Origin of the sequence: Clavibacter vidaverae (genome assembly GCF_047529985.1) — a bacterium.
Classification (GTDB): Bacteria; Actinomycetota; Actinomycetes; order Actinomycetales; family Microbacteriaceae; genus Clavibacter; species Clavibacter nebraskensis_A.
Window position 1 is genome coordinate 284,019 of sequence record NZ_JBLJAM010000001.1, and the last position, 907,096, is coordinate 1,191,114.

Consider the following 907,096-nt stretch of genomic DNA (forward strand, 5'->3'; position numbering starts at 1 on the left):
GTCGTCGCCTGGATAGCTTCCGACGAGGCCGCGTACATCTCGGGCGCCGTCATCCCCGTCGACGGCGGCCTCGGCATGGGCCACTGACGCCGCCCGACGAGGAGAGCGCCGTGTCCGACCTCCTGGCGGCCTGGGATCCGGGTCCCGCCGCGCTCACCGAGCTGGGGGCCACGCACAACCATGCGTACCGCGTCGACGTCGACGGCGGGGCCCGCTACCTGCTGCGCCTGCACGTCGCGCGTCGGAAGCAGCACGAGATCGACCTCGAGCTCGACTGGCTCGCGATGCTGGCGGCGCGCGGCGGGCCCTCGGTGCCCGTCCCGCAGCGCACGCGCAACGGATCCTGGACGGCCACGGTCGAGGTGCCCGTCCCGGACGACGACGAGGTGGGGCTCGGCCGCTCCGTCGTCGACGCGTCCGGGGCGCGCGTGGAGCGGCGACTCGCGAGCCTGCTGACCTGGCACGACGGCGAGATGCTGAGCAGCCTGCCCGCGTCGTCGGACGCCGGTCCGTTCGCCGCGACCCTGGCCGCCCTGCACGCGGCGGGCGCGGATCCCGCGGCCGTCGTCCTCGCCGGCCAGCGGCGGCGCTACGACGCCGACTACGCGAGCACGCGGCTCGAGCGCCTGGCGGACGGCTATCCGGGCATCATGGCCGACGGTTCCACCGCGGACGCGCTCGCGGGCGCCGTCGAGGAGCTGCGCGCCACGCTCGCGGAGGCGGGTCCGCCGATCATGGTGCACGGGGACTACCACCCCGGGAACCTGATCCAGGGGCCGACGGGCGTCTCCGTCATCGACTTCGACCGCTGCGGCCTCGGTCCGGCGGGCCTCGACGTCGCCGCCGCGATCATGTACCTCGCACCCCGGCAGCGCGCCCAGTTCCACCGTGCCTACACCGCGGCGGGCGGCAGCACGGGCGTGCCCGACGAGCGCTTCGGCGCGTTCATCTTCCTGGCCTACCTCGACAACGTCACGCACCTCGCGAGCCTGCCGTCGGAGCGCGAGCGGATGCCGACCAACATCGCGCAGCTCGCGGAGATCGCCCGCGCCGTCGTCTCGGGCTGACGGGCGCGTCGGCGCGTCAGCGGGGGAGGCCGAGGAGCGCGAGCACCTGCGCCAGGTCGCGCCGGTCGACGCAGACGTCCGCGCGCCGGCGGACGGCGGGCTTGGCGTCGAAGGCCACGGAGAGGCCGGCGACCGCCATCATCTCCAGGTCGTTCGCCCCGTCGCCGACCGCGACGACCCGGGCGAGGGGGATCCCGAGGTCCCGGCTCCACTCCTCGACGGCGTCGCGCTTGGCGCGGGCGTCGATGACGGGTCCGGTGACGCGCCCGGTGAGGCGCCCGTCAGCCGACTCGAGCCGGTTGGCGCGCCACCGGTCGAGGCCGAGGCGCTCGGCCAGCGGATCCAGCAGCTCGTGGAAGCCGCCCGAGACGACGGCGACGACGTGCCCCGCGTCGTGCAGGCCCTGGACCAGGCGCTCGGCGCCGGGGGTGAGGCGGATCCGGGCGCCGACCGCGGCGTGCACCGCGTCCGGGAGGCCCGCGAGGGTCGCGACCCGGGAGCGCAGGCTCTCGGCGAAGTCGAGCTCGCCGCGCATCGCGCGGTCGGTGACGGCGGCGACCTCGGCGAGCGAGCCCGCCTCGGCGGCGAGCAGCTCGATGGCCTCGTCCTCGATGAGCGTCGAGTCGACGTCGAGCACCACGAGCATGCGGGGCAGCGCGCGCGACGCCGCCGCGGGCGCCGCTACCGCGATCGGCGGCGTCAGGCGGAGGACGGCGCTCACGGGGTGACGCGCACGCCCTTGCCCACCACGGTGATCCCGCCCTCGGTGACCGTGAAGCCGCGCGCGCGGTCGCGGTCGTGGTCGACGCCGACCGTGGCCCCGGGCTCGACCTCGACGTCCTTGTCGAGGATGGCGCGGCGGATGTCCGCGCCCGCCCCGATGTGGACCTTGTCGAACACGATCGAGTCGACGATGCGGGCGCCCGACTCCGCGATGACCCACGGGCCCAGCACGCTGCGCTCGACGTGCGCGCCGCTGATGACGCCGCCGAGCGAGGTGATCGAGTCGATCATCGTGCCCGTGTTGCCCTGCGCGTCGCGGACGAACTTCGCCGGCGGGCTGTTGAGCTGCTGGCTGAAGATCGGCCAGTCCTTGTTGTAGAGGTTGAACACCGGCAGGGCCGAGATGAGGTCCTGGTGCGCGTCGAAGAACGACTCGATCGTGCCGACGTCGCGCCAGTAGTAGCGGTCGCGGTCATTGGCGCCCGGCACCTCGTTGCGGTTCAGGTCGTAGACGCCCGCGTTCCCCTGCTCCACGAACCACGGCACGATGTCGCCGCCCATGTCGTGGGCCGACTCCGCGTTCTCGCCGTCGCGGCGCACCGCGTCGATGAGCTGGTCGGTGTCGAAGACGTAGTTGCCCATGGAGGCGAGCACCTCGCCGGGGGAGTCGTCGAGGCCCACCGGGTCCTTGGGCTTCTCGAGGAACGCGCGGATGGCGGCGGGGTTCGCCGGATCCGTGTCGATCACGCCGAACTGGTCGGCCAGCTCGATGGGCTGCCGGATGGCGGCGACGGTGGCACCGCGTCCCGACGCGATGTGCGCGTCGATCATCTGGCTGAAGTCCATGCGGTACACGTGGTCGGCGCCGACCACGACGACGATGTCGGGCTTCTCGTCGTTGATGAGGTTGAGGCTCTGCAGGATCGCGTCGGCCGATCCGCTGAACCAGCGCTTGCCGAGCCGCTGCTGGGCGGGGACCGACGCGATGTAGGAGTTCAGCATCTGGTTGAGGCGCCAGGTCTGCGACACGTGCCGGTCGAGCGAGTGCGACTTGTACTGCGTCAGCACGACGATCTGCGTCAGCCCCGAGTTGATGAGGTTGGAGAGCGCGAAGTCGATGAGCCGGTACTGGCCGCCGAACGGGACGGCGGGCTTGGCGCGATCCGCGGTGAGCGGCATGAGCCTCTTGCCCTCGCCGCCGGCGAGCACGATTCCAAAGATCTTCTTCGATGCCATTGCTCCAGCGTAGATGCACGTCGGGGCATGTACTAGCGTTCGACGAATGCGAGCAGACGTGATCACGAAGGAGTACCCGCCCGAGGTCTACGGGGGTGCCGGCGTGCACGTCACGGAGCTCGTGAAGGCCATGCGGCAGCAGACGGAGGTCGTGGTCCGCGCGTTCGGGGCGCCGCGCGACGAGCCGGGCGTCTTCTCCTACCCGGTCCCGTCGGAGCTGACGGGCGCCAACGCGACGCTGCAGACCATGGCCGTCGACCTCGCGATCGCGAGCGACGTGGCGGGCGCCGACGTCGTCCACTCCCACACCTGGTACGCGAACCACGCGGGCCACGTCGCGTCGATGCTGCACGGGATCCCGCACGTGGTCACCGCGCACAGCCTCGAGCCGCTGCGCCCGTGGAAGGCCGAGCAGCTGGGCGGCGGCTACCGCGTCTCCAGCTGGATCGAGCGCACGGCGTACGAGGCGGCCGACGCCGTCATCGCGGTGAGCGACGGCATGAAGCGCGACATCCTCCGCTCGTACCCCGCCCTCGACGAGGCCCGGGTGCACACGGTCTACAACGGCATCGACCTCGAGGCGTGGGCGCCGGTCCACGACGACGACCTCGTCCGCTCGCTCGGCATCGACCCGTCGCGGCCCTCGGTCGTGTTCGTCGGCCGCATCACCCGCCAGAAGGGCCTGCCCTACCTGCTGCGCGCCGCCGCGCTGCTGCCCGCCGACGTGCAGATGGTGCTGTGCGCGGGCGCGCCCGACACCCCGCAGATCATGGAGGAGGTCACGGCCCTCGTCCGCGGCCTCCAGGAGGAGCGCTCGGGCGTGGTCTGGATCGACCGCCTGCTGCCGCGCCGCGAGCTCTCCGCCGTCCTCACCGCCGGCACCGTCTTCGTCTGCCCGTCGGTCTACGAGCCGCTCGGCATCGTCAACCTCGAGGCCATGGCGTGCGGTGCGCCCGTCGTGGGCACGGCCACGGGCGGGATCCCGGAGGTCGTCGACGACGGCGTCACCGGCCGCCTCGTCCCCATCGACCAGGCCACCGACGGCACGGGCACGCCCACCGACCCCGACCGGTTCGTCCGCGACCTCGCGGCCGCGCTCACCGAGGTGGTGCAGGATCCCGACTCCGCGCGCCGCATGGGCGAGGCCGGCCGGATCCGCGCCGAGCGCGAGTTCGGCTGGGACCGGATCGCCCGCCAGACCGAGGCGATCTACGCGTCGATCCTGCGCTGACGGGCCCGTCCCGGTCGGGCCGCGCGCGCGATCCGGGCCGGTAGACTCGTCGGCATGAGCCACGTCCTCTCCCTGTCCGGAGTGTCCTTCGTCCGGAACGGGACGACCATCCTCGACCGCGTGGACTGGACGGTCGACGGCGACGAGCGCTGGGTCGTGCTCGGCCCGAACGGCGCCGGCAAGACCAGCCTCCTGCAGATCGCCTCCGCCATGGCGCACCCGTCCTCGGGCACCGCCACGGTCCTCGACCACGAGCTCGGCCGCGTCGACGTCTTCGAGCTGCGCTCGCGCATCGGCTTCGCGTCCACGGCCATGGCCCGGCGCATCCCCGCCGACGAGACGGTGCTCGACGTCGTCCTCACCGCCGCGTACTCGGTCACCGGTCGCTGGAACGAGGACTACGAGGACATCGACGTGCGCCGCGCCCAGCGCGTGCTCGCCGAGTGGCGCCTCGATTACCTCGAGCAGCGCCGCTTCGGCACGCTGAGCGACGGCGAGCAGAAGCGCGTGCAGATCGCGCGGTCGATCATGACCGACCCCGAGCTCCTGCTCCTCGACGAGCCGGCCGCGAGCCTCGACCTCGGCGCCCGCGAGGAGCTCCTGCAGCTGCTCGGCGGCTACGCCTCCGCACCCGAGGCGCCCGGCATCGTCATGGTCACCCACCACGTCGAGGAGATCCCGCGCGGCTTCACGCACGGCCTGCTGCTGCGCGAGGGCGCCGTGGTCGCCGCCGGCCCGCTCGGCGACGTGATCACCGCCGACACCCTGGGCCGGACCTTCGGGCTCGAGCTCGAGGTCACGCAGGACGACGGGCGCTTCACGGCCCGCGCCGTCCGCGGCTGACCCGATCGGACGGCCGTCCGGCGCGCCTGCCCCGAACGGGCACCCATCTGGTAGGCTCGTCCACTGGTCCGGTGATCATCCCGGGCTCCCACGCTTCCCACGCACACACCAGAATCGACGAAGGACACTCCCGATGAAGACCGACATCCACCCCCAGTACGCCCCGGTCGTCTTCCGCGACCTCGCCTCCGGTGAGACCTTCCTCACGCGCTCCACCGTGGGCAGCTCGAAGACCATCGAGTGGGAGGACGGCAACACGTACCCCGTCATCGACGTCGAGATCTCGAGCGCCTCGCACCCGTTCTACACGGGCAAGCAGCGCATCATGGACTCCGCGGGCCGCGTCGAGAAGTTCAACTCGCGCTACGCGGGCTTCGGCACGAAGAAGTAGCAGCCCCCCGCTGCAGCACGAAGGGCGCCCGGCTCCGGCCGGGCGCCCTTCGTCGTCCCCGGCCCGCGCGCACCGGCCCGCGCGCACCGGGGTGCGCGGGCCGGGGAGCGGCGGATCAGGATCCGAGGTGCCGCTCGGGCCACGCGCCGGACGTCGTGAACGCCGGGTCGCGCGTGCGCCGCATGTAGTCCTGGAAGCTCTCGGCCTGCACGCGCGACCAGTCGACCTGGCGGTCGTGCAGGTCGAGGACCGGGATGTCGAGCTGGTCGGCGTAGCGACCGACGATGGCCTGCGCGACGCGACCCGCGGCGATGGCGTCGGCGCCCGCGTCGTGCGCGTCGTCGAGCCGCACCCCGTAGTGCTCGGCGGCGACCGAGAGGGTGCGCTTGCCGCGGCGGTAGGTGTCGACGGCCTTGTCGATGACGAGCGGGTCGATCACGGGGCCCGTGTCCCGGAGCGGCTCCACGCCGTGCCGCACGGCCTCGCGGTTGAGGAGCGTGAGGTCGTAGGGCGCGTTGTAGACCACGAGCGCCAGGCCGCGGGCGAACATCTCGCGGATGGTGGTGACGATCTCGAGGACCACCGCGGCGGCGTCGCGCCCCTCGGCCCGGGCGTGCTCCGTGGTGACGCCGTGGATGGCCGCGGCGCCCGCGGGGATCTCGACGCCGGGATCCGCGAGCCAGTCGTAGCGCTCGAGGACCGCGCCGCCCTGGTCGAGCACGACGATGCACGCCGTGACGATGCGGGCCGTCTCGACGTCCACCCCCGTCGTCTCGAGGTCGAACGAGGCCAGGGTGTCGTGCCAGCGGGAGGTCATCCTGTAGATGCTACGGGCGACCGCCGATGGCGGGTGCGCCCATGTGGAGCCAGTAGAAGCTCTGCGTGGCGAGCGTGAGGGTCAGGCGGCCATCGTCGCCGACGGTCGGGAAGACGCCGCCGCCGAAGAGGTCGTAGAGCTGCGAGCCGGCGAAGTCGGACGCGTCGATCGTGACCGACACGGGGTTGTGCGCGAACGAGAAGACGCACAGCACGTCCTCGGCGCGGTCGCCGAAGTGCGTGCCGCTGCCCTCGTAGGAGCGCACGAACGCGAGGACGCTCTCGTGGTCGGTCGGGAGCACGCGGATGGTGCCCTGGCCGAAGACCGGGTGCGCCTTCCGCACGTGGATCACGTTCCGCACCCAGTGCAGGAGCGAGCGCGACTGGGCCAGCTGCGACTCCACGTTGATCTGCGCGTAGTTGTAGACGAGCGACTGCACGACGGGGAGGTAGAGCTTGCCCGGGTCGGCCGTGGAGAAGCCGGCGTTGCGGTCGGGGGTCCACTGCATGGGCGTGCGCGACGCGTCGCGGTCCGGCAGCCAGATGTTGTCGCCCATGCCGATCTCGTCCCCGTAGTAGAGGAACGGGCTGCCGGGGAGCGAGAACAGGAGCGCGTGCACGAGCTCGAGCTCGGCGCGCGAGTTGTCGAGCAGCGGCGCGAGGCGACGGCGGATGCCGATGTTGACGCGCATGCGCGGGTCGTAGGCGTACCAGCCGTACATCGCCTGGCGGTACTCCTCGCTCACCATCTCGAGGGTCAGCTCGTCGTGGTTGCGGAGGAAGACGCCCCAGGCGGCGGCGTCCGGGATCTCGAACGTCTCGCTCATGATCCGCTTCAGCTCGTCCGCGGTCTGCGAGCGGAGGGAGTAGAAGATGCGCGGCATGATCGGGAAGTCGAACGCCATGTGGCACTCGGGCTCCTCCTCGGTGCCGAGGAACGCGGAGACCTCGCGGGGCCACTGGTTCGCCTCGGCGATGAGGATCCGGCCCGGGTACTCCTCGTCGACCATCGCGCGCAGGCGCTTGAGGAACTCGTGCGTCGCGGGCTCGCCCTCGCCGTTGCCCTCCTCGGTCTCGTAGAGGTACGGGATGGCGTCGAGGCGCAGGCCGTCGACGCCCATGTCGAGCCAGTGGCGGATGACGCCGTAGATGGCCTCGTGCACCTTCGGGTTGTCGAAGTTGAGGTCGGGCTGGTGGGAGAAGAAGCGGTGGAAGAAGAACTGGCGGCGCACCGGGTCGAAGGTCCAGTTGGACTCCTCGGTGTCGACGAAGATGACGCGGATGTCCTCGTACTTCTCGTCGGTGTCGCTCCACACGTAGAAGTCGCCGTAGGGGCCGTCGGGGTCGGACCGGGACTGCTGGAACCACTCGTGCTGGTCGGAGGTGTGGTTCATCACGAGGTCGATGACGATGCGCATGTTGCGCTCGTGCGACTTGGTGACGAGCTCCTTGAAGTCGTCGAGGGTGCCGAACTCGGGGAGCACCGACATGTAGTCGCTGATGTCGTAGCCGCCGTCGCGCAGCGGCGACTGGAAGAACGGCGGGATCCACAGGCCGTCGATGCCGAGCCACTGCAGGTAGTCGAGCTTGGAGATGAGGCCCTGGATGTCGCCCGTGCCGTCGCCGTTGGAGTCGACGAAGGAGCGGATCATCACCTCGTAGAAGACCGAGCGCTTGTACCACTGCTTGTCGAGGGTGAGGCCGGGCAGGGTGATGGGGGCGGTGAAGCTCACGGTTCTCCTCATGGGCGCGACGGGACGTCGACTGCGGGGCGGGAAGGCTCGTGGGCAACTCTAGGCGCGGCGGCCAGGCGGGCTGACCCGGCGCGCCCGGGGCAGGGGGCGGCCGCCGATCGTAGACTCGTCCCCGATGATCGTCCCCTCGCCCTACGCCGCCCAGCTCGACCGCATCCCCGTGGTCCGCCGCACCGTCGACCTCCTCGGGAGCCGCACCGCGTGGTGGGAGTACGGGCCCGCCGACGCCGACCAGGTGCTCGTCGTCGTGCACGGGTTCCGCGGGGACCACCACGGGCTGGAGCCCGTCGTCGCGCAGCTGCCGGGCGTCCGGATCCTCTCGCCCGACCTGCCGGGCTTCGGCGACTCGACGCCGCTCCGGGACGCGCGGCACGACATCGCCGGCTACTCCGCGTGGCTGCGGGCGTTCGTCGACGCGACCGGCGCGCGCGACGCGACCGCGCTCGGCCACTCGTTCGGGTCCATCGTGGTGTCCGCCGCGCTCGCCGACGGCCTGCCGAACCCGCGCGCGATCCTCGTCAACCCGATCGCCGCGCCCGCGCTCGAGGGGCCGCGGGGGATCCTCACCCGCCTCGCCGTGCTTTACTACCGCGCCGCCGCCGTGCTGCCCGAGCGCGCGGGCTTCGGCCTCCTGCGCAACCGCGCCATCGTGCGCGTGATGAGCGAGGCCATGGCCAAGACGCGCGACCGGGCGCTCCGCCGGTGGATCAACGACCAGCACGACCGCTTCTTCAGCGCGTTCAGCGACCGCCGCGTGGTGCTCGAGGCGTTCCGCGCGTCCGTGTCGTCGGACGCGAGCACGTACGCGCCGCGCGTGGGCGTGCCGGTCCTGCTGGTCGCGGCCGAGCGCGACGACATCACGCCCGTCGCCGCGCAGCACCGCCTGCAGCGCCTCTTCGCGGACGCGCGGCTCGAGGTCATCCCGCGGGTCGGGCACCTCATCCACTACGAGACGCCGGGGGAGGCCGCCGGGTCCATCCGCCGCTTCCTCGACGAGGGGAGCGCGTCGTGAGGCTCGTGTTCGACTGCCGGTACACGCGCATCGGCCGGCACGACGGCATCAGCCGGTACGGCGCCGAGCTCGTCGCGCGGCTCGGCGCGCGGTTCGACGTGACCATGCTGATCAGCGACCACCGGCAGCTCGCGCTGCTGCCCGACCTGCCGTGGCAGCTCGTCAGCTCGCCGACGGGACCGCGGGAGCCGTGGGTCGCGCGGCGCGTCTCGCGGATGCGGCCCGACGTCGTCTACAGCCCCATGCAGACCATGGGCTCGCGCGGACGCACCTACCCGCTCGTGCTCACGCTGCACGACCTCATCTACTACCGGCACCGGCGTCCGCCGCGCGACCTCCCGGCGGGCGTCCGCGCCCTGTGGCGGGCCTTCCACCTCGCGTGGTGGCCGCAGCGGCTGCTGCTCGACCGGGCCGACGCGATCGTGACGGTGAGCGAGACGACGCGCGGCCTCATCCGCCGGCACCGGCTCACGTCGCGGCCCGTGGTGGTCGTGCCCAACGCGGCCGACCTCGAGCCGGCGCCCGACGGCGCCCCGGACGGCCCGCGCGACGCGCCCGCCGAGCGGGTGCTCGTCTACATGGGGTCGTACATGCCCTACAAGAACGTCGAGACGCTCGTGCGGGCGGCCGACGACCTGCCCGACCACGAGCTGCACCTCATGAGCCGCGCCCCGGCGCCCGAGAGGGAGCGCCTGGAGGCGCTGGCCGACGGCGCGCGCCTCGTGTTCCGCGACGGCGCGAGCGACGCCGCGTACGCGCGGACGCTGCGGAGCGCCACGGCCCTCCTCACGGCGTCGCGCGACGAGGGCTTCGGCATCCCGGTCATCGAGGCGATGAGCGTCGGGCTGCCGGTCGTGATCAGCGACATCCCGATCTTCCGCGAGATCGGCGGCGACGCGGCCGTCTACGTGGATCCGGACGACGCCGAGGGCTTCGCGGCGGCCGTGCGCGCGCTGGAGGACCCGGCGGAGTGGCGGCGCCGGTCGGCGGCGTGCATCGCGCGCGCGGCCGAGTACGACTGGGACCGCTCGGCGGCGGCGCTCGGCGACCTCCTCGAGCAGGTCGCGCGCACGGGGCGCACCGGGGCCTGAGCCGCGTCGGCGCGCCTGCCGTCGCGCGCGGGCGGCGGTAGGGTCAGGCCCGGCCGGCGGCGTCGAGGTCGGCGATGGCCCCGAGGTCGGCGATCCCGCCGAAGCGCAGCAGCGACAGCTCGCCGTCGACGACGCCGAACGTGTGCGCCGAGCCGTTCTCGATCATGGGGCCGGGGCGGCCGACGAGCGACGCGTCGAGGCTGCGGGCGAGCGCCGCGATGACGCCGCCGTGCGACACGGCGATGATCGAGCCGCCGGGGTGCCGCTCCGCGAGCCGGAGCAGCGCGGATCCCGCGCGCTCGGTCACGGACTCGACGGTCTCGCGTCCCGGCACGTCGCCGTCGGGGAAGCGCGCCTCGATCTCCGCGTGCGTCAGCCCCTCGGCCAGCCCGTAGCGGCGCTCGGCGAGGGCCGGCTCCGGGAGCGGGCCGCTCGTGGGCGCGCCGCCCAGCGCGAGGTGCTCCGCGATGATCGACGCCGTCTCGAAGGCGCGGCTGAGCGGGCTCGCGTGGATCGCGTCCCACGCCGCGCCGCCCGCGACCGCCTCGGCGAGCAGCGCGCCCGCGGTGGCGGCCTGCGCGCGCCCGGTGTCGTCGAGCGGGATGTCGCTGGATCCCTGCACGCGGCGCTCCACGTTCCACGCGGTGCGGCCGTGGCGGACCAGCACGATGCGCGTCACGACGCGAGCTCCGCCTGGATGGCGCGCAGGGTCTCGCTCGTGCCGCCCTCCAGGCGCACGGTGGCGCGGGTGTCGCCCTTGGTGGTGCCGCGGTTGAGGATCACGATCGGCATGCGGCTCCTCCGGGCGAGCTCGAGCAGGCGGATGCCGGAGTTGACCGCGAGGGACGATCCGGCGATGAGGAGCACGTCCGCGTCGGAGACGATGGCGCTCGCCTCGCGGAAGCGCTCGGTCGGCACCAGCTCGCCGAAGAAGACCACGTCCGGCTTCAGCATGCCGCCGCAGACGCTGCAGACGGGGATGCGGAACCGGTCGACGTCGTGCACCTGCGCGTCGCCGTCGGGGTTCAGCTCCACCGCGTCCGGCGCGTCGAGCCATGGGTTCTCGGCGCTGATCCGCTCGGCGATCGCAGAGCGCGCGTACGCCTGGCCGCAGTCGAGGCAGAGGACCCGGTCGAGGGATCCGTGCAGGTCGATGACCCGGCGGGACCCGGCGCGCTCGTGTAGGCCGTCGACGTTCTGCGTGACGACGCCGCCCACGACGCCCGCGGCCTCCATGTCGGCGAGCGCCGCGTGCCCGTCGTTGGGACGCGCGGAGCTGAACGCCTTCCAGCCGAGGTGGCCGCCCGCCCAGTAGCGGCGGCGGAAGTCGTCGCCCTCGCTGCGGAACTGCTGGAACGTCATCGGGTTCCGCTTCGGGGCTCCCTCGCCCCGGTAGTCGGGGATGCCGGAGTCGGTGCTGAGCCCCGCGCCCGTGAGGACGGCGGTGCGGCGGCCGCGCATCAGCTCGACGGCCTCGGCGATCGTCGTCCCCGCGGGGGGACGGGGATCGTCACGGAGAGCGGTGCTCATGGGGCCTCCCGGTGCCGAGCGGACGCCCGGCCCTGTCGGCGGGCGGCGACGGGGCAGGGCATCATTGTCCTGCCGAGTCTAGACAGCGCATCCCCGCGAAGGCTCCGCGCGAGCAGGCGCCGCCCCGTCGCGGGCGGACGGAGAGAGGACCGGCGTGCACATCCACCGCATCGAGGACCTCGGCGCGCTCGGCCTCGAGGACTACTCGCGCCTCACCGACGTGGCCCTCCGGCGCGTGAGCGAGCCCGAGGGCGGCCTGTACATCGCCGAGTCGACCAAGGTGATGGGGCGGGCGCTCGCCGCCGGCCACGTGCCGCGGTCGGTCCTCGTGCAGGAGCAGTGGCTCGACGACGTCGCCCCGCTCCTCGAGGCGTTCCCCGACGTGCCCGTCTTCGTGGGCGCCGCCGCCGTGCTCGAGCGGCTCACGGGCTACAACCTGCACCGCGGGGCGCTCGCCGCCATGCACCGGCCGCCGCTGCCCGCGGTCGCCGACGTGCTGCGGGACGCGCGCCGCGTCGTCGTGCTGGAGGACATCGTCGACCACACGAACGTCGGGGCGATCTTCCGCGCCGTCGCGGGCATCGGGGCCGACGCCGTGCTCATCACGCCGCGCTGCGCCGACCCGCTGTACCGCCGCAGCGTGCGCGTCAGCATGGGCACGGTGCTCCAGGTGCCGTGGACCCGGCTGCCCGAGTGGTCGGAGGCGGCGCCGCTCCTGCATGAGGCCGGCTTCCACCTCGCCGCGCTCGCCCTCGAGGACGACGCGGTGACGCTCGACGCGTTCGCCGCGGATCCGCCCGAGCGGATCGCGCTCGTGCTCGGCACCGAGGGCGACGGCCTCAGCCGCCACGCGCTCCGTCACGCGGACTCCACCGTCGTGATCCCCATGCTGCACGGCGTCGACTCCCTCAACGTCGCCGCGGCCAGCGCCGTCGCGCTCTACGCCCTGCGGGTGCCCGCGTGAGCCGCACGCGTCGCGTGACCCTCGCCGGCGTCGCCGCGGCGCTCCTCGTCTCGGCGGGCGTGTACGTCCCCGTGACCCTCACGGCGGATCCGCCCGCCGCCGTCGCGCAGGTCGACGCCCCGTCGCCCGTCGTCAACGTCCCGACACCGGAGACCTGGCCGGGCGAGGGCGTCTCCGCCGTCGGCGCCGTCGGGTTCGACGGCGTGCTCGCGACCAACGACGCGGATCCGACGCCCCGCCCCATGGCGAGCATCACCAAGACCGTCACCGCGCTCGTCGTGCTGCACGCGAAGCCGCTCGCGCCGGGCGAGGACGGGCCGCAGGTCACCTTCACGGCGGAGGACGAGGCGCTGCGCGCTCAGATCCTCCAGCAGGACGGCATCGTCGAGCCCGCCGTCCCCGGCACGAGCCTCTCCCAGCGCGACCTCCTCGAGGGCGCGCTGCTCGCGAGCGCCAACAACTACGCGGCGGCCCTCGGCGTCTGGGCCTACGGGTCGAACGACGCGTTCGTCGCCGCCGCCAACGCCTGGCTCCAGGAGCAGGGGCTGACCGGCACGCACGTGGCCGACGCCATGGGGCTGTCGCCGGAGACGGTGAGCACCACGGCCGACCTCGTCCGCATCGGCGAGATGGTGCTCGCCGACCCGACGCTGTCCGGCATCGTCGACCAGCCGGGCGCCGACGTCGCGGGCGTCGGCCGGCTGCAGAACCGCAACATGCTCGCGGGCGTGCCGGGGTTTCGCGGCATCAAGACGGGGACGCTCGAGCAGGCGGGCAAGTGCCTGCTCTGGGCCGTGGACACCAAGGTGGGCGACCGCGACGTGACCGTCGTCGGCGTGACCCTCGGGGCGCGCGACCACGCCGAGCTCGCGCGCCAGGTGCTCGGGCTCCTGCCCACCGTGACCGCGAACATGCACGTGGTGCAGGTGGCGACGGCGGGGGAGCCCTTCGCCGACTACGCGACGGCGTGGGGCGCGACCGCGCAGGCCGTGAGCACCGCGGACGAGTCGCTGCTCGTGTGGGGCGACACCCCGGTCACGACGACCGTGGAGGCGACGAGCGCCGGCGAGGCGGACGCGGGCGCCGAGGTGGGCGCCGCGACCGTGACGGCCGGGCAGCAGACCGTGCGGATCCCCCTGGCGCTCGACCGCGCGATCCCGGGCCCCGACGGCTGGTGGCGCCTCGGCAACCCGGGCGAGCTGCTCGGCTGACCACCCGGCCGATCCCACGGCCCACCGCAGGGCGTCACGCGCCGGCCGCGGGGCGGGCCTCCGCGGGATCAGCCCGCGTCGCCGGCGCGCGTCCACGGCGACGCGTCCGGTCGCTTGGCCGTGCGCCCGTCGCCCGAGGACTGGTTGCGCAGGCGCCGCAGCACCCACGGCACGAAGTACGCGCGCGCCCAGTCGATGTCCCCGGCGCGCGCCTGGCGCCACGTGCGCGGCGGCAGGGGCTCGGGCTTCAGGGGCTGCAGGTCGTTCTCGACGGCGAGTGCCTGCAGCACCATGCGCGCGACCGTGTGGTGGCCGAGCGGCGCGAGGTGCAGCCGGTCGACGTCCCACATGCGCGGGTCCTGGATCTCGGTGAGCGACCACTGGTCGGCCACGATGCAGTCGTGCCGGGCCGCGATCGCGCGGATGTCCTCGTTGTAGATGGCGACCTTGCCGCGCAGGCGCCCGAACACGGGGGAGAACTTGACGTCGGTGCCCGTGAAGAGCACCACGGTCGCGCCCTCCGACGAGAGCCGGGCGACCATGCCGTCGAGGCGGTCGGCGAGCCGGTCGGGGTCGGCGCCCGGACGCAGGATGTCGTTGCCGCCCGCCGAGAGGGACACGAGGTCGGGGTGCAGGGCCATGGCCGGCTCGACCTGCTCGTCGGCGATCTGCCCGAGGAGCCGCCCGCGGATGGCGAGGTTCGCGTACGAGAAGCCCTCGACCTGATCGGCCAGCACCTCGGCCACGCGGTCGGCCCAGCCCCGGTGCCCGCCGGGGCTGCCCGGCTCGGGGTCGCCGATGCCCTCCGTGAACGAGTCGCCGAGGGCGACGTAGCGGCGCCAGGGATGGGGCTCGGTCATGCGCTTCCTTCCGGGTGGGACGGTCCCCATCATAGGAACGCCCTCGATCGGGTCGACGGGAATGCCCGGGACGCGCGTTTGGTTGAGCTCTCAAGTACCATCTGGGACGCCCGAGGAACGAGGAACCATGCCCGACCTGCTCTCCGCCGACACCGCCATGGGTCCCGTGACCCTCCTGGTGGGCGACCTGGACCGGATGACCGCCTACTACCGCGACGCCGTCGGGCTCGAGGTGCTCGCCGAGGGCGTCGAGACCACGACGCTCGGGCGGGCGGGCGTCCCGGCCGTCATCCTCGAGCCGGCCCACGGCCTCGACCTGCCGAGCCCCGGGAACGCGGGCCTCTTCCACACGGCCGTGCTCTTCGACGCGCCTGCCGCGCTCGCCCGCTCCGTCGCCTCGGTGGCCGAGCGCGCCCCCGGCACCTTCGCCGGCAGCGCCGACCACCTCGTCAGCCGCGCGTTCTACTTCACCGACCCCGAGGGCAACGGCGTCGAGCTGTACACGGACCGTCCGCGCGACGAGTGGACCTGGCAGGACGGCCGCGTCGTCATGGACTCCCTGCGGCTCGACCCGAACGCGTTCCTCCGGGAGGAGCTCGCGCCGGTCGGGGACGCGGCGTCGGACGCCGCGGGCATCGGGCACGTCCACCTGCAGGTGGGGGACACCGAGACCGCGTCCGCCTTCTACGTCGACGCGCTCGGCTTCGAGCTCGTGGCGGGCTGGCGCGGATCCGCGATCTTCGTCTCCGCCGGCGGGTACCACCACCACATGGCCATGAACACCTGGAACAGCCGGGGCGCGGGCCGCCGCCCCGCGACGCTCGGGCTCGGCGCCGTGCGCATCCAGGTGCCCACGCGCGACGAGGTCGAGGCGGTGGACGCGCGCCTCCGGCGGGTGGGCGTCGCCACGCGCGACGACGGACGCGCGCTCGCGTTCGAGGACCCGTGGGGCAACGCGCTGGTGCTGTCGGCCGGCTGAGGCCTCGGCCCGGGGCAGGTGCGCGCGGACGTCGGCGGGGGAGACTGGGCGCATGACGCCCGCCGCCCCGGTCGACCCGCTCGCGCACCTCGACCCGGCCCTCCTCGAGCGGATCCGCTCCCGCGCCGGCGACTACGACGCCCGCAACGCCTTCTTCGCGGAGGACCTCGACGAGCTGCGCGCCGCCGGGCACCTGCGGATGCTCGTGCCCCGCGAGCTCGGCGGATCCGGCGCCTCGCTCGCCGACGCCGTGCGCGCCCAGCACCTCCTCGCCCAGGCGGCGCCCGCCACCGCCCTCGGCGTCGGCATGCACCTCGTCTGGACGGCCGTGGCCCGGATCCTCGCCGACCGCGGCGACGACTCCCTCCGCGGCGTCCTCGAGGACGCGGGCCGCGACGAGCTCCTGGCCTTCGCGATCAGCGAGCCCGGCAACGACCAGGCGCTCGCGGACGCGCTGACGAGGGCCGAGCCCGACGCGGACGGCGGCTACCGCTTCACGGGCACCAAGGTGTCCTCGAGCATGGCGCCCGCCTGGACGCGGCTCGGCCTCTTCGGGCGGGACGACCGGGATCCCGAGCGGCCGCTCCTCGTCCACGCGTTCGTGCCGCGCGACGCGCCCGGCCTCGAGATCGTGCCCGACTGGGACACGCTCGGCATGCGCGCCACGCAGAGCCACACCGTCGTCCTCCGCGACGTGCGCGCGGCACCGGCCGACGTGGTCCGCCGCCGCGAGCACGGCAGGCGGGACGACCCGTTCGCGCTCGCCGTCCTGCAGGCCTTCGAGCTGCTGGTCGCCGCCGTGTACGCGGGGCTCGGGCAGCGGGCGCTCGACCTCGCGGTCGCGTCCGCCCTCCGCCGCACCTCGCGGGCGGCCGGCGGCGCTGCGCTCGCCGCGGATCCCGGCATCCGCCACCTCGTCGCGGAGGCGGCCCTGGCCCAGGACGCGCTGCTTCCGCAGCTCATCGCGCTCGCCGCCGACATCGACCGCGGGGTCGACCACGGCGACCGCTGGGCGTCCCTCCTCGTGGGCGCCAAGGTGCGCGCCACCCGCACGGCCGCCGAGGTCGTGCAGCGCGCCGTCGCCGTCGCGGGCGGGGGATCCTTCCGCACGGGCGACGAGCTCGGCCGCCTGTACCGCGACGTGCTGGCCGGCGGCTTCCACCCGTCGAACGACCGGCAGGCCGCGGAGACCATCGCGACCACCCTCCTCGGGCCCGTCCCGCGCCCCTCCTGAGCGCCGGCCGGGCGGCCGGTGGGAGCACACCAGGCGCCGCCCGCCGCGACGCGCCCGGACCGTCGTCCGGCCCCGGATCCGCTCCCGCCGTGCCACGCCGACGCGGCCCCGACGACCGCGCCGATCCGCCCGTCGCGACCCCGCGCGACCTCCGCCGGGGCGTCGGGAGCGCCCGCGGGTGCGGGTATCGTGAGGTCGAGTGAGCACCCTGCCGTCCCCTCCTCCGCACGTCGGATCCGCCGCGGCCGAGCACCTCTCGCCGGCCTTCCCGGAGCGCGCCGCCTGGGGCACCGTCAGCAAGCTGCGGGCCTGGCAGGAGGAGGCCCTCACCGCGTACTTCGAGAAGGAGCCGCGCGACTTCCTCGCCAACGCGACCCCGGGCGCCGGCAAGACCACCTTCGCCCTCCGCCTCGCCTCCGAGCTGCTGCACCGCAAGACGATCGACCGGATCACCGTCGTCGCCCCCACCGAGCACCTCAAGAAGCAGTGGGCCGACGCCGCCGCGCGCGCGGGGGTCCGCCTCGACCCGATGTACAGCAACAGCTCGGGCGCCCTCGGCAAGCACTACCACGGGGCCGCCGTCACCTACGCGCAGGTCGCCGCGAAGCCGCACCTGCACAAGACCATGACCGAGCAGAGCCGCACGCTCGTGATCCTCGACGAGGTCCACCACGGCGGCGACGCCCTCAGCTGGGGCGACGCCATCCGCGAGGCCTTCGAGCGCGCCACCCGCCGCCTCTCGCTCACGGGGACGCCGTTCCGCTCCGACACCGCGCCCATCCCGTTCGTCAGCTACCTCCGCGACAACCGCGGCGTCCGCCTCTCGCAGACCGACTACGACTACGGCTACGGCCGCGCGCTCGCCGACGGCGTCGTCCGGCCGGTCATCTTCCTCGCGTACGCCGGCAGCATGCGCTGGCGCAACAAGATGGGCGACGAGATGGAGGCCCAGCTCGCCGAGGGCAACACGAAGGACATCACGTCGCAGGCCTGGCGCACGGCGCTGGACCCGAACGGCGAGTGGATCCCGCAGGTCCTGAAGGCCGCCGACCGCCGCCTCACCGAGGTCCGCCAGGCCATCCCCGACGCGGGCGGCCTCGTCATCGCGACCGACCACACGACCGCGCGGGCCTACGCGGCGATCCTCCAGCGCCTGAGCGGTCAGCCCGTCACGCTCGTCCTCTCCGACGACGTCGAGGCGAGCGCCAACATCGACCGGTTCTCCGAGAGCACCTCGCGGTGGATGGTCGCCGTCCGCATGGTGTCCGAGGGCGTCGACGTGCCGCGGCTCGCAGTGGGCGTGTACGCCACGAGCGCCTCGACCCCGCTGTTCTTCGCGCAGGCCATCGGCCGCTTCGTGCGGGCCCGTCGCCGCGGCGAGACCGCGTCGATCTTCCTGCCGAGCGTGCCGAACCTCCTCGTGCTCGCCAACGAGCTCGAGCGCCAGCGCGACCACGCCCTCGACCGCGACTCCTCGAAGGAGGGCGACCTCTACAACCCCGAGGACGCCATGATGGGCGAGGCGAACCGCAGCGAGAAGGGGTCCGACTCGCTCCTCAGCGAGTTCTCCTTCGAGGCGATGGGATCCGAAGCCACCTTCGACAAGGTGCTCTTCGACGGCGCCGAGTTCGGGCAGATGGCCGACGTCGGCAGCCTCGAGGAGGAGGAGTTCATCGGGCTCCCCGGGATCCTCGAGCCCGAGCAGGTGCGCGAGCTCCTCGCTCAGCGTCAGCACCGGCAGTCCAAGCACGCCACCGAGCGCGAGCGGAAGCAGGCCGAGAGCGGCACGCCCAAGGACCCGGACGACATCCCGCTGTACCGCACGCTCAAGGAGCAGCGGCAGCTCCTCAACAGCCTCGTCGGCATGCGCGCGAAGCTCCACGGCGAGCCGCACGGGCTCGTCCACGCCGAGCTGCGCCGCGTGTGCGGCGGACCCGCCGTCGGCCAGTGCAGCGTGACGCAGCTGCAGCAGCGCATCGACCAGCTCCGCAGGTGGATGCGCAGCTAGCGCGCTCGGATGGACCGGGGCAGCTCCGGAGGTGGATGCGCAGCTAGCGCGCTCGGATGGACCGGGGCAGCTCCGCAGGTGGATGCGCAGCTAGCGCGCCTCCGCCCGCCGCCCGCGGAGCGGCGCTACGGCGCCGTGACGAACCCGTGGTCGACCATGAACTCGTACGCGACGTCGGCGGGCTCCTCGCCCTGGTCGTCGACCCGCAGGTTCATCTCGCGGAGGGCGTCGTCGGTGATGGCGGGCGAGATCCGGTCGAAGACGTCCTGCAGACCCGGGTACTCGGCCAGGGTCGCCGAGTCGAGGACGGGAGCGACGTTGTACGCCGGGAAGAAGCCCAGGTCGTCCTGCAGGATCGTGAGGTCGAGCTTGTCGATGCGGCCGTCGGTCGTGTAGACCTCGCCGAACTCGCACGTGCCCCGGTCGGTCGCCGAGTACACCGCGCCCGTGTCGAAGATCGACACGTTGCCGTCGGGCACGCCGTCCGCGGAGCCGCGCGGGATCCCGTAGGTCTCCAGCAGCGGCGACAGTCCGTCGGAGCGCGAGTTGAACTCCGCCTCCACGCAGAACGTGCGCTGGTCGACCGGCAGGTCCTTGATCTGGGACAGCTTCGTGATGCCGAGGCGCTCCGCCTCCTCGCTGCGGATCGCGAGCGCGTACGTGTTGTTGAGCGGGGCCGGGGCCAGCCACGTGAGCCCGTTGGGCGCGTCCGCGTCGCGCACGGCCTCGTACTGGGCGCGCTGGTCGGGGATGCCCTTCGCCTCGCCGAGGTAGCTCAGCCAGGCGGTGCCCGTGTACTCCCACGTCATGTCCGCGCCGTGGCTCGTCATGAGCTCGCGAGCGGGCACGCTGCCGGGCACGTTCGTCTGGTCGGTGACCTGGAACCCGGCCGCCTTCGCCGCGATGACGGCGATCTTGCCGAGGATCAGCTGCTCGGTGAAGTTCTTCGACGTGACCGTGAGGTGCGCGCCGGCCGGCAGGTCGAGGGGCTGGATGGATCCGGGCGCGGCATCCGGCACGTACGCGGTCGCGGGCTGCAGGCCGCAGCCGGTGAGGGTCGCGAGCGCCGCGGTCACGAGCGCGGGCACGCCGAGCGCGCGGCACAGGCGGGCGGAGCGGGGGAGGGTCGGCACGATCAGAGTCCCTTCGGGCGGGCGACGTGCTCGACGACGCGGCCGAGCCAGTCGATGGCGAGCGCGAGGAGCGCGATGAGCAGGGCGCCGGAGACGAGCACCGGGTAGAGGTACAGGCTCACGCCCGTGGTGATGAGGATCCCGAGGCCGCCGCCGTTCACGAACGCGGCGAGGGCCGCCGTGCCCACGAGGAGCACGAGCGCGGTGCGGATCCCCGCGAGCATCACCGGCACGGCGAGCGGCAGCTCGATGCGGAAGAGGACCGCGGTGCGGCTCATCCCCATGCCGCGCCCCGCCTCGACCAGCCGCTCGTCGACGCCGCGGATCCCGAGGATGGTGTTCCCCAGCACCGGGAGCGCGGCGTAGACGACGAGGGCGATGAGGCTCGCGGTGAACCCGTTCGGCACGAACATCGCCAGCAGCACGACCAGGCCGATCGCCGGCGCCGCCGTGCCGAAGTTGGCCGCCGCGAGGACGGGCGGCGAGAAGCGCCGCAGCCGGCTGCGGGTCATGAGGATCCCGAGGGGGATCGCGATGACGAGGACGATCCCGGCGGCCGAGAACGTGAGCGCCAGGTGCTCGAGCGTCGACTTGCCGAGGGCTCCGGGCTCGAGCGTGGTGCGCTCGACGGGGCTGAGCGGCGCGACGCGCAGCCAGACGAGGTACCCGGCGAGCACCGCGGCGATCGCGACGGGCTGGGCGACGAGGCCGCGCCAGCCTCGCGCGCCGCCGACGGTGCTGGTGCGGGCATCCGTGGCGGCGGTCATCCGTCCTGCCCGTCGCGCACGTCGGACGCCTCGGCGGCGGGGGAGCGGCTCTCCTGCGCGGCCCGCGCGGCGTCGGCGCCGACCGTGCCGATCGTGCCCGTGTTGATGCCGACGGGCGCGTCGTCGAGGCCGCCGGCTGCGGCGGCCCGTGCGCTCGTGATGGCGTCCATCACGGTCTCGACGTCGATCACGCCGAGGAACGCGCCCGCGCGGCCGGTGACGAGGGCGGCGCCGGCGCTGGAGACGAGCATCGTGTCGAGCGCGTCGTTGAGGGTCGCGCGGCTGCCGATGACGGGCAGGCGCGGATCCGCGTCGGCGCCGATCGCGTCCATGCGGCCGAGGGTCCGGCGCGACGGCCAGCGGATGGGGCGGTCGCGTCCGTCGAGGACGACCGCGTGCTGGTGCCCGACCTCGTCCATGCGGGCGAGCACGTCGCGCGCCGCGTCGCCGGGGCGCGCGATGACGGCCTCCGCGAGCGGCACCTCGTCCACGCGGCGGAGGGTCAGCTGCTTGAGACCCGCGCCCGAGCCGATGAACTCCTCGACGAAGGCGTCGGCCGGCTCCGCGAGGATCCGCTCGGGGGTGTCGTACTGGACGATGCGCGCGCCCTCGGCGAAGACCACGATCCAGTCGCCGAGCTTCACGGCCTCGTCGAAGTCGTGCGTCACGATGACGATCGTCTTCTGCAGCTCGGCCTGGATGCGGATCAGCTCGTCCTGCAGGCGCTGCCGGGTGATGGGGTCCACCGCGCCGAACGGCTCGTCCATGAGGAGCACGGGCGGGTCGGCCGCGAGCGCCCGGGCGACGCCGACGCGCTGCTGCTGGCCGCCGGAGAGCTCCTTCGGGTAGCGGTCGCGGTACTGCTCCGGGTCGAGCGAGACGAGCTCGAGCAGCTCGTCGACGCGGGCGCGGATGCGGGCGGCGTCCCAGCCGAGCATCTTCGGCACCACGGCGATGTTCGCCGCCACCGTCATGTGCGGGAAGAGCCCGCCCGCCTGGATGACGTAGCCGATGCGGCGCCGCAGCTCGTCGCCGTCGATGCCCGTCACGTCCTCGTCGCCGAGGACGACGCGGCCCTCGGTGGGCTCGATGAGCCGGTTGATCATCTTCAGCGTCGTGGTCTTGCCGCAGCCGGACGGGCCGACGAGCATGACGATCTTGCCGGCGGGGATCTCCAGGGTGATCCCGTCGACCGCGGCCTTCGCCTGGCCGGGGTACCTCTTGGTGACGCCGTCGAGCAGGATCGAGCGGCCGCTGATCTCGGGGGTGGTGGGGGTGGTGGTCTCAGACACGGATGCCTCTCGGGGTGGTGAGCCGGCCGATGCCGACGAGGACGAGGTCGAGCAGGAGGGCGAGCAGGACGACGCCGACGACGCCGGTGACGACGGACTCCGTCGCGTTGGCGCCGCCGAGCCGGGAGAGCCCGGAGAAGATGAAGCCGCCGAGCCCGGGGCCGAGGACGTAGGCGGCGACCGCGGCGATGCCCATGACCATCTGGGCCGAGACGCGGATGCCGCCGAGGATCACGGGCCAGGCGAGGGGCAGCTCCACCCGCAGCAGCGTGCGGACGCGGCCCATGCCGATCCCGCGCGCCGACTCCACGATGGTCGGGTCGATCCCCGTGAGCCCCACCACCGCGTTCCGGAGGATGGGCAGCACGGCGAAGAACGTGACGACCGCGACGGCCGGCGCGACGCCGAAGCCGAGCGGGGCGATGAGCAGCCCCACGAGCGCGAACGCCGGGAGCGTGAGGCCGATCGCGGAGACGCTGTTGGCCAGCGAGCTGAGCGGTCGGCTGCGGTAGACGAGCGCCGCGATCACCACGGCGATCACGGTCGCGAGCAGGAGGCACTGCACCACGAGGCTGAGGTGCTGCCACGCGGAGAACGCGATCTGGTCGGCGCGGGAGGACAGGAAGTCCCACATGTCGGTCTCCTCAGGATGTGTCGGTCACCGGGAGGGGCATCGGCGGTGGCCTACTGTACGCAGGCCGTCCGGGAGCGCGAAGTTCGCCGTCGGGCGCCCGATGGTGCTATCGCGCGCGACGCGCGGGCGGGTGCGCGCGATGACGTGCTGTACCCGGAGGCGCGGGCGAGCGCTCGGGCGTCGTCCAGGCGCGGTCGCCTACGCTCGTGATCCTGGGAGCCGCCCGACCGGTTCCCGCGAGGAGCGACCGATGCCCGTCCCGTCGCGCGATGCCGACGCGTACGCCGTGCTGGGCGTGGACGGGTCCGCGTCGCAGGACGAGATCCGCCGGGCCTACCGCCGTCGCGTCCGCTCCGCGCACCCCGACATGGGCGGGAGCGCCGCCGAGTTCCAGGCCGTCCGCGACGCGTTCGAGGCCGTCGGCGATCCCGAGGCCCGCGCCCGCTACGAGCGCGCGCTCCGCGAGGCGCCCGCGGCGGAGGAGCCCGTCGGCCGTGCGCACCCGGCCCACCCGACCTCCACCGCGGGTCCGGCCTGGGATCCCGCCTCCCGCCGCGGACGCCCCGGCGCGCCCCGGCAGCGTCCCGCCGCGCGCACCCGCAGCTTCGGCCACCCCGGCGGCTTCGCCCGGCTCCGCTACCTCGCCCTCGTGCGCGAGTGGCTGGCGGATCCCGCCGAGCCCTCGGTGCCCGCCGAGCCCGTCCCGCCGCGTGGGGGAGCGGCCCTCTCCGACCGGCCGGAGCCCTACGTCCGCCGCGCCCGCGCGATCGCGCCGCCCGTCGTGGCGGTGCTGCTCGCCCTGGTGCTGCTCGTGTCCGGGTTCGGCGCGATGGCGGCCGTCGTCGGCCTCGTCGTGGGGGTCGGTGCGGGGCTCGCCGCCGCCGGTGCCGTCGGGCGCGCGTGGTTCCGCGCCGAGGAGCCCCGTCGGCGGGCCGCGGCGCAGCTCCAGGAGGACGTCCTCGCTCACGAGCGCGCCGTGCGCGCCTATCCGGACCTCATGGCCGCGTACAGCGCGCACCTCGCCCGCCTGGAGGGCCTCCGCCGTCGCTTCGAGGCGGACGCCTACGCGCCCGACCTCGTGGCCGAGGTGCCCGCCGCGGCGGCCGACGCCCTGCGCGCCGCCGTCGCGCAGGAGGAGACCGCGCGCGAGCTCATGGAGCTCGGCCCCTCGTACGCCTTCTGGAACGGCGTGGCCGTGCCGCGCTCGGGCGACGCGATCGACCACCTCGTGCTGGGTCCGCAGGGGCTCGTCGCCGTCGAGTCCGTGCCCGCGGGATCCGCCGCCGCGACCGACCCGGCCGCCCGCGACGCCGCGCTCCGCAGCCTCGACGCCCGCGCGCGGGCGCTCGCGGAGGAGATGGAGGTGCCCGTCGTCGGCCTCGTGCTCTCGCTGCCGTCCGGGGTCCTCGGCGCCGCGCCCGTGGTGCTGCACGCGGCCGACGACCCGCAGGCGATCCCGGCGTACGCGGTGGCGCGCACGCTCCTCGCCGACCACGTGGCCGCGGGCCTCCCCGGCCTCAGCGCCATGGATCCGGAGCGCCTCCTCGCCGTGCGCACGCGGCTCGTGCTCGACGCGCGCTTCGTCTGAGCCCCTGGCCCGTCCGGCCCCCGTCGCGCGATGGGGTCAGCGGGGGAGCGGCACGTCCAGCTCGCCCGCGCGCACCATCCACTCGACGGCCTCGCGGGCCGCCTCCTCGCTCGTGTACCGGGGCGCGTAGCCAAGCACGTCGCGCGCCTTGTCGATGCTGGCGACGTGGCTGCGGCTGAGGTGCTCCCAGCTGGCGTCGGCGTGCTCGGCGCCGGTGCGCGCGCGGAACGCGTCCCAGTCGACGTGCTCGAGCTCGGGCTCGCGGCCGAACCAGGCGGCGGCGGCGCGGGCGAACCCGCGGACCGAGAGCGCGCGGTCGGAGACGGCGTGGAAGCTCTCGCCCACGCTCGTCTCGCGGTTGGCGATCGCGAGCTGCACGACCTGCGCGACGTCGTCGGCGTGCACGTGGTGCATGGTCTCACTGCCGGATCCGGGGACGGGCAGCGGGTCGCCGGCGGCGAGCGCGGCCCAGACGCCGGGATCGAGGTTGCCGAGCGGCGTGATGACGGGCCAGCCGCCGCCGCTGATGTGGCCGGGGTGCACGACGGTGGACGGCAGGCCGCCGGAGCGCGACTCCGCGATCAGGTACCGCTCGATCTCCGCCTTCCGGACGCCGTACTCGCCGAACGGCTCCTTGGGGTCGTCCTCCCGCAGCGGGAGCGACGTGCTGAGGCCGTGGGTCCAGATGCTGCCGATGTGGACGAGGTGCCGCACCCGGCCGCGCAGCCCCTCGACGAGGTGGCGCGCCGACTCCGGCGTGAAGCAGACCAGGTCGACGACGACCTCGGGGGCGAGCGCCGCGATCCGGTCGGCGAAGGTGCCGGCCGCGTCCTCGGCGTCGCGGTCGACCTGCACGCGCTCCACGCGGTCCCACAGGGGCGACGCGCGGTAGGGCTCGCGGGTGCCGCGGCTGACGGCGACGACGTCGTGGCCGGAGTCGACGAGGCGGGGGACGAGGAAGGTCCCGATGTGGCCGGTGGCTCCGATGACGACGACGCGCATCCCGTCACCCTATCGGCGCGCCGGGCGCGTGCCCGCCGGGGGATCAGATCCAGCCGCGCCTGCGGAACGCCGCGTAGAGGATGACGCCCATCACGACCATGAGGCCGAGCGCCAGCGGGTACCCGTAGGCCCACTTGAGCTCCGGCATGTTCACGAAGTTCATGCCGTAGATGGTGCCCACGAGCGTCGGCGCGAACAGGATCGCGGCCCACGAGGAGATGCGCTTGACCTGGTCGTTCTGGGCGAGGCTCGTCTCGGTCAGCTTCTTCATCTCGTCGTTCTGCCGCTGGCCGACGAGCGTCGTGTGGACGGTGAGCGCGTTCTGCAGCAGCGTGCGGAACGCGTCGGCGCGCTCGGCGACGCGGATCACGTGGTCGTGCACGTCGCGGAACCCGCGGCGGAGCTCGAGGTCCACCTCGCGCTCCTCGGCCCGGCGCCGGAGGTCGTCGAGCATGGCGCCGAGCGGCGCCGTGGCGCGCTGGAAGGCGGTGACCTCGCGCATGAGCGCGTAGATGCGGCGGGAGACGTCGGGGTCGGCGCCGAAGATCTGGTCCTCGATCTCGTCCACGTCGTCCTCGAGGCCCGCGGCCACGGGGCCGTACTCGTCGACGACCTGGTCGAGGATCGCGTACAGGACGGCGGTCGGGCCGAGGGTGAGGAGCTCGTGGTCCTCCTCCAGCCGGTGGCGGACGGCCGCGAGGTCGGGGGACTCCGCGTGCCGGATGGTGACCACGAAGTCGGGCCCGACGAAGACGTGCAGCTCGCCGAACTCGACGCGCTCCTCGGCGTCGACGTAGCGGGCGGGGCGCAGGACCACGAACCACGTGTCGCCGTAGCGCTCCATCTTCGAGCGCTGGTGCCCGGTGAGCGCGTCCTCGACCGCGAGCGGGTGCAGGCCGAACTCCGCGGCGACGCGGTGGACCTCGTCCGGGTCCGGCCGGTACAGGCCGATCCAGGCGAGCCCGTTGCGCGCCCGCATGACCTCGAACGTCTCGTCGAGGCTCTCGGGATCCGCGGTGCGGACACCGTCCACGTACACGGCACTGTCGACGACGGTCATGGGTCTCTTCTCTCGGGTCGGGACCCGCGCGGGGCCGAGAGCGACTGTAGCCGGGCGCCGGTCGAGGAGGCCGGGAGCGGACCGCCCGACGACGAGGAAGAGCCGGGAACGAGGAAGAGCCGGGAACGAGGAAGAGCCGGTCGGATCCCGAAGGATCCGACCGGCTCTCGTGTGTGTCCGAAGGGGGACTTGAACCCCCACGCCCTAATACGGGCACTAGCACCTCAAGCTAGCGCGTCTACCAATTCCGCCATCCGGACAGGATGTGCGGCCCGCCGTCTCCGGCTGCCGAGAGACGACATTAGCACGGCTTCCGAGGCCCTCTCGACCACCGCCGGTCCGGACGCCGTCACCGGGCCTCGATAGCGTGGACCCATGACCGACACGCTGCCCGACGACCTCGACGCCACCGCCCGGATCGCCCGCGACCTCATCCGGTTCGACACCACCAACCACGGCGAGGGCCGGTCGGAGGGGGAGACGGAGGCCGCGGAGTACGTCGAGCAGCACCTCAAGGACCTGAGCCTGAAGCCCGAGCTCATCGACGCGGCTCCCGGCCGCACCAGCGTCCTCGCGCGCATCCCGGGCCGCAACCGCGACAAGCCCGCGCTCGTCGTGCACGGCCACCTCGACGTCGTGCCCGCGGATCCCGCGAACTGGTCCGTCGACCCGTTCGCCGGCGTCATCAAGGACGGCATGCTCTGGGGCCGCGGCGCGGTCGACATGAAGAACATGGACGCGATGATGATCACCGCGCTGCAGGAGATCATCACGTCCGGCCGGGCGCCCGAGCGCGACCTCATCATGGGCTTCTTCTCCGACGAGGAGGCGGGCGGCGTGCTCGGCTCCGCCTACGTCGTCGAGAACCGCCCCGACTGGTTCGAGGGCGCGACCGAGGCCATCAGCGAGGTCGGCGGCTACTCGATCGACCTCGCCGGCAAGCGCGCCTACCTGCTGCAGACGGGGGAGAAGGCGCTCGTCTGGATCCGCCTGGTCGCCACCGGGACCGCCGGCCACGGCTCGCAGGTCAACCGCGACAACGCCGTCACGCGCCTCGCGGGTGCGGTGGCGCGGATCGGGATGGAGGAGTGGCCCGTCCACCTCACCGACACGACGCGCCAGCTGCTCGACGAGATCGCCCGCATCGTCGGCCAGGACCCGACGCAGGTGACCCCCGACGACCTCGCGATCGCCACGGGCACGGCCTCGAAGTTCATCGCCGCGACGCTGCGCACCACGACCAACCCGACGCTCCTGCACGCCGGGTACAAGCACAACGTGATCCCCGACACGGCCGAGGCGCTCGTCGACATCCGCGTGCTGCCCGGCGAGGAGGACGCGGTGCTCGCGCGGGTCCGGGAGCTCGCGGGCGAGGGTGTCGAGGTGCGCATCGTGCACCAGGACGTCGGCCTCGAGAACCCGTTCGCCGGCCCGCTCGTGGACGCCATGGTCGCCACGCTCGGCGCGCACGACCCCGAGGCCGAGGTGCTGCCGTACATGCTCTCCGGCGGCACGGACAACAAGGCGCTCAGCCTCCTCGGGATCACCGGCTACGGCTTCGCGCCGCTCAAGCTGCCGGCCTCGATGGACTTCCCGGCGATGTTCCACGGCGTCGACGAGCGCGTCCCGCTCGACGCACTAGTCTTCGGGAGGCAGGTCCTCCGCGACCTCCTCCTGAACTACTAGATCCGAGCCCCAGGTGGGCCACCCGACACGTGGAGCATCCGTTTGAGCTATCTCGAGGCGATCATCCTGGGCCTCGTCCAGGGCCTGACCGAGTTCCTGCCCATCTCCTCGAGCGCGCACCTCCGCATCGCCGGGCTCTTCATGGGCGGCGACCCGGGCGCCACCTTCACCGCCATCACGCAGCTCGGCACCGAGCTCGCGGTCGTGGTCTTCTTCCGCAGGCGCATCGGCAAGGTCCTCTCGGCGTGGTTCCGCTCGCTCCGCGGCGGCATGCCCAAGGGCGACCCCGACGTGCGCATGGGCTGGCTCGTCATCATCGGCACGATCCCCATCGGCATCGCGGGCTACCTGTTCCAGGACACCATCCGCTCCACGTTCCGCTCGCTGTGGATCGTCGCGATCGTGCTCATCGTCTTCGGCATCCTGCTCGGCCTCGCCGACCGGTACAGCCGCAGCGACCGCCTCGAGAAGGACATGACGTACGGGCACGGCGTGAGCATCGGCATCGCCCAGGCGCTCGCCCTCGTCCCGGGCGTCTCGCGCTCGGGCGCCACGACCACCGCGGCACGCGCGTTCGGGTACGCCCGGCCGGTCGCCGCCGAGTACTCGTTCCTCCTCGCCGTCCCCGCCGTGTTCGGCAGCGGCCTCTACGAGCTCGTGAAGAGCTTCGACGAGACCGGCCAGGCGGGCGCCGGCCAGACCGCGGTCGCCACGCTCATCGCGTTCGTCGTGGGCCTCGCCGTGATCGCGGGCCTCATGCGCTACATCTCCACCCGCACGTTCATGCCGTTCGTCGTCTACCGCGTCGCCCTCGGCGTCGTGCTGCTCGTGCTGCTCGGCACCGGCGCGATCGCGGCCTGATCCCGTGCGCGCCTGGTCCCGTCCCGCCGTCCCCGCCGTCGCGGGGCAGTCGCCCGTCCCCACCCTGTTCGACACGAGCACCGGATCCGTCCGCCCCGCCGAGTGCACGGGCGACGACCGCGTGGGCCTGTACGTGTGCGGCATCACGCCGTACGACGCCACGCACATCGGCCACGCGTCCACCTACCTCGCCTTCGACACGCTGCAGCGCGTCTGGCTCGACCGCGGCTACGACGTGGCGTACGTGCAGAACGTGACCGACGTCGACGACCCGCTGCTCGAGCGCGCCACCGCCACGGGCGTCGACTGGCGCGACCTTGCCGCCGAGCAGGTGGAGCTGTTCCGCACCGACATGGAGGCCCTGCGGATCCTGCCGCCCGACTCCTACGTGGGCGTCACCGAGGTCGTCGACGAGGTCGCGGCCGCGGTCGCGGAGCTCGTCCGCCGCGGCACGGCGTACCCGGTCGACACCCCGGACGCCGTCGTGCCCGGCGCGCAGGACCTCTACTTCGACGTCGCCCGCGCGGGCGAGACCGGCCCGTGGTCCCTCGGCGACGAGAGCGGCTACGACCGCGACACCATGGCCGCGCTGTCCGCCGAGCGCGGCGGCGACCCCGAGCGCCCCGGCAAGCGCGACCCGCTCGACCCGCTGCTCTGGCGCGTCGAGCGCGCGGGCGAGCCCGCGTGGGACAGCGTCGTCGGCCGCGGCCGGCCCGGCTGGCACATCGAGTGCGCCGTCATCGCGCTGCGGAAGCTCGACCGGCCGGTCACCGTGCAGGGCGGCGGATCCGACCTGATCTTCCCGCACCACGAGATGTCCGCCGGTCACGCGGCGGCGCTCACGGGCGAGGACTTCGCGTGCGTCTACGCGCACACCGGCATGGTCGCGTACCAGGGCGAGAAGATGAGCAAGTCGCTCGGCAACCTCGTGCTCGTGTCGCGCCTGCGGGCCGCGGGCGTGGATCCGCGCGCCATCCGCCTCGCGCTCCTCGCGCAGCACCACCGCGCGGACTGGGAGTGGACGGACGCGCTCCTCGAGGAGTCCGTCGCCCGCCTCACGGCGTGGGACGCCTGGGCGTCGGAAGCCGCCTCAGCCGACGACGCGGGGGAGCCCGGCGAGCTCGTGGAGCTCGTCCGCGAGCGCCTCGCCGACGACCTCGACACCCCCGGCGCGATCCTGCTCCTCGACCTCCGCGTCGCCACGGGAGTGCCCGCGACGTCCGTCGAGGTGGCCGCGGTCGACGCGCTCCTCGGCGTCGCGCTCGGGAGCCCGGCGGCCTGATCCGGTCGGCCGGCCTGATCCGGGAGCCCGGCCGGTCCTACTGGTCCTTCGGGTCCTACTGGTCCTTCGGGTCCTTGGGGCGCCACGGCTCCTCGGGCCGGTCGTCCCCGCGCCCGCGCGGTCCGTCGCCCCGGCGGAGGTACCTCTCGAACTCCTGCGCGATGGCCTCGCCGCTCGCCTCGGGGGAGTCGACCGTGTCGCGGGCCTGCTCGAGCTGCTGGATGTAGGACGCCATGTCCTCGTCCTCGCCCGCGAGCTGGTCGATGCCGGCCTCCCACGTCGCGGCCTCCTGGATGAGCTCGCCGCGCGGGATCACCACGTCGACCATCTCCTCCAGCTTGTCGATGAGCGCGAGCGTGGCCTTGGGCGACGGCGCGCTGTGCACGTAGTGCGGCACGGACGCCCAGAGCGAGACGGTGGGCATGCCCATCTCCTCGGCGCGCTGGGCGATGATGCTGAGGATCCCGACCGGGCCCTCGTAGGTGCTCCGCTCGATGCCGAGCTCGGTGCGCACGCCGGCGTTCTCGCTCGTGGAGTAGACGGAGATGGGGCGCGTGTGCGGCACGTCGGCCAGCAGCGCGCCGAGGAGGACGACGCCCTCCACGCCCGCGGCCCGCGCGGCGTCGAGCACCTCGGCGGTGAACGCCGTCCAGTGCCGCGACGGCTCGACGCCCAGCAGGAGGTGGATGCTGCCGCCGTTGTCGCCGCTCACGCCGAGCTGCGCGTCCGCGGCGAGGTCGAGCCCGGGACGTCGCGGCTGCTTCGGGCCGTAGAGCGTGGCGCCCGGCCACTCGAGCTCGCGGGTGCCGTCCTCCGCGAAGCCGATGGTGGGGCGGTTGAACTGGAAGTCGAAGTAGTCCTCGGGATCCACCGACGACACCGCCTCGAGGTCGAGCAGCTCCTTGAGCGCCCGGACCGCTCCGCTGGCGGCCTCGCCCGCGTCGTTCCAGCCCTCGAAGGCGACGACCAGCAGCCGTCCGCTCACGAACCTCTCGGCATCCGCCACGTGACTCCCGTTCCGTCCTTGCAGGTCTCGACGCCGCTCGGCCGGCGGTCGTCGGACAAGCTTAGGACGCGCCGCCCACCGATAGACTCGCTCCCCGTGATCAGCAACAGACCCGCGGCCGTCCTCTGGGACATGGACGGCACCATCGTGGACACGGAGCCCTACTGGATGGTGGCGGAGCAGGCGCTGGTCGGCTCGTTCGGCGGCTCGTGGACCCATGAGGACGGGCTCCGGCTCGTCGGCAACGGCCTCCCGGACTCGGCGCGCATCCTCCAGGAGGCGGGCGTCGACCTGCCCGCCGCGGAGATCATCGACCGGCTCAGCGACCGCGTCATGGAGCAGATCCTCGTCGAGGTGCCGTGGCGCCCGGGCGCGCGCGAGCTCCTCCGCGGGATCCGCGATGCCGGCATCCCCACCGCGCTCGTCACCATGAGCATCGGCCGCATGGCCCGCCAGGTCGCGGACGCCGTGCCGTTCGACGCGTTCGACCACGTCGTCGCCGGCGACGACGTCGCCCGCAGCAAGCCGCATCCCGAGGCCTACCTCGCGGCCGCCGACCTGCTCGGCGTCGACATCCGCGACTGCGTCGCCATCGAGGACTCGGTGCCCGGCGTCGCATCCGCCGTCACCTCCGGGGCCACCGTCATCGCGGTCCCGCACCACGTGCCGCTCCCGGCCGACGACGCCTACGTCCTCTGGGACACGCTCGCCGGTCGCACGCTCGCCGACGTCGAGGCCGCCCACGCGGTCCGCCGCGCCGACGCCCCCGCCGACCGCGACGAGGTGCGCGCATGACCGTCGACACCGCGGCCGCGCGCTTCAGCGGGCCCTTCCGCGCGGGCGACCGCGTGCAGCTCACGGGCCCCAAGGGCCGCCTCAACACGATCCTGCTCGAGCCCGGCAAGGTGTTCCACACCCACCGCGGCATGATCGACCACGACGACCTCATCGGCCTGCCCGACGGCAGCGTCGTGAAGAACAGCGCGGGCATCGAGTGCCTGGCGCTCCGGCCGCTCCTCTCGGACGTCGTCATGTCCATGCCCCGCGGCGCCGCGATCATCTACCCGAAGGACGCCGCGCAGATCCTCGGCCTCGCCGACGTGTTCCCCGGCGCCACCGTCGTGGAGGCGGGGGTCGGATCCGGCGCCCTCTCCATGTGGCTGCTGCGGGCCCTCGGGCCGACCGGCACGCTGCTCTCCTTCGAGCGCCGCGAGGAGTTCGCGGACGTCGCCCGCGGCAACGTCTCGAGCTACTTCGGGCACAGCCCGGAGAACTGGTCCATCACGCTCGGCGACCTGGCGGAGGCGCTGCCGACCGTCACCGAGCCGCACTCCGTCGACCGCGTCGTGCTCGACATGCTCGCCCCGTGGGAGTGCGTCGACGCGGTCGCCGAGGCGCTCACGCCCGGCGGCGTCCTGCTCTGCTACGTCGCCACGGTCACGCAGCTGTCGCGCGTCGCCGAGGCGCTCCGCGACTCGGGGCTCTTCACGAACCCCGACGCGAGCGAGACCATGATCCGCGGCTGGCACGTGGAGGGCCTCGCCGTCCGTCCCGAGCATCGCATGATCGGGCACACCGGATTCCTCATCACGGCCCGCCGCCTCGCCCCCGGATCCGTCCTGCCGCAGCTCAAGCGCCGCGCCTCGAAGTCCGACTTCAGCGACGAGGACATGGAGGCCTGGACCCCCGGGTCGCTCGGCGAGCGCCGGGTCAGCGACAAGGTCCTCCGCAAGCGCGTGCGCATCGCGGAGCGCGGCGCGGAGCTCGCCGGCGCACGCGACGCGGCGGAGGCGGACGACCAGGTCGTCCCCGAGGATGCGCCCGATGCGCCGGAGCGACCCGACCCCACCGCCTAGGATGACAGGGCCGATCACGCGGGTGCGTGGAGGCCGCCCCCACCATCGAAAGAGGAGTCACGTGCGCCGTTCCGCCGCGCTCACCGTCTGCGCAGGGCTCGTCCTGACGCTCGCCGCCTGCAGCCCCTCGGGGTCCGGATCGGACGCGGCGTCGGACTGCACGCCCCTCGCGCAGCCCGGCACGTCGTCGAGCACGGTCCAGGCCACGGGCGAGGTCGGCAGCGCGCCGGCCTCCGTCACGTTCCCCACGCCGCTGAAGCCCGCGGGCGTCGAGGTGTCCACCATCGTCGAGGGCACCGGACCCCGGGTGCAGCCGCGCCAGGGCATCACGGCTGCCGCCTCCATCGTCGACGGCAAGACCGGCTCGACCCTCGCCGAGTACGCGCGCATCGCGCCGAACTCGCGCACCACGGGATCCAACGTCTTCACCACCGCGTCGCTCCGCGAGGGCCTGCCCTACCTCGAGCAGGCGATGGAGTGCATGCCCGTCGGCTCCCGCCTCGCGGTCGCCGTGCCCGTCTCCACCGTGTTCCCCGGCCAGGACCTCTCGGCGCAGGGCCTCGAGGCCACGGACGGCCTCGTCCTCGTCGTCGACATCACGTCCTCCTTCCCGGAGCGCGCGACGGGCGACGAGCAGCCCGCCGAGGCCGGCTTCCCCTCCGTCGTCACGACGGACGACGGCATCCCCGGCATCACCATCCCGCCGAGCACCCCGCCCACCGAGTACCGCGACGCCCTGCTGCGCGCGGGCGACGGCGACGAGGTCGCCGAGGGGGACGTCGTCACGATGCAGTACACGGGCGTCGTCTGGGGCACGAGCGCGTCGGCGCAGAAGCAGGCGGTCTTCGGATCCAGCTGGACGGGCGGCGGTCCGCTCCAGGTCCCCGCCACCGCGACGACGGCACCGGCCTCCGCGGGCGCGCCCTCCGCGCTCGTCGTCACGCCGGGTCTCGCCAAGGCGCTCGTCGGCAAGCACGTCGGCGACCAGGTCATCGCGGTCGTCCCGCCGGGCGACGGCTTCGGCGACCAGGCCTCGGCCAAGGTCCCCGCCGGTTCCACGCTCGTCTACGTCGTGGATATCCTCGGGACGAGCAAGCAGAGCAAGTAACGACGCATCGCCACCGGCCGGGGGCTGCACCACTGTGAGGACCACCGCGTGCCCGTATCATCCCGTCGTCCGACCGTGCCGGTCGAGGAGCGCCTCTTCAGCCTGGTCCTGGCGCTGCTCGCCACCGAGCAGGGCCTGACCAAGAACGAGGTCCTCTCCAGCGTCCAGGGGTACCGGCAGCGGTACGCGTCCGGCGGCGACAACGCCAACCTCGAGCGCCAGTTCGAGCGCGACAAGGACGACATCCGCGACCTCGGCGTGCCGCTCGAGACCGTCGAGGCGCCCGGACAGGAGGGCAACAACCAGCTCCTGCGCTACCGGATCCCGCGCGGCGCCTACGAGCTCCCGGCCGACCTCTCGTTCACGCCCGAGGAGACGACGCTCCTCAACCTCGCCGCCATGGTGTGGCGCGAGGGCTCGCTGTCGGGGGAGTCGCGCCGCGCGCTCATCAAGCTGCGCTCGCTCGGGGTGGAGTCGGACGACCCGGTCATCGGCTACGCGCCCCGGCTGCGCACGCGGGAGGCCGCGTTCGCGCCCCTGAGCGTCGCGCTCGAGCGGCACGTGCTCGTCACCTTCGGCTACCTGAAGCCCGGCGAGCGCACGCCCCGGACCCGAACGGTGGCCCCGCTCGCGCTGGTCCAGCACCAGGGTCGCTGGCACCTGCACGGCGTCGACCAGGACGCGCAGGGTCCCCGCACCTTCCTCCTGTCCCGCATCGTCGACCGCGTCCGCGTCACGAGCCGCGGCTTCGTCCCCGAGGGGGAGGACCACGCCGAGCGCGCCCTCGCCGACCTCGACCGCGTGTGGGCGAACGGCGTGGGGGAGGTGGCGGTGGCGCCCGGGTCGGACGCCGAGATCCGTCTGCGCCGTCGCCGCGGCACGGAGGACCTCGGCGCCGGCCGGCTCCGCGTCCACTACTCCGACACGAACCTCTTCGCGGACGAGATCGCGGGCTTCGGCCCCGAGGCCCGGGCGATCGCGCCGCCCCGGCTGCGGGACGCCGTGCGCGCCCGCCTCGCCGAGACCATCGCCGCCCACCGTGAGGACGCCTCGTGACCGACCGCGCCGCGCCGCTCCAGGCGCAGGACAAGCTGGCGTTCCTGCTGGCGCTCGTGCCCTACCTCACCGACCACGGCCGCGTCAGCGTGAGCCAGGCGGCCGCGCACTTCCGGGTGCCGCCGGAGCAGATCCGCCAGGCCGTGCGCCTCATCGCGGTGTCCGGCGTGCCGGGATCCACCGCCTCGTACCAGCACGGCGACCTGTTCGACATCGCCTGGGACGACTTCGAGGACAACGACCAGATCGTCATCACGCACATGGTCGCGATCGACGACTCGCCGCGCTTCTCCGCGCGGGAGGCGGCGGCGCTCATCGCGGGCCTCCAGTACGTCTCGTCCCAGGCCGACGCCAGCGACCTCGACCTCGTGGGCCAGCTCATGGTGAAGCTCGCGCGCGGCTCGTCGGCGAGCCCCAGCCAGGTCGCCGTCGCGGCCGGCGCCGGGGACGCCACCCGGGAGGACCTCCGCCGCGCCATCGCCGACGCCCGGCGCGTGGAGTTCGACTACCGGAGCCCGCGGGGCGGCACGGAGCGCCGGGTCGTGGATCCGCTGCGCCTCGAGTCCGTCGACGAGGACTGGTACCTGCGGGGCTGGGACCTCGCGCGCGGCGCCGTCCGCACCTTCCGCCTCGACCGGCTCGACGAGCTCGTCGTCACCGACCTGCCGCCCGAGCACCGGCCGCAGGACGTCGTGCTCGGCGACACCCTGTTCGAGCCCAGCCCCGACGACCTCCGCGTGACCCTCGAGGTCGCGGAGGGCGCCGTGCCGCTCCTCGGCGACTTCGTGGGGGACGAGCGGCCCTTGCCCGTCGCGGGCCGACCGGGTCGCGTGGCCGTGACCGTGCGCGTCGCCCACTACCAGGGGCTCGTCCGGCTCGTCGCGGGCATGGCGGGCGTCGTGGTCGTCACGTCGCCGCCGGAGGCGCGGGCCGCCGTGGCTGAGTGGGCCGAGCGGGCCGCCGCGGCGTACGAGGAGGCGGATTGAGCCCGGCACCGAGCGTCGCGGGCCCCCGCTCCGAAGACCCCGCATCCGGAACGGGCGCAGACGCCCGGTTCGTCGACCGAGGGGAAATCCGGATGAACGCGGACGTCGCACAGGGTGTCCTGCAGGGTGCCGACGGTAGACTCCCCGTGGATCCCGACAACGACCGTCCGGCCCTCCTGACCTAAGGAATGTGAACCACATGCTCGGAAACGCCTTCAGCGGCTGGCACCTCGTCATCATCCTCGTCGTCATCGTGCTGCTCTTCGGTTCCACCAAGCTGCCCGCCCTGGCCAAGAGCGTGGGCCAGTCCATGCGCATCTTCAAGGGCGAGGTGAAGACGATGAAGGAGGAGAGCGGATCCGACCGTCGTGACGACACCCGCGAGGAGAACCGTCGCCGCGACGAGGAGCGCTACCGCGCGGACGACCGCGACGCCACGCCGCGCGACTACGTGCGCCCCGGCGAGCCCCGCGTCGACGAGCCCCGCTACGACGCCCCGCGCTACGACTCCCCGCGCGACGGCGGGGACTCCCGCCCCCGCGCCTGATCCGTGAGCACCACCGAGCGTCCCCGCCAGAAGAAGCGGGACGCCGAGGGGCGCATGTCCCTCGTGCAGCACCTGCTGGAGCTGAAGAAGCGCCTGTTCATCGCGGGCATCGCGATCATCCTGGCGATGGTGGCGGGCTGGTTCCTCTCGTCCTTCGTGCTGGAGGCGCTGCGCCAGCCCATCGAGACGATCAACGCGGAGCAGGGGCGGAACGCCAGCCTCAACTTCCCGACGATCACCTCGGCGTTCGACCTGCGCCTGCAGATCGCGCTGTACGTGGGCCTCATCATCTCGAGCCCCGTGTGGCTCTACCAGGTGTTCGCGTTCCTGGTCCCCGGCCTCACGAGGACGGAGCGCCGCTACACGTTCGGCTTCTTCTTCTCCGCGGTGCCGCTGTTCCTGGCCGGCTGCGCGGCCGGCTGGTTCGTGCTGCCGCACATCGTGGCGCTCCTCACGCAGTTCGCGGGCGCCGGCGACTCGTCGTTCATCACGGCGCGCGAGTACTTCGACTTCGTGCTGAAGCTCGTGTTCGCGGTGGGCATCGCGTTCGTGCTGCCGGTGTTCCTCGTGCTGTTCAACTTCATGGGGATCCTGAGCGGCGCGACGATCATCCGCTCGTGGCGCATCGCCATCCTGCTGATCATCCTGTTCTGCGCCATCGCCACCCCGGCCGCCGACGTCATGTCGATGTTCCTGCTAGCCGTCCCGATGACGCTGCTCTACCTCGTGGCCGCGGGCATCTCGCTGCTCAACGACCGGCGGCGGGCCAAGAAGGCCGCGTCGCTCGCGGACGACCTGCTGCCCTGACGGGCTCGACCCGTGACGACCCGTGACGCCCGTCCCGCGAGGGGCGGGCGTCACAGCGTTCGCGCCCGGCCGGCGCGCGGATCCGGAGCCTAGGATGGCGGCATCGTGACAGACCAGCTCTCGCCCGCCGAACGCTACGCCGCCTCCCGGACCCGCCGGAGCCTCCCGCTCCTCGAGTCGTTCGCGAGCGGGCTGCGCTTCGACCTCGACCCGTTCCAGCGCGCCGCCGCCGAGTCGCTCGAGAACGGGCGCAGCGTCCTCGTCGCGGCGCCCACCGGCGCCGGCAAGACCGTCGTCGCGGAGTTCGCCGTGTACCTCGCGATGCAGCGCCCGAGCGCCAAGATCTTCTACACGGCGCCGATGAAGGCGCTCAGCAACCAGAAGTACGCCGAGCTGGTGGCCGAGTACGGGCCCGACGAGGTCGGCCTCCTCACGGGCGACACCAACGTCAACAGCCGCGCGCGGATCGTCGTCATGACGACCGAGGTGCTGCGCAACATGCTCTACGCGGACTCCGACCTCCTCCGCGACCTCGCCTTCGTGATCATGGACGAGGTGCACTACCTGGCCGACCGCTTCCGCGGCGCCGTGTGGGAGGAGGTCATCATCCACCTGCCGCAGAGCGTACGGATGATCTCGCTGAGCGCGACCGTCTCCAACGCGGAGGAGTTCGGCGACTGGCTGCAGGCCGTGCGCGGAGAGACGGACGTCATCGTCTCGGAGGAGCGGCCCGTCCCGCTGGAGCAGCACGTGATCGTCCGGCAGCGGATGGTCGACCTCTTCGACTCGTCGGGCCTCGCCGCGACGCACCGCGTGAACCCCGAGCTCGTCCGCATGACCCATGGCGGCGGGCGCGAGGCGGTGCGCGTGCGCGGCGGCCAGGCGCAGGGCCGCGGGCGCGGGGGAGCGGGCGGCGGATCCGGCCGGCGCGCGCCCGGACCGTGGGACCGCGGCCGCATGGACCGCCCCGAGGTCGTCGCTCTCCTCGAGGAGCGGAACCTGCTCCCGGCCATCTTCTTCATCTTCAGCCGCGCCGGGTGCGACGCCGCCGTCAAGCAGGTGCTGCGCGCCGGCGTCCGGCTCACGCACGCGCACGAGCGCGACGAGATCCGCGCCGTCGTGGAGGAGCGCTGCCGCACGCTCCGCGACGAGGACCTCGCCGTCCTCGGCTACTGGGAGTGGCTCGAGGGCCTGGAGCGCGGCGTGGCCGCGCACCACGCCGGCATGCTGCCCGCCTTCAAGGAGGTCGTCGAGGAGCTGTTCCAGCGGAAGCTCGTCAAGGCCGTCTTCGCCACGGAGACGCTCGCCCTCGGGATCAACATGCCCGCGCGCACGGTCGTGCTCGAGCAGCTGGAGAAGTTCAACGGCGAGGCGCGGGTGCCGCTCACGCCGGGGGAGTACACGCAGCTCACGGGTCGCGCCGGCCGCCGCGGCATCGACGTCGAGGGCCACGCGGTCATCCAGTGGAAGGACGGGCTGGACCCGCAGGCCGTCGCCTCGCTCGCCTCCCGCCGCACCTACCCGCTCAACTCCAGCTTCCGGCCGACCTACAACATGGCCGTCAACCTCATCGACCAGTTCGGCCGCGAGCGCACGCGCGAGGTCCTCGAGTCGTCGTTCGCCCAGTTCCAGGCCGACCGCGCCGTCGTCGACCTCGCGCGCAAGGTCCGCACGCAGGAGGAGTCGCTCGCCGGATACGAGAAGGCGATGGTCTGCCACCTCGGCGACTTCCGCGAGTACTCGGGCCTCCGCCGCGAGCTCAGCGACCTGGAGCGCGCGACCGCCGCGCGCGCCGACATGCAGCAGCCCGGCCAGCACGGCGAGCGCGACAAGCGCCAGCGCCAGCTGACCGACCTCCGTCGCCGGATGAAGGCGCACCCCTGCCACGCCTGCAAGGACCGCGAGTCGCACGCGCGCTGGGCGGAGCGGTGGTGGCGCCTCAAGCGGCAGACGGACGCGCTCGGGCAGCAGATCCGCACGCGCACCAACGCCGTCGCCAAGGTCTTCGACCGGGTCACGGAGCTGCTCCTCTCGCTCGGCTACCTCAAGCGCGCCGCCGACGGGCAGGTCGCGCCGACGCCCAACGGCCGCATGCTCAAGCGCATCTACGGCGACCGCGACCTCCTCGTTGCCGAGTGCCTGCGGACGCAGGTGTGGGTGGACCTCGACCCGGCCGCCCTCGCCGCCATGGCCGCGTCGCTCGTGTACCAGCCGCGCCGCGACGAGGGCGACCGCAACGACCGCAACCTCCCGCGCGGCGCGTTCCGGCCGGCGCTCGAGCGCACCGAGGAGATCTGGTCGCGGCTCGACGACGTGGAGCGCGAGCGCCGCCTGCCGACGACCGATCCGCTGTCCACGGGGCTCTGCGCGCCGATGCACCGGTGGGCGCGCGGCGGCAGCCTCGACGCGGTGCTCGACGAGGCCGACCTCGCGGCCGGCGACTTCGTGCGCTGGACGAAGCAGACCATCGACCTGCTCGACCAGCTCTCGATCGTGGCCGACGGCCCCGTCTCCCGGAACGCCCGCACGGCGCTCGACAGCATCCGGCGCGGCATCGTCGCGTACTCGTCGGTGTGACCGCGCTGGCCCGCGCGCCCCGCCGGGAGCGCGCCACCCCATACGGCGCGCCCGCGTCCACGCCCGCCGACGCGTCGTCGATCCGGCCGCCCGTGCCGCTGTGGGGCGCGCTCCTGTTCGCCGCGCTGTCCGGGCCGGTCCTCGACGCCGCGTTCCCGGACCGGGGCATCTGGCCGCTCGTGTTCCCGGGGGTCGCCCTCGTGCTCCTGGCCCTCCGCGGGCGCCGCGCCGGTCCCGCGTTCGTCGTCGGCCTCGTCGCCGGTCTCGCCTTCTACCTGACGCACATCGAGTGGGCGTCGCTGTATCTCGGGCCCGTGCCCTGGATCGCGCTGTCGGCGCTCGAGTCGCTCTTCGTCGCGACGGGCGCGGTCGCCATGGCGACGGCCACGCGGTGGATCCCGCGCGCCTTCCCCACGGTCGCCGGCCGCATGGTGCTGCTGCCCGTCGCGGTCGCCGGCCTGTGGACCGCGCGCGAGGCGATCTCCGCGGTCTGGCCCTACGGCGGCTTCGCGTGGGGCCGGGTGTCGCTCTCGCAGTCCGAGGGCCCCTTCGCCCACCTCGTCACCTGGCTCGGGCTGTCCGGCCTGTCCTTCGTCCTCGTGCTGCTCGTCGCGCTGCTCCTCGAGCTCGCCGCGGAGGAGCGGGTGCGGCGGTCGGCCCGGGCGCTCGTCGCGGGCATGGCCGTCGCCCTGGTGCTCGTCGTCCCCGCGTTCCCGGTCGCGACCACGGGCACGACGCGCGTCGCCGCGGTGCAGGGCAACGCGAAGGCCGGGTACTTCGACGGCGCCCGCTACGGCGACATCCTGCGCGCGCACCTGGCGGCCACGGCGGATATCCCGGCCGACGACGGCATCGACATGGTCGTGTGGCCGGAGAACGCGGCGGACGCGGACCCGCTCCGGGATCCCGGCTCGGCCGCGGCCCTCGACCGCGTCGTCGCGCGGCTCGGCGCGCCGCTCGTCGTCGGCACGGTCACCGAGCGCGACGGCAGGTACTACAACGAGTCGCTCGTCTGGACCGGGGGAGGGGCGACCGACCACTACGACAAGAAGCACCCCGTGCCGTTCGGCGAGTACGTGCCCGACCGGGCGTTCTGGGAGCCGTTCGCGCCCGACCTCATCGGCCTCATCCAGCGCGAGTACACGCCGGGCACCACCGACCAGGTCATGGACGTCGCCGGCGTCACGGCCGGCATCGCCATCTGCTTCGACATCGTCGACGACCAGCTGACGACCGACATGGTCCACGAGGGCGCGGACGTCATCCTCGCGCAGACGAACAACGCCGACTTCGGGCGCACGGACGAGAGCGTGCAGCAGCTCGCCGTCGCGCGGATGCGGGCCCTCGAGACGGGACGCAGCGTCGTCAACATCTCCACCGTCGGCACGAGCGCGATCGTCGGGCCGGACGGGCGTGACATCGACCGGCTGCCCTGGTTCACCGCCGGGTCGATGGTGGTCGACGTGCCGACCGCGGACGTCGTGACCCCGGCCATCCTCGTGGGACGCGACATCGAATGGCTCGTGTCGGGCCTCGGCCTCGGGGCCCTCGCGGTCGCCGGGATCGCCCTCGGCCGCCGCGGTCGTCGCGCCGCCCGCTGACCCGGCGCCGGCCCCACGCGAAGGAGCACCCCCCGGCGATGCCGAGGGGTGCTCCTGTGGTCCGTTCGCGAGCGGAGGGGCCGGGTCAGGCGCCGATGCGGTGCTGACCGCGCCGCGCGCGGAGGGTGGCGAGGCGCTCCTCGAGGAGCTCCTCCAGCTCGGCGCGCGTCCGGCGCTCGAGCAGCATGTCCCAGTGGCTCCGGGGGACCTTCGCCTCGACCGCGTCGTGGGCGACGGGCGCGCCCTCGGCGTCGAGGAGGCGTCCCTCCAAGCCGCTCTTGGGCGACTCCCACACCTCGGGGACCTCGGCGTCCGCCGAGAACACGACCTCGAAGGTGGTGCCGTCGGACGTGCGGTACGTTTTCCTCTGCCGGGGGGAGAAGCTGACGCCCTCCTCGCTCTGCAGGCTCGTGGACCCGAGCCGCATCCCGCGCAAGCTGCGATCTGCCATGGTGGTCTCCTCTCGCGATGCACTCCCCGTTGTAAACCGCGCGGCTGTGAGGATCCTTTCTCAGGACGCCCGGTTCCCAGGCGAATCCCAGTCCCTGCGGCCGAACGCGGCGAGCACGAGGTCGGGGCGGTCGGTGACGACGCCGTGGACGCCGGCATCGGCCAGGCGCGCCGCCTCCTCGGGATCGTCGACCGTCCACACGTGCACCTCGCGGACGGCGCGCGCGAGCCGGGCGACCATCGCGGGGGAGACGGTGCGGATCCCGAGCACGCGGCAGGGCATCTGCACGGCGTCGAGGCCGCGGAGCGCGAGGCCGACGACGGGCGCGAGGCCGAGCCGTGCGCCGACGACCGCGAGCACGAGCCGGCCGGCGTCGGCGGACGTGGCGACGCCGGGGAGGAGGGACACCGCGAGGCGGCGCCTCCTGCCCGAGAACGAGGTGACCAGCACGCGGTCGACGGCGCCCGCGGCGCGGATCGTGCGCGCGACGGCCGCCGGGGCGTCGCGGCCCTTCACGTCGACGTTGACGCGCGCCGCGGGCAGCGCCGCGAGCAGCTCGGCCAGGGTGGTGACCCGGGCGCCGGATCCGAGGTCGAGCGCGCGCAGCTCGGCCAGCGTCGCGTCCCGCACGCGTCCCCGTCGGCCCGTGAGGCGGCGGAGGTCGTCGTCGTGCCAGAGCACGCACACGCCGTCGGCGGTGACGTGCACGTCGGTCTCCAGGTGCGTGATCCCGAGATCCCACGCGGCCAGGAACGCGCCGAGCGTGTTCTCCACGGCACCGGATCCCGTCCACCCGCGGTGCGCCAGCACGCGCGGCACGGGGCCGTAGAACCAGCCGCCGCGCGTCACGACGGCCGGTCGGCGGCGGCGTCCGGCGCGGTCGACTCGTCGTCGGCCGTCGGGTCGTCGATCGGCAGCGCGCGCAGCAGCGCCGGCCGGGCGACGCCGACGAGCGCCACGGTCGCCGCGAGGGCCACGAAGACCTGCACCCACCAGGGCGCGCCGACGAGCCCCGACAGCAGGGCGACGAGGGCGGCGACGCCCCCGGACAGCGCGGCGAGGTCGAGGCGGCGCATCTCGACGACGACGAGGACGACGATCAGGGCGAGCCAGGCGACCCACGCGCTCTCGTCGAGGAGGACCGTCACCCGCTGCTCCCTCGCTCCGTCGACCAGACGCCCCCGAACCTAGTCCACCGCGCGGATCGCGGGCGGTAGGCTCTCAGGGCCGTCCGGCCGGGTCCCGCCCGCGCGGCCCGTCCCGCCCCGTCCCTCGCCGGACGACCCGTCGCGCGCCCTCCGGCGCGCCCACCTGGAGGAGTACCGCTGTGAGCACCGTCGACGAGATCCGCCCCTTCGCCCCCGACGAGCTCCGCGGTCGCCGCGCCCTCGTCACCGGCTCCTCGCGCGGCATCGGCGCCGACACCGTGGCCTACCTCGCCGAGGCCGGCGCGGACGTGGTGGTCAACTACCGCAACAAGGCGGCGCGCGCGGAGAAGCTCGTGGCGAAGCTCGTCGAGGGCGGCGCGAAGGCCGTCGCGGTCGGTGCCGACCTCACGGATCCCGAGTCCGTCGACCGCCTGATGGAGACCGTCCGCACCGAGCTCGGCGGCCTCGACGTGCTCGTCCTCAACGCGTCCGGCGGCATGGAGAGCGGCATGGCCGAGGACTACGCCATGACGCTCAACCGCGACGCCCAGCTGAACGTCCTGCGCAGCGCGCTGCCGCTCATGTCCGAGGGCGGCCGCGTCGTCTTCGTCACGAGCCACCAGGCGCACTTCATCCGCACCACGCCGACGATGCCCGAGTACGAGGGCGTCGCCCGCAGCAAGCGCGCGGGGGAGGACGCCCTCCGCGAGCTGCTGCCCGAGCTCGACGCGCGCGGCATCGGCTTCGTCGTCGTCTCCGGCGACATGATCGAGGGCACCATCACGGCCACGCTCCTCGGCCGTCTCAACCCCGAGGCCATCCAGCAGCGCAAGGAGGCGTCGGGCGGCCTCTACAACGTGTCGCAGTTCGCGGCCGAGGTCGCGCGCGCGGTCGTCGACCCGATCCCCGCGGACCGCACGCGCCTGGTCGGCGACACGAGCAGCTTCCAGCCCGAGTGACCCGGGGGCGGGCGGCGACCCGGGGCTAGGCTCGATCCGATGAAGACCACGGATCTCGACCTCCTCACCTCCGTCTCCCGCCCCGCCGTCTCGCCCGACGGCCGCCTCGCCGTCGTCTCGGTGACGAGGCCGCGGGTGCACGCCGACGCGTACACCGGCCAGCTGTGGGAGGTGGCGACGGACGGATCCACGCCGCCGCGCCGCATCACCCGCGGCTTCCGCGACACCGCCCCGCGGCTCTCGCCGGACGGCACGGTGATCGCGTTCCTCCGCGCGGAGCCGAAGGGCCCGCCGCAGCTGCACGTCGTGCGGTCGACGGGCGGAGAGCCCGTGGCCCTCACGGACGAGCTCCTCGGGGTCGGGGCCTTCGACTGGTCGCCGGACGGCACCCGCATCGTCTACGCGGCGCGCGTCGCCGAGCCCGGGCGCTACGGCAGCGTCGAGGGCGTGTCGGCCGCTGCCGAGCCCGCCCGCCGGATCACCACCACCAAGTACCTCGCCAACGGCCTCGGCTGGTCCACGGACCGGCACGTGCAGCTGTCCCTGGTCGAGGTGCCCGACCTCGACGCCGAGCCCTTCGTGGCCGCCGTCCCGTCCGGCTACCCCGACGCCGCCGACCCGGCCGTCCGCGGCGAGGGCGCGGACGCGACGCCGTCCGCCGCCGAGCGCGCGGGGGTCCCGCCGGTCGTCCGCCTCACCGACGAGCCCGTCGACCACGACGCGCCGCGCTTCTCCGCCGACGGATCCGAGGTCCTCTTCGTCGCCTCGCGCCACGCCGGCCGCGACGACGACCTGCTCTCCGGCGCCTACGCCGTGGCCGTCCCCGCGCAGGGCGACGCCTCCGCCGGCATCCCCGAGGTCCGCACCGTCGTCTCGCACGAGGCGGGCCTCGGCATCGGCGAGGCCGTGTCCGTCGAGGGCGGACGCGTCTACCTCCTGGCGCAGGACCTGGGGGAGTCGGGCGTCGACTTCGTCGCCCGCAACACCGCGCTGTACGTCCTCGACGCCGAGGACGCCGCCCCGCGCGTCCTCACCGACGCCGAGACCGTCGACCTCGGCGGCAGCACCATCACGATCGAGGACCGCGACGCGGTCCTGGTCCTCAACGCCTCGCGCGGCACCGTGCAGCTCCTGCGCGTGACCGCGGACGGCGCCGTCGAGGCGCTCGTCGACGACCAGGTGGAGGTCACGGGCGTCGGCGTCGGGGGAGGGGCCGTCGTGGTCGCCCTCACCGACCCGCGCACGCACGGCGACCTCGCCCTCGTCCGCACCGACCGGGCGCCCGACGCCGGATCCGCCCTCGTGCCGCTCACCGACTTCTCCGCCGCGCTGCGCGAGACGGGGATCCGCCCGCTGCACGAGCTCGTGGTCGACGGTCGCGACGGCTACCCGGTGCACGGCTGGGTCGTGCTGCCGGAGGGGGAGGGGCCGCACCCGGTGCTGCTCGTCATCCACGGCGGCCCGTACGCGGCCTACGGCGTGCACCTGTTCGACGAGGCGCAGGTCTACGCCGACGCCGGCTACGCCGTCCTGCTGTGCAACCCGCGCGGCGCCGCCGGCTACGGGCAGGAGCACGGCCGCGTGATCAAGGAGCGCATGGGCACCGTGGACATGCACGACGTCCTCGACTTCCTCGACGGCGCGATCGCCGTGCACGAGTCCATCGACGGATCCCGCGCCGGCATCATGGGCGGGTCCTACGGCGGCTACCTCACCGCGTGGACCATCGCGCACGAGCACCGCTTCCAGGGGGCGATCGTCGAACGCGGCTTCCTCGACCCGGAGCTGTTCACGGGCACGTCCGACATCGGCACGTTCTTCGGCGAGGAGTACACGGGCCACGACGAGGCCACGCGTCGGGCGCAGAGCCCGCAGGCGGTGGCGCACCAGGTGCGGACGCCCACGTTCGTCGTGCATTCCGAGGACGACCTGCGCTGCCCGCTGTCGCAGGCCGAGCGGTACCACCTGGCGCTCGTGCGCGCGGGCGTCGAGACCGAGATGCTCGTCTTCCCGGGCGAGGACCACGAGCTCAGCCGCTCCGGCCGGCCGCGCCACCGCGTGCAGCGCTTCGAGGCGATCCTCGACTGGTGGGCCCGGCACCTGCCGGTCGCCGGGGGTGCCCGATGACCGATGGCCAGGTTGTGCGGCACGTCCGCGACACCGCGCGGATCCTGCTGGTCGACGAGCGCGACCGGCTGCTGCTGTTCCTGACGAACTACTCCGTGAACGTGGAGCTGCCGCCGCGCTGGCTGACGCCCGGCGGCGGCATCGACCCGGGTGAGACGCCGGCCGTCGCGGCCCGCCGCGAGCTGTTCGAGGAGACCGGCCTGCGGGTCGACTCGGTCGGCGAGCCCGTCTGGGAGCACGACTACGCGCGACGCCGGATCGACGGCGGGCTCGACGTCGGCCACTCGACGTTCTACCTGGTGCGGGCCGACGCGTTCGCGCCCGTGTCGGACAACTGGATGCCCGACGAGTTCGACGACATCCACGCGCACCGCTGGTTCACCCTCGACGAGCTCGCCGCGACCGAGGATCCGATCGAGCCGGCCGAGCTCGTCGAGGTGGCGCGCGAGGTGCTGTCCCGCAGGAGCTGAGGCGGCGTCCCGACTCCGCCAGGTCCCATCACGGTGCGCCGATCGTCACCGAGCGTGTCGGGCCGTTGACAGACCAGCGTGTTCGGAGTCTCGTCACGTGTGGTCGCGGATCGGAGCTCCGGGCATCTCACGGCCACCCCGCGGGCGGTGGGGCTCGAGGCAGTCCCGCTCCACGTGATCGAGAAGCGGACGACGCCACCGCGCCGCGGGCCGACCCCGACGCGCCGCCCCGCGGCCGTGGTCAGGGGGGATGCGTCCTCAGAGGACACATCCCGCGGAGCGCACCGTGAACTCCTTCGCGTTCCCGAAGAACTGATTTCCCCAGAGGCCGATGAAGGGGTAGTTCTGAGGCTTGTCGGGCGTGAAATCATAGTCGTCCTTGATCATCCAGCAGTGCTTGGAGGTCCGGGCGACGGAGAAGGCCCCAGACGCCCAGTACACGTCCCCGTCCTCAGGGAATGCCACGTACTGGCGGCCGATCGAATCGATCGGCAAGGTCCTCGCGAAGTCCATGAGCCGCTCGTCGGCCGAGTAGAAGCCGAAGTCGACCTGCACCGTCCCCCCGGCGGACGAGTAGTAGTGGTCGAGGAGTGCGCGCTGGACGTCGTGGGCGGGCACGAACGCGATGGCGTCGATGCAGTTCGGGACGTCGCTGAAACCGTCCAATCCCGTGTTCACGAACGCGTTGGGGATCCAGCCGACCGTGGTCTTCTCCCAGATGTCGGACGTGCCCGCATCGCTGACCACCGTGGTGCCCGTCTTCTCGCAGATCACCGTCACTGGGGTTCCGTCGCTGAGCGCGGGTCCCTGCTTGTTGTCGCCGTCCATCGCCGGGGAGCTACGCGGGAAGATGCCCGTGTGGGTCCAGGAGATGGGGAATGACCGGATCTCGCCGGCTTCCGCTGGTGTCGCCGTGGCTGGTGTGCTCAGTGCCAGGCACCCGACCAACGTCGCGGTTCCAAGTACCTGGGTGATCGTGCGAGAGGGCATGTCGACATCCTTTGCTGCGGTACGAGACGATGGACTCAGTCCAAGGGAGCTTCGCTGAACCCCAGGACCATCGTCCGGCTGTCGGTTCCGCGGTGGATCGTCGGCTCGATGATCTGGGCCGTATTCGGGTGACGGCGCCGACGACGCAGCAGGAGTCAGAAGAGGTGGGCTGTGGAGGATCACGTGCTGCTCGGCAGCGCGATCCGTCATGCTCGTGTCCGAACGGGCCTCTCCATCGCGGCTGTCGCCCGACTCGCACTGTTCTCCTCGTCGGCGCTCCAACGTGTCGAGACACAAGGGCGTCGACTCGACATCGACGAGGTGGTGCGCCTTGACGGCGTGCTCGGCGCACACGGTGAGCTCGAGGCCCTGTACGCCTCTCTTCGAGACGGTCACGAGCCGCCATCTCACTCGGTTCAACGGTCCACCACGGAAGCGAGCCACCGATGGCCGGCTGCGTGGGCGGGGATCGTCTGGATCATGGTCAAGGTCCCTAACGCGCCGGAGGGTGTCACGCAGGTCCGGCTTCGCTGGGGCCCCTGGGAGATCGACAGCGCCGTCCGACAATCCACGATCTTCGAGACGTTCAAGGCCCGGGATGACGTCAGCGTGCCGATCCGCGTCCGCACGTCCCGGACGACGGACATCTGGTTCGGAGCTGGACAGCCGCCGGAGTCATGGCACGCGCGGGAGGACATCCGGGATCGGTGGGTTCATGCGGACAGGTAGGTCATCGTGATGGGCTGCTTTGCCCGCCGCCGCACCACCTGGGCTGTGGTCGCGTATTCCACGGTGATCGTGGTCGAGGACCGAGCCTTCGTGCGGCCCGCGAGCACATCCCTCCCGCACGACTTCTCATGCGCCGATAATGCACATTATGTCATATAGGGGTCGCGTGGCGGTCCCCCGGAGGTGGTCCCGGATTCCACGCTCGAGAGCGACGGTAGGGAGAGGCGAGACGTCCACGTCGTCGAAGCCGACGGCGGCCATGTCCTCCGGCACCCCCATGCCCGTCCGAGCGAGTTCGCGGAGTGCGCCGAGGGCCGGGGTGTCATCGCGTCGACGTCAGTGTCCGTCGCACGCTCTTCCCACGGCGACGGAGCGACAGGTGCTCATCTCGCCACGGGCTATAGGATTCCTGGTGGCCAGCGTGGACGTCAACGGCCGGGAGACGCGTCTGATCGCTCAGCCGCCCATCGACATGCAGCCGAAGGAGAGAGTTGACGAACCCTCGAGGCACTCACGTGCTCTCCGTCGAGCACTTCGGCATCACCGTCGCGGACCTCGACCGGTCTGCTGATTTCTTCTGCGACGTGCTGGGCTTTCGGCGGACTCGTGAATCACACACCTCCGGCGACGCCGCGAGGGACGTGACCGGCGTCGACGATGCAGACATCCTGCATGTGTTCCTCACTGCCGCGGGCATCGAGATCGAACTCCTGGCCTACCAGGCTGCAGGACACGGCGAAGGCAGCGTTCCCGGACCAGAGACGCCCGGATCCATGCACCTCGCGCTCCGCGTCGATGACCTCGACGATGTCGTCCGGTGCGCGAAGGACTACGGATGGGCGCCTCCCGGCCGACCGCACGTCATGACCACCGGCCCACGAACCGGTTTCATCATGAGCTACCTTCGCGACGAACGAGGCGCGACCTTGGAGCTGATACAGGGCCGACCTCCGACTGACTAGCGACTCCGCCGCGAGCGAAAGGGAAAGGTCTCATTCCCGCGGTCGGCCGAGCCCGATCCCGACACCGATAGACATTCTGCGCGTCATCCCCATGCCCGGGACCACGACGCTGGTGATGATCCTCGAATCATGTATCGGGCTTCCGCCCGGTCGAAGCGGGCCGCCTTCGTCCCCCTGCGGCAGCGGAATGCGCCTGACGCGTCTCGCGACCATCGCCCGACCATCGACGCGCACAGGCCTCCCCTGACCCCGGCACCCCATCATCACGTGCCCCATCGGACCGGACTCATCCAGAGCGAGCAGCCTGCATGACCACCTTGACCAGCTCCGTGCACATCGAGGCTCCCGCCCATGTCGTGTGGCACGCCCTCACCGACCTCGAGCGCTATCCCGAGTGGGATCCCTACTACCGCTCGGCATCCGGCGTCGTCGCGGTCGGAGGGACGATCCTCCCCGACGCGACGCTCGACGAGGGCTTCGGGAAGCCCGACGCGGCCCCGTCCGAGTCGTCGCCGCGACCCCCGGCGAGGAGCTCCGGTGGACGAGCCGCTTCCTCCTGCCCGGGCTCATGGACGCCGATCACCGGTCCACGCTCACCGGGTCCAGCCCCACCCGCACGACCGTGACGCAAGCGGAGGTGTTCACCGGGCTGCTCGTCCGCGTCACCCCCTCGCTGCTGAAGAGGATCCACGTCAAGTTCGGCGAGCTCGACCTCGCCCTGAAGGCCCGCGCCGAGGAGCTGAGCCGGCGGGCCGATCCGGACGGCCGCCAGCCGTAGCGAGCGCGCCGCTGGACCGGCGCCGCCCATCGCACGACGACCCTGGGCCGTCTGCGTGTCCCGGGAGGCATCCTCACCCGGACCACCGCCACGTCGGGCAGCGGGCGCAGATCCATGCGTCTCAGTGCCGGGTCCGCGCTCCCCCGCGACGCGGCGACACCTCCGACGCGGCCGGGCGACGACCCGGCGATCTCTACGAGGCCGACCCCACGAGCTCGCGCGCGTAGTCCTCGTAGGAGCGGGGCGCGTGCCCGAGGACGGCGGTGAGGCGGGCGACGGCTTCGGGGCTCCCGATGAGCCCGTCCCGCTGGAAGCCGGAGTACATGCGCTCGTAGTCGTAGACCAGCCAGGAGGGCATGGACGCGAGGGACGCTCGGCGCCACGCCGCCAGGTCGTCTCCCCCGTACGTCACCGTCTTACCTAGGGCCTCCGACAGGGCCGCGGCCGTCGCCTCACCGGTCCACGCGGTCGGGCCGACCACGTCGATCGGACCGGCGACCTCCGACCCCGGCGTCAGGGCGCTCACCGCCACCTCTGCGATGTCGCGCACGTCGACGCGGGAGACGCCCGTCCCGCCGAGGGGCTGCGGGTACACGCCGTCGCGGATCGCGTGGAGGTACCAGGCGTCGTTCTGGTAGAAGTTGTTGACCCGGAGGAAGCAGACCTCGACGCCGCTGTGCTCGAGGAGGGATTCCACCGCGAGCTTCGCGGAGTTGTGCGGCACCTGCGGCGCCCGGTCGAGGTCCTGGACCGACAGGTAGACGACCCGGCGGACCCCCGCTGCCACGGCGTGGTCCACCGCGACGGTCGTCTCGTACAGCTCGGTGGGCGTGCCCGTCAGGGCCAGGAACATCTGCTGGACCCCCTCGAACGCCGGCTCCGCCGCGAAGGGGTCGCCGAGATCGCCCACGACGCCCTCGACGCCGTCGGGCAGGTCCGCGAGGCGCCGCGCGTCGCGGCTCAGGGCCCTCAGGCCGGTCATCCCCCGGCGGAGGGCCTCGGCGATGACGGCGGAACCGACCGTCCCGGTCCCGCCGATGATCAGGGTGCGTGCGTCTTCCACGGTGATCCTCCTCCTCTGTGTCGTCCGTGCGTGCAGCAGGGACCGTCAGCTGTCGGTCCGGGGAGCTCGTCACCGGCAGGCGCCTCCCGGGCGACGGCGATGACCTCCACGAGAGCCACTGCCGTGGGCAGGACCGCCCAGCGGATCGGTGGCTCGTCCATCTCCAGGCTATGTGGCACCACGGCGGGCAGCCCATTCGCCCGGTGCCTCTCGACAGCCGGTGACTGCCCTGACATCATGACCGGTCGCCATCGCTTCCATCGTGGATGGCCGCGTTCATCGGGCCGCTGCCCGAGGCGGCTGGAGCCCTCCCTCCTCGCCGGTGATGTGACGGAGGGCCGGAGGCGAAGGGGCGCTCGCCCCTCTCCCCTGCCGCGCGGCTTCGGGACACGGGAGCTCGACGGCCGATCCCGCCCGATCGGCTGGCCCCGATCCATCGACGCATCCGCTCCCGTGCACGCGGAGGGCGACCGCCCCCGGGCTCCCCCGGACTCGCCGGACTTGACTTCCCCGAGGACCGGCCCGTACGTTCGTTGAGCGTTCAACGACCGAACGCGGGCCTCCGCGGGCCCGCAGTGGTGCGCCGTCCTGACGTCGGCCCCGCTGGGCTGCTCAGCCCGACGCCCGACCGCCGAGCGCGGTGCGGCCGAGGAGACGGCGGCGCCCACGACCGGTCCGAGGTCGCGGATGCATCAGGTTCCCGACCCGGTCACCGCCCGCCTGCCGCGCCCGGGCGTGGCAGCGGATCGGACACGGTCCGGGCCACCGTCCAGACGATCCGGACGTCCCCATCCCCCCGCTCACCATCACCAGAGGAGAACCCCGCATGCGCACCCTGCTCCACCCGGCCCGCACGACGCCCGTCCTCCAGGACGCCGCCCTGCTCATCGCCCGCGTCGCGATCGGCGTGATCCTGCTCGCGCACGGGCTGCAGAAGTTCCTCGAGTACACGCTCGACGGCACCGCCGCGTCCTTCACGGGCATGGGCATCCCGGCCCCGGCCGTCGCGGCGGTGTTCGCCGCGACGGTGGAGACCGTCGGCGGGGCGGCGCTGATCATCGGCCTCGTGACGCCCGTCGTCGCCGCCCTCAACGTCCTCAACCTGCTGGGGGCCCTCGTCATCGTGCACGCCGGCAAGGGCATCTTCGTCGACGCCGGGGGCTACGAGCTCGTGCTCGCCCTGATCGCGGGCCTCCTCGTCCTCGCGCTGCTGGGAGCGGGGCGCTTCAGCGTCGACCACCTCATCGGCCGACGCCGGCGAGCCGCCTGAGCGCATGCGCACCCCCGCGACTCCCCTCGACCCGAGGCCCGCGTCGTCCCCCGTCGGGGACGCCCGGACGCCCTCCGGACGTCGCCCGTGATGCCCGTCCCACCACGACACGTGCGGGAGACTCGGAACATGCTCATCGTCATGGCGGGACTGCCCGTTGCCGGGAAGAGCGCGCTGTCCGTCGAGCTCGCCCGCGACCTCGGCTGCGCGCTCCTGTCCGTCGACCCGGTGGAGGCCGCGATGTGGCGGGCGGGCATCTCGCGGGATCAGCCCACGGGGTTGGCCGCGTACGTGGTGGTCGAGGCCCTCGCCCGCGAGCAGCTGTCGGTCGGCAACGACGTCATCGTGGACGCGGTCAACGACGTCGAGCCGGCGAGGCGTCAATGGCGATCGCTCGCCGACAGCCTGGACGTGCCGCTCACCTTCGTGGAGGTCCGCTGCAGCGACGAGCACGAGCATCGGCGGAGGCTGGCCGCGCGCCGACGCGACATCCCCGGCTTCCCCGAACCGAGCTGGGCCTCCGTCAGCGCGCGCCGCGCCGCGTTCGAGGACTGGGAGGACGAGCGCCTGCGCGTGGACTCCATGCGATCTCGGGCCGCCAACCTCGAGACGACCCTGCAGTACCTGGCACGGCGTCGAGCGCCACAGCCCTGACGCGCGCCGTGCCGATCATCGCCGCCGGCCGCTCGTCCGTGGCGGACACGTCGCCCGACCTCAGCTGGCCGGCGACCGCCCCAGCAGCATGGTGAGGAAGCCGAGCGTGCCGCGGTACCCCCGCAGCCACGCGCGGCGGTGCTCGACCGACGCGGTCATCACCTGATCCCTGTCCGGGTCGTCGGGGTGCTCCGTGGCCCACCGCGCGAGCGCTCCGGTCCACGACCACTCGTAGTCGTCCCATTCCTCGAGCGTGCTGACGTGACCGTGCAGCGGCACCCACCCGTTCGAGGCGGCGGCCTCCACGGTGGCCGCGAGGTCGCCGTAGTCGTCGGGCCGGGCACCGAGCAGATCCAGCACCTGCGGCGTCGGCGGCCGCTCCCAGAAGCACTCGCCGACGAGCGCTCGGCCGCCCGGGCGCAGGTGGCCGTCGATCGCGGCGAGGGTGGGCTCGAGCCCGCCGAACGCATGCGTCGCCCCCACGCTGAGCACGACGTCGAACCGCTCGGCGGAGGTCCACGAGCGGGCGTCGGCCCGGACGAGGTCGAGGCGGGCGGAGAGCCCCTCGCGCTCGGCCTGCTCGCGCACCCGGTCGAAGCCCGCGTCGGAGTGGTCGACGCCGACCGCGACGAGCGACGGCTCGCGACGCATGGCCCGCAGCAGCCAGCTGCCGTCGCCGCAGCCGAGGTCGAGGACCCTGCCCTGCCCGGCGACGGCGAGGGCGAGGAGGCGATCGACGGACGCGTCGCTGAGCGGCGAGGCGATCGGGTGGTCGCCATGGGCGAGGTCGCTGATCCGGGTTCTGTCCATCACGTCAGCGTACGGGTGGCCCCGCGACGGGCGGACGCGCGCCCACGGGCTGTCGCGGTCCATCCGGGTGGCGCGGCCGCCGCATGCGCGTGCCCGAACACGACACGGCCCCCGTCTCGCGAGGAGGCGGGGGCCGCGCCGTTCCGTGCCGTGCGTCAGCGCATCACGAGCCGGCGCGCGTCACGATCACCTCGAAGTCCGTCGTCCGGACGTTGCCGGCCCGGTCCTTCGCCGTGCAGGTGACCGTGGTGGTGCCGACGGGGAAGATCCCGTTGCGGGGCGGTGCGCACACCACCCGCACGTTCCCGTCGCGCGTGTCGATGGCGGACGGCAGCGCGTACGGCACGCGCACGCCGGTCGCCTTGGTCGCCACCGCCGTGATGTCGTCCACGTCCGCGATGCGCGGCGCCGACAGGTCCGCAGGCCGCGCGGGCAGCTGCTTCGGATCCACGATGCCCCAGTACGCGGGCGCCGCCTGCAGGTCGTCGTCGAACGGCAGCGGCTGCTCCCACGGACGCGCGATCGGCCACGTGCGCAGCCAGCTGCGCGCGTTGCTCACGCCCCAGAAGGTGACCGAGTCGATGGACGACGCCTGCTGGCGGATCATCTGGAAGAGGTCGCGGTAGTAGTACCCGACCTCCGCCCCCGCCTGCGCGTCGTCCGCGTAGACCGGCGTGTACGGATCCTGCGGCGCGCCGCTCACGTCGGCGCCCTCGTTCTGGTTCGAGGCGTTCACGTCGAGCTCGGTGATCGCCTGCAGCAGGCGTGTGTCGATGCGCTCGACCGCGCGGATGGAGTCGCGCAGCCACGAGACCGGCCGCGCGAAGTCGACGTGCGCCTGGTGGCCGACGCCGTCGAGCGGCACGCCGCGGGACAGGAGCGCGGAGATCAGCTCGAGGTAGTCGGCGCGCTTGGTCGGCAGCTCGGTGTTGTAGTCGTTGATGAAGAGCTTCACGCCCGGGAAGTGGGCGCGCGCGAGGCGGAAGCCCTCGTCGACGAAGCCCTCCCCCAGCACCTGGTACCAGCGGCTGTCGCGCATGTCGTGCGCGTTGTCGTTGGGGCCGTCGTCGATGACCTCGTTGACGACGTCCATCGCCCAGATGGGGCTGCCGCCGTCGGGGTAGCGCGCGGCGATGTGATCCGCGATCCCCGTGACGTGCGCCTCCATGCGCGCCCTCAGGAGCGCCTGGTCGGCGGGGCTGTCGGTGAGCGGGCGGTCGCCGTCGAGGAAGAACCACGCGGGCGTCTGCGAGTGCCAGAACAGCACGTGGTAGTAGACCTTCGTGCCCGTCCTGTCCGCGTAGTCGAGCAGCTGGTCGAGCTGCGTGAAGGTGAACCGCCCCTCCTCCGGCTGGACGCTCTCCGGCTTGCCCGCGTTCTCGGGCGTGAACGCGTCGAACTGGCGGCTGACGAGGTCGGCTCCTGCTCCGACGGTCTCGCGGCCGTCGATGGCAACGCCCACGTGCTCGATGCCGCGGGCGCCGAGGACGTCCTTCAGCGCCGGGATGTCGGTCTGCACGGGCGTGCCGACGGCGTCACCCAGCTCGAAGTCGTCGATGAGGAAGTCGGCGCCGATGGTCCCCTCGACGTAGACCTGCGCCCGGTCGACCGGGCCGCCGAGCGTGTACGTGCCCGTCAGCTCGGTCCACGCGTCCGCGGTGACGCGCGCGGCCGCGCCGGCGACGCCGTCGTAGCCGCTCCCGCCGCCGGTGTCCCGCTGAACGGAGACCTTGAGGGATGCGGGCTCCTCCCCCGGTGCGAGGCGGGCCCAGACGGTGACCTCGACCTGCTGGCCGACGGCCAGGGACGACGTCACGTCGAGGGCGGCGCCGTGCCACTCCTGGGTGCGGTCGGTCACGAGGAGGCTGCCTGATCCGGTGTGCGCGGTCGTGCTCGGCGCGATGCGGACGCCGTCGCCGCGGGGCGCCCACGCGCCGGTGCCCGACTCGAAGTCGGAGCCGACGCCCGCGGGGACGGGGTCGGCCGCCTGCGCCGCGGGGGCGGTGAGGGCGCCCGCGCCCACGACGAGGCCGAGGGCGGTGAGGGCGGCGAGGCCGCGACGGCGATCGCGCGGGTGGCGGCGGGAGGACCCGCCGCTGCGGCGCGGGCCGGGAGGGCTGGCGTCCGCGGTCGCGGACGGGGTGGTGCGGGGAATGCTCATCGTCGAACACCTTCCATGTGATCCGACGTCGGTGTCGGATCCTCGGAACGTATGCGCCCTCCTCTTCGGGGGGTGGGGTTTCGAAAAACTTTGTTGCGTTCGGCAACGAACGCGACGCGGCCCCCGTCCTCGCGAGGGGACGGGGGCCGCGTGCGGTGGGTCTCGGCGGATGCCGCGGATCAGCCCTTCGGGAGCGGCGGTCGGGCCGGGAGACGGCTCGGGTCCACGATGCCCCAGTACGCCGGCATGGCCTCCTGGTTCACGCCGAACGGGAGCGGCTGGTCCCACGGCTGGTCGATCGACGGGCTGTGCAGCCAGGTCCGCGAGTTGTCCGAGCCCCAGAACGTGACCGAGTCGAGGTTCCCGGCCTCCTGCCGGATCATCGTGAACAGGTCCTTGTAGACCCAGCCCACGGCTGCGGCGGTGTCGTCCGGGTTCGAGTAGATCGGCGCCGTGTGCGAGCGATTCTGGCTGTCGCCGGTCGCGGCCGCCTGCGAGGCGCCGACGTCGAGCTCGGATACGGCCTCGATGAGGTTCGGATCGAGGGCCTTGACCGCGTGGATCGTGTTCCTCAGCTCCTCGATGTCGCTGCGGAGCCCGATGTGGCTCTGCTGCGACACGCCCTCGACCGGGATGCCGCGCTGGAGGAGGGCGGAGATCAGCCCGAGGTAGTCGGTGCGCTTGCTCGGCGAGTCGGTGTTGTACTCGTTGATGAAGAGCTTGACGCCCGGGAAGTACTTCTTCGCGAGCTGGAAGCCCTCGTCGACGAAGCCCTCGCCCAGCACCTGGAACCAGCGCGTGTCCTTCATGTGGTGCGGGTTCGCGTTGGGGCCGTCGTCGATGACCTCGTTGACGACGTCCATCGCCCAGATGGGGCTGTTCCCCTTCGGGTACCGGGACGCGATGTGGTCGGAGATCGCCTTGACGTGGGCCTCCATGCGCGTCTTGAGCAGCGCCTGGTCGGCCGGGCTGTTCGTGAGCGGACGCCCGTGGTCGAGGAAGAACCAGGCGGGGGTCTGCGGCATCCAGAAGTCGACGTGGAAGTACATCTTCATGCCGTGGGCGTCGGCGAAGTCCAGCAGACGGTCGATGCCGGTGAAGTCGAACCGGCCCTCGACGGGCTGGATGGCGTCGGCCTTGCCCTCGTTCTCCGGGGTCATGGCGTTGAAGTGGCGCGCGATGAGGTCGGCGGAGGCGCCCTGCACCTCCCCGCTGCCCATCGCCACGCCGACGTGCTCGATGCCGGCGTCGCCGAGGACGTCCTTGAGCGCGGGGACCTGCATTCCGGGGACGGGCGTGCTGGGTGCGGCGGCGGATGCGGATCCGGCGGGGACGCCGACGGCGACGGCCGTGACGAGGGCGGCGGCCGACGCGAGGGCGGCGAGGCCGCGGCGGGGACCACGGCGGGGTCGGCGGTCCGGGAGGGACGGCTCCGGGTGGACGGACGCATGGGGACGGGACGGGGTGGGGCTCACTGGTGCCTCTCGTACGTGGATGGGACACCGCGACCCTAGGCAGGGCCGGCCGCCCGGCGAGCGGGTTGTGGACAGGGTGCAACGAGATCCGCGGCGGGCTGCGGGAGCGGCCGCGCCTCCCTGTGGGCCGCCGCTGCCGCGTCGGCCGGTCGATGCAGCCGGTCAGCGCGGGCGTCGGCCGGTGACGACCCGCGTGCCGTCGTCCGCGTCGTGGTCCTCGTCGTCCTCGTCCGCGTCGGTCGGCTCGATGCGGGCCTCCAGCCCGACGGCGGCGAGCGCCTCGAGGGCGGGGTCGAGCTGCGCGTCCGCGAGCTCGAACAGGATGAGGCCACCGGGCGCGAGCCAGGGGGCGCCCTCGCGCGCGACGCGTCGGAGCACGTCGAGCCCGTCGTCGCCGCCGTCGCGGGTGGCCTCCGGCTCGTGCAGGCGGGCCTCCGGCGGCATGAGCGCGAGGCCGGCGCGCGGGACGTAGGGGACGTTCGCGACGAGGACCTGGATCCGGCCGTGCAGGTCGTCCGGGAGCGCGTCGAGCAGGTCGCCTCCGTGCACCGCGACGCCGCGGTGCAGGAGGTTCTCGGCGGCGCAGGCGACGGCGACGGGATCCAGGTCGGCGGCGTGCACGACCGCGCCGGGCACCTCGTCGGCGACGACCGCGCCGATGGCCCCGGACCCGCAGCACAGGTCCACGACGAGGGGATCCGCGACCGCCCGCGCCTCCGCGACGGCCGCGTGCGCGAGCCGCTCGGTGCGCCGCCGCGGCACGAAGACGCCCGGCCGCACGACGATCCGGCGCCCGGCGAACGCGACCCAGCCGAGCACGGTCTCGAGCGGCTCCCCCGCGACCCGTGCGGATGCCATGGTCTCGAGCTCGGCGGCACGGGCGTCGGCCACGGCCCCGGTCACCCCGGCCGCGTCGGAGGTGGGATGCCGGTCGGCCGCCTCGGCCAGGAGCAGCTCGGCCTCCTCCTCCGCGAAGACGCAGCCCGCGGCCCGCAGCCGCGCGACGAGGCCCTCGAGGCGCGGATCCACGGTCACACCCGCGCGCTCACTCGAGCTCCGTGCTGCCGAGGTGCTCGAGCAGCGCCGCGACGCGCAGCAGGTCCTCGCCGCGCACGGGCGGCTCCGCCTGCCGGGCGGCGCGCTCCAGCCACTCGGCGCGCGCGGTGCGGACGCCCGTGAGCAGCGCCCTCCCCCCGTCGGTCAGCCGCAGGTACGAGCCGACCTCGTCGTCGGACTCCATGACGAAGCCCTTCTGCAGGAGCGACGCGAGGCTCGGGACGGTCGCCGCACGGGCCGTCCGCGTGTCGAGCGCGAGCGAGGCCCTGCTCATGCGCTCGACGCCGGCGAGCCGACGGAGGATCAGGATCTGGACCCCCGTGAGCCCGTCCCAGCTTGAGTCCACCGAGACCTCGATGCGCTCCGAGACGGCGCTGAGCGCGTCCGCGAGGCGGGCGGACGGGAGGGAGGTGTCGGTCACGGTGCTCCTGACGATGGCGCGCCCCTCCGGGTCCGGGACCCGCGGTCCCGACCGAACGGGCGTCGTGGGGCTCACGCTAGCCCCCTGCGCCCGCGGGGACGAGGCTCGCTCGAGCGCGGACGCGACGACGCCCGCCGCGGCGGGTGCCGGGCGGGCGTCGGGCTGCCGGACGGACCGGCGGGTGGATCAGGACGGGAACTGCGTGAAGTCCGCCGTCGCCGGGTCGGCGCCGAGGCGCGTGCCGGTCTCCAGGGTGTCGATCTCGGCGAGCTCCTCGACCGAGAGCTCGACCTCGATGGACTGGAAGTTCTGGACGATGCGCTCCGGCGTGACCGACTTCGGGATCACGATGCGGCCCTGCGCGAGGTGCCAGGCGAGGACGATCTGGGCGGGCGTGGCGTCGTGCTCCTTCGCGAGGCGCGTGACGACGTCCGACTCCAGGTCGGCGCCCTGGCCGAGGGGGCTGTAGGCCTCGACCTCGATGCCGCGCTCGACCGAGAAGGTCGAGAGGTCGTGCTGCTGGAACGTGGGGTGCACCTCGATCTGGTTGACCGCGGGCACGACGTCGCTCTCGGCGGACAGCTTCTCCAGGTGCTCCGGGAGGAAGTTGGAGACGCCGATCGCGCGGATGAGGCCCTCGGCGTGCAGCGCCTCGAACGTCTTCCAGGTCTCGACGTACAGGCCGTGCTTCGGGTAGGGCCAGTGGATGAGGTAGAGGTCCACCGCGTCGACGCCGAGCTTGCGGCGGCTGTCCTCGAAGGCGGTGCGGGCGCTGTCCGCGCCCTGGTCGCCGTTGCGGAGCTTGGTGGTGATGAAGAGCTCCTCGCGCGGGATGCCCGTCGCCTTGATGGCGGCGCCCACGCCCTCCTCGTTGTAGTAGCCGGCCGCGGTGTCGATGTGGCGGTAGCCCGCCTCGAACGCGCGCTCCACGGCCTGCTGGGTCTCCGCGGGCGGGGTCTGGAAGACGCCGAACCCGAGCTGCGGGATGGTGAGGCCGTTGTTCAGGGTGATGAGGGGGGATGCCATGTGCTCTCGTCTTCTTCGTCTCGATGGTCACGGTGCGGGGTGCCGTCGTGCTGGCCTCCCCGCGTCCTTCCACGTTACGCCCGGCCCGCTCCCGGGCGACGGGACGGGACGCCCGCTCCGCTCCGGGCGAACACGCCGGGCCGCCGCGGGCGGGACCCCTCAGACCGAGCGCCGCCGCTCAGGATGCAGCGGTGCCCGGGGCCGCGCGTACGACGACGGGCGCCGCCCTCTCGCGAGGTGCGGCGCCCGTCGGGTGGCGCGGTGGATCCGGGTCAGCGGCCGGAGGTCTCCAGCACGTAGCCCTCCTCGCCGTGGACGATCGTGTCGATGCCCGCGATCTCGTCCTCGTTCTTCACCCGGAAGCCCATGGTCTTCTGGATGATCGTGCCGATGACGTACGAGAGCACGAACGAGTACACGAGCACGGCGCCGGCGGCGAGGGCCTGCTTGCCCAGCTGCTCGAGCGAGCCCGAGTAGATGAGGCCGACCTTCGTGGCGAACAGGCCGATGTAGAGCGTGCCGATGAGGCCGCCGATGAGGTGGATGCCCACCACGTCGAGCGAGTCGTCGAACCCGAGCTTGAACTTCAGCTCGATGGCCACGGCGCAGACGGCGCCGGCGACCAGGCCGAGCACGATGGCCCAGATCGGCGAGAGCGCGGCGCAGGCCGGCGTGATGGCGACGAGGCCCGCGACGGCGCCGGATGCGGCGCCCACCGAGGTCGGCTTGCCGTCGCGGATCTTCTCGACGACGAGCCAGCCGAGGATCGCGGCGGCCGGCGCGGCGATGGTGTTGAGGAACGCGATGGCCGCGATGCCGTCGGCCGCGAGCTCGGAGCCCGCGTTGAAGCCGAACCAGCCGAACCACAGGAGGCCGGCGCCGAGGAGGACGAACGGCGGGTTGTGCGGCACGTGCATCCCCTTGGCGAACCCGACGCGCTTGCCGAGGACGAGGGACAGCGCGAGGGCCGCGGCGCCCGCGTTGATGTGGACGGCCGTGCCGCCCGCGAAGTCGATGGCGCCGACGTTGTAGGCGATCCACCCGCCGTCGACGGTGGCCCCGTCGGCGAGCGTGAAGTTGAAGACCCAGCTGGCGACCGGGAAGTAGACGACCGTGGCCCAGACGCCCGCGAAGACCATCCAGGCGCCGAACTTCGCGCGGTCGGCGATGGCGCCGGAGATGAGCGCGACGGTGATGATGGCGAAGGTCGCCTGGAACGCCGCGAAGGCGAGCGTCGGGTAGGCGCTGGTCTGCTCGCCGAGGGCGGCGGTGTACGCATCGCCGAGGCCGAGTTGGCCGAGGTCGATGCCGAGGATGCCGTCGATGCCGACGAAGCGCGGGTTGCCCGCGGCGCCGTCGGGGCCGTTGCCGAACGCGATGGCGTAGCCGTACAGGACCCAGAGCAGCCCGATGAGGCCCATGGCCCCGAAGCTCATCATCATCATGCTGATGACGCTCTTGGCCTTGACGAGCCCGCCGTAGAAGAACGCCAGACCCGGCGTCATCAGGAGGACCAGCGCCGCGGCGATCAGGAGGAAGGCGGTGTTGCCTTGATCCATGGTGTTTCACCTCTCGTAGATCGTGCAGGGGGTCGCACCGGACGAGGGCGTGCTGCCGCCCGTGTGGTCGGGGGGTTCGGCGCGAGCCGTGTGCCGGGTACGCGTCCAGTGTCCGGCGAGGAGGTTTCGCCGGCTCGCCGGACGTGTTTCGGGCGCGTTACACGGGAGGCGCTCGTGTGAACATCGTGTTTCCCCGCGCCCCGGGGATCCTCCCGGGTGCCCTCCCGCGCTGGCGCGGCGCTCGCCGTGCGGCTAGAGGTCGCGCCCGGCCGCCGTGAGGGAGATGAGCCGCGAGATCGCCCGCAGGTACTTCTTGCGGTAGCCCCCGGCGAGCATCTCCGCGGAGAACGCCTCGTCGAACGGGGTGCCCGAGGCCAGCAGCGGGATCTGCGCGTCGTACACGCGGTCGACGAACGCGACGAAGCGCAGCGCGTCGGTCTGGCCCTGCAGCTGGGTCACGTCGCGGAGCGCGATGACGTCCACGCCGTCGATGACCTTGACGTACTTGGAGGGGTGCAGGCGCGACAGGTGCGCCACGAGCTCCGGGAACCCGTCGAGCGTGACCGAGCGTCCGGCGGCCTGGGCGGCGTCGGCGCGCGCGTCGAGGTCGGCCGCGTCGACCGTCACGGCGTGGCCCTCGAAGGCGCGGCGGCGGTAGTCGAGCCCGTCGATGCGGATGGTGTCGAACCGGTCGCTCATCGCCTGGATCTCGCGCAGGAAGTCGGCCGCCGCGAAGCGCCCCTCCCCCAGGGCGTTCGGCGGCGTGTTGCTCGTGGCCGCGATGCGGGTGCCGTCGGCGACGAGGTCGGACAGCAGGCGCGTCATCATCATCGTGTCGCCCGGGTCGTCCAGCTCGAACTCGTCGATGGCCACGAGGGTCGCGCCGCGGAGGATCCCGACGGCGCCCTGGTACCCCAGCGCCCCGACGAGCGCGGTGTACTCGATGAAGGTGCCGAAGTACTTCGGTCCCGGCATGGCGTGCCAGAGGGACGCCAGGAGGTGGGTCTTGCCGACGCCGAACCCGCCGTCGAGGTACACGCCGGGCTTCACCGCCGGCGCCTTCCGGCGGGAGAAGAGGCCGCCGCGGGATCCGGCGCGGTCGCCCGAGAAGGCCCGGAGGACCTCGACGGCCTGCGCCTGCGTGTCGTACTCGGGGTCCGGGCGGTAGGTGTCGAAGCGCGCCTCGTCGAACTGCCGCGGGGGCACGAGGTGCGCCGCGATCTCCTCGCCGCTGATGCTCGGCGAGCGCCCGACCAGCGCGCCCGGCCCCGCTCCCCGCTCGTCGTGGCTCCGCGATCCGATCTCGGCGTTGGTCACAGGTGGATCTCCGGCTGTCATGGGAAGGTCCCGCGCATCGCGAACCGTTACCGTGGATGGTGGTCGTCGCGGTGCGCAGAGCGCCCGCGGAAGACCCCCAGACTAATCCGCGTCCCACCCAGCGCGGCCCCCGAGGCCGCGAGATCAGGAGAGTCCCATGGCCGTCGAGCCGGACACCACCCCCAGGTTCGCCGAGTACGCACACCCCGAGCGGCTCGTGAGCGGCGACTGGCTCCAGGAGCGCCTCGCGGACGGCGCCCTCACGCCCGGCCTCGTGGTCGTCGAGTCCGACGAGGACGTCCTCCTCTACGAGACCGGCCACATCCCCGGGGCCGTGAAGCTCGACTGGCACACCGACCTCAACGACCCCGTCCAGCGCGACTACGTCGACGGCGAGCGGTTCGCGCAGCTCATGTCCGAGCGCGGCATCGCGCGCGACAGCACGGTCGTCATCTACGGCGACAAGAGCAACTGGTGGGCCGCGTACGCCCTCTGGGTGTTCACGCTCTTCGGCCACGAGGACGTGCGCCTGCTCGACGGCGGCCGCGACAAGTGGATCGCCGAGGGCCGCCCCACCACGACCGACCAGCCCGAGGTCACCCCCGTCGAGTACCCCGTCGTGGAGCGCCGCGACGAGGAGATCCGCGCCTTCAAGGACGACGTCCTCGCGCACCTCGGCAACCCGCTCATCGACGTCCGCAGCCCCGAGGAGTACACGGGCCAGCGCACGACCGCCCCCGCCTACCCCGAGGAGGGCTCGCTGCGCGCCGGCCACATCCCCACCTCGCGCAACGTGCCGTGGGCCAAGGCCGCCGCGGAGGACGGCTCCTTCAAGAGCCGCGCCGAGCTCGACGCGGTCTACCGCGAGGGCGCGGGCCTGGCCGACGGCGACGACGTCGTGGTCCTCTGCCGCATCGGCGAGCGCTCGAGCCACACGTGGTTCGTGCTGACCCACCTCCTCGGCTTCGAGGGCGTCCGCAACTACGACGGGTCCTGGACCGAGTGGGGCTCCGCCGTGCGCGTGCCGATCGTGCAGGGCGCCGAGCCCGGGGAGCTGCCCTCCCGATGACCGCCTCCCCCGTGCTGCCCGCGGCGCTCGCCGAGATCCGCGACGACTTCCTCGCGCTCGGGCAGCGCGACCGGCTCCTCCTCCTGCTCGACTTCAGCAACGAGCTGCCGGATCTGCCCGCGCGCTACGCCGAGCACCCCGACCTCCTCGAGCGCGTCGAGGAGTGCCAGTCGCCCGTGTTCATGTTCGTGGAGGTCGTCGACGGCGACGTGCACGTGCACGCGCAGGCTCCCGCCGAGGCGCCGACCAGCCGCGGCTTCGCGTCGATCCTCGCCCAGGGGCTCGACGGGCTCCCGGCCGACGAGGTGCTCGCGGTGCCCGACGACTACCCGTCCACCATCGGGCTCGACGCTGCCGTCTCGCCGCTGCGCATGCGCGGCATGACGGCCATGCTCGGCCGGGTGAAGCGCCAGGTGCGCGAGCGGCTCGCCGGGTGAGGATCACGCGGGTCCTCCCCGTCGCGGGCGCCGGCGAGGCCGCCGCATCGCGCGGGCTGGACGACGACGGCACGCGCGAGTGGCTCGAGGACCTCTACCGTCCGCGGTCCCCCGACCACGTGCGGCTCAACTTCGTGGCCTCCGTCGACGGCAGCGTCATCGGCGCGGACGGGTCGTCCGACAGCCTCAGCAGCGTCGCCGACCGGCGGATCCTCGGCGTCATCCGCGAGCTCGCCGACGTCGTGCTCGTGGGCGCGGGCACGGTGCGCGCCGAGAGGTACGTGCTGCCCCGTCGAACGCCCCTCGCCGTGGCGACCGCCACGGGCGACCTCGAGGGGCACCGGTTCGACGCCGACGCCGCCGAGGGCCGCCTCCTGGTGCTCTGCCCGCCCGAGGCGCGCGACCGCGCCGTGGCCACCCTCGGCGGGGCGCCCGCGGAGATCGTGTCCGTCCCGCTCGGCGCGGCCTCCGACGGGCGCGTCGGCGGCGACGACGTGCTCGACGCCCTCCGCGGCCGCGGACTCGCGAGCGTGGTGTGCGAGGGCGGGCCGGCGCTCGCCGCGTCGCTCCTCGCGGCAGGCCGGGTCGACGAGCTCTGCCTCACGACGTCGCCCGAGCTGGTGTCCCCTCTGACGCCCCTCGTGCCGGCCGGATCCGGCGTCCACGCCCCGATGCGGCTCGACCAGCTGCTCGTCGACGACGACCACCGCACCTACGCGCGCTGGGCGGTCCGGCGGGGCTGAGCGCGCCCGTCGCGGCGTGGCTCCCGGGCCCGGGAGCGGCGGACCCTAGTCTGCACACGTGGTAGAGACCCGTGACAGTCCCGAGGATCCGCCCGAGTTCCGCGCGGCGCTCGAGGCGCTGCGGCGCGCGACGACGCGGTCGGAGCTCGTGCTGACGGAGATCCCCTCGCCGTCGAGCAGCCTCGCGCCCTACGCGGTCGCCCTGGCCGCGGACGTCTCGCCGTCGGGCCACGCGTCCGACTCCGAGCTCGGCACGGGCCGCTTCATCCTCCTGCACGACCCGGAGGAGCCGGACGCCTGGGGCGGCGCCTTCCGGATCGTCTGCTTCGCGCAGGCCCCGCTCGAGACCGACATGGGCACGGATCCGTTCCTCGCCGACGTCGCCTGGTCCTGGCTCGTCGACGGCCTCGCCTCCCGCGGCGCCCGCTACTCGGCGCCCTCGGGCACGGCCACGCGCATCATCAGCACCGGCTACGGCGAGCTCGCGCGCCAGGGCAGCGGCGCGAAGATCGAGCTCCGCGCCTCGTGGACCCCGGCGGACGCCGACGTGACCGCCCATGTGGAAGGCTGGGGGGAACTACTGTGCATGCTCGCCGGGCTGCCTCCCGCGGGCGAAGGAGTGACACTGCTATCAGCGCGACGCACCCGGACGTGAACGCCCCGTCCGACATCCCCGACCCCGAGTCCCCGGCTCCCGTCGCTGACGCCTCCCCGGGGACGCCGTCCGACGCCGCGCTGAGCCGTCCTGCCATGGGCGCCTCGCTCTTCTCGGACGTCCCCGGATCCACCGCCACGGACGCCGTGGTCGCGCGGAACCGGACGCGCACCCGCCGAGCGGCGCCCGCGACGGCCCCCGCCCCGGACGCCGTGGACGCGGATGCGGCCGTCGCGCCCGCCGCGGACGCGTCCGACGTCCCCCGGCGCGCGGGCCGAGGCCGACGTGTCACCGCGCCCGCCGACACGGCACCGGCACCGGCACCGGACGCGGCACTCGACGCCCCCGCGCGCCCCGCCCTCCGCGAGGCCGCGGCCACCGGCGACCTCACGGTCATCGACACGCGCGAGGACTACCTCCGCGCGGTCGACGCGATCGCGGCCGGCACCGGCCCCATCGCCGTGGACGCCGAGCGCGCCTCCGGCTTCCGCTACAGCCAGCGCGCCTACCTCATCCAGGTCTTCCGCCGCGGCGCCGGCACGTTCCTCTTCGACCCGCCCGCCGTCGGCGACTTCTCCGAGCTCGACGCGGTGATACGCGACGTCGAGTGGGTGCTGCACGCCGCCAGCCAGGACCTCGCGTGCCTGCGCGAGGTCGGCCTCGACCCGCAGCGCATCTTCGACACCGAGCTCGCCTCGCGCCTCCTCGGCCTCCCCCGCGTCGGCCTCGGCACCGTGGTGGAGGAGCTGCTCGGGATCCACCTGGCCAAGGAGCACTCCGCCGCCGACTGGTCGACCCGCCCGCTCCCCCGCGCCTGGCTCGTCTACGCCGCCCTCGACGTGGAGCTCCTCGTCGACGTGCGCGACGAGATCGCCCGCCGCCTCGAGCAGCAGGGCAAGACCGCCATCGCCGAGCAGGAGTTCCAGGCGACGATCGCCAAGGAGGCGAAGCCCGCGCGCGTCGAGCCGTGGCGTCGCCTGAGCGGGCTGCACGGCGTCCGCGGGGGCCGGAACCTCGCGGTCGCCAAGGAGCTGTGGGAGGCCCGCGACGCGTACGCGCGCGAGGTCGACACGAGCCCCGGCCGCCTCGTGCCCGACGGGTCGCTCGTCGCGGTCGCCCGCGTGCTGCCGCAGACCAAGCGCGACCTCGCCGCGGTGCGGGAGTTCTCCGGACGCGCGAGCCGCAGCGAGATCGACCGCTGGTGGGCCGCCGTCGAGCGCGGCCTCGCCGCCACCGAGTTCCCGCAGCTGCGCGGCACGGGCGAGACGATGCCGCCGCCCAAGGCGTGGGCCGACAAGGACCCCGCGGCCGACCGGCGCCTCAAGCGCGCCCGCGTGGCCGTCCAGGAGGTCGCGACCTCCATGGGCGTCCCGCAGGAGAACCTGCTCACCCCCGAGGTGCTGCGTCGCGTCGCCTGGACGCCGCCCGCCGATCTCGCGCCCGAGGCCGTCGCGGCAGCCCTCGCGTCGTGGGGCGCGCGGCCTTGGCAGATCGAGGCGACGGCCGCTCCGGTGGCCGCGGCCTTTGTGGATGCGGACCAAGCCGACGACGCGACCGACGACGGCGCCTCGTAGGAACAGTCAACGGATTCGGCCCCCGTCCGGCTTCTTCCTAGGGTGGGGGAAATCGATGCGAGGAGGCGTCAGTGGTCGAGAGAGCCGAAGTCCATTTCGTGGACGGGGTCCGCACCCCGTTCGGACGAGCGGGTGAGAAGGGCATGTACTGGCGGACCCGCGCCGACGACCTGGTGGTCAAGGCCATGATCGGGTTGCTCGAGCGGAACCCGCAGGTGCCGAAGGACCGGATCGACGAGGTCGCCATCGCGGCCACCACGCAGACGGGCGACCAGGGCCTCACGCTCGGACGCACGGCCGCGCTCCTCGCCGGGCTCCCCCGTTCGGTGCCCGGCTTCGCCATCGACCGGATGTGCGCGGGCGCCATGACGAGCGTCACCGCCACGGCCGGCGGCATCGCGTTCGGCGCCTACGACCTCGCCATCGCGGGCGGCGTCGAGCACATGGGCCGCCACCCGATGGGCTTCGACGCGGACCCGAACCCGCGCTTCCTCGCCGAGCGCCTCGTGAGCCAGGACGCCCTCAACATGGGCAACACGGCGGAGCGGATCCACGACCGCTTCCCCGCGCTCACCCGCGAGCGGGCCGACCGCTACGCGCTGGCCAGCCAGCAGAAGACGGCGATCGCCTACGCGAACGGCGACATCCAGCCGGACCTCGTGCCCGTCGCGACCCGGTCCGAGGAAGGCTGGGGTCTCGCCACGCGCGACGAGGCGATGCGTCCTGAGACGACGCTCGAGGGCCTCGCCGGCCTCCGCACGCCGTTCCGGCCGCACGGCCGCGTCACGGCCGGCAACTCGTCGGGTCTCAACGACGGCGCCACGGCCGCGCTGCTCGCGAGCGGCGACGCCGTGAAGGAGCTCGGCCTCGCCCCGAAGATGACCCTGGTGTCCTTCGCGTTCGCGGGCGTCGAGCCCGAGATCATGGGCATCGGACCCGTGCCGAGCACCGAGAAGGCGCTCCGCAAGGCCGGCCTCACGATCGACGACATCGGGCTCTTCGAGCTCAACGAGGCGTTCGCCATCCAGGTGCTCAGCCTCCTCGACCACTTCGGCATCGACGACGCCGACCCGCGCGTCAACGAGTACGGCGGTGCCATCGCCGTCGGCCACCCGCTGGCGTCCAGCGGCGTCCGGCTCATGAACCAGCTCGCGCGCCAGTTCGAGCAGCACCCCGAGGTCCGCTACGGCCTCACGGCGATGTGCGTCGGCCTCGGCCAGGGCGGCAGCGTCATCTGGGAGAACCCGCACTTCACCGGCAAGAGGAAGAAGAGGAACAAGTGACCGACACCAGCCGATTCCGGGAGCTCGTTGCGCTCGATCCCGACGAGGTCGTCACCCACTCGTTCGTCCGCGACGTGCCGCTGCCCTCGGGCGGCGTCCTCGCGCTCGTCACCCTCGACAACGGGCGCGACCACACGCGGCCGTCCACGCTCGGTCCGGCCACGCTGCTCGAGCTCGCGGACGTGCTCGACCGCCTCACGGCACGCGCGGCCGCCGGGGAGATCCTCGGCGTCGCGATCACCGGCAAGCCGTTCATCCTCGCCGCCGGCGCCGACCTCAGCAAGGTCGGCGAGATCCCCAGCCGCGAGGTCGGGCGCCAGATGGCGCAGCTCGGCCACGACACGCTCGGCCGCCTGCACCGGCTCGGCGTGCCCTCGTTCACGTTCGTCAACGGGCTCGCTCTCGGCGGCGGCCTCGAGATCGGCCTGAACTCCGACTACCGCACGGTCGACGAGTCCGTGCCGGCCGTCGCGCTGCCCGAGGTGTTCCTCGGCATCATCCCCGGCTGGGGCGGTGCGTGGCTGCTGCCGAACCTCATCGGCATCGAGAACGCCCTCAAGGTGATCATCGAGAACCCGCTCAAGAACAACCGCACGCTGAAGGCCGCGGACGTCATGGAGCTCGGCATCGCCGACGCGTCCTTCCCGTCCGCGTCGTTCCTCGAGCAGTCGATCCGCTGGGCCGACGGCGTCATCTCCGGATCCATCGAGGTGAAGCGCCCGAACGCGCCCGGCCGCCTCGAGCGCCTCGCGAAGTGGGACCTGGCCATCGGCATCGCCCGCAGGTCGCTCGAGCAGCGCATCGGCACCGTCGCCCTCTCGCCGTACCGCGCCCTCGACCTCCTGCAGGCCGCGAAGCGGAGCACGCGCGAGGAGGGCTTCGCCGCCGAGGACGAGGCCCTCGCCGACCTGATCTCCGGCGACCAGTTCCGCGCGAGCATCTACGCGTTCGACCTCGTGCAGAAGCGCGCCAAGCGCCCCGCCGGCGCGCCGGACAAGGACCTGGCGCGGCCCGTCACCAAGGTGGGCGTCGTCGGGGCCGGCCTCATGGCCTCGCAGTTCGCGCTGCTGTTCGTCCGGCGCCTCCAGGTGCCGGTCGTCATCACGGACCTCGACCAGGCGCGCGTCGACGCGGGCGTGGCGGGGATCCACGGGGAGATCCGGAAGCTCGCCGAGAAGGGGCGCATCTCCCCCGACGAGGCCAACCGGCTCACCGCGCTCATCACGGGCACGACCGGCAAGGCCGACTTCGCGGACGCGGACTGGGTCATCGAGGCCGTGTTCGAGGAGCTGGGCGTCAAGCAGGAGGTGTTCGCGGAGATCGAGCAGCACGTCTCCGAGACGGCGATCCTCGCCACGAACACGTCGAGCCTCTCCGTCGAGCGCATCGCGGAGCGCCTCGCGCACCCCGAGCGGGTAGTCGGCTTCCACTTCTTCAACCCCGTCGCGGTCATGCCGCTCATCGAGGTCGTGCGCACGCCGCAGACCACCGACGAGACGCTCTCGACCGCCATGCAGGTCGCGCGGAAGCTCAAGAAGAACGCCGTCATCACGCGCGACACCCCCGGCTTCGTCGTGAACCGGATCCTCGCGAAGGTGCTCGGCGAGGCCATGCACGCGGTCGACACCGGCACGCCGTTCGAGGTCGTCGACCGGTCGCTCGCGCCGTTCGGCCTGCCGATGACGCCGTTCGAGCTGCTCGAGCTCGTCGGCCTCAAGGTCGGCGCGCATGTTCTCGACACGCATCACGCGGCCTTCCCCGACCGCTTCTTCGAGAGCCCCAACCTGCACCGGCTGGCGGACCTCGGGCGGATCTACGCGCGCGACGCGAAGGGCCGCCCGACGGGCTTCGACAAGGAGGCCGTGCGCATCGTCAGGGGCGGGAAGTCGCCCATGACGGCCGAGGAGATCCGCGAGCGCGTGGAGACGGGCCTCGCCGACGAGGTGCACCGCATGCTCGAGGACGACGTCGTGCACGCGGCCGAGGACATCGACCTGTGCCTCATCCTGGGCGCGGGCTACCCGTTCCAGATGGGCGGCCTCACGCCCTACCTCGACCGCGTCGGGGCGAGCGAGCGGGCGTTCGGCGACACGTTCCACCACCCGGTGATCCGCGGCGTCGAGTAGCGCGCCGTCGCACGACGAAGGGCCCGGCCGTGACGGCCGGGCCCTTCGTCGTCGTGCGGGCTACGCCTGCTCGTCGTCCTCGTGCGCGATGGAGACGCGGTCGGCCTCCTCCGGCAGCGGCCGCGCGGACGGCACGCGGCTGCCGAGCACCTGGGCCACGACGTCCCGCGCGATGTGCTGCGGCGTCAGGCCGACGCGCTCCAGGATCTCGGAGCGCGAGCCGTGGTCGAGGAACTCGTCGGGCAGGCCCAGCTCGGTGACGCCCGTGTCGATGCCGGCCTCGCGCAGGTCCTGGCGGATCCGCGTGCCGATGCCGCCGACGACCACGCCGTCCTCGATCGTGACGACGAGGCGATGCGTGCCGCCGAGCTCGACGACGCTGCGCGGCACGGGGACCACCCAGCGCGGATCCACCACGGTGGCGCCGATGCCCTGCGCGGCGAGGCGCTCCGCGACCTGGATGCCCATGGCGGCCATGGGTCCCACGGTGACGATGAGCACGTCCTGCGAATCGGACTCGAGCAGCACGTCGACGCCGTCGTCGAGCCGGCGGACCGCCTCGATCTCGTCGCCCACGTTCCCCTTGGAGAAGCGGACCACGGTGGGCGCGTCGTCGACCTTGACGGCCTCCCCCAGCTCCTCGCGGAGGCGGGTCGCGTCGCGGGGCGCGCTCAGGCGGATGTGCGGCACGATCTGGAGCAGCGCGAGGTCCCACATGCCGTGGTGGCTGGGGCCGTCGGGGCCGGTGACGCCCGCGCGGTCGAGCACGAAGGTCACGCCGGCGCGGTGCAGGGCGACGTCCATGAGCACCTGGTCGAAGGCCCGGTTGACGAAGGTGGCGTAGAGCGCCACGACCGGGTGCAGGCCGCCGTAGGCCAGACCGGCCGCGCTCGTCACGGCGTGCTGCTCCGCGATGCCGACGTCGTGCACCCGGTCGGGGTGCTTCTCCGCGAAGCGGTGCAGGCCGACCGGGCGGAGCATGGCGGCCGTGATGCCCACGATGCGGGGATCCTCGTCGGCGAGGGCGAGGATCTCGTCCGCGAACACGCTCGTCCAGCTGACCGCCTGCGACGGGTCGATGGGCTCGCCGGTCTCGGGGTCGATCTGCCCGACGGCGTGGAACTGGTCGGCCACGTCCCGGCGGGCGGGCTCGTAGCCGCGGCCCTTCTCGGTGATGGCGTGCACGATGACGGGCGCGCCGTAGTCGCGCGCCTGCTGGAGGGCCTCCTCCATCGCCTGCTGGTCGTGCCCGTCGATGGGCCCCAGGTACTTGATGTCGAGGTTCGAGTACAGGGCCTCGTTGTCCGTGACGCGCGTGAGGAAGCCGTGCAGGCCGCCGCGGAGGCCGCGGTACAGGCTGTCGCCGGGCGCCCCGAAGACGCCGAACACGCGCTGGCTCGTCTCGTACAGGCCGCGGTAGCTGCGACGCGTGCGCACGGTGTTGAGGAAGCGCGCCATGCCGCCGATCGTCGGCGCGTAGGAGCGGCCGTTGTCGTTCACGACGATGATGAGCTTCCGCGTGTTGTCGTCGGAGATGTTGTTGAGCGCCTCCCACGTCATGCCGCCCGTGAGCGCCCCGTCGCCGACGACCGCGACGACGTGGCGGTCCGTCTGGCCGGTGATCTCGAACGCGCGCGAGATGCCGTCGGCCCAGCTCAGCGAGCTCGACGCGTGCGAGCTCTCGACGATGTCGTGCTCGGACTCGGAGCGCTGCGGGTAGCCCGCCAGACCGCCCGACTCCCGCAGACGGGAGAAGTCCTGCCGACCCGTGAGGAGCTTGTGCACGTACGACTGGTGGCCGGTGTCGAAGACGATGGGGTCCTTCGGCGAGTCGAAGACCCGGTGGATCGCGAGCGTCGTCTCGACGACGCCGAGGTTCGGCCCGAGATGACCGCCCGTCTTGGAGACCTCCGCGACGAGGAACTGCCGGATCTCCGCGGCGAGCTCGAGCATCTGCTCGGCGCTCAGCCGATCGAGGTCCCGGGGTCCCGTGATCGTCTCGAGGATTCCCATGCTGACCGCCTTCCATCGGACGCCATGGAACGGCGCCCGCCTCATCGAGTGTACGCAGGGCCCTGCATGCACGAAGGAGGCCGGACGTCGCCGTCCGGCCTCCTCAGGTTCCTGTTACGCGACCAGGCTGCGCAGCACGTACTGCAGGATCCCGCCGTTGCGGTAGTAGTCCGCCTCGCCCGGGGTGTCGATGCGCACGACCGCGTCGAACTCCACCGTCTCCTTGCCCGCGGGCGAGTCGGAGGTGGGGGCGGCGACCACGCGCACGGTGCGCGGCGTGGTGCCGGAGTTCAGCTCCTCGAGGCCCGTGATGCTGATCTGCTCGGTGCCGTCGAGGCCGAGCGAGTCCCAGGACTCCCCCGCCGGGAACTGCAGGGGGACGACGCCCATGCCGATGAGGTTCGAGCGGTGGATCCGCTCGAAGCTCTCGGTGATGACGGCCTTGACGCCCAGGAGGCTCGTGCCCTTCGCCGCCCAGTCGCGCGACGAGCCGGAGCCGTACTCCTTGCCGCCGAGGATCACGAGCGGGGTGCCCGCCGCCTGGTAGTTCTCGGACGCGTCGTAGATGAACGACTGCGGGCCGCCCTGCTGCGTGAAGTCGCGGGTGTAGCCGCCCTCCACGCCGTCGAGCAGCTGGTTGCGCAGGCGGATGTTCGCGAACGTGCCGCGGATCATGACCTCGTGGTTGCCGCGACGCGAGCCGTAGGAGTTGTAGTCCTTGCGGCCGACGCCGTGCTCCTCGAGGTAGCGGCCCGCGGGGCTGTCCGCCTTTATGGAGCCGGCGGGGCTGATGTGGTCGGTCGTGACCGAGTCGCCCAGCTTCGCGAGGACGCGGGCGCCCTGGATGTCGGACACCGGCGTGATCTCCATCGTGAGGCCCTCGAAGTACGGGGGCTTCCGGACGTAGGTCGACTCCGCGTCCCACTCGAACGTCGCGCCCGTGGGCGTGGGGAGCGAGCGCCAGCGCTCGTCGCCGTCGAAGACGCCGGCGTACTGGTGTGTGAACATGCCCGTGTCGATGGAGCTGTCGATGGTCGACTGGACCTCGGCCGCGTCGGGCCAGATGTCCTTGAGGAACACGTCGTTGCCCTCGGGGTCGGTGCCGAGCGCGTCGGAGTCGAAGTCGAAGTTCATCGACCCGGCCAGCGCGTAGGCGATCACGAGCGGCGGGCTCGCGAGGTAGTTCATCTTCACGTCGGGGTTGATGCGGCCCTCGAAGTTGCGGTTGCCCGAGAGGACGGCCGTCACGGCGAGGTCGTTGTCCTGCACCGCGGTGGAGATCTCGTCGAGCAGCGGACCCGAGTTGCCGATGCAGGTGGTGCAGCCGTAGCCCACCGTGTAGAAGCCGAGGTCCTCGAGGTACGTGGTGAGGCCGGACTTCTCGTAGTAGTCGGTGACGACCTTGGATCCGGGCGCCAGCGTGGTCTTGACCCACGGCTTGGCCTTCAGGCCCTTCTTGCTGGCGTTGCGGGCGAGGAGCCCGGCCGCGAGCATGACCGACGGGTTCGACGTGTTGGTGCAGGACGTGATGGCCGCGATGGCGACCGCGCCGTGGTCGAGCGTGAAGTCGCGCCCGTCCTCGAGCGTGACGCGCGTGGGCTTGGTGACCGACGACGGGCTCTGCGACGCGTGGTGGTGCTCGTGCATCGAGTGCTCGTCCTCCGGCTGCAGCTCGCCCGGGTCGGACGCCGGGAAGCTCATGGCCGTCGTGAGGTCGACGATGTCGTGGTCGACCTGCGCGTAGTCGTTGAGGTCGCGCTCGAACTGCGACTTGGCGTCGGTCAGCTCGATGCGGTCCTGCGGGCGCTTCGGGCCGGCGATGGACGGGACGACCGTGGAGAGGTCGAGCTCGAGGTACTCGCTGAACGACGGCTCGACGTCCGCGTCGTGCCAGAGCTTCTGCTCCTTGGCGTACGCCTCCACGAGCGCGACCTGCTCCTCGCTGCGGCCGGTGAGGCGCAGGTACTCGAGGGTGACGTCGTCGATGGGGAACACCGCGGCGGTGGAGCCGAACTCGGGGCTCATGTTGCCGATGGTGGCGCGGTTCGCGAGGGGGACGGCGCCGACGCCGGTCCCGTAGAACTCCACGAACTTGCCGACGACGCCGTGCTTGCGCAGCATCTGCGTGATGGTGAGGACCACGTCGGTCGCGGTGACGCCCGTGGGGATCTCGCCCGAGAGCTTGAAGCCGACGACCTTGGGGATGAGCATCGAGACGGGCTGGCCGAGCATGGCCGCCTCGGCCTCGATGCCGCCGACGCCCCAGCCGAGCACGCCCAGGCCGTTGACCATGGTGGTGTGCGAGTCGGTGCCCACGCACGTGTCGGGGTAGGCCTGCAGCACACCGCCGACCTCGCGCGTCATGGTGACGCGGGCGAGGTGCTCGATGTTGACCTGGTGGACGATGCCGGTGCCGGGCGGGACGACCTTGAAGTCCTCGAACGCCGTCTGGCCCCAGCGGAGGAACTGGTACCGCTCGCCGTTGCGCTCGTACTCGATGTCGACGTTGCGCTCGAGCGCGTCCTCGGAGCCGAAGAGGTCGGCGATGACCGAGTGGTCGATCACGAGCTCGGCGGGCGCCAGCGGGTTGATCCTGGTCGGGTCGCCGCCCAGCTCGCCGACGGCCTCGCGCATGGTGGCGAGGTCGACGATGCAGGGCACGCCGGTGAAGTCCTGCATCACGACGCGCGCGGGCGTGAACTGGATCTCGGTGTCGGGCTCCGCGTCCGGCGCCCAGTCGCCGAGGGCGCTGATCTGGCTGCCGGTGACGTTCTTGCCGTCCTCGGTGCGGAGCAGGTTCTCCAGCAGCACCTTCAGGCTGAACGGGAGACGCTCGTGGCCCGCCACGGTGTCGATGCGGTAGATCTCGTAGTCGGTGTCCCCGACGCGGAGTGTGTCCTTCGCGCCGAAGCTGTTGATTGCAGACACGTGGCCCTCTTCCCTCGCTGGATGGGCGCGGAAGTCGATTCCGCCCGTCATCCGATCTTGGTCGCCCGCCGCGGCCGGGTCCAGTAAGGCGACCCTGATCGGGCACGCCGACGCGGGGCGGGACGGCGCCGATGTATCTCGACGTCGAGATGAATCTACCATCGCCGCGCGGGCGGGACCGCCGCGCCGCGCCCGGGCGCCACGCAGGCGGGGACCGGGCGCGGCTCAGTCGGCGGGAGGCGCCGCGGGATCCTTCGCGTAGACGGCGCGCACGAACAGCCAGGACAGCACGAGGAGCACGCCGTAGAGCGGCGTCCCCATCACGAGGCGCGCGACGCCGAGCGCGTCGATGGCGTCGGCGAGGTAGAGCGGCAGCTGCACGGCGAGGCGCAGCGCGAAGAACGCGACCCAGACCAGCGTCAGCAGGCGGAGCGCGCGCGCCTTCCGGCGGTCCTGTCGCCAGGCCGTGCCGTCGCCCATGAGGAAGCCGACGGCGACGCCGACGAGCGGCCAGCCCACCACGACGGAGACGAGCAGGACCGCGAAGTACGCGCCGTTGGTCCAGAGGCCGAGCGCGTAGAAGTCGCGCCCCTCCCCCGAGCGCAGCGCCAGGACGGCGGAGATCACGATGCCGACGAGGCCGCCCACCGCCGGAGCCACGGCGGAGCGCTGGACGAGCCGCGCCACCACGGCGACGACCGCGACGGCGACGGGGACCGCGACCGAGAGCACGATGTCGCGCGTGACGGTGAAGGCGACGAGGAAGAGGAGCCCGGGGACGATCGCCTCGAGCACGCCCCGGACTCCGCCCATGGCCGTGAGGAGGGCGGAGGCGGTCATGGCCTCGCCGCGGGCGGCCTGCCCGAGGCCGGCGCGCTCGGCGGCCTGCGCCATGCTCGCGCCGAGGGCCTCGCCGGGCGCGGCTGCAGGTGCGCCCGGTCGTTCGGCGGACGGCGTCGCGTCCTCGTCGATCCCCTCGCGGGCGGGATCGGGCCCGCGCGGGCCGTCGCCCGTCACGCTCAGGATCCCAGCGCGGGTGCGGGGCTCTCGCCGGCCGGAGCCGCGCCCGGGGTGGTGCCCACCTGCGCGGCGGGCATCTTCAGCGGGATGAGGTCGCGCGGCGGCATCGGGGAGGATCCGCGCACCACGACGACGCTGCGGAACAGGTCCTCGACGGCCGCGGCGGCCTCGGGGTCGGAGATGGCGCGGCCGGTGATGACGCCGCGGAGGAACCAGCGCGGGCCGTCGACGCCGATGAAGCGGGCCTCGCGCGTCGAGGCCGCGGGCTGGCCCGGCTGCTGGACGACCGGGATCACCGCGTGGAGCTCGGGGCCGAAGGGGCCGTCGGCCAGGCGCGTGGTGCCGCCCTGCCGCTGGATCTGCTCGCCGATGGTCGTGCGGATCTCGTGCCACAGCCCGCTCGAGCGGGGCGCCGCGAACGGCTGCACCTGCAGGCTCGACTCGGCGAAGTCGAGGCCCACGGCGACGACCTGCTGCGTGCCCTCGGCGACCTCGAGGCGGAGGTGGAGGCCCTCGCGCGGCAGGATCTTGATCCCGCCGAGGTCGACGTACGGGCGGACGGGGTTCGCCTCGGTCTCGTCGAGGGGACCCTCGTCCGCGCGGTCGTCGGGGGCGGACTTGGCGTCCAGGACGTGCTCGGCGTCGTCCGCGACGGCGGCGTCGTCCGGCTGGTTCGCGTTCTCGTCGGTCATGTTCGGTCTCCTGGATCTCGGGCGGGGAGGGCGCCGGTGCCCGTGGAGCCGAAGCCCCCCGAGCCGCGGTGGCTCCCGGGCAGCTTCTCGACGGGCACGAAGCGCACCCGGCTGACCGGCATGACGACGACCTGCGCGATGCGGTCGCCGACCGCGACATCGTACGCGGCCTCGGCGTCGGTGTTGAGGAGGGTGACCCGGATCTCTCCGCGGTACCCCGCGTCGACGGTGCCGGGGGCGTTCACGATCGTGATGCCGTGCCGCGCAGCGAGGCCGCTGCGCGGGAGGACGAACGCGGCGTACCCGTCCGGGAGGGCGATCGACACGCCCGTGCCGACGGTGGCGCGCTGGCCGGGCTCGAGGCGCAGGGACTCCGCGCTCACGAGGTCGGCGCCGGCGTCACCGGGATGCGCGTAGGCCGGGATCGGGGCGTCGCCCGCGATGAGGACGTCGACGGGATCGGGCACGGTCAGAGGCTAGTGCAGGAATCTGATCGAATAGGCGCATGCCCGCATCCCCCCACAGAGAGCGGCTGTGGCCGGCTCCCTGGCTCTTCGTCGCCACCGCCCTCGTCATCCCCGCGAGCCTGCTCGTCTTCCTCCCCATCAGCGTGCTGGCCGGGGTCATCGTCGCGATCGTGCTCTACGCGGGCGTGGTCGCGACGCTGGTGCTCACGAGCCCCGTCATCGAGGTGGCCGACGGCCGGCTGCGGGCGGGACGTGCGTCGATCGACGTCGACCAGCTGGGCGAGCCCGAGGGCTTCCGCGGCGCGGAGGCCACGGCCGAGCGCGGCACGCGGCTGCATGCGCGGGCCTACCTCGTCATCCGCGGGTGGGTGGATCCGGTCGTCAAGGTGCCGCTCCTGGACGCCTCGGACCCGGCCCCCTACTGGCTCCTGTCCACGCGGACCCCGGAACGACTGATCGCCGCGATCCGAGGATCACGGCGATCATGACGTGCGATGAGGCGCAGGGCCTCTAGGGGCTCTCGCCCGGCGTCGCGCTAGGCGGCGCACTCCTGGCAGATGGGGCCGAGCTTCTCCTGGTGGTCGATCTGCGAGCGGTGCTTCACGAGGAAGCAGCTCACGCAGGTGAACTCGTCGGCCTGGGGCGGGAGGACCACCGTCTCGAGCTCGAGGTCGGAGAGGTCGGCTCCGGCTAGGTCGAAGCTCCCGGGGTTGTCGGCATCGTCGACGTCCACGACCCCGGACATGCGGTCCGGGACGCGCTCCTTGAGAGCCTCGATCGAGTCGGAGTCGTCCTCCGTCTTGCGCGGGGCGTCGTAATCAGTTGCCATTCCTGTCCACTTCTCGAATAACCGCCGAACGGAATCGGCGGGCACAGTTTGCATGAATCGCACCCGGATAGCAAACCGTCCGAGGGGCTCTCTCGGGGGCCCTGATCGGCGGTTTGGATGCGCGGAGCCGGCCCGTCTCCGGGCCGCGGATGCGGTCTCACACGGTACACCGTTCGCGCACTAACTGAGTGCCGCGCGGGGCCGTGATCCCGCCTCCCGACGCTCTCGTCGGACCCAAGTCGCGGCGCGCCACGCGTATTCCCCGGAAGAGGGGCCGACTCGTGTCATCGTGAATCGTCCAGTGAGCGCGAGAGGCGTGGAACACATGCAGGATCTGAAGATCGTCGGAGTCGAGGACGGCGCCCTCGTCGTCGAGACCGCGGGCGGTGAACGGCACCGCCTCGTGATGGACGACTCCTTCCGCCAGGCGCTGCGCCGCCAGTCCGACGGGAACGGCGCCACGCGCAAGGCCGCCCCGCGCATCATCCAGTCCTTCATCCGGCAGGGCATGAGCGCCGAGGACGTCGCCCGCGAGACCGGCGCGTCCGTCGAGTACGTGCGCAAGTTCGAGGGCCCGGTGGTCGCCGAGCGCGAGCACGTCGTCCGCAGCGCCATGAAGGTGCCCGTGCACACCGCCATCGAGGTGGATCCCATGGGGCAGGGCACGCTCTTCGGCCAGGTCATCGAGGAGCGCCTCGAGTCGCTCGGCGCGCGCGACGTGCGCTGGAGCAGCTGGAAGGAGCAGCTCGGTGGCTGGGTCGTGAAGGTCGCCTTCACGAGCGAGGACATCGATCACGACGCCCGCTGGTCCTACGACGCCAAGAAGCACGCCCTCTCCCCCGCGAACAACGAGGCGATCACGCTCTCGCAGCAGGGCGAGATCCGCGGGGCGCTCATCCCTCGCCTGCGCGCCCTGCCGCCCGAGGCCGCGGACACGCACCAGGAGGACGGCGTCACGCGCTTCGACAGCGGCGCGTTCCGCCTGCCGGAGCCGGCCGCGTCCGCCACCGAGGACACGGCGCCCCAGGCGTGGGAGGCACCGCGTCGCGACGAGGGCGCGTCCGTCTCGCACCTCGGCCGTCAGGGCAACCACCCGGCGGGCACCCAGCAGCCGGCGCGCGTCGCGCAGGTCGAGCTGAACGAGACCGCCGACCTGCTCGAGGCCCTGCGCCGTCGACGGGGCGAGCGCGAGTCCGTCCCGCGCGAGGACGAGGGCGACGACGCCGTCGAGGACGCGCCCGCCCCGTCCCCCGCTCCCGCCGCCCGTCGCGACGAGCCGCTGTCCCGCCCGCGCGGCGGCCAGCGCTCGACGCCGCCCCTGCGCTCCGCCGTGATCCCCGGCATCGGCCGCGTCGACACGACCCGTGACCGGCCGCGCGACGATGCCGACGACGAGGGCCTGCGGACCCCGGGCGCCGGCGAGGGCCGCGGATCCGCCAAGCCCTCGGGCCGACGCGGCCGCACGGCCATGCCGAGCTGGGACGAGATCGTGTTCGGCGCGCGCAGCGACGACGACCACCTGGCCTGATCCGGCTCCCGCGGGATCGTCGGCGTGCGCCGGTGCCCTCGCGGACGCCCGAGGCCCGTCAGCCGCGCGCGAACGCGCCGGCGCGGATGAGGGGCACGAGGCGCTCCTCGTCCGAGAACGCCCCGTGCTGGCCGACCATGCGCCGGGCCCCCTGGTCGCGGGGTCGACCGTCGTAGTAGGCGATGAGCGCGCGGGTGGCGACGACCACGTCGCCGATCCGCGCCTCGACGCCGGACCTCAGCGGTCCGTACCAGTCGGCCGCGATCGCCTCGGCGCGCGTGGCCACGTGCGCGCGCGTCCCCTCGGAGGCGCGCCACGCGTCGGCGAGGGCGTCGGCGTCCGCGCCCGGCTCGAGGTGCAGGTGCAGGCAGCGCGGCTCCCCCGCGACGTGACGCACGCCCTCGACCAGCTCCGGCACCCGGTCGAACAGCACCTGGGACTCGGCGGGCACGTCGACGATCCCGTGGTCGGCCGTGATCAGCGCGCCCTCGCGCGGGCCGAGGCGGGCGAGGAAGGGCCCGGCCGCGGCGTCCAGCTCCTCGAGCGCGCGCAGCCAGCGGTCCGACTGCCAGCCGTGCGCGTGCGCCGTCTGGTCGAGCTCGGGGACGTAGAGGTAGACGAGGGCGCGCGGCATGCGGTCGAGCAGCGCGCGCGTGGTGGCGAACCGGTCGGCGACGGACTCGGCGGCGACGAACGTCGCGCCGCGGAGCGCGGCACGGGAGAAGCCGGATCCGGCGTACCGGGCCGAGCCGACCACGAAGGCGGGCACGTCCGCCGCCGCCGCGCGCTCGAAGGCGGTGGGCACGGGCTGCCACTCCTCCGGGACGCTCCGGGCGTCCCAGCCGGAGAGGAGCTTGAGCACGCGGTCGTTCGCGGGATCCAGCGCGCTGTAGCCCACGAGGCCGTGCTCGCCGGCGCGCACGCCCGTGGTGAGCGACGTGATGCTCGCCGCCGTGGTGGTGGGGAAGCCCACGTCGACGACGTCCTTCTTGCGCCAGCCCTGGACGAGGTGGCGGGCATGGCCCGCACGGGCCCGCAGGGCGGCGGAGCCGAGCCCGTCGACGAGGACGACGACCGCGCGGTCGACGGGCGGGAGGCCGGCCTCCGACTCCTCCCCCGCGAGGGCGGCGAGGCAACCCGGCATCACCGCGGTGAGGCTCATCCGGCCGGATCCGGGCGCCGGTAGCATGGGGGCCATCCGGCCCAGTCTGCCACAGCAGCCCGGCGCGCATCCGCGTCACGACGCCGATCGACGCAGCGCCGATCCCGACCCAGAGAGTCCATGAGTCCCTCCACCACGAACACCACGCCCGACGAGCCCGCCGAGCGGATCGAGGACGTCGACGTCTCCACCGAGATGGAGAACTCGTTCCTCGAGTACGCGTACTCGGTCATCTACTCGCGCGCCCTCCCCGACGCCCGCGACGGCCTGAAGCCCGTGCAGCGCCGGATCCTGTACCAGATGAGCGAGATGGGCCTCCGCCCCGACCGCGGGCACGTGAAGTCCGCGCGGGTGACGGGCGAGGTGATGGGCAAGCTCCACCCGCACGGCGACTCCGCGATCTACGACGCGATGGTGCGCATGGCGCAGCCGTTCACGCTGCGCGTGCCGCTCATCGACGGTCACGGCAACTTCGGCTCGCTCGACGACGGGCCCGCGGCGCCCCGGTACACCGAGGCGCGGCTCGCCGCGTCCGCGCTCGCGATGGTCGAGGGCCTCGACGAGGACGTCGTCGACTTCGTGCCCAACTACGACAACGCGTTCATGCAGCCGGCCGTGCTCCCGGCGGCCTTCCCCAACCTGCTCGTCAACGGCGCGAGCGGCATCGCGGTCGGCATGGCGACGAACATGGTCCCCCACAACCTCATCGAGGTCGTCGGAGCCGCGCGTCACCTCATCGACCACCCCGACGCCACGCTCGACGACCTCATGGCGTTCGTGCCGGGGCCGGACCTGCCCACGGGCGGCACGATCATCGGCCTCTCCGGCGTGAAGGACGCCTACGCCACGGGCCGCGGCAGCTTCAAGACCCGCGCGCGCGTCTCCGTGGAGAGCCTCACGCCGCGGAAGTCGGGGCTCGTCGTCACCGAGCTGCCGTACCTCGTCGGGCCCGAGAAGGTCATCGAGAAGATCAAGGACGGCGTCCAGAACAAGAAGCTGTCGGGGATCACGAACGTCACCGACCTCACGGACCGCACGCACGGTCTGCGGCTCGTCATCGAGATCAAGACGGGCTTCAACCCCGAGGCGGTGCTCGAGCAGCTGTACCGGTACACCCCGCTGGAGGACGGCTTCAGCATCAACAACGTCGCCCTCGTCGAGGGCAGCCCGCAGACGCTCGGGCTCAAGGAGCTGCTGCAGGTCTACGTGGCGCACCGCCTCGACGTGGTCACCCGCCGCACGCGCTACCGGCTGGCCCGCAAGCAGGAGCGGCTGCACCTCGTGCTCGGCCTCCTCATCGCGATCCTCGACATCGACGAGGTCATCCAGGTCATCCGCGGCAGCGACGACACCGAGCAGGCCCGCGCGCGCCTCATGGACGTGTTCGACCTCTCGACGCTGCAGGCCGACTACATCCTGGAGCTGCGGCTCCGCCGGCTCACGCGGTTCAGCCGCATCGAGCTGGAGGAGGAGCGCGACCGGCTCGAGGCCGAGATCGCGGAGCTCGAGGCGATCCTGGCCGACCCGCGCCGCCTCCGCGCCCTCGTGTCGAGCGAGCTGCAGGACGTCGCCGACCGCTTCGGCACGCCGCGGCGCACGCTGCTCACCGAGGCCGCGCCGAGCGTCGCCGGTGCGTCGAGCCGTCGCGCCGCGCCCGTGCTGGAGATCGCCGACGTGCCCTGCCGGGTGCTGCTGTCCACGACCGGCCGCGCCGTCCGCGTCGACCTGCCGACGGATGCGCCCGGCACCCCCCTGCAGACCGTCCGCCGCAGCTCGCACGACGCCGTCCTCACGGCGATCGAGACCACGAGCCGCACCCGCATCGGCGCCATCACCAACACCGGCCGCCTCATCACCATGACGCCCGTCGACCTTCCGGTCGTGCCCGTCGCGAGCGTGCAGCTGGGCGCGGGCGTGCGGATCCGCGACTACCTCGGGCTCGCCGACCGGAAGGAGCGCGTGGTCGCCCTCGTCGCCCTCGGCACCGAGGAGGCCATCGCGCTCGGCACGCGCCAGGGCGTCGTCAAGCGGATCGCCCCGTCGGCCCTGCCCGCGAAGCCCGAGTTCGAGGTCATCGCGCTCAAGAAGGGCGACGAGGTCGTCGGCGCGCGCCAGGGCGCCGAGACCGACGAGCTCGTGTTCGTCACGAGCGAGGCGCAGCTGCTGCACTTCCCCGCGGTCTCCGTGCGCCCCCAGGGCATCCAGGCGGGCGGCGTCGCCGGCGTCAACCTCGGCGCGGGCGCCCGCGTCGTCTTCTTCTCCTCGGTCGCGCCGGAGGGCGCGGAGGTCGTCACGATCTCCGCGTCGTCGGCGACGATCGCGGGCGTCGACCCGGGGCGCGCCAAGGTCTCCGCGTTCGGCGACTTCCCGCGCAAGGGCCGCGCCACCGGCGGCGTCCGCGCGCATGCGTACCTCAAGGGCGAGGACCACCTCGCCCTCGCGTGGGTCGGCCCCGGTCCGGCGCTGGCCGTCGGTCCGGCGGGCGAGGTGCGGCAGCTCCCGCCCACGGGCATGAAGCGCGACGGATCCGGCATCCCGCTCGAGAAGGCCATCGGCGGCGTCGGCCAGGCGGTCACCCCCGCCGAGGCGCCCGATGCCGCCTCCGGTGCGGCGGTCGGCGTGGTCGAGGCGGCCGCGGAGGACGGCTCCGCTCCGCTCGACACGTAGGCGCTGCCCGGCACGGCGACGGCCGCGGACCCCGAGGGGGTCCGCGGCCGTCGCCGTCTCGGCGTCCGTGCGTCAGACGTCGATGCGGTCCCGCACGGATCCGGCGCCGTCGATGATGAACTCCTTGCGCGGCGCGACGTCGTTGCCCATGAGCAGCTCGAACATCCGCGCGGCCGCCTCCGCGCTCTCCACACGCACGCGTCGCAGGGTGCGGTTGCGGCGATCCATCGTGGTGGTGGCGAGCTGGTCGGCGTCCATCTCCCCGAGGCCCTTGTAGCGCTGGATCGGGTCCTGGTAGCGCTTGCCCTGCCGCTTCGCCTGCGCCAGCACGGCCGCGAGCTCGCGCTCCGAGTACGTGTAGATGACGTCGTTGGGCTTCGACCCCGGGTTCATGACCACCACGCGGTGCAGCGGCGGCACGGCGGCGAAGACCCGGCCCTCGTCGATCATGGGCCGCATGTAGCGGAACAGGAGCGTGAGCAGGAGGGTGCGGATGTGGGCGCCGTCGACGTCGGCGTCGCTCATGATGATGATCTTCCCGTAGCGCGCCGCGGAGAGGTCGAAGGTGCGGCCGGATCCGGCGCCCAGCACCTGGATGATCGAGGCGCACTCGGCGTTCGAGAGCATGTCCGGCAGAGACGCCTTCTGGACGTTGAGGATCTTGCCGCGGATGGGCAGCAGCGCCTGGTACTCGCTGTCGCGCGCGAGCTTCGCCGTGCCGAGGGCGGAGTCGCCCTCCACGATGAACAGCTCGCTGTTGGCGACGTCGTTCGACCGGCAGTCCACGAGCTTGGCCGGCAGCGACGAGCTCTCGAGCGCGTTCTTGCGACGCTGCGTCTCCTTGTGCGTGCGGGCGGAGATCCGGGACTTCATCTCGCCGACGACCTTCTCGAGGAGCACCGCGGTCTGCGCCTTGTCCTCGCGCCGCGTCGACTCGAAGCGCTCGGCCATGGCCTTCTGCACGACCTGCGAGACGATGGCGCGCACGGCCGGCGTTCCGAGCACCTCCTTCGTCTGCCCCTCGAACTGCGGCTCGGGGAAGCGCACCGTGAGCACGGCCGTGAGGCCCGCGAGCACGTCGTCCTTCTCGAGCTTGTCGGTGCCGACCTTCAGCTTGCGGGCGTTCGCCTCGACCTGCGCCCGCACGAACTTGAGGAGCCCCGCCTCGAACCCGGCCTGGTGCGTGCCGCCCTTGGGCGTCGCGATGATGTTGACGAACGACTTGAAGCGCGTGTCGTACCCCGTGCCCCAGCGCAGCGCGATGTCGACGGCGCACTCGCGCGTGAGCTCGGTCGGTACCATGGCGCCGCCGTCGGTGAGGACGGGGACGGTCTCCGTGAAGGAGCCGGATCCCTCGAGCCGCCAGGTGTCGGTGAGCGGCGCGTCGACCGCGAGGTGGTCGACGAACTCCGCGATGCCGCCGTCGAAGCGGAAGGACTCGCGCACCGGCTGCTCGCCGCGGAGGTCCTCGATGTCGATGCTGAGGCCCGGGACGAGGAACGCCGTCTGGCGCGCGCGTCCGAGCAGCTCCTCCGTGAGGAAGGACGCGCCGCGGGTGAAGATCTGCCGGTCGGCCCAGTAGCGGATGCGCGTGCCGGTGACGCCCTTGCGCACCTTGCCGACGACGCGCAGCTCGCTGCCCGACGTGAACGGGCGGAAGGGCGCGTCCGGGCTCGCCTCGCCCTCGTCGTCGAAGATGCCGGGCTCGCCCCGGCGGAACGACATGGCGTACGTCTTGCCGCCGCGGTCGACCTCGACGTCGAGGCGCTCCGAGAGCGCGTTCACGACGGACGCGCCCACGCCGTGCAGGCCGCCGGAGGAGGCGTACGAGCCCGACCCGAACTTGCCGCCCGCGTGCAGCTTGGTGAACACGACCTCGACGCCGGACAGCCCGGTCTTGGGCTCGATGTCCACCGGCACGCCGCGCGCGGTGTCGCGCACCTCGACGCTGCCGTCCGGGTGCAGCCGCACGTCGATGCGGTCGCCGTGGCCGCCGAGGGCCTCGTCCACGCTGTTGTCGATGATCTCCCACAGGCAGTGCATGAGCCCGCGGGAGTCGGTGGATCCGATGTACATGCCGGGCCGCTTGCGCACCGCCTCGAGCCCCTCGAGGACGGAGAGATGGCGGGCGGAATAATCGGATGCTGCCACGTGCTGTCCTCCATGTGCGTCCGGCGTTCGCCGGACGCGAGCCGGTGTCGATCTTAACCGCCACCGGGTGCCTCCCCCTCCGACCCGCCGTCCCGATCCGCGCCTACGCGCAGAGCGAAACGGAGGGCCGCCGATGGGCCGACACCCGGGAGCACGTGGTCTACTTGACGCATTCGGCTCGACCCACGACCCGACCCGGAGGGGAGCATCACATGACACCGACCGCGACCGAGCGTCCCGTCGACGAGCTCGACGACCACCAGCTCACCGCCAACGACCGCTGCGACAGCTGCGGGGCGCAGGCCTACATCCGAGTCGAGGTCAACAGCTCCGAGCTCCTCTTCTGCGCCCACCACGGCAAGAAGTACCAGGAGAAGCTGTCGGCCATCGCGACGAGCTGGCACGACGAGTCGAGCCGCCTGCTCGACGAGCGCTCCTAGCAGCATCCGCGTCGGCTCGGCCGGCGCACGGAGAAGGGCGCATCCCCCAGGGGATGCGCCCTTCTCCCGTATGCGGGCGGTGCTGCGGGCGACTAGTAGTGCGCGGGACGCGCCATGACGGTCGCGCGGGCCTCGCGTGCCCAGCCGTCGAGCCGGTCGAGCGTGCCGGAGATGTCGGCGGGCAGCTCCCGTCCGTGACGGGCGAGGGCCGCGGACAGCAGCTCGTCGGCGAGGCGCGGGTTGAGCGCGAGCACGGGTCCGCCGAGGTGGGTGCCGATGGAGGAGCCGACGCGCACGCCCTCCCCGCCGCCCTGGCCGGCGTTCCCGAATCCGGCGCGCACGGTGCCGAGGGGGTCGGCCTGGCCGATGTCGAGGGTGGATCCGTGGTTCTCGTAGCCCACCAGCTCGCCCTCGGGGGTGTCGAGCACGAGATCGCCGACGCGTCGCTCCGCGGTCAGCGTCGTGCGGACGGGCAGGACGCCGGCGCCCACGAGCTCGCCGCCGTCGACGAGCCGCACGGACTCCCCCAGCAGCTGGAGGCCGCCGCCGACCGCCAGCAGCGGGACGCCCGCCTCCCGCAGGGCGCGGAGATGCGGGGCGTGCGAGACGAGGTCGGGCAGCACGGCGCGCTGGGCGGTGAGCGGGCCGGATCCGGCGATCACCAGGTCGGCGTCGCCGGGGTGGCCGCCGCCCGGGGCGTGCCGCACCACCTCGGTGCGGATGCCGCGGATGCGGGCCCGCTCGACGAGCACCGTCACGTTGCCCCGGTCCCCGTTGATGCCGAGCTCCTCGGGGTAGAGGTGCAGGATGCGCAGGGCGTCGGTCACTCGGGTCCTCCCTCGAGGTCCGTCCGCCCGAGGATGCGGCGGATCGCCATCATCTGCTCGTAGTTGACGATCATGGTCTTGACCCCGCGGGACGGCTTCTCCAGCGCGAGGAACGCCTGGACGGCGCGACGCAGGTCGGGCTCGACCCGGCCGACCTCGAGGCCCTCGTAGCCGAAGCGCACCGCCAGCTGGTAGCCCTTGGTGCCGGAGACGACGTCGGCGTGGGTGAGGGCGGACAGGTCCGTGTCGTAGATCCACGACGGGTCCGGTGTCCCGTCGTCCACGGCGAGCAGCACCTGCTCGGGCGGGTCGCCCAGCGCGTCGAGGTTCATCTGCAGGCTCGCCGGGTTCTTCATCATGATGATCTCGATGTCCTCGTCGCCCGCGCGCAGCATCTCGCCGCGCCCGTAGACGGCGGCGACGGAGCCGAGGCCCTGCGCGGCGAGGGCCGGGTCGAACCGGACCCCGAGCACGCGGCGCGCGGTGGCGAGCGCACCGGCCGCGTCGACCGCGTAGTGCAGGCCGCGCGAGGGCAGGCTGGCGGCGACGTCGCCGGACGCGAGCCGGAACACGGCGTCCCGCCCGGTGAGCGCGACGGCCTCGACGTCGGCGGCGACCTGCACGAGGTCGGGCGCCTCGGACCCGAAGCGGGGCGCGGACGCGAGTCCGTGCTTGCTGTCGCCGAGGAGGGCCTCGGACACGCCGAACCAGTCGACGGCGGCGCGCCCGGCGCGTGCGGTCTCGGCGGCGATGGCGTTCACGTGCGCGTCGTCGCGGTTGGCGATGACGGCCTCGGTCGCCGTGGCGGCGATCCGCTCGAGCATGCCGACGACGCGGTCGGGCTCGTGGAACCGGTTGAGCTGGTCGATCTGGATGTTGAGCAGCAGCACCGTGCGCGGCGTCAGCAGCGCGGAGAGGGCGACGCCGTAGGCCTCGTCGATCTCCAGCACGGCGACGTCGGCGTCGAGGCGGCCGGACGCGTCGGCGTCGGCCAGCACCGCGGACGCGATCCCCTGCGGCAGGTTCCCGCCGGAGGGGTTGGTGAACACGCGGAGCCCGTGCGCGCGGAGCACGGCGGTGAGCATGTGGGTGGTCGTCGACTTGCCGTTCGACCCCGTGACGGCGACCACGCCGTGCGGCAGGTCGGCGATCGTGCGCTCGAGGAAGCGGGGCTCGAGGCGGAGGGCGACGACGCCGGGCACGGCGGAACCGCCGCCGCGGAGACGGGCGGCCCAGCGGGCGGCCCGTCCCGCGGCGACGGCGAGGCGCAGGGGCACGGCCTACTCGAGGTAGTCGCGCAGCGACTGCGAGCGCGACGGGTGGCGGAGCTTGGCCATGGTCTTCGACTCGATCTGGCGGATCCGCTCGCGCGTGACGCCGAACGTGTCGCCGATCTGGTCGAGCGTCTTCGGCATGCCGTCGCCGAGGCCGAAGCGCATGCGGATGACGCCCGCCTCGCGCTCGGACAGCGAGTCGAGGAGCGACTCGAGCTGCTTCTGGAGCATGGTGAAGCCCACCGCGTCGGCCGGCACGACGGCCTCGGTGTCCTCGATGAGGTCGCCGAACTCGCTGTCGCCGTCCTCGCCGAGGGGCGTGTGCAGCGAGATGGGCTCGCGGCCGTACTTCTGGACCTCGATGACCTTCTCGGGCGTCATGTCCAGCTCGCGCGACAGCTCCTCGGGCGTGGGCTCGCGGCCCAGGTCCTGGAGCATCTGGCGCTGCACGCGCGCGAGCTTGTTGATGACCTCCACCATGTGCACCGGGATGCGGATGGTACGGGCCTGGTCGGCCATGGCGCGCGTGATGGCCTGGCGGATCCACCAGGTCGCGTACGTGGAGAACTTGAAGCCCTTGGTGTAGTCGAACTTCTCGACCGCGCGGATGAGGCCGAGGTTGCCCTCCTGGATGAGGTCGAGGAACTGCATCCCGCGACCCGTGTAGCGCTTGGCCAGGCTGACCACGAGGCGGAGGTTGGCGCCGAGCAGGTGGCTCTTCGCCCGCTGGCCGTCGCGCGCGACCCAGCGCAGCTCGCGCTCCAGCTCGCGGGAGATGCCCGGGGTGTTCGCCAGCTTGTCCTCGGCGAAGAGGCCCGCCTCGATGCGCATGGCGAGCTCGACCTCCTCCGCGGCGTTGAGCAGCGCGACCTTGCCGATCTGCTTCAGGTAGTCCTTGACGGGGTCGGCCGTGGCGCCGGTGATCGTCGTGGAGTAGACGGGGACGTCCTCGTCCTCCTCCTTGTTCGACAGCACCATGGCGCCGGTCGGGAGGGGCTCGAGCACGACGGGCGGCTTGGCGGCGCCGTCGTCGACGACCTCGTCCTCCGTGTCGTCCTCGGCGACGGGGACGACGACCTCGTCGGCGTCCTCCTCGGAGGCCTCACCGGGGCCGTCCGTCGCGGCGGTCTTCTTGGCGGCGGCCTTGCGGGGCGCCTTCGCGGGCGCGGCCTCGCCGGACGCGGCGGCGGCCTTCTTCGCGGCGGCGGCCTTCGCGCGGGCGGTCGGCGCCTTCGCGGGCGCCTCCGTCTCCGCGGGTGCGTCGGACGCCGCGGCGGCGGCCTTGGCGGCAGCGGCCTTCGTCGGGGCCTTCGCGGTGGCGGCCTTGGCGGTCGCGGTCTTCGTCGCGGTGGTCTTCGCGGCCGTCGAGGTGCGTGCGGGCGCGCGCTTCGCGGGTGCCTTCGCCTCCCCCGTCGCGGCGTCGTCGGCCGTGCCGGTCGCGGCGGCCGCGTCCAGGGTGGCGGACGGGGTGGAGGGGGTGGCCATGCGAACACCTTTCGTCCCCACGACGACCGGTCGTGCGCTCCGCGGTGCTGCTGCGGGGTGACCTGCCGGAGGTGGGTCGGGGTTGTTTTCGGACATTGCTAGGACCCATGTCAAGTCCGCTGCTCGTGCACCACCGGGGCGGTGCGAGATGCGGGACATGAACGGGTCCGTATCTGATTATTGCACGGATGGGCGCGCGCACGAGCCACTGCCGCCCACCTGAGAGCCGACGTCACGCGCCGAGGCGACGGCGCCGGTCGAGGTAGGCAACCCACAGGGGCCCCACCCGTATTCCCTCGTCCGCCAGCGCCCGGCGCGTGCGCCGCCGCGTGCGGATGAGCATGACGGCGCCGACCCCGATCACGAGGTACTGCACGGCGAACGCGATGCGGAACGAGTCGAGGGAGTAGAGGTCGCTCGGCTCTCCCCCGGCCACGCGGATCCCGTCCTGCACGTCGAGGGCGATCCCGATGAGCAGCATCATCGTGAAGCTCGCGGTGAAGCCGGCGACGTTCACGATGCCCGACGCCGCGCCGAGGCTCCGCGGCGGGTTGAACGTGCGCGCGAAGTCCAGCCCGACCTGCGAGCCCGGCCCGCCGATGCCGATCGCGACGACGACGAGGACCACGACGGGCAGCGGCGGCACGCCGGGCCAGAGGAGCAGCACGCCCCACGCGACGCCCATCATCACGACGATGCCGAGCACGAGGTTGGAGCGCCGGAAGGGGAAGCGGCCCGTGAGGATCCCGATGACCGGCCCGACGACCATGCCGGACGCCACGATGACGATGAGGAGGCCGGACGCGAGCGCGGGGCTGTAGCCCATCGCGCCGACGAGGAACGGGAATCCCCAGAGGAGGCTGAACACGACGCCGGAGGACTGCGTCACGAAGTGCGACCAGAAGCCCAGCTGCGTGCCGGGACGGCGGAGGCTCCGCCCGAGCTCCCGCATCGAGTCGCCCCACGGCACCCGCGGCGGTGGGACGTCGCCGGTCGGGCGGTCGCGCACGGCGATGAGGACCGCGACGAGGGCGACGACCGCCACCGACGCCGACCCGAGGAAGGCGGGGGTCCAGCCGGCCGTGTGGAGCACGATCGAGAGGGGCACGGCCGAGAGCACCTGGCCCAGCTGGCCCACGTTCGCGAACCACTGCGAGAGGACGGGCACGCGCGGACCCGAGAACCAGGAGTTGATGAGGCGCAGGCCCGAGACGAACGTCATGGCGTCACCCGCGCCGACCAGCATGCGGCCGAGGATCGCCACCTCGAGCGACGTGGACAGGGCGAGGGTGACCTGGCCGGTCACCATGAGCAGGGCCCCGCTCGCCAGGAGAGCGCGCGGGCCCACCCGGTCGATGAGCACGCCCACGGGGACCTGCAGCGCCGCGTAGACGATCAGCTGCGTCACCGCCAGCGTGGAGAGGAGGGACGCGGATGCGTGGAGCCGCTCGCCCGCCTCGACCGAGGCGATCCCGAGGGAGCCGCGCTGCAGGACGGAGGAGAGGTACGCGGCCATCGCGACGCCGAGGACGATGCGGGCGCGGCGGGTGCTCATCGGGACGAGGATACCGACGAGCGGATCACCTCGATGACGGCGTCCCCCGAGGTCGGGGCGGCGGCGCCGGGATGGTCAGGCGGCGTCGCCGTCGCCCGGACGGCGACGCGCGAGGAACTTCTCCAGCTCGGCCGCGATCTCGTCGGCCGTCGGCAGGGCGCCGTCCTCGTCGGTGAGCGGGGACTTGAGGGGCGTGTCCTCCATGTAGCTGTCGTAGCGCTCCTCGAGCGTCGTGACGAGGCGCGCCAGCTCCTGGTTGCCGGCGACCTGCTCGTCGATGCGCCCGACGAAGTCGCGACCCTCCTCGCGGAGGCGGTCCGTGGGGAAGATCAGCCCGGTGGCGGCGCTGATGCTCTCGAGGGCGGCCACCGCGGCGAGCGGGAACTCGGTGTCGGCGAGGTAGTGCGGCACGAGCAGCACGAAGCCGGCCACGGGGTGACCGGCGTCGTGGAGGCGGTGCTCCACGAGGTGCAGCGCGTTCGCGGGGACCTGCGTGTGCGGCTTCCACACGCTCAGCGCGTCGATGAGCTCCGTGCGGTTGCCGCTCACCGTCACGTTGATGTCGCGCGTGTGGGGAACGGGCATGGGGATGCTGTGCACCCAGGTCGTGGTCGAGATCCGGTACCGCTCGACGATGCCGATGACGGCGGTGGTGAACGCCTCCCACCGGAAGTCCGGCTCGAATCCGGTGAGCAGGAGGAACGGCTGGCCGATCTCGTCGTGCGCCAGGTACAGCGCGAGCCGCGCGGGCCGGTAGTCGGCGAGGTGGTCCTGGTCGAAGTAGATGGTGGGGCGACGTGCCCGGTAGTCGAGCAGCGTGTCGGTGTCGAAGCGCAGGACATCGCGGTGGCTCAGCGTGCTGAGCAGGTACTCGCTGACCTGCGAGACGCCCGACCCCGCGTCCGAGAACCCGGTGAGGCCGGCGACCAGCGGGAGGCCGGTCGGGACCTCGCCGATGTCGGTGTCGATCTCGTACAGTCCGTCCGCGTCAGCCATGGATCCACTCTAGGCCGCGCCTCCGACGGCCCCCGGCGGAGGGCGGCCCGTCCGTGCCGCCGAGAGCGAACACGCGCCTCGAGCGTCCGATGCGGCGGTGCCGGCCCGCGCTCACGGCTGCCCGTCTCCCCGCGTCGATAGGCTCGTCGCCCATGACCACTCCCCTCCTCTCCGTGTCCCCCGACCGCGCCGTCGACATCGAGGCCGACGTCCTCGTGGTCGCCGTCTCCAGCGAGAAGGAGGGCGTCCGGGTGCACCTGCCCGAGGGCCTCGAGATCGACGAGGCGGGCCTGCCGGCGCTCGGCGTCACGGGCGCGCGCGACGAGGTCGTCCGCGTGGCCGGCACGGGAACCGCCGCCCGCGCGATCGCCCTGGTCGGCGTGGGCTCCGCGCCGCTCGACGCGGTCGCGCTCCGCTACGCCGTCGGCTCGGCCACCCGCCAGCTGCGCGGCGTGGAGCGGGTCGCCGTGGCGGTCCCCGTCTCGTCGCTCGAGGAGCTGACCGCCGTCCTCGAGGGGGCGGCCCTCGGCGTCTACTCCTTCGACTCCTACCGCCACGACTCCCTCGCGGGCCAGAAGCCGCGCGCCTCCGCGGTCGTCGTGGCCGCGCGCGGCACCTCCTGGACCGCGGAGGACGCCGACGAGGCCATGACGCGCGCCGCCGCCGTCGCGGACGCCGTGGCCGGCACCAAGGACCTCGTCAACACGCCGCCCCTCGACCTCTACCCCGCGACCTTCGTCGACGCGGTGGAGGACCGCACGTCGGGTCTGCCGGTCGACGTCCGCGTGTGGGACGAGGAGGCGCTCGCCGCCGACGGCTTCGGCGGCATCCTCGGCGTCGGCCAGGGATCCACCCGCCCGCCCCGTCTCGTGAAGGTCGCGTACTCCCCCGCCGGGGCCACGCGCCACCTCGCGCTCGTCGGCAAGGGCATCACCTACGACACCGGCGGCATCTCCCTGAAGCCCGCCGTCCCGATGATCGGCATGAAGTACGACATGACCGGCGCCGCCACGATCCTCGAGGTGGTCGTCGCGGCCGCGCGCCTGCAGCTGCCCGTGCGGCTCACAGCGTGGCTCTGCATCGCCGAGAACATGCCGTCCGGTTCCGCCATCCGTCCCGACGACGTCCTCCGCATGCGCGGCGGCACGACCGTGGAGGTGCTCAACACCGACGCCGAGGGCCGCCTCGTCATGGCGGACGGCATCGTCGCCGCGAGCGAGGAGCACCCGGACGCCATCGTCGACATCGCGACGCTCACGGGCGCCCAGGTCGTCGCGCTCGGCGAGCGGTACTCGGCCGTCATGGGCGAGGACGCTCTCGTCGCCCGCCTCCTCGACGCGGCCCGCGAGCAGGGCGAGAGCATGTGGGCCATGCCGCTGCCCGACGAGATGCGCTCCCTCCTCAACTCGGACGTCGCCGACATCGCGAACGTCAAGCCGGGCAACCCCGCGGGGGGCATGCTCGTCGCCGGTGTCTTCCTCAAGGAGTTCGTCGGCCGCACGAGCGATGCGGAGGACGCGCCGCGGATCCCGTGGGCCCATATCGACATCGCCGGGCCGTCGCACAACAAGGCGGGCGGGCACGGCTTCACGGGGAAGGGCCCGACCGGCGTCGCGGTCCGGACGCTGCTGGCCCTGGCCGCCGGTTTTTCACGCGCGTAGTAGGCTCGGAGAGGCCTCCTGAGGGGGTCCCGCGCCTGCCCGGTCGGGCGGTCGCATGAGACGACCTTGATGCATACGAGGGAGATCCTGGGTGTCGGAACAGAACTTTGACGTGGTGGTGCTCGGCGGCGGGAGCGGTGGCTACGCCGCCGCCCTCCGCGCGGTTCAGCTGGGCAAGACCGTGGGCCTCGTGGAGAAGGGCAAGCTGGGCGGCACGTGCCTCCACCGCGGCTGCATCCCCACCAAGGCGCTCCTGCACTCGGCCGAGGTGGCCGACGTCTCGCGGGAGTCGGAGAAGTACGGCGTCAACGTCACGTTCGACGGGGTCGACATCGCGCGCGTCACGGCGTACCGCGAGGCCATCGTCGCCAGCAAGTACAAGGGCCTCCAGGGGCTCATCAAGGCGCGCGGCATCACCGTCATCGAGGGCGAGGGCCGCCTGACCTCCGGGACGACCGTGCAGGTCGGCGACCAGACCATCACCGGGAAGAGCATCGTCCTCGCGACGGGCTCGTACTCGCGCACGCTCCCCGGCCTCGAGATCGGCGGCCGCGTCATCACGAGCGAGCAGGCCCTCGAGCTCGACTACATCCCCAAGAAGGTCGCCATCCTCGGCGGCGGCGTCATCGGCGTGGAGTTCGCCTCGGTCTGGCGCTCCTTCGGCGTCGACGTGCAGATCATCGAGGCCCTCCCCCACCTCGTCCCGAACGAGGAGGAGTCGATCAGCAAGCAGTTCGAGCGCGCCTTCCGCAAGCGCGGCATCGCGTTCTCGCTCGGCGTCCGCTTCAAGTCGGTCACGCAGGACGACCAGGGCGTCCAGGTCACCCTCGAGGACGGCACCGCGTTCGACGCGGACATCCTGCTCGTCGCCGTCGGCCGCGGCCCGGCGACCCAGGGCCTCGGCTTCGAGGAGGCCGGCGTGAAGACCGACCGCGGCTTCGTCCTGACGGACGAGCGCCTCCAGACGAGCGTCCCCGGCGTCTACGCCGTCGGCGACATCGTGCCCGGCCTTCAGCTCGCGCACCGTGGCTTCCAGCAGGGCATCTTCGTCGCCGAGGAGATCGCAGGCAACAAGCCCGTGGTCGTCGAGGACATCAACATCCCCAAGGTCACCTACTCCGACCCCGAGGTCGCGAGCGTCGGCTACAGCGAGGCGAAGGCCGTCGAGAAGTTCGGCGCCGACAAGGTCTCCAGCTACGAGTACAACCTCGGCGGCAACGGCAAGAGCTCGATCATCGGCACGGCCGGGTCCGTCAAGGTCGTCCGCGTGCAGGACGGCCCGGTCGTCGGCATCCACATGATCGGCGCGCGCGTCGGCGAGCTCATCGGCGAGGGCCAGCTCATCGTGAACTGGGAGGCCTACCCCGAGGACGTCGCCAACCTGGTGCACGCCCACCCCACTCAGAACGAGGCGCTCGGGGAGGCCCACCTGGCCCTCGCCGGGACCCCTCTGCACGCCCTGTAGCACCCTGCCAACACCGACACACAAGCCGGGTCCGGAGTCGGGCCTGAAGGAGACAACCCCATGAGCGAATCCGTCAACCTCCCCGCACTCGGCGAGAGCGTCACCGAGGGCACGGTGACCCGCTGGCTCAAGAACGTCGGCGACCACGTCGAGGTCGACGAGCCCCTGCTCGAGGTGTCGACCGACAAGGTCGACACCGAGATCCCCTCCCCCGTCGCCGGCGTGATCGAGGAGATCCTCGTCCAGGAGGACGAGACCGTCGAGGTCGGCGCAGTCCTGGTGCGCATCGGCGACGGCTCGGGCGGCGGCGACGCGCCCGCCGAGGAGCCCGCGGCGCAGGCCGAGCCGGCCGAGGAGGCCGTCGACGACCAGGTCACGCCCTCCACCGAGGCGGACGACGACTCGCAGGCGCCCGCGCCGGTCGAGCCCGAGCCGGCGCCCGCCGCCGAGCAGCAGGCTCCCGCTCCCCAGGAGACTACGGCGCCCGCGCCGGCCGCCCCCGTCGCCGCGGCGCCCGCGCCGACCCCTGCAGCGGCTCCCGCGGCTCCCGCAGCCGCACCGGCTCCCGCCGCCTCCGGCAACGCCGGCTACGTCACGCCGCTCGTCCGCAAGCTCGCCAACGAGCGCGGCGTCGACATCAGCTCGGTGACCGGCACCGGCGTGGGAGGACGCATCCGCAAGGAGGACGTGCTCGCCGCCGCGGAGGCCGCCGCGTCCGCCAAGCCCGCAGCAGCGTCATCGGCACCCGCCGCTCCCGCGGCCGCTCCGCTGGAGACGTCGCCGCTGCGCGGCACCACCGCCAAGATGTCGCGCATGCGGAAGCTCATCGCCGACCGCGCGGTCGTCTCCATGCAGTCCACGGCGCAGCTCACGTCGGTGGTCGAGGTCGACGTCACGAAGGTGGCCCGCTTCCGTGACCGCGTGAAGGGCGACTTCCTCGAGAAGACCGGCGTGAAGCTCTCGTTCCTGCCGTTCTTCGCGCTGGCCGCCGCCGAGGCGCTCAAGGCCTACCCCGTCGTCAACGCGACGGTCGACGGCGACAGCATCGTGTACCCCGATCACGAGAACATCAGCATCGCGGTCGACACGGAGCGCGGACTCCTCACGCCCGTCGTGAAGAACGCCGAGGGCAAGAACCTCGCGCAGTTCGCGTCGGAGATCGCCGACCTCGCCGCTCGCACGCGCGACAACAAGCTGTCGCCGGACGAGCTGGCGGGCGGCACCTTCACGCTGACCAACACGGGATCCCGGGGCGCGCTGTTCGACACGCCCGTCGTGTTCCTGCCGCAGTCGGCGATCCTCGGGACCGGCATCGTCACGAAGCGCCCCGTGGTCATCACGGCGGACGGCCAGGACACCATCGCCATCCGGTCGACCGTGTACCTCGCGCTGTCCTACGACCACCGGATCGTCGACGGCGCCGACGCGTCGCGCTTCCTCGTGGCCGTGAAGAACCGCCTCGAGGCCGGCGCCTTCGACGCCGACCTGGGCATCTAGCACGCACGGGACCCGAGCGCCGACCGTCACCGGTCGTCCATCAGGTCCCTGATCCGCCACCCGGCCTCCCCCCTGACGATCAGGAGGGAGGCCGGTCGGCGTCCGGGGCCTCCCGTCGCATCCGCGCCCTCGGCGGGATCCGGACGCAGCTCCACGAGCGCCCCGTCCCCCATCCGTCGCGCCGGCCCGCGCAGGTCCGTGACGTGCAGCGAGCCGTCGCCGGAGTGGTCGCCACCGCCTGCGGAGACCGTCGTCCTGTCCGCGTCCTCGATCGCGGACCCTGCCTCGTCGACCGTGCTGACGCAGGCGAGGTCGGCCCGTCGGAGGCATGCCGCCCTCAGCCGGAGCAGCGCCGGTGCGGCGACGTCCGGGTCCGGGGAGCCGGCGGCGGCCGAGTCGGCGTCCGTCGTCTCCGGGATGGCGGATGGCGCCGCCGTCGGCAACTGCGTCGATGCGGCGTCCGACGGCGACCCCGTCGCGGTCGGCTCCGCCGTCGGCTCGGCCGCCTCGCCGTGAGCGGCGTCCGTCAGCAGGGGCAGCCCGACGGCGCCGACGGCGAGCAGCAGGAGCGCGCTCGCGCCGAGCACCCACACGCGCGGACGCACCGCGCCGAGCTCGCGCCGCATCACGCCGCGGAGACCGACCAGCCGCAGGGAGGCCCGCCGTGCGGGTGACTCGCGAGCCGCTCGATGACGGTGCGCGTCGATCCGGGGAGTCCGCGCGTCGGCGCGTTCCCGCGGTCGGCTCCTCCCCGCCCGGCGCCGGAGATCGGCTGTGCTCGCGGTGTCGGCCAGGCGCACGTCGACACCGTCGATGTCCGGTCGCCCGCCTGCGTCCGCCAGGGGTGCGGCGTCGGCGACGTCGAGCAGCCGCTCGGCCAGATCGTGCGCCGTGAGCGCGGACTCGCCGTGGATCACGGAGTCGAGGAGCTCGAGCCACGTGTCCCACCCGGCGTCCGAGACCGCTCCGCGAGCGTCGACGGGGTCGCGCAGGGCCCGGACCATCCGCGACACCCTCGTCAGGTCCTGCTCCACGGGGTCGCCGCCGCCCGCGTCCGCGAGGACCCCGCCGCCGGAGAGGGGGCGCGAGGACCCGAGGCCGCCGAGCAGCGGGCGTCCCGTCGCGTCGATCAGCACGTGGGTCAGGTCCGGGGCGCCGTGGGCGAGCCCGGCCTCGTGGAGGTCGCCCAGGCCGCGGAGCACCGAGACGACGAGGGTCACGGTCTCACCCGGCGTGAGGCTGCCCCGGCGTGCCAGGAGGGCCGCCGCGGTGCCGCGGGAGCCGAGCGTCTGGACGAGGCAGAGGCTCCCGTCGGCGAGCGTCGCCACGTCCCGCAGGGCGACCACGTGCTCGGAGACGACGGACTGGAGCGCCACGATCTCGGCCTCCCCGCGGCTGCGCTCGGTCGGCGGCACGATCTTGACGGCCACGTTCGTCGCTGCATCGTGGTCCGTGGCCCGCTCCGCTCGAGCGAGGTGCACCACCGAGGACCTGCCCCTCCCCACGAGACGGATGAGGCGGTAGCCCGCCACCAGAGGAGCTCCGTCGGCCGTGGTGTCCCTGTGCCGCCGCACCGGAGCACGCGGCCCGGTCTCGACGAGGCCTGCCCCGTCAGCCAGGGCTCCGCGCTCCCCGCGCCGTCGATCGTCGACCGTCGCTCCGCTCCTGCCACGAGTCCGTCCGTCGCGCATCGCCTCTCGTCCTCTCGTCCTCCATCCGCCGCTCTCGCCGCGAGGGCGGGAGGTGGGGTCCCGCGGCGAGGATGCCGTGCACCTGCCGAGCGGCGCCGACCCGTCGGGCATCCGGGGCGTCGCGGGGATCCGCGCTCCTGTGAGGGAGGGGTGAGGCGGCATCCGCCCCTCCTGGCCTCGATGACGCCGCCGCCGTTCCGGGAGCGCGTCGCGCACCGGTATCCTGAGCACCATGGCCCGCAAGACAGCCTCTCCGAAGGCGCCCAAGGAACCCGGCCGCATCAAGCAGATGTGGCAGGTCTTCCAGATGACCCGGCGGTACGACAAGAGCTCCGTCTGGTGGATGCTCCTGGCGCTGCTCGGCCCCCTCGTCGTCGGCATCCTGCTGGCGGTCTTCGCCACGGGCGGCAACTGGCTCACGGCGATCCTCTTCGTCATCGCCGGCCTGTTCGCGGGCGTCCTCGCCTTCCTCATCGTCCTCGGACGCAAGGCGGAGCGCGCAGCGTACCTCCAGATCAAGGGCCAGCCGGGCGCCGTCGGCGTCGTGCTGCGCAGCTCCCTCAAGCGCGGATGGGTGGGCAGCGAGATGCCCGTCGCCGTCAACGGCAAGTCGCAGGACGCGGTCTACCGCGCCGTCGGCCGTCCGGGCGTCGCGCTCATCGGCGAGGGGCCGAAGAGCCGCACGACCCGCATGCTCGAGGACGAGCGCCGCAAGATCGCCCGCGTCCTCCCCAACGTCCCGGTGCACTTCGTCTTCGTGGGACCGGATGCGGACTCCGTCGAGCTGCACAAGCTCGCGGGTCGCCTGCAGCGGTTCCCCCGCACGATCACCAAGGCCGAGGTCCTCGCCGTCAACAACCGGCTCACCTCTCTCGGCCAGAACAGCATGCCGATCCCGAAGGGCGTCGACCCCTTCAAGGTGCGCCCGTCGCGCGCACGCTGATCCCGAGCTCGACGGGCGTTTGCGCGGGCCCCGTGCCCCGCGCAGACTGAGCCCATGGATCCGGTCCTCGCCGCGGCGCTGCTGGGCGTCGACGTGGACGCCGACCGCTCCGCCGTCAACCGCGCCTACGCCCGGTACGCGCGGGACACGCACCCGGACCGCCTGCCCGGCGCGACACCGCAGCAGCTCCGGGTCGCCCATGAGCGCTTCGTGCAGCTGACGCTGGCGCGTGACGCCCTGCACCTCCGCCAGCGCATGGGCCCGCGAGCGGCCGACGGAGGGGCTCGGACCGGTCGCACGTCTCCCCCGGCACCGCCGTCGCCTCCGGCCACCCCGAGCGAGCGCCGATCCCCCTACGGACGCTCCCGTCGGGAGCTCGCCCGTCGCGGACTCGGTCCGTCCATCGCCGCGGTCTGCGCGCTCGCGGGCGTCCTGGTGGTCCTCGTCACGTTCCAGGACTCCACCCGCGCCCGGTTCACGACCATCGGGGCGGACCTGACGCAGGGGACGACCATCGTCCAGGTGCGCGACCCCGCCTCCCGTGCGAGCGAGTGCGTGGACGCCAGCTCCTGCACGCTGCTCGACATGACGGCGCCCGAGGACTGCAGCGCGGCCCTCGCGCGCTTCGAGGTGACGACGGGGCGATCGGACGACGGTCGGGAGACCGAGAGCCGCGAGCTGGGCGCGGTCCGCGCCGGCTCGCCCGCGCGCGTGGTGCTCGGCGGCGTGGATCCGGAGCTCGTCTACCTCGGGTGCGAGCCCGGCTGACCCCTCCCGCGGGGAGGCGCCGCCTCAGGACGTGCGGACGAGCACCGTCCCCGAGAACACGTCGTGGAGCCCGCGCTGGTCGGCGTTCCACACGACCGCCGGCACGACGAGGCAGACGAGGACCGTGCGCAGGGCGGGTCGCCACAGCGACACGTATCCGCCGCCGAGGGGCCGGACCCGCATGCCCAGCACGACGTGGCCGATGCTGCCGCCCAGGGTGATGACGAGCACGTACTGCATCACCGCGAAGATCGCGAGGGTCGCCGTCGCGTCGTAGGCGAGGAAGGCCCACGAGACGAGGACCGCGATGCCCCAGTCGATGCAGATGCCGACGATGCGCCGACCGGCGCGGGCCACGGAGCCGCGCCCGCGCTCCGGGAGGCCGAGTCGCTCCCCGGGCCAGCGGTTGCGGCCGGGGTCGCCGAGGTCGAGGTTCATGGGAGTCGCGGGCACCTCCCGATCCTAGGCGCGCCGCGGGTGGATCCCCTGATCCGCGGGCCATGGGAGCACTCGCCGACGCGCCCGGGCGAGGGTGCGTAACATCGCGGAAACACGGCGGTTATGGCGAGGTAACCCCTTCCCCCTAGGGTCGGAGAGGCTGAAACCGTCAGTCTCATCCGCTCCGGCCCCCTTTTGGAGACACCACATGTTCAGAGACTCATCCGAGGTGCTCGCGTTCATCAAGGACACCGACGTCAAGTTCCTCGATATCCGGTTCACCGACCTGCCCGGGGTGCAGCAGCACTTCAACATCCCCGCCTCCACCGTCGACGAGGAGTTCTTCTCCGTCGGCCAGCTGTTCGACGGCTCGTCCATCCGCGGCTTCGCCAGCATCCACGAGTCCGACATGCAGCTCATCCCCGACGTGACGACGGCGTACATCGACCCGTTCCGCATCGAGCGCACCCTCATCATGGTGTTCGACATCTACAACCCCCGCAACGGCGAGATCTACGCCCGCGACCCGCGCCAGGTGGCCAAGAAGGCCGAGAAGTTCCTCGCCGCGTCCGGCATCGCCGACACCGCGTTCTTCGCGCCCGAGGCCGAGTTCTACATCTTCGACGACGTCCGCTACGAGGTGAACCAGCACACGAGCTTCTACTCGGTCGACTCCGAGGAGGGCGCCTGGAACTCGGGACGCGAGGAGGAGGGCGGCAACCTCGGCAACAAGACGCCCTACAAGGGCGGCTACTTCCCCGTCAGCCCCGTCGACAAGCAGGCCGACCTCCGCGACGACATCAGCCTCAAGCTGATCGACGCCGGCCTCATCCTCGAGCGCGCGCACCACGAGGTGGGCACGGGCGGCCAGGCCGAGATCAACTACCGCTTCGACACGATGGTGCACGCGGCGGACGACATCCTGAAGTTCAAGTACATCGTGAAGAACACGGCCGAGCAGTGGGGCAAGACGGCCACGTTCATGCCGAAGCCGCTCTTCGGCGACAACGGCTCGGGCATGCACACGCACCAGTCGCTCTGGAACGACGGCAAGCCGCTGTTCTACGACGAGGCCGGCTACGGCGGCCTGTCGGACGTGGCGCGCTGGTACATCGGCGGCATCCTCAAGCACGCGCCGGCGATCCTCGCCTTCACGAACCCGACGGTGAACTCCTACCACCGCCTGGTGCCCGGCTTCGAGGCGCCCGTCAACCTGGTCTACTCGGCGGGCAACCGCTCGGCGTCGATCCGCATCCCGATCACGGGCACCAACCCGAAGGCCAAGCGCATCGAGTTCCGTGCGCCCGATGCCTCGAGCAACCCGTACCTCGCGTTCGCGGCGCAGCTCATGGCCGGCATCGACGGCATCAAGAACCGCATCGAGCCGCACGAGCCCGTCGACAAGGACCTCTACGAGCTCCCGCCCGAGGAGGCCAAGAACATCCCCCAGGTGCCCGCGTCGCTCGGCGCCGCGCTCGAGGCGCTCGAGGCCGACCACGAGTTCCTCACCGCGGGCAACGTGTTCACGCCCGACCTCATCGAGACGTGGATCGAGTACAAGCGCGAGATGGAGATCAAGCCCCTCGCGCAGCGCCCGCACCCGTTCGAGTTCGAGCTGTACTACGGCGTCTGATCCCGCCGGCGTCCCGCATCGGGCCGCATGACGCACGGGCCGTCCTCCTCCGGGAGGGCGGCCCGTCGTCGTGCGTGCGTGCGGCCGCGGCGCGAGCGCAAGCGGGCATCCGCGGCGCGTCAGGCGCCGCGCGGCTCCGGACGGTCGTCCAGCCCGTAGAAGAGGCGCTCGAAGACGGCGCGCGAGCGACGCGTCACGCCGAGGTACTCCTCCTCGAGCACCGACGCCGAGCCGGGCGGGTACTCCAGCAGCCGCGCGATCGCGTCGAGCGCGGCCCGGTCGGCGGGGAGCACGTCGGCCGTGCGGTTGGTCCACAGGGTCATCGCCGAGCGCACGCGGGACGCCAGCAGCCAGGCCTCCCGGAGCCTGGCCGCGTCCTCCCGGTCGACGAGACCGGCCTCGACCGCGGCGTCCAGGGCGCCCAGCGTGGTCGGGGTGCGCAGGGCGGGGTGCGCGTGGGCGTGCTCCAGCTGGATCAGCTGCACGAGCCACTCGACGTCGCTGAGCGATCCGCGGCCGAGCTTCAGGTGCCGTGTCGGATCCGCGCCCTGCGGAAGCCGCTCGTTCTCGACGCGCGCCTTGATGCGCTTGATCTCGCGGACGTCGGCGTCGCCGATGCCCTCCGGGTAGCGGAAGCGGTCGGCGAGCTCGGTGAAGTCGGCGATGAGGCCGCTGTCGCCGACGACCCCGCGGGCGCGGAGCAGGGCCTGCGCCTCCCAGGTGAGCGACCAGCGCTCGTAGTAGGCGCGGTAGGACGCGAACGAGCGGACGACGGGACCGTTGCGCCCCTCCGGTCGCAGCCCCGTGTCGAGGTCCAGCGGCAGGCGCGAGTCCTCCGTGAGGCGCGTCAGCTCGGAGACGATGAGCTGGGCGCGGCGCTGGGCGAGCTCGGGGTCCATCCCGGCGATGGGGCGGTACACGTGCATGACGTCGGCGTCGGATCCGAAGCCCAGCTCGGCGCCGCCGTAGCGGCCCATCGCGACGACCGCGAACTCGGGCCAGGGACCGTCCTCGCGGCGGATGGCGCGCATGACGCCGCGCAGCGTCGCCGTGGTGATGTCCGCGAGCGAGGGTCCCAGGGTCTCGACGTGCGTGACGCCCACGATGGCCCCGATGGCGAGCCGGAGGATCTCCCGTCGGCGGAGCGTGCGGAGCGCGGCGGCCGCGGCGTCCGGGGTCGGGTGCCGGTTGACCGTGGCGACGGCCTCCTCCTCGAGCGCGGCCCACGTGCGCGGGCGGAGGTCCTCGTCGCGGGCGAGCCAGGCGGCGGCCTCGGGGACGCGGTCGAGGAGCTCCGAGACGTAGCGGGATCCCGACAGCACCTGCGCCAGCCGCTGCGCTGCGCCGGACGAGTCGCGCAGCATCCGGAGGAACCACGTCGCCTCCCCCAGCGCCTCGCTCAGGCGGCGGAACGCGAGCAGGCCGTGGTCCGGATCCGGTCCGTCGGCGAACCACTGCAGGAGGACCGGCAGGAGGTGCCGCTGGATGGCGGAGCTGCGCGAGACCCCCTGCGTGAGCGCGCGGATGTGCGCGAGGGCGCCGCGCGCGTCGACGAAGCCGATGGCCGACAGGCGGGCGGCTGCCTGGTCGCTCGTGAGCGCCAGCGTCTCCTCGGGGAGCGACGCGACGGCCGCGAGGAGCGGCCGGTAGAAGAGCCGCTCGTGCAGCGTGCGCACGCGCGTCTTCGTCGCCGTCCAGCGCTCCGTGAGCTCCTCCGCGCGCGCGTCGAGGCCCGTGCTGCGCGCGAGGACCCGCAGCCGCTCCTCGTCGACGGGCATGAGGTGGGTGCGGTGGAGCCGGTCGAGCTGGAGGCGGTGCTCGAGGAGCCGCAGGTACCGGTAGTCGCGCGCGAAGTCGCCGGCCTCGGTGCGCCCGATGTAGCCCGCGTCGGCGAGGGCGACCAGCGCGGGCAGCGTGCCGCGGTGGCGCACCTCCTCGTCGGTCTGCCCGTGCACGAGCTGCAGCAGCTGCACGGTGAACTCGATGTCCCGGATCCCGCCCGGCCCCAGCTTGATCTGCTGGTGGAGCTGGTCGGCGGGGATGTTGTCCGTGACGCGCGTGCGCATCCGCTGCACCTGGCCCACGAACCCCTCCCGCGAGGCGCTCGACCAGACGAGCGGGGCGACGGCGTCGGCGTACCGCTCCCCCAGCTCGACGTCGCCGGCGAGAGGGCGGGCCTTGAGCAGCGCCTGGAACTCCCAGTCCTTCGCCCAGCGGTCGTAGTACGCGAGGTGCGAGTCGAGCGTGCGGACGAGCGCGCCCGCCTTGCCCTCGGGACGGAGGTTCGCGTCCACCTCCCAGAGCGCCGGCTCGACCTCGTGCTCGTCGATCCCGCGCATGGTCAGGACGGCGAGGCGCGTGGCAAGCTCGACCGCGCGGTGCGGCTCGATGAGCGGCTCGCCGTCGGCGTCGGTCGCGGCCTCGGCGACGAAGATCACGTCGACGTCGCTGACGTAGTTGAGCTCGCGCGCGCCCGCCTTGCCCATGCCGATGACGGCCAGGCGCGTGGCCCGGATCTCCTCAGGCCGCGCCCGCCCGAAGGTGCCCGCCGCGGAGAGCTCGGCCCGCGCGACGGCCAGCGACGCCTCGAGCGCCGCGCCCGCGAGGTCGGCGAGGGCGGCGGTGACGGGGCGCACGGCCACCAGCGGATCCGGGTGCACCAGGTCCCACGCGGCGACGCGGGCGACGAGCGCGCGGTACCGGATCCGGAGCGCCGCACGCGCCTCCGTGCCGGTGAGGGCGGCGACCCCGTCCTCGGCGCCGACCGCGTCGAGCAGCTGCTGCCGGACGTCGTCGGGTGCCGGGAGGTGGCCGAGGGGCCGCGCGAACGCGTCGAGCTCAGCCGGGTGGCGGGCCACGAAGTCGGCCAGCCCGTGGGAGGAGCCGAGCACGCGGGCGAGACGGTGGCGCGCGTCGTCGTCCGCGAGGACGGCGCGCGTGCGGGCGGGGTCGATGCGCAGCAGGTGCACGAGCGCGTCGAGCGCGGCGTCGGGGTCCGCGCTCGGCGTGAGCGCGTCCACGAGGTCGGACTCGGCCCAGCCCGCGAGCTCCGCCGCCTCCGCGAGCGTCGCGCCGACCTCGCTCAGGCGCGAGAAGCCCGCGCGCGCCAGGGCGCCGATCAGGGTCTGGCCGCGTCTCATCGGGGTCTCCGGCCTCGTCGTCGGATGTCGGTGCGGATGCGGCTGGCGGGGATCCGCGTCAGAGCATCTCGAGGTTGGACCGCAGCTCGTACGGCGTCACCTGGGCGCGGTAGTCGCGCCACTCCTGCCGCTTGTTGAGCAGCACGTAGTTGAACACCTGCTCCCCCAGCGTCTCGGCCACGAGCTCGGAGCGCTCCATCAGCTGGATCGCGTGGTCGAGGCTCGACGGCAGCGGCGCGTAGCCGAGGGCGCGTCGTTCGGCGTCGCTCAGGCTCCACACGTTGTCCTCGGCCTCGGGCGGGAGCTCGTAGCCCTCCTCGATGCCCTTGAGGCCGGCGGCCAGCATGAGCGAGAAGGACAGGTACGGGTTCGCCGCGGAGTCGATGGCGCGGTACTCGACGCGCGAGCTGTTGCCCTTGTTGGGCTTGTACAGCGGCACGCGCACGAGGGCGGAGCGGTTGTTGTGCCCCCACGTGACGAAGCTCGGCGCCTCGCCGCCGCCCCAGAGCCGCTTGTACGAGTTCACGAACTGGTTCGTGACGGCCGTGATCTCGGGCGCGTGCTTGAGGAGGCCCGCGATGAACTGCCGGCCGATGGTGGAGAGCTGGTACTCGGCGCCGGACGCGTAGAACGCGTTGACGTCGCCCTCGAACAGCGACATGTGCGTGTGCATCCCGCTGCCCGGCTGGTGCGCGAGGGGCTTCGGCATGAACGTCGCGTAGACGCCCTGCTCGATCGCCACCTCCTTGATGACCGTGCGGAACGTCATGATGTTGTCCGCCGTGGTGAGCGCGTCGGCGTAGCGCAGGTCGATCTCGTTCTGGCCGGGGCCCGCCTCGTGGTGGCTGAACTCGACCGAGATGCCGAGGTCCTCGAGCATGCGCACCGAGCGGCGGCGGAAGTCGTGCGCCGTGCCGCCGGGGACGTTGTCGAAGTAGCCCGCCGCGTCCACCGGCTCGGGGCCGTCGACGCCGAACTCGCTCGACTTGAGGAGGTAGAACTCGATCTCGGGGTGCGTGTAGAAGGTGAAGCCGCGGTCGGCCGCCTTCTCCAGCGTGCGCTTGAGGACGTTGCGGGGATCCGCGATGGCGGGCTGCCCGTCCGGCGTGGAGATGTCGCAGAACATGCGCGCCGTCGGGTCGATCTCGCCGCGCCACGGGAGGATCTGGAACGTCGTCGGGTCCGGGTGGGCCAGCATGTCGGCCTCGTACGAGCGGGTGAGGCCCTCGATGGCCGAGCCGTCGAACCCGAGGCCCTCCGCGAACGCGCCCTCGACCTCGGCCGGGGCGATCGCCACGGACTTCAAGGTGCCGGTCACGTCGGTGAACCACAGGCGCACGAACTTGATCCCGCGCTCCTCGATCGTCCGCAGGACGAAGTCACGCTGCTTGTCCATCCACCACCCTCTCGTCGGAGTCCAACCTACCGGCTGACCAGGGGTCGGGCCGAGCGCCCGCGGGGCCCGCCGTAGACTCCGTGACATGCAGAGCCCCGACGCTGCCGTCCCCCCGACCGAGCCCGCCCGCCTCCCGTCGGAGCCCGCCGCGCCGCCCAAGCGCGTGCGCATCCGGCACTTCGCCCGCGCCAAGGAGCAGGGCCTCCGGATCACGGGCCTCACGAGCTACGACATGCTCACGGCCGGCGTGTTCGACGAGGCGGGCATCGACTTCCTGCTCGTGGGCGACTCCGCGGGCAACACCGTGCTGGGCTACGACACGACCGTGCCCGTCACGGTCGACGAGCTGATCCCCCTCGCTCGCGCCGTGGCGTCCTCGGCCCAGCGCGCGCTCGTGGTGGCCGACCTGCCGTTCGGCTCGTACGAGTCCGGTCCCGACCAGGCGCTCGCCACGTCCGTGCGCTTCATGAAGGAGGCGCGGGCCCACGCCGTCAAGCTCGAGGGCGGCGTCCGCAGCGCGGAGCAGATCCGCCGGGTCGTCTCCTCGGGCATCCCGGTGATGGGCCACATCGGCTTCACGCCGCAGAGCGAGCACGGCCTGGGCGGCCACATCATCCAGGGCCGCGGCGACGCCGCCGAGGCGCTGCTCGCCGACGCGCGCGCCGTCCAGGACGCCGGCGCCTTCGCCGTGGTGCTCGAGATGGTGCCGCAGGAGATCGCCCGCCGGGTGAGCGAGGAGCTGCGGATCCCGACCATCGGCATCGGCGCGGGGAACGGCACCGACGGCCAGATCCTCGTGTGGACCGACTTCGCCGGCCTCACCGCGGGCCGCGTGCCGCGCTTCGTCCGTCGCTACGCGGACATGCGCGCCGTGCTGCTCGACGCCGCGACCCGCTACCGCGACGACGTCGTCTCCGGCGCGTTCCCCGCCGAGGCGGAGAGCTACTCCGACTGACGCGGCGTCAGTCGTCGCCGCGCTCCTCGGCGGCCCACTGCTCGGCGCGCTCGCGGAGCCGCTGCGGCGCCCGGGCCGCCTCCTCCGCGGTCGCGAACGGGCCGATCCGGTGGGCCGCCGGGGACAGCATCCCCTTCTCCACCTCGCCCGTGCGGTCGTCGTACCAGTACTGCTCGTCGCTGTCGCTCATGCTGCCGATGCTAGGCCCGTCCGTGCCGCGCACGGGGGCCGGGACGGGGCGGGCGAGCCGGTAGGGTCGCTTCCATGAGCGACGACGCGACGACCGCAATCGGCATCGACATCGGCGGGACCGGGATCAAGGGCGCCATCGTCGACGTGGCGACGGGCGAGCTGCGCAGCGAGCGCGTGAAGCTGCCGACGCCTCAGGGCGGCGAGCCGGACGACATCGTCGCCACCGTGAAGCAGATCATCGACGCGCTCGGCGAGGTGCCCGCGGGCACGCCGCTCGGCGTGTGCTTCCCGGCCGCGATCGTGCACGGCACGACCATGTCGGCCGCGAACGTCTCCCCCACCTGGATCGGCCTCGAAGCCGAGAAGCTGTTCGAGGAGCGCCTCGGCCTCGAGATCACGTTCGTCAACGACGCGGACGCGGCCGGCTACGCCGAGGCCCGCTACGGCGCGGCCAAGGACGTGCGCGGCCTCGTGATCATGACCACGCTCGGCACGGGCATCGGCACCGCCCTCATCCACGACGGCGTGCTCATCCCCAACGCCGAGCTCGGCCACATGGACGTCGCGGGCCGCCGCGACTTCGAGCGCCGCGCCTCGTACGCGGCCAAGGAGCGCGCCCACCTCAACTGGAAGCGCTGGGCGGCGAGGCTGCAGGTCTACTACGGCCAGCTCGAGAAGCTGATGTGGCCGGAGCTGTTCATCGTGGGCGGCGGCGTGTCCAAGAACCACAAGCACTTCCTGCCGCTTCTGCGCCTGCGCACGCCCATCGTGCCGGCGGAGCTGCGCAACAACGCGGGCATCATGGGTGCCGCGGCCCTCGCCGCCCACGCGGTGGGCGCGAGCACGCACGCACCGGCCTCCGACCTCGTCGACAAGACGAAGCCCGAGGACTGAGCGCACCCGACGCGCACACGACGAAGCGGCCGGAGCCCCGAGGGGATCCGGCCGCTTCGTCGTGTGGTGCATGGTGCGTGGTGCGGATGGGCCGGCTGATACGCCGGGTTCTGTCCCGGTGCTCAAGGCACCATGGACGGCCATCTATCTCGGAGCTGCGTCACCGCAGCCCTCCAGCGGTCTACCCGGGGACTGGACGAGCAGCCTGTGCGTCCCCTGTTCGACCTTGCTCCGGGCGAGGTTTGCATAGCCGACCCGATCACTCGGGCCGCTGGTGGTCTCTTACACCGCCGTTTCACCCTCACCCGCCGCTCGCGCGACGGGCGGTCTGCTCTCTGTTGCACTGTCTCGCGGGTCGCCCCGGGTGGGTGTTACCCACCGCCCTGCTCTGCGGAGCCCGGACGTTCCTCGACGCGGCGTCTCCCGGAGGATCCACCGCGGCGCGACCGTCTTGCCGACCCATCCGCGGGGACGAGTCTAGGGCAGCCGCCGGGCGGCTCTCCCGTCAGAGGCCGGACTCGTCCGTGCGCACGAGGATCGCGTTGCTCTCGGGGTCGATGACCACGTCGTCGGGCGCCCGCTTGCGCAGCGCGTCGAGGTCGCTCTGGTGCAGCGCGATGTTGCTGCCGAGCGAGATGCCCCGGTGCAGCATCGCCGCGCCCACGCCGTAACGGGCGCGCTGCTTCTCGTAGAGCGCGAGGAGGTCCTCGGGGAACCGGGGCGCCAGCGCCTCCCGGTCCTTCTGCGCCTGCTCGGCCTGCACGCGCAGCTCGACGGCCGCGGCGTCGCGCTCGGCCTCGACCGCGGCGAGGCGGTCGGCCAGCGCGTCGCGCTCGACGACGACCTCGGCCTGCGCGGCCTGGGCCTCCTCGAGGCGCTGCATCACCTCGAGCTCGACCTCCTCGAGTGTGTCCCGGCGACGCAGGAGCGACTCCAGCTCGCGCTCGAGCGCCTGGACGTCCTTCGAGCTGCCGCCGGCCTCGATGCGGCTGCGGTCGCGGTCCATGCGGGCCTGCACCACGGCCACGTCGGACTCGATGCGCTGGAGCTCGGTCTGCGCGTCCTCGACGACGCCGGTCCGCTCGCCGAGACGGCGGCGGACGAGCTCCATCTCCCGCTGGAGGGCGTCGATCTCCTTCAGCTGCGGGAGCTGGGCGAGCTGGCGCTTCAGGTGCGTGAGCCGGGTGTCGATCTCCTGCAGGTCGAGGAGCTCCTTCTGGATGCTCGGATCGGCTTTCATGCTCTCCCTCTCGTGGTGCGGCGGACGCGGCGCGCGCGCCTGCCGGTGGTGCGGGTGCGGCTCGGGCCGCGGGTCGTCACTGCGTGACGACGAAGTCCCAGGGGTCGGTGCGGATGTCGCTCACCGTCACCTCGACGTCCGGCAGCGCCTGCCGCAGCGTGTCGGCGGCCGCGTCGAGCCAGAGCCACTCGCTGGCCCAGTGCGACGTGTCGATGAGGCACGGCCCGCTCCCGCGCTGCGCGGCGGCCTCGCGGGCCTCGCTCGCGGGATGGTGGCGGAGGTCGGAGGTGATGTAGACGTCGGCCGCCTGCACCTCGGGAGCGCCGAGGAGCGAGTCGCCGGCGCCGCCGCAGAGCGCGACGCGGGTGATCGGCGCGTCGTAGGCGCCGGCAGCGCGGATTCCCGTGGCGGTCGGCGGGAGGATCCTCGCGAGCTCGCCCGCGAGACGCCCGAGGGTCGTGGGCGCGGGGAGGTCGCCGACCCGGCCGATGCCGCGGACGCCGCCCTCCGCGGGCTCGAGGGGGCGGAGCGTCTCCGGGAGCAGCCCGAGCAGGGCGGCGAGCCGGCCGGACGTGCCGTCCTCCACGACGTCGGCGGTCGTGTGCGCGGCGTAGAGCGCGCAGCCCGCGCGCACGAGGTCGGTGAGGAGCGCGCCCTTGTAGCCGGTCTCGGCGATGGTCGTCACGCCGCGCAGGAGCAGCGGGTGGTGGACGAGGAGCAGGTCGGCGTCGGCGGCGACGGCCTCGTCCACGGTCGCGCGGACCGCGTCGACGGCCAGGTGGATCCGCCGCACGGGGCGCCCGGGGTCGCCGCTGACGAGGCCGGAGGCATCCCAGTCGGATGCACCGGCGGGGGGCCAGGCGCCCTCGACGGCTCGGACGGCGTCGGCGAGGGTGGGGGTCACGTCGCCCATCGTAACGAAGGGGCGGTCCGGGCCCGGCGCGCGCGGGGGCGGATCAGCTCCGACCGCGGCGCGGCGGGCGCGGGTCGTCGTCGTCCGCGTCGACGCCCGGCGAGGGCACGAGCGGGTCGAGGGGCCAGAGGGCGCGCTGGGCGGATCCGGGGTGGGTGCTCGACCCGTGGGTCGCGGCGTCGACCACGGACCAGGAGGCCGCGTCCTCGACCTTCTCGGGGTTCATGACTGCACAGTAGCGCCAACGGACCGTGAGTACGCGAACGGATGCATGGGCGGATACGGCGGCCGCCGTCCCGCCGGCCGCCGTCCCGCCGGACGCGCCTCCGCGCGTCAGCGGACGCCGCGCGCCGTCAGCGCGTCGCCCAGGTCGTCGGCGTGCTTCAGCGCGACGACGAGGAAGGGGACGACGAAGGTCCGGAGCCCGGCGCGACCGCCGCGGGCGCGCTGCGCGTCCCGGACGTCCCCGGCGAGGCGGGCGAGGACGGGCACCGTCGACACCGTGACGGTCATGAGGAGCGCGACCCTCTCGGTGTCCACCCCCAGCCGGGCCAGCGGACGGAGGCCACGCTCGACGGAGTCGAGGAGCGCGGTGGTCGAGGTCGTGAGCACGAGGAGGCCCGGGATCGCGACGGCCGTCGCCACGCGGGCCGTGTTGGCGACCGCGTGCTCCGGGCCGAGCAGCACCGCCTGGCAGAGCAGCGTGAACAGGAGGAGGTACCGCACCGCCCGCAGCTGCGACGCCAGGGCGCGGAGCCCCAGGGCGCCGTCGCGGAGGTCCGCGGCGGCGTAGGCGACCACCGCGACCGCGGGGGCGACGATCGCGCCCGCCCAGGTGGACGGCAGGAGGGAGACCGCGAGCACGACGGCGGCCAGGAGGAGGGCCTTCGGCCCCGTGCGCATGCGGGCGAGGCGGCCCGGGGCGCGCGCGGCCGACGTCATCCGAGCAGCGCCTCGTACTCGGCGACCACCTCGGCGGGCGTCCCGACGCGGGCCAGTCGTCCGCCCGCGAACAGCACGGCCGCGTCGCAGCGCCGGGCCACGGCGAGGTCGTGCGTGACGAGCACCAGCCGGTGGCCCTCCTCGAAGAGGTGGTCGGCGACCCGTCGCGCGTTGCGCGCGTCGAGGTACGCCGTGGGCTCGTCCGCGACCACGAGCTCTGGCCGGCGGACGAAGGCGCCCGCGAGCGCCAGCAGCTGCTTCTGGCCGCCGGACAGGTCGTGCGACGGACGGTCGGCGAGATCGACCAGGCCGAACCGGGCGAGGGCGTCCGCGACCCGGGCGGCGGTCGCGTCGCGCGCGAGGCGCTCGGAGCGCAGCGAGAACGCGACGTCCTCCCGCACCGTGGGCATGACGATCTGCGCGTCCGGGTTGCTGAAGACCAGCGCGACCCGACGCCGCAGCTCCCGGGCGTCGCGCGCGGGATCCAGGCCCAGCACCCGCAGGTCGCCCGTCGATCGCGGCACGAGCCCGCCGACCAGCCGCGCGAACGTGCTCTTGCCCGATCCGTTCTCGCCGATCACCGCCACGGTGCGCGCGTCGAGGTCGAGCGTGACGCCGGCCAGGACGTCGACGTCGCCGAGGCGCACGCCGACGCCGTCGAGGCGGAGGGCGACGCCGGTCACGCGGGGGACGTCGCGGACGCCCGGGACGCGGCGCGGGTCCACCCGCCCCGACGACGGAAGGCGCGAGGGTAGCCGCGCACCAGCGTCATCACGATGCCCGTGGCGATGGCCGCCTTGACCAGGTCGCCGGGGAGGAACACGAGGCTCGTGTACGCGGTCTCGACGAGCGGGAGGCGCGTGACGGCGCTCTGCACGGGGATCCCGACGGCGTAGATCGCGAGGATGCCGCCCGCCACCATGGCGACGGCGGTGCGGACGACGGCGGGCTTCCGCCCGCCCAGGTGGACCACCGCCCCGACGACGAGCGCGCCGAGGACCCACCCGACGAGGTAGCCGGCGCTCGGTCCGACGAAGACGCCGAGGCCGCCCGTGCCGCCGGAGAGGAGCGGCAGGCCGACGGCGACGAGCGCCAGCAGCACCAGGATGCACAGGGCGCCCAGCCAGGGGCCGAGGATCGCGCCGGCGAGCATGACCCCCAGCGTCTGCGCCGTGATGGGCACGCCGCCGAGGACGCTGATGCCGCCCGGGAGGCCGAGCACCGCGATCACCGCGGCCAGGACGGCCACGCGGGCCAGGTCGGCGGCGTCCACGCGGGAGGCGCGCTCGGGCGGGAGGGTCGGGGACGTGGTCATGCTCTTCCTCCGCATCGGGGGGCTTTCCTGAACGGCGTTCACCTGAACGCCGTTCACTATAGTGGCGGCATGGCGGAGGCGCGCGGCGGCAGGGGGCACACCCGCGACGACGTGGCGCGGGCCGCCCTGCGGATCCTCGACGAACACGGCCTCCCCGACCTCACCATGCGCCGCCTGGCCGCTGTCCTCGAGGTGCAGCCGAGCGCGCTCTACTGGCACTTCCCGGACAAGCAGGGACTCCTCGCCGAGGTGGCCGACCGGATCGTGGCCGAGTCGGCGTCGCACCGCCCGCGCCGGCCGAGCGGGCGACGCCCGTGGGACGAGCGGGTGCGCGACGAGGCGACCGCCCTGCGCGTCGCGCTCCTCGCGCACCGCGACGGCGCGGAGGTCGTCGCGAGCACGGCCGTCCTCGGTCTGGGCTCGTCGGCGGCCCGTCGCGCGCTCGCCGACGCCGTGGCCGCGAGCGGCGCCGGCGAGGCGGACACCGCACGCGCGGCGGCGGCGATCCTCCACTTCGTGCTCGGCCACGTGGCCCACGAGCAGCAGCGGGATCAGCTGGCTCGGCTCGGGCTCGTGCACCCGGCGCCGTCGGCGCGCACCCGGCGGGAGTCCGCCGACGGCTTCCGCTTCGGCGTGGAGCTGCTCGTACGCGGCCTCGGGGACCTGCGGGCGCACGGGCGCGAGTCGGGCGGACGCGGCCAGGCGGACCGTGACGGGAACGAGGTGGGCCCTGCCGGGCTCGAACCGACGACATCCACGGTGTAAACGTGGCGCTCTACCAACTGAGCTAAAGGCCCTGAACGCCGGGGAGCCGGCGCCCCGCCATGCTAGCCGACGCCGTCGGCGCGCCACGGCCCGGTGCCGGGCGGCCGCCGTAGCCTCTCCCCCGTGCCCATCCACCCCTCGCGCCGCACGGTCGCGGAGCCCCGCTGGCCCGCCGGCGTCGGCGTCGTCCTGGCCGTCGTCCTCTACGGGATCGCTCCCACGGCCGTGCCGACCGGCGTCCGGATCGCCGTCGTCGTCATCGCCGTCGCCCTGCTCGTGCCGCTGGTCGCGCTCAACCCGAGGCGCCTCGCCCGGGAGACGGCGTGGTCGCGCGGGCTGGGGCTCGCGCTCGGCGGCCTCCTGCTGGTCGCGAACCAGGTGAGCCTCGTGGTGCTGGTGATCGCACTGGTCGACGCCTCCGAGGCGGGCCCCGAGCTCCTGCTCACGGCGCTGCAGGTCTGGACCACGAACGTCCTGGCGTTCGCGCTCGTCTACTGGGAGCTGGACCGCGGCGGCCCCGTGGCCCGGCGGATCCACGCCCGCGCCGCACTCGCGTCGGCCGACTTCCGCTTCCCCCAGGACGAGGACGCGGGCGCGGTGTCCGAGGTCGCGCGACGCTCGTCGGAGCACGCGGACTGGGTGCCCGGGTTCGTCGACTACGCCTACTTCTCGCTGACCAACTCGATGGCGTACAGCCCCACCGACGTCATGCCGCTGTCCCACCGCGCCAAGGGGCTCATGGCCCTCGAGGCGTTCGCGGGCTTCGTGATCCTCGCCCTCGTGATCGCGCGCGCCGTCAACATCCTCAGCTGAGGCGCGGCGGGAGCCGGATCAGGCGGGGACGAGCGCCAGGTCGCGGATGGCGGAGCGGTACGCCTCGAGCTCGCGGGCCTCGCCCGGCGCGGTGATGAAGCTGCGGCGGATGATGCCGCGGGTGTCGATGAGGAAGGTCGCGCGGTTCGCGAACCCCTTCTCCTCGAGGAAGACGCCGTACTCCTTGGCGACCTGGCCGTGCGGCCAGAAGTCGGCCAGGAGCTGGAAGTCGATGCCCTGCTGCTGGGCCCATGCGCGCAGCGTGTGCTTGCTGTCGACGCTGATGCCGATGAGCTCCACGCGGCTGTCGGCGAACATGCCGAGGTTCTCCTCGAGCTGGCACATCTCGCCCGTGCAGGTGCCGGAGAACGCGAGGGGGAAGAAGACGAGGGCGACCGCGCGGTGGCCGCGGTACTCGCTCAACCGGACCCGCTCGCCGTACTGGTTGGCGAGCTCGAAGTCGGGAGCCTGTGTGTCGTTGGCCAGGGCCATGGGATGCGGATCCTTCCGTGCCGGCAGATGTCCCCTGTCTGGCACGAGGGTCGATCCTACGCCGGGCCCCCGGGATGTCCAGCGCCGGACGCCCGCGGCCGCGCCGCGGGCGCGCCGACCGGTCGTCCGTCGCGGTCGGTCGGCATGGGTAGGCTGGCTCTCGGCGTACGCGCGGTCTCGCACCCTTCGAGCCCCGTGGCACCGAAGACGATGTCTGCACACCACAGGAAGAGGTCGAGGGTGACTGTCAACGACCAGGATCCGTACTCGGTGAACCACACCGACCAGGATCCGGAAGAGACCGCCGAATGGAACGAGTCGCTCGACGGACTCGTCGAGACGCAGGGCCGGGGTCGCGCTCGCGACGTCATGCTCAGCCTCCTCAAGCGCTCGAAGGAGCTGCACCTCAACGTGCCGATGGTCCCGACCACGGACTACATCAACACCATCGCGGCGGAGAACGAGCCCGACTTCCCCGGTGACGAGGACCTCGAGCGCCGCTACCGCGCGTGGATCCGGTGGAACGCGGCCGTCACGGTGCACCGGGCCCAGCGCCCCGGCATCGCGGTCGGCGGCCACATCGCGACCTACGCCTCCTCGGCGGCCCTCTACGAGGTCGGCTACAACCACTTCTTCCGCGGCCAGGACCACCCGGGCGGCGGGGACCAGGTCTTCGTCCAGGGCCACGCCTCCCCCGGCACCTACGCCCGCGCCTTCCTCGAGGGACGCCTGAGCGAGCACCAGCTCGACGGCTTCCGCCAGGAGAAGAGCCACGAGGGCGGCGGCCTCTCGTCGTACCCGCACCCCCGCCTCATGCCGGAGTTCTGGCAGTTCCCCACGGTCTCGATGGGCCTCGGTCCGATCAACGCGATCTACCAGGCGCAGGCCAACAAGTACCTCACCAACCGCGGCATCAAGGACGCCTCCGACCAGCAGGTCTGGGCGTTCCTCGGCGACGGCGAGATGGACGAGGTCGAGAGCCGCGGCCAGCTCCAGGTGGCGGCGAACGAGAAGCTCGACAACCTCAACTTCGTCATCAACTGCAACCTGCAGCGCCTCGACGGCCCGGTCCGCGGCAACGGCAAGATCATCCAGGAGCTCGAGAGCTTCTTCCGCGGCGCCGGCTGGAACGTCATCAAGGTCGTCTGGGGCCGCGAGTGGGACGACCTGCTCGCCCGCGACACCGAGGGCGCGCTCCTCGACCTCATGAACCGCACGCCCGACGGCGACTACCAGACCTTCAAGGCCGAGAGCGGCGCCTACATCCGCGAGAACTTCTTCGGGCGCGACGAGCGCACCGCGAAGCTCGTCGAGGGCTACACCGACGACCAGATCTGGAACCTCAAGCGCGGCGGCCACGACTACCGCAAGGTGTACGCGGCGTTCAAGGCGGCGAGCGAGCACACGGGTCAGCCCACGGTGATCCTCGCGAAGACCGTCAAGGGCTACGGCCTCGGCCCGAGCTTCGAGGGGCGCAACGCGACCCACCAGATGAAGAAGCTCACGCTCGACAACCTCAAGCAGTTCCGCGACGAGATGCGCGTGCCGATCACGGACGCCCAGCTCGAGGAGAACCCGTACCTGCCGCCGTACTACCACCCCGGCCAAGACGACGAGGCGATCCAGTACATGCAGGAGCGCCGTCGTGCGCTCGGCGGGTACTCGCCGGAGCGCCGCACGAACCACACGGCCATCTCGCTGCCCGACGACTCGGCGTACCGCATCTCCAAGAAGGGCTCCGGCACGCAGGAGATCGCCACGACCATGGCGTTCGTCCGGCTGCTGAAGGACCTCATCCGCGCCAAGGACTTCGGCAACCGCGTCGTCCCGATCATCCCGGACGAGGCCCGCACCTTCGGCATCGACGCCTTCTTCCCGACGGCGAAGATCTACAACCCGAACGGCCAGCACTACACGTCGGTCGACCGCGAGCTGCTGCTGTCCTACAAGGAGAGCCCGCAGGGCCAGATCGTGCACGTGGGCATCAACGAGGCGGGTGCACTGGCGGCGTTCACGAACCTCGGCACCACGTACTCGACGCAAGGCGAGCCGCTCATCCCGATCTACGTCTTCTACTCGATGTTCGGGTTCCAGCGCACGGGCGACGCGATCTGGGCGGCGGGCGACCAGATGGCGCGCGGCTTCCTCATCGGCGCCACCGCCGGTCGCACCACGCTCACGGGCGAGGGCCTCCAGCACGCCGACGGCCACTCGCTGGTCCTGTCGGCGACCAACCCCGCGGTCGTCTCCTACGACCCGGCGTACGCCTACGAGATCGGGCACATCGCGCGCACCGGCCTCGAGCGCATGTACGGCGGCGAGCACGAGGACCCGAACGTCATGTACTACCTCACGGTGTACAACGAGCCGATCATCCACCCGGCCGAGCCGGAGGGCGTGGACGTGGACGGCATCGTCCGCGGCGTCTACAAGCTCAAGGACGGCTGGATCGACGGCCCGAAGGCGCAGCTCATGGCGTCCGGCGTCGCCGTCCCGTGGGCGCTCGAGGCGCAGCAGCTCCTCGCCGACGACTGGGGCGTGTCCGCCGACGTCTGGTCCGTCACCTCGTGGGGCGAGCTGCGTCGCGACGGCCTGGCCGCCGAGGAGCACAACCTCCTGCACCCGCACTCCGAGACCCGGGTCCCGTACCTGGAGGAGAAGCTGCGCGGAGCCGAGGGCCCGTTCGTCGCGGTCACCGACTTCTCGCACGCGGTGCCCGACCAGATCCGCCAGTTCGTCCCCGGCGACTACTCGACGCTCGGCGCCGACGGCTTCGGCTTCTCGGACACGCGTCCGGCGGCCCGCCGCTTCTTCGCGATCGACGGCCCGTCGATGGTCGTGAAGACGCTCCAGCGCCTCGCCAAGCAGGGCAAGGTCGACCAGGACGCGCCGAAGTGGGCGATCGACAAGTACCGCCTGCTCGACGTGAACGCCGGCACGACCGGGTCGGCCGGCGGCGAGGCGTGAGCTGCGCCGACCTGACGTGACCCCGAGCGACCGGCACGACACCGACGTGGAGACCGGGGAGACGAAGGCGGAGACGCTGACGTGGCTCCGGTCCCTGTCGGGCGAGCTCGCGAGCGCGACGCTCAAGCGGCTGGAGGACACGCTGCCCTGGTACGGCGACATGCCGCCGGGGCGGCGGTCCGCCGTGGGCCTCGTGGCTCAGGCCGGCATCACGTCCTTCATCCACTGGTACGACGATCCGGACTCGACGCCGTGGATCGCGGCGGACGTGTTCGGCGCGGCGCCGCGCGAGCTGCTCCGCTCGGTGAGCCTCCAGCAGACGCTGCAGCTCATCCGGGTGACCGTGGAGGTCGTCGAGGACCGCGTGCGCGAGCGCCACCGCACGGTGCGCGATGCGATCCTGCTCTACTCGCGCGAGATCGCCTTCGCGGCCGCCGACGTCTACGCGCGTGCCGCGGAGGCCCGCGGCCTCTGGGACGCGCGGCTGGAGGCGCTGGTCGTCGACAGCATCCTCTCCGGCGAGTACGACGACGAGCTGCCGTCGCGCATCGCCGCGCTCGGCTGGCACGGCCACGGCGAGGTGTCCGTGCTCGTCGGCACCGCGCCCGCGGTCCTCGACGTCGACCAGCTGCGTCGCACCGCTCGTCACCTCGACGCCGACGTGCTCATCGGGGTCCAGGGCAGCCGCCTGGTCCTCGTCATCGGACGCGCGTCGCCCGCCGCCGTGGATCCGGATGCCCCCGTCGCCGAGGCGGCCCCCGTCGCCTTCCTCGAGATCGCGAGGCAGCTGGAGCCCGGCTTCGGCGCCGGACACCTCGTGCTCGGCCATGAGGTGCCGAGCCTCGTCGAGGCGTCCCGCAGCGCCCGAGCGGCCCTCGCCGGGTTCGCTGTCGCGCGCTCGTGGCGGAACGCGCCGCGGCCCACGCTCGCCGACGACCTGCTGCCCGAGCGCGCCCTCGCGGGCGACCCGCTCGCGCGCTCCACGCTGATCAACCGCATCTACAAGCCGCTGCAGGCGCACTCGACCGAGCTGCTCGCGACGCTCTGGTGCTACCTCGACACGGGGCGCTCGCTCGAGGCCACGGCCCGCGAGCTCTTCGTGCACCCCAACACGGTCCGGTACCGCCTCAAGCGCGTCTCGGACGTCATCGGCTGGGACGCCACGGGGGCTCGTGAGGCCCTCATCCTCCAGGCGGCGCTCATCATCGGCAGCATCGCGGAGGCGGGGACAACCGTGCCCAAGCAGCAGGGGTCGGGGCGCGCCCGGCCGAAGCGCCAGGCCGCGCGGTGACCGCCGCCCGGTGTGGCGCCGACACAATGTCGCGGCGGATCCTCTGTAGGACGTCGACTCCGACGCGGCCGGCGCGGAGCGGGAGGATGGACGGATGATCATCGTCGTCTGCCCGGGTCAGGGCTCCCAGAAGCCCGGCTTCCTCTCCCCCTGGCTCGAGCACCCCGAGCACGCGCGGCGTCTCGGCGAGCTCGGCGACGCGGCCGGGCTCGACCTGGTCACGCACGGCACCACGTCGGACGCGGACACCATCCGCGACACCGCCGTAGCCCAGCCGCTCATCGTCGCGGCCGGGATCATGGCCCTCCACGCGCTGCTCGCCGACGGCCGCGACGCCTACGTCGCCGGCATCGCGGGCCACTCGGTGGGCGAGATCACCGCGGCAGCCGGCGCGGGCATCCTCACCGACGCCGAGGCGATGGCCCTCGTGCGGACCCGCGGGGACGCGATGGCCGAGGCCGCCGCCGTCACCCGCACGGGCATGAGCGCCGTCGTCGGCGGAGACCAGGACGCCGTCCTCGCGCGGCTCGCGGAGCTCGGCCTCGAGCCCGCCAACTACAACGGCGGCGGCCAGATCGTCGTCGCCGGCGACCCGGACGCCCTCGCGGCGCTCCAGGCCGAGCCCCTGCGCGGCACGCGCGTCATCCCGCTGCAGGTCGCCGGCGCGTTCCACACGCACCACATGGCGCCCGCCGTGGAGACGCTGCGCGAGGCCGTCGCGCCGCTCGCGCCCCGCGACCCGCGCTTCCCCATCTGGACCAACCGCGACGGCAGCCGCGCCGAGTCCGGCGCCGCGTTCCTCGACCTCGTCGTGGGCCAGGTCGCGAGCCCCGTGCGCTGGGACCTCTGCATGGAGGCGTTCGACGCGGCCGGCGTCACGGGCCTCATCGAGGTCGCCCCCGCGGGCGCGCTCACCGGCCTCGCCAAGCGCGGCCTCAAGGGCCTGCCCACGCTCGCGCTCTCCACGCCCGACGACCTCTTGGCGGCCATCGACATGCTCGACGCGCACGCCTGATCCGCCTCACCGACACCGAACAGGCACCCATGACCGACCAGCCCCGCCCCACCATCCGGACCGCACCCGTGGTCGAGCGCTTCACCCGCATCTGGGGCCTCGGCGCCGCGCGCGGCGAGCTCGACGTCCCCAACGACGACCTCGTCGGCCCGATCGACTCCTCCGACGAGTGGATCCGCCAGCGCACCGGCATCATCACCCGCAAGCGCGCAGGCGCCGACGTCGACGCGGTCGACCTCGCGACCACCGCGTCGCTCGAGGCCATCGCGAAGGCCGGCATCCGGCCCGAGCAGATCGGCATCGTCCTCGTGTCGACGGTGAGCAACACCGTGCAGACGCCGTCGATGGCCGCGCTCCTCGCCGACCGCATCGGCGCGAACCCCGCGCCCGCCTACGACATCTCGGCCGCGTGCGCCGGGTACACGTACGGCATCGCGCAGGCCGACTCCTTCATCCGCTCGGGCCTCGCGGAGTACGTCCTCGTGGTGGGCGCCGAGAAGCTGTCCGACATCGTCGATCCGACGGACCGCTCCATCTCGTTCCTGCTCGGCGACGGCGCCGGCGCCGCGATCGTCGGCCCGAGCGACATCCCCGGCATCTCCCCCACCGTCTGGGGCTCCGACGGGTCGAACTGGGACGCGGTCGGCATGACCGGCACCCTGAAGAGCATGCGCGACGGATCCGCCTGGCCGACGCTCCGCCAGGACGGCCAGAAGGTCTTCCGCTGGGCCGTCTGGGAGATGGTCAAGGTCGCCAAGGAGGCGCTGGACCGCGCGGGCGTGACGCCCGACCAGCTCGCCGCCTTCATCCCGCACCAGGCCAACATGCGCATCGTGGACGAGTTCGCGAAGCAGCTCGGCCTGCCCGATACGGTGGCCATCGCCCGGGACATCGCGACCACGGGCAACACCTCCGCCGCGTCGATCCCGCTCGCCACCCACCGCCTGCTCGAGGAGGACCCGTCGCTGTCCGGCGGTCTCGCCCTGCAGATCGGATTCGGCGCCGGTCTCGTCTTCGGCGCGCAGGTCGTCGTCCTGCCCTGAGCCCCACCGCCCCATAAGCTGTTCCGGTCATCACGAACCACGAGGAGATACACATGGCACTGTCCACCGAAGAAGTCCTGGCCGGCCTGGCCGAGCTCGTCAACGACGAGACCGGGATCGCCACCGACACCGTCGAGATGGACAAGTCGTTCACCGACGACCTGGACATCGACTCGATCTCGATGATGACGATCGTCGTCAACGCCGAGGAGAAGTTCGACGTGAAGATCCCCGACGAGGAGGTCAAGAACCTCAAGACCGTCGGCGACGCCGTCACCTTCATCACCAACGCGCAGTCCTGATCGCGCGGACGACGGCCGGTCCCGCATCCGGGGCCGGCCGTCTCCCTTCCCCGTTCCCCCTGACGTCGAGGAGACGCCACGCATGACCACCCCCAAGAAGATCGTCGTCACCGGCATCGGCGCCACGTCGCCCCTCGGTGGCACGGCCGAGGACACCTGGCAGGCGCTCCTCCGCGGCGAGTCGGGCATCAGCACCCTCGAGCAGGACTGGGTGGCCAAGTGGGAGATCCCCGTCACCTTCGCCGGGCAGGCCAAGGTACCGTCCTCCGAGGTCATGCAGCGCATCGAGACCAAGCGCCTCGACCCCTCCAGCCAGTTCGCGCTGACGGCCGCCCGTGAGGCCTGGGCCGACGCGGGCTCCCCCGAGGTCGACCCGCTGCGCTTCGCCGTCGACTGGGCGACCGGCATCGGCGGCGTCTGGACGCTCCTCGACGCGTGGGACACCCTCCGCGAGAAGGGCCCGCGTCGCGTCCTCCCCATGACCGTGCCCATGCTCATGCCGAACGGCCCCGCCGCCGCGGTGGGCATGGACCTCGGCGCCCGCGCCGGCATCCAGACCGTGGTCTCCGCGTGCGCGTCCAGCACCGAGTCAATCGCGAGCGCCTACGAGCACCTGCAGGCCGGCCGTGCCGACATCATCGTCGCCGGCGGCTCCGAGGCCTCCATCCACCCGCTCCCCATCGCGTCCTTCGCGGCGATGCAGGCGCTCTCCAAGCGCAACGACGACCCGACGCGCGCCTCGCGCCCCTACGACATCGCGCGCGATGGCTTCGTGCTCGGCGAGGGCGGCGCCGCCCTCGTGCTGGAGACCGAGGAGCACGCGAAGGCGCGCGGCGCCCGCATCTACGCGGAGCTCGTCGGCGGCGCGGTCACGAGCGACGCGTTCCACATCACCGCACCGGATCCCGAGGGCACGGCGGCAGCGCGCGCCATGATCCAGAGCATCGAGGGCGCGGGCTACTCGCGCTCCGACGTCTCGCACATCAACGTGCACGCCACGAGCACCCCCGTCGGCGACATCGCCGAGTACAAGGCGCTCGAGCGCGTGTTCGGCGAGGCGGTCCACGGGATCCCCGTGAGCGCCACCAAGGCGTCCACCGGCCACCTCCTCGGCGGTGCCGGCGCCATCGAGGCCGTCTTCACCGTGAAGGCGCTGGCGGAGCGCACCGCTCCCCCGACGATCAACCTCACGGAGCAGGACCCGGACATCCCCCTCGACGTCGTCACGTCGCCCCGCTCGCTCGGCGACGGCGACCTGCTCGCGATCAGCAACTCGTTCGGCTTCGGCGGGCACAACGCGGTCATCGCGTTCCGCAGCGTCTAGCCGCACGCGCACGACGAGAGGCCCCGACCATCAGGTCGGGGCCTCTTCGCGTGCGCGGCCCGCGCGGTCCGGGGCTCCTCGGAGCAGCGTCAGCGGGCTCCCGGGACCGGCCCGACCTACGTCGCGATGCCCGCGCGGGGGCCGCGTCCGGCGGCTCGGGGCAGCTCGCGGACGCTGGACGCGCGCAGGGTGGACGACGTCGCCTGATCCCGCGTGGTCTTGGCGTGGAGCCCGCTGGCGATGGCGACGGTGGCGAGGAGGAGCGTGAACCCGAAGCCGCGGTCCTCGAGCGGCGTGCCGAAGGGGATGTTGAAGAGCAGCACGAGGATCAGTCCCCACCAGGCCGTGGTGGCGGGCGACGGGCCGATGGCCCGTGTGGCCTTCCATACCGACCAGCCCATCGCGGCGAGGAATGCTGCGACGGCGCCGGTGCCCAGCCACCCCAGGCGGACGATGGTCAGGAGCGGCGTGTCGAGCGTGATGGGGATGGTGTAGCCGAGCCCCATGCCGAACACCGGGCTCCGGTCGATGAGATCCGTGGCGACGAGGTACGCGTTCTGACGGATGGCGTAGGACTGGTCGGCGCCGCCCTGCCCGTTGAGGACGGTGAGGGACGCGCGGATGCGCCTCTGCAGGAAGTCGGGGTCCGAAATGGCCACGGACGCCACGATGGGGAACACCAGGGCTCCCGCGACGCCTCCGATGAGGAGCAGGCCCAGCATCTTCAGCGGAGGCACGCGCATGCGGCGCTGGAGGCCCAGCACGGCGAAGATGGCGGCGAACACGATCAGGTTGGTGCGGGTTCCCGTCACCAGCATCGCGATCGGGATCCCCACAACGGGGATCAACCACAGGATGCGGGCGATGCGCTTCTCCGCGTGGAACACCATTACGAGGGCGAGGGAGAAGGCGAACGCGGGCAGGAGGAGGCTCGATAAGATGAAACGGCCCGACGACAGCGCGGTCACGCCGCGTCGATCGAGCCAGTCGAAGGCGAAGCCCACCGCTGCGATGACGCCGAGGACGCCGACGAGGGGGTAGGTGATCCTCGGGGAGATGTCCCGACCGGCGTCCAGGCCGATGACCGGGCCCAGCACGATGAGCAGGTAGAAGATCGCCTGCCTGCCGAACGTGCCGAGGTCGGAGCCCACGGGCGAGGCCAGGTAGCTCAGCCCGAGGATCGCCAGCAGCGCGAGGCCGACCCACACGAGGGACTTGAAGTGGTGGGCGTACGAGGGCGGCGAGGTGATCAGCCGCCCGACGGAGACCCCCGCGCACAGGATGAGGAGGCCGGCGTAGACGATCTTGTTCGCGCTCAGGTCGCCGCTGGATCCGAGGACGAGGAGACCTCCGACGACGACGAAGAGGAACCGCACGACGGCCTTGCGGACGATGTAGAAGAGCACGATCGGGGCCAGCCCGACGGCGGTGCCGGCGAACGGGTCCTTGGTGAGGATGGAGGTCGACACGAGGATCCACGCCGCGCATGCGAGGACGAGCATCGCGACGGTGACCCCGGGCAGCTCGTGACGGATGGTGGAGAGTCGTTCCCGCATGGTGTCGTCGCCGATCTCGCTGTGCTTGACGCACGTCCAGTTGTGGGTGGTCCTGTCGAGATGTCGCAGCGGATCATCCCGCACGTGCTTCCCGCGACGGCGGTGAGGCCCCCCGGTCTCATCATGTGGACGCTATCACGCACCGCGGACGAGGGCGGGCGGCGACCGGGCGGGCGGCGCGCGGGAGGAGGCGCGCGCCGCACGCCCGGGTCAGCCGACCTTGTGGAGCCAGACGACCGGGCTGAAGTCGCTCGCGTGCCGGAAGGCCTCGAGCTCGTCGTCCCATGCTTGGCCCATGGCGAGGCGCAGCTCGCGGTGGAGCTCCAGGGTGTTGGACCCCGCGATGTCGAGGGCGTAGCGGATCCGGTCCTCGGGGATGACCGTGTTCCCGGCCGTGTCCGTCTGGGCGAAGAAGACGCCGAGGTCGGGCGTGTGCATCCAGCGGCCGCCGTCACGGCCGGGACCTGCGTCCTCGGTGACCTCGTAGCGGAGGTGCTCCCAGCCGCGCAGGCCGCTTGCTATGGCGGCGCCGGATCCCTCCGGGCCCTCCCAGTAGTACTCCGCGCGCATGGCGCCCTTCAGCACGGGCTGCGGGTCCCAGGTGAAGTTCACGGCGTGACCGAGCGCGCGACCCGCTGCCCATTCGACATGGGGGCAGAGCGCGCGAGGGGAGGAGTGCACGTAGAGCACTCCTCGAGCCGGTCTTGAGTTGGCGACGGGTGCTTCCATGGGTCTCCTCCATCCGATCAGATGCGTCTTCCCCAACGATCTGCGTGCGATGGACGAGCTCCACACCTGCCGGTGCGGCCGGCGCGAGCGCCGACGGGTCCCATCATGGCGGGTGATCCTGTGCATCGGCAACATCGCGGGTCCGACGCGCCGGAGGGTCCCGGCCGCGCGCTTCCGGGGCTGCGGCGGGTCCCGGCTCGGTGCATGCCGGGAATGCCTAGGCTGCGGGTGTCGGCCCGCCGGGGCCGGGAGACGGGGCGGCATGTCGGTGCGACACGCGCTGCTGGCCGTGCTCACGGAGGGCACCTGCTATGGCTACCAGCTGCGCACCGAGTTCGCGCGCCGCACCGGGACGTCGGCGCCGCTGAACGTGGGGCAGATCTACAACACGCTCGACCGGCTCGAGCGCGACGGCCTGGTCGTCAAGGGGGCCACGGACGACGCGGGCCACGTGCCGTACACAATCACCCCCGCGGGCAGGTCCGAGGTCGAGGCCTGGCTCGCCGAGAGCGTGGACGGCGTCGCGGCGCGCGACGAGCTGCTGGTCAAGGTGACGCTCGCGCTCTCGCTGCCCGGGGCGGACGCCCGCGAGGTGGTGCGGATCCAGCGGGCGAGCTCGCACGCCGAGGCCCGCGCTCTCGCACGCGATCGGGAGGACCTCGAGGGGCGTCCGGACGGCGTGCAGCTCGCGCGGCTGCTGGCCGTCGAGGCGCAGGAGGCGCAGGTCGCGGCCCGGCTCGCCTGGCTCGACGCCGCCGAGGCCAGGATCGGCGCCGCTCGCGCGTCGGGCGCACGACCGGCGGGGCTGGCGGAGGCCCCGCGTCGCGGTCGACCCGCGCGACGGGCCGAGGGGATCGCCGGCTGACCTAGTGCAGCAGGGTGCCGTCCTTGGCGAGCACGTTCTTCTCCCCCGCCTCGATGGGCACCGCGAAGCGGTTCTGCTTGGGCGGCATGGGGCAGTTGAAGTTGTAGCTGAAGGCGCACGGCGGCAGGTAGGCGCGGTTGAAGTCCAACGTGATGGTGCCGTCGGGCGACGGCGCGACCATGAGGAACCGGCCGACGCCGTAGGTCGACTCGCCGCTCGTCGCGTCGGAGAAGACCAGGAGGAGCGCGCGGCCCTCGCGGAACGCGGCGAGCGAGTAGTCGACGCCGTCCTTCGTGAAGGTGATCTCGCCGGGCACGATCTTGTCCTTCGTGGCGCCGTCGTCCTTGAGGTGCTCGAAGCCCATGGCCCGGCCGCCCTCGATGGGCGTGAAGTCGGCCTTCACGACCCACTCCTCGGAGTAGGGGAAGGCGTCGATGCCGCCGAAGTCGCGGATCGCCTCGGACTGCGCGTCCCAGACGCGGAGCGCGTAGGCGCCCTCCTCGCTGGCGATCACGAACGCCGACACGGTGTCGCTGGCGACGACGGTCGACGGCTGGGGGTCGTCCCGGCCACGCACGATCGCCTCGCCGTCGACCAGGACGCCGTCGACACGCAGGCCGTCGGCGGCGGACGCGCGGACGCGGAGCCCCGAGACGCCGGGCTCGAGGGGCGACCAGATGCCCGGGATGCCATAGACGGGCTGCGGGTCGGCGTCGTGCGAGATCCACTGCGTGTTGACGAGCGCCAGGTTGCCCTGGGGCAGGACCACCATCTGCTCGCGGCGGGAGCGGTAGACCGCGAGCACCTCCGCGGGGTCGGTGGGAGCGGATGCGGCGGTCGCGGCGGGATCGGTCATGCTCCCATCCTCGCCGTCGGCGGTGCCCCGGCCAAGTCGGCGGCGGCCGCGCGCGCCGGGAGCGGGCGGGGTTCCCCGCAGCGCGGCGCGGGCGTACGGTCGGACCATGAGCACAGACCACGAGAGCACCTCGACCGACGACGGCACGACGACGCACACCGAGGAGCACGAGGAGTCGTCGTCCTCCTCGGTCACCGAGGAGAGCGGATCCGGCGACCAGACCCCCGACGGCTCGGGCAGCAACACGAGCGAGGGCCAGGACCACGAGGGCGACGTCGGCTCCGGCGGCTGATCCTCCCCTGACGCACACGACGCCCGGTCCCCCTCGCGGGGCCGGGCGTCGTCGCGTCCGGGCGCGGACCGCGTCACTTGGCCTGCGCGTAGTCGTCGACGACCGCGATGGTGACCGGGAAGTCGACGGGAGCGTCGCCGAAGAGCAGCCGACCGGCCTCCGCGGCGGCCTCGGCCACCGCGGCGCGCACCTCGTCGACGCGGTCGTCCGGCGCGTGCACCATCACCTCGTCGTGCAGGAAGAAGACGAGGTGCGGACGCGAGCCGGGCCGCTCCATGGCGGCGAGCCGACGCCGGAGCCCGGCCAGCCAGCACAGGGCCCACTCGGCGGCGCTGCCCTGGACGACGAAGTTGCGCGTGAAGCGCCCCTGGTCGCGCGCGGCGGTGCGCGCCCGGGCGGCGTCCGCGGCGGAGGCCTCGCCCGCGCGGCCGATCTGCTGGACATCGCGCCACGCGTCGCCGGGAGGCGGGGACGACCGCCCGAGGCGCGTGCTGACCACGCCGCCGCTCTCCCCCGCTCGCGCCGCCTGCTCGACGTAGCCCGTGGCGCGCGGATACGCGCGGACGAGCCGCGGCATCAGGCGGCCGCTCTCCCCCGAGGTCGCCCCGTACATGGCGCCGAGCATCGCGACCTTGGCGTGCGCGCGGGTGTCGACGACGCCGGCGTCGACGAGACCTTGGTACAGGTCGGTGCCCCGGCCCGCGTCCGCCATGGCGCGGTCCTCGGCCAGCGCCGCGAGCACGCGCGGCTCGAGCTGCGCGGCGTCTGCGACGACGAGCCTCCAGCCGGGATCCGCGCGCACGGCGGCTCGGATCTGCCGCGGCAGCTGCAGCGCACCCCCGCCGCTGGCGGCCCATCGGCCGGTGACGACGCCGCCCGGCACGTACTCGGGGTGGAAGCGGCCGTCCCGGATCCACGTCTCCATCCACGTCCAGCCGTTCGCGGTGAGGAGCCGCGACAGCTTCTTGTGCTCGAGGAGCGGCGCGATGACCGGGTGGTCGATCTCCTGCAGCTCCCACTGCCGTGTGCTCGCCGCGTCGATGCCCGCGCGGCGCAGCGCCCGGAGCACGTCCGGCGGGCTGTCCACGTTGAGGTCGGGGGCGCGCAGGATCTCCCGGATCCGCCCCGCGAGCGCGACGAGGGCGGGCGGGGCCCCGCCGTGCGCGGGACGGCCGCCGAGCAGGCCCACGAGGAGCGCGTCGTGCACCGCGGTGTCCCAGGGCAGGCCGTCGGCCGACATCTCGGCGGCGACGAGGGCGCCCGCGGACTCCGCGGCGAGGAGGAGGCGCAGGCGGCCGGGCGCGGCGCTGCCGGCCACCGCCTCGAGCTGGAGGCGGAGCTCGGCGACGAGCTCGTCCGGCGAGCGTCCCTCCGGCGCGTCGAGGTCGTCGAAGAGCGTGGCGGTGGACGCGCGGTCGCGCTCGACCGGCGCGGGGCGGTCCCAGGGGCCGAGCGGGCCCCGCGCGAGCGCGCTGCCGGCGGCCGCCGTCGACAGGCGCAGGATCGCGTGGCTGAGCCGGAGGTCGTGGCACCGGGCGACGCGCACTCCCGCCGCGAGGAGGGGGCGGGCCCAGACGGCGGTGTCGTCCCACACCCACCGGGGCGACGGCTCCGCGCGCTCCCGGGCGGCCGCGACCGCGGGCCACTCCTCCGACGCGACGTCCCGCACCCGGGTGACCGTGCCCTCCGCGTCGAGGTCGACGAGCCGCACGCCCTCGGGCGTCCTCGCGGCCAGGATGTGCATGACCTCATCATCCCGCCCGCGTCCGACGCCGGAGGCCGGGCCAGCCGCCGACCGCCCCCTCCCCAGGGCGTCACGCAGGGAAACACCGGGTGCGAATGTGCCCGCATCCCCCATCGCGCGTCGTTGACCCGCTAGGGTTGCTCACAAGTCGTCAGGTCCTCACGATCCGCCCGGTCCGCCGGAGGGGTCACGAGATCCAGGCGGCCCGCGGTCCCGGGTCCCGGGATCGATGCATCTCTTTTGAAGGAAATTTCGTCATGGCAACAGGCACCGTCAAGTGGTTCAACGCTGAAAAGGGCTTCGGCTTCATCGCTCCCGACAACGGAACCGCGGATGTGTTCGCTCACTACTCCGCGATCGCGACGGGCGGCTACAAGTCGCTCGACGAGAACCAGAAGGTGGAGTTCGAGGTCGCCCAGGGCCCCAAGGGTCCCCAGGCTGAGAACATCCGCCCGCTCTAACGCCACCCGCTCACCATCGGTGAGCGACGCACGCTGAGCTTCCGAGGACGGCTCCGACCATGTGGTCGGGGCCGTCTTCCATTTAACGCGTGCGGGGACGCGCGCGATGCCGGTGCCTCGGATGCGAGAGCATCGACCGTGCCCTCCTACCGCATCACCATGACCGTCGGCGCGCTCCGCCCGGGCGCCGACCCGTCCGCCGTCCTCCCCGCCGCCGCGGACGAGGCCGCCCGGCTGGCGACCCTCGAGGCGAACGACATCCAGGTCGTCCGGGGCGAACCGCGGCTCACGGTGCGCTTCACGGCGGACGACGACACGGCCGCCGAGCGGATCGCCGCGGCCGTCCGCGCGCGCACCGCCGGCCTCGTCGACGTGCTCCGCGGGACGATCACGCGGCGCGACGGCGGCACCTGGACGCGCATCTGACGCGCGTGACCGCGCGGCGCGTGCCCTGGCCACGCAGCCCCGTGGCCCGGGGCGCCCCCGGGATCGGCTGTAGTCTCGGACCGGGAGCCGACGACGCCTCAGGGGGACGCAGCACCGGCTTGGGGGGACGATGATCGAACGAAGTGCCACGCATCACGCGGACGCGCCGCAGACCGGTGACCGGCCGCACGCGCCCAGGCCGACGAGGCGCCCCGCCGCCGGTGACGGGCCGCTCACGGAGGCCAACGGCGCACGGGCCCACGACTGGCGCCGCGTCTACGCCATCGGGCTCGTCGTCACCGACCTCCTCGTCCTCATCTGGGTGGTCTTCGGCGTGCAGATCGCGTGGTTCGGCTTCGAGACCTCCGACGTCGCCTTCAACGGCGACTACGAGGGCATCGCCGTCAGCTACTCGCTCATCTCGGTCGTCATCATCGCCAGCTGGATGCTCGCCCTCGGCCTCTACGGCACCCGCGGCTACCGCGTGCTCGGGACCGGCCCGCAGGAGTACCGGCTCATCCTCGACGCCACGGTCCGCCTCTTCGGGCTGGTCGCCATCGTGGCGTTCCTCGGTCGCATCGACTTCGCCCGCGGCTACGTCATCATCGCGCTCCCCCTGGGGCTCGTCACGCTCGTGCTCAGCCGCTGGATGTGGCGCCAGTGGCTCAACGTCCAGCGCGCGAAGGGCCGTTACTCCTCGCGCGTGCTGCTCATCGGGTCGGAGTCGTCCACCGGGTTCCTGGCGCGCGAGCTCGCGCGACAGCCGTACGCCGGCTACCTCGTGGTCGGGGCGTGCATCCCCTCGGGCGTCATCGCCGCCACGCTGCCCGGCACCGGGATCCCCGTGCTCGGCAAGCTCGACGACCTCCAGGCCGCCATGCGGGCCGTCGACGCCGACACGATCGTGATCGCGTCGAACGACGAGCTCTCGGCCGAGCGGATCCGCGAGCTGAGCTGGTCGCTCGAGCCCGGCCGCCAGCACCTCGTGGTCGCCCCGAGCCTCACCGACATCGGCGGCCCCCGCATCCACACCCGGCCGGTGGCCGGCCTGCCGCTGATCCACGTGGAGACGCCGCGCTACGAGGGCACGAAGCTGTTCGCGAAGCGGGCCTTCGACCTCGTCGCGAGCAGCTTGATGCTGGTGCTCGCCTCTCCCCTGCTCCTCGCGATCGCCATCACCATCCGCCTCAGCACGCCGGGGCCCGTGCTCTTCCGCCAGGAGCGCGTCGGCATCAACGGCCGCCCGTTCTCGATGCTCAAGTTCCGCACGATGGTCACGGACGCGGAGGCGCGCCTGCTGGAGCTCGAGAAGCAGGGGCGCGACGCCGGCAACTCCGTGCTCTTCAAGATGAAGGACGATCCGCGCGTGACGCCGGTCGGACGATTCCTCCGCCGCTACAGCCTCGACGAGCTCATGCAGCTCGTGAACGTGCTCAACGGGACCATGTCGCTCGTGGGGCCGCGCCCGCCGCTCGCCCGCGAGGTCGAGTCGTACGAGACGAAGGTGCACCGCCGGTTCCTCGTGAAGCCCGGCATCACCGGTCTCTGGCAGGTGAGCGGCCGCTCCAACCTCTCGTGGGAGGACAGCGTGCGGCTCGACCTGTACTACGTCGAGAACTGGTCGATCGTGGGCGACCTGGTCATCCTGTGGAAGACGGCACGGGCCGTGCTGCGACGCGAGGGGGCGTACTGATGCCCAGGACGCGGGGTCGGGGTCCCGTGGGCTCGACGGCTCACGAGCTGTCCGCGGGTGGGCCCCTGAGCCCTGCCATGACGACCGCCAGCCTCGGGCGACGCCGCCGGGGCGCAGCGCGGTGACGGAGGCGAGCGCGCTCCACGACGATCGACGTCTCCCCGCGCTGACCGGCGTGCGGTTCCTCGCCGCGATGACGGTCCTGGTGTCGCACTTCGCGCATCGCGGTCTCATCCTCGTCCCCGCCGGCGTCGTCGCCTTCGTAGACGGTGGCAGGACCGCGGTCGCGCTCTTCTTCGTGCTGTCCGGGTTCATCCTCGCCTACAACTACTCGGGTCTCGCGGGTGGCGCCGATCGCCGGGCCTTCTACGTCAACCGCATCGCACGGATCTATCCCGTCGTCCTCCTCTCCCTCCTCCTCGGCGCGATCGGGGTCGGGTACGTCCTCCTCGCCGGTGACCGGGCGCGTCTCCTCGACTGGTACGCGCTCAAGGAGCCGTCGCCCATGGCGCTGGTCGCGAGCTTCCTCAGCCAGCTGACCGTGACGACGGGATGGTTCCCCACCGCGCGCATCAACCAGCCGTGGAACAGCCCGGCCTGGAGCATCGCGTGCGAGATGTTCTTCTACCTCCTGTTCCCTCTGCTGATCGTCCGGCTGCGTCGGATGGCGAGCACGCGGCTGGGCGTCCTCGTGGTGGTCGCGTTCGCCTTCCAGATCCTCTTCGTGATCGCGGTGCGGGCCGTCGCGCCCGCGGGCCAGAGGGGCTTCCTCGTCAGCCAGTTCCCGATCACGCACCTCTTCGACTTCCTCATCGGCGTCGTCGCCGCCCTGCTCTTCCTCCGGGGCGGGCGGGAGTGGCTCATGCTCGGGCATCGCCGCACGGTGATCCTGACGATCTCCACCGTCGCGATCGTGGTGCTGTCCGCCACGGTGCCCGTGCGCCCGGCGTACCTGCTCCTCACGCCGTTCTTCGCCTCGCTCATCCTGGGCCTGGCCGTCCCCCCGAGGAAGGGCAGGTCCTGGCTCTCGGCCGGATGGCTGCTCCTTCTCGGCGAGGCGAGCTTCTCCCTCTACCTCATCCACGTACCGCTCATGAACCTCATGAGCCTCGCGGGAGCCCCGGCCTGGTTCGGCTGGATCTGGGTGCTGCTCACGATCGGGGCGAGCGTCCTCGTCTTCTCCTTCTTCGAGACCCCGGCGCGCCGGTCCACCAAGAGGATGCTCGCGTCCGCGCTCGACTCCCGTCGGCGGCCCAGGTCCCGAGCGGCCGACTCCTGAGCCCAGGCGGTCGAGGGGGCGGCGGGATCGCTCGGACGCTGACGACCGGGACCCGCCCCTTGCCCGCCCGATCGCTCGGCGGGCTCGTGTCCGCCCGCAGCTGAGGGGCGGCGCCGACCGGGAGGCCGTCGGGCCCCTCGGGTCAGCCCATGCGTTGCGCGTCCGCGACTGATCGCTATCGGGACGCGCTGCGGTTCCTCGCGTTGCGGGTCAGCGTGAGGAGCAGGAGGAACATCCCGGCCTGCACCGCGACGAAGGCGAACGCGGCGCCCACCGCCCCGTACTGCGAAGCGAGGACGGCGACGAGCGCGAGCTGCACCGCGACCGTGGGGACCGTGATGAACGACACCGCCCTGTCGCGACCGAGGCTCTGCAGGAAGACGGCGAGGGGCTGGTTCCCGATGGCGAACAGCGTCCCGATGGCGAGGACGCGCAGGACCGTCGCCGACTCGGCATACGCATCGCCGACGAGGACGTCGACGAAGACCGGTGCCCCGATGATCACGACGACGCAGGCGACCACGGCTGCCGCGGGGAGCCACAGCGCCTTCTTCACGTGCGGCCAGGCGGTGGACCACGCCTGCGCCCGAGCGACGACGGGCACCGCCGCGGACGCGAAGGCGGAGACCGCGAGCTGCATCGGCTGGGTCCACCTGTTGACCGCACCGTAGATGCCCGCGGCGGCCGGACCCGCTATCGCGGACATGATGGCGAGGTCGAGGGCCTGCGACGTGACCGCCATCGAGCTCAGCCCGTAGAACCCGGAGCCGCGCCAGGGCGACCGGCGGAGGTCGGGCGACACCAGGAGGCGGGAGCGCCGCGGGATGAAGCCGACGAGGAAGAGCGTGCCGCCGATCGAGCCGCAGACGAGCGCCAGCCACAGGGACGCCGCGCCGTCCGCGCCGACGAGGACGCCGGCGAACAGGACGAGCATGCCGACCACGCGGTCGACGATGAGCGACAGCGCGACCACGCCGATGCGGGAATGGGCGCGGAGCGGCACCTGCGCCGTCTGCGAGACCAGCAGGAACATCGCGATGGGGGCGGCGGTCCACAGCCACGGGTTCGGGGAGAGGACGTAGAGGAGGACGCCGCCGACCGCGAAGGCCGCGAGGGCGATGAGGACCTTGGCGAGCGCGCGACGCGCGAGGTCGCGGGTGGGCAGCGCGCCCTTCGCCGTCTCCCGGATCCAGAGCGAGTTCGTGCCGAAGTCGAGGATCCCCACGGCGCTCGTGGCGATGGCGATGGCGGTGACGACCTGGCCGAAGTCGGTGGGGCCGCTCACGCGGGCCGCGAAGAGGTAGATCAGCGCCGTCAGGACCTGCGCGGCGGCGGTGGCGCCCGCGAGGAAGGTGGCCTGGCGGCCGAGCCCGCCGGAGGGCGCGGGGACGGCGTCCGTCACAGGAGCGCCGACGTGAAGCGGGAGGTGCCCATGTCGGGGACCGGAGCGGGGCGATCGTCGGCCACGGCGTCGGCCATGGCCCTCGCCATCGCGTCGGCCTCGAGGGGCGTCCAGGCGGCGTGGGTCGGGATGGCCTGCGCATCGCGTCGGAGGCTCGACGCGCCCGCCACGATCAGGCGAGTGCCCGACATGACGGCCTTGCCGAGGATGCCGCTCGGGCCCTCGTTGGAGTGGGCGAGGACGACGCAGTCCACGGCGGCGATGGCGGCGTCGAGCTCCACGTCCTCGAGCATGCGGTCGACGACCAGCACGTGCGCGCCCTTCCGCCTCGCTTCCGCGAGATGCGGCTCGGCCTCGGCGAGCTGGTCGTCGACGATCCGGCCGCCGACGAGGAGCCCCGTGCCCTCGCCCGCGACGCGCGCGAACGCCTCGGCGACGAGCGGCAGGTTCTTGCGAGCGGAGATCGCGCCGACGACGGCGAACCAGCGACGGTCGCCCCCGAGGTCCCAGCGCGCGCGGACGTCGGCGACGTCCTGCGGCCCGGCCGCCAGGGTCACGGGGTCGTATGCGACGGGGAAGCGGGACCGGCCGGCCCACACGGACGACTTGAGGACCGTGATCCTCGTGGACCCTCGGACGCTGGCCAGCGTCATCGTGGCGAGCTTCAGCCACTGGCGGGCGAGCGCTCCGGGCGCCTGCCCGCGACGCACGACGGGCTCGCGCATCACGAGGGCGGTGACGTGCGGGAGCCGGAGGCCGCGGCGCGTGAGCAGGTGCACGAGGTGGAGGTCCCCGTCGGGGATGACGATGCGGTGCGCTCCCGTGCTGCGGGCAAGGCGCGTGGCGGACCGGACGTCGGCGCGGGGCACGTCCACGACGGTGAAGCCGGGTCCGAGCCCGCTCAGGAACTCCTCCGCCTGGGGGCTGCGCCTCTGGTCGGGAGTCGTCACGAGGACGGCGCGTCCTCCCTCGGCCAGGATCGCCTCGGCGAGCAGGCGGACGTAGTAGAACCGGTGGCCGTCGCCGTTCCCCTCGAGGAGGAGGACGGGGGCGTCGGCGGCGGAGGATCGCGGTCGCGCGGCGCTCATGCGGGGCGGCATCCGTGCGTCGCGACAGCCGCGGAGCACCCTCTGCCGCGTCCCGACGGCAGCGCCGGACATCCCCGTTCCCCCATGCGACTCCGTCCCCTTCCGACGTCGGCCAGGCGGACGCGCCGCATGACCAGACCAGTATGGCGGACCGCACCCGGCCGCCCGTCCGCGGAGCGTCGTCCTCGGGCCGGGCCACCGCTGGGGCGGATCCCCGTACTAGCCTGAGTGGAGGGGCGGTTGCGCCTGAGGTCCGGATCCAGCTATCCGACTCGCGCAGCCGGGCCGCATCGGGGGATGCGGTCGCGGAGACGGCCCCGGATCGCCATAGGGGGGACGATGGCAGACGACACACGCAGGTGCGACGCCGACACGACCGGGAGCGCGACGTGAACCGCCGGGTGGCGATCACCCAGCCGTACATCCCGGGCTACCGCGAGCGGCTGTGGTCGCTCGTCATCGAGGAGCTCGGCTCGGCGGGCGTGGACTGCCGGGTGTTCTACGGCGGGGACCGTGACCAGGAGCGCGACATCGCGGCCCGCGGTGACGGCATCCAGCCCGGGTGGGCGAGCCGAGTCGCCGCGTGCACGGTGCGGCCCGTGCGCTCCATCCCGAAGTTCGTGTTCCGACGCCTGCCGCGCACCTGGCGGGGCCGCGACGCGCTGCTGGTGACGGAGATGCAGGGCACCAACCTCAACGCCTGGCTGCGCGCCGGGCTGCGGCGGCCGTACGTCACGCTCGGCCACGGGATCTCGGACACGACGACCCAGTCGCCGCTCGCCGACGCGGCGGAGAACATCCTGAACTCGCGCGCGACGCGGGCGCTCACCTACACGGAGCGGGGCCGGCGGCACGTGCTCGCCTCCACGCGGCTGCGCGAGGACCAGGTGTCGGCGTTCCGGAACTCCACCGACACCTCGCGCCTGCAGCGCGCCATGGACGACGTCACGCCCGCGGACGAGGCCGCGTTCCGCGCCCGCCACGGCATCCCCGAGGACGCGCGCGTCTCGCTGTACCTCGGCGCGCTGAACCGCTTCAAGGCCGTGGACCTCCTGGTGGAGGCCGCGCGGGTCGTGTTCGCCGCGGATCCGTCGCAGTGGCTCGTGGTCGCGGGCGACGGCGAGTCGCGCGGCCTCCTGGAGGAGCTGGCCCGCGAGACGGGGCGCGTCGTGCTCCTCGGGCAGGCGGGACCCGCGGACTACGCCCCCGCCGCCGCCATGTCGCGCACGCTCGTCAACCCGGGCCGGGTCGGCCTCGTGGCCGTCGACGCGCTCGTCATGGGGCTCCGGGTCGTCACGACGACCGGTGCCGAGCACGGCCCCGAGGTCGAGTACCTGCGGCCGGGCGTCGACGTCGTCGAGGTGCCCGCGACACCGGAGGCCTACGCCCGCGCCTGGACGGACGGCGCCGAGCGGCCCGACGCGCCTCCCGCCGAGCACCCCACCATCGAGGCGGCCGCCCACACCATCAGCGCCACGATCCTCGACGCGCTCGACGAGGGGTAGCGGGAGGGGGCGCGGCACCCTGTCGACGGTCGGGGTCCGTCGCGTCGCGCCCCCCCTACACTTCAGTCACCGCGCGATTCCCGCCGTCCTGCCCGAGGACGTGCCCGCAGCGGATCCGTCATGAGGGAGACCAGTGGAGCAGGACGACGCGCGTGCGCGGGACCTTCTAGTCCCGGCGGTGGACGAGCCAGCAAGCGGACACCGCCGCGCGAGCCGGAGCCGTCGGCGATGAGGATCGTGCAGTTCGTCTCCTACGTCTCCGCCGACGGCGCGTTCGGCGGCCCCGTCGCGGTGGCCGTCGCGCAGGCGCGTGAGCTGGCGCGGCGCGGTCACGAGGTCACCCTGCTCGCCGGCTGGGACGGCGTCGCCGAGCTCCGGATCCCCGGGGTGAGGGTCGTGCTCGCCCGCGTCCAGCGCCTCCCGGGCCTCGGCTTCAGCGGCCTGCGCTCGCGCGGCGCGCTGTCCTGGCTCGCCGAGAACGCGCGCGGCATCGACGTGCTCCACGTGCACGCCGGCCGCCACCTGCTCGACCTCGAGGTGGCGCTCGCGGCCCGCCGCCTCGGCGTGCGCTACGTCATGCAGACGCACGGCATGGTGATGCCGGGCGGGGCCCTGCCCCTGCTCGTGGACCGCGCGATGACGGCCCGCGCGATCGCCGGCGCCGCCTCCGTGCTCGCGCTCACCGACGAGGAGGAGCGCGGGCTGCGCGCGCAGTTCCCGGGTGCCGCGGTCTCCCGGATCCGCAACGGCATCGAGGAGCGGCCCGACGCCGACGCGGTCTCCGATGGCTCCCGCCGCCAGGACGTCCTGTTCGTGGCGCGCCTGCACCCGCGGAAGCGCGTCATGGCGTTCGCCGAGATGGCCGCGATCGTCAGCGGGGAGCATCCCGCGGCGCGGTTCGTCGTCGTCGGACCGGACGAGGGCGACCTGCCCGCGCTGCGGGAGTTCATGGCCGCGCACCCCGACGTGCCGCTCTCCTACGACGGCCCGCTCGCCCCGGGCGCCGTGACGGGACGGCTCGCGAGCGCGGCCGTCTACGTGCTGCCGAGCCTCCGCGAGGTCTTCCCGATGACCGTGCTCGAGGCGCTCTCCGTGGGCACCCCGGTCGTGCTGACCGAGGACTGCGGGATCGCCGACGAGCTCCGGGTCCGCGATGCCGCCCTCGTCACCGACGGCTCCCCCGCGGACCTCGCGCGGGCGACCGCCGCGATCCTGTCCGACGACGGGCTGCGCGACCGGCTCGACCGCGGCATGCGCCTCGCCCTCGCGGAGGCCTTCTCGATCCGCGCGACGGTCGACGCGCTCCTCCGGCGCTACGAGGCCCGGGCGGACACCGGATCCCGCCCCTCGATCGTGTGGATGACGAACCTGGCGCCCCCGTACCGCGTCCCCGTGTGGGACGCGCTCGCCCGCGACGCCGACCTCGAGGTCTGGCTCCTCGAGGACGACGACCGCCTGCGCCGCGACGACAACAACCGCGGCGACGACTGGACGGCCGGCGACCGGCAGGCGGCCTACACGACGCGTTTCCTGCGCACCCACGTGGTCCGCCGCGGCGAGGCGCGCCACTACATGACGGCGTGGATCCGGCCGTCCGCCCTGCGCGGCACGGACGCGATCCTCATCGGCGGGTGGGACTCCCCCGCCTTCTGGGTCGCCTCGTGGTCGGCGAAGCTCGCCGGCGTGCGCCGGGTCGGCTTCTACGAGTCGCACCGGCTCTCGCAGCGGCACACGACCGGTCCCGTCGCCCGGATCCGCCGGGCGTTCTTCTCCGGCATGGACGAGATCGTGGTCCCGGGCGTCGCGTCGCGCGATGCGCTCGTCGCCGAGGGCGTCGACCCGGGGCGCATCCGGGTGGGCTTCAACGCGGTGGACGTCGAGGGGATCCACGCGCGCACCGTCGCGGCGCGTGCGCGGGGCATCACACCCGGCGGACCGGTCGGCCGGAGGCTGCTGTGCATCGGCCAGCTGATCCCCCGCAAGAACGTCGCGTCCCTCGTCGAGGCGCTGTCGGCGCCGGAGCTCGAGGACTGCACGCTCACGGTCGTCGGCACGGGCCCGGAGCGGGCCTCGCTCGAGGAGCTGGCCGCGCGGCTCGGCCTCGCTGCCCGGATCCGCTTCGTCGGCTACGTCCCGTCGTCCGGTCTCCCGGAGCTCTTCGCCGACCACGACGCGCTCGTGCACCCGGCCCTGCAGGAGGTGTGGGGCCTCACGGTGAACGAGGCCCTGGCCGCCGGCCTGACCGTGGTGGTCGGCGAGCACGCGGGTGTCACCCCGTCCGTCCGCGACATGCGCGGGGTCGTGACCACGGGGGTGTCCGTCGCGGAGCTCCGTCGGAGCATCGCGGCCGCGCTGCCGGCGACGCGCATCGACTCCCCGGAGATCCTGGCGCACACGCCCGAGGCCTTCGCGGCGACGTTCCGTCAGGCCCTGCTGCCGGGCGACGCGCCCGGCGCCTGACGCCCGCTCGGCTCGATCATCCGGCGGCGGCCGGGCCCTGCGCGGCCCCGGCCGGCGCCGTGCCTGTCACGACCGGCCGAAGCGCGAGCCGACGACCGTGCCGTCGGGACCCGACACGATGGCGCCGTCGGGCACGCGGCCCTGGACGACCGTCATCGGGCGGGCGAGCGCGGAGCGTCCCACGTGCGCGCCGCCGAGGACCATGCAGCGGGACGTGATCCACGCGCCCGGCCCGATGACGATGGGACGGGTGAGCAGCGCCATGTCCCGGCGATGCGCGTGGCTGCCCGTGGTGAGCATCGTCTCCTGGGAGATCACGACGTCGTGGCCGACGGTGACCAGGTCCTGGTTGTGGAACCAGACGCCCTCGCCGATCCAGGAGCGGTCGCCGATGCGGAGCTTCCACGGGAACTTGACGCGGGTCCGCGGACGGAAGACGACGCCCTCGCCGATCTCGGCGCCGAACGCCCGCAGGGCCCGCACGCGCAGCGACGAGCTGATCTGCCACGGGTTCGTGACGAGGAGCAGCTCGACCGCGGCCCACAGGTAGACGGTGCGCTTCGGGCGGTCCCACGCCTGGTGCTCGCCGGGGGCCTGGGAGAGGTCGATGACCGGGACGTCGGTCGCCTCGTCCCGCGACGCCGTCACGCGGGCACCCCGGCGCCGAGCGCGAGCGCCTGCGCGAACCGGACGTAGCGGGCGTGGGCGCTCACGGGCGAGTAGCGGTTCTGGAACATGCGCTGGGCCGCCGTGGTGAGGTGGGCGGCCTGCGCGGCGTCGCAGCGCAGGTCCTGCGCCGCCTGCAGCAGCCGCTCCGGATCCCCGGGCGGGATGATCGCCGCGGCGCCGTGCTCGCGCACGACGCTCTCGGTGATGCCGCCGTCCTCGACGGCCGCGATGATGGGCCGCTTCGAGCTCGTGTACGAGGTGAGCTTCGACGGCATGCTCATCTCGCGCACGCCGGGCTTCTCGTTGAGCAGGAGCGCGTCGGCCGCGGCCAGCGCGTACGGGTAGTCGTCGCCGTCGAGCGGCGGGATGAAGCGGAGCGAGCGGATCCCGGCGCCCTGGGCCTCGAGCGCGGCGCGCTGGTTGCCGTCGCCGACGAGCACGAACTCGATTCCGAGGTCGCGCGTGTCGGACAGCCGCGCCGCCTCGACGACCGAGTCGAGCCCCTGCTTCATGCCCATGTTGCCGGTGTGGACGACGGTGAACGCGTCGGGGGTCCAGCCGAGCCGTGCGCGGGCGGCCGCGGTGGAGACGTCCACCGGGGTGATGTGCGTGAAGTTCGGCAGGGCGGAGATGCAGCGCTCGTCGACGCCCTGCCCGATGAGCAGGTCGCCGAAGCGGGGCGTGATGACGCCGATCCGGTCGGCGCGACGCAGCAGCGCGTACTCCCCCGCGGCGATGAGGCGGGAGGCACGGCCGCCCGTGGTGCCGGACTCGCCGGCGGCGTTGCCCGTGAGGTCCTGCACCAGCACGCCGAACGGGCGCCGGCCGTGGCCGAGCGCGCCCGCCGCGAGGCCGGCCAGCGACGGCGTGACCGCGATGACGACGTCGCTCGTGTCGCGACGCACCTCGCGGAGCGCGCCCTTCAGGAAGCTGGCCTCGAGCTTGGCGCGGCCCGCGAGGTCGGGCGTCTCCGGGATGGTGTGCCGGACGCGGGTGATGCGGACGCCGTCGCGCATCTCCTCCCACCGCCTGCCCTCGGCGTACGCCTCGTCCTGCAGCTTCCACTGCGGGTAGTGCGGGATGCCGGTGATGACGTGCACCGACGCCCCCGCGTCGGTGAGCGCCTCGGCCATCGCGGTCGTGTACGGCGCGATCCCCGTGGTCTCCGGCCAGTAGTTGATGCCGACCAGGCAGACCGTCAGGCCCCCCAGGTCCGGTGCCTCCTGCGTGCGCGCGGCGTCGGTCGTGCTCGGTTCCCCCATGGGGTCATTCTGACGCCTCCGCCGCCGGATGTCGTCACCGTGCCGCGCGACTGCGTACCCCGATTGCCGCCACGGGGCCTCCGCAGGCTAGATTCGAGCGACGGCCCGCGCCGGGCGCGTGCCCCGCCGCCGTCATCACGCATGAGAATCTGGGGGGATCCATGGTCAAGAAGGCCTTCATCACCGGCATCACGGGGCAGGACGGCTCGTACCTCGCGGAGCTGCTGCTCGGCAAGGGCTACGAGGTCCACGGCCTCATCCGCCGCTCGTCGACGTTCAACACGTCGCGCATCGACCACCTCTACCAGGACCCGCACGAGGACGGCGCGAAGCTCTTCCTGCACTACGGCGACCTGAGCGACGGCTCGCGGCTCACGACGCTGATGATGCAGATCCAGCCCGACGAGGTCTACAACCTCGCCGCGCAGTCCCACGTGCGGGTCTCGTTCGACGAGCCCGAGCACACCGCGGACACCACGGGCACCGGCACGATCCGCCTGCTCGAGGCCGTGCGCCTCTCGGGCATCGAGACGCGCTTCTACCAGGCCTCCTCGAGCGAGCTGTACGGCGCCACTCCCCCGCCGCAGAGCGAGACCACGCCGTTCTACCCGCGCTCGCCCTACGGGGCCGCGAAGCTCTACAGCTTCTGGATCACCAAGAACTACCGCGAGGCGTACGACATGTTCGCGGTCAACGGCATCCTCTTCAACCACGAGTCGCCCCGCCGCGGCGAGACGTTCGTGACGCGCAAGATCACCCGCGCGGTCGCCGCCATCCAGGCCGGCAAGCAGGACCACGTCTACCTCGGCAACCTCGACAGCATCCGCGACTGGGGCTACGCCGCCGAGTACGTCGAGGGCATGTGGCGCATGCTGCAGGCCGACGAGCCCGACGACTTCGTGCTCGCCACCGGCGGGAACTTCACCGTCCGCGACTTCCTCGAGACCGCGTTCTCGCACGCCGGCCTCGACTGGTCCGACCACGTGCGGTTCGACCCGCGCTACCTCCGCCCCACCGAGGTCGACGCGCTCGTCGGCGACGCGACCAAGGCGCACGAGAAGCTCGGCTGGAAGGCCACGGTCGACACCACGATGCTCGCCCGCATCATGGTGGACGCCGACATCGCCGCGCTCGCCGCCGAGGGCAGCCCGTGGATCGACACGGTGCGCCTGGCCAGCTGGGGCACGGCCGAGCCGACCGCGGACGAGGCGTGACCGCGCCCGCCGCGTCCGGCCGGGACGAGCGCGATGCCGTCTCCTTCACGCCGGCGCCGCTCGACCGCTCCGCGCGCATCTACGTGGCGGGCCACCGCGGGCTCGTGGGATCGGCCATCGTCCGCCGCCTCGAGGCCGAGGGCTTCACCGACATCGTGAGCCGCACCTCCGCGGAGCTCGACCTCAAGGACCGCGACTCCGTGTTCGCGTTCTTCGCCTCCGAGCGGCCCGTGCACGTCGTGCTCGCGGCGGCCAAGGTCGGCGGGATCCTCGCCAACAGCACCTACCCGGTCGACTTCCTCAGCGACAACCTCCGGATCCAGGTCAACGTCCTCGACGCCGCGCTCGCGCACGGCGTCGACCGGCTCCTGTTCCTCGGCTCCTCGTGCATCTACCCGAAGCTCGCGCCGCAGCCCATCACGGAGGACAGCCTCCTCACCGGGCACCTCGAGCCGACCAACGACGCGTACGCGATCGCGAAGATCGCGGGCATCATGCAGATCCAGGCCGTGCGGCGCCAGTACGGGCTGCCGTGGATCTCGGCCATGCCGACCAACCTCTACGGCCCCGGCGACAACTTCTCCCCGCAGGGCTCGCACGTCCTTCCGGCGCTGATCCGCCGCTACGACGAGGCGCGCGCGTCCGGCGCCGAGTCGGTCACGAACTGGGGAACCGGCACGCCGCGCCGCGAGTTCCTGCACGTCGACGACATGGCGGCCGCGTGCCTCCACCTGATGGAGCACTACGACGGCCCGGAGCAGGTCAACGTCGGCACGGGCAGCGACGTCACCATCCGCGAGATCGCGGAGACCATCGCGCGCGTCGTCGGCTTCGAGGGACGCACCGAGTGGGACACGACGAAGCCCGACGGCACGCCGCAGAAGCTGCTCGACGTGTCGAAGCTCGCCGACGCGGGCTGGACGGCGTCCATCGCCCTCGACGAGGGGCTCCGCTCCACGGTCGAGTGGTACCGGGAGCACATCACGACGCTGCGCGAGTAGCCGCTCCCCCGCATCCGATCCGACGGCCGTCGCGCATCAGCGCGGCGGCCGTCGTCTTCTTCGTGGCCGACCGACCGGCGGTCGTGGCGCGGGGATCAGGCGCCGGGGATCAGGCGCCGTCGGCCGCGTGCTGGAGCGCCTCGATGTCGAGGCGGCCCATCGCGAGCATGGCCTGCTGCGCGCGGGAGGCGCGCTCCGGGTCGGGGTCGCCGAGGAGCGCGGGCAGGATCGTCGGCACGATCTGCCACGAGACGCCGAACGGATCGCGCAGCCAGCCGCAGCGGCCCTCCTCCCCGCCGTCGGCGACGAGCGCGTCCCAGGTCCGGTCGAGCTCGCCCTGCGTCGTCACCGGCACCGACAGCGAGAAGGCGGGCGTCTGCGGGTAGCGGGGGCCGCCGTCGAACAGGATCACGCGGAGGCCGGCGATCTCCACGGTGGCCGACCGCGCCGGTCCGTCGCCGTCGGGGATCTCGACCGTGCGGGAGTCGGGCAGCACGGACGCGTAGAGGGCGGCGGCCTCCCGGACGCGCCCGTCGAGCCAGACGAACGGGGTGATGGCCTGCATGACGTCCTCGTCTCGCGTCGGGAGGCCAGCGTAGCGCCGGCCGCGGCGGATCAGGCGGGGACGGCCGCCAGCGCCTCGTCGAGCATCTGCCGGAACGCGGGCGTGATCACGGTCGCGTACGTCGGCGTCGTGTGCACGCTGTCGCGCTTGGTGGGCGTCGTGCCGACGAACGACGGGCAGCGCTCCTCCCAGCAGAACAGGGAGGAGGTGTCGAGGTAGGCGATGCCGAGCGCGGTGGCGGCGTCGCGCTGGGCGCGGTCCCCCACCTTCCAGGCCCCGGGGATGGACGCCTGGCAGTCGGCGGGCGTCGAGACCTTGGTGGCGCACGTCTCGAGCGGCTGGCCCACGGGCGGCGACGAGACGAGGACGACCTTCCCGACGCTGTCGCGCACCTGCCCGACGGTGCTCTGCACGCCCGCCGACCACTCGGCGACGGCGTCGTCGCCCGTGGCCTTCGAGGCGAGCTTCAGCACCTGGCCGTAGCTGTTGCTGACGAACAGCATCTCCGGCTTCTCCTCCCGGATGGCGGCGACGGCCGCCTCCCGGAAGGCCAGGCAGCTCGACTTCGTGGTCGTGTCCGGGAAGTCCCAGTCGACGTCCATGACGGCGCAGCCGGCGGACGTGAGCCCGCGGATGTGGTGCGTCGCCTCGAACAGCCCGCGCACGGTGGGCAGCAGGGTGATGCCGGTCGAGTCGCCGAGCACCATGATGGTGGGCTTCCGGCTGTCGCCGAAGGAGCAGGACCGCGGGTTCGCGGTGTCGGTGCGACCGCAGCCCTGGCCGTCCTCGACGGGGACCGCGGACTTCTCCAGGCCGTCGATCGCGGGGTCGAGCGCGGGCCAGCTGGTCGCGGAGAGGGCGTCGCGGATCTGCCCCTGGAGCGCGCCGAGGTCCCCGGCGGCGAGGACGGCGGTGTCCGCGGGATCCGCCTCGCCCCCGGACGCGGCGGGACCGGTCGCGATGCGGGACGCCTCCTGGATCTCCTGCTGCCGCACGACCGCGAGGCTGATGAACGTGACCGTGAGGAGCGCGGCGGTGCCGAGGGCCGCGACCTTCGTGCCCGTCGACGCCCCGAAGCCGGGGCGCCTGCGCGCCCGCTTCTTCCTCCGGCGCGCCGCCGCGCCGGGCTCCAGCCAGTGCGAGCGGCGGATCGGGTCCTCGAGGCCGTGGTACGAGAGCACCGAGAGGCCGAGGGTGAGCACGAGCACGATGACCGGGTAGCCGAGTCCCGCGGTGTCCGCGACGGCGGCGAGGATCACGATGACCGGGAAGTGCCACAGGTACAGGGAGTACGAGATGTCGCCGAGGTAGCGGGAGACCGGGTTCGTCAGCGGCCAGAGGAAGCGCTGGGCGCCGCCCGTGCCGCCCGCGATGACGAGGGCCGCGCCGACGACGGGGATCGCGGATCCGGGCGCCGGGATGGGCGACGCGCTGCTGAGGGCGAACAGGCCGTAGGCGATGACGGCGAGGCCGGCCCAGGCGATGACGGGACGGGCGGCGTCCGGGATGCGGCGGAGCAGCGGCGTCGCGACCGCGAGGAGCGCGCCGACGCCGAGCTCCCACGCGCGGGAGAACGTGGAGAAGTAGGCCACCGCGGCGTCGCCCGCGGTGTCGGCCATGGCCCACGCGAACGACCCGACGGTGACGACGAGGAGGATCGCGGTGAGGATCCCGCGGTAGCGGCCGGGCCCGCGGAACCGCAGCGAGAGGGCGAGGCCGAGCGTGAGGAGGATCGGCCAGACGACGTAGAACTGCTCCTCGACGCCGAGCGACCAGTAGTGCTGCACGGGCGAGACGGCGCTGTCGGCGGCCCAGTAGTCGGTGTCGGTCGCGGCGAAGCGCCAGTTGGCGACGAAGAAGAACGCGGCGACGCTGTCCCACGCGATGGCGGACGCGCGGCCGGAGAGGAACACCATCCAGCTCGCGAGGACCGTGACGAGGAGCACGGCGGTCGAGGCCGGGAGGATGCGCTTCACGCGCTTGCGGTAGAACTCGGCGAACGAGATCCGCCCGAGCTTGTCGTGCTGCCGCAGCAGGAGCGACGTGATGATGAAGCCGGAGATCACGAAGAAGACGTCGACGCCGAGGAAGCCGCCGGACGGCCAGGCGAGGAGGTGGTCGAGGATCACCGCGACGACCGCGAGCGCGCGCAGGCCCTGGATGTCGCCGCGGAACGACCGCGTGCTGGAGCCCTCCGGCGCGACCGTCGTGGGTCGGCTCGTGCGGGTGGGTCGCGTGCTCGTCATCGTGTCCTCGCGGGTGGGCGGCGGGCCCGACGCACGGGCGGACGCCAGGGCGGCGGGTGGCCGGTGGCGGTCGGCGGTCGGGCTCGGGGCCCCGCGACCGGGCTATTTCTCTGCCCATGGTAATCCAGCGGACATGTCCCTGGCGATGCGCGCCAGGCCGTGCTAGAGCGGCGGCGCACCCCAGTCCGAGGGGGGCGCGGCGCGGGGTCGCGGCGAGAGCCGTCCGAGGCGGCGGCACGCGAGGCGCGGTGGTAGGGCGGACGGGACTTGAACCCGTGACCGGCGGATTATGAGTCCGATGCTCTGACCAGCTGAGCTACCGCCCCGAGGTGGTGGGCTAGACGGCGCCTGAGCCGTCCGCGCGCCCGCGGGCCTCGTCCGTGACCGGGGCGGCCACGGACTCGCCACGATACAGGCTCTCGAACGTCGAGATCGTGCGCTCGATGTCGTGGGTGGCGACGACCGCGAGGCTCTCCCGCTTCATGCGCTGGAGGTCCTCCTCGGGCAGCTCGAGCACGGCGCGGAGCTTCGCGGCGAGGTCGTCGACGTCGCCCGGTCGGAAGAGGTAGCCGTTCTCGCCGTCGTGGACCAGGTGCGGGAGCGCCATGGCGTCGGCCGCGACGACCGGCAGCCCGGACGCCATGGCCTCCATCGTGACGATGGACTGCAGCTCGGCGATGCTCGGCATCGCGAGGACCGTGGCGCGCGTGTACGCGCGGCGCAGCTCCTCGTCGGAGACGTAGCCCGTGAAGGTGGTGCTCTCGGCGATGCCGAGCTCCGCCGCGAGGCGCTCGAGCGGGCCCTTCTGGTCTCCCCCGCCGACGATCTCGAGCTCCGCCTTCAGGGAAGCCGGCAGCTTCGCGAAGGCGCGCAGCAGCACGTCGATCTGCTTCTCCCCCGTCACGCGGCCGACGAAGACGATGCGGTTGCGGGTGCGCGGCGTGAAGTCGGGCGTGTAGTTGGCGGCGTCGATGCCGCACGAGATGGCGATGACGCCCTCGAGCCCCGTGTAGCGCTCGAGGAACTGCGCCGCGCGCCGCGTGGGCGTGGTGACGGCCTCGGCGCGCCCGAAGGTGCGGCGCGCGGCCCGCCACGCGGCCTTGATGGCCTTGTCCTGCCACGCCACGGGCAGCAGCGTGTGCTGGAGCATGTTCTCCGGCATGAAGTGGTTGGTGCCGATGATGCGGATCCCGCGCTTCGCGGCCTCGATGCTGAGGCCGCGGCCCGTGACGATGTGCGACTGGAAGTGGACGACGTCGGGCTGGACCGCGTCGAGGATCCGGGCGCTGTTCTGGTTGATCGTCCACGGCAGCGCGAACCGCAGCCAGTCGTGCGGGTACCAGCGCCAGCTGCGGAGACGGTGGGCCGTGACCTCCTGGCCGTCGTGGACCTCGGTCCACGTGCCGTGCTTGCGGGTGGGCGCCGGGGCGACGATGTGCACCTCGTGGCCGCGCCGGACGAGCCCTCCCGCGAGTCGCTCGGCGAAGCGCGCCGCGCCGTTCACGTCCGGCGGGAACGTGTCCGCGCCGATGAGGATGCGGAGCGGGCGGCCGGAGGTCGCGGGCTCGCGCGGGGTCTGCCCTGAGGTGTTCGGCAAGAAGTGTCTCTCCAGTGGTGTCGGCGTCCGGCGCGCGTCACGTCGTTCCGGGTGGCGCGGGCCGGGTGTCGCAGAGCAACGTATCGCACGCCTCCGGCCGCGGCCCGACGGCGCACCGGCCGGCCGGGAGCCCGCGCGACCGCCTCGCGCCGGGATCCGTCAGGCGACGTGCGGGTGGTGCTTCGCGAGCTGGAACACCCCGGCGACGGCCACGGCGCCCGCGACGAGGAAGGCCACCCCCGCGTAGAACGGCGCATCCGCCGCCTCCCCCAGCACCGTGACGCCGATGCAGACGGCCACGAGCGGGTCCACCACGGTGAGGCCCGCGATGACGAGGTCGGGCGGGCCCGAGGAGTACGCGGTCTGCACGAAGTACGCGCCGAGGAGGGTCGCGGCGACCAGGGCGACGATGCACACGACCGTCAGCACGTCGAAGGCGCCGGTGGTGAGCCGGTTGATGACCACCTTCGCGAGCGTCGCGACGAACCCGTAGAGCACGCCCGCGCTGATGATGTAGAAGATCGCGCGCACGTGCTTCCGGAAGTAGAGGAAGAGGCCGCCGAGCAGGGCGAGCACGAGCGCGAGGATCACGAGGATCGTGACGAGCTCGGGCGTGCGGATGGGCGTCTCCTTGGCGAAGACGGCCGCGAAGACCACGAAGAGGCCGACGCCCCCGATGCAGAGCGCTACGGCGCGCTTGGCCTTGAGGTCGAGGCGGGTGCCGGTGGCGCGCGAGTTGAGGATCGCCGTGACCACGAGGGCGACGGCGCCGAGCGGCTGCACGACGATGAGCGGAGCGAGGCGCAGGCTCGCGAGCTGGAACACGATGGCGAGGCCGAGCATGACGGTGCCCGCGACCCAGGACGGCCGGCCGAGGAGCGCGCCGAGCTGGCGGAGGCTGAGGCCCGACGTGCTCTTCTTCCCGCGCGCCTCCATCTTCGCGACGCCCTGCGACTGCAGCTGCGCGCCGAGGGACAGGAAGACGGCTCCGACCAGCGCGATCGGGATGCCCAGCGCCTGGTACGGGGTCAACGAAGCGGCCTGGAGTACGGGGCTGGCATCGAAGGGCACGCCCCGACCCTACCCGGCGGCCCGCCTATCATCGGCAGCATGGCCGTCCTCCCCATCCGGATCACCGGAGACCCCGTCCTGCACGCCCCGGCCCGCGATGTGGAGGCGTTCGACGACGACCTGCGCGCCCTCGTCGCGGACATGTACGACACCATGGACGAGGCGCCCGGCGTGGGCCTCGCCGCCCCGCAGGTGGGCGTGCCGCTGCGCGTGTTCGTCTACTCGTACGAGACCGACGCGGGCGAGCCGCTGCGCGGGGTCGCCGTGAACCCGGATCTCTTCATCACGCCCGTGCCGGTGCGCGAGGCCGACGAGGACACCGAGGAGGAGGGCTGCCTGTCGTTCCCCGGCGAGCGGTTCCCGCTCGTGCGCGCGGACCGGGCGATCCTCCGGGCCCGGGACCTCGACGGCGCGCCCTTCGAGATCGAGGCGTCCGGGTGGTTCGCCCGAATCCTGCAGCACGAGTACGACCACCTCGACGGGTACCTCTACACGGACCGGCTCGCGCACGAGCACCGGAAGCCGGTCGCCAAGGTCATCCGCAGGAGCGGCTGGGGCGTGCCGGGGAGCTCGTGGCTTCCGGGGCGCGACCACCTGGAGGACTAGGCGGATCCGGCGGCGGGCGGGCGACGCGCATCGCCCGCCGCCGCCGTGCGCCCGCATGCATCGCGCGGGCAAAGGAAAAGGCCCCGCGGGTGGAGCCGCGAGGCCTTCGCTCCCCGAGTTGGACTCGAACCAACAACCTGCCGGTTAACAGCCGGCTGCTCTGCCAATTGAGCTATCGAGGATCACGTGGAGCAACCTGGAAAGCGTAGCAAAGAATCCGGGCGCCTCCGATCACCTACCGCGCGACGGGCGCGTCCCCGGCGTCCGGGACGGGCAGCTCGGCCAGGCGCGGTGCCCGGCGGAGGCTCGACGCGGCCGCGCCGACGAGGCTCGCGAGCACGCCGACGCCCGTGACGAGGATCGCCGCGCGGATGCCGACGGACGCGGCGAGGACGCCGCCGAGGCCCGCCCCGACGGGCTGCCCGCCCCACGCGATCATGCGCGCCGTCGTGTTGACCCGGCCCTGCAGGTGCGCGCGCGTCACCGTCTGCCGGACGACGATGCCGGAGATCGACACGGTGGAGGCGGCCGCCTGCCACGCCGCCAGCACGAGGACCGCCACGACGAGGGATCCGACGGACGCCCACGCCGCCGTGAGCGCGGCCTGCAGGGCGAGGCCGCCGATCGCGATGGCGCCGACGCCCACGCGCCGCTGGACGGGACCCAGCGCGCGGGAGGCGACGAGGGTGCCGCAGGCCGCCGCCGCGGCGAGGATCCCGAGGGCCGGCCCGTCGGCGGGCTCGTGCAGGCCCCGGGCGACCATCACGACGAGCGTGCCCGTCACCGCTCCCCCGGTCAGGCTGCTGCCCGCGCCGACCAGCGTGAGGTCGCGGACGAGCGGAGTGCGGCGGATGTGCGCGAGCCCCTCGAGGACCTCCCGGCCGATGCGCCGCCGGGTGGGCGCGGCCGGACGCGGCACGGGCGTCCACCGGACGCGCACGAGGAGCAGGGCCGCGACCGCGTAGCTCGCCGCGTCGAGCGCGAGCACGGCCGGCGCCCCGAGGCCCGACACCGCGGCGGCGCCCGCGAGCGGACCGGCGATGCCGATCACCGTGTAGACGGTCGTCATGCGCGTGGTCGCCGCGCCCACCCGCTCGCGGCCCACGAGGGCGGGCACGGCGGAGAAGCTCGCGGCGTCGAAGAAGACGAAGAGCGACGAGACGACCGCGGCCACGCCGACGAGGAGCGCCGGGTGCGGGATGCCGGCCAGCGCCGCCAGGGGCACCGACGCGGTCGCCGCGGCGCTCAGCCAGGTGGTGACGAGCATCGTCCGCCGCGCGTCCCACCCGTCCACGAGCGCGCCCACGGGGAGCGCCAGCAGCAGGTACGGCAGCGCCTCCATCATCGCGACGAGGCCGAGCAGCGCCGCATCCCCCGTCGTCGTGAAGACGAGCACCGGGAGCGCGACCGCGGTGAGCGCGTTGCCCGCCCAGGAGACGCCGCGCGAGACGACGTACAGGTCGAAGGCGCGCGCGGCACGGGTCGAGGTCGTCGCGTCAGCCATGGAGGAGCGCGTCGAGGGCGACGACGCCGTCGACCGCGCGGGAGCCGATGAAGTCGGTCGACGGCAGCGCGAGCAGGCGGCCGTCGCGTACGGCGCGGACGCCCGGGAGGCGCGCCTCGAGGTCCTCGCGCACGCTGTCGCGCTCGGCGTCGGTCGAGTACAGGTAGACGATCGTGGCCGGATCCCGGCGGGCGACGTCCTCGACGCTGACCTCCGCGTAGTACTGGTCGGCGGGCAGGGCGTCCTCGTAGAGGTTCCGGCCGCCGGCCCGGGCGACCACGTCGCTGTAGAGCCCGCGGGCGTCGGCGTAGACCGAGCCGTCGAAGATCTGCAGCACGGCGAGGTCGACCGGATCCGTGCCGGCGACGCGCGCGTCCACCGCGGCGAGCCGCGACCGCTCGTCGGCGATCGCGCGGTCGGCCGCGTCTCCCGCGCCGAGGAGGGTGCCGAGCGAGGCCAGGTCGGTCGCGGCGTCGTCGACGTGCCCGGTGGTGACCTGGCCGTGGCAGAACGAGCTGATGACGTAGACGCGGATCCCGAGGGCGGCCAGGTCGTCGATCGTCGGCAGCTCGGTGCCGTCGAAGTGGTACTCGCCGTCGGCGACGATGAGGTCGGGGTGCGCGGCGAGGAGCGTCTCGCGGTCGACGGCGCCCGTCGCGAGGACGGGCACGCGGTCGTACGCGTCGCGGTAGCGGTCGAGCGGCGGCGACTGGTCGGTGAAGGCCTGGCCGACGATCCGGTCGCCCGCGCCGAGCTCGAGCAGCATCTCGGTGACGGCGGGCCAGAGCGAGACGATGCGCTCGGGTCCGGTGGGGAAGGACAGCGTGCGGTCGCAGGAGTCGACCGACACGGGTCCCGACGCGGCGGCAGCGGCCGGCGCGGTGCCGTCGCCGGCGGATCCGGTGGCGCAGCCCGCGAGGAGGAGGGCGGCGGCGGTCGCCCCGGCGGCGAGGCCGAGGAGGCGGCCGGTCGGGCGGCGGCGGGAGGGGGTGCGGGTGCGGGGGGTCATGGTCGTCCGTCCGGGGTGGGGGTCGTGGTGGGCGCGGGGATCGCGGTGGGCGTGCTGAAGAACAGGTGGCGGCGGCCCGTGACGGGGTGCTCGCCGAGGTGCACGTCGACGCCGAAGACGTCGCGCAGGATCCCGGGCCGCAGCACCTCGTCGGGCGTGCCGCCCGCGACGATGCGGCCGTCGTGCACGACGTGGATCCGGTCGCAGTAGGCGGCGGCGAGGTTGAGGTCGTGCAGGGCGACGACCACCGTGATGCCGAGCCCGCGCACGAGGTCGAGGAGCTCCAGCTGCGTGGCCACGTCGAGGTGGTTGGTGGGCTCGTCGAGCACGAGGATGCGCGGGCGCTGCGCGAGGGCCGCCGCGAGCATGACGCGCTGGCGCTCGCCGCCGGACAGGGAGCGGACGGCGCGGTCGGCGAGCGCGGTCGCCCCGGCGCGCGCGAGGCACGCGTCGACGAGCGCGCGGTCGTCGTCGGTGTCGCGGTCGAGCGCGCCCTTGTGCGGCGTGAGGCCCGTCGCGACGACGGCGCGCGCGTCGAGGGCGCCGTCGTCGCCGTGGTCCTGCGTGAGCGCGGCGACGATGCGGGCCGAGTCGCGCGGCCGCATGCCGCGGAGCTCCCGGTCGCCGAGGAGGACGGTGCCGCGAGCGACGGGGAGGGCGCGGTAGAGGGCCTTGAGGAGCGTCGACTTGCCGCTGCCGTTCGGGCCGACGAGCCCCACGAGCTCGCCGTCGCGCGCCTCGAGCGTGGCTCCGGAGACGGGGGTCGCGCGGCCGATGCGGACGGCCACGTCCTCGATCGAGAGCCTCAACGGGCGCGCCCGCCGTCGGCGCGGAGCAGGACCGCGAGGAACACCGGGACGCCCACGAGCGCGGTGACGATCGAGAGCGGCAGCTCGCGCGGCGCCGTGAGCGTGCGGCCGGCGAGGTCGGCGAGGACGAGGAACAGCCCACCGACGAGCGCGGCGAGCGGCAGGAGGCGCCGGTGCGCGGGGCCGACGACGAGCCGCACCAGGTGCGGCGCGATGAGGCCGACGAAGCCGACGCCGCCCGCGACCGACACCGCGGCGGCCGTCAGCAGCGCGGAGACGGTGAAGAGGATCGTGCGCGAGCGCGACAGGTCGACGCCGAGGGACGCCGCGCGGTCGTCGCCGAGGAGCAGCGCGTCGAGCGTGCGGCCGCCCGCGAGGAGCCCCACGAGGCCGATCGCGAGCGCCGCGGCGGGGAGCGCGAGGGAGGTCCACGTGGCGCCCGAGACGCTGCCGAGGAGCCAGAACAGCACGCCGGCGATCTGGTCGGGCGACGCCTGCAGCTGGAGCCAGCTGGTGAGCGCCTGCAGGAGCGACGAGATCGAGACGCCGACGAGCACGAGCCGCGCCGGATCCACGCGCCCGCCCCGTCGCCCGAGCGCCAGCACGAGCGCGAGGGTGCCGAGGGCGCCGGCGAACGCGGCTCCCGTGACGCCGAGGGTCGCGAGCAGCCCCGCGGCGGTCGCGCCGACGACGAGCGCCGCGACCGCGCCGAGCGAGGCGCCCGACGCGATGCCGAGCACGAACGGATCCGCGAGCGGGTTGCGGATGAGCGTCTGCAGGACGGTGCCCGCGAGGGCGAGCGCGGCGCCCGTGACGAGCGCGAGGAGCACGCGCGGCGCCCGGTACTCCCAGACGATCTGGTCGTCGATCGGGTCGGCGCCGCCGCCGAGCGCGTCCGTGCCGAGCGCGTGGTGCAGCACCACCTGCGCGACGTGCAGCGGCGACACGGAGACCGAGCCGACGCCCATGGCGACCGCGAGGACGAGCGGGGCGGCGAGCACGAGGGCCGGCACGAGGATCCGCCGGGCGAGGCGCGCGCGGCCGGGCGCGGGCGGGACGGGGACGGCGGCGCGGGTGCGCGCGCGGGGATCGGGAAGGCGCGGGGGCGCGGCAGCGGACGCGGGCGCGTCCGGCGGGGACGGGGTCGTGACGGTGGGTTCCATGCGGCTCTCGGTCGGGTGGGCGGATCGGTCGGCGGGGCCCGGCGGCGCGGGCGGGTCGGTGCGGGCGGCGGTCAGTGCGGGAGCGGCACCGGGCGCGCGGGCCGCGGCGGCGCGGGATCCGGGCCGCCGAGGAACGGCAGCGCGTGCGGCGCGTTCGAGCGGAGGCCGGGCACGATCACGCGCGTCACGTGCAGCCCGGCGCGCCGGACCTCCGGCAGGGTCACGTCGACCGCGAGCACCTCCCGGCCCCGCGTCCGGAGCGCGTCGACGAGCTCCGGCAGGCGCGCGGGCCCGTCCCAGCGGTCGTCGACGTCGGCGAGCGCCCGGCGGCCCGTGATCGACCGGTCCAGCTCGTCGAGGAACGCCCGCTGGACGGCGGGGTCGAGGTGCAGCTGCAGGTGGCAGCCGTAGTCGACGACGTCGGAGAGGTCCGGCCGGTACGACAGGCGGTAGCGCCGGTCGGCGCGCCACGGCCGCAGCGGGCTGCCCGGTCGGCGGGCCGCGGCCATGTAGGGACCGGTCGGATCGTCGAGGTCGGCCTGGAAGAGCTGCAGCTGGAGGGCCTCCCCCAGCGCCTTGCGGGCGGCGCGCATCGGCCGGCCGCCGCTCGCCATCCCGAGCGTGAGGTACCCGGTGCGGGCGTCGGCGAGGAGCGCGCCCACGACGGGCATGCCGCCCTCGGCGGGGAGCAGGAGCCAGCGGCAGGCGAGCGCGTCGGCGGGGCCGCGGGCGAGGTCGTGCAGCGCGCGCGGGACGTCGAGCTCGACGAACCCCTCGCCGTCCGTCCACGCGCGCGTCATCGCCTCGCGCTCGAGCACCTCCCCGAGGCCGCCCCAGAGCGCCTCCTCGGCGGACCTCCCGGTGGCGAGCCCGGCCTGCATGATCGGGTGCACGGCGGGCGGCACGAGGAGCGCGTGCGACACCCAGACGAGCGACGCGGGGACGAGCACGCGGCCGTCGGCGCCCACGCGCGCGGCCTCGGTCCAGTCCACGACGGCGTCCCGGTCGAGCGGCACGACGGGCAGCCGTCCGCTCGCGTGCTGGGCGGCGGAGTAGAGCGCGAGGTCGGCCGGATCCAGCACGGCCCGCCCCGCGGCGCGCAGCTCCCGGGCCGACGCGCGGACGAGGCCGGCGGGCACGAGGTTGCCGCAGTACCGCTCGACCGCCTCGCCCACGGCGGCGCCGAGCACGGCGTCCGGATCCGCGAAGGCGCGACCCGCGCCGGACGCGTCGGACGCCCACGCGCAGTGCGCGGCCGAGTCGGCGAGCACGGCGTGCGCGAGCGCGAACGCGGGCGGGAAGTGGGCGGGCGTCGCGCGCGGCTCGATGCGGCGGATCAGGCCGGTGCGCGCGTCGACGAGGTCGGCGGGGGTCGGTGCGGGGCTCATCGGGCCTCTCATGCCAGCGGGATCGGGTCGGGGACGAGGTCGTCGGCGCTCGCGGGGATCCGGTCGAGGCCGAGGCGCCGCGGCACCTCGAGGTAGCGGTCGGATCCGCGGAGCGGGTACGCGGGCGGCCCGTTGCCCACGAGGCCCGGCACCACCACGCGCACGACCTCGAGGCCGGCGAGCCGTACGTCGGGCGTCGTGAGGTCGACGGCGACCGCGCGGAGGCCCTCGCGGGCGAGCGCCTCCAGGTGCACGTCGAGCGGGTCGGCGGCGTCGATCCGCGGCAGCGCGTCGAGCGGGACGGATGCCGCCGGCCGCAGCCGGTCGAGGTGCGCGCCGTTCATCCGCGGGTCGAGGTGCAGCTGCGCCACGGCCGGGAGGTCGGTGAGGCGCGCGTAGCCGGGGCCCACGTCGTCGAGGTAGCGCCGGTCGGCCCGGTACGGCAGGAACACGTGCTCCTCGATCCCGCCGGCGCGGACGGCCCGCCACACCTCGCTCGCCGGGTCGACGAGCTGCCGGGTCAGCTGCAGCAGGCCGAGCGCCTCGACGAGCGCCTTGGTCGCGGCGCGCTCGGGCGTCGACCGGCAGGCGCTGCCGAACGCGACCATGCGGGATCCGTCGGGGTGCTCCTCCTCGAGGAACGCGGCGACCACGGGCGCGGGCGACTCCGACGGCACCTCGAGCAGGCGCACGCGGACGGCCGGGGCGGCGTCGTCCTCCGCCCAGCCGAGCGCGCCCGTGATGCGGCCGCCGTCGTCGAGCGCGCGCGTGGAGGCGCCGCTCGCCCACCAGATCGCCGCGGCGTCGCGCTCCCGAAGCTCCTCGAGCGCGTTGCCGACGGCCATGCGGCGGTCGGATCCCGCGGCGATGCCCGAGTACGCGAGCGAGTGGCGCGGCACCTCGCGGGCACGGGACCCGTGCACGAAGTCGAGCCACGCGAGCGAGGCGGGGACGAGCACGGGACCGCCGTCGTGCAGGTCGACGCCGGGAGCCCACAGCACCTCGTCGTGCCGCGTGAACGGGCGGAAGGGGAAGCCCGGCGCGGCGTGCTGGGCGGGCGAGTAGAGGGCGAGCTCCTCGGGATCCACCACGCGAGCGCCGGCCGCGGTGAGCGACGCGTGCGATCCGCGGACCAGGTCCTCCGGCACAGCGTTGCCGCAGTACCGCTCGACGGCCTCCCCGCACGCGGCGAGGCGCGCGGGTACCGGGTCCCCCGAGGAGGCGCCGAAGCCGAAGCCGTCGGCACGCCAGGGCGCGAAGCGGTCGGCGCGGGAGACCGTGGCGCCGTTGCCGACCCACGCGAAGGGCAGCCGGGGATCGGCGGGCTGGCGCGCGAGCAGCGTGATGAGGCCGGTGCGCGCGTCGACGAGGTCGGCGATGCTCACGAGGCCGCCTCCGGGGATAGCGCGGCGATGGGATCCGTGGACGGCGCCCCGCCGACCCGCACCGTGTCGGCCGCCGGGGCCGCGCCCGCCGCGACCGGCAGCACGAGTGCGAGCGGCGTCGACGGGTCGACGCGCACGCCCTGCCGCACGGGCGCCTCGTGCGTCGAGGTGCACCGCTCGTCGGGCTGCCCGCCGAGGTTCCGCGCGAGCCGGGGCGCGTCGGCGCCCGCGAGCTCCAGCACGAGCGTCGTCCCCGCGGGGACGAGCACCGCGACGGGACCGAGCGGGACGGCGACCCGGATCCCGTCATGCGGGCCGGCGACGGTCGTCTCCCCCACCGCGAGCTCCTGCTCCGCGCCGTCGGGGGCGCACGCGAGGAGCCGCGCGACCCAGTCGACGCCGGGGGCGGCGGAGGCGCTCGTCAGCTCGACGGCGACGTCGCCCGTCAGCCGCAGCGGCGCGGCGAGCGGGACGGTGCTCGCCCGCACGGCGTCCGGCCGCGACCGGAGCGCGCGCCGGTCCACGCCGGGGTGGCGGGACGGGCGCGGATCGCGGGGATCGTGCACGAAGGACAGCTCGCCGCCCGCGGTCCACTCGACGCGCGTCGCGGTGTGCGGCGGGGGCCAGTCGTCGTGCTCCTCCCAGCCGGATCCGCGGACGTGCACCTCGGCGCGACGCGGCGGGAGGTCGCCGTCGAGCGCGGCGCGGATCCAGTCGACGAGCATCCGGCCCCACGGGATGACGGCGTCGTCGCCGTGGTCGAGGTCGCCCACCCGGCCGGACGCGCTGCCCGCGAGGTCGTGCTCCCACGGCCCGACGAGGAGGTGCGCGGGCGTGCCGGGCACGGAGGATCCGGTGACGCGGTGGTGCGCGAGCGTCTCGGGCAGCAGCAGGTCATGCCAGCCGCCCACGTGCAGGGTCGCGGCCGGCAGCGCGGCCAGCTCGTCGGGGGTGATCTCCTCCCCCGTCACCGCGCCCGGCCCGTCCTCCACGATCCGGCGCCACGACGGCAGGTGCGCGCCGAGCGCCTGCGGCAGGTCCACGACGGGCAGGTGGCGGAGGATCCCGGGCCGCTCCCGGAACACGAGGGCGGCGAGCCCGTCGCGGCTCGTGCGGGCGTCGCCGCGCTCGAGCCACCAGGACGCGTGCTCGGCGAGCCGGAGGATCCCGCCGCCGCCGAACTTGGTGCGCGCGAGCGACATGGACGGGCCGAGCGACACGACGGCGCGGACGACCGCCGGTCGCTCGACCGCCATCGCCCACGCCGTGCACCCGGAGTACGAGCCGCCGTACGCGACCACGCGGCCGTCGCTCCACGGCTGGGCCGCGACCCAGTCGACGAGGGCGGCGCCGTCCGCGCGCTCCCCGCGGTAGGGCGCCCAGGTGCCGTCCGAGTCGTGGCGGCCGCGCACGTCCTGCACCACGTACGCGAGGCCGCGCTCCCGCCAGGCGCGCCCCTCCTCGAGGTGGCGCGCGCGGCCGTACGGCGTGCGCGTGATGACGCAGGGCACGCGCGGGCGGCCGTCGACACCCGCGCCGTCCGGCACGTGCGCGTCGTGGACGAGGACGGTCCCGTCGGATGCGCGGAGCGGCACCGCGAAGGCCGGTGCGCCGGTCACCGGTCGCCCGCGGCCGGCAGGTCGGCGAGGTCGACGGGGAGCGGCAGCACGGGGTGGCGCTCGAGGAGACCCGTGGCCAGGGCGATCGTGTGCTCGTACCGGACGCCGGGACCGGCCGCCCGGTCGGAGGACAGGTGCGCGGCGAGCTCGTCGAGCACGACGCCCGCGGCGATGGCCGCCGCGCCCGTGCCGACGCCGTGCCAGGACCACGGCGGTGCGATCCCGGCGACGGCGCGCGCGTCGGCCTCGGCCCACAGCCGCTCGAGCTCCTCCACCACGCGGTGGGCGGCGCGACGGCGGCCGCGGTAGTCGGCGTACGTCACGGCGCCCGGACCGCCCGGTGCCTGCAGCGGACCGACGACGAGGAGCTCCCCCTCCTGGTGCACGCGGTGCCAGGGCAGGCCCGTGCGGGCGAGCTCCCGGCCGAGCGCGGTCCAGGCGGCGTCGGGCTGCTCGGGGGCGATCGAGACGAGGGCGCAGGCGGTCGGCGGGACGTCGTCGTCCGGGGCGAGGGATGCGGCGCGGTCGCCGAGCAGCGCGACGAGGGCGTCGGCGACGGGACCGGTGCCGCGGATCCCGACGGGGCCGGTGCCGGGCACGGGTCGGGCGACGTCGTCGTGGCAGGCGACGAGGGCCCCGCCGTCCCGCAGCAGGCGCACGAGGGGCGCGCCGGGATCCTCCGCGGAGGCCGCATCGACGCGGTCGCGGTCCGGATCCGGGACGCCGTCGCCCGCGAGCCGCGCGGCCACGTCGGCGACGAGGGCGTCGGGGCCGCTCACGCGGTGGAAGTCGAGCGCGGGGGTGACGTGCCGCCACTCGTCGGCGGCGACGCGGTAGAGGCGGTGGTGCGGGGCGAGGCGGAGCATCGGGTCTCACGTTCGGTGGGCGGCGGCGGGCCGGGCGGCGGATGCGGAACGGGCGTCGTCCCGGCCGGCGCGCCGTCGCGCGCCGGCCGGCTTCCCTCTCCTAGTCCTGGAGAGCGAAGGGGTTGTGGACGAGGGCGTTCGTGCCCGGTCCCTGCGGCGCGCTGAGCACGTCGTCGCCGGCGATGGCCTCGACGGCGAAGGGGTTGTGGACGAGGGCGTTCGTGCCCGGTCCCTGCGGCGCGCTGAGCACGTCGTCGCCGGCGATCCTGGTGATGGAGACGTCGATCATCTCGGCATCCTCTCTCTCGGTAGTTGAGAACGGTTCTCAACACGAGCACGGTAGGACCACGGAGGCGGGACCGCGACGGGCTGTCCACAGGTAGCGTCGGCGCATGGGCATGTTCCAGGTCGTGCAGGCGCGGCCGAACGACGTCGACCGGCTGTGGGCGCTCCTCGAGGAGGACCATCGGGAGCGGGGCGCGTCTGCCGGGGATCCGCGCCCGGGTGCAGGTGCGGATCCCGTCGACGCCGCGGTCGCCGCGCGCCCCGACGACGCCCCCGCCGACGCGCTGCCGGTGCTCGAGGCCCGACGCGACCGCGTCGTCGCCCTGGTCTCGGACCCCGGGCGGCCCGTGCTCATCGCCTACTCCGGCATCCGCGCCGTCGGCTTCGCGCTCATGGACCGCAACGGCGTGGGCGGCCGGGCGTTCACCGCGGCGGGCTGGCGGGGGCTCGGCGTCGAGGAGGAGATCCGGGCGGCCGCTCCCCTGCTGCTGCGCTGACGCCGGCGCGGACGCGCGCTAGCCGACGGGCAGCAGGTAGGTGGGGCTCGGCACGGCGACGATGGCGGGCTCGCCCACGGGCAGCCCGGTGGCGGGGTCGAGCCGGAACGAGGCGACCGTGCCGGATCCCTGGTTCGCCACGTGCAGGCGGTCGTCCGCCAGCGCGTGGTGGCGCGGCACGGCACCGCCGCAGTCGAAGGCGGCGACGGGCGCGAGCGTGCCGTCCGCGCCGATGCCGACCACGGCGATCCGCTCGGACCCGCGGAGCCCGACGTACGCGCGGCGACCGTCCGCGGAGACCTGCACCTCGGCCGCTGCGTCGCGCGGGTCGGGCAGGGCGGCGCACGGCGTGGATGCGGCGACGCGCCAGGAGGAGCCCGCCCCCTCGAGCGCGTGCAGCGTGCCGTCGAGCTCGCCGACCACGAGGACGCGGCCGGAGGCGAGGAGGGCGAGGTGCCGGGGGCCGGTGCCGGGCGGCAGCGCGATGCCCGCGACCCGGTGGAGGCGCCCGTCGCGGAGGACGTGCACGTGGACCGTGTCGGTGCCGAGGTCGGCGCTCAGGACGGTGCCGCCGCCGACGTGCAGCGTGCTGTGCGCGTGCGGCCCGTCCTGCTGCGGGCGGGGGCCGGATCCCGTCGCGGTGAGGAGCTGCGTCGCCTCGGCGATGGTGCCGTCGGCCGCGAGCGGGTGGACGGCCACGGTGCCGTCGCCGTAGTGCGAGGTGAGGAGCAGGTCGTCGACGACGTGCAGGTGGCAGGGGCCGGATCCGCCGCTCGGCTGCCCGCCCGCCCATCGCAGCGAGCCGCCGGGCCCGCGCCGGAACGCCTCGACGCGGTCGGCCGCCTCGCCCACCGCGTAGACCACGTCGCCGCGCGCGAGGAGGAACGAGGGCGACGGCGTCTCGACCGCCGTGCCGACGACCGCGAGCTCGCCCGTGACGGGGTCGACCGCGAGGCCCGTGATGCCGATGCCGGATCCCCCGCCGTCGGCGGTGTAGCCGCCCGCCCACATCGAGACCTCGGGCACGTCGGCTTCCTCGGGCGTCATCACGTCGATCACCCTACGGCCAGCGGCCGACGTGGCGGCCGCCCGGGCGGATCAGTAGCCCGACGAGGGCTCGACGATGCCCACGAAGTCGCCCGTCTGCGTGAACGCCTCCGTGTTGAGGCGGATCCGCTCCGCGAGCAGGGGCCGCACCATGTCCGGGGTGTCGGCCGTGTGCGGCGTGACGAGGCAGCGCGGCTCGGAGAACAGCGGGTGGTCGTCCGGGAGCGGCTCGGGGGACGTGACGTCGAGGCCGGCGCCGTGGATCGCGCCCGTGCGCAGCGCCTCGAGCAGCGCGTCGGGGTCGACGAGGGCGCCGCGCGCGATGTTGACGAGCACGGCCGTGTCCTTCATCGCCTCGAGCTGCGGGGCGCCGATGAGGCCGGCGGTGTCGTCGGTGCTGGCGGCGGCGAGCATCACCACGTCGGCGTCGATGATGACCTCGTCGAGCCGGTCGGCCGTGACGGTGCGGTCGGCGCCCTCGACGGGGTCGCCGCTGCGGCGCACGACCGTGACGGTGCAGTCGAAGGGCGCGAGCAGGCGGATGTACTCCAGCGCGATCCCGCCGGCGCCGACCACCACGACCTCGGACCCGTAGAGCGAGAGGCCCGCCGAGGATCCCCACGACGTCGCGCGGGCGCGCTCCGGCAGCTGCCGCAGGGCCGCGAGGGTGAGGGCCAGCGCGTGCTCCGCGACGGGCTGCGAGTAGGCGCCCTTCGCGCTCGTCCAGACGAGGTCGGGCCGGTCGCACGCCCGCAGGGTGTCCGCGAAGGCGTCGACGCCCGCGAACGGCAGCTGGACCCACTGCACCTGCGGGTTCGCGGTCAGCGTGTCGGTCAGCTCCGCGGCGCGGCGGATGGAGAGCCAGACGATCCCCCGGGTCTCCTCCGACAGCTCGGCGACCTCGCCGCCGCCCGCGCGGACGGCCTCGAGGTAGGCGTCCTCGGTGCGGGGCAGCATCGCGATGGGACCGGGGGTCGGGCGCGCGTCGCCGCGGAGCCGGTGCGGCGTGGCGCCGTCGACCGAGCGGTGGACGCGGCGGGGGGCGGGAGCGGATGCGGCGGTGTCGGTCATGCGAGGGGCCTCCGGGGGTGGGGGACGCGGACGGGGGGTTCGGGCGTGGCGAGCGTGACGCCGGACTGGTCCTCCTCGGCGGCGGGATCGGCCGCGACGGGATCGCCCGCGTCGGGTGCGCGCCCGCGGTCGGCCGCGGTGCGCGACTCCGCGAGCCCCTGCACGTACGGGTGCGTGGGATCCGCGAGCACGTCGTCGATGTCGCCGTAGCCCACCAGCGTGCCCCGGTGCAGCACGGCCAGGCGGTCGGTGAGGCGCTCGACGACCGCGAGGTCGTGGCTCACGACGAGGGCCGAGAAGCCGCCGCGCGACTGCAGGTCGCGGAGGAGGTCGAGCACGGCGACGCGGCTCATCACGTCGACGCCGGACGTGGGCTCGTCGGCGATGAGCAGGCGCGGCCCGAGCACCAGGGCGCGCGCGAGCGCGACGCGCTGGCGCTGGCCGCTGGAGAGCTCGTGCGGGTAGCGGTCCTGCGTGCCGGGCGGGAGGTCGAGCGCCGTCAGCAGCGTGACGACGCGGCGCGCGGCCACCTGGCTGTCGAAGCGGCGGTCGCGGGAGAAGATCGGCTCGGCGATGGCCTCGCTCGCGGTGAGCTGCGGGTGCAGCCTGGTGCCCGCGTCCTGCGGCACGTAGCCGATGCCGTACGTGGTGCGCGTGCGGGTGCGGCGCCCCATGCGGCGGAGGCCCTGCCCGAGCACGGAGGCGTCGCCGCCCGTGATGCGCGGCACCGCGGCGGCCTCGTCGCCCGACGGGACGAGGCCCGCGAGCACGCGCGCGAGCGACGACTTGCCGGATCCGCTCGCGCCGACGACCCCGAGCACCTCGCCCGGGAGGAGGCGCAGCGTCACGCCGTCGACGGCCGGCGGCGTCCCGGCCCCGCGTCGCGCGGGGTAGGCGAGCCGGAGGTCCCGCGCGTCGAGCACGGGCTCGACGGGACCGCCGTCCGCGTCGGCCTCTCGGGGGGTGTGCGTCATGCGCTGCTCCGTCCTCGGCGCGGTCGTGCGGCAGGCGTCGCCTGCCGCACGACGGGTGCGGGTTCGGTCCCATCATGCCCGGCGTCGGCCGGGCCCCGCTCGGAGCGCCCTAGGAGGCGGGGCGCTCGGCGGCGCGCAGCGCGTGCAGCCGGGCGCGGCGCTCGGCCTGCTCGGCGGGATCCGGCACGGGAAGCGACGCGAGGAGCCGCTGCGTGTACGGGTGCTGCGGATCCCCGAGCACCTCGGCGCCCGTGCCCTCCTCCACCAGCTCGCCGCGGTACAGCACGGCGATCCGGTCGGCGAGGAGGTCGACCACGGCGAGGTCGTGGCTGATGAACAGCGCCGCGAACCCGAGCTCGCGCTGCAGCTCGGCGAAGAGCTCCAGCACGCGCGCCTGCACGGACACGTCCAGCGCGCTCGTGGGCTCGTCGGCCACGAGCAGCGACGGCTCGAGCGCGAGGCCGCGCGCGAGGCTCGCGCGCTGGCGCTGGCCGCCCGAGAGCTCGTGCGGGTACCGGTCGCCGAACGCCTTCGGCAGCTGGACCGCCTCCATCAGCTCGTCGACGCGGCCGCGCGCCGCCTGGGGCGTCTTGGCCCGGCCGTGCACGATGAGCGGCTCGGCCACGCACTCGGCGATCGTGAGGCGCGGGTTGAAGCTGGTCGCCGGATCCTGGAACACGAACCCGATGTCGGCGCGCTGCTTGCGGAAGTCGCGCTCGCGCACGCCGAGCATCTCGGTGCCGAGGACCTTCAGGGATCCGCCGGTCACGTTCGTGAGCCCCGCGATGGCGCGCCCGATGGTCGTCTTGCCCGAGCCCGACTCCCCCACGAGCCCGAGGACCTCGCCGGCCTCGATGTGCAGGTCCACGCCCTTGACCGCCTTGAATGCGGGCGAGCCGAGGCGGCCCGGGTACTCGATCTGCAGTCCGCGGGCCACGACGACGGGCGCGGTCTGCGTGGTGGAGGCCTCACGCGCCCGGGTGCGCACGGCGGCGCGCTCGACGGTCGCGGCGACGCCCTCGCCGAGCTTCGGCACGGACGCGAGCAGGTTCCGCGTGTACTCCTCCTTCGGCGAGGCGAAGAGCGTCGCCACGTCGGCCTGCTCGACGAGCCGCGAGCGGTACATGACGGCCACGCGGTCGGCGAGGTCGGCGACGACGCCCATGTTGTGCGTGATGAGGATCACGGCCGCGCCGAACTCGTCGCGGCAGCGGCGCAGCAGGTCGAGGATCTCGGCCTGCACGGTCACGTCGAGCGCCGTGGTCGGCTCGTCCGCGACGATGAGGCCGGGATCCAGCACGAGCGCCATCGCGATGACGACGCGCTGCTTCTGGCCGCCCGAGAACTGGTGCGGGTAGTGGTCGACCCGGGTCTCGGGATCCGGGATGCCGACGCGGCGGAGGATGTCGACGGCCTTCGCGCGCGCCTCCTTCTTCGAGACGCGGCCGTGGGCGCGGAGGCCCTCGATGATCTGCCAGCCGACCGTGTGCACGGGGTTCAGGGCCGTCGACGGCTCCTGGAACACCATCGCGACGTCGCGGCCGCGCACCTGGCGCAGCTTGTCCGCCGAGAGGGAGAGCACGTCGACCGCGCCCTGGCCCTTCCGGTCGCTGAGGAGCACGGCGCCGTCGGTGACGGCCGTGTCGGGCAGGAGGCCCAGCACCGTGCGGGCGGTGACGGACTTGCCCGACCCCGACTCCCCCACGATGGCGAGGATCTCGCCGGGCGAGACGCGGAGGGACACCCCGTCGACCGCGCGGACGTCGCCGCCGTCGGTCGCGAAGGTCACCCCGAGGTCGCGGATCTCGACGACGTCGCTCATGCGACCACCTTCTTCTTCTCGGCGCGCTTGCGGGCGCGCAGCTTGGGGTCGGAGATGTCGTTCACGCTCTCGCCGACGAGCGTCAGCCCGAGGACGAGGAGGACGATCGCGACGCCGGGGAAGACGCCCGTCCACCAGACGCCGCTCGCGGTGTCGGCGAGGGCGCGGTTGAGGTCGTAGCCCCACTCCGCGGCCGACGTCGGCGAGATGCCGAAGCCGAGGAAGCCGAGGCCCGCGAGCGTGAGGATGGCCTCGGACGCGTTGAGCGTGAGGATGAGCGGCAGCGTGCGGGTGGAGTTCCGCAGCACGTGCACGAACATGATGCGCGGCGTGGAGGTGCCGATGACCTTGGCGCTCTCGACGAACGCCTCCGCCTTCAGCCGCACGACCTCGGCGCGGATCACCCGGAAGTACTGCGGGATGTAGACCACCGTGATGCTCACGGCCGCCGACAGGATGCCGCCCCAGAGGCTCGACTGCCCGCCGTTCAGCACGATGCTCACCACGATGGCGAGCAGCAGCGTCGGGAACGGGTAGATGGCGTCGGCGATGACCACGAGGATCCGGTCGAGCCAGCCGCCGAGGTAGCCGGAGACGACGCCGAGCAGCACGCCGGCGAACAGCGAGAGGACCACGGCGATCACGACGACCGAGAGCGCGGTCTGCGTGCCCCAGACGACGCGGGAGAACACGTCGTAGCCGCCGACGGTGGTGCCCCAGATGTGCGTGCCGTCGGGCGCGGCCTGCCGCGGGAAGGAACCCGCGTCGTCGGCGCCCTGCGCGAAGCCGAACGGGGCGATGAGCGGCGCGAACGCGGCGAGGAGGATGAACAGGCCGGTGATCACGATGCCGGCGATGAGCATGCCGCGCTGGAGGCCCACGCTCTGCCGCACGTGCGAGACGAGCGGGAGGCGCTGCCACAGCGTGCGGCGGGCGGGGCCCGACGCGACCGCGGCGGTCGTGGTGGTGGTGTCGCTCATGTCAGTACCTCACTCGCGGGTCGATGAGCGCCGCGACGACGTCGACGATGAAGTTGGTCACGGCGACGATCACGGCGAGCAGCGCGACGATGCCCTGCACCGCCACGAAGTCGCGCGAGGCCAGGTACTGCGCGAGCTGGAAGCCGAGGCCCCGCCACTCGAACGTCGTCTCGGTGAGCACGGCGCCGCCGAGCATCACCGCGATCTGCAGGCCGACCACCGTGATGATGGGGATGAGCGCGGGCTTCAGCGCGTGCCGCGTGGTGAGGCGGAACTCGCCGACGCCGCGCGAGCGCGCCGCGTCCACGTACTCGGTGCCGAGCGTCGAGATGACGTTCGTGCGGACGAGGCGCAGGAAGATGCCGGCCGTCAGCAGACCGAGCGCGAGCGCGGGGAGCACGGCGTGCTGGAGCACGTCGCCCACCGCGGTGGGGCTGCCGAGGCGGAGCGCGTCGATCAGGTAGATGCCGGTCGGGTTCTCGAGGCGCCCGAGCGCGACGGAGACGCGCGTGTCGGCGCGGCCGGACAGCGGCAGGATCCCGAGCCAGACGGAGAAGACGAGCTTGAGCAGCAGGCCGGCGAAGAAGACGGGCGTCGCGTAGGCGAGGATCGCGAGGATGCGGAGCACCGCGTCCGGCGTGCGGTCCTTGTAGTACGCGGCCACGAGGCCGAGCGGGATGCCGATGAGGAACGCGACGATGAGCGAGTAGATGACGAGCTCCAGCGTGGCCGAGCCGTACTGCAGCAGGATGTCGCTGATCAGCCGGTTGTCGGTCAGCGAGCGGCCGAAGTTGCCCGTCGCGATCTGGCCGAGGTACTCGAGGTACTGCACGATGATCGGCCGGTCGAAGCCCGCCGTGGCGAGCCGCTCCTGCAGCTGCTCCGGGGTGAGCCGGTCGCCGACGGCCGCGGAGATCGGGTCGCCCACGATGCGCATGAGGAAGAAGACGAGCGTGACGAGGATGAAGACCGTCGGGATGATGAGCACGGCGCGGATGAGGATGTACTGGCCGAGCCCGATCCCCTGCTTCCGGGCCTTGGGCTGCGCACCGGGGGGCGCGGACGCGGGCACTGCGTCGGGTAGGACTGTCACGAGCGGGTGGGCCTTTCGGTTCGTCGTCCGGGCCGTGCCGGGTGGCACGGCGGGTGACAGGAGGATGGGGCGCTCCGCGGGTAGCGGAGCGCCCCATCGGGAGAGGGCGTCAGTCTATCGACGGCCCTCCGGGCGGGATCAGCCCTTGGTGATCGGCGCGTAGCGGAACTTGAACGACGCGTCGAGCGTCACCCCGTCCACGCCCTGGCCGGCGACCGCGACCTGCGAGCCCTGGAGCAGGGGCAGGGTCGGCAGGTCGGCGGCGACCTCGTCCTGGATCTGGCCGATGAGCTCGGCGCGCTTGGACGTGTCCGCCTCCGACAGCTGCTGCGTGATCAGGTCGGTGACCTCTGCGTTGTCGTAGTGGTTCTTCACGAACGACTGCGGGGAGAAGAACGGCGTGAGGTAGTTGTCCGCGTCCGAGTAGTCGGGGAACCAGCCGAGCTGGTACGCCGGGTACTCGTCGTTGACGCGCGCCTTGCTGTACTGGTCCCACAGGGTGGACTGCAGGTTGACCTGGAACAGGCCCGTCTTCTCGAGCTGCTGCTTCACGAGCGCGTACTCGTCGTCCGAGCCGGCGCCGTAGTGGTCCGGGTTGAACTGCAGGTCGAGCGCGACGGGCGTCTTCACGCCGGCGTCGGAGAGCGCCTTCGCGGCCTTGTCGGCGTCGGGCTTGCCGTCGCCGTCGCCGTACATGCCCTTGAGCGCCTCGTTCGCGCCGGACAGGCCGTCCGCGACGTAGGAGTAGAGCGGCGTGTAGGTGCCGTTGTAGACCGCGTCGGAGAGCTCCTCGCGGTCGATGAGGTCGGCGGCCGCCTGGCGCACGGCCAGGGCCTTCGCCTCGTCGGCCTCGCCCGTCGTCTTGCCGAAGGGCTGCGTGTTCAGGTTGAAGGTGATGTAGCGGATCTCGCCGCCGGGTCCCTCGATGACCTGGACCTTCTCGTCCTTCTTGAGGTCGGCGATGTCGGTGGCGCCGAGCGAGCGGCCCGCGACGTCGATCTCGCCGTTCTGCACGGCGAGCTTCATCGTGGTCTCGTCGGCGTAGTACTTCGCCGTCACGCCCTCGTTGGCCGCCTTGGGGAGCACGCCCGCGTAGTCCTTGTTGGGCGCGTACGCGACGAGCTGGTTGAGCTGGAAGTCGGTGATGACGTACTGGCCCGCGAAGGCGTTCGCCTTCACGATGTCGGCCGGGTCGGCGAGGGCGTCCGCGGGGAACACCTCCTCGTCGACGATGGGGCCGGCGGGGCTGGAGAGCACCTGCTCGAAGGTCTGGTCGTTGGCGGTCTTCAGCGTGAAGACGACCGTGGTGTCGTCAGGGGCGGCGACGCTCTCGACGTTCGCGAGCAGCGACGAGGGGCCGTTGCCGTTGTCGGCGCCGTTGGCCGCGATGGTCGCGATGCGGTCGAACGTGTACTTGACGTCGCTCGCGGTCAGCGCGTGGCCGTTCGCGAACTTCAGGTCGGGCTTGAGCGTGACCGTGAACTCGTTGGGCGAGGTGTACTCGCCCTTCGTGGCGAGGTCGGGCTCGACGTCCGGGCTGCCGTAGGGGCTGTTGAACAGGAACGGGAAGACCTGGTTCTGCACCGCGAACGAGCCGTTGTCGTAGGAGCCCGCGGGGTCGAGCGACAGGACCTTGTCGGTGGTGCCGACGATGACCGAGCCGCCGCCGGAGCCGGAGCCGCCCTCGGCGAGCGGGTCGCCGGATCCGCCGGAGCAGCCGGCGAGGAGGAGGGCCGCGGCGGAGAACCCGGCCGTGGCGAGCAGGACGCGTGAGCGCCGGGGGGATGCGGACGTCATGTTCCGAGTGCCTCTTTCGTGAAGGGGGTTCGCGCCCGCGCATGGAGAGACACGGACGCTGTGCTGTGAATGATTTCTAACACACGGGAAACAGCAGCCCCGACCCGATGGACGCGCGTGCGCCGTTCTTCACACGACCGAAACAATGCGGTCGAGCGGTTTCCGCGTCATTCGCGCAGGGCACGCCGTTCGGCCTCGACCTGCATCAGCTCGCGCTGGATCTCCTGGTAGCGGTCGCGTTCGTGCGTCGCGTCCGTGCGCTGCAGCCGGCCGATGAGGTCGGCCTTGCGGCGCAGCAGGTCGCGCCCCACGAGCTCGGCCGTGACGCCCTTCACGTAGATGGCGAGCTTGTCGGCGTCGCCGCGGTTCGGCAGCGGCGCGACCCCCAGCTGCTTGACGAGCGTCGCGAACGACTCGGGCACCTCGAGCGCCACGCGGCTCAACCAGTCGGCGCCGCCGAGCGCGTCCATGCTCCCGATGACGCCGTCGCGGACCACCGCCAGGCTCTCGTTGACGAAGGTGACCTGGGCGGCGCGCATCACGAGATCGTTCCCCACGAGCTCGGGATGCTGGAGCATCGCCATGAGGGCGTCGCGCTCGAGGCGCGTCGCGAGGTCGGTGGGCAGGTCCATGAGCGACATCGAGCGCGAGCTCTCGACGACCGGGCCGTCCTCGTCGCGGCCGTACCCGCCGCCGTGCTGTCCGGGTGCGCGGCCCGCGGGCGTGCCGCCGGAGCGGTCGGTGCCGTCCGCGGGGGTCGAGCGGCCCGCGGTCTGGACGGCCCGGCCGACCTCGGTGAGGTCCATGCCGAGCCAGCCGGCGAGCTCGCGCGCGTAGCCGGGCCGGAGGGACGGGTCGCGGATGTCCGCCACCACCGGCGCGGCGGCCCGGAGCGCGGCGACGCGGCCCTCGACGGTGTCGAGGTCGTGGTCGGCGAGGATCTGCTTGATGGCGAACTCGAACATGGGCTTCTTGCCCTGGATCATGCGGCGCACCGCGTCGTCGCCGCGCGTGAGGCGGAGGTCGCACGGATCCAGCCCCTCGGGGCCGACGGCCACGTACGTCTGCGCGGCGAAGCGGCGCTCCTCGGAGAACGCGCGCATGGCGGCCTTCTGGCCGGCCGCGTCGGGGTCGAAGGTGAAGACGACCTCGCCGAGCCCGCTGTCGTCGCCGAGCACGCGGCGGAGCACCTTGATGTGGTCGACGCCGAACGACGTGCCGCACGTGGCGACCGCGGTAGTGACGCCGGCGAGGTGGCAGGCCATCACGTCGGTGTAGCCCTCGACCACGACGACCTGCCGGCCGCGGCTCACGTCGCGCTTGGCGAGGTCGAGCCCGTAGAGCACGGAGCTCTTGTGGTAGACGGGCGTCTCGGGGGTGTTCAGGTACTTGGGGCCCTTGTCGTCCTCGCGGAGGCGACGCGCGCCGAAGCCGACGGTGGCGCCCGTGAGGTCGCGGATGGGCCAGACGAGCCGGCCGCGGAACCGGTCGTACGCGCCGCGGTCGCCCTGGCTGAGGAGGCCCGCGGTCACGAGCTCCGCCTCCGTGTAGCCCTTCGACTTCAGGTGGGTGGAGAGCGCGTCCCAGCTCTGCGGGGCGAAGCCGACGCCGAAGCGCTGCGCCGCGCCCTGGTCGAAGCCGCGCTCCCCCAGGAAGGTGCGGCCGATCTCCGCCTCCTCGGATCCGAGCTGCTCCACAAAGAACTCCGCGGCGGCCTCGTTGGCACCGAGCAGGCGCGAGCGGTTGCCCTGGTCGGTGGCGGCCTGGCCGTCCTCGTAGTGCAGCTGGTAGCCGATCCGCTGCGCCATGCGCTCCACGGCCTCGGCGAACGTGACGTGGTCCATGCGCTGCAGGAACGTGTAGACGTCGCCGCCCTCGCCGCAGCCGAAGCAGTGGTAGAAGCCGACCTGGGGGCGCACGTGGAAGCTCGGCGTGCGCTCGTCGTGGAAGGGGCAGAGGCCCTTCAGGGATCCGACGCCGGCGGACTTGAGGGTGACGTACTCCCCCACGACGTCGCCCAGGTTGACCCTCGAGCGCACCTCGTCGATGTCGCTCTTGCGGATCAGGGCCATTGGCTCATCCTACGTCCGGGGACCGTGGCGATCCCGGGCCGTCGAGCGCCCCGCACGGGCGTCAGAAGACGGGCCTGGCGCACAGGCGCTCGTACCAGGCGATGGCCGACTGGTCGGTGAGGCTCGCGACCTGGTCGACGATGACGCGCTTGCGCGCGCCGTCGTCCGCGGCCTCGCGCCAGTCGCCCGCGAAGCCCGGGTCGAGCTCGTCGGCGCCGCGCGCGTGCAGGGCGTCGGCGAGGCCCGCGAGCACCTCGCGCTGGCGCGCGTAGATGGGCTGGCGCGTGTTCTTCGACATGACGAACGCCGCGACGATGCCCTTGAGCACCGCGATCTCCGCCTGGATCGCGCGCGGCACGACCACGTGCGCGCCGAACCGGATGAGGCTGCGGTCGGTGTGCGTGGCGCGCGTGAGCTGCGTGGCGGCTCCCGCGAAGCGCCCGATGAGCTGACTCGTGAGGTCCTTCAGCGCCGCCTGCGCGCCGCGGCCGCCGTCGTACTCGTCGACCCAGACGTCGAGCGAGTCGAGCCGGTCGAACGCCTGGATGAGCTCCTCGTGGGAGTGCGCCCCGCCGATCCACGCGACCATCGAGTCGACGAGCTCCTCGTGGTCGACCCGGGCGCCGAGCGCGCGCACGTCGACGTAGCCGCCGACGATGGCGTCCTCGAAGTCGTGCACGGAGTACGCGATGTCGTCGCTCAAGTCCATGACCTCGGCCTCGATGCAGCGGCGGCCCGTGGGCGCGCCCTCGCGCAGCCACGCGAACGCGGCCACGTCGTCGTCGTAGAAGCCGAACTTGCCGCGTCCCGAGGGATCCGGCACCGACTGCGAGCTCGGCCACGGGTACTTGCAGCTCGCGTCGAGGCTGGCGCGCGTGAGGTTGAGGCCGTAGGGGCGCCCCTCCGGCCCGATGACCTTGGGCTCGAGGCGCGTGAGGAGCCGCAGGGTCTGCGCGTTGCCCTCGAAGCCGCCGATGTCGGCCGCCCAGTCGTTGAGCGCCCGCTCGCCGTTGTGGCCGAACGGCGGGTGGCCGATGTCGTGCGCGAGGCAGGCGGTGTCGACCACGTCCGGATCGAGGTCGAGGCTGGATGCGAGCTCGCGGCCGACCTGCGCCACCTCGAGCGAGTGCGTGAGGCGGTTGCGGGCGAAGTCGAGCCCGGCCATGGGGCTCAGCACCTGCGTCTTGGCGGCCAGGCGGCGGAGCGCGCTGGAGTGCAGGAGCCGGGCGCGGTCGCGCGCGAAGTCGCTGCGGCGGGACGAGTGCTGCTCCGGGTACCAGCGCTCCGCGTCGGTCTCGCTGTACGTGGACCTCGTCGTCGTGCCCTCAGCCGCCACTGTTGTGGATCTCCCCGTCCGCGATGTCCATCGCATCCTGCGCGTCGATGTCGCGGCTCTCGAGCCACCGGTCCGGGAGGGCGGTGCGCTTCATGCTGCCCTGTCGGCCGCGCGCGCCCTCGGCGCCCGCACCCGGGTAGGGCTGGTCGCGGTCGAGGGTGGCGAGCAGCGCGTCGATCTCCGCGATCGACGACGCCGAGGCGAGGGCCGCGCGCAGGTCGCCGCCGACGGGGTAGCCCTTGAAGTACCAGGCGACGTGCTTGCGCGCGTCGCGGCAGCCCCGCTCCTCGCTCTCGAAGAACTCGGCGAGGAGCTCGACGTGGCGGCGGAAGGTGTCGGCCACCTGCCCCTGCGACGGGTGCGCGCGGGGCGTGTCGGCGGGATCGAGGCCGGCGGCCCGGGCGTGGAAGGCGGCCGCGAGGTCGCCGAAGAGCCAGGGGCGGCCGAGGCAGCCGCGGCCGACGACCACGCCGTCGGCGCCGGTCTCGTCCATCATGCGGATGGCGTCCTCGGCGGCCCAGATGTCGCCGTTGCCGAGCACCGGCACGCTCGTGATGGTCTGCTTGAGCTTGGCGATGGCCGACCAGTCGGCGTGCCCGCTGTAGTAGTCGCTCGCGGTGCGCGCGTGCAGGGCGATGGAGGCGACGCCGGCGCCCTCGGCGGCGCGCCCGGCCTCGAGGTAGGTGAGGTGGTCGGCGTCGATGCCCTTGCGCATCTTGACCGTGAGCGGGATGTCGCCCGCCGCCTTCACGGCGCCCTCGACGATGTCGGTGAAGAGCCCCAGCTTCCAGGGCAGCGCCGCTCCCCCGCCCTTGCGGGTGACCTTGGGCACGGGGCAGCCGAAGTTGAGGTCGATGTGGTCGGCGCGGTCCTCCGCGACGAGCATCGTGACGGCCTCGCGCACGGTCTTCGGATCCACCCCGTAGAGCTGGATGGAGCGGACCTTCTCCGACGGGTGGTGCGTGATGAGGCGCATGGACTCGGGGGTGCGCTCGACGAGCGCGCGGCTCGTGATCATCTCGCTGACGTAGAGGCCCGCGCCGAACTCGCGGCACAGGCGGCGGAACGCGGTGTTGGTGATGCCGGCCATGGGCGCGAGCACCACGGGCACGTCGAGCGGGATGCCGCCGATGCGGAGGGCGGGCTCGGCGGCGGGCGCGGGTGCGCCGGGCGCGTCGGCCGCGGAGGGGACGGGGGCGAGGGTCGGAGAGGACATGACGGCTCGATTCTCCCAGACGGGACGGCGGGCGGCGGACGCGGGGCGGGATCCGCGCGGGGAGGCGGCGCGGGGCGCCTGGGGAGGGAGGCTCAGATGGCCCGTCCGGAGTCGATCGCGTCGCGGAGGCGCGCCAGGTCCTGGGCGGCCGAGCCCTCGGCGTCGCCGACGGTCGACGCGGGAGCGCCCGAGGCGGAGCCGGGCACGAGGCAGGCGTCGCCCTCGCACGCGGCGGCGTCGGCGGATCCGCGCATGGCGAGCAGGGGCGCGACGACGGGCAGGGCGCCGGTGGCGGGGGCGGCGCTCATCGCGCGGCCTCCTCGGACACCACGCGCACGGTGTCGCCGTCGCGGGCGGCCAGGGCCTCGCCGAGCGCGGAGGCGAAGACGGACGGGTCCTGCGCGCCGGAGATGCCGTAGCGCTCGTCGATCACGAAGAAGGGCACGCCCTGGATCCCGTACGCGACCGCCTGCGCCTGGTCGGCGCGCACGTCCTCGAGGTGGCGGTGCGACCCCAGGGCCGCACGCGCGTCGTCGGCGTCGAGGCCGACCTCGGCGGCGAGGTCGACGAGGTCGTCCACGCGGCCGACGTGGCGCCCCTCGGTGAAGTAGGCGGCGAGCAGGCGCTCGACCATCTCGAGCTGGAGCCCGCGCTCACGCGCGTGGTGCAGCAGCTCGTGGGCGAGCACGGTGTTGGTGTGCTGGAGCGCGTCGTAGTCGTAGGCGAGGCCCTCGGCGGCGGCGAGCGACGTCATGTCCGCGAGCATCGTGCGGACGCGCTCGGCGGGGATGCCCTTGTGGCCGGCGAGGAAGTCGACCTCGGTGCCCTGGAAGTCGACCGGGGTGTCGGGGGCGAGCTCGAAGGAGCGGTAGGTGATCGCGATCTCGGGCGCACCGGGCGTCCGCTCGGCGAACGTGCGCGCGCCGGCCTCGAAGCGCCGCTTGCCGACGTAGCACCACGGGCAGGCGATGTCCGACCAGACGTCGACGCGGATGGCGGGCAGGGCGGGGGCGGAGGAGTCGGTCACGGGTGGGCAACCGGTCGGGAAGGCGGGGCATTCCCGCGGTGTTGCCCGAGCATGGCCGACAGCTCCCCCTCCCCCGTCCCGTCCGGATCCGACGACGCCGCACCCCGCGGCCGCGACCGCGTGCTCGCCCATGCCGCGCGCCTCGGGATCGACGTCGAGGTCGTCGACCGCCCGGACGCGTCCTCGCTCGAGGAGGCGGCCGCGGGCCTCGGCATCGCGCCGTCGCATCTCGTGAAGTCGCTCGTGGTGAAGCGCCACGACGGCGCGCTGCTCATCGCGCTCGTGCCGGGCGACCGGCAGATCAGCTGGGCGAAGCTGCGCGCGATCGTGGGCGTCAACAAGCTCTCGATGCCCGCGGCCGAGGTGGCGCTCGAGGCGACCGGGTACGAGCGCGGCACCATCACGCCGCTCGGCGCCGCGGGCGACCTGCCCGTCTACGCGGACGAGCGGATCGTGGGCCGGCGGATCGGCATGGGCGGCGGGGAGCACGGCGTCTCGGCCCTCGTGGACGCGGACGCGCTGGTGGCGGCGCTCGGCGCGACCGTGGGCGACATCACCGACGAGCTGGCGATCCGCCGCCCCTGATCCCGTGCGAGGCGGGATCCGGGACGGCGGACCGGTCGTGCGCGGAGCGGATCAGGCCCCGATGAGCTGCCCCGCGAGGTAGCCCATGAGGTCGTCGAGCGGGATGCGCTCCTGGGCCATGGTGTCGCGCTCGCGCACCGTGACGGCGCGGTCGTCGAGCGTGTCGAAGTCGACCGTGACGCAGAACGGCGTGCCGATCTCGTCCTGGCGGCGGTAGCGGCGGCCGATGGCACCCGCGTCGTCGAACTCGATGTTCCACACCTTGCGGAGCTCCGCGGCGAGCTCGCGCGCCACCGGCGAGAGCTTCTCGTTGCGCGACAGCGGCAGCACGGCGACCTTGACGGGCGCGAGGCGGCGGTCGAGGCGGAGGACCGTGCGCTTGTCGACGCCGCCCTTCGCGTTGGGCGCCTCGTCCTCGTGGTACGCGTCCACCAGGAACGCCATCATCGAGCGGGTGAGGCCGGCCGCGGGCTCGATGACGTACGGGATCCACCGCTCGTTCTTCGTCTGGTCGAAGTAGGAGAGGTCCTGGCCGGACGCCTCGGAGTGCGTGCGCAGGTCGTAGTCGGTGCGGTTGGCGATGCCCTCGAGCTCGCCCCACGCGCCGCCCGTGAAGCCGAAGCGGTACTCGATGTCGACCGTGCGGGTGGAGTAGTGCGACAGCTTCTCGGCGGGGTGCTCGAACAGGCGCAGGTTCTCGGGGTCGATGCCGAGGTCGGTGTACCAGGCGTAGCGCGCATCGATCCAGTACTGGTGCCACTCGGCGTCGGTGCCGGGCTCGACGAAGAACTCCATCTCCATCTGCTCGAACTCGCGCGTGCGGAAGATCCAGTTCTGCGGCGTGATCTCGTTGCGGAAGCTCTTGCCGATCTGGCCGATGCCGAACGGCGGCTTCTGGCGGGCCGCGCTCAGCACGTTGGCGAAGTTGACGAAGATGCCCTGCGCCGTCTCGGGACGGAGGTAGTGCATGCCCTCCTGGTTGTCGACGGGGCCGAGGAACGTCTTGAGGAGGCCCGAGAAGTTCTGCGGCTCGGTCCAGGAGCCGGGCTGGCCGGTGTCCGGGTCGTTGACGTCGGCGAGGCCGTTGACGGGCGGGTGGCCGTGCTTCGCCTCGTACGCCTCGAGGAGGTGGTCGGCGCGGTAGCGCTTGTGCGTGTGCAGCGACTCGACCAGCGGGTCGCTGAAGACCTCGACGTGGCCGGAGGCCTCCCACACGCGGCGGGGCAGGATGACCGAGGAGTCGAGGCCGACGACGTCGTCGCGGCCGTTGACCATGGTCTGCCACCACTGGCGCTTGATGTTCTCCTTCAGCGCCACGCCGAGCGGCCCGTAGTCCCACGCGGAGCGCGAGCCGCCGTAGATCTCACCCGCCTGGAAGACGAAGCCGCGCCGCTTGGCGAGGTTGATGACCGGGTCGAGACGCGAGGGGGTTGCCACGTTTGCTCCTAGGTGGGGCCGGACTGGGTGCCCGGTCGGCGGACGACGACCGGTGGGCGGATGCCGGGGGTCGCCGGGAAAGGCGGCCCCCAGTCTACGGGCGGGTGCGGTCAGTCCTCGTCGCCGGCGGTGCGCCGGTGCGCGAGCTCGACGATGCGCACGGTCTCGAGGGAGTCGCGCGGCTCGACCGGCACGGGGCCCCGGCCGCGGACGGCGTCGGCCATCGCGGCGTAGAAGTCGGCGTAGCGGCCGCGCTCGGTCGGGATCCGCTCCCCCGCCGCGTCGCCCGCCGCCTCGACGAGCGTGCCCCACTCGGCCTCGGGCGCCTCGCCGAAGCCGGGGTCGGCCGGCGACGCGCCCTGCTTGAGGAGCGGCTCCTGCGGGTCGAGGCCGTGCACGGCGTACGCGCCCGCGGTGCCGAGCACGCGGAAGCGCGGGCCGGCGAGGGCGGCGACGCGGCTGACGGTGATGTGCGACTGGACGCCCGACTCGTGCAGCAGCGAGTAGAAGGCGTCGTCGTCGCTCGCGGATCCCTCGCGCACGGTCGCGAGCTCGGCCGCGAAGTCGGCGACGGGCCCGAAGAGCTGGAGCGCCTGGTCGATGAGGTGGCTGCCGAGGTCGTAGGAGATGCCGGCGGCCTCGGCCGGGGTCTCGCGGTCCTGCCAGCGGTCGCGCACGGGTCCGCCCCAGCGCTCGAACGTCGACTCGAAGCGGTGGACCTCGCCCAGCCGTCCCGACTCGACGAGCGCGCGGACGGTGAGGAAGTCGCCGTCGAGCCGCCGGTTCTGGAAGACGGAGAACGGGATCCCGAGGGCCTCGGCGCGCTCGATGAGCATGAGCCCCTCGTCGACGGTGGCGACGAACGGCTTGTCCATCACGACCGCGAGGTGGGCGTCGAGCGCCTGCAGGCCCTGGCGGAGGTGCGCGGACGCGGGCGAGGCGATGACGACCATGTCGAGCTCGGCGGAGCGCGCGAACAGCTCGTCGGCGGAGGCCACGACGTCGGCGCCGGGGTGGCGCTCGCGCACCAGCGTCGCGCGGTCGGGGTCCGACGTGGACACGAGCGCGACGCGGTACTCGGGGCTCGCCTCGAGGAACGGCGCGTGGAAGACGCGGCCGGCGAGGCCGTAGCCGACGATCCCGACGCGGATCGGCGCATCGGCCCCCTCGGTCGGTGCGGCGGCGGCGGCGGAGGGACGGGGCGCGGTCTCGGGTGTGCTCACGCCCCGATGCTACTGAGCGGCGGGCTCGCGGTCGCCCTGGCCCTCGGCCTCGGGGTCCTCGGCGGATCCCTCGTCGGCGCCGGTCGCGTGCGCGTCGACCGCGCCGCCGAACCGCCGGTCGCGGTGCACGTAGCTCTCGACGGCGTCCCAGAGGTCCTTGCGTCGGAAGTCGGGCCACAGCCGGTCGAGGAAGACCATCTCGGCGTAGGCCGACTGCCAGAGCAGGAAGTTGCTCGTGCGCTGCTCGCCGGAGCTGCGGATGAAGAGGTCGACGTCGGGCACGTCCGGCAGGTAGAGGTAGCGCTGGATCGTGCGCTCGTCCACGCGCGACGCCTTGAGGCGCCCGGCGTCCACGTCCTCGGCGATGCGCTTGACGGCGTCGCCGATCTCGGTGCGCCCGCCGTAGTTGATGCACATCGTGAGGGTCATGCCGGTGTTGTGCTTCGTCATCTCCTCGGCGACCTGGAGGTCGTCGATGACGCTGCGCCAGAGGCGGGGACGGCGGCCGGCCCAGCGGATCCGGACGTTCCAGGCGTTCAGCTGGTCGCGACGGCGGTGGATCACGTCGCGGTTGAAGCCCATGAGGAAGCGCACCTCGGCGGGCGAGCGCTTCCAGTTCTCGGTCGAGAACGCGTAGACGGACAGGTGCGTGGCACCGAGCTGGACGGCGCCCGCGACGGTGTCGAACCACGCCTCCTCGCCCGCCTGGTGGCCGGCGGTGCGCGGCAGGCCGCGCTGGTTGGCCCAGCGGCCGTTGCCGTCCATCACGACCGCGATGTGCTTCGGCACGAGGTCGGCCGGGATCGCGGGCGGCTGCTCGCCCGTCCAGTCGAGCGGCAGGTCGGTGCGTCCGGGGACCTCGGGGCGTCGGCTCATGGGGTCGTCTCCTGTGCTCGGGGGCGGTCGGCGGGGTCGGCGGGCGCGTCGGCGGGATCGGGATCGGCGTCACGCGGGGTGGAGCGCACGACCGACGCGGTGGCCGCGGCGAGGGCGGCGGCGGGATCCGGGTCGGCGGTGTCGAGGTCGGGCGCGTCGAGCGGCACCGGCTGCTCGGAGGGCGGGAGGAGCTGGCGGGCGTCGCTGCGGTCGACGAGGCCGAGCGAGCGGATCCCCCGGTCGAGGTGCCACTGCGCGTACGCCGCGACGACGCCGCTCGCGCGCGCCTGCGACCGGAGCGTGGCGGCCTCCGCGTGCCGCCAGTCGCCCGTGAGGAGGGCCGAGAGGAGCGCGAGGGTGTCGGGGTCGAGCCGCGGGGATCCCGGCGGGGCGGCGGCGTCGGCGACCACGCCGCCCAGCTGCACGACGAACGCGGAGTGCGGGCCGGGCGCGCCCGTGACGGCGCAGTCCTGGAAGCTCGGCGCCCAGCCCGCCATCGACAGGCTCCGCAGCAGGTACGAGTCGAGCGTGAGGCTGGCCCCGTGCTCGCGGCGGCTGAGCGAGCGGAGCGCGCCGACGAGGAGCAGGTACTGCTGGAGCGAGCCCTCGTCCTCGGTGACGCGGTCGGCCGTCTCGACCATGGCGCTGGCGGCCGTGTAGCTGCCGTAGTCGGTCGCGATGAGGGCGCCGTAGGAGGCGATGGACTCGGCCTGCGTGATGATGTCGAGCGTGCGGCCCTCGAAGAACTGCGCGTCGGCCACCATGAACGGCTCGAGCCGGGCGCCGAACTTGGACTGCGTGCGGCGCACGCCCTTCGCGACGGCGCGGATCTTGCCGTGCTGCCGCGAGAGCATCGTGACGATCCGGTCCGCCTCGCCCAGCTTGTGGGTGCGCAGGACGACGATCTCGTCACGGTAGAGGGGCACCCGTCGATTATCCGCCCCGCGCCTGCGCTCCCCGTCCGCCGCCGCGCGGGCGGGCGGCCGGCCCGCCGGGTGCCGCGCGGCCCGGGCGCACGCCGCCGCTGTGCTATCAAGGGGAGGCCATGGATCCCGTCCCCCTCACCATCCCCCTCTGGGCGGACCTCCTGGCGGTCAGCATCGGCAGCCTCCAGGGCGCCATGTTCGCGGCGGGCTTCCGTGACCGCCGGCTCGACCTGCTCGGCATCGCCATCATCGGCACGGCCACGGGACTCGGCGGCGGCCTCCTCCGCGACGTGTTCCTCAACGTCACGCCGGCGGCGCTCTCCAGCAACTGGCTCATGCTCGTCGCGGTGGCCGCGGCGCTCGGCGGCATGCTCCTCGAGCGGATCTTCACGCGGCTCGACGTCGTCATCACCGTCCTCGACGCGCTCACCATCGGCCTGTTCTGCGCCATCGGCACGTCGAAGGCGATGGCGGCCGGCGTGCCCGAGGTGCCCGCGGTCTTCATCGGGGTCGTCTCCGCGGTGGGCGGCTCGTTCGTGCGCGACCTGCTCCTCAACCTGCCCATCGCGATGATGCACGTGGGCTCGCTCTACGCGGTCGCGGCGGCCGTGGGCGCGATCATCGTCGTGGCGCTGGCGGCGTTCGGCGTGCCGATGTGGGTGGCCGCCATCGTCTGCGTCGCCGTCACCGCGACGACCCGGCTCCTCGCGGTCCGCTTCGGCTGGAGCCTCCCGGAGCAGCGCGCGCTCAGCCGCCTGCGGTTCACGGCGCTCCGCCGGCCCCGCCCGCGGCGCTGAACCGGGCGGGGACCCGGACGCGCGCACCCGCCGCGCACGACGACGGCCGGGCGTCGCCGCCCGGCCGTCGTCGATCCCGCGCCGCGGATCAGACCGCGGCCAGCTCCGGCTCGCGCGCCGTGCGGCGGATCGCGCGGTTGACCGCGGAGACGATGGCCTCGAGCGACGCCGTCGAGCTGTCCTCGTCGATGCCGACGCCCCAGAGGCGCACGCCCTCGACCTCGAGCTCCACGTAGGACGCGGCCAGCGCGTCGCCGCTCGCGCTGAGCGCGTGCTCCACGTAGTCGAGGAGGCGCACGTCGACGCCCTGGTCGGCGAGCACCTTCAGGAACGCGGCGATGGGCCCGTTGCCGGACGCCCGCGCCTCGCGCACCTCCTCGCCGTCGCGCAGCTGCACCACGAGCGCGACGGATCCGCCCATGTCGCTCGACGTGCGCGTGGACGTGAGCTCGAACCGGCCCCACTTCTCCTCGACGCGGTCGAGCGGCGCGGGGAGGTACTCGTCCTGGAAGATCGACCAGATCTGCGCGCTCGTGACCTCGCCGCCCTCGGCGTCGGTCTTGGCCTGCACGACGCCGGAGAACTCGATCTGCAGCCGGCGCGGCAGGTCCAGCGAGTGGTCGGCCTTCAGCAGGTACGCCACGCCGCCCTTGCCGGACTGCGAGTTGACGCGGATCACGGCCTCGTAGGAGCGGCCCAGGTCCTGCGGGTCCACCGGCAGGTACGGCACGGCCCACGGGATCTCGTCGACCGTGACGCCCTGCGCCGCGGCGTCCGCGGCCATCGCCTCGAAGCCCTTCTTGATGGCGTCCTGGTGGGATCCGCTGAACGCCGTGTAGACGAGGTCGCCGGCCCAGGGGCTCCGCTCGGGCACGGCCAGCTGGTTGCAGTGCTCGGCCGTGCGCTTGATGCCGTCGAGGTCGCTGAAGTCGATCTCGGGGTCGATGCCCTGCGTGAACAGGTTGATCCCGAGGGCGACCAGGTCGACGTTGCCGGTCCGCTCGCCGTTGCCGAAGAGGCAGCCCTCGATGCGGTCGGCGCCGGCCAGGTAGCCGAGCTCCGCCGCGGCGACGGCCGTGCCGCGGTCGTTGTGCGGGTGCAGCGAGACGATGACCTCGTCGCGCCGGTCGAGGTGGCGGCACATCCACTCGATGGAGTCGGCGTACACGTTCGGCGTCGCCATCTCGACGGTCGCCGGCAGGTTGATGATCACCTTGCGCTCGGGGCTCGGGTCGAGCACCTCGATCACGCGGTTGCAGATCTCGGCCGCGAACTCGAGCTCGGTGCCCGTGTAGCTCTCGGGCGAGTACTCGTAGTAGACGTCCACGTCGGGGATCGTCTCCTCGTACCGCTTGCAGAGGCGCGCGCCCTCGAGCGCGATGTCGATGATCCCCTGGCGGTCGGTGCGGAACACGACGTCGCGCTGCAGCACGCTCGTGGAGTTGTAGAGGTGCACGATCGCCTGCTTCGCGCCGCGCAGCGACTCGTAGGTGCGGGCGATGAGGTGCTCGCGCGCCTGGGTGAGCACCTGGATGGTCACGTCGTCCGGGATCGCGCCCTCCTCGATGAGGCTGCGCACGAAGTCGAAGTCGGTCTGGCTGGCCGACGGGAAGCCGACCTCGATCTCCTTGTAGCCCATGCGCACCAGCAGGTCGAACATGATCCGCTTGCGCTCGGGGCTCATCGGGTCGATGAGCGCCTGGTTGCCGTCGCGGAGGTCGACCGCGCACCAGCGCGGGGCCTCGGTGATCCGGCGGGCGGGCCAGGTGCGGTCCGGCAGGTCCACGGCGATCTGCTCGTGGAACGGGCGGTACTTGTGGATCGGCATCCCGCTCGGGGTCTGCGTGCTCTTCATGGTCGTGCTCCTCGTCGTGTGTGGGGGTCAGCCGTGACGGGACTCCGCGACGAGGAGGGCCGGGTCAGGCCTCGCCGCGGCGACTAAGGAGGAGGCGGCCGGACTGCATGGAACCACGGTACACCGGGTCCGCCCGCTCAGCGCGCCGAGCGGAGCACGCGCGTCAGGTCGCGCACCGACGTGGACGGCAGGTACGCGCGCGTGAGGGCGAGCCCGATGGTCGGCAGGGCGGTGGCGTCCGGGTACGCCATGATCAGCGGCACGAGCTCGGGCTGGAACTTGCGCTTGAACTCCAGCAGCGAGCGGAAGCCGTAGACGGGCTCCAGCGAGTCGGCCAGGAACTCGAGGATCCGCTCGACCGCGCTCTCCTGCCGCTCGGAGGCGTCGGCGTGCTCGCTCGCGGGCGACGAGGCCCGGGTCTGCGCGAGCGGCGCGGCGGACAGGCTCATGAACTCGATGCCGTCCTCCTTCATCCGCATGGCCGAGCGCGCGATGAGGAACTCCATCACGCCGTTGATGCCGTCGGGCCGGCGGCGCATGAAGTCGAGCGTCCAGCCGACCACCTCGCCGTCGCGCCACGTGGGCAGCCAGCTCGTGGCGGCCTGCACGTGGTCGTCCGCGTCGATCGCGAGCATGAGGCGCACCGCGGGGTCCCGCAGCTCCTCGACGCCGCCGAGCGTGAAGCCCATCTCGGGCAGCTCCTTCTCGGCGACCCACTCCTCCGACATCTGCTCGATCTGGCTGGCCCAAGCGAGCGGCAGGTCCGCCCACGTGGTCCACTCGGCGCGGATGCCCGCGCGATCGGCGCGGTTGATGGACGTGCGCACGTCCTGCCACTTCTTGCCGGTCGTCTGCCAGGTGCCCGGGCGCACGACGGTCTCCTCGGCGACGACGAGCGTCTCCCAGCCCATGCCGCGGAACAGCGGCGCCATCGACGCGGGCACGCTGTAGAACACGGGCGTCCAGCCGTTGTCGTCGGCGAAGCGCGCGAACTGGCCGAGCACGTCGCGGAGGGCGTCGTCGTCCACGGGCGGTCCGAGCGGCGCCGCGGTGGTGATGGCGACGCTCCCCACCACGCGGTAGGCCACGACGGTGCGGCCGTCGCCCGCGATCCAGTACGAGTTGCCGGGCCACGTCGCCATGTGCGACAGCGAGCCGATGGCGCCGCGGCGGAGCGCGGGACGCACGAGCGCCTGCGCCCGGGGCACCGCGGCGATGCGGACGTCCGCGATGGCGCGGAGGCTCGCGCTCACCAGGATGATCCAGAACACCGGGCCCACGCCGCGGTAGACGATGTCGGTGATCGGGTCGGTCGGCAGGAAGTCGAGCGACTCCCCGCGGAGGAACGACGCCGGGATGAACCGGTCGGGCGCCTCGGCCAGCAGGTCGTTGAGGTCCACGGGCCGCGTGAAGGCGTCGGAGAGCGCGAGCCCCGTGGCCACGAACAGGGCCATGAGGGCCGCGAGGGCGGTGCCGGTGGTCACGAGGAAGCGGCGGATCGCGGGGGCCGTGGAGAGGATCGTGAAGTGCCGGCGCAGCAGCACCAGGATGACCGCGCTGCCGAGCGGCAGCATCACCGACGCGACGAGCGCGGCCACCGCCTCGGGGTGCGCGGACGGCGACGCGGACAGGCGCGGCGAGACCATGTCGCGGTGCACGAGCATGCCGAACGCGTACGCGGACAGCACGGCCAGCAGCCCGTTGACGCTCACGGCGAGCCACACGGCGAAGCGGCGCCCGCGGGAGAGGCCGTACGCGGCGACGAGCAGCGCGAGCAGCGGCGCGACCGACAGCAGGATGGGGCCCACGCCGCCCCCGATGCGCGCGAGCATGATCTCCTGCAGGCAGTCGTGCGTGAAGTCGCTCGAGAGGCAGCGGGTGGAGATCGCGTCGCCGGGCACCCGGTCGTCGACGAAGAGCAGGGCGATGGGCGCGAGCGGACCGTAGCGGCTGCGGGACAGCAGGGCGATGACGGGCCCGGTGCCGAGGATCGCGACGACGGCGGCGAGCATCACGCGCACCTCGTGGTGCGAGCTGCGCTGCCAGCGGGCGCCGACCGCGGGCCGGTGCAGGACCGCGCCGACGACGCCGCCCACCAGGATCGCGAGGAGCCGGTAGAGGTCGGACGGCTGCCCGGAGTAGAGCAGGAACACCAGCACCACGACGACCAGCACCACGCGGATGCGCCGGCGCCACAGCACGCCGGCCCACGCGCTCGAGAGAGCGAGCACACCGGCCACGGCCGTCAGCGGATCCGCGGTGGCCACGCCCCGCACGCCGTGCGACCACAGCTCGCCGTCGACGAGACCCTGCGCCTGCACGGCGATGCCGAGGAGCGACCCGACGGTGCCCGTGAGCACGAAGCCGAGGAGGGTGCGCCACCAGCCCATCAGCCGCTCCGCGACGCCGACGAGCACGAGGATCGCGAGGAGCGAGACGACGAGCTCGACCGGACCGTCGGTGAGGAACGCCGCCGTCGCGGTGGTCCACCAGTGCCCGCGCTCGACGACCGCGACGTAGCCGGTCGCCAGCTGGTGGTGGACGACGCGGCGCCAGACGTCGGAGACGGCGGGCAGCACCGCCAGCACCAGGACCACGACCGCGATCCCGAGGGTGGCGCGCTGGGCGAGGAGCCGGGCGGCGAGGGCCCGAGCGGCGCCGGCGACCGTGAAGGGGCGGGATCCAGCCGTCATCGCGCGATGCCCAGCCGCTGGCCGAGAGCGGGGAGCGCGTCCTGCACGCACCACTGCACGGTGCCCCAGTCGTGGGACGTGCCCGGGGACGCGCTCAGCCGGGTCGACATGCCGGACGCGCGCGCCGCCGCCTCGACCTGCTCCACCTGGGGACGGTACTGCTGGTCGTCCTCGCCGGCGCAGAAGTACCCGGCCGTGTCCGGGTACGGGCTCCTCGCCTCCATGATCGCCGCCGGGAAGGCCGCGGCGTACTGCGCCTGCGATCCCCCGAACGCGTCCTGGACCGTGTCGGCGCCGATGGTCGGGGCCATCTCGCCGGAGATGTCGACGAGCGAGCCGAAGAGGTCCGGGTGGCCCGCGCCGAGCTGGGCGGCGCAGGTGCCGCCCTCCGAGAAGCCGAGCACGGACCAGGCCGTCCGGTCCGGGAGCACGCGCAGGTTGGCGTGGATCCACGCGGGGACGTCCACCGTGATGTACGTGGCCGACTGGCCGAGGGGCGAGTCCACGCACATGGGGTTGTCCTCGGGTGCGCCGAGCTGGTCCGGCACGACGACGATCGGCGCGAGGCCGCGGTGCGCGCTCGCGTACTGGTCCATCACGCGGTCGAGCCGGCCGGACGCGAACAGGTCGACGGGCGACCCCGGCTGCCCGGACATGGCGACGACCACGGGCAGGGCGGGGGCGTCGTCGACCAGCGCGGCGGGCGGCAGGTACACGAGGGCATCGCGGGCGGGGAAGCCCGACTGCGTGGCGGGGATCGTGGTCGTGCCCAGCCGCCCGCGCGCCGGGAGCGCTCCCGCCGGCTGCCAGGTGTCCTCGAGGGGACCGGCTTGCACCGTCGGCGCGCCGTCCGGCGACGGCAGCGCCGTCAGGTCGAGCGGCAGCACTCGCGTGAGGCCGAAGGCGGCCGCGATGTTCGGGTACTGCTGGACGTCGGCGTTGATCCCGACGGCTGTCGCGAGCACGACGAGCGGCACCACCAGGATGCCGAGGGCCGTGTGCAGGGCGCGCAGGTGGCGGGGCGGCGGCTGGCTTCCCCCGATGCCCGTCACGCTGCGACCGCCCCGCACGAGCGCGATGGCCGCCAGCCCGAGGCCCGCGCCGCCGAGCGCGGTCCACCCGCGTGTCCCGGTCGAGAGCACGACGCCGAAGAGGTCGAGCACGTCGCCGAGCACGAACGCGAGCGCGAGGCCGAAGAGGGCGCCGAGCCCGGCCGCGAGGGCGGTCTCGGCGAGCGTGCGTCGAGGATCCGCCGCCACGGCGCCGCGTCGGAGCCGCGCGCGGCGCGCGACGACGGCGAGGATCACGAGCAGGACCGCCGGCGCCGCCGCCGCCGCGGTCACGAAGGACGCGGAGATGATGGGCAGGTCGGCGAGATCGTGGAGCACGGTGGTCCTCTTGTGCGGGAGCGAAGGCGTTCGAATGTAGCCCACGCGTCCGTGGGCCGGCCGACGGCGGGCCGGAGCGGCTAGCCCTGCGGCTGCGTCCCGGTCAGGCGGTGCTCGAAGGCGAAGACCACGAGCTGCACGCGGTCGCGGAGGCTGAGCTTCGCGAGGATGCGGCTGACGTGCGTCTTGACGGTCGCCTCGCTGAGGAACTCGGCCTGCGCGATCTCCGCGTTGCTGAGGCCGCGCGCGGCGAGGACGAAGATCTCCTTCTCCCGCGACGTGAGCGCGCCGAACGCGGCCGGCGCGACCCGCGGCTGGGAGCCCGGGTCGAAGTGCTCGAGCAGCTGCCGGGTGGCCGACGCCGCGATGACCGAGTTGCCCGCGTGCACGGTGCGGATGGCCGCGAGGAGGAACTCGGGATCCGCGTCCTTCAGCACGAAGCCGCTCGCGCCCGCCCGGATGGCGCGCGCCGCGCTCTCGTCGAGGTCGAAGGTCGTGAGCACGAGGACGCGGGGCGGGCGTTCGCCGCGCGCGTCGGCCGCCCGCAGGACCTCGGCGGTGGCCTGGATGCCGTCCATGACGGGCATGCGGATGTCCATGAGGATCACGTCGGGCCGCTCGGCGCGCGCGAGCTCCACGGCCGCCTGCCCGTTGGCGGCCTCGCCCGCGAACTCGAGGTCGGGCTGCGAGGAGATGAGCATGCGGACGCCCGTGCGGAACAGGGCCTGGTCGTCGACCAGGGCGACGCGGATGGGTGGGGTGGGCACGGGAGTCCTTCGGTCGTGTTCGGCGGGGGGAGCGTATCGCGGGGCGCGGCAGGTCAGGGCGCGGCAGGCCGGTCGTCGCGCCCGCGGCGGGCGGCGCCTCGTGCGGCGGCGGTGCGGTGCGGGCTGACCGGCGGGACGGGGGTCGCGGTGCCCGCGGCGGCGGCCTCCGGGGGGAAGAGCTGGTCGAGGGTGAGGGGGCGGCTGGCGGCGTCGACCCCCGCGCCCGCGACGGGCACGCGGGGCACGGGGCGCGTCGCGGGGGCGAACGGGATCCACGCCGAGACGGTCCACACGCCGTCGCGCACGCCCGCGGAGAACCGGCCGCCCGATAGGGTGGCGCGCTCGCGCATGCCGGCGAGGCCGTGTCCGACCGGCTGCGCGGGCGGCGTCGGGGCGGGCGGCAGCACGGGCAGGGCGATGATGCCGGTGGTCGTGCGGGCGGGGCGCACCGGATCCGGGAGCGTGCGGCTGCGGACGGACACCGAGACGCCGTCGGGCTCCCACGCGAGCTCCACCTCCACCGGGTGGCCGACGTCGCCGTGCCGGAGGGCGTTCGTGAGCGCTTCCTGCACGATGCGGTAGACCGCGAGCTGCTGGCCGGTGCCGAACTCCCCGGGCCGCCCGGTCTCGACGAACTCGATGGAGAGGCCCGTGGAGCGCATCTGGTCGATGAGGTCGCTCAGCTCCTTCAGCTCCGGCTGCGGGGTGTCGTCCTCGCTGTGGCGGAGCTGCGCGAGGAGGATCCGCACGTCGCCGAGCGCCTGGCGTGCCGTCGTGGAGATGGTGCGGAGCGCCTGGTCGGCGGCGTCGGGATCCACCATCCGGGCGTAGCGCGCGCCGTCGGCCTGCGCGATGACGACCGCGAGCGAGTGGGCGACGACGTCGTGCATGTCGCGCGCGATGCGGTTGCGCTCCTGCTCGACGACCACGTCGTGGAGCGCGCGCGCCTGGTCCCGCTCGGCGGCCTCCTGCGCGTCCCGGCTCTCGTGCGACGCGCGGGAGGCGACGACGAGGCGACCCGCCGTCCACGAGGCGAGCAGCACGCTCCACGCGCACAGGAGGAGGAACAGGAAGAGGGTGGCGAACGCCGTCCACTCCCCCGTGCTGAACGCCGCGCTGCCGATCGGCACGCGGCCGGCCGCGTAGGAGAGGTACAGGGCGGCGACCACGCCGCCGACGATCGCGGACGCGAGCCCGAGCGCCCGGACGATGCGGCCGCCGTACGCGGCGGTGCAGTACATGACCCCCGCGATGGCGAGGTCCCCGGGCTCGACGCCCGCGCCCGCGCCCATCTGGATGACCGCGCCCGCCCAGGCGATGGCGAGCGACAGCCCCGGGGAGAGCCGGCGGACGGCGAGGGCCACGCCCATGACCACCACGAGGACGACCGAGACCTCGGAGGTCGTGAACGCGAAGACCCCGAAGGCGCTGGCGGCGGCGACGCCGATCGACCCCGGGGCCAGCGCGGCGACGAACGCCGCGGCGAGGGCGAGGTCGAGGACGAGCTGGTACCTCGGGATCCGGCGGAGCATGCGACCACCGTACGTGCCGCGTCCGGCCGGGAGCCCCTCCTCGCACGAGGATCCGCGCCGCGGCGACCCGATCTCATCCGCGCGATGTACGCGCGCCGGGCCGCGGGGCCGCCGGGCCGCCGGGGCGTCAGAACCCGAGGCGGCCGAGCAGCTTCGGGTCGCGCTGCCAGTCCTTGGCGATCTTCACGCGCAGCGACAGGAACACGCGCTTGCCGACCAGCGGCTCGATCTGCGCGCGCGCCACCTGGCCCACGTGCTTGAGCCGCGACCCCTGGGCGCCGATGACGATGCCCTTCTGGCTGTCCCGCTCGACGAAGAGGTTCGCGTAGATCTCGAGGAGCTCCTTGTCCTCGCGCTCGATCATGTCGTCGATGGTCACGGCGAGCGAGTGCGGGAGCTCGTCCTGCACGCCCTCGAGCGCGGCCTCGCGGATGAGCTCGGAGATGCGCGCCTCGAGGCCCTCCTCGGTGACGGCGTCGGACGGGTACAGCTGCTCGGACACGGGCAGGGCCTTCAGCAGCTCGCCGACGAGGGCGTCGAGCTGGTGCGCCTCCACCGCCGAGACCGGCACGATGGCGTCCCAGTCGCGCAGCTCCTGCACGGCGAGCAGCTGCTCGGCGACCGCGTGCCGCGACGCCGAGTCGGTCTTCGTGACGATCGCGATCTTGCGCGCCCGCGGGTACTCGTCGAGCTGCTCGTTGATGAAGCGGTCGCCCGGGCCGATGCGCTCGTCGGCGGGGATGCAGAGCCCGATGACGTCGACGTCGCCGAGCGTGGTCTGCACGAGCGCGTTGAGACGCTCGCCCAGGAGGGTGCGGGGGCGGTGGATCCCGGGGGTGTCCACCAGGATCAGCTGCCCGTCCGGACGGTGCACGATGCCGCGGATGGCCTTGCGCGTCGTCTGCGGCTTCGAGCTCGTGATGGCGACCTTCTCGCCCACGAGCGCGTTGGTGAGCGTCGACTTGCCGACGTTCGGGCGGCCGACGAAGGAGACGAAGCCGGCCCGGTACGCGGGCGCCCCGCCCCGCGGCTTGCGCTTCGTGCGCGCGGGCTCCGCGTCGCGGTCGATGCCCCAGGCCTCGTCGGAGAGCGGCGCGGGCGCCGCCGTGGTGGCGTCGTCGGCCGGGGCGGCCTCGGGCGGCGCAGCCTCCGTCGTCGCGTCGTCGTCCCGGGGATCAGTCATGGTCGTGTCCTCTGCTGGCGGCGGCGCCCGCGGGGGCCGCCTCGTGGTCGTCGTCGGCGTCGTCCGCGCGGTCGCGCTCGACGAGGATCGTGCTGATGCGCGTGCGGCGCCCCTCGACCCGGTCGGCCGTGAGGACGAGCCCGCCGACGTGCACCACGGATCCGCGCTCGGGCAGGCGCCCCAGGGTCTTCGCCAGGAGCCCGCCGGCGCTGTCCACGTCGTCGTCGTCGAGCTCGAGCCCGAACAGGTCGCCCAGCTCGTCGATGGGCAGCCGGGCGCTCACACGGTACACGCCGTCCCCCAGGTCCTCGTACTCGGGCACGTCGCGGTCGTACTCGTCGCTGATGTCGCCGACGAGCTCCTCGATGAGGTCCTCGAGCGTCACGAGCCCGGCGATGCCGCCGTACTCGTCCACCACCATCGCGAGGTGGTTCGACTCGAGCTGCATCTGCCGCAGCAGCGCGTCGGCCTTCTGCGACTCCGGGACGAAGACGGCGGGGCGCGCGAGCTGGTCGACCGTGGTGGCCTCCGCCTCCTGGGGCCGCTCGTAGACCATGCGCGCCAGGTCGCGGAGGTACAGGACGCCCTCGATCTCGTCCGAGTCGCGTCCCGTGACGGGCGCCCGCGAGATGCCGCGGGAGAGGAAGAGGCCGAGCGCGGATCCGACGTGCACGGTCTGCTCCACCACGACCATGTCGGTGCGCGGGATCATCACCTCGCGCACGACCGTGTCGTTGAACTCGAAGATGGAGTGGATGAGCTCGCGGTCGTCCTCCTCGAGCACCTCGAGCTCCGTGGCCTCGTCGACCATGCTGAGCAGCTGCTCCTCGCTGGTGAACGTGGCGATCGTCTTGGGGCGCCCGGGCGTGACGCGGTTGCCGAGCGCCACGAGCGCGTCGGCGACGGGGCCGATGGAGACGCGGATCCCGCGCACGAGCAGCGCCGTCCACGCGAGCAGCGGCCGTGCGTGCACCCGACCGACCGAGCGCGGGCTCGCGCCGACGAGCACGAAGGAGACGGCCGTCATGATGGCGGCGGCCACGAGCATCGTGATCCACCACTCTTCGATCGTGTACGCGAGCGCCAGCGTCACGAGCACGGCGGCGCTCGTCTCCGCGATGATGCGCACGAAGCTCAGCGAGTTGACGTAGGCGCCGGCGTCCGTGGAGATGGCGAGCATCGAGCGGCGGGCGCGCGACGTGAGCGCCAGCTCCTGGATGTCCGCGCGGGACAGCGACGAGATGGCGGACTCGGCGGCGGCGAACAGGCCGCCGAGGACGACCAGGAGGAAGGCGGGGAGGAGGAGGGCGAGCATCGGCTGCGGGTCAGCGACCGCGCTCGCTCATGGCGAACCCGATCAGGATGTCGCGCTGGAGCCCGAACATCTCGCGCTCCTCGTCGGGCTCGGCGTGGTCGAACCCGAGCAGGTGCAGGATTCCGTGGGCGGTCAGCAGCAGGATCTCCTCCATGGTCGAGTGCCCGGCCGTCACGGCCTGCTCGGCCGCGACCTGCGGGCACACGACGATGTCGCCGAGGAGCCCGGCGGGCGTCGGGCGGTCCTCGGTGCCGGGGCGCAGCTCGTCCATCGGGAAGCTGAGGACGTCGGTGGGGCCCGGCTCGTCCATCCACTGGACGTGCAGCTGCTCCATCGCGCCCTCGTCCACCATCACGATGGCGAGCTCGGCGTCGGGGTGCACGTGCAGGGTGTCGAGCGCGTACGTGGCGAGGCGCTGGATGAGCGGCTCGTCCACCTCGATCGCGGACTCGTTGTTGATCTCGATGCTCATCGGGTGCTCCCAGGGGCGGTGCGGCGCTCGGCGCGGAGGTGGTCGGCGGCCTGGCGCTCCGCGTCGTAGCGCGTGTACGCGTCCACGATGCGGCCGACCAGGGTGTGCCGCACGACGTCGTCGCTCGTGAGGCGGGAGAAGTGGATGTCGTCCATGCCGTCGAGGACGCGGGTGACGAGCTGCAGGCCGCTCGAGCCCGTGGGCAGGTCGACCTGCGTGATGTCGCCCGTGACCACCATCTTCGAGCCGAAGCCGAGGCGGGTGAGGAACATCTTCATCTGCTCGGGCGTGGTGTTCTGCGCCTCGTCGAGCACGACGAACGCGTTGTTCAGCGTGCGGCCGCGCATGTAGGCGAGCGGCGCGACCTCGATGGTGTTGGAGGCCATGAGCTTCGGGACGAGCTCGGGATCCATCATCTCGTTGAGCGCGTCGAACAGCGGCCGGAGGTACGGGTCGATCTTGTCGGTGAGCGAGCCCGGCAGGTAGCCGAGCCGCTCCCCCGCCTCGACGGCCGGGCGCGTGAGGATGATCCGCTCGACCTCCTTGCGCTGCAGCGCCTGGACGGCCTTGGCCATCGCGAGGTAGGTCTTGCCGGTGCCGGCGGGGCCGATGCCGAACACGATGGTGCTCGCGTCGATGGCCTGCACGTACTCCTTCTGGCCGTGCGTCTTCGGCCGGACCGTGCGGCCGCGCGACTGCACGATGGCCTCGCTCAGCACGTCGGACAGCGTCCGCGCGTCGTCCTCGCCGAGCCTGCGGGCGCTCGTCTCGATCTCCTGGGGCTCCACGTGCTGTCCGTCCTCCACCATCGCCACGACCTCGTCGATGAGCCGACGGGCCGCGGCCACGTCCGCCCGGGTGCCGACGAGCGTGATCTCGTTGCCGCGGACCCGGACGTCGACGTCCGGGTGCTCGCGCTCGATCTGCCGGAGCAGCCGGTCCTGGGGTCCGAGCAGGCGCACCATGAGCACGCCGTCGACCGTGGCCGTCTGCTCGACGCGGTCGGCGTCCGCCTGCGCGGACGCGCCGCCCCGCGGGTCAGAGCCCGACATGGTCCTCCCGGCCGCCGAAGCCGGCGAGCACGTGCGCGTGCACGTGGAAGACGGTCTGGCCGGCCTCCGCGCCCGTGTTGAACACCAGGCGGAACTGGCCGCCCGCGCGCTCGGCGGCGATGCGGGACGCGACCGCGACGACCTCGGCGAGGAGCTCGGGGTCGCCCGCGGCGAGCTCGACCACGTCGCGGTACGCGGCGGTCTTGGGCACCACGAGCACGTGCACGGGCGCCTTGGGCGCGATGTCCTCGAAGGCGATGACCCGCTCGGTCTCCGCGACGATCTGGGCCGGGATCTCGCGCGCGACGATGCGCTCGAAGACGGTGGGCTCTCGGGTCTCGCTCATGCGACCAGCCTACGCGGCACGGGTGACGTCACCAGCGCCCCAGGGCCTCGTTGACGAGCGCCAGCGCGGCGGGCCCGGCGGTGGACGTGCGCAGGATCCCCGACCCGAGCGCCACGGGGGTCGCCCCGGCCGCCCGGAGCGCCTCGACCTCGGCCGGGCTGATGCCGCCCTCGGGGCCGACGACGAGGAGCACGTCGGTCGCGGAGGCGTCGTCGGCCGTCGTGAGGTCGAGCCGTGACAGCCGTGCGTCCGCCGTGGGATCGAGCACGAGCACGCGCGCGGTCGCCGCCATCCGGACGAGGTCCTTCGTGGTCGCGAGCTCCTCGACCTCGGGCACGCGCGGGCGGATGGACTGCTTGACGGCCTCGCGCACGATCGCGCGCCAGCGTTCGCGGCCCTTGGCGACCTTGGCGCCCTCCCACCGGGAGACGGACCGCTGGGCCTGCCACGGGATCACCGCGTCGACCCCCAGCTCGGTGGCGGCCTGCACGGCGAGCTCGTCGCGGTCGCCCTTGGCGAGCGCCTGCACCAGCACGACGCGCGGGGACGGCGCCGCGTGCTCCTCGACCGCGTCGACGCGGAGCTCCAGCCGCTGCGGATCCGCCGCCGTGACGGTGCACGACGCGATGGTGCCGCGCCCGTCGCCCACGAGCAGCCCCTCGCCCGCGCGGATGCGGCTGACGGTCACCGCGTGCCGGGACTCCTGCGGGCCGAGCGCGACGACGCGGCCGACGGCGAGGTCGGCCGCGTCGAGGTCGTCCGCGAGGTGGAAGTGCGCCACGGTCAGACGTTGAGGAAGCGGTCGCGGAGCTTCTGGAAGAGGCCCTGCTGGAAGTGCGCCAGGTGCGGCGCCTGCGCCTTGTTGCGCTTCGCGAACTGCTGGATGAGGTCGCGCTCCTTGTGGTCGAGCTTCTGCGGCGTGACCACCTGGATCCCGATCTTCAGGTCGCCGCGCCCGGAGCCGCGGAGCTTCGTGACGCCGCGGCCGCGCACCGTGATGATCTCGGCGCTCTGGATGCCGGGGCGGAGCTCGAGGTCGACCGACCCGTCGAGCGCCTCGATGCGCGCGTCGCTGCCGAGGATCGCGTCGACCATGCTCACCTCGACGGTCGCGAGCAGGTCGTCGCCGTTGCGGCTGAAGACGTCGTGGTGGGCCACCTTGATCTCGAGGTAGAGATCGCCGTTCGGGCCGCCCGCGGGGCCGACCTCGCCGGAGCCCGGCATCTGCAGGCGCAGGCCCGTGTCGACGCCGGCCGGGATGTCGACCGGCACCGTGCGGCGGGCGCGCACGCGGCCCTGGCCGGCGCACGTCGGGCAGGGGTGCGGGATGACCGTGCCGTAGCCGCGGCAGGTGCCGCAGGGGCTCGACGTCATGACGTTGCCGAGGAGCGAGCGCACCTGGCGCTGGATGCTGCCGGAGCCCCGGCAGATGTCGCACGTGACGGCGCTCGTGCCGGGCTGCGCGCAGGATCCCTGGCACGTGTCGCACACGACGGCCGTGTCGATCTCGAGGTCGCGGTGCACCCCGAAGATGACCTCCTCGAGCTCGACCTCCACGCGCAGCAGCGCGTCCTGGCCGCGCTCCTGGCGCGAGCGCGGGCCGCGTCCGCCGCCGCCCTGCTGGCCGCCGAAGAACGTCTCGAAGATGTCGCCGAACCCGCCGAAGCCCTGGCCGCCGCCTCCGCCGAACCCGGCCTGCGGGCCGAGGTCGTACTGCTGGCGCTGCTGCGGGTCGGACAGCACGTCGTACGCGTGCGTCACGAGCTTGAACCGCTCGGCCGCGTCGGGGGCGTCGTTGACGTCCGGGTGGAGCTGGCGCGCCTGCTTGCGGTACGCCTTCTTGATCTCCTCTGGCGTCGCCTCGCGGCTCACGCCGAGTACTTCGTAGTGGTCAGCCACGTCGGGCCCTTCGGTGGTGATGGTCGTGGGGAACAGGGGCGGTGCGCCGGCGTGCGGCCGTCACCGCTCCTCGAGCAGGCGCGAGAGGTAGCGCGCGACCGCGCGCACCGACGCCATGTTGGTGGAGTAGTCCATGCGGGTCGGCCCCAGCACGCCGAGGCGCGCGAGCACGCCGCCGGAGGAGCTGTAGCCGCTGGTGAGCACGCTCGTCTCGCCGAGGCCGAACGGGGCGTTCTCCCGGCCGATGCTCACCGAGACGCCGTGCTGGTCGGCCTCCATCTCGCCGAGCAGGCGCAGCAGCACCACCTGCTCCTCGATGGCCTCGAGGACGGGCGAGATGCTGCCGGGGAAGTCGCGCTCGGTGCGGGCGAGGTTGGCGGATCCGGCGAGCAGCAGCCGCTCCTGCCGGTTGGCGAGCACCTGCTCCACCAGCGTGCCTGCCAGGGCGGCGGCCGCGGCGCGCTGCGCGGGCTCGACCTCGTCGGCCAGCGTCTCGAGCCGGGTGGCGGCCTCCGCGAGGCCGAGGCCTCCGACCGCCTGGTTGATGCGCGTGCGCATGCCCGCGAGGAAGGCGTCGTCCGGGTCGCCCGCGAGCTCCACGACGCGCTGCTCGACGCGCCCCGTGTCGGTGATGAGCACGGTCAGCACGCGCGTCGTCGACAGGGCGACGAGCTCGACGTGCTTCACGTGGCTCGTCGCGAGGGACGGGTACTGCACGAGCGCGACCTGGTTGGTGAGCTGCGCCAGCAGGCGCACGGTCCGCGCGAGCACGTCATCCAGGTCGACGGACTCGCCGAGGAACACGTGGATGGCCTGGCGCTGCGCCGGGGTGAGCGGACGGACGTCGGCGAGCTGGTCGACGAAGAGGCGGTAGCCCTTGTCCGTCGGCACGCGGCCGGAGGAGGTGTGCGGCGCCGCGATGAGCTCCTCCTCCTCGAGGAGGGCCATGTCGTTGCGGATGGTGGCGGCCGAGACGCCGAAGGCGTGGCGCTCCACGATGGACTTCGAGCCCACGGGCTCCCGCGAGGACACGTAGTCCTGCACGATCACCCGGAGGACGTCGAGTCCGCGTTCCGAGACCATCGCGGCTCCCTCCTGGCACTCGTCGGTTCTGACTGCCAATCGTACCGCGCGTCACGGCGTGGTCGGCGTTGCCGCCCGCGCGTCGGCGGCGGTACCGTGGGTGAGCCCGGTGATGCCTGGCCCACCCTGATCCGAAGCGGTCCGCCGGTACGCCGGCCGTCGCCGCGCACCGAGAGGCCCCGCGATGTCCGCACCCGACTCCCACCCCTACGGCGCCCCCGCTCCGCTCACCCCGAGCGAGGACCGCCTCTGGGCGTCGCTCACGCACTTCCTCGCGATCCTCATCGTGCCGACGTTCATCGTCTGGCTGGTGTTCCGCGAGCGCGGCCGCTTCACGGACCAGGAGGGCAAGGAGGCGACCAACTGGACCATCAACGTGGCCGGCGCGCTCGTCATCCTCAACGTGCTGCAGGCGGTCTTCGTGGTCATCCCGATCCTCGGGATCCTCATCAGCCTGCTGCTCGGCCTAGCGATCTTCGCGGTCGTCGTGGTGAACATCGTCTTCGCGATCATCGGCGGCACGCGCGTCCAGGCCGGCCGGCCGTACCGCTACCCGCTCAACATCCGGTGGATCAAGTAGGCGGTCTCCGATGAGCGCCAGGATCCGGCACGTCGCGATCGACTGCCGCGACCCGTACGCGCTCTCGCTCTTCTGGGGCGGCGTGACCGGCTTCGCGGAGGACCCCGACGAGCCGAACCTCCCCGGCGAGGACGCCGCGTGGCTGGGCGACCCGGTCTCCGGGCTCGGCATCATCCTGCAGCGCGCGGACACGCCGAAGACGGCCAAGAACCGGGTCCACCTCGACCTCGCGCCCGACGACCGCACGCGCGACGAGGAGGTCGATCGCGTGCGGGCCCTCGGCGCGGTGCTCGTCGCCGACCGGCGCAACGCCGACGGGAGCGGATGGGTGGTGCTCGCCGATCCCGAGGGCAACGAGTTCTGCGTGGAGCGCAGCGACGCCGAGCGCGAGGCGGGCGACGAGGTGGGCGCGGTCGTCCTCTGACGGACGCGCGGCCGATCAGTCCTCGAGGAGGCGCCGCACCACGGCGTCCGCGAGCAGGCGCCCCTGCAGCGTGAGCACGAGCGTGCCGGCGAGGGCCCGGCGCGGATCCACCAGGCCGTCCGCGATGAGCCCCGCCACCTGGCGCCGGCCCTCCGGGGTGAGCGTCGGGATCGCGAGGCCGTCGCGGATGCGCGCGCCGAGCAGCACGCGCTCCACCTCGCGCGTCGCGTCGTCGAGCGTCTCGCGGCCTGCTCCGGGAGACGCCCCGGCGAGCACGCGATCGGCATAGGCCGCCGGGTGCTTGACGTTCCACCAGCGCACGCCGCCGACGTGGCTGTGCGCGCCGGGGCCCACGCCCCACCAGTCGTGCCCCTGCCAGTACGCGAGGTTGTGGCGGCTGCGGCGTCCGCCGCGCGCCCAGTTGCTCACCTCGTACCACTCGTAGCCGGCCTCGGCGAGCATCCGGTCGGCCAGCTCGTACATGTCGGCCTGGAGGTCCTCGTCGGGCTCCGGCACGTCGCCGCGGCGGATCTGCCGGGCGAGCTTCGTGCCCGGCTCGACGATGAGCGCGTACGCCGAGAGGTGGTCGGGCTCCTGCGCGATCGCCTGCTCGAGGGAGGCGCGCCAGTCGTCGATGGTCTCCCCCGGCGTCCCGTAGATGAGGTCGAGGCTGACCTCGAGGCCCGCCGCCCGTGCGCCGCGGACGACCGGCGCGATGCGCGCGGGGTCGTGCGTGCGCTCGAGCGTGGCGAGCACGCGCGGCACGGCGGACTGCATCCCGAAGGAGACGCGCGTGAAGCCGCCCGCGGCGAGGGCCGCGAGGTAGGCGTCGTCGACGCTGTCGGGGTTCGCCTCCGTGGTCACCTCGGCGCCGTCGGCGATGCCCCACGTCTCGCGCACGGCGTCGAGCATCCGGACGAGGTCGCCCACCGGCAGGAGCGTCGGGGTGCCGCCGCCGAGGAAGACGGTGGATGCGGGACGGGCGGGGACGCCGGACTCGCGGAGCGCGGATCCGGCGAAGCGCACCTCCTGCACGGCCTGCGACGCGTAGTCGGACTGCTTCACGCCGCGGAGCTCGGGCGCCGTGTACGTGTTGAAGTCGCAGTAGCCGCAGCGCACGCGGCAGAACGGGACGTGGAGGTAGACGCCGAAGGCGCGCGCGTCCGCGCCGTCGGCCGCGGAGGCGGGCAGCAGCCCGTCGGCGGGGGCGGGATCGGCGAGGGGCAGGGCGGACGGCATCCGTCCATCATCCCCCGGCCGGGAGGCGCTCCCGTGCGCGGCCGTCCTCCCCCGCCGTCCGTGCGGCCGACGGGGCTCCGCCAGGATGGGGGCATGACCGACGCCACAGATCCCCGACCCCTCCACGTCCTCTGGGACGTCGACGGCACGCTCCTGCTCAACGGCCCGCGCGCGGGGGGCATGTACCACCGGGCGATCGAGCTCGCGGCAGGCGAGGCGCTCGAGGACCGCACCGTGCACGCGCACGGGAAGACGGACGGCCAGATCATCTGGGAGACGCTCGACCTCTACGGGCTCCCGGAGTCGCTGCACTCCGCGGTGCGCGAGCAGCTCGAGGGCATGTCGCGCGTCGAGCACTACGGCGCCGGGCGACGCGAGGTGCCCGTCGGCGTCCCGCGGCTCGTCGCCGACGTGGCCGGACGCGGCTGGGTGAACGCGCTCCTCACGGGCAACTCGCCGCTCCGCGCCCGCTACAAGCTCGACGGAGCGGGCCTCGACGTCGACCTGTTCGACTGGGACGCGTCGTTCTTCGGGCACGAGGCGCGGATCCGGAGCGACCTCACGCGCCGCGCGGCGGAGTCGCTCGCGGGTGCGCCCGTCGTGATCATCGGCGACACCCCGGCGGACGGCGTCGCGGCGGAGGCGGCCGGCTTCCCGTTCGTCGCGGTCGCCACGGGTGCCTACGACGTCGCGCAGCTCCGCGAGCCGGAGGCGCACGCCGCGGTCGTCGTGCCGGACCTGGCGTCCGGCCACGACGAGGTCATGGCCTACCTCGACGGGCTCGTCGGGCGCTGACCCGCCCGCGTCCCCCGATCAGGAGGACGCGACCGCGGGGTGCAGCGACTTGAGGTACCGGCGCATGAAGACGCCCTGCACGATCCGCAGCACGGGGCTCGCGAGCCGCAGCGGCCACGAGGCGGGCCGGGAGAAGACGCGGAGGGTGAGCCACACGCTGCCGTCGGGCTCGCGGGAGACGAGGAACGCCTCCTCGCCGCTCAACGGGTGGCCGTGCACGGTGCCGTAGGCGAACCCCACGCGGTCGGCCTCGTCGATCGTGTAGACGACGCGCACGGGCGCCTCGGGATGGAACGGGCCGAAGGGCATGCGCAGCACGGCCGAGGTGCCCGACGTGATCCACGCGGTCCCGTCGTCGCCGTACAGCGCCTCCCGCGGACGCGCGACGGGCACCTGCGGCACGCCGTCCTCGTCGAACTCGAGGCCCTGGTAGCCGGGCTCGTCCGGGACCTCCTGCTCGATGCGCGTGACCTCGATCCCGCTCCCGCGCTGGACGCCCCAGGTCATGAGGAGGGCGACGGCCTGCTCGAAGCGCTCGTCGCCGCTGCCGAGCCGGGCGCTCGCCTCGGCGGGACGGTAGCCCTCGGGCGGGTAGGTCATGAGGTCGACGGCCTGGGTGCCGCCGACGGAGCCGTACGTGACGGCGGTCGCGGTGTAGGTGCTGCGGCGCATGACGTCAAGCCTAGGGCGTGCGCCTGCATGCGGACCGCGGGCGCCTAGCACGTCGGCGGTCCCCCTGTCATCCCTCCTCCGGATCCCGTCCCTCATCCCCGCGGGATGCCTCGCGGATGAGATCCCGCCCCGTGATGAATCCGTGATCAGAATGCGATTCCCGGGCTCCGTCGCGCCGATACGGTGGCAGCAATCCGATGCACGGAACGGCCTGACCGGCACTCCGCGCTCCATCGGTACTCCGCCTCCGACTCCGAGGAAGCCATGCGCACCCGCGTCCGTCCCATCCGCCCCCTGCTCACCGCCGTCACCGCGACGGCCCTGTCCGCCGTCCTCGTGGCGGGCGGCCTGCCCGCCCACGCCGCGACGGACGCGGACGCTGCGGCCGTCCCCGTCGCGGTCTCCGTCCCGGATGCCGCGGACACGGCGACCCCGACGGCAAGCACGGCGACCCCCGCGGCCGGCACGGAGGCTCCCGCGGACCAGGCCGACGCGACGCCGGAGGCGCCGGCGCCCACCGCCGCGCCGACCGCGACGCCGTCCGCGCCGTCCGCGCCGGCACCCGCGGCACCCGCGGCATCCGCGGAGCCCGCGGCCCTGCCCGCTCCCGTGCTGCTGACCCCCGCCGAGGGCGACGCGCAGGTCGAGGGCACCACGACGTTCTCCGGCACGGGCGTCTCCGGCGCCACCATCTACATCTCGGTGTTCGCGGCGGGCCTTCGCGGCGGTGCAGGTGACAACGCCGACTTCCTGCAGTACTCCGCAGCCGTCGGCGCCGACGGCCGCTGGAGCACCACCGCGACCGTGCCCGTCGGCTTCTGGGCGTTCAAGGCGGACCAGTCGCTCGGCGAGCAGGCCACGTCGACGGAGGGCAACGTGGCCTTCACGATCCGCCCGGCTGCCCCGGTCATCACCAGCCCCGCGCCGGACACGGGGGTGGACGGCCGTCTGCGCCTCGCCGGCACCGGGGCCGCGGGCTCCCGGGTCGTCGTCACGGTCGACGGGACCGACGACGAGCCCCTCGAGCTCACCATCCCGGTCCGCGCCGACGGCACCTGGTCCACCGAGGCCCTCCTGCCCGTGGGCTCGTACTCCGTGACCGCCGTCGCATCCCACCCGCTGCCGTACGAGCGCGAGGAGCGGTACATCGAGTCCGCGCCCACCGCACCCGTCGCCGTCACGGTGACCCGCGCGGCCGAGGCCGTGCGTCCGGTGCTCCTGTCCCCGCGCGAGGGCGACAGCCAGGTCGAGGGCGAGACGACGTTCTCCGGCACGGGCGAGCCCTCCACGGGCCTCACCGTGCTGCTCTACGCCGAGGGCGACCGCCGCTATCCCAGCGACTCGGGCATCTTCCCCATCGCCGAGACCTCGGTCCGGGCAGATGGCACGTGGAGCGTCACCGCGACCGTCCCCGTCGGGATATGGGTCGTGCTCGTGGAGCAGGGTCAGCACGGGATCGGGCCGTCGAACGAGGAGCGGCCGGTCCTCACGATCGCGCCAGCGGCACCGGTCATCACGACGCCGACCCCGGAGGCACGGGTCGAGGGGCGGGTCCAGCTCGCCGGCACCGGCACCGCGGGCTCGCGCGTCATCCTCACCCTGACGCGGGGGGCCTCCTCCCGGGAGCTGTCCGCCGTGGTCCGCCGCGACGGCACCTGGTCCGTCATCGCGGACATCCCCTCGGGGAGCTGGACCGTCTCGGCCGTCGGCTCGCACCTCCTGCCGTACGAGCGCAGCGAGCGGTACATCCGCTCCGCGGCCTCCCCCGCCGTCGCGTTCTCGCTCACCGGCGGCACCGCCGTGGCGGTCTCCCACCGCACGACGCTGCCGATGACGGGCACGGACCCCGTGCCGCTGATCGCGCTCACCGGATCCCTCCTCGCCGCCGGGCTCGCGCTCCTCGTGGTCCCCGCCGTCCGACGGCGCCGGAGCGGCCACGCCCGCTGAGCCCGACACGCGACGCGCCCCCTGCCTCTCGAGGCAGGGGGCGCGTCGTGCGTGCGGGAGGTGGCTACTTGGCCTTCTTCTCCGTGTCGCCCGAGAGCGCGGCGATGAACGCCTCCTGGGGGACCTCGACGCGGCCGACCATCTTCATGCGCTTCTTGCCCTCCTTCTGCTTCTCGAGCAGCTTGCGCTTGCGGGTGATGTCGCCGCCGTAGCACTTGGCGAGCACGTCCTTCCGCATGGCGCGGATGGACTCTCGGGCGATGATCCGGGCACCGATGGCCGCCTGGATCGGGACCTCGAACTGCTGGCGCGGGATGAGCTCGCGGAGGCGGCCCGTCATGAGCACGCCGTACGCGTAGGCCTTGTCGCGGTGCACGATGGCGCTGAAGGCGTCGACCTGCTCGCCCTGCAGCAGGATGTCGACCTTCACGAGGTCGGAGTCCTGCGAGCCGGCGGGCTCGTAGTCGAGCGACGCGTAGCCGGCCGTCTTGCTCTTGAGGTTGTCGAAGAAGTCGAACACGATCTCGCCGAGCGGCATCGTGTAGCGGATCTCCACTCGGTCCTCGCCCAGGTACTCCATGCCGAGCAGGATCCCGCGCCGCGACTGGCACAGCTCCATGATCGTGCCGACGTAGTCCTTGGGCGCGAGGATCGCCGCCTTCACCACGGGCTCGGAGACGCTGACGATCTTGCCGCCCGGGAACTCGCTCGGGTTGGTCACGGTGACGGTCCTCTTGTCCTCGCTCGTGACCTCGTAGATCACCGACGGGGCGGTGGTGATGAGGTCGAGGCCGAACTCGCGCGAGAGGCGCTCGGTGATGATCTCGAGGTGCAGCAGCCCGAGGAACCCGCAGCGGAAGCCGAAGCCCAGCGCGACCGAGGTCTCGGGCTCGTAGACGAGCGCGGCGTCGGAGAGCTTCAGCTTGTCGAGGGCGTCGCGGAGGTCGGGGTAGTCGGATCCGTCGATCGGGTAGAGCCCCGAGAAGACCATGGGCAGCGGCTCGGTGTATCCCGGCAGCGCCTCGGTCGCGGGCCGGGCTGCGGTCGTGACGGTGTCGCCGACCTTCGACTGGCGCACGTCCTTCACGCCCGTGATGAGGTAGCCGACCTCGCCCACGCCCAGGCCGTCGGAGGGCGTGGGCTCGGGCGAGCTGACGCCGATCTCGAGGATCTCGTGGGTGGCGCGCGTCGACATCATCGCGATCTTCTCGCGCGGGCTCAGCTTGCCGTCGATCATGCGGACGTAGGTGACCACGCCGCGGTAGGCGTCGTAGACCGAGTCGAAGATCATGGCGCGCGCGGCGGCGTCGGGGTCGCCGACGGGCGCGGGGATGGTGCGGGAGACGCGGTCCAGCAGCTCCTCGACCCCGGCGCCCGTCTTGCCGGAGACGCGGAGCACGTCGGCCGGGTCACCGCCGATGAGGGACGCGAGCTCGGCCGCGTACTTGTCGGGGTCGGCGGCCGGCAGGTCGATCTTGTTGAGCACCGGGATGATCGTCAGGTCGTTCTCGAGCGCGAGGTAGAGGTTCGCGAGCGTCTGCGCCTCGATGCCCTGCGCGGCGTCCACGAGGAGGATCGCGCCCTCGCACGCGGCGAGCGAGCGGGAGACCTCGTAGGAGAAGTCGACGTGGCCCGGGGTGTCGATCATGTTGAGCGCGTAGGTCTTCCCGTCGAGCTCCCACGGCATGCGGACGGCCTGGCTCTTGATGGTGATGCCGCGCTCGCGCTCGATGTCCATGCGGTCGAGGTACTGGGCGCGCATGGCCCGCGACTCGACGACGCCCGTCAGCTGCAGCATGCGGTCGGCCAACGTGGACTTGCCGTGGTCGATGTGGGCGATGATGCAGAAGTTGCGGATGGACGCGGGGTCGGTCGCGGCGGGCCGGAGGGCCTTCGTTGCTAGGGGGCTCACGCGTTCCTCAAGGTCGAGCGGGTGGGGCGGGAACAACGATCATCCCACGGCGGGGCGCGCGGACCGGCCCCGCCGTGGGCGCGGGCGAGCCGTCAGCGGCGGACGATGTCGGCGACGGCCGCGTCGAGCTCCGGCCAGCGGAACCGGTAGCCGGCCGCCTCGAGCGTCTCCGGGACGACCCAGCGGCTCTTGAGGACGAGCTCCGGCTCCGTGCGGAAGAGCCACATGCCGACCTCGAGCATCCACCGGTTCGCCGCGAGCCCGACGGGCATGCCGACGGCCCGGCGGAGCACCTTCATCAGCCGTCGGTTCGTGACGGGCGCGGGGCTCGACGCGTTGACCGGCCCCTCGAGCGACGGGGTGTCGCGCACGAAGCGGATGATGCCGACGAGGTCGTCGATGTGCAGCCAGCTGAAGACCTGGCGGCCGTGGGTCGGCTGGAACACGTGGTGGGCGCCCGCGCGGATCCGCGACGGACGACCCGGGAAGCGCCCGTCGAGCTGCGGCCCGCCGAGGCCGAAGCGGGCGAGGCCGAGCAGCGGCTGCAGCGCGCCGTCGCGGCCGAGCACGATCGCGATGCGGAGCGCCACGCGGCGCGTCGACGGCAGGTCCGGCGCGAAGAACGCGCGCTCCCAGGCGCGGCCCACGGAGGGCGAGAAGTCCTCGCCGAGCTCGCCCGTCGACTCGGTCTGCGGACGGTCGGTCGCGTGGCGGTAGACGGTGGCGGTGGAGGCGTTGATCCACACGGGGACGGGACGCGCGCTGTCCTGGACGGCACGCCCGAGCTCGGCCGTCGTCTCCGTGCGCGAGCGCAGGATCTCCCGGCGGTTCGCGACGCCGTACCGGCAGTTCACGCTCTTGCCCGCGAGGTTGACGAGCAGGTCGGCGCCGTCGAGGAGGCGGCGGATCCCCTCGGCGTCGCCCCAGCGCGCGTCGGCGCCCGAGCGGCCGATGGTGCGCACGCGGTAGCCCTCCTCGGCGAGCTCCCTCATGAGCACCTGCCCGATGAAGCCGGACGCGCCCGCGACGACCGCGGTGCGCGGGGCGGACGGCCCCGGTGCGCCGCTCATGCGCCGAAGCGCGTGCGGCGCTCGACCGTGGTGCCCTGGCCGTCGGCCCACGTGTAGACCGTGCTCCCGCCGATGATGACGTGCTCGGCGCGCGACTGCACGTCGAGCGGGTCGCCCGACCAGATCACGACGTCGGCGTCGAGGCCCGGGGTGAGCGCGCCGACGCGGTGGTCGAGGCGGAGGATCGCGGCCGGGTTCGCGGTGATGGCGCGGAGCGCGACGTCGGCGGGCAGGCCGTCCTTCACCGCGAAGGACGCCTGGTGCACCAGGAAGTCGATCGGCACGACGGGCGCGTCGGTCGTGATGGCCACGAGGACGCCCGCGCGGTGCAGGGCCGCGAGGTTCGCGACGGCGCGGTCGCGGAGCTCGACCTTCGAGCGCGAGGTGATCATGGGCCCGAAGATCACGGGGATCCCGCGCTCGGCGAGCACGTCCGCGATCTTGTCGCCCTCGGTGCCGTGGTTGACGACGAGGCGGTAGCCGAACTCGTCGGCGAGGCGGATCGCGGTGGCGATGTCGTCGTGACGGTGCGTGTGCTGGTCCCAGGCGAGCTCGCCGTCGAGGACGCGCACGAGCGTCTCCTTGCCGAGGTCGCGGGAGAAGGGCTTGCCCTCCTTGTCGGCGTGGTCGCGGGCGGCGCGGTAGTCCTCCGCGTCGCGGAAGGCCCGGCGGATCACCATGGCGACGCCGAGGCGGGTCGACGGCGTGCGGTCCTTGGCGCCGTACACGCGCTTCGGGTTCTCGCCGAGCGCGCTCTTCACGCTCACGGAGTCGCTGACGAGCTGCTCGTCGATGGTGCGGCCGCCCCACGACTTGATGGCCACGGACTGGCCGCCGATCGGGTTGCCCGAGCCGGGCTTCACGACGATGGTCGTGACGCCGCCCTTGAGCGCGTCGCGGAAGCCCTCGTCGTCGATGTCGATGGCGTCGATCGCGCGCACCGAGCTCATGTCGGGGTCGGTCATCTCGTTGGTGTCGTTCCCCGCGGGCCCGTTGGCCTCCTCGTGGATGCCGACGTGGCCGTGCGCCTCGACGAAGCCGGGGAGGACCCAGCGGCCCGTGGCGTCGATGACGGTCGCGCCCTCGGGCACCTCGACGCCGTCGCCCGCGCCGACCGCGGCCACGAGGCCGTCGCGGAGGAGCACGGTGCCGCCGGGGATGGGCGAGCCGTCGACGGGGACGACGTGCCCCCCGACGATGGCGGTGACGGAGGAGGCGGAGGCGCGGACGGGCGCGGTGGGATCTGCGGGATGGGCCATGATCCGAGCCTAGGACGGCGGGGAGCGGCCGACGGCCGTCGGTAGGCTCGCGGCATGGGCATCCCCGACTTCATCGTCTCCCTCCGCGAGCGGGTCGGCACCGCTCCCCTCTGGCTCTCGGGCGTCACCGCGGTGATCCTCGACGGCCCCCGCGTGCTCCTCGTGCGGCGGGGCGACACCGGCGGGTGGGCGCCCGTCTCGGGGATCCTCGAGCCCGGCGAGGAGCCGGCCGTCGGCGCGTGGCGCGAGGCCGAGGAGGAGACCGGCGTGGACGTCGAGGTCGAGCGGCTGGTCGCCGTCGGCACCACCGGCGAGATCACCTACCCGAACGGCGACCGTGCCAGCTACCTCGACCTGACCTTCCGCTGCCGGTACGTCTCCGGCGAGGCGCGCGTGAACGACGACGAGTCGCTCGAGGTCGCGTGGTGGCCCGTGGACGCGCTGCCGGACATGTCCGCCGACTTCCTGTCGCGCATCCGGGACGCCGTCGACGACGAGCCGGAGACGCGCTTCGTGCGCCCCGGCGAGGAGGTCCCGCAGCACGACCGCGACGCGCGGGGCGCTACGGCCTGATTTCCCGGCCTGGACCTGGTATCGTCGCCTGTTGGCTTGCGTGTGATCCTCCCCGATCACGCGGTATCGCCGCAGGCGCCCTCTCTCGCTGAGCGGCAACTCATACGACGAAAACTCGAACGGAAGACATAACACGTGGCAAACATCAAGTCGCAGATCAAGCGCATCGGCACCAACAAGAAGGCCCAGGAGCGCAACAAGGCCGTCAAGAGCGAGCTGAAGACGGCGATCCGCTCCGTCAAGACCGCCATCACGGCGGGCGACAAGGACGCGGCCGTCAAGGCCGTCAGCCTCGCCGGCAAGAAGCTCGACAAGGCCGCCAGCAAGGGCGTCATCCACAAGAACCAGGCCGCGAACCGCAAGGGCGCGATCGCCAAGCAGGTCGCCAAGATCGGCTGATCTCCCCTGGTGAGGACGAAGGGCCCCGCGCGCTGCGCGGGGCCCTTCGTCATGTCCGGGAGCGGCAGGGATGACGAGGAGCCGTGCGCGCTTGGGCGTCAGTCGCGGCCGCGTGACGCGACCGTGCGGACCATGCGCTCGAGCGAGTAGACCGCGTCGCGCCCGCCGCCCTTGACCTGCGCGTCGGCCTCCGCGAGGGCCTCGATGGCGCGGCCGAGTCCCGCGTCGTCCCAGAGCTGCAGGTCGCGGCGGGCCCGGTCGACCTGCCACGGCGCCATGCCGAGCTTCGACGCGAGCTGGCCCGAGGCGCCGGAGACGCCCGACACCTTCGCCATCGTGCGGATCTTCATGGCGAACGCGGCGATGAGCGGCACCGGGTCGGCGCCCGAGGTGAGCGCGTGGCGGAGCAGCACGAGCGCCTCGCCGCTGCGGCCCGCGATGGCGGAGTCCGCGACCGCGAACGCGTTGATCTCGACGCGGCCGCCGTAGTACTGGTCGACGGTGACCTCGGTGATCTCGTGCGCCGTGTCCGAGATGAGCTGCTGGCAGGCGGACGCGAGCTCGCTCACGTCGTCCTGGAAGGCGGCGACGAGCTGGCGCACGGCGCCCGGGGTGATCGACCGCTTCGCGGCGCGGAACTCGGCGACCGCGAAGTCGTGCTTCTCGCTGTCCTTCTTCAGCTCCGCGCACACGATCTCGATGCCGCCGCCGGTGCCCGCGCGCACGGCGTCGAGGAGCTTCTTGCCGCGCACTCCCCCGGCGTGCCGGAGGACGACGTAGGTGTCGTCAGCCGGGGAGTCGAGATAGGCGACCGCGTCGAGCAGGAACTGGTCGGAGCACTTCTCCACGTTGACGACGCGGATGAGCCGCGGCTCCGCGAACAGCGACGGGCTCGCCAGCGTGATGAGCTCGCCGGGCGCGTAGGAGTCGGCCTCGATGTCGGAGACCTCGATGCTCGGGTCCTCGGCCGTGAGGATGTCGCGGAGGCGCCGCATCGCGCGGTCGGCGAGGAGCGCCTCGGTGCCGGAGACGAGGACGATGGGCGCGGGTCGCACGGCGTCCCACGCGAGCTGCGGGATGGCGGCCGACGACTTGGTCGCGGTGCCGCGGGAGGTCCTGGTCGCCATGCGGGTCCTTCCGGGCGGGGCGTGCGGGTGCGGGTGCGCATGTGGGGCGCGGGAGCCCGGTGTCGGGCGGATCCAGGTTAGCCGTCGGGTGGGACATCGGCCGTCCTCGGGAGGGGCGACGGGCGCGGGAGCCCGGCGGGTGACCGACCGGCCTGCGGCGCACGGCCGAGCGCGACCACGGCGACGACCAGCGCCGTGGCCACGACGAGGGCGACGACTCCCCCGGGCCCGGTCGGCCAGGGGACGCGGCCCCACGGGAGGCGGGACAGCACCGAGGCGACCGCGGCGATCCACGAGGCCGGCAGCCAGGCCAGCCGCAGCGCCAGACCGCCCGCCGCGGGCCAGACGGGCAGGAGCACGCACGCCACGAGTCCGCCGATGGTCGCGGGGGCGGCGGCCGGCTCGGCCAGCACGTTGGCGAGCACGCCGTGGACGGGCAGGCCGGGCTGCAGCACGAGCAGGACCGGCTGGCAGGCGACCTGCGCCGCGACGGGTATGGCTAGCGCCTCGGCGAGCCGGCGCGGCATGCGCCGCGACAGGCGCTCGGCGACGGGCGGCGCGAGGACCAGCAGCCCGGCGGTGGCCAGCACGCTCAGCGCGAACCCGAGGTCGCGGGCGAGCCAGGGATCGCCCGCGAGCAGCACGATGACGGCGAGCGACAGGGCGGGCAGCCCGCGGGCGGGGCGACCGCTCGCGGTGGAGAGGATCAGCACGGCGGCCATGACGGCGGCGCGTCGCACGCTGGGCTGGGGGGTCACCAGCACCACGAACGCCCCGAGGGCGGCGAGGGCTGCGACGGCGCGACCCGGGCGACGGAGGCCGATCGCGGCGGACAGCGCGAGGACCAGCCCCACGATGACCGCGCAGTTCGCGCCGGACACCGCGGTGAGGTGCGTGAGCGAGCTGTCCTTCATCGTCTGCGCGAGGGCGGGCGCGACCGCCGACACGTCGCCGATCGCCAGGCCCGGGAGGAGCTCCGCACCCGGACCGGGTAGGAGGGCCGACGCGCGCGACAGGCCGGCGCGGAGGTCGTCGGCGGCCGCGAGCGGCCCGGAGGCAGGCGCCGTCGGCTCGAGGGCGCCCCGGGCGACCAGCAGGTACGCCGCGCGGTCGGCCGGATCCGCGGGGCGCACGGCCGCGCTCAGCCGCACGACGGTGCCGACGCCGAGGTGCCCGCTCCCGGATCCGTCCGGCTCGGATCCCGCTCGGCTCGCGAAGACGACGACGGGTACCGGCGCGCGGAGGACGACCGTGCCGTCCGTCGCGGGACCGTGCGCGTCCTGTCCCACGTGGAGCGCCGTGAGTCGGCCGACGAGCCGCACGCGAGCGCCGGCGGCGCCGGATCCGCCGCCCGCGCGGGACGCGACCGGCGCGGGCGGCTCGTCGAGGACGACGTCGGCGACCACCATCCCGTCGGCTGCGGCCGCGGCGTCGAGCACGGCGGGGTGGCGCAGCGGCTCCCGGGCCGCCGCCGCGCCGAGGAGCAGGGCGGAGACCCCGGCCGCGACCGCGACGGCGGCGACGACCCGGACCGCGACGGGGCGGATGCGGCCGGGTGAGGAGTCCCTCCGGGCGGCGCGCGAGCGGGCGGCGCTGACGAGGGCGGTCGCGACGGCTCCGACGGCGACCGCCGCGGACACGAGCGCCAGCGTCGCCGTCGCACCGCGCATGCCCACGGCGGCCGCGGTCGCGGCCCAGCCGACACCGGCCGGGATCGCGAGCCGGAGGTCGAGCGGCCCGGATGCGCCGCGACGGGGGCGCATCGGCGCGCGGCCGCCCGGCCCGCTCCCGGCGACCCGGCCTCGGCGTTCGCGCGGTGTCGGCGGCCTCACACGCGCACCAGCGGCGTGAGCGAGGCCAGGGTCCGGTCGCCGATGCCGGGGACGCGACCGAGATCGGCCACCCGCGTGAAGCGCCCGTGCGCGGACCGCCACGCGATGATGCGGGCCGCGAGCGACGGGCCGACGCGCGGGAGCGTCTCGAGCTGCTCGGCGGTGGCCGTGTTCAGGTCCACCGGCGTCGACGGGCTCGCCCCCGTCGGGGATCCTCCAGCCGAGCCCGACGCGGACGGCGCGGCCGCCTCCCCCTGTCGCGGGACGACGAGCTGCTCGCCGTCGGTGAGCACCCGCGCGAGGTTCACGCCGGCGGGATCCGCGCCGTCCGCGAAGCCGTGCGCGGCGGTGAGGGCGTCGACGACGCGACTGCCCGGCGCGAGCGGGAACAGCCCCGGGGACACGACGGCCCCGACGACGTGCACGTAGATGGGGGTCCGCGATCCGCCGCCGGGCTGGTCGCCCGCGTCGCCCTCCCCGGAGCCGACGGCGACGGCGGCGGGGTCCGGATCCGATCCGGTCGCGTCCCCGCGGCCACCTGCCGATGCGCCGGCCGGAGCGTCGTCGTCGGCGGCGGACGAGCGCGTGGTGCGATCCGGCGATGCCGGCGTTCCATGCGCCGCCGCGGTCGATCCCGAGGTGGAGGCGGACCCCGTCGCGCCGCCCTCGGCTGCCTGGATCGCGGTCACGAGGATCGTGATGACGAGCGCCGCGCCGACCAGCGCGGCCGCCGCCCCGATGCCGACGCGGAGGCGCACGCGCTGACCGGGCAGCGGCATCGGAGCCGGCGCCGTGGGTGGACGGCCGTGCTCCGAGGCGGCTCCCGCCCCGGGCGATGGTCCCGCCACGCGGCCACGCCCGGCGGCACCTGCTGAGCTCCCGCCACGCGGGCGGCCCCGGGAGGATCCGGGCGCGGACACCCCGTCGCTCGCCTCGATGGAGGACAGCTCCTCGGGCGGGAACCCCTCGTCAGACGGGAACCGCTCCTCGGGCGGGAACCGCTCGTTCGATGGGAACCGCTCGTCCGACGGGAACCGCTCGTCGGGCGGGAACCGCTCCTGCGGCGGGAACGGATCGCCCGAGGAAGGGCCGTCCGTCGCTTGCCGGCGGTGCGCGTCGTCCGCGTCCGACCCGACGCCGCCGGCCGTTCCCGCGGGATCGACGCACGCAGAAGGCCCCCACCCCTCCGCCTCGACGTCGGCGGGTCGGCTACGGGATCGGCGGAGGGGACGCATGTCCGCACGGTAGGTCGCGCGTCCCGGCCGCGGATCCGCCGGAAGAGGTCTGGGGATCACCGCCGCGGAGGGACCCTGGGATGGAGCGAGGGCGGCCCGTCGCCGGACCGCCCTCGTCTCCGCGCGCCGCGGCGCGACCCGCCCGCTAGGAGGCGGGCGTGGTGGTGATGCTCACGATCTTCGGCGCGCGGACGATGACCTTGTCGATGGTGCGGCCCGCCGTGGAGCGCTTCGCTCCCGGCGTCTCGCGCGCGAGGGCCTCGAGCTCGTCGGCTCCGATGCGCGCGTCGACCTCGAGCTTGTCGCGCACCTTGCCGTCGACCTGCACGACCGCGGTGACGGTGTTCACGACGAGCAGGTTCCGGTCGGCCTTGCGCCAGCCGGCGTACGCGACGGATCCGGTGTAGCCGAGGCGCTTCCACATGTCCTCGGCCGTGTACGGCGCGAACAGGCTCAGCGCGACCGCGACGACCTCCGTGGCCTCGCGCACCGCCGCATCGCCGCCGCCGGGGCCCTGGTCGATGGTCTTGCGGATGGCGTTGACGAGCTCCATGGTGCGCGCGATCACGACGTTGAACTTGAACGCCTCGAGCATGCCGGGGGCCTCGGCGAGGAAGCGGTGCGTGACGCGGCGGAGCGCCTCGTCCCCCGTCTTCCACTCGACCTCGGGCGCGCTCGTGATGTCGCCCGTGAGGCGCCAGGCGCGGGCCAGGAACTTCGCGGATCCGGACGGGGAGACGTCCTCCCAGTCGATGTCGTCCTCCGGCGGGCCGGCGAACGCCATGGTCAGGCGGATCGCGTCGACGCCGTGGCGGTCCATCTCCGAGCCGAGGTCGACCCCGCCCTTGCTCTTCGACATCTTGCTGCCGCCGGAGAGCACCATGCCCTGGTTCAGCAGCGCGCTGAAGGGCTCGGTGAAGGTGACGTAGCCGAGGTCGAACAGGACCTTGGTGATGAAGCGCGAGTAGAGCAGGTGCAGGATCGCGTGCTCGACGCCGCCGACGTACTGGTCGATGGGCGCCCAGCGGTCGGCGTCGGCCGGGTCGAACGCCTTCGTGGCGTCGTTCGGCGACAGGAAGCGCAGCCAGTACCAGGAGCTGTCCATGAACGTGTCCATGGTGTCGGGGTCGCGCGTGGCCGGGCTGCCGTCCACGGGGCTCGGCACGTTCGCCCACTCCGTGGCGGCGGCGAGCGGCGACTTGCCCTTGGGCGTGAGGTCGAGGCCCTCGGTGTCGGGCAGCCGCACGGGCAGCTGATCCTCCGGCACGCGGATCTCGCGACCCTCGGCGTCGTAGACGATGGGGATGGGCGTGCCCCAGAAGCGCTGGCGCGAGATGAGCCAGTCGCGCAGGCGGTAGTTCTTCGCCGCGCGGCCGCGCCCCTCCGCCTCGAGCTGCTCGATGACGCGCTTGATGGCGGGCTGCTTGCTCAGGCCGTTGAGCGACCCCGAGTTGATGAGACGGCCCTCGCCGGGCAGGGCCACGCCCGTGCGGCCGGGCAGGACCTCCTCGAGGTCGGGCAGCTCGCCGTCCTCGGGGATGATGCGGATGGCGCCCGTGACGGGCTGGGTGGTGTCGACCACGACGCGCACCGGCAGGTCGAAGGCGCGCGCGAAGTCGAGGTCGCGCTGGTCGTGCGCGGGGACGGCCATGACCGCGCCCGTGCCGTAGTCGGCGAGCACGTAGTCGGCGGCCCAGATGGGGATCCGCTCGCCGTTGACCGGGTTGACGGCCGTGCGGCCGAGCGGGATGCCGGTCTTCGGGCGGTCGGTCGTGGAGCGCTCGATCTCGTTGAGGCGCTGCGTGCGCTCGAGGTAGCCGCGGAACTGCTCCCTGACCTCCTCGGACGCGCCCTCGACGAGCTCCGCCGCGAGGTCGCTGTCGGGCGCGACGACCATGAACGTGGCGCCGTGCAGCGTGTCCGGACGCGTGGTGAAGACCGTGACGGGCTCGTCGCGCCCCTCGACCACGAAGTCGACCTCGGCGCCGACGGAGCGGCCGATCCAGTTACGCTGCATGTTCAGCACCTTGGACGGCCACTTGCCCTCGAGCTGGTTGAGGTCGTCGACGAGGCGGTCGGCGTAGTCGGTGATGCGCAGGTACCACTGCGTGAGCTTCTTCTTGACGACCATCGCGCCCGACCGGTCGGACGTGCCGTCGGGCAGCACCTGCTCGTTGGCGAGCACGGTCTGGTCCACCGGGTCCCAGTTGACCCAGCTGTCCTTGCGGTACGCGAGGCCCTTCTCGTGCATCTTGAGGAACAGCCACTGGTTCCACGTGTAGTACTCGGGGTCGCTCGTGTGGAGCTCGCGCTCCCAGTCGAAGGAGAGGCCGTAGCGCTTCATCGACTGCTTCTGGGTGTCGATGTTCGCGTAGGTCCACTCGCGGGGGTCGACCCCGCGCTTGATGGCCGCGTTCTCCGCGGGCAGGCCGAACGAGTCCCAGCCGATGGGGTGCAGGACGTTGAAGCCCTGCTGACGCCAGTAGCGCGCGACCGCGTCGCCGAGCGCGAACGCCTCCGCGTGGCCCATGTGCAGGTCGCCCGAGGGGTACGGGAACATGTCGAGGATGTACTTGCGCGGTCGCGTGTCGCTCGCGTCGGGCGTGCGGAACGGCTGCTCGCGCTCCCACACCTCGGACCACTCGGCCTCGATGGCGCGGAAGTCGTAGGTGTCGCCGGGGGTGTCGGGGGTCTCGTGTGCCAAGGGCGCTCTCGATTCGATGCGGGGGGTCACGGCCGTGAAGGCCTCGACAAGACTAGTGAACGCGCCGGGCCGCTCCCGAACGGCCGTCGCGGGGGCGCATCACGCGCCGTGGGGCGACCTGGGGAGGGGCGGACGGCGGCCCTCGGGAGCGGCCGGAGTGTGCGCGCGACCCGCCCGGACGGCGGCGAGGAGCGGCGCCGCCTTCACGCGCACCTCCTCGAGCTCCTCCTCCGGGACCGAGAGCGCCGTGATGCCGCCGCCCGCCCCCACCGTGGCGTGGCCGTCCGCGACGACGACGGAGCGGATCACCATGGCGAGGTCGGCGCGGCCGTCGTCGCCGAACCAGCCGAACGCGCCCGCGTAGACGCCGCGCGGGCCGCGCTCGAGGGCGGCCAGGATGCCGACGGCGGCGGACTTCGGGGCGCCCGTCATGGATCCGGCGGGGAACAGCGCGCGGACGGCGTCGACCGCGGAGACGCCGGGCGCGAGCTCGCCCTCCACGCGACTGACGAGCTGGTGCACCTGCGCGTACGCCTCCACAGCGAACAGGCTCGTGACGCGCACGGAGCCGAGCACGCACACGCGGCTGAGGTCGTTGCGCATGAGGTCGACGATCATCACGTTCTCCGCGCGCTCCTTCTCGCTCGCGAGGAGCTCGGCGCGGGCGCGCGCGTCGGCGGCCGGATCCGCGTGCCTCGGCCTGGTGCCCTTGATCGGCAGCGTGCGCAGCGTGCCGCCGGCGTCGACCTCGACGAACCGCTCGGGCGATGCGCTGACGAGCGCCGCACCGCCCATGCGGAGGAAGGCGCCGTGGTGGGTGGGGCTCAAGGTGCGAAGCGCGAGGTGCACGCGGACGGGATCCACGACGCCGGGCACGCGCGCCTGGTTCGTGAGGCAGAGCTGGTACGCGTCGCCCCGGCGGATGGACTCCTGGCAGGAGCGGATGAGGGCGAGGTAGGCGTCGTCGTCGTGGCGCCAGACGGGGTCGGCGCCGGCATGGTCCGCGGCGGCATCGGCGGGCGGGGCATCTGCGGGCGGTGCGGGACGTGTGGCGCGCGCGGCCGCGAGCTCGCCCTCCACGCGGTCCGGCCAGGGATCCCCCGCGCGGGCGACGGCCCACACCTCGTGCGCTCCGTGGTCGAAGGCGAGCAGGCGATCGACGCGGAGGAACGCGGCCGGGACCGCCGGTGGGTCGGCGTCGTGGGGCCCGCGCGGCGGGGCGTGGTGGAGCGGGACGGTCTCGGGCCACGCGTCGTGCGGGATCCACCCGACGACGCCGAGCCGGAACGCGAGCCCGGCCGGGAGCGCGGGCGCGTCCGTGGCGGAGGCCGCGGCGTCGGCATGGCCGGGACCGGGACCGGGACCGGGCACCAGCTCCGCGAGCCCGGCGAACACCCCGTCCGGCCACGCGGCGACCGTGCCCGCGGACGCGGCGAGGTAGCTCCAGCCCTCCCCCGCCGAGTCGTCGAGCCAGGCGACGTCGCCGGCGGACGCGGGGGCGTACGACGACAGGAACGCCTCCTCGGGGTCGTGCCAGGCGGCGAGCCGGCGGCCGACGACGGGACCTGCGGCCCGCGCGGGGTGCTCGTGCATGCTCGGCCTCCCGGTGTCGTGAGCGCACCCGGCGGCCGCCTAGCCTCAAGGGTATGAGTTCCGAGACGATCCTCCGGTGGACGCCCGCGGGCTGGGCGGCGGGCGACGCGGATCCAGCCGGTGGAGGGACCGAGGAGCAGTGGCCCGCCGGGCACCGGGTGCTCGCGGCCGACTCCTTCCTCGTCGACGACGGCCGCGTGCTCGCGCTCGACGTGCACCGCCAGCGCTTCCTCGCCTCGCTCCGGCTGCAGTCCGCCGCCGTGCCGGATCCGGCGGCCTTCCTCGACGCCGCGGTCGCCGCGCTCCCGCGCGAGGGCGCGTGGTTCCCGCGCGTCGAGGCGCTGCGCGGGCCCGACGGCGACGTCGCGCGCCTCCTCCTCCGTCCCGCGCCGGAGCGGACGACCTCGGTGGTGCTCCGCGACCACGACGGCCCGGACCCGCGGACGATGCCGCGCGTCAAGGGCCCCGACCTGCACGCGCTCGGCGCCCTGCGGAGCCGCGCCGCCCGGCACGGCGCGGGCGAGGCCGTGATCCTCGCCGACGACGGCACGCTGGTCGAGGGCGCGTACAGCGCGATCCTGTGGTGGCACGGCGACGCCCTGGCGGTCGTGGAGGGCGACGTGCCGCGGATCCCGAGCGTCACCGAGCGCAGCATCGTCGCGCTGGCCACGGCGCTCGGCGTCGACGTGCTGCACGAGCGCGCCACGCCCGCCGAGCTCGACGGCCGCGAGGTGTGGGCGGTGAGCGCGCTGCACGGGATCCGGCTGGTGCGCGGGTGGATCGACGGCCCCTCGGTCGCGGCCGAGCCCGGCCGGGCGCGCGCCTGGCGCACGCGGCTCGAGGCCCTGCGCCGGGACCTGCCCGCGGCCTGAGGCGCACCACCGGGCGTCCGCGGCGCCGGACGTCCGCGCGTCAGGCGGCGGGCCCCAGCTCCACCGTGCGGTCGACGAGGTCGTCCGGCACGTCCGTGTGCGTGAGCAGCAGCACCCCGCGCCCGCGGTCGCGCGCCGCCACGAGGACGTCGCGGAGCACGGCCTGGGCGCGGTCCGCGTCCATGTTCGCCGTGGGCTCGTCGAGCACGAGGACGGGGAAGTCGGCCAGCAGGGCGCGCGCGAGGGCGATGCGCTGCGCCTGGCCGCCGGAGACGAGGGCGCCCCGGTCGCCGACGCGCGCGTCGAGCCCGCCGCGCTCGGCCGCCCAGTCCGCGAGCCCGACGCGAGCGAGCACCCCGACGAGCTCGTCGTCGGTCGCCTCCTCGCGCGCGAAGAGCAGGTTCTGCCGGATGCTCGCGTCGAACAGGTGCGGCGCCTGCTCGCAGAGGCCGACGATCCGCCGCACCGCCGACGGCCGCATGGCGCGGGCGTCCCGGCCGTCGAGCTCGTACGTGCCCTCGGACTCGAGGAAGCGCGCCAGGGCCGCGGCCAGCGACGACTTGCCGGATCCGCTCGGGCCGCGCACCACGACGGCCTCCCCCGGCCGCACCGCGAGCGTCACCGGCGCGAGGGCGTCGCGCCCGGCTCCCGGCCACCGGGTGACGAGGCCGCGGACCTCGAGCGTGCACGCGCCGACCGGCACGGCGTCGTCGGCGGCTGCGTCGGCATCGTCCTCGCGCGGGATCTCGGCGGGCGGCGCGGCCGGCACGACGCCCGCCACGCGCTCGGCGCTCGTCCGCACGCGGCGCCACGCCTGCACGGCGAGCGGCACGGACGCCGCCTGCTCGACCAGCGCGAGCGGCACCAGTGCCGCGAGGGCGAGCCAGGCCGGATCCAGCGCGCCGGACGCGAGGCCCGGCACGCCCTGCAGCACGGTCCAGCCGGCGACCGCCCCGGTGCCCGCGAGCACGACGCCCGTCGTGACGCCGGCGGCCGCGGCGCTCCGCAGCTCCGCGCGTCGGAGCCGGTCGGCGGCGATGTCCACGTCGGCGAGCCGCGCGTCGAGCGCGCCGAACGCCGTGAGCACGTCGAGGCCGCCCACGAGGTCGAGCACCCGGTCCTGCAGCGCCGCCCGCAGCGGCTGGATCCGCGTCTCCGCCCGCCCGGCGATCGCCGTGGTCGCGCCCACCCCGACCGCGAGCGACACCGCGAGCACCACGACGAGCCCCATCCCGGCGGGCGGCAGGACCGCCCACACGACGGCGACGCTCGCGGCCTGCACGAGCACCGACACGGCGAGCGGCTGGACGACGCGCAGCGGCAGGTCCTGGAGGCGGTCGACGTCGCCGACGAGCCGGGTCAGCAGGTCGCCGCGCCGCGTGTCGCGGAGCCCCGCGGGCGCGAACGGGAGGATCCGCTCGAAGACGCCCACGCGCAGCGTCGCCAGCGCGCGGAACGCGGCGTCGTGGCTCGTGATGCGCTCCAGGTAGCGGAACGCCGCGCGGCCGAGCGCGAAGGCGCGCACGCCGACGATGGCCATGCCGAGGAAGAGGATGGGCGGCTGCTCCGAGGCGCGCGTGATGAGCCACGCCGAGGTCGCGAGGAGCGCCACGGCCCCCGCGGCGCTCGCGAGCCCGGCGAGGAGGCCGGGCAGCGCACGGCGGACGGGCGGCTGGGCGAGCCGGAGGACGTCGTCGCGGTTCACGGCGCCACCTGCGCGCGCCAGGCGGGCTCGGGGGCGAGGCGAGCGGGGCCGCGTGCCGGATCCGCGTGCTCGTCCCGTCCCTCAGCGGCGGAGGGACCGCCGCCCAGCCGCAGCTCGGCGTCGGCGGAGCGCACGAGGGCCCCGCGGTGGCTCACCACCACGACCGCCCGGCCCTGGTCGGCGAGCGCGCGGATCCCGGCGGCGAGGCGCAGCTCGGACGCGGCGTCGAGCGCCGAGCTCGGCTCGTCGAGCAGGACGAGCGGGCAGTCGAGCGCGAGCGCGCGGTGCACGGCCCGCGCCACGGCGACGCGCTGCGCCTGCCCGCCGGACAGGCCCTGGCCGCCCACGCCGAGCAGCAGGTCGGGGTCGATCCCGTCCGCGGCGGCCAGCGCGAGCGCCCGCCGGACGAGCGCGTCGTCGGGGTCGTCGACGCCGAGCGCGACGTTGTCGCGCACGGTGCCCGCGACGAGCCCCGGTCGCTGCCCCGCCCACGCGACATGCGCCGGGCGCACGGGCCGGGGGTCCGCGTCGGGATCCCCGTCGTCGACCCACCCGACGGCGCCGGTGGCGGGCAGCTGCCCGAGGATCGCCGCGACCAGCGAGGACTTCCCGGCCCCGCTCGGCCCGGTGACGGCCGTGACGCGTCCGCGCGGGAAGCGGGCCGAGAGCGCGGACAGCACGGGGCGCCCGTCATGGGCGACGCCGAGGTCGCGGATCACGAGGGCGTCGCCCGCGGGACCGGTCGCGCCGTCGCGGTCCCGTGGCGCGGGAGCGGATCCCGCCTCGTCGAGGATCGCGAGCACGTCGTCGGAGGCCGCGACGCCCTCCGCGGCTGCGTGGAACTGCACGCCCACCTGGCGGATCGGCAGGAAGGCCTCCGGCGCGAGCAGCAGCACGAAGAGCCCCACCTCGAGGTCGAGCTGGCCGCCGATGAGCCGGATCCCCACGGACACCGCGACGAGCGCGACCGACAGCGAGGCTGCGAGCTCGAGCACGAAGCCGGAGAGGAAGGAGATCCGCAGCACGCGCATCGTCTCGACGCGGTACTCCTCGGTGACACGGCGGATGCGGGCCGTCTGCCGCCGCGCGCGACCGAACACGAGCAGCGTCGAGAGCCCGTCGACCACGTCGAGGAAGCCGGACGCGAGCTCCGTGAGCCGGGACCACTGCCGCCGCTGCACCTCCTGCGTCGCCCAGCCGATGAGCACCATGAACACGGGGATGACCGGCAGCGTCGCGATGACCGTGAGCCCCGTGACGAGGTCCTCGGCGAGGAGCACGGCCACCACGATCGGCGTCGCGAGGGCCGTGAGGATCAGCTGCGGCACGTAGCGTGCGAAGTAGGGCTCGAGCGCGTCGAGCCCGGGACCCACGACGGTCGCGAGCCGGCCCCTGCTGCGGCCCGCGGTCCACGCGGGACCGAGGTCGGCGATGGCCCGCAGCGCGCGCCGCCGGAGCTCGGCCGTGACCCGGGCGGCACCGCGCGCGCCCGTCACGTCGAGCAGCCACGCCGCGGCCCCGCGCACGACGGCGGATCCGATCACGAGCGCGAGGACGGGACCGAGCTCCGCCGCGTCGGCCCCGCCGATCGCCCGCACGACGAGCTGCGTGAGCGACCAGCAGAAGGCGACGAGCGCGAGGGTCTGCACGACGACCACGACGGCGCCCGTGGCCAGCATCGCGCGGGCGGACGCGGAGTGCCGCAGCAGCCGCGGATCGAGGGGCTTCACGGCGGCGTCAGTGCGCGGCCTGGGCGATCACGGCGCGCGTGATGCGCTTCCGGAACACCCAGTACGTCCACGCCTGGTACGCGAGGATCAGCGGCAGCGCGAACGCGGCGGCCCACGTCATGATCGTCAGCGTGTACGGCGACGACGACGCGTTCTCGAGCGTCAGGCCGAAGGCCGGGTCGTTCGACGCGGGCATGACGTACGGGTGCAGCGCCGTGAACAGGCTCGCCACCGCGAGCGCGATGGTCGCCGCCAGCAGGCCGAACGCCCAGCGCTCCCGCCCGCGCACGTTCGCGAGATACGAGCCCACGAGCGCGACCGCCGCGAGCGCGGACACGAGCCCCGACAGCGCCGTCCCGTGCGCGAGCGTGGTCCAGACCAGGAACGCCGCGGCGATGACGATGGTCACCGCCCCGACCCGCATCGACATGAGGCGGGCCCGGGCGCGGATCGGCCCGTCGGTCTTGAGCGCCGCGAACTGCAGCCCGTTGACGAGGAACAGCGACAGCGTGGTGAGCCCGCCGAGCAGCGCGTACGGGTTCAGCAGGTCGAGCGTGGATCCCGTGTAGTCGTGGTTCGCGTTCATCGGCACCCCGCGCACCACGTTCGCGAACACGACGCCCCAGAGGAACGAGGGCACGACCGAGCCGACGACGATCATCAGGTCGAAGGACCCGCGCCACCGGTCGGAGGCCCCCTGGTGCCGGTACTCGAACGAGACCCCGCGGAGGATGAGCGTGATGAGGATCGCGAGCAGCAGCAGGTAGAAGCCGCTGAACATGGTGGCGTACCACTCGGGGAACGCCGCGAACAGCGCGGCGCCGGCGACGATGAGCCACGTCTCGTTGAGGTCCCAGACGGGGCCGATGGTGTTGATGAGCACGCGGCGGTCGGTGTCGTCCTTCGCGAGGAACGGCAGGCTCATGCCCACACCGAAGTCGAAGCCGTCGAGCACGAAGTAGCCGACGAAGAGGAAGGCGATGACGCCGAACCAGAGGGTGGGGAGGTCCATCAGCGGTGCCTCCATCAGTACACGCTCGCTTCCCGGACCAGCTCGCCCGTCTCGGGGTCGGGCTCCGCTTCAGGATCCGGCCCCTTCTGCGCCGCCTTGAGGATGAGGCGGAACTCCACCACCGCGAGCGAGCCGTAGACGACCGTGAACGCGACGAGCGACAGCAGCACCTGGATGCCGGTGACGTTCGGCGAGACCGCGGAGGACGTCTGCAGCAGGCTGAACACGATCCAGGGCTGGCGGCCCATCTCCGTGAAGATCCAGCCGACCGTCATCGCGAGCAACGGCAGCGGGGCCGCCCAGATGGCGACCCTCCACATCCACGGCCGGGTGATGGCGCGGCCCCGGCGCGTGAGCCAGAGGCCCGCGACCGCGATGCCGATGGCGGCCATGCCGAAGCCGATCATCCAGCGGAACGCCCAGTAGGTGACCCAGATGGTGGGCGTGTAGTCGCCGGGGCCGTAGCTCGCGACGTACTGCGCCTGCAGGTCGTTGATGCCCTGGACCGTGCCGTCGAGCGTGTGCGTGGAGAGGAACGAGAGGAGGTACGGGATCCGGATGGAGAACAGCTCGCTCGACCCGTCCGGCGTGCCCCAGGTGAAGAGCGAGAACGACGCGGCGGCGCCCGAGGACGTGTCGTAGTGCGCCTCGGCCGCGGCCATCTTCATGGGCTGCGTCTGCACCATCGCGAGGCCGAGCTGGTCGCCCGAGAGGATGGTGAGCGCGCCCGACACGACCATGAACCACATGCCGAAGCGCATGGCCGGCATCATCGTCTCGAGGTGCTGGTTGCGCGACAGGTGCCAGGCGGCGACCGAGATGATGACGGCGGCCGCGCACATGAAGGCCGCGAAGATCGTGTGCGGGAACGCGGCGAGGGCGACCTTGTTGGTGAGGAGCGCCCAGATGTCGGTGAGCTCGGCCCGGCCGCGGGCCTCGTCGATGCGGTAGCCCACCGGGTTCTGCATGAACGCGTTGGCCGCGAGGATGAAGTACGCCGAGAGGATCGACGCCGCCGACACGACCCAGATGGACGCGAGGTGCAGCCCCTTCGGCAGCTTGTCCCAGCCGAAGATCCAGACGCCGATGAACGACGCCTCGAGGAAGAACGCGAGCAGCCCCTCGAGCGCGAGCGGGGCGCCGAACACGTCGCCGACGAAGCGGGAGTACTCCGACCAGTTCATGCCGAACTGGAACTCCTGCACGATGCCGGTGACGGTGCCCATCGCGAAGTTGATGAGGAAGATCCGGCCGAAGAACCGCGTGAGCCGCAGGTAGTGCTGCTTCCCGGTGCGCACCCACGCCGTCTGGTACAGCGCGCAGACGAAGGCCATGCCGATCGTGAGCGGCACGAAGAGGAAGTGGTAGACGGTCGTGAGGCCGAACTGCCAGCGGGAGAGGACGAGCGGGTCGAGGAGCTCGTTCACTCGGGGCGACCGCTCGGGCGGCGGCCGGCGTGGTCGGCGGGGCGGTGGTCAGCGGGGGCGTGATGCGGTGTCATGGCGACCGGATGCGCTTCCTGTGGAGGGCGGATCATGCGGGTGGTGAGGCTCCATCGCGACGCCTCGATTCTACGACTTGTAGACGACCGGCGCGAGCCCCGACGCGCATCCCGGTCGGGTCGCGTTCGCCGCCCGGCGATGCGCGCGACACCGGGCGTTCACCCGGCCGGGCGATGGTCGAGGCACGCATCCGGATCGGCGTCGACCCGGTGCGCCCGCCACCCGCGGGACGACCCCGTCCCGCTCCCTCGTCGGCCCGGATCCGGCACCGCACCCACCCGCACCGCGCACGTCGACCGAAGGGCCGCCGCCATGACCTCACCCGCCCCCGCCTCCCCCGCGTCCGGCCTCGCCGACGGATCCCGGGTCGCGGCCGCCGCGCCCGCCGGATCCGCCCCCGCCTCGGCCTTCGTCGGCCTCCTCGTCGCCGACGGCGCGCACCTCACCGCGCGGGTCGCCGAGGTCGCCGACCGCGTCGAGTCCGGCACGGCCGCCCGCTACGACGCCCGCACCGCGACCGTCGAGGACGCGCTCGTCGTGGCCCTCGCGCTCGTGGCGGGCGGGCTCGACGTCCGCGACGCCGCGCAGCACGCGGTGGACGGGGATCCCGCGCCCGTCATCCTCGCGCTGCACTCGCTGGCCGGCCGCGGCGGCGTCGAGCCGTACCTCCTCCGCAACGGCCTGACGGTCGACCACTTCCACGCGCTGCGCGACGCGGTCGTCGCCGGGGGCGGGCGCGAGCTCGACGAGTCGCAGGACTGACCGGGCCCCTGCGCCCCCGTCCGGGGCGCGCCCCTCTTTCTGGGGCCATCCGGGGGTGTCCGCATAAAGGGGGACCCGGATAGAGTCGTCCACGAGCGCACGGCCCTTACCCCCCCCTTGGGCCTGGCGCTCGCAACCCGACGAGCACGTCCGTCCACCCCCCCCGGACCGGACTGCTCCCGGACCACGGAGATGCCCGTCCCCCGAAGGACCGAGCTATCCGGAGAGGCCCGGCACCCGTGGCGTTCCCGCGCCCCGTGCCGGGCCTCTCGACCGTCCGCCGCCGGTCAGACCGCCCGGTCGCCCGCCGCGTCGTCGTCCGTCGCCGCGTCGTCCGCCAGGGCGAGGTGCAGGATCGCGAGGTCGAGCGGTCGCCCGAACTTGACGCCGATGCCGGGCAGCAGGCCGACCTGCCGGAAGCCGAGGCGCTCGTGCAGCCGGATGGATCCCGTGTTGCCGGCCTCGATGTCCGCGAACACGGCGCGCTTCCCCGCGGCCCGCGCGTGCGCGATCAGCTCCTCGACGAGGGCCCGGCCGATGCCCCGGCCCTGGAACCCCTCGCGGACGTAGACCGAGTCCTCCACGGAGTACCGGTAGCCGGACATGCGCCGCCACGGGCCGTAGGTGCCGTAGCCGGCGACGCCGCCGTCGACCTCGGCGATGAGGATCGGGTTCCCCTCCTCCGTCGTCTCCGCGTACCAGGCCTCGCGCTCGGCGCGGTCGACGGGCTCGTCGGTCCAGAGGGCGGTGGAGTGCAGGATCGCGTCGTTGCGGATCTCCAGCAGGTCGTCGATGTCGCGGGGCTCGGCGGGGCGGATCCTCATCCCGGCAGGCTAACGGAGCGGTCGGGAGGGGACGGCCGGGTGGGGCAGGATCGAGGCATGCACCCCACGATCGCCCGTGTCCCGTGGGACGACGAGGACGCGACCCTCCTCCGCGCCGCCCAGCGCGCCGAGCTCGACCTCCGCTACGGCGGCGACACGGAGCCGGGCACGAAGCCGACCGCCGCCGACGTCGCCGCGTTCCTCGTGGCGCGCGACGCGGACGGGACGCCCGTCGGCTGCGGCGGGATCCGCCCGCTCGCCGACCGCGGCGACGGCGTCCCGTGGGCGGAGCTCAAGCGCATGTACGTCGTCCCCGCCGCCCGCGGCACGGGCGTCGCGACCGCCCTCCTCCGCGCGCTCGAGGACGCGGCCCGCGACCTCGGCGTCGTCGACCTCGTGCTGGAGACCGGCCCCGAGCAGCCCGACGCGATGCGGTTCTACGCGCGCGAGGGCTGGACGGAGATCCCCCGCTTCGGCGCCTACGCCGACTCCGAGGGCTCGCGCTGCTACGGGCTGACGCTCGCGTGATCCGCCGGCTGCGGCTCCTCGCCCTCTCCTCGCACCCGGGGCCGACCGCCACCGTCACGGTGCTCGCCGCGGGCCTCGCGATCGCGCTCGGCTACGGGGCGGGGCGCGTCGTCGCGGTGGCGCTGGCCGTGCTCCTCGGGCAGCTGTCGATCGGGCTCTCCAACGACTGGATCGACGCGGACCGCGACCGCCGCGTCGCGCGCTCCGACAAGCCGGTCGCGCGCGGCGAGGTCACGGTGGGCCAGGTGCGGGCGGCGGCGCTCGGCACGGCGGCCGCGTGCCTCGTCGCCTCCGCGGCGCTCGGGCCCGCCTTCCTCCTCGCGCACGTCGTCCTGGTGGGCGCGGGCTGGGCCTACAACGCCGGCCTCAAGCGCACGGCCCTCAGCGTCGTGCCGTTCGTCGTCGCGTTCGGGATCCTGCCGACGGTGGTCGCCCTCGGCGCCGCCGACCCCGTGCCCGCCGCGGCGTGGGCGACGGCGACGGGCGCGGTGCTCGGCGTCTCCATCCACTTCACCAACGTGCTGCCGGACCTCGAGGACGACGCGCGCACGGGGGTCCGCGGGCTGCCGCACCGGCTCGGTCGCGTGCCGTCGGGCCTCGTCGCGTTCGGGGCGCTCGCGCTCGGGGCGGTGGTGGTCATGGCGGGGCCCGTGCTCGCGGATCCCGCGCACGCCGTCACCCCGCTCGCCGTCGCGGGGCTCGTCGTCACGCTCGGCATCGCCGCGTGGGGCGCCGTGCGCGTGGTCACCCGGCCGCCGGGGCGCCTGCTGTTCCAGCTGATCATGGCGGCGTCGCTGCTGCTCGTCGCCCAGATCGCGCTCAACGCGACGCGCCTCACCTGACGCGCGCGCCCGCGTCCCGGCCCATGGCGTAGACGGACGCGAGCCCGGCCGCGGCCGGCGAGGCGAGCACGGCGCGCAGGCCCGCGTCGCGCGCGAGCCGCGTGAGCCCTCGCACGGGTCGGCCGAGCGCGGTGTTGATCTCCGACTGGACGGCCGCGCGCCGCGCGCTCGCGAGCCGGTCGTGCTCCCAGCGCGCGAGGTGGGCCGGATCCGGCACGCCGTCGCGGGCACGCACCGCGTCGACCAGGATCGGTGCGAGGGCGTCGACGTCGAGCCAGCCGAGGTTCATGCCCTGGCCGCCGATGGGGCTGATCTCGTGCGCCGCATCGCCGACGAGCAGCGCGCGTCCCGCGACCATGCGGCGCGCGAGGCGGCGGCGGACGCCGAAGCCGCTCACGGGATCCAGGTCCTCCGCGCGCACGGCGTGCCCGGTGCGCGCGCGGACGATGGCGGCCACGGTCGCCGCGGGGTCGCCGTCGCGCTCCCCCGCCCGGAGGCCGACGACGAAGCGCCGCATGCCGCCGGGCAGCGGGAACGACTCGACCACGCCGTCCGGGTGCAGCGTGATGACGGCGTCCGCGCCGCCGTCCGTGGTGTCCGGCGCGTCGCCCATGAGGAACCGGTCGGGCAGGGGGCGCTCGTCGACGTCGATGCCGAGGATCCCGCGGACCGCGCCGCGCGTGCCGTCCGCGCCGACGACGAACGACGCGGACGCCTCCACGGGCCGCCCGTCCGCGTCGGTGCCCGTCGCGCGCACGGCGCCGCCCGGGACGTCCGCCGGATCCGCGTCGAGGGCGGTCAGCGTCACCCCGCGCCGGAGCGCGTCCGGGGCGAGGGCGGCGAGGCGCCGCGCGAGGATCGCCTCCGTGCGCCACTGGGGCAGCGCCGCGACGTACGGGTGGGACGTCGACACGCCGGCGAACGAGACCCGCCCGAGCTCGCGGCCGCGCGCCATCGCGATGCCGGTCCGGACGAGCACGGCCTCGGCGACGATCTCGTCCGCGACGCCCAGGCGGTCGAACGCGTCGAGGGACGGCGCGTGGATCCCGATGGCCCGGGACAGGAGCGCGGGCTCGGGCCGCGCCTCCCACACGCGCACGTCGAGCCCCTCCTGCGCGAGGAGCGCGGCCAGGTGGATCCCCACGGGCCCGCCGCCCACGACCAGCGCGTCGAGCCGCGTCATGGGCGCGCGCGTCCCGCCGCGGGATCCCGCACCACGAGCACGCGGAACGGCACGGCGCCCTCGACGCGCCAGCCGGCCGGCACGCGGAGCGCGAGCTCGGCGGGCGTCCAGCTGCGGCGGATCGAGCGGAGCCCGTCCACGTGCACGAACGACCCGCCCGCGACGGCCCGCGACAGCGGCCCGTAGGCGGCGTACGCGAGCCGGCCGCGCGCGATGTCGCTGTGCAGCGCGCGCGGGGAGAGCGCGGCGGAGTCGGCGAGGAGCGCGTCGAACGCGCCGTCGTCGAGGTGGTGCAGCACGTGGTTGCTGGTCACGAGGTCGAACCGGCGGCCCTCGGCCACGAGGTCCACGCTCGACGCCTGGACGAAGCGCACGTCGGGGACCGCGGGACGGGAGCGGGCGAAGGCGGCGGCGCGCGGATCCGGGTCGATGCCCGTCACGCGGAGCCGCAGCCCGTCGCGCCGGGCCCACCGCGCGAGGGCGAGCGGCACGTCGCCGCCGCCCGACCCGATGTCGAGGAGCGTCGTCTCCCGGCCGCCGGACAGCAGCGGGCGGATCCGCGACCGGTAGACCCCGCGCCATCCCGCCACGACCCGGTTGACGATCGCGAACCGCGCGTAGGTGCGCTCGAGCGCGTCGGGGTCGCAGTCCGGGTCGTCCATGAGCTCGGTGAGCTCCGCGTCGCGGCGGGAGAGGTCCATCAGGCGGTCCGGCGCGTCATGAGCGCCGTCTCGACCGTGAGGCCGGGGCCGAACGCCATCGCGCACACGCGGCCGGCGCCCGCCCCGCTGGCCGCGGCCGCCGCGCCCTCCGCGAGGTCCGGACGGCCCGGCACGTCGGCGGGCGGCGTCCCGTGCAGGATCCGCCGCAGCACGAACAGCACCGTCGCGCTCGACATGTTGCCCACCTCCGCGAGCGTGGACCGGGAGGCGGCCAGCTGCGCGGGCGCGAGCGCGAGCCGGTCCTCGACCCGGTCGAGGATGCTGCGGCCTCCCGGGTGGATCGCCCAGTCCTCGATGTCCGCGGGCGCGACTCCCCGGAGCGCGGGCACCTGCGCCCACAGCGGCTCGAGCGCGCCCGTGATGTGCTCGTCGATGATCTTCGGCACGTAGCTCGAGAGCACCATGTCGAAGCCCTGGTCGCCGATGGTCCAGGCCATGTCGTCCTCGCCGACCGGCGTGAGCACGGTCTCGAAGGCGTCGAGGTCGAGCACGGTGGATCCGGCCGGCGCCGGACGCGCGGTCACGATCGCGGCCGCGGCGCCGTCGGCGAACACGGACGAGGCGACGATGGTGTCGGCGTCGCCCGAGGAGTGCAGGTGCAGCGAGCACAGCTCGACGCACACGACGAGGACGACGGCGTCCGGGTCGGCGGCGCAGAACTGGGAGGCCATCCGCAGCGCCGGGAACGCGCCGTAGCAGCCCATGAAGCCGAGGTGGAAGCGCTGCGTCGACGCGCCGAGGCCGAGGCCGCGCACGACGGCGTAGTCGGGGCCGGGCGCGTAGAAGCCCGTGCAGGAGACGGTCACGACGTGCGTCACGTCGGACGCCTCGATCCCCGCGGCCTCCTCCACCGCCTGGCGCGCGGCGCCGAGCAGCAGCGCCGGGGCCTCGCGGATGTACGTGTCGTTGCGCGCGCCGGTGCCGGGCGTGAGGATCCGGCCGGTCGCGCGGTCGTAGAAGACGGGCTCGCCGTCCTCGGGGTCGACGGGTGCGTCGGCTCCCGCCATGCCGGGCGCGGTGCCGAGCTCGCGGATCACCGTGTGCCGCGTGCGGATGCCCGACGCCCCGAAGGCCGCCGAGACGAGCCGCGTGCCGAGCCGCCCGAGCTCCGGCTGGCTGCCGAACAGGTCCCGCACGCCGTCCTGGGCGAGGACCGTCGGCGGCACCGCCGTGGCGATGGAGCGGATCGAGGCGGTCAGCGTCGGCCGCCGGAGACGACGGCGGCGCCGACCGCGATGACCACGGCGACGGCGCCCGCGCCGATCGACGCGGCGATGGCGGGGTCCTTGCGGGTGAAGGCGCGCGTGCGGGCGGTCACGTCCTCCGTGGTGCTGCGGACGCGCGCGGTGACCTCGTCGCGGATCCGGCGGACGCGTCCCGACGCCTCGGCCTTCAGCTCGGACGCGCGGGCCGGCACGTCGAGCGCGGTCTCGAGCTCGCGGACGGTGCGGGCGAGCTCGTCGCGGCCGGCCTGGATGTCGCGCTTCAGCTCCTCGGGGCTGCGCTTGGGGGCGGGCGGGATGTTCGCGCCCTGGCCGCGCGGCGCCGACTCGGCGACCGTCTTGTGCTTGCGGACCTCGCGGGCGACGGTGGTCACCGCGCCGAGGACGCTCACCTCGCCGGTCGGGGACTTCTTCTTCGCCATGCGCGGGCTCCTGTCGTCGGGGACGGACGTGCGGTGGATCCATTCTGCTCCGTCGGGCGCGGCGCGGCCGACGGAGCGAGGGGCCGGCGCTCGCGCGTCGGCCCCTCGCGGGTGCGGGCGTCGCCGCCCGGTCGGTCCTCCTAGAAGAGGGCCTTCTCCTTCAGCCAGTCGGCGGCGATGGCGGCGGGCTCCGCCTTCTCGTCGCCCTGGTTGCGGCGGTTCATCTCGGTGAGGTCCTCGGTCGTCAGCGCGGCGGAGACCTTGTCGAGCACCGAGGTGATGTCGGCGTTCATCTTCGCGGTCTTCACGAGCGGCACGACGTTCTGCGCCTTGATGAGGTTCTCGGGGTCCTCGAGCGTGACGAAGCCGTTGTCGAGGATCGACGGCGTGGTCGTGTAGATGTTCGCCATGTCGACCTGGCCGTCGAGGAGCGCCTTGACGGTGTTGGGGCCGCCCTGGTCCTCGATGGTCACGAGGCTCGCGTCGGCGCCGTAGACGTCCTTGAGGCCGGGGATCCCGTACTCGCGCTCGCCCAGCACGGCGCCGCCGCCCACGCGGACCGTCTTGCCCTTGAGGTCGGAGAGGCTCGTGACGCCGTTGGCCGCGGAGTACTCCTTGGTGACGTTGTAGGAGTCCTTGTCCTCGGCGGGCGACTCGTCGAGCACCTCGAAGCCCTCCGGCAGGGCGGCGCCGAGCGCGGAGTAGACGTCGTCGCTCGAGGTCGCCGTGGAGTCCGTGTCGTAGGCGGACAGCAGGTTGCCCGTGTACTCGGGGATGAGGTCGATGGACCCCTCCTCGAGCGCCTTGAGGTAGACCTCGCGCTCGCCGATCTGCAGGTTGCGCGTGACCTTCACGTCGTTCGCCTCGAGGGCCTGCGCGTAGACCTCCGCGAGGATGACGTTCTCGCCGAACGCGGCGGATCCGACGGAGATGGTGTCGGAGGGGGCGGCGGACGCCGACTGACCGCCGGTCGGGTCGGTGGGGTCGCCGGACGCGCAGCCGGCGAGGGCCATCGCGGTGCCGACCGCGACGGTGCCGAGGAGGACCCGGCGGGAGATGCTGAGGGACATTGCTGTGTTCCTTTCAGGAGGTGGTGCTGACCGCCGGCCTCGACGAGGCGCGGGCGGAGTCGGAGGGACGACCCGCCGCGGCGATGACGCCCCGGGGGACGACGAGGCGCTGGACGATCGCGAGCAGTCCGTCCACGACCAGCGCGAGGACGGTGACGAGGATGGAGGCGGACACCATGAGCGGGTAGTTGCGCGTGGTGAGGCCGGTGAAGATGTCGGGGCCGAGGCCGCCGAGCCCGAGGTAGGCACCCAGCGTCACGGTGCTGATGACCTGCAGCGTCGCGGCCCGGAAGCCGCTGATGATGAGGGGCAGGGCCAGCGGGATCTCGACCTTCCCGAGGATCTGCCACTCCGTCATGCCGACGGCACGGGCGGCGTCGACCGTCGCCCGGTCGACGGCCTGGAGCCCCGCGTACACGCCGGCGAGCAGCGGCGGGATGCCGAGGATCGCGAAGGTGATCATGGGTCCGGTCAGCCCGATGCCGAACACCAGCCCGAAGATCACGAGGACGCCGAGGGTGGGCAGGGCTCGGAACCCGCCGGAGAGAGAGACGGCGATGGTGCGGCCGCGCCCGGTGTGACCGATGTAGAGCCCGGCGGGGACCGCGACGAGCGCGGCGAGGAAGATCGCGAGGAACGTGTACGTCAGGTGCTCGCCCAGCCGGACGCCCGTGCCGGTCGACCCGCTCCAGCGGCTCGCGTCGAAGATGAGGTCGAACGCCTCGGCGAACAGGTTCATCGGAGGCCTCCGGCCACGGCCGCGGCGGACGCCGCAGTGGCGTGGCGCCGACGGGTCCGGGTGGACGTCGCGCGCGCCCAGGGCATGAGCGCCCGGCCGAGGAGCACGAGGACCAGGTCGAACAGCAGCGCGATGACGAGGATCCCGACGACGCCGGTGACGATCTCCGTGTAGAAGGACCTCCGGTAGCCGCTGAGGATCATGGTGCCGAGGCTCTGCACGCCGACGAGCGAACCGACCGTCACCATGCTGACCGTGCTCACGGAGACGACGCGGAGGCCCGCCAGCAGCACGGGCCCCGCGAGCGGGAGCTCCACGCGCCAGAACCGTGCCCAGCCGGCATAGCCCATCGCGGTGGCCGACTGCTTCACGTCCGCGGGGACGGAGGCGAGCGCGTCCGTGGTGATGCGGACCATGAGCGCGACGGCGTAGACAGTCAGCGCGATGACGATGTTGCGGGGATCCAACAGCGTGGTGCCGATGAGCCCCGGCACCACGAGGATCAACGCGATGGACGGGATCGTGTAGAGCAACCCGCCCGCCGTGAGGAGGAGACCACGGACCCGGGTGTACCGGTTCGCGAGCCAGCCCAACGGCAGCGAGAGGGCGAGCCCGAGCGCGATCGGCGTCGCGGAGAGCGCGACGTGCGCCGCGGCCAGGTCGAGCACCGTCTGGATGTTGGCGATGACCCAGTTCACGCGGGTCCCGCACCCTGCGCCGGGGCACCGGGGGCGTGCGCGGCCCCCGCCTCGTCGGGAGCGGATGCGGAAGCCGATGCGGCGGATCGGGCGGCCGTGCGCCCCTCGTCGTCGAGCACGCCCACCAGGCGGCCGTCGCGGTCGACGAGCACGCGGCCCGTGCCGGTCTCCTCGACGTGCAGCGCGCGCTTGCCCTTGTCGGCGCCGACGAAGTCGCGGACGAAGTCGTTCGCCGGGTTCGAGAGGATCTCCTGCGGCGTGCCCTGCTGGGCGATGCGGCCGCCCTTCTCGAGGATCACGACCTGGTCGCCGAGCAGGAATGCCTCGTCGATGTCGTGCGTCACGAACACCACGGTCTTGTCGAGCTGGGTGCGCAGGCGGATGAGCTCCTGCTGCAGGTCGTCGCGCACGAGCGGGTCGACGGCGCCGAACGGCTCGTCCATCAGCAGGATGTTGGGGTCCACCGCGAGGCCGCGGGCGACGCCCACGCGCTGCTGCTGGCCGCCGGAGAGCTGCGACGGGTAGCGGTCGGCCATCGAGCGATCCAGGCCCACGGTGTCCATGAGCTTCAGGGCGGCCTCGCGGGCCTTCCTCTTGTCGACGCCCGTGAGGCGCGGCACGGTCGCGATGTTGTCCACCACCTTGCGGTGCGGGAGGAGGCCGGAGTTCTGCATCACGTAGCCGATGCTGCGGCGCAGCTTCACGGCGTCCTGGGTGGCGATGTCGGTGCCGTCGATCTCGATGCGGCCGCTGGTCGGGTCCACCATGCGGTTGATCATGCGCATGAGCGTCGTCTTGCCGCAGCCGGAGGATCCCACGAGGACCGTCGTCGTCTGCGACGGCACGACGAGGCTGAAGTCCTCGATCGCGAGCGTGCCGTCCGGGTACTGCTTGCGGACGTGGTGGAACTCGATCATGGGTGGCTCATTCCTCGTAGGCACTACGAATCGACACTTGCCAGGCACACCAGCGAACCACGGCGCGCGCGGATCGCCCGCACCGGGCCGGGCCATGTCGCCACTTCGTAACAAATGGATCCTTCTGCGGACAGTCCCCGGATGCCGCGCCCGCGTCCCGGGTCGTCGGACGTCTCGGCCAGGATGGAGGGCATGACGCGCATCCTCGCCCGGGCCATGACCGCCGACGACCTGGTGGGCCTCCTCGACGTGGACCACGCGGGCGACGCTGTGCCCGTGCCCTCCTGGCGCATCGCCCCGGGCCAGCGCGTGGCGGTGCTGGTCGACACGCTCCCGCGTCGCGCCGAGGGCGACACGGAGGACCAGGTCCCCGTGCGCCGCCTCGAGTCCGCGCGCTGGGGCCTCATCCCCGCGGGATCCCCCGGGCCGGACCAGGGTCCGCCGCTCGCCGAGGTCCCCGCCGAGCAGCTCGCCTCCCGCCCGGAGCTCCTGCAGGCGCTCGTGTCGCGCCGCGCGGCCGTGCCCGTGTCCGGCTACTACGAGCACCACGAGACCGACGACGGCCTCCGCACCCCGTACCTCGTCGGCGCGGGGGACGGCGTGGTGCTGCTCGCGGCCCTCTACGAGTGGTGGCGGGATCCGTCGCGCGCCGCCGACGACCCGGCCCGCTGGGTGCTCAGCTGCGCCGTCCTCAGCCGGCCCGCGGCCGGCACGGTGGAGGCGCTCGCGGAGCGCATGCCCGTGGTGCTCTCCCCCGACGTCGTCGAGGAGTGGCTCGACCCCACGGCCGAGGGCTCCCCCGACCTGCTGCGCGCGGTCGCCGCGCAGGCGGAGGACGTGATCGAGGAGCTGGCGATGGACGAGGTCGGCCCGGGCATCGACCAGGGCGCACCGGACACCGCGGAGCTCGCCCGACCCGTCTGACGCGCGGTCGCGGTCCCCGGGTCTGGTTGACTGAGCCCGTGGCCCCCTCCTCGAAGAAGAAGAAGCACGCGACCCGCACGCTCCTCGAGTCGCCCGCCGCCGCGCCCGTGCTGCATCGCGCGGCGCGCATCGAGGACCGCATCCACGAGATCCGCGAGGGCCGGGCCCGCAAGCGCGGCCTGAAGCCCACCGTCATCCCGTACGCGGGCTACGGGTCGGTCCGCTGGGTGCGCGTCCTCTGCCGCGTCCTCCTCACCGACCCGAAGAGCAGGCGCGCCCTGGCCGGCGACGCGAGCGTGCGCGGCTGGCGGAGCTTCACGAGCGTGCCCCTGACCGACGTAGCCGTCACGGTCGAGATCGACGGCGTCGAGCACGAGGTGCGCGCCGACCGCGGCGGCGTGGTCGACACCGTGGTCGAGGCGTCGCTGCCGAGCGGCTGGCACACCATCCGCCTCCGCGCGAAGGGCTCGGAGACCGTCGAGGCGCCCGTCTTCATCGTGGGCGACGACGTGCGCACCGGGATCCTCAGCGACATCGACGACACGGTCATGGTCACCGCGCTCCCCCGCCCGTTCCTCGCGGCGTGGAACACCTTCGTGCTCGACGAGCACGCGCGCACGCCCACGCCGGGCATGGCCGTCCTCTACGAGCGGCTCCGCCTGCAGCACACGGGCGCTCCCGTGCTCTACCTCTCGACGGGCGCGTGGAACGTGGCGCCGACGCTCACGCGGTTCCTGTCGCGGAACCTGTACCCGCCGGGCCCGATCCTCCTCACCGACTGGGGCCCCACGGTCGACCGCTGGTTCCGCAGCGGGATGGAGCACAAGCGGCTGAACCTGAAGCGGCTCGCGGAGGAGTTCCCGCACGTGAAGTGGATCCTCGCGGGCGACGACGGCCAGCACGACGAGCTCCTCTACGGCGAGTTCGCCGAGCGCCACCCCGACAACGTGGAGGTCGTGCTCATCCGCCAGCTGAGCGCCGGCGAGGCCGTGCTCGCGGGCGGTCGCGCCAAGGCCGAGAAGCGGGCGCTGGACAGCAGCGTCCCGTGGGTCTATGCCCCGGACGGCGCGAGCCTCCTCGCGCAGCTCGACGACCTCGGGCTCGCGGACGACTCCGGCACGCGCATCGGCACCTAGCCGGCGGCGTCGCCACGACGCACGAGGGCCCCGCAGGAGATCCTGCGGGGCCCTCGTGCGTGCGGGGACGGATCAGACGGCGTCGGTGAGCGCCTGGAACTCGTCGTCGGTGAGCTGGATGCCCGCGGCGGCGATGTTGTCCTCGACGTGCCCGACCGACTTGGTGCCGGGGATCGGCAGCATGACGGGCGAGCGGCGGAGGAGCCACGCGAGCGCCAGCTGGGACGGGCTCGCGTCGTGCTGCTTCGCGAGGGCGTCGAGCGGGCCGCCGTCCTTCGCGAGCTCGCCGGTCGCGAGCGGGAACCACGGGATGAACGCGAGGCCCTCGGCCTCGGCGTACTCGAGCAGCGGCTCGGCGTCGCGCTTGGCGAGGTTGAAGAGGTTCTGCACGGAGACGATCTCGGCGATCTCGCGCGCGGCCTTCACGTCGTCGACGGACACCTCGGACAGGCCGATGTGGCGGATCTTGCCCTCGGACTGCAGCTCCTTCAGCACGCCGATCTGGTCCTCCAGCGGCACGGCCGGGTCGATGCGGTGCAGCTGGTACAGGTCGATGCGCTCGAGGCCGAGGTGGCGCAGGCTCAGCTCGGCCTGCTGGCGCAGGTACTCGGGGCGGCCGACGGGGCGCCAGTCGCCGGGGCCGGGGCGCGTGAGCCCGCCCTTGGTGGCGACGACGACGTCGTCGGCGTACGGGTGGAGCGCCTCCTTGAGGAGCTCCTCCGCGACGAACGGGCCGTAGGAGTCGGCGGTGTCGAAGAACGTGACGCCGAGCTCGGCGGCGCGGCGGATCACGCGGACGGCCTCGGCGGGATCCTCGGGGGCGCCCCAGACGCCCTCGCCGGTCAGCTGCATGGTGCCGTAGCCGAGACGGACGACGGGCAGGTCGCCGCCGATGGTGAAGGTGCCGGAAGCCTCGGCGGGGCGGGTGGTGGTGTCGGTCATGTGGACCCTCCTCGGGTGTCGATGACGAGGGAGGCGTCTGCCGCCCTCGGGACGTCGGGTCCAACGCGCGGGTCGCCGGATCCATGCCCGATGCGCGCGACGGGCACGAGACCCTCAGGCTCCGGTCGAGGGTGAGGCGGATCCGCCCGCTCCCCTCGTGGATGTCGGCGCCCGTTCCTACACTCGGATCAGACGTTCGAACATCCGTTCGAACGCGGGAGCGCGGCCGGCGCGACGGGCGAGAGGAGCGGCACCATGCGGATCGACGAGGACGTGGAGGTCGAGCTCTCGGGAGACGGGTCGCCGCTCCGGTTCACCTGGCGGGGCGTGGTCTACGGGGTGGTCAGCTCCCCCGAGCGGTGGATCGCGCGGGTCGACTGGTGGCAGCGCACGGGCCGCGCGCCCCGCGGCGCCAGCGCCCACCTGCTCGAGCTGTCGATGTGGCGCGTCGAGGCCGTGCCGCTCACCACGGGCGCGCGGCGGGTCGACGGCTCGTTCGACCTCAGCGTCGACGCGCGCGGCCGGTGGTCGCTCGTCACGGCCTCCGACGAGGACCTCGACACGCGCCTGTTCGCCTGAGGCCGGGGAATAGCGGAGGGCGGCCGCGCCTTGCACCAGATCGGCGCCGCGCACGGCGCCTGCACGCGATCACCCGGGTCGCGGCGCACGGAGGGATCCCGGCATGGCGGCACTCGAGTGGCTGTTCGACGCGCAGCTCCGCATCGGCGACCAGGTCGTGCTCTGGCGCGAGATCGTCGGCAACCTCTTCGGCCTGGCCAGCGCGCTCGGCGGCATGCGCCGCAAGGTCTGGGCGTGGCCCGTCGGCATCGTCGGCAACGTGCTGCTCTTCACCGTCTTCCTCGGCGCGGTCTTCGGCACGCCGAACCCCGTCAACCTGCTCGGCCAGGCCGGTCGCCAGGTCATGTTCATCGCCGTGTCGGTCTACGGCTGGCACCGCTGGCAGCAGGCCCGGCACGGCGGCGCGCCCGTCGTCCCGCGGTGGGCGAGCGGTCGACAGCGCCTGCTCCTCGTGGTCGCGCTCGTCGGCGGCACCGCGCTCCTCACGCCCGTCTTCCGCGCGCTCGGCTCCTACGAGCCCGTGTGGGCCGACGCCTGGATCTTCGTCGGCTCGCTCCTCGCCACCTACGGCATGGCCAAGGGCTGGGTCGAGTTCTGGCTGATCTGGGTGGCCGTCGACCTCGTCGGCGTGCCGCTGCTCGTCGGGGCCGGCTACTACGCGTCCGCCTTCATGTACGTCTTCTACGGGGCCTTCACCCTCACGGGCTTCTTCGTCTGGATGCGGGCACGCGGCACCGCGAGCCCCGCCGTCGAGACGGCCTTCCCGGATCCCCGGGTCGTCGAGGCCCCCGCCGAGCGCTAGGTCGCGCGCGGCCCGGCCGACGATCCGGCCGTCAGCGCCCCTGGCCGTTGGAGCAGGTGCTCTGCGCCGCCGTCTGCCCGGTGATGCTCGGGTCGAGCACCTCGGAGGTCGGGGTGGGCGGCGTCGTGGGCGTCGACCCGTCGGCCGGCGGCTCGGTCGCGGCGGGCGGCGTCGGGGTCCCCTCGCCCGGGACGCTGCCGGGCACGCTCCCGGCCTCGCCGCTCGGAGCCGGCTGGCCGAGCGAGAAGTCCGCGTCGGAGGCGAGCAGGCTCACGAGCTGCGCGGCCGCGGCCTCGTCCGGCTGCACGCGCCCGTTGGCGAGCACCGTGCCCGGGTACTGGAGGAACACGACGTCGTCGAGCGGGATGTCCTTGAAGGTCAGCGCCACCGAGACGAGCGTGTCGAGGTCGGCGAGCGACGTGGACAGCTGCATGTTGTCGACGACCGCCCGCGCGATGCCGTAGAGCTTCGCCGGGTTGGTCAGGGTGTCCGTGCTCTTGACGGTGCGCACGAGCGCGCTCAGGAACACCTGCTGGTTGCCGATGCGCGAGATGTCGCTGCCGTCGCCCACGCCGTAGCGCGTGCGGAGGAACTGCACGGCCTCCTTGCCCTGGAGCGGGTGGATGCCGGGATCCAGCGACAGGTCGGTCTTCGGGTCGTAGATGCCGTTGGCCACGCAGACCTCGACGCCGCCGACCGCGTTGGACATCTCCACCACGCCGTTGAACTGCACGACGCCGCCGTAGGGGATGTCGAGCCCGGTGAGGCCCTCGACCATGCGCACGGTGCACTCGAACCCGCCGCGGGACAGCGACTCGTTGAGCTGGGCGCGCGCGCTGGCCGGGTACTTCGTGCCGTCGGGGCCCTCGCAGGCGGGGATGGGGACGAGCATGTCGCGGGGGAAGGAGATGACCGTCGCGCGGCTGCTGTCCTCGCTGATGTGCAGCAGCATCGTCACGTCGTTGAGCGTCGCGGTGCCCACGTCCTTCGCGGCGCCGTACCCGTCGCCCTGGCCCTGGCGGCTGTCGCTGCCCACGATGAGGATGTTGGCGCCGCCGTCGATGCCGCCGAGCGACGGCGGCATCGTCTGGCCGCCCGAGATGTCGACCGTGTTGTCGGCGACCGTGCGGGAGAGGTCCCAGAAGGCGATGCCCGCGACCGAGAGCGTGCTCACGAGGGCGACCGCGGCGACCATGCCGACGCCCTTCATCACGGTGCGCCCCGCGCTCGGGGCGCGGAGCCGGCCGTGGCGGGCGATGCCGCGGACGCGGGCCCGATCGGCGCGGGTCCTCTGGGGGGCGTGCTGCATGGTGGGTCTCTCGTCGCCGGGCGGGGGTCCCGGGCGCGGGTACCCGGATCCTCCACAGGGTAGCCGAGCCCGGTGGACAGTCCTGTCGGCGCGCGGCCGGATGCGCTAGGGCGTCGCGGGCCCGTCGCCGCGCAGGTGCGCGTCGAGGAACGCGTCGATCCGGCGCCAGGCGTCCGCGGCCGATGCGGACTCCGGCCCCATGCCGGCCGCGCGCAGCACCGGGCGCAGGAGCCGCGGCCCCGACTCGGCGTCGTTCAGGAACGCGTGCCCGGCGTCCGGGTACGCGCGCACGTCGTGCTCGATCCCGTGCGCGGCGAGGGCGGCCTCGAGCCGGTCCGCGGATCCCGCCAGCTGCCGGTCGCGTCCGCCGTAGCTCGCGACGATCGGGCACGCGCCGTCGAGCACGCCGTCGAGGTCCTCGGGGAGCATGCCGTAGTTGACGCTCGACGCGTCGAAGCCGCGCGACGCCGCCGCGAGGGCGAACCCGCCGCCCATGCAGAAGCCGATGACGCCGACGCGCCCGGTGCAGTCGTCGCGGCCGAGGAGGAGACGGCGCGCGGACTCGACGTCGACGAACGCGCGGCCCTCCCCCGCGGCGAGCGTGCGGAAGGTCGCGACCAGGCAGCGGCGCGCGCCGCCCGCGGAGAAGAGGTCGGGCATGAGCGCGAGGAAGCCGGCCTCGGCGAGCCGCTCCGCCTGGCGGCGCATCACGTCGGTGACGCCGAAGGCCTCGTGCACCACGACGACCGCGGGCCAGGGTCCGTCGCCGTCGGGCACCGCGAGCACGCCGTGCAGGCCGGGCGACGCCCCCGGTCCGGCGGCGGGGACGGGGATCTCGGTGAGCGTCACGGGCATGCCCTCACGCTAGGGCGCGCCTGACGCACCGGCGCCGGGAGGCGACGACGCCCAGCCAGCCGTCACGCCGCGCGGCCGGCGCCAGGCGTGACGGGCAGCGCCGGGCGGTCAGCGCCAGGCGGTGGGCCCGGCGGATCCGGCGCGGTACTCGGCCATGGGCACGCGGTCGCCCTTCCAGGCGCGCATGACGGGCGCGACGATGCGCCAGCACCGCTCCGCGACGTCGCCGCGGACCGAGAGGCGCGGGTCGCCCGCGAGGATGCCGTCGAGCACCTCGCCGTACGGGGTGAGCTCGGGCTCGGCGAACTCCGCGCGGAAGGTGGACTGGGTGAGCGTGAAGGGCTCGCCCGTGCCGTCCATGGTGACCTCGAGCGAGATGCCGTCGGGCTTCAGGTCGATGACGAGCCGGTCGGGCCGGGCGGAGCCGTGCAGGCCGCGCGGCAGGTGCGCCACGGGCTTGAAGGTGACGATGATGCGCTTCGACGCCTCCTTGAGCGCCTTGCCCGACCGCAGCCGGAACGGGACGCCCGCCCAGCGCGCGTTGGCGACGCCGAAGGTGACCTCGGCGAGGGTCTCGGTCTCGTTGGCCGGATCCACCCCCTCCTCCTTGGCGTACGCGGGGATGCGGGTGCCGTCGATCGTGGCGCCCGTGTAGCGGGCGCGGCGGCTGTGGGCGACCGGGTCGTTGTCCCAGACCTCGGTGGCGCGGAGCACCGAGGCGATGTTCGAACGGAGGTCGTCCGGGTCGATGCTCGCGGGCGGCTCCATCGCGAAGACCGCGAGCACCTGGAGCAGGTGGCTCTGGATCATGTCGACCAGCGCGCCCGACTTGTCGTAGTAGGCGGCGCGGCCCTCGAGCGCGAGCGTCTCGTCGTAGACGATCTCGACCTGCTCGATGTCCTTCGCGCTCCAGACCGACTCGAAGAACCGGTTGGCGAAGCGCAGCGACACGAGGTTGAGCACCGTGGAGAGGCCGAGGAAGTGGTCGGTGCGGTGGATGCGGTCCTCCGGCACGAGCTTCAGCAGCTGGCGGTTGAGCTGGGCGGCCGTGCGGCTGTTCGACCCGAACGGCTTCTCGAGCGCCAGCGTGGTGCCCTCCGGCAGCTCGAGCTGCTCGAGCTTCTCGCAGACCGCGATGGAGATGGCCGGCGGCAGCGCGAAGTAGAGGGCCGGGGCTCCCTCGCACGCGTCGAGGATGCGCTTCAGGTCGTCGAGGTCCGTGGGGTCGGCCTGGATGTACTTCGTGGACGAGACGATGCTCGCCGCCCGGCGTCCCGTGGCCTCCACCGAGTCGAACGCGGTCCTGACCGTCTTCGTCCACTCCTGCGCGCTGCGCTCGCTCCGGCCGGTGCCGATGAGCTGGATCCGCCGCCCCCGATCGCTCGCCACGAGGCTGCCGAGACCCGGCAGGAGGAGGCGTTCCGTGAGGTCGCCGCTGGCGCCGAGGATGACGAGGGTGGAGGGTTCGCTGGTCATCCTCCGAGACTACGGGTCGCGGCCGCGCGGGAGCCGACCTACACTGGGCGAGTCGAACATCCGTTCGAACATCGCGCCCGGGGAGGGCGCGGCGGATCCGTCGGGAGGCGCGCGTGAGCTTCACCCACCTGCACGTCGCGTCCGCGTTCTCCGCCCACCACGGCACCGCGGCGCCCGAGGCGCTCGTCGACCGGGTCGCGTCCGAGGGCGCGTCGGTCGCGGCGATCACCGACCGCGACGGGTTGTACGGCGCCGTCCGCCACATCCGCCGCGCGATCGCCGCGGGCGTCTCCCCCGTCGTGGGCGCGGAGCTCGGACTCACGGGCGAGCACCCCGGCCGGATCACGGTGCTCGCGCACGGCGGCACGCGCGGCCAGGGCTGGGCGGCGCTCAGCCGGCTCATCAGCGCGAGCCACGGCCGCGGCACGGCGCGCAGCACCGCCCGGAGCGCCCAGGCGGGCATCCTGCGCACCCGGCCGCCCGCGTTCCTCCTGGGCGAGGACGGGCCGGTCGGCACCGTCATGCTCGGGCCCGACTCGGACGTGGGCCGCGCGGTCGCGGCGGGCGACCACGCGCTCGCGTCCCGGCACCTCGCCGAGTGGGCGCGCCTCCTGCCGGGCGCGATCGCGGTCGAGGTCGTCTGCCACTTCACCGAGCCCGGCGAGTCCGCGAGCCTCCGCCACGCGGCCCGCATGCTGGAGCTCGCCGACGCGCACCGCGTCCCGGCCGTGCTCACCAACGCGGTCCGCTACCTCGATCCCGACGACGCGCTCACGGGCGACGTGCTCGACGCCGCGGGCACGCTCCGGCCGCTCGGGTCGTTCCGGCCGCAGCCCAACGGGCAGGCGTGGCTGAAGACGCCGTCCCAGATGCAGGACATCGCGCGCGAGATCGCCGGCGCCTCCGCGCTCGACCGCCGCGCCGGGGAGGCGCTCCTCCGCGCCACCGAGGAGCTCGCCGACCGGTGCCGGCTAGATCCCGACGCCGACCTCGCCTGGCGGAAGCCCAAGCTGCCGGAGAAGTCGGTGATCGGCGTCACGGGCGACCCGGACGAGGCGCTCTGGCGGAAGGCCGAGGCCGGCGTCACCGAGCGGTTCGGCCACGTGGACGAGGCGATGCGGCAGCGCGTGCTCGCCCGCATGCGCACCGAGCTCGCGACCATCACGGGCTTCGGCTTCGCCACCTACTTCCTCACGGTGGCCGACGTGTGCTCCCTCATGCGCGACATGGGCGTGCGCAACCAGGCGCGCGGATCCGGCGCGGGCAGCCTCGTCAACTACCTGCTGCGCATCTCCAACGTCGACCCGCTCGAGCACGACCTGCTGTTCGAGCGCTTCCTCGGCAAGGTGCGCTCGACGCTGCCCGACATCGACATCGACGTGGAGTCCGCGCGTCGGCACGAGGTGTACCACCGCGTGTTCGAGAGGTACGGCAGCAACCGGGTCACCCTGCTGTCGATGCAGAACACCTACCGGGCCCGCGGCGCCGCGCGCGACGCGGGGCTCGCCCTCGACCTCGACGAGCAGCAGATCGACTTCATCGCCAAGAACATCTGGCGCTTCAACGCGCGGGAGTTCCGGGCCGTGCTCGACACCAAGCCCGAGCTCAAGCCCATCGCCGACCTCGTGCGCGACGACCCGAGCATCGACCTGCTGGTGGACCTCACGGAGCGGCTCGACCGGCTCCCCCGGCACATCTCCATGCACCCGTGCGGCGTGATCCTCGGCGACTCCGACCTGCTCAGCACGAGCCCCGTGCAGCCGAGCGGCATGGGCCTGCCCATGAGCCAGTTCGACAAGGACGACATCGACGACATGGGGCTCCTGAAGCTCGACATCCTCGGCGTCCGGATGCAGAGCACCATGGCGTACGCGCTGGACGAGATCCACCGGATCCACGGCGCGCGCTCCGCGGTGGCGGGCGGCATCCCGGTCGATGCGCGCTACGTGCACCGCGACGGGCGCATCGAGCTCGACGAGATCCCGCACGACGACGAGGAGACCTTCGCCGCCATCCGCACCACGCACACGCTCGGCATGTTCCAGATCGAGTCGCCCGGGCAGCGCGAGCTCATCGGCAAGATGCAGCCCGACGTGTACGAGGACCTCATCGCCGACATCTCGCTGTTCCGGCCGGGGCCCATGAAGGGCAACATGGTCGCGCCGTTCCTCGACACCAAGCACGGCATCACGCGGCCCGACTACCTGCACCGCCGCTTCGCGCCGTTCCTCGCGCCCACGTTCGGCGTCGTCATCTACCACGAGCAGGTCATCCGGATCTTCGCCGACTGCATGCAGGTCTCCCTCGCCGAGGCCGACGAGCTGCGCCGCAACATGGAGCGGCAGGACACCGTGGTCGAGGCCGCGTTCCGGGAGCGCACCGCCCTCCACGTCGACGGCCGCACGGGCGAGCGGCCCTTCTCGGACGCCGACGTCGAGCGCATCTGGAAGGCGCTGAAGGGGTTCGGCTCGTTCGGCTTCTGCAAGGCGCACGGCGCGGCCTTCGCGCTGCCCACCTGGCAGAGCGCGTGGCTGAAGACGCACTACCCGGCGGAGTTCCTCGCGGGGATCCTCACGCACGATCCCGGCATGTACCCCAAGCGCCTGCTGCTCACCGAGGCCAGGCGGATGGGCGTGCCCGTGCTGCCGCTCGACGTCGACCGCTCCACGGACGTCTACCGCGTGGAGCGCGTGGCGGGCGAGGCGACGACGGGGCGCACGCGCATCGGCGAGCTGGGGATCCGGCTGTCGCTGCAGGACGTGCACGGCATGAGCGAGGCGGAGATGGCGCGCATCGTCCAGGGCCAGCCGTACGACTCCATCACCGACTTCTACGCGAAGGCGCAGCCGTCGCGCGCGCTGCTGGAGCGGCTGGCGGCCGTGGGCGCGCTCGACTCGCTCGCGACGTCGGCGGACGACGCGGCCGCTCGCGGTCCCGCGTCGCGCGGCGACGTGATGGCGTTCGTGCGGCGGCTCACGGCGCGCGCGGCCCGGCCCGCGGATCCGGCCGGCCAGCTGCCGCTGTTCGTCGACGACCGCGACCTCATCCCGCGCGGCTCGCCCGACCCCGACGGACGCGAGCGGGTGAGCGCCGAGCTCGACATCCTGCAGATGGAGGTCACCGAGCACGTGCTCGAGAGCTACCGGCCCATGCTCGACGAGCTCGGCGTGATCCCGGCGAGCCAGCTGCTCGAGGTGCGCAGCGGGTCCGAGGTGGTGGTCGCGGGGATCCGCATCGCCACGCAGACGCCGCCCATGCGCAGCGGCAAGCGCGTGGTCTTCATCAGCCTCGACGACGGCACGGGCTGCTCCGACTCCACCTTCTTCGACGAGGCGCAGCAGAAGGCCGGGCCCATGCTGTTCGGCACGCGGCTGCTCGTCATCCAGGGGCGCACGCGGCGCACGGGCGAGCGGGGCGTCTCCATCCAGGCGGAGGACGCGTGGGACCTCAAGGAGATGTGGGCGCGCTGGCAGGACGCGAGGCGGCAGCGGATCGCGGGATGATGGGGGCACCCGAGATCCGCCGGAGGCCGCACGTGCGCATCACCACGACCGTCCGCACCACCACGCGCATCCCGTTCGTGCAGGTGGTCAAGACCTCCGTCGCCGCGATCATCGCCTGGTTCGTCTGCATCGCCCTGCTGCCGGCGCAGCTGCCGATCTTCGCGACCATCGCCGCGCTCCTCGTGGTGCAGCCGAGCATCAACCAGACCTTCGGCAAGGCGGTCGAGCGCAGCCTCGGCGTGATCACCGGCGTGCTGCTCGCGCTCGTCCTCGGCCTGGCGCTCGGCACGTCCAGCTGGGTGGTGCTGACCGCGGTCGTCGTGGCCGTGCTGGTGGGCTGGGTGTTCCGGCTCACGCCCGGGTCGAGCACGCAGATCCCCATCAGCGCGATGCTCGTGCTCGCCATCGGCCAGCTCTCGCCCGTGTACGCGGTCGACCGCATCGTGGAGACGATCCTCGGGGCGGCCATCGGCGTGGTCGTCAACATCGCGATCGCCCCGCCCGTGCTGCACGAGGCGAGCCGGCGCGCGGTGGTCGGCCTCGCGGGCGACTGCGCCGCGGCCCTCGACCGGCTGGCGGGCGCGCTGTCCGAGCCGGTCGACCGTGAGGAGCTGGACCGCATGCTCACCCGGGCGCGCGAGCTCCGGCCGCGGCACACCAAGGCCGTCGCCGAGGTCGACCGGGGGCTCGAGAGCCTCACGCTGAACCCGCTCCGGCGGCGGCACCGGGCGCTGCTCGAGGCCGACCGGGAGCTGCTCGCGACCCTCACGGTGCTCGTCAACCGCGTGGTCGGCATGACGCGCGCGGTGCACGACCGCTACGACGCGTCGCTCGCCGAGGAGCCGGTCGTCCGCGGCATCGCGACCGAGCTCACGCGCGCCGCCCACGACGTGCGGCTCCTCGCCGAGCACGCGCTCCCGGGCGACGACGACGCGACCGCCGGGCCGCACGAGGAGCCCGCGCTCACGGCGCCGCTCGTGGTGCTGCAGCCGAGCGACGAGCACTGGATCCTCATCGGCTCGCTCCTGGAGGACATCCGCCGGATCCGCTCGGAGATCATCGGCGGGGCCGAGTGACGCGCCCGCTCCCCGGCTACAGCCCGCTCGAGCTCGAGCCGGATCCGCGCGCGTCCGGCCTCGTCCGCGGCACCACGCCCACCGCGCTCGGACCCGTGCGGCACCACCACGCGGAGCACCGCGGCTCGGACACCGCGACCGTCCTGCTGCACGGCGCCGCCGGATCCTGGACCACCTGGACGCCGCTCATCCGCACCGCGCGGGAGGCGGGCGTCGCCTTCGCCGACGTCGTCGCGATCGACCTGCCCGGCTGGGGCGGCTCGCCGCTCGACGCGACCGACGCGGAGGCCACCGTCGACGCGATCGCCGACGCCGTCGCGCGCGTGGTCGACGGCCTCGGCTACGCGCGCTGGCGCCTGGTCGGCCACTCGATGGGCGGCTTCATCGCGCTGCACCTCGCGGCCCGGGATCCCGCGCGGGCCGTGTCCGTCGCGCTCGTCTCGCCCACCACGTACTCGGTCATCCGGAGCGTCGCGCACCCCGTCCGGGACTTCCGCCTCATCCCCGGGTTCACGATGATGCTCGGCGTGATGCGCACCATGCGCCGGCTCGGCCGCCCCGGCACCGCGCTCATCCGCGGCGTCGGCAGGATCCGCCTCATGCGCGCCGTCGCCCTCCCGCTCTTCGCGCACGGCTGGCACCTGCGCCGCTCGATCGTCGCCGCCATCGCGACCGAGGCCCGGCCGCGCGCGTTCACGCTCGCCGCGGAGGTCACGCGCGGCTACGACGCCGACGGGCTGTGGGCGCGCATCGCGTGCCCGGTCGTCGCGGTGCGCGGCGACGACGACGTCTTCGTCTCCCCCGACGACCTCGACCTGCTGGCGCGCACCGTGCCGACGCTGCGCTCCGCCGTGATCCGCGACGCCGGCCACTTCGCGCACGTCGAGCGCCCGGCCGAGACGCTGCGCGCGCTCGACCTCGTCCCCTGAGGACGGCCCCCGGGAACGACGACGCCCCCGGTCCCTGACGGGAGCGGGGGCGTCGGATCCGCGCGGGGCGGAGGCGGCCGGGACGGTGCCCGGCCGGGGATCGCTAGGCCGCGGGGGTCGCGAGGACCGCCTGGATGTCGAGCGTGATGGTGACCTTGTCGCCGAGCAGCACGCCGCCGGTCTCGAGGGCCGCGTTGTAGGTCAGGCCGAAGTCCTCGCGGTTGATGACCGTGGTGGCCGTCGCGCCGAACTTGGTGTTGCCGTAGGGGTCGCCGCCGAAGCCGCCGAACTCGACGTCGAACGTGACGGGCTTGGTGACGCCGCGGACGGTGAGCTCGCCGTCGACCTTCGCGTCGCCGTCCTTCTCCACGCGCACGGCGGTGGAGACGAAGTCGATGGTGGGGTGGTTCTCGGCGTCGAAGAAGTCGTTGGTGCGGAGGTGCTGGTCGCGGTTCGGCTCGTTCGTGTCGATCGAGGCGATGGTCGCGTGGGCCTTGACGGAGCTCTGCTCGGGGGTGGCGCCCGTGACGATCTCGGCGTCGAAGTCCTTGAACGTGCCCTTGACCTTGCTGATCATGATGTGGCGGATGCTGAAGCCGATCGAGCTGTGGGTCTTGTCGATGGTCCAGGTGCCGGCGATGTATCCGGGGACGGTGGTGGTGTCGCTCATGTGCGTGCCTTTCGTACAGGGGTCATGGGTGCGGCCGACGGCCTCGAAGATATGCAAGCGCATGGATCCGGGATCCATTCCCATATTTCGTTGCGAGTTCATGTACTTCTCGTGGCGGCCGGTCGTCGCGCGTCGCGGGCGTACCGTGGCGGGATGCGTGCGATCACCTTCCCCTCCCCCGGCGGCCCCGACGTCCTCTCCCTCTCCGAGCTGCCGGATCCGGTGGCCGGGCCCGGCGAGGTCCTGATCCGCGTGGCGGCGGCGGGCGTGAACCGCGCCGACCTCAGCCAGCGCGAGGGCGCCTACCCGCCGCCGGCCGGAGCGCCGACGCACCTCGGGCTCGAGGTGTCCGGCACCGTCGCGGCGGTCGGCTCGGGCGCGAGCCGGTGGAGCGTCGGCGACCGCGTGTGCGCGCTGCTCGCGGGCGGCGGGTACGCGGAGCTCGTCGCGGTCGACGAGCGCCACGTCCTCCCCGTGCCCGACGGGCTCGACCTCGTGGAGGCCGCGGGCCTCCCCGAGGTGGTCGCGACCGTGTGGTCGAACGTCGTGCTCGACGCGGCGCTGCAGCCCGGCGAGACGCTGCTCGTGCACGGCGGGTCGAGCGGCATCGGGACCATGGCGATCCAGCTGGCGACGCGCCTCGGCGCCCGCGTCGCCGTGACCGCGGGCAGCCCCGCGAAGCTCGAGGCGTGCCGCGCGCTCGGCGCCGACGTCCTCATCGACTACCGGCAGCAGGACTTCGTCGAGGCGCTCCTCGAGGCCACCGACGGCCACGGGGCCGACGTGATCCTCGACGCGATCGCCGGCGACTACATCGACCGCGACATCCGCGCGCTCGCCCGCGACGGCCGGATCATGGTCATCGGCGCGCAGAGCGGCGCGCCCACCAGCATCGCGATCGGGCAGCTCATGGCCCGGCGCGGGCGGATCTGGGGCACGACCCTCCGCGCGCGCGGCGCCGACGACAAGGCGCGCATCGTCGACGCCGTCCGCGCGGACGTGTGGCCGGGCGTCGCCGACGGATCCGTGCGGCCGGTCGTCGACCGCGTGTTCCCGCTCGCCGAGGCGGCCGCGGCCCACGCGCACGTGGCGTCGTCGCAGCACGTGGGCAAGGTGCTGCTGGCGGTCCAGGCGCTGCCGGCGGTCTAGGTGCTGCTGGCGGTCCGGGCCGGCCCGTCGGCGGGCGCCGGGCGGCGGGAGCGGATCCCGACGAGGGACACCAGGCCGCCCGCGACGAGCAGCGCCGCCGTCACGAGCACCACGCGGTGGAACGCCGCGACGTCGAGCTCCGGGCCCGCGACGAGGCCGATGGCCGCGATCGTGACCAGCCCGGCCACGCGCGACACCGCGTTGTTGACCGCGGACGCGATGCCCGCCTGCGCCGACGGCACGGCCTCGAGGATGGTGGAGGTGAGCGGCGCCACCGTCATCGACAGGCCCAGCCCGAACACGAGGATCCCGGGCAGGAGCTGGCCCCAGTAGTCGACGGGCTCGGCGACGCGCAGCATGAGCAGGTACCCGCCGCCCGCGACGATCGGGCCCACGCCCATCAGGAGCCGCGGCCCGATGCGGCCGGCCAGCGCGCCGAAGCGCGTCGACAGCAGCAGCATGATCACCGTGGTCGGCACGAGCGCGAAGCCCGCCGCCGTCGCCGAGAGCCCGCCGGTCTGCTGCAGGAAGACGGCGATGACGAAGCCGCCGAGCGACAGCGCGCCGTAGATCCCGACGGTCGCGATGTTGCCGACGAGGAAGTCCCGCTCGCGGAAGAGCGAGAGCGGCAGCATGGGATGCGGCGTGCGGCGCTCGCGCAGCACGAAGAGGACGAGGCAGACGACGCCCACGACGAGGCTGCCGACCACGAGCGGGTGGCCGACGCCGAGCCGCGACTGCTCGATGAGCGCGAAGACGGGGCCGCCGATCCCGAGGGCCCCGAGCACCGCGCCGGGCACGTCTACTCGCGTGCCCTCGGCCGCGGGGGCGTCGTGCGGCAGGCGGGCGAGGAGCACGAGCGTGACGACGATGGGGAGGACGTTGATCCCGAACACGAGCCGCCAGTCGAGCGCGTCCACGAGGACGCCGCCGAGCACGGGACCGACGAGCATCGCGGTGCCGGTCCACGCCGTCCACGAGCCGATGGCGCGCGACTGCGCGGGGCCGCGGAACGCCTGCGCGATGAGCGCGAGCGAGCTCGGAACGAGGAGCGCGCCGGCCGCGCCCTGGGCCGCGCGCGCCGCGATGAGGACCCCGGCGCCGGGCGCGACGGCGCACACGAGCGAGGTCACCCCGAAGCCCACGAGACCCCAGCGGAGCACACGCACGCGGCCGAAGGCGTCGGAGAGCGAGCCGGCCAGGAGGATCAGCGCGCCGAGCGTGATGAGGTACGCGTCCACCACCCACTGCTGCACGACGAGGCCGCCGCCCAGGTCCTCGCCGATGGCGGGCAGCGCGACGTTCACGACCGTGCCGTCGAGGAACGCGACGAACGACGCGAGGATCGCGACGACGAGCACCGTGCGGCCGCGGCCCTCGAGCGCGCCGTCCGGGCGGGCGGGGGCGGCGGGGTCGGGCATGTGCCCAGTATGCGCCGCGGCCGGGGCCGCCCCGCGCGCGCGACGGCCGGTCAGGCGGGCGGCGCCGCCGGCCTCCCCGCCCGGTCGATCGCGGCCTCCACGCGCCGCAGCACGTCCTCGTCGCCCATGATCCGGAAGTGGCCCGAGGCGGCGACGCGCTCGTCGGTCGCGCCGTCCAGCGAGCTGCCGCCGGGGATGTGCGGGTCGAAGCGCGCGAAGACGCTCGTGATCCGCGCGTTGACCTCGCGCGACCGGCCGAGCTCCACGAGCGCGGCGTTCCGCGGCGAGAAGTCGCGGATGCTGCGGACCGGGAAGAGGCGCGCGTAGGAGGACCCGCCGAAGGGCGCGTTGATCGCCACCATCGCCCGGATCCGCCGGTCGGGGTCGCCGAACGCCATGAGGTGCTTGCCGATGAGGCCGCCCTTGCTGTGCGCCACCACGATCACGTCGCGCAGGTCCTCGGCCTCGAGGTACGCGCGGGCCCGGCGCGACATCTCGGCGACGCGGCCGACGTTGGCGCCGAGCGACCCGACCACGTGCACGCCGTGGCCGCGCGCGTGCAGCCGCCGGATGATCGGCAGCATGAACTGCCAGCGCTCGTAGACGCCGGGCAGCACCAGGATCGACGGCCGGTCGTCGCGCCCGTCCTCGAACGAGCGGGCGTCGTCGCGGGAGAAGGTGGCGGCGAGCTGCCAGCGGAGGACGTAGGCGTAGTCGAGCGCCCAGTCGAGCGCCTTCCGGAGGACCGACAGCTGCGGGAGGGGGGCGGGGGCGTCGGCGGTCACGCGTCCATCCTGCCCGCGTGCGCCGGGCACGGTCGCAGGCGCGGTCGCGGTCAGCGGGTCCGCGCGTGCTCGACGATCGCGCGCGCCACGCCCAGCGGGTCCGTGAACATGACCACGTGCGGGCCGCGGGCCAGGTGGAACGCGCCGCGCGGGATCCGGGCGGCGAGGTCGCGTGCGAACGCACGGTCGACCACGGCGTCCCGGTCGCCGACCACCACGAGCGTCCGGGCGCGGATCCGCGGCGCCCGCTCCTCGATCGCGTCGTCGATGAGGTGCGGCAGCTGGCGGAGGTAGTACGGGATCCCGCAGCGCAGGAAGTAGTCGCCGAGCACCACGGCGTTCGACAGCAGCGGCTCGCGGAGCGTGTCGATCCCGAGCGCGAGCGCGGCCCTGACGAGTCCGCGCACGCGCGGCGGGAGCGTCGGCGCGATGAGCACGAGGCGGTCCGAGACCTCCGGATGGTCGACGGCGAGCTGCGCGACGATCTGCGTGCCCATCGAGTGGCCCACCACGACGGGGTCGACGAGCCCGTGCAGCCGGATCACCTCCGCCACGACGTCCGCGTGGTCGGCGAGCGTCACGTCCCGGCGCACGCGCGGCGACTCGCCGTAGCCCGGCAGGTCGATCGCCAGCACGTCGCCGTGCTCCGCGAGGAACGCGGCGACGGGGTGGAAGTAGCGCGACGAGACGCCGATCCCGTGCACGAGCACGAAGGACGGCCGGCGGCCCGCGGCTCCCGTCCCCCCGATGCCCACGGGAGCGCTGGAGGTCGTGCGCCCCGCGTTGGGGCCCGGCGAGCGGAACACCTTGATCGCGATGCGGAACCCGAGCACCGTGCGGCGCTCCAGGTCGTGGTCGACGGGGATCGCGCGGGAGCCGTAGCGGCGCGAGAGCAGGAGCCAGCGCGGCGGCGTGGACTCCGTGCGGTGCACGTCCCCCGGTCGCCGGACGCGGTCGAGCCGGGCGAGGGGGGAGCGCATCCGATGACCCTAGCCGTCCGCCCCCGGGCGGCCGCGCTCCCGGTCGATGGGAGGATGGACACCCGCCGACTCCCGAGGAGACCCGATGAGCCCCGACTGGTCAGATGCCACCCTCGCCGACCTGCCCCTCCGCGACGGGATCCGCGGCGAGGAGCCCTACGGCGCCCCGCAGCTCGACGTGCCCGTGCTCCTCAACGTCAACGAGAACCCCTACCCGCTGCCCGAGGAGGTGGCCGTCGCCGTGAGCGAGGCCGTGCTCGAGGCCGCCCGCGGGCTGAACCGCTACCCGGACCGCGAGTTCCTCGAGCTGCGCACCGAGCTCGCGCGGTACCTCACCGCCGACAGCGGGCTCGAGCTCGGGCCGGAGAACGTGTGGGCGGCGAACGGATCCAACGAGGTCCTGCAGCAGGTGCTCCAGGCCTTCGGCGGCACCGACCGCGTCGCGCTCTCCTTCGCCCCGCACTACGCGATGTACCCCGAGTACGCGCGCAACACGCTCACGCGGTGGGTCTCGGGCCGACGCGCGGAGGACTTCACGCTCGACCTCGCGAACGTCACCGAACTCGTCGAGGAGCACCAGCCGAGCGTCGTCTTCCTCACCAGCCCGAACAACCCGACGGGCACCGCGCTGTCGATCGCCGAGATCGAGCACGTCCTGTCCGTCGCCCCGGGCGTGGTCGTCATCGACGAGGCCTACGCCGAGTTCCGGCGCGAGGGCGTGCCGACCGCGATCTCGCTGCTCCCCGACCACCCGCGCCTCCTCGTCTCGCGCACCATGAGCAAGGCGTTCGCGTTCGCGGGCGGTCGGCTCGGCTACCTCGCGGCCTCCCCCGCGGTCGTCGACGCGCTCCGCATCGTGCGCCTGCCGTACCACCTGTCCCGCATCACGCAGGTGAGCGCGACCGCCGCCCTCCGCCACAGCCGCGTGCTGCTCGCGCAGGTCGCGTCGCTGCGCGAGGAGCGCGACGGGCTCGTCGCGTGGCTGCGCGGCCGCGGGTTCGAGGTCGCGCCGTCGGACGCCAACTTCGTGCTGTTCGGCCGGTTCCCCGACCGGCACGCGGTGTGGCAGGGCCTGCTCGACCGGGGCGTCCTGATCCGCGAGACCGGCCCCGAGGGCTGGCTGCGCGTCTCCGTCGGCACGCCCGAGGAGACGGCCGCCTTCCGTGACGCGCTCGACGACGTGCTCGGGACGCCGCGGGGCTGAGCCCGCCGCGCGGCGGACCTCAGGGCCGGAAGCGGATCCCCGTCGCGTCCTCGGCGGCGGACCACAGCTGCTCGGCGACCGCCCGCGACCGCGCGTGCTCCGCCACGAAGGCGGGAGCGGGCGCGCCCTTCAGCTCGAGCGGGCCGCCCGGTCCCCAGGAGTCCCCGCCCGTGACCCCGTCGGCCGCCGCGGCATGCGCGACCGGCCACGCGCCGGCGTCCTTGCCCTGCACGAGCACGCGGCCCGCCCCGGCGACCCGGCGACGCGCGGCGGTGCCGCCCCGCGGACCTGCAGCCGGATCCTGCGGCGGAGTCAGCGCGTCGACCGACCAGCCCGGGTGCGCGGAGACGGCGACGCGGTCGGATCCGGCCGCCCGCCAGCGCCGGTCGAGCTCCGACGCGATCATCATGCACGCCGTCTTCGACCGGCCGTAGCGGACGAGCGCCGGCATGCGGCGCTCCCCCGCGAGGTCGCCGAGGTCGAGCGGCGAGAAGCGGTGGGCGAGGGATCCGAGCATGACGACGCGCCCGCCGGCCCGCAGCCGCGGCGCGAGGCCGGCGACGAGCGCGAAGTGGCCGAGCGCGTTGGTGCCCATGAGCTCCTCGAACCCGTCGACCGTCGTGCGGCGCCGCCGCGCGCGGCCGCCCGCGGGAGTGAGGCCGGCGTTGGCGACGATCGCGTCGAGGTCCTCGCGGACGGCGGCGACGCACTCCTCCACGCTCGCGAGGCTGGCGAGGTCGAGCGCGACCACCTCCACGTCGGCCCCCGGCACGCGCGAGGTGAGCGCCCGCGCGGCCGCGTCCCCGCGCTCGGCGGACCGGCACGCCAGCAGCACGCGCGCGCCCGCGTCGGCGAGCTGGACCGCGGTCCAGAAGCCGATGCCGCCGTTCGCGCCCGTGACGAGGATCGTCCGCCCCGCGAGGTCGGGTAGGCGAGGCGCGACGCTCACGAGAGGGTGCCCACGCGGGTCACGCGCACGACGGCCTCGGCCGCCTCGTTCGACGCGCCGAGGTCGACCGTCGCCTCGATCCCCCAGTCGTGGTCGCCCTCGGGGTCGTGCAGCGCCTGGCGCACGATCCACTCCGTCGGCCGCTCCTCGATCGTCACGAGCGCCTGGCTGCGCGCGTCGCCGTCGGTGAGGATCCGGTCGTACTCGCCGAAGTATCCGTCGAGCGCGTCGCCCCACGCGTCCGCGTCGAAGCCCGCGGCGCCGTCGAGCTCGCCGAGCGCCTGCAGGTCCTCGCGGGCCGCGAGCTGCACGCGCCGGAACATCTCGTTGCGCACGAGGATCCGGAACGCGCGCGTGTTCGACGTGAGCAGCTTCGGGGCCGGCGGCAGCACGGGGGCGTCGCCGGGCGCGGCGGTGGGGTGCGACAGCTCCTCCCACTCGTCGAGGAGGCTGGAGTCGACCTGGCGCACGAGCTCGCCCAGCCACTCGATCACGTCGAGCAGCTCCTCGGTCTTGGCCTCGTCGGGGATCGTCTGCCGCATCGCCCGGAACGCGTCGGACAGGTAGCGCAGCACGAGACCCTCGGAGCGCATGAGGCCGTAGAAGGAGACGAGCTCGCTGAAGCTCATCGCCCGCTCGTACATGTCGCGGACGACCGACTTGGGGCTGAGCGCGAAGTCGCCGATCCACGGCTGGCTCGCCGCGTAGGTCGTGAAGGCCTGGTCGAGCAGCTGCTCGAGCGGCTTCGGGTGCGTGACGGTCTCGAGCAGCTCCATGCGCTGGTCGTACTCGATGCCGTCGGCCTTCATCGCCTGCACGGCCTCGCCGCGGGCCTTGAACTGCTGCTGCGACAGGATCGGCCGCGGGTCGTCGAGCGTCGCCTCGACCACGCTGACCATGTCGAGCGCGTACGTCGGCGACTCCCGGTCGAGCAGCTCGAAGACCGCGACCGCGAACGGCGACAGCGGCTGGTTGAGCGCGAAGTCGGCCTGCAGGTCGACCGTCAGCGTGATCCGCGTGGGCCCGCCGTCCGGGTCCGCCTCCTGGCTGACGATGCCCGCGGTGCGGAGCGTGCGGTAGATCGCGAGGGCGCGGCGCGCGAGGGCCAGCTGGCGGATCCGGGGCTCGTGGTTGTCCTCGACGAGCGCGCGCATGTTCTGGAACACGTCGCCGCCGCGCGCGATGACGTTGAGCATCATCGCGTGGCTCACCTGCATGCTCGAGGTCAGCCGCTCCGGCTCCGCGTCGATGAGCTTCCGGAAGCTCGGCTCACCCCACGAGACGAAGCCCTCCGGCGCCTTCTTGCGCACGAGCTTCCGGCGCTTCTTCACGTCGTCGCCCGCGCGCTCGAGCATCTTCAGGTTCTCGGTCTCGTGCTCGGGCGCCTGCGCGACCACCGTGCCCGCGGTGTCATAGCCGGCCCGGCCCGCGCGCCCCGCGATCTGGTGGAACTCGCGCGCGTTGAGCTGCCGCATCCGCGTGCCGTCGTACTTCGTGAGGCCGGTGAACAGCACCGTGCGGATGGGGACGTTGATGCCGACGCCCAGCGTGTCCGTGCCGCAGATGACGCGGAGGAGCCCCTGCTGCGCGAGCTGCTCCACGAGCCGGCGGTACTTCGGCAGCATGCCGGCGTGGTGCACGCCGATCCCCGACCGCACGAGCCGCGACAGCGTCTTGCCGAACGCGGTGCTGAAGCGGAAGCCGCCGATGAGGTCCGCGATCTCGTCCCGCTGCTCGCGCGACACGATCTTGATGCTCGAGAGTGCCTGCGCCCGCTCGAGCGCGGCGGCCTGCGCGAAGTGGACGATGTAGACGGGCGCCTGCTTCGTATCGAGCAGCTCCTCGACGGTCTCCTGCACGGGCGTCACGGCGTAGTGGAAGAAGAGCGGGACGGGCCGCTCGATGCCCGTGATGCGCGCGGTCGGCCGGCCCGTGCGGCGCGTGAGGTCGTCCGCGAGGTCGGTGACGTCGCCGAGCGTCGCCGACATGAGCACGAACTGCGCGTGCGGGAGGAGCAGGAGCGGCACCTGCCAGGCCCAGCCGCGCTGCGGATCCGCGTAGAAGTGGAACTCGTCCATCACGACCTGGTCGACGGGGGTGTCCGCGCCGCCGCGGAGCGACCGGTTGGCGAGGATCTCGGCGGTGCAGCAGATGATCGGCGCGTCCGGGTTCACGGACGAGTCGCCCGTGACCATCCCGACCTGAGCGGCGCCGAAGAGCTCCACCAGCGCGAAGAACTTCTCGGAGACGAGCGCCTTGATCGGCGCCGTGTAATAGGAGCGGCGGCCGCGGGCGAGCGCCGAGAAGTGCGCCGCGACGGCGACGAGCGACTTCCCCGTGCCCGTCGGCGTCGAGAGGATGAGGTGCGCGCCCGACGCGATCTCGAGCGCCGCCTCGTCCTGCGCGGGGTAGAGCTCGATGCCCTGCGACAGCGCCCACTCGGCGAACGCGTCGTAGATCGCGTCGTCGGTCGCCCCGTCCACGGCCAGCCGGGCCGCCTCCTCGGTGAGCGTGGGGGCGAGGGCGGTGTCGGGCATGATGCGTCCATCCTCCCCCACGGATCCCGCCCGGGAGCATCGGGCGTGCGGCACCGCATCCGGAGTTGTCCACAGGTGGCAGGGAACGACGGGCGGCAGCGCGTACGTTCACCGGATGCCCTCCACCCCGCTCGACCCCCGACCCGACCGCGTCCCGCTCGACCCGACCGCCGTCCCGCCCGTGGAGGGCGCTGCGACCACCCCCGATGCGGGCGCCCGGGATGCCGACCCGACCTCGGCCGCGCCGGCCGGGCCGGACGCCGCGCCGGTCGACGCCGAGGCGGAGCGCGCCCGCTGGCGCGACCGCCGCACCGGGCTCATCGCGCTCGTGGTGGTCACCATCGCGCTCTGGGCGGTCATCGCCGCCGCCATCGGCTTCGCGACCACGATGTAGCGCGGCGGCCGCGGTCGTCGTGACGACCGCCGCCGCCCGACCGGGCCTCGCCGCCCGGGTATCATCTCCTGTGCCCTCCGACGCCCTCCCCGACGACCCCGCCGCTCCCACGGATCCCGTCGCCCCCGCTCCCGACGCGGCCATCGACCCCGCCGACCTCGCCGTCACGCTGCGCGTCCTCGGCTCGCTCGCCGACATCGACGAGGAGCACCCCGACTTCGTCGCCGTCCGCCGCGCCACCGCCTCCATGTTCAAGTCGGTGAAGAAGGCCCGCCGGCTCGAGAAGCGCGAGGCCGTCGCCAGCGCCGACCGCGCCGTCGTCGCCGCCACCGCCACGGGCGCGCCCGACCGGATCGACGACGAGACCCGCGGGATCCCGCTCGCCATCACGACGGCCGCGCCCACCGCGGGCACGCTCCTCCGCTCGCGCCCCTGCTACATCTGCAAGCAGCACTACACGCAGGTCGACGCCTTCTACCACCAGCTCTGCCCGGACTGCGCGGCGCTCAACCACGCCAAGCGCGAGGCCCGCACCGACCTCACCGGCATGCGCGCGCTGCTCACGGGCGGCCGCGCGAAGATCGGCATGCACATCGCGCTCCGGCTCCTCCGCGACGGCGCGCACACCACCATCACCACGCGCTTCCCGCGCGACGCCGTCCGCCGCTTCGCCGGCCTGCCCGACGCGCACGAGTGGGTGCACCGCCTGCGCGTCGTCGGCCTCGACCTCCGCGACCCCGCGCAGGTCATCGGCCTCGCCGACGCGGTCGCCGCAGCGGGCCCGCTCGACATCCTCATCAACAACGCGGCGCAGACCGTGCGCCGCTCCCCCGGCTCCTACGCGCCGCTGTCCGAGGCGGAGTCGGCGCCGCTGCCCGACGGGCCGATCCCCGAGCTGCTCACGTTCGGCCACACGAACGACGCGCACCCCGCGGCCCTCGCCGCCAGCGTCGCGGCGCACCCCATCCTCTCGACGGCGACGGGCATCACGGCGGCCGAGGTCACCGAGCTCGCGATGACCGCCGGGTCCTCCTCGCTCGCGCGCCTCGCGGCCGGCACCGCCATCGACGCGGGCGGCCTCGTGCCCGACCTGCACGACGCGAACAGCTGGACCCAGGTGGTGCACGAGGTGGACCCGCTCGAGATGCTCGAGGTCCAGCTCGCCAACGTCACGGCGCCGTTCCTCCTCGTCAGCCGGCTGCGGCCCGCGATGGCCGCCTCGACGGCCCGCCGCAAGTACGTCGTCAACGTGAGCGCCATGGAGGGCCAGTTCGCCCGCGCCTACAAGGGCCCCGGCCACCCGCACACCAACATGGCCAAGGCCGCGCTCAACATGATGACCCGCACGTCGGCGCGCGAGATGCGCGAGACCGACGGCATCCTCATGACGAGCGTCGACACCGGCTGGATCACCGACGAGCGCCCGCACCCCACCAAGGTCCGGCTGGCCGAGGAGGGCTTCCACGCCCCGCTCGACCTGGTGGACGGCGCCGCGCGCGTCTACGACCCCATCGTCATGGGCCAGGCCGGCGAGGACATCTCGGGCGTCTTCCTCAAGGACTACCGCGTCGCCGAGTGGTGATCCGCCGCAGCGCCTGACACGACGAGAGGCCCGGACCCGCATCGCGGTGTCCGGGCCTCTCGTCTCGGTGGCTGTTACTCGACGGCGTCGAGGTCCGACTCGAGCAGCGCGGCGAGCTCGTCGAGCGCGGCGTCCGCGCCGTCGCCCTCGGCCGTGAGCACGACCTGGTCGCCGTTGGCCGCGCCCAGGCTCATCAGCGAGAGGATGCTGGTCGCGTCGAGCGGCGTGCCGCCCGGCTTGCTGATCTTGACCGGCACGCCCGTGCGGCGCACGGCCTCGATGAACAGGGATGCGGGTCGGGCGTGCAGGCCCACGCGGCTGCCGATGGTGGCGGTGCGCTCGGTCATGGACGTTCTCCTTCTGGTGATGCGGATGGGACGGGGACGGGGACGGGATCAGGCCGCGACGGGCACGCCCTGGTCGGCGGACGCGGCCTCGGCGACGGCCTCGGGGCGCTTCGCGGTGAACCGCTTGAGCAGCACGACGAGGAACGCCGAGATGACGGTGCCGACCGCGACCGAGGCGAGGAAGCCGAGGAACGTGCCGTTCATGGCGAAGAGCACGAACACGCCGCCGTGCGGAGCCTGCGACACGACGCCGAGGCCCATCACCATGGCGCCCGTGACGGCGCCGCCCACGATGCTCGCGGGGATCACGCGCAGCGGGTCGACGGCGGCGAACGGGATGGCGCCCTCGGAGATGAACGCGGCGCCGAGGAGCCACGCGGCCTTGCCGTTCTCGCGCTCGGCCGGGCTGAACAGGCGGCGGTCGATCACGGTGGAGGCGAGCGCGAGGGCCAGCGGCGGGACCATGCCGGCGGCCATGACCGCGGCCATGATCGCCCACGGGGCCTGGTCGGTGATGGATCCGGCGCCGAGGCCCGCCACCGCGAACGAGTACGCGACCTTGTTGATGGGACCGCCGAGGTCGACGCACATCATGACGCCGAGGATCACGCCGAGCAGGAGCGCGGACGCGCCCGTGAGGCCCGACAGGAAGTCGTTGAGGCCGACGGTGAGCGCCGCGATCGGGCCGCCGAGCACCATGACCATGAGCCCGGAGGCGACGATGGACGCGAGCAGCGGGATGATCACGACGGGCATGAGGCCCCGGAGCCATCGCGGCACGTCGATGCGGCCGATCGCGTAGGCGATGCCACCGGCGAGCAGGCCGCCCACCAGGCCGCCGAGGAAGCCGGCGCCCATGATGAGCGAGACGGCTCCGGCCACGAACCCGGGCGCGATGCCCGGGCGGTCGGCGATGGCGTAGGCGATGTAGCCGGCGAGCACCGGCACGAGGAACTTCATCGACGCGTTGCCGATGACGAACGCGACGGCGCCGAGGTAGCTCATGACGCCGCCGTCCGGCAGGTTGGCGAGCGAGTTCTGCACCACGATGTCGGAGGCGACGTCGGAGATCCGGTAGCCGCCGAGCAGGAAGCCGAGCGCCATGAGGAGCCCGCCGCCCGCGACGAACGGGATCATGTAGCTGACGCCCGTGAGCAGCCAGCGCTTGAGGCGCGCGCCCACGCCCTGCGACGACTGCGGGGAGGCCTGCTCCGATCCTGCGGACGCGGCGGCGCCGCCCGGGACGCGCGGTGCGCTCGGGTCCTTCGCGGCGGCGACGGCCTCGGCGACCATCTGGTCGGGCTGGTCGATGCCGCGCTTGACGGGCGACTGGATGACGGGCTTGCCGGCGAAGCGCGCGCGGTCGCGCACGTCGACATCGACAGCGAAGATGACGGCCGTGGCCCGCGCGATGACCGCCGGGTCGACGGGCGTGACGGAGGAGGATCCCTGGGTCTCGACGTGCAGCTCGACCCCGGCGCGCTTCGCGGCGGCCACGAGCGAGTCGGCCGCCATGTAGGTGTGCGCGATGCCGGTGGGGCACGCCGTGACCGCGATGAGCACGGGCGCGTCCTCGGCCGGGGCGGACGACGCGGGGGCCGACGCCGACGCAGCGGGAGCCGCGGCGGCCGGCGCGCCCGTCGAGGAGGCGGGCTCGTCCACGAGCGCGCCCTCCACGAGCGAGACGACCTGGTCCTCGTCGGTCGCCGAGCGCAGCGCCTCCACGAACTCCGGCTTGATGAGCGAGCGGGCGAGGCGCGACAGCAGCACGAGGTGCTCCTGGTCGGCGCCGTCGGGGGCGGCGATGAAGAACACGAGGTCGGCGGGGCCGTCCGGCGCGCCGAAGTCGACGGTCGGTGCCGGGCGGGCCATGACGAGCGTGGCCTCCGTCACCGCGGCGGAGCGGCAGTGCGGGATCGCGAGACCGCCGCCCATGCCGGTCGCGGTCTTCGACTCGCGCTCCCACGCGTCGGCGAAGAGGGCGTCGGCGTCGGTGGCGCGTCCCTCGGCGACCACGCGCTCGGCGAGCGTGCGGACGGCGTGCTCGCGGTCGGCGCCGAGATCGGCGTCGAGGAGCACGAGGCGGTTCGTGATGAGCGATGGCATGTTCTTCTCCAGGTGGGACGGGTCAGCGATCGGCGGCGATCGGGAGGAGCGGCTGGACGGTGACGCTGTCCGGCCGGGTCTGGTCGGGGGACGGCATGGTGCTGCCGGGGAGGCTCGCGGCGGCGGATCCGTGGGCGACGGCCTGCGCCAGCCGCCCCTCGGGTCCCGCCCCGCGGTGGTCGGCGAGCAGGTAGCCCGCGAGCGAGGAGTCGCCCGCGCCCACGGTGCTCACCGGCACGATCGGCGGCATGGTGGCGTGCCACCCGCCGTCGGCCGTGGTGAGGACGGCCCCGCGTGCCCCGAGGGTCGCGAGGACCGCCCGGCAGCCGCGGGAGACGAGGGACCGGGACGCGTCGTGGGCCCGACGGGGGTCGGCCTCCAGCGCGTCGGGGTCGTCGAGGCCGACGAGCTCGGCGAGCTCCTCGGCGTTGGGCTTGACGAGGTCGACGACGGCGCCCGACGCGACGAGCGCGGCCATGGGGGCCCCCGAGGAGTCCACGGCGATGCGCGGGGCGGCGTCGCCGAGCTCGGCGCGCACGGCCTGCACCACGCGGGCGTGGAAGTCGTCGTCGAGGCCGGGCGGCAGGGATCCGGCCAGCACGAGCCAGCTCGCCGCGCGCGAGTGGCGGATGACGAGCGCCACGAGGGCGTCCGCCTCCGCCGGGGACAGCACCGGCCCGGGCTCGTTGACCTTGGTCGTCGTGCCGTCGGGCTCGGTGAGCGTGACGTTCTGCCGCACGCGTCCGTCGATGTCGAGGTGGTCCAGCGGGATCCGCTCGGCGGCCAGCGCCACGAGCATCGGGTCGTCGAGACGGCCGGGCAGCAGCGCGATCGTGTCGAGGCCGGAGGCGATGAGCGCGCGGGAGACGTTGACGCCCTTGCCGCCCGGCTGCTCGGCCACGCCGCGGGCCCGCTGCACGGCGCCGCGCGCGAGGGCGCCGGCGAGGTCGATGGTGCGGTCGAGGCTCGGGTTGGCGGTGAGGGTGAGGATCACGCGACCATCACCTCCACCTCGGCGGCGGCCAGCGCGTCGGCCAGCGGCCCGTCGGGGACGGCGTCGGTCACGAGGGTGTCGAGGTCGTCGAGGGCGGCGAAGCCCACGAGCGCCTCCTCCCCCGCCTTGGACGCGTCGACGAGCGCGACGGCCCGTCGCGATCCCCGGGTCAGCGCGGTCTTCACGGCGGCCTCCTCCTCGTCGGGCGTGCTCAGGCCGAACTCCGCGTGGATGCCGTTGGCGCCGATGAAGGCGATGTCCGGCCGCAGGCGCGACAGCTGTCCGAGCGTCGCGGGCCCGACCGCGGCGCTCGTGATCCCGCGGAGGCGGCCGCCGAGCAGCTGCACCTCCACGGCGGGGTTCCGGCTGACCGTCTGCGCCACGACCATGGAGTGCGTGACGACCACGAGGGTGCGGCCGGGGACGTCGGGGGTCCAGGCGGCGATGCGGTCGGCGACGAGGCCGGTGGTGGTGCCGGCGTCGATCGCGACGGATCCCTGGAAGGTCGCGGGGATGAGCCCCATGGCGGCGTCGGCGATGCGCGCCTTCGCGGCCGTGTTGTGGGTACCGCGGGCGTCGAGGCTCTCCTCGGCGCGGGTGGAGCGGCTCGCGCGGACGGCGCCGCCGTGCACGCGACGGAGGACGCCGCGCGTCTCCAGCTGGGCGAGGTCGCGGCGGACGGTCTCGGTCGTCACGTCGAACTCGCGGGCCAGGCCCACCACCGCCACGCGGCCGGTGCGCTCGAGGAGGGCGACCACCCTGTCCTGGCGCTCTTCCGCGTACATGGGGTGGTCTCCTTCGACTCCGTGGGGCCGGTGCGCCTCGCGTCCTCGCACTGTAGCCCGCATGCGCAGGAGAAGCAACACGATCCCACAGAGATCCACACATGCGCAGGAGATCCGGGGCGCGGATGACCGAGAGGGTCAGCGCCCGAGCGCCGCCGCCTCCTTCCGGAGGACGTCCGCGAGGGCGCCCGCCTCCCACGCGAGGCCCGCGGCGTTCGGGTGCAGGGGCACGGATCCCGCGCTCCCGCCGAGGCCCGCGACGTAGGGATCCCCCGCGTCGCCGACGCACGACCCGTGCGCGGCGGTGGGCGCCTCCTGGTCGACGAACCGGGCGCCCGCCTCCCGGGCGGCCCGCGCGATGGCGTCGTCGAGCGCCCGCTGCACGCCGGCGAGCCAGGCGGCGTCCCGGTCGGTCAGCAGCACCTGGCCGTTCACCTCGGACGACGCCGTCGCGCGGAGGCACCCCTCGGCGGGCAGCGCGTCGGGGTCGCCGAGCACCGTGAGGTAGCCGAGCGCCACGATGCGCGCGTCGGGGGCGGCGGCGCGGATCCGGTCGAAGGCGTCGGCCAGTCGCGTGGACACCTCGCCGTCGATGCGCGCGCGGACGGCGTCGGTGCCGCCGGCGGGCGCCAAGGCGTCCACGCACGTCGCGGGACCCGCGGCGACCGGTCCCGCCGCGTCCCGCGCGAGGCATCCGCCCACCAGGGCGGGGAAGCCGAGGTCGTTGCCGCCGAGCCGCACCAGCACGACGTCGGCGCCGTCCGCGAGGGCGTCGAGCTGCGCGGGGACCTGCTGTCCGCCGCGTTCGCCGGGCGCGGCGAGCTCCGCGGTGGTGGCGCCGTCGCACGCCGCGTCGACGAGCGTGGCGCCGACCTCGGCCGCCGCGACGCGGACGGACCCGGCGACCGTGCGGCCGCACACGCCGGGATCCCCGGGCACCGGCTCGGCGGGACCCGTGCCGGTCGAGTAGGAGTCGCCGAGCGAGACGACGCGCAGCGGTGCCTCCGCGTTCGGGAGCACGACGGGGTCGGCCGCGGTGCACCCGCTCATGAGCAGGGCGACGGCCGCGCCGACGAGGGCGACCGGTCGCCGCGGATGCGCTCCCCGACGACCGTCGCGGAGCGGGCGGTGGACGGGTCGGGCGGCGCGGGCATCCATTGCCACGACCCTACGCGCGGGCCCTCCGGCGAGCGGCCGGATCAGTCCTCGGCGCCGCGCTGGCGCGCGTAGACGACGACCGCGACGATGAGCCCGACCACGAGCCCGGCGGCCAGCGGGAAGAGGAAGCCGCCCGGGCCGATCTGCGTGACCACGCTGCCGTGGTCGATGCGCGTGCTCACGACGCCGGGGACGTCGAGGCCCGCGTACCCCTCGGTGCCCTGGGCGAACGAGGTGATGAGGAGGGTCACGATGACGGCCGCGCCGACCACGAACGCGGCCAGGAACCCCAGGACCGCGGACCCGACCACCGACGTGCGGTGCGGGTCGGTGCTGTGGGTCCGGTGCAGGGTGGCGTGCGACATTGTGGAGCTCCAGGGGTCGATGACCTGTGCCACGGTACCCGGGTCCCCCAAGTGGAGGACAGCCCCCCGATCGGGGAGCGGATCCGGCGCGCGACCCGGTCGGCGTGCTTCCCTGGGCCATGCCGAACGCGCTCCCCTGGATCCTGGTCGTCCTCCTCGTCGTCGCCCTCGCCCTGCTGATGGTCGACCGGCGCCGCCGTCGGGCTCGCCAGGACGCGGCGCTCCAGGACGAGGGAGCCCGTCACGCGCAGGAGGTCGCCCTCCGCGACGCGCAGCACGCGGCGGACACCGCCGCCCGTGCCGCGACGCAGAGGGCCGAGCTCGCCGCCCGCGACGTCGCGTTGGGTGCCGCGCAGGCCGACGCGGGTGAGGCGCGTCGGCTGCTCGCGCGCACCTGGAAGACCGACCGCGTGTCCCACGACCTCATCGTGGCGGCGTGCGCGGCGGCGGGCATCCGCGGCGTCCTCGCCACGAACGTCGTCCTGACCGGGACGGAGGAGTGGACGAGGCGGAGGTACCTGGTGCAGGTCGACCACGTCCTCCTCACCCCGGGAGCCGCCGTCATCATCGAGAACAAGCACTGGAAGGGGCTCGTCCTCGACACCGTCCGACCGCGGGACGTGCACGAGTCCCTCGGCACGCTGCTGGCCGCGTACGACACCGACCCGCCCGCCGTCCTGCACATCACGTCCGACGGGGACGGCGGCGGCTTCCGCCTCCGACGCGCGGAACAGGCTCCGGTCGCGCAGGTGCGGCGCCAGTCCATCCGGCTGGCGGCCTACGTGCGGGACGCGCTCGGCTCCACCCCGTTCTTCTCCACGGTCGTCCTCTACAGCCATGCCGATGCCACGGTCATCGCTCCTCCGAACACCGAGGAGCGCGGCGCGACGCGGCGCATCACCTCGCCGGCTGGGCTCGCCGCGGGGATCCAGCAGGTCATCCGCAGCAGCACCGATCGGGTGCCACCGGAGGCGATCGCGCGGATGACCGAGCTCTTCGCGTCCGGCGGCGCGCACGTCGAGCGTGTCGGACCGCAGGCCTGACGCGTGGCGGTGCCGTCCTGGACGAGGCGCGCACACGTGAGGAACCTGCCTGGAGACGAGAAGAGCCCCGCACCTCGGTGAGGTGCGGGGCTCGTGCGGTGGATCTGAGGGGATTCGAACCCCTGACCCCCTGCATGCCATGCAGGTGCGCTACCAACTGCGCCACAGACCCGTTCTCCGCTTCCCTGCGGAAGCGACTCGTCTACATTACTACACATTCCGACCGCCCCATGACCAGGGCATCCTCGCGAGCGGTCGGGCGGCGGGGACGCCTCAGTCGAAGAGCTCGCTAAGCCAGCTCTCCTTCTTGCGGGGCTTCCCGCCGTACCCGTCGCGCTGGCCGTAGCCGCCCGCAGGCGGGTGGACGGAGCTCCCCCGGCCGCGGTCGTCGCGCGAACCGTACGCGCGGTCGTCCGGCAGTCCGTACGAGCGCTCGTCGCGCGAGCCGTACGACCGATCCCGATCGTCGTCCCGCCGCCGGTCGTCCCGTCCGGGCTCGGGGGAGCCGCCGAGCGGGGCGGCAGGCGCCGGGGCGGCGGGCGCAGGCCGTGCCTCCTGCTCGGCGCGGTCGAGGATCTTGTCCAGCTCGCCGCGGTCGAGCCACACGCCGCGGCAGTCCGGGCAGTAGTCGATCTCGACGCCGGCGCGCTCGCTCATGACGAGGGTGGCCGAGTCGTTGGGGCACTTCATGCGACGGGCTCCTCGCGGGCAGGGCGGACGCGGATCAGGATGCGGAGGCCGTCGGCTCGATCTCGAGGGCGACGACGGGGCAGTCCTTCCAGAGGCGCTCCAGCGAGTAGTACATGCGGTCCTCCTCGGTGAAGACGTGGGCGACGACGTCGCCGAAGTCGAGGAGGATCCAGCGGCCCTCGCTCTTCCCCTCGCGGCGCAGCGGCTTGGCGCCGGCCTCGATCATCTTGTCCTCGATCTCGTCGGCGACCGCCTGCGCGTTCCGCTCGTTGCGGGCCGAGGCGATGAGGAAGACGTCGGTGAGGGGCAGGGGCCCGGAGACGTCGAGCGCGACCAGGTCGATGGCCTGCTTGGAATCGGCGGCGGAGGCGGCGACCTTGAGCAGGTCGAGGGCGCGGGGAGAAGCGGTCACAGAGTCCTTCCGGGACGGGTGGGGTGGTGCATCAGAGGATCAGAATACATTCGTCATGAACGCGACGATGACGAGGCCCGCGCCGATGACGGCGACTCCCCCGGCCGTGACGGCCGCGACGACCGGCGCCGTGAAGCGCTTGCGGGGCGGCGGCTGCACGACGGCGCGCGTGGAGGTGTGGGTGCTCACCGCGCGGCTGGCGCGGACGGGCTCGGAGTCGGTGCCGCCGGGAGCGTGGTCGTGGTCGTCGCCCTGCTCGAGGATCCGGTCCATGTCGGCCGTGTCGAAGCGGTCCGGGTGCGTGCCCATCGAGCCGAGGCTGCGGGGCAGGTCGATGGATCCGGTGATGATGATCTCGCCCGTGCTGTTGAGCGCCTGCTGCATGTCGTTGGCGTGCGGCACGGTCGGGAGGATGAAGTGGTTGCCGGTGTGCGGCTGGTCCTCGTCCACCTGGTCCTGCACGGACCAGTGACCGGTCGGCGGGGTGAAGGGCGTGCGGACGTCGGGTGCGGGCTGGTCGGCCGCGGCCTGCGCGGACGCGGCCTGCGCGGAGACGGACTGCTCGTCCTTGCCCGCGTCCGCTGCGCGGTCGCGGGAGGCGGCGGTGTCGAGGTCCTCGGCTGCGGCGGACGCGCGGGTGCCGAAGTCGGGCTCGATGGTGGGCGCGGCGGATCCGGTGACCCACGGCACGGGCTCGAGGGAGGGCGCGGGGCGGGGATCCTCGTCGCGGCTCGGCGTGTGCGGCGCCAGGGGCGGGACGGTCGGCTGCTCGCCGGACGCGTCCGGGTCGCGGTCAGCGCCAGCGCCCGACGGGACGATGGGGGCGAACGGCCAGGCGGAGGGCGTGTCGGAGGAGCGGTCCGCGGCGGCGGGCGCCTCGACGGATCCGCGCTCGGTGTCGTCCTCGACGGGAGCGTCGGCGACCTGAGGGGCGTCGATGGCGTCGGGTGCCGTCGGGGCGTCGGTCGTCGGGGCCGCGTCGGACGACGGGGCCTCCTGCGGGGCATCGGCGGCGTCAGTCGCGTCTGACGCGGGGCTGCGGCGATAGGCGCTGCCGTACGGCGCGCGCGGTCGCGGCGTGGCACGCGAGCCGCGGCCGTAGCGCACGTACGGCGGGACGGCCGGCTCGGAGGACGCCGCGGACGGCGCGTCGTCGACGGCGGGGACGCTGCGCTCCTCGGCGGGTGCGTCGGCGGGCGCGGGCGCGTCGGCCGCGGCGGCATCGCCGTGCTCGGATCCGCGCTGCTGGCGGGCGGCCTCCTCGGCCTCCCGGATGGCGCGGAGCTGGCGTCGGGTGAGCACGCCGCCCGACAGGAGGATGGCGGAGGTGTCGGGGCCGACGCCGGGGGCGGTGAGGGGCTCGGCCGCGGGCGTCGTCGCCGCGTCGGTCGCCTGCCCGGATCCGGCGTCCTCGGACGGCCGCGACGCCGTGCCGTCCGCGGCCTCCCGTGCATCGGAGCGCTCGGGGGCGCCCGCCGACGCGGCGTCCGTGGGACCCGTGGGCTCCTCGACCGGCGCGTCGTCCGCCTCGTCTATGCCGAGGGCCAGGGCGCGGGCGCGCTCGGCGGCGCGCATCTCGCGGCGGCTGAGGCCGAGGGTCGCGGGAGCGGGACCGTCGTCGAACGAGGTCCGCCCGGTGTCGGGCGCGTCGTGGGAGGGGGTCATTGCGGGCTCCGATACAGGTGGTGCTTGGAGATGTACTGGACGACTCCGTCGGGGACGAGGTACCAGACGGGGAAGCCCCGCCCGACTCGGCTCCGGCAGTCGGTGGAGGAGATCGCCAACGCCGGCACCTCCAGCAATCTTACGTCGGCGTGCGGGAGGCCGCTCTCGGTGAGGTCGTGTCCGGGGCGCGTGACGGCCACGAAGTGCGCCAGGTCCCAGAGCTCCGCGACGTCCTTCCAGCCGAGGATCTGCTGGATCGCGTCCGCGCCCGTGATGAAGAACAGCTCCGCGTCCGGGTGCGTGCGCCGGATGTCGCGGAGCGTGTCGATCGTGTACGTGGTGCCGGCCCGGTCGATGTCGACGCGGCTGACGGTGAAGCGCGGGTTGGCCGCGGTGGCGATGACGGTCATCAGGTAGCGGTGCTCGCCGTCGGTGACCGTCTGCTTCTGCCACGGCTGCCCGGTGGGGACGAAGATCACCTCGTCGAGCTGCAGGTGCTGCTGCACCTCGCTCGCGGCGACGAGGTGGCCGTTGTGGATCGGGTCGAACGTGCCGCCCATGACCCCGATGCGGAGGCGCGGGGTCGCGGGTGTCGTCATGTGGCCGGCGCTCGCGCTCAGTGCGTCGAGTCGGCGGTGCCGTGGCCCTGCTCGGCGACGGGGGGCTTGCCCCACTTCTCCGAGTGGCGGTTGCTGACGTCGCGGAAGCTGAACATCACCGCGCCGAGCGCGATGAACGCGACCGCCGCGACGGCCGGGAACACCCAGAGCGGAGCGGCCAGCTCCATGGCGTGCTCGGTCTCGGCGAGGATGGTGGTGGTCAGCGCGTGCATGGGGTCTCCGTTCGTGGCACGCCTCGTGGCACGGAGGCGGCGCCTGCCATCCTATCGGCGGGCCCCCGTGCGGGGCGTGCGCCGCGGTCGGGCGTGCCGCGGGCCCTGCATGTCCGTCCGGGACGAGGTCAGCCGCGGACCTGCCCGCTCCCCCGCACGATCCACTTCGTGCTGGTCAGCTCCTGCACCCCCATCGGCCCGCGCGCGTGCAGCTTCTGGGTGGAGATGCCGACCTCGGCGCCGAAGCCGAACTCGGATCCGTCGGTGAAGCGGGTCGAGGCGTTGACCATGACGACGGCCGAGTCCACCGCCTGGAGGAAGCGCTCGGCGACCGCGAGGTCGGAGGTGACGATCGACTCGGTGTGGTGCGTGGACCAGCGGGCGATGTGCGCCACCGCGTCCTCCACGGAGTCGACGACGCGCACGGCCACGTCGAGGGAGAGGTACTCCGCGGCCCAGTCGCCGTCGTCAGCGGGGACGGCCGCGGGCCACAGGTCGCGGACGGCCGCGTCGCCGTGCACGGTCACCCCGCGGTCGCGGAGCGCGTCGAGGACGTCGGGCAGGATCCGGGGCGCGGCGTCCCGGTGCACGAGGAGCGTCTCCATGGCGTTGCACACGCTCGGCCGGCTGACCTTGGCGTCGACGGCGATGTCGACCGCCATGCGCGCGTCCGCGGACGCGTCGAGGTAGACGTGGACCACGCCCGCGCCGGTCTCGATGACGGGGACGGTCGACTCCTCCACCACGGTGCGGATGAGGTCGGCGGATCCGCGCGGCACCAGGACGTCGACGAGCCCGCGGGCGCGCATGAGGCGGGCGGCGCCCGCTCGGCCGTGGGCGTCCACGGTCTGCACGGCGTCGGCGGGGAGGCCCGCGCGCTCGAGGGCGCCGCGCATCACCTCGACCAGGACGGCGTTCGTGCGGAGGGCCGCGGATCCGCCGCGGAGGACCACGGCGTTGCCGCTGCGGAGGGCGAGCGCCGCGATGTCGACGGTGACGTTGGGCCGTGCCTCGTAGATCGCCCCCACCACGCCGAAGGGGACCCGCACCTCGGAGAGCAGCAGGCCGTTCGGGAGGGTGCGGCCGCGGACGACGTGGCCGAGCGGGTCGTCGAGGGCGCGGATCCCCGTCACGGCGTCCGCGAGGGACGCGACCCGCACCGCGTCGAGGGCCAGCCGGTCGAGGAGCCCCGCGGCGAGGCCGGCGGCCCGACCCGCGGCCAGGTCCTCCGCGTTGGCGGCGACGATGCGGTCGCGCGCGTCGAGGAGCGCGGCGGCGATCCCGTCGAGGGCGGCCTCGCGCTGTCCGGAGGTGGCGGCCGCGAGGGCCGTGGACGCGGCGCGGGCGCCCGCGAGGATCGCGTCGAGGTCGGCGTCCGACGGGGTCCCCTCGGAGCGGGACGCGGCGGGTGCGGGCGCGACGTCGGGGACGCCGGAGGCGAGGGCGGGCATGCACGGCAGCCTAGCCAGCCCAGCGCGCCGCCGATCCCGGGCGGACGCGGGGCGTCGCGCAGCCGGTCGCGTCAGGCGCGGGGGGCGAACCAGGTGCCGACGTGCGCACCCGCGAGGGCCTCCGCGACCTGCGCGGTCGACGTGAGCAGGACACCCGCTCCCGCCTCGGCGGCGAGGCGCGCGGCCGCGACCTTGGTCACCGCTCCCCCGGTGCCGACGCCCGTGCCCGTGCTGCCGATCTCCACGCCCTCGAGCTCGTCGCCGAAGTCCACGTGCTCGATGCGGCGCGCGCCGGGCTCCTGGGGCGGCCGCGTGTACAGCGCGTCGACGTCCGAGAGGAGGAGCAGGAGGTCGGCGTCCACGAGACGCGCGACGAGCGCCGCGAGCCGGTCGTTGTCGCCGAAGCGGATCTCGTGCGTCGCCACCGTGTCGTTCTCGTTGACGATGGGCAGCAGCCGGAGGCCCAGAAGGCGCTCCATGGCGCGTTGCGCGTTCTCGCGGTGGTCGGGGGCGGCGAGGTCGCCCGCCGTGAGGAGCACCTGGCCGGCGACGATGCCGTAGCGGTCGAGGCTCTCCTGGTACCGGAAGATCAGCACGCTCTGCCCGACGGCCGCGGCGGCCTGCTGCGTGGCGAGGTCGGCCGGGCGGTCGTCGAGGCGGAGGAACGGCATCCCCGTGGCGATGGCGCCGGAGGAGACGAGCACGACCTCGGCGCCCCGCGCGTGGACGGAGGCGATCGCGTCCACGAGCGGCCCGATCTGCCCCGCGTTCTCGCCGCTGATGGAGGACGAGCCGACCTTCACGACGATGCGCCGCGCGGACGCGATCCCCGCGCGCGAGGTCGTGCCCACCCGCTAGGCCTTGTCGTCCGAGGCCGCGTCCTCGTCCGCCTGGTCGTCGTCCGCCCAGAGGCCGGCCTCGCCCTCGCGCACGAGCTGGGCGCGGGCCTCGGCCTTGGCGTCCATGCGCGCGAAGTAGTCCTCGCGGCGCGCCTGGTTGGTGCGGCGGTTGAGCGGATCGACGCGGGCGTCGGCCCCGCGGGGGCTCGTGATGAGCTCCGCGGTGGAGGTGAGCGTGGGCTCCCAGTCGAAGACGACGCCGTCGCCCTCGCCGATGACGACGCTGGATCCGGCGACAGCCCCGGCCTTGAACAGGCCGTCCTCGACGCCGAGCTTCGCGAGCCGGTCGGCCAGGTAGCCCACGGCCTCGTCGTTCGTGAAGTCGGTCTGCTGCACCCAGCGCTCCGGCTTGGTGCCGAGGACACGGAAGATGTCGCCGTAGCTGCCGCCGTCGACCCGGATGGTGAAGGGCTTCTCGTCCACGGCGCGCGGGCGGAGGACGATGCGCGGGGCATCGGGCTCCTCGGCCGCCTTGGTGCGCGCGTCCTCGACGAGCTCGGCGAGGGCGAAGGACAGCTGGCGCAGGCCCTCGTGGCTCACGGTGGAGATGTCGAACACGCGGTAGCCGCGCGCCTCGAGCTCGGGGCGCACGAGCTCGGCAAGCTCCCGCGCCTCCGGCACGTCGATCTTGTTGAGCGCGACGAGCTGGGGACGCTCGAGCAGCGGGACCTGGCCGTCGGGGACGGGGTAGGCCGCGAGCTCGGTGAGGATGATGTCGAGGTCGGAGATCGGGTCGCGGCCGGGATCGAGCGTGGCGCAGTCCAGCACGTGCAGGAGCGCCGAGCAGCGCTCGACGTGGCGCAGGAACTCGAGCCCGAGTCCCTTGCCCTCGCTCGCGCCCTCGATGAGGCCGGGCACGTCGGCGACGGTGTAGCGCGAGTCCGCGACCTCGACGACGCCGAGGTTCGGGTGGAGCGTGGTGAAGGGGTAGTCGGCGATCTTCGGCTTCGCGGCGGAGATCGCGGCGACGAGGCTCGACTTGCCCGCCGAGGGGTAGCCCACGAGCGCGACGTCGGCGACGACCTTGAGCTCGAGGACGACGTCGCCCTCGTAGCCCCGCGTGCCGAGGAGCGCGAATCCGGGGGCCTTGCGCTTGGTGGTGGCGAGCGACGCGTTGCCGAGGCCGCCCTGGCCGGCCTCGGCCGCGACGTAGCGCATGCCGGGCGTGGCCATGTCGGCCAGCTCGTTGCCGTCGGCGTCCTTGACGACGGTGCCCACGGGCACGGGGAGCTCGAGGACCTCGCCGAGCGTGCCGTGGCGGTGGTCGCCCATGCCGGGACCGCCGTTGCGGGAGGACCGGTGGGGGCCGCGGTGGTACGGCAGCAGCGTGGTGACCTGCGGGTCGGCGACGAGGACGATGTCGCCGCCGTTGCCGCCGTTGCCGCCGTCGGGGCCCGCGAGGGGCTTGAACTTCTCCCGGCGCACCGAGACGCAGCCGTTGCCGCCGTTTCCCGCCCGCAGGTGGAGGGTGACGGTGTCGACGAATGTCGCCATGGCTGTCGCTCGTTTCTTCTTGAGAGGTGTTCCCCTGCGGAACGCACGCAAGGGCGGGCCGAGGAGGCCCGCCCTTGTGGTGCTGCGCGGCAGTGCCGCTGCAGGGTCCGTGCTGTCGGCCTGCGCTAGGCCGGGACGACGATGTTGACGACCTTGCGGCCGCCCTTGACGCCGAACTCGACCGAACCGGCCGAGAGGGCGAACAGCGTGTCGTCGCCGCCACGGCCGACGTTGACGCCGGGGTGGAAGTGCGTGCCGCGCTGGCGGACGATGATCTCGCCGGCGCCGACGACCTGGCCGCCGAAGCGCTTCACGCCGAGGCGCTGGGCGTTCGAGTCACGGCCGTTGCGGGTAGAGCTCGCGCCCTTCTTGTGTGCCATCTGGGTCTCCCTGCGTTCTCAGTTGCTAGTTGATCTCGGTGACCTGGACGCGCGTGAGGTCCTGACGGTGCCCCTGGCGCTTCTTGTACCCGGTCTTGTTCTTGAACTTCTGGATGACGATCTTCGGACCGCGGAGGTCGTTCAGGATCTCGGCGCTGACGGTGACGTCGGCGAGCTTCGCGGCGTCCGTGGTGATGGTGTCGCCGTCGACGAGCAGGACCGCGGGGAGCACGACCTTGCCGCTCTGCTGGTTCTTGACCCGGTCCATCGTGACGATGGTCCCGACCTCGACCTTCTCCTGCCGACCGCCGGCGCGCACAACTGCGTAAACCACTTTTCCGTACCTGTTTTCTCTCGCGGGCTTGACTCACTGGGGACTTGACGCCCTGTGGCCCGAATCATTGGAGGAAGTCTGCCGCAGGCGCACGACCCCTTGGGGATCGGCGCATGCCAGCGACTCACGTTACCGGAACGCCGGACAGGGGTCAAACTCCGGACCCCGGGCGTCCTCGGTCGATCATACGCGAGGGTCGGCGCGTCGGCTCGCATCCGCGCCGGGCGCGTCGCGGCTCCCTCGGCGGCACGTGCCGGGGCCGTCTGCCTATGCTCGCAGGATGACCGTGCTCCTCGACCGACCCGCCTGGCCCGCGCACGGGACGCTGTGGTCCCACCTCGTGAGCGACGCCTCGCTGGAGGAGCTGCACGCGTTCGCCCGGGCTGCCGGGATCCCCGAGCGCGGCTTCGATCGGGACCACTACGACGTGCCCGCCGCCCGCTACGACGAGCTGGTCGCGCAGGGCGCTGTGCCCGTGTCCAACCGCGACCTGGTGCGGCGCCTGCAGGCGAGCGGCCTGCGCGTGACCCAGCGGGAGCGCCGCGGCCCCGCCGCCTGAGGTGACGCACGTGGGCCGCGGGGCCCGGGCGGAGGACGACGGAGGGCCCGGAGCATGCGCTCCGGGCCCTCACGTCGTGCGGCCGTCGCGAGGACGGCCGCAGGATCAGCTCGCGTCGTCCGCGGGCGCCGGGGTCGGCGTCGTGAGCGTCGCGGTCGAGACGCGACGGCTGCGCGAGCGGCCCTGACCCGGCTCCTTCGGCTGCGGCAGCGCGTCGAGCACGGAGCCGAGGAGCTGCTCCGCGTCGGCCGAGCTCACGCGGCGCGGGGCCGTGCGGGCGCTCGCCACCGGGATGTCGAGGATCTGCACGGGCTCCAGGCGGATCGCCTCGCGCGGCTCGAGCGTCGACAGCGCAGGCTCCTCCACGGCGGCGTCCGCCGGGGTGGGGTCCTCCGTGTGCACGGCCGGCTCCGCGGCGGCGGGCTCCGGGGCCTCGGTGCGCTCCGGCGCCTCGGCCGCCGCGGACGACGCGCGTCCCCGGCCGCCTCGGCTGCGACGCGGGCGGTCGCCGCGCGGCTGCTCCTCGGTGGACGTCGTCTCCGACGCGGGGCGCGCGGCGGTGTCCGCCTCGACCTCGTCCGGCGTGCGCACGACGTCCTCGACGCGGTCGATGGCGTCGTTCACCGTCTGGATGGTGCTCGTCGCGATCTTCGCGAGGGCCGAGCGTGCGTCGTCGGTGATGCTGTGGGTGCTGGCCGCCGGCGTCCGCTGCTGCTGCTGCTGGGCCTGTCCGCCGCCGTTCCCGCGACCGCCGCCGTTGCCGCCGCCGTTGCCGTTCCCGCCGCCGTGCTCCTGCTGGCCCTTGCCGCCACGACGGCGGCCCTGGCCCTGCACGGGCTCCTGGGGCGTCTGCTTGTGGGCCATGAGCGGGTCGTGGTGGATGATGATCCCCCGCCCGGCGCACGTCTCGCAGTTCTCGGAGAACGACTCGAGCAGCCCGAGGCCGAGCTTCTTGCGGGTCATCTGCACGAGGCCGAGCGACGTGACCTCGGCGACCTGGTGCTTGGTGCGGTCGCGGCTCAGGCACTCCACCAGGCGGCGCAGCACGAGGTCGCGGTTCGTCTCGAGCACCATGTCGATGAAGTCGACGACGATGATGCCGCCGATGTCGCGCAGGCGCATCTGGCGGACGATCTCCTCCGCGGCCTCGAGGTTGTTCTTGGTGACGGTCTCCTCGAGGTTGCCGCCGGATCCGACGAACTTGCCCGTGTTGACGTCGACCACGGTCATGGCCTCGGTGCGGTCGATGACGAGCGAGCCGCCGGAGGGCAGCCAGACCTTGCGGTCGAGCGCCTTCTCGATCTGCTCGCTGACGCGGTAGTGGTCGAAGGAGTCCTTCTCGCCGGAGTACGCCTGCACCCGGTCGATGAGGTCGGGCGCCACGCCGCGGAGGTAGCCCTCGATGATCTCCTGGGCGTCGCCGCCGTCGATGACGAGCTCGCGGAAGTCCTCGTTGAAGACGTCGCGGATGATCTTCAGCAGCAGGTCGGGCTCCGAGTGCAGGAGCGCGGGCGCCTGCGCCTTCTCGACCTGGCGGCTGATCTCCGCCCACTGCGAGGTGAGGCGCTCGACGTCGAGCTTCAGCTGCTCCTCGGTCGCGCCCTCGGCGGCCGTGCGGACGATGACGCCCACGTTCTCGGGCAGCACCTCCTTGAGCGTCTTCTTCAGGCGCGCGCGCTCGGTGTCGGGGAGCTTGCGGCTGATGCCGTTCATGGATCCGTTGGGCACGTACACGAGGTACCGGCCGGGCAGGCTGACCTGGCTCGTGAGGCGGGCGCCCTTGTGGCCGACCGGGTCCTTGGTGACCTGGACGAGCACGCGATCGCCGGGCTTCAGCGCGACCTCGATGCGGCGCGCGTGGCTGCCGCCGCCCTTGTCGGCGTTGGCGGCCTCCCAGTCGACCTCGCCGGAGTAGAGGACGGCGTTGCGGCCGCGGCCGATGTCGATGAAGGCGGCCTCCATGCTCGGGAGCACGTTCTGGACGCGGCCCAGGTAGACGTTGCCGATGAGCGACGCCTCGTCGGCGCGGGCGACGTAGTGCTCGACGAGCACCTGGTCCTCGAGCACGCCGATCTGGATCTTGCCGTCGCGCGAGCGCACGATCATGCTGCGGTCGACCGACTCGCGGCGGGCCAGGTACTCGGACTCCGTGAGCACGGGGCGGCGGCGGCCGGCGTCGCGGCCGTCGCGGCGGCGCTGCTTCTTCGCCTCGAGGCGCGTGGATCCCTTGATCCGCTGCGGCTCGGTGATGAGCTCGGGCTCGCGGGGCGTGCGGACCTTGACGACGGTGCCGGGCGCGTCGTCGCCGTCGCGGCCCTCCTCGCCGGAGCGGCGGCGCGCGCGGCGGCGGACCGACGGCGCGTCGTCCTCGTCGTCGCGGTCGTCGTCGCGGTCGCGGTCGCGGCCGTCCCGGCCGGTGCTGCGGTCCTGGCCGCGGCCGCCGCGGCGCGAGGAGCGCGAGGGGCGGTCGTCGCGCTCGAGGTCGTCGTCCTCGTCCGGTCGGCGGTCGTCGCGGCGGTCGTCCCGCTCGCGGCGGGGCGGCAGCGGCGCGATGTCCGGCGCCTGGAAGAAGACGGAGAGGGAGGGGAGCGTCCGGGCCGGGGCGGCGGGAGCCTCGGCCGCGGGTGCCTCGGCGGCGGGCTCGGGTGCCGTCTCGACGGTCGCGGCGTCCGCGTCGGACGCGTCCGCGACGGGGGCCTCGGCCGGAGCCGGCTCCTCGGTCGCGGCGGCGGCCTTCCGGGGCGCGCGCTTGCGCGGCGCGCGGGCGGCGGGCGCAGCGGCCTCCTCGGCCGGGGCCGCATCGGCGTCGGACGCCGGGGCCAGGGCCGGGGCCTCGGCGGACGCGTCGACGCTGGCGTCGTCCGTCGGGGATCCGGCGGGGGCGGACGCGGCGGTGCCCGCGCGACGCGAGCGTCGGGCGACCGGCGTCTCGGGCTGCTCGGGCGTGGACTGGGTGTCGTCGTTCTCGTTCAGGGTGAGGCCCTTCGCTTCGGAGGCGGCGGGCGTGCCGCTCGCCTCGGGGTTCGCGGTCGCGGGGAGGACGGGCGTGCCGTCGGTCTCCGGTGCCGCGGTCGGCTCGGCACGGCGGCCTGTCAGCCGCTCGAAGAGGCTGGGACGCCTCCTGCCGTGGTTCTCGTCTCTCTCCACCATCTCTGGTGCACTCCTCAACCGGTCGGTACGGCCGCGCCGTACCCCGGTAGCTCTCCGAGTGGATCCCCGCGTACGCGGTTCTCCGTCGATCCTGGTCTGCGACGTCCGGCCCGAGGCTTCGGTCGTGCGCACTGGTACGGAACTGGCTATCCGCCGCCGGACGGTGCCGGGCGGCCCGGGTCTGCCCCGGGAAAGACTCTTCATGGCGGTCGTCCCGCGCGGCGGGTCGACCTGCCTGCCAGTATCGCACGCCGACGTCCACCCGGCCGTCAGGGTCGGCGCTCCCCCGTCTGCCATGATCGCCGCATGACCGCGACCCGGGCCCCCGTCCACCCCCGCTCCCTGGCCCTCCTGCTGGTCGTGACGGGGGTCGTCGGCTGGATCGGCGCGTTCGTCCTGGTGCTCGACCGGCTGCACCTGCTCGAGAACCCGGGCGCGTCGCTCTCCTGCGACGTCAACCCGTTCATCTCCTGCGCGACGGTCATCCAGTCGCCCCAGGGGTCGCTGTTCGGCTTCCCCAACCCGCTCATCGGCGTGGCCGCGTTCGTGGTGCCCGTCGTGATCGGCATGGCGCTGCTCGCCGGCGCCCGCCTCGCGCGCTGGTTCTGGACCCTGTTCGCGGTCGGGACCTTCGCCGGCTGGGTGTTCGTGACCTGGCTCTTCACGCAGAGCGTCTTCGTCATCGGGGCGCTCTGCCCGTACTGCCTGCTGGTGTGGAGCGCCATGATCCCGCTGTGGTGGGGCACGCTCTCCGCGACGGCGCGCGCGGGGCTGCTCCCCGTACCCGCGGGGATCCGCCGCGCCGCCGACGCGGTCGCGCCGTACACCTGGGCGATCGTCGTGCTGAACTACGCGGTCATCGTGGTCGCGATCATCGCGACGTTCCCCGCGCTCATCCCGACGCTGCTCGGCTGACGCCGCGGGACGACGAGGGGCCGACCGGATGAACCGGTCGGCCCCTCGTCGTGCGGGCGGCTAGAACCAGAGCGCGAGCTCGCGCGCGGCGGACTCGGGCGAGTCGCTGCCGTGCACGAGGTTCTGCGCGACGGCGAGGCCCCAGTCGCGGCCGAGGTCGCCGCGGATCGTGCCGGGGGCGGCGCCCGTCGGGTCGGTCGTGCCGGCGAGCGAGCGGAAGCCCTCGATGACGCGGTTCCCGGCGACGCGCACGGCGACGATCGGGCCCGACTCCATGAACTCGACGAGCGGCTCGTAGAACGGCTTGCCCTGGTGCTCCTCGTAGTGCTGCTCGAGGAGCGCGCGCTCGGCCTGCACCATGCGCAGGTCGACGATCTGGTAGCCCTTGGCCTCGATGCGGCGGAGGATCTCGCCGGTGAGGCCGCGGGCGACGCCGTCGGGCTTGACGAGGACGAGGGTCTCCTGGACGGGAGCGGTCATGGGTGTCTCCTACGGGGTGGGAGCCGGGGGCTCGGTGGTCGGTCGGTGGTCGGTGGGGCGCTCGTCGGCGCCGTCGGAGCGGGCCTCGGCCTGCTCGTCGAGCATGGCCTGCTCCCACGCGCCGCGGGCGGCGGCCTTCTCGCGGTCGATGCGGGCGCCCTGCACCATCGCGTAGACCCAGAGCAGCAGGAAGAAGCCGCCGACGGCGAACATGGCGGGCAGCACGAACCCGGTGAGGACCACCAGGACCTGCACGACCCAGCCGGCCCGGATCCCGAGCGGCGTGCGCAGCGACCCCACGACGGCGAGCATCGCGAGGACGAGCAGGGCGCCGCCGCCGAGCGCGACGAGGGGCGGCAGGGCCTCGAGGCCGAACGCGACGAGGCTCGCGAGGAAGACGACGATGACCTGGAAGCCCATGACGATGGACCCCAGGATCTCGACCGTCGTGCGCGGCGGGCGGGGTCGCCGCGTGCGGGCCGGGCGGCCGTCCGTGCTCACGCGGTCTTCCAGCCCTCGTCGAGCGCATGCGCGATCGCCTCGCCGACGAGGAGGATCGAGCCGGTGACGAGCGCCGCGCCCTTCTCGGTCTCGCCCGCGGAGTCGCGCGCGTCGTCGAGTGCCGTGCGGAGATCGGGCTCGACCGTGACCCGGTCGCGGCCGACGACGCCCACGACGACGCGGGCGAGCTCGTCGGGATCCACCGAGCGCTCGGACGTGGAGCGCGTGACGATGAAGTGGTCGACGACGGGCGCGAGCTCGCGGACGATGCCCTCCGCGTCCTTGTCCTCGAGCACGCCGATGACGGCGGTCACGCGGTCGAAGGTGAAGTAGACGGGGAGCGCGGCCGCGAGCGACGCGGCGCCCGCCGGGTTGTGCGCGGCGTCGACGAGCACGGTCGGCTCGGTGCCGACGACCTGCAGGCGTCCGGGGCTCGTCGCGGTGGCGAGGCCCTCCGCGAGCACGTCGTCGTGGATGGCGTGGTCGCCTCCGCCCAGGAACGACTCGACCGCGGCGATCGCGACCGCGGCGTTCTGCGCCTGGTGCGCGCCGAACAGCGGCAGGAACACGTCGCGGTAGGTGCCCGCGAGGCCCTGCACGGAGATGACCTGGCCGCCGACCGCGAGCGTCGTGTCGAGGAGGCGGAACCGCTCCCCCTCCATCGACCACGTGGACTCGGTGAGCTCGGCGGCGCGCGTGAGCTCGGCGACGACCTCGGGCGCCTGCGCGCTCGACACGACGTCGGCGGCGGGCTTCACGATGCCGGACTTGGTGCGCGCGATCTCCGCGACCGTGGATCCGAGCCGCTGCGTGTGGTCGAGCGAGACGGGCGTGAAGACCGCGACCTCGCCGTCGGCGACGTTCGTCGAGTCCCACTCGCCGCCCATGCCGACCTCGATCACCGCGACGTCGACGGGCGCGTCCGCGAACGACGCGAACGCGAGCACCGTGAGCGCCTCGAAGAAGGTCACGGGCTCCTCGCCCGCCGCGACGAGCTCCCGGTCGACCATGTCGATGAAGGGCTCGACGTCGGCCCAGTTGCGGCTGAGCGCCTCGTCGGTGATGGGCACCCCGTCGACGACGATGCGCTCGTTGAACCGGACGAGGTGCGGGCTCGTGAACAGGCCCGTGCGGAGCCCGGCGGCGCGCAGGATGCTCTCGGTCATCCGGCTCGTCGAGGTCTTCCCGTTGGTGCCCGTGACGTGCACGATCTTGTACGCGCGCTGCGGGTCGCCGAGCAGCTCGACGACGCGGCGGGTCGCCGACAGCCGCGGCTGCGGCGCCTGCTCCCCCACGCGCGCCAGGAGCGCCTGGTACACGAGGTCGCCCTCGCGCTCGTAGTAGTTCTCGTCGTCGACCTCGCGGCCCGCGACGATCGACTGCTCGGCCTCGCGGCGGAGCTCAGCCGCGTCGTCGGCGAAGAGCTGGTCGTCGCTCAGGCCGTCGACGTCGGGGTCGAGGGCGCGGGCGGCGGCGTCGACGCCCTCGTCCGTCTCCGGCTCGAAGTCGTCGTCGCGCCGGGGCTCGTCGTCGTCGAAGGGGCGTCCGCCCTGCTGGTCGCTCATGCTCGCTCCACCTCGATGTCCAGGGGGGATCCGCCGCCCACGGTGATGCCGGACGTCGATGCCTCGGCGACCGCGTCGATCCGCAGCGCCACCGCCAGGGTCTCACGGGCGATGAGGTCGCGGAACCGCTCGGCCTGCTCGGCGCCCGCGGCGTCCAGCCGGATCACGAGGGCGATGCGGTCGCTCACGTCGAGCCCCGCGCCCTTGCGCGCGTCCTGCACGTTCCGCACGACGTCGCGCGCGAGGCCCTCGGCCTCGAGCTCGGGGGTGAGCGCGGTGTCGAGCAGCAGGAACCCGCCGCCCGGCAGGAGCGCGAGCGCCTGGTCGGCACGGTCGCCCGCCACCTCCAGCACGAGCTCGTACTCGCCGGCCACGAGCGGCACGCCGCCTGCGACGACCTCGCCGTCGGCTTCCGTCCAGTCGCCCGAGCGGGCCGCCTGGATGACCTGCTGCACGCCCTTGCCGAGGCGGGGCCCGGCGACGCGCGCGTTGACGGTGAGGCGGCGGGTGATCCCCGCGTCGGCGGCGCTCGTCGGCGTCAGCTCCTCGACGGATACGGCCTTCACGTTGAGCTCGTCGCGGAGGATGTCCTCGAAGCGGGCGAGCCCGTCGGCGTCGTCGCTCACGACCGTGAGGCGCGCGAGCGGCTGGCGCACGCGGAGGCCCGACTGCTTGCGGAGCGAGAGCGCGGTGGACGCCACCTGGCGCACCCGGTCCATCACCTCGACGAGGCGGTCGTCCGCGGGCAGGTCGTCCGGCTCCGGCCAGTCCTGAAGGTGGACGCTGCGCCCGCCCGTGAGGTCCTTCCAGATGCGCTCGGAGACCAGCGGGAGCAGCGGCGCCGCGACGCGCGTCACGGTCTCGAGGACCGTGAAGAGCGTGTCGAAGGCGCGCGTGTCACCCGTCTCCGTGCCCGCCCAGAACCGGTCGCGGCTGCGGCGCACGTACCAGTTGGTGAGCACGTCGGCGAAGTCGCGGAGCGAGGCCGCGGCCAGGGTCGAGTCGAGCGCGGTCATGTGCTCGGTGACCTCGGTCACGAGGCGGCGGGTGCGGGCCAGGATGTAGCGGTCCAGCACGTCGTCGCTCGTCGTGTCGCGCCTCGCCTCGTAGCCGCCCGGCTGCGCCGAGTTGGCGTAGAGCGAGAAGAAGTACCACGTGCTCCAGAGCGGCAGCAGCACCTGGCGGACGCCCTCGCGGATGCCCTCCTCGGTGACGACGAGGTTGCCGCCGCGGAGCACGGGGCTCGCGAGGAGGAACCAGCGCATGGCGTCGGATCCGTCGCGGTCGAAGACCTCGTTGACGTCCGGGTAGTTGCGCAGCGACTTGGACATCTTCTGGCCGTCGTTGCCGAGGACGATGCCGTGGCTCACGACGCTCGAGAACGCGGGCCGCTCGAACAGCGCGGTCGACAGCGCGTGCAGCGTGTAGAACCAGCCGCGGGTCTGGCCGATGTACTCGACGATGAAGTCCGCCGGGCTGTGCTCGTCGAACCACTCGCGGTTCTCGAACGGGTAGTGCACCTGCGCGAAGGGCATGGATCCCGAGTCGAACCAGACGTCGAGCACGTCCTCGATGCGGCGCATGGTGCTCTTCCCCGTCGGGTCGTCGGGGTTCGGGCGCGTGAGCTGGTCGATGAACGGCCGGTGCAGGTCCGTCGGGCGCACGCCGAAGTCGGCCTCGAGCTCGTCGAGGCTGCCGTACACGTCGACGCGCGGGTACGCCGGGTCGTCGCTCTTCCACACCGGGATGGGGCTGCCCCAGAAGCGGTTGCGGCTGATGGACCAGTCGCGCGCGTTGCCGATCCACTTGCCGAACTGGCCGTCCTTGACGTTCTCGGGCGTCCACGAGATGTCCTGGTTGAGGCGCACCATGTCGTCGCGGAAGTCGGTGACGCGCACGAACCAGCTGGAGACCGCCTTGTAGATCAGGGGGTTCTTGCAGCGCCAGCAGTGCGGGTAGGAGTGCTCGTAGCTGGCCTGCCGGATGAGGCGGCCCTGCGCCTTGAGCATGCGCGTGAGGGTCTTGCCGGCATCCGACCACAGCTCCCCCGCGACCTCGGGCACGGTGTCGACGAAGCGCCCGCCCTCGTCGAGCGACAGGATCACGGGGATCCCGGCGGCGGCGCAGACCTGCTGGTCCTCCTCGCCGTAGGCCGGGGCCTGGTGCACGATGCCGGTGCCGTCGGTGGTCGTGACGTAGTCGGCGACGAGCACCTGCCACGCGTTCTCCGTGCCGAAGCGCTCGACGTCGGCGTAGAAGTCCCAGAGGCGGTCGTACGCGACGCCCTCGAGCTGGCGGCCGAGCACCGTGCGGGACACGGCGGCGCGCGCCTCGTCGGCGGAGGCGTAGCCGAGGTCCTTGGCGTAGTTCCCCACGAGGTCCTGGGCGATGAGGTACTCGGATCCGAGCACCTCGGCCGCGAGCTGCACGGACGACTCCCGGGGCAGCGCGTCGGGCGCCTCGGAGTCGGGCGTGCCGGCGGGGCCCGCGGGCACGACGGCGTAGACGATGTCCGGCCCGACCGCGAGCGCCATGTTCGTGGGCAGCGTCCAGGGCGTGGTGGTCCAGGCGAGCGCGCGCACGGCGGTGAGGCCGAGCGACTCGGCCTTCGCGCCCACGAGCGGGAACGTGACGGTGACCGACTGGTCCTGGCGCATGCGGTAGACGTCGTCGTCCATCCGCAGCTCGTGGTTGCTCAGCGGCGTCTGGTCGTGCCAGCAATACGGCAGCACGCGGAAGCCCTCGTACGCGAGGCCCTTCTCGTGCAGCTGCTTGAAGGCCCAGATCACCGACTCCATGAAGTCGATGTCGAGCGTCTTGTAGTCGTCCTCGAAGTCGACCCAGCGCGCGGAGCGGGTGACGTACTCCTCCCACTCGCCCGTGTACTCGAGCACGGAGCGGCGGGCGACGGCGTTGAACTGCTCGACGCCCATCTCCTCGATCTCGCTCTTCTCGGTGATCCCGAGCTGGCGCATCGCCTCGAGCTCGGCCGGCAGGCCGTGCGTGTCCCAGCCGAAGCGGCGGTGCACCTGCTTGCCGCGCATCGTCTGGAAGCGCGGGAAGGCGTCCTTGGCGTAGCCGGTGAGGAGGTGCCCGTAGTGCGGGAGGCCGTTGGCGAAGGGCGGGCCGTCGTAGAAGACCCACTCGTCGCATCCCTCGCGCTGCTCGACGGACGCGCGGAAGGTGTCGTCGCGCTTCCAGAACGCGAGGATCCCCTTCTCGATGTCCGGGAAGCGCGGGCTCGCGGCGACCTGGTCGGGGGCGCCCGGGTCGTCGGGGACGGGACGGGGGTAGGTCATGGCATCTCCTGCGGCGTCGGCTCTCCGCGAGGACGCCCGGATCCCGTGTGCGGATCCCCGAGCGCGGTACCACCCCGCTTGCCACGCGACGCGCGGCCACTCTCCTTGGGCGATGACGGGCCCGAGCCGTTCGGTTCTACCTTCCCCGCGAGCGGGGCTCTCTTCCGAAGGCTCCCCGGTGATGGCCGGATCGACGCCTGTGCCTCAGATCCTAGCGCCCGGGCGCGCGCGCGTCGGCGTCCGCCTTCGCCTATCCCCCGAGCTGGGCGCGGTACGCGTCGGCGCGGTACGGGAGGTCGAGCGCGTCGCGGCCCGCGGTGTCGGGATGGCCGGCGAGGAGGGTGCGGACGTCGTCGAGGAGGCGGGAGCGCTCGTCGTCGGGCAGTACGAGGACGCGGCTGACGGATCCGGCGAGGGCCACCAGGTCCTCGGGCGCGAGGCGGTGCGCGTGCGGGAAGGAGGCGTGCTCGACGGGGCCGAAGCCGGGGAACGGGCCGGGCTCGACGGCGCGGCCGGTGGAGCGGGCGTCGGGCTGGAGGAGGGCGTCGAGCTCGCGGACCCAGTCGACCTCCGTGTCCATGACGTTCCAGACGATGCCGAGGCGCCCGCCCGGCCGGAGCACGCGCCCGACCTCCCGCGCCGCCTCGCCCGCGTCCATCCAGTGCCACGCCTGCGCGACGAGTACCGCGTCCTCCTCGCCGTCGCCCACGGGGATCGCCTCGCCGCTGCCCGCCCGGACCTCGATGACGGGGGCGGATGCTGCCAGCACCCGGCGCATCCCGGCGTCGGGCTCGACCGCGGTGACGGCGAGGCCGCGTGCGGCGAGCAGCCGGGTGAGCTTGCCGGTGCCCGCGCCGAGGTCGACGACGCGGCGCGAGCCCGCGGGGAGCATCCAGTCGACGGCGGCGTCGGGGTAGCCGGGCCGCACGCGGTCGTACTGGTCGGCGACGGCGCCGAACGAGGAGGCGAGGTGGGAGCGGTCGGGCGTGCCGGGGGCGTCGGAGGTCATGCGGACATCCTGCCCCGGGCACGTGAGCGGGGCGCGGCGCACCGGGCGCCGCGCCCCGCGGGCGTGCGGTCCCGTCAGCCGAGCCGCGCCGTGGTGCGCTGCAGCCGCATCGGGTCGAGCGCGATGCCCGGGACCGTCGCCGTGCGTCCCGTCACGTCGGTGACCCGGACCGTGTACGGCCCCGCGCCGAGGCCGGAGGGGGCGAGCCAGTAGCCGTAGACCGTGCGCGACAGCGAGACCCAGCTGGTGCCGACCCGCACCTCGACCGAGCGGAGCTCCGTCCCGGCGTCGACGACCTGGATCGCCGCCCAGTACGCCGACGACCCCTCCTTCAGCCGGAACGCGAGCGGCGGGAAAGTCGGCGCCGCGACGGGCGCGTAGGAGATGGGGATGATGCCGGCGTCGTAGTCGCCGATGGCGCGGAACGCCTCCTCGCTCAGGTCGAGGTGCCCGTGCTCGCACTCGGGGCAGAGGTCCGCGACCTCGACGCGCACCGTCCCCTTCGGGCCGGTGACGTCGAGGTAGGTGCCGCACGCGGCGCTGCCGGCGTAGTCGTCCGGACCGACCGCGACGTAGAGGCGGTCCGCGGGGATGGTGGGGAGCGAGCAGTTGCCGTTGGTCGTGCTGCCGTCCGGGCCGAGCGAGTAGTGCGTGGCCCGGCCGGACCCCGGGTCGACGGCGGAGGCGGATCCGGCGGGGGCGGCGACCGTGAGGCCGACCACCACCAGGAGGAGCGCGAGCAGGGCGGGCAGCGTCGTGCGGAGACGGCCGCGGAGGCCGCGGGGAGGGCGGGCCCGGTGGGAGCCGGGCCGGTCGGAGGGGTCGGGTGCAGGGGACATGACAGACCTTCTGTTCCTCGAGGGAGCGGTCGCGGTCGCGCCGCGCGGCCAGGGTAGGACCGCCCGTCCGCCCCAGGACGGATCGGCGCACATCCCGCGCGGCCGTGCGGGCGACGGGGCGGCGGGCGTCAGACGAGGGAGGCCGCGAGCGCCGGGCGCAGGGGTTCGAGCGCCCGGCGGACCGCCTCGTCCAGGGGTCCGCGGCCCACGCCGTCGGCCGCCCAGGCGACCACCGCGGCCGCCGTCGCGGCGGCGACCACGGCGGCCGCCACGCGCACCGGGGCGGCCGACGCGCGGAGGCCGGAGGCGCGCGCGAGGGCCTGGGCGACGGGGTCGACGAGCGGCGCCGCCCGCGTCACGCCCTCGGCCGCCACGTCCGCTCCGAGGCCCATGACCTCGTGCTGCGTGAGGGCGAGCGGCAGCCACCCCTCGCCGCGGCTGCGGGCGGCCTGCACGAGCGCGTCGACGACGGCGTCGACGGCCGGCTCCCGTGGATCCGTCGCCGCGAGCGCGTCGCCGAACGCGCGGAGCGTGTCGTCGAGGCCCGCCCACAGCAGGTCGGCCTTGGAGGCGAAGTAGTTGAAGAACGTGGCCCGGCTGACCCCGGCCCGCTGCGCGATCTGCTCGACGGTGGTCGCCGCGTACGTGTTCTCGAGGAAGAGCTCGGCGGCCGCCTCCTCCAGCGTCGCGCGCGACGAGCGGCGCGGGCGGCCGGCGGGACGGGCGGAGGTCATGGGCCCATCCTGGTGCACCCGCGCCCCGGGCCTCGCGTATTGTTGGACGCGGTACAGAAACCATCCGCACCAGCGCCCGAGCGGCGCGCACATCGGAAGCACCCATGATCCCCACCTCGCGCGCCCGCGCCCTCGCGGGCCTCGGCGCCCTCGCCGCGACCGCCCTCGTCCTCTCCGGTTGCACGACCGCGACTCCCGAGGCCCCGACCACGCCGGTCGCCGGCGGCACCCTCGTCTACGCGTCGGGCGACGCCGAGCCCGAGTGCCTCGACCCGCACGTCGGCGGCAACTACCCGCAGGCGCTCGTCTCCTCGCAGTTCCTCGAGCCGCTCGTGTCGCTCGACGGGAAGGGCGGGATCACGCCGTGGCTCGCCGACAGCTGGACCTGGAGCGAGGACGGCCTCGGCCTCACGCTCGCGCTCCGCCAGGGGGTGACGTTCACGGACGGCACGCCGTTCGACGCGGACGCCGTGGTGGCGAACATCCGCCACGTGCAGGATCCCGCCACCCTCTCCTCCACCGGGTACCTCGCGCTGCAGGCGGTCACGGACGCGACCGCGGTCGACGCCTCGACCGTGCGGCTCACGCTCTCCACGCCCGACAGCGCGCTGCTCGAGTCGCTCTCGCAGCCGTGGCTCGCGATGGAGTCGCCCGCCGGGATCGCCCGCGGCACCGACGCGAACTGCGCCCAGCCCATCGGCACGGGACCGTTCAGCGTCGAGCGCTGGGACCGCCAGCAGTCCATCTCGCTCGTGCGGAACGACGCCTACTCCTCGCCGCCCACGGACGCCGCGCACACGGGGGCCGCGTACCTCGAGCGCATCGACTGGCGCTTCCTGCCCGACGCGGCGTCCCGCTACGCCGCGCTGCAGAGCGGCGAGGTCGACGTGATCGACAACGCGCAGCCCGACGCGATCGCCTCCGCGACCGCGGGCGGCACGCTCGGCGAGCTCGACGCGCCGCGGCCGGGCGCCTCCAACCGCATCGAGCTGAACTCCGGCCAGGCGCCGTTCGACGACGAGCGCGTGCGCGAGGCCTTCATCCGCTCGGCCGACGTCGACGCCGGCATCGCCGCGCTCTTCCAGGGCACCGCCGAGCGCTCGCACTCGCCGCTCGCGAGCACCGAGCCGGCCCAGGTCTCCGACCCCGACCTGTTCGCGATCGACACGGACCGCGCCGCCGCGCTCCTCGACGAGGCCGGCTGGTCGACGAAGGACGCCGACGGGATCCGCACCAAGGACGGCAAGCGCCTCACCCTGCGCTTCCCCGTGAGCACCAACCAGTCGATCCCCGCCGAGCAGTCGCTCTTCGAGCAGGTGCAGGCCACCACCAAGCAGGTGGGCTTCGACGTGCAGCTCGAGCCCATGGACCTCGGCTCCTGGTACGAGGCGCTCGGCGACGACGCGTACGAGCTCGTGAGCGCGCCGTACACGAAGGCCGGTCCCGACGTGCTGCGGATCCTCTACGACACCTCGGGCATCACGCCCGCGCCGAGCGGCTACTTCGCCAACCACGCCAAGGTCTCGGTGCCGGAGATCGACGCGGCGCTCGCCGAGGCGCGCTCCACGACGGACCTCGAGCGCCGGAAGGCGCTCTACGCCGACGTGCAGCAGCGGGTCATGGCCGGGTACTGGATCCTGCCGCTGTACGACCAGCAGAACCACTTCCTGCACGGGACGGCCGTGCAGGGCCTGCGTGCCCTGCCGTCGGTCGCGACCCCGACGCTGTACGACACCTGGCTCGCCCGGTGACGGGGGGCCGCGCCCTGCCCGCATCCGGATCCCGCCGACCCGCGCTCCTGCGGGCCGTCGGGGCCCGGGTCGGCGGCGCGGTCCTCGTGCTGTGGGCGGTCGCGACCGTCACGTTCCTCGCCGTGCGGCTGATCCCGGGCGACCCCGCGCAGGCGATCCTCGGCGGGCCCGGTTCGCAGGCGCCGCCCGAGGCCGTGGCCGCGGTGCGCGCCGAGTACGGCCTCGACCAGCCCCTCCTCGTGCAGTACCTCGCGCAGCTCGGTCGCCTCGCGCAGGGCGACCTCGGCCGGTCCTACGCCCTCCGCGAGGACGTCGTCGCGGTGCTCGCGCGGCAGCTGCCGGGGACCATGCTGCTCGCGGTGCTCGCGCTCGCGGTCGCGTGGATCCTGGCGCTCGGCCTCGCGCTCGTCTCCACCGGTGCCGGGCGCATCGCGGGGGCGCTCGGCGCGGGCGTCGAGATCGTCGCCGCGTCGCTGCCGCACTTCTGGATCGGCGTGGTGCTGATCCTCGTGTTCTCCACCGGGCTCGGCTGGCTGCCGGCCGTCAGCGGGTCCTCGCCCGCGGGCTTCGTGCTGCCCGTGCTGACGCTCGCGATCCCGCTCGCCGGCTTCCTCGGCCAGATCATGCGCGAGGCGCTGCTCGACGCGCTCGACTCCCCCTTCGCGCTCGCCGCCCGGGCGCGCGGCGAGTCGGAGGCGGGCGTCCGGCTGCGGCACGCGCTGCGGCACGCGGCCGCGCCCGGGATCGCGCTCTCCGGCTGGGCGTTCGGCTTCCTCATCTCGGGCGCCGTGGTGGTCGAGCAGATCTTCGCCCGACCGGGGCTCGGCCGCACGGCGCTGTCGGCCGTCACGAGCCGGGACGTGCCGGTGATCGTCGGCGTCGTGATCGTGGTGGCGGTCGTGTACATCGTGCTCACGGCGGTGACCGACCTGCTGGCGCGGCTGGTGGACCCGCGGCTCGTCGACGCGCGCACGGGACCCGTGCCGTCCCCCGACGCGCCGTCGCCCGCCTCCCCCGCGGCGGCCGCCCGATGAGCGACCCGCGCGCCGAGACGCTGCTCGCCGCCCCGCCCGCCCGGCCGCCCGTCCGCGTGCTGGCCGTCGCCGGGACCGCGGGCGCCGCCCTCGTGGTGGTCCTGCTCCTCGCCGCCGCCCTCGCGCCCGGGCTCCTCGCGCCCGGCGACCCGCTCGCCATCGCGCCCGCGGAGGCGTTCCGGCCTCCGGGCGCCGGCCACCTCCTCGGCACCGACGAGTCGGGCCGCGACGTGCTGACGCGCGTCGTGCACGGCGCCGGCCCCAGCCTCGTGATCGGCGTGAGCGCCACCGCGATCGGCCTCGGCCTCGGCGCCGTCCTGGGGCTCGCCGCGGCGCTCCTCGGCCGGGTCGCCGACTTCGCCGTCAACCGCGTCATCGAGGTGGTCTTCGCGTTCCCCGGCCTCCTCCTCGCGCTCTTCCTCATCGTGATCCTCGGGCCCGGCATCGGCAGCGCCACGCTCGCCGTCGGCATCTCGGCCGCGCCCGGCTACGCGCGCATCATCCGCGGGCGGGTCATGTCCGTGCGGCGGTCGGCGTACGTCGAGGCGGCCACCGTGCTGGGGCGCCCGCCGCTCGTGGTGCTCGCGCGGCACATCCTGCCGAACACCGCCGCGCCCCTCTTCGTGCTGGGGACGCTCGGCGTCGGCCAGGCCATCGTGTGGGCGTCGTCGCTCAGCTACCTCGGCCTGGGGACGGTGCCGCCGGATCCCGAGTGGGGCGCGATGCTCGCCGCGGGGCGCACCTACATCGGCTCCGCGCCGTGGCTCACGGTCGTGCCGGGGCTCATGATCGTGCTGACCGCGATCGCGTCCACCGTGCTCGGCCGGGCGCTCGAGCGACGGGTGCGCGCATCGTGACGGGCGCACCCGAGGACGCCGTCCGCACCGGGACGCCCCTCGCCCTCCGCGTCGAGGACCTCCGCGTCTCCTTCGGCGGGGTGCCCGTCGTGCACGGCGTCTCCCTGCGGGTCGCGCCCGGCGAGTGCCTCGCGCTCGTCGGCACGTCCGGATCCGGCAAGAGCGTGACGGCGCGCAGCCTCCTCGGCCTGGCGGGCACCGGTGCGCGCGTCACCGCCGACGTGCTCGAGATCGGCGGGCGGGACCTGCGCGCGGCGGGTCCGCGCGAGTGGCGGCGCGTCCGCGGATCCGGCGTCGGGCTCGTCCTCCAGGACGCGCTCTCGTCGCTCGACCCCCTGCGTCCCGTCGGCCGTGAGATCGGCGACGCGCTCCGCCTGCACGGGATGCGCGACGCGCGGGCCCGGCAGGCGCGCGTCCTCGAGCTGCTCGCGCGCGTCGGCATGCCGGATCCCGAGGTCCGCGTCCGCCAGCGCTCGGGCGAGCTGTCCGGCGGGCTCCGTCAGCGCGCGCTGCTGGCGGCGGCCCTGGCGCTCGATCCGCCGCTCCTCGTCGCCGACGAGCCCACGACCGCGCTCGACGCGACCGTGCAGGCGCGCATCATCGACCTGCTCGCCGACCTCCGGACGCGCGGCCAGGCGACCCTGCTCGTCAGCCACGACCTCGCCGTCGTCGCGCGGCTCGCCGACCGCGTCGCGGTGATGCACGACGGGCGCATCGTGGAGGAGGGCCCGACCGCCGACGTCCTCCGCGCCCCCGCGCACCGCCGGACCCGCGCCCTCGTGGCCGCCGTGCCCACGGGCGTGCCGCGCGGCGTGCCCCTGTCGGCGGCGCGCCTCGAGGCCGCGGGCGCGCGGGAGACGGCCCCGGTCGAGCCCGCGCCGTCTCCCGACCACCCCGTCGTCCTCCGCGCCTCGGGCCTCCGCCGCGCCTTCCCCGGCCCGGGCGGATCCCTCCGCACGGCCGTCGACGACGTGTCCCTCGAGGTCCGCCGCGGCCGCACGCTCGGCCTCGTCGGCGGATCCGGCTCGGGCAAGACGACGGTCGCCCGCCTGCTGCTGGCGCTCGAGGAGCCCGACGCGGGCGACGTGACGCTCGACGGCGAGCCCTGGAGCGGGATCCCCGAGCGGGCCCGCCGCTCCCGGCGCCCGCGCGTCGGCGCCGTCTACCAGGACCCGCTCGCGTCCTTCGACCCGCGCTGGACCGTCGACCGGATCCTCCGGGACGCCCTCGCGGTCGCAGGCCTCGCCGGCGCCGCGGCGTACGACTCCCCCGCGACGCTCCTGGCGCAGGTCGGCCTCGACCCCGCGCTGCTGACCCGCCGACCGGCGCGGCTCTCGGGCGGGCAGCGCCAGCGGGTCGCCATCGCGCGCGCCCTCGCGGCGCGGCCCGACGTGCTGATCTGCGACGAGCCCGTGTCCGCGCTCGACATCGCGGTCCAGGCCCAGGTGCTCGACCTCCTCGACGAGCTGCAGCGGCGTCTGGGCCTCGGCCTCCTGCTCATCTCGCACGACCTCGGCGTCGTGGGCCACATGAGCGACGACGTCCACGTCATGGCCGACGGGCGGATCGTGGAGCACGGATCCGCCGCCGACGTGCTCGAGCACCCGACGCACCCCGTCACGCGGGCGCTGCTCGCCGCCGTCCCGCGGCTGGATCCGAGCGACGCCCCGCGCTGAGCCGCTGGACCGCCCGCGTCACACGCCCGCGTGCCGGTCCAGGAACGCGTACAGCTCCCGGTCGTCCACCCCGGGGAACGACCCGCGCGGCAGCGGCGCGAGGATGTGCGCGTGCAGCCGGGCGCTCGGCCACGCGCGGTCGCGCCATCGACCGGCGTCCTCCGGATCCGCCCGCCGGCAGCACGACTCGTCCGGGCAGCGCGACACGCTCCGCGCCGTCGTCTCCCGCCCGCGGAACCACTTCGCGTGCGCGAACGGCACCCCGAACGAGATGGAGTACTCGCCCTCGGCCGTGGATCCCGTCTGCGTCGAGCACCAGAACGTGCCCGCGGGCGTGTCCGTGTACTGGTGGAACTCGGTCGTGCGGTTGGTGCGGTCGAACGCGCCCCGCGCCGCCCACTCCCGGCACACCGGCTGCCCCTCGACCGCGCCCGTCACGTCCACCGGCAGCGGCAGCCCGTCGTTCTCGTACGCCTTGTAGACCGCGCCGTCGCCGCCGACCCGGAGGAAGTGCACGCGGAGGTCGAGGTGCGTGGTGCTGATGTTCGTGAGCCGGAGGGCCGCCGCCTCGTGCGTCACGCCGAACGCGTCGCGGAAGTCCTCCACCGCGAGGTCGCGCCGCGCCTTGGCCTCGGCGAGGAACTCGACCGACTGCGTGAGCGGCATGAGGCACGCGGCCGCGAAGTAGTTGATCTCGAGCCGCTGCCGCAGGAAGTCCGCGTAGCTCGCGGGCTCCTCGTGCCCGAGCACGCGATGCGCCATCGCCTGCAGCGCCATCGAGCGGAGGCCGTGGCCGCCGGGGATGGAGGCGGGCGGCAGGTAGATCCGCCCCTCGCCGAGGTCGGTGACCGAGCGGGTCGACCGGGGCAGGTCGTCGACGTAGATGAGCTCGAAGCCGAGGCCCTCGGCCATCCGGCTGACGCTGCGGTGCGAGAGCGCGCCGCCGCGGTGGCCGACGTCGGCGAGCATCCGCTCGGCCAGCTCCTCGATCCCGGGGATGTGGTTGTCGCGCTCGCGCATCATGAGCCGCTGCTCGGTGTTCGCCCGCCGCGCCTCCTCGGGCGTCGCGATGGACTCGCGCGCCCGCCGCGCGAGCTCCCGGTGCAGCCCGACGAGCGCCTCCAGCGTCTCCTGCGGCAGCGCGCGGCTGGCGGGCACCGCGGGCAGCCCGAGCGAGCCGTACAGGGACGAGCGCTGCGCGCGGTCCAGCTCGATCTCGAGGGCCGACCGCGCGTCGGGGGCGTCGGCCGCGAGCAGGTGCGTGACGTCCACGCCGAGCGCGCCCGCGATCCGCCCGAGCGTCGAGAGCCGCGTCTCGCGCCGGCCGTTCTCGATCATGCTCAGCTGGCTCGGCAGGATCCCCGCCCGCTCCCCCAGCGCCTGGAGCGTGAGCCCCGCGGCCTTGCGCGCGTGCCGGATGCGCCTCCCGATGACGAGCTGGTCCATTCCTTCACCTCTCCGTGAACATCCCCGCTTCTTCACGTGGACGGATCCCCGAAGCCCATCCTGACGGGTCGCAGGCTGGAACAACAGACCGATCGAAGGGGACGGATCCATGACCACCATCCAGGACGCACCACCGCTCACCGCCCGAGGCCCCGCCGGCGCCGCCGCCTCGCCCGCCGCCCGCACGGCCGCCCGCGACGCCGTCCCCCTCCCGCCCGGCGCCGACGCCCCCGCCCTCTGCCGCGATCCCCGCATCGCCGAGTGGGTCGCCGACGTCGCGCGTCTCACCCTCCCGGACCGGGTGGTCTGGTGCACGGGCAGCGTCGCGGAGTACGACCGCATCACGCGGCAGATGGTCGACGCCGGGACGCTCATCCGGCTGAACCCCGAGTGGCGCCCGCACAGCTTCCTCGCCCGCAGCGACCCGGCCGACGTCGCGCGCGTCGAGGACCGCACCTTCATCTGCTCCGCGGACGAGGCGGACGCCGGCCCCACGAACAACTGGCGTGATCCCGCCGAGACGCGCGCCGAGCTGCGGGAGCTCTTCGCCGGATCCATGCGCGGCCGCACCCTCTACGTCATCCCGTTCTCCATGGGCCCGCTCGGCGGCGCGATCTCGCAGCTCGGCGTGCAGATCACGGACAGCCCCTACGTGGTCGCGAGCATGGCGCTCATGACCCGGATGGGCGACGACGCGCTCCGTCTCATCGGCCCGGACACGACGTGGGTCCGCGCGCTCCACGGCCTGGGTGCCCCGCTCGTCGACGACGCGGGCCGCCGCTCCGCCGACGTGCCGTGGCCGCACAACCCCGACAAGCGCATCTGCCACTTCCCCGAGGACCGCGAGATCATCTCGTTCGGCTCGGGCTACGGCGGCAACGCGCTGCTCGGCAAGAAGTGCTTCTCGCTCCGCATCGCCTCGGCCATGGCGCGCGACGAGGGCTGGCTCGCCGAGCACATGCTGCTCATCCGGATCACGAGCCCGGAGGGCCGGCGCTTCCACATCGCGGCCGCGTTCCCGTCCGCGTGCGGGAAGACGAACCTGGCGATGCTCACGCCGACGATCCCCGGCTGGAGGGTCGAGACGCTCGGCGACGACATCGCCTGGCTCCGGCCGGACGTGCAGGGCCGGCTCCGTGCGGTCAACCCCGAGCGCGGCCTCTTCGGCGTCGCGCCCGGAACCGGCGAGGCCACGAACCCCGTCGCCATGTCCACGATCTGGGGCAACGCGATCTACACGAACGTCGCCCTCCGCCCCGACGGCGACGTGTGGTGGGAGGGCATGACCCCGACGCCGCCCGCCGGCCTCCTCGACTGGCAGGGCAACCCGTGGTCGCCGGACTCCGGCACCCCGGCCGCGCACCCGAACGCCCGCTTCACCGTGGGCCTGGAGCAGTGCCCGTCCCTCGCGGACGACTGGGACGACCCCGACGGCGTGGTGGTCGATGCGATCCTCTTCGGCGGGCGCCGCGCGACGAACGTGCCGCTCGTGGCGGAGGCCGACGACTGGGAGCACGGGGTCTTCGTCGGAGCGACCATGGCCTCCGAGCGCACGGCCGCCGCCGAGGGCCGGGTGGGCGAGCTCCGCCACGACCCCTTCGCGATGCAGCCCTTCGTCGGCTACGACATGGCGGACCACTGGCGGCACTGGCTCGAGGTCGGGCGCGGCCTCGGCGCCGGGGCGCCCCGCGTCTTCCAGGTCAACTGGTTCCGCAAGGGCGAAGACGGCTCCTTCCTCTGGCCGGGCTTCGGCGAGAACGCGCGCGTGCTCGAGTGGATCGTGCGCCGCGTGGAGGACCGGGTCGACGTCCGCCCGTCCCCGGTCGGCGGCCTGCCCCTGCCGGAGGACCTCGACGTGGCCGGGCTCGACCTGGCCGACGGCGCGCTCGACGAGCTGCTGGCGCTGGATCCCGCCCTCTGGCTCGAGGAGCTCGACGCCGTGGACGCGCACTTCGCGCGCTTCGGCGGACGCGTCCCCGAGGAGCTCACGGCCCGCCTCCACGCGATGCGCCGGGCGTTCCGCGAGGCCGACCGCGGCGCGGACGCCTAGCGCGAGCGCCGGATGCGCGGGGCCGTCCCGCCCCGCGCATCCGGCCGTCGCGCCCCCATCCGCTAGCCTGGATCCCGCACAGAAGGCACCTCACCATCGACACGGTGCCGTCCACATCGAGGGAACCGGAGCACGCATGGCTGACGATCGACGTCCGGACACCGCCGAGGAGGCGACCGGGCAGGTCGCCCGGGTCCCCGACAAGCCGGCCCTCGAGGGCCTCGAGGCGAAGTGGGGCGGCCGCTGGCAGGCCGACGGAACGTACGACTTCCGCCGCGACGAGGCCGCCGCCGGCACCGTCTTCTCCATCGACACCCCGCCGCCCACGGCGAGCGGATCCCTGCACATCGGCCACGTCTTCAGCTACACGCACACCGACGTGATCGCCCGCTACCGCCGCATGCGCGGTGAGAGCGTCTTCTACCCGCTCGGCTGGGACGACAACGGCCTCCCCACCGAGCGCCGCGTCCAGAACTTCTACGGCGTCCGCTGCGACCCGACGCTCCCCTACGACCCCGACTACCGTCCCGCCGAGACCGGCGGCACGTCGAAGCCGGGCGACCAGCAGCCCATCTCCCGTCGCAACTTCATCGAGCTGTGCGAGCGCCTCACCGAGGAAGACGAGAAGCAGTTCGAGGACCTCTTCCGCACGCTCGGCCTCAGCGTCGACTGGCGCCAGAGCTACCGCACCATCGGCGCCGAGGCGCAGGTCGCCTCGCAGCGCGCGTTCCTCCGCAACCTCGCCCGCGGCGAGGCGTACCAGGCCGACGCGCCCACCCTCTGGGACGTCACCTTCCGCACCGCGGTCGCGCAGGCCGAGCTCGAGGACCGCGAGCAGCCGAGCGCCTACCACCGCCTCGCGTTCCACCGCCCGGACGGCGACGACGTGATCATCGACACCACGCGGCCCGAGCTCCTCGCCGCGTGCGTCGCCCTCGTCGCGCACCCCGACGACGAGCGCTACCAGGGACTGTTCGGCACGACCGTCACGACGCCCGTCTTCGGCGTCGAGGTCCCCGTGCTCGCGCACCACCTCGCGCAGCCCGACAAGGGATCCGGCATCGCGATGGTCTGCACCTTCGGCGACCTCAACGACGTCGTCTGGTGGCGCGAGCTGCAGCTGGAGAACCGCGCGATCGTGGGCTTCGACGGCCGCATCGTCTCCGAGGCGCCCGAGGCGATCACGTCCGAGGCCGGACGCGCGGCGTACGCCGCCCTCGCCGGCAAGACCGTCTTCTCCGCCAAGGCCGCGATGGTCGAGCTCCTCACGGAGTCCGGCGAGCTCATCGGCGAGCCCCGCAAGATCACGCACCCCGTCAAGTTCTACGAGAAGGGCGACAAGCCCCTCGAGATCGTCTCGACCCGCCAGTGGTACATCCGCAACGGCGGCCGGGACGAGGAGCTCCGCGCGGGCCTCATCGGCCGCGGCCGCGAGATCGGCTTCGTGCCCGACTTCATGCGCGTGCGCTACGAGAACTGGGTCGGCGGCCTCAACGGCGACTGGCTCGTCTCCCGCCAGCGGTTCTTCGGCGTGCCGCTCCCCGTCTGGTACCCGCTCGACGCCGACGGCAACCCGGAGTTCGACCGGGCGATCACGCCGGCCGAGGACCAGCTCCCCGTCGACCCGTCCTCGGATCCCGCCCCCGGCTACACGGAGGACCAGCGCGGCGTGCCCGGCGGCTTCCAGGGCGAGCTCGACGTCATGGACACCTGGGCCACCTCCTCCCTCACCCCGCAGCTCGCAGGCGGCTGGGAGCGCGACCCGGAGCTGTTCGACCTCGTCTTCCCGTTCTCCATGCGCCCGCAGGGCCAGGACATCATCCGCACGTGGCTCTTCTCCACGGTGCTGCGCGCCGAGCTCGAGCACGGCCAGGCGCCGTGGAGGACGGCCGCCATCTCCGGCTGGATCCTCGACCCCGACCGCAAGAAGATGTCGAAGTCGAAGGGCAACGTCGTGACCCCCGCGGCCACGCTCGAGCAGTTCGGCTCGGACGCGGTGCGCTACTGGGCCGCGTCCGCGCGCCTCGGAGTCGACGCGGCGATGGACCCGCAGAACCCGACGCAGATCAAGATCGGCCGTCGCCTCGCGATCAAGGTCCTCAACGCCGCGAAGTTCATCCTGTCCTTCGAGGCGCCCGAGGGCGCCCGCGCGACGCACGCCATCGACGTGGGCATGCTCGCCGCCCTCGCCGAGGTCGTCGAGACCGCGACCACCGCGCTCGAGGAGTACGACCACGCCCGCGCGCTCGAGGTCACGGAGAGCTTCTTCTGGACCTTCTGCGACGACTACCTGGAGCTCGTCAAGGACCGCGCGTACTCCGCCGACGCCGACCCGGCCGACCGGGGATCCGCTGTCGCCGCGCTCCGCGAGGCCCTCGACGTGCTGCTGCGCCTGTTCGCGCCCTTCGTGCCGTTCGCGGCTGAGGAGGCGTGGAGCTGGTCGCACGACGGCTCGATCCACACCGCTCCCTGGCCGACCGCGCCGACCCCGGACGCCCCGGCGACCGGCGGCACGGCCGACCCGCGTCTCCTGGCCCTCGCCGGCCGGGCGCTCGTGGGGATCCGCCGCGCCAAGACCGACGCCAAGGCGTCGCAGAAGACGCCCGTGGCCGAGGCAGTGGTGTCCGCGTCGCCCGAGGACATCCGCTCGCTCGAGCTGGTCGCCCGCGACCTCCGCGCCGTGGGCCGCATCACCGACCTGACCTTCACCGAGGGGGACGGCCCCGCCGTCACCCGCATCACGCTCGCGAACGCCGAGCAGCCCGAGGAGACCGACGCATGACCATCTCGATCCGCCCCGTCCGCGACGGCGACTTCTTCCCCTGGTTCGACCTGTTCTCCGGCTACGCCGAGTTCTACGGCACCGAGCTGACGGACGAGAGCGCCGTCCTCGCATGGAGCCACCTCATCGACGACGCCCACGCGAGCTCCGCGCTCGTCGCCGTCGACGACGCGCACGAGGGCGCCCTCGTCGGCCTGGCGCACTTCCACCGCTTCTCCCGCCTGGCGCGCGGCACCGACGGCCTCCTGGTCGACGACCTCTACGTGCGCGAGGTCTCGCGCCGCCAGGGCGTCGGCGAGCAGCTCCTCGCCGCGGTCGCCGACGTGGCCCGCCGCGATGGCGCGAGCATGCTCCGCTGGATCACCGCGGAGGACAACGCCGACGCGCAGCGCCTCTACGACCGGGTCGCCCGCCGCACCACGTGGGTCACCTACGAGCAGGACGTCTGATGCAGCTCGGCACGCGCTGGCCCATCGGCGGCACCGCCCCGGCGGAGCTCCCCGAGGTCGTCCTCCTCGCGGTGAAGACCGTCGAGAAGGACGTCCTCGCGCTCGCGACCGACACGGCCGAGTGGCGCTGGACGCTCACGTGGCTCGAGCGCAAGCCCGTCGTCGAGCTCGACGACGGCACCGTGATCCGCTACGACCCGATCGAGGACGCGGCCACGATCACGATCCCCGGCGAGAGCACCGACGACCCGTTCGACGACTGACGGGTCCCGCTCCCTGATCGCGTGACGGACGTGCCGGCCCTCGGGCCGGCGCGTCCGTCGTCTCCGGGTCGGTACCGCCCGCGTCAGCGACGCGCGAGGATCTCGCCGTGCGGCATCGCGAGGAACCCGTCCTCGTCGGCCGCCCACCCCTGCCACCCGGCCCGGATGGCCTGCAGGTCGTCGTCCGTCGCGAAGCCGCCCTCGAGCGCCTGGCCCGCGAACGACGACGCGATCGCGCGGTCGGCCCACGCGCCGCCCCACCACGCGCGCTCGTCGTCGGAGGAGAAGCACCACACGGACGCGCTCGACGCGATCTCGGTGAAGCCGGCCTCGCGCGCCCACGCCTTGAGGCGGGATCCCGCGTCGGGCTCGCCGCCGTTCGCGCGGTGCACGGGCAGGTACACGTCGGCCCAGAGCCGCAGGCCGTCCGTCTCCGGGTGGAGCGCGACCTTCGAGTAGATGACGTCGCGCGCCGCCACGAGCCCGCCGGGGCGCGTGACGCGGCGCATCTCCGCGAGGGCGCGGACGGGATCCCCCACGTGCTGCAGCACCTGGTGCGCGTGCACGACGTCGAACGACGCGTCCGCGTAGGGCAGCTCGTACACGGATCCCGCGACGAACTCGACGTTGCGGGTGCCGCGCGCCGCCGCCAGCTCCTGGGCCTGCCGCACGACGTCCTCCGACACGTCGAGGCCGACCACGCGACCGGGCGCGACGATGTCGGCGAGCTCCACCGTGATGGTCCCGGGGCCGCTGCCCACGTCGAGCACGTCGAGCCCGGCCCCGAGATGCGGTTCCAGGTAGGCGGCGGAGTTCCGGACGGTCCGCGCGCTGTGCACGCGGAGGACGCTCTCGTGGTGGCCGTGGGTGTATCGCTCGCTGTTCACCCTCCGAGCCTAGGTCGGCGCCCGGCCTAGGCTCGGAGTATGACGACGCCCCCGAACCCCTTCCTCGAGCCGAGCACCCTCCCCTACGGCATGCCCCCGTTCGCCGACATCCGCGAGGAGCACTTCCGCCCCGCGTTCGAGGCCGGCATCGCCGAGCACCGGGCGGAGGTGCGGGCCATCGCGGAGCAGACCGAGCCGCCGACGTTCGAGAACACCCTCGTCGCCCTGGAGCGCTCCGGCCGGATCCTCGACCGCGTCTCGCACGTCTTCTTCACGCTCACCTCGTCCGACAGCTCCCCCTTCACGCGCGAGCTCGAGGCGGAGATCGCGCCCGAGCTCGCCGCGCACGAGGACGCGATCCGCCTCGACTCGCGCCTCTACGCCCGCATCCGCGCCGTCCACGACACGCGCCACGAGTCGGGCCTCGACGCCGAGTCCGTCTACCTCGTCGAGCGGTACCTCGCCGAGTTCACGATCGCGGGCGCCGGCCTCGACGACGACGCCAAGGACCGGCTCCGCGACCTCAACCGCCGCCTGTCCGTGCTCACCACGCGCTTCGAGTCGAACCTGCTCGAGGACACCAACGACCTCGCCGTGGTCGTGGACGACCCGGCCGAGCTCGACGGCCTGGGCGAGGGCGCCTTCGCGGCCGCCGCGCAGGCCGCCGCCGACCGCGGGCTCGCGGGCAAGCACCTCATCACGCTCGTGCTCCCCACGGGGCACCCGTACCTGTCGCAGCTCACCGACCGGGGCCTGCGCCAGCGGATCATGGAGGCGTCGCTCGCGCGCGGCTCCCGCCGGAACGCGCACGACAACCGCCCGCTGGTGCTCGAGATCACCCGGCTCCGCGCCGAGCGCGCGGCCCTCCTCGGCTTCCCGAGCCACGCGGCCGCGGTCACCGCCGACCAGACAGCGCGCGCGCCCGAGGCCGTCGCCGACATGCTCGGCCGCCTCGCGCCGGCCGCCGCCCGCAACGCGCGCGCCGAGGCCGTCGAGCTGCAGCGCGTGATCGACCGCACGCAGGAGGAGAAGGGCGAGCCGACGTTCGAGCTCGCCGCCTGGGACTGGGCCTTCTACAGCGAGAGGGTGCGCACCGAGCGCTACTCGGTCGACACCGAGCGCATGCGCCCCTACCTGGAGGCCGACCGCGTGCTGCGCGACGGCGTCTTCCGCGCCGCCACCGCGCTCTACGGCGTCACGTTCACCGCACGCGACGACATCGTGGCGTACCATCCCGACGCCCGCGTCTTCGAGGTGCGCGGCGAGGACGGATCCCCCGTCGGCCTCTACGTGCTCGACCTCCACACGCGCGACTCGAAGCGCGGCGGCGCGTGGATGAACCCGCTGATCTCGCAGAGCGCGCTCCTCGACACGCCCACGGTGGTGCTCAACAACCTCAACGTGCCGAAGCCGCCCGCGGGGCAGCCCACGCTCCTCAGCTACGACGAGACGAACACGCTGTTCCACGAGTTCGGCCATGCCCTGCACGGCCTCTTCGCGCGCGTCACGTACCCGCGCTTCGCGGGCACGAACGTGTTCCGCGACTTCGTCGAGTTCCCCAGCCAGGTGAACGAGATGTGGATGCTGTGGCCGGAGATCCTCGCGTCCTACGCCGTCCACCACGAGACGGGCGAGCGGATGCCCGACGAGCTCGTCGCCGCGGTCCAGGCGTCGAGCGCCTTCAACGAGGGCTTCCTCACCTCCGAGTACCTGGGCGCCGCGCTCCTCGACCAGGCGTGGCACCGGATCGGCGTCGACGACGTGGTCGAGGACGTGGACGCCTTCCAGGCCGACGCCCTCGCCGCCGTCGGCCTCGACGTGCCGGCCGTCCTCCCCCGCTACGCGTCGAGCTACTTCCAGCACACGTTCGCGGGCGGCTACGACGCCGGCTACTACTCCTACATCTGGAGCGAGGTGCTCGACGCCGACACCGTGGAGTGGTTCCACGAGAACGGCGGCCTCACGCGCGCGAACGGCGACCGCTTCCGGTCGCGGCTGCTCGGCGTCGGCGGATCCAAGGACCCGCTGGAGGCGTACCGCGACTTCCGCGGCCGTGACGCCGTGATCGAGCCGCTGCTCGAGCGCCGGGGCCTCGTCGACTGATCCTGCGTCCCGCACGACGAGAGCGCCGCGCCCCTTCCGGGGTGCGGCGCTCTCGTCGTGATCCGGCGGCGGGCCGGCGGGATCAGGCGGACTTCTCCGCGCGGAGCATCGAGGCGCGCGGCACGATGGTGGGCGCGGCGTTCTGCACGACCGACTCGCGGGTGATGACCACGCGCCCCACCTCGTCGTCCGAGGGGATGTCGAACATGATCGGCCCGAGCACCTCCTCGAGGATGGCGCGGAGCCCGCGGGCACCGGTCTGCCGGAGCACCGCGAGGTCGGCGATGGACTCCAGCGCGCCCTGCTCGAACTCCAGCTCCACACCGTCGAGCTCGAACATCCGCTGGTACTGGCGGACGAGCGCGTTGCGCGGCTTCGTGAGGATCTCCATGAGCGCCCGCTGGTCGAGCTGCGTGACGGTGGTGACCACGGGCAGGCGCCCGATGAACTCCGGGATGAGGCCGAACTTGTGCAGGTCCTCCGGGAGGACCTCGCCGAACACGTCGGCGTTCACGTCCTTGCGGTGCAGCGGGGCGCCGAAGCCGATGCCCTTCTTGCCCGCGCGCTGGCTGATGATGTCCTCGAGCCCGGCGAATGCGCCGGCCACGATGAAGAGCACGTTGGTGGTGTCGACCTGGATGAACTCCTGGTGCGGGTGCTTGCGGCCGCCCTGCGGCGGTACCGAGGCGACCGTGCCCTCGAGGATCTTCAGCAGCGCCTGCTGCACGCCCTCGCCCGACACGTCGCGCGTGATGCTCGGGTTCTCGGCCTTGCGCGCGATCTTGTCGACCTCGTCGATGTAGATGATGCCGGTCTCGGCGCGCTTCACGTCGTAGTCGGCGGCCTGGATGAGCTTGAGGAGGATGTTCTCCACGTCCTCGCCCACGTAGCCGGCCTCGGTGAGCGCGGTCGCGTCGGCGACGGCGAACGGCACGTTGAGGCGCTTGGCCAGGGTCTGCGCGAGGTACGTCTTGCCGCAGCCGGTGGGCCCGATGAGGAGGATGTTGCTCTTGGCGATCTCGATCTCGTCGCCCACGGTCTCGGCCGGGCCGATGGTGCCGACGGCGCGCACGCGCTTGTAGTGGTTGTAGACCGCGACGGACAGCGCTCGCTTGGCGGCCTCCTGCCCGATGACGTACTCGTCGAGGAAGCCGAAGATCTCCTTCGGCTTCGGGAGGTCGAACTCCCCCGTGGTCTCCTCGCTGGCCTCGGCCAGGCGCTCCTCGATGATCTCGTTGCAGAGCTCCACGCACTCGTCGCAGATGTAGACGCCCGGTCCCGCGATCAGCTGCTGGACCTGCTTCTGGCTCTTCCCGCAGAAGGAGCACTTGAGCAGATCCGCGCTCTCGCCGATGCGTGCCATGAATGCCTCCCCGGAAGTCGTGCGGTGTGCCACGAGCCTAACCCGTGCGTCGGACATAGCCCGGACGCCTGGGAGCACGGCCCGTCGCGGGCCACCGCGTCACACGGCGCAACACACGGGACCGGGCACAGCGTCCGCACCCACCATGTCCGCATGACCGAGAACACCGCCACCGCATCCCCCGACGCGCTGTCCTTCGCCTACTGGGTCCCGAACGTCTCGGGCGGCCTCGTGACGAGCGACATCGAGCAGCGCACGCACTTCGACTTCGACTTCAACGTCCGCGTCGCGCAGCTCGCGGAGCGCAACGGCTTCGACTACGCGCTGAGCCAGGTCCGCTACGCCGCGTCCTACGGCGCCGACCAGCAGCACGAGTCCACGTCGTTCTCGCTCGGCCTGCTGCTCGCGACCGAGCGCCTCAAGGTCATCGCGGCCGTGCACCCGGGCCTCTGGCACCCGGGCGTGCTCGCGAAGTGGATCATCACGGCCGACCACATGTCGCACGGCCGCGCCGCCGTGAACGTCGTCTCCGGCTGGTTGAAGGACGAGTTCGTCGGCTTCGGCGAGCCGTGGCTCGAGCACGGGGAGCGCTACCGCCGCACCGAGGAGTTCATCCGCGTGCTCCGCGGCCTCTGGACGGAGAAGGACTACACGCACCTGGGCGACTTCTACCGGATCCACGACTTCACGCTCAAGCCGCCGCCCGTCGCCGTGCCCGGTCGCGCGCACCCCGAGATCTTCATGGGCGGCAACAGCACGGACGCCCGCGAGATGGGGGGCCGCGTCACCGACTGGTACTTCTCGAACGGGAAGGACTTCGCCGGGTTCGAGGAGCAGCGCCGCGACGTCCTCGCCTCCGCACGCGCGGCCGGCCGCACGCAGCGGGTCAGGTTCGGCCTCAACGGCTTCGTCATCGCGCGCGACACGGAGCAGGAGGCGCAGGACGTGCTCGAGGAGATCATCGCCAAGGCGAACCCCGACGCCGTCGAGGGCTTCCGGCAGGCCGTGAAGCAGGCGGGCGCATCCACCGGGGACGGGAAGGGCATGTGGTCCGACTCCACGTTCCGCGACCTCGTGCAGTACAACGACGGCTTCCGCACCGGGCTCATCGGGACGCCGGAGCAGATCGCGCGCCGCATGGTCGAGTACCGCAAGCGCGGGGTCGACCTGCTGCTGCTCGGCTTCCTGCACTACCTCGAGGACATCGAGGTGTTCGGCACCCAGGTGCTGCCCATCGTGCGGGAGCTGGAGCGCGAGGCCGTCGAGCGTGGCGAGCTGGAGGAGCCCGCCGCCTGACCCGGGCGGACGTGCAGGAGGGGCGGTCGGCTGATGCCGACCGCCCCTCCTGCCCGTGCGTGCCTAGCGGGCGGGGATCGCCGCCGTCAGGTTCTTGCGCGAGGTGAGCACCTGGTCGATGAGGCCGTACTCGAGCGCCTCGTCCGCACCCAGGATCTTGTCGCGCTCGATGTCGCGGTTGATCTGGTCGCGGTCGCGGTTGGTGTGCTTCGCCAGCGTGTCCTCGAGCCAGGAGCGCATGCGCATGATCTCCGCCGCCTGGATCTCGATGTCGGAGGCCTGGCCGCCGCTCGACTCGCCCGTGGCGGGCTGGTGGATGAGCACGCGTGCGTTCGGGAGCGCCAGGCGCTTGCCGGGCGCGCCGCCCGCGAGCAGCACGGCCGCGGCGGAGGCCGCCTGGCCGAGGCAGACCGTCTGGATCTGCGGCGACACGTACTGCATGGTGTCGTAGATCGCCGTCATTGCCGTGAACGAGCCGCCGGGCGAGTTGATGTACATGACGATGTCGCGGTCGGGGTCCATCGACTCCAGCACGAGCAGCTGGGCCATGACGTCGTCCGCGGACGCGTCGTCGACCTGCACGCCGAGGAAGATGATGCGGTCCTCGAAGAGCTTGGCATACGGGTCCTGGCGCTTGTAGCCGTAGGCCGTGCGCTCCTCGAAGCTGGGGAGGATGTACCGCGACGACGGGCTCGTGGCGGTGGAGCCGGCGCCGCGGGCGCCGCCGAAGGTGGGGAGTTCCATGTTCTCTTCTCTTACCTGTCTTCTCTGTCGCGGGCTCTAGGAGGTCTCGGTGCCGCCGCCGCCGACGACGTCGGTCGCCGACTCGCGGATGTGGTCGACGAAGCCGTACTCGAGGGCCTCCTGCGCCGTGAACCAGCGGTCGCGGTCACCGTCCTCGTTGATCTGCTCGGCCGTCTTGCCGGTCTGGCCCGCGGTGATCTCGGCGAGGCGCTGCTTCATCGAGAGGATGAGCTGGGCCTGCGTCTGGATGTCGCTCGACGTGCCGCCGAAGCCGCCGTGGGGCTGGTGCAGCAGCACGCGCGCGTTCGGCGTGATGTAGCGCTTGCCCTTGGTGCCGCTCGTGAGGAGCAGCTGGCCCATGGAGGCGGCCATGCCGATCCCGACGGTGACGATGTCGTTGGGGACGAACTGCATGGTGTCGTAGATGGCCATTCCCGCGGTGATGGAACCGCCGGGCGAGTTGATGTACAGGAAGATGTCCTTCTCGGAATCCTCCGCCGCCAGCAGCAGGATCTTCGCGCAGATCTCGTTCGCGTTGTCGTCGCGGACCTCGGATCCGAGCCAGATGATGCGGTCCTTCAGCAGTCGGTCAAAAACACCGGGTACCAGTGTCGGTTCGGCCATTGTTCGAGCTCCCATTCATTCGTCGCTTCGAGTCATGAATCTATCGGAGCGGATCCGCCCCGACGCCCGTGTTCGCCGCGGGCGGAGTGGGCGTCGCCGTGCGCCCGGCTGCCGACGTCCGGACGCACGAGGGCCCGGGGAGCATGCGCTCCCCGGGCCCTCGTGCCGACGCCCGCCCGGAGGCGGCCGGCGGATGCCGCTACTCGGAGTCGGCGGCCTTCTCGGCGGCCTTCTTCTTGGGCGCGGCCTTCTTCTTCGGCTTCTCCGCGGGTGCCTCCTCGGCGACGGGGGCCGAGGCCTCCTCGGCGGTGGCGTCGGCCTCGACGGCCTCGGCGTCCGCGTCGGCGGGCTCCGCGTCCACGGCGTCCGCGTCGCGCACGACGGGCTGCGTGAACTCGGTCACGTCGACGACCACGCCGTCGGCGTCCACGACGCGGGCCTTGTCGAGCACGACCGCGAGGGCCTTGTTGCGCGCGACCTCGCCGACCATGGCGGGGATCTGGTTGTTCTGCTGCAGCACCTGGACGAACTCGTTCGGCTCCATGTTGTACTGCTGCGCGCCCTGGATGAGGTACTGGGTCAGCTCGTCCTGGCTGACCTTCAGCTCCTCCTTCTCGGCGATGACGTCGAGGAGCAGCTGCTGGCGGAACGCCTTCTCGCTGGACTCCTTGACCTCGGCGCGGTGCACGTCGTCCTCGAGGCGGTTCTCGTTCTCGAGGTGGCGGTGCACCTCGTCCTCGACGAGCTTCTCGGGGACGGGGATCTCGACGCCCTCGAGCAGCTTGTCGACGATCTGGTCGCGGGCCTGGGTGACCTGGCCGAAGACCTTGGACTTGCCGACCTGGACCTTGAGGTCCGCACGCAGCTCGTCGATGGTGTCGAACTCGCTGGCGATCTGGGCGAAGTCGTCGTCGGCCTCGGGCAGCTCGCGCTCCTTGACGGACTGGACGGTGACGGCGATCTCCGCGGTCTCGCCCTCGTTGTCGCCGCCGAGCAGCTTCGACTCGAAGGTGGTGCTCTCGCCGGCGGTGAGCGACTCGAGGGCCTCGTCGATGCCGTCGATGAGGTCGCCGGAGCCGAGCTCGTAGGAGATGCCGCTCGCGGTGTCGACGGCGTTGCCGGCGATCGTGGCGGTGAGGTCGATCTGGACGAAGTCGCCCGTCTTCGCGGGGCGGTCGACCGTGATCAGCGTGCCGAAGCGGCTGCGCAGGGAGTCGAGCTCGGTGCCGACCTCGTCGTCGGTGACCTCGACGGAGTCGACCGTGAGCTCGAGGCCCTCGTAGGAGGGCAGGTCGAACTCGGGACGGACGTCGACCTCGATCTCGAGGAGCAGCTCGCCGGTGAGGTCCTTGCCGGGCCACTCCTTGACGTCGGCCTCGGGGCGGCCGAGGGGACGGATGTCCGTCTCCTTGACGGCGGCCTGGTAGAAGCCGTCCATGCCGTCGGTCACCGCGTGCTCCAGCACGGCCTCGCGGCCGACGCGCTGGTCGATGATGGCGGGCGGCACCTTGCCCTTGCGGAAGCCGGGGATGTTGACCTGCTCGGCGATGTGGCCGTATGCGTGGTCGATGTGCGGCTTCAGGTCTTCGGGGGTGGCAGAGATCGCGAGCTTGACGCGCGTGGGGCTCAGCTTTTCGACCGTGGTCTTCACGTGTGGAGTTCTCCTGTAATCGCGGTACGCGCCTCGGCTGAGACGGCATTTCGTCGTCGGGGATGTGGTCGGGGCGACAGGACTCGAACCTGCGGTCTTCCGCTCCCAAAGCGGACGCGCTAGCCACTACGCTACGCCCCGGCTGCCACGCATTCCCTCGGTCGAGGCGGGCGCCGTGCGCCTCGACGTGCAGGCGCGCGGAAGCCGATCCGACCGTGGCACAGCCTATCCGACTCGTGCCGGGCGCTGGTCACCGGCGACGGGAGGCTGCGCTACGCTGGATCCCGCGCATCCGGCGCACGGCCCCTCGGGGGCGGTGATGCCGGCGCTGCGGGGATGTAGCTCAATGGTAGAGCCTCAGTCTTCCAAACTGATCACGCGGGTTCGATTCCCGTCATCCCCTCCATCGCGGTCCTGATCGCCGCTCCGCCCGTCCTCCCCACCCCCATCGCGGTGCGGGCCTCCCCCGATCGGGGCATCGCGCCGCCTCGCGCCGCCGGCACCGATAGCGTCCTGGTTCGTGGAGTGCCGCGGAGCTTCCGCACAGGGCGAGCTCGAGGGGGCTGCATGGTCGAGGACGACGCACGGGGATCACGGATCGGCGCGCAGCCCTGGGCCGCACGACCCGACGACCTGCTGCGCACCGACCTCTGTCCCGCCTGCCTCGCCGTGCTGGACGCGCTCGTCTGCGGGCGCTGCGGACTCGACGTCCGCGCGCCCGACGCGGCCGCCGTCCTCGACGCGTCACGGCGCATGCTCGAGTCGATCGCGGAACGCGAGCGCCTGCTCGCGTCGATGCGGCGGTGGAGCGCGGCCGCCGCCCGGGAGCACGAGGCCGCGGTCGCGCGGACCGCGGATGTCGGGACGGACGTGGCCGTCGCGTCGCGGGTGCGGGCAGCGGTGACGTCGCCGGGCGCCGTACATGAGGCCCCGGCGCCCTCCGGGCCAGCGGCTCCGGCCGGGGCGGACGCATCCCTCCCGCAGCAGGCGACTCCGGACACGCGCCCGCCCGCGCCGGCGCCCGCGGCACCTCGTCGCCGCATCAGCGTCCCGGCCGTCCTGCTCGCCGTCGGCGTGGTGCTGCTCTCCGTCGCCGCCGTCTTCTACGTGGTCTACGCGTTCGTCACCTACGGGCTCGTCGTGCGCGCGGCCATCACGGCGTCCGTCACCCTCGCGGCGCTCGCGGCGGCGGGCGTCCTCGCCCGGCGTCGGCTGCCCGGCACGGCCGAGGCCGTCGGCGTCGTGGGCATCGTGCTCCTGCACCTCGACGTCTGGGCCGTGCGGTCCTACGACCTCGCCGGGGCCGCGTCGACCGACCCCTTCGTCCACTTCGGCCTGGGCACGCTCGTCGTGTCGGCGGCGCTCCTCGCCCTCCGGCCCCTGCTGCGGATCCGCGTGGCGGGCATCGCGGGCTGGGCGGGGCTCACCGTGGCCGCGGGGCTCCTGGTGGGTGCCGTCCCGTCAGCGGACGCCGGCACGCGCACCGCCCTCGCCCTCGCGTCCGCGTCGGCGGTCGCGCTCGTGCACGCGGCACCGCGATCACGCGCGCGGGCCATGCCGGACGCCCTCGAACGCGGGATCCTGCGGGTCGTCGGGGTCGTGGCGGCCGCGGCCGCGGTCGTGGCGGGTGCCGCCAGCGCGCTGGACCCCGCGGCCGTCCCCGCGCTCCCCCTCCTCGTCGCGGCCGCCGCCAGCGGCGCCCACGCGTGGGCGCTCGCGCGGGCAGCGTCGCCCGATGACGGCCTCCGCCGGCACGAGGAGGACGCCACATCGGAGGAGGCGGCCGGACACGACTCGGCCGTCCCTCCGGTCGGGGTCGGTGGGATCGTCCCGGACGCCATGGACGCGGGGCCGGGTGGCTCGGATTCGGCGTCGTACACAATCGCCTCGGATCCGCTGCGCGCCTTCGCGGCCGTGATCGCGGGTGCGGGAGCGGCAGCGGCGTTCCCGGTGACGGCCCTGATGGGCGGCCCCGTGCTGCTCACGATCTGCGCCCAGCTCGTGGCCGCCGCGCTCGTCGCGGCCGTGCTCGACGTCGCCTCCCGACGTCTCGTCGACCCCCCGCTGACGGCGACGGCGCGCGTCGCCGCCGTGGCCGCCCTGGTGGTCGCGGGCCTCGCCGGCGTGCCCGCCGCGTTCGCCGGATTGCGGGGCGTCACCGCCGCGCTGCTGGTCGGCGTGCCGGCGTGGGGGCATGGACCGCTCGACGACGCCGTGGCCGTGCTCGGGCGCACGAGCGGCGTCGCCGATCTGCCCGGCGACGGTCGGGCGGCCGCGCTCGGCCTCATCGCCGTCTGGATCCTCGCGGCCGTCGCCGCGTGGGCGGGGCACCGGCTCGGGGCACGCCGCGGCCTCCTCGCATGGTCGGGGGCCTCCGTCGTCGTCGCGGCGATCCCCGCCCTCGGCCTGGTCGCCGTGGTCGCCGGTGCGTACGTGGCCGTCTCCGCAGCGGCGCTCGTCGGGCGGCTGTCGGCGCGGGAGCCGGTCGCCGGATCGGGTCCGGTCACGGATCCGGGTCCGTCATCGCCCCGCTCCCGCGTCCCCGCCGCGCCGCTCATCGCGCTCTCCCTCGCCGCCGGCGCCCTGGGCTGGTCGGCGTCCTGGGCGAGCACGGGCACCTGGTGGGCGGTCACGCCCGTCGTCGTCCTGCTCCTGGTCGCCGGATCCCGCACCGCTCGCACCGACGGCGCCGCGCGCCTCGCCACGGCCGGGGCGGCGCTCCTGGCCCTCGTCGCCGCGGGCGCCCTCGCGCCCTCGCTCGTCCGCTCCCGCGTCATCGGGGCGCCGCCGGCGACGTCCGCGCTCGGCGCGGTCGCGGATCCGGTCGTGCTCCTCCTCCTGGGCTCCGGTCTGACCGTCCTCGTGTCCGGCATCCTCGCGGGGCGACCGGGCGTGCGGCGTCGTGCGCTGCTCGCGACGGTCCTGCTCCCCGCGTGCATCACGGCCCTTCCCGTCGCGATCGTCGGAGCGGACCGGGCCGGCGGCGCGCTGACCGGATCGCCTGTCTGGTCCATCGCGGGGCAGGCGCTGCTCGTGGCCGGCCTCGGTGCCTGGACCGCGGGCGGCGTCCGACACGTGGGCCTCTCCGCGCGAGCGCCCCGTGCGGATGAGCCGACGACCGCTCCTCGACCCGCCGGGAGCACCGCGCTGCGCCGGTGGCGCCTGACGACCGCCGGCCTCATGGCCCCGACGCTGCTGCTCGCGGTCCTGACCGTCGCCGGGCTGGTCGACCGTGGCGCCGCGCCCCACGGAGCGGTCCCCGCGGCCGTCGCCCTCGCCGTCGCAGGCGCCGCCCTGCTCGCGTACCGCTACGCGTCCCGCGCGCTCCGGGTGGCGCTCGACGCCGGCGCAGCCGTGGTGGCGTCCGGCGCGCTGCTCGTCGCCGTGTCCTCCGTCGCGGGGCGCGAGGGACGCGAGCTCCTGTGGATCCCGCTGCTCCTCCTCGCCGCGACGGCGCTCGCCCTGTCCTTCGCCCACGACGGGCTGCTCCTCTCCCGCAGCGCCCGCCGCGCGTGGGGCTGGACGGCGCTCGGCCTCGGGATCGCGGCGCTGTGGTCACGGCTGCTGGCGGGCGGCACGGCCGCCCCCGAGGCGTACTGGCTGCCCGTCGCGGGTGCCCTGCTCATCGTGGCGGCGCTGATGCATCGGGCCGCGGTGCGTGTCGACGGTGACGCGGTCCGCTCGCAGGCCGGACCGCCCGTCCGGCGCGGCGTCACGGCGCTGACCCTCGCGGGCATCCTCACGGCCGTCCTGCCGCTCGCCTCAGCGGGCCGCCCGGAGGACGTGCTCCGGCCGTACCTCCTCACCGCGGTCTGCGCAGCCCTCGCGCTGGCGGCAGCGACCGCCCTCCGTCGCGCGCCGTCTCCCGTCCGGCCGCTGCTGCACGCGGTCGTGACGGGCGGCGGCCTCGGGCTCCTGGTCGTCGGCGGCGCGCGTGCGCTGCGGCTGGCGGCGGAGGTGGCCGGCCCGCTGGCCGCCGTCGACCTCCAGCTGGGGATCACGGCGGCGCTGCTCGTCGCGATCGGCGTGCTCGTCGTCCGCGCCGCCCGCGACCCCGCGGAGGTGCGTCTCGCCGGAGCCGCGTGGGCGGCCGCCGCCGCGCTCATCACCGTGGTGATGGTGGCGACGGTCGTCCCCGGAGACGGCGTGGTCCGCCCGCTGGTCGCGAGCGCGGCGCTCGTCGCCGGCGCCGGGATCCTGCTCGTGCTCCGCTCGGTGCATCGCCCCGTGCTCGCCGCGTCCGCCGCCGTCTCCCTCCTCGGCGCCGTCGTGGTCGCCCTCCTCGCGTGGCGGGGCGGCGATGCGTCCAGCGACGCCGCGACCGCCATCGTGCCCGCCGTCGTCGCCGTCCTCGTGGCCGCGGTGGGTGCCGCCGACCGGTTCCGGCACCCGTCCCCCGATCCTGTCCGCCCGGGCGACCACGTCGATGCGGTCGGCGTCCTCCGTCGCTCGGCCGACATCGCGACGGGCGTGCTCGTCGGCAGCACGGCCGCGGTGGGCGCGGCCTCCGACGCGGCGGGACTCCCCGTCGCCCTCCTCCTCGCGGGGACGGCCGTGCTCATCGCCTCCTCCGGTCCCGGGTCGCGCCTTCGACACCACGTCGGGTGGATCGCCCTCGTCCTCGGCTCCTCCGCCCTCTGGGTCGCGCTGGGCCGGGGCCGCGTCGACGCCGTGGAGCCGTACGTCCTGCCGCCGGCCGGGGTCATGCTCGTCGTCGCAGTGCTCCTCGAGCGCGGCATCCCCGGTCGCCGCGGACGCGTCGCGGCGGTCGGCCGCGACCGACCGACCGGAGCCGCGCCCGTCCTCCTCGGCGCGCTGCTCCTCGCCGCGCTCCCCACGGCCGTCGCGTCCTGGACGGGGACGCCGGTCCGCGCCCTGCTCCTCGGCAGCGCGGCCGGGGTCGTGCTGCTCCTCGCTGCGGCCGCCCTGCGCGGCTCGGACGCCACCCCCGGGACGCGGGCCCTGCTCATCTCCACCGCTGCCGCGTCCGCGCTGACGGTGCCGCTCGTGGGCTTCGGCAGGAGCGTGGCCCAGCTCGAGGCCTTCCATCCGGCCACCTTCGGCCGCACGGACCTCGGGACGCTCGCCGCGGCCGTCGTCCTCGTGCTCGCCGTCGCCCTCCTCCCGGCGCACGCGGTGGAGCGCCCTCGCCCCGGCCCGGGCGTCGACGGCTCACCGGCGCTCTCCGACGGATCGTCCGCCCCCGGCCACGGCGCAGCCGCGCTGCCCGGCGCGACCCGCGATGCACGCGACCCGGCGGACGCCCTGCTCCACGCAGCGCCCCGGATCGCCGTGCTCGTCGCGCTCGTCGGAGCAGCCGTCGTGGGCACCGTCGGCATCGTGCGCGCCCATGCCGAATGGATCGACGGAGTCGGCCCGCGCGCCGCCCTCCTCACCGGCCTCATCGCCGCCCTGCACGTCATCTGCTCCCCGCCTGGCCCCGCGCCGGCCGTACCGGGCGATCGCGACGCCCTCCCGGTCACCGCTCCCCCGCTGCGCGACCGCGTCCTCGCCGTGGCCGCGCTCGTCGTCGGCGGGCTCGTCGCCGCGGTCCTCGTGATCGCGGGAGCAGCGGACCCGGTCGAGACCGTCACGGTGCCGATCGCCGCGGGTCTCCTCCTCGTCGGCGCCCGCCGCATGATCCGCGACCCATCCGTCGGGAGCATGCCGCACCTGGCCCCCGGGCTCCTCGTCCTCCTCGTCCCGCCGCTCCTCGCCGACCTCGGGCCGAACCCGGCGTGGCGCATCGTCGGCCTCGGGATCCTCGCGCTCGCGACGCTGCTCGTCGGCGCGCGCCTGAAGCTCCGCGCCCCCTTCCTCATCGGCGCCGGCGTCCTGCTGGTGCACGCCCTCGCGCAGCTGTGGCCGTGGATCCGCGAGGCGTCCGCCACCGTCCCCTGGTGGGCCTGGGCGGGCATCGGCGGCGTCGTGCTCATCGCCGTGGCGGCGCGGTACGAGCGGCGCATCCGCGACGTCAAGGAGGTCGCCGCCCGTGTCTCGGCGCTCCGCTGACACGCCCCGTGCCGCGGTAAGCCATGCCTCAGCTTGCTTGCGGGCGCCGGCGGGATGCGCGAGATTGACGGCATCGTCCGCAACCCGCAGACCGTCATCCGACGCTCGAGGAGAGAACCCATGACCGACACCGTCCACGTCCCCACCAGCTCCGCATCCGCCGACGTCGCCGCCGGCGTCGCGCAGTTCCTCAGCCCCGTCGTCGTCAACCTCCAGGCCCTCGCCGTCAACGGCAAGCAGGCGCACTGGCACGTCCGCGGCGCCAACTTCATCGGCGTCCACGAGTTCCTCGACGTGCTCGTCTCCCACGCGCAGGACTGGGCCGACACCGCCGCCGAGCGCGTCGTCGCCCTCGGCCTGCCCATCGACGCCCGCATCGAGACGGTCGCCTCGGCCACCACCACGGCGCCGCTCACCCCCGGCTTCCGCCAGTCGAGCGCCACCATCGCCGAGGTCATCGCGCAGATCGACGCGACGATGGAGCTCGTCAACCGCGCCGTTCAGGAGCTCGGCGAGATCGACGTCAACAGCCAGGACGTCGCGATCGAGATCGCGCGCGGCCTCGAGAAGGACCGCTGGTTCCTCTTCGCCCACATCAGCGAGTAGCGCCGCCCGCAGCACCCGCCGCCGACGGTCGAGGGGCCCGGATCCGATCGGATCCGGGCCCCTCCGTCGCATCAGCGCACCATCAGCGCCGCATCACGCCTGGCAGTACGGGCACCAGTAGAGCTTCCGGCCCGCGGCCTCCTCCATCACGATGTTGGTGCCGCACACGCGGCACGGCAGCCCCTCGCGGTGGTAGACCCAGTGGCGGTCCGCCCGGTTGCGCAGCGCCGCCTCGAGCCTCTTGCCGCGCAGGCCGTCCATCGTCATCATCTGGCCGACCTCGACGCCCTTGCGCAGGAGCTTCGACCAGTCCTTCCAGATGCCGCGCACCACGTCCTCGGGCACGTCGCGCCCGGGCGTGTGCGGGTTCTGTCGCGCGCGGAACAGCAGCTCCGCGCGGTAGACGTTCCCGATCCCGCTCACCACGGCCTGGTCCATTAGCAGCAGGCCGATCGCCGTCGGCTTCCTCCGCACCGTCGCCGTGAAGCGGTCCTCGGAGCGCTTGCCGCCGTCGACGAGGGGATCCGGCCCCAGCTTGTCGATGGCCTGCTGCACCTCCTCGGGGCTCGCGACGACGCACGCGGTGGGGCCGCGCAGGTCCGCCACGGCACGCTCGGTGAGGAGCCGCACGCGCACCTGGCCGACGGGCTCGGGCGGCCACGCCTCCGCGGAGAACGGGTCGTGGACCTTCTCCTGCTCCGCCATGCGCAGCCGCGCGCGGCGCGGCGCCCCGATGCTCGCGAGCGAGTCCTCCGCGTCGGAGTCCACGGGCGCGTCGTCGACCCGGTCGTCGACCGGCACGTCGCCCCGCATGCCGTTCTGCCCCATCCGGTTGAGGGTCGACACGTCGCCCGCGAAGTCCCACGCGCCGTAGAGGCCGAGGTGCACGCGGAGCCAGACGTCGCCGTCGAACTCGAGGAACATCTGCTTGCCCACGGCCTTCGCGGCCAGGAGCCGGCGCCCGTCGAGCACGGCGGCGCCCTCCGCGAAGCGGCCCTGCGGCGACGACGCCTGCACGACGTCGCCCACGAAGTGCGCCTCGAACTGCTTCGCGATCCGGTGGATCGAATGCCCCTCGGGCACGGCGGCCTAGTCGGTGACGGGGTGACCGGCGATGGCCCCCGTCGTCTCGTACTCGGCGAGCTGCGCGATGCGGCGCGCGTGCCGCTCCTCCCCCGAGAACGGCTCGGCGATGAACGCGTCGATGAAGGCCGTGGCCTCCTCGACGGTGTGCTGGCGGGCGCCGATGGAGATCACGTTGGCGTCGTTGTGCTGCCGCGCGAGGACGGCGGTCGACAGGTTCCAGACGAGCGCCGCGCGCACGCCCTCGACCTTGTTCGCGGCGATCTGCTCGCCGTTGCCGGATCCGCCGAACACGACCCCCAGCGCGGTGGTGCCGTCGCGCTGGTCGGCGACGACGGCGCGGGCTGCGCGGATGCAGAACGACGGGTAGTCGTCGAGCGCGTCGTAGGCGGTCGGCCCGTGGTCGACGACGTCGTGCCCGGCGTCGGTCAGGTGGTCGGTGAGGTACCTCGAGAAGTCGAGGCCCGCGTGGTCGGTCGCGATGTGGATGCGCATCGGTGCACTCCTCCTGCCGCGCGTCGCGGCGTCGTGCCCGCGGCGCGGGCGGTGCCGGGCGCACCGCGGCCGGACGCCCGTGGGCGCCCGGCCGCCGCGCGCGCGACGGGAAAGGATCAGTCGAAGATCGGGCCCACGGTGCGCGAGCGCTTGATCTCGAAGAAGCCGGGGTAGCCCGCGACCGCGACGACGCCGTCCCAGAGCTTCACGGCCTCCTCGCCCTTCGGCGCCGGCGAGATGACGGGACCGAAGAACGCGACGCCGTCGACGGAGATGACGGGCGTGCCGACGTCCTGGCCGACGCGCTCGATGCCCTCGAAGTGGCTGGCGCGCATGGGCTCGTCGTAGCGGTCGGTGCGGCTGGTCTCGGCCAGCTCCGCCGGGAGGCCGAGCTCGGCGAGCACCTCGGGGATCACGACATCGGCGTCCTTCTGGTCGCGGAGGTGGATCCGCGTGCCGAGCGCGTCGTAGAGGGGCTTGACGTGCTGGGCGCCGTGCTCGGCCTCGACGGCGGCGACGAGGCGGGTGAAGCGGAGGGCGCGCGGGAGGAACGCGGCGAAGCTCGGCTCGTCGGCCTTGTCCTCGTTGAGGACGGCGAGGCTCATGACGCGCCAGGTGATGTCGAGGTCGCGGTGGCGGGCGACCTCGTCGACCCAGCGGGAGGTCATCCACGCCCAGGGGCAGGAGGGGTCGAACCAGAACTCGACGGCGGTCGTGCGGGGGCTGCTCTGAACGTCGGACATGCCGCAAGCCTAGGTCAGCCGACGCAATAGGATCGGCTCCGAAAGCGGCGCCGCTCCGCCCGCGCACCCGCGGTCCCCGACCGCCCGGTGCACCGTCCCGCGAGGCGCGTCCGCACGCACGGCCCACCCACCTCACGGACGAGCAGGAGCACCATGCCAGGAGAGAACCTCACCCGCGTCGAGGCCGAGGAGCGCGCGGCGCTCCTCGACGTGTCCGAGTACGACGTGACGCTCGACCTCACCCGCGGAGCCGAGGTGTTCGGATCCACCACCACCGTGCGCTTCACCGCGACGACGGGCGCGTCCACGTTCATCGACGCGATCACGCGCACGGTGCACGCGGTGACGCTCAACGGGCGCGAGCTCGACCCGGCGGACGTCAGCGACGGCGTCCGCATCCGCCTCGACGACCTCGCGCAGGAGAACGAGCTGACGGTCGTGGCCGACGCCATGTACACGAACACGGGTGAGGGCCTGCACCGCTTCGTGGATCCCGTCGACGACGAGGTCTACCTCTACTCGCAGTTCGAGGTGCCGGACTCGCGCCGCATGTTCGCGGTGTTCGAGCAGCCCGACCTCAAGGCCGTCTTCCGCTTCACGGTCACGGCGCCGTCCCACTGGGAGGTCGTCTCCAACTCCCCCACGCCCGAGCCCACGGCCGCCGCCGACGGCGCGTCCACCTGGACCTTCGAGCCGACGCTGCGCATGTCGAGCTACATCACGGCGCTCATCGCGGGGCCCTACGGCGTGGTCCGGAGCGAGCTCACCTCGAGCGACGGCCGCACGATCCCGCTCGGCGTCTTCGCGCGCAAGTCGCTCATGGAGCACCTCGACGCCGACTACGTGTTCGAGAAGACCCGCGAGGGCTTCGCGTTCTACGAGGAGCGCTTCGAGTACCCGTACCCCTTCCCGAAGTACGACCAGCTGTTCGTCCCCGAGTTCAACGCGGGCGCGATGGAGAACGCCGGCGCCGTCACCTTCGTGGAGAGCTACGTCTTCCGCTCCAAGGTCACCGACGCCGTGAAGGAGCGCCGGGTCACGACGATCCTGCACGAGCTCGCGCACATGTGGTTCGGCGACCTCGTCACCATGAGGTGGTGGGACGACCTGTGGCTCAACGAGTCCTTCGCCACCTACATCTCCACGCTGGCGACCGCCGAGGGCACCGAGTGGACGGGCGCCTGGACCACGTTCAACGCCGGCGAGAAGTCCTGGGCGTACAACCAGGACCAGCTCCCGAGCACGCACCCCGTCTACGCGACCATCAACGACCTGGAGGACGTGCAGGTCAACTTCGACGGCATCACGTACGCGAAGGGCGCGTCCGTCCTCCGCCAGCTCGTCGCCTACGTCGGCCAGGACGAGTTCCTGAAGGGCGTGGCCGCGTACTTCCAGCGCCACGCGTTCGGCAACTCGACGCTCCGCGACTTCACCACCGAGCTCGAGGGCACGAGCGGCCGCGACCTCGAGCGCTGGACCGACCTGTGGCTGAAGACCTCGGGCGTCAACACGCTGCGTCCCGAGATCGAGACGGACGAGGACGGCGTCATCACGTCGTTCGCCGTGCTGCAGGAGGCGGCGGAGGACTACCCGACGCTCCGTCCGCACCGCCTCGCGATCGGCTTCTACGAGCTGCGCGACGCGCACCTCGTCCGCACGGAGCGCTTCGAGCTCGACGTGGACGGCGACCGCACCCAGGTCGCCGAGCTCGTCGGCCGCCAGCGCCCCGCGCTCGTGCTGCTCAACGACGACGACCTCACCTACGCGAAGGTCCGGCTGGATCCCGCGTCGCTCGAGGTCGCGATGCGCCACCTGGCCGCGTTCGAGGACTCGCTCGCCCGCTCGCTCGTCTTCGCCTCGGTGTGGGACGCGACGCGCGACGGCGAGATCCGCGCCCGGGACTACGCCCGCCTCGTGCTCGACAACGTGGCGACCGAGGACGAGTCGACGGCCCTCCGCTACGCGCTCGCGCAGCTGACCGTCGCCGCCACCACGTACTCGGCCCCGGACCACCGCGGCGAGCTGCTCGCGACGGTCGCGTCCGAGCTGTGGGCGCTCACCGCGCAGGCGGCGCCCGGATCCGACAACCAGTTCCAGTTCCTGCGCACCTTCGCCCAGGTCGCCGCCGAGCCCGCGCAGCTGGATCACGTGCAGGCGCTCCTCGACGGCACCGAGACGCTCGAGGGCGTCGAGATCGACGCGGACCTCCGCTGGGAGCTGCTGACCGCGCTCGTCGCGGGCGGCCGGGCCGGGACTCCCGAGATCGACGCCGCGCTCGCGGCCGACCGCACGGCCACGGGCGCGCAGTCCGCCGCCCAGGCCCGCGCGGCGCTGCCGACCTCGGAGGGCAAGCAGGCGGCGTGGGCGTCGGTCTGGGAGGCCGACACCGAGCCGAACACGATCGTCCGCACGACGGGCCTCGGGTTCCGCCGCGCGGCCGACGTCGAGCTGCTGCGCCCGTACGTCGGCGCGTACTTCGACGCGCTGCAGGGCGTGTGGGAGTCGCGGAGCTACGCCATCGCGGCGGCGCTCATCGGCGGCTTCTACCCGTCGCCGCTCGCCGACGCCGAGCTCCGCGACGCGACCGTCGCCTGGCTCGACGCGAACCCCGAGCCGCCGGCGCTCCGCCGCCTCGTCAGCGAGCTGCTGTCGGGCGTGGAGCGGGCGCTCCGGGCGCAGGCGAAGGACGCCGAGTAGCCCCACCCGCACGATCCCGACGGGGACGGTCGCCCAGGCGGCCGTCCCCGTCGTCGTCCCCGGCGCACCTGCGCACGGACCCAGGGCCGGCCGAGGGGGCCGCCGGTACACTCGGCCGGATGACCTCCCCTCTCCTCCTCCCCGTCGGAAGCGCGTCGCGATGGACCTGAGCATGGTGTGCTGCGGCGACGGCTCGTTCTTCTCCACCTGGGGCGACCTCATCAAGGTCGTCTCCTACATCGCCGGCGGGCTCCTGCTCCGACTGGTCCTGCTCGTGGTGATCCGGCAGACGGTCGACCGGATCGTCTCGGGCGTCAAGAAGCGGCAGAACGTCGACGACACCCAGTCCATCCAGGCCTCTCCGCTCACGGCCGTGCGGGTCGTCCAACGGACCCGCACCCTCGGCAGCGTCCTGAGCAACATCACCACGGTCGTGATCGTCGTCATCGTCATCGCGAGCGTCCTCTCGGTCGTCGCGCCCGACGTCACGAGCTCCCTCGCCCTCCTCACCGCCGCCCTCGGCGCGGGCCTCGGCTTCGGCGCGCAGAACATCGTCAAGGACATCCTCAACGGCCTGTTCATGGTCGTGGAGGACCAGCTCGGCGTCGGCGACGTCGTCGACGTCGGCCCCGCGACGGGCGTCGTCGAGACCGTCGGCATCCGCATCACGACGCTGCGCGACGTCAACGGGACGCTCTGGTTCGTCCGGAACGGCGAGATCCTCCGCGTGGGCAACATGTCGCAGGGCTGGGCGCGCGTGGTCATCGACCTCGCGGTCCCGTACGACACCGACGTGCAGGCCGTGCAGGAGCGCATGCTCGCCACCGCCACCGAGCTCGCGACCACGTCCAAGTGGCGCTCGCGCATCGTCGAGAAGCCGGAGATCTGGGGCATCGAGTCGATCTCGGAGTCCGCCGTCGTGATCCGCGTGGTCGTGAAGACCCGCAGCAACGCCCGCGACGACGTGTCGCGCGAGCTCCGCGGCCGCCTCAAGGCCGCCCTCGACGCCATGGGCGTCACGCTCCCGTCGCTCAACGCCGTCGTCCTCACGGGCTTCGACAGCGCCGCGAGCGTCGGCGGCGCGCACCCGCCGCGCACCGTCCCGACCCCGGTCCAGCAGGCGGAGTCCCCCGCCCCGCGGAAGCGCGCGGCCCGGAAGGCCGCCCAGCGCCCGCCGGCGGCGACATCCGACGCCCCCGCGTCCCCCGTCGTCCGCGGCGCCGCCGGTGCTCGGCCGGACCCCCGCGCCACGCAGATGATCCCGGCGCAGGACGACCCGGCCGCCGTCCCGCTCGACGAGGACGAGGTCACCGCCACGTGGACCGTGCCGGTGGACGAGGCGTCGGACGCCCCGGTCGACGGATCCGCTGGGGAGTCCACCGCGCGGCAGCCGGACGCCGCGCCCCCGCGGCCGCACCGCGCACCCCGCCAGCCGCGGAAGCCCGCCACGCCGCCCGAGGAGTCCTGATGGCCGACCTGCTGGCGAGCTCGTTCTACAAGGACGTCGGCGGCCGGCCCACGTTCGAGAAGCTGGTCCGCGAGTTCTACCGCGGCGTGGCCGAGGATCCGGTCCTCGTCGCCATGTACCCGGAGGAGGACCTGGAGGGCGCCATCCAGCGCCTCACGGGGTTCCTCGAGCAGTACTGGGGCGGCCCGACGACCTACAGCGACGAGCGCGGGCACCCGCGCCTGCGGATGCGGCACATGCCGTTCCGCGTCAACCCCGACGCGCGCGACCGCTGGCTCGCGCACATGCGCGTGGCCGTCGACTCGCTCGGCCTCGCCCCGATGCACGAGGCGCAGCTGTGGGACTACCTCGAGCGCGCCGCCCACGCGATGGTGAACACGTTCGACGAGTCCTGACGGATGGAGCGCCGGGCCGCGGGCTAGAGCCGGCGGACCAGCACGTGCCCGCGGGACGTCGTGAGCCGGGTCCACGGCCCCGTGCGGAACACGGCCACCGGCACCTCGCCGTCATCCGCCTCCGCGTCGGGGGCGGGATCCGGACCGAGGAACCCGAGGCTGTAGGCCGCGAAGGCGCCGCCCGCGACCACATCGGGCGCGCCGTCCACGGGGCGACCCCAGACCTCGCCGCGCACGCGCGAGACGATCTGCTCGCCGATCCCCGAGGGCACGGCGGCCGCGACCTCGTCGATGCCGGCCCGCGCGGCGGCCCGCAGGGCGGCGGCGGGCACGTCCGCGACGCGCTCCCACCCCGCGCGCGGCGGGGAGATGCCCGCCCACGGCGCCGTCGCGGTGTCGGGCGGGACGAGCACGCCGACGGGCTCGCCCGGGGATCCGGTCGCGGGCCCCTCGAGTCGCGCGAGGCGGTCGAGGAGCGCGCGGATGGGCACCACGCTGTCGACGGGCGCCTGCGTCTCCGCGGCGAAGGTGCGGAGGCCGAGCACGGTGGGCGCCCGGTCGAGGAGCCCCGCCGGCTGCAGCACGGAGGTGTACACGGCGAGCACGCCCCCGGATCCGATGAGGCGGACGGCCCCGTCGTCGACGCGGGCGGAGCGCCCGAGGAAGGTCTGCAGATCGCCGAGGGCGAGGGCGTCCCGGAGGGCGAAGGAGGGCGTCATGGCCTGTCTAAGCTACTGGATGTGCCCGGGCGACCCGCCCGGCAGCCCGACCGCCCGAGGTCGGCCCGTACGGCGGAGGACCCATGACCGACCACGCATCCGACACCCCCGACGAGTCCGCGGGCGGCCCGCTCGCCGGGCTCCTCACCGCGCTCGACCTCACGGACACCGGCGCCCGCACGAGCGAGGACATCTCCACCGGCCCATCGCAGTGGATGCCGATGGGCCGCGTCTTCGGCGGCCAGGTCCTCGCGCAGTCGCTCGTCGCGGCGATGCGCACGACCGAGCCCGACCGACGCGTGCACAGCATGCACGGCTACTTCCTCCGCCCCGGCGACGTCACGAAGCCCATCACCTTCTCCGTCGACCGCATCCACGACGGGCGCTCCTTCTCCACCCGGCGCACGCAGGCGTACCAGGACGGCCGCCCGATCCTGTCGATGATCGCGTCCTTCCAGGACGCCGACGAGGGCCTCGAGCACCAGGCGCCGATGCCGGAGGGCATCCCGGACCCGGAGTCGCTTCCGAGCGCGCACGACGTTCTGTCGCGCATCGAGCACCCCGTCGCGAAGCACTGGGCGAACGACCGCCCGTTCGACATGCGCCACGTCGAGCAGCCCGTGTACTTCGGCGCCGCCGAGGAGCGCGTCGCCCACCAGGCCGTGTGGATCCGCGCCATCGGCCGCCTGCCCGACGACCCGGCCGTGCACCTCGCCTCGCTGGCCTACGCGAGCGACTACTCGATCCTCGAGTCGATCTACCGGCGGCACGGCCTCAGCTGGGCCACCCGCGGCATCAAGACGGCGAGCCTCGACCACGCCATGTGGTTCCACCGCTTCGGCCGCGCCGACGAGTGGATGCTGTACGTGCAGGAGTCGACGAGCGCGCAGGGCGGTCGCGGCCTCTCGCTCGGCCGCATCTACTCGCGCGACGGCGTGCTGCTCGCGAGCGTGGCCCAGGAGGGCATGGTCCGCGTCCCGGCCGAGGCACGGGCCTGACCCGGCTCAGCCCCGGCGGCTGAACGCCACGGGCTCCTCGATGTACGCGGCCCATGCGGCGCGCTCGTCGTCGGTGATCCGCCGCGGGCGCCCGGTCGCGGAGTCGACGAGCACGATCGTCGACGACGCGCGCGCGTACAGCGCGGCCGGCTCGACGCCCACGGGCGTCCGCAGCTCGTAGCAGGCCTCGAGGCTGGATCCGCCGAGCCGCCCCAGCCACACCTGCACGTCGAGCGGACGCCGCCCGTACGAGATGGGCAGGAGGTACTCGACCTCCTGCCGGGCGATCATCGTCATGGTCGAGGCGCCCGCGGACGCGTCGATGAGCGCCATGCCCGGGTCCACGCCCTCGCCGTCGTCGTCGCCCCGCCAGAAGGCGCGCACGCGCGCCTCCTCCAGGAGACGGAGGACCTCCACGTTGTTCACGTGGTCGTAGGCGTCGAGGTCGGCCCACCGGAGGTGGACCGGGACGTGGACCCGGGCCATCGGATCAGTCGCGCGTGAGCTTGCGGTACGCGGAGCGGTGCGGCTTCGCGGCGTCCGGGCCGAGTCGCTCGACCTTGTTCTCCTCGTACGCCTGGAAGTTCCCCTCGAACCAGTACCAGTTCGCCGGGTCCTCCTCCGTGCCCTCGTACGCCAGGATGTGGGTCGCGATCCGGTCGAGGAACCACCGGTCGTGGGTGATGACCACGGCGCAGCCGGGGAACTCGAGGAGCGCGTTCTCCAGGCTGCCGAGGGTCTCCACGTCCAGGTCGTTGGTGGGCTCGTCGAGGAGCAGCAGGTTGCCGCCCTGTTTGAGCGTCAGCGCGAGGTTCAGGCGGTTGCGCTCACCACCGGAGAGGATGCCCGCCTTCTTCTGCTGGTCCGGTCCCTTGAAGCCGAAGGTGGAGACGTAGGCGCGCGCCGGGACCTCCTGCTTGCCGACCTGGATGTAGTCCTGGCCGTCCGAGACGACCTCGAACAGCGACTTCTCCGGGTCGATGCCGCCGCGGCTCTGGTCGACGTACGAGATGTCGACCGTGTCGCCGACCTTGAGCTCGCCGGCGTCCAGCGGCTCGAAGCCCACGATGGTCTTGAAGAGCGTGGTCTTGCCGACGCCGTTCGGGCCGATGACGCCGACGATGCCGTTGCGCGGCAGGGTGAAGGAGAGGTCGTCGATGAGGACCCGCTCGCCGAACTGCTTGTGCAGCTTCTTCGCGTCGATGACCTGGGATCCGAGGCGCGGGCCGACGGGGATCTGGATCTCCTCGAAGTCCAGCTTCCTCGTGCGCTCCGCCTCGGTCACCATCTCCTCGTAGCGCGCGAGGCGCGCCTTCGACTTCGCCTGGCGGCCCTTCGCGTTGCTGCGGACCCAGTCGAGCTCCTCCGCGAGGCGCTTGGAGAGCTTCGCGTCCTTCTTGCCCTGGACGCTGAGGCGCTCCTGCTTCTTCTCGAGGTACGTGGAGTAGTTGCCCTCGTACGGGTAGAGGCGCCCGCGGTCGACCTCGGCGATCCACTCGGCCACGTGGTCGAGGAAGTACCGGTCGTGGGTCACGGCGAGCACGGCGCCGGGGTACTTGGAGAGGTGCTGCTCGAGCCAGAGGACGCTCTCGGCGTCGAGGTGGTTGGTGGGCTCGTCGAGGAGCAGCAGGTCGGGCTTCTGCAGCAGCAGCTTGCAGAGCGCGACGCGGCGCTTCTCACCGCCCGAGAGGTTGGCGACGGAGGCGTCGCCCGGCGGGGTGCGCAGCGCGTCCATCGCCTGCTCGAGCTGCGAGTCGAGGTCCCACGCGTCGGCGGCGTCGATGGCCTCCTGCAGGGTACCCATCTCGGCGAGCAGCGTGTCGAAGTCCGCGTCGGGCTCGGCCATGGCCGCCGAGATCTCGTTGAAGCGGTCGATCTGCGCCTTGATCGGGCCGACGCCCTCCTGCACGTTCTCGAGGACCGTCTTCGACTCGTCGAGCTCGGGCTCCTGCATGAGGATGCCGACCGAGTAGCCGGGCGACAGCTTGGCCTCGCCGTTGCTGGGGGTGTCGAGGCCCGCCATGATCTTCAGGATCGTCGACTTGCCCGCGCCGTTCGGTCCGACGACGCCGATCTTGGCGCCGGGGATGAACGACATGGTGACGTCGTCGAGGATCAGCTTGTCGCCGACCGCCTTCCGGGCGCGGACCATCGAGTAGATGTATTCAGCCATGCCTGCGAGTCTATTCAGTGCCGCAGGTCCCGGACGCCGCCCGCGGACGGACCGGCGCGGCGGTCACCAGTCGATGGCGCGGGTCTGGCCGACCAGGCAGCGGCCCGACGAGAGCGCCGGCTCCGCGTGGGCGGTGAACCCGTCCTGCGCCCGCTGCCCGATGAGGCACGCCTCCGCCATGTGGACGGACACGAGGATCGAGTCGACCGAGTTGCCGAGCGGCGTGCGGTCGGCCGTCACCTCCATGCGCTCCTTCGGGAAGCCCGCGGCGACGAGGGCGTCGACGAGGTCGCGTCCCTGGGCGTTGGGGTTCGCCGCGACCACCGCGGTCGCCGTCGCCTCGAACGCGGGCAGGTTGTCGGCCGCCGTGCCGCCGGGGTCGACGGACGCGACGGTGGGCTCCGCGGAGGGCGTCGCCGCATCCGGGCTCGCCGATGCGGCGGAGGGCGTCGGCTCGGTGGGCGCGGGCGACTGCGTGCAGGCGGAGAGCAGGAGGGCGGCCGCGAGCACGGGCGCCGCGATCACGCGGGTGACGCGGATCACGCGGCGGGCTCGTCCGCGCGGGCGCGGTCGGCGTCGTGTGCGGGAGCTGAGGGGATGGCGAGGTCGTCGCCGTCGGCGCGTCCCCGATCGTCGTCGAGGGAGGATGCGCGCATGCTCGCGAGGATATCCCGGGCGATGGCCTCGAGCTGGGAGGTCTGCTCGGCGGTCAGCGGGTCGAACACCGTGCGGAGGACCTCCTCGGCGTGGCCGGGTGCGGCCGCCTCGAGGGTCGCGCGCCCCTCGTCGGTGAGCTCCGCGAGGAGGCTGCGCCCGTCGTGCGGCGACCGGGACCGGCGCACCCACCCGAGCTGCTCGAGGCGCGTCACGGCATGGGACGTGCGGCTCGCCGACGCCTGGAGCGCCCGGGCGAGCACGCTCATGGGGAGCGCGGCGCCCTCGGCCTCCGACAGGCGGACGAGGATCATGTAGTAGGCGTGCGGCATGCCGGCGTCCCGGAGCAGCTCCCGCTCGATGCGCTCGGTGACGTGGTTCAGCGCGACGATGACGGTCCGCCAGGCACGCTGCTGATCCGGCTCGAGCCACCGGGGGGATCCGCTCATGGTGCGATCCTAGGCGTCGCGGTCGCGGGGCCGGCGGCGCCCGGCCGACGGCGGGCCAGCACCGCGTCCGCCTCGAGCTCCACGACGTCGTCCTCGGGGCGTCCCGCCCGGCGCGCTCGCAGGACGCCGGTGACGACCACCTCCTCGCCGACGGCCAGGCCGGCGAGGTCCGTGGAGGCCGCCGTGCCCGTGCAGGTCGCGAGGACGCCCGGGACGCCCGGGACGCCGGCGCGGTCGCGCGACCCGTCGGCGTCGCACCCGCCGACCAGGAGGCTCGCGACCTCCCAGCCCTCCGCCGTCCGTATCCGCGCGACCGGTCGCAGGAGGCGTCCCCGCAGGACGACGGGCGCGAGGGGCCCGTCGGATCCGTCCGCCGGCGTCGTCGCATCTCCGCTGCTCGCCGCTGCCATGCCGCCCCTCCCCGCGGACGCACGAGGACGCGACCGCGGGCGGATCCTGCCTCGCGCGTCGGCGGGGCGTCGCATCTCGACGGCGCGCCGGGATGCGGAGAGGCCGCGCGCGGACTGGGGAGGAGGCGCCGGCTCAGTGCTCCCGGAACCGGACGTCGTCGTGCTGCCCCGCGCGCAGGGCCGACTTCGCGATCTCGAGGGTGGGATACGTGCCGGCGACCACGCCGCGGTGCAGCGCCCGCACCTCGTAGCCGTCGTCGTGCGAGTGGATGGAGGCGAGCGCCCCCGTGGCCCCGAAGGCCACCCAGGTCTTGCCCGCCGTGCGCGGCAGGCCGTTCGTGCTCGTGCTGGTGGTCATCATCGACATCGTCGTCGTCTCTCCTCCCCGGGCTCCGTCGCCCGGACGTGCCGATGGTACGCCGACGCCCCGCGGCCGTACAGGCCGCGGGGCGTCGAGGGGAGGTGGATCAGGCGGCGCGCACGTACTGCGCGAACGACTTCCGCACCTTGTTCACCTTGGGCACGGCGACCGCGTTGCAGTAGCCCTGGCCCGGGTTCTTCGCGAAGAAGTCCTGGTGGTAGTCCTCCGCGTCGTACCAGGTGCCGACCGGCTCGATCGTGGTGACGGCGGTGCCGTCCCACAGCTCGCCGGCGCGGGAGATCGCGTCGCGGAACAGCTGCTCCTGCTCGGCGTCCGCGGGGAACATGGCCGAGCGGTACTGGGTGCCGACGTCGGCGCCCTGGCGGTTGAGCTGCCGCGGGTCGTGCAGCGTGAAGAACACGTCGAGGATCACGTCGGCGGGGATGACCTCCTCGTCGAAGACCACCTTCACCGCCTCGGCGTGCCCGGTCGCGCCCGTGCACACGGCGTCGTAGGAGGGGTGGGCGGTGTGTCCGCCGATGTATCCGGAGATGACGTCCTGGACGCCGTCGAGGGTGCGGTACACCGCATCGAGGCACCAGAAGCAGCCGCCGGCGAGGATGAATGTCTGCATGAGAGATGAACCTACTTCCCGTCGATGCGCGCGAGGTCCGCGGCGGTCGACATGGGAGGGAACCGTCATGGCGGTCCGGCCATTCCACCCGCCTCGGATGTCGGTGGTCCCCCGTAGCTTCGGGGACATCGAGACACCGCCGGGCCGGCGGCACGCGGACGGAGGACCCCATGCCCAGCATCACCTACACCCCCCTCGCGCGCTCGGCCGCGCAGGTGCGCGAGCTGCACGACGGCCTCCTGCGCGTCACCCGGCCGGACGGCGCGGTGCTCGGCTACGTCGAGCGCATGCACGAGCCGCAGGGCGAGCGCTTCCGCGCGAAGCGCCTCCGCCGGGACGCCCAGGGGTTCGTGCCCCTCGGCGACTTCTGGGCGCTGCAGGACGCGGTCGACTGCCTCCGCTTCTGAGCGCCGCCGGGAGATGACCGGGCACGGCGACGCGCCCGCGCCGCCTCCCGGGTCACGCGCACCCGGCGGGGTACGGTCACCGCATGCAGTGGTGGAATGATCTCCTCGATGCCCTCGCGTCCGAGCGGGGCACGCAGCTCCTCGCCGGCGTCGTCGTCCCCTTCGTCGCCATCGTGGTCGCGGGCGTCCTCGCAGCGCTCATCGCGCGCGGGGCGACGCAGCGGATCCTCACGCGGCACGATCGCGAGGTGAAGGCCGCCGCCATCGGCATGCTGGTCGATGCCGCGCGCCAGGCGTCGGTGTGGGACGGGCTCACGGCGCAGGAGCGCGTGCTCGCCGACCGAGCCGCGGGCGAGGCCGACATCCGCATCCGCCTCCTGCCCGTCAAGGGCGCGGCGACGGCCGCCACCTGGGCCGCGCACGAGATCACCGAGTTCAAGCGCGGCAGCGGCAGCTTCGGGTTCCAGTTCGACGCGCAGCTCGCCGAGTTCCGCGACCGCATCGTCGAGTGGCAGCACCACCCGGGCCGTGCCCGCAAGATCTTCCAGGGCGACATCGCCCGCTGGCAGTTCGAGGACGACCAGCCGGCGACGGACGCCTCCGCCCGCACCGAGGCCCGCCAGCCCGAGCCGGCGTCCGCGGCTCCGGTGCCGGTCCCGTGGCGCCCGGGGACCGACGACCAGCCCGTGGCCGAGCGCCGGGTGGAGTCCCCCGACGAGCAGTACAGCCCGCCCGTCCCGTACACGTCGGCCGCCAACTCCCGCGCCGCGGAGGGCGACCGCAGCTGATCCTCCCCGCTCACGACGACGCCCCGCACCTCATCGAGGTGCGGGGCGTCGTCACGTCAGGTCGGAGACGGTCACTTCCACCAGTCGTCGAACATCGAGGCGGGCACGCGGCGCTTGTGCTCGGTGCTGCGGTAGCGGGCCTCGATGGCCTCGGCCACCTCGTCGTCCACGTCGCGGCCCTCGAGGAAGTCGTCGATGTCGGCGTAGGTGAGGCCGAGGTTAGCCTCGTCGGTCTGGCCGGGGGTGTCATCGAGGAGGTCGGCGGTCGGCGCCTTCAGGTAGAGGCGCTCGGGGGCGTCCAGGTGCTCGAGCAGCGCCCGTCCCTGGCGCTTGGTGAGGCCCGTGAGCGGGAGCACGTCGGCACCGCCGTCGCCGTACTTCGTGAAGAAGCCCGTCACCGCCTCGGCCGCGTGGTCGGTGCCGATGACGAGCAGTCGCGCCTGCCCGGCCAGCGCGTACTGGGCGATCATGCGCGAGCGCGCCTTGACGTTGCCCTTCGTGAAGTCGGTCATCGCGTGGCCGGCGGCATCGGAGTACTCCGCCTGGAAGCCGTCGACGGCGCGCTTGATGTCGAAGACGACGCTCGACTTCGGCTGGATGAAGCGGAGCGCGAGCTGCGCGTCCTCCTCGTCGGCCTGCACCCCGTAGGGCAGGCGGACGGCGACGAACTCCGCGAGGAGCCCCTCGGAGGCGAGCTCCTCGATCGCGAGCTGGGCGAGGCGCCCGGCGAGGGAGGAGTCCTGGCCGCCGCTGACCCCGAGGACGAAGCCCTCCGCGCCGGTGGACCTGAGGTACGCCTTGAGGAAGTCGACGCGCGCGCGGACCTCGTCGGCGGGATCGATGGTCGGACGCACCTCGAGGGCGGCGATGATCTGTGACTGGATGTCGCGCATGCGTCGAATCTACGGCCGATCGCGCGCATCCGACAGCTGGTCCCCCCGGCGCGACTCGAACGCGCAACCGTCGGATTAGAAGGCCGATGCTCTATCCATTGAGCTACAGGGGGTCGTGACGAGGGTACTACGCGGGATCCGTCGGGCCGGGAGGGCCGGGAGCGGTGACGGGCGCACCGGGCGTCGCGTCCATCGCGCGGGCCACCGCCTGCAGCACCTGCGGCGCGGTGGGCACGCCCTCGGCGCGCAGCACCTCGCGGTCGCCGGCGAGCACCAGGATCGTGGGCGTGGAGCGGATCCCCTCCGCCTCGGCGCGGTCGGGGTGCGCCGCGACGTCGAGCTCGTCGACGGGGAGCCATGGCAGGAGGCGCTGGACCTCGGCGAGCACGCGGCGGGTCGCCTGGCACAGGACGCAGAAGAGGGAGGAGAACATGACGACGCGGACGCAGTCGGCCTCGCCGGGGACGGGTGCGCCGGACGCCTCGGCGGAGGTCAGGAGACGAACGCCGCGACGGCGGCGACGATCGACGCGAGCGCGAGGAGGAGCGACACCGACACCAGCACGAGGTGCACGGTGAAGAACGGCGTGCGCGACCCGTCGGCGGCACGGGCGCGCGGATCCTTGGCGACGCGCTTGAGGAACTGCGGCCAGACGACGACGTTCCAGACGCCGTTGACGAGGAGGAGGACGGCGAGGACGGTGATCACTCCCCCATGGTAGGCGGCGGCGATGGGGCGTCCGGGGCCGCCGATAGGATCGGGGGATGGGCAACAACGCGGACCGGCTGGTGTGGATCGACTGCGAGATGACGGGGCTCGACCTCGCGATCGACGAGCTGGTGGAGGTCGCGGTGGTCGTCACCGACTTCGACCTCGTGCCCGTCGACGCGGGCTTCAGCATCGTCATCAACCCGGATCCGGCCGCCCTCGCCAACATGGGCGAGTTCGTCACCGACATGCACCGCTCCTCGGGCCTGCTCGACGAGATCCCCGCGGGCGTGAGCCTCGCCGACGCCGAGTTCGCGGTGCTGGAGTACCTGCTGCAGCACGTGCCGAACGGCGGCAAGGCCCCCATCGCCGGCAACACCATCGGCACCGACCGCGCGTTCCTCGCCAAGTACATGCCGCGCGTGGACGCGCACCTGCACTACCGCAGCGTCGACGTCTCCTCCATCAAGGTGCTCGCCAAGGAGTGGTTCCCCCGGATCTACTTCAACTCCCCCGCCAAGAACGGCGGCCACCGCGCCCTCGCCGACATCCTCGAGTCCATCCGCGAGCTCGAGTACTACCGCCGCGCCGCCTTCGTGCCGGCGCCGGGACCGGCGACCGAGGACGTGCAGGCCATCTCCGCGGCCGTGACGTCCGCGTGGGCCCCGCGGCTGTAGTATCCTCATTCATGGCCGTCCGCGAGAACGGGATCGGCCGCATGGTGGGCGTAGCTCAGTTGGCAGAGCGCTGGCTTGTGGAGCCGGAAGTCGCGGGTTCGAGCCCCGTCGTCCACCCCACCGGGAAGGGCCGGGATCCGAGAGGGTCCCGGCCCTTCCGTCGTCTCCGGCCCTTCCGTCGTCTCCGGGCAGGCCTCGTGTCGGAGCAGGCGTCGTCTCCGGGTAGGCGTCGCGGACGGGCGCGCCGAGGTGCGTGTGCGAGGGTGGACCCGTGCTGCACTGCGACCCCGACGACTTCGAGCGCCTGGTCGTCGACGAGCTCGACGAGCTGCCGGACGAGATGGTCGACGGCCTCGACAACGTCGTGTTCGTGGTCGAGGACCGGCCCGAGGACGGCTCGCTCGACCTGCTCGGCCTCTACGACGGCGTCGCGATGACCGAGCGCGGGCAGTACGGGTTCGGCGAGATGCCCGACCGGATCGTCGTCTACCGCGAGCCGCACCTGCACGAGGCGGAGGACCTGGACGACCTGCGGGACCTGGTCCACGTGACGCTCGTGCACGAGATCGCGCACTTCCACGGCATCGACGACGACCGGCTCCACGAGCTCGGCTGGGCCTGAGGCGCCGCCCGGACGCACGACGACCCCGGGATCCGCGTCGCGGGCCGGGGTCGTCGGGTCGGCGCTCAGGCGCCGGGCGTGCCGGGGATCAGAGCTCGAGGGACTCGTCGTCGCCCTCGCCGAGCACGTCGTCGCTGCCGTCGGGCACGAACGTGTAGGTGACGCGCTGCTCGCCGGCGACCTCGGACACCTCGCCCGCGCGGTACTGGAACAGCGACTCCTTGCCCTCGACGGCGGACATCGTGCTGATGGTCTCGTCGTGCTGGCCGTCCACCAGGACGCGGGTCTCGGTGGTGCCTTCGAGGGGGCCGTCGGCGAAGACGGCGAGGTAGCGGACGTCGGAGGGTGCGGAATCGGTCATGGCCTCAGGCTACCCGGCCGCCGCGACGGCGTCCGTGCGGACGACGACGTCGGCCAGGCCGCGCGGATCCTCACGCGCCACGTGCGCGCGCCACTGCGCGTCCCAGCGCTCCCACTCGACGGCGAACGGCTCGCCGTCGCGCGCGATGGCGCGGGCGCGGCGCACGGCGTCGTCCGCCTCGACCCAGATCCTGTGCGTGGCGAGATGCGCGGTGACCCGCGTGAGGGATCCGCAGCCCTCGACCACGAGCGGGCGGGCGGGATCCAGGTCGTGCAAGCCGGCGGGGGCGTCCGCCGCCCAGTCCCAGCGGCGCCAGCGGGGGCGACCGCCCGGCCGCATCTCCGGGAGGACGGCCTCCAGCTGCCGGGACGCGGCCTCGAGGCCGTCCCATCCCGGGTAGACGTCGTCGAGGCGGAGCAGCTGCGCGCCCGGCGGGAGCATCGCCGCGGGGTCGCCGTCCCGGACGAGGGCGTCGGCGAGGGTCGACTTGCCGGATCCGGACGGGCCGTCGACGAGGACCAGCGCCGGGCGCCGCTCCCCCGCGTCAGGCCGCAACGAAGTCCCACGTCCCGGCGAGCACGGACGCCGTCACCGCGACGGCCGCGACGAGGACCGCCACCACCAGGACGACCGCCTCGCGGCGCCCGACCACGCTCGGCCGCGCCCACGTCCGCGCGCCCGCGCCGCCGAAGCCGCGCGCCTCCATCGCGGTCGCCAGCTTGCTGCCGCGGCGGATGGACAGCACGAGCAGCGCGAAGGCCTGCCCGGCGAAGCGGCGGACCCGCCCGCGGTCGGCGACACCGCGCGCGCGGCGGGCGAGCTCGAGCGAGCGCCAGTCGTCGAGCAGCAGGCCGACGAGGCGCACGCCCGCGAGGGCGCCGAGCACGAAGCGCGACGGCAGGCGCCACACCTGGGCGAGGCCGTCGGCGAGGTCCGTGGGATCCACGTCGGAGAAGAGGATCAGCGACGCGACCCCGATGGCGAGCACGCGCAGGGTCGTCGCGACCGCGAGGAGCACCGAGCCCTCGCTGACGACCACGAGCAGGAACTGCGCGTACACGTCGCCCGAGGTGCGCCCGTAGAGCAGGATCGTGATCCCCGCGCCGGGTGCCGCGATCCAGATGGGGATGCCGCGCAGGAGGAACGCGCGCGGCCGGATCCCCGTGAGGGGCAGGAGCAGCAGCTCCAGCGCGAGGGCGGTGCCCGCGGAGACCACGTCGAGGCTGAGCACCAGGACGAGCGTCAGCACGAGGGCCGCGGCGAGGCGCGCGACCGGGTTCACGGCGGCGAGGCCCGTGGCGCGCGAGGCGGGCAGGACCTCCGCCGGTGCGGCGCTCATCGGACGACCTCCAGGCGCGCGGGGGCGCCGGGGACGGGATCGAGGCGGAGCACGTCGTCCGCGAGGGCGGCCACGAGGTCGGCGTCGTGCGTGACGGCGAGGACGCCCACGCCCTCGCGGTCGACCAGCTCGGCGAGGAGCGCCACGAGCTCGACCCACGTGCGGGCGTCCTGCCCGAAGGTCGGCTCGTCGAGGACGAGGAGGCGCGGCGCGGTCGCGAGGGCGGTCGCCACCGACAGGCGCCGCTTCTCGCCGCCGGAGAGCGTGAAGGGGTTGGCTCGGGCGAGGCCGTCGAGCCGCAGCCGGACGAGCAGCTCGTCCACGCGCCGCGCGGACTCCGCCGCATCCATGCCCACCGCGCGCGGGCCGACCTCGAGCTCCGCGCGCACCGTGCCGGCGAGGAACTGGTGCTCGGGGTCCTGGAAGACGGTGCCGATGCGGGCCGCGAGCTCGCGGGAGCGCCAGGCGGCGGGATCCGCGCCGAGGCCGTCCGCCAGGCCCGCCTCGGCGACGACGCGGCCGGCGAGCGGGGGCAGGAGGCCGCCCAGCGTGAGGGCGAGGGTGCTCTTGCCGCCGCCGTTCGGCCCCGTGAGGGCGGTCACCCGTCCGGCGCCCAGGCCGATGCCCGCCGCCTCCGCCACGACCGTGCCGCGGGCACGGCCGACGGCCAGGTCGTCCGCGCGCACGAGCGGCACGGGCGCGGCGGGCGCGCGGACCGGCGCCGCCGGCTCCCGGCCCGGCACCCACACGCCGGCCGCCGCGAGCGACGCGCCCTGGTCGCGGAGGACGTCGTCGGGCGCGCCGTCGGCGAGGATCCCGCCGTCGGCCGCGAGGACGACCACGCGGTCCACCAGGTCCCGCCACACGGCCACGCGGTGCTCGATCACGACGAGGGTCGCGCCCGTCGACCCGACGACCGACTCGACGGCGCGCCGCACCTCGGAGACGCCCTCGGGGTCGAGGTTCGCGGTCGGCTCGTCGAGCAGGAGGAGCCCGGGGCGCATGGCGAGCACGCCGGCGAGGGCGAGGCGCTGCTTCTGCCCGCCGGAGAGCGCGGTGGTGGACCGGTCGAGGGCGACGTCGAGGCCGACGGCGTCGAGCGCGTGGCGGACGCGGACCCAGATCTCCTCCCGCGGCACGCCGAGGTTCTCGCAGCCGAAGGCGACGTCGTCGCCGACGCGGGACAGGATCACCTGCGCGTCCGGGTCCTGCAGCACGAGCCCCGCGCGTCCGCGCTGGGAGGCCGGGTCGCGGCCGTCGACGAGCAGGGATCCGCGGGTCTCGCCCTCGTCGTCGCCGCCGAGGACCCCGGCCAGCGCGTGCAGGAGCGTGGTCTTGCCCGCGCCCGACGCGCCGAGCAGCAGCACGCGCTCCCCCGGCTCGATGACGAGGTCGACGTCGCGGACGGCCCAGGCGGCGCGACCCGCGTGCCGCCAGCCCCAGCCGGAGGCCCGCACGGACGCGCCGCCCGCGACGTCGACGGACGCGCCGGGGCCGGCGAGGGGCGCCCGCGGAGCGGTCGGACGGCGGCCGGGCCGCCCCACGGTCAGACGCGGGCCGCGGTGTCGCGGCCCGAGGCGAAGCGCGACAGGGCGCCGGTGCGGGCGAGCGCGCGGGCGATGAGCCACGACAGCAGGCCCGCGATGACGGCACCCGACACGAGCGCCGCGATCGTGTAGATCGTGGCGAACAGCGGTGTGGTCCCCTGGTAGTAGGTGATGAGGTCGGTGATCGCCATGCCGAGGCCCGCGCCCATGCCCGCGAGGACGGCGACGTAGGCGCGCCAGTTCGCGTAGAGGAAGACGAGGAGCACGAGCTCGGCGCCGAGGCCCTGCGTGAGGCCCGAGAGGAGCGTGCCGACGCCCCAGACGTTGCCGACGAGCATCGAGACGAACGCGGCGAGGAGCTCGCCGTAGAGCGCGGCGCCGGGCTTGCGGATCACGATGCCCGTGAGGACGCCGGCGAACAGCCAGCCGCCGCCCGCGAGGGCCTGGAGGCCCGGCAGGAGCGGCTCGAAGAAGCCGCCGATCGGCACGGACGCCGTGTTCCAGATCACGAAGACGAGGCCGGACGCGACGCCGAGGACGCTCGCGACGACGATGTCGATGACGCGCCAGCGCGCGCGGAGGCCGGACCGGGGGGCCCGGTCGCCGGCGTCGACGGAGGCGGACGCGGAGGATGCGGTGGACGAGGGTGATGCGGTCACTGGTCGTGCCCTTCGGTTCGTGGAAGAGGGCACGGGTACGAGATGAAAGCCTCCCTGCGCTGGCATGATCCAGATCAGGTTCGACGGTCGAAGATTGGGGATCTTCCTCTCAGCCCGGCTCACCGGACTCCCGTGTTCACGGTGATCCTAGCGCGGCGGCGACGCGCCCGGGACGTACGGGCCCCGGACGCACGGGAGCGCGGGCGCCCGAGGGCACCCGCGCTCCGCGGTGGTCGTGAGGAGAGCGCTACTTGAGCGTCTTGATGAGCTTGACGAGGACCTTGCCGGAGACCCAGATGACGGGCGTCGCGATGGCGAGCAGCGCGATCACGTTCGGCTGGAAGCGCACCTCGCCGTCGGTGGCGACGTACGCGCCGATGGGCCAGGTGGCACCGCCACCGCCGCCACCGCCCGCGACGTTGCCGTCGGAATCGGGGAGGTCGCTGCCCCCGCCGAAGCCGTACCAGGCGAATGCCACGGGGACGATGGTCGAGCCGTCGATGTCGAGGGGGTCGCCGTAGACCGTCCCCACTCCGGCGTTCTTCACGTTCTCTGCGAGCTGTGCGACGAGGTTGGTCATGCGTCCCACCGTACCCCGCGGGGCCCGGCGGATGCGGGGCGATCCGGGCGGTCGCGGTACCCTCGCCCCTGGTGCGTCGCCGCGTCGCATGCGGCCTCCCCCGCCGCTGCGGCAGCTGCGGATCCACCGCCTGCCCCGCCCCCGACGGACCCCGCGCTCGCGCGCGCCGTCGTGGGACGAGTCGACCCAACTGGAGGACCACTTGCACACCTGGCCCGGAAACCCCTACCCGCTCGGCGCGACCTTCGACGGGAGCGGCACGAACTTCGCCCTCTTCAGCGAGACCGCCGACAGGGTGCAGCTGTGCCTCATCGAGGAGGACGGCACCGAGACCCGCGTGGACGTGACCGAGGTCGACGCGCACGTCTGGCACTGCTACCTCCCGCACGTGCAGCCGGGCCAGCGCTACGGGTACCGGGTCACGGGTCCCTACGAGCCCGAGAACGGCCACCGCTCGAACCCGGCGAAGCTGCTGCTGGATCCCTACGCCAAGGCCACCTGCGGCGAGTTCGACTGGCACCCGTCGCTGTTCGCCTACGACTTCGGCGACCCGTCGAGCCGGAACGACGAGGACTCGGGCCCGCACATGATGCTCGGCGTCGTGGTCAACCCCTTCTTCGACTGGGACGGCGACCGCCTCCCCCGCACGCCCTACAGCGAGACCGTCGTCTACGAGGCGCACGTCAAGGGCCTGACGCAGCTGCACCCGCGGATCCCCGAGGAGCTGCGCGGCACGTACGCCGGCATCGCGCACCCCGCCGTCATCGACCACCTGCAGCACCTCGGCGTCACGGCCATCGAGCTGATGCCCGTGCACCAGTTCGTGCAGGACAACACGCTGCTCGAGAAGGGCCTCCGCAACTACTGGGGCTACAACACCATCGGGTTCTTCGCGCCGCACAACGCGTACTCGTCCACGGGCGAGCTCGGCCAGCAGGTGCAGGAGTTCAAGTCGATGGTGCGGGCGCTGCACGCGGCCGGCATCGAGGTCATCCTCGACGTGGTCTACAACCACACCGCGGAGGGCAACCACCTGGGCCCGACCCTCTCGTTCAAGGGCATCGACAACCAGGCCTACTACCGGCTCATGGAGGACGACCCCACGTACTACATGGACTACACGGGCACGGGCAACTCGCTCAACGTGCGCCACCCGCACTCGCTGCAGCTGATCATGGACTCGCTGCGCTACTGGGTCACCGAGATGCACGTGGACGGCTTCCGCTTCGACCTCGCCTCGGCGCTCGCGCGCGAGTTCTACGACGTCGACAAGCTCGCCACCTTCTTCGAGCTCGTGCAGCAGGACCCGGTGGTGTCGCAGGTCAAGCTCATCGCCGAGCCCTGGGACGTCGGCCCCGGCGGGTACCAGGTGGGCAACTTCCCGCCCCAGTGGACCGAGTGGAACGGCAAGTACCGCGACACCGTGCGCGACTTCTGGCGCGGCGAGGCGTCGTCGCTCGGGGAGTTCGCGGCCCGCATCACGGGGTCCGCCGACCTGTACGAGCACTCGGGCCGGCGCCCGGTCGCGTCGATCAACTTCATCACCGCGCACGACGGCTTCACCATCGCCGACCTCGTCTCGTACAACGAGAAGCACAACGAGGCCAACGGCGAGGACAACAAGGACGGCGAGAGCCACAACCGCTCCTGGAACATGGGCGTGGAGGGGCCGACGGACGATCCGGTGATCGCCACGCTCCGCGGACGCCAGCAGCGCAACATGCTCGCGACGATGATCCTGTCGCAGGGCGTGCCGATGATCCTGCACGGCGACGAGCTCGGCCGCACGCAGCAGGGCAACAACAACACGTACGCGCAGGACAACGAGATCAGCTGGGTGCACTGGGACCAGGCAGACCAGCCCCTCGCGGAGTTCACGGCGTCGGTCGTGCGACTCCGCAAGGAGCACCCGACCTTCCGCCGCGGGCGCTTCTTCGACGGCCGGCCCGTGCGCCGGGGCGAGGGCGAGCCGCTGCCCGACATCGTCTGGCTCGACGCCGACGCGACCCCGATGGTCGACGACGACTGGGAGTCCGGCCTCCGGGCGATCGGCATGTTCCTCAACGGCAACGGGATCCGCGGGCGCGACCGCCGCGGCGAGGACATCTACGACACCCACTTCCTCCTGTACTTCAACGCGCACGACGAGCCGGTGTCCTTCACGCTCCCGTCGGACGAGTACGCGGACGCGTGGGAGACCGTGATCGACACCGCCGGCGTCGGAGCCGACTCGACGGCCCTCCGCGCGAGTAGCGTCGTGGACGTGGCGGCCAAGGCGCTCGTGGTGCTGCGCGCCTACACCGAGCCCGAGGTGGAGCCCGACCACTCGGTCGCGGCGAGCCTCGCCGTCCTCACCCACGCGCAGGCCGACCGGCCCGCCGCAGACCCAAGGAGCGACATCAGTTGAGAACCCCCATCTCCACCTACCGGTTCCAGGTGCGGGAGTCGTTCGACCTCGCCGCCGTGGCCGAGCAGCTGCCGTACGTGAAGGACCTCGGCGCGGACTGGGTGTACCTCAGCCCGATCCTCGCGGCCGAGCCCGGATCCGACCACGGCTACGACGTCGTCGACCACTCGCAGGTCGACCCGGCGCGCGGCGGCGCGGCGGGCATGAAGGCCGTCGCGGACCGCGCCCACGAGCTGGGCCTCGGGGTGCTGGTCGACATCGTCCCGAACCACGTGGGCGTCGCGACGCCCGTCGAGAGCCTCTGGTGGTGGGACCTCCTGCTGCACGGCACCGCGAGCCGCTACGCCGACGCGTTCGACGTGGACTGGGACTTCGGGCGGGGCAAGGTGCGGATCCCCGTGCTCGGCGACGGCGACGACGAGCTCGACCAGCTGAAGCTCGTGCGCGGCGACGACGGCACCGTCGAGCTCCGCTACTACGACCAGCGGTTCCCCGTCGCGCCCGGCACGGCCGAGGACGACGCGGACGCCCGCACGGTGCACGAGCGCCAGTCCTACGAGCTGATCAACTGGCGCCGCGCCGACGCCGAGCTGAACTACCGCCGCTTCTTCGCGGTCAACACCCTCGCGGGCATCCGCGTCGAGCTCCCGCAGGTGTTCGAGGAGTCGCACGCGGAGATCTCCCGCTGGTTCCGCGAGGGCCTCGCCGACGGGCTCCGGGTCGACCACCCGGACGGCCTGCTCGACCCGAAGGGCTACCTCGACGACCTCGCGCGGATCACGGGCGGCGCGTACGTGCTCGTGGAGAAGATCCTCGAGCCCGGCGAGACGCTGCCCACCGACTGGGCGACCGCCGGCACCACGGGGTACGACGCGCTCGCCGAGATCGACCGCGTCCTCGTCGACCCCGACGGCCAGGTCGAGCTCGACCACCTCGACGCGTCGCTCCGCGGCCTGCCGCAGGGCGAGCTCACCGACTGGGCCGACATGATCCGCGGCACCAAGCGCGGCATCGCCGACGGGATCCTCCGCAGCGAGGTCCTCCGCCTCGAGCGCCTCGTGGAGGACGCGCCCGCCGACGCCGCGGACGCGATCGCGGAGTTGCTCGCTACCTTCCCCGTCTACCGCAGCTACCTGCCCGGCGGGATCGACCACCTCGAGCAGGCCGCGGAAGCCGCGCGCGCGAGCCGCCCCGACCTCGTCGCCACCATCGACGCGCTCATGCCGCAGCTCTCCGACCCCTCCACGCTCGTCGCCCAGCGCTTCCAGCAGACGAGCGGCATGGTCATGGCCAAGGGCGTCGAGGACACCGCGTTCTACCGCTACTCGCGCCTCGTCTCGCTCAACGAGGTCGGCGCCGACCCGTCGATCTTCGCGATCGACGTCGACGACTTCCACGCGCGCCAGCAGGAGCGGCACCGCATCGCGCCGCACGCCATGACGACGCTCTCCACGCACGACACGAAGCGCGGCGAGGACGTCCGCGCCCGCATCGACGTCCTGTCCGAGGCCCCGGAGGCCTGGCGCGAGGCGCTCGAGCAGCTGCGCGACGTCGCGCCCACCGGCGACGGGCCCTTCGAGAACCTGCTCTGGCAGACGCTCGTCGGCACCTGGCCCGCGTCGCGCGAGCGCCTGCACGCGTACGCCGAGAAGGCGTCGCGCGAGGCCGGCGACTCGACCACGTGGACCGCGCCCGACGAGGCCTTCGAGGAGCGCATGCACGCGCTCGTCGACGCGGCCTTCGACGACCCGCGCGCCCGCACCATCGTCGCCGGGCTCTACGACCGGCTCTCCGGCCCCGGCTGGTCGAACGCGCTGGCGGCCAAGGCCATCCAGCTCACGGCCCCCGGCATGCCCGACGTCTACCAGGGCAGCGAGCTGTGGGAGACGAGCCTCGTGGATCCCGACAACCGCCGCGAGGTCGACTTCGGCATGCGCCGCGCCGCCCTCGACGCCGTCCTCCAGGGCGCCGAGCCCGCGATCGACGAGACCGGGGCCGCCAAGCTCCTCGTCACGGCGCGCGCGCTCCGCCTCCGCCGCGACCACCCGGAGCTGTTCACGGGCTACGAGCCCGTGCGCGCGACCGGCGACGCCGCGGCCCATGTGATCGCGTTCGACCGCGGCGGCGCCGTCACGGTCGCCACGCGCCTGCCCGTCGGGCTGCAGTCCGGCGGCGGGTGGGGATCCACGTCGATCACGCTGCCCGAGGGCGAGCTCGTCGACCACGTGAGCGGCCGACGCCTCGACGGCGGACGCGTGTCCGTCGCGGCGCTCCTCGCCGACTACCCGGTCGCGATCCTCGCGCCCGCCTCCACCGCCGCCGACATCACCCCCAGGAGCTGAGCATGACCGACGACCGCTTCGACATCTGGGCCCCGAAGGCCCGCACCCTCGCCCTCTCCGTGGGCGACGAGCGCCTGCCGCTCTCGCCCACGAGCGACGGCTGGTGGACCCTCGACGCCGCGCGCGCCGAGGCCCTCCCCTCCGGCGACCTCGACTACGGCTACCTCGTGGACGACTCCGACACGCCGCTGCCCGACCCGCGCTCGCGCCGCCAGCCCGAGGGCGTCCACGGCCGCTCGCGCACGTACGACCCGTCGTCGTTCGCGTGGACCGACCAGGCGTGGACGGGCCGCCAGCTCGCCGGCGCCGTCATCTACGAGATGCACGTCGGCACCTTCACGCCCGACGGAACGCTCGACTCGGCCATCGACCGGCTCGACCACCTCGTCGCGCTCGGCGTCGACCTCGTGGAGGTGCTGCCCGTCAACGGGTTCAACGGCACGCACAACTGGGGCTACGACGGCGTCCTCTGGTACGCCGTGCAGGAGACCTACGGCGGACCCGAGGCGTACCAGCGATTCGTCGACGCGTGCCACGCGCGCGGCCTCGGCGTCGTGCAGGACGTCGTGTACAACCACCTCGGCCCGTCCGGCAACTACCTGCCCGAGTTCGGCCCGTACCTGCACGAGGCGTCGGCCAACACGTGGGGATCCAGCCTCAACCTCGACGGCGAGGACTCCGGTCCCGTCCGCGAGTACATCATCGACAACGCGCTCATGTGGCTCGGCGACTACCACGTCGACGCGCTGCGCCTCGACGCCGTGCACGCGCTCGTGGACCACACGGCGACGCACCTCCTCGAGGAGCTCGCGGTCCAGGTCGACGTGCTGTCCGCGCACGTGGGCCGGCCGCTCACGCTCATCGCGGAGTCCGACCTCAACGACCCGAAGCTCATCACCTCGCGCGAGGCGCACGGCTACGGGCTCGACGCGCAGTGGAGCGACGACTTCCACCACGCGGTCCACGTCGCGCTCACGGGCGAGACCACGGGCTACTACGAGGACTTCGCGCCGCTCTCCGCGCTGGCGAAGGTCGTGACGCGCGGCTTCTTCCACGACGGCACGTGGTCGTCGTTCCGCGGCCGGGTGCACGGGCGGCCGCTCGACACCGAGCGCATCCCCGCGCACCGCCTCGTGGTCGCGAACCAGAACCACGACCAGATCGGCAACCGCGCCACGGGCGACCGCCTCACCGCGACGCTCGACGAGGGCGGGCTCGCGCTGGCCGCGGTGCTCACGCTCACGTCGCCCTTCACCCCGATGCTCTTCATGGGCGAGGAGTGGGGCGCGACCACGCCCTGGCAGTTCTTCACGTCGCACCCCGAGCACGACCTCGGCGAGGCGACCGCGAAGGGCCGCATCGAGGAGTTCGCGAAGATGGGCTGGGACGAGTCCGTCGTGCCGAACCCGCAGGACCTCTCGACGTTCCAGGACTCGAAGCTCGACTGGTCGGAGCTCTACGGCACGGAGGGCGCCGACTCGCAGCACGCGCGCCTGTTCGCGCTCTACTCCGAGCTGATCCGCCTCCGCCGCGCCCACCCCGACCTCACCGACCCCCGGTTCGCCGAGGTCGAGGTCGAGGTGCACGAGGAGGCCCGCCTGCTCGTCATGGACCGCGGCGAGCTGTCGATCGTGGTGAACCTGTCCGACGAGGAGCGGCGCGTGCCCGTCGTGGGCGAGCGCCCCGCGCTGCTGCTGGCGACCGCGACGGGTGTCGAGCTCGGCGCCGACGAGGTCGTGCTGCCCGCGCGCACGGCCGCGATCCTCGGCCCGGTGGCCGACGCCGCGGAGGCGCTGCTGGCCTGATCCGACCGGATCCACCCATCGGGGCGGGGCACGACGCGGCGCGCGAGCGCACGTCGGGCCCCGCCCCCGTCGCGTCACGGGCGCGTGCTACGTTCGAAGCGGCCGGGGCTGGGGGGCTCTCCGACGACGTCCCCGCACGCCAGCTCGCGGAGATCTCCTCGACGAACGGACACCTGTGCGCATCACTGTCATCGGCTGCGGCTACCTCGGAACCGTCCACGCGGCCTGCATGAGCCGCCTCGGGCACGACGTCGTGGCCATCGACGTCGACGCCGCCAAGATCGCCTCCCTGCAGACGGGCGAGGCGCCCTTCTTCGAGCCGGGGCTCCCCGAGCTCCTCACCGAGCAGCTCGCCACCGGCCGCCTCCGCTTCACCACGGACACGGCCGAGGCCGCGGGATCCCGCGTGCACTTCATCGCCGTGGGCACCCCGCAGAAGCGCGGCGAGAACGCCGCCGACATGACCTACGTCGACGCCGCCGTCGACGCCCTCATCCCGCACCTGTCCCCCGGCGACCTCGTCGCGGGCAAGTCGACCGTCCCCGTCGGCACCGCCCGCCGGCTCGCCGGGCGCATCGCCGCCCGCGTCCCCGGCGCGACCCTCATGTGGAACCCCGAGTTCCTCCGCGAGGGCTTCGCGGTCGAGGACACGCTGGCGCCCGACCGCTTCGTCTACGGCCTCCCCGCGGGCGACGCCGGCGAGGCCGCCCGCGCGACGCTCGACGAGGTGTACGCCACCGCGATCGCGTCCGGCACGGCGCGCGTCACCACCGACTACGAGACCGCCGAGCTCGTGAAGGTGTCCGCGAACGCGTTCCTCGCCACCAAGATCTCCTTCATCAACGCCATGGCGGAGGTGTGCGAGGCCACGGGCGCCGACGTCACGCAGCTCGCGGACGCCATCGGCTACGACGACCGCATCGGCCGCCGCTTCCTCAACGCGGGGATCGGCTTCGGCGGCGGCTGCCTGCCCAAGGACATCCGCGCGTTCATGGCGCGCGCGGGTGAGCTGGGCGCCGACCAGGCGCTCACGTTCCTGCGCGAGGTCGACTCCATCAACATGCGCCGCCGCGTGCGCGCGGTGGACGTGGCGCGCGAGGTGTGCGGCGGCTCCCTGCTCGGCCGGAACATCGCCGTCCTCGGCCTCGCGTTCAAGCCCGAGTCGGACGACGTGCGCGACTCCCCCGCCCTCAGCATCTCCGCCCAGCTGCAGCTGCAGGGCGCCCGCGTGCTCGCGACGGATCCGTACGCCAACGAGAACTCGCGCCGCCGCTTCCCGGAGCTCACCTACGTCGACTCCTGGCAGGACGCCGCGCGCGACGCCGACGCGGTCATGCTGCTGACGGAGTGGAAGCAGTACCGCGCCATCGACCCCGCGGAGCTCAAGGCCATCGTGGCCACGCCCGTGATCGTCGACGGCCGCAACTGCCTCGACCCCGTCGCCTGGCGCGCGGCCGGCTGGCGCTACCGCGGCATGGGCCGGCCCTAGTCGTCTCGTCTCAGATCAGCGCGCTCCACGCCCACGCGATCATCATGACCGCGATGACCACGCCGGCGAGGGCGGCCCCGTTCACCAGGAGACCAGCGATGGCCCGGTCATGCCCGCCGGGCTCGCGGCGCCAGAACATGATCCCCACGACGAGACCAGCGAGCGGGCACAGGACGGTCCATCCGGCGACGAGCGAGACGACTCCGAGGATCACCGAGGTCGTCGCCAGTCCCTTCTCCCGCGGCAGCAACTGCGTCATGTCCACGGGCACCGGGCGCGGCCATCGCGGATCGGGCACGCGGGCGGGATGCGGGTCGGGATCGGGACGGCGGACGTCCACGGGTCTCCTCTCGTCGGGTGCGTGACGCGGGAGGCTAGCCCATGTCGCGCACGGCGACGCTCCTCGTCCACGCTCCCGTGACGCGCGGGGCCCGGGTCAGCGCGGGGTGGTCGCCGCGATGCCGAAGAGCGTGCCGCCCGCCACGATGATCGAGAGCACGACGGCGACCGGGATGAGCAGCAGCAGGCCGTTGAGGACGAGGCCCGTGATGGCGAAGCCGCGGCCGGCGGGCTCCTTGCGGAAGCCGACGATGCCGAATACGAGCCCGATGAGCGGGCAGAGGAACGTCCAGAAGAAGAAGACCGAGACGAGCCCCAGGATCATCGACGTGAGGCTCATGCCCTTGGGCGGCGCGGCCGCGTAGACGGGCTGGCCCCAGGCCACGGCCGCCGGCGCGGGCGGCACGGGTGCGGGCGCGAGGCCGTAAGGGGCGGCGGCGGGGGCGGATGCGGACGGGTGCGGCTGCACGGGCGGCGCCGGGGGCGCGGGAGCTGCGGGCTGGTCGTCGGGGGCGGGCGCGGCGGGATCGGTCATGGTGGTCCTCGTCAGTCGGGCGGGTGTGCCGGGAGGCTACCGCGCGACGCCGCCTCGGTGCGCGGATCCGACACCGTGGCGCGCCTCTCCCCCGGGCGCCGCAGCAGCGACGCCGGCCCGATGGCGCCCCGGCCGAAGCGCTCCGCCGCCTGGTCGACCGTGCGCTCGGCCTCGCGCCAGCCCTCGTCGGCGTCCCACAGGGCGACCGCGCGGTTGTCGGCGTCGTCGAGCTGCTCGGCGCGCACGCCCACGAGGCGGATGCGGTCGCCCGGCCGCGCGACCTGCTCGTAGACGTCGCGGATCTCGTCGTAGATGCGGCGCGCGACGTCGGTGGGCTCGGACAGGGTGCGCGAGCGCGTGATGGTGCGGAAGTCGGAGTAGCGGAGCTTGAGCGAGACCGTGCGGGCCGTGAGGCCGGCGCGCCGCAGCCGCTCGGCGACGCGCGTGGCCTGGCCGAGGAGCTCGCGGCGGACGAGGGCCGGATCCGACACGTCGTCGTGGAACGTGTTCTCGTGCCCCATGCTCTTCTCCTCCCGGTGCGTGCTGACGCGGCGCGGGTCGCGCCCCCAGGAGAGGTCGTGCAGCCGCGCGCCGGCGGACTCGCCGAGCATCGACTGCAGCGCGGGCAGCGGGGTGTCCGCGATGTCCGCCACCGTGCGGAGGCCGCGGCGGAGGAGCGACTCCTCGGTGGTCTTCCCGACGCCCCACAGCGCGCCGACGGGCAGGCCGTGCAGGAAGGGCAGCGTCTCGGCCGCGGGGATGACGAGCAGGCCGTCGGGCTTGCACCGGGTGCTCGCGAGCTTCGCGACGAACTTCGTGGACGCGGCGCCCACCGAGCAGGTGAGGCCCGTCTCGGCGTGCACGCGCCGCCGGATCATGGCGCCGATCTCCGCGGGCGACCCGAAGAGGCCGCGCGCGCCCGCCACGTCGAGGAAGGCCTCGTCGATGCTGAGCGGCTCGACGAGCGGCGTGACGTCGCGGAAGATGCCCATGACGACCTTCGACCAGTGCGCGTACTTCTCCCTGTGCCCGCCGATGACGGTGGCCTGCGGGCAGAGGCGCAGCGCCTGCGCCATGGGCATGGCGGAGCGGACGCCGAACCGCCGCGCCTCGTAGGTGGCGCTCGTCACGACGCCCCGGCCGGACGACCCGCCGACGATGACGGGCGTGCCCCGCAGCTCCGGGCGCTCGAGCAGCTCGACGGCGGCGAAGAACGCGTCCATGTCGATGTGGAGGATGGTCGCCTCGGAGTCGTCCGCGCTCGCGTCGGACGTGCGCCTGGTCGATCCGTCCTGTCTGCTCATGTCGTGTCCACGCTAGCCCGGCCCGCCGACATCGCCCGCCGCGGAGGGGCTCCGGCGGCGCGCGACGCGCTCAGGCCGCGGGCTGCTCGCGGTGGCCGACGCCGTCGTCGCGACGGTCCGCCGCGGCCGGGCCCCGGCCCGGCTCCTCGCGCAGCCGGTCGATGCGCTTGAGGGCGGCCTCGACGCTCGTGGACTGCTCGCCCATCACGCGCCCCGCGACGCCCAGCATCACCCGCGTCGACGCGAGCGCCGGCAGCGGGAACGGGCCGAACGACGCCTTGTCGAGGCCGAGGAGCTCGCGGTAGCGCGGCTCGAGCGACGCGACGGCGCCCGCGAAGAGCACGCGGTAGGCCGGGAGCATGGAGGGGCGCAGCGGCGGCTCGCGGAGGAAGGAGATCGTCTCGCGGGTGCGCTCGTCGGCGCGGAGCAGGCCCTGGTCGTGGAAGGCGTCGATCTGCGCGTGCAGCTCCGCGTACGAGCGCGGCGGCGCCTCCACGCCCATGAGCTCTCCCGCCTTGGCCCACTCCGCGACGTAGCGGTCGGGCCCGCCGGGGATGGGCGGCCCCCACTGCATGTGGGTGCTGAGGAACGCGTCGGTGAAGACGATGTGCACCCAGCTGAGGAGGTCGGGGTCGTTGGCGCTGTAGGGGCGCTCGACGCCGAGGCCGTCGACGAACGTGCCCTGCACCTTGCGGTGGTACCCGCGGACGCGGCGGCTGACGTCGGCCGCGGTGTCCCGGTCGCCGAAGGAGGTGGTGATGACCCAGCGCACGGTGCCGGCGAGCCGGCCGAGCGGATCCTCGCGGTAGCGCGACCAGTCGTGGACGCCGGCCATGGCGCCCGGGTGCAGCGTCTGCATGAGGAGGGCGCGGATCCCCGCCACGAGCGTGGGCATGCCGCCGTGCACCGACCAGACCGCGGAGCCGGGGCCGAACCAGCCCTCGTCGTCGCCCTTCTCCAGGTCCTGGATCCACTGCGGCCGGCCCTCCGAGTCCGCGGAGAACGTCTCCAGGATGTGGGACTTCCAGCGGTCCGAGAATCTGCTCACGATCACGAACCTATCCCCCTGCCCGCGCGGTGAGGAGGCCCCCGCGCCCCCGATCCGGAACCCGGTGATGACGGGAGCCTGGGGCCACCCCCGTGCGGGGGGCACGCCCGGCGGAGGGCACGGCGGACGACCGGTCAGGCGTCGAGGAGGGCGACGAGGGCGGCCACCGTGCGGGCGTTGCGCGCCGTGACGGAGACCCCGAGGCCGCGCCAGAACGCGGGCGGCACGCGCGAGGCCGAGACGCCGTCGGGGTGCCACGAGTAGACGGCGTCGCGCGCGACGGCGACGAGGTCGGGGGTGATCGAGGCGGCGGGCGGCGCATCGGGCAGCGGGTCGAGCGGCCGGTCGACGAAGGAGACGAGGAGCCGCGACGGGTCGTCCGCGACCGGGCCGAACGGGATGCCGGCGGCGATCCGCCGGAAGTCGGCGCCGTCGACCAGGTGCACGTCGGCGGTGACGCCCGTGGCGAGGCGCACGGCGTCCTCGATGGCGACGGCCGCGCCGATCCCGTGCGGCCGGTCGTGGTCCACGACCGCGTTGCCGCTCCGGAGGTGCGTGCGCACCCCGCGGTAGCCGAGCCCCTCGAGCGCGGCCGCGAGGTCCGCCATCGGGACCTGCTTCGCGCGCCCGACGTTGATCCCGCGCAGCAGCACGACCGATCGCGCCATCCGGCACCCGCTCCCCGCGGCTCCGTCGCCGTCCGCCCCAGTCTGGCGCGGACCCGGCGCGAGGGGAACGACCGGGGCTCCCGCGGACTCCCGCGGCGCCCGCGTCACTCCCCCGACGGGCCGAACTGCTCGATGCGGATGGCGTCGCGGCCGACCCCGGCGTCGAGGAGCAGGCGCGTGGCCCCGCCCGCGAAGGCGGTGGATCCGCACACGAACGCCACCCCCGCGCCCGCCGCGAGGGCGGCGACCTCCTCGGCCCGCAGCCTGCCGAACCCGCGCGCGCCGTGCCGCTCCCGCGTGGTCGCCACGAGCGCGCCCGCGGCCTCCAGCTCCGCGCGGCACGGCACGTCGACCGCGGTGCGCGCGGAGACGGCGACGCGGACCAGGCCGGGGACGCCGAGGTGCCGTGCGTGGCGGAGCATCGCCACGAGCGGCACCGCGCCCGTCCCGCCGCCGAGCGCGACCGCGGGCGTTGCGCCGTCCCAGACGAAGAAGCCGCCGATGGGCAGCCGCATCTCGATCTCGTCGCCGACCTCCGCGACCTCGGCGAAGAAGCCGCTCACCTCGCCGTCCTCGTAGCGCTCCATCAGCAGCTCGACGCCCTCCTCGTGCGGCGCCGACAGGATCGAGTACGAGCGCTGCGCGGTGTAGCCGTCCTCGGCGCGCAGCCGGACGACGCAGTGCTGACCCGGCAGGTGCGGGATCCGGTCGGGCACGTCGAAGCGCAGCAGCACCGTCATGGGCGTCGGGTGCTCGATCGCCGTGATGGTCGCCGTGCGCCACTCGCCGCCGACGGACGCGGGCACGGCGGGGACGCGACCCGACGGGGCCGCGCCCTGCGGAGCGCTCAGCGGTCGCCCTGGTAGCGCTGCTCGCGCCACGGGTCGCCGCGGTCGTGGTAGCCGTTGCGCTCCCAGAAGCCCTGCTGGTCGCGGTCGAGGAGCGTGAGGCGGGCGATCCACTTCGCGCTCTTCCAGAAGTAGAGGTGCGGCACGAGCAGCCGCGCGGGCCCGCCGTGGTCGGCCGTGAGCGGGCGCCCGTCGGCCTCGAACGCGATCCACGCCCGCCCGCCGCGGAGGTCCTCGAGCGGGAGGTTCGTCGTGTAGCCGGAGTGCGAGGTCGCGAGCACGAAGCGGGCCTCGGGCAGCGGGCCGGCGGCGTCGAGCAGGGTGTCGACGCTGACGCCCGCGAAGCGCGTGTCGAGGCGGGTCCAGGTGGTGACGCAGTGGATGTCGCCCGCGTACTCGGAGCGGGGCAGCGCGTGCGCCTCGTCCCAGTCCCAGGCGGTGGGGCGCTCGACGAGGCCGTCCACGGCGATCGACCAGCGCGACTCCGGGAGGTTCGGCACCGCCTCGGCCGTGAGCACGGGCCAGCCGCCCTGGGTGTCGTACTGGCCGGGCGGCAGGCGGTCGGCCGGTCCCTTCCGGGGGCGGCCGACGAAGCCGCGGGTGATGCCGGTCATGGGCGCCTCCTCGAGGAGCGGGTCGCGGGTCGGGTCCCGTCCATCATGCCGCGCCCGTCAGCGCGCGGTGGCGTCGGGGCGGGACGGATCCACGGGAGCGGACAGCATCGCGACCGCGTGCCGGCCGTCGTCGTCGACGAGCTCGCCGATGCGCGCGAAGCCGAGCCGCGCGTGGAAGGCCAACGACCCGGGGTTCGGCGGCAGGGTGTTGACCTCGCACGTGACGGCGGCGCGCCCCGCCCGGCGGGCCTCCGCGAACACGCGCGCGTACAGCGCCTGCCCGAGCCGCCGCCCGCGGTGCCCGTCCGCGACGACGATGCGGTCGACGTAGAGGCCGTCCACGCCGCGCTCGTCGAACCAGCGGTAGTTCGGGCTGTCGTACGCGCCGCCCGGCTGCATCGCGAGGAGCATGCCGAGCGGAGGGGCGTCGGGGGCGTCCTCGTCGACCACCGCGATCGCGAGGTCGGCGTGCCCGAGCACCTCGCCGAGCGAGCCGGCGTCCATGGGCGGGACGGCGGGGACGGCCCGGTTGTTGAGCGGCACCATCCAGGCGAGGTCGGCGGGCACGAGGTCGCGGGTGGCGGGGGTCACGCGTCGAGGGTACGGGAGCCGCGCGCCCGGTCCGCGTACCGTGGGCGGGTGACCGCATCGCTCGTCCTCCTCAGCGACACCCATCTCCCGAAGCGCGCGAAGGACCTGCCGCGGGCGCTCTGGCGGGCGATCGACGCCGCCGATGTCGTGGTCCACGCGGGCGACTGGGTCGACGAGCCCGCGCTCGACGCGCTCGAGGCCCGCGCGTCCCGGCTCCTCGCGTGCTGGGGCAACAACGACCCCGCGGGGCTGCGCGCGCGGCTGCCGGAGACGGCGCGGGCGGTGATCGAGGGGATCCGGTTCGCGGTGACGCACGAGACCGGGGCGTCGACGGGCCGGGAGCGGCGGATGGACGCCGCGTTCCCGGAGACCGACGTGCTGGTCTTCGGCCACAGCCACATCCCGTGGGACACCGTGACCCCGGCCGGCCTCCGGCTCCTCAACCCCGGCTCGCCCACCGACCGGCGGCGCCAGCCCGACTTCACCTGGATGACCGCGACCGCCGAGGCCGGCCGGCTCGACGTGGAGCTGCACCGGTCGCCGACGCGCGACTGAGGCTAGGCGTCGGCGCGGCCGCAGAAGTCGAGGATCGCGCCCTCGAGCACGTCGGCGAGCAGCCGCACGGAGTCGACCTCGGCCCACTCCTCGGCCGCGTGCGCGCCGCCGCCCGCGACGCCGAGGAGGATGCAGGGGATCCCCGCCTCCCGCACGAGCCCGGCGTCCGTCCAGAAGGGCTCGCCGCGGTGCGGGACCGGGGCGCCGGTGACGCGCTGGCCGCTGTCGAGCACGGCGCGTGCGAGCGGCCCGTCGACGTCGGCCTCGAAGGCCGCGCGGGCGACGAGCGGCACGAGCTCGGCGTCCATGCCCGGGGTGCGCGCGACCACGGCGTCGAGCAGGGCGCGGAGGCCCGCCTCGACGTCGGCCGTCGTCTCGCCCGGCAGGAAGCGCCGCTCGACCGTGAGCACGCAGGAGTCCGCGACCGTGGCCGCGTCCGTGCCGCCCTGGATCCGGGACACCCGCACCGCGCCCGGCCCGAGCAGCGCGTGGCGGGGCCCCGCCGCCAGGCGCTCGGCGAGCGCGTCGAGCTCGCGGAGCACGAGCCCGGCGTGCGCGATCGCGTCGACGCCCTGCTCCGGCATCGAGCCGTGCGCCGCGCGCCCGCGCAGCCGGATCTCGTACCAGCCGAAGCCGCGGTGGGCGACGATCGCCTCGGACTGGCTGGGCTCGGAGATCACGGCGCCGTCGACGCGCGTGCCGTCCACGGCCAGCGCCCGCAGCGCCTCCTCGGTGCCGATGCTGCCGAACTCCTCGTCGGCGACGAGCGCGAGCACGACGTCGCCGCGCGTGCCGATCCGGCGCGCGCGGTCGGCGGCGACCATCATCGCGGCGAGGCCGGCCTTCATGTCGAACGCGCCGCGGCCGAGGAGCCGGCCGTCCTCGATCCTGGGCGCGAGCCCGCCGCGCTCCGGGTCGCCGGGCGGGACGGTGTCGAGATGGCCGTCGAGCAGGATGGTGCGGCCGCCGCCCGTGCCCCGCGCGGTCGCGAGCACGGTGGGTCGGCCCGGCGCGTCCTCGAGCACGCGCACGTCGAAGCCGCGGGCGCGGAGCCAGGCAGCGACGTGCGCGGCGACGGCGGGCTCCCCCGCGGCGCCCGGCACGAGGTCGGGGTTGGTCGAGTCGATGCGGATGAGCTCGGCGGCGAGGTCGACGGGATCCACGAGGTCCGCGTCGCGCGCGCCCTGCTCGGCGGGGCCGGTCACGCGCGCGGCGGGAGGTCGTCGGCGGCGAGCGAGGCGACGCCCTGGTCGGCGTCGTCGACCAGGCGCAGCGCGCTCTGCGGCACGACGACCCGGCGGCCGGGCGCACCGCCGTCGTCACCGTCGTCCGAGCCGAGCTCGACGACCCAGGCGCGGCCGCGCGCGGTGGGCACGGGGCTCACGCTGCGGAGCCCGTCGGAGGCGGACGCGACCACGAGGCCCACGGGCTCGCCGTCGAGCGCGGGGTCGCCCGTGGCGGCGGCGCCGTCGAGGATCACGACCACGGCCCCGACCCCGATCGCGTGCGACCCGGTGCCCTCGCGCTCGTCCTCGGATCCGTCCCGGCCGCGTCTCATCCACATGCCCCGATCCTCCCATCGGCCGCGACGGGAGGCCGGGCGCCGCGCGGCATGCACGGGCGGCGCCCGGCCTCGGCGGCTAGCGTGGGGATCCCACCCGACAAGGAGTCCGCGTGCCCCGTCCCACCGACATCATCATCAGCCCGCTCGACGGGAAGCGCGCCGTCGTCACCGGCGGCAACAGCGGCCTCGGCCTCGAGACCGCGCGTCGCCTCGCCGCGGCCGGCGCCTCCGTGGTCCTCACGTCGCGCGACCCCGAACGCGGCGAGGACGCGGCCGGCGCCATCCGCGACCGCCACCCGGGCGTCCACGTCGAGGTCGGATCCCTCGACCTCGCCGACCTCTCCTCCGTCCGCGCCTTCGCCGACGCCGAGATCGAGCGCGGGCCGATCGACATCCTGGTCGACAACGCGGGGATCATGGCGCCGCCGGACCGCCGCGAGACGCGCGACGGCTTCGAGATCCAGCTGGGCACCAACCACCTCGGCCACTTCGCGCTCACCGGCCTCCTGCTCCCCGCCCTCCAGGCGGCCGAGGCGCCCCGCGTGGTCGTCGTCTCGAGCCTCGCCCACTGGATGGGCCGCATCGCGTTCGGCGACCTCCAGTCGGAGCGGCGCTACAGCCCCTGGGCGGCGTACGGCCAGGCCAAGCTCGCGAACCTCCTCTTCATGCGCCGCCTGCAGGCGCTCTCCGACGACCGCGGCTGGGGGCTCACGGCCGTCGCCGCGCACCCGGGCGTCACCTCCACGAACCTCGCGAAGAACGGTCCCGGATCCGGTCCCCAGGGTGTCGCCAGCGACCTCGCCGCGAAGTTCGGGCCGGCCGCCATGGGCCAGGACGTGCGCGTGGGCGCGCTGCCGCAGATCCAGGCCGCGACCGGCCTCGGCGTGCACGCGGGCGACTACTACGGCCCGGGCGGCCCCGGCGGGATGAGCGGCATGCCGCACCTGGCCGCGTCGAGCCCATGGTCGAAGGACCCGGAGCTCGCCCGCCGCCTGTGGGACGCGTCCGAGCAGCTGACCGGGGTCGTCTACCCCGCCTAGCCTTCGACCGACGTCATGGCCGATGCGCCCGGGTCGTCCCCGGGCGCATTCCCTATGGTTGGGACATGAGCATCGACGCCGACCGCCCGTGGGTACGCAGCTACGCGGACGGGGTGTCGGCCGACATACCTCCCGTGATCGGATCCCTGGTCGACATGGTCGAGCGCTCGGTCCAGCGGCACGCCAAGGCCGTGGCCCTCGAGTTCTTCGGGCGCGAGACCACGTACCGCGAGCTGGGCGACCAGATCGCCCGCGCGGCCGAGGGGCTGCGCCGGCTGGGCGTGCGGAAGGGCGACCGCGTGGCGCTCGTGCTGCCGAACTGCCCGCAGCACGTCGTCGCGTTCTACGCGGTGCTCCGCCTCGGCGCGATCGTCGTGGAGCACAACCCGCTGTACACGCCGCGCGAGCTCCGCCACCAGTTCGAGGACCACGGCGCGCGCGTCGCCATCGCCTGGAACACGGTCGTCGGCACCATCCAGGACATGCCGCGCGACGTGCCCGTCGACACGATCGTCTCGGTCGACCTGCCCGCCGCCATGCCGCTCGCCACGCGCCTCAAGCTCCGCCTCCCCGTGCCCGCCGCACGTCGCGCCCGTGCCGCGATCACCGCGCCCGTGAAGGGCACGGTCACGTGGGAGGAGCTCGTCGACCACCGCCGCATCGCCGCGTCCCGCCCGAGGCCCGAGCTCGACGACACCGCGATCCTCCAGTACACGAGCGGCACGACCGCGAGCCCCAAGGGCGCGATCCTCACCCACCGCAACCTGCACGCGAACGCCATGCAGGGCCGCGCCTGGGTGCCCGGCCTCGCGGACGGCGGCGAGACCGTCTACGGCGTGCTGCCCATGTTCCACGCCTACGGCCTCACGCTCTGCCTCACCTTCGCCATGGCCATCGGCGCGCGCCTCGTGCTCTTCCCGAAGTTCGACGTGGACCTCGTGCTCGCCGCCGCCCGGAAGCACCCGCCGACGTTCCTGCCCGCCGTCCCGCCCATCTACGAGCGGCTGGCGCGCGGGGCGGAGGAGAAGCGGGTCGACCTCACGGGCGTCCGGTTCGCGATCTCCGGCGCCATGAACCTCCCCGTGTCCACCGTCGAGCTGTGGGAGGGCCTCACGGGCGGCTACCTCGTGGAGGGCTACGGGCTCACCGAGACGTCGCCCGTCGCGCTCGGCAACCCCATCGGCCCGTCGCGCCGGCCCGGCACCGTCGGCGTGCCGTTCCCCAGCACGTACGTCCGCGTCGTGGATCCCGAGGACCCCACCGTCGACCGCGCCCCCGGGGAGGAGGGCGAGCTGCTCATCCGCGGGCCGCAGGTGTTCCAGGGCTACTGGCGCCGCCCCGACGAGACGCGCGCCGCGCTCCTCGACGGCGGCTGGTTCCGCACGGGCGACATCGTCCGCGTCGACGCCGACGGCTTCACCACCATCGTCGACCGGATGAAGGAGCTCATCATCACGGGCGGCTTCAACGTCTCCCCGAGCGAGGTCGAGGACGTCGTCCGCGGCGCGCCGGGCGTCCAGGGCGTCGCCGTGGTCGGCCTCCCGTCCCCGGACGGCGGCGAGGACGTCACGGCCGCGGTCGTGGCGGAGCCGGGCGCCACCGTCGACGAGGCCGCGATCCGCGCGTACTGCCGTGCGCACCTCACCGCGTACAAGGTCCCGCGCCGCGTCGTCCAGGTGGACGCGCTGCCGACGTCGCTCATCGGCAAGGTGCTCCGCCGGCAGGTGCGCGAGGACCTCCAGCGCGAAGGCTGACCGCCGCCTGGCAGGTCGGGCCCCCGCCGGGGTCGGCACGCCGGGAGCGTCCTACGGTGGAGGAGCACGTTTCGTGCACCAACCATCGAGGGAGCGCAATGACCAGAGGCATCGCCGTCGTCACCGGAGGATCGGCCGGACTCGGCCGAGCGACCGTGCGGGAGCTCGCCGACCGCGGCTGGGACGTGGCCGTCCTGGCGCGCGGCGAGGACGGGCTCGCGGGCGCCGTCGCCGACATCGAGGCGCGCGGGCGCCGCGGCCTCGGCATCTCCACCGACGTCGCCGACCGCCTGGCCGTCGAGGCCGCCGCCGACCGCGTCGAGGACGAGCTCGGCCCCATCGACCTCTGGGTCAACGACGCCATGGTCGGCGTCTTCGGCGAGTTCCTCACGACGGATCCGGCCGACTTCGAGCGCGCGACGGCCGTCAACTACTTCGGCTTCGTCAACGGCACGCGCGCCGCGCTCAGCCGCATGGTGCCCCGCGACCGCGGCCACGTGATCCAGGTCGGCTCGGCGCTCGCCCACCGCGGGATCCCGCTGCAGGCCGCGTACTGCGCCGCCAAGCACGCCGTGCAGGGCTTCACCGAGTCGGTGACGACCGAGCTGATCCACAACGGGAGCAAGGTCACGATCTCGACGGTCGACATGCCGGCCCTCAACACGATCCAGTTCAACTGGGTGAAGTCGCAGCTGCCGCACCACCCGCAGCCCGTGCCGCCGATCTTCGAGCCCGAGGTGGGGGCGCAGGCCATCGCCGCCGTCGCCGAGAAGCCGAAGCGCCGCAACTGGGTGGGCGAGCCGACGGTGAAGACCGTCCTCGGGAACCGCTTCGTCGCGAACTGGCTCGACGGCTACCTCGCCAAGGTCGGCTACTCGGGCCAGCAGGCCGCCGAGAAGACCCAGCCCATGCTGCCGACCAACCTCTACACGCCGACCGCGGGCGACCACGGCGCGCGCGGCATCTTCAGCGACCAGGCTCGCACCATGAGCCCGCAGATCTGGATCGTCCGCAACCGCGCGAAGACCGTCGCGATCGGGGCGGGTGCGCTGCTCTCCGGGATCGTCGCGGGCACCGCCGCGCTCCGTCGCCGATAGCCTCGACGCATGGGTGACATCGACGCGATCGTGGTCGGATCCGGGCCGAACGGACTGGCCGCGGCCGTGACGATGGCTCGCGCGGGCCTCCGGGTCGAGGTGCACGAGCGGGCGGAGACGATCGGCGGCGGCAGCCGCACGGCCGAGCTCACGCTCCCGGGCTTCCACCACGACATCTGCTCGGCGGTGCACCCCATGGCGCTCGCGTCCGGGTTCTTCCGCGCCTTCCAGCTCGAGCGGCGGATCGACCTCGTCGTGCCGGACATCTCCTACGCGCACCCGCTCGACGGGGGCGTCTCGGGCATCGCCTACCGCGACATCGACCGCACGGCCGACGCGCTCGGCGTCGACGGCCGCGCCTGGCGGCAGCTGATGGGGCCTCTCGCCGCATCCGCCGACCGCGTCGCCCAGTTCACGAACGGCCCGCTCCTCCAGGTGCCCCGCCACCCGCCCACCGCGATCGCCCTCGGGCTCCGCGCGCTCGAGCAGGGCTCGCCGTTCTGGAACGCGCGCTTCCGCGGGGACGTCGCCCCGGCCATGTTCACCGGCGTCGCGGCCCATGCGATCCAGACCATGCCGAGCGTGTCGACGGCGGCGGCCGCGCTCTCCCTCGGCGCCTACGCGCACGCCCGCGGCTGGCCCGTTCCCGTCGGCGGCAGCCAGGCCATCGTCGACGCGATGGTCGACGACCTGCGCGCGCACGGCGGCGAGGTCGTCACGGGGTCCGAGGTGCGCACTCTCCGCGAGCTGCCCGCCGCGCGCGCCGTGCTCCTCGACACCAGCGCGCGCGCCCTCGCGCGCATCGCCGGCGACCGCCTGCCCGAGCGCTACCTCCGCGCGATCCGCCGCTTCCGCTACGGCAACGCCGCCTCCAAGGTCGACTTCGCGCTGTCCGGGCCCGTGCCGTGGACGGATCCCGAGCTCCGCCGCGCGGGCACGCTGCACGTCGGCGGGACGCGCGCCGAGATCCAGCGGGCCGAGCGCGACGTGGCCGCGGGCCGCCACAGCGACGACCCGTACGTGCTCGTCGCGCAGCCCTCCATCGACGACCCCGGCCGGGCTCCCGAGGGGAAGCACGTGCTGTGGGCCTACACGCACGTGCCCGCGGGATCCACGGTCGACCAGACCGAGGCCATCACGCGCCAGATCGAGCGCTTCGCCCCCGGCTTCCGCGACCTGATCCTCGCCTCGTCCAGCATCGACGCCGTCGGCATGGAGGAGCACGACCCCAACTACATCGGCGGCGACATCGCCGCGGGCGCCGCGAGCGTGTGGCAGCTGCTCGCGCGTCCGGTGCTCTCGCCGGATCCGTGGCGGACGCCCGCCGCGGGCGTCTACCTCGCGTCGAGCTCGGCCACGCCCGGCCCCGGCGTGCACGGCATGGCCGGCTACCAGGCGGCCCGGAGCGCGCTCCGGCACGAGTTCGGCATCGACCGCGGGCCGGACCTCTCGCTGTAGCAGGGCGGCCTCGGGGCGTCGAGCCCCTCGTCCCCGATTACCGGAGGCTGGACGCGCGGACCAGACTGGACCCATGTCCGTCACCCGCCGCCGCATGAAGTGCTCCCCGTCCGACGTCGCCGAGGTGGTCGGCGACGGCTGGCTGTTCCCCGCCTGGGTCGTGGGTGCGTCCCGCATGCGCGCGGTCGACGACGCGTGGCCCGCGGTGGGCGCGAAGCTGCACCACTCCTTCGGGTCCTGGCCGTTCCTCATCGACGACGCCACCACCGTGCTCGAGTGGGACGCCCCGCGGCGCATGGTGATGCAGCCGAAGGGCTGGCCGCTCGGCGAGGCCCGCGTGACCATCGAGGTGCGGACGCTGCCCGACGGCTGCGAGGTGCGCATGACCGAGGAGGCCGTGCGCGGACCCGGGCGCCTCGTCCCCGCGCCGCTGATGGACCTCCTGCTGCACGCCCGGAACGTGGAGACCCTGCGCCGGCTCGCGTACCTCGCCGAGGGGCGGCACGCCGGCCGGGTCTGATCCGCGCGGCCGGTCCCCTCCCGTCCCGTCGCCTCCGCGTCACCGGGCGGCGGACCGCCGCGGCCTAGGGTGGGAGGGGTGAGCACCCCCACCGACCGGCCCTGGCTGGCCAGCTACGCGCCCGACGTCCCGCACGAGATCGACCTCCCGCAGGGATCGCTCGTCGACATCGTCGACCAGTCCGTGCTCCGCTTCCCGGGCGGAACCGCGCTCGACTTCCTCGGCGCCGAGACCAGCTACCGGGAGCTCGGCGAGCTGATCGCCCGCGCCGCCCAGGGCCTCGCCGACGCCGGGGTCCGCGCCGGGGATCCGGTGGCGATCGTGCTGCCGAACTGCCCGCAGCACGTCGTCGCGTTCTACGCGGTGCTGCGCCTCGGCGCGGTGGTCGTCGAGCACAACCCGCTCTACACACCGCGCGAGCTGCAGCACCAGTTCGAGGACCACGGCGCGCGGACGGTGATCGCGTGGGACCGGTCGGTCGCCACGATCCAGGCGCTGCCGGACGGCGCGCGGCCCGAGCGCATCGTGTCGGTCGACGTCACGCGCGCCATGCCGCGGCGGACGCGGCTGCTCCTCCGCCTCCCCGTCCCGAAGGCGCGGGCGGCGCGCGCCGCGATCGCCGCGAAGGTCACGGGCACGCTCCCCTGGGAGCGCGTCGTCGCCGCCTCTCCTCTGCCCGCCGAGCACCCGCGCCCGACAGCCGACGACCTCGCGGTCATTCAGTACACGAGCGGCACCACGGGCGCGCCGAAGGGCGCCGAGCTCACGCACCTCAACCTCAGCGCGAACGCGGCCCAGTCGCGGGCGTGGGTGCCCACCGTGCCGCGCGGCACGAGCGTCGTGTACGCCGTGCTGCCCATGTTCCACGCCTACGGGCTGACCCTCTGCCTCACCTTCGCGATGAGCATGGGCTCGCGGCTCGTGCTCTTCCCGCGCTTCGAGCCGGACCTCGTGCTGCAGGCCATCCGCCGCCACCCGCCCACGTTCCTGCCGGCGGTCCCGCCCATCTACGCGCGCCTCCGCCAGGCCGCCGAGGACGCGGGCGTCTCGCTCGCGGGCATCTCGATCTCGATCTCCGGGGCCATGGCCTTGCCCGAGTCGGTCGTGGTGCCCTGGGAGGAGCAGACCGGCGGCTGGCTCGTCGAGGGATACGGCCTGTCCGAGTGCTCGCCCGTGCTCATGGCCAACCCCGTGGGCGACACGCGTCGCGCGGGGACGGTGGGCCTGCCGCTGCCGAACACCGAGGTGCGGGTCGTGGATCCCGAGGACCCGACCGTCGACCGCCCCGCCGGCGAGCCCGGCGAGCTGCTCGTGCGCGGGCCGCAGGTGTTCCGCGGGTACCACGGCCGGCCCGACGAGACGGCCGCCGTGCTGCTCGAGGGCGGCTGGTTCCGCACGGGCGACGTCGTGACGCTCGACGAGGGCGGCTTCGTGCGCATCGCCGACCGGATCAAGGAGCTCATCATCACGGGCGGCTTCAACGTCTCGCCGTCCGAGGTGGAGGACGCGGTGCGCGAGCTCGCCGGGGTGCAGGACGCGGCCGTGGTCGGGATCCCCCGCGACGGCGGCGACGAGGAGGTCGTCGCGGCCGTCGTGCTCGAGGAGGGCGCGACGCTCGACGAGCAGGCCGCCCGCGCGGAGCTGCGCGGGCACCTGACCGCGTACAAGGTGCCGCGCCGGATCGTGGTGCTCGATGAGCTGCCCACGTCGCTCCTCGGCAAGGTGCTGCGCCGGAAGGTGCGCGAGGGGCTCGTCGAGGCGGGCTAGGCGCCCGGTCTCTGGCCCGGGCGCCGGGGTGCGCTAGAAGAAGTCGCCGCCGCCGAAGTCGCCGCCGCCCATGTCGGCGCCGCCGCCGAAGTCGCCCGCGCCGAAGTCACCGCTGCCGAGGTCCCCGGCGCCCGCGTCGGCGCCGCCGGCATCCGCAGCGCCCGCGTCCGCGCCGCCGTCGGCACCCGCGTCGCTCCCGTCCGTCCCCGCGTCGCCGCCGTCGGCTGCCGCCGCGTCCTGGCCGACCGCGTCGGGGATGAGCGCCTGCGCGATGGCCGAGCCGACCACGACGCCCGCGATGGTGCCGAGCATGGATCCGGCGATCATGCCGCCCATGCCCATGCCGCCCCCGCCGCCTCCCGCGAGGCCGCCGCGCGGGCCGAGCGTGCGCTCGAGGGTGCCGGGCGCGCGCATCTCGGAGCGGGTGGCCGAGCGGGCGAGCGACTCGGGGCGATCGTCGAGGGGCGCGTCGCCCTCGGCGGCGTCCGCGCTCAGCTGGCGGAAGAGGATCTCGCGCTGCTCGGGTGTGAGCTTCTGGAAGGCCTCGAGGTGCACCTCCTCGATCCTCTCGGGCGGCGCGGTGCGGAGGAGGTAGCGGTAGCGCTCGACGGCGACCTCGTCGGCGCTGCGCTCGCGCGGCGCGCCCGCGGCAGACCGGTCGCGTCGCTCGGCGGGCTGCTCGTCGCGGCCCAGGAGCCTGTCCAGGAATCCCATGGTGGTGCCTCTCGCAGGGGCCGGATCGGCGCGCGTCGCCGACCGCATCAGCCGTGCGTCACGCTATCCGGCGCGGCAGGGAGAGCCGTGGGAGGCCCGTGCGCGTCGCCCGGGCGCGCGCCTCAGCCGTCCTGGCGACGCTGCTGGACGCGGCGGCGCACCGCGCGCCTCAGCCGTCCTGGCGACGCTGCTGGACGCGGCGGCGCACCGCGCGCCCGACCAGCAGGAGCAGCAGGATCCCGAGCACGCCGTAGACGGCGTAGTCGAGGTACTGGGCGTACCGGTCGATGAGCTCGTACTGGCTGCCGAGCGCCGCGCCGAGCCCGATGAGGGCGCCGTTCCAGAGCCCGCTGCCGGCGATCGTGTAGAAGCTGAACGTGCCGAGGTGCATGCCCGCCGCGCCCGCGGGCAGCGAAATGAGGCTGCGGACCCCCGGCACGAGCCGGCCGAAGAACACGGCCGAGCGGCCGTGCCGGTGGAACCACGCGGCGGCGACCTCGAAGTCGTGGCGCTCCACGAGCGGGAGCTTGGAGAGCACACGGATGGTGCGCTCCTCGCCCGCCTTCCGCCCGAGCCAGTAGAGCAGGAGCGCGCCGAGGTAGGCGCCGAGGGTGCTCGCGATGATGACGAGCACGAGGTTCATGCGCCCGGTGGCGGCGACGAAGCCCGCGAGCGGCAGCACGACCTCGCTGGGGATGGGCGGGAAGACCGTCTCGATGAAGGTCATGGCGCCGACGCCCGCCTCGCCGAGCGCCTCGATCACGCGCGCGGCGGCGCCCACGAGCCCGTCGAGGCCCTGGAGCGGATCCTCCCCCGTCGCGGCGGGGCGGGCCCCGGCGATCGTCGTCGGCAGGAGGGTCGGCGGCAGGAGGGCGGTCACCCGACCACGGTACCCGGCCCGTCCGGGACGCCCGCGCGGCCGCCACGCCCGGGCGTCCGCCGGGGGTCCTCGCATCCGCCCGCCGCCCGCCGAGGTCCCGTAGCGTGTCGGGGTGTCCTCCCCGCTCCGCCTCCCCCAGTCCCTCCGCGCCGCCGTCTCCCTGATCGTCGCCGCCGGCCTGGTCGTCGGCCTCGGCGCGTGCACCGCGCAGGACGAGGCGCCCGACGTGCAGCGGCCCGTGACCGCCGCGCCGGACGCGCCGCTCACCGTGGTGGGCGACGCCGACGACTCGGGCGCGTCCGTCGCGATGAGCGGCAGCCTCTTCCGCTCCTCCCCCGTCGCGGTGCTCGCGCCGTCGGGCGACGTCGCGGCCCAGGAGCTCGGAGCCGAGGCGGCCGTCGCGCTCGGTGCGCCGCTGATCGTCGCGGGCGCCGGCGCGCAGCCCGAGATCCAGCGCCTCGGCTCCTCCGGCGTGCTCGCGGTCGGCGACCTCGCCGACGACGCGACCGCCGGCCTCCCCGACGCGACGACGGTGGTGCGCGCCGACCACGCGGCCGACGTGGCGCGCGTGACGGGCGCGGACGTGGCGGACGCCGCCGACGCGGATCCCGCCGCCGCCGTCTCGCGCGTGGCCGGGCTCGCCGCGCCCGACGCCGCCGCCGACGCGAGCCCCGCATCGCCCGCCGGATCCGCCGACTCCGGCCTGCCGTCCACCGCTCCGGCCGCCGCCCTCCCCGGCGCGCACGCGCTCGCCACCGACGCGGGGTCGTCCCTCGCCGCGGTCGCCACGGCGCGCGCGGCCGGGGTGGGCGTCACGGTGGTGCCCGACGCGACCCCCGATCCGCGCGCCTCGGCCGACGCCGTCACCGCGCTGCACGACGCGGGCGCGACCAGTACCATCGCCGTCGGCGCCGCGTACGCGGGCGACGCCTCGCTCGAGGGCCGGATCCGCACGGCCGCGACGGGCGACCAGCTCCCCGGCGGCGGCCAGCTCGTCCTGCCGGGCAAGCGCTACGTCGCGCTGTACGGCGCGGCCGGCACGGGCGCGCTCGGCGTCCTCGGCGAGCAGGGCCCGGCGGACGCGGTCGCGCGCGCGAAGGCGCAGGCGGCCGAGTACCGGCCGTACTCGGACGAGCCCGTGATCCCCATGTTCGAGCTCATCGCGACCGTCGCCGCGGGGGCGGCCGGGCCCGACGGCGACTACTCCGCCGAGGTGCCGGTCGAGACGCTGCAGCCCTGGATCGACGCCGCGCGGGATGCGGGTGTCTACGTCGTCATCGACCTGCAGCCCGGCCGCACCGACTTCCTCACGCAGGCGAAGCGCTACGAGTCCGTGCTCGCGCAGCCGGGCGTGGGCCTCGCGCTCGACCCCGAGTGGCGGCTCGGCCCGGACCAGGTGCCGCTCAAGCAGATCGGCAGCGTGTCGGCCGCCGAGGTCGACGCCACGACCGACTGGCTCGCCGGCCTCGTGCGCGAGAAGGGCCTCCCGCAGAAGATGCTCGTGCTGCACCAGTTCCGGCTCAGCATGATCCAGGACCGCGCCTCCATCGACATGTCGCACCCCGAGCTCGCGATGCTCGTGCACGCCGACGGGCAGGGCGGCCAGCCCGACAAGCAGGCCACCTGGCGGGCCCTGCACGCCGACGCGCCCGCCGGGATCGCCTGGGGCTGGAAGAACTTCATCGACGAGGACAAGCCGATGCTCACCCCTGAGCAGACGATGCGCGAGGTCTCGCCCGTGCCCGACCTCGTCACCTACCAGTAGGCGACGCGGCCGGGCCGGGCCCGGCCGGGCGGTCAGGACTCGGTGACGCGCCCCGCGTCCACGTGCCAGTGCCGGTCGAGGCGCACGGCGTCCAGCATCCGCCGGTCGTGCGTGACGAGCAGCAGCGTGCCGTCGTAGCCCTCGAGCGCCTGCTCGAGCTGCTCGATGGCGGGCAGGTCGAGGTGGTTGGTCGGCTCGTCGAGCACGAGGAGGTTGACCCCGCGCGCCTGCAGCAGCGCGAGCCCGGCGCGCGTGCGCTCCCCCGGCGACAGGCCGTCGACGGGGCGCGTGACGTGGTCGGCGCGCAGGCCGAACTTGGCCAGCAGCGTGCGGACCTCCGCGGGCGACATGTCGGGCACCTGCTCGGCGAACGACTCCGCGAGCGGCAGCTCGCCGCGCAGCGACGCGCGCGCCTGGTCGATCTCGCCCACCTGCACGCTGCGGCCGGGCGACGCGTCGCCGGCGTCGGGGGCGATGCGGCCGAGGATCAGGCCGAGGAGCGTCGACTTGCCGGCGCCGTTCGGTCCCGTGATGCCGATGCGGTCGCCGCCGTCGACCTGGAGCGAGACCGGCCCGAGCGTGAAGGAGCCCCGCGTGACGGTCGCCTCGCGGAGCGTCGCGACGACCGCGCTGGAGCGCGGCGCCTGCCCGATGGTGAAGGCCAGCTCCCACTCCTTGCGCGGCTCCTCGACCTCCTCGAGGCGCGCGATGCGGCTCTCCATCTGGCGGACCTTCTGGCCCTGCTTCTCGCTCGACTCGACCGAGGCCTTGCGGCGGATCTTGTCGTTGTCGGGCGCCTTCCGCATCGCGTTGCGGACGCCCTGCGACGACCACTCGCGCTGCGTGCGGGCGCGGGACACGAGGTCGGCCTTCGTGTCCGCGAACTGCTCGTACGCCTCGCGCGCGTGGCGGCGGGCGACCTGGCGCTCCTCGAGGAACGCGTCGTAGCCGCCCTCGTAGACGCGGACGCTGTCCTGCGCGAGGTCGAGCTCGACGACGGTCGTGACGCAGCGCGCGAGGAACTCGCGGTCGTGCGACACGAGCACCACGCCGCCGCGGAGGCCGCGCACGAACGACTCCAGGCGCGCGAGCCCGTCGAGGTCGAGGTCGTTGGTGGGCTCGTCGAGGAGCACGACGTCGAAGCGGCTGAGGAGCAGGGCGGCCAGGGCCACGCGCGCGGCCTGGCCGCCGGAGAGCCCGGCGGTGGCGAGCTCCGGATCGAGGTCGAGCCCGAGCTCCGCGAGCGTCACCGGGAGGCGCTCGTCGAGGTCGGCCGCGCCGCTCGCCATCCAGCGGTCGAGCGCGGTGCCGTACGCGTCGTCGGCACCGGGCAGGCCCTCGCCGAGCGCGACCGCCGTGCGGTCCAGCTCCGCGGACGCCTCGGCGCACCCCGTGCGACGGGCGACGTAGCCCGCGACGGTCTCGCCGGGGACCCGCTCGTGCTCCTGCGGCAGCCACCCGATGAACGCGTCGGCGGGCGAGAGCAGCACGCGGCCGTCCTGCGGCGCGTCGACGCCGGCGAGGAGCCGGAGCAGCGTGCTCTTGCCGGCGCCGTTCGCGCCGACGAGGCCCACGACGTCCCCGGGCGCGACCGTGAGGTCGAGCCCGGAGAACAGCGTGCGGTGCCCGTGGCCTCCGGCGAGGCCGCGCGCGACGAGGGTCGCGGTCACGAGGCCTGCGCGCGCTCCAGCACGAGCTCGCGGACGCGGGCCGCGTCCGCCTGGCCGCGCATGGCCTTCATCACGGCCCCGATGACGGCGCCGGCGGCCTGCACCTTGCCGTCGCGGATCTTCGCGAGCACGTCGGGCTGGGCCCGCAGCGCCTCGTCGATGGCCTGGATGAGCGGGCCGTCGTCGGACACGACCGCGAGGCCGCGGGCGTCCACGACCTCCTGCGCCGTGCCCTCGCCGTCGATGACGCCCTCGATCACGTCGCGCGCGAGGCGGTTCGTGAGCGTGCCGGCCTCGACCAGCTCGATGACGGACGCGACCTGCTCCGCGGTGATGAGCGTCGCCGCGTCCACGCCGCGCGCGTTGGCGATGCGGGCGATCTCGCCCGTCCACCACTTGCGCGCCGCCTGCGGTGCGGCGCCGGCCTCGACCGTGTCGACGAGCTCGGTGAGGAGCCCCGAGTTCACGACGTCCTGGAACTCGAGGTCGGTGAAGCCCCACTCGGCCTTGAGCCGGCGGCGGCGGATCGCGGGCGACTCGGGCAGCGCGGCCCGCAGCTCCTCGATCAGCTCGGCGCTCGGCTGCACGGGCAGCAGGTCGGGCTCCGGGAAGTAGCGGTAGTCGTCCGCGTCGCTCTTCGGACGGCCAGCCGACGTGCGGCCGGTGTCCTCGTGCCAGTGGCGCGTCTCCTGCGTGATCGTGCCGCCCGCGGCGAGGATCGCCGCCTGGCGCTGGATCTCGTAGCGGATGGCGCGCTCGACGCTGCGGAGCGAGTTGACGTTCTTCGTCTCCGTGCGCGTGCCGAGCTTGCCGGATCCGCGCGGGCTCAGCGAGATGTTCGCGTCGCAGCGGAGGTTGCCGCGCTCCATCTTCGCGTCGGAGATGCCGAGGGCCACGACGATGTCGCGGATGGTCGACACGTACGCCTTCGCGAGCTCCGGCGCCTCCGCCTCGGCGCCGTAGATGATGTCGGTGACGATCTCCACGAGGGGCACGCCCGCGCGGTTGTAGTCGACCAGGGAGTGGTCGGCGCCCTGGATCCGGCCCGTCGCGCCGCCCACGTGCGTGAGCTTCCCGGCGTCCTCCTCCATGTGCGCGCGCTCGATCGGCACCGTGACGATGCGGCCGTCGGGCATCTCGACCTCGACGGAGCCGCGGAACGCGATGGGCTCGTCGAACTGGCTGATCTGGTAGTTCTTCGCGAGGTCCGGGTAGAAGTAGTTCTTCCGGGCGAAGCGCGAGCTCGGCGCGATCTCGCAGCCGAGCGCGAGCCCGAGGCTGATCGAGTAGCGCACGGCCTGCTCGTTCACCACGGGCAGCGAGCCCGGGAGCCCCAGGTCCACCGGCGTGATGTTGGTGTTGGGCTCGCCGCCGAAGAAGTTCGGGGCGTCGGAGAACATCTTCGTGCGCGTGTTGAGCTCCACGTGCACCTCGAACCCGAGCACGGGCTCGAACATCTCGATGGCCTTGTCGTAGTCCATCAGGTCTGCCTTGGCCATCAGTGCGTGTCTCCGTCCGTGGTGCGGCGCGCGGCGCGCGCGAGCTCGGGGGCCTTGGCGAGCAGCGGCCCGCCCCACTGTCGCTCGAGGATCTGCTCGAGGGCGGCGCCGACCGTGTAGAGGCGCGCGTCCTCGCGGGCGGGCGCCATGAACTGGATCCCGACGGGCAGGCCGTCCTCGGGCGCGAGCCCGATGGGGAGGCCGATGCCGGGGACGCCCGCGAGGTTCGCGGGGATCGTCGTGAGGTCGTTGAGGTACATGGCCAGCGGGTCGTCGAGCTTCTCGCCGAGCTTGAACGCCGTCGTGGGCGCGCTCGGCGTGACGAGCACGTCGACCTGCTGGAACGCGGCGTCGAAGTCGCGCTGGATGAGCGTGCGGACCTTCTGCGCGCTGCCGTAGTACGCGTCGTAGTAGCCGGCGCTCAGGGCGTAGGTGCCGAGGATGATGCGGCGCTTGACCTCGGGGCCGAAGCCGGCCTCGCGCGTCGCGGCCATGACGTCCTCGACCGTGCCGCCGCCGGGCGGGTTCACGCGGAGGCCGAAGCGCACCGAGTCGTACTTCGCGAGGTTGCTCGACGCCTCCGCGGGGAGGATCAGGTAGTACGCCGCGATGGCGTGCTCGAAGTTCGGGGCGGAGACCTCGACGATCTCGGCGCCGGCCTGCTCGAGGAGCGCGAGCGCCTCGCGGAAGCGCTGCGTGACGCCGGCCTGGAAGCCCTCGCCGTCGAGCTGCTTCACGACGCCGACGCGGACGCCCTTCAGGGATCCCTCGCGCTGCCCGGCGCGCGCCGCGTCCGCGAAGGACGGCCACGCGTCGGTGAGCGACGTGGAGTCGCGCGGGTCGTGCCCGCCGATGACGTCGTGCACGAGCGCCGAGTCGAGCACCGTGCGGGACACGGGACCGACCTGGTCGAGGCTGGAGGCGAGCGCGATGGCGCCGTAGCGGCTCACGCCGCCGTAGGTGGGCTTGACGCCGACCGAGCCGGTGACGGCGGCGGGCTGGCGGATGGATCCGCCGGTGTCGGAGCCCAGCGCGACGGGCGCCTCGAACGCGGCGACCGCGGCCGCGGATCCGCCGCCCGAGCCGCCGGGGATGCGGTCGAGGTCCCACGGGTTGTGCGTGGCGCCGAACGCGGAGTGCTCGGTGGACGAGCCCATCGCGAACTCGTCCATGTTGGTCTTGCCGAGCGGCACGAGGCCCGCGGCGCGGAGGCGCTGGACCACGGTCGCGTCGTACGGCGGCGTCCAGCCCTCGAGCATGCGCGAGCCCGCGGTCGACGGCATGTCGATGGTGCAGAGCACGTCCTTGATGGCGATGGGAACACCCGCGAGCGGCCCGAGCGCCTGGCCGTCGGCGCGCTGGGCGTCGATCTCGGCGGCGCGCCCGAGCGCGCGTTCCCCGGATACGTGGAGGAACGCGTGGACGTCGCCGTCGACGTGGTCGATGCGATCGAGGTGCGCGCGCACGGCGTCGACGCTCGACACGTCGCCCGAGGCGAGGCGGTCGGCGAGGGCGGAGGCGCTGAGGCGCGTGAGGTCGTCGGTCATGGTGCTCCTACTGCTCTTCGCCGAGGATCGCCGACACCTTGAAGCGGGATCCGTCGTGCTCGGGTGCGCCCGCGAGCGCCTGGGCGGTGGTGAGGGTCTCGCCCGGAACGTCGGGGCGGTAGACGTTGACCAGCGGGATCGGGTGGCTCGTGGCCGGGACGTCGGGCGTCGCGACCGCGGTGACCTTGGCGACCGACTCGACGATCAGGCCCAGCTCGGCCGTGAGCGTGTCGATCTCCTCGTCGCTCAGGCGGATGCGCGCGAGACCGGCGAGGTGCTGCACCTGCTCCCGGCTGATCTGCTCCGTGGGGGTCGGCGCCTGGGGGATGTCGTCCCCGCTGGTCGCGTCGGCGGGCTCGGGCCGGGTGTCGGACATGCGTCTCCAAAGGACTGTGTGCGGGGGTACCGGGAGATTCTATTAGCGTGACCCCCATGCCGACCGCCTCCCGGATCCCCGCCCGACGCCGATCCGGACGAGGTCGCGCCGCCTCGGTCGGGACGGCCGTCGCGCTGGCGCTCGTGCCCCTCGCCGGCTGCGCCCCCGTGCACGACGTGCGCGGCAACTGGCACCTCGTGGCGGCGTCCGACTCCGCGGGCGACCTCGGGGTGGGCGACGCGCTCATCACCATGCGCGTCGGCGGCGGCGCGATCAGCGGACGCGGACCCTGCAACGACTACCGCGGCCCCATCGGCGACGTGGGCGACGGGATGCTCCGCGCGGTCGTGCCCGGCACCCTGCCCTGCGAGGACGGCGGTCTCGAGGCGCGCTACCTGCAGGACCTCGCCCGGGTCTCGTCGCTCGAGGTGCACGACGGGCACCTCGTCGCCGCCGGCCCCGACGACGTGCGGCTGGAGTACGCCGAGCGCAGCCGCGGCTGACCCGGCGCCGCGCGCGACCGCAGCGGGTCCCGGCTAGCGCCCGCTCGCGTCCGCGGCGCCCACCGAGGCGACCGGCCGGTCGATGCCGATCAGCGCGAGGTTCCGGAAGGACTCCGTGCCGCGGTCGAAGTAGCTGTTGTGCCCCACCGCGCCCGCCAGCGCGCCGTCGGCCGAGACGCCCGCCCGGCCGCCCGTGCCCCCGACGCCGAAGAGCTCGGCCCCGAACGACGGGCTCCCCGGGTCCTGGCCGAACAGCGACGAGCCGACCACGGGATCCCACGGCGCCTCGCCGACGAACACCCGCCCGGCCGGCACGTCGAGCTGCGACGCCTCGCGCACCGCGCCGCCCGGGGATCCGACGACGGCGAGGGCGTCGACGGACGCGCGCCCGCTGGAGAGCGCGAGCATGGCCGCCGTCGAGCCGTAGGAGTGCGCGATGACCGTGAGGTACGGCGGATCGTCGCGGCGCAGGCCCTGGATCCCCTGGATCGCGTCCTGCAGGCGCTCCGCCCCCTCCTCGGCGAGGGTGAGCGTCGCGATGCCCGTGAGGTCGGGCGTGCGGTAGCCGATCCACGCGACGGCCGCCACGCCGCCGGAGGCGCCCGCGCCCGTGCCGAGCAGCCGCGTCTGCTGGACCTGCAGGCGGGCGGTGACCTCGGTCCAGTCCACGAGCCGGTCGGTCACCGGGTAGTACATGCCGGGCACCACGATGTCGACGTACGCGGCGGTGGCGAGGTCGCCCATCACGACGCCCGCGCGGCCGGGCCAGACGGCGTCGAGCGTGAGGAGCGACCGCGCGGGGCCGCCCGGCTCGGCCTCGAGCGCCTCCCGCACCTGGGCGAGCATCCGCATGTCGCTGCCGAGCGCCTGCTGGGCGCCGCGTCCCGGCGTGCGCGCGGCCGACTCGTGGAGCTCGCGCTCCCGCTCGTCGAGGAAGCGGCGGTTCGCGGCGTCGCGGACGTCGAACGGGATCCCCTCGAGGTTGCCGACGAGCTCCGGCATGCCCGCCACCAGGTCGCGCCGCGCGTCCGGCGCGAGGCCCGCCCACCAGGCCGCGACGCCTGACACCGCGGGCGGCCGGCGGATGAGCTCGCGGACCGTGGCCGGGATCGCGCGCGCCAGCCGGCGCAGCTCGGGCACGTCCAGCTCGGGCAGGGCCCCGAGCAGGGCGACGGGCGACGTCCCGCGGAGCGCGGCGTCGGAGACGCGGGCGTCGCGGAGCTGCGTCACGACGCGGGCGGGGCTCGCCAGGTGCGCGCCCGTCGCGGGATCCGCGGCGTCCGGCCCCGCGAGCACGGCGGGCGGACGCGCGGCGGCCCGGGCGCCGTCGGCGGGGACGACGACGGCCCCGACCAGTCCGCAGAGGACGGCCGAGGCGATCAGCGCCACGCGGGCGCGGGAGAGAACGATCGGAGACCCCCAGTGAGCCGGCGTGGGAGGGCCGGCGCCGGAGGGAGGCGGGCCCGCCGACGCGCTCATCCATGCTATCGGCGCGGGGGGCCGGGCGGGAGGGCCGATCAGGCCGGGTTCCCGCCTCCGTCCGGCGCGGCGTCGGTCGGCGCCTCGTCCGTCTCCGGGGCCGCCTCGGCCGCGGTTGCGGCGGCGGTCGCGCGCTTCCGGGTGCGCTTCGGCTTCGGCTCGACGGCCGGGGCCTCCGCGGCGTCGTCGGGCGCCGGATCCGCCTCGGGCAGCGCGATGGCGTCCGGCCCCTGCTCCACGAGCAGGCGGAACTCGGCGGCGTCGATGATGCGCACGCCGAGCGCCTCGGCCTTGCCGAGCTTGGAGCCCGCGCCGGGGCCGGCCGCGACGTAGTGCGTCTTCTTGCTCACGCTGGATCCGGCCTTGCCGCCGGCCGCCATGATCGCCTCGAGCGCGCCCTCGCGGGTGTAGCCCTCGAGCGATCCCGTGGCCACGACCGTGAGGCCGGCGAGCACGCCGCCCGCGGCCGCCGCGGCGCCGGGACCCGGGTGCCCGGGCACGGCCGTGACGACCCCTGCCCTCTCCCAGCGGTCCACGATCTCGCGGTGCCAGTCGACCTCGAACCAGTCGAGCAGCGCGTCGGCGATGATGCCGCCCACGCCGTCGACCGCCGCGAGCTCCTCGCGGCTGGCGGCGCGGATGGCGTCGAGCGAGCCGAACCAGCTGGCCAGCGCGCGGGCGGCGACCGGGCCGACGTGGCGGATGCTGAGCGCGACGAGGATGCGCCAGAGGTCCTGGGTCTTCGCCTTCTCGAGGTTCTCGAGGAGCACCTCGGCGGACTTCGACGGCACGCTGTCCTCGTCGCCCCACGGGTCGGCCGGGTCGAAGTCGCCGTCGCGCTTCTGTCGACGGCGGCGGAACGGCGTGACGCGCTTCGCCTCGCCCGTCTTCTCGTCCACCTTGACCATGCCGGTCTCGGCGTCGCGGACGACGACGGTGATGGGCACGAGATCGGCCATCGTGAGCTCGAACAGGCCCGCCTCGGTCTCGAGCGGGGGGTCCTCGGGCTCGAGCGGCTGGGTGAGCGCGGCCGCGGCGACCTCGCCGAGGCCCTCGATGTCGAGCGCGCCGCGCGACGCCACGTGCTCGACGCGGCCGCGCACCTGCGCCGGGCAGCTGCGGGCGTTCGGGCAGCGGAGGTCGATGTCGCCCTCCTTGGCCGGCTTCAGCGGCGTCTGGCACTCGGGGCAGAGCGTGGGCATGACGAACTCCCGCTCCTTCCCCGTGCGCAGCTCCACGACCGGGCCGAGCACCTCGGGGATGACGTCGCCGGCCTTGCGGAGCACGACCGTGTCGCCGATGAGGACGCCCTTGGCCTTCACGACCTGCTGGTTGTGCAGCGTGGCCTGGCGCACCTCGGATCCGGCGACCTCGACCTTCTCCATGACCGCGAACGGCGTGGCCCGACCCGTGCGGCCGACGCTGACGACGATGTCGAGGAGCGTCGTGTTGACCTCCTCGGGCGGGTACTTGTAGGCGGTCGCCCAGCGCGGCGCGCGGCTGGTGGCGCCGAGCTCCTCGTGGAGCCCGAGGTCGTCGACCTTGACGACGATGCCGTCGATCTGGTGCTCGACCTCCGCGCGGTGCGCACCGTGGCGCCGCACGAACTCCGTGACCTCGGCGACGTCGTCGAAGACCCGGAAGTGCGTGGAGATGGGCAGGCCCCACCCCTTCAACAGCCCGTAGACCTCCGACTGCGCAGATACGTGCGCGTCGCGCTCCAGCTCGCGGACGGGCCAGGCGCCGATGCCGTGCACGAGCATGCGGAGGCGGCGGATGCGCGCGTGCATGAGCTCGAGGCGCGCGGGGCTCTTGCCCTCCTCCTTCTGCCGGAGGGATCCGGCGGCGGCGTTCCGCGGGTTCGCGAAGACGCGCTCGCCCACCTCCAGCTGCCGGGCGTTGAGCTCGTCGAACTCGGCGACGGGGAAGAAGATCTCGCCGCGCACCTCGACGAGCGGCGGGTGCCCGCTGCCCTCCAGGCGCTCGGGGACGGTGCCCATCGTGAGCACGTTGCGCGTGACGTCCTCCCCCACGACGCCGTCGCCGCGCGTGGCCGCCGTGACGAGCACGCCGTGCTCGTAGCGCAGGTTGATGGCCAGCCCGTCGATCTTGAGCTCGCTGAGGTAGCGGACCCGGCCGCTGCCGGCGTCGCGCTCGACCTTGGCCGCCCACTCGGCGAGCTCCTCCTCGCTGAAGACGTTGTCGAGGCTGAGCATGCGCTCGGCGTGCGTGACGGGCGCGAAGAGCGTGGTCTCGGCGCGGCCGCCGACCCGCTGCGTGGGGCTGTCCTGGCTGCGGAGCTCGGGGTGCGCCTCCTCGAGCGCCTCGAGCTCGTGCACGAGCGCGTCGTACTCGGCGTCGCTGACGGTGCTCGCGTTGCCCTCGTAGTACTCGTCGCGGTGGCGCTCGATCTCGGCGCGCAGCTCGTCGACGCGCGCGGACGCGGCCGCAACCTCGGGGGGCGTGGTGGCGGGGACGGCGTCGTCCGCGGCGGGCGAGGCGGTGGCGGTGTCGCTCATGGGCGCGTCACTCCCCCGCGGCCGCGCCGACGAGCTCGGCGCGCATCGGCGGCCGCGCGTCGGCGACGGCGCTCACGGTGCGGTCGATGGTGACCTGGCCGAGCACGCGCGTGCCGGCGTAGACGACGGCGGTCTGCCCGGGGGCGACGCCGATGAGGTGCTCTCGCGGGGTGATCACGAGCTCGATGATGCCGTCGACCTCCGACACCGCCGCCCGCGCGGGCACGGGATCGGCGTGGGCGCGGATCTGCACGTCGCAGTCGAACGGCTGGTCCGGCCGCATGGGCGGGGTGCCGGCCCATGTGAAGGAGGATCCGGCGATCTCGCGGATCGCGAGCGCCTCCTGCGGCCCGACCACGACCGTGTTGTCCTTCGGCCGGATCTCGAGCACGAACCGCGGCCGGCCGTCGGCGGCGGGCGTGCCGATCGCGAGCCCCTTGCGCTGGCCGACCGTGAAGGCCGCGGCGCCCTGGTGCGTGCCGATCGCGTTCCCGGCGCCGTCGAGGATCTCGCCCGGCGCCGCGCCCACGCGGTCGGCGAGCCAGCCGCGCGTGTCCCCGTCGGGGATGAAGCAGATGTCGTGGCTGTCGAGCTTCTGCGCCACCTGGATCCCGCGGGCGGCGGCCTCGGCGCGCACCTCGGCCTTGGACGGCGTGGATCCGAGCGGGAAGTAGGAGTGCGCGATCTGCTCGGCCGTGAGCACCCCCAGCACGTACGACTGGTCCTTGGCCCACGCGGCCGCGCGGTGCAGCTCGGGCTGGCCGTCGGGTCCCGGGATCACGTCGGCGTAGTGGCCCGTGCAGACGGCGTCGAAGCCGAGGTCGAGCGCCTTCTCGAGGAGCGCGGCGAACTTGATCCGCTCGTTGCAGCGCATGCAGGGGTTGGGGGTGCGGCCGGCCTGGTACTCGGCCACGAAGTCGTCCACGACGTCCGCGGCGAAGCGCTCCGAGAAGTCCCAGACGTAGAACGGGATGCCGAGCAGGTCGGCCGTGCGCCGCGCGTCCATCGAGTCCTCGATGGTGCAGCAGCCGCGGGATCCGGTGCGGAGCGTGCCCGGCATGCGGCTGAGCGCGAGGTGCACGCCCGTCACGTCGTGCCCGGCCTCGACGGCGCGGGCGGCGGCCACGGCGGAGTCGACTCCGCCACTCATCGCTGCGAGGATCTTCACCCGCTGAGCCTACGCGCCGCGCGCCCCGCGAGACCCGCCCGGGAGGCGCGCGCGACGGCGTCCGGCAGCGCCGCGAGGAGCGCGTCGACGTCGGCGTCGGTCGTCGTGCGGCCGAGCGTGAAGCGGAGCGCGCCGCGGGCCTCGTCCTCGGGCACGCCCATGCCGAGGAGCACGTGCGAGACCTCGGGCACGCCCGCCTGGCACGCGGATCCGGTGCTCACCGAGACGCCCGCCATGTCGAGGAGCAGCAGCAGCGAGTCGCCCTGGCAGCCGGCGAAGGTGAGGTGCGCGTTGCCGGGCAGGCGTCCGGCGGGATCCGGGTCGCCGCGGAGCACCGCGCCCGGCACGTCGCGCAGCACCGTCTCCACGAGGCGGTCGCGCAGGGCGGCGAGGCGGATGCGCTCGGCGTCGAGCTCGGCGACCGCGAGGGTCACGGCCGTGGCGAAGGCGACCGCGGAGGCGGCGTCCTGCGTGCCCGAGCGCACCTGCCGCTGCTGGCCGCCGCCGTGGATCTGCGGATCCACCGTCGCCTGCCGCGCCAGCACGAGGGCCCCGCTGCCGACGGGCCCGCCGACCTTGTGGGCCGAGACGCTCACGGCCGAGACCCCGGCCTCGCGCCAGCGCCGGAACGGGACGGGCATGTGGCCGAGGGCCGCGACCGCATCCACGTGCACGGGGACGCCGTGGGCCGCGGCGAGCGCCGCGAGCTCCTCGACCGGCTGGATCGTGCCGACCTCGTTGCTGGCGGCGAGGAAGGTGAGGAGGGAGACGGATCCGGGGTCGGCGGCGAGCGCGGCGCGGACGGCGTCGACATCGATGCGGCCGAGCGCGTCGATGGGCAGCCGCTCGACGACGGCGCCGCGGTGCTCGAGCCACTCGACGGTGTCCACCGTGGCGTGGTGCTCGCCGTCGGGCACGAGGATGCGGGTGCGCCGCGGGTCCGCCGCGACGCGCGCGCCGTGCAGCCCCTTGATCCCGAGGTTCACCGACTCGGTGCCGCCGGACGTGAGCACGACCTCGACCGGGTCCGCGTCGAGCGCCCCCGCGATCCGCTCGCGCGCCTCCTCGAGCACCCGCCGGGCCTCCTGGCCGTGCGAGTGGATGGAGGACGGGTTCCCCACGAGGGTGAGCGCCCCGGCGAGCGCCGCGATCGCCTCCGGCCGCATCGGGGTCGTGGCGGCGTGGTCCAGGTAGACCGTCATGCCCCCTACCCTAGGTCGCATGCCGCGCCCCGGACCGCCCGTGCCCCTGGGGCTGACGCTCTCCGACCAGGGCGGCACGCTCCGCCTCGTGAGCCACGGGGCCTCCGCCGTGGAGCTCACCGTCTCGTCCGTCGACGACCCGCGCCGCGTGGCCGAGGTCGTCGCGATGGAGCGCGGGGACGAGGGCGTGTGGACGGGATCCAGCGCGCGGCTCGTCCCGGGCACCGCGTACTCGGTGCGCGTCGACGGCGACCCCGCGCCGGGCGACTCCTTCGACCCGACGCGCCACCTGCTGGATCCGTACGCACGCGCCCTCGTGCAGGTCGGCCCGGCCGCGTGGCGCTCGGTCGTCACGAGCGACGTCCCCGCCGACGAGCGCGCGGCCCGCCGCGCCGCGCGGCCGGTCGTGCCCCGCGACCGGCAGGTGCTCTACGAGCTGCACGTGCGCGGCTTCACCAAGCTCGACGAGCGGCTGCCGGAGGAGGTCCGCGGCACGTACGCGGGGCTCGGGCACCCGGCCGCCGTGGAGCGCCTGGTCGACCTCGGGATCACGACGGTCGAGCTCCTGCCCGTGCACGCCTCCACGAGCGAGGAGCGGCTGCGCGCGCAGGGCCGCATCAACCACTGGGGCTACAACACGCTCGCCTACCTCGCGCCGCACGCGCCGTACGCCACGCGGGCGTCGCGGGACGCGGGGGCGGACGCGGTCGCGGCGGAGTTCCGCGGCATGGTCGACGCGCTGCACGCCGCCGGGATCCAGGTCGTGCTCGACGTCGTCTACAACCACACCGCCGAGGAGGGCGCGGACGGGCCCGTCACGAGCCTCCGCGGCATCGACGGCTCGCGCTACTACCGCCACACGCCGGACGGCACGCCCATCGACGTGACGGGCTGCGGCAACACCGTCGACCTGTCCCGGCCGGACGCGCAGCGCCTCGTGCTCGACTCGCTCGAGCACTGGTCCGACGTGATGGGCGTCGACGGCTTCCGCTTCGACCTCGCCGTGACCCTCGGCCGCGACGAGCACGTGGACTTCGACCCCGCGCACCCGCTGCTGCGGGCCATCGTCGAGGACGAGGCGCTCGAAGGGCTGCTCATGATCGCCGAGCCGTGGGACGTGGGCATGGGCGGCTGGCGCACGGGCGGGTTCGGATCCGGCTGGAGCGAGTGGAACGACGGCTACCGCGACCGCGTGCGCGACTTCTGGCTCACGGACGTCGCCGAGGCCCGCCGCTGGGGCCGCGCGCCGAACGGGGTGGGGGCGCTCGCCTCCAGCCTCGCCGGATCCTCGGACACCTTCGCCGCCGACCGCGGACCGCTCGCGTCGGTCTCGTTCGTCACGGCGCACGACGGGTTCACGCTCGCCGACCTCACGTCCTACGACCGCAAGCACAACAGCGGAAACGGCGAGTCCAACCGGGACGGCACCGAGACGAACCGCTCCTGGAACCACGGCGTGGAGGGGCCGACGCGCGACGCCGCCGTCCTCGCGGCCCGCCGCCGGTCGTCGCGCAACGTGCTCGGCACGCTCCTCGTCTCGGCCGGGATCCCCATGCTCACCATGGGCGACGAGCGCGGCCGCACCCAGCGCGGCAACAACAACGGGTACTGCCTCGACAACGAGGCGACGTGGATGCACTGGGACGAGGACGCCTGGCGGCTCGACCTGCACGCGACCACGCGCCACCTGCTCCGCATCCGGCGGGAGAACCCCGCGCTCCGTCCCGTCCGCTACGCGTCGCCCGACGCGCGCGTGCCGAGCGCCTCGGTCCTCGCCTGGCGGGACGCCTCCGGCGCGCCCATGACCGACGAGGCGTGGGGCTCGACGGGCACGCGCACGCTGCAGTGGATCACGACCTCGACCCCCGAGACCGAGGACCCGAGCTGCGTGCTCGTCGTGGTGCACGGCCTCGAGACCCGGCAGGAGGTCGTGCTGCCGGAGCACGACGGCGTGACGGCCTGGCGCCTGCTCTGGACCAGCGAGTGGGAGCGGCCCGAGGTCGTCACGACGGACGACGCGCCCGGCGACCGCGTCGAGGTCGACGGGCCGGCCGTGCGGATCTACCGCGCGGGCTGAGCGCCGACCCCCGGACGCCCCCGTCGCAGCCCGGACGGGGGCCGCCGCGGGTTCGCGCCGCCGGCTGCCCGTGTGCTCTCCTGGACGGACCCGCACGATCCGCCGCGCGCACCGCGCCCGACGAACGAGGACGCCGCCATGACCGACGAGCACCCCGCCGAGCCCGCCGATCGCCCCGCGCCCGCGGATCCCGCCGCCCGGCGCCGCACCCTCACCCTGACCCGCCGTGCGCTCGTCGCGGGCGGCGGTCTCGCGGCGCTCTCCGCCGTCGCCGCCGTCGCCGGCTGCACCACCGCACCGCGGCCGTCGGATCCGACGGCGAGCGCCACCGGCTCCCCCGCGGCGGATCCCGCCGATCCGCCCGCGCCCGCCGTCACCGCGTCCGGCGGCCCGCCGATCGAGCCCATGACCTACGCCCCCGACGACGCCCTCGCGGGCTTCTTCGCGCTCCGGGAGCGGGTGCGCGAGCGCCGCCTCACGATCGGCGTCCTCGGCGACAGCATCGCCGAGGGCCAGGGCGCGACCACGCTCCAGCACGCGTACCCGGCGCAGCTCCGCGACCGCCTGCGCGCCGCCCACCCGTCCGGCGCGCGCGGCGGCCTCGACTACATCGCGTCGCGGCACCAGATCACCGTGCCCGCCGACCAGGGCTTCTCCTTCCCCGGGACGACGACCGCGGCTGGCCGCCACGGCTGGGGGCGCCGGGTCGTGCCGCTCACCGAGGCGTCCGGCCCCGGCACCTACCGCGCGCGCATGACGTCGGCCGAGGTGTGCTGGTGGGCGCCGGGCCTCGACGCGGCCATCACGGTGCAGGTCGACGACGGCGCGCCCGAGACCGTCCGCGCGGACGCCGGCGGCTCGCTCACCTGGACGAGCCCGCGCATGGACTCCGCCGAGCACGAGATCACCGTGGCGTGGGCGGGCGGGAAGCCCGAGCTCGAGGGCGCCTGGCTCTTCGACGGCGACGAGACCCGCGGCATCCACGTCATCGAGGGCGGCAACTCCGGCTCGCAGCTGTGGCAGCTGTCGGAGAAGGCGCGGCCCGACGGCGTGAGCACCTGGATCCGCTCGGCCCCGCGCTTCGAGCTCGACCTCTGGATGCCCGAGCACCTCATCAACGACGTGGTCGTCCGCACGCCCGAGCAGGTGCGCTCGGACGCCGCCGTGCTCATCGAGCTGATCCGCACCGTCAGCGAGGCGCCCATCCTCTTCACGCCGCCGTACGAGCGCACGACGCTGCCGATCCGCGGCACGACGTGGGCCGACTACATCGGCGCGCTCAGGGACGCGGCGTCCGCGGATCCGCTCGCCGACGTCTTCGAGATCGGCGCGTACATCCCGCGCATGGTGGGCGAGGGCGCGTCCGACCCGTACGGCTGGATGGGCCCGGACAACCACCCGAACGACAGGGGGTACGCGCGCTTCGCCGAGGTGCTCGCCGCGAAGCTCACCGCGACCCCCGCCTGATCGGCGTCGGCGCGCCCGGATCCACCCGCGCGCGCCGCCGCCGTCAGCTCGCGACCGCGACCAGCCCCGGCTCCGCGCTCGACGCCAGCAGCTCGTGCCGCGGCACGACGCGCACGGTGTAGCCGAACGGCCCCGCGCTCGGGAGCCGCACGCTGCCCGCGTACTCCTGCTGCCCGCCGGATCCGCCGACGGGCTGGAGCTCGTGCCGCACGACGTCGACGAGCACGTCGCCCTCGCCCGTCCGCCCGTGCACCACCTCGACCGTCACGTCCTCCGCGCCGAGCCCGCCGAGCGCGACCCACGCGCGCACGCGCAGCTCGTCCCCGACCTGCGCCTGCTGGCCCACGCCCTCCGACTCGACGTGCGCGACCTGCACCGACGGCCACGCCGCCTCGACGCGGCCGCGCCACGCCGCGAGCTCCCGGGCGCGGGCGTGGTCGTCGGCGGCCACGATCCGCTGCGCACGCCCGGCCGGCACGTACAGCCGCTCCACGTACTGGCGCACCATGCGGTCGGCGCTGAGCTCGGGCGAGAGCGTCCGCAGCGTGTGGCGGATGTCGTGCACCCAGCCCGCCGGCACGCCGTCCGCGTCGCGCTCGTAGAAGAGCGGCGCGATCCGGTTCTCGATGAGGTCGTAGAGCGCGGTCGCCTCCAGCGCGTCGCGCTCGGCGCCGTCGTGCGCGCGGTCGGCCGACGGGATCGCCCAGCCGTTGCCGCCGTCGAAGTACTCGTTCCACCAGCCGTCGAGGATCGACAGGTTGAGCGCGCCGTTGAGCGCCGCCTTCATGCCGGACGTGCCGCACGCCTCGAGCGGCCGCAGCGGGTTGTTGAGCCACACGTCGGTGCCCGGGTAGAGCAACTGCGCCATGCCGATGTCGTAGTCGGGCAGGAACACGAGCCGGCCGCGGATCTCCGGCTCGGCCGCGAACCGCACGAGCTCCTGGATGAGGCGCTTGCCCTCGTCGTCGGCCGGGTGCGACTTGCCCGCGACCACGATCTGCACGGGCCGGTCGGGGTCGGTGAGGATGCCGCGGAGGCGCTCCCGGTCGTGCAGCATCAGCGTCAGCCGCTTGTACGTGGGCACGCGTCGCGCGAACCCGATGGTGAGCACCTCGGGGTCGAGCACGTCGTCGAGCCAGTCCGGCTCCACGCCGCCCGGGTTCTGCTCGCGCCAGGCGCGCATCACGCGGCGCCGGGCGTCGGCGACGAGCTGGCGGCGCATGCGGCCGCGCACGTCCCACAGGTCGCCGTCGGTCACGGCGGGCGACGACCAGTCCGCCTGGGTGGTGTCCCACGTGCCGAGGCGCTCGCTCGCGAGCGACATGAGCATCGGATCCGTCCACGTCGGCGCGTGCACGCCGTTCGTCACGCTCGTGATCGGCACCTCCTCGGTGTCGAACCCCGGCCAGAGCCCGGCGAACATCCCCCGGCTGACCTCGCCGTGCAGCTGGGAGACGCCGTTCGCGCGCTGCGCCAGCCGGAGGCCCATGAGCGCCATGTTGAAGACGCCGGGGTCGCCGCCGTCGTGCGCCTCCGCGCCGAGCGCGAGCACCCGCGCGGGCGGCACGCCGGGCAGGAGCGCGTCGGTCACGTGCGCGCGCACGAGCCCGACGTCGAACCGGTCGATGCCCGCGGGCACGGGCGTGTGCGTCGTGAACACGGTGCCCGCGCGGACGACCTGCAGCGCCTCGTCGAAGTCGAGGCCGTCCGCGATGAGGGACGAGATGCGCTCGAGCCCGAGGAAGCCCGCGTGGCCCTCGTTGGTGTGGAAGACACGCGGAACGGGCGATCCGGTGACGCGCGCGTGCGCCGCGATGGCCCGCACCCCGCCGATGCCGAGCAGCAGCTCCTGGTGCAGCCGGTGCTCGCCGCCGCCGCCGTAGAGGCGGTCGGTGACGCCGCGGAGGTCGTCGTCGTTCTCGGGCACGTCCGTGTCGAGCAGCAGCAGCGGGATCCGGCCGACGCGCGCCTGCCAGATGCGCGCGTGCAGCGTGCGGTCGGCGGGCAGCGCGAGCGTGACCTGCACGGGCTGCCCGTCGGCGTCGCGCAGCACCTGGAGCGGCAGGCCGTCGGGGTCGAACACGGGGTAGGTCTCCTGCTGCCAGCCGTCCGAGGAGATCCCCTGGCGGAAGTAGCCGGAGCGGTAGAAGAGGCCGACGCCCACGAGCGGCACCCCGAGGTCGGACGCGCTCTTCAGGTGGTCGCCCGCGAGGATCCCGAGGCCGCCGGAGTACTGCGGCAGCGCGGCGGCGATCCCGAACTCCGGCGAGAAGTAGCCGATCGCCTCGGGCACGTCCCCCTCGAGCGACTGGTACCAGCGCGGCTCCCGCACGTACGCGCGGAGGTCCTCGCGCTGCTCCTCGGCCCACGCGACGAAGCCCTCGTCGGCCGCGAGCTCGCGGAGCCGCTCCTGGTCGACCGCGCCGAGCAGCGCCACCGGATCGTGGCCCGTGCCCTCCCAGAGCTCGGGGCTCACGTGCGCGAACACGCGGCGGGTGGGCTCATACCACGACCATCGGAGGTTCCCGGCGAGCTCGTCCAGCGCGGACAGCTCCTCCGGGAGGACGGCGCGGACGGTGAATCGGCGGATGGCCTTCACGGGACTCCCTCGGACCGGACGGCGGCGGGCGGACCCGCGCGGATGGGACCCGAGCCTAGGGGCGCCGGGTTCAGGGCACCAGGGTGCGGGTGCCCGGCCACGACCCGCGGGACGGACGGTGACGGCCGGGCGGCGCGCATCCGAACGGCGTCCCTCCCGGCCGCGGCGAGCGACAGCCGGACGGCGCACGGGCTACGGTCGAACAGTGACCACACCCCAGGACGGACCCGATCCCCTCCCCCGCCCGGTGCGCGGCCGTGCAGCCCGCAAGCTCGCCAAGGCCCAGAAGCTCCAGGACGCCCAGAAGCCGCCGACGCCCGAGCCCCCGCTGATCCCCGAGGCGGCCGCGCAGGCCGCCCCGGCCCCCGCTCCCGTACCCGCACCCGCTCCCGCACCCGCACCCGCACCCGCGGAGCCGGCGCCCCTGCCGCCCGTCGTGCAGGCACCGCCCGTCGTCCCCGAGGCGCCGGCTGCGCCGCAGGCCGCGGCGCCCGAGCCGGCCGCCGCGCCCGAGCCGACGCCCGCCCCGGAGCCGGCACCCGTCGCGCACACCGCGCCGCGTCACGCCGCCCCGGTCGCCGAGCCCGTCTCCCCGACGCCCGCGCCCGCGCCGACCCCCGACCGGGCAGCCGCGTCCGAGGCCCCCGCGCCCGCCGACGCCGCCCCCGCGGACGACGACTACGTCCCCGTCATCGGCCGCATCCCGATCCTGTCGCTCACCCCGCAGATCGAGGACGACCTCTGGCCCGCCAAGAGCTTCGTCCACGACGTCGTGCCCTTCGGCGCCACGATCTTCCGCGAGGGCCACGACCTCATCGGCGCCGACGTCGAGCTCACCGACCCGTCGGGCGCCGTCACGTCGCACCGCATGTCGCTCGACGCCACGAAGCCCGGCCTCGACCGCTGGATCACCACCGCCCAGCTCGAGACGCAGGGCGTCTGGACCTGGCGCGTCAGCGCGTGGTCGGACGACTACGGCACCTGGCTGCACAACGCCGAGATCAAGGTCCCCGCGGGCCTCGACGTCGACGTGATGCTCGCCCTCGGCGCGGAGCTCCTCGAGCGGGCCGCCGCCGACGACGCCCGTGACGCCGCCGACCGCGCCGTCCTCCGCGACGCCCTCGCGGGCATCGCCGACACCGGCCGCACCGCCGCCGAGCGCCTCGCCGCCGCCACCTCCCCCGAGGTGCACGCCGCGATCGACCGCCTCCCCGTCCGCAGCCTCGTCACCCTCTCGCCCGAGCGCACGATCGTCGTGGAGCGCGAGCGCGCCGCCGTCGGCTCCTGGTACGAGTTCTTCCCGCGCTCCGAGGGCGCCGTGGAGCACGAGGACGGCTCCTGGACGAGCGGCACGTTCGCCACCGCCGCCCGCCGCCTCCCCGCGATCCGCGACATGGGCTTCGACGTGGTCTACATCCCGCCGGTGCACCCCATCGGCCGCACCAACCGCAAGGGCCCGAACAACACGCTCACCGCGGGCCCGCACGATCCGGGCTCCCCCTACGGCATCGGCTCCGAGGACGGCGGCCACGACTCCATCCACCCCGAGCTCGGCACCGTCGACGACTTCCGCGAGTTCGTCGCCGCCGTCGCCGACCATGGCATGGAGCTCGCGATCGACATCGCGCTGCAGGCCTCGCCCGACCACCCGTGGGTCACGACGCACCCGGAGCTCTTCACGACGCTCCCCGACGGCTCCATCGCCTTCGCGGAGAACCCGCCGAAGAAGTACCAGGACATCTACCCGCTGAACTTCGACAACGACCCGGAAGGGTCGTACCGCGAGATGCTCCGCGTCATGCGCGTGTGGCTGGGGCTCGGCGTCAAGATCTTCCGCGTCGACAACCCGCACACCAAGCCGCTCGTGTTCTGGGAGCGCCTCATCCGCCAGGTGATGCGCGACGAGCCCGACGCGATCTTCCTCAGCGAGGCGTTCACGCGCCCCGCGATGATGCGCACGCTCGCCAAGATCGGGTTCCAGCAGTCGTACACGTACTTCACCTGGCGCAACACGAAGCAGGAGCTCGAGGAGTACCTCACCGAGGTCAGCCACGAGACGAGCGACTACCTGCGCCCGAACTTCTTCGCGAACACGCACGACATCCTCACGCCCTACCTGCAGTTCGGCGGGCGGGCCGCGTACCGGATCCGCGCCGCGATCGCCGCGACCGCGTCGCCGTCGTGGGGCATCTACTCGGGCTACGAGCTGATCGAGAACGTCGCGCGCCCCGGCGCCGAGGAGAACATCGACAACGAGAAGTACGAGTACAAGCCGCGCGACTGGGCCCGCCAGGAGGAGCTCGGCGGATCCATCGCCCCGGAGATCACGCGCCTCAACGAGATTCGCCGCCAGCACCCCGCGCTCCGCCAGCTGCGGAACCTCGACGTGCACTGGAGCGACGACGACTCGATCCTCGTCTACTCCAAGCACCTCGCCGCCGAGCACACCGGCACGGGCGAGGCCGACACGATCCTCGTGGTCGCCAACGTCGACCCGCACTCCGCGCGCGAGACCCAGGTCCACCTGGACCCGACCCGCTTCGGCCTCGCCGAGGACGCCGTGTTCGACGTCGAGGACCTCCTCACGGGCGACGTCTACACGTGGTCGACCTCCAACTTCGTCCGGCTCGACGCGTTCACGCACCCCGTGCACGTGTTCCGGGTCCACCCGACCGCATCGAAGGGATGACGGACATGACCGACACCACCCCCCAGCAGGACCCCCGCGACGGCGCAGACGTCGTCGTGCCGCTGGCCGCCGAGTCGCACCCCGAGACGGGCGCCGACGTGGTCGTGCCCCCGGCCGACGACGACGCGGCCGCCACCGGGACGGACGCGGGCTCTCCCGCGAGCGCGTCCGACCCGATCCGCCTCCCCGAGGTCGCCGACCACGACCTGCGCGCCGTCGCCGAGGGCGTCCACTCGGGCCCGCACTCGGTCCTCGGCCAGCACCCGGTCGCGATCGACGGCGTGTCCGACGACCTCGTGGTCGTCCGGGCGCTCCGCCCGCTCGCCGAGGCCGTCTCCGTGATCCTCTCCACCGGCGCCCGCGTCGAGCTCGCGCACGTCGCCCACGGCGTCTGGCAGGGCGCGCACGTCCTCGGGCTGCAGGACTACCAGGTCGAGGCGCGCTACTCCGACGGCGGCACCTGGACGAGCGACGACCCGTACCGCTTCCTGCCGACCGTCGGCGACCTCGACCTGTACCTCTTCGGCGAGGGCCGTCACGAGCGCCTCTGGGACATCCTCGGCGCGCAGCACCGCGAGCACTGGGGCGTCGCGCAGACGTACTGGGGCGTCTCCTTCGCCGTGTGGGCGCCGCACGCCCGCGCGGTCCGCGTGATCGGCGGCTTCAACGGCTGGGACGGCGTGCAGCACGCCATGCGCCGCCTCGACGGCAACGGCGTCTGGGAGCTCTTCGTCCCCGGCGTGGAGCCCGGCGTCTCGTACAAGTTCGAGATCCTGACCCAGGAGGGGCACTGGATCGAGAAGGCCGACCCGATGGCCCGCATGACCGAGGTCCCGCCCGCCACCGCGTCGCGCGTCGAGACGAGCGCCTATCAGTGGGACGACGCCGCCTGGCTCGAGCAGCGCGCCGCGCGCGATCCGCACGACTCCCCCATGAGCGTCTACGAGATGCACCTCGGATCCTGGCGGCCCGGCCTCGGCTACCGCGAGGTCGCCGGCGAGCTCGTCGCCTACCTGCAGGAGCTCGCGTACACGCACGTGGAGTTCCTGCCGCTCGCCGAGCACCCGTTCGGCGGATCCTGGGGCTACCAGGTCTCCGGCTACTACGCGCCCACGTCGCGCTTCGGCAGCCCCGACGACCTGAAGTACCTCATCGACACGCTGCACCAGGCCGGAATCGGCGTCATCGTCGACTGGGTCCCCGCCCACTTCCCGAAGGACTCCTTCGCGCTGGCGCAGTTCGACGGCCAGCCGCTCTACGAGCACACGGATCCCCGCCGCGGCGAGCAGCAGGACTGGGGCACCCTGGTCTTCGACTTCGGCCACTCGCAGGTCCGCAACTTCCTCGTCGCGAACGCGCTGTACTGGTTCGAGGAGTTCCACATCGACGGCCTCCGGGTCGACGCCGTGGCCTCGATGCTGTACCTCGACTACTCGCGCGAGGAGGGCCAGTGGCTCCCCAACGTGCACGGCGGCCGCGAGAACCTCGAGGCGATCTCGTTCCTCCAGGAGGTCAACGCCACCGCGTACCGCACCCACCCCGGCATCGTGATGATCGCGGAGGAGTCCACGAGCTTCCCCGGCGTCACGCGCCCCACGAGCGACGGCGGCCTCGGCTTCGGGCTCAAGTGGAACATGGGCTGGATGCACGACTCGCTCGACTACGCGGCCGTCGACCCGATGTACCGCGCCCACCACCACGACCAGATCACGTTCTCGATGGTCTACGCGTACACGGAGAACTTCCTCCTCCCCATCAGCCACGACGAGGTCGTGCACGGGAAGGGCTCGCTCGTCGGCAAGATGCCGGGCGACCACTGGCAGAAGCTCGCCAACGTCCGCGCCTACCTGTCGTTCATGTGGTCGCACCCCGGCAAGCAGCTGCTCTTCATGGGCCAGGAGTTCGGGCAGCCGTCCGAGTGGAGCGAGGAGCGCGGACTCGACTGGTGGATCCTCGACCAGCCCGTCCACCGCGCCCTGTTCGACCTCGTCGGCTCGCTCAACCGCACCTACGTGGACACGCCCGCGCTCTGGGCGCTCGACAACGACCCGGCCGGCTTCGAGTGGATCGACGCGGGCGACGCCGAGCGCAACGTGCTCGCGTTCCTCCGCCGCGACCGCGACGGCGAACAGGTCGCCGTCGTGCACAACTTCTCCGGCGCGCCCATCTCGGGCTACCGGCTGGGGCTGCCGCAGGCGGGCGTGTGGGAGGAGATCCTCAACACGGACGCCGAGCAGTTCGGCGGATCCGGCGTCGGCAACCTGGGCGCCGTGCACGCGGGCGACGACGGCTGGCACGGACGCCCGGCGTCGGCCGAGCTGACGCTGCCGCCGCTGGCCGGCCTCTGGCTGCGTCTGAAGCAGGATCCGGCCGACCTCCGGCCCGTCGAGGCGCCCGCGCACCACGCGCCGGACGCCGACGAGTCGCGCGTCGACGGCACGCCGTTCGCGGACGCGGCCGACGCGCCCGTCCTCCCGCAGTCGCCGGACGCGCAGCCGCCCGTCGAGGGACTGTCCGCCACGGACGACGCCCCGGCGTCGGACGACGGCACCCCGCGGGTGCCGACGGTCTGACACCCGCCCTGCACGACGACGGCGCCGCACCCCCTCGGGGATGCGGCGCCGTCGTCGTCCGTGCGGACGGGCGTCAGTAGAGCAGGCGCGTGAGCTGACGACGCGCCACGGCGACCCGCGGGTCCTCGAGCCCGACGACCTCGAAGTGCTCGAGGAGGCGCTGGCGGATGGCCTCGCGGCCCGCGGCGTCAGCCGACGGGAAGAGCTCCAGCAGCCGGGTGAACGCGTCCTCGACGTGCCCGCCGGAGAGGTCGAGGTCGGCGACGAGCAGCTGGGCGTCCACGTCGTCGGGGGCCGAGGCGGCGGCGGAGCGGATCCCGTCGGCGGCCTTCCCGTCGAGGCGGTGCAGGAGGCTCACCTGCGCGAGCCCGGCGACCGCGAGGGCGTCGCGCGGGTTCTGCGCGATGGCCGTGCGGTACTCCGCCGCGGCGGCCGCGTAGTCGCCCTGCTCGATGAACGCGTAGGCCTCCGCGTGGTGCGGCGGCAGCGGCTCCTCGACCGGCGCGGCGGGCTCGTCGGATCCGGCGGGCGCGACGGCCCGGCCGGTCACGCCGTTCTGCTGCGCCAGCTCCAGCACCTGCTGGACGACGTCGCGCACCTGGTCCTCGGGGATCGCTCCCGCGAAGAGGCCGACCGGACGGCCGCCGATGAGCGCCGCGACGGTGGGCACGGTCTGCGCCTGGAACGCCTGCCCGAGCTGCGGGCTCTGATCGACGTCGATGCGCACGAGGAGCACGCGGCCCGCGTGCTCGGTGACCACGCGCTCGAGCACGGGCGACAGCTCGCGGCTGGAGGCGAGGCCCGTCGAGACGAGCTCCACGAGGACAGGCACGACGCCGGAGATGTCGAGGAACTGCGTGAACGACGCGTCGTCGGCCTGGAGGACGAGGCCCGGCACGTCCACCGTCTGCGGCACGCCGGCCGGGCCGGCGGGCGCTCCCGCGGCACCGGCGGCCGGGGACGCGGGCGCTCCGGCGGCTCCAGCAGCTCCGGCAGCGGGCGCCTGCGCGCGGTTCACGAGCGAGGACAGGTCGACGGCGCCGCGGAGGCTCGCGGCGGAGGGGGGCACGTTCGTCATGGGAGCTCCTTGGCCGAGGTGATGTGGGTGCTGGACGCGTAGAGGCGGATCTTCTCGCCCGAGTTCACGGGCGGCACGTACATGAGCATCTGGGCGGTCCGCACGGTGTCGAAGCCCTTCGCCGAGTCGGTGAGCCCGGTGATCGCCTGGACCTCCGGGTTCGCGTTGACCTTGGCGCCCTCGGCCGTGGGCTTGGCGATGATGCCGAGCTTCACGGTGACGCTCACGAGCGCGCCGGACTCCACGGTCGACATGGCGACGGGCGTCGCGGAGTCCGCCGTGGCGGAGAACTCGACGGAGCCGGTCTCGCCGATCGACGCCGGGAAGTCCGTCTTGCGCTTGGCGTCCTGCGCGCGCACCCCGTCGTCGGTCGCGTCGAAGAGGCTCGCGAACTCGCTCTGGTCGCCCTTGTTCAGGAGGTCCGCGTAGGCGGCGGAGAGCTGGTCCGGCTGGACGGCCAGCAGCTTCACGTCGGGCGCGAGGCGCGCGGCGCCGATCGCGGCGGGGGCGACGTCCGGGAGGGCCGCCGTCGTGGAGACCGGCATGGCGTACAGCACGCGGTAGTTCTCCCGCGGGCTGGTCTGCACGAGGGTCAGCGAGAGGGTGGGCGCGTCGTCCGCGTCCGGGTCCTTGACGACCGCGGCGATCGTGCGGGGCCAGGCGACGGTCGCCTGCGGCAGCGTGAGCTGCAGGTCGCCCGCGGGGATGGCGGGGACGGCGGCGATGTCGGGCTTGGCCTTGCGCACCTGGTAGTCGGACGTGCGCTCCTGCAGCGCGGGACCCGCGAAGCGGGAGTCGAGCTGGCCCGCGTCGAGCGACTGGTCACCCGCGGTCGCGACCTCGGAGACGCGGGAGACGATGCGCTTGGCCTGCTCATCCGTGACGACGGGCGGATCCGCGTCCTCCGCCTGGCGGGCGGCGTCGAGCGACGAGGTGGGCGTCGGCGTGGGCGTCGCGGCCGCGCCGGCGGTGAGGGCGGCGGGCGCGCCCTGGGTCGTGCACCCGCTGAGCGCGAGGCCGGTGACCACGAGGACGGGCAGGGCGATCATGCCGCGGCGTCCGCGGCGCGGCGCCGGTGCGACGGTCCCCGAGCCGGCGGTGAGGGCGGCGCGACGGGCCGCCGGTCCGATGCGCGGGATGCGCGGGCCGCCGCGCGGGGGCAGGTTGCGCCGCGGTCCGCGGCTGCGGCGGAGGTGGCGGAGGGCGAGCAGGTAGAGCACGAGGCCCACCACCAGGAGGACGATGCCGCCGATCACGAGCGGGAGGACCCACGGGGACTCGCCCTCCGAGGGCCACGACACGGTGACCTCGGCGGGCGCGGCGGCCGTGCCGTCCGTCGCGAGCAGGATGCTGACGTCGTCCGGGAGGCGGGTGCTGAGCGACAGCTCGCCCTCGCCCGTCTGCTCCGAGAGCCAGAGGTCGGATCCGCGCGGGTCGGTGACGGCGGAGGTGACGGTCGCGGGCGTGCCCGACTCGCCCTGGGGCGCGTCCTCGGCGCTCGGCGCGGGCGTCGGCGTCGGCGTGGACTCCTCGGGCCGGACGACCTCGCTGGTCAGCGCGCCGGTCTCGTCGACGTCGACGCGCGTGTACGGGCTGCTGCCCACCCACGCCTCCACGTCGGTCGTGGGTCCGTACGCGGCGAAGACCTCGCCGTCGCCGCGGGCCACGGTGTCCTGCAGGCCGGGGTGCGCGTTGAGCGTCTTCCCGCTGATGACCGTGTAGGCGGCGCCGTCGGCGGAGGACGTGGCCGCCGTGATGCGGTCGGGTCCGGCCAGGAAGGTGTGCTGGGCGATGCCCAGGCCGATCATGAGGGCCGCGACCACGAAGGTCGCGATCGCCAGGACGAATCGCACGGGTGTCTCCTCTCGTGTCGTCGCGGGCGGCGGCCGCTCGAGCGGCGGTCGGGGTGCCGACCGCGGCGGCCGACGAGCACGGGTGCTCTCGCGTCGTACCCGCCGTGCTGCGGGCGGGCCGGCGACGGACGACGACATCGAAGGATACCGGACGTCGCTGGGAGCGCCTCCTCGGGTGGCCGCCCGCCGCCCGAGGAGGACTCGGGGGCGCCGACCCGCGAGTCGGTAGGATCGGCACCTGCCGCGCCCGGCCCGGTGTCGGCGAGCCCCCTCGAAGGAGTCCCCGTGCCCCACGACGACACGCCGTTCAGCCCTGCCATGCGCGGCTACAACCGGGACGAGGTCGACCGGGCCGTCGGCGACCTGCGTCGTGAGCTCATCCGCTCCAACCAGCAGGGCGCCGAGCTGCGGTCCGAGCTCGAGCGCCTCCGCCGCAGCGAGCAGGAGCTGCGCGACGAGCTCGAGGAGGTCGGCAGCCCCACGTTCGCCGGCCTCGGATCCCGGCTCGAGGCCACCCTGCGCGTCGCCGAGGAGCAGTCCACGCGGCTGGTCGCGCAGGCCGACGCGGACGCGTCCCGCCTCCGCCGCGCCACCCAGGAGGAGACGGACGCGCAGCGCGCCGAGGCCGAGGCGACCGCCCGGCACCTCGTGGACTCCGCCCGGGCGCAGGCCGCGCAGATCCTCGACGCCGCCCGCCGTGAGGCCGACGACCTGCGCGAGCGCGCCGACGACCGGGCCGAGGGGCTCCGCAGCGACGCCGAGCGCGAGGCCGCGGCCCTCCTCCTGCGCACGCGCACGGAGGTCGCCGACCTCCGCGGCACCGCGGAGCGCGAGACCGCGAGCCTCCGCGCCGAGGCCGCCCGCGAGGTCGCGGAGCTGCGCGCCCGGGTCGACCGCGAGACGGACGAGGCCCGCCGCGACGCCGCCGACCTCGCCCGCGAGACCGTGCTCGCGCGCGGCGCCCTCGAGCGCGAGCTCGCCGACGCCCGCGCCCGGCACGACGAGTCCGTCGCCGAGGAGCGCGCGGACCTCGACCGCGACGTGCGGGAGGCGGAGGAGCGGATGCGCCTCGACGAGGAGACCCAGCGCATCGCCCTGGCGCAGCTCGACGAGCAGACCCGCGCCGACCTCGACCGCGAGATCGAGCAGGCCCGCACCGACTGGGACCGCGAGGTGCAGGCCTCGCGTGACGACTTCGACCGCCGGATCCACGCCGAGCGCACCGCGTTCGACCGTGACGTGGAGGAGACCCGCGCAGCCCTCGAGCGCGAGATCGCCGAGACGCGCGAGGCGCTCGAGCTCGAGGTGGCGACCGCGCGGGCCGACCTCGCCCGCGAGGTCGAGGAGGCGCGCACCGACCTCGCGCGCGACGTCGCCGACGGCACGGAGCGGCTCGCGCGGGAGACGCGGGCCACGCGCGCGCAGCTCGAGCTCGAGGCCGTCACGGCCCGCGCGGCGCTCGAGCGCGAGATCGCGGAGGCCGAGGCCCTGGAGGCCGACCGCCGAGAGGCCGAGCGCCTGCGCCTCGAGCGCGAGTCCGCCGAGACGCGCCGCGAGCTCGCGGCCGAGGCCGACGAGGCGCGCCTGATGCTCAGCCGCGAGATCGAGCAGGGCCACCTCGACCTCGACGCCGAGATCACCGCCCGCCGCGACCACGACGCACGCGACGCCGCGGAGCGCCAGCGGGAGGCCGCCGAGCGCACCGCCGCCTACCTCGGCGAGGCCGAGGCGCGCCTGCAGGAGGTCACGGCGCTCCTGGCGTCCACGCGCGAGGAGGCGGAGACGCTCGCCGTCGAGAGCCGCGACGCCGCGCGGAAGGCGCGGGAGGACGCCGACCACGACGCGCGCGCCGCCGTCGCCGACGCGGAGCGCCGCGCGCGGGAGACGGTGGCCGACGCGGAGCGCCGCGCGCGAGAGACCGTCGCGGACGCGGAGGAGCGGCTCGACCGCATTAGGATCGAGCGCGAGGCGGTGGCCGCGTACCTCGAGAACGTCCGCGGCGTGCTGACCCAGGCGGACGACGCCTCCTCCGACGACGAATCCCGCACCGCGCGCTGAGCGCGCGCCGACTCGGAGGCCCCGACGTGAAGATCCAGAACCCCTACCGGCTCGGCCTCCTCGCGGGCCTCGGCGTCCTCACCGCGCTCGTCATCGGCGGCGCGCTGGTCTCGCTCGGCACCGTGCTCACGTACGTCGGCACCGCCATCTTCCTGGCGCTCGGCATCGACCCGCTCGTCACCTTCCTCGAGCGCAAGGGCGTCCCGCGCCCGGTCGCCATCCTCGTGATCTTCCTGGTGCTGCTCGGCTCGCTCGCCGGCGTGCTGCTCACGGTCATCCCCGTCGTCGTCAACCAGGCCAGCGCGCTCGTCACGCAGATCGTGCAGTACGCGCAGAGCGTCAGCGGCGACCAGTTCATCGAGAACCTGCAGTCGTTCGTGCCCCGCGAGGTGTTCGACGTGCAGACGGGCGCCGACCAGCTCGTCCAGTACCTCTCCAACGCCGCGAACGTGGCCGCCATCACGGGCAACGTCCTCACCGTCGCCTTCACGATCGGCAACTTCCTCTTCGGCGTGGTGATCATCGTGATCCTCACCATGTACTTCACGGCGTCGCTCAACTCCTTCAAGAGCGGCCTCTACAAGCTCGTGCCGGCCACCCGCCGCGCGCGCTTCGCCGACATCTCCGAGCAGATCACGCAGTCGGTCGGCCGCTACGTCATGGGCCAGGTCGGGCTCGCGCTCTGCAACGGCGTCCTCAGCTTCATCTACCTCAGCATCGTCGGCGCGGCGCTGCCCGCGGTCTGGGCGTTCATCGCGTTCCTGTTCTCGCTGCTCCCCCTCGTCGGCACGATCACCGGCTCGACGCTCATCGTGCTCGGCCAGGTCGTCCTGCTCCCCGAGTCGGTGAACACGTGGATCGCCGTGGCGATCTACTACCTGGTCTACATGCAGATCGAGGCGTACGTCCTGAGCCCGAACATCATGAACCGCGCCGTCAAGGTCCCGGGCGTGGTCGTGGTCATCGCCGCGCTCACCGGCGGCACGCTGCTCGGCGTGCTGGGCGCGCTCATCGCGGTGCCGGTCGCCGCCGCGGTGCTGCTCATCATCCGCCAGGTCGCGATGCCGCTCCAGAACGAGCGCTGACCCGCCCGGGCGCCCGACCGGCGCACCTGCGGGCGGGCGCCGTCAGCCCGCGGCCGGCCACTCGGTCGGCAGCGGGAGAGCCGACGGGTTGACCGTGCGCACGATCTCGGCGAGCACGCGCGCGACCTGCGTCTCCCCCACCCACAGGTGCTTGGCACCGTCGACGGCGATGAGCTCCGCCTCGGGCACCGACGCGAACCGCTCGCGGGCCTCGGCGGGCCGGAGGAAGTCGTCGTGCTCGGGCACGAGGATCACGAGGCGACGCGGATCACCGTGCCACCCGGCGACCTCGTCGGCCGTGGCCCGGTGCAGCGGCGGAGACAGCAGGATCGCGCCCTCCACCTGGTGGCCCCGGCCGTGCTTCAGCGCGATCTCGGTGCCGAACGACCAGCCGACGAGCCACGGCGCCGGGAGGCCGCGCGCCGCGACGAGGTCCATGGCGGCGGCGAGGTCGTGCCGCTCGCCGTCGCCGCCGTCGAACGCGCCCTCGCTCGTGCCACGCGCCGAGGTGGTGCCGCGCGTGTTGAAGCGGAGCACGGCGAGGTCGGCCAGCGCGGGCAGCCGGAGCGCCGCCTTCCGGAGCACGTGGGAGTCCATGAAGCCGCCGGCGGTGGGCAGCGGGTGCAGGGTCACGAGCGTCGCGACCGGATCCCGGTCGGCGGGCAGCGCGAGCTCCCCCACGAGGCGTAGTCCGTCCGCCGTGATGAGCTCGACGTCCTCGCGACGCGCGGGCAGCTCCGTGGAGCTCGTGATGGGGCGGGGGGCGGTGTCCGTCATGAGACCTTCCAGCAGTGGGTGTGCCAATGACGGCGTGCGGCGAGGTCGCTCTGCTCGCCCATCATGCCGTCGGCGCGCCAGGCCACGACGTGCGCGTGGCCGGGCTCGATGTCGAGCGCGCAGCCGGGGCAGCGGTAGACCTTGAGCGCCCGCGCGGCCGACACGGGCTGCACGTTCCAGACGCGTCCGCGCCGGGTCTCCGTCTGCTGCGAGCCGCTGAGGAGGCGCGTCAGCACGTCCTCGGCGTCGTCCACCGGGCGGCGTCTCCCCCGGGGTCGATTGCTGCGCGGCATGATCCGATCCTAGGCCGCGTCGCGCGCCGCCTCGTCAGCCCGCGTCGGCCTGACGCCCCAGGCGCGCCTCCTCCTGGTCGAGCATGCGCTGCGCCCGCGCGAGCACACGCGACGGGTGCTCCCCCGTGCCGCGCGCCTCGAGGAGGGCCGCGCGCTCGGCGTCGAGGACGTGCCGGCGGAGCAGCAGGTAGGCGGCGCGCGGCGTGATCGGCGCGTCCTCGTCGGCCACCATCGCCTCGGCGCGCTCGCTCACCCACTCGGCCTTCATCGCCGTGTCGCGCCGCACGCGCTCGACGACGTCGTCCTCCACGACCGTCCCCTCGGGCAGCTGCCGCACGCCCTCGTCCACGGCGCGGATCCCGGCCTCGGCGAGCTCGGCGACCAGCGCGGCGAGCTGCCGCTGGTCCTCGACGGCGTCGCTGCCGCGGATCCCGCTCAGGCGGATGACGGCGGGCAGGGTGCCGCCGTTGACGAGGAGCGACACGATCGCGACGGTGAACGCGATGAGCACGAGCTGCGCCCGGTACGGCGTGCCCGACGGCAGCGACTGGGCGGCCGCGAGCGTCACCACCCCGCGCATGCCCGCCCAGCCGAGGACGAGTCCGCCGCGCCAGCCGAGGCCCTGGGAGCGCAGCGCCTGGAGGTCCGCGCTGCGGCGCCGGAGGATCCGGGCGGCCGCCCGCTCCCGGCGCGACGGCCGGTCGCCCCCGCGGTCCCGACGTAGGCGCTCGAGCCCGCGGCGGACGCGGCGCGTGCGCTCCGCGGCGTGCTCCTCGTGACGGCGCAGGCCGAGGAGCAGCGGCACGAGGAAGCCGAACCGGATGAGCGTCAGGACGACGAGCGTGAGCACCCCGTACGCGACCGCGGTCCCGGCGCCGAGGTCGGCCTCGTGCACCTCGTCGACGATGTCCCGGAGCTCCAGACCCATCACGAGGAAGACGCCGTTCTCGAGCAGGAAGAGCACCGTGCGCCAGTTCAGCCGCTCGTTGATGCGCGATTGCGCCGACAGCGTCGAGGCGCTGCGGTGGCCCGACCAGATGCCTGCCGCCACCACGGCGAGCACGCCGGACGCGCCGACCTCCTCCGCGGGGATGAACGCGACGAACGGCACGGCGAACGAGATCGCCGTGTCGAGCACGGGGTCGTCGAGCCGGCGTCGCACCTCGGTGGTGATGACGCCGACGACGATGCCGATCGCGAGCGCGCCGACCGCGGACAGCACGAAGCCGCCCGCCGCCTGCCAGAGGTCGACGGTCGCGCCGATCGCGGCGATGGAGGTGCGCAGCAGGACGAGCGCCGTCGCGTCGTTGACGAGCCCCTCCCCCTCGAGGACGGTGACGAGACGCGGCGGCAGCCCGAGCCGGCGCGCGATGCTCGTGGCCGCCACGGCGTCGGGCGGGCTCACGACGGCGCCGAGGGCGAGGGCCCCCGCGAAGGAGAGGTCCGGGAACAGCGCGTAGATCAGCAGTCCGATGCCGAAGGCCGAGACGAGGACCAGCACCACCGAGAGGCTGATGATCGTGCGGAGGTTCCGGCGGAGGTCGACGAGCGGCACCGTCACGGCCGCGCCGTACAGGAGCGGCGGGAGGACGCCCGACAGGATCAGCTCGGGCGGCACCTCGACGGGCGGCACGCCGGGCAGGAACGAGACCGCGACGCCCACCAGGACCAGCACGAGCGGGGTGGCGACGCGGATCCGCCGCGCCAGGAGCGTGACGGCCACGAGGGTCGCGATCCCGGCGACGCCGAGAGCCGCGTAGTCCATGCTCAGAGGCTAGCCCCGCCCGGGACGGCGAGGACGACCCGCGGGGGCGCCGCGGACCCCGCCCGCGGCGTCGTCAGTACCAGTTCTTGAGGACGCTGTGCGCCTTGGCGCCGCACGGGGACCCGTAGCGCGAGTCGATGTACTGCAGGCCCCAGGTGATCTGGGTGGCCGGGTTGGTCTGCCAGTCGGCGCCGACGGACGCCATCTTGCTGCCCGGGAGCGCCTGCGGGATGCCGTAGGCGCCGCTGGGGTTGTAGGCGTTGACGCGCCAGCCGGACTCCTTGGTCCACAGGTAGTCGAGGCAGGCGTACTGGTCGTCGCCCATGCCCTGCGACGCGAGGATGCTGCGGGCGATGCCCTTGGCGCTGCCCGGATCGGGGACGGCGATCGCGCCGCCGCCTCCTCCGGCGCCGGGCGACGCCGCGCCCGACCCGGTGGACGGGGCGCTCGGCGCGACGGGGGGCGGCGGAGGCGGCGGCGGTGCCGCGACGGACTCGAAGCCGGGCTCGATCTCCACGGCGGTGTCGGCGCTGGCGACCGAGATGCTCTGCGCGTCGGCGCGGGCGAGCTGCGCGACGGTGGTCTGGTACTCCTGGTACTGCGGGTTCGCGACCGCGCCCGACGTGGGATCCACGACGTTCACGAGCATGAACGCGGCGGCGGCTCCGAACGCGACGGTGGGGGCGGCCACGCGCGAGAACGCGGAGCGCCGACGGGGAGCGGGCCTCGCAGCGGCGGTGAGCGGCTGGCGAGGGACGAGGACGTTCGTGTGTCTACCCATGGCTTCGGACGACTTTACCCAACCGTTACCCGGATGGCGACTCCTGGGCGCTTTCGGGGGCGTCCTGTCAGGCGGGACCGCCGGGGAGGAGTCGCCGCGCGATCTCAGCGGACGGCGTTCATGACGTCGATGACCGCGTCCAGGAGCAGGTCGACCTGCGCCTCCCGGTATCCGCCGCGGCGCGGGTGGAAGGCCACCGTGCGCACGTCGTCGACGCTCATGGGCTTGGTGCCGCGGAAGTACTTGGCGATGCGGTCGGCGAAGCGGTCGACCTCGCGACGGTCGTACCCGGTGGTCAGGAGCCCGGCCCGGTCGAACCGCTCCCCCGCGGGTCGGCTGACCCGGTCGAGGATCTCCTGCGCGGCGCGGCGGGCCTCGGCGTTCCAGGCCTCCGCGCCCACGCGCGCCACCGTGCGGTCGCGCTCGCGCACGGCGAACGCGTCCTCGAGGCGCTCGAGCACGCGGTCCACCGCGGCGGCCGAGTAGCCGCCCCGGCGCATGTCGAAGGACACCCGGCGGATGGTCTCGGAGGTCAGCGACCGGTCGGCCTCGTCGTCGTAGCAGCGGCGCGCGTCGCGCAGGAAGGCGTCGACCTGGTCCGGGTCGTAGCCGCGCTCGCGGCGTCCCGCGGTCGGGAAGGTGGTGGTCATCCGGGACATCCTACGAGGTGCCGCCCGTGACGATGAGGAACAGCGCATAGGCCACCGCGGCCGAGGGGAGCACCGAGTCGAGCCGGTCGAGGAACCCGCCGTGGCCGGGGAGCCAGGAGCTGATGTCCTTGACCCCGAGGTCGCGCTTGATCAGGGACTCGGCGAGGTCGCCGAGCGTCGCGGTGACGACGATGACGAGGCCGAGCACGACGCCGAACCACCACGCCTCGCCGATCATGAACTGCGAGAGCAGGATCCCGGCGATCACGGCCGCGGCCACCGCGCCCGCGAACCCCTCCCAGGTCTTCTTCGGGCTGATGGTGGGCGCCATGGGGTGCTTGCCGAAGTTGAGGCCTGCCACGTAGGCGCCCGTGTCGCAGCACACCACGAGGATGAGGAACGCGAGCGTCCACCACTCGCCGCCGTCGCCCGCGGTGAGGAGCACCGCGAACGAGCCGAGGAGCCCGACGTAGGCGAGCAGGAAGAGGCTCGAGCCGATGTCGCCGACGAGCGCGCGCGCGGACGTCCGACGCGCGGGCACCGCCTGCTCGACGACGCGCCAGAGCGCCAGGAACGCCATCGCGCCGAGCAGCCCCAGCCACTGGCCGTCCGGGCGACCGAAGTAGGTGATCGGCATGAGCGCGACCACCGCGATGACGGATCCGACGCGCGGCACGCGACGCCCCGCCTGGCGCAGGGCCGTGGCGAGCTCGTACGCCGTGAAGGCGACGAGCGCCACCGCGATGAGGAGGAACAGCTGCTTGACGACGACGAGGCTGACGAGCACCACCCCGCCGAGGAGGAGACCTACCGAGACCGCGAACAGGAGGTTGCGTCCCGTGCGCGCGTTGATGCGGTCGTTCGTCGCCTCGAGCGAGGCGCGCGTCGCGCGCACCTGCGCCGTGAGGTCCGCCCGGGTCGCCTGCACCTGCGCCTCGAACTCGGCGCGGGTCACGCGGCCGCGGTGCCGGCGGATGCGGGGGGCGCCGTCCGGCCCCGCTGCGGGCGGGACGACGGGCGCCCGCTCGGCGGGATCGTCGGGGCTGGCCACCTAGACCTCGAGGAGTTCGGTCTCTTTGCGCTTCAGCGCGTCGTCGACCTGGTCGGTGTGCGTCTTGGTGAGGGCCTCGAGCTCCTTCTCGCCGCGCGCCACCTCGTCGTCGCCGACCTCGCCCTTGAGCGCGTCCAGCTCGTCCTTCGAGCGGCGGCGGATGTTGCGGACGCTGACGCGCCCCTCCTCCGCCTTGCCGCGGACGATCTTCACGAACTCCTTGCGGCGGTCCTCGGTCAGCTCGGGGAGCGTGAGGCGGACCATCTCGCCGTCGTTGCCGACCGTGGCGCTGAGGTTCGGGACGTTGACGAGGGCCTTCTCGATCTCCTTGAGGGCCGTCTTGTCGTAGGGCGTGACGATGAGCGTGCGCGCCTCGGGGTTGTTCATGCTGGCGAGCTGGCCGAGCGGCGTCGGGCTGCCGTAGTACTCGACCATGACCTTCTGGAAGAGGGCGGGGTTGGCGCGGCCCGTGCGCACGGTGCCGAAGTCCTCCTTCACCGACTCGACGGCCTTGCCCATCCGGTCTCGGGCATCTGCGAGGACTTCGGCGACGGTCACGGGATCTCCTTCGGTAGCGCGGGCACGGTGGGCGCCCGGTCGATCTTAACGCGGATGGGGAGGCGCTCCCGCCCGCACGGCTCGTCGGAGCGCGCGGGCCGGGGGCGCCGGTCGTCAGTTGGAGACGATGGTGCCGATGCGCTCGCCCCGGATCGCACGGGTGACGTTGCCCCCGGGCTCCATGCCGAAGACGACCATCTTCATGTCGTTGTCCATGCAGAGGCTGAAGGCCGTCGAGTCGACGACCTTGAGGCCGCGCTGCAGGGCGTCCTGGTAGGTGAGCGTGTCCAGCAGGGTCGCGGAGGAGTCGGTGCGCGGGTCGCCCGTGTAGACGCCGTCGACGCCGTTCTTCGCCACGAGGACCTCGGTGGCCGAGATCTCGAGGGCGCGCTGCGCGGCGACGGTGTCGGTCGAGAAGTAGGGCAGTCCGGCGCCCGCGCCGAAGATGACGATGCGGCCCTTCTCGAGGTGGCGCACGGCGCGACGCGGGATGTACGGCTCCGCGACCTGGGTCATCGAGATGGCGGACTGGACGCGCGTGGCGGCGCCGGCCTGCTCGAGGAAGTCCTGCAGGGCGAGAGCGTTCATGACGGTGCCGAGCATGCCCATGTAGTCGGCGCGGCCGCGGTCCATGCCGCGCTGCGAGAGCTGGGCGCCGCGGAAGAAGTTGCCGCCGCCGACCACGATCGCGACCTCGACGGTCTTCGCCGCCTCCGCGATCTCGCGGGCCAGCGCGCTGACGACGTCCGGGTCCACGCCCATCTGGCCGCCGCCGAACGACTCCCCGGAGAGCTTGAGGAGGACGCGGCGGGTGGTGGTCTGATCGGTCATGGTGCTGTTCCCGTCCTTGCGTTCCGGTCGCCGGATCCGGCCCCGGTCCAATCTACTGTGACGCCCGGCGGGCACGGCGGCGGATCGTGGCGCCGCCCGGCCCCGGACAGGGAGAAGGGAGCCCGGGTCGCATGCGACCCGGGCTCCCCGTGGTGGTGCTAGGCGCCGACCTTGAAGCGGGCGAAGCCCGTGACCGTGAGGCCCGCGGCCTCGACGACCTTCTTCACGGACTGCTTGTTGTCCTTCGCGTAGTCCTGCTCGAGGAGCGCGACCTGCTTGAAGTAGCCGGTCAGGCGTCCCTCGATGATCTTCGGCAGGGCGGCCTCGGGCTTGCCCTCGTTGCGCGAGATCTCGGTGACGATGGCGCGCTCGGCCTCGACCTTGTCCGCCGGGACGTCCTCGCGGGCGAGGTACTCCGGGTTGGCGAACGCGATGTGCTGCGCGATGCTGCGCGCGGTCTCCGCGTCGGTGCCCGAGTAGTCGACGACCACGCCGACCTGGGGCGGGAGGTCCTTCGACGTGCGGTGGAGGTAGATCTCCTGGTGCTCGCCGGTGAGGCGGGCGACGCGACGCAGGGCGATCTTCTCGCCGAGGATCGCGGCCTGGTCGCTGATCAGCTGGTCGACGGTCTGCTCGCCGGCGGGGGCCTGGAGGGCCTCCTCGACGGTGGACGCGCCGGCCGCGACGACGGCGGCGAGGACGGACTCGGACAGCGCGATGAACTTGTCGTTCTTGGCGACGAAGTCGGTCTCGCAGGCGAGCTCGATGAGGGTGGCGGCGCCGTCCTTCTCGGAGGCGGCGACGAGGCCCTCGGCCGTGGAGCGGTCGCCGCGCTTGGCGTTGCCCTTCTGGCCCTTGAGTCGCAGGATCTCGATGGCCTTCTCGATGTCGCCGTCGGCCTCGACCAGCGCGTTCTTGCTGTCCATCATGCCGGCGCCGAGGCGGTCGCGCAGCTCCTTGACGTCAGCGGCAGTGAAGTTCGCCATGCTCATGGACTCCTTCTGTAGGTGATGATCCGGGGGTCCCCCGGAGGTGAGAGCCCGACGGGCGGACGCGGTTGCCCGCGCCCGCCCGTCGGGATGGTGCGTGTGTCGGACTACTCGGAGACAGGCGCCTTCTCGGCGTCGGTCGCCTCGGCCTCGATCTTCGCCTCGACGGCGTCGTCGGACTCGGGGGCGTGCACGGGGGCGGGGACCTCGTCGTCGGACTTCGCCTCGTTCTTGGCGGAGACCTCGGCGTCGACGTCGTTCTCCTCGACGGGCAGCGCGGCCTTCGCGGCGTCGCCCTGCTCGAGGAGCTCGCGCTCCCAGTCGGCCAGCGGCTCGGCGGGCGCGGAGCCCTCGGCGTCGGGCTTCTGGTGACGCTGGATGAGGCCCTCGGCGGCGGCGTCGGCGATGATGCGCGTCAGCAGCGCGACGGAGCGGATCGCGTCGTCGTTGCCCGGGATCGGGTACTGGACCTCGTCCGGGTCGCAGTTCGTGTCGAGGATGCCGATGACGGGGATGCCGAGCTTGCGCGCCTCGTCGATCGCGAGGTGCTCCTTCTTGGTGTCCACGACCCACATCGCCGACGGCGTCTTGGTGAGGTTCCGGATGCCGCCGAGGCTCTTCTCCAGCTTGTCGCGCTCGCGACGCTGGATGAGGAGCTCCTTCTTGGTGAAGCCGCGCGTCGTGTCGTCGAAGTCGACGAGGTCGAGCTCCTTGAGGCGGTTGAGGCGCTTGTGCACGGTCTGGAAGTTGGTCAGCAGACCGCCCAGCCAGCGCTGGTTCACGTAGGGCTGGCCGACGCGCTGCGCCTGCTCGGCGATGGACTCCTGCGCCTGCTTCTTCGTGCCGACGAAGAGGATGGTGCCGCCGTGGGCGACGGTCTCCTTGACGAAGTCGTAGGCCTTGTCGATCAGGGCCAGCGACTGCTGGAGGTCGATGATGTAGATGCCGGAGCGCTCGGTGAAGATGAAGCGCTTCATCTTCGGGTTCCAGCGCGTCTTCGGGTGACCGAAGTGGACGCCGCAGTCGAGCAGCTGGCGGATGGTGACGACGGCCATGGCCGTACTCCTGTTCCGGCGCGCGCTCACGCGGCGCGCCTCGTCGGTTCGCTCGGCGGTCGGGACGACCGCTGATCCTGGTGCCCGGCGCGCATCCGCTCCTCGGGCGACAGAGGACATCGCCGTGCGGAGACCGAGTGGATGCGGAGGCCTGATGGGCACGCGTAGTCACCCGACCTGGATCGGGTGCTGGTCGATGGTACCACCCGCCGGGCGGCCGGCCGGATCAGGCGCGCGCGGAGTCCTTGCGCTTCTTGGGCTTGTCGACGAAGAGGGTCTCGGCCTCCTCGAGGGACATGCCGTTCGTCTCGGGGATCTTCGTGAGGACGAAGACGAACGAGAGGGCGGCGAAGGCCGCGTACATGCCGTAGGTGAAGGGCAGCGAGAAGGCGGAGAGCGCCGGGAACGAGACCGTGATGACGAAGTTGGCGATCCACTGGGCCATCGCGGCGACGCCGAGGGCCTTGGCGCGGATCCGGTTCGGGAAGATCTCGCCGAGCAGCACCCACACGAGCGGGCCCCACGAGGCGCCGAAGCCGATGACGAAGACGTTGGCCGCGATGATCGCGATGACGCCGAACGGCTGCGGCAGGGAGACCTCGCCGCCGTCGGTCGACGACTGGCTGAAGCAGATGGCCATGACGGCGAGGGACACGGCCATGGCGAGCGAGCCGGTCAGCAGGATGGGACGGCGGCCGATGCGGTCGACGAGCGCGATGGCGATGAAGGTGACGGCGACGTTCGTGACGGCGGTGATGACCGAGGTCGTGAGCGACTGGGACTCGTCGAAGCCGACGGCCTGCCAGAGCGTCGTGGAGTAGTAGAAGATCACGTTGATGCCGACGAACTGCTGGAACACCGACAGGATGATGCCGATCCAGACGATGCCCTGCAGGCCCAGCTTGTTCCCGCGGAGCGTGCCGGTGCGCTTGGCGACGCGGTCCTCCTCGATCTGGCGCTCGAGGTCGCGGCTCGCGCGGTCGATGTCCTCCTGCTTCCAGACGCTCGCGAGGATCTCCTGGGCCTCGTCCTTGCGGCCCTTCTCCACCAGGAAGCGCGGGGACTCGGGCAGGCGGAAGGCGAGGAAGCCGTAGACGATGGCGGGCACCGCGCAGACGAGGAGCATCCAGCGCCACGCCTCGAGGCCGAACCAGAAGCCCTCCGACGCGCCGCCCGCGGCGCCGGCGAAGACGGCGTCCGAGAGCAGGGCGGTGAAGATGCCGAGCGTGATCGCGAGCTGCTGGAGCGACGCGAGGCGTCCGCGCAGGAGCTTCGGCGAGATCTCCGCGATGTACGCGGGGGCGACGACCGACGCGATGCCGATGCCGAGGCCGCCGACCACGCGCCAGATGGTGAGGTCCCAGACGCTGAATGCGAATCCGGAGCCGAAGGCGCTGATGAAGAAGAAGAACGCGCCCGCGATCATGGTCCAGCGCCGTCCGAAGCGGTCCGCGATCCGGCCGGCGAGGTAGGCGCCGAGCGCGCAGCCGAGCAGGGCGCTCGCGACGGCGAACCCGATGAGCGTCTCGCTCAGCTCGAAGCGGCCCTGGATCGCGGAGACGGCGCCGTTGATGACGGAGGAGTCGAACCCGAAGAGGAAGCCCCCCACCGCGGCGGAGACCGCCAGACCGATCGCGCGTCGCTGGAGCTTCTTGTCATCCCGGGGGGTCGTCGTCTCGTTCACAACGGACCACTCTGCCACTTCTCCGCCGCCCGGGGGACCGCGCAGGGCGCGACCGACGACGACGCCATGATGCCGCCGACGGGGCGACGCACGTGCGTCCTCGGGAGACGGAGGTGCGGATGCGCGGCGGCGTGGCGATGCGGAGGACGTGCGCGGTCGTGCTGACGGCGGGGATGCTGGTCGGCGTCGTCCCGCCGGGCGCGGGCGGTGAGGCGTTGGGCCGGTCCGCGGATGCCGCATCGTCCCCGGCGGCCCCGCGGTGGACCTGGCCGGTCGATCCCCCGCACACGGTCACGCGGCCCTTCGAGGCGCCGACCACCGCGTACGGGCCCGGCCACCGGGGCATCGACATCGCCGCGGAGCCCGGTGCCCGGGTGCGGGCTCCCGCCGACGGGACGGTCTCGTTCGCCGGCGTCGTCGTCGACCGGCCGGTCGTGAGCATCCGGCACGCCGACGGGCTCGTGTCCTCGGTCGAGCCGGTCGTGCCGAGCGTGTCCGCGGGCGACGCCGTGGTCGCCGGGCAGGTCATCGGCGCCCTGGCCGACCAGCCGCGTCACGAGCCCGCCGGCGGGCTGCACCTCGGGGCGCGCCTGCACGGGGAGTACGTGGATCCCGCCCTCCTCCTCGCCGCGCTGCGGCACGCGGTGCTGCTGCCGTTGGATCCGTGAGCCCGCCCGCGGCTGACGTCTCGCCAGAGCCGTGGCCCGGGCTCGTCAGCGCAGCGCGTCATGCCCGCGGGTGCGCACCCTCGTAGCTGCGGCGCAGCCGGTCGATGGAGACGTGCGTGTAGATCTGCGTGGTCCCGAGGCTCGCGTGGCCGAGCATCTCCTGCACCGTGCGGAGATCCGCTCCCCCGTCCAGCAGGTGCGTGGCCGCGGTGTGCCGGAGCGCGTGGGGACCCTGCGGCCCGGAACCGGGGATGTCGGCGAGGAGGGAGGCGACGAGCCCGTAGACCGCGCGCGCGCCCAGCCGGCCGCCGCGCGCGCCGAGGAACAGCGCGGTCCCCGTCCGCGGGGAGACGAGGGCCGGACGGCCGCGCGTGGCGTAGGCGTCGAGGGCCTCCGCGGCGGGGACCCCGAACGGGACGACGCGCTCCCGGTCGCCCTTCCCGAGCACGCGGACGGTGAGGCGGGACTCGTCGACGTCGCCGAGGTCCAGGCCCGTGAGCTCGGACACGCGGAGCGCCGACGCGTACAGGAGCTCGATCACGGCCAGGTCCCGGAGCGCGGTCGGGTCGTCCTCCTCCGCTCGGGCGGCGAGGCCGCCCAGCAGCGTGGACATCTGCTCGCGTGCCAGCACCCGCGGGAGATGGGCGCCGGCGCGAGGGGCCTTGAGCCGCACGGCCGGATCCGCGTCCACCCGGCCCGCACGGAGCAGCCATGCCCCGAAGCCCCGCACGGCGGCCGAGCGTCGCGCCAGCGTGGCGGATGCGAGCCGGGCCTGGGATCCGCGCCACAGCCAGTCGCGCAGCACCTCGAGGTCGAGGTCGGCCGACGCCGTGATCCCCAGCCGGGCGGCATGGGCCGCGAGGTCGCGCAGGTCCGAGGAGTAGGCACGCACCGTGTGGGTCGCGCTCCCCTGCTCGCGCTGCATGGCCGTCGCGAAGTCGGTGATGTCCGCCTCCAGGGTGGCGACGGTCGACGCCGGCGCGATGCGGGTGCGATCGGCTCCGCTCGACGACCCCGCGCCATCCGTCCGCCCCGTCTCCATCCCGGAAGGCTACGGCGACCGCGACGGGCGGGAGCACCACCTCGCCGGTGCGGCTCACCCCGAGGTCCTCCGGCGCGGCGGTCCGGCCGGGCGAGCATGCGCGCCGGTCGCCGGATGCGCACCTCGCTCCGTCGACGACTCCCGACGGGCGGACGCACCTCAGCGGGATCCCGCACGGCGGACCCACCCGCCGTCCGGTCGGGCCACCGCCCCCTCGAGCTCGAGCAGGCCGAGCACCGACGAGGTCTCCGCGACCCCCATCCCCGCGCGGGCCGCGACGTCGGCGGTGTCCCGTGGTCGCCGGACGGCCAGCGCGTCGAGCACGCGCATGACGCGCGGGTCGCTGCGGGCATCCGCGGCCGCCGCGCCCGCCGCGGGCTCGGCGGCATCCGGGTCGGCCCGGTCGCCGGCCCCATCACCCGATCGCGGGCGCACGCCTCCGTGCAGGCCGCCGTCACGGTGCCGACGCGCGACGGGGTCCCATCCCGGCACGAGCTCCATCACCTCGTCCGCCGACGTGACGCACACCGCCCCGGATTCCCGCAGGAGGCGGTGGCAGCCGGACGACGAGACGCTCGTCACGGGGCCCGGCACGGCGCCGAGCGGCCGTTCGAGCGCGAGCGCGTGGTTGGCGGTGTTGAGCGATCCGCTGCGCGCCCCCGCCTCGACCACCACGGTGGCCGCGCTCACCGCCGCGATGAGCCTGTTGCGCAGGAGGAACCTCCACCGCGTCGGGGACGCGCCGCACGGGAGCTCGGAGATCACCGCCCCGTCGCGGCGCATCCGCGCGAAGAGCTCGGAGTGCCCGGAGGGGTACAGGCGGTCGACCCCGCCCGCCAGGAACGCGACCGTGCGGCCGCCCGAGCCCACGGCTGCTCGGTGCGCCGCGCCGTCGACGCCGTAGGCGCCGCCCGACACCACCGCCATCCCGTGGTCCACGAGCCCGGATGACAGCTCCGCCGTGACGTGCTCGCCGTATCCCGTCGCGGCGCGCGCGCCGACGACGGCCACCGACCGCCGCAGCGCCGCCAGGGCCTCCGCGGATCCCGTGCACCAGAGCACGAGCGGGGCGTGCGCGCCGAGGTCGTCGACGCCCGTCGGCCAGAGAGGATCCCCGGGCACGAGCACGCGCGCGCCCACCGAGCAGGCCGCACGGAGCCGCGCCAGCGCCTCCGTGCGGACGAGTCTCGGCCGCCAGCGTTCCAGGGCGCTGTGGACCTCGCCGATGAGGGCCTCCCGCCCGTCCTCCTCCAGGTCGAGCCCGGCTGCCGCCATCGCGCCCACGACGGCGTCGGCCGACGCGTCCTCGACCACGGCCGCGAGCGCTGCCGCGGCGCCCAGGACGCCGACGACCGCCCCCGCGACACGATCACCGGGCTCGGCGATGCCGGACCACGTGCAGCGCGCCGCCGCGTCCTCCGGTTCCCCGTCAGCGACGTCCGCGTCGTGCTCCGCGGGCGCGGGTCGGAGGCACGCCATCAGCTCGCGGAGCTCGTCCACGGGCAGCCCGAGCCGCGCGATCCGGTGCGCACGCGCCGAGTCCGGCTCGCGGACGGCACCCGGACCCGGATGCGCATGCCGCCCTCGCGGCCGCGGCGCGGTGGGATCCGCCGGTTCCCCCGTCGCACCCGACGCTCCCGCGGCCGATACCCCGCCCTCTCCCCGTGGCACGCCCTCGCCGCTCACGAGGCGCCCCGCAGCAGGAGCGCGCGCCCCAGGTGGTCCTGATCGGGGCTCGTCGCCCCGTCGAGGTCCGCGAGGGTCCACCCGAGGCGGAGGACGCGGTCGTAGCCGCGCATGGTGAGGAGGCCGCGATCGAGGGCCCGGTCGAGGGCCGCCGTCGCTCCCCGGGCCACGCGCGCCTCGCGGCGCAGCCAGGTGCCCGCGGCCTGCGCGTTGGTGCGCCAGGGCGTCGGGGCCCACCGCTCGGCGGCCGCGTGCCGAGCTGCGGCCACGCGCACGCGAGCGGATGCCGTCGTGACCCGCGGCTCGTCTCCGGCGGCGCGGTGCACAGCGCTGGTCACGCGCCGCACGCCGAGCCGGATGTCCATCCTGTCCATCAGGGGGCCGGACAGGCGCGCGAGGTAGCGCCGACGGGCCTGGGGCGGGCAGGAGCAGTCGGCGCCGACGACGCCGTAGGCGCCGCACGGACAGGGGTTGGCGGCCATGACCAGCTGGAACCTCCCGGGGAAGTGGGCGACGCCGTTGGCCCGGTGGATGCTGATGACCCCCGACTCGAGCGGCTGCCGCAGGCAGTCGAGCACGGCACCCGCGAACTCGGGCGCCTCGTCGAGGAAGAGCACTCCCCCGCTCGCGCGCACCGCGGCGCCCGGGCGGATCCGTCCGCTGCCGCCGCCGACGATGCCGGCGGCGCTGGCCGTGTGGTGCGGGGCCTCCAGCGGCGGTCGCACGGGCAGCTCCGGTCCCAGGCGCTCGCCGCAGAGCGACCGGATGCACCCGACCTCCAGCGCGGCCTCCTCGTCGAGGTCGGGCAGGAGGCCGGGGAGCCGCTGGGCGAGCATGGTCTTGCCCGCGCCCGGCGGTCCGAGCAGGAACATGTGGTGCCCGCCCGCCGCCGCGACGACCAGCGCCTCCACGGCCTCCTCGTTGCCGACGACGTCCCCGAGGCAGGGATCCGCCGTCTGCTCCTCCCGGAGCCCACGACCGGCGTCGCCCGTCGCGGCCGCCCGGACCGCGCCCAGCTCGTCCTCGGGCTCCGGGTCGAGCTCGGCGCCGTGGTGGATGGCCGCGTCGCGGAGACCCGACACCGCGATGACGGTCATGTCGGGCACGAGGGACGCCTCGTCCTCGTGGCACCGCGGCACCATGACGCGGCGGACGCCCGCCCGCCGGGCGGCGAGCACCGCGGGCAGGATGCCGTGCGTCGGCCGCAGTCGCCCGTCGAGCCCGAGCTCGCCGAGGTGCACCGTGCCGGCGACCGACTCGGCCGAGACGGACCCGCCCGCGGCGAGCACCGCGAGGGCGATCGCGAGGTCGAAGCCGGAACCGTGCTTCGGGAGGACGGCGGGCGAGAGGTTGACGGTGACCCGCCGCACGGGGAACTCGCATCCCGCGTTGCCCGTGGCCGCGCGGACCCGCTCGCGGGCCTGGCTGAGGGCGGCGTCCGGCAGGCCGATGAGAACGAAGCCGGGGAGCTGGCTCGTGATGTCGGCCTCGACGTCCACGAGCGCGCCGTCGAGGCCGGAGAGCGCGACGGCCAGGGTGCGCCCCACGGCCATCAGCAGGCGCTCCGGACGACGTCGACCGTGGGCGTGCCGCCGCGCGGCCACACCACACCGACCACGTCGATCCGCACGGGACCGCGGCGCTCGGGATGCGCCTCGCACCACAGGCCCGCGAGCACCCGCAACCGCGCCGCCTTCGCGCGCGTCACCGCCTCCAGCGGGTGACCGTAGGCGAGGCCCGCGCGCGTCTTCACCTCCACGAGCACCGTGGTGCCCGCGTGCGTCATCACGAGGTCGATCTCGCCCTCGCGGCACCGCCAGTTGCGCTCCACGAGGGCGTAGCCCCGCTCGGTCAGATGCCGTGCGGCGAGCTCCTCGCCGCGTCGTCCCAGGTCCTGCTCGCGTGTCATGCGCACCTCCGCGAGGAGGATGCGGTGCGGGGCACGCACCCACGGCGCCGCTGGGCGACCCCGTGCGCTGCACGCCTCGAGGAGCGGCTGGGGAGGGAGCCCGGAGGCGCCCTACTCGTCGATGGCGAGCTCCTTGGGGAGCTCGAACTCCTTGGCCGACAGCTCCTCGACGTTGACGTCCTTGAAGGTGAGCACGCGCACGGACTTGACGAAGCGGTCGGAGCGGTACACGTCCCACACCCACACGTCGGTCATGCTGAGCTCGAAGTAGAAGTCGTGCTCCGTGTCGCGGCGCACCAGCTCGACCTCGTTGGCGAGGTAGAAGCGCCGCTCGGTCTCGACCACGTACTTGAACTGGGACACGATGTCCCGGTACTCGCGGTAGAGCGCGAGCTCCACCTCGCGGTCGTAGTCCTCGAACTCGTCGTCATCCATGGTCCGTCGATCCTATCCGCCCGCGAGGAGGTCGCCCTCCGCACGGCAGGGCGCCGGCCGGCGCGGGTGGGGCAGGCGGCGGATCAGGCGGAGGCGTCCGCGAGGACGCCGCCCAGCCAGGTGCGCCGGTGCAGGTCGGACGCCCCGCGCTCGCGGATCGCGTCGAGGTGGGCCGCGCTGCCGTAGCCCTTGTTGCCGGCCCAGCCGTACTCCGGCTGGTCCTCGTGCCAGGCCGCCATCATCCGGTCGCGGTCGACCTTGGCGAGCACGGACGCGGCGGCGACGGACGCGCAGTCGCGGTCGGCCTTGACGCGCAGGCGCACCGGCACCGGATGGGCGAGGTGCGGCGTGAGCCAGTCGTGCGCCCCGTCGAGCAGGACCACGCTGGCGAGCAGCGGCACGCCCGCGTGATGCAGCTCGACGAGCGCCCGTCGCCCGGCGAGGCCGAGGCACGCGGTGATCCCCAGCTCGTCCACCTCGGCCGCGGAGGCCATGCCCACGGCCGAGTGCTGCGCCCAGCCCGCGACGGCCGGGTGCAGCGCCTCACGGCGCTTCTCGCTCAGCATCTTGGAGTCGCGCAGGCCCACGGGGAACGCCCCGGCGTCGGGTCCGATCGCCGCCATGCCGACCGCGACGGGCCCGGCCAGGGCGCCACGCCCTACCTCGTCGCAGCCGATGACGAGGGCGGCGCCGGCCCCGAGCAGCTCGCGCTCGACCTCGAGGGTCGGGTCGGCGACCGGCATCAGCGGGCGGGAGCGGGATCCGGCACGTCGCCGAACGTCTGCGGGAAGTCGTCGAGGAACGTCCAGCGGTCGACCGGCCACGTGATGACGAACGCACGTCCGACGACGTTGTCGATCGGCACGAAGCCCTTGGTGGGGCCGTCGACGTTGAAGCGGGAGTCCTGGGAGTTGTCGCGGTTGTCGCCCATGACCCACAGCGAGTCCGCGGGAACGGTCACGTCGAAGTCGACCTCCGAGGCGCGGCTCTCGCCCGGCTGCAGCTTGATGTAGGGCTCGTCGAGCGGCACGTCGTTCACGCTCATCTGGCCGAGCGAGTTGCAGCAGACGACGTGGTCGCCCGGCAGCCCGATGAGGCGCTTGATGAGGTGGTCGTTGCTGTCCGACGCGGACAGGCCGACGGTGGTGAGCGCCCAGTCGACCGCGGCCGCGAGCGGCGGCTTGTCGACCTCGGGCGACGGCAGGAGCCAGCCGCCCGGATCGCGGAACACCACGACGTCCCCGTGCTGCAGCGGCACGAAGCGGGGCGTGAGCTGGTTGACGACGATGCGGTCGTCGATCTGGAGGGTGTCCTCCATCGACGCGGAGGGGATGTAAAAGGACCGGATCAGGAACGCCTTGATCAGGACCGATACGAGGAGGGCCACCACGAAGATGACGAGGACGTCCCGGAGGAAGGTCTTCCATCCACGGGACGTGCTACCGCTGTGCCTACCCGAGGATGTCGTCCCCACGGGCGTCGTGCCTTCTGTCATTTAACCGCCTGAGCTCCCGGCAAGTGTAGATGCCGGGAGCTCAGAGGGATGACAGGTGGGGATGAGCTAGGAGCGCTTCTCCTTGATCTTCGCCTTCTTGCCGCGCAGGTCGCGCAGGAAGTAGAGCTTGGCGCGGCGCACGTCGCCGCGCGTCACGACCTCGATGTGGTCGATGACCGGGGAGTGCACCGGGAAGGTGCGCTCTACGCCGACCTGGAAGCTGACCTTGCGGACGCAGAACGTCTCGCGGACGCCCTCGCCCTGGCGGCCGATGACGATGCCCTGAAACACCTGGATGCGCGAGCGGCTGCCCTCGACGATGTTGACGTGGACCTTGACCGTGTCGCCGGCGCGGAAGTCGGGGATGTCCGACCGCAGCGACGCCTTGTCGACGGAATCGAGGATGTGCATGGTGTACCGCTCTCTGCAACCGCCACGGGTCGACTGCGCATCAATGTCTGGATGGGGAACGGCCCGCATGGATGGCCGACTCCCCCGTGGCAGGGTCGGCGGCAGGCACGATCGCCCATTGTGTCACCTCGGGCGCGTCGAGCGCAAAGCGCAGGCCCGGGGCGACGCCCGGTTCACTCCAGGCGGATGGTGCGCCCGGCGTCCGGACCCTCCGCGGCCCGCCACTCGGGCGGCCGCGGCTGCGCGTCGCGCTCGATGACGGCCATGACCTCCTGCATGCGCTGCCGCGTCTCCGCGAGCAGCTGCCGGACCGCCAGCCCGACCAGCGCGGCGGCGGCCAGCACGGCGACGACCGCGCACCAGGTGCTGACGACCGAGTAGGTGCCCGCGCCGACGACCGCGAGGGCGAGCACGCCCATGACGACCGCGTCCGTCGGGGACACCGCGCGCTCGGTGCGCACGGAGCGGCGCGCGAGCACGAGGCCGAGCGCCGCGAGAAGCGCGATCCCGAGGGCGCCCGCGGAGATCATCACGAGGAGGAGCTCCCACCCGCCCGAACCGAAGGCGGCCCAGCCGACGAGCAGCCACGCGGGGAGCACGACGACCGCGGCGAACTGCCACCGGTAGAGCGCGCGACGGAGGCGGATGGCCGTGGGCTGCTGCATGCGCCCATGCTACGAGCGCATCCTGGACGCCACGGGAGGGGCTCCCGTGCGGTGCTCCCGTAGGATCCATCGCGTGATGGAACTGCGAACGCCCGCCGAGATGGACCAGATGCGACCCGCCGGGGAGTTCGTGGGGCACGTGCTCACGACCCTGGCCGCGCAGGCCGACGTCGGCGTGAACCTCCTGGAGCTCGACCGGCAGGCCCACCGCCTGATCCGCGAGCGCGGCGCCGAGTCCTGCTACATCGACTACCACCCCTCCTTCGGCGCGATGCCCTTCGGCAAGGTGCTCTGCACCTCCGTCAACGACGGCGTGCTGCACGGCCTCCCCCACGACTACCGGCTGCAGGACGGCGACCTCCTCAGCCTCGACTTCGCCGCGTCCGTCGACGGCTGGGTCAGCGACTCGGCCGTGAGCGTCATCGTCGGCACGCCGCGCGAGGAGGACGTGCGCCTCATCGAGGTGACGACCGCGGCGCTCGAGGCCGGTATCCGCGCCGCCCAGCCCGGCGGCCGCACGGGCGACATCTCGGCGGCCATCGGCGCCGTCGCCACCGAGGCCGGCTACTCCGTCAACACCGACTTCGGCGGGCACGGCGTCGGCCGCACCATGCACGGCGACCCGCACATCGCGAACCAGGGCCGTCCGAACCGCGGCGTGCCGCTGCGACCCGGCCTCGTCATCGCCATCGAGCCGTGGTTCCTGCAGACGACCGACGAGATCTACACCGACGCGGATGGCTGGACCCTCCGCAGCGCGGACGGGTCCCGCGGGGCGCACATGGAGCACACGGTCGCCATCACGGAGGACGGCCCGCTGATCCTCACCGCGCGCTCCTAGGCACGCGGCGCCGGCCAGACGCTGCCGGCCGACCCGGAGGCGCTAGTCGGGCAGGAGGTCGGGGCGGACGCGACGCGTGCGCTCGATCTGCTGCTCGCGCCGCCACGCCGCGATGGCGCCGTGGTTGCCGCTGCGGAGCACGTCGGGCACGGCGAGGCCGCGCCACTCCTGCGGCTTCGTGTAGCTGGGGTGCTCGAGGAGCCCGTCGGAGTGGCTCTCCTCCACGAGGCTCGCCGGGTTGCCGACGACGCCGGGCACGAGCCGCCCGATGGCCTCGATCATCGCCATCACGGCGACCTCGCCGCCGTTCAGCACGTAGTCGCCGAGGCTGACGAGGCGCACGCGCGCGCGGGTCGCCGTGTGGTCGACGACGCGCTGGTCGATCCCCTCGTAGCGGCCGCAGCCGAAGGCGAGGTGCGGCTCCCGGGAGAGCTCCTGCGCCATGGCCTGCGTGAAGACGTCGCCGGCGGGCGACGGGAAGATGACGACGGGATCCGTGTCGTCGGCGAGCACCGCGTCCATCGCCTCGCCCCACGGCTCGGGCTTCATGACCATGCCGGCGCCGCCGCCGTAGGGCGTGTCGTCGACGGTGCGGTGCCGGTCGTGCGCGTAGGAGCGCAGGTCGTGCAGGCGCAGGTCGATGAGGCCGGACTGGCGTGCGCGGCCGAGCAGGGAGATGTCGAGCACCCCGAAGAACTCCGGGAAGATCGAGACGATGTCGATCCGCATGTCAGCGGGCGTCGTCGCCCTCGGGGGCGGCGTCGGCGGGATCCGCGGCGGGCGCCTGCGGCTCCGCGTCCGGGACCTCCTCGAACAGGCCGAGGGGCGGCGTGACGACGAGCGTGCCTGCCTCGACGTCCACGGACGGGACGATGGCCTGCACGAACGGGACCAGGACGGTGCCCGTCGGGGTGTCGACGTGCAGCAGATCCTGCGCCGGGAAGTGGTCGACCAGGGAGACGGTGCCGACCTCGACGCCGTCGCGGAGGACCTTCAGGCCCACGAGCTGGTGGTCGTACCAGGCGTCGGGCTCAGCGGGCTCGTCGGCCGGCGGGGTCATCCAGAGGATGGCCTTGGCGAGCGACTCGGCGGCGGTGCGGTCGCCGACCCCCTCGAAGAAGCCGACGGGGTGGCTGTTGTACCAACGGAGCTCGACGAGCGTGAGCGTGCGGCCGTGCCAGGGGGACGACTCGGGGACCTGCAGCGAGAACTCGGCGCCGGGGACGAACCGCCTGTCGGGGTCGTCCGTGAACAGCTCGAGCTTGACGGCTCCCTTGAGCCCGTGCGCCTTGGTCAGCCGGCCGACGCGGAATGCCGCGGGGTCACGGGCGATGTCCTCAGGAATCGGTGTCCACCACATCGACGCGGACGCGCTGGCCGTCGGCGAGAGCCGAGACGAGCGTCCGGAGGGCCTTCGCGGTGCGACCCGCGCGGCCGATGACCCGGCCGAGGTCCTCGGGGTGCACGCGCACCTCGAGGACCTCGCCGCGGGGGGATCCCTTGCTCGTCACGGAGACGTCGTCCGGGTGCTCGACGATGCCCTTGACCAGGTGCGCGAGCGCGGGAGCGAGCATGGGCTAGGCCTGCTCCTCGGTCGCCTCGGCCGAGGCCTCGGCGGCCTCGGGCGCGGGGGCGGCCTTCTCGGTCTTGGGCTTCAGGACCGGCTTCTTCTTCTCGTCCGCGACGTAGGCGGGCTTCGCCTCGCGGGTGCGGACGGTGGAGACGGCGTCCTTGTCGCCCTTGAAGCGACCCCAGTCGCCCGTGAGCTTGAGGAGGGCCTCGACCTGCTCGGTGGGCTGGGCGCCCACGGAGAGCCAGTACTGCGCCCGCTCCGACTGGACCTCGATGAACGAAGGCTCCTCGGTGGGGTGGTACTTGCCGATCTCCTCGATGACGCGACCGTCGCGCTTGGTGCGCGAGTCGGCGACGACGATGCGGTAGTACGGCGCGCGGATCTTGCCCAGGCGCTTCAGACGGATCTTGACAGCCACAATTCTCCTGAATTTCTTTGTGTGGGGTGAACTGACGGCCGTGAGCGTGGGGGCACACTCGGCATAGGTTCGATGGGGTCTCGCGGCGCCTGATTAGAGGGTCGGACGATCGCGGACTCGACAGATCATTATGGCAGACGTGGGGCCTGCCCGGGACCCCTCCCGTCGGCGCGCCGCACGGCGTCATCGCCGGGACGCCCCGCGGGGTGCGTGGCATGATCGGACGACACCCGGCGCATGCGCCCCGAGACCCCGTGGACGGCAGGACCCGCATGCAGATCGACTTCGCCCGGCAGCCCCCCTCCCGCGTCGGGATCGAGTGGGAGCTCGCGTGCGTCGAGCGCGGGTCCGGGGAGCTCGCCGGGGTCGCGCCCGAGATCCTCCGGTCCTTCCCCGCGCAGGACGCGCATCCGCACGTCACCGGGGAGTTCCTCACCAACACGGTCGAGGTCGTCAGCGCGCCGCACTCCCGCGTGGGCGACGCCGTCGACGACCTGGCCCGCCTGATCGAGCGCGTGGTGGGCGTCGCGGATCCGCTCGGCATCGACCTCATGTGCGCGGGCACCCACCCCTTCAGCGCGTGGCCCGACCAGGACGTGACGCCCGACAACGAGCGCTACGCCACGCTCCTCGACCGCACGAGGTGGTGGGGCCGGCAGATGATGATCTGGGGCGTCCACGTGCACGTCGGCATCGACGACGCGTCCAAGGCGCTCCCCATCCTCAACGCGCTGCTCGTGCACCTCCCCCGCTTCCAGGCGCTCAGCGCCTCGAGCCCGTACTGGTCCGGGCAGGAGACGGGGTACGCGTCCAACCGGGCGCTCATGTTCCAGCAGCTGCCGACCGCGGGGCTGCCGCCGGACCTCACCACCTGGGCCGACTACGAGCGGCTCGTGGGCGACATGACCCACGTCGGGGTGATCGACCACCACAGCGAGCTGCGCTGGGACATCCGGCCCGCGCCCAAGTGGGGCACGCTCGAGACGCGAGTGTTCGACGGCGTCTCGACGCTCCGGGAGATCGCCTCGCTCGCGGCCCTCGTGCAGTGCCTCGTGCACGACATGTCCGCGACGCTCGACCGCGGCGAGGAGCTGCCGCGGATGCAGCCGTGGTTCGTGCGGGAGAACAAGTGGCGCGCGGCGCGCTACGGCATGGACGCGATCATCATCCAGGACGCCGCCGGCGAGGAGGCCCTCGTCGGCGACGACACCCGGGCCCTGGTCGAGCGCCTCGCCCCCACGGCCGACGCGCTCGGCTGCGAGGCGGAGCTGCGCGGGATCCTCGACATCGTCGACGGGGGCGCGAGCTACCAGCGTCAGCTCCGCGTCGCCGAGGACGCCGGCGGCGCGCTCGCGCCCGTGGTCACCCACCTCGTGGAGGAGCTGCGCTCAGGTCTCGGCCGGTGACCCGGGAGAGGATGAGGGGGTGAGCCCCGCCGTCGACATCGTCATCCTCGTCGTCGCCGTGCTCGCGGCCGTCGCCGGCTGGCGACGCGGGGCCATCGTCACGGTCGCCGGGCTCGCCGGCATCGTGCTCGGCGTGGTCCTGGCCCTCGCGATCACGCCGGCGTTCCTGGCGCTGCTCGACCGGTTCGGGGTCGCCGACGGGATCCAGCGCACGTTCGCCGCGGCGATGCTCATGCTCGTGACGACCTCGCTCGTCAGCGGGATCCTCGCGCAGATCGCGAGCGTCCTCACCCGCCTGCTGCGCCCCCGCGGCGCGGCCCGCGGGCTCGACCGTGGCGTCGGCGCCGTCGCGGGCATCGCGGCCTGGGCCGTGTCCGTGTGGTTCATCGGCGGCTTCCTCGGCTCCAGCGGCGTGATCCCCGCGGTGCAGCTCGCGTCGTCGTCGCGCGTGCTCGCGACGCTCGACCGCGTGAGCCCCATCTCGAGCGGCACCGCGCTGTCCGCTCTCGACGACGCCCTCCACGACGTCGGCTACCCGCGCGTCTTCGCGAACGGCGAGGAGGCCATCGCCGACACCGCGGCCCCGGACACCGACGTGCCGGAGGCCGTGCGCCGCTCGGCGTCGAGCGTCGTGAAGGTCCTCTCCTCGGCGCCCGCCTGTGGGACCTCGTCGTCCGGCAGCGGCTGGGTCGTGCAGGGCGACCGCGTCGTGACCAACGCGCACGTGGTGACCGGATCCGACGAGGTCTACGTGCAGCAGGGCGGCACCGGCGACCTGCTGCGGGCGGACCTCGTGGTGTTCGACCCGTCCCGGGACGTCGCGATCCTCGCCGTGCCGGGGCTGACCGCCGCGCCGCTCGCCCTCGGCGACGAGCTCGCCGCGTCCGACGAGGCCGTCGTCGCCGGGTACCCGGGCGGCAGGCCGTACCAGGCCACCGGCGCGCGGATCCGCGAGGTCGTCGACGCGCTCGGCACCGACATCCAGCACGAGCAGCCGGTGACGCGCGAGGTCTACTCGGTGCGCGGCACGGTGCGGCCGGGCGACTCCGGCGGCGCCCTCCTCGATCCGCAGGGGCGCGTGGTCGGCCTCGTGTTCGCCACGTCGACGGTGGACTCGCAGACGGGCTACGCGATGACGCTCGACGAGATCGCGCCCGTGCTGCAGCAGGCCGGGGCGAGCGCGCCGGTGGACTCGGGGCGCTGCGCGGTCTGACCAGTTCCGCCGGGGACCGCCGAGGCGTCTCAGCCGGCGGCGACGACCGAGAGCACGTTGCCCGCGGGATCGCGGAACCACGCGATGTCCGGGCCGTTCCCGCGCATGATGCCGCGGGCGTCCGTGGGCATCCCGTCGTAGATCGCCGTCGCGACGCCCCGGCCGTTCAGCTCGACGACCGCGGCCTCCACGTCGTCGACCGCGAGGTTCAGGACCGTGAAGGCGGCGGGCACGTGGTCGGGCTTCGGGTAGACGAGCACGCGGGCGCCGGAACCCGGGAGCACGAGCCGGAGCATGCCCATCTCGGGCACCTCCTCCACCTCGAGGCCGAGCGTGCCGCGGTAGAACGCGAGGGCGGCGGGGACGTCGTCCACGCTGAATCCGCTGAAGGCGGTGACGGGTGCGAACACGGGGAGCTCCAGACGGGCGGGACCGCGACCGGTCGCCGCGATGCTGCCCCCACGCTGGCACGCCGGGACGCGCGCGTCGAGGGATGCGACGACGGCGCCCTCCCGGTGGGGAGGACGCCGTCGGGCATCGTGCGGATCGGGTCGGTCAGCGCCCGAGGAACTTCTGCAGCGAGGCGAGCTCCTCCTCGCTCGGGGCGCCGTTCGCGCCGCCCTTGGCCGCGCCGGCCAGGCCGAAGCCGGATCCCGCGGGAGCCGTGGGCCCGCCGATGCGCTGGCCGGACGCGAGCGCCGCGTTCTCCTGCGCGCGCTTGGCCGGGTTGCCCGACTTCGAGCCCTTCTTCTTCTGCTGCACGGGCTTGCGGCTCGAGTGCGCGCCGGGCATCGGGCCCATGCCGGGGATCTGCGGCATGCCGCCGCGCGCGACCGTGCGCATCATCTTCGAGGCCTGCTCGAAGCGCTGCACGAGGCCGTTGACGTCGGTGACGGTCATGCCGGATCCGCGGGCGATGCGGAGGCGGCGCGAGCCGTTGAGGAGCTTCGGGTTCTGGCGCTCGGCCTTGGTCATCGACTGGATGATCGCCTCGGTGCGGACGATCTCCTTCTCGTCGAAGCTCTCCAGCTGCTCCTTCATGGCGCCCATGCCGGGGAGCATGCCCATCATCTTCTTCAGCGAGCCCTTGCCGCGGAGCTGCTGCATCTGCTTGAGGAAGTCGTCGAGGGTGAAGCTGTCGCTCGCGAGCTTCTGGGCGACCTCCATCGCCTCCTCCTCGTCGAAGGCCGACTGGGCCTGCTCGATGAGGGTGAGGATGTCGCCGAGGTCGAGGATGCGGCTCGCCATGCGGTCCGGGTGGAAGGGCTCGAAGTCGTCGAGGCCCTCGCCCGTGGAGGCGAACATGATGGGGCGGCCCGTGACGGAGGCGACCGAGAGGGCCGCGCCGCCGCGCGCGTCGCCGTCGAGCTTGGAGAGCACGACGCCCGTGAAGTCGACGCCGTCCTGGAAGGCCTTCGCGGTCGCGACCGCGTCCTGGCCGATCATGGCGTCGATGACGAAGAGGACCTCGTCGGGGTCGGTGGCCTTGCGGATGTCCGCGGCCTGCCTCATCAGCTCCTGGTCGACGCCGAGGCGGCCGGCCGTGTCGATGATGACGACGCTGTACTGCTTGTCGACCGCGTGCTTCATCGCGTCCTTGGCGACGCGGACCGGGTTGCCCTTCCCGTTGCCGGGCTCGGGCGCGAACACGGGGACGCCCGCCTGCTCGCCGACGACCTGCAGCTGCTGCACGGCGTTCGGGCGCTGGAGGTCGGCCGCGACGAGCATGGGCGTGTGGCCGTCCTTGGCGAGCCACTTGCCGAGCTTGCCGGCGAGGGTCGTCTTGCCCGCGCCCTGGAGGCCCGCGAGCATGATGACCGTCGGCGGGCGCTTCGCGAACTGGATGCGGCGCTGCTGGCCGCCGAGGATCCCGACGAGCTCCTCGTTGACGATCTGCACGACCTGCTGGGCGGGGTTCAGCGCCTGGCTGACCTCGCCGCCGAGCGCGCGCTCGCGGACGGACGCGGTGAAGGCCTTGACGACGTCGAGCGCGACGTCGGCCTCGAGCAGCGCGCGGCGGATCTCGCGGACGGTGCCGTCGACGTCGGCGGCGCTGAGCTTGCCCTTGCCGCGCAGGTTCTTGAAGGTCTCGGCGAGGCGGTCCGAGAGTGTTCCGAAGGTAGCCATGGTGGGTCCAGCTTAACCGGCGCCGGACGGGCGTCGGGCCAGCGCCCGGGTGGGAGGCGGGTCAGCCGACCAGGTTCTGCGCGAACACGTGCGGCGTGAAGCCCGTCAGGTCGCCGATGCCCTCGCCCTGGCCGATGAGCTTGATGGGGATGCCCGTGCGCTCCTGCACGTTGAGGATGAAGCCGCCCTTGGCGGATCCGTCGAGCTTCGTGATGACGAGGCCCGTGACGCCGCCGTGCTCGATGAACGCCTGCGCCTGCGCGAGCCCGTTCTGGCCCGTGGTCGCGTCGAGCACGAGGAGGACCTCGGCGATGGGCGACTGCTTCTCCACCACGCGGCGGATCTTCGACAGCTCGTCCATGAGCCCGCCCTTGGTGTGCAGGCGGCCGGCCGTGTCGATGATGACCATCTCGGTGCCCGTGCGCATCGCGTGCTCGACGGTCTGGAAGGCGACGCTCGCGGGATCCTGGCCGGGCTGCTGCGGGCGGACGATCTCGGCGCCCGCGCGGTCGGCCCACGTGGCGAGCTGGTCGACGGCCGCGGCGCGGAAGGTGTCCGCCGCGCCGACCACGACCGTGCGGCCGTAGTTGCGGAGGAACTTCGCGAACTTGCCGATGGTGGTGGTCTTGCCGACGCCGTTGACGCCGACCACGAGGATCACGGCGGGCCGTGCGCTGAGCTTGAGCGTCGGGTCGTGCTTGGCGAGGCGCTCCTCGATGCTCTCGCGGAGCATGCGCTGGAGGTCGCGCGGGTCGGTCGTGCGGTAGCGCTCGACCTTCTGGCGGAGGTCCTCGATGGTCGCCTCGGTGACGTCGGGGCCGAAGTCCGCCGTGATGAGGGCGGTCTCGAGGTCGTCCCACGTGGTCTCGTCGATCGTGGGCTTCGCGAACATGCCGCGCAGCGCGCCGGAGAGGGACCAGGGGGTGCGTGCCATGTGCCCAGCGTAGCCGCGCGTCAGGAGGCGGCCCGCTCCTCCTGATCGGCGGCGTCGGGCGGCGCCGCGTCGGGCGCGGGCGTGGCGTCGGCGGATGCCTGGGCCGGGCGCTCCTCGCGGCTGACCCGCTGGCCGACGACCGCGCTCACGCCGTCCTGCCGCATCGAGACGCCGTAGAGCGCGTCGGCGATCTCCATGGTGCGCTTCTGGTGCGTGATGACGATGAGCTGCGACGTGTCGCGGAGCTGCTCGAGGATCGTGAGGAGGCGGCCGAGGTTGGCGTCGTCGAGCGCCGCCTCCACCTCGTCCATGATGTAGAACGGGCTCGGCCGGGCGGTGAAGATCGCGATGAGCAGGGCCACGGCCGCGAGCGAGCGCTCCCCGCCGGAGAGCAGGGACAGCCGCTCGATCCGCTTGCCGGCCGGCCGCACGCTCACCTCGATGCCCGTGGTGAGCAGCTGCTCGGGGTCGGTGAGGTGGATGCTGCCCGTGCCGCCCGGGAAGAGGATCGGGAAGACGCGGTCGAACGCCTGCCGGGTGTCCTCGAACGCGGCGACGAAGACGCCCTGCATGGTGCGGTCGATGTCGTCGATGATCGTGAGGAGGTCGGCGCGCGTCGCCGTGAGGTCGGCGAGCTGCTCCGTGAGGAAGAGGTGGCGCTGCTCGAGCGCGGCGAACTCCTCGAGCGCGAGCGGGTTCACCCGGCCGAGCTGCGCGAGCTTCCGCTCCGCGACCTGGAGGCGGGCGCGCTGCTCCTCGCGGTCGAAGGGGCGGGTGGCGACGGGCTCCGCGTCGACGGCGTGGTCGTCGTCCGCGGCATCCGCGGCGGGGGCCTCCGTCGGACCGTCCTCCTCGGGATCCGCGCTCGCGTCCGCGCTCGCGTCCCCGGCATCGGCGCGCGGTCGCTGCCGCGGCGGGAGCGGAGCCTCCTCGGGGACCGGCACGTCGGGCCCGTACTCGGCGACGAGCACCTCCTCCCCGAGGCCCAGCTCGCTCGCGGCGCGCTCGAGCAGCTGCGAGACCTGCAGGCGCTTCTCGTAGATCTGCAGCTCGAGGCCGTGGACGTCCTCGGTGATCCCGTGCAGGCGCTGGCGCAGGTCGGCCTCCTCGCGGCGGAGGGCGGCGAGCTCGGCGTTGCGGCCGGCCCGGGCCTCCTCGGCGCGCGCGAGGACGAGGCGGGCCTCGGCGGTGCTGCGGTCGGCGGCGCGCACGACGGCGGGCAGCGCGTCCGCGACGGAGGCGGCGCGGGCGATCTGGCGGCGGCGGATCACCTGGCGGCGCGCGGCCTCCTCGGCGGCGGCGCGCTCGGCGGCCAGGCGGCGCTCGAGCGCGACCGTGCGCTCCTGCTCGGCGCGCACGCGCTCCCGCGCGGTCTCGACCTGCAGGCGCGCCTCGATCTCGGCCTCGCGCGCGGCCTCCCACTCGGCGACCAGGGCGTCGCGGCCGCTGGCGTCGAGGACGGGCCGCGGGCGGGATCGGGCCTCGTCGAGGGCGCGGCGGGCGGCGTCGGAGGCGGCGACGGCCTCGTCGACGGACGCGCTCGCGAGGTCGAGGCCGCGCTGCACGCGGGTGAGCTCGGCCGCGGCGGACTCGGCCTGCGCGCGCGAGCGGCTGAGGCGCTCGGCGTGGGCGGCGAGGCGCGCGTCGGCCTCGCGCAGGCCGCCGAGCGCCGCGGACGCGCGCTCCCGGGCGGCGCGGAGGCGCTCCCGGCCGGCCGCGAGGTCCACCTTCAGGTCGTCGATGCGGGCACGCACGTCGGTCAGCGTCGTCGCGGCGGCCTCGCGCGCGGCGACGAGCTCGAGCTTGGAGCGCGTGGCGCCGGATCCGCCGCGCAGCACGTGCGCGGAGACGACCTCGCCCGCGCGGGTGATCGCGGTGGCCGGCGCATCGGGTCCGTCGAGGAGCGCGACGGCCGCGGCGAGGTCGTCGACGATCACGACGCCGGCGAGGATCCGCAGCACGCCGTCGGGCGCGTCGACCACGGAGGACGCGGGCACCGGGCCGTCGGCGGCGGGCGGGGTCTCGGCGGCCCCGGCGGACCCGGCGACCACCACCTCGACGCGCCCCAGGTCGTCGTCCACGGCGCGACGGAGGGCCGCGACCGCGTCGTCGTGGGTCTCGGCGAGCACGGCGTCGGCGAGCGTGCCGAGCGCGGCCGCGACGGCCGCCTCGTAGCCCGGGTGCACGTGGACGTGCTCGGCGAGCAGTCCGCGGACGCCGGCGAGGCCCGCGGCGACGAGGTCGCTGGATCCGTCGCGCTGGTCGAGCGCGCTCGCGAGCGCCTGCTCGCGCGCGGCCAGGGCGTCGCGCTCGCGCTCCCTCGCGTGCAGCTCCTCGCGGACGGCCTCGATGGCGGACTCCTCGGTCGCGACGTCGGCCTGCGCGTCCTCGTAGGCGCGCGTCAGCTCGGATCCGCCCTGCTCGTCGGCCTCGCCCTCCGCCTCGCCGCGCTCGCGCTCCGCCTCCGCGGCGGCGAGCCGGGCCCGCGCGGCGTCGAGCGCGTTCTGCTGCCGGAGCACCTCGCCGCGCACGGCCGCGAGCCGGGAGCCCGCGGTCTCGGCTCGGCCCGTGAGCCCCGCGATCTCGAGGTCGTGCCGGGAGACGAGCGCGCTCTGGGCCTGGATCTCCTCGTCGAGCGCGTCGAGCGCCTGCCGGGCCGCGGCCGTCGCCTGGCGCGCGGACGCCCAGCCCGCCTCGGCCTCGCCGATGAGCTGCGTGAGGCGCTCGGCCTCGTCGCGGGACTCCTGCACCTGCGCGGGCGTGATGCCGGAGGCGGTCTCGGGGGCGTCGTCCGCGGATCCGAGGAGCGCGAGCCGCTGCTGCGCGAGGGACAGCAGGTTCCGCAGGCGCTCCTGCACCTGCTCGAGCGCGAAGGCCGTGCGTCGGGCGCCGTCGACCTCGTCGCCCTCCTGCTCCTCGACGATGCGCTCCGAGCGCAGCACGGCCCGGTCGAGCTTCTCCTGCAGCACCATGCGCTCGGTCGTGCGCTCCTCCTCGGTGCGCGTGTGCTCGGCGAGGGCGCGGCGCAGCGTGACGACCTCGTCGGCCACGAGCCGGGCGCGGGCGTCGCGCACGACGGCGGCGACCGTCTGCGCCTGCCGCGCGACCTCCGCCTGGCGGCCGAGCGGCTTCAGCTGGCGCCGGATCTCCCCGGCCAGGTCGTTCAGCCGCGTGAGGTTCGCCTGCATCCCCTCGAGCTTCCGAAGCGTGCGCTCCTTGCGGCGACGGTGCTTGAGGATCCCCGCGGCCTCCTCGATGAAGCCGCGCCGCTCCTCGGGCGTCGCGCGCAGGACGTTGTCGAGCCGGCCCTGGCCGACGATGACGTGCATCTCGCGGCCGAGCCCGGAGTCGCTCAGCAGCTCCTGCACGTCGAGCAGGCGGCAGGACGTGCCGTTGATCGCGTACTCGCTGCCGCCGTTGCGGAACAGCGTGCGGCGGATCGCGACCTCGGTGTAGTCGATGGGCAGCGCGCCGTCGGCGTTGTCGATCGTGAGGGTGACCTCCGCGCGGCCGAGCGGTCCGCGCGTGGAGGTTCCGGCGAAGATGACGTCCTCCATCTTGCCGCCGCGGAGGGTCTTCGCGCCCTGCTCGCCCATGACCCAGGCGAGTGCGTCGACGACGTTCGACTTGCCGGATCCGTTCGGCCCGACGACGCAGGTCACGCCCGTCTCGAACTGGAACGTGGTCGGCTGCGCGAACGACTTGAACCCCTTGAGGGTCAGGCTCTTCAGGTGCACGCCCGTCGCCCTCCTCGCCACATGGTCGGGATCACGGTACCGGACCGGACGCGCCCGACCGGGAGCCGCGCGCGGCCGGCCGCCGACGGAGGCCCCGCCGCTAGCGTGGGAGGACGCCGGCCGACGACGGCCCGGCGCGCCGACGAGGGAGCCGACCATGCCGCACGCCGCCGACGACCGCGCCTCGCCCGTGGAGGAGGTCCGCCCGCCGAGCGCACCCGGCGCCCCCGGCTGGGAGGACTTCGTCGCCCTCACCGACGTCGTGAACCGCGCGCAGTCGCACGACCTCGGGCACGACGCGTTCGTGTGGCTCCCGGAGGAGCTCATCGGCGACTACGCCGACGTCGCGCACGTCCGCAAGCGCCTGTTCGCGGCACGGGTCGACGGGCGGGTCGTCGGCCGGGGCCTCCTCACCACCTGGCTCAACGACCCGACGACCTCCGACGTCGCGGTGTCCGTCCTCCCCGGGCACCGGCGCCGCGGCATCGGACGGGCGCTGCGCGAGCGCGTGGAGCGGATCGCCGTCGACGAGGGCTGCCGGACGCTCACCGGCTTCTCGATGCACCGGGCCGAGGCGAACGGGACTCCCGTCCCGTCCCCCACGGGCATCGGCGCGGTCGGCGCCGACGACCCGTCCTCCCGCTTCGTCGTCGACGCCGGCTACCGCCTCGGGCAGACGGCGCGCACGAGCGCGCTCGACACCACGGCCGCGGCCCCGACGCTCGCCGCCCACCTCGCGGACGCGCGCCGAGCAGCGGGCGACGCCTACCGCGTCGTCTCCTGGGTGGACGCGACGCCCGAGCACCTGCTCGACGACCTCGCCGTCCTGCACACGCGCATGTCGACCGACACCCCGCAGGGCGACCTCCCGCAGGCGGAGGACCCGTGGGACGCCGACCGGATCCGCGAGGCCGAGGAGCGACGTGCCGCCGCCGGGCGCACGGGCATCGTGGCCGCGGTCGAGCACGCCGCGACGGGCCGCCTCGTGGGCTTCACCGAGATCGCCGTCTCCCCCAGCGGCCGACGCTCCGACGGCCACGAGTACGCGTACCAGCAGGACACCCTCGTGCTCGCCGAGCACCGCGGTCACCGCCTGGGCATGCTCCTCAAGGCCGGGAACCTGCGGCACCTCGCGCGCGAGGCGCCCGGCGCCGACCGCGTCGTCACCTGGAACGCGGACGAGAACCGGCCGATGCTCCAGGTGAACGAGGCGCTGGGCTTCCAGCACGTCGCGACGAGCGGCAGCTGGCTGCGCGAGCTCGGCCCGGCGCGCTGACCGGCCGGCGGGTCAGGCGGCGGCGGTCCCCGGATCCGGCAGCACCTGGCAGTGCGGGCAGAGGTGCGAGCCGCGGTTCATGAACGCCTCGCGCGCGATGGACGTGCCACAGCGCGGGCACGGCTTCCCCTGCTGCCCGTAGACGTTGAGGGAGTGCGAGAAGTAGCCGGACGCGCCGTTGACGTTGACGTACTGGGCGTCGAAGCTCGTGCCGCCCTCGGCCAGCGCCCGCGCGAGCACGTGCCGCACCTCGGCGAGGAGCCGCAGCGCGCGCCCGCGGCCGAGCTGGTCGGTGGGGTGTGCGTAGTGGATCCGCGCGGCCCACAGCGCCTCGTCGGCGTAGATGTTGCCGATGCCGCTCACGAGCGTCTGGTCGAGCAGCGCGCGCTTGATCCCCGTCCGCCGCCGGGCGAGGCGGTCGAGCAGCAGCTCGTCGTCGAAGGCCGGGTCGAGGGGGTCGCGCGCGATGTGGGCGACCTGGGTCGGCACGAGGGCGCCGTCGGATCCGCGTCCGCCCGCGTGCCCGTCAGGAGTCGCGACGAGGCGGTCGACCGCCATCGAGCCGAAGATGCGCTGGTCGACGAACGCGACCACGAGCTCGCCGTGCACCGGGTGCTCGATGCCCATGCGGATCCGCAGCAGCCCGTCCGGGTCGGACCCGGGCTCGCGGAGGAGCACCTGCCCGCTCATGCCGAGATGCGTCACGAGCGCACGCGGGCCGGTCGCGTCGCGCCCGGCGTCGGGCTCGAGCGGCAGCCAGAGGAACTTGCCGCGGCGGACCGCGGAGGTGATCACGCGCCCGACGAGCAGGTCGACGAAGGCGCCCTCGAGCGGGTCGTGCCGCTTGAGGGAGCGGGCATCGAGGATCTCGACGCCCGTGATGCGGGCGCCGGCTACGGCCGGCTCCAGACCGGCGCGGACGACCTCGACCTCGGGGAGCTCGGGCACCGCGGGTCAGGCCGTGGTGCGCGCCTCGAGGCGCGTCCACGCCTCGAGCGCGGCCGTCATCTCGGCCTGCTTCTTGCTGGATCCCTCGCCCGTGGTGCGCACGGCGTCGCCGACCGTGACGACCGCGTGGAAGCGCTTGCTGTGATCCGGACCGCTGTCGCTCACGACGTAGACGGGCGCGGGCAGGCCCTGGCGCGCGGCGCTCTCCTGGAGCGCGGTCTTCGGGTCCATGGCGGCGCCGAAGCGCTCGGGGTCCTCGAGGAGCGGCGCGATGAGGCGGAGCACGAGGCCGGTCGCGGCCTCTCCCCCGGCGTCGAGGTAGCAGGCGCCGATGATGGCCTCGACGGTGTCCGCGAGGATCGACGACTTGGCACGGCCGCCCGTGAGCTCCTCGCCGCGGCCGAGCAGCAGGTGCTCGCCCAGGCCGATGCCCGTGGCCACCTCCGCGAGGGCGACGCTCGAGACGAGGCTGGCGCGCCGTTTGGCGAGCTCGCCCTCGTCGAGGTCGGGGTTCTCGAGGTAGAGCATGACCGTGACGGCCTGCCCGAGGATGGAGTCGCCGAGGAACTCGAGGCGCTCGTTGTGCGGGATGCCGCCGTGCTCGTACGCGTACGAGCGGTGGGTGAGCGCGAGCTCGAGGAGCTCGGGGCTCACGTCCACGGCGAGGAGGCGCCGGAGCGCGTCGCGGTCGCCGTGGACGCGGGATCCCGGGGTGTCGGTCATGTCCGACGTTCCGTGCGGGCGGCGACTAGACGTCGGCGACCTTGCGGCCCTTGTACTCCATGTACAGGGGCGTGCCGGCGGCGTCCTCGATCACGCGCGCGCGGTGCGGCATGGAGTAGACGACCTTGCCGTTCTCGATGGTCTTGACGAGCGTGGGAGCCTCGGCCTTCCACTGCGAGCGACGCGCACGCGTGTTGGATCGGGACATCTTTCTCTTGGGAACAGCCATGGGTCAACTCTCATCTCTCTGCGTTTCGGTGTCGGCGCCTTCGCGCGCCGCACCGCTGTCTTCGGAAGCTCGGAAGCCGGACAGGGCCGCCCAGCGCTGATCGATCACGGGCTCCGGGTCGGAGTCCGCCAGGACCAGGCTGATGCCGGGACCCAGATCGAGATCGAGGTCCTCGCCCGGCAGTTCGGGCTGGAACGGAAGTGAAAGGACCACCGCATCCCGGATGACCGGCTCCAGGTCCACGTGCTCGTCCTGGACCTGGTAGTCGAAAGCTTCATCAAGAGAGTACGCGAACATCTCCGCGAAATCGACCTGGACACGCTCCTGCATGTCGGCGAGGGTGCGCGCGGACTGCCCGTCGGCCACCGTGTCGACCTCGCCGGTGGCCAGGATCCCGTCGTGGAGGGACTCGAGGCGCACGTGCACCTGCATCTCCCGGCCCGCGGGAACGGCGATGAGGCCCTCCCCCATGCGCTCCGGCAGCGTGATGGTCAGGTCGAGCTCGCGCATCTCCCCGGGGCGATGGACGATGTCGTGGACGTGCACCGTGAATGGGGTCTTCTGGAACCTGGACACCCGTACACGGTACAGGTCGTCAGCGGGCGCGCCGGACGGCCAGCGCCTCGGCGACGGCCGGCGGCACGTACGGCGCGACGTCGCCGCCGAGCGCCTCGACCTGCCGCACGAGCGAGCTGGAGACATGGGCGTGCGCGGGATCCGGCAGGAGCAGCACGGTCTCGACGTCGGCGAGGTCGCGGTTGACGAGCGCCATGGGCGTCTCGTAGGTGACGTCGAGCTGCGAGCGCACGCCCTTGACGAGCACGGACGCGCCGACCTGCCGGCAGTAGTCGACGAGGAGGCCGGCGCCCAAGGAGTCGACGCGGACGGTCGCGGGGAGGCCGGCGTCGCGGATCACCCGCTCGATGAGGGCCATGCGCTCCTCGAGCGGGAGCATCGGGGTCTTGCCGGGGTTGTGCACGACCAGGACGACGAGCTCGTCGTAGAGGCGGGCGGCCCGGCGGATCACGTCGAGGTGGCCGAGCGTGACGGGGTCGAACGATCCGGGGACGACGGCGATCCGCTGCATCCCGCCAGCCTACGGCTGCTCTCGCCCGGTCAGTTCTTGTCGAGGAAGGCGCGCTCCTCGTCGTCGAGCCGGCGGGCGAGCGCACGGGCGAGCGCGGGGTGGCCCGCGAGATCCGGCGACGCCTCCAGCACGTCGTGGGCGTGCTCGCGCGCGGACTCGATGAGGTCGCCGTCCTGCGCGACCCGCAGCAGCCGGAGCGACGAGCGGCCGCCCGACTGGTTCGTGCCGAGCACGTTGCCCTCGCGGCGGAGCTCGAGGTCGACGCGCGCGAGCTCGAACCCGTCGAGCGTCGCGGCCACGGCGTCGACGCGCTCGCGCGCCACCGTCTCGGGCTCGGCGTGCGTGACCATGAGGCAGAGGCCCGGCACGCCGCCGCGTCCGACGCGACCGCGCAGCTGGTGCAGCTGGGAGACGCCGAAGCGGTCGGCGTCGAGGATCACCATGGTCGAGGCGTTCGGGACGTCGACGCCGACCTCGATGACGGTGGTGGCCACGATGAGGTCGATGTCGCCCGCGGAGAAGGCGCGCATCACGCGATCCTTCTCCTCCCCCGTCATGCGGCCGTGCAGCACGGCTCGGCGGACGGATCCGAGGCGCGGGTGCGCGGCGAGCAGCGCGTCGACCTCCGTGACGGTCGCGAGCGCGGGGCGCGCGGGCGCGTCGTCGGCGCCCTCGGCGGCGTCCTCGTCCTCCGCGTCAGGATCCTGCGGGTCGATCGCCGGGCACACCACGAACGCCTGCCGCCCCTTCTGGATCTCCTCCGCCGTGCGCTCCCACACCCGCTCGATCCACCGCGGCTGCTCGTGCAGCGGGACGACGAAGGACTCGATGGGCTGGCGCCCGCTCGGCAGCTCCGCGATGGTCGACACGTCGAGGTCGCCGAACACCGTCATCGCGACCGTGCGCGGGATGGGCGTGGCCGTGAGCACGAGAACGTGCGGCGGGGTGCCGCCCTTCCGGCGCAGCGCCTCGCGCTGGTCCACGCCGAAGCGGTGCTGCTCGTCGACCACCACGAGGCCGAGGTCGAGGAACTCCACGCGGTCGCCGAGGAGCGCGTGCGTGCCGACGACGATGCGCGCCTGGCCGCTGACGATGCGCAGCAGCGCGCGCTTCCGCTCGGCCGTGGAGAGCTGGCCGGTGAGGAGGGTGGGCATGAGCTCCGCCGCGAGGTCCGGCCCGAGCGACGCGGTGAGCGAGCGCAGGTGCTGGCTCGCGAGCACCTCGGTGGGCGCGAGGAGTGCGGACTGGCCGCCGGAGTCGGCCACCGCGAGCATCGCCCGCAGCGCCACGAGCGTCTTGCCGGAGCCCACCTCGCCCTGCACGAGGCGGTTCATGGGCCAGGTGCGCGCCATGTCGGCGGCGATCTCCTGGCCGACGAGCCGCTGGTCGCCCGTGAGCTCGAAGGGCATTTGCGCGTCGAGGCGGTCGAGGTGGCCGCCTGCGGTCGGGATCCGCGGGGTGGCGGGCAGCGCGCGCGCCGCCTGCCGCCGCTGCAGCAGCGCGGTCTGGAGCACGAACGCCTCCTGGAAGCGGAGCGCGTCGCGGCCGCGCTTCCAGTCGACGTCCTTCTCGGGGCGGTGCACGCCCTCGAGCGCCTCACGGTACGGGAGGAGGCCGCGCTCGGCGCGGACGTCGGCGGGGACGGGATCCTCGAGGTCGTCGACCGCGTCGAGCGCCAGCTCCACGGCCTTCGCGACCTGCCAGCTCGCCATCGACGCGGTGGCCGGGTAGATGGGGATGGGCATCTCGGCCCAGCGGCGCGCGGCGGCGTCGGGCTCGCCGCCGGAGAGCTCGGGGCCCTCGTGCGCGTCGAAGAGCTCGTAGTCGGGGTGGGCGAGCTGGAGCGCGCCGCGGTAGTCGCTGACCTTGCCCGCGAAGATCCCCCGGACGCCCGGCACGAGGTCCTTGGCGCGCCATGCCTGGTTGAAGAAGGTGAGGGTGAGGAAGCCCCGGCCGTCGGTGATCCGCACCTCGAGGATGCTGCCGCGCCGGGCGCGCATGGGCCGTTCGCGCACCTCGCGCACCTCGGCGACTATGGTGGCCTGCTGGTCGACGGGCAGCTCGGCGAGGGCGGTGAGCTCGCCGCGGCGGGCGTAGCGGCGCGGCAGGTGCTCGAGGAGGTCGGCGACGGTGCGCAGCCCGAAGGCCTTCTGCAGCACGCCGGCGGTGCGGCCGCCCACGACGCCCGCGAGCGCGGCGTCGGATCCGGTCATCCTCCGAGTGTACGAGGGGCGTCCGACGACGGCCGTCCGTCGGCCGGGCCCGCCGGGGGGCCGTCGCCGTCGCCCCCGCGCGGCCGGCAGCGGACGAGCGAGCGCGGGGCGACGAGCGCGAGGGCGCGGTCGAGCCGGCCGGCGCGCTCGCGGAGCCCTGTGCCCAGCGCGACGAGCGCGGCGGCCTGGGCGGCGCCCGCGGCGGCGTCCACGGGCGCGTCGGCGCGGGCGAAGCGCTCCCGCTCCCGGACGCCGACCAGCAGCGCGACGGGATCCGCGAGCGCCGGGTCGTCGCCCGCCAGGCGGCGGCCCAGCTCGCGCGGCGACTCGGTGTCGGGGACGCGGATGCCGAGGTCCACCGCCTGGTCCTCCGCCTCGCGCCAGGCCGTGCCGGCGGGCGCGTCCCCGGCCTCGAGGGCGAGGAGGCGGCCGCGGCGCCGGGCGCGGCGGAGGAGGGCGGGGGTCGCGAGGAGGGCGAGCACGAGGAGGACGAGCGCCGCGGTGCCGAGGGCGGCCCACGGGATCCGGACGGCGGGCGCGCCGCTGGAACCGGGCACGGCGGACGAGGTGGGCGCGGGCGTGGCGGTCGCGGTCGGCTCCGCCGCGGGCGTGGGCGAGGCGGACGGCGTGGGCGCCGTGGTGGGCGCGGCCGACGGCTGCGCGTACGGGGCCGCCTGGCCGCGTCCCGGGGTCGGCTCGAACGGGATCCAGCCGACGCCCGCGAAGTACAGCTCCGGCCACGAGTGCAGGTCGTGGGATCCGACGCGGTAGGTGATGAGGTCGCCGTCGCGCCCCACCTGGTCGCCCGGCAGGTACCCCACGGCGACGCGGGACGGGATGCCCGCCTCGCGCGCCATGATCGCCATGGCCGAGGCAAAGTGCACGCAGTAGCCGGAGCGCACCCGGAGGAACTCCCCCACGACGTCCACGCCGCTGCCGTCGTAGCCCTGCTGCACGGGCGCGTCCTCCGAGTAGCGGAACGCGCCGCCCGTGAAGAACTCCTGGAGCGCGAGCGCGCGGTCGTACGGCGAGGAGATGCCCGCGAGCACGTCGGCGGTCGTCGAGGCGACGACGTCGGGGGTGCCCGACGGGATCTCCAGGAACGGCCGCAGGTCGTCGTCCGTCGCGGGCGCCACGGCCTCCAGCTGCTCGCGCGTGGGCCGCGGCAGCTCCGATCGCACCGTGTACGACTGGTCGCGGCTGTCGGAGTCGGACGACCGGATCGCGAGGCCCTGCTCGGACCAGCGCCAGGTGCCCTCCAGCCCGTCGACGCTGCGGGGCGCGTACGGCGCCGGCAGCCAGGCGCTCGAGGAGCCCTCGACCTGCACGCGCGAGTCGACCTCCTCGACCGGCACGTCGGATCCGGCGCCGAGGTCGGGCCCGATGGCGTCGACGGTGTTGCCGTCCGGCGGGCGCAGCGGCGACGGCGCCCACTCGTCGCCCTCGAAGCGCGAGAGGGTCGTGACCTTGAAGTAGAGGGGCGTGAGGGACGCCGTGGAGTAGCGCAGGGCCTCCACATCGACCGGCCGGCGGAGGTCGTCGCCCAGGTCGAGGATGGGGTTCACGACGCGCGATCCGCCCGGGCCGGACCCGGAGGCGGTCGGGAACGTGGCCGACGTGAGCCCCGGCACGATCGCCGGCACGACGAGCGAGAGCACGACCGCACCGCCCGCGAGCGCGCTCGCCGAGACGAGCGCGGTGCGCGCGGATCCTGCCCGACGCCCGCTCGACGTGGAACGACCCGGGTCGGACAGCGGCCCGCCGCCGAGGACGGATCCGCTCCATCCGCCCTGCCGGTCCGCGTCCCGCGCGTCGGCCGCGAGCACCGCGAACCACGCGAGCACCGTGACGGCGAAGGACGCGAGGGAGAACTCGCCCACGAGCACGGCGCCGGGCACGGACACCAGGACGAGGAGCGGCAGGCCGGTGACCGCGGGCATCCGCAGCGCGTGCGCGAGCACGTCGAGCACGACCGCGAGGGCGCCGACCGACGCGACGATCACGAAGACGATGGAGGCGAGCGGCGGCACGGGCGCCGACCGGCGGTAGATCTCCTCGCCCGCCTGCCCGCCGACCGCGAGGAGCGTGCGCACGGTCTCGGGCGTGGGGATCACGCCGAGCACGGCCGTGCGCCCCGCGAACACGAGCGTGACGAGGAGCACGAGCACGACGAGTCCGCCGAGCGACGCCAGGAGCCGCGGCACGCCCGCGGCGCGGAGCAGCGCGGCGGATCCGAGCACGGCCGCGACCAGCACGACGCAGATGGCGTACCAGGCGCCGGGCTCGACGAGGAGGTGGAGGCTGGCCGTGCCCGCGAGCAGGGCGACGCCGAGCGCGGCGGTGACCGGCCAGCGGGCGGCGGCGCGTCCGGATCCCGGTCGGCGGCCTCTGCGGCCCGCCCCGGGACCGCCGTCGCGCGAGCGGCCGCCAGGGCCGCCCGCGCGCTCCCCGGGGAGGGGGCGCGGCTCGACCCTCCAGTGCTCGCGGCCGCCGAGGCCGACGGCGTCCAGGTCGGTCATCGGGCCATCTCCTCGGTGCGGGCGGCGCGCCAGGCCTCGGCGGACGTCGTGCCCTCGTCGAGGGCGACCGTGCGCCAGCCGGCCTCGCGGAGGATCCGCACGGCCTCGCGGTCGTCGCGCCCGTCGACCCGGCCGGCGTGCGCGAGGAACGCGACCGCGGGCCGGCACGCGGCGCCGAAGCCCGCGAGCCGGTGGGCCTCGCGCTCGTCGAGGTGGCCGAGGACGGCGTGGACGGGCACGGCGCGACGGCTCCGCCGGAGGTCCGCGAGGGCCTCCTGCACGCCGTCGCGGTCGGGGTCGATCGATGTCGGGCGCACCTCGGCGAGGTGCAGGAGCAGCTCGGCCTCGGCCGCGGCGCCGTCACCCGGTCGTGCCGCCGGGGCGTCGGATCCGCCCGCCGTCTCGACGAGCTGCACCGCGTACCCGCCGCGCTGCAGGTGCACGCCGATCGACGCCGCGAACGCGACCGCGCGCTCGAAGGCGCGGTCGGAGTCGCCGTCGTCGTCCGCGTGCAGCGGGAAGCCCTCGGCGCGCGTGTCGAGGAGGACGAGGGAGCGGGGGCTGGAGCGCTGCTCCTCCTGCCGCACCATGAGCTCGCCGTGCCGGGCCGTCGCGCGCCAGTGCACGCGGCGGAGCGGGTCGCCCGCGCGGTACTCGCGCGTGCCGAGGTCGTCCTCGCCGCCGTCGGCCCGGCGCTGCACGCGCTCGGACTCGCCCTCGGAGGACACCTGCCCGCCGGGCTCGGCCGCGAGGTCGGCGAGGCGCGGCGTGACGACGAGGCGCGAGGTGCCGCCCGCGACGTGCCGGAGCCCCATCAGGCGGAACGGGTCGTGCTCCTCGACCGCGAGCGGCCCCACCTCGTGGATCCCGCGGCGCTCCGGCGTGAGGTCGTAGCGGAGGACGGGCCGGGCGGACGCGCGGCGGGATCCGCGCGCGAGGCCCCGCATCGGCGGCAGCTCCGCGGGCGGCGTGGCCCCCTCGGCGCCGGGCACCAGGTCCGCCGCCCAGGAGCGCGGCGTGGGCAGGGGCCCCGCGTTCGCGACCGACACCGTCACGGTCGTCGGCGTGCCGGCCTCGACGATGGACGCCGTGAACGCGCGCTCGACGTGCAGCCGCACGCGGGCCACCACGAGCCACGCCGCCGCCAGGAGCGGCAGGGCGAGGACGGCCACGCCGATGAAGACGAACTCGCGCCGGCCCGCGATGAAGGCGCCCGCCAGGGCCGCGACCCCGGCGGCGAGCAGGGCGATGCCGCGGAGGGTCGGATGCGGGACGGCCTCGATGCCGATCCGGCGCATCAGGCGCGCGAGGGGCGGCACGGGATCAGCGCGTCCGCCCCGCGGCGCTCAGCGGCACGGAGGTCGACGCGACGATGCGCTCGAGGATCTCGACGACCGCGGCCTGGCCGCGTCCGCCCTGGCCGAGCGCGCGGCCCGTGGCGACGAGCCGGTGCGCGAGCACGGGCGCCGCGAGCGCGTCGACGTCGTCCGGGAGCACGAAGTCGCGCCCGTCGAGCGCCGCGCGCGTCTTGGCCGCGCGGATGAGCTGGAGGGTGGCGCGCGGGCTCGCGCCGAGGCGGATCTCCTCGTGGCCGCGCGTGGCCTGGACGATCGCCACCGTGTAGCGCGACACCGGGTCGGAGACGTAGACGCCGCGGGCCGCCCGCATCATGGCGTCGAGCTCGTCGGCGTCGACCACGGGGCGCAGCTCGTCGAGCGGGCTGACGGTGTCCCGGTCGCGGAGCATCGCGAGCTCGGCGGACGCGTCGGGGTAGCCCATGGAGATCCGCGCCATGAAGCGGTCGCGCTGGGCCTCGGGCAGCGCGTACGTGCCCTCCATCTCGACGGGGTTCTGGGTCGCGACGACGGTGAACGGCTGCTGCAGGCCGTGGGTGACGCCGTCGACCGTGACCTGCCCCTCCTCCATGCACTCCAGCAGCGCGGACTGCGTCTTGGGGCTCGCGCGGTTGATCTCGTCGCCGATGACGATGTTCGCGAACACCGCGCCGGGCTGGAACTCGAACCGGTGGTCGGCCTGGCTGTAGACCGAGACGCCGGTCACGTCCGAGGGCAGCAGGTCGGGCGTGAACTGGATCCGGTTGACCGTGCAGTCGACGCTCCGCGCGAGCGCCTTGGCGAGCATGGTCTTGCCGACGCCCGGCACGTCCTCGATGAGGAGGTGGCCGCCGGAGAGGAAGACCGTGAGCGCCATGCGCGTGGCCTCGTGCTTGCCGGAGAGGACCGCGTCGACGTTCCCGAGGATGAGGTCGGCGAGCCGGCGCACCTCCTCCAGCGGCATGGCGGGGGCGCCGTGCGCGCCCGGCGCGTGGGCTGCCTGACGCGCGGCCGGGCGGATGCGGGCGGGGTGCGGTCCCGATCCGGCGTGCAGGGGAACGGACTCGGACTCGGGGCTCGTCACGGAGGTCCTCCAGCGTCGTGGGCGTCGTCGCAGCATACGTCAGCGATCCGGGAGCGTCCGGCGCACCGCCCGCGATGGACAGGGCGGGTAGCGTGGTCGGTCGTGCACCCCGCTCCGATCATCGCCGGCCCGCGCGCCGCCGGGTCCCCCGCATGACCCGCATCGTCGCCGGGTACGCCGGGTCCCTCGTCCTCCGCGTGCCGAGGACCGGCACCCGGCCCACGAGCGACCGCGTTCGCGAGGCCCTCTTCTCCGGGCTCGAGGCCCGCGACGCGCTCGACGGCGCGCGCGTGCTCGACCTCTACGCCGGATCCGGCGCCCTCGGGCTCGAGGCCGCCAGCCGCGGCGCGCGCGAGGTCGTGCTCGTGGAGCGCGCCGTGCCGGCTGCGGCCGTGTGCCGGTCGAACGCGGCCCTCGTCGAGCGGGCGGCGCCCCGTGGTGCCGAGCCGCGGATCCGCGTGGCCGCGCAGAGCGTGCACGCCTTCCTCGCGGGCGACCGCGGCTCCTACGACGTGGCGTTCCTCGACCCGCCCTACGAGGTGGGCGACGCCGAGCTCGCCGACGAGCTCCGGGCGCTCGTCCCCCGGCTCGTCGACGGCGCCGTCGTCATGGTGGAGCGCAGCTCGCGCTCGGCGGAGCCCGCGTGGCCCGCGGGCCTGGCGCTCGACCGCCGGAAGGCGTACGGCGACACGGTCGTGTGGTGGGCGTCCGCCGAGGCCGAGGCAGAGGCCGAGGGCGACGCCGCTGCCGGGCCCGTCGGCGCGACGACCCCCTAGCGCGCGCCGTCCCAGTCGGCGTACGGGTCCCAGCCGCCGAGCGCCGTGCGCGGCCCGGCGTAGGGCACGCCGTCGACCGTGACGGCCGGTCCCTCGGCGCCGGGCTCGACGACCGCCCCGATCGCCCGGAAGGGCGCGGGCAGCGGCGCGCCCGGCGGGAAGGCCGCCACGAGCGCGTGGTCCTCTCCCCCGGTGAGCACGAGGTCGAGCGCCCGCGGCGGCAGCGACGGGTGGGCGGCGGCCACGCGGCGCGCGTCCTCCGCGAGGGCCGCGGACGCGAGGTCGATGCCCGCACCGCTCGCGCGGGCCATCCGGGCGAGGTCGAGGAGCAGGCCGTCGGAGACGTCGAGCATCGCGGTGGCCCCGGCCCGCGCGGCGTCGACGCCCGCCCCGAGCGGCGCGACGGGCGACAGCTGCGCCTCCACGGCGTCCGGGTGGGCGGTGCGGAGGGCGCGCGCCAGGTCGGCGTCGGGGACGGGATCCGCGCCCGCCGCCCCGCTGCGCGCGTGCGCGAAGAGGAGGGCGACGCCGGCGGCGGCCATGCCGAGGGTGCCGGCCACCGCGATCACGTCGCCGGGGCGGGCGCCGGAGCGCAGCACGGGATCGCGCCCCTCGAGGTCGCCCGTCGCCGTGACGGTGATCGCCAGCGCGTCCGAGACGGACAGGTCGCCGCCCACGACGCCGCAGCCCGGCGCCTGCAGCCGGCAGCCCTCGCGCAGCCCGTCGGCGAGGGCCTCGAGGTCGGCGACGCGCGTGCCCGCGGGCGCCGCGATGGCCACGAGGAGCGCCGACGGCCGCGCGCCCATGGCGGCCACGTCGGCCAGGTTCGAGGTCGCGGCGCGGCGCCCGAGGTCGTGGAACGTCGACCAGGCGAGGCGGAAGTCCGGCCCCTCGATCATCATGTCGGTCGTGATCACGAACCGGCCGTCGGCCGCCCGCACGACCGCGCAGTCGTCGCCGGGGCCCACGTCCGCGGCGTCGGCGGCGGGCAGGTGCGGCAGGATCCGCGCCAGGGTCGCGAGCTCGCCCGCGCTCCCGAGGGTCGCCGGGTCGCCCGTGCCCCCGTCGGTCGGATCCGCGGCGGAGGGCGTCCCAGGAGTCGTCACGACTGCCACGGTAGCCTGACCGCGATGACTCCCCGCCGCCCCGCCCGCGCCCTCGCGCGCACCGTCGCCGCCGCCGCAGCCGCGTGCGGCATCGCCCTCGCCGTCGCCGGCTGCGCCCCCACCGTCTCGCTCGAGGCCGCCCCGGGCGCCACGGATCCGCTCTGCGCCGACGTCGTCGTCCACCTGCCCGCCCAGCTCGGCACCGCGCCGCTGCGCGAGACCGACGCGCAGGGCACGGGCGCGTGGGGCGACCCCCAGAGCACCGTCATCCTCCGCTGCGGCGTCGCGACCCCCGGCCCCACGACCGACGCGTGCATCAGCTACGACGACGTCGACTGGGTCGAGGACGACTCCCGCTCCCCCGACATCCGCTACACGACCTACGGCCGCACGCCCGCCGTCGAGGTCGTCATCGACTCCACCCAGGCGAGCTACACGGCGCTCACCGACCTCAGCGGCGTGGTCGCGGTCATCCCGCAGACCGCGAAGTGCGTCAGCGCGCAGGACCTCGGCGACGCGCCGCCTCCGGGGAGCTGACCGACGGCTGCGGCTCCACGACCCGCGCGACCGGCAGCGCGCCGGAACCCCGACGCGCGTCGAGCGCGACCCGACCCGCCCGCCGCCAGCGCAGCCACGGCAGCTCGTGCGGCCAGTGCAGCGTCAGCGAGGTCATGCCGCGGCTCATCCGCAGCGGCAGGGTCGACGGCCGGGTCAGCGGCCGCATGCTGATGCCCATGCCCAGGCGCGGGTCGAGCACGATGCGGCGCTCGGGCCCCAGGTGCACCGACAGGTCGATGTCGTCGTGCAGGTGCGTGCCCTCGCGGTGCACCTCCTGGCGCACCTCGCGCCAGGCGTCCCGGCGGAGGGCGAAGTTGGATCCGAACAGCGGCGGGTGCCCGAGCGCGAGCGTCACCGAGGCGAAGTACGCGCCGAGGTAGGCGACCGCCGCGACCCCGCGGAGCGCGCGCGGGCCGTCGAGGAAGCGCGCCGCGCCCGTGACCGCGGCGACGTCCGGCCGCGCGACGAGCACGTCCCCGAGCCGCTCGATCCAGTCGGCGGGCGGCACGCAGTCGGCGTCGAGCCGCGCGATGACGTCGGAGCGCGCGGCGTCGTAGCCCGTGCACGCGGCCGCGGGGATCCCGACGATCGGCTCGCGCACAACGCGCGCGCCGGCCGCCCGGGCCACCTCGGCGCTGTCGTCGCTCGACGCGTTGTCGACCACCACGATCTCGTCGGGCGCGACCGTCTGCGCCGCCAGCGCCCGCAGGCACGCGCGCAGGTGCCCGGCGTCGTCGCGCACGGGGATCACCACGGAGACGGTCGGGCGCAGCACCGCGCGGCCGACGCAGGCACCGCCGCCGTCGCGGACGAGGGGCACGGGCCGGGCGTCGGGGTGGAGGCGTGGCCGGGCGACGGATCGTCCTACGAGCATGCGCCCGAGCCTAGGCTCATCGCCGGGCGGCGACCGGCCTCAGCTCCGGGCGCCGTCCGCCTCCCACGCGAGCGCCACGTCCAGGAGCCGCGAGATGAGGTCCGGGTAGGCGAGGCCCGACGCCTGCCAGCAGGCCGGGAACATCGAGATGGGCGTGAAGCCGGGCATCGTGTTGACCTCGTTGAGCACGAAGCCGTCGGCCGTGAGGAAGAAGTCGACGCGCGCCAGCCCCCGGCCGTCCACCGCGCGGAAGGCCCGGATCGAGAGCTCCCGCATGTCGGCGAGCTGCGCGTCGGTGACGTCGGCCGGGCACACCAGGTCGATGCCATCGGCGCCCAGGTACTTGGCCTCGAAGTCGTAGAAGTCGCGGCCCGAGACGACGATCTCGCCGGCGACGGACGCGCGCGGCTCGCGACCCGGTCCGTCGTCGAGGATGGCGCACTCGACCTCGCGGCCCATGAGGCCCGCCTCGACGAGCACGCGGTCGTCCTCGCGGAACGCCGTCTCGAGGGCGGCGTCGAGCGCGCTCGCCTCGGCGACGCGGCTCACGCCCACGCTGGATCCGGCGCGGGCGGGCTTCACGAACGCCGGCAGAGCCAGCTCGGCCGCTCGGGCCCGAACCCCCGCGGGGTCGGCGGCCCACTCGTGGCGCGAGACCGTGATCCACGGCGCCACCTGGATGCCGGCGGCACGCAGCACGGTCTTCGCGTAGTGCTTGTCCATGCCGAGCGCCGACGCGAGCACGCCCGATCCGACGTAGGGCAGGCCGGCGAGCTCGAGCATGCCCTGCACGGTGCCGTCCTCGCCCTGCGTCCCGTGCAGGATCGGGAACACCAGGTCGACCCGGCCGAGCGACCGCTCGACGCCGTCCGCGTCCCGGACCCGGAGCTCCCGGGAGGAGGCGTCCTCGGGCCAGCGCACGCGCGTGCCGTTGTCCGGGACCTCGGGGAGGTCGTCCGCGTCGAGCGCGAAGGCCGCCGCGTCGTCCTGCTGCAGCGTGAAGGCGCCGCGCGGCGTGATCCCCACGGGGATCACCTCGAACCGCTCGCGGTCGATCGCGCCGAGGACGCCGCTCGCCGTGGCGCAGCTGATGGAGTGCTCGCTGGAGGTGCCGCCGAAGAGGAGGACGACCCGGATGCGTTCCGTCACGGTCACTCCCCCTGCGGCGTGTCGTCGTCGGTGGTCAGGTGCGGCGCGATGTCGCGCGGCGACAGCGTGCCCGCGAGCACCTGCGACACCTGCTCCACGATGGGCATGAGCACGCCGCGCTGGCGGGCGAGCTCGAGCACGGGCGCGACGGACGAGAGCCCCTCGGCCGTCTGCTGCATGCTCGTGACCACGTCGGTGAAGCTGTAACCCTGGCCGAGCAGGCGGCCCGCGGTGTTGTTGCGGGAGAGCGACGACTCGCACGTGGCAATGAGGTCGCCGAGGCCCGCGAGGCCCGCGAGCGTCTCGGCGCGCGCGCCGTACGCGACCGAGAAGGCGGTCATCTCGGCGAGGCCGCGCGTGATGATCGACGCCTTCGTGTTCTCGCCGTAGCCCACGCCGTCGACGATGCCGACCGCGACGGCGATGAGGTTCTTGAGCACGCCGCCGAACTCGGTGCCGATCACGTCGGTGTTCACGAACGAGCGGAAGTAGGGGCTGCGGGCGATCTTCGCGACGCGCTCCGCGGTCGCCTGGTCCGCGGACGAGACGACGACGGCCGTCGGCTGCTCCCGCGCGATCTCGAGCGCGAGGTTCGGCCCCGACGCGACGGCGATCCGCTCCGGTCCGATGCCGAGCACCTCCTGGATCACCTCGCTCATCCGGAGGCCGGTGCCCTTCTCCACGCCCTTCATGAGGCTCACGACCACGGCGTCGGCGGGGACGAGGTCGCGCGCGGCCTCGAGGTTCGCGCGGAGCGACTGGCTGGGCACGCCGACGAAGACGTCGGTGGCGCCCGCGAGCACGCGCTCGAGCGAGGAGTCGGCGGTGAGGCGACGGGGCAGGTTCACGCCGGGCAGGTAGTCGCTGTTGCGCTTCGCCTCGGTGATCTCCCGGGCCAGCTCGGGGCGGCGGGCCCACATGACGACGTCGTTGCCGCCGTCCGCCATGACCTTGGCGAACGTGGTGCCCCAGCTGCCGGCGCCGAGGACGACGATGCGGCGCCGCTCCCCTCCGTCGGGGTCGGGCGCCGACGCGGCGGATGCGGGGGTCGGGCGCGCGGTCGCGTCACTCAAAACGGCCGGTCTCCTTCTGGTTCTTCGAACGGGGATCCCACCGCTCGGGCGGGGCGGTCTCGCCGCGCAGCTCCTCCACGAGCTCCGTGATGGCGGCCATGACGACGGCGGTCGCCTCGGTCAGGGTGGCGGAGTCGAGGCTCCGGTCGCGGAAGCGCGAGAGGTCGACGGGCTCGCCGATGACGACCTGGATCGTCGTGCGCGGGAAGAGCCGCACGCGCTTCGAGTAGCGGCCCATGAGCCTCTGCGTGCCCCAGTGGGCGGCGGGGATCACGGGGATGCCGGCCTGCAGCGCGAGGCGCACGGCCCCGGTCTTGCCGCGCATGGGCCATAGGTCGGGGTCGCGCGTGAGGGTGCCCTCGGGGTACACGACGACGATGCGGCCGTCGCGCGCGAGGTCGGACGCCGCGGTGAGCGCCTCGCCGCCGCGCACGCCGCCGTCGCGCTGCACGGGGATCTGCCCGGAGCGGCGCAGGAACCAGCCGACCACGGGGACGTCGAAGAGCGATGCCTTCGCGAGGAAGCGGGGCAGGCGCCCGAGCTTCCACGCCACGGCGCCCATGATGACCGGGTCGATCTCGCTGTGGTGGTTCGGGGCGAGCACGTACGAGCCCGTGCGCGGGAGTCGCTCGGGGTTCCGGATCTCGAACCGCACGGCCGTGTTGAGCACCGGCAGCACGAGCGCGGCCAGCACCCAGAAGATCGACGGTCGGGCCTTCTCGTTCGCCATGGATCCTCCGGTCGGGTGGCGGTCGGCGTCGGTCGCCCGCCGTGCGGGGGCCGCCCGGCGGAGGACCGGGCGCGTCCTCCACGGACGCGCCCGGTCGGCGTGGGCGGCGCGGGCGCCGCCGGCGAGGCTATCCCTCGTAGGAGAAGTCCGCGCCGAGCTGGCGCAGCTTCCCGATGAAGTCCTCGTAGCCGCGGGAGATGATCCCCACGTTGCTGACGGTGGACCGGCCCTCGGCCGTGAGCGCGGCGATGAGGTGGCTGAACCCGCCGCGGAGGTCCGGCACGGTGATGTCCGCGCCGTGCAGGTGCGTCGGTCCGGTGATGACCGCCGCCTGCTCGAAGTCGCGACGCGCCACGCGGCGCTCGTGGCCTTCGAGGCCCTCCTTGTGCACGACGATGTCGGCGCCCATCTCGTTGAGCGCGTCCGTGAAGCCGAAGCGGTTCTCGTACACGGTCTCGTGGATGATCGAGACGCCGGGCGCCTGCGTGAGCGCCACGACGAGCGGCTGCTGCCAGTCCGTCATGAAGCCGGGGTGCACGTCGGTCTCGATGACCACGGGCTTGAGGTCGCCGCCCGGGTGGTAGAACCGGATGCCGTCCTCCTCGATGTCGAACGCGCCGCCGACCTTCCGGAACACGTTGAGGAACGTCATCATCTCGGCCTGGCGCACGCCGCCGACGAAGATGTCGCCGTGCGTGGCGAGGGCCGCGGAGGCCCAGCTCGCGGCCTCGTTGCGGTCGAAGAGCGCGCGGTGCGTGTAGCCCTCGAGGCGGTCGACGCCCTCGATGAGGATCACGCGGTTCGGCTCGACGGAGATGATCGCGCCCATCTTCTGCAGGATCGCGATGAGGTCCATGATCTCGGGCTCGATGGCCGCGTTCTTCAGCTCCGTGATGCCCTTCGCGCGGACGCCCGTGAGCAGCACCTGCTCGGTCGCGCCGACGCTCGGGTAGGGCAGCTCGACGTTCGCGCCCTTCAGGCCGTCGGGGGCCGTGAGGCGGATGCCGCTCGGGAGCTTCTCGACGACCGCGCCGAAGGCCCGGAGCGCGTCGAGGTGGAAGTCGATGGGGCGGTCGCCGATGCGGCAGCCGCCGAGGTCGGGGATGAACGCCTCGCCCAGCCGGTGCAGCAGCGGGCCGCAGAACAGGATCGGGATGCGCGAGCTGCCCGCGTGGGCGTCGATGTCCGCCATGTGGGCGCTCTCGACGTCCTTCGGGTCGAGGATGAGGTCGCCCTCCTGCTCGCCCTTGCGGAGGGTCACGCCGTGGACCTCGAGGAGGCCGGACACGACGCGGACGTCGCTGATGTCGGGCACCGAGCGCAGGAGGCTGGGGCTCTCACCGAGCAGGGAGGCGACCATGGCCTTGGTGGCCAGGTTCTTCGCGCCGCGGACCTCGATGCGGCCGCGCAGCGGGATCCCGCCGTTGATGACGATGGAGTCGGACAGGAGCCCCACCCGCTCCCCGGCCTTCTTGGCGTCGCTGACTAGTGAGTTCATTCAGTTCTCCAGAGCTGCCGGCCGGGCCGGCAAGGTGCGCGGGCGCCATGCGGCCCGTCCGTGTTCGAAGGTGGTGATGGCGTCCTCGTCCCGGAGGGTGAGGGCGATGTCGTCGAGGCCCTCGAGGAGCCGCCACCGAGTGTATTCGTCGATCTCGAACGGGACCGTCAGGCCGGGTGCCGTGGCGACCCGCTCGACGAGATCGACGGTGAGGTCGAGTCCTGGCTCCGCGTCCATCGCGGTCCACAGCCTCTCGACGTCGTCCTCCGTCACGATCCCCGTGAGGAGGCCCTGCTTCCCGGAGTTGCCGCGGAAGATGTCGCCGAACCTCGGGCTGAGCACGGCTCGGAAGCCGTAGTCGCGCAGCGCCCACACGGCGTGCTCGCGGGACGAGCCCGTGCCGAAGTCCGGTCCGGCCACGAGCACCGTGGCGCCCTGGTAGACCGGCTGGTTGATGAAGAAGCCGGGGTCCTGGCGCCACTGGAAGAACAGCGCGTCCTCGAACCCGGTCTTGGTGACGCGCTTGAGGAACTGCGCGGGGATGATCTGGTCGGTGTCGACGTTGGACTGCTTGAGCGGCACGGCGGTGCCGGTGACGCGGCTGATGGGCTCCACGGCTCAGACCCCCTGTCCGACGGCGGCGGCCTGGCGGATCGACTCGGCGTCGACGACGCCCTCCTCCTGCAGGTCCCACGGGCTCGACAGCGTGCCGCGGATGGCGGTGGCCGCGGCCACGAGCGGCGACACGAGGTGCGTGCGCCCGCCCTTGCCCTGGCGGCCCTCGAAGTTGCGGTTGCTGGTGGAGGCGCAGCGCTCCCCCGGCGCGAGCTGGTCGGGGTTCATCCCGAGGCACATGGAGCAGCCGGCGAAGCGCCACTCGGCGCCGAAGTCCGTGAACACCTTGTCGATGCCCTCGGCCTCCGCCTCGAGCCGCACGCGCGCGCTGCCCGGGACGACCATGACGCGGACGCCCTCGGCCTTGGTGCGCCCGCGCACGATCTCCGCGGCGGCGCGCAGGTCCTCGACGCGGCTGTTCGTGCAGGAGCCGATGAACACGGTGTCGACCGCGATCTCCTTCATGGGCGTGCCCGGGGCGAGGTCCATGTAGGCGAGGGCGCGCTCGGCAGCGGCGCGCTCGTTCGGGTCGGCGACGGCCGCGGGATCCGGCACGGGCTCGCTGAGCGAGACGCCCTGCCCGGGGTTGGTGCCCCACGTGACGAACGGCTCGAGCGTGTCGGCGTCGAGGAAGACCTCGGCGTCGAACACGGCGTCGTCGTCGGACGCGAGCGTCTCCCAGTACGCGACGGCCTCGTCCCAGTCGGCGCCGGTCGGCGCGTGCGGGCGGCCCTTCAGGTAGTCGTACGTGGTCTGGTCGGGCGCGACCATGCCGGCGCGGGCGCCCGCCTCGATCGACATGTTGCAGATCGTCATGCGGCCCTCCATGGAGAGCGAGCGGATGGCGCTGCCGCGGTACTCGAGCACGTAGCCCTGCCCGCCGCCGGTGCCGATCTGCGCGATGACCGCCAGGATGATGTCCTTCGCCGTGACGCCGGGGCGGAGCGTGCCCTCGACCGTGACGGCCATGGTCTTGAACGGCTGCAGCGGCAGCGTCTGCGTGGCCATCACGTGCTCGACCTCGCTCGTGCCGATGCCGAAGGCCATCGCGCCGAACGCGCCGTGCGTGGAGGTGTGCGAGTCGCCGCAGACGACCGTGATGCCCGGCATGGTCAGGCCCAGCTGCGGCCCGACGACGTGCACGATGCCCTGCTCGATGTCGCCCAGCGAGTGCAGGCGGATCCCGAACTCCTCGGCGTTCCTGCGGAGGGTGTGGATCTGGGTACGGCTGGTCAGGTCGGCGATGGGCCGGTCGATGCCGATGGTGGGCGTGTTGTGGTCCTCGGTGGCGATGGTGAGGTCCGGGCGGCGCACCGGCCGGCCGGCGAGCCGGAGGCCGTCGAACGCCTGCGGGCTGGTGACCTCGTGCACGAGGTGGAGGTCGATGTAGAGGAGGTCGGGGGTGCCGTCCTCCCCCTCGGCGACCAGGTGGTCGGCCCACACCTTCTCGGCCAGGGTCTTCGCAGGGTGCACGCGGCTCTCCTCATGGCAGTGGCGCGAGGGACCCCACGCGCATCATGGGAGTCTAACGCCGGGTGCCCGCGGCTATTCCTCAGGTGGTGGGCGCGCCCGCCGACGCGTGGTCCCGCGGCCCGTCGACCGGGGCGTCCTCGGCGTGCGCCTCGATCACCACGACGGTCACGTTGTCGCGCCCGCCGGACGCCAGCGCCTGCGCGACGAGCGCGTCCGCCGCGCGGTCGACGCCGCCGCCGTCCGCGTGCGCGAGCTGCAGCACGGCGGAGATGGCGTCGTCGTCGAGCTCCTTGGTGAGCCCGTCCGAGCAGATCAGGAAGACCTGGTGCTCGGCCACGGGCAGCAGCCACTCGTCGGCCGCGACCTCGTCGTGGGATCCCACGGCGCGCGTGATGAGGTTCCGCACGGGGCTCCGCTCGGCCTCGGCGCGCGTCATGCGGCCCTGGTCGACGAGCTCCTGGACGGCCGAGTGGTCCACCGTCACCTGCTGCATGCGCCCGTCGGCCCACGCGTAGACGCGGGAGTCGCCGACGTTGAAGACCATCCAGAGCGGGTCGCCGTCGTCGGCGAGCACGAGCGCGACGCCCGCGAGCGTCGTCCCGGCCACCGTGCCGGGCGGGTCGTCGCCCGTGATGAGGTCGCCGATGGCGTCGTTGGACGCGTCGACTGCCTCGACGATGAGGTCGCGCGTGACGGGCGCGTCGCCGGACAGCTCGCCGAAGGTCTCCACGAGCGTGGCGCTGGCGCGGTCGCCGAACGCGTGCCCGCCCATGCCGTCGGCCACGAGCCACACCGGCGGGTCCGCGAGGAGCCCGTCCTCGTTGACGGCGCGCACGCTGCCCACGTCCGTGCGGGCCGACCAGGTGACGTCGATCCGGCGCCCGCCGAGGGAGATCGTGCGCGCCTCGGTCACCGGCCGGTCCGGTCGTCGTCGCCGCGCTCGACCGACGCCGGCTCGGCGTCGGCCTTCACGGGGATCCCGTCGACCCGCATCCGGATGAGGCTCGCGACCGTGGCGACCAGCATCGAGGCGAGGATCACCACGAGGCTCACGATCGTCGGGATCTCGGGCGCCCACTCGATGCCCTCGCCGCCGTTGACGAAGGGCAGCGTGTTCTCGTGCATCGCGTGCAGCACGAGCTTCACGCCGATGAAGAAGAGGATGAACGCGATCCCGTACTTGAGGTAGACCAGCCGGTCGAGCAGCCCGCCGAGCAGGAAGTAGAGCTGGCGGAGGCCCATCAGGGCGAAGATGTTCGCGGTGAAGACGATGAACGGCGACTCGGTGATGCCGAAGATGGCGGGGATCGAGTCGAGGGCGAAGATCAGGTCCGTGGTGCCGATCGAGACGAAGACGATGACCATGGGCGTCAGCACCTTGCGGCCGTCGATGACGGTGCGCACCTTCGAGCCGTCGAAGTCCGGCGCGATCTTCAGCCGGCGGCGCAGGAACCGGATGAAGAGCGAGTCCTCGCTCTCCTCGTCCTCGTCGCCCAGGGCCTGCTTGACGGCCGTGTAGAGGAGGAACGCGCCGAAGATGTAGAAGATCCAGCTGTAGCTCTCGATGAGCTCGGCGCCCAGCAGGATGAAGACGCCGCGCAGCACCAGCGCGATGATGATGCCCACCATGAGCACCTCCTGCTGGTACTTCCGGGGCACGCTGAACCGGCTCATGATGATGACGAACACGAACAGGTTGTCGATGCTCAGGCTGTACTCCGTCAGCCAGCCCGCCAGGAACTGGCCGGCGTGCTCGCCGCCCGCGACGAACAGCATGATGACCGCGAACACGAGCGCCAGCCCCACGTAGAAGGCGACCCACAGGGCCGACTCCTTCGTGGAGGGGACGTGCGGGCGCCGGTAGACGATCAGCAGGTCGGCGACGAGGACGAGGACGAGCACCGTCAGGGAGACGATCTCGAACGGGAGGGGGAGGACCAGGGGCACGCGGAGGCTTTCTGCAGCACGGGAGCGGCACGGACATGCCTCGACGAAACTACATGGCGGCCGACGGGTTGTTCACAATTCCCCCATCCGGGGCATCCGGGTCGCGGCCCGCCATTACGTTGGTCGCTCATGACACGAGAGGGACGCCCCATGGCCGTACTGGCGAACGAGCTCGATGCATCCGACCGCGGCGGGGCCGACTCCTCCCCGAGGCGTCGCGGGCCCCGCACCTCGGGCGACGCGCGTGCCAGCATCATCGAGGCGGCGCGCATGCTGTTCATCGAGTCCGGCGCCGACCGCGTGAGCGCCCGGCGCATCGCCGCGGCCGCGGGCGTGGACCCGAGCCTCGTCCGCTACTACTTCGGCTCGCTCGAGGCCCTGCTCGAGGAGGCGCTCCGGCCCTCCGAGGACCTCCTCGCCCCCTACGTGCGCATGCGCGAGCTGCCCGTCGAGGAGCGCGGAGCCGCCCTCGTCGACGCGGCCCTCCACACGTGGGAGCACCCGGTCGGGTCGACCATCATGCGCTGGGTCACGGTCACCTCCGACCACGACAGCACCGCGTACAAGCGGTTCGCGGAGGCGGCACCGCAGCACTGGATGGGCGCGCTGCCCGAGGGCACCCCGGCCGAGGAGGTCGACATCCGCAACTCGCTCGTCGGCGCCGCCCTCGGCGGCATCGCCATCACGCGCTACATCTGGCGGATGGAGCCCATCGCGAGCATGTCGCGCGAGACGGTCGTGGCGCTGCACGGCCCCGTCGTCCAGGGCTTCCTCACCGGACCCCTGCCGGACGTCCCCGCCGTCGCATCGGCCCCCGCGGCCTGACGGATCCCGCCGGGCCCGGCCACCGATCGGGCTCAGCCGCGGTCGGTGAGGTCCTCGCGGACCGCGAGCGGCTGGCGGACCAGCTTGTGCGGCGCGGCCTGGGCCACGGGCTTGAGGGTCAGCAGGTCCACGTTGACGTGCGGCGGCAGCTCCACCGCGTGCACGATCGCCTCGGCCACGTCCTCCGCCGTCAGCGGTCCGGGCACGCCCGCGTAGACCGCGTCGGCCTTCGCCTGGTCGCCGCCGAAGCGCACGAGCGAGAACTCCTCCGTCCGCACCTGGCCCGGGGCGATCTCGATGACGCGGATCGGCTCCCCCGCGAGCTCGAGGCGCAGCACGCCGAGCATCGCGTGCACGGCCGCCTTCGCCGCGTTGTAGCCGCCGCCGCCCTCGTACGGGACGTGCGCGGCGATGGAGCTCACGGTGACGACGTCGGCGCTGCCGTTCTCGGGCACGCCGGCGCGGAGCAGCGGCAGGAGCGCGCTCGTCACGCGCTGCACGGCGAGCACGTTGATCTCGTACATCCAGGCCCAGTCGGCCGCGGATCCGCCCTCGACCGTGTCGGTGCCGACCGCTCCCCCGGCGTTGTTCACGAGCGCGTGCACCTCGCCGGTCTCGCGGAGCCGGTCGCGCAGCGCGTCGACGTCTGCCTGCACCGTGAGGTCGGCGACCGCGTAGGTCGCGCCGGTCTCCTCGGCGAGCGCCCGCAGGCGGTCCTCGCGGCGGGCGACGGCGACGACGTCCCATCCGCGGCTCCGGAACAGGCGGACGGTGGCGGCGCCGATCCCCGAGCTCGCACCCGTGACGACGACCCTCTTGGCTGTGGACATGACCCCAGCGTAGGGAACGCGGGCACGCGCGGGTTACGCCCCGCGACGGGGCGCGTTGACCGGCCCTCGGCGCGCTTCCTACTGTCGTGGTGCGCCCGCACGGGCGGCACCGACGCACGAGGGAAGGCACGACGATGAGCGACCACGACGAGGACCGGGCAGCGGGCTGGCGCTTCGAGACGCAGCAGATCCACGCGGGAGCCGCGCCGGATCCCGTCACGAACGCGCGCGCCACGCCGATCTACCAGACCACCTCCTACGTCTTCAAGGACTCGGCGCACGCGCAGGACCTGTTCGCGCTGGCGGAGTTCGGCAACATCTACACGCGGATCCAGAACCCCACGCAGGCTGTGGTGGAGGAGCGCGTCGCGGCGCTGGAGGGCGGCACGGCCGCGCTGCTGGTGGCGTCCGGCCAGTCGGCGTCGACGTTCGCCGTGCTGAACATCGCGGAGGCCGGCGACCACATCGTCTCCAGCTCGTCGATCTACGGCGGCACCTACAACCTGTTCAAGTACACGCTCGCGAAGCTCGGCATCGAGACGACGTTCGTGGAGGACCAGGACGACCCCGAAGCGTGGGCCCGGGCCGTCCGCCCGAACACCAAGCTCTTCTTCGCGGAGACGATCGGCAACCCGCGCATCAACATCCTCGACATCCGGAGCGTCGCCGACCAGGCGCACGCGGCCGGCGTCCCGCTCATCGTGGACAACACGATCGCGACGCCGTACCTCATCCGCCCGTTCGAGCACGGCGCCGACATCGTCGTGCACTCGGCGACCAAGTTCCTCGGCGGCCACGGCACGGTGATCGGCGGTCTCGTGGTCGACGGCGGCCGCTTCCCCTGGTCGGAGCACGCGGAGCGCTTCCCCGGCCTCACGACGCCGGACGCGTCGTACCACGGCGTCACCTACACGGAGGCGCTGGGCGACGGGATCGCGTACGTCATCAAGGCGCGCGTGCAGCTCCTGCGCGACCTGGGCGCCTCCATCGCCCCGGCGAGCGCCTGGCAGCTCATCCAGGGCATCGAGACGCTGAGCCTGCGGATCGAGCGGCACGTGCAGAACGCGCAGGCGGTCGCGGAGTGGCTCGACTCCCACGAGGACATCGCGAACGTCTACTACGCGGGCCTCCCGACGAGCCCCTGGTACGCCGCGGCGAACCGGTACGCCCCGCGCGGCGTCGGCGCCGTCCTCTCGTTCGAGCTCAAGGGCGGGGTGGACGCCGGCCGCGCGCTGGTCGACTCGCTGCAGCTCTTCAGCCACCTGGCGAACATCGGCGACGTGCGCAGCCTCGTGATCCACCCGGCGTCCACCACGCACGCGCAGCTCACGCCGGAGCAGCAGCTCACGGCGGGCGTCACTCCCGGGCTCGTGCGCCTATCGGTGGGCCTCGAGAGCATCGACGACATCCTCGAGGACCTGGCGGCCGGCCTCCGCACCGCCCGTGCGGTGAAGGACGCCGCGATCGACTCGTCGCTCCAGGGCGCCGGGCCGCTCGGGGCGTAACACTCCGGCGCGCGTCCGTCGCGGGTGCTTCACTGATCGGGATGGACTGGCAGACACCCGAGGACACCGTCCCGTCGAGCCTCGTGACGGACGCGCAGATCCGCTCCCTGATCGGCCGGCCCCCCGCGTCCGGCGCGTGGCGCGAGGGCGACCCCGTCGCCGACCGGCTCTTCGCCCAGGTCGGCGGCATCGACCTCGAGGCGGGCGGGCGGATCCCGTCGGTGCGCGTCGCGTACGAGACCTTCGGCGAGCGCGACGCGGACGGCCGGAACGCCGTGCTCGTCCTGCACGCCCTCACGGGCGACAGCCACCTGCGCGGTCCCGCCGGCCCGGGCCAGCCGACGGGCGGCTGGTGGTCGGGGATCGTGGGCCCGGGGCTGGCCATCGACACCGATCGCTGGTTCGTGGTGGCGCCGAACATGCTGGGCGGCTGCCAGGGCACGACCGGCCCGGCGTCGCTCGCGCCCGACGGCGCGGAGTGGGCCGCGCGCTTCCCTTACATCACCATCCGCGACCAGGTCGCCGTGCAGGTCGCCCTGGCGGACGCGCTCGGGATCGACGAGTGGGCGGCGGTCGTCGGCGGCTCGATGGGCGGCATGCAGGCGCTCGAGTGGGGCGTCGGGCACCCCGACCGGATGCGGCGGCTCGCGATCCTCGCGGCCCCCGCCATCTCCAGCGCCGACCAGATCGCGCTGAACTCCGTGCAGGCCGAGGCGATCCGCATGGATCCCGCCTACCGCGACGGCGACTACTTCGACGCGCCCGACGGCGACGGCCCGCACCGGGGCCTCGCGCTCGCGCGCCGCATGGCGCTCCTCAACTACCGCAGCCCGGACGAGCTCAACCACCGGTTCTCCCGCTCGTGGCAGAGCGACATCAGCCCCATGGGCGACGAGGGCCGGTACGCCGTGGAGTCCTACCTGGACTTCCACGGCAACAAGTTCACCCGCCGGTTCGACGCGACCAGCTACATCCGCCTCATCGACTCGATGAGCTCGCACGACGTCGGCCGCGACCGCGGCGGCGTGGAGGCCGCGCTCGGGCGGGTGCGGGCCGCGACGCTGGTGGTCGGCATCGACAGCGACCGGCTGTTCCCCGTCGCCGACCAGCGGCTCGTCGCACGGGCGGTCCCCGGGTCGATCGACGGCGGCGAGGTCGTCGTGATCTCCTCCGACTACGGCCACGACGGCTTCCTCATCGAGAGCGAGGCGGTGGGCCGCGAGCTCGCCCGGCTGCTCGACGTCGACGCGTAGGAGGAGCGCCCCAGTCCGGGGGTGAGTTCGGCGCGCGGCATCGCCCCGCGTCATCATGCGTTCCTATGCTTCCTCTGGGAGCACGCCGCCGCCTCCGGGCACCGGCGTACGAGGGGAGCACCGATGAGCCGACGTCCGCTGCACGCGACGGGCCAGGGCCATCGGGTCCGGGTGGCCCTCGTCGACGACCACGTCCTCCTGCTCGACGGCCTGAGCGCCCGGCTGTCCCGCCCGCGCACGGGCGTGGAGGTCGTGGCGACGTCGCCGACGTGGAACGGCCTGATCCGCGACGAGCGCTTCCCCGACGCGTTCGACGTCGTGGTCCTCGACCTCGCGCTGCGGGACGACGTGCCCGTGGCGCAGAAGATCCGGACCCTCGCGGGCGTCGGCCTCACCTCCGTCCTGCTGAGCACGCACGCGGACGCCTCCACGATCCACGGCGCCATGCGCGCCGGCGCGTCGGCCGTGGTCCCGAAGGCCGAGTCGTCGGAGGAGCTGATCGCGACCATCCACGCCGCCGCCGACGGCACGCCCCGGCAGACCGCGCTCGTGCAGCAGGCGATGCAGGACTTCCACGCCGAGGAGGACCCGCGGCTCGGCCAGCAGGAGCAGCGCGCGCTCGTGCTCTACGCCGGCGGCCGGTCGATCCGCGACGTGGCCGAGGCCATGAGCACCACCGAGGAGACGGTCAAGTCGTACATCAAGCGCGCGCGTCGGAAGTACCTCCACGCCGGGACCGACCTCGGCACCAAGGTCCTGCTCCGCCGCCACGCCATCCGCCACGGCTGGATCGCTCCCGAGTAGGGGATCCCGCCGCCGGGTCGCGGCCGCCTCCCCTAGCGCATGTGGATGATCTCGGCGGCGAACGCGCCGACGTGCATCGGCCGTCGAGCACGCGCCTAGGATCGGAAGCACACCCAGCGCACGCCACCGGCGTCGGCGCACTCCGAGCGGGGACCCGATGGATCGCATGAAGCGCGAGCGCGAGCGCCTGCTGCAGCGCACTGCCCGCGTCTACGGGCTGAGCTTCACGGCGGTCGCGGCCGCCTGCATCCTGCTCCCGGGCGAGGTCCCGCTCCCCGTGTCCGCGGGCACCGTGCTGCTGCTGGCCGTGCTCGCCGTCGCGCAGTGGCGCATCGGCACCGACGCGCGCGTGCCGTGGATGGTCGTGGTGGTCGTCACCGGCATCGCCGCCATGGTCGTCGCGCAGCTCGGCGGCCGCAGCGCGTCGTCGCTCACGGCCCTCACGCACCTGTCTGCCGGGGCGATCGGGTCGCTCGCGCTGCTGGAGACGGTCCGGCCCGGCCGCCTCCGGATCGTCGTGACCGCCTTCGTGCTCACGAGCGTGGTCGCCGTCGGCGCGTCGTGGGGCACCCCGGCCTTCCCCTACGTCGTCCTCGTGCACGTGTTCGGGTGGCTGCTCGTCGTGATCCTCGGCCACTGGCTGAGCGTGGCCGTGCGCCGGGTCGGCCGCCGCATCACCGACATCGGGCGCGCCCACCGGGCCGAGCGCATGGCGAGCGAGCTCGAGGCGCAGCGCCGCCAGGGCGCGCGGCTGCTCCACGACACCGTGCTCGCGACCCTCACACTCCTCGCCCACTCCGGCGTCGGCGTCACGCCTCAGGCCATGCGCGAGCAGGCGACCGACGACGCGCGCCTCCTCCGGCAGCTGCGCCTCGGCGCGAACCCGACTCCCCAGGCATCCGGCGGCTACACGCTCGAGCCCGTCGAGCAGTCGGTGCTGGGCAACACGCTCGAGTCGGTGAAGCAGCGCTTCGGGCGGATGGGGCTCGAGGTGAGCTGGCACGGCACCGGCCAGGTCCTCCTCCCCAGCGACATCCTCGACGCGTTCCTCCTCTCCCTCGCGGAGTGCCTGGAGAACGTGCGCCGGCACGCGGGCGTCACGGAGGCGCACGTCACCATCACCGACGACGACACCACGGTGCGGGCCATGGTCACCGACGCCGGCGTCGGCTTCGACCTCGCGCACGTCGACCAGGCCAAGCTCGGCTTCAAGGAGTCGGTGGTCGCGCGCCTCGCGGACGTGGGCGGCAACGCGCGCCTGTTCTCCTCCCCCGGGTCGGGCACGACGGTCGTCCTCGAGGTGCCGAAGTGATCCGCCGCGCGCTCGACGCGCCGCCCCGCACCAGCCGACGCGTCCCCCTGCCCGAGGGGACGCCCGCGCAGCCCACCTCCATCGGCCTCGGGTACCTCGGGGCGGGATCCGCGGTCGTCTGCGCGATCGCCATGGGCTACGGCCTCGTCCGCTTCGCGGTCGACCACAGGACCATGCCGTCGCCCGGGCTGATCGCGACCGCGTGGATCCTCCTGCTCGCCCTCCTCGTCGTGACGGTCGTCGCGGTGCGCGCGCTGCGCGACCGCATGCCGGGGCCGCTCATGGCCGTGTTCGTCGCCGGCCTCGGCGTCGTGGTCGCCCTCGACCTGGTCGCCGTGTGGCCCCTCGGCGACGTGATGCAGCACTCGACCGCGGGCGTCGCCGCCGGCGCCGCGCTCCTGACGACCGTGACCTACCGGCCGGCCCGGGAGGTCCTCGCCGTGGACGCCGCGCTCGGCGTCGTGCTGCTGCTGGTGTTCCTCCTCTCGGATCCGGTGCGCCCCGCCGACCTCGCCCCGGAGATCTCCGCGATCGCCCGCGCCGTCGTGCCCGCGGCGTTCGGCGTCGCGGTCGTCCGCGGCTTCCGGCGCGTCACCGAGATGGAGCTCGACCGCGTCCTCGTGCAGAGCACCGTGTCCGCCCCGCGCTACGCCGTCGGCATGCTCGCCTCCGAGGAGCTCGCCCGCCTCGATCTCGCGGCGGAGCAGCTCCTCGACGACGTGGCGAGCGGCCGGGAGCCGCTCCCCCTGTCGCCCCTGGCGGCGTCCACGGCGGCGTCGCTCGCCACGGAGCTCCGCCTGCACCTCATCGAGGGCCGCCGGGACACGTGGCTGCACCACGCCGTCACGGAGTCGGAGTTCCTCGGCCCGGACGTGACCCTCAGCGATCCCGCCGCCCTCGCGGGCCTGCTCGACCGCCGGCAGCGCGACGGCCTGCTCTCCGCGGTCTGGCTGCTGCTCACCTCGACGGAGCGGCGCAACGGCGTGCCGGGCGTCTCGGTGCAGGTCGCGCTCGGACCCCTGCGCGGCCGCGCCCCCGGGGAGCAGCCCGTGCCGCTTCGTCGCGCCATCGTGCCCATCGAGATCACGACGACGGGCCTCCCGCGGACGCGACCGGATCCCTCGACGTGGGATGCTATCGACAAGGTCGGACCGCACACGGAGAGCACCCGGGGCGCCAGCCTCCTCATCACCATCGACTGCGTAGTGGACAACCCCGCCGACCGGTGAGGGCCCCGCACAAGGACCGGAGAGCACGTGTCAGCTGAGAACCGACCGATCACCCTCGCCATCGTGGACGACCACAGGATGCTGCTCGGGGCCCTGACCGAGTGGATCCGCAACGCCGCGTCCGACATCGAGATGGTCGCCGCGGTGTCCACCTGGCCCGACCTCCTGACCCACCCGCGCTTCCCCGTCGACGTGGTGCTCCTCGACCTGGACCTCAAGGACAACCTCCCGATCTCGCTCAAGATCGCCACGCTGAAGACCACGGGCGTCAAGACCGTGCTGATGAGCACCTACTCGGAGCCCAACGTGGTGCGCGAGGCCCTCGCCTCGGGCGCGCTCGGCTACCTCGTGAAGAGCGAGGACGCGAGCATGATCGTCGACGCCATCCGCCTCGCGGCCGACGGCCAGTCGTACATCTCCTCCGAGCTCGACCTCGCCATCAACAGCACCGACGTCGGCGGCGTGCCGAAGCTCAGCGCGCAGGAGCGCCGGGTCATGGCGCTGTACGGCGGCGGCGAGCCCGTGAAGTCGGTCGCCTACAGCCTCGGCATCTCCGAGGAGACGGCGAAGTCGTACCTCAAGCGGATCCGGGAGAAGTACCGCGTCGCCGGCTTCGACGTGGGCACGAAGGTGGCGCTGCGGAAGCGCGCGATCCAGGACGGCATCCTGCTCCAGGGCGAGTAGGCCGGGCGCAGGCCGTCCGTCGCCGGCCCGGCCGGGCTCGCGTCAGCCGCCGATGCCGATGGGCTGGGTGGTGGGCCGCGCGCCGTCGACCGGCCGGCGGGATCCGCGGCGGTGCCGGTCGAGCCCGAAGCTCGCGAGCGCGATGAGGAGCCCGGCGACGCTGAGCCCCACGCCCACGAGGGCGGGCGACGTGTAGCCGAGGCCCGCGGCGACGGTCACGCCCCCGAGCGCCGCGCCGACGGCGTTGCCCGTGTTGAGCGCGGAGTGGTTGAGCGCGGCGGCGATCGACTGCGAGTCGTGCGCGACGTCCATGAGCCGGATCTGGATCCCCGGGGACAGCGCCGCCGCCGACCCGCCGATGAGGAACAGGAACGCGAACAGGCCCACCGGGTTCGACGCCGTGAGCACGAGCCCCACGAGCGAGGCGATCAGGAGCCCGAAGAGCGACAGCAGCGCGGCCTTCACGTCGCGGTCCGCCCACCAGCCGCCCGCGAGGTTGCCGACGGTCATGCCGAGCCCCACGACCACGAGCGCGAGCGGCACCGACCACTCGGGCAGCCCGGTGACCTCGGTGACCATGGGGGCCACGAACGTGTACACGGCGAAGAAGCCGCCGAAGCCGATCGCGCCGATGAGGAGCGCGAGCCACACCTGCAGGCGCGTGAACGCCCGGAGCTCGCGACGGAGCGTGGCCTCGGGGTTCCCGTCCTGCGCGGGCACCGCCAGGAAGACGGCGACGAAGGTGGCCGCGAAGATCGCGGCGACCACCAGGTAGGCGACGCGCCAGCCCGCGTTCTGCCCGATCCACGTGACGATGGGCACGCCGATGACGTTCGCGATCGTGAGCCCGGCGAGGACGAACGCGACGCCGCGGGCGCGCTTGCCCTCCCCCATGAGCTGCGCGGCGACGAGGGACGCGATGCCGAAGTAGGCGCCGTGCGGCAGGCCCGCGACGAAGCGGGCGACCACCACGAGGCCGAAGCTCGGCAGGATCGCGCTGAGCACCGTGCCGAGCGTGAACGCGAGCAGCAGCCAGAGGAGCAGCTTCCGGCGGGGCGCCCGGGCGGACGCGGCGGCGATGGTCGGGGCGCCGACCACGACGCCGAGGGCGTAGGCGCTGATCAGCGTGCCGGCCTGCGCGTTGGCGGCTTCCGTCGAGCGCGCGGCCACCTCGGGCAGGAGGTCGGCCGCGAGCTGCGGCAGCAGGCCCATGGCGACGAACTCGGTCGTGCCGATGGCGAACCCGCCCATCGCGAGGGCGAGCAGGGCGATGCGGACGCGGGCCGGCGACAGGGTCGCCCGCCCGGAGGAGGGGGGATTCACCCGACGAGCCTACCGGCGGTCGGGATCGGGTCCGGGGCGGGATGCCCCGGCGTCACTCCGCCGCGTCGCGGGCCTCGAGCGCGGACTCGAGGCGCTCGAGCTTGCCCGTCAGCTCGCCCTGGTAGCCCGGGCGGATGTCCGCCTTGAGCACGAGGGAGACGCGGGTGCCGAAGGGCGCGACCGCCTCGGTCGCGCGGCGGACGACGTCGAAGACCTCGTCCCAGTCGCCCTCGATCGTGGTGAACATCGCGTCGGTGCGGTTCGGCAGGCCGGACGCGCGGACGACGGCGACGGCCGCGGCGACGGCGTCGTGGACGGACGCGTCGGGTGCGTCGCCCCCGCTGGGGGCGACGGAGAAGGCGACGAGCATGGGGACCCCCGGGGATCGACGGCGGCGGTGCTCAGGGCGGCGCCCGGCCGGTGCCGGCTGTGCGACCAGGGTACCGACGGCTCCTCCCTGTGGACGGCCGCCCGCGCCGCGCTCGTGATGTCGCGAGACTCCTTCCGGTACTTGAACGTTCAAAGGACCGGCGGGCCGTGGCGCGGCCGCCCATCGCATCGCATCGCATCGGAGGAGCACCATGGACAAGAAGACGAAGATCACCATCGGGGTCGCGACCGGGGTCGTCGTGCTCGTGGGCGCGTTCGCCGCGTTCGGCGGCCCGCTCTACAAGCAGCTGGCCGGCACGCCCGACGCCGCGCCCTCCCTCGCGGCGACGGCCGGGACGGGCGGCGCGCTCGGCGACCTGTCCGGCGACTGGACCGTGGGCGGATCCTCCTATGCGGGCTACCGCGTCGACGAGGTGCTGAACGGCACGCCCGTCACGGTCAACGGCCGCACGGACTCCGTCACGGGCGACATCACGGTGGAGGGATCGCAGGTCACGAAGGGCACGATGACGGTCGACGTGACGAAGATGCACACGGACGAGCCGCCGCGCGACGCCTACTTCCAGGGCGAGGCCATGAAGACGGCCGACTTCCCCACCGCGACCTTCACGCTCACGCAGCCCATCGCGGCCGACGGCGTCGAGGCGGGCGTCCCGGCCACCTACGACGTGACCGGCGACCTGACCCTGCACGGCGTGACGAAGAGCGTGACCGCGAAGATGCAGGCGTCCTTCACGGACGACGGCGGCCAGATCGTCGGCTCCATCCCCATCACGTTCCAGGACTTCGGCGTCCAGGCGCCGAGCCTCGGCTTCGTGACCGTCGAGGACCACGGCTCCGTCGAGTTCTCGCTCGACGTGGCGAAGGCCTAGGCGCCGGATCCCGCCAGCAGCTCGGCCACGGCCCTCGGCATCGCCTCGGCGACGTCGAGGGCCGTGATCGGTCCGCCGCCCGACGCCCGCTCCCCCGCGCGCCCGTGCAGCCAAGCCGCGGCGGCCGCGACCCGGGCGACCTCGGCCAGCGGATCCGCCGCGTCGGCCACCCGCGCGGACGCCCCCGCGAGCAGCGCGCCGAGCACGCCGCCCAGAACGTCCCCGGAGCCCGCCGTCGCGAGCCACGGCGTCCCCGCGCGCACCGCGATGCGCGTCGAGCCGCCCACGACGAGCGTCGTCGCGCCCTTGAGCAGCACGCAGACGCCGAGCTCCCGCGCCGCGCGCTCGGCCCACCCGGGGGCGTCGGCGGCGATCTCGTCGGCCGACGCCTCGATCCCCGCGCCGTGCAGCAGCCGCGACAGCTCGCGGAAGTGCGGCGTCACCACCACCGGCCCGGTCGCGTGCCCGACCAGGTCGAGCGCGCCGGCGTCGACGACAGACGGCAGCCCCTGGCCGAGCGCCCGCGCGATCGCGTCCGTCGCCGCGGCGTCGCGGTGCTCCCGGTCCATGCCGGATCCGACGAGCCACGCCTGCACGCGGCCGTCGGCCGTGACCGCCTCGGGCCGCCGGGCGAGCACCGAGTCGGAGGCGCCCGTGGGGCCGAGATACCGGATCATGCCGACGCCCGTGCGCGCCGCGGCCTCCACGCCGAGCACGGCCGCGCCCGGGTAGCGGTCGGAGCCCGTGCGGACGCCGAGCACGCCGCGCGTGTACTTGTCGTCGTCGTCCCGCGGGAGGCGGACGGCCTCGCGGGTCCGCTCCTCGTCCTGCCGGATCCAGCCCTCGGGCACCTGGTGGTCGCGCGCGTCGCTCATCCCCTCACGATAGGCGGAAGGGAATGCGGCGACCGCGCCGGGCCTTGGGACCATGAGGCCGCCGTCGCCCTCCGCCCGTCCCCGCGCGCCGCGCCTCCCCGGAGCCCCGGCCGCCTGCCTGGAAGGATCCCCATGACCACGTCCCCGCTCTTCGAGCCGATCACCGTCCGCGGCGTCACCGCCCGGAACCGCATCTGGGTCGCGCCGATGTGCCAGTACAGCATCGACGCGCGCGACGGGATCCCCGGCGCCTGGCACCTCGCGCACCTCGGCTCGTTCGCCCGCGGCGGCGCGGGGCTCGTGATGGCGGAGGCCACGGGCGTCAGCCCCGAGGCGCGCATCACGCCCGAGGACACCGGCATCTGGGACGACGCCCAGCGCGACGCCTGGGCGCCCATCGTCGACTTCATCCACGGGATGGGCGCGGTCGCCGCGATCCAGCTCGCGCACGCCGGCCGCAAGGCCTCCACCTACTCGTTCTCCGGCCGCGGCACCATGCCCGCCGAGGAGGGCGGCTGGGAGACGGTCGCGCCGTCGGCCGAGCCGTTCCCCGGCTACGGCACGCCCCGCGCGCTCGACGCCGACGGGATCCGGAAGGTCGTCGACGACTTCGCCGCGGCCGCCCGCCGCTCGGTCGACGCCGGCTTCGACGTCCTCGAGCTCCACGCCGCTCACGGCTACCTCCTGCACCAGTTCCTCTCCCCGCTGAGCAACCTCCGCGACGACGAGTTCGGCGGCAGCCTGGAGAACCGCGCGCGCCTGCTGCTCCAGGTCATCGACGCCGTGCGCGCCGAGGTCCCCGACGTGCCGCTGCTCGTCCGCTTCTCCGCGACCGACTGGGCGGGCGACGCCGGCTGGGACGAGGCGCAGACCGCGACCGTCGCCGGGTGGGCCGCCGAGCACGGCGCCGACTTCTTCGACATCTCCACGGGCGGCAACACGACGGGCGTCACGATCCCGGTCGCGCCCGGCTACCAGGTGCCCTTCGCCGAGTACGTGAAGGAGCACGCGAAGGTCGCGCTCAACGCCGTGGGCCTCATCACCGAGCCCGCGCAGGCCGAGGCCGTCGTCGCCGAGGGCCGGGCGGACGCCGTGATGCTCGGCCGGGAGATGCTGCGCGACCCGCACTTCGCGCTGCGCGCCGCGCACGAGCTGGGCGTCGAGATCGACTACTGGCCCAAGCAGTACGACCGCGCGCGCTGGGCGGCCTGACCTCCCCGCACCGACGACGACGGCCCGGCATCCCTCTGGGGTGCCGGGCCGTCGTCGTCCCGCCGGTCAGACCCGGCGGGTGGCGTCCTGCACTTCGCCGACGAGCTCCTCGATGATGTCCTCGAGGAAGAGCACGCCCGTCGTCTCGCCCGCCTCGGTGAAGGCGCGCGCGAGGTGGGCGCCGGAGCGGCGCATCATCGCGAGGGCGTCCTCGAGCTCGGTGCCCTCGAACACGGAGACGAGCTGGCGGATCCGCTTGGCCGGCACGGGCCGCACGAACTCGTCGGCCTCGTCGAGGTCGATGACGTCCTTGAGGTGGAGGTACCCGGACGGCTCGCCCGCCTCGTCCACCAGCACGTAGCGGGAGAACCCGTGCCGGGCGACGGCGCGCTCGACGTCGGAGGGAGACGCGGTCTCGGGCAGGCTGACGAGCGCGTCGAGCGGGATCGCGATGTCCTGCACCTTCTTGCCCGTGAACTCGAACGCCGCCGTCAGGGCGCCCGTGCGGTCCTCGAGCACGCCCTCGCGCGTCGACTGGTCGACGATGCCCTGCACCTCGTCCAGCGTGAACGCGCTCGCGGCCTCGTCCTTCGGCTCCACCTTGGCGAGGCGCAGCACGGCGTTCGAGATCGCGTTCAGCGCCAGGATCAGCGGCTTCACCACGCGGGCGATGCCCACGAGCGGCGGCGCCAGCAGCAGCGCCGCCCTGTCCGGCACGGAGAACGAGATGTTCTTCGGCACCATCTCGCCGAGCACCACGTGCAGGAACGACACGATGAGCAGCGCGATGACGAACGCGATCGTGGAGATCGCCTCCTCCGGCAGCCCGGTGGCGTGCAGCGGGATCTCCAGCAGGTGGTGGATCGCCGGCTCGGACACGTTGAGGATCAGCAGCGAGCAGACCGTGATGCCGAGCTGCGTCGTCGCGAGCATGAGCGTCGCGTGCTCCATGGCGTAGAGCGTGACGCGCGCGGCGCGGCTGCCCTCCTCCGCCCGCGGCTCGATCTGCGACCGCTTCGCGGAGATGACCGCGAACTCGGCGCCGACGAAGAAGGCGTTGACGGCGAGCAGCACGACGAGCGCGATGATCCCCCCGGCGTACTCACCCACGGGACGGCTCCTTCCTGCTCGCGGCGCGTTCCGCGTCCGCCTGGCGTCCGGCCTCCCGGCCGGCCTGGCGCTCCGCCTGCCGGTCGGCCTGGCGCTCGGCGCGGGTGGTGCCCACCGCGGTCGCGACGGGCTCGGGGGACGGCGTGAACCGGATCCGGTCGATGCGCCGGCCGTCGAGCCGCTCGACCCGCAGCGTGCCGGTCTCGAGCTCGAGCTCGTCGCCCACGACGGGCAGGCGGCCGAGCTCGCTCATGACGAAGCCCGCCGCGGTCTCGTACGGACCCTCGTCGGGGATGCGGAGCCCGGTGCGCTCGAGGAGCTCGTCGGGCCGCAGCATGCCGGGGAACGTGAGGGAGTCCCGGGAGCGGACGACGCCCGCGCGGGTGCGGTCGTGCTCGTCGGCGAGCTCGCCGACCAGCTCCTCGACGAGGTCCTCGAGGGTCGCGACGCCGGCGGTGCCGCCGTACTCGTCGACCACGACGGCCATCTGGAAGCCGCGGCCGCGGAGCTCGCCGAGCAGGTCGTCGAGCTTCATGGTCTCGGGCACGCGGATCGCCTCGGACTGCAGCGCGGTGACGGGCACGAGGGCCCGCTTCTCACGCGGCACGGCGACCGCCTGCTTCACGTGCACGAGGCCGATCACGTCGTCGACGCCGTCGTCCGTGACGGGGAAGCGCGAGTAGCCCGTGGTCATGGCCAGCTCGATCACCGTCTGCGCGCTGTCGGTGCGCTCGACGGACTTCACGCGGAGGCGCGGCGTCATGACGTCGGACGCGGTGAGGTCGGCGAAGCGCAGCGTGCGGCTGAGCAGCATCGCCGTGTCGTCCTCGAGGAGGCCGGCGAGCGCGGAGCGGCGGACGAGCGAGGACAGCTCCTCGGCCGAGCGGGCGCCCGACAGCTCCTCCTTCGGCTCGATGCCGACGAGCCGCAGGATCCCGTTGGCGCTGTTGTTGAGCAGCAGCACCGCGGGCTTGAACACGGTCGTGAACAGCGTCTGGAACGGGATGACGAGCTTGGCCGTCTCGCGCGGCAGGGCCAGCGCGAAGTTCTTCGGCACGAGCTCGCCGATGATCATCGACAGGAGGGTCGCGACGACGAGCGCCACGACGGTCGAGACCGGGGAGACGAACGACTCGGCGAGGCCGGCGGACGTGAGCGGCACCGCGAGGAGGCGGCTGATGGCCGGCTCCATCGTGTAGCCCGTGAGGAGCGTCGTCAGCGTGATGCCGAGCTGGGCGCTGGAGAGGTGGGTGGAGGTGATGCGCAGGGCGCGGATGGGCGGGCCGAGCCGCTTCTCCCCGCGCTCCTGGCGCTTCTCGAGGTCGGAGCGGTCGAGGTTGACGAGGGCGAACTCGCTGGCCACGAAGAGGCCGGTGCCGAGGGTCAGGAGGAGGCCGACGGCGAGGAGGAGCCATTCATGCACCGGAGCGGCTCCCGGGCGCCGGGCGCGCGGCCGGCCTCAGGTCGTCGGCGGCGCGGGGCGGGGGTCTATGAGCAGGGTCGTCCATCGTCCGTCGAGCATACCGGGGGTCACCAGCCGACCGGCAGGGGCTTGCCCTCCTCGTAGCCCGCGGCGGACTGGATCCCGACGGCGGCGCGCTCCGCGAACTCGGCGCGCGTGCGCGCCCCGGCGTAGGCGAACGCGCTGCGGACGCCGGACGTGATCGTGTCGAGCAGGTCCTCGACGCCGGGACGGAGCGGGTCGATGCGGATGCGGCTCGTCGAGATCCCTTCGGCGAAGAGCGTGCGCCGCGCCAGCTCGAAGGCCTCGCGCCGGCCGAAGCGCTCCTGCACGGCGCGGGTGGACGCCATGCCCCAGCTCTCCTTGGCGAGCCCGCCGTCCTCGTCCACCAGCAGGCGGCCGGGCGACTCGACGGTGCCGGCGAACCAGGATCCGATCATCACGCTCGCGGCGCCCGCGGCCAGCGCGAGCGCCACGTCCCGCGGGTAGCGCACTCCCCCGTCCGCCCACACGTGGGCGCCGGCCGCGCGGGCGGCCTCGGCCGTGTCGAGCACGGCGGAGAACTGGGGGCGGCCGACGGCGGTCATCATGCGCGTGGTGCACATGGCGCCGGGCCCGACGCCGACCTTGACGATGTCCGCCCCCGCCTCGACGAGGTCGCGCGCGCCCTCGGCGGTCACGACGTTGCCCGCGACGAGGGGCACGTGCGGGTCGAGCGCGCGCACGTCGCGAATCGCCCGCAGCATCGCCTCCTGGTGCCCGTGCGCCGTGTCGAGCACGAGCACGTCGACGCCCGCGGCCAGCAGCGCGCGGGCGCGGCCGACGGGATCCCCGTTCACCCCGACGGCGGCGCCGACCGCGAGGCGCCCGCGCCCGTCCAGGGCCGGCGCGTACACGGTGGAGCGGAGCGCGCTGCGGCGGCTGAGCGTGCCGACGAGGCGGCCGTGGGCCAGCACGGGAGCGAAGTCGATCCCCGCCGCGTGCATGAGGTCGAAGGCCGCGCGGCCCGTGGGCACGTCGTCGGCGTCGAGGGAGGCGAGCGCGCCGTGCGGGAGGTCGCCGAGGCGCGTGCCGTCGGGCACCCCGGCGAGCTGCGTGCCCTCGAGGCAGCCGACCATGCCGCCGTCGGCGTCGCGCAGCACGATGCCGTGCCCGGCGATGGGCGGGAGCAGCTCGCGGGCCTGACCGGCGGTCGCGTCGGCCGGCAGCTCGAGCGGGGAGTCGTAGGCGACCGGCTGGTCCTTCACCCGGTGGATCGCCGCGTCCAGCTCCTGCGGGCGGAGGTCCTGCGGGAGGATCCCGATGCCGCCGCGCCGGGCGAGCACCGCGGCGAGCCGGGGCCCGGTGACGGACCCCATGTTGCTCGCGACCACCGGCACGGTGCACGGCGTGCCGTCGCCCGGGGCGAGGTCCACGTCCATGCGGCTGGCGACGTCCGACCGGCCCGGGCTCAGGAACACGTCCGAGTAGGTCAGGTCGTGGGCGGGAGCCTCTCCGGTGAACCTCATGCACCGACGCTAGACCGCCGTCCCGGCCCGCGCCAGGGTACCGGCCGCGCGACCTCCGCGCGCCGCTCCCGACAGCCCGACCGGGGGAAGGTTTAGGCTGGGTGATCGTGGACGCGCGGTACGCGAACGGGCCGCGCGAGGCAGACGACCAACAGCAAGAGAGCGGGCGATCAACTGTGTCGAGCCAGGTGACTGGTACGGGGACCGATGACGGTTCCACGGGCGACTTCGGAGCCAACGAATGGCTCGTCGACGAGATGTACGAGAGGTTCGTGGTCGACAAGGACTCCGTCGACCGCAGCTGGTGGCCGATCCTGGAGAACTACCACACCACCGTGATCGAGGGCCGCGAGGCGACGCCGGCCACCGGCGACCAGACCGCCGAGGCGCAGATCCCCGACGCCGAGAGCACCTCCGCCCCCGCCGCGACGAACACCGGCGCCCCGGCCGCGACCCCCGCGCCCGACTCCGCCGGCCAGCCGGACGCGCAGGCCCAGCAGCCCGCCACCGGTGCGCAGCCGGCCGCGCGCACGACGAGCATCGCGCCGAAGCAGCAGCCGATCCCCGCCCAGGCCCCCGCGAAGGCGCCGGCGAAGAAGGGCGCGGAGCCGACCCCGCCCGGCGCGGACGAGGTGACCCCGCTCCGCGGCATGGCCAAGAGCCTCGCGACCAACATGGACGCCTCGCTCACCATCCCCACCGCGACGAGCGTCCGCACGATCCCGGCGAAGCTGATGATCGACAACCGCATCGTCATCAACAACCACCTGAAGCGGGCACGCGGCGGCAAGGTCTCCTTCACGCACCTCATCGGCTGGGCGCTCATCCAGGCGCTCAAGGAGTTCCCGAGCCAGAACGTGCACTACGACGAGGTCGACGGCAAGCCCAGCGTCGTCTCCCCCGCGCACATCAACCTCGGCATCGCCATCGACATGCCGAAGCCGGACGGCACCCGCGCCCTCCTCGTCCCGAGCATCAAGGGCGCCGAGGCCATGACCTTCGGCGAGTTCCTCTCCGCGTACGAGGACCTGGTGAAGAAGGCGCGCGGCAACAAGCTCGCCGCGGGCGACTTCGCCGGCACCACCATCTCGCTCACCAACCCGGGCGGCATCGGCACCGTGCACTCGGTGCCGCGCCTGATGAAGGGCCAGGGCGCCATCATCGGCGCCGGCGCCCTCGAGTACCCGGCCGAGTTCCAGGGGTCCTCCCCCAAGACGCTCGTCGAGCTCGGCATCGGCAAGACCATCACGCTCACGAGCACCTACGACCACCGCGTCATCCAGGGCGCCGGCTCCGGCGAGTTCCTCAAGATCGTGCACGAGCGCCTCATCGGCCAGCACGGCTTCTACGAGGACATCTTCGCGGCGCTCCGCATCCCGTACGACCCCATCCAGTGGGCCACCGACATCAACGTCGACCTGTCCGAGCGGGTCTCCAAGACCAGCCGCGTGCAGGAGCTCATCAACGCGTACCGCGTCCGCGGCCACCTCATGGCGGACATCGACCCGCTCGAGTACCAGCAGCGCACCCACCCCGACCTCGAGATCACGAACCACGGGCTCACCTTCTGGGACCTCGACCGCGAGTTCGTCACCGACGGCTTCGGCGGCCGCCGCCAGGCGCTCCTGCGCGACGTGCTCGGCATCCTGCGCGACTCCTACTGCCGCACGATCGGCATCGAGTACATGCACATCCAGCAGCCGGACGAGCGCGAGTGGATCCAGGGCAAGGTCGAGCAGCCCTACGCGAAGCCCACGCACGACGAGCAGATGCGCATCCTCTCCAAGCTCAACGAGTCGGAGGCCTTCGAGACGTTCCTGCAGACCAAGTACGTCGGGCAGAAGCGCTTCAGCCTCGAGGGCGGCGAGTCCACCATCTCGCTGCTCGACACGCTCCTCCAGGGCGCGGCCGACCACGGCCTCGACGAGGTCGCCATCGGCATGGCCCACCGCGGCCGCCTCAACGTCCTCACGAACATCGCGGGCAAGAGCTACGGCCAGATCTTCCGCGAGTTCGAGGGCACGCAGGACCCGCGCACCGTCCAGGGATCCGGCGACGTCAAGTACCACCTCGGCACCGAGGGCACCTTCCGAGGCGTCCACGGCGAGGAGATGCCGGTCTACCTCGCGGCCAATCCGTCGCACCTCGAGGCCGTCAACGGCGTGCTCGAGGGCATCGTCCGGGCCAAGCAGGACCGCAAGCCCATCGGCTCGTTCTCGGTCCTGCCGATCCTCGTGCACGGCGACGCGTCCATGGCCGGCCAGGGCGTGGTCTTCGAGACCCTCCAGCTCTCGCAGCTGCGCGCGTACCGCACGGGCGGCACCGTCCACATCGTGATCAACAACCAGGTCGGCTTCACGACGCCGCCGTCCGAGTCCCGCTCGTCGGTGTACTCGACCGACGTCGCCAAGAGCATCCAGGCGCCGATCTTCCACGTGAACGGCGACGACCCCGAGGCCGTGGCGCGCGTCGCGCACCTCGCCTTCGAGTTCCGCCAGGAGTTCAAGAAGGACGTCGTCATCGACCTCGTCTGCTACCGCCGCCGCGGCCACAACGAGGGCGACGACCCGTCGATGACGCAGCCGCTCATGTACAACCTCATCGAGGCCAAGCGCTCGGTGCGGAAGCTGTACACGGAGGCGCTCGTCGGTCGCGGCGACATCACGCAGGAGGAGTACGACGCGGCGCAGAAGGACTTCCAGGACCGCCTGGAGCGCGCCTTCGCCGAGACGCACGCGGCGCAGACCTCGTCGATCCCCGTCCAGACCGACGACGCGGGCGCCGTGTCCGACCTCGAGCGGCCCGACTCCCAGCAGGACGACGGCCACGGCGAGCCGGAGACGACGGGCGTCTCCGAGTCGGTCATCCAGGCCATCGGCGACGCGCACGACAACCCGCCGCAGGGCTTCTCGGTGCACCCGAAGCTGCAGGCGCTCATGCGCAAGCGGCTCGAGATGAGCCGCAGCGGATCCGTAGACTGGGCCTTCGGCGAGCTCCTCGCCATCGGCTCGCTCCTCCTGGAGAACACGCCCGTCCGCCTCGCCGGCCAGGACTCGCGCCGCGGCACGTTCGTCCAGCGCCACGCGGTGCTGCACGACCGCGACAACGGCCAGGAGTGGCTGCCCCTCGCGAACCTCAGCGACCGCCAGGCGCGGTTCTGGATCTACGACACGCTGCTCAGCGAGTACGCCGCGATGGGCTTCGAGTACGGCTACTCGGTCGAGCGGCCCGACGCGCTCGTGCTGTGGGAGGCCCAGTTCGGCGACTTCGCCAACGGCGCGCAGACCATCATCGACGAGTTCATCTCGTCGGCCGAGCAGAAGTGGGGCCAGCGCTCCAGCGTCGTGCTGCTGCTGCCGCACGGTTACGAGGGCCAGGGCCCCGACCACTCGTCGGCGCGCATCGAGCGCTTCCTGCAGCTGTGCGCGGAGCAGAACATGACGGTCGCACGTCCCTCGACGCCCGCGTCGTACTTCCACCTGCTGCGTCGCCAGGCGTACTCGCGGCCCCGCCGCCCGCTCGTGGTCTTCACGCCGAAGGCCATGCTGCGTCTCCGCGGCGCGACGAGCGACATCGAGGCCTTCACCTCGGGCCGCTTCGAGCCGGTGATCGACGACGTCCGCATCCAGGACCGCGGCGCCGTCCGCCGCGTGCTCCTGCACTCGGGCAAGGTGCACTACGACCTGCTCGGCGAGCTGGAGAAGCGCCAGGACACGTCCATCGCGCTGGTGCGGCTCGAGCAGTTCTACCCGTTCCCCGAGGAGCAGGTGCGCCGCGTGGTCGAGTCCTATCCCGACGCCGAGGTGGTCTGGGTCCAGGACGAGCCGGAGAACCAGGGCGCCTGGCCGTTCGTGCACGTGGAGCTCGGCCGGGTCCTGCCCGACCGCCCCGTGCGCGTCGTGTCGCGTCCGGCCGCGGCGTCGCCCGCCGCGGGCTCGAGCAAGCGCCACGCGACCGAGCAGACCGACCTGATCGCCCGCGCCACCGCCGAGTGATCCGCGGGGCCACGCGCCCGGCATGACGAGAGGCCCGGTCCCCCAGGGGATCGGGCCTCTCGTCGTGCGCGCGGTCGGATGCGCGGCGGGGACGCGGGCGGCGTCAGCCGAGCTTCGAGTAGCGGATGCCGGACGCGTGGTACCCGCGGCGCGCGTAGAAGCGCGTGACGTTGTCGCGTGCCGCCGCGGAGGTCGCGAGGAACCGGGTGGCGCCGTGCTCGCGCGCCCACGCCTCGTAGTGGCGGATGAGGTCGGAGCCGATGCCGCCGGCCTGCCGTCCCTCGCGGACGACCAGGATGATGAGCTGCGCGATCGGCTCGTCGTCGGCGAGGCCCCACATGAGGTGCCCGCCCGCGAGTCCGGCGATGTCGCCGGCGTCGTCGCGCACCACCCACGTCTCGTGCCCGGCGGCCGCCGTCATGCGGGAGAGCCGCGCGGCGACGCGCTCCTCGTCGACCTCGTAGTCGAGCAGCCGCAGCAGCTCGACGATGACGGTCAGGTCGGATCCGGACGGGGTCCCGAGGGACTCGATGGCGTTGGTCACGTCCCGAGATTACCGGGAGCGCACGACCGCCCCGGTCAGTGCGTGGCCTGGATGGCCCGCAGCTTCTCCATCACCTGCGTGCGCAGGTCCTCGGGAGCCGCCTCCGTGCAGGCACGCCGCACGGTGTCGCGCAGGACGACGCCGACGCGGTGCTCGCGCGCGCAGTCCGCGCAGTTCGCCATGTGCTCGCGGATGTCGGCGGCGTCCGCCTTGTCGAGCTCGTGGTGCAGGTACTCCTCGAGATCCTTCTTGGCCTTGTCGCAGCCGCAGTCGCTCATTTGGTCGCTCCAGTGAGGTGCGCGGTGGAGATGCCCCGCTCGCGCGCGTAGTCGGAAAGGAGGCCCCGGAGCATCCGGCGGCCGCGGTGCAGGCGGCTCATGACGGTGCCCACGGGGGTCTTCATGATGTCGGCGATCTCCTGGTAGGAGAAGCCCTCGACGTCCGCGAAGTAGACGGCCATCCGGAAGTCCTCCGGGATGGACTGCAGCGCGTCCTTGACGGTGCTGTCCGGGAGGTGGTCGATCGCCTCGGCCTCGGCCGAGCGCGTGGTGGTGGCGGTGGCCGACGTCGCGCCGCCCAGCTGCCAGTCCTCGAGCTCGTCGATGGTGCCGTTGTAGGGGTCCCGCTGCTTCTTGCGGTAGTTGTTGATGAAGGTGTTCGTGAGGATCCGGTACAGCCAGGCCTTGAGGTTCGTGCCCTGCTTGAACTGGTGGAAGGCGGTGTACGCCTTCACGAACGTCTCCTGCACCAGGTCCTGCGCGTCGGCCGGGTTGCGCGTCATGCGCAGGCCGGCCGCGTACAGCTGGTCGATGAAGGGGAGCGCCTGCTCCTCGAAGAGCTCGCGGTTGTCGCCGGGCTGGGCGGCGCGCGGCTCCTCGGCCTGGGCCTGCTCGGCCTCCTGCTGGTCCGCGGCGTCCTCGGTGGACTGCACGACGGCCTCCACGAGCTCCGCGGGCGCGGCCGAGGCGGTGGGCGCATCGCCCCCGGTGGTGTCGGCCGGCGCGTCGTGACTGGTGTTCCTCGAATTGGCCATCAAGGCAGATTCTACGGCGCGCACGAGCTCGACGGACGGGGCCGCCGGTGCTGTCCTCGTGATCACGGGTGTTCCCTTCCGGCCCGGGATCCGGGCCTGCCGGACGTCTGCCCGGTACTCTGGTGAACCCATGGAGATCTTCAGGTATTCCGGTCCGACCTTCAGCCCGTACGACGACGACCGGACCCACGCTCCGGTGCCGACGGACGACGGCCCCTGGGCGGCGCCGGTCGCCGACGGGCCGCTGGACGCGACCGTGCCGCTGCCGGGATCCAAGAGCCTCACCAACCGCGAGCTGGTCCTCTCCGCCCTCGCCGACTCCCCCTCGACGCTGCGCTCCCCGCTCCGCTCGCGCGACACGCGCCTCATGGTCGAGGCGCTGCGCTCCCTCGGCACGGCCATCGAGGAGCTCGACGGCGACGGGGCCTTCGGGCCCGACCTCCGGATCACGCCCGCGGAGCTCCAGGGCGGGATCACCGTCGAGTGCGGCCTGGCCGGCACGGTCATGCGCTTCCTCCCGCCCGTCGCCGCGCTCGCCCTCGGGCCCGTGTCGTTCGACGGCGACCCGAGCGCCCGCCGCCGCCCCATGTCCGGCACGATCGAGGCGCTGCGTGCCCTCGGCGTGGACGTCAACGACGACGGCCGCCGCGCGCTGCCGTTCAGCCTCTACGGCACGGGCGAGGTGCCGGGCGGCGAGATCGCCATCGACGCGTCCGCCTCCAGCCAGTTCGTCTCGGGGCTCCTGCTCGCGGCGCCGCGGTTCACCGACGGGCTGCGGCTCCGGCACACGGGCGCGACGCTGCCGAGCATGCCGCACATCGAGATGACGATCCGCACGCTCGCGGAGCGCGGCGTCGTCGTCGAGAGCCCGGAGCCCGGCCTCTGGATCGTGCCCTCGTCCCCCATCGCGGGCCGTGAGGTCCGCATCGAGCCGGACCTCTCCAACGCCGCGCCGTTCCTCTGCGCCGCGATCGTCGCCGGCGGCCGCGTGGCCGTGCCCGGCTGGCCGGAGGAGACGACGCAGGTCGGCGCTGACCTCGCGCACCTGCTCCCGCTGTTCGGCGCGACGGTCACCCGCGAGGGCGGCGCGCTCATCGTCGACGGCGGACCCGGCCTCGCCGCGGGGGGCCGCATCCCGGGCGTCGACCTCGACCTGAGCACCGGCGGCGAGCTCGCACCCGCGCTCGTGGCCCTCGCGGCCCTCGCCGACGGCCCCAGCCGCATCACGGGCATCGGCCACCTGCGCGGGCACGAGACCGACCGGCTCGCGGCGCTGGCCGCGGAGATCACCGGGCTCGGCGGATCCGTCACGGAGCTCGAGGACGGCCTGGCGATCGAGCCGGCGCCGCTCCACGGCGGCCCGTGGCGCGCCTACGAGGACCACCGCATGGCGACCGCGGGCGCGATCATCGGCCTCGCCGTCCCGGGCGTGGAGATCGACGACATCGGCACCACCGCGAAGACGCTGCCCGAGTTCCCGGAGCTGTGGACGGGCGCGCTGCTCGGCCGGGCGCCGCGCGCGACCGTCGACCCGCTCGCCCTCGGCGGCATCACCGGGCCGGGCGCGCCGGGCGGCCTCGGCGGGCTCCTGTGAGCTGGCTCGCGGATCCCGAGCAGGACGACGGCGTCTGGGACGCCTACGACGAGTCCTCCGTGCGCGTGCGGCCGAACCCCAAGGGCAACAAGCCGCGCAGCAAGCAGCGGCCCGGGCACACCGACGCCGTCGAGGGCCGCGTGCTCACGGTCGACCGCGGCCGCTTCGGCGTGCTCGTGGGCGAGGACACCCCCGACGAGCACACGCTCACGGCCACGCGGGCGCGGGAGCTCGGCAAGAAGGCCGTCGTCACCAACGACCGCGTCGACATCGTCGGCGACACCTCGGGCGACGAGGGCAGCCTGTCGCGCATCGTCCGGATCGCCCCGCGCCGCACCCTGCTGCGCCGCAGCGCCGACGACTCCGACGCCGTCGAGCGCGTGATCGTGGCCAACGCCGACCAGATGCTGATCGTGGTCGCGGCCGCCGAGCCCGAGCCGCGCGCGCGCCTCGTGGACCGCTACCTCGTGGCGGCGTTCGATGCCGGGATCCAGCCGATCCTCTGCATCACGAAGTCGGACGTGGCCGACCCCGCGCCGTTCGCCGCGCACTTCCGCGTGCTCGACGTGCCGATCGTCCTCAGCCGCTCCGACGACGTGCCCCTCGACGAGCTGCGCGCGCTCCTGGCCGACCGCACGACCGTCGCCGTCGGGCACTCGGGCGTCGGCAAGTCCACGCTCGTCAACGCGCTCGTGCCGGACGCCAAGCGGGCCACGGGCGTCGTCAACCAGGTCACGGGCCGCGGCCGCCACACGTCGAGCTCGACGGTCTCCATGCGCGTCGAGACGGGCGGCGGCGGGCACGGCTGGATCATCGACACCCCGGGCGTGCGGTCCTTCGGGCTCGGCCACGTGGATCCGGCCAACATCCTCCGCTCGTTCGCCAGCTACGCGCACCTGCCCGAGGGCGAGCCGCCGGGCGGGATCCCTCTCACGGAGGCGCACGACTGGGAGATCGTCGACCGGGTCGAGGCCGGGGAGCTCGGCGACGCCGGACGCGAGCGCCTGCACTCGCTCCAGCACCTCGTCGCCAACCGCTCGGACGCGGGCAAGGGCGAGTGACGGGGCGCACCCGGCCCGATCGCTAGGCTCGACCCCGTGGCCTCCGAACCCCTGCACTCCCTCTCGTCCGACCTGCGGCTCGCGAGGGAGCTGGCCGACATGGCCGACGCCATCTCGCTCGACCGGTTCCGCTCCGCCGACCTCGCGATCGAGACGAAGGCCGACTCCAGCTGGGTCACCGATGCGGACACGTCCGTCGAGCGGGCGATCCGGGCGGGCATCGCCGACAGCCGCCCGCACGACAGCGTCCTCGGCGAGGAGTACGGCACGAGCGGGTCGTCGTCGCGGCAGTGGATCGTGGATCCCATCGACGGCACCTCCAACTTCGCTCGCGGCGTCCCCGTGTGGGGCACCCTCATCGCCCTCGCGGTCGACGGCGTCCCCGTGGTCGGCGTGGTGAGCGCCCCCGCGCTCGGCCGCCGCTGGTGGGGCGCGACGGGCCTCGGCGCCTACGTCGACGACACGCTCGGCCAGGCCACCACCTCGCAGGAGCGGCGGATCCGGGTGTCGGACGTCGACCGGCTCGAGGACGCCTCCATGAGCGTCGCCGGCGTGCAGCGCTGGCGCGACGCCGACCGGCTGGACGAGCTGCTCGACCTCTCCGCCCGGGTGAAGCGCTCCCGCGACTTCGGCGACATGTGGGCCTACATGCTGCTCGCCGAGGGGCTCCTCGACATCGCGGGCGAGCACGACCTCAAGCCCTACGACATGGCCGCGCTCATCCCCGTGATCGAGGAGGCCGGCGGCCGCTTCACGTCGATCGACGGCGCGGCGGGGCCGTGGCACGGATCCGCGCTCGCCACCAACGGGCGCCTCCACGACGCCGTGCTGGCGGTCGTCGCGCGCTGAGCCCGGCGCCGCGCCGCGCCGACCGATCAGGCGGTCGCGGCGCGCTCCCGGCGACGGCGCCTCTGCCCGAGGTCGACGAGGCCGAGCGCGAGCGCCACGGCGACCAGCGCGATCGTCACGAGGAAGCCGTTGCGGAACCCGTCGTGGTACACCGCGAGGCTCGCGTCCCCGCCGCCGGTCGCCTCGGCGTAGAGGGTGCTGAAGAACGTGGCCGAGGCCGCCGCGACGCCCACCGCGGTGCCCACTCGCTGGCCGACCTGCGCCATGGATCCGGCCACGCCGCCCTCCGTGACGGGGATCTCGGCGAGCGTGAGCGTCTGGTTCGGCGAGATGACGAAGCCCGCGCCGACGCCTGCCACGAGCATCGCCGCGGCCATCGCCCACGGCGTGACCTCGGCCGGTGTGAGGACGGCGGCGAGGAGCAGCAGGGTGATGCCGCCCGCGACGATCGCGAGCCCGATCACCACGAGCTGGCGCCCCAGCCGGGAGACGAGGCGTCCGCCGATCCAGGCCGTGACCGCGGACGACAGCGCGAACGGGATGCTGACCATCCCGGCGAAGACGGGCGCGAGCCCGAGCCCCTGCTGGAGGTAGAGCGTCGTGAGCAGGAACACGGCGGGGATGGCGGCGAAGTACGCCGTGGCGATGAGGATCCCGTTGCGGTACGAGGAGAGCTTGAAGAGCGCGAAGTGCACCACGGGCGACCTGCCCGACCGCTCGTAGCGCCGCTCCCAGGCGACGAAGAGGCCCGCGGCCACGGCTGCGACGGCGAGCGCCAGCCAGCGGCGGGGGTCGTCGTCGGGCCCGCCCGTGGTGAGCACGAACGGCAGCATGAGCGCGAAGGTCGCGATCGCGAGCAGCACGATGCCGACGGGATCCAGGCCCGTCGCGCCCTCGGGGCGCGTCTGCCGCCTCGGCAGCAGCTTGAGCGCGAACGCGATGGCGACGATGCCGAGCGGGATGTTCATCCAGAAGAGCAGGCGCCAGCCGTCCTCGGGGCCGCCGAGCTGGATCAGCAGGCCGCCGAGCGTGGGCCCGAACGCCGTGGAGATGCCGACGACCGCGCCGAACAGCCCGAACGCGCGCGCCCGCTCCTCCCCCTGGAAGAGCTGCTGGATGAGGCCCAGCACCTGCGGCATCTGGATGCCGGCGGCGACGCCCTGCAGGATGCGCGCGATCACGAGCGTCGTCACGTCCGGCGCGATGGCGCAGAGGAGGCTCGCGATCGTGAAGGAGCTGAGGCCGACCACGAACATGAGCCGTCGGCTCCGGATGTCGCCGAGGCGCCCGGCGGGCACGAGGGCCAGGCCGAACGCGAGCGCGTAGCCCGCGACGATGAGCTGCAGGTCGGTGGATCCCGCGCCCAGCGACTCCTCGATGGACGGCAGCCCGACGTTGACCTTCGACAGGTCGAGGATGGTGAGCGCCGCGACGCCGACGCAGACCCAGAAGGCCTGCCAGCGGGTGCGTTCCTGGTCGTCGGTCGGGGTCGTGCCCGCGGTGGTGCGTTCGGTCATGAGGTATCGAATCCCATACACGGGCTATGAATTCCCGCCCCCGTGGACGCGGGCGACGTGCCCGGCACCAGTTTGCTCCTCACCTGGGGAAACGTCTCGGGTGTCCCTATGCTGAACAGCGAGCCAACAGCGACCGCCGGGCCCGGCCGCCGGAGTCCCCGCTCCTAGGGTGGGAACTCCGTGCCGGTCCGGCGCGACCGCCCGCGAGCACACCGACGTGCTCCCTCGAGAGGACACCATGAAGAACCGCGCCCGCCGTCTCACCGCCTCGCTCGCCGCCGTCGTGGCGGCCGGGCTCGCCCTCTCGGGATGCGGGTCCTCGGGCGGCGCCGGCACCGCGGATCCCGCGGCCTCCCCCGCCTCGGGCGACACGCTCATCGTCTACACGAACTCCAACGGCGACGGCCGCGGCGACTGGGTCACGGCCGAGGCGGCGAAGGCGGGCTTCGACATCCAGATCGTGGGCCTCGGCGGCGCCGACCTCGCCAACCGCATCGTGGCGGAGAAGAACAACCCCGTCGGGGACGTGGTCTTCGGCCTCAACAACATGTACTTCGAGAACCTCAAGGCCGAGGACGCCATCACGGCGTACACGCCCGCGTGGTCCGGCGAGGTCGACCAGGCCGCGGGCGATCCCGACGCCGGCGCCTACTGGCCGCTCGTGGAGCAGGCCATCGTGACGGTGCATGACGCGAAGCAGACCTCCGGCGGCGACGTGCCGAAGGACGTCACGGACCTGCACACGTCGAAGTACGAGGGGAAGTACGAGGTGAACACGCGCCTCGGCGAGGCCACGCCGCAGCTCATCCTCGCGGGCCTGCTGGCGCCGTACGCGGACCCGGACGGCGACCTCGGCATCAGCGACGAGGGCTGGGAGGTCGTGAAGGACTACTTCGCGAACGGATCCCCCGCGGTCGAGGGCACGGACCTCTACGCCCGCCTCTCCCGCGGCGAGGTCTCCTTCGGCACGCTCGCGTCGAGCGGCATCGCCGCCCGCGACGCGCAGTACGGCACCACCACCGAGGTCGTCCCCGCGAAGGCCGGCGTCCCGTTCGTCACGGAGCAGATCGCCGAGATCGCCGGCACCAAGAAGGAGGAGCGCGCCCGCGCCTTCATCGACTGGTTCGGCAGCGCCGACGTGCAGGGGGCGTTCGCCGAGAAGTTCTCCAGCTACCCCGTCAACACGACCGCGCGCGAGAAGGCGCTGCCGGCCGTGAAGGAGCTCATCGAGTCGCTCGAGAAGCAGGACGTCGACTACGGCTTCGTGCGCGAGCACATCGCCGAATGGGTCGAGAAGACCGAGCTGGAGTACCTGCCCTGATGATCCGCTTCGACGACGTCGAGGTGCGCTTCGGCGACCAGGTGGCCATCCCCGGGCTCGACCTGGAGATCCACGAGGGCGAGTTCTTCACCCTCCTCGGGCCCTCGGGCTGCGGCAAGACGACGGCGCTGCGGACCCTCGCGGGCTTCGTCGACCCGAGCCGCGGCGACATCGTGATCGACGGGCAGGTCGCCACGCGGCTGCCCAGCGAGAAGCGCCGCGTCGGCATGGTGTTCCAGAACTACGCGCTGTTCCCCAGCATGTCGGTTCGGCAGAACATCGCGTTCGGGCTCACCGTGCGGAAGGCCGGCAAGGCGGAGACCGACCGGCTCGTGCGCGCCATGGCCGACCAGGTGGAGCTGAGCGCGGCCCAGCTCGACAAGAACGTGGCCGAGCTCTCCGGCGGGCAGCAGCAGCGCGTCGCGATCGCGCGGGCGCTCGTGCTCGAGCCGCGGATCCTCCTGCTCGACGAGCCGCTCTCCAACCTCGACGCCAAGCTCCGCGTGCAGCTGCGCGAGCAGCTGAAGGGCCTGCAGTCGAGGCTCGGCATCACGACGGTCTACGTCACGCACGACCAGGAGGAGGCGCTCACGATGAGCGACCGCATCGCCGTCTTCGACGCGGGGCGGATCGAGCAGGTCGGGACCCCCGAGGAGGTCTACGACCGCTCGGCCACCGAGTTCGTCGCGACCTTCGTCGGCGCGATCAACGCCCTCGGGCCCGCCACGGTCGCGCGCCTCCGCGCCGCGGGTGCGGCCGACCTCGACGCGTCAGGACGCGCCTACGTGCGGCTCGAGCGCGTGTCGGTGGCCGCTCGCGACGCCGCCCCCGCGGATCCACGCCGCGTGCGCATCGACGGCGTCGTCGCCGAGCGCTCGTACCACGGCTCCTACAGCACCTACCGGATCGACCTCGGGGACGACGCCGTGACCGCCCTCGTCGCCGAGACGGGCGCGCCGCCGCTCTCCCCCGGCACCGAGGTCGTCGTCGGCATCGACCCGTCCGCGATCCTGCAGTACCGGTCGTAGCCGTGCGCACCCCCGTCCGCGCGCTGCTGCGCTCCCCCCTCGGCGTCGTGGTGCTCATCGCCGCGCTGTGGTTCGTCGTCACCTTCCTGGTCTTCCCGAACGCCAACCTGCTCGTCACGACGTTCTTCCCCGACGGCGCGTTCAGCGGCCGGGCGCTCGAGAAGCTCGTGAGCTCCGACCGGGCGATGCGCAGCGTCGGCAACAGCCTGCTGCTCGCGGTCACGCTCGCCATCACGGTGAACGTGGTCGGCATCTTCATCGTGCTGGTGACGGAGTACTTCGTCGTGCGCGGATCCCGCGTGCTGTGGCTCGGCTACGCCACGACGCTCATCTACGGCGGCATCGTGCTCGCGGCCGGCTACAACTTCATCTACGGGCGCTACGGGTTCGTCACGGCGATCGCCCAGCGCGTCTTCCCGGACCTCGACCCCGACTGGTTCTCCGGCTACTTCGCCGTCGTCATCGTGATGACCTTCGCGACCACCACGAACCACATGCTGTTCCTCCGCTCGTCGCTCGCGGCCATCGACCACCAGACCATCGAGGCCGCGCGCAGCATGGGCGCGGGCACCGGGCGGATCCTCTTCCGCATCGTGCTGCCGGCGCTGCGGCCCATGATCTTCGCGGTCACCGTGCTCACGTTCCTGACGGGCCTCGGGGCCCTCACCGCTCCCCTGGTGCTCGGCGGCACGGGCTTCCAGACGGTGGCGCCCATGATCGTCACGTTCTCCAAGAGCACGAGCTCCCGCGACCTCGCGGCCCTCCTCGCGATCGTGCTCGGCGTCGCGACGATCGTGCTGCTCGCGATCATGAACCGCGTCGAGAAGTCGGGCGTCTACTTCTCGGTCGCCAAGGTCGCGACCCCGCTGGAGAAGCAGCGCATCCGGAACCCGTTCGTGAACGGCGTCGTGCACGTGGTCGCGTACGCCCTGTTCGTCGTCTACGCGCTGCCCGTGATCCTCATCGTGCTGTTCTCGTTCCTCGACTCGAAGAGCGTGCAGACGGGCACCATCACCCTGGACTCGTTCACGCTGCGGAACTACGCGACCGTGCTCGGCTCGCCCGACGTGCTGCGCCCCTTCATCGTGAGCCTCGTCTACAGCGCGCTGGCGGCCGTGATCGTGGTGGCCGGCCTCCTGTTCGTCGCGCGCATGATCCAGCGGAACCGCAACTGGGTCACCGCGACGCTCGAGTACCTGCTGCACATCCCGTGGATCCTGCCCACGATCCTCATCGCGCTCGCGCTCCTGCAGACCTTCGACCGGCCGCAGCCGCTGATCGGCGGGCAGGTGCTCACGGGCACGACCTGGCTGCTGCTCGTCGCGTACGTCATCGTGAAGGTCCCGTTCACGCTGCGGCTCCTGAAGGCGGCGTTCGCGAGCGTGCCGCAGTCGCTCGAGGACGCCGCGCGGATCCTGGGCGCCCGCTCGCTCACGACGTTCCGGCGCGTGCTGGTGCCGCTCGTGATCCCCACGGTCGCGGCCATCACGGCGCTCAACTTCAACAGCCTGCTCGACGACTACGACGCCGCCGTGTTCCTCTACCAGCCGCTGTACGAGCCGCTCGGCATCGCGATCAAGGCGAGCACCGAGGGCGAGGCCAACCTCGACTCGATGAGCATCACGTTCGTCTACACGGTGCTGCTCATGATCATCATGGGGCTCACGATGTACCTCGTGTACGGACGGTCCGGCGGGCGTGCGCGTCGGCGCCGCGGCCGCACCGGCTCGCCCGCGGTGGAGACGACGGCCCCCGCGCTCGCGACGTCGGATCCCGGCGCACCCGCTCCGGCGGCGCCGCGCAGCCCGGTCGGCTGAACCCCGGACAGACGGAAGGCCCCGTCCGATGGACGGGGCCTTCGCCTGTCCGGACGGATCCGGACCCTCGACGAGCGTGGAGCATGCGACGCGATGGTGGAGATGCGGGGAATCGAACCCCGGTCCACTGCTGTAATCCTGCGCCTTCTACGGGTGTAGCCAGGAAAGGCGTTCTGCTCGGCCCCGACGCTTGCTCCTGGCATCTGCGTCGACGGGCCCAGCCCCAGTTCGAGTCCCGCGCGGCCCTGAGGCACGACCGCGCAGCGAGCTCCCTTTTCTGACGCCGACTTACCGGATAGAGAGCATCACCGGGTCGACGGTCCTGTTAGTTCGCTCGCTTAGGCAGCGAGAGCGAAGGACGACTGCTTGTTATTGGCAGTTGTATTTTGCAGAGAGCGTTTACGAGATAGCCCTGCATCCTCGACCCGCTTCTCGCAGTCATTCAGGCAATGTCGAAACCGATCATCCCCATGAACGGCAGAGCGCCTCGAGAGGCACCCGAGCCGGGTCGCATGTTCCACGCTGTCGAGTTGTCAATCACCGGCCGTGATCACCACGACCAGCCCTCCATGTTACCCGGCCGGAGGCGGGCGCACCACCCGGGGGCGGCTCAGTCGCCGAGGCGCCGGTGCGACGCCATCGCGCGGTCCGCCTCGCGCTTGTCCTGGCGCTCGCGGAGCGTCTGGCGCTTGTCGTACTCCTTCTTGCCCTTCGCGATGGCGAGCTCGACCTTGGCGCGGCCGTCGACGAAGTAGAGCTGGAGCGGGACGACCGTGTAGCCGCCCTCCTTGACCTTCGTGTGGATCTTGAGGATCTGCTCCTTGTGCAGGAGCAGCTTCCGCTTGCGCCGGACGGGGTGGTTGTTCCACGTGCCCTGGTTGTACTCCGGGATGTGCACCGCATCCAGCCAGGCCTCGCCGGCGTCCACGAACGCGTAGCCGTCGACGAGCGAGGCCCGCCCCTGCCGGAGCGACTTGACCTCGGTGCCCGTGAGCACGAGGCCGGCCTCGTAGGTCGACTCGATGGTGTAGTCGTGGCGCGCCTTGCGGTTGGTCGCCACCACCTTCTCGCCACGTTCCCTGGGCACGGTGGACTCCTCGATGGTTCGGGTGGATGCGCCCGGATCCGGGCAGCCCATCAGCCTACCGGAGGATCAGATCCGGAGGTAGCGGCTGATCGCGAAGTTGGCCGACACGGCCGCGAGCACCACGCCCACCCCGAGCAGGATCGGCACCACGAGCAGCGCGTCGTCCATGTTCACGAGCGATATCGACGTGAGCCGGGAGCTCAGGAAGCCCTGCACGAAGAAGCGCACGAGCGCCACCGTCGCCGCGCTCGCGAGCACCGACCCGATGAGGGCCGCGAACACGCCCTCGAGGATGAACGGGGTCTGGATGAAGCGGTTCGACGCCCCGACCAGCCTCATGATGCCCAGCTCCCGTCTCCGCGAGAACGCGGACAGCCGGATGGTGGTGGCGATGAGGAGGGCGGCGGCCACGAGCATCAGGCCCGCGATCCCCACGGCCGTGAGGCTGGCCGCGTTGAGGATCGAGAAGATCTGGTCGAGGTACTGCCGTTGGTCGGTCACGTTCTCGACGCCCGCGAGCCCGGAGAGGCTGTCGCTGAGGATGTCCGACTTCGACGGGTCCTTGAGGTTCACCCAGAACGCCTCGTTGAGGAACTCCGGCTGGACCAGCTCGGTGACGGGGTCGCCCTTGAACTGCTCCTGGAAGTTCTTGTACGCCGTGTCCTGGTCCTCGAAGTAGTACTTGTCGATGAACGGGGTGAGCGTGTCGCTGTCGAGCCGCTGCTTCACGGCGTCGATCTGCTCCGGGGTGGCCTTGCCGTTGACGCACGTCTCGCTCGGCACCGACGTGTCGGTGCAGAAGTCGATCGCGACCTGGGCGCGGTCGTACCAGTAGTTCTTCATCTGGCCGATCTGCATCTGCAGCAGCACGGCGGCGCCCACGAACGTGAGCGAGATGAAGGTGACGAGCACGACCGAGACGACCATGCTGACGTTCCGACGGAGGCCGTGGCCGACCTCGGAGAGGACGAGTCCGAGTCTCATCGCGTGGGCCCCACATCCTGTGCGCCGGTGTCGTCCGGCGACTCACCGCGGGCCCGGAGGCCCAGCTTCTCGGCCAGGCCGAGCTCGGCGAGCTCGGCGTCGTCGTCCCCGCCGGCGGGCGCGGGTCCGCCCTCGCCGCCGGTCAGGTCGGGGAGGCGGATGACGCCCGTGCCCTCGGGGAGCCGGCGGATGGATCCGGTGCTCGGCGCGGCCGGGGCGGCGCCTCCGCCGTTGCGCCTGCTGGGCGGAATGGGCGCGGCGGGCGGCGTGTCGTCGACGACGGGCGCCTCGTCGCGGATCACCGGCACGGCGCGCGAGGGCGCCTGCTCGACGGTCTCCCGACGCACCGGCTCCGCTCGCGGCGGCTCGGGGCGCGTGGGCTCCGGGGCCGTCGGCTCCGGGCGGACGGGCTCGGCCTCGCGGCGCTCCTCCGCGGGCGGGGCGGGTCGGTCGCGGTCGGCGTCACGCTCGGGGACGGGATCCACGCGGGCTGCCTCCGCGAAGGCCGACGGCGCGTACACCGGCGGGTCCTCGCGGGGGGTGCGGTCCGGCTGCGCGTCCCGGACGGGCTGCGCGTCGGACGCGGGCTGCGCGTCGCGGGCGCTCTCCGGGTCGCGGACGGGCGTCGTGGCCGGCACGATGGCCGGCGCGTCGGCGGCCGGAGCGACGGGCGCGGCGGGCCGGGTGGTCGACGCGGCCGGCGCGGCGACGGCAGCGGGGCGCTCCTTGGGCGCCTTCCGCGCGGCCTTGGCGGCGGCCGCCTCGCGGGCGGCCGCCTCCTTGGCACGGGCCTTCTCCTCGGCGCGGCGCTGCTTGTCGCGCCGGGCCTGCTCGCGACGCTCGGCCGCGGTGGCGGGCTCGGCGGGCGCCGTCGGGCGCACGGGCGCCGGCAGCGGCGCCGCGGGCACGAACACCGGCGTCGGCGCGGCCACGGGCGGGTGCTCGGGGTTCACTCCGACCGGGTTCTCCGCCGTGCGGGGCAGGTCGATCGCGGAGGTCTGGTACTGGCCGCCCATCTCGTCGCGGACGACCTCGCCGCCGATCAGCTCGATGACGCGCTTCTGCATCTGGTCGACGATGCCGGAGTCGTGCGTGGCCATGATCACGGTGGTGCCGTTGGCGTTGATCCGCTCGAGCACCTGCATGATGCCCGCGCTCGTCAGCGGGTCCAGGTTGCCCGTGGGCTCGTCGGCGAGGAGCACGGCGGGCTTGTTGACCACGGCGCGCGCGATCGCGACGCGCTGCTGCTCGCCGCCGGAGAGCTCGTGCGGCAGGCGCTGCTCCTTGCCCTTGAGGCCCACCATGTTGAGGACGTCGGGGACGGCCTCCTGGATGAAGCCGCGCGACTTGCCGATCACCTGGAGCGTGAAGGCGACGTTGTCGAACACCGACTTGTTCGGGAGCAGCCGGAAGTCCTGGAACACCACCCCCAGGCTGCGCCGGTAGTAGGGGACCTTGCGGCTCGACAGCTGGTTCAGCTGCTGGCCCAGGACGTGGATCGTCCCTTGCGTGGGCCGGTCCTCCTTGAGCACGAGACGCAGGAAGCTGGACTTGCCGGACCCGGATGCGCCGACGAGGAAGACGAACTCCCCCCGGAGGATCTCGAGGTCGACGGAGCTCAGCGCCGGTCGGGGGTTGCCGGGATACACCTTGGATACGTGGTCGAACCTGATCATGTCGGTACGACCCTAGGCACGGGAGGGGTCATTCGCCGCATCGACTCACCGCGCCGAGCGGTCCCCCGGACTCTCTCAGGCGCGGTCGGGCGACTTCCGCCAGCGGATCCCCGCGGAGATGAAGCCGTCGAGGTCGCCGTCGAAGACGTTGGACGGGTTGTTGACCTCGTGCTCCGTGCGCAGGTCCTTGACCATCTGGTAGGGCGCGAGCACGTAGCTGCGCATCTGGTCGCCCCAGCTCGCCGTGATGTTGCCGGCGAGCTCCTTCTTGGTGGCCGCCTCCTGCTCGCGCTGCACGAGGAGCAGGCGCGACTGCAGCACCCGGAGGGCGGCGGCGCGGTTCTGGATCTGGCTCTTCTCGTTCTGGCAGGTGACGACGATGCCGGTGGGCAGGTGGGTGATGCGCACCGCGGAGTCGGTCGTGTTGACGGACTGGCCGCCGGGGCCGGACGAGCGGAAGACATCGACCCGCATGTCGTTCTCGGGGATCTCGATGGACTCGGTCTGCTCGATGAGCGGCACGACCTCGACCGCCGCGAACGACGTCTGGCGCTTGCCCGCGGAGTTGAAGGGGCTCATCCGCACGAGGCGGTGCGTGCCGGCCTCGACGGAGAGCGTGCCGAACGCGTAGGGGGCGTCGATCTCGAACGTCGCCGACTTGATGCCCGCCTCCTCCGCGTAGGAGGTGTCGAGCACGGTGGCGGAGTAGTCGTGCTGCTCGGCCCAGCGCAGGTACATGCGCATGAGCATCTCGGCGAAGTCGGCGGCGTCGACGCCGCCGGCGCCCGCGCGGATCGTGATGACGGCGGGGCGCGGGTCGAACTCGCCGTTGAGGAGCGTCTGCACCTCGAGCTCGTCCATGATCTTCGTGATGCCGGCGAGCTCGACGACGGCCTCCTCGGCGGACTCCTCGTCGTCCTTGGCCATCTCGACGAGCACGTCGAGGTCGTCGAGGCGGCGCTGCAGCTCGTCGATGCGGGCCAGCTCGGACTGGCGGTGGCTCAGGTCGCTCGTGACCTTCTGGGCCTTCTCCGTGTCGTCCCAGAGGTCCGGCTCGCCCGCCTGGGCGCTCAGCTCCTCGACCTCCTGCTGCAGGCGCTCGACGCCGACGACCGAGCGGATGTTGGAGTAGGTGTCGCGCAATTCTGTGATCCGCGATGAGAAGTCCTGGTCGATCATGGTGCCGCCCAGCCTACCGTCCGGGCCGCAGGCGACGTCCGGGGCGGGGCCCGCCCGCGCGTAGGCTCGGGGGCGATGTCGAGCCCCGAGACCCCCTTCTCCCTGCGGCAGGTCGCGCTCCCCGCGCTGCTCCCCGCACTCCTCTTCTCCATCGGCGAGGGGGCGATCATCCCCATCATCCCGATCGTCGCGGGCAGCCTCGGAGCCTCGCTCGCGATCGCCGCGTTCATCGGCGGCATGATCATGCTCGGCGAGCTCGTGGGCGACATCCCGAGCGGCTCCGTGGTGAGCCGCATCGGCGAGCGGACGGCCATGATCGGCGCGGCCTTCGTCTCCATCGGCGGCCTGGTGCTCTGCCTCCTCGCGCCGAACCCGCTCGTGCTCGGCGTGGGCGTGTTCCTCATCGGCGTCTCGACGGCGGTCTTCGCGCTCGCCCGACACGCGTTCATGACGAGCTTCGTGCCGCAGGCGTTCCGCGCCCGCGCGCTCTCCACGCTCGGCGGCACCTTCCGCGCCGGGTACTTCGTGGGACCCTTCCTGGCTGCCGGCGTGATCCACCTGACGGGGGCGTCGCAGTCGGCGTTCGCGATCCACATCGTCGCGTGCCTCGCGGCCGCCGTCACGCTGCTGGTGCTGCCCGATCCCATGGACGTCGTCCGCCGCAACCGCGCGGGCCTGCAGAGCGCCGCGCCCGCCACCGGCGGCGAGCCGCAGGACGACGAGTCGGTCGCAGCGTCCGCCGGCACCGCTCCCCCGGCCCGCGACTCGGCGGGCCTCGCCCGCACGCTGTGGCGCTTCAAGGGCGTGCTCGTGAAGCTCGGATCCGGCGCCGCCCTCATCGGCGCGATGCGCGCGGGCCGCGGCGTGCTCCTCCCCCTGTGGGCGGTGAGCATCGGCATCTCGGACGCGAACACGGCGCTCATCATCGGCATCGCGGGCGGCGTGGACTTCGCGCTCTTCTACGCGAGCGGCCAGATCATGGACCGCTTCGGCCGCCTCTGGAGCGCCGTGCCGTCGATGGTCGGGCTCGGCGCCGGCTACCTCGTGCTCGCCCTCACCCCCGACCTGCCGACGAGCGTGCAGTGGTTCATCGGCGTCGCCATGTTCATGTCGGTAGCGAACGGCATCGGCTCGGGGATCCTCATGACCCTCGGCGCCGACCTTGCCCCGAAGGACGACCCGGCCCCCTTCCTCGGCGCCTGGCGCTTCACGGGCGACGCCGGCAGCGCCGCGTCCCCGCTCCTCATCGCCGCGCTCACGTCCGCCGCGTCGCTCGCGGTCGCCAGCGGCGTGATGGGCGTGCTCGGGCTCATCGGCGCCGGGATCCTCGTCCGGTACGTGCCGCGGTACGTGCCGCGGAAGCCGCGACCCGCGCGCTGACGCGCGGCCGGTCTCGCGTTCCGGCTGCGCCGCTCACCCGCCGCCAGCCGGACCCGCTGCCGCGCCGCCCGGGCCGACCAGCACGCTGCGGGCCGTGCTCGTGACGTCGATGCGGACGCCGTCGGGGGCGAACAGCGAGGCCACGGGCGGGATCCACGTGGCGGACAGGGTGACGCGCGCGCTCCGGCCGTCGGGCGTGACGGCGCGGTCGAGGTGCAGGCCGTGGAGGCCGTCGGTCGGCTCGTCCGCCAGGAAGCCCGCGGCCGCAGCCGCGACGCCGTCGTCCGTCAAGGGCGGCAGCGCCACGCCGTCGTCGTCGGCGACCGGGGCCACGGGCCCGCCGTCGCCGTCCACGTCGAAGGACTCGGCGCCCGCCAGCGCCGCGGCATCGGCCAGGGAGAACAGCCGCACGCGCTCCAGGTAGAGCGAGGACGCCGCGGAGACCATGAGGATCACGGCCAGCCCGAGCGCGCAGGACGCGATCACCAGCGGCAGGATCGAGCCCTCGTCGCTCGGCGCCGACCTCGACCACGACCACGACCACGACCGCGCAGCGACCCGGAGGCGCGTCGCGCACGTCGGCATCAGCCGGCCCCGCGGGCGAAGACGGAGACGCGCTCGTCCGCGTCGCCGTGGACCGCGACGGAGCCCGGCGAGTCCGGGCCGACCACGGGCGGCGCGAGCGGCAGGGCCGCCGCGACCCGGACGGACACGTGCACGAGCGACCGCGGCGCATGGCAGCGCGCCGGATCCGGGGTGCAGGTGATGTCGAGCGCGATGCCGTCGGGCGCCACGCCCTGGTCGGCGAGCGCGACGTCGACCGCGGACCGCGCCTCCCGTCGGCCGGTCGCGTCGTCGTCCGCGCGCACGTAGACCCGGGCCGCCTGGCGCGCCGCGCCCTCCGTGCCGAGCGCCGCCCCCTGGATCGCGGACAGGGCGAGGACGAGGTACACGAGCGGCACGAGCAGGAGCACGCCCGCCGTGATGAACTCGAGCGCCGCGGATCCCCGGTCGTCAGCCCAGGCGCTCGACGGCCGCATGGCCCGTCACCTCCAGGCCGCGGTCGACGCCGAGGAGGCCGACGAGCGGCAGCGTCGTGCGGACCGTCACGCTGACCACCGCGTGGCCGAGCGCCGTGCCCGTGCCCGCCGTCACGTCCTGCGCGTACCGCTCCCCCACGGCCGTCGTGATGAGCTCGCGGGTCCGCTCGACGCCGTCCGCGCGCGTGGCCCCGGCGAGCGCCGCGGTCCGCGCCCCCTCGGCTGCCGCGTCGAGGACGGTCGTCCGCACGTGCAGCGCGAGCGCCAGCTGCACCACCGCCAGCGCGAGGACGACGAGCAGCGCACCGACCATGACGAACTCGGCGGGCGCCGAGCCGCGGTCGTCGCGCATCAGAAGGACGTGACCCGGTCGATGGCCTGGGTGAACACGTTCTGCAGCAGGGGCCCCGCGACGCCCCACAGGATGATGACGAGCCCCGCCGTCATGAGCGTGATGAGCACCCAGCCGGGCACGTCGCCGCGGTCGTCATCCCACGGCGCTCCGGGCGTCGCGTCCGTGCCCCGCGTTCCTCGTTCGTCGGTCATGTCGTTGCCTCTCGGTCGGTGTCGGATGGTGGGTAGGCGGCGGACGGCGTCCTACAGCCCGAGCTGCAGGACGAAGACGCCCGGGAAGAGCGCGAAGACGATGGTGAGCGGGAGGATCAGGAACACCAGGGGGACGAGCATCCCCACCTCCTTGCGTCCGGCGCTCTCGAGCAGCTCGCGCTTGGCGACCTCGCGGGCGTCCTGGGCCTGCGCGCGGAGGACCTCGGCCAGCGGGGTGCCGCGCTCGAGGGATCCGGCCAGCTGGTCCACGAGGCGCGAGACGGACGGGAGGGCGAGACGGCGGGCGAGATCGTCGAAGGCCCGGGTGACGGCGATGCCGGTGCCGACGTCGGCGACGACGCGCCCCAGCTCCCCCGCGAGCTCGCCGGAGCCCACGCGGGCGACGCGGCGGAGCGAGTCGAGCAGCCCCTCACCGGCGGCGAGGCTGAGCGCCAGGAACTCCAGCACGGTGGGCAGCTCGGCCGAGATGCGGGCGATCCGCCGCTTCGCCCGTCGCTCGAGCGCCGAGTCGCAGGCGACCAGCCCGGCCACCGCGGCGACGACCGGGACGGCGACGAGCTGCGTCTGCGGGAGGGCGCCGGCCAGGAGGGCGGCGCTGCCGGCGACCGCGGCGATCAGCGCACCCGCGGCCGCTCCGAGGACGAGCCCCACCAGCTGGCGCGATCGATGCCGCTCCACGTCCTCCGCGGATCCGGCCTGCCCCAGCAGCCGCTCGATGCGCTCGGTGCCGCCGAGCACGCGCGCGAGCCCGCGACGCAGCGGGACGACGGCCGGGGCGCCGAGCGTGCCGAGCACGGGCAGCGGATGCACCGTGGTGAGCGCCAGATGACGGCGCGCACCCTCCGACACGTCGAGCACGTGCGGCGCAACGCGGTCGAGCAGGCGCGCACGCCGGAAGCGCGGAACCGCGCCCATCATCGACCAGAGGCCGAGACCCGCGATCAGGCCGAGGACGGCGCCCCAGGACTCCGTCCCCGTCATGCGAACCACCGCCGGTCCTCCGGCAGGCGCCCGAGGGCGAGCATCAGCCGGTACGCGACGGCCGACACGGCGAGGCCGATCACGATGACCACGGTGCCGGCGGCCGTGTCGTAGGCGGCGACCGCCTCGGGACGGGTGGAGAGCAGGGCCAGGATGATCCACGGCGCGGCGACGCCGAGCTTGGCCGCGTTGACGACCCACGACTGCCGCGCCTCGGCCTCGCTGCGGATGGCGGCCTCCTCGCGGAGGAACCGGGCGAGGCCGCGGAGCACGTCCGGCAGCTGGGTTCCGCCGACCTCGCGCGCCATGCGCAGCGTCTCGAGGATGCGGTCGGCCGTGGGATCCGCCAGCCGCTCCTTGAGCTCGTCGAGGGCGACGGCGAAGTTCCCGGTGGTGCGGTAGACGGAGGCGAACTCGCGGAACGCCGGCCGGAGCACGGCGGGACCCGCGACCGCGAGGGAGGCGACCGCGTCCGGCAGCCCCATGCCCGCCCGGACCGCGCTCACGAGGTGGTCGACGACGTCGGGCCACACGTCGCGGTGGGCGCGCCGTCGCGCGGTGGACCGCGCGCCGACGACGACCCACGGGAGCAGCAGCCCGGCGGCACCGGCGGCGAGCGCGGCGCCGTCGACGCGGAGGAGGGCCTCGGCCAGGACGGCGGCCGCGAGGCCGACGAGCGCCGAGATGGCGAGGAAGGAGCTGACGGACACCCGATCAAGCCCCGCGTGCGTGAGACGGTCGTGGATCGCCGCGGTCATGCCGCGGCCACGGCCGGCACCGCCCTCCGGCGCCGGCCACAGGCGCGGCGCGACCAGGAGGAGGAGGCCGGCGCCGAGAGCCAGGCCGAGCGCGACGCTCACGGCGCGCCCACCAGGATCCGGAGCGGGTCGAGCCCCGCCGAGCGGTACTTGCCGAGGTGCGCCGGCTGCCCGCCGGTCGCGGTCAGCACGCCGTCCTCCAGCGCGAACACCGAGCTCGCCTCGATGACCATCCCGGAGTGCCGACCGCCGGGCGCCAGGATCTCGACCACCCGTCGGGCGCCGGACGGCAGCACCTCGAGGTGCACCACCAGGTCGACCGACGTGGCCACGGTCGGCACGACGAACGCGGCGTCGATGTTGCGGCCGGCCAGCAGCGGCAGGGTGCAGAGCTTGACGAGGGCCTCTCGCGCGCTGTTCGCGTGGATCGAGCACATGCCCGGCACCCCGGAGTTCAGCGCGATGAGGAGGTCGAGGCACTCCGCCTCGCGCACCTCGCCGACCACGAGGCGGTCGGGCCGCATGCGGAGCGCCTCCTTGATGAGGCGCCGCAGCGTGATCTCGCCGGACCCCTCGAGGCTCGGCTGCCGGCACTGCATGGCGACGACGTCGCGGCCGGCGGGATCCAGCTCGAAGGTCTCCTCGACGGTGACGATGCGGTCGGATGCGCGCGCGGACGCGAGGAGCGCGTCGATCATGGTCGTCTTGCCGGTGTGGGTCGCGCCGCTGACGACGATGGAGAGGCCCGCGCGCACGCTCATGCGCAGGAACTCGGCGGCCTGGAGCGGAAGGCTCCCGAGGGCGACGAGATGGTCGAGGTCGCGGATGCGACGGGAGAACTTGCGGATGTTGACGGCCCAGTGGCGGCGCGTCACGTCCGGGATGACCACGTGCAGCCGCGAGCCGTCGGGCAGCGACGCGTCCACGAACGGCGTGGAGAGGTCCACGCGACGGCCGGACGACTGCAGCATCCGCTCCACGAGGTCGCGCACCTCCGCGTCCGAGAGGACGAGCGGGGTCAGCTCCGGCACGCCCGCCCGCGCCACGAAGACGCGGGTGGGGGCGTTGATCCAGATCTCCTCGATGGAGTCGTCGTCGAGGAGCGGCTGCAGCGCGCCGAAGCCCGTGATGCGCGCGAGGACCTGCCGCTCGGTCGCCGCCTCGTCGTCGACGAGCCGCGAGTCCGAGCCGAGCGCCTGCTCGGCGAACCGCCGGACCTCCTCGCGCACGACGGCCGCCGTGCCCGCCGGATCGGCCGCGGCCCCGTCGTCCCGCAGGCGCTCCCGCACGCGACCGGCGATGGTGTCGAGGGGGGTCCGCGTCTGCACCCGCACAGGATGCTGATCAGGACCGGATCCCGCCGAGCCCGTCCACAGGCCGACGCGTCAGCGCCGACGCGGTGCCGTCAGTACCCCAGCTCCGCCTTCGCCGCCGCGTACGCCTGGCGCACCGCGGGCACACCCGGCGCGTCGAAGACCTCGTCGCCCGCGAGGGGCCACTCGGGCACCGAGCCCGTGAGGATCCACGCGGCCTGCTTCGCGGCGCCGTCGGCGACGAACTCGCCCGCGTCCGGCACGTGGATCGGGACGCCGAAGATCGTCGGCGCGATCTCGCGCACGGCGCGGCTCTTCGCCCCGCCGCCGATGAGGAGCACGCGCTCCACCTCGACGCCCTGGCGCGTGATCGCGTCGAGGCCGTCGGCCAGGCCGCACAGCATGCCCTCGACGTGCGCACGGGCCATGGTCGCCGGCGTCGAGTTGCGGAGGGTCATGCCGTGCAGCGACGCGGTCGCGTCGGGCAGGTTCGGCGTGCGCTCGCCCTCGAAGTAGGGCAGGAGCACGAGTCCGTCGGATCCCGCGGGGGCCTCGAGCGCGAGCTCGGACAGCCGCGCGTGGTCGACGCCGAGGAGGCGCGCTCCGCCGTCGAGCACGCGGGCCGCGTTCAGGGTCGCGATGAGCGGGAGGAAGTTGCCCGTCGCGTCCGCGAAGCCGGCGACCGTGCCGGTGGCGTCGGTGATGGGGTCCGCCGTGACGGCGAAGACCGTGCCGGACGTGCCGATGGAGACGACCACGTCGCCGGGCACCGCGCCGAGGCCGAGCGCGGCAGCGGCGTTGTCGCCCGCGCCGGGGCCGACGGGGATGCCGGCCGGGACGCCGGGGATCCCGTCGCCCGTCAGCCCTGCGGACTCGCCGGGGCCGAGCACGCGCGGTAGGCCGACGACGCGGCCGAGGGCGCGCTCCAGGAGGTCGAGGCGGTACTCCCCCGTCACGCTCGACCAGTACGCGGTGCCGCTCGCGTCGGAGCGGTCGGTGGCGAGGGCGGCGAGGTCCGGGGATCCCGTGCCGTGGCCGAGCAGGCGCCAGGTCAGCCAGTCGTGCGGGAGGGCGACGGCGGCGACGCGGGCGGCGTTCTCGGGCTCGGCGTCGCGCAGCCAGCGGAGCTTGGTGGCGGTGAAGGACGCGACGGGGACGACGCCGAGGGCGCTCGCCCAGGCGTCGGCGCCGAGCTCGTCGCGGAGGTCGGCGGCGGCCTGCGCGGACCGGGTGTCGTTCCAGAGGAGCGCGTCGCGCACGACGGCGCCGGACTCGTCGAGGCAGACCATGCCGTGCTGCTGGCCGCCGACGGAGATGGCGGCCACGTCGTCGAGGCCGCCCGCGTCGGCGATGGCCGCGAGGAGCGCGTCCCACCAGTGAGCGGGATCCACCTCCGAGCCGTCGGGGTGGGATGCGCGGCCGGAGCGCACGAGGGCGCCCGTGTCGAGGTCGCGGACGACCACCTTGCAGCTCTGCGTGGAGGAGTCGATGCCTGCTACCAGTGTCTTCGTTGTCACGATCAACATATTAGGGGGCGTCCTAAGCTGGTCGGGCACCCGCGGGAGTGGTGGAATCGGTAGACACGCAGGATTTAGGTTCCTGTGCTTTCGAGCGTGAGGGTTCAAGTCCCTTCTCCCGCACGAGGGGCGGTGCCCGGCGACGGGCCCGATCCGATCGGCGGCGCTCCCCCCCCCGACGAGGAGCAGCCCGTGGACGAACGCCTCCGCCTCTGGACCGAGCCGACGCCCGTGCACCCGGTCCCCCGGCTCGCCGAGGCCCTCGGCCTGCACCCCGAGCGGCTCCTCATGAAGCGCGACGACCTCATCGGCTGGGGCGGCGGCGGCAACAAGGCCAGGAAGCTCGAGCGCTCGCTGGGCCGGGCCGTTGCTCACGGGGCGACCACCGTGGTCACCACGGGCGCCGCGCAGAGCAACCACGCGCGCATGACCGCGGCGGCCGGAGCCTCGCTCGGGCTCGACGTCGTGCTCGTGCTCGAGGGCCACGAGGTCGCCGCGCGCGGCAACGTGCTGCTCGACGGGCTGTTCGGAGCGCGCATCGAGTGGTCGGGGGACGAGGACGCGGAGTCCCGCGCCGGATCCGTCGTCGCGGAGCTCGAGGCGGCGGGCACGCGCGTGCACCGGGTGGCGTTCGGCGGATCCGACGCGCACTCCGTGCAGGGCTTCGTCGACGCGGGGCACGAGCTCACGGCGCAGGTCGGCGACGTCGACCACGTGGTCGTCGCGCTCGGGTCCGGCGGGACCATGGCCGGGCTCGTCGAGGCGCTCGGGCCCGAGCGCGTGCTCGGCGTGCACTGCGGGGCCGTCGCCCGGCCGCGCGAGGTAGTCGCCGGGTTCCTCGCGGAGCGCGGGACGGGGATCGCCGCCGGCCGCCTCCGCATCGACGACGCCCGGGTCGGCCCCGGGTACGCGCACCTCCCCGACGACGCGCGGGCCGCGCTCACGCTCGTGGCGCGGACGACCGGGATCCTCCTCGACCCCACCTACACGGCGCGGGCGGCCGCGGGCCTGGCGGCCGCCGCGCGCGACGGATCCATCGGCCCGGGCGACCGCGTCGTGCTCTGGCACTCGGGCGGCGTGCCGGGGCTCTTCGGCCACGCGGAGCTCGGCGGCTGAGCCGGATCGCGCCCCTCGACCGGGGGTGCCGCACTCCCGACGCGCACGCGGCCGGTCCCGATATCCTGTGCTCTGCCGCCGGTCGTCCAGCACCGCCGCGGCTCACCACGACTGGAGCCCCCACGTGCATCCCCAGCTCTTCGACTTCCTCGACTCGACGACCCTCATCGAGTCGTTCGGGGGATTCGCCCTCATCGGGATCTGCCTCATCATCTTCGCCGAGACGGGCCTGCTCTTCGGCTTCCTCTTCCCCGGCGACACGCTCCTCGTCATCGCGGGGCTGACGCTGCCCGGGATCACGGGCATCGACATCTGGTGGGTCTGCCTCGCGATCGCGTTCTCCGCCTTCGCGGGCGGCGAGGTCGGCTACCTCATCGGGCACAAGGCGGGGCCCAAGGTCTTCGAGCGCAAGGACTCCGGCATCTTCAGCCGGCAGAACGTCGTGCGCACGAACGCGTTCTTCGCGCGCTTCGGCGGGCTCGCGGTCATCGCCGCGCGGTTCGTGCCCATCATCCGCACCTTCGCACCCATCGCGGCCGGCGTCGGCCACATGGACTACCGCAAGTACTCCTTCTACAACGCGATCGGCGCGATCATCTGGGGCGCGGGCCTCACCTTCCTGGGCCACCTGCTCAACGGCTTCCCGCCCATCCGCGACTTCGTCACGCACTACATCGACTACGTCCTGCTCGGCGCCGTGTTCGTCACCGCGGTGCCCACCGTGATCCACTTCCTCCGCGCCCGCAAGCACGCGCGCGACGAGGAGGCGGCGGGCATCGCCCACGACGGCGAGGAGCTCGCGCTCGCGCCCGAGTACTTCGACCAGGACCCCTCGAACGACCCGCGGCGCTGAGCCCGGCTGATCCGCGACCGCCGCGCTCCCGCGCGCCGGCACGACGGCACCCGCCGCGGTGCGCCCGGATCAGACGTGGTGCCGGTGCTCGTGCCCGGCGTGCTCCTCGGGCTCGAGCTGGAACGTGCTGTGCTCGACGTCGAAGTGGTCGTCCAGGCAGCCCGCGAGGCGGTCGAGCAGCTCGCCCGTGCGTCCGTCGCGGAACACCTCCTGCTCCACGACCACGTGGGCGGTGAAGACGGGCGATCCCGACGTGATGGCCCACACGTGCACGTCGTGCACCGCGGTGACGCCGGGCGTCTCGAGCAGGTGGGCGCGGATCCGCTCGGGCTCGGTGCCGACGGGCGTCGACTCGTTGAGGACCCGCACGACCTCCCGCAGCAGCACGACCGCCCGCGGCACGATGAGCGCCGCGATGACGAGCGAGGCGATGGCGTCGGCGCGGCCGAAGCCCGTGAGCGCGATGACGACGCCGGCGACGATGGTCGCGACGGATCCGAAGGCGTCGCCGAGCACCTCGAGGTAGGCGCCCCGCAGGTTGATCGAGCTGCCCGCTCCCCCGCGCAGCACCAGCAGCGCGGCGACGTTCGCCACCAGGCCGATGCCCGCGGCCAGGAGCATGACGCCGCCGTCGACCGCGGGGCCCTCCGGCGCGAGCAGCCGCTGGATGCCCTGGATGGCGACGAAGACGGCGACGACCGCGAGGATCAGGCCGTTGACGAGCGCGCCGAGGACCTCGCCGCGCTGGAAGCCGAACGTGTGCCGGTCGGTCGCGGGACGCGCCGCGATGATCGTGGCGGCCAGGGCGATGCCGAGGCCCAGCAGGTCGCTCGTCATGTGCCCGGCGTCCGCGAGGAGCGCCAGGGAGCCGGAGACGAGGGCGCCGACGACCTCCACCACCAGCACGGTGGCGGTGATCGCGATCGCGACGACGAGGCGACGACGGTCGGTCGTGGCCGCGCCGTGGTCGTGCGATCCGGAGCCCATGCGTCCACCGTACGGGCCCGCCGTCATGCGGATCCAGCCGGCGACGCAGTCGGGAACGAGTCCCGCTCTCAGGAGGGCGGGACCTGTGGGTCAGCCCTCGCCGAGGAGCTCCCGCCGGACGACCGGCATGATCGCGTCGAAGGCCAGCGCGCGGTGGCTGACGCGGTTCTTCTCGTCGGCGCTGAGGGCCGCCGCGCTCGCGCCGCCGGTGGCCGGGCGGAAGATCGGGTCGTAGCCGAAGCCGCCCTCCCCCGCGACCTCGCGGAGCACGCTCCCCTCCCACACGCCGAGCGCGGTCCGCTCGACGAGGCCCTCGGCGGTGGGCACGACGAGGGCGGCCGCGCAGGTGAAGCGGCCGCCGCGGTGCGCGTCCGGCACGTCGGCGAGCTGCCCGAGCAGGAGCTCGAGGTTCGCGCGGCTGTCGCGCGCGGGGCCGGCCCAGCGCGCCGAGAAGATGCCGGGCGATCCGCCGAGGATGTCGACGCCGATGCCCGAGTCGTCCGCCAGCGCGGCCCGGCCCGTGTGCAGCGCTGCGGCGCGCGCCTTGATGAGGGCGTTCTCCTCGAACGTCGTGCCGTCCTCCACGGGCTCGGGGCCGTCGTAGGCGACGAGGTCGATGCCGTCGAGGCGGGCGCCGAGGATCCGACGCAGCTCCTCGACCTTGTGGGCGTTGTGCGTGGCGAGGACGAGAGGGATCACGGGCGGGATCCTCAGCGCCCGAGCGCCTGCGCCTGCAGCGCGGTGAGCGTGGTGCCGCCGCCGAGCGCGAGGTCGAGGAGCGCGTCGAGCTCGGCGCGATCGAAGGGCGCGCCCTCGGCCGTGCCCTGGACCTCGACGAACGATCCGCTGCCCGTCATCACGACGTTCATGTCGGTCTCGGCGCGCACGTCCTCGACGTAGGCGAGGTCGAGGAGCGGCTTCCCGTCGACGATGCCGACCGACACCGCGGCGACGCTGTCCTTGAGCGGCGTCGCGCGCTGCGCGATGAACTTCCTCTCGCGGCCCCACTCGAGCGCGTCGGCGAGGGCGACGTACGCGCCCGTGATCGCGGCGGTGCGGGTGCCGCCGTCGGCCTGGAGCACGTCGCAGTCGATGACGATGGTGTTCTCGCCGAGCGCCTTCATGTCGACGACGGCGCGGAGGCTGCGGCCGATGAGACGCGAGATCTCGTGCGTGCGTCCGCCGACCTTGCCCTTGACGGCCTCGCGGTCCATGCGCTCGTTCGTGGCACGCGGCAGCATCGCGTACTCGGCCGTGACCCAGCCCTGGCCGCTGCCGGCCTTCCAGCGCGGGACGCGGTTCGTGAAGGACGCGGTGCAGAGGACGCGGGTGCGTCCGAAGGAGATGAGGGCGGATCCCTCGGCCTGCTCGCTCCAGTTGCGCTCGATGGTGATCTCGCGCAGCTGGTCGGCGGCGCGGCCGTCGTGGCGGGGGGTGTCGTCGGTCATGGGCGGCCTCAGCTCGGATCGGGGATGGATGGGCGGGTGACGTCCGCGTCCGGAGGCGTCGCCGCGTCCGTCCGGGGTCGACGGGGAAGGGTGATGGCGCCCGTCTCGACGAGCTCCACGTGGCTGACGCCGGAGCCCAGCATGCGGTGCGCGAGCGCCTCGAAGTCGGAGGCGCTGCCGCCGGTGGCCTCGTAGCGGATCACGGGCGGCGCGTCGGAGCGGCGCTCGAGGCCCGCGGACACGAGCTCCCGGTAGACGTCCTTCGCGGTCTCGATGTCGCTCGAGACGAGGGTCACGTCGGGGCCCATGAGCAGCGAGATGGCGCCCTCGAGGAACGGGTAGTGGGTGCAGCCGAGGACGAGCGTGTCGATCCCCGCGGCGCGCAGCGGCGCGAGGTACCCCTCGGCGGCCGCCATGAGCTCCGGCCCGGAGGTCTCGCCGCGCTCCACGAAGCCGACGAACAGCGGCGCCTCGGCGGAGGTGAGCTCGAGGTGAGGGGCCGCGGCGAACGCGTCGTCGTAGGCGCGGCTCGTGACCGTGGCGTGGGTGGCGATGACGCCGACGCGGTGGTTGCGCGTGACGCTCACCGCGGTTCGCACGGCGGGCTGGATCACCTCGACCACCGGGATGTCGTAGCGCTCGCGGGCGTCGCGCAGCATCGCGGCCGACGCCGTGTTGCAGGCGATGACGAGCATCTTGACGCCCCGCTCGACCAGGTCGTCGAGCACCGCGAGCGCGTACCGGCGGACGTCCGCGATGGGCTTGTCGCCGTACGGCGTGTGCGCGGTGTCGCCGATGTAGATGATCGACTCGCGCGGCAGCAGGGTCGCGACCGCACGCGCCACGGTGAGGCCGCCGACGCCGGAGTCGAAGATCCCGATCGGCGCGTCGCTCATCCCGCCAGCCTACCGGCGGGTCCGACGGCGTCCGGAGCCGCGGCCGCCGCGCTCCCCGTCACAGCGACCGCCGCGCGTCCTCCTGCGCGACGAGCTCCGGGAGGTCCTTCAGGCGCCGGAGCCCGGCGAGCGGCTGGGCCATGCGCGCGTTGCCGCGCAGCCGCTCCTGGTTGCGGTCTAGGAACCACCAGTAGCCCGCCGTGTACGGGCACGCCGTGGGCCCCACGCGCACCTTCGGATCGAACGGGCAGCTGCCGCAGTGGTCCGACATGCGGTCGATGTAGGCGCCGCCGCCCGCGTACGGCTTGGTCGCCATGCGGCCGCCGTCCGCGTGCAGCGCCATGCCGACGACGTTGGCCGGCATGACCCAGGGCGTGCCGTCGACGAAGGAGTCGATGAACCAGTCGTTCATCGCGGCCGGGTCGTAGCCGCGCTGGAGCGCCAGGTTGCCGAGGATCATCAGCCGCTCGATGTGGTGCGCCCAGCCGTGCGTGCGCACCTTGTCGACCACATGGGAGAGGCAGGCCGCCTCGATGCCGGAGGCGTCGAGCTGCCGCAGCGCGGAGGGCACGCCCCGGTGCGCGTCGAGCCGGTTCTGCGAGGTGTAGTCGTCCTCGTACGCCCAGTAGAGGTGCCAGACGTAGTCGCGCCAGCCCATGATCTGCCGCACGATGCCCTCGACGCTCGCGATGGGCGCACGGCCCGCCGCGTGCTCGGCGACGATGCGATCGATGACGTCGGCGGGGTCCAGCACGCCCATGTTCATGGTGGCGCTCAGCAGCGAGTGCGCCATGGTCCAGTCGCCGCGGAGGGACGCGTCCTCGAAGGGCCCGAAGTCGTTGAGGCGGCTGGCCACGAAGTCGTCGAGCGCGAGGCGGCCCTCCTCGGGCGTGACGGCGAAGCGCCGCGGCCCGTCCTCGCCGACGAACCGGACGAGGCCCTTCCGCTCCCACTCGTCGAGGTCGGCGCGCACCTCGGCGTCGATGTCGTCCTCCTCGGGCCACCACGGCTCCGGCAGCCCGAGGGTCGCGGCGCCCTTCGGGGGCCGTTCGCGGTTGTCGTGGTCGTAGTTCCAGCGGCCGCCGACGGGATGGTCGCCGTCCATGAGGATGCCGGTGCGGGCGCGCGACCAGCGGTAGAAGTCCTCCATCACGAGGCGGTCCGTCGTGCGGCCCGCCATCCACTCGGCGAACTCCTGCTCGCTCGTGACGAAGCCGCGGCTCGGCAGCACCTCCGCCTCGATCTCGGCCACGAGCCGTCGGAGCCCGCGCGACGTCGGGTCGATCACCTGGAGGTCGTGGCGGTCCTGGACGACCTCGCGGTAGTGGTCCACCTGGTGGAACTCGACGCGGTCGCCCAGCGCGCGGGCCCGATGCCGGATGCCCGACAGGATGAGGTGCGCCTTGGCCCGGTGGTACGGCCGGCGGGCGAGGAGGCCGCGCGACTCGATGAGCAGCATCGGACCGCCGTCGTCGAAGTGGTCGCCCAGCTGGTCGGCCAGGATCCATCGGGTGCGCTGCATGGCACGAACCTAGGCCGCACCACCGTCATCGGCGGGACGCGTTCGCCCGGCGGATCGGACCGCCGCCCGGCGGATCGGACCGCCGGCGACGCGCCGCCCTAGGCTGGGCGCGTGCACCAGGCGACCTCCCTCCTCACCGACCGGTACGAGCTCACGATGCTGGACGCCGCGCTGAAGGCCGGCACCCACGACCGCGAGTGCGTGTTCGAGTGCTTCGCCCGGCGGCTGCCGAACGGCCGCCGCTTCGGCGTCGTCGCCGGCACCGGCCGGCTCCTCGAGCTGATCCGCGACTTCCGCTTCGGCGACGAGGAGCTCGAGTACCTGCGCTCCGAGCGCGTCGTGGGCGAGGAGGCCCTGGCCTGGCTCGCCGACTACCGCTTCCGCGGCCGCATCACCGGCTACCGCGAGGGCGAGGTGTACTTCCCGGGATCACCGCTGCTCACGGTCGAGGCGCCCTTCGCCGACGGCGTGATCCTCGAGACCCTCGTGCTCAGCGTCCTCAACTACGACTCCGCGGTCGCGAGCGCGGCCGCCCGCATGGTGCAGGTCGCCGGCGGACGCCCGCTCGCCGAGATGGGGTCCCGCCGCACGGGCGAACGCTCGGCCGTCGCCGCCGCGCGGGCCGCCTTCGTGGCGGGCTTCAGCGCCACCTCGAACCTCGAGGCGGGGCGGACCTGGGGCGTCCCGACGATGGGCACCGCCGCCCACTCCTTCACGCTGCTCCACGACACCGAGGAGCAGGCGTTCCGCGCGCAGGTCGACGCCCTCGGCGCCGGCACGACGCTCCTCGTCGACACCTACGACGTGCGGCAGGGCGTGGAGACCGCTGTCCGCGTCGCCGGCACGGGCCTCGGCGCGGTGCGGCTCGACTCGGGCGACCTCCCGGTGCTCGTCGGCGAGGTGCGCGCGCAGCTCGACGCGCTGGGCGCGACGGGCACGCGGATCACCGTCACCAACGACCTCGACGAGCACGGCATCGCCGGCCTCGCGGCGTCGCCCGTCGACTCCTACGGCGTCGGCACCTCGCTCGTCACCGGATCCGGCGCGCCCGCGGCCGGCATGGTCTTCAAGCTCGTCGCGCACCGTCCCGCAGGCGGCGCCGGCGAGTGGGTGCCCGTCGCCAAGAGGTCGACGGGCAAGCAGAGCCGGGGCGGGCTCAAGGGCGCGCTGCGCCGGCACGACGCCCAGGGCATCGCGACCTCGGAGCTCGTGACGGTCGGCCCGCACCCCGCGCCGCTCCCCGGCGATCGCGACCTCGTCGTCACGCTGGTCGAGGGGGGCGAGCCGGATCCGCGCTGGCTCGGGCCCGAGGGCACCGCCGCCGCCCGTGCGCACCACGCCCGCGTCGTGCGCGACCTGCCGGCGCAGGCCTTCCGCCTGCGCGCGGGCGATGCCGCCATCCCGACCGACGAGGGCGCGACCGCCTGAGGCGGCGCCCGGCGCGGGTGCCGGACTACTCGGGCTTCATGCCCTCGTAGATGCGCTTGCAGTCGGGGCAGACCGGGAACTTCTCGGGGTCGCGGCCGGGCAGCCACTTCTTCCCGCAGAGCGCCTTCACGGGCTTGCCGCTGATGGCGGACTCGAGGATCTTGTCCTTCTTCACGTAGTGCGAGAAGCGCTCGTGATCGCCGGGCTCGATCGTCTCCTGCTCGAGGAGCTCCTCGAGCTCGCGGTCGAGGGTGTCGGTGCCGCCGCCCTGAGAGGGACGGCCGGGGTCCTGTTCGATGCTGAGGATGACCATGGCCCCAGTCTACTTTTCCCGCGCACGGGAACCCGCGGCGAGGCGGGCCGGACGTCCGCCTCAGTGGCGCTGGGCGAACGCGAGCAGCTCGGGGCCGCGGCGCTCGAACACGCGGCCGCCGCCGACGAGGCCTCCGACGAGCGCGACGACGCCGATCCCGAGGCCGACCACGAGCGACCACGCCGGGTAGGCGCCGCCGTGCACGAGGCCCATCCAGGCGAGCCAGGCAGACGGCACGGCGAGCACGACGGTGGCGATGAAGGTGAGCGTGGGCACGGTGGATCCGCCGGCGCCTACGGTCTGCGGGGCGTGGAAGGGGCTGTCCCCGGGCCGTGACGCGGGGTACGGGAAGCGCGCGGAGAAGAAGGACGCGAGCCCGACGCCCGCGAGCAGGACGCCGCCGCTGACGCCCACCATCGAGGGCAGGACCGACGCGTCCCCGAAGCCGAGCGCGCTGAGCGGCGCGCCGATCGCGACGAGCGGCACGCCGATCGCGAGCACGGGGACGATGCGTCCGACGCGGTCGGCGACGCCGCGGATCCCGGACACGACGTGGAGCCACACGGCCGTGTGGTCGTGCGCCGTGTCGTTGTGGACGCTCCAGCCGAGGAACAGGGCCATGACGGGCAGCGGCACGAGGGCGAGCACGTGCGCGTCGACGTCGACGATCACGAGCGGCACGAGCAGCACGAGCGGGAGCACCGGGATGAGGACGAGGGTGGCACGGTAGCGCGGGTCGCGGATCCAGTAGGTGACGCTGCGCGCGGCCACGGCTCCCGCGGGCGACGCGCCGAAGCGGCCGAACCAGCCGAGGCCGGTCTGGGTGCGGCCGCCGCCCGTGCGGTCGGGCGCGGTGAGGGCCCACGGCACGAGGCGGATCCAGAGGAGCGCCAGCAGGCCGGCCGAGGCGACGGCGACGAGCAGCATCCCGAGCGCGCCGCCGGCGTCGCCCGCGACGGCCGCGGCCGGGGCGGCCCATGCCGCGCCGAACGGCGTCCACGCGAGGACGCCGAGGAGGCCGCGGGCGGGGCGCAGCCCGTCGTCGAGGAGGTCGGCCTGCGCGAGCGCGACGACGGCCGGCACGAGGAGCACGGCAACGAGCCCCGCGGCGAGGCCGGTCGCCTCGCGGGCGCGCCGCGTGCTGAGGAGCACCGAGGCGAGCACGGTGCTGACGCGGGCGACGAGCACGCACGTGACGACGGCGGCCAGGGCGGCGACCACGGCCACGAGCGCCGTAAGCGGATCCCGTGCCCACGTGACCACGGTGGTCAGCGCGACGACGGCGAGGATCACGCCCGGCACGCTGACGAGGGCGGCCACCGCCAGGGCGAGGGCGAGCCGCCGGGGCTCGATGCCGTAGGGCGCGAAGCGGCGGGGATCCATGGCGTCGTCCGACCCGAGCACGACCGGCACCACGAGCGCGCCGAGGACCACGAGGGCGCCCCCGGCCACGACGAGGTCGCGAGCCGCGGCCGCGTCGGCGTCGCGGAGCCCCGCGAGCGCGCCGACGGCCAGCACCGTGACGAGGATCCCGTAGACCCCCGCGGCCACGAGCCCCAGCACCTGCCACGGGCTGCGGCGGAACGCGTTGGCGAGGAGGGCGAGCCTCAGTCGGAGAACGAGTGCAACCACGAGAACCCCTCCGCCGTGCGGCGACCGCCGGCCAGCGCGACGAAGCGCTCCTCGAGCGACCGGCCCGCGCGGACCTCGTCCATGGTGCCCGAGGCGAGCACGCGGCCGTTGACGATGATCGCGACGTGGTCGCAGATGCGCTGGATGAAGTCCATGCCGTGGCTCGAGAGCACGACGGTGCCGCCGTGCGCCACGTAGTCCTGCAGGATCTCCACCACGTTGGCCGCCGACACCGGGTCGACCGACTCGAACGGCTCGTCGAGCACGAGCATCCGCGGCGAGTGGATCATGGCGCACGCGAGGGCGACCTTCTTGGTCATGCCCGCGGAGTAGTCGGTGACGAGGCGGCCGACGGCGTCCTCGAGGCCGAAGGCCTGGATGAGGTCGGCCGACCGGCTGCGGATCTCCGCGTCGTCGAGGCCCCGGAGCGCGCCCGAGTAGTGCAGCAGCTGCGCACCCGTGAGGCGGTCGAAGAGCCGCAGGCGATCCGGAAGGACGCCGATGCTGCGCTTCGCGGTGAGCGGGTCGCGCCAGACGTCGATGCCGTTCACCGTCACCGTGCCGGCGTCCGGCCGCAGCAGCCCCGTGACCATCGACATGGTGGTCGTCTTGCCCGCGCCGTTCGGGCCGACGATGCCGTAGAAGGACCCGGCGCGCACCGTGAGCGCGATGTCGTCGACCGCGACCTTCTCGTCGAAGCGCTTGGTGAGCCCCTCGATCACGAGGACGGCGTCCCCGAGCTCGGGGGCGGCGGCGCGTTCCCCGCGCACCGACGGCGTCAGGGCGGTCTCCCCCACGCCCGCGAGCCCGGGTCGGCTGGGGCGCGGCGACGTGAGGCTGTCGGTGCGGACCGTCACGGCACGGGCGGGGGACGGTTCGGGGGTGGGCTCGGGATCGACCTGGGTCTCCCGCTCGGGCTCGGCTTCGGCTTCGGCTTCGGCTTCGATGACGGTCGCCTCGACGATCGCGTCCTCGGCCGGCTCGCTCGCGGGCTCCGAGACCGCCGACGGTCGGTCCTGCGGTTCCGCGGCGTCGACGTCGACGTCGGCGTCCACGTCGGGAGCGGCATCCGCGGTCCCCGTCTCCGGCGCGTCCTGAGGAGCCTCAGCGGTCGGCTCGGAGTCGAGCTCGGGACCTGCGTCGTCGAACAGGCTCCGGACGTCCTCGACGCCGTCCGCCTCCGGCTCCGCGGTCGGCTCGTGCGAGACAGCATCCGCATCCGCCGCCCCCTCGGTGGGCGCCACGGGCTCGTCCGCGGAGACGTCGGGCGAGGTCTGCTCCCCTGCCGGCTGCTCCTCTACAGCCGGGCCGGCGGCGACGTCCGCTCCGCCCGCGGCGCGCTGCACGCGCGTCCGGCGTCGGACGCGGGGCGGACGAGCGGGTGTCGACGTGCTGGTCCCTTCCTCCGCGGCAGCCCCGGCATCCGCCGGTCGCGGGGACGGCGCGACGAGGGGCGTCGACCGCACACGGGGCGGCGTCGGCGCCACGACGACGGCGGGCGCGGTGCGGGGCGACGGCGCCGTGGCACGTCGCGGCACGCGCTGTCCCGGACGCGGCGGGCCGGGCACGGCGGCCGGGCTCGATGCGGTGGCGCCGGCCGCCTCGTCGGCGGGCGACGAAGCGCCGGTCGACGCGCCGTCCTGCGGCTGCGCACCGGTGGCGGACGTGGCGTCGGGGGAGGTCGTCTCGTCGGGGGCGTCGGTCACAGGCCCACGTTAGCAAGGGCGTCCTGCGCGCCCGCCCCGCCGTCCTCGACGCGTCGTCGGACCGCGTCACGCGGGGTCACGGGCGTGCTCCCCGGACGCCCGCCGCGTGCGCTCCCACATCACGAAAGGGACACGACGGAGCCGCGGATCCCGCCTATTTCCCCGCCCGCGGCCTACGATGGGGGAGGCATGACGGCGTGTCGAACAGGAAACCCGCGGGTGAAGTCCCGGCGAACCCTCGACGTCGGGGGTCCCGGTCGCACTCGGCACCCGCATCGAACGGAGAACACATGACCACGCAGGTAGTCATCCTGGCGGCAGGCATGGGCAGCCGTCTCGGACGCAGCCTCCCCAAGCCCCTCACCGAGCTCAGCGACGGCCGCACCATCATGGGCCAGCAGTTCGACAACATCCGCTTCGGCCTCGGCGACGACGCCCGGGTGAGCATCGTCGTCGGCTACAAGCTCGACCACATCATCGACGCCTTCCCGGACGCCGACTACATCTACAACGAGCAGTACGACCAGACCAACACCTCGAAGAGCCTGCTCCGCGCCCTCCGCGCGTCGGGTCCCGGTGGCGTCCTCTGGATGAACGGCGACGTCGTCTTCGACCCGACGATCCTCCGACGTGCCGCCGCGATGATCGCGCGCGACCAGTCGTTCGTCACGGTGAACACCTCCCGCGTCTCCGACGAGGAGGTCAAGTACACGACCAGCCCCGAGGGCTACATCCGCGAGCTGTCGAAGACGGTGAAGGGCGGCCTCGGCGAGGCGGTGGGGATCAACTACGTCTCGAAGGCCGACAAGCCGGTCCTCATCCGCCAGCTCGCCCGGGTCGCCGACCAGGACTACTTCGAGCGTGGAATAGAGTTGGCGATCGAGCAGGACTCCCTGCTCGTCGAACCGGTAGACATCTCCGACCTGTACGCGGTCGAGGTCGACTTCGCGGAGGACCTCGAGAGGGCCAACCTCTTCGTCTAGACCGCCTCGGGGATGCTGACGCAGAGGATCCCCGCCGTGCCCGATGCCGCTCCCGGTCGCGCCTCCCGCACCCCGGCGGCCCGCTACCGCCGATCGCTCTGGCTCCTCACCACGCGCGACCTCAAGGTCCGCTACTCGACGAGCGCGCTCGGCTGGTTCTGGTCGATCCTCGATCCGCTCGTCATGTCGGGCATCTACTGGTTCGTCTTCACCGTCGTCTTCTCGCGCAGCGTCGGCGAGGAGCCGTACATCGTGTTCCTCTTGGCGGCCCTGCTGCCCTGGATGTGGTTCACGGGCGCGACGAGCGACTTCACCAAGGCGTTCAGCTCGCAGGCCAAGCTCGTGCGCTCGACGCGGATCCCGCGCACCATCTGGGTCCTCCGCCTCGTCTTCGCCAAGGGCTTCGAGTTCCTCGCGAGCCTCCCGGTGCTCGCCGTCTTCGCGATCGTCGCGGGCGCCCGGCTCGACGTGCACGTGCTGCTGTTCCCGCTCGCCGTCCTCATCCAGGCGGCGCTGCTCCTCGGGATCGGGCTCATCATCTCGCCGCTCGTCGTGTTCTTCCGCGACCTCGAGCGCGCCGTGAAGCTCGTGCTGCGCTTCCTCTTCTACGCCTCCCCCATCGTCTACTCGTCGCGCGACCTCCCCGCGGAGCTCCATCCGTGGGCGGCGCTCAACCCGCTCACGGGCGTGTTCGGCCTCTACCGGTCGGCGTTCTTCCCGGCGGAGCTGGACTGGTACGCCGTGGGGGTGAGCGCGGCGATCTCCGCGGGCCTCCTGCTCGTCGGCTCGCTCGTCTTCCGCCGCTCGCTGCCCGCCGTCCTGAAGGAGATCTGATGAGGGCATCGCAGCCCGGGCCGTCCGCGCGACCGGTCATCACGGTGGAGGACGCCGGCATCCGGTTCCGGCGCAACCGCAAGGCACGCCGGAGCTTCAAGGACCTGTTCGCGGGATCCGCCCGGCGGGCCCGACCGGGCGAGTTCTGGGCGCTCCGCCACGTGTCCTTCGAGGTGCGGGCGGGCGAGGCGATCGGCGTCGTGGGCCGCAACGGCCAGGGCAAGTCGACGCTCCTCAAGCTCGTCGCCGAGGTCCTCATCGCGGACGAGGGGTCCATCGGGGTGCACGCGGGGGTCGCCCCCCTCATCGAGATCACCGGCGGCTTCGTCAGCGACCTGACGGTGCGCGACAACATCTACCTCACCGCCGGCCTGCACGGCATGTCGAAGGCGGAGATCGACGCGCAGTTCGACGAGATCATCGCCTTCGCCGAGATCCCGGACTTCGTCGACACCCCCTACAAGCACCTGTCCAGCGGCATGAAGGTGCGCATCGCGTTCGCCGTCATCTCGCGCCTCGACGAGCCGGTGCTCCTCGTGGACGAGGTGCTCGCGGTGGGCGACAAGGCCTTCCGCGAGAAGTGCTACCACCGGATCGAGGAGATGCTGGCGGAGGGTCGCACGCTCTTCTTCGTCTCGCACAACGAGCGGGACCTCCGCCGCTTCTGCAGGCGCGGCCTCTACCTCGACAAGGGCGCCCTCGTCCTCGACGGGCCCATCGACCGCGTCGTGGACGCCTACAACGCGGACCACAACCCGCCGGCCGCGACCGACACGCCGGCCGGCTGAGCGCCCCTCCTCCCCAACCCGGCCCTTCCACAGGCCCGCGACCCCGCACGTCGCACGCCGCATCTACCGTGCACGCATGCTGCGAACCGTCCCGCCCCTGCCCGTCCGTCCGGATCCCGAGCCCGCCTACCGCGTGCCCTGGCACTTCGACCGCACGCTGGAGCGTCCGCGCTTCGCCCTCGTCAACGTCGGGGACGAGGTGCTGCACGCCATCTCGCTGCACCTGCTCGGCTCCGGCACCATGCTGTCGCGCGCGCCCGTCACGGTGCGGCCGGGCGAGCGCCTCTCCACCACCATCCGCGGCGACGACCTCGCGCTCGACACCGTCCTGGTGGTCCGCTGGTTCCGGCCGGACGGAGGCGAGTACCTGTGGCGCGTCAGCTTCTGACGGGCGTGGTGCCGCGTCGGTCGCGCTCGCGCTCGAGGCGGATGAGCTCGGCGGGCGACTCGCCGTCGTCCTGCGGGAGCATGTCGGCCGTGAGGCCGGTCACGAGCAGCCCGGCGTCCACGTCGAGCCCGCTGGCGATCTTGATGATGTTGCGGAGGCTCGGGTTCCGCTGGCCCCGCTCGATCTTGCCGAGGGCGGTCCAGTGGATGCCGGAGAGCTCCGCGAGCGTCTCCTGGCTGATGCCGATGCGCTGGCGCTGCTCGCGCACCCGGGAGCCGAACTCGGCGGCGGCGTCGGAGACGGTGGTGACCATGGCACATGCTTATCCGTCACATGGAGGAATGACCAGAGCGCAAGCGCCCCATGCCAATCTGCCCGCTTCTCAGGGGATAGGCACCGGGTCCGGGCACGGGCCGCTCGACGTCCGGGCGGGTCGGCCGCAGGCACCCGCGCGTAGGCTCGGACCATGAAGGACGCTCCCGACCTCGACCCGACCGTGGCCAGCGGCATAGATCGTCTCCTATCCGTGCAGCGCCCCGTCGTCCTCGCCCACATCCGGTCGATCCGGGCCCGCCACCCGGAGGCGTCGCCCGACCGCATCATCGCCATCCTCGAGAAGCGCTTCCTCGCCGCCGTGACGGCGGGCGGCGCGGCCGTGGGTGCGAGCGCGGTCATCCCCGGCGTGGGCACGGGCATCTCGCTGGCCCTCACGGGCGTGGAGACGGCCGGCTTCCTCGAGGCGAGCGCGCTCTTCGCGCAGTCCATCACGGAGGTCCACGGCATCACGGTCGAGGATCCGGCACGCGCCCGGGCGCTCGTGATGACGATGATGCTGGGCGCGCCGGGTGCGCAGGTCATCCAGCAGTTCACGGGGCAGTTCCAGGGCCAGCCCGTCGACCGCAACGCGAACTGGGGACGCGCGATCACGTCCGGGCTCCCCTCGTTCGCCATCGGCCCCATCGCCGACCGCATCAAGCGGGCCTTCATCAAGCGCTTCGTGGTCAACCAGGGCGCGAGCGCCATCGGCCGCGCCGTGCCCTTCGGCATCGGGGCCGTCATCGGCGGCGCCGGCAACCGGATGCTCGGGAACAAGATCGTGGCGAGCTCGCGTCAGGCGTTCGGCCCGGCACCTGCCGGCTTCCCGGACGAGCTCGCGGTGCCGGAGAAGAAGCCGCGCGTCATCCGCATCGCGGAGAAGAAGGCCGCGAAGGGCTGACGGCACCGGCGGCGGTCGTCGGCCGACGCTGGTCGCGGCCTCAGGACTCCTCGTCCTCGTCGTCCACCTGGTCGTCGCCCGATGCGGCCGCGCCGTCACGGGCGTGGAGCGCCGCATGGCGGTCCCACTCCCCCATGAGGTGCTCGATCGCCGCGTGGAACCGCGCGGTGGCCTGGCCCGGGGCGGTGTCCCCGAAGTAGTGCCGCACCCAGGCGGCCAGCCGCCGGTCCGCCGCCGCGTCGTGCTGGAGGGCGTCCAGACGGGTGACGATGTCGCGCGCGTCCTCGGCGGTCAGCCACTCGCAGTCGGAGAGGTAGCCGTCGGTGTCGATCTGCGCCTCCGGGCGGACGGGCCGCGTCACCATCAGCGGCCTGCCGGCCGCGAGGCGGTCGTAGACCATCGCGGAGATGTCGACGATGGCGAGGTCGGCCGCCGACAGCTGCCAGGCCAGCTCGCGCGAGCGGTCCACGACGTGCTGGGCCGACGGATCCTGCGCGTTCGCCCGCTCGAGCATCGCCGCGATCTCGCGGTTCGCGCGCGCGTACTCGGGGTCGATGACGCCGGAGCGTGGATGCGGCCGATAGACGACGCGGTGCCGGCCCGTGGCGATGAGGTCGCGGACCAGCGGCACCCCGTGCGACGCGATGGACCCGTAGGCGGCCGCTGCGCGATCGCCCTCCCACGTGGGCGCGTAGAGCACGACCGTGCGGTCGTCGGGCGCGTACGGCAGCTCTCCGGAGTAGTGGTCGGCCTGCGGACGGCCGATGGGGATCGCCCGCCGGTCGAGGTCGTAGTCCCAGAGCACCTTGCCCAGCCGCGCTCGCGCCGCGTCGCCCGCGATGAGGCTGTAGTCGTACGCCTTGAACTGGTTGGTGGTCATGTACATCTTGTCGGACTCGCCGTGGTTGACGAAGACGTGCCAGCGACGCCCGTACCGCATCATCTGGAAGTTGCGGGTGTTCTGGTTGACGTACAGGACGATGCGGATGTCCTGCTCCGCGATGACGCGCTCCAGGTCGGCCACGCGACGCACGTACTCGACCGGCAGCGGGCTCTCGTCGAGGAGCGCGTCCGCGCCGCTCGGGTGCCGGCTGAGGATCACGACCGGGTGCGTCCTCGCGAGCTCGAGGAGCGGCCGGTACCACTGCCGGATCTGGTACATGTTCACGGCCGAGTCGGCGAAGTAGACGGCGATGCGGTACTCGCCGTGCGGCGAGGGGGCACGGAGCGCCAGCTTGCGCTGCAGGGACCCGCGCGCCCGTCGCTGCTGGACCAACGAGCGGACAGCGCGCGCGCCGAGGCGAGCGTCGTTCAGGAGACCCATGCATCCACCGTAGCCAGCGCTCGGCGGGCTCTCGGACGTGCCCCGGCCGGGGGCGCGGAACGGTGTGGGATCGTGACCGGACGGAGCCTGGTCACGATCAGATGACGGGCGGCCTGCCCGCGCGCGTCATGCGGAGGACCGTCCTCCACGACATGGGGCGACGCTCCCCCGGCGACGTCGTCCAGCCCTCGCGCCAGCCGCGCAGCCAGGTCATGAGGCCGTCCCGGTTCCGGGCGCTGCGGATCAGCTGCACCGCCGTCCACGACCCGACGTAGACGGGGACGAGGACCAGCGGGAGGTTGCGACGGGCGAGCCACACCCGGTTGCGCGCGTTCAGGCGGTGGTACTCCGCGTGGCGGGTGGGCGCGACGGCGGGGTGGTGGGCGACCAGGTCGCCGGCGTACCAGGCGCGCAGCCCCTGGTCCCAGATCCGCCAGGCCAGCTCGATGCCCTCGTGAGCGTAGAAGAACTCCCCCGCCCAGCCGCCGGCGGTCTCGAAGGCGTCGCGCCGCACGACGACCGCGCCCTCCAGCACGGAGAAGACCGAACTCGACGCGGCGGGGTCGCCCTTGCGGATGCGCGGGATCCAGCGGCGCGGCGTCGCAGCGCCTGTCGGGTCGACGATGCGCGGCTGCACGAGCGCGACGTCGCCCGTCCGGCGCATCAGCGCGAGGCAGTCGGCGAGGAAGGTCGCGCTCGGGATGGTCTCGTCGTCGTCGAGGAAGAAGAGCGCGTCCCCCGCGACGTGCGGGACGCCCGCGTTGCGCCCGGCTGGGATCCCCCGGTTCTCGGGCAGGTGGATCCCCCGGACGCCGTCGGCGAGGCCCTGCGGCTCCCAGCCGTTCCCGACCACGACGACGTCGAGCGCGACGCCCTCCTGGCGCCGCACGGAGGCGAGCGACGCCGCGAGCCCGTCGGGTCGTCGCCCCTGGCTGAGGACGACCACGCCGACGCGCGGGAGGCTCCCCGTCACGCGGACGTCAGCCGACGCGAGGTGACGATCATCACGAAGTGCCCCACGAGGGCGAGCACTGCCAGCGGGACGAGCGCGACGAGCAGGACGCGGTCGGTGCCGGGCTGCCCCGCCACCAGACCCACGAGCGAGACGACGAAGACGACGATGGTGAGCTCGACCGAGTGGAACATCCGGTGGAAGGGCAGGAAGCGGACCGCCCGCCGCGCGACCGCGACGAGGGAGTGCTGCGACGCGACCGTGCTCGCGCCGACGGGCGCCTTGGGCAGGTCGGCGGACGCGCGGGCGACCCGCACCATGTCGTTGAGGGCCTTGTTCAGGACGATGACGAGGGCCAGGGCGAACGCGAGCGTCGTCCAGGGCAGGTCGGCCGGCGCCTCGAACGGGTAGGCGGCCGCACGGATCCCGAGCGCCAGCGCGATCAGCGTCTCGGTCGAGTAGTGCCCGACGGCGTCCAGGAAGTGCCCGACGGGCGACGACGTGCGGCGCCAGCGCGCGACCTCCCCGTCGCAGCAGTCCACGAGCATCTGCAGCTGCCCGAGGACGAGCGCGAGGGCCGCGCCGCCGAGGCCGGGGATCAGGAGCGCCGCGGCGGCAGCCCAGCCGGTGAGGATCATGACGACCGTGACGCCGTTGGCGCTGATGCGCGTGCGGAGCAGCATCCACGTGAGGTACGGCGAGAGGTCGCGCAGGTACAGGTGCGCGGTCCAGTGCTCGGCGTTCGCGCGGAGCCGCACCTCGGGCGGCTGCGTGACGCGCCGGAGCTCCGCGATGGAGGTGGGCAGGCCGCGGTCGCCGGTGCCGGGTGCGCCGGTCATCGGCCCGTGTGCCCGTCGAGGTCGTCGGTGAGCTCGAGGAAGCCGAGCACGAAGCCGGTGCCCCAGCTGAAGTGGATGGACGGCAGCACGGCGGCGAAGCGCAGCATCGTGGCGGCACCGTCGCGCGACGCGACCGTCACGGTGCTCACCAGGACGAATCCGGCGTACACGCCGGGGACGACGAACGCGCCCACCAGTCGGCGCAGGGCCGGGACGCCGACGGCCGGACCGACGAGACCCGCGACGCCTAGCACGAGCCCCGCCGCGACGCCGGCCACCGCGACGGGCGGCACGAAGTAGCGCACGGAGTTCTGCCGCGTGTAGCGCCGCGCGAGCTCGCCGCGCCACAGGCCGGTGGCGAAGAACTGCCGGATCAGCGACCGGAACGTCGAGCGCGGGCGGTACGTCACCTTCATCCGCGGCGTGAACCACACGAGGCCGCCGCTCTGCCGGAGGCGGCGGTTGAGCTCCCAGTCCTGGCCGCGGCGCACGCCCTCGTCGAACAGGCCGACCTCGACGAGGCGGTCGCGCCGGAACGCGCCGAGGTACGCGGTCTCCGCCGGGCCCTCCTTGCCTCCGACGTGGTGGGCGGTGCCGCCGAGGCCGACGCGTGCGCCGTAGGCCCGGGCGACCGCCTTCTCGAACGGGGTGCGGCCCTCGGCCGACATGAGGCCGCCGACGTTGTCCGCGCCCGTCGCCTGCAGGGTCTCGACGGCGATGCGCGTGTAGTCGCGCGGGAGCAGCGAGTGCGCGTCGACGCGGATGACGATGGGGTGGCGAGTCGCCCGGATGGCGGCGTTGAGACCGCCGGGGGTGGATCCCGTGGGGTTGTCGACGCTCGTGATGCGCGGATCCTCGCGGGCCATCTCGCGCACGACCTCGGTGGTGCCGTCGGTGCTCGGGCCGAGGGCCAGGACGACCTCGATCTCGCCGGCGTAGTCCTGCCTCATCATGCTGGCGACGGCGGCGCGCACGTGGGCCGCCTCGTTGAGGATCGGCATGACGTAGGAGACGGCGGGGAGGCCGCCGGTGCTGCCGGCGACGGGGTCTCGTCGCGGGTGGTGCGCCATCTGAGCCGATCTCTTGAGGGAGGTGCGGCCGGGGCCAGTCGGGGGCCGAGCCTCGCAGGAGTTTACCAGCCTCCCCGTCGGCGGCTCGCCGCCGGATGCGGGGAGGGGCGGACCGGCATCCGCCGATCCGCCCCTCCCCGTGAACCCGTCTACTGCTGCAGCGTGCCGAGCTTCACGTCGACCTGCTGCTTCTGCCCGCCGCGGAGGACGGTGAGCTCGACGTCGCTGCCGCCCGCGAGCGCCCGCACCTGCGCCGTGAGGTCGCTCGCCTTGCCGATCGGGATGCCGCCGAACGCGGTCACGATGTCGCCCTGCTTGAGGCCGGACGCAGCCGCGGCGCCGCCGCTCTGCACCTCGGCGATGAACGCGCCGCCGACCGGGGTCGAGGAGTCGCCGGTGGCGACGTCCCGCACGCTCGCTCCGAGCAGGCCGTGCGACGCGCGGCCGTTCTGGATGATCTCCTGGCCGACCCGCTTGGCGAGGTTGGACGGGATGGCGAACCCGACGCCGATGCTGCCGGCCGTGGAGCTGGTGCCGCCCGCGTTGGCGATCGCGACGTTGACGCCGATGAGCTTGCCGTCGCCGTCGAGGAGGGCGCCGCCGGAGTTGCCGGGGTTGATCGCCGCGTCGGTCTGGATCACCGCGAGGTTGATGGTGGCTGCCGGCTGCCCCTGGGCACCCGAGCCGCCCTGTCCGCCCTGCCCGCCTTGGCCGCCCTGGCCCTCGTTGCCGAAGGGCCAGAAGTTGAACGGCGTCTCATCGCTCTGGCTGCCGTCGCCGGGCGTCTGGGGAGCGGCGGACGACGCGACCTGGATGCTGCGGTCGAGCGCGCTGACGATGCCGTCGGTGACGGTGCCGGACAGGCCGAGCGGGGCGCCGATGGCGATCGCGGTGTCGCCGACGTTGAGCTTCGACGAGTCGGCGAAGTCGATGGGCGTGAGTCCGCTGGCTCCGTCCATCTTGATCACGGCGAGGTCGACGACGGGGTCCGTGCCCACGAGCTTCGCCGTGTACAGCGCGCCGTCCGCCGTCTTCACCTGGATCTTGCCGTCGCCGGTCTGCCCGTCGAGCGTCACGACGTGCGTGTTGGTGAGGATGTAGCCGTCGCTCGAGAGGACGACCCCGGATCCGGTGCCCCCGCCCTGGGCGCCCGCGACGTCGATGGTCACCACGGAGCCGGACACCTTGGCGGCGACGGCGGTGATGGGTGTCGCGTCGTCCGGGTCGTTCACGGTGATGTTCGCGGGCGACTGGCTGACGGACTCGGCGGAGTCGTCGTCGTGCGCGACGGCCCACGTGGTGAGCCCGCCGGCGGCTCCGCCGATGAGCGCGCCGACCGCGAGCATGGCGACCAGCGGCAGGGCCTTGTTCGCCTTCTTGCGGGGAGGAGCGGTGGTGGTGCCGTCCGGAGCGGGTGCTGCCGAGGGCGCCGCGGCTGCGGTCTCGGATGCCGCATCCTCGGGAGCGGTGGGCGCGACCGGTGCGGATCCGTAGGCGAGGGTGTCGTTCTGGTCGGTGCCGGTCGGAGCGGGGTGGGCCGCCGCAGCGGGGCCGGCCGGGGCGGGCCAGGACGCACCGTCGCCCGAGGTCTGAGCGGGAGATGCCGGGTCGGATGAGGAGCCGTCAGCGCGGCCGTCGACGTCGCGGCCGCCCTCGTGCTCGTCTGCTCCGTGGCTTCTGTCGGTCATCGGTGGTGCTCCTCTCGGGTGCTGCCAGCATTCCGGGCGAGTCTGGGCGTTCTCTATGGCCACCCTGACAGCGGGCCGCCCAGCATCCGGCGGAGGATCCGCCGGCCTGCCGGGCCGCATCCCGAGCGACTCGCGTGCTGCCTAGAGCGTACGCGGCGCGCGGGCCCGGTCCCGCGTCTCACGACGCCCGCGTCCTCGTCCGCGTCCTCGTGCGTCTCCGTGTCAGCATCCGGGTCCGGCGTTCCGCGTCCCGCACGCCCCGCCGACCAGGACCGTCGAGCCCTGCAGCACATGGATCGTCACCGGGCCGATGACCACCGGCAGCGTGCCCGGGATCTGCTGCCACCCTCCCCCGTCGAACCGGTAGCTGGGCGAGTACGCGATCGTCACCGCCACCCGCCGATCCCCGATGCTCGGATACGTGTGGCTCGTGTCCGTGGACGTGAAGTCCTGCTGCCCCAGCTGCTTCCACGACGCCCCGGGCCCGGCCGTGGTGCTGGTCGTCCCGTCGCCGTGGTCCCACGTGAACGACACCGGCACGAACCGCACCTGCGCCGGCCGACCCAGCAACGTCCCGTCCACCACCTGCGCGGTCGCATCGGTGAGGAAGTTCACCGGCGCCCCCACCAGCGCCCACCCGTTGGGCTGCGACCGGATCGACGCCGACCGCGGCACGAACTGCGCCACATCCGCCAATGAGACCCCCGGCGTCACAGGCGCGGCCGGGGCCGGATCCGCCGGCTTCGCCGGCCCGGTCGCCGGCGGCAGGAACGCGTGCCCGCCATCCGTGCACAGACCCGCGCCGAATAGACGCGCACCCGGCTGACACGGCACATCCACATCCGCCGCCAGACGCCCCCGCGGCACCGGAGGCGAATCCGTCGGAGCGGACGGAGACGCTTCGCGCGCAGGCGGGGCAGAAGTCCCGGCTTCGTTCTGTACCTGCGCTGATGAGCTCGTGCTGGTCGTCGCGTGGACCTCTACCTCGCCGTCACCGACCTCGCCCGATGTGCAAGTCGACGAACGCGCATACCCGACTCCGCAGTGTCCGTCTGCCGCATAGGTGGGGGAGATCGACGTGACCACGCTCATCATCGCCACACCGATGACGATCAACGCTCTCGTCATCCGCATGCGTGCGTGTCCTCGTTCCGCAGCGAATCGCTGATGCGCCACGAACCGTCGGCGGTCTTGACTGCCTTCATCTGGAGAGCCAGCGCGTTGTCTCGTTCGGGTGTGACGTCCTTGCCGTTGGCGTCGAGCGTTCTCGTCCCACTGACGTCGAGACAGGCCTGCGCAGTCATGTATTCGGTACCTTGCGCGTCGGAGCCCCTGTCCGTCACGCGGAAACCACGCGACGTCGCCTTGCCGATCACATGCTGACTGTGGTCCGCGCTGTATTTGAGCGAGTCCACCTCCCCCTGGAGAGCGGAACCGGTGAGCAACGGTCTCAGTTCGTCTTCGGTCTCGGTGCTGAGATCGATGCCGACGTATCGCGTGAACAGGCCCTCGAACGCCTGGTCGTCCTGCTGCTCCTGCGTGAGCGCCGGAGTCGGGTCCGGGGCCGGATCCGGAGCCGGCTGTGCCGTGCATCCAGCCAACAAGCACCCGACGAGCACCGCCGTGAGCCCGCCCACCACCGCTCCCCCTCGTCGTCGCAGCGGAATGCGCGGTCGCTCGTGCAAGGTCGTCTCCCCCGGGCCGTACGGATCCCGCGCGGAAGCCAGCGCATGGAAGCCGGGCGTCGCGGGTGACAGGAAAGGTAGCCGGGGTGTCGGCTCCGGGACGGCATCGCTCCACACGGCGAGAGGTCGCCATCGACCCGGCGGACTGGGGAGCAGTGCCGCGCACGGCGGCGCGCCATGATGGGCGCATGACGATTCCCGGCGCGTGGGTGCGCGCGGCACGCGGGGCCATGCTGCTGGCGCCGGACGGCACGCCCGGCACGACGGTTTTCTCGGAGATGAGCGCGCTGGCCGCGGCGACCGGGGCGATCAACCTCGGGCAGGGGTTCCCGGACGAGGACGGGCCGAGCGAGGTGCTCGAGGCCGCGCGCGCCGCCATCTCCTCGGGGATGAACCAGTACCCGCCCGGCCGCGGGACGCCGGAGCTGCGCGCGGCCATCGCCGCGCACCAGGAGCGCTTCTACGGCCTCGCGGTGGATCCCGCCACGGAGGTCCTCGTCACCGCGGGTGCCACCGAGGCGCTCGCGGCGACCCTGCTGGCGCTCGTCGAGGAAGGCGACGAGGTCGTCACGCTCGAGCCGTTCTACGACGCGTACGGCGCGCTGATCTCGCTCGCCCGCGGGATCCACCGCACCGTGCCGCTGCACGCCCCCGACTTCCAGCCGCGGCCCGACGACCTGCGCGCGGCCGTGACCGACCGCACCCGCGTGATCCTCCTCAACGACCCGCACAACCCGACCGGCACCGTGCTCAGCCGCGAGGTGCGCGAGCTCGTCGTCGAGCTCGCCATCGCCCACGACGCCGTGATCGTCACCGACGAGGTCTACGAGCACCTGGTGTTCGACGGGTCGCACGTCCCGGTCGCGACGCTCCCGGGGGCCCGCGACCGGACGGTCACGATCTCCTCGGGCGGGAAGACCTTCCGCACGACCGGCTGGAAGATCGGCTGGCTGACGGCTCCCGCGCCGCTCGTGAGCGCGATCCTCGCGGTCAAGCAGTTCCTCACGTTCGTCAACGGCGCGCCGTTCCAGCCCGCCATCGCCACCGGCCTGGCGCTCCCGGACGCCGTGTTCGACGGGATCGCGGCGGACCTGCGACGCAAGCGCGACGTCCTCGCCGCGGGGCTGACCGCCGCGGGCTTCCGGATCCACCTGCCCCGGGCCGGCTACTTCATCGTCGCCGACGCCGCCCCGCTCGGCTTCCCCGACGCCCGGGAGCTGTGCCTGCGGCTGCCCGGTCTGGTCGGGGTCGTGGGCGTGCCGCTGTCGGCCTTCTGCCGTCCGCCGCTCGCGGACGAGCACGCGTCGCTCGTCCGCTTCGCGTTCTGCAAGCGGATCGACGTGCTCGAGGAGGCGGCGTCCCGTCTCGCCGCGCTCGCGGACAGGACCACCTGAGCCGGCACCCTGGTACCACGGCGACGCGGAGGCCGGGTCCGGAGGGGGGACGCCCGCCCGGGAGCCCGCCCCTAACGTGGAGCACGCGGACGCTGGGTCCGCGCAACCACCCTGAGGAGGCAGCGCGCATGATCGTCGCTGAGAACCTGACCAAGCGCTACGGCGCGAAGACCGCCGTGGACGGCGTGAGCTTCACCGTCCAGCCGGGCATGGTGACCGGATTCCTCGGTCCGAACGGCGCGGGCAAGTCCACGACCATGCGGATGATCGTCGGTCTCGACAGCCCCACGTCGGGATCCGTCACCGTCAACGGCCACCGCTACCGCGACCTCCAGGCGCCGCTCCACGAGGTCGGCGCGCTCCTGGACGCCAAGGCCGTGCACACGGGCCGGAGCGCCTACAACCACCTCCTCGCGATGGCCGCCACGCACGGCATCCCGCGCACCCGGGTCGACGAGGTCATCGAGATGACGGGACTCCAGCCCGTCGCCAAGAAGCGCGTCGGCGGCTTCTCGCTCGGCATGGGGCAGCGGCTCGGCATCGCCGTGGCGCTCCTCGGGGACCCGCGCACGCTGATCCTCGACGAGCCGGTCAACGGGCTCGACCCCGAGGGCGTGCTCTGGGTGCGCAACATCACGCGCTACCTCGCCGGCCAGGGGCGCACCGTGCTCCTCTCCTCGCACCTCATGAGCGAGATGGCGCAGACCGCCGACCACCTCATCGTCCTCGGGCGCGGTCGCGTGCTCGCCGACGCGCCCGTCGCGGCCGTCGTCGCCGGGGCCACGAGCGGGCTCGTCCGCGTGCGCTCGCCCCACGCCGACCGGCTCGGGCAGGCCGTGGCACGACCCGACGTCGTCGTCACGAGCGTGGAGCGCGACGTCATCGAGATCACCGGGCTCAGCGCCGCGCAGGTCGGCGACGCGGCGCTCTCCGCCGGCGTCGTGCTGCACGAGCTCACCCCCGTCACCGCGTCCCTCGAGGACGCCTACCTGTCGCTCACGCAGGGCGACGTCGAGTACCACAGCGCCGCAGTCGGCACGACCGAGCAGGAGACCGCACGATGACCGCCACCAGCACGCCCTACGCACCCGCACCGGTGACCTCGGGCCGGCCCACGCTCCCGCGCCTCATGCGCTCCGAGTGGATCAAGCTCCGCACGCTGCGGTCCACCATCTGGTGCTTCGCGCTCGTGTTCCTCCTCCTGGCCGGCTTCTCGGCGCTCTTCACCCCGTTCGTGGTGGACCAGGTGCGGGCCCAGATCTCCCTCCCCGGCGCCCCCGCGGCCGACCTGCTCGTGTCGGTGGGCCTCAGCGGCGTGACCCTCTCGATGCTCGTCGCCGGCGTGCTCGGCGTGCTCGTCATCAGCGGCGAGTACTCGACCGGCATGATCCGCTCGTCCTTCAGCGCCGCGCCGCGCCGTCTCGGCGTCATCGCGGCCAAGGCGATCGTCTACACGCTCGTCACGTTCGTCGTCACCGCCGTCGCGGTCGCGGTCGCCCTGCTGATCGCCCGCGGGTACTTCGCCTCGGCCGGCGCCGACGTCGACGTGCTGTCGGGCGACTTCCTGCTCGCCGCGCTCGGCGGCGTGCTGTTCGTCGTCCTCATCGGCCTCATGGGCTTCGGGTTCGGGCTGCTGCTGCGCAACGGCGCTGCCGGGATCGGCGCCCTCGTCGGCCTCGTCCTGGTCGTCCCGATCGTCGGCTCGCTGCTCGGCGGGGTGCTCGACTGGGTCGCGAAGCTCGAGCCGTACTTCCCGCTCAGCGCGGGCAACCGGCTCTACAGCACGGGCACCGGGGCCCCCGGCGAGCTGGAGTTCTGGCAGGCGCTGCTGGTCATGGTCGGCTGGGTCGTCGTGATCCTCGTCCCCGCCCTCGTGCTCGCCCGGAAGCGGGACGCCTGATCGACGCCGCCCGGAGGACGCCGTCGGGCGCGGTGGACGCCACCGCGCCCGACGGCGTCCGCCTGCCCACCCCGCCCGGGGCGTTCCGGGGCTGGATGGGGCGGCACCCGCGTCTGGTCGACGGGGCCATCGCGTTCGTCTTCACGTGGGTCTCGATCGCGGCCGGCGCCGCCTCGGGCAGCAGGTCGTCGGTCCCCGCGGCGGGCCTCGTCCTCGTGCTGCTGTCGCTCCTCATGGGCGCGACGCTGATGCTCCGCCGCAGCCGACCCGTGACGGTGCTCGCCGTGAGCGCCGCCTGCGCCACCGCGGACGCCACGCTCACCGGCGCGTTCGACGGCGGCGCGATCCCCCTCGCGCTGTACGCGGTCGCCGTGCACGGGTCGTCGCGACGCGCGTGGATCGGGCTCGGCGCCGCGTCGCTGCTCGCCGGGGTGATCGTGCCCCTGACCGTCGGGACCGGCCCGCTGGCGCTGTCGGCCGCCTCGCTGCTGATCATCAGCCTGATCCCCATGCTCATCGCGACGCTCATCGGAACGAACGTGGGAGGGCGCAAGCGGTACGTGGAGGCGCTGCGGGACCTCGCGGTGCAGCTCGCCCGCGAGCGCGACCAGCAGGCGCGCCTGGCCACGGCGGCGGAGCGGACCCGCATCGCGCGGGAGATCCACGACATCGTCGCCCACGGGATCACGGTCATGGTCACCCTCGCCGACGGCGCCGGGGCGAGCGCCCTCGCCCGCCCGGAGCTCGCACGCGACGCGATGCGCGAGGTCGCGGACACCGGCCGCACGTCCCTCTCCGAGATGCGTCGGATGCTCGGCGTCCTCGCGGAGGAGCCCGGCCCCGTCGACGCCCCCTCCCTCCGCGCGCCGCAGCCCGGTCACGCCGACCTCGCCAGCCTCGTCGACTCCTTCCGCTCGACCGGACTGCCCGTACGCTTCACGAGCACCGGCACGCCGCCCGACGACCCGGGACGCCAGCTCGCCGTCTTCCGCGTCGTGCAGGAGTCGCTCACCAACGTGCTCCGCTACGCGCCCAACGCCGACCGCGTCGACGTGCGGGTCGACCACGGCCCGGACGAGATCACGGTCGAGGTCACCGACGACGACGTCACCGGCCCCGTGGTGCCGCCCGTCCCCGGCAGCGGCCGCGGGCTGGTCGGCGTCTCCGAGCGGATGGCCGTCTACGGCGGCACCGCGTCCGCTGGGCGCCGCGACGCCGGCGGCTGGCGCGTGCTGGCGCGGATGCCGAGCGGCCTCCACGACGTGCGGCCGGGCGACCCGCCGCGATCCCCCGCAGCCGACCCCCGACGATCCCTCACCCCGGAGGACAGATGACCGACAGCCGCACCCCCGTCCGCGTGCTCATCGTGGACGACCAGGCGCTCGTGCGCATGGGCTTCCGCATGGTGCTCGACGCCGAGCCGGGGATCGAGGTGGTCGGCGAGGCCGCCGACGGCCGCACCGCGGTGGCGCGCGTCGGCGAGCTCGCGCCGGACATCGTGCTCATGGACGTGCGCATGCCGGGGATGGACGGGATCGAGGCGACCACGGAGATCGTGGCCCGGCATCCGGCCACGCGCGTCATCGTGCTGACCACCTTCGACCTCGACGAGTACGCGTTCGCCGGGCTCCGCGCGGGTGCGAGCGGCTTCCTCGTCAAGGACACGCGTCCCGAGCACCTGATGGAGGCGATCCGCGCGGTGGCCGACGGCGACGCCGCCATCTCGCCCCGGGTGACGCGCCGCATGATCGAGCTGCTCGGTCCCGCCATGCCCGCGACCGGCGGCGCGGCCGGCACGGGCGAGGGCGCCGCCGACCCGCGCCTGCGCCCGCTGACCGCCCGCGAGCTGGAGGTCCTCACCGCGCTGGCCGAGGGCCTCACCAACCAGGAGATCGCGGGCCGGCTGTTCCTGTCGGAGTCGACCGTGAAGACCCACGTGGGCCGGGTGCTCGCGAAGCTCGAGGTGCGGGACCGGGTGCAGGCCGTGATCCTCGCCTACGACTGCGGGCTCGTGCGGCCCGGTGCGTGACGGCGACCGGCCGCGGTCCGCGGCGGCCCGCGCGGCGGGGGAGGATGTACGGGCCGGCCGCACGCCGGGACGAGACCTCGGGAGCGCGATGACCACGAACGCCCGGGACGCGCGCGTCCCCCGACCGCTGCCCGCGGCTCGCCGCGCCGCCGACCCGCCCGCGGGCGATCCGGGCGCCGGCACGAGCACGGGATCCGACACGAGCCTCCTCGAGCGCTCGGCCGTGCCGCCGGTGTGGAGCTGCGTGGTCTGGAACGACCCGGTGAACCTCATGACGTACGTCTCCTACGTGTTCCGCAGCTACTTCGGCTTCACGCGCGAGCGCGCCGACGAGCTCATGCTGCGCGTGCACGAGGACGGCCGGGCGGTGGTCGCCACGGGGATCCGCGAGGAGATCGAGCGCCACGTCCTCGCCATGCACGGCTACGGCCTCTGGGCGACGCTCGAGCGGGTGGACGCGTGAGGGCCTTCCGCGCGCGGCCCGACGGCACGGTCGCGGCGCACCTCGAGCCGCACGAGGTCCAGATGCTGCGCGGGCTGCTCGACGAGCTCCGCGGGATCCTCGACGAGGGCACCGCGACCGGCGGCGCCGCGGACGGCGCCGCCCGCTCCCCCGTGGCCGAGCGGCTCCTGCCCGACGCCTACCCCGACGACGCGGAGGCGTCCGCGGAGTTCCGGCGCTTCACGGCGTCCGACCTCACCGAGGCCAAGGCCGCGAACGCGACGACGGTCGAGGCGACCCTCGCGGAGGCCGACGCGCGCGGGGCCGGACGGCGCGGGCTGCTCGTGGTGCTGGATCCGACGGGCGCGCAGGCCTGGCTCCGAACCCTCAACGACCTCCGGCTCGCGATCTCGGTGCCCCTGCGGATCGACGAGGCCGACGGCTGGCGCGACCGCGCACCGCGGGAGAGCGCGAGCCTCTACGACTGGCTGACCTTCGCGCAGGGCTCGCTCATCGAGGCCGTGGACCGCTGAGGCGGGCCCCGTCCGTGACGCTCCCTCCCCGCGCCCGGCTCCGGCGAGCATGATGGAGGGGACCCGCGGACCAGCCGGCCCGCCGGGTCCCGTCCGCAGCAGAGGAGCAGCATGCGCGTCGTCGTCATCGGAGCCACCGGGAACCTCGGGACCGGGGTGCTGCGGCGCCTGCATGCCGCGGGGGCCGAGATCGTGGGCGTCGCCCGGCGCATGCCCGACGCCTCCCTGGAGCCGTACTCCGGCGTCACCTGGCGGCTCGCCGACATCGGCGCGGCGGGTGCCGTGTCCGGGCTCGCGGCCACAATGCGCGGCGCCGACGCCGTGATCCACCTGGGCTGGGCCCTGCAGCCGAACCACCGCGAGCGCGTGATGCACCGCACCAACGTCGTCGGCACCGCCCACGTGCTGGAGGCGGTCGCGCAGGCGGGCGTGCCGCAGGTCGTCGTCGCCTCCTCGGTGGGCGCGTACAGCGCGGCGCCCAAGGACCGGCCGCGCGACGAGTCGTGGCCCACCGGCGGGATCCACACCTCCCACTACTCCCGGCACAAAGCCGAGAACGAGCGCGCGATGGACGCCTTCGAGGCCGCGCACCCCGACGTCGTCGTGACGCGCATGCGACCCGGGCTCGTGATGCACGACGAGGCGGCGGCGGAGATCGCGCGCCTCTTCCTCGGCCGCCGGATCCCCACCCGCTGGATGGGGCTCGCCACCCGCACCCCGGTGCTGCCGCTCCCCCGCGAGCTGGTGTCGCAGGTCGTGCACAACGAGGACGTGGCGGACGCGTTCTGGCGCGCCGTCGAGCGTCGGGCCTCCGGCGCGTTCAACATCGCCGCGGAGCCGGTCGTCGATCCCGCGCTCGTCGGCCGCCTGCTCGACGCGCGCGTCGTGGCCGTGCCGCTGCCGGCGCTCCGGGCGCTCGTGTCCGCGAGCTGGCGGGCACGCGTCCAGCGCACGGATCCGGGCTGGATCGACATCGCCGCGAACGTGCCCGTCATGTCGACCGCGCGTGCCCGTGAGGTGCTGGGATGGACGCCCACGCACACCGCGGAGGAGGTGCTGACCGAGTTCGGCCGCGCCTTCGTCCACCGCACCGGTCGCGAGGGCTCGGCGCCGCTCGCCGGATGACGGAGGACGCGGACTTCGTCGCGGCCGCGCTCGAACGGGAGGGCGCCTGGTACCGCGCGGAGGCGGAGCGCGAGCGTCTGAGGTCGGACCTCGAGTTCGTGGGCGCGTCGGTGGGCGCCGTCCGCGGGACCGTGCGCGACCTCGGCCGCCGGCGTCCCGGCATGACCCGGGACGAGGCGGTCGCGCTCGCCTCGGAGCTCTGGCGGTCGCGCGTGTACGAGCGGCGGCTGGCGGCCGTGGTGCTGCTGCAGGAGCACGTCGATCGGCTCGACAACGGCGACCTCACGCGGATCGAGGGCTTCGTGCGGGACGCCCGGCTGCGGGTGCTGGTGGATCCGCTCGCCCTCGACGTCATCGGCCCGCTCGTCGAGCGCCTGACCGGCCCGTCGCGCACCAGGGCCGACGCCGCGCTCGACCGCTGGGCGGGCGAGGCCGACGTGTGGCTGCGCCGCGCCGCCCTGCTCGCACCGACCCGGCCGCTCCGCGCGGGCGGCGGGGACTGGGACGGGTTCCTCCGCCGCGCGCGGGTCGCCCAGGCGGCGCCGCGCGGCGGGCATGACGTGGTGCGCGAGGCGGTCGAGCGGGTGCGGGAGGTCGTGCGCGAGACGCGGCCGGACCTCGCCGCGGATCCCGTCCCCGGCGCCTGACGCTCCGCGCGCGCCCGGGTACGTTCGGGACATGACCTTCGACGACGACGCCCGCATCGACACCAGCAAGGTCACGCGGCGCCGCGGCCGCGGACGCACGACCGGGATCGCCGGCGGCGGCGGCCTCCTCGTGGTGGTGGCCGTGATCCTCGTGCAGCAGTTCACGGGCGTCGACCTGTCCCAGCTCGTCGGCGGCCAGGGCGGCGCCGGAGCAGGCGGCAGCTCCGAGCAGCAGGACGAGGCGATCGAGGGCTGCACGACGGGCCGCGAGGCGAACGCCAGCGTCGAGTGCCGCATGGCCGGTGCCGCCGACTCCCTCGACACCTACTGGACCACCGCGGCGACCGAGGCGGGCGTCGCCGACTACGTCTCCCCCGGCTTCTCGCTCTTCGACGCCGCGACGACCACCGGCTGCGGCGAGGCCTCGAGCGCGACCGGGCCCTTCTACTGCCCGCCGGACCAGCGGCTCTTCGTCGACACCACCTTCTTCGACGAGCTCCGCACGCGCTTCGGCGCCTCGGGCGGGCCGCTCGCGCAGATGTACGTCGTCGGGCACGAGTGGGGCCACCACATCCAGCAGCTCTCCGGCGCGTTCGACCGGGCGGACCGCCGCGGCACCGGCCCGACGTCGGACTCCGTGCGGCTCGAGGTGCAGGCCGACTGCTACGCGGGCGCCTGGGTCGGCGCCGCGTCGGAGATCCGCGACGACTCGGGCACGGCCTTCCTCGAGCCGGTGAGCGCGGCGGAGGTCCGCGACGCGCTCGACGCGGCGGCGGCCGTCGGCGACGACCGCATCCAGGCGGCGAGCGGCGGCGAGGTCGATACGCACACGTGGACCCACGGATCCGCCGAGCAGCGCCAGCGCTGGTTCGAGGCCGGGCGTGCGGGCGGGCCGACGGCGTGCGACACCTTCGCGGTGCCGGGCGCCGAGCTCTAGGTCGCGGGCCTACTCCGCCGTCGGCGCGGGCGGATCCGTGCGGAAGCCGACCAGCCGGTGCGTGCCGTCGCAGTAGGGCTTGATCGACGAGACGCCGCAGCGGCAGAGCGCGACGGTCTTGCGCGTGCGCGGAACGGGCCGGCCCTCGGGGTCGACGATCTCGAACTCGCCGCGCACGAGGAGCGGACCGTCCGGGTACGCGATGATCCGGGGCGGCTCGGCGGCGGCCGGACGCGGAGCCGTGGCGTCCGCCCTGGCGTCCACCTTGGCGTCGTCCGCCGGGAGCGCGCTCACGCGGCGGCCACGACGGCGGCCGTCGAGCCCTCCCGCAGCGACGACCGGCCGGCCTGCCAGCTGGCGAGCACGTGCGCGCCCACCCAGCCCTCGACCTCGAGGCACGCCGCCGCGCCGAACAGCACGTCGTCGAGGAGCTCCGGCTCGGACTCCACGAGCCCGCCCGCGAGGTCGTGCGCCGCGATCTGCTCGTGCACCGCGTCCGCCTCCACGTGCTCGTCGTAGTACCAGGCGACGTCGTCGCCGAAGCCGAGGCGGCGGATCCCGCTCGCGTAGAGGCGGCTGGGCACGCTCGAGGTCATCTCGAACGCGGCGAGGTGGCCGACGATCGCGCCGCGGAGGCGGCGGTGCAGGCCGAAGAGCGACATGGCGTTCGACGACGCGAGCGTGATCGCGGGCACGTCGTCGAGGTAGGCGCCGTAGCGGTCGTCGAGGCCGACGCCGCGGAGGGTCGCGCCGAAGATGGTCGCGTGCACGCGCTCGGGCCGCCCGCCGCCGTACTCGTCGGCCTGGATCTCCACCAGCGCGGCCTTCGCCCGGCCGCGGAGCCGCGGGATCGCCCAGGAGTGCGGGTCGGCCTCCCCCAGCGTGTAGATCGACCGCTGCACGAGGAACTCGCGGAGCTGCTCGAGGGTGGCCTTCCGGGCGACGAAGCGCGAGAGGGAGGGGCCGGAGTCGGCCGAGGTGAGGGCGAACAGCGCGGCGGCGACGCCCGCGGACGTGGGCTCGGGGCGCTCGGGCACGGGGACGCGCTCGCGCAGGGCGGCCTCGAACGCGCGCTCGAGGATGCCGCGGACGGCGACGAGGCGCGGGTCCCACTCGCGCTCGTCGTCGACCCCGGCGATGCCGGCGTGGTGCAGCTCGTAGAGGCAGAACAGGGCCAGCTGGACGTCGTCGTCGCGGACCACGTCGTCCGTCGCGGCGAGCGCCTCGGCGGCCAGCGCGACGAGGTCGACGTCCGGGGCGTCCGGGGCGGCGTCGCCCCGGAGCAGGTCGGCGAGGAGCGCGGCGCTCAGCCTGCCCCGGGATGCGGGGACGGGAGCGGGGAGGGTGCGGACCGCCTCGTGGGCGGTGGCGAGCAGATCGGTCATGCACCCACCCTGCTCCGGGATGCGCCGGCCCTGCCGGGCGTGTCGCGTGGTCCCCGCCAGAGGTAATGCGCGGCGGGCGGGACGAGACGAAGGTATGGATCCGCGCGACGAACGGAGCGGGAACGCACGCGGACGGGTCGCGGCGGACCGGTGCCGCGGACCCGCTGCTAGCGTCCGAAGTCACCCCGCCGGTCCGTCCGTCGGGGCTTCCGGTCCGTCCGCATCGGATCGCTTGACCGGCCTCTCGGCCCGTGAATACGTTTCCCCCGAGGTCACACACGGCGACCCGATGGTCCATACGGAGGCAACACATGGTACGTGCGCAGAACATCACCCGACTCGCCCTCACGGCGATGCTCGGGACCCTGGCCCTGGTGGCCACCACCCTGGTCATGGGCACGCTGCCGATGGCGGACCTCGCCCGGGAGTTCGGCATCCCGACCGCCATCGGCGGCACGGTCCTCAACCTCGCGACGGCCGGGGGCACGGCCGCGACGATCGTCGGGATCCTCGTGGGGCTCGGCTCGGGCGGGCTCGGTCTCATCGCGGCGGCGGGCCGCGAGACCATCAAGCAGTTCCTGCTCAACGAGATCAAGAAGAAGGGCCGCAAGGCCGTCCTCGCCTGGTGACATGACGGTCTCGCGGACGCTCGATCGGAAGGCGCATCGGATGCGTGCGCAGACCCTCACCCTGGACACCGTGCTCCACCGCCGTCGCTGGCGTGCGGAGCGCGGTGTCCTCCTCGCGTTGCTGCGGCGGGGAGGCCGCCGCTGGGCCCCGCTCGCGCAGCTGGTCGGCGCCGACCTCCCCGGACGCAGCACGGCCGCGTCGATCCGCATCAGCATGGGCGCGGCCCTGGCCGTCGGCCTCCTGGCGAGCGTGTCGCTCGCGGTCGCCGCGGGGGCCCAGCCGCTCCGGCTGCCCCTCGACGTGGCCGTGCCCGCCGCCGCGGCCGCCGTGCTGCTCCTCGCCGCGCTGACGGGCGCCGCGTCGTGGCGACGCGTCGCCGTCCTGCCGTTCGACGACCTCCGACGCCTGTCCCCCCTGCCGGACGCGCGGCTCGCCCACCGGCTCGCCCGCACGGCCCTCGTCTACTCGCTGGTGTGCAGCGCCCCCGCCTGGGCCGCGCCTCCCCTGGCCGCCCTCGCGGTGTCCGTGCCGCCCGAGGGCCGAGGGGCCGCGCTCGCCGCCGTGCCGCCGCTGCTCCTCGGGGCCGCGGGCCTGTTCGCGCTCGGCCACGGGGCCGGCGCGCGCGTCGCCATCACCCTCGTCCGCGCCCGCGCATCGGGCCGCGTCGGCGGGCGCCGGCTCCTCGTGCACCTCACCGCCTGCGCGATCGGCGCCACGCTCGGCTGGCTCGTCGCCCGGAACCTGCTCGTCACCGCCGTCACGACGCTGCAGGACGCGTTCCCGGACCTCGGCCGGCTGGCGGACGCCTCCACCTGGCAGGACATCGAACCGCTCGCGGCGGCGTACCTCGAGCGCGCCTGGGCCGGTCCGTCCTCCGCGCTCGCCGCGCTGGATCCGCGCACCTGCGCCCTCGCCGTCGCGATCGCCCTGCTCGTGGCCGCCGCCGCGGCCCACCTGATCCCGCCGGCGCTCGTCTCCCGGGACCCCGGCCCGCGGGCAGCGGACGGCCCGACCCGGCCCGATGCGTTCGACGCGTGGGTCGACCGGCTCGGCGCCGTGCGCGCACCGGGGCGCCCCGCCGACGCGGACGCGCTGCGGGTGGTGCTGCTCCGCCGCCTCCGCGCGTCGCGCTGGGCCGTCGCCCCGGCGTTCTGGGCGCGGATCCTGCCGACCGTGGAGTCGTCCGTCCAGCTCGGCGTCGCGGCCGGGCTCGCCCTGGGCGTCCCGGGGACCGGCCTGTCGACCCTGGTCCTCGTCATCGGCGTCCTCTTCGCGGTGCACGGCGGTGCGACCGAGATGCGCGCGGAGCTCGCGCCCGCCACCGCGGTGCAGGCCGACGGGCCGGCCGTGCACCTCCTGCGCCAGGCGCCGGGCGGGCGCGGGATCCTCCGCGCCACGCGCGCCCGATCCGACCTCCTCACCCTGCAGCTCGTCCCGTCGACGGCGGTCGTCCTCGCCGCGGTGCTGGCCGTCGCGTGGGCCGACGGCCTGTCCCCGTGGAGCGTCGCGCTGCTCGTCGCCGTGGCCGCGGTGAGCCCGCTCGTCGCCGCGTCCGCGCAGTGGTACATGGGGCCGCGGCTCTACCTCGACGCCGCGGAGCAGCGGGCGGAGGAGGCCGGCCTCGACTCCTCGGCCCAGGACCTCCAGCGGGCGATGCAGGCCGCTCCCCGCTACCCGCTCGTGGTCGTGCCGGCCCTCCTCACGACGTGCGCGTTCCTGCTGCAGGCCCACGTGCCCGACGGCCTGCTCCTGGCGCTCGCGGTGGCCGTGGTCGCCATCCAGCCGATCGGGCTCGTCCTCCTGGGGCGCGCATCCCGCGCGCTCCTCGGCCCCGAGCACCGGGGGGCGGCGTCGTGACGCGCGCCGAGGCCGCCGTGCCGGCGTCGGCGGACGCGCGCCCGGGATCCGCGGGGGCGGGCCCCGTGGCGGGCGTCGCCGGGGCCGTGGCGCTCGTCGCGTTCCTCGTCGGCGCGGCCTACGGGGCCTGGGCGCTGCCCACGGCGGCGACCGTCGCCGACCTGGCGGGGTCGGGCACCGGCGGCGACGCGGCCTCCTTCGCCATCGCGCGCAACAACCTGGGGGTCGCGGCCGTCATGCTGCTCGTCGGCACGGCCACCGCCTCGCTGGGCGCGGCGGCCGTGCTCCTCGTGAACGGGCTCCTGATCGGCCAGCTGACGGCGCTCCTCTGGGACGGGGGACGCCTCGACGCCCTCGCCACGGGGCTCCTGCCGCACGCGCCGCTCGAGCTGGCCGGCCTGTGCGCCGTCGCCGCGGCCAGCGCCCTCCCCGCGCAGGCGGTCCTCGGCCGCATCCTGCCGTCCCGGTCCGCCGGCCCACCCCGTCCGCTGCCCGTCCGCCCCTTCGCCCTCCTGCTCGCCCTCGCCGTCGTCCTCATCCTCGCCGCCGCCTGGGTGGAGGGCCACATCAGCCACGTCACGATGAACGGAGCCGTCGCATGACCGCACACGCCCCCCTGTCCGCACCCCCGAGGGGGCCAGCCCCCGCCGACGCGGCCCGCTCCCTCCCGCGGCTGCCGCGCGCCGCCGGCGTCGCGCTCGTGCTCCTCTCGGCGCTCGCCGTCGCCGCCGCGTTCGTCGTCGTGCTGCACGCGCTGGCGACGCAGCCCGGCAGCGCCATGGGCGACGACGTCGTCCTCGTCGCCGTGGTGGGAGCCATCGTGCTCATCCCGATCATGGGCCTCCTGGCGCTCATCGCGTCGTCGGTCGCCGGCCTCGTGATCTCCGTCGTCGACCGGCGCTACGACGACCGCCGCCTCCTGCTCGTCACGCTCGTCTGCATGTCGACCGGAGCACTCGTGAGCGCGCTGGCGACGGGCGCGCTGCTCTCGGGATCCGGCGCCGACCGCGCACCGCTCCTCGTGGGAGCGGTCGCGCACCTCGGCATCATCGCCGCCTTCGCGGTCGCCGCCGTCCGGCTGGCGGGGGTGCGGCCGCGCGCCGCCGTCCTCGTCGCCGTCGTGCCGGCCGCGTACACCGTCGTGAGCGCCCTCCTGGCGGCCGCCCATGCATGAGCTCCGCGTCGACGCCCTCGACTACCGCCACCAGGGCGCGGACGACGACACCGTGCACGGGTTCTCGGCGACCTTCCCCTCCGGCCGGGCGACGTGGCTGGAGGGCCGCAACGGCATCGGCAAGACCACGCTGCTGGAGCTCGTGGCGGGCCTCCGCCGCCCCGCCCGGGGGTCGATCACCCTCGACGGCGACGAGCTGGAGCGCTCGCGGGTGCTCCTGCTGCCGAGCGACCCGCCGGTGTTCCCGGAGCTCGACGCGGAGGAGCACGCCGCGCTCGTCTGCGAGCTCTGGGAGCTGGACGCCGCGCGCCGGGCCGCCTTCCGGCCGCGCTTCGCCGACGCCCTGGCCGAGCTCGCGATGCCGTCCGCGCGCGCCCTGATCGGCACGTACTCCACCGGCATGCGCCAGAAGCTCGCCCTCGCCCTCGGCCTCGCGCTCGCCCCGGACGTGCTGCTGCTCGACGAGCCGCTCACGGCCACCGACGCGACCAGCCAGGACGCGTCGCGCCGCCTCCTCGAGGCGCACGCGCGCGACCACGTGCTCGTGCTCACGAGCCACATCCCGGCGATCGTGGAGCCCCTGCATCCCCGCGTCGTGCACATGGAGCAGGGGGCGCGCCGATGAGGATCGCGATCCCCGTGGGCATCGTCGCGGTCGCCGCCATCGCCGGGGGGCTCCTGGTCGTCGGCGCCGACACGCAGGCCGGGCGGATCATCGCGGCGGTCGGCGTGGTGCTGCTGTGGGTGCCGCTCCGCGAGGGCATGCGCCGCGCGTCCGCGCGCCGCGACCGCGGACGGGATCCCCGGGCCTGACGCCCCCGGGCGCCGGGCTCCCGCCGGGACGCGGGCGGGTCCGCATCCGGGATACTGCGGGGAGGCCCGCGCGCGACGGGCGACGGCCGGCGCGAGGAGGTGCCCCATGCGACGCGGCACCAACCTGCCCGCCATCGGCGGCTACAACCGCACGGTGGTGCTCGACGCGGTGCGCCGCGCCGCCGCGGGCGCCAGCCGGTCGGAGCTCGCGGAGCGCACGGGGCTCAGCGCGCAGACCGTCACCAACGTCACCCGCCGCCTCATCGACGAGGGCCTCGTGCGCGAGGGCGGCACCGTGATCCGCGGGCCGGGGAAGCCGCGCACCCTGCTGCACCTCGTGGCCGAGGGGCGCTTCGCGGTCGGGGTGCACGTGGATCCCGCGGTCATCACCTCGGTGCTCCTCGACCTCGAGGGCACGGTCCTCGGGCACGTGAGCAGCGCGACCCCCTCGGCGTCACGGCCCGACGAGGTCGTGGCGCTCGTCGCGCGTCTCGTCGACGGCCTCATCGCCGATGCGGGGGTCGACCGCCGGGCCGTGCTCGGCGTGGGCCTGGCGGCGCCGGGTCCCATCGACGTGGGCGCCGGCCTGGTGCTGGATCCGCCGATGCTCCCCCGCTGGCGCCACGTGCCGCTCCGCTCGGCCCTCAGCACGGCCACCGGCCTGCCCGTGCTCCTCGAGAAGGACGTGACCGCGGCCGCGGTCGCGGAGCTGTGGTACGGCACCGGGGATCGCCGCCATCTGGCGTTCGTCTACTACGGCACGGGCTTCGGCACCGGGCTCGTGCTGGGCGGCGAGCCCGTGCGCGGCGCGAGCTCGAACGCCGGCGACTCGGGGCACGTGATGGTCGCCTCGCGCGGCCGGCGGTGCACGTGCGGGCGGGTCGGCTGCGTCGGCGAGCTGATCACGCCGCACGCGCTCGTGCGGCAGGCCGTCGAGGGCGGCGTGCTCGCGGCCGGCGACGTCTCGGACGCCGCGCTCGCGGAGGCCGCGGCGAGCGGCGACGCGGTCGACATGCGGCTCATCGGCGAGGCCTTCCACGCCCTCGCCGCGCGGGCCGACGCCGAGGACGGACCGGCACGCCGCATCGTCGAGGCGGCGGCGCGGCACCTCGCACGGGCCATCGTGATCCAGGTCAACCTCCTCGACCTCGACGAGGTGGTCTGCGGCGGGCCGTTCTGGCACCCCGTCTCGCGCGCGATGCTGCGGGTGCTGCCCGAGGAGGTGCGCCGGTCCCCCGCCCTCATCGCGAAGCACCCGGTGCGCATCGTCGAGTCGGCCGTCGGCGAGGACGTCGCCGCCGTCGGCGCCGCGTGCCTCGTGCTCGACAACGCGTTCTCGCCGCGTCCGTCGGCGATGCTCATCCACGGATAGCCGCACGCGCGGAGCAGGCCCTCGACGCCCGCAGCCGGATCGGCGCGCAAGATGTCTTGACATGGATTAGTCCATACGTTTGGCTAACCCCGACGACCCGCGACGATGCCGGCCGTCCGAGCCAGTGGAGCAAGGGAGCACCATGACGAACCATCTGCCGCACCGCAGGACGCGATCCCGCATCCTCCCGATCACGGCGGCGTCCGTCGCCGCCCTCCTCCTCGCCACGGGCTGCTCGGGCGGCTCGGGCGGCGGCGACGGGAAGACCCTCAAGGTCGCGTACCAGGAGTTCGGGACGTTCACGCAGATGGACGCCCACATGAAGGAGACCGCGAAGACCTTCGAGGCCGCGAACCCCGGCATGAAGGTCGAGTTCGTGCCCATCGCCGCGCAGAACGACGACTACTTCACGAAGCTCGCGCTCATGAACCGCTCCGCGTCCACGGCGCCCGACGTGATGTACGAGGACACCTTCAAGGTGAAGTCCGACGCGGCCGCCGGCTACCTCCTCCCCCTCGACGACCACGTGGCCAAGTGGGACGACTGGTCGCAGTTCTTCGACTCCGCCAAGCAGGCGGGCGTCGGCGAGGACGGCAAGGTCTACGGGATCCCGATGGGCACCGACACGCGCGCCCTCTGGTACAACAAGGACCTCTTCGCGAAGGCCGGGCTGCCCGTGCCGTGGGAGCCCAAGACCTGGGACGACGTGCTCGACGCCGCGAAGACGATCAAGCAGAAGCTGCCGGACGTGGTGCCCATCAACGTCTACTCGGGCAAGCCGCAGGGCGAGGGCGCGACGATGCAGGGCTTCGAGATGCTGCACTACGGCACCCCCACGGGCACCCTCTACGACGACGCGACAGGCAAGTGGATCACCGGCTCCCCGGGCTTCGAGGACTCGCTCGGCTTCATCCGCGACGTCTACCAGGGCGGCGTCGGCCCGAAGCCCGAGGAGGCGCTCGACACCAACATCAGCACCATCGTCGGGGGCGAGTGGCTCCCGCAGGGCAAGCTCGCGATCGACCTCGACGGCTCCTGGCTGAGCGGTACCTGGCTCGACACCGGCACGAACCCGTGGCCCGAGTGGAGCGACGTCATGGGCCAGGCGCCCATGCCCACGCAGGACGGCCAGGCGCCCGGCGCCGTGAGCATGTCGGGCGGCTGGACCCTCGCGGTCGGCGCGAGGACGAAGGCCCCCGACAAGGCGTTCGAGTTCATCGCGGACGCGCTCGACGCGGAGGGCTCGAAGTCGTACGACATCGCGGCGAGCCAGATCGCGGTGCGCAAGGACGTCGCCGAGGACCCGGAGTACGTCGCCTCCAACCCGACCTTCGGGTTCTTCTCCTCCCTCGTCGATCGGACGCACTTCCGCCCGGCGACGACCGACTACAGCCGCATCTCGAACGCCATCACGGTCGCCATGGAGTCCGTGATGACCGGCCAGCAGACGCCCGAGGAGGCCGCGGCCGCCTACGACCAGGCGCTCGTCGGCATCGTCGGCGAGGACGGGACACAGAAGGCCGAGGACTGACCGGTGGCGACCCTCGCGCCCGTCCCGGTCGGCCGGGACGCCGATCCGCGGGACGCCGGCCGGCGTGACCCGGCGGGATCCGGCGGCGCACCGGGATCGGGCGCGCCGTCGCCCGTCCGGCCGGGCCGCGCCCGCGCCCACGCGCTCCGCACCGGCGCGCGCACCATCCCGCTGCTGCCCTCGATCGTCCTGCTCGCCCTGTTCCTCCTCGGCCCCGTGATCTCGAGCCTCTACGGATCCTTCACCGACGCGTCCCTCACCGGGTACGCCGCCGGCGGCGCGCAGTTCATCGGGTTCGACAACTACACGGCGCTGTTCGCGGATCCCGACTTCCCGAAGTCGGTGCTCCTCACGCTCGCGTTCGTGTTCTTCTCGGCCGTCGTCGGGCAGAACGTCGTGGGCCTCGGGCTGGCGCTGCTCATGCGGCAGGGGAACCGGCTCGTGCGCGCGGTCGTCGGCACCTTCGTCATCGCGGCGTGGGTGCTGCCGGAGATCGTCGCCGCGTTCGCCGCGTACGCGTTCTTCAACGACTCGGGCACGCTCAACACGATCTTGGGCTGGTTCGGGATCCAGGGCGCGAACTGGCTCTACGGCCTGCCGCTGCTGTCCGTGATCCTCGCGAACGTCTGGCGCGGATCCGCCTTCTCGATGCTCGTGTACTCGGCGGCCGTGCAGGAGGTGCCGCCGGAGATCACCGAGTCGGCCGAGGTGGACGGCGCGACCGGCTGGCAGCGGCTCGTCTTCATCACGCTGCCGGTGATCCGCCGCAGCATCTCGACGAACCTCATGCTCACCACGCTGCAGACGCTGTCCGTGTTCACCCTCATCTTCGTGATGACGGGCGGCGGACCCGGCACCAGCAGCTCGACCCTGCCGATCCTCGCCTACCAGGAGGCGTTCCAGTTCTCCCAGTTGGGCTTCGGCACCGCGATCGCCACGATCATGCTCCTCGTCGGAGCGGTGTTCAGCGTGATCTACATCAGGGCCCTGCGCCCGGAGGTGGACTGACCATGGCCGTGACCACGATGACCCCGCCCGCCACCCGGCCGGCCCGCGCGCGGCGGTCGGCCCGGCCGCCGGGATCGCGCATGACCTCGCCGAGCGCCCGCGTGATGCGGGCGGTCGCGAACGGCGTGCTGGTGCTCGTCGCCCTGTGCTTCGCGGTGCCGCTCGTCTGGCTCGTGCTCGCCTCGTTCGACCGGTCGGCGACGCTGTCGGCCAAGGTGCCGGCCGAGTTCACGCTCGACAACTTCACCGCCGTGCTCACGCCGGAGATCTCCTTCATCCCGCTGATGAACAGCCTCGTGCTCTCGGGCGGCTGCGCGATCGTCACGGTGGTGGTCGCGATCCTCGCGGCGTACCCCCTGTCGCGGTACCGGATGCGGATCACCAAGCCGTTCCTCTACGGGATCCTCTTCGGCACGTGCCTCCCCATCACCGCGATGATGGTGCCCGTCTACAGCCTCTTCGTCACCCTCGACCTCATCGACTCGATCGGCGGCACGGTCTTCTTCCTCGCCGCCACGAGCCTGCCGATGGCGATCTGGATGGCGAAGAACTTCATGGACTCCGTGCCGATCTCCCTCGAGGAGGCGGCGTGGACGGACGGGGCGTCGATGATGCGCACGCTCACCCACATCGTCGTGCCGCTCATGCGGCCGGGGATCGCGGTGGTGTTCATCTTCGTGTTCATCCAGGCGTGGGGGAACTTCTTCGTGCCCTTCATCCTGCTGCTGAGCCCGGACAAGCAGCCCGCCGCGGTCAGCATCTTCGCCTTCTTCGGGCAGTACGGATCCGTGGCGTACGGCCAGCTCGCGGCGTTCTCGCTCGTCTACTCGGTGCCCGTCATCGCGCTGTACGTGCTCGTCTCGCGCACGCTCGGCGGATCCAACGCCCTCGCCGGCGCCGTGAAGGGCTGATCCGCCCGGGTGCCGGTCCGACCGGCGCCCCACCGCACCACCGGCGCGCCCAGCGCGCGCCGTGCACGACCCGACCCACCGATCCACCCGCCCGCGGCCCGCCGCGCCATCGACCGGAGACGACCATGCCCCCCACCACCCCGCTCGCCGAGGCCCGCATCGAGCGGTTCGTCCGCGACCGCCTCGCCCCGAACGTCCACCGCCGCCGCATGCCGCTCGCGATCGAGGCGTGGGACGCGCCCGGCGAGCCGGTGCCGTTCGCCGAGGCGGTCGCGCAGACCTGCCGCCCGTTCGCGGTCGGCACGCCGTGGAGCCGGGCGTGGGGCACCACGTGGTTCCACGTCACGGGCGAGGTGCCCGCCGACGGGGACGCCGACGGCACCGCGCTCGAGGTGCTCGTCGACCTCGGCTTCAGCGACCGCCAGCCGGGGTTCCAGGCCGAGGGCCTCGTCCACCGTCCCGACGGCAGCGTGGTGAAGGCCATCGAGCCGTACAACGGCTACGTGCCGCTCGAGGCCATCGGGGCGGGCACGGCGCCCGGCACGCGCATCGACCTCTGGATCGAGGCGGCGTCGAACCCCGACATCGGCGGCGACTCCTTCCACGGCGAGACCCCGCTCGGCGACCCGGCGACCGCGGGCGACGCGCACATCTACACGCTGCGGACCATGGACCTCGCCTGGCGCGACGTGGCCGTGTACGAGCTCGACCGTGACGTCTGGACGCTCCGCGGCCTCATGGCCGAGCTGGATCCGGCGTCGCCGCGACGCGCGGAGATCCTCGCGGCGCTCGAGCGCATGTGCGACGCGGTGGATCCCGACGACGTCGCCGGCACCGCCGACGCCGGCCGACGCGCGCTCGAGGCCGTGCTCGCCGCGCCCGCCCACGCGAGCGCCCACCGGGTCACGGCCGTCGGCCACGCCCACATCGACTCGGCCTGGCTCTGGCCCGTGCGCGAGACCCGCCGCAAGGTCGCGCGCACCTTCTCCAACGTGCTCGCGCTCATGGACGAGGATCCCGACTTCGTGTTCGCCGCCTCCAGCGCCCAGCAGTACGCGTGGCTGAAGGAGGACCACCCGGGGCTGTTCGAGCGGCTGCGGCAGCGCGTCGCCGAGGGCCGCTTCGTGCCGGTCGGCGGGATGTGGGTCGAGTCGGACACGAACATGCCGGGCGGCGAGGCGCTCGTGCGCCAGCTCGTGCACGGCAAGCGCTTCTTCCTCGAGGAGTTCGGGATCGACAGCCGCGAGGTGTGGCTGCCGGACTCGTTCGGCTACACGGGCGCGCTGCCGCAGATCGTGCGGGGCGCGGGCGCCGAGTACTTCCTCACGCAGAAGCAGTCGTGGAACGAGACGAACACGATGCCGCACCACACCTTCCTCTGGGAGGGCATCGACGGCAGCCGCGTCTTCACCCACTTCCCGCCGGTGGACTCCTACAACTCCGACCTCTCCGGCGAGGACCTCGCGCGCGCCGAGCGGCAGCACGCCGAGAAGGCGGTGAGCAACGCGTCCATCGTGCCGTTCGGCTGGGGCGACGGCGGCGGCGGGCCGACACGCGAGATGGTCGCGGCGGCGCGTCGCACGCGCGACCTGGAGGGGTCGCCGCGCGTGACGCTCGGCACGCCGCTGTCGTTCTTCGACGCGGCGCGGGCCGAGATCCGGGATCCGCACGTGTGGTCGGGCGAGATGTACCTCGAGTTCCACCGCGGCACCTACACGTCCCAGGCGCGCACGAAGCAGGGCAACCGGCGGAGCGAGCACCTGCTGCGCGAGGCGGAGCTGTGGCTCGCGACCGCGGCCGTCCGCGACCTCGCGGAGTACCCGCACGACGAGCTCGACGAGCTGTGGCACACGGTGCTCCTGCTGCAGTTCCACGACATCCTGCCCGGCACCTCGATCGCGTGGGTGCACCAGGAGGCGGAGCGCGAGCACGCCCGGGTGCAGGGCCGGCTGCGCGAGCTCGTCGCCCGGGCGCAGACCGCGCTCGCGGGGGCCGGCGACCGGCGGATCGCGTTCAACGCGGCGCCCGTGGACGCGGACGGGGTCGGCGCGCTGTCCGCCGCGGTCGTGGATCCGGCCGACGGCTCCCCCGCGCCCGTCGCGGACGGCGACGGCTGGGTGATCGACAACGGCCTCGTGCGGGCGCGGTTCGACGCCGACGGCACGGTCTCCTCGCTCGTCGACGCCGGATCCGGCCGCGACCTCGTGGCCCCCGGCCAGCGGCTCGGCCTCCTCCAGCTGTTCCGCGACACCCCGAACCAGTGGGACGCGTGGGACATCGACGACGCGTACCGCCGCAACCGCACCGACCTCTCCGACGTCACCTCCGTGCGGATCGACGGCGCGGCCCTCGTGGTCGAGCGCGCGTTCGGCGCATCCCGGGTCACGCAGACGTGGACGCTGCCGGTCGGCGAGCCCGAGCTGCAGGTCGTCACCGACGTCGACTGGCACGAGCGGCAGAAGCTCCTGAAGCTCGCGTTCCCGCTCGACGTGCACGCCGACCGGGCCGCGTCGGAGGTGCAGTTCGGGCACGTCCAGCGGGTGACCCACGCGAACACGTCGTGGGAGACGGCGCGCTTCGAGACGGTCGCGCACCGCTGGGTGCACGTGGGCGAGCCGGGCTTCGGCGTCGCGGTCGCGAACGACGCGACGTACGGGCACGACGTGACGCGGATCCCCCGCCCCGACGGCGGCAGCGCCACCCTCGTGCGCCAGTCGCTCCTGCGGGCGCCCGTGTTCCCCGACCCGCACGCCGACCAGGGCCGGCACGTGCTGCGCTCCGCGGTGCGCGTCGCGCCCGACGTGCTCGACGCGGCCGACGCGGGCTACCGGTTGAACCTGCCCGTGCGCGAGGTCGCGGGCGACCACGGCGTCGCGCCGCTCGTCACGTCGTCGAACGCGGCCGTCGTCATCGAGGCCGTGAAGCTCGCCGAGGACCGCTCGGGTGACCTCGTCGTGCGGCTCTACGAGGCCCGCGGCGGTCGCGAGCGCGCGGTCGTGCGCGTGGATCCGGAGGCCGGGCTCGGCGCGGCGCTCCGGACCGACCTGCTGGAGCGGCCCCTCGAGGGCCACGACGTGGAGGCGGCCGGGGAGGGCGTGGCGATCACGCTCCGGCCGTTCGAGATCGCGACCCTGCGGTTCGCGCGCCGGTAGCGGTCGCCGTCCGCCCGGCGGGGCGCCCCGGTCAGCCGACCGGCGGCAGCCCCGCCGCCGCGCGGGCGACGCGCGCGGTCTCCGCGTGCTCGACGCGCCAGAACGCGGCGTCGCCGTCGGGCAGGTTGCCGTTGTCGACCCGGAGCCCGGCGGATCCGTCGACGAGCTCCCGCAGGACGTCCGCGTGCCCCGCGTGCCGGTTCAGCTCGGCGATGAGGTGCACCGCGATGCGCTGCAGCGTGACGTTCCCGGATCCGCCCGGCCACCACGGCACGGTGCCCGCCGCGTCGAGCGGGAGCGCCCGGAGCGTCGCCTCGGCGTGCGCGCCGACCCGCTCGGAGAGGCCCACGATGTCGGCGCGCGACTCGTCGGCGGCGGCGCGCATGTCGACGTTCGGCGGCGCGTCCTCCTCCATCCACGCGAGGCGCTCGGGGAACGGCCGGCCGAAGACGAAGCCGAGGTAGCCGGCCTCGACTCCCGCCGCGTGCTTCACGAGCCCGAGCAGGTTGGATCCGGTCGGCACCAGCGGGCGGCGCACGTCGTGCTCGCCGAGTCCCTCGAGCTTCCAGACGAGGGCCTCGCGCGCCAGGCGGAGGTGGCGGACGAGGTCGTCGCGGACGGCGTCGTCGCCGGAGCGGGACGGGCTCGCGGATGAGGGCTGCGCTGCGGTCATGCCGCGAGCATCCCAGGCACCTCCGACAGCCGTCCAGCCCCCGTCCGGACGACGGCGCGGATCCGTCCCGCGCCCCGGACGGGGGACGCCGGATGGCCCGTCCCCGGGGTGCCCGCCCGGGAGGATGGAGGGGGCCGACGACCGGCCCGGACCGGGAGGCCCGCATGAAAGCTGACGACACGACGCCAGCAGCGACAACCGCCGACGCCGCGACCGCCGACCCGGGCCACGGGAAGCGCGCGCTCATCCGCATCGGGGCCCGCGCCATCGCCTCCTGGATCGCCGAGGTCATCACGCCGCGTCGACGCGTCCTGGCTCTCGCCCTCGGACTCCTCGCGGGCGTCGCCATGGGCGTGCTCATCGAGCCGGTGCTCGCCCGCGCGGACGGCCCGGAGACCGCGCTCCCCGGGGCGATCGTGCTCGGCGCGGTGGTGGGCGGCGCGGTGGCCGTGATCCCGCTCTCGATCTGGCTCGCGCGCGCCATCCGCCGCCACCCGTCGGTCGTCGGGACGCACCCGGCCTGGCGGGACGCGGCCCTCCTCGACGCCGGGGTGGACGCGCGCGGCCGCGTCTCCCTCGCCCCGGGGACCGCCGGGCGCGCGGCCACGGAGTCGCGCCGGGCCATCGCGACGGCCGCGGCGCCCGTGCCGGGGGCGCTCACCCTCAGCGTCCTGGCGCTCGTCGGCCTTCCCGCCTACGCCATCGCGGGCGATCCCGGCACTCTGCTGTGGTTCGCGCCCGTCTACCTGCTGATGTCCGTCTCCTCTCTCTGGACCCAGTCCCTCGCCGCCGGGCGCATGGCCCTCCTGCGCGACGCCGCCGACGCCGAGCTCGCGCTCCCCGAGTCCGAGCGGCCGCAGGCCCCGCCCGTCATCCCGCCGCACGGCACTCGGCTGCCGTGAGCCCGCGACAGCCCGCCGCAGACGGAGCGGCATCGCACGACGCCGGCCATGAGCGGCTTGAACTCGTCCGCATCGGCCGCTGTGCCCTGGCCGGGTGGATCGGCGCCGTCATCACCCTCCGTCGGCGACTGGTCGCCGTCGGGCTCGGAGTCGCGGTCGCCGTCGCGAGCGGCCTGCTCCTCGCGCAACTCCTCACCGAGGGCGGTCCGCTGCTCGCGACGGCGTACGGCACCGTCTTCGGGGCCCTCTCCGCAAGCGCGCTGACCAGCTCATGGCTGGCCCGGGCCGCGCGACGGATCGCCATGACCCCACGCGGGCCCCTGACGTGGCGCGACCAGCCCCTCCTCGACCGGTCCGTCGACCGCCTCGGGCGCGTGACCATCGCGCCCGGCACGGCGGAGCGCGTCGCGATCGAGTCCCGGCGCGCACTCGCCGCGCACGCGCTCGGGCTCCCGGCCGTCGCCCTCATGCTCGGCGCGCTGGCGCTCGCCTACCCGTTCCTGCTCGCCAGCGACCCGTCCGTCACCCTCCTCCTGATGCTGCCGTTATGGGCCGTCACCACGGGGCCGACGCTCTGGACGGCGGCGCGCGCCGCCGGCCCCCTGGCCCTGCTCCGCGACGCCGCCGACGCCGAGCTCGCGCTCCCCGAGTCGGAGCGCGCGCAGGCCTCGCCCGCGGATCCCCCGCACGGCAGCCGCCTGCCCTGACCCGCCGCGCGTCCAGCGAGTTCCCCCACACGGGGAATACGGTGGAGGCATGAAGGCGCTCCAGTACACCCGCATCGGATCCCACCCCGAGGTCGTCGAGATCGAGAAGCCGACGCCCGGCCCCGGTCAGGTCCTCCTCCGCGTCACCGCCGCCGGCGTGTGCCACTCGGACGAGTACGTGATGGGCCTCTCGGAGGAGGAGTACGGCGCCGCCGGCTATCCGCTCCCCCTGACGCTCGGCCACGAGGGCGCGGGCGTCGTCGAGGAGCTGGGCGCGGGCGTCGAGCACCTCGCCGTCGGCGACGCGGTCGCCGTCTACGGCCCCTGGGGCTGCGGGCGCTGCCACGCGTGCGCCGAGGGCCGCGAGAACCACTGCGAGAACGCCGCGGCCGAGGGGATCCAGCCTCCCGGGCTGGGCTCGCCCGGCGCCATGGCGGAGTACATGATCGTCGACGACCCGCGCCACCTCGTGCCGCTCGGCGACCTCGACCCGGTCGAGAACGTGTCGCTCACCGACGCCGGCCTCACGCCGTACCACGCGATCAAGACCTCGCTCCCGAAGCTGGGCGCCGGCACCTTCGCGGTCGTCATCGGCACGGGCGGCCTCGGGCACGTCGGGATCCAGATCCTCCGCGCCCTCAGCGGCGCCACCGTCATCGCGCTCGACGTGACCGACGAGAAGCTCGAGCTCGCCCGGCACGTGGGCGCGCACCACACGGTGATCAGCGACGCGGACGCCGCCGACGGCATCCGGGCGATCACCGGCGGCCGCGGCGTCCAGGCCGTCTTCGACTTCGTCGGCGCGACGCCCACCATGGCCACCGCGTTCCAGGTGGTCGAGGCCGGCGGCGACGTGTCGATCGTCGGCATCGGCGGCGGTGCCGCGGAGCTCGGCTTCGGGCGCATCGCGTTCGACGCCGCGGTACGCATCCCCTACTGGGGCAGCCGCTCCGAGCTGATCGAGGTGCTCGAGCTGGCGCGCTCCGGGCAGGTGACCGTCGAGACGCAGCGGTACGCGCTCGACGACGGGCCGGACGCGTACGCGGCCCTCGCGGCGGGCACGGTGCGTGGTCGCGCGGTCATCGTGCCGTAGCTGCCCAGCAGCCCGTAATCCCCGGCAGGACGGGGCGCTATCCCCCAGCGACAGCGACACGCCGTCCGCGCTGTGAGTATCCATGGTGCGGGAGCCGCGTGCCTATGGGAGTGTGAGACCAGGTCGCCCCAGAACACCGGCGCCGCGTCGTGTCCCCACACGGCGACGACAGACAGCGGCTCGCCGAGGCGGTCCGCTCCACCTGGCCGAGAGGCCACGGACGAACGAGCTGACCATGACTGACACCACAGCGGCACCCCGCATCGTGCTCACCCGCCCCAAGCGCGGCGGCGGAGCGAACCCCACCACCGAGTACTCGGGGCTCCTGAACACCGTCCGCGACGCGGGCCTCCTGAACCGCCGCGTGGGCTTCTACGTGCTCATGTTCTCGGCCGTCACCGCCGCCCTCCTCGGCCTCGGCGTCGGCTTCGTGCTCCTCGGCGACAGCTGGTTCCAGCTGCTCATCGCCGCCGGGCTCGGCATCATCTTCACCCAGTTCGCCTTCCTCGCCCACGAGGCCTCGCACCGCCAGGTGTTCGAGTCGGGCAAGGCCAACGACATCGCGGGCCGCACGCTCGCGAACCTGTTCGTCGGCATCAGCTACTCCTGGTGGATGACGAAGCACTCGCGCCACCACGCGAACCCGAACGTCATGGGCAAGGACCCGGACATCGAGCGCGACGTCATCTCCTTCACCCCCGAGGACGCCTCCCGCGCCAAGGGCGTGTACGGCTGGTTCACGCGCCACCAGGGCTACGCGTTCTTCCCGATCCTCATGTTCGAGGGCCTCAACCTCCACGTCCACGGCTTCCGCACGGTCTTCGGCCGCGGCAAGGTCGACAAGCGCTGGCTCGAGATCTCGATGCTCTCCACCCGGATCATCGCCTACCTCGCCGTCGTGTTCTTCTTCCTCCCCCTCGGCATGGCCTTCGCCTTCGTCGGCGTCCAGCTCGCCGTCTTCGGCGTCTACATGGGCGCCTCCTTCGCCCCCAACCACAAGGGCATGCCCGTGCTGCCCAAGGACTCCAAGGTCGACTTCCTCCGCCGCCAGGTCCTCACGTCGCGCAACATCAAGAGCACCTGGCTCACCGACATCTACATGGGCGGCCTCAACTACCAGATCGAGCACCACCTCTTCCCCAACATGCCCCGGCCCGCGCTCAAGAAGGCCCAGGTCATCGCGAAGGAGTACTGCGCGACCCACAACATCCCCTACACGGAGACCACGCTGCTGGCCTCCTACGGCATCGTCGTCGCCTACCTCAACCGCGTCGGCCTCTCCGCCGGCGGCGACCCCTTCGACTGCCCCGCATCCGCCGCCTTCGGACGCTGACACCGAGACACCGCACCACCGCACCACCGCTCCATCCGACGCCTCCCGCTCGCGCCGCCCCTCAGGGCCGCGATCGGGAGGCGTCGTCGTGCGGCCCGCGCTCTAGCGCTTGCCCCAGTCCCACGACGGCGAGCTGAGGAGACCCTGCCCGCGCAGCAGCGTCTCCCCGTACGGCTTCTCCAGCACGAGCTCGCCCGCCTCCGCATGCTCGGACACGGCCGTGGCGAGCCCCGGTGCGTGCGTCACGACCAGGATCTGCACGTTCCGCGACGCCTCCGCGATGAGCGCGCCGAGCGCCGGCAGCAGATCCTGGTGCAGGCTCGTCTCCGGCTCGTTGAGCACCATGAGCTCGGGCGGCTCCGTGGTGAGCAGGGCGGCCGTGAGCATCAGCATGCGCAGCGTGCCGTCCGAGAGCTCGGCCGCGTCGAGGACGCGGAGGATGCCGGGCTGGCGGAGTCCGAGCGACATGACGCCGTCCTGGGAGCGGATCACGATGGTGGACCCCGGGAACGCCCGGTCGACCAGGGCGTCGAGCGCATCGCCGTTCCCCCACTCCCGGACGGTCTGCACGGCCGCGGCGAGGTCGGAGCCGTCGCTCGCCAGGACCGGCGTGCGCGTGCCGACGCGCGGCCGGCGTGCGGGGGCGTCGGCGTCGGTGCGGAGGTGGTCGTAGAAGCGCCAGCCGCTCATGCGCCGCCGGAGGATCATCGCCTCGGGGCTCGTCACCGCGTCGGCCACCTCGCTGAGCACGCTGAGGTGGGGCGGCACCAGGGCGGGCACGTGCGTCCACCCGTCGGCCTCGTCGCGGACGCGCACGTCCTGCCAGCGGCGCTCCAGCACGAGGGAACGGGGACGCGCCACCGGGCCGCTGAACACCAGCTCGCGCTTGATCTCCGGATCCCGCCCGAACAGGGTGGGCGGCCTCGCGGACGGATCGCGCTGCGGGATGCCGAGGTCGACGAGGTAGCCGAGGTCGTCGCCCGCGAACCCGAGCCGGAGGGCGATGGGGCCCTTCCGCATGGTGCCCTGCACCTCCTGCTCGCCGTCGCGCATCGCGCGGCTGAGGCCCTCCGGGCCCGCCCACAGCACGCCCTCGAGGCCGCCCTCCCGGGCGAGCGCTCCCACGGCGCCGCCCTGGGCCATGTCGGCGATGAGGCGGAGCGCGCGGTAGACGTTGGACTTGCCGCTGCCGTTGGCACCCGTGACGACGTCGAGGCCGGTGAGCGGCAGCGCCAGGTCGCGGACGGAGCGGTAGCCGGAGACGGCGAGTGTGCGGATCATGCCCCGACACTCCCACGAGCCGCCGACAGGGGCATGCGCGAGCGGATCAGGAGTCCTGGGGCACCCGCACGGTGAGGCCGCCGGGCAGGACCTGGACGCGGAACCCGATGGCGCGGCCGAAGGGATCGCCGTCGAGCTCGATGTCCTCCTCCTTCTCGAGCCGGACCACGACCTCCTCGGCCGTGCGGTACTCGAGCGCGCGGACCTCCTTCTCGGGGCCCATGAGGCGGCGGCCCGCGGCGGTGCGGCGGACGACGCCGTTCTCCCACGCGACCTTGATCCAGATCTGGATCCAGCCGAACAGCCCCTCGGGGCGCATGAGCACCACGTCGAGGATGCCGTCGTCGACGGCCGCGTCCGGCAGCAGCAGGATGTTGGCGGGCAGCGAGCCGCAGTTGCCCACGATGAGGGTGTGGGCGCGGCGGCGGTGCGTGCTGCGGCCGTCGAGGCGGTAGCGCAGGCGCAGCTGGTCGCGGTCCCGCAGGGCCTTGAAGATCGCGTCGACGTAGGCGAGCCAGCCGACCTTCTTCTTCAGCTCCGAGTCGGTGTTGGCGAGCATCTTCGCGTCGATGCCGACGCCCGCCATCACGACGAACACGTGCTTGTCGCGGGTGTCGTCCCCGCGGAGGATCTCGATGGCCGCCAGGTCGACCTTCCGGTCGTGCCCGGAGAACGCCGCCTCGAGCGAGTGCTCGACGTCGTTGAGCGTCAGCTTGAGGTTGCGGGCCAGCAGGTTGCCCGTGCCCGACGGGAGCAGGCCGAGCGCGACGCCGGATCCGGACATGCCCTCGGCGACCGCGCGGACCGTGCCGTCGCCGCCGGCCGCGATGACCATGTCGACGTCGTGCGACAGGGCCTCCTGGGCGGCGCCCTTGCCCGGGTCGTCCTCGCGGGTCTCGAACCAGAGCGTCTCCTGCCACCCCGCGGCGCCGGCCGCCTGCGCGACCTTCGCCTGGAGGGACTCGAGGTCGACCTTGATCGGGTTGTAGACGACGGCGGCGCGGCGACCCGACCCGTCGGTGGGCGCGGGTGCGGGAGCTGAGGCGGGGGTGGAGGTCGTCATCATGGTCACCCTACCGACGCGCGGGCCCGGCGAGGTGCCCGTGGCCGGCGGGGATCCGCGAGGGGCCGGGGACGACGACGCCGACCCGCGCGCAGGGCGCGGGTCGGCGTGGTCGTCGGGATCGGCGTCAGGAGCGCCGGGCCTCGTCCTCGTCGCCGAGGGGCTCGCGGATCGCCGCCTCCTCCGGGTCGACCGGGTCGACCGAGAGCTGGAAGTGGTCGCCGTGCTGCTCGACGCCGTTGACGACGGCGTCGCGCATCATCTCGACGGCCACCTGGCGGCGCACGATGAGCGGATCCGTGCGGAGCTCGCTCCAGAGCGCATAGCAGGCCACGAGCATCACGAGCACGAACGGCAGCGAGGCCACGACCGTGAGGTTCTGCAGGCCGGTGAGGGCCTCCGTGCCTCCCCCGCCGATGGCGAGCATGATCGCCGCGACCGCGCCCATGACGACGCCCCAGAAGACGACGACCTTGCGGCTCGGGTGCAGCGCGCCGCGCTGCGACAGCGTCCCCATCACGATGGACGCGCTGTCGGCGCCCGAGACGAAGAAGATGCCGACGAGCAGCATGACGAGCACGGTGCTGACGCTGGCCAGCGGGTAGTGGTTGAGCAGCTGGAACAGCGTGTTGTCGCTGACCACGGCGCCGTCGACGGTCATGTCGCCGTCGGTCTGCTGCGCGTGGATCGCGGAGCCGCCGAAGATCGAGAACCAGATGAGGGCCACGATGCTCGGCGCGAGGAGCACGCCGACCACGAACTCGCGGATGGTGCGGCCGCGGCTGATGCGCGCGATGAACATGCCGACGAACGGCGTCCACGAGATCCACCAGGCCCAGTAGAAGACGCTCCAGCTGGCGAGCCAGGAGCTCATCTCGTCGCCGCCGGTCGCCGCGGTGCGCGACGCCATCTCGGTCATGTCGCCGAGGTAGGCGCCGAGCGTGGCGGGGATGAGGTTCAGGATGAGGAGCGTCGGGCCGACCACGAACACGAAGACGGCGAGCACGACGGCCAGCACCATGTTGATGTTCGACAGCCACTGGATGCCGCGGGCGATGCCCGAGACGGCCGAGAAGATGAAGGCGATCGTGAGCACGACGATGATGCCGATGAGCAGCGGGGCCGTGGCCTCCGGCACCCAGCCGTTGAACTCGAGGCCCGCGCCGATCTGCGTCGCGCCGATGCCCAGCGAGGCCGCCGAGCCGAAGAGCGTGGCGAAGATCGCGAGCATGTCGATGACGCGTCCCGCCCAGCCCTCGGTGCGCTTGGTGCCGAGGAGGGGCTGGAAGATGGAGGAGAAGAGCTGCTTGCGGCCCTTGCGGAAGGTGCCGTAGCCGATCGCGATGCCCGCGACCGCGTAGATGGCCCAGGGGTGCAGGCCCCAGTGGAACATCGCGGTGGCCATGGCCGTGCGGATGGCGGCCTCCGACTCCGGCTGCGAGGTGCCGGGCGGCGGGGTGACGAAGTGGCTGAGCGGCTCGGCGGCGCCGAAGAACATCAGGCCGATGCCCATGCCCGCGCTGAACATCATCGCGATCCACGAGACCGTCTTGAACTGCGGCTTCTCGTCGTCGGCGCCCAGCTTGATGCGGCCGTAGCGGCTGGCGGCGAGCCAGAGCACGAAGATCACGAAGAAGCTCGCGGCGAGCACGAACAGCCAGCCGGTCTTCTCGATGACCCAGCTCTGCGCCGCGCCCGAGATGGAGGCGAGGCCGTCGGTGCTGACGATGCCCCAGACGACGAAGCCGACCGCGAGGACGGCGGTGACGCCGAAGACGAGGCGGTCGATCTTCGGGTGCTCGGGCTCGTAGAGGTCGACGGATCCGGTGAACCTGGCCTCGAGGAGGCGGTGGTCGGAGTGGTCGCGACGAGGTGGCCGGGTGCCGTCGGGGTTGGCGCGCCTCTTCGGGATGAGGCGGTCGAGGAGGCGTTCTGCGGACGTGCGCGTGGAGGTCATGGAGGGGATGGGCTCCTGTGGGCTCGATGACATGGTGCCGCGCCCGCAGGGGTCCCGCGAGCGACCGGCTGAGTCTAGGCGGAGGGCCTGCGATGCATCGATTCGCGATCGGGTCTTGTCATCCGCTATGGGGAGGGGTAGGAGCGCCGTCGCGCGGGATCGCGGGGACGGAGGCGACGACCCGGGTCCCGTGGCCGAGGCGGCTCGCGATGCGGAGGCGGCCGCCGTGCGCGGCGACGGTGCGGTCGGCGATGGAGAGGCCGAGGCCCAGCCCGGGCACGGCGCCGTCCCGGGCGGACTGGGCGCGGAAGAAGCGGTCGAACGCGTGGCGCTGGTCCTCCTCGCTGAGGCCCACGCCGGTGTCGACGACCGAGACCACGGCGTCCTCCCCCTCGCGCGCCAGGACGACGTCGATCCGGCCGGACGGGGTGAACGCGAGCGCGTTGGAGAGGAGGGCGTCGACGACCTGCGTGAGCCGTCCCGCGTCGCCGTCCACCAGCACGGCCGGCTCGACGCGCGCGTGCAGCGCCAGCCCGCGCTCCTCCGCGCGGGCGGCGGCCGCGCGGACCGCGCCGTCCACCATCGCGGTCATGTCGACGCGCCCGCGGACCAAGGCGGGCGCGTGGTCGGCGCCCGCGAGCAGCGAGCCGATGATGGTGGAGAGCTGGTCGACGTTCCGCTGGATGACCGCGAGCTCCGTCGCGATGCCCATGTGGACCGGGTCGTGCAGCTCGTCGAGCAGGTCGAGGTAGCCGACGATGCTCGTGAGCGGCGTCCGCAGCTCGTGCGACACCGTGGCCAGGAACTCGTCTCTCACCTGCACCGCCTGCGCGAGGTCGGTCACGTCGTAGGCGGCGAGGACCGTGCCCGTCCGCCGTCCCGGGCGGCGGCCGATGCCGCTCACCGAGAGCACGAGCGCGCGCTGGTTGCCGGGCTCCCCCACCCAGTACACCGGGCCGTGCACCTTGTCCGCGTACAGCGCCTCGAGCAGCACCTTGCCGTCGCGCGCCACGGGCGTCACGCGGTCGGATCCGTACACCGCGGTCGCGCGCCCCGTGACGGGGTCGTAGCCCGCGATCTCGAGGAGCGTCCGGACCGCCGCGTTGCGGATCACGGGCCGGTCGTCGGCGTCGAAGTAGACGATGCCGACGTCGACCGCGTCGGCGACGTCGCGGATGGTCTCGGTCTGCTCCCGGGACTCCGCGAGGAGCCGCGCCTGCGCGTCGGTGGCCTCGGCGAGCTCGCGCCGGTCGCGACGCTGCGACGCGGCGGCCTGCGCGGCCGCGCCCACCAGCAGGGCCATGAGGAGGAGGCCGCCGACGAGGTCGGCCCACTCCCGGCCCGTGTCCGGCAGGCCGCCGTGGCGGAGCAGGGGGACGACGGAGACGGCCACGGCGCCTCCGACGGCGACGACGACGCCCGCGGTCGGGAACGCGAAGACGAGCCAGAGGAGCGGGAAGATCACGAGCAGGGCGGCGGCGGGCAGGTCGACGGCGGTCGCGTCGCGGATCACGGCGACCGCGAGGAGGTCCACCGCCGGCACGACGATGAGGAGGGACGACGGCGCCTTCGTGACCGCGAGGATGGCGCCGAGGACGGAGACGACCGCGACCACCGTGATGGCCGCCGCGTACCAGGGGTCGCGCTCGGCGCCCGGCTCGACGAGCCCGACGAGGACGGCGACGACCGCGCAGCTGAGGAGGAAGGGGGCCTGCGTGCGGGTGGATCCCCGTCGCCGCCGCTCGTCCTCCGACGCCGCGCGGGAGGGGACGGCAGAGGCCATGCGCTGCCCCTCCTCTGTCCCTGCGGCCCTGGATGCCGTGGCCTGAGCCTAGACCGGACGGGACGGCGGACCGCCGTGCGCCACGACGCGAGGGGTCCCGCACGTCCTTGAGCGGATCCCGGGACGGGCTTGCGGCAAAGCTCGGAGGGACTTGCGGAATGCCAGCGGGTGGCTTGAGACCGCTCCAGCAGAGTGGACATCGTCGAAGGAACACCGGACCGACACCGTGGGAGCGCCGCACAGGCGCCGACCGAGGACCGGAGACGACCGGCGGGAGACCCACCCGCCGCCTCCCCAAGAACGTGCGCGGCACACCGCGCCAGGACAGGAATCCCCCATGAACAAGATCGTCTCCGGTGCCGTCGCAGGTGCCGCCGGCATCGTCCTCCTCCTCGGCGGCGCGGGCAGCTTCGCCCTCTGGAACGCCAACGCCACGGCCGCCGCGACCAGCGTCTCCTCCGGCAACCTGGCCCTCTCGGCCGACACCGCCGGCGTCTGGACCGACATCACCAACGGCGGCAGCAAGGTCATCGACCCCGCGACCTACCGCATCGTCCCGGGCAACGTCCTCCAGTACACGACCGCCCTCACCGTCACGGCCACGGGCGACTCGCTCTCCGCGGACCTCACCTACAACCCCCTCTCCATCACCGGCGACCAGGCGCTCAAGTCCGCCGTCACCACGAAGCTCGACGTGACCTCGTCCGACGCCTCCATCACGGCCGCCAGCGCCGCGAACACCTTCACGGTCAAGCCCTCGACGAACGCCTCCAAGGTGAACGTCGTCCTCACGGTGACCTTCCCCTCCGCCGCGACCACCGGCCAGAACGGGACGCTCTCCTTCGACAAGCTCGCGTTCACGCTCACGCAGCGCACGATCTAGTCCCCGCTCTCCCCTCCTCGCGGTGACGTCGCCCGCGGGGAGGGGGCTCCACCTCCCCCACGCACCACCCAGCACCCCACGAACCGGAGCGAGACGACATGAGCACGAGGCAGGCACCCGCCGCGCGTCCCGCTCATGGCCGCCGCTCCGCCCGTCCCGCCCGCCGCAGCCCGCTGCGCGCCGCGTGGCTCACCACCGGCCTCCTCACCGCGGTCGTCGTCGCCTCCCTCGCCGCCACCGGCGGCAGCTACGCCCTCTGGAACGGCACCGCGAGCGCCCAGCCCGCGAGCGTCACGAGCGGATCGAGCGGCCTCGTCATCACGCAGCAGGTCGCCCTCGACGCCGCGTCGCTCCTCCCCGGCCAGGGCACCGTCGGCGCCTTCACCGCGAAGAACACCGGCACGGTAGCCTTGGACGTGGCCATCTCCACGCGAGGCACCTCCTCGAACAGCGCCTTCCCCGGCGAGCTCTCGCTGCGCCTCGGCCCCGTCGCGACGGCGGCCGACTGCGTGCACGGCGCGACGACCTTCTCCGGCCGTCCCGGCGCGCTGCACACGCCCAGCGGCTTCGTCCGCATCCAGCCCGGCGCCTCGTCGGTCGTCTGCACCGAGGTCGTCCTCGACAAGGACGCGCCGCAGTCCGTGCAGGGGTCCACCGCGCAGCTCGCCTTCGACGTCGTCGGCACGCAGGTCGCGTCGTGAGCCGCCCCCGCCGCACCCGCCGCCCCGTCGGCCGCCTGCACGCCGCGCTCCTGGTGGGCGTCACGGTGATCCTCCTCGGCACCGGCGGCACCGCCGTCCACGCGCTCTGGACCTCGACCGTCACGACCGGATCGACCGTCCGCGCCGCGACCGTGTCCGTCACGAGCACGGGCTTCGACCAGCTCTCCGGGGCCGTCACCTCGAGCAGCCCCAGCCGCACCGCCACGGTCGTCGTGAAGAACACCGGCACCGTGCAGAGCCCCTGGACCGGCACGATCTCCTCCACCGCCTCCGCGACGGCGGACCGCACGCTGGCCGGCGGCACCAAGGTCGTCGCGTGGAGCACGACCGCGTCGAGCTGCTCGGCCACGTCGGCCGTCGGCTCCGGATCCGTGTCCGGCACGTGGGCCTCGCCGCCCACGGTCTCCGGCACGCTCGCCGGCGGCGCCCACGCGACCTGGTGCGTCCGCACCACCGCCTCGGGCTTCCCCACGAGCGGATCCGCGTCCGTCACGGGCACGCTCGGCGTGGTGCTGGGATCCGGCACCTGGACCGGCCGCGCGTCCACCTCCGCGACGCAGACCGCGGCCGGCCCCACCGTCACGGGCGGCTTCCGCTGCGAGCCCACCGACGGCAACTGGTACGTCTTCGTCTCCTGGGACACGTCGGTCGCGTCGTCCGACTCGAACTACGGCGTGATGGTCAACGGCACGCGCATCGCCACGTCGCAGGGCTCGTACGGCAAGGCCGCCATCACCCGCGACCAGGTCCCGTCCACGCTCGCGGCCGACGGCACGGTGCCCGTCTCCGTCGACCTCCTCGACGGCAACGGGACCAAGGTCCGCCAGGTCGCCAACGGCACGGTCGTGGCCTTCACCCAGAGCGGCGCGCGCGGCTTCCGCTGCTCCTGATCCCCGACCGCCCCGACCCGGACCCGACCATGCCCCGCCTCCTCCCCCGCCTCCCCCGCGCCCGGCACGCCGACGCCCAGACGCAGCACGCCGACGACCTCGCGCCCGTCGAGCTCGAGGAGGGCACGACCCCCGCACGCGCGCTGTCGCAGCTCCTGCGCTCCGCGGCGGTCGGCCTCAGCGTCGGGATCCTGCTGCTCGTCATCGCGCTCGCGGGCGTGCTGCTCGTGGTGCCGAAGGTCTCCGGGTCGGTGCCGCTCACGATCCTCACGCAGTCGATGGAGCCGACGCTGCCGCCCGGGACGCTCATCGTCGTGCGGCCCGTCGACACCGCGACGCTGGAGGTGGGCGACGTCGCCACGTACCAGATCCGCTCGGGCGACCCGGCCGTCATCACGCACCGCATCACCGCCATCGCGTCCGAGTCCGACGGCACGCGGACCTTCACCTTCAAGGGCGACAACAACGCGTCCCCCGACTCGCTGCCGGTGACCCAGGCGCAGATCCAGGGCCAGGTCTGGTACTCGGTGCCGCTCGTCGGCTGGGCGAACCAGGCCGTCAACGGCGAGGCGCGCAGCTGGATCATCCCCGCCGCCGCGGTCGCGCTGCTCTGCTACGCGGCGGTCACGATCATCACGGGCGCCGTGCAGACGCGTCGGAAGCGCGCCGCGTCGGCCGCGGACGACGTGCAGGCGGAGGGTGACCACGTGCACTCCGACGCGATGTCGGCGGGCGTCGCCGCGGCCGCGCTCGCGGATCCCTCGCACCCGGGCGTCGACGCGCCCGCCCCGGCCGCCGCCGCCCTCCGCCCGCGGGGACGCCACCGCGGCTGATCCCCCGCACGACGACGGCCCGGCCGCTCCCCGTCGAGGGAGCGGCCGGGCCGTCGTCGTCGTGCGCCGGGTCAGCGCCCGGAGCGCCGCTTGCTGTAGACGTCGAAGGCGACCGCGAGGAGCAGCACCAGGCCCTTGATGACCTGCTGCCACGCCGCGTCCACCGACAGGATCGACAGGCCCTGGTTGAGCACGCCCATCACGAGGCCGCCGATGACCGCGCCGACCACCGTGCCGACGCCGCCCTGCACCGCCGCGCCGCCGATGAACACCGCGGCGATGGCGTCGAGCTCGAAGCTCTGGCCGGCCGAGGCCACCGCGGATCCGGCGCGCGCCGTGCTCACGACGCCCGCGAGCCCGGCGAGCAGGCCCATGTTGACGAAGATGAAGAAGTTGACCCAGCGGGTCTTGACGCCCGACATCATCGCGGCGAACAGGTTGCCGCCCATCGCGTACACGTGCCGGCCGAACACCGTGCGGGTCAGGAGGAACGAGTAGAGCAGCACGAGGGTCGCCAGGATGATCAGGATGATCGGCGTCCCGCGGTTGTACGCCAGCAGGTAGCAGAGGTACATGATCGCGAAGACGGCGATGGCGGTGCGGATCCAGAAGGAGATCGCCCGCTCGCGCGGCAGCTCGAGCTTGCGGAGCGTCGCGCGGGTGCGCAGCTGCTGCACCACGAGCGCCACCGACACGAGCGCGCCGATGCCGAGCGTGAGGAGGTCGGGCGTGCCCGTGGTGGGCAGGTTGCCGGATCCGATGGAGTTGAACTCCGCGGGGAGGCCCGAGATCGTGCCGCCCGTGAGGAGCACGAGCGCGACGCCGCGGAACACGAGCATGCCCGCGAGCGTGACGATGAACGCCGGGATCCCGACGAACGCGACCCAGAAGCCCTGCCACGCGCCGATGAGCGCGCCGACCACGAGCGACAGGACGACCGCGGTCCCCCACGGCAGCCCCCACTCGTTCATGCTGAGCGCGGCCACGGCGCCGACGGTCGCGACGACCGAGCCCACCGACAGGTCGATGTGGCCCGCGATGATCACGATGACCATGCCCATCGCGAGGATCAGCACGTACGCGTTCTGCTGGATGAGGTTCGCGACGTTGCCCGGGTAGAGCAGCCGCCCCTCGGTGAGGACCTGGAACAGCAGGATGATGACGGCCAGGGCCGCCAGGATCCCGTACTGCCGGAGGTCGATGCGCCGGCGCGGGCGCTTCTTGACGCCGTCCGGCGTGGGCACGTTCGGCGCGGTGGCCTGCTCGGGTACGACGGTCACTTCTGCGCTCCTGACTTCCGGCTGGCGGTCATGTGCCGCATCAGCTCCTCCTGTGTCGCGTCGGCCCGGGCGACCTCCGCGGTGAGCCGGCCCTCGGCGATCGTGTAGATCCGGTCCGAGAGGCCGATCAGCTCCGGCAGCTCGGAGGAGATGACGATGACCGCCTTCCCCTCGGCCGCGAGCTGGTTGATGATGCTGTAGATCTCGTACTTCGCCCCCACGTCGATGCCGCGCGTGGGCTCGTCGAGGATGAGGACGTCGGGACCCGAGTAGATCCACTTGCTGAGGACGACCTTCTGCTGGTTGCCGCCGGACAGCTTGCCGACGACCCCCGAGACGTCGGGCGTCTTGATGTTCATCTTCTTGCGGTAGTCGTCGGCGACCGCGTACTCGCGGTGCCGGTCGATCACGCCGAGCTTCACGAGCTTCGACAGCGCAGCGGCCGAGACGTTCACCGTGATGCTGCCGATGAGGTTCAGCCCGTAGCGCTTGCGGTCCTCGGTCGCGTAGGCGATGCCGTTCTTGATGGCCTCGCTCACGGTGCGGGTGCGGATCTCCTTTCCGTCCTTGAAGATCCGGCCGGTGATGCCCGTGCCGTAGGAGCGGCCGAAGATGCTCATGGCGAGCTCGGTGCGGCCGGCGCCCATGAGCCCGGCGAACCCGACGACCTCGCCCGCGCGGACGGTGAAGGACGCGTCGTCGACGACGACCCGGTCCACGTCCACGGGGTGGTGCACGGTCCAGCCCTCGACGCGGAGCTTCTCCGCGCCGATGTGCGGGTCGCGCGGCGGGAACTGCGCGTCGAGCGGCCGGCCGACCATCGCGCGGATGATGCGCGTCTCGATCTCGTCGGAGTCGGTGACCGGGAACGTCTCGATGGTCTTCCCGTCGCGGATGACGGTGACGTCGTCCGCGATGGCCCGGATCTCGTTGAGCTTGTGGCTGATGATGATGCTCGTGATGCCCTCGTCGCGCAGCAGGCGGATGAGGCTGAGCAGGTGGGCCGAGTCGTCGTCGTTGAGCGCGGCGGTCGGCTCGTCGAGGATCAGCAGCTTCACCTCCTTGGAGAGCGCCTTCGCGATCTCCACGAGCTGCTGCTTGCCGACGCCCAGCTCGAGCACGCGCGTCGCCGGGTTCTCGTCGAGGCCCACGCGCTTGAGGAGCTTGACCGCCTCGAGGTTGGTCCTGTTCCAGTCGATGACGCCGCCGCGCGACATCTCGTTGCCGAGGAAGATGTTCTCCGCGATGGAGAGGTAGGGGCTGAGCGCGAGCTCCTGGTGGATGATGACCACCCCGTCGCGCTCGCTGTCGTTGATGGATCCGTACCGGACCTCGCGGCCGTCGATCGTGATCGAGCCCTCGTAGGTGCCGTGCGGGTAGACGCCGCTGAGCACCTTCATCAGCGTCGACTTGCCCGCGCCGTTCTCACCGCAGATGGCGTGCACCTCGCCGCGGCGGACGGTGACGTCCACGCCGTCGAGGGCGCGCACGCCCGTGAACTCCTTGACGATGCCGGTCATCTGGAGGATGACGTCGTCCATTGCTTCTCCTGGTTCCCGTTCGGGTCGGTGGCGCGCGTCGGGTCGACGCGCGCCGGGTGGAGACGGATGCGCGGCCGACGGGCGCCCGGCGTGATGCCGGGCGCCCGTCGGCCGCGGGTGGGGCTACAGGCCGACGTCGGAGGCCTTGAGGAAGCCGGAGTCGATGAGCGTCGTCTGCACGTCGTCCTTCACGACCACCTGCGGGTCGAGGAGGAAGGAGGGGACGACCTTCTTGCCGTTGTCGTACGACTTGGTGTCGTTGACGGTGACGTCGCCGCCGGCCACGATCTCGCCGATCATCTTCTGGACCTGGTCGCCGAGCGCCCGGGTGTCCTTCCAGACGGTCATGGACTGCTTGTCCGCGAGGATCGCCTGGACGTTCGCCTTGTCGGCGTCCTGGCCGGTGATGACGGGCCAGTCGGCGCCGGGCGCGTAGCCGGCGCTCGAGAGCGACGCCTCAATGCCGAGCGCGAGGCTGTCGTTGGGCGAGAGCACGACCTGGACCTTCTGGCCGCCCGTGTAGAACGACTGCAGGCGGTTGTCCATCTCGGCCTGCGCGTCGTCGGATCCCCAGCCGAGGATGCCGATGGACTGCCAGTCGGCGCTCGTGGCGGGCGACTTGCCCGAGGGCACCGTCAGCTTGCCGCTCGCGACGTAGGGCTGGAGGACGTCCCACGCGCCGCCGAAGAAGAAGCCGGCGTTGTTGTCGTCGGGGCTGCCGGCGAAGGGCTCCATCGTGAACGGGCCCGCCGCCTCGTCGAGCTTCAGCTGGTCCTTGATGAACTCGCCCTGGAGCTGGCCGACCTTGTAGTTGTCGAAGGTGGCGTAGTAGTCGACGGCGTCGGTGCCGTTGATGAGGCGGTCGTAGGCGATGATCGTGACGCCCTGGCTCTTCGCGTCCTCGAGGGCCGGGCCGAGCGTCTTGCCGTCGACGGCCGCGACCACGAGGATCTTGGCGCCGCCCGCGACCTGGTTCTGGATCTGGCTGATCTGCGCGTCGGTCTTGTTGTCGGCGTACTGGAGGTCGACCGTGCAGTCGTCGCCCTCGAGCTTCGACTTGAGGCCCTCGCCGTCGTTGATCCAGCGCTCGAGGCTGCGGGTCGGCATCGAGATGCCGACGTTGCACTCGGTGCCGCCGGCGGCGTCGCCGCCTCCGGAGCCGGTGTTCGTCGCGCCCTGCGGCGCGCAGGCGGTCATGCCGACGGCGACGCCGGCGAGGAGGAGGAGGGAGCTGATCTTTCGTGCGTTGTGTCCGGATGCCATGACGGCGGGTCCTCTCGGGTGGCCCGTCCGGGGGCGAGGTGCACCGGGCCGTCGCGTCGTCGCGAGGGGCCGTGGTGGTGCGCCGACGCGTCCTCGGGTCGGGTGCTGCTGCGGTGATGTGCGGGATGTGGTGCGGGGCGGCGGCTGTCGGATCCGCGCGTGGGCAGGGATCCTCGGCTTTCGTCGTCGGTCAGAACATATCCATTTCCGCAGGCGCCGATACGGCTTCCGAGAGACGTTATCCAAGCGTTACCGCGAGGTGGCGGGCGGCAGCAGGCCGAGCTCCATCGCCAGCGTGACCGCGCGGGTCCGGTCGCCCACGCCGAGCTTCTCGAAGACGTGCAGCAGGTGGGTCTTCACGGTGGCCGGCGTCACGTGCAGCTCGAGGGCGATGCGCGCGTTCGTGCGGCCCGCGGCGACGAGCGCGAGCACCTCGGTCTCGCGCGGGCTGAGGGTCGGCGCGGGCGCAGCGGGAGCGGTCGGCCTCGCGACCTGCCGCACGAGCCGCGCGGCGAGGGCCGGCGCCAGGGCGACGTCGCCGCGCGCCACCGCGCGGACGCCCGCGAGGATCTCCTCCTCGGGCGCCGCCTTCAGCAGGTAGCCGCTGGCGCCCGCCTCGATGGCGGTGAGGATGCTCGCGTCGGTCTCGTAGGTCGTGAGCACGAGGACGCGGACGTCCGGCGACTCCTCGCGGAGCCGGGCGGTCGCGCCGACGCCGTCGAGGACGGGCATGCGGAGGTCCATGAGCACGACGTCGGGGCGCTCGGCGCGGGCGAGCGCGACGGCGGCCTCGCCGTCGGCCGCCTGTCCGACGACCTCGAGGTCGGCGGCCGAGGCGAGGAGCGCGGCGAGGCCGGCGCGGACCACGGGGTGGTCGTCGACGACGGCGACGCGGATCCGCGCGGCGGTCACGCGCGGGCCGCCGTGGTGACGGCGGTCGGGGACGCGGCGGGCGGCGCGGGTGCGGCGGGGCCGGCGGCGGCCGGGGCGTGCGCGGGGATCCTCGCCGTGAGGACCGTCCCGTCGGCGCCGCTCGCGACGTCGAGGCGACCGGCCGCGGCGGCGAGGCGCCGGCGCATGCCGTCGATCCCGTATCCGCCCGTGGGCCGGTCGGGGTCGAACCCGCGACCGTCGTCGCGGATCGCGAGGACCACGTCGGCGCCGTCGCGCGCGAGCACCAGCTCCACGGCGGACGCGCCCGCGTGGCGGCGGACGTTCGCGAGGCCCTCCTGGGCGCAGCGGAGGAGCACCACCTCGGCGTCGCGGTCCACGGGCCCGAGGTCGGGTTCGTCCCGCACCTCGACCGGGATCCCCGTCTCGCGCGCCATGCGGGCTCCGAGCCGGCCGAGGGCGCGGCCGAGTCCGTCCGTCAGCTCGACGGGCGCGGTGGCGGCGACGATCGCGCGGGTCTGGGTGAGGGCGTCGCGCGCGCTGTCCTCGAGGAGGGCGAGGGTCGCGTCGAGCGCCTCGGTGCCGCCGCCGCGCAGCTCGCGCCGGCCGCGCTGGGCGAGCAGCACGACGCCCGTGAGGTCCTGCGCGACCGTGTCGTGGATGTCCGCGGACATCCGCTCCCGCTCGCGGGCCGCACCGGCAGCGCGGCCGAGCTCCTCGACCTCCGCCTGCGCGGCCCGCAGGCCGTCGAGCAGCTCGAGGCGCTCGCGACTGAGGGCGTCGATGCGGGTGATCCACAGTCCCAGCGCGATGCTGCCGCCGAGGCTCAGCCCCTGCGAGACGGCCATGGTCGGGAGCGCGCCGGGCAGGTCGCCGAAGCCGATGACGAAGCCGACGGCGATGGATCCCGTGAGCACGAGCGTGCCGAGGACGGCATCGCGGGTCCGCGGCAGGAGGAACCAGACCACCGGGCAGAGCACGCACTGCACGACCGCGAACGACGACATGGTCGCGACGCCCCAGGTGGCCGCCGGGATCACGAGCACGAGGAAGACGACCGCCGAGCGCTCCGGCCGCACCGGGTCGTGCAGCGCGGCCGCCGCGGAGGCGACGAGCGCCGGCCGGCCCACCAGGAGGTAGAGCGCGACCATCACGGCCACGGCGGCGAGCGCGGGCGCCGGGTCGTCGCCTCCGGCGAGGGCCAGCGCGACGAGGAGCGCCATCGTCACCGCGTACGCGACGTGGACCCAGCGGGTGGGGATCATGCCCCGAGCCTGCCAGCCGCCGACCGGTCGCGCATGCTCAGGAGTCCCGACGGATCCAGCGGAAGGTCGCCACCGCGGCGATCGTGCCGCCGACGAGCCAGATCGCGAGGACGACCGCGACGCCCGCGAGGTCCCACGTGCCGCCGCGCTCGACGGACGCGAGCGCGTCCGGCAGGAACACGGCGCGCATGCCCTGCGCCATCCACTTCAGCGGCAGGAAGGCCGCGACGTCCTGCAGCCACGTGGGCAGCATCGTGAACGCCAGGTAGACGCCGCTGATGAACTGCAGCACGAGCACGATCGGCGTGATGACCGCCGTGGCCGAGGCGCCGGAGCGCGGGATGCGGCTGAGCGCGATGCCGAGCACGGCCGACGACGTGATCCCGAGCGCGTAGACCCACGCGAACGTGGCCCAGCGGCCGGCGTCGGTCGGCAGCTCCACCCCGAACGCGAACCGGGCGACGAGGAGCAGCACGACCATCTGGAGCAGCGAGGTGACGATGACCTGTCCGGCCTTGCCGATGAAGTACGAGAGCACGGGCAGCGGGGATCCGGCGAGCCGCTTGAGCGTGCCGTCGCTCCGCTCCATCGCGATGTCGACCGCGAGGTTCTGCACGCCCGAGAGGAGGATGCCCGCGGCGATCATGCCGGGCAGGTAGTAGGCGGCGGCGCTCACGCCGCCCGAGCCGTCGGGCGCCGTGCCGAGGTTGCCGGATGACCCGAAGGCGACCGAGAAGATCGACAGCATGATGACCGGGAACAGGAACGTGAAGATGATCGTGTCGGTCTGGCGGAAGTAGCGGCGGACCTCGTAGCGGACCCGGTGGATCCCGAGCGGGAGGACGCCGGGGAGGGCGGGGGCGCGGCCAGCGTCGGGACGCGCGGGGCGGACGGCGGTCACGCCGCCACCTCCTCGGCGGAGGCGGGGACGGCGGGGGTCACGGCGTCGGCCGTGGTCCCGGCCGCCGCGAGCAGCCCGAGGTACACGTCCTCGAGGCTCGGCCGGACGATGCGGAGGTCCCGCGGCTCGCCGCCGGGGGTCGCCGCGGACAGCCGTGACACGAACGCGCCGGGCGTCGGGGTGGGCTCCTCGTGGTGCCCGTCGTCGTCGTGCCAGAGCACCCGCGGGATCCGCGCCTCCTCTCCCCCGATCTCGTCGAGCCGGCCGATCGCCACCAGGCGCCCGCCCGCGATCACCGCGGCCCGGTCGCCGAGCTGCGCCGCCTCGTCGAGGTAGTGCGTGGTGAGCAGGATGGTCGTGCCCTCCGCCTTGAGCTCGCGGATCAGGTCCCAGAACCGGTGCCGCGCCTCGGGGTCGAAGCCCGTGGTGGGCTCGTCGAGGAAGAGGAGCTCGGGGCGGCCGATGATCCCGAGGGCCACGTCCACCCGGCGCCGCTGGCCGCCCGACAGCGCGCGCAGCAGCGTGCCCGCCTTCTCGGTGAGGCCGACGGCCTCGATCGTGGCGTCGACGTCGCGGGGCCGCGGGTACATCGCGGCGAAGTGCGCGACCTGCTCGCGCACGGTCATCGCGCCGCTCTCGGAGCTCGACTGGAGCACCATGCCGATGCGGGCGCGCCAGGCGCGGCCGCCCGTCGCGGGATCCACGCCCAGCACGCTCGCGGACCCGCCGCTGCGCAGCCGGTACCCCTCGAGGATCTCGATGGTCGTGGACTTGCCCGCGCCGTTCGGCCCGAGGAGCGCGAACGTCTCGCCGCGGTGGATGTCGAAGGTGACGCCCCGGAGGGCGGTGGTCGTGCCGTACGTCTTCTCGAGGTCGCGCACGCGGACGTGCTCCTCGACGGCTGCTGTGGTCATGGGTCCAGCGTGACGGTCGCCGGGCGGGAGCGGAACGGCCGAGCGGTCGATCCACGGCATCGGCCGATCGGTGGATGCCGACGTCGTCCGCGACGGTGGCGGCCCCGGGCCGCGGCGAGCAGGCTGGACGCGTGACCACCCTCCCCGGCTCCCCGGCGCCCGCGCCCGCCGCCTACGCCGCGCCCACGTCGTCCGCGGAGCGGAGCCCGGCGCCCGACCTGCTCCGCGGGATCGCCCTGCTCGGCATCGCGCTCGCGAACTCCGTGTACTCCATCGCCGACCGCCCGATCGGCCCGCTCGGCCGCCCGACCGACGGCACCGCGCTCGACCACGTGGCCGACGTGCTCGTCGGGACGCTCGTCGACAACCGCGCGTTCCCGCTGTTCACGATGCTCTTCGCGTACGGCTTCACCGTGATCCTCCGCCGCCAGGCCTCCGCGGGCGTCGACGGACCGCGCGCACGCCGGCTGCTGCTCCGCCGGAGCGCGTGGCTCATGGTCTTCGGGGCGCTGCACGTGGTGCTGCTGTTCGAGGGCGACATCCTGCTGTCGTACGGGATCCTCGGGCTCGTCCTCGCCGCGATGTACCGCGCCCCCGACCGCGCGTTCACGGTCATCGCGGCGACCTCCGCCGTCGTGTTCCTCGTCGTGGCGGGGGCCGACGGCCTGGCCGCTGAGGAGGGCACCGGCGGCGTGCTCGGCGTGGGCGACGGCGGCACGTTCCTCGGCGACCTCGCGGGTCGGGCGGTCACGCTCGCAGGTCTCCTCGTCGCGACCCCCGTGCTAGTCGGATCGCTGGTGCCGCTCGCCGCGCTCGGGATCCTGCTCGGCCGGCGCCGCGTGCTCGAGGACCCGGCGGCGCACCTGCCGCTCCTCCGTCGTCTCGCGCTCGTCGGGATGCCCGTCAGCGTGCTCGGTGCGCTCCCGCTCGTGCTCGCGGCGGTCGGCGCGCTCGACGCGGGTCCCGTGGCGCTCTACCTGCTCGGCGTGCTGCACGGCGCGACGGGGGTCGCGGGCGCGCTCGGGCTGATGGGGATCGTCGGCTGGGCGGTCGCGGTGCGGGCCCGCCGCGGGGATCCGGCGTCCGGCCCGGTGCTCGGCGCGCTGGTCGCCGTGGGCCGCCGCTCGATGACGTGCTACCTGCTCCAGTCGGTGCTGTTCGCGATCCTGCTGGAGCCGTGGTCGATGGGCCTCGGCGTCGGGGCGGGGACGGCGCGCATCGCGCTGATCGCGATCGGCGTGTGGCTCGTCACGGTCGCGGTGGCCGTGGCGCTCGAGCGACGCGGGATCGCCGGCCCGGCCGAGCGGGCGATCCGCCGCCTCGCGTACGGGCGACCGCCGGTCCGGCCGACGTCGGCCGGACCGGGCGCACCCGGCGAGCCGGTCAGCGCGGGATGAGCCCCTCGGCGCGGTAGCGCTCGAACAGCCCGAGGAAGCTGTCGAGCGTCCGGTGGTGCGTGTGGAACCCGGCGAGCCGGCTCTTGCTGATGTCCGTGACGACCTCGATGTCGCGGCCGAGGTCGGCGTCGGTGTGCCACCAGGAGGCGATGCGGTTCAGGTCGGACTCCGCGAGCCCGCCCTCGCGGGCGATGCGCGCCCACTCGTCCTCGTAGCCCGCCATCTGCTGCTCGAGCGGCCGCGGCGCGTCCTGGAAGCCGACCGGCTCGACGCCGAAGTACGCGGCGAGGCGGGGCCACATCCACCGCCAGCGGAAGACGTCGCCGTTGACGACGTTGAACGCCTCGTCCCGGCCGGCCTCGCTCGTGGACGCCCAGACCATCTGGTCGGCGAGGACGGTGGCGTCGGTCGCGTCGGTGAGCCCGTCCCACTGGGTCGCGCTGCCCGGGAAGACGAACGGCAGGCCGAGGTCGCGGCAGATGGATCCGTAGACGGCGAGGGTGAGCCCCATGTTCATCTGGTTGCCGACCGCGTGGCCGATGACGGTGTGCGAGCGGTGCACCGACCAGCCGAAGCCCTGGCGCTCGGCGGCGGCGAAGAGCTCGTCCTCCTGCGCGTAGTAGAAGTTCGGCGCGTCGAGGCGCGGCTCCTCCTCGTGGAAGGGGGTGTCGGGCATGGCGCCCTGGCCGTACGCCTCGAACGGGCCGAGGTAGTGCTTGAGGCCGGTGACGAGCGCGGCGTGCTCGACGGGCGCGCCGTCGAGGGCGGCGAGCAGGTCGCGGACCATGCCGCCGTTCACGTCGATGTTCTCCTGCTCGGTGGCCTGGCGCGACCACGCCGTGAAGAACACGTGGGACGGCTGCTCGCCCGCGAGCGCGCGGCGGAGGTCGTCGGCGGAGCGGAGGTCGGCGCTGATCCAGCGGACGCCCGGGCGGTCGGCGCCGGCGCGACGGCTGAGGGCGAGGACGTCCCAGCCCTCGGCGGTGAGCTGGTCGACCAGCGCGGATCCGCTGATGCCGGTGGCGCCGACCACGAGGGCGGTGCGGCCGGATCCGTCGGATCGCGGGGAGGCGGGCGTGGGGACGGGGGTCTCTCGGATCTCGGTCATCCCCTGCCCCAACGACGAGGAGCCGCCCGGGAATTCCGGGCGGCTCCTCGCGGGCGTGTCGGTGCGGGTCAGGCGGGGTGCGGCCCGTCGACCTCGGCGTCGGCCTCGCCCTCGATGCCGTCGCGGCCGGTGGAGGTCGCCTGCGTCGCGGCGGGATCCGCGGGTCCGTCGCCGAGGCCGGAGTCCTCGGTGCGGCGGTCGAGGTCGGCGGCCATCGCCTCGGATCCGCTGTCCTTGTGGTCGTAGGCGACCTGCTCGGCGAGCCCGGCGCGCTTCTCGTCCGCCGTGGCCTCGCCGGCGCCGTCCATGATGGGCTGGTCCTGCTCGTGGGTGCTCATGGTCCGACGCTACGCCGTCGGGCCGTGCGCCGGATCCGCGCGCGCTTGTCGGCCCGCCGCCCGCGTGTCACGCTCCAGGGACACCACCAGGCAGGGAGCGGACATGACCGACAGCGGTTTCTCGAAGGACGAGCGCGACGCGATGAAGCAGCGCGCCCGCGAGCTGCGCGAGGAGGCGAAGGCGCAGAAGGCCGCCGACAAGCAGGCCGCCGCGCTGCAGGGCGTGCTCGACGCGTTCGCCGCGATGCCGCCCGAGGAGCGCGCGATCGCCGAGTGGCTGCACGCCATCGTGCTCGCGAACGCCCCCGGCCTCTCCCCCAAGACCTGGTACGGCTTCCCCGCCTACGCCGACGCGGACGGCAAGCCCGTCGTCTTCTTCCAGCCGGGATCCAAGTTCGGCACGCGGTACTCGACGCTCGGCTTCCAGGATCCGGCGCAGCTCGACGAGGGCACCATGTGGCCCACCTCGTACGCCCTGACCGCGGTGGATCCCGCGAACGAGGAGCGCGTGGCGGAGCTGGTGCGGCGGGCCGTCGGCGGCTGAGCGGGCCGCGCCGCCCGTCAGCGCCCGTCGACGATCGACATGAAGCCCGCGAACGCGAAGACCGCGGGGACGAACAGCAGCAGGAAGCGGAAGGCGACCCACGCGAACCAGCCGAGGGCGCCGAGGCAGCCCGTGCGGCGGTCGCGCACGTCGAGGCGGCGGCCGTCCGCGGCGATGCGCGGCTCGCGCGGGTCCGGCGGCTGCTCGTCGAGGTCGGCCCGCAGCGGGGCGGCCGGGCCGCCGTCGCCGAGCAGGACGCGCTCGTCGCGGTACCGGACCGCGCGGCGCCGGATGCGCGCCGCGACGCCGTCGAGGATCCGGCCGGTCGCCTCCCACGGACCGGCCTCCGCGAAGTCGGCGAGCTCGCGGCGGAAGAACACGAGGGTGCCGTCGACCATCTCCACGTCGAAGTCCGCCGCGTCGTCGATGAGCGCCGCCATCACGTCGGGCGTCAGCAGGTAGAGGGCGTCGCGCTCGTACTCCGCGGGCGCGTAGAGGCGGAAGTGCCGGTCGAAGTCGCCCTCGAGGGAGAGGCGCTGGTCGCGGCGCACGCTCGCCGGGAGGACGCCGCCGTGCGAGTCGTTCGCGGTCGCGTCGAGCAGGAGGTGCGGCAGCGGCACGGGCAACGTCACCGCCACGTAGCTCCAGCCGCTGCGACGGGCGCGCTTGCGCACGACGTTCCCGAACTCGACGCCCGCGGCCCGGAAGCGCGGGAAGACGAGGACGCCGCCCGCGTCCTCCGTGATGAGCGCGCGGAACGTGCGGCCGCCGCTGGGCTGGGGCTCGAACCCGTTGGCGAGCGCGGTGAGGTGCTGCCGCCATTCCCGCCCCCGGGCCTTGGGGGACGGCGGGCGGGCGGCCCACCGGTGCAGGAGGCGGGATCCGAGGAACCAGACGCCGAGGACCACGGCCGCCCCCGCGAGCCCCGCGATCGTCGACGGCGTCACGGTGCCGTCGCCCGCGCCGTCGGTGACGACGCCCCAGTACATGAGGACGAGGCAGAGGCCCCAGAGCAGGAGCGAGTCGTTGACGTGCGCGAGCACCTTCCGGCGCGACGGCACCCACGACGGGCGCGCGCCCTGCCGGACGCTCCGCATCGCGGCCGCGACCTCGTCGTCGGGCGCGCTCAGCCAGCGCAGGTCCATGGGCGTCCCCCTCGTCGATCCAGGGTAGGCGGCCGATCGCGCCTCGATGCCCTCGCCGCCCTCGGATGGGAGCATCTCCCCATGACCGACCTCGCCCGCCTCGGCTTCGCCTCCGTCGACGACCCGTACGAACCGGGCGCCCGGAAGCGCGAGCTGACCCTCGACGACGTCGGCGCCGAGGAGGCGCTCACCGACGTGTCCGTGGTGTCGGACGTGCACGGCGCGCCCATGTGGGACGCGCCCGCGTACCTCGCCTCGCTCCTCGGCACGGGGCCCTCGGTGGTCGAGGACCTGCCACCCGGGCACATCGCCCTGCTCATGTGCAGCGCGTGCGGCGACCCCTACTGCGGCTTCGTGGCCGCGGACCTGGTGGTCACCGAGGACCGCGTCCTGTGGACCGGTGTGCGCTTCGAGTGGCCGCCGGGCATGTGGGAGTCCGAGCCGACGGGCATCAGGAGATGGATGCGTCGCTTCCTCGGCCGCGAACGACCCGAGGACCTCGAACCGTGGGCTGTCGAACCGGACCCCCTCCACGATGACCTGGTCTTCGACCGCGCGCAGTACGAGGCCGCCGTGCACCGCGAGATCGCCCGCACCGCCGATCCCGGGGCCGGCACCGCCGCCGCGGACGCGCCCCGGGAATGATACGCCGTATCATGCGTTTGCATGGACATGGCCCGACCGGGCCGCGCGAAGGGAGCGCCTCATGACCGCCAGCACCCAGGGACTGCACCACGTGACCGCCATCGGCGGGGACCCGCAGCGGAACGTCGACTTCTACGTGCGCGCGATGGGCCTCCGGCTCGTCAAGCGCACCGTCAACTTCGACAGTCCCGGCAGCTACCACCTCTACTACGGCGACACCGAGGGCCGGCCCGGATCGCTCCTCACCTTCTTCCCGTGGAAGGGCGTGCCCGCGGGCCGCATCGGCGCGGGCCAGTCCACGTCCACCGCGTTCTCCGTGCCCGCCGGCAGCCTCGGCTGGTGGGCCGAGCACCTGCGCCAGGTGGGCGTCGCCTCGACGATCGCGTCCACCGGATCCGAGGAGGAGCGCCTCGCGCTCCGCGACCCGGACGGGCTGCGGATCGACCTCGTCGCGTCCTCGGTCGCCAACCCGCGCGACCCCTGGGACTCGGCCGACGTGCCCGCCGAGCACGCGATCCGCGGCCAGCACTCCTCGGTGCTCACCGTGCGGGATCCCGCGGGCACCGCCGCCGTCCTCACCGACGACCTGGGGCTCCGGCTCGTGGACGAGCGCGACGGCCGCTTCCGCTTCGCCGCGGGCGACGGCGGGCCGGGCGCGATCGTCGACCTCGTCGCCGACCCGGGCGCGCAGCAGGGCCTCACGGCGGGCGGCACCGTGCACCACGTCGCCTTCCGCGTGCCCGACCGCGCCACCCAGCAGGCGTGGCGCGACGAGCTGGCCGACCGCGGGCACCGGGTCACCGAGATCCTCGACCGGCAGTACTTCACCTCCGTCTACTTCCGCGAGCCCGGCGGCGTGCTGTTCGAGATCGCGACGGACACGCCCGGCTTCGACATCGACGAGCCGCTGCTCGAGCTCGGCCGCAGCCTCCGCCTCCCGCCGTGGCTGGAGCCGAGCCGCGCCGACATCGAGGCGGCTGTGCCGCCGCTGCGCCTGCCCGACGAGGAGCCGGCCGCCGACGAGGCAGCGGCCGACGGATCCGCCGCGTGAGCGGGATCCTCGCCCGCACGCCGCACGCGTTCCAGCCGGGCGCCGACGACGGGCCCGTGATCCTCGGGCTCCACGGCACGGGCGCCGACGAGCGGCAGGGCCTCGAGCTCGCGCGGCTCGTCGCGCCCGGGCAGCCGGTGCTGGCGCCGCGCGGGAGCGTGCGCGAGGGATCCGCGGCCCGCTGGTTCCGCCGGCACGCCGAGGGCGTCTTCGACGTCGACGACGTGGTGGCGCGCGCCGCCGAGCTCGTGGACCTGGTCGACCGGGCCCGGTCGGCCTACGCTCTCGAGGGGCGCGCGATCCTCGCGGTCGGATTCTCGAACGGGGCGAACATGGCGCTGGCGACGACGCTCCTGCACCCGACGGCGGTGCCGGAGACGATCGCGTTCTCCGCGCGCTGGCCGCTCGGCGACCGGGAGCCCGCCGCGGACCTCGCGGGCACGCGGATCACGCTGCTCAACGGCGACGCCGACGCGATGGCGCCGCTCGTCGACGTGGAGCGCACGGTGCGCGAGGCTGCCCTGCGCGGATCCGACGTCGTGTCGCGCGTGCGGCCCGGCGGCCACGGGCTCGACGCGCGGGACCTCGACGCGGCCCGCGCGCGGATCCGCACCGGCTGACGCCCGCACCGCACCGCACGACCTCCCCCTCCCCTCCCGATCGGAAGCCGCGCATGCCCGAGATCATCGCCTGGGTCGTCTCCTTCGTCGTCGTCACCGTGGCGGTCTCCGGCATCGCCGGCCGCGTGGGCTGGTCCGCGCCCGTCGCCCTCGTGGCGGTGGGCGCGGTCGCGTCGTTCGTGCCGGGCGTGCCGCAGATCGAGATCGAGCCGGACGCCGTGCTCTACGGGCTGCTGCCGCCGCTGCTGTTCGCGGCAGCGATCCGCACGCCGCTGGCCGACATCCGGGCCCGGCGCGACAGCATCGTGGTGCTCTCGGTGGGCGTGGTCGTGGCGACCCTGCTGGCGTTCGGGCTCGCCCTCTGGGCGCTCGTGCCCGCGGTGGGGCTCGCGGCGGCGCTCGCGCTCGGCGCGGTCGTGGCGCCCACCGACGCGGTCGCGGTCTCGGCCGTCGCCGGGCGCGTGCGGCTCCCCCGGCGCGTGATGTCGATCCTCGAGACGGAGAGCCTCCTCAACGACGCGACCGCGCTGGTCGCGCTCAACACCGCCATCGCGGCGATCGTCGGCGTCGTGCACCCGGTGGACGTCGCGGGCGGGTTCGCGGTGGCCGTGCTGCTCGGCGTCGCGGTGGGGCTCGCGGTCGCGTTCCTCTTCTCCGCGGTGCGGCGCTTCCTGCGCTCGGCCGTGCTCGACACGAGCCTGTCGCTCGCGATCCCGTACGTGGCGTTCATCCCGGCCCAGCAGCTCGGCGGATCCGGCGTGCTCGCGGTGGTCTGCGCGGGCCTCGTGCTCGGGTACCGCGCGCCGCTGATCCAGTCGCCGGAGGCGCGCATCGCGGAGTCGGTGAACTGGCGGACGATCCAGTTCCTGCTGGAGAACGCGGTCTTCCTCCTCATCGGGCTGAGCCTCGCCGGCATCGTGCGGGGGCTGCCGGAGTCGAGCCTCGACGGCTGGCGGATCGCCGGGCTGTCGATCCTGCTGCTCGCGGTGCTCACGGCCGCGCGCTTCGCGTCGGTGGCGCTCGCCAAGGTGCTGTTCGACCACGGGCCGGCCCGGCTCCGCGCCCGCACCTGGAACTGGCGGACCGTGACGGCCGTGTCGTCGGCCGGCGTGCGCGGCGTGGTGACGCTGGCCGCCGCGTTCCTGCTGCCCGCGGAGACGCCGGAGCGCGAGCTGCTCCAGTTCCTCGCGTTCGTGATGGTGGCGGGGACGCTCGTGGGCGGGCTCGCGCTGCCGACGATCATCCGCCACCTGCGCCTCGGCCACTCCGCCGACGACCAGGAGCGCTCCGACCGCGACCGTCTGCTCGACGAGGCGCGCGCCGCCGGCCTCGCGGCGCGCGACCGGGCGCTCGAGGACGGCGACGACGGACCGGGCGACGAGGCCCTGCCCGAGACGACCACCGAGCGGCTGACGCACGACCGCGTCCGGCGTCGCATGATCGACGCCGAGCGCACCGCCGTCCTCGACGCGCGGCGCGAGGGCCGCTACCCGGAGATCGCGGTGCGCGCCGTGCTCGGGATGATCGACGCGGAGGACGTGGCGCTCGGGCGGCGCGAGGCGGACGACGCGCGCTGAGCGGATCCGCGGGGTCCCGCCTCGTCGCCGCTCGTGGTCGCCTCTCCTCATCGACCGCACCGTGAGAGGTCGCGGCAACGGCGCGACGCGCCCGCGCAACGCGCCGGAAACGCCAGGGGGCTAGCGTCGGCGGGGAACCCGATGAGCGCCCGGATGCCGGGCGCGGCAGACCGGAGGACCCGTGAGCGCAGGAGCGACCGACGTGCGCGCCGTGACCGCGCGCGCCGCCGGGCGCGTGCCGGTGGCGCCGGGCCCGCTCCGCGCCGACGACACGGCGGCGGTCGTCCTCGCGGGCGGCCGGGCCCGACGGCTCGGCGGCATCGACAAGACCGCGCTCGTCCGCGCCGACGACGGCGCCTCGCTCCTCCAGGAGGCGGCGCGCGCCGCGTCCGGCTGCGCGCACGTCGTCGTCGTCGGGGCGGGCAACCGGCCGGGCGGCGTGACGGACGCGCAGCGGTGGGCGGCCGGATCCGCGCGCCTCGTCGACGAGCACCCGGCGCACGGCGGGCCCGCCGCGGCCCTCGCCGCCGGGGTCCGCGAGCTGGCGCGCATGGCGCCCACCACGTGGATCCTCGTGCTCGCCGCCGACCTCGCCCGCGCCCCCGAGGCGGTCGCCGCCCTCCTGCCGCTCCGCCTCGACCCCGCGCACGCCGACGGCCATGACGCGATCCTCGCCCGCGACCCCGACGGCCGGGCCCAGCCGCTCCTCGCCCTCTACCGCGCGGCGCCGCTGCGGGCCGCCCTCGCCGCGGTCGACGCGGCCACCGGCCTGGACGGCGCGCCGCTGCACCGCGTCATCGCCGCCCTCGGCCCCGACCGCGTCGCCTCCGCCGACCTCCCCGCCCGCCTCTGCGCCGACGTGGACACGCCCGCCGACGCGGACGCCCACGGCCTCCGCCTCCGCCTCCGCCTCCCCGACGACAGGATCACCGATGGCCGCTGACGCCACGCCCGACGCCACCCCGACGCGCGGCCCGGCCGCGCCCGCCGCGCCGACGGACCCCGCGGTCCTCGACCACTGGGTCGACCGCGTCGCCGCGCTCCTCGAGCTGCCCGCGCAGGAGGTCGACGTCACCCTCGTCCTCGACCTCGCGCGCGACGCCGCGCACGGGATCGCGCGGCCGGCCGCGCCCCTGACGACGTTCCTGCTGGGGCTCGCCGTCGGCCGCGCAGGTGGCGGCGCGGCGGACGCCCGGCGGCTCGCGGCGGAGATCACGGCCGAGATCGACCACCTGCGGGATCCCGTCGGCCCGGTCGCCGCCGACGGCAGCGCGGTGGGCGGGGACGAGCTGCTGCGCGCCGACGAGGTGCCGGCCGTCCCCGAGTCCGACCTGGGCGGGCGGGCGTGACCCCCGTCACCGCGGCGACCCGCGCGGGGAGCGCCACCGAGGCGACCGCGACCGCGTCCGCGTCCGCGCCGCCCGCCGCGCTCCACGACGCCGCCTGGGACGACGCCCGCGCCGCGGCGCACCTGCTCGGCCAGCGCCTGCGCGCGCGCCTGCCCGTCCCCGCGGAGGCCCTGCCCCTCGACGCCGCGGGTGGCCGGATCCTCGCCGCCGACCTCCGCGCCCGCGCCGACCTGCCCGGCACCGCGGTCTCCGCGATGGACGGCTGGGCCGTCGGATCCGGCGGCCACGGCCCCTGGCGCGTCGGCGCGCCCGTGCTCGCGGGCCACGCGCCCTCCGCCATCGTGCTCGGCCCGGGCGAGGCGCGCCCCATCGCGACCGGCGCGCCCGTCCCGCCGACGACCGCGGGCGTCCTCCGCAGCGAGCACGGCGACGTCGCGGGCGGGGTGCTCCGGGTCAACGCGCTCGCGCCCGCGGGCGGCGCGCGGGCCGGCGCGGAGATCCGGCCCGCGGGCGAGGAGGCCCGGCGCGGCGACGTGCTGCTCCGCGCGGGCACCCGCCTGACGGCGGTGCGGCTCGGACTCGCCGCCGCCGCGGGTCACGACCTGCTGCCGGTGCGCGCCCCCGCCGCGGCCGACGTGATCCACCTCGGCGACGAGGTCGTCGCGCGCGGCGTCCCCGCGCCCGGCCGCGTGCGCGACGCCATCGGCCCCACGCTCCCCGGCCTGCTCGCGGCGTGCGGCCTCGCCGCCGGATCCGCGACCCGCGTCCCCGACGACGCCCGCGCCACGCGCGACGCCGTCGCTCGCGCCGCCGCGCCGCTCGTCGTCACCACCGGCGGCAGCTCCCGCGGACCCGCCGATCACGTGCGCGCCGCCCTCGACGCGCTCGGCGCGCGCCTGGTCGTCGACGCCGTCCGCATGCGCCCCGGCCACCCGGTGATGCTCGCCGAGCTCCCCGACGGCCGCGCCGTCCTCTGCCTGCCCGGCAACCCGCTGGCCGCGATCGCGTGCCTGCTGTCGTTCGCCCCGCCGCTCGCCGACGGCCTCGCCGGGCGCGCCGTGCCCGCGCTGCCCCGGTGGACGGCGGGGGCCCACCTGCCGGGCGGCGGATCCTCGACCCGGCTCCTCGCGTGCGCCCTCGACGACGACGGCCGGCTCGTGCCCGTCGTGGCGCAGGGTCCCGGCATGCTCCGCGGGCTCGCGGCGGCCGACGCGCTGGCCGTCGTCCCGGCGGCGGGCGCGCGGGCCGGGGACGCCGTGCGCGCGATCCCGCTGCCCGGCTGACCCGCCGCGGTCCGCGCGCCCGCGGACCTGCGCCCGTACGCCCGCCCGCTCGCCTAGAGCAGCGCCGCCGCCCGGCCGCCCGCGGAGGCGAGCACCTCCTGGATCCGCCCCCGGCACGTGCCGCAGCCGGTGCCCGCGCGCGTGCACGCGCCGATCTCCTCGACCGTGGCCGCGCCGTCCGCGGCGGCCTCCGCGATGGTCCCCGCCGTGACGCCGTTGCACCAGCACACGGTCGCGTCGGGCGCGAGCGGATCGCCGGTGGGCAGGGCGCCCGCGTCGGCCGCGTCGAGGCGCAGGAGCACCGACCGGTCGGCCGGCAGCTCGCCGCGCCGCTCGAACAGGAGCGTGAGCTCGGCGCCCGCGCGCGGCATGCCGACGCTGACGAAGCCCACGAGGATCCCGTCGCGCGTCACGGTCTTCACGTACGCGCCGCGCGCGGGGTCGGTCCACACGGCGACCTCGCGCGGGGCCGGGCCCGCGTCCGCGGCGGGCTCCTCCGTCCCGCAGGTCGCGGCGTGCGCGCGACCGGGACGGCGGCGTCGCCTGGGCGGGTCGTCCCACGGCTCGGCGGTGACGTCGCCGCCCGCGACCACGTCGACGCCCTCGGCCTTGAGCATGACGACGGGCGGGCGCCCCGCGTCGGCCGGCGCGTCGGATCCGCCCGCCGCGCGTCCTCCCGCGGATCCCGCCGCCCGCCCGTGCCGTATCTCCGCCTCGGCCGCGAGCAGCCCGGCGAGGGCGTCGGCCTGCCGCCAGCCCGGCCCGATGAGGCCGGAGGGTCCGCCGGGCACCTGGCCGTCGGGCCGCGCGGATCCCGGCGCCGCGACGTGCGCGCAGTCCCCGATCGCGAAGACGCGCGGATCGGTCCAGCTGCGGAGGTCGGCGTCGACGAGCACGCCGCGCCCGACCGCGAGGCCCGCGGCGGACGCGAGCTCGTCGCGCGCCGTGACGCCGCAGGACAGCACGAGGAGGTCGCCGTCGATCCGCCCGCCGTCCGCGAGCAGCAGCGCCTGGAAGCGCTCGTCGTCGGTGCCGCGGTCGTGCAGCAGCACGCCCTCGGCCCTGGCGTGGGCCGCCATCGCGACGCCCGCCGCATCGGCCGCGTGGCTGAGCGTGCGGCCGCCGCCGCGGTCGAGGTTGCGCGCCATGGGGACGTCGCCGTGGTGCACGGCGACGACGTCCGCGCCCTGCTCGGCCGCGGCGAGCGCCAGCTCCATGCCCAGCACGCCCGCGCCGAGCACGACGATGCGGCGCCCGGCCCGGACGGCCGCGAGCACCGCGCGCGCGTCCCGCAGGTCGCGGAGCGCGACGACGCCCGCGGGGAGCGGACGCCGCCCGTGGTCGAGCGCGTCGGGATCCCGCGGGGCGTCGCCGCGCACGTGCCGCGACGCGTCGAGCCCGTCCATCGGCGGCACGTGCGCGCGGGCGCCCGTCGCCAGCACGAGCCGGTCGTACGGCAGCGCCTCGCCGGTGTGCAGCGTCGCGATCCGGTGCCCGCGGTCGATCCCGACCACGGCGCCCTGCCGGAGCACGCGCACGCCCGCCGCCTCGGCCGCGGCCGTGTCGGCCACCTCGAGGCGCTCCCGGTCGGCGCGGCCCACGGCGTGCTCGGCGACGAGCACCCGGTTGTAGGGGTCTCCCTCCTCCGCGCCCACGACGACGACGTCGAGGATCCCCGCCCGCACCGCTGGCAGCAGCCCCTCCACGAGGCGCGCGGCGACGGGCCCGTGGCCGACGACCAGCACGCGGATCGCCCCGTCCGCCGCCTCAGCCACGCGCCGCCTCCCCGTCGGCCCGGGACGCGATCGCGCGCACCGTGACGGCCGTGCGCTTGAACTCGGGCATGGCCGAGACGGGATCCACGACGGCGGCCGTCAGCAGGTTCGCGCACTCGGATCCCGCGTAGTGGAAGGGCAGGAAGACCGTGTCGTGCCGGATCCCCGCGGTCACCTCCGCGACCGCCCGCACCTCGCCGCGCGCGTTCGCCACGGCGACGGGCGCGCCGTGCACGATCCCGAGCCGCACGGCCGCCGACGGGTGGATCTGCAGCCGCGCCACCGGCTGCGCGCCCTGCAGCTCGGGCACCCGCCGGGTCTGCGCGCCCGACTGGTAGTGCTCGAGCAGGCGCCCGGTGACGAGGGTGAGCGCGCCGCCGACGGGCGCCGGATCCCCCGCGGTCACGTCCCGCGGCGTCACCGCGACGAGCCGCGCGCGGCCGTCGGGGTGCGCGAACCGGTCGGCGAACAGGCGCGGCGTGCCCGTGGATCCGGCCGGGTACGGCCAGAAGCCCTCCACGGCGTCGTCGTCGAGGAGCGCGTGGCTGAGCCCGGAGTAGTCGGCGATGCCGCCCGCGGACGCCCGCGCGAGCTCGTCGAACACGACGGCCGGGTCGGTCGGCCAGGCGGAGGGCGCGTCGAGCCGGCGCGCCAGCTCCGCCAGCACCTCGAGCTCGCTGCGCACCTCGGGCGGCGGGTCGAGGGCGCGGCGGCGGCGGATCACGCGGCCCTCGAGCGAGGTCGTGGTGCCCTCCTCCTCGGCCCACTGCGTGACGGGCAGCACCACGTCGGCGAGCGCCGCGGTCTCGGAGAGCACGAGGTCGCACACCACGAGGAGGTCGAGGCGCGCGAGGCCCCGGCGCACGGCGGTCACGTCGGGCGCGGAGACGACGACGTTGGATCCGTGCACGAGGAGGCAGCGGATCCCGCCGGGCTCCCCCAGCTCGCCGAGCAGCTCGACCGCGGGCACGCCCGGGCCCGGGATGGTCGCCGGGTCGATGCCCCACACCGCGGCCACGTGCGCGCGGGCGGCCGGATCGGCGATCCGCCGGTACCCCGGCAGCTGGTCGCACTTCTGCCCGTGCTCGCGCCCGCCCTGCCCGTTGCCCTGGCCGGTGAGCGTGCCGTAGCCGGATCCGGGCCGGCCGGGCAGCCCGAGCAGCAGCGCGAGGTCGATGGCGGCGGTCGCGGTGTCGGTGCCGTCGACGTGCTGCTCGACGCCGCGCCCCGTGAGGATGAAGGTGCCGCGCCCGTCCGCGAGCCGCCGGGCGACCCGGCGCAGCTCGGCGACCGGCACGCCCGTCACCGCCTGCACGCGCTCCGGCCACCACGCGTTGGCGCTCCGGCGCACGGCGTCGAGGCCCGTGGTGCGCGCGGCCACGTACGCGTCGTCGGCGAGGCCCTCCGCGAGCACCACGTGGATGAGGCCGAGCAGCAGCACGAGGTCGGTCCCGGGTGCGGGCTGCAGGTGGATCCCCTGGCCGTCGTCCGCGAGGTGCGCGGTGGCCGAGCGGCGCGGATCCACCACCACGAGCCCGCCCGCGGCCCGCGCCCCGCCGAGGTGGCCGATGAACGGCGGCATGGTGGCGGCGACGTTGGAGCCGAGCAGCAGGATCGTGGAGGCGCCGTCGAGGTCGGCGACGGGGAACGGCAGGCCGCGGTCGACGCCGAACGCGCGGTTGCCCGCGGCCGCCGCCGACGACATGCAGAACCGGCCGTTGTAGTCGATGCGGGAGGTGCCGAGCGCGATGCGCGCGAACTTCCCGAGCTGGTACGCCTTCTCGTTCGTCAGGCCGCCGCCGCCGAAGACGCCCACGGAGTCCGCGCCGAAGCGGGCGCGGCTGTCGCGGAGCCGGTGGGCGACGAGGTCGAGCGCCGCGTCCCACGTGGCCCGGACGAGCTCGCCGGCCGCATCCCGCACGAGCGGGTGCGTGAGCCGGCCCGCGGCCGTGAGCACCTCGGCGCTGGTCCAGCCCTTGCGGCAGAGGCCGCCGCGGTTCGTGGGGAAGTCCCGGCCCGCGACCTCGAGCACGGGACCGGCCGGCACCGGGGACGCGGGATCCGGCGCCGCCGTCATCGTCATCGCGCACTGCAGCGCGCAGTACGGGCAGTGCCCGCGCGTGCCCGCGGGCACGCCGCGGCCAGTGCCGGGTCCCGCCTCGGCGACGACCGGCATCAGACGCGCGTGCCGGCGGCGGTCCCGCGGCGGATCCCGCCCGCCCGCAGGTAGACGAGCCCGGTCACCGCGAGCATCACCGCGTACGCGACGACGAAGCCGCCGAGGCCGGTCGTGTAGCCGCCCGTCTCGGTCTTCGAGAGGCTGAGCACCTGCGGGATGATGAAGCCGCCGTACGCGCCGAGGCCGGAGATCAGGCCGAGCGCCGCCGCCGTCTTCCGCTGCGTGCCCACGTCGCCCGACGAGCGGCCCGCGCGTGCCGTGCCGGAGCGGAGCGCGAAGACCGCGGGGATCATGCGGTAGGTCGCGCCGTTGCCCATGCCGCTCGCCGTGAACAGCACGAGGAACAGCGCGAGGAAGAGCGGGAAGCTGCCCATCGGCAGGGTCGCGATCACCGCGACGACCGCGAGGCCCATCACCACGAACGCGCCCATGGTGACCGCGGCGCCGCCGTGCCGGTCGGCGAGGCGGCCTCCGATCGGCCGGGCGACGGATCCCAGGAGCGAGCCGAGGAACGCGAGCGACAGCGTCGCCGAGCCCACCGCGAAGGTCGACAGCTCGGGGAACTCGTCGGAGATGAGCTTCGGGAAGACGCCCGCGAAGCCGATGAACGAGCCGAACGTGCCGACGTAGAGGAACGCGAGGATCCACAGGTGCGGCTCCTTGAGCGCCGCGAGCGACGCCGTGAGGTCGGCCTTCGCGTGCGACAGGTTGTCCATGCGCCGCCACGCGCCGAACGCGGCGACGAGGATGAGCGGCACCCAGATCCAGCCGGCGAGCGGCAGGTCGAGCGTGGCCGCGGCGCCCACCGTGATCACGAGCGGCACGACGAGCTGCGCCACCGAGGCGCCGAGGTTGCCGCCCGCGGCGTTGAGGCCGAGCGCCCAGCCCTTCCGGCTCTGCGGGTAGAAGTAGGTGATGTTCGACATGGAGCTCGCGAAGTTGCCGCCGCCGAAGCCGGCGAGCGCGGCCACGAGGAGCAGCACGCCGATCGGGGTCTCGGGGTTCCCGACGCACACGGCGAGCGCGATCGTCGGGATGAGCAGCAGGAGCGCCGAGATGACCGTCCAGTTGCGGCCGCCGAAGCGCGGCACCATGAACGTGTACGGGAAGCGGAGGGTCGCGCCGACGAGGCTCGGCATGGAGATCAGCCAGAACACCTCGCCCGTGGAGAGGTCGAAGCCCGCGGCGGGCAGCTGCACCACGACGATCGACCAGAGCTGCCAGACGACGAAGCCGAGGAACTCGGCGAGGATCGACCAGCGCAGGTTGCGGGCCGCGATGCGGGAGCCGCCGCCCTCCCACTGGCGCGCGTCCTCCGGGTCCCAGCCGTCGATCACGGCGCCGTCGCGGAAGGTGAGGCCGGGGGCGGAGGCGCCGTGCGCGTCGACCGTGCGGGCGGCGGGCGCCGCGGCGCCGGGCGCGACGGCGGGGTCGGCGGGCTGCGCGGGAGCGGGCGCGGTGCGCTCGGTCGCGGGCGGGAGGAGTTCGGTCATGGCGGGTCTCCTGGTCGTGGTCGAGCGGGACGGGCAGGACGGGTCGTGGTCGGTCGGGCCGCGGGCGCGGCGGGGTGGCGCCCGCGTGCGGACGGGTCGCGGTCGGGCGCGCGCGGGTCAGCGCACGGGCACGGCCGCCGACTCGTGCAGCTCGACGACGATGTCGACGAGCTCGGCGGGCGGCGCCTCGCCGTCGACGAGGAGCGGGGCGCTCGTGGCGTCCCCTCCGGCGCGCTCGGCGAGGGTGGCGAAGTAGCCGGGGGCGAGGAGGTAGGTGGCCACGACGACGCGGGATCCCGGGTGGGCCTCCCGCTCGGCGCGGACGGCCGCGGGCACGCGCGGTCGCGCCGCCGAGATGAACGACGTGACGACCTCCCGCCCGAGCTCGGCCGCGAGCATCCCGCCGACCACGTGGCAGTCGGCGACGGCGCCCGCGTCGCTGGATCCGGCGGCCGCGAGCACGACGCGGTCGCCGTCCCGGAGCCCGGCCTCGCGGAGGCGGCGGGCGAGCACGGTCGCGAGGCGCGGATCCGGCCCGAGCGCCCCCGTGACGCGCACCTCGCGCGGCGCGGCGTCGGCGGCGGCCTCGGCGAGGTCGACGTGCACGTGGTACCCGGCGCTGAGGAGGAGCGGCACCACGACGACCGCGCGGGACGCGTCGTCGAGCAGGTCCATGGCCGCGGGCACGTCGGGCTGCTGCACGTCGACGTGCGCGTCCACGACGCGGAGGTCGGGCCGGGCCTCCCGCACGGCCTGCACGAGCGCGGTCACCGCGCGGCGGCCGGCCGGATCCGAGGTGCCGTGCGACGCCGCGACGAGCGCCGCCGAGCGGGCCACCTCCACCACGCCGTCGCGCACGCGGCTGCGCCACACGGGCAGCCGCAGCTCCGGCTTCGTCAGGCACTCCCCCGTGTCGAGGTCGAAGACGTCCTTGTGCAGCGGCGAGGCGATGGTGGTGCGGCCGCCGCGGGACCCGACGATGCCGCGCGCCATCACGAAGGCCCCGGTCGCGGGATCCGCGTGGTCGACGGCCCGCACGCTCCCGTCCGGCAGGCGGAGGAGCGCCACCTGCTCGCCGCCGACGAGCGCGGCCTCGCCCCAGAGCGGCTCCAGCTGGTCGAGCCGGCAGACGGCGAGCCAGGGGCCCGTCGACGTCGTGCCGGCCTCGGACGCGGCGACCTCCGTCATGGTCATGCGGTCTCCTCGCGGTCGGTGCTCGGTGGTGCGGTGGGATGCGGCCCGGTCACGGATCCGGGCGGCTCGTGTCGGCCACGCTAGGGACGCGGTGTTTCGGTCTCCGACCGTCGCCGTGACGGCGGCGTAACGAAGACCTCTCGGTCGTCCGGGATCGGCGTGAGGCGCCCGTCACACGGCGTGACACGGGGGCAACGGCCCCGAAACGGGCCCTCCCTAGCGTGGGAGGACACCCGAGGAGGAGGTCCGTCATGAGCGCACCAGCTGCCACGCCGCCCGACCCGCACGTCGTCCCGACGGGCGCGCCCGCGTCCCCGACCACGGGCGCCGACGGGGTCCGCCGCGTCGTCGTCGTGGGCGGCGGTCCCGCGGCCCACCGGCTCGCCGAGTCGCTCGCGTCCCGGGCGGACGCGTCGACGCCCGACCTCCACATCACCGTGGTCGGCGACGAGCCGCACCTCCCCTACGACCGCGTGCAGCTCTCGAAGCGCCTCGCCGGCGAGGTCGACCTGACCCTCGGCGAGGCCGCGTTCTGGGACCACGTCGCGCTCGACTGCCGGCCCGGCCGCCTCGCGACCCGCATCGACCCGGTCGCCCGCACGGTGGACCTCGACGACGGCGCGGTCCTCCCCTACGACGAGCTCGTGCTCGCGACGGGATCCCGGGCGACCGTCCCGCCCATCGAGGGCGCCGCCTCGGGGCGCGTCTACCGGACGCTCGCGGACGTCGCCGACCTCGTGGCCGAGATCGAGCGCTTCCGCGAGCGGAACGGGCGGCCCGCGAACGTCGTCACGGTCGGCGGCGGCCTCCTCGGGCTCGAGGCCGCGGGCGGCGTGCACGCGCTCGGCGCCCGCTCGGCGGTCGTGCACTCGGGGCGCTGGCTCATGTCGTCCCAGCTCGACGAGGGGGCGGGGCAGGCGCTCGGCCGCATCATCCACGGGCAGGGCATCGACCTGCACCTCGGGGCCCGGCCCACGGGGATCATCACGACGCCGACGGGTCGCGTGACGGGCGTCGCGCTCCCCGACGGGCGCTCGGTGCCGGCCGACATCGTGGTGTTCTCCATCGGGATCACGCCGCGCGACGAGCTCGCGCGCGCCGCCGGCATCGCGCTCGGCCCGCGCGGCGGCGTCGCGATCGACGAGGCGTGCCGCACCTCGGCCCCGCACGTGTGGGCGATCGGCGAGGTCGCCGCGGTCGACGGCGTGTGCGTCGGCCTCGTCGCGCCCGCGAACGCCATGGCGGAGACCGTCGCCGACCGGATCACGGGCGGCGAGGCGGTCTTCCCCGGCATCGACGACGCGACCAAGCTCAAGCTCGCGGGCGTGGAGGTCGCGTCCTTCGGCGACGCGATGGGCCGCTCGGAGGGCGCGCTCGAGGTCGTCTACGCGGATCCCGCCCGCGGCCTGTACCAGAAGATCGTGATGAGCGACGACGCGAGGACCCTGCTCGGCGGCGTCTTCGTGGGCGACGCGGCGCCGTACAGCGCGCTCCGCCCGATGCTCGGCCGCGAGCTCGCATCCGAGCCCGGCGCCTACCTCTCGGCCGCGGGCGTCGAGCCCCCCGCCGCGACCGACCTCCCCGACGACGTGCAGGTCTGCTCCTGCAACGACGTGAGCGCGGGCGACGTGCGCCACGCGGTCCGCGGATCCGACGGCGCCCCCGGCTGCACCGACCTCGCCGGGCTCAAGGCGTGCAGCCGCGCCGGCACCCAGTGCGGGTCGTGCGTGCCGCTCGTGAAGAAGATCCTCGACACCGAGCTCGAGGCCGCCGGCGTCGAGGTGTCGCGCGCCCTCTGCGAGCACTTCGCCGTCAGCCGCAGCGAGCTGTTCGAGACCGTGCGGATCCTCGGCCTCACCTCCGCCGCGCAGGTCTTCGAGCGCCTGGGCTCCGGGCTCGGCTGCGACGTCTGCAAGCCCGTGGTCGCGTCCGTGCTCGCCACGCAGACCAAGGGCTACATCCTCGACGCCGGCCAGGGCCCGCTGCAGGACACCAACGACCGCGCGCTCGCGAACATGCAGAAGGACGGCACGTACTCGGTCGTCCCGCGCATCCCCGGCGGCGAGATCACGCCCGCGAAGCTCAAGGTCATCGCGGAGGTGGCCGAGCGGTACGACCTCTACACGAAGATCACGGGCGGCCAGCGCATCGACATGTTCGGCGCCCGGCTCGAGCAGCTGCCGGAGATCTGGCGGATCCTCGTCGACGCCGGCTTCGAGTCCGGGCAGGCGTACGGCAAGGCGCTCCGCAACGTGAAGTCGTGCGTGGGATCCACGTGGTGCCGCTACGGCGTGCAGGACGCCGTCGCCATGGCCGTGCACCTGGAGCTGCGCTACCGGGGCGTGCGCTCGCCGCACAAGTTCAAGATGGGCGTCTCCGGCTGCGCGCGCGAGTGCGCGGAGGCGCGCGCCAAGGACATCGGCGTGATCGCGACCGAGACCGGCTGGAACCTCTACGTCGGCGGCAACGGCGGCTTCACGCCCGCGCACGCGCAGCTGCTCGCCAAGGACCTCGACGACGAGACGCTCATCCGCTACATCGACCGCTACCTCATGTACTACGTGCGCACGGCCGAGCGGCTGCAGCGCACGGCGCGCTGGCAGGAGGAGCTGGAGGGCGGGCTGGAGCACGTGCACCGGGTGGTCGTGGAGGACGCGCTCGGCATCGCGGCGGAGCTCGAGGCCGCGATGGCGCTGCAGATCGACGGCTACGAGGACGAGTGGGCGGCGACCCTCGCCGACCCCGACCGGCTCCGCCGCTTCCGCTCGTTCGTCAACGCGCCGACCACGCCCGACCCGTCCCTCGCCCGCGTCGAGGAGCGCGGCCAGCGGCGGCCCGCCTTCCCGGAGGAGCGCGACGGATCCGTCATGCTGTCGGGACCGTCCATCCCCGTCCGGAAGGTGTGAGCCGTGCCGATCCCCCTCGATGTCCAGGGCCGCCGCGTCGTCGTGGTGGGCGGTCCCGCCGCCACCCGCCGGATCACCGCCGCGCTCGCCGCGGACGGCGCCGAGGTGGAGCTCGTGCCCGACCACGCGGCCGGATCCGCGCTCGACGCCGCCGCGCTCGACGGCCGGCAGCAGCCCGACCTCGTGCTGTGGGTGGAGGGCGACCCCGTCCGCCGCGCCGCGGTCGCCGAGGCCTGCCGGGCCGAGCGGGTCTGGTTCCAGGTGCGCGAGGGCACCGCGCCCACGCCGCTCGGGCACGTGACCCTGGTGGGCGGCGGCCCCGGGGATCCGGGCCTCATGACCGTCGCCGCGCGCGCCGCCCTCGCCGAGGCCGACGTCGTGCTGCACGACCGCCTCGGCCCGACCGACGACGTCGCCGCGTTCGCGCCCGGCGCCGAGCTCGTCGACGTGGGCAAGACGCCCGGCCACCACGCCGTGCCGCAGCGCCGGATCGAGGAGCTGCTCGTGGAGCACGCGTCCCGCGGCCTCCGCGTCGTGCGCCTCAAGGGCGGCGACCCGTTCGTCTTCGGGCGCGGCGGCGAGGAGGTCATCGCGTGCCGCGCGGCGGGCGTCCCCGTGACCGTCGTGCCCGGCGTCACGAGCGCGGTCGCGGTGCCCGCCGCCGCCGGGATCCCCGTCACCCACCGCGAGGTGAGCCGCGCCTTCACGGTCGTCTCCGGCCACGTGCCCTTCTCCGAGGACGAGCTCGGGCACCTCGTGGGCCTCGGCGGCACGCTCGTCGTGCTCATGGGCGTCAACACGCTGCCGCACCTCGTGGCGGGCCTCCAGCGCCACGGCATGCGCGCCGACATGCCGCTCGCGATCGTCGAGCGCGGCTACGCGATCGACCAGCGCACCACGGTCACCACGGTCGCGGGCGTCGCCGGGATCCTCGGCACGGTCGCCCCGCGCTCGCCCGCCGTCATCGTCGTGGGCGAGGTCGTGCGGGTCCCCGGCTGGGCCGAGGAGGCCGCCGCCGCGGGCCACGCCCCATGGGAGGATGAGCGCCGGGCACGGGCGACGCCGTGACCGTCGAGGGAGTGGCCGCCATGACCGGATCCGACGCCGAGCCCGCTCCTGCCGTCGGATCCCCGGACGCCGGATCCCCCTCCGCCGCCGGATCGCCCGCCGCCGCCGACCCGGGCGCCGAGCCGGGCTTCCGCCCCGACCAGCTCGAGGGCTTCCGCATCGCCGTCACCTCCGACCGGCGCTCCGAGGACCTCATCGCCGCGTTCGAGCGCCGCGGCGCCGACGTGATGCACGCCCCCACCATCCGCATGACCGGCGTCAGCGACGACTCCGCGCTCGAGGCCGAGACGCGCGCGATCATCCGCGAGCGGCCTGGGATCCTGCTCGCCACGACGTCCTACGGCATCCGCCGCTGGTTCGAGGCCGCCGACGCCGCGGGCGTCGGCGACGAGCTCACCGAGGTGCTGGCCGAGGCGCGGATCCTCGTCCGCGGCCCCAAGGCGCGCGGCGCCATCCGCGCGGCCTCCCTCGACGACCACGGCATGAGCGAGCGCGAGACCACCACGTCGCTCGTCGACCTGGTGCTGCGCGGAGACGTCGACGGGGTCACGGTGGCGGTGCAGCTGCACGGCTTCACGGATCCGGTGCAGCTCGCGCGCCTGGAGGCCGCCGGCGCCCGCGTGCTCACGGTCGCGCCGTACCGCTGGACGGTGCACGAGGACTCCGCGCGCGTGCTGCGGCTCGTCGAGGCGGTGTGCACGGGCGGGATCGACGCGGTCACCTTCACGAGCGCGCCCGCCGTCGAGGCCCTGTTCACCACGGCGGACGCGGCCGGCCGGCTCGAGGACCTCCAGGAGGCGCTGCGGACGATGGTGGTCGCGGCAGCCGTGGGCCCCGTGACGGCGGCGCCGCTCGTGGAGGCGGGGATCCTGCCCATCACGCCCGACCGCTTCCGCATGGGCGCGCTCATCCGGCTCGTGTGCGCGCACCTGGAGGAGTCGGGCGTCGCGCGCGTCGAGACCCGCCACGGCGCCATCGAGCTCCGCGGGCGCCTGGTCGTCGTCGACGGCGAGCGCGTCGCCCTGAGCCCCGTCCCGCTCGCGCTGTTCCGCGCGCTCGTCGCCGCCGAGGGCGCCACGGTGCCCCGCCGCGTGCTCGCCCGCGCGACGCCGGAGGTGCTCGACGACCACGCGGTCGACGTCGCGATCTCCCGGCTGCGGCGGTCGCTGCCCGACGGCGGCATCATCCAGACCGTCATCAAGCGCGGGTACCGGCTCACCACCGCCTGACGCGCGGCTGGTCCTCCCGGCCCCCGAGGATCTCGTGCCGCGGGAGGAGGGCCGGGGGCCGCGAGGAGGACGCGCGCCGGATCGGGGTCCGCGAGCCTGATGTCACCGCCCGCCCGTGCGGTGAGATCAGGAGGATCCCGTGCCCGTCTTCGTCACCCCCACCGCCGCCGTCATCGCTCCCGGCGCGGCCGCCCCCGTCGTCGTGGCCCCGCTCCCGGGGGATCCGACCTGCGTCGCCTTCGCGGGCAGCGGCGACGGCTTCCGCCACGTCGGCACGCGCAGCCTCGCGGTGGATCTCGCGCCGCTCCTCTCCGCGGCGACGGGCTCGGCCGCCGGATCGCGCGCCGCCTGACGCGCGCCGCTCCGCAGGTGCCCGCGATCGCGGCGCGCCGCCCACCGGGATCCGCCGCGCCCCGCATTGGGGGTGGCGCGGGCCGCCCGGGCGTCGCGAACCGTCTTCCCGGCCGCGGGCCCGCCGCCTACTGTGAGCGGAGGAGACTTTTCTCCACCTGAGGAGCATCATGTCGTCGACCCCGCCGCCCGCCTCCCCGACGTCGGTGACCCCCGCGTCCGACGAGCCCGGCTGGTTCGGCGACGGCGCGGGCGACCAGCGCTTCTGGGACGGATCCCGCTGGACCGCCCTCGTGTCCGGCCGCCGGGTGTTCCCGGGCCGCGCGTCGTCGACGCCCGAGCCGGGGCTCATCACGGAGTCGGCGCTGCCCGCGGACTACGCGCCCGGAGCTGCCGCTGCCGCCGCCGCTCCCCTGACGCCCGCCGGGCCCGCCGGCTCCGCCGTCGAGGCCTCCGTGGACGCGCCGCCCGTCGGCCCGCCGCTCGCCCCGCCGACGGGATCGCCCGTCGCCCCGCCCGCCGGCTATCCGCTCGCCCCGCCCACCGGTGCGCCCGTCTCCCCGCCCGCGGGGTCCCCCGCCGCCCCGCCCGCGGGCGCCCCGCTCGACGCCCCCGCACCGGCCGCGTCCACCGCGTCGGTCGCCGGGTCCTTCGCGCCGCGCTCCGCCGTCCCGGCGCCGCCACGCCCCGCGACCGCCGCCGCGTCCGCCCCGACGCCGCGCAGCGCCGGCACCGCGCCCGCCCTCCGCGGCCGCAGCACCTGGCCCTGGGCGGCGCTCGCGGTCGCCGCCGTGCTCGTCGTCGCCGCGGCGATCATCGCCGGGATCCCCGGCCTCCTCATCGCGCTGGGCGTCGTCGCGCTCGTCGCGGGTCTCGTCCCGCTCGTGCGCCGCGGATCCGCGTGGATCCCCGGGGTGCGCAGCCGCCCCGCCGGCGGCATCGCGGCCGGCCTCGCGCTCGTCCTCATCGCGAGCGGCGCGGTCGCCTCGACGGTCCGGACGCCCGGCGACGTCGTCGCCGACCCGGACGCCATCGAGATCTCCGACGCCCGTCCCGTGCCCGTCGCGACGGATCCCGCGAACCCGCTCCCCGTCTCCGCCGACGGCCTGGTCGAGATGGTCGACGTGACCCGCATGACCGGCGCCGACGCGGGCGACACGCTCGCCGCCTCGGGCTTCGGCATCGCGTTCGCCGGCGCGGGCGGCGGGGCGTTCGTCCGCCAGGACGCCGGCATCGTCGCGAGCCAGGATCCCGCCGCCGGCACGCGCGTCGCGCCCGGCACGGTCGTGACCCTCACGCTCGCCGTCCCCGCTCCCGACCGGATCGCGCTCCCCGTCGTGCCGAAGGCCCCGAACATCCCGACGCGTCCCGGCACGCGGCCGGGGACGCAGGGTCCGGGGCTGCCGTCGAACCCGAACCCGAACCCGGCCCCGGCCCCCGGGACCGGCGGGGGCACCGGCGGCGAGCAGCCCGGCGGCGGATCCGGCGATCCCGGCCCGTCCGACCCCGGGCCGGCCGAGCCCACGACCCCGCCGACGCAGCCGCCGACGGATCCCGTCCCCGACCCCGACCCGACGACGGACCCGCCCGTCGACCCGGAGCCCACGCCCGACCCGCCCGTCGAGCCGCCGGCGCCGACCACGCCTCCCGAGCCGACGACGCCCGTCGACCCGGGTGCGGGCGGCGAGCCCGTCCCGGAGATCCCGCCGGTCGAGGGCTAGCCCTCCGCGGGCGCCCGGTCGGCGTGGCCGGCCGCGGGGCCCGCCCCGGGCGTCCGCAGGTGCGCCCGCTGCCCGTCGCGGTCGAGGATCGTGAGCACCTCCGTGACACCCCGGTGGGCGCTGATGGCGTGCGGCACCATCGTCGAGAACTCGGCGGCGTCGCCCGCCTCCACGAGGATGACGCGCTCCCCCAGCTGCAGCCGCGCCGTCCCCGAGAGCACCGTGAACCAGTCACGGCCCGGGTGCACGCCCAGCTGCTCGACCGGGTAGGGGCGCGTCGGCGTCATGCGCATCTTCGCCACGAACACGCCCGACGAGCCGTCGCCGCGCGACAGCACCCACGTGGTGCGCCCGGCCTGCTCGTCCACCTGCGGGCGGATCACGACGTCGGCGTCGTCGCCCGACTCGATGAGCGCGTCGAGCGACGTCTCGAGCGCCTGCGCGATGGGCACCAGCTGGTCGAGCGCGATCCGGCGGTGCCCGGTCTCGATGCGACTGAGCGTGGACGGGCTGAGGTAGCAGCGGGCGGCGAGCGCGTCGAGCGACCAGCCGCGGGCCTCGCGGAGGCCGCGGATGCGCTGGCGGACGAGGGCGTCGAGATCCGTGTCTTGCGTCATGGGCAAGATCGTATGCGCCCCGAGCACGACCGCGCGAGCATGGGGGCATGCCCCACCACCACGGCGCCGCCGACCCGTCCCTCGCGACCATGCTCGACCTCGACGCCCGGATCCTGCACCGGCACCTCGCGGAGGTGACCGCGTGGATCCGCCGCCTCGCCCGTGACACCGCCGGTCGCGTCGTCGTCGACCTCGGCGCGGGGACCGGCACCGGCACGGTCGCGCTCGCGCGGCGGTTCGGCCGGGCCGACGTGCACGCCGTCGACGCGAGCGACGCGATGCTGGCGCGCGTCGCCGAGCGCGCGGTCGTCGACGGCCTCGCCGACCGGATCCGACCGGTGCGCGCCGACCTCGACGCCGACTGGCCCGCGCTGCCGCCCGCCGACGTCGTATGGGCGTCGCTGATGCTGCACGAGGTCGCCGATCCCGCGCGCCTCCTCGCCTGTGTCCGCGACGGCCTCGCGCCGGGCGGGATCCTGGCGGTCGTCGAGATGGACGGCCCGCCGCGCTTCCTGCCCGACGAGCTCGACCCCGCGCTCGGCCGCCCGGGCCTCGCCGACCGCCTCGACGACGCCGTCACGCACGGCGGCACGGGCGGCCCCTCGCACCCGGACTGGGCGCCGTGGCTGCGGGACGCCGGCCTGGTGGAGGTCGAGACGCGCGCGTTCCCGATCGACCCCGACCCGGCGGATCCCGTCGCCGCGGCCGCGACGCTCCCCTACGCCCGCGCGTGGCTGGCCCGCGTCCGCGACCGCTCCGCCGACCGGCTCGCGACCGACGACCGCGCCGCCCTCGACGCGCTCCTCGACGACGACGGCCCGCACGCGCTCGCGCGCATCCCCGACCTCCGCCTCCGCGGCACGCGCACGGCCTACGTCGGCCGCCGGCCGCGCTGACCCGGCGGCGGCGGATCCGCGTCCCCATCTCCCGGATCCCGCCCGGCGTGGGGCGCCAGGCGCCCCCGACCCCCTACCGTTGGGGGATGAGCACTGACGACACCGCATCCACCCCCGACGCGGACGCCGCCCCCCGCACGACCTTCAGCGACCTCGGTCTCTCCGACCAGGTCCTCAAGGCCCTCAAGGACGTGGGCTACGAGACGCCCTCCGCGATCCAGGCCGCCACGATCCCCTCCCTCCTCTCCGGCCGCGACGTCCTCGGCGTCGCCCAGACCGGCACCGGCAAGACGGCCGCGTTCGCGCTGCCCATCCTCAGCAACCTCGACGTCTCGCAGAAGACCCCGCAGGCCCTCGTGCTCGCGCCCACCCGCGAGCTCGCGCTCCAGGTGTGCGAGGCGTTCGAGCGCTACGCGTCCGGCATGCGCGGCGTGCACGTGCTCCCCGTCTACGGCGGCCAGGGCTACGGCGTGCAGCTGTCGGCGCTCCGCCGCGGCGTGCACGTGGTCGTCGGCACCCCCGGCCGGATCATGGACCACCTCGACAAGGGCACCCTCGACCTGTCGGAGCTGAAGTTCCTCGTGCTCGACGAGGCCGACGAGATGCTCAAGATGGGCTTCGCGGAGGACGTGGAGACGATCCTCGCGGACACCCCGAAGTCGAAGCAGATCGCGCTGTTCTCGGCGACGATGCCGGCGCAGATCCGCCGCATCTCGGGCAAGTACCTGCAGGACCCCGAGGAGATCACGGTCAAGGCGAAGACCACGACCTCGGCGAACACCACGCAGCGGTACCTCATGGTCTCCTACCCGCAGAAGGTCGACGCCCTCACGCGGATCCTCGAGGTCGAGAACTTCGAGGGCATGATCGTGTTCGTCCGCACCAAGAACGAGACCGAGACGCTCGCCGAGAAGCTGCGGGCCCGCGGGTACGCGGCGGCCGCCATCTCGGGAGACGTCGCGCAGGCGCAGCGCGAGCGCACGGTCGACCAGCTGAAGTCGGGCAAGCTCGACATCCTCGTGGCCACCGACGTCGCGGCCCGCGGCCTCGACGTCGACCGGATCAGCCACGTCGTCAACTACGACATCCCCATCGACACCGAGTCGTACGTCCACCGCATCGGCCGCACGGGCCGCGCCGGACGCAGCGGCGCGGCGATCAGCTTCGTCACGCCGCGCGAGCGCCGCCTCCTCACCGCCATCGAGAAGGCCACGCGCCAGCCGCTCACCGAGATGCGCATGCCGAGCGCGGAGGACGTGAACGTCACGCGCCTCACGCGCTTCGACGACGCGATCACGGCCGCGCTCCAGGACCGCGAGCGGCTCGACGCGTTCCGCGACATCGTGGGCCACTACGTCGAGCACCACGACGTGGTCGAGTCCGACGTGGCCGCCGCGCTCGCCATCGTGGCGCAGGGCGACACCCCGCTCCTGCTGTCGGCCGACGACCTCCGCCCGCCGCGCGTGGAGCGCGAGCGCCGGGACGACCGCCCGTCGCGCGACGGCGACGACCGCGGCGAGCGTCGCGCCCGTCCGGCGCGCGGCAGCGGCAACATGGCGACGTACCGCATCGACGTCGGCCGCCGCCACCGCGTGGAGCCCCGCCAGATCGTGGGCGCGCTCGCCAACGAGGGCGGCTTCAGCCGCGAGGACTTCGGCCACATCGACATCCGCCCCGACTTCTCGCTCGTCGAGCTGCCGGCGGGCCTCGCGCAGGACAAGCTCGACCGCCTGTCGGGCACGCAGATCAACGGCCGGCCGATCGACATCCGCCCCGACCGCGGCGGTCCGCGTGCCGCCGAGCGCGGTGCGGCCCCGGAGCGTCGCGGGCGGAAGCCGCGCGACTGATCCGCTGATCGCCCTGACGGCCCGTCCCCTCCTCGGAGGCGACGGGCCGTCGTGCCGCACGCAAGCCCCGCGGCGGCGCGCTCTCAGCGGCGAGGCCGCCCGCGAACCCGTCTCCCGAGGACGTAGGCCATCCCGATGGCCGTAGCCGCGATGCAGAGACTCCAGCCACGGACATCGTCGAGGCCGGAGGTCGCGAACACGATCAGACCGGCTATCACCAGGCCGGAGGTGAGGACGAGTGTCACGACGAAGAGGAGTCGGTGACGGGCCGTCACTCAGACCACGCTCCCGACATCGCGGGGACGTCTGAGAATCGACGCGCAAATGCATTCATGCGACGTATTCACTGACCTGCGCACCACGGCACACCATTCCACCCTTGATCGAGGATCACCCCGTTTCCGTCTGCGGCACAGTAGGCGATCGCCCCACCTCCGATGGCCAGGACTCCGGCTATCAGAGCGCCCGCGATGCCTCCGACACCTGTTTCTGAGGTGATGATCGCGGCGATGGTCGCGATGCCTGCACCCGCAGCCAGCGCCCCGATCAGGCGATTGGTGTCGCAGGAGTTCAATTTGAGCTGATGCCCGAACCACTGGGTGGAGTAATCGGTGTCGCCCGCGCAATTCGAATCGAGTACGACGCGCGCGACAGCGCCGACCTCGGATTCGCTCACAGAGATGCCCGACACCGTGCCACCGCCCGCGACGATACCGACCGCCACCTCGCGGACAGTGGAGGGGAGCGCGCCACGCTCGAGCGCCACGCCGGCGTCGAAGTGCACCGCTCCGCGCGTTGAAGTGATGGTGTCCTGGAGATCGCGGAGCTTCTCCATGGCTACGTTGCCCGCGGCGATCTCGTATGTGGAGAGACGCGGTCCGTAGTGACGTTCCGCAACGGGGTGCGAGGCGGCCATGGCCGGACTCGCGACGAATGTGCCCGCTACGACGGCGAGCGAGGCGGCCATTGCCATGAGCCGCCTATTTACCTTCATGAGTAAACTCTTCTCCTGGGTAAATATACCCGTAGAAGTGGATGATGCGGCAGACCTTCCTCCCCGCATGAGCCCTTGTCAAGGCTCCGGCACATTCGTTGCGCCACCTCATCATGTGGTATCCGCGTGACCAGACGGCCTGCACAAATGCCCCTCGCGCGAGGAATTCGAACGTCAGCCCTCCGATAGCGTGGCCCGATGGAAACCGTGACCCTCCGCACCGCGCGCCTCGCCCTCCGTCCGCCCGCGCTCGACGACATCGACGCGATCGCCGCCGCGTGCCAGGATCCGGCGATCCAGCGCTACGTGCCGGTCCCCGTTCCGTACACGCGCGCGGACGCCGTCTCCTACGTGGGCTCCTTCTGCCCCGACGGCTGGGCGAGCGGCGAGCGCCTCACGTGGGCGATCCACGAGGGCGACGCCTTCGTCGGCACCGTGGGGTTGCACGCCGTCGCGGACGGCGCGGCCGAGATCGGGTACTGGCTGGCGCCGGAGGCCCGCGGCCGCGGGATCATGCGCGAGGCCGCGGCGGCGGTCGTCGACCACGGGTTTGACGCGTCCGTCGGCCTGGGGCTGGTCCGCATCGGCTGGCGCGCCTACGCGGGGAACACCGCATCGGCCGCCGTCGCCCGCGCCCTCGGGTTCCGCTTCGAGGGGGTGGCCCGCCTCGGCGCCATGGGCCGCGCGGGCCGCGAGGACGACTGGCTCGCGGGACTGCTCGCCACGGACGACCGGACTCCGGCGCCGTGGCCGGTGCTCGCGTGACGGATCCGCGCACTCCGGGCGCGGGCCTCCTCGGCCGCGACGTCGCGGTCGCGACCGCCGACGGCCGCCGCCTCCGCGCGATGGTCGCGGGCGACGGCGACGACCTCGTCGTCCTCGAGGCGGGCCTCGGCGGCAGCGGCCTCACCTGGGGTCTCGTGCACGGGATCCTCGCCCGCACCCACCGCGTCGTCGCCTACGACCGCGCGGGCCTTGGCAGCAGCGACCCGGATCCCGCACCCCGCGACCTCGACCGGCTCGCCGACGACATGGAGGCGGTGATCGCCGCGTTCCCGCACCGCCGGCTCGTGCTCGTCGGGCACAGCTGGGGCGGGCCCGTCGTGCGGGTGGTCGCGGCGCGGCGGATCGCGCGCGGGCTGCCGACCGCGGGCGTCGTGCTGGTGGATCCGAGCGACGAGCGGGCCCGCACCTACGCGGCACGCGCCGTGCGCATCGCGTTCCGCGCGCAGGCCGCGCTGCTGGTGCCGCTCGCCCGGCTCGGACTGCTGCGGCCGCTGCACCGCGTCGCGCTCGCCGGCCTGCCGCGACCGCTCCTCGCGGCCTCCGCCGACGCCGCCGGATCGGTGCGGGCGGCCCGTGCCACGGCGGCCGAGCAGCGGCATCTCCTCCCGGGCCTGGCCGGGATGGCCGCGCTCCTCGGATCCGCGGCTCCGCTCCCCGGCGTCCCCGTCCGCGTGATCTCCGGCACGACCGCGGGCCCGCTCACGCGCGCCCAGCGGCGCGACCTCGTGCGCGCGCACCGGGCCTCCGCGGCGGCGGCGCAGCAGGGCGTGTGGATCCCCGCCCCGCGGTCCGAGCACATGGTGCCGGTCGCGGATCCCGACGTGGTCGCCGCCGCGATCACGCGGCTGTTCTGAGGTCGGACGCGGCGGGACGCCGTCAGTCCCGGACCCGACGCAGCTCCAGGACCCCCGGGATCAGCTGCCGCGTCGGGATCCGCCCGCGCGCGAAGTCGCCCCACACCTGCCGCACGCGGCGCGCGTCGCGCTGGATCCCCTCCCAGTCGGCGCCCGCGAGGAGCCCGGCGCCGTGCCACGCCTCCTCGTCGCCGAAGAGGAGCGGCAGGTCCACGGTGTGAGCGGCGCCGAACGGGCTGCCGGGCGCCGACCAGCGGATGACGTAGCGGTGCGCGGTGCCGCCCGCGCGCGCGTGGCGACGGGCGAAGCGGCGGCCGGGGACGCCGTAGATGATGCCGGTGACCGCGGCGACGGAAGCCCGCCGCACGAGCGAGCCCACGACGGGCAGGCGGGTGAGGCGCGCGAGCCACGGGATCCCCGGCAGGAACAGCCGCGCCTCCTCCGCCGTGTGGCCGATGAGGACGTCGACGCCGGGCGCCGCGCGGTCCCACGCCTCGGCGATCCCGGACTCGCGCGGCAGCGGCGCGTGCCCGTACTGCGTGCCGAACGGCATCGCCCCGATGAGCCCGTGCGGCGCCGCGACGCGCTCCACGGCGGCCTGCCGCGCGACCACGTCCTCCACGGGCATGTCCGCGGTGAGGCCGCGCGCGGCGCGGGCCATGGCGGCGTTCATCCGCCGTCGCCCGCGGGAGATGCCGAGCGGCGCGCTCTGCACGATCGCGCGCCGGAACAGGCCGGCCGCCTCCGGCACGGCCATGAGGTGCGCGACCGCGTCGCCGCCCGCGGACTGCCCGAACGCGGTGACGCGCTCGGGGTCGCCGCCGAACGCCCGGATGTTGCGGGCCACCCAGCGGAACGCCTCCAGCTGGTCGAGGAGGCCGAGGTTGGCAGGCCGGTCGCGGCCGTCGCCGAGGTAGCCGAGGAGCCCCAGCCGGTAGGTGACCGTGACGACCACCACGCGCTGCTCCGCGACGAGCGGCGCCGGATCCATGATCGGCACGTCACCCGCGCCCGAGACGTAGGAGCCGCCGTGGATCCAGACCATGACCGGCAGCGCGTCGTCCGGCCGCACGTCGCGCGGCATCGTCACCGAGACGCGCAGGCAGTCCTCGTCGACGGCCAGCCCGGCGAACGAGCCGAGCACCTCGTCGAGCTCCTCCATGGGCGGCTGCGGGCAGGCGGGCGCCCAGTCGAGCGCGTCGCGGGGCGCCGTCCAGTCGGGGTGCGCGACGGGCGGCGCGAAGCGGGCGGCGGTGGCGTAGGGGATGCCGGTCGCGCGGACGACGTCGCCGTCCGCCCAGCCGACGACCGGGCCGCAGGGCGGCGAGAAGGCGCTCATCCGATCGACGCTACCGTTCCGCGGGCGTTCTCCGGGACGCCCGCGGAGGAGCCGGAACCCGGTGCTACCGTGACGCCATGCCCCGCCTGATCGACCACGCCCGCCGCGAGGACGAGCTCGCCGAGGCGGTGTGGCGGGTCATCCGCCGCGACGGCGCGAGCGGCGTCTCCGTCCGCACGGTCGCGGCTGAGGCCGGCCTCAGCACCGGGTCGCTGCGCCACAGCTTCCCCAGCCGGATCGACCTGGTGGCGCACGCGACCGCGCTCGTCGCGACGCGCATCGCGAGCCGCATCCGGAGCCGGCGCACGGATCCGGACGCGCGGCGTCGCGCGGTGCGGATCCTCGCCGAGCACCTCCCCCTCGACGACGCGCGACGGGCCGAGGCCGAGGTCACGGCAGCGCTCCTCGCCGACGCGGCCTCGCACCCGCGTCTCCGCGAGGTGCGCGCCGCCGCCCACGCCGCGGCGCGCGAGACCTGCCTCGAGCAGCTCGCGCAGCTGCGGGCGGCGGGCCTGCTGCGGCCCGACGCGGATCCCGAGGCCGAGGCCGACCACCTCCAGGCGCTGCTCGCGGGCCTCGCCCTGCAGCTGCTCGTCGACGAGCCGGATCCCGCCCGGAGCGCCCGCGCGCTCGGCGTGCTCGAGCGGCACGTGGACGCGCTCGTCGCGCGCCGCGCGGACCGCCCGGCGCGCGTGGACGCCTAGCCCGCGGGGACGCCTAGCCCTTCGCCGACGCTCCCCCGTCGCCCACGAGCCGGCCGCGCAGCTCGTCCACGCGCGCGCGGATGTCGTCGCGCACGAGCCGCATCCGCTCCATCCCGTCGATGCCGCGCTCGGAGGGCTCGTCCGTGATCCACGTCTCGACCGCCACGCCCTGGTCGCCGTCGACGTGGGCCTCGGCGCCGAGGACCACCACGAGGTCGGCCGCGCGCACCATCTCGTCGGTGAGCGGCTTGGGGCGCTCGTCGCCCACGTCCACGCCGAGCTCGGCGAGCGACTCCACCGCGAGCGCGTTGAGCGACGACCCGGGATCCGTGCCGGCCGACGCGACCGTCACCGCCTCCCCCGCGTCGTGCCGCATGAGGGCGGCGGCGAGCTGCGACTTCCCGCCGTTGCGGGCGCAGACGAAGACGACGTGCGGGGCGCGGTCGGGCATGGGGTCCTCCGTGGGTGGGTGGTCGGCCGCGGATCGGCGCGTCTCCTCGATCCTCGCATCCGGCGGGCGGTCCGCCCTCTCCTCGTCGATACAGCGGATGCTGTACCGTCAGCGTGTGATCACCCTCGCCCCGCGCATCGACGTCATGACCCGACTCGGACGGGCGCTCGCGGATCCCACGCGCTCCCGCATCCTCGTGGAGCTGCTCGCCGGCCCCGCCTACCCGGCCCTCCTCGCGGAGTCACTGGGCCTCACCCGGCAGAACGCGTCGAACCACCTCGCGTGCCTCCGCGGCTGCGGGATCGTCCGCACCGTGCCCGAGGGACGCAGCGTGCGCTACGAGATCGCGGACCCGCACGTGGCGCGCGGCATCCGCGCCCTCGTGGACGCGGTGCTCGCGGTCGACGACGGGCGCGCGTGCGCGGATCCCGCCCTCTGCGACCCCGGCTGCTGCGAGCCCGGCGCGTGACCGCGGCCGCGCTCGCCCCCGTCCGTCGCGACCTGCTGCGCCGCCGCATCCGCTGGATCGTCGCGGGCACCATCGCGTGGAACACCGTGGAGGCGGTCGTCGCGCTGGCGGCCGGCACCGTCGCCTCGTCCACGGCGCTCGTCGCGTTCGGGCTCGACTCGGTGGTCGAGGTGCTCGCCGCATCGGCCGTCGCGTGGCAGTTCTCCGCGCCGGATCCCGAGCGCCGGGAGCGCGCGGCCCTCCGGCTCATCGCGGTGTCGTTCCTCGGGCTCGCGGCCTACGTGTCCGTCGACGCCGTGCTCGCGCTGGCCGGCGGATCCGGGGCGCAGCCGAGCCCGACGGGCATCGTCCTCGCGGCCCTCAGCCTCGCCGTCATGCCCGTGCTCAGCCTCCTCGAGCGCCGCGCGGGCACCGAGCTCGGCTCCGCGAGCGCGGTCGCCGACTCGCGACAGACCCTCGTCTGCGCGTGGCTGTCCGCTGCGCTCCTCGTCGGGCTGCTGCTCGACGCCGCGCTCGGGTGGTGGTGGGCGGATCCCGTCGCCGGTCTCGCGATCGCCGCGTTCGCGGTCCGCGAGGGGCTCGAGGCCTGGCGCGGCGACGCGTGCGCCGTGCCCGTCGGGGCGCTCACGGGCGAGCGCCCCGACGACGCGCACGACGAGCGCGGCTGCTGCTGAGGGCGGCCGGGGTCGTCCCGGCTGCCCTCCTCGGCGGCGCTACCCCGGCAGCTGCGCGGCGCCCGTCGCCCGCTGGTAGGCGGCGAAGTACCGGTCGCCCATCAGCCGAGCGCCGGCCGCCGTGTAGTGGATCATGTCCTCGCTCCGGTTGCTCCCCGCGGCGCCCGGGATGTAGGACACGTTCGCCCGCAGCGCGGGCATGCCCTGCTGCGCGGTGTCGATGGCCTGGCGCATCGACGAGACGTTCAGCCACTCCGGCACCATGCCGCCGATGAGGAACGGCACCGCGCCGTAGCGCGCGTCCAGCCGGTCGACGAGGTCGAGCAGCATCGCCTGGTAGCCGGCGGCGTTCGTGCGGGTCGCGTCGGACTCGCCCTGGGCCCAGACGACCGCGACGAGGCGGTTGTCGGGATCCTGCGCGAGCGCCTTGTCGATCTGCCCGAGCGCGCGGGTGAACAGGTTGACGCGCGCGCGCGTGTCCGCCGGGTTCCACGCGTAGTAGCCGTCGCCCGTCATCGAGGTGGAGGCGAGCGCGGCGGGCACGAGCAGCACCTTGCGGCCGGGACGGGCCTCGGCGAGCAGGTGCCGGCCGAGCTCCATCCCGGGGCCCACGGACTGCACGCCGCCGGACGTCGTCCACGTGGTGACGTGGCTGAGCGAGTCCTTGGCGGGCACGATCTGCCCCGCCTTGGCGCCGCTGCCGGCGAGCTGGTCGAGGCCGGGCACGCTCACGTCGACCGACGGATCCCACCCGGTGCCCACGCCCTGCGCGTTCGACTGGCCGAGCACCACGACGACGTCGTAGCCCTCCCCCGTCGAGGCGACGGCGCGCGCCGCGGAGGTGCGGGAGGTCGGCGCGTAGCCGTCGGCCCGCCCGGTGACGGTCACCGTGATCTGCGTCCCGGCATCTCGCGGCGCCGGCACGAAGGTCGACGCGGTGCGGCCGGGGACGACGACGCCGTCCCGCTTCCACGCGTAGGTGAGCTCGGTCGCGGCCGGGGTCCACTCGGGCGTCTCCGCCGTGAGGGTGGATCCGACGGCGCCGGTCCCCGTGATGGCGGGGTCGGCCGTGGCGCGGAACGGCTCGTCGCCGGGTGCCGGGGCGGGCGCCGCGGGGGGCAGGTCGAGGGCGTCCACGACCTGCGTCGTCGGCTCGCTCGTGCGGCTGGCGTCCTGGTAGCCGGTGCGCGATCCGGTGACGGTCACGGTGATCCGCGACCCGGCGTCCGCGCGGCGCACCTCGTACGTCGCGTCGGTCGCGCCGAGCACGGTCACGCCGTCGCGGGCCCAGGCGTAGGAGTACGCCGTGGCCTCGGGCGTCCAGGCGGGGGTGACCGCACGGAGCGCGGTCCCGGCGACGGGCGTGCCCTGGATCCCGGGCACGGTCGTCGCCTCGAACGGAACGGCCGGCGGGGGCGGCGGCGGGGTGACGGGCGTCTCGACCACCGGGATCGCCGGGCTCGTGGCGGCCTGCGTGACGTAGCCGGTCTTCGTGCCGGTGACGGCGACGGCGATGCTCGTGCCGACGTCGCCCGCGACGACGCGGTAGCTGGGGCCCGTCTGGTCGGGGATCACGACGCCGTCGCGCAGCCACGCGTAGGAGAAGGACGGCCACGGGGACCAGGTGCCGGAGCGCGCGTTCAGCGTGTAGTCGACGCGGCCGAGACCGGTGATGGTCGGCGCGCCGACCGTCTCGAAGGCCACGTCCGGGACGGGCTCGGGGTCGGGCGTGGGCGCCGGCGGCTCGGGCGGGGCCTCGGGCAGCGGCACGAGGAGGCCCGCGCTGGCGATCGACTGGGTGACGTACCCGGCCTTCGTGCCGGTGACGATCACGGCGATGGTGGATCCCTGGTCGCCCTCCTGCACGCGGTAGGTCACGGACGTCTGGCCGGGGATCGGCACGCCGTCGCGGGTCCACGCGTAGGAGAAGGTCGGCCACGGCGTCCAGACGCCGGCGCGCGCGGACAGCGTGAAGCCGACGCGGGCGGTGCCGGCGATGGTCGGGGTCGAGGCGACCGGGTACGGCGCGTCCGCGGGCGGGGTCGTCGGCTCCGGGGTCGGGGCGGGCGCGGTGGGCGTCGGGGTCGGCGTCGGCGTCGGCGTCCCGGGCGTCGGCGAAGGCGACGGCGTGTCGGGCGTCGGGGTGGGCGCGGGCGCGGTCGGCGTCGGGGTCGGCGCGGTCGGCGTCGGCGTCGGCGTGCTCGCCGCGGGGACCGCGAGCTCGGCGCTCGTGGTCGTCTGCGTCGCGTAGCCGGTCTTGGTGCCGGTCACGGCGACGCTGATGCGGGATCCCGCGTCCCCGGCCTGCACGCGGTAGGTCGCGCCGGTCTGCCCGGCGATCACGACGCCGTCGCGGAGCCAGGCGTAGGAGAACGTCGGCCAGGGCGTCCAGACCCCGGCGCGCGCGGACAGCGTGAAGCCGACGCGCGCGGTGCCCGCGATCGTGGGCGTCGCGGCCGCGGTGAACGGCACGGCGGCCGGCGTCGTGGGGGCCGGCGTCGGCGTCGGGGTGGGCGCGACCGTCGGGGTCGGGCCGGGGGTCTGCGCGGGATCCGTCGTCGGGGTCGGCGACGGCTGCGGAGCCGTCGTCGGCGTGGGAGCGGGAGCGGTCGTCGGCGCAGGCGACGGGGCCTGCGTCGGCGCGACCGTCGGCGTCGGCGTCGGCGTCGGCGTGGGCGCCGCGGCCGGCACGGTCAGGCCCGCGCTCGTCACCGAGGTCGTCGCGTACCCGGTCTTCGTGCCGGTGACGCGCACGGCGATCGCCGTGCCGCGGTCGGCCTCGGTCACCCGGTAGGTGGCCCCGGTCCGCCCGGCGATGAGCACGCCGTCACGGGTCCAGGCGTAGGAGAAGGTCGGCCACGGGGTCCAGGTGCCGGCGCGCGCGGTGAGCGTGAAGCCCACCTGCGCGGATCCGGCGATGGTCGGCGTCGGGGCCGCGCTGAACTCGGCGACCACGGGCGTGGGCACGGCGGCGGTCGGAGCGCTCGTCTGCGTGCTGGCGTCGTATCCGGAGCGGCTGCCCGTGACGGCGACCGTGATGACGGATCCCGCGTCGGCGGCGCGCACGGTGTACGCGGTCGAGGTCTGGCCGCTCACGGGGACGCCGTCGACCAGCCACGCGTACCTGCTGGTCGTCGCGGCGGGGGTCCAGCGCGCGGTCGTCGCCAGGAGGCGCTGGCCGATGACGGCCTTGCCGGTGATCACGGGAGCGGGCGTCGAGGTGAACGGCGCGGTGGCGGCCGTGACCTGCAGCAGGCGCATCATCGACGAGGCGGTCGGCTGGCCTGCCGCCGTCGCCGGCGGCGGCACGACGCTCGCGGTCGGCGCGATGACGCGCGCGGACGCCGACGCCGTGGCCGTGGCCGCCTCGGCCGGAGCCGCGGTCGGCTCGACGGCGACGAGCAGCGTCACCCCGAGGCTGAGCCCGGTGATGCCGGCGATGAGTCGTGCGCGTGCGCGCGCCGATGCGGTGCGCGTCCCCCGTGTCGTGGCACGGCGGACGGCAGAGTGGTGCTCCCCCAATTGATCCCCCCAGATCGTCGAGGCGAGATTCACCTCATGTGGAAATGCTGCCACACGTTCCATGTGGTGCATGACACGTGTCCGGTCACGGCCCCGCTCCCGCACGGCTCCCAGGAGATGCACACCCGGCGTCGACGCGGCGATCCGCCGCCTCCACGTCCGCGTCCGGCGCGAGACGCCGCCCAGCTGCCGCCCGACCCCGCCCCGTACCCTGGTCGCGTCCTGCCCCGCCCGTCGGATCCCGCGAGGATCCCCCCGCCCCGGAAGGCCCCATGACGAACGTCCCGCACCCCGACGCCGCCCCGCCCGCCGAGTCCGGATCGGGCCCCCGGGGATCGTCCGCCGCCGTCGGCCCCGCCACCGCCCCGGCCACCGGCTTCGCGGCGCTCGTCCGCGGCACGCGCGACCGCTCCGACCGCCCGTCGCGCCTCGGCCGGCTCTTCGCGGTGATCGCGGTCGTCGAGGCGGTCACGTGGACCGGCCTCCTCGTCGGCATGTTCCTCAAGTACGTGACCGAGACCACCGAGCTCGGCGTCTACGTCTTCGGCCGTCTGCACGGCGCCGCGTTCGTGCTCTACGTGATCGTCACGGCCGTCGCCGCGATCCGCCTCCGCTGGGGCTGGAAGCCCGCGCTCCTCGCCGGGGTCGCCGCGATCCCGCCCCTCGCGACGCTGCCGCTCGAGGTCGGGCTGCGTCGCCGCGGGTACCTGCGCCAGCCCGCCGACGCCGCGGGCGACGCGGCGTCGCGCGACTGACCGCCGCCGATCAGATGCCGGTGTAGCGCCCCGGCCGGTGGTTGAGCGCGAGCACCAGGTTGAGCAGCACCGCGCCGAGCGCCGACCACACGACGCCCACGACCGACACGACCGTGAGGCCGAGCAGGATCACGATCACGTCGAGGATCATCTGGGCGTACCCGGCCCGGAACCCGAACCGCTCCTGCACGATGAGCGCGACGATGTTGAAGCCGCCGAGGCTGGATCCGTGGCGGAAGACCACGAGCAGGCCGATCCCCACGAGCAGGTTCCCCGCGAGCACGCCGTAGACGGGCTGCAGGTCGAGCCCGGTGACCATGAGCGGGTGCAGCGTGGAGAAGAGCGACACGAGCGCGACCGATATGGCCGTGCGGATCGTGAACCGCCACCCCTTCTTCCACGCGGCGAGCGCGAAGAACGGCGCGTTGACCACGAAGAACAGCACGCCGAACGGCAGCACGTGCGTGTAGCTCAGCAGGAGCGCGAGTCCCGCGGTGCCGCCCGTGACGGCGTCGCTGTCGCGCAGCAGGAACAGGCCGAACGACGCGACGAAGGTGCCGGTGAGCAGACCCAGGACGTCCTCGATGACGGAGTGCGGGATCCCCGCGGTGGTCGCCTCGCCGGGCGAGGGGGCGATGGGCGTGGGCAGGGGCTCGGACGCGGAAGCGGTCATGGCGGTCTCCGGGGTGAGGGGACGGGATCCGCGCGGGCGGTCGTGCCGCGTGCCGCGCAGGGACCAGCATGGCGGATCCGCGGGGTGGCGCATGACGCGGCGCCGGCTCGCACCCTTCACCCTTCACCCTTCACCCTTCACCCTTCACCCTTCACCCTTCACCCTTCACCGGCGCACGGGCTCACATGGGGCCGTCGAGGGGACCGACGTCGACGTACCCGTGGGTCGTCTTCGCCTCACGCTGGCCGACGAGCCGTTCGACCGACCGACGCTCCTTCGCGGTGAGGCTCTCCCACCTGCGCTGCGAATCCCGGACGAACCACGCCCGGGCCTCCTCCCCCGCCTCCGGGGAGGCGTCCCACTCCACCTCGAGCGCGGTCGTGACGACGTCGATGAGCGATCCTTCCGGCCACGGCTCGCTCGCCGACTCGGCGGTTCCGACCATCCACTCGTCGTCGCCTTCTCCGTATCGGAATTCGTCCTCCGGGAGCATGAGCCGGTACGCGTCGTCAGTCGTGGTGCATGCACCGGGCCATCACCCACGGGTGCGGGTACCCGGAAAAGCGGACTCGACCGGCGATCCCGGGCGGCAGCCACTCATGCGGCGGCGGTACGGCGGGGTTGCGGAGGTGGCAGAGGCGGGGCTCCGGCTCCGTCACGACGCGCGGGCGGCGGCGCCACGGGAAGATCATGCGGGCGATCTGACGGCCCGCACCACGGCGCACAGACGGGGCCCCACCGTCGCGGGCATCATCGTGCCGCTCGCGAGCGCGGGACGACGAGCCGCTCGGAGCGTGCATCGAGTCCTAATGAGCAGCCAAGTCGTCGCGGTACCGCTCGAAATCCTCAATGAGCCCTTGACGGAACTCCTCGTCGCAGATGCACGGATCATCGGAGATCAGAGCGTCGCGAAACGTCAGATCCGATCCTCTCCAGAAGCCGAAGACGAGCACGCGTCGCGGATTCAGGAGGATGGCGCGGTCGCCGCGAGGAACAGCATTGATCACACTCACGAGAGCTCGGGCGGCCCTTTCGCTGAAGATAAGCGGAACGACGAACTCGGGCATCATCTCATCGTCGTGGAAGTCCTGCCGATCCCTGTGACGATAGAACGCCTTGTCTTGGCGCAAGCGCTCTCCGATCGTAGCGACGAGGTGAATTCGAACGTCATCGCTGCCAGCTTCCCCCTCACGCCGATGGGGAGAGCGCAGAGCTGCTATCACGGCATCCAGATGTCCGACCGAGAAGGCAACGTACGTCGTCGACCACGGACCTGAGATCCCCTCTCGACCGATGCCCGAAAGACGAACGATGGTTCGTGTCAAGATTGAAGGAATCGAGCGCCGTGGGCGAACCCAGACGTTCCACTCTTCCTCACCCTCGATGTTCGACATTCAATCTCCAATCCTGCGAGTGAGGTCCTTGTTCCAGGTGCCACCTCGTGTCCACCGATTGTTCAGTGCAGCGACCGACGAAGCCCTCTTCCAGAAACCGCCGTTATGACCGCTTCCTCCCCAACTCCCTCGATCGTAGGTGATGTAGTCCTTCTCGCCCTTCTTCTTGAAGATGGCTCGGTCTCGAATCGATCGCTGCTTGATCTTGACGTACCCGTGCTTCTCCGCTTCTGCTTGGGCTTCTTTATCGGTGACCGGCTGCCCCTTGCCTGCGTTGGGGTTCTTCGGCTTGCTGAACGCCTGGCCTATCCAGGGAAAAGCAGTCGTCTTCAGCCAGGAACCGATCTGTAGCCCGACCCACACTGCGCCGATCACGACGGCAGCGGCGAGGATTGCGAGACCGAGGGCAACGGCCAAGATGACAGCGATGGGAATGAGGATCGCGAGCTGCCCGCTCAGGTCGAACGCGTTGATCGGATCGTTCGGATACGCGTAGTCGTCATCCGTCCCGCCCTCGACCGGATCCACCTGCAGGAACCGCCCCAGCGCCGCGACGTACTGCCGGGCCCCCATCTCCACCGTCGCGATGCCGCCCAGGTGCTCCGAGAGCTTCTGGTGCTGACCCAGCCACCCGTAGTCCGCGTTCCCCTGCTGCGTGTCCGGACCCGACTGGTTCGCCGCCACCGTGCCCAGCGCACCCGTCTTCGGATCCTCGACCTGACCGAACGGGTCGTAGACCGCAAGGCCCGGAGCACGCGCCCCGGCCTGATCCGCCGTGACGAGGATGTCGCCGTGGATGCGGTAAAACACGCATGTTCAGGGGCGCGCAACCGTACAGTGACACTATGTCTTCGGGGGATGCTGGGGCACAGCGCGGATGCCTAAGCCCGCGGCTGCAGTGTTTGCGTGATTCCCAGCCTCCTCATCACGCGCGACTTGATCGTGGCGCGCCGTGCTGAAGCCAGTGCCACGATGTCGACTCCCAGCATTGATGCATCCATGCGCCATTGGAGCGGAACCGCCCAGGGAAGGGTGACGAGCTCTTTTCGCAGCTCCTCCATCGTGGACGGCATCCGAATGACCTCCAAGTAGGAGTCCGGCAGAACCCTCTCGACATATTCACCCTGATCCGCCCACTCATCTACCTCAACAAGCGAGTCGACCACGTCGCCGCTGACGCGCTGGACGTCATGCATGAGCACCTCGAATGCCTTCTTGGGCGCCGATACAAGCTCGGACGACAGCGAATCTGAAAGCAGCTCTATCACCTTCCACACATGCATGGTGTGGAACAAACCCTCGTCATCGACCCACATTGAGATCCCTTCCTTTACTTCGATGCGATGCGATGCCTCGATACGTGAATCGCTGGCCGCCTCGCCGCGCCTTCGGCCGCGAGCTGACCGACGACTCAGTTCTCAAATGACGCGCGTTACCTTGATGGTTGACGCACCTCGCGCAACACAGCATTTCGGACGCTAATAACGCCGTGCGAGTGACTCCGCCGACCGTACCATGGTAACGATCCAGCCACCAACCGCTAGTTTCCATTGTAATTGCGCGGGAAGTACACGTGATGCGTACCCACTACTCGCCCCGCCCTAGTCGTGACGTCGACGTGATAATGGTCGCCTCGTTTGCACATGTTCCGGAAGGCTCGACACAAGGGCCCTTTGTCATTGTTCTTCTTGCTCGACAAATCCTTGGCCCGTGCTTCTGCGGCCGCTCGTGACGAGGCCGACTCGTGCGAGTGCCGAGGCGGCACGTTCGATGCCGGCGGCTTGGGCTTCGGCTTGCTGAACACCTGGCCTATCCAGGGGAAAGCGGTCGTCTTCAGCCAGGAACCGATCTGCAGTCCAATCCAGACTGCGCCGATCACGACGGCAGCGGCGAGGATTGCGAGACCGAGGGCAACGGCCAAGATGACAGCGATGGGAATGAGGATCGCGAGCTGCCCGCTCAGGTCGAACGCGTTGATCGGATCGTTCGGATACGCGTAGTCGTCATCCGTCCCGCCCTCGACCGGATCCACCTGCAGGAACCGCCCCAGCGCCGCGACGTACTGCCGGGCCCCCATCTCCACCGTCGCGATGCCGCCCAGGTGCTCCGAGAGCTTCTGGTGCTGACCCAGCCACCCGTAGTCCGCGTTCCCCTGCTGCGTGTCCGGACCCGACTGGTTCGCCGCCACCGTGCCCAGCGCACCCGTCTTCGGATCCTCGACCTGGCCGAACGGGTCGTAGACCGCCAGGCCCGGAGCACGAGCCCCGGCCTGGTCCGCCGTGACGAGGATGTCGCCGTGGATGCTCGGGTACGACCACACGGCCGACCCGGTGCGGAACTCCGCCGTCACGCCACCCGGCAGCGGCAGATCCCACTCGGTCGCCGCGCTCGACACGTCGAGCACGAAGTCCGGTGCATCGCCGCTCCCCGTGAAGCCGTATCGCGTGACCGTCTTCACGCCGGCCGCGGTCGTCTCCGTCCGCTGCACGATGCGATCCGTCGCGTCGCGCATGTACGTCACCGACGAGCCGTCAGCGAGCTTCGTGCCCGTGTGCCGGTCCCCGCCGTCGTACGACAGGGTCTCGTCCGCGAGCTGCACGGTGTTGCCGTGCGCGTCGTAGACGAGCTGCGCGGCGGTCAGCGAGCGGTTCACCGGCGAGGCGTCCGCGGGGGCGTTCGCCACCGTGGTGCCGATGAGCCTGTCCGCGCCGTCATAGCAGGACGCCACGGTGGTCGGCGTCCCGCCGTCGAGCACGTCCGACGAGGACGTGCGGTTGCCGTTCCGACCAGCGGCGGCGATCGCGCCCGCCTGTGTGCAGGCTGCAGATCCGGCGAGCGCGTCGAACCCGTAGGCGAGACGGTGGTGCGGGATGACAGCCGCGACGAGGCGACCGGCGGCGTCGTACGAGTACGTCGAGACGTTGCTCGTGCTCCCGTCGCCCGTGGTGTCCTGCAGCACGTCGCCCGCCTGCGAGCGGACGACCCGATCGGTGACGGCGGTCTGCTTCCCGGGGAACGACCAGCCGATGCCGGTCACCGCGCCTGCGCCGTTCCGCGTGATCTCGGAGAGCGACGAGCCGTTGCCCGCGCCGGTCGCGCCGGAGGGATAGGTGATCCCCGTGAGCTCGCCCTTCGCGTACGTCGGATCGGCGACGACCTTGCCGTCCACGCGCATCACGTCGACCCGGGAGTCGATGTCGTACTCGTACGCGGTGGTGTGGGCAGCGCCGGAGGGCGGAGTCGCGACCGTCGAGGTGACCCGTCCCGCCGCGTCGTACGACATGGTCGTGACAGTGCCCCAGACGTCGCTGTACGTGACCGCCTGGCCGAGGAGGTTCGCCACGGTCGTGACGGTGCCGCCGCTCGTGGATCCGGTGACGGCGCCATCGGAGACCGCTCCTGTGAGCGGATCACCCCCGACCGCGTAGTCGGTCTTCTCCGTGCGCGCCGCGACCGACCCGAAGGTGGCCGTGGTGCTCGACGTGGCCCGCCCGCGGGCGTCGTAGGAGGTGCACGACCAGTCGGCGTCGCCGGAGCGCCTCGATCCGACCGCGCGTCCCATGACGTCGTAGACGAACGAGGTGACGATGGCGTCGCCCGATGCGGGCTTCGCTCCCGTGGTGGTCTTCGTCGCCCCGTACTGCGGAGTGGCCGCGTCGACGCCGCAGACCTTGCCGCTCGCGCCCCACGCGGAGGCGATGGTCTCCGCCGGGCCGTAGTACGCGCTGGTGGTGGCCACGTTCGCCTGCGCGGGCAGCGTGCGCGTGAGGCGCCGCAGGTACCCGGAACCGCGCGCCTCGTGGGTGGTGGAGTGCGTGAGCGCGAGGCCCTTCGGATCCACCACCGACGCGGTCGCGATGCCCAGCCACGGCTCGTCGTACTGCGTGACCGAGGTGGCGGAGGAGATCTGCGACGAGCTGATGCCGGCCACGCCCGTCGGCGCCTGGTCGGCGGCTGTCACGCTCGTCTGCAGCCCGTAGTCGGGCGTGAGCGCGCTGCCCGGCACCACGACAGTGGCGCCGTTGCCGATCTGCCACTCGAGCTTGAGCGCCGCGTTGCCCTGGCCCTCGTTGTACTGGATGCGGATGCGCGCCGTCTGCCCCGCCGCGAGGTGCACGGCGTGGGTCGCCCGCACCTCGTTGCCGGGGTTCGCGCCCCACGCGTCGATCAGCGGGATGTCGTCGAGGAACAGCTGCGTGCCGTCGTCGGCCTTGGTGGCGAACGTGTAGTCGCCGTCCTGCGGAGCCGTGACGAGTCCCGTCAGCCGCAGCGAGAAGCCGTCCGAGGGGAAGCCGTCGCCGGCGGCCGCCGGGCTGCCGCTCCCCCAGTCCTGGTCGACGCTGTCGTCGGCGTTGCCGACGCCCAACCCGTAGGCCCGAGGTGCTCCCGTGAGCCGGCCGTTGTCGTACCAGACGGCGTCGAGCCCGTGCAGCCCGCCGTCGTAGCCGGTCGACGAGTGCGCCGTCGTCGCGGCGCAGGCCGCCGTGGGCACGCGATCGGAGCCGAAGCACGACGCGGGCGCGGGGCCGTAGGAGTCCGTCGGCCGGTCCTGCGCGTCGTAGATCGTGGTGGACTTCCGCCCCTGCGCGTCGACGGACGCCAACGGCAGGTCCTTCTGGTTCCACTCCGAGGAGGCCGTGAGCCCCGATGGTCCGGTGATGCTCGTCTGCCGCCACGCGTCGTCGTAGGTCACGGTCGAGGCGTGCGTGCCCGCGGGCAGGCCGAGCGCCGGCACGTCGATGGAGGTCGTGCCGGATCCGTAGACGTACGACTTCGTGGGCCGCTTCGCCGCCGTGACGCCGTCGGGCGCCGGGAGCGTGACCGTGGTCGCGCGACCGGAGGCGTCGTAGGCGATGGTCGTGGCCACGTTCGCGTCGGCGGTGCGTCGGGCGTCCGCCGCGAGCCAGTCGTCCGCGAGCGCGTCGCGCACCGCGGTGAGGCGCCCGCCGTCGTAGGCGAGGTCGGTGACCTCGTCCCCCGGATCCGTGATGCGCACGAGGTTGCCGTGGGCGTCGTAGGACAGGCGTGTGGTGTCCGCCGCTCCCGCGACGTGACCCGGGTAGACGATGCGGCAGAGCATGTCGACCGGCGGCGCGGCGAACCCGGCGGCGACCGGGCAGGCGGATCCCGTGGAGTCCGTGTCCTTCGCGTCGAGGCCCACGGACGCAGCGGTGTCGCCGGAGTACGCGAAGCGGACCTCGCGGCCGTACGTCTCGGGCGAGGTGCCGAGCGCGGAGAGCGGGTCGGACACGCGGTCGACGAGTCCCGTGCCCGGACGACGGGTCGACAGGGGCGTCGCCCGCTTGAGGGCGTCGCCGGGCCCCGTGACGCCCTGCACCCGTCCGGACGGGTCGAACGTGGTGATGGTGCCGTCGTCGCCGGTCACGACGACCTGTCGCGACTGGTCGAGCGAGACGCGGTCGTGCTCCCCCGTCGGCGCCGTGTAGCCGGTGCCGGATCCGTCGCCGGTCGTCCGCGTGTAGGTGTGCGCGGTCCCGGAGGAGTCCGTGAGGATCACGGCGGAGTCCGTGACCTGGGCGCGCGACCAGTCGCCCGCGTCGCCCTCGAGCGCGGTGGTCGACGACCATCCGGCGGGGAGCGTGTCGACCGTGCGGGTGAACCAGTCGGCGGGGACGACGTACTGCGCCCCCGCCGGATCCGTGACCCACAACGAGACCCCGGCCTCCCCCGCGTGCTCGAAGTAGTCCACCTCGAGCGGCACGGGCTTGCCCTGCGTCAGCGCGGTCGGCGTGGATCCCGTGGTGTCCTGCGCGACGTGGTCGTCGCGCCACCCGGAGTACGCGGTGGAGCCGTCAACCCGGACGCAGCCGCCGTCGTCGCGCGTCATGCCGAACGTGTAGGTGCCCGTGGTGGGCACGTGGAGGAAGCCCGTCCACTTGGCGGAGAAGTTGTCCGCGTCGACTCCCGGTGCAGGCGAGCCGTCGCCCCAGTCGAAGGAGATCGACGGGTCGGTGCGGGTCGTCGCGAGCGTGCCGGCGTCGGCGTGGCAGGCATCGCCCTCGCCGAGGGGCGCCGCACCGTCGTAGTAGCGGCCGAGGAGACCGCCGCTCCCGGCCTGCATGGAGTTGTAGCTGAATCCGAGGCCCATGCTGCCGCCCACCGTCTGGACGGTAGGCGACGCGAAGCGCAGGCCGACGTTGCCGTTCGCGAGGTTCACGCTGACGGGACCCGCGGTGTCCGTCGGGGCCGGGCCGGCGTCGCCGACGCGGCGATCCACCCGGATCTTGTCCGTCCACGTCACCGGAGGCTCGTCGTACCCGTCGGACGCGCGCACCGACCAGGTGTACCGCCCGCCGTCCTGCAGCGAGTTGGCCGGCACCGTCCACTTGGTGCCCGCCTGCCAGCCGGACGTGGCCACGGCGCCCGTGGTGCCGTCGGCGCCGGAGGCGATCTGGAAGCGGTACTTGACGGGATCGCCGTCGGGATCGGTGATGGTCGGCGCCGTGAGGGTCGGTGTGGTCGTCGTGATCACGGATCCGTCCGTCGGTGCGGAACCGGCCTGCGCCGTCATCGCCGGCGTGTTCGTGGTGAAGCTCCACGTGGAGGAGATGCCGAGCGCGGAGGTGCCGCGCACCCCGTCGTACCCGTCCTTCACGTAGCCCTTCCAGTGGTACCTCGTGCCCGGCTTCAACGCGCCGAACGGCACCTTCACCCGCTGGGCGCCCCAGCCTGACTCCCACACCGGGTTCACCTCGGGGTCGTCGCCTGCGCTGATGCGGTAGAAGTACTGCAGCCCGGTGTTCTCCGGATCCGTACCCGAGATGGCGAGCGTGGGCATCACGGGACCGCGCGCTCCGTCGGCCGGAGAGGGGGCGATCGCCGCACCTGCGGTGGGCATGTCCTTGTAGGTCACGACGAGCGCGACCGCGATCGACTTGTACGTGTAGACGCCGGGCCGCTCGTCGCCGCCGATGATGAGGTACGCGCCACGCGAGCCGTCACGCACGTACTTCGCGATCTCGTCCGACAGCCGGTCGTCCTGCGCGGATCCGTTGTCCGACATCGCGAACTGGCTGAGGCGATCGCCGACCCCGTTGTAGGAGAACGAGGTCGCTGCGCTGATGGATCCGCCGAAGAGCGCCTTCGTCCCTCCGTTGTAGTACGAGCCGTCGATGCGGGCGCTCAGCACCTGCTTGCCGAAGAGCTGCTCGTAGTCGAAGTGCTCGACGGTGCGCCAGTACTTGTCGCCGTGGTCCCGCGAGTTGCCGATGCGGACGCTGCCGTCGGTGAGCCGCGTGCCGTCGGACTTGTACGCGTGCTGGTCGTTCGACCAGGAGGCGACCGAGGAGGGGTCCACATGCACGGGGTAGGCGCGGTCCGCGCTCCGGAGCCACGCCGGGTCGGGCGCCATGCGGATGGCCCAGCCGTCCCCGTCCGCGGCGAGGGTCGTGGCGACGGGCGCGTCCGCGGGCTCCTGGACGTCCGCGACACCGCTCGAGTCGTACATGCGCGGGGCGGGGATGCCGAAGACAACCGCGCCGTCGTGGTCGGTGAAGAGGATCGCGCCGTCGGCGTCCTGCGCCGCGTGCAGCCCGGGCGAGCTCACGTGCCAGGTCCACGAGGGCGCCGCCTCCATCGGCGGCGCCGCGAGCACCAGCTCCTCCTTCACCTGGCCCGCGGTGACGGCGTAGTGCAGGTCGGTCTGCGGGAAGACGCCGCGGTACTGCACCTCGTCGGCGCTCGGCCGCTCTAACCGGCTGTCGGCCGCGCCCTCGAGCGTGTACCGGAGCACGTGCCCGTCGTGGTGGATGGTGAGCACGCCGGCGTCGGCGGCGGAGTCGGCGAAGCGCGGAGCGAGGGGGTGGTCGGCGACCGCCGCGGATCCCGACGGGCGGACGTCGACGTCCGTGTTCACGGGCACCCAGTCCCCCGACTTGTCCTGCACGTTGAGCGGCGTCTGCGACAGCACGGTGGAGGACGTGCCGTCGCCGTTCGCGTAGGTGTCCGCGAACTGCGACCGGTCCGTGAGCTGGGCCGAGTCCTGGAGCTGGGTCACCGAGGCGGTCCGGTGCGGCCGGGCCGCCGCGGAGGCCGTGAGGGAGGAGTCGGCCGGAGCCGTCGGAGCAGTCGGGTCGGCGGGAGCCTGCGCGTACGCGGACGCGGGCGCGTCGACCGTCCCCGCGGGGATCGTGGGCGTGGCGACGTCGACGTCGTCCGACGTGAGCGCCGGGACCGAGGCGACCGGACGCGTCGGCGTCTCCGCCGCCTCCGCCGGCAGGGAGACGAGGACCTCGGCGACCAGCGCGAAGGCGACGAGGACGGCGGTGGAGGTGAGACGGCGTGCAGGACGCATCCGAGTGCTCCCTTTCGAGCAGACGGATCAGGCACCCGCATCCGCGGCCGCCGTGCGGTCGCGGAGCTGAGAATAGGGTCCGAGCACAGCAAGAATCGGCTGTCTTTCCACAGGCCGTTCCGCGGGAGCCGGCTCGACCCCCGCGCCCCCGGCCCGGGGGCGCGATCACTCCGCGAAGATCGCCCCCACCGGCTCGCGCTTCTCGGCCTGGAAGCGGTCCTCCGCGCGGCCGAGCGCCCAGTAGGCGGAGAGCGAGAGGGCGCGGCGGTCGATGCCCCAGCCGTCCTGCAGGAGCGCGCGCAGCTCCTTCATCGCGCCGCGCTCGCCGTGCGCGAAGACCTCGACCTCGCCGTCGGGACGCGCGAGCGCGCGGGCGGCCTCGACGAGGAGCGCGCCCGGGACGGCCTCGGGGACGCGCGAGCGGTGGATCCACCGCAGCTCCACACCCGCGGGGTGCGCGAGCGGGAGCTCGTCGGCGGGACCCTCCACCTCGACGAGCGCGACGCCGGTCGCGCCCGCGGGCATCGCGGCGAGCGCCGCGGCGATCGCGGGCACGGCGGAGTCGTCGCCGAGCAGCACGCGCATGACGCCCGGGTCCGCGCTCGGCCGGTACAGCCCGCCCGGCCCGCTCGCCGCGACCAGGTCGCCGGGCTGCGCGGACGCCGCCAAGGGACCGGCGAGCCCCTCGTCGCCGTGCACGACGAAGTCGATCGCGCAGGTGCCGGCGGCCGGATCCGCGTGGCGCAGCGTGTACGTCCGCACCGCGGGCAGGGCCTCGGGCGGCAGGGCGGCGCGCAGGGCCGGGAGGTCGAAGGGAGGCGTGACGCCGGATCCCGGCTGCGGCAGCATCAGCTTCACGTAGGCGTCGGTCGACGCGAGCCGCTCCGGCACCGCCTGCTCCAGCAGCGCGCGCGTCCCCTCCCCGCCCAGGTGCACGCGCACGAGGTGCGGCGTGAGCCGCTCCGTGCGGATCACCTCTAGCACGTGCTGCGACCGCGCGGCGCGGACGGGACGGTCGGGGACGGCGGGTGCGGCGGAGTCGGTCATCGAGGACGATCCTCCGCCCCGCGCTCCTCCCCCGCAACGCGACGGACCCGCGCGCGCCCTCGCCCGTGCGGGATCCCGCGCCTATGCTGGCCGCGTGGTCGACATCGTCGTCACGGGGCTAAGCGCCAACTCCGTGCCGTACATCGAGGCCCTCGAGCGTCAGCGTGCCCTGCATGCCGACGTCGTCGCGGGCCGGGCGCAGGACACCGTCATCCTCCTCGAGCACCCCTCGGTGTACACCGCGGGGAGGCGCACGGAGCCGGAGGACAGGCCGCGCGACGGCACGCCGGTCGTCGACGTGGATCGCGGCGGCCGCATCACCTGGCACGGCCCGGGGCAGCTGGTCGGCTACCCGATCGTGCGGCTGCCGGAGCCCCTCGACGTCGTGGCCCACGTGCGCCGCCTCGAGGACGCCCTCATCAGCCTGCTCGCCGACCTCGGCATCGCGTCGTGCCGCGTCGACGGCCGCTCGGGCGTCTGGATCCGCGGCGCCGCCCCCGACGGCACGCCCCGCGACGAGAAGGTCGCCGCCATCGGCGTCCGCGTCGCCGAGCGCGTCACCATGCACGGCTTCGCCCTCAACTGCAGCAACGCCCTCGACGCCTACGACCGGATCGTCCCCTGCGGCATCCGCGACGCCGGCGTCACCTCGATCAGCCGCGTCCTCGGCCGCACGGTCACGCCGGCCGACGTCGTCCCCCTCCTCCGCCCGCACCTCCTCCGCGTCCTCGCACCGAACGGATCCGCCATGCCCGCAACCGCTCCCCTCCCCTCCGTCGCCGGGGCCCGCGCATGAGCGCCGCGCCGGACGGCCGCCGCATGCTCCGCCTCGAGGTGCGGAACGCGGAGACGCCCATCGAGCGGAAGCCCGAGTGGATCAAGACGACGGCCCGCATGGGGCCCGAGTACCAGGCGCTCCAGCAGCTCGTGAAGACCGAGGACCTGCACACCGTCTGCCAGGAGGCGGCGTGCCCGAACATCTACGAGTGCTGGGAGGACCGGGAGGCGACGTTCCTCATCGGCGGATCCCAGTGCACGCGACGATGCGACTTCTGCCAGATCGACACCGGCAAGCCCGCCGACTACGACACCGACGAGCCGCGCCGCGTCGCCGACTCGGTGCGGCGCATGGGCCTGCGCTACGCGACCGTCACGGGTGTGGCCCGCGATGACCTGCCCGACGAGGGCGCGTGGCTGCACGCCGAGACCGTGCGGCGGATCCACGCGGACAACCCCGGCACGGGCGTCGAGATCCTCGCGACCGACTTCTCCGGGAACCCGGACCTCCTCGCCGAGGTCTTCTCCTCCCGCCCCGAGGTGTTCGCGCACAACGTCGAGACGGTGCCGCGCATCTTCAAGCGGATCCGCCCGGCCTTCCGGTACGAGCGCTCCCTCGACGTGATCACGCAAGGAAGCGACGCGGGCCTCATCACCAAGTCGAACCTCATCCTCGGCATGGGCGAGACGCGCGAGGAGGTGTCCGAGGCGCTGGCCGACCTGCACGACGCGGGCTGCGACATCATCACCGTCACGCAGTACCTCCGTCCGTCGCCGCGGCACCTGCCCGTCGCGCGCTGGGTGCGGCCGGAGGAGTTCGTGGAGATCAAGGCGGAGGCGGAGGCGATCGGGTTCCTCGGCGTGCTCGCCGGGCCGCTCGTCCGCTCGTCGTACCGCGCGGGGCGCCTGTGGGCGCAGTCGATGGCCGCGAAGGGGCGCGCGCTGCCCGCCGGGCTCGGCCACCTCGCGGACCCGTCGCGCGGCTTCGCGCAGGCCGTCGGCTGACCGCGCCAGGTCCTCCGCACGCCGCGGACCTGTCGGCTCGCTGACGAACGGGCCGCTCCCGGGTCCGCGGCCAGGTGCGCGCCCTATCGTCGGAGGCACCGCGCACGTCCCACAGCTAGGAGCTCGTCATGGCCGCATCGTCCCCGACCTCAGGATCCGCATTCGGAGACGCCGCCGACGGCGTGTGGCAGGCGATGGAGTCGCTCCGTGCCCGGTTCGAGAAGCGCGACGAGACCCCCGCCGGCCACGGTGCCGGGGCCGACGCGCACGACGTGCGCCACGCCGTGCTCGCCCTCCTCGCCGAGGAGCCCATGCACGGGTACCGCATCATCCACGAGATCCAGGAGCGCACGCAGGGCGCGTGGACCCCGAACGCCGGATCCGTGTACCCCACGCTCCAGCTCCTCGCCGACGAGGGGCTCATCGCCGCCGAGACCACCGACGGCCGCAAGGTCTGGGCGCTCACCGAGGCGGGCCGCTCCGCGGTCGCGCGCGACGGCATCACGGCGCCGTGGGCCGACCCCTCCGACGCGCACGGCCACGACGCGCACGACCGCCGCGACCGCTCCGCCCTCCCCAAGGCCGGCCTCGCGCTCGCCCAGGCGGCCGCGCAGGTCCAGCGCTCCGGCACCTCCGAGCAGCTCGCCGAGGCCGCCTCCGAGCTGGACGCGGTCCGCCGCCGCCTCTACGCGATCCTCGCCCGGGAGTGACCGCGGCCACGGCCGGCGCCGCCCGCGGGACGGATCCCGAGGGCGACGCCCCGGAGACGCGCGCCCGCTACCGCCGCATCCTCCGCTTCGCCGCCTGGAACCTCGCGGTCACGTGGTGGTACGAGCTCTTCCTCCCCCGCGTCGGCCTCCGCCGCATCGCCGACCGCACCCGCACACGCCGCATGCAGCGGTTCGCCCGGCGGTTCCGCGTGCTGGCCGTCGAGCTCGGCGGCCTCATGATCAAGGTCGGCCAGTTCATGTCGTCGCGCCTCGACGTGCTGCCGCCCGAGATCACCGCGGAGCTCGAGGACCTGCAGGACGAGGTGCCCGCCGTCCCGTTCCCCGAGATCCGGGCGCTCGCGGAGCGCGAGCTCGGCATCCCGCTCGCCGAGGCCTTCGCGTGGGTCGACGAGACGCCCGTCGCCGCCGCGTCGCTCGGCCAGGCGCACCGCGCCATCCTCGGCCCGCTCGACTCCGCCGACACCGGCCTCACGGGCGCCGTCATCAAGGTCCAGCGCCCGGGCATCGACGACATCGTCCGCATCGACCTCGCCGCGCTCCGCCGCATCGGCGGCTGGCTCACGCACGTCCGGCTCGTGTCCGACCGCGTCGACGCCCCCGCCCTCGTCGAGGAGTTCGCCGAGACGAGCCTCGAGGAGATCGACTACCTGCACGAGGCCCGCAGCTCGGCCCGCTTCCAGGACATGTTCGCCGCCGACGACCGGGTGGCCGTGCCCGAGATCGTCTGGGAGCGCAGCACCCGCCGCGTGCTCACGCTCGAGGACGTGACGGCCATCAAGATCACCGACCACGCCGGGCTGCTGGCCGCCGGCATCGACCCGGTCGAGGTCGCGCCCGTGTTCGCCGCCGTCATGTTCGACCAGCTCTTCGCCGACGGCTTCTTCCACGCGGATCCGCACCCCGGCAACGTCTTCGTCACGCCCGTGACGGACGGCTCCGTGGAGCAGGGGTGGACCCTCACGTTCATCGACTTCGGGATGATGGGCGAGGTGCCGCCGAGCACGCGCCGGGGCCTCCGCAAGATGCTCATAGCCGCGGCGTCGCGCGACGGGAAGGGCCTCGTCGACGCGGCCCGCGACATCGGCGTGCTCCTGCCGTCGGCCGACACCACGCAGCTCGAGCTCGCCATGACGCGCCTCTTCGCCCGCTTCGGCGGCCTCGGCTTCGCGGAGCTGCGCGAGGTGGATCCGCGGGAGTTCCGCGCCTTCGCGGAGGAGTTCCAGGAGGTCGTGCGCACGCTGCCGTTCCAGCTGCCGGACGACTTCCTGCTCATCATCCGCGCCATGTCGCTCACCTCGGGCGTGTGCAGCGCGCTGGATCCCCGCTTCAACCTCTGGGACTCCGTCGAGCCGTACGCGCAGCGCCTCATCCGCGAGGAGCGCGGCAACGTCGTGCGCGACCTCGGCACGCGCGTCTCCGACACCGCCGGCACGCTGGCGCGACTCCCCGGCCGCCTCGACGCGCTGCTCACCCGCATCGACGAGGGTGCGCTGCCCATCAGCGACCCCACCCTCGAGCGCCGCGTAGGCGCGCTGGAGCGCACGCTCCGCCGCGCGATCTCCGCGCTCGTGTTCGGCGCGCTCCTCGCGGGCGGCGTGCTCCTCCGCCCCGACGACGAGGTGCTCGGCACCGTGCTGCTGGTGGTCTCCGTGCTGCCGCTCGCGCAGGCGCTCCTCCCGGGTCGTCGCGGCCGCTGAGCCGGGCCGGACCGCGGTCCCGGAGCGTGGACCGCTGCGCTAGCCCGCGGTCAGGGCCATCAGCTCAGCGAGCGCCCGGGACGCATCCGCACCGTCCACCCGGTGCGCGACGAGGGGATCGCGCGCGACCGCGCGGAGCCTCCGGGCCAGCTCGTCCAGCGATCGCGAGCCGCCCGCGCGCGCCAGGACCTCCTGCACGACCCGTCCGAGCGAGGCTCCCCCGGTGCCATCCCCCGACCGTCCGCGGAGCTCGAGCCGACGCCAGCACTCGTCCGCCGGCACGTCGAGCATCGCGTGGATCACGCGACCGCCGGCGTCGCGGGCCTGCTCCGCGAAGTCCGCCAGCTCGGCGGCGTCGTCGAGGAGCTGCGGCATGACGACCGTGCCGCCGTCCCCCACCACGCTCCGCACGATCGCCTTCGCCACGGGTCGCACGATCCGACCGGCGCCCGCGAAGTCGTCCGACCAGCCGCCGACGGATGTGCGGAGCACGTCGACGTCGAGGAGGAACCACCCGGGCCGCGCGTCGACGAGCCGCCGCGCCAGGGTGGACTTCCCGCTCCCCGGCAGGCCGTTGAGGAACACCGCGGTGCCCGGTCCCTGCACGCTCGTCCTCCGGTCCGACGGCCGCTGCGACGACCGCCGCGGGATGCCTGCGCGAGGGAGGCGTCAGATCCCGACCCTAGCCGGAGCTCCGACGGAGACGAGCCCCGCAGTCACCCGGGAAAAGCAGAAGGCCCGGTCTCGAGGAGACCGGGCCTTCGTTCTGTTGCGGGGGCAGGATTTGAACCTACGACCTCTGGGTTATGAGCCCAGCGAGCTACCGAACTGCTCCACCCCGCGCTACGAGGAATACATTACCAGACCTCAGAGGTGCTCATGACCACGCCCGGCCACGACGCCCGATCCCCCTCCCCCGCACGAGGACGGCCCCGGCAGCACCCGCATCGCGGGGCCGTCGGGGCCGTCCTGGTCGTGGAGCCGGTGGCTACTGCTGGGCCGCGCCCAGCTCGATCGCCCGGTTGAGCGCCTCGGTCAGACGCTGGTCGGCCTGGGCCGCCGCGACGAGGTCGTTGGCCTTGTAGGCCGCCTCCCTCTCCTGCAGCGCCTGGCCGGCCGCGGCGAGGGCCGCCTGGACGTCCTGCGCGGGAGCCGCGGGCTGCGCGCTCGGCGTGGGCGTCGGCGTCGATCCCGTCCCGCCGTCGGCCGCGCCGTCCCCGGATCCGTCCACGGCGGCGGGGTCGGCGGGCGTGGTGCCCGCGACGGCCTCGTCACCCGCCGTGGCACCCGAGTCGCCCTCGAAGATGCTGTCGAGGGCCGCGTCCAGCGTGTCCTCGAACGCGATCTTGTCGCCGAACGCCACGAGCACCTTGCGCAGCAGCGGGTAGCTCGTGTCGCCCGTGGATCGGACGTACACGGGCTGCACGTACAGCAGGCCGCCGCCGACCGGGAGGGTCAGCAGGTTGCCGCGCACCACCGAGGTGCGACCGCCGCGCTCCAGCAGGTTGAGCTGGTTCGCCACGTTGGTGTTCGAGTTGAAGTTGTTCTGGATCTGCGTCGGCGCCGGGATGGTGTCGTCGTTCGGCAGCGTCAGCAGCCGCAGCTTCCCGTAGTCCGCGGCCTTCTCCCCAGCGGTGCTGCCCGCGTCGGAGTCCACGCCGAGGTAGCCCGTGAGCACGCTCCGCGCGGTGTCCTGCGTGGCCGGCGGGATGAAGGTCGAGTACAGCGAGAACCGCGGTGCGTCCTGGCCCGGCATCTGCATGGTCAGGTAGTACGGCGGCTGGAGCTTGGCCGTGGTGCCCGGGTCCGTGGTGGCGGTCGGGTCGTTCGGCGTGGTCCAGAGGTCCTGGTTCGAGTAGATCGAGCCGGGGTCCGTCACGTGGTACTTGCCGAGGACGGCGCGCTGCACCTTGAACATGTCAGCCGGGAACCGCAGGTGGCTCATGAGCTCGCCGGAGATGTCCGCGATCGGCTTGAGGGTCGAGGGGAACACCTTCTGCCACGTCTTGAGGATCGGGTCGTCGGTGTCCCACGCGTAGAGCGTGACCTTGCCGTCGTACGCGTCGACCGTCGCCTTGACCGAGTTGCGGATGTAGTTGATCCGGTCCGTCGGCACGAGCGGCTGCGTCTGCTGCGAGTCGGCGATGAGCGAGCTCATGTCCTGGCGCTGCGAGTACGGGTACTGGTCGCTCGTCGTGTAGCCGTCGACGATCCACACCACGCGGCCGTCGACCACGCTGGGGTACGGGTCCTTGTCGATGGTGAGGTACGGCGCCACCTTGCCGACGCGCTGCGCGGGGTCGCGGTCGTAGATGATCTGCGACTGGTCGTTGATCTGGTTGGCCAGGAAGATCTGCTCCGACTGGAACTTCAGCGCGTAGATGAGCCGCTTGAAGACGTTGTCGACCTTCGGGCCGCCGTCGCCCTGGAACGTCGTGTAGGTCTCGTCCGCGCCGTCGGTGCCCGACGGGTAGTCGAGCTCGACCTTGTCGCCGGACTCGGGCCCGCCGACGATCGAGTAGTCGGGCGAGTTCTCGCCGAAGTACACGCGCGGCTCGAAGTCGCCCAGGTCGCCCGAGGCGGGGATGCCCGATTCGAGGAATACGGGCTGGCCGTCGGAGGTGCGCTGCGTGCCGTACGCCGCGACGAGCGAGTAGCCGTGCGTGTAGACGAGGTGCTGGTTGACCCACGAGGTGCCCGTGTTGGTCGGGCTCAGCTCGCGGACCGCGACCACCGTGTCCTGCACGCGGCCGTCGATCTGGTACCGGTCGACGTCGAGGTTGTCGCCGAACTGGTAGTACTGCCGGAACTGCTGCAGCTGGCTGAACGCGTCGCCCACGACCGCGGGGTCGAGGATGCGGATGTTCGCGGTGGTCGCGGCGTCCTCGCGGAGCGCGCCGGGCGCGGTGTCCGTGGTCGCGTCGTAGGGGATCTCCTCGATGTCCGCCAGGCCGTAGGCCTCACGGGTCGCCTCGATGTTGCGCTCGTAGAACTGCGACTCGAGCGCGCGCTCGTTCGGCTCCACCTGGAAGCGCTGAACGATGGCCGGGTAGGCCGTGCCGATGAGGATGCTGGCCACGATGAGCCCGGCCGTGCCGATGATGGGCAGGCGCCAGCGGCCGACGGCCGCGGTGACGATGAACAGCACCGCGACGACGACGGCGATGCCGGCGAGGATCGTGCGGCCGGGGATCACCGCGTTCACGTCGGAGAACGCGGCTCCCGTGAACAGCCCGCCGTTGGCCGTGTTGACCACGGAGGAGTACTGGTCGAGCCAGATGCTCACGCCCTGCAGCAGGAAGTAGACGCCTGCGGTGACCGCGATCTGGATGCGCGAGCTCTTCGAGATGCGCACCTCGCGGCCCGTGAAGCGCACCGCGCCGTAGAGGTAGCTGGTGGCGAGGACGCCGAGCATCGAGATGATGACGACGGCCGAGGCGAAGCCGACGACCGCGTGGTAGAAGGGCAGCTCGAACAGGTAGAACGAGGTGTCCAGCCCGAACTGCGGATCCGTGGTCCCCGAGGGCGTGCGGTTCAGCCACATGAGCGTGCGCTGCCAGCCGCTGGAGGCCGAGACGCCGGCGAAGAGGCCGAACACCGCGGGGATCGCGAACATCGCGAGGCGGCGGAGCGGCTCGACGACCTGCTGGTAGCGGTCGAGCTGCGAGTTGAGCTTCGCGTAGACGGGCCGCGAGCGGTACGCGACCTGGATGCTGACGAAGACGGGGATCGCCATGGCCAGGAACCCGACGAGGAACAGCGCGATGCCGGCGCCCCACTGCGTGAGCAGCACTCCCAGGTAGCCCAGCTGGTCGTACCAGAGGACGTCGGCGTAGAAGCCGGCGAAGATGAAGAACGCGATCACGAGGGCGGCGATGATGGCCGCGGTGATGGCGAGAGGGGCTCGGCTCCGTCTGGCGGGCCGGGCGGATGTGCTTGTCACGTGTGTGCCTCAGAGTCGGGGACAGCGGAGTCCTCATCCTAGGCGGGCACCTTGCCAGGGACCTGCGAGCGTCGGGCGGCCCTCGTCTGGTAAGGGGGCCCTCGCGAGCGGCCATCCGCGCGGTGCGGGCGGCGCGCGTCAGCAGGTCGGCAGGGCGTCCAGGTCGCCGCCCGAGGAGACGGCCTGGAGCGCCCGGAGCGAGTCGTCGAGCGTCGAGACCGCGAAGACGCGGAGGCCGTCCGGCACGTGGCCGCGGACCTCGCCGCAGTTGTCGGCCGGGGCGAGGAAGTACTCGGCGCCCGCGCGCTCGGCGCCGAACAGCTTCTGCCGGATCCCGCCGATGGGGCCTACCGTGCCCGAGGCGTCGATCGTGCCCGTGCCCGCGATGGCCTTGCCGCCCGTGAGCGAGCCCTCCTCGAGCTTGTCCATGATCCCGAGCGCGAACATCATGCCGGCGCTCGGCCCGCCCACGTCGTCGAGCTGGATGTCGACCTCGAACGGGAACTCGTAGGCGGTGGAGGTGACGACGCCGATGACGGGCCGGCCGTCGCGCTCGGCGGGCGTGACCTGCACCGTGCTGTCCTGCCCGTCGCGCGTGATCCCGAAGGACAGGGGCGTCGTCGTGCCGGCCGCCGCCACGCGCGCCTGCAGGTCGGCGAGGTCGACCACGGTCGCGCCGTCCACCGTGCGGATCGCGTCGCCGACGCGCAGCGGGCCGTCGGCGGCCGAGCCCGCGAGGACGCTCTGCACGTCGAGGGTGCGCGGCACGTCGACGCCGAGCTCCATGAGGGCGGCGGCGACGGCGTCCTGCTGGGAGTCCGTCATCTGGACCTGGTTCTGGGCCTCGCGCTCGTCGGCGGTCTGGTTCGCGGGGAACACCGCCTCGAGCGGGACGACGCTCCTGCTCGGGTCGAGCCAGGCGGAGACGACCGAGAACCAGTCGGGACGCTGCTCGGGGTTGCCGACGACGCTGACCGTGAGCATGTCGAGGCGGCCGTCGGTCGGGTAGGTGGGCCGGTCGGGGATGGAGATGAGCGGGCGCTCGGCGCCCTCGTGGTCGCTCGTGCCGAGGGTGTCGAAGACCGGGCCGGGCTGCTCGATGACGTACGGCGACGGCATCAGGCCGAGCGCGAGGGCGAGCACGGCGCCCGTGCCCGCGAGCACGCGACCGACGCGGCGACGGCGCGGCGGCCGGGGTGCGCGGGGGGCGTGCTGGGCGAACAGGCTCATCCGGAGGTCCTCGCGGTCGGGTGGCGCGGCGGGCCGGGGAGCGGTCGCGCGACGGGGGTCGAGGCGGCCCGATCGGCCGCTGTTCGCGGCGGGCGGAAGCCGCGACGGCCCAGCCTAGGCGAATCCGGATGGGTTTCCCGTGGGCGCGGGCTAGCGTGGATCCACCGGCCGCGGCACCGCGTCCGGGCCCCTCCAGACCCACCGGGAGAACCTCCATGGCCGACGAGCCCACCCCGAATCCCGAGGACGAGTTCCGACGCATGCTGGAGCGGTTCCTCGGCGCCGACGGGCAGATCGACCCCGACAAGCTCGCGGGTGCCGCGGGCCTGCCGAAGGACCCGGAGATGGTCCGCCAGCTCATCGCGCAGCTCCAGGGCGCGCTCAGCGCACCGGGCGACGGCGTGGACTGGAAGGTCGCCCGCGAGGGCGCCCGCCAGCTCGCCGCGGCGGAGCAGACGCAGGTCACCCAGGCGGCGTCCGCGCCCCTCGACCAGGCGTTCCAGGTCGCCGCGCTGTGGCTCGACGAGGTCACCTACGTCAGCCAGCTCACGGTCGCGCCGCGCCTCGTCACCCGCGCGCAGTGGACCGAGCTGACGATGCCCGTGTGGACGCAGCTCGCCGAGCCCGTCGCCCTCAGCATCGCCGACTCCCTCACCGAGGTGCTCCAGCAGAACGCGCCCGAGGAGATGCAGGGCATGGTCCAGGGCGCCGGCCGCATGATGCGCAACCTCGGCGGCACGCTCTTCGCCATGCAGCTCGGCCAGGTGGTCGGGCAGCTGTCCACCGAGGTCGTCTCCGGCGGCGACGTGGGGATCCCGCTGCTCGACGACCAGCAGGCCGCGCTCCTGCCGCAAAACGTCGCAGCGTTCGGATCCGGCCTCGACGTCCCCGAGGACCAGGTGCAGATCTACCTCGCCGTCCGCGAGCTGGCGCACGCCCGCCTCTTCCGCCACGCGCGCTGGCTGCGCCTGCAGCTCATCACCTCCATCACGGAGTTCGCGAAGGGCGTGCACATCGACACCGAGCGGCTCGAGTCGCTCGCCGAGGGCTTCGACCCGTCGAACCCCGAGGAGCTCCGCCAGGCCATGGTCGACGGATCCCTCATCCCGCCGAAGACCGACGCCCAGCTCGCCGCGCTCGCCCGGCTCGAGACCATGCTCGCGCTCATCGAGGGCTGGGTGGACGTCGTCACGGCGGCCGCCACCGTGCGCCTCCCCCGCGCCTCCGCCATCGCCGAGACCGTGCGCCGCCGACGCGCCACGGGCGGACCCGCCGAGTCGGCGTTCGCCACGCTCGTGGGCCTCGAGCTCCGGCCCCGGCGCCTCCGCGAGGCCGCGGCCATGTGGCAGGCCGTGTCCGACGGCGTGGGCGCCGAGCAGCGCGACGCGCTGTGGTCGCACCCGGACGTGCTGCCCACCTCGGAGGACATCGACGCGCCGCACGCGCTCGTCGCGCGCCTCACGCAGGGCGAGCCCGAGCCCGACGAGGTCGACCAGGCGCTCGAGGACCTGCTGAGCGGATCCGACGCCGGCCGCCCCGTGGAGGACGGCCAGGGCCGCGCGACCGAGCCCGGCGAGACGCCGGACGAGCGGCCCGACGACGACGGCACGGATCCGCACCCCGTCTGACCCCTTCGGGCGCGTCCCTGTGGACGCGGCCCGCGGAGGACGGCCCGGTCGGGCACTCTCCGCGCCCATGGCCATCCGACTCGATCCCCGTCTCCCGCTCGTCTGGCGCACGCCGGACTCCCTCCAGCTCGGCGTCGACCGCCCGCCCGTGGTGCTCACGGCCGTGTCGCGGCTCGACGAGCGCCTCCTCGCCGCGCTCGTGCAGGGCGTCAGCCGCGGCGGCCTCGACATGATCGCGGCGACGGAGGGGGCGACGCCCGCGCACGTCACGCAGCTCCTCGACCTGGTGCGGCCCGCGCTCCTGCCGCCGCGGGAGACCGGCCCGGCGGCCGCCGACCGCCTCCCCCGGTCCGCGCGCAGCGGTCCGGTCGCCGTCGTCGGCGGCGGTCCGACCGCCGAGCGCGTGGCCGACGCGCTCGCCCGCGCCGGGCACGACGTGCGGATGCGGCGCCTCGCCGACGAGGCGGATCCCGACGCGTCCCTGGCCGTCCTCGTCGCGCACTTCGCCATCGCGCCCGCCGTCTACGGCCGCTGGGCACGGGAGGACGTGCCGCACCTGCCGGTGGTCGTCGGCGACCGGCACGCCGTCGTCGGCCCGCTCGTCGAGCCCGGCCGCACGGCGTGCTGCTACTGCCTCGACCTGCACCGCCGGGACGCGGATCCGGCCTGGCCCGCCATCGCGACGCAGCTGCTCGGGCGCGACAGCGGATCCGAGGCGGGGCTCGTGCCGGCGGAGCTCGCGGCCCTCGCCGCCCGGCCCGCCGACCGCCTGGTCACCACCGGCGAGAACGCGCTCGCGACGCACCAGGCCGTGCTCGACCTGCGGACGGGACGCGTCACGCGCCGCGCTTCGCGCCCCCACCCGCTATGCGCGTGTCGAGCTCTGCCAGGAACCGCGACGGCTCCCGCTGACCGGATCGGTGCGGTCCGCTCCGGCTCCACGAGAGCCGCAGCCCGGAGCGCGCGCGCGTGATCCCCACGTAGAGGAGGCGCCGCTCCTCGTCCACCGCCTCGAGCGTCTGCGCGTAGCTGATGGGCACCAGCCCCTCGCTGAGCCCCATCAGGTAGACGTGCTCCCACTCGAGGCCCTTGGCGGAGTGCAGCGTCGCGAGCGTGACGGCGGAGACGGTCGGCTCGTGCTGACCGGCCTGCCGCTCGAGCAGCTCGTCGGTGAACGCGCGGAACGTGCTGCCCGCGGGCATCCGCTCGGCGAGGCCCATGATCGCGTCGAGCGACTCCCAGCGGTCGCGCACGGCGCCCTGCTGCTCGGGCGGCTGCTGGCTCCAGCCGAGGCCGCGGAGCACGTCGCTCACCGACTTGAACAGCGGCTCGCCCGAGATGGAGACGGACGCGCCGCGGAGCGCGAGGAGCGCCTGCTTGATCTCGGGGCGGTCGAAGAAGCGCTGGGATCCGCGCACCTGGTAGCTCACGCCCGCGTCGCCGAGCGCCTGCTCCAGCACCGCGGACTGGCCGTTCATCCGGTAGAGCACGGCGATGTCCTCGGGCGCGATGCCGGAGGCGATCTGCTGCGCGATCGCGCCCGCGATGGCACGCGCCTCCGCGCCGTCGGACGGGAACGCGCTCACCTGGGGCGCGCGGAAGCCCTCGCCGCGGCCGGACACGGCGGCGGATCCCCGGCCCTTCGCAGTGGTGGTGCCCGTGCCGTCGCCGTCCGGATCCGCGTCCGCCGAGACGAGCGTGAGCGCGCCGGGACGCCCGCGCATCAGCCGGTTCGCCGCCTCGGTGATGCCCGAGGTCGAGCGGTAGTTCCGCTCCAGTCGCACCACGGTGGCCTCGGGGAAGCGCGATGCGAAGTCGAGGAGGTAGGCGCTCTTCGCGCCCGCGAACGAGTAGATGGTCTGGCTCGCGTCGCCGACCACGCAGAGGTCGCGGCGGTCGCCCATCCAGAGGTCGAGGATCGTCTGCTGCAGCGGCGAGACGTCCTGGTACTCGTCGACCACGAAGAAGCGGTACTGCTCGCGCACCTGCTGGGCGACCCACGGCTCCGCCTCGATCATGCCGGCGGTCGCGAGCAGCACGTCCTCGAAGTCGAGCTGGCGGCGCTGGTCCTTGATGTCCTCGTAGGCCTGGAGGAGCGCGACGGCCTGGTCGGCGTCGAGCTGCGGCGGGAGCGTGCGCGTGGTGCGCGCGGCGAGGCCGTACTGCTCGATCGAGATCATGGAGACCTTGCGCCACTCGACCTCGGCGGCCATGTCGCGGAGGGCGGCCGTGTCGAGGCGGAGGCGGAGGGACTCGGCGGCGTGGCCGAGCATCCGCCCCTTGCTCTCGATGAGCCGCGGCATGGTGCCGCCGACCACCTGCGGCCAGAAGAAGTTGAGCTGCTTGAGGGCCGCCGCGTGGAAGGTGCGCGCGGCGACGGGTCCGGCGCCGAGCTCGCGCAGCCGTCCGCGCAGCTCGGCCGCGGCGCGCGAGGTGAAGGTGAGCGCCATGACGCGGTTGGGCGGGTAGACGCCGGCCTGGATCCCGTAGGCGATGCGGTGCGTGATGGCGCGCGTCTTGCCCGTGCCCGCGCCCGCGAGCACGACGACGGGGCCGAGGAGCGCCTCGGCGGCGAGCCGCTGCTGGTCGTCGAGCGCCTCGAGCAGGGACTCCGCGGTGGGCGACTCGACCGCGTCCTCGTCCACCGCCTCGGGGACGGGGCCGAGCGCGACGGGTGCCGGGAGGGGACCGGACGCGCTCGACCCGTAGGGGTCGCGTCCGGGCGTGCCGGGGACGAGCTGGTCGGTCACGATCGGCGGGTCACCACTCCCGCTCGCCGTCCTCGAGGGGTCCGCCGTACCACTCCTCGATGATGGCGCGCGCGATCGACGACGGCCCGGGCAGCGCGATCTCGCCGAGCGACGCGCGCAGCTCCTCGCGGCTGAACCAGCGCAGGTCGATGATCTCGGTGCCGTCCGGCGTCGCGGGCCCGCTCGTCGCGGAGGCGCGCGCCAGGAAGCCGACCATGACGGAGGCGGGGAACGGCCACGGCTGGCTGCCCAGGTAGCGCGGGTCCTCGACGGTGACGCCGGACTCCTCCAGCACCTCGCGCTTCACGGCGGCCTCGAACGACTCCCCCGGCTCCACGAACCCCGCGAGCAGCGAGTAGCGGTCGCCGCCCCACATGGCGTTGGCGCCGAGGAGCAGGCGGTCGTCCTGGTCGACGACGCCCATGATCACGGCGGCGTCGGTGCGCGGGAAGACCTGCGAGCCGTCGGAGGGCGCGCGACGCACCCAGCCGCCCTGCTCGACGACGGTCGGCTCGCCCGTCTTGGGCGAGAACGGGTGCGACGCGTGCCAGTTCGCGGTGGCGAGCGCGCCCGTGAAGAGGGCGGCGTCGCGGTCGTCGAGCTGGGTGGCGGTGGTGCGCAGCTCGATCCAGCGCTCGTCGGCGGGCTCGAGCTCGAGCGCGGCCGCGTCGGTGAGGACCGCGGCGACGACGGGCGTGCCGACGGGCTCGCCCTCGTGCGCGATGGTCGTGCGGCCGAGGTAGATGCGCACGGTCGCCGCGGTGACGCGGTCGACCGGCAGGAGGTCGAGGGCGGCGCGGCCGTCGGCGGCGGAGCCCAGTGCGCGGTGGCCGTGCAGCGCGAGGACGCGGGTGGCCGGATCCGCCCACAGCTCGTCGAAGAGCGCGGGCGAGTCGCGGTTCAGGCCGTCCCGGTCGACGCCCTCGCGGGACAGGGGCAGGCGGGAGAGGAAGCTGTCGAGCACGGGGGACCAATCGACTTCGAGGGCGGACGGGCCGAGGGGCGGGACGTCGTGCGTCGTGATCCGCCCACGGTGCGCGTGTGGGGCCGGAAGCGCGTGGCGCGGTGAGACGGAGGGCTCCCAGCGACCTAACCTGTAAGGCATGGCCAGATCCCACCTCACTCTAGCCGCGTTGGCGACCTCGGCCGTCGCGGGGCTCGACGTGGTCCGCAGCACCCCCTTCACGGCCGGCGGCGCGGGCGACTTCGACTCCGCGCTCCTCTCCACGCGGGACGGCCGCGAGCTCCTCGTGCGCGTCCCGACCACCCAGGCCGCCGAGTCCGAGCAGTCCGCGGACCTCGTGGCGCTGCGGGCGCTGAGCACCGGGATCCGCTCCCGCCTGCCGTTCCGCGTGCCCGAGTTCCTGGGGCAGGCGCCCATCAAGCCCACCCGCGGCTTCGTCTACGAGCACGTGCCCGGCCGGGTCATCTCGCTCGACGAGATCCCCGCGGGCGACGGCCTCGCGCGCTCCATCGGCGCCGCCGTCTCCGCCGTGCACAGCCTGCCGACCGGCTTCGTCGCCGACGCGGGCCTGCCCGTGCTCTCGGCCGCCGAGATCCACAGCCAGACCGCCGCGCTCATCGACCGGGCGGCGGCCACCGCGCTCGTGCCGAGCCTGCTGCTCAGCCGCTGGGAGGAGGCGCTCGACGACGCGTCGCTCTGGCAGTTCCAGCCCGCGGTCGTCAACGGCGCCGTGCAGGCGTCGTCCTTCCTCGTGGACGGCGACGACGTGACCGGGATGATCGGGTGGTCCGAGCTCCGCGTCGCCGACCCCGCGCACGACCTGCACTGGGTGCTGGGCGCGCGCGCCGAGCACGTGGCCGAGAGCGTCTTCCGCGCCTACAACCAGGCCCACCACGTCACCGTCGACCGCCAGCTCAAGCAGCGCGCGCTCCTCTACGCGGAGCTCGAGATCGCCCGCTGGCTGCTGCACGGCACCGACACGCGCGACCAGGGCATCATCGACGACGCCGTGAACATGCTCAGCGCGCTCGTCGACACGGTGCGCGCCGACGAGGGCCACCGCATCGCGCACGAGACGCTGCCCGTGATGGACGTCGACCAGGTCGAGGAGATGCTCGACTCCCGGCCTCAGCCCACCGTCTCCCCCGACGGCGCGCGCGACGCGTCCGGCGTACGCGCGCCCGACCAGAGCGCCACGAGGTCCTCCTCGGAGTAGAGCCGCTCCGGCTTCAGCGACACGTCGTCGGCGACGAAGTAGAACTCGGCGTCGATGAGGTCCGGGTCGATGCCGCGCCACTTCGCGAACGCGAGGCGGTACAGCGCGAGCTGCAGCTGCTTGAGCTCGAGGTCGGCCGCGTCCTTGGGGGTGCGGCCGGTCTTCCAGTCGACGACCCGGTAGCGGCCGTCGATGAGGAACACCGCGTCGATCTTGCAGATGACGACCTGGCCGGCGAGCTCCATGTGGATCTCGACCTCGACCTCCTCCGGCTTCCGGCTCGCCCACTCGCTCGCCTCGAAGATCGCCCGCAGCCGGTCGAGGTCCTCCGTCTCCACGGGGGGCTCGGTCGCATCCTCGTCGAGCTCGACGCCGGACGCGTCGATGACGTCGCCCGTGCCCGCGGGCCCGTAGCGCGCCTCCACCCAGCCGTGGAAGAGCGTGCCGAGCCGGGTCTGCCGGTAGGGGCGCTCCGGCATGGGGCGGCGCAGGCGCGCGGCGACGCCCGCGGGGTCGCTCACGAAGTCCTTGAAGCGCGAGGCCGGGATCCGCGTGGGCAGGTCGACGAGCTCGGCGTCCCGCGCGCGGGCGTCGCGCTCGGCGAGGAGCAGGTCGATGTCGCGGGTCCAGACGGTCTCCGCCTGCGGGTCGGCGGACGCGACGGCCTCGGCGGCGGCGCGCACGCGGGCCTCGCGCGGGCCGAGCGGAGGCAGCGGCCAGGCGACGCGCGCGGATCCGGGTTCGAGCGGGTTCTCCTCCAGCTCGGGCGCCTCCGGGAACGCGTCGGGCGCGATGAGCCCGACCTCCTGGATCTCCCGCAGGAACGCGCCCGGCCCCCGGGGCTTCTGCTGCGTCGACCAGAACGACCCCGTGAGGAGCAGGTCGGACCGCGTGCGCGTGATGGCGACGTACGCGAGGCGCCGCTGCTCGGCGGCGTTGCGCTCCTCGAGCTCCTCGCCGAACGCCTCCATCGCCTCGGCGAACTCCTTCTGCGTCTCCACGCCGCGCCAGGCGAGCGACGGCAGCTCGGCGGAGTCGCCGCGGAACTCGAACGGCAGGGCGCCGAACGCGACCCAGCCCCGCTTCTCCCGCAGGGTGCCGGGCAGCTCGCCCTCGACCATGCGGGGCACGGCGACGACGTCCCACTCGAGGCCCTTGGATCCGTGGATCGTGAGGATCTGCACCGTGCCGGGCTCCGGCTCCTCGGTGCGCGGCGCGAGGTTGTCGCGCCGCTCCGCCTCGGCGAGCCAGGCGAGGAACGGGCCGAGCGTGCCCGCGGAGTCGCCCTGCAGGTAGCCAGCCACCTGCTCGGTGAAGGCCTCGAGGCTCGCGCGGCCGAGCGGATCCGTCTCGTTGGCGGCGACCTCGATGTCGAGCAGCAGCTCCTGCTGGACGACCGTGACGAGGTCGACCAGGTCGAGCCCGACGCGCGACCGCAGCACCTGCAGCTGGCGGCCGGCGGCGCGGAGGCGCGCCAGCCCCTCCTCGCTGAAGGCCGCGAGCGCTGTGTGCCCCTCGCGCGCGCCGACCACGAAGTCGAGCGCGTCGACGACGGAGCCCACCTCGTCCGGCACGACGGAGGCGCGGAGGCCGTCGCGCACCTCGTCGGCGAGGGGCTTCTGCGCGTGGTCGCGCGACATCAGCCAGGACGCGACGCGGGACAGCGCGTGCACGTCCTTCGTGCCGATCCGCCAGCGCGCGCCCGTGAGGAGCCGCAGCAGCTCGCTGCCCGCCGTGGGGTCGTGCAGCACGCGGAGCACGCACACCAGGTCGACCACGGCCGGCTGGTCGAGGAGGCCCCCGAGGCCCAGCACCCGGAAGGGCACGCCGCGGTCGGCGAGCGCCGTCGTGAACGGCTCGATGGTCTTGAGCGAGCGGCAGAGCATGGCGGCCGAGCGGGGGCGTCCGTCGGATCCGGGCTGCCGCAGCCGGCCGGCGAACCACGCGGCGGTCGCGGCGGCCTCGTCGGCGACCGTCTCCTCGTAGGCGACGTCGAGGCGCCCGTCGCCCGCGTCCGGGCGGGGCTCGAGCCGGGCGACCGGGATCCGGGACGCGGCCGTGAGCGGCTCGACGATGCGGTTCGCGGCGCCGAGCACGGACGCCGGGTTCCGCCAGCTGGTGGAGAGCGCGTAGACGGGCACGTCGGACGCCGCAGCGCCCTCGGGCGCGAAGTCGGCGCCGAACCGCGCGAGGTTGGCCGCGCTCGCGCCGCGCCAGCCGTAGATGGACTGGTGCGGATCCCCCACCGCCATGACGGGCGTGCCGCCGAAGAGCGTCGAGAGGAGCCGCGTCTGCACGACGGAGGTGTCCTGGTACTCGTCGAGCAGCACGACGCGGAACCGCCTCCGGTGCTCGGCGACGACCTGCGGCACGCGCTCGCAGATGGCGAGCGCGAACGCGACCTGGTCGCTGTACTCGACGAGCCCGCGCCGGGTCTTCTCCTCCTGGAACCGCACGGCCAGGTCGACGAGCGGGGGCAGCGCGCCGACGGCGGCCACCGCGTCGGCGGCGGGCGCCTTGCGGATGCGGGCGGATCCGAACGGCAGCTCCTCGAGACCCGTGAACGCGCCCGCGAGGCGCACGACCTCGGCGGGGTCGGCGACGTTCTCGCTCATCGCTCGGCTGAGGGAGATGACGGCCTGCGTGATGGGATCCACGCCCCGCCCGAGCTCGAGCAGCCGCGGATCGGTGCTCTCCACCACGAGCCGGCGCGCGAGCTGCCACGCGGACGCCTCGGTGAGCACGACCGACTCCGCCTCGCGGCCGATGAGCGTCGCGCTGTCGCGGAAGATGCCGTTCGCGAAGGCGTTGTAGGTCTGCACCGTGGGCGTCGCGAACGCGTCCGCGGGGACGGCCGCGAGCCCGGCCTGCTGCAGCTGCTCGATGCGCGCGCGGATCCGCACCCCGAGCTCGCCCGCGGCCTTGCGCGTGAAGGTGAGGCCGAGGATCTCCTCGACGCCCACGTGCCCGTTGGCGAGCAGCCACACGACGCGGCTCGCCATGGTCTCGGTCTTGCCGCTGCCGGCGCCCGCCACGACGAGGCCGGGCTCGAGCGGCGACTCGATGACGCGACGCTGCTGCTCGGTGGGGCTCGGGAGGCCGAGCGTCTCCGCGATGCGGCGGGCGCTGACGGGGCCTCCCTCGACCACGCCGGACGGCTCGACGCCGCTCATGCCGACACCGCCCGCACGAGGTGGATGCGGTAGCGCCTCGCCGACCCCGGATCCCGCTCCCCCAGGTCCGGCGTGCCCTCGAACGTCGCGGCCGCCATGCCCTCGGCGGCATCGGCGATGCGCGCGCGGAACCCGTCGAGCTCCTCGCGGGTCAGCGGCTCCTGCGGCAGCTCCCGGTAGGGCAGGCCGCGCGTGCCGCCCGAGACGTAGAGCAGCTTGGCGCCGCCGGACGTCGCATCGGCGGGCACCTGCTCGAGCGAGCCCTCGACGAAGGCCAGCTGGTACGAGCCCAGCTGCGCGTGCGTCGGGATCTCGGCCCGCGTCGGGTAGTGCCGGCCGGTCTTGAGGTCGACGATGACCACCTGGCCCTCCTTCGTCAGCTCGATGCGGTCGATCTTCCCGCGGAGGCGCGCCACGCCCACCTCCAGCTCGAAGCCGCCCTCGGCCGCGAGCATGCGCCCGCCGTCGGCCTGGAAGTCGCGCAGGTAGCCGCTGACGCCGGCGATGAGCTCGCCGGCCTGCCGCCGCTCGCGCTCGCCCACCCAGGGCGACTCGAAGGGCAGCTCGCCCCACCGTGCGTCGAGGCGGGCCTCGAGGGCGGGCGGGCGGAGGTCGGCGTCGGGATCGAGGCTCGCCTCCTCCATGATGGCGTGGACGATGGTGCCGATGCCCATGGCGGTGCTCGTGGATCCGCCGGACGCCTGGTCGACGAACCAGTTGAGCGGCGAGCGCTCGAAGGCCTCCAGCCGCGACGGCGAGACCGGCACGCGGGCCTCGGGATCGGTGAGGTCGACGACGGGCTCGGTGGTGGAGGGCGCGCGGAGGCCGTACCACTCGGCCGGATCCGCGCCCGTCACGCCCTCTGCGGCCAGCCGCGCGAGGGCCGAGGCGGCGGCGCGCCCGCGCTCGCGCGTGGCGTCGGCCGGGCGGCGCGCGGTGCGGTCGCCGGAGACGACGCGGCCGTCGTCGAGGAGGACGGCGTCGCGGTGCACGACGGCGAGCTCGCGTCGGAGCGCGCCGACGAGCCCGCGGAGCGACAGGGGGTGGTCGGGCCGGATCCGCAGCGCGGCCGGCGCGTCCTTCGCCACGCGGCCGGCCTCGGCGCCGGCCTCCGCCTCGGCGAGGCCGGGCGCGGGCGGCACGAGCCGGAGGAACGGCGACGGCGCCTCCTCGTCGTTGGCGGTGGCGCTGAGGACCACGACGCGCGACGCGCGCGACACGGCGAGCGCGAGCATCCGCAGCTCGTCGCCGAGGACCTCGGCCCGCTCGTCGACGTCGGCCCGGTCGAGGCCCCGCGCGACGGCCGAGAGGCGCTGGGGGTGCAGCAGGGATCCGCGCAGCCGCAGGTTGGGCCACACGCCCTCCTGCAGCGCGGCGACCGCGACCACCTCGTAGCCCGCGCCCACGACCGCGGACGGGGTGGCGACGAGCACGGTGTCGGCGAGCGGCTGCGGCGAGAGCGTGTCCTCGGGCACCTCGGCGCCGAGCAGCTCCTCCACGAAGTCGGACGCGGGACGGCCCGGGTTCCGCTCGACGAAGCGGCGCGCGGCCGTGAAGAGCGCGACGACGCCGTCGAGGTCGCGGTTCGCCTGGTCCGCGACGATCCCCGTCTGCAGCGCCTGCTCGAACCACGGCGTGGCGAGCCGGGACCCCTCCCACAGATGCCAGAGCAGCTCCTCGATGGTCCCGTCCGCGGCCGCCAGCTCCCGGGCGCCCTGCAGCGTGCGGGCGAGCCGGCCGAGGCGGCGCGCGGGCGCGAGGTCGAGCGTCTCGAGCCGGCCGGGCGCCGCGAGCGCCTCGACGAGCAGCGCGTCGCTCGACCGGTGGCCGTCGCCCGCGAGCTCCTCCTGGCGCATGGCGAGGCGCAGGCGGCGGAGGGCGACACCGTCGAGGCCGCCGAGCGGACCCGTGGCGAGCTCCGCCGCGATGTCCGGCGTGAGCGGCACGCGGCCGAGCACGACGTCGACGGCGCGGATGAGGGCGAGCGCGGCCAGGTCGTCGCGGAGCGCGCGCCCGGCGACGGCCGTGCGCGTGGGCACCTCCGCGGTCGCGAGGCTGCGGGCCACCTGGGGCACGAGGGATCCGGAGCGCACGAGCACGACCATGCGCGCCCACGGCACGCCGCCCAGCAGGTGCTCCTCGCGGAGCCGACGGGCGAGGCGCGCCAGCTCGATCGCGCGCGTGGGCGCCTCGATGACCTGGATCGGGTCGGCGTCGTCCACGAGCCCCGGCGCGGATCCCGCCTGCCGCTGCCGCCCCGCGCCCGCCGCGCCGATGCGCGCCGTGACGGCCGAGGTGAGCGCCCGGAGCGCGGGCGGCTGCCGGTGCACGCGGTCGAGCACGAGCGTGCGGAGGTCCGGCAGGCCGAGCACGGTGGACAGGCGGCCGAGCGCCGACGCCTCGGCCCCGCGGAACGTGGCGGCCGCGACGTCCGGGTCGCCGAAGGCCACCACGTCGGCGCCGCGCGCGGCGAGCGCCTGGAGGAGGGACAGGGTGGCCACGGTGGCCTCGTGCAGGTCGTCGACCACGACCAGCCGGATCCCCGTGAGCGCCTCCCCGCGGGACACGAGCAGCACGGCCTCCGCGAGCAGCTCCGCGCTGTCGAGGTGGTCGCCGCGGAAGGCGTCGACCACGTCCTCGTACTCGCGGGCGAACGCGGCGGCGGCGACCCACTCGGGCACGTCGTGGGCCCGGCCGAGGTCCGCGAGCGCGTCCGGCCGCACGCCCTCCTCGGTGGCGCGCATGAGCAGCTCGCGGAGCTCCGTGCGGAAGGCGCGGAGCCGCCGCACCTCGACGCCGAGCGGATCCGGCCACGCGGGCCCGGTGCCGAGCTCCTCGTGCCCCTCGAGGAGGTCGGCGATGATCTGGTCCTGCTCGGCGCCCGTGAGCAGCCGGGGCGGCTCGGTGCCGGTCTCGGCGGCGCGGCGCGCGAGCACCTCGAAGGCGACGGACGTGGCGGTGCGCGCGAGCGGCCCGAGCGTGGGCACGCCGACCCGGAGAGCCAGCTCGTCGCGGAGGCGCGTGGCGGCGGCGCGCGAGGGCGCGAGCACGAGGACCTCGGCGGGGTCGAGGCCCTGCACGAGGATGCGCTCGGCGACGAGCTCCCGCAGCGTCGTGGTGCGGCCCGACCCCGGCGCGCCGATGACCGCGGCGCTCACGCCCACGGGCAGCTCCAGGACCGCGCGCTGCGACGGGTCGGGCTCGATGCGGGGACCCGCGACGCCCGCGACGGAGGCGGTCGGCTGGCGGAATCCCCTGATGGTCACGCGCCCACGCTACCGGCGGCCCCCGACGTCGGCGGATCCGCGGATCCCTCGCCGCCGGCGGCCACGTCCGCCCACAGTGAACGCCGCGGGGCCGCGCGGGCCGGTGCCCTAACCTCGGAGGAGCACCGTCGCATCCGACGCATCGAAAGGCACCTCCCGTGGAAATCCGTATCGGCCTCGTCAACACCGCCCGCGAGCTCTCCTTCACCACCAAGCAGACGCCCGAGGAGGTCCAGCGGACCGTCACGGACGCCGTCCGCGACTCCTCGCCCTTCATCTCCTTCACCGACGACAAGGGCGCCACGCACCTCGCCGTCACCGCCCACCTCGCCTACGTGGAGCTCGGCAGCGCCGACGCCCCGCGCATCGGCTTCGTCCGCTAGCCCGACGCCCGTGGAGCTCCTGTTCGTCGCGCTCTTCGGCGCCCTCCTCGGCCTCGTCTCGCGCTACGCGCTCCCCCACCGCGCCACGCACGGCGCGCTGCTGGTGCCCGCGGTCGGCACGGCCGCCGCGATGGCCGCGTGGGTCGCGCTGACCTGGGCGGGCCTCCGCTGGGACCAGGGCGTCATCTGGATCGCGACGCTCGGGATCGCGGCGCTCGTCGCGGTGGGCGTCGACCTCGCCGTCGGACGCCGTCGCGCCGCGGCCGACGCGCGCGACCTGGCGGCCATCGGCGGCTGATCCGCCCCGCACGACACGACGCCCGGCCCCATAGGGGAGCCGGGCGTCGTCGTGTCCGGGGCGCTGCCCGGGTCAGGCCGTGAGGCCGAGCGCGTCCATCCGGCGGGTGTGCGCCGTGATGATGCCGGCGAACACGGGCTCGAGGTGCACGCGCGCGTCGTCCGGGTCGGCGAGCGAGGCCCGCATGGCCGTGCCCGCGACGAGGAGCGTGTCGCCGACGAGCCGGCGGCCCCACATGGCGAGGCGCGAGGCGAGGCGCGGGTCGCGGCGGATCCCGGCGCGCACCGCGTCCACGATCCCCTGCTGCCCGACGCCCGAGGACAGCAGCACGACGACGCGCTGGCGCTGGTCCGACGGCAGGCCCGAGGCGAGGCGCACGAAGAAGTCGTCGAGGAGACCCGTGGTGATGTAGGAGGAGAGCAGGCTCTCGTACCAGTCGGCGCCCGTGACCGTGACGGTGAAGCGGTCGAAGGCGTCGCGGTGCGGCTCCATCACGGCGCTCGGCTCGCCGCCCAGCCGCTTGATCTCCGCGGCGAGCGCCTGGTGCTTCCCGAGCGCGATGCCGGCGGCCGTGGAGACGGCCTCCTTGCCCGCGAGGTCGGGCGCCTCGGTGACGGCGCGCGACAGCGTCTCGAAGACGGTGAGCTGCAGGTACGCGACGGCGCCGAGGAAGCGGAGGCTGTCGGGCGAGAAGTCGTCCACGCTCACGGTCGGCGACGCGACTCGACGCTTCGACTCGCCGCGGGACCTGACCCGGGGCGCCTCGATCGTCGTCGACCGGCGTCCGAACATCTTGAGCACGTGGCCAGTGTAAAGGGCGGCGGAGGCCGCGTCCGGGCCCCCGCCCGCTAAACTCGCCCGTGGTCCCTCAACGGAAGGGCCCCATCGCGCCCGCAGAGAAGCAGTCCGGGCGTGGACCGCACCGCTAGACAGGGCACAACGTGACTTTCACCGAACTGAACATCGACGAGGACATGGTCCAGGCTCTCGCCGACCACGGCATCCTCGAACCCTTCCCCATCCAGGAGCAGACCATCCCCCTGGCGCTCTCCGGCCAGGACATCATCGGCCAGGCCAAGACGGGCACCGGCAAGACCTTCGGCTTCGGCCTCCCGCTCATCCAGCGGCTCGGCCTCACGCCGGAGCCCGGCGTGCAGGCCCTCGTGGTCGTGCCGACCCGCGAGCTCGCCGTGCAGGTGACCGAGGACCTCCAGATCGCCACCGCGCACCGCGCCACCACCGTCGTCTCCATCTACGGCGGCAAGGCGTACGAGGGCCAGATCGAGCAGCTCAAGGCGGGCGCGCAGATCGTCGTCGGCACGCCGGGCCGCCTGCTCGACCTCGTCGGCCAGCGCCTCCTGTCGCTCTCGGGCGTCCGCGAGATGGTGCTCGACGAGGCCGACAAGATGCTCGACCTGGGCTTCCTCTCGGACATCGAGAAGCTGTTCGCGCAGACCCCGGCCGTGCGCCACACGATGCTGTTCTCGGCCACCATGCCGGGCCCGATCGTCGCGCTCGCCCGCCGCTTCATGACGAAGCCGATCCACATCCGCGCGACGGACCCCGACGAGGGCCTCATGCAGGCGAACATCCGCCACCTCGTCTACCGCGCGCACAACATGGACAAGGACGAGGTCATCGGCCGCATCCTCCAGGCCGAGGGCCGCGGCAAGACTGTGATCTTCACGCGCACCAAGCGCGCGGCCGCCCGCCTCGTCGAGGAGCTCAACGACCGCGGCTTCAACGCCGCCGCCGTGCACGGCGACCTCAACCAGGAGCAGCGCGAGCGCGCCATGGCCGCGTTCAAGGCCGGCAAGAAGGACATCCTCATCGCCACCGACGTGGCGGCGCGCGGCATCGACGTGCTCGACGTCACCCACGTGATCAACCACACCATCCCCGAGGACGACAAGGCGTACCTGCACCGCGTCGGGCGCACGGGCCGCGCGGGCAAGACCGGCATCGCGGTCACGTTCGTCGACTGGGACGACCTGCACAAGTGGGCGCTCATCAACCGCGCCCTCGAGTTCGGCCAGCCGGAGCCCACCGAGACGTACTCGTCGTCGCCGCACCTCTTCACCGACCTCGACATCCCGGCCGGATCCAAGGGCCGCCTCCGCGCGACCCCCACGGTCAACCCCGACGGCACCCCGCGCGAGCGTCCCGGCAGCCGCGGCTCCGACGGGGGGCGCGACGGCGGCCGCTCGGGCGGACGCGACGGCGGCCGTGGCGGCGACCGCTCCGGCGGACGCGGCGGCGAGCGCTCCGGCGAGCGCGCGCCCGACCGCGGCGGCGAGCGCACGCGCACCCGCACCATCAGCACGGGCTCCGGCCCGGCCGACGCCACCTCGGCCATCGGCAGCGAGCAGCCGAACACGGCCGGCGGCCACGACGCGCCGCACGCCGACGGCCAGACCCGTCCGCGATCGCGCAACCGCCGCCGTCGCTCGGGCGGCGACCGCCCGACCGCCACGTCGTAGCGCAGGCCGCACGGACGACGAGAGGGGCCGCATCCATCCGGATGCGGCCCCTCTCCCGCGTGCGGCGGATGCGGCGGCGCGTCGTGGGACGACGCGCTCGGCTCGCCTCAGGCCGCGGGCACCGGCACGACCGGCGCCCAGCCCGTGGCCCGCTCGACGATGCGCGCGAGCACGGCGGGCTCGGTCGTGTTCTCCGCGAGCCGGTTGGGCTTGCCCGCGCCGTGGTAGTCGCTGGATCCCGTCACCTCGAGCCCGAAGCGCTCCGCGAGCTCCGTGAGGCGCACGCGTGACGCGGGCGGGTTGTCGCGGTGCCGCACCTCGAGCCCGAACAGGCCCGCGGCGACGAGCGCCGTCATCCGCGAGTCCGACAGCACGCGCTCGGGGCCGCGGGCGCCGGGGTGCGCGAGGACGGCGAGGCCGCCGGCCGCGGTGATCAGCTCGACGCCGAGGATCGGATCCGGCGCGTAGTGGGGCCGGTAGTAGCCGCCCTGCCAGTGCAGGATGCTCTCGAATGCGGCCGTGCGCGTGGGCACGTGGCCGCGGGCGACGAGCGCGTCGGCGATGTGGGGCCGGCCGATGGTGCTGCCGGGCGTGGTCTGCGCGAGCACGTCGGCCCAGGTGAGGGCGTAGTCGCGGGAGATGCGGCCGACCATCGCCTCGGCGCGGGTCATGCGCTCGGAGCGGACGCGCGCGGTCATGGCCGCGAGGTCGGCGTCGCGGGGATCGAAGAGGTACGCGAGGACGTGCACGCTCGCGTACTCGAGCTGCGTGCTCATCTCCATGCCCGGCACGAGCGTGATCCCGTGCGCGAGCGCGGCGTCGGTGGCCTCCGACCAGCCCGCGGTCGAGTCGTGGTCGGTGAGCGCGACGGCCGAGAGGCCCTGCGCCGCGGCCTGCGCGACGAGCTCCGCGGGGGCCTCGGTGCCGTCGGAGACGGAGCTGTGCGTGTGCAGGTCGATGGGACCCTGCTGCTCCTCCGGCATCCCGCCATCCTACGCGGCGGCCTCCCGCCGCCCCGCCCACGGGCGCCCGCGGCGGCGCTCTCCCAGAGAGCCGCCATAGTGTGGATCGCGTCATGGGTCGGGTCGTCGGAGCAGCAGTCATCCTCATCACCGCAGCCGGGCTCCTCGTCATCACGTGGCCCCAGCTCCTCGGGCTCGAGCAGACGTACCTGGTCGCCCACGCCGTCGCCATCCGCGGCGGGCTGGTCGCCGCGGCGGCCGCCGTGCTCGTGCTGACCCTGATCCTCTGCCTCGCGATCCGCCCCGGCCGCCGCCTCCTCGGCGGGCTGGCCCTGCTGCTGGTGGCCTTCATCGGCGCGAACTCCGCCGTCCTCGCCACGCGCGGCCTCGGCGACACGGCCTTCGCCGAGCCGCAGGACGCCGACGTCACGGTGCTCTCCTGGAACACCCTGGGCGGCGCGACGGGCGCCCGCGCGGTGGCCGACCTCGCGATCGAGTCCGGGGCCGACGTGATCACCCTCCCCGAGACGCGCGAGGAGACGGGCGCCGAGATCGCCGTCATGATGCGCGACGCCGGGCGCCCCATGTGGGTGCGCACCGCCGCCTTCGACGACGTGGCCGCGGCCCGGTCCACCACCATCCTCATCAGCGCGGCCTACGGCGACTACCGGCTCGACGAGTCGCGCGGCACCACGAGCGTCCTGCCCACCGTCATCATGGAGCCGGTCGACGGGAACGGGCCGGTCATCATGGCCGTGCACCCGGTCTCCCCCATCCCCGAGCAGATGGACAACTGGCGCGCCGACCTCGCCTGGCTCGGCCAGCGGTGCGACGAGGGCAACGTGATCATCGCGGGTGACTTCAACGCCACCCTCGACCACATGAGCCGCTACGGCGGCAGCCCCACCGAGCGCGACCAGGTCACCGACCTCGGGAAGTGCGTGGACGCGGCGCGCGCCTCGGGCAACGCCGCCGTCGGGACCTGGCCCACCGGGATCCCCGCGCTCCTCGGCACGCCCATCGACCACATCATGGCGACGCCCGGGTGGCAGGTCACCGGCTTCCGCGTGGTCGAGGACCGCGACGGCGCTGGGAGCGACCACCGGCCGATCGTCGCGCAGCTCACGCCCCTGCGCTGACCCGCCGCGTCCTGCCCTCCGTGGCCCCGCGGCCAGGTGGGATGATCGACGGATGGCCGAGAACACCGACACCGCGTCCGAGACCACCGCAGCCGACATCGCCGCCGACCCGGCCGCGCCGCTCGCGACGACCGAGACCGCGGCCCCCGCGGTCACCGCACCGGCGGGGGCTCCCGCTCCCGGATCCGGGGACGCGCCGATCCCCCGCGCCACCTCGAACCGCAGCACCACGCCCGCGAGCACCGCGTTCAGCGACTTCGTGTCCACGAGCTGGGCCGACCGCGAGGAGGCGGACCCGCCCGCCCGCGAGCAGGCGCCCTTCGCCGCCGACCGCCGCCGCCGCCTCTCCGCCCTCCACGTCGGCACGCGCCTCGTGATCCCCGCGGGCCGCCTCAAGCAGCGCAGCAACGACACCGACTACCCCTTCCGCGCCCACTCCGCGTTCGCGCACCTCACCGGCTGGGGCGCCGACAGCGAGCCGGGCGCCGTCCTGGTGCTCGAGCCCGTGGCCGCGGGATCCGCCGCCGACGGCTCCGCGCACGAGGCGACCCTGTACTTCCGCGAGCGCGCCGGCCGCGACAGCGACGAGTTCTACGCGAACGCCGAGATCGGCGAGTTCTGGATCGGCCCGCGCCCGTCGCTCCGCCAGGTCGCCGCCGACCTCGCCATCGCGACCGCGCCGCTCGCCGACGTCGACGCCGCCATCGCGGCCCCGGGCGCCGTCCGCGTGATCCGCGAGGCCGACCCCGCGCTCGCGGCCCGCGTCGACGACGCCCGCGCCGCGGCGGCCGACGCGGGCTCCCAGGACGACGCGGCCGACGGCGACGCCGTACTCGCCCGCGACGCCAGCGAGCTCCGCCTGGTGAAGGACGACTACGAGATCCGCCAGATGCGCGAGGCCGTCGACACCACGGGCCGCGGATTCTCCGACGTGATCGCCGACATGGGCGCCGTCACGGCGCACGCGCGCGGCGAGCGCGTCGTCGAGGGCGTCTTCAACGCGCGCGCCCGGGCCGACGGCAACGCGGTGGGCTACGACACCATCGCGGCGTCGGGCCCGCACGCCTGCATCCTGCACTGGACCCGCAACGACGGCCGCGTCGTGCCGGGCGACCTGATCCTCATCGACGCCGGCGTCGAGCTCGACAGCCTCTACACGGCCGACATCACCCGCACGCTCCCCGTCTCCGGCACCTTCACCGACGTGCAGCGCGAGGTCTACGAGGCCGTGCGCGAGGCGGCCGACGCGGCCCTCGCGATCGTGCGCCCCGGGATCCGCTTCCGCGAGGTGCACGCGGCCGCCATGGAGGTCATCGCGCGCAAGGCCGCCGACTGGGGCATGCTCCCCGTCACGGCGGAGGAGGCGCTCGAGGCCGACAACCAGCACCACCGCCGCTACATGGTGCACGGCACGAGCCACCACCTCGGACTCGACGTGCACGACTGCGCGCAGGCCCGTCGCGACATGTACATCGACGGGATCGTGGAGGCGGGCATGGTCTTCACCATCGAGCCGGGCCTCTACTTCCAGCCGGACGACCTCACGGTGCCGGAGCGCTTCCGCGGCATCGGCGTGCGCATCGAGGACGACATCCTCGTGACGCGCGACGGCGCGGAGAACCTGTCCGTCGGGATCCCGCGCACGGCGGACGACGTCGAGGCGTGGATGGCGGGTCGGGCCTAGCCGCTTCTGCGGGCGGGTCGCGCCGGGTCAGGACCCCGGCGTGCCCTGCTCGCCGACCGGCCGATCGGTGGACGCGGGCGGCGCGGTCGGCTCCGGGGCGTCGGATCCGCCCGCCTCGGGCACGCGCTCCCCGTACCGGCCGACGGGCCGCGACGTCGGGGCCGCGGCGGGCGGCGGCGTGACGACGGGCTCGCCGTGGACCGACGTGCCGGCCCCGCCGATGCCCAGCACGTTGCGCGCCCGGTTCAGCGAGTCGGGCTCCACGACGACCGAGTAGCTCGTGGCCGTGACCTGCATCACCGAGGTGAAGTCGCGGCGGCGGCGCGTGATGCTGTAGCTCACGATGCCGAAGATGGCGCCGAAGCCGACGCCGATGATGACCGCCCCGATGACCGAGGAGATGTTCGGCACGGGCGAGAAGAGGAAGGTCACGAGTCCGAGGAAGAGGCCGAGCCACGCGCCGCTCGCCGCGCCGGCCGCGGCCGCCCGCGCAGAGGTGAGCTTGCCGGTGACGCGCTCGACGCTCGTCAGCTCGTTGCCCACGATGCTCACCTGCGTCACCGGGAAGTCCGCCTCGGCGAGCGTCACGACGGCCTTCTGCGCCTCGTCGTAGGTCTCGTACGTGGCCACGGGCTCGCCCGTCGGCAGCTTCGGCATCCGTGCGCGGGAGGGGCGTCCGAGGAGGGGGTTGCTCACCCGTCCAGTCTTCCACGGGGGGCCGGGCGGGTGCTGGGCGAGCGACTAGATTGACTCTGTGAGCGCCTCCCGAGTCTTCGTCGCCCGGCTCGCCGGGTGCAGCGTGTTCGACCCCGCAGGCGACCGCGTCGGGCGCGTGCGCGACGTGCTCGTCGTCTACCGCAAGGACGATCCGCCGCGCGTCGTGGGGCTCATCGTCGAGATCCCCGGCAAGCGCCGCGTGTTCCTCTCCATCGGGCGCGTCACGAGCATCGGCTCCGGGCAGATCATCACGACCGGCCTCATCAACCTGCGCCGCTTCGAGCAGCGCGGCGGCGAGGTGCGCGTCATCGCCGAGGTCCTCGGGCGTCGCGTGCGGCTGCGCGACGGATCCGGCACCGCGGTCATCGAGGACGTCGCGATCGAGGAGTCCGGGCAGGCCGAGTGGGAGGTCTCGCAGCTCTTCTGCCGCCGTCCCCGCACCAGCCCCTCCCCCTTCGCCAAGGGCGCCACGATCTTCGCGACGTGGGACGAGGTCGCCGAGCTCCAGGACGCGGGCGTCGCCCAGTCCGCCTCGCAGTTCCTCGCCGCCTACTCCGACCTGCTGCCCGCCGACCTCGCCAACACCCTGCTCGACCTGCCGCAGGCCCGCCGCCTCGAGGTCGCCGAGGAGCTGCCCGACGCGCGCCTCGCCGACGTGCTCGAGGAGATGCCGGAGTCGCAGCAGGTGGAGATCATGGCCACCCTCGACGACGACCGCGCGGCCGACGTGCTCGACCAGATGCAGCCGGACGACGCGGCCGACCTCATCGCGCAGCTGTCCGAGGAGCGCGGCGAGGCCCTGCTCGAGCTCATGCAGCCCGAGGAGGCGGACGACGTCCGCATGCTCCTCAGCTACGCGCCCGACACCGCGGGCGGCCTCATGACCACGGATCCCGTCATCGTCTCGGGCGACGCGACCGTCGCGGAGGGCCTCGCGCTCATCCGCCGGCACGAGCTCGCGCCCACGCTGGGCGCCGCGGTGTGCGTCACGCTGCCGCCGTACGAGCCGCCCACCGGCCGCTTCCTCGGCATGGTGCACTTCCAGCGGATGCTGCGCTACCCGCCGCACGAGCGCCTCGGCACCCTGCTCGACCAAGGGCTCGAACCCGTGCGCGCCGACACGAGCGCGGCCGAGGTGTCCCGCATCATGGCGAGCTACAACCTCGTCTCGGTGCCCGTGGTGGACGAGAACCACCGCCTGGTCGGCGTCGTCACGATCGACGACGTGCTCGACCACCTGCTGCCGGACGACTGGCGCAGCGCCGACGCGGAACGCGAGACGCGCAAGCGCGCGACCGCCCGGTTCCACGGCACGGCCACGGCCGCCATCCCCACCGCAGGACCACGACGAGGACGGAGGATCCCCCGTGGCACGGCAGAGTAACCGCGACGTCCGCCTGGACGCCCCCAAGGGGCTCCGCACGACCGTCCTCCCGATGCGCAACCGCCCGAGCCGCGACCGCTTCGGCCGCTTCACCGAGTCCATCGCCCGCGGCATGGGCACGCCGTGGTTCCTGGTGGGCCTCACCCTGTTCTGCGTCGCCTGGATCGGGTACAACACCTACGGCCCCGAGTCGGCGCGCTTCGACTCCGCGGCCCTCGGCTTCACGGCGCTGACGCTGATCCTGTCGCTGCAGGCCTCGTACGCGGCCCCGCTGATCCTCCTCGCGCAGAACCGGCAGGACGACCGCGACCGCGTGCAGATCGAGCAGGACCGGCAGCGTGCCGAGCGCAACGTGGCCGACGTCGAGTACCTCGCCCGCGAGGTCGTGTCGCTGCGCCTGCAGATGAAGGACGTCGCCTCGAAGGACTTCATCCGCGCCGAGCTCCGTCAGCTCCTCGAGGAGCTCGACCGGCGCGACGACCCCGAGGCGGACGACGCCGAGGGGTCCGGGGCCCGCAGGACGCATGGCCGCTGAGGCCGCCGGCACCGGGCCGCTGACCGCGGACGCCGTCCGTCGGGCGCTCGCCCGCGTGGTGGATCCCGAGATCCGCCGCCCCATCACCGAGCTCGACATGGTCTCCGACGTGCGCGTGGCGGACGGCGGCGTGGCGCACGTCGACATCGCGCTCACGATCGTGGGCTGCCCGGCCGCCACCTCCATCGAGCGCGACGTACGCGAGACGGTCGAGGCCGTGCCGGGCGTCGCGCGGCTGGAGCTCACGGTCGGCGTGATGAGCCCCGAGCGCCGCCGCGCCCTCACCGAGCGGCTGCGCGGTCCCGCCGCCCAGCGCGGGATCCCCTTCGGCCCCGACAGCCTCACGCGCGTCTACGCCGTCACGAGCGGCAAGGGCGGCGTCGGCAAGTCCACGCTCACGGCCAACCTCGCGGTCGCGCTCGCGGCCAAGGGCCTCGCGGTCGGCCTCGTCGACGCCGACGTGCACGGCTTCTCGATCCCCGGGATCCTCGGCCTCGTCGACGCCGACGGCCGCACGGCCCAGCCCACGCGCGTCGGCGACATGATCCTGCCGCCCGTGGCGCACGGCGTGAAGGTCATCTCGATCGGCATGTTCCTGGATCCGGACGCCACCGGCGGCACGGCCGTATCGTGGCGCGGGCCGATGCTGCACCGCACGATCCAGCAGTTCCTCACGGACGTGTTCTTCGGCGACCTCGACGTGCTGCTGCTCGACCTGCCGCCGGGCACGGGCGACGTCGCGATCACGGTGGGCCAGCTCCTCCCGCACGCGGAGGTCCTGGTCGTCACGACCCCGCAACCGGCCGCGGCCGACGTGGCCGAGCGCAGCGGCCTGGTCGCGCGGCAGACGGGCCAGCGCGTCGCGGGCGTCGTCGAGAACATGGCCGGGTTCGCCCAGCCCGACGGATCCGTGCTCGAGCTCTTCGGGGCGGGCGGCGGCGCGGAGGTCGCACGCCGGCTGTCCGTCGGCCAGGACGCGCCCGTACCGCTCCTCGCGAGCGTCCCGCTGAGCGTGGCGCTGCGCCAGGGAGGCGACTCCGGTGCGCCGCTCGTGCTGGCGGCGCCCGAGGATCCGGCCTCCGCGCAGATCCTGCGCGTCGCCGACCACCTGGCCTCGCGCGGTCGCGGCCTCGCCGGCCGGCGGCTCGGCCTGTCCGTCTCCTAGGCCGCGCGTCCTCGCGGCGCACTGCGAGCCCCGGACATGCCAGGAGGACGGCAGCCCGCGGGCTGCCGTCCTCCTGGGTGCTGCTGCGCGTCCTCGTTAGACGTGGCTGCGGTGCGTGCGCGTCGGCACGGCGCGGTAGCCGTCGCGCGCGGTGACGACGACGGTGCCGGCGATGGCGGAGACGGAGAGGGCGGCGACGGCGATGAGGAAGACGGTCATGGTGGTGCTCCTGCGGGAAGGCGGATGGCGGCGCATTCCGCCGCACGACCATGACACCACCCGGCATCGTTCAGGACAAGCTCATAGTCCTTGCCCCACTGTGTAGCCTGACTGCATGGACATCCGCCGCCTCGAGCTCCTCCGCGAGCTCGCGGACCGCGGGAGCGTCGGCGCCGTCGCCCGGGCCGCCGGACGCACGCCGTCGGCCGTCTCGCAGCAGCTCAAGGTGCTCGAGCGGGAGGCGGGCGTGCCCCTCACCGAGCGCTCGGGACGCGGGATCGTGCTCACCGACGCCGGACGCGCGCTCGCCCGGACGGCCACCGACATCGCGGTCGCGGTCGCCCGCGCCGAGGCGCTCTGGGAGGACTTCCGGCACCAGCCGTCGGGCGAGGTCACGCTCGCGACCTTCCCCACCGCCGCGCAGATGCTGCTGCCGGGGCTCCTCGACCGCGTCGCGGCCATCCCCGACCTCACCCTGCGCGCCAGCGACCGGGATCCGCCGTCGCGCGCGTTCGCCGACCTCACGGCCGACTTCGACGTCGTCATCGCGCACTCGCTCGCGGGCGCCGGCACGTGGCGCGGGCTCGGCCTCGTCATCGTGCCGCTCATGGTCGAGCCGCTCGACGTGGCGATGCCGTCGGACCACCGCCTCGCCCAGCGCGCGTCCGTCAGCCCCGCCGACCTCAGCGGCGAGCCGTGGATCGGCGTGCCGCAGGGCCTGCCGTTCGACCGGATCCTCCTCGACATCGAGCAGGCCGTCGGCGCGCCCGCGCGCGTGGTGCAGCGGTTCAGCGACACGCGCATCACGGAGTCGCTCGTGGCGTCGGGCCACGGGATCGCGCTGCTGCCGCGCTACACGGCGGGCGAGCACGACGGCGTGGTGGTGAAGCGGCTGTCCGGGGTCGCCTCGAAGCGGCACCTGCACGTGCTGCTGCGACCGGATCGCGCCGAGCGCCCGTCGGTGCGGGCGGTGGTCGACGCGCTCCGCGAGGAGGCCCGCGCGGTGGACGCCCGCTTCAGCGGCACGGCCTGATCCCCCGCATCACGGGAAGGGCGGCGGCGCGAGCGCCGGCGGGACGCGTCAGGTGGCCTCGGCGTCGAACGGCGCGGGCTGGGCGGACGCCGCGGCGGCCTCGCGCTCCAGGCGCTGGCGACGCGCGATCGTGGTCTCGACGGGGACGCGCGGCTTCGTGACCACAGGCTCGTCATCGAACAGCGCCTCCTTGATGATGCGGCGCGGGTCGTACTGGCGCGGGTCGAGCTTCTTCCAGTCGACCTCGTCGAACTCCGGCCCCAGCTCGTCGCGCATGCGCTCGCGCGCCCCGGTGGCCATGCGGCGGGCCGCCTTCACCAGATCCGCGAGCTTCTGGGTGTAGACCGGCAGCCGCTCGGGGCCGAGCAGGAACACGGCGATGATGCCGATGAGCATCAGCTTCTCGAACGTCAGGCCGAACATGATCACAGGCTAGTCGGTCGATGCCCGATATCCGCCCGGGTGCGGGGTCCGGTCCGCGCGGCGCGTCCCCCGGGTCCTCGGCGGACAGGGCGCCGGTCGGACGACCGCCCGCGGGCCGATACCCTGGGGACCCGGAAGAGGGAGGTGCCGCGTGTCCGACCAGGAGACCGGGTGGAAGTTCGCCGAGGACGTCGTCGTCGAGGACGAGCACATCGCCCTGGCCCGCCAGCACTCCCGGGAGCTCGGCATCGAGGCCGTCTCCCCCGCCGTCGGCGCGCAGCTCTCGCTCCTCGCGGCCGCGACGCGCGCCACGAGCGTCATCGAGATCGGCACGGGCGCCGGCGTCTCCGGACTCTGCATCTTCCGGGGCGCGCCCCGCGCGATCCTCACCAGCATCGACGTCGAGTTCGACCACCAGCAGGCCGCGCGCGAGATCCTCGCCGACGCCGAGGTGCCCGCCAACCGCGTGCGCCTCATCACGGGCCGCGCGCTCGACGTGCTGCCGCGCATGAGCGACGCGAGCTACGACCTGGTGCTCGTGGACGCGGATCCGGCGCAGGTCATCGAGTACGTCGAGCACGGCCTCCGCCTCGCGCGCACCGGCGGCCTCGTCCTCGTGCCGCACGCCCTCTGGCGCGGCCGCGTGCAGAACCCCGCCGCGCGTGACGCGCAGACCGCCGCGTTCCGCACCCTCGTGCAGGAGACGGCGGGCTCGGGCGCCGTCGTCGCCGCGCTCTCCCCGGCGGGCGACGGCCTGCTCCAGATCGCCAAGACCGGCCGCTGACCCCCGCGGGTCGTCGGCCGGACACAGCACCGCCCGCCCCGTCGACGACGGGGCGGGCGGTGTCGCGTGATGCGCTCTGGACTAGCTCGCGCTGGTGACCGCGGCGAGGGCGTCGTGAAGCTCCTTCGCTTCGGCGTCGTTGACGGAGACGACGAGTCGTCCGCCTCCCTCCAAGGGCACGCGCACGATGATGAGCCTGCCCTCCTTCACGGCCTCCATCGGTCCGTCGCCGGTCCTGGGCTTCATGGCTGCCATTCGGCTCCCCTTTCGTGGATGTGCATCCATTATCCCGCATGGATGCGCACCCCGACGAACGCGCGGCTGCGTGCTACGGCCGTCGCGCCCCCGGGCGACCTGCGGAGGGGGCGCCGCCGGGGCGCCCGCGGCGTGCGCGCGACGGGATCACGGTGGCGTCCAGTCGCCGACGGTGGCGCGCCAGATGAGGTCGATCCAGAGCCACTGGCCCGCGACCATGGCGAGCACGACGGCGACGCGGTAGGCGCGCGACCGCGGCACGGCGAGCGCGCCGGCCAGCGGGATCATGGGCAGCAGCAGGCGGAAGAGGCTCGACTGCGGGAAGAAGACGGCGAACAGGTAGAGGCCGTAGGAGGCGAGCCAGATGCGGAGCTCGGGGCCGAGGGCGCGCACGGACGGGCGCGTGAGGATCAGCGCGAAGGCCGCCACCACGAGGACGACCGCGATCGCGCCCGCGATGCCGCCGATCCAGAAGTCGCCCGCGTCGAACCACGCCTCGAACGGGACGAGGTGGCGGTAGCCGACGTACGCCGCCCGCCAGGAGAGCTCGGTGTCGGTGTAGGCGCTGATCGAACCCGTGCGGATCCACGCGACGACGGGCCACGCCGCGCCCGCCGTCGCGGCCGAGGTCGCCGCGAGGACGAGCCGGGCGCGCTCCCCCGCGGGGAACGGATCACGGCGGGCGGTGGCCAGGCGGTGGACGCCGTGCAGCAGCAGGGCGAGCGCGAACGCCAGACCGAGCGGCCGGGTGAAGGCCATCACGACGACCACCGGGACGAGCAGCAGGTACCGGCGCTCGACCAGGAGCAGCAGGGCCGTGACGAGCAGCAGCGTCTGGAGGCTCTCGGCGTACGCGACCTGGAACATGGGCGACACGGGCGCGACGCACACGATCACGACCGCCAGCAGCGCGGACGACGGGGACAGGAAGCGCGCCAGCAGCCGGTGCAGCACCAGCACCGCGCCCGCCCCGGCGACGACCGAGACGGCGACGCCCGCCACGCCGAACGGCACGCCCGTGGCGTCCTGGACGGCGCGCACGAGGGCTGGGTACATGGGCATGAACGCCCACGCGTTCACCTGCACGTGGCCCGCGGCGTCGACGGGCAGGACGGTCGGGTAGCCCGACGTGGCGACGTCGCGGTACCAGCCGGCGTCCCAGAACGTCGCGAACTGGAGGTAGGACGGCGAGGCGGGCGCCCACGGGCTGCGGATCTGGCTGCGGGCCGAGACGAGCATCAGCACGGTGGTGAGCACGCGGCTCGCGAGGTAGACGCCGAGGACGGCCGCCCACCAGGGCACGCGGGCGGAGGACCGGGCATCCGGCAGGTCGTGCGGCGCCGGGCGCCGGACCGTCCGGGTCAGCGCGCGGTCAGCCACGCCCGGAGGCCGCGCTCGCACGACGTGATCTGCGCCACGTCGACGCGCTCGTCGTCGTGGTGGGCGAGGAGCGGATCCCCGGGGCCGTAGTTCACGGCCGGGACGCCGAGCGCGCTGAAGCGGGCCACGTCGGTCCAGCCGTACTTGGGGCGTGCCTCGCCGCCCACCGCCGCGAGGAACGGCTGCGCGATCTCGGCGTCGAGGCCGGGCCGCGCGCCCTCGGCGAGGTCGACGACCGTGACCTCGAAGCCCGGGAAGAGGCTCGTCACGTGCTCCACGGCCTCGGCGCCCGAGCGGCTGGGGGCGAAGCGGTAGTTGACGTGCACCATGGCCTCGTCGGGGATCACGTTGCCCGCGATGCCGCCGGAGACGCCGACCGCGTTGAGGCCCTCGCGGTACACCAGGCCGTCGACCTCGACCTCGCGCGCCTCGTAGGAGGCGAGGGTGGCGAGCACGGGGGCGATGCGGTGGATGGCGTTCTCGCCCACCCAGGAGCGCGCCGAGTGCGAGCGCTTCCCGAACGCCCGGACCTCGACGCGGAGGTTGCCGTTGCAGCCGCCCTCGATCTCGGCGCGGGTGGGCTCGCCGAGGATCGCGAAGTCGCCCTCGAGGAGGTCCGGGCGGGTGCGCGCGAGGCGGCCGAGGCCGTTGAGGCTGTCGGAGACCTCCTCGTGGTCGTACCAGATCCAGGTGATGTCGTAGGCGGGATCCGCGAGCTCGGCCGCGAGCACCAGCTGCACGGCGACGCCCGCCTTCATGTCGACGGTGCCGCGGCCCCAGAGGTACTCGACGCCGCCCTCGTGCTCGGTGCGCGTGGGCAGGTTGCGGTTGAGCGGGACGGTGTCGATGTGGCCGGCGATGACGACGCGGCGGTCGCGGCCGAGGTGCGTGCGGGCGATGACCGCGTCGCCGTCGCGCTCCACCTGGAGGTGCGCGCAGCCGGCGAGCGCGCGCTCGATGGCGTCGGCCAGGGTCGCCTCGTCGCCCGAGACGGACTCGATGTCGCAGATCGCGCGGGTGACCTCGACGCTCCCGGCGGTCAGGTCGAGCACGGGCACGGCGGGCGTCTCGGTCGGCATGACCGACATCCTAGGTCGGGGGCGGGACGCGGTCCTGGGGAGGACCCGGGTCCGGCCATGGCGGTCGGTACGCTGGCCGCATGGCCTCCCCCGCTTCGCCCTCGTCCGCCGCGCCCGCCACCGGATCCGCCTGGGGCTACGGCCTCGCGACCGTCGCCTCCGACGGCACGGTGCTCGACACGTGGTTCCCGGCGCCCGAGCTCGGCACCCTGCCCGCGGGACGCGACCGCTGGATCGCGCCGGCCTGGATCGAGGAGCTCGCGGTCGCCGACCCGCGCCGCGGCGTGACGGTCGACATCGTGACCGTCGAGATCGACCTGCAGGCCGCGCCCGCCTCGACGCCCGACGCCTACCTCCGCCTGCACCTGCTCAGCCACCTGCTCGTGGCGCCGAACACGATCTCCCTCGACGGGATCTTCGGCCACCTCCCCATCGTCGTGTGGACGAACGCGGGCCCCGTGCACCCCGACGACTTCGACCGGCTGCGCCCGTCGCTCCAGCGCGCGGGCATCGCCGCACACGGCGTGGACAAGTTCCCGCGCCTGCTCGACTACGTCACGCCCGACCGCGTGCGCATCGCCGACGCGTCGCGCGTGCGGCTCGGCGCGCACCTCTCCCCCGGGACGACCGTGATGCACGAGGGCTTCGTCAACTTCAACGCCGGCACGCTCGGCGCGTCGATGGTCGAGGGGCGGATCTCGCAGGGCGTCGTCGTCGGCGACGGCTCGGACGTCGGCGGCGGCGCCTCCATCATGGGCACGCTCTCGGGCGGCGGCACGGAGCGCGTCGTCATCGGGGAGCGCGCCCTCCTCGGCGCCAACTCGGGCGTCGGCATCTCCATCGGCGACGACAGCGTCGTGGAGGCCGGGCTCTACGTGACGGCCGGCACCAAGGTCCGGCTCGCGGGCGAGGCGCCCACCGCCGACGGCACCGCGCCGCACGTGAAGGCCGTCGAGCTGTCGGGCCGGCCCGGGATCCTGTTCCGCCGCAACTCGCTCACCGGCGCCGTCGAGGCGGTGCCGCGGCGCGGCGGCGGCTCGATCCTCAACGACGCCCTGCACGCGTAGCGGCGGCCGAGCGGAGGGTCAGCGGCGCAGGCCCCGGCGGCGGGGTGCGGGCACGTCGGCGGGCGGGTCGATCCGCAGCACGTCGACCACGACGGCCGTCACGTTGTCGCGTCCGCCGTTGTCGAGCGCGTGCTCGACGAGGGCGCGCACGGCCGTCGCCGCGTCGTCCGCGTGCAGCAGGTGCTCGCGGATCTCGGCGTCCGCCAGCTCCTTCGTCAGCCCGTCGGAGCAGACCAGCAGCCGCAGGCGCGCGGTCACCGGCAGCAGCCAGTAGTCGGCCTCGGCCGCGTCGCCGACCCCGACCGCGCGCGTGATGATGTTGCCGTCGGGGTGGCGGTCGGCCTGCGCGCGCGTGATCCGGCCGGCGTCCACCATCTCCTGCACGACCGAGTGGTCGACCGTCACCTGCTCGAGCACGTCCCCGCGCAGCTGGTACACGCGCGAGTCCCCCACGTTGAAGACGGCCCAGTACGGCCGGTCGGAGACGAGCGTGAGGCACGCGCCCGTCACGGTCGTGCCGGCGTGCAGCTCGAGGTCGCCGGTCTCCTCGCGGATGTCGTCGACGGCCAGCTCGAGCGCGGGCTCGACGCCCTCGGGATCCGCGAACCCGCCCTCGGCGCGGCCCTGCTCGTCCGCGAGGCGGCGGATCACGGCGTCGCTCGCCACGTCGCCGGCCGCGTGTCCGCCCATGCCGTCCGCGACGACGAAGTACGGGACGGCGGCGAGGTGGCTGTCCTCGTTGTGGTCGCGGCGGAGGCCGCGGTCGGTGGCCGACGCCCAGCCGAGCACGAGCGTGCGTCCGTCGGGCAGCTCGAGGGCGCGCTCCACGACGTCGGCGCCGATGGCGGTCATCGGGCGGCCAGGATCTCGAGGACGACGCCGTCGCCGATGTCCACGCGGGTGCCGGGCACGACCACGAGCGACTCCCCCGGCCGGAGCGCGAGGCGGTCGGCACCGGGCGCCAGCACCGCGGTGCCGTTGGTGGATCCGAGGTCGGTGACCACGATCGCGCCGGACTCCTGTCGGATGGCCACGTGCGTGCCGGAGATCTCGCCGAGCGGCGAGGGCACCGTCACGAGCCGCGGCTCCGCGCCGCGGACGACGCGCGGCGGACGCGGACGGCGCCCCACGATCACCGGCGGGTCGAGGGGGATGCGCTCGGCGTCGTCGTCACCCGTCTCGGTGCCGGGCACCGCGCGGTCGCGGAGGATCCGGACGGCGTGCACCGCGCGCACGACGGCCTCGTCGGGGGCGACGGGGATGGCGGCGGTGGGGACGCTCGTGGCCCGCACGCGGGCGGCGGCCTCGGCGTCGTCGACGAGGGCGGTCTCGGCGGCGGGTGCGGCGGGTGCGGGCGCCGGAGCGGCCACGTTCCCGGGATCGTCGGACGCCGCGTCGGCGCCGACCTGTCCGCCGAGGCGCCACGTCACCGCGTCGGCGGCCACCGCACCGGCCACCAGCGGGAGCGCGCCCGGGACGGCGACGGACGCGGGCGCTGCGGCGTGCCCCACGCGGTACGCGCGCACGCGGTCGAGCGCGGCCAGGTAGAAGGGGACCACCCCGCGGGCGTCCACGCGGCGCGGGCCGTCCGCGGCGCCGCCGTCGGCGTCCACCACGGCGTCGCCGCGCAGCACGATCTGGAGGCGCACGCCGTCGGGCCCCGCGTCCTCGTGCACGAGCACGGCGAAGGACCCGACCTCGTCCGGACCCCGCAACGGCAGCGCCGCGACCAGGGACTCGGCGACGGCGGACGGGTCCGACGCGACGCGCCACAGCTCCTCGACCACGCGGGCCGGGGCGCCGTCGGGCAGCACGACGACCACGCGGGGCGTGACGACCGCGACGCCGACGGATCCCGCGCCGACGCGAGCGGATCGGTGGGAGCCCTCGCTCACGTCATCGGCTCCATCGAGGGTCGGCGCCCGGTGGGGCGGTGGGCGCCGGGCCTCGGGCGGCCGGACGCGCTGAGAGGGATCCTACCGCGCGCGCGACCCCCGGCCGAGGGGCGGCGCCGTCGGCGGCCATGGGACGATCGAGGGGCATCCGGCCCGCCGGAGGGGACGCGCGCCGCGGATCCGGTTGCCCGGCCCCCGCCGGGCTGTCATGCTCGTGCGATGAGCACGCCGCAGCGCCCCTCCGCCCGCGGGCTCCCCGTCGACGCGATCTCCCGCTCCATCGTCGAGCAGCTGCGCGAGGACGGCCGTCGGTCGTACGCCGAGATCGGCAAGGCCGTCGGGCTGAGCGAGGCGGCGGTCCGGCAGCGCGTGCAGAAGCTCACCGACGCCGGCGTGATCCGCATCGTGGCGCTCACCGACCCGCAGCAGCTCGGCCTCACCCGGCAGGCCATGATCGGCGTCACCGTGAGCGGCGACGTGCGCGTGGTCGCGGACGCCCTCGCGGCCATCCCCGCGGTCGACTACGTGGTGATGACCGCGGGCACCTTCGACCTCCTCGCCGAGGTGGTGTGCGAGGACGACGAGGAGCTCGTCGAGCTCCTCAACGCGCGGATCCGGGCGCTCGAGGGCGTCGTGAGCACCGAGACGTTCGTATACCTCAAGGTCCACACGCAGGACGGGCACGGGCGCTCCCGGTGACGCCGGCGCCGCTCCCCGCCTCCTCCCCCGACGCCTCGCCCGCGTCCATTCCCCCCGGCCTCCGCGCCGTGCCGGGGCTCCGTCCGCGCCGTCGTACCGTCGCGGCATGACGCCCTCCCCCGCTCCCGCCCTCGCCCCCGCTCCTCCCACCGCCTCCCGCGTGCCCGATGCGGACCCGCGCGTGCCGCTGCCTCCCGCACGCGGCGCCCTCCCGCCCGGGGCCGCGCTCCTGCGGGTGCCGTCGCCCGTCGGCCGCCTCGAGCTCGTCGCCGAGGGCGACCGGATCCTCTCGCTCTCCATCGCGACCGCGGACCGGCTGCCGCTCGACCACCTCGACGACCGGCCCAGCCCGGTGCTGCAGGAGGCCGCCCGACAGCTCGAGGAGTGGTTCGCCGGCCGCCGGCAGACGTTCGACGTGCCCGTCCGCCTCGCCGGGACGCCGTTCCAGGTCGCGGTCTGGGAGGCGCTCCTCCGCGTCCCCCACGGCGGCGTCACCACGTACGGCGCCCTCGCGCAGGCCGCGGGTCGGCCGGGCGGCGCCCGCGCGGTCGGCGGCGCCGTCGGGGCGAACCGGCTCTGCATCCTGGTGCCCTGCCACCGCGTGCTCGGCGCCGACGGACGCGTCACGGGCTTCAGCGCGGGCGACGGCGTCGCCACGAAGGTGCGGTTGCTGGCCGTCGAGGGATCGGTGCTGCCGTCATGAGCCGGGCCTCGCTCGCGGTGGGCGACGACGGCCTGGCGCGCTGCGCGTGGTCCGCGGCGGATCCCGAGTACCGCAGGTACCACGACGAGGAGTGGGGCCGTCCGCTGCACGGCGACCGGCCGCTGTTCGAGAAGCTCTGCCTCGAGGGCTTCCAGGCGGGGCTCTCGTGGATCACGATCCTCCGCAAGCGCCCCCGGTTCCGCGAGGTCTTCCACGGCTTCGACGTCGACGCCGTCGCCGCGATGGACGAGGACGACGTGGAGCGACTCATGGGCGACGCGGGCATCATCCGCAACCGCGCCAAGATCCTCGCGGCCTCCGGCAACGCCCGGGCCGTCCGGGCGCTGATCGACGAGCGCGGGGACGGCGCGCTCGACCGCCTGGTCTGGGCGCACGCGTCCGACCCCGCATCGCGGCCGCGGCCCGCGACCGCCGACGACATCCCCGCCGTCACGCCCGAGTCCACCGCCCTCAGCCGCGAGCTCAAGGCACACGGGCTGCGGTTCGTCGGCCCCACGACGGTCTACGCGCTCATGCAGTCCTCGGGCCTCGTCGACGACCACGTCGTCGGCTGCCACCGGGCCGCCTGACACCGCTCCGCGCGCGGCACGACGCAGCCGGACTCCGGGGCTCGCGGGCTCGCGGGAGCGGGCTTCCGCGGAGGATGCGGGGAGAGCTCAGTGCGAGGCAGCCACCAGCACGAGCTCGCCGGACGCGCCGCGCGTGAGCTCGATGCCGGCGCCCTCGGCCCACTCGAGCAGCTCGGCGACCGAGGCGAGGTCCTGCCCGCCCTCGATCAGCGTGCGGACCAGCTCGCCCTTCGCCTTCTTGTTGAAGTGGTTCAGTGCGCGCACGGTGCCGTCCGCGCCGCGGGCGACGACGCGCACCACGGCGGAGTCCTCGTGGCCCGGTCGCGGGCCGAGCGCCGCGTACCCGTCGGAGCGGAGGTCGAGGACGAGGCCCGGCACACCCTCCAGCGCGCGACGCACCGATGCGACCCAGTGCGCCTTCATCCGGAGGCCCGGCACGCGGCTGTCGTGCGAGAGGCGGTACGCCGGGACGGGATCGGTCGCCATCACGGGCCCGAGCAGAGCCGAGTGCACGGCCACGTGCCGCCCGGCGAAGGCCAGCTGCGCGGCGTCCAGCGCGTCCGCCCCGATGGGGTCGTAGAGCACGCCCGTGTAGCGCAGCAGCGCCGGCATGGTCGGGGACGACTCGAGGAGCCGGTTCCGCTCCACCTCCCCCGCCTGGCGCGGGCCGAGCTTGAGGGCGCGCGCCGCGGCCTCGGGATCCCGGGCGAGGTCGGCGACCGCGCGGACGATCGTGCGCCGCTCGGCCGTCAGCTCGGGGAACGCGAGCCGGTCGAGGTCCAGGCGGGAACCCTCGGCCCCGCCGTCGCGCTTCGTCTCGGACGGGGGCAGCAGGACGAGCACGGGACCTCCGGGATCGGACGGGAAGGAGAGGGAGGACGGGATCGCGGGAGAGCAGCGACGGCGGAGCGGGGCGGAACTGCGGCGGCACGCGCGCCGCCCGGACGCACGACGGCGGACGGCCCCCGAGGGGACCGTCCGCCGTCGGACGGACGTGACGCTACGCGACCAGTGCGGCCTTGCGCGCGACCACGGTCACGTTGTCGTTCTCCACCGAGAGGAAGCCCTCGTCGGCGTCGGCCGTGATCACGGCGCCGCCGTCCTGCGTGATGCGGACGTTGCCGGTCGCGAGGATCGCCAGGAGCGGCTCGTGACCGGCGAGGATGCCGATCTCGCCCTCGCTGGTGCGCGCGACGACCATGGACGCCTGGCCCGACCAGACCTGCTGGTCGGCGGAGACCACGGTCACCGTGAGATCAGCGCGGGCCATGTCAGCCGTTCTCCTTCTGGATCTCGGACCAGCGGCGGTCGACGTCGTCGAGGTCGCCCACGTTGAAGAACGCCTGCTCGGCGACGTGGTCGTACTCGCCGTCCGCGATCTTCGAGAAGGACTCGATGGTGTTCTTCAGCGGGACGGTCGATCCCTCGACGCCCGTGAACTTCTTCGCCATGTACGTGTTCTGCGAGAGGAACTGCTGGATGCGGCGCGCACGCGACACCGTGACCTTGTCCTCCTCGGAGAGCTCGTCGACGCCGAGGATCGCGATGATCTCCTGCAGCTCCTTGTTCTTCTGCAGGATCGCCTTGACGCGGGTGGCCGTGTCGTAGTGCGCCTGGCCCAGGTACCGCGGGTCGAGGATGCGGCTGGTGGACGTCAGCGGGTCGACGGCCGGGTAGAGGCCGCGCGAGGCGATCTCGCGGCTGAGCTCCGTGGTCGCGTCGAGGTGCGCGAACGTGGTGGCCGGTGCCGGGTCGGTGTAGTCGTCCGCGGGGACGTAGATGGCCTGCAGCGAGGTGATGCTGTGGCCGCGGGTCGACGTGATGCGCTCCTGGAGCACGCCCATCTCGTCCGCGAGGTTCGGCTGGTAGCCCACCGCGGACGGCATGCGGCCGAGCAGCGTGGAGACCTCGGAGCCGGCCTGCGTGAAGCGGAAGATGTTGTCGATGAAGAGCAGCACGTCCTGGTTCTTCACGTCGCGGAAGTACTCCGCCATCGTGAGCGCGGACAGGGCGACGCGCAGGCGCGTTCCCGGCGGCTCGTCCATCTGGCCGAAGACCAACGCGGTCTTGTCGAAGACGCCGGCCTCCTCCATCTCCATGATGAGGTCGTTGCCCTCACGCGTGCGCTCGCCGACGCCGGCGAACACGGATACGCCGCCGTGGTCCTGCGCGACGCGCTGGATCATCTCCTGGATGAGGACGGTCTTGCCGACGCCCGCGCCGCCGAACAGGCCGATCTTGCCGCCCTGCACGTACGGGGTGAGGAGGTCGATGACCTTGATGCCGGTCTCGAACAGCTGCGTCTTGGACTCCAGCTGGTCGAACATCGGGGGCTTGCGGTGGATGGGCCAGCGCTCGGTGATCTCGATCGGCTCGCCGCCGACGTTGTTCAGGATGTCGCCCGTGACGTTGAAGACCTTGCCCTTGGTGACGTCGCCGACCGGCACCGAGATGGCGGCACCCGTGTCGCGCACCTCCTGGCCGCGGACGAGGCCGTCCGTGGGCTTCAGGGCGATGGCGCGCACGACGTCGTCGCCGAGGTGCAGCGCGATCTCGAGGGTGATCTCCGTCGACTCCCCGTCGAGGGTGATCGTCGTCTTGAGGGCGTTGTAGACCGGGGGGATCGAGTCGTGCGGGAACTCGATGTCCACGACCGGGCCGGTGACGCGGACGATGCGTCCGACGCCGGCCACGCTGTCGCTGGCGACCGGCGCAGTGGCGGTGTCAGTCATTGATGTCTCTCTTCTTCATTCGTGGAGCGTGGGTTACTTGGATGTGGCGAGCGCGTCCGCGCCGCCGACGATCTCGGAGATCTGCTGCGTGATCTCGGTCTGGCGCGCGTTGTTCCGCAGCCGCGTGTAGGTGGTCACGAGCTTGTCGGCGTTGTCGCTCGCCGACTTCATGGCCTTCTGGCGCGCGGCGTGCTCGGAGGCGGCCGACTGCAGCATCGCGTTGAAGATGCGGCTCTCGATGTAGACGGGCAGCAGCGCGTCGAGCACGTCGCCCACCTCGGGCTCGAACTCGTAGAGCGGCAGGACGGCGCCCTCGCCGGGCGCCTCCACCCCCTCGACGACCTCGAGCGGCAGCAGCCGGACGACCTCGGGCTTCTGCGTGGCGATCGACACGAAGCGGTTGAAGACGATGTGGATCTCGTCCACCCCGCCCTCGGACGCCGGCGTCACGAACTTCTCCACGAGCGCGTCGCCGATCGACTTCGCGGTCTCGAACTCGGGCTTCTCCGTGCTCCCCGTCCAGATGCGCTCCGAGGAGCGCTTGCGGAACTTGAAGTACCCCACGGACTTGCGGCCCACGAGGTAGTACACGATGTCCTTGCCCTGCGAGCGGAGGAGCTCGGCGAGCTGCTCCGACTCCTTCAGGACGCTGGAGCTGAACGCGCCGGCGAGGCCGCGGTCGGAGGCGAAGATGACGATCGCCGCCCGCTCCACCTTCTCGGGCTCGGTCGTGAGGATGTGGTCGACGTTGGAGAACGTCGCCACCGCCGAGACCGCGCGCGTGACCGCGCGGGAGTACGGCGCGGACGCCGCCATCCGCTGCTGCGCCTTCTGGATGCGCGACGCGGAGATCAGCTCCATCGCGCGGGTGATCTTCTTCGTCGTCTGCGCGGACTTGATCTTCTGCGTGTAGACCCGGAGTTGCGCTCCCATGAGTCTCCCTATCGGTCTCGGTCGGTGGCGGATCGGTGAGGCGAGCGCGTCAGCGCTTGCCCTTGACGATCTGCTCCTGGTTGACGTCCTCGGCCTTGGCGGGCTCGAACCTCTCGGATCCCACCGAGGCGAGCGGCTTGCCCTCGCCCGTCTGGAACTCGAGCTTGAACTGGTCCACGGCCTTGTCGAGGGCGTCGGTGATGTCGTCGGTGAGGACGTTCTTCTCCTTGAGCTGCGACAGCACCTCCGTGTTGCGGTGGAGGTGGTCGAGCAGCTCGCGCTCGAAGCGGAGGATGTCCTCGACGGGGACCTCGTCGAGCTTGCCCTTCGTGCCCGCCCAGATCGAGACGACCTGCTCCTCGATGGGGAACGGCGAGTACTGGGGCTGCTTGAGCAGCTCGGTGAGGCGCGCGCCGCGGGCGAGCTGGCGACGGCTGGCCGCGTCGAGGTCGGACGCGAAGATCGCGAACGCCTCGAGGGAGCGGTACTGCGCGAGCTCGAGCTTGAGCGTGCCGGAGACCTTCTTGATGCTCTTCACCTGGGCGTCGCCGCCGACGCGGGACACCGAGATGCCGACGTCCACCGCGGGACGCTGGTTCGCGTTGAACAGGTCCGACTGGAGGAAGATCTGGCCGTCGGTGATGGAGATCACGTTGGTCGGGATGTACGCCGAGACGTCGTTCGCCTTCGTCTCGATGATGGGCAGGCCCGTCATCGACCCGGCGCCCAGCTCGTCCGAGAGCTTGGCGCAGCGCTCGAGCAGGCGGGAGTGCAGGTAGAACACGTCGCCGGGGTACGCCTCGCGTCCCGGCGGGCGGCGCAGGAGGAGCGAGACGGCGCGGTAGGCCTCGGCCTGCTTGGACAGGTCGTCGAAGATGATGAGGACGTGCTTGCCGCCGTACATCCAGTGCTGGCCGATGGCCGAGCCGGTGTAGGGCGCCAGGTACTTGAAGCCGGCGGGGTCGGACGCGGGGGACGCGACGATGGTCGTGTACTCCATGGCGCCGGCCTCCTCGAGGGCGCCGCGCACGGAGGCGATGGTCGAGCCCTTCTGGCCGATGGCGACGTAGATGCAGCGCACCTGCTTGTTGGTGTCGCCGGACTCCCAGTTGGCCTTCTGGTTGATGATCGTGTCGATCGCGATGGCCGTCTTGCCGGTCTGGCGGTCGCCGATGATGAGCTGGCGCTGGCCGCGGCCGATCGGGATCATGGCGTCGATGGCCTTGATGCCGGTCTGCATGGGCTCGTGCACGCTCTTGCGCTGCATGACGCCGGGCGCCTGGAGCTCGAGCGCGCGGCGGCCCTCGGTGGCGATCTCGCCCTGGCCGTCGATGGGGTTGCCCAGCGGGTCCACGACGCGGCCGAGGTAGCCGTCGCCGACGGGGACGGAGAGCACCTCGCCGGTGCGGCGCACCTCCATGCCCTCCTCGATGCCGGCGAACTCGCCGAGCACGATGACGCCGATCTCGCTCTCCTCGAGGTTCTGGGCGAGGCCCAGGGTCCCGTCGGCGAACGTGATGAGCTCGTTGGCCATGACGCCGGGCAGGCCCTGCACGTGGGCGATTCCGTCGCCCGCGTCGAGCACGTAGCCGACCTCTTCGGTCGAGGCCTTGCCGGGCTCGTAGGACTGGACGAAGTCCTTGAGCGCGTCCCGGATCTCGTCGGGGCTGATCGAAAGTTCTGCCATCTTCTTTCCCTTTGCATTCACGAGAGCGGACGGCTCCCGAGGTGACGCCCGCCGGTCAGGCGAACTGGAGTCTCAAATCGTTGATCCTGGTGGCGACGCTGCCGTCGATGACGTCGTCGCCGATCTGGACGCGGAGGCCGCCGACGAGGTCGCGGTCCACGACCTGGTTCAGCTCGACCCGCCGGGAGTACCGGCGGCTCAGTGCCTGTGCGAGGCGCTCCGACTGCTCGGGCGACAGGGGCGAGGCGGTGCGGACCGTGGCGATGGTGAGGCCCGCCTGGTCGGCCACGAGGGTGGCGGCGTGACGCACGAGCTCGCCGATGCGGCGGCCGCGGGGCTGCTGCACGAGCTGCTCGACGATGGCCACGGTCTGCTCCGAAGCCCGGCCGTCGAGGAGACGGTGGACGAGCGTCGACTTTGCCTCCGGGTCGCCCAGCTTGTCGCCGAGCGCGAGCTCGAGGCCGTCGGCGGTGCTGACGGCGCGGCCGAAGGTGAACAGCTCCGCCTCGATGGGCGTGCCCTCGGGTGCCGACTCGGCCACGGCGCGGATGCCGAGCTCCTCGATGCCCGCGAGCAGCTCGTCGTGCGACGACCAGCGGCCGTCGACGACCGCGCGGATGACGCGGAGAGCGGGCTCCTGCACGGTGCCGCCGAACACCCGGTCCACGATGCTGTGCTTGACCTCCGGCGCGATGCCGGTGTCCGCCAGCGCGGAGAGCAGGTGCGTGGATCCGCCGATGGCGCGGCCGGCCCCGAGGAGCTGACCGGCCGTCGACAGGTCGACGCCCCCGAGCTCCGCGAGGACGCGACGGGCCGCGTCCAGCGATGCGCGCGATGCACTGCCCATCAGCTGGCGGATCCCGTCCTGCCGGCGGTCTCGCTGGCCTCCAGGTCGGCGAGGAACCGGTCGACGAGCGCGGTGGAGCGCTGGTCGTCCGCGAGGCTCTGGCCGATGACGCCGGACGCGAGGTCGATCGCGAGCGAGCCGACCTCCGAGCGGAGGGAGACGACCGCCTGCTGGCGCTCGGCCTCGATCTGCTGCTGCGCGCTCGCGGTGATCCGGGCGGCGTCGGCCGTGGCCTGCTCCTTGATCTCCGCGGCGATCGCCGTGGCGTCGACGCGGGCCTGGTCGCGGATGCGACCGGCCTCGGCACGGGCCTCGGCGAGCTGCGCGGTGAGCTCGGCCTTCGCGGCGTCGGCTTCCGCCTGCGCGCGCTCGGCCTTCTCGATGCCGCCGGCGATGGCCTCGGTGCGACCGTCGAGCATGGCGTAGACGCGCGGCAGCGCGTACTTCCAGATGACGACCAGGAGGACGACGAACACGACCGCCGACCACACGATGTCGTAGACCGCGGGTAGGAGGATGCTCGGCGCTTCTTCACCTGCCGCCATCACGTTGTGGGGCGTGAGCATGTGCGTGTCCCCTAGTTGGTGAAGATGAAGTAGGTCGCGAGGCCGATGAGCGCGAGCGCCTCGGAGAACGCGATGCCGAGGAACATCGTGGTGCGGAGGCTGCCGGCCATCTCGGGCTGGCGGGCCATGGCCTCGACGGTCTTGCCGGCGACGATTCCGACACCGATGCCGGGGCCGATCGCTGCGAGGCCGTAGCCGACGGTCGCGATGTTGCCGGTGATCTCGGCGGTGATGATGGGGTCCACTGGGGTTTCCTTCCGGTTGGGTGATCTCGTTGGTCGACGAGATCGCTTAGTGCTCCTCCGCCACGGCCATCTGGATGTAGACGGCGGTGAGGAGGGCGAAGATGTAGGCCTGCAGGACGGCGACGAGCAGCTCGAAGAGCGTGAACGCGAATCCGAGGACGAGGGTGCCGGCGCCCAGGATCTTGAGCGCGCCCTGTGCCTCGAAGAGGAAGAACCACGTCGCGGAGAAGCAGAGCACCAGCAGGAGGTGCCCCACGAGCATGTTCATCAGGAGTCGGAGCGTGAGCGCGACCGGCCGGATGATGAACGTCGAGAGGAACTCGATGGGCGTGAGGAGGAGGTAGACCGCCTTCGGGGCGCCGGCCGGGAAGAGCGTGTTCTTGAAGAACATCGCGCCCCGGTCCTTGATGCCCGCGTAGATGAAGGTCACGTAGGCGACGAGCGCCAGGAGCAGCGGGAGGCCGATGACCGACGTGCCCGCGATGTTGAGGAAGGGGATGACGCCCGTGAGGTTCATGCCGAGGACCAGGAAGAAGATGGTCATCAGGATCGGCAGGAATCGACGGCCGTCCTTCTTGCCGAGGATGTCCTCCGCGATGTTGACGCGGACGAAGTCGACGCCCATCTCGACGAGGTTCTGACCGCGGCCGGGGACCAGCGCGAGCTTGCGCGTGCCGACGACGAACAGGACCACGAGGACCGCCATCACCAGGAGCCTGATGAGCATGATGCGGTTGAGGTCGAAGCCCGTGCCCTCGAAGAAGGCGATCGGCGGGAAGAACTCCGAGAGCGTGGGAGCGTGGAACCCCTCACCCGAGTCTTCAGCGGCGAGGGTGATGATGCTGGGTGCAGCGATGGCTAACAGCGCTATCTCCTGTTTCGGGGCGTGGAGCGCGAGCTCTCGCGGCGACGAACGGATGGGGTGGGAAGACGCCGGCGTGAGGTGGTTCTGGGCACGGCCCGACGGGAATCGTCACGAGAGAGACTATCAACAATGAGGGTGCCCTGACTAATCGCGTCCCCCCGGCGACGGCGGGACGCGCGCGATCAGCGACCCGGCAGCTGGGCGTCGCTCACGTACCCCACGCGGGCCTTGGTGATCACGATCATGTCCATCACGAGGGTGCCCACGACGCCCACGATCACGGTCACGAAGAGCACGACCAGGTTGATCCACGGCTGCTCCTTGAGCGCCAGCGCGATGGCGAGGAACACCACGAACTTGAGCAGCCACGCGCCGAGCACGACGGAGAAGAAGATCGTCGGGTAGATCGGCGACGACTGGAAGCGGTTCGCGAAGAGGATGCTGCCCGCCGTGAGGCCGAGGAACACGAGCGCCATGGCGCTGCCGATGACCGCGCTCAGGAGGCCGCGTCCGCCGTCGACCGCGAAGCCGACGATGCCGCCGACCACCGCGATGGCGAGGGCCAGCAGCGCTCCCCCGATGAGGATGCGCGTGAAGACGTCCTTCTTCGCGGGGCGCTCCGCGGGGGCGGGAGCGGGGGCGCTCGGGCTGTCGGTCATGTCGTCTCCTTGCTGTTCCCGGCATGCGGGGCGTCGGTGGGCCGGGTCGCGACGGCCCCGGTGGCGAGGTCGGCGTGCTCGCGCTCGACCGTCTCGAGCTCGGACTCCGTCAGGCGCGCGAGCGGGCGGTCGCCCGCCGCCTCGTCCAGCGGGTCGTACGCGGCGGCGTCGTCCGAGTCGGCGTCCGCGGGCACGAGCTGCGCGGCGGCCTCGAGGCGCTTGCGGCGGCTGAGCGGGGCGAGGGTGACGACGGCGCAGGCGACCATGCCGACGACGATGAAGGCGACGCCCCACGCGTAGGGCTGCACCACGAACATGAGCAGGCAGCCGACGGACACGACGCCCGTCCACGCGTAGAAGATGAGCGTCGCGTGCAGGCGCGAGTGCCCCATGTCGAGCAGGCGGTGGTGCAGGTGCTTGCGGTCGGCGCTGAACGGCGACTTGCCCGCCTTCAGCCGCCGGAAGACGGCGAGGGCGAAGTCGAGCAGCGGCACGATGAGGATCGCGAACGGCAGCAGGATCGGGAGGAACGCGGGCAGCAGCTGCGAGCGGCCGAAGGTCTCGGGGTTCGGGTCGATCTCGCCCGTGACCGCGATGGCGCTCGTGGCCATGAGGAGGCCGACGAGGAGCGCGCCCGCGTCGCCCATGAAGAGCTTCGCCGGGTGCCAGTTGAACGGCAGGAAGCCGAGGCACGCGCCGATGAGGATCGCGCTGATGAGCGACGCGAGGTTGAAGCGCTCGGTCTGGCCGGTGGCGGTGTCCGAGAGCAGGAAGCTGTAGAGGAAGAAGGCGCCGTTGGCGATGATCGCGACGCCCGCGACCAGCCCGTCGAGGCCGTCGATGAAGTTGACGGCGTTCATGACGAGGACGATGGCGAAGATCGTCAGCATGATCGACATCTGCGACGAGCCCACCGTGAGGCCGCCGATGGGGAGCGACGAGATGGCGACGCCCTGCCAGGCGAGGAGGCCGGCGGCGAGGATCTGGCCGGCGAGCTTGATCATCCAGTCGAGGTCGTAGACGTCGTCGAGCACGCCGATGACCACGATCATGAGCGCGGCGCCGAGGATGGCGATGACGGGCCCCGGACGGTCGAAGACCAGGCCGAACCAGGAGACCTGGGACGCCACGGCGAAGGCCACGAGGATGCCGGCGAACATCGCGACGCCGCCGAGGCGGGGCGTGGGCTTCGTGTGCACGTCGCGCGCGCGGATCGCCGGGTAGAGCCGGTAGCGGTAGCCGAGCTTCATGACGATCATCGACAGGACGAGCGTGATGACCGCCGATACGACCGCCATGGCTGCGTAGTAGGTCACCGGGGGTGCGCGGGCGGATCCGCGGGGGGCTCGGTCGCGGACGGGGCGGCGGCCTCGGGATCCGCGGATCCGTCGACGCGCTCGGCGCCGCTCGCGATGCCGCGGGGGGCCTCGGGCGCGTCGGGGACGGCTGCGACGTCGGGGACGGCGGCGTCGAGGACGGCGGCGGCCGCGTCGTCGTCGGAGGCGTCCGGCTCGACGGGCTCGGTCGGGGCCGCGACGACGGGCTCGAGCTCGTCGCCGATGAGCTGCTGGATCTGCGCGCGCGTGATCGCGCCCTCGCGGACGATGCGGACGCGGCCGCCTGCGTCGGTGACGCGCGACGCGTCGACGATGGTCGAGGCCGCTCCCCCGGCGGCGCCGCCGTCGAGGAAGATCGAGACGGAGTCGCCGAGCTGCTCGGCCGCGTCCTGGGCGGTCGCGGCGGCGGGCTGGCCCGTCTTGTTGGCGGACGACACCGCGAGCGGGCCGGTCTCCGCGAGGAGCTCGAGCGCGAAGGAGTTGGCGGGCATGCGGAGCGCGACGGTGCCGCGGGTCTCGCCGAGGTCCCAGACGAGGGACGGCTGCGCCACGAGGATCACCGTGAGGCCGCCCGGCCAGAACTCCTCCACCAGGCGGCGGACGACGTCGGGCACGAAGTCGGCCAGCGCGTCGAGCGTCGACTGCCCGGGGATGAGGACGGGCGGCGGGGCGTCGCGCCCGCGGCCCTTCGCGTCGAGGAGCCGCTGCACGGCCTCGGGGTTGAAGGCGTCGGCCGCGATGCCGTACACGGTGTCCGTGGGGACGACGACGACCTCGCCGCGGCCCACCGCCTGTCGGGCGAGTCTCATGCCGGTGAGGAGGTCGGTGTCGACTGAGCAGTCGTAGATGCGCGCCATGTCGTCGCTCATCGTAGCCGAGCGCGTGGGCCTGGCCCTGAGCGGCGGATCCGCGTGGCGTGCGCGCCCGCATACTGGATCGGGTGACCTCCCGCCCCTCCTCCCCCGCCCCGCGCGGGCTCCTGTTCGTGTTCGACATGGACGACGTGCTCTACGACCACGACTGGCGGGGCCCGGCCGACCGGATCACGGCCGCCACGGGCCACGACCTCCCGGAGCTGCGCCGCCGCTGGTACAACGACGACGGCGAGTGGGCCGCGGAGGCCGGGCGCTTCGACGCCGACTCCTACCTCCCCGCGTTCTGCGCGGCCGTGGGCGTCGAGATGGACGAGGACGAGTGGGTCCGCCGGCGCCGCGCGTCCATGACGGTGCGGCCGTCGGCGCTCGAGGCCGTGGCCCGGGCGCGCGAGGCCGGGCGGATCACGCTGCTCACCAACAACAACGCCCTCGCCGCGCGGCACCTGCCGACGCTCGCGCCCGAGCTCGTGCCGCTGTTCGGCGTGGAGCACCTGCGGACGTCGAGCGGGTACGGGGCCCGGAAGCCGGATCCGGCCGTGTTCCGCGGGGTGCTCGCCGCCTACGGGCAGCCGGCCGAGCGCACGTTCTTCGCCGACGACCGGCTCGACAACGTGGAGTCGGCGCGCGGGCTCGGGATCCACGGGCACCACGTGCGCGGCGACGGCGACCTGCTGCCGGCGGTCGAGGCGTTCGTGCGCGCGCAGGCGCACGCGGGCTGACCGCGCCGGATCCGGTCGGCGCCGGATCCTCGTCAGCGCAGCGCGGTCGTGGCGCGGTCGCGGCGGGTGAGGTCCTGATGGGTCGCGGTCGCGCGCCAGCCGTCGGCGTCGAGGAGGGCGCGGATGGCGTCGCCCTGCAGCTCGCCGTGCTCGATCACGAGGGCGCCGCCCGGGTGCAGGAGCCGACGCGCCGTCGTCGAGACGAGCCGCACGACGTCGAGGCCGTCCGCGCCGCCGTAGAGCGCGAGCGCGGGATCGTGCAGCCGCACCTCGGGGTCGCGCGGCACGGCGTCGACCGGGATGTAGGGCGGGTTCGAGACGACGACGGACACGGTGCCGTCGAGCTCGGGGAACGCGTCGGCGAGGTCGCCGAGCACGAGGTCGACGTCGGGCGCGAGGCGCGCGACGTTGCGGGCCGTCCACGCGTGCGCCGCGGGTGAGACCTCGATCGCGTGCACGCGGGCGTGCGGCACCTCGGTGGCGAGCGCCAGCGCGAGGGCGCCGGATCCCGTGCCCAGGTCGACCGCGACGGGCGCCTCGCCGGGCGCGGCGGACAGCGCGTCGATGGCGAGCTGCGCCACCTGCTCCGTCTCGGGCCGCGGCACGAAGACGCCCGGCCCGACGAGGAGCTCGAGCGACCGGAAGTGCGCGACGCCGGTGATGTGCTGCAGCGGCTCGCGACGCGCGCGACGGGCGGTCAGCTCGAGGACGCGCGCGGCGTCCGCGGCATCGACCGCGGCCCGCGTGATCGCGCGCGACTGCACCTGGCCGCGGCTGAGGCCGAGGACGTGGCCGACGAGGAGCTCCGCGTCGACCGCGGGATCCTCGATGCCGGCCGCCGCGAGCGCCTGGCCGACGCGCATGCGGAGGGCGTCCACGGTGGTCGGGACGCCCTCGACGTCAGCCACGCGCGGCGGGACGACGCGTCACGCGTCCGACCCGAGCGCGTCGAGGCGCGCCTCCTCCTCGGCCTGGATGCAGGACTCCACGACCGGGTCGAGGGCGCCGTCCATCACGGCGTCGAGGTTGTACGCCTTGTATCCCGTGCGGTGGTCCGCGATGCGGTTCTCCGGGAAGTTGTACGTGCGGATGCGCTCGGACCGGTCCATCGTGCGGATCTGGCTGCGGCGCACGGCCGAGGCCTCCGCGTCGATCTCCTCCTGCTGCTTCGCGAGGACGCGCGCGCGCAGCACGCGCATGCCGGCCTCACGGTTCTGCAGCTGGCTCTTCTCGTTCTGCATCGCGACCACGATGCCCGTGGGCAGGTGGGTGATGCGGACGGCGGAGTCGGTCGTGTTGACCGACTGGCCGCCGGGGCCGGACGACCGGTAGACGTCGATCTTGAGGTCGTTGGGGTCGATCGCGACCTCCTCGACCTCCTCGACCTCGGGGATCACGAGCACGCCCGCGGCCGAGGTGTGGATGCGGCCCTGCGACTCGGTGGCCGGCACGCGCTGCACGCGGTGGACGCCGCCCTCGTACTTGAGGTGCGCCCACACGCCGAGCGCGGGGTCGTCGGAGGTGCCCTTGATGGCGACCTGCACGTCCTTGTAGCCGCCGAGGTCGCTCTGCGTCTGGCTGAGGACCTCGGTCTTCCAGCGGCGCGACTCCGCGTAGTGCAGGTACATCCGGAGCAGGTCGGCGGCGAACAGCGCGCTCTCGGCGCCGCCCTCCCCCATCTTGATCTCCATGATGACGTCGCGCGCGTCGTCGGGGTCGCGCGGGATCAGGAGCCGCCGGAGCTTCTCCTGCGCCTGGTCGAGCGACTCCTCGAGACCGGGGATCTCGTCGGCGAACGCCGGGTCCTCCTCGGCCAGCTCGCGCGCGGCGGCGAGGTCGTCGGTGAGCTGGGTCCACTCCGCGTGCGCGGCGACGATCCGGCTCAGCTCCGCGTAGCGGCGGTTGACCTTGCGCGAGCGCGACGCGTCCGCGTGCAGCTCGGGGTCGCCCAGCTGCTGCTGGAGCTCCTCGTGCTCCTCCAGCAGCTGGACGACGGACTCGAACACGCGTCAGCCCTTCTCGTGCGCGCCGTGCCCGTGGCTCTGGTGGGACTGGCCGTTCGCGGTGTTGGGCATGGAGGCCTGGACCTTCATGAGGAACTCGACGTTGGAGGTCGTCTCCTTCAGGCGGCTGAGGACGATCTCGAGGGCCTGCTGCTGCTCGAGCCCGGCGAGCGCGCGGCGCAGCTTCCAGGTGACCTTGACCTCGTCGGCGCCCATGAGCATCTCCTCGCGGCGCGTGCCGGAGGCGTTCACGTCGACGGCCGGGAAGATCCGCTTGTCGGCGAGGGCGCGGGAGAGGCGGAGCTCCATGTTGCCGGTGCCCTTGAACTCCTCGAAGATGACCTCGTCCATCTTGGAGCCGGTCTCCACGAGCGCCGTGGCGAGGATCGTGAGCGATCCGCCGTGCTCGATGTTGCGCGCCGCGCCGAAGAAGCGCTTCGGCGGGTAGAGCGCCGACGAGTCGACGCCGCCCGAGAGGATCCGGCCGGATGCGGGAGCCGCGAGGTTGTACGCGCGGCCGAGGCGGGTGATGGAGTCGAGCAGCACGACCACGTCGTGGCCGAGCTCCACGAGGCGCTTGGCGCGCTCGATGGCGAGCTCGGCGACCGTGGTGTGATCCTCGGCGGGACGGTCGAAGGTCGAGGCGATGACCTCGCCCTTCACCGTGCGCTGCATGTCGGTGACCTCCTCGGGACGCTCGTCGACCAGCACGACCATGAGGTGGACCTCGGGGTTGTTGGTGGCGATGGCGTTCGCGATGGCCTGGAGCACGAGCGTCTTGCCGGCCTTGGGCGGCGAGACGATGAGGCCGCGCTGGCCCTTGCCGATCGGCGACACGAGGTCGATGATCCGCGTGGTGAGCTTGTTCGGCTCGGTCTCGAGGCTGAGGCGGTCCTGCGGGTAGAGCGGCGTGAGCTTGCCGAACTCGACGCGGTTCGCGGCCTCCTCGGGCGGCAGGCCGTTGACCGAGTCGATCTTCACGATCGCGTTGTACTTCTGGCGGCTCTGGCTGTCGTTCTCGCGCGGCTGGCGGATGGCGCCGACGATCGCGTCGCCCTTGCGCAGCGAGTGCTTCTTGACCTGGCCGAGCGAGACGTAGACGTCGTTCGTGCCGGGCAGGTAGCCGCTCGTGCGCACGAAGGCGTAGTTGTCGAGCACGTCGAGGATGCCCGCGACGGGCAGGAGGACGTCGTCCTCGGTGACCTCGGGCTCGAAGTCGTCGCCGCCCTGGCCGCGGCCGCGCTTGCGGTCGCGGTACCGGCTGCGGCCGCCGCGCTCCTCGTCGCGTCCGAGGTCGGCGCGGGCCTGGTCGGCGCGCACGTCCTGCGTGCGGTCGCCCTGGCCGCGGCCGTTCTGGCGCTGGCGGCCCGTGCGGGCCTCCTCCTGCGCCTCGTCGTCGGCGTCCTGCTCGCGCGGGGCCGGGTCGCGGGGTGCCTGGTCGCGGCCGCCCTGCTGCTGGTCGTCCTGGTCGCGTCCGCGGTCGCGGTCGCGGTTCCGGCGGTTGCGGCTGCGGTTGCGGCCGCCCTCGCGACCCTCGCGGCCGTCGCGGCCGCCCTGGTCGTCGGAGTCGCGGTCGCGGTCGTCGCCGGAGGCCTGCGCGTCGGACGCGGCGGGGGCCTCGTCGGCGGCGGTCTCGGCGGGCGCGTCCTGCGCGGCGCCGTCCTGGGCGTCGCGTCCGCCGCGGCGGCGGCCGCGGCCGGAGCGCTGCTGGGGGGCCTGCTCCTCGGTCGACGTGTCGGCGGCGGGCGCCTCGGCCTCGGCGGGGACGAGCTGGTCGGCCGTCTGGCCGCTGTTCACGTGCTGCGCGGCCTGGCGCGGGGCCTCGACGGCGGGATCCACGACCCCGGCGCTGGTGGCGCGGCGCGATCCGCGGCGTCCGGCGGGCGCCTCGGTGCGGGCTTCGTCGGCGCGGGGCGCCTGGGCGCGGGAGGAGGGGGCACGGCCGCCGGTGGCCTGCGCGATGCGGGCCTCGAGTCCGGTGCCGGCGGGCTCGACCGCGGCGGACGCCTCGGCGGGCTCCTCGATGCGCTCGGGCACGATGCGCGGGGTGGTGGCGCGGCGGGATCCGCGGCCGGAGCGCGCGGGCTTCTCGGCCGGGGCCTCGTCGGCGACGGGCGCCTCGACGGGCGCGGCGTCGTCCGCGACCGGGGCGGCGTCCGCGACCGGGGCGGCGTCCGCGACGACGGGCTCCGAGGCGGGGGCCTCCTCGACGGCGGGCGCGGCCTCGGCGTCCGGGGCGTCCGCGACCACGGGGGCCTCGGCGTCGGCCTCGGCGGGAGCCTCGGTGGTGGGAGCGTCGGAGGCGGGGGCCGCCTCGTCGGCGGGGACGGAGAGCCCCCGGGCTGCCCGGATCTCGGAGATCGCGGTCACGAGCTCGCCCTTCCGGAGCTTGGAGCCGCCCGGGATCCCGAGCTCGGAGGCGATGGCCTGGAGCTGCGAGACGCGGAGCGTGCTCAGGTCCGCGTCAGTGGCGCGGGTGTCGACATCGGTCATGTGCGTGGGTCCTTTCCCCTGTCCGCCGGGACGAAGCCCGTGCGGAGGAGAGCCGATCGCGTGTGTCTCTGCGAAAGCGGCGGACGGTCTGATTCCGTCCGGAGCTGCTGTCGGGCACGAAGGCACGGGATCTTGCAGAGACGACAGCGGGTGAGTGGTGAGAACGACCACCGGGACCGGATCTCCGACGCGCTTGCGTGGATCCGTCGACCCCGGGGTCGTGTGGAGCCTAGCACCCGGCGTGCCGCCCGCGCAGGGAACGGCGCGCCGGATGCGGACGACCCGCGGGATCCGGCTCAGGAGGAGGAGACGGCGGACCCCGCGTCGACGACCTGCACGGTGCAGCCCTTGACGTCGACCGCGAGCATGAGCGCCTGCCACGGCGTGGCCGCGTGCTCGGCGACGAGCTCGGCGGCCGTGAGCCGCTGACCCGGGTCGCTGCCGAGGACGAGGAGCGACGGGCCCGCGCCCGAGACGACGGCGGCGAAGCCCGCCTCGCGCAGCAGGTGCACGAGCTCGTTCGTCTCGGGCATGGCGGCGGCGCGGTAGTCCTGGTGCAGGCGGTCCTCGGTGGCGGCGAGCAGCAGCTCGGGGCTCTGGATGAGCGCCGCGATGAGCAGCGCCGAGCGCGACACGTTGAAGATCGCGTCCTCGTGCGGCACGGACTCGGGCTGGAGGCTGCGCGCGAGCGCGGTGGACATGGTCGCCACCGGCACGAGCACGAGCGGCGAGACGCCGCGGTGCACGGCGAGCTTCTTGTGCTGCGGACCGGTGCCGTCGACCCACGCGATGGTGAGGCCGCCGAAGAGGGCGGGCGCCACGTTGTCCGGGTGGCCCTCCATCTCGGTGGCGAGGCGGAGGAGCGCGTCGGCGTCGATCTCGACGGTGTCGGCGAGGAGGCCCTGCGCCGCCATGATCCCGGAGACGATGGCCGCCCCCGACGATCCGAGTCCGCGGCCGTGCGGGATCCGGTTCTCCGCGACGAGGTCGAGGCCCGGCATCGGCTGGTCGAAGGCGGCGAACGTGTGGGCGATGGCCGTGACGACGAGGTTCGACGCGTCGGTGGGCACCTCGCCCGCGCCGACGCCGCGCACGTCGACCGTGGCGCCGGGCTCGTCGCGCACGGTGACCGTGAGGTCGTCGTAGAGCGCGAGCGCGAGGCCGAGCGTGTCGAAGCCGGGGCCGAGGTTGGCGCTCGTCGCGGGCACGCGCACCTGCACGCGGCGGCCGACGGGGAGCGCCTCGCGCATCGGACCGTCGGTCACGACGCGACCAGGTCGAGCACGCCCGCGATCTCGGCGACGTCGACGCCCACGCTCGTGGGGGCGACGTCGGAGCCGTCGGCGGTGCGGAGCGCCCACTGCGGGTCCTTCAGGCCGTGGCCCGTGACCGTGAGGACGACCGTGGCGCCCTTCGGGATCTGCCCGGCCTCGGCGCGCTCGAGGAGCCCCGCGACGCTGATGGCCGACGCGGGCTCGACGAAGATGCCGACCTCGGCGGAGAGGATGCGGTGCGCCTCGAGGATCCGCGCGTCGGAGATGGCGCCGAAGTAGCCGTCGGTGAGCAGCTGCGCCTCGAGGGCGAGCTTCCACGAGGCCGGGTTGCCGATGCGGATCGCGCTGGCGATGGTGTCGGGGTCCTTGACGATGGCGCCGTCGACGATGGGCGCGCTGCCCGCGGCCTGGAAGCCGAACATGCGGGGCAGCCTCGTGGCGTTGCCCGCCTCGAGGTCCTCGCGGTAGCCGCGCGTGTAGGCGGTGTAGTTGCCGGCGTTGCCGACGGGGATGAAGTGGAAGTCCGGCGCGTCGCCGAGCACCTCGACGACCTCGAACGCGCCCGTCTTCTGGCCCTCGATGCGGTCGTTGTTGACCGAGTTGACGAGGTGCACCGGGTAGTTCGCGCTGAGCTCGCGCGCGATGTCGAGGCAGTCGTCGAAGTTGCCGCGCACCTGCAGGAGCTGCGCGTCGTGGGCGACGGCCTGGCTGAGCTTGCCCATCGCGATCTTGCCCTCGGGCACGAGCACCGCGGCGGTGATGCCCGCGTGCGTCGCGTACGCCGCGGCCGACGCCGAGGTGTTGCCGGTCGACGCGCAGATGACGGCCTTCGCGCCGTGCTCGACGGCCTTCGAGATCGCCATGGTCATGCCGCGGTCCTTGAAGGATCCCGTCGGGTTCATGCCCTCGTACTTGACCCACACCTTCGCGCCCGTGCGCGCGGACAGGGCGGGCGCGGGGATGAGCGGCGTGCCGCCCTCGCCGAGCGTGATGATCGGGGTGGCGTCCGTGACGTCGAGGCGGTCGGCGTATTCGCGGAGCAGTCCGCGCCATTGGTGGGCCATCAGGCTCCTTCTACTCGGAGGACGCTCGCGACTGCCGTCACGGCGTCGAGGTTCGACACCGCGTCGACGGTGGCCCGGAGGGCCGCGTCGGTGGCGCGGTGCGTGCCGATCACCAGGCTAGCGGTGGGCCGGGCGCCGGCCCCGCCCGCCACGGGCGCCTGATGGGTGGTCTGCTCGAGCGTCTCCACGGAGACGCCGTGCTCGCTGAACAGGTGGGCGATGCGGGCGAGCACGCCCGGCTCGTCCGCCACCTGGAGGGTGATCTGGTACTGGGTCGTGATCGCGCCGACGGGCAGCGTCTCGAGGTCCGCGTGCGTCGACTCCGCGACGCCGGGGCCGCCGACGACGTGCCGACGCGCGGCCGAGACGACGTCGCCGAGGACGGCGGACGCGGTCTGCACTCCCCCGGCGCCCGCGCCGTAGAACATGAGGTCCCCGGCGGCCTCGGCCTCGACGAAGACGGCGTTGTTCGCGCCGTGCACCGCGGCGAGCGGGTGGTCCCGTGGCACGAGCGCGGGGTAGACGCGGGCGGAGACGCCGTCGCGGCCGGTGGCGGGATCCGCCAGGCGCTCGCAGATCGCGAGCAGCTTGATGACGTAGCCGGCCTTGCGCGCCGACTCGAACTGCGCGGACGACAGGCCCGTGATGCCCTCGCGGTGCACGGCCTCGACGGGAACGCGGGTGTGGAAGGCGAGGCTCGCGAGGATGGCCGCCTTCTGCGCGGCGTCGTAGCCCTCGATGTCGGCGGTGGGATCCGCCTCCGCGTAGCCGAGCTCCGTGGCCGTCGCGAGGGCCTCGTCGAAGCCGAGCCCGTGAGTGTCCATCTCGTCGAGGATGTAGTTCGTCGTGCCGTTGACGATGCCGAGGATCCGCTCGACCCGGTCGCCCGCGAGGCTGTCGCGGAGGGGCCGGATGATGGGGATCGCGCCGGCCACCGCGGCCTCGTAGTAGAGCTGCGCGCCCACCTGCTCGGCCGCCTCGAAGAGCTCCGGGCCGTGCGTCGCGAGCAGGGCCTTGTTGGCGGTCACGACGTCGGCGCCCGAGGAGATGGCCGCGAGGATGTGGGTGCGCGCGGGCTCGATCCCGCCCATGAGCTCGATGACGATGTCGGCGCCGAGGATGAGCGACTCGGCGTCGGTGGTGAGCAGCTCGCGCGGCACGGACGGGTCGCGCGGCGCGTCCGCGTCGCGCACCGCGATGCCCACGAGCTCGAGCCGCGCGCCGACCCGCTGCGCCAGCTCGTCGCCGTGCTCCCGCATGAGGCGCGCCACCTGGGTGCCGACCGAGCCGCAGCCCAGCAGGGCGACGCGCAGGTTCCGGTACTCGATCATCGTGCTCCGTTCACGTCGGGGGATGCGGCGAGGGGCGTGCCCAGGTCGCGCGCCAGCAGGTCGGCCTCGGTCTCGCCGCGAACGATGACGCGCGCCTCGCCGTCGCGCACGGCGACGACCGGCGGGCGGCCGATCCAGTTGTAGTTGCTCGCGAGCGCCCAGCAGTAGGCGCCTGTGGCCGGGACGGCGAGGAGGTCGTCCGGGCGCACATCGCCCGGCAGGTAGTCGGCGAGCACGACGAGGTCGCCGCTCTCGCAGTGCTTGCCGGCGATCCGCACGAGGGCGGGGGCGGCGTCGGAGGCGCGCGAGGCGATGCGCACGGAGTAGTCGGCGCCGTAGAGGGCGGGGCGCGCGTTGTCGCTCATGCCGCCGTCGACGCTCACGTAGCGGCGGATGGCCGTCTCGGCCTCCGCGGCGATGCGCGGATCCTCGACGTCGCCCGTGGCGGACTCGGCCTCGGCCACCTCGTCGTCGACGCCGCCGACCGTGACGAGCACGTCCTTGACGGTGCCGACCGTGTAGAGCGTGACGGTGGAGGGCCCGACGACGCTGCGGCCGGGCTCGACCGCGATGACGGGCACGGCGATCCCCCGGCGTCCGCACTCGTCGCCCACGATGCGGGTCAGTCGGCGGGCGATCTCGGGCACCGGCACGGGCCGGTCGACCGGCGTGTACGCGATGCCGAAGCCGCCGCCGAGGTTGAGCTCGGGCACGGGTCCGTCGGCGAGGAGGCGCTCGTGCAGGTCGAGGAGGCGTCGGGCGGACTCGACGAACGCGTCCGTCTCGAAGATCTGGCTGCCGATGTGCGCGTGCAGGCCCGTGAAGGAGAGGGACGCGTGCGAGCGGATGCGCGCGACGACGTCGGGCGCGTCCTGCAGCGTGATGCCGAACTTCTGGTCCTCGCGCGCCGTGGCGAGGTACTCGTGCGTGTGCGCGTGCACGCCGCTGTTCACGCGGAGGCGCACCGACTGGACCCGGCCGTGGCCGGCCGCGGCGGCCGCGATGCGCTCGACCTCGATGACGCTGTCGATGACGATCTGGCCGATCCCGGCACCGACCGCCCGGTCGATCTCCGCGACCGACTTGTTGTTGCCGTGGAAGCCGAGGCGGTCCGGATCCGCGCCCGCCGCGAGCGCGACGGCCAGCTCCCCGCCGGAGCAGACGTCGATGTGGAGGCCCTCCTCCACCATCCAGCGGGCGACCTCCACGCTGAGGAACGCCTTGCCCGCGTAGTAGACGCGCGCGGTCGTGCCGACGGCGGCGGCCTCGCGGTCGAACGCGGCGAGCGTCTCGGCGGCGCGGCCGCGCACGTCGTCCTCGTCGACGACGTAGAGCGGGGTGCCGAAGCGCCGGGCGAGCTCGGGGGCGGCGACCCCGGCGATGCGGAGGGCGCCGTCGTCGTCACGGGAGGCGCCGCGGGACCAGACCGCGGGATCCAGCGCGTTCGCGTCGTCGGGGAGCTGCAGCCAGGACGGGGCCAGCGGGTTCGCGGTCACTCGAGTCACCTCTTCGGGCGCGGGGCGGACGTGCGGGATGGCGAGCGGACCCGGTGTGGTCCCTGAAGCCGTGAGGGGGCGGTGACAGCATCCTACCGAGGCGGCGCCGGGCCCCCGGCCCATGTGACGACCGCCTCCGCGGCGCCCCGGCGCGGCTCAGCCGCAGCTGCCGGTAACGCCGAGCGAGTCGCGCGTGAGCTTCAGCGACGACGACTCGACCGTCATCGACGCGCGTCCGTCGGCCACGGTCACGTCCGTCACCGCGACCCCGGCCGGCAGGTACTGTGCGATGCACACGGGGTACGTGACGTCGCGGATGCGCTGGATCGTCTGCGCGAGGTCGACCGTGAACGAGCCCGCCTGCAGCTGCACCTCGGTGGGCGTGATGACGACCGTCGAGGCGTCGCGCAGCACGGGCTCGGCGGCCACGGTGTAGCCGAACGTGATGCCGAGGACCTTGGTGGATCCGGCGTAGCCGAGCGTGCCGTCGCCGAAGCGGAGGTCGGGAGGGGTGCCGGCCGTCTTCGCGAGCAGCGCGCTCGCGGGATCCTGGTCCATCGACACGGTGGCGACCACGTCCCCCACCGTGCGCTCCTGGTCGGTGGGCACGTCGGTCGCGACGATGTGCGCCTGGAACGGCGTGCCGTCCGCCTGGAGGTTGGGGCCGTCGAGCACCACGCGGTCGAGCGTCCCGCGGATCAGCTGCGGGATCACCCACTCGCCCTCGATCGCGACGTTGACGCGCCCCGTGACCTGGCCCGGCAGCTGGTCCGCGATCTGCTTCTCGGCCTGCTCCTCCGCGACGCCGCGCACGGTCTGGTCGATGATCCGGAGGCCGAAGGCGAGCCCGACGCCGATGACGGCGAGCACGAGGAGCCAGATGAACACGGTGCCGCCGCGCGGCCCGCGGCGGCGACGGCGGGCCTCCCGCGGGTCGCGGCGCTCGGGCGCCTCGAAGACCTCCGTGCCCAGGAAACGCCCCGCCATGATCCGCTCCCTACATGCGCTCGGGGGCGGAGACGCCCACGAGGTCCAGGCCGTTCGCCACGACCTGGCGGACGGCGTCGTTCAGCCACAGGCGCGTGCGGTGCAGGTCGGTGACCTCCTCGTCGCCCCGCGGGACCACGCGGCAGCTGTCGTACCAGCGGTGGTAGGAGCCCGCGAGCTCCTCCACGTAGCGGGCGACGCGGTGCGGCTCGCGCAGCTCCGCGGCCTGGGCGACGATGCGCGGGAACTCCTGCAGGAGCCCGAGCAGCGCCGACTCGGTCGGGTGCGTGAGCAGCTCGGGCGCGAACGCGCTCCGGTCGACGCCCGACGCCTCCGCGTTGCGGTCCACCGCGCAGGTGCGCGCGTGGGCGTACTGCACGTAGAAGACGGGGTTGTCGTTGGTGCGCTTGCCGAGCACCGCGAGGTCGATGTCGAGGTTCTGGTCGGCGGACGAGCGCACGAGCGAGTAGCGGCCGGCGTCCACCCCCACGGCGTCGACCAGGTCGTCGAGCGTGACGATCGTGCCGGCGCGCTTGCTCATCTTCACGGGCTCGCCGTCGCGCAGCAGGTTGACCATCTGGCCGATGAGGATCTGCAGGTTGACGCCCGGGGTGTCGCCGAACGCCTCGACCATGGCCATCATGCGGCCGACGTAGCCGTGGTGGTCGGCGCCCAGCATGATGATGTTCTGCTCGAAGCCGCGCTCGCGCTTGTCGAGGTAGTAGCCGAGGTCGCCCGAGATGTAGGCGGGCTCGCCCGACGAGCGGATGACCACGCGGTCGCGGTCGTCGCCGAACGTGGTGGTGCGGAGCCACACGGCGCCGTCCTCCTCGAAGACATGGCCGAGCTCGGTGAGGCGCGCGATGGCGCGGTCGACGGCGCCGGACTCGTGCAGCGAGTCCTCGTGGAAGAACACGTCGAAGTCCACGCCGAAGTCGTGCAGCTTCTGCTTGATCTCGCCGAACATCAGCTCGGTGCCGGCGCTCCGGAACACCTCCTGCTGCTCCTCGCGCGGGAGGGCATCGAGGTCGCCGTCGTACCCCTCCACCACGCGCTCCGCGATCTCGCCGATGTAGGCGCCGCCGTAGCCGTCCTCGGGGGTGTCCTCGCCGAGGTGACTCGCGAGGAGGCTGCGGGCGAAGCGGTCGATCTGGGATCCGTGGTCGTTGAAGTAGTACTCCCGCGTGACGTCGGCGCCCTCGGCCTGGAGGATGCGCGCGAGGCTGTCGCCGACGGCCGCCCAGCGCACGCCGCCGAGGTGGATGGGGCCGGTCGGGTTCGCCGAGACGAACTCGAGGTTGATGCGGATCCCGTCGAGGGTCGTGCCCCGTCCGTACGCCGGGCCGGCCTCGACGATGGTGCGCGCGAGGGCGCCCGCGGCCGCCGCCTCGAGCGTGATGTTGATGAAGCCGGGCCCCGCGACGTCGACCTTCGCGACCTGCGGCAGGGCGCCGAGCGCCTCGGCGATCTCGGCGGCCAGCGCGCGCGGGTTCTCGCCCAGCGGCTTGGCGATGCGCATGGCGATGTTGGTGGCCCAGTCGCCGTGGTCGCGGTTGCGGGGGCGCTCGAGGACGACCATGTCGGGGCTGAGCACGAGGGCGTCGCCGCCCGGTCGTCGTCCCGCCGTCCCGGACACGATGTCGAACAGTGCGCCGGTCAGGTCAGGGCTCGTCATGGGGATCGATCCTACCTTCGGGCACGACCCGGTCCGGCCCCGTCCGGCGGTGCGCGAGCCGGTCGGCGGGCCGGCGCCCGGCGCACGGGGACGGTCCCAGCGGCGCCCGGCCCCGGATCGGTAGGGTGTCGATCCCGCCTCCCGCTCGTGGCACGATGCCGCGCGCCGAGCGTCGCACCCCGCGGCGCGCCCGGATCCGAAGGAGCACCACCATGCCCGTCCGCCTCCCCGCGCCCGCACGCTCCCGCCTCGCGCGCACCGTCCCGGCCGCGGCCGGCGCCGGCCTCGCGGTGGCCCTGCTCCTCGCGGGCTGCTCGAACCCCGCCCCGCTCCAGCCCACGACGCCCGACCCCACGGCCAGCGCCGAGGGCGGCCAGGCAGCGGGCGGCGGATCCGCGACGGCCCCGAGCGCGTCGCCCACCCCCGCGCCGCCCAAGGGCACGCCCGTGACGACCACGTGCGCCCAGCTCCTGCCCGACCTCGCGAAGTTCGGCCCCGGCTTCGCCACCGAGGAGCTCCCGGCGGACACCGCCACCGACGGCGCGCGCGAGGACGTGCTCGCCATGCAGGGCATCGCGTGCGCCTTCCGGGCCTCGGACGGCACGCAGGTCGAGATCGACGTCGCCCAGCCCGTCGCGGCGGAGCTGCAGTCCCGGCGGGACGCGGCGATCCTCCGAGCCGACCCCATCGCCGGCTACCCGTCGGGCGTCGAGGCGTACTTCGAGCTGCAGGACGCGGTCGGCGTCGCCACCATCTACTCGGCGAAGCACATGGTCGTGATGCGCTCCGCGGCGTTCTACGAGCCCGGCGACCACGCCGATCTCGGCAACGCGGTGCTCACGACCGTCGGCGGCTGATCCGCCGTCCCGCGCCGACCGCCCCGGCGACGCCGCGTCGCGCGGCGCGTCAGCCCAGGCGGACGGGCGCGGTCCCGTCATCGACGGGCAGCTCGTCGACCGTGGCGAGCACCTCCATGCGCGAGATGGTCACGAGGCTCCGGGTGTTGGTGAGGAACGCGGTGTCGGACGCGTCGCGGCCCGTGGAGATGCGCAGCAGGCTCTGCCGCGGCGCGAGGCCGGTGGCGTCGACCACGTGCCACGCGCCGTCGACCCACGCCTCGGCCACCGCGTGGAAGTCCATCGGGCTGAGGCCGGGCGCGTACACGGCCGCGAGGCGCGCGGGCACGTCGAGCGCGCGCAGCATCGCGATGACGAGGTGCGCGTAGTCGCGGCAGACGCCGCGGCGGGCGAGCAGCGTCCGCACGGCGCCGTCGGTCGGCAGGCTGGATCCGGGCGCGTACCGCAGCGAGTCGGCGACGAACGCGCGCACGGCGGCGAGGAGCGGCAGGCCGTCGAGGCCGCGGAACTCGCCGCGGGCCGTGGGGAAGAGGGTGTCCGACTCGCAGTAGCGGCTCGGGCGGCGGTACACCCAGAGGTCGACGTCGTCGAGGGGCGCGGGATCCCGGCGGCCCGTGACGGTGGCGCGGTACTCCATCGTGAGCACGCCCGCGCCGACGTCGAGCACGTGCAGGCGGGTGTCGTGCCGGTCGACCACCTCGGTCGCCGTCACGGGCGCGCCGTCGAGGGCGAAGGCGAGGTGCTCGGAGGCGATGTCGGCGCCGCGCGCGACGGCGACCGCGAAGGCCATCTCGCTCTCGCCGGATACCTGCAGCTCGAGCATGGAGGAGACGTCGCGGCGCATGCGTCCATCGTGGCATCCGCGCGGCGGACGGGCGCGTGCGATGCGGGACGGCCGGTCGGCCGCTGCCAGGATCAGGCGGCGGCGGTCCGCGTCGCGTCGACGGGCTCGCGGCGAGCGCACGCCTCGGCGAGCGCGCCGAGCAGCGCGGGGAGCTGGTCGCGCGCGGCGCCCGGGTCCTCCGGGTGCCACTGCACGCCCGTGACGGGCGCGGTCTCGTGCTCGACCGCCTCCGGCACGCCGTCGGGCGCGACGGCCACGACGCGCAGGCCCACGCCGGGCCGGTCGACGGCCTGGTGGTGGGCGCTGCGCACGGTGAGCGCGGTGGATCCGAGCACGCGGGCGAGCCGGCTGCCCGCCGCGACGCGCACGTCGTGGTCGCGCATGACGGCCGTGATCTCCGTCGCGTCGTTCCGGTGCTCCCCCACGCCGTCGATGTGCTGCTGCAGGGTGCCGCCGAGCGCGACGTTGACGATCTGGGCGCCGCGGCAGATGCCGAGCAGCGGCGTGCCCTCCGCGACGGCGCGGCGCACGAGCGCGATCTGGCCCGCGTCGGCGACCTCGCGGTGCGTCGACCGGCCCTCGTACTCGGCCGGTCCGCCGTAGAAGCGCGGGGCGACGTCCTCGCCGCCCATGATGACGACCGCGTCGGCGTCGCGCGTGCGGGCGAGGAGCGACTCGACGCCCTCGTCCTCCGCGGCGACGTTCTCGACCAGCCAGCCGGCCTGGTCGGCGACCTCCGCGACGCGCGCGTTGAGGCCCTGCACCAGCGCGTCGTACGCGGCGGCCTCGGGACGGGAGCGGGTCACCTGCACGACGGCGAGGCGGCGGAGGGGGGCGGGCATGGATCCAGTGTGCGGCCTGGCCGGCGCCGCCCCCGCTCCCCGTGTCATCTGCCGCAACACACGGGCCGCGGCACGCGCGTCGCGCCGCCCGGCGTCAGGGCCAGACGAGCGCGTGCGACCAGGAGCCGTCGGCCCCCGAGCGGTACGTGATCCGCAGCTGCCCGTGGTCCTCGGTCGCCTGCCAGAACTCGACGACGGTCGGCTGGAGCACGTAGGCGCGCCACGACTCGGCGACGAGCTGCGGATCCGCGTCCACGGCCTCGCGCGCCCGGGCGATCCGCGCGTCGCGCTCCGCGGCGTCCGGCATGGGCTCGCTCTGGTCGCCCGCGATGACCTCGGCGCGGGACGCCGGGTGGCGGGCCAGGAAGTCGCGCTCGCTCACCTCGCGGTCGCCGTGGAAGACGGGCCCGGTGGCGCGGATCTGCCGCCCGCGCTCCCGCCAGTACGCGACGAGCGCGGCGCGCGGGTTCGCCTCGAGGTCGCGGCCCTTCGGGCTGTCGGCGAGGGAGGAGAACCAGAGCGCGCCCGGCTCGTCGTCGGCCGTGGGCGTCACGTCCTTGAGGAGGAGCGTGCGCGCGCTCGGGCGTCCGTCCGCGTCGGCGGTGGCGAGGACCACCGCGTTCGGCTCGGCCGCGTCGTGGGCGACGGCATCGCGGATCCACGCGATGACGAGGTCGACGGGGTCCTCGGGCAGCCGCTCGAGGTCGAGCTCGGGGAACTCGTGGGGCTTCGGCTTCGCGCCCTTCAGGAGGTCGCGGATGGGCGTGGAGTCGTCGTCGTCTGCCATGCGCCGAGCCTAGGCCGACGAGCCGCGCGGCCCCCGCGTGGACGCGCGCCAGCCCCGGCCGTGCCCCTTCGACACCCCGGGGGGATCGGATTGGTCGCGGGGCACTGGACTTTCCCAGTACCGGCGGACGTGGTCGTCGGGCCCGCCCTTCGCTACCGTCATCCCCAGGCCCGCTCCCCCAGTTGGGCCCAGCACCACGCGGCGAGGGCCCGGGACCCGTCCCGGGCCCCGCCGTGCGTGATCCCCGCGTCCTCCGCACCGCTCGCATGCGTGCGTGCGTGCGTCGAGGCGACGACGCGGGACCCGGACGCACGAGAGGCCGGCCCCGAGGACGGGACCGGCCTCTCGCCGCACCAACACGGGATATGGGAAGGTGTGCCCCCAGGAGGATTCGAACCTCCGCCCCTGCCTCCGGAGGGCAGTGCTCTATCCCCTGAGCTATGGGGGCCAGGGTGCGCGCGAGCGCGGATCCAGGGTAGCACCGGCCGGGACGCCCGCCGCGCCGCCGGCCGACACCCGCGCCGGCACGAGATTCCCTCTCCCGAGGAGACTCCCCGCTCCACCACAGGCGCGACCCGCCAGGATGGTCACCAGGACGACCGCCGCGCCGCCCGGGCACGGCGGCCCACCCGATCCCCTCAAGAGGAGACCACCCGTGAAGCTGTCCCGCATCGCCGCCGCCGCCACCGGCTTCCTGCGCACGTCCAAGGGCCAGGACGTCGGCCGCACCGCCATCGACAAGGTGTCGGGCATCGCCGACAAGGCCACCGGCAGCAAGCACGCCGACAAGATCCAGAAGGCGCGCGACGCCGCCGACGAGCAGCTGCGCAAGCTCGGCCCCGACGGCGGCCGCGGCGGCCAGGGTCCCGTGCCGCCCGCGACACCGCCCCGCCGCTGAGCGCCGGCAGCGTCGAGCTCACGCTGGACGCGGCGTCCGACGCCGCGGTCCGCGCTTCGTGGCGCGCCCTCGCCGACGCCGGCCTGCCGAGCGTCGCCGACCACGCGGGCGCGACCAACCGCCCGCACGTGACGCTGCTCGCGGCCGAGGCCCTCGGCGGATCCGCGGACGACGCCGTGCGCGCGATCGCCGCGTCCGCTCCCCTGCCGCCGCTCCGCCTCGGCGGGCTCGTCGTCTTCGGGGTGCCGCCGCGCGGCCTCGTGCTGGCGCGGCAGGTCGTGGTGGACGAGGCGCTGCTCGCGCTGCACGGGCGGATCCACGCGGCCGTCGACGCCGCCCCCGCCCGACCGGACGAGGACGCGGAGGCCGTCGAGGTCGTCCCGCACACCCGCCCCGGCTCGTGGACCCCGCACGTCTCGCTCGCGCTCCGGCTCACGGCGGAGCAGCTGGGCGCCGCGGTGACCGCCCTCGGGCGCATCGACCCGCTCGACGCCCCGGTCGCCGGGGTCCGCCGCTGGGACCCGCGCGACCGCACGACCACGGAGCTCGTGTGACCCGGACGGGCGGCATCCGCCCCGCCACCGCACGCACCCGCGCCACTAGCCTGGATGGAGCACGACCTTGAGACGACGGAGGAGTCGCATGCCGCGGTCCGCGAGATTGCTGGGGGCCGCGCTCGCGCTCGGCCTGGCCGGGGCCCTGGTCCCCTCCATGGCGCAGGCGACGACGCCCGTCGACTTCGGCGGGGCGACGATCCTCGACCAGGCCGACGTGCTGTCGTCCGGCGAGGAGCAGCAGGTCCAGCAGGCCATCGACCAGCTGCGGGATCAGACGGGCGTGACGCTGCACGTGGCGTACGTCGACACGTTCACCGGCGCCGCGAACAAGGAGGCCTGGGGGCAGGCGACGAAGGACGCGAACGGGCTGGGCTCGAACGACGCGATCCTCGCCGTGGCGGTCGACGCGCGGCAGTTCACCCTGGGCGTCCCGGACAGCGTCTCCATCGCGCAGCGGACGCAGCTCACGGACCAGGTCGTGACGCCTCGCCTCCGCCAGGACGACTGGTCCGGCGCTGCCGTCGACGCCGCCCAGGGGCTCCAGTCCGTGACGCAGTCCGGCACGGTCGCCGAGACCGGGACCGGATCCACTCCCGCCTCCGGCAACGACTCCGGCATCGACTTCGGCCTCGTGCTCCTCCTCGTGCTGGGCGCGATCCTCGTGGCCGCGGTCGCGACGACCCTGGTGGGCCGCCGGAAGAAGAGGAAGGCCGTCGCGGCGAAACGCCAGGCGGTGCTGGAGGAGATGCGCACCGCCGAGCAGCGCGCCGGCAGCATGCTCGTGCAGCTCGACGACGCGCTGGAGACCAGCGAGCAGGAGGTCGGCTTCGCGGAGGCGGAGTTCGGATCCGGCGCGGTCGGCCCGTACCGCGAGGTGCTCGCGTCCGCGGGCGGCAAGGTCCGCGAGGCGTTCGCCCTGAAGCAGAAGCTCGACGACACCATCGAGGACACCGACGAGGAGCGCCGCACCTGGGCCGCCCGCATCGTCGACCTGTGCGAGGAGGCGCGGGCCGAGCTCGACGCGCAGGCCGAGTCGTTCGAGGAGCTGCGTGCCCTGGAGAAGAACGCGCCCCAGACGCTCGCCGCCATCGTCACCGACGCGGAGGCCCTGAAGACCCGCATCGAGCGCACGCAGGAGGCGGTGGACCTCCTCGGTCGCCGCTACGCCGGCCCGTCGATGACGACCGTCACGGGCAACGTCGACCAGGCCCGCTCGCTCCTCTCCTTCGCGACCGACACCGCGCAGCAGGCGGCCGAGGCGATCCGCGCCGGCGACCGGACGTCGACGGGCGAGATCGCCGTGAAGGTCCGCGCCGCGCAGCAGGCCGTCGGCCAGGCCGGCACGCTCCTCGACGCGGTCGACCGGGTGTCCTCCGACCTCGAGCACGCGTCCTCGCGCGTGCAGGAGGAGATCGCCGACGTCCGCAGCGACATCCAGGACGCCCGCGCGGCCCAGCGCGGCGGGCGCATGCCCGAGCTGACGCGCCTGGTGCAGGCCGCCGAGCAGGCCATCGCCGACGCGAAGCCCGCGCAGGGCCGCCTCGCGGATCCGCTCACGAGCGTCACGCTGCTGCAGGAGGCGGAGGCCCGGCTCGACGAGGCGCTCGCGCCCGTGCGGGAGCGGCAGGAGCAGGTGCAGCGCGCGATCGGCTACCTGCCGCGCGCGCTGTCGACCGCCGAGAGCCAGGTCGCCACGGCGCGCGACTTCATCTCCACGCGTCGCGGCGGCGTCGGCGAGGAGGCGCGCACGCGGCTCGCCCACGCCCAGCGCGCGCTCGACGACGCGCACGAGGCGGCCCCCCGGGATCCGGTGCGCGCCGTCGCCGCGGCGCAGGCCGCGACCTCCTACTCCGCGCAGGCCATCGAGGCCGCGCAGCGCGACCTCGACCAGGGCGGCGGATACGGCGGCTACGGCGGCGGCATGATGGGCGGCCGCGGCGGGGGCGGCGACGCCTTCGGCGGCGCGATCATGGGCGGCATCATCGGCGGCCTCCTGAGCGGCGGCGGAGGCGGCGGCTGGGGTGGCGGCGGAGGCGGCGGCTTCAGCGGGGGCGGCTTCGGCGGCGGAGGCGGGTTCGGCGGGGGCGACTTCGGCGGAGGCGGCGGCTTCGGCGGCGGCGACTTCTAGCGACGACCCGGACGGGCACCACCGGCACGCGCACGACCAGCACGACGACGAGAACGAGAGCGACCCATGATCAACCCATTCCGACGAAGCACCAGACGAGAAGGAGCAGCACCCATGTCCAAGCAGTCCATCCTCGGCCGCATCGCCCAGCTCGCGAAGGCCAACATCAACAACCTCATCGACCAGGCCGAGGACCCGCAGCTCATGCTGGACCAGATGGTCCGCGACTACACGGAGAGCATCCGCGAGGCCGAGAGCGCCGTCGCCCAGACCATCGGCAACCTGCGCATGATCGAGGAGGACCACCGCGAGGACGTCCAGGCCGCGCAGGACTGGGGTCGCAAGGCCCTCGCCGCCAGCCAGAAGGCGGACGAGTACCGGAACTCCGGCAACACCCCGAACGCCGACAAGTTCGACGCGCTCGCCCGCGTCGCGCTGCAGCGCCAGATGCAGTCGGAGAGCGAGGCGAAGGGCGCCGAGCCCACCATCGCGTCGCAGACCGAGGTCGTCGAGAAGCTCAAGCAGGGCCTCGACACCATGCGCGGCAAGCTCCAGCAGCTGTCGTCGAAGCGCGACGAGCTCAACGCCCGCCAGAAGACCGTGCAGGCGCAGTCGCAGGTGCAGGACGCCATGAAGAGCATCGACATCATGGATCCCACCAGCGAGGTGAGCCGCTTCGAGCAGAAGATCCGCCGCGAGGAGGCCCGCGTGCGCGGTGCCGAGGAGCTGCAGGCCTCCAGCCTCGACGCGCAGTTCGAGGAGCTCGAGGACCTCGGCGAGCTGACCGAGGTCGAGGCGCGCCTCGCCGCGCTCAAGTCCGGCGGATCCGCGCCGAAGCAGGTCACGTCCGGCGAGTAGCCCCCGCTCGATCCACGGGCGCCGTCCTCCGGGGCGGCGCCCGTCGTCGTCCCGCCGGGGAATGGCGGCCCCGTGGATCCGGTTCCCCCCACCATGACCAACATCGGAATCATCGGCGCCGGACTCATCGGCAGCCAGCTCGCCCGCCTGTTCACCTCCACCGGCCACGACGTCGTCATCGCGAACTCGCGCGGCCCGGAGACCCTCACCGACCTGATCGCCGAGCTCGGCGAGCACGCGCGCGCCGCCACCGTCCAGGAGGTGGCCGAGGCCGGCGAGATCGTCGTCGTGACGATCCCCCTGAAGAACATCGACAGCGTCCCCGTCGCGCCCCTCGCGGGCAAGGTCGTCATCGACACCGACAACTACTACCCCGAGCGCGACGGCCACATCGCCGAGCTCGACGACGAGACCACGACCACCGCGGAGATGCTGCAGCGGCACCTGCCCGAGTCGAAGGTCGTGAAGGCGTTCAACCACATCTACGCGGCCGACCTCACGACCGACGGCACCCCGGCCGGCACGCCGGGCCGCCGCGCGCTCGTCATCGCGGGCGACGACGCCGAGGCGAAGGCGACCGTCGCCTCGATCCTCGACGCCTTCGGCTACGACACGGTCGACGCGGGGCCGCTCGCGGAGGGCTGGCGCATCCAGCGCGACACCCCCGGCTACGGCCCGAAGCTCGACGCCGACGGCCTCCGCACGGCGCTCGCCGAGGCGAAGCGCTACCGCGACATGGCGTAGCTCCGCTCCTCCCCACGACGATGCCCGCCCTCCCGCTACCACGGTGAGGGCGGGCATCGCCATGTCCGGCGCCGCACGGGATACTGGGGTGTGCCCGCCTCCTTCGTCGTCGTCCCCCAATGGCAGGGCTCGGGCTCGTCCCGCGCCATGAGGCTCGCGGACGGGGCGGAGGCGATCCGCGGCGATCTCCCCGCGTCGGCCACGCGCGTCGTCGAGGTGCCCGTCGAGGCGGGCGAGTCGCTCGGCACCGGGATCGACCGCTACGCCTCGCTGCTCGCGGTGCGCACCCGCCAGGCGGCCGCGCTCCAGGCGGCGTCGGCCTCCGCGTCCGGCCCGCTCGTCACCGTCGGCGGCGACTGCGGCGTGGAGCTCGCGTCCATCGACCACGCGGCCCGCGCGCACCCCGGCCTCGCGGTCGTCTGGCTCGACGCGCACGCCGACCTCAACTCCGCCGACAGCTCGCCGTCCGGCGCCTTCCACGGCATGGTGCTGCGGGCCGTCCTCGGCGAGGGCGTCGACGGGCTCGAGCTGCCCGTCGGCACGGTCACCGCCGACCGCGTGGTGCTCGCCGGGGTGCGCGCGCTCGACGACGCCGAGTCCGACCTCGTGGCATCGCGCGGCATCGCGCACCTCGGCGTCGACGCGATCACCCCGGAGGCGCTCGTCGCCGCGGTGGCCGCGACCGGCGCCACGGACGTCTACGTCCACGTCGACCTCGACGTGCTCGACCCGGGCGCGATGTCGGGCGTGGGGTACCCGGAGCCGTTCGGGCTCGAGGTGCCGACCCTCACCGAGTCGATCAAGGCGCTGCGCCGGGCGTTCGGGCTCGCGGGCGCGGGCGTCACCGAGTTCGCGCCCTCCTCCCCCGCGGCGGCCGTCGACGACATGGGCGCCATCCTGCGCATCATCGGGGCGCTGACCGGGCCGGTCTGATCCCCGGGTCGCTCCCCTCGCCCGCCCGACCCGCGTCCCGACGAGAGGTCGCGCCGCGCGCCCGGCCCTGCGAGGCTGGGACGGACGATCGAAGGAGACCGCCGTGAGCGACGACGCCCGCACCGCATCCACCCCCGAGCACGGCGCCCCCGAGCCCGCCGCCCCGGCCGACGAGGCGCCCCGCGTGCGCGTCGAGCGCCGCGGGCACCTGCTGCTCATCGGGCTCGACCGGCCCGCCAAGCGGAACGCCGCCGACATGCGGATGCTCCGCGAGCTGGCGAGCGCCTACGGCCTGCTCGCGCGCGACCCGGAGCTGCGGGTCGGCGTCGTGCACGCGATCGGCGACCACTTCACGGGCGGGCTGGATCTCGCCGACGTCGCGCCCCACATCGGCCGGGGTCCCGGCGGCGGCCTCGACACGGTGCCGGACGACGGCGTCGACCCGTGGCGGATCGCCGACGCGGGTGCGGGCAAGCCCGTGGTGCTCGCGGTGCAGGGCACGTGCCTCACGCTCGGGATCGAGCTGGCGCTCGCGAGCGATGTCGTGGTGGCGGCGGCCGGCACGCGGTTCGGGCAGATCGAGGTGGCGCGCGGGATCCTGCCCTTCGGCGGCGCGACCCTGCGCTTCCCGGCCGTCGCGGGCTGGGGCGACGCGATGCGGTGGATGCTCACGGGCGACCCCTTCGACGCGGAGGAGGCGCGGCGCATGAGGATCGTGCAGCTCGTCGTGCCCGACGGCGAGCAGCTGGAGGCGGCCGTCGGGATCGCCGAGCGCATCGCGGCGCAGGCCCCGCTCGCCGTGCAGGCGACGCTCCGGAACGCGCGCGCCGCCCTCCGCGACGGGCACGAGGCGGCGGCCGCCGCGCTCCCCGCCGAGCTCGTGCGGCTGGCCGGATCCGAGGACGCGGCGCGCGGCATGCAGGCCGCCGCGAACCGCTCCCCCGCGGAGTTCGTCGGCCGCTGATCCGCTCCCCGACGCGCCCCGCTGGCATGACGGAGGCCGCGAGTAGGGTCGGGACCATGACCTCCTACGACCTCATCGTCATCGGTGCCGGCCCCGTCGGCGAGAACGTCGCCGACCGTGCGAAGCAGGGTGGGCTCAGCGTGCTCGTCGTCGAGTCCGAGCTCGTCGGGGGCGAGTGCTCCTACTGGGCGTGCATGCCCAGCAAGGCGCTGCTCCGCTCCGGCAGCGCCCTCCGCGCGGCGCGCGCCGTCGCCGGATCGAAGGAGGCCGTCACGGGCGACCTCGACGTCGCCGCGGTGCTCAAGCGCCGCGACTCCTTCACCAGCTCCTGGTCCGACGAGGGGCAGGTGAGCTGGCTCGAGGGCATCGGCATCGACCTCGCGCGCGGCCACGGGCGCATCTCGGGGCCGCGCCGCGTCACGGTCACCGCACCCGACGGATCCGTCGTCGAGCACGAGGCGACGCACGCGGTCGCCGTCTCCACGGGCACCGCAGCGCTCCTCCCCGACATCCCGGGCCTCGCCGAGGCCCAGCCCTGGACGAGCCGCGAGGCCACCAGCGCCGAGATCGTGCCGGCGTCGCTCGTCGTCATCGGCGGCGGCGTCGTCGCGGCCGAGATGGCCACCGCGTACGCGTCGCTCGGCAGCGCGGTCACCATCGTCGCGCGCAGCGGCCTGCTCGGCGGGCAGGAGCCCTTCGCGGGCGAGCTCGTCGCCGACGGCCTCCGCGGGATGGGCGTCGACGTGCGCCTCGGCGCGTCGCCCTCCCGCGTCACCCGCGACGGCGACGAGGTCACCGTGGAGCTGTCCGACGGATCCACCGTCACGGCCGCCGAGGTCCTCGTCGCCACCGGCCGCACCCCGCGCACCGAGGACCTGGGCCTCGACACCGTGGGCCTCGAGGCCGGCGCCTACCTCGACGTGGACGACACGCTGCTCGTCACGGGCGAGGTCAACGCCGAGACGCCGTGGCTGTACGCCGTCGGCGACGTCAACCACCGCGCGCTCCTCACCCACCAGGGCAAGTACCAGGCGCGCGCCGCGGGCGAGGTCATCGCCGCGCGCGCGACCGGCGGCACGGTCGACGAGTCCCCGTGGGGCGTCCACGTCGCCACGGCCGACCACCGGGCCGTCCCGCAGGTCACCTTCACCGACCCGGAGGTCGCGAGCGTCGGCCTCACCGCGAAGGCGGCGGAGGACGCCGGGATCCGCACGCGCGTCGTCGACTACGACCTCGGATCCGTCGCGGGCTCGAGCCTGCACGCCGACGGCTACGCGGGCCAGGCCCGCATGGTCGTGGACGAGGACCGCGGCGTGATCGTCGGCGCCACCTTCGTGGGCCCGGACGTCGCCGAGCTCCTGCACTCCGCCACCATCGCGGTGGTCGGCGAGGTGCCGCTGACGCGCCTCTGGCACGCGGTGCCGTCGTACCCCACCATCAGCGAGGTGTGGCTGCGCCTGCTCGAGACGTACGGCCGGCCGACCGCGTGATCCGGGCCGGCATCGGCGCCGTGGCGGGCGCCGTGCGCGGCGTGCTGCTGGACTCCCCCGTCTCGCGCGCCGGGAGCGGCGTCGCGACCGCCGTCGCGCTCACGATCGGCCTGCCGCTCAGCACGGGCGAGGTGCGCCGGCACGGCGACCTCATCGTCCTCACCGGACTGCCGTCCTGGGTCTTCGGTCGCGGCGGCACGTGCGTGGGCCGTGTGTACCTCACGCGCGACAACGCCGGGCCCGCGGTGCTCGAGCACGAGGCCGTGCACGTCGTCCAGTGGCGGCGCTACGGGCTCCTCATGCCGCTGCTCTACGCCTGGGCGGGGCGGGATCCGCTGCGCAACCGCTTCGAGATCGAGGCCGGCCTCGAGAAGGGCGGCTACCGGTGACCGGTCCGCTCGACGGCCGCACCGTCGTGATCACCGGGGCGAGCTCCGGCATCGGCCGCATCGCCGCCCGGGAGCTGCACGCGCGCGGGGCTGACGTCGTCGTCGTGGGCCGTGACCCGGAGCGCACGCGCGGCATCGCGGCGGAGCTGGGCGCGCGGCACGTGGTCGCCGACATGGACCGGCTCTCGGAGGTGCGCGCCCTGGCGGCGACGCTCCTCGAGACGTGCCCGCGGATCCACGTGCTGGCCCTCAACGCCGGGAGCCTCGTGCCGCGCCGCACCACCACGGTCGACGGCCACGAGACGACGTTCCAGCGCAACGTCCTCGCGCCCTTCCTCCTCACGCGCCTGCTGCTCCCCCGGCTCGAGGAGACGCAGGCCGCGCTCGGCGCCGACGAGACCCCGGTGCGCGTCATCGGCACCGCGAGCCGCGCGAACCTCTGGGGTCGCGTGCGACTCGACGACCTCGACTGGCGGAAGCGCCCCTGGCTCGGCGGCTGGCAGGCCTACGGCACGTCGAAGGCGATGATGATCCTGATGATGCGCACGCTGGCCGAGCGCATCGGCCCGCGCGGCATCGAGGCGGTCGCCTTCCACCCGGGGCTCGTGCGCACCTCGTTCGGATCCGACAGCACGGTCATGAAGGCCGTGCTCGCGCTCTCGATGGGCGCCTACGGCATCTCCGCGGAGGCGGGAGCGGTGCCGCTCGTGCAGCTCGCGTCGGTGCCCGACCTGGCCGCGCCGAACGGCACCTACTTCGACCAGCTCACGCCCGACGGGAAGACGACGGCGCAGGCGGCGGACCGGCAGGTCGGCCGGGACCTGTGGGCGGCGCTGGAGCTGGCGGCGGGCACGGACGAGCGCCTGCCGCGCTGAGACGCCCCGCGGCGCACCGCGGGCGGCGGATCCGCGTCAGCGCGTCGCGAGCAGGTGCAGCAGGTCGTCGTGGCCGCCGACGTGGCCGCCGAGCAGCACGCTGACCTCGGTGACCGGGTGCTCGTCGGAGATCGGCGCGGTGAACACCATCATCTCGCTGGCCCAGGCGCCGACCGCGCGCGCGACCGCGGTCATGGGAGCGGCGGGCGCGCCGTCGACCCCGCGGCCGTCGCGCGCGATGACCGTGACGACCATGCGCGGCGGGTGCGTGAGCGCGACCTCGACGGACGCGTCCGGCACCTCGACGAAGACGCTGCCGCGCGTGCACATCGGCAGCACCGCGAGCGCGGCCTGCGTCTCGGCGAGGCCGGTCTCGTCGGTGACGAGCAGCACCTGGCGCTTCGTGCCCTTCGCGGTGCGCGAGCGGGTGGCTCCGGCCATCGTCAGGAGCCCTCGGCCGCGCCGCGGCGCCAGTAGCCCATGAAGGCGACCTGGCGGCGGTCGATCCCGGTGTCGCGCACGAGGAAGCGGCGCAGGGCCTTGATGCAGCCGGACTCCCCCGCGAGCCACGCGTAGAGCGTCGAGCCCTCGTGGACGACGGGCGCGTCCCAGACGATGCCGTCGGCGTCGTCCTCGGCGAGCGGCTGCGCGTCATCCGCGAGCGCGACCTCGGGGGCGGCGATGGCGCCGACCTTCACGTGGCAGTCCACCCAGTGGCGCACGGCCTCCTCGAGGCGGGATCCGTTCGGCCGGCCGTCGCGCGGCAGCCAGGTGAGGTTGACGCCCTTCGGCACGCGCACCTCGAGGCGGTCGCCCGTGACGGGCACCTCGATGAAGGCGCAGCCCACGGCGTCGTCCGGCAGGGAGGAGAGGATGTTGCAGATGGCGGGGGCGGCCGTCTCGTCGCCCGCGAGGAGCAGCGAACGCGCGGCGCCCGGGTGCCACTCGATGCCGAGGCCGCGGGCGGGGCTCAGGGCGTCGGGGCCGATGAGGACCATGGGGTCGCCCACCGCGGCGGTGCCGGCCCAGCGGGAGGCGGGGCCCATGTCGCCGTGGAGGGCGAAGTCGACGTCGACCTCGCCGAGGTCGCGGCGGACGGCGCGGGACGTGTAGGTGCGGAGCGGGTTGCGCTCGGCGTCGGGCAGCGCGCGCCACCAGGCGAACCAGTCGTCGCCGCCGACGCCCGAGAGGTCCGGCAGTCCGTGCTCGGCGACGGGCAGCAGCAGCTTGATGCGCTGGTCGAGGCACTCGTCGCCGAAGTCCCGCAGGTCGTCGCTCTGGAACGTGATCCGGAGGAACGTGGGGCTCACGCGCTCCGTTCGCGCGACCCGGGCGGCGAACGGCCGGTAGGCGGGGCGCTCGGCCTCGGCGACGACCTCGACCGCGGGTTGCTCCTCGACCACGGGATCCACGGCGGCGGTGCTGCTGGCGAGGGTCGCGGTGGAGGTAAGCACAGCCTAAGTATGGCATGCCTTACCTCAGCGGTCGAGGGTGGGCGACCGATCCCGGGAGGGATCCACGGGAGGATGTCAGGGTGATCGCCCCCGTCCTCGTCGCCGTCTTCGTGGGCGCGGTGGCGCAGCGGGTCACGGGCCTCGGCTTCGCGCTCGTGGTAGCGCCGGTCCTCGTGATCCTGCTCGGGCCCTTCGACGGGGTGATGATCGTGAACCTCTGCAGCGTGCTCTCGGCGTCGCTCGTGCTCTCGGCCGTGCGGCGGGACGTGGAGTGGCGGCGCTACCTGCTGCTCGCGGGGCCCGCGATCGTCGGCATCGTGCCGGGCGCGCTCCTCGCCTACCTGCTGCCGGAGCCGGCGCTCGAGATCGGGATCGGCGTGCTGCTCGTCGCGGCGCTCACGACCTCGCTCGCGCTGCGGCGGACGACCCGGGTGATCGACGGACCGGGCGTGATGGCCGGGTTCGGCTTCTCGGCGGGCGTGATGAACGCGGCCGCGGGGATCGGCGGCCCGAGCGTGAGCGTCTACGCGGTCGTGAGCCGGTGGGAGCAGCGCCCGTTCGCCGCCACGCTGCAGCCGTTCTTCCTCACGACGGGCGCCGTGTCACTCATCACGAAGCTCGTGCTCGCGCCCGACCGCTGGCCGGACCTCGGCGCGGCCGCGTGGATCGGCATCGTCGTGACGCTCGTCGCGGGCGTCGGCGCGGGCACGCTCCTCGCGCCGCGGATCCCGACGCCGGGCGCCCGCGCGGCCGTGCTGGTGATCTCGTTCGCCGGCGCGGTGACAGCGATCGTCAAGGGCGTCGGCGGGCTCGTCTAGCGCGGCTCGTCGACGGCGCGGTCGCGCGTCACCACTGCGGCGGGTGCCGCCGCTGCCAGTGCAGGCGCCGCTCGAGCTGCCGCCCGATCGCGAGGAGCGTCGCCTCCCCGCCCGGCCGCCCGATGAGCTGCACGCCCATGGGCAGGCCGTCGTCGGTGAGGTGCACGGGCAGCGTGATCGCGGGGAGCCCGGTGACGTTGGCGAACGACGTGTACGGCGTGTACCGCACCTGCTGCGCGAAGTTCCGCTCGCCGTCCTCCGCGTCGTACCAGCCGACCGGTCGCGGCTCCTGCGCGAGCGCGGGCGTGAGCACGGCGTCGACGTGCGCGAACTGCGCGATGACGCTGCGCTCGTAGGCCGTGAGCTGCGCGAGCGCGCGGGCGAGGTCGCGGGCGCTGAGCTCCCGGCCGCGCTCGACCAGCCAGCGCGTGAGCGGCTCGAGGACGTCGAGCTGGTCGCCCTCGGCGGGGATCCCCGCGGCGCCCGCCTGCCAGATGGTGCGGAACGCGGGCGCGTAGGTCGGATCCGGCCGGAGCGCGAGGTCCTCGAGGCCGTGGCCGACGGCGGCGAGCTCGCGCACGGCCACGGCCAGCGCCTCGGACGCGGACGGGTCGAGGGCGATCTCGTAGGCGTCGTCCCACGGCGTGGTGGTCATCACACCGATCTGGAACCGGCCCTCGCCGCGCACGGCCGCTCCGAGCAGGTCGCCGTCGGCGTCCTCCGGCGCGCGCAGCGTGAAGGGGTGCGGGATGCGCCCGTTGACCCGGCCGATCATCGCGTCGAGCAGCATGGCCGCGTCGGCTACGCTGCGCGCGAGCGGGCCGGGGACGACGAGGCCGGCGAGCGACTCCTGGCCGGATCCCGCGGGCACGAGGCCGCGCGACGGCTTGAGGCCGACGAGCCCGGTCGCGGCCGCGGGGATGCGCACGGAGCCGCCGCCGTCGGATCCGGGTGCGAACGGCAGCAAGCCCGCGGCGACGGCGACGGCCGCTCCCCCGCTGGATCCGCCGGCGCCGCGCGTCGTGTCCCACGGCGTGCGGGCGGGCGGCGCGACGAGGCTCTCGGTGTACGACGGCAGGCCGAACTCGGGCGCGCTCGTCTTGCCGAGGCTGATGCCGCCCGCGTCGTCGAGCGCCTGCGGAATCGCGTCGGTGCGCTCGGAGACGTGGTCGCGGAAGAGGCGCGAGCCGAACGTGGTGCGGACGCCGGCGCGCTCGGAGAGGTCCTTGTCGCCGAAGGGCAGGCCCCAGAGCGGCGCGGTCCGGGGCACCTCGCGCTCGACGTGGCGGGCGCGGTCGAGGGCGCGGTCGGCGGTGACGGTCGTGAAGGCGCCGAGGCCCGGATCCAGCCGCTCGATGCGCTCGAGGTAGTGGGCGACGAGCTCGGTCGGGGTGACCTCGCCGCGCTGGAGCTGGTCCCACTGGTCCTGGGCGCTGAGGTGGTGGAGTTCGAACACCGCTCCAGCGTAGGCCGGGGCGGACGCGCGGACGGGGCGGGCGCCGGTCGTCCCGGCACCCGCCCCGTCCGTCACGGGCGCGCTCGCGTCAGCGGCGCGGGGCAGCCGATGCGCGGCGGCGGAAGGCCACGAGCGCGAGGCCCAGGGCGAGCGCCGCGAGCGAGGTGCCGAGGACGGGGCCCGTCTCGGATCCGGTCGCCGCGAGCGTCGGCTCGGTGCTGGGTGCCGGCACGACGCCCGTGCCGGACGGGACGACCGATCCCGCCTGCGTGTCGAGCGCGTAGAGCACCGAGGCGCCCGTGCTCGGCAGGAGGAACGCGAGCTGGTGGGATCCCGCAGCGAGGCCGGCCGGCACCGTGAAGCGGACGCTCGCGCGGCCCTGCTCATCGGTCGTGTCGACCACGGCCGGGTCGATCGGCGTGCGCGCGACCTCCTCGCCGTCGACGAGCGTCACGACCTCGGTGTCCTGCACGGGCGCGTTCGAGACGAGGAGCGACGACAGCTCGTACGTGCGCTCCTGGCCGGCGCGAGGAGCCGCGCCCGTCGTGTCGACGACGCCGATGGAGCGCGTCGCCGAGTCGGCCTCGACGGGCGAGAACTCGGTGATGTAGTCGACGAAGGCCGTGAGGTCCACGCGGCCCGAGTCGCTCTGCTCGGTCGTGTTGCCGAGCTCGGTGAAGTTGTCGCCGCCCTCCGCGAGGAAGCTGTTCGCGACCATCGTGAAGACGCGCGCGGGATCCACCGGCGCGCCCTGGAAGAACACGCCCGTGATCCGCTCGCCGCGCGCGGCCGTCGGGTCGTACGTGTAGGTGAGGTCGCGCGAGAGGCCGAGCTTGAGGAACGGACGCGACGACCCCTCGGGCTGCCACTGCTGCTCCAGCACCGCCTTGATCCCCGCGCCCGTGATCTTCGCGGTGGTGAGCGTGTTGGCGAACGGCTGCACGATGGCGGCCTCCTTGTAGGTCACCTCGCCCTCCGCGTCACCGGCGCCCGAGGACGCGACAGAGAGGTCCTGGCGGACGCCGCCCGGGTTCATGAACGCGATCTCCGTGCCGAGGTCCGCCTGCGTCGCCCAGAGCTGCGCGTCGGCGACGAGGTTGCCGATGGTGGACTCGCCGCCGCGGTTCTCGGAGCCGTCCGTCTGGCGGGCGCGCGTGATGTCGCCCGTGATCTCGCCGACCGTGCGGCTGCCGATGACCTCGGCCTTCGCGACCGCGTCGTCGACGATGCGCTGCACCGCGGGATCCGCCGGGAACGCCGGCTTCCCGTCCGCGGTGAGGAGCGAGACGAGCTCGGAGGAGATGGACGTGAGGGACTTCGTGGCGGGATCCACCGTGAGCGCCAGGTGCCCGAGGTTCGTGCCGTAGCTGCCGGTCTGCAGCACGGGCAGCGGCAGGTCGCGGCCCGCGACGGGAAGCTCGTAGTCGTAGCCGAGGTGGGTGTGGCCCGAGATCACGGCGTCGACGTCCTGCTGCACTCCCGTGACGATGCGGCCGAAGACCGAGTCGTCGGTGAGCGAGGACTCGTCCGAGGTGGACGCGCCCTCGTGCACGACGAGCACGACCACGTCGGCCTCCCCGTTGGCGTCGTCGCCGTCGCGGAGGGCGCGGGCGGTCGCGGTGGAGGCGTCCACGACGCTGCCGACGTCGAGGGTGGCGAGGCCGGCGGGGCTCACGAGCTCGGGCAGCGACTCGGTGGTCGCGCCGACGAACGCGACGCGGACGCCGCCGATGTCCTGCACGTCGTACGCCGCGTAGGCGTGCTCCTTCGTGCCCTTCTCGTACAGGTTCGCCGAGATGTAGGGGAAGTCCGAGTGGTCCGTGACGCGGCCGTCCACGTCGTCGCGGCCCTGGTCGAACTCGTGGTTGCCGAGGGTGGAGACGGAGACGCCCATGGCGTTCAGCGCGTCGAGCGTCGGCTCGTCCTGCTGCGACAGCGACGTGAAGGTGGACGCCCCGATGTTGTCGCCCGCGGAGATCAGCGTGCTGTTCGGGTTCTCGGCCTTCGCCTGCTGGAACGCGCCGGAGATGACGGCGGCGCCCGCGGTGGACGACGTGGTCTCCAGACGGCCGTGGAAGTCGTTGATCGAGTAGACGTCGATCGCGACGTCCCCCTCGGCGGCGGACGCGGGGGCGGCGCCGAGGCCGAGGACCGCGGTGGCGGAGAGGCCCGCCACGAGGGCGAGGGCGCCGGAGCGCGCGGCTCCGGACGGGCGGCGGGTGGGGGCAGGGCGCATGCGGGGACATCCTCGTTCGGGCGGGCGGCGGTGCTCAATACCTTACGTATCTGAGGTTTCCATGGGGTTAACTCCCGCGCCCGCTGCGCGCCGCCGCGCCTCAGCCCCGCACGAGCCCCGCGAGCTCCGCCCGGGTCGACGCGCCCATCTTCCGCAGCAGGTTGGCGACGTGGAACTTCACGGTGTTCTCGCTGATCCCGAGCGAGGTCGCGATGGCGCGGTTGCGGGATCCGCCCGCCACGAGCGCGAGCACCTCGCGCTCCCGCCCGCTGAGGCCGGCCTCCCCCGCGGCGTCGAGGCCGGCGGCGGGTGCGTCGAGCGGCAGGCGGACGGCGATCTCGGATCCCCAGCCCGGCGTCGCCGTCACGTCGAGCGTGCCGTCGAGCGCGGCGACGCGGTCGGTGAGGCGGCGGAGCGCGTCGAGGTCGGCGGTCGTGGATCCGGCGCCGTCGTCGCGGATCCCGACGAGCAGGTTGCTGCCGTCGCAGTCCCACTGGATCCGCACGCGCGTCACGTCCGGCTCCTCCACGAGCGCGAGCACGGCGCCGCGGACGATGGCGCGGCCCGCGTGCGCGACCTCGCCGGGGAGCGCGCGGCCGTCCACGGGCGGCTCGACGAACTGCACGTCGAGGTCGCGGAAGCGCACGAGCGGGCGGAGGTCGTCGCGGAGCCGGGCGAAGGCGCGCGCGACGGGCTCCTCGCCGAGCGAGCGGTCGCGGTCGCTCGCGGCGCGCAGCTCGACCATGGCGTTGGTCGCGAGGTCGGCCGCGGTCTGGCGGGCGGCCGCGTCGCCCGTGCGCGAGGAGCGCAGCACGGCGAGCAGCGACTCGAGCGTGGTGGCGTGCGCGTCGCCGAGCTCCGCGACGACGCGGGCGCGCTCCGAGGAGACGGCGCGGGCCTCCGCGAGGTAGGCGGGCGGGGCGGCGGCGACCTGCTGCCGGATCCCGTGGGCGACGCTCCGCCACAGGGCACGCACCAGCTCGCGGGCGGCGTGCACGTCGTCGTGCGCGGCGACCGGATCCACCAGGACGAGGAGGGCGCCCGTGTCCGCGCGCCACGCCGCCACCGTGCGCGGGCGCCCGCCGACCGGGTGCTCGACGGCCCAGGCGGAGCCGTCGTCCGCGCCGTCGGCGAGGCTCGCGAGGATCCGGTCGAGCTCGGCGATGGTCACGTTCTCCACCACCTCCGCCTCGCCCGCCTTCTTGCGCGGGCGGCCCGTGCAGTCCTCCGTGAAGATCACGAGCGCGCGGTGCGCGACCACGGGCTGCAGCAGCGCCGACAGCGCACCGGCGACCTCCTGCAGCGGGGCGGCGAGCGCGTCGTGCAGGCCGTCGAGCAGGGCGACCGCGTCGGCGGCGGGCGGGACGGCGGGACGGGCGGGACGGGCGGCAGGCGAGGCGGGGTGGGTCCGGGACGGCATCCCGCCACCGTACGCCCACCCGGAAGCGCGGTCACGACCGGCGGCACCTGCTCGGACGGGTAGGCGGATCCACCCGTCGGGTGGGCAGCGCGGAGAGGCGGACGAGACCACCATGGAGGGGATGACGAACACGACGCCCGACCCCCGCCCGACCGGCGACGCCCCCGTCGACGTCGCCGCGGCCCTCACGCTCATCTCCGACGAGAACGCCCGCGTCGCCCGCGCGCTCACCGAACCGGACCTCGCGGTGCGCCTCGACGAGGCCGCCCGCGTGATCCGCGACGGCCGCCGCGTCTTCGCCCTCGGCGCCGGCCGCTCCGGCCTCGCCCTCCGCATGACCGCGATGCGGTTCATGCACCTCGGGCTCGACGCGCACGTCGTCGGCGAGGCCACGTCGCCCGCGATCGAGGAGGGCGACGTCCTCCTGGTCGCGAGCGGATCCGGCACCACCGCCGGCATCGTCAGCGCCGCGCAGACCGCGCACGACGTGGGCGCCCGCATCGTCGCGCTGACGACGGCCGACGACTCGCCGCTCGCCGACCTCGCGGACGTCACCGTGCTGATCCCCGCGGCCGCCAAGCAGGACCACGGCGGCACCGTCTCGGCGCAGTACGCGGGCGGGCTCTTCGAGCTCTCCGTCGCGCTGGTCGGCGACGCCGTCTTCCACGCGCTGTGGCAGGCGTCCGGCCTCTCGGCCGACGAGCTGTGGCCGCGCCACGCGAACCTCGAGTGACCGTCGGTCACCCGATCCCCCACCACCACGACACGCATCACGACAGGAAGAGGAACCGCATGAAGCTCCAGGTAGCCATGGACGTGCTCACGACGAAGGACGCGCTCGAGCTGGCCGGCAAGGCCGCGCCGCACGTCGACATCATCGAGCTGGGCACGCCGCTCATCAAGGCCGAGGGCCTCTCCGCGATCACCGCGATCAAGGAGGCGCACCCCGACAAGATCGTCTTCGCCGACCTCAAGACGATGGACGCCGGCGAGCTCGAGGCCGACATCGCGTTCTCGGCGGGCGCCGACCTCGTCACCGTCCTCGGCGTCGCGGGTGACAGCACCATCGCGGGCGCCGTCAAGGCCGCGAAGAAGCACGGCAAGGGCATCGTCGTCGACCTCATCGGCGTCCCCGACAAGGCCAAGCGCGCGAAGGAGGTCACCGAGCTCGGTGCCGAGTTCGTGGAGATGCACGCGGGCCTCGACGAGCAGGCGGAGGACGGCTACACGTTCGGCGACCTGCTCGAGGCCGGCAAGGCGTCCGGCGTCGCGTTTTCCGTCGCGGGCGGCGTGAAGCCCGGGACCATCGGCGACGTGCAGGACGCGGGTGCCGTGGTCGCCGTCGCGGGCGGCGCGATCTACTCGGCCGACGACCCGGCCGCGGCCGCCGCCGAGCTGCGGGCCGCCATCCGCTGATCCACCCGCCTCACCCGAGCGCCGCGCACCCGTCTCCGGACGGGCGCGCGGCGCTCGTGCGTGGGGCGGGCGTCAGCGCAGGGACGCGATGACCGCGAGCTCCTCGTCGCGCGTCAGGCCGGAGAGGCGCGGCCGGTCCAGCCCGCGCTCCCGCTCGTCGGCCAGCACGTCGCGCATCGTCTCCGCGAGCGGGCGGCGCACCATGCCGAGCGCGCGGATCCCCGCGTCGCTGCGGGCGAGCATGCCGCGGGCCTCGTCCGGCAGCCACAGCGGCAGCGACCGGGGTCCAGCCCAGTGCCGCACGTCGGCATGCGCCAGCTGCGCGTCCGTCGCCACCACGCGTCCGCCGGTGGATCCCGCCGCCTCCGCCGCGAGGTCGAGCGCGTCCGCGAGCGGCACGCTCTCCCCCACCGCGTCGACCACGCCGTCGAGCCCCCGGACGCCCACGTCCACCACCAGGTCGGCGAGGTCGCGCGCGTCGAGCACCTGCACGCGCCGGTCGGTCGCGTCGGGCACGAGCACCGGCCCGTCGCCCGCGAGCGCGAACCGGGCCGGCCAGTACCCGAACCGGTCGCTGTCGTCGCCGGGTCCGGTGATGAGGCCCGGGCGCACGATCATGCGCCGTCCGGCGAGCGCCGCGGTCACCGCGCGCTCGGCCGCGACCTTGGCCTGCCCGTACTCCTCGAGGTCGACGGGATCCACGAGCGCCGCGGTCTCGTCGTCGCCCGGGTGCGCGAAGGACGCGTACACGGACACGGTGCTGACGAGCGTCCAGTGCCGGGCGCGGTCGGCGAGCGCTGCCACGGCCTCGCGCGCGTGCTGCGCCGAGGAGGTCAGGTCGACGACCTCGTCCCAATCCGCGCCGGCGACGGCCGCGTACGCGTCGGCCCGGTCGCGGTCCGCCGCGACGAAGCGGGTGCCCGCGGCGGCGGATCCGCCGGTGCCGCGCGCGAGGCACGTCACCCGGTCGCCGCGCGCCGCCAGCCGCTCGGCGATGAGCCGGCCGATCCACGCGGTGCCGCCGAGCACGAGCACGTCGCGCGCGGGCGAGGCAGCGCCGGCGTCGACGCTCACGACTCGCGCGCCTCCGCCGGGTTCCCCGGCCGCACCGACGCCGTGTCCGCCACGTCGATCCGCGTCACGCCGTCCTCCTGCTCGGTCACGTCCACGCGGGGAGCGGCGTCCGACTCCACCGCCTTCGGTGCCGTCGTCAGCTGCTCGTGCCGCTTCTCCTCGAAGTCGCGGGTCTCGTCCGGGTCCTGGTGCATGGGTCCGCCTCTCGTCGCGTCCACCGTACGCGGCGGATCCCGCACCGGCCGAGCCGCCGCCCGCCCTCCGCCGCGCGCCGTCCGCCATCGGGTGGATCCGCCGCCCCACCGCACCCGGCTACCGTTGCCGCATGAGCGCACAGGAGCCGACGACGCCCGACCCCACGCCGACCCCCGGTCCCCCGGTCGCCCCTCCCGTCGTCCCCGGCGCCCCCGCGGCCTCCGCTGCGCCCGGCGCACCCGGCGCGCCCGCCCCGTTCCCGCCCGAGCTCCCGCCGCTCCCCGAGCGCCCGCCCGTCCCGTACCACCACGGCCTCCGCGACACGGGCGGCCCCTGGCGCGGCATCCTCGCGCTCGTCCTCTTCGGCGTCGCCTTCCTCGTCCTGTCGCTCGTGTTCGGGGGCGCCGCCATCCTCATCGAGATCCTCACCGGCCGGATGGATCCCGCCGACGAGGCGTCCCTCACGACCATGACGCCGATCGTGCTGCTCGCCACGAACCTGTCGCTCGCCGCGCTGATCCCCGTCTCGATGCTCCTGCAGCGCTGGCTGTTCGGGGTCCGGATGGGCGCGATGTCCTCCATCGCCGGCCGGTTCCGCTGGCGCTGGCTCGGCCGGGCCGCGCTCGTCATGGCGCCCGTGTTCCTCGTCTACATCGGCGTCACGTTCGCGCTCGACCCCTCGGGCGAGGTCCGGTTCGACGGCGAGGTCGTCCTGTACCTGGCGATCGTGCTGCTCACGACGCCGCTGCAGTCGGCGGGCGAGGAGTACGGCTTCCGCGGCCTCGTCCAGCGCTCGGCCGGATCCTGGTTCCGCGACACCCGCGTCGCCCTCGTCGTCGGCGCGATCCTCTCCAGCAGCCTGTTCGCCCTCGCCCACTTCGCCGAGGACCCGTGGCTCATCGCCTACTACTTCGTGTTCGGCCTGTCGGCGACGATCGCGGCACGGCTCACGGGCGGCCTCGAGGCGCCGGTGCTCATCCACGCGCTCAACAACACGCTGCTGTTCATCCCCACCGTGATCCTCGGCCAGATGTCCCAGAGCTTCGACCGCAGCGCGGGCACCGGCGGGCCGTTCATGCTCCTGCCGATGGCGGTGGTGCTCGGATCCGCGCTCCTCACCGGCTGGCTGGCGCGCCGTCAGCGCGTGGCGACGGTCGCGCCCCGACCGCTCACCGCGAAGGAGGAGCGGCGGGAGCAGGAGCGGGACTGGTGGGAGCGGGAGCGGCAGCGCCAGGCGACGCTCGCCGCATGGCCCGCGCCCACAGGCCCGGGGACTCCGCCGGCCTGAGCGTCAGCTGCATCGTGACGGTGCCGAGCCAGCGCCCGAACTTCCAGCCGACGCGGCCCATGCGCCCGCTCTCCGTGAAGCCGAGCGACGCATGCAGGCGGATCGAGGCGTCGGCGCCCTGGTCGGCGATGACCGCGATCACCTCGCGGATCCGGGCCGTGCGGCATGCCTCGACGAGCGCCTCCAGCAGCGCGCGCCCGAGGCCCTTGCCGGTGGACGCGGCGCCGAGGTAGATCGAGTCCTCCACGGTGGTGCGCGACGAGCGCCGGTTGCCGACGGGCTCGACGAGCGCGTAGCCGAGCACCTGCCCGGACGGCGAGACGGCGACGAGGAACGGCATCCCCATCCGCTCGAGCTGGCCGAAGCGCCCGCGCCATCGGGCGAGCGTCATGCGCGTCTCGTCGAAGGTGACGGTGCTGTTCATGACGTAGTGGTTGTAGATCTCGCGGATGTCCGGGAGGTCGGAGGCGACGGCCGGCCGGATCTCGTAGGAGAAGACGGGAATCGGCGGCGTCGGCTTCCGGAGGTGGGCGGGCAGGCGGCGCCTCGTCTGGTATTCCTCCTCGAGCATGCCGCGATCCTACGGGGACCGCCGGGCGCGCGGCCGGATCGGGCGGCGGGCGCTCAGAGCCGCCAGTCGACCGGATCCGCGCCCTGCTCCGCGAGCAGCGCGTCCGCCCGGCTGAACGGCTTCGAGCCGAAGAACCCGCGTGACGCCGAGAGCGGGCTCGGGTGCACGGACGTGATCGACGGCACGGGCGCGAGCATCGGCGCGAGGGATCCCGCGTCCTTGCCCCAGAGGATCGCGACGAGCGGACCGCCGCGCGCCGCGAGCGCCCGGATGGCGCACTCGGTCACGGCCTCCCAGCCCTTGCCGCGGTGCGACGCGGGCGCGCCCGGGCGCACGGTGAGCACGCGGTTGAGCAGCAGCACGCCGCTGCGGGTCCACGCGGTGAGGTCGCCGTGCTCGGGCGTCGGGATCCCGAGGTCGTCGCGGAGCTCCCGGTGGATGTTGACGAGGCTCCGCGGCACGGGCCGCACGTCGGGCTCGACGGAGAACGAGAGGCCGACGGGGTGGCCGGGCGTGGGGTACGGATCCTGCCCCACGATGAGCACGCGCACGTCGGCGAGCGGCTGCTGGAACGCGCGCAGCACGCGGTCGCCCGCGGGGAGGTAGGGGCGTCCGGCGGCGACCTCGCCGCGGAGCCACTCCCCCATCCGCGCGATGTCGTCGGCGACCGGCGCGAGCGCCTCGGCCCAGCCGGCGTCCATGAGCCCGCGCTCCACGAGCTGGGGCAGGGTCAGCGCCACGGGCGGTGGATCAGGCCGCGCCGGCGGAGCTGACGGTCACGCCCGTCTCCGAGCCGATGACCGACCAGACGCTGCCGCGCCCGTGCACGACCAGCTGCCCCTCGCCCACGATGAGCACGGTGCCCTCGTCGATGGCGACGCCGCCCTCGACGAGCCCCGCCTCGGTGGCGGCGATGAGCCGCGTGAGGGTGCCCCACTGGGCGGCGTGCACGTCGACCGCGACGTCGATGAGGCCGATGCCCTGCTCCACGGTGACCTCGTCGAGGTCCTCGCTCGCGGACTCCTGCACGACCTCGACGTCGCCGATGCGCCAGCCGCCGACGATGGCGGTCTCGGCGGCGACCGCGGCGCCCGCGGAGAAGCCGAGGTACGGGACCCCGGCGGTGACCTGGCGGCGGATCTCGCCGAAGACCGGCTCGAGCGCCTGGCGGTACGCGGGGGTCAGTCCGCCGCCGACGACGATGCCGTCCACGTCCTGCAGCTGCGCGACCTCGATGGATCCGCCCTCGGGCGCCAGCACGGCGACCGGCTCGCACGCGCCCGCGGCACGGAGCGCCTGGGCGTACTGGTCGAACCACTCGGCGCCCAGGCCGTCGTGGACGAGGACCACGGCGATGCGGGCCGGCTCCAGCCGGGCGGCATCGGTCGCCCTCGTCGTCGCCTCGGACAGGAACCGCGCGAGGAGGGGGGTGTCGTCATCCGACAGGCCGCCTCCGACCAGGTGCACACTCACCCCTCGACGGTACAGGGCCGGAGCGGGCGCCCGAGCCCCGCGGAGGGAGTGCCGGGAAACAGACGAGCCCGGCACCTCCGTGAGGAGATGCCGGGCTCGTATTCACTGCGTCTGTGACCCCAACCGGATTCGAACCGGTGTTACCGCCGTGAGAGGGCGGTGTCCTAGGCCGCTAAACGATGGGGCCGTTTTTGCAACTCGTCGAGTATGCCACAGCACTCACAGCCCGACCAAATCGAGCCCCGACCGGGCCGGATCCGCCCGTGCCGACCGCCCGCCCGCGCCCCCGATCGCCGCCCGTCCGCGCCCCCGCGCGCCCGGTTTGCCCCCGCCGCCTCGACGGTGTTGGCTCCTCTCATGCGATTGACGAAGCTCGAGCACGCCGCCCTGGTCCTGGAGATGTCGGGGCGCAAGCTCTTCATCGACCCGGGCTCCTTCACCACCCCCATCACCGAGGCGATGAACGCCGACGCGATCGTCATCACGCACGAGCACCCCGACCACTGGACCCCCGAGCAGCTGAAGCGGATCCTCGACAGGAACGACGGCGTCCCCATCTACGCGCCCGAGGGCGTGGCCGCCGCCGCGGACGGCTTCGACGTGACGGTCGTGCACGCGGGCGACACGATCGAGGTCGGCCCCTTCACGCTGCGCTTCTTCGGCGGCGCGCACGCCGTCATCCACGAGTCCATCCCCGTGGTCGACAACCTCGGCGTGCTCGTCAACGACGCGCTCTACTACGCGGGCGACTCGTTCGTCGTGCCCGAGGGCGTCGACGTCGACCTGCTCGCCGCACCCGCAGGCGCCCCGTGGATGAAGATCAGCGAGTCCATCGACTACGTCCTCGCCGTGAAGCCCCGCCGCGCGTTCCCCACGCACGAGATGGTGCTGTCGACCGCGGGCAAGACCATGTCGAACGGGCGCCTGCAGTGGGCGACCGAGCAGGGCGGCGGCGAGTTCCACGCCCTGGAGCCCGGCGATAGCATCGACCTCTAGGCCCTGTTCGGGCTCTCGACGAGCGGACGCGGGGCACACGGAATGGACGGTCTCGGCGCCGCGTCGCTCATCATCGAGTTCCTCACGTGGATCGCGCTGGTGCCCGGCATCGCCCTCTACGTCGCCGGCGTCTCGGTGCGCGTGCTCGGCCGTCGCTGGACCGCGGCCGAGGGACTCGTCGCGGACGCGCCCGCGCAGCCGGGCCAGGACGGCGGGTCCGTGCGCGTCCTCCGCTGGTTCGACGACGAGGGCGACGTGCACGAGGCACCGGCCGACACCCCCGAGACCCGCGACCTCGCGCCCGGATCCGACGTGCGCGTCTGGTTCTCGCCGCGCTCCCCGTGGCGGGTCCGCACCCACGCCCCCGAGCTCGACGGCCGCGCCCTCCGCGTCACGGGCCTCGTGCTGATCGGCATCGGCGCGGCAGCCGCCGTCGCGGGCATCGTCATCCTCTTCCTCGAGTAGCGGCCGCGGCGCGCGCCGGCTGGGGATCCGCCCGCGTGGTCGGGAGCGCTCCATGCAGGCGTATAGGCTCCTCTCACGAAGGGGAGTACTCCCATCCGGCGGTCGTGTCGTCAATACGGTCGGACCACTCCGACCCGTACGACCGGTTCCGCGAGCAGCAGCTCGCGGGGTGGAGGAGACCTTCAGTACCCCCCCGGACCCGTCAGCGGTCCGAGTACTGGAGAACCCCTCATGGATGTCCCCTTCTGGCTCTGGGCCGCGACCATCGCGGCCGTCCTCGGCCTGCTCGTCTTCGACTTCTTCGCGCACGTCCGCAAGGCGCACGAGCCGACGCTCAAGGAGTCCGCGACCTGGTCGGTCGTCTACATCGTCATCGCGCTCGTGTTCGGAGTGGGCGTCGGCGTCTTCTCGAACTGGACCTTCGGCGGCGAGTACTTCGCCGGCTACGTGACGGAGAAGGCGCTGAGCGTCGACAACCTCTTCGTCTTCCTCATCATCATGTCGAGCTTCGCCGTCCCGCGGGCCTTCCAGCAGAAGGTGCTGCTCGTCGGCATCGCCATCGCGCTCGTGATGCGCGGCATCTTCATCGCGATGGGCTCCGCGATCATCGACAACTTCTCCTGGGTCTTCTACCTCTTCGGCGCCCTGCTGCTCGTCATGGCGTACAAGCAGATGAAGGAGACGCACGACGAGGACGAGTCCGACTCGAAGCTCATCCGCGTGCTCCGCCGCTTCATCCCCACCTCGGACCACTACGACGGCGACAAGCTGACGACCCGCGTCGACGGCAAGAGGCTCTTCACCCCGATGTTCCTGGTGATGCTCGCCATCGGCCTCACCGACGTGCTGTTCGCGCTCGACTCCATCCCCGCGATCTTCGGGCTGACGCAGGAGGCGTACATCGTCTTCACCGCCAACGCCTTCGCGCTGCTCGGTCTCCGCCAGCTGTACTTCCTGATCTCCGGGCTGCTCGAGCGCCTCGTGTACCTCTCGCAGGGCCTCGCGGTGATCCTCGGCTTCATCGCCGTGAAGCTCGTGCTGCACGCCATGCACGTCAACGAGGTGCCCTTCATCAACGGCGGCGAGCCGATGCTGTGGGCCCCCGAGATCCCGATCTGGTTCTCGCTGTCGTTCATCCTCCTCACCATCACGGTGGCGACGATCGCGAGCCTCGCGAAGACGAAGCGCGACGGCACCGCGGTCGAGGGCACCGACTCGGCCGCCTCCGTCGAGGGCGAGAAGGCCCCCGCCGACGCGGACGACGACGCGGCGCGCGGCTCCGGCCGCAGCGTCGACGCGGACGCCCCGCGCCGCTAGCGCTCCCCCGCACGACCACGACGCCCGCTCCCGGATCCGGGGGCGGGCGTCGTCGTGCGTGCGGCGGGTCAGCCGAGTCGCGTGCCGCTGATGCCGCCGTCCACGTCCAGCACCGCGCCGTGGACGAACGCCGCCTCGTCCGAGACGAGGAAGCGCACCGCGAACGCTATGTCGACGGGACGCACCGGCACGCCCGCCACGGTGCTCGCGGTCATCGCGGCGACCGCGTCCGCGTCCGCCGCGTTGCCCGGGGTCGAGGTCGCGCCCGGCGCCACCGTGTTCACGCGGACCCCCCGCGGCCCGTACTCCGCCGCCCACGTGCGCGTCATCTGCTCGATCGCGGCCTTCGACGCCGTGTAGGCCGCGCCGAACGGGATCCCCACGCGCGACATCCACGAGCCGATGTCCACGATCGCGCCCGCGCCGCGCTCGGCCATGGCGGGCGCGAGCTCGGCGACGAGCACGTGCGGCGCGCGGACGTTGACGGCGAGGATCGCGTCGAGGTCGTCGTCGGCGAGACCGGCGGTCGCGCCCACCGGGTAGAGGCCGGCGTTGTTCACGAGGATGTCGACGTGACCGCCGAGGGCCGCCGTCGCGTCGCGGGCGAAGGCGCGGATGCCGTCATAGCCGCCCCCGAGGTCGGCGGGCACGGCGTGGGCCGTGCCGCCCGCCGCGGTGATGGCGTCGACGACGGAACGCGCCCGGTCGACGTCGCGGCCGCTGACGACGACCTCGGCGCCGGATGCGGCGAGCACGCGGGCGACGGCCTCGCCGATGCCGCTGGTGGATCCGGTGACGACGGCCGTGCGGCCGGCGAGCCGGGTGTCGGGGACGAGGGACTGGAGGACTTCTTCGTTGGACTGCATGGTCCAATTGATAGCACGCGGTGGACCATTCGGTCCACAACGGTAGGATCGGGGCATGGCCGAGACGGGGATCACCGAGCGCGGGCGCCGCACCCGGCAGCGGATCATCGAGGCCACGGGAGAGCAGATCCTCGCCACCGGCATCGGCGGCACGACCCTCGACGACGTGCGCGCCGCGACGCTCACGAGCAAGAGCCAGCTGTTCCACTACTTCCCCGGCGGCAAGATCGAGCTCGTGCGCGAGGTCGCCGAGTGGGAGGGCCGCCAGCTCCTGGAGGCGCAGGAGCCGCACATCCACGACCTGGGCTCCTGGGAGTCGTGGGAGGCGTGGCGCACCGGCCTCGTGGACTACTACATCGGCCGCGGGCGCTGGGCCTGCCCCATCGGGTCGCTCGCCACGCAGGCCGCGGCCGTCGACACCGAGCTCGAGCGCACGATCGCCGCGTCCATGCGGACCTGGCGCGCGTTCCTGGCCCGCGGGGTGGAGCGCATGCGCGAAGCAGGGCTCGTCGCCGCGTCGGCGGATCCCGAGCGCATCGCCACGGTCATCCTCGCGGCCATCCAGGGCGGCCTGGTCCTCAGCCAGCCGGAGCGCTCCGCCTGGCCGCTCGAGGCGGCGCTCGACACCGCGCTGGCGCCCCTGCACGTGATCCGCTCCCCCGCCGCCTGACGCGTCGCACACTTTCGTGCGGAGCGGCGGAGGTGCCCGGCGTACGGTCGGACCATGGAATTCAGATACCTCGGCAACTCCGGCTTCAAGATCTCCGAGATCACCTACGGCAACTGGCTCACCCACGGATCGCAGGTCGAGAACGACACCGCGACCGCATGCGTGAAGGCCGCGCTCGAGGCGGGGATCACCACCTTCGACACCGCGGACGTCTACGCCAACACCAAGGCGGAGACCGTGCTCGGCGAGGCGCTCAAGGACGAGCGACGTGCCTCGATCGAGATCTTCACCAAGGTCTTCGGGCCCACCGGACCCAAGGGCCACAACGACACCGGCCTCTCGCGCAAGCACATCATGGACTCCGTCGAGGGCTCGCTCCAGCGGCTCCAGACCGACTACATCGACCTGTACCAGGCGCACCGCTTCGACTACGAGACGCCCCTCGAGGAGACGATGCAGGCGTTCGCCGACGTCGTCCGGCAGGGCAAGGCGCTCTACATCGGCGTGAGCGAATGGACGAGCGAGCAGCTGCGCGCCGGCCACGAGCTCGCCGAGCAGCTCGGCTTCCAGCTCACCTCGAACCAGCCGCAGTACTCGGCGCTCTGGCGGGTCATCGAGGAGGAGGTCGTGCCCACCTCGAAGGAGCTCGGCATCTCGCAGATCGTCTGGTCCCCCATCGCCCAGGGCGTGCTGACGGGCAAGTACAAGCCCGGCCAGGAGCTGCCGTCCGGATCCCGCGCGACCGACGACAAGGGCGGCGCCGACATGATCAAGCGCTACATGAACGACGACACGCTCACCCGCGTGCAGGCGCTGCAGCCCGTCGCCGACGAGCTCGACCTCTCGCTCGCGCAGCTCGCCGTCGCGTGGGTGCTGCAGAACGAGAACGTGGCGTCCGCGATCATCGGCGCCTCCCGTCCCGAGCAGGTGCACGAGAACGTCAAGGCGTCGGGCGTGAGGATCCCCGCCGAGCTGCTGACCCGCATCGACGACGCCCTCGGCGACATCGTCGAGAAGGACCCGCGGAAGACCGAGGACAGCTCGCCGAAGACCCGCGAGGCGTGATCCGCGCCCTCCGCTGAACGGCCCGCACGGCCCCGCCCGATCGTCTCGGGCGGGGCCGTCCACGTGGTGCCGGTCCCCCTCTCCAGCGATGGACGCGGGCTCCGCCTCCGCGGTACCGTCCAGGGTCGGCATCACCCGATCCCGGCGATCGCCCACGAGGCGCGTCCCGCGCCGACGGACCGCAGGAGGACGCCATGGGGCCACGGCCGCATCACACCGCCGGAGTCGGCATCGCCCTCGGCGCCCTGGCCGTCGCGGCGGGCATCGTCGCCATCGCCGGCATGCTGCTCGCGGCCCTCGCCTTCGGCAGCGGCATCGACATCCGCATCCCTTTCGTCCTCGCGCTCGACGGCGGCGTCGAGTCGTCCGGATCCCCGAGCGTGAGCATCACCGGATCGTGGGCGGGGGCGGCCGTCGTGGTGGCGCTCCTGGCGCTGCCCCTGTGGATCGCGGCGCTCCGACGTGGGACGGCACCTGCTCCACGCTGACGCTCGCCCGTCCACCGGGCTGGGCTCGTCCACCTCCCGGTCATGGTGCGGACAGCCGGCGTCCCGCCGGCGCCCATGAGCTGCGGCGTAGGCTCGGAGGATGGAATTCCGATACCTAGGCAACTCAGGCTTCAAGATCTCCGAGATCACGTACGGCAACTGGCTGACCCACGGGTCGCAGGTCGAGAACGACACCGCCACGCAGTGCGTGCAGGCGGCCCTCGAGGCCGGCATCACCACGTTCGACACCGCCGACGGCTACGCGAACACCGTCGCCGAGAAGGTCCTCGGCGACGCGCTCAAGGGCGAGGACCGCGACGGGCTCGAGATCTTCACGAAGGTCTACTTCCCGACCGGCGCCAAGGGCCACAACGACACCGGCCTCTCGCGCAAGCACATCATGGCGTCGATCGACGGCTCGCTCGAGCGCCTCCAGACCGACCACGTGGACCTCTACCAGGCCCACCGCTACGACTACGAGACCCCGCTCGAGGAGACGATGCAGGCGTTCGCCGACGTCGTCCGCCAGGGCAAGGCGCTGTACATCGGCGTCAGCGAGTGGACCCCCGAGCAGCTGCGTGAGGCGCACGGCCTCTCCCGCGAGCTCGGCTTCCAGCTGATCTCGAACCAGCCGCAGTACTCGGCCCTCTGGCGCGTCATCGAGGAGGAGGTCGTCCCCACGTCCGCCGAGCTCGGCATCTCGCAGATCGTCTGGTCCCCCATCGCGCAGGGCGTCCTCACCGGCAAGTACAAGCCGGGCCAGGACCTTCCGCAGGGCTCGCGCGCCACGGACGACAAGGGCGGCGCCGACATGATCAAGCGCTACATGAACGACGACGTCCTCAGCCGCGTGCAGGAGCTGCAGCCCGTCGCGGACGAGCTGGACCTGTCGCTGGCGCAGCTCGCGGTCGCGTGGGTGCTCCAGAACGACAACGTCGCGTCCGCCATCATCGGCGCCTCGCGCCCCGAGCAGGTCCACGAGAACGTGAAGGCCTCGGGCGTCAAGATCCCGGCCGAGCTCCTGACCCGCATCGACGACGCCCTCGGCGACGTCGTGGAGAAGGACCCGTCGAAGACGAGCGACAGCTCGCCGAAGGGGCGCCTCTCCTGATCCGCTCGCGCTGAACACGACGACGGCCCCGCTCGAGCAGATGCTCGGGCGGGGCCGTCGTCGTTCTGAGAACAGCCCGATCCCTAGTTGCGATTGAGCCCGTGCCGTCGCGTGTCGAGAGCCACCTTGAAGTGGCTCTCCGCGGTGTCGATTGCGGCTGTCGGCGTGGAGGGGTCGAACACGCGCAGGAGCGAGTACCGGAAGCTAGCCGGATCCAGACCGCGCAGCTCGACGTTCCCCCCGTGCCCGTTCACCGCGTACACGTGCCACCGCTGACGGATGTTCTCGGCGCCGTCCGCTTTGCCCACGTATTGTCGACCATCCCGGGTATCGGTGATGAGGTAGATGCCGACCACCGAAGCGAGCGCTGTCCGCCATGACGCGTAGCGATGCTCCTGCATGACCGCCTGCAGCTGCGCGTAGTCGACGACGAGTCGGTCGAAGCCGGGGAACGGCACCGGGTGGGCGTCCTCGATCCCCACGACCGGATAGGTCGCCGCCTTGATTGCACGGATCCACCACGAACGCGGAGACCTCCAGCCGATCACGAGGCGCTCGCGGAGATCCGCCATGTGCTCTGAGACGACGATGTCGAACAAGCGGAGAGTGCCGTCGTCCGACACCACGCCCCGGTTCTCCACGACGGCCCAGAGCCGTGCCCGGTCGCCGCCTTCGCGAATGAACACGACCCAGAATCGCGGCGGTGTCCTCGGGAACCGTTGCACATCCGCGGACTGCGTGCGGGTGTACTCCAGGATCTCGGCATCCGTCGAATCGGCGTGGATCCCCTGGAGACCGCTGTCCTCGTGCACGCGGACGTAGGCATGTCGGATGACCAGCGCGTCCGGAATGTGGATTCCCGCGTCGAGCAGGATCGGGTCGAGCGTCAATGCCATGCGAAGCCCTCGTCTCATCCCCTGGTCGAGATCATACGAGAGCGAGCCGGAGACGAGCTCACGGCCCTTCATCTATCCACGAGAAAGACGGATCGTTCAGGGGAACGTGCGAGAAGAAAAAGGAAAAGGCCCGGAGAACCGGGCCTGTCATTTCCTGCGATTTCAGTGCTGGGGTACCTGGACTCGAACCAAGAACAAAAGAATCAGAATCTTCCGTGTTGCCAATTACACCATACCCCAAGGCCCCGATGCGTGATCGGGCCTCGTCGAGTGTAGCCCATCGGCCGGATCCGCGCCAAACCGGCGCCCGCCCGACAGGCCCCACGCGTCAGATCACGGGCAGCAGGTCCCGGTTGATCGCGCTGGCGGCGCGCGCCCCGAACCCGGCCGCGATGATCAGCTGCTGCGGGCCCGGCTGCGAGCTGTCGCCCGCCGCGTAGACGCCGGCGTGCGAGGTGCGGCCCTCGGCGTCGACCGCGATGTGGCCGTCGTCGTCCGTGTCCAGGTCGAGCCCGGAGAGGAAGTCGAGCGCCGACGAGTAGCGGGGGCGCACGAAGCCGCCGGTGCGCGGGACGACGGAGCCGTCCTGCAGCCGGATGCCCGTGACGACCGCGCGCTCGCCCTCGATGTCGGCGACGGGCCGGCGGTCGACGCGGATCCCGAGGGACGCGAGCCCGCGCTCCCCCGCCTCGTCGATGTGCGCGACGCCGTTCGTGAAGACGATGATGTCGCGCGACCACTGCGAGAGCAGCAGCGCCCGCTCCACGAGGTCGTCGGTCTCGCCGATCAGGAAGAGCGGCTCGTCGGCCTTCTCGTAGCCGTCGCACTCCATGCAGCTGTGCACGGCGGTGCCGTAGTAGGCGCGGATGCTCGGCAGGTCGGGCAGGGTCTCCACGAGGCCGGTGGCGATGAGGATCCGGCGCGCGTGCACCTCGCGGTCGGGAGCGCGGCGTACGCCCTTCGCGCGGATCGTGAAGCCGCCCTCGGCGGGCTCCGCGGACTGCACGACGGCGAGCTGGAACTCGCCCTCGTCGTACGCCTCCACCTCGACCTGGCCGAGCTTGCGGAGCTCGAGCGGCGAGATCCCGTCGCGCGTGACGAAGCCGTGCGACATGAGCGTCGCGGCGTTGCGCGGACGGCTGCTGTCGAGCACGAGCGTGCGGCGGCGGGCGCGCACCAGGTTCAGCGCGGCGGACAGGCCCGCGGGCCCCGCGCCGATGACGACGACGTCGTAGGAGTCGCCGGTCGCGGTGGAGCCGGCGCCGGTCGCGCCGGCGACCCCGGGATCACTCACCGAGCATCCCGGCCAGGCGGTCGAGGCGCGCGATGGTCTCGTCCTTGCCGAGCAGCACCATCGACTCGAACAGCGGCGGCGAGATGCGGCGACCGGAGACCGCGACGCGCAGCGGCCCGTAGGCGAGGCGCGGCTTCATCCCCATGCCGGTGATGAGCGTGTTCTGCAGCACCTGCTGCACGAGGTCGATGTCCCACTCGGTGTGCGGGACGCCCTCGAGCGCGCCGCGGCTGGCCGCGAGGACCTCGCCGGCGTCGTCCTTGAGCGCCTGCACGGCCGCGTCGTCGTAGGGCAGCGCGTCGGCCGTGGTGAAGAGGAACGACAGCAGGTCGGGCGCCTCCCCGAGGAGCTGCATGCGCTCCTGCACGAGCGGGGCCGCCGCGTCGAGCATCCGCTGCTCGTCGTGCGTGAGCTCGGCGCCGACGACGCCGGCCGCCTGGAGGTACGGCACCAGGCGCTGGGCGAAGTCGTCGAGCTGGAGGAGGCGGATGTGGTCGCCGTTCAGCGACTCCGCCTTCTTGAGGTCGAAACGCGCGGGCGCGGGCGTGACGTCGGCGACGTCGAACGCGGTCACCATCTCCATCCGCGAGAAGACGTCGCGGTCGTGCGTGAGCGACCAGCCGAGGAGCGCCAGGTAGTTGAGGAGGCCCTCGGGGATGAAGCCGCGGTCGCGGTGGAGGAACAGGTTCGACTCGGGGTCGCGCTTGGAGAGCTTCTTGTTGCCCTCCCCCATCACGTAGGGCAGGTGTCCGAAGCGCGGGATGGCGTCGGCCACGCCGATGTCGATGAGCGCGTGGTACAGCGCGATCTGCCGGGGCGTCGACGAGAGGAGGTCCTCGCCGCGGAGCACGTGGGTGATCCCCATGAGCGCGTCGTCGACGGGGTTCACGAGCGTGTAGAGCGGGGCGCCGTTGGGGCGCACGAGCACGAAGTCGGGGAAGGATCCGGCCGGGAACGTGACCGTGCCGCGCACGAGGTCGTCGAAGGAGAGGTCGGTGTCCGGCACGCGGAGGCGGAGGGCGGGCGAGCGGCCCTCGTCGCGGAACGCCTGGCGCTCGGCCTCGGTGAGGTCGCGCTCGAAGTTGTCGTAGCCCATCTTCGGGTCGCGGCCGGCGGCGCGGTTGCGGGCCTCGATCTCCTCGGCCGTCGCGTAGCTCTCGTAGAGGTGGCCGGACGCGGTGAGCTTGGCGATGACGTCGAGGTAGAGATCGGTGCGCTCGGACTGGCGGTACGGCGCGTGCGGCCCGCCGACGCCCTCCCCCTCGTCCCAGTCGATCTCGAGCCAGCGCAGCGCCTCGATGAGCTGCTGGTAGCTCTCCTCGCTGTCGCGCGCGGCGTCGGTGTCCTCGACGCGGAAGACGAGCTTGCCGCCGGTGTGGCGCGCGTAGGCCCAGTTGAAGAGCGCCGTGCGGATGAGCCCCACGTGCGGCGTCCCGGTCGGGGACGGGCAGAACCGGACGCGGACGTCGGTGCCGGAAGCGGTGGTCACGGGGTGCGCGGTTGTCTCAGTCATCCTGGGTCCGATTCTAGGGCTCGGGCTGCGGCTCCCCGTCGGCGCCCGGCACCCCGTCCGCGCAGTACGGCTCGAGCAGGTCCCACCGGTCGTACTGGTCGCCGGGCGGCACGCCGCACTCGAGGAGGACGGCGCCCGAGGAGCGCGTCGGGTCCAGCCCCTCGAGCGTCCCGGATCCCCGGAAGGCGCCGCCGCAGCCGGTGACCGTGACGTGCGCCGACTGCGCGGAGCCGAGGTAGCCGATGACGTAGCGGGCCGCGCGGTCGAGCGCGGGGTCGAACGAGGTGATCTGCAGGGGCAGCCCGAAGCTCGGCCCGACGAGCTCGCGGCCGATGAGGTCGGCGCCGAGGAAGGCGGCCCAGGCCTCGGGCGGAGCGAGCCCGTCGTCGACCGGGGCGCCGTCCCCCTCGTCGGGCGCCAGGCGGAGCGGCGGTCGGAGCGCGGTGTCGATGCGCGTGACCCGCTGGGTCGTCGAGCCGAGGCCGGGCTGCTCCCCCGCGCTCGGGATCCGCACGGCCATCACGCGCACGGCGAGCAGCTCGTCGTCGGGGCCGGCCACGGGCTCCGCCCAGTCGATCGAGAGGTCGGCGGGCGTGCAGCCCCCGGGCAGGCGGAGGTCGGCGGCGCTCGGGGTCGGCGTGGCGGTCGGCGCGGCGGCAGCCGAGGGCCCCGGCGTCTCGAGCCCGTAGTCGGACACGTCGTACACGCACCCGGAGAGCAGCGCGACCGCGACGGCCGCCAGCGCGAGGAGCGCGGGACGGCCGGGGCGGATCACGGTCAGGCGCGGGCGCGCGCGGGGTTCGCGAGCGTGCCGATGCCCTCGATCGACACCTCGACCACCTGGCCGTCGGTGAACGGGCCGACGCCGGCGGGGGTGCCCGTGAGGATCACGTCACCGGGCAGCAGGGTCCACACGCGCGACGCGAACGCGATGAGCTCGGGGACGGAGTGCACCATCTCGCTCGTGCGGCCGGACTGGCGGAGCTGTCCGTCGACGCGCGTCTCGATGAGAGCGTCCTCGAAGGCGCCCTCGGTCTCGATCCACGGGCCGAGCGGGCAGAACGTGTCGTAGCCCTTGGCGCGGGCCCACTGGCTCTCGGAGTGCTGGATGTCGCGGGCGGTCACGTCGTTGCCGATCGTGTAGCCGAAGACCGCACGCGCGGCGTCCTCGACGGACGCGTCCCGCGTGATCCGGCCGATGACGACCGCGAGCTCGCCCTCGTGCTCGACGCGCTGGCTGTCGGCCGGGAGGCGGATCACGTCGTCGGGGCCGACGACCGAGGTGTTCGGCTTCAGGAAGATGAGCGGCGTGGTGGGCGCCTCGCTGCCGTGCTCGGCCGCGTGCGCCGCGTAGTTGCGGCCGACCGCGACGACCTTCGAGCGCGGGATCACGGGCGCGAGCAGCCGCGCGTCGGCGAGCGGCACGCGCTCCCCCGTGGTCTCGTAGCCGCTGAACATGGGGTCGCCGGAGAGGACGACGAGGTGGTCCTCCTCCTCGTCGAGGATGCCGAAGCGGGGGTCGGAGCCGGTGCTGAATCGCGCGATCTTCACGCTGACGACCCTAGCCGTGCGGACGGCGCGCGGCCGCCCGCACGAGCGGACGCGCTACGCGTCGAGGCGCGTGAGCCAGCCGTGGCGGTCGGGGATCCGGCCGTACTGGATGTCGGTGAGCTCCTGGCGCAGCGACATCGTCAGCTCGCCCGCGGGCGCGTCGATGTCGCCGACGTCGAGGCCCTCGCCGAGCAGGCGCCCGATGGGGGTGATGACCGCCGCCGTGCCGCACGCGAACACCTCGGTGATCTCGCCGGACGCGACGCCCTCGACCCACTCCGACAGCTCCACGCGGCGCTTCTCGACCATGAGGCCGCGGTCGCGCGCGAGCTCGAGGATGGAGTCGCGCGTGATGCCCTCGAGGATGCTCTCCGAGTCGGGTGTGACGATGCGGCCGTCCTTGTAGACGAGCACGATGTTCATGCCGCCGAGCTCCTCGAGGTAGCGCCCCTCCTCGGAGTCGAGGAAGAGCACCTGCGCGCAGCCGTGCGACGCGGCCTCGGCCTGCGGCAGGAGCGACGCGGCGTAGTTGCCGCCGCACTTCGCGGCGCCCGTGCCGCCCTTGCCCGCGCGGGAGTACTGCGTGGACAGCCAGATGGAGACGGGAGCGACGCCGCCCGTGAAGTACGCGCCCGCGGGGCTCGCGATGACGTAGTAGCCCACGCGCTGGGCGGCGCGCACGCCGAGGAAGCTCTCGTTGGCGATCATGAACGGCCGCAGGTAGAGGCTCTGCTCGGCGGCGCGCGGCACCCAGTCGATGTCGGCGCGGACGAGCTGCCTCACCGACTCGATGTAGTCCTCGGTGGAGAGCTCCGGCAGCGCGAGGCGGCGGGCCGAGCGCTGGAGTCGGGCGGCATTGCGGTCGGGGCGGAAGGTCCACACGGATCCGTCGGCGTGCGCGTACGCCTTCATCCCCTCGAAGATCTCCTGGCCGTAGTGCAGGACGCTCGCGGCCGGGTCGAGCTGGAGCGGTCCGTACGGGACGACGCGGGCGTCGTGCCAGCCGCCGTCGAGGGTCCAGTCGATCTGGACCATGTGATCCGTGAAGTGCTTGCCGAAACCGGGGTCGGCGAGGATCGCCTCCCGCTCGGCGTCGGCGCGGGCGGTCTCCGACGGGGTCCGCTCGAACGCGAGCGGGAAGGCGGAGGCGCTGGTGGTGCTCGGGGTGGTGCTCATGGGTCCTTCAGTGGTTCGTGGAGAGGGCGCGGAGGATGGCGTCGCCGACCTCCGCGGTGGATCGTGGGGCCGCGTCGCCCGCGGCGCGTGCCGCGAGGTCGGCCGAGACCGCAGCGGTGACGCGCGCGGCGGCCTCGGGGAGGCCCAGGTGGTCGAGCAGGAGCGCGACCGAGAGGATCGCGGCGGTCGGGTCGGCCTTCTGCTGGCCGGCGATGTCGGGCGCGGATCCGTGCACCGGCTCGAACATGCTCGGGAACGCGCCCGTCGGGTTGACGTTGCCGGACGCCGCGAGGCCGATGCCGCCCGAGATGGCCGCCGCGAGGTCGGTGATGATGTCGCCGAAGAGGTTGTCGGAGACCACGACGTCGAAGCGGGACGGGTCGGTGACCAGGAAGATCATGGTCGCGTCGACGTGCAGGTAGTCGACCGTGATGCCGGGGTGCTCCGCGGCGACGCGGTCGACGGTGCGCTGCCAGAGGGATCCGGCGAAGGTCAGCACGTTGGTCTTGTGCACGAGGGTGACGCGCCCGCGATCCCGCTTCTCGGCCAGCTCGAACGCGAACCGGACCGTGCGCTCCACGCCGTGCGCCGTGTTGACGGACACCTCGGTCGCGATCTCGTGCTCGGTGCCGCGGCGGAGCACGCCGCCGTTGCCGGCGTACGGACCCTCGGTGCCCTCGCGGACGACGACGAAGTCGACCTCGCCGGGCGCGGCGAGCGGCGACGCGACGCCGGGCAGCAGCGCGGTGGGCCGCAGGTTGATGTAGTGGTCGAACGCGAAGCGGAGCTTGAGCAGCAGGCCGCGCTCGATGATGCCGCCGGCGAGGCGCGGATCGCGCGGGTCGCCGCCGACCGCGCCGAGCAGGATCGCGTCGTGCCGGGCGAGGGCGGCGAGGTCGGAGTCGGTGAGGATCTCGCCGGTCTCGAGGAAGTGGCCCGCGCCGAACGGGTACTGCGTGGTGTCGAGCGACACGTCCGCGGGGACCGCCTCCCGGAGCACGCGCAGGGCCTCGTGGACGACCTCCGGGCCGATGCCGTCCCCGGGGACGACGGCGAGCGAGATGGTGCGGGGCATGGATCCTCCCGGAGCTCGGTGGGTGTCGGGCCAGGTTACCCGTCCGCCGCGGGCACCCGCGCGCTACGGTGGACCCACCCGATCGCCCGACGGGCCGACCAGAAGGACACCCCATGAGCATCGGACTCGGCATCTTCCTCGTCGTCGTCGGCGCGATCCTCGCGTTCGCCGTCGACGTCACCGTCCCCGGCGTCGACCTGCAGCTGGTCGGCTACATCCTGATGGGCGGCGGCGCGCTGGTCATCATCATCGGCGTCGCGCTCCTCGCCCGCCGTCGCACGGCCGTCAGCGAGACGCGCACGCGCATCGACCCCGCCACCGGCCAGCGCATCACGCGCAGCGAGCGCTCGGACGACAACATCGTCTGATCCCTCCCCCGCACGCTCGTCGGGCCCGTCACCTCGTGGTGACGGGCCCGACGTGCATCACGGGACGACCCGCGCTCAGTCGTGCGAGCTCGCGCGGCGCAGGCTCGTGAGCGAGATGACGATCGCGCCCACCATCAGCACGGCGCCGATGATCGAGGTCGTCACGACGCCGCCGTCGAACGCGGTGTGCGCCGACTCGAGCAGCGCGGCGCCCACGTCGGACGGCACGCGGTCGGCCACCGACACCGCTCCCCCGAGCGTCTCGCGCGCGGCGCTCGCGTCGCCCTCCGACAGCCCGCCAGGCAGCACGAGGCCGGTGCGGTAGCTCGCGGTGAGGATGCTGCCGAGCACCGCCGTGCCGAGCACCGCGCCCACCTCGTACGCCGTCTCCGACACCGCGGACGCCGCGCCCGCCTTGGCCGGCGGGACCGCCGCGATGATGAGGTCGTTCGAGATCGTCTGCGACGCGCCGATGCCCGCGCCCAGCAGGCAGAACGCGACGACGAGCAGGCCCACCGAGGCGCCCCGCCCGGTGACCGCGAGCAGCACGTACGCGACCGCGGAGAACGCGAGCGCGATGGCGACGACGCGCGACGGGCGGGCCCGCGCCACGATGGGCACGATCACGAGGCCCGACACGATGACCACGACGGATCCCGGGATGAGCGCGAACCCGGCGGCCAGCGGATCCAGCCCGGCGACGAGCTGCAGGTGCTGCGTGACGAAGAAGAGGAAGCCGACGAGCGAGACGACGCTCAGCAGGTTGACGAGCACCGCGCCCGTGAACACGGGCTCGCGGAACAGCCCTACGTCGAGCATGGGGTTCCGGGCCCGGGCCATCCGCCGCACGAACAGGATCCCGGCGGCGACGCCCACGACGGGCGCCGCGATCGCGAGCGGCGTGACGCCCTCGGTCGCGAAGGTCTTGATGGCGTAGACGATCGGCGCCACGGTCGCGAGCGACAGCAGGATCGCCACCACGTCGATGGGGCCGGGCGCCGGGTCCTTCGACTCGGGCACGAGCACGGGCGTGAGGATCAGCAGCGGCAGCAGCACGGGCACGGCGACGAGGAACACGGATCCCCACCAGAAGTGCTCGAGCAGCACGCCGCCCACGAGCGGGCCGAGCGCGGATCCGCCGGAGAAGCCCGACGCCCAGATCGCGATGGCGAGGCGGCGCTGCTTGCGGTCGGTGAAGATCGAGCGCAGGAGCGAGAGCGTGGACGGCATGAGCATGGCGCCGAAGAAGCCGAGCAGGGCACGGGCGCCGATGAGCTGCGACGCGTCGGTGGCGAACGCCGCGAGGGCGGAGACGAGGCCGAAGCCGGCGGCGCCGATCATGAGCAGGCGGCGGCGGCCGTAGCGGTCGCCCATGTTGCCCATCGCGACGAGGAGGCCGGCGAGCACGAGCGGGTACGCGTCGATGACCCAGAGCTGGGCGGCGCCCGACGGCTCGAGGTCGCGCGCGATGGACGGCATCGCGAAGCTCAGCACGGTGTTGTCGATGGAGACGAGCAGCACCGGGAGCATGAGGACCACGAGGGCCGCCCACTGGCGGCGCCCCGCGCGGGCGGGCGCGGTCACGGGGACGGAGTCGGTGCGGGGCGTGGACATGACGGGGCTTCCTGACGTCGGGAGGCGACGGCGCTGCGGCGCGCGGACGGGGCCGCGGGGCGGCCGGGATCACTGTACCGTCCGGTCGGTACAGTCGGCAAGCCATCGCGGCTACGCTGGGGACATGCCCGACGCACCGCCCGACGACCCCGCCCCCGACGCGACCGCCGGCACCGCCCGCGACCGCATCCTCGACGCCTTCGAGGAGCTGCTCGTGCAGCAGGGCGAGCGCGGCACGACCCTCGAGGCGGTCGCCGCGGCGGCCGGCGTCTCCAAGGGCGGCCTGCTGTACCACTTCGGCGGCAAGGAGGCGCTCGTCGAGGGCCTCCTCGCCCGCATGTCGGCGCTCGCCCGCGAGGACGTCGAGCGGCTGCGGCAGGCGGAGCGCGGCCCGGTGGACCGGTGGATCCGCGGCTCGCTCTCGACCGCCACCCCCTTCGACCGCGCCTACGTCGCGACCAGCCGGCTCGCGCAGGGCAACCACCCGCGCGCCCGCGACGCGCTCACGCACCTGCAGGACGAGTGGGCCGCCGTGATCCTCGAGGCCGTCGGCGACCCCGCCGTCGCACGCGCCGTGCTCCTCATCGGCGACGGCCTCTACTACAACTCCGCGCTGCAGCCGTGGCTCGGCGGATCCGCCCCCGCCGACGACGCGCTCGACGAGCTCATCCGCGTGGTCGACGACCTGGTGCGCCTCCGCTCGACCCGCGGCTGACCCGCACGGGCCCGCCCGGACACGGCGCGAGGGCGGCCGCCGCAGCAGCCGCCCTCGCGGTGGTCCGTCCGACCGGGATCAGTCGGCGATGTCGATCTCGCGCAGCGACGTGGCCTGGATCGCCCGGCGCACGTTCTCGAGCACGCCGTCCGGCACGGGCGAGTCGACGCTGAGGACGCTGAGCGCGCGGCCGCCGGCCTCCTGGCGGGCGATCTGCATGCCCGCGATGTTGACCTCGGCGTCGCCGAACTCCTTGCCGTAGACCGCGACGATGCCGGGGCGGTCCTCGTACTTCATGACGATGAGGTGGCGGCTGAACGGCACCTCGACGTCGTAGCCGTCGATCTCGACGAGCTTCTCGATCTGCTTGGTGCCCGTGAGCGTGCCCGACACCGACACCTGCGTGCCGTCGGACAGCGCGCCGCGGATGCTGAGCACGTTGCGGTACTCCTCCGAGACGGCGTCGGTGATGAGGCGCACCTCGAGCCCGCGCTGCTCGGCGAGGAGCGGCGCGTTCACGTAGGAGACGTTCTCGCTCACCACGTTGGTGAAGACGCCCTTGAGCGCCGCGAGCTTGAGGACGCTGACGTCGTAGCCGGCGAGCTCGCCGCGGACGACGACGTCGATGCTCGTGAGCGCCTCGTGCGCGAGGCCGGAGAACACCTGCCCGAGCTTCTCCATCAGCGGGATGCCGGGGCGCACGTACGGGTCGATGACGCCGCCGGCGACGTTGACGGCGTCCGGCACGAGCTCGCCGCCGAGGGCGAGGCGCACGCTCTTGGCGACCGAGACGCCCGCCTTCTCCTGCGCCTCGTCGGTGGAGGCGCCGAGGTGCGGCGTGACGATGATGTTGTCGAGCTCGAGCAGCGGGGATCCCGTGGGCGGCTCGCTGACGAACACGTCGAGGCCGGCGCCCGCGATGCGCTTCGACTTGAGCGCCGTGTAGAGCGCGTCCTCGTCGATGATGCCGCCGCGGCTCGCGTTGACGATGCGCAGGGTGGGCTTCGCGAGCGCGAACTGCTCCGTGGAGATGAGGCCCGTGGTGTCGGGCGTCTTGGGGATGTGGATGGTGATGAAGTCGGAGACGCGCATCACCTCGTCGAGCGGGAGGAGCTGCACGCCGAGCTGCTGCGCGCGGGCCGGCGTGACGTAGGGGTCGTACGCGACGAGCGTGGCGCCGAAGCCCGCGAGGCGCTGGGCGACGAGCGTGCCGATGCGGCCGAGGCCGACGATGCCGATGGTCTTCTCGTAGAGCTCGACGCCCGTGAAGGAGGAGCGCTTCCAGAGGCCCTGCTTGAGCGACGCGCTCGCGTCGGGGATGAAGCGCGCGAGCGAGAGGATGTGGCCGATGGCGAGCTCGGCGGCCGAGATGACGTTCGAGGTCGGCGCGTTCACGACCATGACGCCCGCGGTGGTCGCGGCCTTGATGTCGACGTTGTCGAGGCCCACGCCCGCGCGAGCGACGACCTGGAGGCGGGGCGCCGCGGCGATGGCCTCGGCGTCGATCCTCGTGGCGGAGCGCACGAGCACGGCGTCCGCCTCCGCGAGGGCCGCGAGCAGCGCCGGGCGGTCGGTGCCGTCGACGGATCGGACGTCGAAGTCGGGCCCCAGGGCGTCGACGGTGGCGGGCGAGAGTTCTTCGGCGATCAACACGACGGGCTTCGTCAAGAGGCGGTCCTTCGGGCGGGGGCGGCTGGGACCCTCACATGCTAGTGGCCCCAGAATGGGCGGATGAGCGATGTGACGTGGGCTGCGATCCAGCTCGCCGTGCGGATCCTGCTGGCCCTCGTCTTCGTCGTGATGGGCGTCAACCACTTCGCGCCGAAGGCCGCGCGCGTCATGGCGGAGATCATCCCGCCGTCCTTCCATCGGCCCGGCGTGCCCTCTCCCCTGGCGCTCGTGCGGTTCACCGGCCTGTGCGAGATCGCCGGCGGCGTGGGCCTCCTCGTGGAGCCCGTGCGCCTCGCGGCGGGCATCGCGCTGGCCGTGTTCCTCGTCGCCGTGTTCCCCGCGAACGCGCACGCGGCCCGGCACCCGGAGCGCTTCGGGCGCATCGCGATCCCGCTCGTGCCGCGCCTGGTGGCGCAGGTCGTGCTGATCGCGCTCGTGCTCTTCGCCGGCTGGCCGCTCTAGCTCGCGGTCCGCCGCTCTCGCGGCTCGCTCCTAGAGGAGCGGCAGCAGCTCGGCGAGCCCGACCGTCAGCGCGCTCGCGGCCGCGAGGCCCGCGAGCATGACGAGCACGCGCGCGGCGACGGGCCGGCGGCGCGTGGCGGCCGCCGCGACGACGAACGCGACGACGGGCACCAGGATCGCGCCGACGAGCGCCGCGAGGGTGCCCGGCCGCAGCGATCCGCCGAACGCCGTGGCGATGTCGCGGAACGCCGTGTACTGGTCGACGGCCTGCCACACGAGGATCCCGTGGGCGAGCGCCCCGAGGATCCCGACGATCCAGCCGGCCCGCGTCGGACGGCCGCGGCGCGGGCGCGCGACGGCGGGACCGGTGGCGGACTCCGTGCGCTCGGCGCTCATCGCGTCACCAGCCACGGCCAGGGGAACAGGACGACGGCGCCGGCGGCGAGCACCGCCATGCGCAGGCCGAGGCGCATGCCGCGCGCCGCGACCACCACGGCGGCGAGCCAGAGCACGGGCGCGAGGACCGTGAGCGCCTCGGTAGCCTGGGCGACGCCGACCTGGAACGCGGATCCCGCGCTCGACGGGTTGTCGCGGACGACGAAGAACCACGCGATGGCCTCGAGGATCGCGACGGCGCCGAAGAACGCGAGCCCCACGACCTCGGGCGACGCCTCGGGGGCGCTGTCCGCGTCGTCGACGAGGCGGCCGCGTGATCCCGCGGTGGCGGCGGCATCGGCATCGGATCGGGAGCCCGCGGCCCGCCGCGCGGCCGTGGCGCCGAGGGCGGACGCGCGCTGCGGCTCGGAGGCGGGAGCGCCGACGGATCCGCCGCCGGTCGGGCGGCGCGGCACCGCGCGCTGCGGCTCGGGCGAGCGGGCGAGCGTGGGATCCGCCTCCTCGCCGGCCCAGCTGAGGGCGTCGTCGTCGGGGGTGCGGGGCATCCCCCGATGGTACGTGCTCGGATCCGGACGCCCGCTCCACGCTCCCGGGCCCCGTCCGTTCCCGCCCACCCCGCCCGGACGCACGGACGCCCGGTCGCACGAGGCGACCGGGCGTCCGGTGGAGCGGGTGGGGCGACGGCTAGCGGGCGACCGAGCCGTCCGTGTAGTCGTCGTCGGCCTTGTTCCACGCGAAGAGCTTGCGCAGCTCGCGGCCGGTGGACTCGATCGGGTGCTCCTCGCCCTTCTTGCGCAGCTCGAGGAACTCGGGCGCGCCCGCGTCCTGGTCCTCGATGAAGCGCTTCGCGAAGGCACCCGACTGGATGTCCGCGAGGACGGCCTTCATGTTCTCCTTGACGTCGGGCGTGATGACGCGCGGGCCGGAGACGTAGTCGCCGTACTCGGCCGTGTCGGAGATGCTCCAGCGCTGCTTCGCGATGCCGCCCTCCCACATGAGGTCGACGATGAGCTTGAGCTCGTGCAGCACCTCGAAGTACGCGATCTGGGGCTGGTAGCCCGCCTCGATCAGCGTCTCGAAGCCGTACTGCACCAGCTGCGACGTGCCGCCGCAGAGGACGGCCTGCTCGCCGAAGAGGTCGGTCTCGGTCTCCTCGGTGAAGGTGGTGCGGATGGCGCCGGCGCGGAGGCCACCGATGCCCTTGGCGTACGACCACGCGAGGTCCCACGCCTTGCCCGAGGCGTCGACCTCGACCGCGACGATGACGGGGACGCCGCGGCCGGCCTCGAACTCTCGGCGCACGGTGTGGCCCGGGCCCTTGGGGGCGACGAGGATCACGTCGACGCCCTCGGGCGCCTCGATGTAGCCGAAGCGGATGTTGAAGCCGTGCGCGAAGACGAGCGTCTTGCCCTCGGTGAGGTTGTCGCGGACGCTGTCGGCGTAGAGGCCGCGCTGGTGCTGGTCGGGCGCGAGGATGACGATCACGTCGGCCCAGGCGGACGCGTCCGCCGGCGTCTTGACCTCGAAGCCCTGCTCCTCGGCCTTGGCGCGGCTCGACGAGCCCTCCTTGAGGCCGATGACGACCTCGACGCCGGAGTCGCGGAGGTTCAGCGCGTGCGCGTGGCCCTGCGAGCCGTAGCCGATGACGGCGACCTTGCGACCCTGGATGAGCGAGAGGTCGGCGTCCTTGTCGTAGACGATGTCAGTCACGTGATGGATCTCCTTGTTCTGTCGTCCCCGCGGGAAGGGCGAGGGGCGGTCGTGCCCGGCTGCCCCGCGCTCGGGCGGGGCGTGGGTCGTGCGGTACGTGCGTGCGTGCCTCGGGCGACGCGCGGGGAGCCTAGCGGCTGTCGCCCGCGCGCCGCCGGGAGTCGTCCTAGGCGGTGCGGAAGACGCGGTCGGTGATCGACTTCGATCCCCGGCCCATGGCGAGGAGCCCCGACTGCGCGAGCTCCTTGATGCCGAAGGGCTCGAGCACGCGGAGGAGGGCCTGGACCTTCCCCGAGTCGCCCGTGACCTCGATGATGAGCGCGTCCGTGGCCACGTCGACCACGCGGGCGCGGAAGAGGTTCACGGCCTCCAGCACCTGCGAGCGGGTCGTGTTGTCGACGCGCACCTTGACGAGCAGGTGCTCGCGCTCGACGGCCTGGCCGGGATCCAGCTCGACGATCTTGATGACGTTGACGAGCTTGTTCAGCTGCTTGGTCACCTGCTCGAGCGGGAGCGCCTCGACGTCGACGACGACGGTGATGCGCGACAGGCCCTCGATCTCGCTCGAGCCGACCGCGAGGGACTCGATGTTGAACCCGCGGCGGGCGAACAGCCCCGCGACGCGGGTGAGGAGGCCGGGCTTGTCCTCCACCAGGAGGCTCAGGATGTGGCTCACTTCTCGGTCCTCCCGGTCTCGGCGAGGTCGTCGTCCCAGTCGGGCGCGTGATCGCGGGCGTACTGCACGGCGCTGTTGCTGAGGCCCTGCGGGACCATAGGCCACACCATGGCGTCGCGGCTGACGACGAAGTCGATGACGACGGGGCGGTCGTTGGTCGCGAGCGCCAGGCGGATCGCGTCGTCCACCTCCTCGGGCTTCGTCACGCGGATCCCCAGGGCGCCGTACGCGTCGGCCATCTTCACGAAGTCGGGGACCATGCGGGTGCCGCCGCCCGTGTTGAGGTCGGTGTTGGAGTAGCGGCCCTCGTAGAAGAGGGTCTGCCACTGGCGCACCATGCCGAGCGACGAGTTGTTGATGATCGCGACCTTGATGGGGATGTCGTTGATCGTGCAGGTGGCGAGCTCCTGGTTGGTCATCTGGAAGCAGCCGTCGCCGTCGATCGCCCACACGTGGCGGTCGGGCTGGGCGACCTTGGCGCCCATCGCGGCGGGCACCGAGTAGCCCATGGTGCCGGCGCCGCCGGAGTTGAGCCAGGAGTTCGGGCGCTCGTACTTGATGAACTGCGCCGCCCACATCTGGTGCTGGCCGACGCCCGAGGCGAAGACGCCCTCGGGACCGGTGATCTCGCCGATGCGCTGGATGACGTACTGCGGCGCGAGCTGGCCGTCCTCGGGCGGGGTGTAGCCGAGCGGGAACTCCTCGCGGAGGCCGTCGAGGTAGGTCCACCAGTCGGCGATGTCCTGCTCGACCTCGGACGCGGCCTTCGCCTCGCGGAACGCGACCGCCAGGTCGGCGATGACGTCCTTCGCGTCGCCCACGATGGGGACGTCGGCGATGCGGATCTTGGAGATCTCGGCCGGGTCGACGTCCACGTGCACGACCTTGGCGTGCGGCGCGAAGAGCGACGCCTTGCCGGTGACGCGGTCGTCGAAGCGGGCGCCGAGGGACACGAGCAGGTCGGACTCCTGCAGCGCGAGCACCGCGGGGACCGTGCCGTGCATGCCGGGCATGCCGAGCTGCTGCGGGTGGGAGTCGGGGAACGCGCCGCGCGCCATGAGGGTCGTGACGACGGGGGCGCCGACCGCCTCGGCCAGCGCGAGGAGCTCCTCGTGCGCCTTCGCGCGGATCACGCCGCCGCCGACGTAGAGGACGGGCTTCTTCGCCTCGACCAGCAGCTGCGCGGCGGCCTGGATCTGCTTGCCGTGCGCCTTGACGACGGGACGGTAGCCGGGCAGGTCGATCTTCGGCGGCCAGTGGAACGGCGCCTCGAGCTGCTGCGCGTCCTTCGTGATGTCGACGAGCACGGGACCGGGGCGGCCCGTGGACGCGATGTGGTACGCCGACGCGATGGTGGACGGGATGTCCTCCGGACGCGTGACGAGGAAGCTGTGCTTCGTGATGGGCATCGTGATGCCCACGATGTCGGCCTCCTGGAAGGCGTCGGTGCCCATCAGGGTCGAGAAGACCTGGCCCGTGATCGCGAGCAGCGGCACCGAGTCCATGTACGCGTCCGCGATGGCGGTGACGAGGTTCGTCGCGCCGGGTCCGGAGGTGGCGATGCAGACGCCCGTGCGTCCGCTCGAGGACGCGTAGCCCTCGGCGGCGTGGCCGGCGCCCTGCTCGTGGCGGACGAGGATGTGGCGCAGCTTCGTCGAGTCCATGAGCGGGTCGTAGGTGGGGAGGATGGCACCGCCGGGCAGGCCGAAGATGTCGTCGACCCCGAGCAGCTCGAGGGTGCGGACGACGGCCTCGGCCCCGGTGAGGATCTCGTCGCCCTGGTGGGCGGTCGGCGCCTGCGGCGTGGGGGGCGGGGTGGGCAGAGCTGGCATGGGTGCGCGATTCCTGGGAGAGGGAGCTGGAGGTGAGGAGGGGGTCATCCCGTGATCGCGCCCTCGGCGGCCGAGTGCACGAGCTTGGCGTACTTGGCGAGGACTCCGCGCGTGTAGCGCGGCGGGAGAGGTGCCCACCCCTCACGGCGGGCGGCGAGCTCGGCCTCGTCGACCAGTAGGTCGAGCGTGCGAGCGGCGATGTCGACGCGGATCCGGTCTCCATCGCGCACGAAGGCGACGGGACCTGCGTCCACCGCTTCCGGAGCCATGTGGCCGATGCACAGTCCGGTTGTGCCGCCTGAGAATCGACCGTCCGTCAAGAGTAGTACATCCTTGCCGAGGCCGGCGCCCTTGATGGCGCCCGTGATGGCGAGCATCTCGCGCATGCCGGGGCCGCCCTTGGGGCCCTCGTAGCGGATTACCACCACGTCGCCCTTCGAGATGCGGCCCTCGGTGAGGGCGTCCATCGCCTGGCGCTCGCGCTCGAAGACGCGGGCCGGGCCCTCGAAGACCTCGAGGTCGAAGCCGGCCGTCTTCACGACCGCGCCCTCGGGGGCGAGCGAGCCGTGCAGCACGCTGATGCCGCCGGTCGCGTGGATGGGGTCGTCGATCTTCCGGATGACCGTGCCGTCGAGCTCCGCGAGGTCCATCGACTCGAGGTTCTCGCGCATGGTGCGGCCGGTGACCGTCATGACGTCGCCATGGAGGAGGCCCGCGTCGAGCAGGGCCTTCATGACGACGGGGACGCCGCCGACGCGGTCGACGTCGTTCATGACGAAGCGGCCGAAGGGCTTGAGGTCGCCCAGGTGCGGCACGCGGTCGGCGATGCGGTTGAAGTCGGAGAGCTGGAGGTCGACCTCGGCCTCGCGCGCGATGGCGAGGAGGTGGAGGACGGCGTTGGTGGATCCGCCGAACGCCATGACCACGGAGATGGCGTTCTCGAACGCCTCCTTGGTCATGATGTCGCGCGCGGTGATGCCCTGGGCGATGAGGTTGACGACGGCCTCGCCCGAGCGGTGCGCGAAGTAGTCGCGGCGGCGGTCCGCGCTCGGCGGGGCGGCGGATCCCGGGAGGCTCATGCCGAGGGCCTCGGCGACGCTCGCCATCGTGTTGGCCGTGTACATGCCGCCGCAGGCGCCCTCGCCCGGGCAGATGGCCTTCTCGATGCGGGTCAGGTCCTCCTGGCTCATGGTGCCGGCCTTGCAGGCGCCGACGGCCTCGAAGGCGTCGATGATCGTGACGTCCTTCTCGGTGCCGTCGGAGAGCTTGACCCAGCCGGGGGCGATGGATCCCGCGTAGAGGAAGACCGACGAGAGGTCGAGCCGGGCCGCCGCCATGAGCATGCCGGGGAGCGACTTGTCGCAGCCGGCGAGGAGGACGGAGCCGTCGAGGCGCTCGGCCATCATGACGGTCTCGACGCTGTCGGCGATGACCTCGCGGGAGACGAGCGAGAAGTGCATGCCCTCGTGGCCCATGGAGATGCCGTCGCTGACGGAGATGGTGCCGAACTGGAGCGGGTAGCCGCCGCCTGCGTGCACGCCCTCCTTCGACGCCTGCGCGAGGCGGTCGAGGCTGAGGTTGCAGGGGGTGATCTCGCTCCAGGAGCTGGCGACGCCGATCTGGGGCTTGACCCAGTCCTCGTCGCCCATGCCGACGGCGCGGAGCATGCCGCGGGCCGCGGTGGCCTCGATCCCGTCGGTGACGTCGCGGCTCCGGGGCTTCATGTCGATCTCTGGCATGGATCGAGTTTAGGTCCTCGCGCGGAGCAGTCCCGGCGCGTGGGGAGGGGCGCGCGGGGCGCTGCGCGGAGCGGATCGCCTCAGCCGATGCCGCGTGGAAGGGGGCTGGCGTCCGGGTCGTCGTCGCGGGCGTCGTCGCCGGGGTCGGCGGTCGTCGGCGCGGCGACGGGCGACTCGGCGTCGCGCGGACCCGCGCCGCCGGCGACGTGCCCGGCCTCCTCCGCCGCGATGTTCTCCGCGGAGCCGACGGGGAGCGTCGACGCGTCCACGTCGTCGGCCGCGCGCAGCTCGTCGTGGGCGCGGTCGATGGCCTCCTCCAGCTCGTCGACGAGGAGGTCCTCGCGGAGGAAGTGGCGGAGCCGGTAGCCCGCGCGGCCCACCATGTGCGCGGAGATCGGCGCCGTGAGCATCTGGAACAGGAGCACGGGCACGAGCATCGCGACCGTGCTGAGGCTCTGCGACTGGAGGGCCAGGGCGAGCAGCACGAGGATCACGCCGAGGATCTGGGGCTTGGTCGCCGCGTGCATGCGCGCCAGCGGGTCCGGGAAGCGGAGGAGGCCCACGCCCGCGGCGAGCGAGAGGACGCCGCCGAGCAGGAGGAGCACGAGGCTCACGACGTCGAGGGCGTCGGCGAGCGGGCCGGAGGCGAGCACGTCGTTCACGAGGGGTCCTGCTTCGAGACGTAGCGGGCGACGGCGACGGTCGCGAGGAATGCGGTCATGGCGAGCACGAGCATCACGGGGACCGTGCGGGTGTGGCCGTTGTGGATCATCTCGGCGCCCAGCACGCAGATGAGCGTGGTGAGCAGCACGTCGGACGCGATGATGCGGTCGAGGATGCTCGGCCCGCGCACGATGCGCACGAGCGCCATGGCGGCGGCCGAGAAGAACAGCGCGCCCACGATGACGTAGCCGACCTGCATGACGATGCTCACGAGAGCTCCTCCCCCGTCGTCGAGATGAGCCCCGCCTCGAGGTCGCGGTCGCGCACCAGCTCGTGCGCGCGCTGCCGGCGGGTCTGCAGCAGGGGCTCGCGGCCGGACTCGCGGCGCTCGCGGTTGACGCGCCAGACGTCGTCGGCCGTGCCGAGCGTGAAGACGATGCGGCTCTCCACCTGCAGCGTCGTCTCGCGCACGCGCTCGACCTCCTGCGGGGTGGAGGTGCCGAGCGCGTGGAGGTACAGGATCGAGCGCTCCCGGTCGGCCTCGACGACGATCGAGCCGGGGACGAGGGACACGAGCTCGGCCGTCAGCGTCATGACGAAGTCGCTGCGGGTGTGCAGGTGCACCGCGATGACCGAGTTGACGGGCACGCGCCGCCAGTCGAAGGCCATCGCCGCGACCTGGAACGACGCGCGGACGAGGTCCACCGCGAAGCGCCCGAGCAGGATCAGCGCCCACCGGATGTCGAAGCGGCCCGACAGCTCCACGGGCGGCAGGTAGAAGACGCGCGTGACGAGGAGCGCGAGCACGATGCCGGTGACCACGGAGATGACCGTGACGTGGCCCCAGAGGAGGAGCCAGAGGATCACGAGCCAGACGAGGAGCGGCAGCTGCACGAGGAGGGTCAGGCGCTCCGCGCGGGCGCGGGCCTTGCGCGGGCTCATTCGACGCCTCCCGGGAAGACCGTCTCGACGTAGCCCTGCTCGCCCGACCCGTTGCCGGATCCGGGACCCGTGAGGCTCTCCCCCGCCCGCTCCGAGAGCGCGTAGACGGGACCGGCGAACACCGTGAGGGCGACGCTGACGACGACCATGCCCGCCGTCGCGCCCGTCATGAGCACGGGGGTCTTCCGCACGGTGGTCGTGGCCTCGCCGCCGGGACGCTCGGACAGCTGGTCGAGCAGGGGGGACTCGTAGTCCTCGACCTCCTCGGCGCCGCGCCAGAACGCCATGTTCCAGACGCGGGCGAGGGCGTAGAGGGTGAGGAGGCTCGTGGCCGCGCCGGCCGCGATGACCGCGTAGGTGAGCCAGCCGCCGACCTCGGCGCCCGCGTCGAAGAGCGCGACCTTGCCGATGAAGCCCGAGAACGGCGGGATGCCGCCGAGGTTGAGCGCGGGGATGAAGAACAGGATCGCCATCACGGGCGCGGCCTTGAGCAGCCCGCCGAGCCGGTTGATGGACGTGCTGCCGCCCGTGCGCTCGATGAGCCCCGAGGCGAGGAACAGCGTCGTCTGCACCACGATGTGGTGGATCACGTAGTAGATGGTCGCGGTCATGCCGGCCACCGTGTTGAGCGCGATGCCGAAGATCATGTAGCCGATGTGGCTGACGAGCGTGAACGACAGGAGCCGCTTGATGTCGGCCTGCGCGACCGCGCCGAGGATGCCGATGACCATCGTCAGGGCCGCGACCACCATGAGGGCCGTGGAGAGCTGGTCGGTCGGGAACATGACCGTCTCGGTGCGGAGGATCGCGTAGACGCCGACCTTCGTGAGCAGCCCCGCGAAGACCGCCGTGACGGGCGCGGGGGCCGTCGGGTAGGAGTCCGGCAGCCAGAACGACAGCGGGAAGACGGCCGCCTTGATGCCGAACGCGACGAGCAGCATGATGTGCAGGATCAGCTGCACGTCCGGCGGGATCTCGTCGAGCCGCACCGAGATCTGCGCGATGTTCACCGTGCCGAGGGCGCCGTAGATCATGGCGATGGACGCGAGGAACAGCATCGACGAGATGAGGCTCACGACGATGTAGGTGACGCCGGCCCGGATGCGCGCCTCGGTGCCGCCGAGCGTCAGCAGCACGTAGCTCGCCACGAGCAGGATCTCGAACCCGACGTAGAGGTTGAACAGGTCGCCCGCGACGAACGCGTTGAAGACGCCGGCCGCGAGGATCAGGTAGGTCGGGTTGAAGATCGACACGGGCGTCTCGCCGTCGCCGTCCTCGAGGCCCTGGCCGATCGAGAACATGAGGACCGCGAGCAGCACGATCGACGAGATCAGCAGCATGAGCGCCGACAGCCGGTCGACCACGAGCACGATGCCGAACGGCGCCGCCCACCCGCCGACCTCGACGGACTGGCCGCCCTGCTGGTCCACCAGCACGAGGAGGGCGCCGCTGATCCCGACGACGACCACGAGCGCGAGCACCGAGACGGCGACCTGGAGCCGCCGCTGGCGCGCGGCGACGAGCGCGGCGGCCGCGCCGAGGAGCGGCACCAGGACGACGAGCGGGATGAGGGTCTGGAAGATCGTCATCGGTCGTCCCCCTTCCCCTGCTCGGCGCGCCTCGTGCGGAAGTCGCGGTCGTCGTCGTCGTCGGCCGAGTCGTCGATGGCCTCCTCCAGGTCGGACCGGTTGTCCCGGAGCTTCCGGGCGGACGCGATCGCGGCCTCGGCGTTGGTGCCGAACTCGGTGTCGTCGTCGTCGGGGACGGTCGGCTCCTCGCCGAGGCCCGTGCGGGGGCCGCGCATCGCGAGGTCGTCCTCGTCGTCCGTGACCACGTCGGCGTTCGCCAGCCGCCAGGAGCGGTAGATGAGCGCCATGAGGAAGGCGGAGACGCCGAAGGTGATGACGATGGCCGTGAGGATGAGCGCCTGCGGCAGCGGGTCCGCGTACTCCGACGGATCCACTTCGGGATCGTAGATGGGGGCGAGCCCCACGCGGCCGGACATGATGAGGATGAGGATGTTGGTCGCGTTGCCGACGAGCAGGAACCCGAGGAGCACGCGCGTCATGCTGCGCTCGAGCATGAGGTAGATGCCCGTCGCGTACAGCGCGGCCATGATCACGATGAGGGTGACGGAGACGCTCACACGCTCACCCCCTGCTCGGTCTCCATGCCGTCCGCTCCCTGCTCGACCGTGCGGTCGCTCTCCTCCTGGCGGTCGACCTCCGCGCCGAGGCTGCGGAGCACGTCGAGCGTGAGGCCGACGACGACGAGGTAGACGCCGACGTCGAAGAACGTGCTGGTGACGAACTCGACGTGGCCGATGAACGGCACCTCGGTGTCGATCCAGGTGGAGGTGAGGGCGTCGGCGCCGAAGACGAGCGGCACCGCCGCCGTGCCGACCGCGAACACGAGGCCCGTGCCGAGCACGCGTCCCGCATCCACCGGGGCGGCGGCACCGAGCTCGTAGCGGCCGCCCGCGAGGTAGCGCGCGACGAGGGCCATGCCCGCGAGGAGGCCGCCCGCGAACCCGCCGCCCGGCAGGTTGTGGCCCGCGAAGAGCAGGTAGACGGACACGACGATGAGGCTGTGGAACAGGAGCCGGACGACGACCTCGAGGAGGATCGAGCGGTTCTGCGGCGCGAGGGTGCGGCCGGCGAGGAGCCAGGGGCTCCGCTGGTCGCGCCGCGCGTCCTTGACGGCCTCGCGGGCGTCCATGCGCGGGCCGTGGGCGCCGTGCTCGACCTCGAGGGGCGCCTGCTCGGCGGTCGGGTCGTGGCGTCCCGTGAGTCGCGCGAGGAGGCTGCGGCGCGACGGCGCGGTCAGGCGCGGCAGCGAGTCGGTGCGCCGGTTGAGGAAGATGAGGCTCGCGACGCCCGTGGCCGCGACGATGAGCACCGAGATCTCGCCCATGGTGTCCCAGCCGCGCAGGTCCACGAGCGTGACGTTGACCACGTTGCTGCCGTGGCCCTGCTCGTAGGCGAGGCGGGGGAACTCGAGCGAGATGGGCGACGCGACCCGGGCGCCGAGCGCGACGACCGCGACCGTGGACATGAGGATCGCGACGGCGATGCCGATGGTCGCGCGCCAGATCGGGTGCACCGAGCGGTTCCGCTCCCCCAGCCGGACGGGCAGGCGGCGGAGCACCAGCACGAACGCGACCAGCGTGATCGTCTCGATGAGCACCTGCGTGAGCGCGAGGTCGGGGGCGCCGTGCAGCGCGAAGAGAGCGGCCATGCCGTAGCCCGTGACGCCCACGAGCACCACGGCCTGGAAGCGCTTGCCCGCGCGGGCGGCGGCGACGGCCGCGACGATCATCACGACGCCGATCACGGGCTGGGCCGGGTGGTCGAACGGGACGGCGGTCGTCGGCCACGAGCGGTTGAGGGCGAGCGCGGATCCGACCGAGCCGATGAGCACGAGCAGGATCACGCCCAGGTAGAAGGGCAGCGAGCCGCGCTGCGTGGTGGCCGTGGTGCGCGCGGCGACCCGGTCGATGAGGCGCATCGAGGCCCAGTAGATGCGGGCCGCGTCGATCCAGGCGGGCACGCGCGACTGCAGCGCGAACACGCCGTCGCGGAGCCGGAACATCGTGAGGCCGACGACCAGCGTGCCGGCGGAGATGAGGAGCGCGGGCTCGATCCCGTGCCAGAGCGCGAGGTGGTAGGTGTGGTCGGGCTCGCCCGAGGCCCCCGCGCTCACCGCGGGGAGCGTGTCGGCGTAGCCGGCGATCCAGCCGTCCACGGAGGACGCGAGGAAGCCGAGCACGAGGCCGGTGACGGCGAGCACGGCGGGCGGTACGAGGAAGTCGAGGTGCTCGTGCACGGGCTGGACCTCGTCGACGCCGCGCTTGCGGGCGAACGCGCCCCACATGAAGCGCGCGCTGTAGGCGACCGTGAGGCAGGAGCCCACCGCGACGCCGACGAGCGCGACCCAGCCGAGGCCGCCGCCGAGCTCCGCGTCGAGGAGGAGCGCGGACAGCACGGCCTCCTTCGCGACGAAGCCGAGGAAGGGCGGGAGGCCGGCCATCGAGGCGAGGGCGAGCGCGGTGATCACGGCGAGCACCGGCGCCCTGCGCCCGAGCCCGCTGATCTTGCGGAGGTCGCGCGTGCCCGTCCGATGGTCCACCACGCCCACCACCAGGAAGAGGGTCGCCTTGAAGAGCGCGTGCGCGAGGAGGAGCGCCACGCCCGCGAGCGCGGCGTCACGCGTGCCGTAGCCGACGACCACGGTGAGGAAGCCGAGCTGGCTCACCGTGCCGTAGGCGAGGACGAGCTTCAGGTCCATCTGCTTGAGCGCGCGCCACCCGCCCACGAGCATGGTCGCGACGCCGAGCGACACGAGCAGCACGCGCCAGCCGGGCACGTCCGCGTAGCCGGGCGCGAGCCGGGCGATGAGGTAGATGCCGGCCTTCACCATCGCGGCGGCGTGCAGGTACGCGCTCACCGGCGTGGGCGCGGCCATCGCGGCGGGCAGCCAGAAGTGGAAGGGCACGAGCGCGGACTTCGAGAGCGCGCCCAGCAGGATCAGCACGATCGCGACGGGGATGAGCGGGCCGCCGGGCGGATCCGCCACGAGCGCCGCGAGGCTCGTGGTGCCGCCCGTGACCGAGAGGATCACGAGGCCGACGAGCATCGCGAGGCCGCCCGCCGTGGTGACGAGGAGCGCCTGCAGCGCGGCGCCGCGGCTCGCCTTCTTGCCCGTGTAGTGGCCGATGAGGAGGTAGGAGAGGACGCTCGTCGCCTCCCAGAACGTGAACAGGACGAAGACGTCGTCGGCGAGCACGAGGCCGTACATGACGCCCGCGAAGGCGAGCAGCAGCCCCGCGAACCGGCCGAGCCCCTCCTCGCTGGAGCGGAAGTAGCGCGCGCAGTAGAGGAGCACGAGGGCGCCGACGCCCGTGACCACGAGCGCGAGCAGCCAGGAGAGCGCGTCCATCCGCATGTCGAGCGTGATGCCGAGCGACGGGATCCACTCGAGGCGCTCGACCACCTCGCCGTCGGGCAGCACGGCCGGCGCCTGCGCGATCGTGAAGACGAAGGCGGCCGCGGGCACGAGGGCCGCGACGAGGAAGGCGCGCACGCCGACGATCCGGGCGAGGAGCGGCACGAGGACCGAGGCGATCAGGAACGCCGAGAGGAGGACGAGCAACTGCGTCTCCTCTCGCGAGTCGGCTATTTCCCCAGTCTACCTGGGCCCTGCCTGGGAGACCGGGATGGATCCGCCCTGCGCGTCAGTCGGGGCGGACGGCCGGCTCGGCTCGCAGGTCGGCGAGCACCTGGAGCACGCGTGCCACGTCGTGCGGCCCGTCGACGCGGAAGTCCGCGGCCGTGGCGCCCGTGCCGCTCTTGAGCCCGAGGTCGCCGGCCTGGAGCGCGGCGAACGCGTCCTCGTCGGTGACGTCGTCGCCCGCGTAGAACACGGCGGTCGCCTCGGCGTAGCGGCGGAGGTGCTCGACGGCCTCGCCCTTGGTGGCCTGGCGGATGCTGAACTCGAGCACGTCCTTGCCGGAGCGCACCTTGAGGCCGTCGACCTCGGCGTGCGCCTCCTGCGTCGCGACGAGGTGCGCGATGCGGCTGTGCTTCTCGGTGGCGAGGCGCGTGTGCAGGGCGAAGCCCGCGGGCTTCTCCTCGATCCACACCTCGTCGAGCGAGTCGGCGACCTGGCCGAGCACGTCGGACAGGACGCCGCGCTGCGCGAGCTCGCCCTCGTCGAGCGTGAGCTCGATGTCGTCGCTGTCGAGGCGGATCTCCACGCCGTGGGATCCCACGAGCAGCACCTCGTCCGGCAGGTCGGCCACGGCCTCGAGGCTCCGCAGCGCGCGGCCCGAGACGAGCGCCACGCGCGTCTCGGGCAGGGCGAGGAGCGCGAGCACGGCGGCACGAGCCTCGGGCACCGCGCGCGCCTTCTCGGGGTCGTCGACCTCGGGCGCGAGCGTGCCGTCGAAGTCGAGCGCCACGAGCAGGCGCGGCGTGCGCGCGAGCTCGGTGAGCGCCTCGAACAGCCGCCCGGGGAAGCCGCGGCCGCCCTTCGCCTGGATGTCGGTGGTCAGCTCGGCCACGCGCGCTACCAGCCCTCGTCCATGAGCGGCTCCACGACCTCTTCGTCGGGACCCTCGTGGATCGAGGCGGCGTGCGTGCGCCCGAGGTCGGCGAGGAAGGAGCTCGACCAGGCCGCCACGTCGTTCTCGAAGACCCGCTTGCGGAGCGACCGCATGCGCTTGCGCTGCTCGGCCTTCGGCATCTCGATGGCGCGGAGGATCGCCTCCTTGAGGCCCTCGATGTCGTGCGGGTTGACGAGGAGCGCGGCCTTCAGCTCGTCCGCGGCGCCCGCGAACTCGCTCAGCACGAGCACGCCCTCGTTGGAGTGCTTGGTCGCCACGTACTCCTTGGCGACGAGGTTCATGCCGTCGCGGAGGGCGGTGACGAGCATGACGTCGGCCGCGAGGCAGAGCGCGACCATCTCCTCCTTCGGGTACCCGTGGTGCAGGTAGCTGATGGCGGTGTGGCTGATGGAGCCGTAGTCGCCGTTGATGCGGCCGACCGTGAGCTCGATCTCGTCGCGCAGCTGCCGGTACGTCTCCACGCGCTCGCGGCTGGGGCTCGCGACCTGCACGAGCGTCGCGTCCTCCACCGTCACGCGCCCCTCGGCGAGCAGCTCGCCGAACGCCTTGAGGCGGTGGCCGATGCCCTTCGTGTAGTCGAGGCGGTCGACGCCCAGCAGGATCGTCTTCGGGTCGCCGAGGTCGGCGCGGATCTGGCGCGCGCGCTCCTGGATGGCCGGGTCCTTGGCCATCTCCTCGTAGCTGCGGGCGTCGATCGAGATCGGGTAGTGCTTGGCGACGACCTGGCGGGTGCGCAGCTCGCGCACGGGCTTCGACGGCTTGGTGCCGGGGACCGTGAGCGGGATGCCGCCGCGCACGGGCACGTCGACGGTGGATCCGCGGGTCGTGTACCCGAACAGGCGCCGCACCGCGCGCGTGAAGTTGCCGGCGTCGGCCACGCGCTGGAAGCCGATGACGTCGGCGCCGAGGAGCCCCTCGATGATCTGCGTGCGCCACGGCAGCTGCGAGTAGATGCCGTAGGGCGGAAACGGGATGTGGTTGAAGAAGCCGATGGTGAGGTCCGGCCGCTGCTCGCGCAGCATCTTCGGCACGAGCTGCAGCTGGTAGTCCTGCACCCACACGGTCGCGCCGGGCGCCGCGGCCTTCGCGGCGGCGTCGGCGAATCGCTGGTTGACGTTCACGTAGGTGTCCCACCACTCGCGGTGGTAGCTCGGCTGCGCGATGACGTCGTGGTACAGCGGCCAGAGCGTGTCGTTCGAGAAGCCCTCGTAGTACTCGGCGAGGTCCTGCTCGCTGAGCGTGACGGGGATGATCGAGATGCCGTCGTCGACGAAGGGCTCCACGTCGTGGTCGGCGATGCCCGGCCAGCCGATCCACGCGCCCTCGTTGGCGCGCATGACGGGCTCGAGGGCCGTGACGAGGCCGCCGGGCGAGTGCCGCCAGGAGGTCGTCCCGTCGGCGGCGACGACGCGGTCGACGGGGAGGCGATTGGAGACGACGACGAGGTCGTAGGCGCCGGGCTCGACGTCGGTGCCGTCGGTCGCGTCGGCGGTCGTCGGCTCGGTCGCGGAGGGCGTGGATGAGGGTGGCGGAGTCACGGTTCCCGTCTCGGTTGCGCAGAGCTCTGTGGTACCTGCTCGGTGGTCCGAGGCTACCAGTCCGGCCGCGGCGCGACCGGGGGTCGCGCGTCCCCCGGCGTCACATGCGGAGCACGGCCCGGGCCGCGTCGTGCAGGGCGTCGCCGTAGGACGGGCCGTGCGACGCGGCGTGCACGGCGAGCGGATGCAGCTGGTGCAGGGGCACGCGGGCGCGCCAGCCGGCGGCGAGGGATCCGGTGTCCGCGTACGCGCCGAGGACGTCGTCGAGCCCGGGGCAGCCGAAGAGCGCGAGCATGGCGAGGTCGGTCTCGCGGTATCCGCCGTGCGCAGCCGGGTCGATGAGGACGGCGCCGTCGGCCGTCCACTGCACGTTGCCCGACCACAGGTCGCCGTGGATCCGCGCGGGCGGCGCCCCGTCGTCGAACCGGCCGTCGGCGGCGAGGTCGCACGCCCGCTCCACGTCGGCCGCCTGCGCGGAGGTCGCGTTGCCGGCGTCGACGGCGCGGCGGAGGTACGGGAGCACGCGCTCGCGGGCGTACCAGGCACCCCACCCCTCATCGTCCGCGGCGTCGCCCGGATCGCGCACCGACAGCGGCTGCCGCCCGATGAAGGCGGGGCCGTCGAGCCCGGCCGGCGGGGATCCGAACGCGGGCGCCCCGGCGGCGTGCGTCACGGCGAGCGCCGTGCCGAGCGCGCGGGCGGCCTCGCGCGTCGGCCGCGCGGGCTCCAGGCGCTCGAGGTCGATGCGGCCGGGAGCCACGTCGAGGACGCGGACCACGCGCGCTCCCCCGTCGCGCTCCGCCTCCGCCAGCCACGCGAGCCCGGCGGCCTCGGCCTCGAAGAAGCCGCGCGGCGCCTCCGCCCGCACCTTGCGGAACGCGTCCCGGTCGCACGCGTCCGATCCCGCTGCCGTCATCCGGCCACCTCCCTGGGGCGGCGGATCCGTCCGCCGCGTCCCCCCAGCATGCCGACGCCGCCTGTCCCCGTCGCGCACCCGACACCCGTCGGACGGGACGCGTACCCCGGGGGCCCAGCGTCGCCGGGTACGCTCGCCGACGTGATCCGAGTAGGCATGAGCACGACCTGCGTGTACCCCCAGCCCGTCGAGAACGCCTTCGCCATGGCGAAGCGCGCGGGCTTCGACGGCGTCGAGATCATGGTGACGAACGACGAGGTCACCCAGGACGCCGCCGCCCTCCGCGCGATGTCGGAGAAGCACGGGCTGCCGATCCTCTCCATCCACGCGCCCGTCCTGCTGCTCACCCACTTCGTCTGGGGCCGGGACCCGAAGGTCAAGCTCGAGCGGTCGGCCGAGCTCGCCCAGGCGGTCGGCGCGCCCGCCGTCGTCGTGCACCCGCCGTTCCGCTGGCAGGCCGGCTACGCCGAGTCGTTCCTCGAGATCGTGCGCTCGATCCAGACGGAGACGGGCGTCGAGATCGCGGTCGAGAACATGTTCCCGTGGCAGGTCGCCGGCCGCAGCATGAAGGCGTACGCGCCCGGCTGGGATCCGCGCGACATGGACTGCGACGCCACCACCCTCGACTTCTCGCACGCCTCGCTCTCCGGCCAGGACGCGCTCGAGATGGCCAAGGCCCTCGGCCCGCGCCTGCGCCACGTGCACCTGTGCGACGGATCCGGCTCGCAGGACGACGGCCGCATCCTCGACGAGCACCTCCTCCCCGGCCGCGGCACGCAGCCCGTCGCCGAGACGCTGCGCTGGCTCGCCGAGCAGGGCTGGCAGGGCGGCGTGGTCGCCGAGGTCAACACCCGCAAGGCCAAGAACGAGGAGCAGCGGCTCGCCATGCTCGTCGAGACGCGCGAGTTCGCGCAGCGCCAGCTCCGTCTCGACACCGCGCCGGAGAAGACGCCCGTCGCGCCCCCCGCGGTCTCCGGCTACCAGCGGCTCCGCACGGCGCTCCGCCGCGACCGGTGATCCCGGGCGGTCGCGGAGCCACGCGGCCGACACGCCCGCAGGGGCGGCACGGAATGCGCGTCCAGGTGCGCCCGGTTGGATGGGGCAGGGGAACGCCCCCGCACATGATCGACGTCGCGCGAGGCCCCGCCCGCCCGGCGTCGGGACCGGAGACACCATGAGCACCACCGTGCACCTCGAGATCCAGGTCGACGAGACCCGACTCGGCGACGTCGCCGACGTCCTCGCCGAGACGCTGCAGGCCACCCGCGCCTTCGCGGGCAACGAGGGCCTCGAGGTCCTCGTCGACGACGCGGACCCCGCCCGCATGGTCGTCGTGGAGCAGTGGGCGTCCACCGCCGACCACGACGCCTACGTCGCCTGGCGCGCGACCCCCGAGGGCACCGCCCGCCTCGGCGAGGTGCTGGCCGCGCCGCCCGTGACCCGCGTGTTCAGCGGCCGCATCGCGCTCGCGCTGTAGCGGCGCGCACGACGCACGACGAGGGCCGCCCGGGGAACCGGGCGGCCCTCGTCGCGTCCGACGCCCGATCCCGGGTCAGCGGCCGCTGAGGTCGTAGGGGCGCTGGTGCGGATCCACCGTGGCGAGGTAGCCGCCGTCCGCGAGCGCGGAGGGCACGGCGATCGTGCCGCGCACCGTCGCCGCCGTGCCCGCGACGTCGATCTCGAGCACGGATCCCGTGCCGGCCCGCGACAGGAACAGCTCGGAGCCGTCGTCGGACGCGGCGAGGAAGCGGGCAGCGGATCCGGCGCCCGGCGACTGCCCGAGCGCCGGCAGCCGCACCGTCGTCACGGCCCCGTCGTACAGGCCCGAGCGGCCGCGGGCCACGAGGGACAGCGTGTCCGCGCCGTCGGCGGTCACGACGGCGGCCGCGTAACCGGGCGTGACGACCGCGCGCGTGGACGCACCCGAGCCGAGCGCCACGCTCGCGACGCCCGCGCCGCGCATCGAGGACGACGTGAGCAGCGTGGGCGCCCCCGGCCCCGTGCCGGTCTGCGTGCCCACGGCCGTCTCGCCGTCCGGCGCCATGCGCGGCCGGTAGCTCTGCACGGCGGGCTCGGGGTAGGCGCGGGCGACGGAGGCGCCGAACCCGCTCCGCGTCAGCGGCACGGTCTCGATCCCGTCGTGCAGCGTCGAGCCGATCGTCGTGCCGCGCGCGTCGGCCACGGGCCCGTGCGGGTACGCGCCGAGGGGCGTCGACGCCACGGGCGCGGGGGCCGTGTCGCCGCCGAGGATCGCCGCGACGTCGTACGCGTCGAACCGGCCGCCCGCGCTCACGACGAGCCGCAGCGGCGAGCCCACGAGGAACGTCTCCATCTCCTCGGTGCCGCGCTCCCCCGTCGTGGCCAGCGTCACCTCGCTCGTGCGGATGGTCGCGGTGCGCGCCCGGTGCCCGCGGGTGTCGACCACGGTGACCTGCTGCGCCGTGGACCCGTCGATGTCCGAGCCGACCGCGACGAAGCGGTGCCCGGGGTCGTCCGCGATCCAGCCGGCCCGGGTCCACGCACCGGCGACGGCGGGGATCGGGGTGGAGGACGCGACGCGCGGGACGCCGGCCGAGGTGATGTCGACCACGTCGAGGCGCGGCCCCGACTCGTCGACGAAGGCGACGCGGCCGTGGCCCATCTGGATCACCCCGGCGTGCGTGCCGAGGACCGCGTCGGGCAGCGCGCCCGTGATCCGGCCGGTGGCCGCGTCGACGACGGAGACGGCGTGCGCGGACGCGTCGGCCACGAGCAGCCATCGGGCGTGCGGAGCCGCGTCGGCGGCGGGAGCGGGTGCGGCGAGCGAGCCCGCGAGGAGGCCGACTGCCGCGAGGCCCGTGACGAGGAGGGAGGGGATGCGCATGGTGCCCGCTTTCTGAGAACGATTCTCAGTAGCCTAGGGACGATGCGGGCCCCGCCGGGCGCGCCCTCCCCAGCGACGCGAGCGCGGCCGGCCGCCATCACGACAGCCGGCCCGCGCGCGGGATCAGACGGCGACGGCGACCGACGACGGCGCGGCACCGGGCACGAGCCCCAGGCTCCGTGCACGCCGGGACCGGCGCGTCACGAGGTACGACACCGCGAGGCTCAGCAGCAGGAACGCGGCGAGCACGCCCGCGGATCCCCACGCCACGCCGCCAGCGCCGCCCGCGATGATCGCCTGCATCCCCGACGCCGCGTAGGTCAGCGGCAGGAACGGGCTGATCGCCTGGAACGGCGCGGCGACGAGCTGCAGCGGGATCACGCCGCCCATGGCCGCGGCCTGGATCGCCAGCAGGATCAGCGAGACCACCATGCCGGTGCGGCCGAACGCCTGCCGGAGCAGGTAGTGGATCGCCGTGAAGGCCGCCGCGGTCACGGCGGCGAACCCGAGGGTCGCCGGCAGCGCCGCGAGCGACAGCCCGAGCGCGGCGTGCACGAGCGCGACGAGCAGCACGACCTGGGCCAGCGCGATGAGCGCGGCACGGGCGAGCACGCGGCCCATGACACGGCCGGTCGCGGCCGACGACGCGAGCAGCCGGCGGGCGGCCGGACGCAGCACGAGGAAGGTCGCGAAGGCGCCGAGCCACAGGCCGATGGGCACGAAGATCGCGGCGATGGCGTCGCCCGGGCTGCCGATCTCGTTCTCGCGCTCGACCGTGAGGCCGACCGGATCCGCGACGACGCCCGAGGCGGCGGACGCCTGGGCCGCGTCGAGCGACGGGATCTGCTCCGCGCCCTGCGCGAGCCCCTGGCCGAGCTCGGTGGCGCCCGAGGAGAGCGAGGTGGCGCCCGTCGCGAGGTCGCCAGCGCCGGTGGCCGCACCCGATGCGCCCGTGCGGAGCTGGCCGAGGCCGTCGCTCAGCTGGCGCGCGCCCGAGACGAGCGCGCCGCCGTTGGCCGCGAGCTGCGAGGCACCGGACGCGCTCTGGCCGATGCCCTGCTGCACGCCCTGGATCCCGGCGGCGGCCCGCGTGGCGAGCGTGCGCCCCTGCGCCGCGTACTGGTCGAGGCCCTGCTCGAGCGGCGCGAGCTGGGCGGCGATCGGCGCCGTCTGCGGGTTCGCCTGCAGCTGCTGGCGGATCCCCTGGACCTGCGTGGCGATCTGCCCGGCGCCGCCCGCGTACTGCCCGACGCCGTCGGACACCTGCGAGAGCCCCGCGGCCCCCGTCTGCAGCCGGTCGAGCCCGGAGGAGAGCTGCGAGACGCCGCCCGTGTAGGTGCCGAGGCCGTCGGCGAGCTGCGATGCCCCCTGCTGCGTGCGGCCGATGCCGTCGCCGAGCTGCGTGATCCCGTCGCCGAGCGTCGTGGCGCCCGCGGAGAGCTGCGTCGCGCCGTCGGCCAGCTCGCCCGCGCCGTCCCCCGCGTCCGTCAGCGAGCCCTTGAGTCCGCCGAAGGTCGTGTAGATGCCGGAGACGAACTGCGAGGTGATCGCGTTGCCGAACACGCTCGTCATGCCGACGCCGACGGCCTGCGTGGCCGCGCCCGTCAGGTAGCCGTGCGCGTCGTCGGTCCTCACGCTGATCTGCGCGCGCTGCGGGGCGTCCGTCGACAGCGACACGATCGACGCGGAGAAGTCCTTGGGCACCGTCAGCACGGCGTAGACCTCGCCGTCGTCGAGCATCCTCTGGGCCTCGTCGGCGTTCGTGATGGTCCAGTCGAAGGCCTGGTTGTCGTCGCTGGTCAGCTGCGTGACGAGCAGGCGGCCGGCGAGCACGGGCGACTCGGTGCCGTCCGGCGCCTTCTGCTGCACGATCTCGTCCTGGTTGACGATGGCGGCGGGCACGCGCTCGACGCCCTTCGCGACGTCGGAGAGCGAGCCGATGAAGAGGCCGGCGACCGCGAGCGGCACGATCGCGACGAGGGCGACGGCGAGGCGTCGGCGTGCGGAGCGGGTGGTCATCGGCGGGTCTCCTCGACGGTCGTGGCGGGCTGGTCGATGTCGGCGGGGTCGCCCGTATCCCTGGGGTCGCCCGCTGTCGGGGCGTCGTCCGCGATGAGGCGGAGGCGCACGGTGGGGCGGCCCGGGATCCCGTGCTCGTCCGGGAACCACGGCGCGCCCACGAGGACGGTCGTGCTCTCGTGCACGAGGGCGGGCAGGGCGGCGAGGAACGCGCGCTCGGCGGCGGCGTCCGGGAAGGGATCCGCCACGTCGAGCACGAGCACGGGCGCGCGACCCGACGCGGCGACCGCGGTGAGGGCGATGGCGCGCTCGAGCGGCAGGAGGGATCCGACGGGGTCGTCGGCGCCGATGCGCCGCGCTCCCGCGGCGTCGGTCGCCTGCTCGATGCGGGCGAGCCACTCCTGGTGCCTCGCCCGGGCGCCGCGCCGGCGGCCCATCGGCTCGGACAGGTCGATGCGCTCGGCGAGGAGGTCCCCGACCGTGACGCCCGCGTCGACCCGGTCGACGCGGCCCAGGTCGGCCATCGCGACGCTCGTGAGCACGCGGCCGGACTCGGACGCGAGCGGGTGCCCGGCGACGTGCGCGCGGCCGGACAGCGGCGCGAGCCGCGCCCCGAGCGTGGCGCCGAGGAGGCGGCGGTCGGCGAGGTCACCCTCGACGAGCACGAGGGATCCGGCCGGCGCGCTGAGGTCGACGGGCGCGAGCCGGCGACCCGGCACGCCCACGACGAGACGCTCGGCCGCGACGGCGGCACCGGACGCGCGCGCCCAGTCGACGTCGTCCTGGTGCTCGCGGAGGCCCTCCCCCTCGATGTCGACGTCCGGGAGGACGCGGTCGAGCCAGCGCGGGATCCACCAGGCGCCCCGGCCGACGAGCGCCATGGCGGCGGGCACGAGGGTCATGCGCACGAGGAACGCGTCGAAGAAGATGCCGACGGCGAGGCCCAGCGCGATGGTCTTGATGACGCCCGCGCCCTCGGGCACGAACGCGGCGAAGACGAAGAACATGATGAGCGCGGCCGCCGTCACGACCCGGGCGGCGCCCGAGAAGCCCGTGACGATGGCCCGCCTGGCGTCGCCGTGGTGCACGAAGTCCTCGCGCATCCCCGAGACGAGGAACACCTCGTAGTCCATGGCGAGCCCGAACAGGATCGCCATCAGCAGGATCGGCATGAAGCTGAGGATCGGACCGGGCGTCACGCCCAGGGCGTCGGCGAACAGGCCGTTCTGGAAGATCGCGACCACGGTGCCGAACGACACGATGACGCTCAGCAGGAAGCCGACCGCGGCCTTGATCGGCACGAAGATCGACCGGAACACGATCATCAGCAGGATGATCGACAGCCCCACCACCACGATCCCGAACGGCACGAGCGCGTCGTCGAGCCGCTGCGAGATGTCGTTCTGCACGGCGGTCGTGCCCGTGACGGAGACGCGCGTGTCGTAGCGGTCGTGGAGGCCGGGCGCGAGGTCGCGGATCGACTGCATGAGCGCGGTCGTCTCCGGCGACTCGGGCGGGCTGTCCGGCACGACCTGCAGGATCGCGGTGTCCACCGAGGGGTTCGGCGTGCCCGCGCCCACGAAGGCCACATCGTCGAGGCCGCGGATCTCGTCGCCGATGTCCTTCAGCACCCCGATCGGGTCGGTGGTCTGCGTGATGTCGACGAGCACGACGAGCGGGCCGTTGTGGCCGGGGCCGAACGCGTCCGACACGGTGTCGTACGCGACGCGGCTGGTGGATCCGGCGGGCTCGGTCGCCCCGCTCGGCAGCCCGAGCTGCAGCTGCGAGGCGGGCACGGCGAGCAGCCCGGCGATGCCGACGACGATCACGACGGGGATGATCGGCACCTTCGTGACGATGCCCACCCAGCGCGCACCGAGCGTCCGCTGCGTGCCCTCGGCCTGCGCCGTCGCGCGACGCGCGGCCCGCGAGCCCTCCTTCGGCCGCAGTCGCTCGCCCGCGAGGCCGAGCATGGCCGGCAGGAGCGTCGTCGCGACGCCCATCGCGAGCAGCACGGCGAACGCCGCGCCGAGCCCCATCACCGTCAGGAACGGGATCTGCACGACGAGCAGCCCGAGCAGCGCGATGATCACCGTCACGCCCGCGAAGATCACGGCGCTGCCGGCGGTCGCGACCGCGGTGGCGGCCGAGCGCTCGAGGGCCATGCCGTTGGCGAGCTGAGTGCGGTGCCGCATGAGGATGAAGAGCGCGTAGTCGATGCCGACCGCGAGGCCGATCATCACGGCGAGCAGCGGCGACGCGCTCGACACCGTGACGAACTTCGCCGCAGCCAGCAGCGCGCCGGAGGACGCGGCCACGCCGACCAGGGCGCCGAGGAGCGGCAGCCCCGCGGCGAGGAGCGACCCGAACGTGATCACGAGCACGAGGCCCGCGAAGAGCACGCCGAACGCCTCGGTCACCGTGACGCCGTAGTGGACGTCCTGGAACACCTGCCCGCCGAACGACACCGTCATCCCCGCGTCCTCGGCCGCCTGCGCGGATCCCTTCAGCGCGTCGAGCGTCGCCTCCGTCACCTCGTCGCTCTGCCCGGAGAACTGCACGGTCGTGATCGCCACGGTGCCGTCCTCGGAGACCGCGTCGGTCGCGTACTCGGAGAAGGGCGAGAGCGCCGTCTCGACGCCGGGGACCTCGCCCGCGGCCGTCGCGGTCGCCTCGACGGCAGCCTTCGGGGCGTCGTCGGTGACCTTCTGCCCGGCCGGCGCCTCCGTCACGATCTGCGCGCTGGCGCCCGCGGCCTGCGGGAACACGGCCGCGAGGCGGTCGATGGCCTCCTGCGACTCCGTGCCGGGGATCGCGAAGGACTCCTGGGTCTTCCCGCCGAGCGCGAGGCCGCCGCCCAGCAGGATGCCGAGGACGAGGATCCACGCGGCGACGACGCGCCACGGGTGCAGGAACGAGGTCCGGCCGAGCCGGTACAGAAGCGTGGCCATGGGCGGGTGGCTCTCCTTGGGTGGGACGTGCGGATGCGGTGCGGGGGATCAGGCGGTGCGGGCGCCGAGGGGCGCGAGGAGCTCCCCCACGACCACGACGAGAGCGGCCCTGATCTCGTCGTCGGGCAGGGGCTCGTTGGTCGACCAGTCGTCGCTCGCGGCGAGGATGTACGCCGCGCCGCCGAGCGCCACGCCGAAGCGCAGCTGGTCGAGCGTGCTGTCGAGCGCGCCGGCGGTCTCGCCCAGCGTGCGCACGAGGTCGTTCGCGCGCTCGATCACGGCGAGGTGCCCGAGCGAGCGGCCCTGCGTGATGAAGAGCGCTACCTCGTGCCGGTGCAGCAGCAGGAAGTCGATGAATCGCTCGACGAACAGGCGCCGGGCGTCCGCGTCGCCGCGGATGGAGTCGGCGCGGTCGATGACCTCGGCGAGCGCGTCGATCGTGGGCTCGAGGAGGGCGTCGAGCAGCGCCTCCTTGGAGGCGAAGTGGTAGAGGACGCTCGACTTCGAGTAGCCCGCCTCGTCGGCGATCTGCTGCAGCGAGGTCGCCTGGAACCCGTCGCGGGCGAAGCGCGCGGCCGCGATGGGACGGAGCTCGTCGCTCGCGGAGGCGCGGGGGGTGCGGGTCACGCGACGAGCCTATGTCGACCGATCGGTCAGGCCCTGCACGATCGGTCAGACTGCCAGCGGCCTGTCAGGAGGGCGAGCCGGATCAGCGGGTGAGCACGAACGCGAGCATCGCCAGGCCGACGGTGAGCGGGGCGACCACGAGGCCGAGCAGCACGTAGCGCGACCATCTGATGTGCACCCCCATGCTCACGAGCCGCTCGTGCCAGAGCAGCGTGGCGAGGGACGCCCACGGCGTGATGAGGGGACCGGCGTTGACGCCGACGAGGATCGCGACGAGCCGCTCCGGGGATCCGGCGACGGGCTCGAGCGCGAGGTAGGCGGGCAGGTTGTCGACCGCGTTGGCGCTCAGCGTCGCGACGCCCGCGAGGCGGAACAGCGACGCGGCGTCCTGGCCCTGGCCCGAGATCGCGGCCATGACGGCGGTGAGGCCGAGCGACTGCGCCGCCTCCATCACGATGAACAGCCCCGACGCGAACACCACGAGCTGCCACGGCAGGAGGCCGAGCCGGAGGACGCGCGGGCGGCGGACCGCCGTGAGGATCGCGAGCACGACGGCGGCCGCGAGCGCGGGGATCCAGACCTCGACGCCCGAGACCAGCGCCGGCACGAGCAGCCCCACCACCACGGCGCTGCCGACGAGGAGCACGCGGTCGGTCGGCGCGGTGGGCGCCCCGACCTCGTAGCGCGTGAACAGGTCCTTGCGGTGGATCACGAGGATCGCGAGCACGGGCACCGCGACGGCGACGAGCGCGGGGGCGACCGTGAGGGCCGCGAAGCCGGCCGGGCCCAGCCCGCCGAGCTCGTGCTCCGCGAGCAGGTTCGTGAGGTTCGAGACGGGGAGCAGGAGCGACGCCGTGTTCGCGAGCCACACGGTCGTCAGCGCGAACGGCAGCGGCGGCAGCCCGCAGTGCCGCGCGAGCACGACGACGACGGGGGTGAGCAGCACGGCCGTGGTGTCGAGCGACAGGAAGATCGTGCAGAGGCAGGCCAGCAGCACGGTCGCGAGCCAGAGGGCCCACGTGCGGCCGCGGCCGAGGCCCGCCGCGCGCTCGGCGATCCAGGTGAACAGGCCCGCCTCGCTGGCGAGCTCGGTGACCACCGTGATGGCCACCACGAAGAGGAGGATCGGCCAGACCCGCTCGTACAGGACGCCGAGGTCGTCGAGCGGGAGGGCTCCGGTGGCCACGGCGACGGCGCCGACGACGAGGAGCACCACCCCGATGAGGGCTGTGCGCACGGGCGCCTCCTGTCTGATCCGCGATCACTGTACTCATCGCGCGCCGGGAGCCCGCACCGCCTGCGGAAAGGGGACGCCGCGGCACCGGCGGCGCCCGCTCCCCCGGCGACGGTCGCCGCCGTCGGCGGTCGCGACCGCCGGATCCCGGTACCGTGGAAGCACACTGGGAGGTGTCATGCGCAAGTACATCCTGAACGGCAGCGTCCTCAGCGCCCTGATCGGCGGCTGGAGCACGCTCCAGACCACCCGACGGGGTCCGCGCGACTGGAAGCTCGGCCTCATGTGGCTGAGCTGGGGCATCACCATGGCGATCGCCGTCGGCACCGTCATCGAGGACTCGCGCGACGGGCAGATCGGCAACTAGCCGTCCCCTCCGCGACGCGCGCGCCCACCCGGGCGCGCGCGTCAGTCGTGCGTGCGCCACCTGTCGCCGTCGGGCTCCAGGTCGATCCGCTCCTCCGCGGGCACGGTCGAGATCGGGCCGGTGAACAGGCCCGCGCGGGAGTCGGCCTGCGCCGTCCCCGAGAAGAGCCCCGTGGGATCCGCCTCCGCCGCGCGCCGTCCGGGCCGGGGTGCGTCGTCGCGCTCGTGCGCGTCCACCATCTGCACGCGCGTGCGCGGCAGCGACTGCGGGCTGTGCTCGTGCAGGAACGCGACGAGGCGCTCGCGCACGAGGCAGCGCAGGTCGAAGAGCGTCGGCGCGTCGACGGCCGAGACGAGCACGCGGATCCGCACGTAGCCGTGCACCGCGTCGGTCACCTGCAGGACCGCGACGCGGCCGTCCCAGAGGTCGGTGCCCGCGAGCACGCGGTCGAGCTCCTCGCGCATGCTCGCCGGGGTCGCGCGCCAGTCGAGGTCGAGCTCCACTGCGCCGAGCAGCTCCGACTTGGTCCGGGTCCAGTTCTGGAACGGCGTGGTCGTGAAGTAGGTCGACGGCAGCACCATGCGCCGGTCGTCCCAGATGTGCACCACGACGTAGGTGAGGGTGATCTCCTCGACGCGCCCCCACTCCGTCTCCACGATGACGACATCGTCGACCCGGATCGCGTCGCTGAAGGCGAGCTGCATCCCCGCGAACACGTTGGCGAGCGTCGACTGCGCGGCGAGGCCGGCGACGATCGACACGAGGCCGGCGGAGGCGAGCACGCTCGCGCCCGCCGCCCGCGCGCCCGGGAAGGTGAGGAGGATCGCACCGATCGCGATCACGACGATCGCGACCACCGTGAGGCGCCGGATGATGAGCACCTGCGTGCGCACGCGGCGCGCGACCCGGTTGTCGGCGACGTCCACGCGGTAGCGGCTGAGCCCGAGGTCCTCGAAGAAGATCGCGAGCGCGCACACGAGCCAGGCCGCGGCGACGATGGTCACGACGTGCAGCAGGTGGTCCAGGCCGTCGCGCAGCTCGCCCGGCATGAGCGAGGCACGGAGCGCGATCCACACGGCGAGCACCACGAGCAGCACGCGGAACGGCCGCCGCGCGCGCCCCACGAGGCGGGCCGCCCACTCGCGGCGGCGCGCGACGACGCGCACGACCAGGGCGACGGCGGCGGTCACGAGCAGGGCCGCGGCGACGGCGGCGAGCAGCGTCACGGTCACGGCGACGGCGGGCACGGCGAGCAGGGCGGGCAGGTCCACGGGTCCTCCAGGGGTCGGGGCGGACCGCGCTGTCCCGGGATCCCAGTGTCGCAGGAGCCCGCCGGGAGGGAGCGCGGTGCGGACCCGGCCGGGCGCCCCCGCCCCGGGATCACCGGCGTGTCGCGGGCGCGCCCGGGCGTGTCGCCCGTGAGGATGGTCCCGATCGTCGCTGATGCGATCGGGGAGGCCGTGGATCATGTTCCGGTGGCGCAGAGGCAAGTCCGTCCCGACCGAGGCCGCGCCCGCCGCGTCCGATCCCCGACCCGCGGAGCCGCATCCCGCGCCGCTCGAACAGGCGCCCGTCGCCCCGGCCGTCTCGCTCGCGACGGGCGAGCTCGCCGCCATCGCCGCGCGCCTGCACGGCGGGCCGATCCGCCCGACGCACGTGCCCGCGCACAAGGCCGTGCCCGACACCGCTCCGCCGTCCGGCGACCCCGTCGCACAGGAGGCGCCCGCGCCCGCGGCCGAGCCGGACCTCCGCCCCCTCGCGCTCGTCGTGCAGGCCGCGCTCGCGCACCACTTCGGACCGGACGGCGCGTGGGCGCTCGTCCGCCGCACGCCCGACACGACGGCCGGGTTCTTCGACGAGCTGATGACGGCGCACATCGCGCGCGACGTCGCGCTCGCGCTCGGCGCCTCCCCCGCGACGGCCGGCCTGCCGCTCGAGGACGCGCGCGCGTCGGGATCCGCCGGGCACGACGCGGCGGCCCGGCAGGACGCGGTCGCGCGCGAGCTCGCGGTGTTCGACGAGGATCCGCTCGATGACTCCCTCGCCGAGCTCGCGGGCGACCCGCGCCGGGTGCCCGCGGTGCTCCGCGCCGTCCGCAGCGCCTAGCCGGACACGGGCCGCGCGGCGGCCGTCAGCCCTTCGGCGCGACCTGCGGGCCGTCCCAGGGACCCGCGGATCCGGCCGGGTACTCCTCGAGCGGCACGTCGCCCGCGCGCCACGCGGCGATGACCGGCTCGACGATGCGCCAGCACTCCTCGGCCGTGTCGCCGCGCACCGAGAGGCTCTCGTCCGCCGAGATGATGCCGTCGATGACCTGCCCGTACGGCGGCAGGTCGCCCGGGTCGAAGGCGGTCACGAGCTCGGCGCGGTCGAGGACGTCGGGGTCGGCCGGGCCGTTGACGTTGACCTCCAGGTGCAGCTCGTCGGGCGCGAGGAGGATGCGGATCCGGTCCGGCTCGTGCGCGCCCCTCAGCCCCGTGGGCACGTGCGGAGCGGGCTGGAACGTGACGACGATCTCGCGCCGGTGGTCCGCCATGGCCTTGCCCGAGCGCAGCCGGAAGGGCACGCCCGCCCAGCGCCAGTTGGCGATCTCGACGGTCATCTCGGCGAGCGTCTCGGTGCCGCGCGACGGGTCGACGCCCGCCTCGTCGGCGTACGCGGGCAGCTCGCGCCCCTCCACGTCGCCGGCCGTGTAGCGCGCCCGGCGCGAGGATGCCACCGGGTCGCCGCCCCAGGGCCGCGTCGCCCGCAGCACGAGCGCCTTCTGGTCGCGCACGTCGCGCGCGTCGGTGGTGGCGGGCGGCTCCATCGCGAAGACCGCCATCACCTGCAGCAGGTGGCTCTGGATCATGTCGGCCAGCGCCCCGGCGCCGTCGTAGTAGCGGGCCCGGCCCTCGAGGGCGAGCTGCTCGTCGTAGACGATCTCGACGCTCGCGATGTGCTGCGCGTTCCAGACCGGCTCGAGCAGCCGGTTCGCGAAGCGGAGGCCGAGGAGGTTGCGCACGGTCGAGCGGCCGAGGAAGTGGTCCACCCGGTGGGTGCGCTCCTCCGGCACGAGGGTCGCGAGCAGGCGGTTGAGGGCCCGGGCGCTCGCGAGGTCGGTGCCGAACGGCTTCTCGAGCGAGAGCGACGTGCCCTCGGGCAGCCGGATCCGCGTCATCGCCTCGCACGCCCTCTCCGTGACCGCGGGCGGCAGCGCGAAGTACACGGCGGGCGCGGCCTCGCACGCGGCGAGCAGGCGCTCGATGTCGGCCTCGGCCGTGACGTCGGCGGCCTGGTACGTGGTGCCCGCGAGCACGCGGTCCACGGCGGGGCCCTCCGCGCCGAGCGAGGCGAACGACGTGCGGACGACCTCGCGCCAGCGCTCGTCGTCCCACTCCTCCGTGCCCGCTCCCACCAGCTGCAGGTCGAGGTCGGGCCGGTGGGCGAGGAGCTCGCCGAGGCCGGGCAGGAGGAGGCGCGCGGAGAGGTCGCCGCTGGCGCCGAGGATCAGGAGCGTGGAGGTGGCGGGCATGGCGCCAGGCTACGCGCGGCGGCGGGGAGCCGTCCGCCCGCCATGGGACCATGGCCCATGGCCATGCGCATCGAGGACTACGCACTCATCGGGGACTGCCACACGGGAGCGCTGGTCGGGCGGGACGGGTCCATCGACTGGCTGTGCCTGCCGCGCTTCGACTCGGCGTCGATGTTCGGCGCGCTCCTCGGCACCGAGGAGCACGGGTCCTGGCGGCTCGCGCCCGCCTCCCCCGACGCGACCGTGTCCATGCGCACCTACCTCGGCAACACGTTCGTCCTCTGGACGCGGTGGGAGACGCCCGAGGGCGCCGTCGAGGTCACCGACTTCATGTCCATGGGCGACCGGCGGGCCGACGTCGTCCGGCGCGTCCGCGGGATCAGCGGCACCGTCCGCATGCAGGGCGACCTCCGCCTGCGCTTCGGCTACGCGACCGCGCTGCCGTGGATCCGCAAGCTCGACGGCGACGACCCCCGCCTCGTCGCCGTCGCCGGCCCCGACGCGGTGGTCGTCCGCGGCCCCGAGCTCACGGCCACGAACCACCACCACGGCGTCGCCTTCGAGGTGTCCGCGGGCGAGACCGTCGACTCGGCCCTCACCTGGTACCCCTCCCACCGCAGCGAGCCGCCGGCCTTCGACGTGGACGCAGCTCTCGAGCACACGACCGAGTGGTGGGAGAGCTGGGCCAGCTCCATCGAGCACTCCGGCCCGCACCAGGCCGCCGTCCGCCGGTCGCTGCTCGTCCTGCGCGCGCTCACGCACGAGGACACGGGCGGCATCGTCGCGGCCGCGACCACGAGCCTGCCGGAGCAGTTCGGCGGATCCCGCAACTGGGACTACCGCTACGTCTGGCTGCGCGACGCGTCGCTCACCCTCGAGGTGCTGCTCGCGCACGGCTTCGACGACGAGGCCGACGAGTGGCGCACGTGGCTCCTGCGGGCCATCGCCGGGGATCCGGGCGACGTGCAGATCATGTACGGCCTGAGCGGCGAGCGGTACCTCCCCGAGCGCGACCTCGACAGCCTTCCCGGCTACCAGGGCTCCGGCCCGGTGCGCGTCGGCAACGGCGCCTTCGAGCAGTACCAGGCCGACGTGATCGGCGAGGTGATGCTCGCGCTCCAGGCGGCGCGCGACGCGGGCGTCGGCGAGACCGAGTTCTCCTGGCCGCTGCAGCGCGCGCTCATCGGCTTCGTCGAGGAGAACTGGGAGCGGCAGGACAGCGGCATCTGGGAGATCCGCGGCGCCGAGCGGCACTTCACGCACTCGCGCGCGATGATCTGGGCCGCGCTCGACGCGGCCGTGCAGGGCGTCGAGCGGCACGGGCTCGACGGGCCGGTGGAGCAGTGGCGGACGCTGCGCGACCGGGTGCGCGACGAGATCCTCGACCGGGGCGTGGATCCCGCGACGGGCGCCTTCCGCCAGCACTACGACACGACCGAGGTCGACGCGTCGCTCCTGATCCTCGCCCAGGCCGGCTTCTGCGCCTACGACGACCCGCGCATGCTCGCGACGGTCGAGGTGATGGAGCGGACCCTCATGCACGAGGGCTTCCTGCTCCGCTACGACACGAGCGCCGGCGTCGACGGGCTGCCCGCCGGTGAGTACCCGTTCCTCGCCTGCTCGTTCTGGCTCGTCGAGCAGTACGCGCGATCCGGCCGCGTCGCGGACGGCCGCGAGCTGATGGACCGGCTGGTCGGCCTCTCCAACGACGTCGGCCTGCTCTCCGAGGAGTACGACCCGGTCGGGCGGCGCCAGGCGGGCAACGTGCCGCAGGCGCTGTCGCACCTCGCGCTCGTGCGCGCGGCGGACGCGCTGGAGGCCGCGGCCCAGGCGCACCCGGACGACCTCGACCGCGCGCACCGGGAGGGCAGCGCCGCCCTCGCGCACGCCGCGGCGGCGCGGGGCGCGACGCCGGCGGCCACCGCGCGCTGAGCCGCGACCGCCTGCTGACCGCCGCCTGCCGACGGCGGATCGCCGCCCGCCGCCCGCCGCTCAGAGCGACGCGAGGAAGGCCCGCACCGCGGGCAGCGCATCCGGGTGCCGCGGGGTGTCGGCGTGCGTCGCGCCGTCGAGCTCCACGAGCGGCGCGTCGGGACGGAGCGCCCGCACGTGGCGGGCGGCCCGCAGCCGCTCGGGATCGCGCGTGCCGGCGACCAGCAGGAGCGGCACCCGGGATCCGGCCACGACCTCGTCCGGGACCCCGGCGTCCCGCTCCGACTCGCGCATGTAGGCGGCGAGCGCCCGGGCGTCGTCGGCGAGGAACGCACCGCGCGTCGCCGGATCCACGGGGTGGCCGCTGTGCCGTTCCCATCCGTCGAGGAAGCCCGGCATGCCGCCCGCCTCGAGCGCGTGGATGCAGCCGGGAAAGAAGACGCGGTCGAACACGCCGACGCCGCTCCGGGGGGATCCGCCGAGGCTCGAGGCGGAGAGCAGCCGCCCCGGGTGCGCGGCCTCGAGCGAGAAGCCGACGCGCGCACCGAGGCTGTAGCCGACGTGGTGCACGACCTCGGCGCCGACCGCGTCGAGCACGGCCACGACATCGGCGACCATGAGGTCCATGGCGTACGCGGCGGGCTCGTGCGGCGTGCCGCTGCGGCCGTGGCCGCGGAGGTCCAGCGTGATCACCGGGCGCTCGGGCGACAGCGCCCGCACCCAGCCGAACCCGCGCCAGACGGCCTGCGACAGGGCCGTGCCGTGCACCAGCACGACGGGCGCGTGCGCCGGGTCGCGCGGATCCGCGCCAGCGGGTCGGGCGCCGAACGCCCGGTAGGCGATGCGCGTGCCGTCGAGGGGGTTGGTCGCCGTGTCCACGGGGATCCAAGCTACCCGTGGGCGGGCATGCGCCCACGCGGGCGGGCCGTCGCGCCGGGGCGGACGACCCGTCGCCGCGGGGGCGCGCGGGTCGGGCTAGGCGGACGCGCCGTCGCCGTCCTCGTCGGTGCGGTGCGGGGTGTCCTCCTCGGGCTCGAAGTGGTCGTCGCCGCCGTCGTGGCCGGCGGCCACGCCCGTGGCTCCCGCGGGGATCGTGCCCTCGCCGCCGAGCTTCGCGTCGTCGTCGTCGTGCGCGTGGTCCGTGCCGTCGTGGTGGGTCATCTCGTGCCTCCTCGTCGTCGCGCGGCCCGCGCCCGCGTCGTCGCGGGCACCGCGGCCGGCGGTGTCCTCCCATCCTGCCCGGCTCGATGCGCCGTGCGGGCCCGCCTGTCCGGCGGCCGCCCGCCCGTGATCCCGCCCGCACCACATCGTTAGCCGATCTAATGAGCTACCCTAACGACGTGCCCGACTCCCCCGACCTCAGCCAGAGCCTGCGAGCGGGCGTGATGCGCCTCGCGCGCCGCTTGCGCGCCGAGAAGGCCGACCACGAGCTGGGCGACAGCCAGTTCGTCGTGCTCGCCCTCCTCCTCCGCGACGGGCCGACGAGCCCCGGTCGCCTCGCCGAGATCGAGCGCGTCACCGCGCCGAGCATGAACCGCACGGTCAACTGCCTCGTCGACGCGGGCTACGCCGAGCGGTCCCCCGCTCCGGACGACGGCCGCCGCGTCACGGTGTCCGTCACCGCGGCCGGCCGCCGCGTCGTGCAGGAGACCCGCCGCCAGCGGAGCGCCTGGCTGTCGCTGCGCCTCGCCGAGCTCACCGCCGAGGAGCGCGCCACCCTCGCCGAGGCCGCCGTCCTCCTCGGCCGGATGGCCGCCGCGTGAGCGCCGTCTTCCGGAGCCTCCGCGCCCCCAACTACCGCATCTGGTTCGCCGGCGCCCTCGTCTCCAACGTCGGCACGTGGATGCAGCGCACGGCCCAGGACTGGATCGTCCTCACCGAGCTCACCCGCTACGACGCGACCGCCGTCGGCATCGTCATGGCGCTCCAGTTCGGCCCCATGCTCCTGCTCTCCCCCTACGCCGGCCTCATCGCCGACCGCTACGACAAGCGCCGGGTGCTCATGATCACGCAGGGCGCCATGGCCGTCCTCGGGCTCGGCCTCGGCCTCGTCGTGCTCTCCGGCCGCGCCGAGCTCTGGCACGTGTACGCGTTCGCGCTCCTCCTCGGCATCGCGTCGGCGCTCGACGCGCCCGCCCGGCAGTCCTTCGTCTCCGAGCTCGTGTCGGACGACGACCTCTCCAACGCGGTCGCCCTCAACTCGGCGTCCTTCAGCGCCGCGCGCATGATCGGCCCGGCCGTCGCGGGCGTGCTCATCGCGGGCGTCGGCACCGGCTGGGTCTTCCTCATCAACGCGGTCAGCTTCATCGCCGTGCTCGTCGCCCTCACCCGCCTCCGCGTCGGCGAGCTCCGCCGTCCCGAGCGCGTCGCGCGCTCCCGCGGCCAGCTGCGTGAGGGCTTCCGGTACATCGGCGGGCGGCCGGACATCATGGTGATCCTCGTGATCGTCTTCCTCGTCGGGGCCTTCGGCTACAACTTCCCGATCTTCACCTCCACCATGGCGAGCGTCGAGTTCGGCAAGGGCGCGACCGAGTTCGGGCTGCTCTCCTCGAGCCTCGCGGTGGGATCCGTCGCGGGCGCCCTCCTGTCGGCCCGCCGCGAGCGCCCCCGCATCCGCCTCGTGTTCGTGGGCGCCGCGCTCTTCGGGATCGCGACCGCGCTCGCGGCGATCGCACCCACCTACCTGCTCTTTGCCGGGGCGCTGGTGATCGTGGGCGTCGTCTCGCAGACCCTCATGACGAGCGCCAACAGCACCGTCCAGCTCACGGTGGAGCCCCGCATGCGCGGCCGCGTCATGGCCGTCTACATGGCGATCTTCGTCGGCGGCACCCCGCTCGGCGCGCCGATCGTCGGCTGGATCGCGAACGAGTGGGGGCCGCGCGCCGCCGTGATGGTCGGGGCGGCCAGCGGCATCGTCTCGGCCCTCATCGCGATCGCCTGGCTCGTGCTGCACCGGCACCTGCGCGTGACCTACCGGATCCACCGCACGCCGCACCTGCTCGTCACGCACGACGGCGACGGGCGCGACCACCGCGAGGACGCGCGCGAGGACATCGAGGCGGACGAGGCGGTCGCGCGCCGCACCTAGCGCTAGGGCGCAGGCGTCGGCGCGGCGCTCGGCGGCACGTAGCCGACGTCGTCGAGGCAGTAGTCGAGGAACGCGCTGACGGACCGCAGGTACTGCCCGGTGTCGAGGGACGCGCCGTCCGTGTCCTTGCCCGTGCGCAGCGCGTCCAGCTCGTCGACGATGGTCGAGAAGGACGACACGAGCGGCTTCATGTTCTCCGGCGCCATGCCCGCGAGGGCGGCGTCCCCCTGCTTGACCCGCTCGAGGAGCGCGGGGTCGACGCCCTTCCCGTCGCCGAGCGCCTGCACGAGCTTCGTCGAGTCCGGGAGCACCTGCGCGAGCGTCGAGCAGGTGGCGAGCTCGTCCTCGGTCGGCGGCCCGGGCGCGCGCGTGACCTGCGGCTCGGGCGCGGCGGTCCCTCCCGCGTCGGCGGGGGCGCTGGCGGAGGGCGTCGCGGTCTCGGGCGCGGGCTGCCCCGGATCCGTCGTGCATCCCGCGAGGACGAGCGCCCCCGCCACGAGGGCCACGACGCCCCACGATCGCGCCGGGCGTCCGGCGCTGTGCGTACGGGCCATGCGGGCCTCCTCGGCGCCTATCACAGGTGATCTGCCCCGCGGAAGTCGATCGACGCGGGTGTCAGGGCGAATGCCCCGGAGTACTACCGTATTCGGATGACACGAAGCGAGAGCGACCGCAGCACCGTCCCGCCCGATCCGGATTTCGTGGCCCAGGACTTCAGCCACGAGCAGGAGGGCTACCAGCACGGCCTCAAGCCGCGCCAGCTGCAGATGATCGCCATCGGCGGCGCCATCGGCACGGGCCTCTTCCTCGGCGCGGGCGGCCGGCTGGCGTCCGCGGGTCCCGCCCTCGCGATCGTCTTCCTCGTCTGTGGCGTCTTCGCCTTCTTCATCCTCCGCGCGCTCGGCGAGCTGGTGCTGCACCGCCCGAGCTCCGGCTCCTTCATCTCCTACGCCCGCGAGTTCTTCGGCGAGAAGTTCGCCTACGCCGCCGGCTGGATGTACTTCCTCAACTGGGCGACCACCGCCATCGTCGACGTGACCGCCGTCGCCCTCTACATGCACTACTGGTCGGCCTTCACCGCGGCGCCGCAGTGGCTGCTCGCCCTCATCGCCCTGGCGATCGTCCTCGCGCTCAACCTCGTCGCCGTCAAGGTCTTCGGCGAGATGGAGTTCTGGTTCGCGCTGGTCAAGGTCGCCGCGCTCGTGGTCTTCCTCATCGTGGGCATCGTGTGGCTCGCCTGGAGCTTCCCCGTGACGGTCGGCGGCACCGAGGTGCAGACCGGCTGGACCGTGCTGCAGCAGAACGGCGGCATCTTCCCGCAGGGCCTGGTCCCGGTCGTGCTCGTCGTGCAGGGCGTCGTGTTCGCCTACGCCGCCATCGAGCTCGTGGGCACCGCGAGCGGCGAGACGCAGGACGTGGAGAAGGTCATCCCGCGCGCCATCAACTCGGTCGTGTTCCGCATCGCGATCTTCTACGTCGGATCCATCGTGCTGCTCTCCCTGCTGCTCCCCTACACGGCCTACAGCGCCGACCAGAGCCCGTTCGTCACGTTCTTCTCCAGCCTCGGGTCGCCCGAGGTCGGCGCGATCGCCGGATCCGTCATGAACTTCGTCGTGCTCACGGCGGCCATGTCGAGCCTCAACGCGGGCCTGTACAGCACGGGCCGCGTCCTCCACTCCATGGGCATGAACGGGTCGGCGCCCAAGTTCACGACCGTCATGTCGAAGGGCGGCGTGCCCTTCGGCGGGATCCTGCTCACCGGCTCCATCACGCTCCTCGGCGTGGCGCTCAACGCGGTCGTCCCCGACCAGGCCTTCGAGATCGTGCTGAACGTCGCGGCGCTCGGCATCGTGGCAGGCTGGGCGACCATCATCCTGTGCCAGATGCGCCTGCGCACCTGGGCGAAGCAGGGCAAGGCGAAGGAGCCGACCTTCCGCCTGCCGGGCGCGCCCGTGACCTCGTGGCTGACGCTCGCGTTCCTCGTGAGCGTGCTCGTCCTCATGGCCTTCGACTGGCCCATCGGCACGTTCACCATCGCCTCGCTCGTCGTGATCATCCCGCTGCTGGTCGTGGGCTGGTACCTCCAGCGCGACCGGATCCTCGAGATCGCGCGGGTGCGCGAGGGGATCACCGGCCCGTTCCCCATCACCGGTCGGGACGCCCCGGAGCAGCGCAGGCGCTGACCTGCCCTCGCTATCGCGACCCGACGCCGTCGTCCCCCGCCGCGGGGGCGGCGGCGTCCGTGCCCCCGGCCGGCTCCGGTGATGCGCCCGGCTGCGCGGGATCCGGCCGGAGCCCCCTCCCGAACGCCAGCAGCTCGTCGCCGTGCTGCACGACCCAGGCGACGGCCGCGTTGAGCGTGTCGCGCCGCGCGACCCACACGCGCCGCCCGTCCGGCCCGAGCCCGCAGGCGTACACCTCGTAGGCGAAGGGATCCGCGAGGTCGGCCCGGTGCCGCAGGACCCAGCCGAGCGCCGGGCCCTCCCCCACGCGCACCATCCAGGCGCCGCGCACCGGGTGCGCGTGCGGGTGCTCCGGGACCGGGCTGATCGCGCCGGTCGCGTCCCCGCTCTGCTTGCTCCACATGCGGATCCCCTCGGGTCGTCCGACACGGACCCCGCGCCCGCGTCGACGCCCGGCCGCGTCGGTCCGAGCGTACGCGCGCGCACCGACGCCGCCGCCGCCCGCTCGACGGACGGCCGTGCGCTGGGGACCCGCCCAGGGCCGCCGCGCGTCACGCGCACGCGCCGAGGACGCGGTCGATGGCGGCGCGATCGGCGTCGTCGATCCCGAGGTCGTAGCGGCGCACGACGAACGCGAAGCGCGTCACGTAGAGGCAGCGGTAGTCGGCGTCCGGCGGCAGCCACGTGGCGGGGCCCTGATCCGACTTCTCCTGGTTGGTCGGGCCGTCGACCGCCTGGAGCTCGTCCAGGTCGGTCGCGAGGCGCTCGCGACGCGCGTCGGACCACGCCCAGGCCCCGTGCTGCCATGCCCAGGAGAGCGGCACGAGGTGGTCGATCTGCACGGCCGCGCTCGTGCGCGCGCCACGGGTGAAGTCGATGCCGCGCCCCGTGTACGCGTCGTCCAGGTGCCCTGCGGACACCGTGCAGCCCGCGCCCTCCGCCGAGAAGGACACGCGCGTCATGTCCCGGACGAGGGTGTCGTCGCGCTGGTCGCAGCCGTTCCCGTCGGCGTCCGCCCATGCGGGGCCGAAGGCGTCGCGGTCGTAGCGCGGGCGGCGCTCGCGCCCGTCGACGCGGATCGCCCGCGTCATGGCGCGCGCCGCCTCGACGTCGATCCGCCCGTCCCGCACCAGCCCCGCTCCCGCGAGCGCCTGCGCGACGGCGCCGTCCGCGACCTGCGCGGTGAGCGGCCCGTCGTCGGCATCCGGCCCGAGCACGGCCTCCCGCGCCCCGACGACCACCGCCCCGGCGACGACGGCCAGCGCGAGCACCGCCAGCAGGAGCCGGACGGCGTCGCGCCTCCGTCCGACGATGGCTGCCACCGCACGCCGACGCGCGCGGGCGACGCCTGCTCCGCCACCCCCAACGCCCATCCGTCCCCCGTCCTCACGACAGGGGTACCGCAGCAGGCGACCGGAGCCGCCGGAGATCCCGGGGGCAGGGGTCAGGGCGCGCATGCCGGCGTTGGGGAGGACGCCCCGTGGCAGGCGGGCCCACGGGGACGACCGTCCGCCTGGACCGGCGCCGCCTCCGCCGCCGAGGGGCTAGATCAGCGCGCGTGCCGCCTGGATCAGATCCGCGACCGCCCCGAGGGACGACGGTCCGGGCGTGTTCTGACCGGCTGTCGCGAGCCGGACGAGCGCGAAGGCGATCACGGCGATGATGACGACCGCGGCGATCACGTAGATCCAGACCTTCAGGCCGCGTCGCGCGGGCTGCAGCGGGTTCTGCTCGAGGGGGCCGTCGTGGTCGGGTCGTTCGGGGTGATCGCGCATGATCGCACCCTACGCCGGTCGCTCCGCGGGGCGACGGCCGACGGCCGACGAGCGCACGGCGGGCGACGGCGCCCGGATGCGCCGACGGGCGGTCCCCCGGGGTCGGGGGACCGCCCGTCGGCGGTGGCGCGTCGCGTGGGCGCGCCGGGTGGGTCAGGCGGAGATGCTCTGCGCGAGGACGCCGTCGAGCACGACGGACGCCTCCTCGTCGGTGGACTTCTGCGCGAGCGCGAGCTCCGAGACGAGGATCTGGCGGGCCTTCGCGAGCATGCGCTTCTCGCCGGCGGAGACGCCCGAGTCCTGGTCGCGGCGCCACAGGTCGCGGACGACCTCGCTGACGCGGCGCACGTCGCCGGAGCCCATCTTCTCGGTGTTGGCCTTGAAGCGGCGCGACCAGTTGCCGGCCTCCTCCTCGACGTCGCCGCGCAGCACGTCGAAGACGGCCTCGACGCCGGAGCTGTCGATGACGTCGCGCAGGCCCACGAGCTCGGCGTTGTCGACGGGCACGTCGATGACCAGCTCGCTCTGGTGGATCTGGAGGGTGATGTACTTCTTGTCGACCCCCTTGATGGTGCGGGTCTTGACCGCGGTGATCGTGGCTGCGCCGTGGTGGGGGTACACGACGGTCTCCCCTACTTCGAAAATCATGTAGTGCTGTCCTTCGATCCCTCGAGATGTGTGCCGGAGATGTCGCGCACGCGCATGCACAGCCGCGTGGGCGCCGGCGTCCCGCGCCGCGACGCGCGCCGGGGGCGGCGCCGTGGAGCGTGGCCGGTGCACCGAGATCACCGGCCGCCGCGGCGCTCGGCTAGGGGCGTCCGCGGTGATGGTCCGACCCGTATTCTCTCACGGTTCTCCCCCGACCTCCGACGCGGTCGACGGAGGCCGGGCGAGGCGACGAGCCACTCCGGTCGCGGACCCCGGCGCGAGCGCGTCGCCTCGCGCTAGCGGACCTCGATCTCGAAGATCGAGTAGCCGTACGGCGTCGCGCGCTCGACGCCCTGGACGCGGATGTAGCGGTGCTCGCCCCGCACGTCGAACGACTCGGTCCCGCCCTGTCCTGCCCTCTCGACGGCGAGCGTCGTGAACGGTCCCTCCGCGCTGGTCGCCCCCTGGATCACGTACTCCGAGGCGTAGGCGGCCTCCCACCTCACGGCGACCGACGCGACCTCCGACGCCCGTCCGAGGTCGAGGGTGATCGACTGGTCGTCGCTCGCCGCGCTCGACCACCGCGACGAGGCGTCGCCGTCGACCGCGTTCTCGGCCCGCGTCCCCGCGGCCTCCTCGCTCGTGGCGCTGACCTCCGCGCCCTCGGCGAGGTTCCTCGGGACGACGGTGCCGTCAGGCGACCACACCGACAGGCCGAACAGCGAGTAGCCGTACTGCGTGGCCCGCTCGAGGCCCGTCATCCGCACGAAGCGCGCACGGGTGTCGACGGCGTGACTGTCGTGCGCGCCGTCGCCGGAGGACTCGGTGACGACCGTCTCCCAGTCGTCTCCGGCCGCGGCGCGGGTCTGCAGCAGGTAGCGGGTCCCGTACGCGGCCTCCCAGTCCAGGTCGATGCGGGCGATCGACGCCACGGAGCCGAGGTCGACCTCGATCCAGGCGTCGTCGTCGGCCGCGCTCGACCAGCGCGAGGTCGGGGAGGCGTCGACCGCGAACGCGGCGGGGGTGCCCGCGTCCTCGGTGGACGACGCCGTGACGCGCTTGCCGTACGCCACGTCGGCGAGCGCTCCCGGCGTCGGGGCCCCGGGCTGCGGGGATCCTCCGCCTCCGTTCGCGCGCACCGTCACCGTCGACGATCCCCGGACGCCGTCGAACGCGACGGTGACCGGGAACTCGCCGGCGGTCGCGCCCGCGGTGTAGGTGCCGTCGGCGGCCATCGTGCCGCCCTCCGCCGCGAACGCCCCGGCGATCCGTCCGCCGTTGCCCTCGGGATCGAACGCCCAGGCGGCGAACCCCACGTCCCGCCCGCTCACGACCACGGGGTCCTGCGGGGTGACGAGGAGCTCGCTGGTCTCGATGGCGGAGGTCGAGGGGGTGCCCGTCACGCCGAGATCCCAGATCGAGTAGCCGTAGCCGGTGAGCCGCTCGAGCCCGAGGATCCGCACGTACCGCCCGGTGGCCTCCACGGCCACGTCGTCGACCGTGGGGGCGGACTTGGACACCGTCCGCACGGTCGTCCACGGGCCGTCCGCGTCATCCGCGACCTGGATCTCGTACTCCGCGGCCCCCGCGGCCTCCCAGGCGACGTGCACCGCCGAGATGTCGTGCTGGGCGCCGAGGTCGACGCGCAGCCACTGCTCGCCTGCGCCGTGCGCGCTCTCCCAGCGCGTGCCGGACGACCCGTCGACCGCCGCCTCCGCCGTGTTGGCGCCGTCGGAGGTCGACGCCGCGACGGGCTTGCCCCGCGCGATGTCGGTGCCGGGCGCGATCACCGCGACGACCGACGTCCCGGATGCGCCGTCCACCGAGGCGCGGACGTAGCCGGCGCCCGGGGCGCGGGCGCTGAGCACGCCCGCGGCGTCGACGCTGCCGTCGGCGGTCGTCTCCCAGCTGACCGGACCGGTCCCGATCGGGTCGCCGTACTGGTCCCGGCCGGTCGCGGAGAACGACGTGGTCGCGCCTTCCGTGACGCGCACGAACTCGGGCGACACCGCGAGGGCCGTCAGCACGGGGCGAGGTGCCACGCGCAGCTCGTACGCGGCCGTCGTCGACCCGGACGCGGCGGTGACGGTGACCGGATCCGCGTCCTCCGTGGCCGTGAACGTGCCGTCGGCGTCGAGGGAACCGCCCCCGTCGACGCTCCACCGCAGGTCGTCCAGCGGGATGGTCGCGCCGTACTGGTCGTAGCCGACCGCGGTGAACCGGAGGGAGTCGCCGCGCTGCACGGTCCTCGCCGAGTCCGGAGCCGTGACGACGATGCGAGCGAGCTCCGCGTCGAGGTGGTGCTGCACCATGGTGTGCGCGGGCACCTGGATGGTGCCGATCACCGCGTCGCCGTCGTAGACGTCGTAGCCGGCCTGCGCGTCGGTGCCGTTGAACACCGCGTAGCTGTAGGTCCCCGTAACGGCGTCGCGGTACACCTGGCTCGTGGGGTTGGCCACGTGGCGGGTAAGCACCTCGCTGCCGAGCGAGCGGTTGGACATCGCGTTGTAGTAGACCGCGCCGGCCATCGAGTCGCTCGTGACGACGGGGTCCCCCGTCTTCGCCAGCTCCGCGTGCATGTCGGCGTAGAAGTCCGAGTCGCTCTGCGCGGTCAGGCCGAGCACCACGTTGCCGAGCGCGTCGCCCATGCGGCTGTAGACGCCGGCTGCCTGCGCGGTGTCGACGCCGCTCTCGTAGCCGGACACGTCGTAGGCGTGCAGTCGGCGCTGCACGTCGGGGTCGGCCTCGTAGCCGGTCGAGAGGTAGTCGAAGAGCGCCCAACCCTTCGCCCACCCCTCCGGGTCCGCGTCGGGCCGATCGGCCGGCGGGGTCGCGGGAGCGAACCCGGCCGGGAGCGATCCCGGCGTCCAGTGCTCGTCGGGGAAGGCCAGCTGGCCGTCCGCGCCGACCGTGAACCGGAGCTCACCGGTCGCGGCGTCGAAGAGCGGGTTGGCAGCGATCTCCGCGCTCGTGTGGTCCGGGTTGTTGAGGTAGGCCTTGCGGACGACGTCCTTCAGCGTGTTCGCGGAGTCGACCGGGCTCCTCGTGACGACGGCGCCGTACCAGGTGCCGGTGCCCGTTGCCTGCTTGGCCGCGAGACCGAGCAGACCTTCGATCTCGTCCTCCGCCCCTCGTCCGAGGACCGCGGGCCGCTCGTCGAACATGTCGTCGAGCAGGCTCGTCGAGAATCCGCGGTCCCAGCCGAGGTAGTTCAGCCACGGTCCGGTCGGCAGCCACTGGATGCCGTATGTCCACGCCGGGTCGCCGCTGAAGTAGGTGGCGAAGGCCTGTCCGGAGTCGCCGAGGATGCCCGCGGTGCTGTGCGCGTACGCGTCGGGGAACACGCCCGCGCCCGAGCCGTGGGCGGCGTCCGGGTTGCCGTCGTAGTCGAGGTAGTAGGCCATGACCGCGGCGCGCTCGGTGACGTAGCCCATCGCGCCGGTCGCCTGCATCTCGGTGTCGCCGAGCGCCGACCCGAGCAGGAAGAGGCCGGCCCACGACTGGATCGCCTCGGAGCTCGACTCCTGGTTGTTGCCGGTGCTGGAGCTGTAGCCGCCCGCGTAGGAGTGGCCCTCGAACACGTCGAACGTGCGGAGGTACGGGAAGTCCTCGTCCTCCCTGTCCCAGTTCGCGTACTGCTTGGCCACGAGGGTGGCCATGGGGCCGTACTCGGCCGCCCACTCGGGATCCTCGAAGGCGAGGAGGCCGGCGGCCAGGGTGAAGTAGCCGTAGTGGAAGTGGTTGTCGGTGAACTCGAGCGATCCGTAGGAGTCGCCGAAGCCGACCAGCGCCTTCCAGGTGTCGTACCGGGCGAAGAACCTCTCCTCCTCGCCGGGCGCGTAGGTGAACCAGTCGCTGAGCGCGGTCGTCAGCGAGGCCTTGAGCGTGTCGTACGACGCGGTGTCGCCGATCTGCTTCGCCATCGTCATGTACTCGGCGAGCTGCAGGACGTCCTTGCCGCCCCAGTAGGTGTCGCCGCCGTACTGCGTGCGCTCGGCGTAGCTGCGGACGAAGTCCTGCATCACGGCCACGTCGTAGTCGTGGGCGCGGCCGGTCTGCTGCGGCGCGGGAGCCACGGGCGTGATCCCGGTGAACGGGTAGGTGACCTCCCACCCGCCGTGCCCGATCGCCGTCCGCATGAGCCCGCGCGGCGTCGCGTAGGTCGCCGGCGCGAAGTCGATGTCCGTGGTCGCGCCGTCGTACGTGTGGGGCAGCCAGCCCTGGACGGTGTCGAGGTCGGTGCCCTGCAGCGCCTCGGTCTCGATCGCGTAGGTCTCGACGACCTCAGCGCGTTCGACGCTGTACTCGTGCTCCATCGTGGTGTCGCGCGGGATGGCGAACGCGTGCGCCGACATGTCGTCGAGGTCGGCGCCGGTCGCCGGGAGGGCGCTCACCACGAGGTAGCCCGCGGTGAGGGTGGCTTCGATGGTGTCACCCGCGAGGTCGAAGGAGCTGCCGTGAGGCGCGTGCACGCCGAAGCTGCGGCCGTCTTGGGTGATGGTGAACGCGTCGACCGTCGCGGGGAACCGCAGCGGCGTCCCGTCGGCCGCGGCGAAGGCGGCACCGGCGCCCACGGAGATCCGGGGCACGACGTCCGCGAACTCGAACCAGGCGTACGGCGTGCCGCGGGCGAGGGTGACGTCCATGTACCGGCTCGCGGACTGGTGCATCCGCCAGCTGACGTTCCAGTCCCCCCAGCGCAGCGCATCCGCCTGCGTGGCGCGGAACGAGGTGCCGAACCGGTCGCCGATGCCCTCCGGCACGTCGGTGCGGACGATCTGGTCGACGAGCACGTGCGCCCACCCGGCGGGCATGTCGTCGACGATCTGGATGGTGGCCCGCTGCCCGGAGTACGCCGTGACGTCCCAGGTGACCCAGCGCAGGATCTCCGACTGCTCGCCGGTCGCCGACGCGACCGTCGCGCCGTCGACGACGAGGCGCGCCTCGGTGCGGCCGGGGTGGGCTCCGCCGCCGACCATGAGGCTGATGAAGTCGCGGTCGACGGTGAACTCGGGCGAGGTGAGCGTGCCCATGGCGCCGTCGCCCTCGGCGGAGGTGAAGGAGTTGACGAGCCCCTTGCCGAGGTACCCCTCGACGGCGGTCTGGCCCGCGGCCGTCCCCTGCGTCGGGGCCGCGAACGCGTCGCCGGTCGAGGTCCAGCCCGCGGGGAGGGCGGCGTCCTCGAAGCCCGCCATGTCGATGTCCGAGGGGTCGGGCTGCGGCGGCACGCTGCCCTGCACCTGGATCGCCGAGTCGTCGAGCATGCTGGTGCCCTGGTCGTTCCACTCGGTGGGATACGCGATGCGGGTGCCCCGCTCGGTGTTCGACACGACGAACGGGTCCGCCCAGAGGTTGCCCGAGAACCTGCTCACCAGGAGATCCGACCACCACTCGTTGGTGGGGACCGGCTCGCCGCTCATCGACGGATCGATGTAGAGCTCCTTGTCCACCACCGCGCTCACGTCGCGCCCCGGACGGTCGAGCGACTTCGGGGGCGCCGCGGCGTAGGAGCCGCCGCCCACCGGCACGGGCGTCGAGGCGCCGGGGGCCGCTGCCGCAGCAGCCGTCGCGGCGGGAGCCGCGGGGCTCGCGACCGTGACGGTGAGCGCGACCATGGCCGCGGCGACGACGACGGCGGACGCACGGAGCAGCGGCCGCGAGGAGGGTCTGGTCATTGTTCCCTCTCGGAACGTGGGATGAGCGGCGGTGGAGCGACGCGGGAGCCGGTGCGGATGCGCGGGGCCGTCGTGACGGGATGCAGCGGTCGTCGCGTCTGCGGGTCCCGGCGACGCCGTTCCCTGCCCCCTGGTCCCCCGCTCGACCGCACGTCGATGTCGCAACAATTCTACGAACCAGGAAATGTCTGTCATCGCCCCGATCGGGGGTGCCGCGAGGTGCCGCTCGCCGCGCGCCGCACCCGCCATTCGCCGACCGGGAGGACGATCCCGTCGCCGCCCGGCCCCGTCGCAGCCTCGCTCGTTCGGCCTCCCGGGTGCGCACGGTCGCGTTCGGCGGATGCCGGTCGGGCGACGCCGGAAGGGATGCACGAGGTGCCGAGGACCACCTCCGCGACCAGCGGAGCCCCGAGAGCGCGGACGCCCCGGTCGTCCGGGGCGATCCGAGATCGAGCCCTCGTCGCCGCCGTGCCTCCGGGCGCCCTACGGACTCGTGCCGCATCGAGGGCGGAAGGGAGATCAGGACGAGCGGCTCGGCGTTCGGCAGCTCAGATCGTGCGTGTGGTGCACCCCCTCGGACTTGAACCGAGAACCCACTGATTAAGAGTCAGTTGCTCTGCCAATTGAGCTAGAGGTGCAGGTGAGGACCCTGTCGTGCGGGGTACCGGACCGAGAGATGACACTAGCACCACGTCGCGGGCCGACGCCAATCGAGGCCGTGGAGCACGCGATCGCGCCTCGTCGGGCGGCCGTACCATGGAGGCCGATCCCGCTGAACGAGAGGCTCCCCCATGTCCGAGACCCCCCGCCTCGAGAAGGGGCAGCCCGCCCCCGACTTCACCCTCCCCGACCAGGACGGCGCGCCCGTGACGCTGTCGGACCTCCGCGGCCAGGACGTCATCGTGTACTTCTACCCCGCGGCGGGAACGCCGGGCTGCACCACGCAGGCGTGCGACTTCCGCGACAGCATGGGCTCCCTCCAGCGCGCCGGGTACCGCGTGCTCGGCGTCTCGAAGGACCCCCAGGAGGACCTGGCCCGCTTCCGCGAGGAGCAGGGCCTCGGCTTCACGCTCCTCTCCGACCCCGACCTCGAGGTGCACCGCGCGTACGCGGCGTACGGCGAGAAGTCGCTCTACGGCAAGAAGGTCACCGGCGTGATCCGCTCCACGATCGTGGTCGACGGCGAGGGCCGCGTCGCCCTCCCGCTCTACAACGTGAAGGCCACGGGTCACGTCGCGTCGCTGCGGAAGAAGCTCGGCGTCGACGCCTGACGCCGGCCGCCCGGGTGCTCCGCGCGCCCGGGCTCAGTCCCGTCGACGCGTCGCGAGGAGCACCGAGCGCGTGAAGAGCAGCACCAGCACGACCACCGAGGGGGCGATGAGGCCCCAGCCGAGGTCCTGACGCGCATCGGCGCCCTGCAGGCTGCCCACCCCGACCGCGATCTGCAGGAACTGCCACGTGACGGCCGCGGGACGGACCCAGCTGCGGCCCCGCAGGATCCCGCGCACGATCGCGCCGAGGAACACGGCGGCGAGCGCGGCGAGGGCGATCAGCGCGACGGCGCTGGCCAGGGATGCAGGCGTGGAGGTGAGCAGGTCGACCACGAGGAGGGCCGTGACCGCGGCCATGCCGAGCGCCTCGAGGCCCACGAGGACGGTGAGCAGCACGACGGCCGGGGATCGGCCCGAGCCCCGGGGCTCATCGCGCGGATCGAGGGCATCACCGGTTCCGGTCACAGCACGTTCCCATACAAAGCTATTGATTGATCGTTGGCTCTATGCGACGATATTCCAGGTCGAGTTCGTTCACAGGGTGGTGAGCAGATCCGGAACCGAGCTTACAAGGGACGCATTCCCGAAGCTGAGCATCTCACGAGGAGGGGCCACGTGCCCCGTCCCGATGCGGATCCCGGACGCCTCGCCCCATCCCCCATCACACGGCTGATCAGCCGCGCAACGAGTAACGACCTGAGGAGCACCCCTATGGATTGGCGTGACAAGGCAGCCTGCCTGACTGTGGACCCCGAGCTGTTCTTCCCCGTGGGGAACACCGGCCCGGCCGTCGACCAGATCGACAAGGCCAAGGCCGTCTGCGGTCGCTGCTCCGTCACCGAGATGTGCCTGCAGTACGCTCTCGAGACCGGACAGGACTCGGGCGTCTGGGGAGGCCTCAGCGAGGACGAGCGCCGCGCCCTCAAGCGCCGCGCCGCGCGCGCCCGCCGCGCCAGCTGACGCACGCGCCACCGCACCACCGACGAGAGCCGGGCAGCCCCAGGGGCGGCCCGGCTCTCGTCGTCCCCGGCGCCCGGAGGTCGGACCAGGGGACGCGCGGCATGCTTCAGGTCGTGATGGGCGCCAGCCACCTGAGGGGCACCTCGATGGTCACCTCGGTGCCGCTGCCCATGAGGGTGTGCCAGTCGATGGTCCCGCCCAGCTCCCCCTGGATGAGCGTGCGCACGATCTGCGTGCCGAGGCCCGTGCCCACCTTCCCCTCGGGCAGCCCCACGCCGTCGTCGCGGACGCTGACGGTGAGGGTCTCCTCGGTGCGGGCGGCCTCGATGGCCACCTCGCCCGAGCGCCCGGCCAGGCCGTGCTCGACCGCGTTCGTGACGAGTTCGGTGAGCGCGAGGGCGAGCGGAGTGGCGTAGGCGCTCGGCAGCACGCCGAAGCTGCCCAGGATCTTCGGGTGCACGCGCGTGTTGTGCGCGGACGCCACCTCGGCGATGAGCAGCAGCACCCGGTCGAACACGGCGTCGAAGTCGACGTTCTGGTTGAGGCCCTCGCTCAGGGTGTCGTGCACCACGGCGATGGCGCCCACGCGCCGCTGCGCGTGGCCGAGGGCCTCGCGGGCCTCCTCCGTGTGCGACCGGCGGGCCTGGATCCGCAGCAGGCTCGCCACGGTCTGGAGGTTGTTCTTGACCCGGTGGTGGATCTCGCGGATGGTCGCGTCCTTGGTGATGAGCTCCCGCTCCTGGTGGCGGAGCTCGGTCACGTCGCGGCAGAGGACCACGGCGCCCACCCGCTCGCCGTGACTGCGGATGGGGATCGCCCGGAGCGAGACGGTCACGCCCCGCGACTCGATGTCGGTGCGCCACGGGGCGCGACCGGCGACGATGAGCGGCAGCGACTCGTCGACCGTCAGCCGCTTGCCCGTGAGCAGGCTCGACGTGGCGTCCGCCAGCGACTCCCCCTCGAGCTCGTCGGAGAACCCCATGCGGTTGAAGGCGCTCAGCGCGTTCGGGCTCGCGAAGGTGGTGATGCCGTCGACGTCCAGCCGCAGCAGCCCGTCGGACGCGCGGGGCGCCCCGCGCCGGGGACCCGTCGGCGAGCCGAGGTCCGGGAAGTCGCCGTCGGCGATCATCGCGAACAGGTCGTTGGCGCACTCGTTGAACGTGAGCTCCTGGCGGCTCGGGGTCCGCGTCTCGCTGAGGTTGGTGTGCCGGGTGATGACGGCGATCGGGGTGTCGGTGACCTCGGGGCTGCCCTGGGCGAGACGGCGGAGGACCGGGACCGCGCGCACGCGGGTGGGCGTCTCCTCGTACCAGTCCGGCGCGGAGGAGTCGATGATCCGCGCGGTCTCGTGCGCGTCCGTCACCTGCTTGCGCCACTCGGCCTTGATCGGCTGCCCGACGAAGTCCCGGTAGAACAGCGTAGCCGAGCTCGACGGGCGGGCATGGGCTACCGCGACGAAGCTGCCCGACACGGTCGGCACCCACAGCACGATGTCCGCGAACGCCAGGTCGGCGAGCAGCTGCCAGTCGCCGACGAGGAGGTGCAGCCACTCGACGTCGGCGTCGGAGGACAGACCCTGGGCATGCACGAGATCGCTGAGCGTGGACACGGCTACAGCCTATGCGGGCCGCGCGCGCTCCTCCCCCGCATCGGCGGGGCCGCGGCGGAGGGCCCCGCCCGAGCGACCGGCACGCCTCATCCGCCGCGAGGCGTCCTCCGGAGGCAGGAGCGTGGTCCGGGTGAACCGCGACCACTCGACGAGCGCGGGCGACCGCGGGGCGATGTCGCGGAGCGTCGCGCCGGCGAGCACGGCGGCGTCCAGCGCCTCGCGGTCCTCCGGCACGTAGGCGGCCGCCTCGACGCTGCCGAACCGGAACAGCGTGCGGCGGACCTGGCCCGCCGCATCCCACCCGCCGGCGCTCGGCCGGACGCGGTTCACGAGCACGGAGACCCGCGACGGATCCACGATCTCGAGCAGCTGGACGTAGGCGCGGAAGAAGCGCGACAGGCCGACCGTGTCCGCGGACACCACGGCGACGACGTGGTCCGCGCCGCGCAGGACCGCATGGGTCGCCGCGTTGCGCCGGGGCGCGAACATGTCGCTCGAGATCTCCTCGTCGTCCTCGAGGTTGAAGGACGCGTCGACGACGGTGTACTCGCGCCACGCGCGGCACGCCTGCAGCACGGCCGAGACGCGCCCCTCCGCGAGCTCCGGCCAGCGGTCCGGGCGCGAGATGCCCGTGAGCACGGAGAACCCGGGGGCCCTCGTCGACGGGTGGTGCTGGGCGATGCGGTCGAGCTCCTCCACGGTGAGGCTGTCGGCCGCCGCCAGGCGGCAGGCCGCTGCGAAGCCGGGGGCCTCATCCAGCAGCCCCAGGGATGCGGCGACGGTGCCGCCGTGGACGTCGGCGTCGACGAGCACGGTCGACCGACCCGCCGCCGCCACCTCCCCGGCGATGGCGAGCGCCGTCGCCGTCCGGCCGGGCGCGCCCTGCGGTCCCCATACGGCGATGACGCGTCCCGCCGGGCGGTCGCGGCCGGCCTCGTCCTCGCTCTGGTCGCGCGTCACGGGAGCCGGCACGCGCGGGCGGCGGACGAGGCCGAGACGCGCGCGCAGCGGACGGGCGCCGCGTCCGCCCTCCGCTGCCGGCCGCGCGCGCGATGGACGGCCCGCGACGGCCTCGGGGTCGGTCTCCGCGTCGGCGCCGCGCGTCGACCTCCTCTGGCGGGACCGGGCATCGGGCAGCCGGGTCCGGTCCCGGGTCTCCCCCGCCTCGCCCGAGCCCGCACGATCCGCCTCGAGGTGGCTCGCGACCGCGTCCGCGCGGCGGACCCCGGACGCCGTGCCGTCGACCGGCCCCAGCGGGCGCGCCGTGAGCAGCAGGTCCTCGATCTCCCGCCAGGTGGCACCCTCGTCCACGACCTCGTGGTGGCCCAGCGCCTGCGCGTTCCTCCGGTCGGCCTCGCTGGAGGCCACGGCCACCGCCCGTGCGCCGCGGGCGTCGAGCTCCGCGAGCACCTCCCGGTCGAGTGTCGAGGGGGATGCCGAGATGACCAGGTGGAGGGGATCCACGTCCGCGGCCCGGACGGCCGCGAGGACCTCGGCCGCCCCCGTCACGCGCGCGAGGACGACGTGCCCCGCGTCGACGACGTCGCGGAGGAGCGCGTCCTCCACGCGCGGCGGGAGGGCGAGGACGAGGGACGCCACGCTCAGGCTCCCGCGTCGCCGACGGGCACGAGCGTGATCTGGTCGCGCGCGTCGGTGGACGCGAGCACGGCCGCCACGTCCTGACGCGGGACGGTGAGCTGCACCTGTGTGTGGTCCTGGTCGGCGACGAAGCCCTGGGGCTGGATGACCTGCGCGACGGTCGCCCCCGACACGATGACGCGCGGCGGGTCGTAGGCGTTCGTGCCGGTGCCCTTGGCGGCGGCCGCCCAGACGTCGACCACGGTGCCGGCGGCGACGAGGTGGTCGGCGCCCGCGGTCGTGGGCACGACGACGGAGGCGGTGGTGCGCGAGTCGGCGGACGACAGGGAGGACCTCGGGACCAGCTCGCCCGCGCCCACGAACCGCGTGACGACGAGGCCGTCGGCGGCCTCCGGGGACACGTAGAGGTCGGAAGCGCCGTCGATGCGCACCCGGACGGGCACCAGGTCCGACGCGTGCACCGTGCTGCCCGCGTCGAGCGGGGAGCCGGCGGCCATGACCACCACGGACGAGTCCGCGGAGCGGAGGAGCGCCACGACGCCGAGCGTGGAGACGAGGACGAGGACGAGCCCGACGACGAAGCGGGGATCCAGCCAGACAGGACGACGCGCCGGGCGCGCGGGACGAGGGGTGGGAGGCATGCCGGTCAATGTCGGGGACGGCGCGCGCGGGCGTCGGCCGTTGTCCACATCCCTCTCAGACCCGGACGAGCACGATGCCTGCGAGCGGCACGAGCCGGTACCCGGAGACCGCGGACTCCCGACGAGGGGTGCCCGCCTCGTGCACGGCGACGTCCACGTGATCCCGCGCGATGCGATCCAGGGTGCCTCCCACGACCGTGTCGTGCAGCCGCAGCTCGACGCGCGCCCGGCGCCGGCAGAGGTCGCGCAGCACGAACGGCAGCCCGATGCGGTCGACGATGCCGCGCTCGGGCGGCAGCTCCGCGACCGGCGCGAGGCTCGCCCGGACCTGGTCGCGGTCGAGGGCCAGGGCGTGGATGGACGCGAGGGGCAGGATGCACGCCCGCTCCTCCCGCGCGGCGGTCGCCTCGCCGGGCACGACGAGGTCGCCGGAGAGCCAGTCGCGGCCGAGCACCTTCGCCCGGAGGTCGATCCAGGTGCCGTCCGACAGCGACAGCCGCAGGGGCTGTGCCTGGTCCGAAGCCGTCAGGGCCCGCAGGCGGTCGCGGACGACGGTGCGGGCCACGCGCACCCGCTCCTCCTCGGCGCGCTGGTCGCGCTCCTCGGCGAGCCGGGCCGTCTCCCACTGGCCCTCGAGGTCGTCGAAGAGGTTCTCCCACCTCATCGGACGTCATCCGGGGTGTCGCGGAGGGGGCGGGACGGCTGCGGGGACGGCTCGGACATCCGGGTCACCTTGGGTCCGTTCCTTGAGATCCGCTCTCAGTTCTCCACATCTTGCGTCCTGAACGTGCGCCGAGCCTCTCGCGCTGTCACAGTTGACCAGTCATCGTGGTCCCCCGATCGGGGGGGAGCACCGGGATGGGAGTGACGCATGAGTGAAGCAGTGCCACAGGAGGAGCTCCCCGACCGCGGGAGCGCCGTCGCCGGCAGCGCCGAAGGAGCATCCACACGCCGTTCCGGTGCTCGGAAGCCCGCATCGGCAGCCGCATCGGCAGGGAGTCCGACGCCAGGGGCGTCCGACCGGTCGACCGGCCCCACCGCCACCGCCACCGTCCGCGGCACCGTCCGCAAGCGCTTCGACGTCGACGACTTCTTCGGCAGGCAGCCGTGCAGCAGCCACGACCTCCCCCCGTCCGGCCCGCTGCTCGAGAACCTCACACGCTGCGTCATCGAGATCCTCGCCGGAGCCCGGGAGCTCGACCAGATCGCCCGCTGGGTGAGCGACGACGTGTACCGGCACCTCCTCAAGCGCGTGGTGCTCAGCGCCCGGGCCCGTCGCACGAAGGGCCAGTCCGTGACCCGCCCGGTCTTCACGATCGGCACGGTCACGTCGTTCTCGCCGCGCGACGGGGTCATCGAGGCCGTCATCGTCGTCCACGGCCGGGCACGTGCTCGCGCCGTCGCCATCCGCCTGGAGGGCCTCGACCGACGCTGGCGGGCCACGGCCATCAACGTCCTGTAGGCACCGGCACACGGAGAAGGGCGCACCTCCCGCGGGAGGTGCGCCCTTCTCGTGCGCCCGGAGGGTGCGGGTCGCCGGCTCAGCCGTCGACCCGCACCCGGGCTACTTGCGTCGATCCGCCTTGCGGCGCTCCTCGCGGTTCTGGGGAGCGGCGGCTGCGCCGTCGGTGCGCTGGCCGAAGGCACCGCGAGCGGGCGGACCCTGCGGGGCCTCCGGCTCGTCCTCGCCGACCAGGACGGCGTCCTCGGCCTCCTGGTCCTTCTGCGCCTTCGCGGTGGCGGCCTTCTCGATCTGGCCGCGCTGGTTGCGGACCTCGACCCCGCCGTCGTCCGTCGGCGCGGTGTAGCGGAGCTTGTCGGCGGTGGCCTGGTTCGCGGCGAGGCCCTTGGCCTGGATGCGCGGACCCACGGACTCGGCGTCGGCCGGGGCCTGCACCTCCACGTCCAGGTTGAAGAGGAAGCCGACCGTCTCCTCGCGGATCGCGCCCATCATCTGCTGGAAGAGCGCGAAGCCCTCGCGCTGGTACTCGACCAGCGGGTCGCGCTGCGCCATGGCACGGAGGCCGATGCCGTCCTTGAGGTAGTCCATCTCGTAGAGGTGCTCGCGCCAGCGTCGGTCGATGACCGAGAGGACGACGCGACGCTCGAGCTCGCGCATGGCGGCCTCGCCGAGCTGCTCCTCGCGCTTCGAGTAGGCGAGCTTCGCGTCGGACAGGATCTCCCGGCGGACGAAGTCGCGGTTGACGCGGCCCTTGCTGCCGGCCTCCGTGATGACCTCGTCGATCGTGATGGAGATCGGGAACAGCGTCCTGAGCTCGGTCCAGAGGGCGTCGAAGTCCCAGTCGTCGCCGTTGCCCTCGCCGATGTGGGAGTCGAGCACGTCGTCGATGACGGCCTCGAGGAAGCGCTGCGAGCGCTCCTGGAGGTCGTCGCCCTCGAGGATGTGGCGGCGGTCGCCGTAGATGGCCTCGCGCTGGCGGTTGAGGACATCGTCGTACTTCAGCACGTTCTTGCGGATCTCGGCGTTGCGCGCCTCGACCTGGCCCTGGGCGCTGCGGATCGCGCGGCTGACGACCTTGGACTCGATGGCCACGTCGTCGGGCACGCTGTCGCGGCCCATGAGGCTGGCGGCGGCGCCGTTGTTGAACAGGCGCATGAGGTCGTCGGTGAGCGACAGGTAGAAGCGGCTCTCGCCGGGGTCGCCCTGACGGCCCGAGCGTCCGCGCAGCTGGTTGTCGATGCGGCGGGACTCGTGGCGCTCGGTGCCGAGCACGTAGAGGCCGCCGGCCTCGATGACCTTCTCGGCCTCCTGGTCGACCTCGGCCTTGACCGCGGCGAACACGTCGTCCCACTCGGTCTCGTACTGCTCCGGGGTCTCGACGGGGCTGAGTCCGCGGGCGTTCATGGCGGCGACCGCGAGGAACTCGGCGTTGCCGCCGAGCATGATGTCGGTGCCGCGGCCTGCCATGTTGGTGGCGACCGTGACGGATCCCAGGCGGCCCGCCTGCGCGACGATGGCGGCCTCGCGCGCGTGGTTCTTCGCGTTCAGCACCTCGTGGCGGACGCCCTTCTTGGCGAGGAGCTTGGAGAGGTACTCGCTCTTCTCGACGCTCGTGGTGCCGACGAGGACGGGCTGGCCGGACGCGTGGCGCTCGGCGATGTCCTCGACGACCTGCTCGAACTTCGCCTTCTCGTTCTTGTAGATGAGGTCGGACTGGTCCTTGCGCTGCATGGGCCGGTTCGTGGGGATCGGGACGACGCCGAGCTTGTAGGTGCTCATGAACTCAGCGGCCTCGGTCTCGGCCGTACCGGTCATGCCCGAGAGCTTCTTGTAGAGGCGGAAGTAGTTCTGCAGCGTGACGGTGGCGAGGGTCTGGTTCTCGGCCTTGACCGCGACGCCCTCCTTGGCCTCGATGGCCTGGTGGATGCCCTCGTTGTAGCGGCGGCCCATGAGGATGCGGCCGGTGTGCTCGTCGACGATCAGCACCTCGCCGTTCATGACGACGTAGTCCTTGTCCTTCTTGAACAGGGCCTTGGCCTTGATCGAGTTGTTGAGGAAGGAGATGAGCGGGGTGTTCGCCGACTCGTAGAGGTTGTCGATGCCGAGGTGGTCCTCGACCTTCTCGATGCCGGCCTCGAGGACGCCGACGGTGCGCTTCTTCTCGTCCACCTCGTAGTCGACCTCGGGGACGAGGCGCTTGGCCACGTTCGCGAACTCGGTGAACCAGCGGTTCGCGTCGCCCGCGGAGGGGCCGGAGATGATGAGCGGCGTGCGGGCCTCGTCGATGAGGATGGAGTCGACCTCGTCGACCACGGCGAAGAAGTGGCCGCGCTGCACCATGTCGGCCGCCTGCCACGCCATGTTGTCGCGCAGGTAGTCGAAGCCGAACTCGTTGTTCGTGCCGTACGTGATGTCGGCGGCGTACTGCTCGCGGCGCTGCTGCGGGGTCTGGCCCGCGAGGATCACGCCGGTGGTCATGCCGAGGGCGCGGAAGACGCGGCCCATGAGCTCGCTCTGGTAGCTGGCGAGGTAGTCGTTGACCGTGATGACGTGGACGCCGCGCGAGGCGATGGCGTTGAGGTACGCGGGGAGCGTGGCGACGAGGGTCTTGCCCTCGCCGGTCTTCATCTCGGCGATGTTGCCGAGGTGGAGGGCGGCGCCGCCCATGATCTGGACGTCGAAGTGGCGGAGGCCGAGGGTGCGGCGGGACGCCTCGCGGACGGCCGCGAAGGCCTCGGGGAGCAGGTCGTCGAGGGACTCGCCGTTGGCGTGGCGCTCGCGCAGCTCGACGGTCTCGTTCTTGAGCTCCTCGTCGGTGAGGTGCGTGAAGTCCTCCTCGAGCTGGTTCACCGCCTTCGCGTAGTTCTGCAGCTTGCGGAGCGTGCGCCCCTCGCCGACGCGAAGGACCTTCTCGAGTACTGAGGCCATCGGTGTCTCCCTGCGTAGATGGGCGGGCGTCGGATGACGACGACCGCCGTGACGGCGCGCGGATGTCGCCGCCGACGAGCATCGCCATAGTACCGACTCGTCCGGCCCTCTTCCCGGGAGCGCCCTGACCCCGTGGAGCCCGGGCGACGCACGAGGCCCCGCGCGCCGGAGCGCGCGGGGCCTCGTGGACGGAGGAGGGGGATCAGCGGCGCAGCGCCCGGGAGCCGGCACCCGCCCCGGCGAGCTCCTGCTCGCCGTCGGCCAGGCCGATGACGCCGTAGTCCCAGCCCTTGCGGCGGTAGACGACGCTCGGGCGGTCGGTCTCCGCGTCGATGAAGAGGAAGAAGTCGTGGCCGACGAGCTCCATGTGCTCCAGGGCCTGGTCGACCGTCATCGACTGCGAGGGGAAGACCTTCGTGCGGATGACCACCGGGCAGTAGTCGTCCTCCTCGACCGGCTGGTCGGCGGGGGCGACGCCCTTCCCGTTGACGCGCTCGATGAGCTCGACGTCCGCGGGGTCGAGGTCGATCTGGGCGAAGCCCTCGGTGGCCGCCTCGTGGAGCGAGACGGGGCGGTGGTTGCCGCGGTGGATCTTCTTCTTGTCCTTGGCGCGGCGCAGGCGTTCGAGCATCCGTCCGAGGGCCAGGTCGAAGGCCGCGAACTTGTCGGCGGCGCTGCTCTCGGCGCGGATGACGGGCCCGGGGCCCACGAGCGTGATCTCGACGCGGTCGTCTCCGGCGGACCCGCCGGACTTCTCGCTGTGCCGCGAGACCTTGATGTCGAGCGAGATGGACTTCTCGGCGAGCTGGGCGATCTTGTCGGCCTTCTCGGTGGCGTACACGCGGAACCGGTCCGTGATCTCCGCGTTGCGGCCGGTGATGTTGATGTCCATGACGTACCTCCAGATCATGACGCGTCGCCCGCTGGAAGAGGGCGATCACTTTCACGCCTTTCGGGCGAGCCTAGACCTCGGGCCGCTGCCTGCGCGAGGCATCCGGCGGGTGGACCGCGCGTGCATCGGACATGCACAGGGAGCGACGGGCCGGTCACCGCGTGCGGGCGGGGACGGCGGCCAGCACCGCGCAGGCGACGACCTCGCCGCCCGCGGCCCGCACGGCGCGGCAGGTCTCGCGGAGGGTGGCGCCGGTCGTGAGCACGTCGTCGACGACGAGGACCCGTCGGCCCGCGAGGTCGCCGCGCCCGGCGAGGCAGCCGTCGACGTTGGCCGCGCGGGCGGCGACGCCGAGGCCGGCCTGGTCGGCGGGGCGGCGCGTGAAGCGCAGCGGGTGGCACCGCACCCCGGGGACGCCGCGCGCTCGCAGCGGGTGGATCCGGACGCGCGCCAGCAGGACCTCGACGGGCGCGTAGCCGCGGCGACGGAGGGACGCGCGGGGCGACGGGACGTCGAGCACGTCGAGAGGGCGGGCGGATCCGGGCGGCGGGTCGGCGGACGCGGCGGTGCGCTCCGCGGCGGCGACGGCCACGCGCACCGCCCGGGCCAGGGTCGGGGCCATCGCGCGCGCCGCGTCCGTGCGCCCCTCCTCCTTGAGCGCCGACAGGAGGGCCGGCCACGGCGGAGCGTAGACGGCGCCGCAGCCGACGGGCACGACGCCGGACGGGACGCGTGCGTGCGGCCCGTCCACGGCGGGGAGCGCGAGCGGCCGCACCACGGGAGCGGAGCGGAGCGCGGCCGCGCACGCCGGGCAGACGGCGCGATCGGGCGCGGCGCACCCGGCGCAGGCCACGGGGGCGAGGATCGCGAGGGCGTCGAGCAGGGCGGAGCGGACGACGGGACGGAGCCGGACGGGCGCGGAGGGGATCACGTGCGCAGGCTGGCAGGCGCCCCGCGCCGGAGTGCCTGCGGCGGCGGATCGGTGGAGGGCGTCAGCGCTTGGTCGCGACGAAGGAGACGCCGGTGGCCGTCTGCTGCCACGTGCTGCCCCGCGGGCTGAGCAGCGCTCCCGCGCCGGTGAGGACGCGCAGGCCGCTCTCGTCGTTCGCACCCGTGATGGAGACGCCGTCGGCCGCGGATCCCATGTCCTTCGACGGGCCGCCGACCTGGTGCAGCGTGACCTGGCGCTCGCCGTCGGGCGCGAGCGTGAGCGTCGCGACGTCGAGCTCGTCCACCCACGTCGCGTCGAGGGGCGTGCCGGGCGTGGTCACGAGCTCGAGGGGGGACGTGGTGAGGCTGGTCGGCACGCCGCCGTCGCGGACGATGGACGCGACGAGCAGCTGGGGCCCGGCCCCGGTCTCGAGCTGGACGAGCACGCGCGCGCCGTCGCGCGCGACCTCGAGGGAGACGACGCGCCCCGTGGCGGTCCAGCTCACGGCGACGGGATGGCCGACGCCGTCCGGGCCCCACGCGACGAGGCCGCGGGGATCCGAGGCGGGGATCGACCATACGAAGCCCTGCGCGTCGAGCGACGGGGCCACGAGGCCGGGGCGCGTGTCGAGGAGGACCGCGTCGCGATCGCCGTCGCCCACCGCCCACACGCCGGACGCGTTCCGCACGGCGGCCTGCTGGCCGTCCGCGCTGAGCGTCGCGGCGTCGGCGCCGAGGGCCGTGACGCGCGTGCCGAGCGTGCCGAGCGGCGCCACCTCTCCCCCGCCCAGGTAGCCGAAGGCGCCCTGCGCGAGCACGAGGGGGCGCGACTCCGACTGCGGGTCCTTGACCGGCCCGCGGCCGCCGAGGTCCGCCACCGTCAGGGGCGTCCCGTCCACCAGCATCTGCACGTCGAGCACCGACGGGATGGCGGACAGGCTCTGCCGCAGCTGCAGCTTCATCCGCTGCTGCGTCAACCCGTCGGCCGCGCGCGCCTCCGTCGAGAGGTCCACCTGCGGCGTGCCCGCCGCGGTCGTGACTGCCGAGGACGCCAGGCGCGTGCCCTCGGGGAACGCCGTGACCACCGCGGGCTGCGACAGCCACGGCGACGGGCCCTGGAGCAGCGACTTGACGATGCGGGTGCTCACGCTCTGGGACGCGCGCGTGACGAAGTAGCGGAGGTCGGGCACGAGGATCGAGAACGTCGGGTCGAAGAAGTAGAGGGCGTGGGCGCTGAAGATCTCGCGGAAGTACGTGGAGCGCAGCGCGATGCCGTCCGGCGCCTTCGCGATGCGCCACTGGCCGCGCTCCTGGACGAGCTGGAAGGCCAGGCGCGTCTCCTGGTCGCTGCCGACCTCGCGGTAGTGACCCTGGCCGTCGACCGTCGCGATGGTCGTGACCGAGTAGCTGTAGGTGCCGTCGACCTCCTCGGACGTCTCGGCCTGGCCCTCCCACACGACGACGCTCGCGAACGGATCCCACCGGGAGGCGAAGTCGGAGGAGAGGAACTGGCGCGCGACGCCGTACTGGTCGGCGGAGCTGGTGGCGGCGTCGACGAAGCCGGCCACGACGTCGTCCGGGCCGTCGCCGTCCTGCGGGCCGTCCGGCTGGTAGCTGACGCCGGACTCGTCGGCGACGACGGCGGGATCGCCCGCGGACACCGGGCCGCCGGAGGGGATGGAGACGCAGCCGGCGAGGAGGAGCGCGCAGGCCGCGACGAGCGCGACGGCGGCCGTGCGCGCGGGGCGACCGGGGCGGCGGGCGCGGCGGCGGCGCGGATCAGGGGTGGGGGACACGGGCGCGCTCCTCGTCGGCGTGGTCGTCTGCGGGGTCGTCGGGCGGGAGCGCGACGGGCGAGCTCTCGAGCGGCACGTCGGGCCGGCGGGGCAGGGTCAGGCGGAAGCAGGATCCCTCGCCCGGCCGCGACCACAGCTGCAGCCAGCCGTGGTGCAGGTTCGTGTCCTCCAGGGAGATGGCGAGGCCGAGGCCCGTGCCGCCCGTCGTGCGCTGGCGCGACGGATCCGCGCGCCAGAAGCGGTCGAAGACGTGGCCCATCTCCTCGTGCGTCATGCCGACGCCGTAGTCGCGCACCGCGAGGGCCACGGCGTCGCGGTCGCTGTCGACGGTGATCACGATGGGCCGGCCCTCGCCGTGGTCGACCGCGTTGCCGACTAGGTTCGTGACGATGCGGCGCACCCGGCGCGCGTCCATCTCGGCGTCGAAGTAGCCGCCGGGGGCGACCAGCCGGAGCTCCGAGCCCTTCTGCGCGGCGAGGCCCTCGAACTCCTCGATGGAGTCCTCGACGAGGCGGACGAGGTTCGTCGGCTCGGTCACGAGGTCCACCGCGCCCGCGTCGAAGCGGCTGATCTCCAGCAGGTCGGCGAGCAGCGTCTCGAACCGCTCGACCTGCGTGTGCAGCAGCTCGGCGCTGCGGGCGGCCGGCGGGCTGAAGTCCTCGCGCAGGTCGTAGAGCACGCCGCCCGCGAGCCGGATGGTGGTCAGCGGCGTGCGCAGCTCGTGCGAGACGTCGGAGACGAAGCGCTGCTGCAGCTGCGAGAGGTCGGCGAGCTGCGTGATCTGCGACTGCAGCGAGTCGGCCATGCCGTTGAACGACCGGGCGAGCGTCGCGATCACGTCCTCGCCCTTCACCGGCAGGCGCTCCTCGAGCTGCCCGGCCGCGAGCTTCTGGCTGGTGTCGGCGGCGACGCGGATGGGCGCGACGACCAGGCGCACGACGAGCCACGCGATGGCGCCGATGAGGACGATGAGGAAGAGGAACGCGAGGAGGATCGTGCCGGCCACGAAGTCCAGGGTCTGCTGGATGTCGCCGAGGTCGTACACGAGGTACAGCTCGTAGCGGCCGGCCGACGGGATGTCGATGCTCGACCCGACGACGATGCCGGGGCTCGTGCGGCCCTGGTCCCCCACCGGTATCGCGACCGACTGCCACTGCTGGGTGCCCGTGCCCTCGCCGACCGCGCGGCGGAGGTCGGCGCTCAGCAGGCTGTCGACGTAGTCGGCGGTGGACGCGTTCTGCAGGACGTTCCGCGCCTCCGTGCCGGGCGTGCGGCGGAAGGCGAAGTCGGAGAGGTTGATGGCGCTGCCACGGAGCTCGTCGAAGACCTGCGTGCGCAGCTGCTCGAGCTCGGTCTGGTCGGACGCGTCGGAGGAGGTGAACTGCTCCTGCATCCGGCTGGTGGCGCTGTTCGACTGCTGGAGCACGGTGTCGAGGCGCTGGCGGAAGAGGTCGCTCGAGATGCTCTGCGTCATGAGCACGCCGATGAGGAGGACGGTGACGCCCGAGAGCGCGACCGTGATGAGGACGGTGCGGAACTGGAGGGAGACCGACCAGATCCGGACGAGGCGTCCGGGCCACGACCTCCAGTCGACGAGCCACGCGGGCAGGGGGCGCATGGGGCTAGGCCGCGGCCCCCGCGCGGTAGCCGACGCCGCGGACGGTCATGACGATGCGCGGGTTGTCCGGGTCGTCCTCGACCTTCGCGCGCAGGCGCTGCACGTGCACGTTGACGAGGCGCGTGTCGGCCTTGTACTGGTAGCCCCAGACCTGCTCGAGCAGCATCTCGCGCGTGAACACCTGCTGCGGGCGGCTGGCGAGCGCGTGCAGGAGGTCGAACTCGAGGGGCGTGAGGTTGATCCGCTCCTCGCCGCGGCGGACCTCGTGGCCCTCGACGTCGACCACGAGGTCGCCCACCTGGAGGAGCCCGGGCGACGCGGCGGCCGCGGGACGCAGGCGCGTGCGGATGCGGGCGACGAGCTCCTTCGGGTTGAAGGGCTTGACGATGTAGTCGTCCGCGCCGGACTCCAGGCCCTTGACGACGTCGGCCGTGTCGGACTTCGCCGTGAGCATGATGATGGGGACGCCCGACTCGGCGCGGATGAGGTCGCACACCTGGATGCCGTCGAGGCCCGGGAGCATGAGGTCGAGGAGCACCAGGTCGGGCTTGCCCTCGTGGAACGCGGCGAGCGCCTGGCCGCCGTCGCCGCAGAAGGAGGGCTCGAAGCCCTCGGTGCGGAGGACGATGCCGATCATCTCGGCCAGAGCGGTGTCGTCGTCGACCACCAGGATCCGTGCTGTCATCTGCCTGCGTTCCCCGTCCTCGGAACCCCCAGGGTAGCCGGTGGATCCGCGGGATCGGCCGCCCGCGCGCCGTCCGTCCGGCGCGGGACTTCGCGGGGCGCCTGTGGGAGGCTGGCTCACTGTGACCGATGACCAGAGCTGGCAGGCCCCGGGCGGCGCGTCGTCCGGGCAGGGCGGATCCCCGGATCCCGATCGACGGGGCCAGGACGCGGGGGCCCCGGGCTCGCCGGCCGGTCCCCCTGCGGCTCCTGCGCCGGCGTACGGGCAGGCCCTCCCGCCGGCTCCCGGCTGGGGTGCCGCTCCCGCCTGGACCCCGCCGCCCAAGCCCGGCCTCCTCCCGCTCCGGCCGCTCGGCCTCGGCGCGATCCTCGCCGGCTCGTTCCAGACGCTGCGCAGGAACCCCGGTCCCACGGTGGGCAGCGCGCTGCTGATCCAGGGGGTCGTCGGCGTCGTCACGCTCGCGCTCGTCGGCGGCGTGACGGGCTTCGTCGTCTCCCGGATCGTCTCCGCGCGCGACGCGGACCAGGGGCCGATCATCGCGGGCGGCGTCGCCGCGGTCGTGATCGCCGCGATCGTCACGCTCGTCCTGTCGATCGTCGCGTCGTCGTTCCTGCAGGGCGTCGTCGCGAGCGAGGTCGCGCGCGGCACGCTCGGCGAGCGCCTCCGGATGCGTGCGCTGTGGCGCCTGGCGCGCCCGCGGCTCGGGTCGCTCGTGCTGTGGAGCCTGTTCGTCACGGTCGCCTGGACCCTCGTGTTCGGCGTGCTCGCCGGCGTCGTCGCGCTCCTGGTGCTCGCGGGCGGCGCGGGCGTCGCGGTCGGGATCGTCGTCGGCGTGCTCGGGGTGATGGGCCTCGTGGTGGTCGCCGTGTGGGTGTCCACGCGCCTGTCGCTCGTGCCGAGCGCCATCGTGATCGAGCGGATGCGCCCGTTCCAGGCCGCGCGGCGGTCGTGGTCGCTGACCATCGGGTCGTTCTGGCGCGTGCTGGGGATCCTGCTGCTCACGGGCGTGATCGTCTCCGCGGCCACCAACGTCGTCACGGTGCCGCTCTCCCTGATCACCTCGATCCTGCAGACCGTGCTCTTCCCCAACGGCCAGCTCGACTTCCAGACCTTCGACGCGTCCGTGGTCTTCTACATCGCGATGCAGCTGCTCACGGTCGTGGTGAGCGTCGTGATCGGCAGCATCGGCGCGATCGTCACCTCGGCGAACGCGGCCATCGTCTACATCGACCTGCGGATGCGGCGCGAGGGCCTCGACCTCGAGCTCGCGCGCTTCGCGGAGGAGCGCGCGGCCGGTGCGGCATCCGCCACCGGGCCCGACGCCCGCGACCCGTACCAGGCGCCCGCGGGCGGCCCGGGACGCGCGTGACCGGCGCCCCCCTCCTCGCGGCGGTCGCGCGCGCGGCCGCCGTCCCCCTGGATCCGGACGCCGACGACGCGCGCCGCCTCCTCCTCGACGAGCTGGCGAAGCCCGAGTACGAGGCCGCCCGCCCGAACGCGCTCGACCTCGCGGCGCAGGCCGTGGCCGACTGGCTCGCCCGGCTGCTCCAGGGCACGGGCGGCGGGCTCGCGGATCTCGCGCCCGTGGTGATCGGGGCGCTCGTCCTCCTGGCGGTGGTCGTCGCCTTCCTCGTGTTCGGGGCACCGCGACGCGACCGCAGGCGCCGGGCCGCCCAGCGCGGCGACGGGCTGTTCGGATCCGACGACCGGCGCTCGGCGGAGGAGCTGCGCCGTGCGGCCGCCGCGGCCCGGCGCGCCGGCGACCTCACGGCGGCGGCGTCCGACCTGTTCCGGGCCATCGCGCGCGAGCAGGCCGAGCGCACGATCGTGGCGGTGGATCCCGGCACCACCGCCCGCGGGTTCGCCCGGCGCGCGGGATCCGCCCACCCCGGCCACGCCGCGCGCCTGGTCGCCGCGGCCGACGACTTCGACGCCGTGCGGTACCTCGGCCGCCCGGGCACCGAGGAGATGGTCGACCGCCTCGTCGCGCTCGACGGGGAGCTCCGGACGGCCGTGCCCGCGCGGCGCGAGCCCGTGGGCGCGGGGGCCGTGTGAGCGCGCCCGCGCCCGCGCCCGCCGCCGACGCCGTCGCGCGCGCCGACGTCGCGCCCGCAGAGACCCGGACGCCGGGCCAGGCGCTGCGCCGCGCCGGAACGTGGATCGCGCTGGCCGCCCTCGCGGTCCTCGTCGCGGTGGCGTCGCTCGCGGTCGGCGGCGCCGCGCGGCAGGGCGAGCGGCTCGCCCCCGACAGCCCGGCGCCCGGCGGCATGCAGGCGCTCGCGCGGGTCCTCGGGGACCGGGGCGTGGACGTCACGCTCGCCACCACGCTCGCCGAGGCGCGCGCGGCCGTCGGGGACGCCGACGACGCGACCCTCGTGCTCGGCCCCACGTCCGACCGGCTCGACGACGACCGGCTCGCGGAGGTCGGCCGCCTCTCCACCCGCACCGTGCTCCTCGCCCCCGACTTCCGCACGCTGCGGGCGATCGCGCCCGACGTCGCGGCGGGCGGCGCGGCCGAGTCCGCCGATCGCGCCCTCGACGCCCGGTGCGCGCTGCCGGCCGCGCAGGCGGCGGGATCCGTGCCCGACGACGCGCCCGTGTTCCGCTACATCGGCGACGACGCGTCGGACGCCGTCACGTGCTTCCCCGACGACACGGGCGACGCGTTCGCGCTGCTCCGGGTCCCGGCGCCGCTCGCGCCCGGCGGCACCGTGACCGTGCTCGGCGCCGACCCGATCCTCACGAACGACCGCATCGCGGAGCAGGGATCCGCCGCCCTCGCGCTCGGCGTGCTCGGCGAGCGGCCCCGGCTCGTCTGGTACACGCCGTCGCCCGACGACGCCGCAGGTGACGCGCCGCCCACGCTCGGCGAGCTGACGCCGGGCTGGGTGACCCCGGCGATCCTGCTGCTGGGCGCCGCCGCCCTCGCCGCCGCCGTGTGGCGCGGCCGCCGCTTCGGGCCGCTCGTGGTGGAGCGCCTGCCCGTCGTGGTGCGCGCCGACGAGACCGCCGAGGGCCGCGCGCGCCTCTACCAGCGGGCCGACGCGCGCGAGCACGCGCTCGACGCGCTGCGCGTCGGCACGGTCGACCGCATCGCGACGTCGCTCGCGCTCGGCCGCCTCGCGTCCGTCGACGACGTCGTGGCCGCGTCCGCCGCCGCGCTCGCCGAGGACCCGGGCGCGATCCGCGACCTCCTGCTCGACGCCCGCCCCCGCACCGACCGCGACCTCGTCGACCTCGCCGGGCGCCTCGCCGCGCTCGAGCGCCGCGTCGCCCGCGCCGCCGACCCCACCAGGAGAATGGATCCATGACCGACGACCTCCGCACCAGCCTGCTCGCCGTCCGGACCGAGGTCGGGAAGGCCGTCGTCGGGCAGGACGGCGCCGTGACGGGCATGATCATCGCCCTCCTCGCACGCGGCCACGTGCTCCTCGAGGGCGTGCCCGGCGTCGCGAAGACGCTGCTCGTGCGCTCGCTCAGCCACGCCCTCCGCCTCGACACCGCGCGCGTGCAGTTCACGCCCGACCTCATGCCGGGCGACATCACCGGATCCCTCGTCTACGACTCCCGCGAGGGCGCGTTCTCGTTCCGGCGCGGTCCCGTGTTCACGAGCATCCTGCTGGCCGACGAGATCAACCGCACGCCGCCGAAGACGCAGTCGGCGCTGCTCGAGGCGATGGAGGAGCGGCAGGTCACGGTCGACGGCGAGAGCCACGCGCTGCCGGATCCCTTCCTCGTCGCGGCCACGCAGAACCCCGTCGAGTACGAGGGCACCTACACGCTGCCCGAGGCGCAGCTCGACCGCTTCCTGCTGAAGCTCGTGCTCGACCTGCCCGAGCGCGACGCCGAGGTCGAGGTGCTCCGCCGCCACTCCGCGGGCTTCGACCCGCGCGACCTCGATGCCGCGGGCGTCCGTCCCGTCCTCGACGCCGACGGGCTGCACCGCGCGCAGGCCGCCGTCCGCGAGGTGCGCGTGGGCGCCGACGTGCTCGCCTACATGGTCGACCTGGCGCGGGCGACCCGCCGCTCGCCGTCGGTGCAGCTCGGGGTGTCGCCGCGCGGATCCACGAGCCTGCTCGCCGCGAGCCGCGCGTGGGCGTGGCTGAGCGGCTTCGACGCCGTCACGCCCGACCACGTGCAGGAGATGGTGCTGCCCGTGCTGCGCCACCGCATCGCGCTGCGACCCGAGGCGGAGCTCGAGGGCGTCTCGGTCGACGCCGTCCTGCGCGGCGTCATGGCGCAGGTGCAGGTGCCGATCTAGTGGCGCGCCGCTAGATGGCCCTCACCGGCCGCGCCGTCGCGCTCCTCCTCCTGGGGATCGCGCCGCTCGTCGTGCTCGGCGACGGGTCCGACGCAGCGTACGCGCTGCTCGCCGGGTGGATCCTCCTGGCCGCCCTGCTCGTGGCCCTCGACCTGGCGCTGGCCGCGAGCCCGCGGGCCGTGGCGCTCGAGCGCAGCCTGCCCGCGCGGATCCGGCTCGACGAGACCGGCGAGAGCGTGCTGCTCATGACGAACCGCGGGTCGCGCACGCTGCGCGCCGTGGTCCGCGACGCCTGGCAGCCGTCGGCGGGCGCGTCCTCCACGCGCGACCGGGTGCGGATCCCCGCGGGCGAGCGCCGCGCGATCCGCCTGACCCTCACGCCCACGCGCCGCGGCGAGCGCCGCACCGAGCGCGTCACGATCCGCTCCGCCGGCCCGCTCGGCCTCGCCGCGCGCCAGGCGACGCTCCTGGCCCCCGGCGCCGTCCGGGTCCTCCCGCCGTTCCGCTCGCGCCGCCACCTGCCCTCCCGCCTCGCCCGCCTGCGCGAGCTCGACGGCCGCACCGCGCTCATGGTCCGCGGCCAGGGCACCGAGTTCGACAGCCTGCGCGACTACGTGCGCGGCGACGACGTGCGCTCGATCGACTGGCGCGCGACCGCCCGCCGGCAGGACGTGGTGGTGCGCACCTGGCGCCCCGAGCGGGATCGGCGCGTGGTGATCGTGCTCGACACGGGGCGCACGGCCGCGGGCCGGATCCAGGACGAGACGCGGCTCGACACCGCCTTCGAGGCGTCGCTGCTGCTCGCCGCCCTCGCCACGCGCGCGGGCGACCGGGTGGACCTCGTCGCGCACGACCGCCGCGTCCGGGCGCGCGTCCGAGCGGGATCCGGCGGCGACGTCGTCTCGCGCATGGTCGACGCGCTCGCGCCCGTGGATCCCGAGATCCTCGAGACCGACTGGAGCGCCGTGCCCGCGCTCGTGCGCCGCATCGTGTCCCAGCGCTCGCTCGTGGTGCTGCTCACGGCCATCGACTCCCCCGGCAGCTCGCGCGCGCTCCTGCAGGTGCTGCCGCAGCTCACGCGCACGCACCACGTGCTGGTCGCCGCGGTGGTGGATCCGGGCCTCGCCGCGCGCGCCGCCGACCGCTCCGGCCGCGCCGCCGTCTACCGGGCCGCGGCCGCCGAGCGCGCGCTCCTCGACGTGGCGCGCGTCGAGGCGGCCGTGCGCCGGCTCGGGGCAGACGTCGTCACGGGCGCGCCCGCCGACCTGCCGCCCGCGCTCGCCGACCGCTACATCCGGCTGAAGGCCACCGGGCGGCTCTGAGGCCGGGGGCCGAGCGGTCGAACGGCTCCCGGCCGCTCAGGCGCGCGCCGCGGCCGGCGCGACGGGATCCGCCGCCGGCAGCGGGAGCACCCCGCCGCTCAGCGCGCGGATGGCCCGCTCGAGCGCGTCGCGCATGTCGATCTCGGGCCGGTAGCTCCACTGCAGCTGCAGCCCGTCGCTCACCGCGACCGCGAGGCGCGCGAAGGAGTCGGCGTCGAGCCCGGCGGGCAGCTCCACGTCGAGCGCGCGCACCTGGTCGGCGACGGCGCCCACGACGCGGGCGTAGCGGCCGGCGATGTACGCGTGCGCGGGGTGCTCGGCGCCGGCGGCGTCCACCACGAGGCGGGAGTAGAGCGCGACGAGGCCGGGCGTCTCCGCGTTGTGCGCGCTCGCGCGCAGCAGCATGCCCACCATGTCGGCGGGATCCGCGTCCGGCAGCGCCCGGCGGTAGTCGGCCGCGGAGGCCGCGTCGCGCTCCTCGAGCACGGCCGCGATGAGCGCCTCGCGCGAGTCGAAGTAGTGCAGGACGCCGGCCTTGCTGATCCCGACCGCGTCGGCGATCTCCTGCAGGGACGACGCGGAGTAGCCCCGCTCGGCGATGAGGGTCAGCGCGGCCTCGAGGATCTCGCGTCGCCGGGTCGCCCCCTTGGCGTAGCGCCGCGGACCCTCTGCCCCTGCCATGCCTCGACCCTAGCGATCCGCGCCGTCCACCAATACCTACCGAGGGTCGGTTTTGCGTGCTACCGTCGTGCCGTGCCGCCGACGAGGGCGGCCCGACACCAGGAGGCAGAGTGGCCGACGCAGTCCGACAGCAGCAGAGCGAGGACGCGTCGCGCGTCCACCACGTGATCCCGGAGGGCGCCCGCCCACCCGGGTCGCGCCGGGCCGAGATCGGGATGCCCATCGCGCTCCTGGGCCTCTTCGTGGCGCTGCTCCCGCCCATCATCGTGTCGCTCGCGCTCAAGGTCGCCGAGGTGGCGCCGGACAGCACGGCCGGCACCCTCAGCCTCGTGCTCGGCCTCGGTGCGCTCGTGGCCCTCGTGGTCAACCCGCTCGCCGGGCGCCTCTCCGACCGCACGCCCGGCCGGTTCGGCATGCGCCGCCCGTGGATCATCGGCGGCGTCGTCCTCGGCTACGGCGCCCTGTTCCTGCTCACCCAGGCGACGACCGTGCTCGCGCTCGTCGGCGCGTGGATGCTCGTGCAGGCGTGCTTCAACGCCGCGATCGCCGCGCTCATCGCCGTCATGGCCGACTCCGCGCGCCCCCGCCACCGCGGCCGCGTCGCCGCCGCCGTGGGCGTCGCGCAGAACGGCTCGCTCGTGGTCGGCACCTTCATCGTGCAGCTGTTCACGACCACCACCCAGCAGGTGCTCGTGCCCGGCGCCATCGGCGTGATCGTGGTGGTCGCCTTCGCGCTCCTGTTCCGCGACCGCGTGCTCGCCGACCGGCCCGCCACGCGCCTCAGCGCGAAGGAGCTGCTCGGCTCCTTCGTCTTCGACCCGCGCCGCAACCCCGACTTCGGCTGGGCGTGGCTCATGCGCTTCCTCCTCACGGCGTCCGCCGTCACCGCGACCAACTACCTCGCGCTGTACCTCATCGACGACCTCGGGGTCGCGGAGGCCGACGTCGCGAACGCCGTGTTCGTGGCGACGCTCTTCAACGTGATCGGCGTGGTCGCCACGACCTTCGTCGCCGGCTGGCTGAGCGACCGGCTCGGCCGCCGCAAGGTGTTCGTCGCGGTCGCGGCGCTCGTCGCGGTCGTCGGCCTCGTGATCCTCGCCCTCGCCCCCAGCCTCGCGGTCGTCTACGCCGCGCAGCTCGTGATCGGCGCGGGCATCGGCTCCTTCTACGCGGTGGACCTCGCGCTCATCACCGACGTGCTGCCGAGCGACTCCGACAACGGCAAGGACCTCGGCGTCGTCAACATCGCGCAGGCTCTGCCGCAGTCGCTCGTGCCCACCGCCGCGGGCGGCGTCGTCGGGGCCTTCGGCTACCCGGGCCTCTTCCTCGCGGGCGCCGCGGCCGGCGTCCTCGGCGCGGCCGCCGCGTTCCGCGTGAAGGGCGTCCGATGAGCGCGCCGCACGAGCAGGATCGACCCGACGCCGACGTCCCCCGAGGAGCACCCATGGACCCGCACGACGCCCCCAGCCCGCTCGACCCCGACACCGCGGCGCTCGAGGAGCTCGCCTCCCGCCTCACGCTCGAGCAGAAGGTGCAGCTCCTCACGGGCCGCGACTTCTGGACGACGTGGCCCGTGGAGGGGATCGGTCTCCGCCGCCTGCTCGTCTCCGACGGCCCGAGCGGCGTGCGCGGCGAGGTCTGGGACGAGCGCTCGCCCTCGCTCAACCTGCCCTCGGCGTCCGCGCTGTCCTCCAGCTGGGACACCGGGATCGCCGCGCGCTACGGCCGCGCCTCCGCGGTCGAGGCGCGCCGCAAGGGCGTCGACGTCGTGCTCGGCCCGACCATCAACCTGCACCGCTCGCCCTACGGCGGGCGGCACTTCGAGGCCTTCAGCGAGGATCCGCTGCTCACGGCCGACCTCGCCGCCGCCTACGTGCGCGGCGTGCAGGAGAACGGCGTCGGCGCGACGCCGAAGCACTACGTCGCCAACGAGTACGAGACCGACCGCTTCACGGCCGACAGCGTCGTCTCCGAGCGGGCGCTCCGCGAGCTGTACCTCGCCGCGTTCGAGAAGGCCGTGGTCGAGTCGCGCGCGTGGCTCGTGATGAGCTCGTACAACTCCATCAACGGGGTCACGTCGACGGAGAACGACCTGCTCGAGACGCCGCTCAACTCCGAGTGGGGCTTCGACGGCGTGGTGATCAGCGACTGGACGGGCGTCCGCAGCGTGGACGCCGCACGCGCGTCGCAGGACCTGGAGATGCCCGGCCCCGTCGGCGCCTGGGGCGACGCGCTCCTCGCGGCCGTCCGCGACGGCCGCGTGCCCGAGTCCGACGTCGACCGCAAGGTGGTCCGGATCCTCCGCCTCGCCGCCCGCGTCGGCGCGCTCGAGGGCTTCGAGGCCGTCGTGCCCGCGCCCGTCGCGGTCGAGGACGGCGTCGCCTTCGCGCGCACGGCCGCCGCGGCCGGCACCGTGCTCGTGCGCAACGAGGACGCCTCCCTGCCGCTGGACGCCTCGGCCCTCCGCACCGTCGCCGTCATCGGCCACAACGCGGTCGAGGCGCGCACGCAGGGCGGCGGCAGCGCGACCGTCATCCCGCAGCACGTGGTGACACCGCTCGACGGGATCCGCGACGCCCTCGGCGACGGCGTCGAGGTGCGGTACGCGCGCGGCGCGGTCGTGCAGAAGGGGATCCAGGAGCTGCCGCTCGCGGAGATCCGGAACCCCCGCACGGGCGAGCCCGGCGCCCTCGTGCGCTTCCTCGACGCGGACGGCGGCGAGATCTTCGCAGAGGACCGCCGCGCGACCACCCTCATGTACTTCGGCGGCGACGCGCCCACCGGCACGGCCGCGGTCATCGAGATCACGACGCGCTGGACCCCGGCGGAGACCGGCGACGTGCTGTTCGGCTTCAGCGCCACCGGCCGCGGCCGCGTCTACGCCGACGGCGAGCTGCTCCGCGAGGACGGCGCCGCCCCCGTCGGCAGGGACCTCGGCGCGAGCCTCATGTCGCCGCCGTCGATCTCCGCGACCCTCGCCGCCGTCGCCGGGCAGCCGGTGGACCTCAAGGTCGCGTTCGAGCTGACCAGCATGCCCGGCGGCCTCGCCGGGATCCTCGGCATCACGGTCGGCCTCGAGGCCGACGAGTCGGAGCCGGAGCGCCTGCTGGACGAGGCCGTCGCCGTTGCGACCGGCGCGGACGTCGCGATCGTCGTCGTCGGCACCAACGCGCAGGTCGAGTCCGAGGGCTTCGACCGCGACTCGCTCGCGCTCCCCGGCCGCCAGGACGAGCTGGTGCGCCGCGTGGCCGCCGCGAACCCGCGCACGGTCGTGGTCGTCAACTCCGGATCCCCCGTGCTCCTCCCCTGGCGCGACGACGTGCAGGCGCTGCTCCTCGCGTGGTTCGGCGGCCAGGAGTTCGGCGGCGCCCTCGCGGACGTGCTGTTCGGTGCCGTCGAGCCCGGCGGCCGCCTCCCCACCACGTGGCCCGCGGCCGAGGAGGACGTGCCCGTGACGAGCGTCACGCCGGTCGACGGGAAGGTGGTCTACGACGAGGGGATCCACGTCGGCTACCGCGCCTGGCTCCGCTCCGGCGCGACGCCCGCGTACCCGTTCGGCCACGGCCTCGGCTACACGACGCACGCGATGGACGACCTGCGGGTCGCGGAGGACGGCGCGGGCGGGATCACCGCGACCGTCACCGTCACGAACACGGGCGCCCGAGCTGGCAAGCAGGTCGTGCAGGCCTACCTGTCGCGCGCGGGATCCGCGGTCGACCGCCCGGTCCGCTGGCTCGCGGGCTTCGCGGCCGTGGAGCTGGAGGCGGGCGCGTCCGCCGAGGTGGCGGTCGCCGTGGGCGCCCGCGCCTTCGAGCACTGGGACGGCGGCTGGCGGCGCGAGCCCGGCGCCTTCCGCCTGCACGTCGGCACCTCGGTGACGGCGACGCCGCTCGAGGCGGACGTCGACCCGGCGGGCTGACCCGCACCCGGCACGACCCGCGAGGCGGGCGGCCGGCGGATCCGGACGGGCTCAGCCCGCGACGATCCGCCGGCCGCCCGCCTCGAACTCGTCCAGGTCGCCCGTCGCGCCCGCGCGCACCGCCCGGCCGCCCACGACGACCATGTAGAAGAGGAACGCCCCGAGCGCGGCGGCGCCGATCGCGATCTTGAGCGGCACGGGCCACGGCTGCGGCGTCACGAAGCCCTCGATGATCCCGGAGGCCAGCAGCACGAGCACGAGCCCCATCGCCACCGTGATGAGCGCGCGCCCGTCCTCGGCGAGCGCCTGGCCGCGCGTGCGGGCGCCGGGCGCGATCCACGCCCACGCGATGCGGAGTCCCGCGGCCGCGGCCACGAAGATCGCCGTGAGCTCCAGCAGGCCGTGCGGGAGGATGTAGGAGAAGAACGTGCCGCCCTCGCCGTAGTGGAACATGACGGCCGTCGTCGTCCCGATGCCCTGCGCGTTCTGCAGCAGCACGTACGGCACCCACAGCCCCGTGATCCCGAAGGCCACGCACTGCGCGGCGATCCACGCGTTGTTCGTCCAGACCTGGCCGGTGAACGACGCGGCGGGGTTCGAGCTGTAGTAGTCGACGAACTCGTCGTCCACGTACCTCCGGAGGTCGGCGTCGCTGCCGACGCTCGCGATCGTGGCGGGGTCGCGGAGGATCCACGTGGCGTAGAGCGCGATGAGGGCGATCGAGGCGAGGGCGACCGCGAGCGTGAGCCAGCGGATCCGGTACAGCGCCGCCGGCAGGTCGACCGCGAAGAACGCCGGGATGCGCGACGCGACGTTGGTGGTCTGCCCGGTGAAGCGCATCCGGGCCCGCGAGAGCGCGACGGAGAGCCGATCGCCCTGCGCGGTGGATCCGGCCGCCGCCTGGATCGCGGACAGCTCGGCCGCGCCCGCCTGGTACCGGTCGACGAGCTCGTCGGCCTCCGGTCCCGTGAGCCGGCGCCGGCCGGCGAGGCGGGCGAGCCGGTCCCAGTCGTCCCGGTGGGCGGCGGTGTAGGCGTCGAGGTCCATCTGCTTGACTATATGCATGGCGGCCGCCGACGCGCACGACCCGAGCCACTCGGACGGTCCCGACGCGCTCGTGGTGGGCGAGGCCGTCGCCCTCGACGTCCGTCCCACGGGCTTCGTGCTGCGGGCCGCGGGCGCCGCGATCGACGTGATCGCCTCCCTCGTCGTGGGCCTCCTGCTCGTGCTCAGCGTCGGCCGGCTCGCCGCGGACGGCGTCCTCGACGAGGCGTCGGGCGCCGCGTGCGCCATCGCCGCCCTCGTGCTCGCGATCGTCGTGCTGCCCGTCGTGGTCGAGGTCGCGTCGCGTGGCCGGTCGCTCGGGCGTTGGGCCGTCGGAGCGCGCATCGTGCGGGCCGACGGCGGCGGCATCGGCCTCCGGCACGCGGTCGCCCGGGCGCTCGTCGGGATCCTCGAGGTCTACCTCACGCTCGGCGGCCTGGCCGCGCTCGTGGGCCTCCTCAGCCCACGCGCCCAGCGCCTCGGCGACCTCGTGGCCGGCACCCGCTCGCAGCACGAGCGCGTGCCCGCGTACCCCGCTCCCCTGCCGCCCGTGCCTCCGCACCTCGTCGCCTGGGCGTCCGAGGCCGACGTCGGCCGCCTGCCGGACGCGCTCGGCCGCCGCCTCGCCCGCTTCCTGGCGCAGCGAGCGGCCATGACCCCGGCCTCCCGCGCGCGCCTCGCCGCCGAGCTCGCCGACGAGGCCGCGGTGCACGTCTCGCCGCTGCCCGCCACGGATCCCGAGTCGTTCGTCATGGCCGTCGGCGCCGTCCGCCGCGAGCGCGAGCACCGCGCCCTGATGCTGGAGCGCGACCGCATGGCGTCGCTCGAGCCGATCCTCGCGGGGCTGCCGCACGCGTTCCCGGCGCGCGACGGATCCACCCCCGCCTGACGCGACGACGCCGCCCGCCCCGCGGAGGGGACGGACGGCGTCGGACGGATCGGCCGGGATCAGTACCGGTAGTGGTCCACCTTGTACGGCCCCTCGACGGCGACGCCGATGTAGGCGGCCTGCTCGGGGCGCAGCTCGGTGAGCTCCACGCCGAGCGCGTCGAGGTGCAGGCGCGCGACCTTCTCGTCGAGGTGCTTCGGCAGCACGTACACGCCGATCGGGTACTGGTCGTTGCGGACCCATAGCTCGATCTGCGCGAGCACCTGGTTCGTGAACGAGTTGCTCATCACGAACGAGGGGTGGCCGGTGGCGTTGCCGAGGTTCATCAGGCGGCCCTCGGACAGCACGAGCACGCTGCGGCCGGACGGCAGGCGCCACTCGTGCACCTGCGGCTTGATCTCGACCTTCTCGACGCCCGGGAGGCGCTCGAGGCCGGCCATGTCGATCTCGTTGTCGAAGTGGCCGACGTTGGCGATGATGGCCTGGTGCTTCATGCGCTCGATGTGCTCGACGCGCACGACGTCGACGTTGCCCGTGCCGGTGACCAGGATGTCGACCTGGTCGATGACCGACTCGAGGCGCGCGACCTGGTAGCCGTCCATCGCCGCCTGCAGCGCGCAGATGGGGTCGACCTCGGAGACGATGACGCGCGCGCCCTGGCCGCGCAGCGCCTCGGCCGCGCCCTTGCCCACGTCGCCGTAGCCGACGACGAACGCGACCTTGCCGCCGATGAGGACGTCGGTGGCGCGGTTGAGGCCGTCGGGCAGCGAGTGGCGGATGCCGTACTTGTTGTCGAACTTGCTCTTGGTGACCGAGTCGTTGACGTTGATCGCGGGGAACAGCAGCTCGCCGTCGCGCGCCAGCTCGTACAGGCGGTGGACGCCCGTGGTGGTCTCCTCGGTGACGCCCTGGATGTCGGCGGCCACACGGGTCCAGCGGTCGGTGGAGGCGGCGACGCTGCGGCGGAGGGTGTCGAGGATGACGCGGTACTCGTGGCTCGCGTCCTCGGGCGTCTCGGGCACGACGCCCGAGAGCTCGTACTCGCGGCCCTTGTGCACCAAGAGCGAGGCGTCGCCGCCGTCGTCGAGGATCATGTTCGGGCCCGTCCAGTCGGCGTCCGCGGCCTGCGCCTCGCCCGACCAGTCGAAGATCTGCTCGGTGCACCACCAGTACTCCTCGAGCGTCTCGCCCTTCCAGGCGAAGACGGGCACGCCCGCGGGCGCGTCCGGCGTCCCGGTGCCCACGGCGACGGCGGCGGCGGCCTCGTCCTGCGTGGAGAAGATGTTGCAGCTCGCCCAGCGCACCTGCGCGCCGAGGGCCGTGAGGGTCTCGATGAGGACGGCCGTCTGCACGGTCATGTGGATGGATCCGGCGATGCGCGCGCCTGCGAGCGGCTGCGAGGCGCCGAACTCCTCGCGGAGGGCCATGAGGCCGGGCATCTCGTTCTCGGCGAGGCGGATCTGGTGGCGTCCGGACTCCGCGAGGGAGAGGTCGGCGACGCGGAAGGGCAGAGCGGTGGACGTGGCTTCCGGGAGCAGGGTCATGCGTCCAGTCTCGCATCCGACGCGTGACGCCCGGCCGTGGATGACGGCCGGGCGGGCGGCGACGGGCTAGCGGAAGGAGCGCAGGCGCAGGCTGTTCGTGACGACGAACACGGACGACAGCGCCATCGCGAGCCCCGCGACCAGCGGGTTGAGGAGCCCGAGCATGGCGACGGGGATCGCCGCCGCGTTGTACGCGAAGGCCCAGAACAGGTTGCCGCGGATGGTGCCGAGGGTGCGGCGGGCGAGGCGCACGGCGTCGGCGACGAGCACGAGGTCGCCGCGGACGATGGTGATGTCGCCCGCCTCGATGGCCGCGTCGGTGCCCGTGCCCATCGCGATGCCGAGGTCGGCCTGCGCGAGCGCGGCCGCGTCGTTCACGCCGTCGCCGACCATCGCGACCACACGGCCCTCGGCCTGGAGGCGGCGCACGGCGTCGAGCTTGCCCTCGGGGAGGACGCCCGCGATGACCTCGTCGATGCCGACCTCGGCGGCGACGCGCTGCGCGGCGCCCGCGGTGTCGCCCGTGAGGAGGACCGGCCGCAGTCCGAGCGCGCGGATGCGGCGGACGGCCTCGGCGCTCGTGGGCTTCACGGTGTCCGCGACGGCGAGGATCCCGCGGACGCCGCCGTCCCACGCCACCGCGACCACGGTGGATCCGGCGGCCTCGGCTGCGCGCAGGGCCTCGGCGAGCGCGGCGTCGGGCTCCGCGGCCCACCCGTCGGCGAGCCACGACGGGCGCCCCACGGCGACCGCGCGGCCGTCGACCACGCCGTGGACGCCGAGGCCCGCGGTCGCGACGAAGCCCTCGACGGACGGCGTGGATCCGCTGCCCGCGGCCTCGACGACGGCCCGCGCGACCGGGTGCTCCGACCGCGCCTCGAGGGCGGCGGCGACGCGCACGAGCTCGTCGGCGTCGACGCCGGACGCGGGGACGGCGGACACGAGCGACATGACGCCCGTCGTGACCGTGCCGGTCTTGTCGAGCAGCACGGTGTCGATCCGGCGGGTGGACTCGAGCACCTCGGGGCCGGTGATGAGGATCCCGAGCTGCGCGCCGCGCCCCGTGCCCACGAGGAGCGCGGTCGGCGTCGCGAGCCCGAGGGCGCACGGGCAGGCGATGATGAGCGTCGCGACGGCGGCGGTGAACGCGGCCTCGGGCGGGAAGCCGAGCAGCAGCCAGCCGACGAGCGTGCCGAGGGCGAGCACGAGCACGACGGGCACGAAGACGGCCGAGACGCGGTCGGCGAGGCGCTGGATCCGGGCCTTGCCGGTCTGCGCCTCCTCCACGAGCGCGGCCATGCGGGCGAGCCGGGTCTCCTCCCCCACGCGCGTGGCGCGCACGAGGAGGCGGCCGCCGGCGTTGAGGGTCGCGCCCGTGACGTCGTCGCCGGGGCCGACCTCCTCGGGCAGCGACTCGCCCGTGAGGAGCGAGCGGTCGACCGCGCTGGATCCGTCGACGACCACGCCGTCGGTCGCGATGCGCTCTCCCGGCCGCACGACGAACTCCTCGTCGACGCGGAGCGCGCCGATGGGGATCCGCCGCTCGACGCCGTCGCGCACGACGGCCACGTCCTTCGCGGCGAGGTCGAGGAGCGCCGCGAGGGCGGCGCCGGACGCGCGGGCGGCCCGCGCCTCCAGGTAGCGCCCTCCGAGGAGGAACACGGTGACGGCCGCGGCGACCTCGAGGTACACGTCGCCGGATCCGCCGCCGGGCGAGCCCACGAGGCTCATGGTCATGCGCATGCCGGGCTCGCCCGCGTCGCCGAGGAAGAGCGCGTAGAGCGACCACAGGAAGGCGGCCGCGACGCCGATGCTCACGAGCGTGTCCATGCCCACGCCGCCGTGGCGCGCGCTCACGGCCGCCGAGCGGTGGAACGGCCACGCGCCCCACACCGCGACGGGCGCGGCGAGCGCGAGGGACAGCGACTGCCAGTCGTCGAACTGGAGCGCGGGGATCATCGCCATGAGGAAGACGGGGACGGTGAGCGCGCCGGAGACGACGAGCCGCTGCCGGAGCGCGAGCTCGTCGGCGTCGGGGCGGCGGGCGGGGACGGCGTCGCGGCGGGCGGGATCCACGGGTGCCGGGGCGGGCGCGCGATCCGCGGGCTCAGCGGCATCGGCGGTCTCAGCGGTCGGAGCCGCGGGCGCGACCGGCACATGCGCGACCGGAGCGGGCGCGACGTCCTCCGCCGCCCCGCTCCCCCACGCGGCGCGCTCCGACGCGCGGTACCCCGTGCGCTCGATGGTGCGGATCGCGTCCTCGACGCTCGTGCCCGCGGGCAGCTGCACGCGCGCGCGGTGCGTCGCGTAGTTGACGGCGGCCTCGACCCCGGGCATCCGGCCGAGCTTGCGCTCGATCCGCATGGCGCACGACGCGCACGTCATGCCCTGCACGTCGAGGTCGACGCGGGTCAGCACGGCGCCCTCCTCGGCCGAGGCGGCGACGGCATCCGCAGCGGGCGCGGAGCCGGATGCGGGGTCGGCCATGTCAGACCTCCGCGACGTACCCGGCCTCGTCGACCGCGGCGCGCACGGCCTCCGGGTCGAGCGGGCCGTCGCTCTCGACGGTGACGGTGGACGCGCCGCCCACCACGAGGTCGACGGCGACGGACGCGACGCCCGGCAGCTCGCCGACCTCCTCGGTGACGCTCGCGACGCAGTGCGCGCAGGTCATTCCGGTGACGGGGAAGGTCGTGGTGGTCATGGGGTCTCCTTCGTGTCGTGCGATGTCGATGGGGCGCGGGCGGATCAGGACCGGACGAGCCGCGCGATGGCCGCGGAGGCCTCGCGCACCTTGTCGTCGGCGACCTGGCCGCCCTCGCGCGCGGCCTCGGCGAGGCAGTGGGCGAGGTGGTCGTCGAGCAGCTTGAGGGCCACGGTCTCCATGGCGCGCGTGACGGCCGACACCTGCGTGAGCACGTCGATGCAGTACGCGTCGGACTCGACCATGCGCTCGATCCCGCGCACCTGGCCCTCCGCGCGCCGCAGCCGCTTGAGGATGTCGTCCTTGCCCTCGCTGTACCCGACCATGGCGGCCACCTCCGTTCTCCCTCGATGGTACCCCCGGAGGGTATGGAAGGGAACCCCCCAGGGGTATGCCCCGATCACGCGCCCGGGCGTACGACGACGCCGCGCCCCTCGAGGAGGGACGCGGCGTCGGGATGGTGCGGGTGACGGGATCAGGCCCCGCGGATCAGCCCCAGGAGCTCGTCGCGGAGGGCGGCCATGCGCTCCTCGGTCGACGCCTCGACGTTGAGGCGCAGGAGCGGCTCGGTGTTCGAGGGGCGGACGCTGAACCACCAGAACGCGCCGTCGTCGTCGACCGGGCCGTCGACCGTGAGGCCGTCGAGCTCGTCGAACTCGCCGCGGCCGCGGAAGGCCTCGACGATGCGCTCGTACGCGGCGGGCACGTCGTCGACCGTGCTGTTGATCTCGCCCGAGAGCGCGTACGGCGTGTAGCGCGCGGAGAGGTCGGACATGAGGCCCTCGCTCTGGCCGAACTCGGCGAGCAGGTGCATGGCCGCGAGCATGCCGTTGTCGGCGCCCCAGAAGTCGCGGAAGTAGTAGTGCGCGGAGTGCTCGCCGCCGAAGACGGCGCCCGTGGCGGCCATCTGGTCCTTGATGAGCGAGTGGCCGACGCGCGTGCGGACCGCCGTGGCGCCCGCCGCCTCGATCGTCTCGGGCACGATGCGCGAGGTGATGAGGTTGTGCAGCACCGTGACCGCGTCCTCCGGCGACTGCGCCTTGACGCGCGAGATCTCGCGGAGTGCGACGATGGCCGCGACGGCGCTGGGCGTGACCGCCTGGCCCTTCTCGTCCACGACGAAGCAGCGGTCCGCGTCGCCGTCGAAGGCGAGGCCGAGGTCGGCGCCGTGCTCGAGGACCGCCTTCTGCAGGTCGACCAGGTTGGCGGGCTCGAGCGGGTTCGCCTCGTGGTTCGGGAAGGTGCCGTCGAGCTCGAAGTACAGCGGGATGATCTCGATGGGCAGCTCGGGGAGGCCGGCCGCGGTGCCGAGCACGGCGGGGACGGTCATGCCGCCCATGCCGTTGCCCGCGTCGACGACGACGCGCAGCGGGCGGATGCCGGAGAGGTCGACGAGCTGGCGGAGGTAGCCCGCGTAGTCGGCGAGCACGTCGCGCTCGCGCACCTCGCCCGCGGGCTCGACGGGCGCGATGCCGTCCGAGAGGAAGCCGACGGCGCGGTCGCGGATGGCCGCGAGGCCCGTGTCGAGGCTGATGCCCTGGGCGCCCGCGCGGGAGAACTTGAGGCCGTTGTAGGTGGCCGGGTTGTGGCTCGCGGTGAACATGACCGCGGGGGCGTCGAGGGATCCCGACGCGAAGTAGGTCTCGTCCGTGGAGCAGAGGCCGATGAGGAGGACGTCCCCGCCGCGGGCCGTGGCGCCGCGGGCGAACGCCTGCGCGAAGGACGGCGAGGAGTCGCGCATGTCGTGGCCGACCACGATCTCGCGGCCGGCGGCGCCGAGCTCGTCGACGAAGCCGGCACCGAGGGCGGTGACCAGCTCCTCGGTGAGCTGGCTCCCGACGAGCCCTCGCACGTCGTAGGTCTTCACGATGGCGGTCAGCGTCTCGGCGGCAGTCGTCGTCATGCTCCGAAACCTACCTCACCGAGCACGCCGTGCCGGACGATCTGCCAGCCCTGCGGGGCCGAGAGGCGGGCCGCGTGGCGGTCGCACAGGTCGTAGCTGTGCGGCTCGGAGTCGTGGCTGAGGGGACCGAGGACGGCCATGGAGTCCGCGTAGACGTAGGTGAGGGTGGTCGTGGCGCCGCCGGTGCAGCCGACGCGGGAGCAGGGCCTGTTCGTCATGTCGGGCCCACACTACCGCCGACGCCGGGCGGTACGATCGGGGCATGCCACGATCGCGCCGCCGGGGAGGCCACGTCTCCATCCGCGGATCCTGGCGGGATCGGCACGGCCGCGGCCTCCGCTCCCCCGTCACCGGGCCGGAGCTGCCGGTCCTCCGCACGCGGGCCGACCTCTTCGACGAGATCGTCGCGTCCACCGCCGAGTACCTGCGGGGCCTCTGGCCGGACGAGCTCGCGCGCGTGTCGTTCGAGGTGGCCGCGCTGCCCGCCGAGAACAGCGAGCGGGACGGCATCGACCGCTGGACGGTCCTGCCGGACGAGCGCCGCGTCATCTTCTACCGCCTGCCCATCGAGCGCCTGGCGCACCTGCACGAGGACGACGAGCACCACCAGCGTGCGCTGGTGGAGGGCTGCGTCTTCCGCGCGGTCGCCGAGCTGCTCGACAAGGACCCATGGGACCTCGCGCCCGACAGGTACGACCCGCACTAGCCGCGGATCCCCCGCACCCGACAGGCGTTCACGCCGCGGCGCTCGGGAGCCCGCGGCGCGATCAGGGGTGGACGCGCAGCGGGTCCGCGGCCGGCAGCACCGGCACGACGGGCAGCGCCGCCGACCGGCCGGGCTCGGCCAGGGTCACGGTCGCCGTGAGCCCCGCCGCCCCCTCGAGCAGGTAGGTGCGCCCCGCGGTCACGGCGACCGAGGCGGCGGATCCGGCGGGCACGTCGAGCGCGACCGGCTCGGACCCGTCGGTGGGCCGCGCGGTGACGGAGGCGGCCGCGTCCCCCGCGTTCCGGAGGTGCAGCAGCGGCGCCGGGCCGGCGGGCACGGACACGAGCGCGTCGCGCGTGAGCGGCTCCGCGGACGGCAGCCAGGCGAAGTCGGTCGCCCCGCCCTCCGCTGCCCCGGACACGCTGCGCACGGCGGCGGTCACGCGCACCGAGCTCTGCACGGTGACGGAGTAGCGGCCGTCGGGGAGGTCGGCGACGGGCAGGTCGGTGGTGCGCCCGGCGTCGGCCTGCACCGTGAAGGTCGTGCCGGTGCCGTCCGTGCCGTCCTCGGGGGCGACGCTCACGCTCACGTCGGCGTCGTCGGAGCCCGGGACGAGGATCCGCACGGCCGTCTCGCGGTCGGGGTCGGTCCCGGGGTCGGATCCCGCTCCGGGCGCCGACCCGCCGTCGTCGGCGGGCGCGCCCTCGCCCTCGGCGGGTGCGGCCGGCGCGGCGGGCGCGGCCTGCGAGTCGATGCGGAGGCCGGTCATGGTGAGCGCGGTGGCGGGTGCGGCGGCCGGGCCGATCCAGTCGACGCCGCCGGCGAGGAGCCCGCGCACGGTGCTCTGCTCGAGTCGAGCGACGACCTGGCCGCCGCGGCTCTGGACGTGCACGGCGGGCGACGCGAGGTCCGGGGCGAGGCCGGCGAGGCTGAGCACGCGGCGGGAGCCGGCCGGCACGCTGATGCCGCTCGCGCCCGGCGCGCTCACGGCGCCCTCCTCGCCCGAGATGGCGAGGTCGACCGTGGAGGAGACCCCGGACGGGTTGTCGAGCACGACGAAGGTGGTGCGGCCCGTCGTGGTGGCCCCGCCGACCAGCCAGGAGTCGGCGGTGGCCTCGGCGCACGACGCCGCCGCGAGACCCGCGAGGTCGGACCCGGTGGCGATCTCGGAGGAGGCGCCGGCGAGGTCGGTCGGGGCGCCGTCCACGTCGCCCGCGACGGCGAGGACCGAGGGCTCGGTCGACGTCCCGCCCTGGACGTCGGGGGCCTGGATCCGCGAGGTGCGCACCCCGGGGCCGCCGGCCGCCGATCCGCCGGCCGCCGACCCGCTCGTCGTGGCCGCGCTCCCGGCGGCGACGGCGGTCGTGGTCGACCCCGCGTCCGCCTCGGGCGGTCGGAGCAGCGACCCTGTGCAGACGCGCTGCTGGTCGGTCGCCACGGGCGTCACGAGCACGGACGGGGCGGTGCCCGCGTCGGATGCGGGAGGGAGGAGGAGCGCGCCGGTCACGACGACCCCGAGCACGGCGACGCCGACGATCCCGGTGGTCACGCGCGTCGCGATGCGCACGGCGTCACGCCTGGCCATCTGTCCTCCTGCGGTCGTCGTCGGGGGTGCCGCGGTCGGCGGCGAGCTCGGCGGGGTCGCCGTCGTCCCCGGCGCGGCGCTCCCCCGGCTGCGGGATGTCGCCGAACGCGGCCTCCTCCGCGGCGCGGCCCGTGGGCTCGTCGAGGTACGAGGGCGTGCCGCGGTCGTCGTGCTCGGGGCGCGGCTCGTCCGCGTCCGCGGGCCGAGCGTCGGGAGCGACCACGGGCTCGCGGTAGGCGGGCAGCGGGCGGCTCCGCGCGGCGAGGCCGCCGGTCGGGACCGCGAGCAGCAGCGTGAGCGCGAAGACGAGCGCCTGCGCCGCGAGCACGCCGATGCGGCCCGCGTCGTCCAGGTTGCCGGGCCCCGCCACCTGCGCCGCGAGGTCGTCGCTGCCCACGAAGCGCCAGAGCAGCCCAGCCTCGGTCTGGCCGACCGCCGTGAACACGGGGTCGTCGTCGAGGGCGGACCGGGCGCGGTCGTGCACGGCCGCGTCGGCGGCACCCGCGGGAGGCGCGAGGAGCACGTAGCTGACGCCGAGGCCCCGGAGGTCGTCGGTGGCGTCGAGGCCGGAGCGGGAGGAGATGTTGCCGGCCAGCTCGGCGACGCGCGTCTGCGTGTCGGTGAGCGGCCCGATGGCGGTGTCGACCGTGGAGACCTGCTCGAGCGTGCGGCCCGCGCCGCGCTCGACGTCGGCGGCCAGCGACCCGTCGTCCCCCGCGCGGAGCACGAGCGTGCCGACGGCGGGATCCGTGGCCGCCTCCGCGACGACGAGGCCCGGCAGCGCGCTCTCCTCGGAGGCGCGCACGGCGGTGGATCCGGCGACCGACGCCGAGACGAGCGGGAGGGCGAGCACCACGAGCGTCACGGCGGCCGCCAGGCCGGGCGCGACCGAGCGGCGGCCGAGCGTCGCGAAGCCCAGGACGAGCGCGCCCGCGAGTCCGAGCCAGAGCAGGCTGAGGCCGGATCCCGGCCACACGGGGACGACGTCGGCACCCGTCGACTGCACCGCGGCGCGGGCGGCGAGCACGGCGGTCGCGAAGCCGAGCACCGTCACGCCCAGCGCGAGCGCGGCGCGGTGCGAGCCGCGGAGGAAGAGGGCGGCCACGGCGCCGAGCACGAGCGGCGCGACCAGCACGGCGACGACGACGAGCGGCACCCACCCGGGCAGCCCCAGGCCGAGGCCGTCGACGAACGCGGTCCAGCCGCCGAGGCCGGAGGTCGGGAAGCCGAGCGCGAGGCCGGGGACCGCGGCGGGCGTGAACGCGGCCGGGACGGCGGGATCGGCGAGGAGGGCGAGCGGCTGCCCCTGCAGGACGCGGTACGCGACCAGCGGCGCGACGAGCGCGAGGAGCGGCACGGGGATCGTCACGAGGCGTCCGGCGCGACGGCCGGCGCGGATCGTGGCGACCAGCCAGAGGACGAGGAGGGCGGGTACGAGCGAGGGCGCGGACGCCCCGACCGCGGCCATGAGGATCCCCGCCACGGCCGATGCCGACCACGAGCGCGGCGCGCGCAGCACCGCCAGCGCGAGCCACGGCAGGAGCAGGTGCGCGAGCACCGCCGGCAGGCGGCCGTCGCCGAGGGCGACGAGGAAGGTGGGCGCGAGCGTCCAGGCGAGCGCGGCGAGCCCGCGGAGCCACGCGTTCCGCGTGAGCTGGGCGGCGCACAGCCAGGCGGCCAGCGCCGCGAGGGGCAGGGCGGCGACGAAGAGGGCGAGGACCGCGAGCGACGGCTCCCACGCGGTGATGCTGCCGAGCACGGCCAGCACGTACGCGAAGGGGTCGGAGGGCGCGACGGGCCCGGCACCCTCCCCGCGCACGCCGATGCCCACCTGCGCCCAGAGCGCGCCCGCGCTCGGGCCGAGCGGCAGGAGCTGCCCGCCCGTGAGCGCGGATCCGGTGAGGCGCGGCAGCCACATGACGGCGGCGACGAGGAGCGCCGCGAGGACGGTCCAGCCGCCGCCCGTGGCGAGGAACTCGACGCCGTCGGAGACGCCCATGTGCTCGACGCGGTACTGCTCGCGGGCGAGCGACCGCCGTCGTCGGCCGACCGCGAGCGGTTGGCGCAGCGACGCGATGCTCGACCACGGCGCCGTGCGCACGGCGGCCAGGCGACGACGGCTCGCACGGATGCGCCCGGGCGCGACGGCGACGCGGACGGCCGCCCCGATCTCACCGGGGCCCGCGGTGGGCCGTTTGCGGAGCAGCTGCAGCAGGGCGCGCAGGATCGCGAGCGGCACGAGCGAGAGCCAGTGGAAGGGGACAGCGGCCGGCGGCGCGTAGGCGAGCCGGCGGTGCAGCTGGGCCTGGCGACGCAGGCGGCGGCGCCGGTGCCGCGGCGTACGGCGGCCGAGGAAGGCCGTGCCGGGCGCGGCGTCCCCCGCGGAGGCGACGCGCGCCGCCGGGACGACGACGACGCGGTGGCCGGCGAGGCGGGCGCGCACGCAGAGGTCGAGCGCGTCGTCGATGACGGGCAGCGCGTCGTCGAACCCGCCGAGCTCGTCCCAGAGGCGGTGGCGCACGAGCATGCCGCCCGCCGCGACGCCGAGGACGTCGCTCATGTCGTCGTACTGCGCCTGGTCGAGCTCCACGTCGACGACGGGCACGGCCGCGCCGAGCGTGGTCAGCGTGGTGCCGAGCTCGTGGATGTAGCCGGGGTGCTCCCACTCCATGAGCTTCGGGCCGGCGACCGCGACGCTGGGCGAGGCCTCGATCGCGGCGAGCAGGCGCTCGAGCGCGTCGGGCGCGGGGGCATTGTCGGCGGAGAGCAGCCAGAGCAGCTCGTGGTCGCCCTCGGGCGCGGGGATGACGCGGACGGCCTGGTCGACGGCCTGCCCGAAGGTCATGCGCGCGGGCGCCTGGACCATGCGGGTCGGCTCGGACGCGGCGAGGAGCGCGGAGGATCCGTCGCGGGAGCCGAGATCGACCGCCACCACCTGGTCGGGCCGCCGGGTCTGCGCGGCGAGGGCCTGGAGGGTCCGGTCGAGGAACTGCGCGCCCTCGTGGGCGACGAGGATCGCGGTTACTCGTGGCTGCATGACAGGGGAGACCCTACGTGGTGCGTGGTGGGGATCCGCCGCAGCCGGGCGGCGCGCCGGAAGGCCCGCGCCTCGGGGGACGCGGCGCGCGGGTCAGGGGTCAGACCGCGCGCTTGCGGAGCTTGCGGCGCTCGCGCTCGGAGAGGCCGCCCCAGATGCCGAAGCGCTCGTCGTTCTCGAGCGCGTACTCGAGGCACTCGCTGCGCACCTCGCACGACCCGCAGATCTTCTTGGCGTCGCGGGTGGATCCGCCCTTCTCGGGGAAGAACGCCTCGGGGTCGGTCTGCGCGCAGAGCGAGTCCGCCTGCCAGGCGAGCGGGTTGCCGTCGTCGACGCTGCGGACGCCCGGGACCCCGAGTCGGACGGGGTCGACGAACCAGTCGTCGGGGACTCCGGCGTGGTACTCAGGTAGTGCCATGTCACGATCTCCCCACGCGGCCGAGGCGTCCGGCCGGCCCCAGCTCATCGTCATAATTACACCGGTGTAACTCGCTCCCGTCAAGCTGCGGAGGGTAAACCCTCAGCCGCTCCTCGAGGGTTGCGACGCGCCGCCGCTCGCCGTCGGCGCTACGCCGCGGTGCCGGCCTGACGCGCGGCCCAGGCGCTCGTGACCATGTCGTCCAGCGTGTGCCGCATGGCCCAGTCGATGTCGCGCGCGGCGAGCTCGCCCGACGCGACGATGCGGGCCGGGTCGCCGGGGCGGCGGTCGTGCAGCTCGGGCTCGAAGTCGATCCCCGTGGCCGACGCGATCGCGGTCATGATCTCGCGGACGCTGACACCCGCGCCGCTGCCGAGGCAGTACACGGGCTCGACGGGCTCCCCCGCCTCGAGGCGGCGGGCGGCCGCCACGTGCGACGCCGCGAGGTCCACGACGTGGATGTAGTCGCGGACGCACGTGCCGTCGGGCGTCGGGTAGTCGGAGCCGTAGACGCGCGGCGTCCGCCCGTCGAGCAGCGCGTCGAAGACGAGCGGGAACAGGTTGTGGGGGCTCGTGTCGAAGTAGCCCTCCTCGCCGGATCCGACGACGTTGAAGTACCGCAGCGACGCGTGACGGAGGCCCTTCGCCACCCCCTGGTCGCGGAGGAGCCACTCGCCGATGAGCTTGGACTCGCCGTAGGGCGACTCCGGGGCCTTCGGGGTCCGCTCGTCGACGAGGTCGACGTCGGTCGTGCCGTACACGGCCGCGGAGGAGGAGAACACGATGCTGTCGACGCCCGCGCGCTCCATCTCCTCCAGGAGGACGGCGGTGGCCGTGACGTTCTGCTCGTAGGTGTGCAGCGGGCGCTGGACGGACACGCCGGCGTACTTGAACCCGGCCACGTGCACGACGCCGCGGATGTCGCCCGAGCCGAGGATGCTCGCGAGCAGCTCGCGGTCGAGCACGGATCCGCGGTGGAAGGGCACGCCGTCCGGCACGAACGACGCGTGGCCGCTCGAGAGGTCGTCGAGCACGACCGTGTCGATGCCGGCGCGCGCGAACGCGGAGACGATGTGCGAACCGATGTAGCCGGCGCCGCCGGTGACCAACCATGTCATGCGGCAACCCTATCGACGGCGCTCCGACCCCCGGTCACGCGTCGAGGTCCGCAGGGGCGGGCGCGGGGGTCGTCGCGAGGAACGCCTCTCCCTCGCCCGTCACGACGAGACGGCCCTCGTCGGGCGTGACGAAGACGGCGTCGCCGCGGCCCACGACGACCGACGAGACCTCGCCGCGGAGGGTCACCTCCCCGGACGTGCACAGCAGGATGGCGGGCCCGTCGACCTCGACGACGCTCGCCCCCTGGTCGTCGCCGGCCACGTCGCGCGTGGCCGGGGAGATGCGCGCGAGCAGGAAGTCGGGCACGTCCGGCCGGTACAGCTCGACGCCCGGCGCGGCGTGCTCGGGCGCGAGGTACGGCACGGGCAGCGCCTGGAACTCGAGCACGTCGAGGAGCTCGGGCACGTCCACGTGCTTGGGCGTGAGGCCGCCGCGGAGCACGTTGTCGGAGGCGGCCATCAGCTCGATCCCGAGGCCGTGCAGGTACGCGTGGATGTTGCCGGCGGGCAGGTAGAGCGCCTCGCCCCGGCGGAGCGTCACGCGGTTGAGGAGGAGCGACGTCACGATGCCGGGGTCGCCCGGGTACGCGTCCGCGAGCTCGCGCACGGTGCGCATCTCGGTCGAGAACTCGCGGCACTGGCGGTCGGAGGCGAGGCGGGCCAGCAGGGTGACGCGGTCGACGAGTCGGCGCACCTCGGATCCGCCGCCCATGAGGAAGGCGAAGACGTCGCGCAGGACGTCGGCCTCGGAGCCGGTGAGGCGCGTGAGGACGGAGCGGATGACGGCCGGGTCGGAGTCGGGCCCCGACGCGTCGAGCGTCAGCAGCAGCGTGAAGACCTGCCGCACCTCGGCGAGCGGACGGAAGCCGCACAGCGCGTGGAACTCGTCGCTCAGCGCGTAGACGAGCTCGGGCTTGTGCAGCGGGTCCTTGTAGTTGCGGTGCGGCGCGTCGATCGGGATCCCGCGCTCCTCCTCGTCGCGGAATCCGCGGCGGGCCCGGTGCAGGTCGGGGTGCGCCTGCAGCGACAGCGGGCCGCCGGCGGCGAGCACCTTGAGGAGGAACGGGAGGCCGGGACCGTCGCCCGGGCGGAGGCCGTCGGCGAGCGGGCCGAGCGTGGTCGCGGGGTCCCGCCGGATCCACTCGGCGAGCGTCGTCGCGCCGCCGGCGGTCCCAGGATCCACGACGCGCGTGGGCGACCCGTCGTGCGCGCCGAGCCACAGCTCGGCCTCCGGCCCTCCCGACGGCTCGCGGCCGAGCAGCTCGGCGATGGCGGTCGTCGACCCCCAGGCGTAGTCGCGGGGGGTGTTGGCGAGGGCAGTGAACACGGCTGATCCTGTCGGGCTTGGCGGCTACCTACAACGCCCGAGGGCGCGCGTCCTGTCCGGACGCGACCAAAGTACCAACCGATGGGCACGTCGCCCGGCGCCGACCTAGGCTCGCCCGCAGGCGTCCGTCCCCGAGGGCGCCGACGAACCGCAACGGAGCATCGTGTCCCTCACCCCCCTCATCGGCGACTTCTACGGCTACGAGTCCCGGCTCGGCGACAGGGAGAAGGAGTCCCTCGCCGACCTCCGCGCCTACCTCGAGCAGGAGGTTCGCCCGCACGTGAACGGCTGGTGGGCGCGGGCCGAGTTCCCCCGCCACGTGGTCGGCGGCCTCGCCGAGCGCGGCTTCTTCGGCATGCCGTTCCCGGAGACCCGCCCCTTCGAGAACTCGGCCGTCTTCCGCGGCTGGGCCGCGCTCGAGCTCGGCCGCGTCGACGCGAGCATCGCGACCCTCGTCGGCATGCAGAGCGGCCTGGTGATGGGCAGCGTCGCCGTCGCCGGGTCCCCCGAGCAGCGCGCCGAGTGGCTGCCGCGCTTCGCGTCCGGCGAGATCCTCGGGTCGTTCGGGCTCACCGAGCCGCTGTCCGGATCCGACTCCGCCCGGGGCCTCCGCACGATCGCGACCCGCCGCGGCGACGAGTGGAGCATCACGGGCGCCAAGCGCTGGATCGGCAACGGCACCATCAGCGACGTCACGGTCATCTGGGCCAAGGACGCGGACGACGGCCAGGTGAAGGGCTTCCTCGTCCCGAACGACTCCCCCGGCTTCCGCGCCACCCGGATCGAGGACAAGCAGGCGCTGCGCATCGTGCAGAACGCCGACATCGAGCTCGACGGCGTCATCGTGCCCGAGCGGAACCGCCTGCAGAACTCCCGCTCCTTCGCCGACACCGCGGCCGTGCTGCGCCTCACGCGCGCCGAGGTCGCCTGGGCGGCCATCGGGATCTCGATCGGGGCCTACGAGGCCGCCGTCGCCTACACGGGCGAGCGCCAGCAGTTCGGCAAGGCGCTCGGCGCGCACCAGCTGATCCAGGACCTCCTCGTCCGCAGCCTCGGCAACATCACGGCGTCCATCGGCCTCGTCACGCGCGCCTCCGAGATGGTGGACGAGGGCACGCAGTCGGACGAGCACTCGGCGCTCGCGAAGGCGTACGCCACGAGCCGGATGCGCGAGACCGTGTCCTGGTGCCGCGAGGCCTTCGGCGGCAACGGCATCGTCCTCGACTACGACGTCGCCCGCTTCTTCGCGGATGCGGAGGCCATCTACTCCTACGAGGGCACCCGCGAGATGAACACGCTCATCGTGGGCCGCGCGATCACGGGGCACGCGGCCTTCGTCTGAAGGACAGCGGAGGGGACGACGCGCCGGGCACCGGGCCGCGTCTCCCCCCGCTTCCCTCAGGCGGCGGGACGCGGAGCCGGGGACGGATACCCTGATGGGCATGCCCACCGCCAGCCGCCGAGCCCTCCGGAGCTTCGCGACCTTCGTCCTCGTCACGACGTTCGCCGGCGACATGTGGCGCAACAGCCTCAGCTGGTGGGGCTTCGGCGCCATCGCGTTCGCGGTGCTGGTCACCTGCATCACGCTGCTCGTGCGCTCGCGGCCCCTGCCGCGCATGCGCGTCGTGCCCATCCCGCTCCTCGCGTTCACGGGCCTCGCCGTGCTGTCCGTCGCGTGGTCGCAGTACCGGCCGGAGTCGGCGCTCGGCGTCCTCATCCAGCTGTCCACCACCATCGCGGCGCTGACGCTCATCGTGCTGCTCTCGTGGGCGGAGATCGTGCAGGGCCTCGGCCGCGCGTTCCGCATCATCCTCGGGCTGTCGCTCGCCTTCGAGCTGTTCATCGCCGTCGTGGTGCGCCAGCCGATCATGCCGTTCTTCACCGACTACGGCCCGCGGGCGCCCGCGGCCTTCGCGTGGACCCGCGGCGAGCTCCTCAGCGGCGGCCGGATCCAGGGCGTCGTCGGCAACGCGAACCTGCTCGCGATGGTCGCCCTGCTCGGCCTCATCGTCTTCACGCTGCAGTACGCGGCGCGCACGGTCCGCCGGCGCGACGCGGGCGCGTGGATCCTCATCGCGCTCCTCACGTTGACGCTCACCGGCAGCTCCACCGTCCTGGTCGCGCTCCTCATGACGGGCGTCGTCGCCGTGCTCGCGCTCATCGCCCGCCGCGTGGCCCTCCGCGGCAGGCTCGTGCTCGCGGCGGGCGTGGCCGTCGCCGCGGTGGTCGGCGCGGGCGTCGTCGCCACCCGCACGGCCGAGGTCTTCGAGCTGCTCGGACGCTCGCCCGACCTCACGGGCCGGTTCCAGATCTGGGAGTCGGTCCTCGGCCTCGCCCAGCAGCATCCCGTGTTCGGCTGGGGCTGGATCGGCTACTGGGCGCCCTGGGTGCACCCGTTCCAGGGCCTCGCCGTCCGCAGCGGCGTCACCTACCTCCAGGCGCACGACGCCTACCTCGACGTGCTCCTGCAGGTCGGGGCCGTCGGCCTCCTGGTCTTCGCCTGCTTCATCGTCACCACCTACGTCCGCTCCTGGTGGGCCGCCATCGACCGGCCGCAGCACCGCCGCGACCGCGTGGAGCCGTACTCCGTGCTCGCCCTCGCGCCGCTGCTGCTGATGACCGCCCTGGTCGTGCAGAGCCTCGCCGAGAGCCGCCTCCTCTACGAGGGCAACTGGCTCCTGCTGGTGGTCATCGCGGTGGCCACCCGGTCCGGCATGGTCGAGCGCGAGGACGTGCCGGGTCCGGTCGACTCCCGACGGCGCGCCGGCGCGCCGACGCCGACGCCCCCCGCGCCCGCGGGACCCGTCACCCCCGCCGCGCCCGTCGACTCCGGCGTCGCCTGAGCCCCGCGGCCGCCCGGTGCACCGCCGACCGCCCGTGACCCGCGGCGCATGACCCTCCCCGCCCGCCTCCCGCTGCCGCAGCGGCTGCCCGACCTCCTCGGGTCGGCGCGCTTCTCGGCCGCGCTCACCCACTGCATCCTCGGGACGGCCGTGCTCGCGCACGCGCTCCGGGCGACGATGGGCTGGGCCGGGCTCGTCGCCGTCGTGGCCGCCCTGGTCGTCATGGCCGCGGGATCCCTCGCGGCCAAGGGCGGCGACTGGGAGTGGCGCGGCCTCCTCCCCATCTCCCTGCTGGTCCTCGTCGGCTGGTGCGCCGCGACCCTGCTCTGGACGGCCTACCAGCCAGACGCGGTCGGCGGCGTGCTGTACCTCGCGGTCTCCGCGTTCCTCGCGGTGTACGTCGGCGTCGTCCGCGACCTCATCCAGATCGTGCGCGCGGCCGGCGACGTGCTGCGCCTGGTGCTCGTCTCCTCCCTCGCCCTCGAGGTGCTCGCGGGGCTGCTCATCGACGGCCCCATCCCGTTCCTCGGGATCCGCGGCGCGCTCGAGCGCCTCGGACCGATCCAGGGGCTGCTCGGGGAGCGCAACGCCCTCGGGATCCTGGCCCTCGTCGCCGCCGTGACCTTCGCGGTCGAGCTGATGACGCGCTCGGTCCCCCGCGGCCGCGGCATCGGCTCGCTCGTCGTCGCGCTGCTCGTGGCGTCGCTCACCCGCTCGTCGGTGATCCTCGGCACGTTCCTCGTGCTGGCCGCCGCGGCCCTCGCCATCCTCGGCCTCCGGCACCTCGCGCGGCAGGCCCGCCCGCTCGCCAACAGCGTCGCCCTGGTCCTCGCGGCGGTGGTCGCGGTGCTGGTGGTGGCGTTCCGCTCCCCCGTGCTGCAGATCCTGCAGGCGCGTCCGGACTACCTCCAGCGCGTGGCGCTCTGGCGGGAGATGCTGCGCCTCATCGACCTCAACACGATCGAGGGCTGGGGCTTCGTCGGCTACTGGCGCCTCGACGCGTACCCGTACACGGCCCTCGACCTCGTGAGCCGCGGCGCGCAGGAGACCGGCCGGAGCGCCTACCTCGACCTCTACCTGCAGGCGGGACTCGTCGGGCTCGCGCTGTTCGCCGCCTTCTGCGCCCTCGCGCTGGGGCGATCCTGGGTGCTGGCCACCACGAAGCGCGGCGTGGGCTACGTCTGGACCGCGCTGGTCCTCGTCGTCCTGGTCGTCGCGTCCCTCGCCGAGAGCGTGACGCTCGTGGAGTGGGGGTGGGTCCTGCTCGTGATCTGCGCCGTCAAGGCCGCGCAGGGCCGCAGCTGGCGGCACGGGCTGCCGCAGGGCGACCCGGCGACGGCCGCGTAGCCGCGCAGCCCGAGGAGCCGGACCGCGGCGTCAGACCGCGCCGGTGTCCGTGGACGCGGCCAGCAGGCCGGGCGACGGCGCCCAGTAGCCGACCTCGCGGAACCCGTCGGCGGTCGGCTCGAACGAGGTGATGCTCGACAGCGCGCACCGGCGCTTCCGCGGGTCGTGGAACAGCGGCTTGCCGGTGACGCTGCGGTGCGCCATCCAGATGGGCAGCTGGTGGCCGACGAGGACCGCGTCGGTGCCGTCCGGCGCGTCCGCGGCCGCTGCGGCGAGCTCGGCGCGCATGCGCGCGGCGACCCGGGTGAACGGCTCGCCCCAGCTGGGACGGAGCGGGTTCACGAGGTAGCGCCACGCCGCCGGCTTCGCGAGGATGCTGAGGCTCACGTCGAAGCGGCCGCCCTCGAGCCGGCTGGAGGCCTCGATCAGGCCATCCCTTCGCTCCGGCTCGAGCCCGAGCGCCTCCGCCAGGGGCGCGGTCGACTCGAGCGCGCGCTGCAGGGGCGACGTGCGGAGGAGGCCGACCTCGCGGCCCTCCGCCACGACGTGCTCCGCTGCGGCCTCGGCCATGCGCCGGCCGAGGGCCGTGAGGCCGAAGCCGGGGAGCCGGCCGTAGAGGATGCCGTCGGGGTTGTCGACCTCGCCGTGTCGCACGAGGTGGATCCTGGCGGCCGTCACAGGAGGATGTTCCGTCGGATCTGCACCCGACGACCCTATCCGACGGCCGGCCGGGGGGAGCCCGCGCCCGCATCCCCCTCCTGCCCGTCGGTTCGGCAGCCGGCCCGTCGACCGGCTACGGTGACTCTGATCGCCCGACCAGGAGGACCACCATCAGCGAACCAGACCTCGTCCCCCGCACGCCCGGCGGCAGCAGCACGTCGGTCATCGGCGGAGTCATCCGCACCGCGCGCATCCGCCAGTGGATGAAGAACGTCCTGGTGTTCGCCGCCCCCGTCGCCGCGGGAGCGCTCTTCGAGCCCTCGCTCGTGCGCGCGCTCCTCGCGTTCGTCGCCTTCTGCCTCGCCGCCTCCGGCATCTACTTCCTGAACGACATCCTCGACGTCGAGGCCGACCGGGCGCACCCGCGGAAGCGGTCGCGGCCGATCGCCGCCGGCGTCGTCCCGGTGCCGGTCGCCGTGGCGGTCGCCGCGGTGCTGCTCCTCGCCGGCCTCGGCGTGGCCCTCGCCGGCGGCATCGAGCTGGCCGCGGTCGTGCTCTGCTACGAGCTCGTGCAGATCGCGTACTGCATCTGGCTCAAGCACATCACCATCCTCGACATCGCCGTCGTCTCCTCCGGCTTCCTGCTGCGGGCCATCGCCGGCGGCGCGGCCACCGGCGTCGTCCTCAGCCAGTGGTTCCTGCTGGTCGCCGTCTTCGGCTCGCTCCTCATGGTCTCGGGCAAGCGCTACGGCGAGCTCGCGAGCAACCCGGACCTGCAGGGCGACGTCCGCGGGTCCCTCAAGGGCTACACGCTCGGCTACCTCGGCTTCATCTGGCACTCGGCCGCGACGATCCTCATCCTCGGCTACAGCCTCTGGGCCTTCGAGCTGTTCACCGACCTGCGCAACCTGTGGCTCTCCGTGTCCGTCGCACCGTTCGTGCTCGCAGTGCTGCGCTACGGCCAGCACATCGACCGCGGGGACGCGCAGGCGCCCGAGGAGATCGCCCTCGGCGACCGCATGCTGCAGGTGCTCGCGGGCATCTGGCTCGTGATCCTCGGGATCGGCCTGTACGTGCAGCCCGGGGCCATCTAGCCCGATCCCCGGCCGGGCGTCCCGCCCGGTCAGCGCGCGAGCGAGGCGAACAGCTCCTCGTAGGCGCGCGTGGCGGTCTCCACCCCGTACAGCTCCTTCGCCCGCGCGGCCATGGCCGGCACGTCGTCCGTGCGACCCGCGATCCGCTCGAGGGCGCGGGTGATGGCGGCGGCGTCGCGGGGCGGCACGACCACGCCGAAGCCCGTCGTCCGGACGGGCTGCCGGACCCCGGGCAGGTCGGACGCGACCGCGGGCACGCCCGCGATCATGCCCTCCACCTGCACGATCCCGAACGCCTCGAACGCGTTCACGGAGGTCAGGGCGAACGCGTCGACGCTGGCGTACAGGTCGGGGACGTCCTCGTCCGCGACGAAGCCGAGCAGGCGGATCCGGTCGTCGCCCGCGATGCGCTCCTTCACCCGATCGATGACCGAGCCGCCCGCGACCTTGGAGAAGTCGCCGCCGATGATCAGGCGCGCATCGGGCCGGTCGAGCGCCGAGAACCCCTCGACGAGGTACTCGATGCCCTTCTCCTCGACGATGCGGCCGAGGAAGCCGACGTGCAGGCCGTCGGTCTCGCGGAAGGCCGGGCGTCCGCCGCTGCGGTCGTGGCAGCCCGGCGCGATGACGGCGCGGCCGCGGACGAGGGCGGACGCGATGCGCGAGTGGTCGGCGTAGTCGTCGCTCGTGACCACGACGCGCGTCGAGCTGCGTGCCGCGAGCACGCTCGAGCGGTCCATGACGGTGCGCTGGACCGCGTTCACGATGCCGCTCGGCAGGTCGACGTCGCAGTGGTACGTGGTGACGACCCGCGTGATCCGCGCCGCGCGCCACGCGAGCGGCCCCGCCTCGACCATGGGCGCGTGGATGTTCACGACGTCGGCGTGGCGGGCCTCGCGGAGCACGGTGGGGATGAAGGCCGGGCTGATGACGCCCTTGCCGAGCTGGAGCAGCACGGGCGTGCGCACCACCCGGACGCCCGAGATCGTCTCCTCGACCGGGAGCTCGGGGTCGTGCCGCGTGGTCACGACGGTCACGCGGTGGCCGCGCTCCACGAGGCCCTCCGCGACGTCCCGGGCCACGTTGGTGAGCCCGCTGACGTAGGGGGCGTAGTAGGTGAGGGCGATGACGACGTCGGTCACGGGGTCTCCTTGTTCGTGGGCGCCCGCGCGAGGCGGGCCTGTCGGGTGCCGACGGCGCGCAGCCGCAGCAGCGCCGTGATCCAGCCGATGAGGGATCCGGCGCCGAAGCCGGCCGCGATGGCCGTGGACCAGCCGAGCGGCCCCTGCAGCAGGGCGGTCGCCGCGGCGGCCGCGGCCAGGGCGATGACCCAGGCCAGGGACGAGTCGCGGTGGCGGTCGGTGGCGATGAGGGCCTGCGTGCCGATCACGAGGCCGACGTGCGCGAACACGCCGAGCACGAGGATCCCGACGTCGAGCGACGGCAGCGAGCGGCCGGTGCCGAAGACGAGCGTGATCACCCACGGCCCCACCAGTGCGGCGACCGCGCCGGCGATGACGCCGACCCCCGCGATCGCGGCCGCGAGGAGCGACATGCGGCGGATGAGGGCCGCCGTCTCCCCGCGGCGCACGTAGGCGACCAGCGGGGGGACGATGAGCCCCTGCAGCGGGACGAGCATGAAGAGGGGCACGCGGGCGACGCTGAAGGTGGCCTGGAAGGCGCCGGCGGTCCCCACCGTGCGGTCGAGCGCCGCGATGACGACGGGCCCGGCGTTGAGGAGGAGCTGCGCGCAGACGCCGGCCCCGAGGAGCGCGAGGTACGCGCGCCGGATCCCCTGCCCGACCGTGCGTCCCGCGGAGTCGTCGGAGCCGAGCCCCGCCTCGTCGACCACGGCGCCCTCGACCGCGACGAGGGCGGGATCGGCCGCGGCGGCGGGCGGCGTGGCGGCGGGCGCGGGATCCGCGGCGCGGGCGCGGATCCGCAGCAGCACCGGGACGTGGCCGAGCCCGATGGCCGCGAGGAGGGCGGCGGCGAACCACGCGACGGCGTCCGGCAGTCCGGTCAGCGTGAGGAGGAGCAGCGCGGCGAGGGCCAGCACGACGCGCAGGCCCGAGTCGGCGAGCAGGACGCGGGAGTACGCGGGGACGTCGCCGCGCGCCACCATCGCGCCGCGCGCGGTGAACTGGAGGGCGGAGACGGGCGCGATGAGCGCGTACGCGACCACCAGGCCGAGCGGCATCCCCGCGCCGAGGAGGAGGGGCGAGGCCGCCGCGACCACGACGACGCCCGCGAGCGCGACGACGGAGGACAGCCCGAGGGCGGCCCGGACGGCCGACCGGACGTCGCGGCCGTGCGCGCCGAGGCGCGCGAGCTCCTGCTCGACCGGCAGGAAGAGGCCGAATCCCACGACCAGGGCGACGGACCAGAACACGGAGAACATGTCGAACGCGGCGTCGCCGGTGGCGGCGTCCGGGGCGAGGGCGGCGACCCCGCGGGAGACGATCCCGAGGAAGACGTAGGTGACGAGGCCCGTGACGACCGTGGCTCCCATCACCAGCAGCGCCCGACGGGAGGCGCTGGGGAGGGCGGTCATCGCATCAGGCTACCGTCCGGGATCCGGGCGACCCGATCCTGTACCCTCGGGTCACTGTGCCGTCCTCCTCCCCCGCGCCCGCGTCCGCCTCCCCCGCGACCCCCCGGAGCGCCTCCCGACGGCCGGGGCCCGCGCTCCTCGCGGGACTCCTCGGGGCGGTGGCCATCGCCTCGGGCGGCCTGCTCGCGCTGGCCCCCGTCGACACCGCCGACGTGCGGGTCGCATGGCCCCAGGACGCGTCCGACATCCGCTCCACGTCGCTCCTCCTCACCAACCAGACGCCGCACTCGATCGATGCCTCCTTCACGTCCCGCGCGGTCGATGCGGCCGCCGCGACGGACGACGGCGTGCTCCTCGCCACCATCGACCCGGCCGAGCCCGAGGCGGCGACCGACGGCCTCGTCCTCACCGCCAGCGGCACCACGCTCACCCTCCAGGCCTCCGGCACCACCGAGCGCATCCCCCTCACCGCGGGCGACGACGTGTCCTACGCGCTGCACTCCGACGTGCACGGGCTGACCCTCGACGCCGACGGGACCCGCGTCGTCGATCTGCCCGGCACCCTCCCCCCGCAGATCGACGCGCTGGCCAGCAGCGTGACCTCGGTGGACGCGCCCTCGGACCTGACCGTCGGCGTGCACGTGGTCGACGACTTCGACAGCACCCCCAGCGGCATCAAGGTCGCGATCATGGTGCTGATGTGGCTGAGCCTCGTCGCCGCCCTCGTGCTCCTCGCCCGGGACGACCGCCGCCGACGCCGGGACCGCGCGGCCGCCTCGGCCGTCGAGGCGGACGGGCAGGAGCCCGTGGGACGGGCGTCCGCGGACGCCGTCGCCGCCGCCTCGTCCACGACCGGGGGCGCGGGTCCGCGCCGCGGCCGTGCGGCCCGCGCGCTCCGCGCCCTGCGTCCGGTCGACGCGGTGGTCGTCGCCCTGCTGACGCTCTGGATCTTCATCGGCCCGATGACCGACGACGACGGCTACTACGCCGCCATGTCCCTCAACGACGGCGTCGCCGGGTTCGTCGGCAACTACTACCAGATGTTCAACCAGTCGTTCACGCCCTTCACCTGGTTCTGGCAGCTGCTCGGCGCCTGGCAGGAGCTCGGCGGACGCTCGCCGGTGTGGCTGCGCGTGCCGGCGCTCGTCGCGGGCGTGGCCGCCTGGTTCGTGACCCGCCACCTGCTCGAGCGGGCCGCCGTCCGCCTCTCCCGCCGCGCCCGCCTGTGGGCACGCGGCCTCCTCGCCGCGACGTTCCTCATCTGGTGGCTGTCGTACACGATCGGCAGCCGGCCGGAGATCCTGGGCTCCCTCGCCGGGGTCGTCGTCGTCGCGCTCGTCCTGCGCTCGCGCGACCGCGGGACGCTGCTGCCCGCCGCGCTCGCCGCCCTCGCCGCCGGACTCGCGTTCGCGGCCCACCCCACGGGCGTCGTCGCGTTCGCGCCGCTGCTCCTCGGCATCCCCGGGTTCTGGCGGCTCGCCTACCGGGGCGGCTCCCGCCTCGCCGCGGCCGCCCGCACCGTCGCGGTCCTCTCCGTGGGATCCGTCGCCCTGTTCGCGGCCTTCGCCGACGCCACGCTCTCGGACGCCCTGACCGGCCCGAAGCGCTTCGCCGCGGTCGAGACGCCGCTCACGTGGCTCAACGAGTGGTCGCGGTACGCACTGCTCATGAACGACATCCCCATGGGGTCGTACGCGAAGCGGTCCGTCGTCCTGCTCGCCCTCGTGCTCCTGATCTGGTGGGTGGCCACGTACGCCGCGTCCCGCATGTCGCCGCGCGCCGCCCGCCTCATCCCCGCGCCCCTCGAGCTCGCCGGCTGGGGCCTCGCGCTCTCGTTCGTCCTGCTGTGGATCACCCCCAGCAAGTGGACGCACCACTTCGGCGCGATCTCCTCCGTGGGCCCGCTGTTCGTCACGCTGATCCTCGTGCTCGCGCCCGGCATCGTCACGGGCCTGCTGCACGGCCGCCGCGCGCCGTGGTGGCTGACGCCCCTCGCGGTCGCCAGCCTCGTGCCCGTCATCGTCTTCTCCCTGCACGGCCCGAACGCGTGGGCCTACGCCTGGGGCCAGGGCATGTTCGGGGACGGGCGCGCGCCCGGCTTCGGACCCATCCACTTCGGCGCGCTCCCGATCTGGGTCCTCGTCGCGGTGGCGGTCGTCGCCGTCGCGGTCGTCGTGCAGCGCCGCGCCGGTCGGTCCTGGTCCGAGCCGCGCGGCCTCTGGTCCGTCACCGCCCTCGCGACGGTGTTCGCGATCGTCACGGGCGGCTACCTCGTGGGCACGTTCTCGCTCGCCGCCGCGCGCGGGCTCGACGGCTACTCGGTCGGCGCCGTGAACCTCGAGGACCCAGACGGGTCGCAGTGCCTCACCGGTGCGGCCATCACCACGTGGGACGCGAGCGCCGGACGGCCCCTCCCGGTCGCCGACGGCTCCGAGGCCGACGCCGCCGGCAGCGCGCCCTTCGCGCTGGGCGCCGGCTGGCCGGCGTCCGACCCGCCGCCTGCCCTCGCCGACGGCGTCGCGCTCTGGGGCAGCTACGCGGAGGGCGGCGACACCGTCGGCCGCATGACGACCCCGTGGTACCGCGTGCCCGAGACGACCGATCGCCAGCGGATCGCGGTCCTCGTCGGCGGCGAGCTGGCGACGGGCGACGCCGACCGGCTGCGGCTGCAGATCCGGGACGCCGACGACCGCGTCGTCGACCTCGGCGGCGTCGCCGTCGAGGACACCGTCGACCGGCCGGGCTGGCGCACCATCGCCCTGGACCCGTCCCGGCTGTCGCCGGGCGACGAGATCCGGCTGCAGGCGGAGGACGGCACCACCGGCGCCGACGGCTGGTTCGGGTTCACCGCCCCGACGCTCGTCGACCCGGTGTCGTTCAACGACCTCGCCGCGCCCGACGCGCCGACCGCCGTCACGTGGACCTCGTCCTTCTGGTTCCCGTGCCAGCGACCCGTGTCCATCGCGCACGGCATCATCGAGCGCCCCGTCCTCGCGACGACGTTCGGCGAGGGCGGTCCCGACAACATCTGGGTGCAGCGCCGCGGCGGATCCCTGGCCGGCGTGGAGCGCTCCTCCACCGTGGTCACCCTGGCCTCCGACATGGAGGGCGCCGGCAGCTCCTGGGGCCGCGTGCAGCTCTTCGACTACCCCTACGCGGCCGACGCGTACGACCTCACGGTCGAGCGCGTGTCGACCTGGGGCTGGCGCACGCCGTTCGAGCCGGTGTCGCAGATCGTCGAGTACGACCGGGAGCACGGCGCCTCGGAGTGACGCGGGGCGCGCCCCCACGTGGGCGCGCCCGCTCGCGGAGAGGCTCCGTCACCCGTCCCCCGCGCCGGTCCGGCGGAGGGGTGGCGGGCGCCTCGAGCCGAGCCGGGCCACGTGCTCCCCGGCCGCGGAGGCCGGTGATGCCTCCGCCGCCTGAGCGGCGCCGAGTCGCCCGATCGCACGGCACGACGACAGAGGACCGTGCGCCGATCGGCGCACGGTCCTCGTCAGGGTCGGGTTCGGGGCGGATCGACCTAGTTGTAGACGACCTGGACGCCCTGGGCCCCGACGACGATGCGGCCGCCGGTGAACTCCTGCACGACGTCGCCGCCCGAGGCCCGCTCCTCGCCGATCGGCGAGCCCAGCCTGCTGCTCGAGGCGCCGAGCGCCACGTACCGGTCGCCGATCCAGCCGCGCACGATGAACGCGCCGCGCGCCGACGAGTAGATGCCGCCGCCCGCGAAGCGCTGGCTCGCGCCGTTGGGCACCGCGGTCTCGATGCCGGTCGGCGATCCGAGGACGCCGGACTGCTCCCCCGCCGCCGCGTAGCGGTCGCCGATCCAGCCGCGGACGCCGAACGCGCCACGGGAGGACGAGTAGAAGCGGCCACCCTGGAACTGCTGCTGCGCTCCCTGCGACGTGGGTCGCTCGTCGGCGGTGGACAGCCCGAACGCCCCGGCGGCGGCGCCGCGCGCACGGTAGGCGTCGGCGATCCACCCCCGCACCGTGCTCGTGCCGCTCGCGGTGGCCGAGACCAGCCCGCCGGTGAAGTCCTGGTACGCACCGCCCGCGACCTGCTTCTCCTCCGCCTTCGGGAAGCCGAGCAGGCCCGAGTCGCGGCCGAGGGCGCGGTAGCGGTCGCCGATCCAGCCCCGGACGACGAACGCGCCCGCAGAGGACGACACGACGTCGCCGCCCGCGAAGGCCTGACGGGCGCCACCCGGTACCGCCACCTCGTCGGCGGAGGGGAAGGCGAGCACGCCGCCGGCGCCGCCGGCCGCGGTGAAGCGGTCGCCGATCCACCCGCGCACCGCGTAGGCGCCCGCCGCGGACGAGTAGACGGACCCGCCGGAGAACCGCTGGACGGCTCCCCCGGAGATCGACTGCTCGTCGGCCAGCGGGGATCCGAGCGGCCCGCCGGAGGAGCCGCCGCGGTTCCAGGCGTCGCGGATCCAGCCCCGGACCACGAAGGCGCCCGCGGACGACGAGACGATGCTGCCGTTCTGGAAGTCCTGCGCCGCGCCGCCGGGCACGGCCCGCTCCGGCCCGGTCGCCGCGCCGAGGATGCCCGACGCGCCCCCGACGGCCCGGTACTTGTCCCCGATCCAGCCGCTCACGTCGAAGGAGCTCGAGCCGAACCAGTCGGTGAAGTACGCGAAGAAGTTCCGGTTGCCGTACGAGGAGCAGCCGCCCCCGGATCCGTAGGACGAGGCGAGGGCCGCCCGGTCCGGCTGGTAGGGCGTGTAGTAGTAGAGGCTCGACGTTGCCTGGTTGGAGATGTAGACGGCGCTGCTCCCGCACGACGCGTCGGGGTGGTACAGCACCTGCACCGTCGTGCCCTTGGCGTAGCGCGTGTAGCGCGTGCCCCACGAGGTGCCGGGACCCGTGCCCGCGGGGTTGGAGTAGCGCTGGAACGCCCACGCCGCCTTGTAGACCTGGTTGTAGAAGCCGTAGAACTGCTCGTCGCACGCGGCGGTGTCGGGGCAGCCGTACCCGGTGGCCGACCGGTAGGCGCGCGCCGAGGGGGCGGTCGACAGGACGAGGCCCTGCTCCTTCTGCAGCAGGACGATGAGGACCTGCGGGTTGATGCCGCACGCCCGGCCGACCTTCGCGATGATGTCGGCGGCGCTCTCGTTGCGCGCTCCCTGGTAGGGGCCGCACATCGGGTCGGCGCCGCGGGAGAAGGTGTCCTGGCGGTAGTCCTTGAGGCACGTGTAGCCCGAGCGGCAGGACGGGTTGCGCTGCGCCAGGAAGGTCTGCACCTGCGGGGCGCTCATGGTGCCCTCGTCGAAGAACACCGCGTCCGAGATGATCGCGCCGGCGCGGAAGCCGGACATGTCGGCCGCGTCGGCCGCGTCCCGCGTGCCCACGGCACCCGCCATCATGATCCCGCACGCTGTCGCGACCGCGGCGATGACCGCCACCGTCCGACGCGCGGACCCTCTCATCCGTCGCACTTGCCGTCCCCCGCTCCCGGGGGCGCTGACGCGCGCCCCGCTGGGACATGCTAACCGGTGGTCGCGCGCCGTCCGACCGCGGGGATCCGCGGAGCGACGGCGGGGACGGCGCCCCCGTGACGCGGCACGGCCCGACGCGTGCGCGTCGGGCCGTGGGCGTGGTCGGAGCCGAGGATCAGCGTCCGTCGCGCGGCGGGGTGAGGCCGAAGCTCTTCGCCCACTCCCTCTCGCTCGTGATGCGCGGCAGGGCGGCGCGGTAGGCGGCGCGCAGCTGCGGCCACCTGGCGAGGATCCTGGCCCGCAGGACGATGCTCGTGACGAGCATCCGGCGGAACGTCGCCGGGTCCCGGCGATGCAGGAGCGCCGCGGATCCCTCGGCGTTGGAGACGAGCACGCTGTCGTAGTTCGGCACGACCCACCAGCGCGCGTCCGCGAAGGCCAGGTGCGCCTCCGGAGCGGTCTGGGCCGACGGCTTCACGGGCGTGAAGGCGTGGCGCAGCACGACGCGGGCCAGCCAGATCGGCCGGGTGAGGGCGTTCGGCGCCCGGTACTGGCGCGGTCGGCGACGCGAGGCGAGCGCTCCCTCGACGGCGGGGAGGTCGTCCCGGTCCTTGATCGCGACGCCGTCAGTGAAGCCCTTGGCGAGCTCCCTGGTGCGGGCGAGGCGCGTCACCATGTCCTGGTGCAGGCCGCGCGGCCCGCGGAGGACGTTCCGGTACGCCTCGTGGCGCGCGGCCAGCGCGAAGTACTGCATCGAGACGAGGTGGCGCACGTCGGTGGCCAGGTTGGCCGTCAGCAGGCGGCCGCCGCGCGGGAAGGGCGAGTGCAGCAGCGCCACGATGAGGCGGTTGCGTGCGTGGAAGAACGCCTGCCAGTCCTGCGAGTCGTCCTTGTCGACCCACGAGACGTGCCAGACGGCCGCACCGGGGAGGGTGACCGTGGGCACGCCGTGCTCGCGGGCCCGGAGCGCGTACTCGGCGTCGTCCCACTTGATGAACACGGGCAGCGACAGGCCGATCTCGCGGATGGTCTCGACGGGGATGAGGCACATCCACCAGCCGTTGTAGGCGGCGTCGACGCGGCGGTGCATCCACCGGGTCTGGCGCAGGTTCGACGAGGGGAAGTCGTGGCGCGTCGGCGTGACCGGGCCCCACATGAAGTTCCACATGTCGAAGCCCTCGGCGTACGCGTGCAGCTTGCCCTTGTCGTACATGTCGAACATGTGGCCGCCCACGATGGTGGGCTTGACCGCGAAGTCCCCGAACTTGAGCGCGCGCCGGATGCTCTCCGGCTCGATGGTGATGTCGTCGTCGAGCACGAGCACGTAGTCGGACTCGCCGGCCTGGAGCGTCTCGTACATCCCGCGCGAGAAGCCGCCGGATCCGCCGAGGTTGGCCTGGTCGATGACGCGGAGGCGCCCGCCGAGCAGCTCCTCGGCGCGCGGGAACTCGGGCTGGTCCACGATCTTCTGGGTGCCCTGGTCGGTGACGAAGATGTTGTCGATGAGGCGGGTCACCTCGGCGTTGGCGCCGATGTCGGTGAGGAGCTTCACGCAGTACTCGGCGCGGTTGAGCGTCGTGACGGCGAGGCTCACGGATCCCGTCGAGCCGGTGCGGGTGCGGGTGCCCTCGGGGGCGAACCACGCCGCCTGCACGAGCGAGAGGTCGGCCTCCTCGCCCACGAGGTCGAACCAGTACCAGCCGCCGTCGGCGAAGTTCGTGAAGGGCAGCTCGAACGTGCTCGTCGCGGCGCCGTCGAGGATGCGGCCCTCGACCTTCTGGATGACGCCGCGCGCGTTGGACCGGTACACGATGACCTGGCCCTGGCCCTCCGTCATGACCTCGAGGACCACCGCCTCGAGCGACGTGTGCGCCCGCCAGTAGGCAGCGGGGAACGCGTTGAAGTAGGTGCCGAACGAGACCTTGCGGCGGCGGGGCACGCGGAAGCCGCCCTGCCCGTCCATCGCGCTCAGGATGCCGATGTCCGACAGGCGCACGACGGCACGGTCGTGGTCGGCGTCGATGACCTGCATGTTCGTGCCGTGCTTGCGGCGGTCGACGACCGGGATGCTCGTCCAGTAGTCGGCGTCCACGTAGAGCGGGACGGTGTCCGGGTCGTGGTCGGTGGGGAAGATGACGCGCTGCAGGAGCAGCGCCTCGTCGCGGCCCGTGGCCTCGATGAGCGCGTCGGCCATGATCAGGATCCTTCCGTCGCGGCCGGCGCGAGCACCGGCTTGAGGACGTTCTCGTACATCGTGAGCGCCGACCCGATGGCCATGTGCATGTCGAGGTACTGGTAGGTGCCGAGGCGCCCGCCGAAGAAGACGCCCTCCTCGGCCGCCGCGAGCTCGCGGTAGCGCAGGAGGCCCTGGCGGTCGTCCGGCGTGTTGACGGGGTAGTACGGCTCGTCCTCGCGCTCGGCGAAGCGCGAGTACTCGCGCATGATGACCGTCTTGTCCTCCGGGTAGGAGCGCTCCGGGTGGAAGTGGCGGAACTCGTGGACGCGCGTGTAGGGCACGTCGGCGTCGGCGTAGTTCATGACGGGGGTGCCCTGGTGGTCCTTGACCGGCAGCACCTCGCGCTCGAAGTCGAGGGTGCGCCAGGAGAGCGCGCCCTCCGAGTAGTCGAAGTAGCGGTCGATGGCGCCCGTGTAGACGACGGGGACGCGGCCCACGGTGGAGGACTTGGTGACCTCCTGCGACTCGTCGAAGAAGTCGGTGCTCAGGCGGACCTCGATGTTCGGGTGGTCCGCCATGCGCTCGATCCACGCGGTGTAGCCGCCGACGGGCAGGCCCTCGTGGGCGTCGTTGAAGTAGCGGTTGTCGTAGTCGTAGCGGACGGGGAGGCGCGAGATGACCTCGGCCGGCAGCTCCGTGGGATCCGTCTGCCACTGCTTCGCGGTGTAGTCGCGGATGAACGCCTCGTACAGGGGGCGGCCGATGAGGCTGATGCCCTTCTCCTCGAGGTTGCGGGCGTCGCCGGCCTCGAGCTCGGAGGCCTGCTCCTGGATGAGGCGGCGTGCGTCCTCGGGCCCGTGCGCCGCGCGGAAGAACTGGTTGATGGTGCCGAGGTTGATCGGCAGCGGGAAGACCTCGCCGCGGTGGTTCGTGTAGACCTTGTGCACGTACGGCGTGAACTCCGTGAACCGGTTGACGTACTCCCACACGCGCTCGTTGGACGTGTGGAAGAGGTGCGCTCCGTAGCGGTGGACCTCGATGCCCGTCTCCGGGTCGGCCTCGCTGTAGGCGTTGCCGCCGATGTGGTCGCGGCGGTCGATGACCAGCACCCGGAGGCCGAGCTCCTCCGCCACCCGCTCCGCGATCGTGAGGCCGAAGAATCCGGATCCGACTACTACGAGGTCATGGGCCATGGAGAACGGGTCCTTTTCGTGTCTGTGGGGGTCGTCGCGGCGCGACGGCTCAAGGGTACCCTCCCGCATCAGGGGGTGCTGCGACCCGCGCCGGAGCCCCCGGCGAAGACGCGGCCGTACGCCCAGCGGCGCAGGCGCTCGGGGACGAGCCGGTAGCCGCCGCGGATCGCGACGTTGCGCACGGCCTGGTACGGGGTCGTGAAGCGGCGGCGGCGGAACTCCCGCTGGAGGCGCAGCTCGGCCCGCAGCTGCGACAGCCCGCCGCGGCGCGCGTAGGCGCCGTCGCTCACGCGGTACATGACGAGGGGCTCGGGGATGTTCTCGACCCGGGCGCCGGCCTGCACCATGCGCGCGAAGAGGTAGTAGTCCTCCATCAGGCCGATGTCGATGTACCCGCCGGCGGCGCGGACGGCGGAGCGGCGGTACACGACGGTCGGGTGGTTGAAGGGGTCGTGGAAGCGGGCGTAGCCGCCGATGCGGGCGGCGCCCGTGGGCGGCGTGCGGGTGCCGACGATGGTGCCCACCTCGTCCGCGAACTCGTACATGCCCGTGCCCACGAGGTCGAGGCCCGTGCCCATCAGGTCGAGCTGGCGGGCGAACCGCTCCGGGAGGGAGATGTCGTCGGCGTCCATGCGCGCGACGACGTCGTGAGCGCACGCGTCGAGCCCGCGCTCGAGCGCGTGCGCGAGTCCCACGTTGCGCGCCAGGCGGACGACGGACGCCTCCACGGGCGACGACGCGACGGCCTCGTCCACGGCGCGGGCGAGGGCCGCGGAGATCGGCCCGTCCTGCACGACGACGACCTGGTCCGGCCGCAGCGTCTGCTGGTCGACCGAGCTGCGGAACGCGCGCACGAAGTAGTCCGGCTTGTCGCCCGAGTACACGGGGAGGAGGAGGGAGAAGGGCTCCGTCACGCGCGCGCCCCCGCTGCCGCCTCGACGCGCGCGACGTCGTCGCTCGCGGATCCGAGCCCCGCCAGGACCTCGACGTTCGGCCGCGGCCGCGTCAGCAGTCCCGTGCGCAGCCCGCGCACGAGGCCGGACAGGAGGAGGCGCCGGTCGCCGGACCGGAGGATCGTGCGGGTCCACGCGCGCAGCGCCGCGCCGGTGTAGAGGACGCGCTCGGGGGCCGTGAGCGCCGGCGACAGGCGCATCAGCCACGCCTTGTTGCGGACCTCGTAGAAGAAGCGGGCGCCCGGATCCACGTCGGCCGCGCCGAACGTGCGGGTGCGGTGCTCGACGGTGCTGGCCGAGGCGACGTAGCCGCGGCCGCGGCGGAGGAGGCGCGTGCTGAACTCGAAGTCGTCGTTCCAGAGGAAGTAGTCGGCGACCGGGAGGCCGTGACGGTGGATCGCCTCGGCCTCGACCAGCAGCGACACGAAGGACGCGCTCCGCACCGGGTAGGCGCCATGCGCGGCCGCGCGCCGGACGGAGGAGCGGGACGCGCCGGGTCGGACGCGCGGGGTGTTCATGGGGTGCGGTCGGCCGTCGACCCAGCGGACGGCCGAGGCGAGGAGCGCCGTGCGCGCGGGCGCGGCGCGGCGCGCGGCCACGAGGGCGGCGAGCGCTCCGGGATCCGGGACCGTGTCGTCGTCCATGAGCCAGACGGCGTCCGCGGCGTGCGCGGCGAGCGCGCGGGCGATGCCGACCGTGAATCCGCCCGCCCCGCCCGTGTTGCGCGGCAGGACGGTGAGGTCGACGCGCGGGAAGCGCTCCCGGATCACGTCGGCCGTGCCGTCGGAGGAGGCGTTGTCGACCACGACCACGGCGGCGGGCGCGACCGTCTGGGCCTCGAGGGCCCGGAGGGTCTCCTGCACGAGCTCGCGGCGGTCGTAGGCCACGACCACGGCGACGATGCGGTCGCTTCGGCTCACGTCGGACGGCATCCGGTCTTCCCCTCGATCGTGGTCCGGGCGCGCATGCGCCGACCGGACCACCGCCCCGCCGGGGGGCTCGGATCGGCCGGGGCGCGCCGGGCTCCCCCGATGGTAGCGGGGCGCGCCGGGGCGGGAGGTCAGCGCGCCCGGTCGGCCGACTCCGCCAGCTCCGCCAGGTAGCTCCCGTACCCGCTCTTGATGAGCGGCGCCGCGAGCGCCTTCAGTGCGTCGAGGTCGATCCAGCCCGCGCGGTACGCGATCTCCTCGATGCAGCCGATCTTGAAGCCCTGGCGGTCCTCGATGACCTTCACGTACTCGGACGCCTGCATCATGCTCTCGAACGTGCCGGTGTCGAGCCACGCGGTGCCGCGGTCGAGCACCTGGACGCGGAGGCGGCCGGCCTGGAGGTAGTGGTCGTTGACGGCCGTGATCTCGAGCTCGCCGCGCTCGCTGGGCAGGATGCCCTTGGCGATCCCGACCACGTCGTTGTCGAAGAAGTAGAGGCCGGGCACCGCGTACGCGCTCTTGGGCTCCGCCGGCTTCTCCTCGATCGAGACGGCCGTGAAGTCCTCGTCGAACTCGACGACGCCGTAGGCCGTGGGATCCGCCACGTGGTAGGCGAAGATCAGCGCGCCGTCGATCCCGGTGTTCTTCCGCAGGCTCGTGCCGAGGCCGGCGCCGTGGAAGATGTTGTCGCCCAGGACGAGCGCGACGGAGTCGTCGCCGATGAACTCCTCGCCGATGACGAACGCCTGCGCGAGCCCGTCGGGCGACGGCTGCACGGCGTACTCGATGCGCATGCCGAGGTGCGAGCCGTCGCCGAGGAGCGCCCGGAACTGGTCGTTGTACTCGGGCGTCGTGATGATCAGCACCTCGCGGATGTCGGCCATCATCAGCGTCGACAGGGGGTAGTAGATCATCGGCTTGTCGTAGATCGGCATCAGCTGCTTGCTGATGCCCTTGGTGATCGGCCAGAGCCGGGTGCCGGATCCACCGGCCAGGATGATGCCCTTCACGGGTCAGCTCACCTTCTGCGAGTCGTGGAAGGCGCGCATGTCCGACCAGGTGGGGAGGAGCCCGGCCGCCGCCGCCTCGGCGAGCGTCGGGGCCTCGAGGTCCTTCGGGGAGAGGAGCGGCTCGCCGGCCTCCTCGGGGAAGACGAGCCCGAGGTCGGGGTCGAGCGGCGTGATGCCGTGCTCGGCGGACGGGTTGTAGACGTCGCTCACGAGGTAGGTGACGGCGGCGTCGTCGGTCAGCGCGACGAAGCAGTGGCCGAGGCCCTCGGAGATGTAGACGGCCTTGTGCGTCTCCGTGTCGAGGCGGACGCTGTCCCACCGGCCGAAGGTCGGGGATCCCACGCGGATGTCGACGATGAAGTCGAGCACGGCGCCCGAGACGGCCTTCACGTGCTTGGCCTGGCCGCGCGGCACGTCGGCGAAGTGCACGCCGCGCACGACGCCGCGCCGGGACACGCTCATGTTCGCCTGGCGCAGGTCGAGCGGGTGGCCCACCGCCTCCTGGATCTCGTCGAACCGGTACCACTCGAGGAACACGCCCCGGTCGTCGGTCCGCTGGACGGGGGTCAGCTCGTAGGCGTCGGGTACGGCGAGCTCTCGGATCTGCACGCTGCCGACCCTAGCAACGCGTCAGCGCGGGGCAGCGGGTCCTGCGCCCTCCGGCTCGGGCGAGGGCTCCCCCTCTCCGGGGGACGTGCGGCGGAACGAGAAGCGCCCGTGGCCCACGTAGCTGACGACGGTGATGAGGACGACGAGCAGCGCCTGCGCGCCGAGCCGCGGCACCCCGACCGCCACCAGCAGGGGCAGGAGGACCGCGTTGAGCGTGATGGAGACGACGTAGACGGAGACGAACCGCCCGAGGTCGCGGAGCACGTGGCCGTGCACGCGGTAGACCAGCCGGCGGTACAGCGCGAAGGCCACCAGGATCGCGACGGCGTAGCTGCCGAGGAGCGGGACGAGGGAGCCTGCCACGGGGTTCCCGGCCCGGTCGAGGGCGCGGCCGGCCGTCGCCTCGAGGGCCGCGAAGAGCACGAAGGCGAAGACGGTGTTGAACCCGCCGACGAGGAGGAAGCGCACCCGGCGGTCGGCGAGGAGCTCCCGCAGGCGGGCAGCGGGCGGGGTCCGGGGCACGCGTCCATGATGCCCGGCCCGACTGTGCGCGGACCGGCGCCGCACCCCTGATGTGGGGGGCCCGGCCCCCGCCGCGCGGATCGGCTCCCCCGATAGGATCGAGCGCCCGGCGCCCGAACGCCGGCCCACGACGCCGGCCCACCCCTCCGGCGCCTCTACCGAAGGACGTATCCCCATGAGGATCCTCGTGACCGGCGGCGCCGGCTTCATCGGCTCCAACTTCGTGCGCCACGCGCTCGCGGACGACTACGCCGGGTTGGAGGGCGCGGACGTGGTCGTCCTCGACGCGCTCACCTACTCCGGCAACCTCGAGAACCTCGCGCCCGTCAGCGACTCCCCGCGCTACACGTTCGTGCACGGCGACATCCGCGACGACGCCGTCCTCGACGAGTGGATCCCGCAGGTCGACGCCGTCGTGCACTTCGCGGCCGAGAGCCACGTCGACCGCTCCGTCCGCGACGCGAGCATCTTCGTCGAGACCAACGTGCTCGGCACGCAGAAGCTCCTCGACGCCGCGCTCCGCCACGACCTCGAGCGCTTCGTGCACGTCTCCACCGACGAGGTCTACGGATCCATCGCCGAGGGGTCGTGGGACGAGGAGCGTCCGCTCGAGCCCAACTCCCCCTACTCCGCGTCGAAGGCCGGCAGCGACCTGCTCGCCCGCTCGTACCACCGCACGCACGGGTTGAACGTGTCGATCACCCGCTGCTCGAACAACTACGGGCCGTACCACTTCCCCGAGAAGGTCATCCCGCTGTTCGTCACGAACCTCATCGACGACGAGCACGTGCCGCTGTACGGCGAGGGCCTCAACATCCGCGACTGGCTGCACGTCGACGACCACTGCCGCGGCATCGCGCTCGTGCTCGTGCAGGGCGCGCCCGGCGAGATCTACAACATCGGCGGCGGCACCGAGCTCACCAACCGCGAGCTCACGCAGCTCCTCCTCGACGCCACCGGCCGCGACTGGTCGTACGTCGACCGGGTCGAGGACCGCAAGGGCCACGACCTCCGCTACTCGGTGGACATCTCCAAGATCCAGCGCGAGCTGGGCTACGCGCCGCAGGTCCCGTTCGAGCAGGGCCTCGCGGACGTGGTGCGGTGGTACCGCGACAACCGCTCCTGGTGGGAGCCGCTGAAGTCGCGCGCCGAGCTGCCCGCGTGAGCCACGTCCTCGTCACCGGCGGCCGCGGCATGCTCGGGCAGGACCTCCTGCCCGCCCTCGCCGCGCACGACGTGACCGCGCCCGCGCGCGCCGAGCTCGACATCACCGACGCGGCCGCCGTCCGCGCCGCCGTCGCCGGGCACGACGTCGTCGTGAACCTCGCCGCGTACACCGCGGTGGACGCGGCCGAGGAGCACGAGGACGAGGCGCGCGCCGTCAACGCGACGGGCGCCGGCGTGCTCGCGCGGGCCGCGGCCGAGGCGGGCGCGCGCATCGTGCACGTGTCCACCGACTACGTCTTCGACGGATCCGCCACCTCCGCCTACCCGGAGGACGCGCCCCACGCGCCGGTCTCCGCCTACGGCCGCACCAAGGCCGAGGGCGAGCGGCTCGTGCTCGAGGCCCACCCGGAGGGCGCGAGCATCGTGCGCACCGCGTGGCTGTACGGCGCGGGTGGCCCCTCCTTCCCGTCGACGATGCTGCGGCTCGCGGCATCGCACGACACGGTCTCGGTGGTGGACGACCAGCGCGGCCAGCCCACCTGGACCGTCGACCTCGCGGCCCGCATCGTCGAGCTCGTCGACGCGGGCGCGCCCGCGGGCGTCTTCCACGGCACGGGCTCGGGCGAGACGACCTGGCACGGCCTCGCCCGCGCCGTCTTCGCCGAGGCGGGGCTGGATCCCGAGCGCGTGCTCCCGACCGACAGCGCGTCCTTCGTGCGCCCCGCTCCCCGCCCCGCGTACTCCGTCCTGGGCCACGACGGCTGGGCGCGCGTGGGCCTCGCCCCGCTGCGCGACTGGCGCGCGGCGCTGTCCGACGCCGCCGGCCGAGGCGTCCTCCGGGCACGCTGACGGTTACACTCGTGTCCGGTCCGATCCCGGACGCCTCCGCCGACCCCGCTCCGCGCCCCGCGCGAGCCCCACGCAGTCCGAAGGGCACCACCACGTGTCGAGCATGACGACCTCCCAGTCCCGGGAGTTCTCGAGGCCCGGCACGGGCGCGGGGCTCCTGGACGTCTACCGCCGCCGCTACCTCCTCTCCCTCCTCGTGCGGAAGGAGGTCCAGGTCAGGTACCGGGGCTCGGTCCTCGGCTGGCTCTGGTCGTACGTGAAGCCGGCGGCGCAGTTCGCGGTCTTCTTCGTCGCGATGGGGATCTTCCTGCAGCTCAACCGCAACCAGGTGAACTACCCGGTGTACCTGTTCTCGGGGATCATCCTCATCAACTTCTACACGGAGGCGTTCTCCAACTCCACGAAGTCGCTCGTGGACAACGGGGCGCTGATCAAGAAGATCTACCTGCCGCGCGAGCTCTTCCCGGTGTCGAGCACGTTCGTGGCGCTCGTGAACTTCCTGCCGCAGCTCGTGATCCTGCTGGTCGTGTGCCTCTTCGTCGGCTGGGCGCCCACGCCCGTGCAGGTGCTCGGGATCCTGCTGGGCATCGCCATCATCGGCATCCTGGCCATCGGCCTCGGCATGCTGTTCGGCGCGGCCAACGTGTCATTCCGCGACTCGCAGAACTTCGTCGAGCTCATCGTCATGGTCGTGGTGTGGGCGTCGCCCGTGCTGTACCCCTACGCGCAGGTCGCGAAGGTGCTGCCGGACTGGATGCTCGTGATCTACCAGCTCAACCCCGTGACCGCGGCGGTCGAGCTCTTCCACGCCGCGTTCTGGTACCCCACCACGGGCGGCACGGGCGAGCTCCCGCCGAACCTCTGGATGTACGGGTTCATCGCCCTCGGCGTCTCGCTCCTGAGCCTCCTGCTCGGGCAGCTCGTCTTCAAGAAGCTGGAGGGGCGCTTTGCCCAGGACCTCTGAGTCGGACGCGCTCCCGCGCATCATCGTGGAGAACGTGCGCAAGTCGTTCCTCCTCCGCCACACGCACTCCATCAAGGAGACGGTCATCGCGGCCGTCCGCCGCAAGCCCCTCGCATCCACCTTCGACGCGCTCGAGGACGTGAGCTTCGAGGTGCGCCCCGGCGAGTCCGTGGCGCTCCTGGGCTTCAACGGCTCCGGCAAGTCGACGCTGCTGAAGCTCATCTCGGGCGTCTACCAGCCCGACAGCGGCGAGGTGCTCGCGCGCGGCCGCATCGCCGGCCTCATCGAGGTGGGCGCGGGCTTCCACCCCGACCTCTCGGGCCGCGAGAACATCTACCTCAACGCCGCCATCCTCGGCATGGAGCAGCACGAGATCGACGCGCGCTTCGACCAGATCGTCGCGTTCAGCGAGATCGAGAAGTTCATCGACACCGAGGTCAAGCACTACTCCTCGGGCATGTTCCTGCGCCTCGCGTTCTCGGTCGCGATCCACACCGAGGTCGACATCCTGCTGGTGGACGAGATCCTCTCCGTCGGCGACGAGCCGTTCCAGCGGAAGTGCCTCGCGAAGATCCGCGAGCTGCACGACGCGGGCAAGACGCTCGTGGTCGTCAGCCACGACCTCGACATGGTCTCCGACCTGTGCGAGCGCGGGATCCTCATCCAGTCCGGGAAGGTCGCCTTCGACGGCCCGTCCAAGGACGCCGTCGAGCGGATGCGCCAGGGCTGACCCCGCCGGGCGCTCCTCCCGCCCCGCCGGGGCGCGCGTCGGTACGATGGTCCTCCCGCGGGCCGACCCGACACCCGCGCGATGGAGGACCGTGACCACCACGCTGCGCGTGATCATCGACCAGCTGACCGGCCCGACGCCCGGCGGCATCGGCCGCTACGCCGAGGACCTGACGAACGCCATCGTCGCCACCACCCCGAGCGGGTGCGAGGTCGAGGGCGTCGTCTCCGCGATCACGCCGGAGCAGACCGCCGACCTCGAGCTGCGCCTGCCCGGCCTCGCCCGCATCACGCGCGTGCCGCTCCCCCGCCGCGAGCTCTCCCGCGCCTGGCAGCTCGGGCTGCCGACCCCCGGCACGTCCGGCATGGTGCACGCGCCCGGCCTCCTCGCGCCGCTGCGCCGCCACGACCGCGTGAACACGAACGACCAGATCGTCGCCACCATCCACGACGTCAACGCGTGGACGCACCCCGAGAGCATGACGAGCGCGTCCGTCTCCTGGACGAAGGCCATGGCCAAGCGCGCCCGCAAGCACGCCGACGCCGTCGTCGTGCCGTCGCACGCCCTCGCCGAGGAGCTCGCGCGCTACGTCGACCTGGGTGACCGGGTGCGGGTGATCGGCGGGGCCGTGAGCCCGCGCCTCGCGCTCCCCGCGGATCCCGACGCCCGGGCCGCCGAGCTCGACCTGCCGGCCGACTACCTGCTCACCGTCGGGAGCCTGGAGCCGCGCAAGGGCGTGCAGGCGCTCGTGCAGGCGCTCGTGCGTCCGGAGACCGGCGACCTGCCGCTCCTCATCGTCGGACCCGCCACGTGGGGCGACGTCGAGCTCGCGCAGGTGGCGGACGAGGCGGGCGTCGACCCGTCGCGCGTGCGCAGCCTCGGCGCGCTGTCCGACTCCGACCTCGCGGTCGTCCTCGACCGCGCCACCGTCTTCGTCCACCCGAGCCTCTCCGAGGGCTTCGGCCTCCCGGTGATCGAGGCGCTGTCGTTCGGCACCCCCGTGGTCCACTCGGACGCGCCGGCCCTCCTCGAGGTCGCCGCGGACGCCGGCGTGGTCGTGCCCCGCGAGGATCCCGACGGGTACCCGCTGCGCCTCGCCGAGGCCGTCGGCAGCCTGCTCTCCGACACGGCGGCCCGCGAGCGCCTCGCCGTCGTGGGCCACGACCGCGCCCGCGCCTTCAGCTGGCGCGACTCCGCCGAGAAGGTCTGGCAGCTGCACGCCGACCTGTAGACGACGGACGCGGGATCAGCCCGAGGAGCCCTTCGCGAACTGGTCCTGGATCGCCCGGCGGATCGCCGGGAAGTCCGGCTTCTGCGAGTCGAACCGCGGCGGCACGATCTCCAGGTCGTCGATGGGCTGGTCCTTGGTCTTCAGGGCGAGCTGCGTGAAGTAGCCGAGCATGCCGCGCGGCATGTCGGTCTTGACCACCTGCTGACCCGCCGCCGCGATCGCGTCGAACTTGGTGAGCACGTTGGCCGGGTCGAACTGCTTCAGCACGGCCTGCTGCACCTCGCGCTGGCGCGACATGCGGTCGTAGTCGGTGGCCTGGTAGCGGGAGCGCGCGTACCAGAGCGCGTGGTAGCCGTCGAGCTTCTGCTGCCCGGGCTCGATCCACTCGGGGATCGGCACCGGCCGGAACTTCTCGTCGTGCCCGGAGCCCATGCCGATGCGGCGCTTCACGTCGATGTCGATGCCGCCGAGCGCGTCCACCATCTCGGAGAAGCCCTGCATGTCGATGAGCGCGTAGTACTGGATGGTGAGCCCGGTGACGCCCTGCACGGCCTCGCGCATGGCCTCGATGCCGGGCAGGCTCCCCTTCTCCGTCGCGTCGGGGTAGAGGTCCTTCTTGTAGACCTCGACCTCGGTGTAGATGGAGTTGAGCATGCAGGCGTCCACGTCGCAGCGCTGGTAGCCGTTCGGGTAGCGCGCCTTCAGGGGCGAGCCGTCCGAGAACGGCACCTTCTCCATGTCCCGCGGGAGGCCGACCATGGTGGCGCGGCCCGTGTCGGCGTCGACGCTGACCACGGTGATGCTGTCGGGACGGAGGCCCGCCCGGTCGCTGCCCGCGTCGCCGCCGAGCAGCATGATGTTGTACCGGCCGTCGACGGGGGCCTCGGTGGCGTAGTCGCCGAAGATCCCGCCGAGGGCGCCGCGGCCGACGCCGACGATGTACGCCGCGTAGCCCGCGGATCCGGCGGTGCCCACCATGAGCAGCACCGACAGCGCCGCGATGACGGGACGGGCCCGGGGCGCGACCCGGATGATCCGCGCGAGCCGCAGCGTGTCGAGCGCGAGCACGACCCAGAGCACGGCGTACGCGGCGAGGAGCACCTGCAGCAGCAGGAGCAGCCACTCCTGCGAGACGACCTGCAGCAGCGCGCCGCGCGCGAAGAGCGCGAGGCCGCCGGCCACGACGGCGAGGCCCCACACGACGAGCGTGGAGGCGAGGCCCACGCGGCCGAGCCGGCGGTTCCCCGCGAGGACCTGCGCGGATCCGGGGATGAGGACGTTCAGCACCACGAGCCACCAGGCCCGCGTGGTCATGATGCGCGGCGACCGGGTGTCCGGGTGCCGGATGGGCTGGGTCAGGCTCACGCGCTCGACGCGACCCTGTGCTGGAGCGCGGCGTTCTTCCGCTCGACGAGCTCGGCGAGGTCCGTGCGGTGGCGCTCGAGGGCGTCGGCGATGCGCTCGTCGGAGGTGGAGAGGATCCGCGCGGCGAGGAGCCCCGCGTTCTCCGCGCCGCCGATGGAGACGGTGGCCACGGGCACGCCCGCGGGCATCTGCACGATCGACAGCAGCGAGTCCATGCCGTCCAGGGTCGCCAGCGGCACGGGCACGCCGATGACGGGCAGGGTCGTGACGGAGGCGAGCATGCCGGGCAGGTGGGCGGCGCCGCCGGCTCCCGCGACGATGACGCGGATCCCGCGCTCGCGCGCGGTCTTCCCGTAGGCGATCATCCGCTCGGGCGTGCGGTGCGCGGAGAGCACCGCGACCTCGTGGGCGATGCCGAGCGCGTCGAGCGCGACGGACGCCTTCTCCATCACGTTCCAGTCGGAGTCGGAGCCCATGACGAGGCCGACGAGTGCAGGGGTGTCGGGATTCACGGGCTCCATGCTAGGTGCCGCCCGCCGGGTGCCCGCCCGCGCCACGCAGCCCGCGGTCGGCCCGTCGCTCAGCCGCGGAAGAAGGCCGCGGCGGCGCGCGCCCGGTACGCCGTCTCGTCGAGGTCGTCGCCCACCACGGTCACGTGCCCGACCTTGCGGCCGGGGCGCGGGTCCTTGCCGTAGAAGTGGAAGCGGGCGTCCGGCTGGTCGGCGAGCGCCTTCGGGTAGCGGTCGGCGACGGTGCCCGTCTCCGGCCCGCCCAGCACGTTGATCATCACGGACCACGGCGCGAGCGGCCGGGTGGATCCGAGCGGCAGGTCGAGCACGGCCCGCAGGTGCTGCTCGAACTGGCCCGTGACCGCGCCGTCCATCGACCAGTGGCCGGTGTTGTGCGGGCGCATGGCGAGCTCGTTGACGAGCAGGCGGCCGTCCACGGTCTCGAACAGCTCGACGGCGAGCACGCCGGTCACGCCGAGCCCCTCCGCGACGCCGCGCGCCATGGCCTCGGCCGCCTCGCGCAGCCGCGGGCTCGCGCCGTGCGCGGGCGCGATGACCTCGGCGCACACGCCGTCCCGCTGGATCGACTCGACGACGGGCCAGGCGGCGATCTCGCCCGACGGCCGGCGCGCGACCGACTGCGCGAGCTCGCGCGCGTAGTCCACGAGCTCCTCGGCCAGCAGCGCGTCGCCCGCGCCGAGCGCCTGGAACCAGTCGTCGGCCTCGTCAGCGGAGCGCACGACGCGCACGCCCTTGCCGTCGTAGCCGCCGCGCGGCGTCTTGACGACCGCGACGCCGCCGTTGTCGGCGAGGAACGCGGCGAGCGCGTCCCGGTCGGCGACGCGCGCCCAGATCGGCACGGGCACGCCGAGCGCCTCGAGCCTCTCGCGCATGAGGAGCTTGTCCTGGGCGACGAGCAGGGCGTCCGGGCCGGGGTGCACGGCGACGCCCTCCGCGACGAGCGCGCGCAGGACGTGCTGCGGGACGTGCTCGTGGTCGAAGGTGATCACGTCGACGTCGCGCGCGAAGGCCCGGACGACGTCGAGGTCGCGGTAGTCCCCGACGGCGGTGGCGGCGAGGCCGGCGGACATGCCGTCCGCCTCGGCGAGCACGCGGATCCCGATGCCGAGCTCCACGGCGGGCGCGATCATCATCCGGGCGAGCTGGCCGCCTCCGACGACTCCGACGGTGGGCGTCATGGTGTCCTCCTCCAGGTGGGTGGGCCCGCAGGCGACTGCGGGCGACGGCGGGACGGCCGGCGACCGGTGCCGGGATGCAGCCGGTATCGTGGTCCGTCGCGCCACCCGCCATCCTCCCGCATCCCGGACGGACCCCGCCCATGTCCCCACGCCGCTCCCTGGCCTCGCTCGGCGTGCAGATCGCGCGGTTCGGGCTCGTCGGCGGCCTCGGCTTCGCGGTGGACCTCGCGGTCTTCAACCTCCTGCGCGCCACCGTGCTGCACCCCGACGCCCTCGACGTGGGCCCGCTGCTCGCGAAGGTCGCGTCCACCGTGGTCGCCATCGCGGTCAACTGGATCGGCAACCGCTACTGGACCTTCGGCGACCAGCGCACGACGCGTCGCGGCCGCGAGGCGCTCGAGTTCCTCGCCGTGAGCCTGCTCGGCATGGGCATCGGCCTCGCGTGCCTCTACGTCTCGCACTACGTGCTCGGCCTCACGTCGCCGCTCGCCGACAACGTCTCGGCCAACGTCATCGGCCTCGGGCTCGGATCCGCGGTGCGCTTCGTGCTCTACCGCCAGTGGGTGTACTCCCCGGCCCGGCGCCATGCCGTGCCGCCCGCGACCGCAGAGGCCGCGACCGCGGAGGCAGCGACCGCCGCGCACGAACCGGAGGGCGTCCCCGTCCGCTGAGGCCCGCGATGCGGAGACGCCGACACGCACCGCGCCGCCCGACGCGTCAGCCGCGCTGCCAGGGCTGCGTGTCGTCGGGCCACACGTCGGCCTGCCGCCAGGTGGGATCCCCCGGCCGGCCGCGCCGCGACTCCTCCTGACGGCGGCGCTCGGCCACCATGTTCGCGTTCTCCTCCATGAGGTCCTGCAGCGCCTGCACCACGAGCACGGCCGACGGCACGTCGCGGAGCACGACGGGCGACTCGAGGCCCGCGTTGATGGTGACGTGGCCGCTCCGGTGCAGGTGCTGCAAGGGCCCGCGCCGCAGGGTGACGTCGTAGCCGCGCGAGTGCAGCAGCTCCTGGCGCGTGCGGACGAAGAACCCGTGCGAGACGATGAGCCGCCGGGTCGTCACCGTGTAGCGGCGGTTCAACCACACGAGCACGGGCAGCACGGTGACGAAGACCGCGACGCCCGCGAGCGCCACGAGCAGCAGCGCGTTCTCCCACGGCTCGGGGAACCAGCCGCCGAGGTAGCCGGCGGCCAGGCAGATCGCGATGAGCAGGAGCACGGGCAGGGTGAGGGCGCGGCCGTGCGGGCGGAGGCGGACGAGGATGCGCTCGGGTTCGGCGGCAGAGATCTGCTGGGGCGGCGCGGCGGGGGGTGCGGCGGGGCGGCCGAGGCGCGGATCCACGTCGTGCACGGCCGTCAGGCGGCCCGCCTCGTCCTCCGCGCGGCGCTCGCGCTCCGCCTTCTCCGCCTTGCGCCGGGCCCGGCGCCCGCCGCGGACGGGCAGTGCCCTGCCGCCCTCGCCGGGTGCGTACCGCTGCGTGTCACCCGTGTGCGCCATGCCTCATTGATACCGCAGATGCGTCACGTCCCCGGCGGCGACAGACGTGATGGCCGGATCCCCGGGCGACTCCACGGTGAGCCGCCCGTCGTCGTCGACCCCGGTCGCGCGCCCGAGCAGCTCGCCGCCGCCCGGCAGCTCGACCCGCACGTCGCGCCCGATCGTGGCGCACGTCCGCGCGAGCTCCGCCACGAGGCCCGCCGCGCGCGCGTCGCCGTCCGCGTCGACCCACGCGATGCAGCGCGCGCGGAACGCCGCGAGGTAGGCCGCGAGGATCGCGTCGACGTCCGGCTCGGCCACGCCGGCGAGGCGGAGGGAGGTGGAGGTCGGCGTGGGCAGCTCCGCCTCGTCGAGCGTCAGGTTGAGGCCCGTGCCCATGACGAGCAGGCCGGGCGCGACGAGCTCGCCGAGGATCCCCGAGACCTTCCGCCCGTCGACGTGCACGTCGTTCGGCCACTTCAGCGTGACCTCGGCGGGCGCGGGGACGACGTCCCGCAGGGTGGCGACCAGCGCGAGCCCGGCGACGAGCGGCAGCCAGCCGGGGTCGAGGTCCGCGCGACCCGGCGCGCAGACCACGCTCACCGCGAGCGTCCGGCCGGGCGGCGCCACCCACGTGCGGCCGCGGCGCCCGCGCCCCGCCGTCTGGTCGAAGGTCAGGAGGACCGACCCGTCGGGCCAGCCGGCAGGATCCGCGGACGCCCGCCGGGCCAGCTCGTCGTTGGTCGAGCCGGCCGTGTCCAGGGCGACGAGGCGCGGGGCGGCGAGGCGGCTGAGCGGGAGGTCCATGCCGTCACCGTACCCAGCCGACCAGGAGGACACCGCACCCGGCACGGCCCGTCTTCTGTGCGCGGTCTACAACGGCGGGGCCGATGCCCGCCGGTACAGTGAGGCGGGTGACTGCACACGAGCCAGACGAGGACGCCGGCGCCCCGGACATGTACACGACCGCCGGCAAGCTCGCCGACCTGAAGAGGCGGTACCACGAGGCCGTCACCGCGAGCGGCGAGTCCGCCATCGAGAAGCAGCACGCGCGCGGCAAGATGACCGCCCGCGAGCGCATCGACCAGCTGCTCGACCACGGGTCGTTCGTCGAGCTCGACGAGTTCGTCCGCCACCGCACGCACGCGTTCGGCATGGACGCGAAGCGGCCCTACGGCGACTCCGTCGTCACCGGCACCGGCACGATCAACGGCCGCCAGGTGGCCGTGTACTCGCAGGACTTCACGATCTTCGGCGGCTCGCTCGGCGAGGTCGCGGGCGAGAAGATCATCAAGGTCATGGAGCTCGCCATCAAGACCGGCGTCCCCATCATCGGCATCCTCGACTCGGGCGGCGCCCGCATCCAGGAGGGCGTGGTCGCGCTCGGCAAGTACGGCGAGATCTTCCGCCTGAACACGCGCGCGTCCGGCGTCATCCCGCAGATCTCGCTCATCATGGGCCCGGCCGCGGGCGGCGCCGTCTACTCCCCCGCGCTCACCGACTTCGTGATCATGGTCGACAAGACCAGCCACATGTTCGTCACCGGCCCCGACGTCATCAAGACCGTCACGGGCGAGGAGGTCGGCTTCGAGGAGCTCGGCGGCGCCCTCACGCACAACCGCGTCTCGGGCGTCTCCCACTACCTCGCGAGCGACGAGGACGACGCGCTCGACTACGCGCGCACGCTCCTCGGCTTCCTGCCCGACAACAACCTCGCCGAGCTGCCGGAGTTCCCCCGCACGGCCGACCTCGAGATCACCGCGCAGGACCTCAAGCTCGACACGATCATCCCGGACAGCCCGAACCAGCCGTACGACATGAAGACGATCATCGAGCTCATCGTCGACGACGGCGAGTTCCTCGAGACGCAGCCGCTGTTCGCGCCGAACATCATCGTCGGATTCGCGCGCGTCGAGGGCCGCTCGGTCGGCATCGTCGCGAACCAGCCGAACGCGATGGCCGGCACGCTGAACATCGAGGCGGGCGAGAAGGCCAGCCGCTTCGTGCGCTTCTGCGACGCGTTCTCCATCCCGATCCTCACCCTCGTGGACGTGCCCGGGTACCTGCCCGGCACCGACCAGGAGTGGACGGGCGTCATCCGCCGCGGCGCGAAGCTGCTGTACGCGTACGCCGAGGCGACCGTCCCGCTCGTCACCGTCATCACCCGCAAGGCGTACGGCGGCGCCTACATCGTCATGGGATCCAAGCAGCTGGGCGCCGACATCAACCTCGCGTGGCCGACGGCCGAGATCGCGGTGATGGGCGGCCAGGGCGCCGTCAACATCCTCTACCGCGGCGAGATCAAGCGCGCGGAGGCCGCAGGCGAGGACGTCGCGGCGGTCCGCACGCGGCTCGCGAACGAGTACACGTACAACGTGGCCAGCCCGTTCCTCGCGGCCGAGCGCGGCGAGCTCGACAACGTGATCCAGCCGGCCGCCACGCGCGCGTCGGTCATCAAGGCGCTGCGGGCGCTGCGCACCAAGCGCGCCAGCCTGCCGCCCAAGAAGCACGGGAACATCCCGCTGTGAGCGACGCCCCCGACGACGCGCTCGGCGGCTTCCGCGTGCTCGGCGGATCCCCCACCGAGGAGGAGCTCGCGGCCGCCACGGCCGTCATCGCGGCGCTCGCGGCGCAGCCCTCCGCCGAGCAGCCCGAGCGCCTGGCGCCGGACGCCTGGCAGCGGTCGCAGCGCGGCGTCCGCGGCACGATCGTTCCGGGGCCGGGGCGCTGGCGCGGCTTCTCGGGCTGACCGCCCGGCCCGGTCCCGCGGCATTTCCCACAGGCTGTGTCCTCCCAAATGACGACTTGGCCCGCCCGTGACGGTGCGTGAGACTCGTCGTGCTGGGGGGCCCGCATCGCGGGTCAGTCAACACGGCGTCGTCCAACTGTGGTGAGCGGACGACGCCGGGGGGCGGATCATCCTGGTGCTCGGGTCACCGGGATGACCGGAGAGGCGCGGGGCGGACGGTGCAGGCACCGGCCCCGCGCCTCTCAGCACATCCGCCGGCCGCCGCTCAGGGGCGGGGGCGCGGGATCTCGAGCCACAGGTCGACCTCGTCGTCCAGGTCGTCGCTGCCGAGCAGGCTCGCGCTGCCGTCGCCCGCCACGCTGAGGCCGACGACCGTGATCGCCGTGTCGGATCCCTCCGGCACCGTGCGCGCGATGATCTTGTCCGCCCGCGTGTCCCGCACGGCCGCGGCCAGGCGGTCGAGCACGACGTCGCGCGTGGCCTCGTCGAGGTCGTCGATGCCGCCCTCGTCGAGCAGCGTCACGACCGTGCCGCGGCGCCGGGCGAGCATCACCTGCTCCCGCACGGCGTCGTTGAGCAGCGTGCGGCCGCGGATCTCGTCGCGGATCGCGCCCTCGAGGTAGAGGCACTCCTGCCGCTCCTCCGGCGACAGGTCGCCGCCGGTCTCCACGATGCGGCGGAGCATGGGGACCGCCATGCGGCTCGTCTGGCGGAGGCGGAACTGGCGCTCGTAGAGATGCGCCTCCTGCGCCGCCTGCCAGTCGGCCGCCTCGCGCTCGGCGCGGTGGAACTGGCGCGCGTCGCGCGCCGCCTTCGCGAGGGCGTGCGCGAGCACGTGCGACACGGCCACCCAGAGGACGCTGCCCGTCACGCCGTACTCGACGAGGCCGCCGGGTCCGGCCCACAGCACGGTCTGGACGGCGAGGATCACGACGCCCGCCCAGGCGAAGCCCTGCCGTCGCCGAGCCGAGGCGATCGTCATGAGGGTGCCGACGGCCGCCACGTGCCAGGTCGCGAACGGCAGCGTGGTCCCCACCGGCAGCTGGCTGGTGACGAGCACGGGCACGACGATCGCGACCGCGAGGTCGAACGACGCGAGCCACACGGGCATCAGGGTGGGGCTCGTCGGCCACAGGCTCAAGGTCGTGGCGACGAGGTAGAGGGCCACCGCGAGGAGCATCACGGCCGGATCCGCGGGGGCGTCGATCGCGACGATGGCGAGCACCACGTGGTACGCCGAGAACAGGGCCGCGACGCCCAGGATGATGGAGCGCGGGACGACGATCACCGGACGCCCTCCCCGAGGTCGACGGGGCGGGGACCCGTACCCGCATCGGGCGCGTCGGGGTCGGCATCGGCGTCCGCGGCCGGCACGCCGACCACGGCGTGGGGGTCCTCGGGCGCGGGCCAGCGGATCCGCACGGCCGTCCCCTCCCCCGGCGCCGACTCGATCGTGACGAGCCCACCCGCCTGCGCCACGCGCTCCTTGATGGACACGCGGAGGCCGAGGCGCTCGGTGGGGATGCGGCGCTGGTCGAAGCCCACGCCGTCGTCGACGACGTCGATCGCGACCCCCTCGTCGCCGTGGCCCGCGATCACGAGGCGGCGGGTGATGGTCTCGGCGGAGGTGCCCGCGTGCTGGAGGCTGTTCATCATCGCCTGCACGGCGGCGGAGTAGATCGCCTCGGCGGTGGCCACGGGGACCGTGCGCGTGCCGAGGTCGCGGGTCTCCAGCACGAACGGGGCGGAGAGCGCGCTGGCGGCGTCGACGATGCGCTTCGCGACGGCGCGCAGCGGCACCGAGGCGTCGTCGTCGGTGCCCTGCTCCGCCGCGGCGAGGTGGCCCATGGCGTTCGCGGCCATGGTGGCAGCGAGCTCCCGGGAGGCGGGATCCGCGGTGCGGGCCGCCGAGAGCAGGGTCGTGAGGACGCTGTCGTGCACGATCGCGTCGACCTGCACGCGCTCCACCTCGGTCGCGTGCTGGCGCACCGCGTGCGAGTAGCGGGTCAGCGCCGTGCCCTGCGCCCAGTCGACGCCGAGCGCCGCCTGGCGGAGCACCGTGACGATCATCAGGACGCTGCCGCCGAGGATGATCGAGTACAGCACCTGGAGGAACGAGTCGATCGGGGTGATGACGCCGTGGCGCACCACCACCTCCATAAAGCCGAGCGCGAGCGGCACGGCGACCGTGTAGATCACGGCGATCCAGAGCCGGAACGCCATGGCGGCGCACGTCGTGGCCACCGTGAGCTCCTGGTAGAGGAACGGCTGCGGCGTCGTGGCGAGCGCGGCGGGCTCGATGGCGAACGGCCACGTCGCGAGGGCGAGCACGAACAGCACGGCCACGGTCGCGTGGGCGGGCACGACGCCGCGGCGGATGATGCCGGCGACGCAGGTCCAGACCAGGCCGGAGAAGAAGAGGGTGAGGAACGCGACGTTCCAGGCGAGCCGCATGCCGCCCAGCTGCTCGCTGATGACCTGCAGCGACTGCAGCGCGAAGAGCAGGCCGAAGGCCCCGGCACCGCGGCCGAGGATCGTCTCGATGCGGGCGAGGCTGATGGGGTTGTCGGGGGTGCGCGGCGGGGTCCCGGCGAGGGCGCGCGTCACGTGTGCCGCCGGCGGCGGCGCGTCGGCCGGTGGCCTAGCGGGCATCGCCGCCGTCCTGATCGAGGCCCGGGAGGATGCCGTCCTCCACGGCCCGACGCAGGAGGTCGACCTTGGTGGGCGCCGGACGGCCGACCTCGACGTACTTCACGCGGATCCGGTCGAGGTACTCGCGCGCCGTGCTGTTCGCGATGCCGAGCTGCTGCGCGACGAGCTTGAGGGGCAGGCCGGACGCGTAGAGGTGGAGCACGTCGCGCTCGCGGCGGCCGAGCTGGGCCTTGGCGAAGTCGCGGTCCGCGTCGATGGCGGTGGCCCACTCGAGGTTGTTGAGGACGTCGCCGCGCGCGACCGTGGCGACGGCGGCCATGACGGTCTGGGTGGCGGACGACTTGGGGATGACGCCCGCGGCGCCGGCGGCGAGCGCCTCGCGGACGCTCGCGACGCGGTCGGCGATGCTGTGCACGAGCACCGCGGCGCCCGTGCCCTGCGCGGCCTTGACGTTGTCCGTGACGGACGAGCCGTCGCCGAGCGACAGGTCGAGGACGACCACGTCGCACTCGCGGCCCACCAGGCCCTCGACGAGCTCGCGGGCGTTGGCGGCGGCGAGGATGAACTCGTACCCGGCGTCGAGGCACGCGGCCTTCAGGCCGAGGCGCACCGACTCGTGGTCGTCGACCACCGCGACGCGGACGGGCGGGCGGGCCTCGGCCGCCGGATCGGATCCCTGCGTGGTCTCGGTCATCCGGCTCCCCCTCGTCGCGTGACGCCGTCGATCCCCGACGGTCCCCTCGCCCACTGTATCGTCCGGCGGCGCGGCTCCCCGGGCCGCGGGTGCCCCGTGCGCGAAGCGGCCGGGCCGGGATCCCCGGGTCAGGACGCGGCGGGCACCAGCACGGCGACGCTCTCGACGTGGTGCGTGTGCGGGAACAGGTCGAACGAGCGGACGGAGCGGAGCTCGTAGCCGCGCTCGGCGAAGAGCGCCACGTCGCGGGCGAGCGCGACCGGGTCGCACGCGACGTAGACGACCTGGGCGGGACGCAGCTCGGCGAGCGCGTCGACGACGGGCTTCTTCGCGCCGGCGCGCGGCGGGTCGAGGACGACGGTCGCGCCCTGCAGGCGGCGGCGCTCGGCGGGGCTCGCGTCACGGACGAGCTGCTGGAGGTAGCGGTCGACGCGCGCGGTCAGCGACGCGGCGCCCACCCACTGGGCCAGGTTGTCGCCGGCGAACTCGGTGGCGACCTCGTCGCTCTCCACGCTCGTGATGCGCACGGTGTCGCCGAAGCGGTCGCCCACGGCGGCGGCCAGCAGCCCGACGCCCCCGTACAGGTCGAGGTTCGCGGCCCGCGGGTCGAAGAGCGCCTCGTCGATGGAGGACTGGACGGCGTCGTAGAGCGTCTCCGCCGCGCGGCGGTGCACCTGCCAGAAGCCGCCGGCCTCCAGCTTGAACTCGCGGTCGCGCACGCGCTCCGTGATGGTGTCGCGGCGCTGCGGCTTGCCGTCGATGAGGAGCATGCGCACGTGGCCCTCGGCGGGCGCGACGAGGTCGATGCCCTCGACGCCGGGGAAGCGCTGGCCGAACGGCGCGGCGCCGTTGACGCCCGCGGTCGCCAGCGGCAGCGACTCGACGGGGATCACGCGGTGCGAGCGCGAGGAGTAGGGGCCGACGCGGCCGTCGCCGTCGACGTGCAGGCTGACGCGCGTGCGCCAGCCGAGGCCGTCCGCCTCGTCGTCGCCGGGGAGCGCCTGGACCTCGACCTCGCGGTCGACGCCCGCCATGCGGGAGAGGGAGTCGACGACGACCCGGCGCTTCAGCTCGCGCTGGTGGGCGAGGTCGATGTGGCCGAGCTCGGCGCCGCCGACCCGGTCCTCGGGCGCGCGGTCGACGGAGGCCTCGGCCCACACGTGCGGCCGGCGGTGCGGGGAGGCGTCGAGCACCTCGACCGTGTCGGCGCGCCAGAACGACTTCTTGGAGTCCTCCGTGATGCGCGCGCGCACCCGCTCGCCGGGGATCGCGTCCGAGACGAAGACCACCCGGCCGTCGTGCCTGGCGACGGAGACTCCCCCGTGCGCGATGTTGGTCACGTCCACCTCGACCTCGCGGCCCACCTGCTCACCCATGCGGCAACCCTGACACACCGGGGAGCGGCACGATCACACGAGCGCCGGCGGACGGCAACCCTGACACACCGGGGAGCGGCACGATCACACGAGCGCCGGCGGACGGCACCCCTGACGCACCGGGAGGCGGCACGATCACCGGGAGGCGGCGAGCGCCCGCCGCGGAGGGCGCGCATGCCACGATGATCCGATGACGACGCGCCTGCACCTCGCCTCCACGTCCCCCGCCCGCCTGGCGCTCCTGCGATCCGCCGGCATCGAGCCCGTCGTGCTGCACTCCGACGTCGACGAGCCCGCCGCGGTCGCCGCGGCCGAGGCGCGCCAGGGGACGCTCGGCCCCGAGGACATGGTGCAGCTGCTGGCACGCGCCAAGGCCGAGGCGGTCGTCGGCCAGCTCGTCGCGGGCGCGCCCCTCACGGGTCTGGTGCTGGGCGGCGATTCGGCCTTCGAGATCGACGGCGTCGTGCACGGCAAGCCGCACACCGTCGAGCGCGCCACCGAGCGCTGGCGGGCCCAGCGCGGCCGGGAGGGCCGGCTGCACTCCGGGCACTGGCTGATCGAGGTGGCCGACGGCCGCATCGTCCGGGGGATCGGGCGCGCGGCCGTCGCGGACGTGCGCTTCCGGGCCGACATCGACGACGCCGAGATCGACGCCTACGTCGCCACGGGCGAGCCGCTCCTGGTCGCGGGGTCGTTCACCATCGACAGCCTCGGCGCGGCCTTCATCGAGCGGATCCAGGGCGACCCCAGCACGGTCGTCGGCCTGTCGCTCCCCACCCTCCGCGGGCTCGTCCGCGAGCTGGGCGTCGGGTGGCCCGATCTCTGGAACCGCCCGGGCGCCGTCGCGGCGCGCCTCGTCTGACGCCGAGGGGCCTCACCCCATCCCGAGGACCTCGATGCGGTCCGCGAGGTAGGCCGCGAGCGGCCGGGTCTCGTGGGCGTTCGGCCCCCACTGCACGCGGAGCTCGCGGCCGCGCAGCGACAGGGGCCCGGATCCCCGGGCGAGCGATGCCGCGTCGAGCGCGATCGGCTCCCAGTCGTAGTCGACCGCGTCGCCCTCGGCGAACGCGCGGACGGCCTGCCGCCTGGCCTCCTTCCGTGCCTCCACGCCGGAGTCGAGGCCCTGCGAGCGCGTGGGCTCCACGGCGCGCGTGATGCTGCCGGTGCGGCGCAGCGATCCGTCGGCCGAGAGCAGGAGCACGCCGAGCCGCCACGCGCGGCCGACCGGCACCATCGCCGGCTGCCGCTTGATGGGCCCGAAGGAGCGCTTGGCGCGGACCTCGGCGAGCGCCTCGTCGGGCGCGCGGCGCTCCTCGAGCTCGGCCACCGTGCGGGCGAGGAGGTCCGCGAGGTCCGCGGCGGCGGCCCGCGCGTCGTCGTCGCCGGAGCCGGGTGCCGTCATGCGTCGATCATGCCAGGGCGGGCTCGGGGCGACCTGTTGTGGGCGCGCGTACCCCGCCGTCCCACATGTTTGTGCCGACCCTCCGAAGCCGGGCGCATCCCAGACCCTAGGCTGGGGTCCCATGACGCGTGTGAACAAGGTCCTGATCGCCAACCGGGGCGAGATCGCCGTCCGCATCATCCGGGCGGCGAGGGATGCGGGGATCGGCTCGGTCGCCGTCTACGCCGACCAGGACCGCGACGCGCTGCACGTGACGCTCGCCGACGAGGCCTACGCCCTCGACGGGCAGACGAGCGCGGACACCTACCTCGTCATCGCCAAGATCCTCTCGATCGCGCGTCGCTCCGGCGCCGACGCGGTGCACCCGGGCTACGGCTTCCTGGCCGAGAACGCGGACTTCGCGCAGCAGGTCATCGACGCCGGGCTCATCTGGATCGGCCCCTCCCCCAGCGCCATCGAGCAGCTCGGCGACAAGGTCACCGCCCGGCACGTGGCCGAGCGCGTGGGCGCCCCGCTCGCGCCCGGCACGCTCAACCCCGTGTCCGGCGCCGACGAGGTGCTCGACTTCGTCGACGTGCACGGCCTCCCCGTCGCCATCAAGGCGGCGTTCGGCGGCGGCGGCCGCGGCCTCAAGGTCGCCCGCACCCGCGAGGAGGTGCCGGAGCTGTTCGACTCCGCCACGCGCGAGGCCGTCGCGGCGTTCGGCCGCGGCGAGTGCTTCGTCGAGAAGTACCTCGACCGCCCGCGCCACGTCGAGACCCAGTGTCTCGCCGACTCGGCCGGCAACGTCGTCGTGATCTCCACCCGCGACTGCTCGCTCCAGCGCCGCCACCAGAAGCTCGTGGAGGAGGCGCCCGCGCCGTTCCTCACCGACGACCAGAACGCGCAGCTCTACGCCGCGTCGAAGGCGATCCTCCGCGAGGTCGGCTACGTCGGCGCCGGCACGTGCGAGTTCCTCGTCGCGCAGGACGGCACGATCTCCTTCCTCGAGGTGAACACGCGCCTCCAGGTCGAGCACCCGGTCTCCGAGGAGGTCACGGGCATCGACCTCGTGCGCGAGCAGTTCCGCATCGCCGCGGGCGGTCTCATCGACTACGACGACCCGGCGCCGCGCGGCCACTCGTTCGAGTTCCGCATCAACGGCGAGGACCCGGGCCGCGGCTTCTTCCCCGCGCCCGGCCCCGTGCACGTGTTCCAGGCGCCCGGCGGTCCCGGCGTCCGCGTCGACTCCGGCGTCCGCGCCGGCGACGTGATCTCGGGCGCCTTCGACTCGCTGCTCGCGAAGCTCATCGTCACGGGATCCAGCCGCGAGGACGCCCTCGAGCGCGCGCGCCGCGCCCTCGACGAGTTCGAGGTGCAGGGCCTGCCGACCGTGCTGCCCTTCCACCGCGCTATCGTGCGCGACCCGGCCTTCGCACCGGCCGACGGCGCGCCCTTCTCCGTCTACACGCGCTGGATCGAGACGGACTTCGACAACACCATCGAGCCGTGGTCGGGTGCCCTCGAGGACGCCGCCGAGGCGCCCGCGCGGCACACCGTCGTGGTCGAGGTCGGCGGCAAGCGCATCGAGGTGAGCCTCCCCGAGGACCTGGCCCCCGCCGCGGGCGCGTCCTCGTCCCGTCGTGCCGCCGCGGCCCCCGCGCGCCGCAAGCAGGCGGGCGCGGTCGACACCTCGGGCGGCGGATCCGTCACCTCGCCCATGCAGGCCACCGTCGTCAAGCTCGCCGTCGCGGAGGGCCAGCAGGTCGTCAAGGGCGACCTCCTCGTGGTCCTCGAGGCGATGAAGATGGAGCAGCCGCTCACGGCGCACACCGCGGGCACGGTCACGGGCCTCGCGGCCGAGGTCGGCCAGACCGTCCCGTCGGGGCACCGCCTGCTCGACATCGTCTGACGCCCGCACCGCACGCGACGACGGCCGGTCCCCTCGGGGCCGGCCGTCGTCGCATGCGGGCCGCGCGGGGCGACCGGCGGGTCAGAGCACGATGTGCATGGCGCGCGCCGCGTCGGAGATGCTGCCCGACAGCGACGGGTAGACCGTGAACGCGCGCGCCACGTCGTCGACCGTGAGGCGGTGCTCCACGGCGAGGGCGAGCGGGAAGATCAGCTCGCTGGCCTTGGGCGCCACGATGACGCCGCCGATGACCGTGCCGGAGCCGGTGCGCGCGAACAGCTTCACGAAGCCGTCCTTCACGTTCTGCATCTTGGCGCGGGGGTTCGAGGCGAGCGGCAGCTTGTAGATGTCGCCCTGCGCGAGCCCGTCCTCGATCTGCTTCTGCGACCAGCCGACCGTGGCGATCTCCGGCTGGGTGAAGATGTTGGACGTCACGTTGCGGAGCTCGGTGGGGCTCACCGCGTCGCCCATCGCGTGGTAGACCGCCGTGCGGCCCTGCATGGAGGCGACCGAGGCCAGCGGCAGGAACGTGGTGCAGTCGCCGGCCGCGTACACGCTCGGCACCGAGGTGCGCGCGACGCGGTTGACGCGGATGTGGCCGGAGTCGCTCATCTGCACGCCCGCCTCCTCGAGGCCGATGCCCGCCGTGTTCGGCACGGACCCGACGGCCATGAGGCAGTGGCTGCCCTCGATGACGCGGCCGTCGCTCAGCGTGGCGACGACGCCGTCGCCCTGGCGCACCACCGACTCGGCGCGCGACTTCGACAGCACCGTCATGCCGTTGCGCGTGAAGACGTCCTCGATGACGCGGGCGGCGTCGGCGTCCTCGCCGGGCAGCACCTGGTCGCGGGACGAGATGAGCGTGACCTTCGCGCCGAGCGCCGTGTAGGCGGAGGCGAACTCGGCGCCCGTGACGCCGGATCCGACGACGATGAGGTGCTCGGGCACGCAGTCCATCGTGTACAGCTGCGTCCAGGTGAGGATCCGCTCGCCGTCGGGCTTCGCGGTCTCGAGGATGCGGGGGCTCGCGCCCGTGGAGATGACCGTGGTGTCCGCGTCGATCTCGTCGAAGTCGGTGCCGGCGCCGCCCCGGCCGGTGGAGACGATGATGCGGTTCGGCCCGTCGAGCCGGCCCTCGCCCTGCACGATGCGCACGCCCGCGCGGATGAGGCTCGACTTCATGTCCTCGGACTGCTGGCGCGCGAGGCGGAGCAGGCGGTCGTTGACGGCCTGGAGGTTGACGGCGACCTCGGGCCGCACGGGCCGACGGGTCTGCTCGCCCCGGGAGAAGAACTGGACGCCGAGGTCGGCGGCCTCGCCGAGCGCGTTGGTGGCCTCCGCGGTGGCGATGAGGGTCTTCGAGGGGACGACGTCGGTCATCACGGCCGAGCCGCCGACGCCCACGCGCTCCACCAGCGTCACCTCCGCGCCGAGCTGCGCTCCCGCGATGGCGGCCTCGTATCCGCCGGGGCCCCCTCCGAGAACGGCGATCCTCTGGTTGGCCTCGAACTCGTATCCCATGCGCACATCATCCCGCAGGCCCGGGCCCCCGCGCGAACCCGCCCCCGTGGCGGCCCGGGCCGCCCCCGCGCGCGCATTTAGGATCGGGGCATGACCTACAGCAACCCCCTCGAGTCGCCCGACGCGGACCCCCAGGAGATCGCGCGGCAGGCGGCCCGGCAGATCGCCGAGCTCACGGGCGTCGAGCGCCACGACATCGCCCTGACCCTCGGCAGCGGATGGGGGCGCGCGGCGGATCTCATCGGCGAGACCACCGCGACCGTCCCGGCCACCGAGGTCGTCGGCTTCTCGAAGCCCGCCCTGGAGGGCCACGTGGGCTCCCTGCGGAGCGTCCTGCTGCCCTCCGGCCGCCGCGCCCTCGTCATCGGCGCGCGCACCCACTACTACGAGGGCCACGGCGTCCGCCGGGTCGTGCACAGCGTCCGCACCGCGGCCGCGACCGGCGCCACCACGATGATCCTCACCAACGGCGCGGGCGGCATCAAGCGCCACTGGACGCCCGGCACGCCCGTGCTCATCAGCGACCACATCAACCTCACCGCCGACTCGCCGCTCGAGGGCGCGACGTTCGTCGACCTGACGGACCTCTACTCGGCCCGCCTCCGCGCGATCGCGCACGGGGTGGATCCCGAGCTCGACGAGGGCGTGTACTGCCAGTTCCGCGGCCCCCACTACGAGACCCCGGCCGAGGTGCGCATGGCCGAGGCGATCGGCGGGCACATCGTCGGCATGTCCACCGCGCTCGAGGCCATCGCGGCGCGCGAGGCGGGCATGGAGGTGCTCGGCATGTCGCTCATCACGAACCTCGCCGCGGGGATCCAGCAGACGCCGCTCAGCCACGAGGAGGTCATCGAGGCCGGCCGCGCCGCCGAGGGCCGCATCGGCGACCTGCTCGCGCGCATCGTGGGCGCCCTGTGAGCCGCGAGGAGACCGCGGCCCTCGCCGCCGCCGCCCGTGCCTGGCGGGCGCAGGACCCGGATCCCGTCACGCGCGCCGAGGTCGACGCGCTGCTCGCGCTCGTGGACGGCACCGCTCCCGGGGCATCGGCCGCCGAGCGGGAGCAGGCCGCCGCGGACCTCCGCGACCGGTTCCAGACGCGCCTGCAGTTCGGCACCGCGGGCCTCCGCGGCGAGCTGGGCGCGGGCCCGAACCGCATGAACCGCGTGCTCGTGTCGCAGGCGGCCGCCGGCTTCGCCGACTACCTGCGCAGCCGCAGCCCCCGCCCGAGCATCGTCATCGGGTACGACGGGCGACACAACTCGCGCGTCTTCGCCGAGGACACCGCGAGGATCATGGCGGGCGCCGGCGTCCGCACCTCCCTCCTCCCCCGCGCGCTGCCGACGCCCCTGCTCGCCTACGCCGTGAAGCACCTCGGCGTGAGCGCCGGCGTCATGGTCACCGCGTCGCACAACCCGGCGCGCGACAACGGCTACAAGGTCTACCTGGGCGACGAGGACCACGGGTCGCAGATCGTCAGCCCCGCCGACCGCGACATCGCGGCCTTCATCCACAAGGCGGCGGGCGAGCGCACCGTGCAGCAGCTGCCCGTGGCGGACGACTACGAGACCGCGCCGGAGTCGCTCATCGACTCCTACGTGGCGGAGACCGCCGCCCTGTTCGCGGCCCCGCTCGCGCCGCTCACCTGGGTCTACACGCCGCTGCACGGCGTCGGGTGGGAGACCGCGGCGCGCGTGTTCCGGGCCGTCGGCGTCGACGCGCCCGTGGTGGTCGCCGCGCAGGCCGATCCCGACCCCGACTTCCCGACGGTCGACTTCCCGAACCCCGAGGAGCCGGGCGCGCTCGACCTCGCGTTCCAGGCGGCCGTCGAGGCCGACGCGGAGCTCATCATCGCCAACGACCCGGACGCCGACCGCCTCGCCGTCGCCATCGTCGACGAGCACGGCGCCTGGCGCCGCCTCTCCGGCAACGAGGTGGGCATGCTGCTCGGCCTCGGGATCGCCGAGCGCTACGTCGAGGACGGCAACACCGGCACGTTCGCGTCCTCGCTCGTCTCCTCCCCCGCGCTCGAGGTGGTGGCCCGCGAGCTCGGCTTCGGGTACCGCGAGACGCTCACGGGCTTCAAGTGGATCTCGCGCGCGCCCGACCTCGTCTACGGCTACGAGGAGGCGCTCGGGTACCTCGTGGCGCCGTGGATCACGAGCGACAAGGACGGCATCTCGGCCGCCGTCGCGGTGCTGCACGGCGTCATGACGCTGAAGGCGCGCGGGCTGACGATCGACGACTACGACCGCGAGTTCGCCGAGCGGTTCGGGTCGTTCGCGAGCGACCAGATCTCGGTGCGCGTCACGGACCTCGCCGTCATCCCGCGGATCATGGCGAAGCTCCGGCAGTCGCCGCCCGCCGCCATCGGATCCCGCCGGGTCGAGCGCATGGACGACCTCGCGGACGGCTTCGGCGACCTGCCGCCGAGCGACGTGCTGCGCTTCCACCTGGGCGACGGCGCGCGCCTCATCGTGCGACCGAGCGGCACGGAGCCGAAGATCAAGGTGTACCTCGACGCGCAGAGCACCGCGGGCACCGTCGCCGAGCGGCGGGACGCGGCGCGCGCGATCGTGGCCGACCTCGCGCAGGCCGTGCCCGCCCTGCTCGAGCTGTAGCCGACCGGATCCGCGGGCCGCGCGACGGCCCGCGGATCATCTCGCGCCGTCACTGGTAGTGGCGCTATCAGTGCGCTAGCCTCGCCGCATGCGCATCACCGAGCTCGCCGACGCCACGGGTGTCGCGCCGGCCACCGTCAAGTACTACGTCCGCGAGGGCCTGCTGCCCGCGGGGTCGCGCGTGAGCGACAACCGCACCGAGTACGACGACGCGCACGTCCGCCGCGTCCGCCTGGTCCGCGCGCTCATCGACGTCGGGCGGCTGCCGGTCGCCCGGGCCCGCGAGGTGCTGGCCGTGCTCGACGACGACGGCCGGCAGGTGCAGGACGTGTTCGCGGTGGCGCAGGACGCGCTGACGCCCGGGCCGCCGCCCGCGGATGCGCCCGCCGCCGACGCGCTCGACCGGATCGACGCGGTCACGCGGCGCGCGGGCTGGTGCGTGCTCGAGGGGCACGCGGGCCGGGCGCAGGCGGCGCGGGCGGTCGACGCCCTCGAGCGCTCGGGGCACCGGATGGACGACGGCTACCTGGACCGGTACGCCGAGGCCGCGGGGATCCAGGCGGACGCCGACCTCGCCGCCGTGCGCGCGCGACCCGACCGCACGGCGATGGCCGAGCTGATGGTCGTCGGCACCGTGCTCGGCGACCACCTCGCCGCGGGTCTGCGGCGCGTCGCGCAGGCCACCGTCGCGACGCCGACGGGACCCGCGTCGTGATCCGCCGCGCCTTCGGCTGGCACCGACCGCTGATGACGGTCGCGGCGCTCATGGTCGTGGTCGCCGCCGTCTGCCTCGTGGGCCGCGTGGTCGACGACCGCGTCGTCGCCGGCATGCCCGCCTGGGACAAGCCCGCCAAGTTCGCGCTCTCGATCCTCGTCTACGCCGTCTCCTGGGCCTGGCTCATCGCGCGCCTCCCCCGCTTCCGGCGGCAGGCGCACGCCGTCGGCACGGTGGTCGCGGTCGCGCTCGTCGTGGAGCAGGCGGTCATCGTGAGCGCGGAGGCCGCCGGGACGACGAGCCACTTCAACGTCGCCACGCCGCTCGCGACGGCGCTCTGGGGGGTGATGGCGGTGTCGATCACGGTGCTCTACCTCTGCGCCTTCGTCACGAGCCTCGCGGTGCTGCGGCTCCGGCTGCCCGACCCGGCGCTGACCCTCGGGATCCGAGCGGGTGCCCTCATCGCGCTGGTCGGCATCGGCCTCGCGTACCTCATGACCTCGCCGACCGCGGCGCAGCTGGCGGACTTCCACGGCGTGGCCGGCGCGCACGCCGTGGGGGCGGAGGACGGCGGCCCCGGCCTGCCCGTGCTCGGCTGGAGCACGACCGCGGGCGACCTGCGGATCCCGCACTTCGTCGGCATGCACGCCCTGCAGCTGCTGCCCGTCGCGGCGCTGCTGCTCGGGCTCGCGGGGCGGCGGATCCCGGCGCTGGCACCCGACCGGGTGCGCGTGCGGCTCACGGCCGTCGCGGCCGTCGCGTACCTCGGGGTGGTCGCGCTCGTCGCCGCGCAGGCGCTCGCGGGGCAGCCGATCACCGGCCCGTCGCCCGCGGTGCTGGCGGCCGGTGCCGGGATCGCCGCGGCCTCGCTGCTGGCGGCCGGGTTCGTGGTCGCGCGCGGGGGCGCTGCCCCCGCGTCGCCGGTCGATCCGGCGCCGGGCGGGGACGCAGGGGATCAGCCCAGCGCGGCGTCGAGCTTGGCCGAGATCTCCTCGAGGTCGAAGTAGTTCTCGATCACCACGACGTCGGCGTACGTGGCGCCGATGCGGTCGACCAGCTCGGGCGACGTGAGGATGACCTGCGCGTCCTCGCCGATCGAGGCGACGCTGGCGAGGTCGGCCGCCGTGACGTCCGCCTCGATGCCGAGGCGCGCGAGGGCCCGCTCCGCGTTGACCTTGAGGATGCCGGACGTGCCGATCCCCACGCCGCAGATGGCGACGACCTTCATGCGCTCTCCTCGCCGGCCATGATGCGCCGGACCTCGTCGACGGTGGTGGCGGCGCGCAGCCGCGGGATGGCGGTGGCGTCGTTGAAGATGTTGGCCATGTCGGCGACCGACGAGACGTGCCGGTCGACCGTGGTGACGGCGAGGCCGACGATGACGTCCACGGGATCGTTGTGCGCGTGCCCGAAGGCCACGGGCTCCGTCAGCGTCACGACCGCGAGGCCGTCCGCGAGGGTGTCCGGGCCCGGCCGGGCGTGCGCGAGCGCGAGCCCCGGGGCGATGACGACGTAGGCGCCGAACTCCTCCACGACCCGGATCATCGCCTCGGAGTAGTCGGCCGTGGCCGCGCCGGAGCGCACGAGCGCGTCGCCGGCGAGGCGCACGGCAGCGCGCCAGTCGGCGGCCTCGGCGCCGAGGGTGACGGCGTCGTCCGGGAGCGGTGGGAGCACGGGGTGCGACCTCTCTGTCGAAGCGGCGAACGGGACGGGACGAGCGGGACGGGAGGCCGGAGCGGACCCCGCGCTACAGGCGGGCGAACCCGTCGGAGATGATGTCGGCGAGCGCCTCGCGCTCCTCCAGCGGCAGGAAGGCCGCGGCGGCCGCGTTCAGCTGGAACGCCTCGTGGTCGTCGAGGTCGTAGGCGAAGGCGTCCGTGAGGAGCGCGAGCTCCCGGCTGATGGAGGTGCCGCTCATGAGGCGGTTGTCGGTGTTCACCGTGACGGCGAAGCCGAGCTGGTAGAGCAGGTCGAAGGGGTGGTCGCGCATGGTGTCGCCCCACGCCTCGATGGCGCCGGTCTGCAGGTTGGACGACGGGCTGAGCTCGAGCGGGATGCCGCGGTCCTTCACCCACTGCGCGAGCGTGCCGAGGGTGACGAAGACGTCCTCGCCCTCCTCGCTGTCGATCTCGATGTCCTCGGCGATGCGCACGCCGTGACCGAGGCGGAGCGCCCGGCCGTCGAGCAGGGCGGAGCGGATGGACTCGAGGCCGTCGGCCTCGCCCGCGTGGACGGTGCGGGGCATCCACTCGCGCGCCAGGAGGTCGAACGCGCCCTGCAGGCGGGACGGCGGGAAGCCGGCCTCGGGGCCCGCGATGTCGAAGCCCACGACGCCGCGGTCGCGGTGCCGGACGGCGAGCTCGGCGATCTCGGTGCCGCGGTCGAGGTGGCGCATGGCGCTCACGAGCTGGCCGACGCGGATGGATCCGCCCGACTCCTCGACGCCGCGCACGCCCTCCTCGATGCCGGACTGCACGGCCTCGACGACGGCGTCGAGCGAGAGGCCCTGCGTGAGGTGCTGCTCGGGCGCCCAGCGGATCTCGCCGTAGACGACGCCGTCGTCTGCGAGGTCCTCGACGAACTCCCGGGCGACGCGCGCCAGGTTCTCCTCGGTCTGCATGACGGCGATGGTGACGTCGAAGGTCTTCAGGTAGTCGACGAGCGATCCGGAGTCGGCGCTGGTGCGGAACCACTCGCCGAGCGCGTCGGCCTCCTGGGCGGGGAGCTCGATGCCGGCGTCGTCGCCGAGCTCGACGATGGTGCCGGGACGGAGGCCGCCGTCGAGGTGGTCGTGGAGGGAGACCTTGGGGAGGTCGCGGTACGACCCTCCGCCGGGCAGCGTGGAGTCCTCGGGAGCGCGTGTCATGGGACGAATCTACTAGCCTCGTCGAGGCCCACGCGGAGGTCGTCGGCACACGAACGATCGGTGCGCGAGGCGTCGGCGGGCCGCGACCCGAGCCGGAGGACCCATGCCCCGCAAGATCCTGATCGACTGCGACCCCGGGCACGACGACGCCCTCGCGCTGATGCTCGCGCACGGGAGCCCCGAGGTGGAGCTCGTCGGCATCACCACGGTCGCCGGGAACCAGACGCTGGAGAAGGTCACGCGGAACGCGCTGGCGGTCGCGACCGTCGCCGGGATCCACGGCGTGCCGATCGCGGCCGGTTGCGCGCGCCCGCTCGTGCGGCCCGTGATGACGGCGCCCGAGATCCACGGCGAGACCGGGCTCGACGGGCCCGAGCTGCCGGAGCCGACGGTGGCGCTCGACCCGCGGCACGCGGTGGACCTCATCATCGAGACGGTCATGGCGCATGCGCCGGGCGAGATCACGCTCGTGCCCATCGGGGCGCTCACCAACATCGCCCTCGCGGTGCGCCGCGAGCCGCGCATCGTCGAGCGCGTGAAGGAGGTCGTGCTCATGGGCGGCGGGTACCACGCCGGCAACAGCACGGCCGTCGCGGAGTTCAACATCGCGGTGGATCCCGAGGCCGCCCACATCGTGTTCGGCGAGGCGTGGCCCGTGACGATGGTGGGGCTCGACCTCACGTACCAGGCGACCGCGACGCCCGAGGTCATGGCGCGGATCGCGGCCCTCGGCACGCCGGCCGCGCGCTTCGTCGTGGAGTCGATGGAGTCGTACGGCCGGGCGTACCACGACCGCCAGGACTTCCCGAGCCCGCCCGTGCACGACCCCTGCGCCGTCGCGCGCGTGATCGACCCGCGCCTCGTCTCCGTCCGGCGCGCGCCCGTGTCCGTCGAGCTGACGGGCACGCACACGCTCGGCATGACCGTGACGGACCTCCGCCGTCCGGCGCCCGAGGACTGCACGACGCAGGTGGCGGTCGACCTCGACCACGCCGGGTTCTGGGACGCGGTGGTCGACGCGCTCGAGCGCATCGGCTGAGGCACGGCCGCGCGTCCGGCCGTCGTCGCGGGGACGGCGGCCGGACGTGACCGGATCAGCCCTCGGCGGTGATGCGCTCCCGCACGAGCGGGCCGCGGGCGACGTACTCGTCCGGGTCGCCCACGCGGTACGCGCCATCGAGCGACTCCAGCGCACGGGCGAAGCGCTCCGGCTCGTCGGCCGAGAGGGTGAACAGCGGGTCGCCGCGGCGCACGCGGTCCCCCGGCTTGGCGTGCAGGTCGACGCCCGCGGCGTGCTGCACGGCGTCGCCCTGGCGCGCGCGACCGGCGCCGAGGCGCCAGGCGGCGATGCCGAACGGCAGCGCGTCCTGCTGCACGAGCACGCCGTCGCGCTCGGCGGTGACGACGTGGGTCTCGCGCGCGACGGGCATCGCGGCGTCCGGATCCCCGCCCTGCGCGCGCACGGTGGCGCGCCACGAGTCCATGGCGCGGCCGTCGCGGAGGGCGTCCTCGACGTCGGCGTCCGGGATCCCGACCGCGGCGAGCATCTCCCGCGCGAGCGCGAGCGTCAGCTCCACCACGTCGGCGGGCCCGCCGCCCGCGAGCACCTCGACGGACTCGCGCACCTCGTTGGCGTTGCCGATGGCGAGGCCGAGCGGCACGTCCATGTCGGTGAGGAGCGCGGTCGTCCGCACGCCGGCGTCGGTGCCGAGCTCCACCATGGTGCGCGCGAGCTCGCGCGACCGGTCGATGTCGGTCATGAAGGCGCCGCCGCCGAACTTCACGTCGAGGACGAGCGCGCCCGTGCCCTCCGCGATCTTCTTGCTCATGATGCTGGAGGCGATGAGCGGGATCGCCTCGACCGTGCCCGTGGTGTCGCGCAGCGCGTAGAGGCGCTTGTCGGCCGGAGCGAGGCCGCTGCCTGCGGCGCAGACCACGCCGCCGTGGTCCTTCATCTGCTGCACCATCTCCTCCGTGGAGAGGTCGGCGCGCCAGCCGGGGATCGACTCGAGCTTGTCGAGCGTGCCGCCCGTGTGGCCGAGGCCGCGGCCGGAGAGCTGCGGCACGGCGACGCCGTAGGACGCGACGAGCGGCATGAGCGGGAGGGTGATCTTGTCGCCCACGCCGCCCGTGGAGTGCTTGTCGACCGTGGGCTTGCCGAGCCCCGAGAAGTCGAGGGTCTCGCCGCTCGCGATCATGGCGAGGGTGAGGTCCCGGATCTCGGTGCGGTCCATGCCGCGGAGCAGGATCGCCATCGCGAGCGCGGCCATCTGCTCGTCGGCCACGTAGCGGTCCGTGTACGCGGCGACCAGCCAGTCGATCTCGGCGGTCGAGAGCCGGCCGCCGTCGCGCTTGGTGCGGATCAGGTCGACGACGTCGAACGCGGCGCTCACGAGCGGTCCCCGTACGCGTCGAGCGTGCTCGGCCCAAAGGCGTCGGGCAGGACCTCGTCGATCGTGCGGATCCCGGAGACGGTCTCCAGCAGCATGCCCGGCACCGCGTGCTCGAACAGCAGCTGCCGGCAGCGTCCGCACGGCATGAGGATGTTGCCGTCGCCGTCCACGCACGTGAAGGCGACGAGCTGGCCGCCGCCCGTGAGGTGCAGCACGGAGACGAGCGCGCACTCGGCGCAGAGGGTGAGTCCGTAGGAGGCGTTCTCCACGTTGCACCCGGTGATGACGCGGCCGTCGGTCGCGATGGCCGCGACGCCCACGGGGAACCGCGAGTACGGGACGTACGCGCGGCCCATGGCCTCGTGCGCCGCCTCGCGCAGGGATCCCCAGTCGATGCCGCCCGACTCCACGGGCTCCACGGCGCTCACGACTTCACGTAGGGCTTGCCGGCGGCGGCCGGGCCGCGCACCTGCCCCACAAGGCCTGCGACCGCGGCGATGGTCACGACGTACGGCAGCATCAGCATGAACTCGCTCGGCACGGGCGACCCGATGACGCCGAGGACGTTCTGCAGGTTGCTCGCGAAGCCGAACAGGAGGGCCGCGAGCGTGGCGCGCAGCGGATCCCACCGGCCGAAGATGACCGCGGCCAGCGCGATGAACCCCGCGCCCGCCGTCATCTCCTTGTTGAACGCGCCGACCGAGCCGAGCGTGAAGAAGGCGCCGCCGAGGCCCGCGATCGCGCCCGCGAGGGACACGTTCCAGAACCGGGTGCGCGCCACCTTGATGCCCACGGTGTCCGCGGCCTGCGGGTGCTCGCCGACCGCGCGGAGGCGGAGGCCCCAGCGCGTGTGGAAGAGGCAGTACCAGACGAGGAAGACGGCCACGTACATGATGTACACGATGATCGTCTGCCGGAAGAGCACCGGTCCGATGATCGGGATCTGGCCGAGGACCGGGATGTCGATGCGATCGAAGCGCGGCGGCGAGTTGAGCGTCCCCGGGTCGGCCGAGAGCACCTGCGAGAACAGGAAGCTCGTGAGGCCCGTGACGAGCACGTTGAGCACCACGCCCACGATGACCTGGTCGACCAAGTACTTGATGGCGAACGCCGCGAGGACGAACGACACGAGCATGCCGGCGACCATCGCGGACGCGAGGCCGATGAGCGGCTGCCCCGTGACGGAGGCGACGACCGCGGACACGAACGCGCCCGCGAGCAGCTGGCCCTCGATGGCGACGTTGACGACGCCGACCCGCTCCGAGAGCACGCCGCCGAGTGCGCCGAAGATGAGCGGCACCGACAGGCTCACGGTGCCGACGAGCAGGCCGGGCACCGGGATGGTCTGGCCCGCGGACGCCCAGGTGAGGAACGCGACGAGGAACAGGATCGCGAACGCGGCCGTGAGCCACAGCGGCACCTTCGCCGACCGGCGCACGAGCACGGCGGAGAGCACCGTGAGCGCGGCGAGCACGACCGTCACGACGATGCCGGTCGCAGCCGTCGGCAGCACGAGCGGGGCCAGCTGGATGAGGTCGGTGCCCGTGGAGAGCCCGAACGTGCTGGATCCCTCGCGGCCGAGGAGCACGAACAGGACGAGCGAGATCACCGTGAAGACCCCGAAGGCGATGGGCGCCTTCCAGCTCGTCTGGACGGCGCGCTCGAGGGCGACGGCTGCGGGGTCGTGCGGCGCCGGGGAGGGCGCGGCGGTGGGGGTGGTCGCGGTCACGATGCGATCGCCGCCTTCCGGATCCGGGTGGTGCGACGGGCCTGGCCCGGCGCGGGCAGGCGGAACACCGCGCGCACGAGCGGGGGCGCCGCGATGAACAGGACGATGAGCGACTGGACGACCACGACGATGTCGATGGGCACGCCCTCGGCCGCCTGCATCGAGAAGCCGCCGGCCTTGAACGCGCCGAACAGGATCCCCGCGACGAAGACGCCCCACGGCCGGCTGCGGCCGAGCAGCGCCACCGTGATGGCGTCGAAGCCGATGCCCGCGTCGATCCCCGAGCTGAAGCCCGTGGTGACGGTGCCGAGCACCTGGCTCGCCCCGGCGAGGCCCGCGAGCCCGCCGGAGATGAGCATGGCGTAGAGGTAGGAGTTCTTGACGTCGATGCCGGCGACCCGTGCCGCGCTCGGGTTCTCGCCGACCGCACGGAAGCGGAAGCCGAGGCCCGAGCGGTTGAGGAGGTACCAGACGATGACCGTCGCGACGACGACCACCAGGAAGCCCGCGTGCAGGGAGTACCCGTCGCCGAGGAGCGCCGGGAAGATCGCGTTGTCCGCCATCGCCGGGGTCTTCGGGTTGTTGGATCCGGGCGCCTGGAGGAGGCCGGGGGTGCGCAGCAGGTAGGAGAGCAGGTAGAAGGCGACGTAGTTGAGCATGATCGTGACGATCACCTCGTGCGCGCCGGTGCGCGCCTTGAGGAGGCCGACGATCCCGCCCCACGCGGCGCCGCCGACGATGCCGGCGCCGACCGCGAGCACGAGGTGCACGACGGGCGGGAGGTCGAAGCTGAAGCCGACCCAGCCGGCGCACGCCGCGGCGATGAGCATCTGCCCGCGCGCGCCGATGTTGAACAGGCCCACGCGGAACGCGAGCGCGACGCCGAGGCCGGCCGCGATGAGGGGGGTCGCGAAGGTCAGCGTCTCGGTGAGCGGCTTGATGCCGTTCGCGAAGCCCGGGCGGCGGAAGTTGTAGATCGAGCCCTGGAAGAGCGCGGAGTACGCGCCGCTGGCGGCGTCCCATCCGGCCCGGAGCGTGTCGAGCGGGCGGCTGAAGAAGTACCCGGCCGCCTTCTGCGTCGCCTCGTCGGTGACGGCGATGAGCAGCGCGCCGACCACGAGCGAGAGCACGACCGCGAGCACCGACAGCAGGGCGCTGCCGGAGGCGATCTCGCGGAGCACCTGGCCGGCGCGGGATCCCCCGTCGTCGTCGGCCGTCGCGACCGCGGGGACGCCCGCGGGCGCCTCGGAGCGCGTGGGGTCGCCCACGGATCCGGCCTCGCGGCCGGAGGCGGGCAGCTGCCCCGCGGACGGGTCCGCGGGATCCTGGCCGTCGGGACGAGTGGTGTCGTCGGTCATGCGGTGCGCCCTCCGGCGGTCGTGGGGGTGGGGACGGATGCCGGGACCTCGCCGGCCATCATGAGGCCGAGCACGTCGCGCGGGGTGTCTCCCGGGACGATGCCGACGATGCCGCCGCGGTACATGACGGCGATCCGGTCGGCCAGCGCGGCGACCTCGTCGAGCTCCGTGGAGACGACGATGACGGGGAGGCCCCGGTCGCGCGTCTCGACGACGCGGGTGTGCACGAACTCGATGGAGCCGACGTCGAGGCCGCGCGTGGGCTGCGCGGCGACGAACAGGCGGAGGTCGCGGCTGAGCTCGCGCGCCAGCACGACCTTCTGCGCGTTGCCGCCGGAGAGCCGGCCGACGTGCGTCTCGATGCCCTGCGTGCGGATGTCGAACTCGCGCACGCGGTCGCGCGCGAACTCGTCGAGGTAGCCGAGCTTCAGGGATCCGGCGACCACGAACGGCGGGCTGTCGGAGCGGTCGAGCATGAGGTTCTCGGCGATGGTGAACTCGGCGACGAGCCCGTCCTCGTTGCGGTCCTCGGGCACGAAGCCCACGCCCGCGTCGAGCACGCGGCGGACGGAGCGGCCGGTGAGGCGCGTCCCGTCGAGGTCGATGGTGCCGGACACGCGGGGCTGGAGCCCGAGGATCGCCTCGGTGAGCTCGGTCTGGCCGTTGCCCTGCACGCCCGCGATGGCGAGGATCTCCCCCGCGTGCACCTCGAAGCTGACGCCGTCGACCACGACCTGGCCGGCCGCGTCGACGACGGTGAGGTCGCGCACCACGAGGGCCGCGTCGCCGGGCGTCGCGGGCGCCTTGGCGACGGTGAGCGACACGCTCCGGCCGACCATGAGCGAGGCGAGCTCGGCGTTGGTGGCGGTGGGCTGGGCCTCGCCGACCACCTTGCCGAGCCGGATGACGGTGATGCGGTCCGCGACCTCGCGGACCTCGCGCAGCTTGTGGGTGATGAAGACGATGCCGGTCCCGGCGTCCCGCAGCTGCTTCATGATGACCATGAGCTCGTCGGTCTCCTGCGGCGTGAGCACGGCGGTCGGCTCGTCGAACACGAGCACCTCCGCGTCGCGCGACAGGGCCTTGATGATCTCGACGCGCTGCTGCACGCCGACGGGCAGGTCCGCGACGAGCGCGTCGGGATCCACGTCGAAGCCGAACCGGGCGGAGATCTCGCGCACCTTCGCGCGGGCGCCCGCCAGGTCGAGCCGGCCGCCGAGCTTCGTCTCCTCGTGACCGAGCATGACGTTCTCCGCGACCGTGAACACGGGGATGAGCATGAAGTGCTGGTGCACCATGCCGATGCCGGCGGCCATGGCGTCGCCGGGGCCGGCGAAGCGCGCCACCCGGTCGTCCAACAGGATCTCGCCCTCCTCGGCCTGGTACAGGCCGTAGAGCACGTTCATCAGCGTGGACTTGCCGGCGCCGTTCTCGCCCAGGAGGCAGTGGATCTCCCCCGGCTGGACCACGAGGTCGATGTGGTCGTTGGCGACCAGCGCGCCGAAGCGCTTGGTGATGCCCCGCAGTTCGAGCTTCATCGGATCAATCCGTTCGGTGGGTCGGGTGGACACGCGGCGGGGGGACCGGCGCCTGCCGATCCCCCCGCGGTGCGTTAGATGCTACTTCGTCAGCGACGACGGCGACTCGACGGTGATCGAGCCGTCGATGATGCCGGCCTTGATCGTCTCGATCTCGCCGGACAGCTCCGACGGGACCTCGGACTCGTAGTCGTGGAACGGGGCGATGTCCACGCCGCCGTTCTTCAGCGTGCCGACGTACGGCGTCGCGTCGAACTCGTCGTCCGCCGCCGTCTTCACGACGTCCTCGACGCCCGCGTCGATGCCCTTGAGCACCGAGGTGAGGAAGAGGTCCTTGAGGTCGGGCGCGCTCTCGTACGCGTCGGAGTCGACGCCCACCATGACGACCTTCTTGTCGCTGGAGTCGCGGATCGCCTCGCCGGCGCTGAGGAAGATCGGGCCGCCGACGGGCATGATGACGTCCGCGCCCTGGTCGATGAGGGTCTGCGCGGCCGTCTTCGCCGTCTGGTTGGCGACGAACTCGCCCGTGAAGGACCCGCTCTGGCTCGCGACGTCCCAGCCGATGGCCTTGACGTCCTTGCCCTTCTGCTCGTTGTAGTACTTGACGCCGTCGACGAAGCCGTCCATGAAGATCGTGACGGTCGGGATCTGCAGGCCGCCGAAGGTGCCGACCGTGCCGGTCTTCGAGTAGGCCGCCGCGGAGTAGCCCGCGAGGAACGCGGCCTCGCTGGTGTTGAAGGTGATGGGCTTGACGTTCGGGGCGCTGATCTGGGCGTCGTCGATGATCGCGTACTCGATGTCGGGGTTGGCCTTCGCCGCCTCCTCGGTCGCCTCCTTGATCAGGAAGCCGACGGTGACGATCAGGCCGCAGCCTTGGTCGGCGAGGTTGGTGAGGTTCGGCGCGAAGTCGGTCTCGGAGGCCGACTCGACGGGCTTGGCCTCCGGGAGGCCGAGGTCGCCGACGGCCTTGGTGAGGCCCTCGAAGCCGAGCTGGTTGAACGACTTGTCGTCGAATCCGCCGGAGTCGGAGACCATGCAGGTGAGCAGGTCGCTCTTCGCCTCTCCACCCGCACCTCCTGCCGTGGACTCGGGGGCGGCGCCGCAGCCCGCGAGGATCGCGGTGATGCCGACGGCGGCGAGACCGCCGAGGGCGGCCTTTCGGGTGGTGATGGTCACTGTGGCCTCCAGTTGCAGCCCGGGTCCACCGGGCGATGTGGCTTCATGTTACCCATGGGCGGGAATGCGATCTGCGCCCCGATCGGGCCTGCAGGCGCAAGCGTTACCGATCCGGGACGAGGCCGAAACACCGCGGCAACACGGGCTCTGCTACGGCGTGGAGACCGACTTCACCTGCACGGCTCCGGAGACGATCCGGGCCTTCAGCGCATCGAGCTCGGTCTGCAGCTCGGGCGACACCGCGGCGGCGAGGTCGTGGTACTCCGCCAGGCCCACGCCGCCGTTCGCGAGCGTGCCCACGTAGGGCTCCGAGGAGAAGGAGCCCTTCTGGTCGTCGCCCACGATGTCGACCACGGCCTGGCCGGTGTCCTTGAGGACGCTCGTCAGCAGGAGCGGGCGGTACTCGGCGGGCAGGGTGTCGTAGCCGTCGTTGTCGACCCAGATCAGCTTGCCGCTGCCGTGCGCGAGGATCGCCGACGCGGCGCCCTCCCCCACCTGGCCGGCCACCGGCATGATGACGTCCGCGCCCTGGTCGAGCAGGTTCTGCGTGGTGGTCTGGCCCTTCGACACGTCCTCGAAGTCGCCCGTGAAGGTGCCGTCCTGCGCGGCCGCGTCCCAGCCGAGCGCGACGACGCTCGTGCCGTGCGCCTGGTTGTAGGCGGCCACGCCGTCGACGAAGCCGTCCATGAAGAGGGTCACGGGCGGCTGGTTGCCGCCGCCGAAGGTGCCGACCTTGCCCGTCTCGCTCACGCCCGCCGCGAGGTAGCCCGCGAGGTAGGAGGCCTGCGCCGTGTCGAAGACGAGCGGCTTCACGTTCGGGGCGTCGACGACCTCGTCGACGATGGAGAAGTGCACGTCCGGGTTCTCCGCCGCCGCGGCCGACGTCGCCTCCGCGAGCTCGTAGCCGACGGTGAGGACGAAGCCGCAGCCCGTGCCCACGGCCTGCTCGACGTTCGGGGCGAGGTCCGTCTCCGAGGTGGAGACGAGGACGTCGGCCTGGATCCCGAGCTCCTGCTCCGCGCGCTGCAGCCCCTCCCAGCTCGACTGGTTGAAGGAGCGGTCCTGCAGGCCGCCGGAGTTGGTGACCATCCGGGCGCAGTAGTCGCTCGCGGCAGCCGAGGTGGCACCGGGCTCGGGAGCCGCGCCGCATCCGGCGAGGGCCGCGGCGGCGAGGAGGGCGAGGGGCAGGGAGGCGGCGCGGACGGCGCGGCGGGTGCGGGGCATCCCCGGAATCTAACGGCGGGGCTCCCGGCGCCCTCGGGCCGCGGAGAGCGCCCGCGGCCTTCGTTACCCCTTCGTTACAGCACGTCCGTGCCGCCGCTGAGCTTGAGGGCGTCGACGACGCTCTTCACGCGCTGCGCGTTCTCCTTGGTGGTGACCAGCAGGGCGTCCGGGGTGTCGACCACGACGATGTCGCGCACGCCGATGAGGCTGATGACGCGCTTGCTGTTGGCCACGACGATGCCGCTCGACGCGTCGGACAGGACGCGCGCGTCCTCGCCGAGGATCACGAGGTCGGACTTGCGCCCGCTCGAGTGCATCTTCGCCACGGACGCGAAGTCGCCCACGTCGTCCCAGGTGAAGCTGCCGGGGATCACGGCGAGCGCGCCGCGGGCGGCCGCGGGCTCCGCGACGGCGTAGTCGATGGCGATCTTCTTGAGGTTCGGCCACACGCGGTCGACGACGAGGCCGCGGTCGGCGGTGTCCCACGCCTCGGCGAGCTCGAGCACGCCCTTCAGCAGCTCGGGCTCGGTGCGGCCGAGCTCCTCCAGCAGCCGGTCGGCCCGGGCGATGAACATGCCGGCGTTCCAGAGGTGCGTGCCGCCCTTCACGTAGCCGCGGGCGACGCCGATGCTCGGCTTCTCGACGAACGACGCGACCTCGAGCGCGTGCGGGGCGCCGGGGATGCTGAGGGCCTTGCCGGTGTGGATGTAGCCGAAGCCCGTGGCGGGCTCTGTCGGCGTGATGCCGATGGTCGTGATGTAGCCGGCGTCGGCGGCGATGACGGCCTCGCGCACGGTGTCGCGGAAGCGGTCGGGGTCGGCGATGACGTGGTCGGCCGCGAACGACCCGATGATGACGCCGGGCTCACGTCGCTCGAGGATGGCCGCGGCGAGCGCGATGGCGGCGGTGCTGTCGCGCCCCTCGCTCTCGAGGACCACGTTCGGGTCGGCGAGCTCGGGGAGCTGGGCCTCGACGGCGGCGCGGTGCGCGCGTCCGGTGACCACCATGATCCGGTCCTCGCCGGACAGGGGTGCCAGCCGCTCCCACGTGTCCCGGAGCAGCGTGCGGCCGGATCCGGTGAGGTCGTGGAGGAACTTGGGGGCGTCCGCGCGGGACAGCGGCCAGAGCCGGGAGCCCACTCCCCCCGCGGGGATCACGCTGTAGAAACGGGAGATCGCGCTCGTCTGCTCGGTCATGGGCCCACCCTATCGGCCGCCTGGGAAGCGCCAGGAAGCGGCGAGTTCACGCGGCAGCAACGGGGCGTTCACGGCGGTGCGGTGGCCCCGTCGGCGCGCGTGCATAGCGTCGGGGCATGCGCGTAGCCGTCGTCAGCGAGAGCTTCCTCCCCACCGTGAACGGCGTCACCACCAGCGTCTGCCGGGTGCTCGAGCACCTGCGGGACCGCGGGCACGAGGTGCTCGTGATCGCCCCGGACGCCGGCGCCCCGTCCGAGTTCGCGGGCTTCCGCGTGCACGGCGTCCCGGCCATCGCCTACCGGCAGTTCCCGGTCGGGATCCCGAGCCCCCACGTCCTGCGGCTCCTCACGGACTTCGCGCCCGACGTGCTGCACGCCGCCTCCCCCCTCTTCCTCGGCGCCCAGGCCATCGCGGCCGCGACGCGCATCGACACCCCGTCGGTCGCGGTGTTCCAGACCGACGTGGCCGGCTACGCGCGCCGGAACCGGCTGGCGGCGACGGCGCCGTACGTGTGGCGGCTGGTGCGCTGGATCCACCAGGGCGCCGACCTGACCCTCGCGCCCTCGAGCGCCGCGGCCGCCGACCTCGCGGCAGCGGGCGTCGAGCGCGTCGCGCGCTGGGGCCGCGGCGTGGACCTCGACCGCTACCACCCCCGCAACCGCGCCATGGAGGACGCCGTCGCGCTCCGGCACCGCGTCGCGCCCGGCGGCGAGACGGTCGTCGGCTACGTCGGCCGCATCGCGCCCGAGAAGCAGCTCGAGCGGCTGCAGGCGCTGCGCGGCATCCGCGGCGTGCGCTTCCTCATCGCGGGCGACGGCCCGAGCCAGGCCTCGGCCCGCCGCGCGCTCGCGGGGATGCCGGTGACCTGGCTCGGCCGGGTCGGCGGCCGGGAGCTCGCCGCCGCCTACGCGGCCATGGACGTCTTCGTCCACACCGGCACGGAGGAGACCTTCGGCCAGACGGTCCAGGAGGCGCACGCGTCCGGCCTCCCCGTGGTCGCGCCGCACGCGGGCGGCCCGATCGACCTCGTCGACCACGGCAGGGACGGGTTCCTCTTCGACCCCGCGTCGCCGCGCGACGCCGACCTGCGCCGCCTCGTGGACGAGCTCGTCGCGAGCGAGCCGATGCGCCTCCGCATGGGCGAGGCCGGTCGTCGCGCGGTGCTCGGCCGCTCCTGGGCGACCATCGGCGACGAGCTCATCGGCCACTACGACCGCGCCGTCTCGGCCCGTCACTCAGCGCTGCAGGCAGCGGATCCCGCGGGCGCCGGGCCCGTCCCCGTCGGCGCCTGACGCATCCCGCCGGACGCGTGCCCGCTTAGGGTGCCCTAACGGGTGCCCGCGCGGAGGCCGGCCGTAGACTGATGACCTCGCGCAATGTCGGCGCGAAGGCGCTCCGCCCACGGGGCACCAGCATCAGGGAGGGTCGTTCCGTGTCCATCAAGACGACAGGAACCCGGGAGCCGCAGAGCTCGCGCGCACCGAAGGTCCCCGCCGGGACGCTGTACCGGGGCCGCGAGGGCATGTGGTCCTGGGTGCTGCACCGCATCACCGGCGTGTCCATCTTCTTCTTCCTCCTCGTGCACGTGCTCGACACGAGCCTCATCCGCGTGAGCCCCGAGGCGTACAACGCCGTCATCGGCACGTACAAGAACCCGATCATGGGCATCGGCGAGGTCGCCCTCGTCGGGGCCATCGGGTTCCACGCGCTCAACGGGCTGCGCATCATCCTCATCGACTTCTGGCGCTTCGGCGCCAAGCACCAGCGCCTGATGTTCTACGTGGTCATCGGCCTGTGGGTCGTCCTCATGGCCGGCTTCGTGCCGCGTCACCTCATGAACGTGTTCAGCGAAGCGGGATGGATCTGATCATGAGCGACATCGCACAGCAGGTGAGCATCGAGCGTCCCCGCCAGGCCAGGCAGCCCCGCCCCCAGGGCGGCGTCAACTGGGAGAAGTGGGGCTGGATGTACATGCGCGCCTCGGGCGTCGTGCTCGTCGTGCTCATCTTCGGCCACCTCTACGTCAACCTGATCAACGGCGAGGGCATCAAGGCCATCGACTTCGCGTTCGTCGGCGGCAAGCTGTCGGACCCGTTCTGGAAGGTCTGGGACATCGCGTTGCTCTGGCTCGCGGTCATCCACGGCGCCAACGGCATGCGCACGCTCGTGAACGACTACGCCGCGTCGCCCCGCACCCGGAAGATCCTGAAGGGCGCGCTCGTCGCGTCCACCGTGGTCCTCCTCGTCCTCGGCACGCTCGTGGTCTTCACGTTCGACCCGTGCCCCGCCGGCCAGCCCGCGGACCTGCTGCCCTCCTTCTGCGGCGACCTGTAGCCCGCTCCCCCGCTTCCCCATCCGCCTCGAGAAAGAAGCCCGTGACCACTGACACCGCGACCCCCGGTTCCGAGCCCTCCGCGAGCACCATCGTGGACGGCGTCCACTACCACCAGTTCGACATCGTGATCGTGGGTGCGGGCGGCGCCGGCATGCGCGCGGCGATCGAGGCGGGACCGCAGGCGAACACGGCCGTCATCTCGAAGCTCTACCCCACCCGCTCCCACACGGGCGCGGCGCAGGGCGGCATGGCCGCGGCGCTCGCGAACGTCGAGGAGGACAGCTGGGAGTGGCACACCTTCGACACCGTCAAGGGCGGCGACTACCTCGTCGACCAGGACGCGGCGGAGATCCTCGCCAAGGAGGCCATCGACGCGGTCATCGACCTCGAGAACATGGGCCTCCCCTTCAACCGCACGCCCGACGGCAAGATCGACCAGCGCCGCTTCGGCGGCCACACGGCCGACCACGGCAAGAGCCCCGTCCGCCGCTCCTGCTACGCGGCCGACCGCACGGGCCACATGATCCTGCAGACGCTGTACCAGAACTGCGTCAAGTTCGGCATCAACTTCTACAACGAGTTCTACGTGCTCGACCTGGTCATGGCCGAGGTCGACGGGAAGCAGCAGCCCGCGGGCGTCGTGGCCCTCGAGCTCTCGACCGGCGACATCCACGTCTTCCAGGCGAAGGCGGTCATCTTCGCGACCGGCGGCTTCGGCAAGATCTACAAGACGACCTCGAACGCGCACACCCTCACGGGCGACGGCGTCGGGATCATCTGGCGCAAGGGCCTGCCGCTGGAGGACATGGAGTTCTTCCAGTTCCACCCGACCGGGCTCGCCGGCCTCGGCATCCTGCTGTCGGAGGCGGCACGCGGCGAGGGCGCGATCCTCCGCAACAGCGAGGGCGAGCGCTTCATGGAGCGGTACGCCCCCACCATCAAGGACCTCGCGCCCCGCGACATCGTCGCGCGATGCATGGCGACCGAGATCCGCGAGGGCCGCGGCGCGGGCCCGAACAAGGACTACGTCTACCTCGACATCACGCACCTGGAACCCGCCGTCATCGACGCGAAGCTCCCGGACATCACGGAGTTCGCGCGCACGTACCTCGGCGTCGAGCCGTACACGGAGCCCGTGCCCGTGCTGCCGACCGCGCACTACGCGATGGGCGGCATCCCCACGAACATCAAGGCCGAGGTCCTGTCGGACAACACGACCGTGGTGCCCGGCCTCTACGCGGCCGGCGAGTGCGCGTGCGTCTCGGTGCACGGATCCAACCGCCTCGGCACCAACTCGCTCCTCGACATCAACGTGTTCGGCAAGCGCGCGGGCAACTACGCGGCCGAGTACGTGAAGACGGTCGACTTCACGCCGCTGCCGGACGACGCGGCCGACTTCGTGAAGGGCCTCGTCGAGGGCGCTCGGAACTCCAACGGCACCGAGCGGATCTCGACCCTGCGTCGCGAGCTGCAGGAGTCGATGGACCGCAACGCCCAGGTGTTCCGCACCGAGGAGACGCTGATCGAGGTCACCAAGGTGATCGCCGACCTGCGCGAGCGGTACACGAACATCCAGGTGCAGGACAAGGGCCAGCGCTTCAACACGGACCTGCTCGAGGCCATCGAGCTCGGCTTCCTGCTCGACCTCGCGGAGGTCGTCGTGTACTCGGCGATGTACCGCAAGGAGAGCCGCGGCGGCCACTTCCGCGAGGACTTCCCGAAGCGCGACGACGAGAACTACATGGTCCACACCATGGCGTACCTCACCGGCGACGCCCACAGCACGGACGCCGGCGACCACATCAAGCTCAGCACCAAGCCCGTGGTCATCACGAACTACCAGCCGATGGAGCGGAAGTACTGACCCCCGGGTCGGACCGCCGCACATCACCGCACCACCGATCGGAATAGGACCGCACACGTGAGCACCGCAACCCTGGACGCACCCCCCGCGGGAGAGGCCTCGGCCATCCCCACCTTCACGGTGACCCTCATCATCCGCCGGTACCTGCCGGGCCAGGACGCCGAGCCCCGGTGGGAGGACTTCGACGTCGAGGTCTACCCGACCGACCGCGTCCTCGACGCGCTGCACAAGATCAAGTGGGAGCAGGACGGGTCGCTGACCTTCCGCCGCTCGTGCGCACACGGCGTGTGCGGATCCGACGCGATGCGCATCAACGGCCGCAACCGCCTGGCCTGCAAGACGCTCATCAAGGACCTCGACATCGACCAGCCCATCTACGTGGAGGCCATCAAGGGCCTGCCGCTCGAGAAGGACCTCGTCGTCGACATGGAGCCGTTCTTCGAGTCGTTCCGCGACGTGCAGCCCTTCCTCATCTCGAACACGAAGCCGGAGAAGGGCAAGGAGCGGATCCAGTCCGCCGCCGAGCGCGCCCGCTTCGACGACACCACCAAGTGCATCCTCTGCGCCGCGTGCACGTCGTCGTGCCCCGTCTTCTGGACCGACGGCCAGTACTTCGGCCCCGCCGCCATCGTCAACGCGCACCGCTTCATCTTCGACTCGCGCGACGAGTCGAACGTGCGCCTCGACATCCTCAACGACAAGGAGGGCGTGTGGCGCTGCCGCACGACCTTCAACTGCTCCGAGGCGTGCCCGCGCGGCATCCAGGTGACGCAGGCGATCGCCGAGGTCAAGCAGGCGATCATGCGCGGCAAGGCGTAGCGAGCCCGCTCCCCCGCCAGACGGACGGCCCCGCAGCTCCTCGGAGCTGCGGGGCCGTCCGTCTGCGCGGAGGCGCTAGACGGCCGCGAGGATCCGCTCGGCGGCGGCGCGCGCCCCGGCCGCGCTGCGGGCCGTGAGCACGGCCTCCGCGGCGGCGCGCGCCTCGTCGAGGGTGCGGCGGCCGAGCTCGAGGCGGACGTCGGCCAGGGCGGCGGGCGTCATCGAGAGGCTGGTGGCGCCGAGGCCCACGAGCACGACCGCGAGGAGCGGATCCGCCGCCGCCTCGCCGCAGATGCCCACGGGCGTGCCGGACGCGCGGCCCGCGTCGCCCAGGGTGCGGACGAGGCGGAGCACCGCCGGGTGCCACGGGTCCTGGTAGGACGCGACCGAGCCGAGCAGGCGATCCGCCGCCATCGTGTACTGCGTGAGGTCGTTGGTGCCGACGCTCACGAAGTCGGCGACCTCGACGACCTGGTCGGCGAGGAGCGCGAGCGACGGCACCTCGGCCATGACGCCGACCGTGCGGAGGCCGAGCTCGCGGCCGAGGTCGACGAAGAAGGCCGTCTCCTCGGCGTCGGCGACCATGGGCGCCATGACCCAGAGGTCGGCGTCGGTCGCGGCGTCCGCGGCGGCGAGGGCCGTGAGCTGGTCGCGGAGGACCGACGGGTTCGCCCGGAGCGCGCGGAGGCCACGGAGGCCCAGGGCGGGGTTCTCCTCGTCGGCGTCGGTGAGGAACGCGAGGGGCTTGTCGGCGCCGGCGTCGAGCGCCCGGACGACGACCTTGCGGCCGGGGAACGCCTGGAGGAGGGCCGTGTACGCGGCGGTCTGCTCGGCGACGGACGGCGCCTCGGCGGCGTCGAGGAAGAGGAACTCGGTGCGGAAGAGGCCGACGCCCTCGGCGCCGAGCTCGACCGCGCGCGCGGCCTCGGACGGGGATCCGAGGTTGGCGAGCAGCGGCACGGGCGTGCCGTCGGCGAGGGCGCCGTCCGTGATGGGGGCGGCGAGCGCCTCCTCGCGGGCGCGGATCCGGCGGAGGGCGTCCTCGCGCTCGGACTCGTCGGGGTGCGCGACGACGAGGCCGGCGGCCGCGTCGACCACGACCTCGTCGCCCTCGGCGAGGTCGGCGGCGCCCGTCGCGCCGACGATGGCGGGGATGGAGCGGCTGCGGGCGAGGATCGCCGTGTGGCTGGTGGGACCGCCGTCGGTGGTGACGAGCGCGAGCACGCGGTCGAGCTCGAGGAGCGCGGTGTCGGCCGGGGCGAGGTCGCGCGCGACGAGCACGAAGGGCGCGTCCGCGGTGGGGATGCCGGGAGCGGGCACTCCGCGGAGCCGGGCGATGACGCGCTGGGCGACGTCGGCGAGGTCGGCCGCGCGCTCGGCCATGTAGCCGCCCATGCCCGCGAGCAGCTCCTGGAAGGTGGCGAACGCCTCGAACACGGCGCGCTCGCCCGAACGGCCCTGGCCGACGAGGCGGCCGACCGAGTCGAGGAGCGCCGGATCCCGCGCCATGAGGGACTGCGCGTCGAGCACGTCCTTCGCGTCGCCGCCCGCGCGCGCGCCACGCGCGGCCAGGTCGTCGGCGGTCCAGGCGAGGGCCTCGGCGACGCGGGCGACCTCGGCGTCGGCGTCGCCCGTGAAGGGCTCGGTGCCGGGCTCGGGCAGCGGGTCGGGCATCCGCATCACGGGGCCGGTGGCCACGCCGTGTCCTACTCCGATGCCGGTGATGCGCACAGGGACTCCCTCGCTCGGGTGCGTGCCGCGCGGACGGGCGCCGTCCGCGCGGGTGGCCGTCCGGCCGGGCTGCCGGAACGGCCCGTCCACGCTACCAGGGGCCTGACGGCCCGTATCCTCGGGTCATGACCGCCCCCGACGGCCGCGGACGGCCCGAGCGTGCCGCACCCGGCTCCCCCGCGACCGGCGCGACGCCCGCGGACGATGCGGCGCCCACCGGCATCCCCGCCCTCGTCGCCCGCGTCATGGCGCTCAAGCCCGCGCGCGTGTTCCTCGCCTACGGCGCGGCGGGCGGGCCGATCCTCGCGGCCGGCATGTCGTACCAGGCCGTCTTCGCGGTGTTCGCGGCGCTCGCGGTCGGCTTCTCCGTCGCGGGCTCGGTGCTCGCCGGGAACCCAGCGCTCCTCGACTCGCTGCTGTCGCTGATCCAGGGCGCGGTGCCCGGGCTGTTCGGGCCGGGCGGGGCGATCGAGGATCCGCAGGCGCTCCTCCGGTCGGACGCCGTCCGGGCCACGGGGATCATCGGATCCATCGGCCTGCTGGTGACCGCGCTCGGCTGGCTCGCGTCCACGCGCGACTCGGTGCGCCGCATCTTCGACCTGCCGCCGCCCACCACGTTCTTCCTGCTCCTCAAGGTCAAGGACCTCGGGCTCGCCCTCTGCTTCGCGCTCGCGATGCTGCTCTCGGCGGCGCTGTCCGTCGTGAGCACGGGCCTCCTCGGGTTCGCGTTCGGGCTGCTGCGCGTGGGCGAGGACTCGCTGCTCGCGATCGTCGTCGGCCGCACCGTGGGCCTCGTGCTCGTGCTGGCGCTCGACACGGCCGTGCTGGCGGGGGCGTACCGGATCCTGTCGGGCGTCAAGATCCCGCGGCCGCAGCTCCTGCAGGGCGCGCTCCTCGGCGGCGTCGCCATGGGCGTGCTCAAGGTGCTCGGGACGGCGCTGCTCGGCGGCGCGAGCCGGAACCCGCTGCTCGCGTCGTTCGCGGTGATCATCGGGCTCCTGATCTGGTTCAACCTCATCTGCCAGGTCATCCTGGTCTGCGCGTCGTGGATCGCCGTGGGCATGGCCGACCGGGGCATCGACGCCCGGGACCTGAGCCCCGAGCAGCTCGAGAGGGAGCGGCTCGAGCGGCTCGACGACGCCCGCCGGATCCTCGAGGAGGAGGAGCGCGCGCGGGCCCGGGAGCGGTACGCGCAGTCGCGCGGGCTGACCCGCGTCCTGCTCCGGCTGCGGGGCGAGCACCGCCGTTAGGATCGTCTCCATGCCCTCGAACCTCCGCGTCGCGTCCATCAACACGAACGGCATCCGGGCCGCGTTCCGCAAGGGCATGGGCGACTGGCTCGCCACGCGGGACGTCGACATCCTGGCCATCCAGGAGGTGCGCGCCGAGACGAGCGACGTCGAGGGCCTCCTCGGTCCCGAGTGGAACGTGCTGCACGACGCCGCGACCGCCAAGGGCCGCGCGGGCGTCGCCATCGCGAGCCGCCGCCGTGCCGAGATCCACCGCGTCGCCATCGGCGAGGAGGACTTCGACAGCGCGGGCCGCTGGCTCGAGGCCGACTACGACGTGGACGGCACCATCGTCACGGTCGTGAGCGCCTACGTGCACTCCGGCGAGGTCGGCACGGCCAAGCAGGACGAGAAGTGGCGCTTCCTGGACGGGATGGAGCGGCGCCTGCCCGAGATCGCCCGGCACTCCGAGCTCGCCGTCGTCGTCGGCGACCTCAACGTCGGCCATCGCGAGCTCGACATCCGCAACTGGAAGGGCAACGTGAAGCGCGCCGGGTTCCTGCCGCGCGAGCGCGCCTACCTCGACCGCATCACCGGACCCGCCGGCGAGGACGTCACGGGCGTCGACGGATCCACCGGCCCCGGCCTCGGCTGGGTGGACGTGGGCCGCCAGCAGGCCGGCGAGGTCGACGGCCCGTACACGTGGTGGAGCTGGCGCGGCAAGGCGTTCGACAACGACACCGGCTGGCGCATCGACTACCAGCTCGCGACCCCGGCGCTGGCCGAGAAGGTCGTGGGCTACGCGGTCGACCGCGCCGATGCGTACGACCAGCGATGGTCGGACCACACGCCCGTCGTCGTCGACTACGCCATCTGACCCCCTCCCCTCGCGCCCGACCGGCGCCCCCGAGCGCCCCGCGCTCCCCCGAACGAAGGCATCGCCATGACCGCTCGTCCCGTCCTCTTCTCCGGCATGCAGCCGTCCGCCGACTCGCTGCAGATCGGCAACTACATCGGCGCGCTCCTCCAGTGGAAGGAGCTGCAGACCACGCACGACGCCGTGTTCTGCGTCGTCGACCTGCACGCGATCACCGTGCCGCAGGACCCGAAGGCCCTCCGCGAGTCGACGCGGCGCACGGCCGCGCAGTACATCGCCGCGGGCATCGACCCGGCCGTCTCCACGCTCTTCGTGCAGTCGCACGTGTCGGCGCACACCGAGCTGGCGTGGATCCTCAACACGCTCACCGGCTTCGGCGAGGCGAGCCGCATGACCCAGTTCAAGGACAAGTCGCAGAAGCAGGGCGCCGACGCGACGACCCTCGGGCTCTTCGCGTACCCGACCCTCATGGCGGCCGACATCCTGCTCTACGGCACCGAGGTGGTGCCCGTCGGCGACGACCAGAAGCAGCACGTCGAGCTCACGCGCGACCTCGCCAAGCGGTTCAACTCGCGCTTCGGGGACGTGTTCCGGATCCCGGAGCCGATGATCCAGAAGGACACCGCGCGCATCTACGACCTGCAGGACCCGACCGCGAAGATGAGCAAGTCCGCGGCCTCCGACGCGGGCGTGGTGTGGCTGCTGGACGAGCCCGCGAAGACGGCCAAGAAGATCCGCTCGGCCGTCACCGACACGGGCCGCGAGGTGCGCTTCGACCGCGGCGAGAAGCCCGGCGTCTCCAACCTGCTGACGATCCTGTCGGCCTTCGAGGGCACGGCCGTGCCGACGCTCGAGGAGCGCTACGCGGGCCGCGGCTACGGCGACCTGAAGAAGGACGTCGCCGAGACCGTCACGGGCGTCTTCGAGCCGATCCGCGCACGGACCCTGGAGCTCCTGGACGACCCGGCCGAGCTCGACCGCGTGCTCGCCGGCAACGCGGCGCGCGCGGAGGAGCGGGCGGACGCCATGCTCGCCCGCGTCTACGACGCCGTCGGCCTCGTGCGGCGCGCGGGCCGATGACCCTGCGGCTGGTCCTGCTCGACCTCGACGACACGCTGGTGGACCACCGCGGCGCCGTGGCCGACGGGATCGCCGCGCACCTCGCCGCGCGCGGGCTGCTCGACGCGGCCGACGCCGCGGAGGTCGAGCGGGCCGTCGCACTGTGGGTCGCGCTCGAGGAGGAGCACTACCACCGGTACCTCGCCGGCGAGCTCGACTACCAGGGGCAGCGGCGGGCGCGCGTGCGCGGGTTCGCCGCGGCGTGGGGATCCGGTGACGCCTCCCGCCTCGCCGACGCCCTTGCCGACGACGACGCCGCGACAGACGCCTGGTTCGCCGGCTACCTCACCGGCTACGAGGCGGCATGGCGCGTCCTCCCCGGCGCGCACGAGGCGCTCGACGAGATCCAGCGCCGGCACCCGGACGTGCGCTTCGGCGTCGTGACCAACGGCGAGCGCAGCCAGCAGGAGCCCAAGATCGCCGCGGCCGGGCTCACCGACCGCCTCTCCCCCGTCGTCTGCTCGGGCGACCTCGACTTCACCAAGCCCGACCCGCGGATCTTCCTGCTCGCGTGCCGGGAGGCGGGCGCGGATCCGGCCGACGCCGTCATGGTGGGCGACCGGCTCCGCACCGACGCGCTCGGCGGCGCGGACGCGGGGCTCGGCGGCATCTGGTTCGACGCCGACGCGGGCACTCGGGATCCGGCGCGCGACCCCGCCGGCGACCCCGAGCGCGGGTGGCCCGACGTGCCGGCGGAGGACCGCGAGCGGGCCGAGCGCGCGGGCGTGGTGCGGATCACCGCGCTCGACGGGCTCGCCGACGCCGTGGACGCGCTGCGCGGCGCCTGACCGCCGCCCCGGCATCCGCTCCGCGTAGCCCGGCGTCACGCGACCCGGCGCTCCCAGCCGCGTGGGCTAATCTCGGGGGATACACGTGCTCCGGGGTCGGTGGAAATCCGAGCCGGCGGTGACAGTCCGCGAACGGACGATGCGCGACCGGGTCCCCGGGAGCCTCGTCCGCCGATCCGGTGGGATTCCGGGACCGACGGTGAGAGTCCGGATGGGAGGCAGCACGCGGCGCCAGCGACCCTGCCGGCGTCGAGGTCCGTCGACCGCGCCCGGAGTCCGTCCACGGACGAGGACACCATGCACGACGACCCGACGGCAGCGCCCGCGCAGACGGCGCCCGACGCCCGCGCGCTCGAGCGCGCGATGCGGCGCGGCCTCGACCTCGCCGCCGAGGGTCCCGCCTGGGGGCCGAACCCGCGCGTCGGCTGCGTGATCCTCGACGCCTCCGGCCGCGTCATCGCCGAAGGCCGCCACCGGGGCGCCGGATCCGCGCACGCCGAGGTCGACGCGCTCCGGCAACTGCCCGCGGGCGGCGCACGCGGGGCCACCGCGGTCGTCACGCTCGAGCCCTGCAACCACACCGGCCGCACCGGGCCCTGCGCCGCCGCGCTGATCGAGGCCGGCGTCGTGCGCGTCGCCTACGCGGTCGCCGACCCGGGCGCCGAGTCCTCCGGCGGCGCGGCCCGCCTGCGCGCGGCGGGCGTCGAGGTCGTGCCCGGCGTGCTCGCCGACGAGGCGGGCGCGTTCCTCCGGGTCTGGCTCGGATCCGCCCGCCTCGGCCGCCCCTTCGTCACGGCGAAGTGGGCGTCCAGCCTCGACGGCCGCATCGCCGCCGCCGACGGCACGAGCCGCTGGATCACCGGCCCGGCCGCCCGCGCGGACGTGCACCGGCGCCGCGCGGAGGCCGACGCGATCCTCGTCGGCACCGGCACCGTGCTCGCCGACGACCCGGCGCTCACCGCCCGCCAGCCCGACGGGATCCCGTACCCGCACCAGCCCGCGCCCGTCGTGCTCGGCGACCGTGCGATCCCCGACGACGCGGCCGTGCACCGGCACCCGCGCCGCCTGGTCCGCATCGCCGGCCACGACCCGGCGGCCGCCATCGCGGAGCTCGGGCGCCTCGGGATCCGCCACGTGTTCGTGGAGGGCGGCCCCACGATCATCAGCGCGCTCATCTCCGCCGGGCTCGTGGACGAGGTGGTCGCGTACCTCGCGCCCGTCCTCCTCGGCGGCCCCCGCACCGCGACCGGCGACCTCGGCGTGCCGAGCATGCCGGCCGCCCATCGACTCACCCTCATCAGCACGACGCGGCTCGGGGACGACCTCCTCGTGACCGCGCGACCCACCACGGAAGGCCAGTGATGTTCACAGGGATCATCGAGGAGCGCGGACGCGTCCTCGCGCTCGACGCCGAGGGCGACTCCGCCCGGATCACGGTCGAGGCGCCGCTCGCGGTGTCCGACTCCCGCCACGGCGACTCCATCAGCGTCGACGGCGTGTGCCTCACGGTCGTCGCGCAGACGCCCGAGGGCTTCACCGCCGACGTCATGCGGCAGACGCTCGTGATGAGCTCGCTCGGGCGGCTCGCGGTCGGCGACCCCGTCAACCTCGAGCGCGCCGCGCGCGTGGGCGACCGGCTCGGCGGCCACATCGTGCAGGGCCACGTCGACGGCACCGGGCGCCTCCTCGCGACCACGCCGGGCGAGGCGTGGCGGATCCTCCGCTTCTCGCTGCCCGCCGACCTCGCGCCGCTCGTCGTCGACCGCGGATCCATCACCGTGCAGGGCGTGAGCCTCACCGTGAGCGCGGTCAGCCCCACCGACACCCCGGACGCCGACGCGTGGTTCGAGGTGTCGCTCATCCCCGAGACGCTCTCGGCGACCACGCTCGGCGCGCTCGAGCCGGGCGACGAGGTCAACCTCGAGACCGACGTGCTCGCGCGGCACGTGCAGCGGATGCTCGCGCTCGACGCGCGCCGCGACGGCTCCGGCTCCGGCTCCTCCTCCGCGGGGGCGCTCTCATGAGCCTCGCCGCCATCCCCGCCGCGCTCCAGGAGCTGCGCGCCGGCCGCCCCGTGATCGTCGTCGACGACGAGGGCCGCGAGAACGAGGGCGACGTGCTGCTCGCCGCCGAGTCCGCCTCGCCCGAGTGGGTGGCCTGGCTCGTGAAGCACTCCTCCGGCTTCATCTGCGCGCCCATGACGAACGAGATTGCCGACCGGCTGGAGCTGCCGCTCATGGTGGCCGACAACCGGGATCCGCGCGGCACCGCGTACACGGTCTCGGTGGACGCCGCCGACCGGCTCTCCACGGGCATCAGCGCCTCCGACCGCGCGCACACCCTGCGCGTGCTCGCCGACCTCGACAGCGTGCCGACGAGCCTCCACCGGCCCGGCCACATCCTGCCGCTGCGCGCGGTGGAGGGCGGCGTGCGCGAGCGCGACGGCCATACCGAGGCGGCCGTCGACCTGCTCACGCTCGCGGGCCTCACGCCCGTCGGCGCGATCAGCGAGATCGTGCAGGACGACGGCGAGATGATGCGACTGCCCGGGCTCCTCGCCCTCGGCGAGCGCGAGGGCGTGCTCGTCGTCACCATCGAGGCCCTCAAGGCGCACCTCGAGGAGTTCCACTGCGACCGGCCGCTCGAGCCCGCCGTGGAGATCCCCGAGGCGTCGCGCGTGATCTTCGAGGTCGAGACCACGGTGCCCACCACGCACGGCACGGTCAGGCTGCGCGCGTACCGCGACCGCACCACGGGCGCCGACCACGTGGCGATCGTCGCGGGCGAGCCGAGCGCGCACGGCACCCTCGTGCGCGTGCACTCGGAGTGCCTCACCGGCGAGGCGCTCGGATCCCTCAAGTGCGAGTGCGGGCCGCAGCTCGACGCCGCGCTCGACGAGATCCAGCGCACGGGCGGCGTGGTCGTGTACCTGCGCGGGCACGAGGGCCGCGGGATCGGCCTCGTCAACAAGCTGCGCGCCTACCGGCTGCAGGAGGACGGCTTCGACACGCTCGACGCGAACGTGGCGCTCGGCCTCCCCGCGGACGCGCGCGACTACGGCGCGGCGTCGGCGATCCTGCAGGAGATGGGGATCGAGGACGTGCGCCTGCTCACGAACAACCCCGAGAAGGTGCGCCAGCTGGAGGCGCACGGCGTCGAGGTGACGGAGCGCGTGCCGCTCGTCGTCGGCGTCAACTCCACGAACGCGGGCTACCTCGAGACGAAGCGCGACCGGATGGGGCACCGCATGGTGCTCGACACCGACATGCACATCGGCCCGGACGCCTACCCGGACGCGGAGGCGCCCGACGGCCTGCGCACCACCACGGCGACCGCCGCCACGACCACCACCACGACTCCCGAGGAGGAGACCGCATGAGCGGACACGGAGCACCCGAGATCGACCCCACCGCGCTCGACGGGACGGGCCTGAAGGTCACCGTCGTCGCGGGACGCTGGCACGACGAGATCAGCGCGGGCCTCCTCGCGGGCGCGCAGCGCGTGCTCGACGCGGCGGGCGTGACGACCACTGTGATCCGCGTGCCCGGCAGCTTCGAGCTGCCCGTGGTCGCGCGCGCGGCGCTCGACGCGGGGGCCGACGCGGTCGTCGCGCTCGGCGTCATCATCCGCGGCGGCACCCCGCACTTCGAGTACGTGTCCGACGCGGCGACCTCCGGCCTCACGCAGGCGTCGCTGCTCACGGGCAAGCCGATCGGCTTCGGGCTGCTCACGCTCGACGACGAGCAGCAGGGCCTCGACCGCGCCGGGCTCCCGGGCTCGAAGGAGGACAAGGGCGCCGAGGCGGCCGAGGCCGCGGTGACCACGGCGCTGCTGCTGAAGGGGATCCGCGGGGCGTGACCTGCCACGCCGTCGGCTTTGATATCGAGAACGGGTATCAGTAGGGTCGTACGGAGCGCTCTCGGAACGTCCGACGGCGCGTGGACGGAGGCCCGGTGCGACCCGCCCTCGACGTCCGCGCGCTCTCGGTGCGCATCGGCGGGACGCCGCTCGTGCACGGCGTGGACCTCGTGGTCGGCGCGGGCGAGCGGGTGGCGCTCATCGGCGCGTCCGGCTCCGGCAAGTCGCTCACGGCGCAGGCCGTGCTGGGGACGCTGCCGCCGGGATCCGCCGTCGACGGCGTCGTGGAGCTCGGCGGTCGCGCGATGCGGCCCGCCTCGCCGCGCCAGCGCCTCGGCCGCGTCGCGGCCGTGCAGCAGGACCCGCTCGCCGCGCTGAACCCGCTCGTCACGGTCGGCGCGCAGCTCGTCGGGGCGCTGCAGGCAGCGCGGGCGCGCGGATCCGCGGCGGACGCCGGCCTCCTGACCCGCGTCGACGCCCGCCGCGAGGTCGTCGCGCTCCTCGACGAGGTGGGGCTCGAGGATGCGGCGGGCGTCCTCCCCGCCTTCGCTGCCGAGCTCTCCGGCGGCCAGCGCCAGCGCGTCTGCCTCGCGCTCGCGCTCCTCTGCCGCGCCGACCTCCTCGTCGCCGACGAGCCGACCACCGCGCTCGACGTGGTGACGCAGGCCCGGGTGGTCGACGTGATCCGCCGCCGCCTCGACGCGACCGGCCAGGCGCTCCTCTTCATCACGCACGACCTCGCCGTGGCCGCCGCGCTGTGCGACCGGGTGGTCGTGCTCGAGGCCGGCCGCGTGGTCGAGTCCGCGTCGATGCGCGATCTCGTGCGGCGCCCGCGGCACGGGTACAGCCGCGCGCTCGTGGCGGCGGCGTCACGGCGCGAGCCGACGGGTGCGGATCCGCGCGGCGACGCCCGGGAGACCGCGGAGCGCTCGGCGGTCTCCGCCCCGCTCGGCGCGACGGCGGCGCGATGACCGACGCGCTGACCGCCACTGGCATCACGCTGCGCTACCCGCCGCGGCGCGACCCCGCCGCGCGTCGGGCCGCCCGGACCGCCCGGGCATCCGGCGGCGCCGCGCTCGTCGGCCGCTCCCCCGCGCTCGACGACGTGTCGTTCCGCGTCGCGCCGGGTGAGACGGTCGGCGTCGTGGGCCGGTCCGGATCCGGCAAGTCGACGCTGCTGCGCGTGCTCCTCGCCCTCGAGGCGCCGGCAGCCGGCCGCGTCGCCCTCGGCGACCGCACGGTGGAGCCGGGCCGCGCGTCCGCCTTGCGCTGGTACCGGCGGCGCGTGCAGATGGTGCCGCAGGATCCGGGCGCGAGCCTCGAGCCGCGGATGACCGTGCGGCAGCTGATCCGCGAGCCGCTCCGCCGCCTCGACGTGCCGGGCGACCACGGCGCGATCGTCGCCCGCGCCCTCGACGACGTGGGCCTCGCCGCGTCCCTCGCCGGGCGCCGTCCCGCCGAGCTCTCCGGCGGGCAGGCCCAGCGCGTCGCGCTCGCGCGGGCCATCGCGACGTCCCCCGGGATCCTGCTCGCCGACGAGCCCGTGAGCGGCGTCGACCTGCCGCTGCGCGACCGGATCATCGAGCTGCTCGACGGCCTGGTGCGGGAGCGCGGCATCGGGCTGGTGCTCGTCTCGCACGACCTCGACGCCGTCGCCCGGCTGTGCGGGCGCGGCGTCGTGCTCGCGGGCGGGCGCATCGTGGAGGAGGGGCCGACCGCGCGCCTGCTCGCCGCCCCCGCGCATCCGGCCACGCGCGAGCTCGCCGACGCCGTCCCGCGGCTGCCGGGAGCGCTCACCGCATGACCGCGCCCCACCGCGCCGGCGCACCCCACGCCGCCGTGCTGCTCTCCAGCCAGCTCGTCTTCAACCTCGGCTTCTACGCGGTCGTCCCCTTCCTCGCCGTCGTGATGCGCGACGACCTGGGGCTCGGCGCCCTCGCGATCGGCCTCGTCCTCGGCGCCCGCACCTTCAGCCAGCAGGGCCTCTTCCTCCTCGGCGGGATGCTCGCCGACCGCTTCGGCCCGCGCACGCTCATCGCCGCGGGCTGCGTCGTGCGCGTCTCCGGCTACCTGGGGCTCGCGCTCGCGGCGGACCTGCCGGGCTTCCTCGTCGGCGCGATCCTCACCGGGTTCGGCGGCGCGCTCTTCAGCCCGGCGCTGCAGAGCCTCGTCGCCGCAGCCGACGTGCGCGCACGGCACAGCCGCCGGGCCGGGCGGCCCTCGCTGTTCGCGGCGCTCGTGCTGGTGGGCGAGATCGGCGCGGCCGTGGGCCCGCTCGCGGGCGCCGCGCTGCTCGGGTTCGGCTTCTCGACCACGGTGCTCGTGGGCGCGGGCCTCTTCGCGGCGGTGGGCGTGGCGCTCTGGTGCGTGATCCCGGCGGACGCGGGGCGCACAGAGGCCCGGGATCCCGGATCCGCACCGCGCCCCGACCGCTGGGCCGCCGTGCGCGACCGGCGCTTCCTCGCCTTCTCCGCGCTCTTCGCGGTCGACCTCGTCGCCTACAACCAGCTCTACCTCGGGCTGCCGCTCGAGCTCGCGCGGGCCGGCGCCGGGACCGCGGCGGTCGGATCCGCGTTCCTCGCCGTCTCGCTCCTCACCATCACCCTGCAGTGGCCCGTCGCGCTCCTCGCGAAGCGGCTCGGTCCCGGCCGGGCCTTCACGCTCGGCTTCGGCACCACCGCGACCGGGTTCGCGGCGCTCGCCCTCGGATCGCTCGTGCCGCCGCCCGCCGGAGCCGAGCTGCTGCCCGCGGCCGCGCTCGTCGTGTGCCTCACCCTCGGGCACATGACCGCTGGCCCCGTGACGATGGAGCTCGTCCCGTCGTTCGCGGCCGGCCGGCCCACCGCGTCCTTCTACGGGCTGCTCGCCAGCTGCGGCGGCGTGGCCGTGCTCGTGGCCGGCGGCATGGTCGGATCCCTGCTCGACGCCGCGCCCGCGCTCGCCTGGGGGATCCTCGCGGCGCTGCCCGTCGCCGCCGCGGTCGGCCTGCCACGGCTCCTGCCCCCGGGCGCACCGGCCGCCGCGCGGACAGGCTCGTCGGCCGCCTCCGACTCCGCGCCCTCCTCCTCCTCCTCCTCCTCCTCCGATCGCTCCCTCCCCCCGACCGCCCCCCGCCACCCCGCCGATGCACCGCGCATCCCCGCCGAAGGACCCCATGCCCGCTAGACGCCCCCGCTCCCCCCGCTCCGCCCGCCGCGGCCGCTCCGTCGCCCTGGTCGCCCTCGCCGCCGCGTCGACGCTCGCCCTCAGCGGCTGCTTCGCGGCGGGCCCCGGCTCCTCCGCCGACGGATCCGGGGGCGGCGACGGCCGCATCCGCCTCGCGATGCTGCAGCCGCCGCGCTCGGGCCTCACGCCGCTCAGCGACGACGCGTTCAAGCTCTCGCGCTGGAGCACGGCGGAGACGCTCGTGACCCTCGACGACCTCGGCGAGGCCCAGCCGCAGCTCGCCACGGCGTGGACGCGCACCGACGACCTCACCTGGTCCTTCGACATCCGCCCCGACGTGCCGTTCCACGACGGCACGACCCTCACGGCCACGCAGGCCGCCGCCTCCCTCACCGCCGCCGCGACGGCCAGCCCGAAGCCGCGGATCCTCGACGGCGTCGACCTCACCGCGACCGCCGAGGGCGACCGGCTCGTCGTCCGCACCGCGTCCGCCGACCCGCTCCTGCCGCAGCGCCTCTCGAGCCCGCAGCTGGCGATCCTCGCGGCCTCCGCCTACGCGTCCGACGGCACGGTCTCCCCCGTCGGCACCGGCACGGGTCCCTTCCGCCTCACCGCGGTCGACGGCACGTCCTCGGCGACGCTCGACCGGTTCGACGAGTACTGGGGCGGACGCGCCGCGGCACCCGGCATCGACGTGCGCTTCGTGCCCGACGGCACCGCGCGCGCCGCCGCCCTCCGCACGGGCACCGCCGACGTGGTCGAGGCGATCCCCGTCGGCCAGGCCGCGCAGGTGGATCCCGCGCTCATCCACGAGGTGCCGATGCCGCGCACGAACACCCTGTACCTGAACACGAGGACGGGACCGTTCCAGGATCCGGCCGTGCGCGCCGCCGCCCAGGCCGCGGTCGACCGCGCCGCCCTCGTCTCGAGCGTCTACGAGGGCCGGGCGGACGAGGCCGCCGGGCTCCTCGGCCCCGCGCTCCCCTGGGCCGCCGACCTCCGCGACGGCGCCTCCTACCGCGACGCCCTGTCGGGCCGCGCCGCGCCCGCGAAGGTGGACGGCGTGCCCATCACCCTCGGCACGTTCACCGACCGGGCCGAGCTGCCGGAGGTGGCCGTGCAGCTCGAGCAGCAGCTCGAGGCGGCCGGGTTCCAGGTGACGCAGGACGTGCGCGAGTACCAGTACATCGAGGCCGACGCGCTGGCCGGCGAGTTCGACGCGTTCATCCTGTCGCGCGCCACCGTGCTCGACTCCGGCGACCCCGCGGCGTACCTCTACAGCGACTTCGCCTGCGCGGGGTCCTTCAACATCTCCCAGGAGTGCGACCCCGCGGTCGACGAGGCGCTCGCCACGGCGTCCGCGCTGCCCGCGGGCGCCGAGCGACGGGCCGCCGTCATGCGCGTCGAGGCGCTCGTGCTCGCGGACGACGCCGCCGTGCCGCTGCTGCACGAGCGCGTGATCCAGGGCGAGGGCGCCGGGGTGACGGGCGCCGTCCGCGATCCCCGCGAGCGCGCGCTCATCACGGCCGACACCCGCGTCGACGGCTGATGGGCGCCGGGCGCGAGCGGATCGTCGTCGGGGCGTCCCGGGTCGTCGCCGTCGGCGGCGTCGTGGCGCTCGTCGGGGCGCTGCCGTGGCTCTCCGGCCGCTCGCCCGAGTACACGGTCCTCCGCGCGCGCTACGCCGACCTCGAGGCGACCCCGGAGGCGCTCGCGTCGATCCGCACCGAGCTCGGACTCGACCGCGGACCGCTCCGGGTGTCGCTCGACTGGCTCGCGGGCGTCGTCCGCGGCGACCTCGGCATGTCGTGGATCTCCGGCCGCCCGGTCCAGCCCGGCACCCTCGACGCCCTCGGCGTCTCCCTCACCCTCATGGCATTCGCGATCGTCGTGGTGCTCGTGATCGCCGCGCTCGTGTGCGCGCCCGCGCTGCTCGCCGCGACGCGGGGTCGCCGGGACCGCGGATCCGGAGCCGTCGCCGCCGCCCTCACCGCGCTGCCCGAGTTCCTCCTCGCGACCGCTCTGCTCATCGTCGTGGCCGTGTGGCTGCGGGCCGCGCCGCCCTCCGGCTGGGACGGACCGGCGAACGCGGTGCTCCCGGCGCTCGCCCTCGGGATCCCCGGCGGCGGGCTCGTCGGCCGGCTCCTCGCCGACGCGATCCAGGCCGCGTCCGCCGAGCGCTGGGTGGCCACGTGGGCGATGGCCGGCATCTCCCCCGCGCGCACGACCCTCGCGGTGCTCCGCCGCGCGCTCCCGTCGGTGCTCGGCCAGGTCGGGCTGGTGCTCGTCGGCCTCACGGGCGGCGCCGTCGCGGTCGAGCAGGTGTTCGCGATCCCGGGCATCGGCCGCGCGACCCTCGGCGCCGCGAGCAGCCAGGACGTGCCGGCGCTCCAGGCCGGCGTGCTCGCGCTCCTCGTGGTCGCCGTCGCGGCGGGCGTCATCGCGGGCATCGTCCGGCGCGCGCTCCTCGGCCCGGCGCTCCGGCTCGGATCCCTGCCCGTGCCCGACGCCCGCGTCCCGGCCCGGCGGCGCGACGCCGTCGTGCCGGCCGTCGCCGCGGGCCTCCTCGCGCTCGTCGTCGTCGCGGGCCTCGCGCGGGATCCGTACGCCACCGTATCCGGCCGCCTCGCGCCGCCCTCGTGGGCGCTGCCGTTCGGCGCCGACGCGAGCGGCCGCGACCTCCTCGGCCGCGTCGGCCACGGCGCGATCACGACGCTCGGCACCGCGCTCCTCGTGGTGCTGGCGTGCTGCGCCGTCGGCCTCCTGCTCGGGCTGCTGCCGCACGCGTCGGTGGGCCCGATCGAGGTCGCGAACGCCGCCCCGCCGATCCTCGCCGGCATCGTCGTGACGGCCATCCAGGGGCCGTCCACCTGGGGCGCCGCCGTCGCCGTCGCGGCCGTGAGCTGGGCCCCGCTGGCCGCGCACGCCGGGGCGCTCATGACGGAGGCGCGCGCGCAGCCGCACGTGCGGATCCTGCCGGTGCTCGGCGTGGGACCCGCGCGGATCCTCCTCGGACACCTCCTGCCCGCCGTGGCCGGCCCGGTCGCGCGGAACGCGATGCTGCGCCTGCCCGGCATCGCCCTCACGCTCGCCGCGCTCGGCTTCCTCGGCCTCGGCGCCGACCGGCCGACGCCCGAGTGGGGCCTGATCCTCAGCGAGGGCAGCGCCTACGCCGAGCGCGCCCCGTGGGCGGTCGGCGCGCCCGCGCTCGCCCTGGTGCTGGCCTCGGTGCTCGCGGTGTCGCTCTCGGCGCACGACCTGACGGGGCTCGTGCGGCGTCGGCGCGGATCCGCGGCCGAGCCGCGCCCGAGCGTCGAGCCGCCGACCGCCCTGACGCGGGCCTAGCCGCCGCGACGCCTCCCCGGCTCGCCGCGAGCATCCGCGGGACGTCGCCGGCACGCGGACGGACGCCTCCCGCCGGGCGGGTCGTGCAGCTAGGGCCGGTCGTCCGGCCGGTCCACGGCGATGCCGCCGTCCTCGTCCCACGCGGGGGCGTCCGCCTGCTCCTCCTCGGTCGGCGACTCGGCGAGACGGGCGCGCTCCTCGAGCTCGTGGTGCGTCCACCGACGCAGCTGCATCACGCAGAGCACGACCACCACGACGCACGGGATCGCCACGTACCAGTAGCCGGTGCCGAAGGCGATGAGGGCGCCTGCGCCGAACAGCTTGGCGAGCCCGGGCAGGATCGCGCGGCCGGTCTCGTGCTCCATGGGGATCCTCCTGCGTCGTGTGCGGCGGCGCGCGGATCCGCGGCACGGACCGGGCGGACGACGCCGGTCCAGCCTACGGTCCGCGCACAGCGTCTCCTCAGGAGCGTAAACTCGGCACGGCCATCACGAGTGGCCCCCTCGACTCCGCCGCACCCGGCGCCCGCGCCCGACCGGCGCGCCCGCCTCCTCCGCGCGCCCCTGCCGCTCACGCCGCATCAGCCGAAAGCCGTCCCCACCCATGTCCACGACCCCCGCGGCCCGCCCCGCCGCCACGTCCGCCCCCACGCCGCCCGCCGGCAACTCGCGCTCGCGCGTCATCATCGCGAGCCTCATCGGCACGTCGATCGAGTTCTACGACTTCTACGTCTACGCGACCGCGGCGGTGCTCGTCTTCCCCGCGCTCTTCTTCGCCAACGACGACCCGACCGTCGCGCAGCTCGCGTCCTTCGCCGTGTTCGGCGTCGCGTTCATCGCCCGGCCCATCGGATCCATCCTCTTCGGCCACTTCGGCGACCGGATCGGCCGGAAGGGCACGCTCGTCGCGTCGCTGCTCACCATGGGCATCGCGACCGTGCTGATCGGCTGCCTGCCCACCGCGCTCACGCCCGGCTGGGAGGTCGCGGCCCCCGCGCTCCTCGTGATCATGCGCTTCGGCCAGGGCCTCGGCCTCGGCGGCGAGTGGAGCGGCGCGGCCCTGCTCGCGACCGAGAACGCGCCCGTCGGCAAGCGCGCCATCTACGGGACGTTCCCGCAGCTCGGCGCGCCCATCGGCTTCATCGTCGCCAACGGCGTCTTCCTCTCGCTCAGCCTCGGCCTCACGCCGGAGCAGTTCCAGTCGTGGGGCTGGCGCGTGCCGTTCCTCGCGAGCGCCATGCTCGTGATCGTGGGCCTCTACGTGCGGCTCAAGCTCATCGAGACGCCCGCGTTCCAGAAGGTCGTCGACTCCGGCGAGGTCGCGAAGCTGCCCGTCGCGCGCGTGTTCGTCTCGAGCTGGCGCCCGCTGATCCTCGGCACGTTCATCATGCTGGCGACCTACACGCTCTTCTACCTGATGACGACGTTCACGCTCACCTACGGCACCACGGCGCGCGACGCCGCCACCGCCGAGGCCGCGGCGACCGCGGCCGGCAAGCCGTTCAACCCCGACACGTTCGCCGCGGGCCTCGGCTACGCGCGCAACGACTTCCTGCTCATGCTCATCGTGGGCGTCGTGTTCTTCGGGATCTTCACGATGGTCTCGGGACCCCTCGCCGAGAAGCACGGCCGCCGCAAGATGCTCATCGCGACCACCGTCGGGATCCTCGTCTTCGGCCTGCTCTTCGTGCCCCTGTTCGCGGGCGGCTTCGTCGGCACGATGGCGCTGCTCATCATCGGCTTCACGCTCATGGGCCTGACCTTCGGCCCCATGGGCGCGGTGCTGCCGGAGCTGTTCCCGACGAACGTGCGCTACACGGGATCCGCCATCAGCTACAACGTCGCGAGCATCCTCGGCGCCGCGGTCGCGCCCTTCATCGCCGTGGCGCTCTGGCAGCTGCTCGACGGGAACGTGCTGCTCGTCGGCGTGTACCTCAGCGCGATGGCGGCGATCACCCTGGTCGCGCTCGTCATCAGCCGCGAGACGCGCGACGCCGACTACGCCGGGAACGTCAGTTGACCTGCGTCATGTGAACCGTCCGCCCGGAGGGGCGGGGAGCGCCGGTACCGTCGGCGCGCCACGATCCGTGGCGTCTCCCCGCCCCTACCGACGGAAGCCACCGCCATGTCCGCTGTCCCCGCCACCGCCCCGCCCCTCGCCGCCCCCGCCAACCCGCGTTCGCGCGTGCTGGTCGCGAGCCTCGTCGGCACCTCCATCGAGTTCTTCGACTTCTACGTCTACGCGACCGCCGCCGTGCTCGTGTTCCCGGCGCTGTTCTTCGCGAACGCCGACCCCACGGTCGCGCAGCTGCAGTCGCTCGCCGTGTTCGGCGTCGCGTTCTTCGCGCGCCCCATCGGCTCGGTGCTGTTCGGCCACTTCGGCGACCGCTTCGGCCGCACGCGCACGCTCGTCGCGTCGCTGCTCACCATGGGGCTGGCCACCGTGCTCATCGGCTGCCTGCCGAGCGGCCTCACGCCGGGCTGGGAGATCGCGGCCCCCGCCGCCCTCGCGGTGCTCCGCTTCGTCCAGGGCCTCGGCCTCGGCGGCGAGTGGGGCGGCGCCGCGCTCCTCGCCACCGAGAACGCGCCGGCCGGCAAGCGCGCCATCTACGGCACGTTCCCGCAGCTGGGCGCGCCCATCGGCTTCATCCTCGCGAACGGCCTGTTCCTCGTCCTGTCGCTGACGCTCGCCCCGGCCGACCTCCAGGCCTGGGGCTGGCGCGTGCCGTTCCTCGCGAGCGCGGTCCTCGTGCTCGTCGGCCTGTACGTGCGCGTCAAGCTCGTCGAGGCGCCGGAGTTCCAGCGCGTGCTCGACCGCGGCGAGACCTCCCGGCTACCGCTCGGGCGCACGATCCGCACGGGCTGGCGCGGCCTGCTCCTCGGGGCGTTCGCCCTGCTCGCCACGTTCACGCTCTTCTACCTGATGACCACCTTCGCGGTCACCTACGCCACGTCGCCCCGCACGGCCGAGGCCGCCGAGGCCGCCGCCACCGCCGCGGGCAAGCCGTTCGACGCGTCCACGTTCCACGCGGGCCTCGGCTACGCGCGCACCGACTTCCTGCTCATGCTGCTCGTGGGCGTCGTGTTCTTCGCCGCCGCCATCGTGGTCTCGGGCGTGCTCGCCGGGCGCATGGGCGCGCGCCCGGTCGTCGTCCGGAGCGCGCTCGGCATGGTCGTGTTCGGCCTGCTGATGGATCCGCTGCTCGCCGCGGGCCTGCCGGGCACGCTCATGTTCGTGGTCCTCGGCTTCGTGCTCATCGGCCTCGCCTACGGCGCCGTCGGATCCCTGCTGCCGGCCATGTTCGCCACCGACGTCCGCTACACGGGAGCGTCCCTCGCGTTCAGCCTCGCGGGCATCATCGGCGGCGCCGTGGCGCCGTTCATCGCCACCTGGCTCTGGGACGTCGGGGGCGGCGGCGTCATGCTCGTCGGCGTCTACCTCAGCATCGCGTCCGCGATCTCGTTCGTCGCGCTCCTCGTGCTGCGCGAGCACGGCGAGGTCGGCACGGCAGCCGCCGCGCGCTGACCGGATCGAGGGCCGGGTCGATGCGTCGACCCGGCCCTCGTCATGTCCGGGATCCGGACGACGCCCTCACCAGGCCCGGTGGATCGCCTCGGCCCGCGCGCGCATCGCGGCCGAACGCCCGTGCACCAGCAGGCCGGCCACGAGAGCGACGGACGCGACGAGGATCACGGGAGGCAGGGCGAAGAGCAGCGGGACGAGCGGCGACGACGCTCCCACGAGCAGCAGGCCGAGCGTCTGGCCGAGGATCCAGGACGCCGCGGTGGCCGTGCCGATCACGAGGAGCGAGAACCGGGCCAGCGGTTCGAGCAGCCGCCCGCGGACGACGACCGCACCGAGCACCGCGAGCGCGACGATGTGCACCGCGTACAGGCCCTGTGACAGCACGACGGCCGCCGGCGGCTCCATCAGCCCCGCCGATCCGGGCTGGTCCGGGAGCGTCAGGCCGACGAGGATGCGCGCGATCGTGAAGGCCGCCTCCGCGCCCGCGGCCACCAGCACCGCGATCCCGGCCGCCCGCGATGCCCGCATGAGCCCCGGCTCCCCGCGCACGCCGCGGGCGAGCACCACGGCGGCGACCACCGTGAGCACGACGCCGAGGATGTCGACGACGGGCCCCTGCAGCACGATCGTCGACGCCATGTCGGGCGTCGGCTGGATCCGGAAGCCGCCCAGCAGCCCCGGCTGCAGCAGCAGCGCGCCCGCGGAGGCGAGACCCGCCACCAGCGTCGTCCTGCGTGATCCGCTCATGGCCGTCGCGCGCATCGCATCCCCCATCGCCGTCGATGCCCCGAACCTAGCGGCGCACGCGCGCGGTCGGGAGGTCGCGCCCCCGTCCGCCGCGGGGGCTCGTGCGGCGGGCGGGGCATCGCTATCGTCGCAGGCATGCAGCCCTCATCCCCGCCCCGGGTCCTCGCTGTCGCGCGCGACGACGCCCACCGCTTCTCCAAGCCCGTCCGCCCGTCGATCACGCTCCTCGCCGGCCTCGGCGTGGAGGGCGACGCGCACCTCGGCACCACCGTGCAGCACCTCTCGCGGAAGCGCCGCGACCCGGACGCGCCGAACCTCCGCCAGGTGCACCTCGTCCACGCCGAGCTGCACGAGGAGCTCGCGGGCAAGGGCTACGCCGTGGGGCCCGGCGACCTCGGCGAGAACGTGACGACCGCGGGCGTCCCGCTCCTCGACCTGCCGACCGGCACCCGACTCCACCTCGGCGACGAGGCCGTGGTGGAGCTGACCGGGCTGCGGAACCCCTGCATCCAGATCGACGGGCTCGGCCAGGGCGCCATGAAGGCGGTCCTCGACCGCGACGCCGACGGGAACGTGGTGCGGAAGTCGGGCGTCATGGCGGTCGTGATCACCGGCGGCGAGGTCCGCTCCGACGACGCCGTGCGCGTGGTGCTGCCCGAGGGCGAGCAGCGCGCGCTGCAGCCGGTGTGAGGGCGGTCGACGTGCGGATCCTCGCGGCTGCCCTCGCGGGCCTCGGCGCGCTCACCGTCGCGGTGGCGCTCGGCGCCGTGCTGGGCGGGATCGCGGGCGAGGAGCCCGACGGGATCCGCGTGGCCTGGTGGTTCGTCGCGGCCGGCGCCGTGCTCGTGCTGATCGGGCTCGGTGTGGAGCTCGCCCGCCGCCGGGGCCTCCGCCGCTAGCCCGCCGCGGACGGCGGTCAGCCCCGACAGCCGCAGCTCTCGCGCACCACGAGCTTCGTGCCGAGCCGCAGCGTGACGGGCTCGGGCGGCTGCGGGCCGCTCGTCGTGTCGATGAGGATCCGGGCCGCCGCGCGCCCCATCGCCTCCATCGGCTGCCGCACCGTCGTGAGCCGCGGGGTCGAGAGGAGCCCGGCGAGGATCCCGTCGAAGCCCGTGACGACGACCTCGCCCGGCACGTCCACGCCCTCCGCGCGCAGCATGTCGACGAGCGCGAGCGCCAGCTGGTCGCTCGCGCAGACGAGGGCGCGCGGGAGACGGCCCGCCCGGAGCGCGGCCATGACGCCGCCGAAGCCGGATCCCTCGCCGAGCACCGTGTCGTCGAGCACCTCGTCCGACGCCGTGACGCCGAGCTCCGCCAGCGCCTGGAGGTACCCCTCGAACCGCTCCCGGTAGTCGCCGACGGTCGTGGCGCCCACGAAGCCCAGGTCGGTGATCCCGTGCTCGACCACCAGGTGGCGCACGAGCTCGCGCGCTCCCCCGGCGTTGTCGGACGTGACCCGGTGGTGCCCGTCGTCCGCCGGCGGGTAGCTGAAGAGCACGATCGGCATCTTGAGCGAGACGCGCTGGAGCGACGCCGCGGCCGACGGCCCCGGGAAGATGGCGAGGCCGTCGACGCGGCCGGCCGACTCGGCCACGGCGGTGGTGGTGTCGCTGCCGCGGCTGAGCATCACCGGCCGGTCGTGGGCGCGGCACTCGAGCTCGAAGCCGCGGCGCACCTCGTCGACGTAGAGCGGGAACGCGCGCGGGTCGGCCGCGATCTCGCCGGCGTCGTCCCACGGGAGGAAGGTGCGGCCGGGCGCGTACGGCACCCGCGCGACGGCGTCGTCGTCCGCCGCGGCGGCCGCGGCGGGCTCGCGCTGCAGCGGCCGGTCGATGAGGAGGTCGAACGAGTGCAGCCCGAGCGCGCCCGTGCGGCCCCGGGCGAGGCCGCGGGCGGACGCGCTCGGCATGTAGCCGATCTCGCGCGCCGTCTCGAGCACCCGCTCCCGCGTCGCCTGGCTGATCTGGTCGGGCCGACTGAACGCGAACGACACGGTCGCGATCGAGACCTTCGCGCGTTCGGCGACGTCGTAGACCGTGGGGCGTCGGGGGCTCATGCGACCGTCCTCTCTCCTGGAAGCGTAGGCGAGGCGGACGCCGCCGACCGGGCCCGCGGTCGGCGCGGGGCGGTCACGCGCGTGCTCAGAGGATCCGGAGGCCGTGGTGCAGCGGGTACACCGGGTCCTCCGTGTCCGACGGCACGTCCGTCCGCGAGGCCCGCACGGCGTCCATCGAGCGCGGGATCTCCACGGGCAGCCGCCCCTCGGGAGCGATGCGCCCCGTGAGCGCCGCGAGGACGGCGGCGTCGGAGCTGCCGTAGTCCACGGCGAGCGCGGAGACGAAGGGCAGGAGCGGCGTCATGATCGCCGGCCGGTCGAGGTTCACCACGACGACGAGCGGGCAGCGGTCGGCGAGGCGGCGCAGCCGGTGCACGAGCCCGGGCGGGAACTCGAGCGAGCCCTGGTGGAACCAGGCCTCGAGGAAGAGGTCCGACCGCGGCTCGAAGGGCGCGCCGAGCCGCACGATGGCGAGGTCGGCGTCGGCGGGCCCCGAGGCCGGATCCGCCCAGCCCTCGAGCGCTTCCTGACGCATGCCCTCGACGTGCACGCGCAGGCGCGGCCCGTCGGCGGGCAGCGGCAGCGTGGGCCGGCCGTCGCGCTCGCGGTTCTCGAGCACGGTGACGGACGCGGCCTGCGCGCGGGTGCCGAGCTCGCGGAAGTCGGCGCGGCCGACGATGCGCTCGGCCTCGTCCTCGTCGACGTACGGGTCGTCGAAGAGCCCCAGCCGGAACTTCACGAGCAGCAGGCGGCGCACCGACTCGTCGACGCGGGCCTCCGTGACGCGGCCGTCGGCCACGAGGTCGAGCAGCACGTCGACGCACTCCTCGCCGCCGAACTGGTCGCAGCCGGCCTCGATGATCCGCTGCATCCGCTCGTGCGGCGTCAGCTCCTCGACGCCCCACGCGCGCGCCGGCAGCACCTGGTCGCCGACGTGGTTGTCGTTCACGAGCTCCCAGTCGGTGACCACGACGCCGTCGTAGCCGAGCTCCTCGCGGAGGAGCCCCGTGATCACCTGGCGGTTGAAGCCGAAGCCGACCGGCTCGATCTCCTGGCCGTCGCGCACGAGCCCCTCGGGCATCCCGTAGTACGGCATCATCGCGGCGGTCCCGCGCGCGATCGCCTCGCGGAACGGCCGCAGGTGGTACTCGAACATGCCGCCCGGGTAGACCTGCTCGCGGCCGTACGGGAAGTGCGCGTCCTCGCCGTCCTTCTGCGGGCCGCCGCCCGGGAAGTGCTTGGTGGTGCAGGCGACGCTCGTGGATCCGAGCTCGTCGCCCTGGAAGCCCTCGAGGTACGCGGCCGTGAACTCGGCGACGCGGTCGGCGTCGTGGCCGAGCGTCTGCGCCTGCCGGCCCCAGCGCGGCTCGGTGGCGAGGTCGATCTGCGGGTGCAGCGCCGCGCGGATCCCGACGGCCACGTATTCCTGCCGGGCCGTGTCGGCGAACGCACGGATGGCGTCCACGTCGTCGAGCGCCGCGAGGCCGAGCGCCTCCGGCCACTGCGAGAAGGGGCCGGCGGAGAAGGCGACGCCCGCGTTCTCCACGAACGCGTGCCGCGGATCCGTGCTCACGGTCACGGGGATCCCGTGCGGCGTCGACTCGGCGAGCTCCTGCAGCCGGTTGCTCCAGCGCGCGGCCTGCCGGGCCGTGCGGATCTCGTGCACGTTGAAGTGGTTCATCGCCTTGCCGACGACGACCTCGGTGGTGCCCGACTTCGAGATCGCGCCGGGCTCCTCCTTCAGCTCGCCGTCGGCGCCCACCTCGATCACGGTCTGGAACATGAGGCCGGCCTTTTCGGCGAGGCTGAGGCGCCCCACCAGGTCGGCCGTGCGCTCCTCGGGGCTCCGGCGCGGATCCTCGTAGGGCGCCATCACCCCGTCCCCGTCGAGGTCGCGGAACCGGGTGCCGTCGGGGGCGGTGAGGAGCGTGCGCGGGGCGCGGGGCATGGGGGTCTCCAAGGGTCGGAGGCGGGAGGGGGTCACTTGAGGCCGGCGGTCGCGACGCCCTGGATGAAGTAGCGCTGCAGGAACACGAACAGGGCGAGGATCGGCGCGATCACGAGCACGGATCCCGCGAGCAGCAGGCCGTAGTCGGTCGCGTTCTGCCCGGTCGAGTACAGCGACAGGGCGATCGGGAGCGTGTACATGCCCTCGGTCTGCGCGGCGACGAGCGGCCAGAGGAAGTTGTTCCAGGACGCGAGGAACGTGAGGATGCCCAACGTCGCGAGCGGCGGCCCGCACAGCGGCATGACGATGCGGGAGAAGATGCGGAACTCCCCCGCGCCGTCGAGGCGCGCGGCCTCGATGAGCGCCTCGGGGATCCCCAGCATGAACTGCCGCATCAGGAACACGCCGATGGGCGCCGTGATGAACGGGAGGATGAGCGCCGCGTAGGTGTTCACGAGGCCGAGCCCCGAGACCATGACGAACAGCGGGACGAACGTGACGACGCCCGGCACCATGAGCGTCACCATCACGGTGAGGAACAGGAGGCGCTTGCCGGGGAACTCCATCTTCGCGAGCGCGTAGCCGACCATCGAGCAGAACACGAGGTTGCCGAGCACGGTGACGAGCGCGACCACGAGGCTGTTGGAGAAGAACGTGCCGAAGTCGAGCGGCCCGAACCACTGCGCGAAGTTGTCCGCGACGGGATCCTGGGGCCACCACGTCGGCGGGCGCTGCAGGATCTCGCCCTGCGTCTTCACGGAGCCGAGCGCCATCCAGATGAACGGCACGAGCCAGACGCAGAGGACGGCGGCGAGGACGACGTAGACGATCGCGCGGGTGCGACGGCCGCGGTCGGTGCGGCGCCGGCGGCGGGGCGGGGTGCCGGTGCGGGCGTCGGCGACGGGCGCCGACGCGGCGGGGGCGGGAGCGGTGGTGGTCATGGCGGTGCCTTTCAGTCCTTCGACCGCAGCAGCCGGAACTGCAGCAGGCTGAGCAGGGCGATGGCGAGGAAGAGGACGTAGCTCGCCGCGGAGGCGAGGCCGTACTCGCCGAAGCCGAACTGCCGGTACGTGTAGTACGCGACGGACAGCGTGGAGTCGAGGGGGCCGCCGCGGGTCATCACGAACGCCTCCTCGAAGAACTGCAGGAAGCCGACCGAGATGAGCACGGATCCGAGCAGCAGCGTCGGGCGCAGCAGCGGCAGCGTGACCGAGATCAGCCGGCGCCAGGGGCTCGCGCCGTCCATCACGGCCGCCTCCTGCACCTCCTCGGGCACGGCCTGGAGGCCGGCCAGGAAGATGATCATCAGGGTGCCGACGTTGCGCCACACCGCCATCACGACGAGCGAGGGCAGCGCCCACGTGGTGTCGCTCAGCCAGTTGGGGCCCGTGATCCCGATGACCGCGAGCGCCGAGTTGAGCAGCCCGTCCGGCAGCAGGATGTAGCGCCACACGACCGACACCGCGACGATGCTCGTCACGACGGGCGCGTAGAACCCGACCCGGAAGAAGGAGACGATGCGGCCGCGGCCCGAGTTGAGCGCGAGGGCCAGCGCGAGGGCGGTCACCATCGTGACGGGGATCCCGACGACCACGAAGAACGCGGTCACGCCGATGGAGCGGAGGAACGTGGCGTCGGTGAAGAGCTTCGCGTACTGGTCGAGGCCGATGAAGTCCACCGCGAACGGCGAGCGGATGTCGGTGGCGCGGAAGTCCGTGAACGACATCGCGAACGAGCTCACGAGCGGCACGAGCATGAAGACCGCGAACACGGCGACGAACGGGAGGCAGAAGCCCCAGGCGATGAGCGCCTGGCGACGGCGCTGCCGGGCGACGAGCGGGGACCGGGTGCGGCCGGGACGGGTCCCGGCCGCACGGGCTGCGGTGATGGCCAACGGCTACTCCGCCGACCCGATGGAGTCCGCGTCCGACTGCAGCTTCGCGAGCGCGTCGGGCACGGAGGCGGTGCCGCGGCGGATCTGCTCGAGCGCGGAGTCCGCGGCGGATCCGACCTTCACCCAGTTGGTGCTCACGGGCACCGACTTCGCCGTCTTCAGCTGCTCGCCGAACGCGGCGAGGGTCGGGTCGCCCTGCAGGGCGGGGTCCTGCCAGGCGGACTGCGACGCGGGGAGGTCGCCCGTGGCCGCGTACCAGGCGGCCTGGGTGTCCGGCTGGCCGAGCCAGCGGGCGAGCTTCCACGCGGCGTCCTTGTTCTTCGCCTGGTCGAAGACGACCAGGTTGGCGCCGCCGCTGAACGACGCCGAGGTCTCCTTCGACGGGAGCACCGCGGTCGTGAACTTCGACGCGAAGCCCTCGCCGCCGACGGCCTTCAGCTGGCCGATCTCGAAGGGGCCCTCGATGAGCATGGGCGTGGATCCGTCGACGAACGAGGACTCCTGCGCACCCGACGAGACGTCGACGTCGGGATCCGCGATCCCGTCGGCGAAGAAGCTGCCGTAGTACTCGTACGCCTCCCGCATCTCGGGGGTGTCGAGCGTCCACTTCGCGCCGTCGGCGATCTCGGCGCCGTTCGACCACGGCATCCAGAGCGTGCCCTGGAAGGCGTCGTTGCCGGCGGGGAGGCGGATGCCGTGCTCGGCGCCCGCCTTCGTCTTCATGTCGGACGCCATCTGCTTGAGCTCGTCCCAGGTCGTGGGCGCCTTCGTCCAGCCGGCCTTCGCCGCGAGGTCGGTGCGGTAGTAGAGGACGCGGGTGTCGACGTACCAGGGGATGCCCGCGGCGCGGTCCTTCACGGTGGTGGACGAGAGGGGGCCGGGGAAGGACCCGCTCGTGTCGACGTCGGTCGGCACGGTGGTGAGGGCGTCGGCGAAGTCCGCCATCCACGTGGTGCCCATCATCGCGATGTCGGGGGTGGTGCCGCCCGCGATGGCCGTCTGGATCTTGTTGTGCGCGGCGTCCCACGGGATCGCCGTGACGTCGACCTCGACGCCCGGGTTGGCGTCCTCGAACGTCTTCACGAAGGCGGGCAGGGCCTCGCCCTCGGCGCCCATCGCCCACATCGTGACCTTGCCGGTCGCGGGCTCGGAGCCGAGGGTGGTCGCGGCGGCGGCACCGGATCCCTCGTCGGCCGACCGGCCGCAGCCCGTCAGCGCGACGGTGGCCGCCAGCACGGTCGCGACCGCGCCGAGACGCATGGATGTCTTCACGTGTTCCTCCTTGAACGAAGCGCCCGCGTCGCGAGCCGGTGATCTACTTATGCGCATAAGAAGCGCAGCGCGACGAGCATCTCATGGACCCCGTGCAGGGGGCAAGCGGCAGGCCGGTCGCGTCGTCGGCCGGGCACACGGAAGCGCCCGGCGCGACCTGTCAGGTCGCGCCGGGCGCCGGGTGGTGCGGGTGCCGCGGTCGGCTCAGCGGCCGAGGCCGGCGCGGTCGACGCGTCGGTGGAAGCGCATGCCGGCGAGGCCGCCGAGGATCGCGCCGACGAGCGCGACGACGGCGACGACGATCGCGGTGACGATGCCCGCGATCGTGAGGTCGCCCTCGGAGACCGGGATGCGCGGGAAGCCGTTCAGGTTCTTGAGCACGTCGAACTGCGCGCCGGCGACGGCGGTGAGCACGGCCACGACGATCGCGATGAGGATCGCCCAGAGCCAGACGGCGAGGCCCTGCTTGGCGCCGTCGAAGCGCGCCATGCGGCCCGCGACGTAGCCGCCGCAGTAGTACGCGATGAGGATCACGACGAGGAGCGCGATGCCGCCGGCCCAGCCGATGGTGTCCGCGCTCCGCTGCGCGTCCTCGGCGGCCTGGCCGGCGTCGCCGCCGTTCGCGCCGAGGCCGACGGCCGCGCCCGTCGCGGCGACGAGCGCCGTGAGGATGACGGCCGTGCCGGTCGCGGCGAGCCAGCCGAAGAACGCGGATCCGAACTTGATGCCGCCGAAGCGCTCCTTCTCGCGCGCGACGACGTCGTGCCGGAGGGACGTGGTCTCGCCCGCGGGGACGGCGGCGGTATCGCGGTCGTCGCGCGGGGTGTCGCGCGGGGTGTCCGAGGTGCTCATGGGATGCCTTCCGTGGCGTGTGCTCCGGGACGGAGGTGTCCGTCCCGCTCTCCTCCGGACGCTACGCGCGCCCTATCCCTTTGGGGGCTGACTATCCGTTTGCGCATGGGATGCGCGATGTGCGTGTTGCAGAACCGCGGGCGGTGCGTGGATGTCGACGGCACGCGACGATCCGCTCCCCGTGCGCGGCTCCCGGGTCGGGCCGTGCCGGGCCGTGTCGGGCGACCGGGCGCTCGAGCGCCGGGCGTCCCGGCGGGGTCACCAGCGCACGGTCGGAGGCGGGGGACGACCGATGGAGCGAGGTCCTACGGGCTGTCGCCGGCCGCCGCCTCCGCCCGCGCCGAGCGCGCACGATGGTCGATCCCGACCATCACGCTGCTGTCGACGCGGTCGAAGAGCTGGACGCCGACCTCCAGGTCGCCGACGTGCCACGACACGGGACTCGGCTGGTCGTCGAAGACCGGGTGGGACGGGCCGAACACGGCGGTGAGCGCCGCGACGAGGGCGTCGTGGTCGCGGCGGACGAGCGGATCCCGCGGGCCGCCGTGCCGCGCCAGGTGGAAGCCGACGCTCGTCACCTCGCCCGCGCGGGTGGCGTACGAGAGGTACTCGACGGCGTCGGGGCCGCCTGTCAGCGCGCGGAGGTCGGAGTCGGGAGCGTAGGCGTCGACCACGCCCGTGGGATGCACGCCGAGGGCGGCGAGCATGCGCTCGGCGTCCGCCGCATCACGCGGCCACGGCGGCGTGGCGAGCGCGCGGACGAAGGCGACGACGGCAGCGGTCGCCTCGTCCGGATCCGACGCCGCGTCGCCCACGCGGATCAGCCGTCCGCGGGCTGCGCGCCCTGCCGCTGCACGACCACCGCGGCCGCGTCGGCCGCGACGACCAGGGCGCCCTCGCGGTCGGCGCCCGCGGCGAGCGCGGAGGCCAGCGCGCCGCAGAAGGCGTCGCCCGCGCCCGTGGTGTCGACGACGCGGGAGACCTTGGAGGCGGGGACCTCGACGTCGCCCCACATCGCGCCCTCGGCGCCCAGGGTGACGAGCAGGGACGCGGGCGCGGGCGTCCCCGACTCGCGGAGGAGGCCCGCCTCGTGCTCGTTGACGACCACGGGATCCGCGAGCGCCAGCACGTCGGCGGGCAGCTCCGCGAAGGGGGCGAGGTTGAGGACGACGCGGGCGCCGGCGGCGTGCGCGCGGCGGACCCCGTCGGCGATCGTGTCGAGGGGCAGCTCGAGCGAGGCCAGCAGGACGTCGCCCGCGGCGAGCGCGTCGAGCGAATCCAGGTGGGCGGCCTCCACGCGCGCGTTGGCGCCGGGCGCGACGATGATCGTGTTCTCGCCGTCGGCGTCCACCGCGATGATCGCGAGGCCCGTCGTGGCGCCCGCGACCGCGGCGAGCCCGGCCACGTCGATGCCGCGGTCGGCCAGGCGCGCGCGGTACGCGGATCCGTCGGCGTCGTCGCCCACGGCCCCCACCATCTGGACCTCGCCGCCCGCGTCCGCCGCGGCGACGGCCTGGTTCGCGCCCTTGCCGCCCCAGAGGCGCTCGGGGTCGGATCCCATCAGGGTCTCCCCCGGCTGCGGGTGCCGCGGGACGCGCACCACCTGGTCGACGTTGAGCGATCCGAGCACCACGACGCGGCCCATGGGCACCTGCCTCCCCCGGCACACGGCCGGCCGCGCCCGGGTGGCGCTCCCCGACAGGGTACCGAGCGGATCCGGCCCGACCGACCGCCCCGGCGTCCTTCCTGCCGCCCGCTACCGCGGGAGGGTCCGCACCGATCGGAGGACGCCATGCCCGGGACCGGCGACGACGCGCGCGCCTCGCGCCCGCCCCTGCTGATCTCCCGCTCGTTCACGCTCATCTGGATCGCGCAGGCGCTCTCCTCCTTCGGCGAGTACGTGCTCGCGGCGACCGTCACCGTGTGGCTCGCCACGGGCCTCGCGCCCGGGGATCCGGCCCTGCCGCTCTACATCGGCGCCGTCGTGGCCGCGACGAGCCTGCCGCGGCTCCTGCTCGCGCCGGTCGCGGGCGTGCTCGTCGACCGGTGGCCCGCCCGGCGCGTGATGGTCACGGCCGACCTCGTGCGCGCCGCCCTGCTCGTGCCCCTCCTGGTGATCGCGGTGACCGGGCCCGCGCCGCTCGTGATCGGCACGGTGATCGCGACCCAGATCCTCATCGGCTGCGCCTCGCAGCTCTTCGACCCCGCCCGCGCCGCCCTCGTGCAGGTGGTCGTCCCGGCCGACCGCCGCGCGGCCGCCGCGGGACGCACGCTGCTCGCGAGCACGGGCGTCGGGATCCTCTCGGCCATGTCGGGCCCAGCCGTGTACGCGGGTCTGGGGCCGGAACCGGCGCTCGTGATGGACATCGTGTCGTTCCTCGCGTCGGCGGCG

General features: G+C 73.9%; 816 protein-coding genes, 15 tRNA genes, 2 other RNA genes, 2 pseudogenes and 2 riboswitches (2 of these 837 only partly in view). Of the genes and pseudogenes, 334 read left to right on the top strand and 501 right to left on the bottom strand.

Going from position 1 to position 907,096, the window contains the following annotated elements; translation table 11 throughout:
• Positions 1-87 carry the 3' portion of a 3-oxoacyl-ACP reductase FabG gene (gene fabG / locus ACMT9T_RS01335; RefSeq protein ID WP_414743893.1) on the top strand. 624 nt of this gene lie to the left of the window's left edge, so the window shows 87 of its 711 coding nt (coding positions 625-711); the start codon falls outside the window, past its left edge; its stop codon occupies positions 85-87.
• 23 nt (positions 88-110) lie between these two features.
• The gene (locus tag ACMT9T_RS01340) at positions 111-1,067 is read left to right on the top strand and encodes a phosphotransferase enzyme family protein (protein ID WP_414743894.1); all 957 of its coding nucleotides are present in this window, start codon (positions 111-113) and stop codon (positions 1,065-1,067) included.
• A 16-nt stretch (positions 1,068-1,083) separates the two neighbouring features.
• On the opposite strand, the gene serB is transcribed toward ACMT9T_RS01340, so the two are convergent.
• Together serB and ACMT9T_RS01350 are read right to left on the bottom strand one after the other, a co-directional pair.
• The gene (gene serB / locus ACMT9T_RS01345; RefSeq protein ID WP_414743895.1) at positions 1,084-1,788 is read right to left on the bottom strand and encodes a phosphoserine phosphatase SerB; all 705 of its coding nucleotides are present in this window, start codon (positions 1,786-1,788) and stop codon (positions 1,084-1,086) included.
• Positions 1,785-3,026: a glucose-1-phosphate adenylyltransferase gene (locus ACMT9T_RS01350; RefSeq protein ID WP_414743896.1), complete on the bottom strand. Its 1,242-nt coding sequence runs from the start codon at positions 3,024-3,026 to the stop codon at positions 1,785-1,787. Before ACMT9T_RS01350 ends, serB begins: the two co-directional genes overlap by 4 nt.
• Before the next feature lie 46 nt (positions 3,027-3,072).
• Here ACMT9T_RS01350 and glgA point away from each other — a divergent pair, with 46 nt between their 5' ends.
• From glgA to ACMT9T_RS01365, 3 genes are all read left to right on the top strand, one after another.
• Positions 3,073-4,257 carry a glycogen synthase gene (glgA, locus tag ACMT9T_RS01355; protein ID WP_414743897.1) on the top strand — a complete coding sequence of 395 codons (1,185 nt, stop codon included), beginning with the start codon at positions 3,073-3,075 and terminating at the stop codon, positions 4,255-4,257.
• A 54-nt stretch (positions 4,258-4,311) separates the two neighbouring features.
• Positions 4,312-5,100, top strand: a complete 789-nt coding sequence (locus tag ACMT9T_RS01360; RefSeq protein ID WP_414743898.1) for an ABC transporter ATP-binding protein — start codon at positions 4,312-4,314, stop codon at positions 5,098-5,100.
• A 133-nt stretch (positions 5,101-5,233) separates the two neighbouring features.
• Positions 5,234-5,491: a type B 50S ribosomal protein L31 gene (locus ACMT9T_RS01365; RefSeq protein ID WP_086513528.1), complete on the top strand. Its 258-nt coding sequence runs from the start codon at positions 5,234-5,236 to the stop codon at positions 5,489-5,491.
• A 115-nt stretch (positions 5,492-5,606) separates the two neighbouring features.
• Here ACMT9T_RS01365 and ACMT9T_RS01370 read toward each other — a convergent pair whose 3' ends face one another.
• Together ACMT9T_RS01370 and treS are read right to left on the bottom strand one after the other, a co-directional pair.
• Positions 5,607-6,308 carry a 3'-5' exonuclease gene (locus tag ACMT9T_RS01370; RefSeq protein ID WP_414743899.1) on the bottom strand — a complete coding sequence of 234 codons (702 nt, stop codon included), beginning with the start codon at positions 6,306-6,308 and terminating at the stop codon, positions 5,607-5,609.
• A 10-nt stretch (positions 6,309-6,318) separates the two neighbouring features.
• Positions 6,319-8,052 (bottom strand): maltose alpha-D-glucosyltransferase, encoded by a 1,734-nt coding sequence (gene treS / locus ACMT9T_RS01375; RefSeq protein WP_374953154.1) that lies wholly within the window; start codon positions 8,050-8,052, stop codon positions 6,319-6,321.
• 124 nt (positions 8,053-8,176) lie between these two features.
• On the opposite strand from treS, the gene ACMT9T_RS01380 reads away from it, so the two are divergent.
• Positions 8,177-9,073, top strand: coding sequence for an alpha/beta fold hydrolase (locus tag ACMT9T_RS01380; protein WP_414743900.1), 897 nt, complete (start codon positions 8,177-8,179; stop codon positions 9,071-9,073).
• Positions 9,070-10,164, top strand: coding sequence for a glycosyltransferase family 4 protein (locus ACMT9T_RS01385; RefSeq protein ID WP_414743901.1), 1,095 nt, complete (start codon positions 9,070-9,072; stop codon positions 10,162-10,164). The genes ACMT9T_RS01380 and ACMT9T_RS01385 overlap by 4 nt, the downstream gene beginning before the upstream one ends.
• 43 nt (positions 10,165-10,207) lie before the next feature.
• Here ACMT9T_RS01385 and ACMT9T_RS01390 read toward each other — a convergent pair whose 3' ends face one another.
• Together ACMT9T_RS01390 and ACMT9T_RS01395 are read right to left on the bottom strand one after the other, a co-directional pair.
• On the bottom strand, positions 10,208-10,843 hold the full coding sequence (locus tag ACMT9T_RS01390) for a histidine phosphatase family protein (protein WP_414743902.1): 636 nt from the start codon (positions 10,841-10,843) through the stop codon (positions 10,208-10,210).
• Entirely contained in the window at positions 10,840-11,694 is an 855-nt protein-coding gene (locus tag ACMT9T_RS01395; protein WP_414743903.1) for a Sir2 family NAD-dependent protein deacetylase, read from the bottom strand. Before ACMT9T_RS01395 ends, ACMT9T_RS01390 begins: the two co-directional genes overlap by 4 nt.
• 154 nt (positions 11,695-11,848) lie before the next feature.
• Here ACMT9T_RS01395 and ACMT9T_RS01400 point away from each other — a divergent pair, with 154 nt between their 5' ends.
• Complete coding sequence (locus tag ACMT9T_RS01400; RefSeq protein WP_414743904.1) at positions 11,849-12,658, top strand: TrmH family RNA methyltransferase; 810 nt, start codon at positions 11,849-11,851, stop codon at positions 12,656-12,658.
• The gene (locus tag ACMT9T_RS01405) at positions 12,655-13,869 is read left to right on the top strand and encodes a D-alanyl-D-alanine carboxypeptidase family protein (protein ID WP_414743905.1); all 1,215 of its coding nucleotides are present in this window, start codon (positions 12,655-12,657) and stop codon (positions 13,867-13,869) included. The genes ACMT9T_RS01400 and ACMT9T_RS01405 overlap by 4 nt, the downstream gene beginning before the upstream one ends.
• A gap of 68 nt (positions 13,870-13,937) precedes the next feature.
• Here the strand turns inward: ACMT9T_RS01405 and ACMT9T_RS01410 are convergent, their stop codons facing one another.
• A complete protein-coding gene (locus ACMT9T_RS01410; protein ID WP_414743906.1) occupies positions 13,938-14,729 on the bottom strand; it encodes an SGNH/GDSL hydrolase family protein in 792 nt (263 codons plus the stop codon).
• Positions 14,730-14,856: 127 nt separating this feature from the next.
• On the opposite strand from ACMT9T_RS01410, the gene ACMT9T_RS01415 reads away from it, so the two are divergent.
• The 3 genes from ACMT9T_RS01415 to ACMT9T_RS01425 all read left to right on the top strand — a co-directional run bounded on the left by ACMT9T_RS01415 (position 14,857) and on the right by ACMT9T_RS01425 (position 18,950).
• Positions 14,857-15,708 carry a VOC family protein gene (locus tag ACMT9T_RS01415; RefSeq protein WP_414743907.1) on the top strand — a complete coding sequence of 284 codons (852 nt, stop codon included), beginning with the start codon at positions 14,857-14,859 and terminating at the stop codon, positions 15,706-15,708.
• Between the two features lie 52 nt (positions 15,709-15,760).
• Complete coding sequence (locus ACMT9T_RS01420) at positions 15,761-16,942, top strand: acyl-CoA dehydrogenase family protein (RefSeq protein WP_414743908.1); 1,182 nt, start codon at positions 15,761-15,763, stop codon at positions 16,940-16,942.
• Between the two features lie 199 nt (positions 16,943-17,141).
• Positions 17,142-18,950 (top strand): DEAD/DEAH box helicase, encoded by a 1,809-nt coding sequence (locus tag ACMT9T_RS01425; protein WP_414743909.1) that lies wholly within the window; start codon positions 17,142-17,144, stop codon positions 18,948-18,950.
• 125 nt (positions 18,951-19,075) lie between these two features.
• Here the strand turns inward: ACMT9T_RS01425 and ACMT9T_RS01430 are convergent, their stop codons facing one another.
• Genes ACMT9T_RS01430 through ACMT9T_RS01445 form a run of 4 tightly spaced genes read right to left on the bottom strand, consistent with a single transcriptional unit; the run spans position 19,076 to position 22,776 of the window.
• Positions 19,076-20,083, bottom strand: coding sequence for a glycine betaine ABC transporter substrate-binding protein (locus ACMT9T_RS01430; protein WP_414743910.1), 1,008 nt, complete (start codon positions 20,081-20,083; stop codon positions 19,076-19,078).
• A 2-nt stretch (positions 20,084-20,085) separates the two neighbouring features.
• Positions 20,086-20,850, bottom strand: a complete 765-nt coding sequence (locus ACMT9T_RS01435; RefSeq protein WP_414743911.1) for an ABC transporter permease — start codon at positions 20,848-20,850, stop codon at positions 20,086-20,088.
• Positions 20,847-22,142, bottom strand: a complete 1,296-nt coding sequence (locus ACMT9T_RS01440) for an ABC transporter ATP-binding protein (protein WP_414743912.1) — start codon at positions 22,140-22,142, stop codon at positions 20,847-20,849. The genes ACMT9T_RS01435 and ACMT9T_RS01440 overlap by 4 nt, the downstream gene beginning before the upstream one ends.
• Positions 22,135-22,776, bottom strand: a complete 642-nt coding sequence (locus tag ACMT9T_RS01445; protein ID WP_414743913.1) for an ABC transporter permease — start codon at positions 22,774-22,776, stop codon at positions 22,135-22,137. The genes ACMT9T_RS01440 and ACMT9T_RS01445 overlap by 8 nt, the downstream gene beginning before the upstream one ends.
• Positions 22,777-23,026: 250 nt before the next feature.
• On the opposite strand from ACMT9T_RS01445, the gene ACMT9T_RS01450 reads away from it, so the two are divergent.
• Positions 23,027-24,364 carry a DnaJ domain-containing protein gene (locus ACMT9T_RS01450; protein ID WP_414743914.1) on the top strand — a complete coding sequence of 446 codons (1,338 nt, stop codon included), beginning with the start codon at positions 23,027-23,029 and terminating at the stop codon, positions 24,362-24,364.
• 36 nt (positions 24,365-24,400) lie between these two features.
• Here the strand turns inward: ACMT9T_RS01450 and ACMT9T_RS01455 are convergent, their stop codons facing one another.
• From ACMT9T_RS01455 to ACMT9T_RS01465, 3 genes are all read right to left on the bottom strand, one after another.
• Positions 24,401-25,366, bottom strand: a complete 966-nt coding sequence (locus tag ACMT9T_RS01455; RefSeq protein ID WP_414743915.1) for an NAD-dependent epimerase/dehydratase family protein — start codon at positions 25,364-25,366, stop codon at positions 24,401-24,403.
• A gap of 43 nt (positions 25,367-25,409) precedes the next feature.
• Positions 25,410-26,426: a magnesium/cobalt transporter CorA gene (gene corA / locus ACMT9T_RS01460; RefSeq protein ID WP_414743916.1), complete on the bottom strand. Its 1,017-nt coding sequence runs from the start codon at positions 26,424-26,426 to the stop codon at positions 25,410-25,412.
• 174 nt (positions 26,427-26,600) lie between these two features.
• Positions 26,601-26,686, bottom strand: a tRNA-Leu gene (locus ACMT9T_RS01465).
• Positions 26,687-26,801: 115 nt separating this feature from the next.
• Between ACMT9T_RS01465 and ACMT9T_RS01470 the strand changes: the two genes are divergently transcribed.
• The 3 genes from ACMT9T_RS01470 to mshC are packed head-to-tail and all read left to right on the top strand — an operon-like array spanning position 26,802 to position 30,255.
• Positions 26,802-28,112, top strand: a complete 1,311-nt coding sequence (locus ACMT9T_RS01470) for a M20/M25/M40 family metallo-hydrolase (RefSeq protein WP_414743917.1) — start codon at positions 26,802-26,804, stop codon at positions 28,110-28,112.
• 42 nt (positions 28,113-28,154) lie between these two features.
• Complete coding sequence (locus tag ACMT9T_RS01475) at positions 28,155-28,973, top strand: undecaprenyl-diphosphate phosphatase (protein WP_414743918.1); 819 nt, start codon at positions 28,155-28,157, stop codon at positions 28,971-28,973.
• Between the two features lie 4 nt (positions 28,974-28,977).
• Positions 28,978-30,255 carry a cysteine--1-D-myo-inosityl 2-amino-2-deoxy-alpha-D-glucopyranoside ligase gene (gene mshC, locus ACMT9T_RS01480; RefSeq protein WP_414743919.1) on the top strand — a complete coding sequence of 426 codons (1,278 nt, stop codon included), beginning with the start codon at positions 28,978-28,980 and terminating at the stop codon, positions 30,253-30,255.
• A 55-nt stretch (positions 30,256-30,310) separates the two neighbouring features.
• Here mshC and ACMT9T_RS01485 read toward each other — a convergent pair whose 3' ends face one another.
• Positions 30,311-31,261, bottom strand: coding sequence for a PAC2 family protein (locus tag ACMT9T_RS01485; protein ID WP_414743920.1), 951 nt, complete (start codon positions 31,259-31,261; stop codon positions 30,311-30,313).
• A gap of 96 nt (positions 31,262-31,357) precedes the next feature.
• Here ACMT9T_RS01485 and ACMT9T_RS01490 point away from each other — a divergent pair, with 96 nt between their 5' ends.
• From ACMT9T_RS01490 to lnt, 9 genes are all read left to right on the top strand, one after another.
• Positions 31,358-32,056: an HAD family hydrolase gene (locus ACMT9T_RS01490; protein WP_414743921.1), complete on the top strand. Its 699-nt coding sequence runs from the start codon at positions 31,358-31,360 to the stop codon at positions 32,054-32,056.
• On the top strand, positions 32,053-33,117 hold the full coding sequence (locus ACMT9T_RS01495) for a tRNA (adenine-N1)-methyltransferase (RefSeq protein WP_414743922.1): 1,065 nt from the start codon (positions 32,053-32,055) through the stop codon (positions 33,115-33,117). The genes ACMT9T_RS01490 and ACMT9T_RS01495 overlap by 4 nt, the downstream gene beginning before the upstream one ends.
• Before the next feature lie 61 nt (positions 33,118-33,178).
• Positions 33,179-34,225: an FKBP-type peptidyl-prolyl cis-trans isomerase gene (locus tag ACMT9T_RS01500; RefSeq protein WP_414743923.1), complete on the top strand. Its 1,047-nt coding sequence runs from the start codon at positions 33,179-33,181 to the stop codon at positions 34,223-34,225.
• A gap of 48 nt (positions 34,226-34,273) precedes the next feature.
• Positions 34,274-35,281: a helix-turn-helix transcriptional regulator gene (locus tag ACMT9T_RS01505; RefSeq protein ID WP_414743924.1), complete on the top strand. Its 1,008-nt coding sequence runs from the start codon at positions 34,274-34,276 to the stop codon at positions 35,279-35,281.
• Positions 35,278-36,267: a helix-turn-helix transcriptional regulator gene (locus tag ACMT9T_RS01510; protein ID WP_414743925.1), complete on the top strand. Its 990-nt coding sequence runs from the start codon at positions 35,278-35,280 to the stop codon at positions 36,265-36,267. Before ACMT9T_RS01505 ends, ACMT9T_RS01510 begins: the two co-directional genes overlap by 4 nt.
• Positions 36,268-36,466: 199 nt before the next feature.
• The gene (gene tatA / locus ACMT9T_RS01515; protein WP_414743926.1) at positions 36,467-36,814 is read left to right on the top strand and encodes a Sec-independent protein translocase subunit TatA; all 348 of its coding nucleotides are present in this window, start codon (positions 36,467-36,469) and stop codon (positions 36,812-36,814) included.
• A 54-nt stretch (positions 36,815-36,868) separates the two neighbouring features.
• Complete coding sequence (tatC, locus tag ACMT9T_RS01520; RefSeq protein ID WP_414745845.1) at positions 36,869-37,621, top strand: twin-arginine translocase subunit TatC; 753 nt, start codon at positions 36,869-36,871, stop codon at positions 37,619-37,621.
• Between the two features lie 105 nt (positions 37,622-37,726).
• Positions 37,727-40,198 (top strand): DEAD/DEAH box helicase, encoded by a 2,472-nt coding sequence (locus tag ACMT9T_RS01525; protein WP_414743927.1) that lies wholly within the window; start codon positions 37,727-37,729, stop codon positions 40,196-40,198.
• Entirely contained in the window at positions 40,195-41,799 is a 1,605-nt protein-coding gene (gene lnt, locus ACMT9T_RS01530; protein WP_414743928.1) for an apolipoprotein N-acyltransferase, read from the top strand. The genes ACMT9T_RS01525 and lnt overlap by 4 nt, the downstream gene beginning before the upstream one ends.
• Before the next feature lie 85 nt (positions 41,800-41,884).
• Here the strand turns inward: lnt and ACMT9T_RS01535 are convergent, their stop codons facing one another.
• From ACMT9T_RS01535 to ACMT9T_RS01545, 3 genes are read right to left on the bottom strand one after another with little or no spacing between them, the layout of a single operon-like run.
• Positions 41,885-42,250 carry an RNA polymerase-binding protein RbpA gene (locus tag ACMT9T_RS01535; RefSeq protein ID WP_414743929.1) on the bottom strand — a complete coding sequence of 122 codons (366 nt, stop codon included), beginning with the start codon at positions 42,248-42,250 and terminating at the stop codon, positions 41,885-41,887.
• A 60-nt stretch (positions 42,251-42,310) separates the two neighbouring features.
• Positions 42,311-43,099 (bottom strand): glycerophosphodiester phosphodiesterase family protein, encoded by a 789-nt coding sequence (locus ACMT9T_RS01540; RefSeq protein ID WP_414743930.1) that lies wholly within the window; start codon positions 43,097-43,099, stop codon positions 42,311-42,313.
• Positions 43,096-43,398, bottom strand: coding sequence for an NfeD family protein (locus ACMT9T_RS01545; RefSeq protein WP_414743931.1), 303 nt, complete (start codon positions 43,396-43,398; stop codon positions 43,096-43,098). Before ACMT9T_RS01545 ends, ACMT9T_RS01540 begins: the two co-directional genes overlap by 4 nt.
• A 179-nt stretch (positions 43,399-43,577) precedes the next feature.
• Between ACMT9T_RS01545 and ACMT9T_RS01550 the strand changes: the two genes are divergently transcribed.
• From ACMT9T_RS01550 to ACMT9T_RS01560, 3 genes are read left to right on the top strand one after another with little or no spacing between them, the layout of a single operon-like run.
• A complete protein-coding gene (locus tag ACMT9T_RS01550; protein WP_414743932.1) occupies positions 43,578-44,357 on the top strand; it encodes an SDR family oxidoreductase in 780 nt (259 codons plus the stop codon).
• Positions 44,358-44,396: 39 nt separating this feature from the next.
• Positions 44,397-46,484: a S9 family peptidase gene (locus ACMT9T_RS01555; protein WP_414743933.1), complete on the top strand. Its 2,088-nt coding sequence runs from the start codon at positions 44,397-44,399 to the stop codon at positions 46,482-46,484.
• Complete coding sequence (locus tag ACMT9T_RS01560) at positions 46,481-46,954, top strand: NUDIX hydrolase (RefSeq protein ID WP_414743934.1); 474 nt, start codon at positions 46,481-46,483, stop codon at positions 46,952-46,954. The genes ACMT9T_RS01555 and ACMT9T_RS01560 overlap by 4 nt, the downstream gene beginning before the upstream one ends.
• 258 nt (positions 46,955-47,212) lie before the next feature.
• On the opposite strand, the gene ACMT9T_RS01565 is transcribed toward ACMT9T_RS01560, so the two are convergent.
• Entirely contained in the window at positions 47,213-47,782 is a 570-nt protein-coding gene (locus tag ACMT9T_RS01565; protein ID WP_414743935.1) for a hypothetical protein, read from the bottom strand.
• Positions 47,783-48,127: 345 nt separating this feature from the next.
• Here ACMT9T_RS01565 and ACMT9T_RS01570 point away from each other — a divergent pair, with 345 nt between their 5' ends.
• The 4 genes from ACMT9T_RS01570 (at position 48,128) to ACMT9T_RS01585 (ending at position 50,413) form a co-directional block, all read left to right on the top strand.
• Positions 48,128-48,673: a helix-turn-helix domain-containing protein gene (locus ACMT9T_RS01570; protein ID WP_414743936.1), complete on the top strand. Its 546-nt coding sequence runs from the start codon at positions 48,128-48,130 to the stop codon at positions 48,671-48,673.
• Between the two features lie 515 nt (positions 48,674-49,188).
• A complete protein-coding gene (locus tag ACMT9T_RS01575) occupies positions 49,189-49,635 on the top strand; it encodes a VOC family protein (protein WP_414743937.1) in 447 nt (148 codons plus the stop codon).
• A 308-nt stretch (positions 49,636-49,943) separates the two neighbouring features.
• Complete coding sequence (locus ACMT9T_RS01580) at positions 49,944-50,261, top strand: SRPBCC family protein (protein WP_414743938.1); 318 nt, start codon at positions 49,944-49,946, stop codon at positions 50,259-50,261.
• Positions 50,258-50,413: a hypothetical protein gene (locus ACMT9T_RS01585; RefSeq protein ID WP_414743939.1), complete on the top strand. Its 156-nt coding sequence runs from the start codon at positions 50,258-50,260 to the stop codon at positions 50,411-50,413. Before ACMT9T_RS01580 ends, ACMT9T_RS01585 begins: the two co-directional genes overlap by 4 nt.
• Before the next feature lie 193 nt (positions 50,414-50,606).
• On the opposite strand, the gene ACMT9T_RS01590 is transcribed toward ACMT9T_RS01585, so the two are convergent.
• Positions 50,607-51,476, bottom strand: coding sequence for an SDR family oxidoreductase (locus ACMT9T_RS01590; protein ID WP_414743940.1), 870 nt, complete (start codon positions 51,474-51,476; stop codon positions 50,607-50,609).
• An 826-nt stretch (positions 51,477-52,302) separates the two neighbouring features.
• Between ACMT9T_RS01590 and ACMT9T_RS01595 the strand changes: the two genes are divergently transcribed.
• Positions 52,303-52,746: a DoxX family protein gene (locus ACMT9T_RS01595; protein WP_414743941.1), complete on the top strand. Its 444-nt coding sequence runs from the start codon at positions 52,303-52,305 to the stop codon at positions 52,744-52,746.
• A 129-nt stretch (positions 52,747-52,875) separates the two neighbouring features.
• Positions 52,876-53,400: a P-loop nucleotide/nucleoside kinase family protein gene (locus ACMT9T_RS01600; protein ID WP_414743942.1), complete on the top strand. Its 525-nt coding sequence runs from the start codon at positions 52,876-52,878 to the stop codon at positions 53,398-53,400.
• A 60-nt stretch (positions 53,401-53,460) separates the two neighbouring features.
• On the opposite strand, the gene ACMT9T_RS01605 is transcribed toward ACMT9T_RS01600, so the two are convergent.
• The 8 genes from ACMT9T_RS01605 to zapE all read right to left on the bottom strand — a co-directional run bounded on the left by ACMT9T_RS01605 (position 53,461) and on the right by zapE (position 63,225).
• Positions 53,461-54,210 carry an SAM-dependent methyltransferase gene (locus ACMT9T_RS01605; protein ID WP_414743943.1) on the bottom strand — a complete coding sequence of 250 codons (750 nt, stop codon included), beginning with the start codon at positions 54,208-54,210 and terminating at the stop codon, positions 53,461-53,463.
• A gap of 163 nt (positions 54,211-54,373) precedes the next feature.
• Positions 54,374-56,371, bottom strand: coding sequence for an endo-1,4-beta-xylanase (locus ACMT9T_RS01610; protein ID WP_414743944.1), 1,998 nt, complete (start codon positions 56,369-56,371; stop codon positions 54,374-54,376).
• A 179-nt stretch (positions 56,372-56,550) separates the two neighbouring features.
• Entirely contained in the window at positions 56,551-57,846 is a 1,296-nt protein-coding gene (locus ACMT9T_RS01615) for an endo-1,4-beta-xylanase (protein ID WP_414743945.1), read from the bottom strand.
• A 162-nt stretch (positions 57,847-58,008) separates the two neighbouring features.
• The gene (locus ACMT9T_RS01620; RefSeq protein WP_414743946.1) at positions 58,009-58,875 is read right to left on the bottom strand and encodes a putative protein N(5)-glutamine methyltransferase; all 867 of its coding nucleotides are present in this window, start codon (positions 58,873-58,875) and stop codon (positions 58,009-58,011) included.
• Between the two features lie 16 nt (positions 58,876-58,891).
• Complete coding sequence (locus ACMT9T_RS01625; RefSeq protein ID WP_414743947.1) at positions 58,892-59,323, bottom strand: MarR family transcriptional regulator; 432 nt, start codon at positions 59,321-59,323, stop codon at positions 58,892-58,894.
• A 186-nt stretch (positions 59,324-59,509) separates the two neighbouring features.
• A complete protein-coding gene (locus ACMT9T_RS01630; RefSeq protein ID WP_414743948.1) occupies positions 59,510-60,349 on the bottom strand; it encodes an aldo/keto reductase in 840 nt (279 codons plus the stop codon).
• A 272-nt stretch (positions 60,350-60,621) separates the two neighbouring features.
• Positions 60,622-61,908 carry an ammonium transporter gene (locus ACMT9T_RS01635; protein WP_414743949.1) on the bottom strand — a complete coding sequence of 429 codons (1,287 nt, stop codon included), beginning with the start codon at positions 61,906-61,908 and terminating at the stop codon, positions 60,622-60,624.
• A 252-nt stretch (positions 61,909-62,160) separates the two neighbouring features.
• Complete coding sequence (gene zapE, locus ACMT9T_RS01640) at positions 62,161-63,225, bottom strand: cell division protein ZapE (RefSeq protein WP_414743950.1); 1,065 nt, start codon at positions 63,223-63,225, stop codon at positions 62,161-62,163.
• Between the two features lie 157 nt (positions 63,226-63,382).
• Between zapE and ACMT9T_RS01645 the strand changes: the two genes are divergently transcribed.
• The 7 genes from ACMT9T_RS01645 to ACMT9T_RS01675 all read left to right on the top strand — a co-directional run bounded on the left by ACMT9T_RS01645 (position 63,383) and on the right by ACMT9T_RS01675 (position 71,112).
• Positions 63,383-64,294: a sulfurtransferase gene (locus tag ACMT9T_RS01645; protein ID WP_414743951.1), complete on the top strand. Its 912-nt coding sequence runs from the start codon at positions 63,383-63,385 to the stop codon at positions 64,292-64,294.
• The gene (locus ACMT9T_RS01650; RefSeq protein WP_414743952.1) at positions 64,291-64,731 is read left to right on the top strand and encodes a SufE family protein; all 441 of its coding nucleotides are present in this window, start codon (positions 64,291-64,293) and stop codon (positions 64,729-64,731) included. Before ACMT9T_RS01645 ends, ACMT9T_RS01650 begins: the two co-directional genes overlap by 4 nt.
• Positions 64,728-65,474 (top strand): dihydrofolate reductase family protein, encoded by a 747-nt coding sequence (locus ACMT9T_RS01655; RefSeq protein WP_414743953.1) that lies wholly within the window; start codon positions 64,728-64,730, stop codon positions 65,472-65,474. Before ACMT9T_RS01650 ends, ACMT9T_RS01655 begins: the two co-directional genes overlap by 4 nt.
• Positions 65,475-65,532: 58 nt before the next feature.
• Entirely contained in the window at positions 65,533-66,129 is a 597-nt protein-coding gene (locus ACMT9T_RS01660) for a DUF3000 domain-containing protein (protein ID WP_116055480.1), read from the top strand.
• Between the two features lie 395 nt (positions 66,130-66,524).
• Positions 66,525-67,703, top strand: a complete 1,179-nt coding sequence (locus ACMT9T_RS01665) for a ribonuclease D (protein ID WP_414745846.1) — start codon at positions 66,525-66,527, stop codon at positions 67,701-67,703.
• 71 nt (positions 67,704-67,774) lie between these two features.
• Complete coding sequence (locus ACMT9T_RS01670; protein ID WP_414743954.1) at positions 67,775-68,986, top strand: thiolase family protein; 1,212 nt, start codon at positions 67,775-67,777, stop codon at positions 68,984-68,986.
• The gene (locus ACMT9T_RS01675; protein ID WP_414743955.1) at positions 68,983-71,112 is read left to right on the top strand and encodes a 3-hydroxyacyl-CoA dehydrogenase NAD-binding domain-containing protein; all 2,130 of its coding nucleotides are present in this window, start codon (positions 68,983-68,985) and stop codon (positions 71,110-71,112) included. The genes ACMT9T_RS01670 and ACMT9T_RS01675 overlap by 4 nt, the downstream gene beginning before the upstream one ends.
• A gap of 60 nt (positions 71,113-71,172) precedes the next feature.
• On the opposite strand, the gene dxs is transcribed toward ACMT9T_RS01675, so the two are convergent.
• The 5 genes from dxs to dut form a co-directional block, all read right to left on the bottom strand.
• The gene (gene dxs / locus ACMT9T_RS01680; protein ID WP_414743956.1) at positions 71,173-73,125 is read right to left on the bottom strand and encodes a 1-deoxy-D-xylulose-5-phosphate synthase; all 1,953 of its coding nucleotides are present in this window, start codon (positions 73,123-73,125) and stop codon (positions 71,173-71,175) included.
• A gap of 114 nt (positions 73,126-73,239) precedes the next feature.
• Positions 73,240-76,053 (bottom strand): aconitate hydratase AcnA, encoded by a 2,814-nt coding sequence (gene acnA / locus ACMT9T_RS01685; protein WP_414743957.1) that lies wholly within the window; start codon positions 76,051-76,053, stop codon positions 73,240-73,242.
• Positions 76,054-76,278: 225 nt separating this feature from the next.
• Positions 76,279-77,070, bottom strand: coding sequence for a DUF3159 domain-containing protein (locus ACMT9T_RS01690; RefSeq protein ID WP_414743958.1), 792 nt, complete (start codon positions 77,068-77,070; stop codon positions 76,279-76,281).
• Between the two features lie 2 nt (positions 77,071-77,072).
• Positions 77,073-77,765: a DUF3710 domain-containing protein gene (locus ACMT9T_RS01695; protein ID WP_116055474.1), complete on the bottom strand. Its 693-nt coding sequence runs from the start codon at positions 77,763-77,765 to the stop codon at positions 77,073-77,075.
• Complete coding sequence (dut, locus tag ACMT9T_RS01700; RefSeq protein ID WP_116055473.1) at positions 77,762-78,232, bottom strand: dUTP diphosphatase; 471 nt, start codon at positions 78,230-78,232, stop codon at positions 77,762-77,764. The genes ACMT9T_RS01695 and dut overlap by 4 nt, the downstream gene beginning before the upstream one ends.
• Before the next feature lie 38 nt (positions 78,233-78,270).
• On the opposite strand from dut, the gene ACMT9T_RS01705 reads away from it, so the two are divergent.
• Positions 78,271-78,720 carry a DUF3093 domain-containing protein gene (locus ACMT9T_RS01705; RefSeq protein WP_414743959.1) on the top strand — a complete coding sequence of 150 codons (450 nt, stop codon included), beginning with the start codon at positions 78,271-78,273 and terminating at the stop codon, positions 78,718-78,720.
• A gap of 47 nt (positions 78,721-78,767) precedes the next feature.
• Here the strand turns inward: ACMT9T_RS01705 and ACMT9T_RS01710 are convergent, their stop codons facing one another.
• A complete protein-coding gene (locus ACMT9T_RS01710) occupies positions 78,768-79,061 on the bottom strand; it encodes a DUF4193 domain-containing protein (protein ID WP_012038342.1) in 294 nt (97 codons plus the stop codon).
• A gap of 325 nt (positions 79,062-79,386) precedes the next feature.
• On the opposite strand from ACMT9T_RS01710, the gene sepH reads away from it, so the two are divergent.
• On the top strand, positions 79,387-80,589 hold the full coding sequence (gene sepH, locus ACMT9T_RS01715) for a septation protein SepH (RefSeq protein WP_414743960.1): 1,203 nt from the start codon (positions 79,387-79,389) through the stop codon (positions 80,587-80,589).
• Between the two features lie 58 nt (positions 80,590-80,647).
• On the opposite strand, the gene ACMT9T_RS01720 is transcribed toward sepH, so the two are convergent.
• Positions 80,648-81,787: an alkaline phosphatase family protein gene (locus ACMT9T_RS01720; protein WP_414743961.1), complete on the bottom strand. Its 1,140-nt coding sequence runs from the start codon at positions 81,785-81,787 to the stop codon at positions 80,648-80,650.
• An 84-nt stretch (positions 81,788-81,871) separates the two neighbouring features.
• Here ACMT9T_RS01720 and ACMT9T_RS01725 point away from each other — a divergent pair, with 84 nt between their 5' ends.
• Positions 81,872-84,418, top strand: coding sequence for a DNA gyrase/topoisomerase IV subunit A (locus ACMT9T_RS01725; protein WP_414743962.1), 2,547 nt, complete (start codon positions 81,872-81,874; stop codon positions 84,416-84,418).
• Between the two features lie 72 nt (positions 84,419-84,490).
• Here ACMT9T_RS01725 and ACMT9T_RS01730 read toward each other — a convergent pair whose 3' ends face one another.
• Positions 84,491-86,569, bottom strand: coding sequence for a DNA gyrase/topoisomerase IV subunit B (locus tag ACMT9T_RS01730; protein ID WP_414743963.1), 2,079 nt, complete (start codon positions 86,567-86,569; stop codon positions 84,491-84,493).
• Positions 86,570-86,781: 212 nt separating this feature from the next.
• On the opposite strand from ACMT9T_RS01730, the gene ACMT9T_RS01735 reads away from it, so the two are divergent.
• A complete protein-coding gene (locus ACMT9T_RS01735; protein ID WP_043669247.1) occupies positions 86,782-87,009 on the top strand; it encodes a DUF7455 domain-containing protein in 228 nt (75 codons plus the stop codon).
• Between the two features lie 92 nt (positions 87,010-87,101).
• Here ACMT9T_RS01735 and ACMT9T_RS01740 read toward each other — a convergent pair whose 3' ends face one another.
• The 5 genes from ACMT9T_RS01740 to ACMT9T_RS01760 form a co-directional block, all read right to left on the bottom strand.
• Positions 87,102-87,836, bottom strand: coding sequence for a type 1 glutamine amidotransferase (locus ACMT9T_RS01740; protein WP_414743964.1), 735 nt, complete (start codon positions 87,834-87,836; stop codon positions 87,102-87,104).
• Positions 87,833-89,113 (bottom strand): MurT ligase domain-containing protein, encoded by a 1,281-nt coding sequence (locus ACMT9T_RS01745; RefSeq protein WP_414743965.1) that lies wholly within the window; start codon positions 89,111-89,113, stop codon positions 87,833-87,835. The genes ACMT9T_RS01740 and ACMT9T_RS01745 overlap by 4 nt, the downstream gene beginning before the upstream one ends.
• Before the next feature lie 3 nt (positions 89,114-89,116).
• Positions 89,117-90,595, bottom strand: a complete 1,479-nt coding sequence (locus tag ACMT9T_RS01750; RefSeq protein ID WP_414743966.1) for an RNA polymerase sigma factor — start codon at positions 90,593-90,595, stop codon at positions 89,117-89,119.
• Between the two features lie 232 nt (positions 90,596-90,827).
• Positions 90,828-92,150: an MFS transporter gene (locus tag ACMT9T_RS01755; RefSeq protein WP_414743967.1), complete on the bottom strand. Its 1,323-nt coding sequence runs from the start codon at positions 92,148-92,150 to the stop codon at positions 90,828-90,830.
• A gap of 75 nt (positions 92,151-92,225) precedes the next feature.
• A complete protein-coding gene (locus ACMT9T_RS01760) occupies positions 92,226-93,146 on the bottom strand; it encodes a proteasome assembly chaperone family protein (protein ID WP_414743968.1) in 921 nt (306 codons plus the stop codon).
• Positions 93,147-93,298: 152 nt separating this feature from the next.
• Between ACMT9T_RS01760 and ACMT9T_RS01765 the strand changes: the two genes are divergently transcribed.
• The 3 genes from ACMT9T_RS01765 (at position 93,299) to sucB (ending at position 97,769) form a co-directional block, all read left to right on the top strand.
• Complete coding sequence (locus ACMT9T_RS01765; RefSeq protein ID WP_414743969.1) at positions 93,299-94,807, top strand: leucyl aminopeptidase; 1,509 nt, start codon at positions 93,299-93,301, stop codon at positions 94,805-94,807.
• A 91-nt stretch (positions 94,808-94,898) separates the two neighbouring features.
• Positions 94,899-96,272 carry a dihydrolipoyl dehydrogenase gene (gene lpdA / locus ACMT9T_RS01770; RefSeq protein ID WP_043669227.1) on the top strand — a complete coding sequence of 458 codons (1,374 nt, stop codon included), beginning with the start codon at positions 94,899-94,901 and terminating at the stop codon, positions 96,270-96,272.
• A gap of 60 nt (positions 96,273-96,332) precedes the next feature.
• Positions 96,333-97,769, top strand: a complete 1,437-nt coding sequence (gene sucB, locus ACMT9T_RS01775) for a 2-oxoglutarate dehydrogenase, E2 component, dihydrolipoamide succinyltransferase (protein WP_414743970.1) — start codon at positions 96,333-96,335, stop codon at positions 97,767-97,769.
• 26 nt (positions 97,770-97,795) lie between these two features.
• Here sucB and ACMT9T_RS01780 read toward each other — a convergent pair whose 3' ends face one another.
• Positions 97,796-99,460 carry a protein kinase domain-containing protein gene (locus ACMT9T_RS01780; protein WP_414743971.1) on the bottom strand — a complete coding sequence of 555 codons (1,665 nt, stop codon included), beginning with the start codon at positions 99,458-99,460 and terminating at the stop codon, positions 97,796-97,798.
• A gap of 232 nt (positions 99,461-99,692) precedes the next feature.
• Between ACMT9T_RS01780 and ACMT9T_RS01785 the strand changes: the two genes are divergently transcribed.
• Positions 99,693-100,403 (top strand): DUF4191 domain-containing protein, encoded by a 711-nt coding sequence (locus tag ACMT9T_RS01785; protein ID WP_116055460.1) that lies wholly within the window; start codon positions 99,693-99,695, stop codon positions 100,401-100,403.
• 54 nt (positions 100,404-100,457) lie between these two features.
• On the top strand, positions 100,458-101,171 hold the full coding sequence (locus ACMT9T_RS01790; RefSeq protein WP_414743972.1) for a J domain-containing protein: 714 nt from the start codon (positions 100,458-100,460) through the stop codon (positions 101,169-101,171).
• Between the two features lie 24 nt (positions 101,172-101,195).
• On the opposite strand, the gene ACMT9T_RS01795 is transcribed toward ACMT9T_RS01790, so the two are convergent.
• Complete coding sequence (locus ACMT9T_RS01795) at positions 101,196-101,624, bottom strand: RDD family protein (protein ID WP_414743973.1); 429 nt, start codon at positions 101,622-101,624, stop codon at positions 101,196-101,198.
• A 193-nt stretch (positions 101,625-101,817) separates the two neighbouring features.
• Between ACMT9T_RS01795 and glnA the strand changes: the two genes are divergently transcribed.
• Positions 101,818-103,242 carry a type I glutamate--ammonia ligase gene (glnA, locus tag ACMT9T_RS01800; protein ID WP_012298985.1) on the top strand — a complete coding sequence of 475 codons (1,425 nt, stop codon included), beginning with the start codon at positions 101,818-101,820 and terminating at the stop codon, positions 103,240-103,242.
• Positions 103,243-103,361: 119 nt separating this feature from the next.
• Here glnA and ACMT9T_RS01805 read toward each other — a convergent pair whose 3' ends face one another.
• Positions 103,362-106,382, bottom strand: coding sequence for a bifunctional [glutamine synthetase] adenylyltransferase/[glutamine synthetase]-adenylyl-L-tyrosine phosphorylase (locus ACMT9T_RS01805; RefSeq protein ID WP_414743974.1), 3,021 nt, complete (start codon positions 106,380-106,382; stop codon positions 103,362-103,364).
• A gap of 58 nt (positions 106,383-106,440) precedes the next feature.
• Positions 106,441-107,778, bottom strand: coding sequence for a glutamine synthetase family protein (locus ACMT9T_RS01810; RefSeq protein ID WP_116055456.1), 1,338 nt, complete (start codon positions 107,776-107,778; stop codon positions 106,441-106,443).
• Positions 107,779-107,863: 85 nt separating this feature from the next.
• Between ACMT9T_RS01810 and panB the strand changes: the two genes are divergently transcribed.
• Positions 107,864-108,733, top strand: a complete 870-nt coding sequence (gene panB, locus ACMT9T_RS01815; RefSeq protein ID WP_414743975.1) for a 3-methyl-2-oxobutanoate hydroxymethyltransferase — start codon at positions 107,864-107,866, stop codon at positions 108,731-108,733.
• Between the two features lie 7 nt (positions 108,734-108,740).
• On the opposite strand, the gene ACMT9T_RS01820 is transcribed toward panB, so the two are convergent.
• Positions 108,741-108,923, bottom strand: a complete 183-nt coding sequence (locus ACMT9T_RS01820) for an SPOR domain-containing protein (protein WP_116055454.1) — start codon at positions 108,921-108,923, stop codon at positions 108,741-108,743.
• A 74-nt stretch (positions 108,924-108,997) separates the two neighbouring features.
• Here ACMT9T_RS01820 and ppgK point away from each other — a divergent pair, with 74 nt between their 5' ends.
• Positions 108,998-109,819: a polyphosphate--glucose phosphotransferase gene (gene ppgK / locus ACMT9T_RS01825; protein WP_116055453.1), complete on the top strand. Its 822-nt coding sequence runs from the start codon at positions 108,998-109,000 to the stop codon at positions 109,817-109,819.
• An 83-nt stretch (positions 109,820-109,902) separates the two neighbouring features.
• Here the strand turns inward: ppgK and rnpB are convergent.
• From rnpB to ACMT9T_RS01860, 7 genes are all read right to left on the bottom strand, one after another.
• Positions 109,903-110,281: RNase P RNA component class A (gene rnpB, locus ACMT9T_RS01830), an RNA gene on the bottom strand.
• A 43-nt stretch (positions 110,282-110,324) separates the two neighbouring features.
• Entirely contained in the window at positions 110,325-111,059 is a 735-nt protein-coding gene (locus ACMT9T_RS01835) for a zinc ribbon domain-containing protein (protein ID WP_414743976.1), read from the bottom strand.
• 76 nt (positions 111,060-111,135) lie between these two features.
• On the bottom strand, positions 111,136-111,963 hold the full coding sequence (locus tag ACMT9T_RS01840) for a Nif3-like dinuclear metal center hexameric protein (protein WP_414743977.1): 828 nt from the start codon (positions 111,961-111,963) through the stop codon (positions 111,136-111,138).
• A 52-nt stretch (positions 111,964-112,015) separates the two neighbouring features.
• Positions 112,016-112,198: a hypothetical protein gene (locus tag ACMT9T_RS01845; RefSeq protein ID WP_414743978.1), complete on the bottom strand. Its 183-nt coding sequence runs from the start codon at positions 112,196-112,198 to the stop codon at positions 112,016-112,018.
• Positions 112,199-112,305: 107 nt separating this feature from the next.
• Positions 112,306-112,914 (bottom strand): energy-coupling factor transporter transmembrane component T, encoded by a 609-nt coding sequence (locus tag ACMT9T_RS01850; RefSeq protein WP_414743979.1) that lies wholly within the window; start codon positions 112,912-112,914, stop codon positions 112,306-112,308.
• A complete protein-coding gene (locus ACMT9T_RS01855; RefSeq protein ID WP_414743980.1) occupies positions 112,911-113,597 on the bottom strand; it encodes an energy-coupling factor ABC transporter ATP-binding protein in 687 nt (228 codons plus the stop codon). The genes ACMT9T_RS01850 and ACMT9T_RS01855 overlap by 4 nt, the downstream gene beginning before the upstream one ends.
• Positions 113,594-114,229 carry a biotin transporter BioY gene (locus ACMT9T_RS01860; RefSeq protein WP_414743981.1) on the bottom strand — a complete coding sequence of 212 codons (636 nt, stop codon included), beginning with the start codon at positions 114,227-114,229 and terminating at the stop codon, positions 113,594-113,596. The genes ACMT9T_RS01855 and ACMT9T_RS01860 overlap by 4 nt, the downstream gene beginning before the upstream one ends.
• Positions 114,230-114,394: 165 nt before the next feature.
• Here ACMT9T_RS01860 and ACMT9T_RS01865 point away from each other — a divergent pair, with 165 nt between their 5' ends.
• Positions 114,395-114,994 (top strand): TetR/AcrR family transcriptional regulator C-terminal domain-containing protein, encoded by a 600-nt coding sequence (locus ACMT9T_RS01865; protein ID WP_414745847.1) that lies wholly within the window; start codon positions 114,395-114,397, stop codon positions 114,992-114,994.
• Here the strand turns inward: ACMT9T_RS01865 and ACMT9T_RS01870 are convergent.
• Positions 114,954-115,026: transfer RNA gene (locus ACMT9T_RS01870), tRNA-Val, on the bottom strand. The two genes, ACMT9T_RS01865 and ACMT9T_RS01870, sit on opposite strands and share 41 nt — an antisense overlap.
• A 91-nt stretch (positions 115,027-115,117) precedes the next feature.
• Between ACMT9T_RS01870 and ACMT9T_RS01875 the strand changes: the two genes are divergently transcribed.
• Positions 115,118-115,807, top strand: a complete 690-nt coding sequence (locus ACMT9T_RS01875) for a hypothetical protein (protein WP_414743982.1) — start codon at positions 115,118-115,120, stop codon at positions 115,805-115,807.
• An 18-nt stretch (positions 115,808-115,825) separates the two neighbouring features.
• On the opposite strand, the gene ACMT9T_RS01880 is transcribed toward ACMT9T_RS01875, so the two are convergent.
• On the bottom strand, positions 115,826-116,299 hold the full coding sequence (locus ACMT9T_RS01880) for a peroxiredoxin (protein WP_043669182.1): 474 nt from the start codon (positions 116,297-116,299) through the stop codon (positions 115,826-115,828).
• A 240-nt stretch (positions 116,300-116,539) separates the two neighbouring features.
• Here ACMT9T_RS01880 and aceE point away from each other — a divergent pair, with 240 nt between their 5' ends.
• The 6 genes from aceE (at position 116,540) to ACMT9T_RS01910 (ending at position 124,241) form a co-directional block, all read left to right on the top strand.
• Entirely contained in the window at positions 116,540-119,266 is a 2,727-nt protein-coding gene (aceE, locus tag ACMT9T_RS01885; protein ID WP_414743983.1) for a pyruvate dehydrogenase (acetyl-transferring), homodimeric type, read from the top strand.
• A gap of 16 nt (positions 119,267-119,282) precedes the next feature.
• The gene (locus ACMT9T_RS01890; protein ID WP_414743984.1) at positions 119,283-120,557 is read left to right on the top strand and encodes a PucR family transcriptional regulator; all 1,275 of its coding nucleotides are present in this window, start codon (positions 119,283-119,285) and stop codon (positions 120,555-120,557) included.
• Between the two features lie 94 nt (positions 120,558-120,651).
• Positions 120,652-121,572 carry an ACP S-malonyltransferase gene (locus ACMT9T_RS01895; RefSeq protein ID WP_414743985.1) on the top strand — a complete coding sequence of 307 codons (921 nt, stop codon included), beginning with the start codon at positions 120,652-120,654 and terminating at the stop codon, positions 121,570-121,572.
• A gap of 29 nt (positions 121,573-121,601) precedes the next feature.
• Positions 121,602-122,615: a beta-ketoacyl-ACP synthase III gene (locus ACMT9T_RS01900; RefSeq protein WP_414743986.1), complete on the top strand. Its 1,014-nt coding sequence runs from the start codon at positions 121,602-121,604 to the stop codon at positions 122,613-122,615.
• A gap of 53 nt (positions 122,616-122,668) precedes the next feature.
• A complete protein-coding gene (locus ACMT9T_RS01905; RefSeq protein ID WP_012038305.1) occupies positions 122,669-122,917 on the top strand; it encodes an acyl carrier protein in 249 nt (82 codons plus the stop codon).
• A gap of 82 nt (positions 122,918-122,999) precedes the next feature.
• Positions 123,000-124,241 carry a beta-ketoacyl-[acyl-carrier-protein] synthase family protein gene (locus tag ACMT9T_RS01910; protein WP_414743987.1) on the top strand — a complete coding sequence of 414 codons (1,242 nt, stop codon included), beginning with the start codon at positions 123,000-123,002 and terminating at the stop codon, positions 124,239-124,241.
• Between the two features lie 116 nt (positions 124,242-124,357).
• On the opposite strand, the gene ACMT9T_RS01915 is transcribed toward ACMT9T_RS01910, so the two are convergent.
• Both ACMT9T_RS01915 and ACMT9T_RS01920 read right to left on the bottom strand, forming a co-directional pair.
• Positions 124,358-125,881: an O-antigen ligase family protein gene (locus ACMT9T_RS01915; protein ID WP_414743988.1), complete on the bottom strand. Its 1,524-nt coding sequence runs from the start codon at positions 125,879-125,881 to the stop codon at positions 124,358-124,360.
• A 126-nt stretch (positions 125,882-126,007) separates the two neighbouring features.
• Positions 126,008-126,526, bottom strand: a complete 519-nt coding sequence (locus ACMT9T_RS01920; protein WP_119381530.1) for a DUF3145 domain-containing protein — start codon at positions 126,524-126,526, stop codon at positions 126,008-126,010.
• A gap of 262 nt (positions 126,527-126,788) precedes the next feature.
• Between ACMT9T_RS01920 and ACMT9T_RS01925 the strand changes: the two genes are divergently transcribed.
• Positions 126,789-127,391 (top strand): PadR family transcriptional regulator, encoded by a 603-nt coding sequence (locus ACMT9T_RS01925; protein WP_414743989.1) that lies wholly within the window; start codon positions 126,789-126,791, stop codon positions 127,389-127,391.
• A 1-nt stretch (position 127,392) separates the two neighbouring features.
• Here ACMT9T_RS01925 and ACMT9T_RS01930 read toward each other — a convergent pair whose 3' ends face one another.
• Complete coding sequence (locus tag ACMT9T_RS01930) at positions 127,393-128,247, bottom strand: DUF1684 domain-containing protein (RefSeq protein WP_414743990.1); 855 nt, start codon at positions 128,245-128,247, stop codon at positions 127,393-127,395.
• A 106-nt stretch (positions 128,248-128,353) separates the two neighbouring features.
• On the opposite strand from ACMT9T_RS01930, the gene ACMT9T_RS01935 reads away from it, so the two are divergent.
• Entirely contained in the window at positions 128,354-128,539 is a 186-nt protein-coding gene (locus ACMT9T_RS01935) for a hypothetical protein (protein ID WP_414743991.1), read from the top strand.
• A gap of 73 nt (positions 128,540-128,612) precedes the next feature.
• Here ACMT9T_RS01935 and ACMT9T_RS01940 read toward each other — a convergent pair whose 3' ends face one another.
• Positions 128,613-130,283: a bifunctional 3'-5' exonuclease/DNA polymerase gene (locus ACMT9T_RS01940; RefSeq protein WP_414743992.1), complete on the bottom strand. Its 1,671-nt coding sequence runs from the start codon at positions 130,281-130,283 to the stop codon at positions 128,613-128,615.
• A gap of 257 nt (positions 130,284-130,540) precedes the next feature.
• Here ACMT9T_RS01940 and ACMT9T_RS01945 point away from each other — a divergent pair, with 257 nt between their 5' ends.
• The 4 genes from ACMT9T_RS01945 (at position 130,541) to ACMT9T_RS01960 (ending at position 134,142) form a co-directional block, all read left to right on the top strand.
• Positions 130,541-130,744 carry a cold-shock protein gene (locus ACMT9T_RS01945; RefSeq protein ID WP_012038298.1) on the top strand — a complete coding sequence of 68 codons (204 nt, stop codon included), beginning with the start codon at positions 130,541-130,543 and terminating at the stop codon, positions 130,742-130,744.
• Between the two features lie 138 nt (positions 130,745-130,882).
• Entirely contained in the window at positions 130,883-131,170 is a 288-nt protein-coding gene (locus ACMT9T_RS01950; protein ID WP_414743993.1) for a hypothetical protein, read from the top strand.
• Positions 131,171-131,300: 130 nt separating this feature from the next.
• A complete protein-coding gene (locus ACMT9T_RS01955) occupies positions 131,301-132,863 on the top strand; it encodes a sugar transferase (protein WP_414743994.1) in 1,563 nt (520 codons plus the stop codon).
• Positions 132,864-132,984: 121 nt separating this feature from the next.
• A complete protein-coding gene (locus ACMT9T_RS01960; protein WP_414743995.1) occupies positions 132,985-134,142 on the top strand; it encodes an acyltransferase family protein in 1,158 nt (385 codons plus the stop codon).
• A 175-nt stretch (positions 134,143-134,317) separates the two neighbouring features.
• Here the strand turns inward: ACMT9T_RS01960 and ACMT9T_RS01965 are convergent, their stop codons facing one another.
• Together ACMT9T_RS01965 and ACMT9T_RS01970 are read right to left on the bottom strand one after the other, a co-directional pair.
• Positions 134,318-135,544, bottom strand: a complete 1,227-nt coding sequence (locus ACMT9T_RS01965) for a lipopolysaccharide biosynthesis protein (protein ID WP_414743996.1) — start codon at positions 135,542-135,544, stop codon at positions 134,318-134,320.
• Positions 135,541-136,632: a glycosyltransferase family protein gene (locus ACMT9T_RS01970; RefSeq protein ID WP_414743997.1), complete on the bottom strand. Its 1,092-nt coding sequence runs from the start codon at positions 136,630-136,632 to the stop codon at positions 135,541-135,543. Before ACMT9T_RS01970 ends, ACMT9T_RS01965 begins: the two co-directional genes overlap by 4 nt.
• A gap of 359 nt (positions 136,633-136,991) precedes the next feature.
• Between ACMT9T_RS01970 and ACMT9T_RS01975 the strand changes: the two genes are divergently transcribed.
• Positions 136,992-138,137: a glycosyltransferase gene (locus ACMT9T_RS01975; RefSeq protein ID WP_414743998.1), complete on the top strand. Its 1,146-nt coding sequence runs from the start codon at positions 136,992-136,994 to the stop codon at positions 138,135-138,137.
• 228 nt (positions 138,138-138,365) lie between these two features.
• Positions 138,366-140,597, top strand: coding sequence for a glycosyltransferase (locus ACMT9T_RS01980; RefSeq protein ID WP_414743999.1), 2,232 nt, complete (start codon positions 138,366-138,368; stop codon positions 140,595-140,597).
• A gap of 66 nt (positions 140,598-140,663) precedes the next feature.
• Here ACMT9T_RS01980 and ACMT9T_RS01985 read toward each other — a convergent pair whose 3' ends face one another.
• Both ACMT9T_RS01985 and ACMT9T_RS01990 read right to left on the bottom strand, forming a co-directional pair.
• Positions 140,664-141,245, bottom strand: a complete 582-nt coding sequence (locus ACMT9T_RS01985) for an LbetaH domain-containing protein (protein WP_414744000.1) — start codon at positions 141,243-141,245, stop codon at positions 140,664-140,666.
• Entirely contained in the window at positions 141,242-142,528 is a 1,287-nt protein-coding gene (locus ACMT9T_RS01990) for a glycosyltransferase family 4 protein (RefSeq protein ID WP_414744001.1), read from the bottom strand. Before ACMT9T_RS01990 ends, ACMT9T_RS01985 begins: the two co-directional genes overlap by 4 nt.
• A gap of 161 nt (positions 142,529-142,689) precedes the next feature.
• Between ACMT9T_RS01990 and gmd the strand changes: the two genes are divergently transcribed.
• On the top strand, positions 142,690-143,742 hold the full coding sequence (gene gmd / locus ACMT9T_RS01995) for a GDP-mannose 4,6-dehydratase (protein ID WP_414744002.1): 1,053 nt from the start codon (positions 142,690-142,692) through the stop codon (positions 143,740-143,742).
• Complete coding sequence (locus tag ACMT9T_RS02000) at positions 143,739-144,743, top strand: GDP-L-fucose synthase family protein (protein ID WP_414744003.1); 1,005 nt, start codon at positions 143,739-143,741, stop codon at positions 144,741-144,743. Before gmd ends, ACMT9T_RS02000 begins: the two co-directional genes overlap by 4 nt.
• Before the next feature lie 109 nt (positions 144,744-144,852).
• On the opposite strand, the gene ACMT9T_RS02005 is transcribed toward ACMT9T_RS02000, so the two are convergent.
• The 5 genes from ACMT9T_RS02005 to ACMT9T_RS02025 all read right to left on the bottom strand — a co-directional run bounded on the left by ACMT9T_RS02005 (position 144,853) and on the right by ACMT9T_RS02025 (position 150,222).
• Positions 144,853-145,308 carry a VOC family protein gene (locus tag ACMT9T_RS02005; RefSeq protein ID WP_414744004.1) on the bottom strand — a complete coding sequence of 152 codons (456 nt, stop codon included), beginning with the start codon at positions 145,306-145,308 and terminating at the stop codon, positions 144,853-144,855.
• Between the two features lie 50 nt (positions 145,309-145,358).
• Positions 145,359-147,554: an acyltransferase family protein gene (locus ACMT9T_RS02010; protein WP_414744005.1), complete on the bottom strand. Its 2,196-nt coding sequence runs from the start codon at positions 147,552-147,554 to the stop codon at positions 145,359-145,361.
• Between the two features lie 249 nt (positions 147,555-147,803).
• Positions 147,804-147,880 (bottom strand) — tRNA-Ile (locus ACMT9T_RS02015).
• Between the two features lie 11 nt (positions 147,881-147,891).
• A complete protein-coding gene (locus tag ACMT9T_RS02020; RefSeq protein ID WP_414744006.1) occupies positions 147,892-149,151 on the bottom strand; it encodes a glycosyltransferase in 1,260 nt (419 codons plus the stop codon).
• A gap of 159 nt (positions 149,152-149,310) precedes the next feature.
• Complete coding sequence (locus tag ACMT9T_RS02025) at positions 149,311-150,222, bottom strand: DMT family transporter (RefSeq protein ID WP_414744007.1); 912 nt, start codon at positions 150,220-150,222, stop codon at positions 149,311-149,313.
• Between the two features lie 39 nt (positions 150,223-150,261).
• Between ACMT9T_RS02025 and def the strand changes: the two genes are divergently transcribed.
• Entirely contained in the window at positions 150,262-150,828 is a 567-nt protein-coding gene (gene def / locus ACMT9T_RS02030; protein ID WP_414744008.1) for a peptide deformylase, read from the top strand.
• A 109-nt stretch (positions 150,829-150,937) separates the two neighbouring features.
• On the opposite strand, the gene ACMT9T_RS02035 is transcribed toward def, so the two are convergent.
• From ACMT9T_RS02035 to ACMT9T_RS02080, 10 genes are all read right to left on the bottom strand, one after another.
• Positions 150,938-151,010 (bottom strand) — tRNA-Asn (locus ACMT9T_RS02035).
• 53 nt (positions 151,011-151,063) lie between these two features.
• Entirely contained in the window at positions 151,064-152,332 is a 1,269-nt protein-coding gene (locus ACMT9T_RS02040; protein WP_414744009.1) for an MFS transporter, read from the bottom strand.
• Complete coding sequence (locus ACMT9T_RS02045; RefSeq protein ID WP_414744010.1) at positions 152,325-153,341, bottom strand: ABC transporter substrate-binding protein; 1,017 nt, start codon at positions 153,339-153,341, stop codon at positions 152,325-152,327. The genes ACMT9T_RS02040 and ACMT9T_RS02045 overlap by 8 nt, the downstream gene beginning before the upstream one ends.
• The gene (locus tag ACMT9T_RS02050; protein ID WP_414744011.1) at positions 153,338-154,129 is read right to left on the bottom strand and encodes an ABC transporter ATP-binding protein; all 792 of its coding nucleotides are present in this window, start codon (positions 154,127-154,129) and stop codon (positions 153,338-153,340) included. The genes ACMT9T_RS02045 and ACMT9T_RS02050 overlap by 4 nt, the downstream gene beginning before the upstream one ends.
• Before the next feature lie 17 nt (positions 154,130-154,146).
• Positions 154,147-155,313 (bottom strand): FecCD family ABC transporter permease, encoded by a 1,167-nt coding sequence (locus ACMT9T_RS02055; RefSeq protein WP_414744012.1) that lies wholly within the window; start codon positions 155,311-155,313, stop codon positions 154,147-154,149.
• A gap of 71 nt (positions 155,314-155,384) precedes the next feature.
• On the bottom strand, positions 155,385-156,701 hold the full coding sequence (locus ACMT9T_RS02060) for a YcaO-like family protein (RefSeq protein WP_414744013.1): 1,317 nt from the start codon (positions 156,699-156,701) through the stop codon (positions 155,385-155,387).
• A gap of 8 nt (positions 156,702-156,709) precedes the next feature.
• Entirely contained in the window at positions 156,710-158,086 is a 1,377-nt protein-coding gene (locus ACMT9T_RS02065; protein WP_414744014.1) for a YcaO-like family protein, read from the bottom strand.
• Positions 158,083-159,705, bottom strand: a complete 1,623-nt coding sequence (locus tag ACMT9T_RS02070) for a CocE/NonD family hydrolase (RefSeq protein ID WP_414744015.1) — start codon at positions 159,703-159,705, stop codon at positions 158,083-158,085. The genes ACMT9T_RS02065 and ACMT9T_RS02070 overlap by 4 nt, the downstream gene beginning before the upstream one ends.
• Entirely contained in the window at positions 159,702-160,571 is an 870-nt protein-coding gene (locus tag ACMT9T_RS02075) for a hypothetical protein (RefSeq protein ID WP_414744016.1), read from the bottom strand. The genes ACMT9T_RS02070 and ACMT9T_RS02075 overlap by 4 nt, the downstream gene beginning before the upstream one ends.
• 100 nt (positions 160,572-160,671) lie before the next feature.
• On the bottom strand, positions 160,672-160,860 hold the full coding sequence (locus ACMT9T_RS02080) for a streptamidine-related RiPP repeat protein (RefSeq protein ID WP_043669115.1): 189 nt from the start codon (positions 160,858-160,860) through the stop codon (positions 160,672-160,674).
• A gap of 103 nt (positions 160,861-160,963) precedes the next feature.
• On the opposite strand from ACMT9T_RS02080, the gene ACMT9T_RS02085 reads away from it, so the two are divergent.
• Positions 160,964-161,353, top strand: a complete 390-nt coding sequence (locus ACMT9T_RS02085) for a hypothetical protein (RefSeq protein ID WP_414744017.1) — start codon at positions 160,964-160,966, stop codon at positions 161,351-161,353.
• Between the two features lie 18 nt (positions 161,354-161,371).
• On the opposite strand, the gene ACMT9T_RS02090 is transcribed toward ACMT9T_RS02085, so the two are convergent.
• From ACMT9T_RS02090 to ACMT9T_RS02145, 12 genes are all read right to left on the bottom strand, one after another.
• Positions 161,372-162,400, bottom strand: a complete 1,029-nt coding sequence (locus ACMT9T_RS02090; RefSeq protein WP_414744018.1) for a lactonase family protein — start codon at positions 162,398-162,400, stop codon at positions 161,372-161,374.
• A gap of 51 nt (positions 162,401-162,451) precedes the next feature.
• Entirely contained in the window at positions 162,452-163,357 is a 906-nt protein-coding gene (locus ACMT9T_RS02095; protein WP_414745848.1) for a D-isomer specific 2-hydroxyacid dehydrogenase family protein, read from the bottom strand.
• A gap of 110 nt (positions 163,358-163,467) precedes the next feature.
• The gene (locus tag ACMT9T_RS02100; RefSeq protein WP_414744019.1) at positions 163,468-164,445 is read right to left on the bottom strand and encodes an ABC transporter ATP-binding protein; all 978 of its coding nucleotides are present in this window, start codon (positions 164,443-164,445) and stop codon (positions 163,468-163,470) included.
• Positions 164,446-164,554: 109 nt separating this feature from the next.
• Positions 164,555-166,267, bottom strand: coding sequence for a dipeptide ABC transporter ATP-binding protein (locus ACMT9T_RS02105; RefSeq protein WP_414744020.1), 1,713 nt, complete (start codon positions 166,265-166,267; stop codon positions 164,555-164,557).
• The gene (locus ACMT9T_RS02110) at positions 166,264-167,247 is read right to left on the bottom strand and encodes an ABC transporter permease (protein ID WP_414744021.1); all 984 of its coding nucleotides are present in this window, start codon (positions 167,245-167,247) and stop codon (positions 166,264-166,266) included. Before ACMT9T_RS02110 ends, ACMT9T_RS02105 begins: the two co-directional genes overlap by 4 nt.
• Before the next feature lies 1 nt (position 167,248).
• Positions 167,249-168,340, bottom strand: a complete 1,092-nt coding sequence (locus tag ACMT9T_RS02115) for an ABC transporter permease (RefSeq protein ID WP_414744022.1) — start codon at positions 168,338-168,340, stop codon at positions 167,249-167,251.
• A gap of 138 nt (positions 168,341-168,478) precedes the next feature.
• Complete coding sequence (locus ACMT9T_RS02120) at positions 168,479-170,137, bottom strand: ABC transporter substrate-binding protein (RefSeq protein WP_414744023.1); 1,659 nt, start codon at positions 170,135-170,137, stop codon at positions 168,479-168,481.
• A gap of 167 nt (positions 170,138-170,304) precedes the next feature.
• Entirely contained in the window at positions 170,305-172,209 is a 1,905-nt protein-coding gene (gene dnaG / locus ACMT9T_RS02125; RefSeq protein WP_414744024.1) for a DNA primase, read from the bottom strand.
• 61 nt (positions 172,210-172,270) lie between these two features.
• Positions 172,271-173,545: a deoxyguanosinetriphosphate triphosphohydrolase gene (locus ACMT9T_RS02130; protein ID WP_167441203.1), complete on the bottom strand. Its 1,275-nt coding sequence runs from the start codon at positions 173,543-173,545 to the stop codon at positions 172,271-172,273.
• On the bottom strand, positions 173,535-174,761 hold the full coding sequence (gene dusB, locus ACMT9T_RS02135) for a tRNA dihydrouridine synthase DusB (protein WP_414744025.1): 1,227 nt from the start codon (positions 174,759-174,761) through the stop codon (positions 173,535-173,537). Before dusB ends, ACMT9T_RS02130 begins: the two co-directional genes overlap by 11 nt.
• Positions 174,762-174,853: 92 nt before the next feature.
• On the bottom strand, positions 174,854-175,069 hold the full coding sequence (locus tag ACMT9T_RS02140; protein WP_414744026.1) for a hypothetical protein: 216 nt from the start codon (positions 175,067-175,069) through the stop codon (positions 174,854-174,856).
• On the bottom strand, positions 175,066-175,788 hold the full coding sequence (locus tag ACMT9T_RS02145; protein WP_414744027.1) for a DsbA family oxidoreductase: 723 nt from the start codon (positions 175,786-175,788) through the stop codon (positions 175,066-175,068). Before ACMT9T_RS02145 ends, ACMT9T_RS02140 begins: the two co-directional genes overlap by 4 nt.
• A 51-nt stretch (positions 175,789-175,839) precedes the next feature.
• Here ACMT9T_RS02145 and ACMT9T_RS02150 point away from each other — a divergent pair, with 51 nt between their 5' ends.
• Positions 175,840-176,373, top strand: a complete 534-nt coding sequence (locus tag ACMT9T_RS02150; protein WP_414744028.1) for an aminoacyl-tRNA deacylase — start codon at positions 175,840-175,842, stop codon at positions 176,371-176,373.
• Positions 176,374-176,424: 51 nt separating this feature from the next.
• On the opposite strand, the gene ACMT9T_RS02155 is transcribed toward ACMT9T_RS02150, so the two are convergent.
• The 4 genes and pseudogenes from ACMT9T_RS02155 to recO form a co-directional block, all read right to left on the bottom strand.
• The gene (locus ACMT9T_RS02155; RefSeq protein ID WP_414744029.1) at positions 176,425-177,810 is read right to left on the bottom strand and encodes a glycine--tRNA ligase; all 1,386 of its coding nucleotides are present in this window, start codon (positions 177,808-177,810) and stop codon (positions 176,425-176,427) included.
• A 110-nt stretch (positions 177,811-177,920) separates the two neighbouring features.
• A complete protein-coding gene (locus tag ACMT9T_RS02160; protein ID WP_414744030.1) occupies positions 177,921-179,033 on the bottom strand; it encodes a Gfo/Idh/MocA family protein in 1,113 nt (370 codons plus the stop codon).
• 9 nt (positions 179,034-179,042) lie between these two features.
• Positions 179,043-179,909 carry an isoprenyl transferase gene (locus tag ACMT9T_RS02165; protein ID WP_414744031.1) on the bottom strand — a complete coding sequence of 289 codons (867 nt, stop codon included), beginning with the start codon at positions 179,907-179,909 and terminating at the stop codon, positions 179,043-179,045.
• Between the two features lie 212 nt (positions 179,910-180,121).
• A pseudogene (gene recO / locus ACMT9T_RS02170) lies at positions 180,122-180,835 on the bottom strand (DNA repair protein RecO); the annotation flags it as partial.
• Positions 180,836-180,954: 119 nt separating this feature from the next.
• Between recO and ACMT9T_RS02175 the strand changes: the two are divergent.
• The gene (locus ACMT9T_RS02175) at positions 180,955-181,632 is read left to right on the top strand and encodes a trimeric intracellular cation channel family protein (protein ID WP_116055378.1); all 678 of its coding nucleotides are present in this window, start codon (positions 180,955-180,957) and stop codon (positions 181,630-181,632) included.
• Positions 181,633-181,720: 88 nt separating this feature from the next.
• Here the strand turns inward: ACMT9T_RS02175 and leuA are convergent, their stop codons facing one another.
• From leuA to hrcA, 13 genes are all read right to left on the bottom strand, one after another.
• Positions 181,721-183,487 carry a 2-isopropylmalate synthase gene (gene leuA, locus ACMT9T_RS02180; protein ID WP_414744032.1) on the bottom strand — a complete coding sequence of 589 codons (1,767 nt, stop codon included), beginning with the start codon at positions 183,485-183,487 and terminating at the stop codon, positions 181,721-181,723.
• Between the two features lie 137 nt (positions 183,488-183,624).
• A complete protein-coding gene (locus ACMT9T_RS02185) occupies positions 183,625-186,180 on the bottom strand; it encodes a rhomboid family intramembrane serine protease (protein WP_414744033.1) in 2,556 nt (851 codons plus the stop codon).
• Positions 186,177-187,568: an alpha/beta hydrolase gene (locus tag ACMT9T_RS02190; RefSeq protein ID WP_414744034.1), complete on the bottom strand. Its 1,392-nt coding sequence runs from the start codon at positions 187,566-187,568 to the stop codon at positions 186,177-186,179. The genes ACMT9T_RS02185 and ACMT9T_RS02190 overlap by 4 nt, the downstream gene beginning before the upstream one ends.
• Positions 187,569-187,648: 80 nt before the next feature.
• Positions 187,649-188,335, bottom strand: coding sequence for a response regulator (locus ACMT9T_RS02195; protein WP_414744035.1), 687 nt, complete (start codon positions 188,333-188,335; stop codon positions 187,649-187,651).
• 53 nt (positions 188,336-188,388) lie between these two features.
• A complete protein-coding gene (locus ACMT9T_RS02200) occupies positions 188,389-189,867 on the bottom strand; it encodes a sensor histidine kinase (protein ID WP_414744036.1) in 1,479 nt (492 codons plus the stop codon).
• A gap of 127 nt (positions 189,868-189,994) precedes the next feature.
• Positions 189,995-191,050: a GTPase Era gene (gene era / locus ACMT9T_RS02205; protein WP_414744037.1), complete on the bottom strand. Its 1,056-nt coding sequence runs from the start codon at positions 191,048-191,050 to the stop codon at positions 189,995-189,997.
• Positions 191,043-192,365 (bottom strand): hemolysin family protein, encoded by a 1,323-nt coding sequence (locus tag ACMT9T_RS02210; RefSeq protein ID WP_414744038.1) that lies wholly within the window; start codon positions 192,363-192,365, stop codon positions 191,043-191,045. The genes era and ACMT9T_RS02210 overlap by 8 nt, the downstream gene beginning before the upstream one ends.
• A gap of 10 nt (positions 192,366-192,375) precedes the next feature.
• Positions 192,376-192,837 carry an rRNA maturation RNase YbeY gene (ybeY, locus tag ACMT9T_RS02215; RefSeq protein ID WP_043669058.1) on the bottom strand — a complete coding sequence of 154 codons (462 nt, stop codon included), beginning with the start codon at positions 192,835-192,837 and terminating at the stop codon, positions 192,376-192,378.
• Positions 192,834-193,889 (bottom strand): PhoH family protein, encoded by a 1,056-nt coding sequence (locus ACMT9T_RS02220; protein WP_414744039.1) that lies wholly within the window; start codon positions 193,887-193,889, stop codon positions 192,834-192,836. The genes ybeY and ACMT9T_RS02220 overlap by 4 nt, the downstream gene beginning before the upstream one ends.
• Positions 193,876-194,235, bottom strand: coding sequence for a histidine triad nucleotide-binding protein (locus tag ACMT9T_RS02225; protein WP_414744040.1), 360 nt, complete (start codon positions 194,233-194,235; stop codon positions 193,876-193,878). The genes ACMT9T_RS02220 and ACMT9T_RS02225 overlap by 14 nt, the downstream gene beginning before the upstream one ends.
• 28 nt (positions 194,236-194,263) lie before the next feature.
• On the bottom strand, positions 194,264-195,016 hold the full coding sequence (locus ACMT9T_RS02230) for a 16S rRNA (uracil(1498)-N(3))-methyltransferase (protein WP_414744041.1): 753 nt from the start codon (positions 195,014-195,016) through the stop codon (positions 194,264-194,266).
• A gap of 2 nt (positions 195,017-195,018) precedes the next feature.
• Positions 195,019-196,134: a molecular chaperone DnaJ gene (gene dnaJ / locus ACMT9T_RS02235; RefSeq protein WP_414744042.1), complete on the bottom strand. Its 1,116-nt coding sequence runs from the start codon at positions 196,132-196,134 to the stop codon at positions 195,019-195,021.
• A 60-nt stretch (positions 196,135-196,194) separates the two neighbouring features.
• Positions 196,195-197,217 (bottom strand): heat-inducible transcriptional repressor HrcA, encoded by a 1,023-nt coding sequence (gene hrcA / locus ACMT9T_RS02240; RefSeq protein ID WP_116055363.1) that lies wholly within the window; start codon positions 197,215-197,217, stop codon positions 196,195-196,197.
• A gap of 184 nt (positions 197,218-197,401) precedes the next feature.
• Between hrcA and ACMT9T_RS02245 the strand changes: the two genes are divergently transcribed.
• Both ACMT9T_RS02245 and ACMT9T_RS02250 read left to right on the top strand, forming a co-directional pair.
• Positions 197,402-197,797, top strand: a complete 396-nt coding sequence (locus ACMT9T_RS02245) for a DUF4870 domain-containing protein (protein ID WP_414744043.1) — start codon at positions 197,402-197,404, stop codon at positions 197,795-197,797.
• 10 nt (positions 197,798-197,807) lie between these two features.
• The gene (locus ACMT9T_RS02250) at positions 197,808-198,221 is read left to right on the top strand and encodes a VOC family protein (RefSeq protein WP_414744044.1); all 414 of its coding nucleotides are present in this window, start codon (positions 197,808-197,810) and stop codon (positions 198,219-198,221) included.
• Positions 198,222-198,236: 15 nt separating this feature from the next.
• Here the strand turns inward: ACMT9T_RS02250 and hemW are convergent, their stop codons facing one another.
• Entirely contained in the window at positions 198,237-199,460 is a 1,224-nt protein-coding gene (gene hemW, locus ACMT9T_RS02255; RefSeq protein WP_414744045.1) for a radical SAM family heme chaperone HemW, read from the bottom strand.
• Positions 199,461-199,553: 93 nt separating this feature from the next.
• Here hemW and ACMT9T_RS02260 point away from each other — a divergent pair, with 93 nt between their 5' ends.
• Positions 199,554-200,255, top strand: coding sequence for an HAD family hydrolase (locus tag ACMT9T_RS02260; RefSeq protein ID WP_414744046.1), 702 nt, complete (start codon positions 199,554-199,556; stop codon positions 200,253-200,255).
• 18 nt (positions 200,256-200,273) lie between these two features.
• Here ACMT9T_RS02260 and ACMT9T_RS02265 read toward each other — a convergent pair whose 3' ends face one another.
• Positions 200,274-200,927 (bottom strand): DUF1990 domain-containing protein, encoded by a 654-nt coding sequence (locus tag ACMT9T_RS02265; protein WP_414744047.1) that lies wholly within the window; start codon positions 200,925-200,927, stop codon positions 200,274-200,276.
• 264 nt (positions 200,928-201,191) lie between these two features.
• Here ACMT9T_RS02265 and ACMT9T_RS02270 point away from each other — a divergent pair, with 264 nt between their 5' ends.
• Complete coding sequence (locus ACMT9T_RS02270) at positions 201,192-202,874, top strand: hypothetical protein (RefSeq protein WP_414744048.1); 1,683 nt, start codon at positions 201,192-201,194, stop codon at positions 202,872-202,874.
• A gap of 64 nt (positions 202,875-202,938) precedes the next feature.
• Here ACMT9T_RS02270 and lepA read toward each other — a convergent pair whose 3' ends face one another.
• The 3 genes from lepA to ACMT9T_RS02285 all read right to left on the bottom strand — a co-directional run bounded on the left by lepA (position 202,939) and on the right by ACMT9T_RS02285 (position 207,115).
• Positions 202,939-204,786: a translation elongation factor 4 gene (gene lepA / locus ACMT9T_RS02275; RefSeq protein WP_414744049.1), complete on the bottom strand. Its 1,848-nt coding sequence runs from the start codon at positions 204,784-204,786 to the stop codon at positions 202,939-202,941.
• Positions 204,787-204,878: 92 nt separating this feature from the next.
• A complete protein-coding gene (locus ACMT9T_RS02280; RefSeq protein WP_414744050.1) occupies positions 204,879-205,856 on the bottom strand; it encodes an epimerase in 978 nt (325 codons plus the stop codon).
• Entirely contained in the window at positions 205,853-207,115 is a 1,263-nt protein-coding gene (locus ACMT9T_RS02285; RefSeq protein WP_414744051.1) for an amidohydrolase, read from the bottom strand. Before ACMT9T_RS02285 ends, ACMT9T_RS02280 begins: the two co-directional genes overlap by 4 nt.
• A gap of 54 nt (positions 207,116-207,169) precedes the next feature.
• Here ACMT9T_RS02285 and ACMT9T_RS02290 point away from each other — a divergent pair, with 54 nt between their 5' ends.
• Both ACMT9T_RS02290 and rpsT read left to right on the top strand, forming a co-directional pair.
• Entirely contained in the window at positions 207,170-207,688 is a 519-nt protein-coding gene (locus ACMT9T_RS02290; RefSeq protein WP_414744052.1) for an NUDIX hydrolase, read from the top strand.
• A 135-nt stretch (positions 207,689-207,823) separates the two neighbouring features.
• Positions 207,824-208,087, top strand: coding sequence for a 30S ribosomal protein S20 (gene rpsT, locus ACMT9T_RS02295; protein WP_012038238.1), 264 nt, complete (start codon positions 207,824-207,826; stop codon positions 208,085-208,087).
• Between the two features lie 98 nt (positions 208,088-208,185).
• On the opposite strand, the gene holA is transcribed toward rpsT, so the two are convergent.
• From holA to ACMT9T_RS02320, 5 genes are all read right to left on the bottom strand, one after another.
• The gene (gene holA, locus ACMT9T_RS02300; protein WP_414744053.1) at positions 208,186-209,214 is read right to left on the bottom strand and encodes a DNA polymerase III subunit delta; all 1,029 of its coding nucleotides are present in this window, start codon (positions 209,212-209,214) and stop codon (positions 208,186-208,188) included.
• 77 nt (positions 209,215-209,291) lie between these two features.
• Entirely contained in the window at positions 209,292-210,977 is a 1,686-nt protein-coding gene (locus tag ACMT9T_RS02305; RefSeq protein WP_414744054.1) for a ComEC/Rec2 family competence protein, read from the bottom strand.
• Between the two features lie 65 nt (positions 210,978-211,042).
• On the bottom strand, positions 211,043-211,825 hold the full coding sequence (locus tag ACMT9T_RS02310) for a ComEA family DNA-binding protein (protein WP_414744055.1): 783 nt from the start codon (positions 211,823-211,825) through the stop codon (positions 211,043-211,045).
• 601 nt (positions 211,826-212,426) lie between these two features.
• Positions 212,427-214,985 carry a leucine--tRNA ligase gene (leuS, locus tag ACMT9T_RS02315; protein WP_414744056.1) on the bottom strand — a complete coding sequence of 853 codons (2,559 nt, stop codon included), beginning with the start codon at positions 214,983-214,985 and terminating at the stop codon, positions 212,427-212,429.
• 99 nt (positions 214,986-215,084) lie between these two features.
• A complete protein-coding gene (locus ACMT9T_RS02320) occupies positions 215,085-216,578 on the bottom strand; it encodes an anthranilate synthase component I family protein (RefSeq protein WP_414744057.1) in 1,494 nt (497 codons plus the stop codon).
• Between the two features lie 53 nt (positions 216,579-216,631).
• On the opposite strand from ACMT9T_RS02320, the gene ACMT9T_RS02325 reads away from it, so the two are divergent.
• Complete coding sequence (locus ACMT9T_RS02325; RefSeq protein ID WP_414744058.1) at positions 216,632-217,450, top strand: aminotransferase class IV; 819 nt, start codon at positions 216,632-216,634, stop codon at positions 217,448-217,450.
• 40 nt (positions 217,451-217,490) lie between these two features.
• On the opposite strand, the gene cydC is transcribed toward ACMT9T_RS02325, so the two are convergent.
• Genes cydC through ACMT9T_RS02345 form a run of 4 tightly spaced genes read right to left on the bottom strand, consistent with a single transcriptional unit; the run spans position 217,491 to position 223,324 of the window.
• On the bottom strand, positions 217,491-219,155 hold the full coding sequence (gene cydC, locus ACMT9T_RS02330; RefSeq protein ID WP_414744059.1) for a thiol reductant ABC exporter subunit CydC: 1,665 nt from the start codon (positions 219,153-219,155) through the stop codon (positions 217,491-217,493).
• Positions 219,152-220,885 carry a thiol reductant ABC exporter subunit CydD gene (gene cydD / locus ACMT9T_RS02335; protein WP_414744060.1) on the bottom strand — a complete coding sequence of 578 codons (1,734 nt, stop codon included), beginning with the start codon at positions 220,883-220,885 and terminating at the stop codon, positions 219,152-219,154. Before cydD ends, cydC begins: the two co-directional genes overlap by 4 nt.
• Positions 220,886-220,892: 7 nt before the next feature.
• The gene (gene cydB / locus ACMT9T_RS02340) at positions 220,893-221,897 is read right to left on the bottom strand and encodes a cytochrome d ubiquinol oxidase subunit II (protein WP_414744061.1); all 1,005 of its coding nucleotides are present in this window, start codon (positions 221,895-221,897) and stop codon (positions 220,893-220,895) included.
• Between the two features lie 14 nt (positions 221,898-221,911).
• Positions 221,912-223,324, bottom strand: coding sequence for a cytochrome ubiquinol oxidase subunit I (locus ACMT9T_RS02345; protein ID WP_414744062.1), 1,413 nt, complete (start codon positions 223,322-223,324; stop codon positions 221,912-221,914).
• A 387-nt stretch (positions 223,325-223,711) separates the two neighbouring features.
• Here ACMT9T_RS02345 and ACMT9T_RS02350 point away from each other — a divergent pair, with 387 nt between their 5' ends.
• On the top strand, positions 223,712-224,161 hold the full coding sequence (locus ACMT9T_RS02350; RefSeq protein ID WP_414744063.1) for a hypothetical protein: 450 nt from the start codon (positions 223,712-223,714) through the stop codon (positions 224,159-224,161).
• 287 nt (positions 224,162-224,448) lie between these two features.
• On the opposite strand, the gene ACMT9T_RS02355 is transcribed toward ACMT9T_RS02350, so the two are convergent.
• Positions 224,449-224,985 carry a GNAT family N-acetyltransferase gene (locus tag ACMT9T_RS02355; RefSeq protein ID WP_414744064.1) on the bottom strand — a complete coding sequence of 179 codons (537 nt, stop codon included), beginning with the start codon at positions 224,983-224,985 and terminating at the stop codon, positions 224,449-224,451.
• Between the two features lie 57 nt (positions 224,986-225,042).
• Between ACMT9T_RS02355 and ACMT9T_RS02360 the strand changes: the two genes are divergently transcribed.
• Together ACMT9T_RS02360 and ACMT9T_RS02365 are read left to right on the top strand one after the other, a co-directional pair.
• Positions 225,043-225,513: a GNAT family N-acetyltransferase gene (locus tag ACMT9T_RS02360; RefSeq protein WP_414744065.1), complete on the top strand. Its 471-nt coding sequence runs from the start codon at positions 225,043-225,045 to the stop codon at positions 225,511-225,513.
• Positions 225,510-226,355 (top strand): UbiA family prenyltransferase, encoded by an 846-nt coding sequence (locus tag ACMT9T_RS02365; protein WP_414744066.1) that lies wholly within the window; start codon positions 225,510-225,512, stop codon positions 226,353-226,355. The genes ACMT9T_RS02360 and ACMT9T_RS02365 overlap by 4 nt, the downstream gene beginning before the upstream one ends.
• Here the strand turns inward: ACMT9T_RS02365 and ACMT9T_RS02370 are convergent.
• The 9 genes from ACMT9T_RS02370 to ACMT9T_RS02410 form a co-directional block, all read right to left on the bottom strand.
• Entirely contained in the window at positions 226,348-227,538 is a 1,191-nt protein-coding gene (locus tag ACMT9T_RS02370) for an FAD-dependent oxidoreductase (protein ID WP_414744067.1), read from the bottom strand. The genes ACMT9T_RS02365 and ACMT9T_RS02370 overlap by 8 nt on opposite strands.
• Entirely contained in the window at positions 227,535-228,239 is a 705-nt protein-coding gene (locus tag ACMT9T_RS02375) for a class I SAM-dependent methyltransferase (protein ID WP_414744068.1), read from the bottom strand. The genes ACMT9T_RS02370 and ACMT9T_RS02375 overlap by 4 nt, the downstream gene beginning before the upstream one ends.
• Positions 228,239-229,459: a type III polyketide synthase gene (locus tag ACMT9T_RS02380; RefSeq protein ID WP_414745849.1), complete on the bottom strand. Its 1,221-nt coding sequence runs from the start codon at positions 229,457-229,459 to the stop codon at positions 228,239-228,241. Before ACMT9T_RS02380 ends, ACMT9T_RS02375 begins: the two co-directional genes overlap by 1 nt.
• Complete coding sequence (locus ACMT9T_RS02385) at positions 229,456-229,905, bottom strand: DUF3618 domain-containing protein (RefSeq protein ID WP_414745850.1); 450 nt, start codon at positions 229,903-229,905, stop codon at positions 229,456-229,458. Before ACMT9T_RS02385 ends, ACMT9T_RS02380 begins: the two co-directional genes overlap by 4 nt.
• A 140-nt stretch (positions 229,906-230,045) precedes the next feature.
• Positions 230,046-230,975, bottom strand: a complete 930-nt coding sequence (locus ACMT9T_RS02390; protein ID WP_414744069.1) for an ABC transporter substrate-binding protein — start codon at positions 230,973-230,975, stop codon at positions 230,046-230,048.
• A gap of 13 nt (positions 230,976-230,988) precedes the next feature.
• Positions 230,989-231,714 (bottom strand): ABC transporter permease, encoded by a 726-nt coding sequence (locus ACMT9T_RS02395; RefSeq protein ID WP_414744070.1) that lies wholly within the window; start codon positions 231,712-231,714, stop codon positions 230,989-230,991.
• Positions 231,711-232,412, bottom strand: coding sequence for an ABC transporter permease (locus ACMT9T_RS02400; protein WP_414744071.1), 702 nt, complete (start codon positions 232,410-232,412; stop codon positions 231,711-231,713). The genes ACMT9T_RS02395 and ACMT9T_RS02400 overlap by 4 nt, the downstream gene beginning before the upstream one ends.
• Positions 232,409-233,329 carry an ABC transporter ATP-binding protein gene (locus tag ACMT9T_RS02405; protein ID WP_414744072.1) on the bottom strand — a complete coding sequence of 307 codons (921 nt, stop codon included), beginning with the start codon at positions 233,327-233,329 and terminating at the stop codon, positions 232,409-232,411. The genes ACMT9T_RS02400 and ACMT9T_RS02405 overlap by 4 nt, the downstream gene beginning before the upstream one ends.
• A gap of 23 nt (positions 233,330-233,352) precedes the next feature.
• Positions 233,353-233,523 carry a hypothetical protein gene (locus ACMT9T_RS02410; RefSeq protein ID WP_414744073.1) on the bottom strand — a complete coding sequence of 57 codons (171 nt, stop codon included), beginning with the start codon at positions 233,521-233,523 and terminating at the stop codon, positions 233,353-233,355.
• Between ACMT9T_RS02410 and ACMT9T_RS02415 the strand changes: the two genes are divergently transcribed.
• Together ACMT9T_RS02415 and ACMT9T_RS02420 are read left to right on the top strand one after the other, a co-directional pair.
• Positions 233,522-234,253 (top strand): SOS response-associated peptidase, encoded by a 732-nt coding sequence (locus ACMT9T_RS02415; protein ID WP_414744074.1) that lies wholly within the window; start codon positions 233,522-233,524, stop codon positions 234,251-234,253. The two genes, ACMT9T_RS02410 and ACMT9T_RS02415, sit on opposite strands and share 2 nt — an antisense overlap.
• Before the next feature lie 38 nt (positions 234,254-234,291).
• Complete coding sequence (locus ACMT9T_RS02420) at positions 234,292-235,389, top strand: App1 family protein phosphatidate phosphatase (RefSeq protein WP_414744075.1); 1,098 nt, start codon at positions 234,292-234,294, stop codon at positions 235,387-235,389.
• A gap of 72 nt (positions 235,390-235,461) precedes the next feature.
• Here ACMT9T_RS02420 and ACMT9T_RS02425 read toward each other — a convergent pair whose 3' ends face one another.
• Positions 235,462-236,331, bottom strand: coding sequence for an aldo/keto reductase (locus tag ACMT9T_RS02425; protein ID WP_414744076.1), 870 nt, complete (start codon positions 236,329-236,331; stop codon positions 235,462-235,464).
• 255 nt (positions 236,332-236,586) lie between these two features.
• Between ACMT9T_RS02425 and ACMT9T_RS02430 the strand changes: the two genes are divergently transcribed.
• Positions 236,587-236,910 (top strand): DUF6504 family protein, encoded by a 324-nt coding sequence (locus ACMT9T_RS02430; RefSeq protein WP_414744077.1) that lies wholly within the window; start codon positions 236,587-236,589, stop codon positions 236,908-236,910.
• Between the two features lie 103 nt (positions 236,911-237,013).
• Entirely contained in the window at positions 237,014-237,712 is a 699-nt protein-coding gene (gene pnuC, locus ACMT9T_RS02435) for a nicotinamide riboside transporter PnuC (protein ID WP_414744078.1), read from the top strand.
• A gap of 31 nt (positions 237,713-237,743) precedes the next feature.
• Here the strand turns inward: pnuC and ACMT9T_RS02440 are convergent, their stop codons facing one another.
• The 3 genes from ACMT9T_RS02440 to ACMT9T_RS02450 form a co-directional block, all read right to left on the bottom strand.
• Entirely contained in the window at positions 237,744-239,021 is a 1,278-nt protein-coding gene (locus tag ACMT9T_RS02440; protein ID WP_414744079.1) for an LCP family protein, read from the bottom strand.
• A gap of 105 nt (positions 239,022-239,126) precedes the next feature.
• Complete coding sequence (locus ACMT9T_RS02445) at positions 239,127-239,876, bottom strand: dienelactone hydrolase family protein (protein ID WP_414744080.1); 750 nt, start codon at positions 239,874-239,876, stop codon at positions 239,127-239,129.
• 108 nt (positions 239,877-239,984) lie between these two features.
• On the bottom strand, positions 239,985-241,352 hold the full coding sequence (locus tag ACMT9T_RS02450; protein ID WP_414744081.1) for a glucose-6-phosphate dehydrogenase: 1,368 nt from the start codon (positions 241,350-241,352) through the stop codon (positions 239,985-239,987).
• 113 nt (positions 241,353-241,465) lie between these two features.
• Between ACMT9T_RS02450 and ACMT9T_RS02455 the strand changes: the two genes are divergently transcribed.
• The 3 genes from ACMT9T_RS02455 to ACMT9T_RS02465 are packed head-to-tail and all read left to right on the top strand — an operon-like array spanning position 241,466 to position 246,860.
• Positions 241,466-244,855, top strand: coding sequence for a DNA polymerase III subunit alpha (locus ACMT9T_RS02455; RefSeq protein ID WP_414744082.1), 3,390 nt, complete (start codon positions 241,466-241,468; stop codon positions 244,853-244,855).
• Positions 244,856-244,887: 32 nt separating this feature from the next.
• Complete coding sequence (locus ACMT9T_RS02460) at positions 244,888-245,931, top strand: FUSC family protein (protein ID WP_414745851.1); 1,044 nt, start codon at positions 244,888-244,890, stop codon at positions 245,929-245,931.
• Positions 245,928-246,860, top strand: coding sequence for an alpha/beta fold hydrolase (locus ACMT9T_RS02465; RefSeq protein ID WP_414744083.1), 933 nt, complete (start codon positions 245,928-245,930; stop codon positions 246,858-246,860). The genes ACMT9T_RS02460 and ACMT9T_RS02465 overlap by 4 nt, the downstream gene beginning before the upstream one ends.
• A gap of 103 nt (positions 246,861-246,963) precedes the next feature.
• Here ACMT9T_RS02465 and ACMT9T_RS02470 read toward each other — a convergent pair whose 3' ends face one another.
• The gene (locus ACMT9T_RS02470; RefSeq protein ID WP_043672393.1) at positions 246,964-247,530 is read right to left on the bottom strand and encodes a YceI family protein; all 567 of its coding nucleotides are present in this window, start codon (positions 247,528-247,530) and stop codon (positions 246,964-246,966) included.
• 153 nt (positions 247,531-247,683) lie between these two features.
• Here ACMT9T_RS02470 and ACMT9T_RS02475 point away from each other — a divergent pair, with 153 nt between their 5' ends.
• Positions 247,684-248,679, top strand: coding sequence for an NAD(P)H-quinone oxidoreductase (locus ACMT9T_RS02475; protein WP_414744084.1), 996 nt, complete (start codon positions 247,684-247,686; stop codon positions 248,677-248,679).
• On the opposite strand, the gene ACMT9T_RS02480 is transcribed toward ACMT9T_RS02475, so the two are convergent.
• From ACMT9T_RS02480 to ACMT9T_RS02490, 3 genes are read right to left on the bottom strand one after another with little or no spacing between them, the layout of a single operon-like run.
• Positions 248,676-250,100, bottom strand: a complete 1,425-nt coding sequence (locus ACMT9T_RS02480; RefSeq protein WP_414744085.1) for an MFS transporter — start codon at positions 250,098-250,100, stop codon at positions 248,676-248,678. The two genes, ACMT9T_RS02475 and ACMT9T_RS02480, sit on opposite strands and share 4 nt — an antisense overlap.
• A gap of 50 nt (positions 250,101-250,150) precedes the next feature.
• Positions 250,151-250,885: an esterase/lipase family protein gene (locus ACMT9T_RS02485; RefSeq protein WP_414744086.1), complete on the bottom strand. Its 735-nt coding sequence runs from the start codon at positions 250,883-250,885 to the stop codon at positions 250,151-250,153.
• 50 nt (positions 250,886-250,935) lie between these two features.
• Positions 250,936-251,865 carry an alpha/beta fold hydrolase gene (locus ACMT9T_RS02490; RefSeq protein ID WP_414744087.1) on the bottom strand — a complete coding sequence of 310 codons (930 nt, stop codon included), beginning with the start codon at positions 251,863-251,865 and terminating at the stop codon, positions 250,936-250,938.
• An 85-nt stretch (positions 251,866-251,950) separates the two neighbouring features.
• On the opposite strand from ACMT9T_RS02490, the gene ACMT9T_RS02495 reads away from it, so the two are divergent.
• Positions 251,951-253,069, top strand: coding sequence for a histidinol-phosphate transaminase (locus tag ACMT9T_RS02495; RefSeq protein ID WP_414744088.1), 1,119 nt, complete (start codon positions 251,951-251,953; stop codon positions 253,067-253,069).
• A 19-nt stretch (positions 253,070-253,088) separates the two neighbouring features.
• On the opposite strand, the gene ACMT9T_RS02500 is transcribed toward ACMT9T_RS02495, so the two are convergent.
• Positions 253,089-254,018: an SDR family NAD(P)-dependent oxidoreductase gene (locus ACMT9T_RS02500; RefSeq protein ID WP_414744089.1), complete on the bottom strand. Its 930-nt coding sequence runs from the start codon at positions 254,016-254,018 to the stop codon at positions 253,089-253,091.
• Positions 254,015-256,555, bottom strand: a complete 2,541-nt coding sequence (locus ACMT9T_RS02505; RefSeq protein WP_414744090.1) for a DEAD/DEAH box helicase — start codon at positions 256,553-256,555, stop codon at positions 254,015-254,017. The genes ACMT9T_RS02500 and ACMT9T_RS02505 overlap by 4 nt, the downstream gene beginning before the upstream one ends.
• A 115-nt stretch (positions 256,556-256,670) precedes the next feature.
• Here ACMT9T_RS02505 and ACMT9T_RS02510 point away from each other — a divergent pair, with 115 nt between their 5' ends.
• Both ACMT9T_RS02510 and ACMT9T_RS02515 read left to right on the top strand, forming a co-directional pair.
• Entirely contained in the window at positions 256,671-256,949 is a 279-nt protein-coding gene (locus tag ACMT9T_RS02510; protein WP_414744091.1) for a hypothetical protein, read from the top strand.
• A 70-nt stretch (positions 256,950-257,019) separates the two neighbouring features.
• Positions 257,020-258,531: an SDR family NAD(P)-dependent oxidoreductase gene (locus ACMT9T_RS02515; RefSeq protein WP_414744092.1), complete on the top strand. Its 1,512-nt coding sequence runs from the start codon at positions 257,020-257,022 to the stop codon at positions 258,529-258,531.
• A 74-nt stretch (positions 258,532-258,605) separates the two neighbouring features.
• Here ACMT9T_RS02515 and ACMT9T_RS02520 read toward each other — a convergent pair whose 3' ends face one another.
• From ACMT9T_RS02520 to ACMT9T_RS02545, 6 genes are all read right to left on the bottom strand, one after another.
• Positions 258,606-258,878, bottom strand: a complete 273-nt coding sequence (locus ACMT9T_RS02520) for an HPr family phosphocarrier protein (protein WP_086514791.1) — start codon at positions 258,876-258,878, stop codon at positions 258,606-258,608.
• Between the two features lie 48 nt (positions 258,879-258,926).
• Complete coding sequence (locus ACMT9T_RS02525; RefSeq protein WP_414744093.1) at positions 258,927-260,984, bottom strand: PTS fructose transporter subunit IIABC; 2,058 nt, start codon at positions 260,982-260,984, stop codon at positions 258,927-258,929.
• Between the two features lie 22 nt (positions 260,985-261,006).
• Positions 261,007-261,978 carry a 1-phosphofructokinase family hexose kinase gene (locus ACMT9T_RS02530; protein ID WP_414744094.1) on the bottom strand — a complete coding sequence of 324 codons (972 nt, stop codon included), beginning with the start codon at positions 261,976-261,978 and terminating at the stop codon, positions 261,007-261,009.
• Entirely contained in the window at positions 261,975-262,763 is a 789-nt protein-coding gene (locus ACMT9T_RS02535) for a DeoR/GlpR family DNA-binding transcription regulator (RefSeq protein ID WP_414744095.1), read from the bottom strand. Before ACMT9T_RS02535 ends, ACMT9T_RS02530 begins: the two co-directional genes overlap by 4 nt.
• 138 nt (positions 262,764-262,901) lie before the next feature.
• Positions 262,902-263,921 (bottom strand): SGNH/GDSL hydrolase family protein, encoded by a 1,020-nt coding sequence (locus ACMT9T_RS02540; protein WP_414744096.1) that lies wholly within the window; start codon positions 263,919-263,921, stop codon positions 262,902-262,904.
• Positions 263,922-263,962: 41 nt separating this feature from the next.
• Entirely contained in the window at positions 263,963-264,286 is a 324-nt protein-coding gene (locus tag ACMT9T_RS02545) for a hypothetical protein (protein WP_414744097.1), read from the bottom strand.
• A 119-nt stretch (positions 264,287-264,405) separates the two neighbouring features.
• On the opposite strand from ACMT9T_RS02545, the gene ACMT9T_RS02550 reads away from it, so the two are divergent.
• Positions 264,406-265,329, top strand: a complete 924-nt coding sequence (locus ACMT9T_RS02550; protein ID WP_414744098.1) for a nuclease-related domain-containing protein — start codon at positions 264,406-264,408, stop codon at positions 265,327-265,329.
• 99 nt (positions 265,330-265,428) lie between these two features.
• Here the strand turns inward: ACMT9T_RS02550 and ACMT9T_RS02555 are convergent.
• From ACMT9T_RS02555 to rplU, 11 genes are all read right to left on the bottom strand, one after another.
• A tRNA-Ala gene (locus ACMT9T_RS02555) sits at positions 265,429-265,501 on the bottom strand.
• A gap of 101 nt (positions 265,502-265,602) precedes the next feature.
• Positions 265,603-266,019 (bottom strand): TFIIB-type zinc ribbon-containing protein, encoded by a 417-nt coding sequence (locus ACMT9T_RS02560; RefSeq protein ID WP_414744099.1) that lies wholly within the window; start codon positions 266,017-266,019, stop codon positions 265,603-265,605.
• A 34-nt stretch (positions 266,020-266,053) separates the two neighbouring features.
• Positions 266,054-266,431 (bottom strand): ribosome silencing factor, encoded by a 378-nt coding sequence (gene rsfS, locus ACMT9T_RS02565; RefSeq protein WP_012299154.1) that lies wholly within the window; start codon positions 266,429-266,431, stop codon positions 266,054-266,056.
• Positions 266,432-266,470: 39 nt separating this feature from the next.
• Positions 266,471-268,096, bottom strand: coding sequence for a hypothetical protein (locus ACMT9T_RS02570; protein ID WP_414744100.1), 1,626 nt, complete (start codon positions 268,094-268,096; stop codon positions 266,471-266,473).
• The gene (gene nadD / locus ACMT9T_RS02575) at positions 268,093-268,695 is read right to left on the bottom strand and encodes a nicotinate-nucleotide adenylyltransferase (RefSeq protein WP_116055267.1); all 603 of its coding nucleotides are present in this window, start codon (positions 268,693-268,695) and stop codon (positions 268,093-268,095) included. Before nadD ends, ACMT9T_RS02570 begins: the two co-directional genes overlap by 4 nt.
• A gap of 17 nt (positions 268,696-268,712) precedes the next feature.
• A complete protein-coding gene (locus tag ACMT9T_RS02580) occupies positions 268,713-268,928 on the bottom strand; it encodes a hypothetical protein (protein ID WP_414744101.1) in 216 nt (71 codons plus the stop codon).
• A 128-nt stretch (positions 268,929-269,056) separates the two neighbouring features.
• A complete protein-coding gene (locus ACMT9T_RS02585; protein ID WP_414744102.1) occupies positions 269,057-270,379 on the bottom strand; it encodes a glutamate-5-semialdehyde dehydrogenase in 1,323 nt (440 codons plus the stop codon).
• A gap of 71 nt (positions 270,380-270,450) precedes the next feature.
• The gene (proB, locus tag ACMT9T_RS02590; protein ID WP_414744103.1) at positions 270,451-271,230 is read right to left on the bottom strand and encodes a glutamate 5-kinase; all 780 of its coding nucleotides are present in this window, start codon (positions 271,228-271,230) and stop codon (positions 270,451-270,453) included.
• Between the two features lie 3 nt (positions 271,231-271,233).
• Positions 271,234-272,772 (bottom strand): GTPase ObgE, encoded by a 1,539-nt coding sequence (gene obgE / locus ACMT9T_RS02595; RefSeq protein WP_414744104.1) that lies wholly within the window; start codon positions 272,770-272,772, stop codon positions 271,234-271,236.
• Between the two features lie 125 nt (positions 272,773-272,897).
• Positions 272,898-273,152 (bottom strand): 50S ribosomal protein L27, encoded by a 255-nt coding sequence (gene rpmA / locus ACMT9T_RS02600; protein ID WP_012299161.1) that lies wholly within the window; start codon positions 273,150-273,152, stop codon positions 272,898-272,900.
• 25 nt (positions 273,153-273,177) lie between these two features.
• Positions 273,178-273,486, bottom strand: coding sequence for a 50S ribosomal protein L21 (rplU, locus tag ACMT9T_RS02605; protein ID WP_012038175.1), 309 nt, complete (start codon positions 273,484-273,486; stop codon positions 273,178-273,180).
• Positions 273,487-273,766: 280 nt separating this feature from the next.
• Here rplU and ACMT9T_RS02610 point away from each other — a divergent pair, with 280 nt between their 5' ends.
• The gene (locus ACMT9T_RS02610; RefSeq protein WP_414744105.1) at positions 273,767-274,045 is read left to right on the top strand and encodes a DUF4031 domain-containing protein; all 279 of its coding nucleotides are present in this window, start codon (positions 273,767-273,769) and stop codon (positions 274,043-274,045) included.
• Positions 274,046-274,150: 105 nt separating this feature from the next.
• On the opposite strand, the gene ACMT9T_RS02615 is transcribed toward ACMT9T_RS02610, so the two are convergent.
• Positions 274,151-277,195 (bottom strand): Rne/Rng family ribonuclease, encoded by a 3,045-nt coding sequence (locus ACMT9T_RS02615; protein ID WP_414744106.1) that lies wholly within the window; start codon positions 277,193-277,195, stop codon positions 274,151-274,153.
• Between the two features lie 306 nt (positions 277,196-277,501).
• On the opposite strand from ACMT9T_RS02615, the gene ACMT9T_RS02620 reads away from it, so the two are divergent.
• The gene (locus tag ACMT9T_RS02620; RefSeq protein WP_414744107.1) at positions 277,502-278,110 is read left to right on the top strand and encodes a vitamin K epoxide reductase family protein; all 609 of its coding nucleotides are present in this window, start codon (positions 277,502-277,504) and stop codon (positions 278,108-278,110) included.
• A 60-nt stretch (positions 278,111-278,170) separates the two neighbouring features.
• On the opposite strand, the gene ndk is transcribed toward ACMT9T_RS02620, so the two are convergent.
• From ndk to ACMT9T_RS02655, 7 genes are all read right to left on the bottom strand, one after another.
• Positions 278,171-278,590, bottom strand: coding sequence for a nucleoside-diphosphate kinase (ndk, locus tag ACMT9T_RS02625; protein ID WP_043672318.1), 420 nt, complete (start codon positions 278,588-278,590; stop codon positions 278,171-278,173).
• 9 nt (positions 278,591-278,599) lie between these two features.
• Positions 278,600-279,091 (bottom strand): DUF4233 domain-containing protein, encoded by a 492-nt coding sequence (locus ACMT9T_RS02630; protein WP_116055256.1) that lies wholly within the window; start codon positions 279,089-279,091, stop codon positions 278,600-278,602.
• On the bottom strand, positions 279,088-280,656 hold the full coding sequence (locus tag ACMT9T_RS02635; RefSeq protein ID WP_414744108.1) for a bifunctional folylpolyglutamate synthase/dihydrofolate synthase: 1,569 nt from the start codon (positions 280,654-280,656) through the stop codon (positions 279,088-279,090). Before ACMT9T_RS02635 ends, ACMT9T_RS02630 begins: the two co-directional genes overlap by 4 nt.
• Positions 280,653-283,955, bottom strand: coding sequence for an isoleucine--tRNA ligase (gene ileS, locus ACMT9T_RS02640; RefSeq protein WP_414744109.1), 3,303 nt, complete (start codon positions 283,953-283,955; stop codon positions 280,653-280,655). Before ileS ends, ACMT9T_RS02635 begins: the two co-directional genes overlap by 4 nt.
• A gap of 250 nt (positions 283,956-284,205) precedes the next feature.
• The gene (locus tag ACMT9T_RS02645) at positions 284,206-284,964 is read right to left on the bottom strand and encodes a class I SAM-dependent methyltransferase (RefSeq protein ID WP_414744110.1); all 759 of its coding nucleotides are present in this window, start codon (positions 284,962-284,964) and stop codon (positions 284,206-284,208) included.
• A 74-nt stretch (positions 284,965-285,038) separates the two neighbouring features.
• Positions 285,039-285,803 carry an expansin EXLX1 family cellulose-binding protein gene (locus ACMT9T_RS02650; RefSeq protein WP_414744111.1) on the bottom strand — a complete coding sequence of 255 codons (765 nt, stop codon included), beginning with the start codon at positions 285,801-285,803 and terminating at the stop codon, positions 285,039-285,041.
• A gap of 128 nt (positions 285,804-285,931) precedes the next feature.
• Positions 285,932-286,537, bottom strand: a complete 606-nt coding sequence (locus ACMT9T_RS02655) for a TetR/AcrR family transcriptional regulator (protein WP_414744112.1) — start codon at positions 286,535-286,537, stop codon at positions 285,932-285,934.
• A 104-nt stretch (positions 286,538-286,641) separates the two neighbouring features.
• Here ACMT9T_RS02655 and ACMT9T_RS02660 point away from each other — a divergent pair, with 104 nt between their 5' ends.
• Genes ACMT9T_RS02660 through ACMT9T_RS02675 form a run of 4 tightly spaced genes read left to right on the top strand, consistent with a single transcriptional unit; the run spans position 286,642 to position 291,855 of the window.
• Positions 286,642-288,288: an ABC transporter substrate-binding protein gene (locus ACMT9T_RS02660; protein WP_414744113.1), complete on the top strand. Its 1,647-nt coding sequence runs from the start codon at positions 286,642-286,644 to the stop codon at positions 288,286-288,288.
• Positions 288,285-289,322 (top strand): ABC transporter permease, encoded by a 1,038-nt coding sequence (locus ACMT9T_RS02665; RefSeq protein WP_414744114.1) that lies wholly within the window; start codon positions 288,285-288,287, stop codon positions 289,320-289,322. Before ACMT9T_RS02660 ends, ACMT9T_RS02665 begins: the two co-directional genes overlap by 4 nt.
• Positions 289,319-290,179, top strand: coding sequence for an ABC transporter permease (locus ACMT9T_RS02670; RefSeq protein ID WP_414744115.1), 861 nt, complete (start codon positions 289,319-289,321; stop codon positions 290,177-290,179). Before ACMT9T_RS02665 ends, ACMT9T_RS02670 begins: the two co-directional genes overlap by 4 nt.
• Complete coding sequence (locus ACMT9T_RS02675; protein ID WP_414744116.1) at positions 290,176-291,855, top strand: dipeptide ABC transporter ATP-binding protein; 1,680 nt, start codon at positions 290,176-290,178, stop codon at positions 291,853-291,855. The genes ACMT9T_RS02670 and ACMT9T_RS02675 overlap by 4 nt, the downstream gene beginning before the upstream one ends.
• Before the next feature lie 18 nt (positions 291,856-291,873).
• Here ACMT9T_RS02675 and ACMT9T_RS02680 read toward each other — a convergent pair whose 3' ends face one another.
• Positions 291,874-293,301, bottom strand: a complete 1,428-nt coding sequence (locus tag ACMT9T_RS02680; RefSeq protein ID WP_414744117.1) for a helix-turn-helix domain-containing protein — start codon at positions 293,299-293,301, stop codon at positions 291,874-291,876.
• 109 nt (positions 293,302-293,410) lie between these two features.
• Here ACMT9T_RS02680 and ACMT9T_RS02685 point away from each other — a divergent pair, with 109 nt between their 5' ends.
• The 4 genes from ACMT9T_RS02685 to ACMT9T_RS02700 all read left to right on the top strand — a co-directional run bounded on the left by ACMT9T_RS02685 (position 293,411) and on the right by ACMT9T_RS02700 (position 298,845).
• Positions 293,411-295,351, top strand: a complete 1,941-nt coding sequence (locus ACMT9T_RS02685; RefSeq protein WP_414744118.1) for a phosphoenolpyruvate carboxykinase (GTP) — start codon at positions 293,411-293,413, stop codon at positions 295,349-295,351.
• A 136-nt stretch (positions 295,352-295,487) separates the two neighbouring features.
• Positions 295,488-298,133 carry a valine--tRNA ligase gene (valS, locus tag ACMT9T_RS02690; RefSeq protein WP_414744119.1) on the top strand — a complete coding sequence of 882 codons (2,646 nt, stop codon included), beginning with the start codon at positions 295,488-295,490 and terminating at the stop codon, positions 298,131-298,133.
• Positions 298,130-298,582, top strand: a complete 453-nt coding sequence (locus ACMT9T_RS02695) for a GNAT family N-acetyltransferase (RefSeq protein ID WP_414744120.1) — start codon at positions 298,130-298,132, stop codon at positions 298,580-298,582. The genes valS and ACMT9T_RS02695 overlap by 4 nt, the downstream gene beginning before the upstream one ends.
• Positions 298,582-298,845: a hypothetical protein gene (locus ACMT9T_RS02700; protein ID WP_414744121.1), complete on the top strand. Its 264-nt coding sequence runs from the start codon at positions 298,582-298,584 to the stop codon at positions 298,843-298,845. Before ACMT9T_RS02695 ends, ACMT9T_RS02700 begins: the two co-directional genes overlap by 1 nt.
• A gap of 83 nt (positions 298,846-298,928) precedes the next feature.
• On the opposite strand, the gene ACMT9T_RS02705 is transcribed toward ACMT9T_RS02700, so the two are convergent.
• Positions 298,929-299,732, bottom strand: a complete 804-nt coding sequence (locus ACMT9T_RS02705; protein ID WP_414744122.1) for a methyltransferase domain-containing protein — start codon at positions 299,730-299,732, stop codon at positions 298,929-298,931.
• A 39-nt stretch (positions 299,733-299,771) separates the two neighbouring features.
• Between ACMT9T_RS02705 and ACMT9T_RS02710 the strand changes: the two genes are divergently transcribed.
• Complete coding sequence (locus ACMT9T_RS02710) at positions 299,772-301,835, top strand: M3 family metallopeptidase (RefSeq protein ID WP_414744123.1); 2,064 nt, start codon at positions 299,772-299,774, stop codon at positions 301,833-301,835.
• An 82-nt stretch (positions 301,836-301,917) separates the two neighbouring features.
• Here ACMT9T_RS02710 and clpX read toward each other — a convergent pair whose 3' ends face one another.
• On the bottom strand, positions 301,918-303,198 hold the full coding sequence (gene clpX, locus ACMT9T_RS02715; protein ID WP_116055230.1) for an ATP-dependent Clp protease ATP-binding subunit ClpX: 1,281 nt from the start codon (positions 303,196-303,198) through the stop codon (positions 301,918-301,920).
• A 153-nt stretch (positions 303,199-303,351) separates the two neighbouring features.
• Between clpX and sfnG the strand changes: the two genes are divergently transcribed.
• Positions 303,352-304,494, top strand: a complete 1,143-nt coding sequence (gene sfnG / locus ACMT9T_RS02720; protein WP_414744124.1) for a dimethylsulfone monooxygenase SfnG — start codon at positions 303,352-303,354, stop codon at positions 304,492-304,494.
• Between the two features lie 63 nt (positions 304,495-304,557).
• Here the strand turns inward: sfnG and ACMT9T_RS02725 are convergent, their stop codons facing one another.
• The 4 genes from ACMT9T_RS02725 to ACMT9T_RS02740 form a co-directional block, all read right to left on the bottom strand.
• On the bottom strand, positions 304,558-305,238 hold the full coding sequence (locus ACMT9T_RS02725; protein WP_012038151.1) for an ATP-dependent Clp protease proteolytic subunit: 681 nt from the start codon (positions 305,236-305,238) through the stop codon (positions 304,558-304,560).
• A gap of 36 nt (positions 305,239-305,274) precedes the next feature.
• Entirely contained in the window at positions 305,275-305,862 is a 588-nt protein-coding gene (locus tag ACMT9T_RS02730; RefSeq protein ID WP_012038150.1) for an ATP-dependent Clp protease proteolytic subunit, read from the bottom strand.
• A 199-nt stretch (positions 305,863-306,061) separates the two neighbouring features.
• The gene (gene tig, locus ACMT9T_RS02735) at positions 306,062-307,513 is read right to left on the bottom strand and encodes a trigger factor (RefSeq protein WP_414744125.1); all 1,452 of its coding nucleotides are present in this window, start codon (positions 307,511-307,513) and stop codon (positions 306,062-306,064) included.
• A gap of 65 nt (positions 307,514-307,578) precedes the next feature.
• Positions 307,579-307,654 (bottom strand) — tRNA-Pro (locus tag ACMT9T_RS02740).
• 191 nt (positions 307,655-307,845) lie between these two features.
• On the opposite strand from ACMT9T_RS02740, the gene ACMT9T_RS02745 reads away from it, so the two are divergent.
• The 3 genes from ACMT9T_RS02745 (at position 307,846) to ACMT9T_RS02755 (ending at position 314,131) form a co-directional block, all read left to right on the top strand.
• A tRNA-Gly gene (locus tag ACMT9T_RS02745) sits at positions 307,846-307,919 on the top strand.
• Between the two features lie 161 nt (positions 307,920-308,080).
• Positions 308,081-313,525 (top strand): SCO7613 C-terminal domain-containing membrane protein, encoded by a 5,445-nt coding sequence (locus tag ACMT9T_RS02750; protein ID WP_414744126.1) that lies wholly within the window; start codon positions 308,081-308,083, stop codon positions 313,523-313,525.
• Positions 313,526-313,645: 120 nt separating this feature from the next.
• Complete coding sequence (locus ACMT9T_RS02755) at positions 313,646-314,131, top strand: Dps family protein (RefSeq protein ID WP_094130500.1); 486 nt, start codon at positions 313,646-313,648, stop codon at positions 314,129-314,131.
• A 93-nt stretch (positions 314,132-314,224) separates the two neighbouring features.
• Here the strand turns inward: ACMT9T_RS02755 and ACMT9T_RS02760 are convergent, their stop codons facing one another.
• The 3 genes from ACMT9T_RS02760 to ACMT9T_RS02770 all read right to left on the bottom strand — a co-directional run bounded on the left by ACMT9T_RS02760 (position 314,225) and on the right by ACMT9T_RS02770 (position 316,452).
• Positions 314,225-315,214, bottom strand: coding sequence for an Fpg/Nei family DNA glycosylase (locus ACMT9T_RS02760; protein ID WP_414744127.1), 990 nt, complete (start codon positions 315,212-315,214; stop codon positions 314,225-314,227).
• A 6-nt stretch (positions 315,215-315,220) separates the two neighbouring features.
• A complete protein-coding gene (locus ACMT9T_RS02765; RefSeq protein ID WP_116055220.1) occupies positions 315,221-315,709 on the bottom strand; it encodes a ribose-5-phosphate isomerase in 489 nt (162 codons plus the stop codon).
• A gap of 116 nt (positions 315,710-315,825) precedes the next feature.
• Positions 315,826-316,452: a mycothiol-dependent nitroreductase Rv2466c family protein gene (locus ACMT9T_RS02770; protein ID WP_414744128.1), complete on the bottom strand. Its 627-nt coding sequence runs from the start codon at positions 316,450-316,452 to the stop codon at positions 315,826-315,828.
• 153 nt (positions 316,453-316,605) lie between these two features.
• Between ACMT9T_RS02770 and pepN the strand changes: the two genes are divergently transcribed.
• From pepN to ACMT9T_RS02785, 3 genes are all read left to right on the top strand, one after another.
• Positions 316,606-319,149 (top strand): aminopeptidase N, encoded by a 2,544-nt coding sequence (gene pepN / locus ACMT9T_RS02775; RefSeq protein WP_414744129.1) that lies wholly within the window; start codon positions 316,606-316,608, stop codon positions 319,147-319,149.
• Between the two features lie 160 nt (positions 319,150-319,309).
• Positions 319,310-320,617, top strand: coding sequence for a mechanosensitive ion channel family protein (locus ACMT9T_RS02780; RefSeq protein ID WP_414744130.1), 1,308 nt, complete (start codon positions 319,310-319,312; stop codon positions 320,615-320,617).
• Positions 320,617-321,012, top strand: coding sequence for a globin (locus ACMT9T_RS02785; protein ID WP_414744131.1), 396 nt, complete (start codon positions 320,617-320,619; stop codon positions 321,010-321,012). The genes ACMT9T_RS02780 and ACMT9T_RS02785 overlap by 1 nt, the downstream gene beginning before the upstream one ends.
• A 23-nt stretch (positions 321,013-321,035) precedes the next feature.
• Here the strand turns inward: ACMT9T_RS02785 and ACMT9T_RS02790 are convergent, their stop codons facing one another.
• Complete coding sequence (locus tag ACMT9T_RS02790; RefSeq protein ID WP_414744132.1) at positions 321,036-321,731, bottom strand: DUF8185 domain-containing protein; 696 nt, start codon at positions 321,729-321,731, stop codon at positions 321,036-321,038.
• A gap of 83 nt (positions 321,732-321,814) precedes the next feature.
• On the opposite strand from ACMT9T_RS02790, the gene ACMT9T_RS02795 reads away from it, so the two are divergent.
• Positions 321,815-322,729: an acyl-CoA thioesterase gene (locus ACMT9T_RS02795; protein WP_414744133.1), complete on the top strand. Its 915-nt coding sequence runs from the start codon at positions 321,815-321,817 to the stop codon at positions 322,727-322,729.
• A gap of 6 nt (positions 322,730-322,735) precedes the next feature.
• On the opposite strand, the gene ACMT9T_RS02800 is transcribed toward ACMT9T_RS02795, so the two are convergent.
• The 7 genes from ACMT9T_RS02800 to msrA all read right to left on the bottom strand — a co-directional run bounded on the left by ACMT9T_RS02800 (position 322,736) and on the right by msrA (position 327,410).
• A complete protein-coding gene (locus ACMT9T_RS02800) occupies positions 322,736-323,215 on the bottom strand; it encodes an acyl-CoA thioesterase (RefSeq protein WP_414744134.1) in 480 nt (159 codons plus the stop codon).
• A gap of 4 nt (positions 323,216-323,219) precedes the next feature.
• Positions 323,220-324,902 (bottom strand): energy-dependent translational throttle protein EttA, encoded by a 1,683-nt coding sequence (gene ettA, locus ACMT9T_RS02805; RefSeq protein WP_414744135.1) that lies wholly within the window; start codon positions 324,900-324,902, stop codon positions 323,220-323,222.
• 63 nt (positions 324,903-324,965) lie between these two features.
• Positions 324,966-325,445 (bottom strand): DUF6993 domain-containing protein, encoded by a 480-nt coding sequence (locus ACMT9T_RS02810; RefSeq protein ID WP_414744136.1) that lies wholly within the window; start codon positions 325,443-325,445, stop codon positions 324,966-324,968.
• Entirely contained in the window at positions 325,442-326,005 is a 564-nt protein-coding gene (locus ACMT9T_RS02815) for a MarR family winged helix-turn-helix transcriptional regulator (protein ID WP_414744137.1), read from the bottom strand. Before ACMT9T_RS02815 ends, ACMT9T_RS02810 begins: the two co-directional genes overlap by 4 nt.
• Positions 326,002-326,415, bottom strand: a complete 414-nt coding sequence (locus ACMT9T_RS02820) for a hypothetical protein (protein WP_414744138.1) — start codon at positions 326,413-326,415, stop codon at positions 326,002-326,004. The genes ACMT9T_RS02815 and ACMT9T_RS02820 overlap by 4 nt, the downstream gene beginning before the upstream one ends.
• 133 nt (positions 326,416-326,548) lie before the next feature.
• Positions 326,549-326,773, bottom strand: a complete 225-nt coding sequence (locus ACMT9T_RS02825; RefSeq protein WP_414744139.1) for a hypothetical protein — start codon at positions 326,771-326,773, stop codon at positions 326,549-326,551.
• Between the two features lie 109 nt (positions 326,774-326,882).
• Complete coding sequence (gene msrA / locus ACMT9T_RS02830; protein ID WP_043587182.1) at positions 326,883-327,410, bottom strand: peptide-methionine (S)-S-oxide reductase MsrA; 528 nt, start codon at positions 327,408-327,410, stop codon at positions 326,883-326,885.
• Between the two features lie 170 nt (positions 327,411-327,580).
• Here msrA and ACMT9T_RS02835 point away from each other — a divergent pair, with 170 nt between their 5' ends.
• Together ACMT9T_RS02835 and ACMT9T_RS02840 are read left to right on the top strand one after the other, a co-directional pair.
• Entirely contained in the window at positions 327,581-327,817 is a 237-nt protein-coding gene (locus ACMT9T_RS02835) for a hypothetical protein (RefSeq protein ID WP_063072744.1), read from the top strand.
• 83 nt (positions 327,818-327,900) lie between these two features.
• On the top strand, positions 327,901-328,605 hold the full coding sequence (locus ACMT9T_RS02840; protein WP_414744140.1) for a hypothetical protein: 705 nt from the start codon (positions 327,901-327,903) through the stop codon (positions 328,603-328,605).
• Positions 328,606-328,676: 71 nt separating this feature from the next.
• On the opposite strand, the gene nadE is transcribed toward ACMT9T_RS02840, so the two are convergent.
• The 4 genes from nadE to ACMT9T_RS02860 all read right to left on the bottom strand — a co-directional run bounded on the left by nadE (position 328,677) and on the right by ACMT9T_RS02860 (position 330,206).
• Positions 328,677-329,498 (bottom strand): NAD(+) synthase, encoded by an 822-nt coding sequence (gene nadE / locus ACMT9T_RS02845; RefSeq protein ID WP_414744141.1) that lies wholly within the window; start codon positions 329,496-329,498, stop codon positions 328,677-328,679.
• Between the two features lie 37 nt (positions 329,499-329,535).
• A tRNA-Arg gene (locus ACMT9T_RS02850) sits at positions 329,536-329,611 on the bottom strand.
• Positions 329,612-329,625: 14 nt separating this feature from the next.
• Entirely contained in the window at positions 329,626-329,931 is a 306-nt protein-coding gene (locus tag ACMT9T_RS02855; RefSeq protein ID WP_414744142.1) for a thioredoxin family protein, read from the bottom strand.
• Positions 329,932-329,990: 59 nt separating this feature from the next.
• Positions 329,991-330,206, bottom strand: a complete 216-nt coding sequence (locus ACMT9T_RS02860; protein ID WP_414744143.1) for an SCO4848 family membrane protein — start codon at positions 330,204-330,206, stop codon at positions 329,991-329,993.
• 56 nt (positions 330,207-330,262) lie between these two features.
• Here ACMT9T_RS02860 and orn point away from each other — a divergent pair, with 56 nt between their 5' ends.
• From orn to ACMT9T_RS02875, 3 genes are all read left to right on the top strand, one after another.
• On the top strand, positions 330,263-330,883 hold the full coding sequence (gene orn, locus ACMT9T_RS02865; RefSeq protein ID WP_414744144.1) for an oligoribonuclease: 621 nt from the start codon (positions 330,263-330,265) through the stop codon (positions 330,881-330,883).
• A gap of 44 nt (positions 330,884-330,927) precedes the next feature.
• Positions 330,928-331,003 (top strand) — tRNA-His (locus tag ACMT9T_RS02870).
• Between the two features lie 151 nt (positions 331,004-331,154).
• Positions 331,155-331,505, top strand: a complete 351-nt coding sequence (locus ACMT9T_RS02875; RefSeq protein WP_414744145.1) for a metallopeptidase family protein — start codon at positions 331,155-331,157, stop codon at positions 331,503-331,505.
• Positions 331,506-331,593: 88 nt separating this feature from the next.
• Here the strand turns inward: ACMT9T_RS02875 and ACMT9T_RS02880 are convergent, their stop codons facing one another.
• The 6 genes from ACMT9T_RS02880 to ACMT9T_RS02905 all read right to left on the bottom strand — a co-directional run bounded on the left by ACMT9T_RS02880 (position 331,594) and on the right by ACMT9T_RS02905 (position 335,991).
• The gene (locus tag ACMT9T_RS02880) at positions 331,594-331,866 is read right to left on the bottom strand and encodes a hypothetical protein (RefSeq protein ID WP_116055192.1); all 273 of its coding nucleotides are present in this window, start codon (positions 331,864-331,866) and stop codon (positions 331,594-331,596) included.
• 9 nt (positions 331,867-331,875) lie between these two features.
• Positions 331,876-332,421: a nucleoside/nucleotide kinase family protein gene (locus ACMT9T_RS02885; protein ID WP_414744146.1), complete on the bottom strand. Its 546-nt coding sequence runs from the start codon at positions 332,419-332,421 to the stop codon at positions 331,876-331,878.
• Positions 332,411-333,205 (bottom strand): energy-coupling factor transporter transmembrane component T family protein, encoded by a 795-nt coding sequence (locus ACMT9T_RS02890; RefSeq protein WP_414744147.1) that lies wholly within the window; start codon positions 333,203-333,205, stop codon positions 332,411-332,413. Before ACMT9T_RS02890 ends, ACMT9T_RS02885 begins: the two co-directional genes overlap by 11 nt.
• A complete protein-coding gene (locus tag ACMT9T_RS02895; RefSeq protein WP_414744148.1) occupies positions 333,202-334,749 on the bottom strand; it encodes an ABC transporter ATP-binding protein in 1,548 nt (515 codons plus the stop codon). The genes ACMT9T_RS02890 and ACMT9T_RS02895 overlap by 4 nt, the downstream gene beginning before the upstream one ends.
• Positions 334,750-334,751: 2 nt before the next feature.
• A complete protein-coding gene (locus tag ACMT9T_RS02900) occupies positions 334,752-335,411 on the bottom strand; it encodes an ECF transporter S component (protein ID WP_414744149.1) in 660 nt (219 codons plus the stop codon).
• A gap of 34 nt (positions 335,412-335,445) precedes the next feature.
• Positions 335,446-335,546, bottom strand: a riboswitch (TPP riboswitch).
• 112 nt (positions 335,547-335,658) lie between these two features.
• Positions 335,659-335,991, bottom strand: coding sequence for a hypothetical protein (locus tag ACMT9T_RS02905; RefSeq protein ID WP_414744150.1), 333 nt, complete (start codon positions 335,989-335,991; stop codon positions 335,659-335,661).
• Positions 335,992-336,193: 202 nt separating this feature from the next.
• Here ACMT9T_RS02905 and glgX point away from each other — a divergent pair, with 202 nt between their 5' ends.
• The 4 genes from glgX to ACMT9T_RS02925 all read left to right on the top strand — a co-directional run bounded on the left by glgX (position 336,194) and on the right by ACMT9T_RS02925 (position 344,034).
• A complete protein-coding gene (gene glgX / locus ACMT9T_RS02910; RefSeq protein WP_414745852.1) occupies positions 336,194-338,398 on the top strand; it encodes a glycogen debranching protein GlgX in 2,205 nt (734 codons plus the stop codon).
• Complete coding sequence (gene treY, locus ACMT9T_RS02915; RefSeq protein WP_414744151.1) at positions 338,395-340,740, top strand: malto-oligosyltrehalose synthase; 2,346 nt, start codon at positions 338,395-338,397, stop codon at positions 340,738-340,740. Before glgX ends, treY begins: the two co-directional genes overlap by 4 nt.
• Positions 340,741-340,742: 2 nt before the next feature.
• Complete coding sequence (gene treZ, locus ACMT9T_RS02920) at positions 340,743-342,545, top strand: malto-oligosyltrehalose trehalohydrolase (protein WP_414744152.1); 1,803 nt, start codon at positions 340,743-340,745, stop codon at positions 342,543-342,545.
• Between the two features lie 175 nt (positions 342,546-342,720).
• Positions 342,721-344,034 carry a UDP-glucose dehydrogenase family protein gene (locus ACMT9T_RS02925; protein WP_414744153.1) on the top strand — a complete coding sequence of 438 codons (1,314 nt, stop codon included), beginning with the start codon at positions 342,721-342,723 and terminating at the stop codon, positions 344,032-344,034.
• 10 nt (positions 344,035-344,044) lie between these two features.
• On the opposite strand, the gene ACMT9T_RS02930 is transcribed toward ACMT9T_RS02925, so the two are convergent.
• The 8 genes from ACMT9T_RS02930 to ACMT9T_RS02965 all read right to left on the bottom strand — a co-directional run bounded on the left by ACMT9T_RS02930 (position 344,045) and on the right by ACMT9T_RS02965 (position 349,981).
• A complete protein-coding gene (locus tag ACMT9T_RS02930; RefSeq protein ID WP_414744154.1) occupies positions 344,045-344,293 on the bottom strand; it encodes a hypothetical protein in 249 nt (82 codons plus the stop codon).
• A 177-nt stretch (positions 344,294-344,470) separates the two neighbouring features.
• A complete protein-coding gene (locus tag ACMT9T_RS02935) occupies positions 344,471-344,908 on the bottom strand; it encodes a hypothetical protein (protein WP_414744155.1) in 438 nt (145 codons plus the stop codon).
• 11 nt (positions 344,909-344,919) lie between these two features.
• The gene (locus tag ACMT9T_RS02940; RefSeq protein ID WP_414744156.1) at positions 344,920-346,212 is read right to left on the bottom strand and encodes a DNA polymerase IV; all 1,293 of its coding nucleotides are present in this window, start codon (positions 346,210-346,212) and stop codon (positions 344,920-344,922) included.
• Positions 346,213-346,282: 70 nt separating this feature from the next.
• A complete protein-coding gene (locus ACMT9T_RS02945) occupies positions 346,283-347,266 on the bottom strand; it encodes an oxygenase MpaB family protein (RefSeq protein WP_414744157.1) in 984 nt (327 codons plus the stop codon).
• A 128-nt stretch (positions 347,267-347,394) separates the two neighbouring features.
• Positions 347,395-347,928, bottom strand: a complete 534-nt coding sequence (locus ACMT9T_RS02950) for a DUF1697 domain-containing protein (protein WP_414744158.1) — start codon at positions 347,926-347,928, stop codon at positions 347,395-347,397.
• A 104-nt stretch (positions 347,929-348,032) separates the two neighbouring features.
• Positions 348,033-348,734: an FAD-binding oxidoreductase gene (locus tag ACMT9T_RS02955; protein ID WP_414744159.1), complete on the bottom strand. Its 702-nt coding sequence runs from the start codon at positions 348,732-348,734 to the stop codon at positions 348,033-348,035.
• A 41-nt stretch (positions 348,735-348,775) separates the two neighbouring features.
• Complete coding sequence (locus ACMT9T_RS02960) at positions 348,776-349,390, bottom strand: sulfite oxidase-like oxidoreductase (protein WP_414744160.1); 615 nt, start codon at positions 349,388-349,390, stop codon at positions 348,776-348,778.
• Positions 349,391-349,447: 57 nt separating this feature from the next.
• Positions 349,448-349,981, bottom strand: a complete 534-nt coding sequence (locus ACMT9T_RS02965; RefSeq protein WP_414744161.1) for a GNAT family N-acetyltransferase — start codon at positions 349,979-349,981, stop codon at positions 349,448-349,450.
• A gap of 48 nt (positions 349,982-350,029) precedes the next feature.
• Between ACMT9T_RS02965 and ACMT9T_RS02970 the strand changes: the two genes are divergently transcribed.
• Positions 350,030-350,536: a metallophosphoesterase family protein gene (locus ACMT9T_RS02970; protein ID WP_414744162.1), complete on the top strand. Its 507-nt coding sequence runs from the start codon at positions 350,030-350,032 to the stop codon at positions 350,534-350,536.
• Positions 350,537-350,538: 2 nt separating this feature from the next.
• On the opposite strand, the gene ACMT9T_RS02975 is transcribed toward ACMT9T_RS02970, so the two are convergent.
• Positions 350,539-351,741, bottom strand: coding sequence for a M20/M25/M40 family metallo-hydrolase (locus ACMT9T_RS02975; protein WP_414744163.1), 1,203 nt, complete (start codon positions 351,739-351,741; stop codon positions 350,539-350,541).
• Entirely contained in the window at positions 351,738-352,100 is a 363-nt protein-coding gene (locus ACMT9T_RS02980; RefSeq protein WP_414744164.1) for a hypothetical protein, read from the bottom strand. Before ACMT9T_RS02980 ends, ACMT9T_RS02975 begins: the two co-directional genes overlap by 4 nt.
• 110 nt (positions 352,101-352,210) lie before the next feature.
• On the opposite strand from ACMT9T_RS02980, the gene ACMT9T_RS02985 reads away from it, so the two are divergent.
• From ACMT9T_RS02985 to ACMT9T_RS03010, 6 genes are all read left to right on the top strand, one after another.
• Positions 352,211-353,140 (top strand): oxidoreductase, encoded by a 930-nt coding sequence (locus ACMT9T_RS02985; protein ID WP_414744165.1) that lies wholly within the window; start codon positions 352,211-352,213, stop codon positions 353,138-353,140.
• 65 nt (positions 353,141-353,205) lie between these two features.
• Positions 353,206-354,894 (top strand): long-chain-fatty-acid--CoA ligase, encoded by a 1,689-nt coding sequence (locus ACMT9T_RS02990; protein ID WP_414744166.1) that lies wholly within the window; start codon positions 353,206-353,208, stop codon positions 354,892-354,894.
• 98 nt (positions 354,895-354,992) lie between these two features.
• Positions 354,993-355,991, top strand: coding sequence for an SDR family oxidoreductase (locus ACMT9T_RS02995; RefSeq protein ID WP_414744167.1), 999 nt, complete (start codon positions 354,993-354,995; stop codon positions 355,989-355,991).
• Positions 355,992-356,000: 9 nt separating this feature from the next.
• A complete protein-coding gene (locus ACMT9T_RS03000; protein WP_414744168.1) occupies positions 356,001-357,449 on the top strand; it encodes a phytoene desaturase family protein in 1,449 nt (482 codons plus the stop codon).
• Positions 357,450-357,522: 73 nt separating this feature from the next.
• Positions 357,523-357,969 (top strand): SRPBCC family protein, encoded by a 447-nt coding sequence (locus tag ACMT9T_RS03005; RefSeq protein ID WP_414744169.1) that lies wholly within the window; start codon positions 357,523-357,525, stop codon positions 357,967-357,969.
• A gap of 78 nt (positions 357,970-358,047) precedes the next feature.
• Entirely contained in the window at positions 358,048-359,736 is a 1,689-nt protein-coding gene (locus ACMT9T_RS03010) for a long-chain-fatty-acid--CoA ligase (RefSeq protein WP_414744170.1), read from the top strand.
• A gap of 33 nt (positions 359,737-359,769) precedes the next feature.
• Here the strand turns inward: ACMT9T_RS03010 and ACMT9T_RS03015 are convergent, their stop codons facing one another.
• Together ACMT9T_RS03015 and ACMT9T_RS03020 are read right to left on the bottom strand one after the other, a co-directional pair.
• Positions 359,770-360,450, bottom strand: coding sequence for a hypothetical protein (locus ACMT9T_RS03015; RefSeq protein ID WP_414744171.1), 681 nt, complete (start codon positions 360,448-360,450; stop codon positions 359,770-359,772).
• A gap of 169 nt (positions 360,451-360,619) precedes the next feature.
• A complete protein-coding gene (locus tag ACMT9T_RS03020; protein WP_414744172.1) occupies positions 360,620-361,330 on the bottom strand; it encodes a DedA family protein in 711 nt (236 codons plus the stop codon).
• Positions 361,331-361,442: 112 nt separating this feature from the next.
• On the opposite strand from ACMT9T_RS03020, the gene ACMT9T_RS03025 reads away from it, so the two are divergent.
• Positions 361,443-363,095 (top strand): hypothetical protein, encoded by a 1,653-nt coding sequence (locus ACMT9T_RS03025; protein WP_414744173.1) that lies wholly within the window; start codon positions 361,443-361,445, stop codon positions 363,093-363,095.
• Between the two features lie 32 nt (positions 363,096-363,127).
• On the opposite strand, the gene ACMT9T_RS03030 is transcribed toward ACMT9T_RS03025, so the two are convergent.
• From ACMT9T_RS03030 to gatC, 4 genes are read right to left on the bottom strand one after another with little or no spacing between them, the layout of a single operon-like run.
• Complete coding sequence (locus ACMT9T_RS03030; protein WP_414744174.1) at positions 363,128-364,765, bottom strand: ABC-F family ATP-binding cassette domain-containing protein; 1,638 nt, start codon at positions 364,763-364,765, stop codon at positions 363,128-363,130.
• On the bottom strand, positions 364,762-366,264 hold the full coding sequence (gatB, locus tag ACMT9T_RS03035; RefSeq protein ID WP_414744175.1) for an Asp-tRNA(Asn)/Glu-tRNA(Gln) amidotransferase subunit GatB: 1,503 nt from the start codon (positions 366,262-366,264) through the stop codon (positions 364,762-364,764). Before gatB ends, ACMT9T_RS03030 begins: the two co-directional genes overlap by 4 nt.
• The gene (gene gatA, locus ACMT9T_RS03040; protein WP_414744176.1) at positions 366,264-367,811 is read right to left on the bottom strand and encodes an Asp-tRNA(Asn)/Glu-tRNA(Gln) amidotransferase subunit GatA; all 1,548 of its coding nucleotides are present in this window, start codon (positions 367,809-367,811) and stop codon (positions 366,264-366,266) included. Before gatA ends, gatB begins: the two co-directional genes overlap by 1 nt.
• A gap of 7 nt (positions 367,812-367,818) precedes the next feature.
• A complete protein-coding gene (gene gatC, locus ACMT9T_RS03045; RefSeq protein ID WP_414744177.1) occupies positions 367,819-368,187 on the bottom strand; it encodes an Asp-tRNA(Asn)/Glu-tRNA(Gln) amidotransferase subunit GatC in 369 nt (122 codons plus the stop codon).
• A 56-nt stretch (positions 368,188-368,243) separates the two neighbouring features.
• Here gatC and ACMT9T_RS03050 point away from each other — a divergent pair, with 56 nt between their 5' ends.
• On the top strand, positions 368,244-368,690 hold the full coding sequence (locus tag ACMT9T_RS03050) for an META domain-containing protein (protein ID WP_414744178.1): 447 nt from the start codon (positions 368,244-368,246) through the stop codon (positions 368,688-368,690).
• Between the two features lie 33 nt (positions 368,691-368,723).
• Here ACMT9T_RS03050 and ACMT9T_RS03055 read toward each other — a convergent pair whose 3' ends face one another.
• The 4 genes from ACMT9T_RS03055 to ACMT9T_RS03070 all read right to left on the bottom strand — a co-directional run bounded on the left by ACMT9T_RS03055 (position 368,724) and on the right by ACMT9T_RS03070 (position 375,058).
• Entirely contained in the window at positions 368,724-370,079 is a 1,356-nt protein-coding gene (locus tag ACMT9T_RS03055) for an alpha/beta hydrolase (protein WP_414744179.1), read from the bottom strand.
• Between the two features lie 128 nt (positions 370,080-370,207).
• A complete protein-coding gene (gene ligA, locus ACMT9T_RS03060) occupies positions 370,208-372,688 on the bottom strand; it encodes an NAD-dependent DNA ligase LigA (RefSeq protein ID WP_414744180.1) in 2,481 nt (826 codons plus the stop codon).
• A 7-nt stretch (positions 372,689-372,695) separates the two neighbouring features.
• Entirely contained in the window at positions 372,696-373,856 is a 1,161-nt protein-coding gene (mnmA, locus tag ACMT9T_RS03065) for a tRNA 2-thiouridine(34) synthase MnmA (RefSeq protein ID WP_414744181.1), read from the bottom strand.
• Entirely contained in the window at positions 373,853-375,058 is a 1,206-nt protein-coding gene (locus ACMT9T_RS03070; protein WP_414744182.1) for a cysteine desulfurase family protein, read from the bottom strand. Before ACMT9T_RS03070 ends, mnmA begins: the two co-directional genes overlap by 4 nt.
• Positions 375,059-375,077: 19 nt before the next feature.
• Here ACMT9T_RS03070 and ACMT9T_RS03075 point away from each other — a divergent pair, with 19 nt between their 5' ends.
• Positions 375,078-377,135, top strand: a complete 2,058-nt coding sequence (locus ACMT9T_RS03075; RefSeq protein WP_414744183.1) for a glycogen debranching protein — start codon at positions 375,078-375,080, stop codon at positions 377,133-377,135.
• A gap of 138 nt (positions 377,136-377,273) precedes the next feature.
• Complete coding sequence (locus ACMT9T_RS03080) at positions 377,274-378,602, top strand: SGNH/GDSL hydrolase family protein (protein WP_414744184.1); 1,329 nt, start codon at positions 377,274-377,276, stop codon at positions 378,600-378,602.
• A gap of 43 nt (positions 378,603-378,645) precedes the next feature.
• Here ACMT9T_RS03080 and glgP read toward each other — a convergent pair whose 3' ends face one another.
• Positions 378,646-381,201 carry an alpha-glucan family phosphorylase gene (gene glgP, locus ACMT9T_RS03085; protein WP_414744185.1) on the bottom strand — a complete coding sequence of 852 codons (2,556 nt, stop codon included), beginning with the start codon at positions 381,199-381,201 and terminating at the stop codon, positions 378,646-378,648.
• A 205-nt stretch (positions 381,202-381,406) separates the two neighbouring features.
• On the opposite strand from glgP, the gene ACMT9T_RS03090 reads away from it, so the two are divergent.
• The gene (locus ACMT9T_RS03090) at positions 381,407-383,890 is read left to right on the top strand and encodes an alpha-1,4-glucan--maltose-1-phosphate maltosyltransferase (protein ID WP_414744186.1); all 2,484 of its coding nucleotides are present in this window, start codon (positions 381,407-381,409) and stop codon (positions 383,888-383,890) included.
• Positions 383,887-386,463: a 1,4-alpha-glucan branching protein GlgB gene (glgB, locus tag ACMT9T_RS03095; RefSeq protein ID WP_414744187.1), complete on the top strand. Its 2,577-nt coding sequence runs from the start codon at positions 383,887-383,889 to the stop codon at positions 386,461-386,463. The genes ACMT9T_RS03090 and glgB overlap by 4 nt, the downstream gene beginning before the upstream one ends.
• Positions 386,464-386,536: 73 nt before the next feature.
• Here the strand turns inward: glgB and ACMT9T_RS03100 are convergent, their stop codons facing one another.
• Together ACMT9T_RS03100 and ACMT9T_RS03105 are read right to left on the bottom strand one after the other, a co-directional pair.
• Positions 386,537-387,541: a tetratricopeptide repeat protein gene (locus ACMT9T_RS03100; RefSeq protein WP_414744188.1), complete on the bottom strand. Its 1,005-nt coding sequence runs from the start codon at positions 387,539-387,541 to the stop codon at positions 386,537-386,539.
• On the bottom strand, positions 387,538-389,394 hold the full coding sequence (locus ACMT9T_RS03105) for a DUF8094 domain-containing protein (protein ID WP_414744189.1): 1,857 nt from the start codon (positions 389,392-389,394) through the stop codon (positions 387,538-387,540). The genes ACMT9T_RS03100 and ACMT9T_RS03105 overlap by 4 nt, the downstream gene beginning before the upstream one ends.
• Before the next feature lie 285 nt (positions 389,395-389,679).
• Here ACMT9T_RS03105 and ACMT9T_RS03110 point away from each other — a divergent pair, with 285 nt between their 5' ends.
• Both ACMT9T_RS03110 and ACMT9T_RS03115 read left to right on the top strand, forming a co-directional pair.
• The gene (locus ACMT9T_RS03110; RefSeq protein ID WP_414744190.1) at positions 389,680-391,452 is read left to right on the top strand and encodes a coiled-coil domain-containing protein; all 1,773 of its coding nucleotides are present in this window, start codon (positions 389,680-389,682) and stop codon (positions 391,450-391,452) included.
• Between the two features lie 26 nt (positions 391,453-391,478).
• Positions 391,479-392,537, top strand: coding sequence for an AI-2E family transporter (locus ACMT9T_RS03115; protein WP_414744191.1), 1,059 nt, complete (start codon positions 391,479-391,481; stop codon positions 392,535-392,537).
• Between the two features lie 42 nt (positions 392,538-392,579).
• On the opposite strand, the gene ACMT9T_RS03120 is transcribed toward ACMT9T_RS03115, so the two are convergent.
• The 11 genes from ACMT9T_RS03120 to ACMT9T_RS03170 all read right to left on the bottom strand — a co-directional run bounded on the left by ACMT9T_RS03120 (position 392,580) and on the right by ACMT9T_RS03170 (position 402,971).
• Positions 392,580-393,314 carry an alpha/beta hydrolase gene (locus ACMT9T_RS03120; protein WP_414744192.1) on the bottom strand — a complete coding sequence of 245 codons (735 nt, stop codon included), beginning with the start codon at positions 393,312-393,314 and terminating at the stop codon, positions 392,580-392,582.
• Positions 393,311-393,607 (bottom strand): hypothetical protein, encoded by a 297-nt coding sequence (locus ACMT9T_RS03125; protein ID WP_116055121.1) that lies wholly within the window; start codon positions 393,605-393,607, stop codon positions 393,311-393,313. Before ACMT9T_RS03125 ends, ACMT9T_RS03120 begins: the two co-directional genes overlap by 4 nt.
• Positions 393,608-393,641: 34 nt before the next feature.
• Entirely contained in the window at positions 393,642-395,372 is a 1,731-nt protein-coding gene (locus tag ACMT9T_RS03130) for a cation:proton antiporter (RefSeq protein WP_414744193.1), read from the bottom strand.
• A gap of 73 nt (positions 395,373-395,445) precedes the next feature.
• Complete coding sequence (locus tag ACMT9T_RS03135; RefSeq protein ID WP_414744194.1) at positions 395,446-396,063, bottom strand: aggregation-promoting factor C-terminal-like domain-containing protein; 618 nt, start codon at positions 396,061-396,063, stop codon at positions 395,446-395,448.
• 194 nt (positions 396,064-396,257) lie between these two features.
• A complete protein-coding gene (locus tag ACMT9T_RS03140; RefSeq protein ID WP_414744195.1) occupies positions 396,258-396,803 on the bottom strand; it encodes a DivIVA domain-containing protein in 546 nt (181 codons plus the stop codon).
• 10 nt (positions 396,804-396,813) lie between these two features.
• Positions 396,814-397,854, bottom strand: coding sequence for a phosphatidate cytidylyltransferase (locus tag ACMT9T_RS03145; protein ID WP_414744196.1), 1,041 nt, complete (start codon positions 397,852-397,854; stop codon positions 396,814-396,816).
• Complete coding sequence (frr, locus tag ACMT9T_RS03150) at positions 397,855-398,373, bottom strand: ribosome recycling factor (RefSeq protein WP_413963373.1); 519 nt, start codon at positions 398,371-398,373, stop codon at positions 397,855-397,857.
• Positions 398,374-398,526: 153 nt separating this feature from the next.
• The gene (gene pyrH, locus ACMT9T_RS03155; protein WP_116055109.1) at positions 398,527-399,243 is read right to left on the bottom strand and encodes a UMP kinase; all 717 of its coding nucleotides are present in this window, start codon (positions 399,241-399,243) and stop codon (positions 398,527-398,529) included.
• A gap of 158 nt (positions 399,244-399,401) precedes the next feature.
• Positions 399,402-400,229 carry a translation elongation factor Ts gene (gene tsf, locus ACMT9T_RS03160; RefSeq protein WP_116055107.1) on the bottom strand — a complete coding sequence of 276 codons (828 nt, stop codon included), beginning with the start codon at positions 400,227-400,229 and terminating at the stop codon, positions 399,402-399,404.
• Between the two features lie 110 nt (positions 400,230-400,339).
• Positions 400,340-401,287 (bottom strand): 30S ribosomal protein S2, encoded by a 948-nt coding sequence (gene rpsB, locus ACMT9T_RS03165; RefSeq protein ID WP_116055105.1) that lies wholly within the window; start codon positions 401,285-401,287, stop codon positions 400,340-400,342.
• A gap of 226 nt (positions 401,288-401,513) precedes the next feature.
• The gene (locus ACMT9T_RS03170) at positions 401,514-402,971 is read right to left on the bottom strand and encodes a sugar porter family MFS transporter (RefSeq protein WP_414744197.1); all 1,458 of its coding nucleotides are present in this window, start codon (positions 402,969-402,971) and stop codon (positions 401,514-401,516) included.
• A 119-nt stretch (positions 402,972-403,090) separates the two neighbouring features.
• Here ACMT9T_RS03170 and ACMT9T_RS03175 point away from each other — a divergent pair, with 119 nt between their 5' ends.
• On the top strand, positions 403,091-403,639 hold the full coding sequence (locus ACMT9T_RS03175; RefSeq protein WP_414744198.1) for a murein hydrolase activator EnvC family protein: 549 nt from the start codon (positions 403,091-403,093) through the stop codon (positions 403,637-403,639).
• A 58-nt stretch (positions 403,640-403,697) separates the two neighbouring features.
• Here ACMT9T_RS03175 and ACMT9T_RS03180 read toward each other — a convergent pair whose 3' ends face one another.
• The 9 genes from ACMT9T_RS03180 to ACMT9T_RS03220 form a co-directional block, all read right to left on the bottom strand.
• Positions 403,698-404,681, bottom strand: coding sequence for a tyrosine recombinase XerC (locus ACMT9T_RS03180; RefSeq protein ID WP_414744199.1), 984 nt, complete (start codon positions 404,679-404,681; stop codon positions 403,698-403,700).
• 159 nt (positions 404,682-404,840) lie between these two features.
• On the bottom strand, positions 404,841-406,160 hold the full coding sequence (gene dprA, locus ACMT9T_RS03185) for a DNA-processing protein DprA (protein ID WP_414745853.1): 1,320 nt from the start codon (positions 406,158-406,160) through the stop codon (positions 404,841-404,843).
• A gap of 203 nt (positions 406,161-406,363) precedes the next feature.
• On the bottom strand, positions 406,364-407,920 hold the full coding sequence (locus ACMT9T_RS03190) for a YifB family Mg chelatase-like AAA ATPase (RefSeq protein ID WP_414744200.1): 1,557 nt from the start codon (positions 407,918-407,920) through the stop codon (positions 406,364-406,366).
• Complete coding sequence (locus ACMT9T_RS03195; protein WP_414744201.1) at positions 407,920-408,276, bottom strand: YraN family protein; 357 nt, start codon at positions 408,274-408,276, stop codon at positions 407,920-407,922. Before ACMT9T_RS03195 ends, ACMT9T_RS03190 begins: the two co-directional genes overlap by 1 nt.
• Before the next feature lie 111 nt (positions 408,277-408,387).
• On the bottom strand, positions 408,388-408,711 hold the full coding sequence (locus ACMT9T_RS03200; RefSeq protein ID WP_012298192.1) for a DUF2469 family protein: 324 nt from the start codon (positions 408,709-408,711) through the stop codon (positions 408,388-408,390).
• An 83-nt stretch (positions 408,712-408,794) separates the two neighbouring features.
• Positions 408,795-409,454, bottom strand: coding sequence for a ribonuclease HII (gene rnhB / locus ACMT9T_RS03205; RefSeq protein ID WP_414744202.1), 660 nt, complete (start codon positions 409,452-409,454; stop codon positions 408,795-408,797).
• Complete coding sequence (gene lepB, locus ACMT9T_RS03210) at positions 409,454-410,206, bottom strand: signal peptidase I (protein ID WP_414744203.1); 753 nt, start codon at positions 410,204-410,206, stop codon at positions 409,454-409,456. Before lepB ends, rnhB begins: the two co-directional genes overlap by 1 nt.
• Before the next feature lie 66 nt (positions 410,207-410,272).
• Complete coding sequence (rplS, locus tag ACMT9T_RS03215; RefSeq protein WP_012298189.1) at positions 410,273-410,617, bottom strand: 50S ribosomal protein L19; 345 nt, start codon at positions 410,615-410,617, stop codon at positions 410,273-410,275.
• A gap of 173 nt (positions 410,618-410,790) precedes the next feature.
• Positions 410,791-411,282 carry a hypothetical protein gene (locus ACMT9T_RS03220; RefSeq protein ID WP_414744204.1) on the bottom strand — a complete coding sequence of 164 codons (492 nt, stop codon included), beginning with the start codon at positions 411,280-411,282 and terminating at the stop codon, positions 410,791-410,793.
• Positions 411,283-411,355: 73 nt separating this feature from the next.
• Between ACMT9T_RS03220 and map the strand changes: the two genes are divergently transcribed.
• Positions 411,356-412,123, top strand: coding sequence for a type I methionyl aminopeptidase (gene map, locus ACMT9T_RS03225; protein ID WP_414744205.1), 768 nt, complete (start codon positions 411,356-411,358; stop codon positions 412,121-412,123).
• 42 nt (positions 412,124-412,165) lie between these two features.
• Here the strand turns inward: map and trmD are convergent, their stop codons facing one another.
• Genes trmD through rpsP form a run of 4 tightly spaced genes read right to left on the bottom strand, consistent with a single transcriptional unit; the run spans position 412,166 to position 414,114 of the window.
• The gene (trmD, locus tag ACMT9T_RS03230; protein WP_414744206.1) at positions 412,166-412,852 is read right to left on the bottom strand and encodes a tRNA (guanosine(37)-N1)-methyltransferase TrmD; all 687 of its coding nucleotides are present in this window, start codon (positions 412,850-412,852) and stop codon (positions 412,166-412,168) included.
• 1 nt (position 412,853) lies between these two features.
• Positions 412,854-413,483 carry a ribosome maturation factor RimM gene (gene rimM / locus ACMT9T_RS03235; protein WP_414744207.1) on the bottom strand — a complete coding sequence of 210 codons (630 nt, stop codon included), beginning with the start codon at positions 413,481-413,483 and terminating at the stop codon, positions 412,854-412,856.
• On the bottom strand, positions 413,461-413,697 hold the full coding sequence (locus ACMT9T_RS03240) for an RNA-binding protein (protein ID WP_012038054.1): 237 nt from the start codon (positions 413,695-413,697) through the stop codon (positions 413,461-413,463). Before ACMT9T_RS03240 ends, rimM begins: the two co-directional genes overlap by 23 nt.
• A gap of 3 nt (positions 413,698-413,700) precedes the next feature.
• Positions 413,701-414,114 carry a 30S ribosomal protein S16 gene (gene rpsP / locus ACMT9T_RS03245; protein WP_414744208.1) on the bottom strand — a complete coding sequence of 138 codons (414 nt, stop codon included), beginning with the start codon at positions 414,112-414,114 and terminating at the stop codon, positions 413,701-413,703.
• 272 nt (positions 414,115-414,386) lie between these two features.
• On the opposite strand from rpsP, the gene ACMT9T_RS03250 reads away from it, so the two are divergent.
• A complete protein-coding gene (locus ACMT9T_RS03250) occupies positions 414,387-415,520 on the top strand; it encodes a glutamate--cysteine ligase (RefSeq protein ID WP_414744209.1) in 1,134 nt (377 codons plus the stop codon).
• Between the two features lie 19 nt (positions 415,521-415,539).
• Complete coding sequence (locus ACMT9T_RS03255) at positions 415,540-416,733, top strand: MarP family serine protease (RefSeq protein ID WP_414744210.1); 1,194 nt, start codon at positions 415,540-415,542, stop codon at positions 416,731-416,733.
• 29 nt (positions 416,734-416,762) lie between these two features.
• Here ACMT9T_RS03255 and ACMT9T_RS03260 read toward each other — a convergent pair whose 3' ends face one another.
• The 4 genes from ACMT9T_RS03260 to smc form a co-directional block, all read right to left on the bottom strand.
• On the bottom strand, positions 416,763-417,143 hold the full coding sequence (locus tag ACMT9T_RS03260; protein WP_414744211.1) for a VOC family protein: 381 nt from the start codon (positions 417,141-417,143) through the stop codon (positions 416,763-416,765).
• A 145-nt stretch (positions 417,144-417,288) separates the two neighbouring features.
• On the bottom strand, positions 417,289-418,860 hold the full coding sequence (gene ffh, locus ACMT9T_RS03265; protein ID WP_414744212.1) for a signal recognition particle protein: 1,572 nt from the start codon (positions 418,858-418,860) through the stop codon (positions 417,289-417,291).
• 61 nt (positions 418,861-418,921) lie between these two features.
• Entirely contained in the window at positions 418,922-419,794 is an 873-nt protein-coding gene (ftsY, locus tag ACMT9T_RS03270; protein WP_116055072.1) for a signal recognition particle-docking protein FtsY, read from the bottom strand.
• 20 nt (positions 419,795-419,814) lie between these two features.
• Positions 419,815-423,531 carry a chromosome segregation protein SMC gene (smc, locus tag ACMT9T_RS03275; RefSeq protein WP_414744213.1) on the bottom strand — a complete coding sequence of 1,239 codons (3,717 nt, stop codon included), beginning with the start codon at positions 423,529-423,531 and terminating at the stop codon, positions 419,815-419,817.
• Between the two features lie 157 nt (positions 423,532-423,688).
• Here smc and ACMT9T_RS03280 point away from each other — a divergent pair, with 157 nt between their 5' ends.
• Complete coding sequence (locus ACMT9T_RS03280; protein WP_414744214.1) at positions 423,689-424,807, top strand: GNAT family N-acetyltransferase; 1,119 nt, start codon at positions 423,689-423,691, stop codon at positions 424,805-424,807.
• A 12-nt stretch (positions 424,808-424,819) separates the two neighbouring features.
• Here the strand turns inward: ACMT9T_RS03280 and mutM are convergent, their stop codons facing one another.
• From mutM to ACMT9T_RS03325, 9 genes are read right to left on the bottom strand one after another with little or no spacing between them, the layout of a single operon-like run.
• Positions 424,820-425,755, bottom strand: a complete 936-nt coding sequence (gene mutM, locus ACMT9T_RS03285) for a bifunctional DNA-formamidopyrimidine glycosylase/DNA-(apurinic or apyrimidinic site) lyase (protein ID WP_414744215.1) — start codon at positions 425,753-425,755, stop codon at positions 424,820-424,822.
• 6 nt (positions 425,756-425,761) lie between these two features.
• The gene (gene rnc / locus ACMT9T_RS03290; protein ID WP_414744216.1) at positions 425,762-426,478 is read right to left on the bottom strand and encodes a ribonuclease III; all 717 of its coding nucleotides are present in this window, start codon (positions 426,476-426,478) and stop codon (positions 425,762-425,764) included.
• A gap of 25 nt (positions 426,479-426,503) precedes the next feature.
• A complete protein-coding gene (gene rpmF / locus ACMT9T_RS03295; protein ID WP_012298174.1) occupies positions 426,504-426,707 on the bottom strand; it encodes a 50S ribosomal protein L32 in 204 nt (67 codons plus the stop codon).
• Between the two features lie 3 nt (positions 426,708-426,710).
• On the bottom strand, positions 426,711-427,283 hold the full coding sequence (locus tag ACMT9T_RS03300; protein WP_414744217.1) for a YceD family protein: 573 nt from the start codon (positions 427,281-427,283) through the stop codon (positions 426,711-426,713).
• Between the two features lie 19 nt (positions 427,284-427,302).
• Positions 427,303-427,794 carry a pantetheine-phosphate adenylyltransferase gene (gene coaD, locus ACMT9T_RS03305; protein ID WP_414744218.1) on the bottom strand — a complete coding sequence of 164 codons (492 nt, stop codon included), beginning with the start codon at positions 427,792-427,794 and terminating at the stop codon, positions 427,303-427,305.
• A 29-nt stretch (positions 427,795-427,823) separates the two neighbouring features.
• Complete coding sequence (locus tag ACMT9T_RS03310; protein ID WP_414744219.1) at positions 427,824-430,007, bottom strand: ATP-dependent DNA helicase RecG; 2,184 nt, start codon at positions 430,005-430,007, stop codon at positions 427,824-427,826.
• Entirely contained in the window at positions 430,004-432,526 is a 2,523-nt protein-coding gene (locus tag ACMT9T_RS03315; RefSeq protein WP_414744220.1) for a transglutaminase TgpA family protein, read from the bottom strand. Before ACMT9T_RS03315 ends, ACMT9T_RS03310 begins: the two co-directional genes overlap by 4 nt.
• Entirely contained in the window at positions 432,523-433,845 is a 1,323-nt protein-coding gene (locus ACMT9T_RS03320) for a DUF58 domain-containing protein (RefSeq protein WP_414744221.1), read from the bottom strand. Before ACMT9T_RS03320 ends, ACMT9T_RS03315 begins: the two co-directional genes overlap by 4 nt.
• Positions 433,846-433,849: 4 nt before the next feature.
• A complete protein-coding gene (locus tag ACMT9T_RS03325) occupies positions 433,850-434,824 on the bottom strand; it encodes an AAA family ATPase (protein WP_116055762.1) in 975 nt (324 codons plus the stop codon).
• A 194-nt stretch (positions 434,825-435,018) separates the two neighbouring features.
• Between ACMT9T_RS03325 and rsmD the strand changes: the two genes are divergently transcribed.
• The gene (gene rsmD, locus ACMT9T_RS03330; RefSeq protein WP_414744222.1) at positions 435,019-435,720 is read left to right on the top strand and encodes a 16S rRNA (guanine(966)-N(2))-methyltransferase RsmD; all 702 of its coding nucleotides are present in this window, start codon (positions 435,019-435,021) and stop codon (positions 435,718-435,720) included.
• On the opposite strand, the gene ACMT9T_RS03335 is transcribed toward rsmD, so the two are convergent.
• The gene (locus ACMT9T_RS03335) at positions 435,717-436,826 is read right to left on the bottom strand and encodes a thiamine-phosphate kinase (protein WP_414744223.1); all 1,110 of its coding nucleotides are present in this window, start codon (positions 436,824-436,826) and stop codon (positions 435,717-435,719) included. The two genes, rsmD and ACMT9T_RS03335, sit on opposite strands and share 4 nt — an antisense overlap.
• 24 nt (positions 436,827-436,850) lie before the next feature.
• On the opposite strand from ACMT9T_RS03335, the gene ACMT9T_RS03340 reads away from it, so the two are divergent.
• On the top strand, positions 436,851-437,363 hold the full coding sequence (locus tag ACMT9T_RS03340; RefSeq protein ID WP_116055050.1) for a DUF3515 domain-containing protein: 513 nt from the start codon (positions 436,851-436,853) through the stop codon (positions 437,361-437,363).
• Here ACMT9T_RS03340 and ACMT9T_RS03345 read toward each other — a convergent pair.
• From ACMT9T_RS03345 to ACMT9T_RS03385, 9 genes are all read right to left on the bottom strand, one after another.
• Positions 437,320-438,258, bottom strand: coding sequence for a glycosyltransferase family 2 protein (locus ACMT9T_RS03345; protein ID WP_414744224.1), 939 nt, complete (start codon positions 438,256-438,258; stop codon positions 437,320-437,322). The genes ACMT9T_RS03340 and ACMT9T_RS03345 overlap by 44 nt on opposite strands.
• Positions 438,259-438,297: 39 nt before the next feature.
• Entirely contained in the window at positions 438,298-439,407 is a 1,110-nt protein-coding gene (locus ACMT9T_RS03350) for a D-alanine--D-alanine ligase family protein (protein ID WP_414744225.1), read from the bottom strand.
• A gap of 2 nt (positions 439,408-439,409) precedes the next feature.
• Positions 439,410-440,480, bottom strand: coding sequence for an NAD(P)H-dependent glycerol-3-phosphate dehydrogenase (locus ACMT9T_RS03355; RefSeq protein ID WP_414744226.1), 1,071 nt, complete (start codon positions 440,478-440,480; stop codon positions 439,410-439,412).
• A complete protein-coding gene (locus ACMT9T_RS03360; RefSeq protein WP_414744227.1) occupies positions 440,473-441,210 on the bottom strand; it encodes a lysophospholipid acyltransferase family protein in 738 nt (245 codons plus the stop codon). Before ACMT9T_RS03360 ends, ACMT9T_RS03355 begins: the two co-directional genes overlap by 8 nt.
• A 127-nt stretch (positions 441,211-441,337) precedes the next feature.
• Positions 441,338-442,708 (bottom strand): UDP-N-acetylglucosamine 1-carboxyvinyltransferase, encoded by a 1,371-nt coding sequence (murA, locus tag ACMT9T_RS03365; protein WP_086514657.1) that lies wholly within the window; start codon positions 442,706-442,708, stop codon positions 441,338-441,340.
• Positions 442,709-443,323: a 3-isopropylmalate dehydratase small subunit gene (leuD, locus tag ACMT9T_RS03370; RefSeq protein WP_414744228.1), complete on the bottom strand. Its 615-nt coding sequence runs from the start codon at positions 443,321-443,323 to the stop codon at positions 442,709-442,711.
• Between the two features lie 3 nt (positions 443,324-443,326).
• Positions 443,327-444,796: a 3-isopropylmalate dehydratase large subunit gene (gene leuC, locus ACMT9T_RS03375; RefSeq protein ID WP_414744229.1), complete on the bottom strand. Its 1,470-nt coding sequence runs from the start codon at positions 444,794-444,796 to the stop codon at positions 443,327-443,329.
• A 79-nt stretch (positions 444,797-444,875) separates the two neighbouring features.
• Positions 444,876-445,709: a PP2C family protein-serine/threonine phosphatase gene (locus ACMT9T_RS03380; RefSeq protein WP_414744230.1), complete on the bottom strand. Its 834-nt coding sequence runs from the start codon at positions 445,707-445,709 to the stop codon at positions 444,876-444,878.
• Positions 445,706-446,743 (bottom strand): TerC family protein, encoded by a 1,038-nt coding sequence (locus tag ACMT9T_RS03385; RefSeq protein ID WP_414744231.1) that lies wholly within the window; start codon positions 446,741-446,743, stop codon positions 445,706-445,708. Before ACMT9T_RS03385 ends, ACMT9T_RS03380 begins: the two co-directional genes overlap by 4 nt.
• A gap of 150 nt (positions 446,744-446,893) precedes the next feature.
• Between ACMT9T_RS03385 and ACMT9T_RS03390 the strand changes: the two genes are divergently transcribed.
• The gene (locus tag ACMT9T_RS03390) at positions 446,894-447,568 is read left to right on the top strand and encodes a TetR/AcrR family transcriptional regulator (protein WP_414744232.1); all 675 of its coding nucleotides are present in this window, start codon (positions 446,894-446,896) and stop codon (positions 447,566-447,568) included.
• Between the two features lie 32 nt (positions 447,569-447,600).
• Here the strand turns inward: ACMT9T_RS03390 and ACMT9T_RS03395 are convergent, their stop codons facing one another.
• Positions 447,601-448,398, bottom strand: a complete 798-nt coding sequence (locus ACMT9T_RS03395; RefSeq protein ID WP_414744233.1) for an SDR family NAD(P)-dependent oxidoreductase — start codon at positions 448,396-448,398, stop codon at positions 447,601-447,603.
• A 134-nt stretch (positions 448,399-448,532) separates the two neighbouring features.
• On the opposite strand from ACMT9T_RS03395, the gene ACMT9T_RS03400 reads away from it, so the two are divergent.
• From ACMT9T_RS03400 to ACMT9T_RS03425, 6 genes are all read left to right on the top strand, one after another.
• A complete protein-coding gene (locus ACMT9T_RS03400; protein ID WP_414744234.1) occupies positions 448,533-449,903 on the top strand; it encodes a bifunctional o-acetylhomoserine/o-acetylserine sulfhydrylase in 1,371 nt (456 codons plus the stop codon).
• A 41-nt stretch (positions 449,904-449,944) separates the two neighbouring features.
• Entirely contained in the window at positions 449,945-451,156 is a 1,212-nt protein-coding gene (gene metX / locus ACMT9T_RS03405; protein WP_414744235.1) for a homoserine O-acetyltransferase MetX, read from the top strand.
• 123 nt (positions 451,157-451,279) lie between these two features.
• A complete protein-coding gene (locus ACMT9T_RS03410) occupies positions 451,280-451,960 on the top strand; it encodes a DNA-binding response regulator (RefSeq protein ID WP_414744236.1) in 681 nt (226 codons plus the stop codon).
• Between the two features lie 157 nt (positions 451,961-452,117).
• Complete coding sequence (locus ACMT9T_RS03415; RefSeq protein ID WP_414744237.1) at positions 452,118-453,272, top strand: sensor histidine kinase; 1,155 nt, start codon at positions 452,118-452,120, stop codon at positions 453,270-453,272.
• Positions 453,269-454,501 (top strand): hypothetical protein, encoded by a 1,233-nt coding sequence (locus ACMT9T_RS03420; protein ID WP_414744238.1) that lies wholly within the window; start codon positions 453,269-453,271, stop codon positions 454,499-454,501. The genes ACMT9T_RS03415 and ACMT9T_RS03420 overlap by 4 nt, the downstream gene beginning before the upstream one ends.
• A 27-nt stretch (positions 454,502-454,528) precedes the next feature.
• Positions 454,529-455,185, top strand: a complete 657-nt coding sequence (locus tag ACMT9T_RS03425) for a response regulator transcription factor (protein WP_043672679.1) — start codon at positions 454,529-454,531, stop codon at positions 455,183-455,185.
• Between the two features lie 42 nt (positions 455,186-455,227).
• Here ACMT9T_RS03425 and ACMT9T_RS03430 read toward each other — a convergent pair whose 3' ends face one another.
• Together ACMT9T_RS03430 and ACMT9T_RS03435 are read right to left on the bottom strand one after the other, a co-directional pair.
• The gene (locus ACMT9T_RS03430) at positions 455,228-456,508 is read right to left on the bottom strand and encodes an MFS transporter (RefSeq protein WP_414744239.1); all 1,281 of its coding nucleotides are present in this window, start codon (positions 456,506-456,508) and stop codon (positions 455,228-455,230) included.
• 52 nt (positions 456,509-456,560) lie between these two features.
• On the bottom strand, positions 456,561-456,878 hold the full coding sequence (locus ACMT9T_RS03435; protein ID WP_116055017.1) for a thiamine-binding protein: 318 nt from the start codon (positions 456,876-456,878) through the stop codon (positions 456,561-456,563).
• Between the two features lie 211 nt (positions 456,879-457,089).
• Here ACMT9T_RS03435 and ACMT9T_RS03440 point away from each other — a divergent pair, with 211 nt between their 5' ends.
• Positions 457,090-457,770 (top strand): YceI family protein, encoded by a 681-nt coding sequence (locus ACMT9T_RS03440; RefSeq protein ID WP_414744240.1) that lies wholly within the window; start codon positions 457,090-457,092, stop codon positions 457,768-457,770.
• On the opposite strand, the gene ACMT9T_RS03445 is transcribed toward ACMT9T_RS03440, so the two are convergent.
• Complete coding sequence (locus ACMT9T_RS03445; RefSeq protein WP_414744241.1) at positions 457,767-458,645, bottom strand: ADP-dependent NAD(P)H-hydrate dehydratase; 879 nt, start codon at positions 458,643-458,645, stop codon at positions 457,767-457,769. The genes ACMT9T_RS03440 and ACMT9T_RS03445 overlap by 4 nt on opposite strands.
• Before the next feature lie 132 nt (positions 458,646-458,777).
• On the opposite strand from ACMT9T_RS03445, the gene ACMT9T_RS03450 reads away from it, so the two are divergent.
• Complete coding sequence (locus ACMT9T_RS03450) at positions 458,778-459,857, top strand: NADH:flavin oxidoreductase/NADH oxidase (RefSeq protein ID WP_116055011.1); 1,080 nt, start codon at positions 458,778-458,780, stop codon at positions 459,855-459,857.
• A gap of 66 nt (positions 459,858-459,923) precedes the next feature.
• Here ACMT9T_RS03450 and ACMT9T_RS03455 read toward each other — a convergent pair whose 3' ends face one another.
• From ACMT9T_RS03455 to guaB1, 3 genes are all read right to left on the bottom strand, one after another.
• Positions 459,924-460,967: a hemolysin family protein gene (locus ACMT9T_RS03455; RefSeq protein WP_414744242.1), complete on the bottom strand. Its 1,044-nt coding sequence runs from the start codon at positions 460,965-460,967 to the stop codon at positions 459,924-459,926.
• Positions 460,960-462,390, bottom strand: a complete 1,431-nt coding sequence (locus ACMT9T_RS03460; protein WP_414744243.1) for a hemolysin family protein — start codon at positions 462,388-462,390, stop codon at positions 460,960-460,962. Before ACMT9T_RS03460 ends, ACMT9T_RS03455 begins: the two co-directional genes overlap by 8 nt.
• Before the next feature lie 107 nt (positions 462,391-462,497).
• On the bottom strand, positions 462,498-463,937 hold the full coding sequence (gene guaB1, locus ACMT9T_RS03465) for a GMP reductase (protein WP_414744244.1): 1,440 nt from the start codon (positions 463,935-463,937) through the stop codon (positions 462,498-462,500).
• A 176-nt stretch (positions 463,938-464,113) separates the two neighbouring features.
• On the opposite strand from guaB1, the gene ACMT9T_RS03470 reads away from it, so the two are divergent.
• Positions 464,114-467,932 (top strand): multifunctional oxoglutarate decarboxylase/oxoglutarate dehydrogenase thiamine pyrophosphate-binding subunit/dihydrolipoyllysine-residue succinyltransferase subunit, encoded by a 3,819-nt coding sequence (locus tag ACMT9T_RS03470; protein ID WP_414744245.1) that lies wholly within the window; start codon positions 464,114-464,116, stop codon positions 467,930-467,932.
• A gap of 103 nt (positions 467,933-468,035) precedes the next feature.
• Here the strand turns inward: ACMT9T_RS03470 and ACMT9T_RS03475 are convergent, their stop codons facing one another.
• From ACMT9T_RS03475 to ACMT9T_RS03485, 3 genes are read right to left on the bottom strand one after another with little or no spacing between them, the layout of a single operon-like run.
• Positions 468,036-468,476 carry a GNAT family N-acetyltransferase gene (locus ACMT9T_RS03475; protein WP_414744246.1) on the bottom strand — a complete coding sequence of 147 codons (441 nt, stop codon included), beginning with the start codon at positions 468,474-468,476 and terminating at the stop codon, positions 468,036-468,038.
• A 35-nt stretch (positions 468,477-468,511) separates the two neighbouring features.
• Complete coding sequence (gene rsrA / locus ACMT9T_RS03480) at positions 468,512-468,754, bottom strand: mycothiol system anti-sigma-R factor (RefSeq protein ID WP_012299392.1); 243 nt, start codon at positions 468,752-468,754, stop codon at positions 468,512-468,514.
• Complete coding sequence (locus ACMT9T_RS03485) at positions 468,751-469,509, bottom strand: sigma-70 family RNA polymerase sigma factor (RefSeq protein WP_414744247.1); 759 nt, start codon at positions 469,507-469,509, stop codon at positions 468,751-468,753. Before ACMT9T_RS03485 ends, rsrA begins: the two co-directional genes overlap by 4 nt.
• A 130-nt stretch (positions 469,510-469,639) precedes the next feature.
• On the opposite strand from ACMT9T_RS03485, the gene aroA reads away from it, so the two are divergent.
• The 3 genes from aroA to ACMT9T_RS03500 are packed head-to-tail and all read left to right on the top strand — an operon-like array spanning position 469,640 to position 473,013.
• Entirely contained in the window at positions 469,640-471,103 is a 1,464-nt protein-coding gene (gene aroA, locus ACMT9T_RS03490; RefSeq protein ID WP_414744248.1) for a 3-phosphoshikimate 1-carboxyvinyltransferase, read from the top strand.
• Complete coding sequence (rsgA, locus tag ACMT9T_RS03495) at positions 471,100-472,164, top strand: ribosome small subunit-dependent GTPase A (protein WP_414744249.1); 1,065 nt, start codon at positions 471,100-471,102, stop codon at positions 472,162-472,164. The genes aroA and rsgA overlap by 4 nt, the downstream gene beginning before the upstream one ends.
• 36 nt (positions 472,165-472,200) lie before the next feature.
• Entirely contained in the window at positions 472,201-473,013 is an 813-nt protein-coding gene (locus ACMT9T_RS03500; RefSeq protein WP_414744250.1) for an inositol monophosphatase family protein, read from the top strand.
• A 26-nt stretch (positions 473,014-473,039) separates the two neighbouring features.
• Here the strand turns inward: ACMT9T_RS03500 and ACMT9T_RS03505 are convergent, their stop codons facing one another.
• The gene (locus ACMT9T_RS03505; protein ID WP_414744251.1) at positions 473,040-474,530 is read right to left on the bottom strand and encodes an MFS transporter; all 1,491 of its coding nucleotides are present in this window, start codon (positions 474,528-474,530) and stop codon (positions 473,040-473,042) included.
• 238 nt (positions 474,531-474,768) lie between these two features.
• On the opposite strand from ACMT9T_RS03505, the gene ACMT9T_RS03510 reads away from it, so the two are divergent.
• From ACMT9T_RS03510 to ACMT9T_RS03520, 3 genes are read left to right on the top strand one after another with little or no spacing between them, the layout of a single operon-like run.
• On the top strand, positions 474,769-475,851 hold the full coding sequence (locus tag ACMT9T_RS03510; RefSeq protein ID WP_414744252.1) for an extracellular solute-binding protein: 1,083 nt from the start codon (positions 474,769-474,771) through the stop codon (positions 475,849-475,851).
• Entirely contained in the window at positions 475,851-476,879 is a 1,029-nt protein-coding gene (locus ACMT9T_RS03515) for an ABC transporter ATP-binding protein (RefSeq protein ID WP_414744253.1), read from the top strand. The genes ACMT9T_RS03510 and ACMT9T_RS03515 overlap by 1 nt, the downstream gene beginning before the upstream one ends.
• Before the next feature lie 2 nt (positions 476,880-476,881).
• Positions 476,882-478,696, top strand: coding sequence for an ABC transporter permease (locus ACMT9T_RS03520; protein WP_414744254.1), 1,815 nt, complete (start codon positions 476,882-476,884; stop codon positions 478,694-478,696).
• Between the two features lie 94 nt (positions 478,697-478,790).
• On the opposite strand, the gene ssrA is transcribed toward ACMT9T_RS03520, so the two are convergent.
• The 5 genes from ssrA to prfB all read right to left on the bottom strand — a co-directional run bounded on the left by ssrA (position 478,791) and on the right by prfB (position 483,622).
• Positions 478,791-479,166: a transfer-messenger RNA gene (ssrA, locus tag ACMT9T_RS03525) on the bottom strand.
• A gap of 140 nt (positions 479,167-479,306) precedes the next feature.
• Positions 479,307-479,783 carry an SsrA-binding protein SmpB gene (gene smpB / locus ACMT9T_RS03530; protein WP_043672741.1) on the bottom strand — a complete coding sequence of 159 codons (477 nt, stop codon included), beginning with the start codon at positions 479,781-479,783 and terminating at the stop codon, positions 479,307-479,309.
• 66 nt (positions 479,784-479,849) lie between these two features.
• Positions 479,850-480,767, bottom strand: coding sequence for a permease-like cell division protein FtsX (gene ftsX / locus ACMT9T_RS03535; protein WP_414744255.1), 918 nt, complete (start codon positions 480,765-480,767; stop codon positions 479,850-479,852).
• Positions 480,764-482,443 carry a cell division ATP-binding protein FtsE gene (ftsE, locus tag ACMT9T_RS03540; RefSeq protein ID WP_414744256.1) on the bottom strand — a complete coding sequence of 560 codons (1,680 nt, stop codon included), beginning with the start codon at positions 482,441-482,443 and terminating at the stop codon, positions 480,764-480,766. Before ftsE ends, ftsX begins: the two co-directional genes overlap by 4 nt.
• Positions 482,444-482,518: 75 nt before the next feature.
• On the bottom strand, positions 482,519-483,622 hold the full coding sequence (prfB, locus tag ACMT9T_RS03545) for a peptide chain release factor 2 (RefSeq protein ID WP_116054983.1): 1,104 nt from the start codon (positions 483,620-483,622) through the stop codon (positions 482,519-482,521).
• Between the two features lie 75 nt (positions 483,623-483,697).
• On the opposite strand from prfB, the gene ACMT9T_RS03550 reads away from it, so the two are divergent.
• Entirely contained in the window at positions 483,698-485,002 is a 1,305-nt protein-coding gene (locus ACMT9T_RS03550) for an MFS transporter (RefSeq protein WP_414744257.1), read from the top strand.
• A gap of 33 nt (positions 485,003-485,035) precedes the next feature.
• On the opposite strand, the gene ACMT9T_RS03555 is transcribed toward ACMT9T_RS03550, so the two are convergent.
• The 8 genes from ACMT9T_RS03555 to xylB form a co-directional block, all read right to left on the bottom strand.
• Positions 485,036-485,587: a pilus assembly protein TadG-related protein gene (locus ACMT9T_RS03555; RefSeq protein ID WP_414744258.1), complete on the bottom strand. Its 552-nt coding sequence runs from the start codon at positions 485,585-485,587 to the stop codon at positions 485,036-485,038.
• Positions 485,587-486,042: a hypothetical protein gene (locus ACMT9T_RS03560; RefSeq protein WP_414744259.1), complete on the bottom strand. Its 456-nt coding sequence runs from the start codon at positions 486,040-486,042 to the stop codon at positions 485,587-485,589. Before ACMT9T_RS03560 ends, ACMT9T_RS03555 begins: the two co-directional genes overlap by 1 nt.
• Positions 486,017-486,394: a TadE/TadG family type IV pilus assembly protein gene (locus tag ACMT9T_RS03565; protein ID WP_414744260.1), complete on the bottom strand. Its 378-nt coding sequence runs from the start codon at positions 486,392-486,394 to the stop codon at positions 486,017-486,019. Before ACMT9T_RS03565 ends, ACMT9T_RS03560 begins: the two co-directional genes overlap by 26 nt.
• The gene (locus ACMT9T_RS03570; RefSeq protein ID WP_414744261.1) at positions 486,394-486,588 is read right to left on the bottom strand and encodes a hypothetical protein; all 195 of its coding nucleotides are present in this window, start codon (positions 486,586-486,588) and stop codon (positions 486,394-486,396) included. Before ACMT9T_RS03570 ends, ACMT9T_RS03565 begins: the two co-directional genes overlap by 1 nt.
• A 51-nt stretch (positions 486,589-486,639) precedes the next feature.
• Complete coding sequence (locus tag ACMT9T_RS03575) at positions 486,640-487,590, bottom strand: type II secretion system F family protein (RefSeq protein ID WP_414744262.1); 951 nt, start codon at positions 487,588-487,590, stop codon at positions 486,640-486,642.
• Positions 487,587-488,450, bottom strand: coding sequence for a type II secretion system F family protein (locus tag ACMT9T_RS03580; RefSeq protein ID WP_414744263.1), 864 nt, complete (start codon positions 488,448-488,450; stop codon positions 487,587-487,589). Before ACMT9T_RS03580 ends, ACMT9T_RS03575 begins: the two co-directional genes overlap by 4 nt.
• The gene (locus ACMT9T_RS03585) at positions 488,447-489,682 is read right to left on the bottom strand and encodes a TadA family conjugal transfer-associated ATPase (protein ID WP_414744264.1); all 1,236 of its coding nucleotides are present in this window, start codon (positions 489,680-489,682) and stop codon (positions 488,447-488,449) included. Before ACMT9T_RS03585 ends, ACMT9T_RS03580 begins: the two co-directional genes overlap by 4 nt.
• Positions 489,683-489,753: 71 nt before the next feature.
• Positions 489,754-491,187 carry a xylulokinase gene (gene xylB, locus ACMT9T_RS03590; RefSeq protein WP_414744265.1) on the bottom strand — a complete coding sequence of 478 codons (1,434 nt, stop codon included), beginning with the start codon at positions 491,185-491,187 and terminating at the stop codon, positions 489,754-489,756.
• Positions 491,188-491,219: 32 nt separating this feature from the next.
• Here xylB and ACMT9T_RS03595 point away from each other — a divergent pair.
• From ACMT9T_RS03595 to ACMT9T_RS03605, 3 genes are all read left to right on the top strand, one after another.
• Positions 491,220-491,301 (top strand) — tRNA-Leu (locus tag ACMT9T_RS03595).
• Between the two features lie 69 nt (positions 491,302-491,370).
• Complete coding sequence (locus ACMT9T_RS03600) at positions 491,371-492,294, top strand: pyridoxal-phosphate dependent enzyme (protein ID WP_414744266.1); 924 nt, start codon at positions 491,371-491,373, stop codon at positions 492,292-492,294.
• 124 nt (positions 492,295-492,418) lie between these two features.
• Positions 492,419-493,147, top strand: a complete 729-nt coding sequence (locus tag ACMT9T_RS03605) for a DedA family protein (RefSeq protein WP_414744267.1) — start codon at positions 492,419-492,421, stop codon at positions 493,145-493,147.
• Positions 493,148-493,216: 69 nt separating this feature from the next.
• Here ACMT9T_RS03605 and ACMT9T_RS03610 read toward each other — a convergent pair whose 3' ends face one another.
• From ACMT9T_RS03610 to ACMT9T_RS03630, 5 genes are all read right to left on the bottom strand, one after another.
• Positions 493,217-494,134, bottom strand: coding sequence for a cation diffusion facilitator family transporter (locus tag ACMT9T_RS03610; protein ID WP_414744268.1), 918 nt, complete (start codon positions 494,132-494,134; stop codon positions 493,217-493,219).
• A 90-nt stretch (positions 494,135-494,224) separates the two neighbouring features.
• Complete coding sequence (locus tag ACMT9T_RS03615) at positions 494,225-494,833, bottom strand: non-canonical purine NTP pyrophosphatase (protein WP_414744269.1); 609 nt, start codon at positions 494,831-494,833, stop codon at positions 494,225-494,227.
• Positions 494,834-494,844: 11 nt separating this feature from the next.
• Positions 494,845-495,582 carry a ribonuclease PH gene (gene rph, locus ACMT9T_RS03620; protein ID WP_094130802.1) on the bottom strand — a complete coding sequence of 246 codons (738 nt, stop codon included), beginning with the start codon at positions 495,580-495,582 and terminating at the stop codon, positions 494,845-494,847.
• A gap of 8 nt (positions 495,583-495,590) precedes the next feature.
• A complete protein-coding gene (gene murI / locus ACMT9T_RS03625; protein ID WP_414744270.1) occupies positions 495,591-496,478 on the bottom strand; it encodes a glutamate racemase in 888 nt (295 codons plus the stop codon).
• Positions 496,479-496,536: 58 nt separating this feature from the next.
• Positions 496,537-498,000: a cryptochrome/photolyase family protein gene (locus ACMT9T_RS03630; protein ID WP_414744271.1), complete on the bottom strand. Its 1,464-nt coding sequence runs from the start codon at positions 497,998-498,000 to the stop codon at positions 496,537-496,539.
• A gap of 111 nt (positions 498,001-498,111) precedes the next feature.
• Between ACMT9T_RS03630 and ACMT9T_RS03635 the strand changes: the two genes are divergently transcribed.
• Complete coding sequence (locus ACMT9T_RS03635; RefSeq protein ID WP_414744272.1) at positions 498,112-499,428, top strand: nicotinate phosphoribosyltransferase; 1,317 nt, start codon at positions 498,112-498,114, stop codon at positions 499,426-499,428.
• 25 nt (positions 499,429-499,453) lie between these two features.
• On the opposite strand, the gene ACMT9T_RS03640 is transcribed toward ACMT9T_RS03635, so the two are convergent.
• From ACMT9T_RS03640 to ACMT9T_RS03650, 3 genes are read right to left on the bottom strand one after another with little or no spacing between them, the layout of a single operon-like run.
• Entirely contained in the window at positions 499,454-499,741 is a 288-nt protein-coding gene (locus ACMT9T_RS03640) for a DUF3039 domain-containing protein (RefSeq protein ID WP_414744273.1), read from the bottom strand.
• A gap of 60 nt (positions 499,742-499,801) precedes the next feature.
• Complete coding sequence (locus tag ACMT9T_RS03645; protein ID WP_414744274.1) at positions 499,802-501,373, bottom strand: ABC transporter permease; 1,572 nt, start codon at positions 501,371-501,373, stop codon at positions 499,802-499,804.
• Complete coding sequence (locus ACMT9T_RS03650; RefSeq protein WP_414744275.1) at positions 501,349-503,079, bottom strand: ATP-binding cassette domain-containing protein; 1,731 nt, start codon at positions 503,077-503,079, stop codon at positions 501,349-501,351. Before ACMT9T_RS03650 ends, ACMT9T_RS03645 begins: the two co-directional genes overlap by 25 nt.
• Before the next feature lie 290 nt (positions 503,080-503,369).
• On the opposite strand from ACMT9T_RS03650, the gene ACMT9T_RS03655 reads away from it, so the two are divergent.
• The 4 genes from ACMT9T_RS03655 to ACMT9T_RS03670 all read left to right on the top strand — a co-directional run bounded on the left by ACMT9T_RS03655 (position 503,370) and on the right by ACMT9T_RS03670 (position 506,072).
• The gene (locus tag ACMT9T_RS03655) at positions 503,370-504,062 is read left to right on the top strand and encodes a phosphocholine cytidylyltransferase family protein (protein WP_414744276.1); all 693 of its coding nucleotides are present in this window, start codon (positions 503,370-503,372) and stop codon (positions 504,060-504,062) included.
• Between the two features lie 36 nt (positions 504,063-504,098).
• Positions 504,099-504,896, top strand: a complete 798-nt coding sequence (locus tag ACMT9T_RS03660) for an ABC transporter permease (protein ID WP_414744277.1) — start codon at positions 504,099-504,101, stop codon at positions 504,894-504,896.
• Entirely contained in the window at positions 504,896-505,684 is a 789-nt protein-coding gene (locus tag ACMT9T_RS03665) for an ABC transporter ATP-binding protein (RefSeq protein WP_414744278.1), read from the top strand. Before ACMT9T_RS03660 ends, ACMT9T_RS03665 begins: the two co-directional genes overlap by 1 nt.
• Positions 505,685-505,760: 76 nt before the next feature.
• Positions 505,761-506,072, top strand: a complete 312-nt coding sequence (locus tag ACMT9T_RS03670) for a hypothetical protein (RefSeq protein WP_414744279.1) — start codon at positions 505,761-505,763, stop codon at positions 506,070-506,072.
• Here ACMT9T_RS03670 and ACMT9T_RS03675 read toward each other — a convergent pair.
• On the bottom strand, positions 506,062-506,385 hold the full coding sequence (locus ACMT9T_RS03675; RefSeq protein ID WP_043672823.1) for a helix-turn-helix domain-containing protein: 324 nt from the start codon (positions 506,383-506,385) through the stop codon (positions 506,062-506,064). The genes ACMT9T_RS03670 and ACMT9T_RS03675 overlap by 11 nt on opposite strands.
• Positions 506,386-506,538: 153 nt before the next feature.
• Between ACMT9T_RS03675 and ACMT9T_RS03680 the strand changes: the two genes are divergently transcribed.
• A complete protein-coding gene (locus ACMT9T_RS03680) occupies positions 506,539-507,288 on the top strand; it encodes a hypothetical protein (protein ID WP_414744280.1) in 750 nt (249 codons plus the stop codon).
• Positions 507,289-507,328: 40 nt separating this feature from the next.
• On the opposite strand, the gene ACMT9T_RS03685 is transcribed toward ACMT9T_RS03680, so the two are convergent.
• From ACMT9T_RS03685 to ACMT9T_RS03715, 7 genes are all read right to left on the bottom strand, one after another.
• Entirely contained in the window at positions 507,329-508,612 is a 1,284-nt protein-coding gene (locus ACMT9T_RS03685) for a hypothetical protein (protein WP_414744281.1), read from the bottom strand.
• A gap of 97 nt (positions 508,613-508,709) precedes the next feature.
• Entirely contained in the window at positions 508,710-509,585 is an 876-nt protein-coding gene (locus tag ACMT9T_RS03690) for a glycosyltransferase family 2 protein (RefSeq protein WP_414744282.1), read from the bottom strand.
• Positions 509,582-510,403, bottom strand: a complete 822-nt coding sequence (locus ACMT9T_RS03695) for a CDP-alcohol phosphatidyltransferase family protein (RefSeq protein ID WP_414744283.1) — start codon at positions 510,401-510,403, stop codon at positions 509,582-509,584. The genes ACMT9T_RS03690 and ACMT9T_RS03695 overlap by 4 nt, the downstream gene beginning before the upstream one ends.
• The gene (locus ACMT9T_RS03700; protein WP_414744284.1) at positions 510,400-511,473 is read right to left on the bottom strand and encodes a glycosyltransferase family 2 protein; all 1,074 of its coding nucleotides are present in this window, start codon (positions 511,471-511,473) and stop codon (positions 510,400-510,402) included. Before ACMT9T_RS03700 ends, ACMT9T_RS03695 begins: the two co-directional genes overlap by 4 nt.
• A 149-nt stretch (positions 511,474-511,622) precedes the next feature.
• Entirely contained in the window at positions 511,623-513,161 is a 1,539-nt protein-coding gene (locus tag ACMT9T_RS03705) for a S1C family serine protease (RefSeq protein ID WP_414744285.1), read from the bottom strand.
• A 222-nt stretch (positions 513,162-513,383) separates the two neighbouring features.
• Positions 513,384-514,295: a hypothetical protein gene (locus ACMT9T_RS03710; RefSeq protein WP_414744286.1), complete on the bottom strand. Its 912-nt coding sequence runs from the start codon at positions 514,293-514,295 to the stop codon at positions 513,384-513,386.
• Entirely contained in the window at positions 514,286-514,801 is a 516-nt protein-coding gene (locus ACMT9T_RS03715) for a hypothetical protein (RefSeq protein WP_414744287.1), read from the bottom strand. The genes ACMT9T_RS03710 and ACMT9T_RS03715 overlap by 10 nt, the downstream gene beginning before the upstream one ends.
• A 233-nt stretch (positions 514,802-515,034) precedes the next feature.
• On the opposite strand from ACMT9T_RS03715, the gene ACMT9T_RS03720 reads away from it, so the two are divergent.
• From ACMT9T_RS03720 to ypfJ, 10 genes are all read left to right on the top strand, one after another.
• Positions 515,035-516,240 (top strand): aminotransferase class I/II-fold pyridoxal phosphate-dependent enzyme, encoded by a 1,206-nt coding sequence (locus ACMT9T_RS03720; protein WP_414744288.1) that lies wholly within the window; start codon positions 515,035-515,037, stop codon positions 516,238-516,240.
• Between the two features lie 128 nt (positions 516,241-516,368).
• A complete protein-coding gene (locus ACMT9T_RS03725; protein ID WP_414744289.1) occupies positions 516,369-517,304 on the top strand; it encodes an ABC transporter ATP-binding protein in 936 nt (311 codons plus the stop codon).
• The gene (locus tag ACMT9T_RS03730) at positions 517,301-518,140 is read left to right on the top strand and encodes an ABC transporter permease subunit (protein WP_414744290.1); all 840 of its coding nucleotides are present in this window, start codon (positions 517,301-517,303) and stop codon (positions 518,138-518,140) included. Before ACMT9T_RS03725 ends, ACMT9T_RS03730 begins: the two co-directional genes overlap by 4 nt.
• A 32-nt stretch (positions 518,141-518,172) precedes the next feature.
• On the top strand, positions 518,173-519,474 hold the full coding sequence (locus ACMT9T_RS03735) for a sensor histidine kinase (protein ID WP_414744291.1): 1,302 nt from the start codon (positions 518,173-518,175) through the stop codon (positions 519,472-519,474).
• The gene (locus ACMT9T_RS03740) at positions 519,471-520,169 is read left to right on the top strand and encodes a response regulator transcription factor (protein ID WP_414744292.1); all 699 of its coding nucleotides are present in this window, start codon (positions 519,471-519,473) and stop codon (positions 520,167-520,169) included. The genes ACMT9T_RS03735 and ACMT9T_RS03740 overlap by 4 nt, the downstream gene beginning before the upstream one ends.
• Positions 520,170-520,257: 88 nt before the next feature.
• Positions 520,258-520,632: an ATP-dependent Clp protease adapter ClpS gene (gene clpS, locus ACMT9T_RS03745; protein WP_414744293.1), complete on the top strand. Its 375-nt coding sequence runs from the start codon at positions 520,258-520,260 to the stop codon at positions 520,630-520,632.
• Positions 520,629-521,144, top strand: a complete 516-nt coding sequence (locus tag ACMT9T_RS03750) for a DUF2017 family protein (RefSeq protein ID WP_414744294.1) — start codon at positions 520,629-520,631, stop codon at positions 521,142-521,144. Before clpS ends, ACMT9T_RS03750 begins: the two co-directional genes overlap by 4 nt.
• 111 nt (positions 521,145-521,255) lie before the next feature.
• Positions 521,256-522,269 carry an NAD-dependent epimerase/dehydratase family protein gene (locus ACMT9T_RS03755; RefSeq protein WP_414744295.1) on the top strand — a complete coding sequence of 338 codons (1,014 nt, stop codon included), beginning with the start codon at positions 521,256-521,258 and terminating at the stop codon, positions 522,267-522,269.
• Complete coding sequence (locus ACMT9T_RS03760) at positions 522,266-522,916, top strand: DNA alkylation repair protein (RefSeq protein ID WP_414744296.1); 651 nt, start codon at positions 522,266-522,268, stop codon at positions 522,914-522,916. The genes ACMT9T_RS03755 and ACMT9T_RS03760 overlap by 4 nt, the downstream gene beginning before the upstream one ends.
• Before the next feature lie 31 nt (positions 522,917-522,947).
• Entirely contained in the window at positions 522,948-523,853 is a 906-nt protein-coding gene (gene ypfJ / locus ACMT9T_RS03765) for a KPN_02809 family neutral zinc metallopeptidase (RefSeq protein ID WP_414744297.1), read from the top strand.
• 9 nt (positions 523,854-523,862) lie between these two features.
• Here the strand turns inward: ypfJ and ACMT9T_RS03770 are convergent, their stop codons facing one another.
• Together ACMT9T_RS03770 and ACMT9T_RS03775 are read right to left on the bottom strand one after the other, a co-directional pair.
• Entirely contained in the window at positions 523,863-524,147 is a 285-nt protein-coding gene (locus ACMT9T_RS03770) for a CDGSH iron-sulfur domain-containing protein (protein ID WP_414744298.1), read from the bottom strand.
• On the bottom strand, positions 524,144-525,238 hold the full coding sequence (locus ACMT9T_RS03775; protein WP_414744299.1) for an iron-containing redox enzyme family protein: 1,095 nt from the start codon (positions 525,236-525,238) through the stop codon (positions 524,144-524,146). Before ACMT9T_RS03775 ends, ACMT9T_RS03770 begins: the two co-directional genes overlap by 4 nt.
• 311 nt (positions 525,239-525,549) lie before the next feature.
• Here ACMT9T_RS03775 and ACMT9T_RS03780 point away from each other — a divergent pair, with 311 nt between their 5' ends.
• The 11 genes from ACMT9T_RS03780 to ACMT9T_RS03830 all read left to right on the top strand — a co-directional run bounded on the left by ACMT9T_RS03780 (position 525,550) and on the right by ACMT9T_RS03830 (position 537,686).
• A complete protein-coding gene (locus tag ACMT9T_RS03780) occupies positions 525,550-525,867 on the top strand; it encodes a circular bacteriocin, circularin A/uberolysin family (protein ID WP_414744300.1) in 318 nt (105 codons plus the stop codon).
• 40 nt (positions 525,868-525,907) lie between these two features.
• Positions 525,908-527,725, top strand: coding sequence for a hypothetical protein (locus ACMT9T_RS03785; RefSeq protein WP_414744301.1), 1,818 nt, complete (start codon positions 525,908-525,910; stop codon positions 527,723-527,725).
• Positions 527,722-528,327, top strand: a complete 606-nt coding sequence (locus ACMT9T_RS03790; protein WP_414744302.1) for a stage II sporulation protein M — start codon at positions 527,722-527,724, stop codon at positions 528,325-528,327. Before ACMT9T_RS03785 ends, ACMT9T_RS03790 begins: the two co-directional genes overlap by 4 nt.
• Entirely contained in the window at positions 528,324-528,899 is a 576-nt protein-coding gene (locus ACMT9T_RS03795; protein ID WP_414744303.1) for a hypothetical protein, read from the top strand. Before ACMT9T_RS03790 ends, ACMT9T_RS03795 begins: the two co-directional genes overlap by 4 nt.
• Positions 528,892-529,524: an ABC transporter ATP-binding protein gene (locus ACMT9T_RS03800; protein WP_414744304.1), complete on the top strand. Its 633-nt coding sequence runs from the start codon at positions 528,892-528,894 to the stop codon at positions 529,522-529,524. The genes ACMT9T_RS03795 and ACMT9T_RS03800 overlap by 8 nt, the downstream gene beginning before the upstream one ends.
• A complete protein-coding gene (locus tag ACMT9T_RS03805; RefSeq protein WP_414744305.1) occupies positions 529,521-529,712 on the top strand; it encodes a hypothetical protein in 192 nt (63 codons plus the stop codon). Before ACMT9T_RS03800 ends, ACMT9T_RS03805 begins: the two co-directional genes overlap by 4 nt.
• Positions 529,713-529,818: 106 nt before the next feature.
• A complete protein-coding gene (locus ACMT9T_RS03810; protein WP_414744306.1) occupies positions 529,819-531,084 on the top strand; it encodes an ROK family transcriptional regulator in 1,266 nt (421 codons plus the stop codon).
• A gap of 142 nt (positions 531,085-531,226) precedes the next feature.
• Entirely contained in the window at positions 531,227-532,615 is a 1,389-nt protein-coding gene (locus ACMT9T_RS03815) for an extracellular solute-binding protein (protein WP_414744307.1), read from the top strand.
• 3 nt (positions 532,616-532,618) lie between these two features.
• Entirely contained in the window at positions 532,619-533,623 is a 1,005-nt protein-coding gene (locus ACMT9T_RS03820) for a carbohydrate ABC transporter permease (protein ID WP_414744308.1), read from the top strand.
• 2 nt (positions 533,624-533,625) lie between these two features.
• Complete coding sequence (locus tag ACMT9T_RS03825) at positions 533,626-534,534, top strand: carbohydrate ABC transporter permease (RefSeq protein ID WP_414744309.1); 909 nt, start codon at positions 533,626-533,628, stop codon at positions 534,532-534,534.
• Between the two features lie 125 nt (positions 534,535-534,659).
• Positions 534,660-537,686, top strand: a complete 3,027-nt coding sequence (locus ACMT9T_RS03830) for an alpha-mannosidase (protein ID WP_414744310.1) — start codon at positions 534,660-534,662, stop codon at positions 537,684-537,686.
• A gap of 31 nt (positions 537,687-537,717) precedes the next feature.
• Here ACMT9T_RS03830 and ACMT9T_RS03835 read toward each other — a convergent pair whose 3' ends face one another.
• Positions 537,718-538,359, bottom strand: coding sequence for a DinB family protein (locus ACMT9T_RS03835; RefSeq protein WP_414744311.1), 642 nt, complete (start codon positions 538,357-538,359; stop codon positions 537,718-537,720).
• A 164-nt stretch (positions 538,360-538,523) separates the two neighbouring features.
• On the opposite strand from ACMT9T_RS03835, the gene ACMT9T_RS03840 reads away from it, so the two are divergent.
• From ACMT9T_RS03840 to ACMT9T_RS03855, 4 genes are all read left to right on the top strand, one after another.
• Positions 538,524-539,261 (top strand): hypothetical protein, encoded by a 738-nt coding sequence (locus ACMT9T_RS03840; protein ID WP_414744312.1) that lies wholly within the window; start codon positions 538,524-538,526, stop codon positions 539,259-539,261.
• Positions 539,258-539,968, top strand: a complete 711-nt coding sequence (locus ACMT9T_RS03845) for a hypothetical protein (RefSeq protein WP_414744313.1) — start codon at positions 539,258-539,260, stop codon at positions 539,966-539,968. The genes ACMT9T_RS03840 and ACMT9T_RS03845 overlap by 4 nt, the downstream gene beginning before the upstream one ends.
• A gap of 49 nt (positions 539,969-540,017) precedes the next feature.
• Positions 540,018-541,061, top strand: a complete 1,044-nt coding sequence (locus ACMT9T_RS03850; RefSeq protein ID WP_414744314.1) for an NAD(P)-dependent alcohol dehydrogenase — start codon at positions 540,018-540,020, stop codon at positions 541,059-541,061.
• A 235-nt stretch (positions 541,062-541,296) separates the two neighbouring features.
• Positions 541,297-542,394 (top strand): fatty acid desaturase family protein, encoded by a 1,098-nt coding sequence (locus tag ACMT9T_RS03855; RefSeq protein WP_414744315.1) that lies wholly within the window; start codon positions 541,297-541,299, stop codon positions 542,392-542,394.
• Between the two features lie 102 nt (positions 542,395-542,496).
• Here the strand turns inward: ACMT9T_RS03855 and ACMT9T_RS03860 are convergent, their stop codons facing one another.
• From ACMT9T_RS03860 to ACMT9T_RS03875, 4 genes are all read right to left on the bottom strand, one after another.
• Positions 542,497-543,675 (bottom strand): AAA family ATPase, encoded by a 1,179-nt coding sequence (locus ACMT9T_RS03860; RefSeq protein WP_414744316.1) that lies wholly within the window; start codon positions 543,673-543,675, stop codon positions 542,497-542,499.
• A 46-nt stretch (positions 543,676-543,721) separates the two neighbouring features.
• Positions 543,722-544,738: a diacylglycerol/lipid kinase family protein gene (locus ACMT9T_RS03865; protein WP_414744317.1), complete on the bottom strand. Its 1,017-nt coding sequence runs from the start codon at positions 544,736-544,738 to the stop codon at positions 543,722-543,724.
• 127 nt (positions 544,739-544,865) lie between these two features.
• On the bottom strand, positions 544,866-546,695 hold the full coding sequence (locus ACMT9T_RS03870) for a BCCT family transporter (protein ID WP_414744318.1): 1,830 nt from the start codon (positions 546,693-546,695) through the stop codon (positions 544,866-544,868).
• Positions 546,696-546,813: 118 nt separating this feature from the next.
• Positions 546,814-548,478: a sensor histidine kinase gene (locus tag ACMT9T_RS03875; protein WP_414744319.1), complete on the bottom strand. Its 1,665-nt coding sequence runs from the start codon at positions 548,476-548,478 to the stop codon at positions 546,814-546,816.
• Positions 548,479-548,815: 337 nt separating this feature from the next.
• On the opposite strand from ACMT9T_RS03875, the gene ACMT9T_RS03880 reads away from it, so the two are divergent.
• From ACMT9T_RS03880 to ACMT9T_RS03895, 4 genes are all read left to right on the top strand, one after another.
• Positions 548,816-549,361, top strand: a complete 546-nt coding sequence (locus ACMT9T_RS03880; protein WP_414744320.1) for an alternate-type signal peptide domain-containing protein — start codon at positions 548,816-548,818, stop codon at positions 549,359-549,361.
• A 98-nt stretch (positions 549,362-549,459) separates the two neighbouring features.
• A complete protein-coding gene (locus ACMT9T_RS03885; protein WP_414744321.1) occupies positions 549,460-550,062 on the top strand; it encodes a TasA family protein in 603 nt (200 codons plus the stop codon).
• Positions 550,059-550,973, top strand: coding sequence for a hypothetical protein (locus ACMT9T_RS03890; protein WP_414744322.1), 915 nt, complete (start codon positions 550,059-550,061; stop codon positions 550,971-550,973). The genes ACMT9T_RS03885 and ACMT9T_RS03890 overlap by 4 nt, the downstream gene beginning before the upstream one ends.
• A 29-nt stretch (positions 550,974-551,002) precedes the next feature.
• Positions 551,003-551,806, top strand: a complete 804-nt coding sequence (locus ACMT9T_RS03895) for a signal peptidase I (protein ID WP_414744323.1) — start codon at positions 551,003-551,005, stop codon at positions 551,804-551,806.
• 71 nt (positions 551,807-551,877) lie between these two features.
• Here the strand turns inward: ACMT9T_RS03895 and mmsB are convergent, their stop codons facing one another.
• From mmsB to ACMT9T_RS03930, 7 genes are all read right to left on the bottom strand, one after another.
• The gene (gene mmsB / locus ACMT9T_RS03900; protein WP_414744324.1) at positions 551,878-553,086 is read right to left on the bottom strand and encodes a multiple monosaccharide ABC transporter permease; all 1,209 of its coding nucleotides are present in this window, start codon (positions 553,084-553,086) and stop codon (positions 551,878-551,880) included.
• Complete coding sequence (gene mmsA, locus ACMT9T_RS03905) at positions 553,083-554,627, bottom strand: multiple monosaccharide ABC transporter ATP-binding protein (protein ID WP_414744325.1); 1,545 nt, start codon at positions 554,625-554,627, stop codon at positions 553,083-553,085. Before mmsA ends, mmsB begins: the two co-directional genes overlap by 4 nt.
• Positions 554,628-554,750: 123 nt before the next feature.
• On the bottom strand, positions 554,751-555,890 hold the full coding sequence (locus ACMT9T_RS03910) for a substrate-binding domain-containing protein (protein WP_414744326.1): 1,140 nt from the start codon (positions 555,888-555,890) through the stop codon (positions 554,751-554,753).
• A gap of 249 nt (positions 555,891-556,139) precedes the next feature.
• Entirely contained in the window at positions 556,140-556,802 is a 663-nt protein-coding gene (locus ACMT9T_RS03915; RefSeq protein ID WP_414744327.1) for a response regulator transcription factor, read from the bottom strand.
• Entirely contained in the window at positions 556,799-558,046 is a 1,248-nt protein-coding gene (locus tag ACMT9T_RS03920; protein ID WP_414744328.1) for a sensor histidine kinase, read from the bottom strand. The genes ACMT9T_RS03915 and ACMT9T_RS03920 overlap by 4 nt, the downstream gene beginning before the upstream one ends.
• A gap of 37 nt (positions 558,047-558,083) precedes the next feature.
• On the bottom strand, positions 558,084-558,947 hold the full coding sequence (locus ACMT9T_RS03925; protein ID WP_414744329.1) for an ABC transporter permease: 864 nt from the start codon (positions 558,945-558,947) through the stop codon (positions 558,084-558,086).
• Complete coding sequence (locus ACMT9T_RS03930; RefSeq protein ID WP_414744330.1) at positions 558,944-559,861, bottom strand: ABC transporter ATP-binding protein; 918 nt, start codon at positions 559,859-559,861, stop codon at positions 558,944-558,946. Before ACMT9T_RS03930 ends, ACMT9T_RS03925 begins: the two co-directional genes overlap by 4 nt.
• A gap of 131 nt (positions 559,862-559,992) precedes the next feature.
• On the opposite strand from ACMT9T_RS03930, the gene ACMT9T_RS03935 reads away from it, so the two are divergent.
• Entirely contained in the window at positions 559,993-561,258 is a 1,266-nt protein-coding gene (locus tag ACMT9T_RS03935; RefSeq protein WP_414744331.1) for a DUF418 domain-containing protein, read from the top strand.
• Here ACMT9T_RS03935 and ACMT9T_RS03940 read toward each other — a convergent pair.
• Both ACMT9T_RS03940 and ACMT9T_RS03945 read right to left on the bottom strand, forming a co-directional pair.
• Positions 561,245-562,366, bottom strand: a complete 1,122-nt coding sequence (locus ACMT9T_RS03940; protein WP_414744332.1) for an SDR family oxidoreductase — start codon at positions 562,364-562,366, stop codon at positions 561,245-561,247. The genes ACMT9T_RS03935 and ACMT9T_RS03940 overlap by 14 nt on opposite strands.
• A 68-nt stretch (positions 562,367-562,434) precedes the next feature.
• Positions 562,435-562,704 carry a hypothetical protein gene (locus tag ACMT9T_RS03945; RefSeq protein WP_414744333.1) on the bottom strand — a complete coding sequence of 90 codons (270 nt, stop codon included), beginning with the start codon at positions 562,702-562,704 and terminating at the stop codon, positions 562,435-562,437.
• A 103-nt stretch (positions 562,705-562,807) separates the two neighbouring features.
• Between ACMT9T_RS03945 and ACMT9T_RS03950 the strand changes: the two genes are divergently transcribed.
• Positions 562,808-563,248, top strand: coding sequence for an iron chaperone (locus tag ACMT9T_RS03950; protein WP_414744334.1), 441 nt, complete (start codon positions 562,808-562,810; stop codon positions 563,246-563,248).
• A 17-nt stretch (positions 563,249-563,265) separates the two neighbouring features.
• On the opposite strand, the gene ACMT9T_RS03955 is transcribed toward ACMT9T_RS03950, so the two are convergent.
• Positions 563,266-564,393 (bottom strand): hypothetical protein, encoded by a 1,128-nt coding sequence (locus ACMT9T_RS03955; protein ID WP_414744335.1) that lies wholly within the window; start codon positions 564,391-564,393, stop codon positions 563,266-563,268.
• A gap of 81 nt (positions 564,394-564,474) precedes the next feature.
• Here ACMT9T_RS03955 and ACMT9T_RS03960 point away from each other — a divergent pair, with 81 nt between their 5' ends.
• The 7 genes from ACMT9T_RS03960 to ACMT9T_RS03990 all read left to right on the top strand — a co-directional run bounded on the left by ACMT9T_RS03960 (position 564,475) and on the right by ACMT9T_RS03990 (position 570,918).
• Positions 564,475-565,038 carry a hypothetical protein gene (locus ACMT9T_RS03960; RefSeq protein ID WP_414744336.1) on the top strand — a complete coding sequence of 188 codons (564 nt, stop codon included), beginning with the start codon at positions 564,475-564,477 and terminating at the stop codon, positions 565,036-565,038.
• 61 nt (positions 565,039-565,099) lie between these two features.
• Complete coding sequence (locus ACMT9T_RS03965) at positions 565,100-566,089, top strand: ring-cleaving dioxygenase (protein ID WP_414744337.1); 990 nt, start codon at positions 565,100-565,102, stop codon at positions 566,087-566,089.
• Positions 566,086-566,709 carry an alpha/beta hydrolase gene (locus tag ACMT9T_RS03970; RefSeq protein WP_414744338.1) on the top strand — a complete coding sequence of 208 codons (624 nt, stop codon included), beginning with the start codon at positions 566,086-566,088 and terminating at the stop codon, positions 566,707-566,709. Before ACMT9T_RS03965 ends, ACMT9T_RS03970 begins: the two co-directional genes overlap by 4 nt.
• A gap of 53 nt (positions 566,710-566,762) precedes the next feature.
• Entirely contained in the window at positions 566,763-568,286 is a 1,524-nt protein-coding gene (locus tag ACMT9T_RS03975; protein ID WP_414744339.1) for a cation:proton antiporter, read from the top strand.
• A 181-nt stretch (positions 568,287-568,467) separates the two neighbouring features.
• Positions 568,468-569,229, top strand: coding sequence for a molybdenum cofactor guanylyltransferase (gene mobA, locus ACMT9T_RS03980; protein ID WP_414744340.1), 762 nt, complete (start codon positions 568,468-568,470; stop codon positions 569,227-569,229).
• The gene (locus tag ACMT9T_RS03985; protein ID WP_414744341.1) at positions 569,219-569,635 is read left to right on the top strand and encodes a DUF6457 domain-containing protein; all 417 of its coding nucleotides are present in this window, start codon (positions 569,219-569,221) and stop codon (positions 569,633-569,635) included. Before mobA ends, ACMT9T_RS03985 begins: the two co-directional genes overlap by 11 nt.
• Positions 569,632-570,918, top strand: coding sequence for a molybdopterin molybdotransferase MoeA (locus ACMT9T_RS03990; protein ID WP_414744342.1), 1,287 nt, complete (start codon positions 569,632-569,634; stop codon positions 570,916-570,918). The genes ACMT9T_RS03985 and ACMT9T_RS03990 overlap by 4 nt, the downstream gene beginning before the upstream one ends.
• A gap of 53 nt (positions 570,919-570,971) precedes the next feature.
• Here ACMT9T_RS03990 and ACMT9T_RS03995 read toward each other — a convergent pair whose 3' ends face one another.
• The 4 genes from ACMT9T_RS03995 to nirD form a co-directional block, all read right to left on the bottom strand.
• The gene (locus ACMT9T_RS03995; RefSeq protein ID WP_414744343.1) at positions 570,972-572,693 is read right to left on the bottom strand and encodes an FAD-dependent oxidoreductase; all 1,722 of its coding nucleotides are present in this window, start codon (positions 572,691-572,693) and stop codon (positions 570,972-570,974) included.
• On the bottom strand, positions 572,686-574,776 hold the full coding sequence (locus ACMT9T_RS04000; protein WP_414745854.1) for a molybdopterin oxidoreductase family protein: 2,091 nt from the start codon (positions 574,774-574,776) through the stop codon (positions 572,686-572,688). The genes ACMT9T_RS03995 and ACMT9T_RS04000 overlap by 8 nt, the downstream gene beginning before the upstream one ends.
• Before the next feature lie 92 nt (positions 574,777-574,868).
• Positions 574,869-576,365, bottom strand: a complete 1,497-nt coding sequence (locus ACMT9T_RS04005) for an MFS transporter (RefSeq protein ID WP_414744344.1) — start codon at positions 576,363-576,365, stop codon at positions 574,869-574,871.
• 117 nt (positions 576,366-576,482) lie between these two features.
• Entirely contained in the window at positions 576,483-577,559 is a 1,077-nt protein-coding gene (gene nirD, locus ACMT9T_RS04010) for a nitrite reductase small subunit NirD (protein ID WP_414744345.1), read from the bottom strand.
• Positions 577,560-577,810: 251 nt separating this feature from the next.
• On the opposite strand from nirD, the gene nirB reads away from it, so the two are divergent.
• The 5 genes from nirB to ACMT9T_RS04035 all read left to right on the top strand — a co-directional run bounded on the left by nirB (position 577,811) and on the right by ACMT9T_RS04035 (position 584,834).
• The gene (nirB, locus tag ACMT9T_RS04015; protein ID WP_414744346.1) at positions 577,811-580,465 is read left to right on the top strand and encodes a nitrite reductase large subunit NirB; all 2,655 of its coding nucleotides are present in this window, start codon (positions 577,811-577,813) and stop codon (positions 580,463-580,465) included.
• Between the two features lie 3 nt (positions 580,466-580,468).
• Positions 580,469-581,533, top strand: a complete 1,065-nt coding sequence (cobA, locus tag ACMT9T_RS04020; RefSeq protein ID WP_414744347.1) for a uroporphyrinogen-III C-methyltransferase — start codon at positions 580,469-580,471, stop codon at positions 581,531-581,533.
• A complete protein-coding gene (locus ACMT9T_RS04025; protein ID WP_414744348.1) occupies positions 581,530-582,762 on the top strand; it encodes a uroporphyrinogen-III synthase in 1,233 nt (410 codons plus the stop codon). Before cobA ends, ACMT9T_RS04025 begins: the two co-directional genes overlap by 4 nt.
• Before the next feature lie 139 nt (positions 582,763-582,901).
• Complete coding sequence (locus ACMT9T_RS04030; protein WP_414744349.1) at positions 582,902-583,114, top strand: hypothetical protein; 213 nt, start codon at positions 582,902-582,904, stop codon at positions 583,112-583,114.
• Positions 583,115-583,283: 169 nt separating this feature from the next.
• The gene (locus ACMT9T_RS04035) at positions 583,284-584,834 is read left to right on the top strand and encodes a PASTA domain-containing protein (RefSeq protein WP_414744350.1); all 1,551 of its coding nucleotides are present in this window, start codon (positions 583,284-583,286) and stop codon (positions 584,832-584,834) included.
• Here the strand turns inward: ACMT9T_RS04035 and ACMT9T_RS04040 are convergent.
• Entirely contained in the window at positions 584,831-585,451 is a 621-nt protein-coding gene (locus ACMT9T_RS04040; protein WP_414744351.1) for a helix-turn-helix domain-containing protein, read from the bottom strand. The two genes, ACMT9T_RS04035 and ACMT9T_RS04040, sit on opposite strands and share 4 nt — an antisense overlap.
• Before the next feature lie 47 nt (positions 585,452-585,498).
• Between ACMT9T_RS04040 and ACMT9T_RS04045 the strand changes: the two genes are divergently transcribed.
• Together ACMT9T_RS04045 and ACMT9T_RS04050 are read left to right on the top strand one after the other, a co-directional pair.
• Positions 585,499-586,347, top strand: coding sequence for a class I SAM-dependent methyltransferase (locus tag ACMT9T_RS04045; protein ID WP_414744352.1), 849 nt, complete (start codon positions 585,499-585,501; stop codon positions 586,345-586,347).
• An 86-nt stretch (positions 586,348-586,433) separates the two neighbouring features.
• A complete protein-coding gene (locus ACMT9T_RS04050) occupies positions 586,434-588,194 on the top strand; it encodes a DEAD/DEAH box helicase (RefSeq protein ID WP_414744353.1) in 1,761 nt (586 codons plus the stop codon).
• Positions 588,195-588,537: 343 nt separating this feature from the next.
• Here the strand turns inward: ACMT9T_RS04050 and ACMT9T_RS04055 are convergent, their stop codons facing one another.
• A complete protein-coding gene (locus ACMT9T_RS04055; protein ID WP_414744354.1) occupies positions 588,538-589,167 on the bottom strand; it encodes a hypothetical protein in 630 nt (209 codons plus the stop codon).
• A gap of 219 nt (positions 589,168-589,386) precedes the next feature.
• Between ACMT9T_RS04055 and ACMT9T_RS04060 the strand changes: the two genes are divergently transcribed.
• Positions 589,387-589,953: a GNAT family N-acetyltransferase gene (locus ACMT9T_RS04060; protein ID WP_414744355.1), complete on the top strand. Its 567-nt coding sequence runs from the start codon at positions 589,387-589,389 to the stop codon at positions 589,951-589,953.
• Positions 589,950-590,828 carry an alpha/beta fold hydrolase gene (locus tag ACMT9T_RS04065; protein ID WP_414744356.1) on the top strand — a complete coding sequence of 293 codons (879 nt, stop codon included), beginning with the start codon at positions 589,950-589,952 and terminating at the stop codon, positions 590,826-590,828. The genes ACMT9T_RS04060 and ACMT9T_RS04065 overlap by 4 nt, the downstream gene beginning before the upstream one ends.
• A 22-nt stretch (positions 590,829-590,850) precedes the next feature.
• On the opposite strand, the gene ACMT9T_RS04070 is transcribed toward ACMT9T_RS04065, so the two are convergent.
• Entirely contained in the window at positions 590,851-592,167 is a 1,317-nt protein-coding gene (locus ACMT9T_RS04070) for a carboxylesterase family protein (protein WP_414744357.1), read from the bottom strand.
• Between the two features lie 77 nt (positions 592,168-592,244).
• On the opposite strand from ACMT9T_RS04070, the gene ACMT9T_RS04075 reads away from it, so the two are divergent.
• Positions 592,245-592,871 carry a TetR/AcrR family transcriptional regulator gene (locus tag ACMT9T_RS04075; protein WP_414744358.1) on the top strand — a complete coding sequence of 209 codons (627 nt, stop codon included), beginning with the start codon at positions 592,245-592,247 and terminating at the stop codon, positions 592,869-592,871.
• 13 nt (positions 592,872-592,884) lie between these two features.
• Here ACMT9T_RS04075 and ACMT9T_RS04080 read toward each other — a convergent pair whose 3' ends face one another.
• Positions 592,885-593,322 carry an arsenate-mycothiol transferase ArsC gene (locus ACMT9T_RS04080; protein WP_414744359.1) on the bottom strand — a complete coding sequence of 146 codons (438 nt, stop codon included), beginning with the start codon at positions 593,320-593,322 and terminating at the stop codon, positions 592,885-592,887.
• A gap of 115 nt (positions 593,323-593,437) precedes the next feature.
• On the opposite strand from ACMT9T_RS04080, the gene cmtR reads away from it, so the two are divergent.
• On the top strand, positions 593,438-593,791 hold the full coding sequence (cmtR, locus tag ACMT9T_RS04085) for a Cd(II)/Pb(II)-sensing metalloregulatory transcriptional regulator CmtR (protein ID WP_414744360.1): 354 nt from the start codon (positions 593,438-593,440) through the stop codon (positions 593,789-593,791).
• Positions 593,788-594,465: a cation diffusion facilitator family transporter gene (locus ACMT9T_RS04090; protein ID WP_414744361.1), complete on the top strand. Its 678-nt coding sequence runs from the start codon at positions 593,788-593,790 to the stop codon at positions 594,463-594,465. The genes cmtR and ACMT9T_RS04090 overlap by 4 nt, the downstream gene beginning before the upstream one ends.
• Before the next feature lie 39 nt (positions 594,466-594,504).
• On the opposite strand, the gene ACMT9T_RS04095 is transcribed toward ACMT9T_RS04090, so the two are convergent.
• Positions 594,505-597,876: a sialate O-acetylesterase gene (locus ACMT9T_RS04095; protein ID WP_414744362.1), complete on the bottom strand. Its 3,372-nt coding sequence runs from the start codon at positions 597,874-597,876 to the stop codon at positions 594,505-594,507.
• Between the two features lie 383 nt (positions 597,877-598,259).
• Here ACMT9T_RS04095 and ACMT9T_RS04100 point away from each other — a divergent pair, with 383 nt between their 5' ends.
• Positions 598,260-598,742, top strand: coding sequence for a DUF3817 domain-containing protein (locus tag ACMT9T_RS04100; protein WP_414744363.1), 483 nt, complete (start codon positions 598,260-598,262; stop codon positions 598,740-598,742).
• Positions 598,743-598,752: 10 nt separating this feature from the next.
• Here ACMT9T_RS04100 and ACMT9T_RS04105 read toward each other — a convergent pair whose 3' ends face one another.
• The 7 genes from ACMT9T_RS04105 to ACMT9T_RS04135 form a co-directional block, all read right to left on the bottom strand.
• Positions 598,753-599,415, bottom strand: coding sequence for a YitT family protein (locus tag ACMT9T_RS04105; RefSeq protein WP_116054849.1), 663 nt, complete (start codon positions 599,413-599,415; stop codon positions 598,753-598,755).
• Between the two features lie 181 nt (positions 599,416-599,596).
• Positions 599,597-599,860, bottom strand: coding sequence for a hypothetical protein (locus ACMT9T_RS04110; protein ID WP_414744364.1), 264 nt, complete (start codon positions 599,858-599,860; stop codon positions 599,597-599,599).
• A 361-nt stretch (positions 599,861-600,221) separates the two neighbouring features.
• Entirely contained in the window at positions 600,222-600,809 is a 588-nt protein-coding gene (locus ACMT9T_RS04115) for a hypothetical protein (RefSeq protein WP_414744365.1), read from the bottom strand.
• Complete coding sequence (locus tag ACMT9T_RS04120; RefSeq protein ID WP_414744366.1) at positions 600,810-601,619, bottom strand: toxin C-terminal domain-containing protein; 810 nt, start codon at positions 601,617-601,619, stop codon at positions 600,810-600,812.
• A 71-nt stretch (positions 601,620-601,690) separates the two neighbouring features.
• Positions 601,691-602,125 (bottom strand): hypothetical protein, encoded by a 435-nt coding sequence (locus ACMT9T_RS04125; protein WP_414744367.1) that lies wholly within the window; start codon positions 602,123-602,125, stop codon positions 601,691-601,693.
• Between the two features lie 224 nt (positions 602,126-602,349).
• A complete protein-coding gene (locus tag ACMT9T_RS04130; protein WP_414744368.1) occupies positions 602,350-609,123 on the bottom strand; it encodes a PA14 domain-containing protein in 6,774 nt (2,257 codons plus the stop codon).
• A gap of 165 nt (positions 609,124-609,288) precedes the next feature.
• Positions 609,289-610,170: a siderophore-interacting protein gene (locus ACMT9T_RS04135; protein ID WP_414744369.1), complete on the bottom strand. Its 882-nt coding sequence runs from the start codon at positions 610,168-610,170 to the stop codon at positions 609,289-609,291.
• A gap of 94 nt (positions 610,171-610,264) precedes the next feature.
• Between ACMT9T_RS04135 and lipB the strand changes: the two genes are divergently transcribed.
• The 4 genes from lipB (at position 610,265) to ACMT9T_RS04155 (ending at position 614,380) form a co-directional block, all read left to right on the top strand.
• Positions 610,265-610,966, top strand: a complete 702-nt coding sequence (gene lipB, locus ACMT9T_RS04140) for a lipoyl(octanoyl) transferase LipB (RefSeq protein WP_414744370.1) — start codon at positions 610,265-610,267, stop codon at positions 610,964-610,966.
• Positions 610,963-611,952, top strand: a complete 990-nt coding sequence (gene lipA / locus ACMT9T_RS04145; protein ID WP_414744371.1) for a lipoyl synthase — start codon at positions 610,963-610,965, stop codon at positions 611,950-611,952. Before lipB ends, lipA begins: the two co-directional genes overlap by 4 nt.
• 128 nt (positions 611,953-612,080) lie before the next feature.
• Positions 612,081-612,662: a PadR family transcriptional regulator gene (locus ACMT9T_RS04150; protein ID WP_414744372.1), complete on the top strand. Its 582-nt coding sequence runs from the start codon at positions 612,081-612,083 to the stop codon at positions 612,660-612,662.
• The gene (locus tag ACMT9T_RS04155; RefSeq protein ID WP_414744373.1) at positions 612,659-614,380 is read left to right on the top strand and encodes an ABC1 kinase family protein; all 1,722 of its coding nucleotides are present in this window, start codon (positions 612,659-612,661) and stop codon (positions 614,378-614,380) included. Before ACMT9T_RS04150 ends, ACMT9T_RS04155 begins: the two co-directional genes overlap by 4 nt.
• Before the next feature lie 39 nt (positions 614,381-614,419).
• On the opposite strand, the gene ACMT9T_RS04160 is transcribed toward ACMT9T_RS04155, so the two are convergent.
• From ACMT9T_RS04160 to ACMT9T_RS04175, 4 genes are all read right to left on the bottom strand, one after another.
• Positions 614,420-614,986: a P-loop nucleotide/nucleoside kinase family protein gene (locus tag ACMT9T_RS04160; protein WP_414744374.1), complete on the bottom strand. Its 567-nt coding sequence runs from the start codon at positions 614,984-614,986 to the stop codon at positions 614,420-614,422.
• 163 nt (positions 614,987-615,149) lie between these two features.
• Positions 615,150-615,223, bottom strand: a tRNA-Met gene (locus tag ACMT9T_RS04165).
• Positions 615,224-615,368: 145 nt separating this feature from the next.
• Entirely contained in the window at positions 615,369-618,323 is a 2,955-nt protein-coding gene (locus tag ACMT9T_RS04170) for a UPF0182 family membrane protein (RefSeq protein ID WP_414744375.1), read from the bottom strand.
• A 138-nt stretch (positions 618,324-618,461) separates the two neighbouring features.
• Positions 618,462-619,553: a YlbL family protein gene (locus ACMT9T_RS04175; RefSeq protein WP_414744376.1), complete on the bottom strand. Its 1,092-nt coding sequence runs from the start codon at positions 619,551-619,553 to the stop codon at positions 618,462-618,464.
• A gap of 215 nt (positions 619,554-619,768) precedes the next feature.
• Here ACMT9T_RS04175 and ACMT9T_RS04180 point away from each other — a divergent pair, with 215 nt between their 5' ends.
• Together ACMT9T_RS04180 and ACMT9T_RS04185 are read left to right on the top strand one after the other, a co-directional pair.
• Positions 619,769-621,181 (top strand): zinc-dependent metalloprotease, encoded by a 1,413-nt coding sequence (locus ACMT9T_RS04180; RefSeq protein ID WP_414744377.1) that lies wholly within the window; start codon positions 619,769-619,771, stop codon positions 621,179-621,181.
• 442 nt (positions 621,182-621,623) lie between these two features.
• A pseudogene (locus ACMT9T_RS04185) lies at positions 621,624-622,049 on the top strand (TOMM precursor leader peptide-binding protein); the annotation flags it as partial.
• Here ACMT9T_RS04185 and ACMT9T_RS04190 read toward each other — a convergent pair.
• Both ACMT9T_RS04190 and nudC read right to left on the bottom strand, forming a co-directional pair.
• On the bottom strand, positions 622,018-623,931 hold the full coding sequence (locus ACMT9T_RS04190) for an ATP-dependent helicase (protein ID WP_414744378.1): 1,914 nt from the start codon (positions 623,929-623,931) through the stop codon (positions 622,018-622,020). The pseudogene ACMT9T_RS04185 and the gene ACMT9T_RS04190 overlap by 32 nt on opposite strands.
• A 10-nt stretch (positions 623,932-623,941) precedes the next feature.
• Positions 623,942-624,895: an NAD(+) diphosphatase gene (nudC, locus tag ACMT9T_RS04195; RefSeq protein WP_414744379.1), complete on the bottom strand. Its 954-nt coding sequence runs from the start codon at positions 624,893-624,895 to the stop codon at positions 623,942-623,944.
• A gap of 139 nt (positions 624,896-625,034) precedes the next feature.
• On the opposite strand from nudC, the gene ACMT9T_RS04200 reads away from it, so the two are divergent.
• On the top strand, positions 625,035-626,111 hold the full coding sequence (locus ACMT9T_RS04200) for a phosphotransferase (RefSeq protein ID WP_414744380.1): 1,077 nt from the start codon (positions 625,035-625,037) through the stop codon (positions 626,109-626,111).
• Here the strand turns inward: ACMT9T_RS04200 and ACMT9T_RS04205 are convergent.
• Positions 626,024-629,284, bottom strand: a complete 3,261-nt coding sequence (locus ACMT9T_RS04205; RefSeq protein WP_414744381.1) for an ATP-dependent helicase — start codon at positions 629,282-629,284, stop codon at positions 626,024-626,026. The two genes, ACMT9T_RS04200 and ACMT9T_RS04205, sit on opposite strands and share 88 nt — an antisense overlap.
• A complete protein-coding gene (locus tag ACMT9T_RS04210; RefSeq protein ID WP_414744382.1) occupies positions 629,281-632,550 on the bottom strand; it encodes an ATP-dependent helicase in 3,270 nt (1,089 codons plus the stop codon). The genes ACMT9T_RS04205 and ACMT9T_RS04210 overlap by 4 nt, the downstream gene beginning before the upstream one ends.
• A 158-nt stretch (positions 632,551-632,708) precedes the next feature.
• On the opposite strand from ACMT9T_RS04210, the gene ACMT9T_RS04215 reads away from it, so the two are divergent.
• Both ACMT9T_RS04215 and ACMT9T_RS04220 read left to right on the top strand, forming a co-directional pair.
• On the top strand, positions 632,709-632,933 hold the full coding sequence (locus ACMT9T_RS04215; protein WP_012037881.1) for a DUF3107 domain-containing protein: 225 nt from the start codon (positions 632,709-632,711) through the stop codon (positions 632,931-632,933).
• Positions 632,934-632,943: 10 nt separating this feature from the next.
• On the top strand, positions 632,944-633,231 hold the full coding sequence (locus tag ACMT9T_RS04220; protein WP_414744383.1) for a hypothetical protein: 288 nt from the start codon (positions 632,944-632,946) through the stop codon (positions 633,229-633,231).
• Positions 633,232-633,303: 72 nt separating this feature from the next.
• On the opposite strand, the gene ACMT9T_RS04225 is transcribed toward ACMT9T_RS04220, so the two are convergent.
• Positions 633,304-634,023: a ferritin-like fold-containing protein gene (locus ACMT9T_RS04225; protein ID WP_414745855.1), complete on the bottom strand. Its 720-nt coding sequence runs from the start codon at positions 634,021-634,023 to the stop codon at positions 633,304-633,306.
• 149 nt (positions 634,024-634,172) lie between these two features.
• Between ACMT9T_RS04225 and ACMT9T_RS04230 the strand changes: the two genes are divergently transcribed.
• Positions 634,173-635,711, top strand: coding sequence for a DEAD/DEAH box helicase (locus ACMT9T_RS04230; protein ID WP_414744384.1), 1,539 nt, complete (start codon positions 634,173-634,175; stop codon positions 635,709-635,711).
• A 107-nt stretch (positions 635,712-635,818) separates the two neighbouring features.
• Here the strand turns inward: ACMT9T_RS04230 and ACMT9T_RS04235 are convergent, their stop codons facing one another.
• The gene (locus ACMT9T_RS04235; protein WP_414744385.1) at positions 635,819-636,694 is read right to left on the bottom strand and encodes a PHP domain-containing protein; all 876 of its coding nucleotides are present in this window, start codon (positions 636,692-636,694) and stop codon (positions 635,819-635,821) included.
• A gap of 92 nt (positions 636,695-636,786) precedes the next feature.
• Here ACMT9T_RS04235 and ACMT9T_RS04240 point away from each other — a divergent pair, with 92 nt between their 5' ends.
• Complete coding sequence (locus ACMT9T_RS04240; RefSeq protein WP_414744386.1) at positions 636,787-637,812, top strand: endonuclease/exonuclease/phosphatase family protein; 1,026 nt, start codon at positions 636,787-636,789, stop codon at positions 637,810-637,812.
• 52 nt (positions 637,813-637,864) lie between these two features.
• Positions 637,865-639,496, top strand: coding sequence for an aminopeptidase P family protein (locus tag ACMT9T_RS04245; protein WP_414744387.1), 1,632 nt, complete (start codon positions 637,865-637,867; stop codon positions 639,494-639,496).
• 27 nt (positions 639,497-639,523) lie between these two features.
• On the opposite strand, the gene ACMT9T_RS04250 is transcribed toward ACMT9T_RS04245, so the two are convergent.
• Positions 639,524-640,192, bottom strand: a complete 669-nt coding sequence (locus ACMT9T_RS04250) for a general stress protein (protein WP_414744388.1) — start codon at positions 640,190-640,192, stop codon at positions 639,524-639,526.
• 58 nt (positions 640,193-640,250) lie between these two features.
• Here ACMT9T_RS04250 and ACMT9T_RS04255 point away from each other — a divergent pair, with 58 nt between their 5' ends.
• Genes ACMT9T_RS04255 through ACMT9T_RS04265 form a run of 3 tightly spaced genes read left to right on the top strand, consistent with a single transcriptional unit; the run spans position 640,251 to position 643,297 of the window.
• The gene (locus ACMT9T_RS04255; protein WP_116054821.1) at positions 640,251-641,597 is read left to right on the top strand and encodes a magnesium transporter MgtE N-terminal domain-containing protein; all 1,347 of its coding nucleotides are present in this window, start codon (positions 640,251-640,253) and stop codon (positions 641,595-641,597) included.
• On the top strand, positions 641,581-642,132 hold the full coding sequence (locus ACMT9T_RS04260) for a DUF1003 domain-containing protein (protein ID WP_116054820.1): 552 nt from the start codon (positions 641,581-641,583) through the stop codon (positions 642,130-642,132). Before ACMT9T_RS04255 ends, ACMT9T_RS04260 begins: the two co-directional genes overlap by 17 nt.
• Complete coding sequence (locus tag ACMT9T_RS04265) at positions 642,122-643,297, top strand: Mrp/NBP35 family ATP-binding protein (protein ID WP_414744389.1); 1,176 nt, start codon at positions 642,122-642,124, stop codon at positions 643,295-643,297. Before ACMT9T_RS04260 ends, ACMT9T_RS04265 begins: the two co-directional genes overlap by 11 nt.
• Positions 643,298-643,393: 96 nt before the next feature.
• Here the strand turns inward: ACMT9T_RS04265 and ACMT9T_RS04270 are convergent, their stop codons facing one another.
• Positions 643,394-643,516: a hypothetical protein gene (locus ACMT9T_RS04270; RefSeq protein WP_255414062.1), complete on the bottom strand. Its 123-nt coding sequence runs from the start codon at positions 643,514-643,516 to the stop codon at positions 643,394-643,396.
• A 115-nt stretch (positions 643,517-643,631) separates the two neighbouring features.
• On the opposite strand from ACMT9T_RS04270, the gene ACMT9T_RS04275 reads away from it, so the two are divergent.
• On the top strand, positions 643,632-644,549 hold the full coding sequence (locus tag ACMT9T_RS04275) for a LysR family transcriptional regulator (RefSeq protein WP_414744390.1): 918 nt from the start codon (positions 643,632-643,634) through the stop codon (positions 644,547-644,549).
• A 48-nt stretch (positions 644,550-644,597) separates the two neighbouring features.
• Here the strand turns inward: ACMT9T_RS04275 and ACMT9T_RS04280 are convergent, their stop codons facing one another.
• Positions 644,598-644,972, bottom strand: coding sequence for a twin-arginine translocase TatA/TatE family subunit (locus ACMT9T_RS04280; protein WP_414744391.1), 375 nt, complete (start codon positions 644,970-644,972; stop codon positions 644,598-644,600).
• Positions 644,973-645,123: 151 nt separating this feature from the next.
• On the opposite strand from ACMT9T_RS04280, the gene ACMT9T_RS04285 reads away from it, so the two are divergent.
• Positions 645,124-645,756 (top strand): O-methyltransferase, encoded by a 633-nt coding sequence (locus tag ACMT9T_RS04285; RefSeq protein ID WP_414744392.1) that lies wholly within the window; start codon positions 645,124-645,126, stop codon positions 645,754-645,756.
• An 81-nt stretch (positions 645,757-645,837) separates the two neighbouring features.
• On the opposite strand, the gene ACMT9T_RS04290 is transcribed toward ACMT9T_RS04285, so the two are convergent.
• The 3 genes from ACMT9T_RS04290 to dapE form a co-directional block, all read right to left on the bottom strand.
• Positions 645,838-646,011, bottom strand: coding sequence for a DUF3117 domain-containing protein (locus ACMT9T_RS04290; protein WP_012037866.1), 174 nt, complete (start codon positions 646,009-646,011; stop codon positions 645,838-645,840).
• A gap of 147 nt (positions 646,012-646,158) precedes the next feature.
• Positions 646,159-647,391 (bottom strand): hypothetical protein, encoded by a 1,233-nt coding sequence (locus ACMT9T_RS04295; protein WP_414744393.1) that lies wholly within the window; start codon positions 647,389-647,391, stop codon positions 646,159-646,161.
• Positions 647,373-648,470, bottom strand: coding sequence for a succinyl-diaminopimelate desuccinylase (gene dapE / locus ACMT9T_RS04300; protein WP_414744394.1), 1,098 nt, complete (start codon positions 648,468-648,470; stop codon positions 647,373-647,375). Before dapE ends, ACMT9T_RS04295 begins: the two co-directional genes overlap by 19 nt.
• A gap of 80 nt (positions 648,471-648,550) precedes the next feature.
• On the opposite strand from dapE, the gene dapD reads away from it, so the two are divergent.
• Positions 648,551-649,537: a 2,3,4,5-tetrahydropyridine-2,6-dicarboxylate N-succinyltransferase gene (gene dapD, locus ACMT9T_RS04305; RefSeq protein WP_414744395.1), complete on the top strand. Its 987-nt coding sequence runs from the start codon at positions 648,551-648,553 to the stop codon at positions 649,535-649,537.
• A gap of 18 nt (positions 649,538-649,555) precedes the next feature.
• Here the strand turns inward: dapD and ACMT9T_RS04310 are convergent, their stop codons facing one another.
• Positions 649,556-650,389 carry a PP2C family protein-serine/threonine phosphatase gene (locus tag ACMT9T_RS04310; RefSeq protein ID WP_414744396.1) on the bottom strand — a complete coding sequence of 278 codons (834 nt, stop codon included), beginning with the start codon at positions 650,387-650,389 and terminating at the stop codon, positions 649,556-649,558.
• Positions 650,386-651,432, bottom strand: a complete 1,047-nt coding sequence (locus tag ACMT9T_RS04315) for an FHA domain-containing protein (RefSeq protein WP_414744397.1) — start codon at positions 651,430-651,432, stop codon at positions 650,386-650,388. Before ACMT9T_RS04315 ends, ACMT9T_RS04310 begins: the two co-directional genes overlap by 4 nt.
• A gap of 219 nt (positions 651,433-651,651) precedes the next feature.
• Here ACMT9T_RS04315 and ACMT9T_RS04320 point away from each other — a divergent pair, with 219 nt between their 5' ends.
• From ACMT9T_RS04320 to ACMT9T_RS04330, 3 genes are all read left to right on the top strand, one after another.
• Complete coding sequence (locus tag ACMT9T_RS04320; protein WP_116054806.1) at positions 651,652-652,131, top strand: Lrp/AsnC family transcriptional regulator; 480 nt, start codon at positions 651,652-651,654, stop codon at positions 652,129-652,131.
• A 106-nt stretch (positions 652,132-652,237) separates the two neighbouring features.
• Positions 652,238-652,834 (top strand): methylated-DNA--[protein]-cysteine S-methyltransferase, encoded by a 597-nt coding sequence (locus ACMT9T_RS04325; protein WP_414744398.1) that lies wholly within the window; start codon positions 652,238-652,240, stop codon positions 652,832-652,834.
• Complete coding sequence (locus ACMT9T_RS04330) at positions 652,831-653,424, top strand: DNA-3-methyladenine glycosylase I (RefSeq protein ID WP_414744399.1); 594 nt, start codon at positions 652,831-652,833, stop codon at positions 653,422-653,424. The genes ACMT9T_RS04325 and ACMT9T_RS04330 overlap by 4 nt, the downstream gene beginning before the upstream one ends.
• 87 nt (positions 653,425-653,511) lie before the next feature.
• Here ACMT9T_RS04330 and yaaA read toward each other — a convergent pair whose 3' ends face one another.
• The 12 genes from yaaA to ACMT9T_RS04390 all read right to left on the bottom strand — a co-directional run bounded on the left by yaaA (position 653,512) and on the right by ACMT9T_RS04390 (position 664,164).
• Positions 653,512-654,267: a peroxide stress protein YaaA gene (gene yaaA, locus ACMT9T_RS04335; RefSeq protein ID WP_414744400.1), complete on the bottom strand. Its 756-nt coding sequence runs from the start codon at positions 654,265-654,267 to the stop codon at positions 653,512-653,514.
• Positions 654,268-654,424: 157 nt separating this feature from the next.
• On the bottom strand, positions 654,425-654,694 hold the full coding sequence (locus ACMT9T_RS04340; protein WP_012037856.1) for a F0F1 ATP synthase subunit epsilon: 270 nt from the start codon (positions 654,692-654,694) through the stop codon (positions 654,425-654,427).
• A 1-nt stretch (position 654,695) separates the two neighbouring features.
• A complete protein-coding gene (atpD, locus tag ACMT9T_RS04345) occupies positions 654,696-656,156 on the bottom strand; it encodes a F0F1 ATP synthase subunit beta (RefSeq protein WP_414744401.1) in 1,461 nt (486 codons plus the stop codon).
• 33 nt (positions 656,157-656,189) lie between these two features.
• The gene (locus ACMT9T_RS04350) at positions 656,190-657,089 is read right to left on the bottom strand and encodes a F0F1 ATP synthase subunit gamma (RefSeq protein WP_414744402.1); all 900 of its coding nucleotides are present in this window, start codon (positions 657,087-657,089) and stop codon (positions 656,190-656,192) included.
• A 49-nt stretch (positions 657,090-657,138) separates the two neighbouring features.
• Positions 657,139-658,776 carry a F0F1 ATP synthase subunit alpha gene (gene atpA / locus ACMT9T_RS04355; RefSeq protein WP_414744403.1) on the bottom strand — a complete coding sequence of 546 codons (1,638 nt, stop codon included), beginning with the start codon at positions 658,774-658,776 and terminating at the stop codon, positions 657,139-657,141.
• Positions 658,777-658,831: 55 nt separating this feature from the next.
• Entirely contained in the window at positions 658,832-659,623 is a 792-nt protein-coding gene (locus ACMT9T_RS04360) for a F0F1 ATP synthase subunit delta (protein ID WP_414744404.1), read from the bottom strand.
• Positions 659,623-660,189, bottom strand: coding sequence for a F0F1 ATP synthase subunit B (locus ACMT9T_RS04365; RefSeq protein WP_414744405.1), 567 nt, complete (start codon positions 660,187-660,189; stop codon positions 659,623-659,625). Before ACMT9T_RS04365 ends, ACMT9T_RS04360 begins: the two co-directional genes overlap by 1 nt.
• Positions 660,190-660,200: 11 nt before the next feature.
• Positions 660,201-660,434 carry an ATP synthase F0 subunit C gene (locus ACMT9T_RS04370; protein ID WP_012299262.1) on the bottom strand — a complete coding sequence of 78 codons (234 nt, stop codon included), beginning with the start codon at positions 660,432-660,434 and terminating at the stop codon, positions 660,201-660,203.
• Between the two features lie 46 nt (positions 660,435-660,480).
• Entirely contained in the window at positions 660,481-661,305 is an 825-nt protein-coding gene (gene atpB, locus ACMT9T_RS04375; protein ID WP_489672271.1) for a F0F1 ATP synthase subunit A, read from the bottom strand.
• 176 nt (positions 661,306-661,481) lie between these two features.
• Complete coding sequence (locus ACMT9T_RS04380; RefSeq protein WP_414744406.1) at positions 661,482-661,958, bottom strand: Cg1360 family ATP-synthase-associated protein; 477 nt, start codon at positions 661,956-661,958, stop codon at positions 661,482-661,484.
• Positions 661,955-663,274 (bottom strand): MraY family glycosyltransferase, encoded by a 1,320-nt coding sequence (locus tag ACMT9T_RS04385; protein WP_414744407.1) that lies wholly within the window; start codon positions 663,272-663,274, stop codon positions 661,955-661,957. The genes ACMT9T_RS04380 and ACMT9T_RS04385 overlap by 4 nt, the downstream gene beginning before the upstream one ends.
• Positions 663,271-664,164 (bottom strand): L-threonylcarbamoyladenylate synthase, encoded by an 894-nt coding sequence (locus tag ACMT9T_RS04390; protein ID WP_414744408.1) that lies wholly within the window; start codon positions 664,162-664,164, stop codon positions 663,271-663,273. The genes ACMT9T_RS04385 and ACMT9T_RS04390 overlap by 4 nt, the downstream gene beginning before the upstream one ends.
• Before the next feature lie 71 nt (positions 664,165-664,235).
• Here ACMT9T_RS04390 and ACMT9T_RS04395 point away from each other — a divergent pair, with 71 nt between their 5' ends.
• Positions 664,236-664,889, top strand: a complete 654-nt coding sequence (locus ACMT9T_RS04395; protein WP_414744409.1) for an HAD-IA family hydrolase — start codon at positions 664,236-664,238, stop codon at positions 664,887-664,889.
• 32 nt (positions 664,890-664,921) lie between these two features.
• On the opposite strand, the gene prmC is transcribed toward ACMT9T_RS04395, so the two are convergent.
• The 9 genes from prmC to argS form a co-directional block, all read right to left on the bottom strand.
• Entirely contained in the window at positions 664,922-665,797 is an 876-nt protein-coding gene (gene prmC / locus ACMT9T_RS04400; protein WP_414744410.1) for a peptide chain release factor N(5)-glutamine methyltransferase, read from the bottom strand.
• A gap of 18 nt (positions 665,798-665,815) precedes the next feature.
• Entirely contained in the window at positions 665,816-666,895 is a 1,080-nt protein-coding gene (prfA, locus tag ACMT9T_RS04405) for a peptide chain release factor 1 (protein ID WP_414744411.1), read from the bottom strand.
• Positions 666,896-666,898: 3 nt separating this feature from the next.
• Entirely contained in the window at positions 666,899-669,385 is a 2,487-nt protein-coding gene (rho, locus tag ACMT9T_RS04410) for a transcription termination factor Rho (RefSeq protein ID WP_414744412.1), read from the bottom strand.
• A gap of 296 nt (positions 669,386-669,681) precedes the next feature.
• Positions 669,682-670,635 carry a homoserine kinase gene (gene thrB / locus ACMT9T_RS04415; RefSeq protein ID WP_414745856.1) on the bottom strand — a complete coding sequence of 318 codons (954 nt, stop codon included), beginning with the start codon at positions 670,633-670,635 and terminating at the stop codon, positions 669,682-669,684.
• A gap of 11 nt (positions 670,636-670,646) precedes the next feature.
• Positions 670,647-671,723: a threonine synthase gene (thrC, locus tag ACMT9T_RS04420; RefSeq protein WP_414744413.1), complete on the bottom strand. Its 1,077-nt coding sequence runs from the start codon at positions 671,721-671,723 to the stop codon at positions 670,647-670,649.
• Positions 671,723-673,054, bottom strand: coding sequence for a homoserine dehydrogenase (locus tag ACMT9T_RS04425; RefSeq protein ID WP_414744414.1), 1,332 nt, complete (start codon positions 673,052-673,054; stop codon positions 671,723-671,725). Before ACMT9T_RS04425 ends, thrC begins: the two co-directional genes overlap by 1 nt.
• Positions 673,051-674,550: a diaminopimelate decarboxylase family protein gene (locus ACMT9T_RS04430; RefSeq protein ID WP_414744415.1), complete on the bottom strand. Its 1,500-nt coding sequence runs from the start codon at positions 674,548-674,550 to the stop codon at positions 673,051-673,053. The genes ACMT9T_RS04425 and ACMT9T_RS04430 overlap by 4 nt, the downstream gene beginning before the upstream one ends.
• A 156-nt stretch (positions 674,551-674,706) precedes the next feature.
• Complete coding sequence (locus ACMT9T_RS04435; RefSeq protein ID WP_414744416.1) at positions 674,707-675,537, bottom strand: LmeA family phospholipid-binding protein; 831 nt, start codon at positions 675,535-675,537, stop codon at positions 674,707-674,709.
• A gap of 10 nt (positions 675,538-675,547) precedes the next feature.
• On the bottom strand, positions 675,548-677,212 hold the full coding sequence (argS, locus tag ACMT9T_RS04440; protein ID WP_414744417.1) for an arginine--tRNA ligase: 1,665 nt from the start codon (positions 677,210-677,212) through the stop codon (positions 675,548-675,550).
• A 212-nt stretch (positions 677,213-677,424) separates the two neighbouring features.
• On the opposite strand from argS, the gene ACMT9T_RS04445 reads away from it, so the two are divergent.
• Positions 677,425-678,069: a hypothetical protein gene (locus ACMT9T_RS04445; protein ID WP_414744418.1), complete on the top strand. Its 645-nt coding sequence runs from the start codon at positions 677,425-677,427 to the stop codon at positions 678,067-678,069.
• A 49-nt stretch (positions 678,070-678,118) separates the two neighbouring features.
• Here ACMT9T_RS04445 and ACMT9T_RS04450 read toward each other — a convergent pair whose 3' ends face one another.
• The 4 genes from ACMT9T_RS04450 to ACMT9T_RS04465 form a co-directional block, all read right to left on the bottom strand.
• On the bottom strand, positions 678,119-678,913 hold the full coding sequence (locus ACMT9T_RS04450) for a transglutaminase-like domain-containing protein (RefSeq protein ID WP_414744419.1): 795 nt from the start codon (positions 678,911-678,913) through the stop codon (positions 678,119-678,121).
• Between the two features lie 71 nt (positions 678,914-678,984).
• Positions 678,985-679,755, bottom strand: coding sequence for a gamma-glutamyl-gamma-aminobutyrate hydrolase family protein (locus ACMT9T_RS04455; RefSeq protein WP_414744420.1), 771 nt, complete (start codon positions 679,753-679,755; stop codon positions 678,985-678,987).
• 94 nt (positions 679,756-679,849) lie between these two features.
• On the bottom strand, positions 679,850-680,542 hold the full coding sequence (locus ACMT9T_RS04460; protein WP_414744421.1) for a pyridoxine/pyridoxamine 5'-phosphate oxidase: 693 nt from the start codon (positions 680,540-680,542) through the stop codon (positions 679,850-679,852).
• 376 nt (positions 680,543-680,918) lie between these two features.
• Positions 680,919-680,990: transfer RNA gene (locus tag ACMT9T_RS04465), tRNA-Arg, on the bottom strand.
• 207 nt (positions 680,991-681,197) lie between these two features.
• Between ACMT9T_RS04465 and ACMT9T_RS04470 the strand changes: the two genes are divergently transcribed.
• From ACMT9T_RS04470 to ACMT9T_RS04515, 10 genes are all read left to right on the top strand, one after another.
• Positions 681,198-681,440, top strand: a complete 243-nt coding sequence (locus ACMT9T_RS04470; protein ID WP_414744422.1) for an antitoxin — start codon at positions 681,198-681,200, stop codon at positions 681,438-681,440.
• Positions 681,441-681,568: 128 nt separating this feature from the next.
• A complete protein-coding gene (locus ACMT9T_RS04475) occupies positions 681,569-681,994 on the top strand; it encodes a 2'-5' RNA ligase family protein (protein ID WP_489672268.1) in 426 nt (141 codons plus the stop codon).
• Between the two features lie 88 nt (positions 681,995-682,082).
• Positions 682,083-684,125, top strand: coding sequence for a TPM domain-containing protein (locus ACMT9T_RS04480; protein ID WP_414744423.1), 2,043 nt, complete (start codon positions 682,083-682,085; stop codon positions 684,123-684,125).
• Between the two features lie 114 nt (positions 684,126-684,239).
• Positions 684,240-684,983 (top strand): PspA/IM30 family protein, encoded by a 744-nt coding sequence (locus tag ACMT9T_RS04485; RefSeq protein WP_063072875.1) that lies wholly within the window; start codon positions 684,240-684,242, stop codon positions 684,981-684,983.
• Between the two features lie 93 nt (positions 684,984-685,076).
• Entirely contained in the window at positions 685,077-685,727 is a 651-nt protein-coding gene (locus ACMT9T_RS04490) for an NADPH-dependent F420 reductase (protein WP_414744424.1), read from the top strand.
• A gap of 90 nt (positions 685,728-685,817) precedes the next feature.
• A complete protein-coding gene (locus ACMT9T_RS04495; protein ID WP_414744425.1) occupies positions 685,818-686,660 on the top strand; it encodes an arginase family protein in 843 nt (280 codons plus the stop codon).
• Positions 686,661-686,763: 103 nt separating this feature from the next.
• The gene (locus ACMT9T_RS04500; RefSeq protein WP_414744426.1) at positions 686,764-687,624 is read left to right on the top strand and encodes a crotonase/enoyl-CoA hydratase family protein; all 861 of its coding nucleotides are present in this window, start codon (positions 686,764-686,766) and stop codon (positions 687,622-687,624) included.
• A gap of 56 nt (positions 687,625-687,680) precedes the next feature.
• Positions 687,681-689,114, top strand: a complete 1,434-nt coding sequence (locus tag ACMT9T_RS04505; protein WP_414744427.1) for a dihydrolipoyl dehydrogenase family protein — start codon at positions 687,681-687,683, stop codon at positions 689,112-689,114.
• On the top strand, positions 689,111-689,503 hold the full coding sequence (locus ACMT9T_RS04510) for a Fe-S oxidoreductase (RefSeq protein ID WP_414744428.1): 393 nt from the start codon (positions 689,111-689,113) through the stop codon (positions 689,501-689,503). The genes ACMT9T_RS04505 and ACMT9T_RS04510 overlap by 4 nt, the downstream gene beginning before the upstream one ends.
• Entirely contained in the window at positions 689,500-690,378 is an 879-nt protein-coding gene (locus ACMT9T_RS04515) for an SDR family NAD(P)-dependent oxidoreductase (protein WP_414744429.1), read from the top strand. Before ACMT9T_RS04510 ends, ACMT9T_RS04515 begins: the two co-directional genes overlap by 4 nt.
• 36 nt (positions 690,379-690,414) lie before the next feature.
• Here ACMT9T_RS04515 and ACMT9T_RS04520 read toward each other — a convergent pair whose 3' ends face one another.
• Positions 690,415-690,819, bottom strand: coding sequence for an SIP domain-containing protein (locus ACMT9T_RS04520; protein ID WP_414744430.1), 405 nt, complete (start codon positions 690,817-690,819; stop codon positions 690,415-690,417).
• A gap of 2 nt (positions 690,820-690,821) precedes the next feature.
• On the bottom strand, positions 690,822-691,781 hold the full coding sequence (locus tag ACMT9T_RS04525; protein ID WP_414745858.1) for a siderophore-interacting protein: 960 nt from the start codon (positions 691,779-691,781) through the stop codon (positions 690,822-690,824).
• Positions 691,782-691,912: 131 nt separating this feature from the next.
• Between ACMT9T_RS04525 and ACMT9T_RS04530 the strand changes: the two genes are divergently transcribed.
• On the top strand, positions 691,913-692,650 hold the full coding sequence (locus ACMT9T_RS04530; RefSeq protein WP_414744431.1) for a TSUP family transporter: 738 nt from the start codon (positions 691,913-691,915) through the stop codon (positions 692,648-692,650).
• Positions 692,651-692,678: 28 nt separating this feature from the next.
• Here the strand turns inward: ACMT9T_RS04530 and ACMT9T_RS04535 are convergent, their stop codons facing one another.
• From ACMT9T_RS04535 to ACMT9T_RS04545, 3 genes are all read right to left on the bottom strand, one after another.
• The gene (locus ACMT9T_RS04535; RefSeq protein WP_414744432.1) at positions 692,679-694,106 is read right to left on the bottom strand and encodes an amidase; all 1,428 of its coding nucleotides are present in this window, start codon (positions 694,104-694,106) and stop codon (positions 692,679-692,681) included.
• An 88-nt stretch (positions 694,107-694,194) separates the two neighbouring features.
• A complete protein-coding gene (locus tag ACMT9T_RS04540) occupies positions 694,195-696,342 on the bottom strand; it encodes a bifunctional metallophosphatase/5'-nucleotidase (RefSeq protein ID WP_414744433.1) in 2,148 nt (715 codons plus the stop codon).
• Between the two features lie 100 nt (positions 696,343-696,442).
• Positions 696,443-697,762, bottom strand: a complete 1,320-nt coding sequence (locus ACMT9T_RS04545) for a LuxR C-terminal-related transcriptional regulator (RefSeq protein WP_414744434.1) — start codon at positions 697,760-697,762, stop codon at positions 696,443-696,445.
• A gap of 121 nt (positions 697,763-697,883) precedes the next feature.
• Between ACMT9T_RS04545 and hxlB the strand changes: the two genes are divergently transcribed.
• Together hxlB and hxlA are read left to right on the top strand one after the other, a co-directional pair.
• Positions 697,884-698,495, top strand: coding sequence for a 6-phospho-3-hexuloisomerase (hxlB, locus tag ACMT9T_RS04550; protein WP_414744435.1), 612 nt, complete (start codon positions 697,884-697,886; stop codon positions 698,493-698,495).
• A gap of 59 nt (positions 698,496-698,554) precedes the next feature.
• Positions 698,555-699,178 carry a 3-hexulose-6-phosphate synthase gene (hxlA, locus tag ACMT9T_RS04555; RefSeq protein WP_012037809.1) on the top strand — a complete coding sequence of 208 codons (624 nt, stop codon included), beginning with the start codon at positions 698,555-698,557 and terminating at the stop codon, positions 699,176-699,178.
• A gap of 72 nt (positions 699,179-699,250) precedes the next feature.
• On the opposite strand, the gene ACMT9T_RS04560 is transcribed toward hxlA, so the two are convergent.
• Together ACMT9T_RS04560 and ACMT9T_RS04565 are read right to left on the bottom strand one after the other, a co-directional pair.
• A complete protein-coding gene (locus ACMT9T_RS04560; RefSeq protein ID WP_414744436.1) occupies positions 699,251-700,252 on the bottom strand; it encodes an NAD-dependent epimerase/dehydratase family protein in 1,002 nt (333 codons plus the stop codon).
• On the bottom strand, positions 700,249-700,446 hold the full coding sequence (locus ACMT9T_RS04565; RefSeq protein WP_414744437.1) for a multidrug transporter: 198 nt from the start codon (positions 700,444-700,446) through the stop codon (positions 700,249-700,251). Before ACMT9T_RS04565 ends, ACMT9T_RS04560 begins: the two co-directional genes overlap by 4 nt.
• Positions 700,447-700,577: 131 nt before the next feature.
• On the opposite strand from ACMT9T_RS04565, the gene ACMT9T_RS04570 reads away from it, so the two are divergent.
• A complete protein-coding gene (locus ACMT9T_RS04570) occupies positions 700,578-701,735 on the top strand; it encodes a CPBP family intramembrane glutamic endopeptidase (protein ID WP_414744438.1) in 1,158 nt (385 codons plus the stop codon).
• On the opposite strand, the gene ACMT9T_RS04575 is transcribed toward ACMT9T_RS04570, so the two are convergent.
• The 4 genes from ACMT9T_RS04575 to ACMT9T_RS04590 all read right to left on the bottom strand — a co-directional run bounded on the left by ACMT9T_RS04575 (position 701,617) and on the right by ACMT9T_RS04590 (position 703,966).
• Positions 701,617-702,306, bottom strand: coding sequence for a GNAT family N-acetyltransferase (locus tag ACMT9T_RS04575; RefSeq protein ID WP_414744439.1), 690 nt, complete (start codon positions 702,304-702,306; stop codon positions 701,617-701,619). The genes ACMT9T_RS04570 and ACMT9T_RS04575 overlap by 119 nt on opposite strands.
• A 53-nt stretch (positions 702,307-702,359) precedes the next feature.
• On the bottom strand, positions 702,360-703,046 hold the full coding sequence (locus ACMT9T_RS04580) for a uracil-DNA glycosylase (protein WP_116054745.1): 687 nt from the start codon (positions 703,044-703,046) through the stop codon (positions 702,360-702,362).
• A gap of 10 nt (positions 703,047-703,056) precedes the next feature.
• The gene (locus ACMT9T_RS04585; RefSeq protein WP_414744440.1) at positions 703,057-703,779 is read right to left on the bottom strand and encodes a Type 1 glutamine amidotransferase-like domain-containing protein; all 723 of its coding nucleotides are present in this window, start codon (positions 703,777-703,779) and stop codon (positions 703,057-703,059) included.
• A 114-nt stretch (positions 703,780-703,893) separates the two neighbouring features.
• Positions 703,894-703,966, bottom strand: a tRNA-Glu gene (locus ACMT9T_RS04590).
• Between the two features lie 170 nt (positions 703,967-704,136).
• Between ACMT9T_RS04590 and ACMT9T_RS04595 the strand changes: the two genes are divergently transcribed.
• From ACMT9T_RS04595 to ACMT9T_RS04605, 3 genes are all read left to right on the top strand, one after another.
• Positions 704,137-704,775 (top strand): MBL fold metallo-hydrolase, encoded by a 639-nt coding sequence (locus tag ACMT9T_RS04595; RefSeq protein ID WP_414744441.1) that lies wholly within the window; start codon positions 704,137-704,139, stop codon positions 704,773-704,775.
• Positions 704,776-704,817: 42 nt separating this feature from the next.
• Complete coding sequence (locus ACMT9T_RS04600; RefSeq protein ID WP_414744442.1) at positions 704,818-705,240, top strand: DUF3592 domain-containing protein; 423 nt, start codon at positions 704,818-704,820, stop codon at positions 705,238-705,240.
• Positions 705,241-705,471: 231 nt separating this feature from the next.
• Positions 705,472-706,557: a TerC family protein gene (locus ACMT9T_RS04605; RefSeq protein ID WP_414744443.1), complete on the top strand. Its 1,086-nt coding sequence runs from the start codon at positions 705,472-705,474 to the stop codon at positions 706,555-706,557.
• A gap of 68 nt (positions 706,558-706,625) precedes the next feature.
• Here ACMT9T_RS04605 and ACMT9T_RS04610 read toward each other — a convergent pair whose 3' ends face one another.
• Entirely contained in the window at positions 706,626-707,423 is a 798-nt protein-coding gene (locus ACMT9T_RS04610) for an SDR family NAD(P)-dependent oxidoreductase (RefSeq protein ID WP_414744444.1), read from the bottom strand.
• Between the two features lie 55 nt (positions 707,424-707,478).
• Here ACMT9T_RS04610 and ACMT9T_RS04615 point away from each other — a divergent pair, with 55 nt between their 5' ends.
• The 4 genes from ACMT9T_RS04615 (at position 707,479) to ACMT9T_RS04630 (ending at position 710,757) form a co-directional block, all read left to right on the top strand.
• Entirely contained in the window at positions 707,479-708,093 is a 615-nt protein-coding gene (locus tag ACMT9T_RS04615) for a TetR/AcrR family transcriptional regulator (protein WP_414744445.1), read from the top strand.
• A 54-nt stretch (positions 708,094-708,147) separates the two neighbouring features.
• A complete protein-coding gene (locus tag ACMT9T_RS04620; RefSeq protein WP_414744446.1) occupies positions 708,148-709,158 on the top strand; it encodes an aldo/keto reductase family protein in 1,011 nt (336 codons plus the stop codon).
• Positions 709,159-709,352: 194 nt separating this feature from the next.
• Positions 709,353-709,646, top strand: a complete 294-nt coding sequence (locus tag ACMT9T_RS04625; protein ID WP_414744447.1) for a hypothetical protein — start codon at positions 709,353-709,355, stop codon at positions 709,644-709,646.
• Between the two features lie 100 nt (positions 709,647-709,746).
• Complete coding sequence (locus tag ACMT9T_RS04630) at positions 709,747-710,757, top strand: aldo/keto reductase family protein (protein WP_414744448.1); 1,011 nt, start codon at positions 709,747-709,749, stop codon at positions 710,755-710,757.
• Between the two features lie 83 nt (positions 710,758-710,840).
• Here the strand turns inward: ACMT9T_RS04630 and ACMT9T_RS04635 are convergent, their stop codons facing one another.
• From ACMT9T_RS04635 to ACMT9T_RS04670, 8 genes are all read right to left on the bottom strand, one after another.
• Positions 710,841-711,653: a GIY-YIG nuclease family protein gene (locus tag ACMT9T_RS04635; RefSeq protein ID WP_414744449.1), complete on the bottom strand. Its 813-nt coding sequence runs from the start codon at positions 711,651-711,653 to the stop codon at positions 710,841-710,843.
• A 168-nt stretch (positions 711,654-711,821) separates the two neighbouring features.
• Positions 711,822-711,893: transfer RNA gene (locus ACMT9T_RS04640), tRNA-Gln, on the bottom strand.
• 88 nt (positions 711,894-711,981) lie between these two features.
• Entirely contained in the window at positions 711,982-712,947 is a 966-nt protein-coding gene (locus ACMT9T_RS04645) for an NAD(P)/FAD-dependent oxidoreductase (protein WP_414744450.1), read from the bottom strand.
• Positions 712,940-714,460, bottom strand: coding sequence for a glutamate--tRNA ligase (gltX, locus tag ACMT9T_RS04650; RefSeq protein ID WP_414744451.1), 1,521 nt, complete (start codon positions 714,458-714,460; stop codon positions 712,940-712,942). The genes ACMT9T_RS04645 and gltX overlap by 8 nt, the downstream gene beginning before the upstream one ends.
• Before the next feature lie 13 nt (positions 714,461-714,473).
• Complete coding sequence (locus ACMT9T_RS04655) at positions 714,474-715,235, bottom strand: hypothetical protein (protein ID WP_414744452.1); 762 nt, start codon at positions 715,233-715,235, stop codon at positions 714,474-714,476.
• Between the two features lie 2 nt (positions 715,236-715,237).
• The gene (locus ACMT9T_RS04660; protein ID WP_414744453.1) at positions 715,238-716,011 is read right to left on the bottom strand and encodes a fumarylacetoacetate hydrolase family protein; all 774 of its coding nucleotides are present in this window, start codon (positions 716,009-716,011) and stop codon (positions 715,238-715,240) included.
• Between the two features lie 54 nt (positions 716,012-716,065).
• Positions 716,066-717,187, bottom strand: a complete 1,122-nt coding sequence (locus tag ACMT9T_RS04665; protein ID WP_414744454.1) for a branched-chain amino acid aminotransferase — start codon at positions 717,185-717,187, stop codon at positions 716,066-716,068.
• Positions 717,188-717,194: 7 nt separating this feature from the next.
• The gene (locus ACMT9T_RS04670) at positions 717,195-718,262 is read right to left on the bottom strand and encodes a 3-isopropylmalate dehydrogenase (RefSeq protein WP_414744455.1); all 1,068 of its coding nucleotides are present in this window, start codon (positions 718,260-718,262) and stop codon (positions 717,195-717,197) included.
• Between the two features lie 113 nt (positions 718,263-718,375).
• Between ACMT9T_RS04670 and ACMT9T_RS04675 the strand changes: the two genes are divergently transcribed.
• On the top strand, positions 718,376-718,630 hold the full coding sequence (locus ACMT9T_RS04675) for a DUF6458 family protein (protein ID WP_043670588.1): 255 nt from the start codon (positions 718,376-718,378) through the stop codon (positions 718,628-718,630).
• 75 nt (positions 718,631-718,705) lie between these two features.
• Here ACMT9T_RS04675 and ACMT9T_RS04680 read toward each other — a convergent pair whose 3' ends face one another.
• Complete coding sequence (locus tag ACMT9T_RS04680) at positions 718,706-720,244, bottom strand: MFS transporter (protein WP_414744456.1); 1,539 nt, start codon at positions 720,242-720,244, stop codon at positions 718,706-718,708.
• A 124-nt stretch (positions 720,245-720,368) separates the two neighbouring features.
• Here ACMT9T_RS04680 and ACMT9T_RS04685 point away from each other — a divergent pair, with 124 nt between their 5' ends.
• Positions 720,369-720,959, top strand: coding sequence for a TetR/AcrR family transcriptional regulator (locus ACMT9T_RS04685; RefSeq protein WP_414744457.1), 591 nt, complete (start codon positions 720,369-720,371; stop codon positions 720,957-720,959).
• A gap of 78 nt (positions 720,960-721,037) precedes the next feature.
• On the opposite strand, the gene serA is transcribed toward ACMT9T_RS04685, so the two are convergent.
• Positions 721,038-722,627, bottom strand: a complete 1,590-nt coding sequence (gene serA, locus ACMT9T_RS04690; RefSeq protein ID WP_414744458.1) for a phosphoglycerate dehydrogenase — start codon at positions 722,625-722,627, stop codon at positions 721,038-721,040.
• A 63-nt stretch (positions 722,628-722,690) separates the two neighbouring features.
• Here serA and ACMT9T_RS04695 point away from each other — a divergent pair, with 63 nt between their 5' ends.
• Positions 722,691-723,092: a DoxX family protein gene (locus ACMT9T_RS04695; RefSeq protein WP_414744459.1), complete on the top strand. Its 402-nt coding sequence runs from the start codon at positions 722,691-722,693 to the stop codon at positions 723,090-723,092.
• A 30-nt stretch (positions 723,093-723,122) separates the two neighbouring features.
• Here the strand turns inward: ACMT9T_RS04695 and ACMT9T_RS04700 are convergent, their stop codons facing one another.
• The 15 genes from ACMT9T_RS04700 to ACMT9T_RS04770 form a co-directional block, all read right to left on the bottom strand.
• A complete protein-coding gene (locus ACMT9T_RS04700) occupies positions 723,123-723,503 on the bottom strand; it encodes a hypothetical protein (protein WP_414744460.1) in 381 nt (126 codons plus the stop codon).
• Complete coding sequence (locus ACMT9T_RS04705; protein ID WP_414744461.1) at positions 723,485-724,033, bottom strand: hypothetical protein; 549 nt, start codon at positions 724,031-724,033, stop codon at positions 723,485-723,487. The genes ACMT9T_RS04700 and ACMT9T_RS04705 overlap by 19 nt, the downstream gene beginning before the upstream one ends.
• Positions 724,034-724,172: 139 nt before the next feature.
• Entirely contained in the window at positions 724,173-725,198 is a 1,026-nt protein-coding gene (gene ilvC / locus ACMT9T_RS04710) for a ketol-acid reductoisomerase (RefSeq protein WP_414744462.1), read from the bottom strand.
• A 166-nt stretch (positions 725,199-725,364) separates the two neighbouring features.
• Entirely contained in the window at positions 725,365-725,874 is a 510-nt protein-coding gene (gene ilvN / locus ACMT9T_RS04715) for an acetolactate synthase small subunit (protein WP_116054713.1), read from the bottom strand.
• Positions 725,871-727,754, bottom strand: a complete 1,884-nt coding sequence (locus ACMT9T_RS04720; RefSeq protein WP_116054711.1) for an acetolactate synthase large subunit — start codon at positions 727,752-727,754, stop codon at positions 725,871-725,873. The genes ilvN and ACMT9T_RS04720 overlap by 4 nt, the downstream gene beginning before the upstream one ends.
• The gene (ilvD, locus tag ACMT9T_RS04725) at positions 727,751-729,445 is read right to left on the bottom strand and encodes a dihydroxy-acid dehydratase (protein WP_414744463.1); all 1,695 of its coding nucleotides are present in this window, start codon (positions 729,443-729,445) and stop codon (positions 727,751-727,753) included. Before ilvD ends, ACMT9T_RS04720 begins: the two co-directional genes overlap by 4 nt.
• A gap of 80 nt (positions 729,446-729,525) precedes the next feature.
• Positions 729,526-730,107 carry a monovalent cation/H(+) antiporter subunit G gene (gene mnhG, locus ACMT9T_RS04730; RefSeq protein ID WP_414744464.1) on the bottom strand — a complete coding sequence of 194 codons (582 nt, stop codon included), beginning with the start codon at positions 730,105-730,107 and terminating at the stop codon, positions 729,526-729,528.
• A complete protein-coding gene (locus tag ACMT9T_RS04735) occupies positions 730,104-730,379 on the bottom strand; it encodes an MrpF/PhaF family protein (RefSeq protein ID WP_043670558.1) in 276 nt (91 codons plus the stop codon). Before ACMT9T_RS04735 ends, mnhG begins: the two co-directional genes overlap by 4 nt.
• Entirely contained in the window at positions 730,376-731,050 is a 675-nt protein-coding gene (locus ACMT9T_RS04740; protein WP_414744465.1) for a Na+/H+ antiporter subunit E, read from the bottom strand. Before ACMT9T_RS04740 ends, ACMT9T_RS04735 begins: the two co-directional genes overlap by 4 nt.
• The gene (locus ACMT9T_RS04745; RefSeq protein ID WP_414744466.1) at positions 731,047-732,639 is read right to left on the bottom strand and encodes a Na+/H+ antiporter subunit D; all 1,593 of its coding nucleotides are present in this window, start codon (positions 732,637-732,639) and stop codon (positions 731,047-731,049) included. The genes ACMT9T_RS04740 and ACMT9T_RS04745 overlap by 4 nt, the downstream gene beginning before the upstream one ends.
• Positions 732,636-733,196 carry a Na(+)/H(+) antiporter subunit C gene (locus ACMT9T_RS04750; RefSeq protein ID WP_414744467.1) on the bottom strand — a complete coding sequence of 187 codons (561 nt, stop codon included), beginning with the start codon at positions 733,194-733,196 and terminating at the stop codon, positions 732,636-732,638. Before ACMT9T_RS04750 ends, ACMT9T_RS04745 begins: the two co-directional genes overlap by 4 nt.
• Positions 733,193-736,201 carry a Na+/H+ antiporter subunit A gene (locus ACMT9T_RS04755; RefSeq protein ID WP_414744468.1) on the bottom strand — a complete coding sequence of 1,003 codons (3,009 nt, stop codon included), beginning with the start codon at positions 736,199-736,201 and terminating at the stop codon, positions 733,193-733,195. The genes ACMT9T_RS04750 and ACMT9T_RS04755 overlap by 4 nt, the downstream gene beginning before the upstream one ends.
• An 82-nt stretch (positions 736,202-736,283) precedes the next feature.
• A complete protein-coding gene (otsB, locus tag ACMT9T_RS04760; RefSeq protein ID WP_116054701.1) occupies positions 736,284-737,111 on the bottom strand; it encodes a trehalose-phosphatase in 828 nt (275 codons plus the stop codon).
• A 5-nt stretch (positions 737,112-737,116) separates the two neighbouring features.
• Positions 737,117-738,712: an alpha,alpha-trehalose-phosphate synthase (UDP-forming) gene (otsA, locus tag ACMT9T_RS04765; RefSeq protein ID WP_414744469.1), complete on the bottom strand. Its 1,596-nt coding sequence runs from the start codon at positions 738,710-738,712 to the stop codon at positions 737,117-737,119.
• A gap of 100 nt (positions 738,713-738,812) precedes the next feature.
• Positions 738,813-739,628, bottom strand: coding sequence for a fructosamine kinase family protein (locus tag ACMT9T_RS04770; RefSeq protein ID WP_414744470.1), 816 nt, complete (start codon positions 739,626-739,628; stop codon positions 738,813-738,815).
• Between the two features lie 141 nt (positions 739,629-739,769).
• On the opposite strand from ACMT9T_RS04770, the gene ACMT9T_RS04775 reads away from it, so the two are divergent.
• The gene (locus ACMT9T_RS04775) at positions 739,770-740,645 is read left to right on the top strand and encodes a sugar phosphate isomerase/epimerase family protein (protein WP_414744471.1); all 876 of its coding nucleotides are present in this window, start codon (positions 739,770-739,772) and stop codon (positions 740,643-740,645) included.
• A 157-nt stretch (positions 740,646-740,802) separates the two neighbouring features.
• A complete protein-coding gene (locus ACMT9T_RS04780; protein ID WP_414744472.1) occupies positions 740,803-741,105 on the top strand; it encodes a putative quinol monooxygenase in 303 nt (100 codons plus the stop codon).
• 75 nt (positions 741,106-741,180) lie between these two features.
• Here the strand turns inward: ACMT9T_RS04780 and ACMT9T_RS04785 are convergent, their stop codons facing one another.
• The 5 genes from ACMT9T_RS04785 to ACMT9T_RS04805 form a co-directional block, all read right to left on the bottom strand.
• Positions 741,181-742,491: a hypothetical protein gene (locus tag ACMT9T_RS04785; RefSeq protein WP_414744473.1), complete on the bottom strand. Its 1,311-nt coding sequence runs from the start codon at positions 742,489-742,491 to the stop codon at positions 741,181-741,183.
• A gap of 123 nt (positions 742,492-742,614) precedes the next feature.
• The gene (locus tag ACMT9T_RS04790) at positions 742,615-744,510 is read right to left on the bottom strand and encodes a YhgE/Pip family protein (RefSeq protein WP_414744474.1); all 1,896 of its coding nucleotides are present in this window, start codon (positions 744,508-744,510) and stop codon (positions 742,615-742,617) included.
• Positions 744,507-747,461 (bottom strand): MMPL family transporter, encoded by a 2,955-nt coding sequence (locus tag ACMT9T_RS04795; RefSeq protein ID WP_414744475.1) that lies wholly within the window; start codon positions 747,459-747,461, stop codon positions 744,507-744,509. Before ACMT9T_RS04795 ends, ACMT9T_RS04790 begins: the two co-directional genes overlap by 4 nt.
• 48 nt (positions 747,462-747,509) lie before the next feature.
• Positions 747,510-748,088 (bottom strand): TetR/AcrR family transcriptional regulator, encoded by a 579-nt coding sequence (locus tag ACMT9T_RS04800; protein ID WP_414744476.1) that lies wholly within the window; start codon positions 748,086-748,088, stop codon positions 747,510-747,512.
• Positions 748,089-748,170: 82 nt separating this feature from the next.
• Positions 748,171-749,325 (bottom strand): SLC13 family permease, encoded by a 1,155-nt coding sequence (locus ACMT9T_RS04805; protein WP_414744477.1) that lies wholly within the window; start codon positions 749,323-749,325, stop codon positions 748,171-748,173.
• A 175-nt stretch (positions 749,326-749,500) separates the two neighbouring features.
• Between ACMT9T_RS04805 and ACMT9T_RS04810 the strand changes: the two genes are divergently transcribed.
• The gene (locus tag ACMT9T_RS04810; RefSeq protein ID WP_043670518.1) at positions 749,501-749,689 is read left to right on the top strand and encodes a hypothetical protein; all 189 of its coding nucleotides are present in this window, start codon (positions 749,501-749,503) and stop codon (positions 749,687-749,689) included.
• Between the two features lie 41 nt (positions 749,690-749,730).
• On the opposite strand, the gene ACMT9T_RS04815 is transcribed toward ACMT9T_RS04810, so the two are convergent.
• Positions 749,731-750,960 (bottom strand): mechanosensitive ion channel family protein, encoded by a 1,230-nt coding sequence (locus ACMT9T_RS04815; protein WP_414744478.1) that lies wholly within the window; start codon positions 750,958-750,960, stop codon positions 749,731-749,733.
• Between the two features lie 196 nt (positions 750,961-751,156).
• On the opposite strand from ACMT9T_RS04815, the gene ACMT9T_RS04820 reads away from it, so the two are divergent.
• Positions 751,157-751,795 (top strand): hypothetical protein, encoded by a 639-nt coding sequence (locus tag ACMT9T_RS04820; protein WP_414744479.1) that lies wholly within the window; start codon positions 751,157-751,159, stop codon positions 751,793-751,795.
• Positions 751,796-751,820: 25 nt separating this feature from the next.
• Here the strand turns inward: ACMT9T_RS04820 and ACMT9T_RS04825 are convergent, their stop codons facing one another.
• The gene (locus ACMT9T_RS04825; RefSeq protein WP_414744480.1) at positions 751,821-753,203 is read right to left on the bottom strand and encodes a glucose-6-phosphate dehydrogenase; all 1,383 of its coding nucleotides are present in this window, start codon (positions 753,201-753,203) and stop codon (positions 751,821-751,823) included.
• A 57-nt stretch (positions 753,204-753,260) separates the two neighbouring features.
• Here ACMT9T_RS04825 and ACMT9T_RS04830 point away from each other — a divergent pair, with 57 nt between their 5' ends.
• On the top strand, positions 753,261-755,135 hold the full coding sequence (locus ACMT9T_RS04830) for a glycoside hydrolase family 15 protein (protein ID WP_414744481.1): 1,875 nt from the start codon (positions 753,261-753,263) through the stop codon (positions 755,133-755,135).
• Between the two features lie 60 nt (positions 755,136-755,195).
• Here the strand turns inward: ACMT9T_RS04830 and ACMT9T_RS04835 are convergent, their stop codons facing one another.
• Complete coding sequence (locus ACMT9T_RS04835) at positions 755,196-756,014, bottom strand: alpha/beta fold hydrolase (protein ID WP_414744482.1); 819 nt, start codon at positions 756,012-756,014, stop codon at positions 755,196-755,198.
• Positions 756,015-756,110: 96 nt separating this feature from the next.
• A complete protein-coding gene (locus tag ACMT9T_RS04840) occupies positions 756,111-756,296 on the bottom strand; it encodes a hypothetical protein (RefSeq protein ID WP_414744483.1) in 186 nt (61 codons plus the stop codon).
• A gap of 179 nt (positions 756,297-756,475) precedes the next feature.
• On the opposite strand from ACMT9T_RS04840, the gene ACMT9T_RS04845 reads away from it, so the two are divergent.
• Positions 756,476-756,898 (top strand): MarR family winged helix-turn-helix transcriptional regulator, encoded by a 423-nt coding sequence (locus ACMT9T_RS04845; protein ID WP_414744484.1) that lies wholly within the window; start codon positions 756,476-756,478, stop codon positions 756,896-756,898.
• A complete protein-coding gene (locus tag ACMT9T_RS04850) occupies positions 756,895-758,223 on the top strand; it encodes an MFS transporter (protein ID WP_414744485.1) in 1,329 nt (442 codons plus the stop codon). Before ACMT9T_RS04845 ends, ACMT9T_RS04850 begins: the two co-directional genes overlap by 4 nt.
• 2 nt (positions 758,224-758,225) lie before the next feature.
• Here ACMT9T_RS04850 and ACMT9T_RS04855 read toward each other — a convergent pair whose 3' ends face one another.
• The gene (locus tag ACMT9T_RS04855; RefSeq protein WP_414744486.1) at positions 758,226-758,777 is read right to left on the bottom strand and encodes a hypothetical protein; all 552 of its coding nucleotides are present in this window, start codon (positions 758,775-758,777) and stop codon (positions 758,226-758,228) included.
• A 96-nt stretch (positions 758,778-758,873) separates the two neighbouring features.
• Here ACMT9T_RS04855 and ACMT9T_RS04860 point away from each other — a divergent pair, with 96 nt between their 5' ends.
• Positions 758,874-760,406, top strand: coding sequence for an amino acid permease (locus ACMT9T_RS04860; RefSeq protein ID WP_414744487.1), 1,533 nt, complete (start codon positions 758,874-758,876; stop codon positions 760,404-760,406).
• A 10-nt stretch (positions 760,407-760,416) separates the two neighbouring features.
• On the opposite strand, the gene ACMT9T_RS04865 is transcribed toward ACMT9T_RS04860, so the two are convergent.
• The 6 genes from ACMT9T_RS04865 to ACMT9T_RS04890 all read right to left on the bottom strand — a co-directional run bounded on the left by ACMT9T_RS04865 (position 760,417) and on the right by ACMT9T_RS04890 (position 769,142).
• Entirely contained in the window at positions 760,417-760,809 is a 393-nt protein-coding gene (locus ACMT9T_RS04865; RefSeq protein WP_414744488.1) for a hypothetical protein, read from the bottom strand.
• A 148-nt stretch (positions 760,810-760,957) separates the two neighbouring features.
• Positions 760,958-761,779, bottom strand: a complete 822-nt coding sequence (locus ACMT9T_RS04870) for an HNH endonuclease family protein (RefSeq protein ID WP_414744489.1) — start codon at positions 761,777-761,779, stop codon at positions 760,958-760,960.
• Positions 761,780-761,950: 171 nt separating this feature from the next.
• A complete protein-coding gene (locus ACMT9T_RS04875; protein WP_414744490.1) occupies positions 761,951-762,181 on the bottom strand; it encodes a hypothetical protein in 231 nt (76 codons plus the stop codon).
• Between the two features lie 153 nt (positions 762,182-762,334).
• The gene (locus ACMT9T_RS04880) at positions 762,335-762,829 is read right to left on the bottom strand and encodes a CarD family transcriptional regulator (protein ID WP_012298114.1); all 495 of its coding nucleotides are present in this window, start codon (positions 762,827-762,829) and stop codon (positions 762,335-762,337) included.
• A 296-nt stretch (positions 762,830-763,125) separates the two neighbouring features.
• On the bottom strand, positions 763,126-768,504 hold the full coding sequence (locus tag ACMT9T_RS04885; RefSeq protein WP_414744491.1) for a discoidin domain-containing protein: 5,379 nt from the start codon (positions 768,502-768,504) through the stop codon (positions 763,126-763,128).
• A gap of 562 nt (positions 768,505-769,066) precedes the next feature.
• Positions 769,067-769,142: transfer RNA gene (locus ACMT9T_RS04890), tRNA-Lys, on the bottom strand.
• A 153-nt stretch (positions 769,143-769,295) separates the two neighbouring features.
• Between ACMT9T_RS04890 and bcp the strand changes: the two genes are divergently transcribed.
• The gene (gene bcp, locus ACMT9T_RS04895; RefSeq protein ID WP_414744492.1) at positions 769,296-769,775 is read left to right on the top strand and encodes a thioredoxin-dependent thiol peroxidase; all 480 of its coding nucleotides are present in this window, start codon (positions 769,296-769,298) and stop codon (positions 769,773-769,775) included.
• 33 nt (positions 769,776-769,808) lie between these two features.
• On the opposite strand, the gene ACMT9T_RS04900 is transcribed toward bcp, so the two are convergent.
• On the bottom strand, positions 769,809-770,171 hold the full coding sequence (locus ACMT9T_RS04900; RefSeq protein ID WP_414744493.1) for a hypothetical protein: 363 nt from the start codon (positions 770,169-770,171) through the stop codon (positions 769,809-769,811).
• Between the two features lie 315 nt (positions 770,172-770,486).
• On the opposite strand from ACMT9T_RS04900, the gene ACMT9T_RS04905 reads away from it, so the two are divergent.
• Positions 770,487-770,735 carry a WhiB family transcriptional regulator gene (locus ACMT9T_RS04905; protein WP_012037746.1) on the top strand — a complete coding sequence of 83 codons (249 nt, stop codon included), beginning with the start codon at positions 770,487-770,489 and terminating at the stop codon, positions 770,733-770,735.
• A 106-nt stretch (positions 770,736-770,841) separates the two neighbouring features.
• On the opposite strand, the gene ACMT9T_RS04910 is transcribed toward ACMT9T_RS04905, so the two are convergent.
• From ACMT9T_RS04910 to ACMT9T_RS04925, 4 genes are read right to left on the bottom strand one after another with little or no spacing between them, the layout of a single operon-like run.
• Positions 770,842-772,344, bottom strand: coding sequence for a sensor histidine kinase (locus ACMT9T_RS04910; protein WP_414744494.1), 1,503 nt, complete (start codon positions 772,342-772,344; stop codon positions 770,842-770,844).
• A 9-nt stretch (positions 772,345-772,353) separates the two neighbouring features.
• Positions 772,354-773,943, bottom strand: a complete 1,590-nt coding sequence (locus tag ACMT9T_RS04915) for a CpaE/TadZ family protein (protein WP_414744495.1) — start codon at positions 773,941-773,943, stop codon at positions 772,354-772,356.
• Positions 773,944-773,945: 2 nt separating this feature from the next.
• Positions 773,946-774,584, bottom strand: coding sequence for a hypothetical protein (locus ACMT9T_RS04920; protein ID WP_414744496.1), 639 nt, complete (start codon positions 774,582-774,584; stop codon positions 773,946-773,948).
• A gap of 55 nt (positions 774,585-774,639) precedes the next feature.
• A complete protein-coding gene (locus tag ACMT9T_RS04925; RefSeq protein ID WP_414744497.1) occupies positions 774,640-775,248 on the bottom strand; it encodes a hypothetical protein in 609 nt (202 codons plus the stop codon).
• A 207-nt stretch (positions 775,249-775,455) separates the two neighbouring features.
• Here ACMT9T_RS04925 and ACMT9T_RS04930 point away from each other — a divergent pair, with 207 nt between their 5' ends.
• The gene (locus ACMT9T_RS04930) at positions 775,456-776,046 is read left to right on the top strand and encodes an Rv3235 family protein (protein WP_414744498.1); all 591 of its coding nucleotides are present in this window, start codon (positions 775,456-775,458) and stop codon (positions 776,044-776,046) included.
• Between the two features lie 102 nt (positions 776,047-776,148).
• Here the strand turns inward: ACMT9T_RS04930 and secA are convergent, their stop codons facing one another.
• From secA to mtrA, 6 genes are all read right to left on the bottom strand, one after another.
• Entirely contained in the window at positions 776,149-778,974 is a 2,826-nt protein-coding gene (gene secA, locus ACMT9T_RS04935; protein ID WP_414744499.1) for a preprotein translocase subunit SecA, read from the bottom strand.
• A 202-nt stretch (positions 778,975-779,176) separates the two neighbouring features.
• Complete coding sequence (gene hpf, locus ACMT9T_RS04940) at positions 779,177-779,866, bottom strand: ribosome hibernation-promoting factor, HPF/YfiA family (RefSeq protein ID WP_414744500.1); 690 nt, start codon at positions 779,864-779,866, stop codon at positions 779,177-779,179.
• A gap of 154 nt (positions 779,867-780,020) precedes the next feature.
• The gene (locus tag ACMT9T_RS04945; RefSeq protein WP_414744501.1) at positions 780,021-780,797 is read right to left on the bottom strand and encodes a ComF family protein; all 777 of its coding nucleotides are present in this window, start codon (positions 780,795-780,797) and stop codon (positions 780,021-780,023) included.
• Positions 780,798-780,858: 61 nt separating this feature from the next.
• Positions 780,859-782,592, bottom strand: coding sequence for a lipoprotein LpqB (lpqB, locus tag ACMT9T_RS04950; RefSeq protein WP_414744502.1), 1,734 nt, complete (start codon positions 782,590-782,592; stop codon positions 780,859-780,861).
• Positions 782,576-784,210: an MtrAB system histidine kinase MtrB gene (gene mtrB / locus ACMT9T_RS04955; protein WP_414744503.1), complete on the bottom strand. Its 1,635-nt coding sequence runs from the start codon at positions 784,208-784,210 to the stop codon at positions 782,576-782,578. Before mtrB ends, lpqB begins: the two co-directional genes overlap by 17 nt.
• A 4-nt stretch (positions 784,211-784,214) precedes the next feature.
• Entirely contained in the window at positions 784,215-784,895 is a 681-nt protein-coding gene (mtrA, locus tag ACMT9T_RS04960; RefSeq protein WP_119403025.1) for an MtrAB system response regulator MtrA, read from the bottom strand.
• A gap of 121 nt (positions 784,896-785,016) precedes the next feature.
• On the opposite strand from mtrA, the gene ACMT9T_RS04965 reads away from it, so the two are divergent.
• Genes ACMT9T_RS04965 through ACMT9T_RS04985 form a run of 5 tightly spaced genes read left to right on the top strand, consistent with a single transcriptional unit; the run spans position 785,017 to position 790,478 of the window.
• Entirely contained in the window at positions 785,017-786,264 is a 1,248-nt protein-coding gene (locus ACMT9T_RS04965) for a DUF7847 domain-containing protein (RefSeq protein WP_414744504.1), read from the top strand.
• Positions 786,261-786,950: a DUF4129 domain-containing protein gene (locus ACMT9T_RS04970; RefSeq protein WP_414744505.1), complete on the top strand. Its 690-nt coding sequence runs from the start codon at positions 786,261-786,263 to the stop codon at positions 786,948-786,950. The genes ACMT9T_RS04965 and ACMT9T_RS04970 overlap by 4 nt, the downstream gene beginning before the upstream one ends.
• Positions 786,947-788,206: a DUF4350 domain-containing protein gene (locus tag ACMT9T_RS04975; protein WP_414744506.1), complete on the top strand. Its 1,260-nt coding sequence runs from the start codon at positions 786,947-786,949 to the stop codon at positions 788,204-788,206. The genes ACMT9T_RS04970 and ACMT9T_RS04975 overlap by 4 nt, the downstream gene beginning before the upstream one ends.
• Entirely contained in the window at positions 788,203-789,156 is a 954-nt protein-coding gene (locus ACMT9T_RS04980) for an AAA family ATPase (protein WP_414744507.1), read from the top strand. The genes ACMT9T_RS04975 and ACMT9T_RS04980 overlap by 4 nt, the downstream gene beginning before the upstream one ends.
• 14 nt (positions 789,157-789,170) lie before the next feature.
• Complete coding sequence (locus tag ACMT9T_RS04985; protein ID WP_414744508.1) at positions 789,171-790,478, top strand: DUF58 domain-containing protein; 1,308 nt, start codon at positions 789,171-789,173, stop codon at positions 790,476-790,478.
• Between the two features lie 36 nt (positions 790,479-790,514).
• Here ACMT9T_RS04985 and ACMT9T_RS04990 read toward each other — a convergent pair whose 3' ends face one another.
• Entirely contained in the window at positions 790,515-791,159 is a 645-nt protein-coding gene (locus ACMT9T_RS04990) for a TetR/AcrR family transcriptional regulator (RefSeq protein ID WP_414744509.1), read from the bottom strand.
• A 110-nt stretch (positions 791,160-791,269) separates the two neighbouring features.
• Between ACMT9T_RS04990 and ACMT9T_RS04995 the strand changes: the two genes are divergently transcribed.
• Both ACMT9T_RS04995 and ACMT9T_RS05000 read left to right on the top strand, forming a co-directional pair.
• The gene (locus ACMT9T_RS04995) at positions 791,270-792,550 is read left to right on the top strand and encodes an MFS transporter (protein WP_414744510.1); all 1,281 of its coding nucleotides are present in this window, start codon (positions 791,270-791,272) and stop codon (positions 792,548-792,550) included.
• Between the two features lie 53 nt (positions 792,551-792,603).
• Positions 792,604-795,078 carry a glycoside hydrolase family 3 protein gene (locus ACMT9T_RS05000; protein ID WP_414744511.1) on the top strand — a complete coding sequence of 825 codons (2,475 nt, stop codon included), beginning with the start codon at positions 792,604-792,606 and terminating at the stop codon, positions 795,076-795,078.
• A 51-nt stretch (positions 795,079-795,129) separates the two neighbouring features.
• Here ACMT9T_RS05000 and ACMT9T_RS05005 read toward each other — a convergent pair whose 3' ends face one another.
• Positions 795,130-796,125: a stage II sporulation protein M gene (locus ACMT9T_RS05005; protein ID WP_414744512.1), complete on the bottom strand. Its 996-nt coding sequence runs from the start codon at positions 796,123-796,125 to the stop codon at positions 795,130-795,132.
• A gap of 16 nt (positions 796,126-796,141) precedes the next feature.
• On the opposite strand from ACMT9T_RS05005, the gene ACMT9T_RS05010 reads away from it, so the two are divergent.
• Complete coding sequence (locus tag ACMT9T_RS05010; protein ID WP_414744513.1) at positions 796,142-797,011, top strand: RDD family protein; 870 nt, start codon at positions 796,142-796,144, stop codon at positions 797,009-797,011.
• A gap of 59 nt (positions 797,012-797,070) precedes the next feature.
• On the opposite strand, the gene ahcY is transcribed toward ACMT9T_RS05010, so the two are convergent.
• From ahcY to ACMT9T_RS05040, 6 genes are all read right to left on the bottom strand, one after another.
• Positions 797,071-798,555 (bottom strand): adenosylhomocysteinase, encoded by a 1,485-nt coding sequence (gene ahcY / locus ACMT9T_RS05015; protein WP_414744514.1) that lies wholly within the window; start codon positions 798,553-798,555, stop codon positions 797,071-797,073.
• A 66-nt stretch (positions 798,556-798,621) separates the two neighbouring features.
• Complete coding sequence (locus ACMT9T_RS05020) at positions 798,622-801,042, bottom strand: heavy metal translocating P-type ATPase (RefSeq protein ID WP_414744515.1); 2,421 nt, start codon at positions 801,040-801,042, stop codon at positions 798,622-798,624.
• 1 nt (position 801,043) lies between these two features.
• On the bottom strand, positions 801,044-801,259 hold the full coding sequence (locus tag ACMT9T_RS05025) for a heavy-metal-associated domain-containing protein (RefSeq protein WP_414744516.1): 216 nt from the start codon (positions 801,257-801,259) through the stop codon (positions 801,044-801,046).
• Between the two features lie 44 nt (positions 801,260-801,303).
• Positions 801,304-801,585 (bottom strand): metal-sensitive transcriptional regulator, encoded by a 282-nt coding sequence (locus tag ACMT9T_RS05030; protein WP_414744517.1) that lies wholly within the window; start codon positions 801,583-801,585, stop codon positions 801,304-801,306.
• Between the two features lie 149 nt (positions 801,586-801,734).
• Positions 801,735-803,162 (bottom strand): phosphomannomutase/phosphoglucomutase, encoded by a 1,428-nt coding sequence (locus ACMT9T_RS05035; protein ID WP_414744518.1) that lies wholly within the window; start codon positions 803,160-803,162, stop codon positions 801,735-801,737.
• Positions 803,159-803,380 carry a DUF3499 family protein gene (locus ACMT9T_RS05040; RefSeq protein WP_015489735.1) on the bottom strand — a complete coding sequence of 74 codons (222 nt, stop codon included), beginning with the start codon at positions 803,378-803,380 and terminating at the stop codon, positions 803,159-803,161. The genes ACMT9T_RS05035 and ACMT9T_RS05040 overlap by 4 nt, the downstream gene beginning before the upstream one ends.
• A 44-nt stretch (positions 803,381-803,424) precedes the next feature.
• Here ACMT9T_RS05040 and ACMT9T_RS05045 point away from each other — a divergent pair, with 44 nt between their 5' ends.
• The gene (locus ACMT9T_RS05045) at positions 803,425-803,868 is read left to right on the top strand and encodes a metallopeptidase family protein (RefSeq protein ID WP_043669982.1); all 444 of its coding nucleotides are present in this window, start codon (positions 803,425-803,427) and stop codon (positions 803,866-803,868) included.
• A gap of 61 nt (positions 803,869-803,929) precedes the next feature.
• Here the strand turns inward: ACMT9T_RS05045 and ACMT9T_RS05050 are convergent, their stop codons facing one another.
• The 5 genes from ACMT9T_RS05050 to manA all read right to left on the bottom strand — a co-directional run bounded on the left by ACMT9T_RS05050 (position 803,930) and on the right by manA (position 811,353).
• Entirely contained in the window at positions 803,930-805,453 is a 1,524-nt protein-coding gene (locus ACMT9T_RS05050; protein WP_414744519.1) for a DUF5719 family protein, read from the bottom strand.
• Positions 805,440-808,490 (bottom strand): glycosyltransferase, encoded by a 3,051-nt coding sequence (locus ACMT9T_RS05055; protein ID WP_414744520.1) that lies wholly within the window; start codon positions 808,488-808,490, stop codon positions 805,440-805,442. The genes ACMT9T_RS05050 and ACMT9T_RS05055 overlap by 14 nt, the downstream gene beginning before the upstream one ends.
• Positions 808,491-808,590: 100 nt before the next feature.
• Positions 808,591-808,908 carry a WhiB family transcriptional regulator gene (locus ACMT9T_RS05060; RefSeq protein ID WP_012298082.1) on the bottom strand — a complete coding sequence of 106 codons (318 nt, stop codon included), beginning with the start codon at positions 808,906-808,908 and terminating at the stop codon, positions 808,591-808,593.
• A 149-nt stretch (positions 808,909-809,057) separates the two neighbouring features.
• Positions 809,058-810,026: a UDP-glucose 4-epimerase GalE gene (gene galE, locus ACMT9T_RS05065; RefSeq protein ID WP_414744521.1), complete on the bottom strand. Its 969-nt coding sequence runs from the start codon at positions 810,024-810,026 to the stop codon at positions 809,058-809,060.
• A 34-nt stretch (positions 810,027-810,060) separates the two neighbouring features.
• Complete coding sequence (manA, locus tag ACMT9T_RS05070; RefSeq protein ID WP_414744522.1) at positions 810,061-811,353, bottom strand: mannose-6-phosphate isomerase, class I; 1,293 nt, start codon at positions 811,351-811,353, stop codon at positions 810,061-810,063.
• A gap of 163 nt (positions 811,354-811,516) precedes the next feature.
• Here manA and ACMT9T_RS05075 point away from each other — a divergent pair, with 163 nt between their 5' ends.
• From ACMT9T_RS05075 to ACMT9T_RS05085, 3 genes are all read left to right on the top strand, one after another.
• Positions 811,517-812,695 carry an acyl-CoA dehydrogenase family protein gene (locus ACMT9T_RS05075; RefSeq protein ID WP_414744523.1) on the top strand — a complete coding sequence of 393 codons (1,179 nt, stop codon included), beginning with the start codon at positions 811,517-811,519 and terminating at the stop codon, positions 812,693-812,695.
• A gap of 100 nt (positions 812,696-812,795) precedes the next feature.
• On the top strand, positions 812,796-814,196 hold the full coding sequence (locus ACMT9T_RS05080) for an O-antigen ligase family protein (RefSeq protein ID WP_414744524.1): 1,401 nt from the start codon (positions 812,796-812,798) through the stop codon (positions 814,194-814,196).
• Between the two features lie 48 nt (positions 814,197-814,244).
• Positions 814,245-815,543 (top strand): exopolysaccharide biosynthesis protein, encoded by a 1,299-nt coding sequence (locus ACMT9T_RS05085; RefSeq protein WP_414744525.1) that lies wholly within the window; start codon positions 814,245-814,247, stop codon positions 815,541-815,543.
• A gap of 30 nt (positions 815,544-815,573) precedes the next feature.
• On the opposite strand, the gene ACMT9T_RS05090 is transcribed toward ACMT9T_RS05085, so the two are convergent.
• Complete coding sequence (locus tag ACMT9T_RS05090; protein WP_414744526.1) at positions 815,574-816,197, bottom strand: histidine phosphatase family protein; 624 nt, start codon at positions 816,195-816,197, stop codon at positions 815,574-815,576.
• Positions 816,198-816,427: 230 nt separating this feature from the next.
• Between ACMT9T_RS05090 and ACMT9T_RS05095 the strand changes: the two genes are divergently transcribed.
• Positions 816,428-817,297: a decaprenyl-phosphate phosphoribosyltransferase gene (locus tag ACMT9T_RS05095; RefSeq protein WP_414745859.1), complete on the top strand. Its 870-nt coding sequence runs from the start codon at positions 816,428-816,430 to the stop codon at positions 817,295-817,297.
• 29 nt (positions 817,298-817,326) lie between these two features.
• Here ACMT9T_RS05095 and ACMT9T_RS05100 read toward each other — a convergent pair whose 3' ends face one another.
• Both ACMT9T_RS05100 and ACMT9T_RS05105 read right to left on the bottom strand, forming a co-directional pair.
• Entirely contained in the window at positions 817,327-818,439 is a 1,113-nt protein-coding gene (locus ACMT9T_RS05100; protein WP_414744527.1) for a glycosyltransferase family 4 protein, read from the bottom strand.
• On the bottom strand, positions 818,436-819,851 hold the full coding sequence (locus tag ACMT9T_RS05105) for a polysaccharide biosynthesis protein (protein ID WP_414744528.1): 1,416 nt from the start codon (positions 819,849-819,851) through the stop codon (positions 818,436-818,438). The genes ACMT9T_RS05100 and ACMT9T_RS05105 overlap by 4 nt, the downstream gene beginning before the upstream one ends.
• A gap of 56 nt (positions 819,852-819,907) precedes the next feature.
• Between ACMT9T_RS05105 and ACMT9T_RS05110 the strand changes: the two genes are divergently transcribed.
• A complete protein-coding gene (locus ACMT9T_RS05110; protein WP_414744529.1) occupies positions 819,908-823,123 on the top strand; it encodes an arabinosyltransferase domain-containing protein in 3,216 nt (1,071 codons plus the stop codon).
• Between the two features lie 251 nt (positions 823,124-823,374).
• Here ACMT9T_RS05110 and ACMT9T_RS05115 read toward each other — a convergent pair whose 3' ends face one another.
• From ACMT9T_RS05115 to ACMT9T_RS05150, 8 genes are all read right to left on the bottom strand, one after another.
• Positions 823,375-825,264: an LGFP repeat-containing protein gene (locus tag ACMT9T_RS05115; protein ID WP_414744530.1), complete on the bottom strand. Its 1,890-nt coding sequence runs from the start codon at positions 825,262-825,264 to the stop codon at positions 823,375-823,377.
• Positions 825,265-825,472: 208 nt separating this feature from the next.
• On the bottom strand, positions 825,473-827,491 hold the full coding sequence (locus tag ACMT9T_RS05120) for a glycosyltransferase (protein WP_414744531.1): 2,019 nt from the start codon (positions 827,489-827,491) through the stop codon (positions 825,473-825,475).
• 2 nt (positions 827,492-827,493) lie between these two features.
• Positions 827,494-828,666: a UDP-galactopyranose mutase gene (gene glf / locus ACMT9T_RS05125; protein ID WP_414744532.1), complete on the bottom strand. Its 1,173-nt coding sequence runs from the start codon at positions 828,664-828,666 to the stop codon at positions 827,494-827,496.
• Between the two features lie 68 nt (positions 828,667-828,734).
• Positions 828,735-829,580: a glycosyltransferase gene (locus ACMT9T_RS05130; protein ID WP_414744533.1), complete on the bottom strand. Its 846-nt coding sequence runs from the start codon at positions 829,578-829,580 to the stop codon at positions 828,735-828,737.
• Complete coding sequence (locus ACMT9T_RS05135; protein WP_414744534.1) at positions 829,577-830,539, bottom strand: glycosyltransferase; 963 nt, start codon at positions 830,537-830,539, stop codon at positions 829,577-829,579. The genes ACMT9T_RS05130 and ACMT9T_RS05135 overlap by 4 nt, the downstream gene beginning before the upstream one ends.
• Before the next feature lie 140 nt (positions 830,540-830,679).
• Positions 830,680-831,558 (bottom strand): glucose-1-phosphate thymidylyltransferase RfbA, encoded by an 879-nt coding sequence (gene rfbA, locus ACMT9T_RS05140; protein ID WP_414744535.1) that lies wholly within the window; start codon positions 831,556-831,558, stop codon positions 830,680-830,682.
• Positions 831,559-831,561: 3 nt separating this feature from the next.
• Positions 831,562-832,167, bottom strand: a complete 606-nt coding sequence (locus tag ACMT9T_RS05145; protein WP_414744536.1) for a dTDP-4-dehydrorhamnose 3,5-epimerase family protein — start codon at positions 832,165-832,167, stop codon at positions 831,562-831,564.
• Between the two features lie 21 nt (positions 832,168-832,188).
• On the bottom strand, positions 832,189-832,689 hold the full coding sequence (locus tag ACMT9T_RS05150) for a GtrA family protein (RefSeq protein ID WP_414744537.1): 501 nt from the start codon (positions 832,687-832,689) through the stop codon (positions 832,189-832,191).
• A gap of 175 nt (positions 832,690-832,864) precedes the next feature.
• Here ACMT9T_RS05150 and rfbB point away from each other — a divergent pair, with 175 nt between their 5' ends.
• From rfbB to ACMT9T_RS05175, 5 genes are all read left to right on the top strand, one after another.
• Positions 832,865-833,854, top strand: coding sequence for a dTDP-glucose 4,6-dehydratase (gene rfbB, locus ACMT9T_RS05155; RefSeq protein WP_414744538.1), 990 nt, complete (start codon positions 832,865-832,867; stop codon positions 833,852-833,854).
• Positions 833,851-834,705, top strand: a complete 855-nt coding sequence (gene rfbD / locus ACMT9T_RS05160) for a dTDP-4-dehydrorhamnose reductase (protein WP_414744539.1) — start codon at positions 833,851-833,853, stop codon at positions 834,703-834,705. Before rfbB ends, rfbD begins: the two co-directional genes overlap by 4 nt.
• A 94-nt stretch (positions 834,706-834,799) precedes the next feature.
• The gene (locus ACMT9T_RS05165) at positions 834,800-835,669 is read left to right on the top strand and encodes an ABC transporter permease (protein WP_414744540.1); all 870 of its coding nucleotides are present in this window, start codon (positions 834,800-834,802) and stop codon (positions 835,667-835,669) included.
• The gene (locus tag ACMT9T_RS05170) at positions 835,653-836,399 is read left to right on the top strand and encodes an ABC transporter ATP-binding protein (RefSeq protein WP_414744541.1); all 747 of its coding nucleotides are present in this window, start codon (positions 835,653-835,655) and stop codon (positions 836,397-836,399) included. The genes ACMT9T_RS05165 and ACMT9T_RS05170 overlap by 17 nt, the downstream gene beginning before the upstream one ends.
• Positions 836,400-836,490: 91 nt before the next feature.
• Positions 836,491-837,630: a glycosyltransferase family 4 protein gene (locus ACMT9T_RS05175; RefSeq protein ID WP_414744542.1), complete on the top strand. Its 1,140-nt coding sequence runs from the start codon at positions 836,491-836,493 to the stop codon at positions 837,628-837,630.
• A 15-nt stretch (positions 837,631-837,645) separates the two neighbouring features.
• Here ACMT9T_RS05175 and ACMT9T_RS05180 read toward each other — a convergent pair whose 3' ends face one another.
• Genes ACMT9T_RS05180 through ACMT9T_RS05190 form a run of 3 tightly spaced genes read right to left on the bottom strand, consistent with a single transcriptional unit; the run spans position 837,646 to position 840,703 of the window.
• On the bottom strand, positions 837,646-838,995 hold the full coding sequence (locus ACMT9T_RS05180; protein ID WP_414744543.1) for an LCP family protein: 1,350 nt from the start codon (positions 838,993-838,995) through the stop codon (positions 837,646-837,648).
• Positions 838,992-839,516, bottom strand: coding sequence for a 5-(carboxyamino)imidazole ribonucleotide mutase (gene purE, locus ACMT9T_RS05185; RefSeq protein WP_414744544.1), 525 nt, complete (start codon positions 839,514-839,516; stop codon positions 838,992-838,994). Before purE ends, ACMT9T_RS05180 begins: the two co-directional genes overlap by 4 nt.
• Before the next feature lie 59 nt (positions 839,517-839,575).
• Positions 839,576-840,703 carry a 5-(carboxyamino)imidazole ribonucleotide synthase gene (locus ACMT9T_RS05190; protein ID WP_414744545.1) on the bottom strand — a complete coding sequence of 376 codons (1,128 nt, stop codon included), beginning with the start codon at positions 840,701-840,703 and terminating at the stop codon, positions 839,576-839,578.
• 140 nt (positions 840,704-840,843) lie between these two features.
• On the opposite strand from ACMT9T_RS05190, the gene ACMT9T_RS05195 reads away from it, so the two are divergent.
• Positions 840,844-841,374, top strand: coding sequence for a GtrA family protein (locus ACMT9T_RS05195; protein WP_414744546.1), 531 nt, complete (start codon positions 840,844-840,846; stop codon positions 841,372-841,374).
• A 46-nt stretch (positions 841,375-841,420) separates the two neighbouring features.
• On the opposite strand, the gene ACMT9T_RS05200 is transcribed toward ACMT9T_RS05195, so the two are convergent.
• Both ACMT9T_RS05200 and ACMT9T_RS05205 read right to left on the bottom strand, forming a co-directional pair.
• A complete protein-coding gene (locus ACMT9T_RS05200) occupies positions 841,421-842,203 on the bottom strand; it encodes a PH domain-containing protein (RefSeq protein ID WP_414744547.1) in 783 nt (260 codons plus the stop codon).
• 3 nt (positions 842,204-842,206) lie between these two features.
• Complete coding sequence (locus ACMT9T_RS05205; protein WP_414744548.1) at positions 842,207-842,989, bottom strand: biotin--[acetyl-CoA-carboxylase] ligase; 783 nt, start codon at positions 842,987-842,989, stop codon at positions 842,207-842,209.
• 83 nt (positions 842,990-843,072) lie between these two features.
• On the opposite strand from ACMT9T_RS05205, the gene ACMT9T_RS05210 reads away from it, so the two are divergent.
• Both ACMT9T_RS05210 and ACMT9T_RS05215 read left to right on the top strand, forming a co-directional pair.
• A complete protein-coding gene (locus ACMT9T_RS05210) occupies positions 843,073-844,710 on the top strand; it encodes an acyl-CoA carboxylase subunit beta (protein ID WP_116052639.1) in 1,638 nt (545 codons plus the stop codon).
• Positions 844,707-844,931 (top strand): acyl-CoA carboxylase subunit epsilon, encoded by a 225-nt coding sequence (locus ACMT9T_RS05215; protein WP_414744549.1) that lies wholly within the window; start codon positions 844,707-844,709, stop codon positions 844,929-844,931. The genes ACMT9T_RS05210 and ACMT9T_RS05215 overlap by 4 nt, the downstream gene beginning before the upstream one ends.
• A gap of 265 nt (positions 844,932-845,196) precedes the next feature.
• Here the strand turns inward: ACMT9T_RS05215 and ACMT9T_RS05220 are convergent, their stop codons facing one another.
• The 4 genes from ACMT9T_RS05220 to ACMT9T_RS05235 form a co-directional block, all read right to left on the bottom strand.
• Positions 845,197-846,219, bottom strand: a complete 1,023-nt coding sequence (locus ACMT9T_RS05220) for a hypothetical protein (RefSeq protein WP_414744550.1) — start codon at positions 846,217-846,219, stop codon at positions 845,197-845,199.
• Complete coding sequence (locus ACMT9T_RS05225) at positions 846,216-847,538, bottom strand: sensor histidine kinase (RefSeq protein WP_414744551.1); 1,323 nt, start codon at positions 847,536-847,538, stop codon at positions 846,216-846,218. Before ACMT9T_RS05225 ends, ACMT9T_RS05220 begins: the two co-directional genes overlap by 4 nt.
• 34 nt (positions 847,539-847,572) lie before the next feature.
• Positions 847,573-848,277 carry a response regulator transcription factor gene (locus ACMT9T_RS05230; protein ID WP_116052643.1) on the bottom strand — a complete coding sequence of 235 codons (705 nt, stop codon included), beginning with the start codon at positions 848,275-848,277 and terminating at the stop codon, positions 847,573-847,575.
• Between the two features lie 128 nt (positions 848,278-848,405).
• Complete coding sequence (locus tag ACMT9T_RS05235; protein ID WP_414744552.1) at positions 848,406-849,653, bottom strand: class I SAM-dependent RNA methyltransferase; 1,248 nt, start codon at positions 849,651-849,653, stop codon at positions 848,406-848,408.
• Between the two features lie 190 nt (positions 849,654-849,843).
• Here ACMT9T_RS05235 and ACMT9T_RS05240 point away from each other — a divergent pair, with 190 nt between their 5' ends.
• Entirely contained in the window at positions 849,844-850,515 is a 672-nt protein-coding gene (locus tag ACMT9T_RS05240) for a Maf family protein (protein WP_414744553.1), read from the top strand.
• Positions 850,516-850,527: 12 nt separating this feature from the next.
• On the opposite strand, the gene ACMT9T_RS05245 is transcribed toward ACMT9T_RS05240, so the two are convergent.
• Positions 850,528-851,055 carry a hypothetical protein gene (locus ACMT9T_RS05245; protein WP_414744554.1) on the bottom strand — a complete coding sequence of 176 codons (528 nt, stop codon included), beginning with the start codon at positions 851,053-851,055 and terminating at the stop codon, positions 850,528-850,530.
• 121 nt (positions 851,056-851,176) lie between these two features.
• Between ACMT9T_RS05245 and ACMT9T_RS05250 the strand changes: the two genes are divergently transcribed.
• Positions 851,177-852,946 carry an acetyl/propionyl/methylcrotonyl-CoA carboxylase subunit alpha gene (locus tag ACMT9T_RS05250; RefSeq protein WP_414744555.1) on the top strand — a complete coding sequence of 590 codons (1,770 nt, stop codon included), beginning with the start codon at positions 851,177-851,179 and terminating at the stop codon, positions 852,944-852,946.
• Between the two features lie 81 nt (positions 852,947-853,027).
• On the opposite strand, the gene ACMT9T_RS05255 is transcribed toward ACMT9T_RS05250, so the two are convergent.
• Entirely contained in the window at positions 853,028-854,467 is a 1,440-nt protein-coding gene (locus tag ACMT9T_RS05255; protein ID WP_414744556.1) for an NAD(P)H-quinone dehydrogenase, read from the bottom strand.
• A 90-nt stretch (positions 854,468-854,557) separates the two neighbouring features.
• Between ACMT9T_RS05255 and ACMT9T_RS05260 the strand changes: the two genes are divergently transcribed.
• From ACMT9T_RS05260 to ACMT9T_RS05275, 4 genes are all read left to right on the top strand, one after another.
• The gene (locus ACMT9T_RS05260) at positions 854,558-855,385 is read left to right on the top strand and encodes a purine-nucleoside phosphorylase (RefSeq protein WP_414744557.1); all 828 of its coding nucleotides are present in this window, start codon (positions 854,558-854,560) and stop codon (positions 855,383-855,385) included.
• The gene (locus ACMT9T_RS05265) at positions 855,382-857,085 is read left to right on the top strand and encodes a phospho-sugar mutase (RefSeq protein ID WP_414744558.1); all 1,704 of its coding nucleotides are present in this window, start codon (positions 855,382-855,384) and stop codon (positions 857,083-857,085) included. The genes ACMT9T_RS05260 and ACMT9T_RS05265 overlap by 4 nt, the downstream gene beginning before the upstream one ends.
• An 88-nt stretch (positions 857,086-857,173) precedes the next feature.
• Positions 857,174-857,800, top strand: coding sequence for a MerR family transcriptional regulator (locus ACMT9T_RS05270; protein WP_414744559.1), 627 nt, complete (start codon positions 857,174-857,176; stop codon positions 857,798-857,800).
• A complete protein-coding gene (locus tag ACMT9T_RS05275; RefSeq protein WP_414744560.1) occupies positions 857,797-858,807 on the top strand; it encodes a hypothetical protein in 1,011 nt (336 codons plus the stop codon). Before ACMT9T_RS05270 ends, ACMT9T_RS05275 begins: the two co-directional genes overlap by 4 nt.
• Here the strand turns inward: ACMT9T_RS05275 and ACMT9T_RS05280 are convergent.
• The 3 genes from ACMT9T_RS05280 to ACMT9T_RS05290 form a co-directional block, all read right to left on the bottom strand.
• Positions 858,756-859,028, bottom strand: a complete 273-nt coding sequence (locus ACMT9T_RS05280) for a PTS sugar transporter subunit IIB (protein ID WP_086516652.1) — start codon at positions 859,026-859,028, stop codon at positions 858,756-858,758. The two genes, ACMT9T_RS05275 and ACMT9T_RS05280, sit on opposite strands and share 52 nt — an antisense overlap.
• A complete protein-coding gene (locus ACMT9T_RS05285) occupies positions 859,025-859,474 on the bottom strand; it encodes a PTS sugar transporter subunit IIA (protein WP_414744561.1) in 450 nt (149 codons plus the stop codon). Before ACMT9T_RS05285 ends, ACMT9T_RS05280 begins: the two co-directional genes overlap by 4 nt.
• A 73-nt stretch (positions 859,475-859,547) precedes the next feature.
• The gene (locus tag ACMT9T_RS05290; protein WP_414744562.1) at positions 859,548-860,666 is read right to left on the bottom strand and encodes an adenosine deaminase; all 1,119 of its coding nucleotides are present in this window, start codon (positions 860,664-860,666) and stop codon (positions 859,548-859,550) included.
• Positions 860,667-860,769: 103 nt separating this feature from the next.
• Between ACMT9T_RS05290 and uriH the strand changes: the two genes are divergently transcribed.
• Positions 860,770-861,705 (top strand): uridine-preferring nucleoside hydrolase UriH, encoded by a 936-nt coding sequence (gene uriH / locus ACMT9T_RS05295; protein ID WP_414744563.1) that lies wholly within the window; start codon positions 860,770-860,772, stop codon positions 861,703-861,705.
• A 55-nt stretch (positions 861,706-861,760) separates the two neighbouring features.
• On the opposite strand, the gene ACMT9T_RS05300 is transcribed toward uriH, so the two are convergent.
• From ACMT9T_RS05300 to ACMT9T_RS05335, 8 genes are all read right to left on the bottom strand, one after another.
• Positions 861,761-863,059 (bottom strand): thymidine phosphorylase, encoded by a 1,299-nt coding sequence (locus tag ACMT9T_RS05300; protein WP_414744564.1) that lies wholly within the window; start codon positions 863,057-863,059, stop codon positions 861,761-861,763.
• On the bottom strand, positions 863,056-863,487 hold the full coding sequence (locus tag ACMT9T_RS05305) for a cytidine deaminase (protein ID WP_194674445.1): 432 nt from the start codon (positions 863,485-863,487) through the stop codon (positions 863,056-863,058). Before ACMT9T_RS05305 ends, ACMT9T_RS05300 begins: the two co-directional genes overlap by 4 nt.
• On the bottom strand, positions 863,484-864,788 hold the full coding sequence (locus ACMT9T_RS05310) for an ABC transporter permease (RefSeq protein WP_414744565.1): 1,305 nt from the start codon (positions 864,786-864,788) through the stop codon (positions 863,484-863,486). Before ACMT9T_RS05310 ends, ACMT9T_RS05305 begins: the two co-directional genes overlap by 4 nt.
• Positions 864,785-866,146, bottom strand: coding sequence for an ABC transporter permease (locus tag ACMT9T_RS05315; protein WP_414744566.1), 1,362 nt, complete (start codon positions 866,144-866,146; stop codon positions 864,785-864,787). The genes ACMT9T_RS05310 and ACMT9T_RS05315 overlap by 4 nt, the downstream gene beginning before the upstream one ends.
• Positions 866,143-867,684: an ABC transporter ATP-binding protein gene (locus ACMT9T_RS05320; protein WP_414744567.1), complete on the bottom strand. Its 1,542-nt coding sequence runs from the start codon at positions 867,682-867,684 to the stop codon at positions 866,143-866,145. Before ACMT9T_RS05320 ends, ACMT9T_RS05315 begins: the two co-directional genes overlap by 4 nt.
• A gap of 81 nt (positions 867,685-867,765) precedes the next feature.
• The gene (locus ACMT9T_RS05325) at positions 867,766-868,860 is read right to left on the bottom strand and encodes a BMP family lipoprotein (RefSeq protein ID WP_414744568.1); all 1,095 of its coding nucleotides are present in this window, start codon (positions 868,858-868,860) and stop codon (positions 867,766-867,768) included.
• A 150-nt stretch (positions 868,861-869,010) separates the two neighbouring features.
• Entirely contained in the window at positions 869,011-870,084 is a 1,074-nt protein-coding gene (locus tag ACMT9T_RS05330; RefSeq protein ID WP_414744569.1) for a BMP family lipoprotein, read from the bottom strand.
• A gap of 74 nt (positions 870,085-870,158) precedes the next feature.
• On the bottom strand, positions 870,159-871,280 hold the full coding sequence (locus tag ACMT9T_RS05335; RefSeq protein ID WP_414744570.1) for a mannose-1-phosphate guanylyltransferase: 1,122 nt from the start codon (positions 871,278-871,280) through the stop codon (positions 870,159-870,161).
• 116 nt (positions 871,281-871,396) lie between these two features.
• On the opposite strand from ACMT9T_RS05335, the gene ACMT9T_RS05340 reads away from it, so the two are divergent.
• The 5 genes from ACMT9T_RS05340 (at position 871,397) to ACMT9T_RS05360 (ending at position 876,298) form a co-directional block, all read left to right on the top strand.
• A complete protein-coding gene (locus tag ACMT9T_RS05340; protein ID WP_414744571.1) occupies positions 871,397-872,572 on the top strand; it encodes a glycosyltransferase family 4 protein in 1,176 nt (391 codons plus the stop codon).
• A 140-nt stretch (positions 872,573-872,712) separates the two neighbouring features.
• Complete coding sequence (gene sdhC / locus ACMT9T_RS05345) at positions 872,713-873,147, top strand: succinate dehydrogenase, cytochrome b556 subunit (protein WP_072174613.1); 435 nt, start codon at positions 872,713-872,715, stop codon at positions 873,145-873,147.
• 2 nt (positions 873,148-873,149) lie between these two features.
• A complete protein-coding gene (locus tag ACMT9T_RS05350; RefSeq protein WP_043670150.1) occupies positions 873,150-873,614 on the top strand; it encodes a succinate dehydrogenase hydrophobic membrane anchor subunit in 465 nt (154 codons plus the stop codon).
• 41 nt (positions 873,615-873,655) lie between these two features.
• Entirely contained in the window at positions 873,656-875,479 is a 1,824-nt protein-coding gene (gene sdhA, locus ACMT9T_RS05355; RefSeq protein ID WP_116052675.1) for a succinate dehydrogenase flavoprotein subunit, read from the top strand.
• Between the two features lie 57 nt (positions 875,480-875,536).
• Complete coding sequence (locus ACMT9T_RS05360) at positions 875,537-876,298, top strand: succinate dehydrogenase iron-sulfur subunit (protein WP_116052676.1); 762 nt, start codon at positions 875,537-875,539, stop codon at positions 876,296-876,298.
• Between the two features lie 75 nt (positions 876,299-876,373).
• Here ACMT9T_RS05360 and ptsP read toward each other — a convergent pair whose 3' ends face one another.
• A complete protein-coding gene (gene ptsP, locus ACMT9T_RS05365; protein ID WP_414744572.1) occupies positions 876,374-878,029 on the bottom strand; it encodes a phosphoenolpyruvate--protein phosphotransferase in 1,656 nt (551 codons plus the stop codon).
• Between the two features lie 125 nt (positions 878,030-878,154).
• On the opposite strand from ptsP, the gene ACMT9T_RS05370 reads away from it, so the two are divergent.
• From ACMT9T_RS05370 to ACMT9T_RS05430, 13 genes are all read left to right on the top strand, one after another.
• Positions 878,155-879,279: a YihY/virulence factor BrkB family protein gene (locus ACMT9T_RS05370; RefSeq protein ID WP_414744573.1), complete on the top strand. Its 1,125-nt coding sequence runs from the start codon at positions 878,155-878,157 to the stop codon at positions 879,277-879,279.
• A 10-nt stretch (positions 879,280-879,289) separates the two neighbouring features.
• Positions 879,290-880,135: an exodeoxyribonuclease III gene (locus tag ACMT9T_RS05375; RefSeq protein ID WP_414744574.1), complete on the top strand. Its 846-nt coding sequence runs from the start codon at positions 879,290-879,292 to the stop codon at positions 880,133-880,135.
• 66 nt (positions 880,136-880,201) lie between these two features.
• Positions 880,202-881,215: a tryptophan--tRNA ligase gene (gene trpS / locus ACMT9T_RS05380; protein ID WP_414744575.1), complete on the top strand. Its 1,014-nt coding sequence runs from the start codon at positions 880,202-880,204 to the stop codon at positions 881,213-881,215.
• Complete coding sequence (locus ACMT9T_RS05385; RefSeq protein WP_414744576.1) at positions 881,212-882,042, top strand: HAD family hydrolase; 831 nt, start codon at positions 881,212-881,214, stop codon at positions 882,040-882,042. The genes trpS and ACMT9T_RS05385 overlap by 4 nt, the downstream gene beginning before the upstream one ends.
• Before the next feature lie 83 nt (positions 882,043-882,125).
• Positions 882,126-882,269, top strand: a riboswitch (FMN riboswitch).
• A gap of 70 nt (positions 882,270-882,339) precedes the next feature.
• On the top strand, positions 882,340-883,404 hold the full coding sequence (gene ribD, locus ACMT9T_RS05390) for a bifunctional diaminohydroxyphosphoribosylaminopyrimidine deaminase/5-amino-6-(5-phosphoribosylamino)uracil reductase RibD (RefSeq protein WP_414744577.1): 1,065 nt from the start codon (positions 882,340-882,342) through the stop codon (positions 883,402-883,404).
• A complete protein-coding gene (locus ACMT9T_RS05395) occupies positions 883,404-884,066 on the top strand; it encodes a riboflavin synthase (protein WP_414744578.1) in 663 nt (220 codons plus the stop codon). The genes ribD and ACMT9T_RS05395 overlap by 1 nt, the downstream gene beginning before the upstream one ends.
• The gene (ribA, locus tag ACMT9T_RS05400; RefSeq protein WP_414744579.1) at positions 884,063-885,421 is read left to right on the top strand and encodes a GTP cyclohydrolase II; all 1,359 of its coding nucleotides are present in this window, start codon (positions 884,063-884,065) and stop codon (positions 885,419-885,421) included. The genes ACMT9T_RS05395 and ribA overlap by 4 nt, the downstream gene beginning before the upstream one ends.
• Positions 885,418-885,900 (top strand): 6,7-dimethyl-8-ribityllumazine synthase, encoded by a 483-nt coding sequence (ribH, locus tag ACMT9T_RS05405; RefSeq protein WP_414744580.1) that lies wholly within the window; start codon positions 885,418-885,420, stop codon positions 885,898-885,900. Before ribA ends, ribH begins: the two co-directional genes overlap by 4 nt.
• A gap of 95 nt (positions 885,901-885,995) precedes the next feature.
• Complete coding sequence (locus ACMT9T_RS05410; protein ID WP_414744581.1) at positions 885,996-886,871, top strand: ATP-binding cassette domain-containing protein; 876 nt, start codon at positions 885,996-885,998, stop codon at positions 886,869-886,871.
• Complete coding sequence (locus tag ACMT9T_RS05415; RefSeq protein WP_414744582.1) at positions 886,868-887,704, top strand: ABC transporter ATP-binding protein; 837 nt, start codon at positions 886,868-886,870, stop codon at positions 887,702-887,704. The genes ACMT9T_RS05410 and ACMT9T_RS05415 overlap by 4 nt, the downstream gene beginning before the upstream one ends.
• Positions 887,701-889,065 carry an MFS transporter gene (locus ACMT9T_RS05420; protein ID WP_414744583.1) on the top strand — a complete coding sequence of 455 codons (1,365 nt, stop codon included), beginning with the start codon at positions 887,701-887,703 and terminating at the stop codon, positions 889,063-889,065. The genes ACMT9T_RS05415 and ACMT9T_RS05420 overlap by 4 nt, the downstream gene beginning before the upstream one ends.
• Complete coding sequence (locus tag ACMT9T_RS05425; protein ID WP_414744584.1) at positions 889,055-890,614, top strand: ABC transporter substrate-binding protein; 1,560 nt, start codon at positions 889,055-889,057, stop codon at positions 890,612-890,614. Before ACMT9T_RS05420 ends, ACMT9T_RS05425 begins: the two co-directional genes overlap by 11 nt.
• Positions 890,614-892,410, top strand: coding sequence for an ABC transporter permease subunit (locus ACMT9T_RS05430; RefSeq protein ID WP_414744585.1), 1,797 nt, complete (start codon positions 890,614-890,616; stop codon positions 892,408-892,410). The genes ACMT9T_RS05425 and ACMT9T_RS05430 overlap by 1 nt, the downstream gene beginning before the upstream one ends.
• 89 nt (positions 892,411-892,499) lie before the next feature.
• On the opposite strand, the gene ACMT9T_RS05435 is transcribed toward ACMT9T_RS05430, so the two are convergent.
• The gene (locus tag ACMT9T_RS05435; RefSeq protein ID WP_414744586.1) at positions 892,500-892,775 is read right to left on the bottom strand and encodes a hypothetical protein; all 276 of its coding nucleotides are present in this window, start codon (positions 892,773-892,775) and stop codon (positions 892,500-892,502) included.
• Positions 892,776-893,013: 238 nt separating this feature from the next.
• On the opposite strand from ACMT9T_RS05435, the gene ACMT9T_RS05440 reads away from it, so the two are divergent.
• Both ACMT9T_RS05440 and ACMT9T_RS05445 read left to right on the top strand, forming a co-directional pair.
• Entirely contained in the window at positions 893,014-894,429 is a 1,416-nt protein-coding gene (locus tag ACMT9T_RS05440) for an MFS transporter (RefSeq protein WP_414744587.1), read from the top strand.
• Between the two features lie 105 nt (positions 894,430-894,534).
• On the top strand, positions 894,535-895,935 hold the full coding sequence (locus ACMT9T_RS05445) for an MFS transporter (protein ID WP_414744588.1): 1,401 nt from the start codon (positions 894,535-894,537) through the stop codon (positions 895,933-895,935).
• A gap of 66 nt (positions 895,936-896,001) precedes the next feature.
• On the opposite strand, the gene ACMT9T_RS05450 is transcribed toward ACMT9T_RS05445, so the two are convergent.
• Positions 896,002-896,655, bottom strand: coding sequence for a hypothetical protein (locus ACMT9T_RS05450; protein ID WP_414744589.1), 654 nt, complete (start codon positions 896,653-896,655; stop codon positions 896,002-896,004).
• A gap of 162 nt (positions 896,656-896,817) precedes the next feature.
• Between ACMT9T_RS05450 and ACMT9T_RS05455 the strand changes: the two genes are divergently transcribed.
• Entirely contained in the window at positions 896,818-897,372 is a 555-nt protein-coding gene (locus tag ACMT9T_RS05455) for an MOSC domain-containing protein (protein WP_414744590.1), read from the top strand.
• Positions 897,373-897,383: 11 nt separating this feature from the next.
• Positions 897,384-897,581: a hypothetical protein gene (locus ACMT9T_RS05460; RefSeq protein WP_414744591.1), complete on the top strand. Its 198-nt coding sequence runs from the start codon at positions 897,384-897,386 to the stop codon at positions 897,579-897,581.
• 17 nt (positions 897,582-897,598) lie between these two features.
• Here ACMT9T_RS05460 and ACMT9T_RS05465 read toward each other — a convergent pair whose 3' ends face one another.
• The 8 genes from ACMT9T_RS05465 to ACMT9T_RS05500 all read right to left on the bottom strand — a co-directional run bounded on the left by ACMT9T_RS05465 (position 897,599) and on the right by ACMT9T_RS05500 (position 906,349).
• Positions 897,599-898,738, bottom strand: a complete 1,140-nt coding sequence (locus ACMT9T_RS05465; RefSeq protein ID WP_414744592.1) for a LacI family DNA-binding transcriptional regulator — start codon at positions 898,736-898,738, stop codon at positions 897,599-897,601.
• 85 nt (positions 898,739-898,823) lie between these two features.
• On the bottom strand, positions 898,824-900,686 hold the full coding sequence (locus ACMT9T_RS05470) for a glycoside hydrolase family 3 protein (RefSeq protein WP_414744593.1): 1,863 nt from the start codon (positions 900,684-900,686) through the stop codon (positions 898,824-898,826).
• A gap of 32 nt (positions 900,687-900,718) precedes the next feature.
• Positions 900,719-901,627, bottom strand: coding sequence for a carbohydrate ABC transporter permease (locus ACMT9T_RS05475; RefSeq protein ID WP_414744594.1), 909 nt, complete (start codon positions 901,625-901,627; stop codon positions 900,719-900,721).
• Positions 901,628-901,638: 11 nt separating this feature from the next.
• Positions 901,639-902,580 carry a carbohydrate ABC transporter permease gene (locus tag ACMT9T_RS05480; RefSeq protein WP_414744595.1) on the bottom strand — a complete coding sequence of 314 codons (942 nt, stop codon included), beginning with the start codon at positions 902,578-902,580 and terminating at the stop codon, positions 901,639-901,641.
• Between the two features lie 3 nt (positions 902,581-902,583).
• The gene (locus ACMT9T_RS05485) at positions 902,584-903,852 is read right to left on the bottom strand and encodes an extracellular solute-binding protein (protein ID WP_414744596.1); all 1,269 of its coding nucleotides are present in this window, start codon (positions 903,850-903,852) and stop codon (positions 902,584-902,586) included.
• A 204-nt stretch (positions 903,853-904,056) separates the two neighbouring features.
• Positions 904,057-904,704, bottom strand: coding sequence for a hypothetical protein (locus tag ACMT9T_RS05490; protein ID WP_414744597.1), 648 nt, complete (start codon positions 904,702-904,704; stop codon positions 904,057-904,059).
• Positions 904,705-905,009: 305 nt separating this feature from the next.
• Positions 905,010-905,519: a DUF6301 family protein gene (locus ACMT9T_RS05495; protein WP_414744598.1), complete on the bottom strand. Its 510-nt coding sequence runs from the start codon at positions 905,517-905,519 to the stop codon at positions 905,010-905,012.
• Positions 905,520-905,524: 5 nt separating this feature from the next.
• Positions 905,525-906,349 (bottom strand): ribokinase, encoded by an 825-nt coding sequence (locus ACMT9T_RS05500; RefSeq protein ID WP_414744599.1) that lies wholly within the window; start codon positions 906,347-906,349, stop codon positions 905,525-905,527.
• 147 nt (positions 906,350-906,496) lie between these two features.
• Between ACMT9T_RS05500 and ACMT9T_RS05505 the strand changes: the two genes are divergently transcribed.
• On the top strand, positions 906,497-907,096 hold the start of the coding sequence (locus tag ACMT9T_RS05505) for an MFS transporter (protein ID WP_414744600.1). Its footprint extends 723 nt past the window's final position; the window shows 600 of its 1,323 coding nt (coding positions 1-600); it begins with the start codon at positions 906,497-906,499; its stop codon lies off the right edge, out of view.

What these genes read in the sequence shown, in the direction of transcription:
- ACMT9T_RS01350 (WP_414743896.1), bottom strand. Translation starts at nt 3,026, where the DNA reads ATGGCATCGAAGAAGATCTTTGGAATCGTGCTCGCCGGCGGCGAGGGC.
- glgA (WP_414743897.1), top strand. Translation starts at nt 3,073, where the DNA reads ATGCGAGCAGACGTGATCACGAAGGAGTACCCGCCCGAGGTCTACGGG.
- ACMT9T_RS01360 (WP_414743898.1), top strand. Translation starts at nt 4,312, where the DNA reads ATGAGCCACGTCCTCTCCCTGTCCGGAGTGTCCTTCGTCCGGAACGGG.
- ACMT9T_RS01365 (WP_086513528.1), top strand. Translation starts at nt 5,234, where the DNA reads ATGAAGACCGACATCCACCCCCAGTACGCCCCGGTCGTCTTCCGCGAC.
- ACMT9T_RS01370 (WP_414743899.1), bottom strand. Translation starts at nt 6,308, where the DNA reads ATGACCTCCCGCTGGCACGACACCCTGGCCTCGTTCGACCTCGAGACG.
- treS (WP_374953154.1), bottom strand. Translation starts at nt 8,052, where the DNA reads ATGAGGAGAACCGTGAGCTTCACCGCCCCCATCACCCTGCCCGGCCTC.
- ACMT9T_RS01380 (WP_414743900.1), top strand. Translation starts at nt 8,177, where the DNA reads ATGATCGTCCCCTCGCCCTACGCCGCCCAGCTCGACCGCATCCCCGTG.
- ACMT9T_RS01395 (WP_414743903.1), bottom strand. Translation starts at nt 11,694, where the DNA reads ATGAGCACCGCTCTCCGTGACGATCCCCGTCCCCCCGCGGGGACGACG.
- ACMT9T_RS01410 (WP_414743906.1), bottom strand. Translation starts at nt 14,729, where the DNA reads ATGACCGAGCCCCATCCCTGGCGCCGCTACGTCGCCCTCGGCGACTCG.
- ACMT9T_RS01415 (WP_414743907.1), top strand. Translation starts at nt 14,857, where the DNA reads ATGCCCGACCTGCTCTCCGCCGACACCGCCATGGGTCCCGTGACCCTC.
- ACMT9T_RS01420 (WP_414743908.1), top strand. Translation starts at nt 15,761, where the DNA reads ATGACGCCCGCCGCCCCGGTCGACCCGCTCGCGCACCTCGACCCGGCC.
- ACMT9T_RS01435 (WP_414743911.1), bottom strand. Translation starts at nt 20,850, where the DNA reads ATGACCGCCGCCACGGATGCCCGCACCAGCACCGTCGGCGGCGCGCGA.
- ACMT9T_RS01445 (WP_414743913.1), bottom strand. Translation starts at nt 22,776, where the DNA reads ATGTGGGACTTCCTGTCCTCCCGCGCCGACCAGATCGCGTTCTCCGCG.
- ACMT9T_RS01450 (WP_414743914.1), top strand. Translation starts at nt 23,027, where the DNA reads ATGCCCGTCCCGTCGCGCGATGCCGACGCGTACGCCGTGCTGGGCGTG.
- ACMT9T_RS01455 (WP_414743915.1), bottom strand. Translation starts at nt 25,366, where the DNA reads ATGCGCGTCGTCGTCATCGGAGCCACCGGCCACATCGGGACCTTCCTC.
- corA (WP_414743916.1), bottom strand. Translation starts at nt 26,426, where the DNA reads ATGACCGTCGTCGACAGTGCCGTGTACGTGGACGGTGTCCGCACCGCG.
- ACMT9T_RS01470 (WP_414743917.1), top strand. Translation starts at nt 26,802, where the DNA reads ATGACCGACACGCTGCCCGACGACCTCGACGCCACCGCCCGGATCGCC.
- ACMT9T_RS01495 (WP_414743922.1), top strand. Translation starts at nt 32,053, where the DNA reads ATGACCGTCGACACCGCGGCCGCGCGCTTCAGCGGGCCCTTCCGCGCG.
- tatA (WP_414743926.1), top strand. Translation starts at nt 36,467, where the DNA reads ATGCTCGGAAACGCCTTCAGCGGCTGGCACCTCGTCATCATCCTCGTC.
- tatC (WP_414745845.1), top strand. Translation starts at nt 36,869, where the DNA reads ATGTCCCTCGTGCAGCACCTGCTGGAGCTGAAGAAGCGCCTGTTCATC.
- ACMT9T_RS01535 (WP_414743929.1), bottom strand. Translation starts at nt 42,250, where the DNA reads ATGGCAGATCGCAGCTTGCGCGGGATGCGGCTCGGGTCCACGAGCCTG.
- ACMT9T_RS01555 (WP_414743933.1), top strand. Translation starts at nt 44,397, where the DNA reads ATGAAGACCACGGATCTCGACCTCCTCACCTCCGTCTCCCGCCCCGCC.
- ACMT9T_RS01560 (WP_414743934.1), top strand. Translation starts at nt 46,481, where the DNA reads ATGACCGATGGCCAGGTTGTGCGGCACGTCCGCGACACCGCGCGGATC.
- ACMT9T_RS01565 (WP_414743935.1), bottom strand. Translation starts at nt 47,782, where the DNA reads ATGGACGGCGACAACAAGCAGGGACCCGCGCTCAGCGACGGAACCCCA.
- ACMT9T_RS01580 (WP_414743938.1), top strand. Translation starts at nt 49,944, where the DNA reads ATGACCACCTTGACCAGCTCCGTGCACATCGAGGCTCCCGCCCATGTC.
- ACMT9T_RS01595 (WP_414743941.1), top strand. Translation starts at nt 52,303, where the DNA reads ATGCGCACCCTGCTCCACCCGGCCCGCACGACGCCCGTCCTCCAGGAC.
- ACMT9T_RS01600 (WP_414743942.1), top strand. Translation starts at nt 52,876, where the DNA reads ATGCTCATCGTCATGGCGGGACTGCCCGTTGCCGGGAAGAGCGCGCTG.
- ACMT9T_RS01605 (WP_414743943.1), bottom strand. Translation starts at nt 54,210, where the DNA reads ATGGACAGAACCCGGATCAGCGACCTCGCCCATGGCGACCACCCGATC.
- ACMT9T_RS01610 (WP_414743944.1), bottom strand. Translation starts at nt 56,371, where the DNA reads ATGAGCATTCCCCGCACCACCCCGTCCGCGACCGCGGACGCCAGCCCT.
- ACMT9T_RS01630 (WP_414743948.1), bottom strand. Translation starts at nt 60,349, where the DNA reads ATGGCATCCCCCCTCATCACCCTGAACAACGGCCTCACCATCCCGCAG.
- ACMT9T_RS01635 (WP_414743949.1), bottom strand. Translation starts at nt 61,908, where the DNA reads ATGGATCAAGGCAACACCGCCTTCCTCCTGATCGCCGCGGCGCTGGTC.
- ACMT9T_RS01645 (WP_414743951.1), top strand. Translation starts at nt 63,383, where the DNA reads ATGGCCGTCGAGCCGGACACCACCCCCAGGTTCGCCGAGTACGCACAC.
- ACMT9T_RS01650 (WP_414743952.1), top strand. Translation starts at nt 64,291, where the DNA reads ATGACCGCCTCCCCCGTGCTGCCCGCGGCGCTCGCCGAGATCCGCGAC.
- dxs (WP_414743956.1), bottom strand. Translation starts at nt 73,125, where the DNA reads ATGGGAATCCTCGAGACGATCACGGGACCCCGGGACCTCGATCGGCTG.
- ACMT9T_RS01695 (WP_116055474.1), bottom strand. Translation starts at nt 77,765, where the DNA reads ATGACCGACGAGAACGCGAACCAGCCGGACGACGCCGCCGTCGCGGAC.
- ACMT9T_RS01705 (WP_414743959.1), top strand. Translation starts at nt 78,271, where the DNA reads ATGCCCGCATCCCCCCACAGAGAGCGGCTGTGGCCGGCTCCCTGGCTC.
- ACMT9T_RS01710 (WP_012038342.1), bottom strand. Translation starts at nt 79,061, where the DNA reads ATGGCAACTGATTACGACGCCCCGCGCAAGACGGAGGACGACTCCGAC.
- sepH (WP_414743960.1), top strand. Translation starts at nt 79,387, where the DNA reads ATGCAGGATCTGAAGATCGTCGGAGTCGAGGACGGCGCCCTCGTCGTC.
- ACMT9T_RS01720 (WP_414743961.1), bottom strand. Translation starts at nt 81,787, where the DNA reads ATGGCCCCCATGCTACCGGCGCCCGGATCCGGCCGGATGAGCCTCACC.
- ACMT9T_RS01725 (WP_414743962.1), top strand. Translation starts at nt 81,872, where the DNA reads ATGAGTCCCTCCACCACGAACACCACGCCCGACGAGCCCGCCGAGCGG.
- ACMT9T_RS01735 (WP_043669247.1), top strand. Translation starts at nt 86,782, where the DNA reads ATGACACCGACCGCGACCGAGCGTCCCGTCGACGAGCTCGACGACCAC.
- ACMT9T_RS01750 (WP_414743966.1), bottom strand. Translation starts at nt 90,595, where the DNA reads ATGGCCACCCCCTCCACCCCGTCCGCCACCCTGGACGCGGCCGCCGCG.
- ACMT9T_RS01755 (WP_414743967.1), bottom strand. Translation starts at nt 92,150, where the DNA reads ATGAGCACCCGCCGCGCCCGCATCGTCCTCGGCGTCGCGATGGCCGCG.
- ACMT9T_RS01760 (WP_414743968.1), bottom strand. Translation starts at nt 93,146, where the DNA reads ATGGCTGACGCGGACGGACTGTACGAGATCGACACCGACATCGGCGAG.
- ACMT9T_RS01765 (WP_414743969.1), top strand. Translation starts at nt 93,299, where the DNA reads ATGACCACTCCCCTCCTCTCCGTGTCCCCCGACCGCGCCGTCGACATC.
- sucB (WP_414743970.1), top strand. Translation starts at nt 96,333, where the DNA reads ATGAGCGAATCCGTCAACCTCCCCGCACTCGGCGAGAGCGTCACCGAG.
- ACMT9T_RS01780 (WP_414743971.1), bottom strand. Translation starts at nt 99,460, where the DNA reads ATGCGCGACGGACGGACTCGTGGCAGGAGCGGAGCGACGGTCGACGAT.
- ACMT9T_RS01785 (WP_116055460.1), top strand. Translation starts at nt 99,693, where the DNA reads ATGGCCCGCAAGACAGCCTCTCCGAAGGCGCCCAAGGAACCCGGCCGC.
- ACMT9T_RS01790 (WP_414743972.1), top strand. Translation starts at nt 100,458, where the DNA reads ATGGATCCGGTCCTCGCCGCGGCGCTGCTGGGCGTCGACGTGGACGCC.
- glnA (WP_012298985.1), top strand. Translation starts at nt 101,818, where the DNA reads ATGTTCAGAGACTCATCCGAGGTGCTCGCGTTCATCAAGGACACCGAC.
- ACMT9T_RS01805 (WP_414743974.1), bottom strand. Translation starts at nt 106,382, where the DNA reads ATGAGACGCGGCCAGACCCTGATCGGCGCCCTGGCGCGCGCGGGCTTC.
- ACMT9T_RS01810 (WP_116055456.1), bottom strand. Translation starts at nt 107,778, where the DNA reads ATGGACAAGCAGCGTGACTTCGTCCTGCGGACGATCGAGGAGCGCGGG.
- panB (WP_414743975.1), top strand. Translation starts at nt 107,864, where the DNA reads ATGCAGAGCCCCGACGCTGCCGTCCCCCCGACCGAGCCCGCCCGCCTC.
- ACMT9T_RS01820 (WP_116055454.1), bottom strand. Translation starts at nt 108,923, where the DNA reads ATGAGCGACAGCGACGAGCAGTACTGGTACGACGACCGCACGGGCGAG.
- ppgK (WP_116055453.1), top strand. Translation starts at nt 108,998, where the DNA reads ATGAGCGACGACGCGACGACCGCAATCGGCATCGACATCGGCGGGACC.
- ACMT9T_RS01835 (WP_414743976.1), bottom strand. Translation starts at nt 111,059, where the DNA reads ATGAAAGCCGATCCGAGCATCCAGAAGGAGCTCCTCGACCTGCAGGAG.
- ACMT9T_RS01845 (WP_414743978.1), bottom strand. Translation starts at nt 112,198, where the DNA reads ATGAACCCCGAGAAGGTCGAGGACGCGGCCTCCTGGTCCGTGGTCGAC.
- ACMT9T_RS01850 (WP_414743979.1), bottom strand. Translation starts at nt 112,914, where the DNA reads ATGACGTCGGCCGCGCGCGCCCCGGGCCGCCTCGCCCGCATGCGCACG.
- ACMT9T_RS01860 (WP_414743981.1), bottom strand. Translation starts at nt 114,229, where the DNA reads ATGACCACGTCCCCGACCCTCCCGCCCGAGCGCGCCTCCCGCGTGGAC.
- ACMT9T_RS01865 (WP_414745847.1), top strand. Translation starts at nt 114,395, where the DNA reads ATGCGCCGCCTGGCCGCTGTCCTCGAGGTGCAGCCGAGCGCGCTCTAC.
- ACMT9T_RS01880 (WP_043669182.1), bottom strand. Translation starts at nt 116,299, where the DNA reads ATGGCCCTGGCCAACGACACACAGGCTCCCGACTTCGAGCTCGCCAAC.
- ACMT9T_RS01895 (WP_414743985.1), top strand. Translation starts at nt 120,652, where the DNA reads ATGATCATCGTCGTCTGCCCGGGTCAGGGCTCCCAGAAGCCCGGCTTC.
- ACMT9T_RS01900 (WP_414743986.1), top strand. Translation starts at nt 121,602, where the DNA reads ATGACCGACCAGCCCCGCCCCACCATCCGGACCGCACCCGTGGTCGAG.
- ACMT9T_RS01905 (WP_012038305.1), top strand. Translation starts at nt 122,669, where the DNA reads ATGGCACTGTCCACCGAAGAAGTCCTGGCCGGCCTGGCCGAGCTCGTC.
- ACMT9T_RS01910 (WP_414743987.1), top strand. Translation starts at nt 123,000, where the DNA reads ATGACCACCCCCAAGAAGATCGTCGTCACCGGCATCGGCGCCACGTCG.
- ACMT9T_RS01920 (WP_119381530.1), bottom strand. Translation starts at nt 126,526, where the DNA reads ATGGAAGCACCCGTCGCCAACTCAAGACCGGCTCGAGGAGTGCTCTAC.
- ACMT9T_RS01925 (WP_414743989.1), top strand. Translation starts at nt 126,789, where the DNA reads ATGTCGGTGCGACACGCGCTGCTGGCCGTGCTCACGGAGGGCACCTGC.
- ACMT9T_RS01930 (WP_414743990.1), bottom strand. Translation starts at nt 128,247, where the DNA reads ATGACCGATCCCGCCGCGACCGCCGCATCCGCTCCCACCGACCCCGCG.
- ACMT9T_RS01935 (WP_414743991.1), top strand. Translation starts at nt 128,354, where the DNA reads ATGAGCACAGACCACGAGAGCACCTCGACCGACGACGGCACGACGACG.
- ACMT9T_RS01940 (WP_414743992.1), bottom strand. Translation starts at nt 130,283, where the DNA reads ATGCACATCCTGGCCGCGAGGACGCCCGAGGGCGTGCGGCTCGTCGAC.
- ACMT9T_RS01945 (WP_012038298.1), top strand. Translation starts at nt 130,541, where the DNA reads ATGGCAACAGGCACCGTCAAGTGGTTCAACGCTGAAAAGGGCTTCGGC.
- ACMT9T_RS01955 (WP_414743994.1), top strand. Translation starts at nt 131,301, where the DNA reads ATGATCGAACGAAGTGCCACGCATCACGCGGACGCGCCGCAGACCGGT.
- ACMT9T_RS01970 (WP_414743997.1), bottom strand. Translation starts at nt 136,632, where the DNA reads ATGAGCGCCGCGCGACCGCGATCCTCCGCCGCCGACGCCCCCGTCCTC.
- ACMT9T_RS01980 (WP_414743999.1), top strand. Translation starts at nt 138,366, where the DNA reads ATGAGGATCGTGCAGTTCGTCTCCTACGTCTCCGCCGACGGCGCGTTC.
- ACMT9T_RS01990 (WP_414744001.1), bottom strand. Translation starts at nt 142,528, where the DNA reads ATGGGGGAACCGAGCACGACCGACGCCGCGCGCACGCAGGAGGCACCG.
- gmd (WP_414744002.1), top strand. Translation starts at nt 142,690, where the DNA reads ATGGTCAAGAAGGCCTTCATCACCGGCATCACGGGGCAGGACGGCTCG.
- ACMT9T_RS02005 (WP_414744004.1), bottom strand. Translation starts at nt 145,308, where the DNA reads ATGCAGGCCATCACCCCGTTCGTCTGGCTCGACGGGCGCGTCCGGGAG.
- ACMT9T_RS02010 (WP_414744005.1), bottom strand. Translation starts at nt 147,554, where the DNA reads ATGACGAGCACGCGACCCACCCGCACGAGCCGACCCACGACGGTCGCG.
- def (WP_414744008.1), top strand. Translation starts at nt 150,262, where the DNA reads ATGGCCGTCCTCCCCATCCGGATCACCGGAGACCCCGTCCTGCACGCC.
- ACMT9T_RS02040 (WP_414744009.1), bottom strand. Translation starts at nt 152,332, where the DNA reads ATGGCTGACGCGACGACCTCGACCCGTGCCGCGCGCGCCTTCGACCTG.
- ACMT9T_RS02045 (WP_414744010.1), bottom strand. Translation starts at nt 153,341, where the DNA reads ATGACCCCCCGCACCCGCACCCCCTCCCGCCGCCGCCCGACCGGCCGC.
- ACMT9T_RS02055 (WP_414744012.1), bottom strand. Translation starts at nt 155,313, where the DNA reads ATGGAACCCACCGTCACGACCCCGTCCCCGCCGGACGCGCCCGCGTCC.
- ACMT9T_RS02060 (WP_414744013.1), bottom strand. Translation starts at nt 156,701, where the DNA reads ATGAGCCCCGCACCGACCCCCGCCGACCTCGTCGACGCGCGCACCGGC.
- ACMT9T_RS02075 (WP_414744016.1), bottom strand. Translation starts at nt 160,571, where the DNA reads ATGCTCCGCCTCGCCCCGCACCACCGCCTCTACCGCGTCGCCGCCGAC.
- ACMT9T_RS02080 (WP_043669115.1), bottom strand. Translation starts at nt 160,860, where the DNA reads ATGATCGACGTCTCCATCACCAGGATCGCCGGCGACGACGTGCTCAGC.
- ACMT9T_RS02085 (WP_414744017.1), top strand. Translation starts at nt 160,964, where the DNA reads ATGGGCATGTTCCAGGTCGTGCAGGCGCGGCCGAACGACGTCGACCGG.
- ACMT9T_RS02090 (WP_414744018.1), bottom strand. Translation starts at nt 162,400, where the DNA reads ATGACGCCCGAGGAAGCCGACGTGCCCGAGGTCTCGATGTGGGCGGGC.
- ACMT9T_RS02095 (WP_414745848.1), bottom strand. Translation starts at nt 163,357, where the DNA reads ATGCTGCCCCGCACCGAGGACGCCTACCTCGAGGCCGTCCGCGCGGGC.
- ACMT9T_RS02100 (WP_414744019.1), bottom strand. Translation starts at nt 164,445, where the DNA reads ATGACGCACACCCCCCGAGAGGCCGACGCGGACGGCGGTCCCGTCGAG.
- ACMT9T_RS02105 (WP_414744020.1), bottom strand. Translation starts at nt 166,267, where the DNA reads ATGAGCGACGTCGTCGAGATCCGCGACCTCGGGGTGACCTTCGCGACC.
- ACMT9T_RS02110 (WP_414744021.1), bottom strand. Translation starts at nt 167,247, where the DNA reads ATGAGCGACACCACCACCACGACCGCCGCGGTCGCGTCGGGCCCCGCC.
- ACMT9T_RS02120 (WP_414744023.1), bottom strand. Translation starts at nt 170,137, where the DNA reads ATGACGTCCGCATCCCCCCGGCGCTCACGCGTCCTGCTCGCCACGGCC.
- dnaG (WP_414744024.1), bottom strand. Translation starts at nt 172,209, where the DNA reads ATGGCCCTGATCCGCAAGAGCGACATCGACGAGGTGCGCTCGAGGGTC.
- dusB (WP_414744025.1), bottom strand. Translation starts at nt 174,761, where the DNA reads ATGTCCTCTCCGACCCTCGCCCCCGTCCCCTCCGCGGCCGACGCGCCC.
- ACMT9T_RS02140 (WP_414744026.1), bottom strand. Translation starts at nt 175,069, where the DNA reads ATGAGCGCCGCCCCCGCCACCGGCGCCCTGCCCGTCGTCGCGCCCCTG.
- ACMT9T_RS02150 (WP_414744028.1), top strand. Translation starts at nt 175,840, where the DNA reads ATGGCCGACAGCTCCCCCTCCCCCGTCCCGTCCGGATCCGACGACGCC.
- ACMT9T_RS02165 (WP_414744031.1), bottom strand. Translation starts at nt 179,909, where the DNA reads ATGAGCCGACGCCCCGAGGTCCCCGGACGCACCGACCTGCCGCTCGAC.
- ACMT9T_RS02175 (WP_116055378.1), top strand. Translation starts at nt 180,955, where the DNA reads ATGGATCCCGTCCCCCTCACCATCCCCCTCTGGGCGGACCTCCTGGCG.
- leuA (WP_414744032.1), bottom strand. Translation starts at nt 183,487, where the DNA reads ATGAAGAGCACGCAGACCCCGAGCGGGATGCCGATCCACAAGTACCGC.
- ACMT9T_RS02185 (WP_414744033.1), bottom strand. Translation starts at nt 186,180, where the DNA reads ATGACGGCTGGATCCCGCCCCTTCACGGTCGCCGGCGCCGCTCGGGCC.
- ACMT9T_RS02200 (WP_414744036.1), bottom strand. Translation starts at nt 189,867, where the DNA reads ATGCTCCGCCGGATCCCGAGGTACCAGCTCGTCCTCGACCTCGCCCTC.
- era (WP_414744037.1), bottom strand. Translation starts at nt 191,050, where the DNA reads ATGACTGATCCCCGGGACGACGACGCGACGACGGAGGCTGCGCCGCCC.
- ACMT9T_RS02210 (WP_414744038.1), bottom strand. Translation starts at nt 192,365, where the DNA reads ATGCTCGCCCTCCTCCTCCCCGCCTTCCTCCTGGTCGTCCTCGGCGGC.
- ybeY (WP_043669058.1), bottom strand. Translation starts at nt 192,837, where the DNA reads ATGAGCATCGAGATCAACAACGAGTCCGCGATCGAGGTGGACGAGCCG.
- ACMT9T_RS02220 (WP_414744039.1), bottom strand. Translation starts at nt 193,889, where the DNA reads ATGTCGGGCTCTGACCCGCGGGGCGGCGCGTCCGCGCAGGCGGACGCC.
- ACMT9T_RS02225 (WP_414744040.1), bottom strand. Translation starts at nt 194,235, where the DNA reads ATGAGCGAGACCCGAGAGCCCACCGTCTTCGAGCGCATCGTCGCGCGC.
- hrcA (WP_116055363.1), bottom strand. Translation starts at nt 197,217, where the DNA reads ATGGTCTCGGAACGCGGACTCGACGTCCTCCGGGTGATCGTGCAGGAC.
- ACMT9T_RS02245 (WP_414744043.1), top strand. Translation starts at nt 197,402, where the DNA reads ATGTCCGCACCCGACTCCCACCCCTACGGCGCCCCCGCTCCGCTCACC.
- ACMT9T_RS02250 (WP_414744044.1), top strand. Translation starts at nt 197,808, where the DNA reads ATGAGCGCCAGGATCCGGCACGTCGCGATCGACTGCCGCGACCCGTAC.
- hemW (WP_414744045.1), bottom strand. Translation starts at nt 199,460, where the DNA reads ATGCCGTCCGCCCTGCCCCTCGCCGATCCCGCCCCCGCCGACGGGCTG.
- ACMT9T_RS02260 (WP_414744046.1), top strand. Translation starts at nt 199,554, where the DNA reads ATGACCGACGCCACAGATCCCCGACCCCTCCACGTCCTCTGGGACGTC.
- ACMT9T_RS02265 (WP_414744047.1), bottom strand. Translation starts at nt 200,927, where the DNA reads ATGCGCCGCAGCACCTACACCGCGACCGCCGTCACGTACGGCTCCGTC.
- ACMT9T_RS02270 (WP_414744048.1), top strand. Translation starts at nt 201,192, where the DNA reads ATGCGCACCCGCGTCCGTCCCATCCGCCCCCTGCTCACCGCCGTCACC.
- ACMT9T_RS02280 (WP_414744050.1), bottom strand. Translation starts at nt 205,856, where the DNA reads ATGAGCGGCGCACCGGGGCCGTCCGCCCCGCGCACCGCGGTCGTCGCG.
- ACMT9T_RS02285 (WP_414744051.1), bottom strand. Translation starts at nt 207,115, where the DNA reads ATGGCCCATCCCGCAGATCCCACCGCGCCCGTCCGCGCCTCCGCCTCC.
- ACMT9T_RS02290 (WP_414744052.1), top strand. Translation starts at nt 207,170, where the DNA reads ATGGGCATCCCCGACTTCATCGTCTCCCTCCGCGAGCGGGTCGGCACC.
- holA (WP_414744053.1), bottom strand. Translation starts at nt 209,214, where the DNA reads ATGGCGACCAGGACCTCCCGCGGCACCGCGACCAAGTCGTCGGCCGCC.
- ACMT9T_RS02305 (WP_414744054.1), bottom strand. Translation starts at nt 210,977, where the DNA reads ATGCGCCCCCGTCGCGGCGCATCCGGGCCGCTCGACCTCCGGCTCGCG.
- ACMT9T_RS02310 (WP_414744055.1), bottom strand. Translation starts at nt 211,825, where the DNA reads ATGCCGCTGCCCGGTCAGCGCGTGCGCCTCCGCGTCGGCATCGGGGCG.
- ACMT9T_RS02320 (WP_414744057.1), bottom strand. Translation starts at nt 216,578, where the DNA reads ATGCACGAGCACCCCGCGCGGGCCGCAGGTCCCGTCGTCGGCCGCCGG.
- ACMT9T_RS02325 (WP_414744058.1), top strand. Translation starts at nt 216,632, where the DNA reads ATGAGTTCCGAGACGATCCTCCGGTGGACGCCCGCGGGCTGGGCGGCG.
- cydB (WP_414744061.1), bottom strand. Translation starts at nt 221,897, where the DNA reads ATGGACCTCCCCACCCTCTGGTTCGGCGTCATCGCCTTCCTCTTCGTC.
- ACMT9T_RS02350 (WP_414744063.1), top strand. Translation starts at nt 223,712, where the DNA reads ATGACCTCACCCGCCCCCGCCTCCCCCGCGTCCGGCCTCGCCGACGGA.
- ACMT9T_RS02355 (WP_414744064.1), bottom strand. Translation starts at nt 224,985, where the DNA reads ATGAGGATCCGCCCCGCCGAGCCCCGCGACATCGACGACCTGCTGGAG.
- ACMT9T_RS02360 (WP_414744065.1), top strand. Translation starts at nt 225,043, where the DNA reads ATGCACCCCACGATCGCCCGTGTCCCGTGGGACGACGAGGACGCGACC.
- ACMT9T_RS02370 (WP_414744067.1), bottom strand. Translation starts at nt 227,538, where the DNA reads ATGACGCGGCTCGACGCGCTGGTCGTGGGCGGCGGGCCCGTGGGGATC.
- ACMT9T_RS02375 (WP_414744068.1), bottom strand. Translation starts at nt 228,239, where the DNA reads ATGGACCTCTCCCGCCGCGACGCGGAGCTCACCGAGCTCATGGACGAC.
- ACMT9T_RS02385 (WP_414745850.1), bottom strand. Translation starts at nt 229,905, where the DNA reads ATGGCGAAGAAGAAGTCCCCGACCGGCGAGGTGAGCGTCCTCGGCGCG.
- ACMT9T_RS02390 (WP_414744069.1), bottom strand. Translation starts at nt 230,975, where the DNA reads ATGTCCCTCAGCATCTCCCGCCGGGTCCTCCTCGGCACCGTCGCGGTC.
- ACMT9T_RS02395 (WP_414744070.1), bottom strand. Translation starts at nt 231,714, where the DNA reads ATGAACCTGTTCGCCGAGGCGTTCGACCTCATCTTCGACGCGAGCCGC.
- ACMT9T_RS02405 (WP_414744072.1), bottom strand. Translation starts at nt 233,329, where the DNA reads ATGATCGAGTTCCACCACGTCCGCAAGCAGTACCCGGACGGCACGCTC.
- ACMT9T_RS02415 (WP_414744074.1), top strand. Translation starts at nt 233,522, where the DNA reads ATGACGCGCATCCTCGCCCGGGCCATGACCGCCGACGACCTGGTGGGC.
- ACMT9T_RS02410 (WP_414744073.1), bottom strand. Translation starts at nt 233,523, where the DNA reads ATGCCCTCCATCCTGGCCGAGACGTCCGACGACCCGGGACGCGGGCGC.
- ACMT9T_RS02425 (WP_414744076.1), bottom strand. Translation starts at nt 236,331, where the DNA reads ATGACCGACACCACCACCCGCCCCGCCGAGGCTTCCGGCACCTTCACC.
- ACMT9T_RS02430 (WP_414744077.1), top strand. Translation starts at nt 236,587, where the DNA reads ATGCGGATCGACGAGGACGTGGAGGTCGAGCTCTCGGGAGACGGGTCG.
- pnuC (WP_414744078.1), top strand. Translation starts at nt 237,014, where the DNA reads ATGGCGGCACTCGAGTGGCTGTTCGACGCGCAGCTCCGCATCGGCGAC.
- ACMT9T_RS02440 (WP_414744079.1), bottom strand. Translation starts at nt 239,021, where the DNA reads ATGCAGCACGCCCCCCAGAGGACCCGCGCCGATCGGGCCCGCGTCCGC.
- ACMT9T_RS02445 (WP_414744080.1), bottom strand. Translation starts at nt 239,876, where the DNA reads ATGCCCGTGACGCTCACCGAGATCCCCGTCCCCGCCGCCGGACCGGGG.
- ACMT9T_RS02450 (WP_414744081.1), bottom strand. Translation starts at nt 241,352, where the DNA reads ATGACCAGCGAACCCTCCACCCTCGTCATCCTCGGCGCCAGCGGCGAC.
- ACMT9T_RS02470 (WP_043672393.1), bottom strand. Translation starts at nt 247,530, where the DNA reads ATGAGCGACACCACCACCGTCCCCGGATACATCGCCGGCACCTGGACC.
- ACMT9T_RS02475 (WP_414744084.1), top strand. Translation starts at nt 247,684, where the DNA reads ATGCGTGCGATCACCTTCCCCTCCCCCGGCGGCCCCGACGTCCTCTCC.
- ACMT9T_RS02480 (WP_414744085.1), bottom strand. Translation starts at nt 250,100, where the DNA reads ATGCCCGACCCCGCCGCCCCCGCCCGCCCGGACGGCGCGCTCGAGGGC.
- ACMT9T_RS02490 (WP_414744087.1), bottom strand. Translation starts at nt 251,865, where the DNA reads ATGCGCTCCCCCCTCGCCCGGCTCGACCGCGTCCGGCGACCGGGGGAC.
- ACMT9T_RS02495 (WP_414744088.1), top strand. Translation starts at nt 251,951, where the DNA reads ATGAGCCCCGACTGGTCAGATGCCACCCTCGCCGACCTGCCCCTCCGC.
- ACMT9T_RS02505 (WP_414744090.1), bottom strand. Translation starts at nt 256,555, where the DNA reads ATGCCCGACACCGCCCTCGCCCCCACGCTCACCGAGGAGGCGGCCCGG.
- ACMT9T_RS02510 (WP_414744091.1), top strand. Translation starts at nt 256,671, where the DNA reads ATGCCCTCCACCCCGCTCGACCCCCGACCCGACCGCGTCCCGCTCGAC.
- ACMT9T_RS02520 (WP_086514791.1), bottom strand. Translation starts at nt 258,878, where the DNA reads ATGACCGAGCGCACCGCCACCATCGGCAGCCGCGTGGGCCTGCACGCC.
- ACMT9T_RS02525 (WP_414744093.1), bottom strand. Translation starts at nt 260,984, where the DNA reads ATGCCATCGCTCATCACGAACCGCCTCGTGCTCCTCGACGCCGATCTC.
- ACMT9T_RS02535 (WP_414744095.1), bottom strand. Translation starts at nt 262,763, where the DNA reads ATGTACGCGGAAGAGCGCCAGGACAGGGTGGTCGCCCTCCTCGAGCGC.
- ACMT9T_RS02540 (WP_414744096.1), bottom strand. Translation starts at nt 263,921, where the DNA reads ATGGATGCCCGCGCCGCCCGACCCGTCCACCGCCCGCTCCGCGACGGT.
- ACMT9T_RS02545 (WP_414744097.1), bottom strand. Translation starts at nt 264,286, where the DNA reads ATGTCGCACGCCACCCTGCACCGGACCCACAGCACCGACCCGCACCGC.
- ACMT9T_RS02550 (WP_414744098.1), top strand. Translation starts at nt 264,406, where the DNA reads ATGCCGAACGCGCTCCCCTGGATCCTGGTCGTCCTCCTCGTCGTCGCC.
- ACMT9T_RS02560 (WP_414744099.1), bottom strand. Translation starts at nt 266,019, where the DNA reads ATGAAGTGCCCCAACGACTCGGCCACCCTCGTCATGAGCGAGCGCGCC.
- ACMT9T_RS02570 (WP_414744100.1), bottom strand. Translation starts at nt 268,096, where the DNA reads ATGACCCCCTCCCACGACGCGCCCGACACCGGGCGGACCTCGTTCGAC.
- nadD (WP_116055267.1), bottom strand. Translation starts at nt 268,695, where the DNA reads ATGACGACACCCGCGACCCCGCGCCTCCGCATCGGGGTCATGGGCGGC.
- ACMT9T_RS02580 (WP_414744101.1), bottom strand. Translation starts at nt 268,928, where the DNA reads ATGCACGCGCTGACCACCACCATCCTCGCCGAGACCGAGCACGCCATG.
- ACMT9T_RS02585 (WP_414744102.1), bottom strand. Translation starts at nt 270,379, where the DNA reads ATGCCCGCCCTCGCCTCCGGCGTCCCCGACGTCGCGCCCGCACCCGCC.
- obgE (WP_414744104.1), bottom strand. Translation starts at nt 272,772, where the DNA reads ATGGCGACATTCGTCGACACCGTCACCCTCCACCTGCGGGCGGGAAAC.
- rpmA (WP_012299161.1), bottom strand. Translation starts at nt 273,152, where the DNA reads ATGGCACACAAGAAGGGCGCGAGCTCTACCCGCAACGGCCGTGACTCG.
- ACMT9T_RS02610 (WP_414744105.1), top strand. Translation starts at nt 273,767, where the DNA reads ATGACCGTGCTCCTCGACCGACCCGCCTGGCCCGCGCACGGGACGCTG.
- ACMT9T_RS02615 (WP_414744106.1), bottom strand. Translation starts at nt 277,195, where the DNA reads ATGGTGGAGAGAGACGAGAACCACGGCAGGAGGCGTCCCAGCCTCTTC.
- ACMT9T_RS02620 (WP_414744107.1), top strand. Translation starts at nt 277,502, where the DNA reads ATGACCGCGACCCGGGCCCCCGTCCACCCCCGCTCCCTGGCCCTCCTG.
- ndk (WP_043672318.1), bottom strand. Translation starts at nt 278,590, where the DNA reads ATGACCGCTCCCGTCCAGGAGACCCTCGTCCTCGTCAAGCCCGACGGC.
- ACMT9T_RS02635 (WP_414744108.1), bottom strand. Translation starts at nt 280,656, where the DNA reads ATGAGCGACCAGCAGGGCGGACGCCCCTTCGACGACGACGAGCCCCGG.
- ileS (WP_414744109.1), bottom strand. Translation starts at nt 283,955, where the DNA reads ATGACCTACCCCCGTCCCGTCCCCGACGACCCGGGCGCCCCCGACCAG.
- ACMT9T_RS02645 (WP_414744110.1), bottom strand. Translation starts at nt 284,964, where the DNA reads ATGACCTCCGACGCCCCCGGCACGCCCGACCGCTCCCACCTCGCCTCC.
- ACMT9T_RS02650 (WP_414744111.1), bottom strand. Translation starts at nt 285,803, where the DNA reads ATGTCCCCTGCACCCGACCCCTCCGACCGGCCCGGCTCCCACCGGGCC.
- ACMT9T_RS02655 (WP_414744112.1), bottom strand. Translation starts at nt 286,537, where the DNA reads ATGACCTCCGCCCGTCCCGCCGGCCGCCCGCGCCGCTCGTCGCGCGCG.
- ACMT9T_RS02660 (WP_414744113.1), top strand. Translation starts at nt 286,642, where the DNA reads ATGATCCCCACCTCGCGCGCCCGCGCCCTCGCGGGCCTCGGCGCCCTC.
- ACMT9T_RS02670 (WP_414744115.1), top strand. Translation starts at nt 289,319, where the DNA reads ATGAGCGACCCGCGCGCCGAGACGCTGCTCGCCGCCCCGCCCGCCCGG.
- ACMT9T_RS02680 (WP_414744117.1), bottom strand. Translation starts at nt 293,301, where the DNA reads ATGGACCAGCTCGTCATCGGGAGGCGCATCCGGCACGCGCGCAAGGCC.
- ACMT9T_RS02685 (WP_414744118.1), top strand. Translation starts at nt 293,411, where the DNA reads ATGACCACCATCCAGGACGCACCACCGCTCACCGCCCGAGGCCCCGCC.
- valS (WP_414744119.1), top strand. Translation starts at nt 295,488, where the DNA reads ATGGCTGACGATCGACGTCCGGACACCGCCGAGGAGGCGACCGGGCAG.
- ACMT9T_RS02695 (WP_414744120.1), top strand. Translation starts at nt 298,130, where the DNA reads ATGACCATCTCGATCCGCCCCGTCCGCGACGGCGACTTCTTCCCCTGG.
- ACMT9T_RS02700 (WP_414744121.1), top strand. Translation starts at nt 298,582, where the DNA reads ATGCAGCTCGGCACGCGCTGGCCCATCGGCGGCACCGCCCCGGCGGAG.
- ACMT9T_RS02710 (WP_414744123.1), top strand. Translation starts at nt 299,772, where the DNA reads ATGACGACGCCCCCGAACCCCTTCCTCGAGCCGAGCACCCTCCCCTAC.
- clpX (WP_116055230.1), bottom strand. Translation starts at nt 303,198, where the DNA reads ATGGCACGCATCGGCGAGAGCGCGGATCTGCTCAAGTGCTCCTTCTGC.
- sfnG (WP_414744124.1), top strand. Translation starts at nt 303,352, where the DNA reads ATGACCGAGAACACCGCCACCGCATCCCCCGACGCGCTGTCCTTCGCC.
- ACMT9T_RS02725 (WP_012038151.1), bottom strand. Translation starts at nt 305,238, where the DNA reads ATGGAACTCCCCACCTTCGGCGGCGCCCGCGGCGCCGGCTCCACCGCC.
- ACMT9T_RS02730 (WP_012038150.1), bottom strand. Translation starts at nt 305,862, where the DNA reads ATGGCCGAACCGACACTGGTACCCGGTGTTTTTGACCGACTGCTGAAG.
- ACMT9T_RS02750 (WP_414744126.1), top strand. Translation starts at nt 308,081, where the DNA reads ATGGTCGAGGACGACGCACGGGGATCACGGATCGGCGCGCAGCCCTGG.
- ACMT9T_RS02755 (WP_094130500.1), top strand. Translation starts at nt 313,646, where the DNA reads ATGACCGACACCGTCCACGTCCCCACCAGCTCCGCATCCGCCGACGTC.
- ACMT9T_RS02765 (WP_116055220.1), bottom strand. Translation starts at nt 315,709, where the DNA reads ATGCGCATCCACATCGCGACCGACCACGCGGGCCTCGACTTCTCGAGG.
- ACMT9T_RS02770 (WP_414744128.1), bottom strand. Translation starts at nt 316,452, where the DNA reads ATGTCCGACGTTCAGAGCAGCCCCCGCACGACCGCCGTCGAGTTCTGG.
- pepN (WP_414744129.1), top strand. Translation starts at nt 316,606, where the DNA reads ATGCCAGGAGAGAACCTCACCCGCGTCGAGGCCGAGGAGCGCGCGGCG.
- ACMT9T_RS02780 (WP_414744130.1), top strand. Translation starts at nt 319,310, where the DNA reads ATGGACCTGAGCATGGTGTGCTGCGGCGACGGCTCGTTCTTCTCCACC.
- ACMT9T_RS02785 (WP_414744131.1), top strand. Translation starts at nt 320,617, where the DNA reads ATGGCCGACCTGCTGGCGAGCTCGTTCTACAAGGACGTCGGCGGCCGG.
- ACMT9T_RS02790 (WP_414744132.1), bottom strand. Translation starts at nt 321,731, where the DNA reads ATGACGCCCTCCTTCGCCCTCCGGGACGCCCTCGCCCTCGGCGATCTG.
- ACMT9T_RS02795 (WP_414744133.1), top strand. Translation starts at nt 321,815, where the DNA reads ATGACCGACCACGCATCCGACACCCCCGACGAGTCCGCGGGCGGCCCG.
- ACMT9T_RS02800 (WP_414744134.1), bottom strand. Translation starts at nt 323,215, where the DNA reads ATGGCCCGGGTCCACGTCCCGGTCCACCTCCGGTGGGCCGACCTCGAC.
- ettA (WP_414744135.1), bottom strand. Translation starts at nt 324,902, where the DNA reads ATGGCTGAATACATCTACTCGATGGTCCGCGCCCGGAAGGCGGTCGGC.
- ACMT9T_RS02815 (WP_414744137.1), bottom strand. Translation starts at nt 326,005, where the DNA reads ATGAGCGGATCCCCCCGGTGGCTCGAGCCGGATCAGCAGCGTGCCTGG.
- ACMT9T_RS02820 (WP_414744138.1), bottom strand. Translation starts at nt 326,415, where the DNA reads ATGGCAGCGGCGAGCAGCGGAGATGCGACGACGCCGGCGGACGGATCC.
- ACMT9T_RS02825 (WP_414744139.1), bottom strand. Translation starts at nt 326,773, where the DNA reads ATGACCACCAGCACGAGCACGAACGGCCTGCCGCGCACGGCGGGCAAG.
- msrA (WP_043587182.1), bottom strand. Translation starts at nt 327,410, where the DNA reads ATGCAGACATTCATCCTCGCCGGCGGCTGCTTCTGGTGCCTCGATGCG.
- ACMT9T_RS02835 (WP_063072744.1), top strand. Translation starts at nt 327,581, where the DNA reads ATGCCCAGCATCACCTACACCCCCCTCGCGCGCTCGGCCGCGCAGGTG.
- ACMT9T_RS02840 (WP_414744140.1), top strand. Translation starts at nt 327,901, where the DNA reads ATGCAGTGGTGGAATGATCTCCTCGATGCCCTCGCGTCCGAGCGGGGC.
- nadE (WP_414744141.1), bottom strand. Translation starts at nt 329,498, where the DNA reads ATGCGCGACATCCAGTCACAGATCATCGCCGCCCTCGAGGTGCGTCCG.
- ACMT9T_RS02855 (WP_414744142.1), bottom strand. Translation starts at nt 329,931, where the DNA reads ATGTTCTCCTCCCTCTTCTGCGTCCTGTGCCAGGCGACCCGCCGCGTG.
- orn (WP_414744144.1), top strand. Translation starts at nt 330,263, where the DNA reads ATGGGCAACAACGCGGACCGGCTGGTGTGGATCGACTGCGAGATGACG.
- ACMT9T_RS02880 (WP_116055192.1), bottom strand. Translation starts at nt 331,866, where the DNA reads ATGACCGATTCCGCACCCTCCGACGTCCGCTACCTCGCCGTCTTCGCC.
- ACMT9T_RS02890 (WP_414744147.1), bottom strand. Translation starts at nt 333,205, where the DNA reads ATGAGCGCCGCACCGGCGGAGGTCCTGCCCGCCTCGCGCGCCACGGGC.
- ACMT9T_RS02905 (WP_414744150.1), bottom strand. Translation starts at nt 335,991, where the DNA reads ATGACCAACCTCGTCGCACAGCTCGCAGAGAACGTGAAGAACGCCGGA.
- treZ (WP_414744152.1), top strand. Translation starts at nt 340,743, where the DNA reads ATGACCGACGACCGCTTCGACATCTGGGCCCCGAAGGCCCGCACCCTC.
- ACMT9T_RS02930 (WP_414744154.1), bottom strand. Translation starts at nt 344,293, where the DNA reads ATGACGCAGTTGCTGCCGCGGGAGAAGGGACTGGCGACGACCTCGGTG.
- ACMT9T_RS02935 (WP_414744155.1), bottom strand. Translation starts at nt 344,908, where the DNA reads ATGACCGATCCCGCCGCGCCCGCCCCCGACGACCAGCCCGCAGCTCCC.
- ACMT9T_RS02940 (WP_414744156.1), bottom strand. Translation starts at nt 346,212, where the DNA reads ATGAGCAGACAGGACGGATCGACCAGGCGCACGTCCGACGCGAGCGCG.
- ACMT9T_RS02950 (WP_414744158.1), bottom strand. Translation starts at nt 347,928, where the DNA reads ATGGCGCGATCGGTCGTGCTGCTGCGCGGGATCAACGTCGGGCGCGCG.
- ACMT9T_RS02960 (WP_414744160.1), bottom strand. Translation starts at nt 349,390, where the DNA reads ATGACCGGCATCACCCGCGGCTTCGTCGGCCGCCCCCGGAAGGGACCG.
- ACMT9T_RS02980 (WP_414744164.1), bottom strand. Translation starts at nt 352,100, where the DNA reads ATGTGGATGAGACGCGGCCGGGACGGATCCGAGGACGAGCGCGAGGGC.
- ACMT9T_RS02990 (WP_414744166.1), top strand. Translation starts at nt 353,206, where the DNA reads ATGAGCATCGACGCCGACCGCCCGTGGGTACGCAGCTACGCGGACGGG.
- ACMT9T_RS02995 (WP_414744167.1), top strand. Translation starts at nt 354,993, where the DNA reads ATGACCAGAGGCATCGCCGTCGTCACCGGAGGATCGGCCGGACTCGGC.
- ACMT9T_RS03000 (WP_414744168.1), top strand. Translation starts at nt 356,001, where the DNA reads ATGGGTGACATCGACGCGATCGTGGTCGGATCCGGGCCGAACGGACTG.
- ACMT9T_RS03005 (WP_414744169.1), top strand. Translation starts at nt 357,523, where the DNA reads ATGTCCGTCACCCGCCGCCGCATGAAGTGCTCCCCGTCCGACGTCGCC.
- ACMT9T_RS03015 (WP_414744171.1), bottom strand. Translation starts at nt 360,450, where the DNA reads ATGGGATTCCTGGACAGGCTCCTGGGCCGCGACGAGCAGCCCGCCGAG.
- gatB (WP_414744175.1), bottom strand. Translation starts at nt 366,264, where the DNA reads ATGGCCAAGGCAGACCTGATGGACTACGACAAGGCCATCGAGATGTTC.
- gatA (WP_414744176.1), bottom strand. Translation starts at nt 367,811, where the DNA reads ATGACCGACGACCTCACGCGCCTCAGCGCCTCCGCCCTCGCCGACCGC.
- gatC (WP_414744177.1), bottom strand. Translation starts at nt 368,187, where the DNA reads ATGTCCGACACCCGGCCCGAGCCCGCCGACGCGACCAGCGGGGACGAC.
- ACMT9T_RS03050 (WP_414744178.1), top strand. Translation starts at nt 368,244, where the DNA reads ATGCCGACCGCCTCCCGGATCCCCGCCCGACGCCGATCCGGACGAGGT.
- ligA (WP_414744180.1), bottom strand. Translation starts at nt 372,688, where the DNA reads ATGAGCGACACCGCCACCGCCTCGCCCGCCGCGGACGACGCCGTCCCC.
- ACMT9T_RS03070 (WP_414744182.1), bottom strand. Translation starts at nt 375,058, where the DNA reads ATGACGGTCTACCTGGACCACGCCGCCACGACCCCGATGCGGCCGGAG.
- ACMT9T_RS03075 (WP_414744183.1), top strand. Translation starts at nt 375,078, where the DNA reads ATGCCGCGCCCCGGACCGCCCGTGCCCCTGGGGCTGACGCTCTCCGAC.
- ACMT9T_RS03080 (WP_414744184.1), top strand. Translation starts at nt 377,274, where the DNA reads ATGACCGACGAGCACCCCGCCGAGCCCGCCGATCGCCCCGCGCCCGCG.
- glgB (WP_414744187.1), top strand. Translation starts at nt 383,887, where the DNA reads ATGACGGACATGACCGACACCACCCCCCAGCAGGACCCCCGCGACGGC.
- ACMT9T_RS03100 (WP_414744188.1), bottom strand. Translation starts at nt 387,541, where the DNA reads ATGACGAACGTGCCCCCCTCCGCCGCGAGCCTCCGCGGCGCCGTCGAC.
- ACMT9T_RS03120 (WP_414744192.1), bottom strand. Translation starts at nt 393,314, where the DNA reads ATGACGGACACCGCCCCCCGCCCCATCACGAGCTCCACGGAGCTGCCC.
- ACMT9T_RS03125 (WP_116055121.1), bottom strand. Translation starts at nt 393,607, where the DNA reads ATGCCGCGCAGCAATCGACCCCGGGGGAGACGCCGCCCGGTGGACGAC.
- ACMT9T_RS03130 (WP_414744193.1), bottom strand. Translation starts at nt 395,372, where the DNA reads ATGGACTACGCGGCTCTCGGCGTCGCCGGGATCGCGACCCTCGTGGCC.
- ACMT9T_RS03140 (WP_414744195.1), bottom strand. Translation starts at nt 396,803, where the DNA reads ATGACCACCACCTTCCCGACCGCGGGACGCCGCGAGCGCGGCTACGAC.
- frr (WP_413963373.1), bottom strand. Translation starts at nt 398,373, where the DNA reads ATGGGCAAGGCCGTCGAGTCGGTGAAGGAGGACTTCGGCACCGTGCGC.
- pyrH (WP_116055109.1), bottom strand. Translation starts at nt 399,243, where the DNA reads ATGACCGATCAGACCACCACCCGCCGCGTCCTCCTCAAGCTCTCCGGG.
- tsf (WP_116055107.1), bottom strand. Translation starts at nt 400,229, where the DNA reads ATGGCGAACTTCACTGCCGCTGACGTCAAGGAGCTGCGCGACCGCCTC.
- rpsB (WP_116055105.1), bottom strand. Translation starts at nt 401,287, where the DNA reads ATGGCCGTCGTCACCATCCGCCAGCTGCTCGACTGCGGCGTCCACTTC.
- ACMT9T_RS03175 (WP_414744198.1), top strand. Translation starts at nt 403,091, where the DNA reads ATGCGCGGCGGCGTGGCGATGCGGAGGACGTGCGCGGTCGTGCTGACG.
- ACMT9T_RS03180 (WP_414744199.1), bottom strand. Translation starts at nt 404,681, where the DNA reads ATGGAGACGGGGCGGACGGATGGCGCGGGGTCGTCGAGCGGAGCCGAT.
- dprA (WP_414745853.1), bottom strand. Translation starts at nt 406,160, where the DNA reads ATGGCGTGCCTCCGACCCGCGCCCGCGGAGCACGACGCGGACGTCGCT.
- ACMT9T_RS03190 (WP_414744200.1), bottom strand. Translation starts at nt 407,920, where the DNA reads ATGGCCGTGGGGCGCACCCTGGCCGTCGCGCTCTCCGGCCTCGACGGC.
- ACMT9T_RS03195 (WP_414744201.1), bottom strand. Translation starts at nt 408,276, where the DNA reads ATGACACGCGAGCAGGACCTGGGACGACGCGGCGAGGAGCTCGCCGCA.
- ACMT9T_RS03200 (WP_012298192.1), bottom strand. Translation starts at nt 408,711, where the DNA reads ATGGATGACGACGAGTTCGAGGACTACGACCGCGAGGTGGAGCTCGCG.
- rnhB (WP_414744202.1), bottom strand. Translation starts at nt 409,454, where the DNA reads ATGCCGGTCGCCGACCCGACCCTCGAGGTCGAGCGCGAGCTGCTCGGG.
- lepB (WP_414744203.1), bottom strand. Translation starts at nt 410,206, where the DNA reads ATGACAGAAGGCACGACGCCCGTGGGGACGACATCCTCGGGTAGGCAC.
- rplS (WP_012298189.1), bottom strand. Translation starts at nt 410,617, where the DNA reads ATGCACATCCTCGATTCCGTCGACAAGGCGTCGCTGCGGTCGGACATC.
- ACMT9T_RS03220 (WP_414744204.1), bottom strand. Translation starts at nt 411,282, where the DNA reads ATGCAGCAGCCCACGGCCATCCGCCTCCGTCGCGCGCTCTACCGGTGG.
- trmD (WP_414744206.1), bottom strand. Translation starts at nt 412,852, where the DNA reads ATGCGGATCGACATCGTCTCGATCTTCCCGGAGTTCTTCGGGGTGCTC.
- rimM (WP_414744207.1), bottom strand. Translation starts at nt 413,483, where the DNA reads ATGTGGTGGACACCGATTCCTGAGGACATCGCCCGTGACCCCGCGGCA.
- ACMT9T_RS03240 (WP_012038054.1), bottom strand. Translation starts at nt 413,697, where the DNA reads ATGCTCGCTCCCGCGCTCGCGCACCTGGTCAAGGGCATCGTCGAGCAC.
- ACMT9T_RS03250 (WP_414744209.1), top strand. Translation starts at nt 414,387, where the DNA reads ATGCAGATCGACTTCGCCCGGCAGCCCCCCTCCCGCGTCGGGATCGAG.
- ffh (WP_414744212.1), bottom strand. Translation starts at nt 418,860, where the DNA reads ATGGCTACCTTCGGAACACTCTCGGACCGCCTCGCCGAGACCTTCAAG.
- ftsY (WP_116055072.1), bottom strand. Translation starts at nt 419,794, where the DNA reads ATGGCACGCACCCCCTGGTCCCTCTCCGGCGCGCTGCGCGGCATGTTC.
- ACMT9T_RS03280 (WP_414744214.1), top strand. Translation starts at nt 423,689, where the DNA reads ATGCCGCACGCCGCCGACGACCGCGCCTCGCCCGTGGAGGAGGTCCGC.
- rnc (WP_414744216.1), bottom strand. Translation starts at nt 426,478, where the DNA reads ATGACCGACACCCCGGGATCCCGCGTCCACGGCGACCGCGACGCGCTC.
- rpmF (WP_012298174.1), bottom strand. Translation starts at nt 426,707, where the DNA reads ATGGCTGTTCCCAAGAGAAAGATGTCCCGATCCAACACGCGTGCGCGT.
- coaD (WP_414744218.1), bottom strand. Translation starts at nt 427,794, where the DNA reads ATGCAGCGGATCGCCGTCGTCCCCGGATCGTTCGACCCCGTCACGCTC.
- ACMT9T_RS03310 (WP_414744219.1), bottom strand. Translation starts at nt 430,007, where the DNA reads ATGACCGGATCCGACGCCGCGCTCGCGGGCGTCGTGGGCGGCCGCACC.
- ACMT9T_RS03315 (WP_414744220.1), bottom strand. Translation starts at nt 432,526, where the DNA reads ATGACCGACCTGGACGCCGTCGGCCTCGGCGGCCGCGAGCACTGGAGG.
- ACMT9T_RS03325 (WP_116055762.1), bottom strand. Translation starts at nt 434,824, where the DNA reads ATGCCGCTGGAGGAGGTGCGCCGGCTCGCCGACCTCATCCTCGGGAAC.
- rsmD (WP_414744222.1), top strand. Translation starts at nt 435,019, where the DNA reads ATGGACAGGGCGGGTAGCGTGGTCGGTCGTGCACCCCGCTCCGATCAT.
- ACMT9T_RS03340 (WP_116055050.1), top strand. Translation starts at nt 436,851, where the DNA reads ATGACTCCCCGCCGCCCCGCCCGCGCCCTCGCGCGCACCGTCGCCGCC.
- ACMT9T_RS03345 (WP_414744224.1), bottom strand. Translation starts at nt 438,258, where the DNA reads ATGCTCGTAGGACGATCCGTCGCCCGGCCACGCCTCCACCCCGACGCC.
- ACMT9T_RS03360 (WP_414744227.1), bottom strand. Translation starts at nt 441,210, where the DNA reads ATGGCGAACGAGAAGGCCCGACCGTCGATCTTCTGGGTGCTGGCCGCG.
- murA (WP_086514657.1), bottom strand. Translation starts at nt 442,708, where the DNA reads ATGAACTCACTAGTCAGCGACGCCAAGAAGGCCGGGGAGCGGGTGGGG.
- ACMT9T_RS03390 (WP_414744232.1), top strand. Translation starts at nt 446,894, where the DNA reads ATGGCCGTACTGGCGAACGAGCTCGATGCATCCGACCGCGGCGGGGCC.
- ACMT9T_RS03395 (WP_414744233.1), bottom strand. Translation starts at nt 448,398, where the DNA reads ATGTCCACAGCCAAGAGGGTCGTCGTCACGGGTGCGAGCTCGGGGATC.
- ACMT9T_RS03400 (WP_414744234.1), top strand. Translation starts at nt 448,533, where the DNA reads ATGAGCGACCACGACGAGGACCGGGCAGCGGGCTGGCGCTTCGAGACG.
- metX (WP_414744235.1), top strand. Translation starts at nt 449,945, where the DNA reads ATGGACTGGCAGACACCCGAGGACACCGTCCCGTCGAGCCTCGTGACG.
- ACMT9T_RS03410 (WP_414744236.1), top strand. Translation starts at nt 451,280, where the DNA reads ATGAGCCGACGTCCGCTGCACGCGACGGGCCAGGGCCATCGGGTCCGG.
- ACMT9T_RS03415 (WP_414744237.1), top strand. Translation starts at nt 452,118, where the DNA reads ATGGATCGCATGAAGCGCGAGCGCGAGCGCCTGCTGCAGCGCACTGCC.
- ACMT9T_RS03435 (WP_116055017.1), bottom strand. Translation starts at nt 456,878, where the DNA reads ATGCTCGTCGCCTTCTCCGTCGCCCCCAGCGGGGGCGACGCACCCGAC.
- ACMT9T_RS03440 (WP_414744240.1), top strand. Translation starts at nt 457,090, where the DNA reads ATGGACAAGAAGACGAAGATCACCATCGGGGTCGCGACCGGGGTCGTC.
- ACMT9T_RS03445 (WP_414744241.1), bottom strand. Translation starts at nt 458,645, where the DNA reads ATGAGCGACGCGCGCGACCACCAGGTGCCCGAGGGCTGGATCCGGCAG.
- ACMT9T_RS03450 (WP_116055011.1), top strand. Translation starts at nt 458,778, where the DNA reads ATGACCACGTCCCCGCTCTTCGAGCCGATCACCGTCCGCGGCGTCACC.
- guaB1 (WP_414744244.1), bottom strand. Translation starts at nt 463,937, where the DNA reads ATGAGGTTCACCGGAGAGGCTCCCGCCCACGACCTGACCTACTCGGAC.
- rsrA (WP_012299392.1), bottom strand. Translation starts at nt 468,754, where the DNA reads ATGAGCGACTGCGGCTGCGACAAGGCCAAGAAGGATCTCGAGGAGTAC.
- ACMT9T_RS03485 (WP_414744247.1), bottom strand. Translation starts at nt 469,509, where the DNA reads ATGGCCAATTCGAGGAACACCAGTCACGACGCGCCGGCCGACACCACC.
- aroA (WP_414744248.1), top strand. Translation starts at nt 469,640, where the DNA reads ATGGAGATCTTCAGGTATTCCGGTCCGACCTTCAGCCCGTACGACGAC.
- ACMT9T_RS03505 (WP_414744251.1), bottom strand. Translation starts at nt 474,530, where the DNA reads ATGACCGAACGCACCACCGCGGGCACGACCCCGACCGACGACCAGGAA.
- ACMT9T_RS03510 (WP_414744252.1), top strand. Translation starts at nt 474,769, where the DNA reads ATGAAGAACCGCGCCCGCCGTCTCACCGCCTCGCTCGCCGCCGTCGTG.
- ACMT9T_RS03515 (WP_414744253.1), top strand. Translation starts at nt 475,851, where the DNA reads ATGATCCGCTTCGACGACGTCGAGGTGCGCTTCGGCGACCAGGTGGCC.
- ftsX (WP_414744255.1), bottom strand. Translation starts at nt 480,767, where the DNA reads ATGAGACTCGGACTCGTCCTCTCCGAGGTCGGCCACGGCCTCCGTCGG.
- ftsE (WP_414744256.1), bottom strand. Translation starts at nt 482,443, where the DNA reads ATGATCAGGTTCGACCACGTATCCAAGGTGTATCCCGGCAACCCCCGA.
- prfB (WP_116054983.1), bottom strand. Translation starts at nt 483,622, where the DNA reads ATGATCGACCAGGACTTCTCATCGCGGATCACAGAATTGCGCGACACC.
- ACMT9T_RS03550 (WP_414744257.1), top strand. Translation starts at nt 483,698, where the DNA reads ATGTCGAGCCCCGAGACCCCCTTCTCCCTGCGGCAGGTCGCGCTCCCC.
- ACMT9T_RS03555 (WP_414744258.1), bottom strand. Translation starts at nt 485,587, where the DNA reads ATGCCGACGTGCGCGACGCGCCTCCGGGTCGCTGCGCGGTCGTGGTCG.
- ACMT9T_RS03560 (WP_414744259.1), bottom strand. Translation starts at nt 486,042, where the DNA reads ATGCGGCCGTCGAGCGCCTGGGCTGACGACCGGGGATCCGCGGCGCTC.
- ACMT9T_RS03565 (WP_414744260.1), bottom strand. Translation starts at nt 486,394, where the DNA reads ATGCGCGACGACCGCGGCTCGGCGCCCGCCGAGTTCGTCATGGTCGGT.
- ACMT9T_RS03570 (WP_414744261.1), bottom strand. Translation starts at nt 486,588, where the DNA reads ATGACCGACGAACGAGGAACGCGGGGCACGGACGCGACGCCCGGAGCG.
- ACMT9T_RS03575 (WP_414744262.1), bottom strand. Translation starts at nt 487,590, where the DNA reads ATGACGGGGACGGAGTCCTGGGGCGCCGTCCTCGGCCTGATCGCGGGT.
- xylB (WP_414744265.1), bottom strand. Translation starts at nt 491,187, where the DNA reads ATGTTGATCGTGACAACGAAGACACTGGTAGCAGGCATCGACTCCTCC.
- ACMT9T_RS03610 (WP_414744268.1), bottom strand. Translation starts at nt 494,134, where the DNA reads ATGGGCTCCGGATCGCACGACCACGGCGCGGCCACGACCGACCGTCGT.
- rph (WP_094130802.1), bottom strand. Translation starts at nt 495,582, where the DNA reads ATGACCGACGACACCCCCCGCCACGACGGCCGCGCCGCCGACCAGCTG.
- murI (WP_414744270.1), bottom strand. Translation starts at nt 496,478, where the DNA reads ATGAGCGACGCGCCGATCGGGATCTTCGACTCCGGCGTCGGCGGCCTC.
- ACMT9T_RS03630 (WP_414744271.1), bottom strand. Translation starts at nt 498,000, where the DNA reads ATGCAGCGCACCCGATGGATCCTGGCCGACCAGCTGGGCGACCACTTC.
- ACMT9T_RS03640 (WP_414744273.1), bottom strand. Translation starts at nt 499,741, where the DNA reads ATGGTCATCCTCAGCATCGAACAGGACCCCGGCCGTCCCTCTCAGGGC.
- ACMT9T_RS03655 (WP_414744276.1), top strand. Translation starts at nt 503,370, where the DNA reads ATGACCACGCAGGTAGTCATCCTGGCGGCAGGCATGGGCAGCCGTCTC.
- ACMT9T_RS03665 (WP_414744278.1), top strand. Translation starts at nt 504,896, where the DNA reads ATGAGGGCATCGCAGCCCGGGCCGTCCGCGCGACCGGTCATCACGGTG.
- ACMT9T_RS03670 (WP_414744279.1), top strand. Translation starts at nt 505,761, where the DNA reads ATGCTGCGAACCGTCCCGCCCCTGCCCGTCCGTCCGGATCCCGAGCCC.
- ACMT9T_RS03675 (WP_043672823.1), bottom strand. Translation starts at nt 506,385, where the DNA reads ATGGTCACCACCGTCTCCGACGCCGCCGCCGAGTTCGGCTCCCGGGTG.
- ACMT9T_RS03680 (WP_414744280.1), top strand. Translation starts at nt 506,539, where the DNA reads ATGAAGGACGCTCCCGACCTCGACCCGACCGTGGCCAGCGGCATAGAT.
- ACMT9T_RS03685 (WP_414744281.1), bottom strand. Translation starts at nt 508,612, where the DNA reads ATGGGTCTCCTGAACGACGCTCGCCTCGGCGCGCGCGCTGTCCGCTCG.
- ACMT9T_RS03695 (WP_414744283.1), bottom strand. Translation starts at nt 510,403, where the DNA reads ATGACCGGCGCACCCGGCACCGGCGACCGCGGCCTGCCCACCTCCATC.
- ACMT9T_RS03700 (WP_414744284.1), bottom strand. Translation starts at nt 511,473, where the DNA reads ATGGCGCACCACCCGCGACGAGACCCCGTCGCCGGCAGCACCGGCGGC.
- ACMT9T_RS03705 (WP_414744285.1), bottom strand. Translation starts at nt 513,161, where the DNA reads ATGACCGACAGAAGCCACGGAGCAGACGAGCACGAGGGCGGCCGCGAC.
- ACMT9T_RS03710 (WP_414744286.1), bottom strand. Translation starts at nt 514,295, where the DNA reads ATGCGGATGACGAGAGCGTTGATCGTCATCGGTGTGGCGATGATGAGC.
- ACMT9T_RS03720 (WP_414744288.1), top strand. Translation starts at nt 515,035, where the DNA reads ATGACGATTCCCGGCGCGTGGGTGCGCGCGGCACGCGGGGCCATGCTG.
- ACMT9T_RS03725 (WP_414744289.1), top strand. Translation starts at nt 516,369, where the DNA reads ATGATCGTCGCTGAGAACCTGACCAAGCGCTACGGCGCGAAGACCGCC.
- ACMT9T_RS03730 (WP_414744290.1), top strand. Translation starts at nt 517,301, where the DNA reads ATGACCGCCACCAGCACGCCCTACGCACCCGCACCGGTGACCTCGGGC.
- ACMT9T_RS03740 (WP_414744292.1), top strand. Translation starts at nt 519,471, where the DNA reads ATGACCGACAGCCGCACCCCCGTCCGCGTGCTCATCGTGGACGACCAG.
- clpS (WP_414744293.1), top strand. Translation starts at nt 520,258, where the DNA reads ATGACCACGAACGCCCGGGACGCGCGCGTCCCCCGACCGCTGCCCGCG.
- ACMT9T_RS03755 (WP_414744295.1), top strand. Translation starts at nt 521,256, where the DNA reads ATGCGCGTCGTCGTCATCGGAGCCACCGGGAACCTCGGGACCGGGGTG.
- ACMT9T_RS03760 (WP_414744296.1), top strand. Translation starts at nt 522,266, where the DNA reads ATGACGGAGGACGCGGACTTCGTCGCGGCCGCGCTCGAACGGGAGGGC.
- ypfJ (WP_414744297.1), top strand. Translation starts at nt 522,948, where the DNA reads ATGACCTTCGACGACGACGCCCGCATCGACACCAGCAAGGTCACGCGG.
- ACMT9T_RS03775 (WP_414744299.1), bottom strand. Translation starts at nt 525,238, where the DNA reads ATGACCGATCTGCTCGCCACCGCCCACGAGGCGGTCCGCACCCTCCCC.
- ACMT9T_RS03780 (WP_414744300.1), top strand. Translation starts at nt 525,550, where the DNA reads ATGGTACGTGCGCAGAACATCACCCGACTCGCCCTCACGGCGATGCTC.
- ACMT9T_RS03785 (WP_414744301.1), top strand. Translation starts at nt 525,908, where the DNA reads ATGCGTGCGCAGACCCTCACCCTGGACACCGTGCTCCACCGCCGTCGC.
- ACMT9T_RS03795 (WP_414744303.1), top strand. Translation starts at nt 528,324, where the DNA reads ATGACCGCACACGCCCCCCTGTCCGCACCCCCGAGGGGGCCAGCCCCC.
- ACMT9T_RS03800 (WP_414744304.1), top strand. Translation starts at nt 528,892, where the DNA reads ATGCATGAGCTCCGCGTCGACGCCCTCGACTACCGCCACCAGGGCGCG.
- ACMT9T_RS03805 (WP_414744305.1), top strand. Translation starts at nt 529,521, where the DNA reads ATGAGGATCGCGATCCCCGTGGGCATCGTCGCGGTCGCCGCCATCGCC.
- ACMT9T_RS03810 (WP_414744306.1), top strand. Translation starts at nt 529,819, where the DNA reads ATGCGACGCGGCACCAACCTGCCCGCCATCGGCGGCTACAACCGCACG.
- ACMT9T_RS03815 (WP_414744307.1), top strand. Translation starts at nt 531,227, where the DNA reads ATGACGAACCATCTGCCGCACCGCAGGACGCGATCCCGCATCCTCCCG.
- ACMT9T_RS03825 (WP_414744309.1), top strand. Translation starts at nt 533,626, where the DNA reads ATGGCCGTGACCACGATGACCCCGCCCGCCACCCGGCCGGCCCGCGCG.
- ACMT9T_RS03830 (WP_414744310.1), top strand. Translation starts at nt 534,660, where the DNA reads ATGCCCCCCACCACCCCGCTCGCCGAGGCCCGCATCGAGCGGTTCGTC.
- ACMT9T_RS03835 (WP_414744311.1), bottom strand. Translation starts at nt 538,359, where the DNA reads ATGACCGCAGCGCAGCCCTCATCCGCGAGCCCGTCCCGCTCCGGCGAC.
- ACMT9T_RS03840 (WP_414744312.1), top strand. Translation starts at nt 538,524, where the DNA reads ATGAAAGCTGACGACACGACGCCAGCAGCGACAACCGCCGACGCCGCG.
- ACMT9T_RS03850 (WP_414744314.1), top strand. Translation starts at nt 540,018, where the DNA reads ATGAAGGCGCTCCAGTACACCCGCATCGGATCCCACCCCGAGGTCGTC.
- ACMT9T_RS03855 (WP_414744315.1), top strand. Translation starts at nt 541,297, where the DNA reads ATGACTGACACCACAGCGGCACCCCGCATCGTGCTCACCCGCCCCAAG.
- ACMT9T_RS03860 (WP_414744316.1), bottom strand. Translation starts at nt 543,675, where the DNA reads ATGATCCGCACACTCGCCGTCTCCGGCTACCGCTCCGTCCGCGACCTG.
- ACMT9T_RS03865 (WP_414744317.1), bottom strand. Translation starts at nt 544,738, where the DNA reads ATGACGACCTCCACCCCCGCCTCAGCTCCCGCACCCGCGCCCACCGAC.
- ACMT9T_RS03870 (WP_414744318.1), bottom strand. Translation starts at nt 546,695, where the DNA reads ATGACCTCCACGCGCACGTCCGCAGAACGCCTCCTCGACCGCCTCATC.
- ACMT9T_RS03875 (WP_414744319.1), bottom strand. Translation starts at nt 548,478, where the DNA reads ATGGCCTCTGCCGTCCCCTCCCGCGCGGCGTCGGAGGACGAGCGGCGG.
- ACMT9T_RS03880 (WP_414744320.1), top strand. Translation starts at nt 548,816, where the DNA reads ATGAACAAGATCGTCTCCGGTGCCGTCGCAGGTGCCGCCGGCATCGTC.
- ACMT9T_RS03885 (WP_414744321.1), top strand. Translation starts at nt 549,460, where the DNA reads ATGAGCACGAGGCAGGCACCCGCCGCGCGTCCCGCTCATGGCCGCCGC.
- ACMT9T_RS03895 (WP_414744323.1), top strand. Translation starts at nt 551,003, where the DNA reads ATGCCCCGCCTCCTCCCCCGCCTCCCCCGCGCCCGGCACGCCGACGCC.
- mmsA (WP_414744325.1), bottom strand. Translation starts at nt 554,627, where the DNA reads ATGGACGACGTCATCCTCCAGATGACCGGCATCGTCAAGGAGTTCACG.
- ACMT9T_RS03910 (WP_414744326.1), bottom strand. Translation starts at nt 555,890, where the DNA reads ATGGCATCCGGACACAACGCACGAAAGATCAGCTCCCTCCTCCTCCTC.
- ACMT9T_RS03920 (WP_414744328.1), bottom strand. Translation starts at nt 558,046, where the DNA reads ATGATCCCCACCCGCTGGGTCCACGTCGCGTACGCGGTGACGATGGCG.
- ACMT9T_RS03930 (WP_414744330.1), bottom strand. Translation starts at nt 559,861, where the DNA reads ATGACCACAGCAGCCGTCGAGGAGCACGTCCGCGTGCGCGACCTCGAG.
- ACMT9T_RS03940 (WP_414744332.1), bottom strand. Translation starts at nt 562,366, where the DNA reads ATGACCGAGATCCGAGAGACCCCCGTCCCCACGCCCGCCTCCCCGCGA.
- ACMT9T_RS03945 (WP_414744333.1), bottom strand. Translation starts at nt 562,704, where the DNA reads ATGAGCACCCACGAGCAGGACCAGCCCATCATGGACGGCGCCGGCGAG.
- ACMT9T_RS03950 (WP_414744334.1), top strand. Translation starts at nt 562,808, where the DNA reads ATGACCGACAGCGGTTTCTCGAAGGACGAGCGCGACGCGATGAAGCAG.
- ACMT9T_RS03955 (WP_414744335.1), bottom strand. Translation starts at nt 564,393, where the DNA reads ATGGACCTGCGCTGGCTGAGCGCGCCCGACGACGAGGTCGCGGCCGCG.
- ACMT9T_RS03960 (WP_414744336.1), top strand. Translation starts at nt 564,475, where the DNA reads ATGACCGACCTCGCCCGCCTCGGCTTCGCCTCCGTCGACGACCCGTAC.
- ACMT9T_RS03965 (WP_414744337.1), top strand. Translation starts at nt 565,100, where the DNA reads ATGACCGCCAGCACCCAGGGACTGCACCACGTGACCGCCATCGGCGGG.
- ACMT9T_RS03975 (WP_414744339.1), top strand. Translation starts at nt 566,763, where the DNA reads ATGCCCGAGATCATCGCCTGGGTCGTCTCCTTCGTCGTCGTCACCGTG.
- ACMT9T_RS03985 (WP_414744341.1), top strand. Translation starts at nt 569,219, where the DNA reads ATGGCCGCTGACGCCACGCCCGACGCCACCCCGACGCGCGGCCCGGCC.
- ACMT9T_RS04000 (WP_414745854.1), bottom strand. Translation starts at nt 574,776, where the DNA reads ATGACGATGACGGCGGCGCCGGATCCCGCGTCCCCGGTGCCGGCCGGT.
- ACMT9T_RS04005 (WP_414744344.1), bottom strand. Translation starts at nt 576,365, where the DNA reads ATGACCGAACTCCTCCCGCCCGCGACCGAGCGCACCGCGCCCGCTCCC.
- nirD (WP_414744345.1), bottom strand. Translation starts at nt 577,559, where the DNA reads ATGACCATGACGGAGGTCGCCGCGTCCGAGGCCGGCACGACGTCGACG.
- nirB (WP_414744346.1), top strand. Translation starts at nt 577,811, where the DNA reads ATGAGCGCACCAGCTGCCACGCCGCCCGACCCGCACGTCGTCCCGACG.
- ACMT9T_RS04035 (WP_414744350.1), top strand. Translation starts at nt 583,284, where the DNA reads ATGTCGTCGACCCCGCCGCCCGCCTCCCCGACGTCGGTGACCCCCGCG.
- ACMT9T_RS04040 (WP_414744351.1), bottom strand. Translation starts at nt 585,451, where the DNA reads ATGACGCAAGACACGGATCTCGACGCCCTCGTCCGCCAGCGCATCCGC.
- ACMT9T_RS04045 (WP_414744352.1), top strand. Translation starts at nt 585,499, where the DNA reads ATGCCCCACCACCACGGCGCCGCCGACCCGTCCCTCGCGACCATGCTC.
- ACMT9T_RS04050 (WP_414744353.1), top strand. Translation starts at nt 586,434, where the DNA reads ATGAGCACTGACGACACCGCATCCACCCCCGACGCGGACGCCGCCCCC.
- ACMT9T_RS04055 (WP_414744354.1), bottom strand. Translation starts at nt 589,167, where the DNA reads ATGGCAATGGCCGCCTCGCTCGCCGTCGTAGCGGGCACATTCGTCGCG.
- ACMT9T_RS04060 (WP_414744355.1), top strand. Translation starts at nt 589,387, where the DNA reads ATGGAAACCGTGACCCTCCGCACCGCGCGCCTCGCCCTCCGTCCGCCC.
- ACMT9T_RS04070 (WP_414744357.1), bottom strand. Translation starts at nt 592,167, where the DNA reads ATGAGCGCCTTCTCGCCGCCCTGCGGCCCGGTCGTCGGCTGGGCGGAC.
- ACMT9T_RS04075 (WP_414744358.1), top strand. Translation starts at nt 592,245, where the DNA reads ATGCCCCGCCTGATCGACCACGCCCGCCGCGAGGACGAGCTCGCCGAG.
- ACMT9T_RS04080 (WP_414744359.1), bottom strand. Translation starts at nt 593,322, where the DNA reads ATGCCCGACCGCGCCCCGCACGTCGTCTTCGTCTGCGCCCGCAACGGC.
- ACMT9T_RS04100 (WP_414744363.1), top strand. Translation starts at nt 598,260, where the DNA reads ATGACGAACGTCCCGCACCCCGACGCCGCCCCGCCCGCCGAGTCCGGA.
- ACMT9T_RS04105 (WP_116054849.1), bottom strand. Translation starts at nt 599,415, where the DNA reads ATGACCGCTTCCGCGTCCGAGCCCCTGCCCACGCCCATCGCCCCCTCG.
- ACMT9T_RS04110 (WP_414744364.1), bottom strand. Translation starts at nt 599,860, where the DNA reads ATGGTCGGAACCGCCGAGTCGGCGAGCGAGCCGTGGCCGGAAGGATCG.
- ACMT9T_RS04115 (WP_414744365.1), bottom strand. Translation starts at nt 600,809, where the DNA reads ATGTCGAACATCGAGGGTGAGGAAGAGTGGAACGTCTGGGTTCGCCCA.
- ACMT9T_RS04125 (WP_414744367.1), bottom strand. Translation starts at nt 602,125, where the DNA reads ATGTGGGTCGATGACGAGGGTTTGTTCCACACCATGCATGTGTGGAAG.
- ACMT9T_RS04130 (WP_414744368.1), bottom strand. Translation starts at nt 609,123, where the DNA reads ATGCGTCCTGCACGCCGTCTCACCTCCACCGCCGTCCTCGTCGCCTTC.
- ACMT9T_RS04135 (WP_414744369.1), bottom strand. Translation starts at nt 610,170, where the DNA reads ATGACCGACTCCGCCGCACCCGCCGTCCCCGACCGTCCCGTCCGCGCC.
- lipA (WP_414744371.1), top strand. Translation starts at nt 610,963, where the DNA reads ATGAGCGCCGCGCCGGACGGCCGCCGCATGCTCCGCCTCGAGGTGCGG.
- ACMT9T_RS04150 (WP_414744372.1), top strand. Translation starts at nt 612,081, where the DNA reads ATGGCCGCATCGTCCCCGACCTCAGGATCCGCATTCGGAGACGCCGCC.
- ACMT9T_RS04175 (WP_414744376.1), bottom strand. Translation starts at nt 619,553, where the DNA reads ATGAGCCTGTTCGCCCAGCACGCCCCCCGCGCACCCCGGCCGCCGCGC.
- ACMT9T_RS04180 (WP_414744377.1), top strand. Translation starts at nt 619,769, where the DNA reads ATGGCCGACGAGCCCACCCCGAATCCCGAGGACGAGTTCCGACGCATG.
- ACMT9T_RS04200 (WP_414744380.1), top strand. Translation starts at nt 625,035, where the DNA reads ATGGCCAGATCCCACCTCACTCTAGCCGCGTTGGCGACCTCGGCCGTC.
- ACMT9T_RS04205 (WP_414744381.1), bottom strand. Translation starts at nt 629,284, where the DNA reads ATGAGCGGCGTCGAGCCGTCCGGCGTGGTCGAGGGAGGCCCCGTCAGC.
- ACMT9T_RS04225 (WP_414745855.1), bottom strand. Translation starts at nt 634,023, where the DNA reads ATGTTCGGACGCCGGTCGACGACGATCGAGGCGCCCCGGGTCAGGTCC.
- ACMT9T_RS04235 (WP_414744385.1), bottom strand. Translation starts at nt 636,694, where the DNA reads ATGCCGGAGGAGCAGCAGGGTCCCATCGACCTGCACACGCACAGCTCC.
- ACMT9T_RS04240 (WP_414744386.1), top strand. Translation starts at nt 636,787, where the DNA reads ATGGGTCGGGTCGTCGGAGCAGCAGTCATCCTCATCACCGCAGCCGGG.
- ACMT9T_RS04245 (WP_414744387.1), top strand. Translation starts at nt 637,865, where the DNA reads ATGGCCGAGAACACCGACACCGCGTCCGAGACCACCGCAGCCGACATC.
- ACMT9T_RS04265 (WP_414744389.1), top strand. Translation starts at nt 642,122, where the DNA reads ATGGCCGCTGAGGCCGCCGGCACCGGGCCGCTGACCGCGGACGCCGTC.
- ACMT9T_RS04270 (WP_255414062.1), bottom strand. Translation starts at nt 643,516, where the DNA reads ATGACCGTCTTCCTCATCGCCGTCGCCGCCCTCTCCGTCTCCGCCATC.
- ACMT9T_RS04275 (WP_414744390.1), top strand. Translation starts at nt 643,632, where the DNA reads ATGGACATCCGCCGCCTCGAGCTCCTCCGCGAGCTCGCGGACCGCGGG.
- ACMT9T_RS04280 (WP_414744391.1), bottom strand. Translation starts at nt 644,972, where the DNA reads ATGTTCGGCCTGACGTTCGAGAAGCTGATGCTCATCGGCATCATCGCC.
- ACMT9T_RS04290 (WP_012037866.1), bottom strand. Translation starts at nt 646,011, where the DNA reads ATGGCAGCCATGAAGCCCAGGACCGGCGACGGACCGATGGAGGCCGTG.
- dapE (WP_414744394.1), bottom strand. Translation starts at nt 648,470, where the DNA reads ATGCCGACCGAGACGCCCGCCGTGCCCGTGCTCGACCTGACCGCCGGG.
- dapD (WP_414744395.1), top strand. Translation starts at nt 648,551, where the DNA reads ATGGCCTCCCCCGCTTCGCCCTCGTCCGCCGCGCCCGCCACCGGATCC.
- ACMT9T_RS04310 (WP_414744396.1), bottom strand. Translation starts at nt 650,389, where the DNA reads ATGACCGCCATCGGCGCCGACGTCGTGGAGCGCGCCCTCGAGCTGCCC.
- ACMT9T_RS04320 (WP_116054806.1), top strand. Translation starts at nt 651,652, where the DNA reads ATGAGCACGCCGCAGCGCCCCTCCGCCCGCGGGCTCCCCGTCGACGCG.
- ACMT9T_RS04325 (WP_414744398.1), top strand. Translation starts at nt 652,238, where the DNA reads ATGACGCCCTCCCCCGCTCCCGCCCTCGCCCCCGCTCCTCCCACCGCC.
- ACMT9T_RS04330 (WP_414744399.1), top strand. Translation starts at nt 652,831, where the DNA reads ATGAGCCGGGCCTCGCTCGCGGTGGGCGACGACGGCCTGGCGCGCTGC.
- ACMT9T_RS04340 (WP_012037856.1), bottom strand. Translation starts at nt 654,694, where the DNA reads ATGGCCCGCGCTGATCTCACGGTGACCGTGGTCTCCGCCGACCAGCAG.
- atpD (WP_414744401.1), bottom strand. Translation starts at nt 656,156, where the DNA reads ATGACTGACACCGCCACTGCGCCGGTCGCCAGCGACAGCGTGGCCGGC.
- ACMT9T_RS04350 (WP_414744402.1), bottom strand. Translation starts at nt 657,089, where the DNA reads ATGGGAGCGCAACTCCGGGTCTACACGCAGAAGATCAAGTCCGCGCAG.
- atpA (WP_414744403.1), bottom strand. Translation starts at nt 658,776, where the DNA reads ATGGCAGAACTTTCGATCAGCCCCGACGAGATCCGGGACGCGCTCAAG.
- ACMT9T_RS04360 (WP_414744404.1), bottom strand. Translation starts at nt 659,623, where the DNA reads ATGGGCAGTGCATCGCGCGCATCGCTGGACGCGGCCCGTCGCGTCCTC.
- ACMT9T_RS04365 (WP_414744405.1), bottom strand. Translation starts at nt 660,189, where the DNA reads ATGCTCACGCCCCACAACGTGATGGCGGCAGGTGAAGAAGCGCCGAGC.
- ACMT9T_RS04380 (WP_414744406.1), bottom strand. Translation starts at nt 661,958, where the DNA reads ATGACCGACAGCCCGAGCGCCCCCGCTCCCGCCCCCGCGGAGCGCCCC.
- ACMT9T_RS04390 (WP_414744408.1), bottom strand. Translation starts at nt 664,164, where the DNA reads ATGAGCGACGACATGGCGCGCATCTACGACTGCTCAGTCGACACCGAC.
- rho (WP_414744412.1), bottom strand. Translation starts at nt 669,385, where the DNA reads ATGACCGATGTCGACACCCGCGCCACTGACGCGGACCTGAGCACGCTC.
- thrB (WP_414745856.1), bottom strand. Translation starts at nt 670,635, where the DNA reads ATGCGCGAGGCGCTCCCCGTCGGCCGCCGCGTGCAGGTGCGCGTGCCC.
- thrC (WP_414744413.1), bottom strand. Translation starts at nt 671,723, where the DNA reads ATGGCCCACCAATGGCGCGGACTGCTCCGCGAATACGCCGACCGCCTC.
- ACMT9T_RS04425 (WP_414744414.1), bottom strand. Translation starts at nt 673,054, where the DNA reads ATGATCGAGTACCGGAACCTGCGCGTCGCCCTGCTGGGCTGCGGCTCG.
- ACMT9T_RS04435 (WP_414744416.1), bottom strand. Translation starts at nt 675,537, where the DNA reads ATGGCGGGGCGTTTCCTGGGCACGGAGGTCTTCGAGGCGCCCGAGCGC.
- argS (WP_414744417.1), bottom strand. Translation starts at nt 677,212, where the DNA reads ATGACGAGCCCTGACCTGACCGGCGCACTGTTCGACATCGTGTCCGGG.
- ACMT9T_RS04445 (WP_414744418.1), top strand. Translation starts at nt 677,425, where the DNA reads ATGCCCGTCCGCCTCCCCGCGCCCGCACGCTCCCGCCTCGCGCGCACC.
- ACMT9T_RS04450 (WP_414744419.1), bottom strand. Translation starts at nt 678,913, where the DNA reads ATGCGCCGCGACGTCTCCTCCATGCTCGAGCTGCAGGTATCCGGCGAG.
- ACMT9T_RS04455 (WP_414744420.1), bottom strand. Translation starts at nt 679,755, where the DNA reads ATGCCCGCCCCCCTCCGCCGCCTCGCCGTCGTGCAGGTGACCCGCTCC.
- ACMT9T_RS04460 (WP_414744421.1), bottom strand. Translation starts at nt 680,542, where the DNA reads ATGGCAGACGACGACGACTCCACGCCCATCCGCGACCTCCTGAAGGGC.
- ACMT9T_RS04480 (WP_414744423.1), top strand. Translation starts at nt 682,083, where the DNA reads ATGCCGCGGTCCGCGAGATTGCTGGGGGCCGCGCTCGCGCTCGGCCTG.
- ACMT9T_RS04485 (WP_063072875.1), top strand. Translation starts at nt 684,240, where the DNA reads ATGTCCAAGCAGTCCATCCTCGGCCGCATCGCCCAGCTCGCGAAGGCC.
- ACMT9T_RS04490 (WP_414744424.1), top strand. Translation starts at nt 685,077, where the DNA reads ATGACCAACATCGGAATCATCGGCGCCGGACTCATCGGCAGCCAGCTC.
- ACMT9T_RS04505 (WP_414744427.1), top strand. Translation starts at nt 687,681, where the DNA reads ATGACCTCCTACGACCTCATCGTCATCGGTGCCGGCCCCGTCGGCGAG.
- ACMT9T_RS04520 (WP_414744430.1), bottom strand. Translation starts at nt 690,819, where the DNA reads ATGGCCGGAGCCACCCGCTCGCGCACCGCGAAGGGCACGAAGCGCCAG.
- ACMT9T_RS04540 (WP_414744433.1), bottom strand. Translation starts at nt 696,342, where the DNA reads ATGCGCCCTGCCCCCACCCGCCGCCCGTCCGGAGCCGCGCGCTCCGGC.
- ACMT9T_RS04545 (WP_414744434.1), bottom strand. Translation starts at nt 697,762, where the DNA reads ATGCCGTCCCGGACCCACCCCGCCTCGCCTGCCGCCCGTCCCGCCCGT.
- hxlB (WP_414744435.1), top strand. Translation starts at nt 697,884, where the DNA reads ATGACGAACACGACGCCCGACCCCCGCCCGACCGGCGACGCCCCCGTC.
- hxlA (WP_012037809.1), top strand. Translation starts at nt 698,555, where the DNA reads ATGAAGCTCCAGGTAGCCATGGACGTGCTCACGACGAAGGACGCGCTC.
- ACMT9T_RS04565 (WP_414744437.1), bottom strand. Translation starts at nt 700,446, where the DNA reads ATGCACCAGGACCCGGACGAGACCCGCGACTTCGAGGAGAAGCGGCAC.
- ACMT9T_RS04570 (WP_414744438.1), top strand. Translation starts at nt 700,578, where the DNA reads ATGAGCGCACAGGAGCCGACGACGCCCGACCCCACGCCGACCCCCGGT.
- ACMT9T_RS04575 (WP_414744439.1), bottom strand. Translation starts at nt 702,306, where the DNA reads ATGCTCGAGGAGGAATACCAGACGAGGCGCCGCCTGCCCGCCCACCTC.
- ACMT9T_RS04595 (WP_414744441.1), top strand. Translation starts at nt 704,137, where the DNA reads ATGCGATTGACGAAGCTCGAGCACGCCGCCCTGGTCCTGGAGATGTCG.
- ACMT9T_RS04600 (WP_414744442.1), top strand. Translation starts at nt 704,818, where the DNA reads ATGGACGGTCTCGGCGCCGCGTCGCTCATCATCGAGTTCCTCACGTGG.
- ACMT9T_RS04605 (WP_414744443.1), top strand. Translation starts at nt 705,472, where the DNA reads ATGGATGTCCCCTTCTGGCTCTGGGCCGCGACCATCGCGGCCGTCCTC.
- ACMT9T_RS04610 (WP_414744444.1), bottom strand. Translation starts at nt 707,423, where the DNA reads ATGCAGTCCAACGAAGAAGTCCTCCAGTCCCTCGTCCCCGACACCCGG.
- ACMT9T_RS04615 (WP_414744445.1), top strand. Translation starts at nt 707,479, where the DNA reads ATGGCCGAGACGGGGATCACCGAGCGCGGGCGCCGCACCCGGCAGCGG.
- ACMT9T_RS04620 (WP_414744446.1), top strand. Translation starts at nt 708,148, where the DNA reads ATGGAATTCAGATACCTCGGCAACTCCGGCTTCAAGATCTCCGAGATC.
- ACMT9T_RS04625 (WP_414744447.1), top strand. Translation starts at nt 709,353, where the DNA reads ATGGGGCCACGGCCGCATCACACCGCCGGAGTCGGCATCGCCCTCGGC.
- ACMT9T_RS04630 (WP_414744448.1), top strand. Translation starts at nt 709,747, where the DNA reads ATGGAATTCCGATACCTAGGCAACTCAGGCTTCAAGATCTCCGAGATC.
- ACMT9T_RS04635 (WP_414744449.1), bottom strand. Translation starts at nt 711,653, where the DNA reads ATGGCATTGACGCTCGACCCGATCCTGCTCGACGCGGGAATCCACATT.
- gltX (WP_414744451.1), bottom strand. Translation starts at nt 714,460, where the DNA reads ATGACTGAGACAACCGCGCACCCCGTGACCACCGCTTCCGGCACCGAC.
- ACMT9T_RS04665 (WP_414744454.1), bottom strand. Translation starts at nt 717,187, where the DNA reads ATGAGCACCACCCCGAGCACCACCAGCGCCTCCGCCTTCCCGCTCGCG.
- ACMT9T_RS04670 (WP_414744455.1), bottom strand. Translation starts at nt 718,262, where the DNA reads ATGCCCCGCACCATCTCGCTCGCCGTCGTCCCCGGGGACGGCATCGGC.
- ACMT9T_RS04675 (WP_043670588.1), top strand. Translation starts at nt 718,376, where the DNA reads ATGAGCATCGGACTCGGCATCTTCCTCGTCGTCGTCGGCGCGATCCTC.
- ACMT9T_RS04680 (WP_414744456.1), bottom strand. Translation starts at nt 720,244, where the DNA reads ATGTCCACGCCCCGCACCGACTCCGTCCCCGTGACCGCGCCCGCCCGC.
- ACMT9T_RS04685 (WP_414744457.1), top strand. Translation starts at nt 720,369, where the DNA reads ATGCCCGACGCACCGCCCGACGACCCCGCCCCCGACGCGACCGCCGGC.
- ACMT9T_RS04695 (WP_414744459.1), top strand. Translation starts at nt 722,691, where the DNA reads ATGAGCGATGTGACGTGGGCTGCGATCCAGCTCGCCGTGCGGATCCTG.
- ACMT9T_RS04705 (WP_414744461.1), bottom strand. Translation starts at nt 724,033, where the DNA reads ATGCCCCGCACCCCCGACGACGACGCCCTCAGCTGGGCCGGCGAGGAG.
- ACMT9T_RS04720 (WP_116054711.1), bottom strand. Translation starts at nt 727,754, where the DNA reads ATGACCCCCTCCTCACCTCCAGCTCCCTCTCCCAGGAATCGCGCACCC.
- ilvD (WP_414744463.1), bottom strand. Translation starts at nt 729,445, where the DNA reads ATGCCAGAGATCGACATGAAGCCCCGGAGCCGCGACGTCACCGACGGG.
- ACMT9T_RS04740 (WP_414744465.1), bottom strand. Translation starts at nt 731,050, where the DNA reads ATGAGCCCGCGCAAGGCCCGCGCCCGCGCGGAGCGCCTGACCCTCCTC.
- ACMT9T_RS04745 (WP_414744466.1), bottom strand. Translation starts at nt 732,639, where the DNA reads ATGACGATCTTCCAGACCCTCATCCCGCTCGTCGTCCTGGTGCCGCTC.
- ACMT9T_RS04770 (WP_414744470.1), bottom strand. Translation starts at nt 739,628, where the DNA reads ATGACGGCAGCGGGATCGGACGCGTGCGACCGGGACGCGTTCCGCAAG.
- ACMT9T_RS04780 (WP_414744472.1), top strand. Translation starts at nt 740,803, where the DNA reads ATGAGCACCACCGTGCACCTCGAGATCCAGGTCGACGAGACCCGACTC.
- ACMT9T_RS04785 (WP_414744473.1), bottom strand. Translation starts at nt 742,491, where the DNA reads ATGCGCATCCCCTCCCTCCTCGTCACGGGCCTCGCGGCAGTCGGCCTC.
- ACMT9T_RS04790 (WP_414744474.1), bottom strand. Translation starts at nt 744,510, where the DNA reads ATGACCACCCGCTCCGCACGCCGACGCCTCGCCGTCGCCCTCGTCGCG.
- ACMT9T_RS04795 (WP_414744475.1), bottom strand. Translation starts at nt 747,461, where the DNA reads ATGGCCACGCTTCTGTACCGGCTCGGCCGGACCTCGTTCCTGCACCCG.
- ACMT9T_RS04810 (WP_043670518.1), top strand. Translation starts at nt 749,501, where the DNA reads ATGCGCAAGTACATCCTGAACGGCAGCGTCCTCAGCGCCCTGATCGGC.
- ACMT9T_RS04820 (WP_414744479.1), top strand. Translation starts at nt 751,157, where the DNA reads ATGTTCCGGTGGCGCAGAGGCAAGTCCGTCCCGACCGAGGCCGCGCCC.
- ACMT9T_RS04825 (WP_414744480.1), bottom strand. Translation starts at nt 753,203, where the DNA reads ATGCCCGCCACCTCCACGCTCCTGATCCTCGGCGCCAGCGGCGACCTC.
- ACMT9T_RS04830 (WP_414744481.1), top strand. Translation starts at nt 753,261, where the DNA reads ATGGCCATGCGCATCGAGGACTACGCACTCATCGGGGACTGCCACACG.
- ACMT9T_RS04840 (WP_414744483.1), bottom strand. Translation starts at nt 756,296, where the DNA reads ATGACCCACCACGACGGCACGGACCACGCGCACGACGACGACGACGCG.
- ACMT9T_RS04855 (WP_414744486.1), bottom strand. Translation starts at nt 758,777, where the DNA reads ATGGCCCGTACGCACAGCGCCGGACGCCCGGCGCGATCGTGGGGCGTC.
- ACMT9T_RS04860 (WP_414744487.1), top strand. Translation starts at nt 758,874, where the DNA reads ATGACACGAAGCGAGAGCGACCGCAGCACCGTCCCGCCCGATCCGGAT.
- ACMT9T_RS04865 (WP_414744488.1), bottom strand. Translation starts at nt 760,809, where the DNA reads ATGTGGAGCAAGCAGAGCGGGGACGCGACCGGCGCGATCAGCCCGGTC.
- ACMT9T_RS04870 (WP_414744489.1), bottom strand. Translation starts at nt 761,779, where the DNA reads ATGGGCGTTGGGGGTGGCGGAGCAGGCGTCGCCCGCGCGCGTCGGCGT.
- ACMT9T_RS04875 (WP_414744490.1), bottom strand. Translation starts at nt 762,181, where the DNA reads ATGCGCGATCACCCCGAACGACCCGACCACGACGGCCCCCTCGAGCAG.
- ACMT9T_RS04880 (WP_012298114.1), bottom strand. Translation starts at nt 762,829, where the DNA reads ATGATTTTCGAAGTAGGGGAGACCGTCGTGTACCCCCACCACGGCGCA.
- ACMT9T_RS04885 (WP_414744491.1), bottom strand. Translation starts at nt 768,504, where the DNA reads ATGACCAGACCCTCCTCGCGGCCGCTGCTCCGTGCGTCCGCCGTCGTC.
- bcp (WP_414744492.1), top strand. Translation starts at nt 769,296, where the DNA reads ATGTCCGAGACCCCCCGCCTCGAGAAGGGGCAGCCCGCCCCCGACTTC.
- ACMT9T_RS04905 (WP_012037746.1), top strand. Translation starts at nt 770,487, where the DNA reads ATGGATTGGCGTGACAAGGCAGCCTGCCTGACTGTGGACCCCGAGCTG.
- ACMT9T_RS04920 (WP_414744496.1), bottom strand. Translation starts at nt 774,584, where the DNA reads ATGCCTCCCACCCCTCGTCCCGCGCGCCCGGCGCGTCGTCCTGTCTGG.
- ACMT9T_RS04925 (WP_414744497.1), bottom strand. Translation starts at nt 775,248, where the DNA reads ATGAGGTGGGAGAACCTCTTCGACGACCTCGAGGGCCAGTGGGAGACG.
- ACMT9T_RS04930 (WP_414744498.1), top strand. Translation starts at nt 775,456, where the DNA reads ATGAGTGAAGCAGTGCCACAGGAGGAGCTCCCCGACCGCGGGAGCGCC.
- secA (WP_414744499.1), bottom strand. Translation starts at nt 778,974, where the DNA reads ATGGCCTCAGTACTCGAGAAGGTCCTTCGCGTCGGCGAGGGGCGCACG.
- hpf (WP_414744500.1), bottom strand. Translation starts at nt 779,866, where the DNA reads ATGGACATCAACATCACCGGCCGCAACGCGGAGATCACGGACCGGTTC.
- mtrB (WP_414744503.1), bottom strand. Translation starts at nt 784,210, where the DNA reads ATGCGCCCCCTGCCCGCGTGGCTCGTCGACTGGAGGTCGTGGCCCGGA.
- mtrA (WP_119403025.1), bottom strand. Translation starts at nt 784,895, where the DNA reads ATGACAGCACGGATCCTGGTGGTCGACGACGACACCGCTCTGGCCGAG.
- ACMT9T_RS04980 (WP_414744507.1), top strand. Translation starts at nt 788,203, where the DNA reads ATGACCGACGACCTCCGCACCAGCCTGCTCGCCGTCCGGACCGAGGTC.
- ACMT9T_RS04985 (WP_414744508.1), top strand. Translation starts at nt 789,171, where the DNA reads ATGGCCCTCACCGGCCGCGCCGTCGCGCTCCTCCTCCTGGGGATCGCG.
- ACMT9T_RS04990 (WP_414744509.1), bottom strand. Translation starts at nt 791,159, where the DNA reads ATGGCAGGGGCAGAGGGTCCGCGGCGCTACGCCAAGGGGGCGACCCGG.
- ACMT9T_RS05000 (WP_414744511.1), top strand. Translation starts at nt 792,604, where the DNA reads ATGGACCCGCACGACGCCCCCAGCCCGCTCGACCCCGACACCGCGGCG.
- ACMT9T_RS05005 (WP_414744512.1), bottom strand. Translation starts at nt 796,125, where the DNA reads ATGGACCTCGACGCCTACACCGCCGCCCACCGGGACGACTGGGACCGG.
- ACMT9T_RS05010 (WP_414744513.1), top strand. Translation starts at nt 796,142, where the DNA reads ATGGCGGCCGCCGACGCGCACGACCCGAGCCACTCGGACGGTCCCGAC.
- ahcY (WP_414744514.1), bottom strand. Translation starts at nt 798,555, where the DNA reads ATGACCCTGCTCCCGGAAGCCACGTCCACCGCTCTGCCCTTCCGCGTC.
- ACMT9T_RS05020 (WP_414744515.1), bottom strand. Translation starts at nt 801,042, where the DNA reads ATGGCCGACCCCGCATCCGGCTCCGCGCCCGCTGCGGATGCCGTCGCC.
- ACMT9T_RS05025 (WP_414744516.1), bottom strand. Translation starts at nt 801,259, where the DNA reads ATGACCACCACGACCTTCCCCGTCACCGGAATGACCTGCGCGCACTGC.
- ACMT9T_RS05030 (WP_414744517.1), bottom strand. Translation starts at nt 801,585, where the DNA reads ATGGTCGGGTACAGCGAGGGCAAGGACGACATCCTCAAGCGGCTGCGG.
- ACMT9T_RS05035 (WP_414744518.1), bottom strand. Translation starts at nt 803,162, where the DNA reads ATGACGACGACTGCCGCCGAGACGCTGACCGCCATCGTGAAGACCTAC.
- ACMT9T_RS05040 (WP_015489735.1), bottom strand. Translation starts at nt 803,380, where the DNA reads ATGACGAACAGGCCCTGCTCCCGCGTCGGCTGCACCGGCGGCGCCACG.
- ACMT9T_RS05045 (WP_043669982.1), top strand. Translation starts at nt 803,425, where the DNA reads ATGCCACGATCGCGCCGCCGGGGAGGCCACGTCTCCATCCGCGGATCC.
- ACMT9T_RS05050 (WP_414744519.1), bottom strand. Translation starts at nt 805,453, where the DNA reads ATGGCCAGGCGTGACGCCGTGCGCATCGCGACGCGCGTGACCACCGGG.
- ACMT9T_RS05055 (WP_414744520.1), bottom strand. Translation starts at nt 808,490, where the DNA reads ATGCAGCCACGAGTAACCGCGATCCTCGTCGCCCACGAGGGCGCGCAG.
- ACMT9T_RS05060 (WP_012298082.1), bottom strand. Translation starts at nt 808,908, where the DNA reads ATGGCACTACCTGAGTACCACGCCGGAGTCCCCGACGACTGGTTCGTC.
- galE (WP_414744521.1), bottom strand. Translation starts at nt 810,026, where the DNA reads ATGACATGGTTGGTCACCGGCGGCGCCGGCTACATCGGTTCGCACATC.
- ACMT9T_RS05080 (WP_414744524.1), top strand. Translation starts at nt 812,796, where the DNA reads ATGCCCACCGCCAGCCGCCGAGCCCTCCGGAGCTTCGCGACCTTCGTC.
- ACMT9T_RS05085 (WP_414744525.1), top strand. Translation starts at nt 814,245, where the DNA reads ATGACCCTCCCCGCCCGCCTCCCGCTGCCGCAGCGGCTGCCCGACCTC.
- ACMT9T_RS05105 (WP_414744528.1), bottom strand. Translation starts at nt 819,851, where the DNA reads ATGACCGCCCTCCCCAGCGCCTCCCGTCGGGCGCTGCTGGTGATGGGA.
- ACMT9T_RS05120 (WP_414744531.1), bottom strand. Translation starts at nt 827,491, where the DNA reads ATGGCCGACGCGCTCATCGAGGCCACGGGCCGCGACGAGGCGCTGCTC.
- glf (WP_414744532.1), bottom strand. Translation starts at nt 828,666, where the DNA reads ATGGCCCATGACCTCGTAGTAGTCGGATCCGGATTCTTCGGCCTCACG.
- rfbB (WP_414744538.1), top strand. Translation starts at nt 832,865, where the DNA reads ATGAGGATCCTCGTGACCGGCGGCGCCGGCTTCATCGGCTCCAACTTC.
- purE (WP_414744544.1), bottom strand. Translation starts at nt 839,516, where the DNA reads ATGGAGCCCGTGAATCCCGACACCCCTGCACTCGTCGGCCTCGTCATG.
- ACMT9T_RS05190 (WP_414744545.1), bottom strand. Translation starts at nt 840,703, where the DNA reads ATGACGCCCACCGTCGGAGTCGTCGGAGGCGGCCAGCTCGCCCGGATG.
- ACMT9T_RS05195 (WP_414744546.1), top strand. Translation starts at nt 840,844, where the DNA reads ATGTCCCCACGCCGCTCCCTGGCCTCGCTCGGCGTGCAGATCGCGCGG.
- ACMT9T_RS05200 (WP_414744547.1), bottom strand. Translation starts at nt 842,203, where the DNA reads ATGGCGCACACGGGTGACACGCAGCGGTACGCACCCGGCGAGGGCGGC.
- ACMT9T_RS05205 (WP_414744548.1), bottom strand. Translation starts at nt 842,989, where the DNA reads ATGGACCTCCCGCTCAGCCGCCTCGCCGCCCCGCGCCTCGTCGCCCTG.
- ACMT9T_RS05210 (WP_116052639.1), top strand. Translation starts at nt 843,073, where the DNA reads ATGCCCGCCGGTACAGTGAGGCGGGTGACTGCACACGAGCCAGACGAG.
- ACMT9T_RS05230 (WP_116052643.1), bottom strand. Translation starts at nt 848,277, where the DNA reads ATGACCGAGACCACGCAGGGATCCGATCCGGCGGCCGAGGCCCGCCCG.
- ACMT9T_RS05235 (WP_414744552.1), bottom strand. Translation starts at nt 849,653, where the DNA reads ATGGGTGAGCAGGTGGGCCGCGAGGTCGAGGTGGACGTGACCAACATC.
- ACMT9T_RS05240 (WP_414744553.1), top strand. Translation starts at nt 849,844, where the DNA reads ATGACGACGCGCCTGCACCTCGCCTCCACGTCCCCCGCCCGCCTGGCG.
- ACMT9T_RS05245 (WP_414744554.1), bottom strand. Translation starts at nt 851,055, where the DNA reads ATGACGGCACCCGGCTCCGGCGACGACGACGCGCGGGCCGCCGCCGCG.
- ACMT9T_RS05250 (WP_414744555.1), top strand. Translation starts at nt 851,177, where the DNA reads ATGACGCGTGTGAACAAGGTCCTGATCGCCAACCGGGGCGAGATCGCC.
- ACMT9T_RS05255 (WP_414744556.1), bottom strand. Translation starts at nt 854,467, where the DNA reads ATGGGATACGAGTTCGAGGCCAACCAGAGGATCGCCGTTCTCGGAGGG.
- ACMT9T_RS05260 (WP_414744557.1), top strand. Translation starts at nt 854,558, where the DNA reads ATGACCTACAGCAACCCCCTCGAGTCGCCCGACGCGGACCCCCAGGAG.
- ACMT9T_RS05270 (WP_414744559.1), top strand. Translation starts at nt 857,174, where the DNA reads ATGCGCATCACCGAGCTCGCCGACGCCACGGGTGTCGCGCCGGCCACC.
- ACMT9T_RS05280 (WP_086516652.1), bottom strand. Translation starts at nt 859,028, where the DNA reads ATGAAGGTCGTCGCCATCTGCGGCGTGGGGATCGGCACGTCCGGCATC.
- ACMT9T_RS05290 (WP_414744562.1), bottom strand. Translation starts at nt 860,666, where the DNA reads ATGACACGCGCTCCCGAGGACTCCACGCTGCCCGGCGGAGGGTCGTAC.
- uriH (WP_414744563.1), top strand. Translation starts at nt 860,770, where the DNA reads ATGCCCCGCAAGATCCTGATCGACTGCGACCCCGGGCACGACGACGCC.
- ACMT9T_RS05315 (WP_414744566.1), bottom strand. Translation starts at nt 866,146, where the DNA reads ATGACCGACGACACCACTCGTCCCGACGGCCAGGATCCCGCGGACCCG.
- ACMT9T_RS05320 (WP_414744567.1), bottom strand. Translation starts at nt 867,684, where the DNA reads ATGAAGCTCGAACTGCGGGGCATCACCAAGCGCTTCGGCGCGCTGGTC.
- ACMT9T_RS05330 (WP_414744569.1), bottom strand. Translation starts at nt 870,084, where the DNA reads ATGCCCCGCACCCGCCGCGCCGTCCGCGCCGCCTCCCTGCCCCTCGCC.
- ACMT9T_RS05335 (WP_414744570.1), bottom strand. Translation starts at nt 871,280, where the DNA reads ATGACCGAGCAGACGAGCGCGATCTCCCGTTTCTACAGCGTGATCCCC.
- ACMT9T_RS05340 (WP_414744571.1), top strand. Translation starts at nt 871,397, where the DNA reads ATGCGCGTAGCCGTCGTCAGCGAGAGCTTCCTCCCCACCGTGAACGGC.
- ACMT9T_RS05350 (WP_043670150.1), top strand. Translation starts at nt 873,150, where the DNA reads ATGAGCGACATCGCACAGCAGGTGAGCATCGAGCGTCCCCGCCAGGCC.
- ACMT9T_RS05370 (WP_414744573.1), top strand. Translation starts at nt 878,155, where the DNA reads ATGACCGCCCCCGACGGCCGCGGACGGCCCGAGCGTGCCGCACCCGGC.
- ACMT9T_RS05375 (WP_414744574.1), top strand. Translation starts at nt 879,290, where the DNA reads ATGCCCTCGAACCTCCGCGTCGCGTCCATCAACACGAACGGCATCCGG.
- trpS (WP_414744575.1), top strand. Translation starts at nt 880,202, where the DNA reads ATGACCGCTCGTCCCGTCCTCTTCTCCGGCATGCAGCCGTCCGCCGAC.
- ACMT9T_RS05385 (WP_414744576.1), top strand. Translation starts at nt 881,212, where the DNA reads ATGACCCTGCGGCTGGTCCTGCTCGACCTCGACGACACGCTGGTGGAC.
- ribD (WP_414744577.1), top strand. Translation starts at nt 882,340, where the DNA reads ATGCACGACGACCCGACGGCAGCGCCCGCGCAGACGGCGCCCGACGCC.
- ACMT9T_RS05395 (WP_414744578.1), top strand. Translation starts at nt 883,404, where the DNA reads ATGTTCACAGGGATCATCGAGGAGCGCGGACGCGTCCTCGCGCTCGAC.
- ribA (WP_414744579.1), top strand. Translation starts at nt 884,063, where the DNA reads ATGAGCCTCGCCGCCATCCCCGCCGCGCTCCAGGAGCTGCGCGCCGGC.
- ribH (WP_414744580.1), top strand. Translation starts at nt 885,418, where the DNA reads ATGAGCGGACACGGAGCACCCGAGATCGACCCCACCGCGCTCGACGGG.
- ACMT9T_RS05415 (WP_414744582.1), top strand. Translation starts at nt 886,868, where the DNA reads ATGACCGACGCGCTGACCGCCACTGGCATCACGCTGCGCTACCCGCCG.
- ACMT9T_RS05420 (WP_414744583.1), top strand. Translation starts at nt 887,701, where the DNA reads ATGACCGCGCCCCACCGCGCCGGCGCACCCCACGCCGCCGTGCTGCTC.
- ACMT9T_RS05425 (WP_414744584.1), top strand. Translation starts at nt 889,055, where the DNA reads ATGCCCGCTAGACGCCCCCGCTCCCCCCGCTCCGCCCGCCGCGGCCGC.
- ACMT9T_RS05430 (WP_414744585.1), top strand. Translation starts at nt 890,614, where the DNA reads ATGGGCGCCGGGCGCGAGCGGATCGTCGTCGGGGCGTCCCGGGTCGTC.
- ACMT9T_RS05435 (WP_414744586.1), bottom strand. Translation starts at nt 892,775, where the DNA reads ATGGAGCACGAGACCGGCCGCGCGATCCTGCCCGGGCTCGCCAAGCTG.
- ACMT9T_RS05440 (WP_414744587.1), top strand. Translation starts at nt 893,014, where the DNA reads ATGTCCACGACCCCCGCGGCCCGCCCCGCCGCCACGTCCGCCCCCACG.
- ACMT9T_RS05445 (WP_414744588.1), top strand. Translation starts at nt 894,535, where the DNA reads ATGTCCGCTGTCCCCGCCACCGCCCCGCCCCTCGCCGCCCCCGCCAAC.
- ACMT9T_RS05455 (WP_414744590.1), top strand. Translation starts at nt 896,818, where the DNA reads ATGCAGCCCTCATCCCCGCCCCGGGTCCTCGCTGTCGCGCGCGACGAC.
- ACMT9T_RS05465 (WP_414744592.1), bottom strand. Translation starts at nt 898,738, where the DNA reads ATGAGCCCCCGACGCCCCACGGTCTACGACGTCGCCGAACGCGCGAAG.
- ACMT9T_RS05470 (WP_414744593.1), bottom strand. Translation starts at nt 900,686, where the DNA reads ATGCCCCGCGCCCCGCGCACGCTCCTCACCGCCCCCGACGGCACCCGG.
- ACMT9T_RS05475 (WP_414744594.1), bottom strand. Translation starts at nt 901,627, where the DNA reads ATGACCACCACCGCTCCCGCCCCCGCCGCGTCGGCGCCCGTCGCCGAC.
- ACMT9T_RS05490 (WP_414744597.1), bottom strand. Translation starts at nt 904,704, where the DNA reads ATGAGCACCTCGGACACCCCGCGCGACACCCCGCGCGACGACCGCGAT.
- ACMT9T_RS05500 (WP_414744599.1), bottom strand. Translation starts at nt 906,349, where the DNA reads ATGGGCCGCGTCGTGGTGCTCGGATCGCTCAACGTCGACCAGGTGGTG.